Source organism: Enterobacter sp. Taxon_8, assembly GCF_058354585.1.
On record NZ_CM177989.1, the window covers coordinates 3,197,465 to 4,120,210 of the forward strand.

841 protein-coding genes, 22 tRNA genes, 3 rRNA genes, 1 other RNA gene, 10 pseudogenes, 1 riboswitch and 2 other annotated features (2 of these 880 only partly in view) are annotated in these 922,746 nt (G+C 55.5%); of the genes and pseudogenes, 436 read left to right on the forward strand and 441 right to left on the reverse strand.

Annotated features, from left to right (window positions below; translation table 11 throughout):
- Nucleotides 1–532: the 3' portion of a pyridoxal phosphatase gene (locus AC4IBF_RS15225; protein ID WP_149366186.1), read on the forward strand. The gene continues 287 nt to the left of window position 1, outside the view; 532 of the gene's 819 nt are visible here — the last part of the coding sequence; its start codon lies beyond the left edge, outside the window; the stop codon is at nucleotides 530–532.
- Here the strand turns inward: AC4IBF_RS15225 and modC are convergent, their stop codons facing one another.
- The 4 genes from modC to AC4IBF_RS15245 all read right to left on the reverse strand — a co-directional run bounded on the left by modC (nucleotide 533) and on the right by AC4IBF_RS15245 (nucleotide 3,384).
- Entirely contained in the window at nucleotides 533–1,591 is a 1,059-nt protein-coding gene (gene modC / locus AC4IBF_RS15230; RefSeq protein ID WP_288460361.1) for a molybdenum ABC transporter ATP-binding protein ModC, read from the reverse strand.
- Between the two features lie 2 nt (nucleotides 1,592–1,593).
- Nucleotides 1,594–2,283, reverse strand: a complete 690-nt coding sequence (gene modB / locus AC4IBF_RS15235; RefSeq protein ID WP_032641645.1) for a molybdate ABC transporter permease subunit — start codon at nucleotides 2,281–2,283, stop codon at nucleotides 1,594–1,596.
- Nucleotides 2,283–3,056 (reverse strand): molybdate ABC transporter substrate-binding protein, encoded by a 774-nt coding sequence (gene modA / locus AC4IBF_RS15240; RefSeq protein ID WP_111963802.1) that lies wholly within the window; start codon nucleotides 3,054–3,056, stop codon nucleotides 2,283–2,285. Before modA ends, modB begins: the two co-directional genes overlap by 1 nt.
- Before the next feature lie 178 nt (nucleotides 3,057–3,234).
- Nucleotides 3,235–3,384 (reverse strand): AcrZ family multidrug efflux pump-associated protein, encoded by a 150-nt coding sequence (locus AC4IBF_RS15245; RefSeq protein ID WP_008501118.1) that lies wholly within the window; start codon nucleotides 3,382–3,384, stop codon nucleotides 3,235–3,237.
- A gap of 127 nt (nucleotides 3,385–3,511) precedes the next feature.
- Here AC4IBF_RS15245 and modE point away from each other — a divergent pair, with 127 nt between their 5' ends.
- The 7 genes from modE (at nucleotide 3,512) to gpmA (ending at nucleotide 11,259) form a co-directional block, all read left to right on the forward strand.
- Entirely contained in the window at nucleotides 3,512–4,300 is a 789-nt protein-coding gene (modE, locus tag AC4IBF_RS15250) for a molybdenum-dependent transcriptional regulator (RefSeq protein WP_136195365.1), read from the forward strand.
- 67 nt (nucleotides 4,301–4,367) lie between these two features.
- Nucleotides 4,368–5,840 carry a molybdate ABC transporter ATP-binding protein ModF gene (modF, locus tag AC4IBF_RS15255; RefSeq protein WP_133294011.1) on the forward strand — a complete coding sequence of 491 codons (1,473 nt, stop codon included), beginning with the start codon at nucleotides 4,368–4,370 and terminating at the stop codon, nucleotides 5,838–5,840.
- 201 nt (nucleotides 5,841–6,041) lie between these two features.
- Nucleotides 6,042–7,058 carry a UDP-glucose 4-epimerase GalE gene (gene galE / locus AC4IBF_RS15260; protein ID WP_048026980.1) on the forward strand — a complete coding sequence of 339 codons (1,017 nt, stop codon included), beginning with the start codon at nucleotides 6,042–6,044 and terminating at the stop codon, nucleotides 7,056–7,058.
- 9 nt (nucleotides 7,059–7,067) lie between these two features.
- A complete protein-coding gene (gene galT, locus AC4IBF_RS15265) occupies nucleotides 7,068–8,114 on the forward strand; it encodes a galactose-1-phosphate uridylyltransferase (protein ID WP_111963799.1) in 1,047 nt (348 codons plus the stop codon).
- A 3-nt stretch (nucleotides 8,115–8,117) separates the two neighbouring features.
- A complete protein-coding gene (gene galK / locus AC4IBF_RS15270; RefSeq protein WP_252092654.1) occupies nucleotides 8,118–9,266 on the forward strand; it encodes a galactokinase in 1,149 nt (382 codons plus the stop codon).
- On the forward strand, nucleotides 9,260–10,300 hold the full coding sequence (gene galM, locus AC4IBF_RS15275) for a galactose-1-epimerase (protein WP_491462941.1): 1,041 nt from the start codon (nucleotides 9,260–9,262) through the stop codon (nucleotides 10,298–10,300). The genes galK and galM overlap by 7 nt, the downstream gene beginning before the upstream one ends.
- 206 nt (nucleotides 10,301–10,506) lie before the next feature.
- Nucleotides 10,507–11,259, forward strand: a complete 753-nt coding sequence (gene gpmA / locus AC4IBF_RS15280) for a 2,3-diphosphoglycerate-dependent phosphoglycerate mutase (protein WP_023310804.1) — start codon at nucleotides 10,507–10,509, stop codon at nucleotides 11,257–11,259.
- A gap of 61 nt (nucleotides 11,260–11,320) precedes the next feature.
- Here gpmA and aroG read toward each other — a convergent pair whose 3' ends face one another.
- Nucleotides 11,321–12,373: a 3-deoxy-7-phosphoheptulonate synthase AroG gene (aroG, locus tag AC4IBF_RS15285; RefSeq protein WP_008501110.1), complete on the reverse strand. Its 1,053-nt coding sequence runs from the start codon at nucleotides 12,371–12,373 to the stop codon at nucleotides 11,321–11,323.
- A gap of 305 nt (nucleotides 12,374–12,678) precedes the next feature.
- On the opposite strand from aroG, the gene AC4IBF_RS15290 reads away from it, so the two are divergent.
- A complete protein-coding gene (locus AC4IBF_RS15290) occupies nucleotides 12,679–13,059 on the forward strand; it encodes a protein YbgS (protein ID WP_136195396.1) in 381 nt (126 codons plus the stop codon).
- 106 nt (nucleotides 13,060–13,165) lie between these two features.
- Nucleotides 13,166–14,104, forward strand: a complete 939-nt coding sequence (gene zitB / locus AC4IBF_RS15295) for a CDF family zinc transporter ZitB (protein ID WP_133294006.1) — start codon at nucleotides 13,166–13,168, stop codon at nucleotides 14,102–14,104.
- On the opposite strand, the gene pnuC is transcribed toward zitB, so the two are convergent.
- The 26 genes from pnuC to sdhC form a co-directional block, all read right to left on the reverse strand.
- Nucleotides 14,101–14,820 (reverse strand): nicotinamide riboside transporter PnuC, encoded by a 720-nt coding sequence (pnuC, locus tag AC4IBF_RS15300; protein ID WP_149366179.1) that lies wholly within the window; start codon nucleotides 14,818–14,820, stop codon nucleotides 14,101–14,103. The genes zitB and pnuC overlap by 4 nt on opposite strands.
- 22 nt (nucleotides 14,821–14,842) lie before the next feature.
- Nucleotides 14,843–15,886 carry a quinolinate synthase NadA gene (nadA, locus tag AC4IBF_RS15305; RefSeq protein WP_249575693.1) on the reverse strand — a complete coding sequence of 348 codons (1,044 nt, stop codon included), beginning with the start codon at nucleotides 15,884–15,886 and terminating at the stop codon, nucleotides 14,843–14,845.
- A gap of 222 nt (nucleotides 15,887–16,108) precedes the next feature.
- Nucleotides 16,109–16,184 (reverse strand) — tRNA-Lys (locus AC4IBF_RS15310).
- A 31-nt stretch (nucleotides 16,185–16,215) separates the two neighbouring features.
- A tRNA-Lys gene (locus AC4IBF_RS15315) sits at nucleotides 16,216–16,291 on the reverse strand.
- 41 nt (nucleotides 16,292–16,332) lie between these two features.
- Nucleotides 16,333–16,408 (reverse strand) — tRNA-Lys (locus AC4IBF_RS15320).
- Nucleotides 16,409–16,411: 3 nt separating this feature from the next.
- Nucleotides 16,412–16,487 (reverse strand) — tRNA-Val (locus AC4IBF_RS15325).
- A gap of 127 nt (nucleotides 16,488–16,614) precedes the next feature.
- A tRNA-Lys gene (locus AC4IBF_RS15330) sits at nucleotides 16,615–16,690 on the reverse strand.
- A 161-nt stretch (nucleotides 16,691–16,851) separates the two neighbouring features.
- The gene (gene cpoB, locus AC4IBF_RS15335) at nucleotides 16,852–17,646 is read right to left on the reverse strand and encodes a cell division protein CpoB (protein ID WP_109846278.1); all 795 of its coding nucleotides are present in this window, start codon (nucleotides 17,644–17,646) and stop codon (nucleotides 16,852–16,854) included.
- A 9-nt stretch (nucleotides 17,647–17,655) separates the two neighbouring features.
- Entirely contained in the window at nucleotides 17,656–18,177 is a 522-nt protein-coding gene (gene pal, locus AC4IBF_RS15340) for a peptidoglycan-associated lipoprotein Pal (protein ID WP_003858578.1), read from the reverse strand.
- A 35-nt stretch (nucleotides 18,178–18,212) separates the two neighbouring features.
- Entirely contained in the window at nucleotides 18,213–19,505 is a 1,293-nt protein-coding gene (gene tolB / locus AC4IBF_RS15345; protein WP_325813926.1) for a Tol-Pal system beta propeller repeat protein TolB, read from the reverse strand.
- Between the two features lie 134 nt (nucleotides 19,506–19,639).
- The gene (gene tolA / locus AC4IBF_RS15350) at nucleotides 19,640–20,908 is read right to left on the reverse strand and encodes a cell envelope integrity protein TolA (protein WP_111964367.1); all 1,269 of its coding nucleotides are present in this window, start codon (nucleotides 20,906–20,908) and stop codon (nucleotides 19,640–19,642) included.
- A 28-nt stretch (nucleotides 20,909–20,936) separates the two neighbouring features.
- Complete coding sequence (tolR, locus tag AC4IBF_RS15355) at nucleotides 20,937–21,365, reverse strand: colicin uptake protein TolR (RefSeq protein WP_003858589.1); 429 nt, start codon at nucleotides 21,363–21,365, stop codon at nucleotides 20,937–20,939.
- A gap of 3 nt (nucleotides 21,366–21,368) precedes the next feature.
- Nucleotides 21,369–22,061 (reverse strand): Tol-Pal system protein TolQ, encoded by a 693-nt coding sequence (tolQ, locus tag AC4IBF_RS15360; protein ID WP_008501101.1) that lies wholly within the window; start codon nucleotides 22,059–22,061, stop codon nucleotides 21,369–21,371.
- The gene (gene ybgC, locus AC4IBF_RS15365; RefSeq protein WP_003858593.1) at nucleotides 22,058–22,462 is read right to left on the reverse strand and encodes a tol-pal system-associated acyl-CoA thioesterase; all 405 of its coding nucleotides are present in this window, start codon (nucleotides 22,460–22,462) and stop codon (nucleotides 22,058–22,060) included. The genes tolQ and ybgC overlap by 4 nt, the downstream gene beginning before the upstream one ends.
- 148 nt (nucleotides 22,463–22,610) lie before the next feature.
- Entirely contained in the window at nucleotides 22,611–22,901 is a 291-nt protein-coding gene (ybgE, locus tag AC4IBF_RS15370) for a cyd operon protein YbgE (protein ID WP_008501100.1), read from the reverse strand.
- A complete protein-coding gene (gene cydX, locus AC4IBF_RS15375) occupies nucleotides 22,901–23,014 on the reverse strand; it encodes a cytochrome bd-I oxidase subunit CydX (RefSeq protein WP_003858598.1) in 114 nt (37 codons plus the stop codon). Before cydX ends, ybgE begins: the two co-directional genes overlap by 1 nt.
- Nucleotides 23,015–23,028: 14 nt before the next feature.
- Nucleotides 23,029–24,168: a cytochrome d ubiquinol oxidase subunit II gene (cydB, locus tag AC4IBF_RS15380; protein ID WP_048226125.1), complete on the reverse strand. Its 1,140-nt coding sequence runs from the start codon at nucleotides 24,166–24,168 to the stop codon at nucleotides 23,029–23,031.
- A 15-nt stretch (nucleotides 24,169–24,183) separates the two neighbouring features.
- Nucleotides 24,184–25,752, reverse strand: coding sequence for a cytochrome ubiquinol oxidase subunit I (gene cydA / locus AC4IBF_RS15385; RefSeq protein WP_032638923.1), 1,569 nt, complete (start codon nucleotides 25,750–25,752; stop codon nucleotides 24,184–24,186).
- 732 nt (nucleotides 25,753–26,484) lie between these two features.
- Nucleotides 26,485–27,354 carry a succinate--CoA ligase subunit alpha gene (gene sucD / locus AC4IBF_RS15390; protein ID WP_008501094.1) on the reverse strand — a complete coding sequence of 290 codons (870 nt, stop codon included), beginning with the start codon at nucleotides 27,352–27,354 and terminating at the stop codon, nucleotides 26,485–26,487.
- Nucleotides 27,354–28,520, reverse strand: coding sequence for an ADP-forming succinate--CoA ligase subunit beta (gene sucC / locus AC4IBF_RS15395; protein ID WP_006809579.1), 1,167 nt, complete (start codon nucleotides 28,518–28,520; stop codon nucleotides 27,354–27,356). The genes sucD and sucC overlap by 1 nt, the downstream gene beginning before the upstream one ends.
- Nucleotides 28,521–28,603: 83 nt before the next feature.
- Nucleotides 28,604–29,824, reverse strand: a complete 1,221-nt coding sequence (odhB, locus tag AC4IBF_RS15400) for a 2-oxoglutarate dehydrogenase complex dihydrolipoyllysine-residue succinyltransferase (RefSeq protein WP_008501093.1) — start codon at nucleotides 29,822–29,824, stop codon at nucleotides 28,604–28,606.
- A 14-nt stretch (nucleotides 29,825–29,838) separates the two neighbouring features.
- Nucleotides 29,839–32,646: a 2-oxoglutarate dehydrogenase E1 component gene (sucA, locus tag AC4IBF_RS15405; protein ID WP_133294003.1), complete on the reverse strand. Its 2,808-nt coding sequence runs from the start codon at nucleotides 32,644–32,646 to the stop codon at nucleotides 29,839–29,841.
- Nucleotides 32,647–32,865: 219 nt separating this feature from the next.
- Nucleotides 32,866–33,582, reverse strand: coding sequence for a succinate dehydrogenase iron-sulfur subunit SdhB (gene sdhB, locus AC4IBF_RS15410; protein WP_008501090.1), 717 nt, complete (start codon nucleotides 33,580–33,582; stop codon nucleotides 32,866–32,868).
- Between the two features lie 15 nt (nucleotides 33,583–33,597).
- Nucleotides 33,598–35,364 carry a succinate dehydrogenase flavoprotein subunit gene (gene sdhA / locus AC4IBF_RS15415; protein WP_024908800.1) on the reverse strand — a complete coding sequence of 589 codons (1,767 nt, stop codon included), beginning with the start codon at nucleotides 35,362–35,364 and terminating at the stop codon, nucleotides 33,598–33,600.
- Nucleotides 35,364–35,711 (reverse strand): succinate dehydrogenase membrane anchor subunit, encoded by a 348-nt coding sequence (gene sdhD, locus AC4IBF_RS15420; RefSeq protein WP_008501088.1) that lies wholly within the window; start codon nucleotides 35,709–35,711, stop codon nucleotides 35,364–35,366. Before sdhD ends, sdhA begins: the two co-directional genes overlap by 1 nt.
- Nucleotides 35,705–36,109, reverse strand: a complete 405-nt coding sequence (gene sdhC, locus AC4IBF_RS15425) for a succinate dehydrogenase cytochrome b556 subunit (protein WP_020684965.1) — start codon at nucleotides 36,107–36,109, stop codon at nucleotides 35,705–35,707. The genes sdhD and sdhC overlap by 7 nt, the downstream gene beginning before the upstream one ends.
- A gap of 639 nt (nucleotides 36,110–36,748) precedes the next feature.
- Here sdhC and AC4IBF_RS15430 point away from each other — a divergent pair.
- On the forward strand, nucleotides 36,749–38,032 hold the full coding sequence (locus AC4IBF_RS15430) for a citrate synthase (RefSeq protein WP_133294002.1): 1,284 nt from the start codon (nucleotides 36,749–36,751) through the stop codon (nucleotides 38,030–38,032).
- Between the two features lie 99 nt (nucleotides 38,033–38,131).
- Here AC4IBF_RS15430 and nei read toward each other — a convergent pair whose 3' ends face one another.
- The 7 genes from nei to AC4IBF_RS15465 all read right to left on the reverse strand — a co-directional run bounded on the left by nei (nucleotide 38,132) and on the right by AC4IBF_RS15465 (nucleotide 44,237).
- On the reverse strand, nucleotides 38,132–38,923 hold the full coding sequence (gene nei, locus AC4IBF_RS15435) for an endonuclease VIII (RefSeq protein WP_115874511.1): 792 nt from the start codon (nucleotides 38,921–38,923) through the stop codon (nucleotides 38,132–38,134).
- An 18-nt stretch (nucleotides 38,924–38,941) separates the two neighbouring features.
- Entirely contained in the window at nucleotides 38,942–39,682 is a 741-nt protein-coding gene (pxpA, locus tag AC4IBF_RS15440) for a 5-oxoprolinase subunit PxpA (RefSeq protein ID WP_491462942.1), read from the reverse strand.
- On the reverse strand, nucleotides 39,669–40,601 hold the full coding sequence (gene pxpC, locus AC4IBF_RS15445; RefSeq protein WP_136195359.1) for a 5-oxoprolinase subunit PxpC: 933 nt from the start codon (nucleotides 40,599–40,601) through the stop codon (nucleotides 39,669–39,671). The genes pxpA and pxpC overlap by 14 nt, the downstream gene beginning before the upstream one ends.
- Complete coding sequence (pxpB, locus tag AC4IBF_RS15450; protein WP_348942631.1) at nucleotides 40,595–41,251, reverse strand: 5-oxoprolinase subunit PxpB; 657 nt, start codon at nucleotides 41,249–41,251, stop codon at nucleotides 40,595–40,597. Before pxpB ends, pxpC begins: the two co-directional genes overlap by 7 nt.
- 14 nt (nucleotides 41,252–41,265) lie before the next feature.
- On the reverse strand, nucleotides 41,266–42,009 hold the full coding sequence (locus AC4IBF_RS15455; RefSeq protein WP_045909572.1) for a type 2 GTP cyclohydrolase I: 744 nt from the start codon (nucleotides 42,007–42,009) through the stop codon (nucleotides 41,266–41,268).
- Between the two features lie 10 nt (nucleotides 42,010–42,019).
- On the reverse strand, nucleotides 42,020–43,432 hold the full coding sequence (gene phrB / locus AC4IBF_RS15460; protein ID WP_133294000.1) for a deoxyribodipyrimidine photo-lyase: 1,413 nt from the start codon (nucleotides 43,430–43,432) through the stop codon (nucleotides 42,020–42,022).
- Between the two features lie 598 nt (nucleotides 43,433–44,030).
- Nucleotides 44,031–44,237 (reverse strand): YbfA family protein, encoded by a 207-nt coding sequence (locus AC4IBF_RS15465; RefSeq protein WP_008501079.1) that lies wholly within the window; start codon nucleotides 44,235–44,237, stop codon nucleotides 44,031–44,033.
- A 309-nt stretch (nucleotides 44,238–44,546) separates the two neighbouring features.
- On the opposite strand from AC4IBF_RS15465, the gene kdpF reads away from it, so the two are divergent.
- The 9 genes from kdpF (at nucleotide 44,547) to potE (ending at nucleotide 56,479) form a co-directional block, all read left to right on the forward strand.
- Complete coding sequence (gene kdpF / locus AC4IBF_RS15470) at nucleotides 44,547–44,636, forward strand: K(+)-transporting ATPase subunit F (protein ID WP_014069365.1); 90 nt, start codon at nucleotides 44,547–44,549, stop codon at nucleotides 44,634–44,636.
- Nucleotides 44,636–46,315: a potassium-transporting ATPase subunit KdpA gene (kdpA, locus tag AC4IBF_RS15475; protein WP_252092652.1), complete on the forward strand. Its 1,680-nt coding sequence runs from the start codon at nucleotides 44,636–44,638 to the stop codon at nucleotides 46,313–46,315. Before kdpF ends, kdpA begins: the two co-directional genes overlap by 1 nt.
- Before the next feature lie 18 nt (nucleotides 46,316–46,333).
- Nucleotides 46,334–48,382, forward strand: coding sequence for a potassium-transporting ATPase subunit KdpB (gene kdpB, locus AC4IBF_RS15480; protein ID WP_143344837.1), 2,049 nt, complete (start codon nucleotides 46,334–46,336; stop codon nucleotides 48,380–48,382).
- A 12-nt stretch (nucleotides 48,383–48,394) separates the two neighbouring features.
- On the forward strand, nucleotides 48,395–48,970 hold the full coding sequence (kdpC, locus tag AC4IBF_RS15485) for a potassium-transporting ATPase subunit KdpC (RefSeq protein WP_136195355.1): 576 nt from the start codon (nucleotides 48,395–48,397) through the stop codon (nucleotides 48,968–48,970).
- The gene (gene kdpD / locus AC4IBF_RS15490; RefSeq protein WP_136195354.1) at nucleotides 48,971–51,658 is read left to right on the forward strand and encodes a two-component system sensor histidine kinase KdpD; all 2,688 of its coding nucleotides are present in this window, start codon (nucleotides 48,971–48,973) and stop codon (nucleotides 51,656–51,658) included.
- The gene (kdpE, locus tag AC4IBF_RS15495; RefSeq protein WP_111964377.1) at nucleotides 51,655–52,332 is read left to right on the forward strand and encodes a two-component system response regulator KdpE; all 678 of its coding nucleotides are present in this window, start codon (nucleotides 51,655–51,657) and stop codon (nucleotides 52,330–52,332) included. Before kdpD ends, kdpE begins: the two co-directional genes overlap by 4 nt.
- A 279-nt stretch (nucleotides 52,333–52,611) precedes the next feature.
- Nucleotides 52,612–52,716, forward strand: a complete 105-nt coding sequence (speFL, locus tag AC4IBF_RS15500) for a leader peptide SpeFL (protein WP_003858645.1) — start codon at nucleotides 52,612–52,614, stop codon at nucleotides 52,714–52,716.
- A gap of 254 nt (nucleotides 52,717–52,970) precedes the next feature.
- Complete coding sequence (gene speF, locus AC4IBF_RS15505) at nucleotides 52,971–55,169, forward strand: ornithine decarboxylase SpeF (protein WP_325848762.1); 2,199 nt, start codon at nucleotides 52,971–52,973, stop codon at nucleotides 55,167–55,169.
- Complete coding sequence (gene potE / locus AC4IBF_RS15510; protein WP_325848761.1) at nucleotides 55,166–56,479, forward strand: putrescine-ornithine antiporter; 1,314 nt, start codon at nucleotides 55,166–55,168, stop codon at nucleotides 56,477–56,479. Before speF ends, potE begins: the two co-directional genes overlap by 4 nt.
- Nucleotides 56,480–56,582: 103 nt before the next feature.
- On the opposite strand, the gene pgm is transcribed toward potE, so the two are convergent.
- A complete protein-coding gene (pgm, locus tag AC4IBF_RS15515) occupies nucleotides 56,583–58,223 on the reverse strand; it encodes a phosphoglucomutase (alpha-D-glucose-1,6-bisphosphate-dependent) (protein ID WP_115874503.1) in 1,641 nt (546 codons plus the stop codon).
- Nucleotides 58,224–58,247: 24 nt separating this feature from the next.
- Nucleotides 58,248–58,796, reverse strand: a complete 549-nt coding sequence (seqA, locus tag AC4IBF_RS15520) for a replication initiation negative regulator SeqA (protein WP_008501070.1) — start codon at nucleotides 58,794–58,796, stop codon at nucleotides 58,248–58,250.
- A gap of 183 nt (nucleotides 58,797–58,979) precedes the next feature.
- Between seqA and ybfF the strand changes: the two genes are divergently transcribed.
- The 4 genes from ybfF to fur all read left to right on the forward strand — a co-directional run bounded on the left by ybfF (nucleotide 58,980) and on the right by fur (nucleotide 61,593).
- Entirely contained in the window at nucleotides 58,980–59,753 is a 774-nt protein-coding gene (gene ybfF / locus AC4IBF_RS15525; protein ID WP_115874502.1) for an esterase, read from the forward strand.
- A 128-nt stretch (nucleotides 59,754–59,881) separates the two neighbouring features.
- Nucleotides 59,882–60,169: a LexA regulated protein gene (gene ybfE, locus AC4IBF_RS15530; RefSeq protein ID WP_023334913.1), complete on the forward strand. Its 288-nt coding sequence runs from the start codon at nucleotides 59,882–59,884 to the stop codon at nucleotides 60,167–60,169.
- 155 nt (nucleotides 60,170–60,324) lie between these two features.
- Nucleotides 60,325–60,855 carry a flavodoxin FldA gene (gene fldA, locus AC4IBF_RS15535; protein WP_008501067.1) on the forward strand — a complete coding sequence of 177 codons (531 nt, stop codon included), beginning with the start codon at nucleotides 60,325–60,327 and terminating at the stop codon, nucleotides 60,853–60,855.
- 291 nt (nucleotides 60,856–61,146) lie between these two features.
- Nucleotides 61,147–61,593 (forward strand): ferric iron uptake transcriptional regulator, encoded by a 447-nt coding sequence (gene fur / locus AC4IBF_RS15540; protein ID WP_014169146.1) that lies wholly within the window; start codon nucleotides 61,147–61,149, stop codon nucleotides 61,591–61,593.
- Between the two features lie 92 nt (nucleotides 61,594–61,685).
- On the opposite strand, the gene chiQ is transcribed toward fur, so the two are convergent.
- The 4 genes from chiQ to nagE all read right to left on the reverse strand — a co-directional run bounded on the left by chiQ (nucleotide 61,686) and on the right by nagE (nucleotide 67,762).
- Complete coding sequence (chiQ, locus tag AC4IBF_RS15545; RefSeq protein WP_252093102.1) at nucleotides 61,686–62,012, reverse strand: ChiQ/YbfN family lipoprotein; 327 nt, start codon at nucleotides 62,010–62,012, stop codon at nucleotides 61,686–61,688.
- A gap of 47 nt (nucleotides 62,013–62,059) precedes the next feature.
- Nucleotides 62,060–63,457 carry a chitoporin ChiP gene (gene chiP / locus AC4IBF_RS15550; protein WP_032661118.1) on the reverse strand — a complete coding sequence of 466 codons (1,398 nt, stop codon included), beginning with the start codon at nucleotides 63,455–63,457 and terminating at the stop codon, nucleotides 62,060–62,062.
- Between the two features lie 446 nt (nucleotides 63,458–63,903).
- On the reverse strand, nucleotides 63,904–65,571 hold the full coding sequence (gene glnS, locus AC4IBF_RS15555; RefSeq protein WP_115874500.1) for a glutamine--tRNA ligase: 1,668 nt from the start codon (nucleotides 65,569–65,571) through the stop codon (nucleotides 63,904–63,906).
- 169 nt (nucleotides 65,572–65,740) lie between these two features.
- The gene (nagE, locus tag AC4IBF_RS15560; RefSeq protein WP_115874499.1) at nucleotides 65,741–67,762 is read right to left on the reverse strand and encodes an N-acetylglucosamine-specific PTS transporter subunit IIBC; all 2,022 of its coding nucleotides are present in this window, start codon (nucleotides 67,760–67,762) and stop codon (nucleotides 65,741–65,743) included.
- A gap of 328 nt (nucleotides 67,763–68,090) precedes the next feature.
- On the opposite strand from nagE, the gene nagB reads away from it, so the two are divergent.
- The 12 genes from nagB (at nucleotide 68,091) to AC4IBF_RS15620 (ending at nucleotide 74,957) form a co-directional block, all read left to right on the forward strand.
- Nucleotides 68,091–68,891 carry a glucosamine-6-phosphate deaminase gene (gene nagB / locus AC4IBF_RS15565; RefSeq protein ID WP_013097568.1) on the forward strand — a complete coding sequence of 267 codons (801 nt, stop codon included), beginning with the start codon at nucleotides 68,091–68,093 and terminating at the stop codon, nucleotides 68,889–68,891.
- A 55-nt stretch (nucleotides 68,892–68,946) separates the two neighbouring features.
- A complete protein-coding gene (gene nagA, locus AC4IBF_RS15570; RefSeq protein ID WP_127730047.1) occupies nucleotides 68,947–70,095 on the forward strand; it encodes an N-acetylglucosamine-6-phosphate deacetylase in 1,149 nt (382 codons plus the stop codon).
- A gap of 8 nt (nucleotides 70,096–70,103) precedes the next feature.
- Complete coding sequence (nagC, locus tag AC4IBF_RS15575) at nucleotides 70,104–71,324, forward strand: DNA-binding transcriptional regulator NagC (RefSeq protein WP_021242995.1); 1,221 nt, start codon at nucleotides 70,104–70,106, stop codon at nucleotides 71,322–71,324.
- Between the two features lie 45 nt (nucleotides 71,325–71,369).
- On the forward strand, nucleotides 71,370–72,122 hold the full coding sequence (gene nagD, locus AC4IBF_RS15580; protein WP_023310763.1) for a ribonucleotide monophosphatase NagD: 753 nt from the start codon (nucleotides 71,370–71,372) through the stop codon (nucleotides 72,120–72,122).
- Between the two features lie 249 nt (nucleotides 72,123–72,371).
- On the forward strand, nucleotides 72,372–74,036 hold the full coding sequence (gene asnB, locus AC4IBF_RS15585) for an asparagine synthase B (protein WP_010428626.1): 1,665 nt from the start codon (nucleotides 72,372–72,374) through the stop codon (nucleotides 74,034–74,036).
- A 226-nt stretch (nucleotides 74,037–74,262) separates the two neighbouring features.
- A tRNA-Met gene (locus tag AC4IBF_RS15590) sits at nucleotides 74,263–74,339 on the forward strand.
- Between the two features lie 8 nt (nucleotides 74,340–74,347).
- Nucleotides 74,348–74,432 (forward strand) — tRNA-Leu (locus AC4IBF_RS15595).
- A 23-nt stretch (nucleotides 74,433–74,455) separates the two neighbouring features.
- Nucleotides 74,456–74,530 (forward strand) — tRNA-Gln (locus tag AC4IBF_RS15600).
- A 32-nt stretch (nucleotides 74,531–74,562) separates the two neighbouring features.
- Nucleotides 74,563–74,637 (forward strand) — tRNA-Gln (locus tag AC4IBF_RS15605).
- Nucleotides 74,638–74,654: 17 nt separating this feature from the next.
- Nucleotides 74,655–74,731 (forward strand) — tRNA-Met (locus AC4IBF_RS15610).
- A 40-nt stretch (nucleotides 74,732–74,771) separates the two neighbouring features.
- A tRNA-Gln gene (locus AC4IBF_RS15615) sits at nucleotides 74,772–74,846 on the forward strand.
- Between the two features lie 36 nt (nucleotides 74,847–74,882).
- Nucleotides 74,883–74,957, forward strand: a tRNA-Gln gene (locus AC4IBF_RS15620).
- Nucleotides 74,958–75,054: 97 nt separating this feature from the next.
- Here AC4IBF_RS15620 and ubiF read toward each other — a convergent pair.
- Nucleotides 75,055–76,230, reverse strand: coding sequence for a 3-demethoxyubiquinol 3-hydroxylase (gene ubiF / locus AC4IBF_RS15625; RefSeq protein WP_133293993.1), 1,176 nt, complete (start codon nucleotides 76,228–76,230; stop codon nucleotides 75,055–75,057).
- A 135-nt stretch (nucleotides 76,231–76,365) separates the two neighbouring features.
- On the opposite strand from ubiF, the gene miaB reads away from it, so the two are divergent.
- From miaB to rihA, 10 genes are all read left to right on the forward strand, one after another.
- Nucleotides 76,366–77,790, forward strand: a complete 1,425-nt coding sequence (miaB, locus tag AC4IBF_RS15630; RefSeq protein WP_111964387.1) for a tRNA (N6-isopentenyl adenosine(37)-C2)-methylthiotransferase MiaB — start codon at nucleotides 76,366–76,368, stop codon at nucleotides 77,788–77,790.
- A 163-nt stretch (nucleotides 77,791–77,953) separates the two neighbouring features.
- Complete coding sequence (locus AC4IBF_RS15635) at nucleotides 77,954–79,000, forward strand: PhoH family protein (RefSeq protein ID WP_008501053.1); 1,047 nt, start codon at nucleotides 77,954–77,956, stop codon at nucleotides 78,998–79,000.
- Nucleotides 78,997–79,464, forward strand: a complete 468-nt coding sequence (ybeY, locus tag AC4IBF_RS15640; protein WP_008501052.1) for an rRNA maturation RNase YbeY — start codon at nucleotides 78,997–78,999, stop codon at nucleotides 79,462–79,464. Before AC4IBF_RS15635 ends, ybeY begins: the two co-directional genes overlap by 4 nt.
- Nucleotides 79,465–79,553: 89 nt before the next feature.
- Complete coding sequence (gene corC, locus AC4IBF_RS15645) at nucleotides 79,554–80,432, forward strand: CNNM family magnesium/cobalt transport protein CorC (protein ID WP_021242574.1); 879 nt, start codon at nucleotides 79,554–79,556, stop codon at nucleotides 80,430–80,432.
- Nucleotides 80,433–80,437: 5 nt separating this feature from the next.
- Entirely contained in the window at nucleotides 80,438–81,976 is a 1,539-nt protein-coding gene (gene lnt, locus AC4IBF_RS15650; RefSeq protein ID WP_133293992.1) for an apolipoprotein N-acyltransferase, read from the forward strand.
- A gap of 354 nt (nucleotides 81,977–82,330) precedes the next feature.
- Nucleotides 82,331–83,236 carry an amino acid ABC transporter substrate-binding protein gene (locus tag AC4IBF_RS15655; RefSeq protein WP_008501049.1) on the forward strand — a complete coding sequence of 302 codons (906 nt, stop codon included), beginning with the start codon at nucleotides 82,331–82,333 and terminating at the stop codon, nucleotides 83,234–83,236.
- 155 nt (nucleotides 83,237–83,391) lie between these two features.
- Nucleotides 83,392–84,132: a glutamate/aspartate ABC transporter permease GltJ gene (gene gltJ / locus AC4IBF_RS15660; RefSeq protein WP_008501048.1), complete on the forward strand. Its 741-nt coding sequence runs from the start codon at nucleotides 83,392–83,394 to the stop codon at nucleotides 84,130–84,132.
- Nucleotides 84,132–84,806: a glutamate/aspartate ABC transporter permease GltK gene (gltK, locus tag AC4IBF_RS15665; protein WP_111964391.1), complete on the forward strand. Its 675-nt coding sequence runs from the start codon at nucleotides 84,132–84,134 to the stop codon at nucleotides 84,804–84,806. The genes gltJ and gltK overlap by 1 nt, the downstream gene beginning before the upstream one ends.
- Nucleotides 84,806–85,531: an amino acid ABC transporter ATP-binding protein gene (locus AC4IBF_RS15670; RefSeq protein ID WP_014883001.1), complete on the forward strand. Its 726-nt coding sequence runs from the start codon at nucleotides 84,806–84,808 to the stop codon at nucleotides 85,529–85,531. Before gltK ends, AC4IBF_RS15670 begins: the two co-directional genes overlap by 1 nt.
- Before the next feature lie 120 nt (nucleotides 85,532–85,651).
- Entirely contained in the window at nucleotides 85,652–86,590 is a 939-nt protein-coding gene (gene rihA, locus AC4IBF_RS15675) for a pyrimidine-specific ribonucleoside hydrolase RihA (protein ID WP_252092647.1), read from the forward strand.
- A 63-nt stretch (nucleotides 86,591–86,653) separates the two neighbouring features.
- Here rihA and AC4IBF_RS15680 read toward each other — a convergent pair whose 3' ends face one another.
- Complete coding sequence (locus tag AC4IBF_RS15680) at nucleotides 86,654–87,136, reverse strand: zinc ribbon-containing protein (RefSeq protein ID WP_111964474.1); 483 nt, start codon at nucleotides 87,134–87,136, stop codon at nucleotides 86,654–86,656.
- A gap of 214 nt (nucleotides 87,137–87,350) precedes the next feature.
- Here AC4IBF_RS15680 and leuS point away from each other — a divergent pair, with 214 nt between their 5' ends.
- The 14 genes from leuS (at nucleotide 87,351) to lipA (ending at nucleotide 102,313) form a co-directional block, all read left to right on the forward strand.
- Nucleotides 87,351–89,933: a leucine--tRNA ligase gene (leuS, locus tag AC4IBF_RS15685; RefSeq protein ID WP_143344829.1), complete on the forward strand. Its 2,583-nt coding sequence runs from the start codon at nucleotides 87,351–87,353 to the stop codon at nucleotides 89,931–89,933.
- Between the two features lie 14 nt (nucleotides 89,934–89,947).
- On the forward strand, nucleotides 89,948–90,517 hold the full coding sequence (gene lptE, locus AC4IBF_RS15690) for an LPS assembly lipoprotein LptE (RefSeq protein ID WP_252092646.1): 570 nt from the start codon (nucleotides 89,948–89,950) through the stop codon (nucleotides 90,515–90,517).
- Nucleotides 90,517–91,548 (forward strand): DNA polymerase III subunit delta, encoded by a 1,032-nt coding sequence (gene holA, locus AC4IBF_RS15695; protein ID WP_223582399.1) that lies wholly within the window; start codon nucleotides 90,517–90,519, stop codon nucleotides 91,546–91,548. Before lptE ends, holA begins: the two co-directional genes overlap by 1 nt.
- Nucleotides 91,541–92,206, forward strand: coding sequence for a nicotinate-nucleotide adenylyltransferase (gene nadD, locus AC4IBF_RS15700; RefSeq protein WP_136195347.1), 666 nt, complete (start codon nucleotides 91,541–91,543; stop codon nucleotides 92,204–92,206). Before holA ends, nadD begins: the two co-directional genes overlap by 8 nt.
- Before the next feature lie 269 nt (nucleotides 92,207–92,475).
- Nucleotides 92,476–92,793: a ribosome silencing factor gene (gene rsfS, locus AC4IBF_RS15705; protein WP_115874490.1), complete on the forward strand. Its 318-nt coding sequence runs from the start codon at nucleotides 92,476–92,478 to the stop codon at nucleotides 92,791–92,793.
- Nucleotides 92,794–92,796: 3 nt separating this feature from the next.
- On the forward strand, nucleotides 92,797–93,264 hold the full coding sequence (rlmH, locus tag AC4IBF_RS15710; protein ID WP_023310748.1) for a 23S rRNA (pseudouridine(1915)-N(3))-methyltransferase RlmH: 468 nt from the start codon (nucleotides 92,797–92,799) through the stop codon (nucleotides 93,262–93,264).
- Nucleotides 93,265–93,292: 28 nt separating this feature from the next.
- Nucleotides 93,293–95,194 carry a peptidoglycan DD-transpeptidase MrdA gene (gene mrdA, locus AC4IBF_RS15715; RefSeq protein ID WP_008501038.1) on the forward strand — a complete coding sequence of 634 codons (1,902 nt, stop codon included), beginning with the start codon at nucleotides 93,293–93,295 and terminating at the stop codon, nucleotides 95,192–95,194.
- A gap of 2 nt (nucleotides 95,195–95,196) precedes the next feature.
- Complete coding sequence (gene mrdB / locus AC4IBF_RS15720) at nucleotides 95,197–96,309, forward strand: peptidoglycan glycosyltransferase MrdB (protein ID WP_023310746.1); 1,113 nt, start codon at nucleotides 95,197–95,199, stop codon at nucleotides 96,307–96,309.
- A gap of 16 nt (nucleotides 96,310–96,325) precedes the next feature.
- The gene (gene rlpA, locus AC4IBF_RS15725; RefSeq protein ID WP_111964397.1) at nucleotides 96,326–97,438 is read left to right on the forward strand and encodes an endolytic peptidoglycan transglycosylase RlpA; all 1,113 of its coding nucleotides are present in this window, start codon (nucleotides 96,326–96,328) and stop codon (nucleotides 97,436–97,438) included.
- Between the two features lie 139 nt (nucleotides 97,439–97,577).
- On the forward strand, nucleotides 97,578–98,789 hold the full coding sequence (dacA, locus tag AC4IBF_RS15730; protein WP_032638844.1) for a D-alanyl-D-alanine carboxypeptidase DacA: 1,212 nt from the start codon (nucleotides 97,578–97,580) through the stop codon (nucleotides 98,787–98,789).
- A gap of 106 nt (nucleotides 98,790–98,895) precedes the next feature.
- Entirely contained in the window at nucleotides 98,896–99,159 is a 264-nt protein-coding gene (gene ybeD / locus AC4IBF_RS15735) for a DUF493 family protein YbeD (RefSeq protein ID WP_006177135.1), read from the forward strand.
- A 94-nt stretch (nucleotides 99,160–99,253) separates the two neighbouring features.
- Nucleotides 99,254–99,895 (forward strand): lipoyl(octanoyl) transferase LipB, encoded by a 642-nt coding sequence (gene lipB / locus AC4IBF_RS15740; protein WP_111964398.1) that lies wholly within the window; start codon nucleotides 99,254–99,256, stop codon nucleotides 99,893–99,895.
- Between the two features lie 291 nt (nucleotides 99,896–100,186).
- Nucleotides 100,187–101,140: a YbeF family transcriptional regulator gene (locus tag AC4IBF_RS15745; RefSeq protein WP_115874489.1), complete on the forward strand. Its 954-nt coding sequence runs from the start codon at nucleotides 100,187–100,189 to the stop codon at nucleotides 101,138–101,140.
- 207 nt (nucleotides 101,141–101,347) lie between these two features.
- Nucleotides 101,348–102,313, forward strand: a complete 966-nt coding sequence (lipA, locus tag AC4IBF_RS15750) for a lipoyl synthase (RefSeq protein WP_028019480.1) — start codon at nucleotides 101,348–101,350, stop codon at nucleotides 102,311–102,313.
- An 81-nt stretch (nucleotides 102,314–102,394) separates the two neighbouring features.
- Here lipA and tatE read toward each other — a convergent pair whose 3' ends face one another.
- Complete coding sequence (gene tatE, locus AC4IBF_RS15755; protein WP_023310742.1) at nucleotides 102,395–102,598, reverse strand: twin-arginine translocase subunit TatE; 204 nt, start codon at nucleotides 102,596–102,598, stop codon at nucleotides 102,395–102,397.
- Nucleotides 102,599–102,723: 125 nt separating this feature from the next.
- A complete protein-coding gene (locus AC4IBF_RS15760) occupies nucleotides 102,724–103,512 on the reverse strand; it encodes a deaminated glutathione amidase (RefSeq protein WP_133293988.1) in 789 nt (262 codons plus the stop codon).
- 67 nt (nucleotides 103,513–103,579) lie between these two features.
- Between AC4IBF_RS15760 and crcB the strand changes: the two genes are divergently transcribed.
- Entirely contained in the window at nucleotides 103,580–103,963 is a 384-nt protein-coding gene (gene crcB, locus AC4IBF_RS15765; protein WP_008501029.1) for a fluoride efflux transporter CrcB, read from the forward strand.
- 219 nt (nucleotides 103,964–104,182) lie between these two features.
- Here crcB and cspE read toward each other — a convergent pair whose 3' ends face one another.
- A complete protein-coding gene (gene cspE / locus AC4IBF_RS15770) occupies nucleotides 104,183–104,392 on the reverse strand; it encodes a transcription antiterminator/RNA stability regulator CspE (RefSeq protein WP_002439184.1) in 210 nt (69 codons plus the stop codon).
- A gap of 190 nt (nucleotides 104,393–104,582) precedes the next feature.
- On the reverse strand, nucleotides 104,583–105,200 hold the full coding sequence (gene pagP / locus AC4IBF_RS15775; RefSeq protein WP_249429395.1) for a lipid IV(A) palmitoyltransferase PagP: 618 nt from the start codon (nucleotides 105,198–105,200) through the stop codon (nucleotides 104,583–104,585).
- 393 nt (nucleotides 105,201–105,593) lie between these two features.
- On the opposite strand from pagP, the gene dcuC reads away from it, so the two are divergent.
- Together dcuC and rna are read left to right on the forward strand one after the other, a co-directional pair.
- A complete protein-coding gene (gene dcuC / locus AC4IBF_RS15780; RefSeq protein ID WP_111964403.1) occupies nucleotides 105,594–106,961 on the forward strand; it encodes an anaerobic C4-dicarboxylate transporter DcuC in 1,368 nt (455 codons plus the stop codon).
- A gap of 130 nt (nucleotides 106,962–107,091) precedes the next feature.
- Entirely contained in the window at nucleotides 107,092–107,865 is a 774-nt protein-coding gene (gene rna / locus AC4IBF_RS15785; protein ID WP_411800868.1) for a ribonuclease I, read from the forward strand.
- Here rna and AC4IBF_RS15790 read toward each other — a convergent pair.
- On the reverse strand, nucleotides 107,859–108,476 hold the full coding sequence (locus AC4IBF_RS15790; RefSeq protein WP_252092642.1) for a flavin reductase family protein: 618 nt from the start codon (nucleotides 108,474–108,476) through the stop codon (nucleotides 107,859–107,861). The two genes, rna and AC4IBF_RS15790, sit on opposite strands and share 7 nt — an antisense overlap.
- A 246-nt stretch (nucleotides 108,477–108,722) precedes the next feature.
- Here AC4IBF_RS15790 and rnk point away from each other — a divergent pair, with 246 nt between their 5' ends.
- Nucleotides 108,723–109,133 carry a nucleoside diphosphate kinase regulator gene (gene rnk, locus AC4IBF_RS15795; protein WP_325848754.1) on the forward strand — a complete coding sequence of 137 codons (411 nt, stop codon included), beginning with the start codon at nucleotides 108,723–108,725 and terminating at the stop codon, nucleotides 109,131–109,133.
- Nucleotides 109,134–109,272: 139 nt separating this feature from the next.
- Entirely contained in the window at nucleotides 109,273–109,362 is a 90-nt protein-coding gene (gene yldA, locus AC4IBF_RS15800) for a small membrane protein YldA (RefSeq protein ID WP_271367125.1), read from the forward strand.
- 8 nt (nucleotides 109,363–109,370) lie between these two features.
- Here yldA and AC4IBF_RS15805 read toward each other — a convergent pair whose 3' ends face one another.
- Nucleotides 109,371–110,609 carry a zinc-dependent alcohol dehydrogenase gene (locus AC4IBF_RS15805; RefSeq protein WP_325848753.1) on the reverse strand — a complete coding sequence of 413 codons (1,239 nt, stop codon included), beginning with the start codon at nucleotides 110,607–110,609 and terminating at the stop codon, nucleotides 109,371–109,373.
- A 179-nt stretch (nucleotides 110,610–110,788) separates the two neighbouring features.
- Here AC4IBF_RS15805 and uspG point away from each other — a divergent pair, with 179 nt between their 5' ends.
- The gene (gene uspG / locus AC4IBF_RS15810; protein ID WP_023310731.1) at nucleotides 110,789–111,217 is read left to right on the forward strand and encodes a universal stress protein UspG; all 429 of its coding nucleotides are present in this window, start codon (nucleotides 110,789–110,791) and stop codon (nucleotides 111,215–111,217) included.
- A 61-nt stretch (nucleotides 111,218–111,278) separates the two neighbouring features.
- On the opposite strand, the gene ahpF is transcribed toward uspG, so the two are convergent.
- Both ahpF and ahpC read right to left on the reverse strand, forming a co-directional pair.
- Nucleotides 111,279–112,844, reverse strand: a complete 1,566-nt coding sequence (gene ahpF, locus AC4IBF_RS15815; protein WP_325813227.1) for an alkyl hydroperoxide reductase subunit F — start codon at nucleotides 112,842–112,844, stop codon at nucleotides 111,279–111,281.
- A 126-nt stretch (nucleotides 112,845–112,970) separates the two neighbouring features.
- Nucleotides 112,971–113,534: an alkyl hydroperoxide reductase subunit C gene (gene ahpC, locus AC4IBF_RS15820; RefSeq protein WP_014882974.1), complete on the reverse strand. Its 564-nt coding sequence runs from the start codon at nucleotides 113,532–113,534 to the stop codon at nucleotides 112,971–112,973.
- A gap of 622 nt (nucleotides 113,535–114,156) precedes the next feature.
- Here ahpC and citR point away from each other — a divergent pair.
- The 3 genes from citR (at nucleotide 114,157) to AC4IBF_RS15835 (ending at nucleotide 117,061) form a co-directional block, all read left to right on the forward strand.
- The gene (gene citR / locus AC4IBF_RS15825) at nucleotides 114,157–115,056 is read left to right on the forward strand and encodes a DNA-binding transcriptional repressor CitR (RefSeq protein ID WP_491462943.1); all 900 of its coding nucleotides are present in this window, start codon (nucleotides 114,157–114,159) and stop codon (nucleotides 115,054–115,056) included.
- Between the two features lie 170 nt (nucleotides 115,057–115,226).
- Nucleotides 115,227–116,450 (forward strand): phosphoadenosine phosphosulfate reductase, encoded by a 1,224-nt coding sequence (locus AC4IBF_RS15830; protein WP_491462944.1) that lies wholly within the window; start codon nucleotides 115,227–115,229, stop codon nucleotides 116,448–116,450.
- The gene (locus AC4IBF_RS15835) at nucleotides 116,435–117,061 is read left to right on the forward strand and encodes an IbrB-like domain-containing protein (protein ID WP_252092637.1); all 627 of its coding nucleotides are present in this window, start codon (nucleotides 116,435–116,437) and stop codon (nucleotides 117,059–117,061) included. The genes AC4IBF_RS15830 and AC4IBF_RS15835 overlap by 16 nt, the downstream gene beginning before the upstream one ends.
- Here AC4IBF_RS15835 and AC4IBF_RS15840 read toward each other — a convergent pair whose 3' ends face one another.
- Nucleotides 117,062–118,222, reverse strand: coding sequence for a pyridoxal phosphate-dependent aminotransferase (locus AC4IBF_RS15840; protein WP_136195342.1), 1,161 nt, complete (start codon nucleotides 118,220–118,222; stop codon nucleotides 117,062–117,064).
- 122 nt (nucleotides 118,223–118,344) lie between these two features.
- Here AC4IBF_RS15840 and AC4IBF_RS15845 point away from each other — a divergent pair, with 122 nt between their 5' ends.
- Genes AC4IBF_RS15845 through AC4IBF_RS15855 form a run of 3 tightly spaced genes read left to right on the forward strand, consistent with a single transcriptional unit; the run spans nucleotide 118,345 to nucleotide 120,184 of the window.
- The gene (locus tag AC4IBF_RS15845) at nucleotides 118,345–118,959 is read left to right on the forward strand and encodes a methylthioribulose 1-phosphate dehydratase (RefSeq protein WP_133293980.1); all 615 of its coding nucleotides are present in this window, start codon (nucleotides 118,345–118,347) and stop codon (nucleotides 118,957–118,959) included.
- A complete protein-coding gene (gene mtnC, locus AC4IBF_RS15850; protein ID WP_127730004.1) occupies nucleotides 118,956–119,645 on the forward strand; it encodes an acireductone synthase in 690 nt (229 codons plus the stop codon). The genes AC4IBF_RS15845 and mtnC overlap by 4 nt, the downstream gene beginning before the upstream one ends.
- The gene (locus tag AC4IBF_RS15855) at nucleotides 119,642–120,184 is read left to right on the forward strand and encodes a 1,2-dihydroxy-3-keto-5-methylthiopentene dioxygenase (RefSeq protein ID WP_023293046.1); all 543 of its coding nucleotides are present in this window, start codon (nucleotides 119,642–119,644) and stop codon (nucleotides 120,182–120,184) included. Before mtnC ends, AC4IBF_RS15855 begins: the two co-directional genes overlap by 4 nt.
- A gap of 53 nt (nucleotides 120,185–120,237) precedes the next feature.
- On the opposite strand, the gene AC4IBF_RS15860 is transcribed toward AC4IBF_RS15855, so the two are convergent.
- Entirely contained in the window at nucleotides 120,238–120,708 is a 471-nt protein-coding gene (locus AC4IBF_RS15860) for an SRPBCC family protein (protein WP_252092636.1), read from the reverse strand.
- A 42-nt stretch (nucleotides 120,709–120,750) separates the two neighbouring features.
- Nucleotides 120,751–121,767 (reverse strand): S-methyl-5-thioribose-1-phosphate isomerase, encoded by a 1,017-nt coding sequence (mtnA, locus tag AC4IBF_RS15865; protein ID WP_047173405.1) that lies wholly within the window; start codon nucleotides 121,765–121,767, stop codon nucleotides 120,751–120,753.
- Nucleotides 121,768–121,871: 104 nt separating this feature from the next.
- Here mtnA and mtnK point away from each other — a divergent pair, with 104 nt between their 5' ends.
- A complete protein-coding gene (mtnK, locus tag AC4IBF_RS15870) occupies nucleotides 121,872–123,071 on the forward strand; it encodes an S-methyl-5-thioribose kinase (protein ID WP_252092635.1) in 1,200 nt (399 codons plus the stop codon).
- Nucleotides 123,072–123,123: 52 nt separating this feature from the next.
- On the opposite strand, the gene AC4IBF_RS15875 is transcribed toward mtnK, so the two are convergent.
- Genes AC4IBF_RS15875 through AC4IBF_RS15890 form a run of 4 tightly spaced genes read right to left on the reverse strand, consistent with a single transcriptional unit; the run spans nucleotide 123,124 to nucleotide 127,940 of the window.
- Complete coding sequence (locus tag AC4IBF_RS15875) at nucleotides 123,124–124,365, reverse strand: LVIVD repeat-containing protein (protein WP_491462945.1); 1,242 nt, start codon at nucleotides 124,363–124,365, stop codon at nucleotides 123,124–123,126.
- On the reverse strand, nucleotides 124,362–125,426 hold the full coding sequence (locus AC4IBF_RS15880; RefSeq protein WP_048026943.1) for a sugar ABC transporter substrate-binding protein: 1,065 nt from the start codon (nucleotides 125,424–125,426) through the stop codon (nucleotides 124,362–124,364). Before AC4IBF_RS15880 ends, AC4IBF_RS15875 begins: the two co-directional genes overlap by 4 nt.
- 19 nt (nucleotides 125,427–125,445) lie before the next feature.
- Nucleotides 125,446–126,441: an ABC transporter permease gene (locus AC4IBF_RS15885; RefSeq protein WP_115874471.1), complete on the reverse strand. Its 996-nt coding sequence runs from the start codon at nucleotides 126,439–126,441 to the stop codon at nucleotides 125,446–125,448.
- Nucleotides 126,438–127,940: a sugar ABC transporter ATP-binding protein gene (locus AC4IBF_RS15890; protein WP_127729989.1), complete on the reverse strand. Its 1,503-nt coding sequence runs from the start codon at nucleotides 127,938–127,940 to the stop codon at nucleotides 126,438–126,440. The genes AC4IBF_RS15885 and AC4IBF_RS15890 overlap by 4 nt, the downstream gene beginning before the upstream one ends.
- Before the next feature lie 158 nt (nucleotides 127,941–128,098).
- Between AC4IBF_RS15890 and AC4IBF_RS15895 the strand changes: the two genes are divergently transcribed.
- From AC4IBF_RS15895 to AC4IBF_RS15910, 4 genes are all read left to right on the forward strand, one after another.
- The gene (locus AC4IBF_RS15895; RefSeq protein WP_111964420.1) at nucleotides 128,099–129,187 is read left to right on the forward strand and encodes an oxidoreductase; all 1,089 of its coding nucleotides are present in this window, start codon (nucleotides 128,099–128,101) and stop codon (nucleotides 129,185–129,187) included.
- Nucleotides 129,188–129,244: 57 nt separating this feature from the next.
- A complete protein-coding gene (locus AC4IBF_RS15900; RefSeq protein ID WP_024906989.1) occupies nucleotides 129,245–129,988 on the forward strand; it encodes an SDR family NAD(P)-dependent oxidoreductase in 744 nt (247 codons plus the stop codon).
- A 183-nt stretch (nucleotides 129,989–130,171) separates the two neighbouring features.
- The gene (locus AC4IBF_RS15905) at nucleotides 130,172–130,468 is read left to right on the forward strand and encodes a type II toxin-antitoxin system RelE family toxin (RefSeq protein ID WP_252092633.1); all 297 of its coding nucleotides are present in this window, start codon (nucleotides 130,172–130,174) and stop codon (nucleotides 130,466–130,468) included.
- On the forward strand, nucleotides 130,449–130,853 hold the full coding sequence (locus AC4IBF_RS15910) for a helix-turn-helix domain-containing protein (RefSeq protein WP_127729982.1): 405 nt from the start codon (nucleotides 130,449–130,451) through the stop codon (nucleotides 130,851–130,853). Before AC4IBF_RS15905 ends, AC4IBF_RS15910 begins: the two co-directional genes overlap by 20 nt.
- Here AC4IBF_RS15910 and AC4IBF_RS15915 read toward each other — a convergent pair.
- From AC4IBF_RS15915 to entC, 7 genes are all read right to left on the reverse strand, one after another.
- Nucleotides 130,850–131,047, reverse strand: a complete 198-nt coding sequence (locus tag AC4IBF_RS15915; RefSeq protein WP_006809671.1) for a YbdD/YjiX family protein — start codon at nucleotides 131,045–131,047, stop codon at nucleotides 130,850–130,852. The two genes, AC4IBF_RS15910 and AC4IBF_RS15915, sit on opposite strands and share 4 nt — an antisense overlap.
- A gap of 60 nt (nucleotides 131,048–131,107) precedes the next feature.
- Complete coding sequence (gene cstA, locus AC4IBF_RS15920) at nucleotides 131,108–133,213, reverse strand: pyruvate/proton symporter CstA (RefSeq protein WP_136195333.1); 2,106 nt, start codon at nucleotides 133,211–133,213, stop codon at nucleotides 131,108–131,110.
- Nucleotides 133,214–133,362: 149 nt separating this feature from the next.
- Complete coding sequence (gene entH, locus AC4IBF_RS15925) at nucleotides 133,363–133,776, reverse strand: proofreading thioesterase EntH (protein WP_491462946.1); 414 nt, start codon at nucleotides 133,774–133,776, stop codon at nucleotides 133,363–133,365.
- Complete coding sequence (gene entA / locus AC4IBF_RS15930) at nucleotides 133,777–134,532, reverse strand: 2,3-dihydro-2,3-dihydroxybenzoate dehydrogenase EntA (RefSeq protein WP_252092632.1); 756 nt, start codon at nucleotides 134,530–134,532, stop codon at nucleotides 133,777–133,779.
- Nucleotides 134,532–135,386, reverse strand: a complete 855-nt coding sequence (locus AC4IBF_RS15935) for an isochorismatase (RefSeq protein WP_133293972.1) — start codon at nucleotides 135,384–135,386, stop codon at nucleotides 134,532–134,534. The genes entA and AC4IBF_RS15935 overlap by 1 nt, the downstream gene beginning before the upstream one ends.
- A gap of 10 nt (nucleotides 135,387–135,396) precedes the next feature.
- Entirely contained in the window at nucleotides 135,397–137,007 is a 1,611-nt protein-coding gene (entE, locus tag AC4IBF_RS15940) for a (2,3-dihydroxybenzoyl)adenylate synthase EntE (RefSeq protein ID WP_491462947.1), read from the reverse strand.
- A 9-nt stretch (nucleotides 137,008–137,016) separates the two neighbouring features.
- Complete coding sequence (entC, locus tag AC4IBF_RS15945; protein ID WP_143344813.1) at nucleotides 137,017–138,192, reverse strand: isochorismate synthase EntC; 1,176 nt, start codon at nucleotides 138,190–138,192, stop codon at nucleotides 137,017–137,019.
- Nucleotides 138,193–138,380: 188 nt separating this feature from the next.
- Between entC and fepB the strand changes: the two genes are divergently transcribed.
- Nucleotides 138,381–139,340, forward strand: a complete 960-nt coding sequence (gene fepB / locus AC4IBF_RS15950; protein ID WP_133293970.1) for a Fe2+-enterobactin ABC transporter substrate-binding protein — start codon at nucleotides 138,381–138,383, stop codon at nucleotides 139,338–139,340.
- Between the two features lie 46 nt (nucleotides 139,341–139,386).
- Here the strand turns inward: fepB and entS are convergent, their stop codons facing one another.
- Nucleotides 139,387–140,634, reverse strand: a complete 1,248-nt coding sequence (gene entS / locus AC4IBF_RS15955) for an enterobactin transporter EntS (RefSeq protein WP_491462948.1) — start codon at nucleotides 140,632–140,634, stop codon at nucleotides 139,387–139,389.
- A gap of 108 nt (nucleotides 140,635–140,742) precedes the next feature.
- Between entS and fepD the strand changes: the two genes are divergently transcribed.
- Genes fepD through fepC form a run of 3 tightly spaced genes read left to right on the forward strand, consistent with a single transcriptional unit; the run spans nucleotide 140,743 to nucleotide 143,527 of the window.
- Nucleotides 140,743–141,747 (forward strand): Fe(3+)-siderophore ABC transporter permease, encoded by a 1,005-nt coding sequence (gene fepD, locus AC4IBF_RS15960; RefSeq protein WP_133293968.1) that lies wholly within the window; start codon nucleotides 140,743–140,745, stop codon nucleotides 141,745–141,747.
- Entirely contained in the window at nucleotides 141,747–142,736 is a 990-nt protein-coding gene (gene fepG / locus AC4IBF_RS15965) for an iron-enterobactin ABC transporter permease (RefSeq protein WP_115876038.1), read from the forward strand. The genes fepD and fepG overlap by 1 nt, the downstream gene beginning before the upstream one ends.
- Nucleotides 142,733–143,527 (forward strand): iron-enterobactin ABC transporter ATP-binding protein, encoded by a 795-nt coding sequence (gene fepC / locus AC4IBF_RS15970; protein WP_143344809.1) that lies wholly within the window; start codon nucleotides 142,733–142,735, stop codon nucleotides 143,525–143,527. The genes fepG and fepC overlap by 4 nt, the downstream gene beginning before the upstream one ends.
- A gap of 82 nt (nucleotides 143,528–143,609) precedes the next feature.
- On the opposite strand, the gene entF is transcribed toward fepC, so the two are convergent.
- Genes entF through fes form a run of 3 tightly spaced genes read right to left on the reverse strand, consistent with a single transcriptional unit; the run spans nucleotide 143,610 to nucleotide 148,886 of the window.
- Complete coding sequence (gene entF, locus AC4IBF_RS15975; RefSeq protein WP_491462949.1) at nucleotides 143,610–147,467, reverse strand: enterobactin non-ribosomal peptide synthetase EntF; 3,858 nt, start codon at nucleotides 147,465–147,467, stop codon at nucleotides 143,610–143,612.
- A complete protein-coding gene (locus AC4IBF_RS15980) occupies nucleotides 147,464–147,676 on the reverse strand; it encodes an MbtH family protein (RefSeq protein WP_274242300.1) in 213 nt (70 codons plus the stop codon). Before AC4IBF_RS15980 ends, entF begins: the two co-directional genes overlap by 4 nt.
- 10 nt (nucleotides 147,677–147,686) lie before the next feature.
- Entirely contained in the window at nucleotides 147,687–148,886 is a 1,200-nt protein-coding gene (gene fes / locus AC4IBF_RS15985; protein ID WP_325848744.1) for an enterochelin esterase, read from the reverse strand.
- 144 nt (nucleotides 148,887–149,030) lie between these two features.
- On the opposite strand from fes, the gene AC4IBF_RS15990 reads away from it, so the two are divergent.
- Both AC4IBF_RS15990 and entD read left to right on the forward strand, forming a co-directional pair.
- On the forward strand, nucleotides 149,031–151,280 hold the full coding sequence (locus tag AC4IBF_RS15990) for a TonB-dependent siderophore receptor (RefSeq protein ID WP_115874453.1): 2,250 nt from the start codon (nucleotides 149,031–149,033) through the stop codon (nucleotides 151,278–151,280).
- Between the two features lie 114 nt (nucleotides 151,281–151,394).
- On the forward strand, nucleotides 151,395–152,051 hold the full coding sequence (gene entD, locus AC4IBF_RS15995) for an enterobactin synthase subunit EntD (protein ID WP_133293962.1): 657 nt from the start codon (nucleotides 151,395–151,397) through the stop codon (nucleotides 152,049–152,051).
- Nucleotides 152,052–152,162: 111 nt separating this feature from the next.
- Here entD and betT read toward each other — a convergent pair whose 3' ends face one another.
- Nucleotides 152,163–154,196 carry a choline BCCT transporter BetT gene (gene betT, locus AC4IBF_RS16000; protein ID WP_029741651.1) on the reverse strand — a complete coding sequence of 678 codons (2,034 nt, stop codon included), beginning with the start codon at nucleotides 154,194–154,196 and terminating at the stop codon, nucleotides 152,163–152,165.
- Between the two features lie 128 nt (nucleotides 154,197–154,324).
- Here betT and betI point away from each other — a divergent pair, with 128 nt between their 5' ends.
- The 8 genes from betI to AC4IBF_RS16040 all read left to right on the forward strand — a co-directional run bounded on the left by betI (nucleotide 154,325) and on the right by AC4IBF_RS16040 (nucleotide 162,777).
- Nucleotides 154,325–154,912, forward strand: a complete 588-nt coding sequence (betI, locus tag AC4IBF_RS16005) for a transcriptional regulator BetI (protein WP_133295409.1) — start codon at nucleotides 154,325–154,327, stop codon at nucleotides 154,910–154,912.
- 13 nt (nucleotides 154,913–154,925) lie between these two features.
- Nucleotides 154,926–156,398: a betaine-aldehyde dehydrogenase gene (gene betB, locus AC4IBF_RS16010; RefSeq protein ID WP_133293961.1), complete on the forward strand. Its 1,473-nt coding sequence runs from the start codon at nucleotides 154,926–154,928 to the stop codon at nucleotides 156,396–156,398.
- A 13-nt stretch (nucleotides 156,399–156,411) separates the two neighbouring features.
- Nucleotides 156,412–158,076, forward strand: coding sequence for a choline dehydrogenase (gene betA / locus AC4IBF_RS16015; protein ID WP_127729938.1), 1,665 nt, complete (start codon nucleotides 156,412–156,414; stop codon nucleotides 158,074–158,076).
- Nucleotides 158,077–158,229: 153 nt separating this feature from the next.
- The gene (locus tag AC4IBF_RS16020; protein WP_133295408.1) at nucleotides 158,230–158,793 is read left to right on the forward strand and encodes a fasciclin domain-containing protein; all 564 of its coding nucleotides are present in this window, start codon (nucleotides 158,230–158,232) and stop codon (nucleotides 158,791–158,793) included.
- 43 nt (nucleotides 158,794–158,836) lie between these two features.
- Entirely contained in the window at nucleotides 158,837–159,391 is a 555-nt protein-coding gene (locus AC4IBF_RS16025) for an RNA polymerase sigma factor (protein ID WP_133293960.1), read from the forward strand.
- Nucleotides 159,388–160,035, forward strand: a complete 648-nt coding sequence (locus AC4IBF_RS16030; RefSeq protein WP_115874446.1) for an anti-sigma factor — start codon at nucleotides 159,388–159,390, stop codon at nucleotides 160,033–160,035. The genes AC4IBF_RS16025 and AC4IBF_RS16030 overlap by 4 nt, the downstream gene beginning before the upstream one ends.
- 273 nt (nucleotides 160,036–160,308) lie before the next feature.
- Complete coding sequence (locus AC4IBF_RS16035) at nucleotides 160,309–161,049, forward strand: SDR family oxidoreductase (protein ID WP_111964443.1); 741 nt, start codon at nucleotides 160,309–160,311, stop codon at nucleotides 161,047–161,049.
- 33 nt (nucleotides 161,050–161,082) lie between these two features.
- Entirely contained in the window at nucleotides 161,083–162,777 is a 1,695-nt protein-coding gene (locus AC4IBF_RS16040; RefSeq protein ID WP_133293958.1) for a thiamine pyrophosphate-binding protein, read from the forward strand.
- A 67-nt stretch (nucleotides 162,778–162,844) separates the two neighbouring features.
- On the opposite strand, the pseudogene AC4IBF_RS16045 reads toward AC4IBF_RS16040, so the two are convergent.
- A pseudogene (locus tag AC4IBF_RS16045) lies at nucleotides 162,845–162,959 on the reverse strand (hypothetical protein); the annotation flags it as partial.
- A gap of 195 nt (nucleotides 162,960–163,154) precedes the next feature.
- Between AC4IBF_RS16045 and AC4IBF_RS16050 the strand changes: the two are divergent.
- From AC4IBF_RS16050 to AC4IBF_RS16070, 5 genes are all read left to right on the forward strand, one after another.
- Nucleotides 163,155–164,723: an ABC transporter substrate-binding protein gene (locus AC4IBF_RS16050; RefSeq protein WP_252092625.1), complete on the forward strand. Its 1,569-nt coding sequence runs from the start codon at nucleotides 163,155–163,157 to the stop codon at nucleotides 164,721–164,723.
- Between the two features lie 97 nt (nucleotides 164,724–164,820).
- The gene (locus AC4IBF_RS16055) at nucleotides 164,821–165,834 is read left to right on the forward strand and encodes an ABC transporter permease (protein WP_491462950.1); all 1,014 of its coding nucleotides are present in this window, start codon (nucleotides 164,821–164,823) and stop codon (nucleotides 165,832–165,834) included.
- Nucleotides 165,834–166,667, forward strand: coding sequence for an ABC transporter permease (locus tag AC4IBF_RS16060; protein WP_491462951.1), 834 nt, complete (start codon nucleotides 165,834–165,836; stop codon nucleotides 166,665–166,667). The genes AC4IBF_RS16055 and AC4IBF_RS16060 overlap by 1 nt, the downstream gene beginning before the upstream one ends.
- Entirely contained in the window at nucleotides 166,660–167,496 is an 837-nt protein-coding gene (locus tag AC4IBF_RS16065) for an ABC transporter ATP-binding protein (protein WP_143344802.1), read from the forward strand. Before AC4IBF_RS16060 ends, AC4IBF_RS16065 begins: the two co-directional genes overlap by 8 nt.
- Nucleotides 167,483–168,187, forward strand: coding sequence for an ABC transporter ATP-binding protein (locus tag AC4IBF_RS16070; protein ID WP_491462952.1), 705 nt, complete (start codon nucleotides 167,483–167,485; stop codon nucleotides 168,185–168,187). Before AC4IBF_RS16065 ends, AC4IBF_RS16070 begins: the two co-directional genes overlap by 14 nt.
- A gap of 60 nt (nucleotides 168,188–168,247) precedes the next feature.
- Here AC4IBF_RS16070 and AC4IBF_RS16075 read toward each other — a convergent pair whose 3' ends face one another.
- From AC4IBF_RS16075 to budA, 4 genes are all read right to left on the reverse strand, one after another.
- Nucleotides 168,248–168,721 carry a cold-shock protein gene (locus AC4IBF_RS16075; RefSeq protein WP_111964451.1) on the reverse strand — a complete coding sequence of 158 codons (474 nt, stop codon included), beginning with the start codon at nucleotides 168,719–168,721 and terminating at the stop codon, nucleotides 168,248–168,250.
- 131 nt (nucleotides 168,722–168,852) lie between these two features.
- Nucleotides 168,853–169,623 (reverse strand): (S)-acetoin forming diacetyl reductase, encoded by a 771-nt coding sequence (locus tag AC4IBF_RS16080; protein ID WP_252092623.1) that lies wholly within the window; start codon nucleotides 169,621–169,623, stop codon nucleotides 168,853–168,855.
- A 20-nt stretch (nucleotides 169,624–169,643) separates the two neighbouring features.
- Nucleotides 169,644–171,323 (reverse strand): acetolactate synthase AlsS, encoded by a 1,680-nt coding sequence (alsS, locus tag AC4IBF_RS16085; RefSeq protein WP_491462953.1) that lies wholly within the window; start codon nucleotides 171,321–171,323, stop codon nucleotides 169,644–169,646.
- Nucleotides 171,324–171,336: 13 nt separating this feature from the next.
- The gene (gene budA / locus AC4IBF_RS16090) at nucleotides 171,337–172,116 is read right to left on the reverse strand and encodes an acetolactate decarboxylase (protein WP_126547810.1); all 780 of its coding nucleotides are present in this window, start codon (nucleotides 172,114–172,116) and stop codon (nucleotides 171,337–171,339) included.
- Nucleotides 172,117–172,221: 105 nt separating this feature from the next.
- On the opposite strand from budA, the gene AC4IBF_RS16095 reads away from it, so the two are divergent.
- The 5 genes and pseudogenes from AC4IBF_RS16095 to AC4IBF_RS16115 all read left to right on the forward strand — a co-directional run.
- Complete coding sequence (locus AC4IBF_RS16095) at nucleotides 172,222–173,103, forward strand: LysR family transcriptional regulator (protein ID WP_163353541.1); 882 nt, start codon at nucleotides 172,222–172,224, stop codon at nucleotides 173,101–173,103.
- A gap of 375 nt (nucleotides 173,104–173,478) precedes the next feature.
- Nucleotides 173,479–173,934, forward strand: coding sequence for a hypothetical protein (locus tag AC4IBF_RS16100; RefSeq protein WP_133293950.1), 456 nt, complete (start codon nucleotides 173,479–173,481; stop codon nucleotides 173,932–173,934).
- Between the two features lie 279 nt (nucleotides 173,935–174,213).
- On the forward strand, nucleotides 174,214–176,064 hold the full coding sequence (locus AC4IBF_RS16105) for an ATP-dependent nuclease (protein WP_133293949.1): 1,851 nt from the start codon (nucleotides 174,214–174,216) through the stop codon (nucleotides 176,062–176,064).
- Between the two features lie 215 nt (nucleotides 176,065–176,279).
- Nucleotides 176,280–176,590, forward strand: a pseudogene (locus AC4IBF_RS16110) (type II toxin-antitoxin system HigB family toxin).
- Nucleotides 176,591–176,603: 13 nt separating this feature from the next.
- Nucleotides 176,604–176,753 (forward strand): annotated as a pseudogene (locus tag AC4IBF_RS16115) (helix-turn-helix domain-containing protein); the annotation flags it as partial.
- Nucleotides 176,754–176,820: 67 nt separating this feature from the next.
- Here the strand turns inward: AC4IBF_RS16115 and AC4IBF_RS16120 are convergent.
- The 8 genes from AC4IBF_RS16120 to AC4IBF_RS16155 form a co-directional block, all read right to left on the reverse strand.
- A complete protein-coding gene (locus tag AC4IBF_RS16120; RefSeq protein WP_125366171.1) occupies nucleotides 176,821–177,198 on the reverse strand; it encodes an Imm10 family immunity protein in 378 nt (125 codons plus the stop codon).
- 255 nt (nucleotides 177,199–177,453) lie between these two features.
- Nucleotides 177,454–177,999, reverse strand: a complete 546-nt coding sequence (locus tag AC4IBF_RS16125) for an SMI1/KNR4 family protein (protein WP_158285461.1) — start codon at nucleotides 177,997–177,999, stop codon at nucleotides 177,454–177,456.
- A 298-nt stretch (nucleotides 178,000–178,297) separates the two neighbouring features.
- Nucleotides 178,298–178,819 (reverse strand): SMI1/KNR4 family protein, encoded by a 522-nt coding sequence (locus tag AC4IBF_RS16130; RefSeq protein ID WP_125366167.1) that lies wholly within the window; start codon nucleotides 178,817–178,819, stop codon nucleotides 178,298–178,300.
- 12 nt (nucleotides 178,820–178,831) lie between these two features.
- On the reverse strand, nucleotides 178,832–183,034 hold the full coding sequence (locus tag AC4IBF_RS16135; protein WP_491462954.1) for an RHS repeat-associated core domain-containing protein: 4,203 nt from the start codon (nucleotides 183,032–183,034) through the stop codon (nucleotides 178,832–178,834).
- 17 nt (nucleotides 183,035–183,051) lie between these two features.
- Nucleotides 183,052–183,489, reverse strand: coding sequence for a DcrB-related protein (locus tag AC4IBF_RS16140; RefSeq protein ID WP_023619098.1), 438 nt, complete (start codon nucleotides 183,487–183,489; stop codon nucleotides 183,052–183,054).
- A gap of 72 nt (nucleotides 183,490–183,561) precedes the next feature.
- A complete protein-coding gene (locus AC4IBF_RS16145) occupies nucleotides 183,562–184,425 on the reverse strand; it encodes an efflux RND transporter periplasmic adaptor subunit (protein WP_491462955.1) in 864 nt (287 codons plus the stop codon).
- Complete coding sequence (locus tag AC4IBF_RS16150) at nucleotides 184,422–184,637, reverse strand: DUF1656 domain-containing protein (RefSeq protein WP_109844937.1); 216 nt, start codon at nucleotides 184,635–184,637, stop codon at nucleotides 184,422–184,424. Before AC4IBF_RS16150 ends, AC4IBF_RS16145 begins: the two co-directional genes overlap by 4 nt.
- Nucleotides 184,630–186,612 carry an FUSC family protein gene (locus AC4IBF_RS16155; protein ID WP_491462956.1) on the reverse strand — a complete coding sequence of 661 codons (1,983 nt, stop codon included), beginning with the start codon at nucleotides 186,610–186,612 and terminating at the stop codon, nucleotides 184,630–184,632. Before AC4IBF_RS16155 ends, AC4IBF_RS16150 begins: the two co-directional genes overlap by 8 nt.
- A 76-nt stretch (nucleotides 186,613–186,688) precedes the next feature.
- Here AC4IBF_RS16155 and AC4IBF_RS16160 point away from each other — a divergent pair, with 76 nt between their 5' ends.
- Nucleotides 186,689–187,483 (forward strand): AraC family transcriptional regulator, encoded by a 795-nt coding sequence (locus AC4IBF_RS16160; protein ID WP_133293944.1) that lies wholly within the window; start codon nucleotides 186,689–186,691, stop codon nucleotides 187,481–187,483.
- On the opposite strand, the gene AC4IBF_RS16165 is transcribed toward AC4IBF_RS16160, so the two are convergent.
- Complete coding sequence (locus AC4IBF_RS16165; RefSeq protein WP_491462957.1) at nucleotides 187,480–188,370, reverse strand: oxidoreductase; 891 nt, start codon at nucleotides 188,368–188,370, stop codon at nucleotides 187,480–187,482. The two genes, AC4IBF_RS16160 and AC4IBF_RS16165, sit on opposite strands and share 4 nt — an antisense overlap.
- A gap of 105 nt (nucleotides 188,371–188,475) precedes the next feature.
- On the opposite strand from AC4IBF_RS16165, the gene AC4IBF_RS16170 reads away from it, so the two are divergent.
- On the forward strand, nucleotides 188,476–189,597 hold the full coding sequence (locus AC4IBF_RS16170; RefSeq protein ID WP_063930833.1) for a YbdK family carboxylate-amine ligase: 1,122 nt from the start codon (nucleotides 188,476–188,478) through the stop codon (nucleotides 189,595–189,597).
- On the opposite strand, the gene AC4IBF_RS16175 is transcribed toward AC4IBF_RS16170, so the two are convergent.
- The 3 genes from AC4IBF_RS16175 to AC4IBF_RS16185 all read right to left on the reverse strand — a co-directional run bounded on the left by AC4IBF_RS16175 (nucleotide 189,527) and on the right by AC4IBF_RS16185 (nucleotide 196,573).
- Nucleotides 189,527–192,682 (reverse strand): efflux RND transporter permease subunit, encoded by a 3,156-nt coding sequence (locus AC4IBF_RS16175; RefSeq protein ID WP_491462958.1) that lies wholly within the window; start codon nucleotides 192,680–192,682, stop codon nucleotides 189,527–189,529. The genes AC4IBF_RS16170 and AC4IBF_RS16175 overlap by 71 nt on opposite strands.
- 9 nt (nucleotides 192,683–192,691) lie before the next feature.
- Complete coding sequence (locus AC4IBF_RS16180; RefSeq protein WP_491462959.1) at nucleotides 192,692–193,756, reverse strand: efflux RND transporter periplasmic adaptor subunit; 1,065 nt, start codon at nucleotides 193,754–193,756, stop codon at nucleotides 192,692–192,694.
- A gap of 108 nt (nucleotides 193,757–193,864) precedes the next feature.
- Nucleotides 193,865–196,573, reverse strand: a complete 2,709-nt coding sequence (locus tag AC4IBF_RS16185; RefSeq protein ID WP_491462960.1) for a cation-transporting P-type ATPase — start codon at nucleotides 196,571–196,573, stop codon at nucleotides 193,865–193,867.
- A 480-nt stretch (nucleotides 196,574–197,053) separates the two neighbouring features.
- Between AC4IBF_RS16185 and AC4IBF_RS16190 the strand changes: the two genes are divergently transcribed.
- Nucleotides 197,054–197,302, forward strand: coding sequence for a DUF1158 domain-containing protein (locus AC4IBF_RS16190; RefSeq protein ID WP_491462961.1), 249 nt, complete (start codon nucleotides 197,054–197,056; stop codon nucleotides 197,300–197,302).
- An 82-nt stretch (nucleotides 197,303–197,384) separates the two neighbouring features.
- Here the strand turns inward: AC4IBF_RS16190 and AC4IBF_RS16195 are convergent, their stop codons facing one another.
- Together AC4IBF_RS16195 and AC4IBF_RS16200 are read right to left on the reverse strand one after the other, a co-directional pair.
- Complete coding sequence (locus tag AC4IBF_RS16195) at nucleotides 197,385–197,726, reverse strand: RamA family antibiotic efflux transcriptional regulator (RefSeq protein WP_032668308.1); 342 nt, start codon at nucleotides 197,724–197,726, stop codon at nucleotides 197,385–197,387.
- Nucleotides 197,727–197,758: 32 nt separating this feature from the next.
- The gene (locus AC4IBF_RS16200) at nucleotides 197,759–198,862 is read right to left on the reverse strand and encodes an MBL fold metallo-hydrolase (RefSeq protein WP_491462962.1); all 1,104 of its coding nucleotides are present in this window, start codon (nucleotides 198,860–198,862) and stop codon (nucleotides 197,759–197,761) included.
- Nucleotides 198,863–199,052: 190 nt separating this feature from the next.
- Between AC4IBF_RS16200 and AC4IBF_RS16205 the strand changes: the two genes are divergently transcribed.
- From AC4IBF_RS16205 to nfsB, 3 genes are all read left to right on the forward strand, one after another.
- The gene (locus AC4IBF_RS16205; RefSeq protein WP_302234345.1) at nucleotides 199,053–199,643 is read left to right on the forward strand and encodes a TetR/AcrR family transcriptional regulator; all 591 of its coding nucleotides are present in this window, start codon (nucleotides 199,053–199,055) and stop codon (nucleotides 199,641–199,643) included.
- Nucleotides 199,633–200,001, forward strand: a complete 369-nt coding sequence (locus AC4IBF_RS16210) for an MmcQ/YjbR family DNA-binding protein (protein WP_133293936.1) — start codon at nucleotides 199,633–199,635, stop codon at nucleotides 199,999–200,001. The genes AC4IBF_RS16205 and AC4IBF_RS16210 overlap by 11 nt, the downstream gene beginning before the upstream one ends.
- A gap of 120 nt (nucleotides 200,002–200,121) precedes the next feature.
- On the forward strand, nucleotides 200,122–200,775 hold the full coding sequence (gene nfsB / locus AC4IBF_RS16215) for an oxygen-insensitive NAD(P)H nitroreductase (RefSeq protein WP_021241586.1): 654 nt from the start codon (nucleotides 200,122–200,124) through the stop codon (nucleotides 200,773–200,775).
- A gap of 27 nt (nucleotides 200,776–200,802) precedes the next feature.
- Here the strand turns inward: nfsB and AC4IBF_RS16220 are convergent, their stop codons facing one another.
- Nucleotides 200,803–201,405 (reverse strand): hypothetical protein, encoded by a 603-nt coding sequence (locus tag AC4IBF_RS16220; RefSeq protein WP_491462963.1) that lies wholly within the window; start codon nucleotides 201,403–201,405, stop codon nucleotides 200,803–200,805.
- 152 nt (nucleotides 201,406–201,557) lie between these two features.
- Nucleotides 201,558–202,427 (reverse strand): helix-turn-helix transcriptional regulator, encoded by an 870-nt coding sequence (locus AC4IBF_RS16225; RefSeq protein ID WP_104949205.1) that lies wholly within the window; start codon nucleotides 202,425–202,427, stop codon nucleotides 201,558–201,560.
- A gap of 107 nt (nucleotides 202,428–202,534) precedes the next feature.
- Between AC4IBF_RS16225 and AC4IBF_RS16230 the strand changes: the two genes are divergently transcribed.
- The gene (locus AC4IBF_RS16230; RefSeq protein ID WP_136195311.1) at nucleotides 202,535–203,971 is read left to right on the forward strand and encodes an MFS transporter; all 1,437 of its coding nucleotides are present in this window, start codon (nucleotides 202,535–202,537) and stop codon (nucleotides 203,969–203,971) included.
- Between the two features lie 65 nt (nucleotides 203,972–204,036).
- The gene (locus AC4IBF_RS16235; RefSeq protein WP_133293931.1) at nucleotides 204,037–205,281 is read left to right on the forward strand and encodes a mechanosensitive ion channel family protein; all 1,245 of its coding nucleotides are present in this window, start codon (nucleotides 204,037–204,039) and stop codon (nucleotides 205,279–205,281) included.
- Nucleotides 205,282–205,367: 86 nt separating this feature from the next.
- Here the strand turns inward: AC4IBF_RS16235 and pheP are convergent, their stop codons facing one another.
- From pheP to AC4IBF_RS16275, 8 genes are all read right to left on the reverse strand, one after another.
- Nucleotides 205,368–206,756: a phenylalanine transporter gene (gene pheP / locus AC4IBF_RS16240; protein WP_491462964.1), complete on the reverse strand. Its 1,389-nt coding sequence runs from the start codon at nucleotides 206,754–206,756 to the stop codon at nucleotides 205,368–205,370.
- A gap of 103 nt (nucleotides 206,757–206,859) precedes the next feature.
- On the reverse strand, nucleotides 206,860–209,043 hold the full coding sequence (locus AC4IBF_RS16245) for a TonB-dependent receptor (RefSeq protein WP_252092611.1): 2,184 nt from the start codon (nucleotides 209,041–209,043) through the stop codon (nucleotides 206,860–206,862).
- A gap of 184 nt (nucleotides 209,044–209,227) precedes the next feature.
- Nucleotides 209,228–209,503 (reverse strand): DUF1471 family periplasmic protein YahO, encoded by a 276-nt coding sequence (gene yahO / locus AC4IBF_RS16250; protein WP_023310654.1) that lies wholly within the window; start codon nucleotides 209,501–209,503, stop codon nucleotides 209,228–209,230.
- A gap of 149 nt (nucleotides 209,504–209,652) precedes the next feature.
- Entirely contained in the window at nucleotides 209,653–210,684 is a 1,032-nt protein-coding gene (locus AC4IBF_RS16255) for an ABC transporter ATP-binding protein (protein WP_491462965.1), read from the reverse strand.
- Between the two features lies 1 nt (nucleotide 210,685).
- Nucleotides 210,686–212,260: an ABC transporter permease gene (locus tag AC4IBF_RS16260; RefSeq protein ID WP_168708019.1), complete on the reverse strand. Its 1,575-nt coding sequence runs from the start codon at nucleotides 212,258–212,260 to the stop codon at nucleotides 210,686–210,688.
- Nucleotides 212,261–212,284: 24 nt separating this feature from the next.
- On the reverse strand, nucleotides 212,285–213,301 hold the full coding sequence (locus tag AC4IBF_RS16265) for an iron ABC transporter substrate-binding protein (protein ID WP_133293927.1): 1,017 nt from the start codon (nucleotides 213,299–213,301) through the stop codon (nucleotides 212,285–212,287).
- A 354-nt stretch (nucleotides 213,302–213,655) separates the two neighbouring features.
- Nucleotides 213,656–214,486, reverse strand: a complete 831-nt coding sequence (locus AC4IBF_RS16270; RefSeq protein ID WP_136195308.1) for a CPBP family intramembrane glutamic endopeptidase — start codon at nucleotides 214,484–214,486, stop codon at nucleotides 213,656–213,658.
- Between the two features lie 102 nt (nucleotides 214,487–214,588).
- A tRNA-Arg gene (locus AC4IBF_RS16275) sits at nucleotides 214,589–214,665 on the reverse strand.
- 278 nt (nucleotides 214,666–214,943) lie between these two features.
- Between AC4IBF_RS16275 and AC4IBF_RS16280 the strand changes: the two genes are divergently transcribed.
- The 3 genes from AC4IBF_RS16280 to fimZ all read left to right on the forward strand — a co-directional run bounded on the left by AC4IBF_RS16280 (nucleotide 214,944) and on the right by fimZ (nucleotide 217,827).
- Nucleotides 214,944–215,642 (forward strand): EAL domain-containing protein, encoded by a 699-nt coding sequence (locus AC4IBF_RS16280; protein ID WP_133293925.1) that lies wholly within the window; start codon nucleotides 214,944–214,946, stop codon nucleotides 215,640–215,642.
- A 24-nt stretch (nucleotides 215,643–215,666) separates the two neighbouring features.
- Complete coding sequence (locus tag AC4IBF_RS16285; RefSeq protein ID WP_111963361.1) at nucleotides 215,667–216,395, forward strand: helix-turn-helix transcriptional regulator; 729 nt, start codon at nucleotides 215,667–215,669, stop codon at nucleotides 216,393–216,395.
- A 799-nt stretch (nucleotides 216,396–217,194) separates the two neighbouring features.
- The gene (gene fimZ / locus AC4IBF_RS16290) at nucleotides 217,195–217,827 is read left to right on the forward strand and encodes a fimbria biosynthesis transcriptional regulator FimZ (protein ID WP_008499339.1); all 633 of its coding nucleotides are present in this window, start codon (nucleotides 217,195–217,197) and stop codon (nucleotides 217,825–217,827) included.
- A gap of 51 nt (nucleotides 217,828–217,878) precedes the next feature.
- Here fimZ and sfmF read toward each other — a convergent pair whose 3' ends face one another.
- The 6 genes from sfmF to fimA form a co-directional block, all read right to left on the reverse strand.
- Nucleotides 217,879–218,400: a fimbria assembly protein gene (gene sfmF / locus AC4IBF_RS16295; protein WP_115874402.1), complete on the reverse strand. Its 522-nt coding sequence runs from the start codon at nucleotides 218,398–218,400 to the stop codon at nucleotides 217,879–217,881.
- A 9-nt stretch (nucleotides 218,401–218,409) separates the two neighbouring features.
- Entirely contained in the window at nucleotides 218,410–219,417 is a 1,008-nt protein-coding gene (gene fimH, locus AC4IBF_RS16300; protein ID WP_115874401.1) for a type 1 fimbria D-mannose specific adhesin FimH, read from the reverse strand.
- Nucleotides 219,410–221,971: a fimbrial biogenesis usher protein gene (locus tag AC4IBF_RS16305; protein WP_143344780.1), complete on the reverse strand. Its 2,562-nt coding sequence runs from the start codon at nucleotides 221,969–221,971 to the stop codon at nucleotides 219,410–219,412. Before AC4IBF_RS16305 ends, fimH begins: the two co-directional genes overlap by 8 nt.
- Before the next feature lie 14 nt (nucleotides 221,972–221,985).
- Entirely contained in the window at nucleotides 221,986–222,678 is a 693-nt protein-coding gene (gene fimC, locus AC4IBF_RS16310; protein ID WP_127729854.1) for a type 1 fimbria chaperone FimC, read from the reverse strand.
- 34 nt (nucleotides 222,679–222,712) lie between these two features.
- Nucleotides 222,713–223,258 (reverse strand): type 1 fimbrial protein subunit FimI, encoded by a 546-nt coding sequence (gene fimI / locus AC4IBF_RS16315; RefSeq protein WP_133293923.1) that lies wholly within the window; start codon nucleotides 223,256–223,258, stop codon nucleotides 222,713–222,715.
- Between the two features lie 68 nt (nucleotides 223,259–223,326).
- Complete coding sequence (fimA, locus tag AC4IBF_RS16320; RefSeq protein WP_023310641.1) at nucleotides 223,327–223,890, reverse strand: type 1 fimbrial major subunit FimA; 564 nt, start codon at nucleotides 223,888–223,890, stop codon at nucleotides 223,327–223,329.
- 310 nt (nucleotides 223,891–224,200) lie between these two features.
- On the opposite strand from fimA, the gene folD reads away from it, so the two are divergent.
- The 5 genes from folD to AC4IBF_RS16345 all read left to right on the forward strand — a co-directional run bounded on the left by folD (nucleotide 224,201) and on the right by AC4IBF_RS16345 (nucleotide 228,712).
- Nucleotides 224,201–225,067, forward strand: coding sequence for a bifunctional methylenetetrahydrofolate dehydrogenase/methenyltetrahydrofolate cyclohydrolase FolD (gene folD, locus AC4IBF_RS16325; protein ID WP_008499332.1), 867 nt, complete (start codon nucleotides 224,201–224,203; stop codon nucleotides 225,065–225,067).
- Nucleotide 225,068: 1 nt separating this feature from the next.
- Nucleotides 225,069–225,281: a ribosome-associated protein YbcJ gene (ybcJ, locus tag AC4IBF_RS16330; protein WP_023334767.1), complete on the forward strand. Its 213-nt coding sequence runs from the start codon at nucleotides 225,069–225,071 to the stop codon at nucleotides 225,279–225,281.
- Nucleotides 225,282–225,517: 236 nt separating this feature from the next.
- Nucleotides 225,518–227,017: a PTS transporter subunit EIIC gene (locus tag AC4IBF_RS16335; RefSeq protein ID WP_024906880.1), complete on the forward strand. Its 1,500-nt coding sequence runs from the start codon at nucleotides 225,518–225,520 to the stop codon at nucleotides 227,015–227,017.
- Nucleotides 227,018–227,100: 83 nt separating this feature from the next.
- Nucleotides 227,101–228,117, forward strand: a complete 1,017-nt coding sequence (malI, locus tag AC4IBF_RS16340; RefSeq protein ID WP_115874396.1) for a Mal regulon transcriptional regulator MalI — start codon at nucleotides 227,101–227,103, stop codon at nucleotides 228,115–228,117.
- Nucleotides 228,118–228,190: 73 nt separating this feature from the next.
- Nucleotides 228,191–228,712, forward strand: coding sequence for a metal-dependent hydrolase (locus AC4IBF_RS16345; RefSeq protein ID WP_367897110.1), 522 nt, complete (start codon nucleotides 228,191–228,193; stop codon nucleotides 228,710–228,712).
- Between the two features lie 87 nt (nucleotides 228,713–228,799).
- Here AC4IBF_RS16345 and cysS read toward each other — a convergent pair whose 3' ends face one another.
- A complete protein-coding gene (cysS, locus tag AC4IBF_RS16350) occupies nucleotides 228,800–230,185 on the reverse strand; it encodes a cysteine--tRNA ligase (RefSeq protein WP_143344779.1) in 1,386 nt (461 codons plus the stop codon).
- A gap of 174 nt (nucleotides 230,186–230,359) precedes the next feature.
- Between cysS and ppiB the strand changes: the two genes are divergently transcribed.
- From ppiB to mnmH, 6 genes are all read left to right on the forward strand, one after another.
- Complete coding sequence (gene ppiB / locus AC4IBF_RS16355; protein ID WP_127729840.1) at nucleotides 230,360–230,854, forward strand: peptidylprolyl isomerase B; 495 nt, start codon at nucleotides 230,360–230,362, stop codon at nucleotides 230,852–230,854.
- A 3-nt stretch (nucleotides 230,855–230,857) separates the two neighbouring features.
- Entirely contained in the window at nucleotides 230,858–231,580 is a 723-nt protein-coding gene (gene lpxH / locus AC4IBF_RS16360; RefSeq protein WP_133293919.1) for a UDP-2,3-diacylglucosamine diphosphatase, read from the forward strand.
- Between the two features lie 135 nt (nucleotides 231,581–231,715).
- Nucleotides 231,716–231,925, forward strand: a complete 210-nt coding sequence (locus AC4IBF_RS16365) for a YdgH/BhsA/McbA-like domain containing protein (RefSeq protein ID WP_111963370.1) — start codon at nucleotides 231,716–231,718, stop codon at nucleotides 231,923–231,925.
- Nucleotides 231,926–232,096: 171 nt separating this feature from the next.
- On the forward strand, nucleotides 232,097–232,606 hold the full coding sequence (gene purE / locus AC4IBF_RS16370) for a 5-(carboxyamino)imidazole ribonucleotide mutase (RefSeq protein WP_014882834.1): 510 nt from the start codon (nucleotides 232,097–232,099) through the stop codon (nucleotides 232,604–232,606).
- On the forward strand, nucleotides 232,603–233,670 hold the full coding sequence (gene purK / locus AC4IBF_RS16375) for a 5-(carboxyamino)imidazole ribonucleotide synthase (protein WP_133293918.1): 1,068 nt from the start codon (nucleotides 232,603–232,605) through the stop codon (nucleotides 233,668–233,670). Before purE ends, purK begins: the two co-directional genes overlap by 4 nt.
- 84 nt (nucleotides 233,671–233,754) lie before the next feature.
- On the forward strand, nucleotides 233,755–234,825 hold the full coding sequence (gene mnmH, locus AC4IBF_RS16380; protein WP_133293917.1) for a tRNA 2-selenouridine(34) synthase MnmH: 1,071 nt from the start codon (nucleotides 233,755–233,757) through the stop codon (nucleotides 234,823–234,825).
- An 87-nt stretch (nucleotides 234,826–234,912) separates the two neighbouring features.
- Here the strand turns inward: mnmH and AC4IBF_RS16385 are convergent, their stop codons facing one another.
- From AC4IBF_RS16385 to ybbA, 3 genes are all read right to left on the reverse strand, one after another.
- Nucleotides 234,913–236,058, reverse strand: coding sequence for a porin (locus AC4IBF_RS16385; protein WP_133293916.1), 1,146 nt, complete (start codon nucleotides 236,056–236,058; stop codon nucleotides 234,913–234,915).
- 184 nt (nucleotides 236,059–236,242) lie between these two features.
- Nucleotides 236,243–238,657 (reverse strand): putative ABC transporter permease subunit YbbP, encoded by a 2,415-nt coding sequence (gene ybbP, locus AC4IBF_RS16390; RefSeq protein WP_136195302.1) that lies wholly within the window; start codon nucleotides 238,655–238,657, stop codon nucleotides 236,243–236,245.
- Nucleotides 238,654–239,340 carry a putative ABC transporter ATP-binding protein YbbA gene (gene ybbA, locus AC4IBF_RS16395; protein WP_008499319.1) on the reverse strand — a complete coding sequence of 229 codons (687 nt, stop codon included), beginning with the start codon at nucleotides 239,338–239,340 and terminating at the stop codon, nucleotides 238,654–238,656. Before ybbA ends, ybbP begins: the two co-directional genes overlap by 4 nt.
- On the opposite strand from ybbA, the gene tesA reads away from it, so the two are divergent.
- From tesA to AC4IBF_RS16410, 3 genes are read left to right on the forward strand one after another with little or no spacing between them, the layout of a single operon-like run.
- Nucleotides 239,311–239,934, forward strand: a complete 624-nt coding sequence (tesA, locus tag AC4IBF_RS16400) for a multifunctional acyl-CoA thioesterase I/protease I/lysophospholipase L1 (protein WP_032661743.1) — start codon at nucleotides 239,311–239,313, stop codon at nucleotides 239,932–239,934. The two genes, ybbA and tesA, sit on opposite strands and share 30 nt — an antisense overlap.
- Nucleotides 239,935–239,962: 28 nt before the next feature.
- Nucleotides 239,963–240,733, forward strand: a complete 771-nt coding sequence (locus AC4IBF_RS16405) for an SDR family oxidoreductase (RefSeq protein WP_491462966.1) — start codon at nucleotides 239,963–239,965, stop codon at nucleotides 240,731–240,733.
- A 58-nt stretch (nucleotides 240,734–240,791) separates the two neighbouring features.
- A complete protein-coding gene (locus tag AC4IBF_RS16410; RefSeq protein WP_023310624.1) occupies nucleotides 240,792–241,646 on the forward strand; it encodes a co-chaperone YbbN in 855 nt (284 codons plus the stop codon).
- 51 nt (nucleotides 241,647–241,697) lie between these two features.
- Here AC4IBF_RS16410 and fetB read toward each other — a convergent pair whose 3' ends face one another.
- Both fetB and fetA read right to left on the reverse strand, forming a co-directional pair.
- Complete coding sequence (fetB, locus tag AC4IBF_RS16415) at nucleotides 241,698–242,480, reverse strand: iron efflux ABC transporter permease subunit FetB (RefSeq protein WP_111963376.1); 783 nt, start codon at nucleotides 242,478–242,480, stop codon at nucleotides 241,698–241,700.
- A complete protein-coding gene (gene fetA, locus AC4IBF_RS16420) occupies nucleotides 242,473–243,144 on the reverse strand; it encodes an iron efflux ABC transporter ATP-binding subunit FetA (RefSeq protein ID WP_136195299.1) in 672 nt (223 codons plus the stop codon). The genes fetB and fetA overlap by 8 nt, the downstream gene beginning before the upstream one ends.
- A gap of 143 nt (nucleotides 243,145–243,287) precedes the next feature.
- On the opposite strand from fetA, the gene AC4IBF_RS16425 reads away from it, so the two are divergent.
- Genes AC4IBF_RS16425 through AC4IBF_RS16435 form a run of 3 tightly spaced genes read left to right on the forward strand, consistent with a single transcriptional unit; the run spans nucleotide 243,288 to nucleotide 245,547 of the window.
- Nucleotides 243,288–244,139, forward strand: a complete 852-nt coding sequence (locus AC4IBF_RS16425; RefSeq protein WP_143344778.1) for a hypothetical protein — start codon at nucleotides 243,288–243,290, stop codon at nucleotides 244,137–244,139.
- A 44-nt stretch (nucleotides 244,140–244,183) separates the two neighbouring features.
- Complete coding sequence (locus tag AC4IBF_RS16430; RefSeq protein ID WP_008499312.1) at nucleotides 244,184–245,098, forward strand: SPFH domain-containing protein; 915 nt, start codon at nucleotides 244,184–244,186, stop codon at nucleotides 245,096–245,098.
- Entirely contained in the window at nucleotides 245,095–245,547 is a 453-nt protein-coding gene (locus AC4IBF_RS16435) for an NfeD family protein (RefSeq protein ID WP_032656590.1), read from the forward strand. Before AC4IBF_RS16430 ends, AC4IBF_RS16435 begins: the two co-directional genes overlap by 4 nt.
- On the opposite strand, the gene cueR is transcribed toward AC4IBF_RS16435, so the two are convergent.
- Nucleotides 245,544–245,954: a Cu(I)-responsive transcriptional regulator gene (gene cueR / locus AC4IBF_RS16440; RefSeq protein WP_288462981.1), complete on the reverse strand. Its 411-nt coding sequence runs from the start codon at nucleotides 245,952–245,954 to the stop codon at nucleotides 245,544–245,546. The two genes, AC4IBF_RS16435 and cueR, sit on opposite strands and share 4 nt — an antisense overlap.
- A gap of 108 nt (nucleotides 245,955–246,062) precedes the next feature.
- Between cueR and copA the strand changes: the two genes are divergently transcribed.
- The 3 genes from copA (at nucleotide 246,063) to ybaK (ending at nucleotide 250,085) form a co-directional block, all read left to right on the forward strand.
- Nucleotides 246,063–248,561 (forward strand): copper-exporting P-type ATPase CopA, encoded by a 2,499-nt coding sequence (copA, locus tag AC4IBF_RS16445; RefSeq protein ID WP_491462967.1) that lies wholly within the window; start codon nucleotides 246,063–246,065, stop codon nucleotides 248,559–248,561.
- A gap of 50 nt (nucleotides 248,562–248,611) precedes the next feature.
- Nucleotides 248,612–249,406 (forward strand): TraB/GumN family protein, encoded by a 795-nt coding sequence (locus AC4IBF_RS16450; protein WP_325848730.1) that lies wholly within the window; start codon nucleotides 248,612–248,614, stop codon nucleotides 249,404–249,406.
- A 199-nt stretch (nucleotides 249,407–249,605) separates the two neighbouring features.
- Nucleotides 249,606–250,085 (forward strand): Cys-tRNA(Pro)/Cys-tRNA(Cys) deacylase YbaK, encoded by a 480-nt coding sequence (gene ybaK, locus AC4IBF_RS16455; RefSeq protein ID WP_023343509.1) that lies wholly within the window; start codon nucleotides 249,606–249,608, stop codon nucleotides 250,083–250,085.
- A gap of 92 nt (nucleotides 250,086–250,177) precedes the next feature.
- Here ybaK and ushA read toward each other — a convergent pair whose 3' ends face one another.
- A complete protein-coding gene (ushA, locus tag AC4IBF_RS16460; protein ID WP_143344776.1) occupies nucleotides 250,178–251,830 on the reverse strand; it encodes a bifunctional UDP-sugar hydrolase/5'-nucleotidase UshA in 1,653 nt (550 codons plus the stop codon).
- Between the two features lie 169 nt (nucleotides 251,831–251,999).
- On the opposite strand from ushA, the gene AC4IBF_RS16465 reads away from it, so the two are divergent.
- Together AC4IBF_RS16465 and ybaL are read left to right on the forward strand one after the other, a co-directional pair.
- Complete coding sequence (locus AC4IBF_RS16465) at nucleotides 252,000–253,208, forward strand: MFS transporter (RefSeq protein ID WP_491462968.1); 1,209 nt, start codon at nucleotides 252,000–252,002, stop codon at nucleotides 253,206–253,208.
- 230 nt (nucleotides 253,209–253,438) lie between these two features.
- Nucleotides 253,439–255,115 (forward strand): YbaL family putative K(+) efflux transporter, encoded by a 1,677-nt coding sequence (gene ybaL / locus AC4IBF_RS16470; protein ID WP_045909744.1) that lies wholly within the window; start codon nucleotides 253,439–253,441, stop codon nucleotides 255,113–255,115.
- Between the two features lie 92 nt (nucleotides 255,116–255,207).
- Here the strand turns inward: ybaL and AC4IBF_RS16475 are convergent, their stop codons facing one another.
- The 9 genes from AC4IBF_RS16475 to AC4IBF_RS16515 all read right to left on the reverse strand — a co-directional run bounded on the left by AC4IBF_RS16475 (nucleotide 255,208) and on the right by AC4IBF_RS16515 (nucleotide 264,576).
- The gene (locus tag AC4IBF_RS16475; RefSeq protein ID WP_045909745.1) at nucleotides 255,208–256,512 is read right to left on the reverse strand and encodes an inosine/guanosine kinase; all 1,305 of its coding nucleotides are present in this window, start codon (nucleotides 256,510–256,512) and stop codon (nucleotides 255,208–255,210) included.
- A gap of 62 nt (nucleotides 256,513–256,574) precedes the next feature.
- On the reverse strand, nucleotides 256,575–257,537 hold the full coding sequence (gene hemH, locus AC4IBF_RS16480) for a ferrochelatase (RefSeq protein ID WP_136195276.1): 963 nt from the start codon (nucleotides 257,535–257,537) through the stop codon (nucleotides 256,575–256,577).
- 124 nt (nucleotides 257,538–257,661) lie between these two features.
- Nucleotides 257,662–258,306 (reverse strand): adenylate kinase, encoded by a 645-nt coding sequence (gene adk / locus AC4IBF_RS16485; protein WP_006809841.1) that lies wholly within the window; start codon nucleotides 258,304–258,306, stop codon nucleotides 257,662–257,664.
- 195 nt (nucleotides 258,307–258,501) lie between these two features.
- A complete protein-coding gene (gene htpG, locus AC4IBF_RS16490) occupies nucleotides 258,502–260,376 on the reverse strand; it encodes a molecular chaperone HtpG (RefSeq protein ID WP_133293904.1) in 1,875 nt (624 codons plus the stop codon).
- Nucleotides 260,377–260,486: 110 nt separating this feature from the next.
- On the reverse strand, nucleotides 260,487–261,092 hold the full coding sequence (gene recR, locus AC4IBF_RS16495) for a recombination mediator RecR (RefSeq protein ID WP_008499298.1): 606 nt from the start codon (nucleotides 261,090–261,092) through the stop codon (nucleotides 260,487–260,489).
- Complete coding sequence (locus AC4IBF_RS16500) at nucleotides 261,092–261,424, reverse strand: YbaB/EbfC family nucleoid-associated protein (protein ID WP_003858972.1); 333 nt, start codon at nucleotides 261,422–261,424, stop codon at nucleotides 261,092–261,094. The genes recR and AC4IBF_RS16500 overlap by 1 nt, the downstream gene beginning before the upstream one ends.
- Nucleotides 261,425–261,479: 55 nt before the next feature.
- On the reverse strand, nucleotides 261,480–263,408 hold the full coding sequence (gene dnaX / locus AC4IBF_RS16505; protein ID WP_127729810.1) for a DNA polymerase III subunit gamma/tau: 1,929 nt from the start codon (nucleotides 263,406–263,408) through the stop codon (nucleotides 261,480–261,482).
- Nucleotides 262,086–262,150 (reverse strand) — a sequence feature (DnaX frameshifting element). It overlaps the preceding gene by 65 nt.
- An 88-nt stretch (nucleotides 263,409–263,496) precedes the next feature.
- Complete coding sequence (gene apt / locus AC4IBF_RS16510) at nucleotides 263,497–264,048, reverse strand: adenine phosphoribosyltransferase (RefSeq protein WP_000127359.1); 552 nt, start codon at nucleotides 264,046–264,048, stop codon at nucleotides 263,497–263,499.
- Nucleotides 264,049–264,198: 150 nt separating this feature from the next.
- Entirely contained in the window at nucleotides 264,199–264,576 is a 378-nt protein-coding gene (locus AC4IBF_RS16515; protein ID WP_023310606.1) for a DUF454 family protein, read from the reverse strand.
- Nucleotides 264,577–264,626: 50 nt separating this feature from the next.
- Here AC4IBF_RS16515 and priC point away from each other — a divergent pair, with 50 nt between their 5' ends.
- Together priC and rsmS are read left to right on the forward strand one after the other, a co-directional pair.
- Nucleotides 264,627–265,154, forward strand: a complete 528-nt coding sequence (gene priC / locus AC4IBF_RS16520) for a primosomal replication protein N'' (protein WP_288462968.1) — start codon at nucleotides 264,627–264,629, stop codon at nucleotides 265,152–265,154.
- Between the two features lie 14 nt (nucleotides 265,155–265,168).
- Nucleotides 265,169–265,345: a pleiotropic regulatory protein RsmS gene (gene rsmS / locus AC4IBF_RS16525; RefSeq protein WP_032644839.1), complete on the forward strand. Its 177-nt coding sequence runs from the start codon at nucleotides 265,169–265,171 to the stop codon at nucleotides 265,343–265,345.
- A 1-nt stretch (nucleotide 265,346) separates the two neighbouring features.
- On the opposite strand, the gene mscK is transcribed toward rsmS, so the two are convergent.
- Together mscK and acrR are read right to left on the reverse strand one after the other, a co-directional pair.
- Nucleotides 265,347–268,694 carry a mechanosensitive channel MscK gene (gene mscK, locus AC4IBF_RS16530; protein ID WP_136195273.1) on the reverse strand — a complete coding sequence of 1,116 codons (3,348 nt, stop codon included), beginning with the start codon at nucleotides 268,692–268,694 and terminating at the stop codon, nucleotides 265,347–265,349.
- A 113-nt stretch (nucleotides 268,695–268,807) separates the two neighbouring features.
- Entirely contained in the window at nucleotides 268,808–269,461 is a 654-nt protein-coding gene (gene acrR / locus AC4IBF_RS16535) for a multidrug efflux transporter transcriptional repressor AcrR (protein WP_023310602.1), read from the reverse strand.
- Between the two features lie 140 nt (nucleotides 269,462–269,601).
- Between acrR and acrA the strand changes: the two genes are divergently transcribed.
- From acrA to AC4IBF_RS16565, 6 genes are all read left to right on the forward strand, one after another.
- The gene (gene acrA, locus AC4IBF_RS16540; protein ID WP_491462969.1) at nucleotides 269,602–270,795 is read left to right on the forward strand and encodes a multidrug efflux RND transporter periplasmic adaptor subunit AcrA; all 1,194 of its coding nucleotides are present in this window, start codon (nucleotides 269,602–269,604) and stop codon (nucleotides 270,793–270,795) included.
- A 22-nt stretch (nucleotides 270,796–270,817) separates the two neighbouring features.
- The gene (gene acrB / locus AC4IBF_RS16545; protein WP_143344769.1) at nucleotides 270,818–273,964 is read left to right on the forward strand and encodes a multidrug efflux RND transporter permease subunit AcrB; all 3,147 of its coding nucleotides are present in this window, start codon (nucleotides 270,818–270,820) and stop codon (nucleotides 273,962–273,964) included.
- Between the two features lie 510 nt (nucleotides 273,965–274,474).
- Nucleotides 274,475–274,849: an Hha toxicity modulator TomB gene (tomB, locus tag AC4IBF_RS16550; RefSeq protein WP_008499288.1), complete on the forward strand. Its 375-nt coding sequence runs from the start codon at nucleotides 274,475–274,477 to the stop codon at nucleotides 274,847–274,849.
- 27 nt (nucleotides 274,850–274,876) lie between these two features.
- On the forward strand, nucleotides 274,877–275,095 hold the full coding sequence (gene hha / locus AC4IBF_RS16555) for a hemolysin expression-modulating protein Hha (RefSeq protein WP_008499287.1): 219 nt from the start codon (nucleotides 274,877–274,879) through the stop codon (nucleotides 275,093–275,095).
- Between the two features lie 204 nt (nucleotides 275,096–275,299).
- On the forward strand, nucleotides 275,300–275,851 hold the full coding sequence (maa, locus tag AC4IBF_RS16560; RefSeq protein WP_133293900.1) for a maltose O-acetyltransferase: 552 nt from the start codon (nucleotides 275,300–275,302) through the stop codon (nucleotides 275,849–275,851).
- 117 nt (nucleotides 275,852–275,968) lie between these two features.
- Nucleotides 275,969–276,436 (forward strand): YlaC family protein, encoded by a 468-nt coding sequence (locus AC4IBF_RS16565; protein WP_023310598.1) that lies wholly within the window; start codon nucleotides 275,969–275,971, stop codon nucleotides 276,434–276,436.
- Here the strand turns inward: AC4IBF_RS16565 and pdxR (AC4IBF_RS16570) are convergent.
- Nucleotides 276,408–277,868: a MocR-like pyridoxine biosynthesis transcription factor PdxR gene (gene pdxR, locus AC4IBF_RS16570; RefSeq protein WP_491462970.1), complete on the reverse strand. Its 1,461-nt coding sequence runs from the start codon at nucleotides 277,866–277,868 to the stop codon at nucleotides 276,408–276,410. The two genes, AC4IBF_RS16565 and pdxR (AC4IBF_RS16570), sit on opposite strands and share 29 nt — an antisense overlap.
- Before the next feature lie 100 nt (nucleotides 277,869–277,968).
- On the opposite strand from pdxR (AC4IBF_RS16570), the gene AC4IBF_RS16575 reads away from it, so the two are divergent.
- On the forward strand, nucleotides 277,969–278,679 hold the full coding sequence (locus AC4IBF_RS16575; protein ID WP_252092600.1) for a GNAT family N-acetyltransferase: 711 nt from the start codon (nucleotides 277,969–277,971) through the stop codon (nucleotides 278,677–278,679).
- On the opposite strand, the gene ykgO is transcribed toward AC4IBF_RS16575, so the two are convergent.
- Nucleotides 278,676–278,816 carry a type B 50S ribosomal protein L36 gene (ykgO, locus tag AC4IBF_RS16580; protein WP_003859006.1) on the reverse strand — a complete coding sequence of 47 codons (141 nt, stop codon included), beginning with the start codon at nucleotides 278,814–278,816 and terminating at the stop codon, nucleotides 278,676–278,678. The genes AC4IBF_RS16575 and ykgO overlap by 4 nt on opposite strands.
- Nucleotides 278,817–278,818: 2 nt before the next feature.
- On the reverse strand, nucleotides 278,819–279,079 hold the full coding sequence (locus AC4IBF_RS16585) for a type B 50S ribosomal protein L31 (protein WP_010428154.1): 261 nt from the start codon (nucleotides 279,077–279,079) through the stop codon (nucleotides 278,819–278,821).
- Between the two features lie 220 nt (nucleotides 279,080–279,299).
- Here AC4IBF_RS16585 and AC4IBF_RS16590 point away from each other — a divergent pair, with 220 nt between their 5' ends.
- Nucleotides 279,300–280,865, forward strand: a complete 1,566-nt coding sequence (locus AC4IBF_RS16590) for an EAL domain-containing protein (RefSeq protein ID WP_133293897.1) — start codon at nucleotides 279,300–279,302, stop codon at nucleotides 280,863–280,865.
- On the opposite strand, the gene AC4IBF_RS16595 is transcribed toward AC4IBF_RS16590, so the two are convergent.
- Entirely contained in the window at nucleotides 280,858–281,130 is a 273-nt protein-coding gene (locus tag AC4IBF_RS16595; RefSeq protein ID WP_115874368.1) for a metal-sensing transcriptional repressor, read from the reverse strand. The two genes, AC4IBF_RS16590 and AC4IBF_RS16595, sit on opposite strands and share 8 nt — an antisense overlap.
- Nucleotides 281,131–281,264: 134 nt before the next feature.
- Here AC4IBF_RS16595 and AC4IBF_RS16600 point away from each other — a divergent pair, with 134 nt between their 5' ends.
- Nucleotides 281,265–282,098 (forward strand): nickel/cobalt efflux protein RcnA, encoded by an 834-nt coding sequence (locus AC4IBF_RS16600; protein ID WP_288460731.1) that lies wholly within the window; start codon nucleotides 281,265–281,267, stop codon nucleotides 282,096–282,098.
- A gap of 39 nt (nucleotides 282,099–282,137) precedes the next feature.
- Here AC4IBF_RS16600 and AC4IBF_RS16605 read toward each other — a convergent pair whose 3' ends face one another.
- From AC4IBF_RS16605 to yczE, 3 genes are all read right to left on the reverse strand, one after another.
- On the reverse strand, nucleotides 282,138–285,227 hold the full coding sequence (locus tag AC4IBF_RS16605) for a beta-galactosidase (RefSeq protein WP_491462971.1): 3,090 nt from the start codon (nucleotides 285,225–285,227) through the stop codon (nucleotides 282,138–282,140).
- A gap of 102 nt (nucleotides 285,228–285,329) precedes the next feature.
- The gene (locus AC4IBF_RS16610; protein ID WP_133293894.1) at nucleotides 285,330–286,400 is read right to left on the reverse strand and encodes a LacI family DNA-binding transcriptional regulator; all 1,071 of its coding nucleotides are present in this window, start codon (nucleotides 286,398–286,400) and stop codon (nucleotides 285,330–285,332) included.
- Nucleotides 286,401–286,478: 78 nt separating this feature from the next.
- Nucleotides 286,479–287,090, reverse strand: a complete 612-nt coding sequence (gene yczE, locus AC4IBF_RS16615; protein ID WP_111963402.1) for a membrane protein YczE — start codon at nucleotides 287,088–287,090, stop codon at nucleotides 286,479–286,481.
- Nucleotides 287,091–287,176: 86 nt separating this feature from the next.
- Here yczE and yczR point away from each other — a divergent pair, with 86 nt between their 5' ends.
- Nucleotides 287,177–288,598: a MocR-like transcription factor YczR gene (yczR, locus tag AC4IBF_RS16620; protein WP_133293893.1), complete on the forward strand. Its 1,422-nt coding sequence runs from the start codon at nucleotides 287,177–287,179 to the stop codon at nucleotides 288,596–288,598.
- A gap of 81 nt (nucleotides 288,599–288,679) precedes the next feature.
- Here the strand turns inward: yczR and AC4IBF_RS16625 are convergent, their stop codons facing one another.
- The 6 genes from AC4IBF_RS16625 to ffs all read right to left on the reverse strand — a co-directional run bounded on the left by AC4IBF_RS16625 (nucleotide 288,680) and on the right by ffs (nucleotide 292,005).
- Nucleotides 288,680–288,895: a hypothetical protein gene (locus AC4IBF_RS16625; RefSeq protein WP_023310588.1), complete on the reverse strand. Its 216-nt coding sequence runs from the start codon at nucleotides 288,893–288,895 to the stop codon at nucleotides 288,680–288,682.
- Nucleotides 288,892–289,143, reverse strand: coding sequence for a hypothetical protein (locus tag AC4IBF_RS16630; protein ID WP_032638522.1), 252 nt, complete (start codon nucleotides 289,141–289,143; stop codon nucleotides 288,892–288,894). The genes AC4IBF_RS16625 and AC4IBF_RS16630 overlap by 4 nt, the downstream gene beginning before the upstream one ends.
- A 434-nt stretch (nucleotides 289,144–289,577) precedes the next feature.
- Complete coding sequence (locus AC4IBF_RS16635; protein ID WP_252092596.1) at nucleotides 289,578–289,985, reverse strand: hypothetical protein; 408 nt, start codon at nucleotides 289,983–289,985, stop codon at nucleotides 289,578–289,580.
- A 106-nt stretch (nucleotides 289,986–290,091) separates the two neighbouring features.
- The gene (locus AC4IBF_RS16640; RefSeq protein WP_111963404.1) at nucleotides 290,092–290,700 is read right to left on the reverse strand and encodes an SH3 domain-containing protein; all 609 of its coding nucleotides are present in this window, start codon (nucleotides 290,698–290,700) and stop codon (nucleotides 290,092–290,094) included.
- Complete coding sequence (locus AC4IBF_RS16645; protein ID WP_023326799.1) at nucleotides 290,697–291,746, reverse strand: N-acetylmuramidase family protein; 1,050 nt, start codon at nucleotides 291,744–291,746, stop codon at nucleotides 290,697–290,699. The genes AC4IBF_RS16640 and AC4IBF_RS16645 overlap by 4 nt, the downstream gene beginning before the upstream one ends.
- Before the next feature lie 162 nt (nucleotides 291,747–291,908).
- An RNA gene (gene ffs / locus AC4IBF_RS16650) (signal recognition particle sRNA small type) lies at nucleotides 291,909–292,005 on the reverse strand.
- Between the two features lie 172 nt (nucleotides 292,006–292,177).
- On the opposite strand from ffs, the gene AC4IBF_RS16655 reads away from it, so the two are divergent.
- Nucleotides 292,178–292,489, forward strand: coding sequence for an MGMT family protein (locus AC4IBF_RS16655; RefSeq protein WP_032664021.1), 312 nt, complete (start codon nucleotides 292,178–292,180; stop codon nucleotides 292,487–292,489).
- 33 nt (nucleotides 292,490–292,522) lie between these two features.
- Here AC4IBF_RS16655 and AC4IBF_RS16660 read toward each other — a convergent pair whose 3' ends face one another.
- Complete coding sequence (locus tag AC4IBF_RS16660) at nucleotides 292,523–293,050, reverse strand: YbaY family lipoprotein (RefSeq protein WP_024906833.1); 528 nt, start codon at nucleotides 293,048–293,050, stop codon at nucleotides 292,523–292,525.
- 200 nt (nucleotides 293,051–293,250) lie between these two features.
- Between AC4IBF_RS16660 and tesB the strand changes: the two genes are divergently transcribed.
- Nucleotides 293,251–294,111, forward strand: a complete 861-nt coding sequence (gene tesB, locus AC4IBF_RS16665) for an acyl-CoA thioesterase II (protein ID WP_023310585.1) — start codon at nucleotides 293,251–293,253, stop codon at nucleotides 294,109–294,111.
- A 95-nt stretch (nucleotides 294,112–294,206) separates the two neighbouring features.
- Here the strand turns inward: tesB and amtB are convergent, their stop codons facing one another.
- From amtB to AC4IBF_RS16690, 5 genes are all read right to left on the reverse strand, one after another.
- Nucleotides 294,207–295,496, reverse strand: coding sequence for an ammonium transporter AmtB (amtB, locus tag AC4IBF_RS16670; protein WP_491462972.1), 1,290 nt, complete (start codon nucleotides 295,494–295,496; stop codon nucleotides 294,207–294,209).
- 35 nt (nucleotides 295,497–295,531) lie between these two features.
- Nucleotides 295,532–295,870 carry a P-II family nitrogen regulator gene (gene glnK, locus AC4IBF_RS16675; protein WP_008503304.1) on the reverse strand — a complete coding sequence of 113 codons (339 nt, stop codon included), beginning with the start codon at nucleotides 295,868–295,870 and terminating at the stop codon, nucleotides 295,532–295,534.
- A gap of 220 nt (nucleotides 295,871–296,090) precedes the next feature.
- On the reverse strand, nucleotides 296,091–297,872 hold the full coding sequence (locus tag AC4IBF_RS16680; RefSeq protein WP_133293890.1) for a SmdB family multidrug efflux ABC transporter permease/ATP-binding protein: 1,782 nt from the start codon (nucleotides 297,870–297,872) through the stop codon (nucleotides 296,091–296,093).
- Nucleotides 297,865–299,637, reverse strand: coding sequence for a SmdA family multidrug ABC transporter permease/ATP-binding protein (locus AC4IBF_RS16685; protein ID WP_325848725.1), 1,773 nt, complete (start codon nucleotides 299,635–299,637; stop codon nucleotides 297,865–297,867). The genes AC4IBF_RS16680 and AC4IBF_RS16685 overlap by 8 nt, the downstream gene beginning before the upstream one ends.
- A gap of 30 nt (nucleotides 299,638–299,667) precedes the next feature.
- The gene (locus tag AC4IBF_RS16690; RefSeq protein WP_023310581.1) at nucleotides 299,668–300,126 is read right to left on the reverse strand and encodes an Lrp/AsnC family transcriptional regulator; all 459 of its coding nucleotides are present in this window, start codon (nucleotides 300,124–300,126) and stop codon (nucleotides 299,668–299,670) included.
- 115 nt (nucleotides 300,127–300,241) lie between these two features.
- On the opposite strand from AC4IBF_RS16690, the gene AC4IBF_RS16695 reads away from it, so the two are divergent.
- Nucleotides 300,242–301,288 carry a PLP-dependent cysteine synthase family protein gene (locus tag AC4IBF_RS16695; protein ID WP_115874356.1) on the forward strand — a complete coding sequence of 349 codons (1,047 nt, stop codon included), beginning with the start codon at nucleotides 300,242–300,244 and terminating at the stop codon, nucleotides 301,286–301,288.
- Between the two features lie 40 nt (nucleotides 301,289–301,328).
- On the opposite strand, the gene cof is transcribed toward AC4IBF_RS16695, so the two are convergent.
- Nucleotides 301,329–302,147, reverse strand: coding sequence for an HMP-PP phosphatase (gene cof, locus AC4IBF_RS16700; RefSeq protein ID WP_248172694.1), 819 nt, complete (start codon nucleotides 302,145–302,147; stop codon nucleotides 301,329–301,331).
- A gap of 101 nt (nucleotides 302,148–302,248) precedes the next feature.
- On the opposite strand from cof, the gene AC4IBF_RS16705 reads away from it, so the two are divergent.
- A complete protein-coding gene (locus AC4IBF_RS16705) occupies nucleotides 302,249–303,949 on the forward strand; it encodes an SgrR family transcriptional regulator (RefSeq protein ID WP_491462973.1) in 1,701 nt (566 codons plus the stop codon).
- Between the two features lie 66 nt (nucleotides 303,950–304,015).
- Nucleotides 304,016–304,711: a 7-cyano-7-deazaguanine synthase QueC gene (gene queC / locus AC4IBF_RS16710; RefSeq protein ID WP_008503311.1), complete on the forward strand. Its 696-nt coding sequence runs from the start codon at nucleotides 304,016–304,018 to the stop codon at nucleotides 304,709–304,711.
- Between the two features lie 61 nt (nucleotides 304,712–304,772).
- Here queC and AC4IBF_RS16715 read toward each other — a convergent pair whose 3' ends face one another.
- The 9 genes from AC4IBF_RS16715 to bolA form a co-directional block, all read right to left on the reverse strand.
- Entirely contained in the window at nucleotides 304,773–305,171 is a 399-nt protein-coding gene (locus AC4IBF_RS16715; protein WP_024906822.1) for a YbgC/FadM family acyl-CoA thioesterase, read from the reverse strand.
- Between the two features lie 99 nt (nucleotides 305,172–305,270).
- Nucleotides 305,271–305,651 (reverse strand): helix-hairpin-helix domain-containing protein, encoded by a 381-nt coding sequence (locus AC4IBF_RS16720; protein WP_133293886.1) that lies wholly within the window; start codon nucleotides 305,649–305,651, stop codon nucleotides 305,271–305,273.
- 148 nt (nucleotides 305,652–305,799) lie between these two features.
- Nucleotides 305,800–307,671, reverse strand: a complete 1,872-nt coding sequence (ppiD, locus tag AC4IBF_RS16725) for a peptidylprolyl isomerase (protein ID WP_491462974.1) — start codon at nucleotides 307,669–307,671, stop codon at nucleotides 305,800–305,802.
- Between the two features lie 212 nt (nucleotides 307,672–307,883).
- Nucleotides 307,884–308,156 (reverse strand): nucleoid-associated protein HU-beta, encoded by a 273-nt coding sequence (hupB, locus tag AC4IBF_RS16730; protein WP_002444653.1) that lies wholly within the window; start codon nucleotides 308,154–308,156, stop codon nucleotides 307,884–307,886.
- 210 nt (nucleotides 308,157–308,366) lie between these two features.
- A complete protein-coding gene (gene lon / locus AC4IBF_RS16735; protein ID WP_023334706.1) occupies nucleotides 308,367–310,721 on the reverse strand; it encodes an endopeptidase La in 2,355 nt (784 codons plus the stop codon).
- A 182-nt stretch (nucleotides 310,722–310,903) separates the two neighbouring features.
- Nucleotides 310,904–312,178: an ATP-dependent protease ATP-binding subunit ClpX gene (clpX, locus tag AC4IBF_RS16740; protein WP_023310570.1), complete on the reverse strand. Its 1,275-nt coding sequence runs from the start codon at nucleotides 312,176–312,178 to the stop codon at nucleotides 310,904–310,906.
- 126 nt (nucleotides 312,179–312,304) lie between these two features.
- Nucleotides 312,305–312,928 carry an ATP-dependent Clp endopeptidase proteolytic subunit ClpP gene (gene clpP / locus AC4IBF_RS16745; protein ID WP_010428105.1) on the reverse strand — a complete coding sequence of 208 codons (624 nt, stop codon included), beginning with the start codon at nucleotides 312,926–312,928 and terminating at the stop codon, nucleotides 312,305–312,307.
- Nucleotides 312,929–313,188: 260 nt separating this feature from the next.
- The gene (gene tig / locus AC4IBF_RS16750) at nucleotides 313,189–314,487 is read right to left on the reverse strand and encodes a trigger factor (RefSeq protein WP_133293885.1); all 1,299 of its coding nucleotides are present in this window, start codon (nucleotides 314,485–314,487) and stop codon (nucleotides 313,189–313,191) included.
- A gap of 330 nt (nucleotides 314,488–314,817) precedes the next feature.
- Complete coding sequence (bolA, locus tag AC4IBF_RS16755) at nucleotides 314,818–315,135, reverse strand: transcriptional regulator BolA (RefSeq protein ID WP_021241655.1); 318 nt, start codon at nucleotides 315,133–315,135, stop codon at nucleotides 314,818–314,820.
- A 305-nt stretch (nucleotides 315,136–315,440) separates the two neighbouring features.
- Between bolA and AC4IBF_RS16760 the strand changes: the two genes are divergently transcribed.
- From AC4IBF_RS16760 to AC4IBF_RS16795, 8 genes are all read left to right on the forward strand, one after another.
- Nucleotides 315,441–316,019, forward strand: coding sequence for a lipoprotein (locus tag AC4IBF_RS16760; RefSeq protein ID WP_023310568.1), 579 nt, complete (start codon nucleotides 315,441–315,443; stop codon nucleotides 316,017–316,019).
- A 46-nt stretch (nucleotides 316,020–316,065) separates the two neighbouring features.
- Nucleotides 316,066–317,541: a muropeptide MFS transporter AmpG gene (gene ampG / locus AC4IBF_RS16765; RefSeq protein WP_133293884.1), complete on the forward strand. Its 1,476-nt coding sequence runs from the start codon at nucleotides 316,066–316,068 to the stop codon at nucleotides 317,539–317,541.
- A 477-nt stretch (nucleotides 317,542–318,018) separates the two neighbouring features.
- Nucleotides 318,019–318,966, forward strand: coding sequence for a cytochrome o ubiquinol oxidase subunit II (gene cyoA, locus AC4IBF_RS16770; protein WP_014882770.1), 948 nt, complete (start codon nucleotides 318,019–318,021; stop codon nucleotides 318,964–318,966).
- Nucleotides 318,967–318,982: 16 nt separating this feature from the next.
- Entirely contained in the window at nucleotides 318,983–320,974 is a 1,992-nt protein-coding gene (gene cyoB / locus AC4IBF_RS16775; RefSeq protein WP_014168864.1) for a cytochrome o ubiquinol oxidase subunit I, read from the forward strand.
- Nucleotides 320,964–321,578, forward strand: a complete 615-nt coding sequence (locus AC4IBF_RS16780) for a cytochrome o ubiquinol oxidase subunit III (protein ID WP_008503324.1) — start codon at nucleotides 320,964–320,966, stop codon at nucleotides 321,576–321,578. Before cyoB ends, AC4IBF_RS16780 begins: the two co-directional genes overlap by 11 nt.
- Nucleotides 321,578–321,904: a cytochrome o ubiquinol oxidase subunit IV gene (locus tag AC4IBF_RS16785; RefSeq protein WP_006176899.1), complete on the forward strand. Its 327-nt coding sequence runs from the start codon at nucleotides 321,578–321,580 to the stop codon at nucleotides 321,902–321,904. Before AC4IBF_RS16780 ends, AC4IBF_RS16785 begins: the two co-directional genes overlap by 1 nt.
- An 11-nt stretch (nucleotides 321,905–321,915) precedes the next feature.
- A complete protein-coding gene (gene cyoE / locus AC4IBF_RS16790) occupies nucleotides 321,916–322,803 on the forward strand; it encodes a heme o synthase (RefSeq protein ID WP_013095848.1) in 888 nt (295 codons plus the stop codon).
- Nucleotides 322,804–322,953: 150 nt separating this feature from the next.
- The gene (locus AC4IBF_RS16795) at nucleotides 322,954–324,315 is read left to right on the forward strand and encodes an MFS transporter (protein ID WP_115874347.1); all 1,362 of its coding nucleotides are present in this window, start codon (nucleotides 322,954–322,956) and stop codon (nucleotides 324,313–324,315) included.
- 31 nt (nucleotides 324,316–324,346) lie between these two features.
- On the opposite strand, the gene AC4IBF_RS16800 is transcribed toward AC4IBF_RS16795, so the two are convergent.
- The gene (locus AC4IBF_RS16800) at nucleotides 324,347–324,838 is read right to left on the reverse strand and encodes a YajQ family cyclic di-GMP-binding protein (protein WP_023334701.1); all 492 of its coding nucleotides are present in this window, start codon (nucleotides 324,836–324,838) and stop codon (nucleotides 324,347–324,349) included.
- A 121-nt stretch (nucleotides 324,839–324,959) separates the two neighbouring features.
- Between AC4IBF_RS16800 and panE the strand changes: the two genes are divergently transcribed.
- The gene (gene panE, locus AC4IBF_RS16805; RefSeq protein WP_133293883.1) at nucleotides 324,960–325,871 is read left to right on the forward strand and encodes a 2-dehydropantoate 2-reductase; all 912 of its coding nucleotides are present in this window, start codon (nucleotides 324,960–324,962) and stop codon (nucleotides 325,869–325,871) included.
- Entirely contained in the window at nucleotides 325,834–326,427 is a 594-nt protein-coding gene (gene yajL / locus AC4IBF_RS16810) for a protein deglycase YajL (protein ID WP_133293882.1), read from the forward strand. The genes panE and yajL overlap by 38 nt, the downstream gene beginning before the upstream one ends.
- Nucleotides 326,428–326,521: 94 nt before the next feature.
- Here the strand turns inward: yajL and thiI are convergent, their stop codons facing one another.
- Nucleotides 326,522–327,970 carry a tRNA uracil 4-sulfurtransferase ThiI gene (gene thiI, locus AC4IBF_RS16815; protein ID WP_111963420.1) on the reverse strand — a complete coding sequence of 483 codons (1,449 nt, stop codon included), beginning with the start codon at nucleotides 327,968–327,970 and terminating at the stop codon, nucleotides 326,522–326,524.
- A gap of 191 nt (nucleotides 327,971–328,161) precedes the next feature.
- Here thiI and xseB point away from each other — a divergent pair, with 191 nt between their 5' ends.
- From xseB to AC4IBF_RS16835, 4 genes are all read left to right on the forward strand, one after another.
- Nucleotides 328,162–328,404: an exodeoxyribonuclease VII small subunit gene (gene xseB / locus AC4IBF_RS16820; protein WP_133293880.1), complete on the forward strand. Its 243-nt coding sequence runs from the start codon at nucleotides 328,162–328,164 to the stop codon at nucleotides 328,402–328,404.
- A complete protein-coding gene (gene ispA, locus AC4IBF_RS16825) occupies nucleotides 328,405–329,304 on the forward strand; it encodes a (2E,6E)-farnesyl diphosphate synthase (RefSeq protein WP_133293879.1) in 900 nt (299 codons plus the stop codon). It begins immediately after the preceding gene.
- 24 nt (nucleotides 329,305–329,328) lie between these two features.
- Nucleotides 329,329–331,191: a 1-deoxy-D-xylulose-5-phosphate synthase gene (gene dxs / locus AC4IBF_RS16830; protein WP_491462975.1), complete on the forward strand. Its 1,863-nt coding sequence runs from the start codon at nucleotides 329,329–329,331 to the stop codon at nucleotides 331,189–331,191.
- Between the two features lie 61 nt (nucleotides 331,192–331,252).
- The gene (locus AC4IBF_RS16835) at nucleotides 331,253–332,227 is read left to right on the forward strand and encodes an aldo/keto reductase (RefSeq protein WP_023343484.1); all 975 of its coding nucleotides are present in this window, start codon (nucleotides 331,253–331,255) and stop codon (nucleotides 332,225–332,227) included.
- 62 nt (nucleotides 332,228–332,289) lie between these two features.
- Here the strand turns inward: AC4IBF_RS16835 and thiL are convergent, their stop codons facing one another.
- The 5 genes from thiL to nrdR form a co-directional block, all read right to left on the reverse strand.
- Nucleotides 332,290–333,261 (reverse strand): thiamine-phosphate kinase, encoded by a 972-nt coding sequence (thiL, locus tag AC4IBF_RS16840; RefSeq protein ID WP_063453537.1) that lies wholly within the window; start codon nucleotides 333,259–333,261, stop codon nucleotides 332,290–332,292.
- A gap of 77 nt (nucleotides 333,262–333,338) precedes the next feature.
- Nucleotides 333,339–333,758: a transcription antitermination factor NusB gene (nusB, locus tag AC4IBF_RS16845; protein ID WP_006809908.1), complete on the reverse strand. Its 420-nt coding sequence runs from the start codon at nucleotides 333,756–333,758 to the stop codon at nucleotides 333,339–333,341.
- 21 nt (nucleotides 333,759–333,779) lie between these two features.
- The gene (ribH, locus tag AC4IBF_RS16850; protein ID WP_006176874.1) at nucleotides 333,780–334,250 is read right to left on the reverse strand and encodes a 6,7-dimethyl-8-ribityllumazine synthase; all 471 of its coding nucleotides are present in this window, start codon (nucleotides 334,248–334,250) and stop codon (nucleotides 333,780–333,782) included.
- Nucleotides 334,251–334,337: 87 nt separating this feature from the next.
- The gene (gene ribD / locus AC4IBF_RS16855) at nucleotides 334,338–335,441 is read right to left on the reverse strand and encodes a bifunctional diaminohydroxyphosphoribosylaminopyrimidine deaminase/5-amino-6-(5-phosphoribosylamino)uracil reductase RibD (protein WP_325849559.1); all 1,104 of its coding nucleotides are present in this window, start codon (nucleotides 335,439–335,441) and stop codon (nucleotides 334,338–334,340) included.
- A 4-nt stretch (nucleotides 335,442–335,445) separates the two neighbouring features.
- Entirely contained in the window at nucleotides 335,446–335,895 is a 450-nt protein-coding gene (nrdR, locus tag AC4IBF_RS16860; protein ID WP_008503337.1) for a transcriptional regulator NrdR, read from the reverse strand.
- Nucleotides 335,896–336,047: 152 nt separating this feature from the next.
- On the opposite strand from nrdR, the gene AC4IBF_RS16865 reads away from it, so the two are divergent.
- Both AC4IBF_RS16865 and AC4IBF_RS16870 read left to right on the forward strand, forming a co-directional pair.
- Nucleotides 336,048–336,587, forward strand: coding sequence for a SadB/YajI family lipoprotein (locus AC4IBF_RS16865; RefSeq protein ID WP_111963494.1), 540 nt, complete (start codon nucleotides 336,048–336,050; stop codon nucleotides 336,585–336,587).
- A 270-nt stretch (nucleotides 336,588–336,857) separates the two neighbouring features.
- Entirely contained in the window at nucleotides 336,858–337,736 is an 879-nt protein-coding gene (locus AC4IBF_RS16870; RefSeq protein ID WP_223581432.1) for a nucleoside-specific channel-forming protein Tsx, read from the forward strand.
- An 88-nt stretch (nucleotides 337,737–337,824) separates the two neighbouring features.
- On the opposite strand, the gene AC4IBF_RS16875 is transcribed toward AC4IBF_RS16870, so the two are convergent.
- From AC4IBF_RS16875 to queA, 7 genes are all read right to left on the reverse strand, one after another.
- Complete coding sequence (locus AC4IBF_RS16875; protein ID WP_111963426.1) at nucleotides 337,825–338,505, reverse strand: helix-turn-helix transcriptional regulator; 681 nt, start codon at nucleotides 338,503–338,505, stop codon at nucleotides 337,825–337,827.
- A 14-nt stretch (nucleotides 338,506–338,519) separates the two neighbouring features.
- A complete protein-coding gene (locus AC4IBF_RS16880; RefSeq protein WP_136195256.1) occupies nucleotides 338,520–338,885 on the reverse strand; it encodes a VOC family protein in 366 nt (121 codons plus the stop codon).
- 142 nt (nucleotides 338,886–339,027) lie between these two features.
- A complete protein-coding gene (secF, locus tag AC4IBF_RS16885; protein ID WP_008503342.1) occupies nucleotides 339,028–339,999 on the reverse strand; it encodes a protein translocase subunit SecF in 972 nt (323 codons plus the stop codon).
- A gap of 10 nt (nucleotides 340,000–340,009) precedes the next feature.
- Nucleotides 340,010–341,857, reverse strand: a complete 1,848-nt coding sequence (gene secD / locus AC4IBF_RS16890; RefSeq protein WP_071957349.1) for a protein translocase subunit SecD — start codon at nucleotides 341,855–341,857, stop codon at nucleotides 340,010–340,012.
- A 27-nt stretch (nucleotides 341,858–341,884) separates the two neighbouring features.
- Nucleotides 341,885–342,217 (reverse strand): preprotein translocase subunit YajC, encoded by a 333-nt coding sequence (yajC, locus tag AC4IBF_RS16895; RefSeq protein ID WP_003859109.1) that lies wholly within the window; start codon nucleotides 342,215–342,217, stop codon nucleotides 341,885–341,887.
- 22 nt (nucleotides 342,218–342,239) lie between these two features.
- Nucleotides 342,240–343,367: a tRNA guanosine(34) transglycosylase Tgt gene (gene tgt, locus AC4IBF_RS16900; protein ID WP_003859110.1), complete on the reverse strand. Its 1,128-nt coding sequence runs from the start codon at nucleotides 343,365–343,367 to the stop codon at nucleotides 342,240–342,242.
- A 53-nt stretch (nucleotides 343,368–343,420) separates the two neighbouring features.
- Nucleotides 343,421–344,491, reverse strand: coding sequence for a tRNA preQ1(34) S-adenosylmethionine ribosyltransferase-isomerase QueA (gene queA / locus AC4IBF_RS16905; protein ID WP_252092588.1), 1,071 nt, complete (start codon nucleotides 344,489–344,491; stop codon nucleotides 343,421–343,423).
- A gap of 91 nt (nucleotides 344,492–344,582) precedes the next feature.
- On the opposite strand from queA, the gene acpH reads away from it, so the two are divergent.
- Both acpH and AC4IBF_RS16915 read left to right on the forward strand, forming a co-directional pair.
- The gene (gene acpH / locus AC4IBF_RS16910; protein ID WP_133293874.1) at nucleotides 344,583–345,164 is read left to right on the forward strand and encodes an ACP phosphodiesterase; all 582 of its coding nucleotides are present in this window, start codon (nucleotides 344,583–344,585) and stop codon (nucleotides 345,162–345,164) included.
- A gap of 127 nt (nucleotides 345,165–345,291) precedes the next feature.
- On the forward strand, nucleotides 345,292–345,894 hold the full coding sequence (locus tag AC4IBF_RS16915; RefSeq protein ID WP_008503347.1) for a peroxiredoxin: 603 nt from the start codon (nucleotides 345,292–345,294) through the stop codon (nucleotides 345,892–345,894).
- Between the two features lie 43 nt (nucleotides 345,895–345,937).
- Here AC4IBF_RS16915 and AC4IBF_RS16920 read toward each other — a convergent pair whose 3' ends face one another.
- From AC4IBF_RS16920 to phoB, 7 genes are all read right to left on the reverse strand, one after another.
- The gene (locus AC4IBF_RS16920) at nucleotides 345,938–347,323 is read right to left on the reverse strand and encodes a DUF3999 domain-containing protein (RefSeq protein ID WP_491462976.1); all 1,386 of its coding nucleotides are present in this window, start codon (nucleotides 347,321–347,323) and stop codon (nucleotides 345,938–345,940) included.
- Nucleotides 347,320–349,935 (reverse strand): DUF2339 domain-containing protein, encoded by a 2,616-nt coding sequence (locus AC4IBF_RS16925; RefSeq protein WP_252092586.1) that lies wholly within the window; start codon nucleotides 349,933–349,935, stop codon nucleotides 347,320–347,322. The genes AC4IBF_RS16920 and AC4IBF_RS16925 overlap by 4 nt, the downstream gene beginning before the upstream one ends.
- A gap of 86 nt (nucleotides 349,936–350,021) precedes the next feature.
- Nucleotides 350,022–351,839: a maltodextrin glucosidase gene (malZ, locus tag AC4IBF_RS16930; protein WP_133293871.1), complete on the reverse strand. Its 1,818-nt coding sequence runs from the start codon at nucleotides 351,837–351,839 to the stop codon at nucleotides 350,022–350,024.
- 163 nt (nucleotides 351,840–352,002) lie between these two features.
- Nucleotides 352,003–353,376 carry a proline-specific permease ProY gene (proY, locus tag AC4IBF_RS16935; RefSeq protein ID WP_008503261.1) on the reverse strand — a complete coding sequence of 458 codons (1,374 nt, stop codon included), beginning with the start codon at nucleotides 353,374–353,376 and terminating at the stop codon, nucleotides 352,003–352,005.
- 81 nt (nucleotides 353,377–353,457) lie between these two features.
- The gene (gene brnQ, locus AC4IBF_RS16940; RefSeq protein WP_111963434.1) at nucleotides 353,458–354,777 is read right to left on the reverse strand and encodes a branched-chain amino acid transporter carrier protein BrnQ; all 1,320 of its coding nucleotides are present in this window, start codon (nucleotides 354,775–354,777) and stop codon (nucleotides 353,458–353,460) included.
- Nucleotides 354,778–355,186: 409 nt separating this feature from the next.
- Nucleotides 355,187–356,482 (reverse strand): phosphate regulon sensor histidine kinase PhoR, encoded by a 1,296-nt coding sequence (gene phoR, locus AC4IBF_RS16945; protein WP_045909799.1) that lies wholly within the window; start codon nucleotides 356,480–356,482, stop codon nucleotides 355,187–355,189.
- Between the two features lie 21 nt (nucleotides 356,483–356,503).
- Complete coding sequence (gene phoB / locus AC4IBF_RS16950) at nucleotides 356,504–357,193, reverse strand: phosphate response regulator transcription factor PhoB (RefSeq protein WP_008503265.1); 690 nt, start codon at nucleotides 357,191–357,193, stop codon at nucleotides 356,504–356,506.
- A 187-nt stretch (nucleotides 357,194–357,380) separates the two neighbouring features.
- Here phoB and sbcD point away from each other — a divergent pair, with 187 nt between their 5' ends.
- Nucleotides 357,381–358,586, forward strand: coding sequence for an exonuclease subunit SbcD (gene sbcD, locus AC4IBF_RS16955; RefSeq protein ID WP_325813136.1), 1,206 nt, complete (start codon nucleotides 357,381–357,383; stop codon nucleotides 358,584–358,586).
- Nucleotides 358,583–361,714: an exonuclease subunit SbcC gene (gene sbcC, locus AC4IBF_RS16960; protein ID WP_143344747.1), complete on the forward strand. Its 3,132-nt coding sequence runs from the start codon at nucleotides 358,583–358,585 to the stop codon at nucleotides 361,712–361,714. The genes sbcD and sbcC overlap by 4 nt, the downstream gene beginning before the upstream one ends.
- 76 nt (nucleotides 361,715–361,790) lie before the next feature.
- Here sbcC and mak read toward each other — a convergent pair whose 3' ends face one another.
- Nucleotides 361,791–362,696: a fructokinase gene (gene mak / locus AC4IBF_RS16965; RefSeq protein WP_143344746.1), complete on the reverse strand. Its 906-nt coding sequence runs from the start codon at nucleotides 362,694–362,696 to the stop codon at nucleotides 361,791–361,793.
- A 123-nt stretch (nucleotides 362,697–362,819) separates the two neighbouring features.
- Between mak and rdgC the strand changes: the two genes are divergently transcribed.
- Nucleotides 362,820–363,734, forward strand: a complete 915-nt coding sequence (gene rdgC, locus AC4IBF_RS16970) for a recombination-associated protein RdgC (protein WP_023310540.1) — start codon at nucleotides 362,820–362,822, stop codon at nucleotides 363,732–363,734.
- 48 nt (nucleotides 363,735–363,782) lie between these two features.
- Here the strand turns inward: rdgC and ppnP are convergent, their stop codons facing one another.
- The 5 genes from ppnP to AC4IBF_RS16995 form a co-directional block, all read right to left on the reverse strand.
- Nucleotides 363,783–364,070, reverse strand: a complete 288-nt coding sequence (ppnP, locus tag AC4IBF_RS16975) for a pyrimidine/purine nucleoside phosphorylase (protein ID WP_008503270.1) — start codon at nucleotides 364,068–364,070, stop codon at nucleotides 363,783–363,785.
- A gap of 71 nt (nucleotides 364,071–364,141) precedes the next feature.
- Nucleotides 364,142–364,819, reverse strand: a complete 678-nt coding sequence (locus AC4IBF_RS16980) for an AroM family protein (RefSeq protein WP_111963439.1) — start codon at nucleotides 364,817–364,819, stop codon at nucleotides 364,142–364,144.
- Between the two features lie 237 nt (nucleotides 364,820–365,056).
- The gene (gene yaiA / locus AC4IBF_RS16985; protein ID WP_023334675.1) at nucleotides 365,057–365,248 is read right to left on the reverse strand and encodes a protein YaiA; all 192 of its coding nucleotides are present in this window, start codon (nucleotides 365,246–365,248) and stop codon (nucleotides 365,057–365,059) included.
- A 44-nt stretch (nucleotides 365,249–365,292) separates the two neighbouring features.
- Nucleotides 365,293–365,817, reverse strand: a complete 525-nt coding sequence (gene aroL / locus AC4IBF_RS16990; RefSeq protein ID WP_032639634.1) for a shikimate kinase AroL — start codon at nucleotides 365,815–365,817, stop codon at nucleotides 365,293–365,295.
- A 144-nt stretch (nucleotides 365,818–365,961) separates the two neighbouring features.
- The gene (locus AC4IBF_RS16995) at nucleotides 365,962–366,420 is read right to left on the reverse strand and encodes a YaiI/YqxD family protein (protein WP_033144747.1); all 459 of its coding nucleotides are present in this window, start codon (nucleotides 366,418–366,420) and stop codon (nucleotides 365,962–365,964) included.
- Between the two features lie 97 nt (nucleotides 366,421–366,517).
- Here AC4IBF_RS16995 and proC point away from each other — a divergent pair, with 97 nt between their 5' ends.
- Nucleotides 366,518–367,327, forward strand: a complete 810-nt coding sequence (gene proC, locus AC4IBF_RS17000; protein WP_111963440.1) for a pyrroline-5-carboxylate reductase — start codon at nucleotides 366,518–366,520, stop codon at nucleotides 367,325–367,327.
- A gap of 14 nt (nucleotides 367,328–367,341) precedes the next feature.
- Here the strand turns inward: proC and adrA are convergent, their stop codons facing one another.
- From adrA to AC4IBF_RS17030, 6 genes are all read right to left on the reverse strand, one after another.
- Complete coding sequence (gene adrA, locus AC4IBF_RS17005) at nucleotides 367,342–368,445, reverse strand: diguanylate cyclase AdrA (protein ID WP_111963441.1); 1,104 nt, start codon at nucleotides 368,443–368,445, stop codon at nucleotides 367,342–367,344.
- 102 nt (nucleotides 368,446–368,547) lie between these two features.
- Complete coding sequence (gene psiF, locus AC4IBF_RS17010) at nucleotides 368,548–368,868, reverse strand: phosphate starvation-inducible protein PsiF (protein WP_008503278.1); 321 nt, start codon at nucleotides 368,866–368,868, stop codon at nucleotides 368,548–368,550.
- 89 nt (nucleotides 368,869–368,957) lie between these two features.
- The gene (phoA, locus tag AC4IBF_RS17015) at nucleotides 368,958–370,373 is read right to left on the reverse strand and encodes an alkaline phosphatase (RefSeq protein WP_133293866.1); all 1,416 of its coding nucleotides are present in this window, start codon (nucleotides 370,371–370,373) and stop codon (nucleotides 368,958–368,960) included.
- A gap of 99 nt (nucleotides 370,374–370,472) precedes the next feature.
- Entirely contained in the window at nucleotides 370,473–370,733 is a 261-nt protein-coding gene (gene iraP / locus AC4IBF_RS17020) for an anti-adapter protein IraP (RefSeq protein ID WP_024906786.1), read from the reverse strand.
- 209 nt (nucleotides 370,734–370,942) lie between these two features.
- Nucleotides 370,943–372,157, reverse strand: a complete 1,215-nt coding sequence (locus AC4IBF_RS17025; RefSeq protein WP_136195249.1) for a multidrug efflux MFS transporter — start codon at nucleotides 372,155–372,157, stop codon at nucleotides 370,943–370,945.
- 168 nt (nucleotides 372,158–372,325) lie between these two features.
- Entirely contained in the window at nucleotides 372,326–373,009 is a 684-nt protein-coding gene (locus tag AC4IBF_RS17030) for an extensin-like domain-containing protein (RefSeq protein ID WP_252092583.1), read from the reverse strand.
- 103 nt (nucleotides 373,010–373,112) lie between these two features.
- Here AC4IBF_RS17030 and ddlA point away from each other — a divergent pair, with 103 nt between their 5' ends.
- A complete protein-coding gene (gene ddlA / locus AC4IBF_RS17035) occupies nucleotides 373,113–374,213 on the forward strand; it encodes a D-alanine--D-alanine ligase (protein ID WP_248172661.1) in 1,101 nt (366 codons plus the stop codon).
- Here the strand turns inward: ddlA and AC4IBF_RS17040 are convergent.
- Nucleotides 374,210–374,446: a DUF2754 domain-containing protein gene (locus tag AC4IBF_RS17040; protein WP_111963445.1), complete on the reverse strand. Its 237-nt coding sequence runs from the start codon at nucleotides 374,444–374,446 to the stop codon at nucleotides 374,210–374,212. The genes ddlA and AC4IBF_RS17040 overlap by 4 nt on opposite strands.
- Before the next feature lie 247 nt (nucleotides 374,447–374,693).
- Here AC4IBF_RS17040 and AC4IBF_RS17045 point away from each other — a divergent pair, with 247 nt between their 5' ends.
- On the forward strand, nucleotides 374,694–374,993 hold the full coding sequence (locus AC4IBF_RS17045; RefSeq protein ID WP_021241681.1) for a DUF2755 family protein: 300 nt from the start codon (nucleotides 374,694–374,696) through the stop codon (nucleotides 374,991–374,993).
- Here the strand turns inward: AC4IBF_RS17045 and AC4IBF_RS17050 are convergent.
- The 3 genes from AC4IBF_RS17050 to AC4IBF_RS17060 all read right to left on the reverse strand — a co-directional run bounded on the left by AC4IBF_RS17050 (nucleotide 374,990) and on the right by AC4IBF_RS17060 (nucleotide 377,971).
- A complete protein-coding gene (locus AC4IBF_RS17050) occupies nucleotides 374,990–376,087 on the reverse strand; it encodes a DUF1615 domain-containing protein (protein ID WP_252092582.1) in 1,098 nt (365 codons plus the stop codon). The two genes, AC4IBF_RS17045 and AC4IBF_RS17050, sit on opposite strands and share 4 nt — an antisense overlap.
- Nucleotides 376,088–376,101: 14 nt before the next feature.
- Entirely contained in the window at nucleotides 376,102–377,322 is a 1,221-nt protein-coding gene (gene sbmA, locus AC4IBF_RS17055) for a peptide antibiotic transporter SbmA (protein ID WP_104949290.1), read from the reverse strand.
- A 115-nt stretch (nucleotides 377,323–377,437) separates the two neighbouring features.
- Complete coding sequence (locus AC4IBF_RS17060; RefSeq protein WP_115874321.1) at nucleotides 377,438–377,971, reverse strand: isochorismatase family protein; 534 nt, start codon at nucleotides 377,969–377,971, stop codon at nucleotides 377,438–377,440.
- 204 nt (nucleotides 377,972–378,175) lie between these two features.
- On the opposite strand from AC4IBF_RS17060, the gene ampH reads away from it, so the two are divergent.
- The 3 genes from ampH (at nucleotide 378,176) to olsF (ending at nucleotide 382,315) form a co-directional block, all read left to right on the forward strand.
- Complete coding sequence (gene ampH / locus AC4IBF_RS17065; protein ID WP_111963450.1) at nucleotides 378,176–379,336, forward strand: D-alanyl-D-alanine-carboxypeptidase/endopeptidase AmpH; 1,161 nt, start codon at nucleotides 378,176–378,178, stop codon at nucleotides 379,334–379,336.
- A 164-nt stretch (nucleotides 379,337–379,500) separates the two neighbouring features.
- A complete protein-coding gene (gene hemB / locus AC4IBF_RS17070) occupies nucleotides 379,501–380,475 on the forward strand; it encodes a porphobilinogen synthase (protein ID WP_248172652.1) in 975 nt (324 codons plus the stop codon).
- A 127-nt stretch (nucleotides 380,476–380,602) separates the two neighbouring features.
- The gene (olsF, locus tag AC4IBF_RS17075; protein WP_252092581.1) at nucleotides 380,603–382,315 is read left to right on the forward strand and encodes a bifunctional ornithine lipid synthase OlsF; all 1,713 of its coding nucleotides are present in this window, start codon (nucleotides 380,603–380,605) and stop codon (nucleotides 382,313–382,315) included.
- A 25-nt stretch (nucleotides 382,316–382,340) separates the two neighbouring features.
- Here olsF and tauD read toward each other — a convergent pair whose 3' ends face one another.
- The 6 genes from tauD to mmuP form a co-directional block, all read right to left on the reverse strand.
- Nucleotides 382,341–383,192 carry a taurine dioxygenase gene (gene tauD / locus AC4IBF_RS17080; RefSeq protein ID WP_111963457.1) on the reverse strand — a complete coding sequence of 284 codons (852 nt, stop codon included), beginning with the start codon at nucleotides 383,190–383,192 and terminating at the stop codon, nucleotides 382,341–382,343.
- Nucleotides 383,189–384,016: a taurine ABC transporter permease TauC gene (gene tauC / locus AC4IBF_RS17085; RefSeq protein ID WP_252092580.1), complete on the reverse strand. Its 828-nt coding sequence runs from the start codon at nucleotides 384,014–384,016 to the stop codon at nucleotides 383,189–383,191. Before tauC ends, tauD begins: the two co-directional genes overlap by 4 nt.
- Nucleotides 384,013–384,780 carry a taurine ABC transporter ATP-binding subunit gene (gene tauB, locus AC4IBF_RS17090; RefSeq protein ID WP_111963460.1) on the reverse strand — a complete coding sequence of 256 codons (768 nt, stop codon included), beginning with the start codon at nucleotides 384,778–384,780 and terminating at the stop codon, nucleotides 384,013–384,015. Before tauB ends, tauC begins: the two co-directional genes overlap by 4 nt.
- Nucleotides 384,781–384,790: 10 nt before the next feature.
- The gene (gene tauA / locus AC4IBF_RS17095) at nucleotides 384,791–385,753 is read right to left on the reverse strand and encodes a taurine ABC transporter substrate-binding protein (RefSeq protein WP_136195242.1); all 963 of its coding nucleotides are present in this window, start codon (nucleotides 385,751–385,753) and stop codon (nucleotides 384,791–384,793) included.
- Nucleotides 385,754–385,931: 178 nt separating this feature from the next.
- Nucleotides 385,932–386,864, reverse strand: a complete 933-nt coding sequence (gene mmuM, locus AC4IBF_RS17100; RefSeq protein WP_288460672.1) for a homocysteine S-methyltransferase — start codon at nucleotides 386,862–386,864, stop codon at nucleotides 385,932–385,934.
- A complete protein-coding gene (gene mmuP / locus AC4IBF_RS17105) occupies nucleotides 386,851–388,251 on the reverse strand; it encodes an S-methylmethionine permease (protein ID WP_133293858.1) in 1,401 nt (466 codons plus the stop codon). Before mmuP ends, mmuM begins: the two co-directional genes overlap by 14 nt.
- A gap of 334 nt (nucleotides 388,252–388,585) precedes the next feature.
- On the opposite strand from mmuP, the gene AC4IBF_RS17110 reads away from it, so the two are divergent.
- Entirely contained in the window at nucleotides 388,586–389,695 is a 1,110-nt protein-coding gene (locus AC4IBF_RS17110; RefSeq protein ID WP_491462977.1) for an AI-2E family transporter, read from the forward strand.
- A 119-nt stretch (nucleotides 389,696–389,814) separates the two neighbouring features.
- Nucleotides 389,815–391,599, forward strand: coding sequence for a diguanylate cyclase (locus AC4IBF_RS17115; protein WP_111963464.1), 1,785 nt, complete (start codon nucleotides 389,815–389,817; stop codon nucleotides 391,597–391,599).
- A 31-nt stretch (nucleotides 391,600–391,630) separates the two neighbouring features.
- On the opposite strand, the gene AC4IBF_RS17120 is transcribed toward AC4IBF_RS17115, so the two are convergent.
- The gene (locus tag AC4IBF_RS17120; protein ID WP_143344741.1) at nucleotides 391,631–392,140 is read right to left on the reverse strand and encodes a hypothetical protein; all 510 of its coding nucleotides are present in this window, start codon (nucleotides 392,138–392,140) and stop codon (nucleotides 391,631–391,633) included.
- Nucleotides 392,141–392,156: 16 nt separating this feature from the next.
- Nucleotides 392,157–393,056 carry a LysR family transcriptional regulator gene (locus tag AC4IBF_RS17125; protein WP_143344740.1) on the reverse strand — a complete coding sequence of 300 codons (900 nt, stop codon included), beginning with the start codon at nucleotides 393,054–393,056 and terminating at the stop codon, nucleotides 392,157–392,159.
- Nucleotides 393,057–393,165: 109 nt separating this feature from the next.
- On the opposite strand from AC4IBF_RS17125, the gene AC4IBF_RS17130 reads away from it, so the two are divergent.
- The 7 genes from AC4IBF_RS17130 (at nucleotide 393,166) to catA (ending at nucleotide 400,605) form a co-directional block, all read left to right on the forward strand.
- The gene (locus tag AC4IBF_RS17130) at nucleotides 393,166–394,371 is read left to right on the forward strand and encodes an L-dopachrome tautomerase-related protein (RefSeq protein WP_325848720.1); all 1,206 of its coding nucleotides are present in this window, start codon (nucleotides 393,166–393,168) and stop codon (nucleotides 394,369–394,371) included.
- Nucleotides 394,372–394,588: 217 nt separating this feature from the next.
- Nucleotides 394,589–395,200 (forward strand): flavin reductase family protein, encoded by a 612-nt coding sequence (locus AC4IBF_RS17135; RefSeq protein ID WP_133293853.1) that lies wholly within the window; start codon nucleotides 394,589–394,591, stop codon nucleotides 395,198–395,200.
- 162 nt (nucleotides 395,201–395,362) lie between these two features.
- Complete coding sequence (locus tag AC4IBF_RS17140) at nucleotides 395,363–396,436, forward strand: catalase family peroxidase (protein ID WP_143344738.1); 1,074 nt, start codon at nucleotides 395,363–395,365, stop codon at nucleotides 396,434–396,436.
- Entirely contained in the window at nucleotides 396,433–397,020 is a 588-nt protein-coding gene (locus AC4IBF_RS17145) for a cytochrome b (protein WP_143344737.1), read from the forward strand. The genes AC4IBF_RS17140 and AC4IBF_RS17145 overlap by 4 nt, the downstream gene beginning before the upstream one ends.
- A 400-nt stretch (nucleotides 397,021–397,420) precedes the next feature.
- A complete protein-coding gene (locus AC4IBF_RS17150; RefSeq protein ID WP_133293850.1) occupies nucleotides 397,421–397,915 on the forward strand; it encodes a putative pterin-binding protein in 495 nt (164 codons plus the stop codon).
- A 17-nt stretch (nucleotides 397,916–397,932) separates the two neighbouring features.
- The gene (locus AC4IBF_RS17155) at nucleotides 397,933–399,864 is read left to right on the forward strand and encodes a putative bifunctional diguanylate cyclase/phosphodiesterase (RefSeq protein ID WP_133293849.1); all 1,932 of its coding nucleotides are present in this window, start codon (nucleotides 397,933–397,935) and stop codon (nucleotides 399,862–399,864) included.
- Nucleotides 399,865–399,927: 63 nt separating this feature from the next.
- Nucleotides 399,928–400,605 carry a type A chloramphenicol O-acetyltransferase gene (gene catA, locus AC4IBF_RS17160; protein WP_133293848.1) on the forward strand — a complete coding sequence of 226 codons (678 nt, stop codon included), beginning with the start codon at nucleotides 399,928–399,930 and terminating at the stop codon, nucleotides 400,603–400,605.
- Between the two features lie 32 nt (nucleotides 400,606–400,637).
- On the opposite strand, the pseudogene AC4IBF_RS17165 reads toward catA, so the two are convergent.
- From AC4IBF_RS17165 to AC4IBF_RS17200, 8 genes and pseudogenes are all read right to left on the reverse strand, one after another.
- Nucleotides 400,638–400,936, reverse strand: a pseudogene (locus AC4IBF_RS17165) (IS3 family transposase); the annotation flags it as partial.
- Nucleotides 400,937–401,871: 935 nt separating this feature from the next.
- On the reverse strand, nucleotides 401,872–402,771 hold the full coding sequence (locus AC4IBF_RS17170) for a fimbrial protein (protein WP_158285460.1): 900 nt from the start codon (nucleotides 402,769–402,771) through the stop codon (nucleotides 401,872–401,874).
- A gap of 322 nt (nucleotides 402,772–403,093) precedes the next feature.
- Nucleotides 403,094–403,621 (reverse strand): fimbrial protein, encoded by a 528-nt coding sequence (locus AC4IBF_RS17175; protein ID WP_491462978.1) that lies wholly within the window; start codon nucleotides 403,619–403,621, stop codon nucleotides 403,094–403,096.
- A gap of 10 nt (nucleotides 403,622–403,631) precedes the next feature.
- Nucleotides 403,632–404,171, reverse strand: coding sequence for a fimbrial protein (locus AC4IBF_RS17180; RefSeq protein ID WP_232057377.1), 540 nt, complete (start codon nucleotides 404,169–404,171; stop codon nucleotides 403,632–403,634).
- 11 nt (nucleotides 404,172–404,182) lie between these two features.
- Nucleotides 404,183–406,783, reverse strand: coding sequence for a fimbrial biogenesis usher protein (locus AC4IBF_RS17185; RefSeq protein WP_240741446.1), 2,601 nt, complete (start codon nucleotides 406,781–406,783; stop codon nucleotides 404,183–404,185).
- A gap of 38 nt (nucleotides 406,784–406,821) precedes the next feature.
- Entirely contained in the window at nucleotides 406,822–407,529 is a 708-nt protein-coding gene (locus AC4IBF_RS17190; protein WP_133293844.1) for a fimbria/pilus periplasmic chaperone, read from the reverse strand.
- A gap of 46 nt (nucleotides 407,530–407,575) precedes the next feature.
- Nucleotides 407,576–408,112 (reverse strand): fimbrial protein, encoded by a 537-nt coding sequence (locus tag AC4IBF_RS17195; protein ID WP_248172600.1) that lies wholly within the window; start codon nucleotides 408,110–408,112, stop codon nucleotides 407,576–407,578.
- Between the two features lie 76 nt (nucleotides 408,113–408,188).
- Entirely contained in the window at nucleotides 408,189–408,734 is a 546-nt protein-coding gene (locus AC4IBF_RS17200) for a fimbrial protein (RefSeq protein ID WP_248172597.1), read from the reverse strand.
- Nucleotides 408,735–408,988: 254 nt separating this feature from the next.
- Here AC4IBF_RS17200 and AC4IBF_RS17205 point away from each other — a divergent pair, with 254 nt between their 5' ends.
- The 7 genes from AC4IBF_RS17205 to AC4IBF_RS17235 all read left to right on the forward strand — a co-directional run bounded on the left by AC4IBF_RS17205 (nucleotide 408,989) and on the right by AC4IBF_RS17235 (nucleotide 419,568).
- Nucleotides 408,989–409,663, forward strand: coding sequence for a fimbrial biogenesis chaperone (locus AC4IBF_RS17205; RefSeq protein WP_133293841.1), 675 nt, complete (start codon nucleotides 408,989–408,991; stop codon nucleotides 409,661–409,663).
- 13 nt (nucleotides 409,664–409,676) lie between these two features.
- Nucleotides 409,677–410,219 carry a fimbrial protein gene (locus AC4IBF_RS17210; protein ID WP_232057375.1) on the forward strand — a complete coding sequence of 181 codons (543 nt, stop codon included), beginning with the start codon at nucleotides 409,677–409,679 and terminating at the stop codon, nucleotides 410,217–410,219.
- A 156-nt stretch (nucleotides 410,220–410,375) separates the two neighbouring features.
- Nucleotides 410,376–410,984: a helix-turn-helix domain-containing protein gene (locus AC4IBF_RS17215; RefSeq protein WP_136195234.1), complete on the forward strand. Its 609-nt coding sequence runs from the start codon at nucleotides 410,376–410,378 to the stop codon at nucleotides 410,982–410,984.
- Between the two features lie 35 nt (nucleotides 410,985–411,019).
- A complete protein-coding gene (locus AC4IBF_RS17220; protein WP_136195233.1) occupies nucleotides 411,020–411,415 on the forward strand; it encodes a hypothetical protein in 396 nt (131 codons plus the stop codon).
- Between the two features lie 797 nt (nucleotides 411,416–412,212).
- A complete protein-coding gene (locus AC4IBF_RS17225) occupies nucleotides 412,213–413,907 on the forward strand; it encodes a PglL family O-oligosaccharyltransferase (RefSeq protein WP_491462979.1) in 1,695 nt (564 codons plus the stop codon).
- 1,203 nt (nucleotides 413,908–415,110) lie between these two features.
- Complete coding sequence (locus AC4IBF_RS17230; RefSeq protein ID WP_136195231.1) at nucleotides 415,111–417,540, forward strand: autotransporter family protein; 2,430 nt, start codon at nucleotides 415,111–415,113, stop codon at nucleotides 417,538–417,540.
- A 1,011-nt stretch (nucleotides 417,541–418,551) separates the two neighbouring features.
- Entirely contained in the window at nucleotides 418,552–419,568 is a 1,017-nt protein-coding gene (locus tag AC4IBF_RS17235) for a fimbrial protein (RefSeq protein WP_491462980.1), read from the forward strand.
- Between the two features lie 503 nt (nucleotides 419,569–420,071).
- Here the strand turns inward: AC4IBF_RS17235 and AC4IBF_RS17240 are convergent.
- The 4 genes and pseudogenes from AC4IBF_RS17240 to proB form a co-directional block, all read right to left on the reverse strand.
- A pseudogene (locus tag AC4IBF_RS17240) lies at nucleotides 420,072–420,713 on the reverse strand (tyrosine-type recombinase/integrase); the annotation flags it as partial.
- Between the two features lie 167 nt (nucleotides 420,714–420,880).
- A tRNA-Thr gene (locus AC4IBF_RS17245) sits at nucleotides 420,881–420,956 on the reverse strand.
- A gap of 111 nt (nucleotides 420,957–421,067) precedes the next feature.
- Nucleotides 421,068–422,321 (reverse strand): glutamate-5-semialdehyde dehydrogenase, encoded by a 1,254-nt coding sequence (gene proA / locus AC4IBF_RS17250; protein ID WP_127729690.1) that lies wholly within the window; start codon nucleotides 422,319–422,321, stop codon nucleotides 421,068–421,070.
- An 11-nt stretch (nucleotides 422,322–422,332) separates the two neighbouring features.
- Nucleotides 422,333–423,436: a glutamate 5-kinase gene (gene proB / locus AC4IBF_RS17255; RefSeq protein ID WP_021242883.1), complete on the reverse strand. Its 1,104-nt coding sequence runs from the start codon at nucleotides 423,434–423,436 to the stop codon at nucleotides 422,333–422,335.
- A 304-nt stretch (nucleotides 423,437–423,740) separates the two neighbouring features.
- On the opposite strand from proB, the gene phoE reads away from it, so the two are divergent.
- Nucleotides 423,741–424,793, forward strand: coding sequence for a phosphoporin PhoE (phoE, locus tag AC4IBF_RS17260; protein ID WP_111965853.1), 1,053 nt, complete (start codon nucleotides 423,741–423,743; stop codon nucleotides 424,791–424,793).
- Nucleotides 424,794–424,929: 136 nt separating this feature from the next.
- Here the strand turns inward: phoE and crl are convergent, their stop codons facing one another.
- From crl to gpt, 3 genes are all read right to left on the reverse strand, one after another.
- The gene (gene crl, locus AC4IBF_RS17265) at nucleotides 424,930–425,331 is read right to left on the reverse strand and encodes a sigma factor-binding protein Crl (protein WP_008500249.1); all 402 of its coding nucleotides are present in this window, start codon (nucleotides 425,329–425,331) and stop codon (nucleotides 424,930–424,932) included.
- A 57-nt stretch (nucleotides 425,332–425,388) separates the two neighbouring features.
- Nucleotides 425,389–426,633, reverse strand: coding sequence for an esterase FrsA (gene frsA, locus AC4IBF_RS17270; RefSeq protein ID WP_491462981.1), 1,245 nt, complete (start codon nucleotides 426,631–426,633; stop codon nucleotides 425,389–425,391).
- A 104-nt stretch (nucleotides 426,634–426,737) separates the two neighbouring features.
- Entirely contained in the window at nucleotides 426,738–427,196 is a 459-nt protein-coding gene (gene gpt / locus AC4IBF_RS17275) for a xanthine phosphoribosyltransferase (RefSeq protein ID WP_010427903.1), read from the reverse strand.
- 260 nt (nucleotides 427,197–427,456) lie between these two features.
- Between gpt and pepD the strand changes: the two genes are divergently transcribed.
- On the forward strand, nucleotides 427,457–428,914 hold the full coding sequence (gene pepD / locus AC4IBF_RS17280) for a cytosol nonspecific dipeptidase (RefSeq protein WP_136195229.1): 1,458 nt from the start codon (nucleotides 427,457–427,459) through the stop codon (nucleotides 428,912–428,914).
- 77 nt (nucleotides 428,915–428,991) lie between these two features.
- Here pepD and dinB read toward each other — a convergent pair whose 3' ends face one another.
- The 8 genes from dinB to AC4IBF_RS17320 all read right to left on the reverse strand — a co-directional run bounded on the left by dinB (nucleotide 428,992) and on the right by AC4IBF_RS17320 (nucleotide 436,198).
- Nucleotides 428,992–430,050, reverse strand: coding sequence for a DNA polymerase IV (gene dinB, locus AC4IBF_RS17285; protein WP_491462982.1), 1,059 nt, complete (start codon nucleotides 430,048–430,050; stop codon nucleotides 428,992–428,994).
- 107 nt (nucleotides 430,051–430,157) lie between these two features.
- Nucleotides 430,158–430,361, reverse strand: a complete 204-nt coding sequence (nqrM, locus tag AC4IBF_RS17290) for a (Na+)-NQR maturation NqrM (RefSeq protein WP_136195227.1) — start codon at nucleotides 430,359–430,361, stop codon at nucleotides 430,158–430,160.
- The gene (gene nqrF / locus AC4IBF_RS17295; protein ID WP_325848715.1) at nucleotides 430,361–431,584 is read right to left on the reverse strand and encodes an NADH:ubiquinone reductase (Na(+)-transporting) subunit F; all 1,224 of its coding nucleotides are present in this window, start codon (nucleotides 431,582–431,584) and stop codon (nucleotides 430,361–430,363) included. Before nqrF ends, nqrM begins: the two co-directional genes overlap by 1 nt.
- A gap of 10 nt (nucleotides 431,585–431,594) precedes the next feature.
- Nucleotides 431,595–432,191 carry an NADH:ubiquinone reductase (Na(+)-transporting) subunit E gene (gene nqrE, locus AC4IBF_RS17300; RefSeq protein ID WP_023334613.1) on the reverse strand — a complete coding sequence of 199 codons (597 nt, stop codon included), beginning with the start codon at nucleotides 432,189–432,191 and terminating at the stop codon, nucleotides 431,595–431,597.
- A 6-nt stretch (nucleotides 432,192–432,197) separates the two neighbouring features.
- Nucleotides 432,198–432,836, reverse strand: a complete 639-nt coding sequence (locus tag AC4IBF_RS17305; RefSeq protein ID WP_008500256.1) for an NADH:ubiquinone reductase (Na(+)-transporting) subunit D — start codon at nucleotides 432,834–432,836, stop codon at nucleotides 432,198–432,200.
- The gene (locus tag AC4IBF_RS17310) at nucleotides 432,829–433,623 is read right to left on the reverse strand and encodes a Na(+)-translocating NADH-quinone reductase subunit C (RefSeq protein ID WP_325849568.1); all 795 of its coding nucleotides are present in this window, start codon (nucleotides 433,621–433,623) and stop codon (nucleotides 432,829–432,831) included. The genes AC4IBF_RS17305 and AC4IBF_RS17310 overlap by 8 nt, the downstream gene beginning before the upstream one ends.
- Nucleotides 433,616–434,851 carry an NADH:ubiquinone reductase (Na(+)-transporting) subunit B gene (locus AC4IBF_RS17315; protein ID WP_491462983.1) on the reverse strand — a complete coding sequence of 412 codons (1,236 nt, stop codon included), beginning with the start codon at nucleotides 434,849–434,851 and terminating at the stop codon, nucleotides 433,616–433,618. The genes AC4IBF_RS17310 and AC4IBF_RS17315 overlap by 8 nt, the downstream gene beginning before the upstream one ends.
- Before the next feature lie 3 nt (nucleotides 434,852–434,854).
- The gene (locus tag AC4IBF_RS17320; RefSeq protein WP_491462984.1) at nucleotides 434,855–436,198 is read right to left on the reverse strand and encodes a Na(+)-translocating NADH-quinone reductase subunit A; all 1,344 of its coding nucleotides are present in this window, start codon (nucleotides 436,196–436,198) and stop codon (nucleotides 434,855–434,857) included.
- Nucleotides 436,199–436,496: 298 nt separating this feature from the next.
- On the opposite strand from AC4IBF_RS17320, the gene dpaA reads away from it, so the two are divergent.
- Nucleotides 436,497–437,237, forward strand: a complete 741-nt coding sequence (dpaA, locus tag AC4IBF_RS17325) for a peptidoglycan meso-diaminopimelic acid protein amidase (RefSeq protein WP_111965861.1) — start codon at nucleotides 436,497–436,499, stop codon at nucleotides 437,235–437,237.
- On the opposite strand, the gene AC4IBF_RS17330 is transcribed toward dpaA, so the two are convergent.
- Both AC4IBF_RS17330 and lpcA read right to left on the reverse strand, forming a co-directional pair.
- On the reverse strand, nucleotides 437,208–437,975 hold the full coding sequence (locus AC4IBF_RS17330; protein WP_111965862.1) for a class II glutamine amidotransferase: 768 nt from the start codon (nucleotides 437,973–437,975) through the stop codon (nucleotides 437,208–437,210). The genes dpaA and AC4IBF_RS17330 overlap by 30 nt on opposite strands.
- 46 nt (nucleotides 437,976–438,021) lie before the next feature.
- Nucleotides 438,022–438,600: a D-sedoheptulose 7-phosphate isomerase gene (gene lpcA / locus AC4IBF_RS17335; RefSeq protein ID WP_021242877.1), complete on the reverse strand. Its 579-nt coding sequence runs from the start codon at nucleotides 438,598–438,600 to the stop codon at nucleotides 438,022–438,024.
- Nucleotides 438,601–438,839: 239 nt separating this feature from the next.
- Between lpcA and fadE the strand changes: the two genes are divergently transcribed.
- A complete protein-coding gene (gene fadE / locus AC4IBF_RS17340; protein WP_136195224.1) occupies nucleotides 438,840–441,284 on the forward strand; it encodes an acyl-CoA dehydrogenase FadE in 2,445 nt (814 codons plus the stop codon).
- Between the two features lie 108 nt (nucleotides 441,285–441,392).
- A complete protein-coding gene (locus AC4IBF_RS17345) occupies nucleotides 441,393–442,163 on the forward strand; it encodes an amidohydrolase (protein WP_023343415.1) in 771 nt (256 codons plus the stop codon).
- A gap of 51 nt (nucleotides 442,164–442,214) precedes the next feature.
- Here AC4IBF_RS17345 and AC4IBF_RS17350 read toward each other — a convergent pair whose 3' ends face one another.
- From AC4IBF_RS17350 to dnaQ, 9 genes are all read right to left on the reverse strand, one after another.
- Nucleotides 442,215–443,816, reverse strand: a complete 1,602-nt coding sequence (locus AC4IBF_RS17350) for a gamma-glutamyltransferase family protein (RefSeq protein ID WP_491463325.1) — start codon at nucleotides 443,814–443,816, stop codon at nucleotides 442,215–442,217.
- Nucleotides 443,817–443,825: 9 nt separating this feature from the next.
- The gene (locus tag AC4IBF_RS17355) at nucleotides 443,826–444,701 is read right to left on the reverse strand and encodes an ABC transporter permease (RefSeq protein WP_028012069.1); all 876 of its coding nucleotides are present in this window, start codon (nucleotides 444,699–444,701) and stop codon (nucleotides 443,826–443,828) included.
- Nucleotides 444,702–444,703: 2 nt separating this feature from the next.
- On the reverse strand, nucleotides 444,704–445,645 hold the full coding sequence (locus AC4IBF_RS17360) for an ABC transporter permease (protein ID WP_047174664.1): 942 nt from the start codon (nucleotides 445,643–445,645) through the stop codon (nucleotides 444,704–444,706).
- Nucleotides 445,646–445,663: 18 nt separating this feature from the next.
- Nucleotides 445,664–447,178, reverse strand: coding sequence for an ABC transporter substrate-binding protein (locus AC4IBF_RS17365; RefSeq protein ID WP_172621902.1), 1,515 nt, complete (start codon nucleotides 447,176–447,178; stop codon nucleotides 445,664–445,666).
- 2 nt (nucleotides 447,179–447,180) lie between these two features.
- Complete coding sequence (locus AC4IBF_RS17370; RefSeq protein ID WP_133293828.1) at nucleotides 447,181–448,263, reverse strand: ABC transporter ATP-binding protein; 1,083 nt, start codon at nucleotides 448,261–448,263, stop codon at nucleotides 447,181–447,183.
- Entirely contained in the window at nucleotides 448,260–449,273 is a 1,014-nt protein-coding gene (locus tag AC4IBF_RS17375) for an ABC transporter ATP-binding protein (RefSeq protein ID WP_133293827.1), read from the reverse strand. Before AC4IBF_RS17375 ends, AC4IBF_RS17370 begins: the two co-directional genes overlap by 4 nt.
- Entirely contained in the window at nucleotides 449,270–449,989 is a 720-nt protein-coding gene (locus AC4IBF_RS17380) for a FadR/GntR family transcriptional regulator (RefSeq protein WP_023334601.1), read from the reverse strand. The genes AC4IBF_RS17375 and AC4IBF_RS17380 overlap by 4 nt, the downstream gene beginning before the upstream one ends.
- A gap of 379 nt (nucleotides 449,990–450,368) precedes the next feature.
- A tRNA-Asp gene (locus AC4IBF_RS17385) sits at nucleotides 450,369–450,445 on the reverse strand.
- A gap of 132 nt (nucleotides 450,446–450,577) precedes the next feature.
- On the reverse strand, nucleotides 450,578–451,309 hold the full coding sequence (gene dnaQ, locus AC4IBF_RS17390) for a DNA polymerase III subunit epsilon (RefSeq protein WP_048029949.1): 732 nt from the start codon (nucleotides 451,307–451,309) through the stop codon (nucleotides 450,578–450,580).
- Between the two features lie 64 nt (nucleotides 451,310–451,373).
- Between dnaQ and rnhA the strand changes: the two genes are divergently transcribed.
- Complete coding sequence (gene rnhA, locus AC4IBF_RS17395; RefSeq protein ID WP_008500276.1) at nucleotides 451,374–451,841, forward strand: ribonuclease HI; 468 nt, start codon at nucleotides 451,374–451,376, stop codon at nucleotides 451,839–451,841.
- Here rnhA and AC4IBF_RS17400 read toward each other — a convergent pair whose 3' ends face one another.
- Nucleotides 451,842–452,558, reverse strand: coding sequence for a class I SAM-dependent methyltransferase (locus AC4IBF_RS17400; protein ID WP_115874289.1), 717 nt, complete (start codon nucleotides 452,556–452,558; stop codon nucleotides 451,842–451,844).
- Between the two features lie 32 nt (nucleotides 452,559–452,590).
- Here AC4IBF_RS17400 and gloB point away from each other — a divergent pair, with 32 nt between their 5' ends.
- Both gloB and mltD read left to right on the forward strand, forming a co-directional pair.
- A complete protein-coding gene (gene gloB / locus AC4IBF_RS17405) occupies nucleotides 452,591–453,349 on the forward strand; it encodes a hydroxyacylglutathione hydrolase (RefSeq protein ID WP_491462985.1) in 759 nt (252 codons plus the stop codon).
- 68 nt (nucleotides 453,350–453,417) lie between these two features.
- Nucleotides 453,418–454,782, forward strand: a complete 1,365-nt coding sequence (mltD, locus tag AC4IBF_RS17410; protein WP_115874287.1) for a murein transglycosylase D — start codon at nucleotides 453,418–453,420, stop codon at nucleotides 454,780–454,782.
- 52 nt (nucleotides 454,783–454,834) lie between these two features.
- Here the strand turns inward: mltD and AC4IBF_RS17415 are convergent, their stop codons facing one another.
- From AC4IBF_RS17415 to AC4IBF_RS17425, 3 genes are all read right to left on the reverse strand, one after another.
- Nucleotides 454,835–455,608, reverse strand: a complete 774-nt coding sequence (locus AC4IBF_RS17415; RefSeq protein ID WP_491462986.1) for a class I SAM-dependent methyltransferase — start codon at nucleotides 455,606–455,608, stop codon at nucleotides 454,835–454,837.
- Nucleotides 455,609–455,683: 75 nt separating this feature from the next.
- Nucleotides 455,684–456,484, reverse strand: a complete 801-nt coding sequence (locus tag AC4IBF_RS17420) for an endonuclease/exonuclease/phosphatase family protein (protein WP_025912579.1) — start codon at nucleotides 456,482–456,484, stop codon at nucleotides 455,684–455,686.
- 136 nt (nucleotides 456,485–456,620) lie between these two features.
- Nucleotides 456,621–457,796: an MFS transporter gene (locus AC4IBF_RS17425; protein WP_491462987.1), complete on the reverse strand. Its 1,176-nt coding sequence runs from the start codon at nucleotides 457,794–457,796 to the stop codon at nucleotides 456,621–456,623.
- A 104-nt stretch (nucleotides 457,797–457,900) separates the two neighbouring features.
- Between AC4IBF_RS17425 and yafC the strand changes: the two genes are divergently transcribed.
- Nucleotides 457,901–458,806, forward strand: coding sequence for a DNA-binding transcriptional regulator YafC (gene yafC, locus AC4IBF_RS17430; RefSeq protein ID WP_045909864.1), 906 nt, complete (start codon nucleotides 457,901–457,903; stop codon nucleotides 458,804–458,806).
- Between the two features lie 29 nt (nucleotides 458,807–458,835).
- Here the strand turns inward: yafC and dkgB are convergent, their stop codons facing one another.
- The 8 genes from dkgB to gmhB form a co-directional block, all read right to left on the reverse strand.
- Nucleotides 458,836–459,639: a 2,5-didehydrogluconate reductase DkgB gene (gene dkgB, locus AC4IBF_RS17435; RefSeq protein WP_115874283.1), complete on the reverse strand. Its 804-nt coding sequence runs from the start codon at nucleotides 459,637–459,639 to the stop codon at nucleotides 458,836–458,838.
- 160 nt (nucleotides 459,640–459,799) lie between these two features.
- Nucleotides 459,800–459,876: transfer RNA gene (locus tag AC4IBF_RS17440), tRNA-Asp, on the reverse strand.
- 56 nt (nucleotides 459,877–459,932) lie between these two features.
- Nucleotides 459,933–460,048: ribosomal RNA gene (gene rrf / locus AC4IBF_RS17445) — 5S ribosomal RNA — on the reverse strand.
- 72 nt (nucleotides 460,049–460,120) lie between these two features.
- Nucleotides 460,121–463,025, reverse strand: a 23S ribosomal RNA gene (locus AC4IBF_RS17450).
- Between the two features lie 171 nt (nucleotides 463,026–463,196).
- Nucleotides 463,197–463,272, reverse strand: a tRNA-Ala gene (locus AC4IBF_RS17455).
- Between the two features lie 107 nt (nucleotides 463,273–463,379).
- Nucleotides 463,380–463,456 (reverse strand) — tRNA-Ile (locus tag AC4IBF_RS17460).
- 70 nt (nucleotides 463,457–463,526) lie between these two features.
- Nucleotides 463,527–465,068: ribosomal RNA gene (locus tag AC4IBF_RS17465) — 16S ribosomal RNA — on the reverse strand.
- Together the 16S, 23S and 5S rRNA genes with 3 tRNA genes alongside form the textbook arrangement of a ribosomal RNA operon.
- A gap of 368 nt (nucleotides 465,069–465,436) precedes the next feature.
- Nucleotides 465,437–466,003: a D-glycero-beta-D-manno-heptose 1,7-bisphosphate 7-phosphatase gene (gene gmhB, locus AC4IBF_RS17470; RefSeq protein ID WP_028018279.1), complete on the reverse strand. Its 567-nt coding sequence runs from the start codon at nucleotides 466,001–466,003 to the stop codon at nucleotides 465,437–465,439.
- Nucleotides 466,004–466,191: 188 nt separating this feature from the next.
- Between gmhB and metN the strand changes: the two genes are divergently transcribed.
- The 6 genes from metN (at nucleotide 466,192) to proS (ending at nucleotide 471,771) form a co-directional block, all read left to right on the forward strand.
- On the forward strand, nucleotides 466,192–467,223 hold the full coding sequence (metN, locus tag AC4IBF_RS17475) for a methionine ABC transporter ATP-binding protein MetN (RefSeq protein WP_023310475.1): 1,032 nt from the start codon (nucleotides 466,192–466,194) through the stop codon (nucleotides 467,221–467,223).
- Nucleotides 467,216–467,869, forward strand: a complete 654-nt coding sequence (locus AC4IBF_RS17480) for a methionine ABC transporter permease MetI (RefSeq protein WP_133293824.1) — start codon at nucleotides 467,216–467,218, stop codon at nucleotides 467,867–467,869. The genes metN and AC4IBF_RS17480 overlap by 8 nt, the downstream gene beginning before the upstream one ends.
- A 40-nt stretch (nucleotides 467,870–467,909) precedes the next feature.
- Entirely contained in the window at nucleotides 467,910–468,725 is an 816-nt protein-coding gene (gene metQ, locus AC4IBF_RS17485) for a methionine ABC transporter substrate-binding lipoprotein MetQ (RefSeq protein WP_014168729.1), read from the forward strand.
- Between the two features lie 106 nt (nucleotides 468,726–468,831).
- Nucleotides 468,832–469,236, forward strand: coding sequence for an Rcs stress response system protein RcsF (rcsF, locus tag AC4IBF_RS17490; RefSeq protein WP_008501883.1), 405 nt, complete (start codon nucleotides 468,832–468,834; stop codon nucleotides 469,234–469,236).
- Nucleotides 469,233–469,940 carry a tRNA (N6-threonylcarbamoyladenosine(37)-N6)-methyltransferase TrmO gene (tsaA, locus tag AC4IBF_RS17495; protein ID WP_252093419.1) on the forward strand — a complete coding sequence of 236 codons (708 nt, stop codon included), beginning with the start codon at nucleotides 469,233–469,235 and terminating at the stop codon, nucleotides 469,938–469,940. The genes rcsF and tsaA overlap by 4 nt, the downstream gene beginning before the upstream one ends.
- A gap of 112 nt (nucleotides 469,941–470,052) precedes the next feature.
- The gene (gene proS / locus AC4IBF_RS17500) at nucleotides 470,053–471,771 is read left to right on the forward strand and encodes a proline--tRNA ligase (RefSeq protein ID WP_136195590.1); all 1,719 of its coding nucleotides are present in this window, start codon (nucleotides 470,053–470,055) and stop codon (nucleotides 471,769–471,771) included.
- Nucleotides 471,772–471,819: 48 nt separating this feature from the next.
- Here the strand turns inward: proS and nlpE are convergent, their stop codons facing one another.
- The 3 genes from nlpE to AC4IBF_RS17515 are packed head-to-tail and all read right to left on the reverse strand — an operon-like array spanning nucleotide 471,820 to nucleotide 473,517.
- Complete coding sequence (gene nlpE / locus AC4IBF_RS17505) at nucleotides 471,820–472,518, reverse strand: envelope stress response activation lipoprotein NlpE (RefSeq protein WP_136195591.1); 699 nt, start codon at nucleotides 472,516–472,518, stop codon at nucleotides 471,820–471,822.
- Nucleotides 472,519–472,552: 34 nt separating this feature from the next.
- On the reverse strand, nucleotides 472,553–472,975 hold the full coding sequence (gene arfB / locus AC4IBF_RS17510) for an alternative ribosome rescue aminoacyl-tRNA hydrolase ArfB (protein WP_032649720.1): 423 nt from the start codon (nucleotides 472,973–472,975) through the stop codon (nucleotides 472,553–472,555).
- Nucleotides 472,972–473,517: a YaeQ family protein gene (locus AC4IBF_RS17515; protein WP_023310470.1), complete on the reverse strand. Its 546-nt coding sequence runs from the start codon at nucleotides 473,515–473,517 to the stop codon at nucleotides 472,972–472,974. Before AC4IBF_RS17515 ends, arfB begins: the two co-directional genes overlap by 4 nt.
- Nucleotides 473,518–473,713: 196 nt before the next feature.
- Between AC4IBF_RS17515 and AC4IBF_RS17520 the strand changes: the two genes are divergently transcribed.
- Together AC4IBF_RS17520 and rof are read left to right on the forward strand one after the other, a co-directional pair.
- A complete protein-coding gene (locus tag AC4IBF_RS17520; protein WP_008501889.1) occupies nucleotides 473,714–473,914 on the forward strand; it encodes a YaeP family protein in 201 nt (66 codons plus the stop codon).
- Nucleotides 473,901–474,161: a Rho-binding antiterminator gene (gene rof, locus AC4IBF_RS17525; RefSeq protein ID WP_133293821.1), complete on the forward strand. Its 261-nt coding sequence runs from the start codon at nucleotides 473,901–473,903 to the stop codon at nucleotides 474,159–474,161. Before AC4IBF_RS17520 ends, rof begins: the two co-directional genes overlap by 14 nt.
- A 28-nt stretch (nucleotides 474,162–474,189) precedes the next feature.
- Here rof and tilS read toward each other — a convergent pair whose 3' ends face one another.
- The 20 genes from tilS to rpsB form a co-directional block, all read right to left on the reverse strand.
- On the reverse strand, nucleotides 474,190–475,479 hold the full coding sequence (gene tilS / locus AC4IBF_RS17530; RefSeq protein WP_136195593.1) for a tRNA lysidine(34) synthetase TilS: 1,290 nt from the start codon (nucleotides 475,477–475,479) through the stop codon (nucleotides 474,190–474,192).
- A gap of 58 nt (nucleotides 475,480–475,537) precedes the next feature.
- Nucleotides 475,538–475,927 (reverse strand): VOC family protein, encoded by a 390-nt coding sequence (locus AC4IBF_RS17535; protein WP_133293819.1) that lies wholly within the window; start codon nucleotides 475,925–475,927, stop codon nucleotides 475,538–475,540.
- Between the two features lie 65 nt (nucleotides 475,928–475,992).
- Complete coding sequence (locus AC4IBF_RS17540; protein ID WP_491462988.1) at nucleotides 475,993–478,125, reverse strand: lysine decarboxylase LdcC; 2,133 nt, start codon at nucleotides 478,123–478,125, stop codon at nucleotides 475,993–475,995.
- 100 nt (nucleotides 478,126–478,225) lie between these two features.
- Complete coding sequence (gene accA, locus AC4IBF_RS17545) at nucleotides 478,226–479,185, reverse strand: acetyl-CoA carboxylase carboxyl transferase subunit alpha (protein ID WP_111963988.1); 960 nt, start codon at nucleotides 479,183–479,185, stop codon at nucleotides 478,226–478,228.
- Between the two features lie 12 nt (nucleotides 479,186–479,197).
- Complete coding sequence (gene dnaE, locus AC4IBF_RS17550) at nucleotides 479,198–482,680, reverse strand: DNA polymerase III subunit alpha (protein WP_133293817.1); 3,483 nt, start codon at nucleotides 482,678–482,680, stop codon at nucleotides 479,198–479,200.
- Nucleotides 482,681–482,718: 38 nt separating this feature from the next.
- Nucleotides 482,719–483,315 (reverse strand): ribonuclease HII, encoded by a 597-nt coding sequence (gene rnhB, locus AC4IBF_RS17555; protein ID WP_008501897.1) that lies wholly within the window; start codon nucleotides 483,313–483,315, stop codon nucleotides 482,719–482,721.
- Complete coding sequence (gene lpxB, locus AC4IBF_RS17560) at nucleotides 483,312–484,460, reverse strand: lipid-A-disaccharide synthase (RefSeq protein WP_491462989.1); 1,149 nt, start codon at nucleotides 484,458–484,460, stop codon at nucleotides 483,312–483,314. Before lpxB ends, rnhB begins: the two co-directional genes overlap by 4 nt.
- Nucleotides 484,460–485,248 (reverse strand): acyl-ACP--UDP-N-acetylglucosamine O-acyltransferase, encoded by a 789-nt coding sequence (gene lpxA / locus AC4IBF_RS17565; RefSeq protein WP_023310462.1) that lies wholly within the window; start codon nucleotides 485,246–485,248, stop codon nucleotides 484,460–484,462. The genes lpxB and lpxA overlap by 1 nt, the downstream gene beginning before the upstream one ends.
- Nucleotides 485,249–485,251: 3 nt before the next feature.
- A complete protein-coding gene (gene fabZ, locus AC4IBF_RS17570) occupies nucleotides 485,252–485,707 on the reverse strand; it encodes a 3-hydroxyacyl-ACP dehydratase FabZ (RefSeq protein ID WP_010426706.1) in 456 nt (151 codons plus the stop codon).
- A 102-nt stretch (nucleotides 485,708–485,809) separates the two neighbouring features.
- On the reverse strand, nucleotides 485,810–486,835 hold the full coding sequence (gene lpxD / locus AC4IBF_RS17575; RefSeq protein ID WP_111963991.1) for a UDP-3-O-(3-hydroxymyristoyl)glucosamine N-acyltransferase: 1,026 nt from the start codon (nucleotides 486,833–486,835) through the stop codon (nucleotides 485,810–485,812).
- A 3-nt stretch (nucleotides 486,836–486,838) separates the two neighbouring features.
- A complete protein-coding gene (gene skp, locus AC4IBF_RS17580) occupies nucleotides 486,839–487,333 on the reverse strand; it encodes a molecular chaperone Skp (protein WP_045907838.1) in 495 nt (164 codons plus the stop codon).
- Between the two features lie 122 nt (nucleotides 487,334–487,455).
- Nucleotides 487,456–489,873 carry an outer membrane protein assembly factor BamA gene (bamA, locus tag AC4IBF_RS17585; RefSeq protein WP_111963993.1) on the reverse strand — a complete coding sequence of 806 codons (2,418 nt, stop codon included), beginning with the start codon at nucleotides 489,871–489,873 and terminating at the stop codon, nucleotides 487,456–487,458.
- A gap of 29 nt (nucleotides 489,874–489,902) precedes the next feature.
- Complete coding sequence (gene rseP / locus AC4IBF_RS17590) at nucleotides 489,903–491,255, reverse strand: sigma E protease regulator RseP (protein ID WP_111963994.1); 1,353 nt, start codon at nucleotides 491,253–491,255, stop codon at nucleotides 489,903–489,905.
- Between the two features lie 11 nt (nucleotides 491,256–491,266).
- The gene (gene cdsA / locus AC4IBF_RS17595; protein WP_023310457.1) at nucleotides 491,267–492,124 is read right to left on the reverse strand and encodes a phosphatidate cytidylyltransferase; all 858 of its coding nucleotides are present in this window, start codon (nucleotides 492,122–492,124) and stop codon (nucleotides 491,267–491,269) included.
- Between the two features lie 12 nt (nucleotides 492,125–492,136).
- The gene (gene ispU / locus AC4IBF_RS17600) at nucleotides 492,137–492,895 is read right to left on the reverse strand and encodes a (2E,6E)-farnesyl-diphosphate-specific ditrans,polycis-undecaprenyl-diphosphate synthase (protein ID WP_024907522.1); all 759 of its coding nucleotides are present in this window, start codon (nucleotides 492,893–492,895) and stop codon (nucleotides 492,137–492,139) included.
- Nucleotides 492,896–493,081: 186 nt separating this feature from the next.
- Nucleotides 493,082–494,281, reverse strand: coding sequence for a 1-deoxy-D-xylulose-5-phosphate reductoisomerase (gene ispC, locus AC4IBF_RS17605; protein WP_133293814.1), 1,200 nt, complete (start codon nucleotides 494,279–494,281; stop codon nucleotides 493,082–493,084).
- A 95-nt stretch (nucleotides 494,282–494,376) separates the two neighbouring features.
- Nucleotides 494,377–494,934 (reverse strand): ribosome recycling factor, encoded by a 558-nt coding sequence (frr, locus tag AC4IBF_RS17610; protein ID WP_008501909.1) that lies wholly within the window; start codon nucleotides 494,932–494,934, stop codon nucleotides 494,377–494,379.
- A gap of 167 nt (nucleotides 494,935–495,101) precedes the next feature.
- A complete protein-coding gene (pyrH, locus tag AC4IBF_RS17615) occupies nucleotides 495,102–495,827 on the reverse strand; it encodes a UMP kinase (protein ID WP_008501910.1) in 726 nt (241 codons plus the stop codon).
- A gap of 150 nt (nucleotides 495,828–495,977) precedes the next feature.
- On the reverse strand, nucleotides 495,978–496,829 hold the full coding sequence (tsf, locus tag AC4IBF_RS17620; protein ID WP_014882627.1) for a translation elongation factor Ts: 852 nt from the start codon (nucleotides 496,827–496,829) through the stop codon (nucleotides 495,978–495,980).
- Nucleotides 496,830–496,946: 117 nt separating this feature from the next.
- Nucleotides 496,947–497,672, reverse strand: coding sequence for a 30S ribosomal protein S2 (gene rpsB, locus AC4IBF_RS17625; protein WP_003856207.1), 726 nt, complete (start codon nucleotides 497,670–497,672; stop codon nucleotides 496,947–496,949).
- 321 nt (nucleotides 497,673–497,993) lie between these two features.
- Here rpsB and map point away from each other — a divergent pair, with 321 nt between their 5' ends.
- From map to AC4IBF_RS17645, 4 genes are all read left to right on the forward strand, one after another.
- On the forward strand, nucleotides 497,994–498,788 hold the full coding sequence (gene map, locus AC4IBF_RS17630) for a type I methionyl aminopeptidase (RefSeq protein WP_047346408.1): 795 nt from the start codon (nucleotides 497,994–497,996) through the stop codon (nucleotides 498,786–498,788).
- Nucleotides 498,789–498,851: 63 nt separating this feature from the next.
- Nucleotides 498,852–501,527, forward strand: coding sequence for a bifunctional uridylyltransferase/uridylyl-removing protein GlnD (gene glnD, locus AC4IBF_RS17635; RefSeq protein ID WP_491462990.1), 2,676 nt, complete (start codon nucleotides 498,852–498,854; stop codon nucleotides 501,525–501,527).
- Between the two features lie 32 nt (nucleotides 501,528–501,559).
- On the forward strand, nucleotides 501,560–502,384 hold the full coding sequence (dapD, locus tag AC4IBF_RS17640; protein ID WP_008501915.1) for a 2,3,4,5-tetrahydropyridine-2,6-dicarboxylate N-succinyltransferase: 825 nt from the start codon (nucleotides 501,560–501,562) through the stop codon (nucleotides 502,382–502,384).
- Between the two features lie 111 nt (nucleotides 502,385–502,495).
- Nucleotides 502,496–502,882, forward strand: coding sequence for a DUF3461 family protein (locus AC4IBF_RS17645; RefSeq protein ID WP_014168696.1), 387 nt, complete (start codon nucleotides 502,496–502,498; stop codon nucleotides 502,880–502,882).
- 93 nt (nucleotides 502,883–502,975) lie between these two features.
- Here AC4IBF_RS17645 and cdaR read toward each other — a convergent pair whose 3' ends face one another.
- From cdaR to dgt, 3 genes are all read right to left on the reverse strand, one after another.
- Nucleotides 502,976–504,133 carry a DNA-binding transcriptional regulator CdaR gene (gene cdaR, locus AC4IBF_RS17650; protein WP_127729662.1) on the reverse strand — a complete coding sequence of 386 codons (1,158 nt, stop codon included), beginning with the start codon at nucleotides 504,131–504,133 and terminating at the stop codon, nucleotides 502,976–502,978.
- Nucleotides 504,134–504,279: 146 nt separating this feature from the next.
- Nucleotides 504,280–505,716, reverse strand: coding sequence for a serine endoprotease DegP (degP, locus tag AC4IBF_RS17655; protein WP_024907518.1), 1,437 nt, complete (start codon nucleotides 505,714–505,716; stop codon nucleotides 504,280–504,282).
- 131 nt (nucleotides 505,717–505,847) lie between these two features.
- Nucleotides 505,848–507,362, reverse strand: a complete 1,515-nt coding sequence (gene dgt, locus AC4IBF_RS17660) for a dGTPase (protein ID WP_274242087.1) — start codon at nucleotides 507,360–507,362, stop codon at nucleotides 505,848–505,850.
- An 82-nt stretch (nucleotides 507,363–507,444) separates the two neighbouring features.
- Here dgt and mtnN point away from each other — a divergent pair, with 82 nt between their 5' ends.
- From mtnN to AC4IBF_RS17675, 3 genes are read left to right on the forward strand one after another with little or no spacing between them, the layout of a single operon-like run.
- Complete coding sequence (mtnN, locus tag AC4IBF_RS17665) at nucleotides 507,445–508,143, forward strand: 5'-methylthioadenosine/S-adenosylhomocysteine nucleosidase (RefSeq protein ID WP_115876408.1); 699 nt, start codon at nucleotides 507,445–507,447, stop codon at nucleotides 508,141–508,143.
- Entirely contained in the window at nucleotides 508,136–508,936 is an 801-nt protein-coding gene (gene btuF, locus AC4IBF_RS17670; protein ID WP_491462991.1) for a vitamin B12 ABC transporter substrate-binding protein BtuF, read from the forward strand. The genes mtnN and btuF overlap by 8 nt, the downstream gene beginning before the upstream one ends.
- 27 nt (nucleotides 508,937–508,963) lie before the next feature.
- Nucleotides 508,964–509,587, forward strand: a complete 624-nt coding sequence (locus AC4IBF_RS17675; RefSeq protein ID WP_023310447.1) for a TRIC cation channel family protein — start codon at nucleotides 508,964–508,966, stop codon at nucleotides 509,585–509,587.
- A 93-nt stretch (nucleotides 509,588–509,680) separates the two neighbouring features.
- Here AC4IBF_RS17675 and erpA read toward each other — a convergent pair whose 3' ends face one another.
- Nucleotides 509,681–510,028, reverse strand: a complete 348-nt coding sequence (gene erpA / locus AC4IBF_RS17680; protein ID WP_023310446.1) for an iron-sulfur cluster insertion protein ErpA — start codon at nucleotides 510,026–510,028, stop codon at nucleotides 509,681–509,683.
- 79 nt (nucleotides 510,029–510,107) lie between these two features.
- Nucleotides 510,108–511,508, reverse strand: a complete 1,401-nt coding sequence (clcA, locus tag AC4IBF_RS17685) for a H(+)/Cl(-) exchange transporter ClcA (protein ID WP_039260615.1) — start codon at nucleotides 511,506–511,508, stop codon at nucleotides 510,108–510,110.
- Between the two features lie 176 nt (nucleotides 511,509–511,684).
- Here clcA and hemL point away from each other — a divergent pair, with 176 nt between their 5' ends.
- Nucleotides 511,685–512,965, forward strand: a complete 1,281-nt coding sequence (gene hemL / locus AC4IBF_RS17690) for a glutamate-1-semialdehyde 2,1-aminomutase (RefSeq protein WP_248175390.1) — start codon at nucleotides 511,685–511,687, stop codon at nucleotides 512,963–512,965.
- A 93-nt stretch (nucleotides 512,966–513,058) separates the two neighbouring features.
- On the opposite strand, the gene fhuB is transcribed toward hemL, so the two are convergent.
- The 6 genes from fhuB to hrpB all read right to left on the reverse strand — a co-directional run bounded on the left by fhuB (nucleotide 513,059) and on the right by hrpB (nucleotide 524,389).
- Nucleotides 513,059–515,041, reverse strand: coding sequence for a Fe(3+)-hydroxamate ABC transporter permease FhuB (fhuB, locus tag AC4IBF_RS17695; protein WP_491462992.1), 1,983 nt, complete (start codon nucleotides 515,039–515,041; stop codon nucleotides 513,059–513,061).
- Nucleotides 515,038–515,928 carry a Fe(3+)-hydroxamate ABC transporter substrate-binding protein FhuD gene (fhuD, locus tag AC4IBF_RS17700; RefSeq protein WP_127729652.1) on the reverse strand — a complete coding sequence of 297 codons (891 nt, stop codon included), beginning with the start codon at nucleotides 515,926–515,928 and terminating at the stop codon, nucleotides 515,038–515,040. The genes fhuB and fhuD overlap by 4 nt, the downstream gene beginning before the upstream one ends.
- The gene (gene fhuC, locus AC4IBF_RS17705) at nucleotides 515,928–516,725 is read right to left on the reverse strand and encodes a Fe3+-hydroxamate ABC transporter ATP-binding protein FhuC (RefSeq protein ID WP_133293806.1); all 798 of its coding nucleotides are present in this window, start codon (nucleotides 516,723–516,725) and stop codon (nucleotides 515,928–515,930) included. Before fhuC ends, fhuD begins: the two co-directional genes overlap by 1 nt.
- Nucleotides 516,726–516,775: 50 nt before the next feature.
- Nucleotides 516,776–519,031: a ferrichrome porin FhuA gene (fhuA, locus tag AC4IBF_RS17710; RefSeq protein WP_133293805.1), complete on the reverse strand. Its 2,256-nt coding sequence runs from the start codon at nucleotides 519,029–519,031 to the stop codon at nucleotides 516,776–516,778.
- 235 nt (nucleotides 519,032–519,266) lie between these two features.
- The gene (gene mrcB, locus AC4IBF_RS17715) at nucleotides 519,267–521,792 is read right to left on the reverse strand and encodes a bifunctional glycosyl transferase/transpeptidase (RefSeq protein ID WP_136195600.1); all 2,526 of its coding nucleotides are present in this window, start codon (nucleotides 521,790–521,792) and stop codon (nucleotides 519,267–519,269) included.
- A 167-nt stretch (nucleotides 521,793–521,959) separates the two neighbouring features.
- Nucleotides 521,960–524,389 carry an ATP-dependent helicase HrpB gene (gene hrpB, locus AC4IBF_RS17720; RefSeq protein ID WP_288460207.1) on the reverse strand — a complete coding sequence of 810 codons (2,430 nt, stop codon included), beginning with the start codon at nucleotides 524,387–524,389 and terminating at the stop codon, nucleotides 521,960–521,962.
- A 73-nt stretch (nucleotides 524,390–524,462) separates the two neighbouring features.
- Here hrpB and thpR point away from each other — a divergent pair, with 73 nt between their 5' ends.
- The 9 genes from thpR (at nucleotide 524,463) to panD (ending at nucleotide 531,400) form a co-directional block, all read left to right on the forward strand.
- Entirely contained in the window at nucleotides 524,463–525,017 is a 555-nt protein-coding gene (gene thpR / locus AC4IBF_RS17725) for an RNA 2',3'-cyclic phosphodiesterase (protein ID WP_133293802.1), read from the forward strand.
- Nucleotides 525,007–525,711: a DNA/RNA nuclease SfsA gene (gene sfsA, locus AC4IBF_RS17730; protein WP_023310436.1), complete on the forward strand. Its 705-nt coding sequence runs from the start codon at nucleotides 525,007–525,009 to the stop codon at nucleotides 525,709–525,711. The genes thpR and sfsA overlap by 11 nt, the downstream gene beginning before the upstream one ends.
- Nucleotides 525,712–525,887: 176 nt before the next feature.
- Complete coding sequence (gene dksA / locus AC4IBF_RS17735) at nucleotides 525,888–526,343, forward strand: RNA polymerase-binding protein DksA (protein WP_001155232.1); 456 nt, start codon at nucleotides 525,888–525,890, stop codon at nucleotides 526,341–526,343.
- 59 nt (nucleotides 526,344–526,402) lie between these two features.
- The gene (gene gluQRS, locus AC4IBF_RS17740; RefSeq protein WP_143344656.1) at nucleotides 526,403–527,293 is read left to right on the forward strand and encodes a tRNA glutamyl-Q(34) synthetase GluQRS; all 891 of its coding nucleotides are present in this window, start codon (nucleotides 526,403–526,405) and stop codon (nucleotides 527,291–527,293) included.
- Between the two features lie 42 nt (nucleotides 527,294–527,335).
- The gene (gene pcnB / locus AC4IBF_RS17745; RefSeq protein ID WP_202977124.1) at nucleotides 527,336–528,733 is read left to right on the forward strand and encodes a polynucleotide adenylyltransferase PcnB; all 1,398 of its coding nucleotides are present in this window, start codon (nucleotides 527,336–527,338) and stop codon (nucleotides 528,731–528,733) included.
- Nucleotides 528,730–529,209 (forward strand): 2-amino-4-hydroxy-6-hydroxymethyldihydropteridine diphosphokinase, encoded by a 480-nt coding sequence (gene folK / locus AC4IBF_RS17750; protein ID WP_143344655.1) that lies wholly within the window; start codon nucleotides 528,730–528,732, stop codon nucleotides 529,207–529,209. Before pcnB ends, folK begins: the two co-directional genes overlap by 4 nt.
- A 122-nt stretch (nucleotides 529,210–529,331) precedes the next feature.
- Nucleotides 529,332–530,123, forward strand: coding sequence for a 3-methyl-2-oxobutanoate hydroxymethyltransferase (gene panB / locus AC4IBF_RS17755; RefSeq protein ID WP_045401071.1), 792 nt, complete (start codon nucleotides 529,332–529,334; stop codon nucleotides 530,121–530,123).
- 11 nt (nucleotides 530,124–530,134) lie between these two features.
- On the forward strand, nucleotides 530,135–530,986 hold the full coding sequence (panC, locus tag AC4IBF_RS17760) for a pantoate--beta-alanine ligase (protein WP_126303559.1): 852 nt from the start codon (nucleotides 530,135–530,137) through the stop codon (nucleotides 530,984–530,986).
- Nucleotides 530,987–531,019: 33 nt separating this feature from the next.
- Nucleotides 531,020–531,400: an aspartate 1-decarboxylase gene (gene panD / locus AC4IBF_RS17765; RefSeq protein ID WP_006810068.1), complete on the forward strand. Its 381-nt coding sequence runs from the start codon at nucleotides 531,020–531,022 to the stop codon at nucleotides 531,398–531,400.
- Nucleotides 531,401–531,403: 3 nt separating this feature from the next.
- Here panD and AC4IBF_RS17770 read toward each other — a convergent pair whose 3' ends face one another.
- From AC4IBF_RS17770 to AC4IBF_RS17785, 4 genes are all read right to left on the reverse strand, one after another.
- The gene (locus AC4IBF_RS17770) at nucleotides 531,404–532,651 is read right to left on the reverse strand and encodes a polysaccharide deacetylase family protein (RefSeq protein ID WP_115876423.1); all 1,248 of its coding nucleotides are present in this window, start codon (nucleotides 532,649–532,651) and stop codon (nucleotides 531,404–531,406) included.
- Nucleotides 532,652–532,713: 62 nt separating this feature from the next.
- The gene (locus AC4IBF_RS17775; RefSeq protein WP_133293795.1) at nucleotides 532,714–533,154 is read right to left on the reverse strand and encodes a PTS sugar transporter subunit IIA; all 441 of its coding nucleotides are present in this window, start codon (nucleotides 533,152–533,154) and stop codon (nucleotides 532,714–532,716) included.
- 104 nt (nucleotides 533,155–533,258) lie between these two features.
- On the reverse strand, nucleotides 533,259–534,029 hold the full coding sequence (locus tag AC4IBF_RS17780) for an ABC transporter permease (RefSeq protein ID WP_023334536.1): 771 nt from the start codon (nucleotides 534,027–534,029) through the stop codon (nucleotides 533,259–533,261).
- Nucleotides 534,026–534,952 carry an ABC transporter ATP-binding protein gene (locus AC4IBF_RS17785; protein WP_008501946.1) on the reverse strand — a complete coding sequence of 309 codons (927 nt, stop codon included), beginning with the start codon at nucleotides 534,950–534,952 and terminating at the stop codon, nucleotides 534,026–534,028. Before AC4IBF_RS17785 ends, AC4IBF_RS17780 begins: the two co-directional genes overlap by 4 nt.
- A gap of 107 nt (nucleotides 534,953–535,059) precedes the next feature.
- Here AC4IBF_RS17785 and can point away from each other — a divergent pair, with 107 nt between their 5' ends.
- On the forward strand, nucleotides 535,060–535,722 hold the full coding sequence (gene can / locus AC4IBF_RS17790; RefSeq protein ID WP_008501947.1) for a carbonate dehydratase: 663 nt from the start codon (nucleotides 535,060–535,062) through the stop codon (nucleotides 535,720–535,722).
- A gap of 61 nt (nucleotides 535,723–535,783) precedes the next feature.
- Here the strand turns inward: can and hpt are convergent, their stop codons facing one another.
- On the reverse strand, nucleotides 535,784–536,320 hold the full coding sequence (gene hpt / locus AC4IBF_RS17795; RefSeq protein ID WP_008501948.1) for a hypoxanthine phosphoribosyltransferase: 537 nt from the start codon (nucleotides 536,318–536,320) through the stop codon (nucleotides 535,784–535,786).
- 208 nt (nucleotides 536,321–536,528) lie between these two features.
- Here hpt and AC4IBF_RS17800 point away from each other — a divergent pair, with 208 nt between their 5' ends.
- Nucleotides 536,529–538,919, forward strand: a complete 2,391-nt coding sequence (locus tag AC4IBF_RS17800) for a glucose/quinate/shikimate family membrane-bound PQQ-dependent dehydrogenase (protein WP_491462993.1) — start codon at nucleotides 536,529–536,531, stop codon at nucleotides 538,917–538,919.
- Nucleotides 538,920–539,004: 85 nt separating this feature from the next.
- Here the strand turns inward: AC4IBF_RS17800 and cueO are convergent, their stop codons facing one another.
- The gene (gene cueO, locus AC4IBF_RS17805; protein WP_479974952.1) at nucleotides 539,005–540,573 is read right to left on the reverse strand and encodes a multicopper oxidase CueO; all 1,569 of its coding nucleotides are present in this window, start codon (nucleotides 540,571–540,573) and stop codon (nucleotides 539,005–539,007) included.
- A 145-nt stretch (nucleotides 540,574–540,718) separates the two neighbouring features.
- Between cueO and AC4IBF_RS17810 the strand changes: the two genes are divergently transcribed.
- The 3 genes from AC4IBF_RS17810 (at nucleotide 540,719) to speD (ending at nucleotide 542,845) form a co-directional block, all read left to right on the forward strand.
- Complete coding sequence (locus tag AC4IBF_RS17810; RefSeq protein ID WP_014882582.1) at nucleotides 540,719–541,066, forward strand: YacC family pilotin-like protein; 348 nt, start codon at nucleotides 540,719–540,721, stop codon at nucleotides 541,064–541,066.
- 114 nt (nucleotides 541,067–541,180) lie between these two features.
- Nucleotides 541,181–542,050 carry a polyamine aminopropyltransferase gene (gene speE, locus AC4IBF_RS17815; RefSeq protein ID WP_039265690.1) on the forward strand — a complete coding sequence of 290 codons (870 nt, stop codon included), beginning with the start codon at nucleotides 541,181–541,183 and terminating at the stop codon, nucleotides 542,048–542,050.
- Nucleotides 542,051–542,845, forward strand: coding sequence for an adenosylmethionine decarboxylase (gene speD / locus AC4IBF_RS17820; RefSeq protein WP_008501953.1), 795 nt, complete (start codon nucleotides 542,051–542,053; stop codon nucleotides 542,843–542,845).
- Between the two features lie 31 nt (nucleotides 542,846–542,876).
- Here speD and yacL read toward each other — a convergent pair whose 3' ends face one another.
- Complete coding sequence (yacL, locus tag AC4IBF_RS17825) at nucleotides 542,877–543,239, reverse strand: protein YacL (RefSeq protein WP_023310423.1); 363 nt, start codon at nucleotides 543,237–543,239, stop codon at nucleotides 542,877–542,879.
- Between the two features lie 190 nt (nucleotides 543,240–543,429).
- Nucleotides 543,430–546,027, reverse strand: coding sequence for a bifunctional aconitate hydratase 2/2-methylisocitrate dehydratase (gene acnB / locus AC4IBF_RS17830; protein ID WP_252093407.1), 2,598 nt, complete (start codon nucleotides 546,025–546,027; stop codon nucleotides 543,430–543,432).
- Nucleotides 546,028–546,424: 397 nt separating this feature from the next.
- Between acnB and AC4IBF_RS17835 the strand changes: the two genes are divergently transcribed.
- Nucleotides 546,425–547,984, forward strand: a complete 1,560-nt coding sequence (locus AC4IBF_RS17835; protein ID WP_133293792.1) for a DUF3300 domain-containing protein — start codon at nucleotides 546,425–546,427, stop codon at nucleotides 547,982–547,984.
- Between the two features lie 10 nt (nucleotides 547,985–547,994).
- Nucleotides 547,995–548,786: a DUF2950 family protein gene (locus tag AC4IBF_RS17840; protein WP_252093406.1), complete on the forward strand. Its 792-nt coding sequence runs from the start codon at nucleotides 547,995–547,997 to the stop codon at nucleotides 548,784–548,786.
- 52 nt (nucleotides 548,787–548,838) lie between these two features.
- Here the strand turns inward: AC4IBF_RS17840 and lpdA are convergent, their stop codons facing one another.
- From lpdA to pdhR, 4 genes are all read right to left on the reverse strand, one after another.
- Nucleotides 548,839–550,263 (reverse strand): dihydrolipoyl dehydrogenase, encoded by a 1,425-nt coding sequence (lpdA, locus tag AC4IBF_RS17845; protein WP_003856313.1) that lies wholly within the window; start codon nucleotides 550,261–550,263, stop codon nucleotides 548,839–548,841.
- A gap of 175 nt (nucleotides 550,264–550,438) precedes the next feature.
- Nucleotides 550,439–552,334, reverse strand: coding sequence for a pyruvate dehydrogenase complex dihydrolipoyllysine-residue acetyltransferase (gene aceF / locus AC4IBF_RS17850; protein ID WP_491462994.1), 1,896 nt, complete (start codon nucleotides 552,332–552,334; stop codon nucleotides 550,439–550,441).
- Between the two features lie 14 nt (nucleotides 552,335–552,348).
- Nucleotides 552,349–555,012, reverse strand: a complete 2,664-nt coding sequence (aceE, locus tag AC4IBF_RS17855) for a pyruvate dehydrogenase (acetyl-transferring), homodimeric type (protein WP_028015529.1) — start codon at nucleotides 555,010–555,012, stop codon at nucleotides 552,349–552,351.
- Nucleotides 555,013–555,135: 123 nt separating this feature from the next.
- Nucleotides 555,136–555,900 carry a pyruvate dehydrogenase complex transcriptional repressor PdhR gene (pdhR, locus tag AC4IBF_RS17860; protein WP_008501960.1) on the reverse strand — a complete coding sequence of 255 codons (765 nt, stop codon included), beginning with the start codon at nucleotides 555,898–555,900 and terminating at the stop codon, nucleotides 555,136–555,138.
- 263 nt (nucleotides 555,901–556,163) lie between these two features.
- On the opposite strand from pdhR, the gene AC4IBF_RS17865 reads away from it, so the two are divergent.
- The 4 genes from AC4IBF_RS17865 (at nucleotide 556,164) to AC4IBF_RS17880 (ending at nucleotide 560,331) form a co-directional block, all read left to right on the forward strand.
- Complete coding sequence (locus AC4IBF_RS17865) at nucleotides 556,164–556,391, forward strand: hypothetical protein (protein WP_128569279.1); 228 nt, start codon at nucleotides 556,164–556,166, stop codon at nucleotides 556,389–556,391.
- 46 nt (nucleotides 556,392–556,437) lie between these two features.
- Nucleotides 556,438–557,808, forward strand: a complete 1,371-nt coding sequence (gene aroP, locus AC4IBF_RS17870) for an aromatic amino acid transporter AroP (protein ID WP_133293790.1) — start codon at nucleotides 556,438–556,440, stop codon at nucleotides 557,806–557,808.
- A 164-nt stretch (nucleotides 557,809–557,972) separates the two neighbouring features.
- Complete coding sequence (locus AC4IBF_RS17875) at nucleotides 557,973–559,370, forward strand: glycoside-pentoside-hexuronide (GPH):cation symporter (protein ID WP_136195608.1); 1,398 nt, start codon at nucleotides 557,973–557,975, stop codon at nucleotides 559,368–559,370.
- 10 nt (nucleotides 559,371–559,380) lie between these two features.
- Entirely contained in the window at nucleotides 559,381–560,331 is a 951-nt protein-coding gene (locus AC4IBF_RS17880) for a glycoside hydrolase family 43 protein (protein WP_143344652.1), read from the forward strand.
- 18 nt (nucleotides 560,332–560,349) lie between these two features.
- Here the strand turns inward: AC4IBF_RS17880 and ampE are convergent, their stop codons facing one another.
- On the reverse strand, nucleotides 560,350–561,204 hold the full coding sequence (gene ampE / locus AC4IBF_RS17885; RefSeq protein WP_111964025.1) for a beta-lactamase regulator AmpE: 855 nt from the start codon (nucleotides 561,202–561,204) through the stop codon (nucleotides 560,350–560,352).
- Nucleotides 561,205–561,213: 9 nt separating this feature from the next.
- Complete coding sequence (gene ampD / locus AC4IBF_RS17890) at nucleotides 561,214–561,765, reverse strand: 1,6-anhydro-N-acetylmuramyl-L-alanine amidase AmpD (protein ID WP_115876430.1); 552 nt, start codon at nucleotides 561,763–561,765, stop codon at nucleotides 561,214–561,216.
- 87 nt (nucleotides 561,766–561,852) lie between these two features.
- Here ampD and nadC point away from each other — a divergent pair, with 87 nt between their 5' ends.
- From nadC to hofC, 4 genes are all read left to right on the forward strand, one after another.
- Entirely contained in the window at nucleotides 561,853–562,746 is an 894-nt protein-coding gene (nadC, locus tag AC4IBF_RS17895) for a carboxylating nicotinate-nucleotide diphosphorylase (RefSeq protein WP_127729624.1), read from the forward strand.
- Nucleotides 562,747–562,920: 174 nt separating this feature from the next.
- Complete coding sequence (gene ppdD, locus AC4IBF_RS17900) at nucleotides 562,921–563,358, forward strand: prepilin peptidase-dependent pilin (RefSeq protein WP_111964028.1); 438 nt, start codon at nucleotides 562,921–562,923, stop codon at nucleotides 563,356–563,358.
- Between the two features lie 10 nt (nucleotides 563,359–563,368).
- Nucleotides 563,369–564,751, forward strand: a complete 1,383-nt coding sequence (gene gspE / locus AC4IBF_RS17905) for a type II secretion system protein GspE (RefSeq protein WP_252093403.1) — start codon at nucleotides 563,369–563,371, stop codon at nucleotides 564,749–564,751.
- Nucleotides 564,741–565,925 carry a protein transport protein HofC gene (gene hofC / locus AC4IBF_RS17910; RefSeq protein WP_115876433.1) on the forward strand — a complete coding sequence of 395 codons (1,185 nt, stop codon included), beginning with the start codon at nucleotides 564,741–564,743 and terminating at the stop codon, nucleotides 565,923–565,925. Before gspE ends, hofC begins: the two co-directional genes overlap by 11 nt.
- A gap of 41 nt (nucleotides 565,926–565,966) precedes the next feature.
- Here the strand turns inward: hofC and AC4IBF_RS17915 are convergent, their stop codons facing one another.
- On the reverse strand, nucleotides 565,967–567,010 hold the full coding sequence (locus AC4IBF_RS17915; protein ID WP_022647054.1) for a GMP reductase: 1,044 nt from the start codon (nucleotides 567,008–567,010) through the stop codon (nucleotides 565,967–565,969).
- Nucleotides 567,011–567,238: 228 nt separating this feature from the next.
- On the opposite strand from AC4IBF_RS17915, the gene coaE reads away from it, so the two are divergent.
- The 3 genes from coaE to yacG are packed head-to-tail and all read left to right on the forward strand — an operon-like array spanning nucleotide 567,239 to nucleotide 568,806.
- A complete protein-coding gene (coaE, locus tag AC4IBF_RS17920) occupies nucleotides 567,239–567,859 on the forward strand; it encodes a dephospho-CoA kinase (protein ID WP_149367710.1) in 621 nt (206 codons plus the stop codon).
- The gene (gene zapD / locus AC4IBF_RS17925; RefSeq protein ID WP_133293783.1) at nucleotides 567,859–568,602 is read left to right on the forward strand and encodes a cell division protein ZapD; all 744 of its coding nucleotides are present in this window, start codon (nucleotides 567,859–567,861) and stop codon (nucleotides 568,600–568,602) included. Before coaE ends, zapD begins: the two co-directional genes overlap by 1 nt.
- Before the next feature lie 9 nt (nucleotides 568,603–568,611).
- On the forward strand, nucleotides 568,612–568,806 hold the full coding sequence (yacG, locus tag AC4IBF_RS17930; RefSeq protein ID WP_111964032.1) for a DNA gyrase inhibitor YacG: 195 nt from the start codon (nucleotides 568,612–568,614) through the stop codon (nucleotides 568,804–568,806).
- Nucleotides 568,807–568,840: 34 nt separating this feature from the next.
- Here yacG and mutT read toward each other — a convergent pair whose 3' ends face one another.
- From mutT to leuO, 23 genes are all read right to left on the reverse strand, one after another.
- Nucleotides 568,841–569,233, reverse strand: coding sequence for an 8-oxo-dGTP diphosphatase MutT (mutT, locus tag AC4IBF_RS17935; protein WP_133293782.1), 393 nt, complete (start codon nucleotides 569,231–569,233; stop codon nucleotides 568,841–568,843).
- Between the two features lie 57 nt (nucleotides 569,234–569,290).
- The gene (secA, locus tag AC4IBF_RS17940) at nucleotides 569,291–571,996 is read right to left on the reverse strand and encodes a preprotein translocase subunit SecA (protein ID WP_248227201.1); all 2,706 of its coding nucleotides are present in this window, start codon (nucleotides 571,994–571,996) and stop codon (nucleotides 569,291–569,293) included.
- Between the two features lie 58 nt (nucleotides 571,997–572,054).
- A complete protein-coding gene (gene secM / locus AC4IBF_RS17945) occupies nucleotides 572,055–572,558 on the reverse strand; it encodes a secA translation cis-regulator SecM (protein WP_164850615.1) in 504 nt (167 codons plus the stop codon).
- Between the two features lie 278 nt (nucleotides 572,559–572,836).
- Nucleotides 572,837–573,754: a UDP-3-O-acyl-N-acetylglucosamine deacetylase gene (gene lpxC / locus AC4IBF_RS17950; RefSeq protein ID WP_010426966.1), complete on the reverse strand. Its 918-nt coding sequence runs from the start codon at nucleotides 573,752–573,754 to the stop codon at nucleotides 572,837–572,839.
- Between the two features lie 101 nt (nucleotides 573,755–573,855).
- Nucleotides 573,856–575,007: a cell division protein FtsZ gene (ftsZ, locus tag AC4IBF_RS17955; protein ID WP_008501978.1), complete on the reverse strand. Its 1,152-nt coding sequence runs from the start codon at nucleotides 575,005–575,007 to the stop codon at nucleotides 573,856–573,858.
- Nucleotides 575,008–575,070: 63 nt separating this feature from the next.
- Nucleotides 575,071–576,327 (reverse strand): cell division protein FtsA, encoded by a 1,257-nt coding sequence (gene ftsA, locus AC4IBF_RS17960; RefSeq protein ID WP_023334508.1) that lies wholly within the window; start codon nucleotides 576,325–576,327, stop codon nucleotides 575,071–575,073.
- The gene (ftsQ, locus tag AC4IBF_RS17965) at nucleotides 576,324–577,166 is read right to left on the reverse strand and encodes a cell division protein FtsQ (RefSeq protein WP_133293781.1); all 843 of its coding nucleotides are present in this window, start codon (nucleotides 577,164–577,166) and stop codon (nucleotides 576,324–576,326) included. The genes ftsA and ftsQ overlap by 4 nt, the downstream gene beginning before the upstream one ends.
- Nucleotide 577,167: 1 nt before the next feature.
- Nucleotides 577,168–578,088 (reverse strand): D-alanine--D-alanine ligase, encoded by a 921-nt coding sequence (locus tag AC4IBF_RS17970; RefSeq protein ID WP_458727200.1) that lies wholly within the window; start codon nucleotides 578,086–578,088, stop codon nucleotides 577,168–577,170.
- Entirely contained in the window at nucleotides 578,081–579,556 is a 1,476-nt protein-coding gene (gene murC, locus AC4IBF_RS17975) for a UDP-N-acetylmuramate--L-alanine ligase (protein ID WP_115876437.1), read from the reverse strand. Before murC ends, AC4IBF_RS17970 begins: the two co-directional genes overlap by 8 nt.
- A 56-nt stretch (nucleotides 579,557–579,612) precedes the next feature.
- Entirely contained in the window at nucleotides 579,613–580,677 is a 1,065-nt protein-coding gene (murG, locus tag AC4IBF_RS17980) for an undecaprenyldiphospho-muramoylpentapeptide beta-N-acetylglucosaminyltransferase (RefSeq protein WP_127729610.1), read from the reverse strand.
- Entirely contained in the window at nucleotides 580,674–581,918 is a 1,245-nt protein-coding gene (gene ftsW / locus AC4IBF_RS17985; protein ID WP_115876438.1) for a cell division protein FtsW, read from the reverse strand. Before ftsW ends, murG begins: the two co-directional genes overlap by 4 nt.
- Entirely contained in the window at nucleotides 581,918–583,234 is a 1,317-nt protein-coding gene (murD, locus tag AC4IBF_RS17990) for a UDP-N-acetylmuramoyl-L-alanine--D-glutamate ligase (protein WP_491462995.1), read from the reverse strand. Before murD ends, ftsW begins: the two co-directional genes overlap by 1 nt.
- 2 nt (nucleotides 583,235–583,236) lie before the next feature.
- Nucleotides 583,237–584,319, reverse strand: coding sequence for a phospho-N-acetylmuramoyl-pentapeptide-transferase (gene mraY / locus AC4IBF_RS17995; protein WP_008501985.1), 1,083 nt, complete (start codon nucleotides 584,317–584,319; stop codon nucleotides 583,237–583,239).
- Nucleotides 584,313–585,671 carry a UDP-N-acetylmuramoyl-tripeptide--D-alanyl-D-alanine ligase gene (gene murF / locus AC4IBF_RS18000; protein ID WP_136195613.1) on the reverse strand — a complete coding sequence of 453 codons (1,359 nt, stop codon included), beginning with the start codon at nucleotides 585,669–585,671 and terminating at the stop codon, nucleotides 584,313–584,315. The genes mraY and murF overlap by 7 nt, the downstream gene beginning before the upstream one ends.
- Nucleotides 585,668–587,155: a UDP-N-acetylmuramoyl-L-alanyl-D-glutamate--2,6-diaminopimelate ligase gene (gene murE / locus AC4IBF_RS18005; protein WP_048979011.1), complete on the reverse strand. Its 1,488-nt coding sequence runs from the start codon at nucleotides 587,153–587,155 to the stop codon at nucleotides 585,668–585,670. The genes murF and murE overlap by 4 nt, the downstream gene beginning before the upstream one ends.
- Nucleotides 587,142–588,908 (reverse strand): peptidoglycan glycosyltransferase FtsI, encoded by a 1,767-nt coding sequence (locus tag AC4IBF_RS18010; RefSeq protein ID WP_111964042.1) that lies wholly within the window; start codon nucleotides 588,906–588,908, stop codon nucleotides 587,142–587,144. The genes murE and AC4IBF_RS18010 overlap by 14 nt, the downstream gene beginning before the upstream one ends.
- Nucleotides 588,909–588,923: 15 nt before the next feature.
- Nucleotides 588,924–589,289, reverse strand: a complete 366-nt coding sequence (ftsL, locus tag AC4IBF_RS18015; RefSeq protein WP_008501989.1) for a cell division protein FtsL — start codon at nucleotides 589,287–589,289, stop codon at nucleotides 588,924–588,926.
- Complete coding sequence (gene rsmH / locus AC4IBF_RS18020; RefSeq protein WP_021240527.1) at nucleotides 589,286–590,227, reverse strand: 16S rRNA (cytosine(1402)-N(4))-methyltransferase RsmH; 942 nt, start codon at nucleotides 590,225–590,227, stop codon at nucleotides 589,286–589,288. The genes ftsL and rsmH overlap by 4 nt, the downstream gene beginning before the upstream one ends.
- Nucleotides 590,228–590,229: 2 nt before the next feature.
- A complete protein-coding gene (gene mraZ, locus AC4IBF_RS18025; RefSeq protein WP_021240528.1) occupies nucleotides 590,230–590,688 on the reverse strand; it encodes a division/cell wall cluster transcriptional repressor MraZ in 459 nt (152 codons plus the stop codon).
- A gap of 599 nt (nucleotides 590,689–591,287) precedes the next feature.
- Nucleotides 591,288–592,295, reverse strand: coding sequence for a catabolite repressor/activator (gene cra / locus AC4IBF_RS18030; RefSeq protein WP_008501993.1), 1,008 nt, complete (start codon nucleotides 592,293–592,295; stop codon nucleotides 591,288–591,290).
- A gap of 179 nt (nucleotides 592,296–592,474) precedes the next feature.
- The gene (gene ilvN / locus AC4IBF_RS18035; protein ID WP_045907792.1) at nucleotides 592,475–592,966 is read right to left on the reverse strand and encodes an acetolactate synthase small subunit; all 492 of its coding nucleotides are present in this window, start codon (nucleotides 592,964–592,966) and stop codon (nucleotides 592,475–592,477) included.
- Between the two features lies 1 nt (nucleotide 592,967).
- Entirely contained in the window at nucleotides 592,968–594,692 is a 1,725-nt protein-coding gene (gene ilvI, locus AC4IBF_RS18040) for an acetolactate synthase 3 large subunit (protein WP_115876442.1), read from the reverse strand.
- A 380-nt stretch (nucleotides 594,693–595,072) separates the two neighbouring features.
- Nucleotides 595,073–596,035 carry a transcriptional regulator LeuO gene (leuO, locus tag AC4IBF_RS18045; protein ID WP_269473895.1) on the reverse strand — a complete coding sequence of 321 codons (963 nt, stop codon included), beginning with the start codon at nucleotides 596,033–596,035 and terminating at the stop codon, nucleotides 595,073–595,075.
- Between the two features lie 588 nt (nucleotides 596,036–596,623).
- On the opposite strand from leuO, the gene leuL reads away from it, so the two are divergent.
- The 7 genes from leuL to AC4IBF_RS18080 all read left to right on the forward strand — a co-directional run bounded on the left by leuL (nucleotide 596,624) and on the right by AC4IBF_RS18080 (nucleotide 603,223).
- A complete protein-coding gene (gene leuL, locus AC4IBF_RS18050; RefSeq protein ID WP_071786497.1) occupies nucleotides 596,624–596,710 on the forward strand; it encodes a leu operon leader peptide in 87 nt (28 codons plus the stop codon).
- A 91-nt stretch (nucleotides 596,711–596,801) separates the two neighbouring features.
- Nucleotides 596,802–598,373, forward strand: coding sequence for a 2-isopropylmalate synthase (leuA, locus tag AC4IBF_RS18055; RefSeq protein WP_133293776.1), 1,572 nt, complete (start codon nucleotides 596,802–596,804; stop codon nucleotides 598,371–598,373).
- Complete coding sequence (leuB, locus tag AC4IBF_RS18060) at nucleotides 598,373–599,464, forward strand: 3-isopropylmalate dehydrogenase (protein WP_115876446.1); 1,092 nt, start codon at nucleotides 598,373–598,375, stop codon at nucleotides 599,462–599,464. Before leuA ends, leuB begins: the two co-directional genes overlap by 1 nt.
- Before the next feature lie 2 nt (nucleotides 599,465–599,466).
- A complete protein-coding gene (gene leuC, locus AC4IBF_RS18065; RefSeq protein WP_115876447.1) occupies nucleotides 599,467–600,867 on the forward strand; it encodes a 3-isopropylmalate dehydratase large subunit in 1,401 nt (466 codons plus the stop codon).
- A 10-nt stretch (nucleotides 600,868–600,877) separates the two neighbouring features.
- Nucleotides 600,878–601,483, forward strand: a complete 606-nt coding sequence (leuD, locus tag AC4IBF_RS18070) for a 3-isopropylmalate dehydratase small subunit (protein ID WP_029741219.1) — start codon at nucleotides 600,878–600,880, stop codon at nucleotides 601,481–601,483.
- A 162-nt stretch (nucleotides 601,484–601,645) separates the two neighbouring features.
- A complete protein-coding gene (locus tag AC4IBF_RS18075; protein ID WP_491462996.1) occupies nucleotides 601,646–602,536 on the forward strand; it encodes a cation diffusion facilitator family transporter in 891 nt (296 codons plus the stop codon).
- A gap of 105 nt (nucleotides 602,537–602,641) precedes the next feature.
- Nucleotides 602,642–603,223, forward strand: a complete 582-nt coding sequence (locus tag AC4IBF_RS18080; RefSeq protein WP_133293772.1) for a cytochrome b/b6 domain-containing protein — start codon at nucleotides 602,642–602,644, stop codon at nucleotides 603,221–603,223.
- Between the two features lie 48 nt (nucleotides 603,224–603,271).
- Here the strand turns inward: AC4IBF_RS18080 and AC4IBF_RS18085 are convergent, their stop codons facing one another.
- Nucleotides 603,272–604,450: a sugar efflux transporter gene (locus AC4IBF_RS18085; RefSeq protein ID WP_491462997.1), complete on the reverse strand. Its 1,179-nt coding sequence runs from the start codon at nucleotides 604,448–604,450 to the stop codon at nucleotides 603,272–603,274.
- A gap of 119 nt (nucleotides 604,451–604,569) precedes the next feature.
- Entirely contained in the window at nucleotides 604,570–604,722 is a 153-nt protein-coding gene (gene sgrT / locus AC4IBF_RS18090; RefSeq protein WP_023334488.1) for a glucose uptake inhibitor SgrT, read from the reverse strand.
- Between the two features lie 88 nt (nucleotides 604,723–604,810).
- Between sgrT and sgrR the strand changes: the two genes are divergently transcribed.
- From sgrR to AC4IBF_RS18140, 10 genes are all read left to right on the forward strand, one after another.
- Nucleotides 604,811–606,466, forward strand: coding sequence for an HTH-type transcriptional regulator SgrR (sgrR, locus tag AC4IBF_RS18095; protein WP_111964052.1), 1,656 nt, complete (start codon nucleotides 604,811–604,813; stop codon nucleotides 606,464–606,466).
- 36 nt (nucleotides 606,467–606,502) lie between these two features.
- Nucleotides 606,503–606,603: riboswitch (TPP riboswitch) on the forward strand.
- 31 nt (nucleotides 606,604–606,634) lie between these two features.
- Nucleotides 606,635–607,618: a thiamine ABC transporter substrate binding subunit gene (gene thiB / locus AC4IBF_RS18100; protein WP_288461256.1), complete on the forward strand. Its 984-nt coding sequence runs from the start codon at nucleotides 606,635–606,637 to the stop codon at nucleotides 607,616–607,618.
- Complete coding sequence (gene thiP / locus AC4IBF_RS18105) at nucleotides 607,594–609,204, forward strand: thiamine/thiamine pyrophosphate ABC transporter permease ThiP (RefSeq protein WP_491462998.1); 1,611 nt, start codon at nucleotides 607,594–607,596, stop codon at nucleotides 609,202–609,204. The genes thiB and thiP overlap by 25 nt, the downstream gene beginning before the upstream one ends.
- Nucleotides 609,188–609,889, forward strand: coding sequence for a thiamine ABC transporter ATP-binding protein ThiQ (gene thiQ / locus AC4IBF_RS18110; RefSeq protein ID WP_133293768.1), 702 nt, complete (start codon nucleotides 609,188–609,190; stop codon nucleotides 609,887–609,889). Before thiP ends, thiQ begins: the two co-directional genes overlap by 17 nt.
- A 338-nt stretch (nucleotides 609,890–610,227) precedes the next feature.
- The gene (locus AC4IBF_RS18115; protein ID WP_491463326.1) at nucleotides 610,228–612,738 is read left to right on the forward strand and encodes a type VI secretion system Vgr family protein; all 2,511 of its coding nucleotides are present in this window, start codon (nucleotides 610,228–610,230) and stop codon (nucleotides 612,736–612,738) included.
- Nucleotides 612,738–614,918: a T6SS effector phospholipase Tle3 domain-containing protein gene (locus AC4IBF_RS18120; RefSeq protein ID WP_288461264.1), complete on the forward strand. Its 2,181-nt coding sequence runs from the start codon at nucleotides 612,738–612,740 to the stop codon at nucleotides 614,916–614,918. The genes AC4IBF_RS18115 and AC4IBF_RS18120 overlap by 1 nt, the downstream gene beginning before the upstream one ends.
- Nucleotides 614,919–614,935: 17 nt before the next feature.
- On the forward strand, nucleotides 614,936–615,634 hold the full coding sequence (locus AC4IBF_RS18125) for a T6SS immunity protein Tli3 family protein (RefSeq protein WP_491462999.1): 699 nt from the start codon (nucleotides 614,936–614,938) through the stop codon (nucleotides 615,632–615,634).
- A gap of 3 nt (nucleotides 615,635–615,637) precedes the next feature.
- A complete protein-coding gene (locus AC4IBF_RS18130; RefSeq protein ID WP_240741454.1) occupies nucleotides 615,638–616,330 on the forward strand; it encodes a T6SS immunity protein Tli3 family protein in 693 nt (230 codons plus the stop codon).
- Between the two features lie 92 nt (nucleotides 616,331–616,422).
- Nucleotides 616,423–616,605, forward strand: coding sequence for a PAAR domain-containing protein (locus AC4IBF_RS18135; protein WP_491463327.1), 183 nt, complete (start codon nucleotides 616,423–616,425; stop codon nucleotides 616,603–616,605).
- Complete coding sequence (locus AC4IBF_RS18140; RefSeq protein ID WP_491463000.1) at nucleotides 616,605–617,984, forward strand: hypothetical protein; 1,380 nt, start codon at nucleotides 616,605–616,607, stop codon at nucleotides 617,982–617,984. The genes AC4IBF_RS18135 and AC4IBF_RS18140 overlap by 1 nt, the downstream gene beginning before the upstream one ends.
- Nucleotides 617,985–617,997: 13 nt before the next feature.
- On the opposite strand, the gene AC4IBF_RS18145 is transcribed toward AC4IBF_RS18140, so the two are convergent.
- Nucleotides 617,998–618,765, reverse strand: coding sequence for a DedA family protein (locus tag AC4IBF_RS18145; RefSeq protein WP_008502007.1), 768 nt, complete (start codon nucleotides 618,763–618,765; stop codon nucleotides 617,998–618,000).
- A gap of 128 nt (nucleotides 618,766–618,893) precedes the next feature.
- Nucleotides 618,894–619,739: an arabinose operon transcriptional regulator AraC gene (araC, locus tag AC4IBF_RS18150; protein WP_023310373.1), complete on the reverse strand. Its 846-nt coding sequence runs from the start codon at nucleotides 619,737–619,739 to the stop codon at nucleotides 618,894–618,896.
- A gap of 337 nt (nucleotides 619,740–620,076) precedes the next feature.
- Here araC and araB point away from each other — a divergent pair, with 337 nt between their 5' ends.
- From araB to rluA, 6 genes are all read left to right on the forward strand, one after another.
- Nucleotides 620,077–621,786 carry a ribulokinase gene (araB, locus tag AC4IBF_RS18155; protein WP_136195621.1) on the forward strand — a complete coding sequence of 570 codons (1,710 nt, stop codon included), beginning with the start codon at nucleotides 620,077–620,079 and terminating at the stop codon, nucleotides 621,784–621,786.
- 10 nt (nucleotides 621,787–621,796) lie between these two features.
- Nucleotides 621,797–623,299, forward strand: coding sequence for an L-arabinose isomerase (gene araA / locus AC4IBF_RS18160; protein WP_032649842.1), 1,503 nt, complete (start codon nucleotides 621,797–621,799; stop codon nucleotides 623,297–623,299).
- Between the two features lie 47 nt (nucleotides 623,300–623,346).
- Nucleotides 623,347–624,042 (forward strand): L-ribulose-5-phosphate 4-epimerase, encoded by a 696-nt coding sequence (gene araD, locus AC4IBF_RS18165; protein WP_133293763.1) that lies wholly within the window; start codon nucleotides 623,347–623,349, stop codon nucleotides 624,040–624,042.
- Nucleotides 624,043–624,116: 74 nt separating this feature from the next.
- Nucleotides 624,117–626,474, forward strand: a complete 2,358-nt coding sequence (gene polB / locus AC4IBF_RS18170; protein WP_248175358.1) for a DNA polymerase II — start codon at nucleotides 624,117–624,119, stop codon at nucleotides 626,472–626,474.
- Between the two features lie 128 nt (nucleotides 626,475–626,602).
- Complete coding sequence (gene rapA / locus AC4IBF_RS18175) at nucleotides 626,603–629,509, forward strand: RNA polymerase-associated protein RapA (RefSeq protein WP_133293761.1); 2,907 nt, start codon at nucleotides 626,603–626,605, stop codon at nucleotides 629,507–629,509.
- Nucleotides 629,510–629,521: 12 nt separating this feature from the next.
- Nucleotides 629,522–630,181: a bifunctional tRNA pseudouridine(32) synthase/23S rRNA pseudouridine(746) synthase RluA gene (rluA, locus tag AC4IBF_RS18180; RefSeq protein ID WP_008502014.1), complete on the forward strand. Its 660-nt coding sequence runs from the start codon at nucleotides 629,522–629,524 to the stop codon at nucleotides 630,179–630,181.
- A gap of 29 nt (nucleotides 630,182–630,210) precedes the next feature.
- Here the strand turns inward: rluA and djlA are convergent, their stop codons facing one another.
- The gene (gene djlA / locus AC4IBF_RS18185) at nucleotides 630,211–631,026 is read right to left on the reverse strand and encodes a co-chaperone DjlA (RefSeq protein ID WP_008502016.1); all 816 of its coding nucleotides are present in this window, start codon (nucleotides 631,024–631,026) and stop codon (nucleotides 630,211–630,213) included.
- A gap of 239 nt (nucleotides 631,027–631,265) precedes the next feature.
- On the opposite strand from djlA, the gene lptD reads away from it, so the two are divergent.
- The 6 genes from lptD to apaH are packed head-to-tail and all read left to right on the forward strand — an operon-like array spanning nucleotide 631,266 to nucleotide 637,995.
- Complete coding sequence (lptD, locus tag AC4IBF_RS18190) at nucleotides 631,266–633,617, forward strand: LPS assembly protein LptD (protein ID WP_111964063.1); 2,352 nt, start codon at nucleotides 631,266–631,268, stop codon at nucleotides 633,615–633,617.
- Between the two features lie 53 nt (nucleotides 633,618–633,670).
- Nucleotides 633,671–634,957, forward strand: coding sequence for a peptidylprolyl isomerase SurA (gene surA / locus AC4IBF_RS18195; protein WP_115876459.1), 1,287 nt, complete (start codon nucleotides 633,671–633,673; stop codon nucleotides 634,955–634,957).
- Nucleotides 634,957–635,943, forward strand: a complete 987-nt coding sequence (gene pdxA / locus AC4IBF_RS18200; RefSeq protein ID WP_032660737.1) for a 4-hydroxythreonine-4-phosphate dehydrogenase PdxA — start codon at nucleotides 634,957–634,959, stop codon at nucleotides 635,941–635,943. Before surA ends, pdxA begins: the two co-directional genes overlap by 1 nt.
- Nucleotides 635,940–636,761 (forward strand): 16S rRNA (adenine(1518)-N(6)/adenine(1519)-N(6))-dimethyltransferase RsmA, encoded by an 822-nt coding sequence (gene rsmA, locus AC4IBF_RS18205; RefSeq protein ID WP_023310362.1) that lies wholly within the window; start codon nucleotides 635,940–635,942, stop codon nucleotides 636,759–636,761. Before pdxA ends, rsmA begins: the two co-directional genes overlap by 4 nt.
- Before the next feature lie 3 nt (nucleotides 636,762–636,764).
- Complete coding sequence (apaG, locus tag AC4IBF_RS18210; RefSeq protein ID WP_008502021.1) at nucleotides 636,765–637,142, forward strand: Co2+/Mg2+ efflux protein ApaG; 378 nt, start codon at nucleotides 636,765–636,767, stop codon at nucleotides 637,140–637,142.
- A 4-nt stretch (nucleotides 637,143–637,146) separates the two neighbouring features.
- A complete protein-coding gene (gene apaH / locus AC4IBF_RS18215; protein ID WP_491463001.1) occupies nucleotides 637,147–637,995 on the forward strand; it encodes a bis(5'-nucleosyl)-tetraphosphatase (symmetrical) ApaH in 849 nt (282 codons plus the stop codon).
- Between the two features lie 35 nt (nucleotides 637,996–638,030).
- Here the strand turns inward: apaH and folA are convergent, their stop codons facing one another.
- The 13 genes and pseudogenes from folA to AC4IBF_RS18280 form a co-directional block, all read right to left on the reverse strand.
- Nucleotides 638,031–638,510: a type 3 dihydrofolate reductase gene (folA, locus tag AC4IBF_RS18220; protein WP_008502023.1), complete on the reverse strand. Its 480-nt coding sequence runs from the start codon at nucleotides 638,508–638,510 to the stop codon at nucleotides 638,031–638,033.
- 114 nt (nucleotides 638,511–638,624) lie between these two features.
- Nucleotides 638,625–640,490, reverse strand: a complete 1,866-nt coding sequence (kefC, locus tag AC4IBF_RS18225; RefSeq protein WP_491463002.1) for a glutathione-regulated potassium-efflux system protein KefC — start codon at nucleotides 640,488–640,490, stop codon at nucleotides 638,625–638,627.
- A complete protein-coding gene (kefF, locus tag AC4IBF_RS18230; protein WP_047173708.1) occupies nucleotides 640,483–641,013 on the reverse strand; it encodes a glutathione-regulated potassium-efflux system oxidoreductase KefF in 531 nt (176 codons plus the stop codon). The genes kefC and kefF overlap by 8 nt, the downstream gene beginning before the upstream one ends.
- Before the next feature lie 103 nt (nucleotides 641,014–641,116).
- Entirely contained in the window at nucleotides 641,117–641,350 is a 234-nt protein-coding gene (locus AC4IBF_RS18235) for a YgdI/YgdR family lipoprotein (protein ID WP_003856439.1), read from the reverse strand.
- A 139-nt stretch (nucleotides 641,351–641,489) separates the two neighbouring features.
- On the reverse strand, nucleotides 641,490–644,714 hold the full coding sequence (gene carB, locus AC4IBF_RS18240; RefSeq protein ID WP_491463003.1) for a carbamoyl-phosphate synthase large subunit: 3,225 nt from the start codon (nucleotides 644,712–644,714) through the stop codon (nucleotides 641,490–641,492).
- A gap of 18 nt (nucleotides 644,715–644,732) precedes the next feature.
- Nucleotides 644,733–645,881: a glutamine-hydrolyzing carbamoyl-phosphate synthase small subunit gene (gene carA, locus AC4IBF_RS18245; RefSeq protein ID WP_010427050.1), complete on the reverse strand. Its 1,149-nt coding sequence runs from the start codon at nucleotides 645,879–645,881 to the stop codon at nucleotides 644,733–644,735.
- 454 nt (nucleotides 645,882–646,335) lie between these two features.
- On the reverse strand, nucleotides 646,336–647,157 hold the full coding sequence (gene dapB / locus AC4IBF_RS18250; protein ID WP_133293759.1) for a 4-hydroxy-tetrahydrodipicolinate reductase: 822 nt from the start codon (nucleotides 647,155–647,157) through the stop codon (nucleotides 646,336–646,338).
- 205 nt (nucleotides 647,158–647,362) lie between these two features.
- The gene (ispH, locus tag AC4IBF_RS18255) at nucleotides 647,363–648,313 is read right to left on the reverse strand and encodes a 4-hydroxy-3-methylbut-2-enyl diphosphate reductase (protein ID WP_115876464.1); all 951 of its coding nucleotides are present in this window, start codon (nucleotides 648,311–648,313) and stop codon (nucleotides 647,363–647,365) included.
- Between the two features lies 1 nt (nucleotide 648,314).
- Complete coding sequence (fkpB, locus tag AC4IBF_RS18260) at nucleotides 648,315–648,764, reverse strand: FKBP-type peptidyl-prolyl cis-trans isomerase (RefSeq protein ID WP_003856450.1); 450 nt, start codon at nucleotides 648,762–648,764, stop codon at nucleotides 648,315–648,317.
- A gap of 52 nt (nucleotides 648,765–648,816) precedes the next feature.
- Complete coding sequence (gene lspA, locus AC4IBF_RS18265) at nucleotides 648,817–649,317, reverse strand: signal peptidase II (RefSeq protein WP_127729576.1); 501 nt, start codon at nucleotides 649,315–649,317, stop codon at nucleotides 648,817–648,819.
- Complete coding sequence (ileS, locus tag AC4IBF_RS18270) at nucleotides 649,317–652,133, reverse strand: isoleucine--tRNA ligase (protein ID WP_115876466.1); 2,817 nt, start codon at nucleotides 652,131–652,133, stop codon at nucleotides 649,317–649,319. The genes lspA and ileS overlap by 1 nt, the downstream gene beginning before the upstream one ends.
- Nucleotides 652,134–652,178: 45 nt before the next feature.
- Complete coding sequence (gene ribF / locus AC4IBF_RS18275; protein WP_032644021.1) at nucleotides 652,179–653,105, reverse strand: bifunctional riboflavin kinase/FAD synthetase; 927 nt, start codon at nucleotides 653,103–653,105, stop codon at nucleotides 652,179–652,181.
- A gap of 7 nt (nucleotides 653,106–653,112) precedes the next feature.
- A pseudogene (locus AC4IBF_RS18280) lies at nucleotides 653,113–653,331 on the reverse strand (DUF2575 domain-containing protein).
- A gap of 101 nt (nucleotides 653,332–653,432) precedes the next feature.
- Here AC4IBF_RS18280 and rpsT point away from each other — a divergent pair.
- A complete protein-coding gene (gene rpsT / locus AC4IBF_RS18285; protein WP_003856458.1) occupies nucleotides 653,433–653,696 on the forward strand; it encodes a 30S ribosomal protein S20 in 264 nt (87 codons plus the stop codon).
- Nucleotides 653,697–653,753: 57 nt separating this feature from the next.
- On the opposite strand, the gene nhaR is transcribed toward rpsT, so the two are convergent.
- The 4 genes from nhaR to dnaK form a co-directional block, all read right to left on the reverse strand.
- A complete protein-coding gene (nhaR, locus tag AC4IBF_RS18290) occupies nucleotides 653,754–654,653 on the reverse strand; it encodes a transcriptional activator NhaR (RefSeq protein ID WP_032660752.1) in 900 nt (299 codons plus the stop codon).
- Nucleotides 654,654–654,711: 58 nt separating this feature from the next.
- Nucleotides 654,712–655,887 carry a Na+/H+ antiporter NhaA gene (gene nhaA / locus AC4IBF_RS18295; RefSeq protein ID WP_491463004.1) on the reverse strand — a complete coding sequence of 392 codons (1,176 nt, stop codon included), beginning with the start codon at nucleotides 655,885–655,887 and terminating at the stop codon, nucleotides 654,712–654,714.
- A gap of 171 nt (nucleotides 655,888–656,058) precedes the next feature.
- The gene (gene dnaJ, locus AC4IBF_RS18300) at nucleotides 656,059–657,204 is read right to left on the reverse strand and encodes a molecular chaperone DnaJ (protein ID WP_014830600.1); all 1,146 of its coding nucleotides are present in this window, start codon (nucleotides 657,202–657,204) and stop codon (nucleotides 656,059–656,061) included.
- An 87-nt stretch (nucleotides 657,205–657,291) separates the two neighbouring features.
- Nucleotides 657,292–659,205 (reverse strand): molecular chaperone DnaK, encoded by a 1,914-nt coding sequence (gene dnaK / locus AC4IBF_RS18305; protein WP_008502041.1) that lies wholly within the window; start codon nucleotides 659,203–659,205, stop codon nucleotides 657,292–657,294.
- 296 nt (nucleotides 659,206–659,501) lie between these two features.
- On the opposite strand from dnaK, the gene satP reads away from it, so the two are divergent.
- Complete coding sequence (gene satP / locus AC4IBF_RS18310; RefSeq protein ID WP_367897072.1) at nucleotides 659,502–660,068, forward strand: acetate uptake transporter; 567 nt, start codon at nucleotides 659,502–659,504, stop codon at nucleotides 660,066–660,068.
- On the opposite strand, the gene AC4IBF_RS18315 is transcribed toward satP, so the two are convergent.
- The 3 genes from AC4IBF_RS18315 to tal form a co-directional block, all read right to left on the reverse strand.
- Nucleotides 660,045–661,367 carry an MFS transporter gene (locus AC4IBF_RS18315; protein ID WP_325814085.1) on the reverse strand — a complete coding sequence of 441 codons (1,323 nt, stop codon included), beginning with the start codon at nucleotides 661,365–661,367 and terminating at the stop codon, nucleotides 660,045–660,047. The genes satP and AC4IBF_RS18315 overlap by 24 nt on opposite strands.
- A gap of 122 nt (nucleotides 661,368–661,489) precedes the next feature.
- Nucleotides 661,490–662,077 (reverse strand): molybdopterin adenylyltransferase, encoded by a 588-nt coding sequence (mog, locus tag AC4IBF_RS18320; protein WP_111964074.1) that lies wholly within the window; start codon nucleotides 662,075–662,077, stop codon nucleotides 661,490–661,492.
- Between the two features lie 110 nt (nucleotides 662,078–662,187).
- Nucleotides 662,188–663,141 carry a transaldolase gene (tal, locus tag AC4IBF_RS18325; protein WP_023310342.1) on the reverse strand — a complete coding sequence of 318 codons (954 nt, stop codon included), beginning with the start codon at nucleotides 663,139–663,141 and terminating at the stop codon, nucleotides 662,188–662,190.
- Between the two features lie 262 nt (nucleotides 663,142–663,403).
- On the opposite strand from tal, the gene AC4IBF_RS18330 reads away from it, so the two are divergent.
- A complete protein-coding gene (locus AC4IBF_RS18330; RefSeq protein ID WP_133293756.1) occupies nucleotides 663,404–664,834 on the forward strand; it encodes an alanine/glycine:cation symporter family protein in 1,431 nt (476 codons plus the stop codon).
- A gap of 66 nt (nucleotides 664,835–664,900) precedes the next feature.
- Complete coding sequence (gene yaaA / locus AC4IBF_RS18335) at nucleotides 664,901–665,674, forward strand: peroxide stress protein YaaA (RefSeq protein WP_045355099.1); 774 nt, start codon at nucleotides 664,901–664,903, stop codon at nucleotides 665,672–665,674.
- Nucleotides 665,675–665,706: 32 nt separating this feature from the next.
- Here the strand turns inward: yaaA and AC4IBF_RS18340 are convergent, their stop codons facing one another.
- The 7 genes from AC4IBF_RS18340 to yjjY all read right to left on the reverse strand — a co-directional run bounded on the left by AC4IBF_RS18340 (nucleotide 665,707) and on the right by yjjY (nucleotide 672,520).
- A complete protein-coding gene (locus AC4IBF_RS18340; protein WP_115876475.1) occupies nucleotides 665,707–666,003 on the reverse strand; it encodes a DUF2502 domain-containing protein in 297 nt (98 codons plus the stop codon).
- A 246-nt stretch (nucleotides 666,004–666,249) separates the two neighbouring features.
- Complete coding sequence (gene thrC / locus AC4IBF_RS18345) at nucleotides 666,250–667,536, reverse strand: threonine synthase (RefSeq protein WP_069720140.1); 1,287 nt, start codon at nucleotides 667,534–667,536, stop codon at nucleotides 666,250–666,252.
- A 3-nt stretch (nucleotides 667,537–667,539) separates the two neighbouring features.
- Nucleotides 667,540–668,469 carry a homoserine kinase gene (gene thrB, locus AC4IBF_RS18350; protein ID WP_048225593.1) on the reverse strand — a complete coding sequence of 310 codons (930 nt, stop codon included), beginning with the start codon at nucleotides 668,467–668,469 and terminating at the stop codon, nucleotides 667,540–667,542.
- 1 nt (nucleotide 668,470) lies between these two features.
- Entirely contained in the window at nucleotides 668,471–670,933 is a 2,463-nt protein-coding gene (gene thrA, locus AC4IBF_RS18355) for a bifunctional aspartate kinase/homoserine dehydrogenase I (protein ID WP_143344634.1), read from the reverse strand.
- 24 nt (nucleotides 670,934–670,957) lie between these two features.
- Nucleotides 670,958–671,075 (reverse strand) — a sequence feature (Thr leader region).
- A complete protein-coding gene (gene thrL / locus AC4IBF_RS18360) occupies nucleotides 671,014–671,082 on the reverse strand; it encodes a thr operon leader peptide (protein WP_015572623.1) in 69 nt (22 codons plus the stop codon). Its footprint overlaps the feature before it by 62 nt.
- Before the next feature lie 211 nt (nucleotides 671,083–671,293).
- Nucleotides 671,294–671,980 (reverse strand): tRNA/rRNA methyltransferase, encoded by a 687-nt coding sequence (locus tag AC4IBF_RS18365; RefSeq protein ID WP_252093389.1) that lies wholly within the window; start codon nucleotides 671,978–671,980, stop codon nucleotides 671,294–671,296.
- A 399-nt stretch (nucleotides 671,981–672,379) separates the two neighbouring features.
- Entirely contained in the window at nucleotides 672,380–672,520 is a 141-nt protein-coding gene (gene yjjY / locus AC4IBF_RS18370) for a YjjY family protein (protein WP_085928893.1), read from the reverse strand.
- A 95-nt stretch (nucleotides 672,521–672,615) separates the two neighbouring features.
- Between yjjY and arcA (AC4IBF_RS18375) the strand changes: the two genes are divergently transcribed.
- On the forward strand, nucleotides 672,616–673,332 hold the full coding sequence (gene arcA, locus AC4IBF_RS18375; protein ID WP_003856501.1) for a two-component system response regulator ArcA: 717 nt from the start codon (nucleotides 672,616–672,618) through the stop codon (nucleotides 673,330–673,332).
- A 46-nt stretch (nucleotides 673,333–673,378) separates the two neighbouring features.
- Here the strand turns inward: arcA (AC4IBF_RS18375) and creA are convergent, their stop codons facing one another.
- Nucleotides 673,379–673,852: a protein CreA gene (gene creA, locus AC4IBF_RS18380; RefSeq protein WP_045907753.1), complete on the reverse strand. Its 474-nt coding sequence runs from the start codon at nucleotides 673,850–673,852 to the stop codon at nucleotides 673,379–673,381.
- Nucleotides 673,853–674,063: 211 nt separating this feature from the next.
- Here creA and robA point away from each other — a divergent pair, with 211 nt between their 5' ends.
- Complete coding sequence (gene robA, locus AC4IBF_RS18385; RefSeq protein WP_111964082.1) at nucleotides 674,064–674,933, forward strand: MDR efflux pump AcrAB transcriptional activator RobA; 870 nt, start codon at nucleotides 674,064–674,066, stop codon at nucleotides 674,931–674,933.
- Here the strand turns inward: robA and gpmB are convergent.
- Entirely contained in the window at nucleotides 674,930–675,577 is a 648-nt protein-coding gene (gene gpmB, locus AC4IBF_RS18390) for a 2,3-diphosphoglycerate-dependent phosphoglycerate mutase GpmB (RefSeq protein WP_008502057.1), read from the reverse strand. The two genes, robA and gpmB, sit on opposite strands and share 4 nt — an antisense overlap.
- A gap of 50 nt (nucleotides 675,578–675,627) precedes the next feature.
- Here gpmB and yjjX point away from each other — a divergent pair, with 50 nt between their 5' ends.
- Nucleotides 675,628–676,143 (forward strand): inosine/xanthosine triphosphatase, encoded by a 516-nt coding sequence (gene yjjX / locus AC4IBF_RS18395; RefSeq protein WP_048961786.1) that lies wholly within the window; start codon nucleotides 675,628–675,630, stop codon nucleotides 676,141–676,143.
- Here yjjX and trpR read toward each other — a convergent pair.
- Both trpR and sltY read right to left on the reverse strand, forming a co-directional pair.
- The gene (gene trpR, locus AC4IBF_RS18400) at nucleotides 676,140–676,466 is read right to left on the reverse strand and encodes a trp operon repressor (RefSeq protein WP_047747961.1); all 327 of its coding nucleotides are present in this window, start codon (nucleotides 676,464–676,466) and stop codon (nucleotides 676,140–676,142) included. The two genes, yjjX and trpR, sit on opposite strands and share 4 nt — an antisense overlap.
- 55 nt (nucleotides 676,467–676,521) lie before the next feature.
- Nucleotides 676,522–678,459, reverse strand: a complete 1,938-nt coding sequence (gene sltY / locus AC4IBF_RS18405) for a murein transglycosylase (RefSeq protein WP_115876482.1) — start codon at nucleotides 678,457–678,459, stop codon at nucleotides 676,522–676,524.
- A 227-nt stretch (nucleotides 678,460–678,686) separates the two neighbouring features.
- Between sltY and ettA the strand changes: the two genes are divergently transcribed.
- Nucleotides 678,687–680,354, forward strand: coding sequence for an energy-dependent translational throttle protein EttA (gene ettA / locus AC4IBF_RS18410; protein ID WP_003856515.1), 1,668 nt, complete (start codon nucleotides 678,687–678,689; stop codon nucleotides 680,352–680,354).
- Between the two features lie 128 nt (nucleotides 680,355–680,482).
- Here ettA and AC4IBF_RS18415 read toward each other — a convergent pair whose 3' ends face one another.
- Nucleotides 680,483–681,382 (reverse strand): LysR family transcriptional regulator, encoded by a 900-nt coding sequence (locus AC4IBF_RS18415; protein ID WP_458727183.1) that lies wholly within the window; start codon nucleotides 681,380–681,382, stop codon nucleotides 680,483–680,485.
- Between the two features lie 108 nt (nucleotides 681,383–681,490).
- On the opposite strand from AC4IBF_RS18415, the gene AC4IBF_RS18420 reads away from it, so the two are divergent.
- The gene (locus AC4IBF_RS18420; RefSeq protein WP_491463005.1) at nucleotides 681,491–682,492 is read left to right on the forward strand and encodes a zinc-binding alcohol dehydrogenase family protein; all 1,002 of its coding nucleotides are present in this window, start codon (nucleotides 681,491–681,493) and stop codon (nucleotides 682,490–682,492) included.
- A gap of 64 nt (nucleotides 682,493–682,556) precedes the next feature.
- Here the strand turns inward: AC4IBF_RS18420 and nadR are convergent, their stop codons facing one another.
- Genes nadR through serB form a run of 3 tightly spaced genes read right to left on the reverse strand, consistent with a single transcriptional unit; the run spans nucleotide 682,557 to nucleotide 686,190 of the window.
- Nucleotides 682,557–683,789, reverse strand: coding sequence for a multifunctional transcriptional regulator/nicotinamide-nucleotide adenylyltransferase/ribosylnicotinamide kinase NadR (nadR, locus tag AC4IBF_RS18425; RefSeq protein ID WP_006810194.1), 1,233 nt, complete (start codon nucleotides 683,787–683,789; stop codon nucleotides 682,557–682,559).
- 35 nt (nucleotides 683,790–683,824) lie between these two features.
- Nucleotides 683,825–685,210, reverse strand: a complete 1,386-nt coding sequence (radA, locus tag AC4IBF_RS18430) for a DNA repair protein RadA (protein ID WP_014068810.1) — start codon at nucleotides 685,208–685,210, stop codon at nucleotides 683,825–683,827.
- An 11-nt stretch (nucleotides 685,211–685,221) separates the two neighbouring features.
- On the reverse strand, nucleotides 685,222–686,190 hold the full coding sequence (gene serB, locus AC4IBF_RS18435) for a phosphoserine phosphatase (RefSeq protein ID WP_008502066.1): 969 nt from the start codon (nucleotides 686,188–686,190) through the stop codon (nucleotides 685,222–685,224).
- 117 nt (nucleotides 686,191–686,307) lie between these two features.
- On the opposite strand from serB, the gene AC4IBF_RS18440 reads away from it, so the two are divergent.
- Entirely contained in the window at nucleotides 686,308–686,952 is a 645-nt protein-coding gene (locus AC4IBF_RS18440) for a YtjB family periplasmic protein (protein ID WP_115876488.1), read from the forward strand.
- Nucleotides 686,953–686,991: 39 nt separating this feature from the next.
- Nucleotides 686,992–688,008 (forward strand): lipoate--protein ligase, encoded by a 1,017-nt coding sequence (gene lplA, locus AC4IBF_RS18445; RefSeq protein ID WP_133293749.1) that lies wholly within the window; start codon nucleotides 686,992–686,994, stop codon nucleotides 688,006–688,008.
- A 61-nt stretch (nucleotides 688,009–688,069) separates the two neighbouring features.
- Here lplA and deoD read toward each other — a convergent pair whose 3' ends face one another.
- The 4 genes from deoD to deoC all read right to left on the reverse strand — a co-directional run bounded on the left by deoD (nucleotide 688,070) and on the right by deoC (nucleotide 692,362).
- Nucleotides 688,070–688,792 (reverse strand): purine-nucleoside phosphorylase, encoded by a 723-nt coding sequence (gene deoD, locus AC4IBF_RS18450; RefSeq protein ID WP_032643987.1) that lies wholly within the window; start codon nucleotides 688,790–688,792, stop codon nucleotides 688,070–688,072.
- An 89-nt stretch (nucleotides 688,793–688,881) separates the two neighbouring features.
- A complete protein-coding gene (gene deoB, locus AC4IBF_RS18455; RefSeq protein WP_127729560.1) occupies nucleotides 688,882–690,105 on the reverse strand; it encodes a phosphopentomutase in 1,224 nt (407 codons plus the stop codon).
- Between the two features lie 53 nt (nucleotides 690,106–690,158).
- Entirely contained in the window at nucleotides 690,159–691,481 is a 1,323-nt protein-coding gene (gene deoA / locus AC4IBF_RS18460; protein WP_111964089.1) for a thymidine phosphorylase, read from the reverse strand.
- Between the two features lie 101 nt (nucleotides 691,482–691,582).
- Nucleotides 691,583–692,362: a deoxyribose-phosphate aldolase gene (gene deoC / locus AC4IBF_RS18465; protein ID WP_023303054.1), complete on the reverse strand. Its 780-nt coding sequence runs from the start codon at nucleotides 692,360–692,362 to the stop codon at nucleotides 691,583–691,585.
- A gap of 262 nt (nucleotides 692,363–692,624) precedes the next feature.
- Between deoC and AC4IBF_RS18470 the strand changes: the two genes are divergently transcribed.
- Complete coding sequence (locus AC4IBF_RS18470) at nucleotides 692,625–694,172, forward strand: YjjI family glycine radical enzyme (protein WP_252093385.1); 1,548 nt, start codon at nucleotides 692,625–692,627, stop codon at nucleotides 694,170–694,172.
- On the forward strand, nucleotides 694,147–695,007 hold the full coding sequence (locus AC4IBF_RS18475; protein WP_115876497.1) for a YjjW family glycine radical enzyme activase: 861 nt from the start codon (nucleotides 694,147–694,149) through the stop codon (nucleotides 695,005–695,007). The genes AC4IBF_RS18470 and AC4IBF_RS18475 overlap by 26 nt, the downstream gene beginning before the upstream one ends.
- Here AC4IBF_RS18475 and AC4IBF_RS18480 read toward each other — a convergent pair.
- From AC4IBF_RS18480 to AC4IBF_RS18515, 8 genes are all read right to left on the reverse strand, one after another.
- A complete protein-coding gene (locus AC4IBF_RS18480; protein ID WP_252093384.1) occupies nucleotides 695,002–695,784 on the reverse strand; it encodes a TatD family hydrolase in 783 nt (260 codons plus the stop codon). The two genes, AC4IBF_RS18475 and AC4IBF_RS18480, sit on opposite strands and share 6 nt — an antisense overlap.
- The gene (locus AC4IBF_RS18485; protein ID WP_024908268.1) at nucleotides 695,781–696,833 is read right to left on the reverse strand and encodes a patatin-like phospholipase family protein; all 1,053 of its coding nucleotides are present in this window, start codon (nucleotides 696,831–696,833) and stop codon (nucleotides 695,781–695,783) included. The genes AC4IBF_RS18480 and AC4IBF_RS18485 overlap by 4 nt, the downstream gene beginning before the upstream one ends.
- Before the next feature lie 120 nt (nucleotides 696,834–696,953).
- Nucleotides 696,954–697,115 (reverse strand): DUF1328 domain-containing protein, encoded by a 162-nt coding sequence (locus AC4IBF_RS18490; protein ID WP_003856556.1) that lies wholly within the window; start codon nucleotides 697,113–697,115, stop codon nucleotides 696,954–696,956.
- 127 nt (nucleotides 697,116–697,242) lie between these two features.
- Nucleotides 697,243–697,860 carry a molecular chaperone OsmY gene (gene osmY / locus AC4IBF_RS18495; protein ID WP_039260909.1) on the reverse strand — a complete coding sequence of 206 codons (618 nt, stop codon included), beginning with the start codon at nucleotides 697,858–697,860 and terminating at the stop codon, nucleotides 697,243–697,245.
- 299 nt (nucleotides 697,861–698,159) lie between these two features.
- Nucleotides 698,160–699,749, reverse strand: a complete 1,590-nt coding sequence (prfC, locus tag AC4IBF_RS18500; RefSeq protein WP_008502076.1) for a peptide chain release factor 3 — start codon at nucleotides 699,747–699,749, stop codon at nucleotides 698,160–698,162.
- Nucleotides 699,750–699,840: 91 nt separating this feature from the next.
- Nucleotides 699,841–700,518: a pyrimidine 5'-nucleotidase gene (gene yjjG / locus AC4IBF_RS18505; RefSeq protein ID WP_023310313.1), complete on the reverse strand. Its 678-nt coding sequence runs from the start codon at nucleotides 700,516–700,518 to the stop codon at nucleotides 699,841–699,843.
- A 19-nt stretch (nucleotides 700,519–700,537) separates the two neighbouring features.
- On the reverse strand, nucleotides 700,538–700,981 hold the full coding sequence (gene rimI / locus AC4IBF_RS18510) for a ribosomal protein S18-alanine N-acetyltransferase (protein ID WP_133293744.1): 444 nt from the start codon (nucleotides 700,979–700,981) through the stop codon (nucleotides 700,538–700,540).
- The gene (locus AC4IBF_RS18515; RefSeq protein WP_133293743.1) at nucleotides 700,950–701,363 is read right to left on the reverse strand and encodes a DNA polymerase III subunit psi; all 414 of its coding nucleotides are present in this window, start codon (nucleotides 701,361–701,363) and stop codon (nucleotides 700,950–700,952) included. Before AC4IBF_RS18515 ends, rimI begins: the two co-directional genes overlap by 32 nt.
- A 102-nt stretch (nucleotides 701,364–701,465) precedes the next feature.
- Between AC4IBF_RS18515 and rsmC the strand changes: the two genes are divergently transcribed.
- From rsmC to AC4IBF_RS18535, 4 genes are all read left to right on the forward strand, one after another.
- Complete coding sequence (gene rsmC / locus AC4IBF_RS18520) at nucleotides 701,466–702,494, forward strand: 16S rRNA (guanine(1207)-N(2))-methyltransferase RsmC (RefSeq protein WP_111964095.1); 1,029 nt, start codon at nucleotides 701,466–701,468, stop codon at nucleotides 702,492–702,494.
- Nucleotides 702,495–702,666: 172 nt separating this feature from the next.
- Nucleotides 702,667–702,753, forward strand: a tRNA-Leu gene (locus tag AC4IBF_RS18525).
- Nucleotides 702,754–702,781: 28 nt separating this feature from the next.
- Nucleotides 702,782–702,868 (forward strand) — tRNA-Leu (locus AC4IBF_RS18530).
- Between the two features lie 33 nt (nucleotides 702,869–702,901).
- Nucleotides 702,902–702,987 (forward strand) — tRNA-Leu (locus tag AC4IBF_RS18535).
- A gap of 41 nt (nucleotides 702,988–703,028) precedes the next feature.
- On the opposite strand, the gene AC4IBF_RS18540 is transcribed toward AC4IBF_RS18535, so the two are convergent.
- A complete protein-coding gene (locus AC4IBF_RS18540; protein ID WP_252093383.1) occupies nucleotides 703,029–703,298 on the reverse strand; it encodes a DUF1435 domain-containing protein in 270 nt (89 codons plus the stop codon).
- A 215-nt stretch (nucleotides 703,299–703,513) separates the two neighbouring features.
- Here AC4IBF_RS18540 and AC4IBF_RS18545 point away from each other — a divergent pair, with 215 nt between their 5' ends.
- Complete coding sequence (locus AC4IBF_RS18545; RefSeq protein ID WP_029740020.1) at nucleotides 703,514–704,578, forward strand: GGDEF domain-containing protein; 1,065 nt, start codon at nucleotides 703,514–703,516, stop codon at nucleotides 704,576–704,578.
- 95 nt (nucleotides 704,579–704,673) lie between these two features.
- Complete coding sequence (gene fhuF, locus AC4IBF_RS18550) at nucleotides 704,674–705,462, forward strand: siderophore-iron reductase FhuF (RefSeq protein WP_136195639.1); 789 nt, start codon at nucleotides 704,674–704,676, stop codon at nucleotides 705,460–705,462.
- Between the two features lie 127 nt (nucleotides 705,463–705,589).
- Here the strand turns inward: fhuF and AC4IBF_RS18555 are convergent, their stop codons facing one another.
- Nucleotides 705,590–706,936 carry a PTS sugar transporter subunit IIC gene (locus AC4IBF_RS18555; RefSeq protein WP_458727175.1) on the reverse strand — a complete coding sequence of 449 codons (1,347 nt, stop codon included), beginning with the start codon at nucleotides 706,934–706,936 and terminating at the stop codon, nucleotides 705,590–705,592.
- A gap of 328 nt (nucleotides 706,937–707,264) precedes the next feature.
- Between AC4IBF_RS18555 and AC4IBF_RS18560 the strand changes: the two genes are divergently transcribed.
- Nucleotides 707,265–707,723, forward strand: a complete 459-nt coding sequence (locus AC4IBF_RS18560; RefSeq protein WP_115876508.1) for a YbaK/EbsC family protein — start codon at nucleotides 707,265–707,267, stop codon at nucleotides 707,721–707,723.
- Nucleotides 707,724–707,761: 38 nt separating this feature from the next.
- Here the strand turns inward: AC4IBF_RS18560 and bglJ are convergent, their stop codons facing one another.
- Both bglJ and AC4IBF_RS18570 read right to left on the reverse strand, forming a co-directional pair.
- Nucleotides 707,762–708,397, reverse strand: a complete 636-nt coding sequence (gene bglJ, locus AC4IBF_RS18565) for a DNA-binding transcriptional activator BglJ (protein WP_115876511.1) — start codon at nucleotides 708,395–708,397, stop codon at nucleotides 707,762–707,764.
- Entirely contained in the window at nucleotides 708,394–709,131 is a 738-nt protein-coding gene (locus tag AC4IBF_RS18570) for a helix-turn-helix transcriptional regulator (RefSeq protein WP_133293740.1), read from the reverse strand. The genes bglJ and AC4IBF_RS18570 overlap by 4 nt, the downstream gene beginning before the upstream one ends.
- A 409-nt stretch (nucleotides 709,132–709,540) precedes the next feature.
- Here AC4IBF_RS18570 and AC4IBF_RS18575 point away from each other — a divergent pair, with 409 nt between their 5' ends.
- The 18 genes from AC4IBF_RS18575 to AC4IBF_RS18660 all read left to right on the forward strand — a co-directional run bounded on the left by AC4IBF_RS18575 (nucleotide 709,541) and on the right by AC4IBF_RS18660 (nucleotide 724,749).
- Nucleotides 709,541–710,317 (forward strand): threonine/serine exporter family protein, encoded by a 777-nt coding sequence (locus AC4IBF_RS18575; RefSeq protein WP_115876516.1) that lies wholly within the window; start codon nucleotides 709,541–709,543, stop codon nucleotides 710,315–710,317.
- A complete protein-coding gene (locus tag AC4IBF_RS18580) occupies nucleotides 710,308–710,781 on the forward strand; it encodes a threonine/serine exporter (RefSeq protein ID WP_491463006.1) in 474 nt (157 codons plus the stop codon). Before AC4IBF_RS18575 ends, AC4IBF_RS18580 begins: the two co-directional genes overlap by 10 nt.
- A gap of 67 nt (nucleotides 710,782–710,848) precedes the next feature.
- Nucleotides 710,849–711,490 (forward strand): TetR/AcrR family transcriptional regulator, encoded by a 642-nt coding sequence (locus AC4IBF_RS18585; RefSeq protein ID WP_111964103.1) that lies wholly within the window; start codon nucleotides 710,849–710,851, stop codon nucleotides 711,488–711,490.
- A gap of 41 nt (nucleotides 711,491–711,531) precedes the next feature.
- Complete coding sequence (locus AC4IBF_RS18590; protein WP_127729540.1) at nucleotides 711,532–711,984, forward strand: MarR family winged helix-turn-helix transcriptional regulator; 453 nt, start codon at nucleotides 711,532–711,534, stop codon at nucleotides 711,982–711,984.
- 84 nt (nucleotides 711,985–712,068) lie between these two features.
- Nucleotides 712,069–712,497, forward strand: coding sequence for an organic hydroperoxide resistance protein (locus AC4IBF_RS18595; RefSeq protein ID WP_013095463.1), 429 nt, complete (start codon nucleotides 712,069–712,071; stop codon nucleotides 712,495–712,497).
- A gap of 148 nt (nucleotides 712,498–712,645) precedes the next feature.
- A complete protein-coding gene (gene dnaT / locus AC4IBF_RS18600) occupies nucleotides 712,646–713,191 on the forward strand; it encodes a primosomal protein DnaT (protein ID WP_248175340.1) in 546 nt (181 codons plus the stop codon).
- A complete protein-coding gene (dnaC, locus tag AC4IBF_RS18605; RefSeq protein ID WP_014168503.1) occupies nucleotides 713,188–713,925 on the forward strand; it encodes a replicative helicase loader DnaC in 738 nt (245 codons plus the stop codon). Before dnaT ends, dnaC begins: the two co-directional genes overlap by 4 nt.
- An 82-nt stretch (nucleotides 713,926–714,007) precedes the next feature.
- Nucleotides 714,008–714,490, forward strand: a complete 483-nt coding sequence (locus AC4IBF_RS18610; protein WP_073001066.1) for a YjjA family protein — start codon at nucleotides 714,008–714,010, stop codon at nucleotides 714,488–714,490.
- A gap of 270 nt (nucleotides 714,491–714,760) precedes the next feature.
- Entirely contained in the window at nucleotides 714,761–717,052 is a 2,292-nt protein-coding gene (gene opgB / locus AC4IBF_RS18615) for a phosphatidylglycerol--membrane-oligosaccharide glycerophosphotransferase (protein ID WP_491463007.1), read from the forward strand.
- Between the two features lie 180 nt (nucleotides 717,053–717,232).
- Complete coding sequence (locus AC4IBF_RS18620) at nucleotides 717,233–717,871, forward strand: EAL domain-containing protein (RefSeq protein WP_115876526.1); 639 nt, start codon at nucleotides 717,233–717,235, stop codon at nucleotides 717,869–717,871.
- Complete coding sequence (locus tag AC4IBF_RS18625; RefSeq protein WP_115876527.1) at nucleotides 717,868–718,410, forward strand: helix-turn-helix transcriptional regulator; 543 nt, start codon at nucleotides 717,868–717,870, stop codon at nucleotides 718,408–718,410. The genes AC4IBF_RS18620 and AC4IBF_RS18625 overlap by 4 nt, the downstream gene beginning before the upstream one ends.
- 32 nt (nucleotides 718,411–718,442) lie before the next feature.
- Complete coding sequence (locus tag AC4IBF_RS18630) at nucleotides 718,443–718,937, forward strand: Csu type fimbrial protein (protein ID WP_136195643.1); 495 nt, start codon at nucleotides 718,443–718,445, stop codon at nucleotides 718,935–718,937.
- Between the two features lie 2 nt (nucleotides 718,938–718,939).
- Complete coding sequence (locus AC4IBF_RS18635) at nucleotides 718,940–719,716, forward strand: fimbrial biogenesis chaperone (protein WP_491463008.1); 777 nt, start codon at nucleotides 718,940–718,942, stop codon at nucleotides 719,714–719,716.
- The gene (locus AC4IBF_RS18640) at nucleotides 719,637–721,925 is read left to right on the forward strand and encodes a fimbria/pilus outer membrane usher protein (RefSeq protein ID WP_491463009.1); all 2,289 of its coding nucleotides are present in this window, start codon (nucleotides 719,637–719,639) and stop codon (nucleotides 721,923–721,925) included. The genes AC4IBF_RS18635 and AC4IBF_RS18640 overlap by 80 nt, the downstream gene beginning before the upstream one ends.
- Entirely contained in the window at nucleotides 721,916–722,872 is a 957-nt protein-coding gene (locus tag AC4IBF_RS18645) for a Csu type fimbrial protein (RefSeq protein WP_023326652.1), read from the forward strand. The genes AC4IBF_RS18640 and AC4IBF_RS18645 overlap by 10 nt, the downstream gene beginning before the upstream one ends.
- 125 nt (nucleotides 722,873–722,997) lie before the next feature.
- The gene (locus AC4IBF_RS18650) at nucleotides 722,998–723,738 is read left to right on the forward strand and encodes a winged helix-turn-helix domain-containing protein (RefSeq protein ID WP_136195646.1); all 741 of its coding nucleotides are present in this window, start codon (nucleotides 722,998–723,000) and stop codon (nucleotides 723,736–723,738) included.
- A 1-nt stretch (nucleotide 723,739) separates the two neighbouring features.
- Nucleotides 723,740–724,213: a FidL-like protein gene (locus AC4IBF_RS18655; protein ID WP_023615762.1), complete on the forward strand. Its 474-nt coding sequence runs from the start codon at nucleotides 723,740–723,742 to the stop codon at nucleotides 724,211–724,213.
- Between the two features lie 29 nt (nucleotides 724,214–724,242).
- Entirely contained in the window at nucleotides 724,243–724,749 is a 507-nt protein-coding gene (locus AC4IBF_RS18660) for a GNAT family N-acetyltransferase (protein WP_288459239.1), read from the forward strand.
- A gap of 92 nt (nucleotides 724,750–724,841) precedes the next feature.
- Here AC4IBF_RS18660 and tsr read toward each other — a convergent pair whose 3' ends face one another.
- Both tsr and hpaR read right to left on the reverse strand, forming a co-directional pair.
- Nucleotides 724,842–726,506 carry a methyl-accepting chemotaxis protein gene (gene tsr / locus AC4IBF_RS18665; RefSeq protein WP_288459236.1) on the reverse strand — a complete coding sequence of 555 codons (1,665 nt, stop codon included), beginning with the start codon at nucleotides 726,504–726,506 and terminating at the stop codon, nucleotides 724,842–724,844.
- Nucleotides 726,507–726,589: 83 nt separating this feature from the next.
- Nucleotides 726,590–727,030, reverse strand: coding sequence for a homoprotocatechuate degradation operon regulator HpaR (hpaR, locus tag AC4IBF_RS18670; protein WP_023334396.1), 441 nt, complete (start codon nucleotides 727,028–727,030; stop codon nucleotides 726,590–726,592).
- Nucleotides 727,031–727,300: 270 nt separating this feature from the next.
- On the opposite strand from hpaR, the gene hpaG reads away from it, so the two are divergent.
- The 14 genes from hpaG (at nucleotide 727,301) to yjiA (ending at nucleotide 742,200) form a co-directional block, all read left to right on the forward strand.
- Entirely contained in the window at nucleotides 727,301–728,578 is a 1,278-nt protein-coding gene (gene hpaG, locus AC4IBF_RS18675; RefSeq protein WP_491463010.1) for a 4-hydroxyphenylacetate degradation bifunctional isomerase/decarboxylase, read from the forward strand.
- The gene (gene hpaE, locus AC4IBF_RS18680) at nucleotides 728,575–730,041 is read left to right on the forward strand and encodes a 5-carboxymethyl-2-hydroxymuconate semialdehyde dehydrogenase (protein ID WP_008502108.1); all 1,467 of its coding nucleotides are present in this window, start codon (nucleotides 728,575–728,577) and stop codon (nucleotides 730,039–730,041) included. The genes hpaG and hpaE overlap by 4 nt, the downstream gene beginning before the upstream one ends.
- A gap of 2 nt (nucleotides 730,042–730,043) precedes the next feature.
- Entirely contained in the window at nucleotides 730,044–730,895 is an 852-nt protein-coding gene (hpaD, locus tag AC4IBF_RS18685) for a 3,4-dihydroxyphenylacetate 2,3-dioxygenase (protein ID WP_133293729.1), read from the forward strand.
- Between the two features lie 9 nt (nucleotides 730,896–730,904).
- Nucleotides 730,905–731,285, forward strand: a complete 381-nt coding sequence (locus AC4IBF_RS18690; protein WP_133293728.1) for a 5-carboxymethyl-2-hydroxymuconate Delta-isomerase — start codon at nucleotides 730,905–730,907, stop codon at nucleotides 731,283–731,285.
- Nucleotides 731,286–731,352: 67 nt separating this feature from the next.
- The gene (hpaH, locus tag AC4IBF_RS18695; RefSeq protein WP_133293727.1) at nucleotides 731,353–732,156 is read left to right on the forward strand and encodes a 2-oxo-hept-4-ene-1,7-dioate hydratase; all 804 of its coding nucleotides are present in this window, start codon (nucleotides 731,353–731,355) and stop codon (nucleotides 732,154–732,156) included.
- Between the two features lie 9 nt (nucleotides 732,157–732,165).
- Complete coding sequence (hpaI, locus tag AC4IBF_RS18700) at nucleotides 732,166–732,963, forward strand: 4-hydroxy-2-oxoheptanedioate aldolase (protein ID WP_252093376.1); 798 nt, start codon at nucleotides 732,166–732,168, stop codon at nucleotides 732,961–732,963.
- A 21-nt stretch (nucleotides 732,964–732,984) separates the two neighbouring features.
- Complete coding sequence (gene hpaX / locus AC4IBF_RS18705) at nucleotides 732,985–734,337, forward strand: 4-hydroxyphenylacetate permease (RefSeq protein ID WP_325849481.1); 1,353 nt, start codon at nucleotides 732,985–732,987, stop codon at nucleotides 734,335–734,337.
- A gap of 9 nt (nucleotides 734,338–734,346) precedes the next feature.
- Nucleotides 734,347–735,237, forward strand: a complete 891-nt coding sequence (gene hpaA, locus AC4IBF_RS18710) for a 4-hydroxyphenylacetate catabolism regulatory protein HpaA (RefSeq protein WP_252093374.1) — start codon at nucleotides 734,347–734,349, stop codon at nucleotides 735,235–735,237.
- A 195-nt stretch (nucleotides 735,238–735,432) separates the two neighbouring features.
- Nucleotides 735,433–736,995 (forward strand): 4-hydroxyphenylacetate 3-monooxygenase, oxygenase component, encoded by a 1,563-nt coding sequence (gene hpaB, locus AC4IBF_RS18715; protein WP_008501307.1) that lies wholly within the window; start codon nucleotides 735,433–735,435, stop codon nucleotides 736,993–736,995.
- 17 nt (nucleotides 736,996–737,012) lie between these two features.
- Entirely contained in the window at nucleotides 737,013–737,525 is a 513-nt protein-coding gene (locus AC4IBF_RS18720; RefSeq protein WP_111964122.1) for a 4-hydroxyphenylacetate 3-monooxygenase reductase subunit, read from the forward strand.
- 179 nt (nucleotides 737,526–737,704) lie between these two features.
- Nucleotides 737,705–738,622, forward strand: coding sequence for a helix-turn-helix transcriptional regulator (locus tag AC4IBF_RS18725; RefSeq protein ID WP_111964123.1), 918 nt, complete (start codon nucleotides 737,705–737,707; stop codon nucleotides 738,620–738,622).
- A gap of 191 nt (nucleotides 738,623–738,813) precedes the next feature.
- A complete protein-coding gene (locus AC4IBF_RS18730; RefSeq protein ID WP_111964124.1) occupies nucleotides 738,814–740,967 on the forward strand; it encodes a carbon starvation CstA family protein in 2,154 nt (717 codons plus the stop codon).
- 65 nt (nucleotides 740,968–741,032) lie between these two features.
- Entirely contained in the window at nucleotides 741,033–741,236 is a 204-nt protein-coding gene (locus tag AC4IBF_RS18735; RefSeq protein WP_003856610.1) for a YbdD/YjiX family protein, read from the forward strand.
- Nucleotides 741,237–741,246: 10 nt separating this feature from the next.
- A complete protein-coding gene (yjiA, locus tag AC4IBF_RS18740; RefSeq protein WP_115876542.1) occupies nucleotides 741,247–742,200 on the forward strand; it encodes a GTPase in 954 nt (317 codons plus the stop codon).
- A 62-nt stretch (nucleotides 742,201–742,262) separates the two neighbouring features.
- Here the strand turns inward: yjiA and AC4IBF_RS18745 are convergent, their stop codons facing one another.
- On the reverse strand, nucleotides 742,263–743,621 hold the full coding sequence (locus AC4IBF_RS18745) for an esterase-like activity of phytase family protein (protein WP_133293724.1): 1,359 nt from the start codon (nucleotides 743,619–743,621) through the stop codon (nucleotides 742,263–742,265).
- Nucleotides 743,622–744,031: 410 nt separating this feature from the next.
- On the opposite strand from AC4IBF_RS18745, the gene AC4IBF_RS18750 reads away from it, so the two are divergent.
- The gene (locus AC4IBF_RS18750) at nucleotides 744,032–744,577 is read left to right on the forward strand and encodes a YfaZ family outer membrane protein (protein WP_133293723.1); all 546 of its coding nucleotides are present in this window, start codon (nucleotides 744,032–744,034) and stop codon (nucleotides 744,575–744,577) included.
- 51 nt (nucleotides 744,578–744,628) lie between these two features.
- Here AC4IBF_RS18750 and AC4IBF_RS18755 read toward each other — a convergent pair whose 3' ends face one another.
- Entirely contained in the window at nucleotides 744,629–745,999 is a 1,371-nt protein-coding gene (locus AC4IBF_RS18755; protein ID WP_252093372.1) for an NAD-dependent succinate-semialdehyde dehydrogenase, read from the reverse strand.
- Between the two features lie 151 nt (nucleotides 746,000–746,150).
- On the opposite strand from AC4IBF_RS18755, the gene AC4IBF_RS18760 reads away from it, so the two are divergent.
- The 3 genes from AC4IBF_RS18760 to AC4IBF_RS18770 are packed head-to-tail and all read left to right on the forward strand — an operon-like array spanning nucleotide 746,151 to nucleotide 748,871.
- Complete coding sequence (locus AC4IBF_RS18760) at nucleotides 746,151–746,894, forward strand: helix-turn-helix transcriptional regulator (RefSeq protein ID WP_248175324.1); 744 nt, start codon at nucleotides 746,151–746,153, stop codon at nucleotides 746,892–746,894.
- 48 nt (nucleotides 746,895–746,942) lie between these two features.
- A complete protein-coding gene (locus AC4IBF_RS18765; protein WP_133293720.1) occupies nucleotides 746,943–747,596 on the forward strand; it encodes a LysE family translocator in 654 nt (217 codons plus the stop codon).
- Nucleotides 747,597–747,599: 3 nt separating this feature from the next.
- Complete coding sequence (locus tag AC4IBF_RS18770) at nucleotides 747,600–748,871, forward strand: DUF445 domain-containing protein (RefSeq protein WP_252093371.1); 1,272 nt, start codon at nucleotides 747,600–747,602, stop codon at nucleotides 748,869–748,871.
- Here the strand turns inward: AC4IBF_RS18770 and AC4IBF_RS18775 are convergent.
- From AC4IBF_RS18775 to AC4IBF_RS18805, 7 genes are all read right to left on the reverse strand, one after another.
- A complete protein-coding gene (locus tag AC4IBF_RS18775) occupies nucleotides 748,868–749,944 on the reverse strand; it encodes a DUF2955 domain-containing protein (protein ID WP_133293719.1) in 1,077 nt (358 codons plus the stop codon). The genes AC4IBF_RS18770 and AC4IBF_RS18775 overlap by 4 nt on opposite strands.
- Nucleotides 749,934–751,001, reverse strand: coding sequence for an HlyD family secretion protein (locus tag AC4IBF_RS18780; RefSeq protein ID WP_133293718.1), 1,068 nt, complete (start codon nucleotides 750,999–751,001; stop codon nucleotides 749,934–749,936). The genes AC4IBF_RS18775 and AC4IBF_RS18780 overlap by 11 nt, the downstream gene beginning before the upstream one ends.
- On the reverse strand, nucleotides 750,998–751,468 hold the full coding sequence (locus tag AC4IBF_RS18785; protein ID WP_252093369.1) for a MarR family winged helix-turn-helix transcriptional regulator: 471 nt from the start codon (nucleotides 751,466–751,468) through the stop codon (nucleotides 750,998–751,000). The genes AC4IBF_RS18780 and AC4IBF_RS18785 overlap by 4 nt, the downstream gene beginning before the upstream one ends.
- 146 nt (nucleotides 751,469–751,614) lie before the next feature.
- Entirely contained in the window at nucleotides 751,615–752,310 is a 696-nt protein-coding gene (locus AC4IBF_RS18790; protein WP_491463011.1) for an ArsR/SmtB family transcription factor, read from the reverse strand.
- Entirely contained in the window at nucleotides 752,303–752,680 is a 378-nt protein-coding gene (locus AC4IBF_RS18795; RefSeq protein WP_133293715.1) for an amino acid-binding protein, read from the reverse strand. Before AC4IBF_RS18795 ends, AC4IBF_RS18790 begins: the two co-directional genes overlap by 8 nt.
- Nucleotides 752,673–752,996, reverse strand: a complete 324-nt coding sequence (locus AC4IBF_RS18800; RefSeq protein WP_033144543.1) for an antibiotic biosynthesis monooxygenase family protein — start codon at nucleotides 752,994–752,996, stop codon at nucleotides 752,673–752,675. Before AC4IBF_RS18800 ends, AC4IBF_RS18795 begins: the two co-directional genes overlap by 8 nt.
- Before the next feature lie 75 nt (nucleotides 752,997–753,071).
- Nucleotides 753,072–754,487: an aldehyde dehydrogenase family protein gene (locus tag AC4IBF_RS18805; RefSeq protein ID WP_491463012.1), complete on the reverse strand. Its 1,416-nt coding sequence runs from the start codon at nucleotides 754,485–754,487 to the stop codon at nucleotides 753,072–753,074.
- A gap of 100 nt (nucleotides 754,488–754,587) precedes the next feature.
- Between AC4IBF_RS18805 and AC4IBF_RS18810 the strand changes: the two genes are divergently transcribed.
- Complete coding sequence (locus AC4IBF_RS18810; RefSeq protein ID WP_491463013.1) at nucleotides 754,588–755,490, forward strand: LysR family transcriptional regulator; 903 nt, start codon at nucleotides 754,588–754,590, stop codon at nucleotides 755,488–755,490.
- On the opposite strand, the gene AC4IBF_RS18815 is transcribed toward AC4IBF_RS18810, so the two are convergent.
- On the reverse strand, nucleotides 755,477–755,956 hold the full coding sequence (locus AC4IBF_RS18815) for a carboxymuconolactone decarboxylase family protein (RefSeq protein WP_133293712.1): 480 nt from the start codon (nucleotides 755,954–755,956) through the stop codon (nucleotides 755,477–755,479). The two genes, AC4IBF_RS18810 and AC4IBF_RS18815, sit on opposite strands and share 14 nt — an antisense overlap.
- 101 nt (nucleotides 755,957–756,057) lie before the next feature.
- Here AC4IBF_RS18815 and pdxR (AC4IBF_RS18820) point away from each other — a divergent pair, with 101 nt between their 5' ends.
- Nucleotides 756,058–757,446, forward strand: coding sequence for a MocR-like pyridoxine biosynthesis transcription factor PdxR (gene pdxR, locus AC4IBF_RS18820; protein ID WP_136195665.1), 1,389 nt, complete (start codon nucleotides 756,058–756,060; stop codon nucleotides 757,444–757,446).
- A gap of 39 nt (nucleotides 757,447–757,485) precedes the next feature.
- Here pdxR (AC4IBF_RS18820) and AC4IBF_RS18825 read toward each other — a convergent pair whose 3' ends face one another.
- A complete protein-coding gene (locus AC4IBF_RS18825; protein WP_045357378.1) occupies nucleotides 757,486–757,647 on the reverse strand; it encodes a DUF1127 domain-containing protein in 162 nt (53 codons plus the stop codon).
- A gap of 176 nt (nucleotides 757,648–757,823) precedes the next feature.
- On the opposite strand from AC4IBF_RS18825, the gene AC4IBF_RS18830 reads away from it, so the two are divergent.
- Nucleotides 757,824–759,242 (forward strand): aminotransferase-like domain-containing protein, encoded by a 1,419-nt coding sequence (locus tag AC4IBF_RS18830; protein ID WP_133293710.1) that lies wholly within the window; start codon nucleotides 757,824–757,826, stop codon nucleotides 759,240–759,242.
- Between the two features lie 61 nt (nucleotides 759,243–759,303).
- Here the strand turns inward: AC4IBF_RS18830 and AC4IBF_RS18835 are convergent, their stop codons facing one another.
- Complete coding sequence (locus AC4IBF_RS18835; protein WP_133293709.1) at nucleotides 759,304–760,425, reverse strand: ribosomal protein uL16 3-hydroxylase; 1,122 nt, start codon at nucleotides 760,423–760,425, stop codon at nucleotides 759,304–759,306.
- Between the two features lie 331 nt (nucleotides 760,426–760,756).
- Here AC4IBF_RS18835 and AC4IBF_RS18840 point away from each other — a divergent pair, with 331 nt between their 5' ends.
- The 15 genes from AC4IBF_RS18840 to AC4IBF_RS18910 all read left to right on the forward strand — a co-directional run bounded on the left by AC4IBF_RS18840 (nucleotide 760,757) and on the right by AC4IBF_RS18910 (nucleotide 779,506).
- On the forward strand, nucleotides 760,757–761,977 hold the full coding sequence (locus AC4IBF_RS18840) for a VWA domain-containing protein (protein ID WP_127729467.1): 1,221 nt from the start codon (nucleotides 760,757–760,759) through the stop codon (nucleotides 761,975–761,977).
- Nucleotides 761,978–762,226: 249 nt separating this feature from the next.
- Nucleotides 762,227–763,600: an SrfA family protein gene (locus tag AC4IBF_RS18845; protein ID WP_133293708.1), complete on the forward strand. Its 1,374-nt coding sequence runs from the start codon at nucleotides 762,227–762,229 to the stop codon at nucleotides 763,598–763,600.
- Nucleotides 763,601–766,606 (forward strand): virulence factor SrfB, encoded by a 3,006-nt coding sequence (locus AC4IBF_RS18850; RefSeq protein WP_248175318.1) that lies wholly within the window; start codon nucleotides 763,601–763,603, stop codon nucleotides 766,604–766,606.
- The gene (locus AC4IBF_RS18855; RefSeq protein WP_133293706.1) at nucleotides 766,606–769,269 is read left to right on the forward strand and encodes a putative virulence factor; all 2,664 of its coding nucleotides are present in this window, start codon (nucleotides 766,606–766,608) and stop codon (nucleotides 769,267–769,269) included. Before AC4IBF_RS18850 ends, AC4IBF_RS18855 begins: the two co-directional genes overlap by 1 nt.
- 6 nt (nucleotides 769,270–769,275) lie before the next feature.
- Nucleotides 769,276–770,235, forward strand: a complete 960-nt coding sequence (locus AC4IBF_RS18860) for a hypothetical protein (protein ID WP_143344613.1) — start codon at nucleotides 769,276–769,278, stop codon at nucleotides 770,233–770,235.
- Between the two features lie 8 nt (nucleotides 770,236–770,243).
- Nucleotides 770,244–772,199 (forward strand): vWA domain-containing protein, encoded by a 1,956-nt coding sequence (locus tag AC4IBF_RS18865; protein WP_136195669.1) that lies wholly within the window; start codon nucleotides 770,244–770,246, stop codon nucleotides 772,197–772,199.
- Nucleotides 772,199–772,885 carry an ABC transporter ATP-binding protein gene (locus AC4IBF_RS18870; protein WP_136195670.1) on the forward strand — a complete coding sequence of 229 codons (687 nt, stop codon included), beginning with the start codon at nucleotides 772,199–772,201 and terminating at the stop codon, nucleotides 772,883–772,885. The genes AC4IBF_RS18865 and AC4IBF_RS18870 overlap by 1 nt, the downstream gene beginning before the upstream one ends.
- 31 nt (nucleotides 772,886–772,916) lie before the next feature.
- Nucleotides 772,917–774,098 carry an ABC transporter permease gene (locus AC4IBF_RS18875; protein ID WP_232057367.1) on the forward strand — a complete coding sequence of 394 codons (1,182 nt, stop codon included), beginning with the start codon at nucleotides 772,917–772,919 and terminating at the stop codon, nucleotides 774,096–774,098.
- Nucleotides 774,088–775,623: an SUMF1/EgtB/PvdO family nonheme iron enzyme gene (locus AC4IBF_RS18880; RefSeq protein ID WP_143344612.1), complete on the forward strand. Its 1,536-nt coding sequence runs from the start codon at nucleotides 774,088–774,090 to the stop codon at nucleotides 775,621–775,623. The genes AC4IBF_RS18875 and AC4IBF_RS18880 overlap by 11 nt, the downstream gene beginning before the upstream one ends.
- Before the next feature lie 18 nt (nucleotides 775,624–775,641).
- Complete coding sequence (locus AC4IBF_RS18885; protein WP_133293703.1) at nucleotides 775,642–776,340, forward strand: hypothetical protein; 699 nt, start codon at nucleotides 775,642–775,644, stop codon at nucleotides 776,338–776,340.
- Nucleotides 776,341–776,351: 11 nt separating this feature from the next.
- Nucleotides 776,352–776,834 (forward strand): hypothetical protein, encoded by a 483-nt coding sequence (locus AC4IBF_RS18890; RefSeq protein ID WP_133293702.1) that lies wholly within the window; start codon nucleotides 776,352–776,354, stop codon nucleotides 776,832–776,834.
- 51 nt (nucleotides 776,835–776,885) lie between these two features.
- Nucleotides 776,886–777,362, forward strand: coding sequence for a hypothetical protein (locus AC4IBF_RS18895; protein ID WP_205734052.1), 477 nt, complete (start codon nucleotides 776,886–776,888; stop codon nucleotides 777,360–777,362).
- A 25-nt stretch (nucleotides 777,363–777,387) separates the two neighbouring features.
- Complete coding sequence (locus AC4IBF_RS18900) at nucleotides 777,388–777,816, forward strand: IrmA family protein (RefSeq protein WP_127729460.1); 429 nt, start codon at nucleotides 777,388–777,390, stop codon at nucleotides 777,814–777,816.
- Between the two features lies 1 nt (nucleotide 777,817).
- Entirely contained in the window at nucleotides 777,818–779,068 is a 1,251-nt protein-coding gene (locus AC4IBF_RS18905; RefSeq protein ID WP_479974931.1) for a hypothetical protein, read from the forward strand.
- A 141-nt stretch (nucleotides 779,069–779,209) separates the two neighbouring features.
- Entirely contained in the window at nucleotides 779,210–779,506 is a 297-nt protein-coding gene (locus tag AC4IBF_RS18910; protein ID WP_491463014.1) for an SH3 domain-containing protein, read from the forward strand.
- A gap of 59 nt (nucleotides 779,507–779,565) precedes the next feature.
- On the opposite strand, the gene AC4IBF_RS18915 is transcribed toward AC4IBF_RS18910, so the two are convergent.
- Nucleotides 779,566–780,168, reverse strand: a complete 603-nt coding sequence (locus tag AC4IBF_RS18915) for an ATP-dependent Clp protease proteolytic subunit (RefSeq protein ID WP_008501342.1) — start codon at nucleotides 780,166–780,168, stop codon at nucleotides 779,566–779,568.
- A gap of 284 nt (nucleotides 780,169–780,452) precedes the next feature.
- On the opposite strand from AC4IBF_RS18915, the gene AC4IBF_RS18920 reads away from it, so the two are divergent.
- Nucleotides 780,453–781,070 carry a response regulator transcription factor gene (locus AC4IBF_RS18920; protein ID WP_127729456.1) on the forward strand — a complete coding sequence of 206 codons (618 nt, stop codon included), beginning with the start codon at nucleotides 780,453–780,455 and terminating at the stop codon, nucleotides 781,068–781,070.
- A 3-nt stretch (nucleotides 781,071–781,073) separates the two neighbouring features.
- Here AC4IBF_RS18920 and AC4IBF_RS18925 read toward each other — a convergent pair whose 3' ends face one another.
- The 5 genes from AC4IBF_RS18925 to AC4IBF_RS18945 all read right to left on the reverse strand — a co-directional run bounded on the left by AC4IBF_RS18925 (nucleotide 781,074) and on the right by AC4IBF_RS18945 (nucleotide 788,296).
- Complete coding sequence (locus AC4IBF_RS18925; RefSeq protein ID WP_491463015.1) at nucleotides 781,074–786,656, reverse strand: trifunctional serine/threonine-protein kinase/ATP-binding protein/sensor histidine kinase; 5,583 nt, start codon at nucleotides 786,654–786,656, stop codon at nucleotides 781,074–781,076.
- A gap of 9 nt (nucleotides 786,657–786,665) precedes the next feature.
- A complete protein-coding gene (locus tag AC4IBF_RS18930; RefSeq protein ID WP_133293698.1) occupies nucleotides 786,666–787,046 on the reverse strand; it encodes a response regulator transcription factor in 381 nt (126 codons plus the stop codon).
- A 23-nt stretch (nucleotides 787,047–787,069) separates the two neighbouring features.
- On the reverse strand, nucleotides 787,070–787,330 hold the full coding sequence (locus tag AC4IBF_RS18935; RefSeq protein WP_111964146.1) for a XapX domain-containing protein: 261 nt from the start codon (nucleotides 787,328–787,330) through the stop codon (nucleotides 787,070–787,072).
- Entirely contained in the window at nucleotides 787,327–787,548 is a 222-nt protein-coding gene (locus AC4IBF_RS18940; protein WP_032660957.1) for a DUF1427 family protein, read from the reverse strand. The genes AC4IBF_RS18935 and AC4IBF_RS18940 overlap by 4 nt, the downstream gene beginning before the upstream one ends.
- A gap of 61 nt (nucleotides 787,549–787,609) precedes the next feature.
- Complete coding sequence (locus AC4IBF_RS18945) at nucleotides 787,610–788,296, reverse strand: hydrolase (RefSeq protein ID WP_133293695.1); 687 nt, start codon at nucleotides 788,294–788,296, stop codon at nucleotides 787,610–787,612.
- A 218-nt stretch (nucleotides 788,297–788,514) separates the two neighbouring features.
- Here AC4IBF_RS18945 and AC4IBF_RS18950 point away from each other — a divergent pair, with 218 nt between their 5' ends.
- From AC4IBF_RS18950 to AC4IBF_RS18965, 4 genes are read left to right on the forward strand one after another with little or no spacing between them, the layout of a single operon-like run.
- On the forward strand, nucleotides 788,515–790,386 hold the full coding sequence (locus tag AC4IBF_RS18950; RefSeq protein WP_487165722.1) for an amidohydrolase: 1,872 nt from the start codon (nucleotides 788,515–788,517) through the stop codon (nucleotides 790,384–790,386).
- A complete protein-coding gene (locus tag AC4IBF_RS18955; protein WP_491463016.1) occupies nucleotides 790,386–790,793 on the forward strand; it encodes a DoxX family protein in 408 nt (135 codons plus the stop codon). The genes AC4IBF_RS18950 and AC4IBF_RS18955 overlap by 1 nt, the downstream gene beginning before the upstream one ends.
- Nucleotides 790,790–792,409, forward strand: a complete 1,620-nt coding sequence (locus AC4IBF_RS18960) for an MFS transporter (RefSeq protein ID WP_491463017.1) — start codon at nucleotides 790,790–790,792, stop codon at nucleotides 792,407–792,409. Before AC4IBF_RS18955 ends, AC4IBF_RS18960 begins: the two co-directional genes overlap by 4 nt.
- A 30-nt stretch (nucleotides 792,410–792,439) precedes the next feature.
- Nucleotides 792,440–793,261 (forward strand): alpha/beta fold hydrolase, encoded by an 822-nt coding sequence (locus tag AC4IBF_RS18965; RefSeq protein ID WP_143344608.1) that lies wholly within the window; start codon nucleotides 792,440–792,442, stop codon nucleotides 793,259–793,261.
- Nucleotides 793,262–793,368: 107 nt separating this feature from the next.
- On the opposite strand, the gene fosA is transcribed toward AC4IBF_RS18965, so the two are convergent.
- The gene (gene fosA, locus AC4IBF_RS18970) at nucleotides 793,369–793,794 is read right to left on the reverse strand and encodes a FosA/FosA2 family fosfomycin resistance glutathione transferase (RefSeq protein ID WP_252093354.1); all 426 of its coding nucleotides are present in this window, start codon (nucleotides 793,792–793,794) and stop codon (nucleotides 793,369–793,371) included.
- A 199-nt stretch (nucleotides 793,795–793,993) separates the two neighbouring features.
- Here fosA and trpS point away from each other — a divergent pair, with 199 nt between their 5' ends.
- Together trpS and AC4IBF_RS18980 are read left to right on the forward strand one after the other, a co-directional pair.
- Nucleotides 793,994–794,998, forward strand: coding sequence for a tryptophan--tRNA ligase (gene trpS / locus AC4IBF_RS18975; RefSeq protein ID WP_491463018.1), 1,005 nt, complete (start codon nucleotides 793,994–793,996; stop codon nucleotides 794,996–794,998).
- A 174-nt stretch (nucleotides 794,999–795,172) separates the two neighbouring features.
- Entirely contained in the window at nucleotides 795,173–795,520 is a 348-nt protein-coding gene (locus tag AC4IBF_RS18980) for a hypothetical protein (protein ID WP_047059065.1), read from the forward strand.
- A 50-nt stretch (nucleotides 795,521–795,570) separates the two neighbouring features.
- Here the strand turns inward: AC4IBF_RS18980 and AC4IBF_RS18985 are convergent, their stop codons facing one another.
- From AC4IBF_RS18985 to AC4IBF_RS19000, 4 genes are all read right to left on the reverse strand, one after another.
- Nucleotides 795,571–796,068 carry an Hcp family type VI secretion system effector gene (locus AC4IBF_RS18985; protein ID WP_491463019.1) on the reverse strand — a complete coding sequence of 166 codons (498 nt, stop codon included), beginning with the start codon at nucleotides 796,066–796,068 and terminating at the stop codon, nucleotides 795,571–795,573.
- Nucleotides 796,069–796,086: 18 nt separating this feature from the next.
- Nucleotides 796,087–796,419, reverse strand: a complete 333-nt coding sequence (locus tag AC4IBF_RS18990; protein WP_491463020.1) for a DUF1493 family protein — start codon at nucleotides 796,417–796,419, stop codon at nucleotides 796,087–796,089.
- A complete protein-coding gene (locus AC4IBF_RS18995) occupies nucleotides 796,413–796,871 on the reverse strand; it encodes an STM2901 family protein (protein WP_325814047.1) in 459 nt (152 codons plus the stop codon). The genes AC4IBF_RS18990 and AC4IBF_RS18995 overlap by 7 nt, the downstream gene beginning before the upstream one ends.
- A gap of 216 nt (nucleotides 796,872–797,087) precedes the next feature.
- The gene (locus AC4IBF_RS19000) at nucleotides 797,088–797,555 is read right to left on the reverse strand and encodes a SymE family type I addiction module toxin (RefSeq protein WP_491463021.1); all 468 of its coding nucleotides are present in this window, start codon (nucleotides 797,553–797,555) and stop codon (nucleotides 797,088–797,090) included.
- 300 nt (nucleotides 797,556–797,855) lie between these two features.
- Here AC4IBF_RS19000 and AC4IBF_RS19005 point away from each other — a divergent pair, with 300 nt between their 5' ends.
- The 8 genes and pseudogenes from AC4IBF_RS19005 (at nucleotide 797,856) to AC4IBF_RS19040 (ending at nucleotide 804,614) form a co-directional block, all read left to right on the forward strand.
- Nucleotides 797,856–798,725: a phosphorothioated DNA-binding restriction endonuclease gene (locus tag AC4IBF_RS19005; protein WP_491463022.1), complete on the forward strand. Its 870-nt coding sequence runs from the start codon at nucleotides 797,856–797,858 to the stop codon at nucleotides 798,723–798,725.
- 131 nt (nucleotides 798,726–798,856) lie between these two features.
- Nucleotides 798,857–799,741 (forward strand): ParA family protein, encoded by an 885-nt coding sequence (locus AC4IBF_RS19010; RefSeq protein ID WP_491463023.1) that lies wholly within the window; start codon nucleotides 798,857–798,859, stop codon nucleotides 799,739–799,741.
- Complete coding sequence (locus tag AC4IBF_RS19015) at nucleotides 799,738–800,112, forward strand: hypothetical protein (protein WP_099451259.1); 375 nt, start codon at nucleotides 799,738–799,740, stop codon at nucleotides 800,110–800,112. The genes AC4IBF_RS19010 and AC4IBF_RS19015 overlap by 4 nt, the downstream gene beginning before the upstream one ends.
- The gene (gene dnaB, locus AC4IBF_RS19020) at nucleotides 800,105–801,460 is read left to right on the forward strand and encodes a replicative DNA helicase (RefSeq protein WP_108429499.1); all 1,356 of its coding nucleotides are present in this window, start codon (nucleotides 800,105–800,107) and stop codon (nucleotides 801,458–801,460) included. The genes AC4IBF_RS19015 and dnaB overlap by 8 nt, the downstream gene beginning before the upstream one ends.
- A pseudogene (locus AC4IBF_RS19025) lies at nucleotides 801,457–802,940 on the forward strand (ParB family protein). The gene dnaB and the pseudogene AC4IBF_RS19025 overlap by 4 nt, the downstream one beginning before the upstream one ends.
- Nucleotides 802,924–803,463, forward strand: a complete 540-nt coding sequence (locus AC4IBF_RS19030) for a DUF2857 domain-containing protein (protein WP_108429501.1) — start codon at nucleotides 802,924–802,926, stop codon at nucleotides 803,461–803,463. Before AC4IBF_RS19025 ends, AC4IBF_RS19030 begins: the two are co-directional and overlap by 17 nt.
- An 18-nt stretch (nucleotides 803,464–803,481) precedes the next feature.
- Nucleotides 803,482–804,045 carry an STY4528 family pathogenicity island replication protein gene (locus AC4IBF_RS19035; protein ID WP_491463024.1) on the forward strand — a complete coding sequence of 188 codons (564 nt, stop codon included), beginning with the start codon at nucleotides 803,482–803,484 and terminating at the stop codon, nucleotides 804,043–804,045.
- Nucleotides 803,946–804,614 (forward strand): hypothetical protein, encoded by a 669-nt coding sequence (locus tag AC4IBF_RS19040; protein ID WP_491463025.1) that lies wholly within the window; start codon nucleotides 803,946–803,948, stop codon nucleotides 804,612–804,614. Before AC4IBF_RS19035 ends, AC4IBF_RS19040 begins: the two co-directional genes overlap by 100 nt.
- A 50-nt stretch (nucleotides 804,615–804,664) precedes the next feature.
- Here the strand turns inward: AC4IBF_RS19040 and fic are convergent, their stop codons facing one another.
- Nucleotides 804,665–805,741 carry a protein adenylyltransferase Fic gene (gene fic / locus AC4IBF_RS19045; protein ID WP_001104341.1) on the reverse strand — a complete coding sequence of 359 codons (1,077 nt, stop codon included), beginning with the start codon at nucleotides 805,739–805,741 and terminating at the stop codon, nucleotides 804,665–804,667.
- Between the two features lie 700 nt (nucleotides 805,742–806,441).
- Nucleotides 806,442–806,738 (reverse strand): helix-turn-helix transcriptional regulator, encoded by a 297-nt coding sequence (locus tag AC4IBF_RS19050; protein ID WP_491463026.1) that lies wholly within the window; start codon nucleotides 806,736–806,738, stop codon nucleotides 806,442–806,444.
- Between the two features lie 876 nt (nucleotides 806,739–807,614).
- On the opposite strand from AC4IBF_RS19050, the gene AC4IBF_RS19055 reads away from it, so the two are divergent.
- The 25 genes and pseudogenes from AC4IBF_RS19055 to AC4IBF_RS19175 all read left to right on the forward strand — a co-directional run bounded on the left by AC4IBF_RS19055 (nucleotide 807,615) and on the right by AC4IBF_RS19175 (nucleotide 828,560).
- Complete coding sequence (locus tag AC4IBF_RS19055) at nucleotides 807,615–808,934, forward strand: hypothetical protein (protein WP_491463027.1); 1,320 nt, start codon at nucleotides 807,615–807,617, stop codon at nucleotides 808,932–808,934.
- 278 nt (nucleotides 808,935–809,212) lie between these two features.
- A complete protein-coding gene (locus AC4IBF_RS19060; protein WP_491463028.1) occupies nucleotides 809,213–809,911 on the forward strand; it encodes a PFL_4669 family integrating conjugative element protein in 699 nt (232 codons plus the stop codon).
- Entirely contained in the window at nucleotides 809,901–810,386 is a 486-nt protein-coding gene (locus AC4IBF_RS19065) for a DUF3158 family protein (protein ID WP_079780294.1), read from the forward strand. The genes AC4IBF_RS19060 and AC4IBF_RS19065 overlap by 11 nt, the downstream gene beginning before the upstream one ends.
- A 578-nt stretch (nucleotides 810,387–810,964) precedes the next feature.
- Nucleotides 810,965–811,381: an STY4534 family ICE replication protein gene (locus tag AC4IBF_RS19070; protein ID WP_001291903.1), complete on the forward strand. Its 417-nt coding sequence runs from the start codon at nucleotides 810,965–810,967 to the stop codon at nucleotides 811,379–811,381.
- 120 nt (nucleotides 811,382–811,501) lie between these two features.
- Nucleotides 811,502–811,966 carry a PFGI-1 class ICE element type IV pilus protein PilL2 gene (pilL2, locus tag AC4IBF_RS19075; RefSeq protein ID WP_491463029.1) on the forward strand — a complete coding sequence of 155 codons (465 nt, stop codon included), beginning with the start codon at nucleotides 811,502–811,504 and terminating at the stop codon, nucleotides 811,964–811,966.
- Entirely contained in the window at nucleotides 811,959–812,567 is a 609-nt protein-coding gene (locus AC4IBF_RS19080) for a hypothetical protein (RefSeq protein WP_491463030.1), read from the forward strand. Before pilL2 ends, AC4IBF_RS19080 begins: the two co-directional genes overlap by 8 nt.
- 6 nt (nucleotides 812,568–812,573) lie before the next feature.
- Nucleotides 812,574–813,224, forward strand: coding sequence for a TIGR03759 family integrating conjugative element protein (locus AC4IBF_RS19085; protein ID WP_150388355.1), 651 nt, complete (start codon nucleotides 812,574–812,576; stop codon nucleotides 813,222–813,224).
- Nucleotides 813,200–813,733 (forward strand): lysozyme family protein, encoded by a 534-nt coding sequence (locus AC4IBF_RS19090; RefSeq protein WP_150388356.1) that lies wholly within the window; start codon nucleotides 813,200–813,202, stop codon nucleotides 813,731–813,733. The genes AC4IBF_RS19085 and AC4IBF_RS19090 overlap by 25 nt, the downstream gene beginning before the upstream one ends.
- Nucleotides 813,730–814,137 carry an integrating conjugative element protein gene (locus tag AC4IBF_RS19095; protein WP_491463031.1) on the forward strand — a complete coding sequence of 136 codons (408 nt, stop codon included), beginning with the start codon at nucleotides 813,730–813,732 and terminating at the stop codon, nucleotides 814,135–814,137. The genes AC4IBF_RS19090 and AC4IBF_RS19095 overlap by 4 nt, the downstream gene beginning before the upstream one ends.
- Nucleotides 814,134–816,167 carry a type IV conjugative transfer system coupling protein TraD gene (traD, locus tag AC4IBF_RS19100; protein ID WP_491463032.1) on the forward strand — a complete coding sequence of 678 codons (2,034 nt, stop codon included), beginning with the start codon at nucleotides 814,134–814,136 and terminating at the stop codon, nucleotides 816,165–816,167. Before AC4IBF_RS19095 ends, traD begins: the two co-directional genes overlap by 4 nt.
- Nucleotides 816,130–816,396, forward strand: a complete 267-nt coding sequence (locus AC4IBF_RS19105; RefSeq protein WP_117271960.1) for a hypothetical protein — start codon at nucleotides 816,130–816,132, stop codon at nucleotides 816,394–816,396. Before traD ends, AC4IBF_RS19105 begins: the two co-directional genes overlap by 38 nt.
- Nucleotides 816,396–817,079, forward strand: a complete 684-nt coding sequence (locus AC4IBF_RS19110) for a TIGR03747 family integrating conjugative element membrane protein (RefSeq protein ID WP_491463033.1) — start codon at nucleotides 816,396–816,398, stop codon at nucleotides 817,077–817,079. The genes AC4IBF_RS19105 and AC4IBF_RS19110 overlap by 1 nt, the downstream gene beginning before the upstream one ends.
- Nucleotides 817,080–817,181: 102 nt before the next feature.
- Nucleotides 817,182–818,579 carry an RES family NAD+ phosphorylase gene (locus AC4IBF_RS19115; RefSeq protein WP_491463034.1) on the forward strand — a complete coding sequence of 466 codons (1,398 nt, stop codon included), beginning with the start codon at nucleotides 817,182–817,184 and terminating at the stop codon, nucleotides 818,577–818,579.
- Nucleotides 818,580–818,755: 176 nt separating this feature from the next.
- A complete protein-coding gene (locus AC4IBF_RS19120) occupies nucleotides 818,756–819,181 on the forward strand; it encodes a hypothetical protein (RefSeq protein WP_079973186.1) in 426 nt (141 codons plus the stop codon).
- A 103-nt stretch (nucleotides 819,182–819,284) separates the two neighbouring features.
- A complete protein-coding gene (locus AC4IBF_RS19125; RefSeq protein WP_150388361.1) occupies nucleotides 819,285–819,605 on the forward strand; it encodes an integrative conjugative element protein, RAQPRD family in 321 nt (106 codons plus the stop codon).
- A complete protein-coding gene (locus AC4IBF_RS19130) occupies nucleotides 819,602–819,835 on the forward strand; it encodes a TIGR03758 family integrating conjugative element protein (protein ID WP_150388362.1) in 234 nt (77 codons plus the stop codon). Before AC4IBF_RS19125 ends, AC4IBF_RS19130 begins: the two co-directional genes overlap by 4 nt.
- An 18-nt stretch (nucleotides 819,836–819,853) precedes the next feature.
- The gene (locus AC4IBF_RS19135; RefSeq protein ID WP_491463035.1) at nucleotides 819,854–820,180 is read left to right on the forward strand and encodes a TIGR03745 family integrating conjugative element membrane protein; all 327 of its coding nucleotides are present in this window, start codon (nucleotides 819,854–819,856) and stop codon (nucleotides 820,178–820,180) included.
- Between the two features lie 3 nt (nucleotides 820,181–820,183).
- Nucleotides 820,184–820,537, forward strand: a complete 354-nt coding sequence (locus AC4IBF_RS19140; protein WP_491463036.1) for a TIGR03750 family conjugal transfer protein — start codon at nucleotides 820,184–820,186, stop codon at nucleotides 820,535–820,537.
- Nucleotides 820,534–821,160 carry a PFL_4703 family integrating conjugative element protein gene (locus tag AC4IBF_RS19145; RefSeq protein WP_150388364.1) on the forward strand — a complete coding sequence of 209 codons (627 nt, stop codon included), beginning with the start codon at nucleotides 820,534–820,536 and terminating at the stop codon, nucleotides 821,158–821,160. Before AC4IBF_RS19140 ends, AC4IBF_RS19145 begins: the two co-directional genes overlap by 4 nt.
- Nucleotides 821,157–821,945, forward strand: a complete 789-nt coding sequence (locus AC4IBF_RS19150) for a TIGR03749 family integrating conjugative element protein (RefSeq protein WP_491463037.1) — start codon at nucleotides 821,157–821,159, stop codon at nucleotides 821,943–821,945. The genes AC4IBF_RS19145 and AC4IBF_RS19150 overlap by 4 nt, the downstream gene beginning before the upstream one ends.
- The gene (locus AC4IBF_RS19155; RefSeq protein ID WP_491463038.1) at nucleotides 821,942–823,279 is read left to right on the forward strand and encodes a TIGR03752 family integrating conjugative element protein; all 1,338 of its coding nucleotides are present in this window, start codon (nucleotides 821,942–821,944) and stop codon (nucleotides 823,277–823,279) included. Before AC4IBF_RS19150 ends, AC4IBF_RS19155 begins: the two co-directional genes overlap by 4 nt.
- Nucleotides 823,279–823,668, forward strand: a complete 390-nt coding sequence (locus AC4IBF_RS19160) for a TIGR03751 family conjugal transfer lipoprotein (protein ID WP_491463039.1) — start codon at nucleotides 823,279–823,281, stop codon at nucleotides 823,666–823,668. Before AC4IBF_RS19155 ends, AC4IBF_RS19160 begins: the two co-directional genes overlap by 1 nt.
- Nucleotides 823,668–826,327: pseudogene (locus AC4IBF_RS19165) on the forward strand (conjugative transfer ATPase). The gene AC4IBF_RS19160 and the pseudogene AC4IBF_RS19165 overlap by 1 nt, the downstream one beginning before the upstream one ends.
- Nucleotides 826,328–826,555: 228 nt before the next feature.
- Nucleotides 826,556–827,947, forward strand: coding sequence for an AAA family ATPase (locus AC4IBF_RS19170; RefSeq protein ID WP_052133710.1), 1,392 nt, complete (start codon nucleotides 826,556–826,558; stop codon nucleotides 827,945–827,947).
- The gene (locus AC4IBF_RS19175; protein WP_047464455.1) at nucleotides 827,931–828,560 is read left to right on the forward strand and encodes an HNH endonuclease; all 630 of its coding nucleotides are present in this window, start codon (nucleotides 827,931–827,933) and stop codon (nucleotides 828,558–828,560) included. The genes AC4IBF_RS19170 and AC4IBF_RS19175 overlap by 17 nt, the downstream gene beginning before the upstream one ends.
- Nucleotides 828,561–828,846: 286 nt before the next feature.
- Here the strand turns inward: AC4IBF_RS19175 and AC4IBF_RS19180 are convergent, their stop codons facing one another.
- The 3 genes from AC4IBF_RS19180 to AC4IBF_RS19190 all read right to left on the reverse strand — a co-directional run bounded on the left by AC4IBF_RS19180 (nucleotide 828,847) and on the right by AC4IBF_RS19190 (nucleotide 830,843).
- A complete protein-coding gene (locus tag AC4IBF_RS19180) occupies nucleotides 828,847–830,142 on the reverse strand; it encodes a hypothetical protein (protein WP_491463040.1) in 1,296 nt (431 codons plus the stop codon).
- A gap of 132 nt (nucleotides 830,143–830,274) precedes the next feature.
- Nucleotides 830,275–830,499, reverse strand: a complete 225-nt coding sequence (locus tag AC4IBF_RS19185; RefSeq protein ID WP_000205058.1) for a helix-turn-helix domain-containing protein — start codon at nucleotides 830,497–830,499, stop codon at nucleotides 830,275–830,277.
- A gap of 107 nt (nucleotides 830,500–830,606) precedes the next feature.
- Complete coding sequence (locus tag AC4IBF_RS19190) at nucleotides 830,607–830,843, reverse strand: helix-turn-helix domain-containing protein (RefSeq protein ID WP_000095374.1); 237 nt, start codon at nucleotides 830,841–830,843, stop codon at nucleotides 830,607–830,609.
- Nucleotides 830,844–830,946: 103 nt separating this feature from the next.
- On the opposite strand from AC4IBF_RS19190, the gene AC4IBF_RS19195 reads away from it, so the two are divergent.
- The 3 genes from AC4IBF_RS19195 (at nucleotide 830,947) to AC4IBF_RS19205 (ending at nucleotide 832,807) form a co-directional block, all read left to right on the forward strand.
- On the forward strand, nucleotides 830,947–831,207 hold the full coding sequence (locus AC4IBF_RS19195; protein WP_137383900.1) for a helix-turn-helix domain-containing protein: 261 nt from the start codon (nucleotides 830,947–830,949) through the stop codon (nucleotides 831,205–831,207).
- Nucleotides 831,204–831,953, forward strand: a complete 750-nt coding sequence (locus AC4IBF_RS19200) for a Crp/Fnr family transcriptional regulator (RefSeq protein ID WP_491463041.1) — start codon at nucleotides 831,204–831,206, stop codon at nucleotides 831,951–831,953. The genes AC4IBF_RS19195 and AC4IBF_RS19200 overlap by 4 nt, the downstream gene beginning before the upstream one ends.
- 86 nt (nucleotides 831,954–832,039) lie before the next feature.
- Nucleotides 832,040–832,807, forward strand: a complete 768-nt coding sequence (locus tag AC4IBF_RS19205; protein ID WP_491463042.1) for a hypothetical protein — start codon at nucleotides 832,040–832,042, stop codon at nucleotides 832,805–832,807.
- A gap of 6 nt (nucleotides 832,808–832,813) precedes the next feature.
- Here the strand turns inward: AC4IBF_RS19205 and AC4IBF_RS19210 are convergent, their stop codons facing one another.
- Genes AC4IBF_RS19210 through AC4IBF_RS19225 form a run of 4 tightly spaced genes read right to left on the reverse strand, consistent with a single transcriptional unit; the run spans nucleotide 832,814 to nucleotide 837,418 of the window.
- Nucleotides 832,814–834,067, reverse strand: a complete 1,254-nt coding sequence (locus AC4IBF_RS19210) for an anaerobic sulfatase maturase (RefSeq protein WP_491463043.1) — start codon at nucleotides 834,065–834,067, stop codon at nucleotides 832,814–832,816.
- Nucleotides 834,064–834,864: a sulfite exporter TauE/SafE family protein gene (locus tag AC4IBF_RS19215; protein WP_491463044.1), complete on the reverse strand. Its 801-nt coding sequence runs from the start codon at nucleotides 834,862–834,864 to the stop codon at nucleotides 834,064–834,066. The genes AC4IBF_RS19210 and AC4IBF_RS19215 overlap by 4 nt, the downstream gene beginning before the upstream one ends.
- 3 nt (nucleotides 834,865–834,867) lie before the next feature.
- Nucleotides 834,868–836,160 (reverse strand): sulfatase family protein, encoded by a 1,293-nt coding sequence (locus tag AC4IBF_RS19220; protein ID WP_491463045.1) that lies wholly within the window; start codon nucleotides 836,158–836,160, stop codon nucleotides 834,868–834,870.
- Nucleotides 836,161–836,173: 13 nt separating this feature from the next.
- The gene (locus AC4IBF_RS19225; RefSeq protein ID WP_491463046.1) at nucleotides 836,174–837,418 is read right to left on the reverse strand and encodes an oligosaccharide MFS transporter; all 1,245 of its coding nucleotides are present in this window, start codon (nucleotides 837,416–837,418) and stop codon (nucleotides 836,174–836,176) included.
- 680 nt (nucleotides 837,419–838,098) lie between these two features.
- Between AC4IBF_RS19225 and AC4IBF_RS19230 the strand changes: the two genes are divergently transcribed.
- The 14 genes and pseudogenes from AC4IBF_RS19230 to AC4IBF_RS19295 all read left to right on the forward strand — a co-directional run bounded on the left by AC4IBF_RS19230 (nucleotide 838,099) and on the right by AC4IBF_RS19295 (nucleotide 857,371).
- Complete coding sequence (locus AC4IBF_RS19230) at nucleotides 838,099–839,340, forward strand: pectate lyase (protein ID WP_491463047.1); 1,242 nt, start codon at nucleotides 838,099–838,101, stop codon at nucleotides 839,338–839,340.
- A gap of 99 nt (nucleotides 839,341–839,439) precedes the next feature.
- A complete protein-coding gene (locus tag AC4IBF_RS19235) occupies nucleotides 839,440–840,372 on the forward strand; it encodes a TIGR03756 family integrating conjugative element protein (RefSeq protein WP_491463048.1) in 933 nt (310 codons plus the stop codon).
- Nucleotides 840,373–840,374: 2 nt separating this feature from the next.
- Complete coding sequence (locus AC4IBF_RS19240; RefSeq protein ID WP_108429535.1) at nucleotides 840,375–841,742, forward strand: integrating conjugative element protein; 1,368 nt, start codon at nucleotides 840,375–840,377, stop codon at nucleotides 841,740–841,742.
- Entirely contained in the window at nucleotides 841,739–841,996 is a 258-nt protein-coding gene (locus AC4IBF_RS19245) for a hypothetical protein (protein WP_080899846.1), read from the forward strand. Before AC4IBF_RS19240 ends, AC4IBF_RS19245 begins: the two co-directional genes overlap by 4 nt.
- Nucleotides 841,993–843,473: pseudogene (locus tag AC4IBF_RS19250) on the forward strand (conjugal transfer protein TraG N-terminal domain-containing protein). Before AC4IBF_RS19245 ends, AC4IBF_RS19250 begins: the two are co-directional and overlap by 4 nt.
- Nucleotides 843,474–843,678: 205 nt before the next feature.
- Nucleotides 843,679–845,409 carry a hypothetical protein gene (locus AC4IBF_RS19255; RefSeq protein WP_139821392.1) on the forward strand — a complete coding sequence of 577 codons (1,731 nt, stop codon included), beginning with the start codon at nucleotides 843,679–843,681 and terminating at the stop codon, nucleotides 845,407–845,409.
- 272 nt (nucleotides 845,410–845,681) lie between these two features.
- A complete protein-coding gene (locus AC4IBF_RS19260; protein WP_491463049.1) occupies nucleotides 845,682–846,878 on the forward strand; it encodes a DNA cytosine methyltransferase in 1,197 nt (398 codons plus the stop codon).
- 93 nt (nucleotides 846,879–846,971) lie between these two features.
- Nucleotides 846,972–849,941, forward strand: coding sequence for an ATP-binding protein (locus AC4IBF_RS19265; RefSeq protein WP_491463050.1), 2,970 nt, complete (start codon nucleotides 846,972–846,974; stop codon nucleotides 849,939–849,941).
- Nucleotides 849,934–851,757 carry a response regulator receiver domain gene (locus tag AC4IBF_RS19270; RefSeq protein ID WP_000886597.1) on the forward strand — a complete coding sequence of 608 codons (1,824 nt, stop codon included), beginning with the start codon at nucleotides 849,934–849,936 and terminating at the stop codon, nucleotides 851,755–851,757. Before AC4IBF_RS19265 ends, AC4IBF_RS19270 begins: the two co-directional genes overlap by 8 nt.
- A gap of 245 nt (nucleotides 851,758–852,002) precedes the next feature.
- Nucleotides 852,003–852,875: a phosphorothioated DNA-binding restriction endonuclease gene (locus AC4IBF_RS19275; RefSeq protein ID WP_491463051.1), complete on the forward strand. Its 873-nt coding sequence runs from the start codon at nucleotides 852,003–852,005 to the stop codon at nucleotides 852,873–852,875.
- A gap of 367 nt (nucleotides 852,876–853,242) precedes the next feature.
- Nucleotides 853,243–853,536 (forward strand): hypothetical protein, encoded by a 294-nt coding sequence (locus AC4IBF_RS19280; RefSeq protein ID WP_108429541.1) that lies wholly within the window; start codon nucleotides 853,243–853,245, stop codon nucleotides 853,534–853,536.
- A gap of 85 nt (nucleotides 853,537–853,621) precedes the next feature.
- Entirely contained in the window at nucleotides 853,622–854,533 is a 912-nt protein-coding gene (locus AC4IBF_RS19285) for an ArdC family protein (protein ID WP_491463052.1), read from the forward strand.
- A gap of 302 nt (nucleotides 854,534–854,835) precedes the next feature.
- A complete protein-coding gene (gene mobH / locus AC4IBF_RS19290) occupies nucleotides 854,836–856,455 on the forward strand; it encodes a MobH family relaxase (protein ID WP_491463053.1) in 1,620 nt (539 codons plus the stop codon).
- Nucleotides 856,445–857,371 carry a tyrosine-type recombinase/integrase gene (locus tag AC4IBF_RS19295; RefSeq protein WP_491463054.1) on the forward strand — a complete coding sequence of 309 codons (927 nt, stop codon included), beginning with the start codon at nucleotides 856,445–856,447 and terminating at the stop codon, nucleotides 857,369–857,371. The genes mobH and AC4IBF_RS19295 overlap by 11 nt, the downstream gene beginning before the upstream one ends.
- A gap of 149 nt (nucleotides 857,372–857,520) precedes the next feature.
- Here AC4IBF_RS19295 and AC4IBF_RS19300 read toward each other — a convergent pair.
- The 4 genes from AC4IBF_RS19300 to rraB all read right to left on the reverse strand — a co-directional run bounded on the left by AC4IBF_RS19300 (nucleotide 857,521) and on the right by rraB (nucleotide 859,693).
- Nucleotides 857,521–857,605, reverse strand: a tRNA-Leu gene (locus AC4IBF_RS19300).
- Nucleotides 857,606–857,709: 104 nt separating this feature from the next.
- Nucleotides 857,710–858,432 carry a topoisomerase II gene (locus AC4IBF_RS19305; protein ID WP_143344595.1) on the reverse strand — a complete coding sequence of 241 codons (723 nt, stop codon included), beginning with the start codon at nucleotides 858,430–858,432 and terminating at the stop codon, nucleotides 857,710–857,712.
- A gap of 30 nt (nucleotides 858,433–858,462) precedes the next feature.
- On the reverse strand, nucleotides 858,463–859,221 hold the full coding sequence (gene miaE / locus AC4IBF_RS19310) for a tRNA isopentenyl-2-thiomethyl-A-37 hydroxylase MiaE (protein WP_491463055.1): 759 nt from the start codon (nucleotides 859,219–859,221) through the stop codon (nucleotides 858,463–858,465).
- Nucleotides 859,222–859,267: 46 nt separating this feature from the next.
- Nucleotides 859,268–859,693, reverse strand: a complete 426-nt coding sequence (rraB, locus tag AC4IBF_RS19315) for a ribonuclease E inhibitor RraB (RefSeq protein WP_006810300.1) — start codon at nucleotides 859,691–859,693, stop codon at nucleotides 859,268–859,270.
- A 99-nt stretch (nucleotides 859,694–859,792) separates the two neighbouring features.
- Between rraB and argL the strand changes: the two genes are divergently transcribed.
- The 4 genes from argL to AC4IBF_RS19335 all read left to right on the forward strand — a co-directional run bounded on the left by argL (nucleotide 859,793) and on the right by AC4IBF_RS19335 (nucleotide 861,943).
- Nucleotides 859,793–859,888, forward strand: coding sequence for a putative translational regulatory protein ArgL (argL, locus tag AC4IBF_RS19320; protein WP_213014347.1), 96 nt, complete (start codon nucleotides 859,793–859,795; stop codon nucleotides 859,886–859,888).
- Nucleotides 859,858–860,862 (forward strand): ornithine carbamoyltransferase, encoded by a 1,005-nt coding sequence (gene argF / locus AC4IBF_RS19325; RefSeq protein ID WP_032675854.1) that lies wholly within the window; start codon nucleotides 859,858–859,860, stop codon nucleotides 860,860–860,862. Before argL ends, argF (AC4IBF_RS19325) begins: the two co-directional genes overlap by 31 nt.
- 264 nt (nucleotides 860,863–861,126) lie before the next feature.
- Entirely contained in the window at nucleotides 861,127–861,489 is a 363-nt protein-coding gene (locus AC4IBF_RS19330; RefSeq protein ID WP_136195688.1) for a CHAP domain-containing protein, read from the forward strand.
- Between the two features lies 1 nt (nucleotide 861,490).
- Nucleotides 861,491–861,943, forward strand: a complete 453-nt coding sequence (locus AC4IBF_RS19335; RefSeq protein ID WP_458727124.1) for a DUF3828 domain-containing protein — start codon at nucleotides 861,491–861,493, stop codon at nucleotides 861,941–861,943.
- Between the two features lie 196 nt (nucleotides 861,944–862,139).
- Here AC4IBF_RS19335 and AC4IBF_RS19340 read toward each other — a convergent pair whose 3' ends face one another.
- Entirely contained in the window at nucleotides 862,140–862,592 is a 453-nt protein-coding gene (locus tag AC4IBF_RS19340) for a YhcH/YjgK/YiaL family protein (RefSeq protein WP_136195690.1), read from the reverse strand.
- Between the two features lie 675 nt (nucleotides 862,593–863,267).
- On the opposite strand from AC4IBF_RS19340, the gene arcA (AC4IBF_RS19345) reads away from it, so the two are divergent.
- The 5 genes from arcA (AC4IBF_RS19345) to AC4IBF_RS19365 all read left to right on the forward strand — a co-directional run bounded on the left by arcA (AC4IBF_RS19345) (nucleotide 863,268) and on the right by AC4IBF_RS19365 (nucleotide 868,451).
- Nucleotides 863,268–864,488 (forward strand): arginine deiminase, encoded by a 1,221-nt coding sequence (arcA, locus tag AC4IBF_RS19345; RefSeq protein ID WP_029739276.1) that lies wholly within the window; start codon nucleotides 863,268–863,270, stop codon nucleotides 864,486–864,488.
- 10 nt (nucleotides 864,489–864,498) lie between these two features.
- On the forward strand, nucleotides 864,499–865,410 hold the full coding sequence (gene arcC, locus AC4IBF_RS19350) for a carbamate kinase (RefSeq protein WP_143344587.1): 912 nt from the start codon (nucleotides 864,499–864,501) through the stop codon (nucleotides 865,408–865,410).
- Nucleotides 865,411–865,436: 26 nt separating this feature from the next.
- A complete protein-coding gene (gene argF / locus AC4IBF_RS19355; protein WP_136195693.1) occupies nucleotides 865,437–866,441 on the forward strand; it encodes an ornithine carbamoyltransferase in 1,005 nt (334 codons plus the stop codon).
- Nucleotides 866,442–866,487: 46 nt separating this feature from the next.
- Nucleotides 866,488–867,891, forward strand: coding sequence for a YfcC family protein (locus AC4IBF_RS19360; RefSeq protein ID WP_127729404.1), 1,404 nt, complete (start codon nucleotides 866,488–866,490; stop codon nucleotides 867,889–867,891).
- An 80-nt stretch (nucleotides 867,892–867,971) separates the two neighbouring features.
- Complete coding sequence (locus AC4IBF_RS19365; RefSeq protein ID WP_252093421.1) at nucleotides 867,972–868,451, forward strand: arginine repressor; 480 nt, start codon at nucleotides 867,972–867,974, stop codon at nucleotides 868,449–868,451.
- Between the two features lie 3 nt (nucleotides 868,452–868,454).
- Here the strand turns inward: AC4IBF_RS19365 and AC4IBF_RS19370 are convergent.
- Nucleotides 868,455–868,572, reverse strand: a pseudogene (locus AC4IBF_RS19370) (hypothetical protein).
- Between AC4IBF_RS19370 and AC4IBF_RS19375 the strand changes: the two are divergent.
- The 4 genes from AC4IBF_RS19375 to ridA all read left to right on the forward strand — a co-directional run bounded on the left by AC4IBF_RS19375 (nucleotide 868,552) and on the right by ridA (nucleotide 870,557).
- Nucleotides 868,552–868,656: a pyrBI operon leader peptide gene (locus AC4IBF_RS19375; protein WP_022646880.1), complete on the forward strand. Its 105-nt coding sequence runs from the start codon at nucleotides 868,552–868,554 to the stop codon at nucleotides 868,654–868,656. The pseudogene AC4IBF_RS19370 and the gene AC4IBF_RS19375 overlap by 21 nt on opposite strands.
- Before the next feature lie 34 nt (nucleotides 868,657–868,690).
- Entirely contained in the window at nucleotides 868,691–869,623 is a 933-nt protein-coding gene (pyrB, locus tag AC4IBF_RS19380) for an aspartate carbamoyltransferase (protein ID WP_023310198.1), read from the forward strand.
- Between the two features lie 12 nt (nucleotides 869,624–869,635).
- Complete coding sequence (gene pyrI / locus AC4IBF_RS19385) at nucleotides 869,636–870,097, forward strand: aspartate carbamoyltransferase regulatory subunit (RefSeq protein WP_133293663.1); 462 nt, start codon at nucleotides 869,636–869,638, stop codon at nucleotides 870,095–870,097.
- 73 nt (nucleotides 870,098–870,170) lie between these two features.
- Nucleotides 870,171–870,557, forward strand: a complete 387-nt coding sequence (ridA, locus tag AC4IBF_RS19390; RefSeq protein ID WP_008501391.1) for a 2-iminobutanoate/2-iminopropanoate deaminase — start codon at nucleotides 870,171–870,173, stop codon at nucleotides 870,555–870,557.
- A gap of 50 nt (nucleotides 870,558–870,607) precedes the next feature.
- Here ridA and AC4IBF_RS19395 read toward each other — a convergent pair whose 3' ends face one another.
- Both AC4IBF_RS19395 and mgtA read right to left on the reverse strand, forming a co-directional pair.
- Nucleotides 870,608–872,992, reverse strand: a complete 2,385-nt coding sequence (locus AC4IBF_RS19395) for a beta-N-acetylhexosaminidase (RefSeq protein ID WP_252093338.1) — start codon at nucleotides 872,990–872,992, stop codon at nucleotides 870,608–870,610.
- 140 nt (nucleotides 872,993–873,132) lie between these two features.
- Nucleotides 873,133–875,841, reverse strand: a complete 2,709-nt coding sequence (gene mgtA, locus AC4IBF_RS19400; RefSeq protein ID WP_045335516.1) for a magnesium-translocating P-type ATPase — start codon at nucleotides 875,839–875,841, stop codon at nucleotides 873,133–873,135.
- Nucleotides 875,842–876,228: 387 nt separating this feature from the next.
- Here mgtA and treR point away from each other — a divergent pair, with 387 nt between their 5' ends.
- The 4 genes from treR (at nucleotide 876,229) to AC4IBF_RS19420 (ending at nucleotide 881,312) form a co-directional block, all read left to right on the forward strand.
- On the forward strand, nucleotides 876,229–877,176 hold the full coding sequence (treR, locus tag AC4IBF_RS19405) for a trehalose operon repressor TreR (protein ID WP_252093337.1): 948 nt from the start codon (nucleotides 876,229–876,231) through the stop codon (nucleotides 877,174–877,176).
- A gap of 128 nt (nucleotides 877,177–877,304) precedes the next feature.
- Nucleotides 877,305–878,723, forward strand: a complete 1,419-nt coding sequence (treB, locus tag AC4IBF_RS19410; RefSeq protein ID WP_252093420.1) for a PTS trehalose transporter subunit IIBC — start codon at nucleotides 877,305–877,307, stop codon at nucleotides 878,721–878,723.
- Between the two features lie 51 nt (nucleotides 878,724–878,774).
- On the forward strand, nucleotides 878,775–880,430 hold the full coding sequence (gene treC, locus AC4IBF_RS19415; RefSeq protein ID WP_491463056.1) for an alpha,alpha-phosphotrehalase: 1,656 nt from the start codon (nucleotides 878,775–878,777) through the stop codon (nucleotides 880,428–880,430).
- A 135-nt stretch (nucleotides 880,431–880,565) separates the two neighbouring features.
- Nucleotides 880,566–881,312 (forward strand): oligogalacturonate-specific porin KdgM family protein, encoded by a 747-nt coding sequence (locus AC4IBF_RS19420; protein ID WP_133293659.1) that lies wholly within the window; start codon nucleotides 880,566–880,568, stop codon nucleotides 881,310–881,312.
- A gap of 8 nt (nucleotides 881,313–881,320) precedes the next feature.
- Here the strand turns inward: AC4IBF_RS19420 and AC4IBF_RS19425 are convergent, their stop codons facing one another.
- Nucleotides 881,321–881,980, reverse strand: coding sequence for a MurR/RpiR family transcriptional regulator (locus tag AC4IBF_RS19425; protein ID WP_252093335.1), 660 nt, complete (start codon nucleotides 881,978–881,980; stop codon nucleotides 881,321–881,323).
- A gap of 179 nt (nucleotides 881,981–882,159) precedes the next feature.
- Here AC4IBF_RS19425 and AC4IBF_RS19430 point away from each other — a divergent pair, with 179 nt between their 5' ends.
- The 5 genes from AC4IBF_RS19430 (at nucleotide 882,160) to nrdG (ending at nucleotide 889,823) form a co-directional block, all read left to right on the forward strand.
- Nucleotides 882,160–883,563: a PTS fructose transporter subunit IIC gene (locus AC4IBF_RS19430; RefSeq protein WP_133293657.1), complete on the forward strand. Its 1,404-nt coding sequence runs from the start codon at nucleotides 882,160–882,162 to the stop codon at nucleotides 883,561–883,563.
- 10 nt (nucleotides 883,564–883,573) lie between these two features.
- Nucleotides 883,574–886,171 carry a glycoside hydrolase family 38 N-terminal domain-containing protein gene (locus AC4IBF_RS19435; protein WP_133293656.1) on the forward strand — a complete coding sequence of 866 codons (2,598 nt, stop codon included), beginning with the start codon at nucleotides 883,574–883,576 and terminating at the stop codon, nucleotides 886,169–886,171.
- A gap of 1 nt (nucleotide 886,172) precedes the next feature.
- Nucleotides 886,173–886,745, forward strand: a complete 573-nt coding sequence (locus tag AC4IBF_RS19440; protein WP_133293655.1) for a fructose PTS transporter subunit IIA — start codon at nucleotides 886,173–886,175, stop codon at nucleotides 886,743–886,745.
- Between the two features lie 369 nt (nucleotides 886,746–887,114).
- Nucleotides 887,115–889,253 (forward strand): anaerobic ribonucleoside-triphosphate reductase, encoded by a 2,139-nt coding sequence (gene nrdD / locus AC4IBF_RS19445; RefSeq protein ID WP_008501397.1) that lies wholly within the window; start codon nucleotides 887,115–887,117, stop codon nucleotides 889,251–889,253.
- Between the two features lie 105 nt (nucleotides 889,254–889,358).
- Nucleotides 889,359–889,823: an anaerobic ribonucleoside-triphosphate reductase-activating protein gene (gene nrdG, locus AC4IBF_RS19450; RefSeq protein ID WP_325848676.1), complete on the forward strand. Its 465-nt coding sequence runs from the start codon at nucleotides 889,359–889,361 to the stop codon at nucleotides 889,821–889,823.
- A 32-nt stretch (nucleotides 889,824–889,855) separates the two neighbouring features.
- Here the strand turns inward: nrdG and AC4IBF_RS19455 are convergent, their stop codons facing one another.
- The 12 genes from AC4IBF_RS19455 to pmbA all read right to left on the reverse strand — a co-directional run bounded on the left by AC4IBF_RS19455 (nucleotide 889,856) and on the right by pmbA (nucleotide 900,534).
- A complete protein-coding gene (locus tag AC4IBF_RS19455) occupies nucleotides 889,856–891,766 on the reverse strand; it encodes a BglG family transcription antiterminator (protein ID WP_491463057.1) in 1,911 nt (636 codons plus the stop codon).
- Nucleotides 891,767–891,785: 19 nt separating this feature from the next.
- Complete coding sequence (locus AC4IBF_RS19460; protein WP_136195698.1) at nucleotides 891,786–892,922, reverse strand: lactonase family protein; 1,137 nt, start codon at nucleotides 892,920–892,922, stop codon at nucleotides 891,786–891,788.
- A 36-nt stretch (nucleotides 892,923–892,958) separates the two neighbouring features.
- Nucleotides 892,959–893,699 carry a 2-dehydro-3-deoxy-phosphogluconate aldolase gene (dagF, locus tag AC4IBF_RS19465; RefSeq protein ID WP_136195699.1) on the reverse strand — a complete coding sequence of 247 codons (741 nt, stop codon included), beginning with the start codon at nucleotides 893,697–893,699 and terminating at the stop codon, nucleotides 892,959–892,961.
- A complete protein-coding gene (locus AC4IBF_RS19470) occupies nucleotides 893,696–894,814 on the reverse strand; it encodes a DgaE family pyridoxal phosphate-dependent ammonia lyase (protein ID WP_143344579.1) in 1,119 nt (372 codons plus the stop codon). The genes dagF and AC4IBF_RS19470 overlap by 4 nt, the downstream gene beginning before the upstream one ends.
- Complete coding sequence (locus AC4IBF_RS19475) at nucleotides 894,798–895,931, reverse strand: amidohydrolase/deacetylase family metallohydrolase (protein ID WP_136195701.1); 1,134 nt, start codon at nucleotides 895,929–895,931, stop codon at nucleotides 894,798–894,800. The genes AC4IBF_RS19470 and AC4IBF_RS19475 overlap by 17 nt, the downstream gene beginning before the upstream one ends.
- A gap of 42 nt (nucleotides 895,932–895,973) precedes the next feature.
- The gene (locus AC4IBF_RS19480) at nucleotides 895,974–896,615 is read right to left on the reverse strand and encodes a DUF4310 family protein (RefSeq protein WP_003856081.1); all 642 of its coding nucleotides are present in this window, start codon (nucleotides 896,613–896,615) and stop codon (nucleotides 895,974–895,976) included.
- Nucleotides 896,616–896,628: 13 nt separating this feature from the next.
- Entirely contained in the window at nucleotides 896,629–897,405 is a 777-nt protein-coding gene (locus AC4IBF_RS19485; protein ID WP_024907277.1) for a DUF4311 domain-containing protein, read from the reverse strand.
- A gap of 22 nt (nucleotides 897,406–897,427) precedes the next feature.
- Nucleotides 897,428–897,727, reverse strand: a complete 300-nt coding sequence (locus tag AC4IBF_RS19490) for a DUF4312 family protein (RefSeq protein WP_006810338.1) — start codon at nucleotides 897,725–897,727, stop codon at nucleotides 897,428–897,430.
- A 2-nt stretch (nucleotides 897,728–897,729) separates the two neighbouring features.
- The gene (locus tag AC4IBF_RS19495; RefSeq protein ID WP_010427372.1) at nucleotides 897,730–898,092 is read right to left on the reverse strand and encodes an SFCGS family glycine-rich protein; all 363 of its coding nucleotides are present in this window, start codon (nucleotides 898,090–898,092) and stop codon (nucleotides 897,730–897,732) included.
- A gap of 10 nt (nucleotides 898,093–898,102) precedes the next feature.
- Nucleotides 898,103–898,441 carry a glycine dehydrogenase gene (locus AC4IBF_RS19500; RefSeq protein WP_136195702.1) on the reverse strand — a complete coding sequence of 113 codons (339 nt, stop codon included), beginning with the start codon at nucleotides 898,439–898,441 and terminating at the stop codon, nucleotides 898,103–898,105.
- Nucleotides 898,442–898,756: 315 nt separating this feature from the next.
- Nucleotides 898,757–899,143, reverse strand: a complete 387-nt coding sequence (cybC, locus tag AC4IBF_RS19505) for a cytochrome b562 (protein ID WP_008501412.1) — start codon at nucleotides 899,141–899,143, stop codon at nucleotides 898,757–898,759.
- Between the two features lie 38 nt (nucleotides 899,144–899,181).
- Nucleotides 899,182–900,534, reverse strand: coding sequence for a metalloprotease PmbA (gene pmbA, locus AC4IBF_RS19510; RefSeq protein WP_008501413.1), 1,353 nt, complete (start codon nucleotides 900,532–900,534; stop codon nucleotides 899,182–899,184).
- 95 nt (nucleotides 900,535–900,629) lie between these two features.
- On the opposite strand from pmbA, the gene yjgA reads away from it, so the two are divergent.
- Nucleotides 900,630–901,181: a ribosome biogenesis factor YjgA gene (gene yjgA, locus AC4IBF_RS19515; RefSeq protein ID WP_143344578.1), complete on the forward strand. Its 552-nt coding sequence runs from the start codon at nucleotides 900,630–900,632 to the stop codon at nucleotides 901,179–901,181.
- A 77-nt stretch (nucleotides 901,182–901,258) separates the two neighbouring features.
- Here the strand turns inward: yjgA and mpl are convergent, their stop codons facing one another.
- A complete protein-coding gene (gene mpl / locus AC4IBF_RS19520) occupies nucleotides 901,259–902,638 on the reverse strand; it encodes a UDP-N-acetylmuramate:L-alanyl-gamma-D-glutamyl-meso-diaminopimelate ligase (RefSeq protein WP_111965364.1) in 1,380 nt (459 codons plus the stop codon).
- A 197-nt stretch (nucleotides 902,639–902,835) separates the two neighbouring features.
- Between mpl and fbp the strand changes: the two genes are divergently transcribed.
- The gene (fbp, locus tag AC4IBF_RS19525) at nucleotides 902,836–903,834 is read left to right on the forward strand and encodes a class 1 fructose-bisphosphatase (RefSeq protein ID WP_023310178.1); all 999 of its coding nucleotides are present in this window, start codon (nucleotides 902,836–902,838) and stop codon (nucleotides 903,832–903,834) included.
- A gap of 150 nt (nucleotides 903,835–903,984) precedes the next feature.
- Nucleotides 903,985–904,341, forward strand: a complete 357-nt coding sequence (locus AC4IBF_RS19530) for a helix-turn-helix domain-containing protein (RefSeq protein WP_133293646.1) — start codon at nucleotides 903,985–903,987, stop codon at nucleotides 904,339–904,341.
- On the opposite strand, the gene AC4IBF_RS19535 is transcribed toward AC4IBF_RS19530, so the two are convergent.
- From AC4IBF_RS19535 to ytfQ, 5 genes are all read right to left on the reverse strand, one after another.
- On the reverse strand, nucleotides 904,313–905,884 hold the full coding sequence (locus AC4IBF_RS19535) for a methyl-accepting chemotaxis protein (protein WP_133293645.1): 1,572 nt from the start codon (nucleotides 905,882–905,884) through the stop codon (nucleotides 904,313–904,315). The genes AC4IBF_RS19530 and AC4IBF_RS19535 overlap by 29 nt on opposite strands.
- Before the next feature lie 93 nt (nucleotides 905,885–905,977).
- Nucleotides 905,978–906,979, reverse strand: a complete 1,002-nt coding sequence (gene yjfF / locus AC4IBF_RS19540; protein WP_023293434.1) for a galactofuranose ABC transporter, permease protein YjfF — start codon at nucleotides 906,977–906,979, stop codon at nucleotides 905,978–905,980.
- Nucleotides 906,966–907,991, reverse strand: a complete 1,026-nt coding sequence (gene ytfT / locus AC4IBF_RS19545; RefSeq protein ID WP_181574041.1) for a galactofuranose ABC transporter, ATP-binding protein YtfT — start codon at nucleotides 907,989–907,991, stop codon at nucleotides 906,966–906,968. The genes yjfF and ytfT overlap by 14 nt, the downstream gene beginning before the upstream one ends.
- Before the next feature lie 10 nt (nucleotides 907,992–908,001).
- Nucleotides 908,002–909,504, reverse strand: a complete 1,503-nt coding sequence (gene ytfR, locus AC4IBF_RS19550; protein WP_133293644.1) for a galactofuranose ABC transporter, ATP-binding protein YtfR — start codon at nucleotides 909,502–909,504, stop codon at nucleotides 908,002–908,004.
- Between the two features lie 57 nt (nucleotides 909,505–909,561).
- Entirely contained in the window at nucleotides 909,562–910,518 is a 957-nt protein-coding gene (ytfQ, locus tag AC4IBF_RS19555) for a galactofuranose ABC transporter substrate-binding protein YtfQ (RefSeq protein WP_014882271.1), read from the reverse strand.
- A gap of 309 nt (nucleotides 910,519–910,827) precedes the next feature.
- On the opposite strand from ytfQ, the gene ppa reads away from it, so the two are divergent.
- Entirely contained in the window at nucleotides 910,828–911,358 is a 531-nt protein-coding gene (gene ppa / locus AC4IBF_RS19560) for an inorganic diphosphatase (RefSeq protein WP_111965368.1), read from the forward strand.
- A 158-nt stretch (nucleotides 911,359–911,516) separates the two neighbouring features.
- Here ppa and AC4IBF_RS19565 read toward each other — a convergent pair whose 3' ends face one another.
- The 3 genes from AC4IBF_RS19565 to tamA are packed head-to-tail and all read right to left on the reverse strand — an operon-like array spanning nucleotide 911,517 to nucleotide 917,370.
- Nucleotides 911,517–911,861, reverse strand: a complete 345-nt coding sequence (locus tag AC4IBF_RS19565) for a gamma-glutamylcyclotransferase family protein (protein ID WP_111965369.1) — start codon at nucleotides 911,859–911,861, stop codon at nucleotides 911,517–911,519.
- Nucleotides 911,862–911,863: 2 nt separating this feature from the next.
- Entirely contained in the window at nucleotides 911,864–915,640 is a 3,777-nt protein-coding gene (tamB, locus tag AC4IBF_RS19570) for an autotransporter assembly complex protein TamB (RefSeq protein ID WP_143344573.1), read from the reverse strand.
- Nucleotides 915,637–917,370, reverse strand: coding sequence for an autotransporter assembly complex protein TamA (gene tamA, locus AC4IBF_RS19575; protein WP_111965371.1), 1,734 nt, complete (start codon nucleotides 917,368–917,370; stop codon nucleotides 915,637–915,639). Before tamA ends, tamB begins: the two co-directional genes overlap by 4 nt.
- 223 nt (nucleotides 917,371–917,593) lie before the next feature.
- On the opposite strand from tamA, the gene msrA reads away from it, so the two are divergent.
- On the forward strand, nucleotides 917,594–918,235 hold the full coding sequence (gene msrA / locus AC4IBF_RS19580) for a peptide-methionine (S)-S-oxide reductase MsrA (RefSeq protein ID WP_023310171.1): 642 nt from the start codon (nucleotides 917,594–917,596) through the stop codon (nucleotides 918,233–918,235).
- 254 nt (nucleotides 918,236–918,489) lie between these two features.
- On the forward strand, nucleotides 918,490–919,827 hold the full coding sequence (gene paeA, locus AC4IBF_RS19585) for a polyamine export protein PaeA (protein WP_023310162.1): 1,338 nt from the start codon (nucleotides 918,490–918,492) through the stop codon (nucleotides 919,825–919,827).
- A gap of 71 nt (nucleotides 919,828–919,898) precedes the next feature.
- On the opposite strand, the gene AC4IBF_RS19590 is transcribed toward paeA, so the two are convergent.
- Complete coding sequence (locus AC4IBF_RS19590) at nucleotides 919,899–920,105, reverse strand: DUF1107 domain-containing protein (RefSeq protein WP_008501430.1); 207 nt, start codon at nucleotides 920,103–920,105, stop codon at nucleotides 919,899–919,901.
- 323 nt (nucleotides 920,106–920,428) lie between these two features.
- On the opposite strand from AC4IBF_RS19590, the gene AC4IBF_RS19595 reads away from it, so the two are divergent.
- Complete coding sequence (locus AC4IBF_RS19595; protein WP_348942554.1) at nucleotides 920,429–920,986, forward strand: YtfJ family protein; 558 nt, start codon at nucleotides 920,429–920,431, stop codon at nucleotides 920,984–920,986.
- Here the strand turns inward: AC4IBF_RS19595 and cysQ are convergent.
- On the reverse strand, nucleotides 920,980–921,720 hold the full coding sequence (gene cysQ / locus AC4IBF_RS19600; protein ID WP_111965373.1) for a 3'(2'),5'-bisphosphate nucleotidase CysQ: 741 nt from the start codon (nucleotides 921,718–921,720) through the stop codon (nucleotides 920,980–920,982). The genes AC4IBF_RS19595 and cysQ overlap by 7 nt on opposite strands.
- Before the next feature lie 190 nt (nucleotides 921,721–921,910).
- Between cysQ and AC4IBF_RS19605 the strand changes: the two genes are divergently transcribed.
- On the forward strand, nucleotides 921,911–922,746 hold the beginning of the coding sequence (locus AC4IBF_RS19605; RefSeq protein WP_325814034.1) for a bifunctional 2',3'-cyclic-nucleotide 2'-phosphodiesterase/3'-nucleotidase. Its footprint extends 1,108 nt past the window's final position; 836 of the gene's 1,944 nt are visible here — the first part of the coding sequence; its start codon is at nucleotides 921,911–921,913; its stop codon lies off the right edge, out of view.

The following is a 922,746-nucleotide window of genomic DNA, read 5'->3' on the forward strand; positions in this document are numbered from 1 at the left end:
GCTGGATGAGCATGCCGTTCACGGCCTGATGTATGTGGATAACGCAATGGTCTACGAGCGCCCTACCGGCCACGTGGTGCGCACCAGCAACTGGGCGTTGTCCCTGCCTGAAGCGCAGCGTCCCGTCTTTACCCAGGTTTCCTCCCTGCGTCAGGCGGCCCAGGACGTTGAGGCTATCTGGAAATTCGCCCTGACGGATGAAGACACCACCAAGCTGAATGCCTTCGCGAAACACGTGGAACAGACGCTGGGTCTGGAGTGTGAATGGTCCTGGCACGATCAGGTGGATATTGCCCGCAAAGGCAACAGCAAAGGCAAACGCCTGACGCAGTATGTGGAATCAAAAGGCTGGTCGATGCAGGACGCGATCGCCTTCGGCGACAACTACAACGACATAAGCATGCTGGAAGCCGCCGGTACCGGCGTGGCGATGGGCAATGCCGACGACGCGGTAAAAGCGCACGCCAACGTGGTGATTGGCGACAACACCACCGACAGCATCGCGCAGTACATTTACACTCACCTGCTGTAATCAGGCGGTGATCGAGACGCTCTTAATTTGCGCGTAAAGCCACAGTCCGGGTTTGATCCCTAACTCATCCCTGGCCCACGGGCTGATGCGCGCCCAGAGCGTCCTGCTGCCGACCTCGAGCTTCACTTCCACCTGCCCGTTATCATCAAAACATTCCGCCACTTTGGCGCGCAGGATATTTCGAATACTGGTTTGCAGCGGCGGCTGCAGCACCAGCGAGACGTCAGATGCCTGAATACGAATACGCAGCGCGGACTGTAACGGCTTGTCGATCTTATTGACCCAAAGATGCTGGTCACCCAACGCCAGGGCGGTCATCGCGTAGTGCGGATGGTGTTCCAGCACGCTCACCTTCAGGATGCTGCTCTGCTGCTCCCTGGGTAACCACGGATGCATGACGCTGCTGCCCCACACCTCTTCCAGGTTGCCAAACGCCTTAACGCTGCCCTCTTCCAGCACCAGCACCTTGTCGGCCAGATGGAGGATTTCGTCCAGCGAATGGCTGACGTAGAGCATCGGAATATTAATTTCCCGCGTCAGGCGCTGCAGGTAGGGCAGGAGCTCACGTTTACGCGGAATATCGAGCGAGGCCAGCGGTTCGTCGAGCAGCAGCAGTTCGGGTGCGGTCAGCAACGCGCGGCCAATGGCCACGCGCTGTTTTTCTCCACCGGAGAGTGAGGATGGCAGCCTGTCGAGCAATGGCTCAATACCTAAAAGCGTCACCAGCTTATCAAACTGCCCGGCCATGCTTTTCGCCATGCCGTAACGCAGGTTGCCGCGCACGCTGTAGTGCGGGAACAGGCGTGCATCCTGGAAAACATAGCCGATGCGGCGTTTATCCGGCGAGAGGTAAACCTTATTCTCCACGTCATTCAGGACGCGGTCATTCAGAACAATCCGGCCAGACTGCGGGCGGGTCAGGCCGCTGATGGCATTAATCAGCGACGTTTTTCCCGCCCCCGACACGCCAAAGATGGCGGTGATTCCGCTTGCAGGCAGCGTCTCGTTAAGCGTCAGGGTATGGTTTCCCAGCGTCTGGGTAAAATGGAGTTGCAGCATGCTTATTTCCCCATCCGCTCGCGGCTGAGCCGCGCCAGCCATTCAGACACCATCAGCGATGCCAGCGCCAGCACAATTGAAATAATACACAGCCGCGCCGCCGCGCCTTCACCGCCCGGCGTTTGAATCAGGGTATACATTGCCGACGGAATCGTCCGCGTCTCGCCGGGTATGTTCGACACAAAGGTGATCGTCGCGCCAAACTCGCCGAGCGAGCGGGCGAAGGCCAGCACCGTGCCGACAATAATGCCCGGCAGCGTCAGCGGAAGCGTGATGGTGAAAAAGACGCGCCAGCGCCCGGCGCCCAGCGTGCGGGCCGCCTGTTCAAGCTTCATGTCCACGCCTTCCAGCGCGAGACGTATCGCCCGCACCATCAGTGGGAATGACATCACCGCCGCAGCCAGTACCGCACCGCGCCAGCTAAAAGCGAACGTCAGCCCAAACCAGTCGTAGAGCTTCTCGCCGATAAAACCGCGTCGCCCCATCGAAATCAGCAGCAGGTAACCGACCACTACGGGCGGCAACACGAGCGGAAGATGAAGCACGCTGTCGAGCAGCGTTTTGCCGGGAAACTGACAGCGAACCAGTAGCCAGGCAAAGAAGATCCCAAAGGGCAAACTCAGCGCAACCGCCAGGGAAGAGACTTTAAGGCTCAGCAGAACAGCCTGCCATTCAGGATCGGTCAATATCATCAGTGAGTCGTAAATCCGTAACGTTTAAAGATAGCGGACGCTTCAGGCCCCTTCAGATAATCGCGGAAAGCCGTCACGGTCGCATTTTTATGTCCATCAACAATCGCAACAGGATATTCCACTTTCTTGTGGGAGTCTTCCGGGAACGTTGCCACCACTTTCACTCCCTTACTGGCTACGGCATCAGAGCCATACACAATGCCCAGCGGGGCTTCGTTGCGTTCCACCAGCGCCAGCGCGCCACGCACGTCTTCGGCCGGGGCCAGCTTCGGCGACAACGTCTCCCATGCGCCCAGCTTTTGCAGCGCTTCTTTGGCATAAATCCCGGCCGGAACGTGCGCCGGGTCGCCCACCGCCAGACGGCCACCGTTCAGCAGGCTCGTCCAGTTGGTCTGTTTGTTGATAGTGATGTCCGCCTGCGCGCTGCCTTTTGGCGCCACGACAACCAGGCTATTCCCCAGCAGCGTTTCGCGGGTTGTCGCATCAATCGATTTCTTCTCCGCCGCGTAATCCATCCACTTCTGATCCGCCGAGATGAACAGATCCGCCGGTGCGCCCGCTTCTATCTGGCGCGCCAGCGTCGAGGAAGAGGCAAAAGAGGAGACCACCTCGACGTTTTTCTCTTTTTTATACGCCGCCGCAATATCCTGCAGCGCGTTAGTCAGCGACGCCGCCGCAAAGACCGTGATTTTACCCTCGTCCGCCAGCGCGTGTCCGGTAAGGGAAAGCGTCAATGTTGCCCCTGCAAAAAGGCGTACCCATGAACGTGCCATCTGTAACTCCTGTGAGTAGCGTTATATACACATTAATATAACGATAACGTCAGGGAGATCCCAGCGTTTAATCGTACCGCTGAATGGGTAAACCGGTGTGATGCGTTAAATTATATCGGCGAAAACGGGAAAATCTTGAGAGCAAAACGCCCGGACAAGCCGGGCGTTTTGAGGGGAATCAATGCTGCTTTTTAGCCTGGTCTCTGTGACCAATGTTCGAAAAGACGTTGAACACTTCACCCAGGCCGTAGATGGCACCGAGGATGATGGCCATCACTACTGGTACCATGATCACGGCGAATACCAGACTTTTCAACAACTCTAACATGGTTTTCTCCAGATATTGTGAATGACTCATTCTACCCTGAATAGTGAGAAAAACATCCCCTTTTGTGCGGTACCCTTTGCGCCCTGCACCATTTGGGTCACAATACTCTTTTTGCCAGGACACTGTTATGCAGGCCGAAATTCTCCTCACTCTACGACTTCAGCAAAAGCTTTTCGCCGATCCGCGACGTATCGCCCTGCTTAAACAAATAGAACAAACGGGCTCGATTAGCCAGGGGGCGAAAAACGCGGGAATCAGCTATAAAAGCGCCTGGGACGCCATCAACGAGATGAACACCCTGAGCGAACACCCGCTGGTGGACAGAGCCACGGGCGGCAAAGGCGGCGGCGGTGCGATCGTGACGCGTTATGGCCAGCGCCTTATTCAGCTTTACGATCTGCTGGCGCAGATCCAGCAAAAAGCGTTTGATGTGTTGAGCGATGACGATAACGTTCCGCTGGACAGTCTGCTGGCCGCCATTTCCCGCTTCTCTTTACAAACCAGCGCCCGTAACCAGTGGTTTGGTACGGTGACGGCGCGCGACAATCTGCAGATACAGCAGCATATTGAGATCCTGCTTGCCGATGGCACCACCCGTCTGAAGGCCGCCATAACGGCGCAAAGCGCGGAACGTCTTGAACTGAATGAAGGTAAAGAGGTGCTGGTGCTGCTGAAAGCGCCGTGGGTCACTATCACGCGCGATCCCGACGCGGCAATCGGAGCAGATAACCAGCTGCAGGGCACCATCAGCCTCATCAAACGCGGTGAAGCGCAGTGCGAAGTGCTGATGACCCTGGCAGATGGGCAGCCGCTTTGCGCGACCGTACCGCTCAGCGAGTCGGACAACTTAGAAGAAGGTGCTGCCGTCACCGCGTATTTCAACGCGGACCGGGTGATTATCGCCACTTTGTGCTGAGCACATTGACAATCGTACCGACAGTGCGTATCCCTGATATCTGGTGCTGCAAAAACAGGGATAAACCATGTCATCATTGCATATTTCGCAAGGCACGTTTCGTCTTAGCGATACCCGAACGCTGACAATTGCTGATTTGACGCTACGCGCGGGTGAAAGCTGGGCGTTTGTCGGCACAAACGGCAGCGGTAAATCCGCGCTGGCCCGCGCGCTGGCCGGAGAGCTCAACCTCCTCAAGGGCGAATACCAGAGCGACTTTACGCGCCTGACGCGCCTGTCGTTTGAACAACTGCAAAAGCTGGTCAGCGACGAGTGGCAGCGCAACAACACCGATTTGCTCAGCCCAGGCGAAGAAGATACCGGCCGTACGACCGCGGAAATTATTCAGGATGAAGTGAAGGATCCCGCCCGCTGCCGGCGCCTGGCAGAACGGTTCGGTATCACCCCTCTGCTGGACCGGCGCTTTAAATACCTTTCTACCGGCGAGACGCGAAAAACGCTGCTTTGTCAGGCGCTGATGAGCCAACCTGAACTGCTTATTCTGGACGAACCGTTCGACGGTCTTGACGTGCAGTCCCGGGCGCAGCTGGCGTCCCTGCTAGCATCTCTTAATCAGCAGGGATATACCCTCGTGCTGGTGCTTAACCGCTTCGATGAAATTCCGGACTTTATCCAGCACGCGGGCGTCCTGGCCGACTGTAACCTGACCGAAACCGGAGAAAAAACAGCGCTGCTCAAGCAGGCGCTGATTGCCCAGCTCGCGCACAGTGAACAACTCGACGGAATTACCCTTCCGGAACCTGACGCTCCTTCGGCCCGCCATGCGCTCGATCCCCACCAGCCGCGCATCGTGCTGCGGGATGGCGTGGTCTCTTATGACGATCGCCCGATCCTTAACCGCCTCAGCTGGACGGTCAATCCGGGCGAGCACTGGCAGATTGTCGGCCCCAACGGCGCGGGAAAATCGACGCTGCTGAGCCTGATCACCGGCGATCATCCGCAGGGCTACAGCAACGACCTCACGCTGTTTGGTCGGCGTCGCGGCAGCGGAGAAACCATCTGGGATATCAAAAAGCATATCGGCTACGTCAGCAGCAGCCTGCATCTGGATTACCGGGTCAGTACCACGGTACGCAACGTGATCCTCTCCGGGTATTTTGATTCCATCGGAATTTATCAGGCGGTGTCGGACAAACAACATAAGCTCGCCCAGCAGTGGCTGGACATTCTGGGCATGGATAACCGGGTGGCTGACGCGCCGTTTCATAGTCTTTCGTGGGGGCAGCAGCGTCTGGCCCTGATCGTTCGCGCGCTGGTGAAACACCCTACGCTGCTGATCCTCGACGAACCGCTGCAGGGACTCGACCCGTTGAACCGCCAGCTTATCCGCCGCTTTGTGGACGTGCTGATTAGCGAAGGTGAAACGCAGCTGCTTTTCGTTTCACATCATGCCGAAGATGCCCCCGCCTGCATCACGCATCGCCTGGAGTTTGTTCCGGACGGTGAGGGTTATCGCTACCTTCTCAGCAACGTTGATTAACCGCGGAGGGCTCTGCCCTCCTCTTTTTCAGATAACTTGCATCAATACATCGCTATCTCTTTGATCTAGAATGCTCTCAGTCATGAAAAAAATGAGTGTGAAAACGAGTGTAAACGATTCCACTATTTTATCCCATGTCACACTTTTCGCGTCTCTGTTATGCTATGGTTATTACATACCATAAGCCCAATGGAGCGAAATATGCGAGTTCTGGTAACAGGTGGTAGCGGTTACATAGGTAGCCATACCTGCGTGCAGCTGCTGCAAAACGGCCATGACGTCATCATTCTCGACAACCTGTGCAACAGTAAGCGCAGCGTGCTGCCTGTGATTGAACGTCTTGGCGGTAAACAACCGACTTTTGTGGAAGGCGACATCCGCAACGAAGCGCTGATGACCGAGATCCTTCACGACCACGCCATAGAAGCGGTGATCCACTTCGCGGGTCTGAAAGCGGTCGGTGAATCCGTTGCGAAGCCGCTCGAGTATTACGACAACAACGTCAACGGCACTCTGCGTCTCATCTCCGCCATGCGCGCGGCGAACGTCAAAAACTTCATCTTTAGCTCCTCCGCCACCGTCTACGGCGATCAGCCGAAAATTCCTTACGTTGAAAGCTTCCCGACCGGTACCCCGCAAAGCCCGTACGGCAAAAGCAAGCTGATGGTGGAGCAGATCCTGACCGACCTGCAAAAAGCCCAGCCGGAGTGGAGCATCGCGCTGCTGCGCTACTTCAACCCGGTCGGCGCGCATCCGTCTGGCGATATGGGTGAAGATCCCCAGGGCATCCCAAACAACCTGATGCCGTATATCGCCCAGGTTGCCGTTGGCCGTCGCGACTCGCTGGCGATTTTTGGCAATGACTATCCGACCGAAGACGGCACCGGCGTGCGCGACTACATCCACGTAATGGATCTGGCCGACGGTCACGTTGCGGCCATGCAGCAGCTGGCTGACAAACCGGGCGTGCATATTTACAACCTCGGCGCCGGAGTCGGCAGCAGCGTGCTGGACGTGGTTAACGCCTTCAGCAAAGCCTGCGGCAAGCCGGTGAACTACCACTTCGCACCGCGTCGCGAGGGCGATCTGCCTGCTTACTGGGCCGATGCCACCAAAGCCGACAAAGAGCTTAACTGGCGTGTGACGCGCACGCTTGATGAAATGGCACAGGATACCTGGCACTGGCAGTCACGCCACCCGCAAGGCTATCCGGACTAAGGATCCGTCATGACGCAATTTAATCCCGTCGATCATCCGCATCGTCGTTTTAACCCGTTGAGCGGGCAATGGATTTTAGTTTCTCCGCATCGCGCTAAGCGCCCCTGGCAAGGTGCGCAGGAGACGCCTGCAAAACAGACCCTGCCGCAGCACGACCCGGACTGCTTCCTCTGTCCAGGCAACACGCGCGTTACCGGGGATAAAAACCCGGACTACAAAGGCACCTTCGTGTTCACAAACGATTTTGCCGCCCTGATGACCGACACGCCGGACGCGCCTGAAAGCCACGATCCGCTGATGCGCTGCGAAAGCGCGCGCGGAACCAGCCGCGTGATCTGCTTCTCGCCCGATCACAGCAAGACGCTGCCGGAGCTGAGCGTGGACGCGCTGAAAGAGGTCGTCAGCACCTGGCAGGCGCAAACCGCAGAGCTGGGGCAGAGCTATCCGTGGGTGCAGGTGTTCGAAAACAAAGGCGCGGCCATGGGCTGCTCGAATCCCCATCCGCACGGCCAGGTCTGGGCGAACAGCTTCCTGCCTAACGAAGCCGAGCGTGAAGACCGTCTGCAGAAAGCGTATTACGCGGAAAACGGCTCGCCGATGCTGGTGGATTACGCGCAGCGTGAACAGGCCGACGGCAGCCGTACCGTGGTGGAAACCGAACACTGGCTGGCCGTCGTGCCTTACTGGGCCGCGTGGCCGTTTGAGACGCTGCTGCTGCCGAAAGCACATGTTCTGCGTATTACCGATCTCAGCGACGCGCAGCGCGACGACCTTGCCCTGGCGCTGAAAAAGCTGACCAGCCGTTACGACAATCTGTTCCAGTGCTCCTTCCCGTACTCCATGGGCTGGCACGGCGCGCCGTTCAACGGGGAAGAGAATCAGCACTGGCAATTGCATGCCCATTTCTATCCGCCGCTGCTGCGCTCTGCGACGGTACGTAAATTTATGGTGGGCTACGAAATGCTGGCAGAAACCCAGCGTGACCTGACGGCGGAACAGGCGGCAGAACGTCTGCGTGCCGTTAGCGACGTCCACTATCGCGAATCAGGAGTCTAAAAAATGAGTCTGAAAGATAAAACACAATCCCTGTTTGCTGAGAAATTTGGCTACCCTGCCACCCACGTTATCCAGGCGCCAGGCCGCGTTAACCTGATCGGTGAACACACCGACTATAACGATGGTTTCGTGCTGCCGTGCGCCATCGATTACCAGACCGTTATCAGCTGTGCGAAACGCGACGACCGTAAAGTCCGCGTGATTGCGGCTGATTACGGTAATGAGACGGACGAATTTTCCCTCGATGCCCCAATTGTGACACACGACAGCCAGCAGTGGTCTAACTACGTGCGCGGGGTGGTGAAACACCTTCAGAAGCGCAACAAGAACTTTGGCGGCGCCGATTTAGTTATCAGCGGCAACGTGCCGCAGGGTGCGGGCTTAAGCTCCTCTGCGTCGCTGGAAGTCGCCGTCGGCACCGTATTCCAGCAGCTTTACCATCTGCCGCTGGACGGCGCGCAAATCGCCCTGAATGGTCAGGAAGCAGAAAACCAGTTCGTGGGCTGTAACTGCGGCATTATGGACCAGCTGATCTCCGCGCTCGGCAAAAAAGAGCATGCCCTGTTGATTGATTGCCGCTCGCTGGGTACCAAAGCCGTTCCCCTGCCAAAAGGCGCGGCTGTCGTCATCATTAACAGCAACTTTAAGCGCACGCTGGTGGGCAGCGAATACAACACCCGCCGCCAGCAGTGCGAAACCGGCGCCCGCTTCTTCCAGCAGCCTGCCCTGCGCGACGTGACGCTCAATGAATTTAACAAAGTGGCGCACGAGCTGGATCCGGTCGTCGCCAAACGCGTTCGTCACGTGCTGACGGAAAATGCCCGTACCGTTGAAGCCGCGTCCGCGCTGGCGAAAGGTGACCTGAAACGCATGGGTGAGCTGATGGCGGAATCTCACGCCTCCATGCGCGAAGATTTTGAAATCACCGTTCCGCAGATCGACACCCTGGTGGACATCGTTAAAGCCACCATTGGCGACAAAGGCGGCGTGCGCATGACGGGCGGCGGTTTTGGCGGCTGCATCGTTGCGCTGGTGCCAGAAGAGCTGGTTCCTGCCGTACAGGATGCCGTGGCGAAGCAGTACGAAGCCAAAACAGGCATCAAAGAAACCTTCTATGTTTGTAAAGCATCACAAGGAGCCGGACAGTGCTAAACGAAACACCTACACTCGCACCGGATGGTCTGCCGTATCGCCTGTTAACCCTGCGCAACAGCGCGGGAATGGTCGTTACGCTGATGGACTGGGGTGCTACCCTTCTTTCTGCCCGCGTACCGATGCCGGACGGCAGCGTGCGCGAAACCCTGCTCGGCTGCGCCTCGCCTGAGCAGTATGTCAATCAGTCCGCCTATCTGGGCGCGTCCGTTGGGCGCTATGCTAACCGCATCGCGAAGAGCCGTTTTGAACTCAACGGCGAGCAGTACACCCTGCTTCCTAGCCAGGGTGAGAACCAGCTGCACGGCGGGCCGGATGGGTTTGATAAACGCCGCTGGAAGATTGTTCGTCAAAACGACGGTGAAGTGCTGTTCTCACTGGATTCGCCTGATGGCGATCAGGGCTTCCCGGGGAACCTTAACGCGTCCGCGCGCTTTACGCTGACCGATGACAACCGTATCGCCATTGAATACCGCGCGAAGGTCGACAGGCCGTGTCCGGTCAACCTGACCAATCACGCGTACTTTAATCTGGATGGTAGCCAGTGCGACGTGCGTGAGCACAAGCTGCAGATCCTGGCGGATGCGTATCTGCCGGTTGACGAGATGGGCATTCCATATCAGGGCCTCAAAGACGTGAGCGGCACCAGCTTTGACTTCCGCAGCGCGAAAACCATCGCCCGGGATTTCCTGAGCGATGACGATCAGCGTAAGGTGAAAGGCTACGATCACGCTTTCCTGCTGCAGGCCAAAGGTGATGTGACGCAGCCTGCCGCGCAGGTCTGGTCTGCGGATGACAAGCTGCAGATGACGGTTTATACCACTGCCCCAGCCCTGCAGTTTTACTCAGGCAACTACCTCGGCGGCACGACGGCGCGCGAACACGATGAGTACAGCGACTGGCAAGGCCTGGCGCTGGAGAGCGAGTTCCTGCCGGACAGCCCGAACCATCCGGAATGGCCGCAGCCAGGCTGCGTGCTGCACCCGGGTGAAGAGTACGTGAGCGTGACGGAATACCATTTTATTCCACATTAATATTCAGCCCTCCCTCCGGAGGGCTTTTTTCTGCACGCCTTGCTGAAAATAGCGCCGATCGCAGACAAAATCATAACCCTGGATTCACAAGCATCTTACACTCAGAGACTATTTTCGCTATGGTTAGGGTTAAGCGTTGCTGCTGGCACGGCCACGGCAATATAATGAGAATTGTTATCATTCTAAAAATGCTTGAGGAGTAAGAGATGGCTATTACTAAGCTGGTCCTGGTGCGTCACGGCGAAAGCCAGTGGAACAACGAAAACCGCTTTACCGGTTGGTACGACGTTGATCTGTCCGAGAAAGGCGTAAGCGAAGCAAAAGCAGCAGGTAAACTGCTGAAGGAAGAAGGCTTCAGCTTTGATTTTGCTTACACCTCTGTGCTGAAACGTGCCATCCACACCCTGTGGAACGTGCTGGACGAACTGGATCAGGCCTGGCTGCCGGTTGAGAAGTCCTGGAAATTGAACGAACGTCACTACGGTGCGCTGCAGGGCCTGAACAAAGCGGAAACCGCTGAGAAATATGGCGACGAGCAGGTTAAACAGTGGCGTCGCGGCTTCGCAATCACCCCGCCAGAGCTGACCAAAGATGACGAGCGCTACCCGGGCCACGACCCACGTTACGCGAAGCTGACCGACGCTGAGCTGCCAACCACCGAGAGCCTGGCGCTGACCATCGACCGCGTTGTGCCTTACTGGAACGAAACCATTCTGCCACGCCTGAAGAGCGGCGAGCGCGTGATCATCGCGGCTCACGGTAACTCTCTGCGTGCGCTGGTGAAATACCTGGACAACATGGGAGAAGACGAAATCCTCGAACTGAACATCCCAACCGGCGTACCGCTGGTGTATGAGTTCGACGAAAACTTCAAGCCAATCAAACACTACTATCTGGGTAACGCAGAAGAGATCGCGGCGAAAGCAGCGGCTGTTGCGAACCAGGGTAAAGCGAAGTAATTTTCGCCAGACATAAAAAAAGCGCGGAGCCTTCCGCGCTTTTTTATTTGTGCCTGAGAATTCAGCCGCGGCGCGCTTTTACCGCATTTGCCAGCTGGCGCAGGATGGCGTCGGTATCGTCCCAGCCGATGCAGGCATCGGTCACGCTTTTGCCGTACACCAGCGGCTCGCTGCCTTCCAGGTTCTGGTTACCTTCAACCAGATGGCTTTCGATCATCACCCCAATCACCGCCTTCTCACCGCCGGCAATCTGCTGGCAGACGTCTGCACCCACTTCCATCTGCTTTTTAAACTGCTTGCTGGAGTTGGCATGGCTGAAATCGATCATCACCTGCGGCGGCAGTCCGGCTTTTTCCAGCCCGACTTTCACTTCTGCCACGTGTTTCGCGCTGTAGTTCGGCTCTTTACCGCCGCGCAGAATGATGTGGCAGTCACCGTTCCCGCTGGTGTTAACGATGGCGGAGTGACCCCATTTGGTCACGGACAGGAAGCAGTGCGGCGCACCAGCGGCGTTGATAGCATCAATAGCCACCTTAATGGTGCCGTCAGTGCCATTTTTGAAACCAACCGGGCAAGAAAGACCCGACGCCAGCTCGCGGTGGACCTGAGATTCAGTCGTGCGCGCACCAATTGCGCCCCAGCTCATCAGGTCCGCAAGGTATTGTGGCGTAATCATGTCCAGGAATTCACCGGCCGCAGGCAGGCCGCTGTCGTTGATCTCAAGCAGCAGCTTGCGCGCAATGCGCAGGCCGTCGTTGATCTGGAAGCTGTTATCCATGTGCGGATCGTTAATCAACCCTTTCCAGCCAACGGTGGTGCGCGGTTTTTCAAAATAGACGCGCATGACGATTTCCAGCTCATCCTTTAGCTCTTCACGGAGGGTGAGCAGACGGGCGGCGTATTCTTTCGCGGCAGCCGGATCGTGAATGGAGCACGGACCAATCACCACCAGAAGACGATCGTCATTACCTTTCAGGATCTTATGGATCGCTTTACGAGCATGAGAAACCGTGTTTGCGGCATTTTCAGTGGCGGGGAATTTCTCAAGGAGCGCTACAGGAGGTAATAACTCATTGATCTCTTTAATGCGTAAATCGTCGTTCTGATAATTCATCTTCGTTCCAGCTCTGCCATATCTTTAGTAATGAAAGCAATCCTTTCAATCTATCTTGTCGACCAGGAAGTGTAAACACGGTTTTACACTTCACGCAGATAATTCCTGGAATTCGCCTAAAAATCGCCACAAAATAGCGAAAAACGAGATCTAACCTAAGCTTTTTAACTGTAACAACCAATTTTTACACGCTTAAACGCGATTCCCTACTGACGTAAGTCCGTAAGGCGGGATCTTTCGCCTCTGAAAAAGATGCACTGTTGGAGAATGTTATCCAGCGTAACGACAAGAACAGGAGCACCATGATGAAAATGACAAAACTGGCAACTCTCTTCCTGACCGCTACACTCACTCTGGCCAGCGGCAGCGTCCTGGCTGCGGAAACGGGCACCTCAGACAGCAACGGTGACGCCAATGCGGCTGCGGCAGCAGGTCAGCCTGCGCCTGATGCGAAACAGAATATCGCCCCGAATAATGTCGACAACAGCCAGATCAATACCGGCAACACCCACACCGGCGGCACCATGCTGCATCCAGACGGTAGCGGTTCCGGCACTATGAACCATGACAATATGAGTTCAGATGAAGTCCATAAGAACTCAATGTGCAAGGACGGCAAATGCCCGGACCCTAACGACAAAGTGGGTAACGACGCCAATACCAAAACCGATGGCACCACCCAATAATTTCTTATGAACCCTCAGAAAAAGGAGAGCTCAGGCTCTCCTTTCTTTTTGGAGTAACCTATTAAAAACGCTACACTAAAAACAATAACACATCAGGAAAGCAGACATGGCGCACTCCCATTCACACTCGCACTCATCCGGCAACGACAACGCTAAACGACTGATGCTGGCCTTTGGCGTCACAGCAACGTTTATGGTTATCGAGGTCATTGGCGGCCTGATTTCCGGCTCTCTGGCACTTCTGGCTGATGCCGGACACATGCTGACCGATGCAGCCGCCCTGCTCTTCGCCCTGATGGCCGTGCAGTTTGCGCGTCGTCCTCCAAATGCGCGCCATACCTTCGGCTGGCTGAGACTGACCACACTGGCCGCGTTTGTTAACGCTATTGCACTGGTAGTCATTACCATTCTTATCGTCTGGGAGGCAATACAGCGCTTCAGACACCCGCAGCCGATCGCCGGGGCAACCATGATGGTGATTGCCGTAGCAGGGCTGCTGGCGAATATTCTGGCCTTCTGGATTTTGCACCGCGGCAGCGGGGAGAAGAACCTGAACGTACGCGCTGCGGCTCTGCATGTTATGGGTGATTTGCTCGGCTCAGTCGGGGCGATTGTCGCCGCGCTGGTGATCCTCTACACCGGCTGGACGCCTGTCGATCCGATTCTGTCCGTTCTTGTGTCGTGTCTGGTCTTGCGCAGCGCCTGGCGGCTGCTGAAGGAGAGCGTGAATGAACTGCTTGAAGGGGCGCCAGCTTCCATGGATATCGACGAGCTGAAGCGCAACCTGCGCCGTTCAGTCCCGGAAGTACGCAACGTTCATCATGTTCACGTCTGGCTGGTGGGAGAGAAACCGGTCATGACGCTGCACGTCCAGGTGATCCCCCCTCACGACCACGATGCGCTGCTCGATCGCATCCAGCACTTCCTGGAACATCACTACGACATTAGCCATGCCACCGTTCAGATGGAGTATCAGCCCTGTAGCGGAACGGACTGCCACCTTAACGAGGCGCAGTCCGGCCATTCACATCATCATGACCACTAGCCGGAAAGCGCGTGAGAGCCTCGCTCGCGCGCGCTGTTAATCCACATCCGGCTGCCGTTCAGCGCGATGAAGGTCAGCAGCAGATATTCCAGCGACATCGCATAGACACCCTGCAGGGCGAAGATCGCCACGCTGATCACGTTGATGATGACCCACAACAGCCAGTTCTCAACGTATTTACGGGTCATCAGAATCATCGCCGCAATCGACAGCACCATCATGCAGGAATCCCAAAACGGGAAGGCATCCGGCTGGAGTTCAGGCATCGTCACGTTCAGGCCGATGCCGGACATGGCCGAAACGGCAACGCGGGTCAGGAACGCAAAAACCGGGTTGATGTAAACGGTCATTAAGCCAATGGCCACCACGCAGGCGACGAACCAGGCGATGGCTTTCGGCAGGGGCAGCCAGCGGATCTGCAGCTCGGCCTCCTGCTGGCTGTTCTGACGCGACCAGGCATACCACCCGTAAATATTGGCGGCAAAGAAGAACAGCTGCAAAAGCAGGCTGGCGTACAGCTGGATCTGGAAGAAGATAATCGCAAACAGCGTGACGTTAATCAGCCCAAACGCGTAATTGCTTATCTTCTCCAGGCTTGCCAGCCAGATACAGAGTAATCCCGCCAGCGTGCCAACGGCCTCAATCCATGACAGGTCATAGCCACCTGTACCAATCGGTATATGAACCAGAATGTTATGTGTGCTAAAAAAATCCATCTTTTCCCCGGGGCGTTTTGAATTAAGTACGTAGTGTAGCCGCAAAATCCAGCATACGGTTAAGCGGAATTAACGCGCCTTCACGCAGGGCGGCATCCACATGGATTTCATGCGCCGCACCACCGGTTTCTAACCCCTCGGCAATCGCTTTCAGGCCGTTCATCGCCATCCACGGACAATGCGCACAGCTGCGACACGTTGCGCCCTCGCCTGCCGTTGGCGCTTCAAGAAGCTCTTTCTCCGGTACGGCCTGCTGCATCTTGTAGAAGATACCGCGATCGGTCGCCACGATAAGCTGCTTGTGAGGCAACGTTCTGGCAGCGTTGATAAGCTGGCTGGTGGAACCCACTGCATCCGCCATGTCGACGATCGACTGCGGAGATTCAGGGTGAACAAGAATGGCTGCGTCAGGATAAAGCGCCTTCATGCGCGCCAGCGCCTGGGTCTTGAACTCGTCATGAACGATACAGGCGCCCTGCCAGCAGAGAACATCAGCACCCGTCTGCTTCTGGACATAATTGCCGAGATGGCGATCGGGCGCCCAGATAATTTTCTCGCCCAGGCTATCCAGATGTTCAATCAGTTCAACGGCGATACTCGATGTGACCACCCAGTCTGCACGCGCTTTTACGGCCGCAGAGGTGTTAGCGTAGACCACCACAGTCCGGTCAGGATGGGCATCACAGAAGGCCGTGAATTCGTCAATCGGACAGCCCAGATCCAGGGAACACTCCGCGTTAAGCGTGGGCATCAGAATGGTTTTTTCCGGGCTCAGGATCTTTGCCGTTTCGCCCATAAAACGCACGCCGGCAACCAGCAGCGTTGAAGCGGGATGTCGTGCACCGAAGCGCGCCATCTCCAGTGAGTCAGAAATGCAGCCCCCGGTATCTTCAGCCAGCTGCTGTATTTCCGGGTCGGTGTAGTAATGTGCCACCATTACCGCATCGCGCTCTTTGAGAAGACGTTTGATCTTCTCGCGGTAGAACTGCTTTTCGTCCTGGCTCAGCGGGACAGGCTTTGGCGGAAACGGATAGATTGCGGCTTCAGGATCAAACATCACACTCATTATGGCTTCTCGTTTTACGGGCTTAACAATATTGCCTTTCATTTTCCTGACATAGCAAAACGCGTGGCAATTGTGTTTTGTATACTAAACAAGATAGCGAATCTGGAGTGAAAAGTCACCGGAAATAGGTGCTGATAGCATTTGTCGGGTGGCGGCTTCGCCTTACCTGACCAACAAAACAGACAGATAGCAAAAAGGCGCCTTTAGGGCGCCTTTCTACACTGGTGGGTCGTGCAGGATTCGAACCTGCGACCAATTGATTAAAAGTCAACTGCTCTACCAACTGAGCTAACGACCCCTTGCGGGATGTACTGCAAATTTATTCAGGCTGGTGGGTCGTGCAGGATTCGAACCTGCGACCAATTGATTAAAAGTCAACTGCTCTACCAACTGAGCTAACGACCCATTCGGGTGTTGCCTGAATTATCACTCGGCACCAATAAAATTGGTGGGTCGTGCAGGATTCGAACCTGCGACCAATTGATTAAAAGTCAACTGCTCTACCAACTGAGCTAACGACCCGAGTGGTGGGTGATGACGGGCTCGAACCGCCGACCCCCTCCGTGTAAAGGAGATGCTCTACCAACTGAGCTAATCACCCACTCTGTACTGCCGGAACTGCGTTAAGTGGTGGGTCGTGCAGGATGACTCGGCTTCGCCTCGCCCTACGGGCCGTTGCTGACGCAACGTTATCCTTCACGTTTTACTACTACTTCCACCTGACTTAGTGGTGGGTCGTGCAGGATTCGAACCTGCGACCAATTGATTAAAAGTCAACTGCTCTACCAACTGAGCTAACGACCCACTTTTATGCTGTTTTCACGTTGTTTGATATCCCGTGGCAACGGCGGCATATATTACTGATTTAAGAATTCTGCGCAACAAAAATTTCGATGAAGATCACTTAACTGCTTAGTAATCATGCTGCACGACCAGAAATAACGCGATTTCTGGTCATGCGATAATCATCCCATCGAATTCAGACGTTTTTGCGCCTGCTTAGCACCTTCGGTGCCCGGGAATTTAGAGACCACCTGCTGATAAACCGCTTTGGCTTTCGCAGTGTCGCCTTTGTCCTGCATGATGACGCCCACTTTGTACATCGCATCAGGCGCTTTTGGCGATTTTGGGTAGTTTTTTACCACGGAGGCAAAATAAAACGCCGCATCGTCCTTTTTACCCTTGTTGTAATTCAACTGACCGAGCCAGTAATTGGCATTTGGCTGATAAGTGGAATCAGGGTATTTCTTAACAAAGTTCTGAAACGCAGCAATCGCGTCATCCTGACGAGATTGATCCTGCACCAGGGCAATAGCCGCATTGTAGTCAGTATTCGCGTCACCGCTCTGTACAGGCGCGCCTGTTGAGGCTGAAGCATCAGCAGATGGCGCTGGCGCAGACGTCGCGGCACCGCTCTGATCGCCTGCGGCTGGCTGTGCTGCTGCACCACCGCTGCTCAGGCTATCTATCTGCAACAAGATTTGCTTCTGACGTTCCACAACCTGGTTAAGCTGATACTGGCTTTCCTGAATCTGACCGCGGAGAGAGTCAATATCATTCTGGTTATCGGAAAGTTGTTGCTGGAGTTGGGTTAAAAGCTGGCTATGAGCGTTAGAAATACGCTCGAGTTGAGTGACCCGGTCTTCTACCGAGCCTGAGCCGACACTACTGATTGGTGCCTGAGCAAAAGCGGCCCAGGGGGCCGCTATTCCAACCAGTAACGACAGACTCAACAGATGATGTCTGAAGTTACTGCTCATGCAATTCTCTTAGTAAACCAGTACGGCACGACGGTTTTTGGAGTAAGCCGCTTCGTCGTGACCCAGTACTGCAGGTTTTTCTTTACCGTAAGAAACGATGGAGATCTGGTCAGCAGAAACGCCTTTACCCTGCAGGTACATTTTAACAGCGTTAGCACGACGTTCACCCAGGGAGATGTTGTACTCTGGGGTACCACGTTCGTCCGCGTGACCTTCTACGGTGACTTTGTAAGATGGGTTGCTACGCAGGAAGTTAGCGTGCGCATCCAGCATCGCAGCGAAGTCAGAACGGATGTCGTATTTATCCAGATCGAAGTAAACGATGTTGTTCTGCTGCAGCTGCTGCATCTGAAGACGCGCTTGCTCTTCAGAAGACATGTTGCCATTGCCGTTCGCGTCCATACCGGTGCCGGCACCCATCATGCCTTCGCCGCTCTGGTCATTGCTGGCGTTCTTGTTAGAAGAACACGCTGCGATTGCCATTACAGGCAGAGCGATCATCAGCCCCTTCAGCACTTTGTTCAGTTGCATTTCTATGATTCCTTTAGTAATCAATTAATTATTATTTACAGATACGGCGACCAGGCAGGTGATTTTACCTGTCCATCAGTTGCCGGAATACGCGCTTTGAAACGCCCATCTGTAGAAACCAGATTCAGCACAGATCCCATCCCCTGAGAAGAGCTGTAGATTACCATCGTGCCGTTAGGTGCCAGACTTGGCGTTTCATCCAGGAACGTTGACGACAGAACTTGAACGCCACCCGCTACCAGATCTTGTTTGGCAATGTGCTGCTGCCCACCGTTGGAGCTCACCATTACCATAAATTTACCGTCGCTGCTCACGTCTGAGTTCTGGTTCTGCGAACCTTCCCAGGTAATACGCTGCGGAGCACCGCCGTTGATGTTGACTTTGTAGATTTGTGGACGGCCGGCCTGGTCAGAAGTAAACGCCAGGTTTTGGCTGTCCGGGAACCATGAAGGTTCAGTGTTGTTGCTGCGACCGTCGGTAACCTGACGGATCTGACCAGAGCCAATATCCATCACGTACAGGTTCAGGCTACCGGTTTTTGACAGCGCAAAGGCCAGTTTAGAGCCGTCCGGAGAGAACGAAGGCGCACCGTTGTGACGTGGGAACGACGCTACCTGACGAACAGCACCGTTTGCCAGCGTCTGGATAACCAGCGCTGAGCGGCCGCTTTCGAAGGTTACATAGGCCAGTTTAGAACCGTCCGGAGACCAGGCTGGAGACATCAGCGGCTGTGAAGAACGTTTCACCAGGAACTGGTTGTAGCCGTCGTAGTCAGATACGCGCAGTTCGTACGGGAACTGACCACCGTTGGTCTGCACCACGTACGCGATACGGGTACGGAACGCACCTTTAATGCCGGTCAGTTTTTCAAATACCGCATCGCTGGCAGCATGTGCAGCATAGCGCAGGTATTGCTTAGTGACCTTGTAAGAGTTCTGTGCCAGAACGGTACCCGGTGCACCGCCGGTATCCACCAGCTGCCAGGCAACGTTGTAAGAGCCGTCCGGGTTAGGCGTAACCTGACCCACAACCACGGCATCAATACCCAGCGCAGACCATGCTGCAGGCTGTACTTCCTGCGCGCTACCCGGCTGCTGAGGCAGACGAGAACGATCTAACGGGTTGAATTTACCGCTGTTACGCAGGTCAGCCGCCACGATGTCACCGGCATCTTCAGGCGCAGCGCCAGGACCTGCCCACTGGAACGGAACAACACCGATTGGGCGCGCCGAGTCCACCCCCTGGGTGATCTCGATACGTACTTCTGCGTGCAGTACTGCTGCCCACAGCATTAAAAAACTAAATGCTACACGTAATGCCTGCTTCATCATATCTCCCTTATCCGGGTAACCTTACCCACGATAATTTAGCAGAATGTTAACAAACTCAAATAGACAAAACTACCAGAACCCTGTGACTAAACCTGGTCTATTTTTCCCCGTTTGCACGGGGAAAATGTAACTTAAGGTTTGAAGTCCAGCGGCGCATTTTTGAAGACTTCGTAAACAGCCTGAGACGGCGGTTTAGGCATCTTCGCCTGACGCGCTGCAGCCAGGGCCGCAGTACATAAAGCCGGGTCGCCACCTTCAGACTTGATATCCAGCAGCATGCCGTCCGGAGCCAGTTTTATACGCAACGTACACGTTTTACCGGTATAGGAAGACGCATCATAGAATCGGCTTTCAATAGCGGATTTAATCTGCGCGGCATAACCGTTGATTTCAGCCCCTGTCGCACCGTTACTCTTAGTGTTACCACTTCCCGTCGGCGCTGCGTTGTTTCCTTTCGCCCCACCGCCCGTTTTCGGTGCATTCTTACCTGAGCTCAAATCGCCCAGCAGATCGTCAACCCCTGCGGCAGCAGCGGCTTTTTCAGCGGCGGCAGCCTTTTTAGCTGCCGCTTTTTCAGCAGCAGCTTTCTTATCGGCAGCGGCCTTCTCAGCTGCAGCTTTTTTGTCCGCAGCGGCTTTTTCGGCGGCTGCAGCTTTTTCTGCCGCGGCTTTTTCTGCAGCCGCTTTCTCAGCAGCAGCCGCTTTCTTCGCGGCCTCGGCAGCAGCTTTCTTCTCTGCTTCCTGAGCGGCTTTCTTCGCGGCTTCCGCTTCGGCTTTCTTCTGAGCATCGGCAGCGGCTTTCTTCGCGGCTTCCGCTTCAGCTTTCTTCTGGGCATCAGCAGCGGCTTTCTTCGCGGCTTCCGCTTCAGCTTTCTTCTGAGCATCAGCAGCGGCTTTCTTCGCCGCTTCTGCCGCTAATTTTGCCTGGGCATCAGCCTGTGCTTTCGCGTCCGCTGCGGCTTTAGCTGCCGCCTCTTCCGCCTGCTTTTGCTGTTCCTGTGCTTTCTTCGCGGCCTCTTCGGCTTGTTTCTGCTGCTCTGCCTGCGCTTTCGCGGCTTCCTGCGCCTGCAAACGTTCCTTCTCGAGCTGCTTCAGACGCTCCTGCTCTGCGGCCTGCTTTTCACGCAGTTCTTCCGCCTGCTGTTGCGCCTGTTTTTCACGCTGCTCTTCAGCCCGTTTGGCACTCGCCTTCTGCTGTTGTTCGCGATTATAGTTCTGTACTACCGCACCGGGATCCACCATCACGGCGTCAATGGAAGAGCCTCCACCGCCGCCGGCTGATGCATCAATATGCTCGTCGAACGAACTCCAGATCAGCGCTGCAAAGAGAATCACGTGCAGCACTGCGGAGACGATTATCGCTCGCTTAAGCTTGTCGTTCTGTTCGGTTGCCTTTGACACTATCGGTTCCCAAAAACTACGCGGATGATCAAATAGGTTGGGTCATTAAGCCAACTGACTTAACACCCGCACTATGTAGCAAGTTCAGCGCTTTAATAATTTCATCGTAGGGTACGTCTTTTGCGCCACCGATTAAGAAGACCGTTTTCGGATTTGACTCCAGACGACGCTGCGCTTCAGCAATAACCTGCTCAGGCGGCAGCTGATCCATACGATCTTTCTCTACTACGACGCTGTATTGCCCTACGCCGGAAACCTCAATGATAACCGGAGGATCGTCATTGGTGCTCACCGCCTGTGATTCTGTCGCATCCGGCAGATCCACTTCCACGCTCTGGGTAATGATTGGCGCTGTTGCCATGAAGATCAGCAGCAGTACCAGCAGGACATCCAGCAGTGGAACGATATTGATTTCGGACTTGAGCTCGCGACGACCTCGTCCACGCGATCTGGCCATGGTTTACCCCTTGTTGCTCTCGGTGCTGGTAAACGCCTGACGGTGCAGAATCGCAGTGAACTCTTCCATAAAGTTGTCGTAGTTCAGTTCCAGTTTGTTCACGCGCTGGTTCAGACGGTTGTAAGCCATAACCGCAGGAATTGCCGCAAACAGACCGATAGCGGTCGCAATCAGTGCTTCAGCGATACCCGGTGCAACCATCTGCAACGTCGCCTGCTTCACCGCGCCCAGCGCGATAAAGGCGTGCATGATCCCCCACACGGTACCAAACAGACCGATATACGGGCTGATGGAACCGACAGTGCCGAGGAAAGGAATGTGCGTTTCAAGGTTTTCCAGTTCACGGTTCATAGAGATACGCATCGCACGCGAGGCACCTTCCACCACCGCTTCCGGCGCATGATTGTTTGCACGATGCAGACGAGCAAACTCTTTGAAACCGCTGTAGAAAATTTGCTCGGAGCCGGTCAGGTTTTCACGGCGTCCCTGGCTCTCCTGGTACAGACGAGAAAGCTCAATACCCGACCAGAACTTATCTTCAAACGCTTCAGCTTCACGGCCGGCGGCATTGAGGATACGCGTTCTCTGGATGATGATGGCCCAGGATGCGATTGAAAAACCAATCAAAATCAACATGATAAGTTTAACCAGAAGGCTTGCCTTCAGGAACAAATCAAGGATATTCATGTCAGTCACTGCTTAAACTCCGCGACAATAGACTTAGGAAGCGCACGAGGCTTCATTATGGTTGGATCAACACAAACAATCAGTACTTCAGCTGAGTTCAGTACGGTATTCTCTGCGTTGACTATCCGCTGCGTGAAAACCAGTGAGGTCCCACGCATTGATGTAATTTCAGTTTGGACTTCGAGCATATCGTCGAGTCTGGCAGGCGCAAAATACTCAAGCGTCATCTTGCGTACCACGAAGGCAACTCGCTCAGCCAACAGAACCTGTTGACTAAAGTGATGATGGCGCAGCATCTCTGTGCGTGCCCGTTCATAAAAAGCAACGTAGCTGGCGTGGTAAACCACACCACCGGCATCGGTATCTTCGTAATAGACACGAACCGGCCATCGAAACAGCGTTGTATTCACTTTACATCCCGGTAATGCAACAAAAGTTAGAGCTTTTAAACTTCGCTACTATACGCGCGGGAAAGAGGGTTGGGAATGGGGGAAAGTAAACGGAGAGTAAATTTTTATGGGCTCGGGTAAGCCCATAACGTTAACGGACATTTCTTATTCAGAAGAAGAAGAAAATCAAACCGGCGAGAAGCACCAGATCGGCAATCAGCGGGCAGAAAATTCCCTGCCAGTGAACGGCTTTCGGACGAAAGCCCACGCCGTGGATCACACCTGCGCACACCGCCCACATAATAAGGAAGCCGTGCCAGATTTCAAGCTCGCTGGTTTTCGCTGCAAAGCGCGAAGGGTCCCAGAAGATACAGCCTGCCAGCAGTAATGCCATCACTAAAGAAAGCGCCCGTAACGGGCGCTTATCCATTACCGCGTAAAGTTTCGCGATAATATTCATCAGTGTTTTTCTTCACCCGCTTTGGTCGCTTCAACGTGCTCAAGCGCCAGGGCAGTGATGACACCAAATGCACAGGCAAGAAGCGTCCCTAAAATCCATGCGAAATACCACATATTCAGCTCCTTACTTAATACATAGAGTGGGTGTTGCTTTCGATATGTTCTTTCGTGATGCGACCGAACATTTTCCAGTAGCACCAGATGGTGTAGGCCAGAACGATCGGAACGAACACGCAAGCAACATACGTCATCAGGTTCAGCGTCATGTGGCTGGACGTAGCATCCCACATGGTCAGGCTAGCATTCAGCATGGTGCTGGATGGCATGACGAACGGGAACATCGCAATACCCGCCGTCAGGATGATGCACGCCAGGGTCAGTGATGAGAACACGAACGCCAGAGCGCCTTTCTCCAGACGAGACGTCAACACGGTCAGCAGCGGCAACAGCACGCCCAGAGCCGGGATCGCCCACAGCACAGGGGTATTGTTGAAGTTCACCAGCCATGCGCCAGCCTGACGAGCCACTTCTTTGGTCAGCGGGTTAGACGGTGCAGTGTGGTTGATTGCAGAGGTCACCACGTAGCCATCAATGCCGTACACCACCCACACGCCGGCCAGCGCGAAGCAAACCAGCGTTACCAGCGCAGCAACCTGAGCCGTCGCGCGAGAACGCAGGTGCAACTCGCCCACGGTACGCATCTGCAGATAGGTTGCGCCCTGAGTGATGATCATCGCCACGCTCACTACGCCGGCCAGCAGACCAAACGGATTCAGCAGCTGGAAGAAGTTACCGGTGTAGTAAAGACGCATGTATTCGTCCAGGTGGAACGGTACGCCCTGCAGCAGGTTACCAAACGCCACGCCGATCACCAGCGGTGGAACGAAGCTACCGATGAAGATGCCCCAGTCCCACATGTTGCGCCAGCGGGTATCTTCAATCTTCGAACGGTAGTCGAAACCGACCGGACGGAAGAATAAAGAGGCCAGCACCAGAATCATCGCCACATAGAAACCGGAGAACGCAGCCGCGTAGACCATCGGCCAGGCAGCGAACAGCGCGCCGCCTGCGGTGATCAGCCACACCTGGTTACCGTCCCAGTGCGGGGCGATGGAGTTGATCATGATTCGACGCTCGGTGTCATTACGACCGAGGAAACGGGTGAGCATCCCCACCCCCATGTCGAAACCATCCGTGACGGCGAAACCGATCAGCAGAACGCCGACCAGCAGCCACCAGATAAAACGCAATACTTCATAATCGATCATTTGATGACTCCTGTCTTAGCGTGCCGGCTGAGTAGTCGCAGTGGACTGCTCGTAGTGATAGCGACCGGTTTTCAGGCTGCTTGGGCCAAGGCGCGCGAACTTGAACATCAGGAACAGTTCAGCCACCAGGAACAGGGTGTACAGACCACAAATCAGCAGCATGGAGAAGATCAGGTCGCCTGCGGTCAGGGACGAGTTCGCCACCGCCGTTGGCAGGACCTCACCGATCGCCCATGGCTGACGGCCATACTCCGCAACAAACCAGCCGGACTCAATTGCGATCCACGGCAGTGGAATACCGTAAAGCGCGGTGCGCAGCAGCCATTTTTTCTCGCCGATGCGGTTGCGAATCACAGACCAGAAGGACGCCGCAATGATCAGCAGCATGATGATGCCGCAGCCCACCATGATACGGAATGCGAAGTACAGAGGCGCAACGCGTGGAATCGAGTCTTTGGTTGCCATCTGGATCTGCGCTTCCGTCGCATCAGAAACGTTCGGGGTATAACGCTTCAGCAACAGGCCATAACCCAGATCTTTCTTCACGTCGTTAAACTGGTCGCGGACGGTCTGGTCTGTAGAGCCAGCACGCAGCTGTTCCAGCAGCGAGTAGGCTTTCATACCGTTACGAATACGCTCTTCGTGCTGAACCATCAGCTCTTTCAGACCCGTCACCTGCTTATCAACAGAACGAGTGGCAATGATACCCAGCGCGTAAGGAATCTGAATGGCAAAGCGGTTTTCCTGCGCGTCCTGATCGGGAATACCGAACAGCGTAAAGGCAGCAGGCGCCGGCTGGGTTTCCCATTCGGCTTCGATGGCGGCCAGTTTGGTTTTTTGCACGTCACCCATTTCGTAACCGGATTCATCACCCAGAACGATAACAGAGAGGATGGCAGCCATACCGAAGCTTGCAGCGATAGCAAAGGAGCGCTTAGCAAACGCGAAGTCACGACCACGCAGCATATAGTAAGAACTGATGCCCAGCACAAACATCGCGCCGCACACGTAGCCAGAAGCGACGGTGTGAACGAATTTAACCTGAGCAACCGGGTTCAGGACCAGCTCGGCAAAGCTGACCATCTCCATACGCATGGTTTCGAAGTTGAAATCAGACGCGATAGGGTTCTGCATCCAGCCGTTCGCAACCAGGATCCACAGCGCGGACAGGTTCGAACCTAATGCCACAAGCCAGGTCACCGCCATATGCTGGACTTTACCCAGACGGTCCCAACCGAAGAAGAACAGACCTACAAAGGTGGATTCGAGGAAGAATGCCATCAGACCTTCAATGGCCAGCGGCGCACCGAAGATATCCCCTACATAGTGGGAATAGTAAGACCAGTTAGTCCCGAACTGGAACTCCATGGTCAAACCGGTTGCCACGCCCAGTGCGAAGTTGATACCAAACAACTTGCCCCAGAACTTGGTCATATCTTTATAAATCTGTTTGCCGGAGAGAACGTATACCGTTTCCATAATGGCCAGCAGGAACGCCATACCGAGCGTCAGTGGCACAAACAGGAAGTGGTACATCGCGGTCAAGGCAAACTGTAAGCGCGACAGTTCGACTATATCTAACATCATGACTCCTTGCTCATCGCATGAAGACTCCGAGAGTGGACCCCGTCAGAAAGAGATCCACACGCATGCCCCAATACAAATTATTCGCATCCTTGTCGTCGTTATTACCCTGAGGGAGGATAAAAACGATGACGTGAGGTTACAAATACGTTAATAAAAAACTCAAATTGATCCCGCAAATATAATACGCTGCAAAACCCTTACAATAAACAGGTTTTTATTGAATCACATTTACGTTTTTCGACGGCGATCAATTTATAGCAAAATTACCACTTTTCGGCCATTTTGATCGGGAACAATTTAGCGCTTTTCAGCGCCTTTTTCCAAGGATTAAACATTGATTTAAATCAAAAACAATTCTTAATGTTAATTGTGTTTTGATGTGGTGAACATGGTAAAAACCATGTTAAAGATATGTATATGAAATACAATTAAGGTTATCGAATCGACGGATGAATATAAACAGAAGTGATTTTTATTAACTCAGTTACGCTTAATGACTGAATTATTCAGGACATAAATTTTAGTGCGTTTTTTATTTTTTTCCATCTGCTCTCTTAAAGGCAAATAAATAACAATTATTTTACTTTTACATCCTCTCTAATTAACACCCAATTGTGACTATTGCATGACGCCCGGCAGGCAATAAAAAAGGCCGCTTTACAGCGGCCAACCATGTCGAAACGGACATTTTTATACTGCAACGCCCCCCTTTCGGGGAGCAGAGAGGACTTACTTAATGATGGATTTCAGTGCTTCGCCGATATCCGCCAGGCTGCGAACGGTTTTCACGCCTGCGGCTTCCAGCGCTGCGAATTTCTCATCAGCCGTACCCTTACCACCGGCGATGATCGCGCCTGCGTGACCCATACGCTTGCCTTTCGGCGCAGTCACACCCGCGATGTAGCCCACAACTGGCTTGGTCACGTGTTCTTTGATGTAAGCAGCCGCTTCTTCTTCCGCGCTACCACCGATCTCACCGATCATCACGATCGCTTCGGTCTGTGGATCTTCCTGGAACAGCTTCAGGATGTCGATGAAGTTAGAGCCCGGAATCGGGTCACCGCCGATGCCCACGCAGGTGGACTGGCCGAAACCGTAGTCGGTGGTCTGCTTAACCGCTTCATAGGTCAGGGTACCGGAACGGGACACGATGCCCACTTTACCCGGTTTGTGAATGTGGCCCGGCATGATGCCGATTTTGCATTCGCCCGGGGTGATAACGCCTGGGCAGTTCGGGCCAATCATACGCACGCCAGCTTCATCCAGCTTCACCTTCACGGTCAGCATATCCAGCGTCGGGATGCCTTCGGTGATGGTGATGATCAGTTTGATGCCTGCGTCGATCGCTTCCAGAATAGAGTCTTTGCAGAACGGTGCCGGAACGTAGATCACGGTCGCGGTGGCGCCCGTCGCTTCTACGGCTTCACGCACGGTGTTAAACACCGGCAGGCCCAGGTGGGTGGTGCCGCCTTTACCTGGCGTAACACCGCCAACCATCTGCGTACCGTAGGCAATTGCCTGTTCGGAGTGGAAAGTCCCCTGGCTACCGGTGAAGCCCTGGCAGATAACCTTGGTATCTTTATTAATTAAAACTGACATTATTTCCCCTCCACTGCGGCAACAACCTGCTGAGCTGCATCCGTCAGACTTTTCGCTGCAATAATATTCAGGCCGCTGTCAGCCAGTTTTTTCGCGCCGAGTTCAGCGTTGTTACCTTCCAGACGCACAACCACCGGAACGTTAACACCCACTTCTTCTACCGCACCGATGATACCGTCGGCGATCAGGTCGCAACGTACGATGCCGCCGAAGATGTTAACCAGAACGGCCTTCACGTTGTCGTCAGAGAGAATGATTTTGAACGCTTCGGTTACGCGCTCTTTGGTTGCGCCACCGCCTACGTCGAGGAAGTTTGCTGGCTCACCGCCGTGCAGCTTAACGATGTCCATGGTGCCCATTGCCAGGCCCGCACCGTTAACCATGCAGCCGATGTTGCCGTCCAGCGCCACGTAGTTCAGTTCCCACTGCGCAGCCTGTGCTTCACGCGGATCTTCCTGAGACTGGTCGCGCATTTCGCGCAGATCCGGCTGGCGGAACAGCGCGTTGCCGTCAGCGCCCAGCTTGCCGTCGAGGCAGATCAGATCGCCCTGGGTGGTGATCACCAGTGGGTTGATCTCGATCAGCGCCAGATCGCGCTCCAGGAAGATAGTTGCCAGACCCATGAAGATCTTGGTGAACTGCTGAACCAGTTTACCTTCCAGGCCCAGCTTGAACGCCAGCTCGCGACCCTGGTAAGGCATTGGGCCTGCCAGCGGATCGATAGCCACTTTGTGGATCAGGTGCGGGGTTTCTTCCGCCACTTTTTCGATTTCCACGCCGCCTTCGGTAGACGCCATGAACACCACGCGACGGGAGCTACGGTCAACAACCGCGCCCAGATAAAGTTCTTTCGCGATATCGGTCGCCGCTTCCACCAGGATCTGGTTAACCGGCTGGCCGTTCGCATCTGTCTGGTACGTTACCAGACGCTTGCCGAGCCAATGTTCAGCAAACGCACGAATCTCTTCTTTGCTCTTAACAACCTTCACACCGCCCGCTTTACCACGGCCACCAGCGTGAACCTGACACTTAACTACCCAAGGGCCGGAACCGATTTTAGATGCGGCTTCTTCTGCTTCACGCGGGGTAGTACAGGCATAACCCACCGGAGCCGGTAAGCCATACCGGGCAAACAGCTGTTTGGCCTGATATTCATGTAAGTTCATGTGTTCTATCCATCCTTCAGGTAATCGTTAGGTCGTGCTTTTATTGGCCCGGCAGCCATACGCCGCCGGGCAAGACTGCAAAACTAGACGTCCAGCAGCAGACGGGTTGGATCTTCCAGCAGCTCTTTAATCGCAACCAGGAAGCCCACGGACTCGCGGCCGTCGATCAGGCGGTGATCGTAAGAGAGCGCCAGGTACATCATTGGCAGGATCTCAACTTTACCGTCTACCGCCATAGGGCGATCTTTGATGGCATGCATACCCAGGATCGCGCTCTGCGGCGGGTTAATGATCGGGGTAGACATCAGCGAGCCGAATACGCCGCCGTTGGTAATGGTGAAGTTACCGCCGGTCAGGTCATCTACGGTCAGCTTGCCGTCGCGGCCTTTCACGGCCAGCTCTTTAATGTTCTTCTCGATGTCAGCCATACCCAGGGTATCCACATCACGCAGAACCGGCGTTACCAGGCCGCGTGGAGTAGAAACCGCCATGCTGACGTCGAAGTAGTTGTGGTAAACCACGTCATCGCCATCGATGGACGCGTTCACTTCCGGATAGCGTTTCAGCGCTTCAACTACCGCCTTCACGTAGAAGGACATAAAGCCCAGACGGATACCGTGACGTTTTTCAAACGCATCACCGTACTGCTTGCGCAGGTCCATGATTGGCTTCATGTTCACTTCGTTGAAGGTGGTCAGCATCGCGGTAGAGTTTTTCGCTTCCAGCAGACGCTCGGCTACGCGTTTACGCAGGCGAGTCATCGGCACGCGTTTTTCGCTGCGGGCACCCAGTGCAGGCTGCGCTGCTGGCGCCGCCGCAGGGGCTTTCGCTTCGGCCTGAGCAGGCGCTTTCGCCAGATGCTTGTCGATGTCTTCACGGGTCAGACGGCCGCCCACACCGGTGCCTTTAATGGCTGCCGGGTCGAGGCTGTGTTCCGCCAGCAAGCGACGGATCGCCGGGCTGAGAGCGTCGTTAGACTGCTCTTCCAGAGAAGCCTGCTGGCGCTGCGCTGGCGTAGAGGCTTTCTCTTCAGATTTTGCGCTGGACTCTTTGCCCGCGCTGTTGCCTTCACGCAGGCGACCCAGGATCTGACGAGAGGTGACGGTAGTACCTTCATCTTCCAGCACCGCGTCCAGAACGCCATCCGCCGAAGCCGGTACTTCCAGTACCACTTTGTCAGTTTCGATTTCTACCAGCACTTCATCGCGCTTAACGGCATCGCCTGGTTTTTTGTGCCAGGTAGCGACGGTCGCATCTGCTACGGATTCAGGCAGGTCGGGAACAAGAATATCTACGCTACTCATTATGTATCCTTTAATTAATCGACGTTCAGCGCGTCATTGACCAGATCTTGTTGCTGCTTCTGGTGAACGGACATATACCCTACCGCCGGAGAGGCGGAGGCCGGGCGACCTGCATAACGCAGGGCTGACCCAAATGGAATCACTTCACGGAAATGATGCTGGCTGCAGTACCATGCGCCCTGGTTAAGCGGCTCTTCCTGGCACCAGACAAAATCATGAACGTGAGCGTACGGTTTCAGCGCTTCCTGCACCGCCTGGTGCGGGAACGGATAAAGCTGTTCGATACGCACGATGGCGACATCTTTCTGATCGTTCTTACGGCGCTGTTCCAGCAGGTCGTAATAAACCTTACCAGAACACATCACCACACGCTTCACGGCCTGCGGATCCAGCTCGTCAATTTCACCGATGGCCGGCAGGAAGGTGCCATTTGCCAGTTCATCCAGGCTCGACACAGCCAGCGGGTGACGCAGCAGGGACTTCGGCGACATCACCACCAGCGGACGACGCATACCGCGCAGCGCCTGACGACGCAGCATGTGGTAGACCTGCGCCGGGGTGGACGGCACGCAGACCTGCATGTTCTGCTCGGCGCAGAGCTGCAGATAACGTTCCAGACGCGCGGAGGAGTGCTCCGGCCCCTGACCTTCATAACCGTGCGGCAGCAGCATTACCAGACCACACATACGGCCCCACTTCTGCTCGCCGGAGGAGATGAACTGGTCGATAACCACCTGCGCACCGTTGGCGAAGTCACCGAACTGCGCTTCCCAGATGGTCAGGGTGCGTGGTTCAGCGGTGGCATAACCGTATTCGAAGGCCAGTACCGCTTCTTCAGACAGCACGGAGTCCCAGACCTTGAACTGGCCTTGACCGTTGTGCACGTGCTGCAGCGGGGTGTAGGTTGAACCGTTGGACTGGTTGTGAACAACCGCGTGACGGTGGAAGAAGGTCCCACGGCCCGCATCTTCGCCGGACAGACGAACAGGAATGCCTTCGTCAACCAGCGTTGCGTAGGCCAGCGTTTCCGCGCCGCCCCAGTCGAACAGCTTCTCGCCTGCCGCCATGGCCTGACGGTCAGCATAAATTTTCGCCACGCGAGACTGCATCTCGATAGCGTCCGGCACGGTGCTGATGCGTTTAGCCAGCTCCTGCAGGCGCTTCATCTCAACCTTATTCGGGTAGCTCTCATCCCACTCGTGGTTGAGGTACGGCGACCAGGTAAAGGAGTGCATGTTCATCGGACGCAGCTCTTTCACTACGCATTCGCCCGCATCCAGCGCGTCGCGGTAGAGGTTGACCATTTCGGTCGCATCTTCCAGCGTCGCCACTTTGTCGCCTTCCAGCTTGTCAGCATAGATTTTGCGCGGAGTCGGGTGTTTTTTGATTTTCTGATACATCAGCGGCTGGGTTGCACTTGGCTCATCCGCTTCGTTGTGGCCGTGACGGCGGTAGCAGAAGAGGTCAATGAACACATCGCGTTTGAAGGTATTACGGAAGTCCAGAGCCAGACGGGTCACGAAAGCCACGGCTTCCGGGTCATCCGCGTTAACGTGGAAGATCGGCGCCTGCACCATCTTACCGATGTCGGTGCAGTACGGGGTAGAACGCGCGTCCAGCGGGTTAGAGGTGGTGAAGCCCACCTGGTTGTTGATCACGATGCGAACGGTACCGCCCACTTCATAACCACGCGCTTTGGACATGTTCAGGGTTTCCTGCACCACGCCCTGCCCTGTTACCGCCGCATCACCGTGGATGGTAATTGGCAGAACTTTATTGCTGCTTGGCTCGTCCAGACGATCCAGACGCGCGCGCACGGAACCGATAACCACCGGGCTGACGATTTCCAGGTGTGACGGGTTAAACGCCAGCGCCAGGTGAACCAGACCGCCTTCGGTTTCGATATCCGACGAGAAGCCCATGTGGTACTTCACGTCGCCGGTGCCGAGGTGTTCTTTATGTTTGCCCGCGAATTCGTCGAACAGGTCCTGCGGTTTTTTACCCAGCACGTTGACCAGCACGTTCAGACGACCACGGTGCGCCATGCCCAGCACCACTTCACGGGTGCCGCTCTTGCCTGCATGACGAATCAGCTCTTTCAGCATCGGCACCAGGGCGTCACCGCCTTCCAGCGAGAAGCGTTTTGCGCCCGGGAACTTCGCGCCCAGATAGCGCTCAAGGCCTTCCGCTGCGGTCAGTTCGCTGAGGAAGCGTTTTTTCTCGTCAGCCGAGAAGGTCGCGTGGCCCGCTACGGATTCGATGCGCTGCTGGATCCAGCGCTTCTCTTCGGTAGAGGTAATGTGCATGTATTCCGCGCCGATGGAGCCGCAGTAGGTTTGCTTGAGCGCGTCAATCAGATCGCCCAGCTTCATCGTGTCTTTGCCGATGGCAAAGGAACCTACGTTAAAGCTTTCCTGGAAATCGGCCTCGGTCAGATCGTGATACGCCGGATCGAGATCGGCCACACGGTCTTGTTTCCACAGTCCCAGCGGATCGAGATTCGCATGCTGGTGACCACGGAAGCGATAAGCGTTGATAAGCTGCAGGACTTTAACCTGCTTCGCATTGGTGTCAGGGTCGGAAATCGCAGAAGAGTAACGTGAGGCATCCTTCGCCAGACGACGGAAATAATCACGTGTTTTGGAATGGAATTGATCCGGTTTGACCCCTGTACCAGGCAACTGCTGGAACATGGAACGCCAGTTTGCGTCCACTGAGTCAGGATCGGTTAAGAAGTCTTCATAGAGCTGTTCTATCCAGCTCTGGTTGGCACCAGAGAGGTAAGAAGAGTCCAGCCAGGCTTTCATTGCGCCGTTCTGCATCGTGATCCCTTAAGCATTTTTATGCTTACTTTCGCCGTAGAAACTACCACGCACACCACGTGTACGTGCCGGGGTTCACCTGCGAGCTCTTTGTGGCCCGCGAAGGAACCTTTAGAAACTGTCTAGACTTCAGGGCAGTTTTTAAAGGTTTCTGCAATCTATGCCCTCTCCCTGTGGGAGAGGGGTAAGGCGAGGGGAACAGCGCTCCCCTCTCACTACTTACGCACTGCGCTGCAGCAGCATCGACTTAATATGGCCGATGGCGCGCGTCGGGTTCAGACCCTTCGGACACACACTGACGCAGTTCATGATGCTATGGCAGCGGAATACGCTGAAAGCGTCGCTCAGTCCTTCCAGACGGCTGTCGGTTTCGGTGTCGCGGCTGTCGATCAGGAAGCGATAGGCAGCCAGCAGACCGGCCGGACCGATAAACTTGTCCGGGTTCCACCAGAACGACGGGCAGGACGTTGAACAACATGCGCAGAGAATACACTCGTACAGACCATCGAGTTTTTCACGCTGCTCAGGAGACTGTAAGTGCTCACGAGCCGGTGGATTTTGCCCATTATTCAATAAGTAAGGCTTAATCTTCTCATATTGTGCATAGAATTGCCCCATGTCTACCACCAAATCACGCACGACCGGCAGGCCTGGCAGAGGACGGATAACAATTTTCTGACCAGGACGCTGCAACGCCGATATTGGCGTGATGCAGGCCAGGCCATTTTTGCCGTTCATGTTCACACCGTCAGAGCCACAAACCCCTTCACGGCAGGAGCGGCGGAACGACAGCGTTGGATCTTTTTCTTTCAGCTGGATTAAGGCATCCAGCAGCATCATGTCGCGACCTTCTTCCGCTTCCAGGGTGTAGTCCTGCATGCGCGGAGCGTCATCAACATCCGGGTTATAACGATAAACTGAGAATTCGAGTTTCATTATCCTGTCTCCGCATTAGTAAGTACGAATCTTCGGCGGGAACGCCGGACGCAGTTTCGGTTCCATGTTGACGCTACGACGCGTCATGGTTTCCGACTCTGGCAGATACAGGGAATGACACAGCCAGTTTTCGTCATCACGCTCCGGGAAGTCAAAGCGGCTATGGGCGCCACGGCTTTCGGTACGGAAGTTTGCCGACATCGCGGTCGCGAACGCGGTTTCCATCAGGTTATCCAGCTCCAGGCACTCAACGCGCTGGGTGTTGAACTCGCTGGAGGTGTCGTCCAGACGGGCATTTTTCAGACGCTCGCGGATCGCTTTCAGCTGCTCAAGACCTTTGGCCATCGCGTCGCCTTCACGGAATACCGAGAAGTTGTGCTGCATGCATTCCTGCAGCGCTTTGCGGATTTCCACCGGATCTTCGCCGTTACGGTTGCCGTTCCAGCGGTTGAGGCGCTCAAGAGAGGCATCAATTTCGTCGTCGGTTGCGTCACGCAGCGCGCCCTGCTCGGCAATGGATTCCTGCAGATGCAGACCCACTGCGCGACCAAACACCACCAGATCCAGCAGGGAGTTGCCGCCCAGACGGTTAGCGCCGTGTACGGATACGCAGGCAATTTCGCCCACCGCGAACAGGCCAGGAATGACCACGTCTTCGCCCTGCTCGTTCACGGTCAGCGCCTGACCGGTCACTTTGGTCGGAATACCACCCATCATGTAGTGGCAGGTTGGGATAACCGGAATCGGCTCTTTCACCGGATCGACGTGCGCGAAGGTGCGGGAAAGTTCCAGGATGCCCGGCAGACGGGACTCCAGAACTTCTTTACCCAGATGGTCGAGTTTCAGCTTCGCGTGCGGACCCCATGGGCCGTCGCAGCCGCGGCCTTCACGGATTTCGATCATGATGGAACGCGCCACCACGTCACGACCCGCAAGGTCTTTCGCATTCGGGGCATAACGCTCCATGAAGCGTTCGCCGTGTTTGTTCAGCAGGTAGCCACCTTCACCGCGGCAGCCTTCTGTTACCAGAACGCCTGCACCGGCGATACCGGTTGGGTGGAACTGCCACATCTCCATATCCTGCACCGGCACGCCCGCTCGGATAGCCATACCGACACCGTCACCGGTGTTGATGTGGGCGTTGGTGGTGGACTGATAGATACGGCCTGCACCGCCGGTCGCCAGCACGGTAGCGCGCGCTTTGAAGTAAACCACTTCACCGGTTTCGATGCACAGCGCGGTACAGCCAACAATCGCGCCATCGGCGTTTTTCACCAGATCCAGCGCATACCACTCGGAGAAGATGGTGGTGTGATTTTTCAGGTTCTGCTGATACAGGGTGTGCAGCAGCGCGTGACCGGTACGGTCAGCCGCCGCCGCGGTGCGTGCCGCTTGCTCGCCGCCGAAGTTTTTCGACTGGCCGCCAAATGGACGCTGATAGATAGTGCCATTTTCCAGACGGGAGAACGGCAGACCCATGTGGTCCAGCTCCAGAATCGCTTCCGGACCGGTTTTACACATATATTCGATGGCATCCTGGTCGCCGATGTAATCGGAACCTTTTACCGTGTCATACATGTGCCATTCCCAGTTATCTTCATGGGAGTTACCCAGCGCAACGGTAATACCGCCCTGCGCGGACACAGTATGGGAACGGGTCGGGAAAACTTTAGAGAGCAGCGCACAGGTTTGGCCGCTCTGGGAAATTTGCAGTGCGGCACGCATACCTGCGCCACCGGCACCAATTACAACAGCATCAAATTCTCTGACTGGCAGTTTCATTACACACCCCACACCACAACGAATCCATAAATAACGTAAACCACCAGTGCAACCACAATGGCCAGCTGCAGTGGGAGGCGAATCGCCAGCGGTTTAACGTAATCGGTCAACACCTGCCACATGCCAATCCATGCATGAATAAGGATAGAGAACAGGGCCAGCAGGGTGAACACTTTGGTGAAGGCGGATCCGAAGAACCCACTCCAGATTTCCCACGTCAGCGTGCCGCTGGTCGCGAAGAAACCGATCATATAGATGATGTAAAGAGTGAGAACGATGGCGGTAGCACGGACCAGAATGAAGTCATGTACGCCGTTGCGTCCTAATGCGGAGGCGTTGCTTACCATACGAGAACTCCTGCGAGAAGTGAAAGCACGACAGTAATCACAAATGAAATGTTAGCGGAGCGTTTCCCGGCTTCGAAAGTCTCTTCCAGGTAGCCAAAGTCCATCAGCATATGGCGAACACCCACGACGACGTGGTACGCCAGCGCGGTCAGAATGCCCCACATGATGAATTTCACGAAGAAGCTGTTCATGATGGCAGAGGCCTGGAGGAATCCTTCAGGGGAAGAGAGGCTGGTGCCCAGTAACCACAGCAGAATACCGACCGCCACAAACGTAATCACACCAGAAACACGGTGCAGAATGGACGCTATTGCTGTTACGGGGAACCGGATCGTTTTGAGATCCAGATTGACAGGTCTTTGTTTTTTCACATTTCTTATCATGAATAACGCCCACATGCTGTTCTTATTGTTTCCTTCCTCCGGACTGCGATGCGGGTCAAGCAGCGTTCCTTTTCTATAACTGCGCGTCATGCAAAACACTGCTTCCAGATGCTTAAACGACACGTTACAACGCTGGGTGGCTCGGGATTGCAGGGTGTTCCGGAGACCTGGCGGCAGTATAGGCCGTTCACAAAATCATTACAATTAACCTACATACAGTTTGTCGGGTTTTCTCTGGAACAGTGATCAGGGTCACGATAACAACATCTTTTTAATTTTTAATCATCTGATTTGACAAATGTTAAACAATATTGTTACAAACGTCATCAGAAAAGGCATATAATGCGCAAAAGTTATGAGGTCTCTCTTTCACCTGACAAATAGTTATGTAACAGTGTGATGGTATTGACCGAAGTTATCAGGACAGTTATTAGTGATATACAGGTTTGAATAATTCGGACTGCAAAAACGCTGATTTGCTGTTGTTTCACTGATATTTCATTCGTTTACCTGCAAGGCGCCATAGCTCTGTACCCTGGTTTGTCCTCGTGAGCTGAGCGGTAAGCCAAATAACAATCTGGTAACGGTGATTAACAGCTGAAAGCAAATCCGGTAAAGCGCAGTCTTAAGCATAAGGCGCTAAGGAGACCGTAAATGGCTGATACAAAGGCAACGCTCACCCTAAATGGTGACACTGCTATTGAACTGGATGTGCTAAAAGGCACGCTCGGTCAGGATGTTATTGATATCCGTACGCTGGGTTCCAAAGGGATGTTCACCTTTGACCCTGGATTTACCTCTACCGCATCTTGCGAATCCAAAATCACCTTCATTGACGGTGACGAAGGTATCCTGCTCCATCGCGGCTTCCCTATCGATCAGTTAGCCACCGAATCCAACTACCTGGAAGTGTGCTACATCCTGCTGAACGGCGAAAAACCGACGCAGGCCCAGTTCGATGAATTTAAAACCACCGTGACCCGTCACACCATGATCCATGAGCAGATTACCCGTCTGTTCCATGCGTTCCGTCGTGACTCTCACCCAATGGCGGTGATGTGCGGTATTACCGGTGCGCTTGCAGCGTTCTACCACGACTCCCTTGACGTGAATAACCCGCGTCACCGTGAAATCGCCGCTTACCGTCTGCTGTCCAAAATGCCTACCATGGCGGCGATGTGCTACAAATACTCCATCGGCCAGCCGTTTGTGTATCCGCGCAACGACCTCTCCTACGCGGGTAACTTCCTGCGCATGATGTTCTCCACGCCGTGCGAAGAGTACGAAGTGAACCCGGTTCTGGAACGCGCGATGGACCGTATTCTGATCCTGCACGCTGACCACGAACAGAACGCCTCTACCTCTACCGTCCGTACCGCGGGCTCTTCAGGCGCGAACCCGTTCGCCTGTATCGCTGCGGGCATCGCCTCCCTGTGGGGACCGGCGCACGGCGGCGCGAACGAAGCGGCACTGAAGATGCTGGAAGAGATCAGCACCGTTGAGCACATTCCTGAGTTCGTGCGTCGCGCGAAAGACAAGAATGACTCCTTCCGCCTGATGGGCTTCGGTCACCGTGTTTACAAAAACTACGACCCGCGCGCCACCGTGATGCGTGAGACCTGCCACGAAGTGCTGAAAGAGCTGGGTACCAAAGATGATCTGCTGGAAGTGGCGATGGAGCTGGAACACATCGCGCTGAACGACCCGTACTTCATCGAGAAGAAACTCTACCCGAACGTCGATTTCTACTCTGGCATTATTCTGAAAGCGATGGGCATTCCGTCTTCCATGTTCACCGTGATCTTCGCTATGGCGCGTACCGTAGGCTGGATTGCGCACTGGAACGAAATGCACAGCGAAGGTATGAAGATCGCGCGTCCTCGTCAGCTGTATACCGGCTACGAGCAGCGTGATTTTAAGTCTGACCTGGAGCGCTAAAAGATGTTGGGTGCGGCCTGATGCCATCACCCCGGCCCTCTCCCACAGGGAGAGGGTGAAAACATTAAAAACGGTAACCCAAGGGTTACCGTTTTACTTTTATTTCTGGCAGTGCGGGCACCAGTAAAAGGGTCTTGAAGAGAGCATCATCCTGTCGATAATCCCGCCGCACCGCTCGCACTTTTTCCCCGCCCGATGAAACACCTTAAAGCGGAACAGCGCCCCGTGATGCTTGTTTTCATCCACTACGCCACGCGTGTTGTACGACAGCCGCGGGATGTCCAGCAGCGCGTGGGACAGCGCCTCCAGCTGTTCATCGCTCAGCTGAGAGGCTTTATGCTGCGGCGCCAGCCCGACTTCCCAGAGGATTTCCACCCGCAGGTAGTTGCCAAGCCCGGCCAGAAAGGCCTGGTCAAGAAACAGGCCGGAAAACTGCCGGTTGCGGAATGCAGGCGATAACAGCCGGGCCTTCACATCGCTCGCCGTCAGGCGCATATCCAGCACGTCCGGCCCAACCCGCTGTAAGAACGGGTGCGTGAGCACCTGCTCAGGCGTTAACATTTCGATATCAGAGGCGCTATAGAGCAGGATCGCCTTATCCGCCGTTTGCAGCCTGACGCGCAGCACGCGTGTCGTTTGCGGCTGTTCACCCGCCTCCACCACGCGCCAGACGCCGTAAAGCTGGTTATGGCTGTATAACGTCAGGTTATGGGAAAAATGCGTGAGCAATGCTTTGCCGCGCGTTTCAATATGCGTTACCGACTGCCCCACCAGCTGTGATTCAAACGGTTTCAGTTGAGGAAAAGCAAACCATGCCTCCGTCAGCGGTTTGCCCTTTATCGCCGCCTCGAGGCTATCCGCCGCGCGGCGGATCTCCGGGCCTTCTGGCATTTTTCTATCCTTTTATGATTAATCTGCGCTGACAAGAATACCCTCTTCAACGAACGCGGCCCGCAGGCGGCGCGCGAACTGGAGCGCATGCTCGCCATCGCCGTGCAAACATACCGTATCAGCCTGAACGTGCGCCGTTGTACCATCCACGGCGGTCACTCGCCCGTAGCGCACCATCTCCAGCGTCTGGGCCAGCGCTTTCGCTTCATCGGTAATCAGCGCACCGGCCTGCGTACGCGGTACAAGGCTGCCATCAGGCATGTATCCCCGATCGGCAAACACCTCCTGCCGCGTGGTCAGCCCCAGCCGTTCTCCGGCACGAATAAGCTCGCTGCCCGCCAAGCCGATCAGAATCAGCTGCGGATTAGAGTCCCGCACCGCACGGGCTATAGCGTCCGCCAGCGCCGGATCTTTTGCCGCCTGGTTATAGAGCATGCCGTGCGGCTTCACGTGGCGCAGCACACCGTTATCAGCGCGCACCATCGCCTCCAGTGCGCCGATCTGGTAGAGCACCTGAGCGTAGACCGTCTCAGGCGGCAGGTCCATCACGGTGCGGCCAAAGTTTTCCCGGTCAGGGAAACTCGGGTGAGCGCCAATCGCGACGCCGTTTTTGATGGCGTTACGCACGCTCTCCAGCATGGTTTGCGCATCGCCCGCGTGAAAGCCGCAGGCGATATTGATCGAGGAGACCAGCGTCATCAGCGCCGCATCGGCGCTGCCGCCCTCGCCCAGATCGGCATTCAAATCAATCTTTACCATCGAGCCTCCACACCAGCTGTTCGAGATAGCGCTGCTGATCCTGCCGCGCCTTTAGCGCCTCCTCCAGCGAACATTGAACGAAGTGAATCGGCTGTCCGAGGGGAATTTGCGCCAGATGGTAGCGATCGGCTTCAATGATGCAGGCAATTCGCGGGTAGCCCCCCGTCGTCTGCGCGTCGTTCATTAAGACGATCGGTTGCCCGTTGCCCGGAACCTGAATAACCCCTGGCAATAAACCGTGGGAGAGCAGTTCTCTGTCGGTCGTCCGGATCAGCGGCTGCCCCTGCAGACGATAACCCATACGGTTACTCTGCGGACTGAGCTTCCACGGCGAGCGCCAGAAGGACTCTTTTGAGGCCTCGTCGAACTCATGATATTCCGGCCCCGGTAAGGCGCGGATCTGGTTTCCCCAGAGGAGTTGTTTTACCCCCTGAGCCGTCGAGAAGTGACGCGAAGAGGGCTTAATCGCCAGGCGATCGCCATCGCGCAACAACCGTCCTTCGTGACCGCCAATCCCGGCTTTCTGATCGGTACTGGATGAGCCCAGCACGTCAGGCACATCAATGCCGCCAGCCACCGCAAGATAGCTACGCACGCCGTGCAGAGGACGCTTTAAGGTCAGACGCTGTCCAGCTTTCGCCCGCAGACGCCAGCCGGTCCACACCGCTTTGCCGTCCAGCGTGGCATCACAGCCTGCGCCGGTGAGCGCGAACCAGGTCTCCTGACCAAACTCAATGACACACTGGCCGAGCGTAATTTCGAGCGCCGCCGTGCTGCCGGGGTTGCCCACCAGCACGTTAGCGATTTCCAGCGCTGGACGGTCCAGCGCGCCACAATAGCTCACGCCGGACTGACGCATGCCAAAGCGCCCGGCATCCTGTACGGAGGTGTAAAGCCCGGCGCGAATAAGCGTTAACATACCCCCTCCTTCTGCGGGATAAAGCGAAGGGTGTCGCCGGGCCGCAGGAGTATCGGCGTCTCCAGCCCGGGTTCAAATAACGGGGTGGCGGTATGCCCGATAAGCTGCCATCCACCGGGCGATGTCAGCGGATAAACGCCGGTCTGCTCGCCACCAATCGCGACCGTCCCCGCCGGTACGCTCAGGCGCGGCTCAGCGCGGCGCGGCGTATGCAACCGGGGAGATAATCCCCCCAGATACGGGAATCCGGGCTGGAATCCCAGGAACCAGACGACGTAATCAACCGAGCTGTGCAGCTCAACAACCTGCTTTTCTGTGAGTCCGCAGTGGTCTGCGACCACACCAAGATCCGGTCCCCCCGTACCGCCATAAACGACCGGGATCTCAATGGCACGCGATTCCGGCTCCAGCGCCTCGCTCTCTTCCCACCAGCGCTGTAAACGTTCAATGGCATCCAGCGCCAGCGTATGCGGACTACGCAGCACCACCGTGATGTTATTCATCCCCGGAATGGCTTCAACCACATACGGCAGATCGACCAGACGCTGGGTTAGCCGCCAGATACGCTTTTGCGTGGCAAGGGTCACCGGCGGCTCGAGTTCCAGAACCACTGCCGTTTCTCCCAGAAGATAACAACGCGCTCGCTGCACTCAGGCACCTCTCATCAGGCCGGGTTAGGAATATCAATAAAGGTCACATCCAGATCGGTATTTTCCGTCAGCCACTCGCTGAGGGCGCGAATGCCGCCGCGCTCGGTGGCATGATGCCCGGCCGCGTAGAAATGCAGCCCCTGTTCACGCGCCGAATGAATGGTCTGCTCGGAAACCTCGCCGGTGATAAAGGCATCGACACCGAAGCGCGCGGCGCTGTCGATAAAGCCCTGCCCGCCTCCGGTGCACCAGGCAACACGCTTCACCGTATCCGGACCGGTATCGCCGCTCCACAGCGGACGACGCCCCAGGCGCGCTTCAATCCAGGAAGCCAGTTCCAGCCCCGGAACCGGCATCGCCAGCTCGCCCCACGGCACCAGCGGCTCGATTTCGCCCATTACGGTAATCCCCAACAGTCGGGCAAGCTGAACGTTGTTACCAAGCTCCGGATGTGCGTCCAGCGGCAGGTGGTAACCGTACAGGTTGATGTCATTTGCCAGCAACGTTTTCAGGCGGTTGCGCTTCATGCCGCGAATAATCGGTGATTCGTTTTTCCAGAAATAACCGTGATGGACAATCACCGCATCGGCCTCCTGACGGACAGCCTCGTCGAGCAGCGCCTGGCTTGCCGTGACGCCGGTGATAATTTTCTGTACCGTTTCGCGCCCTTCTACCTGCAGGCCATTAGGACCGTAGTCGCTAAAGGAGGCGGTATTGAGTTTTTCGTTAATCAGGCGTTCCAGTTCGCTGTTTTTCATCTTTATGCTCTCAAACTTTTCTGGCGGCTTCGTACGCTGCCAGCGTGGCGACACGCGCCTGTTTATGGTCAACAATCGGGCGGGGATAATCGAGCTTTACGCCCTGTTTATCCGCCCATGCCCACGGGTCGTGGATCGCTTTCGCAGGAACGTTCCTGAGCGCGGGCAACCAGCGGCGGATAAAGTCGCCGTTGGCATCAAATTTTTGTCCCTGAGTGGTTGGATTAAAAATCCGGAAATAGGGAGCCGCATCGGTGCCCGTAGAGGCAGCCCACTGCCAGCCGCCGTTATTCGCGGCGAGATCGCCATCGATCAGCTGAGAGATAAAATAGCGCTCTCCGATACGCCAGTCGATAAGCAGATCCTTCACCAGAAAGCTGGCGGTAATCATTCGCAGGCGGTTGTGCATCCACCCGGTTTCATTCAGCTGGCGCATGGCAGCATCAACAATCGGATAGCCCGTCTCCCCTTTTTGCCAGGCCTGTAAAAGTGCCTCATCGTGCTGCCATTTTACGTTGTCGGTCCAGGGAATGAACGGACGATGCTTACAGAGATCGGGATGATACGTCATCAGATGCCGATAAAATTCACGCCAGATAAGTTCGTTCAGCCACACCGACCCCGCTCCACCGTCCATTGCCTGCGGCTGCTCGGCCAGAAGACGGTGTAGACACTGACGAGGAGAGAGCACGCCCAGCGCCAGGCTTGCCGATAAGCGGCTTGTCCCTTCAATCGCCGGGAAATCCCTGCGCGCCTCGTACTCTCCCGCGCCCTGTTTGCAAAACTGGCGCAGCTTCGCAATAGCGGCCTTCTCGTTTGCGGGGAACAGAAGCTCATCGAATGCCTGTTGGGGATAGTTAAACGTTAATTCAGGCAGCGTGGTTATGGCTTCCCCTCTGGCTGCGGGTGCGGGTACGCACTCCGGCAGCGCCTCTTTCAGACGTTTAACAAAAGCATTTTTAAACGGCGTGAACACTTTATACATTTCGTGGCCGCCGGTCATGACGCTGCCCGGTGCCAGCATTACGCTGTCATCAAATCCTTCACAAACAACCTCGCCCAGAATGTTCTCCAGTTGGCGATCCCGCAGCCGTTCGTTCAGCTCGTACTGGTAGTTATAAAAAAGATGCGTGACGCCGTTCTGCTGACATACCTCCCGCAACATCTTAAGCTGCGCGGCAAAGTCACTGACCTCTTTGTAGATCAGCGGGATACCTTTTTCAGCAAGTGAGTGTTGCAGATCGTTCAGATGCGATTTGAGGTAAGCCGCCTGACGCGGGGCCATATCATGCTGCTGCCACTGTTCAGGCGTAGCGATAAATAGCGCCAACACGCTGGCGTCATCGGAACGGCAGGCTGCCGCGAGTGCGAAGTTGTCATGTACGCGCAGGTCCGCGCGAAACCAAACCAGATGGGTGGGCATAAAACTCCAGGCAAATATCCATTATGTCCGTAAGGGCACGCCACCAAAGGAAAAAGCGGCGCGCTTTTACTGTACTTTGCCATGAAGTGTAGACCGGATGAAATAAAAAAGGCCGCCCGAGGCGGCCTTAACGCTACTTGTCCTGCGCTATCGTGGTAAATGCAACAAACCCGATCGGTTCATCACTTTTGACAACGAGTACGCTGGCGACAATGAACGCGATGCAAAAATAGCGTTTCATTATGCGGTCCCTGCTGCTAACCGCTCCACCGTTCACCACCGGTGATAAGTCGGTGGACACAAGCCCGGGTAGGCGGACTGCTTTACGGCTGTAAAAATACCTTTCCCAGGACCGATGCCCATTTGCGAGATGGCGGAAAGGGACGCCGCATCATAATGAACATCCGCTGCAAAGGTAAGATACTCGAAGAAAATTAGGATTTTATAAAGGCTTACAGGGATTGCCATCTGCTTACAGGAGGGTATGATAAAAATCCCGGGTAGGGGCTGCAAGACCACCCAACGGACCGCGAATCCGGAGGGACAAAAAAACCGCCACATTGCTGTTGGCGGTTTTTTTTTATTGCTGTGTGTAATCTTAGTAGAAGTCGCAGGTCGCTTTCTCGGCCTGATCCATCCACACCGGCTTCTCGCTGGTTTTCGCCCAGACGCGGTGCAGATAGCTATAAAAACGCGCACGATCTTTCCAGAACAGCATCACCGGCAGAGCCAGCACGCCAGCCACTACGGCGAAAGCGCGGCGCATGAACACGATATGAGCCGGAAACTCTTTATAAAGATCCATATTTTTCTCCCCTATAGTTGGCCGGAAACGTTATCCGGAAAATTCAAAATCTGTGACCTGGCTAAAATAATATCGCTTTGTTTGTAATTTTACTACTCATCCGACCACTTATTTTCGTCCGTTTAGCGAAAATTTACATTCACGCCGTAATTAAGTTACAAAAAAGTTAACGATTTACTTATCAATAGTTAAATTGTGGGCTTTGCCATTTTTATACTTTTTTTACACCCGCCCTTCTCATTTTTGCGAAATCTTTGCGCCAGAAATCCTACCGTTAGCACAACAACAAAAGTCACCCGGAGGTGGATTGTGAGTGCAGGTCTTATTGCCGGCATCGTGCTGGTGTTCCTGTTATTGGGTTATCTGGTTTATGCCCTGATTAATGCGGAGGCATTCTGATGGCTGCTCAGGCGTTTTTGCTTATTGCCAGTTTCTTAGTGGTGTTGTTCTTTCTGGCAAGGCCACTGGGCTCGGGGCTGGCACGGCTAATCAATAACGTTCCCCTGCCCGGAACGGGAAGCGTTGAAAAAGGGATCTGGCGCGTACTGGGTATAGACGATCGGGAGATGAACTGGCGTGACTATCTGATCGCCATTCTGCTGCTGAACATCGTCGGGCTCATTGCGCTTTTTGCCATGCTGATGTTGCAGGGTATCCTGCCTTTGAATCCGCAACAGTTGCCGGGCCTGTCCTGGCATCTCGCGCTTAACACGGCAGTCAGTTTTGTCACTAACACCAACTGGCAGTCCTATGCTGGTGAAACCACGCTCAGCTACTTCAGCCAGATGGTCGGGCTAACCGTGCAGAACTTCCTCTCTGCCGCCAGCGGTATTGCGGTGATCTTCGCGCTGACGCGTGCGTTTGCGCGTCAGAAAGTGAGTACGCTGGGTAACGCGTGGGTAGACCTGACGCGCATTACGCTGTGGATCCTGCTGCCGATTGCGCTGCTGATCGCGCTGTTCTTCATTCAGCAGGGCAGCCTGCAAAACCTGCTGCCTTACGCGCCATATACCTCGCTGGAAGGCGCAAAACAGCTCCTGCCGATGGGGCCAGTGGCGTCGCAGGAAGCCATCAAAATGCTCGGAACGAACGGCGGGGGCTTCTTCAACGCCAACTCCTCGCACCCGTTTGAAAACCCGACCGCCCTGACTAATTTTGTGCAGATGCTGGCAATTTTCCTGATCCCCGCCGCGCTCTGCTTTGCCTTTGGTGACGTAGTTAACGATCGCCGTCAGGGCCGTACCCTGCTCTGGACCATGTCGCTGATCTTTGTGGTCTGTGTTGCGCTGGTGATGTGGGCCGAATGGCAGGGTAACCCGCACTTCCTCTCACTCGGTGCCGATAGCGCGATCAACATGGAAGGTAAAGAGAGCCGCTTTGGCATTCTCGCCAGCAGCCTGTATGCGGTGGTCACCACGGCAGCTTCGTGCGGGGCCGTCAATGCCATGCATGATTCCTTTACGGCGCTGGGCGGCATGATCCCGATGTGGCTGATGCAGATTGGCGAGGTGGTGTTTGGCGGCGTGGGCTCCGGTCTTTACGGCATGCTGCTGTTCGTGCTGCTGGCGGTGTTTATTGCCGGTCTGATGATTGGCCGCACGCCGGAATATCTGGGTAAAAAAATCGACGTTCGCGAGATGAAATTAACCGCGCTGGCGATTCTGGTCACCCCGGCTCTCGTGCTGCTCGGCACCGCGCTGGCGCTGATGACCGAGGCCGGACGCAGCGGCATCTTTAACCCCGGCATTCACGGTTTTAGTGAAGTGCTGTATGCCGTCTCCTCGGCCGCCAACAACAACGGTAGCGCCTTTGCGGGCCTAAGCGCCAACTCACCGTTCTGGAACTGCCTGCTGGCGTTCTGCATGTTTGTGGGCCGCTTCGGGATCATTGTGCCGGTTATGGCGATTGCCGGATCGCTGGTGAATAAAAAAATCCAACCGACCACCACCGGGACGTTACCGACCCACGGCGCGCTGTTTATCGGCCTGCTGACGGGCACCGTGTTGCTGGTCGGCGCCCTGACCTTTATCCCCGCCCTCGCGTTAGGCCCGGTCGCGGAATACCTCTCTTTACGCTGATTTTGCGGAGAAATTGTCATGAGTCGTAAACAACTGGCCCTGTTCGAACCGTCATTAGTTCGCCAGGCGCTCATGGATGCGGTGAAAAAGCTGAGCCCGCGCGTGCAGTGGCACAACCCGGTGATGTTTATCGTCTGGGCGGGAAGCGTCCTGACCACCGCCCTGGCGATTGCCATGGGAACGGGCCATATGCCGGGAAATGCGATGTTTACCGGCGCCATCAGCCTGTGGCTGTGGTTTACCGTGCTGTTCGCCAACTTTGCGGAAGCGCTGGCGGAAGGCCGGAGTAAAGCCCAGGCCAATAGCCTGAAAGGGGTGAAAAAAACCGCCTTCGCGCGCAAGTTACGTGAACCGAAATACGGTTCCCAGATGGACCACGTTCCGGCAGATGAACTGCGTAAAGGCGATGTGGTGCTGGTTGAAGCCGGTGACATCATCCCTTGCGACGGCGAAGTCATTGAAGGGGGCGCATCGGTGGATGAAAGCGCCATCACCGGGGAATCCGCGCCGGTTATCCGTGAATCCGGCGGCGATTTCGCCTCCGTGACGGGCGGGACGCGCATTCTCTCCGACTGGCTGGTGATCCAGTGCAGCGTTAACCCGGGTGAAACCTTCCTCGACCGGATGATCGCCATGGTGGAAGGCGCACAGCGCCGTAAAACGCCAAACGAGATTGCCCTGACCATCCTGCTGGTGGCCCTGACCATTGTCTTCCTGCTGGCAACCGCCACGCTGTGGCCATTCTCTGCCTATGGCGGTACCGCGGTCACCGTCACGGTGCTGGTGGCGCTGCTGGTCTGCCTGATCCCCACCACCATCGGCGGCCTGCTGTCGGCCATCGGCGTGGCCGGCATGAGCCGTATGCTCGGAGCCAACGTTATCGCCACCAGCGGGCGTGCTGTAGAAGCCGCCGGTGACGTGGATGTGTTGCTGCTGGATAAAACCGGCACCATTACCCTTGGTAACCGTCAGGCGTCAGATTTCCTACCCGCCCCGGGCGTGGATGAAAAAACGCTGGCGGATGCCGCGCAGCTCTCCTCGCTTGCTGATGAAACCCCGGAAGGCCGCAGCATTGTGATCCTCGCCAAGCAGCGCTTTAACCTGCGCCAGCGCGACGTTCAGAGCCTGCACGCCACGTTCGTACCCTTCACGGCGCAAACCCGCATGAGCGGCATCAACATCCAGGATCGCATGATCCGTAAAGGCTCGGTTGACGCGATCCGCCGCCACATCGAGGCCAACAACGGTCACTTCCCACCGGAAGTGGACAACCTGGTTGAAAGCGTGGCCCGTCAGGGGGCAACGCCGCTGGTTGTGGCCGAAGGCGCGCGCGTGCTCGGGGTGATTGCGCTGAAGGATATCGTCAAAGGCGGCATCAAGGAGCGCTTTGCCCAGCTGCGTAAGATGGGGATCAAAACGGTGATGATCACCGGGGATAACCGTCTTACCGCCGCGGCGATTGCCGCCGAAGCGGGCGTGGATGATTTCCTTTCCGAAGCCACACCGGAAGCCAAGCTGGCACTGATTCGTCAGTATCAGGCGGAAGGCCGTCTGGTGGCGATGACCGGTGACGGGACCAACGATGCTCCTGCCCTCGCGCAGGCCGACGTGGCGGTGGCGATGAACTCCGGTACCCAGGCAGCCAAAGAGGCGGGCAACATGGTCGACCTCGACTCTAACCCGACCAAACTGATTGAAGTGGTACACATCGGCAAGCAGATGCTGATGACGCGCGGCTCGCTGACCACGTTCAGTATCGCTAACGACGTGGCGAAGTATTTCGCCATCATTCCGGCCGCGTTTGCTGCGACCTATCCGCAATTAAACGCCCTGAACGTAATGCACCTACATTCTCCGGCCTCGGCCATTCTGAGCGCAGTGATCTTTAACGCCCTGATTATTGTCTTCCTGATCCCGCTGGCGCTGAAGGGCGTGAGCTATAAGCCGCTCACGGCGGCCGCCATGCTGCGCCGCAACCTGTGGATTTACGGCCTGGGCGGGCTGGTGGTGCCCTTCGTCGGTATCAAGGTTATCGACCTGCTGTTGACGCTGTTCGACCTGGTTTAAAAGGTGAATCAAATGACGATGTTACGCCCCGCTATACTTCTGTTTATTCTGCTGTCTCTCATTACCGGCGGGCTGTACCCGCTGGTGACCACCGCGCTGGGCCAGTGGTGGTTTAAGGATCAGGCTAACGGCTCGCTGATTATGCAAAACGGTGAAAACCGCGGGTCTCGCCTGATTGGTCAGAACTTTACGGATGCCCGCTACTTCCAGGGACGCCCTTCCGCCACTGCCGAAAGCCCGTATAATCCGATGGCATCCGGCGGCAGTAACCTGGCGGGCAGCAACCCCGAGCTGGATAAAGCCGTTACTGAGCGCGTGGCTGCCCTGCGTGCCGCGAATCCACAGGCCAGCCGTGACGTTCCCGTGGAGCTGGTGACCGCCTCGGCCAGCGGGCTGGACTACAGCCTGACGCCGGCAGCCGTGGCATGGCAGATCCCGCGCGTCGCCGCCGCCCGTCAGCTGACCGTCGAACAGGTGAGCCAGCTGGTTGCCGAGCACACGCAAAAGCCGCTGGTCAGCTTCATCGGCATGCCCGTGGTAAATATTGTTGAGCTGAATCTGGCGCTGGACGCGCTAAGGAAAAACTAAATGACCGACGAGCCCATGCGCCCGGATCCGGACAGGCTGCTTGAACAGACGGCTGAAGCCCATCGCGGCAAACTGAAAATTTTCTTCGGCGCCTGCGCGGGCGTCGGGAAAACCTTCGCCATGCTGACGGAAGCCCAGCGGCTTCGGGCGCAGGGGCTCGATATTCTGATCGGCGTGGTTGAAACCCACGGACGTAAAGAGACGGCATCACTGCTGAAGGGGCTGGCAACCCAGCCGCCCCGCCGCATCAGCCATCGCGGTCGGTTAGTCACGGAATTCGATCTCGATGCCGCCCTCGCCCGCCGTCCTGCCCTTATCCTGATGGACGAACTGGCGCACAGCAATGCGCCAGGCTCGCGCCACCCTAAACGCTGGCAGGACGTTGAAGAATTACTGGAAGCCGGCATCGATGTGTTCACGACGGTTAACGTTCAGCATCTCGAAAGCCTGAACGATGTGGTCAGCGGCGTGACCGGCATTCAGGTGCGCGAAACGGTGCCCGATCCCTTCTTCGATTCCGCAGACGAGGTGGTGCTGGTCGACCTGCCGCCCGATGATTTGCGCCAGCGCCTGCACGAAGGCAAAGTCTATATCGCCGGCCAGGCCGAGCGCGCCATCGAACATTTCTTCCGTAAAGGCAACCTGATAGCCCTGCGCGAGCTGGCCCTGCGCCGAACCGCCGACCGGGTGGACGATCAGATGCGCGCCTGGCGCGACCTGCAGGGCCAGGAACGCGTCTGGCACACGCGGGATGCCATCCTGCTGTGCGTGGGCCACGGCAGCGGCAATGAAAAGCTTGTCCGCACCGCCGCGCGCCTGGCTGCCAAATTTGGCAGCGTCTGGCATGCGGTGTATGTCGAAACGCCGCAGCTGCACGCGCTGCCCGAAAACCAGCGTCGCGCGATCCTGAGTTCGCTGCGCCTTGCGCAGGAGCTGGGTGCGGAAACCGCCACCCTTTCCGATCCTCAGGAAGATAAAGCCATTCTGCGCTACGCGCGCGAGCATAACCTGGGGAAAATCGTCATTGGCCGTCGTCAGCATCGCCGCTGGTTTAGCCGCGAATCCTTTGCCGACAAGCTGGCCCGTCGCGCGCCGGATCTGGATCTGGTGATCGTGGCGCTGGACGACAAACCTACCCCCTTACCCAATCGTGCGCCAGACAGCCGCACCTTCAGCGATAAATGGCGCATTCAGCTTCGCGGCTGTCTTGTCGCCGTCGTGCTCTGTGCCCTGATTACCGTGATTGCCAGCCAGTGGCTGATTGCGTTTGACGCCGCCAATCTGGTGATGATCTACCTTCTCGGCGTGGTGGTGGTGGCGCTCTTTTACGGGCGCTGGCCGTCGGTCCTGGCGACGGTGATTAACGTCATCAGCTTCGATCTGTTCTTTATTGCTCCCCGCGGGACGCTCGCCGTCTCGGACGTGCAGTACATCCTCACCTTTGCCGTGATGCTCACCGTCGGGCTGGTGATCGGCAATCTGACGGCGGGCGTGCGCTATCAGGCGCGTATCGCCCGCTATCGCGAACAGCGCACGCGCCATCTCTATGAGATGTCGAAATCGCTGGCGGTGGGCCGCACGCCGCTGGATATCGTACAGACCAGCGAGCAGTTTATCCGCTCGACGTTTCATGCCAGCAACCTGATTTTACTTCCGGACGAACACGGCAAGCTGCGCCCGCTGACGTCGGCCTCAGGCATGACGCCCTGGGACGAAGCCATCGCGCGCTGGAGCTTTGACAAAGGCTTACCGGCGGGCGCAGGGACCGACACCCTCCCCGGCGTTCCCTATCAAATTCTGCCGCTGCGCAGCGCCGATAAAAATCAGGGGCTGGTCATCGTGGAGCCTTCCAACCTGCGCCAGCTGATGATCCCCGAACAGCAGAGACTGCTGGAGACCTTTACCCTACTGGTGGCCAGCGCGCTGGAGAGGCTGGCCCTCACCGCCAGCGAGGAACAGGCCCGTCTGGCGAGCGAGCGTGAAAGCATTCGTAACTCGCTGCTGGCGGCGCTGTCTCACGATCTGCGTACCCCGCTCACCGTCCTGTTCGGCCAGTCAGAAATTCTGACGCTGGACCTGGCGGCGGAAGGCTCTAAACATGCCCTTCAGGCCAGCGAGATCCGCCAGCACGTGCTGAATACCACGCGCCTGGTGAATAACCTGCTCGACATGGCGCGTATCCAGTCGGGCGGTTTTAACCTCAAAAAAGAGTGGCTCACGCTGGAAGAGGTGGTGGGCAGCGCGCTGAAAATGCTCGAACCCGGTCTGGGCGGGCGACATATCGCGCTGAACATGCCCGAGCCCCTGACCTTAATTCATGTCGATGGTCCGCTGTTTGAACGGGTGCTGATCAACCTGCTGGAAAATGCCGGCAAATATGCGGGCGCCAGTGCTCAAATTGGCGTTGATGCGACAGTGGAAGATGGCGCGCTTCGCCTTAACGTCTGGGATACCGGCCCCGGCATTCCAGCCGGGCAGGAGTTGGCTATTTTCGAGAAATTCGCACGCGGCAATAAGGAGTCGGCCATTCCGGGCGTGGGGCTGGGGCTGGCAATATGCCAGGCGATCATTGACGTCCACGGCGGGTCCATTTCCGCAGTGAATCGTCCCGAAGGCGGCGCGCGGTTTTGTGTTACACTTCCTCTGGAAACCCCGCCAGAACTTAATGAATTACCAGAGGATTTGTGATCAACGTTCTGATTGTTGAAGATGAGATCGCCATTAGCCGTTTTCTGCGCGCTGCGCTGGAAGGAGACGGTCTGCGCGTTCATGATGCGGGTACGCTTCAGCGGGGTTTAATTGAGGCCGCCACCCGCAAGCCGGACCTGGTGATCCTCGATCTTGGACTCCCGGACGGCGACGGCATCGATTTTATTCGTGAAGTCCGCCAGTGGAGCCAGATGCCGATCCTCGTGCTCTCCGCCCGTACTGAAGAGACGGATAAAATCGCCGCGCTGGATGCCGGGGCGGATGACTATCTGATTAAACCGTTTGGTATCGGCGAGCTTCAGGCTCGCCTTCGCGTGGCGCTGCGTCGCCACAGCGCCACCACGCCTGCCGATCCAACCTACGCGTTTGGGGATATCCGGGTTGACCTGGCCGCGCGGCGCATTTTGCGCGGCGAAGAGGAAATTCATCTTACGCCCATTGAGTTTCGCCTGCTCGCCGTGCTGCTCAACAACCACGGCAAGGTTCTCACCCAGCGCCAGTTGTTAAGTCAGGTGTGGGGACCCAACGCCGTGGAGCATAGTCACTATTTACGCATATATATGGGACATCTTCGTCAGAAACTCGAAGTCGACCCCGCTCGCCCTCGCCATTTATTAACTGAAACCGGTATCGGTTATCGGTTTATGCTTTGAATAACTATTCATTTTATTTTTAAATAAAACCGAAATACCTCAGACAATATTTCATAAATAACCCATACGTTATTTTTACGGGCTATTTTTGCTCATTTAAAACATTGATAATACAACCTGTTAACGCAACACCAACAAATCAGAGTTTTGATCTGCGATATTCATCCAAAACGAATATTTATTTCTGATTTGATCGGTTAACGGTGATCTTGTTCACAGTTAATCGCTTTTTCCTGGATAAAATGACCATGCTTTCAATTACTGAAAGGAAAATGAAACATGGAAAACAACAATCGCTTAATGCCCCATATAAGGCGGACAACGCATATCATGATGTTTGCCCACCGAAACTGCTTTGACTTTCATCTCTTTAATGCCCGGTAGTCCTTCGACTTCTGGCGCACTCGCTTACAGGTTATCCTGAAACATCTTATTTTACAGGTATTTGCCTGTGAACTCGTGCGCTCATTCATCTTGATTCAGACTCATCCGCACCGGGCGGACTGAATTTCAATCTTCAAAAAAGCAATGTACTGATTTTAATCAGCGGCCACCCTTTGCTTTTTTTCCGGAAAATTATCGATTTCTTTCTTGCAAGAAATCGAGGGACGCTTATTACCTAAAATAAAGAGAGAAAGATGAAAAGTTTAAAAATCGCAGCCAGCCGCGCTTGTCCTGATTGCTTTACCACCCAGCGTGAACTGGTGGATGTCAGAGCCTCTGATTATATCGATGTCGCCGCTATTGTTCTGGCGGTCAGTGATATTGCCAGCGGCATACTGGACGAAATAGAAGCCACCGGTTTTGGCATTCCCGTATTTGTCGCGACGCAGAAAGAAGAGTTCATTCCGGCAGACTATTTATCGCGCATTCATGGCGTATTTGAGTATTCAGACACCAGCAACGACTTTTATGGACGCCAGCTGGAAGCAGCGGCCCAAAAGTATGAAACCCAGCTGCGCCCGCCGTTTTTCCGCGCCCTGGTCGACTACGTGAAGCAGGGCAACAGCGCGTTTGACTGCCCGGGCCATCAGGGCGGCCAGTTCTTCCGCCGCCATCCTGCCGGCAATCAGTTCGTTGATTTCTTTGGCGAGACGCTTTTCCGCTCCGACCTGTGTAACGCCGACGTGGCGATGGGCGATCTGCTGATTCACGAAGGCGCGCCGTGCATTGCGCAGCAACATGCGGCGAAGGTCTTTAATGCCGATAAGACCTACTTCGTGCTGAATGGCACCTCGTCATCCAACAAAGTGGTGCTTAACGCCCTGCTCACCCCGGGCGACCTGGTGCTGTTCGACCGTAACAACCACAAATCTAACCATCACGGTGCCCTCCTCCAGGCCGGTGCAACGCCGGTCTATCTGGAAACCGCGCGCAACCCGTACGGCTTTATCGGCGGCATTGACGCCCACTGTTTTGAAGAAAGTTATCTGCGCGAGCTGGTGGCGGAGGTGGCGCCGAGCCGTGCACGCGATGCGCGTCCGTTCCGCCTGGCGGTGATCCAGCTGGGTACCTACGATGGCACCATCTATAACGCCCGTCAGGTGGTGGATAAGATTGGGCATCTGTGTGATTACATCCTGTTTGACTCCGCCTGGGTGGGTTACGAGCAGTTTATCCCGATGATGGCCGACTGCTCTCCGCTGCTGCTGGAGCTGAACGAAAACGACCCGGGGATTTTGGTTACCCAGTCCGTGCATAAACAGCAGGCGGGCTTCTCCCAGACCTCGCAAATCCACAAGAAAGATAGCCACATCAAAGGACAGCAGCGCTATGTCCCGCACAAGCGGCTGAATAATGCCTTTATGATGCACGCCTCCACCAGCCCGTTTTATCCGCTGTTCGCTGCGCTGGACATTAACGCCCGTATGCATGAAGGCCAGAGCGGCCGCAACATGTGGATGGACTGCGTGGTGAACGGTATCGAAGCGCGCAAGCTGATTCTGGAAAACTGCCATTATCTGCGCCCCTTCGTGCCGGAGACGGTGGATGGCCGTCCGTGGGAAAGCTGGGACACGGCGGAAATTGCGACCGATCTGCGCTTCTTCCACTTCGTACCGGGTGAAAACTGGCACGCCTTTGAAGGCTACGCCGAGCATCAGTACTTTATCGACCCGTGCAAGCTCCTGCTAACCACGCCGGGCATTAACGCCCGCACCGGGGAGTATGACGACTTCGGCGTGCCCGCCACTATCCTCGCTAACTTCCTGCGTGAAAACGGCATCGTGCCGGAAAAATGCGATCTCAACTCGATCCTGTTCCTGCTCACGCCTGCGGAAGATATGGGCAAACTACAGCAGCTGGTGGCGCAGCTGGTGCGCTTCGAAAAACTGCTCGAGAGCGATGTTCCGCTGAAAGACGTCCTGCCTTCTCTCTACAAACAGCATCCGGAACGTTACGCGGATTACACCCTGCGCCAGATCTGCCAGGAGATGCATGACCTGTATGCCCGCCACAACGTGAAGCAGCTGCAGAAAGAGATGTTCCGCAAGTCCCATTTCCCACGCGTGATGATGAGCCCGCAGGACGCCAACTACGCCTATCTGCGCGGTGAAGTTGAACTGGTTTCACTGCGCGACGCGGAAGGCCGCATCGCCGCGGAAGGCGCCCTTCCTTATCCGCCGGGGGTATTGTGCGTGGTCCCTGGGGAGGTCTGGGGCGGCTCCGTGCTGCGCTACTTCGCGGCGCTGGAAGAAGGCATCAACCTGCTGCCGGGCTTCGCGCCGGAGCTGCAGGGTGTGTACGTCGAAGAGTGCGAGGGCCGCAAACAGGTTCGCTGTAACGTCATCAAACAACCCGCCACTCAGCCCGCGCTGCTGAAAGGAGAGAAATTATGAGTAAGTCCAATAAGATGGGCGTGGTGCAGCTAACTATCCTCACCATGGTGAACATGATGGGCTCCGGGATTATCATGCTGCCAACCAAACTGGCTGAGGTGGGTACCATCTCTATCATCTCCTGGCTGGTGACCGCCGTAGGCTCAATGGCGCTGGCGTGGGCGTTTGCCAAGTGCGGGATGTTCAGCCGCAAGTCAGGCGGCATGGGGGGCTACGCCGAGTATGCCTTTGGTAAGTCTGGCAACTTTATGGCCAACTATACCTACGGGGTGTCACTGCTGATCGCCAACGTGGCGATTGCCATCTCCGCCGTGGGCTACGGTACGGAGCTGTTTGGCGTGACGCTCAGCCCGGTACAGATTGGCCTGGCCACAATCGGCGTGCTGTGGATCTGCACCGTGGCTAACTTTGGCGGGGCGCGTATCACCGGACAGCTCTCCAGCATCACCGTCTGGGGGGTAATTATTCCCGTTGTCGGCCTGTGCATCATCGGCTGGTTCTGGTTCAGCCCGACCCTGTACGCCAACTCCTGGAACCCGCACCATGTGCCGTTCTTCAGTGCAGTCTGCTCTTCTATCGCCATGACGCTCTGGGCCTTCCTCGGTCTGGAATCCGCCTGCGCGAACGCAGAAGTGGTTGATAATCCGGAAAAGAACGTCCCGATTGCGGTCCTCGGCGGTACGCTGGGCGCGGCGGTGATCTATATCGTCTCGACTAACGTGATTGCCGGGATTGTGCCAAACATGGATCTTGCTAACTCTACGGCGCCGTTCGGACTGGCCTTCGCGCAGATGTTCACGCCGGAAGTCGGGAAAGTGATTATGGGTCTGATGGTCATGTCGTGCTGCGGTTCACTCCTTGGCTGGCAGTTCACCATCGCGCAGGTGTTTAAATCCTCGGCTGATGAAGGGTACTTCCCAAAAATCTTCTCCCGCGTGACCAAAGCCGATGCGCCGGTGCAGGGCATGCTGGTGATTGTCATCTTCCAGAGTGGATTGTCGCTGATGACCATTAGCCCGTCGCTGAACAGCCAGTTTAACGTGCTGGTCAACCTGGCTGTCGTGACGAATATCATTCCGTATATTCTGTCGATGGCGGCGCTGGTGATCATTCAGAAAGTGGCGAAGGTGGATCCGCGCAAAGCGCGCGCGGCCAATATCGTGGCGCTGATTGGCGCGATTTACAGCTTCTATGCGCTCTACTCATCGGGCCAGGAAGCGATGCTCTACGGGGCAATGGTAACCTTTATGGGCTGGACGCTGTACGGTCTGGTGTCACCACGGTTTGAATTGAAGAACAAGCACAGTTAGGTCAAAGCAAAACGGCAACCCAAGGGTTGCCGTTTTATTGTTTTCTCCCTCTCCCTTCGGGAGAGGGTCAGGATGAGGGCATCAGCCCGCACCCAAACCGCACTTACGCGTTTTTCAGCACTTCGCTGACAATCTCTACCGCTTCTTTCTCAATCTGCTGACGATGATCAGCGCCGAGGAAGCTTTCGCAATAGATTTTATACGCATCTTCCGTGCCGGATGGACGCGCGGCGAACCAGCCGTTTTCGGTCATCACTTTCAGTCCACCAATGGAGGCGCCGTTACCCGGTGCCGCCGTCAGACGTGCGGTGATCGGGTCGCCCGCCAGGGTGCTTGCGCTGACCATCTCCGGTGAGAGTTTGGAGAGGGCCGCTTTCTGGGCTGACGTCGCGCTGGCCTGAATACGGTTATAGCTTGGTGCACCAAAGCGTGCCGCCAGCTCGTTGTAATGTTCCTGCGGGTTCTTACCGGTGACCGCGGTGATTTCCGCCGCCAGCAGGCACATGATGATGCCGTCTTTATCGGTTGACCATGGCGTGCCGTCGAAACGCAGGAAAGATGCGCCCGCACTCTCTTCACCGCCGAAGCCGAAGCTGCCGTCGTGCAGACCGTCAACAAACCATTTGAAGCCCACCGGCACTTCCACCAGCTTGCGGCCCAGCGCCTCAACCACGCGGTCGATCATCGCCGAGGAAACCAGCGTTTTACCGACAGCCACCTCTTTGCCCCACTGCGGACGGTGCTGGAACAGATAGTTAATTGCGACCGCAAGATAGTGATTCGGGTTCATCAGCCCGGCAGGGGTGACGATACCGTGACGGTCATAATCGGGGTCGTTAGCAAACGCCAGATCGAATTTATCACGCAGCGCCAGCAGGCCCGCCATCGCGCACTCGGAGGAGCAGTCCATACGGATCGCGCCGTCTTTGTCCAGATGCATAAAGCGGAAGGTCTGATCGACGTGATCGTTCACGATGGTCAGATCCAGCTTGTAGTGCTCGGCGATACGTTTCCAGTATTCGATACCGGAGCCGCCCAGCGGATCCACGCCCAGCTTGAGGCCGGCTTTCTGGATGGCCGCCATATCGACGATATCCGCCAGGCCTTCCACGAACGGCTGAACCAGATCCAGCTCTTTCACGTGGCCGGACGCCATGGCCGCATCCAGAGAGATGCGCTTCACGCCTTTCAGGTCATCAGCCAGCAGCGCGTTCGCGCGATCCTCCACCACTTTGGTGACGTTGGTATCTGCCGGGCCACCGTTAGGCGGGTTATATTTGATACCACCGTCTTCCGGCGGGTTGTGGGATGGCGTGATAACGATACCGTCAGCCAGCGCTCCACCTTTTTTGTTGTGCACCAGGATGGCGTTAGAGACCGCAGGCGTTGGGGTGAAGCCGTTGTTCTCCTGAACAATCACATCAACGCCGTTTGCCGCCAGCACTTCCACCACAGAGATGAACGCCGGTTCAGACAGGGCATGGGTATCTTTCCCCACGTAGCACGGACCGGTAACGCCGTTTTTAGCGCGCTCTTCCGCAATGGCCTGAGCAATGGCCAGAATGTGCGGTTCGTTAAAGCTATGGCGCGCCGCGCTGCCGCGGTGACCAGATGTACCAAACTTCACTGCGTGTTCTGCGTTGCCCACGACCGGCTTCAGCACGTAATACTGCGCGGTCAGCTGAGCGACGTTAATCAAATCGCTTTGTTGTGCAGGTTGGCCTGCACGGCTGTGATTTGCCATTACCGGGTCCTTCTGATGCAAGGGTTAAATTGTACCGCAAACCTTTTCAATCAATTCCGCCGGGAACTGCATGGACTGCATGATGTGTTCAATCATGCTGCACTTGCGGCCCGTATTGGTATTGGTGATCACCCAGTACGGGGTGCCAGGAACATGTTTGGGTTTGGTTTGATTGCCATTTTGCAGCAGCGTCTGCTCGTCGCCCGCGAAATAGACGCGAGTACGACCGTGCAGCGACTCGGTCGCTTCAGCAAACGCTTTGTTATCCAGTGAGTAAAGTGTAGACAGCACCAGCATAAAGCGGTTAACCGCCTTTTTCTGCTCCGCGTATTCATCGGAAAGGAGCAGCTCGCGCATCGCGCGCACTTTATCTTTTGCCGGCGTCACGGCAGGTTTTGCTTGTGCAACAACGCTTGGCTGAGACACGACATCTTTGGTGACTGGGGTAGCAGGCTGTGAAGCGGCGGAAATTTTAAGCATGCGCCGTAAAATGTCGGACGCGCTCTCCCCGATATGCCGCGTCTGGCTGGCAATATACTGATAGAGTTCGTCATCAACTTCGATTGTTTTCATCTTAATCCAGTGCGATATCTTATCTGAATACAAGTCATTGGGATTATAAGGTCAAATCCCAACAGCGGATAGCGTCAAACCAGGTTGGCGGCAAAAGTCAGATTAAACTGGAACCTTGCAGCCGGGCGGCAGAATGGTCAACATGATACCCTAACCTGACATACGTAAAAAAAGAACTTTGCCATGAAATTGAATACCCGAGCGCAAACTGCACAATCGCCGAACAATAATTCTCCCATCGTACTGGTTCACGGGCTTTTTGGCAGCCTGGATAACCTGGGCGTGCTGGCGCGCGATCTGGTTACTGACCACGATATTTTACAGGTCGATATGCGCAATCACGGTCTTTCCGGCCGTTCCGACGAGATGACCTACGCGGCAATGGCGCAGGATCTGCTGGATACGCTGGATGCCAACGACCTGCAAAAGGTGACCCTCATCGGGCATTCAATGGGTGGCAAAGCAGTGATGGCCCTGACGGCACTGGCCCCGGAGCGTATTAACGGCCTGATTGTAATTGATGTTGCGCCCGTGGATTACGACGTCCGCCGCCACGACGAAATTTTTGCCGCCATCAATGCGGTCACCGAAGCGGGCGTCGCGACTCGCCAACAGGCGGCTGCCGTCATGCGTGAGCATCTTGATGAAGAAGGCGTAGTCCAGTTCCTGCTGAAGTCGTTTGTTGACGGCCAATGGCGTTTTAACGTGCCGGTGCTCTGGAACCAGTACAACAACATCGTGGGCTGGGAAACCGTCCCCGCCTGGCCGCACCCTACCCTCTTTATTCGCGGCGGTAACTCTCCTTACGTTACCGACGCGTACCGCGACACGCTGCTGGCCCAATTCCCGCAGGCTCGCGCCCACGTGATTGCCGGTGCCGGACACTGGGTGCACGCAGAAAAACCCGATGCCGTGCTGCGCGCCATTCGCCGCTATCTCGCTGATACGACAAATTGATTAAAAAGAAAGCGACTGGAAGGCTGCGGGCTTCCAGTCGTTGGCGTGCCGTTTTTGGTGATGTATGATGGCGCGCTTATCGCCCGGGCATTAGCAGGGCGGCGTGTTTCCCCCGAAGTCTCAGAATCATGGCCAAAGAACAAACGGACCGTACGACACTAGATCTGTTCGCGAATGAGCGTCGCCCGGGACGACCGAAGACGAATCCGCTTTCGCGCGATGAACAGCTGCGTATCAATAAACGCAATCAGCTTAAACGCGATAAAAATCGCGGGCTTAAGCGTGTCGAACTGAAGCTTAACGCCGACGCCGTCGATGCGCTGAACGAGCTGGCTGACGCGCGAAATATCAGCCGCAGCGAGCTCATTGAAGAGATGTTAATCGCCCAGCTTGAGACGTTGCGCAGCCAGGCATAAGTCTGAAAATCCCCTTTATTACCCTTTTCATGTAGCACAGAGTGCAGTCCTGCGCGATAGCTGTTTCCGCAGGGTTGCCAGTTCTGCTATTATTGCCCTTATCCGTGGCCGAATTGCGCCACCATACTATTAAGTTTCAAGAGGTTATTTTACTCATGGCAATCATCGGCATTTTCTTTGGCAGTGATACCGGCAATACCGAAAATATCGCAAAAAACATTCAAAAACAGCTCGGTAAAGACGTTGCTGATGTGCATGACATTGCCAAGAGCAGCAAAGAAGATCTGGAAGGCTATGATATTCTGCTGCTGGGTATCCCAACCTGGTACTACGGTGAAGCCCAGTGCGACTGGGATGATTTCTTCCCGACGCTGGAAGAAGTGGACTTCAACGGTAAGCTAGTTGCCCTGTTTGGCTGCGGTGACCAGGAAGACTACGCTGAGTATTTCTGTGACGCGCTGGGTACCATCCGCGACATCATTGAGCCGAATGGCGCGGTTATCGTAGGCCACTGGCCGACCGCTGGTTACCACTTCGAAGCGTCTAAAGGCCTGGCCGATGACGATCATTTCGTGGGTCTGGCCATCGACGAAGACCGTCAGCCAGAACTGACCGCAGAGCGCGTTGAGAAATGGGTTAAGCAGATCCGTGAAGAACTGCACCTGGACGATATTCTTAACGCCTGATTTTTCTCGCGGCGCAACGGCGGTTGCGCCCGCGCACCAGGTCAAACCGATTAAATTAATTGCTACAATCTTTTAACTTTTTCGCCCAGACCTGTACAATGTCTCCCTGATAAAATGTGGTTTTCCATCGAGCAAGTTTGTTGGTGATACCCCATTTTTATAAGCATATTTTGCCTGAGACTTGCAGTTTTCATTTAGCCATGGCAGTTCTATAATGAGACGCATTATCCCAGGTGCATTTTCTGTCACTTCCTACAGAAGTGAATCGTTTAGCAACAGGACAGATTCCGCATGACTGACAACAATACCGCATTAAAGAAGGCTGGCCTGAAAGTTACGCTTCCTCGGTTAAAAATCCTCGAAGTGCTTCAGGGTCCAGACAATCACCATGTCAGTGCGGAAGACCTTTATAAACGTCTTATCGACATGGGTGAAGAGATTGGGCTGGCTACCGTCTATCGCGTGCTGAACCAGTTTGATGACGCGGGCATTGTCACCCGTCATAATTTCGAAGGCGGTAAATCTGTTTTCGAACTGACCCAGCAGCAGCACCACGATCATTTGATCTGCCTCGACTGCGGCAAGGTCATTGAATTCAGCGATGATTCCATCGAAGCGCGCCAGCGTGAAATCGCCGCGCGTCACGGTATCCGCCTGACCAACCACAGCCTGTATCTTTACGGTCACTGCGCTGAAGGCGACTGCCGCGAAGATGACCACGCGCACGACGCAAAATAATCAAGTGTTCATACTCTGAGCCAGCCGAAAGGTTGGCTTTTTTTTGCCAGAAAAAAGCCCGGTAAGCACCGCGCCACCGGGCGTAAAGCAACTTATTTATTATTGTTGCGTATCTCGTTCCAGATCTTATCGCAACGCTTGGCCACTTCCTGATCGTTACCGGTTTTACGCGCCTGGATACAGGCCTGGTAATCCATCACGCGGACATTCTCCCGCGTCGCAAACTGCTCATGCGCTTTCTCTTTCTTCAGCACGTTCAGCACGCTCTGACAGGCTTCAATTTTCTCCGGCGATCCTTCTGCTGTATTAATACAGGCGCTATAGGCCTCCTTCAGCCGGGAATCTTCTTTCGGTGCCTCACTCTGAGCACACGCCACCAGCCCTGATGCCAGCAACGCGACGATTACGATTTTTTTCATCATATGCAGTCTCCGGTCCGGCGGGATCTAACCCGCCGGAAGATTCATCAGAAGATAGTGAACGGTGCGATAACCATGAATTTCACGTCACGTTCATCCTGGAAGATGTTGCCGTAACCGCCCGCGTAGCTCGGGATATCGGAGTGGTTGTCATATTGAGTGAAGTGCAGTTTGAACATTGTACCTTTCGCGCGGCCATCCTGCAGGGTATAGATAGCATCGAGGCTGTAAGAAGACTCTTTCAGGCGATAGTTGGGATCGTAGTATGCGTCCGGAGTTGCCATATCGGCAGGTTTTGCATCCCAGGCGTAAGCGTAAGAAGCGCCCACCGCCCAGCCAGGCAGGTTCCAGTTTTTCAGGTCGTACATTGCGCCGAAGAAGACCGCTTTCTCGCCGTCGGCGTTGAAGTCTGAGCGGTTATCCCACCAGATATCAAGACGACCGTTGGATGAGGCATAGGTCGGGGTCATACGCTGCAGGAAGTAGCCCTGCTGCCCTTCCGCCTTCACCCATGTTCCTTCCAGACGTAAATCAACCTGACCGACCTTATAGCCGAAGGTTAGTGCCTGCAGCCACGCGGTGCCATCATAAATGTCATTGACGCCACCGTTGCTGACTTTGTCGCGCGTACCGTAGAACTGATAGCTGGTACTCAGCGGGCTACCCGCGACATCAAACTTATAGCTGGCCTTGGCAAAGTACTGATCGATATACCCTTGCGCCTGGCCAAATGCTGCTTCGAGAACCAGATCGTTTTTGAAGTCGTATTTCGCCCCCAGCGAGTGGAGATAATCGACTTTGGTTTTCTTATCGTTCTGGTAGAACTTGTCCATCTCGATGTGCCAGGGTGCTTTGTACTCGTTGGTCCACATATAGGAGAAGCTCAACGCACCCGCATCACCGTAGTCAAAGTTCGCCCCGGCTTCCGCACCCTGATAGGTACCCGGCATAAAACTCCAGTGCGGTGCTAACAGGGTCTGGCCAGTTGGCTGAATATAACCACCGCGCGCCCATACCGGACCGTATTTAAATTTTGCAGCGGCTTTGTACAGGCTGATGCCGCTCTTATCCCCGGACCAGTCTTCTTTATACGCTTTATTGCTGGAGGAGAAGGCAATTTCGTTCGGGTGGGCGCTGTCGCCGTTTTCCGCCATTTCAATCGCGGTAAACGCAGCAATATCCAGACCGAACATATCCGCGGCATAGCCTGACTGGAAGTCCAGGTTGGCGTTCCAGGTGGAATGAGAAAGGTTGGTTTTGTATTTGTCTTCGGTGACGTCTTTACGGTCACGTTCACGCTGCCAGTAATAGATACCGCCCGTGAGGGTAGAATCGTCGATGAAGCCCGCCGCTTTCGCCTCTGGTGTCACCACCAGGCCCGACATTGCTGTCACACCGGCAATAGCCAGCGCCAGCGCACTACGTTTGCCACTGAACGTACGCATAGATTATTCCTCTTTGACGAATTAAAACGCCTGAAACGGCGTAAATAAAAAAGACCAAATGGTCAGGGGTAGTTTTAAATACCCTCGAATTAACTACCGTCGTTAGGTTATTTTTCGCGACGCGAATTATCAATGCTTTTTAGCGGACAAAAGTCAGGATTATGACGAAGTGCACATAATCAGTAGTGCTTTGTAACATTTGCAGGGAGGCGAGGAATGGCGGGGAATTTTCAATTATTTCAGTGGCTAGACGAGAAACATCTTCCCTTTCTTATAACCTTTTTGTTTTTCCTAATGACACAAACTTTTTTTTGAAAAATAAGTAGCACCTCATTGACCTGATATTTTTATCACACCTTTTTAGGCCCTGGCTTAATACCCTGATCGTTAAATAAAAAAACGCCGCATAGTGCGGCGTTTGTCTCTCATTGACCAGACCAGCAATATTATTCGCCGATCTTCGTCCAGGTATCACGCAGACCTACGGTACGGTTAAATACCGGTTTTTCTGCCGTGCTGTGACGGCTGTCCAGGCAGAAGTAACCTTCACGTTCGAACTGGAACGCTTTGCCTGCTTCAGCGTTTTTCAGAGAAGGCTCCGCATAACCCTGCTTAATCACCAAAGATTCCGGGTTGATGGTCGCCAGGAAGTCTTCCGCAGCACCAGGGTTAGGCACGCTGAACAGACGATCGTACAGACGAATTTCTACCGGCAGCGCGTGGGATGCGCTCACCCAGTGGATAACGCCTTTCACCTTGCGGCCATCCGCAGGATCTTTGCTCAACGTTTCAGCATCATAAGAACAGAAGATGGTGGTGATATTCCCTTCTGCATCTTTCTCAACGCGCTCGGCTTTGATGACGTAGGCATTACGCAGACGCACTTCTTTACCCAGCACCAGACGCTTGTACTGCTTGTTGGCTTCTTCGCGGAAGTCGGCGCGGTCAATCCAGATCTCGCCGCTGAACGGCACGTCACGGCTTCCCATTTCCGGTTTGTTCGGATGGTTAGGCATGGAGACCAGCTCGCTTTCACCCTGCGGATAGTTTTCGATAACCAGTTTCACCGGATCGATAACCGCCATCGCGCGCGGAGCGTTTTCGTTGAGATCTTCGCGAATGCATGATTCAAGAGACGCCATCTCGATGGTGTTGTCCTGCTTGGTCACGCCGATACGTTTGCAGAACTCACGAATAGAGGCGGCAGTGTAACCACGACGACGCAGACCAGAAATGGTAGGCATACGTGGATCATCCCAGCCCTCAACGTGCTTGTCGGTCACCAGCAGGTTCAGCTTACGCTTGGACATCACGGTGTATTCCAGGTTCAGGCGAGAGAACTCGTACTGGCGCGGATGCACAGGAATGGTGATGTTATCCAGAACCCAGTCGTACAGACGACGGTTGTCCTGGAACTCCAGCGTACACAGGGAGTGCGTAATGCCTTCCAGCGCATCGCTGATGCAGTGGGTAAAGTCGTACATCGGGTAGATGCACCACTTGTTGCCGGTCTGGTGGTGTTCCGCAAACTTAATGCGGTACAGCACCGGATCGCGCATCACGATAAACGGAGACGCCATGTCGATTTTGGCACGCAGGCACGCTTTGCCTTCTTCGAAGCCACCGGCACGCATTTTTTCAAACAGCGCCAGGTTCTCTTCCACGCTGCGGTCGCGGAACGGGCTGTTTTTGCCCGGTGCGGTCAGCGTACCGCGATACTCACGGATCTCGTCAGCAGAAAGCTCGTCGACATACGCCAGACCCTTGTTGATAAGCTCTACCGCATAGGCGTACAGCTGATCAAAATAGTCAGAGGAGTAGCAGATATCGCCAGACCAGTTGAAGCCCAGCCATTGCACGTCGTTCTTAATGGACTCAACGTATTCGATGTCTTCTTTTACTGGGTTGGTGTCATCGAAACGCAGGTTGCACTGTCCCTGGTAGTCTTGCGCAATGCCAAAGTTCAGGCAGATGGACTTCGCATGCCCGATATGCAGGTAGCCGTTCGGCTCCGGCGGAAAGCGGGTATGAATTGTGGTGTGCTTACCACTGGCCAGATCTTCATCGATGATCTGACGAATAAAGTTACTCGGGCGGGCTTCAGCCTCACTCATCGTGGATTCCTCAAAGCGTAAACAACGTATAACGGCATATGATCTTATAAGCCGGACGTAGTGACAACCCTTAAAACGTCTCTGAAGAAAATAATGGGGGCATTTGCTGCAAAAAAAAGCGGCGGAGGATCTCCCCCGCCGCTTAAGGCATGACTCTACTCAGGAGCGATTACTTGCCTTTAATCTCGTACAGCGGTGTTTGACCCGCAACAACCTGACCTTTCGCCTGAATGACCAGGCCGCTGAAGTCGTCGATGTTGCTGCAAACGACCGGACTTATCATGGAGCGCGCGTTGGCGTTCAGGAAGTCCAGATCCATTTCCAGAATCGGCTGCCCAGCCACCACTTCAGCGCCCTCTTCCACCAGACGAGTAAAGCCCTGGCCGTTCAGCGCAACGGTATCGATACCCATATGGACAACGATCTCCGCGCCATTTTCGGTTTCGAGGCAGAACGCATGGTTGGTGTTGAAGATTTTCACGATGGTACCGGCAGCCGGAGACACAACGGTTTTGTCCGTTGGTTTCACCGCCACACCGTCACCGACCGCTTTGCTGGCGAAGGCTTCGTCAGGCACCTGCTCAATCGCAACGACTTCACCGGTTACCGGTGAAACCAGCGCGGCTATCGTTTTGGCGTTGGGTACCGCCTGCGGTTTTGCAGCCGCTGGCGCGGCGGCAGGTGCGGCAGAAGCTTCTGCTGCGGCTACCGGGCCGGTAGTTTTCATGGCATTAGCAATTTTCTCTGCCACAAAGCCAACGATAATCTGCACGCTGGTTTTGTTCAGGCGGATAACACCGGACGCGCCCAGACGTTTGGCCAGCGCTTCGTTCACCAGGGAAGAGTCTTTGACGTTCAGACGCAGGCGAGTGATACAGGCATCGATACCGGTCAGGTTGTCAGAACCGCCTACTGCGGCGATGTACTGACGCGCCAGACCTGAAACGTCCTGGTCCTGAGCACCGCTCACGTTCACATCCTGACCATCCGCTTCGCTACCGGCCACGGCCAGTTCACGACCCGGTGTCATGAGGTTAAATTTGGTGATAGTGAAACGGAACACTACGTAGTAGATCGCGAAGAACACCAGACCTTGCGGGATCAGCATCCACCAGTGGGTCGCCAGCGGGTTACGGGACGAAAGCACCATATCCACCAGACCGGCGCTGAAGCCGAAACCGGCAATCCACTGCATGCTGGCAGCGATGAACACGGAGATACCGGTCAGCACGGCGTGGATCACATACAGAACCGGCGCCACGAACATGAAGGAGAACTCCAGCGGCTCGGTGATACCGGTGAAGAAGGCCGCGAACGCGCCCGCCATCATGATACCCAGCACTTTCGCTTTATTCTCTGGACGCGCGCAGTGGTAGATAGCCAGCGCAGCACCCGGTAGACCAAACATCATGATCGGGAAGAAGCCCGCCTGGTAACGACCGGTGATACCGACAACCGCTTTACCTGCTTCGATGGACTGTGCGCCACCCAGGAAGTTAGGGATATCGTTAATACCGGCAACGTCGAACCAGAACACGGAGTTCAGCGCGTGGTGCAGACCAACCGGGATCAGCAGACGGTTGAAGAACGCGTACACGCCCGCACCGACAGAACCCAGTTTCTGGATGTGCTCACCGAAGTTCACCAGACCGTCGAAAATCATCGGCCAGACGTACATCATGATGAACGCGACAACGATCATCACAAACGAGGTCAGGATAGGGACCAGACGGCGGCCGCTAAAGAAGGAGAGCGCTTTTGGCAGCTCTACGCTGCTGAAGCGGTTATACAGTTCGGCAGAGATGATACCCACAAGGATACCGACAAACTGGTTGCTGATCTTACCGAATGCCGCCGGAACCTGGTCCGCCGGAATTTTTTGGATCATGGCCACTGCTGCAGGTGAGCAGAGAGTGGTTAAGACGAGGAAACCGACAAAACCGGTCAGCGCAGCGGCACCGTCTTTGTCTTTGGACATACCGTAAGCCACACCAATCGCGAACAACACGGACATATTGTCGATAATGGCGGAACCTGACTTGATAAAGAACGCCGCCAGCGCGCTGGTATTACCCCAGCCGTTGGGGTCGATCCAGTAGCCGACACCCATCAGGATGGCTGCGGCAGGCAGCGTGGCGACCGGCACCATAAGTGCGCGGCCAACCTTTTGTAAATAACCTAGAATACTCACTTTCTTCCCCCTATGAGACCCCGTTTAAGGCATGTTCTCAGCTCTGTTTTTTATTGTGTCACGAACTATAGATACAGTTGATGCTTCACTGGCATTGTGAGTGTGTGAAAAATTAATTCGTATCGCAAATTAAACGCGTACTTTTTGTGATTTTTGTCACCAAATATCGTTATTAACCCTCCCTTTCACTGGCTAACAGTGAAAACTTATTTTATCATTCAAAAAATCAAGACGGATTGATCCGGCCTGAAAGTTTCCAGGTTACGCTTAAGTATCAGGTTCCGATAGCTATCCGCCCACTCTTCTACTTTAACTCTTGAGGTGAACAATGAGACTGATTCCCCTGGCAACTGCTGAACAAGTTGGTAAATGGGCCGCTCGCCATATCGTTAACCGTATCAACGCCTTTAAACCAACTGCCGATCGTCCTTTCGTTCTTGGACTTCCGACAGGCGGCACACCGCTGACCGCCTACAAGGCGCTGGTTGAGATGCATAAAGCAGGCCAGGTTAGCTTCAAGCATGTTGTGACATTCAACATGGATGAATACGTTGGCTTACCGAAAGACCACCCGGAAAGCTACCATAGCTTTATGCACCGTAATTTCTTTGATCACGTTGATATTCCAGCTGAAAATATTAACCTGCTGAATGGAAACGCGCCTGATATTGACGCAGAATGCCGTCAGTATGAAGAAAAAATCCGTTCTTACGGTAAGATCCACCTGTTTATGGGTGGTGTAGGTAATGATGGTCACATCGCGTTTAACGAACCGGCGTCATCTCTGGCTTCCCGCACCCGTATTAAAACGCTGACCCATGACACGCGCGTGGCAAACTCCCGCTTCTTTGACGGCGATGTGAACCAGGTTCCAAAATACGCCCTGACCGTAGGCGTAGGCACCCTGCTGGATGCTGAAGAAGTGATGATTCTGGTGCTGGGCAGCGTGAAAGCCCAGGCGCTCCAGGCTGCCGTTGAAGGCAACGTAAACCATATGTGGACCATAAGCTGCCTGCAGCTGCATCCGAAATCAGTCATCGTCTGCGACGAACCATCCACGATGGAGCTGAAGGTTAAAACGCTGAAGTACTTCAACGAGTTAGAAGCTGAGAACATCAAAGGTCTGTAATTGAATAACCGCCTCTTCATCAAGAGGCGGCCGCTTTTTTTAACCGGGGGTCGTTATGTACGCTTTAACCCACGGTCGGATTTATACCGGCCATGATATTCTGGATGACCATGCGATTGTTATCGCTGATGGCCTGATTGAACGTGTTTGCCCGCTGGCAGAACTGCCGCCGGAGATTGAACAGCGCTCACTCAATGGAGCAGTAATCTCCCCCGGTTTCATCGACGTGCAGCTCAACGGCTGCGGCGGTGTGCAATTCAATGACACCGCGGATGCGGTGACGGTAGAAACGCTGGAGATCATGCAGAAAGCCAACGAGAAATCGGGCTGCACCAGCTATCTGCCAACGCTCATCACCAGCAGTGATGACCTTATGAAGCAGGGTATCCGCGTGATGCGAGAATACCTGGCCAAACATCCTAACCAGGCGCTGGGTCTGCACCTTGAAGGGCCATGGCTGAATATGGTCAAGAAAGGAACGCATAACCCGGACTACGTGCGTAAACCTGATGCAGAGCTGGTTGACTACATGTGTGCAAACGCCGATGTGATCACCAAAGTGACGCTGGCGCCTGAAATGACGGGTACGGATGTCATCAGCAAGCTGGCCGCCGCCGGGATTATCGTTTCAGCAGGCCACTCAAACGCAACGCTGAAAGAAGCGAAAGCCGGTTTCCGCGCGGGAATTACTTTCGCAACTCACCTTTACAACGCCATGCCGTATATCACAGGCCGTGAACCGGGTCTGGTCGGAGCGATTCTGGATGAGCCAGACGTCTACTGCGGCATTATTGCTGACGGCTTACACGTCGATTACACCAACATTCGCAACGCTAAGCGGCTGAAAGGTGACAAGCTTTGTCTGGTGACGGATGCCACCGCACCGGCAGGTGCAAATATTGAGCAGTTCATTTTTGCCGGTAAAACAATATACTACCGCAATGGACTGTGTGTGGATGAAAACGGTACGCTGAGCGGTTCCTCTTTGACCATGATTGAAGGGGTGCGTAACCTGGTAGAACATTGCGGGATTGCGCTTGATGAAGTCCTGCGTATGGCAACCCTGTATCCGGCTCGCGCAATGGGCGTGGATAAACAGCTCGGCGGAATTGCACCAGGTATGGTTGCAAACCTGACGGCATTCACACACGATTATAAAATTATTAAGACCATCGTTAATGGTAACGAGGTCGTCACTGAGTAAGTAAAAGTATGACACCTGGCGGACAAGCTCAAATCGGTAATGTCGATCTCGTTAAACAACTTAACAGTGCGGCGGTATACCGCCTGATTGACCAGCACGGCCCCATCTCGCGGATTCAGATAGCCGAACAAAGCCAGCTTGCTCCCGCCAGCGTGACAAAAATTACCCGCCAGCTCATTGAGCGCGGTCTGATCAAAGAAGTCGATCAGCAGGCCTCCACCGGGGGCCGCCGCGCCATCTCTATTATTACCGAAACCCGCAATTTTCAGGCTATTGGCGTCCGTCTGGGCCGCCATGACACTACCCTCACGCTGTACGATCTGAGCAGTAAAGCCATTGCGGAAGAACACTACCCTCTTCCGGAACGCACCCAGGAGACGCTGGAACATGCGCTGCTCAATACCATCGCGCAGTTTATTGAAAGCTGTCAGCGCAAGATCCGCGAACTCATCGCCATCTCCGTGATCCTGCCCGGCCTGGTCGACCCGGAAAGCGGCGTGATCCGCTATATGCCGCACATTCAGGTTGAAAACTGGGGGCTGGTCGACGCGCTGGAAAAGCGTTTTAAAGTGACCTGCTTTGTGGGTCACGACATCCGCTCTCTGGCGCTGGCAGAGCACTACTTTGGTGCGAGCCAGGACTGTGAAGACTCTATTCTGGTGCGCGTCCACCGCGGTACGGGTGCAGGCATTATCTCTAACGGCCGGATTTTTATTGGGCGCAACGGTAACGTCGGAGAGATCGGCCACATTCAGGTTGAACCCCTCGGGGAGCGCTGCCACTGCGGCAACTTTGGCTGCCTTGAAACGATCGCCGCCAACACGGCCATCGAGCAGCGCGTTCGCCATCTGCTTGAACAGGGTTATCAAAGCCGCGTCACGCTGGACGACTGCAAGATAGGCACCATCTGCAAAGCCGCTAATAAAGGCGACGCGCTGGCCTGCGAAGTGATCGAGCAGGTTGGACGTCATCTGGGGAAAACCATCGCCATCGCCATTAACCTGTTTAACCCACAAAAAGTGGTGATCGCCGGTGAAATTGTGGAAGCGGAAAAGGTTCTGCTCCCTGCGATTGAAGGCTGTATTAACACCCAGGCGCTGAAAGCATTCCGCCAGAATCTTCCGGTGGTTCGTTCAAAGCTTGACCATCGCTCGGCGATTGGCGCGTTCGCGCTGGTCAAACGCGCCATGCTCAACGGAATTCTGCTCCAGCATTTGCTGGAAAGCTGATCGAACCTTATAGTAACGCCTTCTTTTTTTGATGTCGGAATATCCATGACCATTAAGAACGTAATTTGTGATATCGACGGCGTGCTGATGCACGACAACGTTGCCGTGCCGGGTGCTGCGGAGTTTCTTCACCGTATCATCGACAAAGGAATGCCACTGGTTCTGCTCACGAACTACCCTTCTCAAACCGGTCAGGATCTGGCAAACCGCTTTGCCACGGCGGGCGTCGACGTCCCGGACAGCGTATTTTATACCTCGGCGATGGCCACGGCGGATTTTCTGAAGCGTCAGGAAGGAAAGAAAGCCTACGTGGTGGGTGAAGGTGCGCTGATACACGAGCTCTACAAAGCAGGCTTTACCATCACTGACGTGAACCCGGACTTTGTGATTGTCGGCGAGACGCGTTCCTTTAACTGGGAGATGATGCATAAAGCAGCATACTTTGTCGCCAGCGGTGCACGCTTTATCGCCACCAACCCGGATACGCATGGCCGTGGTTTTTATCCGGCCTGCGGCGCGCTCTGCGCCGGTATCGAGAAAATCTCAGGGCGTCAGCCGTTCGTGGTCGGTAAACCGAGCCCGTGGATCATTCGTGCCGCGCTCAACAAGATGCAGGCCCACTCTGAAGAAACCGTTATTGTCGGCGACAACCTGCGCACCGATATTCTGGCCGGTTTCCAGGCGGGTCTGGAGACGATTCTGGTACTGTCCGGCGTCTCTCAACTTGATGACATTGATTCGATGCCGTTCCGGCCGAGCTGGATTTACCCCTCCGTCGATGAAATTGACATCATCTGATACCGAACCACGCCTCAGGGCGTGGTTTTTCATTTATGGCCTACACAAATAAAACTCCATCTAACAAAAAGCACATTTCATTGCATAATCATCAATAAAAGAACTCATGGCGTACTCTTTTTTCACTATTCCGCAATCACTATTGCACTATTTCCGTTTTCACCCGTAAAACGCTTGCGCGCCCTGCCCCTTTGCGGCATTTTCATAAGCAAGCAACATTACAAAGCAACAGGGTTAACGGAGAAGGTTATGTGTTCAATTTTTGGCGTACTGGATATTAAAACTGACGCGGGCGAACTGCGTAAAAAGGCACTCGAACTGTCCCGCCTGATGCGCCATCGCGGCCCGGACTGGTCAGGCGTTTACGCCAGTGACAAAGCAATTCTGGCTCACGAACGTCTGTCTATTGTTGACGTCAACGCCGGTGCACAGCCGCTGTATAACGAGAAAAAAACGCATGCGCTGGCTGTCAACGGTGAGATCTACAACCACCAGGCGCTGCGCGCCGAATACGGCGACCGCTACGCATTCCAGACCGGTTCTGACTGTGAAGTGATCCTGGCGCTGTATCAGGAGAAAGGTCCCGAGTTCCTGGACGACCTGCAGGGTATGTTTGCTTTTGCCCTGTACGACAGCGAAAAAGACGCTTATCTGATTGGCCGTGACCATATCGGTATTATCCCGCTGTACATGGGTCACGATGAGCACGGCAACTTCTACGTGGCCTCTGAGATGAAAGCCCTGGTGCCGGTCTGCCGCACCATTAAAGAGTTCCCGGCAGGCAGCTATCTGTGGAGCAAAGACGGCGAGATCCGTCAGTATTACCAGCGTGACTGGTTCGACTACGACGCGGTAAAAGACAACGTCACGGACAAAGCCGAGCTGCGTCAGGCGCTGGAAGATTCCGTGAAAAGCCACCTGATGTCAGACGTACCTTACGGCGTGCTGCTCTCCGGCGGACTGGACTCCTCCGTGATCTCGGCCATTACCAAGAAATTTGCGGCTCGTCGCGTGGAGGATCAGGAGCGCTCAGAAGCCTGGTGGCCACAGCTGCACTCTTTTGCCGTGGGTCTGGAAGGGGCACCGGATCTAAAAGCCGCGCAGGAAGTGGCAAACCACCTCGGCACCGTACACCACGAAATTCATTTCACCGTGCAGGAAGGTCTGGATGCGATCCGCGATGTGATCTATCACATTGAAACCTATGACGTGACCACCATCCGCGCCTCAACGCCGATGTACCTGATGTCGCGTAAGATCAAGGCGATGGGCATCAAGATGGTGCTCTCCGGTGAAGGTTCTGACGAAGTGTTTGGCGGCTACCTGTACTTCCACAAAGCGCCAAACGCTAAAGAGCTGCATGAAGAGACCGTGCGTAAGCTGCAGGCGTTGCACATGTTCGACTGCGCGCGTGCCAACAAAGCAATGTCGGCGTGGGGCGTAGAAGCGCGCGTGCCGTTCCTGGATAAGAAATTCCTCGACGTGGCAATGCGCATCAACCCGCAGGACAAGATGTGTGGCAACGGCAAAATGGAAAAACATATCCTGCGTGAATGTTTTGAATCCTACCTGCCGGCGAGCGTGGCATGGCGTCAGAAAGAGCAGTTCTCCGATGGTGTAGGTTATAGCTGGATCGACACCCTGAAAGAGGTCGCTGCGAAACAGGTTTCTGACCAACAGCTGGAAACCGCAAGCTTCCGCTTCCCGTACAACACGCCGGGCTCGAAAGAAGCGTATCTCTACCGTGAAATTTTTGAAGAATTGTTCCCGGTGCCGAGTGCTGCGGAGTGCGTACCGGGTGGCCCTTCCGTCGCCTGCTCTTCTGCCAAAGCGATTGAATGGGATGAATCGTTCAAATCCATGAACGATCCATCAGGACGCGCGGTAGGCGTTCACCAGTCAGCCTACAAATAATCACCTAGATCGCAATCAGGCCCCTCAGGGGCCTGTTTTTTTTGCCTCACATTTCACCGCCTAAATCTGATTAATAACCAATAATTGCCGAATATTCGGTCACGCTGTTCGCAACCTAACCAAACAGTCACATTCCGGCTATTTTCGTTGAAAAAGGTGTTGACGCTGCAAGGGTCTATACGCATAATGCGCCCCGCAACGCCGATAAGGTAACGCGAAAAAAGATGGCTACGTAGCTCAGTTGGTTAGAGCACATCACTCATAATGATGGGGTCACAGGTTCGAATCCCGTCGTAGCCACCATCTTTTTTGCGGGAGTGGCGAAATTGGTAGACGCACCAGATTTAGGTTCTGGCGCCGCAAGGTGTGCGAGTTCAAGTCTCGCCTCCCGCACCATTCCCGGGTAAGCGTTGCACGGATGGGGTATCGCCAAGCGGTAAGGCACCGGTTTTTGATACCGGCATTCCCTGGTTCGAATCCAGGTACCCCAGCCATATTTCTTCGATTTTGCGGTTCTCCGCGGTATTGGGGTATCGCCAAGCGGTAAGGCACCGGTTTTTGATACCGGCATTCCCTGGTTCGAATCCAGGTACCCCAGCCATCGAAGATTGCAGTACTGGCTACGTAGCTCAGTTGGTTAGAGCACATCACTCATAATGATGGGGTCACAGGTTCGAATCCCGTCGTAGCCACCAAATTAAGATTGTCGATTTTTCGGTAATCAAGACAAATTGTTGGGGTATCGCCAAGCGGTAAGGCACCGGATTCTGATTCCGGCATTCCGAGGTTCGAATCCTCGTACCCCAGCCAATTTAAAAAGTCGTTAAGCAGTTTGTTTAACGCAATTGGGGTGTCGCCAAGCGGTAAGGCTCTGGTTTCTGATACCAGCATTCCGGGGTTCGAATCCCTGCACCCCAGCCAATTAGTAACAAACAAGCCCGCTCTGCGGGCTTTTTTGTTTTTGTTGTTCAGAATCGAGTAGCCTGATGCCCTCTCCCACGGGGAGAGGGCATAAATATTAAAGTCCCAGGGCGTATTTCAGCGCCTGACGCTTCAGACCACCGGCACGCTCCGCTGCCATCAATCCAATATTACGCAGAATGCGCACCGGGGCTAAATCATTGCTGAACCCGGCATAGAACAGATCCATTCCCGACTGCATGATAAAGTTATCCGCCATGCGTCGCGTCTGATAACGCTTCAGGACCTGATGGCTGGCCCAGTTTTCCGCGTGTTCGCGGGCGCTGCCCAGCACATCCAGTAACGCATCGACGTCACGATATCCCAGGTTCACGCCCTGCCCGGCCAGCGGATGAATGGTGTGTGCCGCATCGCCCACCAGCGCCAGCCCTTCACGGGCATACTGCAACGCATGACGACGCGTGAGCGGGAATGCCCCTGCGGCGACCGGCGTGACGTTGCCCAGACGGCTCGGGAAATGCAGCAGAATTTCCCGCTGCAATTGTTCCATTGAAAGCCCCTGCAGCTGGCGAATGCGCGCCGGTTTGTCGTACCACACCAGCGACGCCCAGTTATCGAACAGCGGTAAAAAGGCGTGCGGGCCATTCGGGGTAAAGTGCTGCCAGGTACTCTCGCCCGGCGCATTCTCGCACTGGACGGTAATCAGCATACAGGACTGCTCGTACTGCCAGGCATGCACCCCGATACCCGCCATCTGTCTGACCTGCGAATTGGCGCCGTCCGCCCCGATAACCAGCTTCACGGCCAGCTCATCGCCGCTATCGAGCGTCAGTAGATAGCCACTCTCGTGAGGATGCAGCGCCTTAAGCGACGCAGGCACTCGCAGCGTCACCTGCGGATGCGCCTCCAGCGACTGCCAGAGCGCCCGCTGGAGCACGTTGTTTTCCACCATATAGCCCAGGCGCGGCAGCTTCAGCTCAGCGGCATCAAACGCGACGTGGGCATTTTCCCACTCCCAGGTTTCAAGACGGCTATAGGGGTGCGCGCGCATTTCCAGCACCGCCTCCCAGACGCCCAGCCCGCGCAGCAGATCGACGGACGCCGCGCTGATCGCGGATATGCGCACATCCGGTTTGCTGGCGGGATCGAAGGCCGGCGGAGCAGTCTGTTCAATTATCGTTACCTCAAATCCCTGCTTCGCCAGCCCCAGCGCCAGCGCGCCGCCGACCATACCGCCGCCGACAACGGCAACTTCGGTGTGTAGGAGTGTCATGGTCAATTTTCCTTATTGGAGAATCCCTTAAGTTTACCGGATTTTTGCGGTCCTGAGACACACAACCTTCATACTGGTCACAACCCCACCAAAGCATTACAATACGCGGCTTGCAATCCTGAGCTGAGCAAGTCGATGACTAAAAAACTCCATATAAAAACCTGGGGCTGTCAGATGAACGAATACGATTCATCCAAGATGGCCGATCTGCTGGATACCACCCACGGATACCAGCTGACTGAAAATGCGAAAGAAGCGGACGTGCTGCTGCTGAACACCTGTTCGATTCGTGAAAAAGCGCAGGAAAAAGTCTTTCACGTATTAGGACGCTGGAAACTTCTCAAACGAAAAAATCCGGACCTGATCATCGGGGTGGGCGGCTGCGTCGCGTCGCAGGAAGGCAAGCTGATCCGCCAGAGAGCCCCGTATGTGGATATTGTCTTTGGTCCTCAGACCCTCCACCGCCTGCCGGAGATGATCAATCAGGTTCGCGGCAACCGTAGCCCGGTCGTTGACGTCAGCTTCCCGGAAATCGAAAAATTCGACCGCCTGCCTGAGCCGCGAGCCGATGGCCCAACCGCTTTCGTCTCCATCATGGAGGGCTGCAACAAATACTGCACGTACTGCGTGGTGCCGTACACCCGTGGTGAAGAGGTCAGCCGCCCGGCAGATGACATTCTGTTTGAAATCGCACAGCTTGCCGCGCAGGGTGTGCGCGAAGTGAACCTGCTGGGCCAGAACGTTAACGCCTGGCGCGGTGAGAACTACGACGGCACGACCGGCAGCTTTGCCGAGCTGCTGCGCCTGGTGGCCGCGATTGACGGCATCGACCGCATTCGCTTTACCACCAGCCATCCGATGGAGTTTACCGACGACATCATTGACGTCTATCGCGATACGCCAGAACTGGTGAGCTTCCTGCACCTGCCGATTCAGTGCGGCTCTGACCGCGTGCTGAACCTGATGGGCCGCCCGCATACGGTGCTGGAATATAAGTCCACCATTCGCAAGCTGCGTGAAGCGCGTCCGGATATCCAGATTAGCTCTGACTTTATCGTCGGCTTCCCTGGCGAAACCGCTGATGACTTCGAGCGCACCATGAAGCTCATCGGTGAAGTGAATTTTGACGTCAGCTACAGCTTCATCTTCTCTGCGCGTCCAGGGACACCGGCGGCCGATATGGTTGACGATGTGCCGGAAGAAGAGAAAAAGCAGCGTCTGTATATTCTGCAGGAGCGTATTAACCAGCAGGCCAACGCCTGGAGCCGCCGCATGCTCGGCACCGTTCAGCGCATTCTGGTGGAAGGCACCTCCCGCAAGAGCATTATGGAACTCTCTGGTCGTACCGAAAATAATCGCGTGGTGAACTTTGAAGGCACCCCGGATATGATCGGTAAGTTTGTGGACGTCGAGATTATCGAAGTGCTGACCAACTCGCTGCGCGCGAAAGTGGTCCGCACCGAGGACGAAATGGGCCTGCGTATTGCCGAGTCACCGGAATCCGTCATCTCTCGTACTCGCAAAGAAAATGATTCTGGCGTTGGGATTTACCAGCCATAATCCTTCTGGCCTGCCCTTCCGGCAGGCCTTGTATTTCCTCTCATCGTCCCCAATATCTTCCACAACGCTTGCGCCTTTATTCTGTGGCGTGAATAATTTCGGTAATGACCGTTTTATTACGCCGTGTGGCAGCGGGTCAGTTAACCAATTAAAGAGGAACAGTTTGAACATAGATACGCGTGAAATTAGCCTTGAGCCAGCAGACAACGCTCGCCTGCTGAGCCTGTGCGGGCCGTTTGATGACAACATCAAACAACTGGAGCGACGTCTCGGTATCGAAATCAATCGTCGCGATAATCATTTCAAACTTACCGGGCGCCCTATCTGCGTCAACGCCGCTGCGGACATTCTGCGTAGCCTGTATGTGGATACATCCCCCATGCGCGGCGAAATTCAGGATATCGAACCGGAACAAATTCACCTCGCCATTAAAGAGGCGCGCGTGCTTGAGCAAAGCGCGGAAAGCGTTCCGGACTACGGTAAGGCAATCAATATCAAGACGAAACGTGGCGTCATTAAGCCGCGTACGCCAAACCAGGCACAGTACATCGCCAATATCCTCGACCACGACATCACCTTCGGGGTGGGGCCGGCGGGCACGGGTAAAACCTATCTGGCCGTTGCCGCGGCGGTCGATGCGCTGGAACGCCAGGAGATCCGTCGAATTCTGCTGACCCGTCCGGCCGTTGAAGCGGGCGAAAAGCTGGGCTTCCTGCCGGGCGATCTGAGCCAGAAGGTCGACCCGTATCTGCGTCCTTTATACGATGCGCTGTTCGAAATGCTGGGCTTTGAGAAGGTCGAGAAGCTCATTGAGCGTAACGTTATCGAAGTTGCCCCGCTCGCCTACATGCGCGGCCGTACGCTGAACGATGCGTTCATCATTCTTGATGAAAGCCAGAACACCACCATCGAACAGATGAAAATGTTCCTGACGCGTATCGGCTTTAACTCGAAAGCGGTCATCACCGGTGACGTCACCCAGATCGACCTGCCGCGCAGCACCAAATCAGGCCTGCGCCACGCCATTGAAGTGCTGGCCGAGGTCGACGAAATCAGCTTTAACTTCTTCCATAGTGAAGACGTGGTACGCCACCCGGTGGTCGCGCGTATCGTTAACGCCTATGAAGCCTGGGAAGAGGCGGATCAGAAGCGTAAGGCCGAACTGGCCGCAGAACGTAAGCGCGAAGCGCAGGAGCAAGAACAGAAATGAGTCAGGTGATCCTCGATTTACAGCTGGCCTGTGAAGACAATTCCGGCATGCCAGATGAGGCACAGTTTCAGAAATGGCTGGATGCCGTTATTCCTCAGTTTCAGGAAGAATCAGAAGTTACGATTCGCCTGGTGGATGAAGCGGAAAGCCATGAGCTTAACCTGACCTATCGCGGGAAAGATAAGCCGACCAACGTGCTCTCTTTCCCGTTCGAAGCGCCTCCGGGCATTGAGATGCCGCTGCTGGGCGATCTGATCATCTGCCGTCAGGTGGTTGAACAGGAAGCCAAAGAGCAGCAAAAGCCGCTTGAGGCCCACTGGGCGCATATGGTGGTACACGGCAGTCTGCATCTGCTCGGCTACGATCACATTGAAGATGACGAAGCGGAAGAGATGGAGTCCCTCGAGACAGAGATAATGCTTGCTCTGGGCTATGAGGATCCGTACATTGCCGAGAAAGAATAGTCCGTCACCTGACTGACTCCCATGCCGCCACGAAAGGATATCGCGTGGCTGTATACGTTGAACTAACAAGAGAACCCTTAACAAACGCCATGAGCGACGACAATTCACACAGTAGCGACACGACAACCAGTAAAAAGGGATTTTTCTCCCTCATTCTGAACCAGCTTTTCCACGGCGAACCCAAAAACCGTGATGAACTGCTGGAGCTGATTCGTGATTCCGGGCAGAACGACCTTATCGACGAAGATACGCGCGAAATGCTCGAAGGGGTTATGGACATCGCCGACCAGCGCGTTCGCGATATCATGATCCCCCGCTCGCAGATGATCACCCTGAAACGTAACCAGACCCTGGACGAGTGCCTCGATGTCATCATCGAATCCGCCCACTCGCGTTTCCCGGTCATCAGCGAAGACAAAGATCACATCGAAGGGATTTTGATGGCGAAAGATCTGCTGCCGTTTATGCGCAGCGATGCCGAAGCCTTCAGCATGGAAAAAGTGTTACGCCAGGCCGTGGTTGTGCCGGAAAGTAAACGTGTGGATCGGATGCTGAAAGAGTTTCGCTCTCAGCGTTACCACATGGCGATTGTTATTGATGAATTTGGTGGCGTCTCCGGTCTGGTCACGATCGAGGATATCCTTGAGCTGATCGTGGGCGAAATCGAAGACGAGTACGACGAAGAAGAGGATATCGACTTCCGTCAGCTCAGCCGCCACACCTGGACCGTGCGCGCGCTGGCCTCCATTGAGGACTTCAACGACGCCTTCGGGACCCACTTCAGCGATGAAGAGGTCGATACCATTGGCGGGCTGGTGATGCAGGCCTTTGGCCACCTCCCGGCGCGCGGTGAGACCGTTGACATCGACGGTTACCAGTTCAAAGTAGCCATGGCCGACAGCCGACGTATTATACAGGTTCATGTCAGAACGCCGGACGACTCACCGGTGCCAAAACTGGAAGATTAATGTAAATGGCATTTGCCCCATTGCTTGAACGCCAGCGCGTCCGTTTGCTGCTGGCGCTGTTACTCGGAGCCAGCGGTACGCTGGCTTTTTCTCCTTACGATATCTGGCCCGCGGCCATACTCTCCCTGATGGGGCTTCAGGGTCTGACCCTGAACCGTCGTCCGGTACAGGCTGCCGCTATCGGCTACTTCTGGGGACTGGGGCTGTTTGGCTCAGGTATTAACTGGGTCTACGTCAGCATCGCCCAGTTTGGCGGTATGCCTGGCCCGGTAAACGTCTTCCTGGTGGTCCTGCTCGCCGCGTATCTCTCGCTTTATACCGGCCTGTTCGCCGGCATCCTTTCTCGCCTGTGGCCCAAAACCACTTGGCTGCGCGTCGCCATTGCCGCACCGGTGGTCTGGCAAATCACGGAGTTCCTGCGCGGCTGGGTGCTGACCGGCTTCCCGTGGCTGCAGTTCGGCTACAGTCAGATTGACGGCCCGCTCAAGGGCCTGGCGCCGGTCATGGGCGTTGAGGCCATTAACTTCCTGCTGATGGTGGTCAGCGGCCTGCTGGTCCTGGCGCTGGTCACGCGCGGCTGGAAGCCGCTGGTTGTGGCGCTGGTGCTGTTCGCCCTGCCCTTCCCGCTGCGCTATATCCAGTGGTTCACGCCTGAGCCCGCGCGCGCCATGCAGGTTTCCATGGTTCAGGGGAACATCCCGCAGTCCATGAAGTGGGACGAGAAAGAGCTGCTGAACACGCTGAAGATCTACGCCAACGCCACCGAAGAGGTGATGGGTAAATCGCAGCTGATTATCTGGCCGGAGTCTGCCATTCCCGATCTGGAGATCAACCAGCAGCCGTTCCTCAACATGATGAACGACCTGCTGCTCTCGCGTGGCAGCACGCTAATCACCGGGATTGTCGATGCACGTCTGAATCAGCAGAACCGCTACGACACCTACAACACCATCATTACGCTCGGAAAAGACAGCGAATACAGCTACCACTCCACTGACCGGTACAACAAGAACCATCTGGTGCCGTTCGGTGAATTTGTCCCGCTGGAGTCGATTCTGCGCCCGCTGGCCCCGTTCTTCGACCTGCCGATGTCCTCCTTCAGCCGCGGCCCGTACGTACAGCCTCAGCTGCACGCGCACGGCGCAGCCCTGACGGCGGCTATCTGCTACGAAATCATCCTCGGCGAGCAGGTGCGTGATAACTTCCGCCCTGATACAGACTATCTGCTGACCATCTCCAACGATGCCTGGTTTGGTAAGTCTATCGGCCCGTGGCAGCACTTCCAGATGGCACGTATGCGCTCTCTGGAGCTGGCGCGTCCGCTGCTGCGCAGCACCAACAACGGCATCACCGCCGTGATTGGTCCGCAGGGTGAAATCCAGGCGATGATCCCGCAGTTTACCCGAGAGGTGCTGACCACGAATGTCACGCCAACCACAGGCCTGACTCCATATGCGCGCACCGGCAACTGGCCGCTGTGGATCCTGACCGCGCTATTCGGCTTTGGCGCGGTGCTGATGAGCCTGCGCCAGCGTCGTAAATAACCTTCCCTTCTGTTGCCGGGTGGCGGCTACGCCTTACCCGGCAATCCCTCCCAAATCTTAAAACTGGCACGCCTATTGCTTTGTTTATTCAGGTAAACGCAGTTTGGCTTAACGTGCAACTTTGTCGCACCAGCGTAGATCACCGGCAGCACCGTAACGGTGCAACGGGAGATATTTGCCTCTGAATGGTGCGGCGCGCTTCGCAAAAATAAACAATAACGCAGCAAAATCTTTACATTAAGCCAGACTAAATGTTAACAAGCTTGCATAACACTGCACTCGCATTGCGCGAGATATAACAACATCACAATGGGTATCAATGCGTCGCTGGCGCTGATAAAAAAGGAGTTGGGTATGCAATTACGTAAACTGGCCACAGCAATGCTGGTTATGGGAATGTCTGCAGGCGTGGTTCACGCTGAAGATGCGCCTGCAGCAGGCAGTACTCTCGACAAGATTGCCAAAAACGGCGTTATCGTGGTCGGCCACCGTGAATCTTCTGTCCCGTTCTCTTACTACGACAACACGCAAAAAGTCGTGGGCTATTCACAGGATTACTCCAACGCCATCGTTGAAGCCGTGAAGAAAAAGCTGAACAAACCTGACCTGCAGGTGAAGCTGATCCCAATCACTTCACAGAACCGTATTCCACTGCTGCAAAACGGCACCTTTGACTTCGAGTGTGGCTCCACCACTAACAACCTGGAGCGTCAGAAACAGGCTGCTTTCTCTGACACCATCTTTGTCGTGGGTACCCGCCTGCTGACGAAGAAAGGCGGTGAGATCAAAGACTTCGCTGACCTGAAAGGTAAAGCGGTTGTCGTGACCTCCGGTACCACGTCAGAAGTGCTGCTCCACAAGCTGAACGACGAGAAGAAAATGGACATGCGCATCATCAGCGCGAAAGACCATGGCGACTCCTTCCGTACCCTGGAAAGCGGTCGTGCCGTCGCATTTATGATGGATGACGCCCTGCTGGCGGGCGAGCGTGCGAAAGCGAAAAAACCAGACAACTGGGATATCGTCGGTACCGCGCAGTCGAAAGAAGCCTACGGCTGTATGCTGCGTAAAGACGATCCGCAGTTTAAAAAGCTGATCGATGACACCATCGCTCAGGTGCAGACCTCCGGCGAAGCGGAAAAATGGTTCGACAAATGGTTCAAGAACCCGATTCCACCGAAAAACCTGAACATGAATTTTGAACTGTCTGACGACATGAAAGCGCTGTTCAAATCTCCAAATGACAAGGCTCTTAACTAATTAGAACAACAGGGGCGGGATCTCCTGCCCTCTCGATTGTCGGGAAGCATGGACAGACTATACGTTGAGTGGTCGTTCCCCACTCAGCGCGAAAAATGAGCTTCTCACCAATCTTCGAGGGTAGCGCTGCTACCCTTTTTTTTCTGGAGTTTATTATGTCAATCGACTGGAACTGGGGCATATTCCTGCAACAAGCCCCGTTCGGCAACACCACCTATCTTGGCTGGCTGTGGAGCGGCTTTCAGGTCACCGTGGCATTATCGATAACGGCGTGGATTATCGCGTTTCTTGTCGGTTCTTTGTTCGGTATTCTGCGCACCGTCCCTAACCGCTTTCTTTCAACACTTGGCACCCTGTATGTGGAACTGTTCCGTAACGTTCCGCTGATCGTGCAATTCTTTACCTGGTATCTGGTTATCCCGGAACTGCTGCCGGAAAATATTGGCATGTGGTTCAAGTCGGAACTGGATCCGAACGTGCAGTTTTTTGTCTCCTCCATGATGTGTCTGGGGCTGTTTACCGCTGCGCGCGTTTGCGAGCAGGTGCGTGCCGCCATTCAGTCATTGCCGCGCGGACAAAAAAATGCGGGCCTGGCGATGGGCCTGACGCTGCCCCAAACCTACCGCTACGTGCTGCTGCCAAACGCCTACCGCGTTATCGTTCCACCGATGACCTCAGAGATGATGAACCTGGTGAAAAACTCGGCCATCGCCTCGACTATCGGCCTGGTCGATATGGCCGCGCAGGCGGGCAAACTGCTGGATTACTCCGCTCACGCGTGGGAATCCTTCACCGCGATCACGCTCGCGTATGTTCTGATTAACGCTTTCATCATGCTGGTGATGAACCTGGTTGAACGCAAAATTCGCCTGCCGGGCAACATGGGGGGCAAATAATGTACGAATTTGACTGGAGTTCTGTCGTTCCATCCATGCCTTACCTGCTTGATGGACTGATGATTACCTTAAAAATCACCGTCATTGCCATCATCGTCGGTATCGTCTGGGGCACCCTGCTGGCCGTCATGCGCCTGTCGAGCTTTAAGCCGCTCGCATGGTTTGCAACCGCCTACGTTAACGTGTTCCGTTCCATCCCGCTGGTGATGGTGCTGTTGTGGTTTTACCTGATTGTGCCCGGCTTCCTGCAAAACGTGCTGGGGCTGTCGCCGAAAACCGATATCCGTCTGATCTCCGCCATGGTGGCGTTCTCAATGTTTGAGGCCGCTTACTACTCTGAGATTATCCGAGCGGGCATTCAGAGTATCTCCCGTGGGCAATCCAGCGCCGCGCTGGCCCTGGGGATGACGCACTGGCAGTCCATGCAGCTCATTATTCTGCCGCAGGCGTTTCGCGCCATGGTTCCGCTCCTGCTTACCCAGGGTATCGTGTTGTTCCAGGATACCTCGCTGGTCTACGTTCTGAGTCTGGCAGACTTTTTCCGTACCGCGTCAACCATCGGCGAACGTGATGGTACGCAGGTTGAGATGGTGCTCTTTGCGGGTGCGGTCTATTTTGTGATTAGTTTAAGCGCGTCGCTGTTGGTCAGCTGGCTGAAGAAAAGGACGGTATAATGATTTCCCTGAAAAATGTTTCTAAATGGTATGGGCACTTTCAGGTGCTGACCGACTGCTCCACCGAGGTAAAAAAAGGTGATGTGGTAGTGGTGTGCGGGCCGTCCGGTTCCGGTAAATCGACGCTGATCAAAACTGTTAACGGACTGGAGCCGGTCCAGCAGGGTGAGATCGTCGTCAACGGCACCAAAGTCAACGACAAGAAAACCAACCTCGCCCAGCTTCGCTCTCACGTTGGCATGGTGTTCCAGCATTTTGAGCTATTCCCACACCTCTCCATTATTGAGAACCTGACGCTGGCGCAGGTAAAAGTGCTTAAGCGTGATAAAAAAGCGTCGCGCGAGAAAGGCCTTAAGCTCCTGGAACGCGTTGGGCTCTCGGCGCATGCCGATAAGTTCCCGGCGCAGCTTTCTGGCGGCCAGCAGCAGCGTGTGGCGATCGCCCGCGCGCTGTGCATGGATCCGGTGGCGATGCTGTTTGATGAGCCAACGTCGGCGCTCGATCCAGAGATGATCAACGAAGTGCTGGACGTGATGGTCGAGCTGGCGCACGAAGGGATGACCATGATGGTTGTGACCCACGAAATGGGCTTCGCACGTAAGGTGGCCAACCGCGTGATCTTTATGGACGAAGGGAAAATTGTCGAAGATTCTCCGAAAGAGGAGTTCTTCGCCAACCCGAAATCTGAACGTGCGAAAGATTTCCTCGCCAAAATCCTGCACTAATCTTCCCGGTGCGCAATCTGCGGATTGCGCACTGCTTCACGCTTTAACTCTCTTTATCTATTCGGCGTCACATTGCAGCGTTAACCTTGTCACAAAATAACGCTATAAATGGAGAACGCTATGGCACAACCCATCATTTTCGATTGCGATCCGGGTCATGATGACGCGATCGCGCTCGTTCTTGCACTTGCCTCCCCTGAACTCGACGTCAAAGCCGTCACCTCTTCCGCCGGAAACCAGACGCCGGATAAAACCCTGCGTAACGTTTTGCGCATGCTGACGCTGCTTGGGCGCACCGATATTCCCGTCGCCGGTGGCGCCCTCAAGCCCCTGATGCGTGAATTAATTATCGCGGATAACGTGCATGGTGAAAGCGGGCTGGACGGTCCGGCACTGCCGGAGCCGGGCTTTACGCCGCAAAACTGTACCGCCGTGGAGCTGATGGCGAAGGTGCTGCGCGAGAGCGCGGAGCCCGTCACGCTGGTGGCAACGGGACCGCAAACCAACGTCGCGCTGCTGCTGAACTGCCATCCTGAACTGCACGGTAAAATCGCCCGTATCGTCATCATGGGCGGAGCCATGGGGCTGGGAAACTGGACGCCGTCTGCAGAATTCAACATTTTTGTCGACCCGGAAGCGGCGGAGATTGTGTTCCAGTCAGGCTTGCCAGTTGTGATGGCAGGGCTGGACGTGACCCATCGCGCACAGATTATGGCAGACGACATTGAGCGCTTCCGTGCCGTGGGTAATCCGGTCGCGACAACCGTGGCTGAGCTGCTCGACTTCTTTATGGAGTATCACAAAGCCGAGAAGTGGGGCTTCCACGGCGCGCCGCTGCACGATCCGTGTACCATTGCCTGGCTGTTAAAACCGGAGATGTTTACTACGGTTCACAGATGGGTTGGCGTCGAAACGCAGGGGAAATACACCCAGGGCATGACGGTGGTGGACTACTACTCACTGAGGGGAAATAAGCCGAATACTACGGTGATGGTGGATATTGACCGGGAGGCGTTTGTGGATTTGCTGGCGGAGAGGCTGGCTTACTATAGTGCGTAGTGCGGCCTGATGCCCTCACCCCGGCCCTCTCCCACAGGGAGAGGGCGCAAACCTGCGCTTTACCTAGGGCTCAAACGGCCGACGCTGGAACTGATCGTGGCCGCATTTCGGACACAGCGGCAGCACGTCCGGCGTATAGACCGCAATATGGTGGTGGCAATTCTCGCACACCAGATTTCCCAGCCCGACCACCTCACCGCTGTGGTACACACCGTGGTGGTTCAAATCCTGAAAGACTTCACGCCACTCCAGCTGCGTTTTATCCGTGATGTCGGCCAGCTCCTGCCACAGGCTCTCTTTGATCACCCGCATGAAAACGCTGTCCGTGACCTCCTCCTGGCTCTCCTGGTAGCTGCGAGCAAACTCTTCCAGATCGCGACGCACGGCACGCGTCACCTCTTCCACTTCGGTTCGCGTTAACTCACCCGTTTGCGACACACGGGCACGCGCCTGCTCCACCAGCGCGTCGATATCGCGCTCGCCGTTACGCAGCCGCTCCGTCAGTGTCGCCACCAGTTCGCGGTAAAATTGAGCAACCTTGTTCATCATTTTGCCTCCCGGGTAAGTAACTATTTCTAATAATAGACCTTATTTCACCGCCGCTTTGTCAGGTGAAGCACAGACCCGGTAAATTCCTGCAAAGCGCATTTGTGCGAAAGGCTGTTTTGACGCGGGCGTTTGGGCTATGCTATGCGGATCTGAATTACCACATCCATTGGCTACATTTGTAGCTGTATTGAAAACAGGACCACTGGCTGCCATGCAAGAGCAATACCGCCCGGAAGAGATAGAATCAAAAGTCCAGCAACACTGGGACGAGAAGCGCACCTTTGAAGTAACCGAAGACGAGAGCAAAGAGAAGTATTACTGCCTGTCGATGCTTCCCTATCCTTCTGGTCGACTACACATGGGCCACGTGCGTAACTACACCATCGGCGATGTGATTGCGCGTTACCAGCGCATGCTCGGCAAAAACGTGCTCCAGCCTATCGGCTGGGATGCGTTCGGTCTTCCTGCGGAAGGCGCAGCGGTCAAAAACAACACCGCACCGGCACCGTGGACGTACGACAACATCGCGTACATGAAAAACCAGCTCAAAATGCTGGGCTTTGGCTATGACTGGAGCCGCGAGCTGGCAACCTGTACCCCAGAATACTATCGCTGGGAGCAGAAGTTCTTCACCGAGCTGTACAAAAAAGGGCTGGTGTATAAGAAGACCTCTGCCGTTAACTGGTGCCCGAACGACCAGACCGTTCTCGCGAACGAACAGGTTATTGATGGCTGCTGCTGGCGCTGTGACACCAAAGTTGAGCGTAAAGAGATCCCTCAGTGGTTTATCAAAATCACCGCTTACGCTGATGAGCTGCTGAACGATCTGGATAATCTGGACCACTGGCCAGATACCGTTAAGACCATGCAGCGCAACTGGATCGGCCGTTCCGAAGGCGTGGAAATCACCTTCAACGTTGAGAACTACGACCAGACCCTGACCGTCTACACCACCCGTCCGGACACCTTCATGGGCGCGACCTACCTAGCCGTGGCCGCAGGTCACCCGCTGGCGCAGAAAGCGGCAGAAAACAATCCGGAACTGTCTACCTTCATCGACGAATGCCGCAACACCAAAGTGGCCGAAGCCGATATGGCAACGATGGAGAAAAAAGGCGTTGATACCGGCTTTAAAGCCATTCACCCGCTGACTGGCGAAGCGATCCCTGTCTGGGCCGCCAACTTCGTACTGATGGAATACGGCACGGGCGCCGTGATGGCCGTTCCGGGTCACGATCAGCGCGACTACGAATTTGCCACCAAATATGGCCTGACCATCAAGCCTGTTATCCTGGCGGCTGACGGTTCAGAACCAGACCTGTCTGAACAAGCGCTGACCGAAAAAGGGACCTTGTTCAACTCCGGCGAGTTCAGCGGTCTGAGCTTCGAAGAGGGCTTCAATGCCATCGCCGATAAGCTGGCCTCTCTGGGCGTGGGTGAGCGTAAGGTTAACTTCCGTCTGCGCGACTGGGGCGTATCCCGTCAGCGTTACTGGGGTGCACCAATCCCAATGGTGACGCTGGAAGATGGCACCGTGATGCCAACGCCTGAAGATCAGCTCCCGGTGATCCTGCCGGAAGACGTCGTCATGGACGGCATCACCAGCCCGATCAAAGCCGATCCTGAGTGGGCAAAAACCACCGTCAACGGTCAGCCTGCGCTGCGTGAAACCGACACCTTTGACACCTTTATGGAGTCATCCTGGTACTATGCGCGCTACACCTGCCCGCAGTATCAGGAAGGCATGCTGGATTCCAAAGCGGCAAACTACTGGCTGCCGGTAGATATCTACATCGGCGGCATTGAACACGCCATCATGCACCTGCTCTACTTCCGCTTCTTCCACAAGCTGATGCGCGATGCGGGCATGGTGAACTCTGACGAACCGGCCAAACAGCTGCTGTGTCAGGGCATGGTGCTGGCAGATGCATTCTATTACGTCGGCGCCAACGGCGAGCGTAACTGGGTTTCTCCGGTTGACGCCATCGTCGAGCGCGACGAGAAAGGCCGTATCGTGAAGGCGAAAGACGCCGAAGGTCATGAACTGGTTTATACCGGCATGAGCAAGATGTCCAAGTCGAAAAATAACGGTATCGACCCACAGGTGATGGTTGAGCGCTACGGTGCAGACACCGTTCGTCTGTTCATGATGTTTGCCTCTCCGGCTGATATGACTCTGGAGTGGCAGGAATCTGGCGTTGAAGGCGCTAACCGTTTCCTGAAACGCGTCTGGAAACTGGTTTACGAACATACTGCTCTGGGTGATGCCCCGGCGCTGAACGCCGCCGCACTGACTGAAGATCAGCAGGCGCTGCGTCGTGATGTTCATAAAACGATTGCGAAAGTAACCGATGATATTGGTCGTCGTCAGACCTTCAATACCGCAATTGCGGCTATTATGGAACTGATGAACAAGCTGGCGAAAGCCCCGCAGGACGGTGAGCAGGATCGCGCCTTAATGCGTGAAGCACTGCTGGCTGTTGTTCGCATGCTGAACCCGTTCACTCCACACGTTAGCTTCACCTTGTGGCAGGAGCTGAAAGGCGAAGGAGATATCGACAACGCGCCGTGGCCGCAGGCTGACGAAGCAGCGATGGTGGAAAACACGACGCTGGTAGTGGTTCAGGTGAACGGTAAAGTCCGCGGTAAAATTACCGTGGCGGTCGATGCAACCGAAGAACAGGTTCGCGAGCGCGCGGGTCAGGAACCTCTGGTCGCAAAATATCTTGAGGGCGTTACCGTACGTAAAGTGATCTACGTACCGGGTAAACTGCTCAATCTGGTCGTTGGCTAAGCGCGGGAGGAAACGTGCGACAACTGGCAACAATACTCTTATCACTGGCGGTGCTTGTCACCGCTGGCTGCGGATGGCACCTGCGCAATACCACGGCGGTGCCTGCTGAGATGAAAACGATGATTTTCGACTCATCAGATCCGAATGGCCCACTCAGCCGGGCAATTCGTAATCAGCTACGTCTGAACGGCGTTGAGCTTGTTGAAAAACAAACGCTGCGCCAGGATGTACCGTCTCTGCGTATTATAGGAGGAGGTCTGTCGAGAGATACCGCTTCTATCTTCCAGGATGGCCGTACAGCTGAATATCAGATGGTGCTGACGGTCAGCGCAGCGGTCCTGATCCCGGGTAAAGACATCTACCCAATCAGCGCTAAAGTGTACCGTTCGTTCTTCGATAACCCGCAGACGGCGCTGGCAAAAGATGCCGAACAGCAGATTATCATCAACGAAATGTACGACAAGGCGGCGGAACAGCTGATCCGTAAACTGCCAAGTATTGCAGCGTCTACCAAACAAGGCTCTGACATTGTTGAAAAACCGGTTGCCGGCACGCTTCCTGCTGCTAACTCTCTGGGTAAATGATGATCAGGCTGTATCCTGAACAACTCCGCGCGCAGCTCAAAGAAGGGCTGCGCGCGGCGTATCTGCTTCTTGGAAACGATCCGTTATTACTTCAGGAAAGCCTGGATGCCGTGCGGCATGAGGCCGCTTCTCAGGGCTTCGATGAACACCACACCGTCCAACTGGATAACAGCACCGACTGGAATGCCCTCTTCTCACTCTGTCAGGCGATGAGCCTTTTTGCGTCGCGCCAGACTATTCAGATCCTGCTGCCGGAGAACGGCCCTAACGCGGCCATCAATGAACAGCTGGCCACGCTGGTCAGCCTGCTTCACAGCGATCTGCTGCTGATTGTGCGCGGTAACAAGCTTACCAAAGCGCAGGAAAACGCGGCGTGGTTCACCCAACTCGCAGCCCACGCGGTGCAGGTCACCTGTCAGACGCCTGAACAGGCGCATCTGCCAAAATGGGTCGCAGCGAGAGCGAAGCAGAACAACCTTCAGCTGGATGATGCGGCGAACCAACTGCTCTGCTACTGCTATGAAGGCAATCTGCTTGCACTGGCACAGGCGCTGGACAGACTCTCCCTGCTCTGGCCGGATGGCAAGCTGACCTTGCCGCGCGTCGAGCAGGCCGTTAACGACGCAGCACACTTCACGCCGTTCCACTGGGTGGACGCGCTGCTGTCGGCGAAAAGCAAACGCGCCCTGCATATTCTGCAACAGCTGCGTCTCGAAGGGAGCGAACCCGTTATTCTGCTGCGTACGCTGCAGCGCGAATTACTGCTGCTGATTACGCTCAAGCGTCAGTCTGCCCATACGCCGCTGCGTTCGCTGTTTGATAAACACCGCGTGTGGCAAAATCGCCGGGCTTTGACCACCGAGGCCGTCAACCGCCTGAGTCATGAACAGCTTCGTCAGGCTGTACAGCTTCTGATGCGCGCAGAGCTCACGTTAAAACAAGATTACGGCCAGTCGGTGTGGGCGGAGCTGGAAAGCCTTTCTCTGCTGCTCTGCCACAAGGCGCTGGCAGACGTTTTTATTGATGGATAGCATGCATTCTTTACAGGCCTTATATGGCGGCACCTTCGACCCGGTACATTACGGGCATCTGAAGCCGGTTGAAATTCTGGCGAATCTGATCGGCCTTCAGCGCGTCACCATTATGCCCAACAATGTCCCGCCCCATCGTCCACAGCCCGAGGCGACCAGCGAGCAGCGAAAAGAGATGCTTGCCCTTGCCATTGCGGATAAACCCCTCTTCCGACTTGACGAGCGTGAGCTGCGTCGCGACACCCCCTCCTGGACATCTCAGACGCTTCAGGAGTGGCGCGCCGAACAAGGGCCAGACCAGCCGCTGGCGTTTATCATCGGCCAGGATTCCCTGCTGAATTTCCCCACATGGCATCAGTATGAAACTATTCTGGACAACAGCCACCTGCTGGTCTGCCGCCGTCCGGGCTATCCGCTGACCATGCGCGAAGCGCAGTACCAGCAGTGGCTGGAAGACCATCTCACCGATAATGTTGAAGATCTTCATAATCAGCCTGCCGGGAAGATCTATCTGGCGGAAACGCCGTGGTTCGATATCTCTGCGACCCTCATTCGTGAGCGTTTACAGCAGGGTTTAGCCTGTGACGATCTGCTCCCCGCACCGGTGTTAGCCTATATCCATGCGCACGGTTTGTATCAGAAAAGCGCAGATGAATAGCCGGAAGGCATAAAAAGCGGCTTATTGTTTATCCTGCCTTGACAGGGTAAGCCATACTGTTATTCTCCGCTGCCAGACTTTCCCGCCGATAATTGCTTTACAGAAATTGTTTTACAAAAATGGCGATGCAATCTCAGGCGGAGGGTGGGATGATACCCGCCTTCTGAAGCCCGACCGGAGACATTTGTCCCGACACAGGCGTGAGTTCAGGTATACTGTCTGGCTACGAATTCAAAGTTTTACAATCTCATTCACCCCAGGGGGAAAACTTGCAGGGTAAAGCACTCCAGGATTTTGTTATTGACAAAATTGATGACCTGAAAGGTCAGGACATCATCGCTATCGACGTTAAGGGTAAATCCAGTATTACCGACTGCATGATCATCTGCACCGGTACATCGACGCGTCATGTTGTTTCGATTGCCGATCACGTGGTTCAGGAATCGCGTGCAGCAGGGCTGTTGCCGCTGGGCGTTGAAGGTGAAGCGACGGCTGACTGGGTAGTAGTCGACCTCGGCGATGTGATTGTCCACGTCATGCAGGACGAGAGCCGTCGCCTGTATGAGCTGGAAAAACTCTGGAGTTAATGCGTGAAGTTGCAGCTGGTCGCCGTCGGCACCAAAATGCCGGACTGGGTACAAACCGGTTTTACTGAATATCTGCGTCGTTTTCCAAAAGACATGCCGTTCGAGCTGGTGGAAATTCCCGCCGGTAAGCGCGGCAAGAACGCTGATATCAAACGTATTCTCGATAAAGAGGGAGAACTGATGCTGGCTGCCGCAGGCAAGAACCGCATCGTCACCCTCGATATTCCAGGTAAACCCTGGGATACGCCGCAGCTGGCGCAAGAACTGGAGCGCTGGAAGCAGGATGGCCGTGACGTCAGTCTGTTGATTGGCGGGCCAGAAGGGTTATCCCCTGCCTGCAAAGCGGCGGCTGAACAAAGTTGGTCCCTCTCCGCGCTGACGCTTCCCCACCCGCTCGTTCGGGTACTGGTGGCTGAAAGCCTGTATCGCGCGTGGAGCATTACTACCAACCACCCCTATCACCGCGAGTAATGACTGACCAGGGTAGATTAAGCAGCGGATGAAACTACAGAATTCTTTTCGCGACTATACGGCTGAGTCCGCGCTGTTTGTGCGCCGGGCGCTGGTCGCCTTTACCGGGATTTTGCTGCTTACCGGCGTGCTGATCGCCAACCTCTATAATCTGCAAATTGTCCGCTTTACCGACTACCAGACGCGTTCAAACGAAAACCGTATTAAGCTGGTGCCTATAGCACCCAGCCGCGGCATTATTTACGATCGTAACGGCACCCCGCTGGCGTTGAACCGCACCATCTATCAAATCGAGATGATGCCGGAAAAAGTCGATAACGTTCAGGATACGCTGGAAGCGCTAAAGAGCGTTGTCGACCTTAACGATGACGATATCGCCGCCTTCAAAAAAGAGCGCGCCCGCTCTCACCGTTTTACCTCCATTCCGGTTAAAACCAATCTGACGGAAGTTCAGGTGGCCCGCTTTGCGGTGAACCAGTACCGTTTCCCCGGCGTGGAAGTGAAGGGCTATAAGCGTCGCTACTATCCCTACGGCTCCGCCCTGACGCATGTGATTGGCTACGTTTCCAAAATTAACGACAAAGACGTTGACCGTCTTGATAAAGACGGCAAGCTGGCCAACTACGCCGCAACGCACGATATCGGTAAGCTGGGGATCGAACGTTACTACGAAGACGTTCTGCACGGGCAAACCGGCTATGAAGAGGTTGAGGTTAACAACCGTGGCCGCGTGATCCGCCAGCTGAAAGAAGTGCCGCCTCAGGCGGGGCATGACGTCTATCTGACGCTCGACCTCAAGCTTCAGCAGTATATTGAAACCCTGCTGGCGGGCAGTCGTGCAGCCGTTGTGGTCACCGATCCTCGTACCGGCGGCATCCTGGCGATGGTCTCCATGCCTAGCTATGACCCGAACCTCTTCGTTGACGGCATATCCAGTAAAGACTATTCCGGTCTGCTGAACGATCCGAACACGCCGCTGGTGAACCGTGCAACGCAAGGGGTTTACCCGCCGGCATCAACGGTTAAACCGTACGTCGCGGTTTCTGCGCTGAGTGCCGGCGTCATCAACCGTAATACCAGCCTGTTTGACCCAGGCTGGTGGCAGCTGCCTGGCTCAGATAAGCGCTATCGTGACTGGAAAAAATGGGGCCACGGTCATCTGAACGTCACCAAATCGCTGGAGGAGTCTGCGGATACCTTCTTCTATCAGGTGGCGTATGACATGGGGATCGACCGCCTGTCAGAATGGATGAGCAAATTCGGCTACGGACACTATACCGGCGTTGACCTTGCAGAAGAACGCTCCGGCAACATGCCGACGCGCGAATGGAAGCTGAAGCGTTTTAAAAAACCGTGGTATCAGGGCGACACCATTCCGGTGGGTATCGGTCAGGGCTACTGGACGGCAACGCCGCTTCAGATGAACAAAGCCATGATGATCCTCATCAATGACGGCGTGGTGAAAGTGCCGCATCTGCTGCAGAGTACGGTTGAAGACGGCAAAAAAGTGCCGTGGAACCAGCCGCATGAAGCCCCGGTGGGTGACATACATTCAGGCTTCTGGGAAATTGCGAAAGACGGTATGTACGGCGTGGCAAACCGCCCGAACGGTACCGCACACAAGTATTTCGCCGGGACGCCGTACAAAGTGGCGGCGAAGTCCGGTACTGCGCAGGTGTTTGGTCTTAAGGCCAATGAAACCTATAACGCGCACCGCATTGCTGAACGTCTGCGTGACCATAAGCTGATGACGGCGTTTGCTCCTTATGACAACCCGCAGGTCGCGGTGGCAATGATTCTCGAGAACGGCGGTGCCGGGCCTGCAGTAGGGACCATCATGCGCCAGATCCTTGACCACATCATGCTGGGTGATAACAACACCGAACTGCCGGCTGAAAACCCGGCCGCCGCTGCGGCGGAGGACCAATAATCATGACGGATAATCCAAATAAAAAATCGCTGTGGGACAAAATCCACATCGACCCAGCCATGCTGCTGATCCTGCTGGCTCTGCTGGTTTACAGCGCGCTGGTTATCTGGAGCGCCAGCGGCCAGGACATCGGGATGATGGAGCGCAAAATCGGCCAGATCGCCATGGGTCTAATTATCATGGTGGTGATGGCGCAGATCCCGCCGCGCGTCTACGAAGGCTGGGCGCCCTATCTCTACATCTTCTGTATTATTCTGCTGGTTGCGGTCGATGCGTTTGGCGCCATTTCAAAAGGGGCGCAGCGCTGGCTGGATCTGGGCGTTGTCCGCTTCCAGCCCTCTGAAATTGCCAAAATCGCCGTTCCACTGATGGTGGCACGCTTTATCAACCGCGACGTCTGTCCGCCGTCTCTGAAGAATACCGCTATCGCGCTGGTGCTGATTTTCCTGCCAACGCTGCTGGTTGCGGCACAGCCTGACCTGGGGACCTCAATCCTTATTGCCCTCTCCGGCCTGTTTGTCCTGTTCCTGTCGGGACTGAGCTGGCGCCTGATTGGTATCGCGGTGGTGCTGATTGCGGCTTTCATTCCTATCCTGTGGTTCTTCCTGATGCATGACTACCAGCGCCAGCGCGTTATGATGCTGCTCGATCCGGAAACCGATCCGCTGGGCGCGGGCTATCATATTATTCAGTCAAAGATTGCGATTGGCTCCGGCGGGCTGCGCGGTAAAGGCTGGCTGCACGGCACGCAGTCTCAGCTGGAATTTTTACCGGAACGCCACACCGACTTTATCTTTGCCGTACTGGCGGAAGAACTGGGACTGGTTGGCATCTTAATATTGCTGGCGCTTTATGTACTGCTGATCATGCGTGGATTGTGGATTGCAGCACGCGCGCAAACCACCTTTGGTCGCGTCATGGCTGGCGGGTTGATGCTGATTTTATTCGTTTATGTCTTCGTAAATATTGGTATGGTGAGTGGTATTCTGCCGGTGGTAGGCGTACCGCTGCCGCTGGTGAGTTACGGAGGCTCGGCACTGATCGTGTTGATGGCCGGGTTTGGTATCGTGATGTCGATCCATACCCACAGAAAAATGTTGTCAAAAAGCGTATAAAAATAAGGGGATCGGAATGCGTAAGCAGTGGCTGGGGATCTGCATTGCGGCAAGTTTACTTGCGGCCTGCACAAGTGATGATGGTCAGCAACAGGCAACCGTCGCGCCGCCGCAGCCTGCGGTGTGTAATGGCCCGATCGTTGAAATCAGCGGTGCCGATCCCGTTTATGAACCGCTGAATGCCAGTGCCAATCAGGATTACGAGCGCGACGGCAAAAGCTATAAAATTGTTCAGGACCCTTCCCGTTTCAGTCAGGCGGGCTTTGCCGCCATTTATGATGCCGAGCCAGGCAGTAACCTGACGGCATCCGGGGAAGCGTTCGACCCAATGCAGCTGACGGCAGCACATCCGACGCTGCCTATCCCGAGCTACGCCCGTATCACCAACCTGGCGAACGGCCGTATGATCGTCGTGCGCATCAACGACCGCGGCCCGTACGGGAATGACCGGGTGATTTCCCTGTCGCGCGCGTCTGCCGATCGCCTGAACACCTCGAACAACACCAAGGTCCGTATTGACCCGATTATCGTCGCGCAGGATGGTTCGCTCTCCGGGCCGGGAACCGCGTGTACGACGGTCGCAAAACAGACCTATGCCCTTCCTGACCGCCCAAATCTTGACGGCGGAATGGGAAGCGTCTCGTCTCCGGCAGAGCCTGCTCAGCCGGGGGGAGAAATCCGCCCGATCAGTAATGATACGCTGCAAAGCGAAGATTCTACCGGCGCGCCGGTAAAGAGTAGCGGTTTTCTTGGCGCCCCAACGACCTTAGCCTCGGGCGTGCTGGAAGGCAGTGAGCCTACTCCAGCCCCTGCTCCCGTTGCCGCGCCAGCAACCCAGCCGGCTCCCGTAACGGCGCCCGCGGCCACGCAAAGTGCGGCGGTGGCGGCTCCAACAGCAGCCAGCGGCAGCTATGTGGTTCAGGTCGGTGCAGTGAGCGATCAGGCCCGGGCCAAACAGTATCAGCAGCGTCTGAGCCAGCAGTTTGGCGTACCAGGACGCGTTGAGCAGAACGGTGCGGTCTGGCGCATTCAGATGGGGCCGTTTGCCAGCAAATCGCAGGCCGCCTCCCTGCAGCAGCGTTTGCAGAATGAAGCTCAGCTTCAGTCATTTATCGCTGTTGCAAAATAATTAACCGGCGGTATCCGAATTGTCAGTTTGTGTAAAACGCATTCACAAACTCATGCTTAAAGTCGGATGCCTGCCTGAATAGCATTTGCTATAGTAAGGCACTTTTTTTAATTCCATCACGGATGTCGTAGTTCTGACCATGAAGACCACTTTTTCTGCTCGTTTTGTGCAGCGCATGGCGCTGACCACGGCCCTTTGCGCGGCTGCGCTCTCTGCAGCTCACGCCGATGACCTGAATATCAAGACCATGATCCCTGGCGTTCCGCAAATCGACGCGGAATCCTACATCCTGATCGATTACAACTCTGGCAAAGTGCTGGCAGAACAGAATGCCGATGCCCGCCGTGACCCGGCCAGCCTGACCAAAATGATGACCAGCTACGTTATCGGCCAGGCGATGAAGGCGGGTAAATTCAAAGAATCGGATCTGGTCACCATCGGTAACGATGCGTGGGCAACCGGGAACCCTGTTTTCAAAGGTTCCTCTCTGATGTTCCTGAAGCCGGGTATGCAGGTTCCTGTTTCCCAGCTGATTCGCGGTATCAACCTGCAGTCGGGTAACGACGCCTGCGTGGCAATGGCCGATTTCGCCGCCGGTAGCCAGGACGCCTTCGTGGGCCTGATGAACAGCTACGTGAACGCGCTGGGTCTGAAAAATAGCCATTTCCAGACCGTACACGGCCTGGATGCAGACGGCCAGTACAGCTCCGCGCGTGACATGGCTCTGATTGGTCAGGCGCTGATCCGCGATGTCCCCAATGAATACTCTATCTATAAAGAGAAAGAGTTCACCTTCAACGGTATTCGTCAGACCAACCGTAACGGTCTGCTGTGGGATAACAGCCTGAACGTTGACGGCATCAAAACTGGCCACACCGACAAAGCGGGCTACAACCTGGTGGCCTCTGCCACTGAAGGTCAGATGCGTCTGATCTCTGCCGTGATGGGCGGCCGCACCTTCAAAGGTCGTGAAACAGAAAGCAAGAAGCTGCTGACCTGGGGCTTCCGTTTCTTCGAAACCGTGAACCCACTGAAAGCAGGCAAAGAGTTTGCGTCTGAACCCGTCTGGTTCGGCGACAACGACCGTGCTTCACTCGGTGTTGATAAAGATCTCTATCTGACCATTCCGCGTGGTCGTATGAAGGATCTGAAAGCCAGCTACGTACTGAACAGCACCGAGCTGCACGCCCCGCTGCAGAAAAACCAGGTTGTGGGCACGATCAACTTCCAGCTGGATGGCAAAACGATCGATCAGCGTCCGCTGGTGGTCCTGCAAGAAATTCCTGAAGGCAATTTCTTCGGCAAAATCATTGATTACATTAAATTGATGTTCCACCACTGGTTTGGTTAAAAATTGAACACTTGAAAGTGTGATTTTGATCCCCATATACTAAGTATCCTGATAACTCCCACCTGACGTGGGAGTTATTATTTTTTGACGTTACGCCGGAGCTGACATGAAAACCAAACTTAACGAACTGCTTGAATTCCCTACCTCATTTACCTACAAAGTAATGGGTCTGGCGAAACCTGAGCTGGTTGATCAGGTGGTTGAAGTGGTACAGCGCCATGCGCCCGGTGACTACTCTCCGTCAGTAAAACCAAGCAGCAAGGGCAACTACCACTCGGTTTCTATTACCATCACTGCGACACATATTGAGCAGGTTGAAACGCTTTACGAAGAACTCGGCAATATCGAAATTGTTCGTATGGTGCTGTAGCCCCTTTGCGGTTACCCGGTTTGCCGGGTAACCCCTCTCCCCGCTGTGATATAATCCCGCACACCTTTTGTCCCTCGTCTTCGGAGACGCAGTTTTGTATCAGGATAAAATTCTGGTCCGTCACCTCGGGCTGCAACCTTATGAGCCTGTCTCCCAGGCTATGCATGACTTCACCGATTCACGCGATGACAGCACCCCGGATGAGATCTGGCTTGTCGAACACCTGCCGGTATTTACTCAGGGTCAGGCGGGTAAAGCAGAACATTTGTTAATGACGGGAGATATCCCGGTTATTCAGAGCGATCGCGGCGGTCAGGTCACTTACCATGGACCCGGGCAGCAGGTGATGTACGTCCTGCTCAACCTGAAGCGCAGAAAGCTGGGCGTCCGCGAACTGGTTACCTTACTGGAACAAACTGTCGTCAACACGCTGGCGGAATATGGTATTGATGCGCATCCGCGAGCCGATGCGCCTGGGGTGTACGTTGGGGAAATGAAAATCTGCTCTCTGGGGCTGCGTATTCGTAAAGGCTGTTCGTTCCACGGCCTGGCATTGAACATTAATATGGATCTCGCCCCTTTCCAGCGCATAAACCCCTGCGGCTACGCCGGCATGGAAATGACGCAAGTGCGTCAGTGGGTTGAAACCGCTACGCCAGACAGTATTCGTCCCGTGCTTTTGAAGAATGTTTTAGCACTACTTAACAATCCCCCACACGAATATATCGCTGCTTAATATATCATACAACATGGCTCGCTAATTTGGCGGGCCACCGTTTATTTACCGTTTTTGCGCTTTACAATATTCCACAGATTCTATATTTTCGAAGCGCCCGAATATTACCGCTACATATTATTTAGCCTCCAGCAAGTACGGCAAACACGGCATAAGTAACGTGAGCAATTATCACACAAGTGTTTGCTTTTGATAAACAAGTGAAACAAAACCAACACTTTACGAATCTCTACAAGCATAATAAATAAATTCAACTATCATTCATATTGTGAATGTATACGGAGTGAAAGCGTGGAGTATAATAATTTACCAGCCAAACGACTGAATGAACCTGGTGGCGAAGACAAGCCGCAAATTTTTCGGACTTTACGTAATATTGATCTCAATTTATTGACTATTTTTGAGGCAGTATATGTCCATAAGGGTATCGTTAACGCTGCGAAAATTCTTAATCTCACGCCTTCAGCAATAAGCCAGTCAATCCAAAAGCTGCGCGCTATATTTCCTGACCCGTTATTTATCCGTAAGGGCCAGGGGGTAACGCCGACGGCTTACGCCACGCATCTGCATGAGTATATCAGCCAGGGTCTGGAGTCGATTCTGGGCGCACTGGATTTAACCGGGAGCTATGATAAGCAAAGAACCATCACCATCGGCTGTTCCCCTTCTGTGGGTGTACTGGTCATGCCTGCGATCTTTCAGGCCGTGAAAGAGCATGCTCCGCAGCTCCTGCTTCGCAATGTGCCTCTCAATGAACCTGACATTCAACTTGCCCAGTTCCAGACGGACCTGATTATAGAAAGCGGCAGCTTCAGTGCCAGAGCGCTCGGTCAAAATGTGCTCTATGCAGATAATCTGGTGCTGGTTTGCCGCCAGCAGCATCCTGCTCTTAGCGAGCCGTTGACCATCGAAAACCTTCGCAACTACGACCATTCGTCTTTCATGACCGAAGGGCAGTCTAACCATGCACTTCGTCAGCGCATTGATGAAATTTTCCCTGAACGACAGATCAGCTTCAGCAGCTACAATATGTTTACCACCGCATCCCTGATCGGTAGCAGCGACATGCTGTGCGTTATGCCATCACGCCTGTACAGTCTGCTACGAAAATGCTGGCCGCTGGAAAGCATTCCGCTCAGCCAGCTTAATGCGGAATCTATCGAGATTTCACTTCATTATAACAAGCTGAGTTTGCGCGATCCGGTCCTGGAAAACGTCATCCGCATTATCCGTCAGGCCTTCTGACAGGTTTAGCCAGCACAAGTCCCTGCAACCCGCAGGGCAAAAGGCACAAAACAACAACTATTTTACAAATTGGCGATCTGGCAGGCTGCTTTAACGACCGTTTCAATGATATACTGCCTGTCGTTCGTTCAAAAATAGTTGATAAATACAACATTCCCTTGAAATGAAACGCTTTCCTTCGATATTCGCAACTGGAACACGCACGCTATGAGTAAACCCATTGTGATGGAACGCGGTGTTAAATACCGCGATGCCGATAAAATGGCCCTTATCCCGGTTAAAAACGTGGCTACAGAGCGCGAGGCGCTGTTAAGAAAACCGGAATGGATGAAAATCAAACTTCCGGCCGACTCTTCGCGTATCCAGGGGATCAAAGCGGCGATGCGCAAGAATGGCCTTCACTCCGTTTGTGAAGAAGCCTCTTGCCCGAACCTTGCTGAATGTTTCAATCACGGTACCGCGACGTTTATGATTCTGGGTGCTATCTGTACCCGCCGCTGCCCGTTCTGCGATGTTGCTCATGGCCGTCCAGTCGCGCCTGATGCTAACGAACCCCAGAAACTGGCGCAGACCATCGCCGACATGGCGCTGCGTTATGTGGTTATCACGTCGGTTGACCGTGACGACCTGCGTGACGGTGGTGCTCAGCACTTCGCCGACTGTATTACGGCCATTCGCGAGAAAAGTCCAAACATCAAAATCGAGACGCTGGTGCCTGACTTCCGTGGCCGTATGGACCGCGCGCTGGATATCCTCACCGCTACGCCGCCAGATGTGTTTAACCACAATCTGGAGAACGTGCCGCGTATCTACCGTCAGGTACGCCCGGGTGCTGACTATAACTGGTCTCTGAAACTGCTGGAGCGTTTCAAAGAAGCGCATCCACATATTCCGACTAAGTCTGGTCTGATGGTGGGTCTGGGTGAAACTAACGACGAAATCATCGAGGTGATGCGCGATCTTCGCCGCCACGGTGTGACCATGTTGACCCTGGGACAGTATCTCCAGCCAAGCCGTCACCACCTGCCGGTACAGCGCTACGTGAGCCCGGACGAGTTCGATGAAATGAAAGCCGAAGCGATGGCGATGGGCTTCACCCACGCAGCATGCGGCCCATTTGTTCGCTCTTCATACCATGCCGATATGCAGGCTAAAGGCGAAGAAGTGAAATAATGCTGTAATATTCATTTACAGTAATACGAAAAAACCGGCCACATGAGCCGGTTTTTTTTCGCAAGCCCTTGGGCGATGCTGTCACTCTTTGTGAGAAAGCTTATCTGCCGGGACGTCATCCTCGGCGCTTTTCTTCGCCGCTGCATCATCATCGTTCATCGCTTTCTTAAAGCCTTTGATGGCAGCCCCCAGGTCACCACCCAGCGTGCGTAACTTCTTGGTACCAAACAGCAGGACGACCAGTGCGGCAACCACCAGCAGTTTGGTAATACTAATCTCACCCATAGATACCTTCTTTACTTATAACAGGCTGCATTCAGCGCCAAAACCTGATTGTATTAACGGTCATTTAGCGCGTGCACACAATAGCAATCTGTAACAAGGTGAATCAAGCATTGTTGAAAAAAACATCACAATAATTGCGGTGGCGCAAACCGACGATTAAGAAGAACGGGTAATTGCTGACGCGCAAGCGCAATTCTCTCTGGTTTTATCTCCGCAACCAGCAGGTCCGGGGCTTCAGCGGCGGCGGCTATCGTCACCCCCAGCGGATCAACCACCCTGCTTTGCCCGATGTTTTTCGTGCCACATTCTCCTGCGGCAACGACATAGCAGGTGGTATCCAGCGCGCGTGCCGCAAGCAACGTTGCCCAGTGGTGCTCTTTTAACGGCCCTTTGACCCACGCGGCAGGCAGCACCAGCATGTCCGCACCCTGCAGCGCCAGATGCAGCGCCAGCTCGGGAAAACGCAGGTCATAGCAGGTCATCAGCCCGATCCTGAATCCGTCAATCTCCAGCAGCGGTGGGATATTGTCTCCGGGGTCAACGAGCCTCGACTCCTGGATGCTGAACGCGTCATAGAGATGAAGCTTGGCGTAATGTGCGACTATGGCCCCGTCACGAATCGCCACCAGCGTATTCACTGCACGGCCCTGCGTGGAGGGAACATGGATCGTTAAGATTGTCGTCATCGTATTGCCCGCGCTCTGGGCGAGCAAATGTTGTAAAAATTCGCCGTCCAGCGGCTGCGCGGACTTCACGGATAAATCCGGGTCATTATCATCCCTGGCCAGCAGCGCCTCGGGGAGAACCAGCAGCGACGCCCCTTTCTGCCCGGCCTGCTTCATCAGGTTGACGCACGTGAGCGCATTTTTATGCCACTCAGGCGTGACCACAAACTGCCCTACCGCAACATACATATTTGTCCCCTTATCATAAACGGCGTTAAACTCGCTTCTCTTACACATCAAATAGCAGGTATTTAGCGTGTTACAACTACTTTTAGCCGTTTTTATTGGTGGGGGAACGGGTAGCGTTGCGCGGTGGTTTCTGAGTATGCGGTTTAATCCCCTGCATCAGGCGATTCCCATGGGGACGCTTGCCGCTAACCTGATTGGTGCTTTTATCATTGGCATGGGGCTGGCCTGGTTTAACCGAATGACGCATATCGACCCAATGTGGAAGGTATTGATTACCACCGGATTTTGCGGCGGTTTGACCACCTTCTCAACCTTTTCTGCGGAGACAGTTTTTCTCTTTCAGGAAGGCCGTATCGGCTGGGCGCTGATGAATATGGCGATCAATATGCTCGGCTCTTTTGCGATGACTGGGATCGCATTTTGGCTATTTTCTTCCGCAAGCGCGCATTAACAGCCGAACCGTTAATGTTGGCTTAATTTTTCTCTGTCACTCTGAATGCAGTACTGAACGAGGGTGACAGAATGAAACAGAGTCTGATGAGCGCAGGAATGGTGTTATTGAGCGTGCTGATCGTTGCCAGCTTCCTGAAAATGTATCTGCTTGGCTGATTCAACACGAAAAAAACCCGCTCGTTGAGCGGGTTTTGAAATTCTTGCTGACGCGTCTGAATTACAGAGCGATTACGTTAGCAGCAGAAGGGCCTTTGGCACCGTTAGTGATTTCGAACTCTACACGCTGACCTTCAGCCAGAGTTTTGAAACCATTAGACTGGATTGCAGAGAAGTGTACGAACACGTCTTTGCTGCCATCTTCAGGAGTAATGAAACCGAATCCTTTGGACTCATTAAACCACTTAACGTTACCTTTAATCTTAGACATCAAAATTACCTTTACATTAAAAAACGACACAAATGCTGTGTCGGTTATCAGTACATCAATTGTGAGACCTTTTGTCCAGCGGTTCTTTGATAAAAAGTGACTAAAGTCGCGTTAATTTTCACTGACAGATTTTTATCGCTTATGAATCAACGTCTGCACGTTTTTTCACCAGCATGTAACGTTTTGTCAGTTAAAACTGAAAACGCATCCAGGCGAAGTAAACGTTACCGTTGTTGTACGTACCCGGAATGTAGGTCATCTGGAACGTTGCGGGGCCATAGCCAATAGAGGCCAACGGCAGCAGCACTGGGATCGGGATGTAGTTCCAGTTGTCACGTGCAGTGACCCCGGCGGTATAGCCCAAACCGACGTGGAAGTTTTCGTCCGCTAGCGGGCGCCAGGTTTTCTCCCAACCATAACCCCCAATAGGCTCCCATTTATTAAACGAGTCTTTGAAGGCCATCAGATAGATGCCATGCCAGTTTCCCTTTTCATCCCAGCGCGACTGACCAAAACCCGCACCCCATGGACGCTCGTTGTATTTATCGGTTTTCTCTTTGTCATAAGCAAACCGCGCATGCCACGTTATTGCCGGAACATAGAGATCATAATGTTCAGGTGCAGTCCATGTCTGGGAAACATTATCCGTAAAGGTTGAGAACCAGCCTTTATCCGCCTCTTTGCCTTCTGCCTGTGCAACAGAAGAAAACGTTAACTGCCCAAAAATAAACAACAAAATAGAGAAAAATGTATTACGTACGATCACAATGCAATTACCATTCTTAGTATTCGAAGCAAAGTTTACCATAAAGTAGTTGAATCAAGTCTTAACGACATCGGCGTTATTCCTAATTATTCGGCCTCTTTCCGGGAATATTCTTAAAGAAAGCATGCAGCACGCTCAAATAAACCCATTCGGAGTATGGGCTTATACTTTAACCTTCTTAATCAGCGACATGCAAAACCACACAAAGCATTAACAATTTGTTATCATTATTGGGACATGTTGCACTATTTCTGACGGTCAAGGGCCTCATGACATAAATGTATGAACCATGGCAAAAACACGGTTGTTCTGTTCTCTAGTCGTCTGTTTATTGATTTTAATCAGCAAGAACAGGCCAATTATTCGGCACATTTTCATCCTTCTTTTTTTTATTGATTTTTTGTGCTCCATTGCAGCAGAGATACAGGGGAAATCATGCTTACGCTATTCGAACTCCTTATTGGAGTCGTCGTCATTGTCGGCGTCGCACGCTACATCATTAAAGGCTACTCGGCCACGGGCGTATTATTTGTTGGCGGTTTAACACTGCTGATTATCAGCGCAATAATGGGGCATCAGGTGTTACCTGCCAGCGCGACCAGCACCGGTTACAGCGCTACAGATATTGTTGAATACATTAAAATATTGCTCATGAGCCGCGGCGGCGATCTGGGCATGATGATCATGATGCTGTGTGGTTTTGCGGCCTATATGACCCACATCGGCGCTAACGATATGGTCGTTAAGCTAGCCTCCAAACCTCTGCAATACATCAATTCGCCATATCTGCTGATGGTCGCGGCCTATTTCCTCGCCTGCCTGATGTCGCTGGCCGTTTCGTCGGCTACCGGACTTGGCGTACTGCTGATGGCCACGCTGTTCCCGGTTATGGTGAACGTGGGCATTAGCCGTGGCGCGGCCGCGGCAATTTGTGCGTCTCCGGCAGCCATTATTCTCTCCCCAACATCCGGCGACGTTGTGCTGGCGGCAAAGGCGGCGGAGATGTCACTCATCGACTTCGCCTTTAAAACCACGTTACCGATCTCAATCGTTGCCATAGTGGGCATGGGGATCGCGCATTTCTTCTGGCAACGCTATCTCGACAAGAAAGAAAACATCAGCCATGAAATGATGGATGTGAGTGAAATCACCACCACCGCTCCCGCGCTCTATGCCATTCTGCCGTTCACTCCGATCGTCGGAGTGCTGATTTTTGACGGCAAATGGGGTCCACAGCTGCACATCATCACCATTCTGGTTATCTGTATGCTGCTGGCCGCCGCGCTGGAGTTTGTGCGCGGTTTTAACACGCAAAAAGTCTTCTCGGGTCTGGAAGTAGCGTATCGCGGTATGGCGGATGCCTTTGCTGGCGTGGTGATGCTGCTGGTTGCAGCGGGCGTTTTTGCCCAGGGTCTGAGCACAATCGGCTTTATCCAGAGCCTGATCTCTATCGCCACCTCGTTCGGCTCGGCCAGTATTATCCTGATGCTGGTTCTGGTGGTGCTAACCATGCTGGCGGCGATGACCACCGGTTCCGGTAATGCCCCTTTCTACGCTTTCGTTGAGATGATCCCGAAACTGGCTCACTCCTCCGGCATTAACCCGGCCTATCTCTCCATTCCCATGCTGCAGGCGTCAAACCTGGGCCGTACCATTTCGCCGGTGTCGGGCGTGGTCGTTGCCGTTGCCGGAATGGCGAAAATCTCGCCATTTGAAGTCGTCAAGCGCACCTCAGTACCCGTTTTGGTTGGTCTGATTATCGTGATTATCGCCACGGAAGTGCTGGTTCCCGGCGCGGCCTAAGCTAAATTACTGATATCCAAAAAGCGCCTGCGGGCGCTTTTTGTGCTTTAATAACTTCCAGAAATTAATCGTGCTCATTCGATCAGGAAATCATATGTTCAGGAAGGATATCGTCGTCCCGTCTGGCGCAATGGCGCTTGCTCTCTGTATCTTCTCCGCACAGGCGGAACCGCTGAAGGCAACACAGTACGGCGATTTCGATCGCTATGTGTTGGCTCTGTCCTGGCAAACCGGGTTTTGCCAGAGCATGGTCGAACGCAACCGCAATGAACCTGACGAATGTCGCCTGCAAAAAGAGCGTGATAATAAAGCCGATTTTCTGACCGTTCACGGACTATGGCCCGGCCTGCCAAAATCCATCGCCGCACGCGGGGTAGATGAGCGTCGATGGATGCGTTTTGGCTGCGCCACGCGCCCCATTCCGAACATGCCGGAAGTGAAGGCCAGCCGCAAATGCGATGCCGCCGAAACCGGGCTGTCGCTTTCCGCTGCCGCAAAGCTCAACGACGTGATGCCGGGTGCAGGCGGTAATTCCTGCCTGGAACGCTACGAATACGCCAAACATGGCGTCTGCTTTGGTTTCGATCCGGATGCCTATTTCGGCACGATGGTGCGAATGAACCAGGAAGTTAAAAACAGTGCGGTCGGTAAATTCCTTGCCGATAACTACGGAAAACCCGTCAATCGCAGCGACTTTGACAGTGCCGTTGCCAAAAGCTGGGGCAGGGAGAACATCAAAGCGATCAAGCTGACATGCAACGGCAACCCGGCGTATCTGACCGAGATGCAGATTTCGCTGAAGGCTGACACTATCAATAACCCGCTTTCTGCAGCGTCATTTGCGCCGCAGCCACATCCAGGTAACTGCGGAAATCAATTCGTGATTGATAAAGCAGGTTACTGACCCACAGTCGGGCGCACCATATCAAACCGGTTTTCGTCACTGATGCCATAATACGCCGTCGGCCCACCTGCACGCAGGATGGGCTGCGCTTTTGCCGTCTGGTATATCCCCTCTTCCAGCAGCGTTTCGGCAATATGGATACCGACCACCTCCCCCAACACCAGCCAGGTATCGACCGGTGTGCCGTCGGCACCGGTAAGCTGAATGCACTGCGACAGGCGGCACTCAAAGTTCACCGGGCTTTCTGCGACGCGGGGCGCGTTAACCAGTTGACTTGCCGCTGGCGTGAGCCCGGCAAAGCTAAATTCATCCCGATCGTGCGGAAGCACTGCAGAGGTTTGATTCATCGCGTGCGCGAGATCGCGCGTTGCCAGGTTCCAGACAAATTCCTTTGTTTCGGTAATATTACGCACGCTGTCCTTCCAGCCGTTGCTGGAAAAGCCGATGATCGGCGGGCGATAGTTAAAGCAGTTAAAGAAGCTATACGGCGCGAGATTGAGCTGACCGGCCTTATCGCAGGAGGAGATCCAGCCAATCGGACGTGGACCAATAATGGCGTTTAGCGGGTCATGCGGCAGGCCGTGCCCCTGGGACGGTTGATAGAAGTACATAGCGCTCTCTCGTTGGCGGGCAACGCCCGGATTCAGGACACTCAGCGTAACGTATTCCGCCGGGAATGAAGACTGAATAAATTTCAGCGAAAATTCATATGGGCCATGAATGTGACCTTCATCACTTCAAACTTGCGCGCTCAGCCAGTATCATCGGGAGAGTTAAACCCTCGCTGCCAGACGGCGAGGGTTTTCTTTTGGATCAGTTTCTGCGTTAGACGCAGCATTAACGACATGGAGTAAAAAATGTCCAGACCTACCATTATCATCAATGAGCTCGACGCAGAACGTATCGACAGACTGCTGGAAAAAGCGGATTTCGCCTCGCTCCCCGTGGCCGACGCCCTTAATGAGGAGCTCGACCGGGCACAGATGTGCACGCCTGAGACGATGCCGCATGACGTGGTCACTATGAACAGCCAGGTGAAATTCCGCAACCTGACCACCGGTGAAGAGTTGACCCGTACGCTGGTTTATCCGGCTCAGATGACCGACAGCAGCAGACAGCTTTCTGTTCTGGCCCCTGTGGGTGCCGCACTGCTGGGGCTGCGTACGGGGGATACGATCCACTGGGAATTGCCGGGCGGCGCCTCTGCCCATCTGGAAGTACTGGCGTTGCTCTACCAGCCAGAAGCTGCGGGCGATTACCTGCGTTAAACACTTCTGAACAAGCGCCCACCCGCTTTGCACAGAGGATGCAGCCGCATCCTCTTTCCGTAAATTCACCCCATTTTCTTATATCGCGCAAAAGACCCTTAACCCAGGCTTAATCTGTTTTGGTGCCGCGGGGACGGTCATGAGTGAGATACTGGCTATCACACTTATTTTTCTCATTATTGTGGCGATTATCGTCGCGGCCGTGCTTTATCTTGAACGCCACAGTTAAGCGAGAACTCATGCAACCCCACCCGGGAAAGCATTTACCAGGCCCTTAACTTTCTGCTCTGCGGCCTCGGGCGTTTCCGCACCAGGGACCAGAATCACCTTCCGGCACTCTTCCTCCCGTTTTTCGAATACCTTATAGGCGCGTTCCGCATCCGCAAGGGGAAGATAATGGGTCACGATCTCTTCCGGGGTAAGCAGCCCTTTTTCGATCAGCGGTAACAGTTCACCCAGCCAGGCATGGACGTGCGTCTGGCCCATCTTAAACGTCAGCCCCTTATCGAAGGCATCGCCAAACAGGAAGCCATGAATAAACCCAGCGTACACGCCGGGTACGCTGACCACCCCACCGCGCCGTACGGCAGCAATGCACTGACGCAACGCTTTGCCGCTACTACCTTCAATTTTAAGATTGCTGAGGATCGTTTCAGTGGTGCTACCTTTCGCTTCAAACCCGACTGCATCAATCACGGCGTCAACGCCGCGATGGCCCGCGGTCTGTTCGATGATTTTTTCCGCCGCGTCGTTATCATCATCAAAGTTGATAGGGATTGCGCCGTAACGCGCCTCTGCAAATCGCAACCGGTACGGATGATGATCGATAACAAAGATCTGCTCAGCCCCCAGCAGTCGCGCGCAGGCAATGGTCAGTAGCCCCACCGGCCCGGCACCGAAAACCGCTACGCTTGAGCCTTTTTCAATCTGCGCATTTTTTGCCGCCTGCCAGGCCGTAGGCAAAATATCGGAAAGGAATAATGCTTTATCATCGGAAAGAAGCTGCGGGACCTTAAACGGCCCGACGTTGCCTTTTGGCACGCGGACATATTCCGCCTGCCCCCCCGGCAAGCCGCCGTAGAGATGGCTATAGCCAAACAGCGCGGCCGGTGCGGGAATTTGCTTTTTGTTCAGCGCGGCACCCTGCCCGGCATTGGTATTCTCACAGGCCGCGTATTGCTGCAGACGACAGAAGAAACAGTCTCCGCAGGCGATGACAAAGGGGATCACCACGCGATCGCCTTTTTGCAAATTCTTCACCTCTGCGCCGCACTCGACGATTTCCCCCATAAACTCATGGCCAAAAATGTCGCCGTGCTGCACCTTCGGGATCTTTCCGCGATAAAGATGCAAATCGGAGCCGCATATAGCCGTGGCCGTAACGCGCAGAATGATATCGTCAGGCTGTTCGATGATGGGATCGGGGACATTCTCGACGCGAACATGGTGCGGACCGTGATACGTAAGTGCTTTCATGCGACCTCCGAAAGGCTTCAGGTAAGTGTATAAGGGTAGCTACACCTGAAGATCTGCCCGTGAATACGGGGCTTTTGAGATTTATCCTGGTGAGATAAGAAAACTGACGGGGCGCTTACAAAAACCATTCCTATTTTATGGTTGAATGAGTACAGCATTATAAACAAGGAGAAACGGGTATGTATCAGAGAATTATTATGCCGGTTGACGTTTTTGAGATGGAGCTGAGCGACAAGGCCGTTCGCCATGCGGAGTTCCTGGCGCAGCAGGACGGTGTTATCCATCTTTTACACGTACTGCCGGGTTCCGCCAGCCTGAGCCTGCACCGCTTTGCTGCCGACGTGCGTCGCTTCGAAGAGCATCTGCAGCACGAGGCGGAAACGCGCCTGCAAACCATGGTCAGCCACTTCAGCATCGACCCTTCACGAATCAAAACGCACGTCAGATTCGGCAGCGTTCGCGATGCGGTAAACGAACTGGCGAACGAACTGAAGGCAGACGTGGTGGTCATCGGTTCGCGCAACCCTTCCATTACCACGCATCTGCTGGGCTCTAACGCCTCCAGCGTCATCCGCCACACCCATATACCGGTGATGGTCGTCAGATAAAAAAAAGAGGCCACCTTTCGGTGGCCTCTCGCTATTGCAGGTGTAGCCTTACTTTCTTTTCTTATGCGGTTTTGGTGCGAATAAGATAGTCAAATGAACTCAGAGACGCCTTCGCCCCTTCGCCCGTGGCGATAATGATCTGTTTGTACGGCACGGTGGTGCAGTCGCCCGCCGCAAACACGCCTTTCACGCTGGTTTCACACTTCGCATCAATGATGATCTCGCCCATGCGGTTGCGCTCAATCGAGCCTTCCAGCCAGGTGGTATTTGGCAGCAGACCAATCTGCACGAAGATCCCTGACAGCTGAACGCTGTGCACGTCGCCGCTCACGCGGTCGCGATATTCCAGACCGGTCACTTTGCTGCCGTCGCCCTTCACTTCCGTCGTCTGCGCGTTCAGTACGATGTCGACGTTTTTCAGGCTGCGAACTTTATCCTGCAGAACCTGGTCGGCCTTCATCTCTGGAGCGAACTCCAGAAGGGTAACGTGCTCAACAATCCCCGCCAGGTCGATAGCCGCTTCCACGCCGGAGTTACCGCCGCCGATCACCGCCACGCGTTTACCTTTAAACAGCGGGCCGTCGCAGTGCGGACAGTAGGTCACGCCTTTGGTGCGGTACTGATCTTCGCCGGGGACGTTCATGTTGCGCCATTTCGCACCGGTGGCAATGATAATGCTGCGCGCTTTCAGCACCGCGCCGGACGCGGTTTCAATCTGGTGTAAACCACCCTCTACTGCGGCCGGAACCAGCTTGCTGGCGCTCTGGCTGTCGATCACGTCCACGTCATAGTCGCTGACGTGCGCCTTCAGCGCACCCGCCAGCTTCTGGCCTTCGGTCTTCGGCACGGAGATGTAGTTTTCGATGTCCACGGTATCGAGCACCTGGCCACCAAAGCGTTCGCCCATCAGGCCGGTACGAATACCTTTACGCGCGGAGTACACCGCTGCCGCCGCGCCGGCAGGGCCAGAACCGACGATCAGCACGTCGTAGGCATCGCGTTTGTTCAGCGCTTCCGCCGCACGTTTTTCAGCACCGGTATCCACTTTAGCAACGATTTCGGTCAGCGTCATGCGCCCCTGGCCGAACTCTTTGCCGTTCATGTAGACCGCCGGAACGCCCATCACGTTGCGATCGGTGATTTCATTCTGGAAGGTACCGCCGTCAATTGCCGTGTGCTTGATGCGCGGATTCAGGACCGACATCAGGTTCAGCGCCTGCACCACGTCCGGGCAGTTGTGGCAGGAGAGCGAGTAATAGGTTTCAAACTCAAAATCGCCGTCGATATCGCGGATCTGCTCCAGCAGCGCCTGCGCTTCTTTTGACGGATGACCACCGGTCCACAGCAGCGCCAGCACCAGTGAAGTAAATTCGTGGCCCAGCGGCGAGCCTGCAAAGCGCGGTCCCTGGTCGGAGCCTGGGTTGGTAATCAGGAAAGAGGGCTTACGGACCGGCAGCGCGTTGTCTTCTTTGAAGGTCACTTTCGGCGACAGCTCGGCGATCTCCGCCAGCAGTTCCTTGATCTCTGCCGATTTGGCGCTGTCGTCAAGCGTAGCAATCAGCTCAACGGGTTTGGTCAGTTTCTCAAGGTAGGCCTTGAGCTGGGTTTTCATGTTTGTGTCGAGCATTGTTCTTCCCTCTCTTAAGACGTCATCATGCAAGCTGCCTTATACGGGCGGCCTGAATGCAACTTGCATCATGGTGCTGGAATGAAATGGGCGCGGTGCGCCCATTGATTACTGAATGGGCAAAACTTAGATTTTACCAACCAGATCTAAGGATGGAGCCAGCGTTGCTTCGCCTTCTTTCCATTTTGCCGGGCACACTTCGCCTGGGTGAGAAGCCACGTACTGAGCGGCTTTCACTTTACGCAGCAGGTCAGAAGCATCACGGCCGATACCTTCAGCGGTAACTTCGATAGCCTGGATAATGCCCTGCGGATCAACAACGAAGGTGGCGCGGTCAGCCAGGCCTTCATCTTCACGCATGTTGTCGAAGTTACGGGTCAGGGCGCCAGTCGGGTCGCCAATCATCGCGTATTTGATTTTCGCGATGGTTTCAGAGCTGCTGTGCCATGCTTTGTGGGTGAAGTGGGTATCGGTAGAGACAGAGTAAACGTCTACGCCCAGCTTCTGCAGTTCTTCGTAATGGTCTGCCACGTCGCCCAGTTCAGTCGGGCAAACGAAGGTAAAGTCAGCCGGATAGAAGAAGAAGACGCTCCAGCGGCCTTCGGTATCTTTCTCGGTAACTTCGATGAACTCACCGTTTTTGAACGCCTGGTTTTTGAAAGGTTTAATTTTGGTATTAATCAAAGACATCTGTACTTCCTCCGTGTTTTCGTTGAGATGTAATGTAACCAACTTTATTCATCGGGGCTAATGCGTATGCTTTATCAAATCAATCAGCCAAACCTTACAACGTCGACAAGACAACAAGGTGAACCTTTTACAGGAAAGCCTGAAAGTAAAAAGGCCGCCTCAACGGGCGGCCCTGATACCTGAATTCCCCGCAGGTACATTCAGTGCCAGCCGAAACTGGCGTTGCGTTGCGCTCTACAACCCTTTATATCAAGGCGGTAACAGCCGTTTGATTACACCACCCGCGCAGGGATTGAGCAATCCATAAGAGAGGCATTCCTGCCTATGGCTGTGATAGGCTATGTCGAACATCATTGCGGAGCGTTATAAATTTATTTTTATTATAAAACCATCACAATATATAAGTGACAATTGTCATTTAATACGTTTACTCCCTACTCGAGGATAAAATTATCCTAATCGCCTTCGAAGCGCTATTTCAATAATCTGGCACCGTGATATATTAAGATGATTTTAATTTAAAACTACGAAAGTTAACCGAACGGATTGTTAATGGTTAGCTTCAAACTATTGTTATCAGTTATATGATAACCAAAGCAAACGCAGCATCTCAGGACGGAACATGGCAAACCTCTATGATCTTAAAAAATTCGATCTTAATCTGTTAGTCATTTTTGAGTGTATTTACCAACACCTTAGTATCAGTAAAGCCGCCGAGACGCTGTATATCACGCCCTCTGCCGTGAGCCAGTCACTGCAACGCCTGAGAGGACAACTTAACGATCCTCTGTTTATCCGTTCCGGAAAAGGGATCACACCCACGACCGTCGGCGTCAATTTGCATCATCATCTGGAACAGAACCTGAACCAGCTAGAGCAGACTATCAATATCATGCACAGCAGCGGGTTGAAGAAGAATTTTGTCATTTATTGCCCGCATTTTATGAGTACGAAAGCAACCCTTGATCCTATAAAACTGCTCATGAACAACCATAACTATTCGATTGAATTACATGATGTTTTTCTTTCTCCTGATTCAGCGGAAGATCTCCTGGCCTACAGAAGGGCGGACTTGATATTCTCGTATTCCTCTTCTAACAGTCATTCTGTCGCCTGTAGCCTCTACCATAAACTTCCTTTCGTTCTCGTTTGTCGGGAGGGTCACCCCCGTCTCGGTGAAAATCCTACACGTGAAGAAATTCTGAATGAAAACTTCGCCGCCTGCCTGAACGGTGAGAACAGCTTCAAAGGCTATCAGAACAAGGCCGATAACCTGTTATTCGAAAGAAATATCGTCTATCGTAGCGACTCTTTTATATCCCTTCTGTCGATGATCGGTTCATCCGATCTCTTAGGTTTAGTACCCACGTCGGCCTTCGAACAATATGGGCCCGCCCTCAACCTGCGCAAAGTGGAAACAGACATTCATTTCCCCAGCATTGATATTTACATGATGTATAATCGTTCTGCACTCAATAGCTCGGCATTCGCCAGTTTTATTGGAGAAATATCATCACCGTGAATATTGATGTAGTTTTCGCACCAAATGGGAAACATACTGCAAAACATACACCACCGTTATAGAACTACGCGACATGACCGTCATATATCCATTTAATTGTTGACTGATATAATCCTCTCTTTAGTATTGAAGCTACAGTCTGGTATTTATTCCTCAGGATGAGAATAAGCATGTCAATTTATAAATACCCTTTAAACCAGGATGTTCTTACTGCTGCTCGGGAGCGAATAAAATGGACTCTCGAAAATTTTCCCAGAACCTGTGTTTCTTTTTCAGGTGGAAAAGACTCCACCGTCATGCTGCATCTGGTTGCCCAACAGGCGCGACAGATGAAAGTCAAAATAGATGTGCTCTTTATTGACTGGGAGGCGCAGTTTTCCCATACCATTAACCATGTGCAACATATGCGTGAATTGTACAGCGATGTCATCGATCATTTCTGGTGGGTCGCGCTTCCCCTGACAACGCAAAATTCACTGTCGCAATTCCAGCCGGAATGGCAATGCTGGGAACCCGGTACCCAATGGGTCCGCCAGCCTCCTGACGATGCGATAACCGATCCCGCTTATTTTCCTTTCTACCAGCCTGGCATGACGTTTGAAACCTTTGTCCGCAGTTTCTGCGACTGGTTCTCTCTCAATCGCCCGGCGGCGGTACTGATTGGCATCCGCGCCGATGAGTCTTACAACCGTTTCCTGGCTATTGCATCGGCGCGTAAGCAGCGGTTTGCCGACGATAAACCCTGGACTACCGTCGCACCGGGAGGACATGCCTGGTATATCTATCCCCTCTACGACTGGAAAACCGCCGATATATGGACCTGGTTCGCCAAATCGGGATGTTGCTATAACCCGCTCTATGACCTGATGTTTCAGGCCGGCGTGCCGCTACGCTACATGCGTATTTGTGAACCTTTTGGCCCGGAGCAGCGCCAGGGATTATGGCTCTACCACGTTGTTGAGCCCGATCGCTGGGCGGCAATGTGCGAGCGCGTGAGCGGCGCGCGCAGCGGAGGGATGTACGCCGGACACGATAACCATTTTTATGGTCATCGAAAAATTCTGAAACCCGAACATCTGTGCTGGCGGGAATATGCCATGCTGCTCCTCGACAGCATGCCGCAAAATACGGCTGAGCATTACCGCAATAAAATCGCCATTTATCTGCACTGGTATCAGAAGAAAGGCCTGGAGGATATTCCCGATACTCAGGACGATGATATCGGAGCCAAAGACATTCCCTCATGGCGCCGTATTTGTAAGGTTCTCCTTAATAACGACTACTGGTGCAGGGCGCTATCGTTCAGCCCAAACAAACCCAAACATTATCAGCGCTACAGCGACAGAGTGAAGGCGAAACGCAAGGAGTGGGGCATATTATGCGACAAAGACTAATCAACGAGATAGAAACGTACCTTCAGTCACTTCCCGAAGAGGACCGCATTAACGCAATAAATGCTTTTCGTGAGGCGATCCATCAACACAGTCCGTTTCGTGAGCAACCGATAGACTGCGTCCTCTGGATCAAACAGGACGCTATTACCGCTAACGATTACAACCCCAATAACGTTGCTCCACCAGAAAAACGGCTGCTCAGTAAGTCGCTGGAACTCGATGGATTCACCCAACCTATCGTTGTGACAGAAAGTGAACCGCAACACTACGAAATTGTGGATGGTTTTCATCGCCATGAAATCGGTAAAAATCGGGCGGCGTTGAAGCATCAGCTCAAGGGGTATCTCCCCGTCACCTGCCTGCGCCAGGACCGACAGGATAAACATGACCGTATGGCTGCCACTATTCGTCACAACCGGGCGCGGGGTCGACACCAGATTAACGCCATGTCGGAGATCGTTCGCGAGCTGGCGCTGCTTGGCTGGAATGATGAGAGAATAGGCAAGGAGCTGGGAATGGACGGCGATGAAGTCTTGCGCCTCAAGCAAATCAACGGTCTGCTGGAGCTGTTTGCAGACCGCCGTTACTCAGAAGCCTGGACGGTGAAATAATCAGAGCGTGTTAAGACGCTCTGCCGCCGCCAGCAGCGTCGATTCCTGCTTCGCAAAGCAAAGACGGATCAGCTTATGCGGGAAGGGATCGGCGCAGAACACCGACAGCGGAATGGCGGCCACGCCGACCTCTTTCGTCAGCCACTGGCAGAAACTCACGTCGTCCAGATCGGAAATCGCGCTGTAGTCGGCGAGCAGGAAATAGGTCCCTTCTGAGGGCAAAATTTCCAGACGGCTTTTGCTTAATGCCGTCACAAACAGATCCCGACGTTCACGATAGAAGTGCGGCAGCTCGCGGTAATGCGCGGGCTCAGCGCGCAGCATATCCGCCAGCGCCAGCTGAGCCGGCGTGTTCACGGCAAACGTCAGGTACTGATGCACTTTGCGCAGCTCAGCGCTGATGGCCGCCGGGGCCACGCAGTACCCTACCTTCCAGCCGGTCATATGGTAGGTCTTACCAAACGAAGAGACGGCGATAGCACGCTCGCGAAGCTGCGGATGGGCCAGCACGCTGGCATGCCCTTCCTCAGCAAAGCAGATGTGCTCGTAGACTTCATCGCTCAGGACGTAAATTTCCCGTTCGGCGATAGCCTGCCACAGCGCAGCAAAATCGGCTTTTTGCCACACCGTCGCCGACGGATTGTGCGGGGTATTCAGGATCACCAGGCGGGTTTTGTCGCTCAGCAGCGCAGCAAACGCCTGCCAGTCAGGGCGAAAATGCGGCGGCTGGAGCGCCACGCGCTTCACCACGCCGCCGGAGAGTTCAACCGCAGGCGCATAGCTGTCGTAGCTCGGATCAAAGCAGATGACTTCATCGCCCGTACGCACCAGCGCGGTGATGGCCGCATACAGCGCTTCGGTCGCCCCTGCCGTCACCGTAATGTCGCTGTTCGCATCGGGCTTATGGCCATACAGTTCCGCCGTTTTATCCGCAATGGCTTCCCGCAGCGCCTGCACACCCGTCATCGGCGCATACTGATTCGCCCCCTGCGCCACGTGGTACGCCAGGCGCTCCTGCAGATAGGGCGGGCCGTCGAAATCCGGAAAGCCCTGAGAAAGGTTAATGGCGTTGTGCTGCTGCGCCAGAGCGCTCATCTGCGTAAAGATGGTGGTACCGAGATTGGGAAGTTTACTCTGCGGAATCAATGCGTTATTGCTCATTGTGTTGTGCCTGCTTGTAATACTTATGTTGCTGCCACTATAACACGATGTTAGTCTTTGGCAATCAAGACGCTTAGACGTCTAAACCATATGAATATTCCTGGCCGCGAGGGTAAAAGGAAATGACAGACAACCTGCAACTTACACATCTTGTCGACGCCTGCCGCTGGATTGGCGCCAAAGGCTGGGCGCCCGCCACCGGCGGCAATATGTCGGTGCGTCAGGACGAACATCTGTGCTGGCTCAGCGAATCCGGAAAGGACAAAGGCAGCCTCACCACCGATGACTTCCTGCAGGTCGAGATTGCCACCAATCGCGCCCCGTCCGGTCGTAAACCGTCGGCGGAGACCGGGCTGCACACCCTTATCTATCGTCTGTTTCCTGAAGCCAACGCCGTCCTTCACGTTCACACGGTTAACGCCACGGTGCTGTCCCGTCTGGTCAAAGAAGCCGAGCTCAACATCAGCGGCTTTGAGATGCAAAAATCCCTCACCGGGCAGACCACGCATATGGACACGGTGGCTATCCCGATCTTTGATAACGACCAGGATATCGACGCCCTCGCCTCCCGAATCGCCCATTACGCAGAGGAACGCCCGCTTAATTATGGTTTTCTTCTGCGCGGTCATGGCTTAACCTGCTGGGGACGCGACGTGGCCGAGGCCCGCCGTCATCTGGAAGGGCTAGAATTCTTATTTGAATGCGAAATGCGTTTACGACAACTGGAGAGAATATGATTCGCGCGATTGTGACGGATATTGAAGGGACCACCAGCGATATTCGTTTTGTCCATGACGTTTTGTTCCCCTACGCGCGTGAGCGGCTGGCGGCCTTCGTGACCGCGCAGCAGTACGCCGAGCCGGTCAAATCCATTCTGGACAACCTGCGTGATGAAATCGATAACCCGCACGCCAGCGTCGGCGAACTTATCGACGCTCTGTTTGCCTTTATGGACGAAGACCGCAAATCGACCGCGCTCAAAGCCCTGCAGGGGATCATCTGGCACGACGGCTACGTTAACGGCGACTTTACCGGCCACCTCTACCCGGACGTGCTGCCTGCGCTGGAAAAGTGGAAAGCGCAAGGTATTGATCTCTATGTTTATTCCTCTGGTTCCGTCGCCGCGCAGAAACTGTTATTTGGCTACAGCGACGAAGGTGATATTACTCATCTGTTCAGCGGCTATTTCGATACCCACATCGGCGCCAAGCGCGAGGTGCAGTCTTATCAGAACATCGCGGCGCAAACGGGCATTGCCCCGTCGCAGATCCTGTTCCTGTCCGATATTCATCAGGAGCTGGATGCGGCTGAACAGGCAGGTTTTCGTACCTTGCAGCTGATTCGCGGTGATGATGACGGCGCAAGCCACCACCATCAGGTCCACCAGTTTGACGAGATTAACCCGGAGCAGATCCCTTCATGAGCGCATTGACCATTTATTCCGACAAAGACGCCAGTCAACACCAGTGGCACAGCACCGACGCCGCCGAGATTGCCCAACAGCTCAACGCGAAAGGCGTTCGGTTTGAACGCTGGGCTGCGGATCGCGATTTAGGACACGATCCCGCCCCTGAAGCAGTGATCGAGGCGTATCAACATGCGATCGACAAACTGGTGGCAGAGAAGGGTTACCAGAGCTGGGACGTGATCAGCCTGCGCGCAGACAATCCGCAGAAAGATGCGCTACGCGCGAAGTTCCTGAACGAACACACCCACGGCGAAGACGAGGTACGCTTTTTCGTGGAAGGCGCGGGGCTGTTCTGCCTGCACATTGGCGATGAGGTGTATCAGGTGCTGTGCGAGAAAAACGACCTGATCTCCGTCCCCGCGGGCACGCCGCACTGGTTTGATATGGGCTCAGAGCCGAACTTTACCGCCATTCGTATTTTCGATAACCCGGAAGGCTGGGTGGCCCAGTTTACCGGTGATGCCATCGCGGATGCGTATCCACGCCTGGCATGATCTTTTCTCCCTCTCCCTGTGGGAGAGGGTAAGGGTGAGGGCATCCGCGCGCGTTACACCTTCAATCCCTTCACATATCCCACCAGCTGATCCAGCACAATCCCCCATCCTTCGTGGAAGCCCATCTTTTCATGCTGCTCGCGGATCTCCTTCGTCGGATGACGCGCAATCGCCGTATAGCGGGTTTTCCCCTCCCCGACATCTTCCAACAATAAAATCGCCGTCATAAACGGCTTCTCGGCCGGTTTCCAGCCTTCGGTATAGCCGTCGGTAAAGACCAGCTTTTTACCGGGATCGATTTCCAGGAAGACGCCCCGGTTATCCATCCGCTGACCGTCCACCTCAAACACGGTGTTGAACCGCCCGCCCACGCGCAGGTCGAGATCGCATTCGGTCACCTTATGGGGAGCAGGAATGAAGAAGTTTTTGATGTGTTCCGGCGTAGTCCAGCAGAGCCAAAGCAGGTCGCGCGGTGCATCCACCACGCGCTCCAGTTTTAAGTCAGTTTCAGGATCGAGCGTCACGATGTTGTCCTCTTAAGGGAGCCCCTTAAAGGATAGCCGGACTCAGGCAAATTTCCCTTCCGCAACCTCTTCCGGCGTGACCACGCCCGTATCCAGCACCCAGCCGCTAATCAGCGAGGCTGGCGTAACGTCAAACGCCGGGTTGTAGACCTGCGCGTTTTCCGGCGCCCACTGAACCGCGCCAAAGCTTCCGGCGACGCCCGTCACCTCGCTGGCGGCACGCTGCTCAATCGGGATCGCGTCGCCGTTCGGGCATTCCGGGTCGAGGGTCGTTTGCGGCGCGGCCACATAGAACGGAATGCCGTGGAATTTTGCCAGCACCGCCAGGGAGTAGGTGCCGATTTTGTTCGCCACGTCGCCGTTAGCCGCAATGCGGTCTGCGCCCACCCACACGGCGTCTACCTGCCCTTTCGCCATCAGGCTGGCGGCCATGGAATCGGTAATCAGCTGATACGGCACACCCAGCTCGCCAAGCTCCCACGCGGTCAATCTACCGCCCTGCAGCAGCGGGCGGGTTTCATCGACCCAGACGTTGCTGACGTTGCCTTCCTGGTGCGCGCGAGCAATGACCCCAAGCGCCGTACCGACCCCCGCCGTTGCCAGTCCGCCGGTGTTGCAGTGGGTCAGCAGGCGGCTGCCGGGCTTCACCAGCGCGCTGCCCGCTTTCGCAATGGCATCACAGAGTCGTTTATCTTCATCAATCAGGCGCAGCGCCTCCGACACCAGCGCCGGAACATACTCTTCCTGCCACAGCGCAATCTTCATGCGGTCGAGATTGTTCATCAGGTTCACCGCCGTCGGGCGGGACGCGCGCAGGGTTTCCAGCGCAATCGCCAGCTCGTCACGGTTTTTGCCGTTTTCCGCCAGCAGCGCCAGCAGCAGGCTTGCAGAGAGACCAATCAGCGGCGCGCCGCGCACGCGCAGGGCGTGGATATGCCCAACCAGCGCCTCTACGGTCGAGGCATCCAGCCAGCGTTTCTCCTGCGGGAGGGCCTGCTGGTCGAGAATAAAGAGCTGATTATTCGCCACCCGCAGGCTGGTCGTCTGTAATGTCTGCATGTCGTTAATTCCCTGTTGCGTTGTTGTAGCACATTGTGTCAGGATGAAATCCAGATGTATAGACGTCTACATGTCTTAATTTAAAAACTCGTGAGGAGCAGGCCATGTCGCAATACCGTACCTTTACCGCTCAGGATGCCGTGGAGTATGCCAGGCAGTTTGGCGGACTTGACGATCCTTCATCGCTGGTAGAGGCGCAGGAGATTGGCGACGGCAACCTCAATCTGGTCTTTAAAATTTTCGACAGCGCGGGCGTGAGCCGCATCGTCGTTAAGCAGGCGCTACCCTACGTGCGCTGCGTCGGCGAGTCCTGGCCGCTGACGCTGGACCGCGCCCGTCTGGAGGCGCAAACCCTGGTCGAGCACTACCGGCACAGCCCGCAGCACACCGTGAAAATCCACCACTTCGATCCGGAGCTGGCGGTGATGGTGATGGAAGATCTCTCCAGCCATCGCATCTGGCGCGGCGAGCTGATCAAAAATAATTATTACCCGCTGGCGGCGCGTCAGCTGGGTGAATACCTCGCGCACGCGCTGTTCTACACCAGCGATTTCTACCTGCACCCGCACGAGAAGAAAGCGCAGGTGGCGAAATTCATCAACCCGGAGATGTGCGAGATCACCGAAGATCTGTTCTTCAACGATCCGTACCAGATCCACGAGCGCAACAGCTACCCGGCCGAGCTGGAAAATGACGTCGCGGCGCTGCGCAACGACGCTCAGCTGAAAATGGCCGTGGCCTCCCTGAAGCACCGCTTCTTCTCGCACGCCGAAGCGCTCCTGCACGGCGATATTCACAGCGGGTCGATTTTTGTGGCGCACGGCAGCCTGAAGGCCATCGACGCCGAGTTTGGCTACTTTGGCCCGATTGGCTTTGACGTCGGTACCGCCATCGGCAACCTGCTGCTGAACTTCTGCGGCCTGCCGGGGCACCTGGGCATTCGCGATGCCGCCGCCGCGCGCGAGCAGCGCCTGACCGATATTCAGGAGCTGTGGAACACCTTCGCGGAACGCTTCCTGGCGCTGGCACACGAGAAAACGCGCGACGCCGCGCTCGGCGCGCCGGGTTACGCCTCTGCGTTTCTGAAAAAGGTCTGGCATGACGCCATCGGCTTCTGCGGCACCGAACTCATTCGCCGCAGCGTCGGGCTTTCCCACGTCGCAGATATCGACACCATTCAGGACGAGGCCATGCGACACGAATGCCTGCGCCACGCGATAACGCTCGGTAAAGCGCTGATTGTGATTGCCGACCGCATCGACAGTGCGGAAGATCTGGTGGCGCGGGTGCGGCAGTATAGTTGATTTTCTCCCTCTCCCTGCGGGAGAGGGCCGGGGTGAGGGCATCAAACTGCGCTTACCCCAAATACTCAATCACCGACAGCCCGCCGTTATAGTCCGTGCTGTAGATAATTCCCTGCGCATCCACAAACACATCACACGACTGGATCACCTGCGGGCGATTCGGTCGAGTATCCATCATTTTCTCCGGTGCCGCAGGCACCAGCGCACCGGTTTCAACCGGTCGATACGGATTGGAAATGTCATACGCGCGCACGCCCGCGTTCTGATACGTCGCAAAAATCAGCGTCGAGCTGACGAAGCTCCCCGGCCGGTTCTCGTGCAGGTTGTGCGGCCCGAAATGTGCCCCTTTCGCCACGTAGTCGATTTCATCCGGCTGGGGAAAGGTAGAAATACTGACCGGATTCGACGGCTCGCGGATATCAAACAGCCAGATCAGCTTCTCGCCGTCTTCCTGGTTATCGAGCACCGCTTCGTCCAGCACCACCAGCAGATCGCGGTCGGGCAGCGGCAGCGCGGTGTGCGTGCCGCCGCCAAACGGCGGGCTCCAGTTACGGTGGCTAATGAGCTTAGGACGGGTACGATCCTTCACGTCCAGCAGCGTCAGGCCGCCGTCGCGCCAGCTGCCGTACGCGGTATCGCCGGCAATAATCGCATGGTGGAGCGCGTAGCGTTTCCCTTCCGGCCAGTTCGGCTGTTCACCTTCAGCCTGGTTCATCCCCGGCAGCCACCAGCGCCCTGCCACCTCAGGCTTAAGCGGGTCGGCCAGGTCGATCGTCAAAAAGATGTAGTCGGTAAAGCCGTCGATCAGCGCCGACACGTACGCCCAGCGTCCGCCGACGTACCAGATGCGGTGGATGCCGATACCGCTCAGCGACAGAAAACCGATTTCGCGCGGCCTGTCCGGCGTGGAGATATCAAACACGCGCAGCCCGGCGCTCCAGCCTTTGTCCTGCACGTCGCGGACAGTCTCGCCCACCTGCCGGGTGTAGTAGACCTTCTCGTCGGCAAAGCGGGCATCGGCAAACAGATCCCGGGCGTTGATGACCAGCAGCAGGTCATCATGCGCCTGCAGATGCACGTTCCAGGTGCCGGGCGGCGCGGGCACGTAGCCTGCCGCTTTCGGGTTTTTCGGGTCGCGCACGTCGACAACCGAAAAGCCCTGCGACACCATATGGCCTATATAGGCGAAACCGCGATGCACCATCAGCTGCACGCCGTCCGGGCGCCCCCCCTGATCGCTATGGCCAATCAGCCGCATATTGCGGCTGTATTCGGGCGTAGGGAGCTCGCTCATTTATTTTTCGCTTCCAGCGTCGCAAACCACGGCGCGATAAAATCTTCCGTCTGGCCCCAGCCCGGAATGATTTTGCCCAGCGACGCCACGTTCACCGCGCCCGGCTGGGCGGTCAGCAGCGCCTGAGGAATGGCGGCTGCCTTAAAATCGTAGGTCGCTGGCGTCGCTTCCCCGGCAATCTTGTTCGCCACCAGACGCACGTTGGTCGCGCCAATCAGCTTCGGATCCACCGCCACGCTCACCTTCCACGGGCTGCCCGGCTCGCGCATCAGCTGCAGATCCTGGTTAGAGATGTCGATGCTGTAGAGCTTAATCTCGGTGCGGCCGTTCTCTTTCAGCGCCTTATACGCGCCCTGGCTGAAGGCGTCCCAGGTTCCCCAGATGGCATCGATTTTGCCTTTCGGGTATTTCGCGAGGATTGCACCCACCTTGTTGGCGGTGTCGCCCTGCACGTCGGAAGAGACCGCACCGATAGACTCCAGCTCTTTAATGTCCGGATACTGTTTTTGCAGCTCTTTATAGGCCGCCTGGCGACGCTCCATCGGCGGGAAGCCCGCCACCCACAGCTTGACGATATTGGCCTTGCCGTTGAAATCTTTCGCCAGCTGGCCGAAGGAGAGGTTCGTCAGGGAGGCATCATCCTGCTGGGTAACGGTCACGCCCGGGATCTCGCCGTTGACGGCGGTATCAAATACCGCGACCTTAATCCCGGCGTCCACCGCCTTCTTCACCAGCGCGGTGGAGTACGGATCGCGGCCCTGAGACAGGATAATCCCGTCGTACTTCTGGCTGATGGCCTGGTTCACGAAGTCCTGGAATTTGGCGTCGTCCCCGTTGCTTAAAAAGGTGCTGACCTTAAAGCCAAGCTTCTTCCCTTCCTGAATGGCCCCGGCAATAAACTGTGTGGTGTTGTCGTCTGAGCCGAGGTTACGGATCACCGCGATGCGGATCGGGCCGTCATGGTTGGCAATGGCCGCCGGAAGCGGTGCAGGCGTGGCCGCGAAGCCAGGCAGAGCGGTGAATAACCCTAATGCCACCAAAGAGAGTGCAATCTTTTTCATTTTTTATCCCGTTGTGTTGTCAGCGTTTTTGTATGTAGGTAATCGCCAGCGCTACCGCGAGCACCAGCCCTTTTATAATGTCCATGGCGTAATACGGCACGGAGAGCATCACCAGCCCGTTCGACAGCACGCCGAGAATAACCGCCCCGACCAGGGTCCCCAGCGCGTTCGGCTTGCCGGACCCGGCCAGCGAGAAGCCAATCCACGCCGCCGCCACCGCATCCATCAGATATCCGCCGCCTGCGTTCACCTGCGACGAGCCAATGCGCGAGGCCAGCAAAATCCCGCCCAGGCCCGCCAGCAGCGAGGCAATCACGTAGGCCGCCACCTTGTAGCGGGTGGTGCGAATGCCGGAGAGACGCGCCGCTTCCGGGTTACCGCCAATGGCGTACATCCGGCGTCCATGAGTGGTGAGCGACAGCCCCAGCTGTGCCAGCACGGTCACCACCAGCATGACGATCACGATGGTCGGCACCTGTCCCAGCAGGCTGAACGTCGCCGGAATAGTCCCTTCCGCCATATCGCCGCTCGGCAGCACCATGTTTTCGGTAATCGACCCGCCGTAGCTGTAGGTCATCGCCACGCCCTGGATCACAAACAGGCTGGCCAGCGTCGCGAGCATGTCCGGAATGCGCAGGATGACGATCAGAAAGGCGTTAAACAGCCCCACCAGCGTGCAGAGCGCGAGGGTAATCAGAATCGACTCGGTGGTGCCGAAGCCGTGCCAGACGAAAAGGGAAATCACCAGCGCGTTCGCCAGCGACGCGGTAGACCCCACGGAGAGATCGAATCCGCCGATGGTCAGCGAAATCGACACGCCTATGGCAATCACCGTCACGATGGCAATCGAGCGCAGGATATTGATGATGTTATTCGGATCGAGGAAGCTGTCCGACGCCAGGCCAAAGACGGCCACCAGCGCGACGACGGTCAGCAACATGCCCCACCTGTAGAGAAAATCGAAAATCTGCTGACGGCCAGACGCCGTCGCGTTTACTGAAAGGGCCTTGCTCACGACGCCGTTCCTCCGGTTGAATAATAAAGTAATGTCTCTTCACGGGCCTCGGTCCCGGCGATTTCCGCCACGATGCGCCCGTCCCACAGCACGCAGATGCGGTCGCACAGCCCGACCAGCTCGGCAAATTCGCCGGAGGCGTAAATCACCCCTTTGCCCTCGCGCGCCAGGCCGTCAATCAGCTGGAAAAGATCGGTTTTGGCCTTCACGTCCACGCCTTTGGTCGGCTCGTCGAAGATCAGCACGCTCGCGTCATTGCGCAGCCACTTGCCGATAGCCACCTTCTGCTGGTTACCGCCGGAGAGACGTCGCAAAACCTGCCCGGGACCGCGCGCGCGAACGCCGACGCGGGCGATCACCTCCTCCGCCCAGCGCCACGCCTGACGATGGCCGAACAGGCTCCAGCGCGAGAAGCTGTTATCAGCGCACACGGCAAGGTTCATGCTCACCGGCTCGTCGATAAAAATACCCTCTTTACGCCGCTCTTCCGGCACCAGCGCCAGCCCGCGCAGCACCGAGTCCGCCGGATCGCGCGGCTGCCAGGGCTGTTGATTCAGCTCACCGCGCGCCACGCGGCTTTTGCTGGCGCCAAACAGCGCCTTACAGAGTTCGGTTTTTCCCGCCCCCGCCAGCCCGGCAATACCAAGAATTTCGCCCTTGCGCAGGTGCAGGGAGATATCTTTCAGCAGCGCGTCGTCGTGCAGACCTTCTACCCGCAGGAGCGTCTCTTCGCCGTGCGGTGGCCGCGCGGGCGGATAGATATCGCTCAGCACGTGGCCGAGCATCTTCTCGACGATCGCTTCTCCGCTAAGATCGGCCATCGGTCCGGACTCAATCAGCTTGCCGTCGCGCAGCACCGTCAGGGTGTCGCAGATGGCCTTCAGCTCGTGAATGCGGTGGGAGATAAACACCACGCCGATGCCCTGCTGCTTTAAGCGTCTGACTACCGCAAACAGGCGCTCGCTCTCGTGTGCGTCCAGCGGCGCGGTGGGCTCATCAAGAATCAAAAAACGGCAGTGGTGGGATAGCGCCCGCGCCAGCAAAATCTGCTGCTTTTCGGCAAGCGTGCAGCTGTCGATGGAACGGCGTACGTCCAGAGAAACATCCAGCTGCGCCAGCGCCTGTCTCGCCTGCTGACGGATCGCGCGCCAGCTGAAGCGATGCCCCGGCTGCGCCAGCTGGTCGAGCATGATGTTCTCGGCGATGCTTAACCCCGGGATCAGCGCCACGTCCACCTCCTGCTGCACAAGGTGGATCCCCAGCCGTTTGGCATCGAGCGGTTCGCGGATGTTTACCGGCTGGTTGTTAATGCTGATCTCGCCCTCATAGTGGTCGTGCGTCCCGCACAGCACCGCCATCAGCGTCGATTTTCCCGCGCCGTTGGCGCCGGTCAGCGCATGTACGGAGCCGCCGGATAAGGTGAAATTCACGCGCGACAGCGCCTGAAAGCCGGAAAAGGCCAGGCTGATACCGCGCATTTCAAGGCGACTGGAAACCATCCGCGTAAATCCTTCATTACTCTTCTGATTTATCGAATTTTTCACAGCTCCGGTTGACTGACAACGACGGAAAAGGCATAAGTTAAAGCGAAATATTATTAGCCATCCGGATGTCCAGACATAACATCGGGTTAGCGCTTCCCAAAAAGGACACCATCATGAGCAACACCGATATCCGCGTCGTGCCTGGCCCGGCGAATTACTTCTCTCATTCCGGAAGCCTTGCGCATCTGAATGACTTCTTTACCCCTGAACAGCTTTCCCGCGCGGTGTGGATCTACGGCGAGCGCGCGATCGAAGGCGCGCGCCCTTTCCTGCCGGAGAGCTTTAATGCGCCGGGGGCGAAACACCTGCTGTTTAAAGGCCACTGCAGCGAGCGCGACGTCACCCATCTGGTGAATGAATCCGGCAGCGACGCCAGCGTGGTGATTGGCGTTGGCGGCGGCGCGGTGCTCGATGCCGTCAAGGCCGTGGCGCGCCGCTTAGGAGTGCCGTTCGTGGGCATCCCCACTATTGCCGCCACCTGCGCGGCGTGGACCCCGCTCTCGGTCTGGTACAACGATGCCGGTCAGGCGCTGCATTTTGAGATCTTCGACGACGCCAACTTCCTGGTGCTGGTGGAGCCGCAGATCGTCCTTAACGCACCCGCGGAGTATCTGCTGGCGGGCATCGGCGATACGCTGGCGAAGTGGTACGAAGCGGTAGTGCTCGCCCCGCAGCCTGAAAAGCTGCCGCTGACCGTGCGGCTGGGCATCAACGGCGCGCTGGCTATCCGCGACGTGCTGCTGGAGCACAGTGAGGAAGCCCTGGCTGACCAGCAGCGCGGTGAACAGACGCAGGCGTTCCGGGACGTGGTGGATGCGATTATTGCAGGCGGCGGGATGGTCGGCGGTCTGGGCGAACGCTATACCCGCGTGGCGGCGGCGCATGCGGTGCACAACGGTTTGACCGTGCTGCCGCAGACGGAAAAATACCTCCACGGCACCAAGGTGGCCTACGGCATTCTGGTGCAGAGCGCCCTGCTCGGCCAGGACGACGTGCTGGCACAGCTGGTCTCGGCGTATCGGCGTTTTAACCTGCCGACCACGCTTCGCGCGCTGGAGGTCGATATTAACAGCCGAGAGGAGCTGGATAAGGTGATTGCCCACACCCTGCGTCCGGTGGAGTCAATTCATTATCTGCCGGTGACGTTAACGCCCGACGTTCTGCGCGCGGCGTTTGAGAAGGTGGAATACTTCAGCCGTTAATCTCCCTGACCGTCTATACCTAATGATGATTCTTACCACTCTCGTAACGAGGTCATCATGCAGATCGATTTAACAGGTAAAAAGGCGCTGGTTACCGGTGCCAGCCGCGGGTTGGGTCGGGCTATTGCACTGTCGCTGGCGCGCGCCGGTGCGGATGTGATTATTACGTATGAAAAATCTGCCGATAAAGCCCAGGCGGTCGCCGATGAGATTAAGGCGCTGGGACGACACAGCGAAGCCGTGCAGGCCGACAGCGCCAGCGCGCAGGCGATTCAGGATGCCGTCACCCATGCGGCACGTTCCCTTGGCGGGCTGGACATTCTGGTCAACAACGCGGGTATCGCGCGCGGCGGCCCGCTGGAGTCCATGACCCTGGCGGACATTGACGCGCTCATCAACGTCAACATTCGCGGCGTGGTGATCGCCATTCAGGAAGCGCTGGTGCACATGTCTGACGGCGGGCGCATTATCAACATCGGCAGCTGTCTGGCTAACCGCGTGGCGATGCCGGGTATTGCCGTTTACTCGATGACCAAGTCTGCCCTAAACTCCCTCACCCGCGGCCTGGCGCGCGATCTGGGGCCGCGCGGTATTACCGTTAACCTTGTCCACCCCGGCCCCACCAACAGCGATATGAATCCGGAAGACGGCGAACAGGCGGAGGCCCAGCGCCAGATGATCGCCGTCGGCCACTACGGCCAGCCGGAAGACATCGCGGCGGCGGTCACGTTTCTTGCCAGCCCAGCCGCCGGGCAGATCTCCGGTACCGGCCTGGATGTGGACGGCGGGTTGAACGCCTGATCGCACCTTTTCTGCAAGCCTCTGCTGCCCGGCAGAGGCCTTCTCGAGCCGCCTCGACGGTTTGCGTTTTGCCTCTTACCTGTATTTTTTCTCCGCTCTACAGTACCCCATAAGAAATTCGGAATTTATCTAATAGTCTTATTATTTCCTTATATTTTGTGTGGGCGTACAGTGGAGGTACGGATGAAGATTGTCTGGTCAAAGAATGCAAAGAAAGAGTTTTCCAAAATCGATGGCCGATATCAGCGAAGAATCAAAGCAAAACTTGCTGAGCTGGACGATCGCTCAGCTCCCCGGCCCGATATCAAAAAAATATCGGCAACAGAAAATCATTTTCGGCTACGCGTTGGCGATTACCGCACTCTGATTACACTTCGGGACGATCCCGATAACCATTGTTATGTTTTGGCCGTCAAGCGCAGAACATCAACGACCTACCTTCACGAGGAGAAAGCCCCCTATGGCTGTTCAGCTAATTAAGGACGATGACGGAAAAGCGCAGTACGTCGTTATTCCCTATGATGAATACTTTCGTATGTGCTTACAGATGGCAGAAATTGACGACGAAACCGATGATGATCTAGAGGATATTGAAGTCGAACACGATTGTTATGATGACGTAGGATTACCTGGTGAAGTATGCGACGTCATGCATAACGAGAACGTCAGCCTGCAGGCCGCGTGGCGTATCCTGCGCGGGCTATCCCAGCAGGAGGTGGCGGAGAAACTGGGCATCAGCCAGTCCGCCGTGTCACAGCTGGAAGCGCTGGACTCCCGTCCGCAAAAGCGCACCCGTGAAAAGCTGGCGGCGATCTACGGCTGTAAGCAGGAACAGATCAGCCTCTATTTACCGAAAGAGGGTTAACAGCACTTCGCCCCGCCCTTGCCGCCGTAGCGGGCGTCCTGGCGGTCACGGAAAAATTCTTCGTAGGTCATGGGCGTCTGGTCCGGATGGTTGACGCGCATATGCTCGACGTAGTTGTCGTAGTCCGGCACGCCAATCATCATTTTGGCGGCCTGGCCCAGGTACTTACCGGCTTTGGAAAGGGTGTCGAACATAGTTCTGATCTCACAGGGAATGTAGGCCGGGTAAGGCGAAGCCGCCACCCGGCACACGGGTTAATGCGCCCCTTTGGCCTGGGTCACAATCTCTTCCAGGTTTTCAGGCATTGGCTCGTACGGCGTCTCTTTCGCCGTTGGCTTATCGTTTTTCAACGCAGCCAGCGCGGTCCTGAGAGAATACAACGCCAGCACCACGACCACCACCATAAAGAAGATGGTTAGCCCGGCGTCCAGACGGTTGTTAAACACCAGCTGCGACAGCTGCGATTCGGTGTACTGTGCCGGGATCTTGCCGCTGTCGATCATCGCCTGGAACTTGTTGGCAATCGCCAGGAAGCCCACCTTATTATCCGGGCTGAAGGCTTTCTGCCAGCCCGCCGTCAGGGTACAGATAAGCAGCCACGCGGTTGGCACCAGCGCCACCCAGGCGTAACGCTGGCGCTTCATCTTGAACAGCACCACCGCGCAGAGCATCAGCGCCATACCCGCCAGCATCTGGTTGGCGATACCGAACAGCGGCCACAGGGTGTTAATCCCGCCCAGCGGATCGACCACGCCCTGATGCAGGAAATACCCCCACGCCAGCACGCACAGCGCCGTCGCCAGCAGGTTAGCCGGGAGCGAATCGGTCCGCTTCAGGTTCGGGGAGATGACGCCCAGCAGATCCTGCAGCATAAAGCGCGCCGCACGGGTTCCCGCATCCACCGCCGTCAGGATAAACAGCGCTTCAAACAGGATGGCGAAGTGATACCAGAACGACACGTCCATCAGCCCGCCCAGCGCGCCGTGAAGAATATACGCCATGCCGACCGCCAGCGTCGGCGCGCCGCCTGCACGGGAGATAATCGACTGCTCGCCCACTTCGCTGGCGATGCTCGTCAACGTATCAGGGGTAATCGCAAAGCCCCAGCCGCTCACCACCTGCGCGGCAGACGCTACCACGTCAACGGTGCCGGCCGGGGCCAGGACCGCCATCGGGCTGTTCATCGCGAAATACACGCCCGGGTCGATAATGCAGGCGGAGACCAGCGCCATAATGGCCACGAAGGACTCCATCAGCATACCGCCGTAGCCGATCAGGCAGGCCTGATTTTCATTCGCCAGCATCTTCGGCGTGGTACCGGAGGCAATCAGCGCGTGGAAGCCCGACACCGCACCGCAGGCGATGGTGATAAACAGGAACGGGAAGAGATTGCCGGTCCAGACCGGGCCGGTACCGTCGATGAATTTGGTTAATGCCGGCATGGTCAGGGTCGGACGCATAATCAGAATGCCGATCGCCAGCCCGACGATAGTACCGATTTTCAGGAACGTTGAGAGATAGTCACGCGGAGCCAGCAGCAGCCACACCGGGAGCACGGCCGCCACAAAGCCGTAGCCCACCAGCATCCAGGTCAGCTGTACGCCGGTAAAGTCGAAGAACGGCGCCCAGGTCGGGCTTTCCGCCACCCAGCCGCCGGAGATAATGGCGAACACCAGAAACACCAGGCCAATCACCGACACTTCACCAATCCGGCCCGGACGCAGGTAGCGGATATAGATCCCCATAAACAGCGCCAGCGGAATGGTGAAGGCAACGGTATACGTTCCCCAGGGGCTGTGGGTCAGCGCTTTCACCACGATCATCGCCAGCACCGCGAGGATGATCACCATGATCATAAAGGTCGCCACCAGCGCAATCACCCCGGCAGTGGCCCCCATCTCCTCTTTCACCAGCTCACCCAGCGAACGTCCGTCGCGGCGGGTAGAGACGAACAGCACCATAAAGTCCTGCACCGCGCCTGCCAGCACCACGCCCGCCAGGATCCAGATCATCCCCGGCAGGTAGCCCATTTGCGCCGCCAGCACCGGCCCCACCAGCGGGCCTGCCCCGGCAATCGCCGCAAAATGGTGACCGAACAGCACTTTCTTATCGGTCGGCACGTAGTCCAGACCGTCGTTATGGCGAACGGCAGGCGTCATGCGCGTTGCGTCAACGCCCAGGACGTTCTTCGCGATATAGCGGCCATAAAAACGATAGGCGATCAGGTAAACGCAGACCGAGGCGACGACGATCCAGAGCGCGTTGATCTGCTCCCCTCGGTTGAGGGCGATATAGCCCAGGGCAAAGGCTCCCACAACGGAGAGCCCTGCCCATGTAAGGTATTTCCCTGAGTTGTTCATAGTTGTTGTCCGTTGTTGTGAAACAGTGAGATGTTACATTTTGTTTCTAGAACAACCGGAAAAATTTAACAACTTTGAAACGCAATAATGCGTGGTCAAACCAGAGATTTACACCACAGTGTTAAGCCGATCACTTTGATCTGCCTGGGTTAGCCCAGCACCATCGTACTTAACCGGCAGGTGCAGCACCGCCGCCCCTGCTCGTCGAAGACCACAATCTCCCAGCTCTGGCTCGAACGCCCAAGATGCAGCGGCTGACACACGCCGCGAACCTTACCGTGGGAAACTGCCCGATGATGCGTGGCGTTCAGCTCCGTTCCCACCACGCTCTGCCCGTCGCGGGTCATCAGAAATCCGGCCATTGAGCCGAGCGTTTCCGCCAGCGCCGCCGAGGCACCGCCGTGAAGCAGGCCAAACGGCTGATGGGTTCGCGCATCTACCGGCATCTCCGCTTCCAGCGTGTCATCCCCGAGGCGGGTATAGATGATGCCCAGGTTCGCCACCAGGGTATTCACGCTGGTGGCGTTCAGTTCTGCAAGCGATAAATGACGTTTCCAGATCATTTATGCCCCCAGCGTGGAGCCGCCGTCCACCACGATATCCTGCAGGGTGATGTGGCTGGCGGCATCGGAGGCAAGGAACAGCACGGTCGCAGCTATCTCCTGCGGGCGGGCAATTTTGCCCAGCGGAATGCCGAGCTTAAACTGCTCGCCGAAGCCGCGGATGCGCTGCTGTTCCGCATCGTCGCTTTTCCACAGGGTGCGCTGCATATCGGTGTCCGTTGAGCCCGGCGACACCAGATTGCAGCGCACGCCGCTGCCCGCCAGCTCCAGCCCGACGGTCAGGGCCAGGCTTTTCAGCGCCGCTTTCGATGCGCCGTAGGCGCTCATGCCGATGCGCGGCGCGTGCGCCGCGTCGGACGCCACGGTGACCATCGCCCCGCCCTGCTGGCGGCGAAACTGGCCCATCGTCTGCTGGAAAAGGTTGAACGCGCCGCCGACGTTGACCGCGAAGGTATGCTGCCAGTCATCCTGCGAGAGCTGGTCCGTCGCCCCCATGCGCAGAATGCCCGCGGCGTTGACCAGCACGTCCAGCCGTTCGAGCGAAGCCAGCGCGCGCCCGCACACCTCATGTACCTGTGCGGCATCCGCCACGTCCAGCGTTTCGGTGGCAAACGGATAGTCATCCTGCGGGAAGGCAAGATCGAACCCGGTCACCTGTGCGCCTGCTTCGGCAAACGCCAGTGCGGTCGCGTAGCCAATCCCCTTCCCCGCGCCCGTCACCCAGACGGTTTTGCCGGTAAAATCGAATCCCGCCATTACTTCACCTCGCGGGAAAGCAGCGCCCACCAGGCGTCGAGAGTGGGATTTTTTGCCAGCATCACGAAGTCGATATCGCCGTGCACTTTGCGCCAGCGGGCCGCCAGCGCCATCATGCGCACTGAATCCAGGCCGTAGTCGATCAGGTTTTCGTCATCCATCGGCTCGTCGGACTCGTCCAGCAGCGGAAGGATCAGCTCGCGCAGCGCGGCTTTCGAGGCCGGAACGGACGGCAGCAGCTCGTCGGTCATCACCACGCGGCCAGAACGCCCGGCCACGTAGTTCAGGGACATCAGGTGCTCGTCACGGGTGAAATCTGCCAGCGCGTCGGCAATAAAGAACGGCTTAATGTCGCGCATAAAGGCGTCGGTGGCGGTGGTCATGCAGCCGATGTGAGCGTACACGCCGGTAATTAGCAGCTGGTTGCGGCCCGTCTCTTTCAGCATCTGCTCCAGCGGCGAGCGGTGAAACGCGCTGTAGCGCCACTTCACCAGCACCGTGTCCGCTTCGTCCGGGGTCAGCTCAGCGACGATGCGCTGCTGCTCCGGCGAGCGGGTCAGGCCAGGCCCCCACATGTCGTTCAGCAGGGCGCGGTCTTCATCGCTTTGCTCTTTTGGCTGCGCGGTGTAGTAAACCGGGATATTGTGTTCTTTGCAGTATGCGCGCAGTTTAGCGATGTTCGCTACTACCTGCTGCATCATCGCGCTATTTTCGCCCCAGAAGTTCAGGAAATACTCCTGCATATCGTGGATCAGCAGCGCCGCGCGCTCGGGCTCAAACGCCCAGTTCACCTTGTTGGTCGGCAACTCTGCGGCGGTTGGCAGCGCGTAAGCGGTTAATTTTGGAATGGCCATACTCTGTTCCTCAGCCCCGGGCGCGTTCAGCAAGCCACAGGCGCAACTGTTTCTTATCGACTTTGCCGACCGGCGTCAGCGGGAGCGCATCCACGCTCTCCACGCGGTCCGGCAGCTTGAATTCGGCAACGCCCTGCTCGCGCAGGAAGCGACGCACCTCGACCGCGCGCAGGGGCTGTTTCACCACCAGATACGCGCAGCTCTTCTCGCCCAGCAAGCTGTCCTCCATGCTCACCAGCGCGGCGTGGATCACCGACTCATGGCGCAGCAGCAGGTTCTCGATCTCTTCGGCGGCGATCTTCTCCCCGCCGCGGTTGATCTGATCTTTCTCTCGACCCTGCACGGTGATATAGCCCTGCTCGTCGATGGCGATCAGATCCCCGGAGCAATAAAAGCCGTCGGCGTCAAAGGCGCTGGCATTGTGTTCCGGGCTGTTGAAATAACCGCGGAAGGTATACGGCCCCCGCGTCATCAGGCGTCCGACTTCCCCGCGCGGCAGCGGGTTGCCGTGCTCGTCGGCCACCCACACTTCGTCGTCCGGGCACATCGGGCGGCCCTGGGTGTTGATGATGCGTTCCGGCGCGTCGTCGAGCGCGGTGTAGTTCACCAGCCCTTCCGCCATGCCGAACACCTGCTGAAGCTGGCAGCCGATTTCCGCCGGAATGCGCGCCGCGAGCGTGGCGGAGAGGCGCGCGCCGCCCACCTGCAGCAGCTTCAGAGAGTTGAGCTGCGCGCTGCCCGCGCCGTCGGCAATCGCCTGCAGCCAGAGGCTGACCGCCGGGGGCACCAGCGAGGTGACGTTAATCTGATGCCGTTCGATCAGCGGGAAGCAGAGCGTGGCGCTCGGATCGTTCGCCAGCACCACGCAGCCGCCCGCGGTGAAGACGCCCAGCGATCCCGGCGAGCTCATGGCGTAGTTATGCGCGGCGGGGAGCGCATTCAGGTAACGGGTTTCGGCGGTAATGCCGCAGATCTCGTTGCTGCGGCGGATGCTGTAGTCGTAGTCGTTGTGCGTCCGCGGGATCAGCTTCGGCGTGCCGGTGCTGCCGCCGGAGAGCTGGAAGAAGGCCACTTCGTCGGCGGGCGTCGGGTTCGGGATGAAGTTGTCGGCCGGACGGGCCATCGCCGCTTCCAGGGCATGTTCACCCTTATCGCCGCGCAGGAGCACGACGCGTACCGAACGGTGTTCATCCACGAAAGCGTTGAGGAAGTCATCGCCCGCAAACAGCGCATGGTCGCGATCGGCGATCAGCACGGCGGGTTTGATCTGCGCCGCGTAGGCGTTCAGCTCGCTGCGCTGGTGGCTAAAGAGCGCGTTGACCGGCGCGACGCCGATTTGCAGCAGCGCGAAGAAGGTGATGTAGAACTCGGCCACGTTGCCAAGCTGCACCAGCGCGGTCTCGCCGCGATGCAGCCCACGCCCCTGAAGGGCTGAGGCCAGGTTGTTCACCGCCTGATTAAACGCACGGTAGGTGATGTGCCGCTCGCCGTCAATTATCGCCACGGCATCGCTGTCCGCGCGATCCGTCAGGATGTGGGTCAACGGCAGATCCTGCCAGTAGCCTTTTTCACGGTAGCGGCGGGCAAATGCCTCAGGCCAGCGGGTAAAGGGAATGGTCATGAGTCTTCCTTAGTGCAAACCAAATACGTTGAGCATGGTGGAGAGCTTCACGCCCGTCTCGCGCCACTCGCCCACCGGCGAGGAGGCAGGCACAATGCCCGCGCCGGCAAACAGGCGAACGGTATTTTTATGCAGACGCGCGCAGCGGATGGTCACCACCCACTCGCCGTTGCCTTCGCTGTCGCACCAGCCGACGATGCCGCCGAACAGCTCGCGGTCGAACGGCTCTAGCTCGGCAATCAGCTCTTTTGCCGCCTGATGCGGGAAGCCGCTCAGCGCCGGGGTCGGGTGCAGCAGGCAGGCCAGGGTCAGGGCGTTTTCGTTTTCACGCGCCTCGCCTTCTACCGGCGTCGCCAGATGCCACAGCGTGGGCGTGGTAATCAACTGAGGAGAATCTGGCATGCTGAGATGGTGGCTGCGCGGTGCCAGAATAGCCTTCATCGCCTGGGTCACGAGGTCGTGCTCGTGCCGATCCTTTTCAGAGGCCAGCAGCTTATTGCCCGCTTCGCGATCTAATACATCATCGGGCTGACGACGCGCCGAGCCTGCCAGCGGCAGCGAACTAAAGTGCGCGCCCTCTTTGCGCAGCAGCAGTTCAGGGCTGGCGCCGAGGAGCACGCCGCCGTCTTCCAGCGGCACGTGGAAGTTGAAGCTCGCCGGGTTCTGGGCGATCAGGCGCTCCATCAGGGCGCCGCTATCCATGTTTTTGTCGGTCGCGATATCAATCAGGCGCGACAGCACCACCTTGTTCACCTGCGGTGTGGCGGTGAGCGACGCGGCGCGAGCCACCATCTCTTCGAAAACGGGCTGCGGCGGGATCTCGGTGCGTTGTTCCACCTTCAGCGCCTGCGAGCCGGAAAAATAACGTGCAGACTGCTGACGTGCCGGACGGGAAAAGGTCTGCCAGCGTTGGGGAATAAACAGAGAGGACGGCTTGCGGGTATCGAACGGGATAGCCCCTACCATCACCGGATGAGCGATACCGCTGGCTTTCGCATTCAGGAAGGCCTGGGCTAATTTTTGCTGGAAGCGACCCGCCGGATCGTCACCGCCAACTGCGGGTTCACTGAAGCGGGCAAAGCAGCCGGACGTAGTAAAGCTGCGGTAAGGCGACATAAAGAAAAAACGGTCTGATTCCAGCGTGGTTGCGGCGTGCTGAACTTCCTCAGCCAGGGACGTATCCATATCATCCTCCTTAAAATGATAAAAGAAGCAATAATGATTATCATTTATATTTTCGTCGGCTAACCTAATCCCACATCGCTCCGCTGTCAACCGTCGGGCAAATAACTTGTGCGACAAAAGCTTGCATCCAGATGCTGCAGCCATGAAAATGAGAAGCATTATCCTCAACAAAAACAGGATCCCGCGTTGTGAAATTCCCTGCCATTTTCCGTAATCCCCTGCTTTTATTGGCACTTTTTGTTTTAGGACTTACCTCAGCCGCTGCCGCCGACTGGCCGCGTCAGGTGACTGACAGCCGCGGCGTTCACACGCTAGAGAGCAAACCGACGCGCATTGTCTCTACCAGCGTGACCTTAACCGGCTCCCTGCTGGCGATTGACGCCCCGGTCGTCGCCAGCGGCGCGACCACGCCGAACAACCGCGTGGCCGATGCGCAGGGCTTTTTGCGCCAGTGGGGCGATATTGCGAAACAGCGTCAGGTTGCGCGGATGTATATTGGCGAACCGAGCGCCGAAGCGGTCGCCGCACAAATGCCGGATCTGATTTTGATCAGCGCCACCGGCGGTGATTCCGCGCTGGCGCTGTACGATCAGCTCTCCGCCATCGCGCCGACGCTTATCATCAACTACGACGACAAGAGCTGGCAGGCACTGCTGACGCAACTGGGCACCATCACCGGGCTGGAAAAACAGGCCGAAGAGCGCATTGCCGCGTTTGATAAACAGCTCGCGCAGGTGAAACAGCAGATGAAGCTGCCGCCGGAGCCGGTGAACGCCATCGTCTACACCGCCGCCGCGCACAGCGCCAACCTGTGGACCGCAGAATCGGCGCAGGGCAAGCTGCTGCAACAGCTGGGCTTTACGCTGGCGGACCTGCCCGCCGGTTTGCAGACCTCAACAAGCCAGGGCAAGCGGCACGATATTATCCAGCTGGGCGGTGAAAACCTGGCAACGGGACTGAACGGCGAAGGGCTGTTCGTGTTTGCCGGCGACCAGAAAGATGTGGATGCGATTTACGCCAACCCGCTGCTGGCGCATCTGCCGTCGGTGAAAAACAAACGGGTTTGGGCATTGGGAACCGAGACGTTCCGCCTGGATTATTACAGCGCGATGCTGGTGTTAGACAGATTGAATACGTTGTTTAAGTAGGCATTTTCCCACCCTCTCCCTGTGGGAGAGGGCCGGGGTGAGGGCATCAGGCCACACCGTCGTTCAACACAACCTCCTGCCTGAACCGCCGCAATTTCACCAACGCCACTAACAAAATCACGCCAACCATCGCTAACGCAAACCCGCTGCTGCTCGCCGACGCCGCCGGGGTCATTATCGCCCCCAGCCCGCCGAGGATCGCCGCGCCAATCGCATCGCCCGTGACGTTCTGCGCCGTCCACAGGCCGTTGATGCGCCCGAGCATCCCTTCCGGCGTCTGGGTCTGGATCAGGGTGTACTGCAGCAGCGAACTGATGGCGCTCAGCCAGCCGAAAATCACCAGGCACAACACCCCGAGCGCCCACGCCGGCATCAGGCTAAAGAAGCCGATGGCGATAAACGACGCCAGAGTGGCAAGCAGCATAATCAGCCCCGGACGCGCGCTCTGCGCCAGGTTGCCGCTGGTCAGCGCCCCGCACGCCGCGCCGAGCGGAATGGCCGCGTAGAGAATGCCAATCTCCGAGGCGCTCATCTGCCACTCTCCCGCTAATGCCGGATACAGCACGCGCACGGCGCTCGCCATGGTCAGCAGGCCGCCGAGCAGCGCAATGCCGCCAATCAGCGGGTTGCTGAACAGGAAACGAATCGCGGCCATCAGCGATTTCAGGGGATGCTCGCGCGGCTGCGGCGGAGGCGGCAGCCGCGGCAGGCACAGCAGCGTCAGCGTGGTGATAAAGGTCCCTGCCGCCGCCAGCCCGTAGTTCCACGCCACGTTGCCGGTCGCCAGCAGCAGGCCGCCCACCATCGGTGAAATCACCGAGCCGAGGCGCACGGTGAGCATGGTGATCGCCCCCGCCTGCATCAGATTTTCTCGCCCGACCAGCGCGGGCGTGGCCGCCAGCAGCGCCGTCACGCCCAGCGAGGCGAAAAAGCCGTCCCACAGCCCCAGGGCATAAATGGCGATCAGCGACGGCTCAGGCAGCATGGCGTTCAGACACAGCCCGATAAAGCCCACGCCGCAGGTGCCGCGCGCCAGCAGGATCAGCTTCTTGCGCTCGTAGCGGTCCGCCAGCACGCCGCCAACCATCAGGCCGATAAACATCGCCCCGCCGGTTAAGGTAACCGATAACCCCACCAGCCAGCTGGAGTGCGTCATGGTCTGGATCTGGACCGGCACGGCCACGCCGAGCAGGCCGAGGGATAAAATGGAGATAAAGCGAGCGATAAACACGGCGCGATAGGCCGGGTGCGTTTTGAGCAGGCTGAGGTTAAGCAGCCAGGATTTTTGATTCATGACAAAGCCTTGAGTGTAATTCTACCCATTCCATGGGCGCACATGCTAACATAGCCAAATAAGATAGATAACGATAATCACTATCATTATCAAATCATGGATGTTGCTATGTCGTTTTCCTCTTCTTCGGTGCGCGCGATTGCCGTGCCCGTTTTATTGCTGCTGTTGATCCTTGCGACTGCACTCAGCCTGCTGGTCGGCGCGAAGCCGCTTCCCGCGTCCGTCATCGTTGATGCGCTCACTGGCACCTGCCAAAGCGCTGACTGCACTATCGTGCTCGACGCTCGCCTGCCCCGCACCCTTGCCGGGCTGCTGGCCGGTGGCGCACTCGGCCTTGCCGGTGCCCTGATGCAAACCCTCACCCGCAATCCGCTGGCGGACCCCGGCATTCTAGGCGTTAACTCTGGCGCCAGCTTTGCCATCGTGCTCGGAGCGGCGCTGTTTGGGTTTACTTCTCCCTCTGAACAGCTGGCGATGGCTTTCTGCGGCGCGCTGGCCGCCTCGCTGCTAGTGGCGTTTACCGGCAGCCAGGGCGGCGGCCAGCTGAGTCCGGTACGCCTGACGCTGGCGGGCGTGGCGCTCGCGGCGGTGCTGGAAGGCTTATCTAACGGCATCGCCCTGCTCAACCCGGACGTCTACGATCAGCTGCGCTTCTGGCAGGCCGGCTCGCTGGATATCCGCACCATTGAAACCCTGAAAGTGGTGGCGTTCCCGGTCATTATTGCTGCCGCCGTGGCGCTGTTTTTAAGCCGGGCGCTGAACAGCCTGAGCCTCGGCAGCGACACCGCTACCGCTCTAGGCAACCGCGTCGCGCGCACGCAGCTGATTGGCCTGCTGGCCATCACCGTCCTGTGCGGCAGCGCGACCGCCGTGGTCGGCCCGATTGCCTTTATCGGCCTGATGATGCCGCACATGTCGCGCTGGCTGGTGGGGACGGATCACCGCTGGTCGCTGCCGGTCACGCTGCTGGCTACTCCTGCGCTGTTGCTGTTTGCCGACGTGCTGGGTCGCCTGCTGGTGCCGGGCGAGCTGCGCGTCTCGGTGGTCAGCGCCTTTATCGGCGCGCCGGTGCTGATCTTCCTGGTACGACGTAGACGCGGAGGTGGCGCATGATGGCCCCGTCCCGTCGTTTACTCACCAGCGTCTCGCTGCTAAGTATCCTCATTCTGCTGCTGGCGGTCTGGAGCCTGCGCAGCGGCGCGGTGACGCTCGATTTTTCTCAGATGCTTAACGCCCTGCTCGGCAGCGCGCCGCGCAATATCACCATGGTTGTCACCGAATGGCGCCTGCCGCGCGTGGCGATGGCGATTCTCGTAGGTGCGGCGCTCGGCGTCAGCGGTGCGATATTCCAGTCGCTGATGCGCAACCCGCTCGGTAGCCCGGACGTGATGGGACTCAACACCGGGGCCTGGAGCGGCGTGCTGGTAGCGATGGTGCTGTTCGGTCAGCACCTGACGGCCATTACCTTTACGGCAATGGCGGGCGGCATTCTGACGTCGCTGGTTATCTGGCTATTGGCCTGGCGCAACGGCATCGACACCTTCCGGCTGATCATTATCGGTATCGGCGTACGTGCGATGCTGATGGCCTTCAATACCTGGCTGCTGCTGCAGGCCTCGCTGGAAACGGCGCTTTCCGCCGGGCTGTGGTACGCAGGTTCCCTTAACGGCCTGACGTGGGGCAAAACCTGGCCCGCCGCGCCGCTGATTGTGCTGATGTTTATCGGCGCGCTGCTGCTGGTTCGCCGCATGCGGCTGCTGGAAATGGGCGACGACAGCGCCTGCGCGCTGGGCGTGAGCGTCGAGCGCTCGCGCCTGATGCTGATGCTGGTCGCCGTACTGCTGACCGCAGCCTCTACGGCGATCGCCGGGCCAATCTCGTTTATCGCCCTCGTGGCACCGCATATCGCGCGACGTCTTAGCGGGACGGCGCGCTGGGGATTAACCCAGGCGGCGCTGTGCGGCGCGCTGCTGCTGCTGGCCGCCGATCTCTGTGCCCAGCAGCTGTTTATGCCTTATCAGCTGCCGGTGGGCGTAGTGACCGTCAGCCTCGGCGGGATTTACCTCATCGTCTTGCTCGTTCAGGAGTCACGCAAGAAATGACAGATACAACCACTCGCTTGCGCGGCGAACATCTCACCCTCGGCTACGGCAAAAAAATCATTGCCCGAGACTTAACCGTTGCCATTCCGGACGGCCACTTCACCGCGATTATCGGCCCGAACGGCTGCGGCAAATCGACCCTGCTGCGCACGCTGAGCCGACTGATGACGCCGGTGGAGGGCAGCGTATTCCTCGACGGGGAGCAGATCCAGCGCTTCGCCAGCAAAGAGGTGGCACGCCGCATCGGGCTGCTGGCCCAAAACGCCACCACGCCGGGGGACATCACGGTGCAGGAGCTGGTCTCGCGCGGGCGCTACCCGCACCAGCCGCTGTTTACCCGCTGGCGTAAAGAGGACGACGAGGCGGTGAACCGCGCGATGCAGGCGACGGGGATCGCCGATCTCGCCCGGCAGAGCGTGGACACCCTCTCCGGCGGCCAGCGTCAGCGGGCGTGGATTGCGATGGTGCTGGCGCAGGAGACGTCGATCATGCTGCTGGACGAGCCGACAACGTGGCTGGACATCAGCCATCAGATTGACCTGCTGGAGCTGCTGAGCGAGCTGAACCGCACGCAGGGGTACACCCTGGCGGCGGTACTGCACGATTTAAACCAGGCATGCCGCTACGCCACGCACCTGATTGCCTTGCGGGACGGTGAGATTGTGGCCCAGGGTGCGCCGAAAGAGATTGTCACGCCGGAGCTTATAGAGCGGATCTACGGCATGCGCTGCATGATAATCGACGATCCGGTGGCGGGTACGCCGCTGGTGGTGCCGTTAGGTCGGCGGTAATTGCCGAGTGGCGGCTACGCCTTACCCGGCCTACATTTAGCTCCCGTAGGCCCGGTAAGCGCAGCGCCACCGGGCATTTGCACTATCCTAAAATTTCCTTCAACACCGGCCCAATCTTTTCAAACGCCTGCGGTGAAATGATATCCACGTGGGCGCAGTCCTGGCTGTTCACCTCAAGTTCCGCCACCCACGGCGCCCATGCGGCCTGCGGATCCATCGTGCGCGTGCGCTCGGCGACAAACAGCGTCGCTTTGCCGTTAAAGCGCGCGCTGTGCGCCGTGGTGAGCAGCCGCACCGCATCGGCGTAGTTGCCCTCGATGGCGTTAAACAGCTCGCTGGAGCCCTGTCCCTGCTGGGCGGCGATAAACGCCTGACGCTCGCGCTCGATCTCCGCCAGCACCGCCGGGTCGAGACCGTTAGCCTCTTTTTCCGCCCAGTTCTGGGTTTCCGGCGGCCAGGTATCCAGCAGGCCGAGGAACGACACCTCTTCACCCTGCTCGCGCAGACGAGCTGCAATACCCTGCGCCAGCGTGCCGCCGAGGGAATAACCGAACAGGTAATACGGCCCCTGCGGCTGCTGCTTACGCAACGTGTTCACATGATGTTCGATCACCCCATTGAGATCCGCGCACTGCTGCATCGGGCCGTCCGGGCGCGGCGACTGAATGCCGACGATTGACCAGCGCGGGCTGAGATAGCGCGCCAGGACGCTAAACTGCCAGGCGAAGCCGGACGCCGGATGGAAGCAGAACAGCGTAGGGCCGTCGCTCTCACGCAGCGGCAGAAGCGTTTCAAACCCCAGACGCTGCGCCTGCTCGTCGCTCATCGCCGAATCCAACAGCGCGCTAAGCTTGCTCACCGTGGAGGCGACCATAATTTGCCCCGGCGTCACCTTGCGGTTGAACGTGCGGCTAAGCTGCGCCGCCAGACGCATGGCCAGCAGCGAGTGGCCGCCGAGGGCAAAGAAATCCGCCCCGATGTCATTGATCTCGCAGCCCAGCAGCGCGGTAAAAGCCCGCGCGACGGCGATTTCGGTTTCGCTTTCCGGCGCCCGCCCGGAGGTATTGCGGGTCAGTTCCGGCAGTGGCAGCGCCTTGCGGTCAAGCTTGCCGTTGGCGCTCAGCGGCAGCGCGCTGATTTGCAGCAGCACAACCGGCACCATATGCGGCGGCAACTGGGCTTTGAGTGATTCCAGCAGCGCGTCACGATCCAGCGGTAAACCGGATCCAGAAACCACGTACCCCACCAGCTGACGGGCATCGCCACCCGTTGCAGCCGCCTGGTTGAAGACGCAGGCGTGCGCCACGGCCTGGGCCACGTCCGGCAGCGACAGCATCGCCCGGTCGATTTCGCCCAGCTCAATGCGCTGACCGCGAATTTTTAGCTGATCGTCGCTGCGGCCGAGATATTCCACCGCGCCGTTGTCCAGCCAGCGGGCAACGTCGCCGGTGCGGTACATGCGCTCGCCGGGAGCGAACGGGTCAGCAATAAAGCGGCTGGCGGTGAGGTCCGGACGGCCCAGATATCCCTGCGCCAGCTGAATGCCGGTGAGGTAGAGATCGCCCGCCACGCCGAACGGCACCGGGCGCATCATGGCATCTAGAATGCGCAGGCCCGTGTTCCACACCGGGAAGCCGATCGGCACGCTGTTGCCTGCAACTGCCGCCAGCTCAGGGCCATACGCCGGATACCAGCTGACGTCTACCGCCGCTTCCGTCGGGCCATAGAGGTTGTGCAGCGGCACGTGGGTCAGCTGTTCCCACTCGCGGCACAGTTCCGTCGGCAGCGCTTCGCCGCTACAGAACACCTGCTTAAGCGTTTTGCAGCAGTCGACGTTTTCCGGCGTCAGTGAGGCAACAAACGCCGCCAGCATCGACGGCACGAAGTGGGTGGTGGTCACGCCGTAGTGGGCGAAGAAGCTCTGCATCGCCTGCGGATCGCGGTGCGCGTCCGGCTCGGCCATCACCAGCTTCGCCCCGGCGATAAACGGCCACCAGAACTCCCACACCGACACGTCAAAGCTGCACGGCGTTTTCTGCGCCACCACGTCGCTCGCGTTCAGAGGGTAGCGATCCTGCATCCACTTCAGGCGGTTGACGATAGCGGTATGGCCGACCATGACCCCTTTCGGACGCCCGGTCGAACCGGAGGTAAAGATGATATACGCCGTCTGCTCCGGCTTCGCCAGCCGCAGCGGCTCAGCACCCGCGGTCGGTAATAGCGTGTTGTAACTAAACGTCTCGACGGAGAGATCGCTAAAGCGCGGAAGCTGTTCGTCAGTGGTAACGAGCAGCGACGGCTTCGCGTCCTCGAGCATCATCCGCAGGCGATCGTCCGGGTAGCCGGTGTCGAGCGGCAGCCACGCGGCGCCCGCCTCCACAATGCCGTGTAATGCTAACGTCAGGAACACCGAGCGCGGCAGGGCCACCGCCACGCTGTCGCCCGGCTTCACGCCGCGCTCGCGCAACTGGCTTGCCAGCGCGACGACCTGCTCGCGCATCTGGCTATAGTTCAGCTCAATATGCGCATCCGCCAGCGCCGGGGCGTCCGGCGTTTTGCTCGCTTGTTCCGCCACCAGATCCGCGAGCGTAGTGGACGGCAGCGCCAGTCCGGTATCGTTGATGCGCGCAAGCTGCGCGTATTCCTGTTCAGAAACGGTTTCCACTTCACCACAGCGCAGGTCCGGGTTGGCCGCAAACTGAATCAGCATCGCGTTCAGGCGAGCGACGTGACGCTTCAGCGTCGCTTCATCGTAACGCTGCTTATTGGCGAGGATCTCAATGCTTAATCCGCCCTGCTCGTCCGGGAACAACGCCAGCTCCAGATCGTTCACCGGTCCGGTCGCCAGCGTGTGGGTGATGGCCTCCACGCCGTCGATATCAAGCTGATAATCAAACACCTTAACGTTCAGCACGGGACCAAACAGCGCTTCATCGCCCGCCGCTTTCCCGCTGTCTCGCACGATCTGCTCGGCGTCGTAGCGCTGGTGGCGGCGCATTTTTTTCAGCTGGTTCGCCAGGCGCAGCGCCAGCGCGGGCAGGCTCTCCTGCGCATTGATATTAACCGCCAGCGGCAGGACGTTAAGCACTGGGCCGGTCGCGGTCAGCGCGGCAGACCCCATGCGGCGCATAAAGATAAACCCGGCAGCGTAGTCCAGGCGTCCGGTAAGACGGCCCAGCCACAGCGCCACCAGCGCAAGCGCCAGTTCAGTACGCTGCGTCTGCACTGCCGACTGCGCAAACTGGCTAAAGGCGCGACCGTCGGCGTCAACCTTCAGGCGAAGAATATCGGTCGTGGCGGCGCGGCCCGGCAGCGGCGCGGAAGAGAGCGAGACCGGCGAAGGCAGCTGTTTGCGCTGCTCGGCCCAGAACGCGCCGTCGCGCCGGTACGCCTCGCTGTCGCGATAGCGCTGGTACTCGTCCACCACCTCTGCAAATGGGGTAAACGGGGATTCCGGCGTGGGTTCGCCCTTTTTCCACGCGGCATAAATTGCGGCGATCTGGCGGGTAATGGCCGGGAAGCTGAAGCCATCCACTACCAGATGATGATAGCGCTGATACCAGTACCAGTGGTTTTCACCGACCTGAATCAGCTGGTGAAACGCCAGCGGCTGGCCGCTGTCGACGCGCAGGTTCTGGTTAAGATCGGATTCCATGAGCGCCACGGCGGCGGCGTGGGAATCAACGCGAACAACGGGCGGTTCCGGCAGAATGAAGGTGTCATCCACCCACTGCCACACCTCACCGTTTTCTTCCGCAAAGCGCATGCGCAGGGTATCGGCCTGCATCATGCCTGCGGCAATGGCTTTTGCCAGCAGTGGCGCATCAATATCGCCTTTCAGCTCGGTGTAGTGCGCCACGCTCCAGGCGTTTGGCAGCGTGGACAGCTGTTCCGCCATCCAGATACCCGGCTGGGCAGCGACGAGAGGAAGACGGTTCATGCGTTCTCCCCCGAAAAGTGAGACGGCTCAAGCGTTTGCCAGTGTTCCGCCAGCCACTGCTGGCACGCCTCCTGAGACTGTGCTTCGCACACCACGCGCCACCCTGCCGGCAGTTCGCACTGCTGCGGCCACAGGCTGTACTGCCCCTGGTCATTTTGCAAAATGGCGAACTGTCCCTGCGGATTATCGAAAGGATTGCTGAATTCCATACAGACTCCGTTAGTGAATAAGCGGCTGCCAGAGGGTCATCAGTCCCTGCGTCAGCCCACCGCGCCAGCAAAGCGCGTCATGTCCGCCGTCAACCTGACGCCAGATAACCGGTTGGTGCGTCTGCATCGCGGCGTAAATCGCCTGATTCGCGCGGAAGATGAGCGGCTCGTTGCGCCCGGCTTCAAGAATGATGCGTAGCCCGCGAGGGGTTATTTCACCGGCTTTAAGTTGTTCGATTAATAGCCCTTCCTGCTGCCCGCCGCGGTGCGGCCACCAGTAGGAGCCGGACTGGCTGAGCACGCAGCCAAAACGCTGCGGCCAGTTGAGGCCTGCATAAAGAGACGCGAGCCCGCCAAAGCTTTGCCCTGCGACCACCGTACGGTCGGCGCGGTCGCTGAACGGCGCGCGTTTTTGGACAAGGGGGAGAAGTTCTTCCTGCACCGCCAGCCAGAAATCGGGATTGCACGGCAGCTCGCGGTTGCGATGCTGCATGTCGATAACATCGATTAAGACGTAGACCGCAGGCGGTAATTTGCGCTCGGCGGTGAGAGACGCCAGCGCAGGCCAGACCGGCATGCTTTCGGCCCAGAACTGCCCGTCGAGCAGCACCGCCAGCGGACGTTCCAGGTTGTCGTCCCCGGTGGTGAAAATCCAGACGCGGCGGCGATTTTTCAGGCGCGCGCTTTCCCACTCAATGCAAATCGGAGGTTGATACGGCGTATCGGGATGATTCCAGCCCGGCTGAACCGGCGCGTCCGGCATCTCCAGCGCGGAGACGGCATGGCCGCGCCCGCCGCGCCAGCTCTGCGGATTCAGCGGGTCTGCAACCGCGTGCGGCAGCAGCCTGCTCCAGCCCTCGCGCAGCGCCATGCGGTCCGGCTGCTCGCCTTCAAACACGACGCTGGCAAAATCGTTTTCATTCACAGAGGGGATAAAGCAGTAGCTTCCGCGCCACTCGGGGCTGAACTCACCCTGCCACTGCCAGACGTCGGTATCGGGAATGCGTTTGAGGGACTGCGGACGGGCATTTTGGTGATGATCGGTCACGCCGGTGACGTAGAGCCAGACGCGTTTGATCGGTGACGTTGTTTGCGTTCCTGCCGGGTCACGCCACCAGAACGTGACGCGATAGTTTCCCTTTTCCGGCTTCCATTCAGGCCCGTTTTTCGACTGCCACCACGCCTCACTTCCCGTTGTTAACGCCGTCACCCTTATAACCTCATGTTTAACAGTCTTTTTTGTTTCAGAGCAAATTTTATTGATAATATTATTGATAACTATTTGCATTTGCAATAGCGTAGTGCCCGCGCTGTGGGAAGCGCTCATAAAACAACCACAAAAGCAGGACGTACAATGAATAAGAAGATTCACTCTCTGGCCTTGCTGGTCAATTTAGGGATTTACGGCGTCGCGCTGCCCGCTCTGGCAGACGACAACACCGCCTCTGCGCAGCACGAAGACACGATGGTGATCACCGCCGCCGAGCAGAATCTGCAGGCGCCGGGGGTATCGACCATCACCGCCGATGAGATACGTAAAAACCCGCCCGCGCGGGACGTGGCGGAAATCATCCGCACCATGCCGGGCGTTAACCTGACCGGTAACTCCACCAGCGGCCAGCGCGGGAATAACCGTCAGATTGATATCCGCGGCATGGGGCCAGAAAACACCCTGATCCTGATCGACGGCAAGCCGGTGACCAGCCGTAACTCCATCCGTCTGGGCTGGCGCGGCGAGCGTGATACGCGCGGCGATACCGGCTGGGTGCCGCCGGAGATGATCGAGCGCATCGAAGTGATCCGCGGTCCGGCCGCCGCGCGCTATGGCAACGGCGCGGCAGGCGGCGTGGTGAACATCATCACCAAAAAATTCGATGACCAGTGGCACGGCTCCTGGAATACCTACCTGAATGCGCCTGAGCACAAGGATGAAGGTTCCACCAAACGCACCAACTTCAGCCTGAGCGGCCCGCTGGGCGGCGACTTCAGCTTCCGCATGTTCGGTAACCTGGACAAAACCCAGGCCGACGCGTGGGACATCAACCAGGGCCATCAGTCAGATCGTACAGGTGCCTACGCCGACACGCTGCCCGCGGGCCGTGAAGGGGTGGAAAATAAAGACATCAACGGCGTGGTGCGCTGGGACTTTGCGCCGATGCAGTCTCTGGAATTTGAGGCGGGCTACAGCCGTCAGAATAACCTCTACGCCGGTGATACCCAGAACACCAACAACGACAACAGCTCCAGCGGCCTGGTGAAGAAGAACTACGGCAAAGAGACCAACCGTATCTATCGCCAGAACTTCGCGGTGACCTGGAACGGCGGCTGGGATAACGGCATCACGACCAGCAACTGGGCACAGTACGAGCACACCCGCAACTCCCGTCTGGGCGAAGGGCTGGCGGGCGGTCTGGAAGGCCTGTTCAACAGTAATAAATTCACCGACACCGATCTGGCCGACGTGATGCTGCACAGCGAAATCAACCTGCCGATTGATTTCCTCGTTAACCAGAACCTGACGCTGGGCACCGAGTGGAACCAGCAGCGTATGAAGGACTCCACCTCCTTCACGCAAACCCAGCAGGGCGGCATCATTCCGGGCATGAGCAACGACCGCAGCCCGTACACCTCGGCAGAGATTTTCTCGCTGTTCGCCGAGAACAACATGGAGCTGACCGACAGCACCATGCTGACCCCTGCCCTGCGCTTCGACCATCACACCATCGTCGGCAACAACTGGAGCCCGTCACTTAACCTGTCGCAGGGTCTGGGGGATGACTTCACGCTGAAGATGGGGATCGCCCGCGCCTACAAAGCGCCGAGCCTGTACCAGACCAACCCGAACTACCTGCTCTACAGCAAAGGTCAGGGCTGCTACGCCAGCTCCGACGGCGTGGGCTGCTACATGATGGGTAACGACGACCTGAAGGCCGAAACCAGCATCAACAAAGAGATTGGCCTGGAGTGGAAACGCGACGGCTGGCTGGCGGGCGTGACCTGGTTCCGTAACGACTACCGCGACAAGATCGAAGCGGGCTACGCGCCGATCGGTCACACCTCGTCCGGTAAAGTGAAGACGGATATCTACCAGTGGGAAAACGTACCGAAGGCGGTGGTCGAGGGCCTGGAAGGCTCCCTGAACGTACCGGTCAGCGACACCATTAACTGGACCAACAATATTACATACATGCTGCAGAGCAAGAACAAGGAGACCGGCGATCGTCTGTCGATTATTCCAGAGTACACGCTGAACTCGACCCTGAGCTGGCAGGTGCATCAGGACGTGTCGCTCCAGTCGACCTTTACCTGGTACGGCAAGCAGCAGCCGAAGAAGTACAACTACAAAGGTCAGCCTGTGACAGGGTCTGAGAAAGACGAAGTCAGTCCGTACAGCATCGTTGGTCTGAGCGCAACCTGGGACATGACGAAAAACGTCAGCCTGACCGGTGGCGTGGATAACGTCTTCGACAAGCGCCAGTGGCGTGCGGGGAATGCCCAGACGACCGGGAACGCCACCACCGGCGCGTATATGTACGGTGCGGGGGCCTACACGTATAATGAACCGGGTCGAACCTGGTACATGAGCGTAAATACGCGTTTCTAAGGTAAAAACAAAACGGCAACCCAGTTGCCGTTTTTAGTGTTTGCTCCCTCTCCCCGTGGGAGAGGGCCGGGTTGAGGGCATCAGGCCGCACTATTTTTTGATAGAGGGGAAAACATGCGCACAACCCACACCACGTTCATTCTCGCCGGCCACACCGTCCACCACGTCACCTTCGACCCAACTACCTTCACCGACGCCGATCTTCTCTGGCTCCCCCATCACGCAGAGCTTTCAAACGCCGGACGCAAACGAAAAGCCGAGCATCTGGCAGGCCGCACTGCCGCCGCGCATGCCCTCAGTGCGATAAATGAACGCGTAATTCCCGGTATCGGCCCCAGCGGTGAACCCCTCTGGCCGGAAGGCGTCTCAGGGAGCATCACCCACAGCGGCACGCAGGCGATGGCGGTTGTCGTCAGTCATCCAGATGCGCTTGTGGGTATTGATTGCGAAGCCATTCTTCCAGACCGTGAAGCCCGCGAAATCCAGGACGGTATCATTGATGCACAGGAAGCGATGTGCCTGACGCACTCGGGCTACCCTTTTGCGCTGGCGCTGACGCTCACTTTTAGCGCCAAAGAAAGTTTGTTTAAGGCGTTCTTTCCGCAGGTGAAGACTTTTATGGGGTTTGAGTGGGCGAGAGTCACAGAGTTAACGGAAAAAACAATCACGCTGGCGCTTTCGCACCCGGCTGGAGACTATCCTGAGGGTAAATGCTTCCCCCTCATCTGGCAGAATAATGATACGAGCGTGTGGACACTGCTAAAAGCCTGATGGCGCAACGCTTATCAGGCCTACAGTAAAGCGGTTTGTAGGCCGGGTAAGCGCAGTGCCACCCGGCATGAGGACAGCGGCGATGTCTTTATACGTTCTTCAGATCAAGGCTCAAACATCCGGGAACATCACGCTATTACCCGGCGCTTCCCTGTGGAGATGGATAAAGTTCAGGTGCCGTTCATACTGATCCAGGATGTCAGTGATCACCTGCTCCTTGCTGTAGTCCATCAAATCATTCCCCTGGCTTCCTTCCAGCAGGAAGGTCTCCAGCCGGTAGTAGGTCGACTTCCCGCTGCGCGCCCGGTAGGTAAAACCGGGCACCGAGTACTGCTGCGGCCAGATCTGATAGACAAAGTTCTGCTCGTCGCCCATGTGCACCAGCAGGTCCAGGTGCCCCAGGGTCTCGCCCTCCTCCGGCGGCAGATTTTTGAGCTCCACGTAGGCGCCACGCAGCTTCAGCTCCTGCGCCACCTCTTCCATCGCAGGGAAGCAGACGGTCTCCATCATCTGTTTGGTGTAGCGCGTGCCCGGGTAATTCATCAGTCGCGACAGGCGTTTCTTCCAGCTCAGCCTGTCCTGCGCCCCCATCGGACGCGGCGCGGTGTCGCGGCTGGCGCTGACGCGGCGGTAGTCTTCCACCTTGAGCGATTTATACAGCCCGGCCATGACAAAGAAGATGACGAAGCTGAACGGCAGCCCCATGATCACCGTGGTGTTCTGCAGCGCCGAGATGCCGTTGGTCATCAGCATGCCGAGCGTCAGCAGGCCGATGGCAACGGACCAGAAGATGCGCAGCCAGTTCGGCGCGTCGCTGTTGATGTCTTTGAGCTTCGAGGTGAAGTTGCCCAGCACAAGCGCGCCGGAGTCCGCCGAGGTGACGTAAAACAGCAGGCCGGTGATGGTCGCCACGGAGGCGCTAAAGGTAAACGCCGGGTACTGCGCCAGCAGGCTGTAGAAGCCGCGCTCCGGGTGCGCCATCGCTTCCTGCGCGAAGGTTGCATTGCCGTGGATGATCTCGTGCAGCGCGCTGTTGCCGAAAATCGACAGCCACAGCAGGGTAAAGGTGAACGGGATAATCAGCGTGCCCATTACGAACTGACGAATGGTGCGGCCACGCGAAATGCGCGCGAGGAACAGGCCGACAAACGGCGACCACGCGACCCACCACGCCCAGAAGAACAGCGTCCAGTTGTTCATCCACTCTACCGGGCGGTCGAAGGCGAAGCTGTTCAGCGTCATGCCCATAAAGCGGTTCACGTAGTCTCCCACGTTCAGCACTAAGGCATTGAGCAGGAACGAGGTATCACCCATAAACAGCACGAACAGGATCAGGCCCAGCGCCAGCGCCACGTTCAGCTCGGAGAGCACGCGGATGCCCTTATCGACGCCCGACGTCACCGAAATAGTGGCGATAATGACGGAGAGCGCAATCAGCGCAGCTTTCGCCGCCATCGAGTCCGGAATATCAAACAGCACGCTCAGCCCGTAGTTGAGCTGCACCACGCCGATCCCGAGCGTTGTCGCGATGCCGAAGATGGTGCCGATCACTGCCGCAATGTCGACGCTGTGGCCAATCGGGCCGTTAATCTTTTTACCGAAGATCGGGTAGAGCGCAGAGCGAATGGTGAGGGGTAAATTATAACGATAGCTAAAGTATCCGAGCGCCATGCCCATCAGGGCGTACATCGACCAGCCCGTCAGTCCGTAGTGGAACAGCGTCCAGACCATCGCCTGGCGCGCGGCCTCCATCGTCTGCCCTGCCCCTTCCGGCGGCTGCATATACTGCGTGACCGGTTCCGCCACGGAGAAGAACATCAGGTCGATGCCGATGCCCGCGGCAAACAGCATTGCGGCCCAGCTCAGCAGGCTGAACTCGGGCTTGGACTGCTCAGGCCCGAGCTTTACCGAACCAAAGCGCGAGCAGGCAATGCAGACCACGAAGACAATATAGAGCGTCGCCGCCAGCAGGTAGTACCAGCCGAAGGTCTTCGACACCCAGTTCAGGGTGCGCCCAATCCACTCGGCAGAAAAATCACGAAAGAAGATCGTTGTCAGGGAAAACAACAAAATCAGCCCGGCGGACGTATAAAAAACGACCGGGTTGATTTTGTCTTTTTCTCTGTCCTGTGAAAGGTCTGTCATCCAGTATCCTCACTGTTTTTGTAACTATTAAAATCCAAATCCGCAACAATTAAGACACATTTTATATTGAACGTCCAATCAAAAACCGCTTTAATGTATAACCAACGCTGATGAATGGAGTGGCAACAATGCCCAAAGTGGGGATGCAGCCGATCCGGCGCAGGCAGCTTATCGACGCCACGCTGGAAGCAATAAATGAAGTGGGAATGCATGACGCGACGATCGCGCAGATCGCCCGTCGGGCGGGCGTTTCCACGGGGATCATCAGTCACTACTTCAAAGACAAAAACGGTCTGCTGGAAGCGACCATGCGCGACATCACCGGCCAGCTGCGCGACGCGGTTTTGAGCCGCCTGCACGCCCTGCCGAACGGCAGCGCGGAGCAGCGTCTGCAGGCGATTGTCGGCGGCAATTTTGATGAAACCCAGACCAGCGGCGCGGCAATGAAGGCCTGGCTGGCCTTCTGGGCGAGCAGCATGCACCAGCCGATGCTCTACCGCCTGCAGCAGGTGAGCAGCCGCCGCCTGCTGTCGAACCTGGTGTACGAGTTCCGCCGCGAGCTTCCGCGCGAACAGGCCCAGGAGGCGGGCTACGGGCTGGCGGCGCTGATCGACGGGCTGTGGCTGCGCGCCGCGCTGAGTGGCAAACCGCTGGATAAGACCCAGGCCCAGTCACTGACCAGCCACTTTATCAGCCACCATTTACCGACCGAATAACCGAGGAGAATTTATGTCCCGAATGGCAGAACAGCAGCTTTATATCAATGGTGGTTATACATCGGCCACCAGCGGTCGCACCTTCGAGACCATCAACCCGGCCAACGGTGAAGTCCTGGCGACCGTACAGGCCGCCGGGCGCGAGGACGTCGATCGCGCCGTAGAAAGCGCAACGCGCGGGCAAAAAGTCTGGGCGGCGATGACCGCCATGGAGCGCTCGCGCATCCTGCGTCGCGCCGTCGACATCCTGCGCGAGCGCAACGACGAGCTGGCGAAGCTGGAAACCCTCGACACCGGTAAAGCGTATTCCGAAACCTCAACCGTCGACATCGTCACCGGCGCGGACGTGCTGGAGTACTACGCGGGGCTGATCCCGGCGCTGGAAGGCAGCCAGATCCCGCTGCGTGAGACCTCGTTCGTCTACACCCGCCGCGAGCCGCTGGGCGTGGTGGCGGGCATCGGCGCGTGGAACTACCCGATCCAGATAGCCCTGTGGAAATCCGCCCCGGCGCTGGCGGCGGGCAACGCAATGATCTTCAAGCCGAGCGAAGTGACCCCGCTCACCGCCCTGAAGCTTGCAGAGATCTACACCGAAGCAGGCCTGCCGGACGGCGTGTTTAACGTCCTGCCTGGCGTGGGCGCAGAGACCGGCCAGTACCTGACCGAGCATCCGGGCATCGCCAAAGTCTCCTTTACCGGCGGCGTCGCCAGCGGAAAAAAAGTGATGGCCAACTCGGCGGCCTCGTCCCTGAAAGAGGTGACGATGGAGCTGGGCGGCAAATCGCCGCTGATTATTTTTGACGATGCGGATCTGGATCTCGCGGCGGACATCGCCATGATGGCCAACTTCTTCAGCTCCGGCCAGGTGTGCACCAACGGCACCCGCGTGTTTGTTCCGGCTAAGTTCAAAGCCGCGTTTGAGCAGAAAATCGTTGAGCGCGTGGGCCGCATCCGCGCGGGCGATCTGTTCGATGAAACCACTAACTTTGGTCCGATGGTCAGCTTCCCGCACCGCGACAGCGTGCTGCGCTACATCGCCAAAGGCAAAGAGGAAGGCGCGCGCGTACTGTGCGGCGGCGACGTGCTGAAGGGCGAAGGCTTCGATAACGGCGCGTGGGTAGCCCCGACCGTGTTCACCGACTGCACTGACGAAATGACCATCGTGCGCGAAGAGATCTTCGGCCCGGTGATGTCCATCCTGACCTATGACACCGATGAAGAAGCGATTCGCCGCGCCAACGATACCGACTACGGTCTGGCGGCGGGCATCGTCACGACAGACCTGAACCGCGCCCACGGCGCCATTCATCAGCTCGAAGCGGGTATCTGCTGGATCAACACCTGGGGTGAATCCGCCGCAGAGATGCCGGTCGGCGGCTACAAGCACTCCGGCATTGGCCGCGAGAACGGCGTGATAACGCTGCAGAGCTACACCCAGGTGAAGTCCATCCAGGTTGAGATGGGTAAATTCCAGTCCATATTTTAACCGGGAGGTTTATTTGCAATTTGACTACATCATTATCGGGGCCGGATCTGCCGGCAACGTGCTGGCTACACGACTGACTGAAGATCCGAACACTACCGTCCTGCTGCTTGAGGCAGGCGGGCCGGACTACCGCTTTGACTTCCGAACCCAGATGCCCGCCGCGCTGGCGTTCCCGCTGCAGGGCAAGCGCTATAACTGGGCGTACGAAACCGAGCCAGAGCCGTACATGAACAACCGCCGCATGGAGTGCGGGCGCGGCAAAGGGCTGGGCGGCTCGTCGCTGATCAACGGCATGTGCTACATCCGCGGTAACGCGATGGACCTCGACCACTGGGCAAAAGAGCCGGGTCTGGAGCACTGGAGCTACCTCAACTGCCTGCCCTACTACCGCAAGGCAGAGACGCGCGACGTGGGGCCGAACGACTACCACGGCGGCGATGGTCCGGTGAGCGTCACCACCTCGAAGCCTGGCGTGAACCCGCTGTTTGAGGCGATGGTGGAAGCGGGCGTGCAGGCGGGCTATCCGCGCACCGACGATCTCAACGGCTATCAGCAGGAAGGCTTCGGCCCGATGGACCGCACGGTCACGCCGCAGGGCCGACGCGCCAGCACCGCGCGCGGCTATCTGGATCAGGCGAAACCCCGTCCGAATCTGACCATCCGCACCCACGCCATGACCGATCGCATTCTGTTTGACGGCAAGCGCGCCGTGGGCGTCGAGTGGCTGGAGGGCGAAAGCACCATTCCGTCCAAAGCAACGGCGAAGAAAGAAGTGCTGCTGAGCGCCGGGGCGATTGCCTCCCCGCAGATCCTCCAGCGCTCCGGCGTGGGCAATGCTGACCTGCTGAAGCAGTTTGATATCCCGCTGGTGCACGACCTGCCCGGCGTGGGGGAAAATCTGCAGGATCACCTGGAGATGTACCTCCAGTATGAATGCAAAGAGCCGGTCTCTCTCTACCCTGCCCTGCAGTGGTGGAACCAGCCGAAGATTGGCGCCGAGTGGCTGTTTGGCGGCACCGGCGTGGGCGCGAGCAACCACTTCGAAGCGGGCGGGTTTATCCGCAGCCGCGAGGAGTTCGAGTGGCCGAACATTCAGTACCACTTCCTGCCGGTGGCGATTAACTACAACGGCTCGAACGCGGTGAAAGAGCACGGCTTCCAGTGCCACGTTGGCTCCATGCGCTCCCCGAGCCGTGGGCACGTGCGCATTAAGTCGCGCGATCCGCACCAGCATCCGGCGATCCTGTTCAACTATATGTCCCACGAGCAGGACTGGCAGGAGTTCCGCGACGCGATCCGCATCACCCGCGAGATCATGCACCAGCCCGCGCTGGACAAGTACCGCGGTCGTGAAATCAGTCCGGGTATTGACTGCCAGACCGACGAGCAGCTGGACGAGTTCGTGCGTAACCACGCCGAAACCGCGTTCCACCCGTGCGGCACCTGCAAGATGGGTTACGACGAGATGGCGGTGGTCGACGGCGAAGGCCGCGTTCACGGGCTGGAAGGGCTGCGCGTGGTGGATGCGTCGATTATGCCGCAAATCATCACCGGCAACCTGAACGCCACCACTATTATGATCGGTGAAAAGATTGCCGACGCCATTCGCGGGCGCGAGCCGCTGGCAAAAAGTACGGCCGCGTATTATGTGGCCAACGGGGCGCCGGTTCGCCGCTGAGGATATTTCCCCTCACCCGAGCCCTCTCCCTCAAGGGAGAGGGCGTTTATCTTCCCACCCAAAATTTTTGTATTTTCCTGCATCCAGTTTCCCTCCTCCCCTCGTATATGCATATGTGAGCAACCCCTTTGCTCCCTAATCCGAGGAAAGATGATGAAAAAGCTAACCCATGTTGCATTCGTAACCAGCGCTTTACTCTTCTGTGCAGGCGCATCAGCAGCCATGACGTCAGGCTCCGTGATGGTGGGCGGAGCGGAAATGTACCCGAGCAAAAATATTGTTGAAAACGCCGTGAACTCGAAAGATCACACCACGCTGGTGGCCGCCGTCAAAGCGGCCGGGCTGGTGGATACGCTCCAGAGCAAAGGGCCATTCACCGTGTTTGCCCCAACCAATGCGGCGTTTGCGAAATTGCCTGCCGGCACCGTCGAGAACCTGGTCAAACCCGAAAACAAAGCCACGCTCACCAGCATCCTGACCTATCACGTGGTCGCCGGTAATTACGATATGAAAGCGCTGGAGCAGAAAATTAAACAGGGCGGCGGCCGCGCGGAGCTGAAGACCGTTAACGGTCAGCCGCTGTGGATCATGAGCAACGGCCCGCACAATATTCAGCTTAAGGATGGTAAAGGTAATGTGGCGAACATTAGCACCTATGACGTTCATCAAAAAAACGGCGTGATCGATGTGATTGATACCGTCCTGATGCCTAAGTAGTTGTCTATACTTCGGAAGTGTGACGTTGCCTTCCGGGAATAATATGGATAACGCGCTGGCTGAACAGCAGCTGAAATTAATGCAGGCGGTCGCAAACGGCGATCGCCGTGCATTTGAACAACTTTATCGACTCACATCGCCACACCTGTTTGCCGTTGCGCTGCGCATGCTGCACGACCGCGCATGGGCAGAAGAGATCCTTCACGACTGTTTTATCACCGTCTGGAGTAAAGCTGAAACCTACAACGCTGCACTGAGCTCCCCGATGACCTGGCTTACGCATATTGTGCGCAACCGCTGTATCGACTGGCTGCGAAGCGGGCAAACCCGGGCTGCCGACCGCGAGACGGCGTATAACGAAGCGCTTTTGCCTTGCGAGAACGATGAGCAGAATAACTGGCACGACGACGCGCAGGCAGCACGGCTCAGGCAGTGTCTCGAACATTTGAGCAGCGAGCAGCGCCAGAGCATTACGCTCGCCTACTATCAGGGAATGTCTCACAGCGACATTGCCGACTGGCTCCAGCAGCCTCTTGGCTCGGTGAAAAGCTGGATACGTCGGGCAATGGACCATCTTCGGGAGTGTGTCGGGCTATGAATGACGCAGAAAAACGCGACGACATGCTGGCAGCAGAGTATGCCCTCGGCACGCTGCGGGGAGGAGCGCGGCTTCAGTTCCAGAAACGGGTTGCCCATGAACCCGCCCTGGCCGCCCGCGTCGCGTACTGGCAGGAAATGTTCAGCACGCTGGATAGCCATCTTGTGCCCGTCCCTCCACCTGAGACGGTGTGGAAAAGAATCGCCCTCGATCTGCCGCCTAAAATGCCTTTACGCAAAAGTCGGCCTTATGTCGGCTGGATGGTTGCAGCCTCACTCGCCGCCCTGGCGGTCGTTGCCTGGTATGCCACCCGAGCCCCGGAACTCGTTCCGCTGATGGTCCTCAACGATGCCCAACAGCACGGGGAGTGGGTCATCAGCGCGGATGCCAGCCGCCAGCACCTGAGCATTGCCCCACTTCGGCCGACGGCCGTCGCGGCGCAACACAGCCTGCAGCTTTGGCTGATCCCAGGCGGGCAGGCGCCGGTCTCCATGGGGCTGCTGCATAACGACATACCGACACGCGTCACCCTCAGGAACACAACTCTCCCTCCTGACGCCATGATAGCCATAAGCCTTGAACCAGAGGGCGGCTCGCCCACTGGCCTCCCGACAGGGCCGGTGCTTTACAGTGGCAAATTGTAATCCTCAGGCCCTGTTCGCAGGGCCGCTATCGTTAACCAATTTCATTTATATAACACCCTCGGTTACCTATAAGAATTAAATATTAGCCCTGCAATTAGTTTAATTATTAAAAAACGACATTGACAGACTCTTCCGCACTCCATTAAGTTTTACACGAACATCCTTTTATTCCTGATACACAATATATCAAAAAACGCGTTAATGAATTTGTCATTATTCATTAACGCTTCTCTGCCTTTTATTTTTTGCATCACTCAATAGCGAGATAAGATCATGAATAATAGTGCAAACAAAGTTGTTGTTATCACCGGCGCCAGCAGCGGTATTGGTGAGGCCATCGCCCTTCATCTGGCAGATAAACCTTTTTCACTGGTGCTTGTTGCCCGTCGTCTGGAGAAAATTAATGCCCTGGTGGACCGCATCATCCAGCAGGGTGGCCAGGCGATAGCCGTAAAGGCCGATGTCACCCGTCAGGAAGAGGTGCAGCGCGCCATTGACGCTGCCGTTGCCGCCTACCAGCGCGTGGATGTGCTGATCAATAACGCGGGCTTTATGGCTATCGCCCCGCTCAGCGAGCTGAAAACCGACGAATGGGACAAGATGATTGATACCAATCTGAAAGGGGTGCTGTACGGCATCGCCGCGGCTTTCCCGGTGTTCCAGCGTCAGGGCCGCGGGCATTTTATAAACGTTGCCTCCGTCGCGGGCATCAAAGTGCTGGCCCCTGGCGGCGTGGTGTATAGCGCCACGAAATTCGCCGTCCGCGCGCTGAGTGAAGGCTTACGTCAGGAGGCGGGTAAAACCATCCGCACGACGCTTATTTCTCCCGGTGCCGTCGAAAGCGAACTGCAGTTCGGCAGCTCTGATGCCCCAAGCAAACAGTTCCTGCATGAATTTTACAAGCAGGCTATTCCGGCTGACGCAATTGCCCGCGCGGTTTTATTTGCTATTGAACAGCCTGGCGACGTTGATATTAATGAAATTGTTGTTCGTCCGACGCAGGAAGAATTTTAGCCGGCGTTAAATAATGCTGAATGAGGTGTCATTATGATTAAATCATTAACGTCCTTATCAGATTTAAATATGCGATCGGGTTCCGACATTCTTCTTGAAGTGCTGGAGAGTGAAGGGGTGGAATATATTTTTGGCAACCCCGGAACAACCGAACTTCCGCTCATTGATGCCCTGCTTCGCCATGAAAATATTCACTATATTCTCGCGCTTCAGGAAAGCACCGTGGTGGCCATTGCCGACGGCTACGCAAAAGCCTCCGGCAAGACCGGATTTATCAATTTGCATACCGCCAGCGGTCTGGGGCACGGCATGGGGAATCTCATTAATTCGCGGATCATGAAAACCCCGCTGGTGGTCACCGTCGGACAGCAGGACACGCGGCACTACGTCCGCGACCCGCTGCTGTATGACGATATTGTTTCCATAGGCTCCCCGGTCATGAAATGGGCGCAGGAGGTTACCAGCGCCGATCAGCTCCCGGTTCTTGTGCGCCGTGCGTTTCACGCGGCCAGCTACCCTCCGGGTGGCCCGGTCCTGCTTTCACTCCCGATGAACGTCATGGAAGAGCTGAGCGACGCCGGGATACAGACGGCCTCAAAAGTGAACTACCACACCGTCGCGGGCTCGCTAGACGAGCTGGCGGAGGCGCTCAGCGAAGTCACCCCGGGCAGGATCATGATTGTGGCGGGAGATGAAGTTCACTCCAGCGGCTCGACGCAGGAGATTGTCCAGCTTGCTGAAGCGCTCAGCGCCCATGTCTACGGCTCCTCCTGGCCCCTGAATTTGCCCTTCCCTACGCAGCATGCGCTCTGGCGGGGCAATATGCCCACCACCGCCAGCGAAATCGCCAGCATCATCAACGCCTACGATGCCGTATTTATCATCGGCGGCAGAAGCCTGATCACCATTTTGTACAGCGAGGGCGAGGCCATTCCGGAAACCTGCGCGGTATATCAGCTTTCGGCGGATATGCACGAACTTGGCCGCACCTATGCCACTCGCCTTTCAGTGATGGGGGATATCAAACTGTCCCTGCATGAACTGCTGCCAAAGCTTAAGCAGCGACTGATCGCCAGCACGCTGGCCCACCAGCGGCTGCTGGTTGCGGCCCGCGACGAACGGGAGAAGGAGTGGCAGCAGCAGGAGGAACGTCTGGCCGCCGAGCGGCTACGCCCGGCGATCTCCCCGATGGTCGCAGCCTGGGAAGTCATCCGATCCATTCCGGCGGGTACCACCATCGTTGATGAGGCGATAGCGACCGCCAGGCATGTCCGCCGGTTCATCTCTGACCAGCAGCACCAGCGCTACTACTTTATGCGCGGCGGCGGACTGGGCTGGGGGATGCCGGCCTCAGTAGGGCATTCACTGGGACGCGGGCGTGAGCCGGTGGTCTGCCTGATAGGCGACGGGGCCTCTCTGTACTCGCCGCAGGCGCTCTGGACGGCGGCACACGAAAATCTGCCGGTCACCTTTATCGTCATGAATAACAGGGAGTACAACATCCTGAAAAACTTTATGAAGAGCCAGGCTGACTACAGCTCAACGCGGCTGGGGCGTTTTATCGGGATGGACCTGGTGAACCCGCATATTGATTTTCAGTCGCTTGCCACCGCCATGGGCGTCCACTGCTGCCGGGTAACCGAGGCTGCAGATATCGCCGAAGCGGTAACGCGCGGCCTGCAGTCAGGAAAAACCAACCTGATTGAAATCGCAATTTCCGCGGATTAGCCGCGCGCTTACGCTGTACCCTACATAAAAAACTTATAACCGAAACGCCTCAAGCCGCCCTGCGTTAGGCAACGTTCATCGAATCGCACTTCCACTCCAGCCGCACGTTCGGTGCGTAAGTCAATGACGGCAAATGGCGCCAACTCATCGTCCATCACCTTCGCTATGACCCAGCACGCGGTGACTCCCTGAAAGGTAAGGCATTTGTTATAGCAGGTTAAAAAGCAGGCGAAAAGCAACGTGTTTTAATAGCCCGAGCGCATGCGATATTCCCGGAAGGCATAAGTAAAGCTGAATTTCGACTTTGCGGAATGTCACACTCGACCTAACGTAGCGGAGCATAAAACAATCACAATATATTCTTCTCAGGGATCGCTATGACAAAAAAACTGTTGCCGTTACTGGTGCTGGCTGCGCTCTCAGGCGCTGTCCACGCCGCTACTCCGCCCAACACGCTGGTGGTTGCCCAGGGGCTCGATGATATCGTGAGCCTCGACCCGGCCGAAGCCAACGAGCTCTCCAGCATCCAGACCGTGCCGAGCCTGTACCAGCGTCTGGTGCAGCCGGACCGCGATAATCCGGAAAAAATCACGCCGATTCTGGCAGAAAGCTGGGAAGCGGACGCGGCAGCAAAAACCCTGACCATCAAGCTTAAGCCCGATGCGAAATTCGCCTCCGGCAACCCGCTGCGCCCGGAAGACGTGATCTTCTCTTATACCCGCGCCGTGACGCTGAACAAATCCCCGGCCTTTATCCTCAACGTACTGGGCTGGGACGCGAGCAACATCGCCAGCCAGCTGAAAAAGGTGGACGAGCACACCCTCCAGCTTCACTGGACGGCGGACGTCAGCCCGTCGGTGGCGCTGAATATTCTCTCCACGCCGATTGCCTCTATCGTTGATGAAAAAGAGGTCGCCGCGAACGTGAAGGATAATGACTTCGGCAACGCCTGGCTGAAAATGCACTCGGCGGGCAGCGGCGCGTTCAGAATGCGCGTCTATCAGCCGCATCAGGCCATCGTGCTGGAAGCCAACGACTCCGCCCCCGGCGGCGCGCCGAAGCTGAAAAGCATCATCATTAAAAACGTCCCCGATCCGGCTTCGCGCCGCCTGCTGATCCAGCAGGGTGATGCGGACGTGGCGCGCGATCTCGGTGCAGATCAGATAAGCGCCCTGGACGGCAAGCCGGGCGTGAAGGTGCTGAGCATCCCTTCTGCGGAGCAGAATTACCTGGTGTTTAACACCGGCAACAGCGCCAACCCGCTGCTGAACAACCCGGCGTTCTGGGAAGCCTCGCGCTGGCTGGTCGATTATGACGGCATCACGAAGAACCTGCTGAAAGGCCAGTATTTTGTTCATCAGAGCTTCCTGCCGGTCGGGCTGCCGGGCGCGCTGGAAGACAACCCGTTTAAGTTTGACCCGGCAAAAGCGAAAGCCATTCTCGCCAAAGCGGGCATTAAGGACGCGCACTTCACGCTGGACGTGGAGAACAAGCCGCCGTTTATTACCATCGCCCAGTCGATGCAGGCGAGCTTTGCGCAGGGTGGCGTGAAGGTGGATCTGCTGCCTGCCGCCGGGAGCCAAGTCTATGCCCGCGTGCGCGCTAAGCAGCATCAGGCGGCGATTCGTCTGTGGATCCCGGACTACTTCGATGCGCACTCTAACGCCAGCGCCTTCGCGTGGAACGACGGTAAATCCAGCACCGTGGCCGGGCTTAACGGCTGGAAAATCCCGGAGCTGAACAAGGCCACGCTGGCGGCGGTTGCCGAGCCGGATCCGGCGAAGCGTCTGGATCTGTACAAGAAAATGCAGGAACAGCTGCAGCAGAGCTCGCCGTACGTGTTCGTCGATCAGGGCAAAACCCAGATCGTGGTGCGCGATAACGTGAAGGGGTATCAGCAGGGGCTGAACGCGGATATGGTCTGGTACGATCGCGTCACGAAGTAGCCCCTGTTGCCGGGTGGCGCTGCGCTGATCCGGCCTGTGTTCTCGGTTTTTGTAGGCCGGGTAAGGCGAAGCCGCACCCGGCATGAAGAGATTTCCCATGCCACATCTTTCCACCCGCGTGCTTCAGGGTCTGCTGACCCTGCTGCTCACGCTCTTCGGGCTGCTGCTCGTCACGTTTGCGCTCTCGGCGTTTTCACCGGTCGATCGCGTGCTGCAGATCGTCGGCGATCACGCCAGCCAGTCGACGTACGATCAGGTTCGCCACCAGCTTGGGCTGGATCGTCCCCTGCCCGTGCAGTTCTGGCACTACCTGCAAAACCTCGCCCACGGGGATTTAGGCACCGCCAGCGCCACCGGACAGCCGGTGCTGCAGGATCTGCTGCACGCCTTCCCCGCCACGCTGGAGCTGGCAACGCTGGCGTTAATCATCGGCGCCGTGCTCGGCGTGACTGCCGGAGTGCTGTGCGCTCGCTACGCCGGTTCGCCGCTCGATTTAGCCATCAGAACCCTCACCCTGCTCGGCAACTCGGTGCCGATCTTCTGGCTCGGCCTGCTGATGCTGGCTCTGTTCTACGCGAAGCTGCAGTGGAGCGCAGGCCCCGGCAGGCTGGACGATATCTGGCAGTTCACCGTCGAGCAGCGCACCGGCTTTGCGCTGATAGATACCTGGCTTTCCGGCGATCGCGAGGCGTTCCGCAACGCCCTCAGCCACCTGGTGCTGCCGGTGCTGCTGCTGGCCTATTACTCGCTGGCAAGCATTACCCGCCTGACGCGCTCGGCCTGCCTGAGCGAGATGAACAAAGAGTACATCCTGCTCGCCCGCGCAAAAGGTGCCGGGGAGATGACCATCCTGCTGCGACACGTGCTGCCGAACATTCGCGGCACCCTGCTGACGGTGATCGCGCTGGCCTACACCAGCATGCTGGAGGGCGCGGTATTAACCGAAACCGTCTTCTCATGGCCGGGGATCGGGCGCTATCTCACCACCGCCCTGTTCGCCGGAGACACCACCGCGGTCATGGGCGGCACGCTGCTGATTGGCGTCTGCTTTGTCCTGATCAATAACCTTACCGACCTGCTCGTGCGGGCAACCGATCCCAGGGTGCGCTGATGCCGTTTTATCTCTTCTTACGCCGGCTAAGCCGCTCCCCTGCCGCATTTTGCGGGCTAGTAGCCATCGCGCTGCTGGGGGTTATTGCCCTGTTCGCGCCGTGGCTGGCCCCGGTTGACCCGAACTGGCAGGACGCCGCCGCGCGCCTGCAGGCACCGAACGGCCAGCACTGGCTGGGCACAGACAGCTACGGTCGCGATCTGCTTTCGCGCCTGATTTACGGCACCCGTCCGGCGCTCGGGCTGGTGGCGTTAGTCACCGTTATTACCCTGCCCGCCGGGCTGCTGGTGGGTATTTTGTCCGGCTACTACGGCGGCTGGCTGGAGCGCATTCTGATGCGCTTTACCGACGTGGTGATGTCGATGCCGCGCCTGATCCTCGCCTTCGCGTTTGTGGCGATGCTTGGCCCGGGGCTGGTCAACGGCGCGCTGGCGCTGGCCTTAACCACCTGGCCCGCATACGCGCGTCAGGCGCGGAGTGAAATTCAGCGTCTGCGCCACAGCGATTACCTGGCCGCCGCGGAGATGATGGGCATTCGCGGCCTGCGCCTGCTGGTCGGGCATATTCTGCCCCTGTGTTTGCCGTCCGCGATTGTGCGGCTGGCGCTGGATCTGGCAGGCATTATTCTGGCCGCCGCCGGTCTCGGCTTCCTCGGCCTTGGCGCACGTCCGCCCATGGCCGAATGGGGAGCGATGATTGCCGACGGCATGCAGGTGATTTTCGACCAGTGGTGGATTGCCGCCATTCCGGGCGGGGCCATCCTGTTTGCCAGCCTGGCGTTTAACCTGCTGGGCGATGGCCTGCGCGACGTACTGGAGCCACAGCATGACTGAACCCCGCGTCATCGTCGATGCGCTGAATATCGACTACCCCGCCGCGCGCGTGGTCAACAACCTGAGCTTTACGCTTGGCAACGAGCGGCTGGCGCTGGTGGGGGAATCCGGCTCCGGCAAGTCCATGTCCGCCCGCGCGCTGATGGGTCTGGTGCGAAAACCCGGTATCGTGAGCGCCAACCGGCTTAACGTGCTTGGCAACGACCTGCTGACCCTGAACGCCCGCCGCTGGCAGGCGCTGCGCGGTAACGGGATTGCGATGGTCCTGCAGGACCCGCGCTACGCGCTGAATCCGGCGAAAAACGTCGCCGCTCAGCTTGATGAGGCGCTGACCCTGCATCAGCGCCTGCCCCGCGCTGAACGCCTGGCGCGCATTCACGACATCCTCCGCGCCGTCGGACTCAACGAACATGTCCTCCAGCGCTACCCCGGCGAACTCTCCGGGGGCATGGGCCAGCGGGTGATGATTGCGATTGCGCTGATCAACAACCCGCAGGTGCTGATTGCCGATGAACCCACCTCCGCGCTGGACGCCCGCCTGCGCAACCAGATCCTCGAGCTGCTGGTGCAGCAGTGCGAAGAACGCCAGATGGCGATGCTGTTAATCAGCCACGATCTGCCGCTGGTGGCGGAACACTGCGACCGCGTGCTGGTGATGTATCAGGGCGAAAAGGTTGATGAGATGGCGGCAAGCCATCTCCCGCAGGCGACGCATCCGTACACGCGAACCCTGTGGACCTGTCGTCCAGACGCCAATACCTATGGGCAGATGCTGCCGACGCTCGACCGTTCGCAGCCGTGGAAGGAGGCCAGCGATGGCGCTCGTTGAGGTTAACCAGGTGCAGGTCACCTTTGGGGAAAAAACGGCGGTTTCGGCCGCCAGCTTTAGCATTGAGAGAGGCGAGACGTTCAGCCTGATCGGTGAATCCGGCTGCGGCAAATCGACCCTTCTGCGCGTGCTGGCTGGGCTGCAGCGCGAGTGGCGCGGCAGTATTGCGCTACTGGGAGCAGTGTTAACGCCAGGACGACGTTTTGAAGGCGAGCTTCGCCGCAACGTGCAGATGGTATTTCAGGATCCGTGGGCGTCGCTGCACCCGAACCACACCATTGCGCGCACCCTGTCGGAGCCGTTAAAAATCCACGGCGAAACGCAGATTGTCGAAAAGGTGGCGGATGCGCTGCAGCAGGTGGGGCTTTCCGCCGACGCGGGCAGGCGCTACCCGCACCAGCTTTCCGGCGGCCAGCGCCAGCGCGTGGCTATTGCCCGCGCGCTGCTGCTGCGCCCCCAGCTTCTGCTGCTGGACGAGCCGACCTCGGCGCTGGATATGTCGGTGCAGGCAGAGATCCTGAACCTGCTCAACCGTCTTAAGGCCGAGCACGAGATGACCTATCTGCTGGTGAGCCACGACGCGGACGTGATTGCGCATATGTCCGACCGGGCGGCGTTTATGGCGCACGGGGCGATCCAGAAGGTGTTTGACCGTGAGGCTATGTTAAGAGGCGAGCACAGGATGGGGTAAACCGTGCGGCGGCGCGGGTTTTCCAGGCCGGGTAAGGCATCGCCGCCACCCGGCCTACAATTACTTCAGCAGCTTCACCGTTGCATCAATGTCGATCTCATCTTCGGTGAAGATCAGCGTCGTGTTCTGGAAGGTGGTGATCGCCAGCTTCTTCACCGTGCGCATTTCGCCCGGCTTTTTATCAGATTTCGGCTTGATGCTGTTCATCAGCAGCCCCACCGACAGCACCGCATTCTCTTTGTCGATTTTGGTATCGGCAGGCTCTTCTTCGCTGAACACCACGAAGGACTTGATCGAGCTGAGCTTCACGCGCTCGCCTGCGATATAGAGATGTTTGCTTTCGGGGATCACCTTCACCGCGTAGGCGGAAAGGCCTTTGTTGTTGGTCGTTGGCTCAAAGGTCACCGCGGCATCTTTCTTAATCAGATCGGGGTTCGCGACCTTAATCACATGAAAATAGCGGTTGTCGCCGTTTTCATCTTTGATAAATCCAAAGCCTTTATCTTTAAACCACGTTGTGATTGTACCGTTCATCGCTGTTACCGCCTGTCAGATCGTAATGACTAAAGTTTTGCAGCGCGCAGTGTAATGCACAATGACGGAGGAGACAAAAAAAAGCCCCTGCACGGGTGCAGGGGAAAACTCATGTCAGAGCTTATTAGAATTTAATTAAACACCATCCCACCATCGATGAGCAGAGACTGGCCGGTCATGTAGTCGGAGTCCGGGCCTGCCAGGTATGAAACGCAGGCGGCGACATCTTCCGGCTCGGACAGGCGGCCAAGCGTAATGCGTTTGGCAAAGGTTTCGGTCCCGTAGCCGAGCGGTTTACCCGCCGCCTCGGAGACCTGACGGTCGATTTCCGCCCACATGGGCGTTTTGACGATGCCCGGGCAGTAGGCGTTAACGGTGATCCCCAGCGGCGCGAGATCCCGTGCCGCGGTCTGGGTTAAGCCGCGCACCGCGAACTTGCTGGAACTGTAGACCGCCAGCTCCGGGTTGCCGGTGTGGCCCGCCTGGGAGCAGGCGTTGATGATCTTGCCGCCGTGCCCCTCTTTGCGGAAGGCGTCAATCGCGGCCTGGATCCCCCAGATCACCCCTTTCACGTTGATGTTGTAAACCTTGTCGACAATGTCCGGCGTGATGGATTCGATGGGGGTAGACGGCGCAATCCCGGCGTTATTCACGATCACGTTAAAGCCGCCCAGCGCGGTGCGCGCTTTCTCCACCGCCGCAAATACCTGTTCGCGGTCAGAGACATCGACCTTCACGGCAACGGCTTTCCCGCCGTTACGGATGATTTCATCGGCGACGGCTCTTGCCGTCTCAACGTTATAGTCGGCGATGGCGACGGCAAAACCGTCTTTCACCAGGCGAAGCGCGATCGCTTTACCAATCCCCTGGCCTGAGCCTGTTACGAGAGCAACTTTTTGCATTTCTCTGTCCTTATCGTGAGTCACAAAATCTGGCTGAGATGGAGCTGGCCCATCAGCAGCGGGTTATCGCTGTAGTCAACGGGAATGGCCACCACGGCCGGGCCATCCACATCCATCGCCGCACGCAGCGTGGGTTCGAGCGCGTCGGCGCTCTCCACGGCAAAGCCTTTCGCGCCAAAGGCGTCGGCATAGACTTTGAAATCGACCGGGCCGAACTCGACGCCGGAAAGACGCTGGTATTTTTTCTCTTCCTGAATGGCAACCATGTTGTAGCCGTTATCCACCCAGATGATGTGCAGCACGTTAGCGTTGAGGCGCACCGCGGTTTCCAGCTCCATGCTTGACTGCAGGAAGCCGCCGTCACCGGAGACCGACACCACCTTGCGGCCCGGGTTGACCAGCCACGCGCCAATGGCCCACGGCAGCGCGACGCCCATGGTCTGCTGGCCGTTGGAGATCATCACCTGACGCGCCCGGAAGCTGTAGAGGTAGCGGGCGATCCAGATGTGGAAGCTGCCCATGTCGACGGTCAGGGTCACGTCGTTATTCACGATGTCCTGCATGGCCCGCACGATGCGCAGCGGATGCAGGGCGAACTGATTAAGCGAGGCGCCGCGACGATCGAGCAGATCGCGCTGATGCTGGCGGTCGACCAGAATTTCGGAGGCCCGCTGGCTCAGCTCAAGCTTATGGTCGATCCGGTTCGCGAGCTGATTCAGCGTTTCGGCGATGTCCCCCACCAGCTCCAGATCCGGCACGTAGTTACGTTCTTCATAGGCAGGCAGCACGTCGATGTGCACCAGCGTGGCGTCGCCGCTGTTCCACATGGACGGCTCGTACTCCACCGGGCTGTAGCCGATGCAGATAATCAGGTCCGCCAGATGGAGCAGCCTGTCGCCCGCCTGGTTATTGAACAGACCGACGCGTCCGGCGAAGCGGGTGAAGTGCTCCTGATTCACCGCCCCGGCGGCCTGATAGGTGCTGGTGACCGGAATACGGCCTTTCTCCAGCAGCGTGCGCAGCGCCGCGCTGTTGGCGGGCTGGCTCGCCATCAGCCCCAGCAGGATGACCGGGTTTTTGGCCTTTTCGATAAGCTTCGCCACATCGTTGATAGCGGATTCCGGCGCCGGGCCCATCAGCGCGGGACCGCTAGCAGGCAAAATTGCTCCCGTGGCGGGCTGGTCGACGATATCCTGCGGCAGGCTGACGAACGCGCCCCCCGGCCTGCCGTGCTCGGCGGCGCGAAACGCGTTGGAAACCACCTCGGCAATCGCGTCCGGCGCACTCACCTCCACGGCGTATTTGGTGACCGGGCTGAACATGGCGACGGTGTCCATGCTCTGATGCACCAGCTTGGCTTTATCCGCCCGCTTCACCGCCCCGCCCAGCGCCACCACCGGGTCGCCTTCGCTGTTGGCGGTAGCAATGCCGGTGATCAGGTTCGAGCAGCCCGGCCCGGAAGTGACCAGCGCCACCCCGGCCTTGCCGGTCAACCGCCCTACCGCCGCCGCCATAAACGCCGCGTTCGCCTCGTGACGCACCGGGATGATCTCGATGGAGGAGTCCAGCAGAGAGTCAAAGACCTTGTCGATTTTTGCGCCCGGGATCCCGAACACCTGCTTCACGCCCTGCGCTTCCAGCTGGCCGACAACCAAATCGGCGCCGTGCGCCCACTGACGTGACTGTTTCTCACTGTTCACGGTAGTTCTCCTGTTAGTTTTCGACGGAACGGATCGCTGCATCAAGATTGCTGGGGTGAAGGTTGGCCTGTAAAAACGCGCTGTCGGCGGGCAGGTCAATCATCAGCTTGTGAATTTCGCCGAAGGTGAGTACGCCGCTCTCCAGCTGATAGTCGAGCAGATGGCCCCCGCCCTGACGGTCGTCGGTGATGAAATGCTCGTGATAGCCGGCCACGTTGATGCCCTGCATGTGCTGCGGCGTGCGGAACCCGACCAGCACCCCTTCGCGCTGGTTAAAGCGGAACACCGGCTGGTCGTCCAGCACGTCGGTCATCGCGCGGTACGGCGGCTTCTGGCGCGGCACCGTGCGGGTGTGGGCGTGGCGGAAGTTGCCGTCGATGCGCAGCGCGCAGAACAGGTTGTCGGAGGGGATCTGCTGGTCGATGACGTCGTGGATCTGCTGACGGCTGACCGGCGCATCGAAGGTTTTACGGTACTGCGGCTGGAACCAGGTCATCACCGCGAACGGCGTTTTCTGCTCCGGCTTCGCGGCCCGGGCGCTGCCGTCGGCGCGCAGCTGGTACACCTGGCTGCTGAAGGCAATCATTTCGCCGTCCAGCTCGTTAAAGGTGCCCAGACCAAAATCACCGTGTGCCAGCAGATCGGCGATGGTGGTCTCTCCTTCATACACGCCGCTTAACAGGGCGCTCATTAGCGATGTCTGATAGATCACACTGTCAGGATGCTGGGCGGAGAACCCGCGCAGGGTCTCGCACAAGCTGGCTTCACAGTCGCAGGCAGATGAATGCACCATCATGCTCGTCCTCTTCAACTTTATTTAGAAAGGTTAAATAAATGTTGACCCGATTCAGCAGAGAGTTCCAATATAGAAACCATGCTGGTTTGAGACGTTTTAGATATGGAACTTCGTTATCTGCGGTATTTTGTCGCGGTAGCACGCGAGCGACACTTCACCAGGGCGGCCGAAGCGCTGGGTATTTCACAGCCTCCTCTGAGTCAGCAGATCAAACGGCTCGAAGAGGAAGTGGGCACGCCGTTGTTCAGGCGCCTGACGCGGGGCGTGGAGCTGACCGAGGCGGGAGAAGCCTTCTACGAGGACGCCTGCAAGATCCTGGCGCTGAGCGACGCCGCGCTGGAGAAAGCCCGCGGCATCGCGCGCGGGCTGAACGGCAATCTGTCGATTGGCATCACCAGCTCCGACGCTTTTCATCCCAAAATTTTCGCGCTGATTCGCCAGTTTCAGGTGCAGAACATGGCGGTGCAGGTTCACCAGGTGGAAGCCAATATGTCGTCGCTGACGACGATGCTGGCGGAGGGTGAACTGGATATCGCCTTCGTGCGCCTGCCGTGCGAGAGCAGCAAGGCGTTCGAGTTAACCATCCTCGACCGAGAGCCGATGGTGGTGGCGCTGCATCGCGACCATCCGCTGGCTGGAAGCGGCGATCTGGCGCTGGATCAACTCCGGGATACGCCGGTGGTGCTCTTCCCGCAGGAGGTCGCGCCCGGCCTGTACGACCGGGTTCACGGCTGCTGCGAACGGGCCGGGATCGACGTGCAGCACGCGCTGCAGTCGTCACAGCTTTCGTCCTCCCTGAGCATGGTTTCCGCCGGCGGCGGGTTTGCGCTGGTGCCGAAATCCATGGCGGCCATTTCTCCGCCGAATGTCACCTACCACGCGCTGAGCTCGCCGGAGCTTTACACCGATATCGCGCTCTGCTGGCGGCGCTTTGAACGCTCGCGGACGGTGAAGCGGTTTCTGGCGATGATGAGCGAGGGGTAGCGCCGGTTTGGTTGGTGTTTTTTGTAGGCCGGGTAAGGCGTAGCCGCCACCCGGCAATGCCCTTCTGGAAGCCGCCTCGCAAAGCTGCAAGCAACCTTATGTAATTCAGGGGCATCCCTTTTCATCCCTTCTTCACGGTCGTAAAGTGCCTGCGTTGCGGCACATCCGTAACCGGGCGTAGGAACCCGTTTAATATGACTCGGCAATTATTTTTGTCGCGACAGCGCTCATCCCGTTAAAATACGGTCGCGCTGGCGGAGCAACCGAAAGGTTGGCCGTTTTGTCATGTGCGGCATTCCTACCTCCGTCAGCGCTACCACCCATGAGCGTAGGAACTTATGTGGTGGTCTGGATTTTTTTGAAAAGGAATACTACATGACAACTATCCATACCCTGACTTACGCACTTTCTGAGGAAAGCGCTGTTTATCACCTTATCCACCTGCAACTTCCCGATTCTGCGGATCTCTTCGAGTTGGCTGACGCCTGCACTGCGTATGTGAGCGTGCTGGTGGAAACTGACGATGCGGTGACGTTTGCCACACTCTGTGAGCGATTGCTGGCTGCGCTTAATCGGCTGCGGGAATGCTGCGATGACGAACTGCCTTCGTATCTGGTTGAACAGTTGATCGCAGGGGAAAAGATTACCTCCTGCGTGCCGGACTGCTGGCAGGAAACGGTGTTGCAGGTGGATTATGCCGTAGCGTTAACGCTGGCGCTGATGGGCGGGACACTTCCTGCGAGCGTGGCGAAAGAACTCGTCGGGCTACTCCATGATATGGTTTGGTTGTTAGCGGAGTTTGTGAAGGAGCCGTATATAACGGCACATTGAGGCGGGTGATGGTAGGTCGGGGATCTGCTTGGTAAGAAGCAGATCCCCGGTCTTACGCAAAATTTAATGTTGTTTTTAAATGTCTGGTAAGAGCGATAAGCTGATGTTGATTTATTAATCAACACGTCGAATAGTTGGTTCAGAGCATATCCTGTTCAATCATTTCACTTAAAGATTGCTTCATCAGATCGCTTAGTTGTGTTGGTTTTGCTATAAACCTACCTTGGGAGGCAGTAGTATAGGCCGAAATGAACTGACCATTTTAATGGGATAATACTTATGAAACTTATAAAGCAAGTGGAGATTGCATATTTCCGTTCTATTTATAAAGATGATTTAAATAATTGTTCTGGAACTAATGTCATTTTTGGAAGAAACGACGCAGGGAAAAGCAACGTTTTGCGAGCTCTAAATTTATTTTTCAGAAATGAAACAAATCCAAATCAAGCCTTTCGTTTTGAACGTGATTTCTCACATGCTCGCCGCTCAGAAGCAACACCAGAAAATGATATAAGAAAGTTTGTTTATGTGAAAATTTGGTTTACAACTCCAATAAACTGGAGAGCATCGTTAGGAGACTCATTTTGGGTTAAGAAACAATGGAGCATTACCAATCAAGAAGATCCAAAATTTTACTCCTCAATAACTCAACCTAATCTACAGCAATACTTAACTAGGTTTCTTAATAAAATACAATTTCATTACATACCTGCAATAAAAGACAGAAAAATATTTGAAGGTCTTCAAGCGGAAATTTACAAGGTTATTTCTGAGCATGCTGAATTTTCAGGCTCATTAATTAATTTTACCGAAGCCCTAAGGAATAGAACTCAAGAATTAACTCAAGGGCTTTTAACATCCCTTAAAATTAATAGTTCTGTTTCTACACCTAGAGATCTTACTGACTTATTTAAGTCCTTGGATTTTGAAGTTACTTCAGAAGAAGGTGATTCATACAGTTTGACTTTGCAACGCGGCGATGGTATTCAGGTTAGACATATCCCTCAAATTCTTTCATTTCTCTCAGACAATAGTTCAAAGGAATACCATATATGGGGTTTTGAAGAGCCTGAAAATTCCTTAGAGCTGGCAAATGCCATTGAAGAAGCTAAAACATTTCTAGAGCTAGGAAGAGCTAATAACAAACAAATATTCTTAACCAGCCACAGCCCTGCATTTTTTTCACTTAAAGATGATGGGGTTAGCAAATATTTCGTTTCTAAAACGCATGAACATATGGGGCGTTTGAACTCTGTTGTAAAAGAATTACACAAGGATTCAACACAACTACCAAGTGAGTTAATGGGGGAAACACCGCATCTACCAGTGATTAGCAGTTACCTAGAGCAGGCTCATGCAGAGATAGAAAAATCAAAAGAGTTGAGAGTTTCATTAGAACAAAAGTTATTACAGCATAACGCATCAATCGTGTTTGTTGAAGGTGCCACAGATGCCGCTGTATTTGCAAAAGCTTGGGAGCTGTTTGTCGGAGGTGAAATGCCTTTTATTTTCGAATCTGGCGGAGGCACAACTAAAATGGAGGCTCTTGCAAGTAACGGTAAAATTATCCAAACATTAGCGCCTGGTCGAGCTGTTTTTGCATTAGTTGATAATGATAAAGAAGGTCGTGAGCTTTATAAAAATAAAAGATTAGGTGATGGCGGAGTCTGGATTCAAGACAATTCAAATAAAGTTTATTGGTGTCGATTGCCTTTTATTAGTGAATTGCAACAATTGATGGCAAATTGTAGAGTGGAAAAATCTTTTTGGCCGGGATGTTTGGAGAATATTTTCACGGCAGAGGTTAAGCATAGAGCATCAGAAGCAGGTTTTTTGACAGTTACGAAAACACCACATAGTGAATTTTTCCCCGATAATTTTGGGAAGATTGTCGATTATATAAATGAAAGAGATGATTATTTACATTACCATATTCTCACCCTAATTCCTGAAAGCAAAAATACATTTGCTGAATGGATAGTACAACAAGCAGATCGGGAACCAGAATTGTTAGAACCTCTGCGCCAGACAATAATAGGGCTTCGGGACAAATTAAACTCTATTGCAGAAGTTGTGGCTCAACCTGAAGAAGTGATTCCAGCAGAAGAGCAAGAAAACATTATATCTTAATTAATTAACGTAGAGACAACTATATTCCTGGGCTAAGGTCCGCTTTTGGCACAAAGCGGACGTTTCTTTCACAGTCACCTCATAAAGTGTTCGCACACATTAAATGAGCGCCTTCATCACGAGCATATGAACACTGCACTCCATCAATGTTTCTACATTATCAACCCACCAACCATCACCTATAATGTTTCCTGTCTGGAAACAAGGGGGCAAGGATGCACGTAGTCTCAAGAGCGCCTTTCGACGCGGCCACCAGACAATTTCCAAATCAAGCACTCGCCCTGGACGATCTTTACCGGGTACTAAAAAAGGAGCACTACCCAACACCAGACGACATGCGAAAGCGCTTCCCCAGCCTAGACAGGATGAAATACCGGGAAAAATGGTGGGTCATTGATGTAGGTGCGGGCATTTAAAAGTGATGTTTTTTGCTGATTTTGATCGGGGAAAGATCTTTATCAAACACATCAGCACTCACGCAGAGTATGACAAACTCACGGACTTCTATCGGAGAACGAAAGAATGAACTATGCAGGAGCCAACTCACACAGAGCGATTTTGAGAATGAGATAGGCAAGAAATCTTTGGTGAGTCGAATCCTCAACGGACAGCGCACGTTAACGCTGGATCATATGCGCGCGCTGGCGAAGCGTTTTGGCGTGCCGGTGAGTGTATTTGTGGGGAAATGATGAGGATGATTTTTTTATATTGAGAAAAAAGTGACGCAGCCAAGCTAGCGATATCGCGGCTAAAACCTTACGGTAATTGTAGAGGCACATCACTGTCATCAAACACTTCCCTCAAATACTTTCCAAGCGTTTTAGAATCTTTTGCTGCAGGAATGACCACGTGATATTCTCTGATTCCAATTTTTTTTGCGACATCTTCATTAAGCACGATCACAAGTTTGTCTTCAGTGAGCTGAACAGAACGAATAGAGTCTGTTAACTCATATTCCGTTGACTCACTCTGAAATCCAATGCATTCGTTAACGGGTAATTCATCTTCGTCGAATCGTCCGATTATGATAAAATTTTTTGGATCATGACTGTCATCCCCTATTCCGATGGTGAAGACATCATTTTCTTCATAGCAGTTAATACACGCTGCAATAAAATTTTTAACATTACTCATCAGTTCTCCTTATCTTGCATCATTTTGCTCCTGACAGATTTTATCGTAAGTCTGGCGTTCATTAAGATGGCTGGTATCCTAAGAGTAACCTAAGATAGTACCCGCACCAATTTTTATAGATTGCTATTTTTAAAAGGTAAAGTATATATTTCCGGCATAGCGAAGCGGCTGTTGATGCTGTGATATGCTGCACCAGCTACACCCACCTTACAGCAATAGATGGGCTTCGCCAGGATCAACGCAAGTACACTTTTATTAAAAATCAAGATCGACTTTAACTACTCCTGATGCATCTATTTTATCATCCTGAGCAGTAAGCATATCAACAAACTCATCGAAGGAGTTTGCTATTTTCGTCAGCCCGGAGGTCACTACTGAATCATTGAATATTGGGTCAGACTCGTGATCCCAAAACCAAATCTCTCCCGACATACCTCCCTTGAGACAAAGACAAATTTGATTATCACCAGACGAGGCTCCTATCGGTAACCATTGATCGCGAAAATCATTCCGGTATGTATCAGCCATTTCAAAGACAGTATATTCTTTACCCGATTCTGCAAGACCGTATAAAGACTCAAGCGTATCAGTTCCTTGCTCATCAGACCATGGAGATGGTTGTAACGCTTTGAAAACAACATTTACCTCAAAAAGAACAGAAACGCCAAAATGAAGTAAATAGGCACGATAACTTTCAGGAATTGGCCCTGTTGATGCTTCTAATGTATTTAAAATATTTTTCAGTTCATCTAATGGTAATATTGTCGATTTCGCTCCAAAGCGCTCTAATTTTTTCAACAATGTTCTTTCCTCCATATATCTGATTCGTAGCCAATATGGGGCACATTGGCGTGAAGCTCTCTCGGCAGAAGAATTATGGTATTCGCAATCAGATAATGTGGAGTGTGCATTTTTTCCCTTAACAAATTTTGAGCCGCTTTCTGTGTAATGCCTTTTTTCTATGCAATGGCATTATTACCAATGGTAAAATACAAGCATATCTGACATTCTGTTTATTACTGTTTATCTATTTACTAACATCTAAATGTAAAAAAAATAAGCCATGATCATATTCTGATTATGGCTTTATTTTGAAATATCATAAATCAACAGTTACATTCATTCCTGCATCAAGAGATGTCTCACATATTTTCTTGTAAAATTCAGTAAAGCCATTAGTAATTTTATAGATATTGCCGCACTCATTTTGCTCAGCGATCTCAAACTCTTGGATATCATCCTCTGCATGTAGATGTGTTCTGTCCCAATAATACACACCTTGGCTTTCACTGCCATTTAATATAAGGTAAAAGTTACCTCCAGGATCATCACCAATAATTAACTTATCATCAATGAAATCAAGTTCACTTAAAAAATTTTCATTTTGACGAAAAATGTCGTAGTTTGGATTTTTCATATTTATTCCAAAAAGGGCATAAAAGGCGATAACCCCTTCATCAACACCTTCATACTCCAACTCACAAAAATCCGGAGATTTTACAACAAAGCCATTTTTCAACCTGAGGAATTCTTTATAATCTTCAGGCAAACTGATTTTGAATTTTGCCTCCAAAATTTTAATTTCATCTTGAGTTGTAGGTTTACCGCATGAAATAGGCATAAGCTCTCCTTACTAAGGACATGATTTCTTGATCTTAGATACTCCACCTCTATGGGTAAAGTTATTATGTATTTCTTTAGGTACCTCTTGCATTGTTATTCCATTTTCGTGGTGATGCCAGGTATTAAGCTCTAAATTTGCAGGGCCATTAGGCGCCATTGCATTCGCTTTGCCGAAATCTCCAGAAGGGCCAAGCCTGTGATTACCTTTAAGATCCGGAACATCAACGCTCTGGATTTCATACGGTTTAAAATCAGGATACCCATTAGGATACCTAACGATATTCCCCATATTGTCTTGGTAGACCCATGTGCGAGTGTCTATCTCCTGCCATGCAGTACCGCCCTTTTCAAGCCATCTATCAAGTAATGGAGAGTTCAGCGGCTTACCACTTAGCCCCCACGGATCGATCCAAGATAGCGGATTCGGCGCATACTGATAAAGGTTCCACCCACCATTCAACCCTATCGGATCCTGCACAATAAACCGCCCGACCTGCGGGTCGTAGTAGCGGAACAGGTTATAGTGCAGCCCCGTTTCACCGTCAGCGTACTGTCCTGCATAGCGAAGCGGTTGATGTGCCATCGCTGTGCGATTCACAACCCGTGAGAACCCTTCGCTCTGGTGACGCACCTCACCAAAGCTGCCGTACTGGCCGCTCCAGCGCACCGCGCCGCGCTCGTCGGTCACTTCCAGCGGCGCGCCGTTCAGGTCGGTGTTGAACCAGTAAATCTCACCGCTGCTCTGGTCACGGAGATGATCCACCCGCGCCAGCGGGCTCCAGGCTTCATTCGGGTCGTAAATATACGTGCTGCACAGCCCGCTCTCCTGCTGCTCCTGCAGCAGACGGTAGCCCTGCCACAGGAAGCGGGTGTTGGTAGTGCCGTGCGTCGTGGTGACGATTTTGCGGGTACGGCGGCCCAGCGCGTCGTAGTGATAGCGCGCCTCAAACCGTCCTTCCGGCCCGGTTCCCCGGGCTGACACCAGACGGTTCTCGGCGTCATACGCATAATGCTGTTCATACAGCCCGGTGCGGCGGCTGACCAGGTTGCCCCAGTGGTCGTATTTCATAAACAGCGCCTGCCAGTGCTGCAGGCGGTTATCCGTGACCGGTACCGCATCGTCATTGGCGGCGAGGTTATCCGCAGCGTCGTAGCTGAACTGCGCGCGGCTGTGCCCCTGTCGGGCCTCGTAGTGCTTCAGCAGACGCCCTTCGGCGTCGTAGCCGTAATCCACCTCACCGCGCAGGGTGTCGCTGACGCCAGAAAGCTCACCGCGTGCGGTGTAGCGATACAGGCGTTCCAGTATCGCCTGCTCCGGCAGGGTCACGTCCGTACTTAGCTCACTGCGCTGCAGGGTACGTCTGCCAAGGCTGTCATACTGGCGGAGCTGCTCGCGCGCGCCCTGGGTGCGGCGCACCTCGCGGTGCAGGCGGTCGCGGGTGAACTCGGTCACCAGCTGCTGCCCGAAGCGGATGGCACTGACGTGGCCGGAGCCGTAGTGCAGCCAGGCCAGCTTTTGCTCGCCGGGCAGCGTCAGGCCGGTCAGGTTGCTCAGGGCATCCCACTCGTAGCCCACCGCGCCGTTAATGCCGGACTCGCTCAGCACGCGCCCGGCGGCATCGTGGCGGTAAGCAATCTCATCGCTTTCGATACCCAGGGCAACGCCTTCGGCGGTTGGCGTGCGGCGGATGCGGGTGATCTGGCCGCTCAGGTCGCGGACGTAGCGGTACTCCGCGTGGCGCTGAGTGCGCCCGATCAGCAGCCCGCTGTCGTCATAGCTGAACTGCTGGACGCGGCGGGCAATACCGCCGTCGGCGGCAGGTCGGCCGTTTTCTTCGAGCGCGCAGAGGAACCCTCGCGCATCCCATTCCATATGGCGCACGGTCTCGTCAGGGCGCGTTTCGCTGAGCGGGCGGCCCACGGCGTCGTAGGTGAAGCGGTATTCCGCCCCGTTGCCATTATCAAGGCGCAGCAGGTTACCGCGTGGGTCGTAGCGCCACTGGCGCACGCGGCCAATACGGTCGGTAAGGCTGACCGGGAGGCCGAGCGCGTTATAGGCCCAGCTCACCTCGCTTTCCAGCGGGTCGCGCCAGCCCGTGAGCTGGCCGCGTTCGTTCCACACCAGCGACTCGCGGCTGCCGTCCGGATGGATCACGGCGCTCAGCAGCCCGGCGTTGTTCCACTCCCGACGCGTGATATTCCCTTCCGCATCCTCGCTGGCAATCAGCTGCCCAAAGCGGTCGTAGGTGAAGCGGGTGACGCTGCCGGAGCAGTCGGTGCGCTGCGTCAGCAGCCCCTGGTGGTTCCAGACCAGGCGCACCACGCCGCCGATGGCGTCGGTGATGCTCTCCGGCAGGTTTTCTTCATCATCGGGATAGCGATACGCGGTAGTGCTACCGGCCGGGTCGGTTTCCGACAGCAGGCGACCGCGAAGGTCGTACATGGCCTGCGATGAGGTACCGTCCGGGTAGACCGTGCGGGTGATGCGGTCGGTCAGGCGATGCCAGTGATACTCCGTGCGGCGGCCCGCCGGGTCCGTCTCGCTGGTCATGCGGCCGTATTTGTCCCACGTGCTGCGGCGCATTGCGCCGCCCGGCAGAATGACGTCGCAGAGCTCGCCGTCGCGGTAAACAAACGTCGTCTGGCGGCCGTCGTAATCCGTGAAGCGCGCGACGTTGTCGTCGTCATCCACCAGCCAGTGCGCCTGCGCGCCGTCTTCGCGGGTCGCGCGGCGGGTGCCGTTATCAAAATCGTATTCGAACGTCAGCTGTTCGCCGCCGCTGTGGCGAAAACCGACCACACGCGGCAGGCCGTCAATCTCCCGCCAGCGGTATTCGCTCAGCAGGCCGTTGGCGTCCTCGTGGGCGCTCATCAGCCCGTCCTGCCAGCGGAAGCGTCGGCGCACGCTACCGCCCCGGCCGGTCACGGAGACCAGCTGGCGCTGTTCATCATAAGCGTAACTGACCAGGCAGATCTCGTCATCCAGCCAGGCGCCGGTGAGCCTGTCGCGGTCGTAGCGGCAGACCACGCGCTGGCCCGCGCTGTCGGTCAGGGCATGCAGGGTATTATCCGCGTTCCACTCGAAGAGGATATCGTTGCCGCAGGGTTCTGAGATGCGCTGGAGCAGCGACGGGGCATCCTCCCGCAGCGGCGCATAGTGCCAGCGCTCGCCGCTGACGTCATACACCGACCAGCTGTCGTCCTGGTGATGTTCAAGCCAGTTTTTTTCGCTTTCGCAGTAGCTGCGCAGACCTTTCGGGACCTTCGGGAAGGCGACGTAATCGCCGGACGGCGCGCGCCACACCAGGCCGTCCTGATACGGCTCCAGGCGGCTTTCCCAGAACAGGCTCCAGCCGCGGCCCAGCACGCTGTCGCCGGGGTTGCCGCTGCGCCAGTAGCGCTGCCAGCGCACCGGCAAGCGTGACGGCAGAACGAAATCGAGCTCATCATCCCCGCTGAGAAACTTCTGTCCGCTGACGATATCCACCGGACGGGCGATGATCCCCGCGGCCGCTACGCCGGTCATCAGCGTGCCGGCGCGGCAGGCGATACGGGCCAGCTTGTTGATACCGGGGATTTTGCCCAGCAGCTTAGAGAGCGCCCCGACTTTGCCAGCGGCGCCGCCCCAGCCGCCGAGAAGCCCGGCGAACAGCAGGGTAAGATCGGAGACTTTATAGAGCCACTCGGGCACTTCAGACTGAATGGGCAGGGTTTGCTGCGGATCGCCGCCGATGAAGACGTTGTCCGAGCCGGTCATCACCTTCGCGTCGCAGGTGGTGCGATCCCCGATGCGGGACGCAGGCTGGCTGTTAATGGAGACGCGCTTAGAGCCTTCGGCCATCTGCTGCGAGCCATCGTCAGAACAGTCGACGATGCTATCGGTGGCAAGCGCGGCGGGTTTACCGTTGATAAACACGTTCGGCGAGCCGGAGGTGATGACGCCTTTCTTCGTCATGCTGGATGCCCCGGCGTCCGCGATGCTGTCCCGGGCGGCGGTCGCCAGCTCCCCGGTATAATACCCCACGGCCAGGCTGGCGCCGACGAGCAGGACGCCCACGCCAAGACAGGATGCGCCGAGACCGGCAATAAACATGGCCCCCGCCAGAATGCCCCCGGCGGCGGCAATCAGGCCACCGACAATCGTTCCGGCAATCATCCCGGCCAGCGCACCGGAGTGGCCGATATCATCACCAACGCGTGCTGCTTCAAACATAACAACGGTCCCTGGTGTTAATGGTGGAAGCGGAAGCTCCTGAGAAGTTCGCCAAACAGCGCGCCGTCAGCATCGCCCGGCGCGCGGGTGCAGGTCATGGTGAAGACCAGGACTTTATCGCTGTTGGTATTAAAGACGGCCTGCTGCTGCCAGATGCGTTTCCCGTCGCGCAGGTAGCTGGCATGGACAATTTCACCCTGTGAAAGGTTGTCGCCAAGCGTAGCGGCGCTGCGCTCACCCTGCTTCCAGGCCTTGATGTGTTTTGCCATCAGGGCGAGCTGGCGATCGATATACGCGGCAAGCGCTTCGCCGGGATTGAGGGCATCGCGGGAGATGTTGAACGCCGGCGAATCCGCTGCAGGCGGCGCGAATACGTTGACGGTACGATCCTGATAACCCTCAGGAAAGGTGATCTGTCCTTCACTGAACAGGCACTGCGAATGTTGTTCTGACATTGAGCGGGTCCCACCACATTTTTTCAGAAGCGGTAAGTTTCGCATATGTGTTTAAGGCTGACTATCCCCAGATTATTGCCCCACCGCCACGCTCGCCGACAGCCCCGCCACCAGCTCAACGCCCTCCGGCAGCCTGTCAATATGAATGCGCACCGGTACGCGCTGCGCCAGCCGCACCCAGCTAAAGGTGGGCTCGACGTCGGGCAGACCCAGCCCGCCCGCATCATCGTTGCTGTCCCCGATCCCATGCCCAATGCTTTCCACGTGACCCTTGATGACCGGCTCGTATCCCATCAGCACCACCTGCGCGGCATCCCCGACGCGAATATGGCGCAGCTTGGTCTCCTCAAAGTACCCCACCACCCAGAAGCTGTGCGCATCGACGATGGCCACCTTCGTCTCCCCCGCCTTCGCGTAGTCTCCGGGGCGAAGCCGCAGGTGCGTGACGTACCCCGACACCGGCGCGCGCACGGTGGCGTGCGCCAGATTCAGCTCTGCCAGATCCAGCGCGGCCAGCGCGCCGTGATAATTGGCCGCCGCGACGTTCGCCGCGCTGCCGGTTTGCTGCAAATCCTCGCTCGAGATGGCGTTTTTAATCAACGTGCGTCGGCGGGCCGCGTCCTGGCGCATCAGCATCTCATGGCGTTTCGATTCCACATCAGCCTGCGCGCTGACCACCGCCAGCTTAAGCCAGCGCGGATCGATGATGTAAAGCACATCGCCCCGGTTCACCCACTGGTTGTCCCGCACGGCCACGCTGATGACCGGCCCGGAGACGTCCGGCGCAATCTGCACCACGTCCGCCCGCACGCGGCCATCGCGGGTCCACGGCGTTTGTGCGTAGTGTTTCCACATCATAAAGGCCAGAAGCGTGGCCGCCGCGACGACGCTCAACGTCAGCGCATAGCGAGCCAGTAAAGAGAGCAGTGATTTCATGACAATAACCCCAACGCGGTCAGGCCCTGCATCAGCAGGAAAAAGGTGACAATCCAGGTTGAAACATCCATTAGCGGGCGAAACGGCAAGCGCCGGTAGAGCCTGCTGAGAGAGAAAAGCGCGACGAGGCTAAGCGTGCAGACCAGCGCCGCGAGGGCGACCATCAGCAGCCCCGGAATAAAAACCCCGCCGATATTGAGATCGTTAACCATGGTCTGGCCCCCGTAATGCACAGTGCAGATCCACCAGCCTGAAGACCAACTGGCGCGTATGTTCATCTGCTGCAGGCAGATGACGTTCGATAAGGGCAGCGATGCGTTCGTGCAAGGCGTTACGGTCCGCGGCGTTTATCCGATGAAAAAGCGCGTCAACCTCCCTGCCGGGCGGCGCGTCACTGCGGCGTAAATGCATGACAGACAGCCCCAGACGCAGCGCGTGTAACAGTCGATCGAGCGCCTGCTCCGGCGCGCGCGCGCTGCGCTGCAGGCGCGGCAGCAACAGGGCGGTTCGGTCCATCATCAGGTTGATCCAGTGCGTTTCATCAACCCGCAGCGTGCCCTTCACGCTGCGCCGAATGTCGCGCTGGCAGAGGTTCAGCAGACGCGTGATGGCGCCATCCGCCTGCACGGTTTGCAGCAGGCTCATGCTGATGACGGCAAAGCCGGTCGCGGCAAAGAGCGCGATGGCAGTGTTGGCCGCAACGGCGAAGTCTCCGCTGTAGTGCGCCCCCAGCTCGCACAGAATGGGCAGCGTCAGGGTGATCCCCATCGCCATAAACGTGGTGGGCGGGCGCGCCTGAAGCGACCCAGCCAGCAGATACGCCGGGGCAAGCACCGCCACCAGCACCGGGAAATCGCTTACCAGCGGCAGCAGCGCAAAGCTGTAGAACAGGCTAATGACCACGCCCCAGAACGAGCCAATGATGTATTTCACGATGTGCGGCGCCGGGGTATCGAAGCTGCCAAACAGCGTGCAGCAGACCCCCAGAATAGACACCGCCGTGCCGCCATCCGGCCACGCCGAGAAGATCCAGACCAGACAGCCGCTCAGGATGATGGCAAAAGCCCCCATCGCCGTGCGGGCGGCGGTAAGAGGATCGCGGTGGAAAACGTACCCTTTCGCCGCGCGGGTTTGCATCTCCCCAAATACGGGTTTTGCATGGTGGATGGCCCCGGAAAGACGTTCGCACTGCTGCAGAAGCGCGACCGCCTCCGAGAGGTAGCGGATAAAGCTGACCTGCAGCGCGTCGTCAAACGTCTGCGCCTGCGCGGCATACCGATCGATGAGAAGCGCACAGCGGAGCCGCAGCGCGTCTGCCGTGCTGCTGGCACCAGCGCCTTCAGCGGCAAGCCAGGCCTGAACGTCGCCCAGCAATGCCAGCACGTCGGCGGGCAGGGTTTCGATCGCTGGCAGGCGATCGTGCAGTTCACAGTTGACGATAACCAGCCGCGCCAGCCGGTCGTGGATCGCTTTTCTGGCCTGCCGCACCGGGGCTGAAAGGGCAAAATCATACGGAATATGGTGGCTGATGCCCTGCAGGAACTGCAGCGTCAGGGCCAGATGCAGGGGGCCGGAAGCCGCGTCGGGTTTGCCTGCTAAGGTATCCGCCACCCGCCCGCGCGCGGCCTGTAGCGTCTGGGATAATTTAGCGTTGAACTGGCCCGATACCCGCGCGGGCAGCACGTAGCGGTGAATCAGCGACGCGCAGAAAATCCCAATCGCGATCTCCTGCACGCGGACAATGGCGACGTTAAAGATGCCGCCGGGATCGGACACCGCAGGAAAACCAATCAGGCTCGCGGTGTAGCCTGCCAGCACAAACGCGTAAGCCCGGGGCGTGCGTTCAAGCAGGGAGAGCCACAGGCAGAATACGATCCAGCCCGTCAGCACCACGCTGCACAGGACTGGCGTATTCGCGAAGTCGGGCACAATCAGTACGGTCGCGCTGGCACCCGCCACGGTTCCGGCCAGACGGTAAAGGCTTCTGCTCAGCGATGCTCCGACCGACGTCTGTGACACGATGTAAACCGTAATAATGGCCCACGAGGGACGCTCAAGACCGATCGACAGCGCGAGGTAATAAGCCAGCATCGCCGCGGCAAAACTCTTCGCGGCGTAGATCAGCGCGCCCGCATCGCTTCGCAGCGCGGCGGGGATGTGCACGTGAAGTGAGAAGATTTTATTCATGCCGGGATTATTACCGGCTTGCAGACCCGCTTAAATACTCTATTCTGTCAAAAAATACCTAAATGTTGCCATAATCGTGAAGCCTCAACCTGCTACTACGCTGTATGACCCCGACTCTACCGCCAGCCCGGCGGTGGCGCGTCATCTGGACTTCATGGACTACGCCGCGGAAGTGCCGGTGCATACCCACCGCAAGGGGCAGCTGATTATTGCCCGATACGGTGCGGTCAGCTGTTACGCGGAGAATGATATCTGGATTGTGCCGCCGGACTGCGCCGTCTGGATCCCCGGCGGGATCCCGCACAGCGCCAAAGCAACCTGGAACGCGCATCTCAACTATCTGTTTATTGAGCCCGGCGCGGCGGCGCTGCCGGAAAAATGCTGCACGCTGGCGATCTCGCCGCTGATTAAGGAGCTGGTCGATCGTCTGACGCGCGAAAGCGTGGATTATCCCGCCGACGGCCACGTCGCGAGGCTGACCCGGGTCACGCTTGACGAGCTCGCCAGCATGCCGCAGCAGAAGCTAAGCCTGCCGGTCTCAACCGATCCGAAAATTCGCGCCATGGCGGACGCGCTGGTCAGCCGTCCTGAGGACAGAAGCACCCTGAAGGAGTGGGCGAAACGGCTCGCCCTCAGCGAGCGCTCGTTTGCCCGCCTGATGCAGCGCGAAACCGGGCTGAGCTTCGGGCGATGGCGCCAGCAGCTGCATTTGATTATTGCCCTGCGTGAGCTGGCAAGCGGCGTGCCCGTCCAGAACGTGGCGACAACGCTCGGGTACGAATCCGTGAATGCGTTTATCACCATGTTCCGAAAAGCGATGGGCAGCACGCCCGCCCACTACTTTTCCGAACGGAAAAACAGCGGCCGTTAGCCCGGCCCCTCGCTCCCTGCCGCCAGCAGCGGCACCACCACGTCGCTGATGGGCACCGCAATCCCGTGCTTGCGGCCGTAGCGCTGGATCACGCCGTTGCGGATATCCCACTCCATCGGGCGATCGGCCTGACGGTCGGCCAGGATCGAGGTGCCCAGGTCCTCAGGCGCACGCTGGAAGTTCGCCAGGATCTCCTGCGCTACGTCATCGTCCAGCTTCGCCCCTTCGGCGCGGGCGACGGTAAGCCCCTCGCGCAGGTAGGCCAGCGCAAGCTCGCCGATATCCTCGCGCCTGAACATCCCGGCGCGGCGGTTAGAAAGCACCATCAGCCCGGCGACCGCGTTTTGCAGAAGCTTGCGCCAGGCGACTGTGGCGAAATCTGCCGAGAGCTCAACCGCGCAGCGCGTACCGCGAAGCGCCTCCACCACCCGCTGCGCCTGCGGCACGTCTGGCAGCGTCAGGCGCGGCTTTGCCCGCAGCCACACGGAGGCATCCGGCTCGCGCTGGGCCGGGAACCACACCACCGACGGCAGCACCGTCGCGCCGTTTACCCACGGCTCAAGCTGGGCTTTTTGCTCCACGCCGTTTTGCAGGGCGCAGACCACGGTGTTTTCATCGCACAGGGCCCGCAGCCACCCGGCGCTGTCGGCATTTTGCGTCGTTTTTACCGCCACAAAAACGAGATCGACGGGGCGCGTGATGACGGCCTGATCGGTTAATAACGGACCGGGCACCACCGTTTCCCCCTCGTCATGGCGCAGGCGTAATTCCGGATGCGCGGTGCGCCCGCACAGCAGCGGCGTGCGCCCGGCGTCATGCAGCACCGCTGCGATGGTGGTCCCAATTGCGCCAGGCCCAATCAGCGCAATGGTTGGATTGTCAGACATGGTTAACTCCCCTTTTCGCTAAGCCTGCTAACAGTTATACCATCCTGAAAAGTGAGCGCCACGTCGTTGTCTATACTCAACACACAACAGACAACGGAGTGCGCCATGCCTTTACCCGATTTCAAGTCCTCTGAACCCTTCACCCTCGGCATCGAACTCGAACTGCAGGTGGTTAACCCGCCGGGCTATGATCTGAGCCAGGACTCCTCCGCGCTTATCGCCGCCGTCAAAGGCGACATCAAAGGCGGCGAGGTCAAACACGACATCACCGAAAGCATGCTCGAAATCGCCACCGGCGTATGCCAGAACATCGACCAGGCGGCGGCGCAGTTCTCGGTGATGCAGCAGAGCATCCTGCGCGCGGCGGCGGAGCAGCATATCCAGATCTGCGGCGGCGGGACGCACCCGTTCCAGAAGTGGCAACGGCAGGAGGTGTGCGACGACGAGCGCTATAACGTCACGCTGGAGCGCTTTGGCTACCTGATTTTGCAGGCGACGGTATTCGGCCAGCACGTGCACGTCGGCTGCCGGACCGGGGACGACGCGATTTACCTGCTGCACGGCCTGTCGCGCTTCGTGCCGCACTTTATCGCCCTGGCGGCCGCCTCGCCGTATATGCAGGGCACGGACACGAAGTTCTCCTCGTCGCGGCTCAACATCTTCTCGGGATTTCCGGATAACGGCCAGATGCCGTGGGTCAACAGCTGGCAGGAGTTCGAGGGGCTGTTCCGCCGCCTGAGTTCCACCAGCATGATCGACAGCATTAAGGATCTGCACTGGGACATCCGCCCCAGCCCGCACTTCGGCACCGTCGAGGTGCGGGTGATGGATACGCCGCTGACGCTCGGCCACGCCATTAACATCGCCGGGCTTATCCAGGCGACCTCGCACTGGCTGCTGACCGCGCGGCCCTATAAGCATCAGGAAAAAGATTTTCTGCTGTACCGCTTTAACCGTTTTCAGGCCTGTCGCTACGGGCTGGAGGGGATCCTGACGGACGTGCACACCGGCGAGCACAAAACCGTGGCGGAAGACATTGCGTGGCTGCTGGAGCAGGTTGCGCCGTCGGCCGAGAAGCTCGGCGCAACGAGCGCAATCAATGAAATTGCCCTGCTGTTAAAGCAGGGCAAGAGCGAGGCGCAGCGCATGCGGGAGTTTATCGCCGACGGTGGCTCGCTGATTTCTCTGGTCCAGAAGCACTGCGAGCTGTGGGCGACGAGTCCGTAAGGCAGTGACCCCACTCCCGCAGGCGCTGGAACAGCACGAACAGCGCGGGGATGAACAGAATCCCCACCACGGTCGCTACCAGCATGCCGCTGAAGACCGTGGTGCCGATGATGCGGCGGCTCTGGGCACCCGCCCCGGTCGCCAGCATCATCGGCAATACGCCGATAATGAACGACACGGCGGTCATCATCACCGCGCGGAAGCGGCGCGATGCCCCTTCCCGCGCGGCATCGACAATCGCCATTCCGTCCATGCGCCGCGCGCGGGCGAACTCCACGATCAGGATCGCGTTCTTGGCGGCAAGGGCTATCAACAGCACCAGACCAATCTGCACGTACACGTCGTTGGCGTAGCCCGCCAACCACAGCCAGACCAGCGCCCCGCCGATGGCGAAAAGCACCGAGAGCATCACGCTCGCCGGGAGCGTCCAGCTCTCGTACTGGGCAACGAGGAACAGCCACGCCATCACCACCGCCGCCAGCACAATCCATATCGCCTGATTGCCGGTCTGCTGCTCCTGATACGACATTCCGCTCCAGGCATAGTCGTACCCGGCCGGCAAGTTTTCCGCCAGAATCTCGCCCATCGCCGCCATCGCGGTGCTGCTGCTCACTCCTTCCGCCGCCGAGCCGCTCACCGACACGGACGGGAACTGGTTGTACTGCTGCAGGAACGGCGCGCCGACGGTCGGCGTAATGGTGACGAGGTTGCTCAGGCGCACCCGCTCGCCGCTGTTGCTGCGCACGAACAGCTCGCCGATCTGCTCGGCGCGCTCGCGCCACTGCATCTCGTTCTGCATCACTACGTGGTAGACGCGGTTGTTGACGCTGAAATCCCCGGCGCGCGTGCCGCCAAAGGCGGTTTGCAGGCTGCTGAAGATGCGCGACACCGGCACGTCGAGGCGCGCGGCGCGCTCGCGGTCAACGGTCAGCGTCAGCTGCGGCACGTTGCTGCTCCAGGTGGTGAACACGCGGCTCAGCTGCGGATGCTGGTTGGCTTTCGCCAGCACTTCACGCGTCACGCGCTCCAGCTCTGCCGGGCTCTGCCCCGCCTGCGCCTGGATGCGCAGGTCGAAGCCGGAGGCGTTGCCCAGCCCCGGCAGCGTCGGCGGCGCGAAGGTCATGATGGTCGCTTCCGGCAGGGCCAGCAGCTGGCGCTGCAGGGTACCCATCACCTCATCCAGCGGCGGACGCTCGCTCCAGTCTTTGAGCATGATGGAGATAAACCCGCCGTTGGAGGCGCTGGTGCCGTTGAGAATGTTAAATCCGGAGACCTGAATCACGTCTTCAACCGCCGGATTTTTAGCGATGAGTTCGCGTGCCGTGTTCATCACCGCTTCGGTGCGCTCCAGCGAGGCCGCCTCCGGCAGCTGAACGCTGGCAAAGAAGTAGCCCTGATCCTCCTGCGGCAGGAAGCTTTTAGGCATCGACGTAAAGCTGAACGCCACCACGGCCGCCGCGCCTGCGGTGGCCAGCAGCGCCAGCCACGGGCGAAGGTTGAAGATAGTCACGATGCGGGTGTAGACGCCACGCGTGGCCTCCAGCCCCCGGTTGAACCCACGGAAAATCGCCGCGGGCTGCGCCGGGCGCTGACGCAGCAGCATCGCGCACAGGGCGGGCGTCAGGGTCAGCGCCACCAGGCTTGAGAGCGTCACGGCCGTCGAGAGCGTCACCGCAAACTGGCGGTACAGCTCGCCGACAATCCCCGGCAGGAGCGCTACCGGCACAAACACCGCCAGCAGCACCAGCGTCGTGGCGATGACCGGCCCGGCGATCTGGCGCAGCGCCAGCGCGGTCGCCGCCGTGCGGCTCTGCCCTTCCGCCATCAGCGTTTCGACGCTCTCCACCACCACGATGGCGTCATCCACCACCATGGTCAGCGCCAGAATAATGGCAAACAGGCTGAGGGTGTTGGCGGAGTAGCCGAGCGTGTAGAGCACAGCGAAGGTGCCCACCAGCGATACCGGAATGGCGAGCGCGACAATCAGCGTCGCGCGCCAGCTTTGCAGGAACAGGGAAACGACCACCACAACCGCCAGCAGGGTGAGCGCCAGCGAGACGCCGATCTCTTTAATCGTGGCCGCAACAAATGAGGTGGTGTCGAATTTCACCTCGTAGACCAGGTCGTCCGGGAAGCGCGTCGAGAGGCGTTCCAGCTCCGCGCGCACCGCGTCGGCCACGCGCAGGGCGTTGGCGGACGGCGTCGGGTAGATGCCGAGATAGGCGGAGTCGTGCCCGTTCAGCTGCGCGCCGGAGCTGTAGCTTCGCGAGCCGAGCTCGATGGTTGCGACGTCCTTCAGGCGCACCAGCTGGCCCATCTCGCCCGCGCGGATGATGATATCGGCAAAGTCTTCGGCCTGGCTTAAGCGTCCCAGGCCGTTGATGGTCAAGGTCTGCTGCTGGCCGTTAAACACCGGCGGCGTACCGACCTGGCCTGCCGCCCCCTGCACGTTCTGCTCGCGCAGCGCCTGCGCCACGTCGTCGGTGGTGACGTTCAGGGCGTTCATGCGGTCCGGACGCAGCCAGATGCGCATACTGTAGTCGCGCGCGCCAAACATCTGAACCTGCCCGACGCCCGGCAGGCGGGACAGCGCCTCGCGCACCTGGGTGCTGGCGAAGTTGCTGACGAACAGCGGCGTATGGGTGTTGTTCGGTGAGTAAAGACTTACCCCCATCATCAGGTTGGTGGCGCGCTTGCGCACCTGCACGCCGTTTTGCTGTGCCTCGGTCGGGAGCTGCGCCACGGCCTGCGCCACGCGGTTCTGCACGTCGATGGCGGCGAGGTCCGGATCGGTGCCCGCCGCAAAGGTAATGTTCAGGCTGTAAGTGCCTTCGTCCGAGCTGGTGGACTCCATGTAGAGCATGTGATCCACGCCGTTCAGCTGGGTCTCCAGCGGCGTGGCGATAGCCTCCGCCACGTCAGCCGAGCTGGCGCCCGGCCAGCTGGCAGACACATTCACCACCGGCGGCGCGATCTGCGGGTACTTTTCCACCGGGATAATCCTCAGCGCAATGGCCCCCAGCAGGGTGATGACCAGCGCAATCACCATCGCGAAGCGCGGGCGTTTGATGAAAAACGTCAGCATGATGGCTCCTTAATTCAGTATCTGGACGGCAGCGCCGGGCTGCACGCGCTGCGCGCCGTCAGTAATCGCTCGCTCACCGGACTTCACGCCGGAGGTGATCCGGAACTGCTGGCCGATCTGTCCGGCGATCTTCAGCGGCCGCATTTCGGCTTTTCCGTCGGCGTTAACCACCCAGGCAAAGAACCCGTCGCCGTTCTGCTGGACCGCCGCCGCGGGTAGGGTCAGCACCGGCTGCTCGCTTGCCGGACGCAAAAACACGTTCACATTGCCGCCAGGCAGGAGCTGATGGCGCGGGTTGGCAAACTCGGCGCGCAGCATCACGCTGGCGGTGCGCGGATCGATGCGGTTGTCCACTGAGGTGAGCTCGCCGCTGACGCGCTGGCCGTTGCTGTCAATGAACGCCTGCCAGGCCTGCTTCATGGCGCTGATATCCGCATGCTGTCCGGCTTTAGTGGCAAATGCGCCCTCTTCCAGAGCAAAGGCGATGCGGATGGGATCGAGCTGCACCACCTCCACCAGCACGCCGCTGGCAGGGTTGACCAGGCTGCCGACGTGGAACCGGCTGTGCCCTACGCGACCGTCAATCGGCGAGGTGATGCGGGTGTAGTTCAGAGTGACATTACGGGTTTCGAGCCGGGCTTTTGCCTGCTCCAGCGCGGCGCTCGCCACGTCCCGCTGCATGCGGGCGTTGTCCACGTCGTGACGGCTGATGGCGTTGCTGCTGCCCAGGCTTTCAAAGCGGGAAAGCTGCTGCTGCGCCTGGCGCAGCGTGGCTTCGGCGCTTCTTACCTCGGCCTGCGCCAGGCGCAGGGCGGCGCGCGGCTCGGCGTCGTCCAGCTCGAACAGCAGGTCGCCTTTTTTCACGTACTGCCCGTCGCGGAAGTGGATTTTGGCGATCGCGCCTTCGGTACGCGCGCGCAGCTCAACGGTGTGGATGGCTTCGATGCGGCCAGGGATCTGGCGCTCGGCGGCGTGGGCGGTCTGCTCCACGGTGGCGACGCGAACGGGGATGGCGGCGGCGAATGCGGGTTGTAGGGTGCAGGCGAGAAGTGCGAACAGGAGTGGGAGTTTCATGGGAGTACCTCAGCGTTGTTTCTCCCCTCACCCCGGCCCTCTCCCACAGGGAGAGGGAGGTCAGAGTCCCCTCTCCCTGTGGGAGAGGGTTAGGGTGAGGGCAAAAGGTTATGCAGCCTGACGGAACCTGCGGGTCAGTCGCTTCTCGACTTCGACGACGAAGAACATCACGCCCGCCACCGCCAGAGTCACAAACCAGTAGCGCAGCGGCAGCGCTTCGGTGCCGAACAGCATCTGCATCAACGGCAGGTAGATAATCGCCGCCTGGAGCAGGAACAGCACGCCCGTCACCAGCCAGATCCCTTTGTTCGCCAGCAGGCCGCGGTTCAGGGAGAACCCTTCGGTGTTGCGGCAGTTAATCATGTACACCCACTGGGCGCAGACCAGCATCTGCAGCAGCACGGTGCGGATGAACTCCGCGCTGTGGCCGCGCGGGGCCAGCCAGGCTTCCAGCGCAAAGGCGGCGATGGCAATCATGGTGCCGACGAAGGCCACGCGCCATACGGCGTAGGCGTCCATCACGTGCTGCCCGGTCTGACGCGGGGGACGGCGCATGATGTTGCGCTCCGCGGCCTCAAAGGCCAGGCCGAAGGAGAGCGTGGCGGAGGTGGCCATGTTCATCCACAGAATCAGCACCGGCGTCAGCGGAATGATGTTCCCCGCCAGCAGCGCAATCACAATCAGCAGACCCTGCGCGAGGTTGGTCGGCATGATGAACAGGATGGTCTTCTTCAGGTTGTCGTAAACGCGACGCCCCTCTTTCACCGCGCTGGCGATGGTGGCGAAGTTATCGTCCGTCAGGACCATATCCGCCGCCTCTTTGGTCACTTCCGTGCCCTTGATGCCCATCGCGATGCCCACGTCCGCCTGACGCAGCGCCGGGGCGTCGTTTACGCCGTCGCCGGTCATGCCGACGATTTCGCCTTTGTCCTGCAGCGCTTTCACCAGGCGCAGCTTATGCTCCGGGCTGGTACGGGCGAAGATGTCATACTTCACCGCCGCTTCCGCCAGCGCGGCGTCGTCCATTTTCTCCAGCTCGTAGCCGGTGACCGCCTGCTCGCTGTTGGTGATCCCCAGCATCTGGCCGATGCTCATCGCCGTCTGCGGGTGATCCCCGGTGATCATCTTCACGCGGATCCCCGCCTGCTGGCAGGCGTTAATCGCATCAATGGCTTCCGGACGCGGCGGATCCATCATCCCGGCGATACCGAGGAAGATCAGGCCGTGGCTCAGGTCGTCGTGCGTCAGTTCCTGCTCACCGTTCGCCGGCTTGAACGCCGCGGCGACCATGCGCAGCCCCTGACGCGCATAGCGCTCCATCTCGCTTTCCCAGTACGCGCGGTTGAATGCTTCCACGCCGTTGCGGGTCTGCTGCTCGGTGCACAGGGAGAAAATCACGTCCGGCGCGCCGGTGATAAGGATCTGCTCCTCACCGCCAATCTGGTAGTGGGTGCTCATGTACTTGTACTGCGAGTCGAACGGGATCTTGTTAACCAGCGTGGTCATGACCGGCTCAAGGCTGGCCTTCGCCGCCAGCACCTTCAGCGCGCCCTCGGTCGGCCCACCGGTGATGCCCCACAGGCCGCGCTCGTCCTGGATCAGCTGGCTGTCGTTACACAGGTCGATGGTGCGCAGGTACTGCTCCAGCACGGTGCCCGGCTGGATGTGGACCGGCTCGTCGCTGCCTTCCAGGTAGATATTGCCTACCGGCTCGTAGCTGTTGCCGTCCACGCGGTAGCAGGCGTCAGCGGTGATAATGGCTTTGACCGTCATCTCGTTCATGGTCAGGGTGCCGGTTTTATCCGAGCAGACCACGGTCATCGCGCCGAGCGTTTCAACCGTCGGCAGCTTGCGGATAATCGCCCGCTTGCGCGCCATCGCCTGCACGCCCAGGGAGAGGATGATGGAGATAATCGCCGGCAGGCCTTCCGGCACGGAGGCCACCGCCAGGCTAATCAGGGAGAGCAGCAGCTCGCCCATCGGGATCTCGCGGAACGCCAGGCTGAAGACAAACAGCGCGGCCATCATCGCCAGGATAATGGCGAAGATCGCTTTACCCAGCTTGTCCATCTGCACCAGCAGCGGCGTGCGGTGCTTTTCGATGCCCGCCATCATCTGGTTGATATGGCCAAGCTCCGTATCTTTACCGGTCGCGGTGACCACGCCGATACCGCCGCCCGCGCTGACGGTCGTCCCGGAGAAGACCATATTGGTCCGATCGCCCAGCGGTAATTCCCCGCTAAGTGGATTAACGTGTTTATCCACCACGGTCGATTCACCGGTCAGAATCGCCTCTTCCACGCGTAAATTATGCGCTTCGATTAAACGCATATCAGCCGGAATACGATCTCCCGCGCGTAATACAATAATATCGCCCGGGACTATTTCAGTTGTGGGGATTGTTTCGTGACTGCCGTTACGAATAACGCGCGCCTCGCTGGCGAGCATATTACGAATACTTTTCAGGGATTTTTCCGCGTTGCTTTCCTGAATATGACCAATTAGGGCATTGATTACCGCGACGCCCAAAATAACCAGCGTATCAACCCAGTGGCCCATTACTGCCGTTAATACGGCGGCGGCCAGCAGGACATAAATCAGCACATCATTAAAATGGGCTAAGAAACGCAGCCAGGCGGGTTTGCCTTTTTTCTCCGGCAGCGCGTTCGGCCCTGTTTTTTGCAGACGCGCCTGCGCCTCTGCACGGTCCAGACCGCTTGCCTGGCTCTGCGCATGTGCAAGCGCCTGCTCTACGGTCTGCTGGTATGCCAGCCCGCCGGAAGGCGGCACGTTAGGAGTCAATTTTTTTTCAGTCATCGTATTTTTCCTTCAATTTCCGGTGAACAGAAGCCTGAATTCCTTTCGGGCTTAAATAAAATCATTTTAAAGTCTTGCGGGTAAAATTGATCTACCGCAATATAATGACTTCTCGGTCATTCAAAACTGATTAAAACTATTTCGATGATCTGATTTTTACAAAATATTTCTAAACCAAAACTAAACGAGGGGGAACCATGCGGGGTATTTATCGCGGGCGCAGGCTGGTGTTATACGTTATCGCGGCCATTGTTATTGCCACGTTAATTGGTTATAGCACCTATACATTTGTAAAATTATTTTCCTGATGCGGACGTTTATTTACATAACGCGATATTAATATAAACGCCGGGTCGTATGTTGTTATTTGTGCGCAGTAATAATGTCTTTGTTTTATTAAAAAAGGTCAGCGGGGCTGATATTGCTTTACGTTACAGAATGCCGGACAATGACATTTTTTAACTGACGATTAACATTACGATGAAACAACCGCTAGAATCGCTGCTCACCGCAGGCGGCATTTTATTACTGGCCCTGCTTTCGTGCCTGCTGCTCCCGGCGCCTTCGCTTGGGCTGGTGCTGGCGCAGAAGCTGGTTCAGACCTTTCACATGGTCGATCTTAACCAGCTTTACACCATTCTGTTCTGCGTGTGGTTTTTACTGCTCGGGGCGATTGAATTCTTCGTGCTGCGTTTCGTCTGGCGACGCTGGTTTTCCCTGGCATCCTGAGCCAATAAAAAAGCCGGGTGGCGACTTCGCCTTACCCGGCCTGTGATGGCAATTTTCCTGACCCGCCAGGGCGGAAAACAGCTCAGTGCGGCTGACTGTGGTTCTCCTTGCGGTACGCACCAGGAGGCTGGTTGAACGTGCGGGTGAAGATACGGGTAAACGTCTGCTGCGAGTCAAACCCGTAACGCAGGCAGATGTCGTACACCCGGGCGTCGGATTCACGCAGATCGCGCGCCGCCAGCAGCAGCTTACGTTCACGGATATAACGCCCCAGGCTCTCCCCTTTGTACTGCATAAACAGCCGCTGCAGGTGCCACTTCGAGTAGCCCGCGTGGCGGGCAATCTCTTCTATACGTAATGGCTGGTGCAGATTGTCGTCGATCCATTCGACGATAGTGTCGATGACTTGAGCGGAAATGGTCATACTGCTGTCCCCCTCTGCTTCTCGCTTAAACATTATTCCCACCACGCGCGAAAGGTTTGTGCGCTGTCGCTTACCCGGACGGGCTCGCCCAGTTCCGGCGTCAGCAACCGATAATTTTTATCCTTGCTGGCTTTTGCCAGCTGGATCAGCGGATCGTTCCAGGCGTGTTTCGCCAGCACGAAGCGTCCGTTATGCCCCGGCACCACGGCTTTCGCGTTCAGGTCCGCCGAGGCCTGCGCCGTTTCCTCCGGCAGCATGTGGATGTACTTCCAGTCCTGGTCGTACTGGCCGTTTTCCATGATGGCGACGTCCACTTCGCCAAACTGTTCACCGATGGCCTTGAAGTGCGGGCCGTAACCGGAATCCCCGCTGTAGTAAACCTTCTGCTCTGGCGTGACGAACATGAAGCTGCCCCACAAGGTGCGATCGCGTTTGATGCCGCGACCGGAGAAGTGACGCGCTGGCAGAACGTGCACCGTCAATTCATCGCTGATGCGTACCGACTGGTTCCAGTCGCGCTCGTCAATAATCTCGGGCTTCATCCCCCAGTAGCGCAGGTGGGATCCCACGCCCAGCGGCGTCACCACCCGCTTCACCTTCGGCAGTAGCGCCCGGATGGTGGCGTAATCCAGATGATCGTAGTGATCGTGCGAGATTATCAGCAGGTCGATTTCCGGCATGCTTTCAGCGCGCCACGGATACTCCCCGGCAAAGGCTTTATTCAGAAACGAGAACGGCGCGGCATAGTTGCTGAGCACCGGGTCAATCAGGATGCGTTTGCCCGCGAGCTGCAGGTACCACGAGGAGTGGCCGAGCCACACCAGGGTGTCCTGCTCCAGCGGCAGGCTCGCAAGATCGGTTTTCACCAGCGGCAGCGGCCGGGTCGGGCGCGCGTTTTCGGTTTTTTTGGTCAGAAACTCCCACATCGCGACCAGCATGTTTTTGTCGCCGTTATAGCCCGGCGTCGGCAGCGTATTGTGGAATTTCCCCTCGCGATACTGTGGGGAGGCCTCCACTTCAGTAAGCCGTTCACCCTGCGGCGGCTGGCCGAATCCGGCATTCAGAACAAACGGTAAACTCGCGACTGAAGCAATAATCATGATTAACACCACGCAGATGAAGAGAGTTTTTTTCATATCCTGACCCGAAAACGCGCCCCATCCGATAGCGTGCGCAGGGTAAACTTGATTATGAGTGAGTAAGCACTCATTATAGATATGATGATAAAGTCGTCAAGACGTTTTCGATCTTTGACATTCCGCGTTGCAGCGTGTCAAAGCACGTGTTTCAATCAGGGTTTTTATAATTGACAGGAGGAAAAATTTAGTGGCACGTCCGAAGAGTGAAGATAAAAAACAGGCCTTACTGGAAGCCGCAACGGTGGCGTTTGCACAGTCAGGTATTGCCGCCTCAACGGCGCTTATTGCCCGTAAGGCGGGCGTCGCCGAAGGCACCCTGTTCCGCTACTTTGCTACGAAAGACGATCTGCTGAATGCCCTCTATCTGCACCTGAAGCAAGATCTCTGCCAGACCATGCTCGCGAACCTCGATCGCACCATCACGCTGCCTAAAGAACATACCCGCAATATCTGGAACAGCTATGTGGACTGGGGTATTCGTAACCCCGTTGCGCATGCGGCGATCCGCCAGATTGGCGTCAGTGAAAAGCTGAGCGCCGAAACGGAACAGGCGGTGAAAGAGATGTTCCCGGAGCTGCATGAACTCTGCCGCCGCTCGGTGCGTCAGGTGTTTATGTCTGATGAATTTAAAACGTTTGGCGATGCGCTTTTCTTATCGCTGGCCGAATCCACGATGGAATTTGCCACCCGCGATCCGTCCCGCGCCGTTGAGTTTAAAGCGCTCGGCTTTGAGGTGATGTGGCGCGGGCTTGCCCAGGAAGAGAGCGATGGACAGTAAAACGTTGCAGGAGCACGCAAAACGCGTGGCGCTGGAGCTGCCGTTCACCGAACACTGCTGGCCGTTTGGGCCGGAGTTTGACGTGTTTAAAGTGGGTGGAAAAATTTTCATGATTGTGGCCGTCGCACACGGGCGGCCGCACGTCAGCCTGAAGTCAGACCCGGAAAAATCGCTGTTAAATCAGCAGATTTATCGCGGCGTTGAACCGGGCTATCACCTCAACAAAAAGCACTGGATTTCCCTTTACGGCACTGAAGACGTGACGCCGGAACTGGTTACCGATCTCATTAATGATTCCTGGCATCTGGTGGTGGATAAACTGCCGAAAAAAGACCAGAAGTGGATCCGGCCGGTCTGATTGTTCGTCTGAGACGAACAGATTAAGCGCTCGAATTGCCCTTATCTTTTTCCGCGTCCCGCTGTAATCTGCTCACCTTTCGCGCCCGCACGCGGGCGAATTTCATCATCAGGAGTTGTTATGGATATCATTTCTGTTGCGCTGAAACGCCACTCCACCAAGGCGTTCGACGCAAGCAAAAAACTGACCGCTGAAGAAGCGGAAAAAATCAAAACCCTGCTGCAGTACAGCCCGTCAAGCACCAACTCCCAGCCGTGGCACTTCATCGTGGCCAGCACCGAGGAAGGAAAAGCGCGCGTGGCGAAATCCGCTGCGGGCACCTATGTGTTCAACGAACGCAAAATGCTGGATGCCTCTCACGTGGTGGTGTTCTGCGCGAAAACCGCGATGGACGATGCATGGCTGGAGCGCGTTGTCGACCAGGAAGAGGCCGATGGCCGTTTCAACACGCCGGAAGCTAAAGCCGCGAACCATAAGGGCCGCACCTACTTCGCCGACATGCACCGCGTGGATCTGAAAGATGACGACCAGTGGATGGCGAAGCAGGTTTACCTGAACGTCGGTAACTTCCTGCTGGGCGTTGCTGCGCTGGGCCTGGACGCAGTACCGATTGAAGGTTTCGACGCCGCGATCCTCGACGAAGAGTTTGGCCTGAAAGAGAAGGGCTTCACCAGCCTGGTGGTGGTGCCGGTTGGGCATCACAGCGTTGAAGATTTCAACGCCACGCTGCCAAAATCTCGCCTGCCGCTGAGCACGATTGTGACCGAGTGCTGATCAACACGGGCCGCTCTGTGCGGCCCGTTACGCTTTACTGATGACTAACCTGGGATGTGGATGCACGTCGCGATCGTATCTCCAGGCAAACGCAATCCAGCGCTCCTCCAGTTCGGCATATGAACTCACCGGTGTTAAGTGCCACTCTTCCCCTACCGTACCGTCCGCCACGCTTATCCGATAATTCATGCTGAACGCCCAGTCGATCATGCGTAACCAAAACCACTGTCCGTCACCGGTTTGCTCGCTGTCAGAAACCACAATGTCGTATTCGCTTAGCACCCACTGGAAGAAGGATTGGGGTAATCCACTGATTACCCGCTGATGGACAGCGCGTGGCGTACGCCAGACCATAACCTGTGTCGCAGCCCCGTGGGGAAAGGTAATTTCTTTATGAAACGTCAACCTAACGGCATACGCCGTATAGGGTTTTCCGTCGTCGGTGGTGACGAGACGATATTCATCACCGTAGCGCGATTTTAACAGGCGATATCCCACCGGCAGCATAAATCCGGGCAGATGAAAATCCACCGTACCCCGCGCAAGAAACGCTTCGGTATGTTCGACGTTTCGGGAGATAAGGCCTAATTTTTGGCTGAAATCTGCGGAATCAATCATCAGTGGCAACATGGTGGTTGCTCATGGCGAGAGTATAGACGACTTAACACCTCGTCGAAATGATGTCGATTCAGTCGATGGGTTTAAGCTAAACCCAACATTACACCGGTCTCCTCCACTTAGCAGATTCGGCTCTTATTCCCTGAAACCGTCTCGCAAAAAACTTATTTCCCCTGCGCCGCCAGCCACGCCATCGCCCGCTCCCCGGCCTCATCCACCGGCAGATACACCAGCAACCGCGAGCCGTTTCGCGGCGCGGAATACCAGTACATCTGCTGCAGCGTAAAATCCCCCAGCTCGGGATGGGTAAACAGCTTGAGCTGGTTCTCCACGCCGCGCACGTCGTTGCGCTGGTGCCACAGGGTTTTAAACTCTTCGGACACCGCAAAGAAGCGCGCCAGTTTGGCCTCCCACAGAGGATCGCCCCGGTGTTCGGCCATCGCCGCCCGGAAATAGGAGACAAAGATGGGCAGCACGTCGTCGCGTCTGCCGAGGCGGGCGCGCCACGCCGGATGGGTGAGGAACAGATAAATACAGTTGCGATCTTCGGGAGGGATGTCATTGAAATCGACGCCCATCAGATGCCCGAAGCTGTCGTTCCACGCCACGATATCGAAGTTCGGTTTCTGAATGCTGGCGGGTTTCGGCATCAGCGTATCCAGCAGGCGGCGCGTGCCTTCGCTGATGCCCTCGCAGCAGACCGCCTGCGGCGCTTCACCCGGCGGTAAACCGGCTAATACAAACAGGTGCCGGGCTTCAGTTGGGGTACATTGCAGCGCTTTTGCCACGGCCGCCATCACCGCGCTGGACGGATTGACGTCCCTGCCCTGCTCAAGCCAGGTGTACCAGGTCACACCCACGTCAGCGAGCATCGCCACCTCTTCCCGGCGCAGACCCGGCGTGCGGCGACGACCGCTGCGCGGCAGGCCGAGACGCTGCGGATCGAGGCTTTCACGCCGGGCGCGTAAAAATGCCCCGAGCTGTTTTCGGGTGTCATCCTGAAGTGAGACGACAGGTTCAGACATCAGCGCCATAAATCCCCCTGCATGGTAGTGCCAGTACCAGTATAAGCAAGAACTGGTACCCGTTTATCTGATGGTAGATGCTACGACCATCTGCTGAATGACGCAATGGAGTTACCATGAATACGTCAGTTGTTTCACCGGGTCGCGCTGGCCTGATATTGCTGTTAACCGGCCAGATGCTGCCGATGATTGATACCTCAATCACCAACGTGGCGCTGGACGCCATTACCCATTCACTGCACGCTACCGCCACCGAGCTGGAGCTGATCGTCGCGCTCTACGGCGTGGCCTTTGCCGTCTGCCTCGCGCTCGGCAGCAAGCTGGGGGATAATTTTGGCCGTCGCCGTCTGTTCATGTGGGGTGTGGCGAGCTTTGGCCTGGCCTCGCTGCTCTGCGGAATAGCGGGGAACATTGAACAGCTGCTGGCCGCGCGCATCGTTCAGGGCGCGGGTGCCGCACTCATCATGCCGCAAATTCTTGTCACGCTGCACGTGACGCTGAAAGGTACCGCCCACGCAAAAGCCATCAGCCTGTTTGGCGGCATCGGTGGGATTGCGTTTATCGTCGGCCAGATGGGCGGCGGCTGGCTGGTATCGGCGGATATCGCCGGGCTGGGCTGGCGTAACGCCTTCTTTATCAACGTGCCGATCTGTCTGGTGGTGCTGGCGCTAAGTCGCCATTTCGTACCCGAAACCCGTCGCGAGACGCCGTCACGCATCGACTGGACCGGAACCGTGCTGCTGGCGATCATTCTTTGCTGCCTGCTGTTCCCGATGGCGCTCGGCCCACAGTGGCACTGGTCGTGGCCGCTGAAGGTTATGCTTCTCGCCATTATTCCGCTGGGCTGGCTGACGGCGCTGAATGCGCGCAAAAAGGAGCGTGAGAATGCTCACCCGCTTATCCCGCCTCGCCTGCTGCAGCTTCGCAGCGTTCGCTTTGGCATTCTGATTGCGATGCTCTTTTTCAGCGTCTGGTCCGGGTTTATGTTCTGTATGGCGCTCACCATGCAAACCGGTCTGGGGATGGCCCCATGGCAGTCCGGAAACAGTTTTATCGCCCTTGGCGTGACCTACTTTGTTTCGGCCTGGTTCGCGCCGCGGCTGATTGCCCGCTACAGCACCAGCACTATTCTGCTGACGGGTCTGGCAATCCAGATTATCGGCCTGCTGGCTCTGATCGCCACGTTCCGCATTTGGGGCGTGGAAAATACCCCCCTGACGCTGGCACCCGCCACCGGACTGGTGGGCTACGGTCAGGCGCTGATCGTGAACAGTTTCTACCGCATCGGGATGCGCGATATTCAGCCTGACGATGCCGGGGCCGCGAGCGCCATTCTCAGTACCCTGCAGCAGGCCGCGCTGGGGCTTGGCCCGGCCATTTTCGGCGCGATTTTGCTCCACGCGCTGCAGAACCATCACGGGGATTACACCCAGGCGGTGAACGTCTTCCTGATGGTGGAAACGGCGATGATGGTGGTGCTTGCCCTGGCGACGCTGCGCATCCGCCATCGCCTGTGCCTGCCGGTGGTAAAGGTCTGCCAGGCCACCAAATAAGCCCGTGAATTTGCATAATAGATCCGCAGCCGCCATTATGGGGCTGCATCAATACAGGAGACGTTATGCAGGAATTAATTGCTCAGGTTGAAGAGTTAGGCATTGAAATTAATCACACCACCTCTTTAGTGATTATCTTTGGTATTATTTTTCTTACCGCCATCATCGTTCATTTTATTCTGCACAAAGTGGTGCTTCGCGCTTTCGAAAAACGCGCGCAGGCCAGCAGCCATTTGTGGCTGCAGATCATCACCCAGAATAAATTATTTCACCGTCTGGCCTTCACCCTTCAGGGGATAATCGTCAACGTTCAGGCGGTACTGTGGCTGCAAAAAGGCAGCGAAGCGGCGGAAATTCTCACGACATGCGCAAAGCTGTGGGTCATGGTGTATGCCCTGCTCTCCTTCTTCTCGCTGCTGGACGTGATTTTTAATCTGTCGCAGAAAATGGCCACCGCATCACAGCTGCCGCTGAAGGGGATCTTCCAGGGCATCAAGCTGGTGAGCGCCATCCTGGTGGGGATATTGATTATCTCCCTGCTCATCGGCCAGTCCCCGGCGATTCTGATCAGCGGTCTGGGCGCCATGGCTGCCGTTCTGATGCTGGTGTTTAAAGACCCGATACTCGGACTTGTGGCGGGGATTCAGCTTTCCGCCAACGACATGCTCAAGCTCGGCGACTGGCTGGAGATGCCGAAATACGGTGCCAACGGCACGGTGACGGACATCGGCCTGACCACCGTTAAGGTGCGAAATTTCGATAATACGATTACGACCATTCCGACGTGGGCGCTGGTCTCCGACGCCTTTATCAACTGGAGCGGCATGTCGGCCTCCGGCGGTCGACGCATTAAGCGCAGCCTGAACATTGATACCACCAGCATTCATTTTCTCGACGAGCAGGAACAGCAGAAACTTATTCAGGCGAAACTGCTTAAGCCCTATCTGGCCGCTCGACATGAGGAAATAAACCTGTGGAATCAGAAGAACGGTGAAGGAGAATCGGTATTAAACCTTCGCAAGATGACCAATATCGGCACCTTCCGCGCCTACCTGAACGAATATCTTCGCAACCACCCGCGCATTCGCAAAGATATGACGCTGATGGTGCGTCAGTTGGCGCCTGACGCGAATGGCTTGCCGATTGAAATATATGCCTTTACCAATACGGTGGTCTGGGCAGAATATGAGGAGATACAGGCCGACATCTTCGACCATATTTTCGCGGTGGTGGATGAATTTGGTTTGCGTATTCACCAGTCGCCGACGGGGAATGATATTCGCTCCCTGTCGGGGGTCATCGTCAGATAATCAGTTTCGGACACCGGGCGTGAAGGCAGGTGCGGTCTGGTGCCCTCACCCCGGCCCTCTCCCACGGGGAGAGGGTGAAAAGCAGATCACTTTTTTCGGGATAGCTTAAACGCCACAAACAGGAATATAACCCACACCGGCAGCAGCATCGCGGACAGGCGCATCTCATCCATGGTGCACATCAGCACCAGAATCAGCCCCAGGAAAGCGATACAGATGTAGTTCCCCGCCGGATAGAGCAGCGCTTTGAACTGCGTATCGCGTCCCTTGCGGCGCATCGCGGCGCGAAAGCGCAGGTGCGCCAGACAAATCATGATCCAGTTCAGCAGCAGAGTGGCGACAACCAGCGCCATCAGCAGGCCAAAGGCCTCTTTCGGCAGCAGATAGTTAATCAGCACCACCAGCGAGGTGATGGCCCCTGACAGCAACAAAGAGTTCACCGGCACGCCGCGACGGCTGACGCGGGTGAGGAACTTCGGCGCGTTGCCCTGTACGGAGAGGCCAAACAGCATACGGCTGTTGGAGTAAACGCCGCTGTTATAGACCGACAGCGACGCCACCAGAATGACGAAGTTCAGCGCCGAGGCGACCACGTTGCTGTTCAGATCGTGGAAAATCATCACGAACGGGCTGCTGTCGGACTTCACTTCCACCCACGGATAGAGCGCCAGCAGCACCACCAGCGAGCCGATGTAGAACAGCAGGATCCGATACACCACCTGGTTAACCGCTTTGGGAATGCTTTTATGCGGGTCGCGCGCTTCGGCGGCGGTAATGCCAATTAGCTCCAGCCCACCGAAGGAGAACATGATCACCGCCAGGGAGAGAATCAGCCCTTTCCAGCCGGTGGCGAGGAAGCCGCCGTGCTGCCACAGGTTGTCGATCGTGGCGCGCTCGCCGCCGTGGCCAGAGAACAGCAGCCACAGGCCAAAGCCGATCATGCCGATAATCGCCAGCACCTTGATCAGCGCAAACCAGAATTCGGTTTCGCCATACAGGCGGACGTTGACGAGGTTAACGGCGTTAATAATGATGAAGAAGGCCGCCGCCCAGATCCACGTCGGGACGTCCGGCAGCCAGTACTGCATGTAAATGCCTGCGGCGGTCAGCTCCGCCATCCCCACCAGCACGAACATTACCCAGTAGTTCCAGCCGGACAGGAAGCCGGCAAACGGGCCCCAGTATTTATAAGCAAAGTGCGCGAAGGAGCCTGAAACCGGCTCTTCAACAACCATCTCGCCAAGCTGGCGCATGATCAGGAAGGCGATAATCCCGGCGATACCGTAACCCAGCAGCACCGCCGGGCCAGCCATCTGAATAGCGGGGCCGATGCCGAGAAACAGCCCGGTACCGATCGCGCCGCCAAGGGCAATTAACTGAATATGTCGATTTTGCAACCCACGTTGCAGCGTCGGATTCTGATCCGACGAGGCTTCGGCGCTACCATGGCCTGAAGCGGATGACGCGTCTTTCACGTCCTACCCCTGTCTCTTTTTTAGAAGGGGCACGTTTTAACACTTCATGCTGGAGGTAGCAAGGGATTGGGGCATCCCTGCCCCGGATAACGAGATGGAACGCTTAGAATTCGTAGCCAACCGAGACCTTAAAGGTGCGCGGTTCGCCCTGCGTAATATAGGTACCGGAATCGTCCACGCTGGACCAGTAGTTTTCATTGGTCACGTTGTCGATACCCGCGCGCACGGTCATCTGGTTTGCATTGTGGTTCACCGCGAAGCGATAGCGCATCCCCAGATCCAGCGTGGTGTAGCTGTCCAGCTTTTTGGTGTTTGCAAGGTCAGCATATTGCGCGCCGGAGTGATTCACGCGGGCGGTGGCAGTCAGGCCGTCAATCGGCTTAATGTCGTACTCTGCGCCCAGCACGGCGTAAAAGTTCGGAATACCGATCGCATCGTTACCCTGATTTACGCCGTTTTTGGTTTTGGTTAGCTCAGCCTGCAGCCAGGTAGCGCTGGCGTTCAGGCGCATCCCCAGCATTGGCTCGCCGAAGACGTTCAGCTCCACGCCACGGTTACGCTGTTCAGCGTCAAGGCCGTAGTGACCGCTGTCGTCGAGGATCGCCGACGGCATTTTGATTTCGAACAGCGCAAGCGAGCCGCCTACGCGGCCAAAGTCCGCCTTCACGCCCACTTCATTCTGCTTAGAGTGAACGATACCGGTGCTCTGGCCGTAGTTGGTGGCGGTATTAGGCGCGGTTTTGCCCGGCTGCAGCGCTTCGGTATGGTTGGCATAGAGGGAAAGCGTCTCCCACGGCTTGTAGACCACGCCGTAGGTTGGCATCCAGCGGCTGCCGTCGAAGCCATCCGCCGCGTTTTCCGCACCGGTAATTTTGTTATACCCGCGAATGACCACCTTCTGGTGGCGGGCGCCTGCGGTGAACAGCAGTTTGTCGTCCAGTACGCCCAGCGTATCGCTCAGCAGCCAGCCCTGTGTGCGCGTGCGTCCGCTGGTCAGCGGGTCGCTGTACTTTCCGCCGGAGCCGTTGAAGTTGCTGCTGTCCGGCATATCGACGCCGGTATTGTGGTAGATGTTGGTGGTCGGGTTATCCTTCGCAGCCGACATTTTCCACGCGATTTTTTCGTTTTTGGTCATCGCCGAATAGCCGACATTGACCTTGTGCGAGATAAAACCGGTATCAAAGTTACCGCGAATGCCCGCCATGCCGCTGACGGAATCACTGATGCGGTTGGTATCAAGACGGCTGACCGTTGCCTTACCGCTTTTATCGACCAGCTTCGGCGCGCTGTAGATCCCTTCCTCGTGCGCGTGCTGCGCGCCCAGGCCGGTGTAGGCGGTCCAGCCGTCGGTGATGTCGTACTCGCTGCGCCACATCCCGAACTCGTTTTCGATGTCGCTGTAGGCCCACTTCTGAGAGAAGTTGCGATCGTTTTTCGGCGGCTCGGGTACGAAATCCACCGCGGAGATATTGACGCTGGTCGGGCTGCCGTGGAAGGTTTTCTTCTGATAGCCGAGATCCAGCGAGGTGCGGAAGCGGTCACCGCTGTAATCCAGGCCGGTAGAGAGCAGCGTGGTGCGGCGGCGGTCATTCGGTATGCCGGTTTCCCCTTCGCGATGGACCAGGTTCACCCGCGCGCCAAACTGGTCGCTGTCACCGTAGCGACGGCCCGCATCCAGCGTGGTGCCAATCTGGGAATCAGAGGTATAGTCGATGCCCACTTTCGCCTGCGGGAGTTCGCCCGCGTGTTTAGGCTCAAGGTTGATCATCCCGCCCACGCCGGAGCTCGCCGCGCCGTTCATCAGCGAGTTGGCCCCTTTGAAGATCTCGATGCGATCGACCATCTGGGTATCTACTACCTGCCGCGGCAGCACGCCGGACAGACCGCCAAAGGTCATGTCGTCACCGTCAAACTTCAGGCCGCGGATGCGGTAGGTTTCCGCGCTGTTGCCATACCCCTGAACGAACTGCACGCCCGCGTCGTTAGCGACCACGTCAGCAATGGTTTTCGCCTGCTGATCTTCCACCAGCTTTGAGGTGTAGCTGATGATGTTGAACGGCACGTCCATGGCGTTCTGCTGGCCCAGCATTCCCATGCGTCCGCCGTTCGCCACCTGTCCATCAAGGAAGGCCGGTACCAGCTGGTCGCCGCCGGGTTTGAACTCGCTGGCAGGCTTAGCCTGCACGATGAGGGTATCTTCTTTTTGATCGTCAGCCGCGAAGGCGGAATGTGTTATTGCGCCAACGGCGAGCGCCAGCAGCGTTTTGTGTATGTTGGTGTTGTTCATCGTTAACTCATTTGAAAGTGCGCGCAAAAATGACCCGTTGTCGGGCCTTAGAATGTGTTTGCTGAAATGCAAATGAGAACTATACGCATTATAAATGCATTAGCAAGTGTAACCGCGTTCATGAGGAGGTATGGCGAGAAAAGAGGGTGAACAACCACCCCGTTTCGGGGTGGCTGCAATGACGTTATTTTTTCTTGTAGATATTGGCCGTACCGTGAATTTTATTGTTGGTGTTCCCTGAAGTGAGCACCAGGACATCCGCGCCTTTCTTATCGGCTTTCTCAATCAGTTCTTTTTTTGCATCATCCACCGATACTTCATTCGAGGTGTTTACCGTACCGATTTTTTTATATTGAGATGCAACTTTTTTGAACTCGCTTTTAGTGAGTAGCTGTGCAGCAAAAGCATTGGTTGTAAACAGTAACGCCGTTCCCAACAAAATAGCAGTCGTCTTTTTCATAACCTTTTTCCTTGAGATTAATCAGCAACTACGAAAAACCTCACGCATTGCGGTGAGGTTTTATGAGCATGGTAGAGAATCTCAGAGAATGCCATACGTTCGGGAAAAATCTTTTATAACAACCCGTTGCATGAAATTACTAACGAATATTAAGAATATTCGAATACACGCGCGGTGCCAGCAATATCAATGCGTACCGCCGTGCCAGGGTTCCATCCAGGCTGGCTGACGGTCTTCAGGGTCACGGGCTCGTGCTGCCCGGCGAGCCCAAGGGTGAGCGTCGACAGCTGGCCGGTGAAGTCCACATCAAGAATCGAGATTGGGCTTTCATGGGAGGCACATGCCGTCACGCTCAGCTGTTCCGGGCGCAGCATCACTCTGCCCTGCCCTGTAGCCTGCGCGTTGTCCGTGGGCACCTCACCCAGGGCGCACAGGGCGTAGCCCGCGGTGAGCTGCGCAGGCAGGATCAGCGCATCGCCAAGAAACAGCGCCGTCTCTTCGTCAACCGGACGGGTGTACACCTCATAAGGCGTCCCGACCTGCGTGAAGCGCCCGGAGCGCATGACCGCGACCTGCGTGGCAAAGGACAACGCTTCGTTCTGATCGTGGGTGACCAGAATCGAGGCCACGCCCGCTTCGGCCAGCAGATCGGCCGTGGCTTTACGGGTCATGGCGCGCAGGCCGGTGTCCAGCGCCGAGAAAGGTTCATCCAGCAGCATCAGTGAAGGACGCTTGGCCAGCGCACGGGCAAGCGCCACGCGCTGCTGCTGTCCGCCGGAAATCTCATGGGGCCAGTGCGTTGCGAGCTGCCTGTCCAGAGAGACCATCTCCATCAGCGCCTCAACGCGCTGGCGCTTCTCGTGGCGGGTACCGTCCAGCCCCCAGGCAATGTTGTCTGCCACATTGAGGTGAGGGAAAAGCGCCCCTTCCTGAGGTACAAAACCGATCCGGCGCAGGTGGGCGGGAACAAAGTTGTTTTCATCAAACAGCGTTCTCCCCTGCATGACAATGCGCCCCGTGTCGGGCGTTTCAAAGCCGGCAAGAATACGCAGCAGCGTGGTTTTACCCGACCCGGACGGCCCGACAATCGCCGTCCTGCTGCCCGGCGCAACGCTCAGGTTTAAGCTGTCGAGCACCTGCACATCAGAAAACGATTTAGAAATGGCGGTTAATTCAAGCATGTCATAGCCCTGCAATTTTCTTCGACTGCATATAGAGAATGGCGGTCAGCGGGAGTGAAATCAGGATCATCAGCATCGCGTAAGGGGCGGCGGCAACATAGTCAATTTCACTGGTTAGCGCCCAGAATCCGGTGGAGAGCGTGCGCGTGCCCAGCGGAGAGAGCAGCAGCGTGGCGGTCAACTCGTTGCTGACGCCGAGGAAAACCAGCGCGGCCCCCGCTGCCGCACCCGGCGCGGCCAGCCGCATCGTGACGCTCCAGAGCGCCTTCGCGGGCGTGCTGCCCAGGCTGCGCGCCACGTTTTCCAGCTCAACCGGCGCCTGAGCAATCCCCGCCCGCAGGTTGATGAGCGCACGGGGCATAAACATCAGCAGGTAGGCCAGGAACAGGGTAATTTCCGTCTGGTAAATGGGACGGGCGTAATGAATAGTGACGGTGACCAGCGCCAGCGCCGTGACTATGCCCGGCAGCGAACTGGTGATATAGATGCACCCTTCCAGCATCCGGAAGATGCGGTGTGGATAGCGGATACCGAGCCACGCGATGGGGATCACGCACACGGTCGTGAGAAGTGCGCCGCCCACGCCGAGCATCAGCGTCTGGCGCAGGGAGTGCCAGAGATCGGCACTCATCCAGTTTTGCGCGCCGCCGAGCCAAACCCAGCGACATAGAACAATTAACGGCACGCCCAGCGCCAGCACGATCAGCACGATGAAAAACAGCTGACCCAGCGCGGCCGCCGCAGGCTTCAGCGGCCAGCGTTTCTGCTCGCGCGCGGCCCCGGCGCCAATTCGCGCGTAGCGGGCTTTTCCACGCGTCACGCCTTCCAGCATTAATATAGCCAGGCAGCACAAGGCCAGCACGCCCGCCAGCATGTTTGCCGCCGGGCCGCTGAAGGTAGACTGAAACTGGTCATAAATGGCCGTGGTGAAGGTATCAAAGCGGATCATCACGTACAGGCCATATTCCGCCAGCAGGTGCAGCGCCACCAGCAGCGCGCCGCCGCAGATAGCCAGCTTGAGCTGGGGCAGCACCACACGGAAAAAGACCTTCCACGGCGGCGTGCCGAGCGACGCGGCGACATCTTCAAGCGTCGGATCAAGGCGACGCAGCACCGCCGCAACCGGCATATAGATAAACGGATAGTACGCAAGAACCGAGAGGAACACGCCCGCGGAAAGCCCATGCATGGACGGGACAACGCTCACCCAGGCATAGCTTTGCACAAACGCCGGAATGGCCAGCGGAGCGACCGCCAGCGCGGACCAGATGCCCCGTCCGGCAAGCTGCGTGCGCTCTGTGAGCCAGGCTATCACCACGCCCGTCACGATACACAGCGGAACCGCCAGGGCCGTCAGCCACAGCGTGTTGCCGAGCAGCTCAGCCACACGCGGGCGAAACACCAGCGCCTTAATGGTTTCCCAGCCGGTCTCAATGCCAATGGCAATGATAAAACCCAAAGGCAGAAGCGCCATTAATGAAAACAACACAGCTAACGCAACCATCGGCAGTGCAGGACGCCTGCGGACAGGCTCCTGCACTCTGTTTTTTCCGATGTCGAGACTCAGACCAGACATAAGACGTTCACTTCACTCTCAGGATCACAGCAGACCGGCTTGCGTCATCAGCTCGATAACTTTTTTACTGTTGAGCGTTGAAGGTTCAACTTTCGGTGCATCAAGATCTTTCAGCGGAACCAGTTTCGGGTTGGAGGCCGCGTTCACGCCCACTGCATACTCAAAGGCGTTGTTGGTACGCAGACTTTCCTGACCTTCTTTGCCGGTAATGTACTTGATGAAGGCCTGCGCCTGCGCTTTGTGTTTGCTGGACGCCAGCACGCCACCGCCGGAAAGGCTTACGAACGCGCCCGGATCCTGGTGTTTGAAGTAGTAGAGCTGAGTGTTTTTGCTGTTTTCACCGGTTTTGGACTGGTCGACAAAGCGGTAGTAGTGATAAATCACGCCGCCATCAATCTGGCCGGCATTGACTGCCTTCATCACGGTGCTGTTGCCTTTATAGGCAACGAAATTGGCTTTCATCGCTTTAAGCCATTCCAGGGTGGCCTTCTCGCCCTTCAGGGCCAGCATCGCGCTCACGATGGCCTGGAAATCCGCGCCTGAAGGAGATGCCGCCCAGCGGCCTTTCCACTCGGGTTTCGCCAGATCCATCAGCGACTTAGGCAGCTGCTGTTCGCTGAGTTTTGCCGGGTTATACACAAATACCGTGCTGCGGGCGGCAATGCCGATCCAGCGGCCGTGCGCAGGACGATATTCCGCCGGTACCTGCTTCAGGGTGTCTGGATCCAGCGGCGCAAACAGGTTTGCATTATCCACCAGCACCATGGACGGCGAGTTCTCCGTCAGGAATACGTCTGCCGGCGACGCGCTGCCCTCCTGCACCAGCTGGTTACCCAGCTCGCTGTCATCACCATTACGTAGAGTGACTTTAATACCGGTTTCTTTAGTAAAACCGTCAACCCACGACTTCACCAGGTTTTCGTGCTGCGCGTTATAAACAACGATACCTTCGTTGTTATCGGCGGCAACCGCTTGTGCGGAAAGGAAAAGGGAGGAAGACAACAAGGCAAGCGAGAAGCAGGACAGCAGGCGAGAATTCATGAACATATCCTTAATAGACCAACGGGAGTAACCACTCATAGCTTTGTGGGACAGGATTAAAGCATACAACAACGCTAATGATAATTAGTATCAATCGAGTTTAGTCGTAAAAGTGTAAAATTTCTTTTTAGCAGATTTTAGAATGATAAAAATCCAAATTTTAATGAGAGATAATTATTAGATTAAGAAAACCTTAAGCCTGCCTATAATAAATTAATTAGCCTTCTATTTATTATGACGCGAAGGTAAATCTGTTATTCATGCGCCCGGCAGATATAAAAGCCCCGATATTGCGGGGCTTTGTATGCTTATCCGGAGGTAGCTAAATTTATAAGGCTACTCATTTAAAAAGCATCACATAACCGCATGAGGGGCATACGCAGGATAGGTGAAGAACAATAAATGCACGCCGTTCAGCCCAAAATGGAATAACGTTGCAACCCAGAGCCTGCCGCTCCACATCCACGCCAGGCCGTAAATAATGCCGGAGAGGCTGGCAAAAATAATCAGCAGTAAACCGCCGCTATAATGCATCAGCCCAAAGATGACTGAGGCAATCAACAGCGCTACAACAGGATGAACGATCCGGGACAAGCGCTGCTGAAGGTAGCCTCTGAACAGAGCTTCCTCGGCCAAAGAGACGAAGAAAATATTCGCAAGGGCAAATTGCGCGAACCATTCTGGCGCATGTGGCTCAATTCTCAGCCCGCCCAACGCCACAGCCAGAAGTAACAGCGCGGGTACCGCAAGTACCAATATTCCCCAGCCGAGCTTGCCAATTTTATAGAGGGGTTTTGCTACGAATAGCGTTGGCATGCACGTAATTAAAAAGAACGGCACCACCGCCTTGTCCATATTAAAGTACATACTGAACGGTATGCTTTGCGGACCAACGACGACAGCATCCAGCACTTTGGGATTATGGAAGCCCGGGAGCACATGCATAACCAGGGCAACGGCGATGACCACGCACAGGCCTTCGACCAGATATGTGTATTTATTATTTTTATTACGTAGCCATTCAACAACAGACCAGCCAACAACGATTGATGCAATAACCAGCAGCGCCGGGGCGTCAAGAATACTCTGTTTCCAGCCGAGAAATGCCGTTAATCCCAGCATCAGGTAAGCCAGGCTTTTATTAAGAGAGAGTGCGGCAAGCGAAGTTGCGAGTAGATACCACATAAATGTCCTTCATGACCGGTAAGTTTTAGGGGTGATGTCCCAAATATGTCCCACAATGGAAATCAGGAGGATGTGAAGGAGGCGTAACTCTATGAAATTAAATGGCACGCCCTGTAGGATTCGAACCTACGACCTACGGCTTAGAAGGCCGTTGCTCTATCCAACTGAGCTAAGGGCGCACTGAGAAGTGTGTACTTCGCGGTGGTGAAACGCGAAGAATTATACGGTCAATGGCAGGTGAGTCAATGCCTTTTCCGTTTTCAGAGTCAATTACCGCTAGCCGATTGTAAATACGGCTATTTTCTCAACATTTTGTCCTGTTTCACCGTAAAATTTAGCGCTGCGAAAAGGCTTAGTTGCATTTAAGTAACGCCTGCTGTTTTCCCGAACGTCAGCTCGTCACACTAGAGTCAGGTATCCCGGCCGCCTGGAGGCTGACAGACAACAGGACAATGGAGTGACAGCGCAAAACCTGATCGATACGCCCCCCCGGTTACAGTACATATCTCAGGACATCGTCGGCATTAAGCTTGAGCCCATCGTCGCCCTTACCTCCTTACGTCAGGTTGGCGTCGAGGTCCTTAGCGTTCTGGCCGACACGCGGCACAGTGAGGACTTTTTTTGCGATCGGTCCGCAGACTGGTCGATAACGCTGCTTGAAGCGCAGCTTGCTGCGTTAAAAAATACGCCGCACGGTCATAACCTTTTTATTAATCTGCCGATAACCGTTCTGACAGAGCCCACGTCTTTTCAGCGACTTATAAGATTATCCTGCGTGCCGCTCAATATTGAGTTTGTCGACCCCGCGTCCATTTTGGCGCTTTCCGTCGCACAGAAGCAGTTCGTGGTTCAGAATCTCCATCAGTTGAGCAGACGAGGGCACGCAATCTGGCTGGACGACATCGATGACGTCTTAGTGCAGTCGTTTTTATCCTTTCGACTCCCGTTAAACGGCATCAAAATAGATAAGGAAGCATTCTGGCGTTTACGCGACACCCCTGAGTTGAGGCAACTGGTTTCCCTTTGCTTTCAGCTTGCCGGGAAAGTGCTTATTGAAGGTATTGAGACTGAACGCGATCGTACCTGTGCACTGCAGGCAGGCGCAGATCTCGGCCAGGGGTATTACTGGCCGTCCTGGACATGGCCGGAGGATTAGAAAGCCATTTCCAGGAGGGAGACCATGCGAATGACAGTGCGCCGTTACCGGCGGCGGCGTACAGGAAGTGATGCACTGGGATTTACGCGCTCACCTTTTGCTCCCCCCTTTTTCGACCGGCTCGAATTCTTGAGCCAGTCCATCAGCCAGCCCCGCAAAACAGACGCCCCTTTTATCCTTCTGGTGACTGAGGATCACTACCTGCGCACCGGTTTTCTCAACGGGCAATTTCCCCTGAGCAGCTGCTGCGACTACGCCACGCTGGACGATGCCCTCATCGCTCAGACGCAGTGGCCCTCAGCCCGTCTGGTCGTGGATATTGAAAGCCGGTCCACGGGGCTTCTGGAGAAACTGGATCAGTTGAGACGGCATAGTCTGTTTCCTCCGTTCCTGACGCCCTGGCTGTTGGTCAGGGCCGATAATTACGACACCCGCCTCTTCTGCAAAGCGGCAGGTCCCTTTCATGTTCTCGAACGCCAGCTGAATGCCGCTGCGCTCCAGCAGAGCCTGCTGGATACCCTCCCTCCGCAGGGTACGGAGAAAGACTGGTTTTCGCGCAACGAATGGCCCATCCTGCAGGAGCTTTCCCGGGGCAAGACATTACGTCAGATTGCCCTTATGCAGAATCGTCCCTATAGCCGTATTATCTATCGTCTCAGCTGCATCCTGGTGAAGCTCGGGCTGAGCCATCGTCAGGAATTACTGCATCTTCTTAATAACCTCTCAGACTGCACATTTTCACTCACGTCCTAACCCCTTATTTCCTAAAGCTGTTTAGGAATTTACTTACCACTTGCGTTGCATAAATGTTAATTTTTAACAATTAAATCGAATTTATAACTATTCCTAATTTAAGGACGCGAACATTGTGAAATGCCACAGAATGAACAAACGGCAGCACTTTACTCCATCCGTTAAGTGAATGCAGATAGCGTTAACAAGATGATAATGATGTAAAAACAAGCAGCTTAGCGACAACGTCCGGGAGGAAAAAGCAAAGCGGATAGCATGTTCTCCTGTGCAGGAGATGCGGACCTTCTAATCAACCAGCGCGCTTTCAGATGAAGGACTGGCGGCCTGCGAGGGCAATTGTTGAGCTCATCAGCGTGGGTTAGTCCCCCTAAATGATGGGTATTTTCGTTAACAATTAATCAACATAAAGAGATATCTGTTATTTTTTGTTATTACATAAAGATGAAAATATGCGGTAAATGAGATAACAGGATATTTCCGCTAAATTTAAAAAAATAGCGATTCAGATCCAGAAGATAATACAAACCCATAAGCGGATATTAATTTACAGGGTTTTCGGAAAAAACTTACCCTGTATAATAAGATGCGTATCAAATCTGAATAAGAAAAACCTTTTTGCCAACACCAGCCTAATGAGATGACCGCGCTGAGGCATAGTTCTTTTCATTACGTAAACAAGGATGCTTTCGCTCTTTCCAGGGAAATACTACGGTATAGGGATCTGCACATTATATCCTTCCGGCATTTCGAGAGTTTTACAAACTCTGCATAACGCTTTTAACAATCTGAGGCATTAAAAATGAAACCGGCATCCGTTATCATTATGGACGAACATCCTATCGTCAGAATGTCGATAGAAGTCCTGCTACAGAAAAATAAGAATATCACAGTCAAGCTCAAGTCTGGCGATAGCCATGAAGTTCTTGACTGTATCCGCAATCACCCTATCGATCTGGTGATCCTTGACATTGAACTCACGGGCACGGATGCTTTCGCTTTGCTTAAGAGAATCAGAAACTTAAACAAAGACATTAAGGTTCTGTTTCTCTCGTCTAAATCAGAGTTATTTTACGCGGGTCGCGCCATTCGCGCCGGGGCAAATGGCTTCGTCAGTAAGCGTAAAGATTTGGGTGAGATCTACAACGCCGTAGAAATGATCCTGATGGGCTATTCCTTTTTCCCGTCAGAAACGCTGAACTTTATAAACCATTTGGGTTCAGGGAAAGGGATGGCAGTAGATATGCCATTATCGAATCGCGAGGTCACGGTATTACGATATCTGGCGAATGGATTATCCAATAAGGAAATTGCTGAACAGCTACTATTAAGCAACAAAACCATTAGCGCGCATAAATCCAATATTTATTCCAAGCTGGGTGTGCAAAGCATCGTGGAATTAATTGATTACGCCAAAGCGCACGAACTGCTTTAACCTGAATTCACTCCCTGCAGCTTATCTGAGCTGCAGGGAGTGCGGTCAGTGCTAATTATAGTTAATCATAAAGGTGGCATCCGCATCGGCTCGTCCGGGCTGAGGGTTATCTGCGGTGGCAATATAATTGGCATAAAACGACAGTATCGCATTCCCCTGTGCATCAACCGAGACCGGCTGGCTGGCCTGCTGGAGAGCCAGGCGCGTTTTATCCGCATCCCTGATCTCTACCGCGACACGACTTGCAGTACTGGCGTCATTCAGCGCCAGCAGGCCGCTATTGCTCCCGTCGGCTTTACCCGAAAACGTGATGGACGCCGAGCCCGGCGGACAGCCGGTCAGCTTCAGCGTAAACGGCATGGGCTGCGTGCGGCTCCCGGTGGTGCTGAGCTGTTTGGTGGGCCAGGTCCCCAGCGTGACGGTCTTGTCGCTGTCGCTGCCTTCAGCGACGCAGGTAAAATCGACAATATTGCCGTAGAGCCGAATGTTGATCTCACCCAACGCGGTGTCCGCCTGGGCCTGTGTGCAAAGCGCAAAGAGCGCCACGGTGATTAAACGGATCCCGTTTCGCATATCGGCTCCTTAATCGTAATCCACGCGCAAATACCCGCGCGAGGTGAAGCGCCCTTCCGCAGGCTTATTGCCCGTCACGCTCACCGGCCAGACTCGGATCCCCACCTGCGCCTGCGCACTGTCGTCAAGGCGGAACGGAATTTTACTTGTCAGGTTGTTAGGCGTCAGCGGCGCCCCGCTCTGATTAGCAATGATGAATCCCACATCCGGGTTATCCGACACCAGCACATTATCAGAGACTTTTTCCGCCTCGACGCGCATCGTCAGCATGGCGTTCGCCTCTACGTTGGTGCATTTAATGGCGATGGTTTTACTCTGCGATGAGACGCCCTCCGGTTTGTTACCTACGCCCGCCTTGCTGAACAGGGAGGCGCCAATGTCGCCGAAATCAAATTCCACCACGTTACCGGCATTAATGGCGCAGCTTTGCGGCACCTGAATGGTTCCGCTGTAGCTAATGGTATAGACCGGCGTGGTGAGCGGATCCGAGGAGGTGGTGGTGACGTAGACGCGGAACATGGTGGCGCGCGGGATAACGACCATGTTAATAAAACGCCGGGTCACCTTAAGGCGGAAGACAAGGCTGGAGTCCTGAACGCCAAACGGTTTGTTTTTGGAGACGTTAGGATGGCTCCCCATCTGGATATAGCTTTTAGGCGGATAAAACACGCCAGCATAGCTGTCCGTGATTTTCATGGCCCCGTCCAGATAGTCGTTCAGCTTCAGATACTGATAGCCATCGCTCGTTCCCGTTACCTGATAATCGGTCACATAGCTACGCTTGGTGGTATTCCCGACGGTGCCCTTCGGGCAGACGGCATTGACCCCTACCCACTGCGACTTCTCGCTGAGCGTCACGACCTGTCCGATCTGGTTATTCGAGCTGTTGAATTTATCCGTCAGATCGTAATGCACTTCCGTCGGCACGCCTTTTTCATTGACGCACACGGTCGCTAATGCGTTTGTCGCAGGCAGTAACGCCAGAAGCGACAAAGCAAAGATTTGAGTTTTAATCACAGCCGATCCCCTTAAGTGTGATTGCCTGTTGCAGGCTCTTTTCAGGCAAGCTATAAGGCGCGCGACACTGGGACTGCGCCCCGTCGCCCCACTGGATCAGCAGTTCGCCTTCCAGCGGCAGCCCGCTCAGGTAAATTTGCCCGTCATCCCCCACCATGCTGGTCACGCCGCTTCGGTTTTCGCGAACCACCGCGCCGAACGGCACCGGCTGGTTGCCGCGCATCACCGTCAGCAGGGCGCGCACGCCGATGCGGGTATCAAAGCTGGCGCGCACCAGCGCGCCTTTGGTCGGCACCACGCTGCTCACGTTGTTTTCGATATCGGTGTTGTTGCTCATGGTGTTGGTATCCAGCGCCACACGGTTGTAGCGGTAGACAGTGGCATACGGCATCACCGCGTAACCACGCCAGTCGGTTCTCACGCCGGTCTGGTTTTCCACGCTGACGCCAGATGCCCCCGGAGCTTTGATCAGCACGTTGGTGTCCCCCAACGGCTGGCTGAAGGTCACGCCATCGGCGTGGCCGACCACCCCGCCGGAGAGCTGCCAGTTGAGATCGTGCTGATCGTCGCTGTAGTTGTAGCCGACGCCCAATGTGCCGTAGGTCGCCTGCCAGTTGGCGCTGGCGCTTCCGCTTGAGCCGTTGGTGCTGGTGTGTCCCTGGGTCACGCTGTAGTTCAGGTTGCGGTCTTCCAGCAGCGTGCCGCTGACGCCGGTTTGCCAGCTAGTGTCGCCATCGCTGTTCCGGCTGGCGGATGCCGTAGCGTAGGCGCGGTCAATCGCGCTGTCCCGGCGATAGCCCTGACGGGTAAAGATACTGAACGGCACGGAGACGTTAAACGACGCGATGCGGTCGGTGCCGTCGATCCCGACGGATTTGTTCCACGACCACGAGACGGAGTAGTTGATCCCCTTCATGCCTCCCGCGTAGCCCAGCTGGTACCAGAGATTCGTCTCGTCTGTTCCCCAGTAGGTCTGCTCGCTACCGGAGATATAGACCGAGCCATAGTCCCCCAGCGACTGAGAAACGTTGAGCTGGAAGCGACCTTTTTTATTCCACGTCAGGTTGTGATAACTCTGCACGTCCGGCACATCGTTATCGTTCTTGCTATCGGCATACTGATAGCCCTCCATTGAGCGCCAGGCCACATCGTCAAGGGTGTAAAACCCTTTTGTGGAGTAGCGGTAGCCCAGCAGCTGGAAGTTGGTGCCGAAGCCGTTAAGGGATTTCGCGTAGAGGAAGCGCAGAGACTGCCCTTCATGCTTGCTGTCGTCCGCGAGCTGGCTGCGGGCGTGGGTGATATCGAGCGAGACCGCGCCCCAGTCGCCCAGGTTTTTTCCGGCCCCGACGGCCACCGCGGTATAGCGCGATGCCAGCTGAGTTCCGCCGTAGAGCGTGTAACCGTTGGCGAGACCGGTAATCAGGGTTCCCTGGGTGAAGAATGGCGTATCCTGATCGCTGTTACCGCTGCGGTAATCCCCCGCCACGAGGTCATACTTCCAGCGCCCTTCACGCTGCAGAAGCGGCACGGTGGAGTACGGCACGGTATAGCGCTGCTGGGTGCCGTCTTTCTCTTCGACCGTGACTTCCAGGTCACCGCTTGAGGAGGTGGGGTTAAGATCGGTGATGGCGAATGCGCCCGGCTGCACATAGCTTTGATAGATAACGTAGCCATTCTGTCGAACGACCACTTTGGCGGGCGTACGGGCGATCCCGCGCACGGTCGGCGCGTAGCCCTGCAGGCTGTCCGGGTACATGCTGTCAGACGAGAAAAGCCGCCCGCCGCGAAAACCCATGCTGTCGAAGACGTCATTCCCGGTATTGCTGTCGCCCAGCACCAGTTCACTTTTCAGCGGGATGACGGTGCGCTGCGCCCAGGTGCCAATATTCTGCCACTCGCTGTGCCGCTGCCCGTTATTCTCCGTGTACCGCCATGCGCCGTTGTTACGTAAACGCCAGGCGCCATAGTTCAATCCGCTTTGCAGGTTGAGGTAATAGCTGTCGTCTTCGCTTCCCCGGTTACCGGAGAAGCTGTAGTTCACCAGTGCGGCAGGGATACCTTCATCCCACTGTTCAGGCGGAATATAGCCCCGGGCGCTGTTTTGCAAAGCCACCTGCGGCAGGCTGACGTCCAGACGCTGCGAGGCAAAGTTGAATACCGTTTCGCTGCCGGGTATGGCCGTGGTCAGCGGAACGCAGGTCTCGCCCTGCACCTTAGCCAGCTCGGGAAACGCCGCGACGTTGACGCCAAAGCGATCGAGCATCGCGCGCGTAATGCACGCCGACAAACCGCCCGCCACCGGCGGCGTGTTCTCTGCCTGCTCAAAACGCACGTCCTGGGTACCGATAAACTCATCGTTACGCCAGATATCCACGCGATAAACGCCGGGTGCCTGCTGGTGTCCCTGTTCAAAACGCGACAAATCCGCCACGCTGGCGGTATCGTCGGACAAAAAGGCCGGGTTGAAATAACTTTCGCTCCAGCCAGCCTGCGGCCAGAGCGCAGCCATCAGCGCCAGCGCAACCGGGCAGTAACGTCCCTGGTGGTTTTTCATCGCCCTGACTCTGCTCACAGGTTGACGCTACGCGCCGGGGTGATGGCACCGTAGTCATTCACGCTCTGCCAGGAAAGCGTACCGCTGGCACCGGCTGGCAGCACCTGCTGAGACGAACTTTTCGGCGCAACCATCAGGTTGTCCAGCGTCTGCCCGCCCAGCTTCAGATTAACGAGCGTGATATAATACGGCGACGCGTTGCTGACTTTGAGATGGTTGCCCGTGCGCTCAAACCGCAGCTGGGAAAGCGCCTCTTCCGGCTGCATCGCCAGGTTGTTCGGGCGCACAAACAGCTTGATGCGTGAAAGGATAGCCAGCTGCAACACGTTATTGTTTTCCGTTTTCGCTTTGTTCACCGACGGGATCGCCTTCACGTTCATGTAAAAGAGCGATTCGCGATCGGCAGGCAGCGCCGGCCCGGCGTAAATAATACGCAGCGTGTTTTCGCTGTTCGGCTCGCTAACAAACAGGGGCGGAGTGACGGCAAACGTTTTTTCTTTTTGCCCGCTCGCATTTTCGATCCACGCGTTAATTAAATAACGTTCCTGTTTGTTGCTGTTGGTGATCGCCAGCGACGTTTGCTTCGCCTCTGCCGGATAAATAACGCGCGTGGCCCCCAGTGCAATACCGCCGGATGCATTTGCGCATGCAGAAACCATCATCAAAATAAACGATAAAAAAAGTCCTGGTTTAATTAGGGTATTCATCACAACCGTACCTTTAATAATGTGTTCGCAGGTGTTACGGATAAATCAACGTAAACCAGACATCCGACTGAATTTTGCCTGGCTCGAGATGTTCGGAAATAGCCCGATAGCGGGCGCTAAAATGGAACGCGAGCTCGCGGGTATCGACAGGCAGCCAGCTGACGGCCGTAGCGTTTGGGATTATCTGACGTTGCTGTTCGTCAAAGAGCGCCAGCCCGACGCCGCTGCTGACGGGTGTTTCACCCGGCCGCGATGTCGCCAGAAAGACCTGCGGATCCTCTGCGGGTGTGACGCCCTGAAACTGGATCCCCACGGTGCGCGAAACATCAACGCTGCAGTCCAGCAGCCGTACGGTGAAAGGCACATTCACCGTGGAAAAACTGCCCACGCCGGAAAATGAATTGGTTCGGTACTGGCCCATGTCGATGCGCATATTCTGGCTGTCGGGCGCCACGGCGCAGCCGCCGTTCACCAGTTCACCTCTGAGATGAACCTTGCCGCCTTCGATCACCACGGTATGCGCCGATGCCGGGCAAGCCATCGCAAGGGTTAACAGCAGTAGTGTTCCAGTCCTTGTCATCCTTCGTTCCTGGCATTAGCGTATGACGGGCCTCGTCCCTGAGGCCTGAACATCCCTGTGCGGAGGAATTACTCGTATTTCATTACGAAGGTGGCGTCAGCGTTCGCCTGACCTGGCTCAGTGGTGGCAGCCGTTGATTTGTAACGCGCGGTGAACTTCAGGGTGTTGGTCCCTTCGATCAGCGTCTGCGCAGCAGAGAAGGTCGCGCCGTCTGGGGTCAGAACGCTGGATTTGCTGTCGAGGATCTCGATACCCACGCCTTTCGCGGTGTTGTCGTTGTTACCGGAGGTGACGGCCAGCAGGGTTTTGTCGGTTGGGTCGATCTGACCGGTGAACGCAACGGCTGCGGTTTTGGCCACCAGCGGATCGCAATCGTTCAGTTCAATGTTGAACGGAATATTAGAGGTGGTGTCGCCCACTTTGGTGAATTTCGCGGTACGATACTGACCCAGATTAACGGTCTGCTCGGAAGAATCAGTATTTACTGAACAAGCCGCATTAACCAGCTCACCTTTAAAATGTACGGTACCGCCATTTACGGAAACCGGCGCAGCAGGATCCGCTGCATTTGCGGCACCCGCAACCAGGGCCAAAGTTGCAATAACAGTAGAAGCAATGTTGCTGAGTTTCATGTCTATTCCTTTAAAATGTAAATAACCCTTCCCGCGAAAAATCGGGAATAAGAAATACGTTCAATTGAGTAATTGAAAGCTTATTTCGGAGGAGACAAAGTAGCTCAGGAGGTGATTTTTAAATATGTCAAAACGCTGCCATTTCGCCAGGTCACATCCTAATCCCGCCTAAGAAATTGACCATCCCTTAAGAAGGGTTTTTGCGTCACGCTGATAAAAACGCGTAAAGGGTGACTGACAGCGACGCTCGCTTCTGACAAAATACACGCCATCCCCCCTTTCAAACGTTACAGACGGAATCTTCTCTCTGATGGCAGCAAAGATTATTGACGGTAAAACGATTGCGCAGCAGGTGCGCTCTGAGGTCGCGGAAAAAGTGAAGGCGCGTAAAGCGGCCGGAAAACGCGCCCCCGGGCTGGCCGTTGTGCTGGTTGGCAGTAACCCGGCATCGCAGATTTATGTCGGCAGCAAGCGCAAAGCGTGTGAAGAGGTGGGGTTCGTCTCCCGCTCTTACGATTTGCCGGAAACCACCAGCGAAGCAGAACTGCTGGAACTTATTGACACTCTGAATGCCGATAAAGAGATCGACGGTATTCTGGTTCAGCTGCCGCTGCCCGCCGGTATCGACAACGTGAAGGTGCTGGAGCGTATCGCACCGGATAAAGACGTGGACGGCTTCCATCCTTACAACGTTGGCCGCCTGTGCCAGCGCGCGCCGCGTCTGCGCCCGTGCACGCCGCGCGGTATCGTGACGCTGCTTGAGCGTTATAATATCGACACCTACGGTCTGAATGCCGTGGTCATCGGCGCGTCCAACATCGTGGGCCGTCCGATGAGCATGGAGCTGCTGCTGGCCGGCTGCACCACCACCGTCACCCACCGCTTCACTAAAAACCTGCGCCACCACGTTGAGAACGCCGATCTGCTGATCGTTGCGGTCGGCAAGCCAGGCTTTATTCCTGGCGAGTGGATTAAAGAGGGTGCGATTGTCGTGGACGTCGGAATTAACCGTCTGGAAAACGGCAAAGTGGTCGGCGACGTGGTGTATGAAGATGCCGCCGCGCGCGCGTCTTACATTACCCCAGTACCGGGCGGCGTAGGCCCGATGACCGTAGCAACGCTGATTCAGAATACGCTGCAGGCGTGCGAAGAATATCACGACGTAGAGGACGCGTAAGATGGCGACTTTTTCATTAGGTAAACATCCGCACGTTGAGCTGTGCGACCTGCTCAAGCTGGAAGGCTGGAGCGAAAGCGGCGCACAGGCGAAAATCGTTATCGCCGACGGGCTGGTAAAAGTCGACGGCGTGGTAGAAACGCGCAAGCGCTGCAAGATTGTCGCGGGCCAGACCGTGAGCTTTGAAGGGCAAAGCGTAACCGTTACGGCCTGAGCCGTTTGATGCCCTCACCCTAACCCTCTCCCACTGGGAGAGGGGATATAAAATCCCCTCCCCCCCCATCGCGGTTATTTATCGATCCACTTCAAATAATCACTATTTCATCTGTTGAAAAGTGAAAATTCAGTTGCGCGTTTTTCACTCTTTGCCCACGATAAGTAGAACGTTCTACTAAAACGTTCTACTTACAATAACAGCGCCAAAAAAAGCGCTACTCGGGGGAAATCAGCATGAGTCTGATATCAGGGTTTGTTAAATCGCTGTCTAAGTTATCGATGATTGGTCGCGCCTTAATGCTGCCAATTTCACTGCTTCCCGCTGCGGGCCTGCTGCTGGCCTTCGGCGATAAGTTCCATCTGCCGCTGATGATGAACGCGGGCGGGGTTATTTTTGATAACCTGCCGATGCTGTTTGCCATTGGCTCCGCCGTGGGTCTGGCGTCAGAATCCGGTATTGCGGCGCTGTCTGCGGCCGTTTCGGTGTTTGTCACGAATATCACCATCAGCACCGTGCTGAGCATCACGCCGGAAATGGCCTCCCAGGGCGGGAAATACGCCATGGTGGTCGGCATCCCAACGCTGCAGATGGGCGTCTTCGGCGGCCTGATCTGCGGTATTCTCGCGGCCTGGTGCTATAACCGCTTCCACACCATGCAGCTTCCGGAATTCCTGGGCTTCTTCTCCGGCAAGCGCTTCGTGGCGATTGCAACGGCGTTCCTCTCGTTCCTGATGGGGCTGCTGCTGCCATACGTCTGGCAGCATATTCAGGCCGGTATCGACGCGCTCTCCGTGGTGGTGAACGGTGATAATCAGGCGGCGTCGACCTTTATCTTCGGTCTGGTAGAGCGCGCGCTGATCCCGCTAGGTCTGCACCATATCTGGTATCCGTCCTTCTGGTATTCGTTTGGGGATTACACCACCCAGGCAGGCCAGGTGATCCACGGCGACCAGACCATCTGGTTCAAGATGCTGGAAGAAGGGGTGAAATCCTTCAGCAGCGACACCTACCAGAACGCCGGTAAGTTCATGCAGGGTGAATTCCCGCTGATGCTGTTCGCGCTGCCTGCGGCATGCCTGGCGATGTATCACGAAGCCCATACGAAGAATAAGAAAATCGCGGCCGGTATTCTGTTCTCCGCGGCGCTGACCTGCTTCCTGACGGGGATCACCGAACCGGTTGAGTTTACCTTTATCTTCGTGGCGCCGATCCTGTACGTCTTTAACGCCATCATGGCGGGCCTGGCCTACATGACCATGTACCTGCTGCATGCGCATATCGCCAAGTCGTTCTCCGCGGGCTTTATCGACTATCTGTCATTCGGGATCCTGCCGTCCTTTAACGGCTACCAGACCCACTTCCTGAGCGCCATTATCATCGGCATTCCAATGGGCCTGATTTATTACTTCACGTTCCGCTTTGTGATCCGTCGTTTCGACGTGAAAACGCCGGGCCGCACTGAAGTGACCGCTAACGCGGATGAGAAATCGGATTCCGAACTCGCGACAGAGATCATCACCCTGCTGGGCGGGGCGCATAACATCGACTCCGTCGGCGCCTGTATCACCCGTCTTCGCCTGGAAGTGACAAAAAGCGAGGTGGTGGATAAAGACGGTCTGAACGGACTCGGCGCGCGCGGCGTGGTGTTTGTCGGCGACAACGGTATTCAGGTGATTTTCGGTGCCAGAGCACAGTTTATCGCCCAGACCATGTCCACCATGATCGGCAAATAATAAGATGCCTGAACGACACGTCTCCTGTACGCTGGGAGACGTGTTTTATCTGGCTGATAATCGGTAAATTTCAGGGAGCGGTTTTGAAGAAAGTCAGCATTATTGATGTCGCAAAGCACGCGGGCGTGTCGGTCTCAACCGTCTCGCTGGTGCTGCGCCAGAAAGGGAAAATCTCAGAGGCAACGATCGAGAAGGTCAACGCTGCCATCAATACGCTGGGCTATGTTCATAACGTTGCCGCTGCCAACCTCCGCGCCAATACGTCCAACCTGATTGGCCTGATCCTCCGTGACTTTAGCGACAGTTTCTCCATCAAGGTGATGGCGAGCATCGTTCAGGATCTCGAAAAACAGGGGTATATGGTTTTTCTCGGTCAGCCCCAGAACGACCATGACCATCTTGAGCGCTGCCTGCTGTCGTTTAAGCAGCAGGGCGTCGCAGGGGTGATCTATCTGGCCTCGGATACCCGCACGTCTACCCTGCCGGAACAGATTCGCCGCTGCCCGCTGCCGCTGGTGGTGGTCTCGCAGTCGCTGCTGGATGAAAAATGCAATCTGGTGATGCGCGATAACCGACAGGCGGCCAGTCTGGCGGTGCGTTATCTTATCGAGCGCGGTCACCGCAATATTGCCTACATTGGCGGACGCGAAGGCTGCCTTATCCGCGAACAGCGCCTGCTCGGTTTTCGCAGCGCGATGGCGCAAAACGGGCTGGTCTGGCGCGATGAATACTCTCCGGCCTGCAGCGATGACACGCTGGCCGCGGGTTTCGCCACCCGCCAGCTGCTGGAAAAAAACAACACCATCACCGCCCTGCTCTGCCACTCGCCGGATGCCATGATCGGCTCCATCTCCGGTATTCATCAGGTCGGGCGTACGGTGGGTAAAGATGTGTTTCTGACGCAGCAGGTCGCGCTGGTCGGTTTCGAAGATATGCTCCACGTTAACCTCACCTCACCCTCGTTTACCTACGTCTCGTCCGCCAGCGAAGAGACGGGGCGTCAGGCGGCCGGGCTGATTATCCGCACGCTGAAGGAGCCGACGCTGCAAACCCAGCGCATTACGCTTTCCGGACAGCTTATCGCTCGCGAGTCAGCGTAAATTCAGAATTTCGCACAGGTTTTTTAGCGCGGGATGACTGCTATATTTCCATGATTTGCCATGGATAATCACAATGCCTACCGTTATTACGCACGCCGCTGTTCCGCTTTGCCTGGGCTTAGGCCTGGGAACCAAAGTGATTCCTCCCCGCCTGCTGTTTGCCGGGATTATCCTCGCCATGCTTCCGGATGCCGACGTGCTGGCATTTAAGTTTGGTGTCGCGTACGGCAATGTTTTCGGCCACCGCGGCTTTACCCACTCCCTGCTTTTTGCCTTCGTGGTGCCGATACTTTGCGTACTGACTGGACGACGTTGGTTCAGGACCAGCCTGATGCGGTGCTGGCTGTTTTTAACCGTGTCACTGCTGTCGCACAGCCTGCTGGATTCGATTACCACGGGCGGGAAAGGCGTCGGCTGGCTGTGGCCGTGGTCTGATGAACGCTTCTTTGCGCCGTGGCAGGTGATTAAGGTGGCGCCGTTTGAGCTGTCGCGCTATACCACGCCGTACGGGCATGAGGTCATTATCTCGGAACTGCTGTGGGTGTGGCTGCCGGGGGTGGTGCTGATGGGAATGTTGTGGTGGAAAAGAAGGTAAAAAAAAAGCCGGGTGGCGGCTACGACTTACCCGGCCTACTTTTGCCTGTAGGCCCGGCAAGCGTGAGCGCCACCGGGCGTTACAGACTTACTTACGACGCCAGGTCGTTCCCTGCGGGCCATCTTCCAGAATGATTCCCATCTCGGTCAGACGATTGCGCGCCGCATCTGCCGCCGCCCAGTCTTTCGCCTGACGCGCTTCCAGACGCGCTTTGATCAACGCTTCAATTTCCGCCACTTCACCGTCATCTGCCTGCGCACCGCTCTGCAGGAACGCGTCCGGCTCCTGCTCCAGCAGGCCAAGCACGGAAGAGAGCTTACGCAGATGGGACGCCAGCGCATTCGCGGCCGCCATATCTTCTGACTTCAGGCGGTTTACTTCGCGCGCCATGTCGAACAGCACGGAGTACGCTTCCGGGGTGTTGAAGTCGTCGTTCATCACCTCAACAAAGCGGGCTTCGAACGCTTCGCCGCCAGCAGCAGGAACAGACCTGTCGGTACCGCGCAGCGCGGTATACAGACGCTCCAGCGCCGAGCGTGCCTGTTTCAGGTTCTCTTCGCTGTAGTTCAGCTGGCTGCGATAGTGGCCGGACATCAGGAAGTAGCGCACGGTTTCCGCGTCGTAGTACTTCAGCACGTCGCGCACGGTGAAGAAGTTACCCAGCGATTTAGACATCTTCTCGCGGTCAACCATTACCATCCCGGAGTGCATCCAGTAGTTAACGTACTCGCCGCCGTGGGCGCAGGTGGACTGCGCGATTTCATTTTCATGGTGCGGGAACATCAGATCCGAACCGCCGCCGTGAATGTCGAAGTGTTTGCCCAGCTGTTTGCAGTTCATCGCGGAACATTCGATGTGCCAGCCCGGACGGCCTTCGCCCCACGGTGATGGCCAGCTTGGCTCGCCCTCTTTGGACATTTTCCACAGCACGAAGTCCATCGGGTTACGCTTCACGTCAACCACGTCAACGCGGGCACCGGCCTGGAGCTGATCCAGATCCTGACGGGAAAGCGCACCGTAGGTGGGGTCCGTCGGCACGGAGAACATGACGTCGCCGTTGTCCGCAACGTAGGCATGACCGCGGGCGATCAGCTTTTCGGTGATCTCGATGATTTCGTGAATATGGTGGGTCGCGCGCGGCTCGCTGTCCGGACGCAGAATATTCAGGGCGTCGAAGTCTTTGTGCATCTCAGCGATCATGCGATCCACCAGCGCGACAAAGCTTTCGCCGTTTTCATTGGCGCGCTTGATGATCTTATCGTCGATGTCGGTGATGTTGCGCACGTATTTCAGGTTGTACCCCAGAAAACGCAGGTAGCGAGACACCACGTCGAAGGCGACAAAGGTACGGCCATGGCCAATGTGACAGAGATCGTAAACCGTAATACCACACACGTACATGCCAACTTCCCCGGCATGGATAGGTTTAAATTCCTCTTTTTGGCGCGTCATTGTATTAAAGATTTTTAACATCGAAGATTCCATGTAAACACGTGTGTGGTTGAAAACCGGCTATTCTACCCGTAATTCAAACCCGAAGCAGCACACAATGCAAGGTGATCGCATCCTGTGGTTATGCTATAACAAGCCCCTATAGATGACCCGAAGGCGGGTCGACGTACCACAATAACGGAACAGGATGCAAAAATGGTTACTTTCCACACTAATCATGGCGATATCGTAATCAAAACCTTTGATGACAAAGCGCCTGAAACAGTTAAAAACTTCCTGGACTACTGCCGCGAAGGTTTCTACAACAACACCATTTTCCACCGCGTGATCAACGGTTTTATGATCCAGGGCGGCGGTTTCGAACCTGGCATGAACCAGAAAGCCACTAAAGAGCCGATCAAGAACGAAGCGAACAACGGCCTGAAAAACACCCGCGGCACGCTGGCGATGGCACGTACTCAAGCGCCTCACTCTGCTACCGCGCAGTTCTTCATTAACGTGGCTGACAACGACTTCCTGAACTTCTCCGGCGAAAGCCTGCAGGGTTGGGGCTACTGCGTATTCGCAGAAGTGGTTGAAGGTATGGACGTGGTTGACAAGATCAAAGCCGTCGCTACTGGCCGCAGCGGTATGCACCAGGACGTTCCTAAAGAAGACGTTGTGATTACAAGCGTGACCGTCAGCGAGTAATTGGTGGCGACACTCTTTATTGCAGATCTGCATCTGCAAACAGAAGAACCGGCGATTACCGCCGGTTTTCTGCGTTTTTTACGCGGTGAAGCGAAAAGCGCCGATGCGCTGTACATCCTGGGCGACCTGTTTGAAGCCTGGATTGGCGACGACGATCCTAACCCGCTACACCGTGAAATGGCAGCCGCCATTCACGCGCTGGTAGATTCCGGCGTCCCCTGCTACTTCATTCACGGCAATCGTGATTTCTTGATCGGCAAGCGCTACGCCCGCGAAAGCGGCATGACGCTGCTGCCGGAAGAACGGGTACTCAATCTCTATGGCCGCAAGGTCCTGATCATGCACGGCGACACGCTCTGCACCGACGATACCGGCTACCTGGCGTTTCGCGCCAAGGTCCACACCCCGTGGATCCAGAAGGTGTTCCTTGCCCTGCCGCTGTTTATCCGCAACCGTATCGCTGCCAGAATGCGTGCGGGCAGCAAAGCCGCCAACAGCAGCAAATCCATGACCATCATGGACGTGAATCCGCAGGCCGTGGTAAGCGTGATGGAAAAGCATGACGTTCAGTGGTTGATCCACGGTCATACCCATCGTCCAGACGTCCATTCCCTTATCGCCAACGGCGAACCGGCCCATCGCGTGGTGTTGGGTGCCTGGCACACCGAAGGCTCCATGGTCAAAGTCACGCCAGAGGGCGTCGAGCTGATCGCTTTCCCGTTTTAACCCCTCAAAAATCATTCTATTTTTTTGAACAATATCGGCAAATTGTTTCGATTTTAATCAGTCCGTGGTCGGTCTACTATTTATCACATCAGGGAAAACGCCCTATCCCAGACAAAATACTTAAGGAATACGACCATGAAATCCATCAAAACTTTCGTTGCAGTTGCTGCTCTTTCTCTGGCTTCTTTCGGTTCTTTCGCTCAAAGCGTGAGCGCAACTGCCTCTACCCTTGACCGCGCAGAAGCGAAAATCGCTGCACAGGCTGCTGAACAGGGTGCGTCTTACAAAATCACCAGCGCGAAGGTCGACAACCGCGTCTATATGACCGCAGAACTGACGAAATAATGATTGCCCATCGACGAAAACAGACCGCCAGAATGCGGTCTGTTTTGTTATGAATTGACGGCAACAACGGTTCAAGATTTAACCGCGCAACCGTTTTCCTTGCCCGTATAACATGCTATTCTCTGTGCCCTCGAAAGCAGTGTGTTTCGCACCACAGGAGTTTTAAGACGCATGTCTTCCCGCAATAATCCGGCGCGTGTCGCCATCGTGATGGGGTCCAAAAGCGACTGGGCTACCATGCAGTTCGCCGCCGAAATCTTTGAAATCCTGAATGTTCCGCACCACGTTGAAGTGGTCTCCGCGCACCGTACGCCGGACAAACTGTTCAGCTTCGCAGAAAGCGCCGAAGAGAACGGTTATGAGGTGATCATTGCCGGCGCGGGCGGCGCAGCACATCTGCCGGGCATGATTGCCGCCAAAACCTTGGTACCGGTTCTGGGCGTCCCGGTACAAAGCGCCGCGTTAAGCGGTGTGGATAGCCTCTACTCCATCGTCCAGATGCCGCGCGGTATTCCTGTCGGCACGCTGGCGATTGGTAAAGCGGGTGCCGCCAATGCCGCCCTGCTGGCTGCGCAGATCCTGGCGACACACGATAAAGCGTTGCATCAGCGTCTGGCGGAGTGGCGTAAAGCCCAGACCGACGAAGTGCTGGACAATCCAGACCCGCGGGGTGCGGCATGAAGCAGGTTTGCGTCCTCGGTAATGGCCAGTTAGGCCGCATGCTGCGTCAGGCCGGTGAACCGCTGGGGATTGCCGTCTGGCCCGTCGGGCTGGACGCCGAGCCGGAAGCCGTCCCATTCCACCAGAGCGTGATCACCGCCGAGATCGAACGCTGGCCGGAGACCGCTCTGACCCGCGAGCTGGCGCTTCACAACGCCTTTGTTAACCGCGACGTGTTCCCAATCATTGCCGACCGTCTGACGCAAAAGCAGCTGTTCGACAAGCTCGGTCTGCCGACCGCACCGTGGCAGCTCCTGTCCGATAAAAGCGAGTGGAACGACGTCTTCGCCATGCTGGGCGAGCTGGCGATCGTGAAGCGCCGCGTGGGCGGCTACGATGGCCGCGGCCAGTGGCGCCTGCGCGCAAACGACACCGCCGAGCTGCCGGACGACTGCTACGGCGAATGCATCGTTGAGCAGGGCATTAACTTCAGCGGTGAAGTCTCGCTGGTTGGCGCGCGCGGGCATGACGGCCGCACGGTGTTTTATCCGCTGACGCATAACCTGCATCAGGACGGCATTCTGCGCACCAGCGTCGCCTTCCCGCACGCCAATGCTGACCAGCAGGCGCAGGCGGAAGAGATGCTCTCTGCCATCATGCACGAGCTGGGCTACGTGGGCGTCATGGCGATGGAGTGTTTTGTGACGCCGTCTGGTCTGCTAATCAACGAGCTGGCACCGCGCGTGCACAACAGCGGCCACTGGACGCAAAATGGCGCGTCCATCAGCCAGTTCGAACTGCACCTGCGCGCCATCACCAACCTGCCGCTGCCGCAGCCGGTGGTCAATAGCCCGTCGGTGATGATCAACCTGATCGGCACCGATCTGAACTACGACTGGCTGAAGCTGCCGCTCGTGCATCTGCACTGGTATGACAAAGAGGTTCGCGAGGGTCGTAAGGTCGGTCACCTGAACCTGAACGACAGCGACACGGGCCGCCTGAGCGCCACCCTGGAAGCCATGATCCCTCTCCTGCCGTCGGAATACGCGAGCGGTATTGTCTGGGCACAGTCAAAGCTCAAGTAAGACATCTGCGCCGGGGAGTTGACCTTCCCCTTCCCCGGCGTAAAATCCCCGCCCATTGCTGCTGAGTTTTCTTCTGGAATAACCATGAACGATGGAACGGACTATCGCGCGATCCTCGCGTCTGATACCCCTTTAATCGACGTTCGCGCGCCGATCGAATTTGCCCAGGGCGCGATGCCTGCGGCGATCAACCTGCCTTTAATGAACGACGACGAGCGCGCGGCCGTCGGCACCTGCTATAAACGCCAGGGCCCCGAGGCCGCGCTGGCGCTCGGCCATCGCCTGGTGAACGGCAACACGCGTGAAGCACGCATCAACGCCTGGCGGGAAGCCAGTCTTGCCCATCCTGAGGGTTTTCTCTGCTGCGCGCGCGGCGGCCAGCGCTCGCATATCTCGCAGGCCTGGCTGAAAGAGGCGGGTATCGACTACCCGCTGATCCGCGGCGGCTATAAGGCCCTGCGCCAGACGGCGATTCAGGTGACCATTGAGCAGTCGCAAAAGCCGATGGTGCTTATTGGCGGCTGTACCGGGAACGGTAAAACCCTGCTGGTGAAGCAGCACGCGCAGGGTATCGATCTGGAAGGGCTGGCGCACCATCGCGGTTCGTCGTTTGGCCGCACGCTCACGCCGCAGCTTTCCCAGGCCAGCTTTGAAAACCACCTTGCGGCTGAGCTCCTGAAAAAAGACGCCGCACGCTGGGTGCTGGAAGACGAAGGCCGGATGATTGGCTCCAACCACCTGCCGGAGTGCCTGCGCGACCGCATGGTTGAAGCCCCTATCGTGGTGGTCGAGGATCCGTTTGAGATCCGTCTTGAACGGCTGCGCGAAGAGTATTTCGACCATATGTGGGCGGATTTTTCTGCGGCCTACGGTGAAGAAGCGGGATGGAAAGAATACAGCGAGTACCTGCATCACGGCCTGTTCGCCATTCGCCGCCGTCTGGGGCTGCAGCGGTATGCGGAATTCACCGCGCTGCTAGATTCCGCGCTGTTGGAACAGCAACGATCTGGCCGCACGGACGCGCACTTCAGCTGGCTTGCGCCGCTGCTGAACGACTATTACGACCCGATGTACGGCTATCAGCTGGAGAAAAAGGTGGAGAAGATTGTCTATCGCGGGACGTACGGCGAGGTCGCTGACTGGCTTAATCGCTGAAAAAAGCCGGGTGGTGGCTACGCCTCACCCGGCCTACACGTGCATTTGTAGCCCCGGTAAGCGCAGCGCCACCGGGGAACAGACGGCTTAGAAGTCGTAACGCAGACGCACCAGGTTCATATCGCCCAGGTTGTCGGTGCTGGAAGTGAACACGTGTTCGTAATCCACGCGGAAACCGTAATCCAGCTGGAAGCTGATACCCACGCCGTTGTCGATGCGCTGGTAGTTACGGCCGTTCACGTACTCAATGCGATCACCCATGAAGTAAGGCTGGATGGATTTAACCGCGTACTGACCGACTGGGAATTTATAACCGGCGAAGTACTCAATACCCCACGCGTCGCCCGCAAAGTAATCGTTAACAGACACTTTTTTGGTGGTCAGGAAGTTCTGATACCAGCCGCCGCCTGCGGAGAAGGTCCAGTTGTCCGGGGTCCAGCTCAGCGCGGTACCGAGAATGTTCTGGTCGTAGGTTTTGCTGTCGCCGTTGTCCGGGTTACGCATGTCGGCGCGGGTGTAGTTCCACGCGGCGCCCCAGGTCAGGTCGGTAGTCAGGTGGTAATCCAGGCCCAGCGAGCCGCCGCCTTTACGCTTGTAGCGCAGGCCGTTGCCCGGCAGGTATTCACTGTCTTCAAACAGGTAGGATGCATAAATGTCAGCATCGCCCACGGTTTTCTTATATTTCAGCATTTTACGTGAACGGTAAGAACCGTCGTAATCGCCTTTGATCCCGTTACCCGGCGCCTGACCAATCATGTCGTAGTCCCAGACATCGGTTTTCGCGCCCACCACATCATAGTAAACGCTGTTCTGTTGACCGAAGGTCAGCGTACCCCAGGTGTCGCTCTTGAGACCGGTGTAGAGCATACGACGCGTCGTGTCGTGATCGCTCTCGCTGTAGTGGTTATCCCAGTTGAACATTGCAGGGAAGTTCACGCCCAGCTCGTAGTAGCTTACCCAGCTGATATCATCAAACAGGTAGTAATCTGCAGCGAAACGGAAGCGGGTACCGCCGTCAAAACCGTTACGCTTGTAGCTGTTTTTACCGTCGTCGCCGGTCATGTTCTGGAACTGAGGACGAATGCTGCCGCCAACGGTGAAATTCAGGCGGCTCAGCGGGTTACCCGCCTGAGGATCCTGCTTAAGAACCGTGATTTCCGCCTGAGAAGCGAAGGTAGTCAATGCCACTGCCGCGCCGATCGTTGCCGCCAGCGCTGATTTTTTTATAGTCATTATTTTTCCCTTAATAGACACGCTGCTAAGTATTTAGCGGGTGAATATTAACTGGAAATAATCGGGCCGTGTGGTCGGTTTTTTAATGTTTTGTGCTACTAAATGAGTGGGTATTATCACTTTGTGCCATTTTAATACTACGCGCCGGAATTAAAAACCGACGCGTAATTATCACAGTGATAAATCAACTGGCAAACTGACGGAACAGGGCTTTGCCCTTTAGCAGCCGCGTGCCGAGCCAGCCTCCGCAGAGGGAAAGCAGCCCCGCGCCGCACAGAGGCAGGATCAACCAAAGACGCCAGTCAGGCTCCCAAGGGAAGTCGAAGACCTTTGTCTGCAGCACCGCCAGCGCCGTCTCTGCGCCAATGGCGGCCACCAGACCGGCCACCAGCCCCAGCAGCGCAAACTCGCTCCAGAGCGTCATTCGCAGCAGCCGCTTTCCGGCCCCCAGCGTGCGGTAAACCACCAGCTCCTGATGGCGCTGGCGCATGCCCACCTGCACCTGGGCCAGCAGCAACAGCACGCCGCAGATCGTTACCAGCACCACCATGACCTCCAGCGCACGGCTCACCTGCTCCAGCACCTGCCCCACCTGTTTGAGGATCGCGCCGATATCCAGCAGGCTGACCGTCGGAAACTCCCGGTTGAGCTGGGTCAGCATGCCGTTGCCGTTTTCCCAGCGGAAGCTGGTCAGCCAGCTCTGCGGCTGCCCGTCCAGCGCCCCCGGCGGGAAGATAAAGAAGAAGTTGGGCCGCAGGCTTTCCCAGTCCACTTTACGCAGGCTGGTGACCTTCGCGGTAAAATCCTGGGTATCGCCGGTAAAGGTGACGCTGTCCCCCAGCTTCACGTTCAGGCGCGTCGCCAGCCCCTCCTCCATCGACACCTCCCCCGCTTTTGGCGGCCAGGTGCCGGCGGTTATCGGGTTGTGGTCAGGGCGTTTCTCCTGCCAGGTCAGGTTCAGCTCGCGGTTCAGCGACTCGTCCTTGTTCCCCTCCGTTGGCTGCCCGTTGATCTGCGTCAGACGCGCGCGAACGATGGGATAGAACGACTCGGGGATGATGTGATGCTCCGCCAGGAAGCCCTTCAGCGGTGTAACCTGCTCAGGGGCGATATTGATCAGGAAATAGTTCGGGCTTTCCGGCGGAAGCTGCTGCTGCCAGCGATCGAGCAGATCGCCGCGCAGCACCAGCAGCAGTGCCAGCAGCATAAACGACAGCGAGAACGCCGACAGCTGGCTGAGCGTAGACCAGGGCTGGTGCAGCAGACGGTTGATCGCCAGGCGCACGGGCAGGGATTTTACCGTCACCCTTTTCAGGAGGTTAAGCAGTATCCAGCCCAGCACGCCGCACAGCAGCGCCAGCACAACCGCCCCGGCCAGCACCGCCCACAGCAGCGTGCTGCCGCCCATCAGCCACGCCAGCAGCCCCACCGCCACCGCAATAATCATCGGTAGGTAGAACTTCAGCGGCCAGACGTTCGCCACCACATCGTTGCGAAGCACGCGCAGCGGCTGCGTGGCGAGCAGCAGGCGGTAAGGCCGGAGCCCCACCAGCACCGAGATCACCGTCATCGCGCTCAACGCCCACAGCCACGGCCAGAGGCTGGCCGGCGGCAATGCGGCCGGGAGCACCGGTTTTAGCATCACCATCAGCAGTTTTTCAAACAGCAGCCCCATTATTCCGCCGGTCAGCGCCGACAGGATCAGCAGCATCAGCCACTGGCCGACGATCAGCTTGCGCAGCTGCGCCCGGCCCGCCCCCAGGGTTTTGAGGATCGCCACCAGGTCGTAGCGGCTGCGGCAGTAGTGCCCCATCGCCACGGCCACCGCCGCCACCGCCAGCAGCAGGGTCAACAGGGCCGACAACAGCAGGAACTGCTGAGAGCGCTCCAGCGATTTACCGAGCGCCCCCTCGTCCTGCTCCAGCCCGAACCAACGGTGCTCTGGTTTGAGCTGCGGCAGTAGCCATTTTTCATACGCGGCAAGCTGGGCGGGCGTGCCGCCAAACTTATAGCGCCAGGTGACGCGGCTGCCCGGCTGTACCGCATGGGTGGCCGCGACATCAGCGGTGTTCATCAGCAGGCGCGGCGCAAGCTGGAACGGGTTAAACCCAGAGTCAGGCTCCTGCACCACTTCCCCGGCGATTTTCAGCGTGGCGTCGCCGACGTCGATACTGTCTCCAGGTTTCAGGTTCAGCAGCGCCATCAGACGCGATGCCAGCAGCACCGTACCGGGCGTCGGCTTTAATCCCGGCGGGCTGGTCTGTAAGTCACCGTACATCGGGTAGATATCATCGACGGCCTTGACGCTCGCCAGCTGCGGCGTGTCGCCCGCGAAGGTCATGGTCTGGAAGGTGATTTGTTCCCCCACCTTCAGCCCTTCTTTGCGCGCTGCTTCAATCCAGCCCGACGGCACGGGGCGGGAGCTTTCCAGCGCCCTGTCTCCCGCCATAAACTCCCGGCTCTGCTGGCTGAGCCCTTTTTCCATGCGGTCACTGACGCTGCCGAGCGCCAGCACGCAGGCCACCGCCAGGCTGAGCGCCAGCCAGACAATCAGCAGCGAGGGCGAGCGCCACTCGCGCCAGAACCAGCGGGTAATCATGCTTCCTCCTGCAGAACGCCGTTCACCAGCCGCAGGCGACGGTCGCAGCGCGCCGCGAGCTGCGGATCGTGGGTCACGAGGATAAGCGTAGTGCCGTGCTCGCGGTTGAGCGAAAACAGCAGGTCGGCAATCCGGTCCCCGGTTTTACGGTCAAGGTTGCCGGTAGGCTCATCGGCAAAGAGCACCTCAGGGCGGCCGTTAAACGCGCGGGCCAGCGCCACGCGCTGCTGTTCACCGCCGGAAAGCTGGGCGGGAAGATGGTCGAGACGTTTACCCAGACCGAGCTGTTCCAGCAGCGCCTTCGCGTGAGCGCGACTTTCACGGCTATTTTCACCGCGCAGCAGCGCCGGGAGCTCGACGTTTTCCAGCGCGTTCAGGGTCGGGATCAGCATAAAGGACTGAAAGACAAAACCAACGTGACGCGCGCGCAGCGCGGCCCGCGCCTCTTCATCGAGCTGATGCAGCGGCTGCCCGACAAGGTGGACCTCGCCGCTGCTGCCGTCGTCCAGACCGGCTAAAATCGCCAGCAGCGTGGACTTGCCGGAACCGGATTCGCCAATCAGCGCGATGGTTTCAGCGCGTTTGACAACGAGTTCAACTCCGGTAAGGATGGAAAGCTCGTGCTCCCCCTGACCGACGGACTTCTTAAGATGATGAACTTCAACACTGTTTTCCGCTGGCATTTGCCCTTCCTGTTTTTGATTCTGATGACCTTCCGCGCGGCGGCAGCGGACACGTTACTGGTTCTCGGCGACAGCCTGAGCGCAGGCTATCGCATGGCGGCCAGCGCGGCCTGGCCCGCCCTGCTCAATGACAAATGGCAGAGCAAAACGTCTGTAATCAACGCCAGCATCAGCGGCGATACCTCGCAGCAGGGTTTATCGCGCCTGCCTGCGCTGCTCAAACAGCATCAGCCGCGCTGGGTGCTGGTTGAGCTTGGCGGTAATGATGGATTGCGCGGTTTCCAGCCTCAGCAAACCGAGCAAACGCTGCGCACCATTCTGCAGGACATCAAGGCGGCAAACGCCCAGCCGCTGCTGATGCAAATTCGCCTGCCCGCCAACTACGGTCGTCGGTATAATGAGGCCTTTAGCGCGATCTACCCCAAGCTTGCCAAAGAGTTTGATATTCCGCTGCTGCCATTTTTCATGGAAGAGGTCTATCTCAAACCCCAGTGGATGCAAGACGACGGGATCCACCCCAATCGCGATGCGCAGCCGTTTATTGCCGACTGGATGGCAACGCGGCTGGCTCCTTTAGTTAAACATGACTCCTGATTAAGCGGAGATCCTGACAGGTAAAGTTATGCAAAAATCGGTCTTAATTACAGGATGTTCCAGTGGAATCGGCCTGGAAAGCGCGCTCGAACTGAAGCGCCAGGGGTTTCGGGTTCTGGCGGCCTGTCGCAAACCTGACGACGTCGAACGCATGAACGGCCTGGGCTTTATCGGCGTGCTGCTGGATATGGACTCGCCGGAAAGCGTTGAACGCGCCGCCGATGAGGTGATCGCACTGACCGCTAATCGTCTGTACGGGCTCTTTAATAATGCCGGCTACGGCGTGTATGGCCCGCTGGACACCCTCTCCCGCGAAACGCTGGAGAAGCAGTTTTCGACCAACTTCTTCGGCGTGCATCAGCTCACCATGCGTCTGCTCCCCGCGATGCTGCCGCACGGTGAAGGGCGCATCGTGATGACGTCGTCGGTGATGGGACTGATTTCCACCCCGGGCCGCGGCGCCTACGCCGCCAGCAAATATGCGCTGGAGGCCTGGTCCGACGCCCTGCGCATGGAGTTACGCCACAGCGGCATTAAGGTCAGCCTGATTGAGCCCGGCCCGATCCGCACCCGCTTTACCGAAAACGTGAACCAGACCCAGGCGGATAAACCGGTCGAGAACCCCGGCATCGCCGCGCGTTTTACCCTCGGGCCAGAGGCGGTGGTAGCCAAAGTGCGCCATGCTTTTGAGAGTGAACATCCCAAAATGCGCTATCCGGTAACGCTGGTCACCCACGCCGTAGGCTGGTTAAAGCGCCTGCTGCCGGGCCGGATAATGGACAAAATTTTGCACGGTTGAGTTGAAGCGACGACGCTCATCCCCATGTAAAGAACAAACCGACAAAAGAGAAAGCCGCATGTCCGTACAGAATATCGTCAATATCACAGAAGCTAACCTGCAACAGACTCTTGAACAGTCGATGACCAAACCGGTCCTGTTCTACTTCTGGTCTGAACGCAGCCAACACTGCCTGCAGCTGACGCCGGTGCTGGAAAGCCTTGCCGCCCAGTACAACGGTCAGTTCATTCTCGCGAAGCTGGACTGCGACGCCGAGCCGATGGTCGCGTCTCAGTTTGGTCTGCGCGCCATTCCTACCGTCTATCTGTTCCAGAACGGCCAGCCTGTTGACGGTTTCCAGGGGCCGCAGCCGGAAGAGGCGATTCGCGCCCTGCTGGATAAAGTGCTGCCGCGCGAAGAAGAGCTGAAAGCGCAGGAAGGCATGGCGCTGATGCAGGAAGGCAAATACGACGAAGCGCTGCCGCTGCTCAAAGAGGCGTGGCAGCTGTCGAATCAGAACAGCCAGATTGGCCTGCTGCTGGCGGAAACGCAGATCGCCCTGCACCGCTCAGAAGACGCGGAAGCCGTACTCAAGACGGTTCCGCTCCAGGATCAGGACACCCGCTATCAGGGGCTAGTTGCACAAATTGAGCTGCTGAAGCAGGCGGCGGACACCCCTGAAATTCAGCAGCTGCAGCAGCAGGTTGCCGACAACCCGGCCGATGCCGCGCTGGCAAGCCAGCTGGCGCTGCAGCTGCATCAGGTGGGGCGTAACGAAGAAGCGCTTGAGCTGCTGTTCAGCCATCTGCAAAAAGATTTAGCCGCCGCGGACGGTCAGGCGCGCAAGATGTTCCAGGAGATCCTGGCCGCGCTGGGCACCGGAGACGCGCTGGCGTCGAAGTATCGTCGTCAGCTGTACGCGCTGCTGTACTGATAAAAAAAGCCCGGTGGCGGCTTCGCCTTACCGGGCCTGGAAAAGCCGATATTACCCCATCTTTTTCAACTGCGTCACCACCAGCTGGTGGCGCGCGTTGTAGAACTTCCGATAGGTCAGGTAGCAGGCAATGATGGTCGACAGGCTTGCCGTGGAAAGCAGCATAAACGTCACCATGATCTGATACTTAATCGCTTTTACCGGATCGATACCGGCAAAAATCAGCCCCGACATCATGCCCGGCAGGCTCACCAGCCCCACCGTTTTGGCGGAATCCACGGTCGGGATCAGCGATGAGCGAATGCTCTCGCGAATCAGCCGCGCCGAGGCCACTTTTGGCGTCGCCCCCAGGCTTAGTTTCTCCTGCAGCTGCTGCTGTTCGCTGCTGAAACGCTGGCCGAGATTGTTGTAACAGAGCCCAACGGCCACCATCGCGTTCCCCGCAATCATCCCCGAGATAGGGATAACCTGCATCGGCGTAAACTCAATCGAGCCGGAAAGTACCAGCACCGCCAGCGTGAGCGCCGTTCCGGTGGTAATCGCGATAAACGACGAAACAAACGCCTTATCGATGTATTTACTGCGCTTTTGCGCATTCCACGCCGCGTTAAAGCAGATAAAGAGCACCATCAGCAGCGTCAGCACCGCGTGGTTAACGTTGAAGATATACTTCAGCACATAGCCGACGATGATGAGCTGAACCACCGCGCGGCAGATACTCCACACGATATCTTTTTCCAGCCCCAGCTTTTCCCGGTAGCTAACCACAATCGCAATCAGCACCAGCACCATCGAAAAGGCCAGAGATTCGTTGGTAATATTATGTTCACCCACGGTTCGCCTCCTGCATTTTTCCGCCGTGCGGCTGGAGCGTAATCACGTCATCCGCATGGGTTATTTCGTTAGCGTCGTGCGTCACCCACAGCACGGCAATGTTCTGCTCCCGGGCGTAACGATGAATAATCTCATTAACGTTGCGCTTGTTGACGTCATCGAGCGCGCTGGTGATTTCGTCCAGCAACAACACCTTCGGTAAAAACTGCAGGTTGCGGATCAGCGAGACCCGCTGCTTTTCGCCGCCCGACAGCGCGTTGATGGATTTGGTCAGCGTGTCCTGCGCCAGGCCAAAGCGGGCCAGATCGTTGATAAACTGTTCCGGCTCCGGCGTTTTATTGCGAATCTGCCACGGGAAAATCAGGTTGTCGTAAACCGTATCGCCAAAAAGCACGGGCGTTTGCACGCAGTACGAGACCTGCTGGCGATAGCTTTCCGGGGAAAGCGACGCGATATCCTCGCCTCCAAACAGAATGGCTCCCTCCGTCGGGCTGAGGAGTGACGCCACAATTTTCAGCAGCGTGCTTTTCCCACAGCCTGAGGGACCCGTGATTAATTTAAACTCGCCCGGCGACAGGCTAAACCCGACGTGCTGCAGGATCGTGTTTTCCCCGACTCGAAACCCGACGTCCCTGAGATGCAAAAGGTTTTTTTTATTGTTCATTGCGCTTCCGTTAACCGCTTCGTGTAATAACCGCCTGTAGCATAATCCTTTCGCCCGCACAGCGCGAATAGCCTCACGTTGAAGCAAGTGTTAAACTTTTTGTTTATAAATTGTCACCACCATCACTACAGGAAGTATGCAGCATGGCACATATCTTTTATGAGTTTCCCTCCCTGAAGCCTGGTGTTCCTGATGTCGAAACATTAATGGAAGTCATCAAATCGTCGGAGCTCACGCGGTTTGTGATAGGTGCAGAGGTGGTGGACTTTGTTAAGAAGGCGCTCATCGTGAACACCACGATCGGCAGCTTCAAAAATTGCTATTTCGCCTTCGACAACGGAACACACTTCCTTGAATTTGATGGTCAAGGCAAATCAAAACGCTTCAATGAGGTGCCGGACTGGTTCGTCTCTCCGGCGGAATTTTCACGCACCCAGTGGCTTATCAACCACGATCTTGCGGATGTGAAAGCCACCCGGTTCATTGAGGTCCTGATGTCCTATCCGCTGAAAGCGCGCCGTGCGCACTGTAATTTGTTATTCGGGCTGGAGCTGGAAAAGGTGAATGCGGTTCCGGCCGCGGCGTCAGCGGCAGGAAAAATCGGCAATAAAAACGGAAAAACCACCAAGCCCCGCGTCACCGATCTGGGATCGTTCGAGCTGTTCAGCCAGTTCTTTGCGCGCATGAAAACCGCCGTGCTGGCCGATGAGTTCCCTACCCTGCAGGTCCTGACGGGCATGGATAACCTGGCAAAAGCGCCGCATAATTTAAAGCAGGGTATCAGAACCTGGTTTAAAGCTATCGCGGGCGACCTTCCACCGAATAACAAACGCGTTGAGGCGGGAAATGCCGTTCTGTTCTGCGCCCCCATTCGCGAACAGATCCAGCGTATCGAAGCGCTGGGGCTGGAGAATTACTACCAGGGATTATCGAAAGCCATTGCCGAAGCGGGTGATGGATTCATCTCTGACTTTACCTATACTTACGAGCAATAAACGCACACTTTCACTCGTCACAGCATGCAAAACAGGAGGTTTTTATGCTTATCGTTGTTCCTGTCCTTATTTTCGTTGCGCTGGTTATCGTGGGCGCAGGCGTCAAAATTGTCCCTCAGGGCTATCAGTGGACCGTCGAGCGTTTCGGTCGCTACACCAATACCCTCCAGCCAGGCTTAAGCCTGATTGTTCCGTTCATGGACAGAATTGGTCGCAAGATCAACATGATGGAGCAGGTTCTGGATATTCCGTCCCAGGAAGTGATCTCCAAGGATAACGCCAACGTCACCATCGACGCCGTCTGCTTTATTCAGGTGATTGACGCGCCGAAGGCGGCCTATGAAGTCAGCAACCTGGAGCTGGCGATCGTCAACCTGACGATGACCAACATCCGTACCGTGCTCGGCTCGATGGAGCTGGACGAGATGCTTTCCCAGCGCGACAGCATTAACACCCGCCTGCTGCACATTGTCGATGAGGCCACCAACCCGTGGGGGATCAAAGTCACCCGCATCGAGATCCGCGACGTGCGCCCACCGGCGGAGCTGATCGCCTCCATGAACGCCCAGATGAAGGCCGAGCGAACCAAGCGCGCCTACATTCTGGAAGCCGAAGGGGTACGCCAGGCGGAGATCCTCAAAGCGGAAGGGGAAAAACAGTCGCAGATCCTGAAAGCAGAAGGCGACCGTCAGTCCGCGTTTTTGCAGGCGGAAGCGCGTGAACGTTCAGCCGAAGCGGAAGCTCGCGCCACCCAGATGGTGTCCGAGGCGATTGCCGCCGGTGATATCCAGGCCGTGAACTACTTTGTGGCGCAAAAATATACCGACGCGCTGAAAGAGATCGGCTCCGCGAACAACAGCAAAGTGGTGATGATGCCGCTGGACGCCAGCAGCCTGATGGGCTCTATCGCGGGCATAGCCGAACTGATCAAGGACAGCGGAAACGAGCGTAAAAAATGATTGAGCTGATTGTTGCACATCCTCACGCCTTCTGGCTAAGCCTCGGCGGCTTATTGCTGGCGGCGGAGATGCTGGGCGGCAACGGCTACCTGCTCTGGAGCGGTGTTGCCGCCGTCATTACGGGTCTTCTGGTCTGGATCCTTCCCCTGGACTGGGCGTGGCAGGGCGCGCTGTTCGCCGCGCTGACGCTGGTGGCCGCCTGGCTGTGGTGGCGCTGGCTTAACCGGCGGGTCAAAGAGCAGAAACCGGTCGACGCCCACCTTAACCAGCGCGGACAGCAGATTGTCGGCAAGCGTTTTACGCTCGACACCGCGCTGGTGAACGGGCGCGGGCACATGCGGGTGGGCGACAGCTCGTGGCCAGTGGTGGCCGACGATGACCTCAGCGCCGGCACGCGGGTGGAGGTCATTGCGGTAGAAGGCATTACCCTGCGGGTAAAAGCCTGCTAAACGTGGGTTTTACGGTGGCAGCAGCCGGCAAGGTTATCGATAATCGGGCAGTCGGCGCTGTCATCCCCCGGACAGGAGTCCGCGAGCTGCAGCAGCTGTTCGCGCATCGCCTGCAGCTCGACGATGTGGCGTTCAATTTCGGCCACCTTTTCCAGCGTGCGTTTTTTCACGTCGGCGCTGTGACGCTTCGGATCGTTGAACAGATTAACCAGCTCGCCGCACTCTTCCAGATTAAAACCAACCTGTCTTGCCTGGCGCAGCAGCGTCAGCTCATCCAGATGCAGCTGCGTGTAGCTGCGGTAGCCGTTTTCACTGCGCAGCGGCGGCGTCACCAGCCCCTTCTCTTCATAAAAGCGAATTGCTTTGCTGGTTAAGCCGGTTTTTTTTGCCACATCACTGATATTCACATTTCCCCCTTGACCTTCCCCTTGATGGAAGGTTTAACCTTCATAACAGTTAGTGAAAAGCGTTACTCCGGTCAACAACTGACCAAAATATTATACGGGAGTTTTGTTATGTCTCACACTATTGACCTGACGCTGGACGGCCTCTCCTGCGGCCACTGCGTCAAACGCGTTAAAGAAAGCCTGGAACAGCGCCCTGATGTGGAAAGCGCTGACGTGACTATCGATCATGCCGCCGTCACCGGCAGCGCCAGCGCGGATGCGCTGATCGATACCATCAAGCAGGCCGGTTACGGGGCGGAGTTAAGCCACCCAAAGGCTAAACCGCTGGCAGAGTCATCATCCCCGTCGGAAGCACTGACAGCGGCCACTCCTGAGCTTCCGGCAGCGGATGATATTGATGACAGCCAACAGCTGCTGATCAACGGCATGAGCTGCGCCAGCTGCGTCTCCCGGGTACAAAACGCCCTGCAGGCGGTACCGGGCGTCGCCCAGGCACGGGTCAATCTTGCGGAGCGTACTGCGCTGGTGATAGGCAGTGCCTCCGCCGCAGAATTAGTGCAGGCCGTTGAGAAAGCGGGCTACGGCGCGGAGGCCATCGAAGACGATGCCGAGCGTCGCGAGCGCCAGCAGGAAACGGCTATCGCCACCATGAAGCGCTTCCGCTGGCAGGCCATCGTCGCCCTGCTGGTGGGTATTCCGGTGATGGTGTGGGGCATGATGGGTGACAATATGATGGTCACCGCTGACAACCGCACCCTGTGGCTGGCGATCGGTCTGATCACCCTGGCGGTGATGGTATTCGCGGGCGGTCATTTCTATACCAGCGCCTGGAAGAGCCTGAAAAACCGCACCGCGACGATGGATACGCTGGTTGCGCTCGGTACCGGCGCGGCGTGGCTCTATTCGATGAGCCTGAACGTCTGGCCACAGTGGTTCCCGATGGAAGCGCGGCATCTCTATTATGAAGCGAGCGCAATGATTATCGGCCTGATCAACTTAGGCCATATGCTGGAAGCCCGCGCCCGCCAGCGCTCATCGAAAGCGCTGGAAAGATTGCTTGATTTAACCCCGCCGACGGCCCGCGTGGTCACGGACGAGGGGGAAAAGAGCGTTCCATTGGCTGAGGTTCAGCCCGGCATGACGCTGCGTCTGACCACGGGGGACCGCGTTCCCGTTGACGGTAAGATAACCCAGGGCGAAGCCTGGCTGGATGAAGCGATGCTGACCGGGGAGCCTATTCCCCAGCAGAAATCCGATGGCGACGCCGTGCATGCCGGTACGGTCGTGCAGGACGGCAGCGTGCTGTTCACCGCCAGTGCCGTCGGCAGCCACACCACGCTGTCGCGTATTATCCGCATGGTGCGCCAGGCGCAAAGCAGCAAGCCGGAGATTGGCCAGCTTGCTGACAAAATCTCTGCCATTTTTGTGCCGGTGGTGGTCGGTATTGCCCTGCTGAGCGCGGCGATCTGGTATGTTTTCGGCCCGGCGCCGCAGATTGTGTATACCCTGGTAATCGCCACCACGGTGCTGATCATCGCCTGTCCTTGCGCCCTGGGCCTCGCGACGCCGATGTCGATTATCTCCGGCGTAGGCCGCGCGGCCGAATTTGGCGTACTGGTGCGGGACGCGGACGCGCTGCAGCGGGCCAGCACCCTGGACACGCTGGTGTTTGATAAAACCGGCACGCTGACCGAAGGTAAACCACAGGTGGTCGCCGTTACGACCGCTGGCATTACCGAAGAAGAGGCGCTTCGGCTTGCCGCCGCGCTGGAGCAAGGCTCAAGCCATCCGCTGGCGCGCGCCATTCTCGATAAAGCCAATGCGTCTGCCCTGCCGCAGGTGAGCAATTTCCGCACCCTGCGCGGGCTCGGCGTGAGCGGTGAAGCAGAAGGCCACGCGCTGCTGCTGGGCAACCAGGCATTGCTCAATGAAAACGGTGTTGATACCGCCGCGCTGGAAAACGAGCTGAAGGCGCAGGCGTCACAGGGCGCCACCCCGGTTCTGCTGGCGGTGGATGGCAAAGCCGCCGCGCTGCTGGCCGTGCGCGATCCGCTTCGCCAGGACAGCGTGGATGCCTTACAGCGCCTGCACCGTGCGGGCTACCGTCTGGTGATGCTGACCGGAGATAACCCGACCACCGCCAACGCCATCGCGAAAGAGGCAGGAATTGATGAGGTCATTGCAGGCGTACTGCCGGACGGCAAAGCGGACGCCATCAAGAAACTGCAAAGTCAGGGTCGTGAGGTGGCGATGGTCGGCGACGGCATCAACGATGCCCCGGCGCTGGCCCAGGCGGACGTGGGGATCGCAATGGGCGGCGGGAGCGATGTCGCCATCGAAACCGCTGCCATCACGCTGATGCGCCACAGCCTGATCGGCGTTGCCGACGCGCTGGCCATTTCAAAAGCCACGCTGCGCAACATGAAGCAGAATCTGCTGGGGGCGTTTATCTACAACTCGCTCGGCATCCCGATTGCTGCCGGCATTTTGTGGCCGCTGACCGGTACGCTGCTTAACCCGGTGGTCGCGGGTGCGGCGATGGCGCTCTCCTCCATTACCGTGGTAAGTAACGCCAACCGCCTGCTGCGCTTTAAACCGAAGGATTGAACCTTGTACCCGTACGCGCTAGCATGAACTTTTCCGTTCATGGAGCGCGTATGGGTCTGTTTCATCGTATAAAAACATCGTTTCGCGCCCTCTTTCCTCGCCGTTATGCCTGGCCCGGTCTGGATATCTCGCTTCCCGGCGGGCAGCACCTGCACCTGGTCGGCAGCATCCATATGGGCACGCAGGATATGTCTCCCCTGCCTCCGGGCCTGATAAAACTGCTTAAACACGCCGACGCGCTGGTCGTTGAGGCGGACATTTCGGGTCAGGAGTCACCGTTTGCCGGGCTCGAAAGCGATCTCACTCTGGCGGAACGCCTGGATGAAACCCAGCTTGCGGAACTGACGCGCGTCGCCGATGAGACGGGCGTCTCGCTCTCCATGATAGACACCCTGCCGCTGTGGCAAATCGCGATGGTACTGCAGGCCACGCAGGCGCAGCGTCTGGGCCTGCGCGGTGATTACGGTATTGATTACCAGCTGCTGAACGCGGCAAGGGCGCGCAGCCTGCCCATCATCGAGCTGGAAGGAACGGACAGCCAGATTGCGCTCCTGCGACAGCTTCCCGACGACGGTCTGATGCTGCTGGATGATACACTGACCCACTGGCACACCAACGCGCGCCTGCTGCAAACGATGATTGGCTGGTGGCTGGATGCGCCGCCCGCGGACGGCAGGCTGGCGTTACCATCAACGTTCAGCGAATCGCTGTATGATGTGCTGATGAATGCGCGTAACAAAGCCTGGCGAGAGACGCTGCATGCCTTACCTGCGGGGCGTTACGTGGTGGCGGTCGGGGCATTACATTTGTACGGAGAAGGGAATTTGCCGTCGTTGCTGAAATAAAAAAATGGCCAATATTTCTATTGGCCCGTCAAAGAGGAATTTCATCGTTTTTATTATGCCGAAGGAGATCTTCGGTTGAGCCGATTGTCGCTCAAAGTGACCATCACTGCCAATACTATTGCGCAAGATGGTGCTATTTTTTAGACAAACGTCAGGCGTATGCTGGCTGCATGAATTGTCTGTCGTAAGAAGGATAGCTATGACTCCCGCCGTTAAATTACTCGAAAAAAACAACATTTCTTTCCGGATCCACACCTACGATCACGATCCGAATGAAACCAACTTTGGTGATGAAGTGGTGCGCAAGCTGGGGCTGAACGCTGACCAGGTTTATAAAACGCTGCTGGTGGCGGTGAACGGCGATATGAAGCACCTCGCCGTCGCGGTGACTCCCGTGGCAGGACAGTTGGATCTGAAGAAGGTCGCCAAAGCGCTGGGGGCGAAGAAGGTGGATATGGCGGATCCCATGGTGGCGCAACGCACCACGGGCTACCTGGTGGGCGGGATCAGTCCGCTCGGACAGAAAAAACGCCTGCCGACGCTGATCGATGCTCCTTCACAGGAATTTGACACCATCTTTATCTCCGGTGGCAAACGCGGGCTGGACATTGAGCTGGCGGCGGGCGATCTGGCAAAAATGCTGGACGCGAAGTTTGCGGATATTGCCCGCCGGGATTGAGTAAATTGCCCGGTGGCGCTGCGCTTACCGGGCCTACGATTCGAATGCAGGCCGGGTAAGGCGAAGCCGCCACCCGGCACAAAACCCCCGCACTACTGCCAGCTCACCTCACCTTTCGGCTCATACGCATTCACGTCAATCGGCGAATTCTGCTCGATATACTGCTTCAGCACTTCCGCATCGATAAAGCCGGTATTCACGTATCCCGGCTTATTATCAATATGCGGATAGCCGTCGCCGCCGGTGGCGTTAAAGCTTAACGTCGCCAGACGGTAGGTTTTCGCCGGGTCAACCGGTTCGCCTTTGATCTTCAGGTCGTTAAGCTTGCCGTCTTTCGCTACGAAGCTCACGTTGGCAAACTGTGGATAGGCCCCGGAATCCGGCTTCATCTGCGCCACGGCGGTCAGGTACTCAACAACCTCTTTCCCGCTCATGTCAGCATAAACCACCACGTTGCCGAACGGCTGCACCTTCAAAACGTCTTTATAGGTGATGTTTCCACCTTCGATGGAATCTCGAATACCGCCGCCGCTCATCACCCCAAAATCAGCCCCGGTGCGCGCCATTTGCGCCGCCAGCACCAGGTGACCCATGTTGGTCTGCACGAAGCGAACTTTACTGCGGTCCCCCTCCAGACGCCCGTTCAGCGTGCCGATTTTCACGTCCAGCTGCGCCTTGCCTTTGTTCTGGAACGGCGTCAGCAGGGAGAGCATCTGCTGGTTTTCAGCGATTTCTGGCGTGTAAAGTACGCGCTCGCTTTTCCCGTCAGGGTAAGTGACCTTCTTCTTCAGGTTGACCGGGATAAGCTGATAATGAACCAGCTTCATCTCGCCGTTACGGAACTCAAAGTCCGCCCTGCCCACGTATTTGCCCCACTCGTGCGCCTGCACAATCCAGATACCGTTCTGACGGTCTGGCGCACAAGGCGTGCCCGGGACATAGTCCACCTGCTTTTTGTTCTCGGATGCCATACATACCGGATCCTGTGAGTGACCACCCACAATCATCGCCAGCGAGCCCGCAGGCAGGCTGCGCGCCATCTCTACGTCGCCCGGCGCATTGGAGCCATGCTCGCCGTTGTCATAGTGCCCCATGTGCGTGGTGGCGATAATCACGTCCGGCTTTTCGTTTTGCTGCAGCTCCTGAATCACCAGCTTCGCTTCGTCTGCCGGTTTACGGAATTCGATATCGGTAAAGAACTCAGGATTGCCAATTTTCGCCGTGTCGTCGGTGGTTAAGCCGATGACCGCGATCTTCAGATCCTGACGCTTAAACAGCGCCCACGGCTTAAACAGGCGCTCGCCGGTGCTTTTCTGGTAAATATTAGCGGAGAGGAACGGGAATTTGGCCCATTTCTCCTGCTGACGCAGCACGCTGAGCGGATTATCAAACTCATGGTTACCGACGGCCATCGCGTCGTAGCCAATCAGATTCATGCCGCGAAAGTCGGGCTCGGCGTCCTGCAGGTCGGATTCCGGCACGCCGGTATTGATATCGCCGCCTGAGAGCAACAGCACGCTGCCCCCCTGGGCCGCCACCTCTTTACGTATTCCATCCACCAGCGTTTTTTGTGCCGACAGGCCATATTCGCCGTATTCACTGCGCCAGAAATGGCCGTGGTGGTCGTTGGTATGCAGAATGGTGATTTTATAGGTTTTGTCTTTTTCATACGCCTGCGCGGGCAGGCTTACCAGCCCCCACGCCGCGATGAGCGCCAGCGCGACGCCCCGCTTCATTAACTTCATCTTCTCTCTCCCTGACCAATAGACAAAGGCAGAAATTACAGTGACTAATAAGAATAGACAAATAAGTTTTCAGAATTGCGACTTTCTTCAAATGTCCCGGGCGGGTATGTTAGTCGGATAATAATTACACCCTGCATCTCTAATAACTAAAGACGTGGTACTTCTCTCTATGGCAATCAGTGAATCAACCCAGCCCGTTTCGGGCGCACCGGCGTCGCGCACCTCCTTTAAAGTCTTAGGCGCAATCAGTCTCTCGCACCTGCTCAACGATATGATCCAGTCGTTGATTCTGGCAATTTACCCGCTGCTGCAGTCCGAATTTTCGTTAACCTTCGTGCAGATCGGGATGATCACCCTGACCTTCCAGCTGGCTTCCTCGCTGCTGCAGCCGGTGGTGGGCTACTGGACGGATAAATACCCGATGCCGTGGTCGCTGCCGGTTGGCATGTGCTTTACCTTAAGCGGGCTGGTGCTGCTGGCCATGGCCGGGAGTTTTGAAGCCGTGCTGATTGCCGCCGCGCTGGTAGGCACCGGCTCGTCCGTGTTCCATCCGGAGTCTTCCCGCGTGGCGCGCATGGCGTCCGGCGGTCGTCATGGCCTGGCGCAGTCACTTTTCCAGGTGGGCGGTAATTTTGGTAGCTCTCTCGGCCCGCTGCTGGCCGCGGTGATTATTGCCCCGTACGGTAAAGGCAACGTGGCGTGGTTTGTGCTGGCCGCGCTGCTGGCGATTATCGTGCTGGCACAGATTAGCCGCTGGTATGCCGCTCAGCATCGCGTGAATAAAGGAAAACCTAAAGCGAAGGTTATCAATCCCCTGCCGCGCAATAAGGTTATCCTGGCGGTTTCCGTCCTGCTGGTGCTGATTTTCTCGAAATACTTCTATATGGCGAGCATCAGCAGCTATTACACCTTTTATCTGATGCAAAAATTCGGATTATCGGTACAAAACGCGCAGATCCACCTCTTTGCCTTCCTGTTTGCCGTTGCGGCCGGTACGGTCATTGGCGGGCCCGTGGGTGATAAGATCGGGCGGAAATATGTCATTTGGGGCTCTATCCTCGGCGTGGCGCCCTTTACCCTCATTTTGCCGTACGCCAGTCTTGAATGGACGGGCATTTTAACCGTGATTATTGGTTTTATCCTCGCCTCCGCGTTTTCCGCCATTCTGGTCTATGCCCAGGAGCTGCTGCCCGGACGTATCGGTATGGTTTCCGGACTGTTTTTCGGTTTCGCTTTCGGCATGGGGGGGCTTGGGGCAGCGGTTTTAGGGATGATTGCGGATCACACCAGCATCTTCCTGGTTTATAAAATCTGCGCTTTCCTGCCACTTCTTGGGATGTTGACCATATTCCTGCCTGATAACCGCCACAAAGCGTAAATTACGGGCAGCCAAAGTTTGACTTTGGCTGCCTGACACCCTGATGCCATAAGGGTTTCTTCTTTCTCCACTCGCTGAATTTATCAAAATGCGCTTTTTTACGTGCATATTGCTGTTTTATTCAAACTTCAACAATTATTCATAAACATAAGGGTAAAAATTGTCATAAACTATTACTCGGTTTTTTGGTTTTTCACCAAAAAGGAACACCCACAACGAAAGGAGACGGAATGCACCACGCCACACCGCTTATCACCACCATTGTTGGTGGACTTGTGCTCGCTTTTATCCTCGGCATGATTGCCAATAAACTGCGTATTTCTCCTCTTGTCGGTTATCTGCTGGCAGGTGTGCTGGCGGGACCGTTTACCCCAGGTTTTGTTGCGGATACCAAACTGGCCCCTGAGCTGGCGGAATTGGGCGTGATTCTGCTGATGTTTGGCGTCGGTCTGCATTTTTCCCTGAAGGATTTGATGGCGGTAAAGTCGATTGCCATACCGGGAGCGATCGCCCAGATAGGGGTGGCGACGCTGCTTGGGATGGCGCTTTCGGCCGTGCTGGGCTGGTCGTTAATGACCGGTATCGTATTTGGGCTGTGTCTCTCAACCGCCAGTACCGTGGTGCTGCTGCGCGCGCTTGAGGAGAGACAGCTGATTGACAGCCAGCGCGGGCAGATCGCGATTGGCTGGCTGATTGTTGAAGATCTGGTTATGGTCCTGACGCTGGTGCTGCTGCCCGCCGTCGCCGGGATGATGGAAAAAGACAACGTCGGCTTCGCCTCGCTGGCGCTGGATATGAGCATCACCATCGGTAAAGTGGTGGCGTTTATTGCCATCATGATGCTGGTGGGCCGCCGTCTGGTACCGTGGATCATGTCCCGCAGCGCGGCGACCGGCTCCCGCGAGCTGTTCACCCTCTCCGTGCTGGCGCTGGCGCTGGGTATCGCCTTTGGTGCCGTTGAGCTGTTTGATGTCTCCTTTGCCCTGGGTGCGTTCTTCGCCGGGATGGTGTTAAACGAGTCAGAGCTGAGCCACCGTGCGGCGCACGACACGCTGCCGCTGCGCGATGCGTTTGCCGTGCTGTTCTTCGTCTCCGTCGGGATGCTGTTCGATCCGCTGGTGCTGATCCAGCAGCCGCTGGCCGTGCTGGGCACGCTGGCGATCATTATTTTTGGTAAGTCGCTTGCCGCCTTCTTCCTGGTGCGGATGTTTGGCCACTCCCCGCGCACGGCGCTGACCATTGCCGCCAGCCTGGCGCAGATCGGTGAATTCGCCTTTATTCTGGCCGGTCTGGGCATGGCCCTGAACCTGCTGCCGCAGGCGGGACAAAACCTGGTGCTGGCGGGGGCGATCCTGTCGATTATGCTGAACCCGGTGCTGTTTGCCCTGCTGGAAAAATACCTCGATAAAACCGAAACGCTGGAAGAGCAGACGCTTGAAGAAGCCATTGAAGAAGAGAAGCAGATCCCGGTTGATATTTGCAATCATGCCCTGCTGGTCGGCTTTGGCCGCGTGGGCAGCCTGCTCGGCGAGAAGCTGATGGCGCAGGGCATTCCGCTGGTGGTGATTGAAACCTCACGCACCCGCGTCGACGAGCTGCGCGAGCGCGGTATTCGCGCGGTGCTGGGCAACGCGGCGAACGAAGAGATCATGAATCTGGCGCATCTGGACTGCGCCCGCTGGCTGCTGCTGACCATACCCAACGGCTATGAAGCGGGTGAGATTGTGGCCTCCGCGCGCGCGAAGTGCCCAACGATTGAGATTATCGCCCGGGCGCACTATGACGACGAGGTGGAGTACATTACCGAGCGCGGTGCAGATAAAGTGGTGATGGGCGAGCGCGAGATTGCCAACACCATGCTAACGCTGCTGGAGAAACCGCCGGTTGAAGAGGCGGTTACGGGGTAAGTTTGGTGCGGTCTGGTCCCCTCACCCTTGCCCTCTCCCACAGGGAGAGGGAATAAACACTAAAAACGGCAACCTGGGTTGCCGTTTTGATTTTACCTGTCCCAATACGCCTCTTCGAGGCTGTCTTCCCGTTCCGGCAGACCGCGCGTTAAGCGCGGTGAGTGCTGGTTCAGCACCTGATAGCTTACGCGGTTGGCGTACTTGCATACCTGCGCCAGCGACGAATAGGTCAGCCAGCTGAACTTATGCTTGCTGGAATTCGGCACGTTGGTTTTGTGGTAGGCATTGGCGGTAATGTCGTGCAGCAGCGCGGCCAGCGCACCGTCGCCCGCACCGTTGGTGTTCATGATCTTCTCCGGTCCGCCCATGTAAGGGGCGATGTGCGAGTAGATGCGCAGCGGGTTAATGCAATCTTTATAACGCATGCCGCGGCTGAACTCGTACTGGTTAAACTCGGCAATCGCGCCGGGCAGCAGCGGGTGCTGGGTTTTGCGTTTGCTCTCTTCTTCCGTGAAGCCTGCCATATACAGCCCAACCGGGCCCGCGGTGCAGAGCACCAGATCCACCCAGTCCAGCGCTTTGTCAGACGCCAGCAGCGGATCGCTTTCGCCGGTCAGCGCTTCGGCCTCTTCTTCGTTCATCGCCAGAATCGAGACGTGCTCTTTCAGGAACGCCTGCCACCATTCAGGATTATCGGCGATAACGAATTTAGTACCCAGCGTCAGAACGACCGGCACGTCGTACTTCTTCGCGTACTCAATCGCCTTCATGGTCGCTTCCGGCATCGGCTCGCCCGGCTTACAGCGCACCAGATAGGAAGTCAGCACCAGCGCCGAGGCACCCGCAATCACCTCTTCCGGAATACTCTCGGCGCGCAGCTTGTTCATATGACCCGGGCTGATGGCAAAGGTGCGCTCGCCGGATTCACCGATCAGGGTAAAGCAGCGGCCAATCGGGCCGTCGACGCCCTGCAGGTAGTTCAAATCGGTGCGGCTGGAGGTGTTGCAGAGATAGCGGTAGGCATAGCCGCCGATTTCAATGTTGCTGCACATCACGCCGAGCAGCACCGAACGGTCGTCTGCCAGCACGGAGTAGTTGTGCATGGTATTGCCGATGGTACCGCCGGCGAACTGGTGGGTAATCAGGTTTTCGCGCACCAGCTCCTGATACAAGGCTTCGGCAACGTCGTCTTCAATGACCAGCGAGTGGCCGGCACTCAGACCATAACGGGCGACAAACGCATCATCCACTTTCGCTTCAATGTCCACCAGCGTCTGGTCGATACCGACGACCCAGGCCGCGCTGGTTTCATTTTCTGGCTGGATTTGCTGCAGGAGCGGATCGCGGGCATCGACGGGGAAGTAGTGTTTGGATTTGCGTTTACCGGGAAATTTCATGGTCTGAACTGTACGAAGAATATGGGCCGGGAATGGTAGCACAAACCCGGCCCGAAGTGCGATTAGCGACCGTTCGTTACCAGCGAGACCATCATGTCGATATGCTCAGGCGAGTCGTTAAGCGCCGGAATGTACTCGTACTTTTCGCCACCAGCCTCCAGGAAAAATTCCCGGTTTTGCACCGCGATCTCCTCCAGCGTTTCCAGACAGTCAGCCGAGAAGCCCGGCGACATTACCTGGATGTGCTTCACGCCTTTCTCACCCAGCATTTTGAGGGTTTCATCGGTGTACGGCGTCAGCCACGGCTCGCGGCCGAAGCGCGACTGAAAGGTCATCATCACCTTCTCAGGCGGCAGGCCAAGGGCGGAGACCAGTTCGCGCGTGGTATCGCGGCAGCGCTGCGGGTAATCATCCCCTTCATTGGCGAAGCGCTGCGGGATCCCGTGATAGGAGAGCAGCAGCAGATCAGGCTCGCCGTGCTTTTCAAACGACGCGCGCGCGCTGTTGGCAAGCGCCTTGATGTAGAGATCGTTATCCGCGTAGTCGCGAATAAAGGTCACGCCCGGAATGCGGCGGCGGGTCGCCAGAATGCGGGCCAGCTCGTCCCAGACGGCGGCCACCGTCGAGCAGGAGTACTGCGGGTAGAGCGCCAGCACGACGATATGGTCCACGCCCTGCGCCAGCAGTGATTCCACCGCGCTTTCGAGGGACGGTTTTCCGTAGCTCATGCCAAGCGCGACGGGCATATCCGGCAGGCGGGCGGCCAGCGCTTTTTCCTGGCGACGGCTGTAGACCATCAGAGGCGAGCCCTCTTCCATCCAGACGGACTGATAAAGTTTGGCGACGCGCGGAGAACGAATCGGCAGAATGACGCCACGCAGCAGCGGCCACCACAGCAGTCTGGGGAAATCCACGACGCGCGTGTCGCTTAAAAATTGTCGCAGGTAGCGTTTTACCGCGTCTGATGTAGGTGCTTCTGGAGTGCCCAGATTGGCAAGCAGGATGCCGGTTTTCGCCTGACTCATTCACGCCTCTTAACCATTTGATAGGTTGTCAATTGTAGCGGAAATGCGTTTAAACGAAACCCATTGCTGTAATAGGTAAGATGAGAATATTTCTCACCCGGGAGACCGGGTGAGAGGCGCGCGATTAGCCGAGGATTTTTTCCAGCTCTGCACGTACGTCAGCCACGGCTTTGGTGCCGTCAACTTTGGCGTATTTGGTGTTACCCGCCTGCGCTTCTTTGGTGTAGTAGCCGATCAGCGGCGCGGTCATCTGATGGTATTCCACCAGGCGTTTACGCACGGTCTCTTCCTGATCGTCTTTACGGGTGGTCAGCTCTTCGCCAGTCACGTCGTCTTTGCCTTCAACCTTAGGCGGGTTGAATTTGATGTGGTAAACGCGGCCAGAAGCAGCGTGTACGCGACGGCCAACGATACGGTCAACGATCAGCTCGTCCGGTACGTCGAACTCCAGAACGTAGTCCACGTTGATGCCCGCTTCTTTCATGGCGTCAGCCTGAGGAATGGTGCGTGGGAAGCCGTCCAGCAGGAAGCCGTTACGGCAGTCTTCCTGAGCAATGCGCTCTTTAACCAGAGCAATCACCAGCTCGTCGGTCACCAGCTTGCCTGCGTCCATGATGTCTTTCGCCTGTTTACCCAGCTCGGAGCCAGATTTAACAGCGGCGCGCAGCATATCACCGGTGGAGATTTGCGGAATACCGTATTTCTCCATGATGAACTGAGCCTGAGTTCCTTTACCCGCGCCCGGAGCGCCAAGCAGAATAATACGCATTGCGAAAATCCCCTCAAAAGTCGTTTCAATTTTTCAAAAGCGCTAAACAATACCACCAGAACGGGCATCGCTCAAGGAAGGCAGGAAGGCTGAAACGGTTAATGGGGGGAGATAATTTGGGATAGTGCGGTCTGGTGCCCTCACCCCGGCCCACTCCCACAGGGAGAGGGAGAAGACCAGGGGAGGCGTGGTCAGTTACGCCAGCAGCAGCGCATTCACACGTTTAATGAACAGGTTAGGATCTTCCAGCGTGCCGCGTTCGGCCAGCAGGGACTGATCCAGCAGGAGTTCAACCCACTCGGCAAAGCGGGCGTCGTCCTGGGTATCCGCCGCGCGTTTCACCAGCGGATGATCCGGATTAAGCTCAAAGATATATTTCACTTCCGGTACCGCCTGGCCCGCTGCCGCGAACAGCTTCGCCATCTGGGTGCTCATTTCGTCGGCATCGGTCGTGACGATGGCCGGGGTGTCGGTCAGACGGTGGGTGAAACGTACCTCTTTCACGCGCTCGCCCAGCAGGGTTTTCACGCGATCAATGAACGGCTCCAGCGCCTTCTCGGCTTCTTTCGCGCTTTCGTCAACTTCATCCGCCAGCTTGTCGATAGACTCGTCGGCTTTGGCAACGGACTGGAACGCCTTACCGTCGAACTCGGTCAGGTAGTTCATCATCCACTCGTCGATGCGGTCAGAAAGCAGCAGCACTTCGATGCCTTTCTTACGCAGCAGCTCCAGGTGCGGGCTGCTCTTCGCCGCGGCGTAGCTGTCGGCGGTGATGTAGTAGATCTTCTCCTGCCCTTCTTTCATGCGGGAGACGTACTCTTCCAGCGACACGGTCTGGGCGGAGGAGTCGGTGTGCGTAGAGGCGAAGCGCAGCAGTTTGGCGATGGTTTCAACGTTCGCCATGTCTTCAGCCGGGCCTTCTTTCAGCACCAGACCGAACTGTTTCCAGAAGGTCTGATATTTTTCCGCATCGTCTTTCGCCAGTTTTTCCAGCATCTGCAGCGCACGTTTGGTCAGGGCGTTGCGCAGATTACGGGTGACGGCGCTGTCCTGCAGAATTTCACGGGAGACGTTCAGCGGCAGGTCGTTGGAATCTATCAGACCACGCACGAAGCGCAGGTAGTTCGGCATGAACTGCTCGGCATCGTCCATGATGAAGACGCGCTGCACGTACAGCTTCAGGCCGTGCTTGTGATCGCGGTTCCACATGTCCCACGGCGCTTGTGCCGGGATGTACAGCAGGCTGGTGTACTCCTGCTTGCCTTCCACACGGTTGTGGCTCCAGGTCAGTGGGTCGGTAAAATCGTGGGCGATGTGCTTGTAGAATTCGTTGTACTCGTCGTCCTTAATTTCAGCCTTGTTGCGCGTCCACAGCGCCTGCGCCTTATTGATTTTCTCCCAGGAAACGATGGTTTCACCGTCTTTCTCTTCCTGTTTTTCAATCTCAACCGGCAGGGCGATATGGTCGGAATATTTGCTGATGATGGAGCGCACGCGCCAGTCGTTCAGGAAATCATCTTCCCCTTCACGCAGGTGCAGGGTGATTTCGGTACCGCGGTCCGCTTTAGTGATGTCATCAACGGTGTATTCGCCTTCCCCTTTGGATTCCCACAGCACGCCGTTTTCAGCGCTGTCGCCCGCCGCGCGGGTGCGCACGGTGACTTTATCCGCCACGATGAACGCCGAGTAGAAACCGACGCCGAACTGGCCGATCAGCTGGCTATCTTTCGCCTGGTCTGAGCCCATGGACTCCAGGAACGCCTTAGTGCCGGATTTCGCGATGGTCCCGAGGTGGTCGATCACCTCGTCGCGGTTCATCCCGATGCCGTTATCGGCGATGGTCAGGGTGCGGTTCTCTTTATTGAACGAGACGCGCACGCGCAGCTCGCCGTCGCCTTCGTACAGATCCGGGTTAGACAGCGCGCGGAAGCGCAGCTTGTCCGCCGCATCCGAGGCGTTGGAAATCAGCTCACGCAGGAAAATTTCTTTGTTGGAATACAGGGAATGGATCATCAGATGCAGAAGCTGTTTTACTTCTGACTGGAAACCACGGGTTTCTTGTCCTTTCATCTATGTCGACCTCAACAATGCCATTTAATGGGGTTTTAAAACGTTGAGTGAGAGATGGGGATACGGGGGGAAATTTTCAAGCGGAGGCCGCGCGCGCAGCCTCCGTTTGGTCAGAAAATAATCTTGTGACGTCCGGCCAGGGAGTGTGACAGCGTGGTGCCGTCCACCATCTCCAGCTCGCCGCCGACCGGCACGCCGTGGGCGATGCGGCTGGCGTCAACGCCATACTGCGAGCACAGCTCGGCGATGTAGTTGGCGGTTGCCTCCCCTTCCACCGTGGGGTTAGTGGCGAGGATCACCTCTTTGATCGTTTCGGACTCAAGACGCTGTTCAAGGCGGTCAAGACCGATATCGTCCGGGCCAATACCGTCCAGCGGGGAGAGATGCCCCATCAGCACGAAATAGCGCCCGGAAAACTGCCCGGTTTGTTCGATGGCGTAGATGTCCGCCGGACTCTCCACCACGCAAATCTGGCCGTTTTCCTGACGACGCGGGTTCGTGCAGATGTTACACACGTCCTGCTCGGTAAAGGTACGGCAATCCGCACAGTGACCAATTTCTGACATGGCGCGGGTTAAAGCCTGCGCCAGGCGCATCCCGCCGCTGCGGTCGCGCTGCAATAGCGTAAACGCCATGCGCTGCGCCGACTTCGGGCCAACGCCCGGCAGGCAGCGCAGTGCTTCCATTAACTGCGTGAGCAGCGGACTGGTTTGCATCAGAATGGCATCTTGAAGCCAGGCGGCAGCTGCATGCCGCTGGAAACGGAGGCCATTTTCTCTTTCTGGGTTTCGTCGATACGGCGAGCTGCATCGTTAAACGCGGCTGCAACCAGATCTTCCAGCATCTCTTTGTCGTCTTCGAGCAGGCTCGGGTCGATTTCAACGCGACGGCAGTTGTGCGCACCGTTGATGGTCACCTTGACCAGACCGGCTCCGGACTCACCCGTGACTTCCAGCTGAGCGATCTCTTCCTGCATCTTCTGCATTTTTTCCTGCATCTGCTGAGCCTGCTTCATCAGGCCACCCAGACCGCCTTTTCCACCAAACATAGGCTTCTCTCTTCTTTCACATTTAAGGGATTACAACCGTAAGTCAGACTCACGATCAAATGGGGCGAATACTCTCTTCATCCAGATCGGCGTCGAAGAAACGGCGCAGAGTCTGAATGTTGTTATCCGCAATAATCGCCTCGCGCGCCTGCGCGAGCTTCTCTTCATAAATGGCCTGGCGCCACTCGAGCGGCGTTTTCACTGCCGGATTATCATCTTCAATGATAGTCAATTCAACCGGCGCACCCTGTAATGCGGCGAGCGCCTCGGCCAGCGCCTTTTGCGCGCCAGGGGAATTGAGGTGCCGTTGGCCTGGACGCAGGTGCAGACGTACCTGATTGCCGTCCTGCTCTTTCCAGGCGTTCAGCGCGACCTGCTCGACCAGCTTCGGCAGCTGGAGCTTACTTACCTCGGCGGCCCAGGCGTCGCGCGCGATGGACTCTTCGGCAAGCTTCGCGGAAAGCTCCGGCGTTTTTTCATGCTCCAGCGCCTTTTTCAGCGCTTTCGGCGTGGCGACCTCTTCCTTCACCGCTTCGGTGATGGTGGTTGCCTTCCAGCGGTAAGCCTCTTCTTTCACCGGGGCTTTCTGCTCGAGCGAGGACGGTGCCGGACGCGACTGTACGCGCTCCGTTACCGAGGCCAGTCGTTCAAGCGCGGCGTTGTTCACCGGCCGCGCTCTTCCTGGCGCTGCCGGTTCACTCTTTTTTGGTTTGGTTACTCCTTGCGCACGCTGCAGCTGGCTGCGTGCGGCAAGCACCGAACTGGTGGCATCCGACAGCGGCACGTTTTGCTGCGGCGGCGGTGTCGTCTGCGGTGGGACCTGCTGCGGCGACATCACCGCCGTAGGGGCGACCGGCGCGAAAGACTGCCGCGGCACTTCCGGCTCCGGCAATGGCATACGCGGATGAAACGCCAGCGCGCGCAGCAGCGTCATTTCAACGCCCATCCTCGGGTCCGGCGCGAACGGTAACTCTTTGCGGCCAATCAGCAGCGTCTGGTAATACAGCTGCACGTCGGCAGGCGGCACGGTGCGCGCGAGCTCACGCATCCGCTGTTCAATGGTAGCCATATCCGCACCGATGGCGGACGGAGAAAGCTGCAGCATCGCCACGCGGTGCAGCAGGCTGAGCATCTCAACCAGCAGTCCTTCCCATTCAATACCCCGGGCAGCGGCGGCATTCACCAGCGACATCACGCGTTCGCCGTTGGCGGCGATCATCGCTTCGATAAGCGACAGCGCCTGATCGTCATCCAGCGTGCCGAGCATGGTGCTGACCGCCTCGGTGGAGAGCTTGCCGTCACCGCTGGCAATCGCCTGGTCGGTCAGGCTGAGCGCATCACGCAGGCTGCCGTCCGCCGCGCGGGCCAGCAGCTGCAGGGCGCGCGGTTCGTGGACAATTTTCTCTTCATCAAGAATGTGCTCAAGCTGCGCGCGGATCTGCTCAACGTCCAGCGCCTTCAGGTGGAACTGCAGGCAGCGCGACAGGATGGTGACAGGCAGCTTTTGCGGATCGGTGGTCGCCAGCAGGAACTTCACGTGCGCGGGCGGCTCTTCCAGCGTTTTCAGCAGGGCGTTAAAGCTGTGGCGCGACAGCATGTGCACTTCATCGATCAGGTAGACCTTGAAGCGGCCGCGCGCCGGGGCGTACTGCACGTTATCGAGCAGATCGCGGGTATCTTCCACTTTGGTGCGCGAGGCGGCGTCGATCTCGATCAGATCGACAAAACGCCCCTGCTCGATCTCGCGGCAGTTATCACACACGCCGCACGGCGTGGCGGTGATCCCGGTTTCGCAGTTGAGACCTTTTGCCAGCAAACGGGCAATAGAGGTCTTACCGACGCCGCGGGTGCCGGAAAAAAGATAGGCGTGATGGATGCGACCTAGCGACAAGCCGTTCGCCAGGGCCGTCAGCACATGTTCCTGACCGACAACGTCAGCAAAGGTTTGTGGTCGCCATTTACGGGCTAACACCTGATAACTCATGGGCAGGCTCTGCAACGCTGGAAGGTGAATTTATGGAGGGGAATGCTATCACAACCTCACCCATTGAGCGAGGTTGTGAAAACCGGGATTAATGACCCGGGAAAGGCACCAGGCTGTAGCTGGTGATGCCCTGTTTTTCCAGGCGCTGTTCACCGCCGAGATCGAACAGGTTGATGATGAAGGCCGCGTCGGTCACTTCCCCACCCAGACGACGGATCAGCTTCACGGTCGCTTCAATGGTACCGCCGGTTGCCAGCAGATCGTCGACCACCAGCACCTTGTCGCCAGGCTTGATCGCATCAACGTGGATCTCCAGCTGATCGGTGCCGTACTCCAGCTCGTAGCTTTCTGCGATGGTTTCACGCGGCAGCTTGCGCGGCTTACGCACCGGCACAAAACCCACGCCCATTGCCAGCGCAACCGGTGCGCCAAACAGGAAGCCACGGGCTTCGGTACCTACTACTTTGGTGATCCCGGCGTTTTTATAACGCTCGACCAGCAGTTCAATGCTGAGCGCGTACGCTTTCGGGTCTTCCAGCAAGCTGGTGACATCACGGAAAAGAATGCCAGGCTTTGGATAGTCCTGGATGCTTTTGATGCTGTTTTTCAGATATTCAAGCTGCTGTGCAGTTGCGGTCATCGGTTTTGCCTAAATGAAACAGTGTTACTCACAGCGCGCAACGAGTCGGCCAAGGCAACAATTGTTTAACCTTTGACCAGGCGCACCTGTGCTCGAAAACGGTCGAATTTACTGGCTGCGCGTGATAATTGCAACAGCCATGATGAGGCTTCAGTGCTTTTGTTGCTTTTCATCAACCACGGGGATCCGCCACATGAAGATAAGCAGGCAGGAGAGGATCGCCAGCAGAAGAATACGTACCCACATCATTTTCACCAGCCATAGTGAAATAGCGAAGGTGATGAGGATCATCACGATCGCGCGGGGCTTCGCGCCGGGCGGCATGGCCCGGTGTTTTTGCCAGTGCCGCAGATAGCCGCCAAACCATGAGCGATAGAGCAGCCAGTGGTGAAAACGCGGCGACGAGCGGGCGAAGCACCAGGCCGCCAGCAGGATAAACGGCGTGGTCGGCAGCAAGGGTAAAAACACGCCCAGCGTGCCAAGCACTACCGCGAGCCAGCCAATGATGATTAAAATAGTACGCTTCATAATGCGAATCGTTATCAAACTGAACGGCTACTTTACCACTGGAGAGCGCCTTGAAAACAGCACTGCTTCTTGAGAGGCTGCAAAATCAGCTCATTGCTCTGCGGGAGCAGGCTACACCGCTGATGGGCCACGCCACGCTGAAACCGCGCTTTGACCGGAAGCTTTTTCGTACCCGCAGCACCGTCATTCAGGATTATCTGGCAGAAACGCAGACCAACCTCGACGAGCTTCGCCATGCGGTTGAGAGTGAACAGCAGGAACAGGTGGCGTGGCTTGCGGAGCATCTCACAGAGCAGATCACCGCTCTGCATCGCGAAATCGCCGCCTGGCCGCTGCGCGCCTGGGACAGCGCCTCGCCGGGGCTCGGTAAATGGCAGCGCAAGCGGCTGGAAAACCAGGAGTTTGAGCGCCGGCTGTTTGAAATGAAGCGCGAGCGCGAGACGCGGCTGAACAACAGCGAAACGCTGGAAGAGCAGCAGCTATTGATGCGCGAGATTAGCGCGCTGGAAGGACGCATCGTCCGCTGCCGTCAGGCGCTGGATGAAATTGAGCGCGTCATTGAACGTTTGACCCGTTAACAGGAGCCACACCCATGTCACTGGAAAATGCACCCGATGAGGTCAAGCTGGCCGTCGATTTGATTATGCTGCTGGAGAATCATGAGATCCCCGCCGGGACGGTGCTTAAGGCACTTGAGATTGTACGGCGGGATTTTGAGGGGAAACTTCCCCCTCACCCTAACCCTCTCCCTGTGGGAGAGGGAAAATAGATTAAGCCGGAGTCGGGTCGTCGCCCTTAATGTCGCGCTTCACTTCCGTATGCTCATCACCTTTCTCGTTACGCAGGTGAACCTCAAGCTGGTTGAAGGCGATATTAATATCGTTTTCACGGCACAGCCGATCGATAGAGCGGTTAAGCTCATCCACCGTGTAGCTGCGGTCGCGCAGTTCACGCACGTATAAACGCAGCTCGTGATCCAGCGTACTCGGCCCAAAGGTGGTGAAGAAGACCGCCGGAGCCGGATCGTGCATCACTTTCGGATGTTCAGACGCCGCCTTCAGCAGCACCTCTTTCACCTTATCCAGATCCGATCCATAGGCCACGCCCAGGCGGATCACCACGCGCGTCACCGTATCCGAGAGCGACCAGTTGATCAGACGCTCGGTCACGAACGCTTTGTTCGGGATGATCACCTCTTTGCGATCGAAGTCGGTGATGGTGGTCGCACGAATGCGGATCTTGCTGACCGTTCCCGAGAACGTGCCGATGGTGACGGTATCGCCGATACGTACCGGACGTTCAAACAGAATGATCAGGCCGGACACGAAGTTACCGAAGATCTCCTGCAGGCCAAAACCAAGACCGACCGAGAGGGCGGCCGCCAGCCACTGCAGTTTATCCCACGAGACGCCAAGCGAGCCAAAGACCGTCATCGCCCCAACAATAATGATCACGTAGTTGAGGATCGTGGTAATGGCGTAGGACGCCCCCTGGCGGAGATTCAGACGTGACAGGAGCAGCACTTCAAGCAGGCCTGGCAGGTTGCGGATCAGAGCCCAGGCGACCACCGACGACACCAGCGCAAACAGCAGGCTGCCCATGGTCACGCTTTTCATGACCGCAGCGCCCGCTTCGGTACCGTTGTATTGCCAGAGGGTAATACTGTCGAGATAGGCGAAAACGGTAATAAGATCGGACCAGATAGCCCAGAACATCACGGCAAACAGGGCGATCATCACCAGCATGGTAATACGCAGCGTCTGCTGGTTAACCTGCTCCAGCGCGATGGTCGGCTCTTCCTGTGGCTCCGCGCCTTCCGCCCCCTCTTTCACCTGATGCTGACGACGCGCGATGGCGCGGCGATAGGCAATGCGGCGGGCCGCCACGCTCAGGCCGCGCAGCACGGTCTGATAAAGCAGGTTCCAGACGATCACCAGATAGACCGTTTCAATCCAGCGCCCGGACAGGCGCAGCGTGGTATAGAAGTAACCCGTTGCCGTCAGCACCATCAGCGCCAGCGGAATGATCGCCAGCACCGTCACGGTGACCAGGCGAATATTGTGGGACTCTTTATCACGCCAGCTGTCACGGCACATCGGCCACATCAGGATCGCAATCAGCAGCAGGTTCAGCAGGATCACCAGCTGGCCCAGCACATCATCCATCAGATGCAGCGGGGAAAGTTCAGAGACAACCGACCAGAAGTGCAGCGGCAGAAGCGCGAGGCTGATGCGCACAATCTGCCGACGCCAGTGGCTGGTCAGCTGCGCAGGCATGTTGAAATGACGCACCGCCACGCCGTCTTTTTCCAGCACCTTCCAGCACACGCCAAACACCAGCCAGAACAGCGCCAGTTTTTTACTGAACGCCCACAGCAGATCGCTGACGTTGAGCTGCATGGTGAGCAGAATCAGGCCCACGGCCAGAATAATCAGACACACCGGCAGGGCGCGGATGAGATCGATCAGAATCGCTTTTGGCGTATGGAGCTGGCTATCGTTGCGCAGCTGTCCTACTTCGGAGGCCAGCTTCGCCTGGTATTTTTTCAGCCAGCCCAGACGCCAGCGGATCAGGCCGGCAATCAGCAGCAGCGGTAAACCGGCCAGGAAAGCAATCATTACCGCAGGCCAGGCTTTCTCCCAGTTTACGGTGATCTTCATGCTCTTGATCTGCGTTTTCAGCGTCTCAGGGAAGGATTTGACCCAGTCCCAGTCCATCGGCTTGTTGCTGTTCACCCAGAAAATCTGCTGGGTCAGGATTTCCTGTAGACTTTTCGAGACGCTCACCAGCTGCTGCTGGTTGATCTGCAGGTTTATGGCCATCATCAGCTGGTTGCCCAGCTGTTTGTTGAGCTGGTCCAGCAGTTCGCGACGCATATCCACAACCTGGAGCAGCGCGTCGTGCACTTCCGGGTTCACGTCGCTGGAATGCCCCTCTTCAATTTTGGCGACAAAGGTATCGCTCTGAAAAAGGGCATCGCGCTGCTGGTTGACGTCAAACTGTTCCAGACGTAAATCCGCAATGCGGTTGGTCATGTCCTCCAGCTCGTCGGCGGACGGAAGCGTCTGCTGCTGCTGGTAGAGAATACGCGACAGCAGGAGGCTGCCCTTCAGGACCGCGATCTGCTCTTTGATGTTGCGTTCAGCCTGCAGGGCGCGATCCAGCCAGTTCTTCACTTTGATATTTTGCTGAACCAGCGAGTTGCCGTTTTCCGTTGCCAGTATCAGGCGCTGGCTAAGCTGGTGGTTGGCCTCGAGCTCCTGTTTCACCAGCGGATTCGCCTGAATGCGGGCGGTTTCGTCAGGCGATACGGCCTCCTGGGCGGTTTTTTCCGTTAGCGTCAGGCGCTTGCTGTTAACCGCTTCCTGCAGCAGCTGAAGCTGGTGTTCGAGGCGATTAATATTCGCGGTGACGTAATCGCGCTGTTTCTGCAGGGTGTCCTGCAGCACCGTATTCCCTTCCAGGCTTTTACGCTGCTGTTCGATTTGCGCATTGAGCAACGTCTGCTGCACCAGCAGCAGGGTATTCTGCGTCGGGCGCAGCGTGCCTTCGCCTACCGTCGTGCCGTTGAGGCGGTTGCGGATTTGCTGCAGCTGCTGAGACGCGGCGTACATCGCGTTTTGCACGCGCTCGGGCTGGGTCTGCAGAGAGACAAGCTGGCTGTTATACGTTGCGAGATCCGACTGTGCGGTTTGCAGGTCGTCGAGCAGTTGAGCCACGCGGGACTCGAGCTGACGTAAGGAGAGCGTCGAGAGCGTCTTGCGCGTCTCGTCGTCGTTATCCACATCGCTGAGGGCATTCAGCGCTTCGGTGGCCTTACGCATGTTTTCAGGTGCCTGCGCCACCTTCTGGCGAAGCTGGACGGTTTCTGCTTTTATGCGTTCAATTTTATCCAGCGTTTCCAGCGTTTCCGTCAGATCCTGCTGGACGAGTTTCTCCTGAGGGGAGAGATCTTTTTGTTTGTTCAGCGTGTCGAGCTGCGACTGAACATCGCCGCGCGAGGGAATATCGTTGCTGTTATCGGCGCGGGCCCAGGTCAGCGGCGCCGTGGCGAAGAAAAACAGCATCGCAAAGAGCAATGCAAAAACAGGATGTTGCGAGCGATTGATGGGCAGCATAGTTGTGAATGATGTCAGAAGATGACCGAAAATAGTCCGGCGTGAAGAATATCACGCTCGCCGAAAGCAGAATAGCGCGAACGTTATCCTCTGAGATAAATCCTGGAAAGGGATCAGGCCGTTAGCGAAGGCGCGTCGCTGCGCAGCGTGGGGCAGAGCTGTAGCATTTCCAGTAAAATCGCCACGTAGCTGCGGGCTTCCTCTTTAAGGTCAAAGGATTGCGGCGCGAAAAGCCAGTTTTCCATCAGACCGGAAATGTAGCTGCGCATCAGGATTGCCGCCCGTCGGGTCAAGAGATTGGCCGGTAATAGTTTTGCCTGCATACACAGGTTCAGGTTCTGTTCAATACGGTCATAGCTCTCCAGGCTTAGGCTGCGCTGTGCCTGCTGCACAACCGCCATCTCGCCCACGAACTCGCATTTATGAAAAATAATCTCCATCATCAATCTGCGACGTTCTTCAACTACCGTTGCTTCAAGGATATATACTAATATTTCTCTCAATACTGAGAGTGGATCGTCAGGGAATTTTGCCCGATACTCACTCTCGAGATCGCTAATGCTGGACTCTGAAAGCTCCCAGATTTCACTGAACAGATCTGACTTATCTTTAAAATGCCAGTAAATCGCTCCTCGCGTCACACCGGCAGCCTGAGCAATCTGCGCCAGCGAGGTGGATGAAACACCCTGCTGCGAGAACAAACGTATTGCCACATCCAGAATGTGTTGTCGGGTTTCCAGCGCTTGTTGTTTAGTTTTTCGTGCCATAGGTGGGTGAATTTACAGGAGTCAGATTTACATACATTTGTGAATGTATGTACCATAGCATGACGATAATATAAACGCAGCAATGGGTTTTAGACTCAGGACCCTTGATCAATTTGAAATCGGACACTCGAGGTTTACATATGAACAAAAACAGAGGGTTAACGCCTCTGGCGGTCGTTCTGATGCTCTCAGGCAGCTTAGCGCTAACAGGATGTGACGACAAACCGGCTCAACAAGGAGCTCAGCAGGCGCCAGAAGTAGGCGTTGTTACGCTCAAATCTGAACCTCTACAAATCACCACCGAATTACCAGGCCGTACAAATGCTTACCGCATTGCGGAAGTGCGTCCTCAGGTTAGCGGCATTATCCTGAAGCGTAACTTCACCGAAGGCGGTGATGTGAAGGCCGGTGAGTCTCTGTATCAGATTGATCCCGCAACCTATCAGGCTTCTTATGAAAGTGCGAAGGGAGACCTGGCGAAAGCACAGGCCGCGGCCAAAATTGCTCAGCTGACGTTGAACCGCTACCAAAAACTGCTCGGCACTAAGTACATCAGCCAACAGGATTACGATACCGCCCTGGCAGATGCACAGCAGGCTAACGCAGCCGTGGTGGCAGCCAAAGCGGCCGTCGAAACCGCGCGCATTAACCTGGCCTATACCAAAGTGACCTCCCCGATTAGCGGTCGTATTGGTAAGTCTTCCGTCACGGAAGGGGCTCTGGTGCAGAACGGTCAGACCACTGCGCTGGCGACCGTGCAGCAGCTCGATCCGATCTACGTTGACGTGACGCAGTCCAGCAACGATTTCCTGCGCCTGAAACAGGAGCTGGCTAACGGCACCCTGAAACAGGAAAAAGGCAAAGCCAAGGTGGAGCTGATTACCAACGACGGTATCAAGTTCCCGCAGGAAGGTACCCTGGAATTCTCTGATGTGACGGTCGACCAGACCACCGGTTCCATCACCTTACGTGCGATTTTCCCGAACCCTGACAAAAATCTGCTGCCAGGTATGTTCGTTCGCGCACGTCTGGAGGAAGGAACAAATCCAACCGCACTTCTGGTTCCACAGCAGGGTGTGACCCGTACGCCACGCGGCGATGCGAGCGCGCTGGTTGTTGGGGCTGATGACAAAGTCGAAACGCGCAATATCACCGCCACCCAGGCGATTGGCGATAAATGGCTGGTGACGGAAGGTCTGAAAGATGGCGATCGCGTAATTGTTACTGGTTTGCAAAAAGTTCGTCCTGGCGCGCAGGTTAAAGCACAGGAAGTGAAATCTGACGATAAACAACAAGCTTCGGCCGCTGGCCAGTCAGAACAAACCAAGTCTTAACTTAAACAGGAGCCGTTAAGACATGCCTAATTTCTTTATCGATCGCCCCATATTTGCATGGGTGATCGCCATTATCATCATGCTGGCCGGGGGACTTGCGATCCTGAAGCTGCCTGTCGCGCAATATCCAACGATTGCGCCACCGGCGGTGACAATTTCCGCAACCTACCCGGGGGCTGATGCGAAAACGGTGCAGGATACCGTCACCCAGGTTATCGAACAGAACATGAACGGTATCGATAACCTGATGTACATGTCCTCAAACAGTGACTCTACCGGTACGGTGCAGATCACCCTGACCTTCCAGTCAGGTACGGATGCTGACATTGCGCAGGTTCAGGTGCAGAACAAACTGCAGCTGGCGATGCCTTTGCTGCCGCAGGAAGTACAACAGCAGGGCGTGAGCGTCGAGAAATCGTCCAGCAGCTTCCTGATGGTTGTCGGGGTTATCAACACCAACGGCACCATGACGCAGGAGGATATTTCCGACTACGTGGGCGCCAACATGAAGGACGCCATCAGCCGTACTTCCGGTGTGGGTGACGTGCAGCTGTTCGGTTCCCAGTACGCGATGCGTATCTGGATGGATCCGAACAAGCTAAACAACTACCAGCTGACCCCGGTTGACGTGATCAGTGCGATTAAAGCGCAGAACGCCCAGGTAGCGGCCGGTCAGTTAGGCGGTACGCCGCCGGTGAAGGGCCAGCAGCTTAACGCCTCGATCATCGCGCAGACCCGTCTGACCTCTGCCGATGAATTCAGCAAAATTCTGCTGAAGGTGAATCAGGACGGTTCGCAGGTTCGCCTGCGCGACGTGGCGAAAGTTGAGCTGGGCGGTGAGAACTACGACATCATCGCGAAGTTTAACGGTAAACCGGCTTCCGGTCTGGGTATCAAACTGGCGACAGGCGCTAACGCCCTGGATACCGCCACGGCGATCCGCGCAGAGCTGAAGAAGATGGAGCCGTTCTTCCCGTCAGGTCTGAAAATCGTTTACCCGTACGACACCACGCCGTTCGTCAAAATTTCGATTCACGAAGTGGTTAAGACGCTGGTTGAGGCGATCATCCTCGTCTTCCTGGTTATGTACCTGTTCCTGCAAAATTTCCGCGCGACGCTTATCCCAACGATTGCCGTGCCGGTTGTTCTGCTCGGGACCTTTGCGATCCTGTCGATATTTGGCTACTCGATAAACACCCTGACGATGTTCGGGATGGTGCTCGCCATCGGCCTGCTGGTAGATGACGCCATCGTGGTGGTCGAGAACGTCGAGCGTGTCATGGCAGAAGAAGGTCTACCGCCGAAGGAAGCGACCCGTAAATCGATGGGTCAGATCCAGGGCGCGCTGGTTGGTATCGCGATGGTTCTGTCTGCGGTATTCATTCCGATGGCCTTCTTCGGGGGCTCTACCGGTGCGATTTACCGTCAGTTCTCCATTACCATCGTTTCCGCGATGGCGCTGTCGGTGCTGGTGGCGTTGATCCTGACCCCTGCCCTGTGTGCCACCATGCTGAAGCCGATTCAGAAAGGCGGTCACGGCGAGCACAAAGGGTTCTTCGGCTGGTTTAACCGCATGTTCGATAAAAGCACGCACCACTACACCGATAGCGTAGGTAACATCCTGCGCAGCACCGGTCGTTACCTGCTGCTCTATATCATCATCGTGGTGGGCATGGCCTACCTGTTTGTTCGTCTGCCAAGCTCCTTCCTGCCGGACGAAGATCAGGGCGTGTTCCTGAGTATGGCTCAGCTTCCGGCGGGTGCGTCGCAAGAGCGTACCCAGAAAGTGCTGGATGAGATGACCGATTACTACCTCACCAAAGAGAAAGCCAACGTTGAATCCGTGTTTGCGGTTAACGGCTTTGGCTTTGCGGGTCGCGGTCAGAACACCGGTATTGCCTTCGTCTCTCTGAAGGACTGGTCTGAACGTCCGGGCAAAGAGAACAAGGTTGAAGCCATCACCGGCCGTGCAATGGGCACCTTCTCGCAGATTAAAGATGCGATGGTATTCGCCTTTAACCTGCCAGCGATTGTTGAACTGGGTACCGCAACCGGTTTCGACTTCCAGCTGATCGACCAGGGCGGTCTGGGTCACGAGAAACTGACGCAGGCGCGTAACCAGCTGTTTGGTGAAGTCGCTAAACACCCTGACCTGCTGGTCGGCGTACGTCCAAACGGCCTGGAAGATACGCCGCAGTACAAAATCGACATCGATCAGGAAAAAGCTCAGGCGCTGGGCGTATCCATCAGTGACATCAACACCACGCTGGGCGCAGCCTGGGGCGGTAGCTACGTTAACGACTTCATCGATCGCGGTCGTGTGAAGAAAGTGTACGTGATGTCAGAGGCGCAGTACCGTATGTTGCCGAACGATATCAACAGCTGGTTCGTGCGCGGCAGCAATGGTCAGATGGTTCCGTTCTCGGCGTTCTCAACGTCACGCTGGGAATACGGTTCACCGCGTCTGGAACGCTATAACGGTCTGCCGTCTATGGAGATCCTGGGTCAGGCCGCACCGGGCCGAAGCACCGGTGAAGCCATGAACCTGATGGAAGAGCTGGCGAGCAAACTGCCTGCGGGTATCGGCTATGACTGGACCGGTATGTCCTATCAGGAACGTCTGTCCGGTAACCAGGCCCCTGCTCTGTACGCCATTTCACTGATTGTGGTCTTCCTGTGTCTGGCGGCACTGTACGAGAGCTGGTCGATTCCGTTCTCCGTTATGCTGGTGGTTCCACTCGGGGTTATCGGTGCGCTGCTTGCGGCGACGTTCCGTGGGTTGACCAACGACGTTTACTTCCAGGTAGGCCTGCTGACAACCATTGGCTTGTCGGCGAAGAACGCGATACTTATCGTTGAATTCGCCAAAGATCTGATGGAGAAAGAAGGCAAAGGTCTTATTGAGGCGACGCTTGAGGCGGTTCGTATGCGTCTGCGCCCGATCCTGATGACGTCACTGGCGTTTATCCTCGGCGTACTGCCGCTGGTTATCAGTTCCGGAGCGGGCTCCGGTGCGCAGAACGCAGTAGGTACTGGTGTGATGGGCGGTATGGTTACCGCGACCGTATTGGCCATCTTCTTCGTACCGGTGTTCTTCGTGGTGGTTCGCCGCCGCTTTAGCCGAAAGAATGAAGATGTTGAACACAGTCATTCGGTAGAACCTCACTGATACCGGTTTCACATGATAAAAAGGCCGCATTAGCGGCCTTTTTCATTTTCAGAAAAAATCATAAATTACGCTTATTGTGGTTCAATTTATTTTCTGCCATCTTAAATAGACATATCATAATTAACTGATAACTTAATCGGTGAAATCGGGATTTTTTTAATTTCATTTCCCCGCTTAAAGTATTAGGAATATTCCTAATAAGAAGTTCTTACAAAGATAAGTCTGAATCTAAACTTTTCTCAGCATTTTTGCTAAGCCAATGAAACGTAAGGAAGCGATAAAGCACCGTCGTTAATTTGGATAAAAACGTTGAGTCCAGGACGACCATTTGTGTTCAAGCTCTCAGCCTGCGGTTTTATTTGTAATTTTTCGTAATAGCGCGGTGAAATCCAGGAAGGAGTGGCTTATAGTTAGGTTATCAGGAACACAGCACTCATGTAGCTAAGTCAGTTGTATCCATCCCGACAATGATGTTCGGTGAGTAAGAAATCACTCAGAAGGGGATGCGCTATGGACGAGTACTCGCCAAAAAGGCATGATATCGCGCAGTTGAAATTTCTCTGCGAATCCTTGTACCATGACTGCCTTGCCAATCTTGATGAAAGTAACCATGGCTGGGTAAACGACCCAACGTCTGCCATCAATTTACAGTTGAATGAGCTGATAGAGCATATCGCAACCTTCGCACTTAATTATAAAATTAAGTACAATGAAGATAATAAGCTCATCGAGCAAATTGATGAATACCTGGACGACACCTTTATGTTGTTCAGTAGTTACGGCATTAACGCTCAGGATTTGCAAAAATGGCGTAAATCGGGAAATCGGCTATTCCGCTGTTTCGTCAACGTGAGCAGAGCTAACCCGGTGAGTCTTTCCTGTTAAAATTATTACAATTACTAAGGTGAATTTATGTCTGATAAACCACTCACAAAGATCGATTATTTGATGCGCTTACGACGTTGTCAGTCAATTGACACGCTTGAACGCGTCATTGAAAAGAATAAATACGAGCTTTCTGATAATGAACTGGCGGTATTTTATTCAGCCGCTGACCATCGTCTTGCTGAACTAACAATGAATAAGCTGTATGACAAAATCCCTACTTCTGTGTGGAAATTTGTCCGTTAATCTTTGAAGGGTGTCTGTAGAGTTCTACGCCTCGTTCTGAGTTTTACCTATCCCGTTATGCCCCCTGTGCGTAAGCCAGGTCTCCGTGTAAAACGCGTTCAACAACAGCAATGTTGTGACGATGGTCACATCGGCTTTCCGGGAACGTTCCCCTTCTGGCCAGTTCCGATTAATCTGCGGTAATAACATCCAGAGAGGTTTCCAGTGAGCTTAGAAAAACAGAAAATGATTGCCGGTGAACATTATCGCCCCGGCGATGAGACATTACGGGCTGACCGACTGCGGGCCCGCCATCTGGTTTACCGCTATAACCACACTGCGCCTGATGAAAAAACAGAACGCCAGAACATTCTGGCGGAACTTCTCGGACAAAGCGCAGGCGCTTATATAGAGCCGAGCTTCCGCTGCGACTACGGATATAACATTTATCTGGGCAAAAACTTTTACGCTAACTTCGACTGCGTGATGCTGGATGTCTGCCCTGTTCATATTGGCGATAACTGTATGCTCGCGCCGGGTGTTCAAATTTATACGGCAACCCACCCGCTGGATGCGGAGGAACGAAACAGCGGCGTGGAGTTTGGAAAACCCGTCAATATTGGAAATAACGTCTGGATTGGTGGCCGGGCGGTCATTAACCCTGGCGTCACCATTGGTGATAATGTGGTGGTGGCCTCCGGCGCGGTCGTGACGAAAGACGTCCCGGCTAACGTCGTGGTTGGCGGCAACCCGGCAAAAATTATCAAAACGCTGTGAAGTCGCGGGGAGTCAACTGTTATAGTCTTTTAGCGCCAGACTGTTACTTTTTTCAGCCTGATGGCTCCCCTAAAATTGGCAGACACCCTGTATTGTCAACTCTCATGAAGGCAAAAAATGACCGAGATACAGCGCCTGCTTACCGCCACCATCGACGATCTTAACCTCCGCGAAAAGCGCGATAATCGCCCGCGCTTTAGCATTAGCTTTATTCGCAAACATCCTGGCCTGTTTGTCGCCATGTATGCCGCCTGGCTGGCGACGCTTATTGTTATGCTGAAGTCCGAAACGCTGGTGGACTCCGTCTGGCTGCTGGTTGTACTGTTTGTCGTCTTTAACGCCTTTTTCTTTTTCGACGTGAATCCGCGCTACCGTTACGAAGATATCGACGTGCTCGATTTTCGGGTCTGCTATAACGGCGAATGGTACAACACGCGTTACGTGCCAGAGGAGCTGATCGAAAACATCATGCACTCTCCGGCAGTTGAAGCCGGGCAAAAAGAGAAGCTGCAGAAAATGGTCTCCACCAAAGGACAGCTCTCATTCTATGATGTCTTTACCCTTTCCCGCCCTGCTGCTGCGTAATTAACGCCTGCAGACGTCGGATCCCAGGCGCAAACTGAGAAGCAGAGGTATTACCGTAACCTAAAACCAGCCCGGTTTGCCCCTGCTTCGCCTCCAGGTAATACCCGCTCAGTGCAGCGGGTGCCAGCTGAAACGCTCTCGCCTTCGCCACCAGCCTCTGGTCGTCAATACCGTCTATCGCCAGCGTCAGATGCATCCCACCTTCGCCTGCCAGAATGCGGTGCGGAGTATGAAGCTCGGCGCCCAGCACCTTCCGCAGCTGGCGGTAGCGTTTACGGTACAGCCGACGCATGGCGGCAAGGTGGCGGGCGTAATGACCTTCTTCAATGAACAGCGCCAGGGTGCGCTGTTCGGCACGATGCCCACCCCGCAACAGCGAGCCGATGGCCGGACGAACCGCCTTAGCCAGCGCTGGCGGTAACACCATGAACCCCATGCGAAGTGACGGAAACAGCGTTTTACTGAACGTCCCCAGATACACAACGGGCGCATTGTTGACCATTCCCAGCATCGCCGGTACGGGCTCACCGGCATAACGGAACTCGCTGTCGTAATCATCTTCAATGATCCACGCGTTGTGCTGCCGGGCCAGGTCAAGCAGCGCCAGCCGCCGCCGCGCGCTGAGCACGCTCCCGTAAGGGAACTGATGCGAAGGCGATGTAAAGATCATTGAGGGGGCAGGCGCATCCAGCCCTTCCCAGCACATTCCCTCGTCATCAACCGGTATTCCCGTCATCGCCAGGCCGGTTTTAACAAACGCACTCTTTGCCCCGCTATAGCCAGGGTTTTCTACCCAGGCGACATCGCCAGGCTCGCTTAACAGCATCGTGCAGAGATTGACCCCCTCAAGTGCACCTTCGGTGAGCACAATCTGGCTGGCGTCGCAGTCGATACCACGGGACAAGGCGAGATGCCGGGCAATCGCTGCCCGAAGAGACGGTTCACCGGCCGGGTCACCATAGCCTAACAGGGCACTTCCCTCCTCGCGCAGAACGCGATCGTACAATCGCCGCCACAGCGGCAAGGGGAAATAGTTAATGGCAGGCGTTCCCGGCGTGAACGCCATCACAGGGGTATCGCGCGGCACAGGGGCGGGCAGCAGGGCGACACGTTTTGTCAGCCTGACGTCAGGATCCGGCAGCGTTCGGGCAATCGTACGATGAGCGAATTGCCCCACCCGTGTCCCCTGACGGTTTCGCAGCAAATAACCTTCGAGCGTGAGCTGGTCCAGCGCCGCATTGACGGTGTTTCGGGAAACCGAGATCTGCTGCGCCAGCGTTCGCGAACCGGGCAGCTGGCTGCCGGACTGAAGCCTGCCGCACAGTATCGCATCCCGCAAAGCATGATAGAGCGTGCGCTGGAGCGTCTCTTGCTCACGCTTTTTCAGCGCAGCATGGAGCAAAGTGTAAAGCTCATCACCCGGTATATTCATCTTTCCTCCTTGTGGTACCAGAAAAACATATCCTGGTGGTTCTTTTTAAGGAACCAGTAATTCACTAATCTGGAGTTCTTTTCAACGACATGGAATAAAGATGAATACATTCAATGAGTTTGGACAGCCTGTAGGCGAAGCCCTTATCGACTGGCAACCTCGTCAACACCCGTCCCGGGTAGTCCTTCAGGGTCACTATTGTCGGCTTGAGCCGCTGCGCGTGGAGCATGCCCACGCGTTGTTCTCCGCCTATTCCCTGGCCGAAGATACCCGCAGCTGGACGTGGCTACTTCGTGAACCTGATGCCACCGCAGAAGAGTTTGCCAAATGGGTGGCGAGCGTAAGTGAGTTATCCGATCCCATCCATTTTACCGTTATGGATAACCAGACCCAGTCTCCTGTCGGGACGCTGTCCCTGATGCGGATCGATCCTAAAAACGGGGTCGTGGAAGTGGGGCACGTTCACTTCTCTCCTCTGTTAAGCCGCACGCCAGGGTCGACAGAGGCGCAATATCTGCTGATGCGGTACGTGTTCGATACCCTGGGCTACCGGCGTTATGAATGGAAGTGCAATAGCCTGAACGAGCCTTCCCGTAAAGCGGCGCTGCGTCTGGGCTTTCAGTTTGAGGGGCGCTTTCGCCAGGCGCTGGTCATAAAAGGCCGTAACCGGGATACCGACTGGTTTTCTATTCTCGACAAAGAGTGGCCGGCGCTGGCGAGCGCCTTTGAAAGCTGGCTTGCCACCGACAATTTTACTGCCGATGGCAAACAGAAAAGATCCCTGGAAAGCTGGCGAGAAACGCGCGTCTAGCGTCTTTTTTTACGTCCCTGAACCGCCTTAAAGCGCGGATTAGATTTGCAAATCACGTATAAGCGTCCCTTGCGTTTGACTATCTGGCAATCCGGGTGACGCTGCTTTGCACTGCGTAATGAGTTAAGTACCTGCATGGTTAGCCCCGCTTCGCATTGAGAAAACCGCCAAAACGCTTGCGGAAGCGCGCGGCGCTACCGTCCGTGGAGAACGTTTTCTGCTTGCCGGTATAAAACGGGTGCGATTTTGAAGAAACCTCAATGGTGATGTACGGATACGTTTCACCGTCGAGTTCAATTTCGCGGTCGGTCTTAATGGTTGAGCCAACCTTGAAGTATTCATTAGCGCTGGTGTCGTGGAATACCACGGTGCGATAGGCTGGATGGATATCAGGCTTCATCGTAAATCCTTTGTGTTTTGTTATAACATAACAAAATAATATCCAGGCCAGTTCGAAAAAACAACCCCCTCTCGCCGGGCGATATTTTCTCGTTTGCCTGAGATAAAATGAAAACCTGGCTGCCCACGTGCTATAACTATATCATTTCGCGGTAAAATCTTTCTCTTCAGGCAAGGAACTCAATGCCCAGGAACGGGTATACGAGGAAGGACACGACAGCATGAAAACCCGACATCTGGTCAGTCTGGTGACTGGCATACTTATCTTTTCTGTGCTGGTTCCCATTTGCCTGAGCATCTGGCTGGCCCATCGCCAGGCGGAAGATAAGTTTGCCAATGCGCTGGATAACTATGCGTCACGCGTGTTGGTAAGAACCGACAGAGTTGTGGATCAGGCAAAAGAAGCACTCGATCACCTGCAGGCCTTTGAAGGGGTGCCGTGTAGCCCGTTGCAGTTAAGAGAGATGCGCCGGGTCGCTTTCTCGTGGCGATATGTTCAGGAAGTGATTTATATCGATAACCTTCAGCCGCTCTGCTCCTCCCTCGAGCAAACCAGTCATGCTCCCCCTTTCCCCCCACCGATGCGCATTACCGAAGATGGTTACAGCGCATGGCTGACCACGCAAAACGATCTTGGGTTTAACCGCTACATGGCAGTGCTGGGAAAAGGCCACTACCTTGTCATGGTCGATCCTGCCTCGCTGGTGGACGTTATCCCTTTCGGCGAGATAGCGATTGATGCCGCCCTGGTAGGCACTACAACACACCGCATATTCGCCAGCAGCAGTAAGCTCAATTCTCACATCCGCGACATGGTTCAGGAGCGGGATGTCAAAAGCGTGCAGTACAACGGTTCAATGTACGTCATGAAGTCTGTACCTGAGCTTGGATTTACCGTCGTCGCATGGGCAACGCTCAAACCGCTGGCTGAAACCTGGCACCGGCAGCTTCTTTTCTGGTTACCGTTCGGCATGTTAATAAGTCTGCTCGCCGCGCTGTTTGTCCTGCGGATCCTGCGTCGTATCCAGTCGCCGCGCAATCGCCTGCTTGACGCCATTAACAGCCGGGATTTTGTGGTTCACTATCAGCCCATCGTGGCGCTCAGTAGCGGAAAAATTGTGGGCGCAGAAGCGCTGACGCGCTGGCCACAGCCAGACGGAAGCAGCCTATCGCCGGATATTTTTGTCCCCCTTGCCGAGCAAACGGGGCTCATCTCACAGCTGACGCAGTTAGTCATCGAAAAGGTGTTTGAAGATATGGGCCACTGGCTGCAACGCCATCCCGATCAGCATATCTCCATTAACCTCGCCCCTGCCGATTTAACCTCCGGCATCCTGCCACCTTTACTGAGTCAGCTACTGAATAAGTGGCAAATACAACCCCGACAAATCGCCCTTGAGCTCACCGAGCGCGGCTTTGCCGATCCCAAAATCAGCGCGCCGGCTATCGCCGCATTTCGCCGCTCGGGGCACCCTGTCTATATTGATGATTTTGGCACGGGCTATTCCAGCCTGAGCTATCTGCAGGATCTGGACGTCGACACGCTAAAAATTGATAAATCGTTCGTCGATGCGCTGGAGTATAAAAACGTGACGCCGCACATCATTGAAATAGCAAAGTCGTTGAAGCTGGCGATGGTGGCGGAGGGCATCGAGACCGCAGGGCAGCTCGCCTGGCTACACCGTCACGGCGTGCAGTACGGGCAGGGGTGGTACTACAGCAAGGCACTGCCAAAAACGGAATTTATTCTTTGGGCAGAAAATAACCTCGGCACGCACGCTACTTGAGATAGGATTTGATCACCCGCAACACCACGCCAAGATCGGCTTCACGCTGCGCTTCTTCAGGCTCTTTCACCACGTGATCGGTTAAATGTCCTTCGATCACCTGCATCATCATGCCATTGACCGCCCCGCGGATTGCCGCCAGCTGCTGTAACACCTCGGCGCATTCGTGATCGCTGTTAAGCATTTTTTCCAGCGCGGTGCTTTGCCCCTGAATTTTCTTCAGGCGAGTCAGTAACATCTTCTTGTCTCTAACGGTATGTGACATCTCTGTATCCCTAATTTTTTAGCTTTTAAAGCATATCACGCTCTACTCCCCCTGAGTATTTTTCTACTGGGGGGTAGTATTACGCTACTGGGGGGGAGTAGTATCTCCGCACGCTTTCCACTCCGGAATTTCCCATGACCGATTTTGCTTCACTTCTTCAGCAGGGCAATGCCTGGCTGTTTGTTCCCAGCGCTATCCTGCTCGGTGCGCTGCATGGCCTGGAACCAGGCCATTCAAAAACAATGATGGCAGCCTTTATTGTTGCCATCCGCGGCACGCTGAAACAGGCGGTACTGCTTGGCCTGGCGGCAACGCTCTCCCATACGGCGGTGGTCTGGCTCGTTGCGATGGCGGGATTATGGTTTGGTCGGGGCTGGGATGCGCATACGTCCGAACCCTGGTTCCAGCTGATCTCCGGGGTGCTGATCGTTGCGATCGCCCTGTGGATGGCGTGGCGAACCTGGAAAGAGAGCCAGCCGCACGATCATCATCACGACCATGATAGCCATCACCACCACGACCATGAACATGAACATGAACATGAACATGACCACCATCACCACGAACACACGCTGATTGAAGAAGAGTGGCAGGACGCCCACCAGCGCGCTCACGCGCAGGATATTAACCGCCGCTTCAGCGGTCAAAATGTCACCACCGGACAGATTGTGATGTTTGGCCTGACCGGCGGACTTATCCCCTGCCCGGCGTCCATCACCGTGCTGCTGATCTGCCTGCAGCTGAAGCACTTCGCCCTCGGCGCGACGCTGGTGTTCAGCTTCAGTATTGGTCTGGCGTTAACGCTGGTCGCTTCCGGCGCGATTGCCGCCTTAAGCCTCAAGCACGCGACCAAACGCTGGCCCGGGTTTAGCGAATTCTCCCGTAAGGCACCGTGGATCTCCGCTGCGCTGATTACCGTGGTAGGAATTTACATGAGCCTGCATGGCCTGAGCGGCATTCTGGCGTAAGCATGCGGCCACGCTCTGTGGCCGCCTCTCCAGGGTCAGTTAAGGGTTCTGCTGCCAGCTGAAGGTATAGCGAAGCTGACGTGTCTGCAGAATGAATTCCGGTGCAACGCTGGGACTCCAGGAATCGTCGCCGCCCACGCCCATATGGAACGCATCGAGGTTAAGCCAGCATCCCGGCTCTTCCCGCAGCAGATGATGATGGGTTGTCTCCCGCAGCTGCTGCTGGCTATAGCGGCTCACCGAGAAGTGGAACTGGCCATTTAGCTGATGCGTTCCCAGCGTCAGCTCCCGCGTATCACAGCGCAAACCATTTTCCGTCGGGAAGATATACGGCGTGTGCATCTCCGCCAGGGGTAATGTCCAGCGCCCCTGCCGTGCCGCCAGCTTTCTGTCCGGATAGTTTTCATGCGGCCCCAGTCCCAGCCAGGAGACGTTTTCCGGCGTTTCGGCAAGATGAACGCTCAGGCCAACGCGCGCAGGCTCCGGGATATCAGATGCAATATCGACCTGAATATCGACATGCAGAACGCCTCGCTCGTCCACCCTCCAGACTTTACGGCTCATAAACAGGGCTTTGCCGCGATACTCAAGGACGTGCTGGGTTGTGACAACCACCTCGTCTGCGTGCTGCTCTGCCTCACAGTGCAGAACGCGCGAGGTGAGATCGTACATGCCCGCCGCTTTCCAGCGTTCAACCCAGGCGTTCGGATCGATCTTCGTCGCTTCACTTACGCCAATGTCGTTGTCCAGCGGCGCGCGGCTGACGTTATCCGTCAGAGGTGAAAGCAGCGTTTCAACGCCATTTCGCCACCATTGAGTCAGATTTCCGGTTGCGCGATCGAATTGCCAGCGCTGTTGACGATGGGAGATCTCCTGAACGCGATCGTTTTGCGTCAAGACCGGCGGCTCGCCCACCGGAGCTGGCGGAGCAATAAAGAGTGGAGCCGGCAGCGGCCACTGCTCCCACGCGCAGCTATGGTCAGCCGGTGACCACGGCGTTGCCCGCGGCTGGCGTACTTCTACGTTCAGCCAGACCTCACCCGGCCCGGCTTTCAGCTCCGGCAGGTCGATCTCCAGAAGCTGGGTGCCTTCAGGCGACATCGAGAGCGTCACCTCGCCCTCGGCCAGCACGTCCCCGTCCCGGGCAACCGTCCAGCTCAGCACTTCGTTATCGGTGTGGCGGAACAGGTAGCCGCTTTGCACCTCAATCACCAGCGGCGAGGTGCTGACCCGCGTAAAGGTAAAGAACTGCTGGGCGCGCTGCGCCTCGTACAGCGCCGGGTGCGGCGTGCGATCGGGGAATACCAGGCCATTGAGGCAGAACTGCCGATCGTTCGGCTTATCGCCAAAGTCTCCCCCGTAGGCCCAGAACGCGTTGCCAGCTTCGTCCTGTTTCGTCAGGGCCTGATCGACCCAGTCCCAGACAAATCCCCCCTGCAGGCGAGGGTGGCTGCGAAACGCCTGCCAGTATTTCGCGAACCCGCCAAAGCTATTCCCCATCGCGTGAGCATATTCACAGAGGATCAGCGGACGCGTTTCGTCCGGCATACCGATCCATTTTTTGATTGACCATTTAGGCACTGCCGGGAAGGGCTGATCCTGATCGACACGGGCATACATCGGACAAACAATATCGGTAGCCGCCGTATTCGCGCCGCCGCCTTCATACTGCACCGGACGCGTCGGATCCGTGGATTTCACCCAGCGATACAGTGCGTCGTGGTTTGCGCCGTGCCCGGACTCATTGCCCAGCGACCAAATGATTATTGAGGGATGATTACGATCGCGCTGCACCATGCGGGTCACGCGTTCGCTCATGGCGGGCAGCCAGCGCGGATCGTCTGCAAGGCGGCTCATCGGCACCATACCGTGGGTTTCGATGTTGGCTTCATCAACAACGTACAGCCCGTAGCGATCGCAAAGCCGGTACCACAGCGGATGGTTCGGGTAGTGCGAGCAGCGCACGGCGTTGAAGTTGTGCTGCTTCATGATTTCGATATCGCGGCGCATGGTCGCTTCGTCCATCACCTGGCCGTTTTCCGGGTGATGCTCGTGCCGGTTAACCCCGCGGATCAGCAGCGGTTTACCGTTGAGCTTCAGCAGGCCATTGCTGATATCAACGCGTCGGAAGCCCACGTCGCACGCCTCAATCTCAAGCACTTCACCCTGCGGGTTGATAAGCGCAATCGTCAGGCGATACAGTTCTGGCGTTTCAGCGCTCCAGAGCGCGGGCTGTTCAACGGGCATCGCCGCCGTTAAGCGCTCTGCCCAGCTGCCGCGCTCGTCGACGATGGCTGACCCTGGACGCCGGGAAACGCAGGCGCATTTTTCCTCCGCGCGCCACAGGGTAAAAACCACCTCGCAGTCTGCAAAGCCAGCGCCTGCCAGCGCGACATCAACCTTCAGCACCGCGCGGTCCAGCTCCTTATTCAGGTCCGTCACCACGTGATAATCGGCAATCCGGGTATCGGGTTTATGCAGCAAAGTCACATCGCGGAAAATGCCGCTCATGCGCCACATGTCCTGATCTTCAAGATAGCTGCCGTCGCACCAGCGCAATACCATGACCGCCAGGCGGTTCTGCCCGGGGCGTAATGCCGCCGAGAGGTCAAATTCGGCGGGCAGCCGACTGTCCTGGGAATAGCCTATCCACTTCCCGTTGCACCAGAGATGGAACGCCGAGTTCACACCGTCAAAGATGATGCGTGTTTGCCCGCTCTGAAGCCAGGCGTCATTCATTTCAAATGTGAGCGAGTAACAACCTGTCGGATTTTCCTGCGGCACAAAAGGTGGGTTAACGGGGATGGGATAGGTGACATTGGTGTAGATGGGCGTGTCAAACCCCTGCATCTGCCAGTTCGACGGTACGGGCATCGCGACGGCATCCGCGCAATCTTCGGTGCCCCATGCCTCAGGAACCTGCTCGGGAGCAGAAAAGTAGCTAAATCGCCACATCCCATTAAGAGTGCGCCTGCTGGTGGTTCCGGCGTCATCTCTGGCGGAAGATTCATTGCGCCAGCTGTGTAACGGCGCATGTGCGGCCAGGCGGTTCCACTGGGTGACGCCGGGGTTTTCCCAGTCCCGACGGGCCAGAATGGCGCTGAGGGTCAGCGGTGAAGTGGTGGACATAGTAACCTCTTTGCGAAGCGCTCACAATTTTGGTTAACATGCCCTGGCACTCTGCGATGGTAAAGCGCCCATTCGCCGGGTAGCGAGTCAGATCACAAAGTTTTATTTGCGGGCAATCTGCTCGGCAAGGAGTGCCAGGCTTCTAAGCTGCTCCGCCAGATCCTCGCGTTCAGCCTGCTTCGGGTTGCGGCGTGCGCTTGAATGACGGGTAACCAGCGTCACCGGCAGTTGAACCTGCCAGCACGCCTCCTCCCCGGTGGGGGCCAGCAGCCATTCCACGCTGCGTTCACCCGCATCGCGAAACGCCTGACGAATGGTCGTCAGCGGCGGGGAAAACCAGGCGCTGTCGGCCGTATCGTCAAACCCGACCACCGACATCTGGCCAGGAATAGCGATCCCTTTTTCCGCGCAGGCGCGCATTACCCCGAGCGCCATCTGATCGTTAGCCACCAGAATGGCATCCGGTAATATCGTCCCCGACAGAAGGACATGCCCTTTCTCATAGCCGCTGGCGGCGCTCCAGTCACCGTAAGCCACCTCAACGGCTTCATGCCACGCGCGGGCCAGAGCGGCTTTCCACCCCGCCAGACGCGCCCGAGCAGAGACCGAGCTTTCCGGCCCGCTCAGCAGAGCAATATGTCGATGCCCCAGCGAAAGCAGATGCTCAACGCCCAGACGCGCCCCCTGCTCCGCGTTAAACACGAGGCTGTTTACCCGCGCTGAAGGTGCCACATCGAGGAACAGCACCGGGACGGGCGACGCCAGTGCCCTGAGTTCTTCGGCGAGCAGATCGTCAAGCGGAACATTCACCAGCAGCGCGTCCACCCGCTGCGCCAGCAGCGCCTGAAGCGCGACCTGACAGTGCTGCGGCTGTTCAACCATGGAGATAAGAACACTTGCCCCCTGTTCCGCCGCGCGGGATTTTACCGCCGACACAATTTGCGAGGGCGCATGCAGGGCCAGATCGGTGGTGATAAGTCCCAGCGTGCGGGTGCGTTTACCCGCCAGCTGCTGTGCGCGCAGGTTAGGCACGTAGTGCAGCTCCGCCATCGCCTGCTGCACCTTTTCCCGCGTGCGGGCAGAAACATGCTCCGCGTCGTTAATGACGCGGGAAACGGTCTGATAAGAAACCCCCGCAAGGAGGGCGACATCGTAGAGAGTGATAGCTTTCATGCATTGTGGCATCGCGTGAGTCGGGGCCCATTATTGTGGCACAGCGACGCCGTTAAAACATGTGAGCGCTTCGCAAAATTAAACAACCCGCTCCGGCTGAGGTATTTCCGCAATGCGCGGCTTTTGGCGAAACCAGGGCAGACAGAGCTGGATAAGCGGGCCAATGGTCAGGGCATAAAGTACGGTTCCCACGCCAAAGGTGCCGCCAAGCACGCACCCAATCAGCAGGACGGACACTTCAATTGAGGTGCGCACGCTACGAATGGACCACCCCAGCCGGGCGTGAATGCCGGTCATCAGACCGTCGCGCGGGCCTGGCCCGAAACCGGCCCCGATGTACATGCTGGTCGCAATCGCGTTCATCACGATGCCCGACACCAGGAAAGCGATTCGAACGGGTAACGATTCCAGTTCCGGGATAAGCGCCATGCTGGCGTCCGCCGCCAGACCGATACAAATCACGTTACTGATCGTGCCAAGCCCCGGCATCTGGCGCAGCGGGATCCACAGCAGCAGCACCGCAGCGCCGGTCACAATAATCACCGTTCCGATAGTCATTCCCAGCTGTAACCCCACCCCAAGGTGAAATACATCCCAGGGGTCGACGCCCAAATCGGAACGAATAAACATCGCGGTGGACAGGCCATACAGTCCTAAACCGACATAGAGTTGTAGCAGACGACGTACCATTTTTATCTTCTCCAGTGAACCAGGCTTTCATCCTGACCTAAAATGGCACTATGATTAATGTCCAGTTTTCAAATAGTGGACTGCATATGTCATCACGCCGCTTCGGAAGTCAGTCTCTGGTACGCCTTTTAGGCCACTGGCAACAAGCCTCATCCCGAACCCCGCTCTGGCGACAGCTGGCCGACGCGCTGCGTTTATTAATCCTTGACGGACGGCTGGCACTGAATACGCGGCTGCCGGGCGAGCGTGAGCTGGCCGCGGCGCTGGACGTGAGCCGTACCACCGTCAGCAGCGCGCTCGCCCACCTGCGTGAAGAGGGATATCTTGAAAGCCGCCACGGCAGCGGGTCACGCGTGATCCTCCCGGATACGCGCGCCGTTCCCACTCTTTCCGCGGCGAGCGCGGCACTGGATCTCTCCACTGCCGCCCTCAATGCCGGGCCGGAGATCCATCAGGCGTATACCCATGCGCTCACGGCCATTACCCAGCATCTCTCGCTGACGGGCTACGATCAGCTAGGGCTGCCGACGCTGCGGGAAGCCATCGCTGCACGCTATACCGCGCGTGGTCTTCCCACCCGCGCGGACGAAGTGATGGTGGTCAATGGCGCCGTCAGCGGCTTCGCGCTGGTCCTGCGGATGATGACCGGGCCCGGGGATCGCGTCGTGGTCGATCACCCCACCTATCCGCTGGCGATTGCCGCCATTCAGGGCGCGCAGTGTCGGCCCGTGGGGGTGTCGCTGCCGGAAACCGGCTGGGATACGGATGGCTTCGCCGCCACGCTTGCCCAAACCGCGCCGCGCCTGGCGTACCTGATGCCGGATTTTCATAATCCGACCGGGCGCTGTATGGATATTGCCACCCGTCAGGCCATCACGGATATTGCAGCCCAAACCCGCACGGCGCTGGTGGTGGATGAAACGATGGTGGATCTCTGGTTTGATGCGCCTCCCCCGCCACCGCTGGCTGCCTTCAACCCGCAGGCCACCGTCATCACTTTAGGCTCCGCCGGCAAAAGCTTCTGGGGAGGGCTGCGTCTAGGCTGGATCCGCGCCTCATCGCGCACCATCGCCACGCTTGCCCAGACGCGGGATACGCTGGATTTAGGCTCGCCGCTGCTGGAACAGCTGGCAATGCAGTGGCTCATTAACAACAGCGAGACGTTTCTGCCCGCACGCCGGAAGATGCTGGCGGAACGGCGCGATCGATGCGGTGACCTGCTGCGAGAACATTTCCCGGAGTGGAAATTCCACGAGGCGGAAGGCGGGCTCTCCTACTGGATAGAGCTACCGGGCATGCTGGCGACACAGCTTGCCGCACGGGCAGAAATAATCGGGATTAACCTTGGAACCGGGACGCGATTTGGTTTATCGGGGGCGTTTGACCGCTATTTACGTATGCCCTTCTCGCTGGAATCGACAGAGCTTGAGCAGGCGTTACTGAGGATCAAACCGTTATGGCTCGCCCTGAATAAAAACGTGCCATCGTTAAAACGCAGCGTAATCTAATATTAAAATATTTGAAGCAGATCATAAAATAAAAACTGCTGACTGTAATATATGCAGTCAGCAGTTTTCACTGGTCAGTGTTTAATGCTGAGGAGGAATAGGAAAGCCTTTTAGTGAAATAACGAAATTATCACCGTCTTTCTTTATTTTTGCACCGGTATCACACCAGTCAGACGCAATACGAAAGAACTCATCGCTTCCAACATTCCAGCCAAGACGTACGTGCTTCACGTAGCCTGAACGCAACAGATCGCAGGCCTCGTTGTAGTCACTGGCAGTTGACAGTTGTTGTTTCATTTTCTCTTCTTCAGAAGTTTACGCAGAGCCTTGATTTCTTTAGGAGTAAAAGGAGAAACACTCTCTTCTTCCGTATGCTGATTATCAATATCCTCTTCCGATACTCCCGCCTCTTCTACTGCTTCGAATGCCAGCAGCAGCAGTTTCTCTGTTGTCACGCTTAAATTCTCGTTATTGAGTTCCGCATAGTGGCGAAGCCTTTCTTTTAGCGCGTCATCAATCTTAACGTTTAATACCGCTGTAGCCATTTTTGTCACTTCCCTTCGGAATAAGTACTTTATTTAATACACGAAGTTAACAATGTTATCCAGATATAAATTTTTTCGAGTTATGGAAGAAAATAGACATCCAATTATAAAATGACAGTCTATTATTACAGGTTTATGACAATAATATTTCAGCGCGATGAAATATATATTACACGATATAGGCATAATATTATTGTGGGATAGCAGTCAAAAGTGAGAGGTGAAAGCAGGAAGATTTTATGAGGGCGGAAATGGGTAGGGGCCCTGCCAGCTAAGCTTTTCCAATAAAACCTATGTATTTCAATGCACTAAAAAGCGGTGGGGCAATGATTTTGTATCACCCAAAGTATAACTGGCAAGCCGTTTTCTCATGCGACAGACACAAAAAAAACCGGGGCTGACCCGGCTTTGTATGGCTTTTGACCAAACTCCATCTAAGCTACATTTTCCACTACCATGTCGGATCGCCCAACCTCTTCAATCAGTGGTTGGAGGTTCGTATTGCTTCCTTTGACTGTAAATAGGTCTTCTGGCTGTTCATCTTTTACGGCTTTTTTAACATAACCATAATACGGACGACTAACCGCAGTCCTTAAAGATACCGCCGTACAAGAAGATAAAGCGACCACATTTTCCCCTGTGTACTTGAACACTGGCGGCTCAAAGTTTTTGATCACGCTCCGGCAAGAGTTCACAAATTGTGTGAACGCTTCAATTTTACCTGCCAGGGCCATACGACGGGCATGCTCGATCTCATCTACCGTGAGATCGGGAGCGGAATATCTATCGCACAAATGGGTGGGCCCCTGACGGCTAGCTATAACTGTTATTTTCAGTGTCATAGGGTGCGGTCATGCGGAGAAAATAGCGTTACGGATTAGCTTAATGAGATTGCCGATGCGAAAGCATCGCCCGGCAATATTGAATTCAGGGTGAGAAATAAATCGATCAGGATGCAGGAGGCGTTAACGGCTGAACGTCATTGCTATTCACCCAGCCGTGCGTCGTTTTTCCGCTACGGGCGACAAACTCTACCTCTGCCCAGCCAGCCTGGGTTTGTATTACCCCTACTACGTCTCCTTTAACGATCCAGGCTTTACGCCGGGTCGCGGCATCAGGCGTGGAGCTCAGATAAGCCCGCGGGCTGCTTACCTTCATCAGCGTTTGCCACTGTGTCTGCCGCGTCCTCTCCAGTTCCAGACCTGTCGCAATTTCAGGCATCAGCACATTCATACACCCAGCATGGTTTTGCCCATCAGGAATGGCTAATGTGACACCCGCGGTATTCGCGGCAATATGGCCCGCGAGCACAGATGAAGACCATGAAGTGATGGTGTCTGGCTGTTGCGCTGAAACATGGCCTGTCAGAAAGAAAGTACAGGTACGTTTTACGCTGTCTTCAGCCGATTCAGAGTAATACCCGGTGATATTGCCCGTCGGAGAGACGGCGAGTAACAAACCTTCATATACGCCAGACTGTAGCGTCGTGGCATACGAAGAAAACGCCGCCATTAAGACTGAAAAACCGCAAACTATGCGCATCATTTTAATTTTCATCTCCGCCCCTTCTCCAGGCTTTCATAAGTTCTGCGAATTTTAACGTCATAATCACCGAAATCGCTTCCGTTATAGTTAAATGCCATATTATAAAAGTCCTTATTTACCATTGCCGACAGTAGTGAGCTGTTCTTATTGCACAAATGTAAAAAAGCATTTAATTGCTTACCGGCATTTGACTTCATATCTTTTAAAAATGTGCCGAGATCTTTATAACCGCACGATTCGTAATTAAACCCCATAATCTGGAACATCCCCCATGAACACGATTTTATCGCAGCTTCGGCATCAAGTGCGTAAGCCTTCGCCAGGGTATTCCATGCAGAAAGCTGGTCGATATTGTTTTTTTGCCATTCCGGACCCGCTTTCTTTACATATTTATAAGACAAAAAAGGGTGGGTTTGATCGTATTTCCTTTTGGTGTATTTACGGAAAATATGCCCTTCATACGCAATAATCGGTAGATTTAAAGCATTAAACCCAGATCGTCCGCCCGACTCCACAATAGAAAAAGCTTTGATGATATTCAGTTCTACCCGACGATTAAGATTTTCCCAGGCTTCAGTAAAGTCCTGTTCCGTCAGCGATACAGCCCCATCAATACCAGGTGCCATCAGCTTGCTTCGCTCAAGGGTTTCATCTGCAACGTTGTAGCGCTCTTTTCTCAGATAATCGTTAACCAGCTGACGGACGCTATTTTCATTGGCAGAAGGTTGCCTAAAAAATGAAGACGTGAAAGACGATTGTTGAGACGCAAGGGGATATTTCATCGCAGCAGCAACTAATCCACGGAAAGTCTTCCCTTCTGGCTCAATAACCCCATCGGGATGCTGGAAACGCAAATGAATGGACTGAAACTGGCTGATGGTTCTGATCAATGTCGGGGAAATAATCCCATCTTCTGGGATGTCATACTGGATGATAGGCTTAATGAGATTAAACAGGTATTGCACGATAATCACGTCGCGCTGAAAGTTTCCTGCTTTACCTGGCGTTCCTACGGCACTTTTCAATAAAGGTGACAAACGTCTGAGAGAATTATCCATTTCTGAGTACTCATAAATGAAAAAATATACGGTTAGTGGGAAACCGCATCTCGTGATCGACAGCATCAAGCTGCTCACATCCAGCAGGCATTGATACGCCACTTGCGCCGCACCAGGTAAACACTGAAAACAGGAGTTATTGGGAGCACAAATGGGTGGGGGCCCTGCCAGCTACATCCCGGCACACACGTCCTCTGCCCTGGCTGCTTCCTTCCGGACCTGACCTGGTGAACAGAGTAGCGTTGCGGGAGAACCAACAGAGCCCCCATTGAGAGCGTTGATAACCAACGCGCTGGCGCATTATCCCTGTGCTAAAGCCCAATTGCAAGTGACCAGGAACCGGATGCTGGTTTCTTGCGCAAACAGGCGCAGCAATCATGAAGATCTTCGTTTACCATAGCGTTCCAGAAACTCCCCCCACAGGTGAAGGTATGGACGAACACGACTCCTTTCCACAGCGCGTATGGCAAATCGTGGCCTCAATCCCGGAAGGCTATGTCACTACCTATGGTGATGTTGCGCGCCTGGCCGGTTCCCCGCGCGCGGCGCGACAGGTTGGAGGCGTCCTGAAACGGCTACCGGAAGGCAGTACGTTGCCCTGGCATCGCGTGGTGAATCGTCATGGGAACATTTCGCTCACCGGGCCGGATCTTCAGCGTCAGCGTCAGGCGTTACTTTCAGAGGGTGTCCAGGTGACAGGGTCGGGTCAGATTGATTTGCAGAAATTTCGCTGGATATATTGACCCCTCTCCCGGAGGAGAGGGGAAATGCAGGAATTACATCTGAGTCGGTGGGGTTGGCAGAGACGGCTGATTGGTCTGCGGTGCGACCGGTACTTCGGTCTGCTGCACCGGCACCAGGTTCAGGTCGATTTTTGTCCCACCGTTGTTGATTGCTTCCTGAACCGTATCGGTGATAAAGACCAGCTTACCGTTGATGGTTACCGCTGCACTCAGCAGAATACGGGCGTTAGGCTGCACGTCCGACGGGTTATACGGCAACACGAAGCTAAATGGCGCCTGCTTACCTTCTGTACGGACCGCACGCTGGGCCACGACTTTAGACGGCGCGTCGGCCAGGGAAGCATCAGACAGCGTTACCGTTAGTACCGCGTCCGGTGGCAGAGCGACTCTCTGCTTGATCCAGATTGTACCGGAAACGTTAGGCTGCTGAATGGACTGCTGTGAAAGGGTGTTAATCCCGTTCGGATCTGCAGCTGGAACCGGCACCTGGGCGCTCTTACCGGCACAGGCGGACAACGCCACCGCAATAGCTACACCACTAAGCATGGGCACGAGTTTCATTGAAGTCTCCTTATCAATGCACCAGCGGGATCGATCCCATCCGATGTCGTTTCAATCACATAACGTATTCAAGTGTGGCACAGATCACCGATTTATGCCTGAAAACGTGCCGATATTCAGATTATTCTACCCATCGGACCACTTTCATTTCTGCGTTATACTCTGCCTATCTTTCGCTGCGGCGTTTATTGAGGACAACTATGAGTCAGGCACTGAACAATCTGCTGACATTACTAAATCTGGAAAAAATTGAGGAAGGACTCTTTCGCGGACAGAGCGAAGATCTCGGCTTGCGCCAGGTCTTCGGGGGGCAAGTCGTCGGACAAGCACTGTACGCAGCAAAGGAGACTGTCCCGGCAGACCGTCTGGTGCATTCATTCCACAGCTACTTCTTACGCCCTGGCGATAGCGCAAAACCGATTGTGTATGACGTTGAAGTTCTGCGAGACGGCAACAGTTTCAGCGCGCGCCGCGTAGCGGCCATTCAGAGCGGCAAGCCGATCTTTTACATGACGGCCTCTTTCCAGGCGCCGGAGCCGGGCTACGAGCATCAGAAAGTGATGCCCCCGGCTCCGTCACCCGACTCTTTAAAATCAGAGACGGATATTGCTCGCGCGCTGGCGCATCTGCTTCCGCCGCAGGTCAAAGAGAAGTTTCTCTGCGATAAGCCGCTGGAGATCCGCCCGGTTGAGTTCCACAACCCTATGAAAGGCCATACCGCCGAGCCGAAACGCCAGGTTTGGATCCGTGCCAACGGGACCGTGCCGGAAGATTTCCGCGTCCATCAGTATCTGCTGGGCTATGCGTCTGACTTCAACTTCCTGCCGGTGGCGCTGCAGCCGCACGGCGTTGGTTTCCTGGAAAAAGGGATGCAGGTCGCGACGATCGATCACTCCATGTGGTTCCACCGTCCGTTCAACATGAATGAGTGGCTGCTTTACAGCGTGGAGAGCACGTCAGCGTCGAGCGCACGCGGATTTGTGCGTGGAGAATTTTATACTCAGGACGGCGTGCTGGTCGCTTCGACGGTGCAGGAAGGGGTGATGCGTAATCGCGGGTGATTGTGTGCGGCCTGATGCCCTCCCCCTGACCCTCTCCCACCGGGAGAGGGAATACACATTAAAAACGGCAACCGAAGTTGCCGTTTTGCAGTTTATCAGGCGTTATACGCATTCTCGCCGTGGCTGTTGACGTCCAGACCTTCGCGCTCCTGCTCTTCCGGTACGCGCAGACCCACCGTGATATCCGCCAGCTTATAGCCAATGAAGGCCACAACGGCAGACCAGACAACGGTGATAGCAATACTTTCCAGCTGCACCAGCACCTGATGAACCATGGTGACACCTTCCGCGTAACCCACGCCACCGAGCGATTTCGCCGCGAAGATACCGGTCATGATACAACCGACTATGCCGCACACGCCGTGCACGCCGAATACATCGCATGGGTCGTCGACGCGCAGCACACGTTTCAGTGCGGTGACGCCCCACAGACCCGCCAGACCCGACACCAGGCCGACCAGCAGCGCACCGCCGACACCGACATAACCACACGCAGGGGTGATACCAACCAGACCGGCAATCGCACCTGAACAGGCACCCAGCAGGGAAGGTTTACCGCGCACCGCCCACTCGCCAAACACCCAAGAGAGGATTGCACCCGCCGTGGCTACAACGGTGTTCACGAACGCCAGCGCGGCGATTTCGTTGGCCGCACTTGCTGAGCCGGCGTTGAAGCCAAACCAGCCAAAGTAGAGGATCGCAGTACCGGTAAAGACCATCGGCAGGTTGTGCGGTTTGAACGCCTCTTTACCGAAGCCCACGCGTTTGCCAATCAGATAAGCGCCCACCAGACCCGCGACCGCGGCGTTAATGTGTACAACGGTACCGCCCGCGAAGTCCAGCGCACCGTGCGTTGCCAGCAGACCACCGCCCCAGACCATGTGCGCAATCGGCACATAGGAGAGCGTCATCCAGACCACTACGAAGATCAGAACGGCAGAGAAACGAATACGCTCCGCCAGCGCGCCCACAATAAGCCCGACGGTAATACAGGCGAAGGAGCCCTGGAACGCCACGTGAATATACTGATAGAAGCTGCCCATCAGCGCGGTCAGCTCAATATTTTTCAGCATCACCCAGTCGAAGTTACCAAAAAACGCGTTGCCCGTACCGAACGCCAGCGAGTAACCGTAAACCACCCACAGCACGCAGACCAGCGCAAACGTCACGGCAACCTGCGTCAGCATGGAGAGAACGTTTTTGCCACGGATCAGGCCGCCGTAGAACAGCGCAATGCCCGGAATGGACATGAAAAGCACCAGCGCGGTGCTGATCATCATAAAGGCGTTATCGGCTTTATCAGCCACCGCAGGGGCAGCAGCCAGCGCCAGGCCCGGCAGCAGCGCCAGCGAACCCAGACCCGTTTTAAGTGTTGCTATCTTCATTTTCTCGATCCCTATCACTGTGTGCCAGGCGTTATTTACAATGCCGCTTCGTCAGATTCGCCGGTACGGATGCGAATGACGCGCTGCAGTTCGGCAACGAAAATTTTGCCGTCGCCAATTTTGCCGGTATAGGCCGCTTTGCTAATGACATCAATGACTTCATCAAGCTGATCGTCAGCAATCGCGACATCAATTTTTACTTTTGGCAGAAAGTTAACGCTGTATTCCGCCCCGCGATAAAGCTCGGCATGACCCTTCTGACGACCAAAGCCTTTCACTTCGGTGACAGTCAGTCCCTGAATACCCATTGAAGACAACGCTTCACGCACGTCTTCGAGTTTGAATGGTTTGATTACAACCGTAACCAGCTTCATAGATCCCCTCCAGTCAGAATTCGGTAATGGCCGTAGCTTACGCTGAAGGTATTGCAAGGGATGTGCCAGAAATGAAAACGAGGAGGAACGGCGGCGCACAGAGCATTACACGGCCTTGATAATCGAACTGATGAAAAAAAACGCACCATGCCGGTGCATGGTGCGTTTCAGTTTTGCACCAACAGGAATGACTGTTAGCGCGCCGCCTCTTTTTGGTGCATCAGGCGCTAAGCGACTCTTCATCGCGCACGCTGGCCGCCAGCTCTTCGCCCGCCAGCTGCAGCTGGTACATCTGCCAGTAGCGCCCTTTTGCTTCCAGCAGTTCACGGTGGGTACCACTCTCAACGGCCTGTCCGCGATGTAGCACCAGAATGGTATCGGCATCGACGATGGTGGAAAGACGGTGGGCAATCACCACCAGCGTCGTATGGTCGCGTACGGCGGAGAGTGCCTGCTGGATGGCCTGCTCGGTGCCGGAGTCAATACTGGCAGTGGCTTCATCCAGAATCAGGATCTGCGGCGTTTCAATCAGCACCCGCGCCAGCGCCAGGAGCTGCTTTTGCCCGACAGAGAGATTATTCCCCTGCTCGCCCAGTCTGGTATTTATCCCATCGCTAAACCCGCGCGCAAGCTCTGCCAGCTGCACTTTTTCCAGCACGTCCCAGACCTGTTCCTGGGTGTAGTCTCGTCCCAGAGTCACGTTGGCGTAGAAGGTATCGGCCAGCACGACCGGATCCTGTTGCACCATCGCGACGCCTTTACGCAACACGGTGTGGCTGAGAGACGCGAGCGGGCGCCCGTCGAGGCGGATTTCGCCGCGCGTGACCGGGTAATAGCCCATCAACAGGCTGGCAAGTGTGCTCTTACCGCTGCCGGTATGCCCCACCAGCGCCACGAAACCGCGCGACGGAACGTCAAGCGTGATGTCCTGAAGCACCAGCCGATCTTCGCGATAGGCAAACGATACGTTATCAAAGGCGATAGTCCCGCTTTGCAGAGGTTGCTCGTCATTGCCGTAGGCCTGACGCGGCCTGTCCATCAGCTCAAACACGCGCTCACCGGCGACCACCGCCTGCTGCAGCATCGATTGCTGGGTGGTGAGCTCGATCAACGGCTCGTTAAGGCGTCCCAGATAGCTAATAAAGGCGTATAGCACGCCCACCTCAATCGTACCGTTTGAGCTCAGCCCAAAGAGCATCAGCAGCCCGCAAAGCACCAGCGCCGAGAAAAGGCTCAGCAGCGGACGCAGCAGGAAACCGTCCAGCCGCAGCGTCTGCATACGCGCCATATAGTGCGAACGGCTGGCTTCCCCCATGCGTTCGCCAAAGCGGGCCTGCTGGCGGAACTGCTGGATGACGCTCATGCCGTTAATCACTTCGTTGAAGCCATCGTTGATGTCGGCCAGATAGGCGCGAACCCGGCGCACAATCGGCGTGCTGTAACGCTGGTAAATCACCATGACGATCAGCACCGCCGGGAAGATGGTGATCGCCACCAGCGCCATGCGCCAGTCAAGGCTGAACATCGCAACCAGCATCGCGCCAATCAGCGCCGCGCTGCGCAATACGGTCGCCACAACGGTGACGTACAGATCGCGGATCACCTCGGTATCGTTGGTCACGCGCGAGATCACCTGCCCGACCGGCTGGATATCAAACTCGCTGAGCGGCTGGCGAAGCGCCGCGTCCATCACATCCGTACGCAGTTGCTGAACAACGCCCACGGCAGCACGGTTAAACAGCAGCGACTGAGCATAGTGCAGCCCTGCCGCCGCCAGCTGAAGGCCAACGTAGGCCACGCCTAACCCCGCCACCAGCCCCAGGGGCAGATAGCTTTTGGCGACCATATTGTCGATGAAGTAGCTAATGAGCAAAGGACCGCTCACTTCAGCAATCGCCGCAATCCAGAGTAAAAGCACGGCAACGGAGAGCGGTTTACGCCACGGCGAGCCGTAGGCCAGCAGACGTTTGAGCGTCGGCCACATCGTTCCGAGCTTACGCATTGGCGGCCTCCTCATCTTCTTCCGGCGCATCGTCCAGCGCCGCCTCAAGCTGTTGATAGCGGTACATATCGCGATACCAGCCCGGCTGCTCGGCAAGCGTTTCATGCTGCCCGCGCTGGGCAATGTGCCCGTGCTGCAAGACCAGAATTTCGCTGGCTTCGGTTAGCGCAGACAAACGGTGGGCGCTGATAATGACCGTGCGTCCGTCGCCCCACTGGCGCAGGTTATGCAGAATTTGATGCTCGGTACGGCCGTCCACGGCGGAAAGTGCATCATCCAGAATCAGGATTTCAGCATTCAGCAGCAGCGCGCGGGCAATGGAGATACGCTGTTTTTGCCCGCCGGACAGCATGACGCCGCGTTCCCCGACTTCCGTCTCGTACCCCTGCGGCAGACGCAAAATATCATCATGAACGCTGGCCAGACGCGCCACGTGTTCAATCTCTTCCTGCGTCGCCCCAGGGCGGCCAAGGGCGATGTTGTTCGCCACGGTGTCCGAAAATAAAAACGGCGTCTGGCTGACGACCGCCAGGCGACCACGCCACTCGTCCAGCAGCAGATTCGTCAGGGGGATATCATGGAAACGAATATCGCCCTTGGTGACGTCAAAGTGGCGCTGGAGCAGAGAGAGCACGGTACTTTTACCGGATCCCGTCGGGCCGCAGATGCCCAGCATCTGGCCCGGCTGAAGCGTAAAGCTGACGTTCTCCAGCACCGGATGCTCCGTTTGTGGATAGACAAACTTGCGGACGTCGACATGCATGACGCCGCGTCCTTCCGGTACGACTTCGCTGCCGTCATTGACCACCGGCGCTTCGGCCAGCATGGCGCGAATACGGCTGTAGGCGGCGCTGCCGCGCTCCACGATGTTAAACATCCAGGCCAGCGCCAGCATCGGCCAGATCATGAGACCCAGATACATCGCAAAGCTTGTCAATTGCCCCAGGGTAAGCGCGCCCTGCACCACCATCCAGCTTCCGCCGCCAATGGCCAACATATTTGCCATGCCGATTGCGATATAAATCGTCGGATCGAAACGGGCGTCGATACGCGCGACGCGCATGTTTTTCGCCCCCGTGTCTGCCGCATCGGCGGCAAACAGCGCAGACTGCCGGTCTTCCAGACCAAACGCTTTGATCATGCGGATGCTGGTCATGCTCTCCTGGGTGCGATCGTTCAGCGACGAAAACGCCGCCTGCGCCAGCTTAAAACGCTCGTGTAGCTGTTCACCATAGCGATTAATCGCCAGAGCCATGAGCGGCATCGGCAGCAGGGCGAGCAGGGTCAACTGCCAGCTGATCTGCGTGGACATCACGATCAGCACCGCACAGCCCATCACCAGCGAGTCCACCAGCGTCAGCACCCCTTCCCCGGCGGCAAAGACCACGCGATCGACGTCGTTCGTCGCGCGGGCGATGAGATCCCCGGTGCGATGGCGCAGATAAAATTCGGGATGCTGTCGGCTCAGCTGGCGGTAAAAATCTTCACGTAGCTCAACGGCCAGCTGATAGGACGCACCAAACAGCAGCACGCGCCAGACGTAGCGCAGCAGATAAACAATGACTGCCGTCAGCACCAGCGTGCCGACCCACATCAACACCCGTGCGGTGGTGTAATGCTGTTCGGTGACGCCATCCACGACGTAGCCCACCACTTTCGGCGGGATCAGCTGCAGGATGGCAATGATAATAAGCAGGGCGACTGCACCGAGGTAGCGTTGCCACTCCCGACGAAAGTACCAGCTTAATTGGGCAAATAATCGCACGCGGTTTGTTCCTGAAGGTATTTTACGAAGTTATTCAATAGGTAATGCTGTGGTGTATTTAATCTGTTCCATGGCGAAGCTTGAGGTGACGTCCGATAACCCCGGCACGCTGTTCACCAGCCGCTTGTAGAAGTCATCATAGCGCTTCATGTCGGCCACCTGGACGCGCATCAGATAATCGTACTCGCCGGCCATGCGCCAGAAACCGAGCACTTCGGGCATCTCAGACACCTGGGTGACGAAGCGGCAATACCACTCGCTGCTGTGATGCTGAGTTTTTATCAGCACAAATGCCGTCAACCCAAGCCCCAGCTTTTCGGGATCTAACAGCGCGACGCGTCCCAGAAGAATGCCGTCATCTTCCAGCTTCTTAAGACGCTTCCAGCACGGGGTGGTGGTCAGATTAACGGCATCTGCCAGCGCCTGCAAAGAGAGGGTACAGTCATTTTGCAGCAATGAAAGGAGCTTGCGGTCAATTTTATCTAGCATACCCACCTCTCAGAGAAAATTTTTCTCCCTTCATTCTATTTTAAAGGCCAGATAGCAACAATTTTTTCTGTGCTTTTCGCTATGCTAGGCACAAAATGACAAACGGATAACGACGATGAATAGCACCTGGGTTAAACATGCGATCAGCGAAATCAATGCCGACTATCAGCGCTCGGCGGATACGCACCTGATTCGCCTTTCCCTGCCGGGATTTGACGGCATTCAGCTCTATCTGAAAGATGAAAGCACCCATCCTACCGGCAGCCTGAAGCATCGCCTGGCGCGCTCGCTGTTTTTATACGGTTTATGTAACGGCTGGATTAAAGAAGGCACGACTATCATTGAATCTTCGTCCGGTTCAACGGCGGTGTCCGAAGCCTATTTTGCCCGCCTGCTGGGCCTGCCGTTTATCGCGGTGATGCCGTCCTGCACTGCGAAACGCAAAATTGAACAGATCGAGTTTTACGGCGGACGCTGCCACTTTGTGGAAAGCGCCTGCGAAATCTACGCCGCCTCTGAAATGCTGGCCCGCGAGCTGAACGGCCACTATATGGACCAGTTCACCTTCGCCGAGCGCGCGACGGACTGGCGCGGGAATAACAACATTGCCGACAGTATTTTTCGCCAGATGACCCACGAACCACATCCGGTTCCGTCCTATATCGTCATGAGCGCCGGTACCGGCGGCACGTCAGCCACGATCGGACGCTACATCCGCTGTCAGGGTTACGATACCCAGCTGATGGTGGTTGACCCGCAAAACTCCGTGTTCCTCGACTACTGGCAAAATCGCGATGCCGGCCTGCGCAGCCCGGTGGGCAGTAAAATTGAAGGAATTGGCCGCCCGCGCGTGGAGCCCTCTTTCATCCCCGACGTGGTGGACGAGATGATGCGTGTGGCGGATGCCGCAAGCGTGGCAACGGCGCACTGGCTGGAAACGCAGCTGGGCCGCAAAGTGGGCGCCTCGACGGGAACAAATATGTGGGGCGCACTGCAGCTTGCCGCGCGCATGCGTGAAGAGGGCCGCACCGGTTCCATCGTCACGCTGCTGTGCGACAGCGGAGAGCGCTACCTTGAAACTTACTACAATGCGGAGTGGGTGCAGGCCAACATCGGCGATATCGCCCCGTGGAAAGCGCAGATTGCAGAACTGGTGAAATAAAAAAAGCCAGACCGAAGCCTGGCTTGCTGGAAGGGTCTCACTATTCGGGGGAATACGGGAGATTGTTGTTGTCCAGCCAATGAGTCAAAAAATGAGACACTGCTTCATTGCGGCAGTGGCCAATAACCGGCAGATGGGGAAGTTCTGCTTTCAGCTGCGCCATCGCATTCCCCATGATCAGACCGCGACCTACGCTACCCAGCATTTCGCGGTCGTTCATGGCATCACCAAACGCCATACACTCCTGGAGCGTTAAGCCCAGGTGGTCGCTCAGAACCGCCAGAGCGGAACCTTTGTTACAGCCCACCGGCAGCACTTCCAGACAATCAACCGCCGAGAAGGTCAGATGCGCCCGGTCGCCTAGCGCCTCATTCAGCTGAATCCGTAAGCGACACAGATCGTCGTGATCGCCACAGAAACAGATCTTAGTGACCGCATGGGCGGGGATCCGACGCAGATCGATAAGCTGGTACCTGAAGCCGCTGTATACATGCGCGTGCAATAATTCCGGGATTTCGCTTCCGGTAAACCAGCCGCGATCGTTAAAGACGTGGACGCTGGCCTGCGTGTCCCAGGTGCTGTGCAGCACGATATCCGCGACTTCCGGGTTGAGATCCTGCCGGTGCAGCACATCTCCTTCTACGGAGTGAATTCGCGTCCCGTTGCCGGTGATCAGAAAAGCGTCGAGGGAGAACGCCCCCAGCAAATGGCGCATCTCCAGCACATGACGCCCGGTGGCAAACGTCAGGGTGACATCACGCTCGCGCAGGCGCTTCAGCGTGTTCAGGGTTTTTTCCCCTAAACGGTGATCCGGCATTAACAGCGTACCGTCCATATCAAATGCAGCGAGCCGAGCCATGATTACTCCCGAAATGTGATGCGGTTAACTTGTGCATCAGTATCGTGTGAGATATACGGAAGTAATAGTGAATAGATGAAAATTATTGTTCCGGGTTTCTTATGCGCCAGCTCAATCGACTCAATCAGTATCACCGCCTCTGGCAGCCTTCCCTGGGTGCAACGCAACAGGTCACTATCAGCGAGCTGGCTGCTCGCTGTTTTTGCAGCGAGCGGCATGTCCGAACGTTGCTGCGTCAGGCCCAGGAGGCGGGCTGGCTGAGCTGGCGAGCGCAGTCTGGCCGCGGTAAGCGCGGTGAGCTGACGTTCCATGTCGCGCCGGAGTCACTGCGCAATGCGATGATGGAGGAGGCGCTGAAGAGCGGGCAGCAGCATAACGCGCTGGAACTGGCCCAGCTTGCCCCTGAAGCGCTGCGGTCATTACTGCATCCTTTTTTGGGCGGGCAGTGGCAAAACGATACGCCGACGCTGCGCATTCCTTACTATCGCTCCCTGGAGCCGCTGCAGCCGGGGTTCTTACCTGGTCGGGCGGAGCAGCATCTGGCAGGACAGGTGTTCTCAGGCCTGACGCGTTTTAACGGTAACAGCAGTGAACCCACGGGCGATCTGGCGCATCACTGGGATGTCTCTGCTGACGGCATGCGCTGGCATTTCTACATTCGCTCCACCCTGCACTGGCATAACGGCGATAAAATAGAAACGGCACAACTCCAGCGAAGTCTGACAGCGCTGTTGACGCTTCCTGCCCTGCGCACTCTGTTTCAGAGCGTCTTATGTATTGAAACAACGCATCCTCAGTGTCTGACGTTTACGCTGCATCAACCGGACTACTGGCTGCCGCACAGGCTGGCAACCTACTGTAGCCGTCTGGCGCATCCCGACCATCCTGCGGTTGGCAGTGGCCCCTTTCGGCTGGGCGCTTTTGAGCCCGACCTGGTTCGTCTGGAAAGCCATGAGCAGTATCACCTGAGCCATCCGCTGCTCAAAGCCATCGAATACTGGATCACTCCCCAGCTTTTTGATTACAGCCTGGGCACCAGCTGTCGTCACCCGGTGCAAATCGCGATCGGCGAGGCCGACGAGCTGGAAAGTCTGCGGCTGGTAAGCAGCAGCACCAGCCTGGGGTTCTGCTACCTCACGCTTAAACAGAGCGCGCGCCTGAGTGAGATCCAGGCAAAGCGGCTTATCAATATCATTCATCTCTCCAGGCTTCTTCACACACTTCCGCTAAACGAAGGGCTCATCACGCCCACCCAGGAGCTGCTTCCCGGGTGGACCATCCCCGAATGGCTTGATTTATCGGGCGTAACCCTCCCTGAAGCATTGACGCTGGTTTATCATCTCCCTGTTGAGCTTCACACCATGGCCAGCCAGTTGAAGACATACCTGGCGCTACAGGGGTGTGAACTGACCGTCATCTTTCAAGACGCCAAGACGTGGGACGGATGCCTGGAGCTTGCCGATGCAGACATCATGATGGGCGACAGGCTTATTGGCGAAGCGCCAGAATATACGCTGGAACAGTGGCTGCGCTGCGATGCCCTCTGGCCGCACGTTCTTAGCGCACCGGCTTACGCCCATTTGCAAGCGACGCTGGATGCGGTACAGACGCAGGCAGAGGCTCGGGATAGACACGCGGGACTGCAAGCCATCTTTAACCGGTTAATGGAAAGTGCGGTGCTGACACCACTCTTTAATTATCAATACCAAATCAGTGCTCCGCCTGGCGTGAATGGTATACGCCTCAATACCCGCGGCTGGTTTGACTTTACCGAAGCCTGGCTGCCCGCCCCTAAATCGTGAAGAAGCTGGTCGCCGCCACAGGCAGACGGTAACATAACGTTTTTACCGTAACAGTCGAGATGATTTATGAAACGTGCCGTCGTCGTGTTCAGCGGAGGACAAGACTCTACTACCTGCCTGGTTCAGGCCCTTCATCAGTACGATGAAGTTCACTGTGTCACTTTCGATTATGGTCAGCGCCACCGCGCTGAAATCGACGTTGCCCGTGAACTTGCCCTGAAACTGGGTGCACGCGCGCACAAGGTGCTGGACGTTACGCTGTTAAATGAACTGGCCGTGAGCAGCCTCACACGCGACAGTATTCCCGTCCCGGACTACGAACCTGATGCCAGCGGCATTCCGAATACCTTCGTGCCGGGCCGTAATATCCTCTTCCTGACCCTGACGGCGATCTACGCCTACCAGGTAAAAGCCGAAGCGGTGATCACGGGCGTTTGCGAGACCGATTTCTCCGGCTACCCGGACTGTCGTGATGAGTTCGTGAAAGCGCTAAACCACGCCGTCAATCTGGGGATGGCGAAAGAGACGCGCTTTGAAACTCCGCTCATGTGGCTGGATAAAGCCGAAACCTGGGCGCTGGCGGATTACTGGGGCAAGCTGGACCTGGTTCGCAGCGAAACGCTCACCTGCTATAACGGTATCAAAGGCGACGGTTGCGGCCAGTGCGCGGCCTGTAATCTTCGCGCTAACGGACTGAACCACTATCTTGCCGATAAAGCCGGCGTGATGGCCGCGATGCAGAAAAAGACCGGCCTAAAATAGGGCTACTTGACCGTGCTGTCGCAAAATGGGTGTCGACAGCACGAGTACGCCTTAACAAGTCTTACGCGATCATCAACTCCAGCTTTTCACGCAACTCCCCTTCCAGCGGCAGCGCTTTCTGCGTTTTCAGATCGATACAGACAAAGGTGATCAGCGCATCAGCCACCACCTGCCCTTCTGGATCGAGCGTCACCACCTGGCTTAACACCCCGCTTTTGCCATTGATTTGCTGCACCTGGCTTGTCACCGTGAGCACATCGCCCAGCACGGCAGGACGGCGGTAGTTGATATTGATATTGACGACCACGAACGCGATGTTGTGCGCGGTCAGCCACTGAAAGCTTTCGCTATTTTCCAGCCCGTCCCAGCGGGCTTCTTCAAGAAACTCAAGATAGCGGGCATTGTTCACATGCTGATAAACGTCGAGATGAAAACCGCGTACTTTGATTTTTGTCTGCATAGCGCAATAGCCTTTACTGTTATTGTAGGATGAGAGGTCATAACTGGTATGACCTCTTTATCCTGGCAAAATTTTGCCGCAGTGCAAGAAATTGCGTAATTACAATGTCAGGTGTGAGAGGTTGCGCTCAACCAGCGCGCTGCCCATGCCCGGCACCTGTTTGAGATCGTCGACCGTTTTGAAAGGACCATACTCTTCGCGGTAGCTGACGATGGCCTGTGCTTTTTTCAGGCCGACACCATTCATCGCGCGGGCCAGATCTTCCGCAGAGGCAGAATTGATACTGACCCGCGTACCGTCATCATCCGCATTTTTACCGGCGTCAATCGCTTTGGTTTGCCCTTGCACCGGCGCTGCCGCGTCGGACTTGCTCTGGGTAGTTTGTGATTTGGCGGCGGGAGCCGACGCCATCGCGCCCGCGCTCATCCCGGTGGTGGCAATAGCCAGCGTAATTAACAGTGCTTTGATTCCACATTTCATGCTGTTATCTCCTTGTTTGTTGACAGCCACGTCACGATAGCCGCCAGTTCAAACCGGCACAAACAGCAGATTGCAGAAATGGAAAAGGCCGCGAAAGCGGCCTTTAGTTTTTGCAGAGCGTTACGAAAATCTGCGAGCAGACACGTAATTACTGCTGCTGAGTCATTACATCACCCAGCTTGATTTTGGCTTCTTTACGCAGGTTGCTCATCATGGCTTCGAAGGCAATCTGGGCATTGTTCTGGGTAATTCCCTGAACCATCGCTTTCTTCTGCGCTTCTGGTAAGGTGCCGGCTTTCACTTCATCCAGCGCCAGCAGAACGACGTTACCCTGCGCATCGGTAGTGGTACCGAAGCTTGGCTTGTCCTTCGCAGGCAGAGTCAGACCAAACGCGGCCTGGCTGATAGGGTCCTGACCGGTACGGCTCAGCGTTTTCGCTTCACCGAAGCTCAGGCCAGCCGCTTTCAGCGCGTCTTCTTTACCCGCTTTCAGATCAGACAGAATCTTCTCAGCATCCAGTTTCGCCTGCTGTTCAGCTTTGTTGTGCTTAACCTGAGCGATAACCTGATCCTTCACTTCCGCCAGCGGTTTGACCGCTTCTGGCTTATGCTCGCTGACGCGCAACACAAACGCACGATCGCCGTCGACGGTAATGATGTCAGAGTTACTGCCCGGCGTGCCGTTCTCGCCCACCAGACCACCGTTGAAGATGGCATCGGAAACCGGTTTGAAGTTCAGCTCTTCCGGCAGGTTGTCACGACCAAACCAGCCAGTTTCAACCGCCTTCACGCCCGCCGCCTGCTCTGCACCTGCCAGAGATTCGTTGTCGTTGCTGGCAGCATCGCTAACCTTCTGCTGCAGCGCGTAGTAGGCATCCAGCGCTTTTTCCTGTTTCACTTTCGCTGCGATATCATCGCGGACGTCAGCCAGCGGCTTGGTTTTCGCCGCGGTGATGTCGTCCAGACGCACGACCAGGAAACCGACGGAAGACTTAATGACGCCAGAAAGCTGGCCTTTCTCTTTCAGACCGGCATTTTTCAGCTCGTCAGGCGTGGTCGCGTCTTCCAGCCAGCCCATATCACCGCCGTTTTTCGCCGAGATAATGTCGGTGGATTTCGCTTTCGCAACGGTCGCGAAATCAGCGCCTTTGTTCAGCTCATCCAGCGCCGCTTTAGCATCAGCCTCGGTTTTCGTCTGAATCACGCTGTAGCGGTTACGCTGGGGCTGAGTGAACTGATCCTGATGCTGATCGTAGTAAGACTGGATCTCTGCATCAGACGCGGTTTCCTGCAGCGCGGCCGCATCCAGCTTGATGTAGCTCACGCGGAACTGCTCTGGAGAAACAAAAGAATTCTTGTTCTGTTCGTACCAGGCGTTAACGTCAGCGTCGCTCACCTGCTGTTTCGCCGCCAGGGCGTTAACATCAATGGTCGCTTCGCGTACAACACGCTGCTGTGCCACCAGCGCGGCCAGTTCGTCCGTTTCACCTTTGAGCATGAAATCGGTGCCCACGACAGCATTGATGAGCTGCTGGGTGGTCAGTTGGTTACGCAGCGCCTGAGCGTACTGATCGGCCGTCATCCCCATCTGGTTGACGATACTGTTGTAACGCGCGTTGTCGAATTTACCGTTAGACTGGAAGGCCTGGGTGGAGAAGATGGCTTTTTTCACCTGCTCATCACTAATGCCAAGGCCGAGTTTTTTGGCATACTGATCGAGCAGCGCTTCGTCGATAAGACGGTTCAACGTCTGTTGGCGCAGAGTCTTCATGTACCCTTCGTTCGCCGCCAGTTCAGAGAATTGGTCGCCCAGCTGTTGCTGCATACGGTTACGTTCACCGGCAAAAGCATTCTCGAACTGACCGCGGCTGATCTCCTGGCCATTCACTTTTGCGGCGAAGTTTGCGCCACCGCCAATAAGGTAACTGCTCACGCCGGTCAATATGAACGACACGATAATGATACCGAAAATAATCTTGAGCACGAGACTGTTAGCAGCCGTGCGTAAGCTGTCCATCATGGTGTAACAACACTCCGCTGTAGGTGACTGGTTACCTGACGCTGACGGAAAATCCTGCCCGTCGCGCGTGAAGGCGTATTGTGACAAGAAAACGGGGCGATTGTCAGCCCACAACTCGCATAAACTCGCACAAATCAGGTCTGGACAAACAAAAAAGGCACATCAAATGATGCGCCCTTGTACTTTCCGGCTTCCCTGAAACGGGAAAGCAATCAGTTTACTGCGTCTTTCAGCGCTTTACCTGCACGGAAACCCGGCACTTTAGCAGCAGCAATGGTGATCTCTTTACCGGTCTGAGGGTTGCGGCCAGTACGGGCAGCACGCTCTTTAACAGCAAAAGTACCGAAGCCTACCAGTGCAACGTCGTCCCCAGCCTGCAGAGATTCAGTAACAGAAGCAATTAATGCATCTAACGCACGTCCAGCTGCAGCTTTAGAAATATCAGCACCAGCAGCAATTTTGTCAATCAGTTGAGATTTATTCACTGTTCTCTTCCTCTCTTTATAATTTATATCGCGCCTGAATCCTTCACAACGCGACCGCGCAGCAGTTATATCAGGCCTGCCATGACCTTACAACACCCGTTGTTGATGGCTGACCTAATCAGCAATCTAAATTAGCTATACAAAAAAAGGCTGGCAAGTGCGAAATCACTTACCAGCCTTGTTTTTATTGACGCTCTTTGCGCGAGGTCACTATTTTGCGGTTACAACCTGCATTCCGGAGGGTTCATTCTGCAAAGCGAGACTGAGAACTTCCTCAATTCGCTTAACAGGATGGATCTGCAGATCGGCAATCACGTTGTCCGGAATCTCTTCCAGATCGCGTTTGTTTTCGTAAGGGATCAATACGGTTTTGATCCCACCGCGGTGTGCCGCCAGCAGTTTTTCTTTTAAACCACCAATCGGCAGAACCTGGCCACGCAGCGTAATTTCACCGGTCATTGCCACATCGGCACGCACCGGGTTCCCGGTCAGGCAGGAAACCAGAGCGGTACACATGGCAATACCCGCGCTTGGACCATCTTTTGGCGTCGCCCCTTCAGGTACGTGCACGTGGATGTCGCGTTTTTCGTAGAAATCAGGGTTAATTCCCAGTTTCTCCGCACGCGCACGCACCACGGTCAGCGCAGCCTGGATAGATTCCTGCATCACTTCACCCAGCGAGCCGGTGTAGGTCAGTTTGCCTTTACCCGGTACACAGGCGGTTTCGATGGTCAGCAGATCGCCGCCCACTTCCGTCCATGCGAGTCCGGTCACCTGACCAACGCGGTTTTCGTTGTCCGCGCGGCCGTAGTCGAAGCGCTGAACGCCGAGATAGGCATGCAGATTGTCGCCGTTAATCACAATGTGTTTCAAGCTCTTATCCAGCAGCAGCTGTTTCACCGCTTTACGACACAGCTTCGAGATTTCACGCTCAAGGCTACGCACGCCCGCTTCACGGGTGTAGTAACGAATGATGCCGATAATCGCGCTGTCCTCAACGGTCAGCTCATTGGCTTTCAGCGCGTTACGCTCAATCTGTTTCGGTAGCAGGTGCTGCTTAGCAATATTCAGCTTCTCGTCTTCGGTATAGCCCGAGAGACGGATCACTTCCATACGGTCCAGCAGCGGGGCCGGAATGTTCATGGAGTTAGAGGTCGCTACGAACATCACATCGCTCAGGTCGTAGTCCACTTCCAGGTAGTGATCGCTGAACGCCACGTTCTGTTCTGGATCAAGCACTTCCAACAGTGCAGACGCAGGGTCGCCACGCATGTCCGACGACATTTTGTCGATCTCATCGAGCAGGAACAGCGGGTTTTTAACCCCCACTTTCGCCATCTTCTGGATCAGTTTACCCGGCATAGAACCGATGTAGGTACGGCGGTGACCGCGGATTTCCGCTTCATCGCGCACGCCACCCAGCGCCATACGGATATACTTACGTCCGGTCGCTTTGGCGATGGACTGACCCAGAGAGGTTTTACCCACCCCCGGCGGTCCTACCAGGCACAGAATTGGGCCTTTAATTTTGTTTACACGGCTTTGTACCGCGAGGTACTCAAGAATGCGGTCTTTCACGCGTTCCAGGCCATAGTGGTCGGTATCCAGGATTTCCTGTGCCTGACGCAGATCTTTTTTGACCTTGCTGCGGGCGTTCCACGGAACCTGCACCATCCACTCAATGTAGCCGCGTACAACGGTCGCTTCAGCCGACATTGGAGACATCATTTTCAGCTTCTGCAGTTCTGCTTCGGCCTTCTCTTTCGCCTCTTTCGGCATCTTCGCCGCGTCGATCTTACGCTTCAGGGCTTCGTTTTCGTCCGGCGCGTCGTCCATCTCGCCTAGTTCTTTCTGAATGGCCTTCATTTGCTCATTCAGATAGTACTCACGCTGAGATTTCTCCATCTGCTTTTTCACGCGGTTGCGAATGCGCTTCTCAACCTGCAGCAGATCGATTTCAGACTCCATCATCGCCATCAGGTATTCCAGACGCTCGTTAACGTCGGACATTTCCAGCACGGACTGCTTGTCAGCCAGCTTCAGCGGCATATGGGCAGCGATGGTGTCCGCCAGGCGCGCAGGATCGTCGATGCTGTTCAGCGACGTCAGCACTTCTGGTGGGATTTTCTTGTTCAGCTTGATGTAGCCTTCAAACTGGCTAATCGCGGTGCGAACCAGTACTTCCTGCTCGCGCTCATCAAGCTCAGGCGAATCAAGGTACTCTGCCTTGGCAGAGAAGTGTTCGCCGTCGTCTGACAGAGTGGTAATACGCGCACGCTGCAGGCCTTCTACCAGCACCTTCACGGTGCCGTCAGGCAGCTTCAGCATCTGCAAAATAGAGGCCACGGTCCCGACGGTGAAAAGATCGTTTACACCCGGCTCATCCGTTGATGCTTCTTTCTGCGCCACCAGCATGATTTTTTTATCATGATCCATGGCGGCTTCAAGGCAACGGATAGATTTTTCCCGCCCTACAAATAAGGGTATGACCATGTGCGGATAAACCACCACATCGCGCAACGGCAATACGGGGATTTCAATGCGTTCAGAACGCTCAGGATTCATAGAGCTCTCTCTTAGTTAGTGTCCGCCAGGTAAGCTGGTCATGTCACTGTGCTTCACATAACCATTAACATGTATCCAGTATATGGGGATGTTTCCCACACATTCAACGCTATGAATACGGAAAAAGTAAAGGGGAGATAAAATCCCCCCTTTTTGATTAACTGCTTGTATGGTTTGGTGAATTATTCGCCAGATGCCTGCTGCGCTTCCGGTTTGCCGTAAATCAGCAGCGGCTTGGTTTGACCGCTAATAACGGACTCGTCAATCACCACTTTCTCAACATCTTCCATCGACGGCAGATCGTACATGGTGTCGAGCAGTGCTGCTTCAACAATTGAACGCAGACCACGAGCACCGGTTTTACGGACCATCGCTTTCTTGGCAATAGCATCCAGCGCTTCGTCGCGGAATTCCAGGTCAACGCCTTCCAGATTGAACAGCGCCTGATACTGCTTGGTCAGCGCATTTTTCGGTTCTTTCAGGATCTGGATCAGCGCGTCTTCACTCAGCTCATTCAGCGTTGCCACAACCGGCAGACGGCCGATGAACTCAGGGATCAGACCGAATTTGATCAGATCTTCCGGTTCAACCTGAGACAGCAGCTCGCCTTCGTTTGGTTTTTCGGACGTCGATTTCACCGTTGCGCCAAAACCAATGCCGGAGCCGGTTTCAACACGGTGGGAGATGACTTTATCCAGACCAGCAAACGCACCACCACAGATGAACAGGATCTTGGAGGTATCAACCTGCAGGAACTCCTGCTGCGGATGTTTACGACCACCCTGTGGCGGAACGGCGGCAACCGTACCTTCAATCAGTTTCAGCAGTGCCTGCTGTACGCCTTCACCCGATACGTCACGGGTGATGGACGGGTTGTCTGATTTACGGGAGATCTTGTCGATCTCATCGATGTAAACAATCCCGCGCTGGGCTTTCTGTACGTCGTAATCGCACTTCTGCAGCAGTTTCTGAATGATGTTTTCAACGTCCTCACCCACGTAACCGGCCTCGGTCAGGGTGGTGGCATCCGCCATCGTGAACGGAACATCGAGCAGACGCGCCAGGGTTTCAGCCAGCAGCGTTTTACCGGAACCGGTTGGGCCGATCAGCAGAATGTTACTTTTACCCAGTTCTACGCCATTGCTGGTGTCGCCGTTACGCAGACGTTTGTAGTGGTTATAGACCGCTACCGCCAGCACTTTCTTGGCCTGCTCCTGTCCGATGACGTAGTCGTCAAGGTGATGACGAATTTCATGCGGCGTTGGCAGCGCGCTGCGCTCACGGTGCGGTGCGACTTCTTTAATCTCTTCGCGAATAATGTCGTTACATAAATCGACACATTCGTCGCAGATATACACGGACGGCCCGGCAATCAGTTTACGCACTTCATGCTGGCTTTTGCCGCAAAAAGAGCAGTACAGCAGTTTGCCCGAACCATCTTTGCGTTTATCTGTCATGAGTCCAAACCTCTTTTTAAGTTCTTTGTGCCGCACATGACGACGCAAATGCCATTCTAAGACGCAAGCTGCAATGAGCAGCGTGCCGCCCTACCTTAGTATAGCGGCACACTCGCGTCGCGGGCATCAATTACGATGGGTCAACACGGAGTCGACTAAGCCGTACTCAACTGCCTCTGGAGCAGAGAGGAAGCGATCGCGCTCGGTATCGCGCTCGATCTGCTCGAGTGGTTGACCCGTATGCTGCGCCATAAGTTCATTCATGCGCGCTTTTACTTTCAGAATTTCGCGGGCGTGGATTTCGATATCCGTCGCCTGCCCCTGATAACCGCCCAGCGGCTGGTGAATCATCACGCGGGAATTTGGCAAGCAGAAACGCTTACCCTTCGCTCCTGCTGTTAACAGGAACGCGCCCATAGATGCAGCCTGACCCATACAGATAGTGCTTACATCAGGTTTGATGAATTGCATGGTGTCATAAATGGACATCCCTGCTGTAATCACGCCACCCGGGGAGTTAATGTACAGGTAAATGTCTTTTTCCGGGTTTTCCGCTTCCAGAAACAGCATCTGCGCCACGATCAGGTTAGCCATATGGTCTTCCACCTGGCCAGTCAGAAAGATAACGCGTTCCTTGAGCAGACGGGAATAGATATCAAAAGAACGCTCACCACGTGAGGTCTGTTCAATAACCATTGGCACCAGAGCCATATGGGGTGCAAAGTTATCTCGTTCGCCACTGTATGACATTTCCGTCTCCTGGATCAAAATTGAAAACACCTGCTGTACTGATTGTAACCTTACGGACGGATTATCAGCCAGTCTCATTCATCGTGATTACGTACTTATGGGGTTTACAGTGCCCTATTTCAAGCATAACAACCTTTTGTTGTTACGCTAACACCGAAAGGGCGTTTTAGCACTCTTCCTGGGCTATAGCTGCGATAAAAAAAACCCGCTGCCGCAAGGCAACGGGTTTTCTGTTCAAACTTTAAACCGTTGGGGCGAAATTACGCCTGCTGGTTCATCAGTTCGTTGAAAGAGGTCGCTTTTTCGGTCACTTTCGCTTTCGCCAGTACCGCTTCAACAGCCTGCTCTTCCAGGGCAACGTTGCGCATGTTGTCCATCAGCTCTTTGTTCTTACCGTAGAACTCGATCACTTCTGATGGATCTTCGTATGCAGAAGCCATCTCTTCGATCAGGCCTTTCACACGCTCTTCGTCAGCTTTCAGCTCGTGGGTACGAATCACTTCGCCCAGCAGCAGGCCAACAACAACGCGGCGTTTCGCTTGCTCTTCGAACAGCTCGCGCGGCAGTTCCATCGCTTGCTGCTGGTTGCCACCGAAACGCTGTGCAGCCTGACGGCGCAGAACGTCGATTTCGCTGTCGATCAGGGCAGCTGGAACGTCGATTTCGTTGGCTTTAACCAGACCTTCGATCGCCTGAGATTTCACACGGTTACGCACCGCGCCGTTCAGTTCGCGTTCCATGTTCTTACGCACTTCGGTACGCAGACCCGCTACGGAACCATCTTCCACGCCGAAACGCTTGATGAATTCTTCAGTCAGTTCTGGCAGTTCGCGCTCTTCAACTTTCTTTAGGTTGATAGCGAACTTCGCTGCTTTCCCTTTCAGGTTTTCAGCGTGGTATTCTTCCGGGAAGGTCACGTCGATGGTGAACTCTTCGCCAGCCTTGTGGCCTTTGATACCGTCTTCGAAGCCTGGGATCATACGCCCCTGGCCCATTGCCAGTACGAAGTCAGAGGCTTTACCGCCTTCGAACTCTTCGCCGTCTACAGAACCGGTGAAGTCGATGGTGACACGGTCTTCAGCGTCAACAGCGCCTTCTTTCTCTTTCCAGTTCGCCTGCTGCTTGCGCAGGGTTTCCAGCATGCCGTCAACATCTTCGTCAGTCACGGAAACAACTGGTTTTTCAACTTCGATAGATTCCAGACCTTTCAGCTCAACTTCCGGGTACACTTCGAACTCTACGGAGTAGGTGAAGTCTTCGCCCAGTTTGTATTCGCCTGGAACGTAGTTCGGCGCGCCGGCCGGATTGATTTTTTCTTTGATGATCGCATCGATAAAGTTGCGGCTCATCAGTTCACCCAGCACATCCTGACGCACGGAAGCGCCATAACGCTGAGCAACAACATTCATTGGTACTTTGCCCTTGCGGAAGCCGTCAATACGTACTTTTTTTGCTACGTTGACCAGCTCGCTTTTCACAGCAGTTTCGATGCTGTCAGCAGCGATAGTAATCGTTACACGGCGGCCAAGGCCTTGAGTGGTTTCAACTGAAACTTGCATCTTGTTACCTCAAAAAAATCACAGTGCTCGGTCAACTCTGAATCTGTCTGTTATACCGGGATGCTCTCTTAGTGCAGATTCACATTCCCTGTCGCCAGAATCATCCCGAAGACATTCAATAAGACGCGGCATTATAGCGGCATCACTTAGGTGAGTCGAGAACGGTTGGGGCATGTTGCTGCGGCTTTTTTCACACTTTAAGGCTATTTTTAGCCTTAAAATCGCACCATCCGCTCAAAACGTAGACAAAACAAAACGGCCCGGAGGCCGTTTTGAGGAAATCTCTAAGCAACATACTGGAAAAGCTCCAGCCGTTGCAAATCCGATTTATCAGGCGATAGTGCCTGCACCGCGACAAGGTGGCGATGCGAAAACCGTATCCTGCAGACCTTCCCATTCCTTAATGGTGTAGGTATGCAGCGCCAGCGCATGCACGGTCGTGGAGAGTTCTTCCGTCAAGGTGCTGTAGATCAAGCGGTGTCGATTCAGGAAACGTTCTCCCGTGAAGCGATCGCTAACCAGAACCACTTTAAAGTGGCTTTCAGAACCTGCCGGCACGTTATGACGATAGCTTTCGTCGACGACTTCGAGGAACACAGGGTTGAACGCTGCCCTTAATTTATCTTCTATATGCTCACGTATCATCATGAAATTACTCCTCCGACAACGCCAGGATGTCACCCATCCCTTTAAATGTTAGCCGCTTTTACCGTTTCCATTACACCTTGACAACAAATATTTAGCTTTCGTCTGATTTTCTCATTCAAACGAATGAAGTTCACTGTGAGACTCATACGTTTTGTCATACACGGTTTGAGAAAAACGGTGAACTGGTCAGTTTTCGGACAAGGCGATGAATTTACATGCGTTGACCACTTCCCCTTGCCGTTGGCGATGTTATGATGGCGACAATTTTTCTCTTTATATGCTTACGATTCGTTGAGAACCCGAAAATGTTAAAAAAACTCTTCTTTCCGTTGGTAGCCCTTTTTATGCTGGCAGGCTGCGCTACCCCGCCAACCACTATTGATGTCTCACCAAAAATCACCCTGCCTCAGCAGGACCCAAGCCTGATGGGCGTCACCGTGAGCATTAACGGCGCCGATCAGCGTCAGGATCAAGCACTGGCTAAAGTGACCCGCGATAACCAGCAGGTTACCCTCACCGCGTCCCGCGACCTGCGCTTCCTGTTGCAGGAAGTGCTGGAGAAACAGATGACCGCTCGCGGGTATATGATTGGCCCAAGCGGCGCGGTCGATCTGCAGATCATCGTGAACAACCTGTACGCTGACGTGTCTCAGGGCAACGTGCGCTACAACATCGCGACCAAAGCGGATATCGCCATCATTGCCACCGCGAAGAATGGCAACAAGATGACCAAAAACTACCGCGCCAGCTATTCTGTTGAAGGTGCGTTCCAGGCCTCCAACCAGAACATTGCTAACGCCGTTAACAGCGTGCTGACCGATACCATCGCCGATATGGCGCAGGACACCAGCATTCACGACTTCATCAAGCAGAACGCGCGTTAATCCCGCTCGCTGACCCGGTGTATCACCGGGTCAGTTTTATAAGAACATGTCCAGCCATTACTTACGCATTTTCCAGCAACCGAAATCAGCGATTCTGCTGATCCTCGGCTTCGCCTCAGGTTTACCCCTCGCGCTCACTTCCGGCACGCTTCAGGCGTGGATGACGGTTGAGAACATCGATCTTAAAACCATTGGTTTCTTCTCGCTTGTCGGCCAGGCCTATGTCTTTAAGTTCCTGTGGTCTCCGGTCATGGATCGCTACACGCCGCCTTTCCTCGGGCGTCGACGCGGCTGGTTAGTAATGACGCAGATCCTGCTGCTGCTGGCCATCGCGGCGATGGGATTTCTTGAACCCACCACCCAGCTTCGATGGATGGCCGCGCTTGCGGTAGTGATTGCTTTCTGTTCCGCCTCTCAGGATATCGTGTTCGACGCCTGGAAGACGGACGTGTTACCTGCGGAAGAGCGCGGTGCTGGTGCAGCAATCAGCGTGCTGGGCTATCGCCTCGGGATGCTGGTTTCCGGCGGGCTGGCGCTGTGGCTCGCCGACAGGTACCTCGGCTGGCAGGGTATGTACTGGCTGATGGCCGCCCTGCTTGTCCCCTGCATTATCGCGACGCTGTTCGCGCCCGAACCGAGTGACGTTATTCCGGTACCCCGCTCGCTGGAGCAGGCCGTCGCCGAACCGCTGCGTGACTTTTTTGGCCGCAACAACGCCTGGCTGATCCTGTTGCTTATCGTCCTTTATAAGCTGGGCGATGCTTTCGCCATGAGCCTGACCACCACCTTCCTGATCCGCGGCGTCGGTTTTGACGCCGGTGAAGTAGGCGTGGTGAATAAAACGCTTGGGCTGTTTGCGACCATCGTCGGCGCGCTTTATGGCGGCGTGCTGATGCAGCGTCTGACGCTGTTTCGCGCGCTGCTAATTTTCGGCATCCTTCAGGGTGCCTCTAACGCAGGCTACTGGCTGCTGTCGATTACCGACAAACATACGATCAGCATGGCCACAGCGGTATTCTTCGAAAACCTCTGCGGCGGCATGGGCACTGCGGCGTTTGTCGCCCTGCTGATGACCCTGTGCAATAAGTCGTTTTCAGCCACCCAGTTCGCTCTGCTCTCGGCGCTCTCAGCCGTTGGCCGGGTGTACGTTGGCCCGATTGCCGGCTGGTTCGTGGAAGCCCACGGCTGGCCAACATTTTATCTCTTCTCGGTCGTAGCTGCCGTGCCGGGAATTTTATTGCTGCTGGTCTGCCGTCAGACGCTGGAATATACCCAGCGAACAGAACACTTTATGCCGCGCACCGAATATCACCGCGCCTACCGTTTTGCGTTACGTCTGTTAATGGCGGGCTGCATTGCTCTGGCGCTCTGGCTCGTGGTGCTTATTATCAATGCCAGCACCTCTCTGGCACTCCCTTTCGAAGCCCTTCTGCTGGACGCAGGCGCCCTGCTGGCTATCGCCGGGATCCTGATCGGAGGTCTGCTTGATTTCATGGCGTTGCGTAAAACGCAGATGACCTGAAGAAAAATGCGAAAGGTTATTTCCCGTTGTAATCACTAACCGAAATTATAACGACGAAATAGCCGCCAGGCGCAAAAAAAATATTTGTTGTTTTGTGCGGGATAGGATTTGGAAATTATTGGCTCCTATTCCAAAACGCTATTTTTCATTAAACGATTCAGCATACGAGAGTTTGATTTTTCGTTTTTTATATGTCTTTTTATTGATAATTAATTGTTAATTTTTTGTTTATTTTCAACAATGGTTATACCAATTGCCCCTTTTAGGGTATGCTTAGGGGTCCTTTCGTTATAAAGCCCATCCCGTGCGGCTTCGGTCATAAAAACCGACATAATTTGCAACACTTGTGACACGTGCGGCAGAACCCGGTAACACCTTCCTGACACAGGCCTAATGATGTTTACAGTAATGTAACCTTCCCGTAAAATGCCCGCACACTTTAAACGCCACCAGACTCCGTGGAATTGAGGTCGTTAAATGAGACTCGGGAAATACAATAAAAGTTTGGGATGGTTGTCATTATTCGCGGGCACTGTATTACTCAGTGGCTGTGATTCTGCACTACTAGACCCCAAAGGACAGATTGGACTGGAACAACGTTCACTGATATTGACGGCTTTTGGCCTGATGTTGATTGTGGTTATTCCTGCCATTTTGATGGCTGTTGGTTTCGCCTGGAAGTATCGTGCGAGCAATAAAGATGCGAAGTATAGCCCTAACTGGTCACACTCCAATAAAGTTGAAGCTGTGGTCTGGACGGTACCTATTCTGATCATCCTGTTCCTTGCCGTGCTGACCTGGAAAACCACTCACGCACTTGAGCCAAGCAAACCGCTGGTTCACGATGAGAAACCTATTACCATTGAAGTGGTCTCCATGGACTGGAAATGGTTCTTCATCTATCCAGAGCAGGGTATTGCTACCGTGAATGAAATCGCCTTCCCGGCGAACACTCCGGTTCAGTTCAAAGTGACCTCCAACTCCGTAATGAACTCCTTCTTCATCCCACGTCTGGGTAGCCAGATTTACGCGATGGCCGGTATGCAGACCAACCTGCATCTGATCGCGAATGAAGCAGGCACCTATGATGGTATCTCCGCCAGCTATAGCGGCCCGGGCTTCTCAGGTATGAAGTTCAAAGCTATTGCGACGCCAGACCGTGCCGCTTTCGACCAGTGGGTTGAAAAAGCGAAGCAGTCTCCAAACACCATGTCTGACATGGCGGCGTTCGAAAAAGTGGCTGCACCAAGCGAATACAACAAGGTGGAGTACTTCTCTAATGTGAAACCTGATTTGTTCAAAGATGTTATTGGCAAATTTATGGATCACGGCAAGAGCATGGACATGACCCAGCCAGAAGGCGAGCACAGCGCGCACGAAGGTATGGAAGGCATGGACATGAGCCACGCGGAAACCGCTCACTAAGGGGCCGAGGAAGAAAATGTTCGGAAAATTGACACTGGATGCAGTGCCCTACCATGAACCGATTATCGTGGTTACGGTGGCTGCAATTATCATTGGTGGCGCGGCCTTACTGGCCCTGATCACTTACTTCGGTAAGTGGAGCTACCTGTGGAACGAGTGGCTGACTTCGGTTGACCACAAAAAACTCGGTATCATGTACTGCATCGTCGGTATCGTCATGTTAATTCGTGGCTTTGCGGATGCGATCATGATGCGTAGCCAGCAGGCACTCGCTTCGGCGGGTGAAGCCGGCTTCCTGCCGCCGCACCACTACGATCAGATCTTTACCGCCCACGGCGTTATCATGATCTTCTTCGTGGCGATGCCGCTGGTTATCGGTCTGATGAACGTTGTCGTTCCGCTGCAAATCGGCGCGCGCGACGTGGCGTTCCCGTTCCTGAACAACCTGAGCTTCTGGTTCACGGTTGTCGGCGTTATCCTGGTTAACCTGTCACTGGGCGTGGGCGAATTCGCGCAGACCGGCTGGCTGGCTTACCCACCGCTGTCAGGAATTGAGTACAGTCCGGGCGTTGGCGTCGACTACTGGATTTGGGCGCTTCAGCTCTCCGGTGTCGGTACTACCCTGACCGGTATCAACTTCTTCGTGACCATTATCAAGATGCGTGCCCCTGGCATGACCATGTTCAAGATGCCGGTATTTACCTGGGCATCTCTGTGCGCCAACATCCTGATTATTGCCTCCTTCCCAATTCTGACCGTCACCATCGCGCTGCTGACCCTGGATCGCTATCTGGGCACCCATTTCTTCACGAATGATATGGGTGGCAACATGATGATGTACATCAACCTGATTTGGGCCTGGGGTCACCCGGAAGTGTACATTCTGGTTCTGCCTGTGTTCGGTGTGTTCTCCGAAATCGCGGCAACCTTCTCGCGTAAACGTCTGTTTGGTTACACCTCTCTGGTGTGGGCAACCGTGTGTATTACCGTTCTGTCGTTCATCGTTTGGCTGCACCACTTCTTCACCATGGGTGCGGGCGCGAACGTAAACGCCTTCTTCGGTATCACAACCATGATTATCGCCATCCCTACCGGGGTGAAGATCTTCAACTGGCTGTTCACCATGTACCAGGGCCGTATCGTGTTCCACTCAGCGATGCTGTGGACCATCGGCTTCATCGTAACCTTCTCCGTAGGTGGGATGACCGGCGTACTGCTGGCGGTACCGGGCGCTGACTTCGTTCTGCACAACAGCCTGTTCCTGATTGCGCACTTCCATAACGTTATCATCGGTGGCGTGGTCTTCGGCTGCTTCGCTGGCGTAACCTACTGGTGGCCAAAAGCGTTCGGCTTCACGCTGAACGAAAAATGGGGTAAACGCGCGTTCTGGTTCTGGATCATCGGCTTCTTCGTAGCATTTATGCCGCTGTACGTGCTGGGCTTCATGGGTATGACCCGTCGCCTGAGCCAGCAGATCGATCCGCAGTTCCACCCAATGCTGATGGTTGCAGCGGGCGGTGCCGTGCTGATTGCCTGTGGTATCGCGTCTCAGCTGATTCAGTTCTACGTGTCTATTCGCGACCGCGATCAGAACCGTGACCTGACCGGTGACCCATGGGGTGGCCGTACGCTGGAGTGGGCGACCTCTTCTCCACCTCCTTTCTATAACTTCGCCATTGTGCCGCAGGTTCATGAACGTGACGCATTCTGGGAAATGAAAGAGAAAGGTGAAGCGTACAAGCAACCTGCTCATTACGAAGAGATCCACATGCCGAAAAACAGCGGTGCGGGCATCGTGATTGCCGCCTTCGCAACGGTATTTGGTTTCGCAATGATCTGGCACATCTGGTGGATGGCGATTGTTGGCTTCGCCGGCATCGTAATCAGCTGGATTGTGAAGAGCTTTGACGAGGACGTGGACTACTACGTACCAGTCCGTGAAGTTGAGAAGCTGGAAAATCAGCATTTCGACGAGATTTCTAAAGCGGGGCTGAAAAATGGCAACTGATACTCTGGCGCACTCAACTGCCCACGCGCATGAGCATGCGCACCACGATACAGGACCGACCAAAGTCTTCGGTTTCTGGATCTACCTAATGAGCGACTGCATTCTGTTCTGCTGTCTGTTCGCAACCTATGCCGTTCTGGTGAACGGCACAGCGGGCGGCCCGACCGGCAAGGACATCTTTGAACTGCCGTTCGTTCTGGTTGAAACCGCACTGCTGTTATTCAGCTCCATCACCTACGGCATGGCGGCTATCGCCATGTACAAAAACAACAAGAGCCAGGTTGTTTCCTGGCTGGCGTTGACCTGGTTGTTTGGTGCTGGATTTATCGGGATGGAAATCTATGAATTCCATCACCTGATCATGGAAGGCTTCGGCCCGGATCGCAGTGGCTTCCTGTCCGCGTTCTTCGCGCTGGTCGGCACTCACGGTCTGCACGTGACCTCCGGTCTGATCTGGATGGCAGTCCTGATGTTCCAGATCTCCCGTCGCGGCCTGACCAGTACTAACCGTACCCGTATCCTGTGCCTGAGCCTGTTCTGGCACTTCCTGGACGTGGTGTGGATCTGTGTGTTCTCTGTTGTCTATCTGATGGGGGCGATGTAATGAGTCATTCTAACGATCATGGCGCTTCCCACGGCAGCGTAAAAACCTACATGACAGGTTTTATCCTGTCGATCATCCTGACGGTGATCCCGTTCTGGATGGTGATGAGCGGTTCTGCGTCTAAGCCGGTTATCCTGGGTGCAATCCTGGTAACCGCTGTGATTCAGATTCTGGTGCATCTGGTTTGCTTCCTGCACATGAACACCAAGTCCGATGAAGGCTGGAATATGACCGCCTTTATCTTTACCGTGATTATCATCGCTATCCTGGTAGTCGGTTCCATCTGGATTATGTGGAACCTCAACTACAACATGATGGTTCACTAAGAGCGGCGAGTATGTTTAAGCAATACCTGCAAGTAACGAAACCAGGCATCATCTTTGGCAACCTGATCTCCGTGATCGGAGGGTTCCTGCTGGCCTCTAAGGGCAGCATTGATTACACCCTCTTTATCTACACGCTGGTCGGTGTGTCACTGGTTGTTGCGTCCGGTTGTGTATTTAACAACTACATCGACATGGATATCGACAAGAAGATGGAAAGGACCAAAAATCGGGTGCTGGTGAAAGGCCTGATCGCCCCTTCCGTCTCGCTGGTGTACGCCACCTTGCTGGGTATTGCTGGCTTTATGCTGCTGTGGTTTGGTGCTAACCCACTGGCCTGCTGGCTGGGGGTGATGGGGTTCGTGGTGTATGTGGGCGTCTACAGCCTGTATATGAAGCGCCACTCCGTCTACGGCACGCTGATTGGTTCTCTCTCCGGCGCTGCGCCGCCGGTGATTGGCTACTGTGCGGTCACGAACGAGTTCGACAGCGGTGCGCTGATCCTGCTGGCTATCTTTAGCCTGTGGCAGATGCCGCACTCCTATGCCATCGCGATTTTCCGCTTTAAGGATTATCAGGCAGCGAACATCCCGGTTCTGCCGGTCGTGAAGGGCATTTCGGTTGCCAAGAACCACATCACGCTGTACATCATCGCCTTTGCCGTGGCAACGCTGATGCTCTCTCTGGGTGGTTACGCCGGATACAAATATCTGGCGGTAGCGGCTGCGGTGAGCGTCTGGTGGCTCGGTATGGCGCTGCGCGGTTACAAAGTGGAAGATGACAAAGTCTGGGCGCGCAAACTGTTTGTGTTCTCGATTGTGGCCATCACCTCGCTTTCCGTGATGATGTCCGTAGACTTTATGGTGCCGGATTCACATAACCTGCTGACTTACGTCTGGTAAGCCAAAACAGGTCAATAAAGGGGGTGCTTCGGCACCCTTTTTTATTCGCTGAATCTACTAATAACGCATGTAATATTTGTTAAATAACCCTTTATTTACCCCGCCCCTTCCCCGCACTACACTATGGCCTGCTTTTGAACTGAGGTGGTAATGAACGATTATAAAATGACGCCAGGCGAGCTACGCGCGACCTGGGGCTTAGGGACTGTCTTCTCGCTACGGATGCTTGGCATGTTTATGGTCCTGCCTGTTCTGACCACGTACGGTATGGCGCTGCAGGGGGCCAGCGAGGCGCTGATTGGACTCGCGATCGGCATCTACGGCCTGGCGCAGGCGGTTTTCCAGATCCCTTTTGGCCTGCTCTCTGACCGGGTGGGCAGAAAGCCGCTGATCGTCGGCGGGCTGCTGGTCTTTGTGCTCGGAAGCGTGATTGCCGCCCTCTCCCACTCCATCTGGGGGATTATTCTTGGCCGCGCCCTGCAGGGCTCCGGCGCGATTGCCGCCGCGGTGATGGCACTGCTGTCCGACTTAACCCGCGAGCAAAACCGCACCAAAGCAATGGCGTTCATCGGCGTGAGCTTTGGCGTAACGTTTGCGATTGCGATGGTGCTTGGCCCCATCATTACGCACACGTTGGGTCTGCACGCCCTGTTCTGGATGATTGCCGTGCTGGCAACCATTGGTATTGCGTTAACCCTGTGGGTCGTGCCGGACAGCAAAAACCACGTCCTCAACCGTGAATCCGGGATGGTAAAAGGCTGCTTCAGCAAAGTGATTGTCGAGCCGCGCCTTCTGAAGCTGAACTTTGGCATTATGTGTCTGCACATCCTGCTGATGTCGACCTTTGTCGCCCTGCCCGGCCAGCTTGCGGCAGCGGGTTTCCCGGCGGCTGAGCACTGGAAAATCTATCTGGTCACGATGCTGATTTCGTTTGTCTCCGTCGTGCCGTTCATCATCTACGCCGAAGTGAAGCGCAAAATGAAGCGCGTCTTCGTGGGCTGCGTGGCGGTCCTGCTGATTGCCGAAATCGTGCTCTGGGGTGCCGGTCCGCACTTCTGGGAGCTGATTGCCGGCGTGCAGCTGTTCTTCCTGGCCTTTAACCTGATGGAAGCGCTGCTGCCGTCGCTTATCAGCAAAGAGTCGCCCGCCGGTTACAAAGGTACGGCAATGGGTATTTACTCCACCAGCCAGTTTCTCGGCGTGGCGATCGGCGGCTCGCTCGGCGGCTGGGTGGACGGCCTGTTTGATTCACAAACCGTGTTTCTCGCCGGTGCGCTGTTAGCGACAGTCTGGCTGCTGGTCGCCAGCACCATGAAAGAGCCGCGCTACGTGAGCAGCCTGCGGATAGAAATCCCGGATGATGTGGAAATTAGCGATGCGCTTAAGCAGCGTCTGGAAGAAAAAGAGGGCGTGACGGACGTGCTCATTGTCCCGGAAGAGCGCAGCGCTTACGTCAAGATAGACAGTAAAATGACTAACCGCTTCGAAGTCGAGCAGGCGCTCAAGGCGTGATAAAAAGCCCGGTTTAACCGGGCTTTTTATATTAATCGCGGAAGTTTTTAAACTGGAACGGTTGTCCCAAATCGCCGCCGCGCACCAGCGCCATTACGGACTGGAGATCGTCGCGGGACTTACCGGTCACGCGAATTTCTTCACCCTGGATCTGCGCCTGCACCTTCAGCTTGCTGTCTTTGATGAGCTTAACGATTTTCTTCTGCACCGCGCTCTCAATACCCTGCTTCAGCTTGGCTTCTACAAACCAGTTCTTACCGCTGTGCACGAACTCTTCCGGCACATCGAGAGACGTCCCTTCGATGCCGCGCTTTAACAGCTTGGCGCGCAGAATATCGAGCAGCTGATTCACCTGGAAATCAGACTCGCTCAGCACCTTAATGGTCTTATTTGCATCGTTCAGCTCAAACGACGCCTCAACGCCACGAAAATCGAAACGTGACTCAACTTCGCGGGTTGCGTTCTCAACGCCGTTGCGAACTTCCTGGATATCAACTTCGGAAACAATATCGAAAGATGGCATCTTTTCTTCTCCCTTCACTTTTGTTGCGTTGCATAATACCCGCTACGAGGCATAACTCAACAGAAGCTTAGCTGTATAATTAAGCTGTAACACCTGGCGCAGTTGCAGGTGAGGAGGAACAATGAAAATTACGGTGCTCGGATGCGGAGCGCTTGGTCAGCTGTGGCTGACCGCGCTGTGCAAGCACGGACATGAGGTTCAGGGCTGGCTGCGAGTGCCCCAACCCTACTGCAGTGTAAACCTGATTGGTGAAGACGGAAGCATCTTTAACGAATCTCTCACCGCCAACGATCCTGATTTCCTGGCGCAAAGCGACCTTTTACTGGTGACGCTCAAGGCCTGGCAGGTCTCAGACGCGGTAAAGACACTGGCCGCGCAGCTCCCCCCCACTTCGCCCATACTGCTGCTGCATAACGGCATGGGTACCCTCGATGAGCTGAAAAGCGTCCCGCAGCCCCTGCTGATGGCGACGACCACGCACGCTGCCCGTCGCGACGGCAACATCATTGTGCATGTCGCCAGCGGCGTGACGCACATGGGTCCTGCCAGACCACAGGATGGCGACTACAGCTATCTTGCCGATGTTCTGCAAAAGGTCTTGCCGGACGTCGCATGGCACAACAACATCCGCCCTCAGCTGTGGCGTAAGCTTGCGGTAAACTGCGTGATCAATCCGCTGACGGCGCTGTGGAACTGCCCGAACGGGGAGCTGAAAAATCATCCGCAGGACGTTGCCATTTTGTGTGCGGAAGTCGCGGCGGTCGTTGAGCGGGAAGGGCTGCATACCTCGGCAGACGATTTGCGCTGCTATGTCGAGCAGGTCATTGAGAGTACAGCAGAAAACATCTCCTCAATGCTGCAGGATGTTCGGGCATTACGCCACACGGAGGTCGACTACATTACCGGCTATCTGCTAAAACGCGCCCGCGCACACGGCATTTCCGTGCCGGAAAACGCCCGTCTGTATGACCTGGTTAAACGTAAGGAGAGTGAATATGAGCGCGTCAGCACTGATCTGCCTCGCCCCTGGTAGCGAAGAGATGGAAGCGGTCACCACCATTGATTTGATGGTGCGCGGCGGCATTAAGATCACCACCGCCAGCGTCGCCAGCGACGGCAATCTTGCAATCACCTGTTCACGCGGGGTGAAAATCCTGGCAGACGCGCCGCTTGTTCAGGTGGCAGACGGAGATTACGACATCATCGTGCTGCCCGGCGGCCTAAAAGGCGCGGAATGTTTTCGCGACAGCCCGCTGCTGGTCGAGACCGTGCGTCAGTTCCATCTGTCAGGCCGTATCGTCGCGGCTATCTGCGCCGCCGCGGGAACGGTTCTGGTTCCGCACGATATCTTCCCCGTCGGCAATATGACCGGCTTCCCGGGGCTGAAGGATACGATCCCGGAAGAACATTGGGTGGACAAACGCGTCGTCTGGGACCCGCGCGTAAACCTGTTGACCAGCCAGGGGCCTGGCACTGCGATTGATTTTGGCTTAAAGATTATTGACCTGCTGGTCGGGCGCGAGAAGGCCTACGAAGTGGCATCATCGCTGGTGATGCCTGCGGGGATTTATAATTACTATGAAGAGTAGTGCATAAAAAAAGCCGGGTGGCGGCTACGCCTTACCCAGCCTACAAATGCACGGTACCGTAGGCCCGGTAAGCGAAGCGCCACCGGGCGAGAAACTACGGACGATACACCTTCACATTCGCAAAGCCCTGCTCGCGCAGATACAGCGCCTGCAGGCGACTCATCACTCCACGCTCACACCACAGCAGATACGTTTTGCTCTGGTCGAGATCGCCAAACTTGGTGCTCAGCTTGTAGAACGGCAGAGAAACCACTTCGACGCCTTCCACCTGCAGCGGCTTGTCATCCTGCTCGTCAATGGAGCGAATATCCAGAATCGCATCGTTCGCGCCGAAACCGCTCACGGTCTCCACTTCAACCACTTCCTGCTCGGTCTGCTGGGCAATCTCGCGGATATCAATGTTGGACGCTTCTTCCACCACTTTATCCAGAATGCTGAAATCGAAGTTCTCTTCTTCCGCTTCGATCTTCGCCTTCACCGCTTTCACCGTTGGGCTTTTAGAGATCACGCCGCAGTATTCCGGCATGGTGCGGGCAAAATCTTCGGTGCCGATTTCGCGCGCCAGATCGATGATGTGCTCTTTGTCATGGGAGATGAGCGGACGCAGGATCAGCGTATCAGATACGTTGTCGATCAGACGCAGGTTGGTCAGCGTCTGGCTGGAGACCTGGCCCAGCGCTTCGCCGGTGACCAGCGCCTGCACGCCGTAGCGTTCAGCCACTTTGGACGCCGCACGCACCATCATGCGCTTAAGGATGACGCCCATCTGACCGTCGTCCACTTTCTCGAGGATTTCGCCGACCACAGGTTCGAAATTGATTGCCACGAAACGCACGCGGTGGGAGCTGCCGAAGCGGTTCCACAGGTAATGCGCCACCTGACGAACGCCGATTTCGTGCGCCGCGCCGCCCAGGTTGAAGAAGCAGTAGTGCACACGGCAGCCGCGACGCATCAGCATATAGCTGGAGACGCCGGAGTCGAAGCCGCCAGAGATCAGGGATAATACGTCTTCCTGGGTGCCGATAGGGAAGCCGCCGATACCTTCATAGCGCCCTTTCACCAGCAGCAGGCGATCGTTTTCGATCTCCAGGTTCACCGTCACGTCCGGGTTGGTCAGACGTACGCGCGCCGTTTCAACGTGCTGGTTTAAACCGCCGCCGACATAACGTTCCACTTCAATGGAGCTGAATTCGTGCTTACCGCGACGCTTGACGCGCACGCAGAAGGTTTTGCCTTCGATCTGGTCACGGTACTGGACCAGCGCTTTCTCGAAGATGTCATGCATATCGCTGAACGGAACATCTTCCACTTCCAGGATATGGTGGATCCCCGGAATACGGGTCAGCGCGTCGCGAATATCCTGACGTTTGTTTTCGTCTTTCGCACGGACCTCAACGTGGTCCCAGTGGCGCACCACGGCGAGGGTTTCGTCGTAGTGCTTTAATACGTTACGAATGTTCCCGGTGAGAATTTTAATAAAGCGCAAACGCACAGATTGGCTTTTGATGGTGATTTCAGGGAACAATTTAATGATAAACTTCATGGCGGCAATGTTTCTTAGGCAAGCCTGTTAAGGCTTGTAATGGAAAAGAGTACAGCAGCCCACACCCGTGGCTGCATCCAGGCGCGCAAGTATACCACCATCGCGCCGCTCCTGTGCACATTGCGCGTTATTTGCTTATCCGCCCGAGTCCGTTACCATGTCGGGGCGAAGAATATAAGAGTCAATTCACTATGCCGAAGAAGAACGACGCACCGGCCAGTTTTGAAACTGCGCTGAGTGAACTGGAGCAAATTGTTACCCGTCTTGAGAGCGGCGATCTCCCGCTGGAAGAGGCGCTCAACGAATTCGAGCGTGGCGTGCAGCTGGCGCGCCAGGGGCAGGTCAAGCTGCAGCAGGCCGAGCAGCGCGTGCAGATCCTGCTTTCCGACAGCGAAGACGGGAAAACCACGCCTTTCACACCGGACGCCGAGTAAATGGATTTTGCCAACGAGCTTCAGGCGCGTGTCGTACGCGCCAACGACGCCCTGCGCCGTTTTATTGCGCCACAGCCTTTTCAGAACACTCCACTGGTTGAAGCCATGCACTATGGCGCACTCTTGGGTGGAAAGCGCCTGCGCCCGTTCCTGGTGTATGCCACCGGCAATATGTTTGGCATCAGCGATAGCACGCTGGACGCTCCGGCAGCCGCCGTTGAGTGCATCCACGCCTACTCGCTGATCCACGACGATCTCCCGGCCATGGACGACGACGATTTGCGTCGGGGTAAACCCACCTGCCATATCAAGTTTGGTGAGGCGAATGCCATCCTGGCGGGTGATGCCCTGCAAACGCTGGCGTTCTCGATTCTGAGCGACGCGCCAATGGCGGAAGTGGCTGACCGCGACCGTCTGGCGATGATCTCCGAGCTGGCAATGGCCAGCGGCGTGGCCGGCATGTGCGGCGGACAGGCGCTGGATCTTGAAGCGGAAGGACGTCAGGTTAATCTGGAACAGCTGGAGCGTATTCATCGCCATAAAACCGGGGCACTGATTCGTTCCGCCGTTCGCCTGGGCGCGCTGAGCGCGGGTGAACAAGGGCGCAAAGCCCTGCCGATTCTGGACAGATACGCAGAAAGTATCGGTCTGGCATTCCAGGTTCAGGATGACATTCTGGATGTGGTGGGCGATACTGCAACATTGGGTAAACGTCAGGGTGCGGACCAGCAGCTTGGCAAAAGTACCTACCCCGCCCTGCTGGGCCTTGAGCAAGCCCAACGTAAAGCCCGGGATCTGATTGACGATGCCCGCCAGTCGCTGAATGAACTGGCTGCGCAATCGCTGGATACCTCGGCACTGGAAGCGCTAGCGGACTATATAATCCAGCGTGATAAATAAACTATATATCTCGATGAGCCTTTGATGAGTTTTGATATTGCCAAATACCCGACACTGGCGTTAGTTGACTCCACCCAGGAGTTACGTCTGTTGCCGAAAGAGAGCCTGCCGAAGCTGTGCGACGAGCTGCGTCGCTACCTGCTCGACAGCGTAAGCCGCTCCAGCGGCCATTTCGCCTCCGGGCTTGGCACGGTAGAGCTGACCGTGGCGCTGCACTACGTCTATAACACGCCGTTCGATCAGCTCATCTGGGACGTGGGTCACCAGGCCTATCCGCACAAAATTCTGACCGGACGTCGCGATAAAATTGGCACAATTCGTCAGAAAGGCGGCTTGCACCCGTTCCCGTGGCGCGGTGAGAGCGAGTACGACGTGCTGAGCGTCGGCCACTCCTCTACCTCCATTTCGGCGGGCATCGGTATTGCCGTTGCCGCCGAGAAAGAGAACAAGCAGCGCCGCACCGTCTGCGTGATTGGCGACGGCGCCATCACCGCCGGTATGGCCTTCGAAGCCATGAACCACGCGGGCGACATCAAGCCGGACATGCTGGTTATCCTCAACGATAACGAAATGTCGATTTCCGAAAACGTCGGCGCGCTAAACAACCATCTGGCGCAGCTGCTCTCCGGCAAGCTTTACTCCTCGCTGCGTGAAGGCGGTAAAAAGGTCTTCTCCGGCGTACCGCCGATTAAAGAGCTGCTCAAGCGTACCGAAGAGCACATCAAAGGCATGGTCGTGCCGGGTACCCTGTTTGAAGAACTGGGCTTTAACTATATTGGGCCGGTTGACGGTCACGACGTGCTGGGTCTGGTGATCACACTCAAGAACATGCGCGACCTGAAAGGCCCGCAATTCCTGCACATCATGACCAAAAAAGGGCGTGGCTACGAACCTGCGGAAAAAGATCCGATCACCTTCCACGCGGTGCCTAAATTTGACCCGTCCAGCGGCTGTCTGCCAAAAAGCAGCGGCGGCATGCCGAGCTATTCCAAAATTTTCGGCGACTGGCTGTGCGAAACCGCCGCGAAAGACAACAAGCTGATGGCGATCACCCCGGCCATGCGCGAAGGCTCCGGCATGGTCGAATTCTCCCGAAAATACCCGGACCAGTATTTTGACGTGGCCATTGCCGAGCAGCACGCGGTGACGTTTGCAGCGGGCCTGGCGATCGGCGGCTACAAGCCGGTTGTCGCTATCTATTCCACCTTCCTGCAGCGCGCCTACGATCAGGTGATCCACGACGTGGCGATTCAGAAGCTGCCGGTGCTGTTTGCTATCGATCGTGCCGGCATCGTCGGTGCAGACGGCCAGACGCACCAGGGCGCGTTTGACCTGTCGTTCCTGCGCTGCATTCCGGATATGGTTGTCATGACGCCAAGCGACGAGAACGAATGTCGTCAGATGCTGTTTACCGGCTACCACTATCAGGATGGCCCAAGCGCCGTTCGCTACCCGCGCGGCAATGCCGTAGGCGTTGAGCTTCAGCCGCTGGAAAAACTGCCGCTTGGTAAAGGAGTGGTTAAGCGTCGCGGTGAAAAAGTGGCGATCCTGAACTTCGGCACGTTGATGCCCGAGGCCGCGAAAGTGGCTGAAACGCTGAATGCCACGCTGGTGGATATGCGTTTTGTGAAGCCGCTCGACGAATCTCTGATCCTGAGTATGGCTGAGGCCCACGACGTGCTGGTGACGCTGGAAGAAAACGCCATCATGGGCGGTGCGGGTAGCGGCGTGAACGAGGTACTGATGGCAAATCGTAAAGCCGTGCCGGTGCTGAACCTCGGCCTGCCGGATCATTTCATTCCGCAAGGTACCCAGGACGAAGCCCGCGCGGCGATTGGCCTGGACGCTGCCGGTATCGAAGCTAAAATCCGCGCCTGGCTGGACTGATCCCTCCCCTTTCCGCTCCTGCTATGCTTAAACCTGGTGTTTAAACAGCAGGAGCGGAACCGTGCAATACACAACATTAGGAAAAACGGACCTTAAGGTATCCCGACTTTGTCTGGGCTGCATGACCTTTGGCGAGCCCGATCGGGGAAACCATGCCTGGACGCTGCCGGAAGAGAGCAGCCGTCCGATTATCAAACGCGCCATCGAAGGCGGCATTAACTTCTTTGACACCGCCAACAGCTACTCCGACGGTAGCAGCGAGGAGATTGTCGGCCGCGCCCTGCGCGATTTTGCCCGTCGGGATGACATCGTCGTTGCCACCAAGGTCTACTACCCGGTGGGTGACCTGCCGCAGGGCCTTTCTCGCGCGCAGATCCTACGCTCCATTGATGACAGCCTCAGACGCCTGAACATGGATTACGTCGACCTGCTGCAAATTCACCGCTGGGATTACAACACGCCGATCGAGGAGACGCTTGAGGCGCTCAACGACGTGGTCAAAGCCGGTAAAGCACGCTACATCGGCGCGTCGTCTATGCACGCGTCGCAGTTTGCCCAGGCGCTGGATCTCCAGGCCCAACACGGCTGGGCGCGCTTTGTCACCATGCAGGATCACTACAATCTGATCTACCGCGAAGAAGAGCGCGAGATGCTGCCGCTGTGCCACCAGGAGGGCGTGGCGGTCATCCCGTGGAGCCCGCTGGCGCGCGGCCGCCTGACCCGTCCGTGGGGCGAAACTACGGCCCGTCTGGTCTCGGATGAAGTGGGAAAAAATCTCTATGAAGGAACAGAGGCCAGCGATGCACTGATTGCCGAACGCCTGGCCGGGATTGCCGATGATACCGGCGCAACCCGCGCCCAGGTAGCGCTGGCGTGGCTGCTGGGCAAGCGCGGCGTCGCGGCTCCCATTATCGGCACGTCCCGGGAAGAGCAGTTGGACGAACTGTTAAACGCGGTGGATATCACGCTGACGCCCGAACAGGTTGCCGAGCTGGAGACGCCGTATCAGCAGCATCCGGTGGTGGGGTTTAAATAAGCCCCATCTTTTGTAGGCCGGGTAAGGCGGAGCCGCCACCCGGCAATACAAAGCGTACAAACTCACGCAAAGTGATCGTACCCTTTCCAGTCCAGCGTAACCGGCGCACCGTCTTTCACAAACTTCAGCCCTTCACTCTCCGGCATGATCTGACCTATGCAGGTGAATTTCGCACCAAGATGCGCTAACGCCACGTCGAGCGTTCCACGGTTCAGCTCCGGAACGGTAAAGCACAGCTCGTAATCTTCGCCACCGGACAGCGCCCAGCGCAGCGCCTGCTCAGGTTCGACATGACGAAGCAGTTCCTCTGACAGCGGGAACAGATCCAGATCAACGCGCGCACCGACGCCGCTGGCCTTTAAAATATGGCCAAGGTCTGAGATCAGCCCGTCAGAGAGGTCGATAGCAGAGCTCGCGCGCTCGCGCAGCGCCTGGCCGTGCAGAATACGCGGCGTCGGGCGCAGATGGCGTTTCACCAGATACGCCGCATCGTCGGCATCCTTTACGGTTAAGCGATCCTGGAGAATCGCCAGCCCTGCCGCACTGTCGCCCGGCGTACCGGTGACGTAGATCCAGTCGCCGGGTTTTGCACCCGAGCGCTTCAGCGCGCGGCCGAGCGGCACATAGCCGTGGATCGCCAGCGTCATCGACAGCGGCCCGGCAGTGGTATCACCGCCAATCAGCTGCATATCGTAGTAGTTAAGCTGCTCAAACAGCGCATCGCTGAAAGCTTCAAGCCAGGCTTCGTCTACCTCTGGCAGCGTCAGCGCCAGGGTTAACCACGCGGGATCGGCCCCCATCGCCGCCAGATCGCTGACGTTAACCGCCAGCGCCTTATACGCCAGATCGGCAGGATCGATATCCGGTAAGAAATGTCGGCCGCACACCAGAGTGTCGGTGCTGATGGCCAGCGTCTGTTTTTCGGGAATATTGAGAAGTGCACAGTCATCGCCGATGCCGGTTTCAACATCAAGACGAGAGGTTCTGACACGGTCGAAATAACGGGCAATCAGGGAGAATTCGCCGCATGCCATACGTTATGCCTCAGCAAATAAAAGAAAAAACCGGAGCCGCACCGCCCGTCAGGCAATGCAGGACTCCGGTTTGCGGATCACTTTTTGTGGGGACGGATCGCAGGTGCTGCTTTATCAAGTACGCCGTTTACAAACTTGTGGCTGTCTTCAGCGCCGAAGGTTTTCGCCAGTTCGATCGCTTCGTTGATGGCCACTTTGTACGGCACATCATCACGTTTAGACAGCTCAAACAGCGCAATACGCAACACTGCTTTTTCTACCTGGCCCAGCTCTTCGAGCAGACGGGACAGGTATGGCTTCATCAGACCATCGAGATACGCGCTATTAGTCGCCACTCCCGACAGCAGTTCACGGAAGTACAGAACGTCAACGTCTTTCACGTCCTGTTCTGACAGGAACTGGTATTCAACATCAGCGATGTCGTTCTGGGACAACTGCCAGGAGTAAAGTGCCTGGACGGCACATTCACGGGCGCGGCGACGAGCAGCAGGTTTCACGGAATTCCCCTTACAAAAAAATCAGGCCTTGATGGCTTTCAATACATTAATCATTTCAAGCGCGGTCAGTGCAGCTTCTGCACCTTTGTTACCGGCTTTGGTGCCAGCACGTTCGATGGCTTGTTCAATACTTTCGGTGGTCAGCACGCCGAATGCGACAGGAATTTCAGCATCCTGCGCAACGTGTGCCAGGCCGTTGCTTGCACCGCCCGCAACGTATTCGAAGTGCGCAGTGCCGCCACGAATAACGGTACCCAGCGCAATCACCGCGTCGTATTTACCGGTTTTCGCCAGCGCGCCTGCCGCCAGTGGCAGTTCGTAAGCGCCTGGAACCCAAACAACGGTAATGTTGTCATCTTTAACCTGACCGATACGTTTCAGGGCGTCAATCGCACCTTCCAGCAGGCTGTCGTTGATGAAGTTGTTGAAACGCGCAATGGTGATGGCGACGCGAGCGTCCGGGGTAGCTACAGCAGCTTCAATAATGTTCATACTCTTCCTTTACGGGTTCATTTGGCCCCGCAGGGGGGCGGATTTTATCATAATACTTTGCGCACTGCTTCCCTATTTCAGGAGCAATTACGCTGTCGTTAAGTGGAGGCAGACATCCGGACCTACCGGACGAATCTCGCTAAATGTGAGTTGCGGTGCGTCGGCCAGTTTTTCAAGGCCGGGCAGCACAAAGAGGCCGCGCGCGTCGTGGCCTAACAGTTTAGACGCAACGTAAACAAGCAGTTCATCCACCAGCCCGGCCTGTAAGAGCGCACCGGCGAGCGTTGGCCCCGCCTCTACCCAGATGCTGTTCACCTGCTGCTTGCCGAGCAGCATCATCAGCACCACCAGATCCAGATGGCCGTTATGCTCCGGCACCAGAATGCTGCGCACGCCTTCCGGCCATTCGCGCGTATCTTCTTTGGTGCGGGCAATCCAGGTTTCCCCCGGCTGCTGCACGATGCGGTGCTCCGGCGTCACGCGGTTCTGGCTATCAATGACAATACGCAGCGGCTGACGCAGGTTCTCCTGCGGGTACAGGTCCTGGGTATCGGCATTCAGCTCGTCCCAGCGCACGGTCATGGCCGGATCGTCAGCCAGAACGGTTTCACTGCTGGTGAGAATAGCATGGCTTTGCGCGCGCAGACGTTGCACATCGCGCCTTGCCTGTGGAGAAGTGATCCACTGGCTTTCACCGTTTGCCATTGCCGTACGGCCGTCCAGCGAGGCGCCCAGCTTGAGCTGAATATACGGGAACCCCGTGCGCATGCGCTTCAGGAAACCTTCATTAAGCGCTTCCGCATCCTGCATCATCAGACCATGGCTGACGTCAATGCCTTCCTGCTGCAGGCGATACAGACCGCGTCCAGCCACCTGCGGATTTGGGTCCTGCATCGATGCGACCACGCGTGAAACACCCGCCGCGATCAACGCTTCACAGCACGGCGGCGTACGCCCGTGATGGCTGCAGGGCTCCAGCGTGACGTAGGCTGTGGCACCGCGCGCCTTCTCACCGGCCATGCGCAACGCATGAACCTCGGCATGCGGTTCGCCCGCCCGATAGTGAAACCCCTCTCCTACAATCTCGCCATCGTTGACGATAACGCACCCGACGTTCGGGTTGGGATGGGTAGTAAAACGGCCGCGCTGCGCCAGCTTCATGGCTCGCGCCATGTAAATCTCATCCTGCATGAGCTTAATCCTGTAAGCGGGCGATCTCTTCGCCAAACTCTTTGATGTCTTCGAAGCTGCGGTAGACCGAGGCGAAGCGGATATAGGCGACCTTATCGAGCTTTTTCAACTGCTCCATCACCAGGTTGCCGATCATTTTGCTTGGCACTTCACGCTCACCCAAACCACGAAGGTAAGATTTTATGTGGTTTAACGCCATCTCCACGTCGTCCGCGCTGACGGGACGTTTTTCGAGGGCCTTCAGCATCCCGCTGCGCAGTTTCTCTTCGTTAAACGGCTCGCGCACGTCGTTACTTTTTACCACGCGCGGCATTACCAGCTCTGCAACCTCAAAGGTCGTGAAACGCTCGTTGCACACCAGACACTGCCGACGACGGCGTACGGATGACCCTTCGCCCACAAGACGAGAGTCGATGACTTTGGTATCCACAGCGGAGCAGAATGGGCAATGCATACGGTATCCCTGTTATCTGGTTAACTAATTTTCATTTTACCCTGATCTGGCCTGACAACAAAGGAAGAGCTTTTTGAGACAAAGGATCTATATCTCACATGATGATGCTGGCTACCATTAAGGCGATCCGTTATTTCAAGGAAATAAACGCAATGACAAGACGTTACCTGAAAATATTGCTGGTGGGGAGCCTCTTCACCCTTAGCGCCTGTGCACAGCAAACCGAAGTCCGTCAGTTGAAACAGAGCGTCAATACGCTCAATACGGCGATGGACAAGCTGAACAAAGAAACGGTGAAAATCACCCAGCAAAACGCGCTGAATGCCAAATCCAGCAGCGGGGTTTATCTGCTGCCGGGCGCGAATACGCCTGCGCGTCTCAATAGTCAGATCGGCACGCTAAAAATGTCTCTGGTGAATGTGGCGGCGAACGCAGATGGTACTCGCGCAACATTACGCATCCAGGGAGAGTCCAACGATCCGCTGCCAGCCTTCAGCGGCACCGTCGAGTGGGGGCAGATCCAGGGCACAACGGAGAACTACCAGGAGGTGAACGTGAAGAATCAGCTCTTCACCGCCCCGGCCAGTGTTTTAGCACCAAGCGATGTGGATATTCCGCTTCAGTTAAGCGGCGTTACGCCGGAACAGTTAGGCTTTATCCGCATTCACGACATTCAACCCGCCGCGCACTAATCCCCTCCTTTTTAGCGGAGCGCAATGTCACTCCGCTAACATTTACATTTCGTATGGATTGGCAACATAAATGATTGCCGCTACAATCCCGCCCGTTTAAAGTACGCAAACGTGAACGCAATCGATTACGCGTGTGAGAGATATGTGAAACAACACATATTTTTGTGAGCAGGGATTCCTATAATAGGCACCGCAGAAACACGAAATATTTAGAAACGCAATTCGCGCATTTTTCACTCCCGAAAGGGAATTTCAATCAGTGGCATGATTATGAAAAAAACATTACTCGCAGCTGGCGCCGTGCTGGCACTTTCTTCCTCTTTCACTGTTAACGCAGCGGAAAACGATAAACCACAATACCTCTCCGACTGGTGGCACCAGAGCGTTAACGTAGTCGGCAGCTACCACACCCGTTTCGGACCACAGATCCGCAACGATACCTACCTGGAGTACGAAGCATTCGCCAAGAAAGACTGGTTTGATTTCTACGGCTACATGGATGCACCGGTCTTCTTCGGCGGTAACTCTCAGGCTAAAGGTATCTGGAACCATGGCTCCCCTCTGTTCATGGAAATCGAACCACGCTTCTCCATCGACAAGCTGACCGGCACCGACCTCAGCTTCGGTCCGTTCAAAGAGTGGTACTTCGCGAACAACTATATCTACGACATGGGCCGCAACGAGTCAGGTCGTCAGAGCACCTGGTATATGGGTCTGGGTACGGACATCGACACCGGCCTGCCAATGAGCCTGTCCCTGAACGTTTACGCGAAATACCAGTGGCAGAACTACGGTGCAGAAAACCAGAATGAGTGGGATGGCTACCGTTTCAAAGTGAAATACTTTGTACCAATCACTCAGCTGTGGGGCGGTAACCTGAGCTACATCGGCTTCACCAACTTCGACTGGGGTTCAGAACTGGGAGATAAGAGCGGTTACGCAGAGAACGGTATTAAACAGCGTACTAACGACTCCATCGCCTCCAGCCACATCCTGGCGCTGAACTACGATCACTGGCACTACTCTGTAGTGGCGCGTTACTGGCACAACGGCGGCCAGTGGAACGACGACGCCGACCTGAATTGGATGAAAGAAAACGTCCGTTCTACCGGTTGGGGTGGTTACCTGGTTGTAGGTTACAACTTCTAATCAGTGTGGGTTTCGCCCGGTGGCGCTACGCTTACCGGGCCTACGACCCAAATGTAGGCCGGGTAAGGCGTAGCCGCCACCCGGCCTTTTACTGCTTCACCTTCCGCAAAAAATCCGCCAGAGACCTGTCCGCGCTCTCGCTAAAACGCCTCTCCGTAGCCACAATATTGAGGCATCGGTCGAGCCGGAAACAGCGATAGTCATCGCGCCGTTCACACCACGCAGCCAGCAGCCAGCGCTCTCCCCAGAAGAATAGCCCCAGCGGCTGAACCTCACGTTTAGACAGCTGTCCGGCTTCATCACGGTAATGCAGCGCCAGCACGCGCTGGGCGGAAATCGCCTGATGAATCATGTCAAAATCGCTGCGGGAGTGGCTTTGCATGCAAAAGTCCGGGGCGTAGATCCGCGTCTGCTCCGCCTTTCGGCGGCTCTCCTCGGGCAGAATCGCCAGCACCTTCTCCTGAGCCGACTCCAGCTCGCGCGACAGCGATTCCCCACCCCAGGTTTTGAGCAGGCGAATCGCGACGATCAGCGCCTCGGACTCCTTATTTGTCAGCATCAGCGGCGGCAGGTCAAAGCCCGACATCAGCCGATATCCACTTCCCGCCTCACCTTCCACCGGCACGCCGGAAAGCGACAGGTCGCGGATATCGCGATATACCGTGCGCTCGGACACGCCAAGCCGGTCCGCGAGATGCGCTGCCGTTGTCAGACGCCTGCCCCGCAGGATCTGCACAATCTGAAACAAACGGTCAGCGCGTCGGGTCATAACTTTGTCCGCTCTCAGGCAGGTTGATGGAGCCCGACGCGGTTGCCCTCGCTGTCGGTAAACAAGGCGATAGTGCCAATGCCATGCGGCAGTTCCAGCGGGCCAAACACGCACTCGCCGCCCGCAGAAGCGATGCGATCGAGCGTGGCCGCCAGATTAGCAGTATGCAGGTAAATAATAGCGCCCTGCAAAGACGGTGTAACGCCGTCAAATTTTGCCAGTGCGCCTCCGGTACCCGGATCCTCATGCGGGAAAACGGCCAGCTCCGCACAGTCCATTTTCTCGCGACGCAGCGCAAGCTGCATCACGGGCTCATAAAATTTGATGGCGCGATCCATATCCGAGACCGGAATTTCAAACCAGTTAATGACGCTTTTCATACATCCTCCTGCCTGTTGTTTGGGTTCAGAAGGAGTCTACGACAGGGCTCCTGACAGCATACTGTCAGGAGTGTTTGTCAGGAGCAGATAAAAAAAATCCCGGTCAACCGACCGGGATTTCGATAACGCGCTAAACGTCGCCTTACGGCAGAATGGACGGCTGATCCGCCCCTTCTTTCTCGACTTTCTGCTGGAGCAGGTGCTCGCGCTTCATGCCGAGTTTCAGTGCCAGGGCGGACGCAACGTAGATAGACGACGCCGTACCGATGGTGACACCAATCAGCATGGTCAGCGAGAAGCCTTCCAGTACCGGACCACCGAAGAGGAACAGCATCAGGATCACCATCAGGGTAGTACCGGAGGTGATCAAGGTACGGTGCAGCGTCTGGGTCAACGACACGTTAAAGATTTCGTACGGCGTACCGCGACGGATCTTACGGAAGTTTTCACGAATACGGTCAGATACCACGATACTGTCGTTCAGCGAGTAACCGATAACGGACATCAGTGATGCCACGATCGTCAGGTCAATCTCAATGTGGAACAGCGACAGTATGCCCATGGTGATCACCACGTCGTGCGCCAGGGCGATAACCACACCGGCCGCCAGTCGCCACTCAAAGCGGAAACCGACGTACACCAGGATGGAGATCAGCGCCACCAGCAGCGCCATCGCACCGGTCTGCGCCAGGTCAGCACCTACGCTTGGGCCGACGAACTCAATACGCTTAACCGCCGCGTTCTGGCTGGTTGTTTCGTTAATCACGCTAACAACCTTACTGCCCAGCTCCTGGCTGCCGTTGGCATCGTGCACCGGCGGCATACGTACCATGATGTCGCGGCTGCTGCCGAAGTTCTGCAGCAGCGGCTCTTCAAAGCCCGCTTTCTGCAGCGATTCGCGCATCTGGTCCATATCGACCGGTTTTTCCAGGGAGATCTCAATTACCGTACCACCGGTAAAATCGAGCCCCCAGTTAAAGCCTTTCACGCCCATAATGACGATGGACAGAATCAGCAGGAAACCTGAAATGCCGAAGGCCCAGTAGTCCCAGCGCATAAAGTCCCAGACTTTACGGCCGTGGTTCAATTGTTCAACAGTATATTCCTGTGCCACAACGCACTCCTCAGATAGACAGCTTTTTGACGCGCTTGCCGCCGTACAGCAGGTTCACGATGGCACGGGTGCCGACAATAGCGGTAAACATTGACGTTGCGACACCGATACCGGTTGTAATCGCAAAGCCTTTGATAGCGCCGGTACCCACTGCATACAGGATAAGAACCTTGATCAGTGTTGTTACGTTCGCATCGAAGATAGAGCTGAACGCGCCTTTATAACCTTCGTCAATCGCCTGCTGAACAGAACGACCGTTGCTCAACTCTTCTTTGATACGTTCGTTAATCAGTACGTTGGCGTCGACCGCCACCGCAAGGGTCAGAACGATACCCGCAATACCCGGCATGGTCAGAGTCGCCCCCGGCAGCAGGGACATGATGCCGATAATCAGCACCAGGTTCGCAATCAGCGCAGAGGTCGCAATCAGACCAAACTTCTTATAGAAGAAGATCATGAACAGAATAGAGACCACCAGACCGGCCAGACACGCTTCCAGGCCCTGCTGGATGTTTTGCATACCCAGAGTTGGACCAATGGTACGTTCTTCAACAATCTGAATTGGCGCAATCAGCGCACCGGCACGCAGCAGCAGGGAGAGCTGACGCGCTTCGTTCGGGTTGTTGATGCCGGTGATACGGAAGCTGTTACCCAGACGAGACTGGATATTGGCGATGTTAATCACCTCTTCCTCTTTCACCAGCACAGCACGACCGTTTGCATCTTTCTTACCGCTGTCTTTGTACTCCACGAACAGGGTTGCCATCGGTTTACCGATGTTGTCCTTGGTGAAGTTAGACATGATGTTACCACCCGCGCTATCGAGCGAGATGTTAACCTGCGGCTGGTTGTATTCGTCCTGGCTCGACGTGGAGTCGGTGATGTGATCACCGGTCAGAATCACGCGTTTGTACAGCACAACCGGCTGACCTTCGCGGGTCTGTTTCACTTCGGAGTCACCCGGAATACGGCCAGAAGCGGCAGCAGACTGGTCAACGTTGGTATTCACCAGACGGAATTCCAGGGTTGCGGTCGCACCCAGAATCTCTTTCGCACGCGCGGTGTCCTGAATACCCGGCAGTTCAACCACGATACGGTCAGCACCCTGACGCTGTACCAGCGGCTCGGCCACACCCAGTTGGTTTACACGGTTACGCAGAATGTTGATGTTCTGCTGAACGGCATATTCACGCGCTTCTTTCAGGCGCGCATCGGTCATCACCGCACGCAGCTGGTTGCTGCCCTGCGAGGAGATCACCAGGTCACGGTGACGTTGAGTCAGATAATCTACAGCCTGATCGCGCGCCGCGCTGTCGCGGAACGTGATGCTCATGCCGTAGTTATCTTCTTTACGCACGGTGGTGTAAGCGATGCCTTTATCACGCAGATCGCTGCGCAGGCTGTCGATATTCTGTTCCTGCAGCTTGCCGAGCGCGGTATCCATATCCACTTCCATCAGAAAGTGAACGCCGCCACGCAGGTCAAGACCGAGTTTCATTGGCTCTGCTTTCATCGCAGCCAGCCAACGCGGGGTTGCAGGGGCAAGGTTAAGCGCCACGACGTATTTGTCACCCAGCACGCCCATCAGCGCTTCGCGAGCGCGGAGCTGCGTGTCGGTGGTGTCGAAGCGAGCAAGAATTGCGCCCTCTTCCAGAGCCACAGACTTAGCGGTAATTTTTTCTTCTTGTAACGTTTTCTGGACCTGGATCAGCGTTTGCTCACTGGCGGCGACACCGCGCGCGCCAGTGATTTGAACAGCCGGATCCTCACCATACAGGTTGGGAAGCGCGTACAGCAGGCCGACGAGAATCACGACGACCAGCATGATGTACTTCCACAAAGGATAACGGTTTAACACGGCAGTTCCCTTTGGGAAAAGTTGGGATTACAGCGCCTTCATGGTGCCTTTCGGCAGAACGGCAGCTACGAAGTCACGTTTGATGACCACTTCAGTGGTGTCGTTCAGGGCGATAGCAATGTAGCCGTTTTCAGCCACTTTGGTTACGCGACCGACCAGACCACCGTTAGTCAGCACTTCATCGCCTTTCGCAATGGAGTTCATCAGGTTTTTGTGCTCTTTGGTGCGCTTCTGCTGTGGACGCAGGATCATGAAGTAGAAGATCAGACCGAACACAACTAGCATCAGAATCAGAGACATCGGGCTGCCCTGCGCTGGAGCACCTGTTGCCGCTACCGCATCAGAAATAAAAAAGCTCATTCAAATTCCCTCATTATTAAAATTAATCAACGTTCAACGGTGGAACATCCCGCCCCTGACGTTGGTAGAAATCGGTCACGAAGCTCTCTAATTTACCCTCTTCGATAGCCTTACGTAAACCAGCCATTAAGCGCTGATAATAACGAAGATTATGAATGGTATTGAGACGCGCGCCCAAAATCTCGTTGCAACGATCGAGATGATGCAGATACGCGCGAGAATAATTGCGACAGGTATAGCAATCGCACTCGGAATCGAGCGGGCTGGTGTCACTCTTATGCTTCGCGTTACGGATTTTCACCACGCCATCGGTAACGAACAAATGGCCGTTACGCGCGTTGCGGGTTGGCATGACGCAGTCGAACATATCAATGCCGCGGCGTACGCCTTCAACCAGATCTTCCGGTTTCCCCACGCCCATCAGGTATCGTGGTTTATCCGCCGGGATTTGCGGGCAGACATGCTCCAGAATGCGGTGCATGTCTTCCTTCGGCTCACCCACAGCCAAACCGCCGACAGCGTAGCCATCAAAACCTATCTCTACCAGACCTTTAACCGAGATATCGCGTAAATCTTCGTAAACGCTGCCCTGGATAATGCCGAACAGCGCATTTTTGTTCTGCAGGGAGTCAAAGCGGTCACGGCTACGCTTCGCCCAGCGCAGAGACATCTCCATTGAACGCTTGGCGTAATCCCAGTCGGCCGGGTATGGCGTACATTCGTCGAAGATCATCACGATATCAGATCCGAGATCGTACTGAATCTCCATCGATTTTTCCGGATCGAGGAAAATCGGATCGCCGTTGATCGGGTTACGGAAGTGAACGCCCTGCTCGGTGATCTTGCGGATATCGCCCAGGCTGAAGACCTGGAAGCCGCCGGAGTCGGTCAGGATAGGGCCTTTCCACTGCATGAAATCGTGCAGGTCGCCGTGGAGCTTCATGATCTCCTGGCCCGGACGCAGCCACAGGTGGAAGGTGTTGCCGAGGATAATCTGTGCGCCCGTGGCTTCTACTTCTTCCGGCGTCATCCCTTTTACGGTGCCGTACGTGCCCACAGGCATAAACGCGGGGGTTTCCACCACGCCGCGATCAAACACCAGGCGACCGCGACGCGCGCGACCGTCGGTGGTATCGAGTTCAAATTTCATTTTTTCTCCGACGTCAGAAAAACAGTCCAACGTTGTAAAACGGTGCCGCGGACTTATTCCCCGACACGCTCATTCAAAGCCTGCGGATTGTACGTGATAAACATCGCGTCCCCGTAGCTAAAAAAGCGATATTTTTGTTCTACCGCAGACTTGTAGGCCGCCATCGTGTGCTGATAACCGGCAAACGCGGAAACCAGCATAATCAGCGTCGATTCAGGCAGATGGAAGTTGGTCACCAGCGCGTCAATTACTTTGTACTGATAGCCCGGGTAGATAAAGATCTGCGTATCGCCAAAGAACGGTTCGATAAGACCGTTTTTAGCCGCCTGCGCGGCGCTCTCGAGTGAGCGCACGGACGTCGTACCAACCGCCACGACGCGGCTGCCGCGCGCTTTCGCCGCCAGCACCGCGTCCACCACATCCTGCGGCACTTCAGCATACTCAGAGTGCATGATGTGGTCTTCAATGCTGTCCACGCGCACCGGCTGGAAGGTCCCCGCGCCGACGTGGAGCGTCACGAACGCCATCTCCACGCCCTTCGCGCGCAGTTTCTCCAGCAGCGGCTCATCAAAATGCAGGCCCGCGGTCGGCGCAGCGACGGCGCCAGGCTTCTGGCTGTAGACGGTCTGGTACAGCTCGCGGTCAGCCTCTTCGTCCGGACGCTCAATATACGGCGGCAGCGGCATGTGGCCGATGGCGTTCAGGATATCGAGCACCGTGCGTTCGTCGTTGAACTCCACCTCGAACAGCGCGTCGTGGCGCGCGGTCATGGTCGCCTTGATGCTCTCATCATCGCCCAGCAGCAGCTCCGCGCCCGGCTTTGGCGCCTTAGATGCGCGAATATGTGCCAGAATACGTTTATCATCGAGCATACGTTCGACCAGCACTTCAATCTTGCCGCCGCTGGCTTTGCGGCCGAACAGGCGCGCCGGGATCACGCGGGTATTGTTAAAGACCAGCAGATCGCCAGGGTTGAGCTTGTCGAGCAAATCGGTGAAAGTACCGTGCGTCAGCTCGCCCGTTGGCCCATCCAGTGACAGTAAGCGACAGCTGCTGCGCTCAGGCATGGGATAGTGAGCAATCAGGGATTCAGGTAGTTCAAAGGAGAAATCGGCGACGCGCATGACGTATACTCGTGACTTAAAAACAGGCGGCATAGTCTAGTGCTCACACCCTTTTGCTGCAACAACTAGCCGCCCCCGGACAAAAAAACGCATGAATTTTCTCGCTCACCTGCATCTCGCGCACCTCGCTGACAGCTCCCTTTCCGGCAATTTGCTGGCCGATTTCGTTCGCGGCAACCCCGCGGAGGACTACTCCCCTGAGGTTGTCGACGGGATTTTTATGCACCGCCGCATCGACGTGCTGACGGATAAGCTGCCGGAAGTGACGGAAGCCAAAGCGTGGTTTCGGCCGGAAACGCGCCGCGTTGCGCCGATTACCCTCGACGTGATGTGGGATCACTTCCTGTCGCGCCACTGGGCACAGCTCTCGCCGGAGCTATCCCTGCCGGAATTTGTGCGTTATGCCCATCAGCAGGTGTCGATCATTCTGCCCGACTCGCCGCCGCGCTTTGTGAATCTGAATAACTACCTGTGGTCAGAACGCTGGCTGGAGCGCTATCGTGAGATGGACTTCATTCAGAACGTGTTGAATGGGATGGCGAGCCGTCGCCCGCGCCTGGATGCGCTGCGGGATTCCTGGTATGACCTGGATAAACATTACGATGCGCTGGAGACCCGCTTCTGGCAGTTTTACCCGCGCATGATGGTGCAGGCGAAAAACAAACAGCTGTAACAGAATTCACATTGATAGGTAAAAGCTGGCGGAACGATTGTCACCACCTCTTTGTCTTATCCATGCACACTCTCTATACTGGCTCGCGTTGCGTTCCAAATAACCTTAGTATCTACAGGAGAATCATATGGTTCTGGTAACTCGTCCGGCTCCGGATTTTACAGCTGCAGCAGTTCTGGGCAACGGTGAAATCGTTGAAAACTTCAACTTCAAACAGCACACCAACGGTAAAGCGACCGTTCTGTTCTTCTGGCCAATGGACTTCACTTTCGTTTGCCCGTCTGAGCTGATCGCATTCGACAAACGTTATGAAGAATTCCAGAAGCGTGGCGTGGAAGTTGTTGGCGTCTCCTTCGACTCTGAGTTTGTACACAACGCATGGCGTAACACCCCTGTCGACAAAGGCGGCATCGGTGCGGTGAAATACGCAATGGTTGCGGACATCAAACGCGAAATCCAGCAGGCTTACGGTATCGAACATCCGGACGCTGGCGTTGCGCTGCGCGGTTCCTTCCTGATCGACGCGAACGGCATCGTTCGTCACCAGGTTGTGAACGATCTGCCGCTGGGCCGTAACATCGACGAAATGCTGCGCATGGTTGACGCGCTGCAGTTCCACGAAGAGCACGGCGAAGTGTGCCCGGCTCAGTGGGAAAAAGGTAAAGAAGGTATGGCTGCTTCCCCAGACGGCGTAGCTAAATACCTGTCTGAGAACGTATCCAGCCTGTAATCGGCACGGTTTACGAAAAAGGCCCGCTTATGCGGGCCTTTTTTTATGCCTTACGCTGCGTCTCTCGCCAGATGCGCCAGGCCATGCCCGCAAGCAGGATCACGCCCGCAATCAGTACGCCCCATACCAGCAGGGCGTTCATCCAGCTCGCCCGCTCAGCTGCAGAGGTGGCGTTCAGCCGCCCCTCGCCGCCCAACGCGACATCATCCACAATATCGGCCTGCGGCAGGTTCGCCATATCATAGGTCTTGCGCAGGTCGGCTGGGATCAGCATGTCAGGCTCCACGCTGGCAGGCTTTGCGGCACCGTTGCCCCATGCGAGGACGTACGGCGCTTTCCCCTGCGCGTTGAACACAAGATCATAGCGGTCGCGATGCCCCGTAACGCTCGGCAGGTATTCTGGCAGACGCGCATTCAGCGTCGTGATTTTCACTGCCTGCACCGGGCCCCCGCTAAGCGAAACCGGTCCGGACGTTTTCCCCTCCAGACGGTAAATCACTTCTTTCTTCAGGGGGTGCCATGCCTCTTTTTCGGTACTCCGCCACGCTATCTCCACGGGAAGGACGCCATCGCCGTTCAGCGAGATGCTGACAGCACTCAGCGGCTGCGGGCGCGCCCAGCGCCACTGAGCTTCACTTGTCGATAGCTGCTCACCTTCCCCTTCAAGACTAATCTCTTCCGGGGCCGCCTGGGCAGGTGCGCTGATTGCGTTTACGCCGGTCAACGTTACCCCCTGGCTCTGCGTATTCAGCACCACCATGAGATAGCGATTCGCATCGGGAGATAAAACCGTATCGGTATCGAGCCGATCGAGCTTAAGACGATCCTGACCGCTGACGACGTCCAGCAGCGGCATATCCTCGCGCAGGGTATACCACCGCTTGAGATCCTCGCTGTAATAGACCGACGCCGTTCCCTGCCACGGCGTCTCATGGGTATTCCAGAGGAGCTGCAGCTGGGATATAGCCAGCTCACCCGTCGTCTGCTCCGGCAGGGTCAGCAGGTAATGTTGCCCGACGGCGGCGGCTTTTTGCCCCTCCAGCACAATCTCAATGCCGTTTCGGGAACGGAGCCGGATCTTATCGCTGTCACCGGCGTCTGAGCCAGCCGCGAGCGGCGAGGCGTCAAGCGGAAAGAGGCGCAGCGCCGTGGATTGCGCTGTCGCCTGCGGGCGCGTAGCGGCGATCAGGCTAAAGGGAACCGGCTCACCCGACTGGTTAAAGACGCGGACATCGTGCAGATCCGGCGACGTGCTTTGCTCATAGACGGCAAGCGGCAGCATTACCCGATACCACCGGGAAGGAACGGACGTGTCGAGTGAACGACCAAAGGCATAGTCACGGGGCGATTCCGTTGGTATTTCGTCGCAGAACGCCGGGCCGGAAAGCACCAGCAGCGCGGTACACGCAACCGCTTTCATCCATTTCATTTTTCATCTCCTGTTTTTGGCGGTAGCGGCGAGAAATAGCCCACTATCAGTACCAGTATCGCCACGCCGATAAACGCCACCGCGCGCGACAGACCGCCTCCGCCCGCGCTGTCCACCAGCATCAGTTTCACCATCACCACACCCAGCAGCGCGGCACCGCAAAGCCACTCCTGCCGGGAAGCCCTGCGGGTGGCATGGATCATGACCACCAGCGCGCTCAACATCCAGAACAGGGCAAAGCTTGTCTGGATCAGCCGCGAATCCCACAGCGATGCCATATTCCAGGCCACGTCGCCGTACCAGGCCAGGGCGCGCATCAGCACACCGTTTAGCCACCAGAAGCCAAACGCCATAATCGCGACGGCAGGCCACGGGCGCGCTTGCGCAAGCCATGACGGGTAGTAGCGATCCACCACCCGATAAAAGACCACCAGCCCCAGCAACGCGAACGCAGCACCTTCCTCGAGCGGGTTCACCAGCGGCAGCCAGGTCTGACGATAGACCACGCCGTCCTGGAAATTGGTCACCACCAGCAATACCAGCAGCGCCACGACGACAGGGATCGGTGCCAGACACGCATAGAGCGCAGGCCACTCCCGGAACGGCCACACGCGACGCCGTACGGCTGCAGAAAGTGCCATAATAATCCCGCCACCTGCGGCCATCGCTAATCCGCTTCCCCAGGCCGCCATTCCCCACGGCAGAGACCGGGCAAACCAGTAAAGCTCCGCGGCCAGCGCCAGCAAAATCATCCAGAACAGCGACAAATGCAGCCCCATCGCGATGCGCGGCAGGAGTCTTTCACCATCGCGCCGCAACAGCATTAGCGCGGCAGGAAGCGCAACGCACCAGGCCAGGTTTGACCAGCCGGCGGTAACGATCTGCTGATGCCAGAGCTGATAACCCAACATCAGCAGCATAACCGGCCACAGCAGCCATTTGCTGGCGTTCAGCTCCCGCCACGTCAGGCGAGCAGCCACCTGCCGCCAGCCCCAGACCGACGCCGCCGTCAGCGCCAGCACGCCCGCCAGAATCGGTAATTCCTTCGTCAGTACCAGCTGCGACGCGCCCAGCTGCGCCACTATCCAGAACAGCAGCCCGCCTGCCAGCAGCGCCCAGCTGACCGGCAGGAAGAGAGTCCGCCACAGCCAGGCCGCAGCCAGCCAGCAAAGGCTGAGGATGGCGAAGATGAGGAACAGGCTCAGCGCCGTAACGCCGTCCGTTTGTGCCCACAGCGCGCTGCCGAGCGCCAGCACCAGCAGCGCCGTCCCGCTATAGCTCATGCGACGCTGATGCTGCTGCACGCCCAGCCAGAGAATCCCCAGCCCCTCCAGCGCCCAGGCCATCGCCGTCCAGCGCGCCGACAGCGCCAGCGGAATGGCGAGCGTGGCAAACCCGCCGCCGATCGCCAGCGCCGCCATGACCAGCGGTCGTCCGAGGGAGGGATAGCGACGCAGCGCGAGGAACGCGAGGGCAAGATAAAAGGCACCATATCCGAGGGCACTCAGCGCCGGGCCATAGTCCCAGTGCTGCGTCATGCCGTACTCCATTCCAAAACCAACCAGCGGCGGGGCAAACAGCAGCACGCCGTCGATAATCTGCTTCCCTTTCTCCTGCGCCCGCAGCGACAGCGCCACGCTCAGCACGCCGAAAATCAGCGTATTGGCAATCAGGAACAGCTGGCAGATCCAATAGTCTTCAGGCTGGTAGTCATTCAGCCCCCACAGGCCGCCCACGCCGAACGTAAACAGCAGCCCGAGCAGGTTCAGCTCGCGCCAGTGCTGCCAGATGCTGATCGCGAGAATGCCGATGGACAGCAGAAGATAGAAAGAGAAAAGTGCGACAAAGCTACCGCCCCCAGTAGATAAGAGCAGCGGCGCGAGATATCCGCCAAGGCTCGCCAGCATGGCAAGACTCAGCGCCTTCTGCAGCACTGCCAGCCCGACACTTGCCGCGCAAATCACTACCAGCAGCGTAAAGGCCAGCGTCATCGGCAACATTTGCCAGAGCCGGAATGCACCAAACACCGTCAGGTAGAGCACGCCGGTCGCCCCGCCCTGGAGGATCAGCGCATAGACGCGCTGCCTGTGCCGCACCCGCCACCCAATCGCCAGCAGAACAACGGCAAACAGCGCCGTTGCCACGAGGCGCAGCTCAAGCGGGAACAGGGAATGTTCGACGGTATAGCGCAGCAGAAAAGAGAGGCCGAGGAAGAGCAGCAGAATGCCAAGCTTCGCCAGCGGATTGCCCTGCATGAACCAGCGCGCAAGCGACGTCAGGATGCCGCCAAAGGCTGAAGGCTGTTTTGCCGCTGGCGCAGGCGCCAGAGCGGGTTCTGCCACCGCTGCGGGAATATCGGGTCGCCAGGGGTCGACAGGCGCGGGAGCGTCCTCCACCACTGGCGCGGTAATTGCCTCCGGCGCGGCGGTCTGCACCGGTTCCGACGCGTTCTGAGGCACGCCGCGCTGCTCAAGCGCCTCTATGCGCTGGCGCAGCAGGGCTATCTCCTGCCGCGCTGCCGTACTTCGGTTAAACCCGATAACCGCAAGCACGGGCGCAACCAGCAGCGCAAAAACCAGGAATAAACAGCCAAGGATGTAAAGCTCGTCCATGTTTCCACCTTCACCGTAAACGATCTGTTAAGATTGACACAAATCGTTGCATTTGCGCCATCTTAAAAGGTGGAAACATTAGCGCATTAGCTGCCGAACCAGATCGTCGCGGATATCGCAGGCAGCGCCAGCACGCCGTCCTGAATCGTGGCCTTGCCCTCTTTACTCTTCCACGCTGCCACCTTCAGCAGCGGCGAATCATCCAGCACCACTTCGCAGGCCTCGCCCCGGTTTATCGCCACCAGCACGCGCTGCTGGTTATAGATGCGAGCAAACACCACCACGTTATCGTGGGCGTACACCACCTGACAGCCGCCATAGCGCAGGGCGAGACTCTGCTTACGCAGCTTCGCCAGGCGCTGATACAGGCTGAACAGCACCTTGTCCTGTTTCGCTGGCTCCCAGGGGAAAGTTTTGCGGCAGAACGGATCGTTGTTGCCGTCCAGCCCCACCTCGTCTCCGTAGTAGATACACGGCACGCCCGGCCAGGTAAAGAGCCAGGTCACCGCCAGCGGCAGACGCGCAACATCCTTGCCGAGCAGGGATTTAAAGCGCGCGGTGTCGTGACTATCGAGCTGGTTAAACATCCGCAGCTGCTGCTGATGCGACAGCCCGGCGCGGTAGTTCTCCATCCACGCCATGCAGGTTTCCGCGTCGATATGATTTGGATCGTAGGAGATATCGGTGTTGGCGAGGAATCCCCACAGCGGGAAGGTAAAGCCGCGATAGTTCATCGCCGCATCTTCCGCATCATTCTGCAACCACTGGCGCGCGTCACCAAAGTGCTCGCCAAAAACGAACGCCTCCGGCTGAGCCGCTTTCGCCGAGCGCGTGATCCCGGCGACGTGCTGAAGGTTATTCCGCGCTCCGCCCGCTTCACCGAGCATATGCACCACGTCCAGGCGCCAGCCGTCCATATTCCATGGTGCCTTCAGCCAGTGGCGCACGATGCTGTCTTCCCCGCCGTAAATCTCGTTCACCAGAGACGGCGACTGGAAATCCAGCTTCGGCAGGCTTGGGTAACCCAGCCAGTCCAGCGCACGCCCCTCCTCGTTAAAGCTGTACCAGTCGCGCTGCGGCGAGTCCGGGTTATGACATGCCCCGCCCATCGACTGGTTATGCCGGTCAAACCACGTATGCGAATCTCCGCTGTGGTTGAACACGCCGTCCAGAATCAGGCGCATGCCTTCGTTTTGGGTGTTCCTACGCAGGCGCAGCAGCGCCTCGTCACCGCCAAACTGCGCGTCAACGTGGCGATAATCTTCGGTATCGTATTTGTGTACGCTCGGGGCTTTAAACACCGGGTTGAGATACAGCGCCGTCACGCCGAGTTTTTTCAGGTACGGCAGCTTTTCGCTGATGCCGTCGAGATCGCCGCCGTAGAAGGTCGATCCGCCCGCCTGCGCGGTTAATGGCTCGTCCCACGCTTTCAGAATAATGTCATGACCCGCCGCATGGTGGTGATAGATCTTATCCTGGTCGGCAGTGCGCTTTTCGCTGCGCGCAAAACGGTCCGGGAAAATCTGGTAAAAGACCTGATCGTTAACCCACTGCGGGCCGTTATCCGGGTAATCGACCGCAAACTGTTCCAGCCGTGCGGGCGGGAAACGATTAAATCCCTGCGGGGTAAACCACAGCTGGCGGTTGTTCCATAAAAGCTTAAAGCTGTAACGGCGGCGCGGCTGCCCGCTGCGCAGGTCGATATTCGCCCGCCAGGCCGTGATGCCAGGCTGCGGCTGGCTGCGCAGCTTGTGCATTTTCAACCCGGTCTCTTCGTTATCGATTTCGGCGCGGAGCGTCACGCGTTCAGGCTGATTTTCCCCCGCCAGCCAGAGCGTAATCACAAGGTTGTCTTTGTTTTGCTTAACAAATGGGGCAACCGGAAGGTGCCAGGCGTTTAACATCACGAATCCCCTTTGATGAAATTGACGTCACCTTGCCACAGGGTGGTTAAGGATAGCTCACCATGATGGGATTTATTGGGGGAGGAGGACGGGGGAGGAGGCACCAGTGCAGCCTGATGCCCTCACCCCAACCCTCTCCCACAAGGAGAGGGAGAAAAAAAGATTACTGCGCTTCCGCCAGCTGACGGTCGCGGCGGCATTTAAACACCCAGCCCACCAGCAGCAGCACAATCCACGCGCAGCCCACGTACAGTGAAATGCGGGTGTCCGGATGGTAGCCAATCAGGCCAATGATAAACACCAGGAAGATCAGCCCCACGACGGTCGTCGCAACGCCGCCCGGTACTTTGAACTTCAGCGCTTTCGCCTCATCCGGCGACAGGCGACGGCGGAAGGCAATCTGCGACAGCAGGATCATGATCCACACCCAGACGGTTGCGAAGGTCGCCAGGGATGCAATCACCAGGAAGACGTTCTCCGGCATGATGTAGTTCAGGTAAACCGAGAACAGCAGCGCCACGGTCATCACCACGACGGTCACCCACGGCGTGCCGCGGCGTGAGGTTTTGGCGAACACCTTCGGCGCACTGCCCTGCTCCGCCATGCCGTGCAGCATACGGCCTACGCCAAAGACGTCACTGTTAATCGCCGAAAGCGACGCGGTCAGCACCACAAAGTTCAGAATGCTGGCCGCAAACGCAATGCCCATATGCTGGAAGGTCAGGACAAACGGGCTACCGTTGGTGCCTACCTGATTCCACGGGTAAATGGACATGATCACGAACAGCGTACCCACGTAGAACACCAGAATACGCATCGGCACAGAGTTGATGGCGCGCGGAATGGATTTCTCCGGATCTTTCGCTTCCCCGGCGGTGATACCGATAATCTCGATACCGCCGTAGGCGAACATCACCATCTGCAGCGACATCACCATCCCGAGCCAGCCGTTGCTGAAGAAGCCGCCGTTGCTCCAGAGGTTGTGGATCCCGGTCGGCTGCCCGCCGTTGCCAATCCCCCAGATAATAATCCCGAAACCGGCCACAATCATGATGATGATGGTCGCGACCTTGAAGAAGGAGAACCAGAACTCCAGCTCGCCGAACACCTTCACGCTCATCAGGTTGACGGCGCAAATGATCAGCACCACGCTCAGCACCCAAATCCAGTGCGGTACCGCCGGGAACCAGACGCCCATGTAGATGCCAAACGCCGTCACGTCGGCAATCGCAACAATCAGGATTTCGAAGCAGTAGGTCCAGCCGGTGATAAACCCGGCCAGCGGGCCGAGGTTTTCCTGCGCGTAGCGGGAGAATGAGCTGGCGGAGGGGTTGTGAACCGACATTTCGCCGAGGGCGCGCATGATGATATACGCCGCCACGCCGCCGATAATGTACGCCAGCAGAACGCTAGGACCGGCCATTTTGATGGCATCTGCCGAGCCATAAAAAAGACCGGTGCCGATAGCAGAGCCCAGCGCCATAAAGCGGATGTGGCGCGTGCTCAATCCACGTTTAAGTTTGTTAGTGCTTTCCATTTAAATCTTGCCATTCAACACGAAAAAAACAAAAAACCACGGGGCCTTAAGCCCCGTGGTTAAACAGTTTGTTGCCGTTGATTAATGAGCGTTCGATGCGACCTGACGCCCTGCAGCACGGTCCCAGATAATCGCCAGAACCAGTGCAACAACGGTAGGCATCAACCAGGCCAGACCCTGCTCGGACAGCGGCAGACGCTGTGTCCATGCCGGCAGTATGTGCGCGAAAGCTGATGCTTTAATCCCGTCAAGGATACCAAAAATCAGGCTGATAAACATGGCTGGCGCAATAATTCGTGAAGAGTTGTTCCACCACGGACGAGTAAAGCTCAGCACTACCAGTACGATGCACGGCGGATAAATCGCCGTCAACACCGGAATAGAGACCTGAATCAGGTGGCTCAGACCGAGGTTAGACACCGCCATGGAGAAGATACCGAGGATAAACACCAGGGTGCGGTAAGAAAGCGGCAGATACTGTGCAAAGAACTCTGCGCAGGCGCAGGTCAGGCCAACCGCGGTAACCAGACAGGCCAGGAAGATCAGCGCTGCCAGCAGCATACTGCCCGCACCGCCGAAGGTGTGCTGCACGTAGGCGTGAAGGATAGCCGCACCGTTGGCGTTCTGCTCAACCAGCATGGCGCTATCGGAACCCAGACGGAACAGCGCCAGATACAGCAGGGTCAGCCCCACACCAGCCATCAGGCCGGCCCAGATGGTGTAGCGGGTCAGCAGACGCGCTTCGGTCACACCGCGGGAACGCGCGGCGTTAACGATAACGATACCAAACACCATCGCGCCTAGCGTATCCATCGTCAGGTAGCCGTTCACGAAGCCGTTAGAGAACGCGGCATTTTTATAGGCGTCCATCGCGTCGCTAATCGGGCCGGCGGGCCAGACGATGGCCGCTACCGCCAGAACAATCAGCGCCACAATTTTCAGCGGAGCCAGGAAGTTACCCACGGTATCCAGCAGCTTGCCCGGATAGAGGGAAACCAGAATCACGATCGCGAAGTAGATCAGGCTGTAGATAAACAGCGGCATCGCGCCGTCACCGGTCAGGGGAGCAATACCCACTTCGAAGGACACGGTTGCCGTACGCGGGGTCGCAAACAGCGGGCCAACGGCGAGATAGCAGACGGTTGCCAGCAGAACGCCCGCCACTTTGCCAATCGGGGTGCTGAGGCTATCAACACCGCCGCCGACTTTCGCCAGCGCGATGACGGTCAGCACCGGCAGACCCACGGCAGTAATCAGGAAACCAAACGCGGCGGTCCAGACGTGTTCACCCGCCTGTAAGCCAACCATTGGAGGGAAAATGATGTTGCCTGCGCCAACGAACAGCGCAAATGTCATAAAGCCCAGCGCGATGATGTCACGCGATTTTAAGTGATGGGTCATAAAACCTTACTGCCTGTGGATGTGGTGTTGAAAACATTGAGATTTTCGATATCCCTCACGGGACGATACAGCCGAAAATTTGCTCAATTTCAGCGGGAAATGCTCCCGTCCTGGCGTGGAGAAGAATAGTTTTTCGATTTACCACGCAAATACAGTCGGTCTGACAGTATCTGGGGCGCAATTTAAACGCTTATAACGTTTAAAGGCAAGGTGGAATCGCAAAACCAGAACAATATGCCAGCATGAAAACACGCACCAGCACAATACGCTGTTTATAAGAAAAACCCATGGCTAATCATGCGAACAAAAAACAGCCAGCCGTATAAAATTCATCCGCGTTTCGCTTGACTGCAAAGCAAACGGGCCAGCGATGGCTGACCCGTGGAAAGGTAAAATGACACGCCCGCCGTCAGGCGATCTTTTTGGCAATTAATCGTTCCGGAATAACGAAACTGAAGCGGGTTCCTTTACCCAGCGTACTCTGAATATCGAGACGGCTTTCATGGTGATTCACCGCGTGTTTCACAATTGCCAGCCCCAGGCCGCTTCCGCCCGTCTGGCGCGATCGCGCTTTATCCACACGGTAGAAGCGCTCGGTCAGACGCGGAATATGCTCCGGCGCAATCCCCGGCCCGTTGTCCTCCACGCTAAACTCGGCCCCCGTTGGGGTATGGTGCCAGCGCACCACGATATCCGTCCCCTCCGGCGTATGATTCACCGCGTTATACACCAGGTTGGAAATGGCGCTGCGCAGCTCATCTTCGCTGCCCAGCACCTTCAGCGTGTTGTCGACGTCAAAGGTCAGGTGATGCTTTTTGTGGCTTAACGTCTGCGCTTCACGCTCCACGACCCGCAGCATCATCGGGACATCAATGGTGTCATTTAGCGCGAGCGTTGGCGCCGCTTCAATCTTCGAGAGCGTCAGCAGCTGCTTCACCAGGCCTTCCATCCGGTGCGTTTGCTCGCGCATGGTGTGCAGCGCTTTTTCACGCGGCGCACCTTCCAGCGTTTGCTCCTGCATCATCTCCAGGTAGCCCTGCAGCACGGTCAACGGGGTTCGCAGTTCGTGGCTGACGTTGGCGAAGAAGTTGCGACGCGCCCCTTCCAGCTGGTGCATCTGGGTAACATCGCGCGCCACCATCAGCCACTGCTTATCGCTGTAGGGCATCACGCGTATTTCCAGATGGCGGCCATTATTGAGCTTCAGATTGTGCGGACGGGTGAAATCACGCTTTTTCAGATACAGCGTGAACTCGGGATAGCGCAGAAGGTTGAGGATATTCTGGCCATTGTCATCCGGCCAGCGCAGGCCCAGCAGCTGCTGCGCCAGGCCGTTACACCAGAAGATCGTCCCTTCTTCGGTGGTCAGGATCACGGCATCCGGCAGCGACTCTGCACCGCTGCGAAAACGCTTAATCAGGCTTCCCAGCTCGCGGCGACGCTTTTTATTACGCATCTGCATCTGATGCAGACCGTAAAGCAGCGGCTCCCAGCTGCCGCTTCCCGGCGGCGGCGTCATGCTTCGGTCAACCCACAGCCACCAGGAGAGGCGCAGCAGATTCCAGAAATGCCAGATCAACAGCCCGGTGACCGACGCCAGCAGAAACCACGGCAGGTGTCCAAGAAAGGCCCCCAGAATGAAGGCCGGAATACAGCATAAGATCAGTTCAAAGACGAGCCTTTTCCATGACAGACGTTCCAGCACGCGTCATACTCCTGTCATTGTTCAGAAACGGGTAGAAAAACGATAACCCGTGCCGCGGACCGTCTGCACCATGCGATCGTGGCCGCTCAATTCCAGTGCTTTTCGCAGGCGGCGAATATGTACATCAACCGTCCGGTCTTCGACATACACGTTAGTTCCCCAGACGTTATTCAGCAACTGCTCGCGGCTGTAAACGCGCTCCGGGTGGGTCATAAAGAAGTGCAGGAGTTTAAATTCGGTAGGCCCCATGTCGAGGGGATTTTCACCGGTCATCACACGGTGAGAAGTAGGATCAAGGCTCAGCCCCTGCATTTCGATCACCTCTTCCACCGCCATCGGCGAAATACGGCGCATCACGGCTTTAATGCGAGCCACCAGCTCTTTTGGGGAGAACGGTTTAGTAATGTAATCGTCCGCACCGGTCTCCAGACCGCGCACGCGATCCTCTTCTTCTCCGCGCGCCGTGAGCATCACAACCGGGATATCGCGGGTCAGCGCTTCACGTTTCAGGTGTTTGATAAACTGCAGTCCGGAGCCGCCGGGCAACATCCAGTCCAACAGAATCAGATCGGGCCAGGGTTCATTCAGCTGGTTCACTGCGCTGTCATAATCTTCCGCTTCAACCGGCTGGAAGCCGTTTTGCTCGAGCACGAAGCACACCATTTCACGAATTGGAGCTTCATCTTCTACGACCAGAATACGTCTCGCCATACTTTGCCCTGTCTTATCTTATTTACGTTACAAGTTTGTAATTCGGCGCCATTATGCGTCAGATTTATGACAGATTTATGAAAAACAGTACCACGTTAACGGGCAAACCGTTGTTTTATTACAGCGGTTATTTTCCCTTCTCTGAACGTTTATAATCCTGCTTTCTCTTTTTTGCCACGGATCAGCTATGCGCATACTTCACACCTCGGACTGGCATCTGGGTCAAAATTTTTACAGCAAAAGCCGTGCGGCTGAACATGAAGCGTTCCTGGGCTGGCTGCTGGAAACGGCCCGGACGCATGAGGTGGACGCGATTATCGTGGCGGGAGATATTTTTGATACCGGCTCGCCGCCGAGCTACGCGCGCGAGCTGTACAACCGCTTCGTGGTGAATTTGCAGCAAACAGGGTGTCATCTGGTGATTGTCGCCGGCAACCACGATTCCGTCGCAACGCTGAATGAATCCCGCGACATCCTGGCGTTTCTCAATACCACCGTCGTCGCCAGCGCCGGGCACGCCCCGCAGATCCTGAAAAAACGCGACGGGTCGCCGGGGGCGGTGCTGTGTCCGATACCGTTTTTACGTCCGCGCGACATCGTGCAAAGCCAGGCGGGGCTGTCGGGTGCGGAAAAGCAGCAGCATTTATTACAGGCCATCACCGACTATTACCACCAGCAGCACGCCGAAGCCTGTGCACTGCGGGGTGACCAGCCGATTCCGGTGATTGCAACCGGGCATCTCACCACGGTCGGGGCCAGTAAAAGTGACGCCGTGCGTGACATCTATATCGGCACGCTGGATGCCTTTCCGGCGCAAAACTTCCCGCCAGCCGACTACATCGCGCTCGGCCACATCCACCGCGCTCAGGTCATCGGCGGCTGCGAGCATATCCGCTACTGTGGCTCACCTGTTTCGCTCAGCTTTGACGAAACGGGCAAAGCCAAATCCGTGCATCTGGTGAGTTTTAGCGAGGGCAAACTCAGCGCCGTCGAAACACTGGAGGTACCCGTCACCCAGCCGCTGGCGGTGCTGAAGGGCGATCTCGACGCCATTACCGCCCAGCTGGAGCAGTGGCGCGGCGTCGAGCAAGATCCCCCCGTCTGGCTGGATATCGAAATCACCACCGACGACTACCTGCACGATATGCAGCGAAAAATCCAGGCACTGACCGAAGACTTACCGGTAGAGGTGTTACTGGTGCGCCGCAGCCGCGAGCAGCGCGAGAAAATTCTGTTAAGCGCTCAACGCGAAACGCTCAGTGAGCTTCGGGTTGAAGAGGTGTTTGAACGCAGGCTCTCGCAGGAGGAAATCGACGACACGAAGCGCGCAAGGCTCAGCGAACTGTTCAGCCATACCCTGCACGCGCTCAATGATGAGGAAGAAAACGCGTGAAAATTCTGAGCCTGCGCCTGAAAAATATCAACTCCCTCAAGGGCGAGTGGAAAATTGACTTTACCGCTGAGCCGTTTGCCAGCAACGGGCTGTTTGCCATCACCGGCGCGACCGGGGCAGGTAAAACTACCCTGCTCGACGCCATCTGTCTGGCGCTTTATCACGAAACGCCGCGCCTGAATAAGGTCTCCCAGGCGCAAAACGATCTGATGACGCGCGACACCGCCGAGTGCCTGGCGGAAGTGGAGTTCGAGGTAAAAGGCATCGCCTACCGCGCCTTCTGGAGCCAGAACCGGGCGCGCAACCAGTCTGACGGGAACCTGCAGGCACCGCGCGTTGAGCTGGCGCGCTGCGAAGATGGCAAAATCCTGGCCGACAAAGTGACGGATAAACTGGAGCAAACCGCCGCGCTCACCGGGCTGGACTATGGCCGCTTTACCCGCTCGATGCTGCTCTCACAGGGGCAGTTTGCTGCCTTCCTCAACGCCAAACCGAGCGATCGTGCCGAGCTACTGGAAGAGCTGACCGGCACCGAGATCTACGGCCAGATTTCCGCCATGGTGTTTGAAAAACACAAAGCCGCCCGCAGCGTGCTTGAAAAATGCGAGGCGCAGGCGGCGGGCGTCGTGCTGTTGAGTGAAGAGCAACAGCAGCAGTTACAGCAAAGTTTGCAGGCACTTACTGACGAAGAGAAAATCCTGCTGGAACAGCAGCAAAGCCAACAGAAAGATTTTCAGTGGCTTACGCGCCATGAAGAGCTCGTAAGAGAGCAACAGCGCGTCAACGCGCTCCAGCAGCATGCGCAACAGGCGCTGGCGGACGCAGCACCTGAGCTGGCAAAACTCCAGCTTGCTCTGCCCGCCGCCCAGCTTCGACCGCTTTGGGAGCATCAGCAGGAACAAACCGCACGCCTGACGCAAACGCAGCAGCGTATTATCGAAGTAAATACTCGCTTACAAGCCAGAACCGCGCTGCGTTCGCGTATTCGCAATACCGCCCTGCGTAACCACGAGCAGCTTCAGACCGAACTGACGGCGCTGGCGCAGTGGCTGGCGGAGCACGAGCGTTATCGCCTGCTGGGGCAGGAGATCGCCGGATGGCGTGCCCAGTTCTCGCAGCTTAACCGCGATAAAACGCAGTTAGCCTCGCTTGCGGCGCGGATAAGTGAATTACGCAACAGGCTGGTTGCGATGCCGGAAAATGCGCTGACGCTAACGGCGGACGAAGTCAGCGTAGCCATGGAGCAGCAGTCCCGGTCACGCACGCTGCGCCAGCAGCTGACGTCGCTGCATGCCCGCTATCAGCCGCTGCAAAAGCGCCTGCGTCAGAGCGGTGAAAGCGTGCAGAAGGCGCAGGCCGAACAAAATAAACTCAATGAAACGCTGACGCTGCGCCGCCAGCAGTACAAAGAAAAAAACCAGCACTATCTCGACCTGAAAGCCCTGTGCGAAACCGAAGCAACAATCAAGAAGCTGGAGCATTACCGTTCGCAGCTTGAGGCGGGTAAACCCTGTCCGCTGTGCGGTTCCTGCGAACATCCGGCCGTTGAGCAATATCAGTCGCTTGAGCTGACGGATAACCAGCGCCGCCGTGATGCCCTGGAAAAAGAGGTCGCCGCGCTTAAAGAGGAAGGCCTGCTGGTGCTGGGACAGGTTAATGCCCTGACTCAGCAGATCCAGCGTGAAACAGACGACGCGCAGACGCTTTCTCAGGAAGAGCAAGCGCTCACTAAAGAGTGGATGGCGGCCTGCACGTCCCTGAACATTGCGTTGAATATTCAGGATGATATCGCGCCATGGCTGAACGAACAGGAACAGTACGAGCGCCAGCTTTATCAGCTCAGCCAGCGGCTGACCCTGCAGAACCAGTTGAACGAACAGGAAGCGCAGGAGCGGCAGTATCAGCAGCAGCTGGCGGCCACGCGCCAGGCGCTAGAACATGCCCTGCTCGCGCTCTCACTTAACGCACCTGAAGAGGGTCAGGAAGCCGCCTGGCTTCAGGCCCGTGAAGCTGAATTCGCGCAGTGGCAGGAGAAGCAAGCGCAGCACGGCGTGCTTCAGGAACGCATAAACGCCCTGAAGCCGCTGCTCGACGCGCTTCCGGCAACGAACAGCGAAGACGCCGAACCGGTTATCCCTGATAACTGGCGCGCCATCCACGACGAATGCGTGTCGCTGCAAAGCCAGCTCACCGCGCAGCAGCAGCAGGAAGCGCTGGAGCAAGAGCGCCTGCAGCAGTCGCAGACGCAGTTCACCGCGGCGCTCTCGGCGAGCTGCTTTGCCGACCAGGACGCGTTTCTTGCCGCCCTGCTGGATGACGATGCCATTCGCCATCTCGAACAGCTGAAGCAGTCGCTGGAAAACCAGATACAGCAGGCTGCGGCGCTGTGCGGGCAAGCGAACCAACAGCTGCAGTCTCATCTGGCGCTGCGGCCGGAAGGGCTCAACGAAGATGCTCCTGCGCTGCAAAGCCAGCTGCAGCAGCTGGCGCAACGGCTTCGCGAGAACACCACACATCAGGGTGAGATCCGTCAGCAGCTTAAGCAGGACAGCGATAACCGGCAGCACCAGCTGGCGTTGATGCAGGAAATTGAAGAGGCCGCGCGCCAGGCAGACGACTGGGGGTACCTGAACGCGCTGATCGGCTCGAGCACCGGCGACAAGTTCCGCAAGTTCGCCCAGGGGCTGACGCTGGACAATCTTGTCTGGCTTGCTAACCAGCAGCTTAACCGTCTACACGGGCGTTATTTATTGCAGCGTAAGGCCAGCGACGCGCTGGAGCTGGAAGTGGTGGATACGTGGCAGGCGGATGCGGTTCGCGATACCCGCACGCTCTCAGGCGGCGAGAGCTTCCTGGTCAGCCTGGCGCTGGCGCTGGCGCTTTCCGATCTTGTGAGTCATAAAACGCGGATCGATTCCCTGTTCCTGGATGAAGGGTTCGGCACGCTCGACAGTGAAACGCTGGATACCGCGCTGGATGCGCTCGACGCACTGAACGCCACCGGGAAAACCATCGGCGTGATCAGCCACGTAGAGGCGATGAAAGAGCGTATTCCGGTGCAGATCAAGGTGAAGAAAATTAACGGGCTGGGGTATAGCAGGCTGGATAAGGAATTTGCGGTGGGGTGAAGGGTGGAACGGTGCGTTCTGGTGCCCCTCCCCCTTGCCCTCTCCCACAGGGAGAGGGAATAAACACTATTTGCTTTTATTCCGGCCACAGCCACGCCGCGCCGCGCACGCCGCTGGAGTCACCGTGGACAGCTTTGCGGATCGGGGTTTCACACTCGCCGCCGAAGACCCACTGCTTCACCAGGTTCGGTACCGTGGCGTACAGCCGGTCGACGTTGCTCATGCCGCCGCCGAGCACAATCACGTCTGGATCGAGAATATTCACCACGTGGGCCAGCGATTTCGCCAGCCGCATTTCGTAGCGGCTCAGCGCCAGCTCCGCCACCGGATCCTGTGCTTCGACCAGACGCATAATCTCATTTCCCTTAAGCTGCTGGCCGCTCAGGCGATGGTAGTCGGTCGCAAAACCGGTACCGGAGATAAACGTCTCAATACAGCCCTGCTTTCCGCAGTAGCACGGCACTTCAGCGCGGTATTTAAGCTCGTCTTCATCCATCCACGGCAGCGGGTTGTGACCCCACTCACCCGCGGTGCCGTTACCGCCGATATGGGCGCGTCCGCCAAACGCCACGCCCGCACCGCAGCCGGTACCGACGATCACGGCAAACACGGTCTGGGCACCTGCCGCCGCGCCGTCGATGGCCTCGGAGACCGCCAGACAGTTAGCGTCGTTGGCCAGACGCACTTCCCGGTTCAGACGTTGGCTCAAATCTTTATCGAACGGCTGACCGTTGAGCCAGGTGGAGTTGGCATTTTTAACCACGCCGGTATACGGCGAGATCGACCCCGGGATCCCCATCCCTACGCTCCCGGTTTGCCCTGTCGCCTGCTCGGCCATCTCAACCAGTTGAGCAATCGTCTCGATAGTCTGGCGATAATCATCGCGCGGCGTTGGCAGACGATGGCGAAACAGCTGCTGCCCCTGCTCGCTCAGTGCGATAACTTCTGTTTTGGTGCCACCCAAATCGATCCCAATACGCACAAGACTCTCCTCATTATTTTGATTATCAACAGAGTAGAAGCACGCATCCCGATTAGCAATGCAAGCGATGCGACAATTCGTTATCATGCCCGCTGATTTAACGACAAGGCCGTGGAAATTATCATGCTGTGGTTCAAAAATTTGATGGTTTACCGTCTCAGCCGCGACGTTTCGCTGCGTGCAGAAGAGATGGAAAAACAGTTAGCCGCTTATACCTTTTCCCCTTGCGGTAGCCAGGATATGGCAAAAACCGGTTGGGTTCCGCCAATGGGTTCACAAAGCGATGCACTGACCCACGCCAGCAGCACGGGTCAAATTATCGTCTGTGCCCGTAAAGAAGAGAAAATCCTGCCGACGCCGGTGGTTAAGCAGGCGCTCGAGGCGAAAATTTTTAAGCTGGAAGCCGAACAGGGCCGCAAGCTGAAAAAAACCGAAAAAGATTCGCTGAAGGACGAAGTACTGCACTCCCTGCTGCCGCGCGCCTTTAGCCGCTTCAGCCAGACCATGATGTGGATCGACACCGTCAACGGGCTGATCATGGTGGACTGCGCCAGCGCCAAGAAAGCAGAAGATACGCTGGCCCTGCTGCGCAAAAGCATCGGATCTTTACCGGTCGTTCCGCTGGCGCTGGAAACGCCGATCGAGCTGACGCTGACCGAATGGGTACGCAGCGGCGCTGCGGCCCAGGGCTTCCAGATCCTTGATGAAGCCGAGCTGAAAGCCCTGCTGGAAGATGGCGGCGTGATCCGCGCGAAGAAGCAGGATCTGGTCAGCGACGAGATCGCCGTACACATCGAAGCGGGTAAAGTGGTCACCAAGCTGGCGCTCGACTGGCAGCAGCGCATCCAGTTCGTGATGTGCGACGACGGCTCCGTGAAGCGTCTGAAGTTCTGCGACGAGCTGCGCGATCAGAACGAAGATATCGACAGAGAAGATTACGCCCAGCGTTTTGACGCGGATTTCATCCTGATGACCGGCGAGCTGGCCGCGTTGATTCAGAATCTGGTGGAAGGTCTCGGCGGCGAAGCGCAGCGATAACGGGCAAAACGTAGGCCGGGTAAGCGTTAGCGCCACCCGGCTAATTTTTTATTTCAGGTAGCGGCACAGATAAGAGGTGGGCTCAGCCACCTGCAAATGAAATTCGCTGTGGCCAGGGACGTTGAAAACTTGCCCGGCAGCGTAAACTTTCCATTCCGTTTCGCCCGGCAGCAGGACGTTCAGCGCACCGCTGACGACCGTCATTTCTTCCGCTTCCGCCGTGCCAAAGGTGTATTCCCCTTCTGCCATTACGCCAACGCTGGCGCGGCCAGTGCTGCTGCTGGTAAAACCAATGGATTTCACTTTACCGGAAAAGTATTCGTTACTCTGAAGCATGAACTGGCCCTTATATTTTTAGATAAAAATTCACTATAGGGGCCATGCTCATCACCTGTCACGCAAAATCATTACACGAGCAGTTCCGAGGCCAGGCGAGCCATCAGAACGTTGGATAACAGCACCGGGACATCCAGCGCTTTTTGCAGTAAATCACGATGATGCTGGTGGAAACCCAGGCAGTCCAGAATCAGGACATCGGCCCCTCTCTCCAGCAGTTCCTTCCCGGCAGCAATGAGTTTGGCCTCACTGTCCCAGAACGGATTGGCCAGTGCGTACAAAGGCACTTTTTCCAGCACGTGCCATTTTGCCTCCTGGTTATCCATGAGTTCCTCGATGGGGACAATCACCCCCACCTGATGACCATCCACGATGGAGGCCACCAGCGGCGGAATGATCCTCATCGGTTCCAGTAAAATCGCATTGCGCGCCATCAGCCCCTTAATGGGAGCCGTGCTCATCAGCAAAATAACGTCATAACCTTGATTATCGAGCACTTCTATCACGCCCTGCAGCGAGCGCTCGATTTTCTGGCGTGAAACGTGCGCCAGTTTACCGTCACTTAATAACGTCGCCAGGGGATCCTCCCCCGCCTCGACAGCGTAGTCCTCCATGACCTCTTCCCGACTCATCTTCCCCAACAGGCTAAGATGCGTTATCTGTTGTTCAGATACATGCTCGGTTAAGAGCGGTAACACTTCGCTTACAGGGACCACACCAATGGTGAGGATCGCCAACGTTGCCTTCATCTTTATCGCCTTCCATTACTCCAACATCGTGCACACAGGTACAGGCTCACTACGCTGCACAGTTCGTTTTTTCAACAAAACAGCACCAAGCGTAGCAGGTGATCCCGACATCGAAATGTAAAGATCGCCTGCCGATACCAGAGTTACTTGTAATAACTAAATATTAACTCCTGCTTAACTTTCACGATGAGTAAAAAGTGTGATTCAGGCACGATCCTGGAGCGTTTAGGAAAACATTCAGGTTATATCGGGATCTTCATAGCGCCGTTTCGCATCCAGCGCTTCCTGTTCAGTCTCGTGTTCACTGATCAGCGAGTCCGGCTTGGGGTGATCGGCACGCAGTTGATACCAGGTCACGGTATGACCCGTATGGCCTTTTTCAACAGTAACAATGCGCGCTTCACGCGGATAGGGAGGTCTGGTTGGCATAGCTCATCCTTTTTTTATGTCTGAGCTATAAGTATAGACGCCGCTTAGCTGGCACAAGCCAAACGCAGGGCGGTAATAATCTGAATCACAACGTCTTCAGGAGAGGCTGACGCATCCACCACGTGGTGAGCCGCTTCGCGGTATAACGCATCGCGTTCCGCCAGCACTTCACTCACCTCTTCGTTCAGCGGCCTGGAGGTCAGCGCAGGGCGTTGTCCCTCTTCCGGAAAGGCTTCCAGACGCCCAACCAGGGCCGACACCGGCGCGCTAAGGTATATCACAATCCCCTTTTCGCGCATAAAGTGACGATTACACTCCGCCAGAACAATGCCACCCCCGGTCGCGATCACGGCAGACGGGGTGGTGACCGCTTTCAGCGCGGCCGTTTCGCGCGCGCGAAAGCTCTCCCATCCCTCTTGCTCAACAATCTCAGCGATGGTTTTTCCGGCCTCGGTTTGCAGCCAGTGGTCGGTATCCACAAACTGGCGATGACACACGCGTGCCAGCTCCAGGCCAACGGTGGTTTTCCCACAGCCGCGGGGGCCAACTAAAAAGATGGGTTGGGTCATAGCCAGGTGTTCCCCTTGATGCCGGATGGCTGAAGAGTGTAAAGAAATAATTGCAGAAGATGTTGCGATTACTTTACTGCAAAGCGGTACGGGATGACAACCCTGTGGAAGCCACACTGTACCACAAATTGACAATAATTATCATTACGCTGTGCGGCGCTTTACTTCCAGCAGCCATTTATCCAGTTCGGCAGCAAACTGCTGACGATCGCGCTGTGACAGGCTGTCCGGTCCCCCGGTCTGCACGCCGCTGGCCCGCATCGTATCCATAAAATCCCGCATGGTGAGCTTCTCGCGAATGGTCGACGGCGAGTATCGCTCTCCGCGCGGATTGAGCGCCGCGGCCCCTTTTTCCAGCACTTCGGCAGCCAGCGGAATATCCGCCGTGATCACCAGATCCTCCACGCTGCACAGGCGGACAATTTCGTTATCCGCCACGTCGAACCCGGCCGGCACGCGCAAAGAGCGGATGAACCGCGAAGGCGGTACGCGAATATTCTGGTTCGCCACCAGCGTCAGCGGCATCTGAACGCGCTCGGCGGCGCGAAATAAAATCTCTTTAATCACATTCGGACACGCGTCCGCATCAACCCAAATCGCCATATTGTCTCCCCATAATAACTCTGCCGACTATTGTCGCCTGCATTTCGTTGTTAAGCTATCAATCAGAGAAAACAACGCATAATGACGGAGAATCGTGATGGACAAGAAAATCGGGTTTATCGGCTGCGGTAACATGGGCAAAGCCATCCTGGGCGGCCTGATCGCCAGCGGGCAGGTGCTGCCGGGTCAGATTTGGGTCTATACCCCGTCACCGGACAAGGTCGCCGCGTTGCGCGATCAGTACGGGATCAACGCCGCCGAAAGCGCGCAGGAAGTGGCCCAGGTCGCCGATATCGTCTTTGGCGCCGTCAAGCCGAACATCATGATCAAAGTACTGAGCGATATCACCTCCAGCCTGAATAAAGAGACGCTGGTGGTGTCGATTGCCGCGGGCGTCACCCTCGATCAGCTGGCGCGCGCGCTCGGTCATGACCGCAAAATCGTCCGCGCGATGCCCAACACCCCTTCGCTGGTCAACGCCGGCATGACCTCCGTCACGCCTAACGCGCTGGTGACCTCAGAAGAAGTGGCTGATGTACTGAACATTTTCCGCTGCTTCGGCGAAGCAGAAGTGATTGCCGAATCGATGATCCATCCAGTGGTCGGCGTCAGTGGATCAGCACCTGCGTATGTCTTCATGTTTTTAGAAGCGATGGCCGATGCCGCCGTGCTTGGCGGAATGCCGCGCGCCCAGGCGTATAAGTTCGCCGCGCAGGCCGTCATGGGCTCCGCCAAAATGGTGCTGGAGACCGGCAAACACCCGGGTGAACTGAAAGATATGGTCTGCTCCCCTGGCGGTACCACCATTGAAGCGGTGCGGGTGCTGGAGGAGCGCGGGTTCCGCTCGGCCGTCATTGAGGCAATGGCAAAATGCATGGAAAAATCAGAGAAGCTGAGTAAATCCTGATTTCTGACCGGGCGTCAGGCGGCTACTTCGGTGCGGCCGCGCCCGGCATTTTTCGCCCTGTACAGCGCCACGTCAGCCGCCTTCAGCCACTCCCGATAATGTCCAAACTGCGGCCCCCAGGGGGCAACGCCTACGCTGATGCGCAGCGCTTCTTTTGGTGCGCACGGTAACGTCAGTTTTTCCAGCCGCTCATGCAACCGCGACATCACCGCGATGGCGCTTTCCGCCGCGGTCTGCGACATAATCACCGCAAACTCATCCCCACCAAACCGGCCTATAGCATCGCCTGACCGTACTGACCGCTGGAGCTGACGCGTAATGGCGATGATCGCCTCGTCGCCCACAGCGTGCCCCCAGGTGTCGTTGATGTTTTTAAAGTGGTCGATATCAATCAGCAAAATCGTGGCGGTGCAGTGGTCGCGGCGGCAATGCTCAAATTCATTTCGCAGCAGCATTTCCCAGTGGCGGCGATTAAAGACCCCGGTCATGCCGTCACGGGTGCTCATCATTTCCAGCCGCTGCTTGTGCTCTGCAAGCCTGACGGCGGTGCGGTGGCTGAGCCAGGCAAACAGCATGGGATAAAGCACCAGTACGGGCAGCGTTAGGCCCCACTCTACCGGGTCGGGCCTGAAAACAGCCACGCTCCCGACAAGCGGCAGCGTCACCAGCGCGGAGAGCAGAGTCAACAGGATCCCCGGGATAAACAGGCGACAGCCCCCGGAGCCCATCATATTCATACCTACCATCATCACCAGCGCTGCCGAGGGTAACGCGCTCATCCCCATCACGCCGATCCAGAGCCCGGCAATGATGGCATCGATCTTAAGATTGAACACTTCCTGCTGTTGAGGTGACGCGGCCCGGCAGGATAACTGCCAGGCGAAATGGGGCCATACGAACGCCCAACCGACCAGTAAAAGCCACCAGCCTCCGGGTAAAAAATGGGTGACCAGCATTCCCGCAACCGGGAAAAACATCGCTGCCAGCCCCACGGCGCGCGCCAGCCGAACCCGCCGGGCAAACTGAATGCCGGCACGGTGAGGGTCATCCTGAGAAAGGGTTAAATTCCACTCTTCCCGAATGCGCTTTTTGTTGTAATACGTTTCATCATTCATCATTTTTGGGAATATTCTGAAACATTTTCCCAAATTATAGAGAGGGGGTCTGCGGGGAAAGTATGAAATTTCGGGTGAGCCGCCGATGCCGCTCACCCGTTCGAACTACACTTTTTTCTTCAGGCAGGCACTCATGAACTTGCTGCGGTCATCCCCTTTAAGGGACTGCTCGGTTGCCTTGGCATTACACTCGCGCATCTTTTGCTGCTGAGGCGTGAGGCTTTTTTCAGCCGGCTTCGAGGCGCCGTTTTTGAGGCAGTCGCTCATATAGGTCTTACGAGCATCGCCCTTAAGACTCTGAGACGTCGCCTGTTGATTACAGGTGGTCATACGCTGCTGCTGCGGCGTTAACGTTTTCTCTTCCGCGTTCGCCGATGCGACCAGGAACAGGCCGGAGAGCAGAGTAACCAGTAATGTTGTTTTCATTGCACCATCCTTTTGTGAACATTCCCTGTAAGTCTGGTTCGTGACAGGAAAAAAACCACCCGGCAGATGTGATTTCCGCCGGGATTTTATTATTTAAGGCCCAGCGCCGCCTTCATGGTGTAGAACAGATCCGTTTGATCGGTCAGGCCTACCACGTTGGCCGCGTGCGGGCCGTAGGCGGCAATACGCAGCTGGGTGCCCGTGTGCTCCATGGACTCTTCTTCAGAGTTACCGTAGCTCATCACCATGACGGCACCATCTTTGGTGTTCAGCGACTGCGTCAGGCCAGGGGCTTTGGTATCTGGCGGAACGATCTGGCTGGCGTGCGCGTGGTCCGCGGTGACGATCACCAGGGTGTTACCGTCTTTTTTCGCGAACGCGAGCGCCTTCTGCACCGCTTCGTCCAGATCGACGGTTTCGCCAATCTGACCGCACGGATTTGCCGCATGATCCTGCTTATCGATCGACGCACCTTCTACCTGCAGGAAGAACCCTTTTTCGCTCTTGCTCAGCAGAGAGATCGCTTTATCGGTCATCGCCGCCAGCGTCGGTACGCTGTCCGTACGTTTCGGGTTTGGCGTACAGGTCACCGCAGGCTTATCGATATTGCCGTGATACGAGGCTTTTGGACCTTCCCAGCGCACAGGCATGTTGCCGTCAGAGAACAGCCCCAGCAGCGGTTTATCCTGGTTCGCCTCGCTTATCGCCGCCAGAGCATTTGCGTCGCTCACCAGCTGATAGCCGCGAGCCTGCGCCTGCTCGCGCAGCGTTTTGCCCTGCCACTCGCCCGCCGTCGCGGTTTCCGCGAAGGTTTTCGCGCCGCCGCCCAGCGTCACGTCAGGACGCGCGTTCAGCAGCTGTTCCGTAATCGAACCTTTGCCGCCTTTTTCCAGCGCATTTGTGGGGCACTTTTCGCTGGTCGCTGACGGGCCGTAGCACTTACGCGAGGTCACGTGTGCCACCAGCGCCGCAGGCGTCGCATCCTGAAGTTCAGCGGTGGAGACGTTGCCGGTCGCCAGGCCCGCTGCTTTTGCCATCTCCAGAAGGGTTTGATGATCTTTTTCGTGAATATCCACGCCCAGCGCACCATTATAGGTTTTCACGCCGGTGGACCACGCCGTGGCAGAGGCCGCGGAGTCCGTTACGTAATCCGGTTTACCGGTTTTTTTATCCAGCGCGTAGTGGGTATATTGTCCGGTCAACGGTAATGCGTCGATACCTTTAAAAAAGCCGCCCGCACCCTCGGCATAATTTCGCGCCGCCGTGATTTCGGAATCCCCCATTCCATCGCCAATCAGCAGAATAATATTTTTCGCCGGCTTATCATTCAGCGAAGCGCGAATAGCAGCAGTTTGATCTTCTGATAAACGACGCGCGCCGCCAGGCTGGGTGATATCCCCTTTTGCCGCACGATTATCCAGCACGCTGGTTTGCGTCGTATCAGCATAAATGGCAGGGGTAATTAACAGGGGAAGTAATGCGATGAAAAGTGCGCTCTGTTTCAATTTATTTTCTCCATGTACAAATACATAAAAATAAAAACAGAGCGACTATAGGCATCCTGCATGACAATTCTATGACACGTCGTTACGTCCTGTGACGGTTTAGCTGCGCGGATGCCTTAACAGCTTCTTTACGTACTGGTGGAGCATCTCAGCATCCTCAACCGGTACCTGCGATTCAGGCCTGACGCTATCCAGCGCCCCTTCCACGCTCTCAATCAACGCCTGCTGATCGGTTTTCGCCATTTGTCGCAGCAGCGCGGTGACCACAATTTCAAGCGCTTCGACCTGAGCCACCAGCTCTTTTGACTCTTCTTCCTTTTGTGCCAACTTGACCAGCAATTCAGCAATGAGGTTTTTCATCGTGCCAGTTCCTTTTCAGTTTTGTCTGAAGTTATCACTCTGAATCCCTATTGCAAAGAGAAGAAATTAATTATGGTATGCAAAAGTGATACAGGAACGGAAATAAAGAGGCAGCGCCGTGAGCGAAACGTTTTTCTATAAAAAGTAGCCGCATTTTGTTATATAAAAATGCGGCTACCATAAGAATATATAATACATCTGTGAAATCGTTACTTCGCCGATTTGGCCTCCGCCATTTGTCTGCGGCGTCGCAGCGCAATAGCCAGCTGGATAATATTGATTAAAACGACAATCGCTGTCGCCGCAAATACCCAACGAAAACCGGCCATCGCAGAAACGGATGCGCCAATAAGCGGGCCGGCAACATTCCCCAGATACATAAACGACTGGTTATATCCAAAAATACGCCCCGTCACCTGGTCGCTGGAATATTTGACCAGCAGGGTCTGTACCGCAGGCAACATGGCGCCATCAGCAAAGCCGAGCAGAAATCGCAATATGCCAAGCTGAAGCGGAGAGGTGACAAACGACATCGCGAAGAAGAGCACCACCGCAAAGATCAGCGTCGCCATCAGGATGCGCGCCGTGCCGATCCTGTCCCCCAGTTTTCCCAGACGCGGCGCGGAAATCAGGGCAGATACGCCCGGCACGGCGGCAATCATGCCGCTAAGAAAAGCGATATTCGTGCTCTCCGGCTCCATCGACTTGATAAACAGCGCCAGAATCGGCCCCACCGAACCGTTACAGAGCTGGATCACCATAGTGGTCACAAACAGGCTGATCATCAGGCCCGGATAAGGCAGCGAGGCGAAAACAGCCTTGCCGCTGAGGCGTTCAGACTTACTGATAACCGGGCGGCCCCCTTCTTTAATCAGAAAGAGCGTGACCAGAAAACTGACCACCAGCAGAACCGCAGTGATGATAAATACCGCGCGCAGTCCGACGTGGTCCGCCAGAAAGCCCCCCAGCAGCGGCCCGCCGATGACGCCGCTGATCTGTGCCGTGGAGAGTGTACTCAGCGCCCAGCCGCTACGCTCGCGCGGCACCTGAGAGGCGACCAGCGCCATAGCGTTTGGAATATACCCGGACGTCAACCCCATCACCGCCCGCAGGAAGAACAGCTGCCAGACGTTGGTGGCGAAGGCCTGCAGCAGAATGGCAATCGCCATCCCGAGCGAGGCGCGTAGCAGCATCAATTTACGGCCTTTGCGATCCGCCAGGCTGCCCCACATCGGTGACACAATGGCGGAAACCAGAAACGTGACGCTAAACGTCAGACCGGACCACATGGAAAGGGCTTCATGCGAGGTCACCCCCAGCTGCGACACGTACAGAGGCAGGAACGGCAAAATCTGGCTGATGGCCAGTCCGGTAAAGAAGCAGCCGAACCAAACCGAGATGAGATTAACTTTCCAGGATTCCATAAAGAAATAGTCTTCATTTTTAGGCGAATTCGCCGACAGATTAGCAAGTTACGCGTATTAACGTCGCACCAGAGATGCGGCCCGACTGACTTTGGTGTTTTATCTCCCCAGTCATCATATTTGTGAAATAAGTCACAATTCATCCATTTTCTGGCGGAATATTATGCTTCAACGGCAGAGGCCAAAACCGCGCATTCCCAGATGAAAATGGTTGGCATGCGCCGCGTTATACTCCGGCCCCAGTCCGTTTCCGTAGTAGCCACAGCTCGCCGCCAGCATGGCCTTCAGCCAGGGCTGCGTTGTTGTCGCCTTCCAGCCATTCAGCACCGTGACGCGTTCACCGTTCGCCAGACGAAAAGCAGCGATATCCAGCGCCTCCGCCGTGGCATGTTCACTGCGGCGCGCGTCAGGGCGATGATAAATATTGCGGCAGGCAAAGCTGCCGAGGTGGTCGATACGCGCCAGGTCACTGCCCGTATAACGTTTTGTCAGCGGCCGGGCCTGCTGGCTGATATAGAGGGCTGAGCTGAGCGCCAGCGGGCAGCTGGCAAGAAAACTGCTGTTCAGCCCGACCGGGCCGAAGTCACTCACGCGCACGACGTTATTAAGCGGACACGCGCCGCCGCTGTCAGCCACCGGCCGGGTGCGGATGAGATCGCGTTGATTAGCCTGTGCGAGCAGGCTCGCGCACGCCTCGGGGGTTAAACGCCGAAGCTTATACTGGGTGATTCGACCCGGCGGGTCGTCAAGCGTCAGCGGCATGAAAGGGTTGTAGTAAGGCGGCAACCAGCGGTACCCCACCGTTGCGATGGCCAAAATGATAAATACGGTCAGCAGCGTTTTTCCTTTCACTCTCCCCCCTCAACATTCCCCAAAACATTATGGCAGAAGGCCGCGAAACCCGCCGGGCATCGTGGTATGTTATTGGCTTTTCGTCATACTGGAAGAGAGTGAGATGGCTAAGCAGCGCGTAGGTATTGTCTTTGGGGGAAAATCAGCGGAACACGAAGTGTCATTGCAATCGGCCAAAAATATCGTTGATGCGATCGATAAAAGCCGTTTCGACGTGGTGCTGCTGGGCATTGATAAACAGGGCCAGTGGCACGTTAACGATGCCAGCCAGTATTTGCTGAATGCCCACGATCCGGCACATATCGCCCTGAATCCTTCAGAAATTAGCGTCGCCACCGTACCCGGCGTCGTAAAAGGGCAGCTCATCGACGCCGGCAACGCGCAGGCTCTCGCCCAGATCGACGTCGTCTTCCCGATTGTTCACGGTACCCTGGGCGAAGATGGTTCCCTGCAGGGAATGCTGCGCATGGCCAACCTGCCGTTCGTCGGCTCGGACGTCCTCGGCTCAGCCGCGTGCATGGACAAAGACGTCACCAAACGCCTGCTGCGCGATGCCGGGCTGAATATTGCGCCGTTCGTGACGCTCACCCGCGCCAACCGCGACAAACACAGCTTCACGCAAATCAGCGCAGAGCTGGGTCTGCCGCTGTTTGTGAAGCCTGCAAACCAGGGCTCCTCCGTGGGCGTCAGCAAAGTGACCAGCGAAGCTGAGTTCACGCAAGCCGTCCGCCTGGCGTTTGAGTTCGACCATAAAGTGGTGGTTGAGCAGGGCATCAAAGGTCGTGAAATTGAGTGCGCCGTGCTGGGCAACGATTTTCCCCGGGCGAGCACCTGCGGTGAAGTGGTCTTAAACAGCGACTTCTACTCGTACGACACCAAATACATTGATGATAAAGGCGCGCAGGTTGTCGTGCCTGCGGATCTCGATCCGGCGGTTAACGATAAGATCCGGGCGATCGCCATTCGCGCTTATCAGACGCTCGGCTGCTGCGGCATGGCGCGCGTGGATGTGTTCCTGACGCCGGAAAACGAGGTAGTGATCAATGAAATTAACACGCTGCCGGGGTTCACTAACATCAGCATGTATCCGAAGCTGTGGCAGGCGAGCGGCCTGAGCTACCCGGAATTGATCACCCGCCTGATCGAGCTGGCGCTGGAGCGTCACGCCGCCGACAGCGCGCTTAAAAGTTCCGTAAACGGTTAATCGGCGCGCTTCGCCGACTCAGCCTCATCCGCTGTCGTCTCTTCAGGGCGACGGCGGATAATCAACCCCGCCAGCCAGAAACTAATGACCCAGGTCACCAGCCCTACGGCATACGTTTGCCAGCCTTTTGCTTCAAACCCCAACAGGCCCACAATACCGTTAAGAATAAAGATCAGCCCGATAGCGAAAGCGTAGTAGTGCCAGTCACGGCGTAGTTTGGACGTGAGCTTCATAACAACTCCGGCAGGAAAAAAAGACATCCTCTCACAGTTTTACGGCCAGGTCTGTGGCAGATACGGAAATTCTGAAACGCGACGCAATTTCACTTAAGTTAATAAATTGTGACGTGCTGCAGAAATCAACAATCCAGGAGGATTCCGGCGCGTAAATTACCACGATTCTGATATTGACAAATGCGATGACCTGTCAAACTCACCCTGTACGAAGCGTATTAACAGAGCGATTTATCCGGAGGTCATCATGGCTGACTTTACATTGTCGAAACCGATTTTTGGCGGAAAACCAAAAACCTCTACGGCGGGTAATATCGCGTATGCCCTGTTTGTCCTGTTTTGCTTCTGGGCCGGCTCACAGCTGCTCAATATGCTGGTCCATGCGCCTGGCGTTTATGAACATCTGATGCAGGTGCAGGATAACGGACGCCCGCGAGTTGAGATTGGCTTTGGCGTCAGCACCCTGTTCGGCCTGATCCCCTTCCTCGCGGGATGCATGATTTTAGGCGTTGTCGCGCTCGTCCTGCGCTTTCGCCGTCGCCATTAAAGCCCCATACAGCGAGCCCGACGATCGTCCACGCGTTTTGCAAACCACGCGGTGGTCAGGCTACGCGTGATCTTCGGGCTTTCCAGCTGAATGCCCGGCAGGATAGCCCTCGGTAACGTTTTCCCGCTTTTCTTATCAGCAAGCGCAAACACCTTCTTGTACAGATCCGTTCTCTCAAAGGCCAGACTATCGCCTTTCTCAAGCTGACGGCGAATGTCGCTGTTGCTCAGACCCAGCGTTCTCGAAAGTTTCCGCACGGCCAGCTCGGTGCTCCCTGCTTCGCTGCTGCCGTAAGCGATGAGATCGCCGTCCAGCGCGAGCTTGACGCCGCTTGCGCGGCTGACCGCACTCTGGAATGCCGCATTACGGCTGGCATACCAGCCGGCGTTAAAGTCGGCAAAGCGGTACAGCGGCTCATCGTAGTTCGCCGGATAGTTCAACAGGTGATACGTGCCGAACCACAGTCCTCCGCGCAGGGAGAAGACCTCCTGACGCACCGTACCGTCGATTTTCCACGGATAGCCGTCGGTGTGTTTCTCCGCGAACGCGATGCTTACCTGCATTGGGCCACCGGTGTGGACCGGGTTCAGTGAGCCAAACAGCTTCTGCCCCATTGGGACCATGCTGATGAAATCATCAAAGATGGCGCTAAGCTGTTTTTCGGTTTTCACCGTATCCAGCCGTTCGCTGTAGCTTTTGCCGTTCGGTGAGGTGATTTTAAGCGCGGTATGCACGAGGAACACCGGGATATGCATGGACTCCGCGCGGCGGTCGATCTCTTTCCAGGCGATTTTGTTCAGACCCGGCACAGCCGGATCTGACTGGTACATTGACTCCTGCTGCGCCACCGCCAGCACCGAACAGATGTTCTCCTCGGTCGGCGCGATCTTTTGGCTTTCAAAGGTTTTTGCCAGCGCGTCTGCCCACGCATTGCGATCCTTTACGCTGGCGGGCATTTTCTGCCGCACAACGCTCGCCACATCAACGGGCTTCTCGCCCTTTTTGAGCGGAGCAGCCCCCTTTTCGGCACAGCCTGCCAGTACAAAAGCGGCCAGAATGGTCAACGGTAACGCGCGCGGTACGGCAAAAGACATAGCAACTTCCTGTATTAGCTAAATGTGTTGGTGACTTCCTGCAGGTCACGATCGTCCAGCTCGCGTTCAAAGCTGCGCAGACGTTTGTAGATGGACATCAGTTCTACCAGCGTGGTCCAGGAGCTGATCAGGTACTGGAACGACCCGCGAACCTGACCGAAAACGTTGGTGATCTGCGTCATCAGACCGAGCGTAATCGTACCCGCAACAATGGACGGAAACAGCAGGAACAAACCGAAAACGTTATCCACCTGCAGATACAAAATACGCGCGATGTTGAAATACATATAGTGGAAGTAGAGACGGAAATAGTTGCGACGCACGGCGCCAAACAGCTCGCGGACGGTCGGCGGCGAGGCGCGGTTGGCATCGTCTTCGCCATAAACCAGCTCTTTACGATATGCGGCTTCGACGCGTTGATTTTTAAACTCCAGCCCCGGCAGTTTGATCCCCACCACCGCCAGCAGGCCCGTCCCCATCAGCGACCAGACGATCGCGGCAATCACCAGACCATACGGAATATGGCCGACAATCGGCAAATCCGGTACATGCGCCGAGAGCGTTACCAGCACCGGCAGGAAGGCAATCAGCGTCATAATGGCGTTGATAAAGCTGACGCCCATGTCTTCAAGCGTGGAGGCAAAACGCATGGTGTCTTCCTGCACACGCTGTGCGGCACCTTCAATATGGCGCAGGTGCTGCCAGTGCGCCATATAATGTTCGTTCATCGCGGTACGCCAGCGGAAAACGTAGTGGCTGACGAAGAAATTGTTCATCACGCCGATGATAACCGCAATCAGGGCGATGCCGAGGAAGACGCCAACTTCATGGTAGAACTGATTGATGGTCACCTTATGCGGCGAGCTCAGCGCGGTCTGGATCAGATCGTAGAACGGCGCATACCAGGCGTTAACCGCCACGCCCACTTCCACCAGGAACCAGGTCACGAAGATAATCAGCGATGTGCCGAGGATCGACCAGTACTGCCAGCGGTGCGGAGAATAGACAAACCAAAAAAGGGCAAACAGCCCTACGCACACCGTGTAGTAGGCATAAAACAGCAGGTAGCTGAGTGACCAGAAGCGCGCCGCGCTAATCGGTACCTCGCCTGTCGCTCCCGTGATGCGCGTCAGCCATGCGCCCCCGCCCGCCTGCCAGAAAATGACAGCGATCAGTGCCCAAATAAATGCCGACAGGAAAAAAGGCCCCGGCTTTGGGAAAAAAGACTTAAACATAATGCTTCCTTCTTGTTGTTATGGCTGTTGCTGTGCACAACACGTTACCAAACGAAATACCTGCCCAGGCCAGCCTCCCGGCTCAGGCAAAAAGGTCAGACCCGAGGGTTGATTATTAGTTCGCTTTCCAGTTTTCGAGAATTGTTTCGGTGCGTTTCACTGCGAGAGGGTTCGCTGGCGCAATGAAGTTACGCCAGACGTCGTTGTGATGGTTAATCAGGATCTGTGCTTCAGCAGCCGGGCGGTTGGATGTGGTATGGGCATCTTCCGCAACTGTGATGTGATAACCCCGGCTAACGCCGTTCTTGATCGTCGCATCGACGCAGTAATCGGTGGCGCAGCCGCAGATGACAAACTCGCGAATGCCCTGGTCACGCAGCAGCGTCTCAAGCCCGGTGTTGTAGAAGGCATCACAGGCCGTTTTGGTCACGTAAAGCGCGTCAGCGGGCTGATGGAGTTCAGGCAGTAGCGCAAATCCTTCACTTCCCTCTTCCAGCCCCCCGGCCTCGGTGTGCTGAATAAAAATCACCTTGTCGGCAGCCTGCGTAAGCTGGTTGATCAGAGACACACACTTTTCGCGCTGATGACGAGGGGTTTCAAATACCCCGTTCTGCATATCGACAACCATAACCACACGCTTCTCAGACATACCGTTCTCCGTAAGATTGAGTGACACTGGTGCCTATCATAAGCCCGATGTCACAAAATGGGAGATGGCTCGTAAGTAAATTGTTCATATTTACCCATGGTTACGTTTTTCTCGCTATCGTTATGCAATTCGGGGCATTGCGCGGTACCGTTTAGTAGTATAAATACCCATAACTTTCCTATTTCACTTCATGGATGCTTTTCGTTGAAACGTTGTCTGCTCTCTTTTGCCGCGCTGTGTGCGGTGAGCTTTTCTACCGCCCAGGCAGCCCAACCGCTGACGGCTCCCGTTTTAGCTTCAGATATTGCCGATCGCTACGCGAACCTTATCTATTACGGCAGCGGCGCGACCGGAATGGCGATGGTCGTCATCGACGGAAACCAGCGCGTGTTCCGCAGCTTTGGCGAAACGCGCCCGGGAAATAACATTCATCCGCAGCTGGATTCCGTTATCCGCATCGCGTCCTTAACCAAGCTGATGACCAGCGAAATGCTGGTGAAACTGCTCGACCAGGGCGTGGTGAAGCTCGACGACCCGCTCAGCAAATATGCGCCTCCAGGCGCCCGGGTTCCAACCTATCAGGGTACGCCGATTCGGCTTGTGAACCTTGCCACCCACACCAGCGCCCTGCCGCGTGAGCAGCCGGGCGGGGCGGCGCATCGTGACGTATTTGTCTGGCCAACGCGCGACCAGCGCTGGAGCTATCTGAGTACCGCCACGCTGAAGGCGGCTCCGGGTTCGCAGGCCTCTTATTCAAACCTGGCCTTTGACCTGCTGGCGGACGCCCTTTCAACGGCGGCTGGCAAACCTTATACGCAGCTGTTTGAAGAGCAGATAACCCGTCCGCTGGGCATGAAAGACACCACCTTTACCCCGTCCCCGGATCAGTGCCGTCGCCTGATGGTGGCGGAGAAAGGCGCAAGCCCCTGTAATAACACGCTCGCGGCCGTGGGCAGCGGCGGGGTCTATTCCACGCCTGGCGACATGATGCGCTGGATGCAGCAGTTCCTTTCCTCGGATTTCTACGCTCGCAGCAGCCAGGCCGATCGTATGCAAACCTTGATTTATCAGCGTACCCAGCTGCACCGCGTCATCGGGATGGACGTGCCGGGTAAAGCCGATGCGCTCGGCATGGGCTGGGTCTATATGGCACCGAAAAATGGCCGTCCGGGTATTATTCAGAAAACCGGCGGCGGCGGTGGATTCATCACCTATATGGCCATGATCCCGCAGTCAAACGTGGGCGCATTTGTGGTGGTCACCCGCTCTCCGCATACGCGTTTCGTCAATATGAGTGACGGGATTAATAACCTGGTGGCTGAGCTGAGCGCCAATAAAGCCCAGGTGCTTACCGCGTCCAACTGATATTAATATTCCGTGGGCAAGCGGTTGATGTTAAACCGTTTGCTCCGAACGACACCGTTCCTGCAGTCTTGCATGATCTATCGGTAAACCGCCCACTTTAATAAACACCTAACAACGCTTTCGGGTACACTAGCCTTCTTTGTTCCACAAACATCAGGCATACCATGACCGATTTAATTGCACGTCCCCGCCGCCTGCGCAAGTCACCTGCACTGCGCGCTATGTTTGAAGAGACAACCCTGACCTTAAACGATCTGGTGTTGCCGATTTTTGTCGAAGAAGAGATCGATGACTACAAAGCCATCGAAGCCATGCCGGGCGTAATGCGCATTCCGGAGAAATATCTGGCGCGTGAGATCGAACGTATCGCCAACGCGGGTATCCGCTCGGTGATGACCTTCGGCATCTCCCACCATACTGACGCCACCGGCAGCGACGCGTGGAAAGAAGATGGCCTCGTCGCCCGCATGTCCCGCATCTGCAAAGAGACCGTGCCGGAAATGGTGGTGATGTCCGACACCTGCTTCTGTGAATATACCTCTCACGGCCACTGCGGCGTGCTGTGCGATCACGGCGTGGATAACGATGCTACCCTGCTGAACCTCGGCAAGCAGGCGGTCGTCGCGGCCGCTGCGGGTGCGGACTTCATCGCGCCATCTGCCGCAATGGACGGACAGGTTCAGGCGATTCGTCAGGCCCTTGACGCGGCCGGTTTCACCGACACCGCCATCATGTCTTACTCCACCAAATTTGCCTCCTCCTTCTACGGCCCGTTCCGCGAAGCGGCCGGTACGGCGCTGAAAGGCGATCGTAAAACCTATCAGATGAACCCGCTGAACCGTCGGGAAGCGATTCGTGAATCCCTGCTCGATGAAGCCCAGGGCGCAGACTGCCTGATGGTGAAACCGGCTGGCGCGTATCTCGATATCCTGCGCGACATCCGCGAGCGCACCGACCTGCCGCTGGGCGCTTACCAGGTCAGCGGTGAGTACGCGATGATCAAATTCGCCGCGCTGGCGGGTGCAATTGACGAAGAGAAAGTGGTCCTGGAAAGCCTCGGCGCTATCAAACGCGCGGGCGCGGATCTGATCTTCAGCTACTTCGCGCTGGATCTGGCCGAGAAAAAAATTCTGCGTTAATCCGCTTTAGCGCCGGGTGGCGGCTTCGCCTGGCCCGGCCTGTTCTCTGCGCTAATCTTCACCAAACTGCAATACAACCGACATCTGCTCCTTCTACTGTCTTCGCAAGACGGCAGGAGGAGTAACCATGTTTAGCCTCGATAGCGTTCTCGACGATCTTTGGCCTCAGGCGAGGCCCGCCCCCTGGCAAAAAAGTCTGTTAAAAAGACTGTTCTACGAAGACGAATTTCAGCAATTTGCCGCAGCCCACCGCCACCTGAAAGGCCTGGATATGGTGGAGCAGGTTCTGGAGCACCTTGATATTCTCTGCACCGTTTCCGCCCGCGATCTCGAACAAATCCCCGAACATGGCCCGCTGGTCATCATTGCCAACCACCCGACGGGTACGCTGGACGGCCTGGCGCTGCTGTATGCCGTCTCCCGCGTGCGGCGCGATGTTAAAGTCGTAACCAACCGGATGCTGACCCACCTTGAGCCCCTCAGCTCGCTGTTTATTCCGGTGGACAATATGGGCGGCAGGACGGCGAAATCGTCCCTGGTGCAGATGGAACAGCATCTGCAAAACGCGGGCGTGCTGATCTTCTTCCCGGCCGGAGAAGTTTCCCGCCCTACGCTCAAGGGCATTCGCGATAAGAAATGGCACTCCGGCTTTATCAAACTCGCCGGCAAGCTGCGCGCCCCGCTGCTGCCGGTGCATATTCAGGCGCATAACAGCCTGCTCTTTTATGCCAGCACGCTGGTCTCTCCGACGCTGTCGATGCTGCTGCTGATGCAGCAGATGTTCCGCCGCCGCCACAGCCAGCTGCCGATCAAAATCGGCCAGCAGATTACGTGGCATCACTGGCACAGCGCTAACCTTTCGTCGCGTGAGATGGCCGAGCAGTGCCGTCAGCACGTGATGCGTCTTGGCAAGGGATTGCCCGGGGTCTTTAAAACCCAGTGCGCGATTGCCCGTCCGGAAGACCGGGCCACACTGAAACGCGCGCTGGCGCAGGCCGAGAGCCTGGGAAAAACCAGCGACGGTAAAACCATCTATCTTTGGCAGCGAAACGGCCAGGAAGACGCCCCGCTGCTGCGCGAGCTGGGCCGCCTGCGCGAGATTGCCTTTCGCGCGGTGGAGGAAGGGAGCGGCAAACGCCGGGACACCGACAGCTACGACGATGATTATCTGCACCTGATCCTGTGGGATGAGGACGATCTGGAGATCGTCGGGGCGTATCGCTTTATGCCGACGGCCATGCAGATCGAAAAGCGCGGCGTTGAGGGGCTGTACAGCTATAGTCTGTTCCACTACGACGACAAAATGCAGGACGTGCTGGAGCACGGCATTGAGCTGGGGCGCAGCTTTATCCAGCCACGCTACTGGGGACGCCGCGGCCTGGACTATTTATGGTCCGGCATTGGTGCCTATCTGGCGCGTTATCCGCACTATCGCTACCTGTTTGGCCCGGTCTCCATTTCCGGCGGCTTACCGCCTGCCGCGCGGGATCTGCTGGTGGCATTTTATCGCCTTTGGTTCCCGGCGACGCATCCGCTCGCCGCCTCGCGCCAGCCGTATCCCGCATCGCTGCCGGACGTGCTCGCGCAGTTTGGCGGCGTGGATTACGTGGACGATCTAACAAAGCTGAAATCCCTGCTCGGCAATCTTGGGTGCGGTATTCCGCCGTTATACAAGCAATATTCCGAGCTGTGCGAGCCCGGCGGCGTGCAGTTTATTGATTTTGGCAGCGACCCGGCGTTCAGCAACTGTGTTGACGGGCTGGTGCTGGTGGATTTGTGTTATCTGAAGGCGAACCGCTATCAGCGGTATATTGAGGCGCATTTACAGCCCTCTCCCTAAAAGGGAGAGGGTTAGGGTAAGGGGATCAAGGCGCCCGGTAAAACGGCTTATCCCCCAAAATCGTCGCCCGCTGCATAATCCGGCGTTGCGGCAAATAGTCCGCATTGGCGTAGTGCTGCGTCACACGGTTATCCCAGATCGCCAGGTCATTCTCCTGCCAGCGCCAGCGTACCTGGAACTCCGGTTTGGTGATATGCGCGAACAGGAAACCTAACAGCGCCTCGCTCTCTTTCTCGGACACATCCACAATGCGCGTCGTGAATCCTTCGTTCACAAACAGCGCCTGCTTGCCCGTGACCGGATGGGTCCGCACCACCGGGTGCAGCAGCGGAGGATGTTTCGCAACCGCCTCCTGCCAGCGCTGATGTTCCTCTTCACTCTTGCGGTACTTGTATTCCTGGAATGATTTTTTGAAGTCGTGCTCCGCCCGCAGCCCGCTCAGCAGCGTCCGGAACGGCACTGACAGCGCCTCATACGCCGCAATCCCGCTGGCCCACAGCGTATCGCCCCCCGTATCCGGCAGCAGCTTCGCCGCCAGAATCGCCCCCGCAGGCGGCGTCTCGATAAAGGTTACGTCGGTATGCCAGTTGTCGTTGTCCGGCGGATTATCGTTGTGGGTGTCGAGGACGATAATCTCCTCCACCCCTTCCGCATGCGGATAGACGGGGTGAATATGCAGATCGCCAAAGCGCAGGGCCAGCGCGCGCTGCTGCTGCGGGGTGATCGCCTGCTCGCGCAGGAATACCACCTGATGACGCAGCACCGCGTGGTACAGCTGCTCGAACTGGTTATCGCTCAGCGGACGGGTCACATCCAGGCCCGATACCTGTGCGCCAATGTACGGCCCCAGCGGGGTAATGGTCAGACGTTCACTCATTGTATTTCTCCATGCCAGGGCGTCAGACGGCGCTGTAACGCGCGCAGCCCCAGTTCTAATCCGAAGGCGATCGCGGCGATCACCGCGATCCCTGCCAGCACCACGTCAGTCGCCAGGAACTCCCCCGCCGACTGCACCATAAAGCCAAGGCCGCGCGTGGCCGCAATAAGCTCTGCGGCCACCAGCGTCGACCAGCCCACGCCAAGGCCGATGCGCAGCCCGGTTAAAATCTCCGGCAGTGCGCCCGGTAAAATAACGAACAGCAGCACCTGCGTGCGGCTGGCTCCCAGCGACTGCGCCGCGCGGATCCGCACCTGCTGGGCGCTCTTTACGCCTTCCAGCGTTGACATTGCAACCGGCGCAAAGATCGCCAGATAGATGAGTAAAACTTTGGGCGTTTCACCTATGCCGAACCAGATAACCACCAGCGGCAGCCAGGCCAGCGGCGGGACCGGACGGTAAAGCTCAATCAGCGGGTCGAGGATGCCGCGCACCGTCGGGCTCAGCCCCATCGCAATCCCCACGGGAATGCCGATAATCACCGCCGCCAGCAGCGCCACCAGAATGCGCGCCAGGCTAGCGCCTAAGTGCTGCCAGAGCGTGGCATCCATAAAGCCCTGCGGGCCGGCGATGGTAATGAGTTTGGCCAGCACCTGTCCCGGCGACGGCAGAAACAGCGGGCTGACCCACTGCAGGGCAGCAACTGCCCACCACACCGCCAGCAGCACCAGCAGCGTACCGACGCTCAACGTAATTTGACGTGAGAAAGGCCAGCGCAGCGCCAGACGCGTGCGGCGCGTTTTTTCACTGAAGACGATGCTCATGAGAAGGCCTCCCGCTGTTCAAACACGCGGCTTAAAACGTACTCACGCTGTTCGATAAACAGCGGATCGGATTTGATGCTGCGTACGGGTTCCCCCGCGACGTAGCGGCGAGCGAAATCCAGCGGCAAACGCTCCAGTACGCGGCCCGGCCCCGGCGAGAGCAGCACCAGCTCGGTGGCCATAAACACCGCCTCTTCGATATCGTGGGTAATCAACAGCACCTGCTTGCCCGTCTCATGCCAAAGGCGCAACAGCAGGGTTTGCATCTGCTCGCGGGTGAAGGCATCGAGCGCTCCGAACGGCTCGTCCAGCAGCAACAGCTGCGGATTCGCTGCCAGCGCGCGGGCAATACCGACGCGCTGCCGCTGGCCGCCGGAAAGCTGCCAGATGAAGCGTTTTTCCGCCCCTTCCAGCCCCACTTTTTTCAGCATCGCCCGCGCCGTTTCCAGCCGCTGTTCGCGGTTGATGCCCGCAAGCTGTAGCCCAAACGCCACGTTTTCCTGCACGTTGCGCCAGGGAAGCAACCCTTCGTTCTGGAAGACCACGCCGCGCTCGGCGCCCGGCCCTTCCACCTTTTTGCCTTCCAGCTGAATGGTGCCATGCTGATAAGGGACAAACCCGGCGATCAGATTGAGCAGCGTGGTTTTTCCGCACCCGGACGGGCCCAGCACCACCAGCAGTTCACCGCTGTCCAGCGTCAGGTTGATATCCTCCAGCGCGGGTTTACCACCGTAATCAGCAGACAGATTTGTAATATTCAGCATGGCGTACTCCTTATTTCACAAAACGATCGGTTACGTACTGGCTGTAATCCGTCGCCACCGCGGGCACTTTGCCCTGCTCTTTCAGGAAGGTGGCGGTATCTACAATCGCTTTGTTTACCGGCCCGGTCAGCTGCTGCACCTGCTGCGCGGGGGTCAGATAGGTATTGCCCTTCACCAGCCCCGGCACGTCCGCTTCCGGCACGCCGCTCAGGCGGGAGAGTTTTTCCAGGTTTGCGGGCTGCTTCAGCCATTCATCCGGGTTACTGATGTACGGCTGCTGGGCGTCAATCGCGCTTTTCGCGAAGGCTTTCACCACCTCAGGATGTTTCTCGGCGAAGTCTTTACGTACGACCCACACGTCGAGCGTTGGCGCCCCCCACTGGCCCACTTTTTCGGAGTCGGTCAGCACGGTGCCGTCTTTTTCCAGCTCGTTCACTGCTGGTGCCCACACATAGGCCCCGTCAATGTCGCCACGCTGCCAGGCCGCGATAATCGCCGGTGGCTGCAGGTTGATAATTTGTACCTGCCCCGGTTTGATGCCCCAGTGTTTTAGCGCCGCCAGCAGGCTGTAGTGGGTGGTGGAGATAAACGGCACGGCGATGCGTTTGCCGATCAGGTCTTCCGGTTTGGTGATGCTTTTCTTCACCACCAGCGCTTCAGAGTTACCGAGCTGCGAGGCGAGCAAGAACACCTCAATCGGCACCTGCTGGCTGGCCGCAACCGCCAGCGGGCTGGAACCGATATTGCCGATCTGCACGTCGCCGGAGGCTAGCGCACGCACCACGGACGCGCCGCTGTCAAACTTGCGCCAGTCGACTTTCGCGCCGCTCTCTTTGGCAAAGGTGTTGTCCGCCTGCGCGACTTTCGCCGGTTCCGCAGAAGTTTGATACGCGACGGTGACGTCCACCGCCTGCGCCTGAAATGCCCACAGCGCCAGTGCGCCGAGTAGTGTGATTCGCGATGAAATTGCCATAGTGCCTGCTCCCCTTGTTGTTATGAGGGCAGTATTTCCAACGCGGGAATTTTGATAAAGGAATAAAAATGAATCGCTCATAACGATTCGTTTTTAGATAAAAAGCGGGAAAGGATAGTTGGTTTTGTGCGGTTCGTTTTTTCCCCTCTCCCCGTGGGAGAGGGTCAGGGTGAGAGCATCAGCGCTGCGCGTTCAGCTCAGCAATATCCTTCGGCGTGGTGCGACAGCAGCCACCAATCAGCTTCGCGCCGGCGTCCAGCCACTGCGGCAGATACCCCGCCAGCGTCTCGCACGCTTCGCCGTGGTGGTGCCAGGTTTTGGTCACCGCGTCATAATGCTCGCCCGAGTTCGGGTAGACCACCAGCGGCAGCGGCGTCAGGCTTTGCAGATGCTTCAGCGCGGCCGTGGTGTTTTCCAGGGCGATACAGTTAATGCCCAGTGCCACAATGTGCGGCGAGTTTGCCAGCACGCTGACCACGTCACGCAGCGGCGTACCGTCGCTCAGGTGCTCGCTGTCCCGCAGGGTAAAGGAGAACCACGCCCGGGCGCGGGGATACTCGGCCAGAAGCGCCGCCAGCGCTTTAGTCTCGGCAAACGAGGGCAGCGTTTCGCAGGCCAGCAGGTCAGCGCCCGCGTCCAGCAGCGCTTCCACGCGCGGCCGGTGGAAGTCGGTAAATGCTTCCGCACTGCGCACGTAGTCGCCGCGATACTCTGAGCCATCCGCCAGATACGCGCCATACGGCCCAACGGATCCCGCCACCAGCAGCGTGCCCGCATGCGGATTTTCAGCCAGATACGCTTCACGCGCCTTACGTGCCAGCTCCACGCTTCTGCCAATAAGCGCCCGGGACTGCGCCTCGTCGAGGCCGCGTGCCGCAAAGCCCGCAGGCGTAGCCTGATAGCTGGCGGTGATCGCCACCTGCGCGCCCGCGCGGTAGTAATCCAGATGCACTTCGCGGATAAGCTCCGGGTTTTCCATCAGCACTTTGGCAGACCAGAGGCTGTCTGCCAGGTTACAGCCGCGCGCTTCCAGCTCCGTCGCCATCGCGCCATCCAGCACCACAAACGGCTGTTTTTCAAGGATGGCGGTAAGCGGATTATTCTGCGACATGTTCAGGCTCCTGCGATGTCATATTTCGGGTCAGGTAGTAGGCACCATAACACAGGGCGACGAACGGGATCCCGCAATAAAGGGCAATGCGCTGGCTTGGGTCAAACCACAGGCCGACACAGGCCACTACGCAGAGGATAAACCCGAGCACCGGCACCAGCGGATACCACGGCGCGCGGTACTGCAGCGCAGAGAGCGGCTGCCCGGACTGCAGATGGCGACGACGGAAAACGAAGTGCGACGCGCAGATGCTGATCCACACCGCCACCACCGCAAAGCCCGAAATTGCCGAGAGCGCCACGAACACCGTGTCCGGCGCCACCACGCTTGAGAACAGCGCCAGCACGCCGCCGAGCATAGAAACCGACAGCGCCGTCAGCGGCACGCCGTTTTTATTTACGCGGGCAAAACAGCGCGGCAGCGTTTTCTCATTAGAAAGCGACCAAAGCATGCGCCCGGAGGCATACAGCCCGGAGTTCGCCGCCGAGAGGATCGCCGTCAGGATCACGAAGTTAAAAATATCCGCCGCGTAAGGAATACCGACCTTTTCAAACACCAGCACGAACGGGCTCTTTTCCACACCCGCCTGCTGCATCGGGATCAGCGCCGCCAGCACAAACACGGTACCGATAAAGAAGATAATGAGGCGCGCAATGGTAGTGCGGATCGCGACCGGAATCACCTTGTGCGGATTTTCAGTTTCCCCCGCCGCAATACCGATGAGCTCGGTCCCGGAGAAGGCAAAGTTCACCGCCACCATGGTCATCAGGATCGGCAGGCCGCCGTGCGGGAACCAGCCTTCGGCGGTAATGTTGCTTAAGCCCGGCGCGGGTGAACCATCCTGCATCGGGATAAAGCCAAAGACCGCCGCGCCACCCAGAATAATAAAGGCGATGATGGTGATGACTTTCACCAGCGAGAACCAGAATTCGCCTTCAGCAAAGAAGCGCGTCGAGATGACGTTCAGGCCAAAAATCACCACGCAGAAGACCACGCACCACGCCCAGACGGGCACATGCGGGAACCAGTACTGCATACAGAAACCCGCGGCGGTGAAGCTCGAGCCGAGCGCCACCGTCCAGGTGAGCCAGTAGAGCCATGCCACGGTGTAGCCCGTCGCCGGGCCAAGATAGCGAGCGGCATAGACGTGGAACGCGCCGGTTTCCGGCATCGCTACGGAAAGTTCGCCCAGACACTGCATCACCAGCCAGACCACCAGCGCGCCTATCAGGTACGCCAGCAGCGTGCCCGCAGCCCCGGTCGTGGAAATGATGTAGCCGGTATTGAAGAATAACCCTGTCCCAATCACGCCACCCAGCGAGAGCATAATCAGGTGGCGTGTTTTCATGGTGCGCTTAAGCTGCCCATTTTCTTGTTGTGTTTGCATATTACCTTCTATACGTATGGACATCTAAACATCCAAAGAAGGTGTGTTATACCGCGATTGTTAATAAAAAGCTAGATGACCAGACGCAAACGGGCGCGCCGCGCGCTGAGTCTGGGGTGGGTTGTGAGGATCACATAGAGAATCGGACGCCAGGCCATAAGCACCTCCGCAAGCAGATACTTACAGCATGGTGCGGGAAAAGGCGAACTTCGGTCAGTCGAAAGTGGTATCCGTGAAGAGCGGAGTCATACCGCAACACTGCCCGGCGCAAGGGTTGGTAATTCTCACAATCAGTTCTATAGTCGACACTGCTTATTCGTTACCAGGAATCACTATGCGCTTTAATGGACTGACTAAAGGTTTCTTTATTTTCATTCTCGCCCTCGTCACCTGGGCCTTCTTCGACGTGCTGTCGCCCTACTTCTCCGCCATTCTGTGGGCCGCCATTCTGACCGTTATCTTCAATCCGGTAAAAAACAAGCTGCGCGCCGCGCTGGGGGATCGCAACGGGCTGGCCTCGCTGTTGACCATCGGTATTATCTGCCTGATCGTCTTTATTCCGCTGATGGTGATCCTCTCCTCGCTCGCCATTGAGCTGAACGTGGTTTACACCAAACTGCAGGAGAACAATACCCAGTTCCCGGAAGTGGTGGCGAGCATCTTCAACCACCTGCCTGACTGGGCCAGCGGCTTCCTGGCGGACCACAATCTGACCAACGCGGCGCAGATTCAGAAAAAACTCTCCGATGTCGCCCTACAGGGCGGGCAATATCTCGCCGGCAGCGCGTTCCTGATCGGCAAAGGCACGTTTGGCTTTGCGATTAGCTTCGGCATTATGCTTTATCTGCTGTTCTTCCTGCTGAAAGACGGCCCGTATCTGGTGCGCCAGATCCTCGACTCTCTGCCGCTGTCTGATTTCGCCAAGCAGCAACTGTTCGCCAAATTCGTCGGCGTGTCGCGGGCCACGGTAAAAGGTACGGCGGCGGTGGCGGTTGTTCAGGGCATCCTCGGCGGGATTGCGTTTGCTATTGCCGGTATTGACGGCAGCGTGCTCTGGGGCGCTCTGATGGCCTTCCTTTCCCTGGTGCCCGCCATCGGCTCGGCGATTGTCTGGGTGCCCGCCGCAATCTTCCTGTTCGCCACGCACCAGATCTGGCAGGGGCTGTTTATTGTCGGTTTCTTCGTGATCGTCGTCGGGCTGGTGGACAATATCCTGCGCCCGCTGCTGGTCGGAAAAGACACCAAAATGCCGGACTACCTGATTCTGATCTCCACCCTCGGCGGCATGGAGCTGTACGGCATTAACGGCTTTGTGATTGGGCCGCTCATTGCCGCGCTGTTTATCGCCTGCTGGAACCTCTTCTCAGGGCGCGATCACGAAGGTAACGCCGAAGAGCTGGACCCCGACTTCATCGAAGAAGGAAAAAATCCTCCAGATTTGTAAGGACGTGACGATAAAGACCACACCAGGCGGCACTGAGCCGCCTTTTTTTTCGCCTTAAATCAGACGTTTTCTATAATTTGAAGAACGCCATCCTACTTATGTCGTAAAAGGATCATCTGGTGCGAATCGCGACGATAACAAACTGGGCCTATGGGGCCACGGTCTGCCTGACCATCGCCTCCGGCATCATCATGCTGATGGCGTCCAATGCGGATAACCTCGAGCGCCAGGCCGTTGAACAACGGCAGAAATTTGATCAGCTGACGGAAGATATCGAAACCGATATCTGGGCGCAGTCTGATTTAGCACGGCTGTACGTCATCAAAAAAGATCCTCAGGCTCTCAAGGAATATAACCAGGCAGAAAACAGCCTGAAGCGCATCGAGCTTCGGCTGGAAAAGCTGCAGGATAATGGCGCATCGGATGAAGAACTGGCCCTGCTGCATGAAGGAATAAAGATCGTCGATGAGCTGCAGGACGAACAGCAAACCGCCCTCGCCAGCCTTGAACGCGGAGAAGACGCCCAGGCCGTAGCCTTGCTCTATGGTCAGCCCTATGAGCAGGAGCTTGAGCGCGCGCAGAATCAACTCGATCACTTCCGCCAGATACTCGATAAGCGCGTCATCGCCGCCGTTCAGGAGGCGACAAAAAAATCGAAAGCGCTGCGTACCGCCTCTGAGCTGACGGTCGGCCTGACCGCCCTGCTGTTCCTGTTTGTGCTCGGCTTTATATTAAAACGCCGCGTGCTGCGCCCCGTGGTCCGCCTGAGCGACGTGGTGCACCGTCTGGCATCCCAGGATTACGCGGTTGAAACGCCCAATTTCAACCAGATTGATGAGATAGGCGATATGGCACAGGCCATCAGCATCTTTCGTGAAAACGGCCTGGCGCGGCAGCGTCTGGAAAAAGAGCGCGATGCCGACTGGGCCATCCGCGAGCTGCTGGCGCGCATGACCCAGCGGCTGCAGGGGTGTGAGAACTTTAACGATGTGATTAACGTGGCGGAGCTGTTTGCTCCCAATATCGCGCCGGGGATCGCGGGCCGACTCTACGTCCTTGACCGCGAACCGTGGCAGATGCGCTGCGTAGCGCAATGGCTCTCGCCGGTTGGGGAAGAGACGACGTTCCATCCGGACGAGTGCTGGGCCGTGCGTCGCGGGCAGAGTCACCCGCCGGTGAACGGCGAGCCGGATATCGCCTGCTACCATCTTCCGCCATCCCAGGCGGAAAGCGCCCTTTGCGTGCCGCTTATCGCTCAGGGCGAGGCCATTGGCCTGCTCTCCTTCCAGAATATCACAGCGGACAATGCCCCTTCTCGCGCGTATCTGGAACTGATGGCCGAGGCGCTCGGCCTGGCGCTGGCCAACCAGCGTCTGCGCGACGCGTTGCTGGAAAAAGCGTTGTTTGACCCGCTCACCGGCCTGCGTAACCGTCATCATCTGGAAGATACCCTGCAAACCCAAACGGCGCAGGCGATACGCACTGGCGTACCGTTAAGCTGCATGATGATTGATATTGACCACTTCAAGAGCATCAACGACCGTTTCGGCCATGAAGCGGGCGACCTGGTGATCAAAAGCGTGGCGTCAATTGTTCAGCGGGCCGCACATGACAACGGACTGGCATTCCGCTACGGGGGCGAGGAGTTTCTGGTGCTGCTTTCCGGTGCCGATGAAGCAGAAGCGTACGCCTGCGCGCAGAAGATTTACACCGGCGTGCATGAGCTGTCGATTCGCTACGGGCTGACCGAGATTGGGCCGGTGGACGTGTCGATTGGCATTGCCAGCTACCCACAACATGCCCAGACCGACAACCTGCTGCGCGCTGCGGATGTGGCGCTATACCGGGCAAAAGAGCTGGGACGCGCACGGATTGTGAGTTTTGGGATGCTGGAGGCGGGCTGACGCTGATTCTCGCGCCCTGACTTTCCCCGGTTCAGGCGCGCGTGATAGCCCAAAGCACCACAATCCCCAGGGCATTGCTCCGCTTTTCCACATACAGGATGGTATCGGAATAAACGTGACCCTGCGGGTTACAGATGCGGATCTCTTTTTTTAATTCCGGCTCGTAGACTTCCGCACCCGAGCAGCTGTGGCGGGTACTGGACTCATACCGGTAAGGTTTGCTCCAGGCCGAATAGTCCCCCTCCAGCAGCCAGGCCGTTGTAAAGACCACGAACATGGCAACCGGCAGGCTGCAAATAAAGAAGCCGAGGTAGATTTTTACCGCGTCAGCAAGTCGCTTACCTTTCAGTCTCCCCTTTCTGATGAAATAGACCATCGGCACCAGCGCCAGCAGCAACGTCCCACAGGCAAGGTACTGCTCCCCGCGGATCGAAAGGTATGTCACGCGGTAAATGTTGACTGACCAGACCACAAAACCCGATATCAGTGCTATCCCGCCCGCGATGAGAGGGATCCACAAGGAAAAACGCGCTTTTTTCATGGTGGACTCGTCCTTGTCATTCTTGTCGGGTCAGATGGTCAATCATTGCCCGGGTCGCTGCCGACTGACGTCGGTGCGGGGCAAACAGCACGGAGAAAGGTCGCGATCGTCCCTGAAGGTGCGGCAGCACCTCAACTAATTGGCCGCCCTGTATTCTGTCGCGAACGATAAATTCATAGCTCTGGCAGATCCCCATCCCCTGCTCCGCCAGCGAAACCACGCCGAGTACATCGTCTGATATTTCGATAGTTGAACCCGGCATCCAGTCAATATCGCGCCCTTCGTCATGAAATACCCAGGGGGCGATACGCCCGGTGCGCGGCATGATAAACGGCAGGCACTGATGGCGCTGCAGCTCTTCCAGCGTCCGAGGCTTTCCTCTCCGATGCAGGTAGTCCGGAGAGGCGACCAGAAGCAATGCCGCGTCTTCCAGCTTACGCGCCACCAGCCCGCTGTCAGGCAACTGCCCCAGACGGATCGCCAGATCGAACCCCTCTGCGATCAGGTCAACGTTGCGATTAGTAATGTTCAGCTCCACCTGTACGCGCGGGTAACGTTGATTATAGTGCGCCAGCAGCGGCGGCAGGCGGTAATGGGCATAGGTGGTCGGGACACTCATTCTCACGCGACCGGTCAGCTCCCCCTCCTGACCCCGGCCAACGCGTTCGGCGTCATCGAGAAGAGAAAACGCTGAGCGAGCCTGCTCAAGATAGACGCGTCCGGCTTCGGTCAGCCCCACCCGGCGGGTCGTGCGCTGTAACATCTGTCGTCCAAGACGCGCCTCCAGGCGAGTAACCGCGCGGCTCAGTACCGAAGGGGTGGTTGAAAGGGCAACCGCTGCGCCCGTAAATGAGCCGTGTTCAACCACAGCAATGAACACTTCAACGTCGCCTAGGTAATCGAATTTCCGGCTCATTTTGCTCTCTCAGGAACAAATGTTTTTCAATTTGGCTAATTTATCTCCCGTTGGGCGATGAGTAAAGTGGCCAGCATTCATCACCTGAACGTTCCACTGGAGCCTGTCAATGTTCAACCGCCCCCTTATTCTGCCCGCCATCGCAATGGCGGCGCTGTTCTCTTTCCCGAGTGTTGTCAACGCGGCGAACCACGCGCCTCTGGATCGCTGGCGAAGCTATGCCGGTGTGAGCTGGGATACCGCTCAAGACGGAAAGATACCGGCGGCGTTCTCCGGTTCGGTCAATGCTCCTATTGCGGGTATCCACTTTGATGCAAAGGACCGGGCCTTTGTCAGCACGCCCCGGCTGGTTTCCGCCGCAGCACCCGCCACGTTAAGCATTCTGGATACAACGGTACAGTCCGGCCCTGCCCGCCTGACGGCGTTTCCCTCCCGCGAGGGGAATGCGGTGAACACCGATCCCGCTCAGAGCCTGCGTAACGTGCTCGGTTTTTATATTGACCGTAAAAACGGCTGGCTATGGGCGCTGGACATGGGGTTTGTTGCAGGCGAAACAGAGTCCCCCGCGGGGTCGCAAAAACTGGTCGTGCTGGATCTCAGTTCAGGCCGAACCATTAAACGTATCGCCCTGGACGGCGTAGCGGACCGCAAGGCAAGTTTCCTTAATGATGTGGTTGTCGATGAGAACCGCCGTGTCGCCTATATCTCCGACAGCGGCTCGCGGAGTGCTCCTGAAAACCAGGTAGGACTAATTATCGTTGATTTCGCCGCCGGTATGGCTCGACGCGTGCTCGATCGTCATCCTGCGCTGCAGATTGAGCCTGGCGTTAACGTCGTCTCGCACGGGACTGAAGTCTGGCCTGGTAAACCATTACTGATAGGTATCAATGGCATTGCGCTTTCACCCGATGCGGGCACGCTGTACTGGACGGTGACAACCGGCACGCACGCCTATGCGGTACCGACTGCGATACTGAGGCAGCCCGCGTCAACCGATGCGCAAATTGCCGGGCAGATCCGCAATCTGGGGAGCGTGGGGGGCAACACCGACGGAATGGTGACAGATGTAAAAGGTAACCTCTACATTACCGATGTCACACGCAATGGCATCGTCAGATACGATCCTGAGAGCCTTTCCATGTCGCTGATTGCGGCAAGCGAAGAGGTGCGCTGGCCAGACACGCCGGCAATCCGTCCGAACGGAGACCTGGTATTTACCTCGAGTCGCCTCAATGACCACTTCGCAGGAGCCGTTAAACCGGGAGAAGAACGCTATGATTTGTGGCGCTTGCCTCTCAGTGCTTTACAAAAATAAGAGCAGGTAAACCAGTAGCCCAGCATAAATGGGCTCATAATTTCAGATGATTTTATTTCCTTAAAAGCTGCACGTGATGTCTTTCTCCCGCTCAGAAGGAAGTGGTTAAGATTACGTTCCAGGGAATTGTAGTGAGGCGCGTTTTACTTCGCGCTTCACCGAAGTAACGCACGTTTGCAGAAAGTAGGCTGGGCCTCCGCTACTCAGAGGATAAAAAATGAAAACCCAGCAGGTCGATTTTGCTTCTTTATATTTTGGTACACCGGTCGCCATTATCTCCAGCCAAAATCCTGACGGTTCAACAAACCTGAGCCCGATCTCGTCGTGGTGGATCCTTGACCGGAATATCGTGTTCGGGCTTGGCACCTCAGGAAAGTGTTATGAAAATATCACGAGTAACCAAGATATTGTTCTGAACATTCCGGACAGCAGGCTCTGGCCGAATATTGAAGCTATCGCAGATAAAACGGGGAAAGCATCACCACCGGAATGGAAGAAAAAGATGGGATATGTTTTTGAACAGGACAAGTTTAGCTGCGGAAATTTCCACAAAGAAAAGGCGGTAACGATTAACTCGTTGAGAATTAAGGAGTGTCCTGTACAAATAGAGGCTAAAGTTTGTGGAAGATCGCCGTTGACCGGTTCGCAAGAGAACCTGGTGTCCGTTGATGCCATGATAACCTGCGTCCACATATCTGAAGCATTATTAATTCGTACTCAGAGAGGTGTAAAATTTAATGTGGAGAAATGGAACCCCCTCTATTACATATTTCGCCACTATTTCACGCTGGGTAACCGACTCGGTCAAAATTTCCGACACGATGAGTAATCCGGTCTTTGTGACAGCGGAAAGATTTAAACTTTTCGTGATATTCTTTCTTTACGCCCCTTAGTTCCTATACTCGAGCCATATTCGCCACTGTATTACCACATGTCATGCACGATACGTTGCGCATGACACGTGATGGTATTTTGTTCTGGAAAAACGTCTATGTCGAAACTGGTTTTGAGGTCCAAAAAAACCTGGGGCGCGCTGGCAGCTATCGCCATTGTCGCCGGTACGCTGGCTTCTGCTTTTGCATGGACGGCGGGCTGGCTTGGGTCACGCACGGTCAGCCAGGCACTGGTGGGTGAAACACCGAAACCCTTCCCGCCGGGTTTTCGTCGCGCGCATGGAAAAGGCATCTGCTTTGCCGGAACCTTTACGCCAAACGGCTCGGCGGATTCCCTTTCAACCTCCCGCCTCTTCTCGCAGCAGGAAGTGCCCGTGGTGGGCCGATTCTCTATTGGTACCGGCGATCCGCATGCCCCGGATAGTACGACCAAAACCCTGAGCATGGCGCTGCTGCTGAAGACAGATGACAAGCAACAATGGCGAATGGCGATGAACAACGAGCCTTTCTTCGCCACGCACAGCCCTGAGGGTTTTCTGGCGTTGCGAAAAGCCACTGCTGTTGATGCAGCCACCGGAAAACCGGACCCGCAGCGTCTCAAAGACTTTTTAAAAGCGTACCCGGAGGCGGAGAAATATCTTAAATGGGCGGCACAAAAACCCGCGCCCGGCAGCTTCGCGGGCGCGACGTTTTACAGCATTAACGCCTTTTACCTTGTGAACGCGCAGGGGGATCGCCAGGCCGTTCGCTGGATGATGCGTCCGCACGAGCCTTTCCTGTCGATAAGCGATGAGCAACGACAGAAAGCCGATGACAACTTCCTGTTTGAAAACCTGCGTCAGCGCCTGGCGCAGAAGCCGCTCTACTGGGATTACGTTTTGCAGCTCGCACAGCCGGGCGATCCGGTAGATGATCCTTCCCAGCCATGGCCGGACGATCGCAAAAAGATGGTGGCCGGCACGCTGGAAGTGACGCGCGTCGAAGCACAATCCACAGGCGCGTGCCGCGACGTTAACTTTGATCCTTCTGTCGTTCCAGCAGGCGTTGCGGTGTCTGATGATCCCATCTTAAACGCCCGCTCCGCTGCCTACTCCCACTCTTTCAGCCGCCGCGAGCGGGAAATCGGCTACGGCAAGGCCACCGAAGCCGTGCAAAAGCAGGAGGTAAAATGAGTTCGAATAAAGATATGCGAGAGCACGCGCCTCAGCATTTCAATATCCTGGCGCGAAGCCTGCACTGGCTGATGGCTGTGATGATCCTGGCGATGCTGTTCATCGGTGTCGCGATGATGACGTCGTTACATCACCGGATTTGGTTAATCGACCTGCACCGGCCGCTGGGTGTCGCCATTTTACTGCTGGCACTGGTGCGTCTGGTCAACCGGCTTCTTAGCCGGACGCCGCCACTTCCTGCCGATTTGCCCGTCTGGCAGGTGCTTGCAGCAAAGGCATCACACTGGATGCTGTATGCGCTAATGCTGGCAATGCCGCTGCTGGGCTGGGCGCAACTGTCGGCAGCAGGCCTGCCGATTGTGATGTTTGATGGCGTCAACCTGCCGGCGATTGTCACGGCCAGTCCAACACTGTATGCCTGGTGTCACGACGCCCATAGCCTTCTGGCAAAGCTGCTTTTTGCTGTGGTGCTGGTCCATCTCTCTGCGGCACTCGTTCATGCATGGATCTACCGGGACGCAGTGTTTTCCAGCATGGCGAAAGGGGGTAAGTCGGCGGCGGCCACCCAGGATGGCCTCAAGTAAGCAAAGCGGTATGGGATACGCACAATCTGAATGTTCGTGTCCTCGCTTATCAACGTCATCCTGAAACTACGGACACAACCGGGGCGCGTATTTAGTCTCCAGATTCGCGTCCCAAAAAGCCACGGACATCCAAAAATTGTCGTGGAAGTTAATATCAATCAATTAAAGCGATTATTTTTTAAACAGAAGAGCATTTATGCCCGCAATTTTAGCTTTTATCAAAAAGTTAAGCGTCGCTTGAGTATCAAACACCCTGCCACCTGCAACACCTAACTCATTGATTAAAATAAGTTTATATCAATAAAAGCGATAAAACCCCTTACTTCCCAACAAAATATATCAACTCGTGTGATATCTAAATTATAATTCTTATACTTACGTTAAAAAGGTGGAGGTCAAAATGCGATTAACCCTACTGCTGTTATGCTGTCTTGTACAAAGTGTAACCTGGGCTGGCGACCTGCCAAAACCAGTTGGTAAACCCATTTTAACGATTTACGGTAATATAGAAAATACCAACGAAAATGGAAAAGCAGTGTTTGATCTCGCCAGCCTTGAAAAACTCGGAGTAGTGAGTTTCGAGACGACCTCCCCCTGGTATAACGGTCGTACGAAGTTTGAGGGTGTTCCAATGAGCAAGCTCATGGATTATGTGGGTGCAAAAGGTACAAACGTTAATGTTATTGCGCTCAATGATTACTCAACCGTCATCCCTCTCAACGACTTTAAAAAATACAACGCCATACTTGCCTTAAAGGTCAATGGCGAATATATGCGCATCCGCGATAAAGGCCCATCGTTCATTGTATACCCCTATGACAGTCTTCCTGAGTTGAATAATCAGATTTATTACTCACGATCAGCATGGCAGGTTAGCAAAATGAAGATTGAGTAGTCGTTCAGGAGAACATAATGAACAGGATACTGGTTGGTATCATTTTTTCTCTTTTTATCACGACAGGATATATTGCATTCCTTGTTTACGATCGACAGCAGGAATTGCAAAAACTGACTCAATACACTGAGTCCTGGTCCGTGGCACAACTGGTATCAGAGTATTACCGTTTTGAATCATGGCTTGGTCTATACGCAACCGATACCGATGACGTTACGATAGACCAGGTCCGCATGCGCCTCGAAATTATGCTTAGCCAGGCCGATTTAATGAAGGGGGGAGATTTAGGTCGCTACATTGACAGCGATAAAACGCATCAGGAGCTGGCTTTACGCTTAGAAAAAATACTGACCTATCTCGATAGTCATCTTGAAAAAATGGGCCATCCGGAGTTAAAGGCATACCTGACAAATATGCATGAGCTCGATGCACCGCTCAGCCAGTTATCTGCAACGGCATTAACAAAAGATATTAACACTGTTAATGAATCCAACAACAAAATACAAATACTGTATTATATTTATTCCGCACTTTCTTTGCTCCTGGTGATTTTAAGCTTTATTCTTGGCTTCCTAATGATCTACCAGAATAAAAACATTCTGAAAGCACACATGCAGGTCAAAAGCCTGGCTGATGAACTTCAAATATCAAAAGAAAAACTGCAAATTCAGAACTCGAAGCTGGAATACGATGTTTATCATGACTCCCTCACCGGCATGAAAAACCGCCTTTTCTTCTGGGACGATCTCAACAAAATTAATATTCAGGCAGATAAAAATCACGTCCCCGTCACGGTGATGTTATTTGATTTAGACCGGTTCAAAGAGGTCAACGATACCTATGGCCACGATACGGGAGATTTGCTGTTGAATCAGGTATCCAGACGGCTGACCTCGATGAGCAGCGCAACGGATACGTTTTACCGTTTAGGCGGAGACGAGTTCGCCCTTCTGTCGAGTGGACTCACCGAAACTGCTGCCGTTTCACGCGCCAAAGAAATCAGCGAGCATATTAGCCAGCCCTACACGATAAATAACCAGCTGATAAAAATCGCCACCTGCGTGGGTATCGTTTTATCTGATAATGAACGACGCTCTGATTATCTTTATAAATTTGCCGATCTGGCGCTCTACGAAGCCAAAAAAGAGGGTTCACAGCAGATAAAAGTTTTCCGTCAATGGATGCTGCAAAAGTTGCAGGAAAGCAGAACTCTTGAACATGATATGGCACTGGCGATCGATAACCGTGAATTCGTTGTTTATTACCAGCCTATTGTCGATTCATTCAGCAATGACATTTACGGCTATGAAGCGCTTATTCGTTGGATACACCCGGTGAGGGGGATACTTGCCCCTGATTATTTTATTTCCGTCGCTGAAAAAACGGGGATGATCAATCAGATCGGCAAAACCGTGCTTGAGCTTGCCTGCCGGGAAGCAGTTTCCTGGGCCGTTCCGGCAAGGATCTCTGTAAATGTTTCGCCTATTCAGTTAGGTAATAAATCTTTTACAACGATGGTGCAGTCCATCCTGAAAGAGACTGGGTTACCGGCTAGCCGACTTGAGTTAGAGGTAACGGAGTCGTCACTCTTCAGTGACAGCAACATGCCGATCACTATTCTCAAAAAGCTCAGAGCGCTGGGTGTAAAAATTTCTATCGATGATTTCGGAACGGGTTATTCGTCACTCTCACGACTGAGCGAACTCAATTTCGATAAAATAAAAATCGACAAATCCTTTGTGAATCCGATATCCACGCAGGATGATGCCCTTAATATCGTTAAGTTAATTACCGGCATGGCGAAAAGCCTCAACATGCGGGTCATTGCAGAAGGTGTTGAAACCGAAGCGCAGCTTGAACGTCTTCAGGCGCTTGGCTGCGATCTCGTGCAGGGATACCTGTTCGGAAAACCCCAGGCTGAGATTGACAGGAAGATTAGATACGGTTGAAATGGTTGTCCGGTCGTTTATGGCCCAAAATCATTTAGACGATTGATAATCAAAGGTTAAGCAATGAAAAAAACAGCCCCTGAGTATACGCCTGTTGATTTATCTCGTTGGCCAAGGAAGGAGCATTTTGAAGTCTTCCAGTCATTTGCTGAATGCACAATTAACCAAACCGTTCTGGTCGACATTACCGCGCTGAGGAAACACATCAAAGAGGTTGGCTGGAAGTTTTACCCGACGATCATTTTTCTCCTGTCTAACATCATGAACCGGCATCCTGAGTTCCGCATGGCTATGAAGGACAATGAGCTTGTCATATGGAATGAAGTTCATCCCAGCTACACCATTTTCCACCCAGAAACGGAGACGTTTTCGTCATTGTGGAGCCACTATGACGGCAATATTCATCACTTCCAGAACACGTATGCAGAAGATACGGCCCGCTATGGCAATAACCTTTCCTACTGGCCTAAGAAAGAGTCCCGGGAAAATATCTTTTTCGTGTCGTCTATTCCGTGGGTAACCTTTACCAACTTTACGATGAACATTGCGCATATGAAGAACTTCTTTTCGCCTATGTTCACGTTTGGGAAATACTACGAGCAGGATGGAAAAGTGCTGTTGCCGCTGGCGGTGCAGGTCCATCATTCGGTGTGCGATGGCTTTCATGTGGCAAGGATGTTTAATGAGTTACAAGAGATGTGTGAATCTCCACGAATAATCCAGACAATATCAGTCCGTTGATCATATTGATTTTAATATTCTTGCGATGACATCTAATCGCTCGAATCATGACGACCCTTACTGTTGTAGACATTCTATATAATCAAAAATATCGCTATGGCTTCTTCCTGCTTTCCATAGAATTTTTTGTTTTTCCGCTCGCGTTTCAACATCTGGAAAAAGCTTTCTGCAACTGCGTTATCGAGACAGTTACCGCGACGGCTCATGATGCCCTCCTGGCCGTATGATTTCAGTAACGACTGCCAATCTTAGCTTGGTACTGAATGCCCTGGATCGAGTGAACCAGTACCTGTTTTTGCGGATTACACCGCCAAACCGTCAGTATCCAGGCAAAAAAAATACACTTTTAGAGATCTTCCGAGATACTGATTATGTTCCTGCGGAGATCGCAATGTGTAGGATTCGATTCGTTTAAAATCAGCTCATCACCGTCCTAGAATAGTCATGAATAAAAATAAAACATTCCGGGACGGAAGCGGCAAATGTAAAAAAACAAAAACCTTGAGTATATCACCGTCATCTTAATCAGATGTTTGTCGAACTGTTCAAAATTGTTCGTTATAAAATATTATCGAAAAAGATTTAAAGCCAGCGATAAAGCATTAACGCGTCCACTATGTGCTCGAGATATTGTTGATGTGGGTGTGCTAAGCATGCAAGACGTTATCGTTGAGCGAGGTGGTGTATTTTTTAACAAGGATAGTGGCAAATCGCGGATATCTGCTAAATATGTCAATGGTAAATAGACTAGAATTATAGTTTTCTTTATCTGGTGCAATGGACTGAAGAACATGGCACGATGCTGGGTTTTATAAAACTGAGTAAACTAATACAAAATATATTTATCGAGCGTATTACTTGAATCTACCATGAAATAATGCATTTCTATATATTTAAAAAATTTAATTAAGCACGCGGCATTACAGAAGGCTGATTGACGAAATATAAATGAAAGTTGCCTTATGAATCCTTAAATAAACTGATACAAGAAACACACCGTTTATAGGAAAATACTCACAAAGATCAAAGTATACGAGAAACTAAAGCGGGAGTACTTACAGCGGCCAAACTATGAACAGTGTTCATCTCTTCTTTTGGAGAGTCGGTTTTTCATCTGGATGCACTCACCTTGCACATAAAGATACTCTTAACATTAGGATATTATTCATATGGGAGCTTGCAAGCTCCCAACACCTATTCGATATCAGATCAATGTTCAAAATTATTCACTAAGATTGGTTCTAATTTAGCACCCACTAGCCAATATTACTGATAAGTTACATTGAGTTGTGCCACTGAATCGAATTTTCCAGCTGTAGGCAGCTTCCCTGTAGTTGATGTAGGCCAAGCCATTAATGAAAGTTCAGTAGTAAAGTCTGAGTCCAAATGGAACGAAAGACCATTGTCACTGTTAATTTTTAACGGTGTTCCCTGCTCGTCTGCAATCACAATCCCAACATCGCTATTTGAAGAAGCGATAGCAGTGCTCAATGCAGTTGCGGGTGTCGCAGTTATACTAAGTGAAAGAGATGCCTGAGCATCTAAATTATTACATTTTATTCCAAAATTGAATTTTTTTGGGGTATATCCATCCGGAAGTTGACCTTTAGCCTTGAAATTTTTATCTATAATACTACCAAGGTCCACAACTAGTGCGGTGCCACTATTGATTACGCAGTTTTGAGGGACAGTAATCACGCCGGACATATTTATATCTGCAGAAGCTTGTTGACTACTATACGTAGAGTCTGCAGAAATATAGAAAGATGCAATCTTTATATTATTGAATGTACTTTGACCAACAAAGGGCTTTGTTATATATAATGAAATATTCCCATCACCTCCTGACATGTAAGTATGACCGCTACATGCTATCAAAGCTGTACTTACCATTTCAAAAGGTACTGGTTTATAAACAGTTCCTTCAGTTGTTGTATTCATTAAATATATTTTCGTCATAACCTCTAAATTATCATTCACTTTATAGTACTGATTACCATCATTGTGTCCTGGTGGGAGTGACGATGTTGCCTTGTAATGTGGTGTATAACTACCCGGACAGCTACATGTTACTGTAAAACTTCCAGCATTCGCCCACGAATAAACGTTCGCAAAAGAAGTCCCAGCCTTATTTTGAAGTGGGTCTGTGATTACTTTGTTACCCATGTTAAATGTATACTGTTTGGTGCCTCCGGTAGGCGTGCACATATTAGTATAAGCAGTGGAAGCAAAACAATTCATTGACAACATACTTTGAATCAAAAAAAAAAGCAATATCTAATAAACATAAAACCTCGCGAAACAGTTAAGTCAAAACAATACAAAACACTTTTCACATCATATTAAGTTTAAAATGCATACTGATAAAATAAAAAACAATCCCATTTAGGAAAGTAAATATCTTGACATCGCCATTACGACATGAGTGGGGCACTAACTAGTGCGAATAGCTTTAGATCAGACGTTAAAGAAAATGAGAAGCTCAATATCATAAATAGTTTACTATAAAAGTTACAACAGCGTTTGCACTCCCCACTGTAACACTATTCTGAACAGACACATATCGTGCTGAAAACTCCATCACCACTGAAGCCTGCCCAGCTTTTAATATTACTTCCGTGCTGGTTTTTCCGGGCGCGATAAGCTTACCGTTTCTGTCAAAAATCCCCAGAGCCAGCCCATTGGCAGAATCAGCCTCTGCTGCGATAGCAAATAGTTCCGGATCCTGCCCATCGGCAGAACCCGAAAAGGTCACCGTCGCCCCACTAGCCGCCGGGCCACAGTTTTGTAAATTAAGGGTAAAATGTGTAGCCGGTGAAAAATCCCCTGCCCTCCTAAATTGTGAAGCCGCCACGACTCCCATATCAACCGTTTTATTTTGCGAATCCGGTGCCAGCTCGCAGGTGTTATCCTGAATCGTCCCGGAAATATTGACGGTGCCATCATGACCATGTGCTACTGTAATAAATAAAACCAACAGTAGAATCATCACACCTTTCCATTGTCCTGAAGTCATTCAATGGTACTCACTGATAGGTTAAATCGAAATACATTACCGCCGAGGCCTCGCCAGCGGTCACTGGATAGCGGGTAGACTTGTAGCGCAGCAGGAACGAAAGCGTGTTATCCCCTGCATCGAGGTCAAATGTCTGCGGAGAGACTTTGTCAAAGGGAATGGTTTTACCGCTACTATCCAGCAGCTCGACACCAACCCCCGTTGCCAGCGTGTTGCCACTTCCACTACTGGTTAATGCTAACAGCGCGGGGTTATCCGCATCGGAAGTACCGGAAAATGTCACCTGTATTGTCTTCAGCTTTTCGTAGCAATTCGACAGATTTATATTCATCGCCTTAAATGCAGAGGTGCTTCCCACTGATGGGAAATCTTTGCCGGAAAAGGTGCCGATTTTTATCTTCTGATTTACGCTTCCTATGTCTACGTCACAGCTGCTGGCTATGACGTTCCCCGTCACTGCCAGCGTCGAGTCAGCAGCCAACGCAAAGGATGACAGTAAAATGTACATCAAGGCGGCTGTGCCTGACGTTAAAATTATTGGCTTCTTCATGTTCATCCTTGTTATCGGCAGATAATTTTCATCTGGGTGATGGCAGCAGTTTCTGAATCAACTGGTAGTTGATAGTCTGCGCTACAGGCCTGATTGTCGCCCTCTCCCCACTGCACCTTCAGCTTGCCCTTTGGCGCGAGTCCGGAGAGATATACCTGACCACCTTCCCCGACAATGCTACCAGCCCCCTCATCGTCACGCGTGACGGTGGCCCCAAATGGTATCGGTTCATTGTTATGCAGCATCGTCAGCAGCGCACGAATACCCACATGCGCTTTAAAAGAAGCGCGAACTAGTGCCCCTTTGGTCGGTACCACGTCGACCACGGCATCATCAATGTCTACTTTGTCACCCAGCGTGGTGGTATCAAGGGCAATGCGGTTTTTGCGATAAGTATTGGCGTACGGCACCACGGCATAGCCACGCCAGTCGGTCTTCACGCCTGTGGCATTTTCAACGCGCACCCGGTTCGCGCCTGGGGCCTCAATCAGTACGTTGGTTTCCCCCAGCGGCTGGCTGAATGTTACACCGTGACGATGGGCGACTACGCCGCCAGAGATACCGTAGTTAACCTGTTGGGAATCACCGTTATCGCTGTAGTTGTAACTGATGTTCGAGTTTCCGTAGCTGCCCTGATACGCCAGACTGGCACTACCGCTGTTACCCGCACCATTGTTGGCAAAACCTTCCTGCACGCTGTAGTTCAGGTTATTACCCTCCAGCAAAGTTCCGCTGATCCCGGCGTTACGCGTGACGCTGCCATGGTTGTCATGGTTGGCGTTGTAGGTCGCAAAAGCATTGTTAGGCGTAGTGGAATCTTTTGGCGACAGCCATTTGCCGATGGGCAAAGAGACGTTGAAAGCGATCATTTTATCCGCTTCCGGCTGGCCGTAAGATTTACTGTAGTTATAGCTCAGGCCCATGTTGATATCGTGCCATGTCGTGTTGTACCCCACCTGCAACAGGGTATCTTTCCCCTCGGTGTGCCAGTAGGTCTGCTGACTACCACTCACGTACACTGAACCCAGCCTCCCCAGCTGCTGGGAAATGTCTACCTGCACCTTGCCACGTTTGGTGTAGTAAAGGTTGTAGTAGTCATACCAATGAGGATGGTCATTTCTCGGATCGTTATCTTCGTTTTCCGGATCGCTGTTATAACCATCCATATGCTTGTAAGTAGTGTCAGCAAAGGTGTAGTACCCGGAAGTCGAGTAGCGGTACCCCAGCAACTGGAAATTGGTACCAAACTCGTTAAGGGATTTAGCGTAAAGCAGGCGCAACGACTGTCCGCTGTGCTGAGTATCATCAATCAACGTGCTTTTCGCGCCGGTAATATCCGCTGACAGAGCCCCCCAGTCTCCCATATTGAACCCCGCCCCGAACGCAACGGCTTTGTAGTTGGTGGATAACTGCGTGCCGCCATAAAGGGTAATACCGTGTGCCAGCCCCCAAATCAGGGTACCCTGCCCAAAGGACATCTGCTCCTGCTGATCGTTGCTGGTGCGATACTTCGCGGCGGTCAGAGAATACTTAATGCGCCCTTCGCGCTGCAGCAACGGCACGGCCGAGTACGGCACGCTGTAGGTGCGAATATTTCCGTCCTGCTCTTTCACTTCCACCATTAGATCGCCGCTCGAGGAGGTTGGGAACAGATCGTTAATGGCAAAGGCACCCGGCGCGACGTAGGTCTGGTATACGATATACCCGTTCTGCTTGATGGTGACCTGCGCGTTACTTTTGGCAATGCCGCGCACCGTTGGCGCAAAGCCTTTCAGGCTGTCCGGCAGCATGTTGTCATCTGATGCCAACTGCACGCCACGAAAGCTGATGCTGTCGAACACGTCGCCCGACGTGTAGTTATCACCCACCGTGAGCTCACTTTTCATTGCGATAATCGTGCGCTCAATAAAGCCGCTGACGTGCTCCCATTCGGTAGAGGTCTGTCCGTTACTGCTGGTGTTGCGGTTAAAGGTGGAGTAGTCGCGATAGCGCCACGGGCCAACGTTAATCCCGCCGTTCAGGCCGAGAAAATTACTGCTGCTTTTACCACTCTGATCTTTGCTGTTCGATCCGCTGAAGCTGTAGTTCATTAGCAGGGCATTAATGCCCTGATCCCATTTTTCGGGCGCGATGTAGCCACGTGCGGTGTTCTTCAGCGCTACCTGGGGCACGCTGAGATCCAGACGCTGATGGCCAAAGTCAAAGCTGGCCGTTGCACCATCAATCAGTGAAGCGATGTTGACACACTGTCCGTCAATGGCCTGCGCTTTGCCTTCAGGAATATTTAGATCGATGCCCATATCTGACAGCGTTTTTGCCGACAGGCAGGCCACCAGCCCCGTATCATCAGCGGCAGGATTCGCCGCTTTCTGTTCCTTAAATTCGACGTCACGGCTGACCACGAAATCATTATTCAGATAAACATCAACGCGATAGACGCCTGGTGCCTGGCCGCCGCCCCGCTCAAAGCTTGACAGATCGGCCACCTGCCCTTTGCCGTCGGTCAAAAAAGCCGGGTTAAAATACTCGTCCGCTAGCACACAGCCTGAAAACAGGTTGGTACCAATCATCAGCGCCAGCGGCGAAATGCGCCAGCGCACAACTGACAGCATGCGTCTTTCTTTTCGGATAGCCATCACGTTTACCATTGTTAAGCTTTGCAGGTCAGCGCGGGAGTCACCGCGCCGAAGTCATTCAGCGTCTGGTAAGTGACAGCACCAGCTGCCTTGATGGTCTCGCTGCCTTTTGGCGGAACCATCATGTTCGGCTGTTTTTTACCGCCTACGGTAACGTTGACCAGGGTGACAAAATAGGGTGATGGATTAGAAACAGTTAGGTTTGGTCCTTCGCCCCGACAACGCAGCATGGCGGCGGCATCAGCGGGCTTAACGGTCAGATGCGCCGGGCGAACAAAAAGTTTGATCACCGACTGGGTGGCAATTTGCAGGGAATTTCCCGCCGGAGCCGACTTGCCCAGCGAAGGAATGGCTTTATTATTGAGATAGAAAACGGACTCTCTATCGTCAGGCAGCGCCGGGCCGCTATAGATCATACGCAGAATATTGACTTTACCCGGTTTCAACACAAACAGCGGTGGAGTGACGAAAAACGTAGGGACTTTATTGCCCTTGTCGTCAGATATCCAAGACTGAACTAAGAAAGAATCATGCAGATCGCTATTAATTACATTAATGCTGGTCTGTTTAGCGTCCTGAGGGTAAATCACGCGGGTAGAGCCCAACGCAACGCCCGCTGCAGCGGCACTGTTTGACAGCACGAGAGAAATAACTGAAGCCAATATACCTATAACTGTTAACGAAACACGTATAGCGTGTAGTAATGTCAAAGTGGATTTCATTGCACATTCCGAAATAAAAATTAAACAATTCTTTTCCCTATACTGCTTACTGATAAATCACTGAAAAGTTCACTGCCGCGCTAGCATCGCCTGCAACGACTTTTTCAGAGACCGATCGGTATTTGGCGGTAAAATACAAAACGGACTTTCCATTAAGAAGCGGATATAGTGAAAGGGGGGCTGAGTCAGGAATAATTAACTCTCCCTTACTGTCGAAAATACCGATCCCCATGCCTTTAGCTGAATCAGCCCCAAAACCGGCTTTAAAAACCTGCGGGTCATTCGTATCGACTGAGCCCGTAAAAGCGACTGAGGCAAGATGAAAAAGCTCGTTATTGCAGTTATCAAGCTTAATCCAAAAGGTTTTCGGTTCTGACCAGCTGCCGCGAGACGGGAAATCAGCTGCCCGAACCTGATCCATCATCACGCTTTGGTGAAGGCTTTGTGCTTCTATGGAGCAAGGGGCGTTTACCACAGAACCATAAAAACGCATGTCGCCACCGCTAAAATTTACTGAACTTTTAGCATTGGCAAAATAACTGAATAAAAACGTGATAATTATCATTAAAAAAAGACGAAACATTTTCTCTTGCTCTTTAAAAATAATTATTCGGTGTGAAACTAACGCTCTCCCTTCGTATCGGGAGAGCGTTTTCAGATCAGGAATAAGTGATCTGGAATGTCGCGATAGATTCAACCGCACCTGCGGTTGGCGCATCCGCAGTCGTCATGTAATCCACACTCATTGGGATCTTGTTGGTACCATTTGACAGAGACTGGCTGGATGATGCTTTCTCTACATCCAGTTTGTTACCATCTGGACCATACAGCTGCAGCGCCACGCCCGTTGCCGCCCCGGAACCCGCGGTGTTAGCCAGTACGCCCGCCTGGTCTGGGCTGGACTGGCCGTGGAAAGTCACGGTCGCATTTGTATAGGTAGTCACATCGCAATTTTCCAGATTGATGCTAAATGCCTTGGCCTGACCAGATGCAGTGCCTTTTGTACCCAAACTGTCAAGGGTGACCTGATCCAGAGTCACGATGCCATGTTCAGAATCAGCACTCACAGAGCAGGGCGCGTCGACAACGGAACCCAAAAATTGAATGGTGCCGCCGCTTACCGTCGTCGTGCTTGCTGCCTGAGTAGTGAAACTAGTGCCAGCGATAAAGGACGCGGCAATAATAGCCAAAACTTGCTTTTTCATTATTCATACTCCAGAAACAAAATTAAACTTTCCCTTGTCATATTCCGATATCCCGCGTTACCACGTTTTATCATCAGGCATATTGTTCTTGGTTTCACTGCTCAATGTACATAAAAATCCAGTCCTATTTAGGATTTCAAACAGGACTAAAAAAACAGAGACAGTTCCCCTGTAGAAAGAATATATTGGCATTATCAGCACGGATTTTGCAAACCACTTTATTATGGAATAGCTCATTACCCTGGAGTATACCGTTGAAAATAATATTATCTGCTCTGCTCTGTTGTATAGTTTCGGCAAGCTGTGTTAACGCCAACGCTACTGTTAATATTGGCGGTACTCGATTGCTTTATAACGGTGATAAAAAAGAGGTGTCGTTAAGCGTAAATAATCCGGATAGTACACCTTATCTGATTCAAACCGTTGTTGATAATCTGACTAGCGATCCGAAAAAACCCCCATTTATCATTACCCCTCCGCTCTATCGACTGAATGGTGGGAAAGAGAATCTGATGCGAATCATTATGACCGGCGGCCTGCCGCAGGATAAAGAGTCGATGTTCTGGTTACGCGTAAAGGCTATCCCGTCTGCTCCGCGCGAAAAAAACACCTTGCAGATAGCCGTCGCTACCAGCATCAAGCTGATTTATCGCCCGACGGCACTTAAAGATATTAACGTTGAAAAAGAGAGCGGCAAACTTAGCTGGCGTGTCTCTGGCCATAAACTGGAGATCACAAATCCAACGCCGTGCTTTATCAACTTCAATGAAATTATCCTTGCCGGAAAGAAGCTGCAAAATGTCTCTTATGCCGCGCCAGGCACCACCACGACATTTGATCTCCCCTCGGGAGTGAACGGCGGAAATCTGCAATTTAGTGTTATTAGTGACTTTGGCGCAGTGGGATCACTGCATTCAACATCTGTATAAACGAGTTATACCTATGATTCATATTAATAAATTTTCTCTCGCAACAATGACCGCACTTTATATCGCTTCGGGTCTGGCACATTTTGCCCTCGCTGATCCGGTGACGCTGAACATAACAGGTAACGTGGTTGCCTCTCCGTGCGAAGTCAGCGCCGACAGCGAAAATATGACTATTGACTTAGGTAGTGGTAAAGATCTGCAAACGTCGGATCTAAATGCCGCCGGCAGCAGCTCTGCATGGGTGCCTATTACGGTGTCCCTCGAAAATTGCCCGGCAGGGACATCCAGCGTGACAGCAACCTTCCATGGCACTTCTGATGCAGCTGACGCGAACACTCTCTACAGCAACACCGGTACGGCAACCAACGTGGCCGTACAGCTAGAAGGAAAGGCCGGAGAAGCATACGGTAACGGTAAGACATCGACGATTACTATTGCTGATGCAACGGGCGGTAAACCAACCTGGGATCTACAGACACGTGCATTTAGCAAATCAGGTGGCGTTACCCCGGGAACGATCAGTGCGGTGATTACGATGTCCTTCGCCTACAATTAAGATGTTTTAGATATTCGTTAAACAGCTTTTTTACTGGCTGTTTAACGATAAACCCTTTCGAAAAATTGTTTAAGTAACCATTAAAGATTAAAATCTAATGAATAGCTATTTTTTTTGTTATACTTAGCATAATTAAGCAACTGGACTTAAACAACTATGAAACCTTTAAGTTATATTGAAAAAGTGATTATGGCTGTATCCACTCCATCACATATTCGTATTGCACATGCTCGCCAGATTATATCACTTGGTCATAATCCTGAACCGATGACTTTAATTTTACACGAAGGCACCATGGCTATTTATCGCAATAATGATAACTTATTAATACGATACATTAGAGGTGCTATGATTTTTGGATTGAATGCTCTAATTAATGTAAACGAAGATGTTTATTTAAAGGCAGGTGAAAACGTCCGATATGAAATTATCCCAACCATGAATTTTTTTGCTATTGTCGAACGAGATAATCTTTGGAAGGAGATAGCGTATATCATGATGTTTAGTTCTAAACGCCTATATAGTTCATATCTAACAAGCGTAGGTTTAAGCACCTACGAATTAATAAAGATAAATCTTCAGGATCTTATGAATGAAGATGAATTCGTACGTTTGAATATAAGTGCATGCGATTACATACAAGAAAAAACAAATCTATCAAGAAGCAGAGTTATGGCAATTCTTCGAGAACTCAAAGTTGGAGGATATATAGAACTTTCGAAAGGTATTTTAGGCAAGATTAACAAACTCCCTTATAAATTTTAACTAGCCAATGATAATGTATAAGGTTAATTTCCCCTATGGAATTTAACCCACAAAGCCAACTTAAAACATGGCTTTTATTCCCTATGATCTATACCACCCCCTGGAATAATGCTCACCAGGAATTATGTTACTATATAATAGTTATCATTGCCGAGGATTTATTTATGCCGAAAAAAATCATTTCCACCATAGATAATTTTAACAAAAACTTACGCGTACTATCCTCTGAAGAAGAATTCGAGCATTGGTATAAAGAGCAATATGATTTCAGCATGTTTTCAGAAGAAGAAATAAAACAAGCCATTCAGGAAGAAAGGCCAGAAAATTACCCATGCATCCCATTGGTTATTAAAGATGACAATGCATTATTTTATTTAAGTAAAGAATTGATACTTTATTGCGTGGGAAGAATATTTGATAAGAAAGGATAAACAAAATGGGACATCATTGTTTGTTTTTTTGTTTGTTCGTTTTTTATTTCAATATATCTCAGGGAAATAACTTAGCAACAAGTCAAATCCCTTTAAATTATAAACACACTTATACAACGAACATTAACAACATAAATTCATTGAAAAAAACTCACACACCTCTGGATGGCGTTCGATATATTAGCAAAATGATTGTTTACAACTACAGATTGTTACAAATAGGATTAAATGCGCGCATGAAATTATCAAATACTGATTCTCGCTGGCGCTGCTTCAGCCTGGATTATTGCAGTAGAGTGAACAATATATACTCAGCATTAAATTCAAATTTTATGATACACAGTCAACTGGTATCTTATAGATAAAAATAGCATTCAAAATAAATTATTAAATAATTTCGCCCTGTAAGAATGAATGACAATTTAATCCATTGAGCTATTTATTACACTGTTAATCATGCGAAAGAATTCATCATCCTTTAAAATCAGTTGGTTAGCTCACCTCAAATGAAAAAGCAATTTAGATTATCAGCACACTCTCGTATTTAAATAACAGCAAGAAATGAATCTTTATCTAATTAGACCATTTTCAGGTGAAAATGAAAACAAGTAAAGACATTACATCTAAAAAGAAGACACATCTCAAGCTATGTCTTTCAAAGTAAAAATAAAGGATGATTGATTATAAATTTTATCTTACGATTTATTTACATATATATTCCAATTGCATCGTTATATTATTAATCACTTTTTTTGAATGATACATAATCGTAGTACTGTTTAGTTTAAGAGATTATAATGAGCACTTACTCTAGAAAAAAAAGTTGGCTAAAAAAAATAAACGTTTCACTATTCATGCTTTTCTGCTTTTATTGGTTGTTTTTGATGCATCTTCCCTGGCCTAATAATGGTGATTACGGAATGAATTTGCCAATGAATCCGTTGGGCTGGTGTTTTATTTCTTTACTGGGAATGTTTTTTTGGCTTTTCAACAAGAAAAAAAGCTTTCATTACAGTCCAGTTTTATGGCTAATATTGGCATGCATAGTATTATTTACAATACCTGCATTCTGGTCTCCGCATACAGCATTACCTAACGCAATGCCTAGACTGGCTGGCATTTGGGCCGGTTTTTTTGTTTATATGACACTACTGCAACATCGTTTCAAAGAGAAGGAGGCTATTGCTATTTTTTATATTATATCTTTATCTGCCTTTATTGAATGCAGCCTTTCATTAGTAGGGTTTTATTGTCCCAATTACTTGCCTTTTCCATTAAACGAACTCGCAAAAAAGTATTCAGGCTATGCTCCCGGTGTATTTCAACAGTTAAATGTTACAGCATCTTTTTTGGCTACTGGACTTTTGGCGTTACTTTACTTGCTTGCAGATACACGACGTAATCTTCATGAAGCTATAATGGAACGCTTACGATTATTATTTATATCTACTTTTATAATCATAATTACAGCCACTATAGTATTATTCCACTCCCGTATTGGTTGGCTCGGTGGGATAATAGCTGTATGTTGCACGTCAATATTGTTTTTTCAACAGCGCTTTCGTCTTTGTTCTACTCTATGGCGACGGACACTGATTGTTGCCTTACCAGTAATCGGTGGTCTACTCGGTGTGTTGATGCTGCAGCAGGGTGTTGTGGATTCACTTTTACATCAAAGCTCTAACAATCAACGCTGGTTAACGCTGGATTACACGCTGCGCATGATAAGCGAGCATCCGTGGAGGGGTTGGGGACTTGGAATGTTTGAGCCGGCGTTTCAACGTTTCATGGCTGATTTGCCCGGTGATAACCCGAGCCGTGAAATGATGCAACATCCGCACAACGAAACGCTCTTTATATGGGCGGAAGGCGGCATCCTGGCGCTGGCAGGCGGGCTATGTTTGCTATGGAGCTGGATTGTATTGTTCCGCCGACATAAAAGTATATGGCAGTGGGCTTCGCTTTTAATTACTCTACCGATTTTATTACATACCCAAGTGGAATTCCCGCTATACTATTCAGTCGCACATTTCTTTGCCGTACTGCTGCTGATGGCAGTCGCAGAGGGCAATACCCGTGTGGTAAACCTCCGCTCTTCCCTATTCCGCGTTCCGCTGATTGCACTTTCACTGTATGGCATCGTGCTTTCATTTCAGCTTTTTAACGCCAGTATTGTGCTGGGTAATTTTGAAACTGCCCGGCTGGAGGCACCTCAAAGCATTACTCGCCTGTCTGTACCCTGGCTAATGCAGATGCGTTATCAGCGAGATATTGCGCTTTTGCAACTCATAAATTTTAATGAGTCAGGCGATATAACCGAACTTGAGAGATACGCAAGCAGTAATGCCCAATGGATAAAGATGCATATGGATGAAGACGCGTATAACGATCAGATTAATATTCTCAACTTTTTAAACCGTCCCGTAGAGGCTGAAAAATTAAAATCGGATGCTCATCGGTTAATGCCCTGGGACGATCGATTTAAACCATAAATATTCGTGAAAAAAACATTTTTACTTCCAACGTCATGACCTGTTTTTCGTTGATTAATACGCTGCGATATTAATAATCCATTCATTATCAACGCTAAGATACAAGGATTTTCTCGCTTTCTTCAATAAGAGAAACTCTTGCAGTATCGTGTATTCAGATGAAATGTGGGCTCTGACCGACCAACCAGGAAGAAGTTAATTTATCCGGCCACCGACACCTACGCATGGGAATACACGTTTGCTTATAGAGCCGTTCAGTAACAGTTAAATGGATATTGCTTTATTTCCCTTCAGGTCCTTTGCTCTAAAGTGAGCAAATTCTGTAAATCATACATAACACTAAGAGTGTGATTACAGATACTTGCTAAGAATGTAAATATAGCAGATGCGAGACATATATGTATGTTTAATCTATGCTTATTCTTCTTTTTTCACTGAATATCCGAAAAGCGGTAACGCCGGATCTTCAAATTCAGAGCAAAATGACTTTTGTTAAAAAGTCGGGAATTGCTACACATATGGTAAGGTTATTTGTGATATGCTGCGGGAGAAGTTGGCTGAATCCCGTCTTCAAAAATAACGCATTCTTCTGACTGAAGGAATTAGTAGTAACGACACAAAGCAATCGAACAGGGATGTTTTCCTGATGAATGTTGAAGCCAGACCGGCAGTTGAAAGATTTTGGGTGGTGGATGCTGGCCGTTAACGAAATTCCGACGATGCTCTTCCGCTGAATTTTGATGCTTACAGTAAAATGATTATCAGGACCTCAGTCCGATCACTGATACCATCGCCTTCGTATCACAGTTACCTGATGAGATGAATGTCGCGCTGGCAGCCCTCAACCGCGATATATTCATCTCTTGATTACCTCAGGATTTCTGAAGACGTTTCCCTTATGTATATACTCGCATAATCTCCCATCAATAGTGTCCTTCGAAACCCCGCAAAGAATGTAACGAATGCGTTACCAATATTTCATTAATTTCAAGGAGTTGTTTTGAATTTTTTATGGATGAGATGATTGCATTGTAACTTTTCTACAATCCTTTTTAGGATTGGATTTTTTTTGCTTTTTTTGTCGCAATAAATAAGAATTATTTAGATACATTCAATTGTTATGTGTCGACATGGAAAAGAGAATTAAACCCATCTCGCAACGAAAGTGGGTTTATATTTTTACATATTTACTGGAAGTTTATAATGCGTTATTCAAAAGATTATCCACTTATCAAAAAAATCATTAACCTAAAGCCCTTGAATTATTATTTATTACTACTTGGCTTTATTTCGACAAATATCATGGCGTCACCAATAACAATTGACGACACTGAAAGCGTGAATGCAGGGAATACTATATCAACGAATGGTGATGATATTACAATTACAGAGACAGGAGTTCTTATTCTTCCCGATATAAAAGACAATTGCGTTTATGAAGTCGATGCAACTCAAATGAACTTCCTGAATAATGGTAAAGTTGAAAGCGATGCAAATACCGGACGTTATTTCGTTCATTATAGAGTGGGGGGGGATTTTAATTTCGTCAATAATGGGTCAATAGACTTAAATGGCAGTAATCAGGAAATTATATTTGCTACAGATTCGGTAAGCAAAGATTTAAGCATTAATATTGATAACAAAAATTATATTAAAGCAAATGGCCCATATCTTTTCAATCTACAAACCCCCAACACTACCGCCCTCAATATTAACCTGAACAATAGCGAACAGGCAAAGATTGATGCGGGAATGGGGGGCGTGTTTTACACCACCAATGATGCTTCGGTGGTAAATATAAACAATGCCGGTGAAATTACCGCAAAAACAACAGCTATTGAGTCATATGGCCAAAATATAATTCATAACTCTGGTAAAATTTCCGGCGAAACAGATGCAATTATTATGGGCGATAATGATGATCAGCTTCAGCTTGAAACGACATCTGTTATCGTCGGAGATGTTAAAGCTGGCGGGGGTGATGACACTTTGACATTACTCGGAGAGACCGGAACTGGCGTTCTTGATACCAAGTATCAATATTCTGATTTCGAATATCTCGATAAAAAACAAAGTAACACCTGGCTTATTAAAGGAGATGAAATCACTTTAACTAAAGGAACGTCCGTTAAAGCGGGAGCGTTGCTTATTGCTGATAGTGACAGTAAATTGAATAGCAATGTTTCCGTTGATTCAGGCGCAACGTTCGGAGGATATGGCTCACTCAATGGTGACCTAATGAACAATGGTACGTTGGCGATTGCTTCAGCCGCACCGGGGATGTCCGACGGAGAAATGTCCTCGTTTACAATAGACGGCGACTATACCGGTAACAACGGTCAGTTAATAATGAATATGGCGTTAAATGGTGATACTGATTCACCTGGTAGCAGGCTAATAATTACTGGTGATACTGCTGGTACCACTAATGTCACGATCAACAATGTTGGCGGTTTAGGCGCAAAAACGATCGAGGGTATTGAGGTTATTGAGGTAGGAGGAAATTCTGACGGTGTATTCACTCAGAATGGTCGTATTGTTGCTGGAGCTTATGATTATACGCTGGTGAAAGGCAATTCAGCTTCTGACAAGAACTGGTATCTGACATCAGATTTAGCTTTAGTTCCAGATCCTGAGCCAACACCTGAGCCAACACCTGAACCAAAAGCTGCTCCTGTTCGTCCGGAAGCGGGTTCGTATTTAGGTAATCAGTCCGCTGCTAAGGCAATGTTTATAAGCACCATGCATGATCGTATCGGTGAACAACACCTGACACAGAGTTTGCCTACGGATGATGTGATGCCATCGACATGGATACGCACCTCTGGTTCTCGTACAGAAGGAAGAAGTGCGGGTAGCATCGATCAGCAGACTTATACCTCGATGTTCCAACTGGGCAACGATCTGACAAGTTGGACGTCTAATGGGCATGATCGTATGCATGTAGGTTTTATGTTTGGCTCTGGATATGCAAAAACTGATTCTTATTCAGCAACGTCTAAATCTGGTGCTCGTCATTCTACTGGCAAAGTACATGGCTACAATACGGGGCTATATGGTACCTGGTATGCGGATGCAAAAAGCATGGCAGGCCTTTATGTCGATTCATCGCTCCAATACTCCTGGTTTAATAACGAAACTAAAGGGGAACAACTGAACACCGAAAAATATGACAGTGACGTCCTTCAGGCATCTCTGGAGACAGGGTATGTTTATAAAGCTATAGAAAACGGAGATAAATCGCTGTACCTTGAACCTCAGGCGCAGATGATTTATTCCAGAATGAATAATGATGATTTTGCTGAAACGAATGGCACCAGAATTCACGGTGCAGATGCCGATGGTTTTACCACTCGCTTGGGAGCTCGTATATTTGGTCGCGTGATAAAAAATCGGTCTATAATAGAACCGTTTATTGAAGCAAACTGGTGGCACGAAACTGCGGCGAACTCTATTCAGATGAATGAGCAAAAAGTGTATGACGATATCCCCTCCAGCCGTTATGAAATTAAAGGTGGTTTTGAAGGGGGAATTACCAACAATCTGCATTCATGGGTCAATGCAGGTTTCCAGACAGGTAAAAATGATTATAGTCAGATTACCGGGATGGCAGGTTTGAAATATATTTGGTAAAAGTCTAAACATTAGCACCTGAAATGTAGCATTATTTTTGCTTCATGAAAGGTCGCAATATAAAATTGCGACCTTTCTTATTGCTGACAGAACCAGGTGGTAGGCAGTTTTTTGCTCTCATAAATTCTTTTAAAATAAATAACTGGCTGCTATATTCAAAAAACATTTCGCTGTGCAGTATCATTTAGAAATCATTAGCCTTGTTGAGTTCGTTCCTAAAAAAATTACGAGGCATAAAGCGCCCACGGCCGTCCGGACAGAAACCTATGCATAAGATTACGCAATCAGGGGGAATACTTGAGACGGCAGAATACCCAGTAATAACGTCTTTGCGGGCATACTCAAAAGATATTTGATGCCGTTAAAACGACGTTACAATACGGCAACGAAGGAGGCTGTACGCTTCATTTCGGGAGTAGTGTCCCCCTGATAGTTACCGGCTGACGGCAAGTATATCTTAAGCAGACTATAACTTACCGGCTGAAGCAGAAAAATTATGAGCGCCAGTAGCAATCCGCCTCCAAAACTTACCTTTCAACAGGATAGGAACGGCAAGGGGTGCGGGTCTTTGACATAAGCTAACATGAACAGTATGTTAATCGACCACTACGACTGGTGATGCATGAAGACCAGACTAAATACCCTGCGTGTTGATCACCCAGATCAACTGACGGTTTGCTCTCATCTGCAGACGTTCTGGCGAACGTTGTGCGTTCACGCCTATATAAGCGTGAACAGGGGGAAGAACATCCGGCCAAACGCATAAATCATCGGCTGGGCTGGCGCCAGAAACACCACGAACTTGATAAATATCCAGTGTCGCTGGACTGGTTTCGGCAGTCCATCCACAGGTTATGAAGAGCTTATTTATTTGTTTAAATATCGATGTATATCATTTTTGGCCCTGAAAGGCGAAAGATGATGAGTCCTGAATAGGATAAGAGGGTAATTGGGATAAATAACATTTAATTATAGAATATTGGTAATAGAAATAGCACCAGGCTACGTAACATGATGAAAAGACTATATTTTCTAATAATTCCTTTTTTGGCAGTATTTTCAGTGAAATGCTTAGCTGGCGACAATAGTTGCACATCTGTTAATGGAACGAAGCAATTTATATTCAATATGGGTAATAAGATAATCTCTAACCCGGAAGAAGATGCATCTGGTACAGCTTACCCAAACGTCTATGACTGGGCAGGAACAGGAAATTTCACGGCTAAATGTAATTGTAGCAATTACTACACTCCTTATTATAAGGGTACTTCAACTCTGCCACTTGGGCATAATGATGGCAACCAATATTATAAACTCAATGAAAACCTGGAGGTTTTGACAAAAATTTACCTTATGACAACTAGTGGAAACTTATATTTCCCCGTACCGTTTGTTAACTTGAAAAGTACTGCTAGTAATATTGTTTGCTCCAGCCATACATATACATCAGGATCTCAAGGGAACATAAGTATATATATTTCAAAGCCAATCATTGGAACAGTGAGCTTTAACTCAGTAAAAATTGCATCGCTATATATAGCATCTGCCATCGATTCTTATGGAAACACTCCAGTTGCAGATGTTGTCATGTCAGGAACAATTACAGCCCCACAAAATTGCACGATTAATTCCGGACAAGCAATAAACGTTGACCTCGGATCAATAGAAGCAAAAAAATTTACCCATATCGGCATGGTTCCGGATGATTATACTCAGAAAAAATTTAGCATTGGTATTAAATGCAACGATATTGCGGCTCAGGCTCAGCTGTCATTAAAAATAAACGCAACGCCATCCCCAAATTATAACGCAGCAATATCCACTAATAATGAAGATATTGGAGTAATTATTGGTGACAGTGATGGAACTGCTATAGACATCAACACCAATGGAGCACTTAATTTTAATTTAGACAACGATTATTCATCAGTAATTTCATTGACAGCGTGGCCTACGTCTACCACAGGGAAAATGCCCGTAGCTGGTAAATTTCAAGCGGCAGCTACACTAGATGTGACATTTAAATGATAAAATGACAATGAGAGTGCCCCCCTGCTGTTTTGGCGAATCAGGTGCCAGCTCGCTAAGAGCGTGCGTGAAATAGAGGCAGAGGTATTGGAATATTCAGCTCTATTTCTATAGCTAAGGCCCCCCGAGGCTAAACTAAACAATCGCATTAATGGTCCACAAGCATCTGCGAGAGATCAGCATAGGTTATGAACCTCAGGCGTAAGCCGTTGCGACGTATACGCGCAGGTAAATGCTGCTTTCTTTTGTACTTGCTGAGGACAATATATCCGGTAAACGCATTTATGTTCCCGGTGTTACCCTGCCTGTGCAGTAACTGGAACAGCTTTTTAATACCGTATCATTTAGATGCATGGAAACGCTTGCGATGGAATGAACTTGATAAACAAATTGTTTGACCGCTTCGACTTTAAATTTTACGGGAGCATGTTTGCCGCTTCGTGGGCGTATCTCGTTTAAGTCAACTCAATAGATATGAGGTATCTGATAACTCATGGTGATTCAAAAGCTGGAAGCTGTGAAGTGTTCAGAAAAGGATAGTGGTTGGACTCATGCCCTTGTATTGCACTGGTGAGAACCAGAGCGGGATTGTATTCAACTCGACCTGTGACGATTGCATAGCGAAAGACCTCGCTAAAGCGCTGCCTGAATTTTTTAGCCTTGTCATTCTCTCCCCTGTTTCCATGCAACGAAGTACATTAGCAGTTCGAATGGCTTAATATCTACAATAGGCTTTTTGCCGATGTAAGGGAAAACGTCTTTATTGAACGATTTCATATTGTCCGATGCATATCCCTCACACCATTTGTAAAGCTTAATGGCGTGCCATTTACAAGCCATTTCCAGAAAGGTGTTTCGGACACTAGCTTCTCGGGCTAGTTTCTCTTCTTTCGTCGCTACATTCGTACCAATCCCACCAGCAATGCTCCCTTTATTTTCTTCACGTTTACTACGAATTTTAGCCAAAGCCACGTCGGGATTAACTCCAGGAGCAAGCAACTTCTCCTTACCGGCAACACGATATTTAAGTCGCCAATAGTGTTTTCAATTAGGGTTAACCAAAAGTAAAGTCCTCCATCATCACAGTGTTTGTAAGGTTTATCTTTTGGCTTTGCGGTGTCAACCTGGCGGGAGCCAAGTTTCACAGATGGGTATGTCCATAAGACCGAACAGCATATCCCACCCGAATGTACCCCCATAAGCATGTAGATTTTGAGGTATGTCAGTAGACAGTCAGAATACACTCGAGAGCTGGAAGATACAGATTATAAGGGGCTCAGTAAGCTTGACTAGACTTCGAGAGATGCTTGAGTGGTGCCGATAATAGGAGTCGAACCTACGACCTTCGCATTACGAATGCGCTGCTCTACCAACTGAGCTATATCGGCCCTGAGAGGCCGGTTACGAGTGTAACCACGGGGCAAAAGGTTAGATCTAACCGGGTGATGCGTCAATGCCCTTTTGAATCAAACGGCTACTTTTGCATCACCCGTGATTATTTACGCACGAATCGTATCGTCACCGAAGCCAATCCACTTGTAGGTGGTCAGTGCTTCCAGCCCCATCGGACCGCGCGCGTGCAGTTTCTGCGTGCTGACCGCCACCTCGGCACCGAGGCCGAACTGGCCGCCGTCGGTGAAGCGGGTGGAGGCATTCACATACACCGCAGAGGAATCCACTTCGTTCACGAAGCGATCGGCATTGCGCAAGGTGCGCGTCAGGATGGCGTCAGAATGCTGTGTGCCATGCTCACGGATGTGCGCAATCGCGTCGTCGAGATCGCTCACGATTTTCACGTTCAGATCCAGTGACAGGAACTCGTCGTCGTACTGCTCCGCGTTGACGGGAACCACGTTAGCCGGGCCATCCTGCAGCAGCGCGAGCGCACTGGCGTCAGCATGCAGCGTCACGCCGCTCTCGGCCATCTGTTTACTCAGGGCCGGCAGGAAGGCGTTTGCAATGTCCTGATGCACCAGCAGCGTTTCCACGGTGTTACAGGTGCTTGGACGCTGGGTCTTCGCGTTAACGATAATCTTCAGCGCCGGTGCAATCTCAGCGCTGTCGTCTACCACGATGTGACATACGCCGATACCGCCGGTGATCACCGGAATCGTCGACTGCTCGCGGCATAGCTTGTGCAGGCCCGCGCCGCCGCGTGGGATCAGCATGTCGATGTATTTGTCCATGCGCAGCATTTCGTTGACCAGCGCGCGGTCCGGGCTCTCAATTGCCTGCACGGCACCCGCCGGCAAGCCACACTCTTCCAGCGCCTGCTGAATGACTTTCACCGTCGCGGCGTTGGTGCGCCAGGTCTCTTTCCCACCGCGCAGAATGGCGGCGTTGCCGGTTTTCAGGCACAGGGAGGCGACATCCACCGTCACGTTTGGTCGGGCTTCATAAATAACGCCGATAACGCCGAGCGGCACGCGACGGCGCTCCAGGCGTAAACCGCTGTCCAGCAGCCCACCGTCAATCACCTGCCCTACCGGGTCGGCCAGATTGCATACCTGACGAACATCGTCGGCGATGCCTTTCAGGCGGGCCGGGGTCAACGCCAGACGGTCGAGCATCGCTTCGCTCAGACCGTTGCGGCGCGCTTCCAGTAAATCCTGCTCGTTGGCGAGCAAAATCTCCTGAGACTGTGATTCGAGATAATCAGCGATTTTTTCCAGCACGCGGTTTTTCTCGCGGCTGGAAAGGAGCGCCAGTTTATAAGAGGCGGCCTTCGCGGCGGCGCCCATTTGTTCCAGCATGTTCTGGCTCCTTAACGAATAATCATGTCATCGCGATGCACGGCAACCGGGCCATATTCATAGCCCAGAATGGCGTCGATCTGCTGCGAATGGTGACCCGCGATGCGGCGCAGGGCATCGCTGTTATAGCGGCTTACGCCGTGGGCGATGTCGCGGCCTTCGAGGTTACGAATACGGATCACTTCACCACGGGAGAAGTTGCCTGTCACGCTTTTAATTCCTTTAGGAAGTAATGAACTTCCTCGTTCCAGAATCGCGGCGGTTGCCCCTTCATCGACGACGAGTTCACCCGCAGGCGGCGCGCCAAATATCCAGCGCTTACGGTTTTCCAGCGGGGATTCCTGAGCGTGGAAGCGGGTGCCGACGGAGATGCCTTCCATCACGTCGCCAATCACGCCAGGGCGGCTGCCGGCGGCAATGATGGTGTCGATACCGGCGCGGCACGCTACGTCAGCGGCCTGCAGCTTGGTCCCCATACCGCCCGTTCCGAGGCCGGATACGCTGTCACCGGCGATGGCGCGCAGCGCATCATCGATGCCGTGAACGTCGGTAATCAGCTCGGCTTCCGGGTTAGCGCGCGGATCGGCGGTGAACAGCCCCTGCTGATCGGTCAGCAACAGTAATTTATCGGCTCCGGCCAGAATGGCCGCCAGCGCAGAGAGGTTATCGTTATCACCCACTTTGATTTCAGCGGTAGCAACGGCATCGTTTTCGTTAATGACCGGAACAATATTGTTGTCCAGCAGCGCGCGCAGGGTATCGCGGGCGTTCAGGAAGCGCTCTCTGTCTTCCATATCCGCACGCGTCAGGAGCATCTGCCCGACGTGAATGCCATAGATAGAGAACAGCTGTTCCCAGAGTTGAATGAGTCGGCTTTGTCCCACGGCGGCCAGCAGCTGTTTGGAGGCGATCGTCGCGGGGAGTTCGGGGTAACCCAGGTGTTCACGCCCGGCGGCAATCGCCCCGGAGGTCACAATCACAATACGATGCCCTGCGGCATGTAACTGAGCGCACTGACGTACAAGCTCAACAATGTGGGCGCGATTTAGGCGGCGCGATCCGCCTGTTAAAACACTGGTACCGAGTTTTACCACCAGCGTCTGGCTGTCACTCATGATTCTCTGCCGTTCAACGATAAGGGAAAGTAATGTCAAACGAACGTTTTAACAGGAGTCAGCCCCGTTGCCAACTGCCTTAGCACATCGCGAAACACTTTGTTGCGCGGGATCAGGAAGCGTAGCGGGAGAATTTGACAGTTTTATTACCGAAATAATAAATCACAGTTTTTTAAAATTATTCTTAGTTTGTCATAAAAGTTTCATTCCAGAACGATAAAACCCTTCCTGTTTTTTCACGGGACTTAAGCATGAGCTTATCGTCCAGCGAATTTTTTAGCGCGTTTATAAGACAGGATCGAAAATGAAAAAGAGCACTCTGGCATTAATGGTTATGGGCGTAGTGGCTTCTGCATCCGTTCACGCAGCTGAAGTTTATAATAAAAATGGTAATAAGCTGGACGTGTACGGCAAAGTGAAAGCCATGCACTACATCAGCGATGATGCTACCAAAGATGGCGATCAGACTTACGTTCGTTTCGGTTTTAAAGGCGAAACGCAGATTAACGATCAGCTGACGGGCTATGGCCGTTGGGAATCTGAATTCGCAGGTAACAAAGCCGAGAGCGACTCTACTCAGAAGACGCGTCTGGCGTTCGCGGGCCTGAAGCTGAAAAACTTTGGTTCACTGGATTACGGTCGTAACCTGGGTGCCCTGTATGACGTCGAAGCATGGACCGATATGTTCCCTGAGTTCGGCGGCGACTCTTCCGCGCAGACCGATAACTTCATGACCAAGCGTGCGACCGGTCTTGCCACCTACCGTAACACCGACTTCTTCGGTGCGGTTGACGGCCTGGACATGACCCTGCAGTACCAGGGCAAAAACGAAAACCGCGACGCCAAGAAACAGAACGGTGACGGTTTTGGTACCTCTCTGACATATGACTTCGGCGGCAGCGATTTCGCCGTCAGCGGCGCCTACACCAACTCTGACCGTACCAACGCTCAGAACCTGCTGGCGCGTGGCCAGGGCCAGAAAGCAGAAGCCTGGGCAACAGGTCTGAAATATGATGCGAACGATATTTATCTGGCTGCAATGTATTCAGAAACCCGCAATATGACGCCAATTTCCGGTGGGTTTGCAAATAAAGCGCAGAACTTTGAAGTGGTCGCACAATATCAGTTCGACTTCGGTCTGCGCCCGTCCCTGGGATATGTCCAGTCTAAAGGCAAAGATATCGAAGGTATTGGCGACGAAGATCTGGTGAAATATATTGACGTTGGCGCGACCTATTACTTCAACAAAAATATGTCCGCCTTTGTTGATTATAAAATCAACCAGATTGACGACAAAAATAAACTGGGCGTGAGCAGCGATGACATCGTTGCACTGGGTATGACCTACCAGTTCTAAGATTATCCGAATAAGAAAATCCCGGCAGTTAAGCCGGGATTTTTTTTGCCCGGTGGCGCTGCGCTTACCGGGCCTACGGGATAGTGCATTTTGTAGGCCGGGTAAGGCGAAGCCGCCACCCGGCGCTGTGACGCTATCAGGCAGTCAGCTTCACCGCTTCGCTGGAAAAGTCATCTGCGGGTTCGAACTTGAGATCCAGAGTCGCCAGCAGTGCGCTCGCTTTGTCGTGAAACTCTTTCAGGGTGTATTCCAGGCGGTCAATGACTTCCTGATCTTTAATGGTGGTCGCCTGCCAGTTGCCGTCTTTATTAAACAGGCCAAACTGGTAGCTATACGTAAAGCGTTTTTCCTCTGCTTCCATTTCCATCCACCAGCCCCAGAATTCACGTTTTTCGGGTGCAGGCTTCACGTTGACGCATACAGCCAGGCAGTCGAAAAAAAAGCGATTCTCTTCACACTGCTCTTCTCGAATATACGGGCCAAGAGCCATGAACTTCTTAATCAATCTACTTTTCGGGTGTCCACTCGGTAACGTCATTGCGATCTCCTTTTGTGAAGCCACTGTTTTACCAAACCAGCGAAATTTAGCAATCTATTAACACAATCTCTGAGCTATCCAGCGCGTAATCTCTTTCAGTGCTTTGTCGAAATTCTGATAGACCGGGCTGAACGGCACCTCAAGCAATTTGCCATCCGCAGATGACGAAGTGATTAAGCGCGACTCTTCTTCCGGGCTAAACGGATCGTTTTTCCAGAACCCAGAGAGCATCGGCGTTGGGCAGCGACGTCCCAGCAAGCCTTGCGTTTTTAACGAGTAGCGATTGAGCTCAACGCGCAGCGCTTCGTCTGATGCATCATGCATGCCAAGACGGCTGGCCAGCACATCAAGGTACATTTCAGGTACGTTGCCCTGACGGGCAGGATCGCTGAGCAGGGCGTGTACGACCGGGCCGAGGCAGGCGACGGCTTTAAGGCGAGAAGATTCAAGGTAAGCCAGACGCACCGCGACGTTCGCGCCGAAACGGAAGCCGAATGCCGCCACGCTGGTGTGGTCAACCCAAGGAATGTTTTCCAGTGCTTTTAGCGCATGCTGGTGCAGCAGGCTGGAGTCCTGAGTCAGTTTCCATTTGGATGAGAAACCAATTGAAGGCATATCAAGCGTCAGCATCGCGATCCCTTTTGGTGCGAAGTAGCGCTCATACAGGCTGTAATAGTCGATTTGCAGCGAATCCAGCCCGCCGCACATGAGGACGGTCGGGAACGGACCTTCACCTTCAGGCATATGCAGGAACCCGGTAATGGATGACCCACCCGGAATGGTAAACTCGAGTTCGCGCATCTGGCCCGGCAGGCGTTGAGCCGCCTCTTCATAGGCGCGATTCGCCAGCGCCTGTGCCTGCTCGGCCAGCTCATCACCTTTCAGATGTGGATACGCGGCAATGGCGTAGAGATTGGCCGCATGCAGCCAGTGCTTGCCGCTGCGCGTGGCATCCTCTTCCTGGCTGGCTTTTTGCTGCCAGAGCATCGCCTGTTTAGACCACTCGTAGATCCAGTTTCCGCCGCGATAGCCCACTACCGTATCATAGAGTTCGCTGTCGGTACGCTCGGCTTCACTCATCACGATACGTGCCTGCACATCAAGGATTTCACGGGGGTCGATACCGCGCCAGATCCACATCAGGCGGTTAATCATGCGATACCAGTGAGGCACGTTTTTACCGTCTAACGCGGACTGGACGGCAGGCTGGGTACCCGGATTAAAGCGACGCACCAGCGTCGACGTTTCAGGGTGTTTGAAACGGGGTTTGAAGAGTGTCTCGGTGAGATTCGCCTGCGTCATTGCGTTGCCTCCATGAATACGTCATATGAAGACTATTGTAACGCGTGGCAGGCCAAAAAGAACAACGCCCGACATAGCCGGGCGTGTAAAGTTACGTACTGGTATTAACGGCCTGAAATAGGCGGTACAAAGACCACGCCCATATCCCATGGCTGTTCAATCCAGGTATCCTGCGGGATATCAATCACGTAATCGTCAACCAGCGGGCGGCCAGCCGGTTTAGCGAAGATAGTGACGAAGTGCGCTTTAGGATACATTTCGCGGATAGCGACCGCAGTACCGCCGGTATCCACCAGGTCATCAATAACGATGAAGCCTTCACCGTCACCTTCCGCACGTTTCAGCACGGTCAGCTCGCGCTGGTTGTCATGGTCATAGCTGGAGATGCAAACGGTATCGACATGACGAATACCCAGCTCACGTGCCAGCAGCGCCCCCGGTACCAGACCGCCACGGCTGACGGCAATAATGCCTTTCCACTGTTCGGAAGGCATCAGACGCGCAGCCAGTTTGCGTGCGTGAATCTGCAACATGTCCCAGGTGACGACGTATTTTTCGCTCATGTGAAGTGTCCCAGCCTGTTTTTATACGGCTTAAAAAGTGTTCGAGGGGGAAATAGGTTGCGCGAGATTATAGAGATCTGACGCACTAAAAACCAGTGTTTAGCGCCCTCTGCCTGAGTTTTTACATGCTTTATGCTACCAGCCAGCAGAGAAAGTGGTATTCTCAGTTTCATCTCGCAAGCCTGACTTGTGGTAACTATTAACCTGCTAACCCTGTGACCTGCAACCCTGTTTGCAGCGCCTCGACAAGGAGACTTATCGTGTCTGAACTGTCTCAACTATCTCCGCAGCCGCTGTGGGATATTTTTGCCAAAATCTGCTCCATTCCACACCCTTCCTACCATGAAGAACAGCTTGCCGAACATATTATGGGCTGGGCGAAGGAAAAAGGTCTGCATGCTGAACGCGACCAGGTTGGCAATATTCTGATCCGCAAACCTGCAACCGCAGGCATGGAAAACCGCAAACCGGTTGTGCTGCAGGCGCACCTGGACATGGTGCCACAGAAGAACAACGACACCGTTCATGACTTCACCAAAGACCCGATTCAACCGTACATCGACGGCGACTGGGTGAAAGCACGCGGTACCACGCTGGGCGCGGATAACGGCATCGGTATGGCGTCTGCGCTGGCGGTGCTGGCTGACGACCGCGTTGAGCACGGTCCACTGGAAGTGCTGTTAACCATGACCGAAGAAGCGGGCATGGACGGCGCTTTCGGTCTGCAGGCGAACTGGCTGCAGGCGGATATCCTGATCAACACCGACTCAGAAGAAGAAGGCGAGATCTACATGGGATGCGCGGGCGGGATTGATTTTATCTCTACCCTGCCGCTGTCTCGCGAAGCGATACCTGCGGGCTTCCAGACCTTCAAGCTGACGCTGAAAGGTCTGAAAGGCGGCCACTCCGGCGGCGATATTCACCTGGGTCTGGGCAACGCCAACAAGCTGCTGGCACGCTTCCTGGCAGGCCATGCGGCCGAGCTGGATCTGCGTCTGGTGGATTTCAACGGCGGTACCCTGCGTAACGCGATCCCACGCGAAGCGTTCGCCACCGTAGCGGTTCCAGCAGCAAAAGCGGACGAGCTGAAAAAACTCTCCACCGTGTACCTGGATATCCTGAAAAACGAACTGTCGGCGAAAGAGAAGAACCTGACCGTAGTGCTGGAATCTGTTTCTACAGATAAAGCCGCGCTGACCGTGCAGTCTCGTGACACCTTTGTTCAGCTGCTGAACGCGACGCCAAACGGCGTGATCCGCAACTCTGACGTGGCGAAAGGCGTGGTGGAAACCTCACTGAACGTGGGCGTGGTGACCATGAGCGACGACAGCGCGGAAATCATCTGCCTGATCCGCTCCCTTATCGACAGCGGTAAAGAGTACGTGGTGAGCATGCTGGAATCTCTGGGCACGCTGGCGGGCGCGAAAACGTCTGCAAAAGGCAGCTACCCGGGCTGGCAGCCGGATGCAAGCTCTCCGGTGATGGCGCTGGTGCGTGAAACTTACCAGCGTCTGTTCAACAGCACGCCAAACATTCAGGTGATCCACGCGGGTCTGGAATGTGGTCTGTTCAAGAAACCGTATCCGGATATGGATATGGTGTCCATCGGGCCAACCATTACCGGTCCACACTCGCCGGATGAGCAGGTTCATATCGAAAGCGTCGGTCACTACTGGACGCTGCTGACTGAACTGCTGAAAGCGATCCCTGCGAAATAACATCTTCATCCCAGCCCTCTTCCTGTGGAAGAGGGTGAAAAATCCAGGCCCGGTAAGCGTAGCGCCACCGGGCTTTTTTACAATCCCAGAACCAGCTGTCGCTCTAGCTGCGGATCCAGCAGCGTGACGTGCAATCCCACCAGCCTTACCCCTCGACCGCCCCGGCGCTCTTCCCATGCCTTTTTTGCCGTCGCGATAAGATCGTCTTTATTCAGTCGCGGCCAGACGTGTTCCTGCGTGGTCTGCTGGAAATCGTTGAATTTTAATTTGATACCCTGACGGGCAATCAGCAGGTCAGGCTTCACCTTGATTAAACGCCGTTCCAGCTCAGGATAAAGCTGTTCCGTGATGATCATTTCGCATTCAGACCAGTCATGTATATCTTCAATGAGGGTGCGCTCAACGCCGACGGATTTACGGAGCCGCTCGCTGTTCACATCGCGATCGTCAATTCCCTGGCTGCGCTCCCACAGCACGCGGCCAAACTTCCCGAAACGCTTGAGCAGCATGGCGAGATCGCTATGCTGCACGTCTTCACAGGTCCGTAGCCCCATGCTTTCCAGCTTTGCGGCAGAAACTTTTCCTACCCCGGGGATTTTGCCGAGCGGCAGCGTTTTTAAAAATGCAGGCACCTCTTCCGGTGTGATGACGTACTGACCGTTGGGCTTATTTAAATCGGAGGCGATTTTGGCAAGGAATTTAACGGGCGCGACGCCCGCCGACGCCGTCAGATTCAGCTCGTTGAAAATCGTCTGGCGGATCTCCTTCGCCATCAGCGTGGCGGAGCCGTGGCAGTGAACGCTGTCGGTCACGTCCAGATAGGCTTCGTCGAGCGACAGCGGCTCTATGAGAGTGGTATAGCGGGAGAAGATTTCCCGGATGTGAAGGGAAGCCTCTTTATAGGCTTCAAACCGGCCGGGCAGAAGCGTGAGATGAGGACAAAGCTTTAAGGCCATCGCCGTCGGCATGGCGCTGCGCACGCCAAATTTGCGCGCAGGATAGTTGGCGGTGCTGATGACGCCACGCTGAACGCGGCTGCCGCCAATGGCGATGGGAATATCCCGCAGCGCCGGGTTGTCTCGCATCTCCACTGCGGCAAAAAAGCAGTCCATATCAACATGGATTATTTTGCGCATAGTATGCCCTCACTTATTGCTGGATAAGTATACAGTAAACAAATGAGGGTTGAGAAGCGTGCGTGGAAATTGTCGGGTGACGGCTTCGCCTTACCCGACCTTCAAGATTAAATGATGCGCTGCTGCTCGCGCGCCATCCTTTTCTTTCGAGCATCGCACGGTTCCGGGCAGTCGCAGACCTTCTCCATACCAATGGAGGAAATACCGCCGCAGCTGCCCTGAATGCTTTTCCGCTTAACGATCCAGCCTAACGACATGCCGAAGATGACAAGCACAAAAATCACAAAGGTTGCCAGAAACGTCAGCATCATCAGCCTCCAAAGTCGTCGAGCAAGATGCTCTCATCTTCGACACCGAGATCTTTCAGCATCTTAATCACGGCGGCGTTCATCATCGGCGGGCCACACATATAGAACTCGCAGTCCTCGGGTGCCGGGTGCTGTTTGAGGTAGTTTTCATACAGCACGTTGTGGATGAACCCCGTATAGCCCGTCCAGTTATCTTCCGGCTGCGGATCGGAAAGCGCAACGTGGAAGGTAAAGTTCGGGTTTTCACGCGCCAGCTGTTCAAACTCGTCGTCGTAGAACATCTCGCGCAGCGAGCGCGCCCCGTACCAGAAGCTGATTTTACGCTTGCTGCCGAGCCGCTTGAGCTGGTCAAAAATGTGCGAGCGCATCGGGGCCATACCGGCACCGCCGCCGATAAAGACCATTTCCGCGTCGGTATCTTTCGCGAAGAACTCCCCGAACGGACCGGAGATCGTCACCTTATCTCCCGGCTTCAGGGACCAGATGTATGACGACATCACGCCCGGCGGTGCATCCGGCACATTCGGTGGCGGCGTTGCGATACGCACGTTGAGCATGATGATGCCTTTCTCTTCCGGGTAGTTAGCCATCGAGTAGGCGCGCAGCGTCGGCTCTTTTACCTCCGATACAAAGCGGAAGAGATTGAATTTGTCCCAGTCGGCGCGGTACTCATCCGGCACGTCGAAGTCCGCATACGCCACGGTATGTTCAGGACACTCAATCTGAATGTATCCTCCGGCGCGAAACGGAACATCTTCCCCTTCCGGTACCCGTAGCTTCAGCTCTTTAATAAAGGTGGCTTTGTTATCATTAGAGATAACCTCGCACTCCCATTTTTTGACGCCGAAGATCTCTTCCGGCAGCTCAATCTTCATGTTCTGACGCACCGCGACCTGGCAGGCCAGACGGCAGCCCTCTTTCGCTTCACGCTTTGTGATATGCGCCAGCTCGGTTGGCAGAATATCGCCACCGCCCTCTTTTACCGTCACGCGGCACTGCCCGCAGGAGCCGCCACCGCCGCAGGCTGACGAGACAAAGATCCCATTGCCCGAGAGCGTATTGAGCAGTTTGTCACCCGCTAGCGTGCGGATCTGATTCTGCGGCTCGTCGTTAATATCAATCACCACGTCACCGGAATTCACCAGCTTCGCGCGCGCCACCAGAATTAACCCTGACAGCACCAGTACGATCAGCGTGAACATCACCACGCCAAGGATAATTTCCATCTGTTAGCCCTTATAGCTGCACACCGGAGAAGGACATAAAGCCCAGCGCCATCAGCCCGGTGGTGATAAAGGTGATCCCTAAGCCACGCAGACCCGCAGGCACGTTGGCATATTTCATTTTCTCGCGGATCCCCGCCATGGTGACAATCGCCAGCATCCAGCCGATGCCGGAACCAAAACCGTACACCACGGATTCACTGAAATTGTAATCACGCTGAACCATAAACGAGACGCCACCAAAGATGGCGCAGTTCACCGCGATCAGCGGGAGGAAGATCCCCAGCGCGTTGTACAGCGACGGGAAGTACTTATCGAGGATCATCTCGAGGATTTGCACCAGCGCCGCGATCACCCCGATAAAGGTGATAAAGTTCAGGAAGCTGAGATCAACCCCCTCCACCAGTGCGCCGTCACGCAGCACAAAGTTGTAGACCAGATTGTTAATCGGAACCGAAAGCCCCAACACAACGGTGACCGCCACGCCCAGCCCAAATGCCGTGGAGACCTTTTTAGACACGGCAAGGAACGTACACATGCCCAGGAAAAACGCGAGCGCCATGTTTTCAACAAACACCGCCCGCACAAACAAACTCAGGTAATGAGCCATCGTCGGTTACTCCTTTTCCTGCTGTTCTGGTCTCAACGTACGAATCAGCCAGATCAACAAACCGATAATGAAAAATGCGCTAGGGGCCAGCAGGAACAGGCCGTTTGGCAGATACCAGCCGCCGTTCTGCACCGTGTCCAGCACCGTGATGCCAAACAGCTTGCCGCTGCCAATCAGCTCGCGCAGAAACCCAACCGTAAGCAGGATCACGCCGTAGCCGAGGCCGTTGCCGATGCCGTCCATAAAGCTCGCCAGCGGCGGCATTTTCATGGCGTAGGCTTCCGCACGCCCCATGACGATACAGTTAGTGATAATCAGCCCGACAAACACCGAGAGCTGTTTGGAGGTTTCATAGGCAAAGGCGCGCAGCAGCTGATCGACCACGATCACCAGCGAGGCGATGATCGCCATCTGGACGATGATCCTCACGCTGTTGGGGATGTGGTGGCGGATCATCGAGATAAACATGCTGGAGAACGCCGTGACCAGCGTAACCGCCAGCGTCATCACTACCGCCGTTTCCAGTTTGGTCGTCACCGCCAGGGCTGAACAGACGCCCAGCACCTGCAGCGTGATCGGGTTATTGGCGAGCAGTGGGCCAATGAGTACTTTTTTGACTTCTTTCAGTTCACCGGTATCAGCCATTGTTCAGCGCTCCTTCACGTACGTTTTTCAGGAAAGGACCAAAGCCCAGCTCGCCCATCCAGAAATCAAAACTGTGCTGCACGCCTTTTGATGTGAGCGTGGCGCCGGAAAGCCCGTCAACGGCGTAGTCATCACCGGGACGAGCCGCCCCTTTCATCACCTTCAGCGCAGGCAGGCCGTTATCGTCGAGCACTTTCTTGCCGACAAACTGTGCCCGCCAGTTAGGGTTCTCAACTTCACCACCCAGCCCCGGGGTTTCGCCCTGGTCGTAATACGTAATGCCTTTGACCGTGCGGCCATCGGTATCAAGAGCGACAAAGGCATACATCATTGACCACAGACCGTTGCCGTAAACAGGCAGTACCACTTCCTGAATACGTTTTTGGGGGTCGCGAACCAGATAGATTTCGGCAAGGTTGCTGCGACGCTTAATCCCGGCGGGATCTTGCGCTGCCTCCAGCGTCAGGCTCATCTGCGGATCTTTAAGCGCCAGCGCCTGGTTGAATTTTGCCGGGTCTTTATCGAGCAGTTCCCCCGTTTTTAAATCCACCAGACGCGCCGAAATACGTTCAGCAAAGACGGCAGAAACGTCGTCTGCGCTCATTCCTTCCTGCATCAGCCCGGCGACGGCCAGAATGTTGCGCTGTTTATCCAGCGCACGTTGCTCCTGCTGCAGGGGTTTTAACCCCACGGCAGAGCCGGCTACGACAATGGAGCAGACCAGGCAGAGCACCAGTACCACCAGCAGCGTTTTGCTGATGCTGTCGTTATTTTTTACTTCAGCCACGCGCCTTCCTCCGCTTGATGTTGGCCCGCACCACCAGGTAATCGAAGAGTGGCGCAAACAGATTGGCAAACAGAATGGCCAGCATCATCCCTTCCGGGTACGCCGGGTTGACCACGCGGATCAGGACACACATTGCGCCAATGAGCACGCCATAGCTCCATTTACCTTTGTCAGTGAAGGAGGCAGACACGGGGTCGGTTGCCATGAACATCATGCCGAACGCGAAGCCACCCAGCACCAGATGCCAGTACCACGGCATGGAGAACATCGGATTGGTGGTCGAACCGATAACGTTGAACAAGGTGGCGGTCAGCACCATGCCGATCATCACGCCCGCAACAATTCGCCATGAGGCCACGCGACCAAAAAGAATGATCGCGCCGCCGAGCAAAATCATCAGCGTAGAGACTTCTCCAATGGAGCCCGGAATGTTGCCAATAAAGGCATCAAACCAGGTCACGGGCTGACCCGTCGCGTTGTTCACCAGCGTTTCGCCGCCGTGTGCGGCCCACTGTGAAAGCGGCGTCGCGCCGGAAAAGCCGTCTGCCGCCGTCCAGACCAGATCGCCTGAGATTTGCGCCGGATAGGCAAAGAAGAGGAACGCACGTCCCGCCAGCGCCGGGTTGAGGAAGTTCCGCCCGGTGCCGCCGAAAATTTCTTTAGCAATGACCACGCCGAAACTGATGCCCAGCGCCGCCTGCCAGAGCGGTAAGGTTGGCGGGACAATCAGGGCAAAAAGAATCGAGGTCACGAAGAAGCCTTCGTTGATCTCATGTTTACGGATGATAGCAAACAGCACTTCCCAGAAGCCGCCCACGATAAATACCGTGATGTAAATCGGCATGAAGAACACCGCGCCCAGCGTCATCATGCTCAGCCAGCCCGCGTCTGCAGCAAAGCTTACCCCTAGCGACTGCGCCAGGCGGTAGTGCCAGTCAGACTGTATCACCTGCGCCAGCTGCTGGGCATCGTACATGTGGTGCAGCGCCGGAATGGTCTGCAAGCCAACGTTGTACATGCCCCAGAACAACGCCGGGAAGACCGCAAACCATACCAGGATCATCATGCGCTTAAGGTCGATGGCATCGCGAACGTGCGCCGCCCCTTTCGTCACCAGCCCCGGCGTGTAGAAAATAGTCGTCGTGGCTTCATACAACGGGTAGTACTTTTTGAGCTTCCCTTCGGTAAAGTGCGGCTCAATTTTTTCAAAGAGGTGTTTTAAGCCCATCGGTTATCCTTCCTGCTCAATGCGGGTTAACACCTCGCGCAATACCGGTCCATATTCGTATTTGCCCGGACAGACATAAGTACAGAGCGCCAGATCTTCTTCGTCCAGTTCCAGACAGCCCAGCGCCTGCGCGCTATCGGTATCCCCAGCGAGCAGATCGCGCAGCAGCATGGTAGGCAGAATATCCAGCGGCATGACGCGCTCGTAGTTGCCAATCGGGACCATGGCGCGCTCGCCGCCGTGCGTGCTGGTCGAGAAGCTAAACAGCTTATTACGCAGGAAGTGGCCCAGCGTAGTCCGGGTGACGGAGTATTTTTCCGCACCGGGCAGCACCCAGCCGAACAGCTCTTTTTCGCGCCCTTCCTGCACAATGCTGACCTGCAGATGGAAACGTCCCAGATACGCGTGCGCATTGACAGCATGGCGGCCACTGAGGACCGAACCGGAAATCAGGCGGTTTTCACCCTCTTTCATTTCCCCCACCAGCAGTTCATTGATGTCTGCCCCCAGCAGCGTCTTCACCAGGCGCGGGTTTGCAGCCTGCGGTCCACCGATGGCGATTATCCGTTCAGCGCAGAGTTCACCAGTGGTGAAAAGCTTACCGATGGCGATGACGTCCTGATAATTAAGGTGCCAGACCTGTTTCGTCAGGCTTACTGGCTCAAGGAAATGGATGTGCGTCCCGACCAGCCCCGCCGGATGCGGGCCAGCAAACTCATTAAACGTGACCTGCCCTTGCGGATACCCCCCAAGCTTGCCGCCGCCGGCCTGGCAAACGTGGACTTTCCCCGAAGTCAGGCGGGTTAAAACGGTCAGTCCGGCATCAAAGGCTTTGCGCTGCGCCAGAATAACCGGCTGCGGATCCACGCTGAGCGGGTTGGTGTCGATTGCCGTGACGAAAATCGCGGCCGGTTCCGTGCCCGGAACAGGGGATTTGCTGAAGGGACGCGTACGAAGCGCGGTCCATAAACCGGACGCCAGAAGCTGAGCCTGAACGGCGTCACGGTTCAGCGCAGCGAGTTCTGCGGCGTCATAATGGGCAAACTCACGCTTTTCATCGCCTTCAATGCGGATAACCACCGACTGCAGAACGCGCCGTTCGCCACGGTTGATGGCCACAACGGTGCCGCTCGTGGGGGCCGTGAACATCACGCCGGGATTTTTTTTGTCCTCGAAGAGCGCCTGTCCTTTGATCACGCGATCGCCCTCCTGTACAAGCATTGAAGGGCGCATTCCCAGATAGTCGTCGCCCAAAATGGCGACATGACGGACGCTTGCGCCTGTCGAAACGTGCTGCGCGGGCACGCCTGCAATCGGCAGATCAAGTCCTTTTTTTATTTTAAACATGTGGTTAGCAGGTTTCCATGAACAACAATCCAGTGGGCGCAAAGTGTAACATTTTCCCCTTTCCGCGGGCAGGGTATCCGCCATTGCGCGTGCCAAATTGCGAGCTAATGCGCAAAGTTTCTGGAGCCATCGCAATTTTGATGGTTTATTAAGTAAAACTAATTTGTAAACTCACCGCCCGGCTCTTGCGAAAATCTATAGCGGTGCTAATGTGAGCGCTCCTAACAGAATAATCTGATTTCGGGTCTCTTTTGCCGTCCTGGCAAGTTGGTCATGGTTTTATCAAGGAACTAGTAGTATGCGTAAAATCGCATTGTTCATTGCGATGCTTCTGATTCCGTGCATGTCGTTTGCCGGACTGCTCAGCAGTAATAGCTCAACGACGCCGGTCAGCAAGGAATATAAACAGCAGTTAATGGGATCGCCGGTTTATATTCAGATCTTCAAGGAAGAGCGCACTCTCGATCTGTTTGTGAAAATGGGCGAGACATATCAGCTGCTTGATAGTTACAAAATTTGTAACTACTCCGGCGGACTGGGGCCAAAACAGCGTCAGGGCGATTTCAAAAGTCCGGAAGGGTTCTACAACGTTCAGCGCAGCCAGCTCAAGCCTGACAGCCGCTTCTATAAAGCCATTAACATCGGCTTCCCGAATGCCTATGACCGTGCACACGGTTATGAAGGTAAATATCTGATGATCCACGGTGCCTGCGTGTCTATCGGCTGTTATGCGATGACCGACTCCGGCATTGATGAGATTTTCCAGTTCGTGACGGGCGCGCTGGTCTTTGGGCAGCCTAACGTACAGGTCAGCATCTATCCGTTCCGCATGACGGACGCCAACATGGCGCGTCACAAATATTCTTACTACGCGGATTTCTGGAAACAGCTGAAGCCAGGGTACGACTATTTTGAGCAGACCCACAAGCCGCCGGTGGTCTCTATCGTCGATGGCCGTTACGTGGTCAGCAAACCGCTGAGCCACGAAGTCGTCCATCCACAGCTGGCGTCAAATTACACGGTCCCCGAGACAAAATAGCACCCACTCGCCTGGCATAATCTTTTGCCAGGTTTCGTTGCCCGTCAGCGGCTGCGTTGCGATAACAGTGACCACATCGTTCGGTGTGGTCTCCTTCTGAAAATCTATCTCCACATCCTGATCGAGAAGCGTCGCAACGCCAAACGGCGCACGGCGGGTGATCCAGAACAGATTCGTCGAGCAGAACGCCATCACATAGCGGCCGTCAGAGAGCAGCATGTTGAACACGCCTTTTTCACGCAGTTCAGTTGCCAGCGTCGCGATATATTTGAACACGGCAGTCATGTTGCCGGGCGTGCGGGGATAGCGCTCCGTCAGCTTGTGCAGCAGCCAGCAGAAGGCTTTTTCGCTGTCCGTTTCGCCAACAGGGCGAAAATTGCCCGTCTCCAGCGATTTATAGCCCGTAAGTTGCCCATTATGCGCATAGGTCCAGTTACGGCCCCACAGCTCGCGGGTAAACGGATGGGTATTTTCCAGCGCCACTTCGCCGCGGTTAGCCTGGCGGATGTGGGCGATCACCGAGCGGGACTTGATCGGGTAGTCCTGTACCAGTTTGGCAATCGGTGAATTAAAGCTGGGCTGTGGATCTTTGAACGTGCGACACCCTTTTCCTTCGTAGAAGGTGATGCCCCAGCCGTCTTTATGCGGCCCGGTTCCTCCACCGCGCTGCACCAGCCCGGTGAAACTAAAGCAGATATCGGTTGGCACATTCGCGCTCATCCCGAGCAGTTCGCACATACATCACCTCCACAACAGCGGGGGCAAGAATGCCCCCAGCGAAGTCTTACTTAGCCATCTCTTTTTCGATCAGCTGGATCAGGATGTGGATCACTTTGATGTGAATTTCCTGAATGCGGTCAGCATAACCGAAGTGCGGAACGCGAATTTCGACATCCGCCGTACCGTCCATCTTACCGCCATCTTTACCTGTCAGGGTGATGACTTTCATCCCTTTTTCACGCGCGGCGGCGATCGCTTTGATCACGTTGCCGGAGTTACCGGAGGTCGAAATCCCCAGCAGCACGTCGCCTTCACGGCCTACCGCTTCAACATAGCGGGAGAAGATGTGATCGTAACCGAAGTCGTTGCCCACGCAGGAGATATGGCTCACGTCGGAAATCGCAATCGCCGGGTAGCCAGGACGGTTTTCGCGATAGCGTCCGGTCAGCTCTTCTGCGAAGTGCATCGCGTCACAGTGAGAGCCGCCGTTACCGCAGGAGAGCACTTTGCCACCCGCTTTGAAGCTGTCGGCCAGCAGGACCGCTGCGCGCTGAATAGCGTGAATATTGGCATCATCTTTCAGAAAGTTAGCCAGCGTTTCCGCCGCTTCGTTCAGTTCGTTACGAATAAGATCCTGGTACATGAGGATAATCCTTCAGTATTGATGAAATAACACAGTGGAGTGTACCGGATAGCGGGAAAAGCGAGAAGCTAAAGCCATGCGAATCGTCCGGCGTTTTGATTTTTTGTGCCGGCTAAAACACGAACAATGTGAACCAGGTTGTAATTATTTTGTAAACACATTGCTAAAGGAATTCACATCAACTACAACCATATCATCACAAGTGGTCAGACCTCCTACAAGCAAGGGAGCTTTTCTTTATGATGATTTTGAGCATTCTCGCAACCGTTGTTCTGCTCGGTGTGTTGTTCTATCACCGCGTGAGTTTATTCCTGAGCAGCCTGATTCTTCTGGCCTGGACGGCTGCGCTTGGCGCCGCAGGTCTCTGGAATATCTGGCTTTTAGTCCCTCTTGCCATCATTCTTCTGCCGTTTAACTTTGCCCCGATGCGTAAATCAATGATATCTGCGCCGGTGTTCAAGGGCTTTCGCAAAGTGATGCCGCCAATGTCGCGTACCGAGAAAGAAGCGATTGACGCAGGCACCACCTGGTGGGAAGGCGATCTGTTCCAGGGCAACCCGGACTGGAAAAAGCTGCATAACTATCCGCAGCCGCGCCTCACCGCTGAAGAACAGGCCTTTATTGACGGCCCGGTTGAAGAAGCGTGCCGCATGGCAAACGACTTTGCCATCACCCATGAAATGGCCGACCTGCCGCCGGAACTGTGGGCGTACCTGAAAGAGCATCGCTTCTTCGCGATGATCATCAAGAAAGAGTACGGCGGCCTGGAGTTCTCCGCCTACGCTCAGGCCCGCGTCCTGCAAAAGCTGGCGGGCGTCTCCGGGATCCTGGCGATTACCGTTGGCGTGCCTAACTCCTTAGGCCCGGGCGAACTGCTGCAGCATTACGGTACTGAAGAGCAGAAAGATCACTACCTGCCGCGTCTGGCACGCGGTCAGGAAATCCCTTGCTTCGCGCTGACCAGTCCGGAAGCGGGCTCCGATGCGGGCGCAATCCCGGATACCGGCGTGGTCTGCATGGGCGAGTGGCAGGGCGAGCAGGTACTGGGTATGCGCCTGACCTGGAACAAACGTTATATCACCCTGGCGCCTATCGCCACCGTGCTGGGTCTGGCCTTTAAGCTCTCTGATCCGGAAAGACTGCTGGGCGGCGAAGAAGATCTGGGCATTACCTGTGCGCTGATCCCAACCTCTACCCCAGGCGTTGAAATTGGTCGTCGTCACTTCCCGCTGAACGTACCGTTCCAGAACGGTCCGACACGCGGCCAGGATATCTTTGTTCCGATTGACTATATCATCGGTGGTCCGAAAATGGCCGGTCAGGGCTGGCGTATGCTGGTGGAATGTCTGTCTGTGGGTCGCGGCATTACCCTGCCGTCGAACTCAACCGGCGGTCTGAAGTCTGTGGCGATGGGGATTGGTGCCTACGCGCACATCCGTCGTCAGTTCAAAATTTCCATCGGCAAGATGGAAGGTATCGAAGAGCCGCTGGCGCGTATCGCGGGCAATGCCTACGTGATGGACGCCGCAGCCACGCTGATTACCTACGGCATTATGCTGGGCGAAAAACCAGCCGTACTGTCGGCCATTGTGAAGTACCACTGTACCCACCGCGCGCAGCAGTCAATTATTGACGCGATGGATATCGCGGGCGGTAAAGGCATTATGCTCGGCGAAGGCAACTTCCTGGCGCGCGGCTATCAGGGCGCACCGATTGCCATCACCGTGGAAGGGGCAAACATCCTGACCCGCAGCATGATGATCTTCGGTCAGGGCGCAATTCGCTGCCATCCGTACGTGCTGGAAGAGATGGCCGCCGCGCAGAACAACGACGTGGATGCCTTCGATAAGCTGCTGTTCAAACATATCGGTCACGTGGGCAGCAACAAGGTACGTAGCTTCTGGCTGGGCCTGACGCGCGGCCTTACCAGCGCCACGCCGACCGGCGATGCAACCAAACGTTATTACCAGCATCTGAACCGTCTGAGCGCCAACCTGGCCCTGCTGTCTGACGTCTCCATGGCGGTGCTGGGCGGCAGCCTGAAGCGTCGCGAGCGTATCTCTGCCCGTCTGGGCGATGTGTTGAGCCAGATCTTCCTGGCCTCTGCGGTCCTGAAACGCTACGACGATGAAGGCCGTCAGGAAGCGGATCTGCCGCTGGTACACTGGGGCGTTCAGGATGCGATGTATCAGGCTGAACAGGCGATTGACGATCTGCTGGCAAACTTCCCGAACCGCTTCGTGGCGGGTGCCCTGCGCGCGGTGATCTTCCCGACCGGTCGTCACCATCTGGCGCCGTCCGACAAGCTGGACCACAAGGTGGCGAAGATCCTGCAGGTTCCGAGCGCAACCCGCTCCCGCATCGGTCGCGGTCAGTATCTGGCACCGACGCAGCATAACCCGGTGGGTCTGCTGGAAGAGGCGCTGCTGGACGTGATGGCTGCCGACCCGATTCATCAGAAGATCTGTAAACAGCTGGGCAAAAACCTGCCGTTTACCCGTCTGGACGAACTGGCAAAACAGGCGCTCGCAGGCGGTATTATCAATAAAGATGAAGCCGCTCTGCTGGTGAAAGCCGAAGAGAGCCGTCTGCGCAGCATTAACGTGGATGATTTCGAACCGGACGAGCTGGCGACGCAGCCGGTAAAGCTGCCGGAGAAGCACCGCAAACCTGAAGCGGCATAACGCGTTTCGCTTATACAAACCCCGCCTCGCGCGGGGTTTTTTATTGCCACATTTTCTCGTTATGTCGTGCTACAGTGTCAAAAAGTGGTCGTGTGAGGAGTCTGAATTGTGCCTGGTCTGAAGATTTCTATTTTGCAGCAACCTTTAGTGTGGATGGATGGCCCCGCCAACCTGCGCCACTTTGATCGTCAACTGGAAGACATTACCGGGCGTGATGTGATTGTCCTGCCGGAAATGTTCACCACCGGCTTCGCCATGGAAGCGGCAAAACAGTCAATGCCTCAGGATGAGGTGGTCGCCTGGATGCACGCCAAAGCGCAGCAGACCAACGCGCTGATTGCCGGAAGCGCCGCTCTGCAGACCGAACGCGGGCCGGTGAACCGCTTCCTGCTGGTGGAGCCGGAAGGGAAAGTGCATTTCTACGATAAACGCCACCTGTTCCGCATGGCGGATGAGCATCATCACTATGAAGCCGGTAACGAGCGCGTGGTGTTTGAATGGCGCGGCTGGCGTATTTTGCCGCTGGTCTGCTACGACCTGCGTTTCCCGGTGTGGTCGCGTAACCGCAACGATTACGACCTGGCGCTGTATGTTGCCAACTGGCCTGCACCGCGCTCCCTGCACTGGCAGTCGCTGCTGGTGGCGCGCGCGATTGAGAACCAGGCGTACGTGGTGGGCTGCAACCGCGTGGGGACGGACGGTAACGGGCATCACTATCGCGGCGACAGCCGGGTGGTGAATCCGCAGGGCGAGATCATCGCCACCGCCGAGCCGCACCAGGCAACGCGCATTGATGCCGAACTGTCGTTGACGGCGCTGAAGGAGTATCGGGAGAAGTTCCCGGCGTGGCAGGATGCGGACCCGTTTAGCATTGAGTGAAATTATCCCCTCACCCCGCCCCTCTCCCAAAGGGAGAGGGAGGATAAAATATTAACTCACCAGCGCCTGCCCGTCCTTGCGGCTTTCCGTCGCGGCCACGTAGTGTCCTTCCGGCAGGCGGTAAATTACCTGCGCGCCACCGAAGTTGTAATCATGAAGCGGATCTTCCACCACAATCTGATGTCCGCGCTCGCGCAGGGCGGAAATCGTGTTGCGATCGAACGTCGATTCAACGATCACCTCCCTGCCCTGCACCACGCGCCAGCGCGGGGCGTCGATTGCCGCCTGCGGGTTTTGCCCGTGCAGCATAATGCGCAGCGCCATCTGCATGTGCCCCTGCGCCTGCATCGGACCGCCCATCACGCCGAAGGACATCAGCGGCTGGCCGTTGCCGTCCATCGCAAAGCCCGGAATGATGGTGTGGAACGGGCGCTTGCTGCCCGCCAGCGCGTTCGGGTGATTGGGATCCAGCACAAACCCGCATCCCCGGTTTTGCAGGCTGATCCCGGTATCCGGCACCACAATGCCTGAACCGAAGCCCATGTAGTTGGACTGAATAAACGACACCATCATCCCGCTGGCGTCGGCGGTGCTGATGTAGACCGTGCCGCTCTGGGTCGGGGAACCGTAGACAAAATCGGACGCCTTGTCATGATCGATAAGCGCCGCGCGTGACTTCAGATAATGGTCGCTCAGCAGCTCTTTCGCCGCGAACGCCATATGGTCTTCATCCGCCACGTAGCGGTCGAGATCCGCCAGCGCCAGCTTCATCGCCTCAATGGAGAGATGCAGAGACTGCACGGAATCCGGGTGATGCTTCTCAATGCCGCACTGCTCCAGAATGCCGAGCGCAATCAGCGTGGCGATCCCCTGGCCGTTTGGCGGCAGCTCCTGCACCGAACCGCCCGCGAAGTCGCGCGACAGCAGCTCTACCCAGTCCACGCGATGGCTCGCCAGATCCTCGGCCGTCAGGTGCGCGCCATGCTCTTTGGCGAAGGAAGCAATTTTCTGGGCCAGCTCACCGCGATAAAAAGCTTCGCCGTTGGTACGGGCGATCAGTTCCAGCGAGTTCGCCTGCGCCGGGTTACGAAAGATTTCCCCCACGCGCGGGGCGCGGCCTTCCGGCGCGAAACAGGCGCTAAAACCCGGCTGATCTTTCAGCTTGCTATAGCCGCGCTGCCAGAGATGCCCAATCAGCGGGGAGACCGGGAAACCGTTGCGCGCGTAGTCAATGGCGGGCTGCGCCAGCGTGGTCAGCGGCAGCGTGCCGAAGCGTTCCGCCAGCGCGACCCAGCCGGATACCGCCCCCGGCACGGTCACCGCGTCCCAGCCGATTTCCGGCACCGCGGTTTTACCGGCAAACAGATCCGCATGCCAGCTCGCAGGCGAACGACCGGACGCGTTCAGGCCGTGCAGCTTTTCGCCGTCCCAGACGATGGCAAAGGCGTCGCTGCCGATCCCGTTACCGGTCGGCTCTACCACCGTCAGCGCCATCGCGGTGGCAATGGCCGCATCAACGGCGTTGCCGCCCAGCTGCAGCATCTTCATCCCCGCCTGCGCCGCCAGGGGTTGCGACGTGGCAACAGCATTATGGCCCATCATTGGCGGGCGTCGTGAAGCGTAACCGGACGTAAAATCAAGCGCTTTGGTCATCATGACTCCTTAGTCGTGGCGCGGATCGAGCGCATCGCGCAGCCCGTCGCCAAGTAAATTAAAACCCTGCACGGCAAGGAAAATCGCCACGCCGGGGAAAACAGACATCCACGGCGCCTGCTCAAGAAACCCTTTCGCGGTGTTGAGCATTGAGCCCCAGGACGGATTAGGTGGCTGCTGCCCCAGCCCTAAAAACGACAGGCTGGCTTCGGCGATAATCGCTGAGGCAATTGCCAGCGTGGCCTGCACCAGGATCGGCGACATCACGTTGGGCAGGACGTATTTGATGATGATCCAGCGATCCGGCAGGCCAATCGCCCGCGCGCCGTCGATATACTCTTCGTTGCGAATAGCGATCACCTGACCGCGCGTCAGGCGGGCGAAGATCGGCATCGCCGAAAGACCGATGGCGATCATGGCGTTCGTCAGGCTCGGGCCCAAAAACGCTCCCAGCGCGATCGCCATGATCAGGAACGGACACGCCAGCAGCGCCTCGATAAACCGCGATATCACGCCGTCCCACATCTTCTGGAAGTAGCCCGCCACCAGCCCCAGCGGCACGCCGATAACCACCGCGATAACGACCGACATACAGCCCGCCATCAGCGAGGTGCGCGCCCCCCAGATAATGCGGGATAGAATGTCGCGCCCCAGCTCGTCGGTGCCGAACCAGTACATCGCTGAAGGCGCTTTGCGCACCGCGAGGAAGTTGGCTTTAACCGGGTCAAACGGGGCGATCCACGGCGCCAGCAGCGCCACCAGCACAAAGAAACCCACCACAAGCGCGCCAATCACCGCGCTTTTATTGGCGAGGAATTTCTTCAGCACCCGGTTCTGCGCGCGCGGCAGCGCGGGGGCTACGGTTTGCGTCGTCAGTTCCGCCATCGTTAACCTCGCATTTTCGGGTTGATAAGGACGTAAAGTACGTCGGCCAACAGGTTGAGCAGCAGGAAGCCGATCGCCACGATCAGCACCACGCCCTGCACCACCGCGTAGTCACGGTTGAAAACCGAGTCGACGATCATCTTGCCGAAGCCCGGAATGGTGAAAACCTGCTCGGTCAGCACCGCGCCGCCCAGCAGCTCGCCGAACAGCAGCGTGGTGAGGGTAATTACCGGCACCAGCGCGTTGCGAAAGGCGTGCTTCAGGATCACCGCTTTCGGCAGTAGCCCTTTCGCCCGCGCGGTGCGGATATAGTCCGCCTTCAGCACGGCAATCATCGAGGCGCGGGTGTGGCGCATCAGCGTTGCCGCGAGACCCGTTCCGAGCACGGATGCGGGGAGCAGCAGCGTGCGCAGGTTCTGGAGCGGATCTTCACTGAACGGCACATAGCCGGACGCGGGGAGCCACTGCAGGTTTACCGAAAAGACCAGAATCAGCAGGATCCCCAGCCAGAAGTGCGGGATCGAGATCCCCGAGATCGCCACGAAGTTCGCCCCGTGATCGACCCAGCTGTTTTTGTTCACCGCCGCGAGGATCCCCATGCTGATGCCAAACACCAGCGCGATAATCATCGCCAGCAGCGACAGCTCCAGCGTGACCGGCAGCTTGCTGGCGATCAGCTGCGTCACCGGTTCATGCGTACGTAAGGAGACGCCCAGATCGCCCTGCAGCGCCCGCGTCAGCCAGTGGAAATACTGCACGGGGATCGGCGCATCGAGATTCAGCTCCGCACGCAGCTGGGCGATGACCGCCGGATCGCGCTCCTCGCCGGCCATGGCGATCAGCGGGTCACCGGGCAGCAGCTTTTGCAGCCCGAATACCATCATGCTCACCAGCAGTAGCGTCGGAATAGCCAGCAGCAGACGTTTGCAAATCAGTTCCAGCATGGGTTCTCCTCAGGACGTTTATTTCGCCAGCGTCAAACCCGCCAGACGCACGATGCCGTCCGGGTATGGCTTAAAGCCCTGCACGCTTTTGTTCAGGCCAAAGATACGCGGCTCGAAATAGAGATAGGCAATCGGCATATCCGTTTGCAGCTGCTTCACCACCTTGTCGTACAGCGGCTGGCGCGCGGCCTGGTCGGTGCTCTGGCGCGCCTGGATCAGCCACTCATCGACCTGCGCGTTGCTGTAGCGACCGTCGTTAAGCGTGCCTTTGCTGTTGATAAAGCCGTAGATGCTGCCGTCCGGATCCGGGCGTCCCGACCAGCCGGAGAAGCTCAGTTGATAATCCCCGCTCTGCTGGCGGTCCAGCAGCGTGGCGAATTCGGTCATCTGCAGGTTCAGGTTAAAGCCCGCCTCGGCGACCATCGCCTGCAGCACCTGCCCCACCTGCTGAGAGGTTGGGTTGTTCGGCACCAGCAGGTTGACGGTCAGCGGCGCGGTGACGCCTGCCGCTTTGAGCAGGGCTTTGGCCTTGTCGACGTCACGCGGCGGAACCGGCAGATTCACGTGATACGGGCTGACCGGTGAAAACGCCTGGTTGGCTGGCGTATACAGCCCTTCAAAGACCACCTGGTTTAGCGCATCGCGGTCGATAGCCTGAGAAAATGCCTCGCGCACGCGGGCATCTTTGAACGGGTCGTTGGCCGGCACCTGGCCGTTGTTGATGTTGAAGGTAATGCCCTGATAGCCCAGGCCAGTTACCTTCGCCAGCGCCAGCTTGCTGTCGGCTTCGACGGTTTTCACGTCGCTGGCGGCGATGCCTTCGGTCAGGTCGAGATCCCCCGCGCGCAGGTTCGCCAGACGCACGGAGGCATCAGGGATCGGCAGATAGATAATTTTGTCGAAGTGGTAGGCGTCTTTGTTCCAGTAGTTATCGAAGCGGCTCAAAACGATGCGGTCCTGGGACACGCGGCTGTCGAATTTATACGGGCCGGAGCAGACCGGATGGGCGGCAAAGTCAGGCTTTTTTGCCGCTTCAGGGGCCATCATCGCGCCCGCGCGGTCGGTGAGCTGCATCAGCAGCGCGGCATCAGGCGTTTTCAGGTGCAGCGCAATCTGCATCGGGCCGGTGACCTCTACCGATTCAACGGAGGAGATCTCGCTTTTACGCAGGGAGCCTTTGAGGGTCAGGGCGCGGTCGAGGTTGTATTTCGCGGCGGCGGCATCGAATTTCTCTCCGTCATGGAAGGTGACGCCTTCGCGCAGATTGAGCGTCAGGGTTTTACCATCGTCACTCCACGCCCAGTCTTTGGCCAGACCGGGGACGACCTTCAGGTTTTCATCCACGTCCACCAGCCTGTCGCACAGGGAGGCAAAGACGAAGCGGCCATAGTAGGTACGCGCCAGATGCGGGTCGAGCATGTCCGGGTCTGCCCCGAGGCCAATACGAAGCACGCTTTCAGAATGGGCGGGCAGCGCCGCGCCAAGCAACATAACGCTTCCCAGTACGGTCAAAAGAGAATTACGGATTGTCATTATCATGAGTTCCTTGAAGGAAGGGACGAGTGGGTAACCGCGTGTTCAAACAGCGCGCGGCGGCGCAGAAATGCGGCGGATGGCGGTGCGATCTGAATAACGCTGCGATCGCGGTTGATCTCCTGCCAGCGGTGGCAGGCAACCTGACGTCCACCGTCGAGCACCTGATTGATCGGCTCGACCTGGCGGCATTCGTCGGTGACGTACGGGCAGCGGGTGTGGAAACGGCAGCCGGACGGCGGGCTGGCCGGGTTGGGCAGATCCCCCTGCAGCAGCGGCGCGTCGCGTTCAGCGCCCGGCTGCATCTGCGGCGCCGAGGCGATCAGCGCCTGAGTATAGGGGTGCAGCGGCGCGTCAAAAATCTCGTCAACGGTGGCGAGCTCGACGATTTGCCCGAGATACATGACCGCCACGCGATCGCTCATGTGGCGGATCACCGCCAGACCGTGGGCGACAATCACCATCGTCAGCCCCAGCTGGTTCTTCAGGCTCTCCAGCAGGTTAACCACCTGCGCCTGGACGGAGACGTCCAGCGCGGAAACCGGCTCATCCCCCAGCAGCAGCTTCGGTCCCGAGGCCAGCGCGCGCGCAATGCCGATACGCTGGCGTTGCCCGCCGGAAAACTCGTGCGGATAGCGCCCGGCCCAGGCGGCAGGCAAGCCTACGGTCTTAAGCAGTTCGGCGACGCGGTACTGACGGTCCGCTTTCTTCATGTTCTGGTGCAGCCACAGCGGCTCACCGACGATCTGCTCCACCGTCATGCGTGGGTTCAGGGACGCGAAGGGATCCTGAAAGATGATCTGCAGCTCGCGGCGGAGCTGATTGAGGCGCGCGCCCGAGGCGTGGGTGATCTCTTCCCCCTGATAAAATACGCGCCCTTCGCTGGCGGCCAGCAGGCGCAGCAGCAGACGGCCAAGCGTGGATTTTCCGGAACCGGACTCGCCGACAATCGCCAGCGTTTCGCCCGGCATGACGGCAAGCGACACGCGATCGACCGCCGTGACAAACCGCGCCGGAGTAAAGAGCTTTTTGGGGCCTGGGAAAAGCTTGCTGAGGTCACGGGCTTCAAGTATGGGCGTGGTCATGCGGTCTCTCCCAGGGCAATGTGATGTTCGAGCGGCACGCGGAAGCAGGCGACCCGATGGCCCGCGCCGAGCGTGGTGAGCTGCGGTTTTTCATCATGGCAGCGCGACTGCGCAAACGGGCAGCGCGTCGCAAAACGGCAGCCTTGCGGCATGGATTCCGGGAGCGGGACCGCGCCGGGAATGGTGGAGAGCTGGCCCTTGCGTGCGCCAAGGGAGGGAATCGAGCCCATCAGGCCGATGGTGTAAGGGTGCTGCGGATCGGCAAATATCGCCTCGACGCTTCCCTGCTCTACCACCTGTCCGGCATACATCACCGCTACCTGCTGGGCGACTTCTGCCACCACGCCCAAATCGTGGGTGATCATCAGTACCGCCGTGCCGGTTTCTTCTTTTAAGGTGTTGAGCAAGGCGAGGATTTGCGCCTGGATGGTGACGTCGAGCGCAGTGGTCGGTTCGTCGGCAATCAGCAGTTTGGGGTGGTTAATCAGCGCCATTGCAATCATCACCCGCTGGCGCATGCCGCCGGAAAGCTGGTGAGGATAAGCCTTGAGGCGCATCTCTGCCGCTGGGATCTGCACTTTCTCGAGGATCTGCAGCGCGACCTTCATCGCCTCTGCGCGCGAGACGTTCTGGTGTCGCATAACCGCTTCGCTCAGCTGATCCCCCAGCGTAAATGCCGGATTGAGCGAGGTCATCGGCTCCTGAAAAACCATCGCCAGCTCGCTGCCGCGCAGGTCGGCATATTCCCGCAGCGAGAGCTTGCGCAGATCGTGGCGGCGAAACAGCATCTCCCCGCTGACGATCCGTGCGCTGGCGGGCAGTAACCCCATCAGCGCCAGGGAGGTGATACTTTTCCCACAGCCGGATTCTCCCACCAGCGCCAGCGTTTCGCCCGCCCTGACGGTCAATGAGATACCGTCAAGCACGCTAACCGGCGAGCCCGCGAACGTAACGTTGAGGTTTTGTACTTGCAGTACGGGCGTGGCGTCCTTAAAGGGGATTGTCGTCATGGCGTGAAGTCGTCCTCAAGGTGGATCGCCTGAATCAGGGCGGTTTGCAGGCTGAGCAGGTGTTCGCGCATGGCGGCCGCGGCTTCATTAGGCTGGCGATGGATAATCGCAGACATGATCTTATGGTGGTGGTCGTTATAGCTGTCGACACGTTCGGGCGTGCGGGCTAATTCACGAAGATGCTGCCAGCCCGGTTCGCGCCGAACGGCATCAATGGCATCAAACAGGCCGAGCATCAGGCGGTTGCCCGCAGCCTCGGCAATAGCCCGGTGAAAGGCGCTATCCCAGAGTTCGTTGAGATCGCGGTCGTCCGGGCTGACCTTGTCGATGCGTTCCAGCATGCGCTGCATGAGCGCGAGGTTTTCCCTGGTGGCACGCAGTGCCGCAAGCCGGGCTAAGCCGGGTTCGAGCTGTAGACGAGCTTCCATCACTTCCAGAAGGTTGGTCTGCTGAACCAATCCCTGAAGGGCCAGCGGTTCAACGGGTGCCGCCGGGCCAATAAAGGTCCCTTTGCCCTGCTTACGCCAGATGCGCCCCTCTTCTTCCAGCACATCCAGCGCACGACGCACTTCACGTCGTCCTACGCCGAGTGTGTCCGACAGCTCACGTTCCGTGGGCAGCGGTATGCCTGGTGTTGACTCGTGCTGGTTGATAAGCCCGCGCAACTGCTCAAGCGCGGTGCTGGAATTGGCCAGAAACCGTGACGGTTTTTCCATATTGGTTCGCTCGCTTTCATCATGACTTTATTTTTATTAACGATAAGTTATTGATATGGAATGACGCTTATCGTGCTAATGATTAAGCAATAAACAAACCAATACTGAATTGGTTCGGTCTTTTTTTGGGGCGCGGGAGATAACCAAATGATTCTGCGTCAATTATTTTTACAGAAAGACACATTCGGAATGAGGTCTGAAGAGAGGCATGGTGGCAAAATGCACAACAACAGTGCGAATAATGCACTACATCTGTGCAATTGTTAATTAATTGCACTATAGATATTAACTTTTTGTTAATAGCGAGAGAGAGGATAAGATTACAGAACGCTGAAACGACGAAGGCCTGAATCATTTCTGATTCAGGCCTTCTGAATAGTGGCGGAACGGACGGGACTCGAACCCGCGACCCCCTGCGTGACAGGCAGGTATTCTAACCGACTGAACTACCGCTCCACTGTTCCCGTTTGGGGAACGAGGCGCATATTACGGTGCGCCTCCGATCTCGTCAACGCTTTTTCTCGCGTTTTGAATCGTTTGCTGCAAAAATCGCCCAACCGATGATTTTACAGGCATTCCGGCGTTTTTTCAGGCACGCCAGAGACAGCTGCCGCCCTTCTTCTGCACCAGATCAAGACGGGATTCGTGGTTAAGCAGCTCTTCGTCACTGGCTAAAACAACCCGTAGCCGACTGGCCTGACGAACAACACGCTGAATGCCCGCTTCGCCCTGCGTCTGCTGAGACTCATTTTCCATACTGAACTTCATTGACGTCTGCCCGCCGGTCATCGTCAGATAGACATCGGCCAGGATCTGGGCATCGAGCAACGCCCCGTGGAGCGTTCGCTTGGTATTGTCTATCTCGTAGCGCGAGCAGAGTGCATCCAGGCTGTTACGCTTGCCGGGGAACATCTTCCTTGCCAGCGCGAGACTGTCCGTCACCTTACAGAAGGTGTTCGTCTTCGGGATATCACGATTAAGCTTGCTGAATTCATAGTCCATAAAGCCGATATCGAACGAGGCGTTATGGATGACAAGCTCGGCGCCCTTGATGTATTCCAGGAACTCGTCAGCCACATCCGCAAACGTCGGCTTATCCAGCAAGAACTCATCGGCAATCCCGTGAACGCCGAACGCTTCGGGGTCCACCAGCCGATCGGGCTTGAGGTAAACGTGGAAGTTGTTCCCCGTAAGACGACGGTTTACCACTTCAACGGCGCCGATCTCGATGATCTTATGCCCTTCGTAGTGCGCGCCGATCTGGTTCATACCGGTGGTTTCGGTATCGAGGACGATCTGGCGAGTAATTGCAGTGCTCATAGCGGTCATTTATGTCAGACTTATCGTTTAACTGAACGTTTCGAATACAGGAAGTCTACCAGAGATGCGTAAACAGGTAGAAATTTTCACCGATGGATCTTGTCTCGGTAACCCAGGGCCCGGCGGCTACGGCGCGATTATGCGCTATCGCCAGCACGAAAAAACCTTTAGTGAAGGCTATTTTCTGACCACCAACAACCGGATGGAGTTGATGGCGGCCATCGTGGCGCTGGAGGCATTAAAAGAACATTGTGACGTGGTGTTAAGTACCGACAGTCAGTACGTGCGTCAGGGGATCACCCAGTGGATCCATAACTGGAAAAAACGCGGCTGGAAAACCGCCGATAAGAAACCGGTCAAGAACGTCGATCTCTGGAAACGTCTTGATGCTGCGCTGGGTCAGCACCAGATTAAATGGGAGTGGGTTAAAGGGCACGCCGGCCATCCGGAAAACGAACGTTGTGACGAGCTGGCGCGTGCGGCGGCCGCTAACCCTGCGCATGAGGACGCGGGCTATCAGCCCGAATCCTGATCACGGCTTTTTGTATTGCCGCGTGGCGCCAACGGTCTGGCGGATTGGCGTTTTCGATTTGCTCTGCTTCATGGGGTTAAGCGTAAGGGGAATGGTTCGCTTACGCGCGACGATAAACTGCAAACAGCCCAGGGCGGGGAGATGGGTGCTCAGCACCACGCCACCCTGACGCGCCCAGGGCAGCACCTGAAAACCACCGTAGCAGAGCACTTCAAAGTTCAGCAGTGAAAGCCAGTCGAGCTGGCGCATCATGGTGAACATCCGGCTGTTGTAAGGTGGATTCCTGCGTAGCACCGGCACCAGCTTACGCAGCCCCATCAGGCTTAACGGATTGAATCCGCTAAGTACCAGCCAGCCGTCATCAATAAGCACGCGATCGGCTTCACGAAGCAGACGATGCGGATCGCTGCACCAGGGCAGCGTGTGAGCGAGTAAACACGCATCAACGGATTTTTCCGCAAACGGCAGATGCAACGGATCTGCTTTTACCTGAACCGGCGATCCGCCGAGAGAGACGTTGACCTGATGCGAGATAGCGCAGCTTTCGGTATTGATTTCCGCGCTGAGATTGCCAATCTTAAGCAGGTGAAAGCCATACATTTTCGCGAGCCAGGGCTTCAGCTGTTGTTCTAACGCTTCGCGATAATATTCACCCCAGGGCAATTCCGCCCAACGTTCCGGTGCTGCGACAGTCTGAGGTATCCTTGCCGGTTTCATCAAAACACCCGCCACGCTATAAGAGGTAATGTATGAATCTTATCAGTATTCCAGCGTTTCAGGACAATTACATCTGGGTTTTGGTTGACGACGATCGTCGATGCGTCATTGTCGATCCCGGAGAATCGGCCCCTGTTCTGCGCGCAATAAAAGAGAACGACTGGCAGCCAGAAGCCATTCTGTTGACGCATCATCATAACGATCACACTGGCGGCGTGCCTGAACTGCACGCTTATTTTCCGCATCTTGTGGTTTACGGACCGGCAGAAGCACAAGATAAGGGAATCACGCATGTAGTCGAAGAAGGCGAAAATATCCTCATACGTGAGTGGGAGTTTTCCGTATTTGCTACACCGGGTCACACTTTGGGACATCTGTGTTTCTACAGTAAGCCTTATCTTTTTTGCGGCGATACCCTGTTCTCCGGAGGCTGCGGAAGATTGTTTGAAGGTACGCCAGCGCAAATGTACCAGTCTTTACAGAAGATTAACGCATTGCCCGATGACACCGTTATTTGTTGCGCTCATGAGTATACATTAGGAAATATGAAGTTTGCCGTCAGCCTGTTGCCTGAGGATCGGGCGATTCAGGATTATTATCACAAAGTGAAGGAGTTACGTGCAAAAAACCAAAAAACACTCCCCGTAATTCTGAAAAACGAGCGCCAAATTAATTTATTTTTAAGAACAGATGATACTGATTTAATTAATAAAATTAACCAAGAAACAAATTTGCAACAACCAGAACAGCGATTTGCATGGTTAAGGTCAAAGAAAGATAACTTCAGATAATTGCGGGTTGCCTTTTCAAAATTTCGCCGTTATCATCGCTCGTCTTTTAAGCAACTATTGACACACACATGAAGGCAAAAGCGATATTACTCGCCTCTGTCCTGCTTGTAGGTTGCCAGTCACAGAATGGCAGCAACGTACAACAGCACGCACAGAGCCTTTCTGCAGCTGGTCAAGGGGAAGCAGGGAAGTTTGCAAGTTCGGCGCGCTGGATGGACGATGGAACATCTTTCGCGCAGGATCAAGACTTGTGGACCTCTATTGGCGACGAGCTAAAGATGGGAATTCCGGAAAATACCCGGATTCGCGAACAGAAACAGAAGTATTTAAGAAATAAGAGCTATCTCCACGATGTAACGTTACGGGCAGAGCCGTATATGTACTGGATAGCCGGGCAAGTTAAGAAACGTAACATGCCTATGGAGCTGGTACTCCTACCCATAGTGGAGAGCGCTTTTGACCCACACGCGACGTCTGGCGCCAATGCCGCAGGCATTTGGCAGATCATTCCGAGCACAGGGCGAAACTATGGTCTGAAACAGACCCGCAACTATGATGCGCGTCGCGATGTTGTCGCTTCAACGACAGCCGCTCTCGACATGATGCAACGTCTGAACAAGATGTTTGACGGCGACTGGCTGTTAACGGTCGCAGCGTATAATAGTGGCGAAGGTCGTGTACTGAAGGCAATGAAAGCGAATAAAGCACGGGGTAAATCCACCGATTTTTGGTCGCTCTCACTGCCACAGGAAACAAAGATTTACGTACCGAAAATGCTGGCTTTGAGCGATATTCTCAAGAACAGCAAGCGTTATGGTGTACAACTGCCAACACCAGACGAAAGTCGTGCACTGGCGCGTGTTCGCCTCAGCAATCCAGTTGATATTCAACAGGTTGCTGATATGACGGGTATGTCGGTAAGTAAATTGAAAACCTTTAATGCTGGCGTTAAAGGCTCAACCCTGGGGGCAAGTGGCCCGCAGTATGTAATGGTTCCGCAGAAACATGCTGACCAGTTACGTGAGTCTTTAGCTTCTGGTGAAATCGCCGCCGTTCAGTCAACGCTGATCGCGGATGCATCATCAGTCAACAGCCGCAGCTATAAGGTTCGTTCAGGTGATACGCTTTCGGGCATTGCGTCACGTCTTGGCGTGAATGCGAAAGATCTACAGCAGTGGAATAATCTGCGCAGCTCCGGCCTGAAAGTGGGTCAGACTCTGACGGTAGGTGCAGGTAGCAGCGCACAGCGTCTCGCCAGCAACAGCGATAGCATTACCTATCGCGTGCGCAAGGGCGATTCACTGTCCAGTATCGCAAAACGACACGGCGTAAACATCAAGGATGTGATGCGCTGGAACAATGATACTGACAATCTGAAACCTGGCGACCAGCTGACGCTGTTTGTGAAGAACAGTGCTACGCCAGACTCCTGATAGCACGATCGAAAGATAAAAAGGCACCGATTCCCCTCGGTGCCTTTTTTGTTTATCCCGCTTTTTGCGCTTCAGCCATGATGATATCGCTGGTGAATGAACCATCGTTTTGCAGTTCAAAGTACGCCTTTACCTCCGCGGATGCACTCTCCTGATACAGCCTGATCGCCAGACTTAATGCTTCCGGGGTGCGCATACGCGCTATCCACGAGCTAAACTCCAGCGGCAAACGGTCTGTGATTAACGAGCGTGTAATCAGTCCCGCTTCCGTGATAAGCGACAACCACTCTCCGCTGGCGTAGTTTTGCACGTGCGAGGTATCGCGCAGCGCTTCTACCGTTTGCAGCCAGATATTGCGCACCGGATGCCCAGGTGACATCACATCCATAATGATGAATGTGCCGCCCGGCTTCAGAACGCGTTTGACCTCTCGTAATGCCTGGCCGACATCATGCCAGTGGTGCGCGGAATAACGGCTGATAACCACCTCAAACGACGCATCATCAAACGGTAAGGATTCGGCATAGCCCTGGCGCGTATTAATGTTGTTCAGCCCCTTCGCTTTCGCCGCCTCGGCAACAACGTCCAGCATCTGGCTGGATAAGTCATACGCGGTAACGTGCGCCACCTGCTGCGCAGCCGTAAAGCTGGCATGCCCAGCCCCGCAGCCTAAATCCAGAACGTGCGCCTGCGGAAATGCCGACAGGCGCTCACCGAGACGCACCAGATCGCGACCTGAAGCGTGCACGGCGCTGCTCAGATAGGCACTTGCCTGAGAACCAAACTGTCTTTCTACGTTGTCATGATGGGAGTGTGTTGTTGTCATCGTACTGTCCTTTGTGAGTGAAAAATAAAGGGCAGCACCCGCGCAGGCCTGCCCCACGGCAGACCTGACACACCATTATTTATCAGGTTTGCCGGGACTGAATTCGACTAGTAGAGGATTATGATCCGAGGCGCGAGTCACCAGAACAGAGGCATCGTGCACGCTCAAACCACGATAGAAGACAAAATCGAGAGGACGACCAAAGGCTTTTTTGCGCTGGTCATCGCTAAAACGAACCTCACGCAACGACATTTCGCGCGCAAAGCGATAGAGCGCATTCATGCGCGGACGGCTCCAGGCATTGAAATCGCCGGCCATAATGATGGGCCCGCTGTGATGCGCTATCTGATCGCCAATGGGAAGTAACTGCTTACTGTAGACATCCACGCCCAGGCTGAAGTTTACCGCATGGATATTCACAACCATCAGCATTCGGGTATCCGGCAGCGGATAGACCGTCACCAGCGCCGATTTCGCCAGACGCAGGATAGGCTCGCGTTCGCGCAGCGGACAGCAATAGACGGGATGTGCTGCAGAAAGCGTCATCACGCCTGAGGGATGCTGAGGCAAAACAAAGGCGGGTACCTGGTCGGCGGCAAGATAGTGAGTGGTAGCAAACCGAACGAGCTCAGGCGTGGTTTGCGCCTCCTGGAGCAGGACCAGATGGGCATCTTTGCCAAAATTCTTGAGGACCGATAACCACTCCGCACGCTGCTGCTTAAAGATATTCCACACCAGTACGCGGATTTTTTCATCGCTGCTTAACGGCGTGCCGGCGGGTAATGCCTGGCTTATGCTCGCAAATGACCCCGGAGGCAAGATCCTCTCCGCGGGCATTCCGGCTACATAACGCATGGCATAGGTATTTTTTCGCACTTTTGGAAACAGCCTCTGTAACATGAACCAGTCCGGAAAACGGACTGGTTCTAATGTTATAGGGACTTTAGGTCACACTTTCAACGCAATTTCTGAGAAACCGCTTTCCAGTTTTGTAAGCAAGCGCTTACTGATGTTAACCCAGCGCGACGCGGGCGGGTTTATCAAGACGTCCGCTCAGACCAATCAACAGGAAAGCGACCAGGACAATCACCGCGCCAATCCATGGCGTCTGGGTTAATCCGAAATTTTCGACGGTTTGCCCACCAATGATGGAGCCCAGCGCGATACCAATATTAAAAGCGGCAATATTCAGGCCGGACGCCACATCCACCGCATTGGGCGTATAAAGCTCGGCTTTTTGTACAACGTAGACCTGAAGCCCGGGCACATTACCAAAGGCGAAGATCCCCATGACCAGCACGGTGACCAGCGCGGCGTAGTGTATCGAAGCCGTGAACTGGAAAATCATCAACAGAACGACCAGCGCGGCGAAGATGAATTTCAGCGCCGGTACCGCACCATGCTTATCCGCAAGCTTGCCGCCCCAGATATTGCCAATCGCAACGGAAATACCGTATCCCAGCAAAATCCAGCTCACGGCATTGGGGGAGAAACCCGCCAGGTCCTGCATCATCGGTGCAAGGAAAGTGAAGGCGGTGAATACGCCGCCATAGCCCAGCGCAGTAACCGCGTAGATGATCAGCAAACGCGGATGCGTGAGTACCTTCAGCTGATCGCTCAGGCTGGCGCTGGCCCGGCCAGGAATATTCGACGGCACCAGCAGCAGGCTGGTCACCAGGGCAATGACGCCCAGTAAGGAGACGGCCAGGAACGTTTCACGCCAGCCGAAGTGTTGTCCGATAAACGTGCCCAACGGTACGCCCGTGACGAGTGCAACGGTCAGCCCACCGAACATGATCGCAATGGCGGAGGCCGCTTTCTCTTTGGGTACCAGGCTGGTTGCAATAGTGGAACCAATCGAGAAGAACACCCCGTGCGCAAGGCCGGTCAACAGACGGGCAATCACCAGCGTGGTGTAGTCCGGTGCCTGCCAGGCCAGAATGTTGCCGGCGGTGAACAGCACCATCAGCGCGACTAACAGCTGCTTACGCGGAAAACGCCCGGTCAGTGCCGTCAGCACTGGCGCCCCGACGGCGACGCCCAGGGCGTAGATAGACACCAACAGTCCGGCAGAGGGTAACGAGATCGCAAGCTGGTTAGCAATAGTGGGAACCAGCCCCACGATAACAAATTCGGTCGTGCCAATTGCAAAGGCACTGATCGTCAGGGCAAGTAGCGCCAGTGGCATAAAATACTCCGTATCATCATGATTAAGATGACAGGCAGTATGCGCCAGTGCTTAAATAACAAAAATGGTCAAAATATCAATAGAATTTTGCAGGTGGTGCAACAATGAAAGCTACATCGGAAGAGCTGACAATCTTTGTCGCCGTCGTTGAAAGCGGCAGCTTTAGCCGCGCGGCCGAACAGCTGGGACAGGCTAACTCAGCCATCAGCCGTTCGGTAAAAAAACTGGAGATGAAGCTTGGAGTGAGTCTGCTCAACCGAACGACGCGACAGCTGAGCCTGACGGAAGAAGGAGAGCGTTATTTTCGCCGCGTGCAGTCGGTACTGCAGGAGATGGCCGCAGCGGAGACCGAGATAATGGAGACCCGCAGCACGCCGCGCGGATTACTGCGCATTGATGCAGCCACGCCGGTTGTGCTTCACTTTCTGATGCCGCTGATTAAACCTTTCCGCGAACGCTATCCGGAGATGACGCTTTCTCTCGTCTCCTCAGAGACGTTTATTAACCTCATCGAGCGTAAAGTGGATGTGGCTATTCGGGCGGGAACGCTGACCGATTCAAGCTTGCGTGCCCGCCCTCTGTTTGCCAGCTACCGTAAAATTATCGCGTCGCCACAGTATATTGCTGAACATGGTAAACCGGAGACGGTTGAAGAACTGAAGCAGCATCTGTGCCTGGGCTTTACGGAGCCGGTATCGCTGAACACCTGGCCTGTCGCCTGTCATGATGGTCAACTTCATGAAATTACGAGCGGATTGTCATCTAACAGCGGGGAAACACTAAAGCAGCTGTGCCTTGAAGGCAATGGTATCGCCTGCTTGTCAGACTATATGATTGATAAGGAGATTGCCCGGGGTGAGCTGGTGGAATTGATGGCCGATAAACGCTTGCCGGTCGAAATGCCTTTTAGCGCGGTGTATTACAGTGACAGAGCGGTTAGTACGCGCATTCGTGCCTTTATTGATTTTCTGAGTGAACATATAAAAACAGCTCCCGGAGGAGCTGTGTGAGGGTTCAGGTTACAGAGGGCGGGTCAAACTTAATCCCAGTCAGGAGCTAAACCTTCCGGGCTGACCAGACGATCGTTGCACTCCAGCGCGGCAATCGCTTTTTTATCGTCAGCATCCAGATGAAGATCCGTTGCTAACAGGTTGCTGGCCAGGTTTTCACGCTTAGTTGATGATGGGATCACGGCATAACCTTCACCCATTGCCCATGCCAGAATGACCTGCGCGGCAGTCGCGCTATGTTTCTCAGCGATACGCGTAATCACTTCATCTTTCAGCGCCTTACCATAGGCCAGCGTCATGTATGAGGTGATGTGGATCCCGTGCTGTTTTGCCCAGTCCACGACTTTACGATTTTGCAGGTACGGAGACAGCTCAATCTGGTTGGTCGCAATATTTTCTGCGCCAACAGCAGCAATAGCTTTTTCCATCAGCGGGATCGTGAAGTTGGAGATCCCAATTTCGCGGGTTAATCCCTGCTTTTTCGCTTCCAGCAATGCCTGCATGAATTCTTCCACGGAGACGGCATCGTTCGGTGATGGCCAGTGGATCAGCGTCAAATCTACATAGTCAGTACGCAGTTTTTTCAGGCTTTCTTTCAGGCTTGGGATCAGCTTGTCTTTGCTGAGATTCTCAATCCAGATTTTCGTGGTGATGAACAGCTCATTACGCGGTACACCACTCTCTTCGAGAGCTTGTCCTACGGCAGCTTCGTTTTCATAGATCTGCGCCGTATCAACCGCGCGATAGCCCAGTTCGAGTGCGGTTTTAACTGATGCAATAACAACGTCGTCTTTAAGGCGGAAAGTGCCCAGACCAAATGCAGGGAGAGTCATACTATTCCTCAATCGTTATGTTCGTAAACTGAGGACGATTATCGCTGGCGTTGTTATAGAGAAAAAGATCGCAAAACGCAGAGGATTTTTGCTGATTTCGCAATAATTAAGCGTCAGATAAGAAAAAAGCCCTGAGCGTTAGCTCAGGGCTTTTAATAAGTGGCGGAACGGACGGGACTCGAACCCGCGACCCCCTGCGTGACAGGCAGGTATTCTAACCGACTGAACTACCGCTCCACCGAAGACTGCTTGTAACCACCGGATTAATGCACCGGCTTACTACTTAATTTGATGCCTGGCAGTTCCCTACTCTCACATGGGGAGACCCCACACTACCATCGGCGCTACGGCGTTTCACTTCTGAGTTCGGCATGGGGTCAGGTGGGACCACCGCGCTAAAGCCGCCAGGCAAATTCTGTTAATCTGTATCAGGCTGAAATTTGATTGTTCTGTCTCTTCGCCAAAACACCTTCGGCGTTGTAAGGTTAAGCCTCACGGTTCATTAGTATCGGTTAGCTCAACGCATCGCTGCGCTTACACACCCGACCTATCAACGTCGTCGTCTTCAACGTTCCTTCAGGACCCTTAAAGGGTCAGGGAGAACTCATCTCGGGGCAAGTTTCGTGCTTAGATGCTTTCAGCACTTATCTTTTCCGCATTTAGCTACCGGGCAGTGCCATTGGCATGACAACCCGAACACCAGTGATGCGTCCACTCCGGTCCTCTCGTACTAGGAGCAGCCCCCCTCAATTCTCCAGCGCCCACGGCAGATAGGGACCGAACTGTCTCACGACGTTCTAAACCCAGCTCGCGTACCACTTTAAATGGCGAACAGCCATACCCTTGGGACCTACTTCAGCCCCAGGATGTGATGAGCCGACATCGAGGTGCCAAACACCGCCGTCGATATGAACTCTTGGGCGGTATCAGCCTGTTATCCCCGGAGTACCTTTTATCCGTTGAGCGATGGCCCTTCCATTCAGAACCACCGGATCACTATGACCTGCTTTCGCACCTGCTCGAGCCGTCACTCTCGCAGTCAAGCTAGCTTATGCCATTGCACTAACCTCCTGATGTCCGACCAGGATTAGCTAACCTTCGTGCTCCTCCGTTACTCTTTGGGAGGAGACCGCCCCAGTCAAACTACCCACCAGACACTGTCCGCAACCCGGATTACGGGTCTACGTTAGAACACCAGCCATTAAAGGGTGGTATTTCAAGGACGGCTCCACGCAGACTGGCGTCCACGCTTCAAAGCCTCCCACCTATCCTACACATCAAGGACCAGTGTTCAGTGTCAAGCTATAGTAAAGGTTCACGGGGTCTTTCCGTCTTGCCGCGGGTACACTGCATCTTCACAGCGAGTTCAATTTCACTGAGTCTCGGGTGGAGACAGCCTGGCCATCATTACGCCATTCGTGCAGGTCGGAACTTACCCGACAAGGAATTTCGCTACCTTAGGACCGTTATAGTTACGGCCGCCGTTTACCGGGGCTTCGATCAAGAGCTTCGCGTTGCCGCTAACCCCATCAATTAACCTTCCGGCACCGGGCAGGCGTCACACCGTATACGTCCACTTTCGTGTTTGCACAGTGCTGTGTTTTTAATAAACAGTTGCAGCCAGCTGGTATCTTCGACTGATTTCAGCTCCACCCGCAGGGGCTTCACCTACATATCAGCGTGCCTTCTCCCGAAGTTACGGCACCATTTTGCCTAGTTCCTTCACCCGAGTTCTCTCAAGCGCCTTGGTATTCTCTACCTGACCACCTGTGTCGGTTTGGGGTACGATTTCGTGTTACCTGATGCTTAGAGGCTTTTCCTGGAAGCAGGGCATTTGTTACTTCAGCACCGTAGTGCCTCGTCATCACACCTCAGCGTTAAAAGGTACCGGATTTACCTGGAACCTCCGCCTACATGCTTAAACCGGGACAACCGTCGCCCGGCTAACATAGCCTTCTCCGTCCCCCCTTCGCAGTAACACCAAGTACAGGAATATTAACCTGTTTCCCATCGACTACGCCTTTCGGCCTCGCCTTAGGGGTCGACTCACCCTGCCCCGATTAACGTTGGACAGGAACCCTTGGTCTTCCGGCGAGCGGGCTTTTCACCCGCTTTATCGTTACTTATGTCAGCATTCGCACTTCTGATACCTCCAGCATGCCTCACAGCACACCTTCAACGGCTTACAGAACGCTCCCCTACCCAACAACGCATAAGCGTCGCTGCCGCAGCTTCGGTGCATGGTTTAGCCCCGTTACATCTTCCGCGCAGGCCGACTCGACCAGTGAGCTATTACGCTTTCTTTAAATGATGGCTGCTTCTAAGCCAACATCCTGGCTGTCTGTGCCTTCCCACATCGTTTCCCACTTAACCATGACTTTGGGACCTTAGCTGGCGGTCTGGGTTGTTTCCCTCTTCACGACGGACGTTAGCACCCGCCGTGTGTCTCCCGTGATAACATTCTTCGGTATTCGTAGTTTGCATCGGGTTGGTAAGCCGGGATGGCCCCCTAGCCGAAACAGTGCTCTACCCCCGAAGATGAGTTCACGAGGCGCTACCTAAATAGCTTTCGGGGAGAACCAGCTATCTCCCGGTTTGATTGGCCTTTCACCCCCAGCCACAAGTCATCCGCTAATTTTTCAACATTAGTCGGTTCGGTCCTCCAGTTAGTGTTACCCAACCTTCAACCTGCCCATGGCTAGATCACCGGGTTTCGGGTCTATACCCTGCAACTTAACGCCCAGTTAAGACTCGGTTTCCCTTCGGCTCCCCTATACGGTTAACCTTGCTACAGAATATAAGTCGCTGACCCATTATACAAAAGGTACGCAGTCACACCACGAAGGTGCTCCCACTGCTTGTACGTACACGGTTTCAGGTTCTTTTTCACTCCCCTCGCCGGGGTTCTTTTCGCCTTTCCCTCACGGTACTGGTTCACTATCGGTCAGTCAGGAGTATTTAGCCTTGGAGGATGGTCCCCCCATATTCAGACAGGATACCACGTGTCCCGCCCTACTCTTCGAGTTCACAGCCTGTGTGCTTTCGTGTACGGGACTGTCACCCTGTACCGTGCGACTTTCCAGACGCTTCCACTAACACACAAGCTGATTCAGACTCTGGGCTGCTCCCCGTTCGCTCGCCGCTACTGGGGGAATCTCGGTTGATTTCTTTTCCTCGGGGTACTTAGATGTTTCAGTTCCCCCGGTTCGCCTCGTTAACCTATGTATTCAGTTAACGATAGTGCAACGAATTGCACTGGGTTTCCCCATTCGGACATCGCCGGGTCAAAGGTTCATATCACCTCGCCGGCGCTTTTCGCAGATTAGCACGTCCTTCATCGCCTCTGACTGCCAGGGCATCCACCGTGTACGCTTAGTCGCTTAACCTCACAACCCGAAGATGTTTCACTTCATGATTGCGAAAATTTGAGAGACTCGAACACACCTTAAAGATGTGTCGTTTCAATTTTCAGCTTGATCCAGATTTTTAAAGAGCAAAACTTCGCAGTGCACCTTTTCAGGTTCACTCTGAAGTTTTCTTGTGTTTGCAGTAAAAGATGGTGGAGCTATGCGGGATCGAACCGCAGACCTCCTGCGTGCAAAGCAGGCGCTCTCCCAGCTGAGCTATAGCCCCATCGTTTTGCAATCTCTGTACCGGTAATTTTTCCTGAGACAAGGCGTGGTAACGCGAAGCATACATCAGTATGTGAGCGTTGCCGCAACGCAGTATCAGGGAAAATTTGGTAGGCCTGAGTGGACTTGAACCACCGACCTCACCCTTATCAGGGGTGCGCTCTAACCACCTGAGCTACAAGCCTGCAGAGATTTTTACTGCTGTTTTTTCATCAGACAATCTGTGTGAGCACTGCAAAGGCAGGTTCTTTAAGGTAAGGAGGTGATCCAACCGCAGGTTCCCCTACGGTTACCTTGTTACGACTTCACCCCAGTCATGAATCACAAAGTGGTAAGCGCCCTCCCGAAGGTTAAGCTACCTACTTCTTTTGCAACCCACTCCCATGGTGTGACGGGCGGTGTGTACAAGGCCCGGGAACGTATTCACCGTAGCATTCTGATCTACGATTACTAGCGATTCCGACTTCATGGAGTCGAGTTGCAGACTCCAATCCGGACTACGACGCACTTTATGAGGTCCGCTTGCTCTCGCGAGGTCGCTTCTCTTTGTATGCGCCATTGTAGCACGTGTGTAGCCCTACTCGTAAGGGCCATGATGACTTGACGTCATCCCCACCTTCCTCCAGTTTATCACTGGCAGTCTCCTTTGAGTTCCCGGCCTAACCGCTGGCAACAAAGGATAAGGGTTGCGCTCGTTGCGGGACTTAACCCAACATTTCACAACACGAGCTGACGACAGCCATGCAGCACCTGTCTCAGAGTTCCCGAAGGCACCAATCCATCTCTGGAAAGTTCTCTGGATGTCAAGAGTAGGTAAGGTTCTTCGCGTTGCATCGAATTAAACCACATGCTCCACCGCTTGTGCGGGCCCCCGTCAATTCATTTGAGTTTTAACCTTGCGGCCGTACTCCCCAGGCGGTCGACTTAACGCGTTAGCTCCGGAAGCCACGCCTCAAGGGCACAACCTCCAAGTCGACATCGTTTACGGCGTGGACTACCAGGGTATCTAATCCTGTTTGCTCCCCACGCTTTCGCACCTGAGCGTCAGTCTTTGTCCAGGGGGCCGCCTTCGCCACCGGTATTCCTCCAGATCTCTACGCATTTCACCGCTACACCTGGAATTCTACCCCCCTCTACAAGACTCTAGCCTGCCAGTTTCGAATGCAGTTCCCAGGTTGAGCCCGGGGATTTCACATCCGACTTGACAGACCGCCTGCGTGCGCTTTACGCCCAGTAATTCCGATTAACGCTTGCACCCTCCGTATTACCGCGGCTGCTGGCACGGAGTTAGCCGGTGCTTCTTCTGCGGGTAACGTCAATCGCTGAGGTTATTAACCTCAACGCCTTCCTCCCCGCTGAAAGTACTTTACAACCCGAAGGCCTTCTTCATACACGCGGCATGGCTGCATCAGGCTTGCGCCCATTGTGCAATATTCCCCACTGCTGCCTCCCGTAGGAGTCTGGACCGTGTCTCAGTTCCAGTGTGGCTGGTCATCCTCTCAGACCAGCTAGGGATCGTCGCCTAGGTGAGCCATTACCCCACCTACTAGCTAATCCCATCTGGGCACATCTGATGGCAAGAGGCCCGAAGGTCCCCCTCTTTGGTCTTGCGACGTTATGCGGTATTAGCTACCGTTTCCAGTAGTTATCCCCCTCCATCAGGCAGTTTCCCAGACATTACTCACCCGTCCGCCGCTCGCCGGCAAAGTAGCAAGCTACTTTCCGCTGCCGCTCGACTTGCATGTGTTAGGCCTGCCGCCAGCGTTCAATCTGAGCCATGATCAAACTCTTCAATTTAAGTTTGATGCTCGTGAATTAAACTTCGTAATGAATTACGTATGTTCACTCAGAGACTTGGTATTCATTTTTCGTCCGAGGACGTTAAGAATCCATGTCACTTTGAGTGCCCACACAGATTGTCTGATAAATTGTTAAAGAGCAGTGCAACGCGGCTTTCGCTCACCGTTGCGAGGTGGCGTATATTACGCTTTCCTCTTTCAGAGTCAACCCGTTATTTCAGGATTTTTTCTCTTCAACCGACCGGGCTGTCTGTGAAGTGATTCACATCCGCCGTGTCGATGGAGGCGCATTATAGGGGGCCGCCGAGGAATGACAAGCGGAAAAATGCATTTTTATTTCAACCGCTCATCTTTTCACCAGAAAGGCTATTTTTGGTGCTTTTTAATCTCTTTTGGCAGCTCGGCCAGACTATTAATTACCCAATCCGCCGCATTCTCAGCTTCTGGCGTCACAGGCTTGCCGGTGCGCACTAATATTTTGGTCCCTACACCCGCTGCTGTGGCTGCCTGCATATCTTCCAGTTTATCGCCCACCATATAAGAAGCCGCCATATCAATGTGCAGGAACTCCTGCGCAGAGATGAACATTCCCGGATGCGGCTTACGGCAATCACAGGTCTGACGATATTCTTCTACGGTTCCCTGTGGGTGATGCGGACAATAGTAGATGCCATCGAGATCCACACCGCGGTCGGCCAGCGACCAGTCCATCCATTCCGTCAGCGTTTCGAACTGCGCTTCGGTGAATTTACCGCGTGCAATACCGGACTGGTTCGTCACGACCACCAGCGCATACCCCATCTCTTTCAGCTGGCGCATGGCATCTATTACGCCCTCGATAAACTCGAACTCATCAATCTCATGGACATAACCGTGATCCACATTAATAGTGCCGTCACGATCGAGGAAAATTGCGGGTACTGATTTTGCCACCGGTTTGCTCCTGAAAAAGGCATGTTCGACTAGTATCTCATGAATCGCAGCGCAATAAAGTGCTCATCGTACAGAGTTGGATTGATTTAGACGTCTGGATGCCTTAACATCCGTTTTGTTTACGGTCATCACCCGTATCTGGCAGAAGAAAATGCCACGGCTAACTTACATACGATAAAAATAATCTAATGATTAAACTTTCCAATATCACCAAAGTGTTCCAGCAGGGGAACCGAACCATTCAGGCTCTGAACAATGTCAGCCTGCATGTTCCTGCTGGTCAAATTTATGGCGTCATTGGCGCATCGGGTGCAGGTAAAAGCACGCTGATCCGTTGTGTTAACCTGCTTGAGCGTCCAACCCAGGGCAGCGTAGAAGTTGGCGGCCAGGAACTCACCGCCCTTTCAGAGAAAGAACTCACCAAAGCGCGTCGTCAGATTGGCATGATTTTCCAGCACTTTAACCTGCTGGCTTCCCGCACCGTGTTCGGCAACGTTGCCTTACCCCTTGAGCTGGATAACACGCCAAAAGAAGAAGTGAAGCGTCGCGTCACCGAGCTGCTCGACCTCGTGGGTCTGGGCGATAAACATGATAGCTACCCGGCAAATCTGTCCGGCGGGCAAAAACAACGTGTGGCCATCGCCCGCGCGCTGGCCAGCAATCCTAAGGTACTGCTGTGCGATGAGGCCACCAGCGCACTGGATCCCGCAACCACGCGTTCTATTCTGGAACTGCTGAAAGACATTAATCGTCGTCTGGGCCTGACGATCCTCCTTATTACGCACGAGATGGATGTGGTGAAACGCATCTGCGACTGCGTGGCGGTCATTAGCAACGGTGAACTGATCGAGCAGGACACGGTAAGTGAAGTGTTCTCGCATCCGAAAACCCCGCTGGCGCAGCAGTTCATCCAGTCCACCCTGCATCTGGATATCCCGGAAGACTATCTGGAGCGTTTGAAGACCGAACCCGCTGCTGACAGCGTCCCGATGCTGCGCATGGAGTTCACCGGTCAGTCCGTTGATGCTCCCCTGCTTTCCGAAACCGCGCGTCGCTTTAACGTGAACAACAACATCATCAGCGCGCAGATGGATTACGCCGGTGGCGTGAAGTTCGGCATCATGCTGACAGAAATGCACGGCACACAAGAAGAAACCCAGGCAGCTATTGCCTGGCTGCAAGAACATCACGTAAAAGTAGAGGTACTGGGTTATGTCTGAGCCGATGATGTGGCTGCTGGTTCGCGGCGTTTGGGAAACGCTGGCAATGACCTTTGTCTCTGGCTTCTTTGGTTTTGTGATTGGCCTGCCGGTCGGCGTGTTGCTGTACGTGACGCGTCCGGGTCAAATCATTGAGAACGCGAAGCTGTACCGTACGCTCTCTGCGCTGGTGAACATCTTCCGTTCTATCCCGTTCATTATTTTACTGGTATGGATGATTCCGTTTACCCGCGTGATCGTCGGAACGTCTATCGGTCTGCAGGCGGCGATCGTTCCGCTGACCGTTGGCGCTGCGCCGTTTATCGCCCGTATGGTGGAGAACGCCTTGCTGGAGATCCCAACCGGTTTGATCGAAGCTTCCCGTGCGATGGGTGCCACGCCGGTGCAGATCGTCCGCAAGGTTCTGTTGCCTGAGGCGCTGCCAGGGCTGGTGAATGCGGCAACTATTACGCTTATCACCCTGGTCGGTTATTCCGCGATGGGCGGTGCCGTTGGTGCCGGCGGTTTAGGTCAGATTGGTTACCAGTACGGCTATATTGGATATAACGCTACCGTGATGAATACCGTTCTGGTATTGCTGGTTGTTCTGGTTTACTTAATCCAGTTCTCTGGCGATCGCATCGTCCGGGCTGTTACGCACAAATAACGTTACACACAACACAAACTCTACGAGTTAAGGATAAAACATGGCGTTTAAATTAAAGACCTTCGCAGCAGTAGGCGCGCTGATCGGCTCTCTGGCACTGGTGGGTTGCGGTCAGGACGAAAAGGATCCAAACCACATTAAAGTGGGCGTTATCGTGGGTGCAGAACAGCAGGTTGCAGAAGTTGCTCAGAAAGTAGCAAAAGAGAAGTATGGCCTGGACGTAGAGCTGGTCACCTTCAACGATTACGTTCTGCCGAACGAAGCGCTGAGCAAAGGCGATATCGACGCGAATGCCTTCCAGCATAAGCCATACCTGGATCAGCAGATTAAAGATCGCGGCTATAAACTGGTGGGTGTCGGTAACACCTTCGTTTATCCGATTGCCGGTTACTCTAAGAAAATTAAATCACTGGACGAACTGCAGCCAGGATCTCAGGTTGCCGTACCTAACGACCCGACTAACCTTGGTCGTTCCCTGCTGCTGCTGCAGAAGGTGGGCCTGATCAAACTGAAAGACGGTGTTGGCCTACTGCCAACCGTTCTGGACGTCACCGAGAACCCGAAAAATCTGAAAATCGTTGAACTGGAAGCACCGCAGCTGCCACGTTCTCTGGACGATGCACAGATTGCTCTGGCCGTTATCAACACCACGTACGCCAGCCAGATTGGCCTGACGCCAGCCAAAGACGGTATCTTCGTTGAAGATAAAGACTCCCCGTACGTTAACCTGATCGTGACTCGCGAAGACAACAAGGACGCGGAAAACGTGAAGAAATTCGTTCAGGCCTATCAGTCAGATGAAGTTTACCAGGAAGCCAACAAAGTGTTTAACGGCGGCGCTGTTAAAGGCTGGTAATCTCACCTCAGTGTAATATCATCAGGACGGGCTTATGCCCGTCTTGTCATTTGTGCAGTCAACTGATTCAATATCTGACGTTTTGATTATCCATTGAGGAAATATTATGCGTGCTTTACCGATCTGTCTTTTAGCACTCATGCTGAGCGGCTGTTCTATGCTAAGCAGATCTCCCGTTGAACCTGTTCAAAGCACGGCAACCCCGCCAAAGACCGAGCCTGCGAAACCGAAAGTGGTTCGCCCTGCGCCGGTTCGTATTATCACGAAAGCGGACGAACTCGTCGGTAAACCGTTCCGTGAACTGGGCGAAGTGAGCGGCGAATCCTGTCAGGCGACCAATCAGGACTCACCACCAAATATTCCGACAGCGCGTAAACGCATGCAGATTAATGCCGCAAAAATGAAAGCTAACGCGGTTCTGCTGCACAGCTGTGAAGTCACCAGCGGCACGCCGGGCTGCTACCGTCAGGCGGTTTGCATCGGCTCTGCGCTGAACATCACGGCGAAATGAGTGCATTTCAGTTCGAGCAGATAGGCGTTATCCACTCTCCTTATAAAGAGAAGTTCGCCGTCCCTCGCCAGCCCGGTCTGGTCACCAGCGGAAGCGGTGAGCTTCACCTGATTGCGCCTTACAATCAGGCCGATGCGGTACGCGGGCTCGAGGCTTTCAGCCATCTATGGGTGGTGTTCGTGTTTCACCAGACGATGGAAGGCGGCTGGCGACCTACCGTGCGTCCTCCTCGTCTTGGCGGTAATGCGAGAATGGGCGTGTTTGCAACGCGCTCGACCTTCCGTCCAAACCCGGTTGGCATGTCGCTGGTTGAACTGAAAGGCATACGCTGCCAGAAAGATCGGGTGATACTGGAGTTAGGTAGCCTGGACCTGGTCGACGGCACGCCGGTTATCGACATCAAGCCCTATTTGCCCTTCGTCGAAGCGCTCCCGAACGCGCGTGCAAGTTATGCTCAGGACGCACCACAGGCGGACATGCCGGTGTATTTTACGCCTGAGATAACCGCACAGCTCGGTCAGCTGGAGAAACGCTATCCTCGCTTACGGGATTTCATCACCGAAGTTCTGGCACAGGACCCGCGCCCGGCCTACCGTAAAGAAGAGGAAGCAGGAAAAACGTACGCCGTCTGGCTGATGGATTTTAACGTTCGCTGGCGCGTCACCGGGGCAGGTTTTGAAGTGTTTGCCCTTGAACCAAGGTAATTTTGTTCTCCTCTCTTTTGGCATCTTTACCACACTGGTAAACTAAACCACTTTTTTTGTGTCAGGCTGGTGTTTCAGCCTGTTCCAATCGTCGAAATGGAACCGTAACAACATGCGTACTAGCCAATATCTGCTCTCCACTCTGAAGGAGACGCCTGCCGACGCCGAAGTGATCAGCCATCAGCTGATGCTGCGCGCCGGGATGATCCGCAAGCTGGCCTCCGGGTTATATACCTGGCTGCCGACCGGCGTGCGCGTCCTGAAAAAAGTCGAAAACATCGTGCGTGAAGAGATGAACAACGCCGGTGCTATCGAGGTGTCCATGCCTGTGGTTCAGCCCGCTGACCTGTGGCAGGAGAGTGGCCGTTGGGAACAATATGGTCCTGAACTGCTGCGCTTCGTCGATCGCGGCGAGCGTCCGTTCGTTCTCGGCCCAACGCATGAAGAAGTTATTACCGACCTGATTCGTAATGAGCTGAGCTCTTACAAACAGCTGCCGCTGAACTTCTTTCAGATCCAGACCAAGTTCCGTGACGAAGTTCGCCCGCGTTTCGGCGTCATGCGCTCTCGCGAATTCCTGATGAAAGATGCCTACTCTTTCCATACCTCTCAGGAATCACTGCAAGAGACTTACGAAGCAATGTACGCGGCATACAGCAAAATCTTCTCCCGCATGGGTCTGGATTTCCGTGCTGTGCAGGCTGATACCGGCTCCATCGGCGGTAGCGCATCCCATGAGTTCCAGGTACTGGCGCAGAGCGGTGAAGACGATGTGATCTTCTCTGACTCTTCAGACTACGCGGCGAACATCGAATTTGCAGAAGCGCTGGCACCAAAAGAACCGCGTGCTGCAGCAACGCAAGAGATGACGCTGGTTGATACGCCAAACGCGAAAACCATTGCCGAGCTGGTTGAGCAGTTCAATCTGCCAGTTGAAAAAACCGTGAAAACGCTGCTGGTGAAATCCACCGAAGGCAGCGCTTACCCGCTGGTTGCCCTGCTGGTGCGTGGCGATCACGAGCTGAACGAAGTGAAAGCCGAGAAACTGCCGCAGGTCGCCAGCCCGCTGACGTTTGCCACGGAAGCGGAAATCCGCGCCGTGGTCAATGCGGGTCCAGGTTCACTGGGTCCAGTCAATCTGCCGGTGCCTGTTGTTATTGACCGCACTGTAGCCGCGATGAGCGACTTCTCCGCTGGTGCGAACATCGACGGTAAACACTACTTCGGCATCAACTGGGATCGCGACGTGGCGACGCCGGAAGTGGCTGACATCCGTAACGTGGTTGCAGGTGATCCAAGCCCGGACGGTCAGGGTACCCTGATGATTAAGCGCGGCATCGAGGTCGGCCACATCTTCCAGCTGGGCGATAAATACTCTCGTGCGCTGAACGCCGCCGTTCAGGGCGAAGATGGCCGTAACCAGATCCTGACCATGGGTTGCTACGGTATCGGGGTGACGCGCGTGGTGGCTGCGGCGATTGAGCAGAACTACGACGAGCGCGGCATCGTCTGGCCGGACAATATCGCGCCGTTCCAGGTCGCCATTCTGCCAATGAACATGCACAAGTCTTACCGCGTGCAGGAGCTGGCCGAGAAGCTGTATGCCGAGCTGCGCGCTCAGGGCATCGAAGTGCTGATGGATGACCGTAAAGAGCGTCCGGGCGTGATGTTCGCCGATATGGAACTGATCGGCATCCCACACACCGTCGTTATCGGTGACCGTAACCTTGACAGCGATGAGATTGAATACAAATACCGTCGCAGCGGCGAAAAACAGATGATCAAGACCGGCGACATCCTTGATTACCTGGTGAAAGCCATTAAAGGCTAAACAAAAAAACCCCGCTAAGGCGGGGTTTTTTAATGGTGCTACGTCAGCTTATTTACTGTTACAGTCTTTACCCGCAATAAATTTCGCGCCTTTATCCGCCACCAGCGTTTTCACCATCTCTCCGCTATCCGGGTTTGGTTCAAGCATAAAGTGACCGTCAACCGTCAGCAATACCGGCTTGCTGTCATTACCGCGTGCCACGGCGTAATCACGTTCAAGCTGCGCATTGTTTGCCACGCTAACCTTCCTGCCGGTTGCGCAGTCGGTAAAGATCGCCGCATCCGCCATATAGAAGTACATCCCCCGCATTGCCATAGGCGTGGCAGGCAGAGCCGCTTTTACCGGCGCAAGCGTGTAGTTGAACTGGGATTCAATCGGGTTGCCTTCGCGATCAAGCATCTCCATTCCCTCGCCTTTGGCGCGGAAAAAGGTTTTCTCACCGGAAGTATCCGTCAGAACCAGCTTCTCAGCTGTACGCGCCCATGTTCCGTAAGTTGCAAATGACGAGGGTTCTTTAGCGCCCTGATAGCGCTGGTTCATTACCCAGGTGCCGTCTTTTTGCAGGAACAGAGACGTTTCAATGCCTTCGCAGTCTGCGCAAGGCAATACGCCGCGCCAGCTCTGCTGCATTGGTTTTAACTCTTCCGTTTGCGTGGGTTGTAACATCTGCGTTTCGGAGCGGTTGTTACACCCGAAAAGCGCAAACAGCGTGCTCACTGCCATCGCTGACCATAATGCTTTTTTCACAATGAATTCCTTATGAAAATTGTGTTCCCTTTCGTCACTCTGTTGGGCGACGAACTTTACCGCGTAGTGCTTTCACTGTGGATTTTTGGGCCTTCGAGGACAGCCGACGCTCTTTCGATGCGCGGGTTGGCCGCGTTGCCCGGCGGCTTTTTTGTACTGCCGTTAATTCTTTGATGACCGCCACCAGCCTGGCTATCGCCGCTTCCCGGTTGAGCTCCTGGCTGCGGTACTCCTGGGCTTTGATCACAATCACACCATCGCTGGTGATCAGGTGATGGCTGGCAGCAAGCAGGCTTTCTTTATAATACTCTGGCAGGCTCGAGGCCCGAATGTCAAAACGCAAATGGATAGCCGTCGACGCCTTGTTGACGTGCTGCCCACCGGCCCCCTGAGCACGGATGGCGGTAATCTCCAGCTCGTTGTCAGGAATGCTGACGTTACGGGACAAGACGATCATGACGCGGGCTGCCACGCCGTCAAATGAATTTCCAGATTATTCTGAGAATCAGAGAGCCAGATGGCGCCATCCTGAATCGTCGCCTGCAACACCATGGTCCGGCTGGCAAACTCGCTCAGCTGAGCCAGCTGCTCATCATCCAGATACCAAACCGTGAGATTTTTAAACTGTCCGCACTTGCTCTTGTTTTGCTGCCACCAAATCTCCGCAGCACGCTGATTATACGCGAATAAGGCCACTTCAGCGGACTGGGTGCAGGCCTTCTTAATTCTGCGCTCGTCAGGCAGGCCGAGTTCGATCCACAAGTCGATACCCAGATGATCGTTGCGCAGCCAGGCTTCAGGCTCGTCTTCTGCGCTTAACCCACGGGTAAACTGCAGACGCTCGTCGGCGTACTTAATCCACGCCAGCAGGCGCAGCATCATGCGCTCCTGGGTTTCGGAGGGATGGCGTGCCAGCGTAAGCGACGCGTCGAGGAACTGGTTGCGATCAAGATCGGCCACATTGACCACTGCTTTATAAATTGTCGCTTTCAGCGCCATGAGAGAACTCCATTCGAATCAGGCGCTCATTGTAGCGAAAACCGCGGCAAAAGGCTGTTATGGGGTGATAAATACACCGCTATCAAGGCGCTGATATTGCTTAAATGAGTATGGTATAGTCACCTTGCTAAACCGAGTTTATCTTCGTAGGCTTAATGATATCTCACAGTAAGTCAGTGCGCTGGCGGGAGGGGATGTGAATAATTATTGTGAGTTAATTCGCAAACGGTATGCGGAAATCGCCAGCGGAGATCTGGGGTATGTCCCGGACGCGTTGGGCTGTGTATTGAAAGTGCTTAATGAAGTGGCCTCTGATGAGAGCCTTTCAGAGTCGGTCAGGGAAAAAGCAGCGTATGCTGCGGCGAATTTACTGGTGAGCGATTATGTCGATGAATGATACTTATCAACCTATCAATTGTGATGACTATGACAACCTCGAACTCGCCTGCCAGCATCATTTATTACTGACGCTGGAGCTAAAAGATGGCGAAGTATTGAAGGCAAAAGCCAGCGATCTGGTTTCACGCAAGAATGTGGAATACCTGATAGTGGAAGATGCCGGTGCGACGCGTGAGCTGCGTCTGGACAGAATAGCCAGCTTCAGCCACCCGCAAATCGGCACCGTCGTGGTGAGCGAATCCTGATGACACTAACGGGCAGCCTGGCTGCCCGTTACGCTTTCTGCCACTCAAAACGGACACCCTCTTCTGTCCAACCCTCTTCCGTAATGAAAACCCCTGCCGCAGCAATCAGCGTTTCACCATAGAACAGCAGCGGCGTGGTGTCGCGCTGCCACGGCGGCACGTTGCACTCCTGCCAGATTTTCTTCAGCTTGCGTCCCCCGTTGCGCCCAACGATATGCAGCATGCCGCCAGCCTTAAAGCGCACGGTGACCGGTTCACCGGGCTTCGGCAGCCGCACATGACCAGACGACAGGAGAGAAACGCGTCCTGCCTCACCGGGCAATACCAGCGGTGCGTCAGGAGAAAGCCAGTCGAGCACTACATCAGTCAGCGAGGGCATGGACTTTATCCACCAGAGTTCCCCTTTATAGCGTCTAACGTCAAAACCATTCAGGTGGACGCACGGGGAAGCATCATCCCGCGCCATGGCAACTTCGTCCCAGATACGGCTCAGCATCGCCCGCGACGGCATCGCAGCGTGATGAGAGGCAAGCCAGCGGCGTAACAGCGCGGCGCGACGTACCGGGCTCATCGCTTGCATCGGGGCGATCGCCAGCCCTCCGTCGGCAGAAATCAGCCCAGCCAGCTCGCCGCTCAACAGCTCGTCCAGCAACGACTCCTGTTCGGCGCACAGCATGGCGCTTCTTGCCGTCGCGTCGGCGAAATGCGGCCAGCGCTCGCTTAAAAGCGGAAGGACGCGCAGACGAAGGAAGTTACGGTCATAGCCGTCATCCTGGTTGCTCTCATCTTCGATCCAGCTCAGCTGATGTTCTCGCGCCCAGGCTTCAAGCGAGGCGCGCGTCTCGCCAAGCAGCGGACGCAGTAACGTTGTGCCGGCAAATTCAGAACGCGTCGGCATGGCAGAAAGCCCCGCCGGCCCGCTGCCCCGCTTAAGCGCCAGCAGAAAGGTTTCACACTGATCGTCCAGGTGCTGGGCAGTGACCAGCGCTTCTCCGGTACGTAATGCCCCGGCAAACGCGGCATAGCGGGCTTTACGTGCCTGCGCCTCGATGCCCAGCCCTTCCTCCGCAAGCATGACGCGTTCAACGATGAGCGGGATCGCCCAGGCCGCACACAAGGCTTCGCAGTGCGCCACCCACTCCTCTGCGTGAGGACTTAATCCGTGATGAATATGCATCGCCCGGAGCTGGACGTCAGGTTCCCGATCGCGCCAGCGCTTAAGGCGATGGAGCAGAACGGTGGAATCCAGGCCACCGCTAAACCCCACCAGCAGCTGGCGGTACGGTGAAACGGCTTGTGCGATAGCGGGTAAGGTCATAGGGAATTACACATAAAAAATGCCCGAGCTGAGCGGGCATTATCACACAGGACGAACATTACTGCTGATAAAGCTCCAGCGGCAGGCCGTCCGGGTCGTTGAAAAAGGTAAAGCGCTTGTCGGTGAACGGATCGACGCGAATCGCTTCGCACGGCACGCCGTGTGCTTCCAGATGCTTAACTGCGCTATCCAGGTCATCGACGCTGAAGGCGAGATGGCGCAGGCCGCAGGCTTCCGGGCGGGACGGACGAGCAGGAGGAAAAGGAAAAGAGAACAGTTCAATCACATACTGCCCGTTTAACGCCAGGTCCCCCTTCCAGGAGTCGCGCTCCTCGCGGTAGGCCTCACTCATAAGCGTGAAGCCAAGGATGTCGCAGTAGAAGGCCTTACTTTTCGCGTAATCGGTCGCAATGATCGCAATATGATGAACAGCTTTTAAACCCAGCATAGCTTCTCCTTTTTATGATCCCTGAACGTTACAACCGAAAACCCGCACCATGCAAGCGGTCACCCTTATTTTAGGACTCGCACCCAGTAAACGCCGTTTTCGTCGCGCTTCACACCGTGGATATCCGTCTCAAAACCGGGATAGTGACGCCCTACCGAACAAAGCATCAGCAGGAAATCGAGCACGGCCCGACTCTCTTCGGTAATCATCTCTCCCGGCATCAGGAGCGGTACGCCCGGCGGGTAGGGCAGGATCATGTTCGCTGATACGCGCCCGACCAGGTTTTCCAGCTCAACGGTTTCGACCTCCCCTTTCACCTGGCGCTGCCATGCCTTGTGCGGGGTAAACTTCATCTCCGGTAAGACATCGAACGCCTGAAGCATCAGACGCGGCAGATCGTGCTGACGGATCAGCCTGTGGATCCCCTGGGCCAGATCCTGAATGCGCATATTACGGTAGAAGTCAGGATCCTCCGCGTAGAGATCCGGCAGCATGTTCTTTACCCGCAGGTTGAGATCGTAGGCTCGCTTAAACTCCATCAGCCCGCGCAGCAATCCCATCGCCCGGGTTTTGTCGATCCCAATGCTGAACAGGAACAGCAGGTTATAGGGACCGGTTTTCTCCACCACCACGCCACGTTCATCAAGGAATTTCGCGACCAGCGCGGCCGGAATACCTTCATCGCTCATCCTGCCCTGCTCGTCCATGCCCGGCGTCAGGATCGTCACTTTTACCGGGTCGAGGAACATATGGTCGCTATCGGCATCCCGGAAACCATGCCAGTCTTCGCCGGGCGAGACGGGCCAGCATTCTGCCTCATCAATCTCTTCCGGCTGCCAGATATCAAAGAACCAGCCGTCGGCTTCATCTTTCAGCCGCTGCACCTCTTTACGGAAATGCAGCGCGCGGTCCACCGAACGGTTGATGAGACGTTTACCCGGGTTGCCGCGCAGCATCGCCGCGGCCGTTTCGATAGACGCCACCAGCGGATAGCTCGGCGAGGTGGTGGTATGCATCATAAAGGCTTCGTTAAAGGTCTCCTCGTCGTACTCGCCTTTAATGTGAATAAGCGAAGCCTGGGAAAACGCGGCCAGCATTTTGTGCGTCGACTGCGTTTCGAAGAATACTTTACCCGGCACGCGCTCGCCGCTCATGCCGCTTTTACCCGCGTAAATCGGGTGGAAATTAGTGTACGGTACCCATGCGGAATCGAAGTGGATCGACGGCACGTCCAAAGTCTTTTTGATCCAGTTCGTGTTGTACAGCAGACCGTCATAGGTCGAGTTGGTGATGACCGCATGAACAGGCCAGCTTGCGCCAGGAATTGCCGCGACCTTACTTTCAATGGCTTCATGGGTAAACTCCCGGCGCGGAATACCGCCAAGAATACCGAGCGCGTTACGCGTGGGCGACAGCCAGAGCGGTACGACGTCGCTCATCATCAGCAGGTGCGCCAGCGATTTATGGCAGTTACGGTCAATCAGCAGGGTGCTGCCGGCAGGCGCGGCGTACATCCCGACGATTTTGTTCGAGGTCGAGGTGCCGTTGGTCACCATATAGCTCTGCTCGGCGCCAAAGGTGCGGGCGATATACTCTTCGGCTTCCAGATGAGGGCCGGTGTGATCCAGCAGAGAGCCTAATTCGGTGACCGAAATTGACACGTCCGCTTTCAGCGTGTTGCCACCAAAGAAATCATAGAACAGGCAGCCCACCGGGCTTTTTTGGTAGGCCGTCCCCGCCATATGGCCTGGCGTACAGAAGGTATATTTCCCCTCCTTCACGTAGGTGAAGAGCGCGCGGGTAAACGGCGGAGTGATGTTATCGAGATATTCATTCGTGTATTGCTGAATTCGGGTCGCAATATCGTCCGCCACGCCGAGGGAATATTCAAAAAACCACAGCGCCATACGCATATCATTGGCGCTGACGTCCATGGTTGAGTGAGTATTAATAAATGCGTACAGCGGGAGGTATTCGTTCAGCTTGTTGATGTCGCTGCACAGTTCGAGATCATATTCGTCCCAGTCGAAGATCACGCCGCAGATACGCGGGTTGTGCTCGATGAACTTCAGCAGGTCGGCGCTGTTGTGCGGCCAGATTAGCTGATACCCACGCGACTGCAGGGCTTGCTCCAGCTCCTTAATCGGCTCATCTTTATAAAAGACGCCGTGTGGCCCCATAATGGCAATGATATTCATGGGCTTCCTCCTTTAAAAACATTAGCTAAGCATAGCCCGGCTAAACCGCAGGTATAAAAAAAGCCGCAACAGTGTGCGGCTTTTCAGATAATTGTGAAGCTTACGCGTAACCGTAGGTCATCAGGCGCTGGTAACGGCGGTTGAGCAGATCTTCTGTGCTCAGCACGTCCAGGTCCGCCAGGTCTGCCAGCAGCTGCGCTTTCAGAGACGCTGCCATCACTTCCGGCTTACGATGTGCACCACCCAGCGGTTCCGGGATGATGGAATCGATCAGCTTCAGCTCTTTCAGGCGTGGCGCAATGATGCCCATTGCTTCTGCAGCCAGCGGCGCTTTGTCGGCGCTTTTCCACAGAATGGACGCACAGCCTTCCGGGGAGATAACGGAATAGGTACTGTACTGCAGCATATTCACTTTATCGCCCACGCCAATTGCCAGCGCACCGCCGGAGCCACCTTCACCGATAACGGTACAGATGACCGGCACCTTCAGACGAGACATCTCGCGCAGGTTGCGCGCGATGGCTTCAGACTGACCGCGCTCTTCCGCGCCCACGCCAGGGTAAGCCCCCGGGGTGTCGATGAAGGTGATGATTGGCATGTTGAAACGCTCAGCCATCTCCATCAGACGCAGGGCTTTACGGTAGCCTTCTGGTGCTGGCATACCGAAGTTACGACGGATTTTCTCTTTGGTTTCACGACCTTTCTGATGACCAATGATCATCACCGGGCGTCCGTCCAGACGCGCGATACCGCCAACGATAGCTTTATCGTCAGCGTATGCGCGATCGCCTGCCAGTTCGTCAAATTCGTCAAACGCCAGGCGGACATAATCCAGGGTGTACGGACGCTGTGGATGGCGAGCCAGCTGGGCCACCTGCCATGCGCCGAGATCGGCAAAGATTTTGCGCGTCAGCTCTACGCTTTTCTCGCGCAGACGATGCACTTCTTCGTCGATGTTAATATCCAGTTTTTCATCCTGACGGCTTACCGCTGTCAGAGAATCGATTTTCGCTTCCAGCTCAGCAATCGGCTGTTCGAAATCAAGGAAATTCAGACTCATAGTATTCCTGTATTAGTCAAACTCCAGTTCCACCTGCTCCGAACCAATGAGGCCACGGAGATCGTTCAGTAAACGATCGCTCGGAGAGACACGCCACGTTGCACCAAAGCGCAACCGCGCACGTGCATCCGCCCTCTGATAGTAGAGATGTACTGGAATTGTCCCCGAGCGGTGGGGTTCCAGAGACTGACGGAGTCGGTTTAAAAGCTGGTCATCAATTTGCCTGTCCGTCAGCGAGATAGCAAGCCCGCGAGCATATTTTTCCCGGGCTTCGTCAATGTCCATCACTTCGCGGGCGGTCATTTTAAGCCCCCCACTGAAGTCATCAAAGCTGACCTGTCCGCTGACGATAAGTATGCGGTCTTTTTCCAGCAATTGCTGGTATTTATCCAACGCGTCGGTGAACAGCATCACCTCCAGACGCCCGGAACGGTCATCCAACGTACAGATGCCGATACGATTGCCGCGCTTGGTGACCATAACCCTTGCAGCAATCACGAGCCCCGCAGCCGTGGTGATTTTACCACGTTCTGTCGGATGCATGTCTTTAAGCCTGTGGCCGCCGACATAGCGCTCAATTTCTTTAATGTACTGGTTGATCGGGTGCCCCGTCAGGTACAAGCCTAACGTTTCACGCTCCCCATCCAGTACCACCTGTTCTGGCCACGGCTGGCAGTTGGAATAAGATTGCTCGATCTGCTCTGGCTCTTCCGCCAGCACACCGAACATATCCGCCTGACCAATGGCTTCCGCTTTTGCGTGCTGATCCGCCGCTTTCAGGGCGTCGCCGAGGGAATTCATCAGCGCGGCGCGGTGCGGCCCCAGCCTGTCAAACGCGCCGGACATGATCAGTTTTTCCAGCACGCGACGGTTCAGTTTTTTGGTATCGGTACGGGCGCAAAGATCGAACAGCTCGCGGAAATACCCGCCGTTGTTACGCGCTTCGATGATCGCCTCGATCGGACCTTCACCTACGCCTTTGATCGCGCCGATCCCGTAAACGATCTCTCCGTCATCGTTGACGTGGAAGTGGTAGAGCCCTGAGTTAATATCCGGCGGCAGGATCTTAAGTCCCATGCGCCAGCACTCGTCCACCAGGCCAACCACCTTCTCGGTGTTATCCATATCGGCCGTCATTACCGCCGCCATAAATTCAGCAGGATAGTGCGCCTTCAGCCACAGCGTTTGATACGACACCAAAGCATAGGCGGCGGAGTGAGATTTGTTAAATCCGTACCCGGCGAATTTCTCCACCAGGTCGAAGATTTTCATCGCCAGCTCGCCGTCAACGCCGTTTTTCTTCGCCCCGTCTTCAAAAATGGAGCGCTGCTTGGCCATCTCTTCCGGCTTTTTCTTACCCATCGCACGACGCAGCATGTCCGCGCCGCCGAGCGTATAGCCGGAAAGCACCTGGGCAATCTGCATGACCTGTTCCTGATACAGGATGATGCCGTATGTTGGTTCCAGTACCGGCTTCAGGCTTTCGTGCTGCCACTGAACGTCCGGGTAAGAAATCTCTTCGCGACCGTGCTTACGGTCGATAAAGTTATCTACCATCCCTGATTGCAGTGGGCCCGGACGGAACAGGGCGACCAATGCGATCATATCTTCGAAGCAGTCAGGCTGCAGACGTTTAATCAGATCTTTCATGCCGCGGGATTCAAGCTGGAAGACGGCTGTCGTCTCCGAGCGCTGCAGCATGTCGAAACTTTTCTTGTCATCCAGCGGGATGGCGGCGATATCCAGCGGCGGCTCGCCGTTCTTCTCGCGGCGGGCGTTGATCATCTCCAGCGCCCAGTTAATGATGGTCAACGTGCGCAGGCCAAGGAAGTCGAACTTCACCAGCCCGGCGTATTCTACGTCGTTCTTGTCAAACTGGGTAACCGGGTGTTGGCCCGCTTCATCGCAGTAAAGCGGTGCAAAATCCGTAATTTTAGTCGGGGCGATAACCACGCCCCCCGCATGCTTACCGGCGTTACGCGTGACGCCTTCCAGCTTGCGCGCCATGTCGATCAGCGCTTTGACTTCTTCGTCCGCTTCGTAGATTTCCGGCAGCTGTGGTTCAGCCTCAAAGGCTTTCGCCAGCGTCATGCCCGGATCGGGCGGCACCAGCTTAGAAATGCGATCGACAAACCCGTAAGGATGGCCCAGCACGCGGCCCACGTCACGGATAACCGCTTTCGCCGCCATCGTACCAAACGTAATAATCTGCGATACCGCATCACGGCCGTACATATCGGCCACGTGCTCGATCACCTGGTCGCGTTTCTCCATGCAGAAGTCGACGTCGAAGTCGGGCATCGAGACACGTTCCGGATTAAGGAAACGTTCGAACAGCAGGTCGAACTCCAGCGGATCGAGGTCGGTAATTTTCAGCGCATACGCCACCAGCGAACCTGCACCGGAGCCACGCCCTGGCCCGACCGGCACGCCGTTATCTTTCGACCACTGGATAAACTCCATAACGATCAGGAAGTAGCCCGGGAAGCCCATCTGGTTGATCACCTGGAGTTCAATGTCCAGGCGTTCGTCATACTCAGGACGACGCTTTTTACGCTCTTCTTCATCCGGGAACAGGAATTCCAGACGCTCTTCCAGACCTTCTTTTGATTTCGCGACCAGGAAATCTTCCGTGGTCATGTCACCCGTCGGGAACTGCGGCAGGAAGTATTCGCCGAGGCGGACGGTAACGTTGCAGCGCTTGGCGATCTCTACGCTGTTTTCCAGCGCTTCGGGAATATCGGAGAAGAGTTCACACATCTCCTCCTCGCTGCGCATGTACTGTTGAGCGGAGTAATTACGCGGCCGCTTCGGATCGTCGAGCGTAAAGCCATCGTGGATCGCCACGCGGATTTCGTGCGCGTCAAAATCTCCCGGTTCGAGAAAGCGTACATCGTTTGTCGCGACGACGGGCAGACCGCGTTCTTCCGCAAGTGCGACCGCCGCATGAAGATAGCTCTCTTCGTCCTGGCGACCGGTGCGGATCAACTCCAGATAATAACGATCCGGAAAATACTCTTCGTAGAACGAGACGCATTGATCCACCAGCGCGCTGTTACCGCGCAGCAGTGATTTGCCGACGTCACCCATACGGCCACCGGAGATCAGCAGCAGCCCTTCGTTGAGCTCGGCCAGCCAGTCGCGGTCGATCCACGGGCCCAGCGCACCATATCCGCGCTGATAGGCTTTTGAGATAAGCAGCGTGAGGTTTTGGTAACCCGTGTTGTTCATCGCCAGCACGGAGATTTGCGTCAGTTCATCCCCGATTAGGTCGCTCTGCACGTGGAAATCCGCGCCGACGATGGGCTTTATCCCCGCGCCGTGCGCTGTTCCGTAGAACTTCACCAGGCCACACAGGTTGGTAAAATCGGTGATCGCCAGCGCAGGCATGCCAAGGGAGGCCGCCTTTTTTACCAGCGGCCCGGTCTTCGCCAGCCCATCGATCATGGAGTAGTCGCTATGCACCCGCAGGTGTACGAAACGTGGTTCAGCCATCTTCAGATTCCGCGTTACTTAATTGCTTGCGTATTGATTCAGGACACCCGTCCCAGCGCGCGTTTCACCGGGCCGAAACTGCGCCGGTGGTGTTCGGTTGCGCCATGTTCAGCCAGCCTCTCCAGGTGGAAAGGTGTGGGATACCCCTTGTGCTGGGCGAAACCGTACTGAGGGTAAGTGAGGTCCAGCGCGGCCATTTCGGCGTCGCGCGTCACTTTGGCAATAATAGAAGCTGCGCTAATTTCTGCGACCCGGCTATCGCCTTTGACGACCGCCATTGAAGGCATGGGCAATGCCGGACAGCGGTTGCCGTCAATCAGGACATATTCCGGGGAAATTTTCAGGCCCGCTACCGCACGCTGCATCGCCAGCATCGTGGCGTGCAAAATATTCAGTTCATCTATTTCATGCGGTTCAGCGCGCCCCAGGCTCCAGGCCAGCGCCTTCTCCTGAATCTCACTAAACAGCGCCAGCCGGCGCTTTTCAGACAATTTTTTAGAGTCGTTCAGCCCGACGATCGGCCGAGCCGGATCGAGGATCACCGCAGCGGTCACCACTGCCCCGACTAACGGACCACGACCCACTTCGTCCACGCCCGCCACAAGATGGGTGTGAGGATAAACAAATTCCATCATTTCGCTAGCTCCAGCACCGCATCGGCCGCTTGCTCATCAGCATTACAGCGGATCAGTTGATGCAGTTCGCGGAAGGTATCGTGCATCTGGTGGCTGGTCTTGCCGTTGGCGAGCAGCGGCAGCAGCGCATCGGCAAGCGCCTGCGGCTGGCACTCATCCTGCAGCAGTTCTTTCACCAGCTCGCGCCCGGCAAGCAGGTTCGGCAGGGAGACATAATCCGTTTTCACCAGACGTTTTGCCAGCCAGAAAGTGAACGGCTTCATGCGATAACCGACCACCATCGGACATTTCGCCAGCATGCATTCCAGCGCCGCCGTGCCGGAGGCTAGCAGTGCGGCATCGCTCGCATACATCGCTTCCCGCCCTTTGCCGTCCAGAAGACGGACGTGGAGATCCGGGGCGACTTCCGCTTTGATGCGCTCAAACTGCTCGCGGCGTTTGGCATTCGCCAGCGGCACGACCACTTCGAGATCGGGGTACGTCTGGCGAAGAATTTGCGCTGTCTTGAGGAAATCGGCGCTCAGCATCTCAACCTCTGCGCCACGGCTGCCCGGCAGCAAGGCCAGACAGTGCACATCATGGGGAATGCCCAGCACGTCGCGCGCCGCGTTTTTATCCGGATCCAAGGGCATCGCATCAGCCATGGTATGGCCGATAAAACGGCACGGAACATTAAATCTGTCGTAAAACGCTTTTTCGAAAGGCAGAAAAGCCAGCACCAGGTTGGTGGACCGTCCGATTTTGAAAACGCGTTTCTGTCGCCACGCCCAGACGGACGGACTGACGTAGTGAATCGTTTTGATACCCTGCTTTTTCAGATTCCCTTCGAGGGTAATGTTGAAATCAGGTGCATCGATACCGACAAACACATCGGGTTTGAGTTCGGTAAAACGACGGGTGAGATCGGCGCGGATGTGCAGCAAACGGCGTAGCCGCCCCAGCACCTCAACGATGCCCATCACGGCGAGCTCCTCCATTTCATACCAGGCTTCACAGCCTTCGGCCTGCATTAGCGGGCCAGCAACGCCGACAAAACGAGCATTGGGTACACGCGCCTTAAGCGCGCGGATGAGACCGGCACCAAGAATATCGCCGGAGGTTTCTCCGGCGACCAGGGCTATCGTAAGCGGACGACCGTCGACCATTAACGAATCAGACCCCTTGTGGAACGGTCAAAGAATTCCATGAACGCGTTCACTTCCGGGTGCTTATTCGCCAGCTCGGCAATTTCCGGCTTCGCCTCTTCCAGCGTTTTACCGCTACGGTACAGCAGTTTGTACGCGTTGCGGATGGCAGTAATCGCTTCGCGACTAAAACCACGACGCTTGAGGCCTTCGATGTTCACGCCAAACGGCGTGGCATGGTTGCCCTGCGCAATCACATACGGTGGGACGTCCTGCGCCACACCGGAGCATCCGCCAACCATCACGTGCGCACCAATGATGCAGAACTGATGGACTGCGGTCATGCCGCCAATAATTGCGAAGTCATCAACCGATACGTGTCCTGCCAGCGTTGCGTTGTTGGCAAGAATACAGCGGTCACCTACGGTACAGTCGTGCGCAATATGCGCATTAACCATAAACAGGTTATCGCTGCCCACCTTCGTCAACCCACCACCCTGTACTGTTCCACGATGAATGGTGACGCTTTCGCGAATACGGTTACGATCGCCAATTTCCAGACGGGTCGACTCACCAGCATATTTTAGATCCTGGTTAACTTCGCCGATGGAAGCGAACTGATAGATCTCGTTATTGCAGCCAATGGTCGTGTGACCGTTCACGACAACGTGAGATTTCAGTACTGTACCCTCACCAATTTCGACATGGGGTCCAACAATACAAAACGGGCCAATGTGGACGTTAGCACCAATGATGGCACCGGTTTCCACAATCGCGGTAGGATGAATAAAGGCGGATTTATCAATCACGTATCAGGACTCCCGGCTACGAGCACACATCATCGTCGCTTCGCAAACAACTTTGCCGTCAACCAGCGCTACGCCTTTGAAGCGAGTCAGGCCACGACGCGTTTTTTCAAAAGTGACTTCCATGATCATCTGATCACCAGGCACGACAGGGCGCTTAAAGCGCGCTTCATCGATACCCGCGAAGTAATACAGCTCACCTGGCTCCAGTTTACCGACGCTTTTAAACGCCAGGATACCGGTAGCCTGAGCCATCGCTTCCAGAATCAACACACCCGGGAAGATAGGCTTCCCAGGGAAGTGCCCCTGGAAGAACGGCTCGTTCACGGAAACATTTTTCACTGCGCGCAGAAAACGACCTTCTTCAAAATCCAGCACACGGTCTACCAGCAGAAACGGGTAGCGGTGCGGCAGAAGTTCTAAAATCTCTTCAATATGCAGAGTATGAGTGTCAGTAGTCAAAATACTCTTCCTGTCAAAATGTACTGATAACAATAATAACACGGCCTGCCGGTTTATTAGAAAGCCGACAGGCCGGGAAAAATAGCGTTAAACGGATGACGCTTAATCTTGTTGATCGATCTTACGCTCAAGAGACTTGAGGCGCTTGTTCATATCATCAATGTTCATCACCAGAGCTGCTGTTTTACGCCATACCTTGTTGGGCTGAAGCGGAATGCCGGAGGAATAGACGCCAGGTTCAGTGATAGGACGCATTACCATGCCCATTCCCGTCACGGTGACCTTGTCGCATATTTCCATATGGCCATTAATCACGCTCGCGCCGCCAATCATGCAATAACGGCCAATTTTCAGGCTGCCTGCCATGATGACGCCACCCGCAACCGCGGTATTGTCGCCAATCACAACGTTATGCGCAATCTGGCACTGGTTATCGATGATAACACCATTGCCAATGATCGTGTCGTCAAGCGCGCCACGGTCAATGGTGGTACAGGCGCCGATCTCTACGCGATCGCCAATAATAACGCGACCAAGCTGCGGGATCTTAACCCAGTTACCGCGATCGTTAGCGTAACCAAAGCCATCGGAACCAATCACGGTGCTGGACTGGACGAGGCAATTTTCGCCAATTTCAACGTCATGATAAACGGACACGTTGGCCCATAAACGGGTCCCGGCGCCGATTTTCGTATTTTTCCCAACGAAGCAACCTGGGCCAATGACGACGTTATCGCCCAGCACAACGCCGGATTCGATAACCGCATTCGCGCCAACGGCGACGTTGTTACCCAGCCTGGCCGTCGCATCAATCGCTGCACTGGCAGCAATGTTCTGGGCCGGCTGCGGCGTGGTATCGAGAATTTGAGCCATGCGTGCATACGTCAGGTAGGGGTTTTTCACTACCAGCGCGCTTACAGTGGCAAATGGAAGATCGTCCTGCGTCAGTACAACAGCTGACGCCTGGCATTGAGCCAGTTGCTCACGGTACTTAGGGCTTACCATGAAGGTAATCGTGCCAGCTTTAGCAGATTGCATGGACGCAACAGCGGTGATGACGATATCGCCATCACCGTGTAATTCTGCATCCAACTGCTGAGCTAAATCAGCCAGTCGAATTGAAGGCATTACTTATTTAACCTGTTTCAGAACATCAGCAGTGATGTCTTTAACATCTTTGCTGTTGAAAGCAACGGCGTTCGCATCAACAACCAGATCGATGCTCTGATCGGCAGCCACTGCTTTAACAGCGGTCTGAATGCGAGTCACCAGCTTGCCGCGTTCTTCGTTAGAACGACGCTGACGATCCTGCTCGAAAGCCTGCGCTTTCTGGGAGAACGTCTGGCGCTGAGCCATTACGTCTTTTTCCAGCTTGCTGCGGTCGCTTGCTTTCATGGTAGAACCATCACGCTGCAGACGCTGCATTTTGGACTGAAGATCGTTTTCCATACCCTGCAGTTCGCTTGCACGGCCTTTGAATTCGTTTTCCAGAGTCGCAGAAACACCTGTTTTCTGTGCAACCTGCTGGAACAAATTACCCATGTTGACGATTGCAATTTTGTCTGCTGCCTGAGCAGAAGTTGCCATCGCTAAACCGAGACCTGCAGCTAATAACCACTTTTTCACAATTAACTCCTTACCATCCCATTGGCACCAGAAGGTACCGTTCTTTGCGTGGCAAGGCGACCGTGTTACCGATCGCCAGTTGTCAGCGCTACACTGCCAACGCATTCCTTTGCAGCGGATTATTACCAGGTTTTACCAATGTTAAACTGGAATTGCTCCGCTTTGTCTCCATCGTATTTCTTAAACGGCTGGGCGTAAGAGAAGACCAACGGCCCCAGCGGTGACATCCATTGTAATGCGATACCGGCAGACATGCGAATATTGCTCGGATCGCTGTAGTCTGGAACGCCCTCTGCGCGCATCTGGGCAGTATTCTGCCAGTTGGTATCCCACACGGTACCTGCATCCCAGAAGAAGGACGTACGGACCGAGTTCGCGTATTTATCACTGATAAACGGCGTTGGCGTGATGAACTCCAGGCTGGCAACGGCCATGGCGTTACCGCCCACCGCGTCATCAGAGCTACAGACTTCGGAAGAGGAAGACTTATTACAGTTATCTTTGTCGTTCCCGCCGTAGTAAACCGCTTTCGGACCAATGTTGTTGGACTGGAAACCACGAACGGTGCTGGAGCCACCCGCATAGAAGTTTTCATAGAACGGCAGTTCTTTGCCACCCAGACCATCGCCATAGCCCCAACGGGTACGACCCAGAACCACCCACTTATGATCGTCATCGATCGGGAAGTAGGATGCGGTATCCAGCGTGACCTTATAGAACTCGTTATCGGAACCCGGAACTGTAACTTTACCGTTCAGGTTGACGCGAGAACCTTCCGTTGGGAAGTAGCCGCGGTCGAGACGGTTATAGGTCCAACCGTAGTTAAAGGTGAAGTCATCCGCCGCGAAGCCATTGTCATGACCAGTTTTGCTGGTTGACTGGCCGATAGAGTCCAGATAACGCCACATCGCCACCTGAGGTTGCATGTTGGACAGGTCGTTATGCACGTAACCTAAGCCCGCACGCAGGGTGTTGTATTCGTTAACCGGGAAGCCAAGCGTACCGTCTACACCGTAACTCTTGTTGGTGTAAGAAGACAGATCCGCGTCGTCTGCTTTAAAGTCGTTATAGAAAATACGACCGCCCAGGCTCACACCGTCTACGGTGAAGTATGGGTTAGTCACAGAGAACTCAGAGTAGGTCTGGTAGTCGTTTTTGGTGCCGTTAATACCGACAGAGTAACCTGTACCCAGCCAGTTATCCTGCTGCACGCCGACCTGGAAGCTGACGCCGCTTTCAGTACCGTAGCCCACACCGAAGTTGAAGCTACCGGTGTTGCGCTCTTTCACTTTATAAACGACATCAACCTGATCCGGGCTGCCCGGTACGCGCTGGGTATCGGTATCCACCGTTTCAAAATAACCCAGACGGTTCAGACGCTCTTTACCCTGATCAACGAGGTCGCTACCCAACCATGCGCCTTCCATCTGACGCATTTCGCGACGCAGAACGGAATCTTTGGAGGTGTCGTTACCGACGAAGCGGATCTTACGCACGTAGAAACGGTTGCCCGCATCAACATTCACATGCAGCTTAACGGTTTTATCCGCATCATTGATTTCAGGCTGAGTCTGTACGCGCGGATAGGCATAACCATAGCGGCCGAGCAGCTTCTTGATGCTGTCTTCCATTTTGGTTACCTTGGAACCGCTATACAGGTCGCCTGGCTGAATTTTGGTCAGTGATTCGATTTCAGCAGAATGCCCCGCCAGATTACCACTCACTTCAACACCAGAAAGCTTGTACTGCTCGCCTTCGGTGATGTTAACCGTGATGTAGATGCCTTTCTTGTCCGGAGTCAGACTGACCTGAGTCGAGTCGATGTTGAAACGCGCATAGCCACGATCGAGATAGTAGCTGCGCAGGGTTTCAAGGTCGCCCGCCAGTTTCTGTTTCTGATATTTGCGATCGCCTACCACGTTCCACCATGGCACTTCATCGCGCAGCTGGAAGGTGGAGATCAGTTCGTCGGTGCTGAACGCATGGTTGCCGACAATGTTGATCTGCTGGATCTTCGCAGAAACACCTTCCTGGAAGACCAGCTTCAGGTCAACACGGTTACGTGGCAGCGGAGTGACAACCGCTTTCACGCTGGCACTGTATTTACCGACGCTGTAGTAGAAGTCTTCCAGACCTTTTTCAATGTCTGAAAGGGTTGTGCGGTCCAGAGATTCACCCACACGAACACCCGATGCTTCAAGGTTTTGCTTGAGCATGTCATCTTTCACCGACTTGTTACCGGAGAAAGTGATACTGGCGATCGTTGGACGTTCTTTTACCTGTACCAGCAGCGTATCACCATCGCGCAGGACGCGAACGTCCTCAAAGTTGCCGGTGGCAAACAGAGCACGGATGGTGTTACTGATATCATCATCATTAACCGTATCGCCGGGGCGTACAGGCATACTGAGGAGGGCCGCACCAACGGCGACACGCTGGAGGCCTTCGAAATGAATGTCTTTCACTACGAACCCGTCAGCACCGTATACGGTGGCGCTGCTAAACAGCAGCGACGCTATGAGCAACTTTTTCATCGCCATCGTTATTATGCGTTCTTCCTAACACTCTCTTACAACCGAGAGAAATCATTGAAAAGTGCAAGCCCCATTAACAGCACCAGCAGAATCGAGCCAATGCGATAACTAAAGTCTTGAACTCGCTCGGATACCGGTCCGCCTTTTAGCTTTTCAATCGCTAAAAACAGCAGATGACCCCCGTCTAAAACGGGAAGCGGGAACAGGTTGATTATCCCAAGGTTCACGCTAATGAGCGCGAGGAACATGAGATAGTAAATCACCCCGAATTCCGCTGACATCCCAGCCCCCTGAGCAATCGAAATTGGCCCACTGAGGTTGTTCAGTTTCACATCACCGGTTATCAATTTCCCCAACATGTTGACCGTCAGCTTCATCAGTTGCCATGTTTTATCCGTGGCTTCAAGGATGGCGCTGAACGGCCCATACTGGCGTATTGTCTTGTACTCATCTGGCAGCGGGATCACCTTTGGCACAACGCCTGCAAACCCTTCTGCCTTTTTGCCGACCGACTTCGTATCCGGAATCAGCGTCAGCGAAAGCGGACTACCCTGCCTTTCAACTTCCAGCGCGAGAGACGTTCCCGGATTATCGCGCACCAGAGTAACAAAGGTCATCCACTCTGTTAATGGTTGACCATCGACTTTAACGATCCTGTCGCCCGCTTGCAAACCCGCTTTGCTCGCTGCCGAATTTGCCTGTACTTCGGCTAATACCGGCTCGATCTGCGGACCGCGCGGACGAATGCCCAGCGCAGCGACGGGATCCTCTTTGTCTGGCTCGAAACGCCAGTGGCGTAAATCAAGTACTTTGTCCTGACGCGTATCAGAACCAAACGGCGATACGCTGATGGTGGTCTGCGGATCGCCAATTTTGGCTACCAGCTGCAGTCGCACGGCATCCCAATCAGGGGTTTCGATGCCATCAATCGCTTTAAGTTCCATACCGGATGTAATTTGCGCACTCGCCGCGATGGAGTTGGGGGCAATTTCACCCACCACAGGACGTACGCCAGGGACGCCGATGATAAACACCAGCCAGTACGCAAAAATCGCAAAGATGAAGTTGGCTACCGGTCCGGCAGCAATGATGGCGGCGCGTTGTCCAACGGTTTTATTGTTGAATGCGCTGTGTCGCAGCTCAGGAGCGACAGGCTCGACGCGTTCGTCGAGCATTTTGACGTAGCCGCCCAGCGGAATAAGGGCGATGACAAATTCTGTGCCATGACGATCTGTGCGCGTCCAGAGTGATTTACCAAAACCGATGGAAAACCGCTCTACGCGCACGCCACAGCGGCGAGCAACCCAGAAATGGCCAAATTCATGCACGGTAATCAGTACACCCAGTGCAACAATGAACGCCGCCAGATTCCAGAGAATGCTCAGCATAAAACCTTCCGTTAAATCGTCCCGAATACCAGTAAAAGCAAACACGCAAACACTGGAACAGCCGCTGTCAGGCTATCAATGCGATCCAGTATACCGCCATGCCCTGGAATCAGGTGTCCGCTATCCTTAATCCCTGCTTCGCGCTTAAACATACTTTCGGTCAAATCACCGAGCACGGAGGCAAGCGCAGCAAAAATCGAGCACACCAGCAGTATTGACGGTGCCACTTCAAGATTCGCCCAGACGCCGTAGCCCCAGGAGATGATCGCTGCCGTAAACAGGCCGCCGATGAATCCTTGCCAGGTTTTGCCCGGAGAAACCTTCGGTGCCAGCTTATGTTTGCCAAACAGTTTACCAAACATATAGGCCCCGGAGTCAGCACCCCAGACCAGAATCATTACATAAAGCAGCCAGATCGCACCGCTGTAGTGGTTTTCGTCGTAGTGCCAGGCTCGCAGCGCAACCATACCCCAGAAAAAAGGAATAATTGTGAGCAAACCAAAAATCAGTCGCAGCACTTTTGAATTACGCCATAATGCCGCTGAACCTGGATAAAAAAGAACCAGCAACAGCGCGGCAACCCACCAGGCCAACGATATCCACAAGGAACCGGCAACCAGTGGCTGATGAATATCATGGTGATATTCAGGCAACGTAAACAGCATTATGGCCAGGATAAAGCCACAAAGTACCGCAAGCCATACTCGCTGAGTGCGCGAGGTAAAGCCGCTAAACTGTCCCCATTCCCACGCGGCGAGCATACACACCACCAGCGTGACAATAGCGAATCCCACCGGGGGCAGTAAAAACAGCGCCGCAATGACAATGGGTATTAATACAAAAGCGGAAATCAGGCGATACTTCAGCAAAAGCTACCCCCATCAGGCTTTGTCGCCACCAGGCTCGGTGCCGCCGAAACGACGCTCTCGATTGGCAAAGGCATGCAGCGCACCTTCAAAGTCTTGTTCATCAAAATCGGGCCAAAGAACATCCGTAAAGTAAAGTTCGGCATAGGCAATTTGCCATATCAAAAAGTTACTTATGCGATGTTCCCCCCCTGTCCTAATTACCAAATCCACGGGAGCCTGTTCATTCATGCAGATTTGCTTGCTCAGCGCCTCTTCATCAATTTGGTCGGGTCTCAACAGCCCTTCCTGAACCTGTTCGGCCAGATGCCGAACGCCCTGGATAATATCCCAGCGTCCGCCGTAATTCGCCGCAATATTCAGCGTAAGACCGGTATTATTTTCCGTCAGCGCTTCTGCTTTACGAATCCGTTCCTGCAAACGTGAGTTAAAACGACTGGTATCGCCAATGATACGCAGGCGGACGTTGTGGCGGTGCAGGCTTTTTACTTCGCTGTCTAGCGCCCACACAAACAATTCCATCAACGCAGTCACTTCCTGCAGAGGCCGATTCCAGTTTTCACTGCTAAAAGCATAGAGCGTTAACGCATCAATGCCGTTGTTGGCGGCAAAAGAAACGGCGCGGCGAACGGATTTCGCCCCCGCTTTATGCCCAAAGGCTCGTATCTTCCCTTGTCTTTTCGCCCAGCGGCCATTGCCATCCATAATGATTGCTACATGACGGCAGCCATGAGCTGGCAAATTTTCGCTTATTGGTTGATTCGCAGACAACATAACGCGTTTTTTGTCCCTGAAAAGGATTTAACGGTACTCAGGAATACTGAAGCCTATACATAAAAAAGCCGTGTCAAACCACGGCTCACCTGACCACATTAAGTCAAATACCTGCGATCAGGTGGCGCAGACTATATCACTGAAGCCCAACGCTAACAAATAGCACGACGACTAGTGCTTGCTTTATCACCAGCTTGCGAGACGTGTCACCTGTTGGCGCGCAATATTACGCGCAGCTGCATCCACCGCCAGCACCTCTTCCACGCTTTGTGGTTCGCGCAAATCCATCATCTCCAGTACCGATAAATTTAACGACGCGATATCGGTAAAACGAATTTGCTGATTCAGAAATGCCTCAACGGTAATTTCATTGGCTGCATTCAGTGCCGTTGTCGCCGCCTGCCCTTGGTCAAAGGCAGTCATCGCAAGCTTCAGACAAGGATAGCGATCGTAATCTGGTTCACTGAACGTCAGGGAACTTAGCTTGCAGAAATCAAGCGGCTTCACGCCGGATTTCACTCGATTTGGCCACGCCATTGAATGGGCAATCGGCGTACGCATGTCCGGCTCGCCCAACTGCGCCAGCACGCTGCCATCCTGATAACGCACCATCGAATGAATGACCGATTGCGGGTGAATCAGTACTTCCATCTGTTTCGCTGACGCATTAAACAACCAGCGCGCTTCAATGTATTCCAGACCTTTGTTCATCATGGTGGCAGAGTCAACGGAGATTTTACGCCCCATCGACCAGTTCGGATGACGGCACGCCTGATCCGGCGTCATGGCGCGCAGTTCAGACAGTGGCGTTTCACGGAACGGGCCACCAGACCCGGTAAGCAGAATCGACACTACGCCATTCTGCTCCAGGTCAGCGTACCCCAGGTTCTGTTGAAAAGGTTGCGGTAAACTCTGAAAAATCGCGTTGTGCTCGCTGTCAACCGGTAGAAGACGCGCGCCGCGCTGCTTCACCGCATCCATAAACAGGCGTCCGCAGGTGACCAACGACTCTTTATTGGCCAGCAAAACATCCTTACCGGCATCAATCGCGGCAAGCGTCGGCAGCAGCCCTGCCGCGCCGACAATGGCCGCCATCACCTGATCCACCTCGTCCAGCGCCGCCATCTCGCAGGCCGCCTGCTGGCCACTCAGCACTTCGGTTCGGCAGCCCTTTTCACGCAGCTGTGCTTTCAGCAGACGTGCGCTCTCTTCGTCATCCATCACCGCATAGCGGGGCGCAAACTCCAGGCACTGTTCGACCATTCGCTGCACATTCTTACCGGCCACCAGCGCTGTCACGGTGTAAAGTTCAGGATTATGGCGAACGACGTCGAGAGTGCTGCAACCGATAGAGCCGGTTGAGCCGAGGAGTGTTAAATGCTTCATGGGATGCCCGAAAAAAGTTAGACCAGATAAAAGCAAAACGCCGCCAGCAAGACCCGAAGTCCCTCTGAACGGCGTTTATCAGTGTACGACAGAAATCAGAACTGCATCAGTTCCGCTTCTTTATCTGCCAGCGCCGCATCAATTTTCTTGATGGCAGCGTCGGTCATTTTCTGAATGTCGTCCTGAGAACGACGATCGTCATCTTCACTGATCTCTTTTTCTTTCAGCAGCGCTTTTACTTTATCGTTCGCGTCGCGACGGACGTTACGCACGGATACACGACCCTGCTCAGCTTCGCCACGAACGACTTTGATCAGATCTTTACGACGCTCTTCCGTCAGCGGAGGCAGTGGAACACGGATGTCTGCGCCCGCAGAGCTTGGGTTCAGTCCGAGGTCAGAGGCCATAATCGCTTTCTCAACGGCCGGGCCCATAGAACGATCGAACACGTTGATTTTCAGCGTACGGGTATCTTCTACCGTTACGCTCGCCAGCTGACGCAGAGGAGTTGGCGTACCGTAGTACTCAACAATGATGCCATCCAGCAGGCTTGGAGAAGCACGGCCAGTACGGATTTTGCTGATTTGGGTTTTGAACGCTTCTACGCATTTTTCCATGCGTACTTCAGCATCTTTTCTGATGTCGTTAATCACGTTACGAATCCTTGAAAACTTGTCTCAGGCAGACTATCCGCCAGCACAGCGCTACAGGTGTGCTAAGTATAGTCGCGTTTAATTCATGACAACGCCAAAGGCGCGCCCGGGTAAGATACCACTACAAAATAAAGCGGAATCTTACCTGTATTTATCGTCAACGGAAATTATTCCGTGATCAAAGTGCCTTCTTTTTCGCCCATGACCACGCGACGCAGTGCGCCTGGTTTGTTCATGTTGAAGACACGGATCGGCAGTTTGTGGTCGCGAGCCAGCGTGAAGGCGGCAAGATCCATCACTTTCAGCTCTTTATCCAGCACTTCGCTGTAACTCAGCTGATCGTACATGGTGGCAGAAGGATCTTTTGCCGGGTCGGCAGTAAACACGCCGTCAACTTTGGTCGCTTTCAGTACCACATCGGCTTCGATCTCGATACCGCGCAGGCAGGCAGCGGAATCGGTCGTAAAGAACGGGTTACCCGTACCGGCGGAGAGGATCACCACGCGGTTGTTGCGCAGCAGGCTGATGGCTTCTGCCCAGCTGTAATTATCGCATACGCCATTCAGTGGAATAGCGGACATCAGGCGGGCGTTCACATAGGCGCGATGGAGCGCATCACGCATCGCCAGGCCATTCATCACGGTTGCCAGCATACCCATGTGGTCGCCCACAACGCGGTTCATCCCCGCTTTCGCCAGACCAGCACCACGGAAAAGGTTGCCACCGCCAATGACCACGCCAACCTGGATACCCAGTTCGACCAGTTCTTTGATTTCCTGTGCCATGCGATCAAGGATGCTTGCGTCAATACCGAAGCCTTCCGATCCCTGCAGCGCTTCGCCACTCAGCTTAAGCAGAATGCGTTTGTACACGGGTTTTGCATTGGTAGCCATGTTTCTTTCCTGAGACTGTCAACGATTAAGATGGGGGTTAATTCTGGCGACATGATATGCCGCAAATCAGTACAGCGATACTGGAGCCTGTCTGATTTCCTGTGACGGGTGACAAAAAGAAGCCGCCCTCAGGCGGCTCCTTTTCAATCATTAAGACTGCTTGGACATTGCAGCAACTTCTGCTGCGAAGTCAGTCTCAACTTTCTCGATGCCTTCGCCCACTTCGAAGCGGATGAAGCCAGTTACGTCAGCGTTGTGCTCTTTCAGCAGCTGAGCAACAGACTTGCTTGGGTCCATTACGAATGGCTGGCCAGTCAGAGAAACTTCGCCGGTGAATTTCTTCATGCGGCCTTCAACCATTTTCTCTGCGATTTCTTTTGGTTTACCAGACTGCATCGCGATGTCCAGCTGAACCTGGTACTCTTTCTCTACCACTTCAGCAGACACGTCTTCTGGCTTAACGAATTCTGGCTTGCTTGCAGCGATGTGCATTGCCAGCTGTTTAACCAGCTCTTCGTCAGCGCCTTTAGCCGCAACCAGAACACCGATACGTGCACCGTGCTGGTAAGAACCCAGAACGTCACCTTCCAGAGAAGATACGCGACGGATGTTGATGTTCTCACCGATTTTAGCAACCAGCGCAACACGTTCTTCTTCGAACTGTGCTTTCAGAACTTCAACGTCAGTGATTTTACCAGCAACAGCTGCGTCCAGAACTTTGTTAGCAAATGCCTGGAAACCGCCATCTTTAGCAACGAAGTCAGTCTGGCAGTTAACTTCCAGAATGATGCCGTAGTTGCCGTCGATCTTAGTGATGATCACGCCGTCAGCAGCAACGTTGCCTGCTTTTTTAGCTGCTTTGATCGCACCGGATTTACGCATGTTTTCGATTGCCAGCTCGATGTCGCCGTTCGCTTCAGTCAGCGCTTTTTTGCAATCCATCATGCCTGCGCCAGTACGCTCGCGCAGCTCTTTTACCAGGGATGCGGTAATTTCAGCCATTCTTAAATCCTCGGGAGATGTGAACTGCCCGGCCGGGGGCCAAACAGTGTAAATTGAAAAAAGGGGCCGGTAATGGGCCCCTATTCATACACGGTACTAATAAGGGGTAAAACCTTATTATTCAGCTTCTACGAAGCTTTCTTCCGCCTGAGAAGCCAGATCCTGGGAACGGCCTTCACGAACGGTAGCAGCTACAGCGCTCAGGTACAGGCTAACAGCACGGATTGCGTCGTCGTTACCCGGGATAACGAAGTCAACACCGTCCGGATCGGAGTTGGTATCAACGATAGCGAATACCGGGATACCCAGGTTGTTAGCTTCTTTGATAGCGATGTGCTCGTGGTCTGCATCGATTACGAACAGCGCGTCTGGCAGGCCGCCCATATCTTTGATACCGCCCAGGCTGTTTTCCAGCTTGTCCAGTTCACGAGTGCGCATCAGCGCTTCTTTCTTAGTCAGCTTGTCGAAAGTACCGTCCTGAGACTGGGTTTCCAGATCTTTCAGGCGCTTGATGGACTGACGAACAGTTTTCCAGTTGGTCAGCATGCCGCCCAACCAGCGATGGTTCACGAAGAACTGGTCGCAGCTGTTAGCAGCATCTTTCACAGCTTCGCTTGCAGCGCGCTTAGTACCAACGAACAGAATCTTACCTTTACGGGAAGAGATCTTGTTCAGCTCAGCCAGGGCTTCGTTGAACATTGGTACAGTTTTCTCAAGGTTGATGATGTGAACTTTGTTACGCGCGCCGAAGATGAAAGGCTTCATTTTCGGGTTCCAGTAACGGGTCTGGTGACCAAAGTGAACACCAGCCTTGAGCATGTCGCGCATGGAAACAGTTGCCATGTTTAAAACCTCTATATTGAAAGTTGGGGTTATGCCTCCACGTATCCCATATTACCGACCCCGAAGGGCACCCCGGAATATGTGCCGATACGTGTGTGTTGTTACACAAAGTGAGATTTGTCGCTTCCGTCCAGCCTGTGTATCTGAGATGGATCGGAAGTCCGGCGCGCTTTATACCACAAAACACGACCAGAAACCAACAGTTGTTGGCGGAGTGTGCTGTTAATGATTCTCAATTTGGCACGGAGCGTGCCTGACTGATACCATTGACGACACTTAGACTAGTATTGTCGAAAAAATCGACACCGATGGACAGATTACATGGCTATCTCTATTAAGACACCTGAAGAAATTGAAAAGATGCGCGTCGCCGGTCGTCTGGCCGCGGAAGTGCTGGAAATGATCGAGCCGTTCGTGAAGCCGGGCGTCAGTACCGGTGAACTGGACCGTATCTGTAACGACTATATCGTGAACGAGCAGCACGCGGTTTCCGCCTGCCTCGGCTACCACGGTTTCCCGAAATCCGTCTGCATCTCTATTAATGAAGTGGTATGCCACGGCATCCCGGACAATGAAAAACTGCTGAAAGATGGCGATATTGTCAACATCGACGTGACCGTCATTAAAGACGAGTACCACGGTGACACCTCAAAAATGTTCATCGTTGGCAAGCCGACTATTCTTGGCGAGCGTCTGTGCAAAGTGACGCAAGAGAGCCTCTATCTGGCGCTGAAAATGGTTAAACCGGGTATTCGCCTGCGTACCATCGGTGCGGCAATCCAGAAGTTTGTGGAAGCAGAAGGTTTCTCCGTGGTTCGCGAGTACTGCGGTCACGGCATTGGTCGCGTCTTCCATGAAGAGCCGCAGGTTCTGCACTATGATGCAGACGACGGCGGCGTGGTGCTGCAAAAAGGCATGACCTTTACCATTGAGCCGATGGTTAACGCGGGTGACTACCGCATCCGTACCATGAAAGACGGCTGGACGGTGAAAACCAAAGACAGAAGCTTGTCTGCACAGTACGAGCATACTATTGTGGTAACAGACAACGGCTGCGAAATTATGACGTTGCGCAAGGATGACACCATCCCGGCGATACTGACGCACGACGAATGATAAAAAAGCCGGCAAATGCCGGCTTTTTTAATGGCTATAGCTTTTTCTTATGGGTGGCGCACGATGAGTAATCTTTTACCCGAACAGTATGCTAACACAGCACTTCCCACCCTCCCCGACCAGCCCGATAACCCGGGCGTCTGGCCGTCGCACGAGCTGACCTGCGCGCATATTAAAGCCCATATGGATGTTTTCCATCGCTGGCTGGGCAGCGCGTTCGACGCAGGCGTGTCGGCCGAGCAGCTCATTGAAGCGCGCACCGAATTTATCGACCAGCTGCTGCAGCGCCTGTGGATCGATTATGGGTTTGGGCAAATCAGTGATGTTGCGCTGGTTGCCGTCGGGGGCTACGGCCGCGGTGAGCTGCATCCGCTTTCCGATATCGATCTGCTGATCTTGAGCCGCAAAAAGCTGCCGGACGAACAGGCGCAAAAAATTGGCGAACTGCTGACGCTGCTTTGGGACGTGAAGCTGGAAGTGGGCCACAGCGTGCGCACCCTGGAAGAGTGTCTGCTGGAAGGGTTATCGGACCTGACCGTCGCCACCAACCTGATTGAAACCCGCCTGCTGATTGGTGACGTTGCCCTGTTCCTGGAGCTGCAAAAACACATCTTCAGCGACGGCTTCTGGCCGTCAGAAAAGTTCTTCGCCGCGAAGGTCGAGGAGCAAAACCAGCGCCACCAGCGCTATCACGGCACCAGCTATAATCTTGAACCGGATATAAAAAGCAGCCCCGGCGGCCTGCGCGACATCCACACTTTACAGTGGGTCGCCCGCCGCCATTTTGGCGCCACCTCGATGGACGAGATGGTCGGCTTCGGCTTTTTAACCGAGGCCGAGCGTAACGAACTAAACGAGTGCCTGCACCTGCTCTGGCGCATCCGCTTTGCCCTGCATCTGGAAGTTACGCGCTACGATAACCGTCTGCTGTTTGACCGCCAGCTCAGCGTGGCGCAGCGGCTGAATTACCAGGGTGAAGGTAACGAGCCGGTTGAGCAGATGATGAAAGATTTCTTCCGCGTCACTCGCCGGGTGAGCGAGCTGAACCAGATGCTGCTGCAGCTGTTCGACGAGGCCATTCTGGCCCTGACGGCCGACGAAAAGCCGCGCCCGATTGATGACGAATTCCAGCTGCGCGGCACGCTTATCGACCTGCGCGACGAAACGTTGTTCATCCGCGAGCCGGAAGCAATTCTGCGGATGTTCTATACCATGGTGCGCAACAGCACCATCACCGGAATCTACTCCACCACCCTGCGCCATCTGCGCCATGCGCGCCGTCATCTGACGCAGCCGCTGTGCTATATCCCGGAAGCGCGTTCGCTGTTCCTGAGCATGCTCCGCCACCCGGGTGCCGTCAGCCGCGGCCTGCTGCCGATGCACCGTCACAGCGTGCTGTGGGCCTATATGCCGCAGTGGTCGCACATCGTCGGGCAGATGCAGTTCGATCTGTTCCACGCCTACACGGTGGATGAACACACCATCCGCGTGATGCTCAAGCTGGAGAGCTTTGCGAAAGAAGAGACGCGCTCCCGCCACCCGCTGTGCGTGGAGCTGTGGCCGCGCCTGACCCATCCGGAACTGATCCTGATTGCTGCCCTGTTCCACGATATCGCCAAAGGTCGCGGCGGTGACCACTCGGTGCTGGGCGCGCAGGACGTACTGAAATTTGCCGAACTGCACGGCCTGAACTCGCGTGAAACGCAGCTGGTGGCCTGGCTGGTGCGCCATCACCTGCTGATGTCGGTCACCGCGCAGCGTCGGGATATTCAGGACCCGGAAGTCATTAAGCAGTTCGCCGAAGAGGTTCAGACTGAAAACCGTCTGCGCTATCTGGTCTGCCTGACGGTGGCCGATATCTGCGCCACCAACGAGACCCTGTGGAACAGCTGGAAGCAGAGCCTGCTGCGCGAGCTGTACTTCGCTACCGAAAAACAGCTGCGTCGCGGGATGCAAAACATCCCGGACATGCGCGAACGCGTGCGCCATCACCAGCTGCAGGCGCTGGCGCTGCTGCGGATGGATAACATTGATGAAGAGGCACTGCATCAGATTTGGGCCCGCTGCCGCGCCAACTATTTTGTCCGCCACAGCCCAAACCAGCTTGCCTGGCACGCGCGGCATCTGCTGAAGCACGATCTGTCCCAGCCGATGATCCTGCTAAGCCCGCAGGCTACCCGCGGCGGGACGGAGATTTTCATCTGGAGCCCGGACCGCCCTTATCTGTTTGCTGCGGTCTGCGCCGAGCTGGACAGGCGTAACCTGAGCGTGCACGACGCGCAGATTTTCACCACCCGCGACGGCATGGCGATGGACACCTTTATCGTGCTTGAGCCGGACGGCAGCCCGCTGTCATCGGACAGGCATGAAGGGATACGTTTTGGTCTTGAGCAGGCGATTACCCAGCGCAGCTGGCAGCCTCCGCAGCCGCGTCGGCAGCCGGCGAAATTGCGCCACTTTACCGTCGATACCGAGGTCAATTTCCTGCCGACCCACACCGACCGAAAATCGTTCCTGGAGCTGATCGCGCTCGACCAGCCAGGGCTGCTTGCCCGCGTCGGACAGGTTTTTGCCGATCTGGGAATTTCGCTTCATGGGGCCCGAATTACAACCATTGGCGAGCGAGTAGAAGATTTATTTATAATCGCCACCGCCGACCGGCGTGCCCTTAATAATGACCTGCAGCTTGAAGTGCAACAACGGTTGACAGCAGCCCTCAATCCAAACGATAAAGGGTGATATGTTTTTTAGTGAAATGGAAAGAGTAAACAATGCAGCAGTTACAGAACGTTATTGAGTCCGCTTTTGAGCGTCGCGCCGAGATTACCCCGGCAAATGTGGATACCGTGACCCGTGAAGCGGTAAACCAGGTGATTTCCCTTCTGGATTCCGGCGCGCTGCGCGTGGCAGAAAAAATCGACGGTCAGTGGGTCACTCATCAATGGCTGAAGAAAGCCGTGCTGCTCTCTTTCCGCATCAACGATAACCAGGTTATCGACGGAGCTGAAAGCCGCTACTTCGATAAAGTGCCAATGAAATTCGCTGACTACGACGAAGCGCGTTTCCAGAAAGAAGGTTTCCGCGTGGTACCGCCTGCGGCAGTACGTCAGGGCGCATTCATCGCACGCAATACCGTGCTGATGCCATCCTACGTGAACATCGGTGCCTACGTTGACGAAGGCACGATGGTTGACACATGGGCAACCGTCGGTTCCTGCGCGCAGATCGGTAAAAACGTTCACCTGTCCGGCGGCGTGGGCATCGGTGGCGTTCTGGAGCCACTGCAGGCTAACCCGACCATCATCGAAGACAACTGCTTCATCGGCGCCCGCTCTGAAGTGGTAGAAGGCGTGATCGTTGAAGAAGGCTCCGTGATCTCCATGGGCGTTTACATCGGTCAGAGCACCCGTATTTATGACCGTGAAACCGGCGAAGTTCACTACGGTCGCGTTCCGGCTGGCTCCGTGGTGGTTTCCGGTAACCTGCCGTCAAAAGATGGCAAATACAGCCTCTACTGTGCGGTTATCGTGAAGAAAGTGGATGCGAAAACGCGCGGTAAAGTGGGCATCAATGAATTGCTGCGCACCATCGATTAATCGGGTATAACAAAAAGCGGGGGCAACCCCGCTTTTTTTATATCTGAGGGTGGCGAAAATAGATTTTTTCGTTAATTATTCAAAGGTTATGTTGAGATCAAGGGTACCGCTATGTACGATAATCTGAAAAGTCTGGGCATTACCAATCCTGATGAAATTGATCGTTACAGCCTCCGCCAGGAAGCCAACAACGATATTTTGAAAATCTATTTTCACAAGGACAAAGGAGAGTTTTTCGCCAAAAGCGTGAAGTTTAAATACCCACGCCAGCGTAAGACCGTTGTTGCTGACGGCGTAGGTCAGGGATACAAAGAAGTACAGGAAATCAGCCCTAACCTGCGCTATGTGATCGATGAACTCGATCAGATCTGCCAGCGCGACCGCACCGAAGTCGATCTCAAGCGTAAGATCCTTGACGATCTGCGTCACCTGGAAAGTGTTGTGACTAACAAGATCAGCGAGATTGAAGCGGATCTTGAGAAATTAACCCGGAAATAAAAGCAAAACGGCAATCCTTGATTGCCGTTTTATAGTGTTTGCGCCCTCTCCCCGTGGGAGAGGGATGGGGTGAGGGCACCAGACCACACTCAGTCATCTCTGCTCGTCCAGCTGCAGCGCCACATACAGCAGCAGCCTGTCGTCGAAATTCCCCAGGTCCAGCCCCGTCAGCTCCGAAATCCGGTTTAACCGATACTCCAGTGTATTGCGGTGAATAAACAGCGCCTTCGAGGTCGCCAGCGGCTGCACGTTATGGCGGAACCATGCCTGCAGCGTCCGGCGCAGCAGGCCGTTGTTGTCCATGGCTTTCAGACGCGCTAATGGCCGCGCCAGCTCATTGGCCTGCCAGCCCCCGCGCAGGCTGTCGAGCAGCACCGGCAGCATCAGATCCTGATAGAAATAACAGCGGCTCTCCGGCATCCGCTGCTTGCCCACCATCATGGTGGTTCGCGCGGTACGCCAGGAGCGGGCGATACTGCCCGGCCCGGTAAAGTAGTTGCCCAGCGCAACGCGAAAACGCAGCTGACCATTCTCCTTCATCCGGGAGATCAGCAGCTCCACGCGACGACGATGATCGTCCGCATCCCAGCGGCCAAACGCATTGAGCGCCGGTTTGAGCACCACCATTTCCGTCAGAGAAACGATCGCCACCAGGTTATCGCGCTCCGGCGTCGCCAGCGCATTTTGCAGCTGCTGCAGCTCGGCCATCGCGCTGTCCACGCCAAGCTGGCCGCTATCGACCTCAATCACCGCCACCACGCGCGGCTGGTTCAGATCGATCCCCAGACGCTGGGCCCATTCACTCAGTGCAGGCGTATGCTCTTCCGCCTGAATAAGGTTCATCACCAGCTCTTCGCGCAGGCGGCTGTCCTGAGCGAGCAGGTGCATCAGGCGCGACTGTTCCAGCATCATCTCTGCCGTCATGCAGACCAGCTCACCGTATTTTCGCAGCGACTCGGGCTCGCCGGTGAGGCCGATGACCCCCACAATCTCACCTTCAAGGCGCAGCGGTAAATTGATGCCCTGACGGACGCCGTGCAGGTGTTTCGCTACCGCATCGTCGATATCCACTACCCGCCCCTGAGAAAGCACGAGCAGCGCACCTTCGTGCAATTCCCCAATACGCTCGCGATCGCCGCTGCCGATAATGCGCCCGCGAGCATCCATCACGTTGATATTGGTATCAATGATGCGCATGGTGCGCGCCACGATATCCTGCGCCATTTTGGTATCAAGATGCCAGCCAGCCATGCAACCCTCCCGTGAGCAGAGCTCAAGCATAGGGAAGTTCAGCTGCGGCTGCATTGTGCAAATGCACAAAGAGAGAGGGAAAAGTATGGAGTTGTGGTTACAGTCACAGAAACGAGAAAGCCCCTGCGAACAGGGGCTTCAGAGGATTACTGCATCAGCAGATAAAGAGAGGTATCGCCACGCTGGATATTCAGCGCCAGCACGGAAGGCTTGCTGTCGAGAATTTTGCGCAGTTCAGCGATGTTTTTAACCGGCTGCTGGTTAGCGCCCATGATCACATCGCCTTTTTTCAGGCCGATACGGGCTGCCGGTGAATTCGCTTTCACGTTATTCACCACCACGCCTTTGTCTGCGCCTTTATTGCTCATCTCGGCACCTTCAATCCCGCTGAAGATGGTGCTGGAATCCACCTGATTCTGGCTGCTCTGCTGCAGCTCCAGGCTCACGTTAACCGGCTTACCGTCGCGCAGCAGGCCGAGGGTCACTTTACTGCCAATCGGCATGGAGCCCACTTCGGCGCGCAGGGCGGCAAAGCTGCTGATCGGCTTACCGTTCAGGGAGGTGATCACATCCCCTGCTTTAATGCCCGCTTTCGCCGCAGAAGAATTCGGCATCACCTGGCTGACGAATGCCCCGCGCTGGGCGTCAACTTTCATCGCCTTAGCCAGTTCGGAGTTCAGCTCCGTACCCAGGATACCCAGCTCACCGCGTTTCACCTGGCCATACTGCACCATCTGCGCGGTCAGGTTTTTCACCATGTTACTTGGGATAGCAAAGCCGATCCCGATGTTGCCGCCGTCCGGTGCCAGGATAGCGGTGTTGATACCGATCAGCTCACCGTTCAGGTTCACCAGCGCACCGCCGGAGTTACCGCGGTTGATCGCTGCATCCGTCTGGATGAAGTTTTCGTAGTTTTCCGCGTTAAGGCCGCTACGACCCAGCGCAGAGACGATACCGGATGTCACGGTTTCACCCAGGCCGAACGGGTTACCGATCGCCACGGTGTAGTCACCCACGCGCAGCGCGTCGGAGTCGGCAATTTTAATTGCCGTCAGGTTTTTCGGATCCTGAATCTGGATCAGAGCGATGTCGGAGCGTGGGTCTTTGCCGACCACTTTGGCGTCAAACTTACGGCCATCGCTCAGCTGAACCTTAATGCTGTTAGCGTTATCGACAACGTGGTTGTTGGTAACGACGTAGCCTTTCGCTGCATCAATGATTACCCCCGAGCCAAGCGCCATGAATTTCTGCTGCTGACCGCCGCCCTGGCTGTCATCCCCTGCACCGCCGCCCTGACAGAACGGAGAGCTCTGGAATGGCGAACCGTCCTGGCAGAACGGCGAGTTGTCGCCGAAGAACTGCTGGAAGTTACGCGGCATACGCGGCGTATTGACGGTCGTGCTGCCCTCAACGTTAATACTCACCACCGATGGCATCACTTTTTCGAGCATCGGTGCCAGGCTTGGCATCTGCTGCGCGGTTGCTGCCGACGACGCGGTCTCGGCTGCAGTAGCAGTCAGAGGAGACAGCGCTAAACCTAAACTCAGAGCCAGTGCACTCATTGCTAATGTGGTTTTTTTCATGTTTCTCAATCTCGATTTACAGGTAACGCAAAATTGCTGTGTAACTCAGATTCGTTTTATACCGCTTAGTTCCGGCGATAAGTTTATGGAAAAGGTAAAAATTTATTGGCCGTCTTTACAAAACTCCGGCATTATTCCACCGCCATCAGCTTGCGGTATTCATCCCAGGCATACAAATCCGTCATGCCGCTGATATAGTCCTGGATAAGACGGCAGCGATAATAATATTCCATTACCGGCCATTCGGGAGAGTTGCGTTCCAGCTTGCCAATCGCTTCGACATACGCCAGACGATGCCGGGTAGAGAGTTTTTGATAAAGCCGCGATTCGATGGGTATTCTGCGCACGCGCTCGTGTTCCACCAGCTCGCTGAATTCGTCGACCGAAAGCTGGAGCAATGGGGAATAAATTTCCAGTAACCCACTGATTACCCGATAGCCCTGCAGCTCTAGCTGCTCGACATCCGGATGGCTGAATACATGCCGCATCGCAACATGTTTATAAAGCTCAAGGAGCTGGCTGAAACTGCTGTCATCTTCCAGCAGCGCGTGGTTGAATTCCCCGCTGAAAATGAGCGGCAAATTATCAATAAAGCGCGACGCCGCGTATGGCACCAGTTTATTTAATGTATTGACCCGCAAATACATAAAGAACTGGTCTTCCGTACTGCGACTTAATGTATTTGACCGCGATTTTTCCCAGGCATTTTCGACAACCTGCGCAAACAGCGAGCCTTTTTCGTGAGTACCCCAGGCCGCATAAAGATGCTGATAAAGCTCCTCGACGCTGAAAATTCTTTTCTCAACGGCATCTTCCAGATCGGCCACGCAATAGGAGATATCATCGGCGGCTTCCATAATCCAGGTCAATGGAAAACGACCGTTTGGCGTCAATGAAAGTTCTTTACGCAGCCGCTCAATATAGGCCTCTTCAGAAAGGTAATAGCCCGGTTTTTTCATTAAATAACTGTGGGACGCGGGGGGATCCCCCATCCACCACGCGGGGCGCGTATATTTTAGAATGCAGCCGACCTGCGCCCAGGTCAGGTTCATGCGCATCAGGGAGTGGACCAGACGGATCCCCTGCGCGTTGCCCTCAAAATGACAGAGATCCTGACGTACCTTGCGGCGCAGATCGTTCAGCCCCTCTTCGCCTTCACGCAGGCGTAAATCGCGTACGATGCAGCGATCGTCGCTCAGCGGCTGGCTCACCGCATCCGAAGGGTAAAGCCGTTGTTTAAACCAGTCATTGATAGCCGCCTCACCAAAGTGACCGAAAGGCGGGTTGCCGATGTCATGCATCAGGCAGGCCATCTCAACGATGCTCTCAAAAGGCCCCGTCAGCTCGTCCAGACCATAGGTTTCCAGTAAACGCTGCTCTTTGAGACGGCTCAAAACCTCCTTGGCAATGTAGCGCCCGACCTGCTGCACCTCCATGGAGTGGGTTAAACGCGTGCGCACCGCGGCGTTACGTTCCAGCGGAAAGACCTGGGTCTTTTGCTGCAGACGGCGGATGGCGGGCGAGTTAATGATCCGCCCGCGATCGCTTTCAAAGATACGCAGGATCTCATGTTCGCTCTTGTCGCCCTGCGGCGAACGGAAACGTCGGTGCCAGTTAATTTTGGTGCGAAAATCGATTGGTGACATGTGCTCCCCCGCGTGAGAATGCGTTTCCCCTTAACCGCATGATAGACTATGCATCTTAACAAGGCACATCGCGAGTAAATCTATGAAAATCGGCATTATTGGTGCAATGGAAGAAGAAGTTACGCTCCTGCGTGACAAAATTGAGAACCGTCAGACCCTCTCTCTGGGTGGTTGTGAAATCTATACCGGTCAGCTAAACGGTGTTGACGTTGCTCTGCTGAAATCAGGCATCGGTAAAGTCGCTGCGGCGCTGGGTGCCACCCTGCTGCTTGAGCGCTGCAAGCCGGACGTAATCATTAATACCGGCTCTGCGGGCGGCCTGGCGCCGACGCTGAAGGTGGGTGATATCGTTGTTTCCGACGAAGCGCGCTATCACGATGCGGACGTCACCGCGTTCGGTTACGAGTACGGCCAGCTTCCTGGCTGCCCGGCAGGATTTAAGGCTGACGACAAACTGATTGCGGCGGCAGAGACCTGCATTGCGGAGCTCAACCTCAACGCGGTACGCGGTCTGATTGTCAGCGGTGATGCGTTCATCAATGGTTCCGTGGGTCTGGCGAAAATCCGTCATAACTTCCCTCAGGCGGTAGCCGTTGAGATGGAAGCGACCGCGATTGCTCACGTTTGCCATAACTTCAGCGTACCGTTCGTGGTGGTTCGCGCCATCTCTGACGTGGCAGACCAGCAGTCCCACATCAGCTTCGACGAGTTCCTGACCGTTGCGGCAAAACAGTCCACCGTGATGGTGGAACGCCTGGTGCAGAATCTGGCACGTGGCTAAACATACCCTCAGGGCGCTTGCCGCCCTGCTTCTTTTCGCACCGCTGTGGCTCTATGCGCTACCGCGCGTAATTACCCTCTCTCCCGCGAATACGGAACTGGCATTTGCCGCCGGGATCACCCCCGTTGGCGTGAGCAGCTTTTCGGATTACCCACCGCAGGCCGCGGGGATTGAGCAAGTGGCTACCTGGCAGGGGATGAACCTTGAGCGCATCGTGGCGCTTAAACCGGATCTCGTGCTGGCCTGGCGTGGCGGCAACGCCGAGCGGCAGATCAACCAGCTCACTTCCCTCGGCATAAAGGTGATGTGGATAGATGCCGTCAGCATTGAGCAGGTCGCTCAGGCGCTCCGCGCCCTGGCACCCTATAGCCCTACGCCAAAAAAAGCAGAGGCTGCGGCGAAACAGATGCTGAGCGACTATGCGGCGCTGAAATCCCGATACGATACCCCTGTTAAAAAGCGCATCTTCCTTCAGTTTGGCAGCCAGCCGCTGTTTACCACCGGGAAAGGGTCGATTCAGAACCAGGTGCTGGAAGTCTGTGGCGGTGAAAACATCTTTGCAGCCAGCCGGGTGCCGTGGCCTCAGGTAAGCCGTGAGCAGGTTCTGGCGCGCCAGCCGCAGGCCATCGTCGTGGTCGGAAATGCGAGCGAAATTCCCAAAATTGAGCAATTCTGGCAAAAGCAGCTAAAAATACCGGTAATACCCCTCAACAGCGACTGGTTTGAACGCGACAGCCCGCGTATTATCCTCGCCGCAAAACAGCTCTGTGCCGCGCTGGCAGAGAGTCACTAACATAAGACCCTTTTCGAGGATTTAACGATGCTCGTTTATTGGCTGGATATTCTTGGCACAGCCGTTTTTGCTATCTCCGGCGTTCTGCTCGCTGGAAAACTACGCATGGATCCGTTTGGCGTGCTGGTGCTGGGCGTCGTGACCGCCGTGGGAGGCGGGACAATCCGCGATATGGCGCTGGCGAACGGGCCGGTGTTTTGGGTGAAAGATCCTACCGATCTGGTGGTCGCGATGGTCACCTGCCTGTTAACCATTGTGCTGGTTCGCCAGCCCCGCCGCTTACCCAAGTGGATATTGCCGGTACTGGATGCCGTGGGTCTGGCCGTGTTTGTCGGTATTGGCGTCAACAAGGCGTTTAATGCGGGTACCGGTCCGATGGTGGCGATCTGCATGGGCGTATTAACCGGCGTGGGCGGTGGGATCATACGCGACATTCTGGCGCGTGAAGTGCCGATGATCCTGCGTACTGAAATTTACGCAACGGCCTGCATTGTGGGCGGGATTGTTCACGCTACCGCGTACTACACCTTTGCCCTCCCGCTGGAAAATGCCGCGATGCTGGGGATGGTCGTGACGCTGGTGATACGCTTAGCGGCGATACGCTGGCACCTGAAGCTGCCGACGTTTGCGCTGGATGATAATGGCAGGTAAAAGCAAAACGGTAACCGCAAGGTTACCGTTTTGAGTATTTACGCCCTATCCCTGTGAGAAAGGGACGGAGTAACGGCATCAGCCCGCACTCTCTTAGATGCTGAACGAAGATCCACACCCGCAGGTGCTTGTCGCATTCGGGTTAGTGACCACAAAGCGCGAACCTTCCAGACCCTCGGTGTAATCCACCGAACCACCCACCAGATATTGCAGGCTCATCGGGTCAACCACCAGCGCGACGCCCTGTTTCTCGATAGTCATATCGCCATCGTTAACCTGATCGTCAAAGGTAAAACCATACTGGAAGCCGCTGCAGCCGCCACCGGTAATATAGACACGCAGTTTCAGATCCGGATTGTCTTCGTCGGCAATCAGGACTTTCACTTTGTTGGCTGCTGCTTCGGTAAATTCGAGCGGTACAGCTACTACGTCATCACTCATCTTATGCTCCCATGAATACTGCTATTGGGTAAAATTCACCCAATTCTTTGTCTCATTATCTAATACCCTGGTAATTCATTCAAGTATTCTGCGTGGCTGCCCGTTCAGCCTCTTGTTTCGCCAGGGTACGCGCGAGGATGGTGGAGTATAGCGGTTTTCCACCCAGGAACTGGGCTAATAGTGTCGCGCCGAGGCAGGTAATGATCATTGGCAAAATGAGCTGGTAATTGTCCGTCATCTCCAGCACCAGCACGATCCCGGTCAAGGGCGCACGCAGGGACGCGGCCAGCAGCGCCCCCATTCCGGCCACCGCAAAGGTCCCGGCTTCAAGGTGATAGGCGGGAAAGCCCACTTCAGCCGCCATACCAAATGCGGTCCCGAGCAGCGTACCCAGCGCCAGCATCGGGGCAAAAATCCCCCCGGGCGCGCCGGAAGAGAAGCACAGTACCGTCGTGATAACCCGGGAGATAAACATAAACAGCAGCAGACCCACGCTGAAATTCCCCGCCGCCGCAATAGGAATAAGTCCGAACCCGCCGCCTGCGGCATTCGGCTCGATAAACCCGAGTACGCCGCACATTCCGCCCAGCAAACCGCCCATCAGCACCCATTTCGTGGTGTTCCCGCCGTGAATGCGCTGGAACATATCCTGAGCGCGCAGGATAAAGGTGTTAAACAGCGGCCCCACCACGCCAAAAATCATGCCGAGGATCAGGTAAAGCCACAGGGTATTGACCGGCGCGTTGGTGAGTTTACCCACCTCAATGACCGCGCCCTCGCCATTAAAGATGCGAAACACGATGCTCGACATAATGACGCCGGTAAACACCGCTTTAATTGAGATCAGGTTGTAGCGGAACTGCGCGCGCATCTCTTCGATAATGAACAAAATGCCCGCCAGCGGCGCATTAAACGCGGCGGAAAGCCCCGCCGCCGCGCCGGTTGCCAGCAGCGTATGGCGCGCTTCGGCGCTTCGCATCCGAAACAGATCGCCCACCATGCGGCCAACGTTCCCCCCCAGCTGTACCGTGGGTCCTTCCCGTCCAAGCACCATTCCCGCGCCCAGAGTCCCCATGCCGCCGATGAACTTAACCGGAATCACCCGCCACCAGCGCACCGGACGCAGCTCCTCGAGCGCGCCCTCAATTTCCGGGATGCCCGATCCCCCCGCTTCCGGCGCGAATTTACGCACCAGAAAATACCCCACCATGGCAAACAGCGCGGACAGCCCGAATGCCCACACCCAGACCAGCCATTCGCTGTCGGCGAAACCGGCCACGGTGCCCACTCGCCAGTTGAGTACGGCATTAACCGCTTTTTCAAACGCCACGCCAACCAAGCCCGCGAGAGTACCCACCACGGCAGCGGCCAGCAGGATCGCCAGCGGCGTTTTATCGCGATTGAGCAGCCGCCGAATGCTGATTCGGTGCTGGGCGCGCGTAAACTGTTGTTCTTCAAAAGACGGAGAATCTGATTTCATGTCCTGCACTTATTCGTCATACAAAAGCCGCGTGGATTTTACCAGAGACTGCCCTACCGTCTCCTGAAAATTACTTAACAAATCTTAAAGCATTACCCGGCTAAAAATTTCATAACCATCCCCGAATCACTTAGAATAGTGGGCTTAACCATTTTATACGAACCAGGAACGACGCCATGAGCAAGTCTGAAAACCTCTACAGTGCAGCCCGCGAGCTTATTCCGGGTGGCGTGAACTCACCTGTGCGCGCCTTCACCGGCGTGGGCGGTACGCCGCTGTTTATCGAACGTGCTGACGGCGCGTATCTGTATGATGTCGATGGCAAAGCCTATATCGATTACGTCGGCTCCTGGGGCCCGATGGTGCTGGGTCACAACCACCCGGCTATTCGTAACGCGGTAATTGAAGCCGCCCAGCGCGGCCTGAGCTTCGGTGCGCCAACCGAAATGGAAGTGAAAATGGCGGAGCTGGTGACTGAACTGGTGCCTACCATGGACATGGTGCGTATGGTGAACTCCGGTACCGAAGCCACCATGAGCGCCATCCGCCTGGCGCGCGGTTTTACCGGTCGCGACAAGATTATCAAGTTTGAGGGTTGCTACCACGGTCATGCGGACTGCCTGCTGGTGAAAGCGGGTTCCGGCGCGCTGACGCTCGGCCAGCCGAACTCCCCGGGCGTACCGGCTGACTTCGCGAAGCATACCCTGACCTGCACCTACAACGATCTGGACACCGTTCGCGCGGCGTTCGAGCAGTATCCGCAGGAGATCGCCTGCATCATCGTTGAGCCGGTTGCGGGCAACATGAACTGCATTCCACCGCAGCCTGACTTCCTGCCGGGCCTGCGTGCCCTGTGCGACGAGTTCGGCGCGCTGCTGATCATCGATGAAGTCATGACCGGCTTCCGCGTGGCGCTGGCGGGTGCCCAGTCTTACTACAACGTCGAGCCGGACCTGACCTGCCTCGGCAAAATCATCGGCGGCGGCATGCCGGTCGGCGCATTCGGTGGGCGTAAGGACGTGATGGAAGCTCTGGCGCCAACCGGTCCGGTTTACCAGGCGGGCACGCTCTCCGGTAACCCAATCGCCATGGCGGCGGGCTTTGCCTGCCTGACCGAAGTGGCTCAGCCAGGCATTCACGAAACCCTGACCGACCGTACCACGCAGCTGGCAAACGGCCTGCTGGAAGCGGCAGAAGAGGCCGGCATTCCGCTGGTGGTTAACCACGTAGGCGGGATGTTCGGGATTTTCTTCACCGACGCGAAAACCGTGACCTGTTATCAGGACGTGGTGAAGTGCGACGTTGAACGCTTCAAGCGCTTCTTCCATCTGATGCTGGAAGAAGGCGTCTACCTGGCACCGTCCGCATTCGAGGCGGGCTTTATGTCCGTGGCGCACAGCGAAGAAGATATCAATAACACCATTGACGCGGCGCGTAAGGTGTTTGCGAAACTGTAAGATGTGCGGCTTGATGCCCTCACCCCAACCCTCTCCCACGGGGAGAGGGAGCAAACACTAAAACGGCAATCAAAGGATTGCCGTTTACTTTTATTACCTACTCTGCTTTCTCAACAGATAAATAAAGTACGGCGCACCGATAAAGGTCGACAGCAGACCCGCCGGGATCTGATACGGGAACAGCACCATTCTTCCGCACCAGTCCGCAAACACCAGCATCACCCCGCCCGTCAGGGCCGACATAACAATATGCGGCATCGTCCGGCGGAATCCCATCATTCTGGCAATGTGCGGCGCCATTAACCCGACAAAGCTCAGCGGTCCAATCGTCAGGGTTGCCACAGCCGTCAGGCACGCAGCCAGCAGCAGCAAGGCCACACGCGCTGGCGTCAGCGCCATTCCCACCGCGCGCGCGGTTTCGCCGCCGAGCGGCAGAATGGTCATCCAGCGGCGGCACAGCGGCACAAACGCCAGCAGCACGAGCATCACCATCCCGGACCAGATTACCTGGCTGCCGGTGGCGTTGTACGTTGAGCCGGAAATCCAGGTCAGGATCTTCGCCATACGCGGATCGCCGCTGGCCTGCAGCATCATCAGCAGCATGGTAAACGCGGTGCTGAGCGCCATCCCGGCCAGCAGCATGCGGTGCGGTGAAAATCCGCCGCGACCGGCGGCAATAAGGATAATCATCAGCGTGACTGCCGCACCGAGACTGCCGGCAGGCATCAGCCAGCCAAACGCATTCCCCGGCACAAAGAACAGCATCAGCACCACGCCAAAGGCGGCGCCAGAGCTGATCCCGAGCACTTCCGGGCTTGCCATCGGGTTGCCGGTCAGACGCTGAATAATGCCCCCCGCCACCGCCAGCATTACCCCTGCGATCAGCGCAGCGAAGATACGCGGCCAGCGCCACTGCACCAGTTCATTGAGTAAATCCCCCGTCGCCCAGTGCCAGCCCACGGCATCGCGTCCAAATGAGAGCGCCGCAAACGAAGCGATAATCAGCACCGCCAGACCGACAAGGCTAAACCACAGCACCGACCGACGTTCAGCGTAAACTTTATCGCCGGCGTCCATCGCCGGTGCGCTCATGCTGCGCAGGCGCGGGAGCAGCCACAGCAGCAGCGGCGCCCCGATAAGCGCGGTCACCGAGCCGGTGGACACTTCCCTCCAGACCTGCGCCAGCCAGAGAATAAGCTGATCGGAAAGCCAGAGGATCAGCGCCCCAATCAGCGGCGCCAGCATCAGACGCGCCAGCAGGCGACGCGCGCCGAGCATTTTCGCCAGCAGCGGCGCAAACAGGCCGATAAACCCGATGATGCCGACCGCGTTCACCAGCAGGGCACTCAATACGATCGCCAGTGTCAGCGCCGCCAGGCGAGCCAGCGACAGGGCCAGACCGAGATTGCGCGCCACGCCATCGTCCAGCCCCATGAGCGTCAGAGGGCGCAGGAGCAGCAGCGTCAGCACGACACCGCCAGCCAGCTGCGGCCACAGGCGCAGCACAACGCTCCAGTCGGTCTGGGTGAGCGTGCCGGTACTCCACAGGAACATGCTTTGCAGCCGATCGTGATGGAACAACACCAGCAGCTGGTTAATCGCCCCGCAGTACAGGCTCACCACCAGCCCGGCCAGGATAAGCGTCACGGGAGAAAGGCGTTTGCCCCAGGCCACGCCAAAGACCAGCGCGCCCACCACGCACGCACCCGCGAGTGCCGCAAACTGCGAGGTTAACGCTCCCGGCAGCGTCCACAGGGTGGTGATGGTGATCCCAAGCTGTGCGCCGGTCGCGACGCCGAGCGTGGTTGGCTCTGCCAGCGGGTTACGTAAAACCTGCTGGAACAGCACGCCCACCAGCCCTAAACCGGCACCGACTAACAGGGAGATTGCCAGACGCGGCAGCAGGCTGTAGTGGAACAGCATCTGCTGAATATTGTCGATATTCGGCGAGGCCAGCGCGGCTCCCCATTGCGCGCGAGGTAACGCGGCAGAGAGGTTGAACCCGGTTAACGCCAGCGCGGCAAGAAAAATCAGCATCAGCAGAAGCGCCGGGAAACGGGCGATACGCGTACTCATGCTTTACCTCCCAGAGCGTTATCAAGCACGCGGGCAAAATGCATGGCCGACAGCGTCGCGCCGTAGAACCAGACCGCCGGAGCGCGCTGGAAGCGCTTCTCGCGCACAAACGGCATCGCCTGCCAGAGCGGAGTCGCCATCAGGGTTTGCATGTCGCGTTCGTTGCCGTGGTCGAAACACAGCACGTCCACGTCGCGAAACGCCGCCAGACGGTCGATACCCACGGCGGTACTGCCCCAGAACGTCATCTCCCCTTCCCAGGCATTACGAATGCCGAAGCTGTCCAGCACCTCCTGGAAAAGACAGTTTTTACCGAAGACCAGCATATGGCGGGCATCCAGCAGCGTCACCATCAGCAGCGGACGATCGCCCCGGTGAGCAAAGCGCGGCTTCAGGGAGTCGAGCAGGGCATCAAATTCGTCGAGGTGTTTTTTGGCCTCCACCTCGCGGTTGAGGAAATGCGCCATCTCGTTAATCGAATTTTTCGCTACGGCCAGCGGTTTTTTACCGTCGCTGAAAGCGAATCCGCGCCCGGGCGCAATGCGCGCCATGACCTCCTCTGAGGGACCGTAGCCCGCAGACCAGAACAGGAACGAGGGTTTCATCTGGGTGAGCAGCTCAAGGTTTGGCTCCGTTCGCAGGCCGACGTCGATTACCGAGTCCGGCAGCTTTGGCTCGTTCACCCAGAGGTTATAGTTGGGAATGTCCGCGACGCCGTAGGGCGTGACGCCGAGCGCCATCATCAGTTCGACCGGCAGCCACTCCAGGGCCACAATACGGTGCGGATCGACGGTGGCAGCACGCGCCGTATTCATTTTTAACAGCAGCGGTGAAAGGGCCATCGCCGTCAGCAGGCGACGGCGGCTAATGCGTGTGTTATTCAGCATCAGTAGACAAAGCTCACCGGTGCAGCCCCGGCCGGGTGAGGCAGAATACCCATCGGAATACCGTAAATATGTTCCAGCGTTTCGCTGCGCATCAGCTCGGATGGTGTACCCTGCGCAATCATTTCGCCACCGCGCAGCGCAACAAGGTAGTCACAGTAGCGTGCCGCCATGTTGATATCGTGCAGGACCGCAATGACCGTCAGACCACGTTCCTGGCTTAAGCGGTGCACCAGCGCCAGCACGTCGACCTGATGGGCAATATCCAGCGCGGAGGTTGGCTCATCCAGCAGCAGGCAGCGGCTGTCCTGCGCCACCAGCATCGCAATCCACGCGCGCTGGCGTTCGCCGCCGGACAGGCTATCCACCAGACGGTGCGCCAGCGGTTTCAGCCCGACCAGCGCAATCGCCTCTTCCACTTTCTCTCTGTCAGCAACGCCAAAGCGCCCAAGCGCCCCGTGCCAGGGATAACGCCCAATTGCCACCAGCTCACGCACCGTCATCCCTTCCGCCTGCGGCAGCTGCTGCGGCAGATAGGCCACTTTGCGGGCAAACGCTTTGCTGCTCCAGCTCTCCAGCGGCTGATCATCCAGCAGAATATCGCCTTCAGAAGGCGGCTGATGGCGCCCCAGCATCTTGAGCAGCGTCGATTTACCGGAACCGTTATGACCAATCAGGCCAGTGACTTTACCTGCGGGAAACGTCAAAGAGAACGGATGCAGCAAGGTGCGCCCGGGTACGCGAAAGGAGAGATGGTTAAGCGTAAAGGTGGTGTCGGGTTGCGTTTGATTATCCTGCATATCAGCCAACTTAAATAAAAAGGGCACGGCGAACCGTGCCCGAAGAGAGATTAGAAGCGGAAGGTCGCGGTGGCAACAACCTGACGTTCAGCACCCCAGAAGCAGCCGTAAGTATTAAAGCAGCTGGCAACGTACTCACGATCGAACAGGTTATTCACGTGTAGCGCGACGTTTGAGCCAGCCATGCCAACGCGTGCCAGATCGTATCTGACCAGCGCATCGACAACGGTGTAGCTGCCTACTTTAAAGGAGTTCGCCGGATCGCCATAGCTTGAACCCGTGTAACGCACGCCGGTACCCAGCGTCAGGCCAGACAGCGCACCGTCAAACAGCGTGTAATCACCCCACAGCGATGCCATGTGTTTTGGAACCTGAGCAGGCGTGTTGCCTTTATAAGTGGTGTCTGTGGTGTATTCGGCATCGGTATAGGTATAAGAACCCACCAGGTTAACGCTCGCAGACAGTGCCGCTTTCGCTTCCACCTCTACGCCACGCGCGCGGATTTCACCACCCTGTACCGAGAAGAAGGAGCCCGCCGGGTCCGCCATCAGGTTGTTGGTTTTGGTCAACTGGTACAACGCACCGGTGACGACGATCGGACGATCGTTCGGCACGTATTTCACGCCCGCTTCGTACTGTTTGCCTTTAGACGGTGCAAAGACGTTGCCGTTCGCTCCGGTCTGAGAAGCCGGTTCAAACGACTCGCTATAGCTAAAGTACGGGGTTATACCGTTATCAAACAGGTAGTTAACGCCACCGCGCCAGGTGAACTGGGTATCATCACGTTTGGAGGTGGTGTTCGTCACGCGGTTGTAGGATTCCTGATCGGCCCAGTCATAACGACCGCCCAGGGTTACCAGGACTTTGTCCCACTCAATTTGATCCTGAGCGTAAACGCCGGTCTGTTTTTGCTTGTTCAACACCTGATAGGCACCTGACGGTCCAGGATGTGAACCGAAATCGAAATCGCTACGATCGAGGTTATAGATATCAGATGGCGCAACGGAACCGGCATAGCCGAACCACGAGTCGATGTCATTACGCATGCGCATGAAATCCACCCCAGTCAGCAGAGTATGATCGAGTGAACCTGTCGCGAACTTGCTCTGCAACTGCGTATCAACAGTGAAGTTTTCCAGCTTCTCATTATCGATCACATACTGGCGAGTCAGCGTATGACCCCACTGCGACTGAGGAACGCTCGCGCAAGGGCTGGATGCCGGATTACTCGAGTAGAGCGGATCGGAACACATGCCGTAGCCGTAGACGCTGTTTTGGGAAGTTTTATTCTGCGCATAGCGCAGGTTCTGACGCACGGTAAAGCTATCGTTGAACTCGTGGTCGAAGCTGTATCCCACCATTTTCTGGTTACGGGAATAGGTATTGTTCTTCGCGCCTTCGTTGAAGTTCGTCGGCAGACGATCGCCGTTCGGCAGCGGATCAACCGTTCCCTCTTTTGGCAGCCAGCCGTAGTAGCCCGTTTCAGGTTCGTTCTGGAAATAGGAGAGGAACGTGAAGGTGGTTTTATCATCCGGACGCCAGGAGAACGATGGCGCGATGGCGTAACGCTGCTCGCCCTTACCTTCCTGCTGGGAATTATTAGAACGCGCAACGCCCGTTAAACGGTAAGAGTAAACGCCGTCATCGTCGATTGCATCGCTAAAGTCGAACCCGGTCTGGAACAGGCTGTCCGTGCCGACTTTGAACTGGATCTCTTTCAGGGGCTCGGTTGTTGGGCGCTTACTGACCATGTTCAGCAACCCGCCAGGGCTGCTTTTACCGTACAGAACGGAAACCGGACCGCGCATGATCTCGGCGCGCTCCAGCATATAAGGATCAATCACCGCGTCGTTATAGAAGTTCCCCTGCATTTTCATGCCGTCGAGGTAGTTATTCTGCGTCTGACCATCGGCTGCGAAGCCGCGAATAATCAGATAGTCATAGGTGTTAGACGCACCGCGCGTGCCTACCGCAACGCCCGGCGTATAGCTCAGGGCTTCTTTCACCGAGCGCGGCTGATGCAGCGCCATCTCTTCGGCAGTGACGACAGAAATAGACTGCGGAACCTTTTGAATAGGGGTATCCGTTTTGGTTCCGGTCGCGGATTGCCTTGCGGCGATGGTAGCAGCAGGGCCCCAGGCACTTTCCTGTGCCGCAGGAGCTGCTGTTACCGTAATGGTTTCTTCTTTTTTCGGGGTTTCGGCAGCATGTGCATAAGTTGACATGCCGGCAACCGCTGTAGCGACGACGACCGCGAGTTTACGCAGCGACGTGTTCATTGGCTGAGCAGTATTGGAAAGCGCCATGTTGAATCTCTGATGTGAAAGTGAATGATAACGTAAACGAGAATTATTATTATGAGCGCCAGAATAATATGCGAAACGCTGGTTGCATAGCAAGCAGTAAGCGGCCCTATGAGAATTAAGGGTTTAAGAAATCATCAAGAGAAAACGAAGGGTTAATCAGAGTTAAAACGAGGGTTAACGAAATGAGGTCTACGGGTAAAAAAAGCCCCCTTCCGGGGAAGAGGGCTTTACAAGGTTAGTTACCGCCGAACATGTCTTTAATCCAGCCCGCAACACCGTCGCTGTCTTTCTTCTCATTCTGCTGCTGCGGCTGTTGCTGCTGCGGCTGCTGTGGCTGAGAAGACTGGTCGAACGGGTTACCGGTCGGCTGTTCAGGCTGGCTCAGCTGGCACAGGGAATCCGGGTTGGTTGTCCAGACCGGCAGAGTACGCATTCCGCCGCCGCAGACGAAGTTACCGGAGCTGTCCACGCCCATATCGACGATATCTTCCGGCGCGACAAGGTTCAGCGGCACCGGGGACTGATTTGCCAGATAGCGCTGGTAAATCGACATCGCCCCGCTCGCCCCGTACAGCTTGGTCGGCTGGTTGTTATCGCGGCCTACCCAGGTGATCACCACTTCACGGCCATCAATCCCGGCAAACCAGGTATCGACGTTATTGTTGGTGGTCCCGGTCTTACCTGCCAGATGCAGGCCGGGATACTTCGCACCCAGCTGACGCCCGGTACCGCGCTGCACTACCTGCTGCATCGTCCACAGCGTCATATAGGCGGCCTGAGCAGGAACTGCACGCTCCGCCTGCGGGAAGCTCTGATACAGTACGGAGCCATCTTCGGCAATCACCGAACGCAGGGCAGACAGCGGCGCGCGGTTACCCCCGCTGGCAATAGTCTGGAACGCCTGCGCCACTTCGATCGGCGTCAGGTTAAGCGCGCCCAGGATCATCGCCGGTACCGGGTGCAGCTGATCTTTCGCCACGCCAAGTTTTTGCCAGGTATCGACAATCGCCGGCAGGCCCAGCGACATGCCCAGGTTCACCGTTGGCACGTTCATGGAACGGGTCAACGCATCCACCAGCATGACCTGCCCGCTGAACTGTTTATCATCGTTCTGCGGTGACCAGACCTGGCCGTTGGGCTGGCGCAGGGAGATCGGCGCATCCGCAATCCAGGTATTCAGGCGATACTGATTTGGCTGACTCAGGGCAGTGAGATAGGTTGCTGGTTTTGCCAGAGAACCGATTGAGCGACGCGCCTGCATGGCGCGGTTATAGCCAGCAAACTGCGGCTCGGCACCGCCCACCATCGCGCGAACTTCCCCGGTGTTACGGTCAACCACCACCATCGCGGTTTCCAGATCGGAGAGCTTACGCTGTTTCTTCAGCGCCGGAATGCCTTCTACCGCCGCTTTTTCTGCCGCATCCTGCGCCACGGAGTCAAAGGTGGTGAAGATCTTCACGCCGGAGAGATCTTTGACCTTATCGCCAAGCTTGCTTTGCAGCTCCTGACGCACCAGCTGCATAAACGCAGGCTGAGGCGAGATCACCCCACCGCGCGGCTGAACGCCAAGCGGACGTGCGCTCAGCATGTCGTACAGCTCCTGGTCGATCACCTGCTGTTGTTGCAGCAGACGCAGAACCAGGTTACGACGCTCCAACGCCAGTTTCGGGTTACGCCACGGGTTATAAATGGACGCCCCTTTCACCATGCCCACCAGCAGCGCCTGCTGATCCAGGCTCAGCTCTTCCACCGGACGGCCAAAGTAGTACAGGCTCGCCAGCGGGAAGCCGCGGATTTCGTTATCGCCGCTCTGACCGAGGTAGACCTCGTTCATGTACAGCTCAAGGATACGATCCTTGCTGTAGCGCGCATCCATCAGCACGGCCATATAGGCTTCGTTCGCTTTACGCCAGTAGGAGCGCTCGCTGGAGAGGAACAGGTTCTTCACCAGCTGCTGGGTCAGCGTACTCGCCCCCTGCACGGTACGACCCGCCGTCAGGTTCGCCAGCACCGCACGACCAATCGAGTAGAGGCTGATGCCGTCGTGCTCGTAGAAGTGACGGTCTTCGGTTGCCAGCAGGGTATCGACCAGCAGATCCGGGAAGCCATTACGCGCCACGAACAGACGCTGCTCGCCGTTTGCCGACGAGAGCATGGTGATCAGACGCGGATCTAGACGGAAGAAACCGAACTGGCGGTTATTATCCATGTTCTCGATGGTATCCAGACGATCGCCGTCAAAGGTCAGACGCGCGCGCACCTGACCCTCTTTGCTGTCCGGGAAATCAAACGGACGACGGATCATCTCAATGCTGTTCGCCTGCACGGTAAATTCGCCAGGGCGCGTCATTTTTGACACCTGACGATACTGGGTGGCTTCCAGCAGTTTAACCATCTCGTTTTTCGTGATGGACATATCTGGCTCAAGGTTCACCATACGGCCATACACTGCCGCAGGTAGCTGCCAGACTTTACCGTCGATACGGCTGCGGATCTTCTGATCGAGATACACGCCGTAAATCGCCATCAGCACGACAAAAACAATAAACAGCTTCAGCAGCAGCCAGAACCAGCCGCGCTTGCCCCGAGGCTTACGCCCTTTGCCTTTCCCTTTACGCGGCATCGGTTCTTCATCCTCATCATCGTCTTCATAGTCATCGTCATAGTCCTCATCTCTGAGGCGACGACGGCTTACTTTTTCTTTCGCCGGACGCGTTGGTTTTCCCTTACGTCCTATTGGCTCGCGGTCATTCCCCGCCATGCTTTTTCTCCGCAACTTTCAGGCGCAAAGGCCTGATTTTCTTTTCTTTCACAGGCCTGTGAAAGAAGAAATCTCTCAAAATTAGTTCTCCCTCTCCCTGTGGGAGAGGGCCGGGGTGAGGGCAACAGGAGGCACGCATCATGCCGAACTCCCCTCTTTCACCTGACTCACGAATATTTCTTCGTTCGCCGCGTCGGCGCCGTATTCGCCGGATCGTCCGGCCAGACGTGTTTGGGGTATCGCCCCTTCATCTCTTTCTGCACTTCACGGTAGCTTCCCGCCCAAAACGCCCCCAAATCTCGGGTGATTTGTAATGGACGATGCGCAGGGGAGAGCAGCTCAAGCACTAACGGCACGCGCCCTTCCGCAATGGACGGCGTGGTGGCTTCACCAAACATCTCCTGCATCCGAACCGCCAACGCCGGCGGATTTTCCTCATGATAACGGATAGTAATCCGGCTTCCGGTCGGCACAGTGTAATGCCCTGGCAGTTCACTATCCAGACGTTGACGTAATGACCAGTCCAGTAAATTCTGTAACGCGGTCTTAACATCAAGCGCCTTAAGGGCTCGCAGAGAGTGTACGCCGCTCATTTGCGGCAGTAGCCAGCGCTCAAGCGTAGCGAGCAGCGTCTCGTCATCCACCGCAGGCCAACCGTATTCCGGCAGCCACTTCGCGGCGCAGTGCAGACGAATGCGGTACTGATCCGCTTCCGGCGTCCAGTTCAGGGCACTCAACCCTTTTTCCCGAATGCCATTCAGCATCGCCTGATGCAGCTCTTCTTCCGACGGCTTCGCCAGCGGCTTCGTTCCTAAAGTCAATTTCCCAATCTGGCTGCGACGAAACGCCTTCAGCGTGCCCTGGGCGTCATCCCATTCCACGGTATCAGATTGCTGAAGCAGCTGCGGACAGGTACGCGTCAGAGCTTCAATATCTACGGCTATCGCCTGCAGGATACGCGCATCCGGAGAATGGCTGCCCTGCAGCAGGAGCGGCGCAATCAGCCACTCGTGACGCGTCAGGGCGTCATCGCTGTCCAGCATCGCACCCATGCCGTTTGCCAGCTGGTAGCGACCGTCCAGTCCGCGCCGACGCGCAATCCTGTCCGGGAAGGCCTGGGCCAGCAGGAAGACAATCTTATCGCTGTCAGGCGCTCCTCCCCGGCTATTCAGGCGTTTGCTCAGCTGCTGCGCCCGCTGCTGCCAGTTTCCCTGATTGCGCGAAAAAGCCTGCCCCAGATCGCTGTTGCCTCCACGCGGCGGCTCCTCAAGAATAGCCGCCAGTTTTGCCGCCGTGGCAATTTCATCTTCCCCTTGCGCAGCCACCAGCATCGCGGCCAGACGCGGATCGTTGCCCAGCGCCGCCATTTTCTGGCCGCGCGCCGTCAGACGCTCGCCTTCCAGCGCGCCAAGCTGCGTCAGCAACGTGCGCGCAGCGGTGAGGTTTACGACAGGGGGAGGATTGAGCCAGGTGAGCTGCTCAGGGTTCGGGCAGCCCCACTGGAGTAGATCCATCACCAGACCAGACAAATCACTTTGTAAAATTTCCGGCGAGCTTTGCTGTGCAGCACGTTCAGCCTGTTCCGCGCTGGTCAAATGCAGGCAGATACCCGGCTCAAGACGCCCCGCTCGGCCAGCGCGCTGCACCATCGACGCCTGGCTGATGCGCTGCGTCAGGAGTTTAGTCAGCCCGGTACGCGGGTCAAAGCTTGCCACCCGCTCCTGCGCGCTATCCACCACCAGGCGAATACCTTCAATGGTCAAACTGGTTTCAGCAATGTTGGTTGCCAGCACCACCTTGCGCTGCCCCACCGGGGCAGGAAGGATAGCTTTACGCTGCTCCTGCAGTGACAGCGCGCCGTAAAGCGGGCAAAGCAGCACATCGCCGCCTACGCGGGTAGAAAGGTGCTCCTGCACGCGCTGGATCTCACCGACACCCGGCAAAAACAGAAGCAGCGAGCCGGGTTCCTGACGCAGCAGTTCTGCGGTTGCGATGGCGACCGCTTCGTCAAAACGCTGGTGGGTCGGAAGCGGTTGATAGCGGCGTTCAACTGGATACGCCCGCCCTTCAGAGCTGATAACAGGCGCATCGGGTAGCGCCTGCCGTAGCCGCTCATTGTCCAGCGTGGCCGACATTATCAAAAGCCGGAGATCGTCGCGCAGCCCCTGCTGAACGTCCAGCAACAGCGCGAGGGCCAGATCCGCCTGCAGGCTGCGCTCGTGGAATTCATCCAGGATCACCAGCCCAACGCCGTTCAGCTCCGGATCGTTTTGCAGCATGCGGGTAAGAATGCCCTCGGTGACCACTTCAAGACGCGTGGTCGGGCCAACGCAGGTCTCGGCACGCATCCTGTAACCTACCGTTTCGCCCGGTTTTTCATTCAGCAGCTCCGCCAGGCGCTGCGCCACGTTGCGCGCGGCCAGCCTGCGCGGCTCCAGCAGGATAATTTTCCCGCTGATGTTCCCGTCTTTCAGAATCTGCAGCGGCAGCCAGGTGGACTTACCCGCCCCCGTCGGGGCATTCAGCAAAACCTGCGGGGAGTGGCGTAAGGCAGCGAGAAGGTCAGGAAGAACGACGGCGACCGGCAATGAGGACACTAACAGCTCCAGAGGGTTAACATTAGTCGGCGTACATTGTAGCATCGGCGCATATCATTACCGAGTCCTCCGTATGCCTGAGTCGAAACGGCTGTTTTTTGCCATTGAATTGCCCACCACGATACAGCGTCAAATTGTTCGCTGGCGTGCTGACAACTTCGCGCCGGAAGCAGGCCGTCCTGTTGCGGCGGCTAACCTGCACCTGACGCTGGCCTTTTTGGGCGACGTCAGCGCCGAAAAACAGCGGGCATTAGCCGCAATGGCCGGGCGTATTGCCCAGCCGGAATTTACGCTGCAACTTGACGACGCGGGTCAGTGGCTGCGTTCGCGCGTGGTCTGGCTGGGAACGCGCCAGCCGCCGCGCGGATTATTGCAGCTGGCGAATATGCTGCGCGCGCAGGCGGCGCGCAGCGGCTGTTATCAGAGCCCACAGCCGTTTCATCCGCATATCACTCTGCTACGCGATGCCGGTCAGGCCGTTGCCATCCCGCCGCCGGGTTTTCACTGGGCGTTTCCGGTCAACACATTCGCGCTTTACGAATCCGTCTTTGTACAGGGACGCACCCGTTATACGCCGCTACAGCGCTGGACGCTGGGCAACACCGAAAGGAATTCTGATGAAGTTTAGTCCTCCTCTGCAGCACGCCACGTTAATCCAACGCTACAAACGCTTCCTCGCCGATGTGATTACCCCCGAAGGGGTTCAGCTCACCCTGCACTGCCCCAATACCGGAGCCATGACGGGATGTGCGACGCCGGGTGACAGGGTCTGGTATTCCACATCAGAAAATAGTAAACGGAAATATGCCCATACCTGGGAAATGACCGAAACCCAAAACGGGGCATTTATTTGCGTTAATACCCAGCGCGCCAATCAGCTGGTTAAGGAAGCGCTGACCCTTGGCACAATTCCCGAACTGGTGGGATATGGCACGCATAAAAGTGAAGTGAAATATGGCGATGAGGGCAGCAGAATTGACTTCATGTTACAGGCGGAAGACAGGCCGGAGTGCTATATTGAAGTGAAATCAGTGACGTTAGCGGAACAGGAAAATGGCTACTTCCCGGATGCGGTAACGCTACGTGGCCAGAAGCATCTGCGAGAGCTAATGAGTGTTGCGGCGGCGGGCAAACGCGCCGTATTGCTGTTTGCAGTATTGCATTCAGCCATTGAACGTTTCTCCCCTGCCCGCCATATTGACCCTAAATACGCGCAATTGTTGAATGAGGCACAAAAGCAGGGGGTAGAGGTTTTCGCTTATAAAGCGGAACTTTCTGCCGATAATATGACTCTGAGATCCTCTCTTCCCATTGTCTTATAAGGGATTAGACGATTGACGAATAAGTGTTCTGGCCGCGTGCGCAAATACGCTTTTCCTCACAGGCTTGTCAAGTGTTACGTTTAGATAATTGCCATACGGAAAAGCATCTGCTATTTATAGCGACCTGATTTTTCCCCCAACACGGGGATCGATAGTGCGTGTTAAGGAGAAGCAACATGCAAGAAGGGCAAAACCGTAAAACATCGTCCCTGAGTATTCTCGCCATCGCTGGGGTGGAGCCGTATCAAGAGAAGCCGGGCGAAGAGTATATGAACGAAGCCCAGCTGTCGCACTTCAAGCGTATTCTTGAAGCATGGCGTAATCAACTCAGGGATGAAGTCGATCGCACCGTTACTCATATGCAGGATGAAGCTGCCAACTTCCCGGATCCGGTAGACCGTGCCGCTCAGGAAGAAGAGTTCAGCCTCGAACTGCGTAACCGTGACCGCGAACGCAAACTGATCAAAAAGATCGAGAAAACGCTGAAAAAAGTCGAAGACGAAGATTTTGGCTACTGCGAATCCTGCGGTGTTGAAATCGGTATTCGTCGCCTGGAAGCGCGTCCAACCGCCGATTTGTGCATCGACTGTAAAACGCTGGCCGAAATCCGCGAAAAACAGATGGCCGGTTAACACCAGCGCTGTTTACACACTCCAAAGGCGGGAGTCTCTCCCGCCTTGTTACTGTTGATATGTCTGAATCACACTATATTGGGCGCTTCGCGCCATCTCCTTCCGGTGAATTACACTTCGGCTCATTAATTGCCGCGCTCGGCAGCTACCTGCAGGCTCGCGCCCGCCGGGGAAAATGGCTTGTCCGCATTGAAGATATTGACCCTCCGCGTGAAGTTCCCGGTGCAGCAGAGACTATTCTGCGTCAGCTGGAACATTACGGTCTTCACTGGGATGACGAGGTGCTCTGGCAGTCAAAACGTCACGATGCTTATCGGGAACGTCTGGCCTGGCTTCGCGATCGGGGGCTTTCCTATAACTGCACCTGCACCCGCGCCCGTATCCAGAGCGTAGGAGGGGTCTATGATGGTCACTGTCGTACGCTCAACCTTCCCCCGGAAAATGCCGCCGTGCGCATCAAGCAGCGCTCCCCGGTGACGCGCTTTAACGATCTCCTCTCCGGTGAGATTCATGCCGATGAACGTCTGGCGCGTGAGGATTTTATTATTCACCGTCGTGACGGCCTTTTCGCCTACAACCTGGCTGTGGTCGTCGACGATCGTTTTCAGGGCGTGACGGAGATTGTGCGCGGGGCGGATCTGGTCGAGCCCACTGTGCGACAAATATCGCTGTATCACCAGTTTGGCTGGACGGCCCCGGATTACATTCATCTGCCGCTGGCGGTTAATGCGCAGGGCTTAAAATTGTCAAAGCAGAACCACGCCCCGGCCCTGCCAGAGGGCGATCCGCGTCCTGTTTTGATCGACGCGCTGCGGTTTCTCAACCAGAATGTAACCAATGAATGGCAGGATCTGCGTATTGACGAACTGCTGAAAATGGCCGTTGCCAACTGGACGCTCGCGGCAGTGCCAAAAATCCAGCATTCTCAAATGCGTTGCGCTGAGCTATGATTAGCCGCTTTTTTCATAACAAAACACACTACGAGGTGTACCATTTTTACCCGAGTCGCTAATTTTTGCCGTAAAGTGCTAAGCCGCGAAGAGAGCATGGCGAACGATGCTATTGCACAGCCACACATGTCGGTTATCCCGCGTGAGCAGCACACAATTTCCCGCAAAGATATCAGTGAAAATGCCCTCAAGGTGCTCTATCGTCTGAATAAAGCGGGCTACGAGGCCTATCTCGTAGGCGGTGGAGTGCGTGATTTACTGCTGGGCAAAAAACCGAAAGATTTCGACGTGACGACCAGCGCCACGCCTGAGCAGGTGCGCAAACTATTCCGTAACTGCCGTCTCGTTGGCCGCCGTTTCCGTCTGGCTCACGTGATGTTTGGCCCAGAAATTATTGAAGTGGCAACCTTCCGCGGCCACCACGAAGCCGGCGCGTCCGATCGCACCACGTCACAGCGCGGCCAGAACGGTATGCTGCTGCGTGACAATATCTTCGGCTCTATCGAAGAAGATGCCCAGCGTCGCGACTTCACCATCAACAGCCTTTATTACAGCGTGGCGGATTTCACCGTGCGCGATTACGTCGGCGGCATGCAGGACCTGAAAGAAGGTCTGATCCGTCTGATCGGCACGCCGGAAACGCGCTATCGTGAAGATCCCGTGCGTATGCTGCGCGCCGTGCGTTTCGCCGCCAAGCTGAACATGCGCATCAGCCCGGAAACGGCAGAGCCTATTCCGCGTCTGGCGACTCTGATTAACGACGTGCCCCCTGCCCGCCTGTTCGAAGAGGCCCTGAAGCTGCTGCAGGCCGGCCACGGCTTTGAAACCTACAATCTGCTGCGTGAATACAACCTGTTCCAGCCGCTGTTCCCGACCATTACCCGCTACTTCACCGAAAACGGTGACAGCCCAATGGAGCGGATGATTGTGCAGGTGCTGAAAAATACCGATACCCGCATTCGCAACGACATGCGCGTGAACCCGGCGTTCCTGTTTGCCGCGATGTTCTGGTATCCGCTGCTGGAAACGGCCCAGCGCATCACCCAGGAGAGCGGACTCGCCTATTACGATGCGTTCGCGCTGGCCGCCAACGACGTGCTCGACGAAGGCTGCCGCACGCTCGCCATTCCGAAACGTATTACCACTCTGGTGCGCGATATCTGGCAGCTTCAGCTGCGCATGTCCCGTCGTCAGGGCAAACGCGCCTGGAAGCTGATGGAGCATCCTAAATTCCGCGCAGCCTTCGATCTCCTGTCGCTGCGCGCGGAAATTGAACGCAACCAGGAGCTGCAGCGTCTGGCGCAGTGGTGGGCCGAATTCCAGGTTTCCGCCCCGCCAGAACAAAAAGATATGCTCACCGGGCTGGATGAAGAGCCGGAACCGCGTCGCCGTCATCGTCGCCCGCGCAAACGCGCGCCGCGTCGTGAAGGAACAGCATGACCCTCGCGTATATCGCCATCGGCAGCAATTTAGCCTCTCCGCTGGAGCAGGTGAATGCTGCCGTACAGGCGCTGGGTGAGATCCCGCAAAGCAAGATTGTGGCTGTCTCCTCGTTCTACCGCACTCCGCCGTTGGGTCCGCAGGATCAGCCTGATTATCTGAACGCCGCCGTGATCCTTGAGACTGAACTGGGCCCAGAAGAGCTGCTGGACAATACCCAGCGCATCGAACTGCAGCAGGGCCGCGTTCGCAAAGCCGAGCGCTGGGGACCGCGCACGCTGGACCTCGACATTATGCTGTTTGGTCACGAGACCATTAACACTGAACGTCTCACCGTTCCGCATTACGACATGAAAAATCGCGGGTTTATGCTCTGGCCGCTGTTTGAAGTCGCCCCCGATCTTATCTTCCCGGATGGCACCCCACTCAAGTCCATTCTGGACAGCCTCAACGCGGAAAGACCCACTCGCTGGTGATCGGGTTCCCTTGCTGATTAGCCTCAAAATAATTATGGCTAATCGGTTACCTAAAATCATTGTTCCCTCGAATGTTACTGTTAGAATGCGCAAAGATTCGCTTTGGGCTATCAGGAAACAGTATGAAACCAACCACCATCTCCTTACTGCAGAAATGCAAACAGGAAAAAAAACGCTTCGCCACCATCACCGCGTATGACTACAGCTTCGCCAAACTGTTTGCCGAAGAGGGGATCAACGTCATGCTGGTCGGAGATTCGTTAGGGATGACGGTACAAGGACATGATTCCACCCTGCCGGTGACGGTTGAGGATATCGCTTACCATACCCGCGCCGTGCGCCGTGGCGCCCCAGCCTGCCTGCTGCTTTCCGATCTGCCGTTTATGGCCTACGCCACGCCGGAGCAGGCATTTGAAAACGCGGCAGCGGTGATGCGTGCGGGCGCTAATATGGTCAAAGTTGAAGGAGGCGCCTGGCTGGTGGATACGGTGAAGATGCTCACCGAGCGTGCCGTGCCGGTGTGCGGCCATTTGGGTTTGACGCCGCAATCCGTCAACATCTTTGGTGGATATAAAGTGCAGGGCCGTGGTGATGCAGCCCAGACGCTGCTGGATGATGCCCTGGCGCTGGAAGCCGCAGGTGCCCAACTGCTGGTGCTGGAGTGCGTGCCGGTTGAGCTGGCGAAGCGCATTACTGAAGCTCTGTCGATTCCGGTGATTGGTATTGGTGCGGGCAACGTGACTGACGGTCAGATTCTGGTGATGCACGACGCCTTTGGCATCACTGGCGGACATATTCCAAAATTTGCCAAAAATTTCCTCACCGAAGCGGGCGACATGCGCGCTGCGGTCAGGCAGTATATTGCCGACGTTGAATCCGGTGTTTACCCGGGTGAAGAACACAGTTTCCATTAAGGAGTCTCGTTGTGCTAATCATTGAAACCCTGCCGCTGCTTCGCCAGCATATCCGCCGCGCGCGTCAGGAAGGTAAACGTATCGCACTGGTCCCGACCATGGGCAACCTGCATGACGGCCATATGAAGCTGGTTGACGAAGCAAGAGCCCGTGCAGATATCGTGGTGGTCAGTATCTTCGTTAACCCAATGCAGTTTGACCGCGCCGACGATCTGGCACGCTATCCGCGTACCCTGCAGGAAGATTGCGAGAAGCTCAAAAAACGCCATGCGGATATCGTCTTCTCACCTGCACCGGCGGATGTTTACCCGCAGGGTACTGAAGAGGCAACCTACGTTGACGTCCCGGGCATTTCCACAATGCTCGAAGGCGCGAGCCGCCCGGGTCATTTCCGCGGCGTTTCCACTATCGTCAGCAAGCTGTTCAACCTTGTGCAGCCGGACGTTGCCTGCTTCGGTGAGAAAGATTTCCAACAGCTGGCGCTGATCCGCAAGATGGTTGCGGATATGGGTTACGATATCGAGATTGTCGGCGTACCGATTGTACGCGCCAAAGACGGTCTGGCGCTCAGCTCGCGAAATGGCTACCTGACCGCCGACCAGCGTAAAATCGCGCCGGGCTTAAGCAAGGCCATGAATACCATGGCAGAACAGCTTCTGGCGAAAGAGTTAACTGCCGAAGAGATTATTGCTCTGGCTGAACAGGCGCTGAACGATAAAGGCTTCCGCGCTGATGATATTCAAATTCGCGATGCCGACACGCTTCTGGAGCTTACACAGACCAGCAAACGTGCGGTCATTCTGGTGGCGGCATGGCTTGGTCAAGCGCGCCTAATCGACAACAAAGTGGTTGAACTGGCGTAGGTTTCTCTACCCGGAAGATGAAAGGTAAACGTAATGATTCGCAAAATGCTGCAAGGTAAGCTTCACCGTGTGAAAGTCACCCAGGCCGACCTGCACTATGAAGGCTCCTGCGCCATCGACCAGGATTTCCTTGATGCCGCGGGCATCCTTGAAAACGAAGCGATTGATATCTGGAACGTTAACAACGGCAAACGTTTCTCAACCTATGCCATCGCCGCCGAGCGCGGGTCTAAAATCATCTCCGTTAACGGCGCGGCAGCGCACTGCGCTGACGTGGGCGATATTGTGATTATCGCCAGCTTCGTGATGATGTCTGATGAAGAGGCACGCCGCTGGCAGCCGAAAGTCGCCTATTTTGAAGGCGACAACGACATGAAACGTACCGCGAAGGCGATTCCGGTTCAGGTTGCTTAAGCATTATCCCTGCGGCTGATTGCTGATCAGCCGCGACATTGTTTCCAGCGAATCCGTTCTTAAGATGTACAGGCGTTTCAGTAAGAACGGATTATCCCCCGGCTTCACCTTCCCTTTCACCGTCGTCACTGCAAGATGGAAACCGGCATCATTTGCCGCCTTTATCGCTTTATTGTCGTAGCCGCCAAACGGATAGGAAAGATAGAGCACGCGCGGGTTAAACTGCGCCAGCGCGCGACGCGAGCGTTCAAAATCAAACAAAATCACGTGATAGCTGCGGCTCAGTAAAATCGGGTGCTTATACCCATCCACGCGGTGCAGGAAGTGGGTATGTGACTGAATATCAAACACATCCTGAATGCCCTTTATCTCCTGCACGCTCATAAACTGCAGCGATTTGGGGTCCCATTTCTGCGGGTGGCCTTTAATGCGGGAAGAGATAATAAATGCGGTAGCCTTGAAGCCGTATTCTTTCAGCACAGGATAGGCATAGCGGCTGACGGATTTCAGGCCGTCGTCAAAGGTTATTACCACCGATTTTGCAGGCAGGTTCATTTTGTTACGCACGTACCCTTCCAGCTGGTACATCGTCAGGGTGGTATAGCCCTGATCGCGTAACCAGGCCATCTGGTTGTTAAACGCACGTACGCTGGTGGTCGTGGACGTATGTCGAAAGCGCGTGTTTTCTTCATCACGCAAAATATGATGGTAGGTCAGAACCGGAAGTCCATTATCTTCCTGCGCATCCAGGCTGCTGATCCACGCCAGACGATTGCCGATGCGGATCTGAAACCAGGTCTGATTCAGGCGGTCTTTCAGTTTGTTTAATATGGGATAGCGAAGATTGGCGCTTAATGTGCCGAACGGCGCGCTACCGCTCGACGGCGCGTTATAGACCGGCGTGTCTTTCCAGGTAATGAGATTCTGATTGCTCAGGGGTTTATTGAGATCGCCGAGGCTGTCCTCAACGCGCTGTTTCCCCTGAACCGGCTCCAGGTGCCCTTTATCGATAAAACCCGTGCCAAAACCGAAGCGAAATTCATAGTAGTCCGCCGCCGCGGGCACGACGGCCAGGATCTGCCCGGCGCGCACGTTACCGACGTTGATCACGCTGTTTCCCACCTGTGCCCAGATCGCCGCGTCTTCGGTGGTTTGCATGTACTGGGCAGGCAGCGTTTGCTGGCTGAGTAAACTGGCTGAGCTGACGCCGGAAATGAGCATCAATAGCAGGAAAAGAATGCGCGGTAGCATGGTGTCTTAATCGGTGCGGAAAACTGCCGCTATTGTAACAAATGAGACATCAATACCAACGTTTAATTCTTATACAAATCGTGGAGCAGGACGAAAGGAGGATTTTTTTGCTGCTGATGCCACAAGCTGCTGACGCCCGGAACGCCCTGCGCCACGATGGCCTGGCGAAACTCAGCGCTGCTTAAGGATCCACGCTGCGGATACATTAACGCCAGCAGGGAGAGGTTAATACCCGAGATCACTTCACAGCACGCGTGCTTATGGCTGAGCAAAGCGGCTGCGCGGTAAGGCGCCGCGCCCGATTTATCGGTAAGAAAGATCACGCCATCACCGGTGTCGGTTTCATGCAGGGCATCGCACATCATGCGGCTAAGCATGTTGGTGCTCAACCCGCGCCAGTAGTTTACCGCCCGGCATTGCACCAGCGGGCCAAATCTGGCTTCAAGCTTATCCAGTATTTCCTGCGCCTGTTCATCGTGGCAGGTGATAACCCATCCCAGCATAACTCTCTCCTTAGCAGGCAAGTAGTTTAGCGAAGTGAAGGTTAGCTTTCGGTGATAACTGTCAAAGAAAGTGCCCGGCAAACTAAACGTCGCCGGGCAAAAGATTAGCTGCGCAGACCGCGTCCGCGCTGGATCAGATACCAGCAGAGCAGGTAGAAGGCGATGATGAACACCACCAGCACCGCTACCGTGGTAAACAGCGGCACATCGGTAATGCCGAGGAAGCCAAAGCGAAAACCGCTGATCATGTAGACAATCGGGTTCAGGTGCGACAGCGCCTGCCAGAACGGTGGCAGCAGCGTCAGGGAGTAGAACACCCCGCCGAGATAGGTCAGCGGCGTCAGCACGAAGGTCGGGATCAGGCTGATATCGTCAAACGTCTTAGCGAACACAGCGTTCAGTAGTCCGGCCAGCGAGAAGAGGATTGCCGTCAGGAGCAGCGTCAGCGCGACGAACAGCCACGAGTGGACCTGGAACGGCACGAAGAACAGCGAAATCGCCGTGACCAGGATCCCCACGCACAGCCCGCGCGCTACGCCGCCGCCAACATAGCCCGCGATAATGACGTGCGTCGGCACAGGCGCAACCAGCAGCTCTTCAATATTGCGCTGGAACTTAGCGCTGAAGAATGACGACGCCACGTTGGCGTAGGCGTTAGTAATCACCGCCATCATTATCAGACCCGGCACGATAAACTGCATATAGGTAAAGCCGTGCATTTCACCAATCCGGGAACCAATCAGGTTACCGAAGATGATGAAATAGAGCGTCATCGTGATGACCGGTGGCACCAGGGTTTGCACCCAGATACGCATAAAGCGGTTAATCTCTTTCGCCCAGATGCTTTTCAGCGCGACCCAGTAAAGATGCGTCATGCCTTGTCTCCTTGTTTGTCCTGTACCAGAGAGACAAACAGCTCTTCCAGTCGGTTCGCTTTGTTACGCATACTTAAGACCTGAATCCCCTGCGCGCTCAGCTGCGAGAACACACTGTTAATCCCCTGCTCGCGCAGCACTTCCACCTCCAGCGTCGAGGTATCGACGAGGCGATACTGATACCCTTCAAGCTTCGGCAGCGGGCTTTTAGCCGCCAGATCGAGGATGAAGGTTTCTGATTTCAGCTTGGAGAGCAGATTCTTCATCGAGGTGTTCTCCACCAGCTCACCGTGCTGGATGATGCCGATGTTGCGGCAGAGCATTTCAGCCTCTTCAAGGTAGTGGGTGGTCAGAATAATGGTGGTGCCTTTGTCGTTGAGATCCTTCAGGAAGCCCCACATGGAGCGTCGCAGCTCGATGTCTACGCCCGCCGTTGGCTCATCAAGAATCAGCAGTTTTGGCTCGTGCATGAGCGCGCGGGCAATCATCAGGCGGCGCTTCATCCCGCCGGATAACATCCGTGCGCGTTCGTTACGCTTTTCCCACAGGTCGAGCTGCTTGAGGTATTTTTCGCTCCGTTCAAGGGCCTCTTTACGCTCGACGCCGTAATAGCCCGCCTGGTTAACGACGATTTGCTGCACCGTCTCGAACGGGTTGAAGTTGAACTCCTGTGGTACCAGCCCCAGCTGGCGCTTGGCGTTGACCACATCTTTTTGCAGGTCATAACCAAAGACGCTCACCCGGCCGGACGTTTTATTGACCAGCGAACTGATAATCCCAATGGTGGTCGATTTCCCCGCGCCGTTCGGCCCCAGAAGCGCGTAAAAATCACCGGCCTCTACTTTTAGATCTATTCCGCGTAGCGCCTGAACGCCGCCCGGATAGGTTTTTTTAAGCTGCTCAAGCTCCAGTGCAATTGCCATGAAATTAACTTACCTTCAGTTCTGACACACGTTGTGTGGTTTCATTAAAAGTCGGGTTACCCTATAGTAGCGCAACGCAATTACTCGGTTACAGGTCGCTAACCTCCATGAACAACATAGATACACTCATCAGCAACAATGCACTATGGTCAAAAATGCTGGTGGAGGAAGACCCCGGATTTTTTGGAAAACTCGCGCAGGCGCAAAATCCACGCTTTCTCTGGATTGGATGCTCCGACAGCCGCGTACCGGCGGAGCGCCTGACCGGCCTCGAGCCCGGCGAACTGTTTGTTCACCGCAACGTAGCCAACCTGGTGATTCACACCGATCTCAACTGTCTTTCTGTTGTTCAGTATGCCGTTGACGTTCTGCAAGTCGAGCACATCATCATTTGCGGCCATTACGGCTGCGGCGGCGTGCAGGCGGCGGTTGAAAACACGGAGCTGGGGCTCATTGATAACTGGCTACTGCACATCCGCGATATCTGGTTCAAACATAGCTCACTGCTGGGTGAAATGCCGCAGGAGCGTCGCATGGATACCCTTTGCGAACTCAACGTGATGGAGCAGGTGTATAACCTGGGCCACTCAACGATCATGCAATCAGCGTGGAAACGCGGGCAGAAGGTCTCTATCCACGGCTGGGCGTACGGAATTCACGATGGTCTGCTGCGCAATCTGGAAGTGACTGCCACCAACCGCGAAACGCTGGAGCAGCGTTACCGTTCTGGGATTGCCAACCTTCAGCTTAAGCATGTGAATCATAAATAAAGCCGGGGATGTTCTCCCTCTCCCTGCGGGAGAGGGCCGGGGTGAAGGCATCAGCCCGCAATTACTCGTCCAGCAATACCACTTTCCCAACATACGGCAGATGGCGATAACGCTGCGCGTAGTCAATGCCGTAACCGACGACGAATTCGTCAGGAATTGAGAAACCCACGAACTCTACCGGCACCTGCACTTCACGGCGGTCAGGCTTATCCAGCAGGGTGCAAATCGCCAGCGATTTTGGCTCACGCAGGCTCAGGATCTCGCGCACTTTTGACAGCGTATTGCCGGAGTCGATAATGTCCTCAACGATCAACACATCTTTGCCACGAATATCTTCATCCAGGTCTTTCAGGATTTTCACATCACGGGTGGTGGACATGCCGCTGCCGTAGCTGGAGGCGGTCATAAAATCGACTTCGTGGGGCACATGCACTTCACGGCACAGGTCTGCCATGAACATGAAAGAGCCACGCAACAGACCGACCAGCACCATTTCGCTGCCGCTGTCCTTGTAATGTTCGGTGATTTGACGACCCAGTTCGGCGATACGCGCTTTGATCTCGGCTTCCGGGATCATCACTTCAACAGTATGTTTCATATTACTAACCAAATGATTTTAATGAAAATCTCTCAATACGGATGAGTTAATATCCAGCACTGATACGCAAGCCCCTCATTATATCAGCAAATGGATAAGCCTGGCGTATGAGTTATAAAAAGCAAATATTGTGATTCCGATCACACTTGTTAATACCTATAATTAGTTGCTAGCAAATTATTAACAAAAACTGACGAGTACACTTTCTATGGCTGAAACAAACTCTAAACAGCCGCGTCTACTGGTGACATTAACAGCAGCGTTCGCAGCCTTCTGCGCGCTGTATCTGTTAATCGGTGGCGTCTGGCTGGTCGCTTTAGGCGGCTCCTGGTACTACCCGATTGCGGGCCTGGTGATGGTTGCCGTAACCGTCCTGCTGTTGCGTAGAAAACAATCCGCACTGTGGCTGTATGCCGCATTCCTTCTTGCCACCATGATCTGGGGCGTCTGGGAAGTCGGCTTTGACTTCTGGGCGCTGACCCCGCGCAGCGATATTCTGGTCTTCTTCGGTATATGGCTGATCCTGCCGTTTGTCTGGCGTCGCCTGATCGTGCCGTCCAGCGGTGCCGTTGCGGCGCTGGTAGTAGCCCTGCTGATCAGCGGCGGTATCCTGACCTGGGCCGGCTTTAACGACCCGCAGGAGATCAACGGTACGCTGAACGCAGAATCGACGCCTGCGGCGGCGATCTCACAGGTCGCTGACGGCGACTGGCCTGCCTATGGTCGTAACCAGGAAGGCCAGCGTTACTCCCCGCTGAAGCAGATCAACGCGGACAACGTTAAAAACCTGAAAGAAGCCTGGGTATTCCGTACCGGCGACCTTAAGATGCCGAACGATCCGGGTGAACTGACCAACGAAGTGACGCCAATTAAAGTCGGCGATATGCTTTATCTGTGTACGGCGCACCAGCGTCTGTTCGCGCTCGACGCGGCCACCGGTAAAGAGAAATGGCACTTCGATCCGCAGCTGAACTCCAACCCGTCCTTCCAGCACGTGACCTGCCGTGGCGTCTCTTACCACGAAGCGCGCCCGGATAATGCGAGCCCGGAAGTCATTGCCGACTGTCCTCGCCGCATCATGCTGCCGGTCAACGATGGTCGCCTGTTCGCCATCAATGCCGAAACGGGCAATCTGTGCGAAACCTTTGCCAACAAAGGTATCCTGAATCTGCAGACCAACATGCCTGACACCACACCGGGTCTGTATGAGCCAACCTCACCGCCAATCATCACCGATAAAACCATCGTGATTGCCGGTTCGGTAACGGATAACTTCTCCACGCGTGAAACCTCCGGCGTTATCCGTGGTTTCGACGTGAACACCGGTAAACTGCTGTGGGCCTTCGACCCGGGCGCGAAAGATCCAAACGCGATCCCGTCTGACGAGCACACCTTTACCTTTAACTCGCCAAACTCCTGGGCGCCAGCGGCGTATGACGCGAAGCTGGACCTGGTCTACCTGCCAATGGGCGTTACTACGCCAGATATCTGGGGCGGTAACCGCACGCCGGAGCAGGAACGTTATGCCAGCGCTATCGTGGCGTTGAACGCGACCACCGGTAAGCTGGCCTGGAGCTATCAGACCGTACACCACGATCTGTGGGATATGGATATGCCGTCCCAGCCGACGCTGGCGGACATTACCGTTAACGGCAAAACCGTTCCGGTGATTTACGCCCCGGCCAAAACCGGCAACATCTTCGTGCTGGATCGCAGCAACGGCAAGCTGGTTGTGCCTGCCCCGGAAAAACCGGTACCGCAGGGTGCGGCGAAAGGCGATTACGTCAGCAAAACCCAGCCGTTCTCCGACCTGAGCTTCCGTCCGAAGAAAGACCTCAGCGGGGCAGACATGTGGGGCGCCACGATGTTTGACCAGCTGGTGTGCCGCGTGATGTTCCATCAGCTGCGCTATGAGGGCATCTTCACGCCGCCTTCTGAGCAGGGCACGCTGGTCTTCCCGGGTAACCTGGGGATGTTCGAGTGGGGTGGGATCTCCGTTGACCCTAACCGTCAGGTAGCGATTGCTAACCCGATGGCGCTGCCGTTCGTTTCCCGTCTGATCCCACGTGGTCCGGGCAACCCAATGGAGCAGCCGAAAGACGCGAAAGGCAGCGGTACCGAAGCCGGTATTCAGCCGCAGTATGGCGTACCGTTCGGCGTAACGCTGAACCCGTTCCTGTCGCCGTTTGGTCTGCCGTGTAAACAGCCTGCCTGGGGTTACATCTCCGGTCTGGATCTGAAAACTAACCAGATCGTGTGGAAAAAACGTATTGGTACCCCGCAGGACAGCATGCCTTTCCCGATGCCGGTTCCAGTGCCGTTTAATATGGGTATGCCAATGCTGGGAGGCCCAATCTCCACCGCCGGTAACGTGCTGTTCATCGCGGCAACCGCAGATAACTACCTGCGCGCGTACAACATGACCAACGGTGAGAAACTGTGGCAAGGCCGTCTGCCAGCGGGTGGACAAGCCACGCCGATGACCTATGAAGTGAATGGCAAGCAGTACGTTGTCATCTCTGCGGGCGGTCACGGTTCGTTTGGCACGAAGATGGGCGACTATATCGTCGCGTATGCACTGCCTGACGAAAACAAGTAACTGAAAAGCCCGGTGGCGCTTACGCTTACCGGGCCGTCGGGTACGCTATGCAGGCCGGGTAAGGCGAAGCCGCCACCCGGCTTTTTTATACGGTAAAGCCCAGCATCATCCCCGTATCTTCATGCTCCAGCAGATGGCAGTGCGCCATATAGGCAAACTCCTTCGGCGCATCGTGGTCAAACTTCACCAGCACCTCGCTGACGCCGCCTTCCACCTTCACCGTATCCTTCCAGCCCGCGCGATGCGCGTCCGGCGCTTTACCGTTCTCAGAGAGAATGCGGAACTGGGTGCCGTGGATATGGAACGGATGCAGCATCATGTCCCCTTCGCCTGAAATCACCCAGCGCTCAAACTGGCCCTTTGTCGCAGCAAACATCGGCGTATTCATGTCGAACGCCTTGCCGTTGATCATATTGGCGTTGTGGAAATCAAAGCCATGGTCGCCGTGATTCATGTTCCCCATGCCGCCCATTTTTCCATGGTCCATATTCATATGGCCCATCATCTGCCCGTGATGCATTCCCGCCATCGCCTTATCGCCATAATTCGCCATCAGCGCCTGCATCCCCATCATATCGAGCATCGGGTTCATGGAGAGCTGCAGCTTGCGTTGCGTAAGCCCATCAAGCGACGGAAGTGCCGGCATAGTGGTTAACGTATCAGGGAGCGTGCCGGAAGCGGTCACCAGTAAAGGCTGGATACGCAGCACCGGATGCGGCTTGTCAAACGGCGCGACCGCCATCCCCATCTGGCTAACCGGCAGCGTCACGAGGTCAAACGCCTTGCCGTCGCTGATGTCCACCAGCACCTCAAAGCGTTCGCCCATCAGCATCGGCAGCTCGCTCACTTTCACCGGCTCAGGCAGCAGCCCGCCGTCGCTGGCGACCACGTACAGCGGACGCTTATCGCTGGTAGCAAAATTGAGGGAACGCGCGTTACAGCCGTTAAGCAGACGCAGGCGCAGCCAGCCTTTCGGCGCGGCGTGCTGAGGATAAATGGCGCCGTTGGTCAGCAGCGTGTCGCCAAACCAGCCTACCGCCGCGCTCATCACATCCAGCTGGTAGTCAATTTGCCCGTCAGCGGTGAATTTCTTGTCCTGCACAATCACCGGCACATCGTCGATGCCCCACTGTTTCGGCAGGCGCAGCAGGCGACTCTCGTCGTCTTCAATCAGCACCAGTCCCGCCAGCCCCATCGCCACCTGATGGCCCGTTTTGCCATGCTGATGCGGATGGAACCAGCAGGTTGCCGCGCGCTGGTCAGGCGTAAAGGTGACGCTGCGCGAGCCGCCCGCTTTGATGATGCCCTGCGGCCCGCCGTCTACCTCTCCCGGCACTTCCAGCCCGTGCCAGTGCAGCGTCGTCTCTTCGGCGAGCGTGTTGTGGATATCCACCGTCACCGCTTTCCCTTTACGCAGCTGAAGCGCCGGACCGAGCAAATTGCCGTTATAGCCCCACGTCGTGGCGTTGTGCGCACCGAATGTTGTTTTGCCTGCCTGAACCACAAGCTGGATACGGCTGCGGGCGTCAGCGGTCACCAGGTCAGGGATGGGTAAGGCAGGCCTGTCAGCCGCGAAAACCGCGCGGCTCCAGAGGGGTAATGCGCTGGCAGCCCCCAGCACAGCGGAATATTTTAAAAAATCACGACGTTGCATGTTCATTTCCTTATTTCCAGCAGGCGATCTTTTGAGCATAAACCCTCCCCTTACCGGAAGGTCAAGTAAAGCGGCAATAATAAAGATCGTCGCACTGGCATCAAGTATGCTAACGTTAATTTTCCGTGAAGAAGTGGTAGAAGCAATGAAGACGTTTTTCAGGACAATTTTGTTCGGTAGCCTGATGGCAATGTGTGCGAACAGCTATGCGCTAAGTGAAAATGAAGCGGAAGATATGGCCGATTTAACGGCGGTTTTTGTATTCCTGAAAAATGATTGTGGCTACCAGAATTTACCCAACGGGCAGATTCGCCGCGCGCTGGTCTTTTTTGCCCAGCAGAACCAGTGGGATCTCAGCAACTACGACAGCTTCGACATGAAGGCGCTCGGCGAAGACAGCTACCGTGACTTAAGCGGTATTGGCATTCCCACTGCTAAAAAATGCAAAGCGCTGGCTCGCGACTCACTCAGCCTGCTCGCCTACGTTAAATAACCTTCCCGACGCCTCCTGTTGAACCTCTGGCCGTGCAACCACGGTTAGAGTTAGCTATCATGTTTCGCTCATTTTTTGCGAGCGTAACGGATGTTTACACAGGAGGAGTTCGCTATGGCCGACCACACGTTGTGGCATGAAACATTGCATGACCAGTTTGGTCAGTACTTTGCCGTTGATAACGTGCTCTATCATGAGAAAACCGATCACCAGGATCTGATCATCTTCGAGAATGCTGCCTTTGGCCGCGTGATGGCGCTGGACGGCGTTGTGCAAACCACCGAGCGCGACGAGTTTATTTATCATGAAATGATGACCCACGTCCCGCTCCTGGCGCACGGTCACGCGAAGCATGTTCTGATTATTGGCGGCGGCGACGGCGCAATGCTGCGTGAAGTGTCCCGCCATCGTTCCATTGAAACCATCACCATGGTGGAAATCGATGCGGGCGTCGTCTCTTTCTGCCGCCAGTACCTGCCCAACCACAATGCCGGCAGCTATGACGATCCGCGCTTTAGCCTGGTGATTGACGACGGCGTTAACTTTGTTAACCAGACCTCGCAGACCTTTGACGTGATTATCTCCGACTGCACCGACCCTATTGGCCCAGGCGCATCGTTGTTCACTTCCTCTTTCTACGAAGGCTGCAAGCGCTGCCTGAACCCGGGCGGGATCTTCGTCGCACAAAACGGCGTCTGCTTCCTTCAGCAGGATGAAGCGCTGGACAGCCATCGCAAGCTCAGCACCTATTTCGAGGATGTCAGCTTCTATCAGGCGGCCATTCCGACGTACTACGGCGGGATCATGACCTTTGCCTGGGCAACGGATAACGACGTATTACGCCATCTCTCCACCGAAATTATTCAGGCCCGCTTCCATCAGGCAGGTCTTCAGTGCCGATACTACAATCCGGCTATTCATACCGCAGCGTTTGCTCTGCCGCAGTACCTGCAAGACGCATTATCCACTAAGGGGGTGAGCTAATTGAAAAAGCTTAAACTGCATGGCTTTAACAATCTGACCAAAAGCCTGAGTTTTTGTATTTACGATATCTGCTATGCCAAAACAGCGGAAGAACGCGATGGTTACATCGCCTATATCGACGAACTCTACAACGCCAACCGTCTGACCGAGATCCTGTCAGAAACCTGTTCCATTATCGGCGCAAATATCCTGAATATCGCCCGACAGGATTATGAACCCCAGGGCGCGAGCGTGACCATTCTGGTCAGCGAAGAGCCGGTTGACCCGAAGCTTATCGACAAAACGGAACATCCGGGCCCGCTGCCGGAAGTGGTTGTTGCCCACCTGGATAAAAGCCATATCTGCGTCCATACCTACCCGGAGAGCCATCCGGAAGGTGGGCTGTGTACGTTCCGCGCCGATATTGAAGTGTCGACCTGCGGCGTGATTTCCCCGCTGAACGCGCTGAACTATCTCATCCACCAGCTGGAATCGGATATCGTCACGATTGATTATCGCGTACGCGGTTTTACTCGTGATGTCAACGGCATGAAGCACTTCATCGACCACGAGATCAACTCCATACAGAACTTTATGTCCGAGGACATGAAATCGCTGTACGACATGATGGACGTCAACGTGTATCAGGAAAACATCTTCCATACCAAGATGTTACTTAAGGAGTTCGACCTTAAGCACTATATGTTCCACACGAAGCCGGAAGATTTGAGCGAAGAAGAGCGTAAGGCGATTACTGACCTGCTCTGGAAAGAAATGCGCGAGATTTACTACGGCCGTAATATTCCGGCCGTGTAAGAACAAGCCGGAGCAGGGATGCTCCGGGCTGTTATTTCTGTTTCATGAAATCACGGTATGCATTCACCACCTGAAGGAAGTCTTCTACGCCGCACATCGACAGGCTCTCTTCGTCATAGTAGCTCATCCCCTCTTCCATCTCGTCACCTGAAAACTCGAGCTGGTTGGCACGCACCATGACCTCTTCACCATCCATCCACAGCGTGTATTCGTGCCCGGCGCGCTGCCAGGATCGTTCACTGCCTTTTACCGTATTTGCCGCCTGTTCAACCTCATCAAGAAGTGCGAGGTTTTCTTTCACCTCTTCGTTAAACCAGTGTCCAACGGCTTCGTGGCCCATCGACATACGCACTTTCACCACTCCGGTGATGTCGCGCAGAAATTCGTAATCCATAGTGTTTTCCTCTGCAAAGCCATTAAGGTAATTATCGCAGCAGCGAGGAAGAAAAAAAGCGTGAGAGGTGGGAGGAATGAAAATAAAAAGGTGAGAGCAAGACCCTGCGGCCTGATGCCCTCACCCCGTCCCTCTCCCACAGGAGAGGGTGCAAACACTAAAAACCGTCTCGTGGAGACGGTTTTGCTGTTTATACTGCCGTCTGGAAGATAACCCCGTCAGCCTTCTCGGTGTATTGAGAGAGCTTGTCGAAGTTCAGATAGCGGTAGGTATCAACCGCAGTCTTATCCACCTGAGCCACGAAGGTCTGGTACTCTTCCGGCGTTGGCAGTTTGCCAATCAGCGCCGCAACCGCCGCCAGCTCAGCAGAAGCCAGGAAGACGTTCGCACCGGTACCTAAACGGTTCGGGAAGTTACGGGTCGAGGTGGAAACCACCGTCGCGCCGTCGGCTACGCGCGCCTGGTTACCCATACACAGGGAACAGCCAGGAATTTCGATACGTGCACCGCTCTTACCAAACACGCTGTAGTATCCCTCTTCGGTCAGCTGAGCCGCATCCATACGGGTCGGCGGAGCCACCCACAGACGGGTTGGCAGCTGTCCTTTGTGGGTATCCAGCAGCTTACCGGCTGCGCGGAAGTGACCAATGTTGGTCATGCACGAACCGATGAACACTTCGTCGATCTTCTCGCCCTGAACTTCAGACAGCGGACGCGCGTCGTCCGGATCGTTCGGTGCACACAGGATTGGCTCTTTGATATCCGCCAGATCGATGTCGATCACCGCCGCGTACTCTGCGTCGGCATCGGCTTCCAGCAGTTGCGGATCGGCCAGCCATTTTTCCATGCCCTGGATACGACGCTCCAGCGTACGACGGTCGCCGTAGCCTTCTGCAATCATCCACTTCAGCAGCACGATGTTAGAGTTCAGATACTCAATAATCGGCTCTTTATTGAGCTTGATGGTACAGCCCGCAGCTGAACGCTCGGCGGAGGCATCGGTCAGCTCGAACGCCTGCTCAACCTTCAGATCCGGCAGACCTTCAATTTCCAGGATACGGCCAGAGAAGATGTTTTTCTTCCCTTTCTTCTCAACGGTCAGCAGACCCTGTTTAATCGCATACAGCGGGATCGCGTGAACCAGGTCGCGCAGGGTGATACCCGGCTGCATTTTACCTTTGAAGCGCACCAGCACCGATTCCGGCATATCCAGCGGCATTACGCCGGTCGCCGCAGCAAACGCTACCAGTCCGGAACCCGCCGGGAAGGAGATACCGATTGGGAAACGGGTATGGGAGTCACCGCCGGTACCCACGGTATCCGGCAGCAGCATACGGTTCAGCCAGGAGTGGATTACGCCGTCACCCGGACGCAGGGAAACACCGCCGCGGTTCATTATGAAGTCTGGCAGCGTGTGGTGCGTGGTCACGTCAACCGGCTTCGGATACGCCGCAGTGTGGCAGAAGGACTGCATCACCAGATCGGAAGAGAAGCCCAGGCACGCCAGGTCCTTCAGTTCGTCGCGGGTCATTGGGCCAGTGGTGTCCTGAGAACCTACTGAGGTCATCTTCGGCTCGCAGTATGCGCCAGGACGAACGCCGGCGACGCCGCAGGCGCGACCGACCATTTTCTGTGCCAGAGAGTAACCGCGATTGCTCTCCGCTACGTCTTTCGCGTGACGGAATACATCACTATGCGGCAGACCCAGCGCTTCACGCGCTTTGGTGGTCAGGCCACGGCCGATGATCAGCGGAATACGACCACCGGCGCGCACTTCATCGATCAGCACGTCGGTTTTCAGCTCAAAGCTTGCCAGCAGTTCGTTGGTTTCGTGGTTACGCACTTCACCTTTGTAAGGGTAAACATCGATCACGTCGCCCATGTTCAGGTTAGAGACGTCCACTTCGATCGGCAGTGCGCCCGCATCTTCCATGGTGTTGAAGAAGATCGGTGCAATTTTACCGCCGAGGCACAGACCGCCGCCGCGCTTGTTTGGCACGTGCGGAATATCGTCGCCCATGAACCACAGCACGGAGTTGGTCGCGGACTTACGGGAAGAACCGGTACCCACAACGTCACCCACGTAGGCCAGCGGGAACCCTTTTTTCTGCAGGGCTTCGATCTGTTTGATCGGGCCAACGCTGCCAGGCTGATCCGGCTCAATGCCTTCACGGGCGTTTTTCAGCATCGCCAGGGCGTGCAGAGGGATATCCGGGCGAGACCACGCGTCCGGTGCCGGAGAGAGGTCATCGGTGTTGGTTTCACCGGTCACTTTGAAGACGGTAACGGTGATTTTTTCAGCCAGCGCTGGACGGTTCAGGAACCATTCGGCATCAGCCCAGGACTGCATCACCTGTTTCGCATAGACGTTGCCCGCTTTGGCTTTTTCTTCCACATCGTAGAAGTTATCGAACATCAGCAGCGTAGACGAGAGCGCTTTAGCGGCAATCGGTGCCAGCTTGTCGTTATCCAGCGCGTCAATCAGCGGATGAATGTTGTAACCACCCTGCATGGTGCCGAGCAGTTCAATGGCTTTTTCAGGAGTAACCAGTGGGGAGGTGGCTTCGCCTTTGGCGATAGCAGCAAGGAATCCGGCTTTTACGTAGGCAGCTTCATCTACGCCAGGCGGTACGCGGTTGATCAACAGATCTAACAGGAATTCTTCTTCGCCCTTAGGCGGGTTCTTCAGCAGCTCGACGAGCGCGGCCATTTGGGTTGCATCTAAAGGTTTGGGTACAATTCCCTCGGCGGCACGTTCTGCTACGTGCTTACGGTATTCTTCTAGCACGACGGTTCTCCTCGCTCTCATTGTCATATGCGGCGGGCGTTCTCTTCACGCTCCTGTGAGACAGCAGTTTGTAGGGTAAATGCCCGATACCGCGTCGGGCAGCATAGCAGGATTTCTGCACAGTGTTAATCCGTTTACAAAAAAGCAACATTAAAAAATTTGCTGAATCGTTAAGCATGGTGTAGCGGGGATTTAGGCCATCATTTGCGGTTTCTTCTGCACCGTGACGCTTCAGGTTTTCCTTCATCAGATATAATTGTGTAATAAATACTCACACTCTTTATCCGGACGTACCGGACGCTTCCCAATAAAAGTCAAAACGGTAAAAGGCGGGTGAATAATACTCACGCCAACCGTAACGCCTCACGGCACAGCGCTTGTCTCGTTGGAGTCTTTTATGAAGTTGCCCTTTAAGCCACATCTGCTCGTCCTTCTGTGCAGTGCCGGGCTGTTTGCCGCCTCGGGCGTCATGTTTGTCAAAAGCCGCGCAACGGAACCCGCTGCGACAGCCCCCGTCGCACAACAGCCGGCTGCATCGGACGCGCCTGCCGCAGCGCAGCCCGCCCCTGCTGTCGCGCCAACCTACACAGCCGCACAAATCGATCAGTGGGTTGCCCCCATTGCGCTCTACCCTGACGCTCTGCTGTCGCAAATTTTGATGGCGTCGACCTATCCGGCCAACGTGATTCAGGCGGCGCAGTGGTCCAAAGACAACCCTAAAATGGAAGGAGACGCCGCGATTCAGGCCGTTGCCAGCCAGCCCTGGGATCCGAGCGTAAAATCGCTGGTCGCGTTTCCTCAGCTTATGTCCCTGATGGGTGAAAACCCGCCGTGGGTACAAAATCTGGGCGATGCGTTTCTCGCGCAGCCGAAAGACGTAATGGATTCCGTTCAGCGCCTGCGCGCGCTGGCACAAAAGACCGGCGCTTTACAATCCACGCCTCAGCAGACGGTTACCACCGTGACTAAACCGGCACCAGCGAAAACCAGCGCCACCGAGGCAACAACAACAACCACGTCTGCGCCCGCCCCTACGGTTATCAAAATTGAATCTGCCGATCCGCAGGTCGTTTACGTCCCCACCTATAACCCCAATACGGTTTACGGGACCTGGCCCAACACCGCGTATCCTCCCACCTATCTCCCCCCCACGCCCGGAGAGCAGTTTGGCAACAGCTTCGTTAACGGCTTAGGTTTCAGCCTGGGCGTTGCCACAACCTATGCCATCTTCAGCAACATCGACTGGGACGACGACGATGACTGGGACCACCATCATGACGGTGACTGGGATAATCACGGCGGCTATAACCGCAACGGTGATAACAACATCAATATCAACGTTGAGAACTTCAATAAAATCAGCGGTCAGCGTCTGACGGACGCCAACCGTACCTGGCAGCACAACCCGGCCTATCGGGAAGGCGTGCCCTATCCGACTAACCAGCTCAACAGTCGCTTCCACTCCACCAGCACGGCGACAGGGCTCAGTTCAACGCAGCAAAAACCGGTTAACCGGGACAGCCAGCGTCAGGCGGCCCTGAGCCAGATGGAGAAATCCACGGGTAAAACCTTTCCCCAAACGGCGCGCACCGGCACGAAAGATGTTCAGCGTCAGGCCTCAAGTGAACAGCTGAAGCAGATTTCCCAACGCAATAACTACCGTGGCTACGACACCAAACCGCAGACGACGAGGCGGAGCACCACGCAGCAGCGAGAAAATCGTCAGGCTGTAACCCAAAGACAAGAGAAACGGGTTTCGCAGCCCGCGCAGCAACGCACTCTGCAGCAGCGAAACAGCCAGCCCCGGGCCAATGCGCTGAGCGGCAACGACAGCCGCTCCGCGAACTGGCAGGCGCAGCAGCAGCGTGGTGCGCAAAGCAGGCAGCTTGCCGCTCGCCAGCAGCAGCGTCAGGCGTCTGGTGGACGCGCTGAACGCCGGGAAATTCGACATCGCTAAGGGAACCGACATGAAAAGTAAACTACTCAGCGGAATGGTGTTGTTCATGCTTTCGGCCCCTGTGATGGCGCAGCAGTCCTTCAGCACGCCCGATCGGGCGACCGATGCGCTAGCCAACGCCATCAGTGAGCAAAATGAGAGCGCGATGAGCAATCTGCTTGGAGAGAACTGGCGCGATTTTCTGCCCCCTGAAGGCGTTGATCCTGATGCCGTCGATCGCTTCCTGCGCGACTGGAAAGTCCGTCATAAGACCGTTATCGAAGGGGATACGGCGCATCTGGTTGTCGGAGACAGCGGCTGGCAGCTTCCCATCCCGGTGATCAAAACCACTGCAGGCTGGCAGTTCGATATCAAAGAAGGGGCTGAAGAAATCCTGACCCGCGAAATTGGGCGTAACGAGCTCGCCGCCATTGAAGCCTTACATGCCTATGTTGATGCGCAGCAAAGCTACTTTGCAATGAACCAGAAATACGCGCAGAAAATTGTCAGCTCGAAGGGGAAAAAAGACGGTTTGTACTGGCCCGCCTCCCCCGGCGAAGCGCCCAGTCCGCTCGGACCGGCATTTAGCCCAAAAGAGCCAGGTACCGGCTATCACGGCTATCGCTTCCGCATCCTGCCGGATAATAACGGTTTCGCGATGGTGGCCTGGCCGGTCAGCTACGGCCAGACGGGCGTCATGAGCTTTTTGATAAGCCAGGACGACAAGGTGTACCAGTCCGATCTCGGCAGCGATACAGAGCAGAAAGCCCGTGCGCTAGCCGCTTATAGCCCTGATAAAACCTGGCAGCCTTTAGCACCCTGAACGCAGCGCATAAAAAAAGCGGCCATTGGCCGCTTTTTTCATCTGAAGAAACTTATTTCTTCTTCGCTTTCGCGTTTGGCAGGTCGGTGATGCTGCCTTCAAACACTTCTGCCGCCAGGCCCACGGACTCGTGCAGAGTCGGGTGAGCGTGGATGGTCAGCGCGATGTCTTCAGCGTCACAGCCCATTTCGATAGCCAGACCGATTTCACCCAGCAGCTCGCCGCCGTTGGTACCGACAATCGCACCACCGATCACACGGTGAGTCTCTTTGTCGAAGATCAGTTTGGTCATACCGTCTGCGCAGTCGGATGCGATAGCACGGCCAGAAGCAGCCCACGGGAAGGTGGCGGTTTCATAGCTGATGCCTTTCTCTTTCGCTTCTTTCTCAGTCAGACCAACCCATGCCACTTCTGGCTCGGTGTACGCGATAGATGGGATCACTTTCGGATCGAAGTAGTGCTTCATGCCGGCGATAACTTCAGCGGCAACGTGACCTTCGTGAACACCTTTGTGCGCCAGCATTGGCTGACCGACGATATCGCCGATAGCAAAGATGTGCGGCACGTTAGTGCGCAGCTGCTTGTCAACGCGGATGAAGCCACGGTCGTCCACTTCCACGCCAGCTTTGCCCGCGTCGAGGTTTTTACCGTTCGGTACACGACCGATAGCCACCAGCACGGCGTCGTAACGCTGTGGTTCGGATGGGGCTTTTTTGCCTTCCATGGAAACGTAAATACCGTCTTCTTTCGCTTCAACGGCAGTCACTTTGGTTTCCAGCATCAGGTTGAATTTCTTGCTGATGCGTTTGGTGAAGACTTTAACGATGTCTTTGTCGGCAGCCGGGATAACCTGGTCGAACATTTCAACCACGTCGATCTCTGAACCCAGCGCGTGGTACACGGTACCCATTTCCAGACCGATGATACCGCCGCCCATAACCAGCAGACGCTTAGGAACGGTTTTCAGCTCCAGCGCATCGGTGGAATCCCACACGCGTGGATCTTCATGTGGGATGAATGGCAGTTCGATTGGGCGAGAGCCTGCCGCGATAATCGCGTTGTCGAAGTTGATCACGGTTTTGCCGTTTTCGCCTTCCACTTCCAGGGTGTTCGCACCGGTGAATTTACCCAGACCGTTTACCACTTTCACTTTACGGCCTTTGGCCATACCCGCCAGACCGCCGGTCAGCTGAGTGATAACTTTCTCTTTCCAGGTACGAATTTTGTCGATATCGGTTTTCGGCTCGCCGAAGACGATACCGTGTTCAGCCAGCGCTTTGGCTTCTTCGATAACTTTCGCTACGTGCAGCAGCGCTTTAGAAGGGATACAGCCGACGTTCAGACAAACACCGCCGAGGGTGCTGTAACGTTCTACGATGACGGTTTCCAGACCTAAATCCGCGGCGCGGAATGCTGCGGAGTAACCTGCCGGGCCTGCCCCAAGTACTACGACCTGAGTTTTGATTTCTGTGCTCATCATGACCTCTTAATTTATACCCGTCGTCCACCGGGTCGTTCTATCCGCCCGCAGTTTACAAAATTGTTAACAATTTTGAAACAACAAACGGCTCACGAATTGTCGCTTTCGCCAATAACCTCACAAACACCATGAGATTATCAGAAAAAAGCCGGCCGACTGGCCGGCTTTTCGATTACATCACCAGGCGGCGAATGTCGCTCAGCATGTTGTTGATGATGGTGATGAAGCGCGCACCATCAGCACCGTCGATCACGCGGTGGTCGAAGGACAGAGAGATTGGCATCATCAGACGCGGTACGAACTCTTTGCCATTCCACACCGGCTCCATCGCGGACTTAGACACACCGAGGATAGCCACTTCCGGCGCGTTCACAATCGGCGCGAAGTGGGTGGTACCCAGGCCGCCGATGCTGGAGATAGTGAAGCAGCCGCCCTGCATTTCGCCGGCAGTCAGCTTACCATCGCGCGCTTTCTTGGAGATCACGGTCAGTTCACGGGACAGCTCAGTGATGCTCTTCTTGTTCACGTCTTTGAAGACCGGAACAACCAGACCATTTGGCGTATCAACCGCAACACCGATGTTGATGTATTTCTTCAGCGTCAGCTTCTGGCCGTCTTCGGACAGGGAGCTGTTGAAGCGTGGCATCTGTTCCAGAGCCGCAGCAACCGCTTTCATGATGAAGACCACTGGGGTGAATTTCACGTCCAGTTTACGCTTCTCAGCTTCGGCGTTCTGCTGTTTACGGAACGCTTCCAGATCGGTGATATCGGTTTTGTCGAAGTGCGTAACGTGCGGGATCATCACCCAGTTACGGCTCAGGTTCGCACCAGAGATTTTCTGGATACGGCCCAGTTCCACTTCTTCGATTTCGCCGAACTTGCTGAAGTCCACTTTCGGCCATGGCAGCATGCCCGGGATACCGCCGCCAGCGGCTGCAGCTGGTGCAGCTTCGGCGCGTTTCACCGCGTCTTTCACGTAGGTCTGAACGTCTTCGCGCAGGATACGACCCTTACGGCCGGTCCCTTTCACTTTCGCCAGGTTAACACCGAATTCGCGCGCCAGGCGACGAATCAGCGGCGTCGCGTGGACGTAAGCGTCGTTTTCAGCGAACTCTGATTTTTCTGCTTTTGCAGCAGGGGCAGCGGCTGGTTTAGCAGCCTGAGCCGGTGCAGCAGCCGGTACTGGAGCAGCCGCGGCAGCCGGAGCTGCGGCAGGCGCAGCTCCTTCCACTTCGAAGACCATGATCAGAGAGCCGGTAGACACTTTGTCGCCGGTGCTGATTTTGATCTCTTTAACGGTACCCGCGAATGGCGCAGGGACTTCCATAGAAGCCTTGTCGCCTTCAACGGTGATCAGTGACTGTTCAGCGGCAACTTTGTCGCCCACTTTCACCATCACTTCTGTGACTTCAACTTCGTCACCGCCGATGTCCGGTACGTTAACGTCTTTCGCGCCGCCAGCAGCGGCTGGTGCTGCGGCCGGAGCCGGAGCAGCGGCCTGTGCAGGCGCGGCAGCAGGTGCAGCACCTGCCACTTCGAAGATCATGATCAGGGAGCCAGTAGACACTTTGTCGCCGGTGTTGATCTTGATCTCTTTAACGGTACCCGCAAACGGTGCTGGCACTTCCATAGAGGCTTTGTCGCCTTCTACGGTGATCAGTGACTGCTCGGCCGCAACGGTATCGCCCACTTTCACCAGGATCTCAGTCACTTCAACTTCGTCACCGCCGATGTCAGGCACGTTCACTTCTTTCGCGCTCGCGGCAGCTGCTGGAGCAGCGGCGGCCGGCGCGGCTTTCTTCTCTTCCTGCGCAGGTGCAGCAGCGGCTGCACCGTCGGCGGAATCGAAAATCATGATCAGTTTGCCAGTCTCGGTTTTATCGCCAACAGAGACTTTGATCTCTTTAACGATGCCAGCCTGAGGAGACGGGACTTCCATAGAGGCTTTGTCGCCTTCTACGGTGATCAGCGACTGTTCAGCTTCAACTTTGTCGCCTACTTTGACCAGGATCTCGGTGATTTCAACTTCATCAGCCCCGATGTCCGGTACATTGATTTCGATAGCCATTATTCTTTTACCTCTTACGCCAGACGCGGGTTAACTTTTTCTGCATCGATGTTGAATTTGGTGATTGCGTCTGCAACCACTTTCTTATCGATTTCGCCACGTTTAGCCAGTTCGCCCAGTGCTGCTACAACCACGTAAGAAGCATCAACTTCGAAGTGGTGACGCAGGTTTTCGCGGCTGTCAGAACGACCGAAGCCGTCAGTACCCAGTACGCGATAATCATCAGCTGGAACGTAAGTACGAACCTGCTCAGCGAACAGTTTCATGTAGTCAGTAGACGCCACCGCTGGCGCGTCGTTCATCACCTGAGCGATGTAAGGAACGCGTGGGGTTTCCATTGGGTGCAGCATGTTCCAGCGTTCACAATCCTGGCCATCACGCGCCAGTTCAGTGAAGGAGGTAACAGAGTACACATCGGAACCGACACCGTAGTCTTTCGCCAGGATCTGCGCTGCTTCACGAACGTGACGCAGGATAGAACCGGAGCCCAGCAGCTGAACTTTACCTTTGCTACCTTCGATGGTTTCGAGTTTGTAGATACCTTTACGGATACCTTCCTCGGCACCTGCTGGCATTGCCGGCATGTGGTAGTTTTCGTTCAGGGTGGTGATGTAGTAGTAAATGTTCTCCTGCGCTTCACCGTACATACGCTGCAGACCGTCATGCATGATGACCGCCACTTCGTACGCGTAAGACGGGTCGTAAGAGATACAGTTAGGGATAGTCAGAGACTGAATGTGGCTGTGACCATCTTCGTGCTGCAGACCTTCACCGTTCAGGGTCGTACGACCGGAAGTACCACCGATCAGGAAGCCGCGAGCCTGCTGGTCGCCTGCCTGCCAGCACAGGTCACCGATACGCTGGAACCCGAACATGGAGTAGTAAATGTAGAACGGGATCATCGGCAGGTTGTTGGTGCTGTAAGAGGTCGCAGCAGCCAGCCAGGATGCGCCTGCGCCCAGCTCGTTGATACCTTCCTGCAGGATCTGACCTTTCTCGTCTTCTTTGTAGTATGCAACCTGCTCACGGTCCTGCGGGGTGTACTGCTGGCCGTTCGGGCTGTAGATACCGATCTGACGGAACAGACCTTCCATACCGAAAGTACGCGCTTCGTCGGCGATGATTGGCACCAGGCGATCTTTGATCGACTTGTTCTTCAGCATCACGTTCAGGGCACGAACGAAAGCGATAGTGGTAGAGATCTCTTTGTTCTGCTCTTCCAGCAGCTGAGAGAAGTCTTCCAGCGCTGGCAGTTCCAGCTTCTCGGTGAAGTTTGGCTGACGAGCTGGCAGGTAGCCTTTCAGCGCCTGACGACGTTCGTGCAGGTACTTGTGCTCTTCAGAACCTTCCGGGAAGGTGATGTAAGACAGGTTTTCTACCTGCTCATCGGTGACTGGAACGTTGAAACGGTCGCGGATATAACGCACGCCGTCCATGTTCATTTTCTTAACCTGGTGAGCGATGTTTTTACCTTCTGCGGTATCACCCATGCCGTAACCTTTGATGGTGTGGGCCAGGATTACAGTCGCTTTACCTTTGGTTTCACGCGCTTTTTTCAGTGCAGCGTAGATTTTCTTCGGATCGTGGCCACCGCGGTTCAGGGCCCAGATCTGCTCATCAGTCCAGTCTGCAACCAGGGCTGCGGTTTCTGGATATTTGCCGAAGAAGTGCTCACGCACGTAGGCACCGTCTTTGGATTTGAAGGTCTGGTAGTCACCGTCAACGGTTTCGTTCATCAGCTGGATCAGTTTACCGCTGGTGTCTTTACGCAGCAGTTCGTCCCAACGGGAACCCCACATCACTTTGATCACGTTCCAGCCAGCACCTGCGAAGATGCCTTCCAGTTCGTTGATGATCTTGCCGTTACCGGTTACCGGACCGTCCAGACGCTGCAGGTTACAGTTGATGATGAAGCACAGGTTGTCCAGCTTTTCACGGGTTGCGATGGTGATCGCACCTTTGGATTCTGGCTCATCCATTTCGCCGTCGCCCAGGAATGCGTATACGGTCTGCTCAGAGGTGTCTTTCAGACCACGGTGTTCCAGATACTTCAGGAATTTCGCCTGGTAGATCGCACCGATTGGGCCCAGACCCATAGATACGGTTGGGAACTGCCAGAATTCAGGCATCAGTTTAGGGTGCGGGTAAGAAGACAGACCTTTACCGTGAACTTCCTGACGGAAGTTGTTCATCTGCTCTTCCGTCAGACGACCTTCCAGGAATGCACGTGCGTAGATGCCCGGAGAGATGTGGCCCTGGAAGTACACCAGATCGCCGCCGTCTTTCTCGTTCGCTGCACGGAAGAAGTGGTTGAAGCACACTTCGTAAACGGTCGCAGAAGACTGGAAGGACGCCATGTGGCCACCCAGTTCCAGGTCTTTCTTGGATGCGCGCAGAACGGTCATAATGGCGTTCCAGCGGATTGCAGAACGGATACGACGTTCCAGATCCAGATTGCCCGGGTATTCCGGTTCGTCTTCGACGGCAATCGTGTTTACGTAGTTGCTAGCCCCTGCACCTGAAGCAACCTTCACGCCGCCTTTGCGGGCTTCAGAAAGCAGCTGATCAATCAGATACTGAGCGCGCTCAACACCTTCTTCACGGATGACCGATTCGATCGCCTGTAGCCAGTCGCGAGTTTCGATCGGATCCACGTCATTTTGGAGACGTTCTGACATGGGGGTATTCCTTATCTATCTAATACGTTGATTTGTCTGGAACCTGTCCCATTGTGCTCTTGGGCAAGAACACAATAAGACAGGTTCTGCGTTTAGTTGCCGCGCTCTAAAAGTACCTGGCGCTTAATCCTTTCGTTGCTGTATGCGGCGTAATGAACGCTCGCGACGCGATTGTTCACGGCTGCGGTCCAGCAAGATTTCCTCAATGAAAGCCAGATGGCGGTGCGACGCTTCGCGCGCCTGCTCCGGTTCCCCGGCCATTATCGCCTCGAATACTCGGGTGCGATGGTTGCTTACCAGTGGGAGCATGTCCCGACGGGCATACAACAATTCAAAATTTTGACGAACGTTCTGGGCCAGCATCGGCTCCATGCAGCGTAGCAGATGGAGGAGCACCACGTTGTGGGCCGCTTCGGTGACGGCGATTTGATACTGGACGACGGCGCTGGACTCGGCGTCTAAATCGCCGGACTGCTGTGCCCGTTCAATGGCCTGATGCAGTTCACGGATACGCACGCGATCTTCATCAGTGCTGCGAAGGGCGGCGTAATAGGCCGCAATACCTTCCAGCGCGTGACGGGTCTCAAGCAGATCAAACTGGGATTCTGGGTGGTCAGAGAGAAGTTCTACCAGCGGATCGCTGAAGCTCTGCCACAGGCTGTTTTGCACAAAGGTTCCGCCGCCCTGGCGACGAAGCAGCAAGCCCTTTGCTTCGAGACGTTGAATCGCCTCACGCAGAGAAGGACGTGAAACGTCGAACTGTTTTGCCAGCTCGCGTTCTGGCGGAAGTTTCTCACCCGGGCGCAGAGTCCCTTCGAGGATTAAAAACTCCAGCTGCTGCTCAATCACATCAGATAGTTTTGGTTGGCGAATTTTGCTGTAGGCCATATTCCCTGTCTTACGCCTTTTTGCCCGGAGTCAATTGGTCTTACCAATTTCTATTTCGTATCGCTAAAGTAACAAAGTATTCACCTTCTGTCCATATTGGTTTTGATTGAAATCAGTAAACCCTGCACATTTTAACAACCTTACAGAAATAACGTTTCAGAAATGTAACTTTGCACAAATGAGTTGATTACCCCCAAAGAGGGAGTTTTAACCATAATGAAACGAGGGTTTTTGCAATCTGAAGCGATTCAACAAAGCAAATAATGAAAATTCGCCCACTTAAGGCGCATTTCTATTCTATAGGTTGGGTGAGGAACAACGAGCGGGCCGATTTACAAATGCTTTCTTTTTATTCAAGTCGTCATCACCCCTTCATAAAGCAGGTGCATTCGCAGGCACTTACCACTATTCTGGCGCTTACGGAAGTCACCTCCGCTTTTTTCGGTCTCGTTAACCGTAAAGAAATAAATACAGAATATGGATTTTCATAATTACACACGCTCAGCGTGAACATAACAACCACACACGAGGTTTCAAATGGAAGCTCAACAGCACGGCGATCAGCTAAAGCGCGGGCTTAAAAACCGCCATATTCAGCTCATCGCACTGGGCGGTGCGATTGGTACCGGCCTGTTTCTGGGCAGCGCATCCGTTATCCAGTCTGCCGGTCCGGGCATTATTTTGGGTTACGCGATTGCGGGTTTCATTGCTTTTCTGATCATGCGCCAGCTGGGCGAAATGGTCGTGGAAGAGCCGGTCGCAGGCTCCTTCAGCCACTTTGCCTATAAGTACTGGGGCAGCTTTGCCGGTTTCGCCTCGGGCTGGAACTACTGGGTGCTGTACGTTCTGGTTGCCATGGCCGAACTGACCGCCGTCGGGAAATACATTCAGTTCTGGTATCCCGAAATCCCAACCTGGGCTTCTGCTGCAGCCTTCTTCGTCATTATCAACGCCATTAACCTGACCAACGTTAAAGTGTTCGGGGAGATGGAGTTCTGGTTTGCCATCATCAAGGTCATTGCCGTGGTGGCGATGATTATCTTCGGCGGCTGGCTGCTGTTCAGCGGCAACGGCGGCCCGCAGGCCACGGTGCGCAACCTCTGGGAACAGGGTGGCTTCCTGCCTCACGGCATGACCGGCCTGGTGATGATGATGGCCATTATCATGTTCTCCTTCGGCGGTCTGGAACTCGTGGGTATCACCGCCGCTGAAGCCGACAACCCGGAGGAAAGCATTCCGAAAGCCACTAACCAGGTTATCTACCGCATTCTGATCTTCTATGTGGGCTCATTGGCCGTGCTGCTCTCCCTGCTGCCGTGGACGCGCGTCACCGCCGACACTAGCCCGTTTGTGCTGATCTTCCACGAGCTGGGCGACACCTTTGTCGCCAACGCCCTGAACATCGTGGTGCTGACCGCCGCGCTCTCCGTTTACAACAGCTGCGTATACTGCAACAGCCGCATGCTGTTCGGCCTGGCCCAGCAGGGTAACGCGCCAAAAGCGCTGCTCAACGTCGATAAGCGCGGCGTGCCGGTAAACACGATTCTTGTTTCGGCGGTCGTGACCGCGCTGTGTGTGCTCATTAACTACATGGCACCGGAATCGGCGTTTGGCCTGCTGATGGCGCTGGTGGTCTCTGCCCTGGTCATCAACTGGGCGATGATCAGCCTGGCGCACATGAAGTTCCGCCGCGCAAAACAGCAGCAGGGCGTCACCACGCGCTTCCCTGCCCTGCTCTATCCGCTGGGTAACTGGATCTGCCTGCTGTTTATGGCAGCCGTGCTGGTGATTATGCTGATCACCCCGGGTATGGCGATTTCCGTCTACCTGATCCCGGTCTGGATTGCGATCCTGGGCGTGGGCTATCTGTTCAGTCAGAAAAGCCGTAAAGCCATGAAGGCACACTAAACCTCTCTTCGCGGCACCTGCTTTTACGGGTGCCGCGCGTTGTTACCTCCTTCACACTTTCACGTCCACAGCGCATTTATCCATATCACCGCCCTGATACTGCAACGCATATATTCCTTTGCCAGCAAATAATTCTCTCCATACCGTAAACCGGAGAGCTGTCGATGGATAACAACAAACTGTCAGTAAAAGAAAAGATCGGCTATGGGATGGGCGACGCGGGATGCAACATCATCTTTGGCGCCATCATGCTGTTTGTTAACTATTTTTATACGGATATTTTTGGCCTCGCCCCTGCGCTGGTCGGCGTGCTGCTGCTTTCCGTGCGCGTGATTGACGCCGTAACGGACCCGATCATGGGCGCGATTGCTGACCGTACCCGCAGCAAATATGGCCGGTTTCGTCCATGGCTGCTGTGGATCGCCTTCCCCTACGCGCTGTTCAGCATCCTGATGTTCACCACGCCTGAGTGGAGCTATAACAGCAAAGTTATCTATGCGTTTGTCACCTATTTCCTGCTGTCGCTTACCTACACCGCCATCAACATCCCCTATTGCTCGCTGGGCGGGGTGATCACCAACGATCCAAAAGAACGTGTGGCCTGCCAGTCCTATCGCTTCGTGCTGGTCGGCATCGCCACGCTGCTGCTCTCATTAACGCTGCTGCCGATGGCCGACTGGTTTGGCGGGGACAACAAAGCCAAAGGCTACCAGATGGCGATGACCGTTCTGGCGCTGATTGGCACATGCATGTTCCTGTTCTGCTTCGCCACCGTGCGCGAGCGCGTGCGTCCGGCGGTGCAGACCAATGACCAGCTGAAAAATGACCTGAAAGACGTGTGGAAAAACGACCAGTGGGTGCGCATTCTGCTGCTGACGCTCTGCAACGTCTGCCCGGGCTTTATCCGCATGGCGGCCACCATGTATTACGTGACCTGGGTGATGGGTCAGAGCACTCATTTCGCCACGCTGTTTATCAGCCTGGGCGTCGCCGGCATGATGCTCGGCAGCGTGCTGGCAAAAGTGCTGACCGACCGCTGGTGCAAACTAAAGGTCTTCTTCTGGACCAATATCGTGCTGGCGATTTTCTCCTGCGCCTTTTATTTCTTCGACCCGAAAGCCACCGTCACCATCGTGGTGCTCTACTTCCTGCTGAACATCCTGCACCAGATCCCGTCTCCGCTGCACTGGTCGCTGATGGCCGACGTGGACGACTACGGCGAGTGGAAGACCGGGAAACGCATCACCGGGATCAGCTTCTCCGGCAACATCTTCTTCCTGAAGCTGGGGCTGGCGATTGCCGGGGCGATGGTCGGCTTCCTGCTCTCCTGGTACGGTTATGATGCGGGAGCAAAAGCGCAGAGCGCGGACGCCATTAACGGGATCGTGCTGCTCTTTACCGTCATTCCCGGCATTGGATACTTAATTACCGCGGGTGTAGTACGACTGCTGAAGGTGGATCGTGAAACCATGAAGCAGATCCAGTCCGATCTGGAAAAACGCCGCAACAACTATCAAGAGCTGAACGATTATCAGGAACTGAAAGCTGCTGAGACTAAATAAGGAAATCCGAATGCAAACCTGGCCAAACCCGTTTATCGAACAACGCGCCGATCCGTACATTTTACATCACGAGGGGCAGTACTATTTTATCGCCTCCGTGCCGGAGTACGACAGGCTGGCGATCCGCCGCGCAGCGTCGCTGGAAGGCTTACGTCATGCCGAAGAAGTGGTGGTCTGGCGTAAACCCGAGACCGGACCAATGAGCCAGCTGATTTGGGCGCCGGAACTGCACCACATTGACGGGAAGTGGTACATCTATTTAGCTGCGGCGCACACCCAGGCGCTCGACGCGCTCGGGATGTTCCAGCACCGCATGTTTGCCATTGAATGTGCCGACAGCGATCCGCTTACCGGCACGTGGGTGGAAAAAGGGCAGATCAAAACGCCTTTCGATACCTTCGCACTGGACGCCACCACCTTTTTGCATCAGGGGAAACGCTGGTATCTGTGGGCGCAAAAAGCGCCGGATATCACCGGGAACTCCAACCTTTATCTGTGTGAAATGGCGAACCCGTGGACGCTAAAAGGCGAGCCGGTGATGCTCAGCAAGCCGGAATACGACTGGGAGTGTCGCGGGTTTTGGGTCAACGAAGGCCCGGCGGTACTGGTTCACGGCGATAAGCTGTTTATCAGCTATTCCGCCAGCGCTACCGACGAGAACTACTGCATGGGGCTGCTGTGGATAGACCTGAACGCGGATCCGCAAAACCCACTGAACTGGCAAAAATCTCCGCATCCCGTATTCGTGACCAGCTACGAAAATCGCCAGTACGGCCCGGGACACAACAGCTTTACGCAAACGCCGGAAGGGGAAGATGTGCTGGTGTATCACGCGCGGAACTACACCGAAATTGAGGGCGATCCGCTGTACGATCCAAACCGCCATACCCGCCTGAAGCGCGTCCGCTGGGACGAAAACGGGATGCCTGATTTCGGCATCCCGCCTGCGGACACGCTTTAATCGTTACGCCGCGCTGGCTTACACCAGCGTGCCGTAGATAGTCAGCAGCGCCACGATAACCACCACCACAAACGACGTTTTCTTCGCCATGGAGACAGCGGCTTTCGGCGTTTCAATCTTGTCGGTATGCGGCTCGCGTGCCAGCGAGAACTGCGCCAGACGCGTTAGCACCTGATACTGCGACGTATGGCGATCGGCAAGCGAGGCAAACCACGCGGGCAACGCTTTTTCACCGTGACCAATTAACGCGTAAACCACGCCCACCAGACGCACCGGGAGCCAGTCAAGCACGTGCAGGATGGCATCGATGCCGGACAGCAGGCGTTCATGCGGCGTCAGATAGCGGGCAAGCCAGGTCTGCCAGGCGCGCAGGAACGCATACCCCATCAGCAGTACCGGCCCCCACGGGCCGCCCACTACGAACCAGAACAGCGGCGCCAGGTAGTAACGGAAGTTAATCCACAGCAGCGCGTTTTGCAGCTCGCGCAGAAACTCGCGCTCGTCGCAGTCAGGCGGCACGCCGTGGATCATGGTTAGTTCGCTCGCCATGGCACTGCGCGCATGGGCATCATCACGGGAGGCGGCTTTCAGGTAGGCGTGATAGTGCAAACGCACCTTGCCCGCACCAATGCACAGCACGCCGAGCAGGATCCACACCACCAGCAGCGGCACGTTGAAAAAGAGTCCATACAGCGAGCGCAGCAGCAGGAACGTAATAACCATCACCCCTGCCATCATCAGCAGCGTGCGCAACATGGAAAAATGCTTAATCCGGCGGAAAAGCACCTCCAGCCGGTGATCCAGATGCCAGTGCTCGCCGAGCTTGAACAGGCGTTCAGCGATGATGACCAGCAGCATGGTAAACAACGTCATGGTATCTCCTTATTCTGACGACGCGGTGAGCATGGCGCGAAAGCGGGGCCAGTCGAATGCCGGGCCGGGATCGGTTTTTCTCGCCGGGGCAATATCGCAGTGCCCGGTAATATTGTCGGCGATTGCCGGGTAAAGTCCGATAAGCGTGCGGGTCACAGCCGCTAGCTGTTGATACTGTGAATCGGTGTAGGGCGTGGTATCCGTGCCTTCCAGTTCGATCCCGATAGAAAAATCATTGCACCGCTCGCGCCCGTGATACACCGACACCCCGGCATGCCAGGCGCGCTTATCAAAAGGAACATACTGAACCACTTCACCATCGCGACGAATCAGGCAGTGAGCCGATACGCGCAGATGTGCAATTTCAGCAAAGAAGGGATGAGCATCGGGATCAATCGTTCCCGTGAATAACGCATCAATCCACGGGCCGCCAAATTCACCCGGCGGGAGACTAATATTATGAACCACCAGCAGTGTGGGCTTTTCATCCTCCGGGCGGCAATCGTGGTGCGGCGAGGGCACACGCCGCGCATCCACCAGCCATCCGTTTTCTAACAACATGCTGGAACTCCTTCTGTATGGTGCAATGACTCGGTTCAGAGTAGCATGTTTCAATATTATGATTCGTTACCAATTTGGAGTTTTATCATGCCGCCTCGCCGCTACAACCCCGACCACCGACGTGAAGCGCTTCTGGAACGTATTAATATGGATATTCCGGCAAGCGTCTCCCATGCTTTGAAAGAAGATCTGGGCGGTGATGTTAATGCCGAAAAGGATATTACCGCACAATTGTTGCCGAAAGAGACGCGCTCCCACGCGGTCATTATCACCCGCGAAGAGGGTGTTTTTTGCGGCAAGCGCTGGGTTGAAGAGGTCTTTACTCAACTGGCGGGTGATGATGTGCAGATTATCTGGCACGTTGAAGACGGCGATGCGATTACGGCAAACCAGCCGCTGTTTGAACTGGACGGTCCTTCCCGCGTCTTGCTGACTGGCGAACGTACCGCGCTCAACTTTGTACAAACGCTCTCTGGTGTCTCCAGTGAAGTGCGTCGCTACGTTGACCTGCTGGCAGGCACCCGCACCCAGCTGCTGGATACCCGCAAAACGCTGCCGGGCCTGCGCACGGCGCTGAAGTATGCGGTGCTGTGCGGCGGTGGCGCAAACCATCGTCTGGGCCTGTCCGACGCCTTCCTTATTAAAGAAAACCATATTATTGCCTCTGGCTCCGTGCGTCAGGCAGTGGAGAAGGCCTTCTGGCTGCATCCGGACGTGCCGGTTGAAGTGGAAGTGGAAAACCTGGACGAGCTGGAGCAGGCGATTAAGGCCGGGGCCGATATCATCATGCTCGATAACTTCGAAACCGAGCAGATGCGCGAGGCGGTAAAATTGACTAACGGCCGGGCCCAGCTTGAAGTGTCCGGGAACGTCACCTTCGAAACGATCCGTGAATTCGCCGAAACCGGCGTGGATTACATCTCCGTCGGCGCGCTGACCAAACACGTTCGCGCCCTCGACCTCTCAATGCGCTTCAAATAATACATTCTCCCCTCTCCGCCCGGAGAGGGGAATTTCAGCCCCGCTCGCATATCCGCTGTTCTTCCCTGCAACGCGGCATAAATTCTCTGAATGTGCTTTCCCGTTCACTTTTTTGCCCCTCGTATCTGCCCTTTCGCGCTGACAGAGTAGCGCCACTAAACGTAAGGAGCAGATATGAACAGACAACACGGATTCACTCTCATTGAGCTGATGGTGGTCATCGGCATTATCGCGATTCTGAGCGCCATCGGCGTACCAGCCTATCAGAACTACCTGCGCAAAGCGGCGCTGACCGATATGCTGCAAACCTTCGTTCCTTACCGCACGGCCATTGAGCTTTGCGCACTTGATCACGGAGGCGTGGAGAGCTGCGATGCCGGCAGCAACGGTATCCCTTCCCCCACCACGACACGCTACGTTTCAGGAATGAGCGTGGCAAAAGGGACCGTGACCTTAACAGGACAGGAGAGTCTTAACGGGCTGACGGTAACCATGACGCCACGGTGGAACGACGGCAACGGTATGACGGGCTGGACGCGCGACTGTAAGATCGGTGCTGATAGCGCCCTGAAACAGGCCTGCGAAGACGTTTTCCGCTTCGACAACAACTGAGGAGCGGATAATGAATACCGAGCAACTCGTGGCGCTTTGTCTGCGCCACCGCGCGCTGCTGCTCACCAGCGACAGTGACATGGTCAGCATTGCCGTCGTGGGAAGCCCCGCGGCTGAACTCATGGAGGCGCTGCGCTTCGCGACCCAGAAACGAATTGATATTGAGTGCTGGAGCGCTGAGCGCATGGAAAAACACCGGCAGCTAACGTCCCAATCACATCTGCCCGGCATTACGCAAACATACTCAACAGTTGATGTCCTCAACCACACGCTGCAGCAGGCAATCAACCGACGCGCCTCTGATATTCATATCGAACCGATGGAGCACGCGTGCCAGATTCGTTTACGTATCGACGGCGTACTTTGCCCTCAGCCTCCCCTTGCCGCTGAACTGGCAAGCCTGTTCAGCGCACGTTTAAAGGTGCTGGGTAACCTGGATATTGCAGAACGTCGTTTGCCCCAGGACGGTCAGTTTACGATTGAGCTGGCAAACGAGCCGGTCTCATTTCGGATCGCGACGCTTCCATGCAGCGGTGGTGAGAAAATTGTGCTGCGTCTCTTGCATCAGGTTCAGCAGGCCCTTGAGCCTGAAGCGCTTGGTATGAGTGCTGAACAACTGGCCCGTTTCAACGAGGTGCTCCACCAGCCGCAGGGGCTGATTCTGGTCACCGGCCCTACCGGCAGCGGCAAAACCGTGACGCTGTACAGCGCGCTGCAGGCGCGTAACACCCCTGACGTCAACATATGCAGCGTGGAGGATCCCATTGAGATCCCCCTTGCGGGTTTAAACCAGACGCAGATTAATCCCCGGGCGGGTTTAACATTCCAGAGCGTGTTAAGGGCGCTGCTACGTCAGGATCCCGACATCATTATGGTCGGCGAAATCCGTGACGGTGAAACGGCAGAAATTGCCATTAATGCCGCCCAGACCGGTCATCTGGTACTGTCAACGCTGCACACCAACTCGACGACAGAAACCCTGATTCGACTGGAGCAGATGGGCGTCGCGCGCTGGATGATATCTTCCGCGCTGTCGATGGTGATTGCCCAGCGACTGGTCCGGCGCCTGTGCCCACATTGTCGTCGGGAAGCCAGCGAGCATGCTGAATTACCGCGCGCCGTATGGTCCAGACCACTTCCTCGCTGGCAGTCCACCGGCTGCGATCGCTGTTATCACGGTTTTTATGGCCGCGTGGCTATTTTTGAAGTACTTGCGGTCGACAATGCGCTGCGACAGGCCATTGCCAGCGGAGCGGGAACAGAATTGATAGAAGCGAGCGCCCGGCAGGCGGGAATGATTTCTCTTTTCGAGCACGGTTGCATGGCCGTCGAACAAGGGCTGACCACGCTCGAAGAACTGGTGCGCGTGCTGGGAATGCCAAATGGCGGCTAATCAACTCTGGCGCTGGCGAGCGCTCACCAAAGAAGGTGAACTCCGAAGCGGGACACTCTGGGCCACAGACCGCAATGCCGCCTTCACCCGGCTAGTGCGGAGCGATCTCCATCCTTTGACGCTGACCCGATGCGCTCAGCAACACCGCTGGCGGCCACATCACTGCTACGAGATGTTTCGCCAGCTTGCAACGCTTCTGCAGGCCGGGCTGACGTTGTCCCACAGCCTGCAGATGCTGGCAGAGCAACATCCGTTAAAACCGTGGCAGGCACTGCTGCAAAGTATTGCCGATGAGCTCGGTGAGGGAGCCCCCTTTTCTGAGTCGCTAAAAAAGTGGCCAGCCGTTTTTAGCCCACTGCATGTCTCGATGGTGAAAACCGGTGAGCTCACAGGGAAACTGGAGGAGTGTTGTCGCCAGCTCGCGCAGCAGCAAAAAGCGCAGCAGGAGCTCAGAGCAAAGGTAAAAAAAGCCCTGCGCTATCCGGCGATTGTCCTGACGCTGGCCGTGCTCGTGGTGCTGGCGATGGTTGTCTTGGTCTTGCCCGAGTTTGCCGCGATCTATAAAACGTTTAACGCTCCGCTTCCCCTGCTGACACAGATGGTCATGGGGATGGCCGCCTTTATCCAGTCCTATGCCCTCGCGTTGTTCGCCGCGTTATTAGCGCCCTTGGCCACTGCCTGGGCTCTGCGGCAGAACCCTCGCTGGCAGCGCATGCTGATGTATACGCCCGTGATGGGCGCGCTGGCAAAAGGACAAAAACTGGGGCACATCTTTACCGTGCTGTCACTCACGCAGCAGTCCGGAATCCCCTTTCTACAGGGCCTGGAGAGTGCAGAGGAGACCGTTGAAAGTCGGTACTGGCAGGGAATACTCCGTGGCGTTCGGGAGGACATTGAAAAAGGTCTCCCCGTCTGGTCATCCTTTAATAAAGCGGGCATCTTTACCCCGCTGTGTATTCAGCTTTTACGAACCGGCGAAATATCAGGTGCGCTGGATATCATGCTGGCAAACCTCGCCCGGCATCACACGGAACAGACCTTTCAACGAGCAGATAGCCTGGCGGCCCTTCTGGAACCGGTGCTTCTGATTGTGACAGGGGTCATCATCGGCACGCTGGTGGTGGCAATGTACCTACCGATTTTCCATCTGGGGGATGCGTTGAGTGCGGGATAGTACAGCAGGGCTGGCGCACGGGCATGCGCCAGCGAAAGCCATTACAGGCTATTGAATACGCGGTTTTCTTGTTCCTGAACGCGAATAAACGTCGTACGCTTTGTCAGCTCTTTCAGACGGGATGCTCCAACGTAGGTGCAGGCAGAGCGCAGGCCGCCGAGGATATCGCGTGCGGTGTTTTCAACCGGGCCGCGCAGAGGCAGCTTCACGGTTTTGCCTTCTGCCGCACGGTATTTTGCCACACCACCGACGTGACGGGTCATCGCAGACTCAGAGCTCATGCCGTAGAACAGCATGAATTTCTCGCCGTTCTCTTCAACTACGGTACCACCGCTCTCTTCGTGACCTGCCAGCATACCGCCGAGCATCACGAAGTCCGCACCGCCGCCGAAAGCCTTTGCGACATCACCCGGCATGGTGCAACCGCCGTCGCTGATGATCTGTCCGCCCAGCCCGTGCGCCGCATCGGCACATTCAATGACGGCGGAGAGCTGCGGATAACCGACGCCGGTTTTGACGCGTGTCGTGCATACAGAGCCCGGACCAATGCCCACCTTCACGATATCGGCACCGGAGAGGATCAGCTCTTCACACATTTCACCGGTCACCACGTTGCCCGCGATGATGGTTTTCGTCGGCCAGGCCTCACGCGCCTTGCTGACGAACTGCACGAAGTGCTCGGAGTAACCGTTCGCCACGTCAATACAAACGAAGTTGAGCGCCGGGTTAGCGTTCAGGATCTGTTTGGTCTTCTCGAAATCCGCATCGGAGGTGCCGGTAGAAACCATCACATGCTTCACTACGTCAGCAGATGCGGACGCGACAAACGCATTCCACTCTTCAGGGCTGTAATGTTTGTGCACGGCGGTGAGAATATCAAACTGTGCCAGGGCGGTTGCCATCTCAAAGGTTCCCACAGTATCCATGTTGGCAGCGATGATCGGCACGCCAGACCAGGTCTGACCGGAATGCTTAAAGGTGAATTGACGTTCGAGTTCAACGTCTGAGCGACTTTTCAGTGTAGAGCGTTTAGGGCGGATAAGAACGTCTTTGAAACCTAACTTCAGATCTTCTTCGATACGCATGTGCGGATTCCTGGGGTTAGAGGCAAATATGTTAAAAGCACAACTCCAGTGACGCTATCATACGCACTAATACCTGCTCCGCAAGACTGCGAAATTCTCTTTTTTTACGCTACAATCCTATAAATTTACCTGGTCAAAAGCCGGTAAACAGGGCTAAACAGTTGCTGGCGCATCTGAGAGTTTTAATCCACTGATTTTAATAATGAATAATTCCCAGGATTTGATTTAATGGGGTATATCGTCGCATTAACCGGCGGCATCGGTAGTGGCAAAAGTACCGTTGCGGACGCGTTTTCTCGTTTGGGTATCACGATTATTGATGCCGATATCATTGCCCGCCAGGTGGTAGAGCCCAATACACCCGCGCTAAAGGCCATAGCAGAACATTTTGGTCAGGCAATCATCAATGCCGACGGCACACTGAATCGCCGTCAGCTTCGCGAATGGATTTTTTCTGATTCTGCGGAAAAAGCCTGGCTTAATGCCCTGCTCCACCCCATCATCCACCAGGAAACTCAGCGTCAGATAGCCGCAGCCCGCTCGCCCTATGTCCTGTGGGTGGTTCCGCTACTGGTGGAAAATCAGCTGCATCAGAAAGCCGATCGGGTGCTGGTGATTGATGTTGAACCCGAAACGCAAATCCAGAGAACCATGACGCGCGATCGCGTTTCGCGGGAGCATGCTGAACAAATTCTTGCCGCTCAGGCTACGCGCGCTCAGCGTCTTGCCGTGGCGGATGATGTTATTGATAATAACGGCGCACCAGATGCCATTGCATCGGATGTTGCCCGTCTGCACGCGCAGTATCTGACGTTCGCCGCGCAGGCCGTTGCACAGGAAAAACCATAATGTCGACACACGTCCTTTTTGAGCATCCGCTCAATGAAAAAATGCGCACCTGGCTGCGTATCGAATTTCTTATTCAACAACTTTCACAACATCTGCCGGTTAACGATCATGCCACCGCATTGCACTTCTTCCGCAACGTAGGCGATCTGCTGGATGTGATTGAACGCGGTGATGTCCGCACAGAATTACTCAAAGAGCTGGAGCGCCAGCAGCGTAAATTGCAGGCATGGACAGAGGTCCCCGGCGTAGATCAGAGCCGTATCGACGCGCTCCGCCAGCAGTTGAAAAGCAGTAGCGCCGTCCTGATGGCCGCGCCGCGCGTCGGACAGTTTTTGCGTGAAGACCGCCTGATTGGCCTGGTGCGCCAGCGTCTGAGCATCCCTGGCGGCTGCTGCAGCTTCGACCTGCCGACGCTGCATATGTGGCTACATATGCCACAGGCGCAGCGTGACGTACAAGTGAACAGCTGGCTGGCAAGCCTGGAGCCAATGCACCAGACGCTGTCGCTGATCCTCGACCTGATACGTAACTCTGCGCCGTTCCGCAAGCAAACCAGCCTGAATGGTTTCTACCAGGATAACGGTGATGATGCCGATCTTCTGCGCCTGAATTTATCGCTTGGCGAGCAGCTTTACCCGCAGATTTCCGGGCATAAGAGCCGTTTTGCGATTCGCTTTATGCCGCTGGACAGTGAAAATGGCACCGTGCCGGAACGTCTCGATTTTGAACTGGCCTGTTGTTAAGGAGTGCCGATGTCTGATGTCACCACCGTAAGCTGCCCGACCTGCGGCAAAACCGTTGTATGGGGCGAAGTGAGTCCGTTCCGCCCATTCTGTAGCAAGCGCTGCCAGCTCATTGATCTGGGCGAATGGGCGGCGGAAGAGAAACGCATTCCAAGTGAAGGCGGTCTCTCGGACAGCGACGACTGGAGTGAAACCCAGCAGTAATCTGTAAAGCCTGCTGGCGCTTCGCTCAGCAGGCCTACGGTTGTGCGACTAACCGCAGGATCACGGGCTCATTGGCTGGCGGGAATTTTTCGGCATCACATGCCTGAAGCTCTACCCAGTTACCCGGCTGTCCCTCTTTTCCCCAGGGGTCACCTTCCCAGTTTTCCACCAGCCAGAACCACAGCGTGATGTGCCTGTCCGGAAACTGGTACTCAAGCTTATCAAACAGCGTTGCGCCAAGCGGAGTGATCCCCACCTCTTCCTGAAGCTCCCGAACCAGCGCCTCTTCCGGCGTTTCACCTGACTCGATTTTACCGCCTGGAAACTCCCACTTGTTCGCCATATGGGCGTCGGCAGCGCGCTGGGTGATGAAGATTTGGTTTTGCGGGTTGCGAATAATCCCGACGGCAATTTGCAGTATTTTCATAGTGTCGCTTCCATAAAAAAGGCGCAGAAATCTGCGCCTTTTTGTTTTTTTATGAACTTAGCTCAGACGGCCGTGGCACGCCTTGTACTTTTTACCGGAACCACACGGGCACGGATCGTTACGACCCACTTTACGATCGCCGGTCTGCGCGGCGATCGCCGCTGCAGCTTCGCTGTCATCGGTCTGGTGGCTCAGCTGTTGCATTTGTGCCAGACGCTCGGCTTCTTCACGACGCTGCTGCTCCATCGCTTCTACCTCTTCCGGCATACGCACCTGAACCTTGCTCAGGGTGCTGATCACTTCATACTTCAGCGACTCCAGCATAGACGCAAACATGGAGAAGGATTCACGCTTGTATTCCTGCTTCGGATCTTTCTGCGCATAGCCACGCAGGTGGATACCCTGACGCAGGTAGTCCATAGCCGCCAGGTGCTCTTTCCACAGGGAGTCCAGGGTCTGCAGCATCACGCCTTTTTCGAAGTGACGCATCATCTCAGCGCCAACAACCTCTTCCTTACGCTTGTATACGTCCAGCGCGGTTTCAAAGATACGTTCACGCAGGGTCTCTTCGTGCAGCTCAGGCTCTTTATCCAGCCACTCTTTGATTGGCAGATCGAGGTCAAAGTCGTTTTTCAGGCGTTCCTGAAGGCCTTCGATATCCCACATTTCTTCCAGAGACTGCGGTGGAATATGCGCGTCGATGGTGGCTTTAAACACATCTTCACGAATGCTGTTAATGGTTTCGCTCACGTCGGAGACGTCCAGCAGTTCGTTACGCTGGGTGTAGATCGCACGACGCTGATCGTTAGCCACGTCATCATATTCCAGCAGCTGCTTACGAATATCAAAGTTGCGGCTTTCCACTTTACGCTGTGCGTTCGCGATCGCTTTGGTCACCCACGGGTGCTCAATGGCTTCGCCAGGTTTCATCCCCAGCTTACGCATCATGCCGGACACGCGGTCGGAGGCAAAAATACGCATCAGTGCATCTTCCATAGACAGGTAGAAGCGGGATGAACCGGCATCACCCTGACGACCCGCACGACCACGCAGCTGGTTATCAATACGACGCGATTCGTGACGCTCCGTACCGATGATGTGCAGACCGCCGGAAGCCAGAACGGCGTCATGACGAACCTGCCAGTCGGCTTTGATCTGCGCAATCTGTTCTGGCGTTGGGTTTTCCAGCTCAGCCACTTCAGCCTGCCAGCTACCGCCCAGCATAATATCGGTACCACGACCCGCCATGTTGGTGGCGATGGTGACGGCAGCCGGATAACCAGCCTGCGCAACAATGTCTGCCTCTTTAGCGTGGAACTTGGCGTTCAGAACGTTGTGCTTGATGCCTGCTTTGGTCAGCTCGTTGGAAACCACTTCGGATTTCTCGATGGAGATGGTCCCCACCAGAACCGGCTGACCATTCGCAGTACGGTCACGAATATCTTCGATGATCGCCTGAATTTTTTCCGCTTCGGTCATGTACACCAGGTCTGGCATATCCTTACGGATCATCGGACGGTTGGTTGGAACAACCACGGTATCCAGCTTGTAGATGGAGCTGAATTCAAACGCTTCAGTATCAGCAGTACCGGTCATGCCCGCCAGCTTCTCGTACAGACGGAAGTAGTTCTGGAAGGTGATAGACGCCAGCGTCTGGTTTTCATTCTGAATATCCACGCCTTCTTTGGCTTCCACAGCCTGGTGAAGACCGTCAGACCAGCGACGTCCCTGCATGGTACGGCCGGTGTGTTCATCGACGATGATCACCTCGCCGTCTTTAACGATGTAATCGACGTCGCGGGTGAACAGCGCGTGGGCACGCAGCGCGGCGGTCACGTGGTGCATCAGCATGATGTTGCTCGGGGAGTACAGAGACTCGCCCTCTTCCATAATGCCTTCAGCGACCAGCAGCTCTTCAATTTTCACCAGACCGCGTTCGGTCAGGTTCACCTGGCGCGCTTTTTCATCAACGGAGAAGTGGCCTTCACCCTGGAAGGTATCCGAGTCTTCTTTTTCCTGACGCAGCAGGTGTGGAATGATTTTGTCGACCTTACGGTACATCTCGGAGCTGTCTTCAGCCGGGCCGGAGATGATAAGCGGAGTACGCGCTTCATCGATCAGGATGGAGTCCACCTCATCCACCAGCGCATAGTGCAGCTTACGCTGGACGCGCTCTTCAGGGCTGAACGCCATGTTGTCACGCAGGTAGTCGAAGCCGTATTCGTTATTGGTACCGTAGGTAATATCCGCGTTATACGCTTCACGCTTGGCTGGCGCAGGCAGGCCGGACATGTTGATGCCAACAGTCATACCGAGGAATTCGAAAAGTGGACGGTTGTTTTCGGCGTCACGCTGCGCCAGATAGTCGTTGACGGTAACGACGTGAACGCCTTTACCGGTCAGCGCGTTCAGGTAAGCCGGCAGCGTTGCGGTCAGGGTTTTACCTTCACCGGTACGCATTTCCGCGATGCAGCGCTCGTTGAGCACCATACCGCCCAGCAGCTGAACGTCGAAGTGACGCATGCCGAATACGCGCTTACTCGCTTCGCGCACGACAGCAAACGCTTCCGGGATCAGGCTTTCTAAGGTTTCACCTTTTTCCAGACGCGCACGAAATTCCGCCGTTTTCGCTTTAAGCTCGTCATCAGAGAGCTTCTCCATCGCCGGTTCCATACCGTTGATGACGGCAACTGCTTTACGCATACGGCGCAGGGTGCGATCGTTACGACTACCAAAAACTTTAGTTAACAATTTGATTAGCATAATAAATTCTCAAACGCCCCATTGTGGGCAGATAAATTAAGGTATTGAAAAAGTTAATTTAGCTGAGGCGTTGCGGCCCGGCGCGAATGCCGTGAGCCTGGCTAATCCAGGTTGAAACAGAGAATGAAACAGGTGAAACAAACTCACGTTGCGTCGACTGACGAACTATGACCGGCGGCTGGCTGTCCTGCGTGAGCAGCGCGTTGAGCGTGTCCAGCAGGGCAAGATGCTGAGCCTGCACCGGCAGCGCCTCTTCCGCAACAGGCATGGCTTGCGGTGCCATCGCAAAAGACAGATGGCGGATAACCGTGCGGATAGCGTGCTGGTGCCAGTAATCGACGGTGAAGTTTGGACGGCGGCTGGCTTCAAGCCACGCAAGGTTAGTGAAGTTAACCCGCGTGTTGAAATCGTGTTTAGTCGTGGAGGTTTTTGCGGGCGTCGCCGCTTCGGCACTGTTGCTGAGCGCAGGCAAGCCAAAGCTCGCCGCGACCATCCCTAATAAGAGATGCGGCCAGAAGTAACGTCTGCCAAATTGTCGCCAGCGCGTCAGTATTCCGCTCACCTGCTCCACCCAATAAGCCAGCCTTGCAGAGGCTGAGTTCAGTTATTCTTTTTAGCGCCCAGATAGTACCACTAAAGCCAATATACATCAGCAGGAATGAGGTGCCGCCGCGGGGAAAAACGGTCAAGAATGCAGCTAACGCACACATTTTCTGCGTAAGACAAACGAGAGATAACGCTGGGGCAAACTAAGAAGGGTAAAAATAAAAACGACTGGTCTTCCTGGTCGGAGAGAGTACCAGGTTAACCAGTCGATTTTTTACGAAACGGCGTGAACCGTTACGCCAGAACCATGTTTGGCGCTTTGAAAGCCAGCGGCAGTTCTGCTTCGTCTTCGAAGGTCACATATTCCCAGGCTTCCTGTTTTGCCAGGACGGCCTGCAACAGTTTGTTGTTCAGCGCATGACCGGATTTGAACGCGGTAAATGCACCAATGATATTGTGACCACACATAAACAGGTCGCCGATAGCGTCCAGCATTTTGTGACGAACGAATTCATCTTCGAAACGCAGGCCGTCTTCGTTCAGTACGCGATAATCGTCAACAACGATGGCACAATCGAAGCTGCCGCCCAGGCACAGGCCGCGGGACTGCAGATATTCGATATCACGCATGAAGCCAAACGTACGGGCTCGGCTGATCTGGCGCATAAACGCATCGGCAGAGAAGTTCATCGCATAGCGTTGGGTGCTGGAGTCAATCGCCGGATGGTTAAAGTCGATGGTAAAGTCCAACGAGAAACCATTGTACGGCTTGAATTCAGCCCATTTGTCGCCATCTTCGACGCGAACGGTCTCTTTGATGCGAACAAATTTCTTCGCGCAGTTCAGTTCTTCGATGCCAGCATCCAGCAACAGATAGACGAACGGTGCAGCACTGCCATCCATAATCGGGATTTCTGGCGCATCGACTTCAACAATAATGTTGTCAATACCCAGTCCCGCCAGGGCGGCGTTCAGGTGCTCAACGGTAGAAATCCGCACGTCATGCTCGTTCACCAGACAAGTACAGAGCATAGTATCACGCACAGATTTGGCATCGGCCGGAAAATCTACCGGTGGATTCAAGTCGGTGCGACGATAGATGACCCCGGTATTGGCCGGCGCAGGGCGTAACGTCAGCGTGACTTTCTTGCCGGTATGTAAACCGACACCCGTCGCCTGAACGATACGTTTAAGTGTCCTTTGTTTGATCATCGTATAATCTCGCCAAATTAACTATCCAACCGAGAGTGTATATCACTAACGGTGGGCCAGTTTAGCACAAAGAGCGCAAATCCCCAAATTCCAGCCAATTCTTAGTCAGCTTGCTTACGCAGGAACGCCGGGATATCCAGATAATCTGGCTCTTTCGCCGTTTGCGGCGTTGGGTCGTTCACCACTTTCGCGGCCGGTTTCTGCTCCTGAGTCAGAGGAGACATACCGTGCTGCTGGTAACGATCCATTACCGGTTGCTGAGTCTGCTTGTTAGTCACTAAGGTGATCTCAGGACGTTTGTCCATGCCGATACCGGTAGCAACAACGGTAACACGCAGCTCGTCGTTCATTTCAGGGTCAAGAGAAGTACCGATTACCACGGTAGCGTTGTCAGAGGCGAACGCACGGATAGTGTTACCCACGGTTTCGAACTCATCCAGACGCAGGTCAAAGCCAGCGGTAATGTTGACCAGCACGCCGCGCGCACCAGACAGATCGATATCTTCCAGCAGTGGAGAAGAGATGGCCATTTCAGCCGCTTCTTCTGCACGATCTTCACCGCTCGCCACGCCAGAGCCCATCATCGCGTAGCCCATTTCGGACATCACGGTGCGAACGTCTGCAAAGTCAACGTTCATCAGGCCAGGACGGGTAATCAGTTCAGCGATACCCTGGACCGCGCCTTTCAGCACGTCGTTTGCTGCGCCGAAGGCGTCCAGCAGGGAGATACCGCGCCCCAGAACCTTCAACAGCTTGTCGTTAGGGATGGTGATCAGCGAGTCCACATGCTTGGACAGCTCGGTGATACCCTGCTCCGCGAACGCCATACGCTTCTTGCCTTCAAAGTTGAAAGGCTTGGTCACGACAGCAACGGTCAGGATACCTAAATCTTTAGCTACTTCAGCTACAACAGGTGCTGCGCCGGTACCCGTACCGCCACCCATACCTGCTGCGATGAAGACCATGTCCGCACCTTCCAGTGCAGCGCGCAGCGCTTCACGATCTTCTTCAGCCGCATTGCGACCAACTTCCGGGTTAGCCCCTGCTCCCAGCCCTTTGGTGATACCACCGCCGATCTGGATAGTCTGGCCTACAGCCGTCTTACGCAGTGCCTGCGCATCGGTGTTAACTGCGAAGAATTCAACACCTTCAATGCGTTCACGCACCATATGCTCTACGGCGTTACCGCCGCCGCCACCGACGCCGATGACTTTAATCACCGCGTCGTTGGTCAGTTCCATAGGTTCAAACATAATTTCTCTCTCCGTTGTGCCTGTCGCCCGAGACCGCTAATTCTCTCCGGTCTCTTAAAAAAATTAAAACTCTTTTCGCAACCAGTTGTTCAGTCGTTTGACCCACGACCCCACTGAGACGCGTTTTTCCACTTCTGCTTCACCACTGAGATGAGATTCCTTCCCGTAGTGAAGCAGGCCCACAGCCGTTGAATAATACGGCTCCTGAGCATAATCCGTTAAACCGGTGATATTCAGCGGCGCACCAATACGCACCTGCGTATGGAACACGCGCTGAGCACAGGCCGCAAGACCTTCAATTTGCGCTGCACCGCCGGTTAATACAATCCCCGCCGCAAGATGATGCTTAACACCCTGCTGACGAAGCTGTTCCTGTAACTGTAAAATCTCTTCGTTGACCAGGTTGAGCAGCTCGGTATAGCGCGGCTCAATCACCTCTGCCAACGTCTGGCGCTGCAGGCTACGCGGTGGACGACCACCGACGCTCGGCACTTCAACGCTCTCATCTTTGCCAACGATAGACCCCAGCGCACAGCCGTGGCGCACTTTAATTGCTTCTGCATCGCTCGGCGGCGTACCAAAAGCGTAAGCAATATCGCTGGTCACAACGTTCCCGGCATAAGGGATCACTTTAGTGTGGCGCAACGCACCGCCGGTATAGACGGCGATATCCATTGTACCACCACCAATATCGACCACACAGACACCCAGTTCACGTTCATCTTCGGTCAGCACGGAATAACTTGCCGCCAGACCCGCGAAAATAAGTTGGTCAACTTTCAGGCCACAACGTTCAACGGCTTTTACAATGTTCTTCGCCATATCGTTGTGACATGTGATCAGGTGCACTTTTGCCTGCATACGTACGCCAGAAAGACCGACCGGGTTCTTGATCCCTTCCTGGTAGTCAATCGCATATTCCTGCGGAATGACATGCAGCACGCGATGTTCGTCGCGGACACGCACGGATTTCGCCGTGTGCACTACGTTTTCAACGTCTTCCTGCGTCACTTCTTCTTCGGAAATCGGCACCATACCAATTTCGTTCTGGCAGCTAATGTGCTTACCAGAAAGGGCCAGATAGACAGAAGAAATCTGGCAATCTGCCATCAGTTCAGCCTGATCGATGGCGCGCTGAACGCATTTCACCACCGATTCAAGATCGTTTACCCCACCTTTATCCATACCACGGGAAGGGCAACTGCCTACGCCAATGATATTGACCATACCGTCGGGCAGAACTTCCCCTACTAAAGCGGCAACCTTCGCGGTGCCAATCTCCAGTCCAACTACCAGTTTTCTGTCCGTCGCCTTGATCATTGTTGTTCTGCCTGTACCTGTGCCTGATTCTGTTGCTGATTAGGTTCCTCGACCGGAGCCGGTACCCAACCGACTGCTGCGCCTGAGTCATAGCGCAAATCAACGTAGCTTATCCGTTTGCCGTCAGTCTGTGCCTGCTGCTGTAAAACCGGGTAAAGTTCGACAAAACGCGCCAGACGCTTCATGGTGTCCCCGCGTCCCAGGTTGAGCTTAATGCCGTTCGTTAACGTCAGCTGCCAGGAACGGCGCGCCGTCATGGCAGCATCTTTTAACGTAAACCTGTCCTTCGCCAGCACCTGACCCATTTCGCGAAAACCCTGTAACACTTCGTTTTCGCTGCCTTCAGGGCCATACAACATCGGTAAATTTTGCTTGTTGACACGATCGGCCGGGACGCTGAAGGAATTTCCGTCTGCGTCAACCATGTGCTGATCATTCCAACGCGCAATGGGCACAAATTCAACCAGATGAATCTTCAATTCATCAGGCCATTGCTTTCTTACGCTCGCCTGTTTTATCCATGGCAGACGTTCAATCTGACTCTGGATAATATTGACGTCCTGAGTCATGAAAGTGCCAGGCGAGCCCAGCGCCAGTATTGACTGGCGAATATCGTCGTTACGCGTATAGTGACGCTCACCGGTGACCACCAGCTTAGAGAGCGGCAACCGCTGCGCATCTTCCATCCAGCCCAGGACCATCCAGCCGCTGATAAACACGGTGCACAGCACCCCGAGCAGGAAAATGATGCCTGCAAGACGCGTTCCATTACTGCGGCGTGAAGAAGTGTATTCGTCCTCGTCATCGCGGTTGCGCGTGTTCAATGCAGCCTGAGACATATCAGCCCGCCTGGTCCAGAATGCGTACGACTAACTGCGAGAAACTCATCCCCGCCTGACGCGCGGCCATCGGCACAAGGCTGTGGCTCGTCATACCCGGAGAGGTGTTGGCTTCCAGCAGATAAAATTGTCCATCTTTGTCTTGCATCACATCGATGCGTCCCCAGCCCTGGCAACCCAGAACATGCCAGGCTTTAAGCACCAGGGACTGTAAATCGGCTTCACGCTCAGCTTCAAGACCACTTGGGCAGAAATATTGCGTCTCATCAGAGAGATACTTCGCCTCATAATCATAGAAGACTCCGGCGGGTTGGATACGGATTGACGGTAAAATTTCTTCGCCAAGCATCGCGACGGTAAATTCCGGCCCGCTAAGCCATTTTTCAATCAGAACTTCTTCATCATGTTGAAATGCCAGTGCTAAAGCGGACGAAAGATCTTCAGCTTTGTCGACTTTGGACATTCCCACGCTGGAGCCTTCCCGGCTGGGCTTTACAATAACCGGTAAGCCCAGTTCAGCAATGCGTGCATTAACGCTATCCGAAAGGCCCAATTCAAATTCGCGACGCGTCAGCGCTACCCATGGCGCAACAGGAAATCCCGCGCCCTGCCACAGCAGCTTGCTGCGCAGTTTGTCCATTGAGATAGCGGAAGCCATCACGCCGCTGCCGGTGTACGGCAGGCCGATCAGATCAAGAAGCCCCTGCAGGGTTCCGTCTTCACCACCACGACCATGCAAAGCGATAAAGACTTTATCGAAGCCCATGGCTTTTAATTGCGTCACGTCGACCTCTTTTGGGTCGACCAGGTGCGCGTTGACGCCCCCCTCCCGCAGGCCCGCCAGCACAGCCGCGCCGGAATTCAGGGAAACCTCGCGTTCAGCAGAGGTGCCGCCAGACAGGACAGCAATCTTATCAGCCATGATGCTCATCCTCCTGGGTTTGCGGCTTCAGTTTGATTTCAGCTAAGGTACGGGCGATTTTGCCGATATTTCCCGCGCCCTGAATCAGAATCAAATCGTTACCCGTCAGGACCGGTGCCAGAATTTCCGCCACCTGCGCAGGGTCAGAAACCAGAATAGGGTCAACCTTACCGCGTCCACGGATTGTACGGCACAGGGAGCGGCTGTCAGCCCCTGGAATCGGCGTCTCGCCTGCGGCGTATACGTCCAGCATTAACAGGGTGTCTACCTGTGACAGGACGCTGGCGAAATCGTCATACAGATCGCGCGTACGCGTGAAGCGGTGCGGCTGGAAGATCATCACCAGATTTTTGTCAGGCCAGCCCGCGCGTGCGGCTTTAATGGTGGCGTCCACTTCGGTCGGATGGTGGCCGTAGTCGTCCACCAGCATCGCCGAACCGGCTTTACCGTTCACTGCATCCAGCGGGAATTCACCGAGGAAGTCGAAACGGCGACCGGTGCCCTGGAAGCTTTCCAGCGCGCGCAGAATCGCATCATCATCAATGCCTTCTTCCGTCGCGACGGCCACTGCCGCTGCGGCATTGAGGGCGTTATGGCGCCCTGGTGCATTCAGCGTGACGTGCAGCAGCTCTTTGTCCTGACGCGCCAGCGTGAAGTGTCCCTGCGCGCCAATCTGTTTGTACTCCTCCACGCGAACGTCAGCGTCTTCGCTGAAGCCGTAGGTGGTGATTTGACGACCCACGCGCGGCAGCAGCTCGCGGATCACCGGATCGTCTACGCACATTACCGCACGTCCATAGAACGGCAGGTTGTGCAGGAAATTGATGAAGGTCTGCTTTAAGTTCTCGAAGTCACCCTGGTATGTATCCATATGGTCAGCTTCGATGTTAGTGACAATCGCCACCATCGGCTGCAGGTGCAGGAACGACGCGTCGCTCTCATCCGCTTCAGCAATCAGATAACGACTGTGGCCCAGACGTGCATGCACGCCTGCGGCTTTGACCAGACCGCCGTTGACGAACGTCGGATCGAGCCCCGCTTCCGCATAAATACTGGAAACCATCGCCGTGGTCGTGGTTTTACCGTGGGTCCCGGCAATGGCGATGCCGTGACGAAAACGCATCAGTTCCGCCAGCATTTCTGCACGGCGGATCACCGGAATGCGCGCTTCGTGCGCAGCAACGATTTCAGGGTTGTCAGAGGAGATGGCGCTTGAGACCACCACCACGCTCGCATCGCGCACGTTTTCCGGACGATGGTTGAAATAGATAGTCGCCCCAAGCGACGCCAGCTGCTGCGTAACAGGGTTTGGCGCCAGGTCAGACCCGCTGATCTGATAGCCTTCGTTAGCTAACACTTCGGCAATACCGCCCATGCCAGCACCACCGATGCCAACAAAGTGAATGTGCCGGACGCGACGCATCTCGGGCACGATTGAACGCAGTTTTGCCAGTTGTTGTGTATTCATTCTCTAAACGCCATCGACTACTTAAAATTCGTGCAGCGCAACACGCGCTGCGAGGGTTAAGCCTGGGCTGCCAGGCTCACTTCTTTTGCCACCCGTTCCGTCGCATCAGGGATAGCGGCCGCGCGCGCGCGTTGTGCCATCTCCAGCAGTGCGTCTCTGTTCCAGCCCGCCAGGGTGGTGGCGACCGCGTCGGCGGTAAATTGTGGCTGCTCAAAAATTTTCGCGGCACCGGCTTTCTCAAGCGGCAGCGCATTCCAGTACTGCTGTCTGTCTTTGTGCTGGAACGGCACAAACAGGGCCGGCAGACCCGCGGCGGCGATCTCACTCACCGTCAGCGCGCCTGAGCGACAGACCACGACATCGGCCCAGGCATACGCTGCCGCCATGTCGTCGATAAACTCTGTGACTTTATGCTGCGGCTGACCTTCGTCTGCGTAAGCCTGCTCAACGGTCTGCTGAGCGCCTTTACCGCTCTGGTGCCAGATGGTCACGGTATCGCCCAGCTTTGCAGCTACCTGCGGCATCGTCTGGTTTAAGATACGCGCGCCCTGAGAGCCGCCGACGACCAGCACACGAACCGGCCCCTCACGGCCCGTCAGGCGAGCGTCCGGCAGCGGCAGCGCCAGCACGTCGACACGCACCGGATTACCCACTACGTCCGCTTTTGGGAACGCGCCGGGAAACGCCTGCATGACTTTAGTGGCGATTTTCGCTAGCCATTTGTTAGTCAGACCGGCAATACCGTTCTGTTCATGCAGCACAACGGGAATGCCTAACGACCATGCCGCCAGCCCGCCAGGACCCGAGACATAGCCCCCCATGCCCAGCACCACATCGGGCTTAAAGCGCTTCATAATGGTGCGCGCCTGACGCCAGGCGTTAAAAATACTCACCGGTGCCAGCAGCATTGCCTTGAGGCCTTTGCCCCGAAGGCCGGAAATACGAATAAAGTCGATCTCGATACCGTGTTTCGGTACCAGGTCGGCCTCCATGCGGTCTGCGGTTCCCAGCCAGCGTACCTGCCAGCCCTGATCCATTAAATGGTGCGCAACCGCAAGCCCCGGGAACACGTGTCCGCCGGTACCGCCAGCCATCACCATTAACCGCTTCGGTTGATTCATCGTGAACCTCGTGTAAACGCCTGGGCTTTTTCCAGACGCGTTTCATAATCTATGCGCAACAACAGCATGATGGCCGTCGACATAATCAACAGACTGGAACCACCATAACTGATCAACGGCAACGTCAGACCTTTGGTCGGCAGCATACCCGCTGCGGCCCCGACGTTAACCAATGCCTGGAAGCTAAACCAGATACCAATTGAGCAGGCCAGGAAGCCTGAGAAGCGGTGATCGATCTCCAGCGCTTTCCGGCCGATGGACATGGCGCGGAAAGCGACGAAGAATACCATTAATAGCGCTAATACCACACCGATATAACCCAGTTCTTCCGCAATAATGGAGAAGATGAAGTCAGTATGCGCTTCCGGTAAATACTCGAGTTTCTGTACCGAGTTCCCCAGCCCCTGTCCCCAAACTTCACCGCGACCAAAGGCCATCAGCGACTGCGTCAGCTGATAACCGCTGCCGAACGGATCTTCCCAGGGGTTCCAGAACGAGGTCACACGGCGAATACGGTAAGGCTCGGCGAGGATCAGCAGCACAACCGCCGAAATCCCCATCCCGATAATAGCGATGAACTGCCACAGCTTCGCGCCCGCCAGGAACAGCATGGCCAGGGTGGTAACGAACAGCACGACAACGGTACCGAGGTCAGGCTGCGCCAGCAGTAATACCGCCAGCACCAGAATCACGCCCATCGGTTTTAAGAAGCCGCGCAGGTTGTTACGCACCTCATCTACCTTACGCACCAGGTAGTTAGCCAGGTAGCAGAACAGGGAGAGCTTGGTAAATTCCGCAGGCTGAATACGCAGCGGACCGAAGGCGATCCAGCGGGATGCCCCGTTAACGGAGCTGCCCACCACCAGTACGATCAGCAGCATAATAATCGACGCGATCAGCATCGCCGTGCTGTGCCGCTGCCAGAACTCCATCGGCAGACGCAAGGTCACCAGCGCCAGACAGAACGCCAGGATGATGTAAAGACCATCACGTTTGGCAAACAGGAAAGGATCGTTCGCCAGACGCTGCCCGACGGGCATTGATGCCGACGTCACCATAATAAAGCCTACCGCCGCCAGCCCCATCGTGAGCCAGAACAGCGTGCGGTCGTACATGATCAGGCTGTCGTTATCTTTTTGACGAGAGCCCATCACCCAGCCTTTGAGCGCCGCAAACAGCCATGCCAGGATCCCAAATCCTGGCAGGCGCGGCATTTTCAGGCGAGGGAGAGATAAACGCATCAGCCTAACTCCTTCGCCAGGCGGGTAAAGACATCACCACGCTGTTCGAAATTCTTGAATTGATCGAGGCTGGCACAGGCCGGAGAGAGCAGCACCATATCGCCTGGCTTCACGCGAGGGGCAATCAGCCGCATCGCCTGTTCCATGGTTTCAGTTTGCTCGGCAACCTCAGGGCGCAGTTCAGCAAGCTCGCTGCCGTCACGGCCGAAGCAGTACAGGCGGATGTTATCGCCGGAGAGATACGGCTTCAGGGACGAGAAATCAGCAGACTTACCGTCGCCGCCCAGCAGCAGATGCAGGGTGCCGTCAACGTGCAGCCCGTTGAGCGCGGCCTCCGTGCTGCCCACGTTGGTGGCTTTGGAGTCGTTGATCCAGCGCACGCCGTTGTGCTCCAGCGCCAGCTGGAAACGGTGCGCCAGACCTGAAAACGTGGTTAACGCTTTCAGGCTGGAGGAGCGCGGCAGCCCTACAGCATCCGCCAGCGCCAGCGCCGCCAGGGCATTGGTGTAGTTGTGCTGACCTGAGAGCTTCATCTCTTTCACGTTCAGCACTTTCTCACCCTTCACGCGCAGCCAGGTTTCGCCCAGCTGACGATTCAGGTGGTAATCGCCCATCGTGATACCGAAGCTAATACAGCGATCGTCTGCGCCACGCACCGGCATGGTTAGCGCGTCATCGGCGTTAACAACGCAGACTTTGGCATTTTCATAAACGCGGAGCTTGGCGGCACGGTACTGCTGAAGACCAAATGGATACCTGTCCATATGATCTTCAGTCACGTTGAGGATCGTCGCAGCCGCAGCATGCAGGCTGGAAGTCGTTTCCAGCTGGAAGCTGGAGAGTTCCAGCACGAACAGCTCACAGCCTTTGTCCAGCAGCATCAGAGCAGGTAAACCAATGTTACCGCCAACGCCGACGTTCATGCCTGCCGCTTTCGCCATTTCACCCACCAGAGTGGTGACGGTGCTTTTACCGTTAGAACCGGTAATCGCGATAACGGGCGCCTGCACTTCACGGCAGAACAGCTCGATATCGCCGACAATTTCCACACCCGCATCCGCGGCAGCGCTCAGCGAAGGATGCGCCAGCGCCATACCTGGGCTTGCGACAATCAGATCGGCTGCCAGCAGCCAGTCATCATTCAGACCACCAAGGTGGCGTTCAACCTGTTCCGGCAGTTTGTCCAGACCCGGCGGAGAGACACGCGTATCCATTACGCGCGGCGTCACGCCGCGCGCGAGGAAAAAGTCCACGCAGGAAAGGCCCGTGAGGCCTAACCCGATGATAACGACTTTTTTGCCCTGGTAATCTGCCATGATTAACGTACCTTCAGCGTTGCCAGGCCAATCAGCACCAGCATCAGCGAAATAATCCAGAAGCGCACAATAACGCGCGGCTCCGGCCAGCCTTTCAGTTCATAGTGGTGGTGAATCGGCGCCATACGGAAGATGCGCTGACCGCGCAGCTTGAAGGAACCGACCTGCAAAATCACCGACAGGGTTTCAACCACAAACACGCCGCCCATGATCACCAGCAGGAACTCCTGACGCAGCAGTACGGCGATAATGCCCAGCGCGCCGCCTAACGCCAGTGAACCGACGTCACCCATAAAGACCTGAGCCGGATAGGTGTTGAACCACAGGAAGCCCAGCCCCGCGCCAACAATCGCCGTACAGACGATCACCAGCTCACCCGCATGGCGCAGATAAGGAATGTGCAGGTAGTTCGCAAAGTTCATGTTACCGGTCGCCCACGCCACCAGCGCGAAACCGGCCGCCACAAAGACGGTTGGCATAATGGCCAGGCCATCCAGACCGTCGGTCAGGTTAACGGCATTACCGGTGCCGACAATCACAAAGTAGGCCAGCAGAATGTAGAACAGCCCCAACTGCGGCATCACGTCTTTGAAGAACGGCACAACCAGCTCGGTGGCCGGTGTGTCTTTGCCTGCCAGATACAGCGCGAAGGCTACGCCAAGCGCGATCACCGACATCCAGAAATATTTCCAGCGCGCGATCAGGCCCTTAGTATCTTTACGAACGACTTTGCGGTAATCATCAACAAAACCGATGATCCCATAACCCACCAGTACCGTCAGAACGCACCAGACGTACGGGTTGGAGGGATACGCCCACAGCAGCACGGAAACGACGATGGCGGTCAGGATCATGATCCCGCCCATGGTCGGGGTACCGCGTTTGCTGAAGTGCGATTCCGGACCGTCGTTACGCACAACCTGGCCGAAAGAGAGTTTTTGCAGACGGGCAATCATGCGCGGGCCCATCCACAACGAGATGAACAGCGCAGTCAGCAGGCTGACGATGGCGCGAAACGTCAGATACGAAAAGACGTTAAAGCCTGAATAATATTTGACCAAATGTTCGGCCAGCCAAACTAACATGTCCCGTTCTCCTGTAATGCGTGCACAACCTGTTCCATGGCGGCACTACGTGAACCTTTCACTAACACTGTCACAATTTGTTTTTCTGTAATTAATGCCTTAAGGCGCTCGATCAACGCGGTTTTATCGGCAAAATGCTCGCCAACGCCGCTGGCCTGGCTAATCGCCTGGCTCAGTTTTCCTGCGCTCAGTACACAGTCCAGCCCCGCAGCTTTCGCCGCTTCGCCAACCTGGGTATGACAGGCTTCGCTTTCGTCGCCCAGCTCTGCCATGTCGCCAACCACCATGATGCGGTAGCCCGGCATTTCTGATAACACCTGCACCGCCGCCGTCATTGAACCAACGTTCGCGTTGTAGGAGTCATCCAGCAGCAGTTTGTTTTCCGAAAGCTGAATCGGGAACAGACGACCCGGCACGGCTTTCAGGTTCGCCAGCCCGGCTTTGATCGCCTCATGTGTAGCGCCCACCGCCGTTGACAGCGCCGCCGCCGCAAGGGCATTGGCGATGTTATGGCGACCCGGCAGCGGCAGCAGAACCTCCACGCCCCCCGTTGGGGTCGTGAGGGTGAACTCGGTGCCGTGGGACGTCACATGGATATTGGTCGCCGTAAAATCACTGTTGGCCGCATTTGGCGAGAAGCGCCAGGTTTTACGCGAGCCAATGATGCTCTGCCAGTTCAGCCAGTCGTTGTTATCGGCGTTCAGAATAGCGATACCGTTATCCGGCAGGCCGGTATAAATCTCACCTTTCGCTTTCGCCACGCCTTCCAGCGAGCCAAAACCTTCCAGGTGCGCAGCCGCGAGGTTATTCACCAGCGCCGCTTCCGGGCGAGTCAGGCTCACGGTCCAGGCGATTTCGCCCTGGTGGTTTGCTCCTAACTCGATCACCGCATAGTCATGCTCTTTGGTCAGGCGAAGCAATGTCATCGGCACGCCGATATCATTATTGAGGTTGCCCGCGGTATAAAGCGTATTACCGCACTGGCCGAGGATCGCCGCCGTCATCTCTTTCACTGACGTTTTGCCTGAGGATCCGGTCAGCGCGACGACGCGAGCAGGCACCTGCTGACGCACCCAGGCAGCCAGCTCACCGAACGCGAGGCGCGTATCTTTCACTACAATTTGCGGCAGATCGATATCGAGCTTGCGGCTGACCAGCAGCGCACCGGCGCCGTTCTCTTTGGCCTGCTCAGCAAAATCATGCGCGTCAAAACGTTCGCCTTTCAGCGCCACAAACAGACAGCCTGCAGTGATTTTGCGGGTGTCCGTCGTTACGGCATCAATGGTCAGGTCTTGCCCGTGCAGGTCGCCCTTCAGGATTGCAGCGGCCTGACGTAACGTGATGCTAATCATGCCACGACTCCCAGCAGGCGTGCTGCCGTTACGCGGTCCGAGTAGTCCAGACGGCGATTGCCAACGATCTGATAATCTTCATGCCCTTTGCCCGCTAACAGGACAACATCATTCTCCTGCGCCTGCATAATGGTATTGGTCACGGCTTCCGCACGGCCTTCCACCACGCGAGCACGGCCCGCGTCCAGCATGCCCGCCAGAATGTCATTGATGATGGCGCGCGGCTCTTCCGTACGCGGGTTGTCATCGGTTACTACCGGAATATCTGCGAACTGCTCGGCAATAGCCCCCATCAGCGGGCGTTTGCCTTTATCGCGATCGCCGCCGCAGCCAAACACGCACCAGAGCTTCCCGGCGCAGTGCAGGCGCGCCGCTTCGAGCGCTTTTTCCAGCGCATCCGGCGTGTGGGCATAATCAACCACAACGGTCGGTTTGCCCGGCGCGCTGAACACTTCCATACGGCCGCAAACCGGCTGCAGACGCGCTGAGGTTTTCAGCAGTTCAGCCATCGGATAACCCAGCGCCAGCAGCGTCGCCAGCGCCAGCAGCAGGTTGCTGACGTTGAACGCGCCCATCAGGCGGCTTTCAATTTCGCCTTCACCCCAGGAAGAGGCAAAGCGGATTGTCGCCCCGCTGTCGTGGTAATTCACCTCAACCGCCTTCAGCCAGCGGCCGTGGCAGTTCGGATTGATATGGTCTTCCATCGACACCGCAACCGCATCCGGCAGCTTCGCCAGCCAGCGGCGGCCCACTTCGTCGTCGGCGTTGATGATGGCTTGTCCGTAATGGTGAGTGGAGAACAGCAGCCATTTCGCGGCTTCGTAATGCTCCATATCACCATGATAATCAAGATGATCGCGACTCAGGTTAGTAAACACTGAAGCGGCAAATTTCAGCGCCGCAACCCGATGCTGTACCAGGCCGTGCGAAGAGACCTCCATCGCAGCAAAGGTTGCCCCCTGCCCAGCCAGACCTGCAAGCACATGCTGTACGTCTACCGCCGAGCCGGTGGTGTTTTCCGTCGGGCTCACTTTGCCCAGCAGGCCGTTACCTACGGTACCCATCACTGCACCGGTTTCACCCAACAGCTGGGCCCACTGCGCCATCAGCTGCGTGGTAGTGGTTTTACCGTTCGTGCCCGTCACGCCGACCAGACGCAGCTGGTCGGAAGGTTCGTGATAAAAACGTCCCGCCAGCGCGGAGAGACGCTCGTTTAACTGGCTGAGATAGATAACCGGCACCCCGTGCATTTCACGGATCTCACCGTCGGTTGCCTCATCTTTGGCCTCAGCAATAATGGCAGCCACACCTTGCGCAATCGCCTGCGGGATATAACGACGCCCGTCCGCCTGATGACCGACCACCGCCACAAAAAGATCGCCAGAAGCAGCCACGCGGCTGTCCAGTACCATCTCTCGCAGTGCTCGCTCCGGTGCATTTGGCACCCACGGAGCGAGAAGGTCGCGCAAATTACGATCTGCCACCTGTACCCTCGCCTTGATTAATTACAAATTCACTTTTTTCGCCCGTCGCCAGCGCATCCGGTTCAATGTTCATGGTGCGTAACACACCGCCCATGATAGCCCCGAACACAGGCGCGGAGACGGCGCCGCCGTAGTATTTACCCGCCTGTGGATCGTTTATTACGACCACCAGCGCAAAACGCGGATTGCTTGCAGGCGCAACGCCTGCGGTATAGGCAATATATTTGTTGATGTAGCGGCCGTCTGGCCCCACCTTTTTCGCTGTACCGGTCTTGATGGCAATGCGATAGCCTTTGATCGCCGCCTTCACGCCGCCGCCGCCAGGCAGCGCCACGCTTTCCATCATGTGCACCACGGTACGAACGACAGATTCCGGGAAGATACGCTCGCCCGGAACCGGTGGATCAACTTTAGTAATCGACAGCGGACGATAGACGCCATAGCTGCCAATCGTTGCATAGACTCGCGCTAGCTGTAACGGAGTTACCATTAGCCCGTAGCCGAAAGAGAAGGTGGCCCTCTCTATGTCAGACCACCGTTGTTTTTGAGGATATAAGCCACTGCGTTCTCCGACCAACCCCAAATTGGTCGCCTTTCCAAGTCCAAAACGTGAGTAAGTCTCTACTAACGCTGAGGACGGCATCGCTAACGCCAGCTTTGAAACGCCGACGTTACTCGACTTCTGTAATACCCCGGTCAGGGTCAATTCGCTGTAGCGCGCCACGTCTTTGATTTCGTGACCGTTAATTCGGTATGGAATGGTATTCAGTACGGTGTTTTCGTTGACGATACCGCGCTGAAGTGCAGTCATGACCACCATCGGCTTAACCGTCGAACCCGGTTCGAACACGTCGGTGATGGTACGGTTACGCATAACATCCTTCTGCGTGCCGGTAAGATTATTAGGGTTGTAGGACGGGCTATTGGCCATCGCCAGCACTTCACCCGTGCTGACATCAACTAACACAGCACTGCCCGATTCCGCTTTGTTGAAGGCCACGGCATTGTTCAGTTCGCGGTAAACCAGCGCCTGTAATCGCTCATCAATACTCAGCGCAAGGTTGTGTGCGGCCTGGCTGTCCGTTGAGGAAATATCCTCGATCACGCGACCATAGCGGTCTTTACGCACAATGCGCTCGCCGGGCTGGCCGGTAAGCCATTTATCAAAGCTTTTTTCAACGCCTTCAATCCCCTGGCTATCGACGTTAGTAAAGCCAATGAGGTGAGCAGTCACTTCGCCGGATGGATAGTAACGACGGGATTCTTCACGCAGATGGATCCCCGGCAGCTTCAATTTTTTGATGTAGTCCGCCATGTCAGGGTTCACCTGACGTGCCAGATAGATAAAGCGCCCTCTCGGGTTCGTATTCACGCGTGAAGCTAACTGGTCCAACGGCATCTTCAGCGCATCCGCAAGGGCCTTCCAGCGGTTATCAAGTGTGATACCGCCAGCATCATGCAATTCTTTAGGATCGGCCCAAATCGCCTTCACCGGCACGCTCACCGCTAGCGGACGACCCGAGCGATCGGTAATCATCCCACGGGATGTCGACACTTCCTGAACGCGCAGGGAACGCATGTCACCCTGGCGTACCAGCATGTCAGGAGCGATGATTTGTAGCCAGGCCACGCGTCCAAGCAGAAAACCCAGAGCGAGTAAAATGCAGCCGCAAAGCAACGCAAAACGCCAACTGATAAAGTTGGCCTGTTCTTCCTGACGTTTTGGTTTTAGCGTTTTTGCCGCTGCTTTCATGCGTCGCGTTTTCCCTTATTTTTGTACTACGATATTTTCCTGCGAAGGATCAACATGCTGCAATTGCAGCTTTTCCGTTGCGATCCGTTCAACCCGGCTGTGATCGCCGAGCGCGTTTTCTTCAAGGATCAGATTTCGCCATTCAATATCCAGCGCATCGCGTTCCAGTACCATCTGCTCGCGTTGCGCAGTCAATAAACGTGTATGGTGGGCGGTGGTCACCACCGTAACTGCCGTGACAATGATGCAAATGAACAGACAGAGTGGCAGTTTCCCAAACCGCAAAAGATCGTCGCCGATCACGCCAGGCAAGGCATGGCGCTCGTTGCTTCCTAACGAATCCTTAACTTTGCTTAGGGTCTCTGTCACTCTGCCGATCATGCGTTCGTCCTCTCTGCAACACGCAGCACTGAACTACGGGCGCGTGGATTCTCTGCCACTTCTTCTTCGCCCGGCATCAACTTGCCTAATGCTCGCAACTGACGGCCACCCAGCTTCCTGAGTTGTTCTTCCGTCATCGGCAGCCCCGCTGGCACCTGTGGACCGCGGCTTTGTTCACGCATAAAGCGTTTCACAATACGGTCTTCCAGCGAATGGAAGCTGATGATGGATAACCGCCCCCCCGGGGCCAGCACGTCGAGCGAGCTTTTTAGCGCCAGCTCTATTTCCTCCAGTTCACTGTTTACCCAGATGCGAACCGCCTGGAAGGTACGGGTCGCGGGATGTTTGTGCTTATCCTTCACCGGTGTCGCCGCCGCGATCACTTCGGCCAACTCTTTGGTGCGGGTCATTGGTTCAATGCGATTACGCTCAACGATGGCGCGCGCGATTCGTTTGCCAAAGCGCTCTTCGCCAAACGTTTTGATGACCCATGCAATATCGGCTTCGTCAGCGGTCTGTAACCACTCAGCGGCAGACTGACCGCGCGTCGGATCCATCCGCATATCTAGCGGACCATCACGCATAAAGGAGAAACCACGTTCGGCATCATCAAGTTGGGGTGAAGAGACGCCAAGATCGAGGAGAATCCCGTCGATCTTGCCCGTCAGGCCGCGCTCAGCAACATAATCTGCGAGCGCAGAGAAAGGTCCATGCACGATGGAAAAGCGTGGGTCATTGATGGTCTGTGCAACCGCAATTGCCTGCGGATCGCGATCGATTGCCAGCAGACGTCCTTCCTCTCCAAGCTGGGAGAGAATCAAACGCGAGTGACCACCGCGACCAAACGTGCCATCAATGTAGATGCCATCCGGACGAATATTCAGACCGTTTACGGCCTCGTCCAGTAACACCGTTTTGTGTTTATAATTTTCCATCATATTTATAGAGACAAGTCCTGCAGCCGTTCCGATAATGTCGCGGAATCAGACTGCTCAGCGTCGATATCTTCCTTGACCTGTTGATACCAGGTCGTTTCATCCCACAGTTCAAATTTGTTGAACTGCCCGACCAGCATCACTTCTTTGGTCAGACCGGCATGTTGCCGTAACACAGGGGCAATCAGTAACCGCCCTGCGTTATCCATCTGACATTCACTGGCATGTCCCAATAACAGCCGCTGCACGCGGCGTTCCTGCGGGTTCATGCTCGACAGTCGCGACAGCTTTTGCTCAATAATTTCCCATTCAGGCAAGGGGTAAAGCAGCAGGCAGGGGGAGTTAATGTCAATGGTGCAAACCATTTGACCCGCAGCGTTCTCGATCAGCTGGTCGCGATATCGGGTTGGTACCGATAAACGCCCTTTGCTGTCGAGATTGACTAACGTTGCTCCACGGAACATGCCAGTCTCACCCCTCCTCACCACTTTAACCCACAAATTCCCACCTAAAGGAGTTTACGGAGCGAGGGAAAAGCTTGTCAAGCCAGGACTCTCCCTGTAAGGACTCGAACGCCCTCTATTTACAGAGATAAACAGTCCTGGTTAATAACTGCACAACTGGCGAGGCAAAATTAACGTTATGAATATTTGTAAGAAAAAAACCGAATATGCACACTAGCGTTAAAGCTCACTCAATATCATCGCAGATAAATATAAAGTGTCAGTTTGCGACGCGGGCAGCATTTTATGACAGATTCTCAGGGGATAACAGCGCCAGATTCACTCTGGCACCGGGTAAGCGCGGCAGTTGCCACGTAAGCAGCTACAGGAGGAGGAAAAACGTCTGAATATTCATCGGCCGAATAGGGTTTGTAACAAAATAATACAAAGATAGCTGTTTAAAATCGCTGAGATGTTCTTTAAAGGACAATTTAAAAGCCAAAATGAATTAAGAAAAATTGGCGATTATCATCTCACAAGAATTATCCTAATTTCTCTCCGGGAATTATCCGGACGATTTATCGCAGCAAAATGGGGCAGACTTTCCCGCCCCGGTCATTTCATTTTTGGCGGCTTAAAATTCCGCGATGATAGAGATTACGTTTGATACGCGTCAGGCCCGGCTTCGGTTTGCGCGGCTCATCCAGGCTTGCCAGCACAATCTCCAGCACGCGTTCAGCCACATCACGGTGACGCTGTGCTACCGCCAGCACCGGACACTGAAGGAAGTCGAGCAGCTCGTTATCCCCAAACGTGGCAATCGCCAGGTCAGAGGGAAGTTTACCTTCACGGCGTAAGGTTACATCCATGACACCCTGCAACAGCGCAAACGACGTGGTGAATAGCGCCTGCGGCATCGGGTGTGTCTCCAGCCATTTTTCGAACAGCTGCGCTGCGGCTTCACGCTCGTAACTGTTGGCATAGAGGTAGTGAACCTCGCGCGGATCGTCTTTCCAGGCGGTTCTGAACCCCTGCTCACGCAGGAAGCTAACGGAAAGCTCGGGCAGCGCGCCAAGATACAGCACAGTTTCAGCGGGGAAAGTTCGCAGCTCTGCGGCCAGCATTTCTGCATCGTCCTGATCCGCACCCACGACGCTGGTGAAATGCTCGCGATCGAGCGCACGATCCAGCGCAACGATTGGGAACGGGTCGTTCGCCCAGCGCTGGTAGAACGGATGTTCTGGCGGTAGGGAGGTCGAAACAATAATGGCATCCACCTGGCGCTGGAGAAGATGTTCAATGCAGCGCATCTCGTTGTCGGGCTGATCTTCAGAGCAGGCAATCAGCAATTGATAACCGCGCTGGCGCGCCTGACGTTCGAGATAGTTGGCGATACGGGTATAGCTGGTGTTTTCCAGGTCAGGGATCACCAGACCAATAGAGCGGGTGCGCCCGGCGCGCAGACCGGCTGCGACAGCATTCGGATGGTAGTTATGCTCACGAACCACCGCCATAACTTTTTCAACGGTCTTGTCGCTGACACGGTACTGCTTTGCTTTACCGTTAATCACATAGCTGGCCGTTGTTCGTGACACGCCGGCTAGCCGGGCGATTTCATCCAGTTTCACAATTGCCCCTTAAAAAAAGAAAAGAGTCCATGGCCCTGTCAAGGTTATGGTTAAATCTTTTAACATCTAAACGCAGAAAAGCCTTCGCGGCAACCGCTTTTATCTGCGTTGTCGGCTGATTACGCAAAAAAAAGCCCGGCTTTGGTGACCGGGCAGAAAGAGGCGAACCTTTTTGACAACTAACGCATGATTTTCTCGCCGCGTGACAGACCCACTACACCCGATCTCGCGACCTCGACAATTTTTGCCACATCCCGCACGGACGTCAGGAAAGCATCCAGCTTGTCACTTGTCCCGACCAGCTGAACCGTATAAAGAGAAGGCGTAACGTCGATAATTTGTCCGCGGAAAATATCCGCATTACGTTTAACTTCTTCGCGCCCGTAGCCGCTGGCCTGGATTTTCACCAGCATGACCTCACGTTCAACATAGGCCCCCTGCCCCAGCTCGCTCACGCGCAGCACATCAACCAGCTTATGCAGCTGTTTTTCAATCTGTTCTAGCACTTTGGCATCGCCGACAGTTTGGATCGTCATGCGTGACAGCGTTGGGTCTTCCGTTGGGGCAACGGTCAGGCTTTCAATGTTATAGCCGCGCTGCGCAAAAAGGCCAATGACGCGCGACAGTGCGCCAGACTCATTTTCCAGTAAAACCGATAATATCCGGCGCATATCAGGTTCTCTCCGTTTTGCTTAACCACATTTCATCCATACCGCCTCCACGAATATGCATCGGATAAACGTGCTCGGTCCCATCAACAATCACATCCATAAAGACGAGGCGGTTGTTTTTAACGTGCTCAAGCGCTTGCGCGAGCTTTGTTTCCAGCTCTGCCGGATCGGTCACCCGCATGCCAACATGGCCGTAAGCTTCAGCAAGGCGAACAAAATCTGGCAGCGATTTCATGTAGGATTGAGAGTGACGGCCAGAGTAGATCATATCCTGCCACTGCTTCACCATACCGAGATACCCGTTATTCAGGTTCAGCACCAGTACCGGCAGTTCATATTGCAGCGCAGTAGACAGCTCCTGAATGTTCATCTGAATACTGCCGTCCCCCGTTACGCAGACGACGGTTTCATTCGGCAGCGCCAGCTTCACGCCCAACGCGGCAGGCAGACCAAAGCCCATTGTTCCTAAACCACCGGAGTTGATCCAGTGTCGCGGTTTATCAAACGGGTAATACAGGGCGGCAAACATCTGATGCTGCCCCACATCTGAGGTTACGTACGCCTCACCTTTCGTCAGGCGCCACACCGCTTCAATGACCGCCTGCGGCTTAATATTTTCACTTTGTGTGTCATATTTCAGGCACTGACGCGCGCGCCACTGTTCAATCTGCTGCCACCAGTCGCGGATCTCATCCAGCGGCTGGGTTGCACTCTCCTGGGCCAGCAGATCCAGCATTTGCTCCAGAACCTGCCGGGCATCACCGACGATAGGCACATCAGCCGATACCGTTTTTGAAATTGACGTTGGATCGATATCAATATGCAGCACGGTGGCGTTAGGGCAGTACTTCGCAAGGTTGTTTGTGGTGCGATCGTCAAAACGCACGCCGACGGCAAAAATCACATCGGAATGATGCATCGTCATGTTGGCTTCATAGGTACCGTGCATACCCAGCATACCCAGCGCCTGACGATGGGTTGCGGGGAACGCCCCCAGTCCCATCAGCGACGACGCCACAGGAAGGTTGAGTTTTTCAACCAACTCGCGAAGCTGGGCTTCACAGGCAGCGTTGATCGCACCGCCTCCGACATAGACCACCGGTTTTTTGGCTGCCAGAAGCGTTTGCAACGCCCGCTTGATCTGCCCTTTGTGCCCCTGCGTTGTTGGGTTATAAGAGCGCATGCTGACCGCTTCCGGCCAGACATAAGGCAGCTTGTTTGCCGGGTTGAGGATATCTTTAGGCAGATCGACCACCACCGGTCCAGGGCGTCCGCTCGCCGCCAGCCAGAAAGCTTTCTTCAGTACGCCGGGAATGTCTTCCGTTTGCTTGACCAGGAAGCTGTGCTTCACAACGGGACGCGAAATCCCGACCATGTCGCACTCCTGAAACGCATCGTAACCGATCAGTGAGGTTGCCACCTGCCCGGAGAGGATCACCAGCGGGATAGAGTCCATATACGCTGTCGCAATGCCGGTAATGGCGTTTGTCGCGCCGGGGCCGGAAGTGACTAACACCACGCCCACTTCACCCGTCGCCCGCGCCAGGCCGTCAGCCATGTGTACCGCCGCCTGCTCGTGACGTACCAGAACATGGTCAATGCCCCCTACCGTGTGCAGCGCATCATAAATATCGAGAACCGCGCCGCCAGGGTAGCCGAACACTTGCTTTACGCCCTGATCGATCAGCGACCGAACGACCATTTCCGCGCCAGACAACATCTCCATGGTTTGCCTCCAGGCATTTTGTTATAGACGGAATGCCGAATTCATTTCCGCACCGTCTTACGATTGGGAGAAACCAATCTTATATTTTACAGAGTGTTCTTTACCTTAACCGCTCGTTATGAGGCAGGCAATTAGCAAACCTGGAGAGATAAACGGTGCGTAAAGCAGAAAAAGCAGCCGTTAACTGAAGATATGGTTAATTCCTCTGGGAATAGAGGATGGGGTGATAAATCATCACTGAAAAGCGCGACAACGCAGGAAATCATCTATTTTTGCGAGCCAGAGAGCAGCCCAAAAAAAAGAACAACAGAACAAAATATCAATTATCTAAAAAAAACCAGGATAAATCACATAATCCGATGCAATTTATCCTGATGCGTTTACCGACGGCAAATGCCCACCAGCAGCTCTTCCATCCACTGATGTCCTTTATCCCGCCCCGCTGCTTCATGCCAGGAAAGATAACAGGTACGGCTATTTAGTTTGAGTGGCAGAGGTAAAATTTGCAGATTTAAAGAGTCAGAAAACTCTTCTGCCAGCCAGCGCGGCGCAATCGCCACCAGCTGTGTCTGTGAGACCACGTTTAATACGCTGACCATAGCCATGCCCTGATAAGCCACGCTTGCCTGTTTATCCGCAGTGTCATACCACGGCAGGCTAAAGGAAGCATATCTGTCGAGTGCAACAACGGCATGCTGCTCGTTATAAACATCGTTTTCGCGCAGCGGAGAATTCAGGCGTGGGTGTCTTTTACTGGCGACCAGAACCATTTCATCTTTAAACAGCGGCACGCAGGAGAATTCCGGACGACGGAACTCTTCATACCCGAGAACGAACTCGATCTCCTGATAGCGTAACTGATGTTCCGTGTTTTGATTCAGGGATGATTTAAAAACAAGATTGATATTTGGTGCGATCTCTTCAACTTTATTATAGATAATTGACGTTAAATAATTATCTAATGGACTACAGACACAAAGATGGAATACGCGCTCGCTGCTTAAGGGTTCAAAGCCCGATCCCGGCAGCTCATTTTGAACCAGTTGCAACGCCTGGCGAATAGATCCGAACAGCTGGAACGCGCGAGCCGTAGGCTGGATACCCCTCCCGTAGCGAACGAATAATTCGTCGTTAAACATGAGCTTAAGCCTGGCAACGGCATTACTCACGGCGGGTTGTGACATCCCCAAGGTTTGGGCCGCTCGGGTGATATTCTGTTCCTGCATGACAGCATCAAACACCGTCAGAAGATTCAGATCCACCGTGCGTAACTGCGGTTTAATCCCATCAGTAGCTTGAGGTTGTTTAATATTATTTTCTGGCACTTCTGACTCCACTGTCACGCTACACTCCCTTTGCCATCGTACGGTAATAATCTCGAAAAATATGATTTATCATGCAAATACGATCAGCGAAAGAGAATTATTTAAAATTCGGAATATATAAAGACTCTATATAAATGAAAATTAATGAGCGCAAATGATATCTTTGACTTTAGGATCTGAATGAAACCATAAACTAAACAAATATACAATTACCATCAGGTTAACGATGACTTAAGTATTATTAAACTGTTAATGCTATCGATCTACAGTTACTTAACATCCTGTTATCTCTTTTCGTTTTTCAACGTTCTGGAATAGATTCACTGCATTTATAACTTAATGATATCCAAACTCTTTAAGCACAAAGCATTCTCTTCAACACATTTCACTCATTTTAAACAATTATATTTATTTGTTTCTGCAACTCTTTTATTAAGTCCAAAATTAGACAATTAGTCGGGCTACGAAAGCTAAAACCAGCACAATTAGCTAAAGTTAATAACCTGTTGATTCCGTCTCTCGGGCCCGTTTTCATCTTCAGGGGTTGACATGAACAGCCGTATCCAGTACCACTAAAAGCATATTGAATTTAACGGAGCACGATTCATGACACGCACCATTCGTTTCACCGGTCTACTACTACTAAACGCATCCACTGTGCGCGGTAGACTGGCGGGCGAAATTCAGCGTTGAATCGTCACCAGTAAGACTAAAAACCCGCGCCACTGCGCGGGTTTTTTTATGCTCGTAGCAAGGCGCCCTAAGACTGACAAGGACCTAACCCATGAGCCAGCAAGTCATTATTTTCGATACTACTTTACGTGACGGTGAACAGGCATTACAGGCAAGCCTGAGTGTTAAAGAGAAACTGCAGATCGCGCTGGCTCTCGAACGTATGGGTGTCGACGTGATGGAGGTCGGTTTCCCTGTCTCGTCTCCGGGTGATTTCGAATCCGTCCAGACTATCGCCCGCACCATTAAAAACAGCCGCGTGTGTGCCCTGGCGCGCTGCGTAGAGAAAGATATCGACGTTGCCGCCGAGTCATTGAAGGTGGCCGAAGCGTTCCGTATCCACACCTTTATTGCGACCTCGCCCATGCACATCGCAACCAAGCTGCGCAGCACGCTGGATGAGGTGATTGAGCGCGCGGTTTACATGGTTAAGCGCGCACGCAACTATACCGATGACGTTGAATTCTCCTGTGAAGATGCGGGCCGTACGCCAATCGAAGACCTGGCGCGCGTCGTCGAAGCCGCCATCAATGCTGGTGCCAAAACCATCAACATTCCGGACACCGTCGGCTACACCATGCCGTTTGAGTTCTCCAACATCATCACCGGCCTGTATGACCGCGTACCAAATATTGATAAGGCAATTATCTCCGTCCACACCCACGATGATTTGGGTCTGGCCGTGGGTAATGCCATCGCCGCCGTCCACGCCGGGGCGCGTCAGGTTGAAGGCGCGATGAACGGCATCGGCGAACGTGCGGGCAACTGTTCGCTGGAAGAAGTGATCATGGCGATCAAAGTACGCAAAGACATCATGAACGTGCACACCCGCATCAATCACAACGAAATCTGGCGCACCAGCCAGACCGTCAGCCAGATTTGCAACATGCCCATTCCGGCCAACAAAGCGATTGTCGGCACTGGCGCCTTCGCACACTCCTCCGGTATTCACCAGGATGGCGTGCTGAAGAACCGTGAAAACTACGAAATCATGACCCCGGAATCCATTGGTCTGAACCAGGTGCAGTTGAACCTGACCTCCCGTTCAGGCCGTGCGGCGGTTAAGCACCGTATGGAAGAGATGGGTTATAAGGACAGCGATTACAACATGGATCAGCTGTATGACGCGTTCCTGAAGCTGGCCGACAAAAAAGGCCAGGTCTTCGACTACGACCTGGAAGCACTGGCCTTTATCAACAAACAGCAGGAAGAGCCGGAGCACTTCCGTCTGGATTACTTTAACGTGCAGTCCGGCTCCAGCGACATCGCTACCGCCTCGGTCAAGCTGGCCTGCGGAGATGAAATTAAAGCAGAGGCAGCTAACGGTAACGGCCCTGTCGATGCGATTTACCAGGCGATTAATCGCGTCACCGAGTACGACGTTGAGCTGGTCAAATATGACCTGACGGCCAAGGGCCACGGCAAAGATGCGCTGGGTCAGGTGGATATCGTGGTCAATTACAATGGCCGCCGCTTCCATGGCGTGGGCCTGGCGACAGATATCGTTGAATCCTCCGCGAAGGCGATGGTGCATGTTCTGAACAACATCTGGCGCGCCGCCGAAGTCGAAAAAGAGTTGCAACGCAAAGCTCAGAATAAAGAGAACAACAAGGAAACCGTGTAATGTCGAAGAATTACCATATTGCTGTGTTGCCGGGTGACGGTATTGGTCCGGAAGTGATGGCACAGGCGCTGAAAGTACTGGAAGCCGTTCGCGCGCGTTTTGCGATGAAAATCACCACCAGCCACTACGACGTGGGTGGTATTGCGATTGATAACCACGGTACACCGCTGCCGAAAGCGACCGTGGAAGGCTGTGAAAATGCCGATGCCGTGCTGTTTGGTTCCGTCGGTGGCCCGAAATGGGAACACCTGCCGCCAGCAGAGCAGCCAGAGCGCGGCGCGCTGCTGCCGCTGCGTAAACACTTCAAGCTGTTCAGCAACCTGCGTCCGGCGAAGCTGTATCAGGGTCTGGAAGAGTTCTGCCCGCTGCGCGCGGATATCGCCGCCAACGGTTTCGACATTCTGTGCGTGCGTGAACTGACCGGCGGGATCTATTTCGGTCAGCCAAAAGGGCGCGAAGGCAGCGGTCAGCATGAAAAAGCGTTCGACACCGAGGTGTATCACCGTTTCGAAATTGAACGTATCGCCCATATCGCCTTTGAGTCTGCGCGTAAACGTCGCCATAAAGTGACCTCCATTGACAAAGCGAACGTGCTGCAATCTTCCATTCTGTGGCGCGAGATCGTCAGCGAAGTCGCTAAGCAGTACCCGGACGTCACGCTGTCGCACATGTACATCGATAACGCGACCATGCAGCTGATTAAGGATCCGTCCCAGTTTGACGTGCTGCTGTGCTCCAACCTGTTCGGCGATATTCTCTCTGACGAGTGCGCAATGATCACCGGCTCCATGGGAATGCTGCCATCCGCAAGCCTGAATGAAGAAGGCTTTGGTCTGTATGAACCGGCAGGCGGTTCTGCGCCGGATATCGCGGGTAAAAACATCGCTAACCCGATTGCGCAGATCCTCTCCCTGGCCCTGCTGCTGCGCTACAGCCTGGATGCGGACGATGCAGCAACCGCAATTGAACACGCCATTAACCGGGCGTTAGAAGAAGGCGTCCGTACCGGCGATTTAGCACGCGGCACGGCGGCAGTCAGTACCGATGAAATGGGCGACATCATTGCCCGCTATGTCGCTGAAGGGGTGTAATCATGGCTAAAACGTTATATGAAAAGTTGTTTGATGCACACGTTGTTTACGAGGCACCAAACGAAACCCCGCTGCTGTACATTGACCGTCATCTGGTACACGAAGTGACCTCTCCTCAGGCATTTGACGGCCTGCGCGCGCACAAGCGTCCGGTACGTCAGCCGGGTAAAACCTTCGCGACGATGGATCACAACGTTTCCACCCAGACCAAAGACATTAATGCCTCGGGTGAGATGGCGCGTATCCAGATGCAGGAGCTGATTAAGAACTGTAAAGAATTTGGCGTTGAGCTGTACGACCTGAACCATCCTTATCAGGGCATCGTCCACGTGATGGGGCCTGAGCAAGGGATCACCCTGCCGGGCATGACCATCGTCTGCGGTGACTCCCATACCGCAACACACGGCGCGTTTGGCGCTCTGGCGTTCGGGATTGGCACCTCAGAGGTTGAACACGTTCTGGCGACGCAGACCCTGAAGCAGGGCCGTGCCAAAACGATGAAGATTGAAGTGAAGGGCAAAGCGGCACCTGGCATTACCGCGAAAGATATCGTGCTGGCGATTATCGGTAAAACCGGCAGCGCAGGCGGTACAGGCCACGTCGTTGAGTTCTGCGGAGACGCTATCCAGGCGCTGAGCATGGAGGGCCGCATGACCCTGTGCAACATGGCCATTGAGATGGGCGCCAAAGCCGGTCTGGTCGCGCCAGATGAAACGACCTTCAACTATGTGAAGGGCCGTCTGCACGCGCCGAAAGGTCACGATTTTGACGACGCGGTAGCGTACTGGAAAACCCTGAAAACCGACGATGGGGCGACGTTTGATACCGTTGTCACGCTGCAGGCAGAAGAGATTGCGCCGCAGGTGACCTGGGGGACCAACCCGGGTCAGGTGATTTCCGTCAACGACGCCATTCCAGATCCTGCTTCCTTTGCCGATCCGGTCGAGCGCGCCAGTGCGGAAAAAGCGCTGGCCTATATGGGGCTGAAGCCCGGCGTGCCGTTGACCGACGTGACCATTGATAAAGTCTTTATCGGTTCTTGCACTAACTCCCGTATCGAAGATTTGCGCGCGGCGGCAGAGATTGCCAAAGGCCGTAAAGTCGCGCCGGGCGTGCAGGCGCTGGTGGTTCCAGGCTCTGGTCCGGTGAAAGCCCAGGCGGAAGCCGAAGGTCTGGATAAGATCTTTATCGAAGCGGGCTTCGAGTGGCGCCTGCCTGGCTGCTCCATGTGTCTGGCCATGAATAACGATCGCCTGAATCCGGGTGAGCGCTGCGCCTCCACCAGCAACCGTAACTTTGAAGGCCGTCAGGGCCGCGGTGGGCGTACCCATCTGGTCAGCCCGGCAATGGCCGCCGCTGCGGCAGTCACCGGCCATTTCGCCGATATTCGCAGCCTGAAATAAGGAGACAATCATGGCAGAGAAATTTACCCAACATACGGGCCGGGTTGTCCCGCTGGACGCCGCTAACGTCGATACTGACGCTATTATTCCGAAACAATTTCTGCAGAAGGTGACGCGTACCGGCTTTGGCGCGCACCTGTTCAACGACTGGCGTTTCCTGGACGACAAAGGCGAAGTGCCTAATCCGGAATTCGTTCTGAACTTCCCTGAGTACAAAGGCGCCTCCATTTTACTGGCCCGAGAAAACTTTGGCTGCGGCTCATCCCGCGAACACGCCCCGTGGGCGCTCACCGATTACGGCTTCAAAGTGGTCATCGCCCCAAGCTTCGCGGATATTTTTTACGGTAACAGCTTCAACAACCAGCTGCTGCCGGTGACGCTGAGCGATGAACAGGTCGATGAGTTGTTCGCGCTGGTTAAGGCGAATCCGGGTATTTCGTTTGAAGTGGATCTGGAAGCGGAAGTGGTGAAAGCCGGGGATAAAACCTACAGCTTCAGCATTGATGCGTTCCGCCGTCACTGCATGCTGAACGGTCTGGACAGCATAGGTTTAACTCTCCAGCACGAAGCGGCGATTGCCACTTACGAAAACAAACAACCTGCATTTATGAAGTAATCCTCCGGCCTGCAGTGCACTCTGCAGGCCGCGTTTTATCCCAATACCCGCCCTCCTTCTGTAAATATTCCCAAACCCAGCCAATAATGACATTATATTTAACGTCAATTTAATGTTCTCTGCGCAGAATAATCGCTCAATCAGTTGGTAGCGGAAATTATCATGAAAAAGAAAAATGGCAATGAGTCTCATATCCGTTCTCGGGAAATACATAAATGCACATTAGTAAGCGTGATAATAAATATCATACTCACCTGTTTTCAGATAGTTGCAGGAATATTCTCCGGCTCACAGGGATTAATTGCTGATGGGATTCATTCTCTTTCCGATTTATCTTCTGACTTGGTCGTTCTGATTGCGAATAAAAAGAGTCAGAAAGCCTCTGATATCGATCATCATTACGGTCATCTGCGTTTCGAAAACGGTGCAAAGCTCATTATTGGCGCTATTCTGCTGCTCGTGGGGATCGGGATGCTCTGGTCCGCTGGCAATAAACTGCTTAATCCCGAGACGCATCAGGTGGTGAAAGGGGCCGCTTTGTGGGTGGCGATACTGGCGCTGGTGGTGAAGGAAAGTTTGTTCAGATACATGTTTTCCACGGGAAAACGTGTACAGTCCTCGCTGCTGATAGCCAATGCCTGGCATGCCCGTTCTGACGCAGCGTCGTCAGTGGTTGTCGCCATCGGTATTGCCGGGAATTTAGTGGGCTTTCACGCTATGGACCTGATTGCGGCCCTGATTGTCGGAGTGTTCATCGCCCATATGGGTTACAAATTCTCTGCCGATGCCCTGCACGATCTGATGGACCGTTCGCTTGAACCCGAACTGGAGCACGATATCAAAACGTGTCTTCTCTCAACCGAAGGCGTCACCGGACTCCATGATTTAAAAACCCGCAAGATGGGCGATTTAGCCCTTGTCGATGTCCATCTGGAAGTGAACGGCGAATTAAGCGTAAAAGAAGGGCATCAGATTGCCGTCAATGCCAGAAACAACGTGATGCAAAAATTCAATGTGCTGAACGTGATGACGCATATTGATCCTGTCCACTAATCGGAACGCATAAATACAGTGTGACGCTACTCATCGTTAAGGTTTCGTTAATTAATCTGCGTCACACTGCATCGCATCAGCTCTCTCATTATTGAGGTAAAAGCGATGAACCCAACGCTACGTAATACGCTTCCCCATAAAGAAACGCCTTTTCTTCGCGTACTGCACATTCTTGTAGCCATACTGGTGCTGGCCCAAATTATCAATTCTAATTTCACCGAAAGCGAAGCCCTCCACGAATCCGGACTGAACGGAATTGTCACCTGGATCCATGTTATCTCAGGGTTTGGTTTAATTTTTTGTGGTATTGCCATGATGGCATGGATGTTAACCCAGCGCGGATTTAAGTATTACTTCGCCTGGCTGGCGCTGGATTTTCGTGGAATCGTTGAAGATATTCGCACCCTCGCGCAGCGTCAGTTACCTGACGCGCATGCTGGCGGTATGGCGGCAACGGTGCAAGGTCTGGGTGTGCTGGCGCTGCTGGGCGTTGCACTCTGCGGCGCGGCCTGGTTCGTGCTGAACGCCACGCTTGGGCCGGTTTCGTCCGTCACGGAATCCGTCTTAGATTTGCATAAATTCCTGACAGTTTTTATTGAGACATATTTCTGGGCACACGGCTTCATGGGACTCGTTCATATGTACCTGACGCTACGCGCGCAGCGTAAATATCAGTATTCCGAATAAAACGCTTCGCAGAGCCCGGCGCTCCCGGGCTCCGTTTCATTCATCCGATCACACGTCTTTTACGCGGCAGGTCAGCAGGAGCGTCACGACGGATAGCGCCGCAATCATCCAGTAGACCGACGCATGGCCATAGCTTTGCGCTAGCGCCCCCTGAATCACGCCCGCCAGGATCACGCCGGTTGAAATACTGTTGGTAAAAAGCGTCGTTGCCGAGCCTGCACGGCCGGGCATCAGATCCTGGAACCAGAGCATGCCGATCCCGGCAACAATTCCTATAAACACGGCGTTAAACAGCTGCAGCGCCAGCAACGCTTCACGCGAATGGAAAAGGATCAACCCCGCGTAGAACAGTACCCCGGCCGCCACGGCGACGATCATCATCCGACGCTTTCCAAAGCGCTTAACGTAATAGCCCGCCAGAATCATCGCCGGAATTTCCAGCCCGGCAGCGGTTCCCATCAAGATCCCCGCGAGCTTGTCCGGTAAGCCCAGATCGCTGCTGATCCACAGCGGCATATCAATAATGTACATGGTGTTGCAGGTCCACATCAGCGTCGAGGCAATAAACAACATGCGGACGTTCTTGTCCTGCCAGCCGCTCACCTGGGTGAGCGGTTTATCCGTTGTCTGTTCGACGCGCGCCACGGACGGCAGTGCGAAGGCTATCAGCGCCAGGCTGATGACAAAAATCCCTGCCGCAATGGAGAACATGGCGGTAAAGCCATAGTTCAACGCCAGCATAAAGGCCAGCGGCGGACCAATGACCCACGCCAGCGAGAGCTGGGCACGCATCACCGAGCTGAACATCACTACTTCCCGCGCGGAGTTATCCGCATATTCACGGGCCAGGGCGAACAGCTGCGGCATAGCGGTGTTCGCCAGCGACGCCAGCAGCACGCCGCAGGTAATGAGCGTCAGATAATGACGATTGAAGGCAAAGAGCAGCGCGTTGCCCACGGCCATGGCGCAGCAAAAGAGGATTAGCCTGCGGCGATCGCCCTGACTGTCCGATCGTTTCGCCAGCGCGAGGCTGACCAGGATCCCGGCAATGGCGTTGACGGTATAAAACAGGCCGACCCAAAACGGCTGCGCCCCTACCTCGCGGCTGAGAAACAGGCTCAGCGTCGGCGCCTGAAGCGCCCCCGCCACGCCCATCATAAAGGCCACCAGCATAAAAGCGGCATACACGCCGTTCAGGCGTCGCCCCATCGTCATCAACCACAGCATGCGCAAGTCCTTGTGAAAGCGAATCGAAATTGGGTGAATAGTAAACGAAAAAAGCCAGCAAAAACATTTTGCTGGCGGGTGATAAGCACCAATACTCAGTCACACATGATCGAGGCGAGTTAGCGGGAAGAGGTCGGTGTCGTAACGTCCCACTGCATCAATTCTTCTAACGTTTTCAGCCGTTGCTCTGCACACCGGCGGGCCAGCCAGGACGATCCTTTTGTCGCTGAAAAGTACTGCTGATAAAACTGACGTGCGGTAGACCTCTTCATAATTTACCTCCTCGCTTCATCGAGGAGAATTATTGGCCTAATATAGGGATAAATAAATTGCTGGTTTTTTGTCAGGAGTTCCCCTTTTATGCCTTCCGGTCGTCTGCAACAACAGTTTATCCGCCTCTGGCAGTGCTGCGAGGGGCAATCGCAGGAGACCACGCTCAACGAGCTGGCGGACCTGCTTAGCTGTTCCCGCCGTCATATGCGCACGCTTCTCAACACCATGCAGCAGCAGGGGTGGTTAAGCTGGGAAGCGGAAGCGGGACGCGGCAAACGCTCGCGACTGACCTTCCTGTATACCGGACTGGCGTTGCAGCAGCAGCGCGCAGAAGATCTGCTCGAACAGGACCGCATCGATCAGCTGGTCCAGCTGGTGGGCGACAAGGCCGCCGTGCGCCAGATGCTGGTCTCCCATCTCGGACGCAGCTTTCGTCAGGGCCGGCACATTCTGCGGGTGCTCTACTACCGTCCGATGAAAAATCTGTTGCCCGGCACGGCGTTACGCCGCTCTGAAACCCACATGGCCCGACAAATCTTCAGCGGGCTGACGCGCATAAATGAGGAAAACGGGGAACTGGAGGCGGATATCGCGCACCACTGGCAGCAGCTTTCCCCGCGCCACTGGCGCTTCTTCTTACGCCCCGGCATCCACTTTCACCACGGCCGCGAGCTGGAAATGCACGACGTCATCGCCTCTCTGGAACGCGCCCGCAGGCTGCCGCTCTACTCACATATTTCGCGCATCCACTCCCCCACGGCCTGGACGCTGGACATTGAGCTGTCGCAGCAGGACAAGTGGCTTCCCTGGCTGCTGGGCTATGTGCCGTCGATGATTTTGCCCGGCGAGTGGGAATCATTGAACAATTTTGCCAGCCTGCCGATTGGCACCGGGCCCTACTCCGTGTCCCGCAATAACAGCAACCAGCTGAAAATCCGCGCGTTCGATGACTACTTTGGCTATCGGGCGCTGATCGACGAAGTGAACGTGTGGGTATTGCCTGATCTCAATGAAGACCTGAGCTGCGGTCTGACGCTTGAAGGCCCCACCACCGGAGAAAAGGCCGTGGAGAGCCGCCTGGAGGAGGGATGCTACTATCTCCTGTTTGACCGCCGCACCCACCGCGGGGCAAACCAGGGCGTCCGCAAGTGGATCAGCCACGTGCTGTCCCCTTCCAATCTGATCTACCATGCGGAAGAGCAGTACCAGACATACTGGTTTCCGGCCTACGGCCTGCTTCCGCGCTGGCACCACGCCCGGCCGTCGCACTGCGACAAACCCGCAGGGCTGGAGTCCATCACCCTGACCTACTACCGCGAGCACGTGGAGCATCGTTTTATCGCGAGGATCATGACCCGCCTGCTGGCAGCAGAGGGGGTCAAGTTAGAGGTAAGAGAAGTGGACTATGACGAATGGCATCAGGGAGAGATCGCCAGCGATATCTGGCTCAACAGCGCTAATTTTACCCTGCCGCTCGATTTTTCATTATTTTCACACCTGTATGAAGTCCCGCTGATCCAGCACTGCATCGATCGGGACTGGCAGCAGGACGCCGCCCTATGGCGATCGGGCGAGATGAACCTTGCCGTTTGGTGCCAGCAGCTGCTGGCCGAGCAGGCGATCGTCCCGCTGATCCACCACTGGCTGATGATTCAGGGCCAGCGCAGCATGCGCGGCCTGCGGATGAACACCCTGGGCTGGTTTGATTTTAAATCCGCCTGGTTTGCGCCCCCGGAGCCATAACGCTTTCGTAATATTCACCAAATCATTACAATAGCGCCGTTCTCAACGGGGTGCTGCATCACAGATGTGCGCTGAGATAATACCCGTCGAACCTGATCCGGATAACGCCGGCGAAGGGATTTGAGGCTGTCGCTCAAAATCCTTTGCCACTCAACCCTGAGGTGCAAAGTGTTAAAAAAAGTTCTCCCCCTGCTGGCGCTGTTCGCGCTGCCTGCTTTTGCCAAACCCGTCCTGACGGTCTACACCTACGACTCCTTCTCTGCCGACTGGGGCCCTGGCCCGGTTGTCAAAAAAACCTTTGAAGCGGACTGCAACTGCGAGCTGAAGTTCGTGGCGCTTGAAGATGGCGTGTCGCTGCTCAACCGCCTGCGCATGGAAGGAAAAAACAGTAAAGCCGACGTGGTGCTCGGGCTGGATAACAACCTGCTGGAAGCCGCCTCGCAAACCAAACTGTTTGCCAAAAGCGGCGTCGCGGCAGATGCCGTTAACGTGCCGGGCGGCTGGAAGAACGACACCTTTGTGCCGTTCGACTACGGCTACTTTGCTTTTGTTTACGACAAAAATAAGCTGAAAAACCCGCCAAAAAGCCTGAAAGAGCTGGTCGAAAGCGATCAGAAGTGGCGCGTAATTTACGAAGATCCGCGTACCAGCACGCCGGGCCTGGGCCTGCTGCTATGGATGCAAAAGGTCTACGGGGATAAAGCACCGGAAGCATGGCAGAAGCTGGCCGCCAAAACCGTCACCGTGACCAAAGGCTGGAGCGAAGCCTACGGCCTGTTCCTCAAAGGCGAAAGCGACCTGGTGCTGAGCTACACCACCTCCCCGGCCTACCACATTATCGCCGAGAAGAAAGACAACTATGCAGCCGCAGATTTTGCAGAAGGGCACTATCTGCAGGTGGAAGTGGCCGCGCGTACCGCTGCCAGCAAACAGCCGGAGCTGGCCGAGAAGTTCCTGAAGTTCATGGTTTCACCGGCGTTCCAGAGCGCGATTCCCGCAGGCAACTGGATGTATCCGGTTACTAACGTTGCGCTGCCCGCAGGTTTCGAGCAGTTGACCAAACCGAAAACCTCGCTGGAGTTTACGCCTCAGCAGGTCGCCGCGCAGCGTGCCGCATGGGTAAGCGAATGGCAACGCGCCGTCAGCCGTTGATTCCCGGCTGGTTACTTCCCGGGCTGCTCGCCGCCGCCGTGATGGTAGCGGTCAGCCTGGGGGCTTTTCTTGCATTGTGGTTTAACGCGCCAGGGAGCGACCTGCTCGCCCTCTGGCACGACAGCTACCTCTGGCACGTTATCCGGTTCTCCTTCTGGCAGGCGTCTCTTTCTGCCCTGCTGTCGGTGATCCCGGCTATTTTTCTGGCACGCGCTCTGTATCGACGGCGATTTCCCGGCAGGCAGGCCCTGCTGCGCCTGTGCGCCATGACGCTGATCCTGCCCGTGCTGGTGGCGGTATTTGGTATTCTGAGCGTTTACGGTCGCCAGGGCTGGCTGTCTTCACTGTTCGGTCAGCTTGGTCTGGAATGGTCATTCTCGCCTTACGGACTGCAGGGCATTCTGCTGGCGCACGTATTTTTCAATATGCCGATGGCAACGCGCCTCTTTTTGCAGGCGCTGGAAAATATTCCCGGCGAACAGCGTCAGATTGCCGCCCAGCTCGGCATGCGCGGCGTGTCGTTCTTCCGCTTTGTCGAATGGCCGTGGCTGCGCCGCCAGCTCCCGCCCGTGGCGGCGTTAATCTTCATGCTCTGCTTTGCCAGCTTTGCCACCGTGCTGTCACTCGGCGGCGGGCCGCAGGCCACCACCATTGAGCTGGCGATTTACCAGGCGCTGAGTTACGACTACGATCCCGGTCGCGCCGCGCTGCTGGCGATGGTGCAGATGGCGTGCTGTCTTGCGCTGGTGCTGTTGAGCCAGCGGCTGAGTAAAGCCATTCCCGCAGGTAGTCATCAAATAACCGGCTGGCGCGATCCGCAGGATAGCCTGCACAGCCGCGTCAGCGATTTTATCCTGATCGCGCTGGCGCTTCTGCTACTGCTGCCGCCGCTGATGGCCGTTATTGTTGACGGACTGAACCTCAATCTCATGGCAGTCCTGCAACAGCCCGTTCTCTGGCAGGCCACCTGGACCTCGCTGCGTATCGCGCTGGCTGCCGGATTACTGTGCGTCCTCCTGACCATGATGCTGCTGTGGAGCAGCCGTGAGCTCTACGCCCGCCAGGCGCAAAAAGCCGGACAAATGCTGGAACTGACGGGCATGCTGATACTGGCGATGCCGGGTATCGTGCTGGCAACGGGCTTCTTTTTACTGTTCAACTGCACCCTCGGCCTGCCGGAAAGGGCCGATGGCATTGTGATTTTCACTAACGCCTTAATGGCCATCCCCTACGCGCTTAAGGTGCTGGAAAACCCGATGCGCGACGTCAACAGCCGCTACGGTTTGCTGTGTCAGTCGCTGGGCATGCAGGGCTGGCAGCGGCTGAAGGTTGTGGAAGTGCGCGCGCTAAAACGTCCGCTTGCTCAGGCGCTGGCGTTTGCCTGCGTGCTCTCCATTGGAGACTTTGGGGTCGTGGCGCTGTTCGGTAATGACGATTTCCGCACGCTGCCGTACTGGCTTTATCAGCAAATCGGCTCTTACCGCAGTCAGGACGGCGCGGTTACCGCGCTGTTACTGCTGCTGCTGTGCTTTGCCTTATTTACCGTTATCGAAAAACTCCCGGGGCGTGATGTTAAAACTGACTGATGTAACCTGGCTCTATCAGCATCTGCCGATGCGCTTTACGCTCTCCGTTCAGCAGGGCGAGCGGATTGCGGTGCTTGGCCCAAGCGGTGCCGGGAAAAGCACCTTGCTCAATTTGATCGCCGGTTTTCTGCAACCTGCCAGCGGGTCGATAGCCATCGATAATCGTGATTTCACCGACGCCCCTCCGGCTAAACGCCCTGTGTCGATGCTGTTTCAGGAAAACAACCTGTTTACCCATCTGACGGTGCGGCAAAACATCGCGCTGGGAATGCATCCGGGGCTCAGGCTGAACGATGCCCAACGCGAAAAACTTGAAGTGATTGCCGCACAGATGGGGATCGCTGAATTCATCGACAGGCTGCCGGGCGAGCTCTCCGGCGGCCAGCGTCAGCGCGTGGCGCTGGCGCGTTGTCTGGTGCGCGAGCAGCCGCTGCTGCTGCTGGATGAGCCGTTCTCGGCGCTCGATCCCGCGCTGCGCCAGGAGATGCTCGCCCTGGTGCAGGACGTCTGCCAGCGCCAGCAGCTTACGATGCTGATGGTTTCGCACAGTATCGAAGATGCCGCACGGATTGCGCCGAGATCGGTGGTGGTTGCCGAAGGACGTATTTTGTGGGATGGAAGTACAGAAGAACTGCTGAGTGGTAAAGCTACCGCGTCTTCACTGTTGGGCATCAGGGCAATCTGATGTCCTCCCCTTCACTAAAAGTGACTAAAAAGTCCTCCGTCATTTTTTTCAAAAGCAATGAAAGCCCCTTCTTTAATGTCATAGCAGAATGTCGCTCTGAATGAAAAGTCAGAGCGCATATAAACTGGTTTGGCAACCGACGATCCTGACCAATAATAAATCGAGCTTTTTCATTATTATTTTAAATCACATTTCGTTTATGAATTAATACCTTTTAATTATACGAAAAATAAATACACCAAGAAAAAATAAACACATCAAAATGGTTTCAACCCTTACGTTTGTTTGCTAAGAGAGTATTATTTTATGATTCTACTGCTCTTGCAAGGGATATTATCATAGCAGTGCGCCCAGGAAACTTTCAGCAAAACGACACGCTAAATCGCTATTTACTTTTTTTCCCACGTAACTCTAACGCGTTAAATGACGTACATTCCTTTACAGGCGAAGAAGCACTCAGCCAGCCCTATCGCTATACCATCCGATTTACCAGCCCCAATGCAAATATTTCACCTGACGCCATTTTGAATCAGAAGGCGGAATTTCTTCTTCGCGCCCCTAACCCTGAGGCGTCATGGCATGGTCAGTCATCCTGGCTCCCAGTGCGCCAGATTAATGGAACAATTACTGCGTTTTCCCGCGTTAAGTCATCTTCAGATGAAGCGCTCTATGAATGCGTGCTTGAACATGAGCTTGCGTTACTGAACAGAAACTTCCGTTCGGCAGTGTACACCGATGTCACCGTGCCGGAGGTCGTCACGCAGTTGATGAAAGAGAGCCGTTATTTTGAAGGCTTCAATATTGATTTCGACAGCCTCAGATGTACCTATCCACGCAGGGAAATGATTATTCAGTGGAAAGAGACCGACCTGGAGTTTATTCGCCGCCTGTTGGCCGAAGTTGGAATATGGTTCCGTCTTGAAAATCACAGCACCACGCCGACGGAAACGGTCGTTATTTTTGGTGACTCTGCCAGCCGCTATATCATTAGCGAGAAGAAATTCCCCTTTGTTCGTCGCTCCGGGATGACCAGTCATGATGAGTACGTGACAGAACTGGAAGAACGACACGCGTTAATACCCGAAAATATAATGGTGAGGTCCTATAACTACCGCGATACTCTTTCACCGCAGGCGGATAAAACTATTGTCAGTAACAACATTCCCGGTGGCATTACGACAGGTAGCGAATACCACCATTCAGATCATTTTCTGCAGGGCGGGGATTTTTATGGAGAAGAAAGTGAAACCGCTACGTTCTATGCACGTTTGCGCTATGAGCGCCTGCTAAATACCCAATGTGTACTCGGTGCCACAACCAGCGCAGCGGAACTGCAGCCGGGCATAAAGTTCGACATAACCGGTCAAATCCCTGATGGCTTTAAGAAAGGTTTTCTCGTTACGTCAATGACGATAACCGGCAGTCGCGCAGAGCATTATCAAGCACTGCTGTCAGGCATCCCTTGCCGGCACGAGTATAGTTTCCGGCCAGAATTTATTCCCCGACCACAAATCGCAGGTACCGTCCCCGCACGGGTAATGGCGATAAGCAGCAATAAAATCTATGCGGGGATTGATGCCGCCGGACGCTACCGGGTGAAGTTCGATTTTGACCTCGATGAGAAACGTGCAGGCTTTGAAAGTGCGCTGGTGCGCCTTGCCAGACCGTACGCCGGAGATGTTTACGGTTTTCATTTTCCACTGCTCGAAGGCACGGAGGTCGCCATTGCGTTTGAGGGCGGCGATCCGGATCGCCCGTTCATCGCCCATGCCATGCATAACGGCGCGCACACTGATTTAGTCACAAACCGCAATGATACCCGCAACATCATCCGTACTGCTGGCCTGAATAAAATCCGTCTGGAAGACAGGAGGGGCCAGGAACATATCAAGATTTCAACAGAGCGCGGAAAGGGACAGCTCAGCGTGGGCCATCTTGTCGATGCGGAAGGAAAGCCGCGCGGGGAAGGTCTTGAAGCGCGAACAGATGACTGGATGGCGCTGCGAGCGGCAAAAGGCGTAATGATCAGCACTGAAGCGCAACCGCGCGCCCAGGGACAACAGCTGGATATGACGGCGGCCATCGCGCAGCTCGAAAAAGCACTCTCGCTGGCCATAACGCTGCAGCAGTGCGCAATGACGGCCGGTGCCGATGAGGTGGATACCGAACGGCAAAATGCCCTGCTTAAGACGCTGAATAAGCTTACAGGCGCGGGCCTGCTGACCTATGCCGGAGAAGGACAGGCCCACATCACGCCGCAAAGCCTGCAGCTTTCGGCAGATCAGGATCTGATTGCAACCGCTGGCCGCAACGGCAGCGTAAACGTGGTGAAAAAGTTCTCGCTGGCCGTAGGGGAAAGGCTCTCTCTGTTCGCCCGCAAACTTGGCATACAGCTGATTGCCAGTGCCGGTGATATCAAAACGGAGGCGCAGCGCGGAGCCCTGCACATGCTTTCTCAGGATGATTTCACCGTCACGAGCACGGCCGGCAAAATTAACGGCAGTGCGAAGCAGGGAATACAGCTGGTATGCGGTGGTGGTGGCATCCGTATTAGTCCTAGCGGGCTGGTTGAAATTTTCTCGCCAACCAGCGTGGACATTAAAGCGCCGAATTTTGCCTATAAAGGGGCGGAAAGCGTGCAAACGCAACCGCCTGCGTTTAACCAGGGCGCGTTTGCACAGCGCTATCAGCTGCATGCGTCTGACGACCCGGAGCAGATCCTCGCTAATCGCGCGTTCCGCCTTAAAAGCTCGGCGGGCCAAATGATTGAAGGCGTGACCGACAGCAATGGCTGTTCCCCGCTGCTGGATGCGGCCGACCTTGATTCGTACAAACTGGAGGTACTCTGATGGCTGATGAGAAGAAAAGCCCTTATTGCCCGCGCGTGGTCTCTGAGAACGATATCCCCGTCCCCAAATCATTAAGCCTGACGGCGCAGACATGCAGGGTAGGCATTCCTCGTCCGATGCCGGGGATCGTGATTCTGGTTCATGGGGTAAACGATGTGGGTGAAGCTTATCAGAATCAGGAGAAAGGCATTATCGCCGGGTTAAATAAACGGCTTAACCGGACAGATATGTACGCGCATGAATGGAATCACTTCATCATGACGCACAATGAAGAGGCGCAAAAGAAAATCGCGGCGCCGGGCCGCTCGCCTGTTATCCCGTTTTACTGGGGCTATAAGCCTGTAACGCATGAAGAATACCGCGCAGATCAGCAGCGCTATCGCAATGAAGTCAGCAAGCTCAAGGCGGAGGCACATCTGCCGTTCGACGCTTACCAGGAGGATGATGCGAAGAAAAAAGCGGATTTGGGTAATGACGGCCAGGGGGCGTTTAAATACCAGAACGACAATTTTGGTAACGCGCTTGATGTGAACTATGCCAAGGGCGGCGGCACCTTTGCGAATGCGACAACCAATATTCCGGATATGCTGGGGCCAGGCGCGGGGGGATTCGCAACGTCCGCAGCAGGGATTATAACGTTGCATGCGAATGGTGGAGATTTCACGCACCCTATCTTTCCTAACCCGCACCGCATCTACCAGTTCTTCGCAGCACAGCGCCTGGCGGATTTGATTATTCAAATACGTCAGCCGCTGGAAACACGAAACGACGTTATCAATATCGTGGCCCACAGTCAGGGGACAATTATCACCATGCTGGCAAACATGCTGGTAAAGCAGGCGGGATATGAACCGGTTAACTGCGTCATTCTAAATCACTCCCCTTACTCGCTCGAAAGTCGGCTGGCTGAAGATATTCAACCGGGTCATCATCAGACATCCGATGCGCGGGTGCAGACGTTTAAGAACTTTTGCGCACTAATGGCGACGCATTACAAAGGCGGTGAGATAACAGAAGCCGATATTCTGGCAATGGAAGCGGCCTGCACGCTGCGTAAACCGTCCGACAACCCGTTAAGGACGGATACAAGATACAGACGCGATAATAACGGCCGGGTCTATAACTATTTTTGTCCGAATGACGGCACCGTCTCCCTCAAGAACATACAGGGGTTCGGCTGGCGCGGTATTCCTGAAGATATTGCCAGCCATATTCCAAACCTGTATCAGCGGGTATTTTATCAACATGGAGAGGTGGGAACGATGCCGGACGGGAAACCGTTTAGCCTGCCGCCTGTGAGAACGGGTGATGCGGATTACAGTTCAGTCGGTAACGCCTCTTACACCGCGCATGACGTGATGGTGAACGGTGAAGAGCTACCGGTGAAGTTTATATTCACATTGCAAGGGGCAAATAATTATAAAGGCGACGATCCAAAAACGAGAGATAAGCCGTATACCGCCTCCATCGATCCGGACAGCACGGACGCCTATATCTCCTACTCAGCAAAAGCCTACGCCATCAAACGGACGCAAAGCGCCACGTACGGTGTCAGCAGATACCAAAGCCTAAGCTGGCATCCCGGCCATGTCTTGACGCCTGATGAGCTGAAAATGGAAAGCTATGAGCGTGGTGTCCAGGTGATTAACGGCGTGGTGGCAGGTTCAAAGGATTTTCCGACCGTGACATTAACCTGGCTTCGCCCGCGCGAAGAGCTGGAAAAGGAATGGGCGAAATCCGACCCGGTAAGTTACAGCCAGCACTCGTCAATCGTGATGAGTGAATATGCCCCGTCCCATGCGATGGCTTTTGACCTGGCCATCGGCCAGTGCCGGTCCTTTGATTATAAGGCAGGCAAATTCTGGGAAGACCTGCTGCACCGTGCGGACTGGAGAGATCCGCTGAATACAAATTTGCAGGCAGTGGAGTATTACCGTTCAGGGATACTGCCTGATGAAACTACAAAATGGTTTATGAACAGGCCTGATGACATTTTACCTAAAGGGAATTTTGGCGTGGTAAATGAATTTAACAATGCAACTACGGTAAAGCTATCACGCGATCTAGCAGTAGGTAACCAGGAGGTTGCAAATCTGCAATGGGATATGCCCAAAGCAAAAAGTGACCGTGAACTGGGTTTACAAAATCATATATCGGCACTCGATATTCGCCCTTATTGAGCAAAACAGGGAAGTTAATGGAAATGATAAATGCAGCAGGAACAGTCTTGGCTATATTGCTGATGGCTTCAGGCTGTCAGGCGAAAGAGCCGCCGACACAGGTGATTTACCGTTTCGATGACCATCGTTATCTTGAACTGAAGGGCTGGGACTGTGAAGGCGCGCTCTGGTACACCGATACGCAGCGGGGGATTCATTCAGAAGCGGTCAGTCAGTTCTATCGTATTTTTACTAAAAAATACGTCCATCCGTCAGAGCGTTATATAGCGATTCCGACCTGGCATTCACCGGGCTCTATTGTATCAAAGGATTATGGCAAAACCTGGCACCCGTCCTCATTCTCGCCCGGCGAAAATGAACCTAATGGAGACAATGCACCTCCCTATGATGACATTCTTTCTTTCACAGTAGTGAATGACCAGGGCTTTCTGCAGACAAAGCACCGCCTTTATATGTCCTCCAGGCCGTTTGATGACCCCCGTCTATTGCCCGGTGGTAAGGGTATTCATTACGAGCTTCCAGATGGGGTGCAGGGTGATATTAAAGCAGGAACAGGTGGCTGGGCGTGGGGAATGGTTTATATGACGAAGCAAGGCCTCAAGGACACCGTACAGTCATTGCAGACTAATTGGGGAGACCAACCCGATAAGGTCCCTGAAGTAAAAGGCTACACCGGCTGGGACCATATGCAATGTGACATGGATGCGGGGCGCTAACTGATGAAAGCATTATTCTCAGGCATGGCTGCCGCTGCTGTAATGATGGCTTCAGGCTGTCAGGCCAATGAGCCGCCGACGCAGGTGGTTTACCGTTTCGATGACCATCGTTATCTCGAACTGAAAGGCTGGGACTGTGAAGGTGAGCTCTGGTACACCGATACTCAGCGGGGGATTCATTCTGAACCTGTCAGCCAGTTTTACAGAATATTTACTAAAAAGTTTGTCCATCCCTCAGAACGATACATCGCTATTACAGGCTGGGGAGTCGGTGGGTTTCGTGTCTCTAAGGACTACGGGAAAACGTGGCAGGTTGCACAATTTTCTCCCGGTGGAAACGAACCGGATGGAATGAACTCACCTCCGCGAGATGATGTTCTTTCTTTCACAGTGGTGAATGACCAGGGCTTTCTGCAGACAAAGCGCAGTCTTTATATGTCATCCAGACCGTTTGACGACCCCCGTCTATTGCCCGGTGGTAAGGGTATTCATTACGAACTTCAGGATGGGGGGCAGGGCGATATTACAACAGGAACGGGCGGCTGGGCGTGGGGAATGGTTTATATGACGAAGCAAGGCCTGAAGGACACCGTACAGTCATTGCAGACTAATTGGAAAAACCAACCCGATAAGGTCCCTGAAGTGAAAAGCTATACCGGCTGGGACCATATGCGCTGTGACATGGATGCGCGATAAATGACTAAGGATAAAAAATGAACGGCGTAATTCGCTTAGACGATCCGCTGGCGAACGGTGGAAAAGTGACTTCAGCTTCAGGGGCCAATTTCATGGGTAAACCCGTGGCGCTAAAAGATGACATCGTTGAATGCCTGCTGCACAAAGGGAAGTACCCGATTACAGAGTGCCATCCACGCTGGACGATGCTAGGACGAGGCGTGGTTGTCGACCGGTGTAAAGCGGCGTGCGGGTGTGAAATAAGGACAACGCTGCCAACGGCGGGGGCTATGTGATGGAGTGGTGGTTATATTCGAAGCAGAAAGATGCTGACGTGAAAATGCCAACATTAGCGATCGTTGCTGTGTATGTCGTCGCTGTTGTCGTAGGGATCATTCTTGAGATTGTTAACTGGCCTCAGAATAAACATGTGACGCTATATTTTTTCTTGCCGTCCGTACTGCTTCCGCTCAGCCTGGTAACGTGTCTGGTATTTGCGCTGAAAATGATAATAAGTACGTCAGTAAACTATGCAGAAACTCGCAAATATATAGCAAAAGAGAGGGCTATCCGGCTAAAACGTTTTGCGCGTCAGAACATTACCATTGCAGCCTGGTCGGTTCTCTCTCCGGTCGATCAGCTGGCGCTGAATATGCTAAAGCTTGAAGGTGAGTTTCCGCTGGCGCCCAAAACGCCGCTAAAGATTGAGGCAACCGAAGCGTTTGACCAGACTCCAGACGAAGCCGTCTTTTCGCGCCTGCTCGCGCCGATGGCCGATAAGCTCAAAATGAGTGCGTATCAGCGAAGGGATACATACGTCTGGGTTCGCGGTGGCGATGCGAACTGTGTTGAGGATCTGAGACGAGCGCTGGGAAATCTGAAGTTACACAGTGCGCAAAGCGGCAAAATTCAATTTATCAGCGAGTGCCCTGACTACTCGCTCATCGGGGAATGGATAGCGGCAAGCGACAAGTTCATCGTTAACAGGCTGCTGATCGTCGTCGATATGCATGGTGAAGACGGTGACAGTAAGCGCATGGAAAACGCCTGCGCTTTTCTGTTCACTAACCAATACGTGCATACAGAGGGAGAGAAACCGGTTTATCTGTACCAACCGATGAGTAAGATCACGGACGTAGAAGAAACGATGCCGGTTTATCTGGATGTTGGCCCTGTGACGGCCCCAAAAGCGCTCTGGTACAGCGGATTATCCCGCACGGAAAAATATCCTTTGATGCAGGCGCTGGATGCTAAAAACGCTGTTATGGAACGGCTGGAAATGGAATCCTCACTCGGGGAAAAGAGCGAGGGATACAGATGGCTGGCGCTGGCGCTTGCTGCCGATGCGGTAAAATATGCGCAGGGAACTCAGCTGGTGGCGAATTCAGCAATGAATAAATTTTCCATCACCGCGCTTTCCTCGCAGGATACTCATGTATCCGAAACCTGCCGATGGGACGTTTGGCTGCATCCCTTTATTAATGGGGTAATGACGGGGCTCTTTTTATTATTTTCCTTATTTTTCATTATGATGATAACCAATAAGCCCGGTGAGATGCCTTCCATACTGGTATTAGCGGCAAGCATAATACTCTCTGTTCTGGTTCAAGCGGTAACAGGCGCTTTACTGTCGATCACCAGCTCAAACCGGGCTTACCGAGATATGGGATACTAGAGCGGGAAACCGATTAACGGCTTACCACCTTCAACAGGATCTCGCCGTACACCGGCATCAGCGGGTGGCGAATCAGCGCGACCAGGGCTACCACAGCTACACCCAGCGTCAGCGGGGCCAGCCACAAAAGACGAGAGCGCGGAAGATAGCGCGTCAGGCGATCGACGCTCGCTTTCGCGCTGCGCCACAGCCGCCAGCAGAGCCAGACCGCCAGCCACAGCAGCACCGCCGTGCCCAGCAGCAGCCACTTGAACTCACCGCTTTGCATACCGTCAGGAATATCGATGGCCGCGCCCGCCAGGATCCCCGGCAGGAAATAGAACGGCGGCCAAAAGACGCAGCCGATGATGTTCGGCACCACAAACTTCGCGACGGGGAGATCCAGCATCCCGGCCACCATCGGCACCAGCGGACGCGTTGGCCCAACAAAGCGGCCCACGAGGATGGTAAACATGCTGTGCTGGTGCAGCGCATGCTCGGTTTTATCCAGCAAGGCTTTGTTCTTTTTCATGAACGACCAGCGGTGCAGCGGCTTCTTAAAGCGCCAGCCCAGCCAGAAGGAGATCCAGTCGCCGAGCAGGCAGCCGATAATCCCGGCCAGCCACGCCTGCCAGAAATTAACCTCGCCGCTGCCAATCAGCGCACCAAGCCCTGCCATCATTACGGTGCCGGGCAGGATTAACCCGACGAGCGCCAGCGACTCCAGAAACGCCACCAGCGCCACGGCGATGAGCGAGTACATAACGGACTGGGTAATAAAGTGTTCCAGCAATGCCTGCATAACTATTCCGGTCAGAAAACGAATCAGCGATTCTGCTTAGCGCCCTGCACCGCGTCAAGGCAACAATTGTCTGAATAGTTTACAGGTTGCTTTCTGCATTCACCTGTTTGTTTATCTTTTTTTACCGTTTATTCACATCCCGCGCGAAATTCACTGGGGCTGGCACCGGTACATTTTTTAAATACGCGGGAGAAATAGAGCTGATCCTCAAAGCCCACGTTGCGCCCCACGGTGGCGATGGGCATCCGGGTGGTGCTGAGCAGCAGCTTCGCCTGGCTGATGCGCTGATCCTCGCGCCAGCTCAGTACGCTGACGCCAAGCTGCTGGCGGAACAGGTGCGACAGCCGCGACGGCGACAGGCAGACGTGCTGGGCAACGCTGGCGATATCAAACTGGCTATCGGCCAGGTGGTCGCTGATGTACTGGCAGGCGTCGCGCACGCGGTTATCCAGCGGCGGGTTAAGCGACTCGTTAATCGCCTCCATCCGTCGCAGCAGCAGCTGTTCAAGGAGGTTTATCGCCAGCAGTTCGGCATAGCGACCACCGGCCTGCCCCGCCTCGATAATCTGGGCAAAAAGCTCGCGAAACTGCGCAAGATGAACCTCGTCCGGGCGATAAAAACCGGTGTGCGCAAAAATTGCTGGCCAGGAAAGCCACTCCTGCCAGTAGGCGCGCGGACGGAAGTAAACCCACTGGTGATACCACTCTTTGGCATCAGGATGACGGCCATAGTGGTGGATCTCACCCGGCGGGAACAGCAGGATATCCCCCGGGCGGCAGACAAACTGCTGGTCACCGTTCTTGATGATTCCTTCCCCTCGCACGGTGAGGTTGAGGATATACCCTTTCATCCCAAGCGGTCGGTCGACGTAAAAGTCGAGATATCCCTCAGCCTCGATAGGGGTCAGTCCCGCCACAAGGTGCGCGTTAAACGAGTATCCCGGCAGCAGGGGATCGTTTTGCGTTTCGGCCATAGATTCAGTTCTCCCAAGGGTCCTGAAGGAAACCAATTGTCCATATCACTAAAAGCAGCTTAAAAATGGCCCGCGTAAAGATCTAAAAAGCATCACGCCGCTTTTACGTCCGCCATGTTTCAGCCTTTCCCCCTGATTTCTTCGCCAGAGCAAGCAGATAACCAGTAACAAAAGTGTCTATAAGTGCGGCAGAAATGTCCACATTGAATATTTGCACGGCGTCACACTTTCCGTTGTAACAGCAATTTAGTCCATAAGATTAGCGGATCCTGCCTGACGACTTTTTCCCCCAGTCTCTAATGTTCTTCCATACCTGTTTTTTCGATGGAGCAACACCATGGCAATTGCGATTGGCCTCGATTTTGGCAGCGATTCGGTTCGCGCGCTGGCAGTGGACTGTACGTCCGGCCAGGAGATAGCAACCAGCGTTGAGTGGTACCCGCGCTGGCAAGAGGGGCGCTACTGTGATGCGCCGAACAATCAGTTCCGCCACCACCCGCGTGACTATATCGAGTCGATGGAAGCGGCGATCAAAACCGTCCTGGCCGAACTGACCGACGCCCAGCGATCTGAGATTGTCGGGATTGGCGTCGACAGCACCGGCTCCACGCCAGCCCCTGTGGATGCCGAAGGACGCGTGCTGGCGCTGCGCCCGGAGTTTGCCGACAACCCGAACGCCATGTTCGTGCTGTGGAAAGACCATACCGCCGTGGAAGAGGCCGAAGCCATCACCCGCCTGTGCCATCAGCCGGGCAAAACGGACTACTCGCGCTACATCGGCGGGATTTACTCCAGCGAATGGTTCTGGGCCAAGATCCTCCACGTCACCCGTGCCGACGACTCCGTTGCGCAAGCTGCCGCGTCATGGGTTGAGCTATGCGACTGGGTGCCTGCCCTGCTCTCCGGCACCACGCGCCCGCAGGATATCCGCCGCGGCCGCTGCAGCGCCGGGCATAAATCCCTGTGGCATGAAAGCTGGGGCGGCCTGCCTCCGGCCGCGTTCTTTGATGAGCTCGACCCGATCGTCAACAAGAGCCTGTCATACCCGCTGTTTACCGACACCTTCACCGCCGATATTCCCGTCGGCACCCTCTGCGAAGAGTGGGCGACGCGCCTCGGCCTGCCGCGAAACGTGGCGATCTCCGGCGGCGCCTTTGACTGCCATATGGGCGCCGTGGGCGCGGGCGCACAGCCAAACACGCTGGTCAAAGTCATCGGGACTTCCACCTGCGACATCCTGACGGCGGATAAAGCCACCGTCGGCGACCGCGCGGTAAAAGGCATCTGCGGGCAGGTTGACGGCAGCGTGGTGCCGGACTTCATCGGCCTGGAAGCCGGTCAGTCCGCGTTTGGTGATATCTACGCCTGGTTTGGCCGCGTGCTGGGCTGGCCGCTAGACCAGCTGGCGGCGGCGCATCCTGAACTGAAAACACAGATAGCCGAGAGCAAAAAGCAGCTCCTGCCGCAGCTCACCGAAGCCTGGGCAAAAAATCCGTCTCTCGATCACCTCCCGGTGGTGCTGGACTGGTTTAACGGCCGTCGTACGCCGTTCGCCAACCAGCGTCTGAAAGGGGTGATCGCGGATCTCAACCTGGCAACCGACGCGCCTGCGCTGTTCGGCGGCCTGATTGCCGCAACGGCCTTCGGCGCCCGCGCGATTATGGAGTGCTTCACCGGGCAGGGCATCGACGTGAATAACGTGATGGCGCTGGGCGGTATTGCCCGTAAAAACCCGGTGATCATGCAGGCCTGCTGCGACGTGCTGAACCGTCCGCTGCAGATTGTGGCCTCCGATCAGTGCTGCGCGCTGGGCGCGGCGATTTTCGCCGCCGTGGCCGCAGGGGTCCATGCGGATATCCCGACCGCGCAGCAGCATATGGCGAGCGCCGTCGAAAATACGCTCCAGCCGCGTGCCCAGCAGGCACAACGCTTTGAACAGCTTTATCAGCGCTACCAGCAATGGGCAAAAAGCGCCGAACTTCACTATCTCCCTGTCGCCGCCCCGGCCAAAAGCGCCGCGGACACTACGGCAACCCTGACCCATTAAGGACACGATGATGACCATTTTTAATAACTATGAAGTGTGGTTTGTGATTGGCAGCCAGCATCTGTACGGACCGGAAGCGCTGCAGCAGGTGACAAAACACGCGGAGCACGTCGTTAACGCGCTGAATGCGGAAGCCAAGCTGCCGTGCAAACTGGTGCTGAAACCCCTGGGCACAACGCCGGACGAAATCACTCACATCTGCCGCGACGCCAACTACGACGATAAATGCGCCGGTCTGGTGGTGTGGCTGCACACCTTCTCCCCCGCAAAAATGTGGATCAACGGCCTGTCTATCCTCAACAAACCGCTGCTGCAGTTCCACACCCAGTTCAACGCCTCCCTGCCGTGGGACAGCATCGACATGGACTTTATGAACCTGAACCAGACCGCGCACGGCGGCCGCGAGTTCGGCTTCATCGGCGCGCGTATGCGTCAGCAGCATGCGGTCGTGACTGGCCACTGGCAGGATGGCAAAGCGCAACAACGTATCGGCTCCTGGATGCGCCAGGCAGTCTCTAAGCAGGATACCCGCCACCTGAAAGTGGTGCGTTTCGGCGACAACATGCGTGAAGTAGCGGTCACCGACGGCGACAAAGTGGCCGCGCAGATCAAGTTCGGCTTCTCCGTGAATACCTGGGCCGTGGGCGACCTGGTGCAGGTGGTGAATGAAATCAGCGATGGCGACGTGAGCGCGCTGGTGGACGAATACGAAAGCAGCTACCGCCTGACGCCTGCGGCACAAATCAACGGCGACAAGCGCCAGAACGTGCTGGACGCGGCGCGCATCGAGCTGGGCATGAAGCGCTTCCTGGAACAGGGCGGTTTCCACGCCTTTACCACCACCTTTGAAGATCTCCACGGTCTGAAACAACTGCCGGGTCTGGCAGTACAACGCCTGATGCAGCAGGGCTACGGCTTTGCGGGCGAAGGCGACTGGAAAACTGCCGCTCTGCTTCGCATCATGAAGGTGATGTCGACCGGTCTGCAGGGCGGCACCTCCTTTATGGAGGACTACACCTACCACTTCGAAAACGGCAACGATCTGGTGCTCGGCTCACACATGCTGGAAGTCTGCCCTTCCATCGCGGTAGAGGAAAAACCGATCCTGGACGTGCAGTACCTCGGTATTGGCGGTAAAGCCGATCCGGCGCGTCTGATCTTCAACACCCGCACGGGCCCGGCCATCAACGCCAGCCTGATCGATCTCGGCGATCGTTTCCGCCTGCTGGTGAACTGCGTCGATGCGGTTGAAACCCCACATTCTCTACCGAAACTGCCGGTCGCCAACGCCCTGTGGAAAGCACAGCCGGATCTGCCGACCGCTTCAGAAGCCTGGATCCTCGCAGGTGGCGCGCATCACACCGTCTTCAGCCACGCGCTGGATCTGAACGACATGCGTCAGTTTGCCGAGCTGCATGATATCGAGCTGACCGTCATTGATAACGATACCCGCCTGCCCGCCTTCAAAGACGCGCTGCGCTGGAACGAAGTCTATTACGGTTCAAAACGCTAAGTACGTAATGCCCGGTGGCGCTGCGCTCGCCGGGCAGGGAGACAACAATGTTAGAAGAGCTCAAACGCCAGGTGCTCGAAGCCAACCTGGCGCTGCCGAAACATAATCTGGTGACCCTGACCTGGGGCAACGTCAGCGCCGTTGACCGCGAAAAAGGCGTGTTCGTGATCAAGCCTTCCGGCGTCGATTACTCGGTAATGACCGCAGACGATATGGTCGTTGTCAGCATCGAAACGGGTGAAGTAGTGGAAGGGAACAAAAAGCCCTCCTCCGATACGCCAACCCACCGCCTGCTGTACCGCTCATTCCCGACCATCGGCGGTATCGTGCATACCCATTCGCGCCACGCCACCATCTGGGCGCAGGCGGGCCAGTCCATCCCGGCGACCGGCACCACCCACGCGGATTACTTTTACGGCACTATTCCCTGCACGCGTCTGATGACCGATGCAGAAATCAACGGCGAGTATGAGTGGGAAACCGGCAACGTGATCGTTGAAACCTTCGAAAAACGGGGAATCGACGCGGCGCAAATGCCCGGCGTGCTGGTGCACTCCCACGGCCCGTTTGCCTGGGGGAAAAACGCAGAAGACGCGGTGCATAACGCCATCGTGCTTGAAGAGATCGCCTATATGGGGATCTTCTGTCGCCAGCTGGCGCCGCAGCTGCCAGATATGCAGCAAACCCTGCTGGATAAGCATTACCTGCGCAAGCACGGCGCGAAGGCCTACTACGGGCAGTAAACTGTATATAAACCCAGCATTAAAATCTTAACCAGGCTATAATCAGGCCTGGTTTTGTTTTCTGGGATAACGGCGTGGCGCAGGCGCAAGAAGGCTTTTTACTGACCCGACACTGGCGGGATACCCCTCAGGGCACCGAGGTCGCGTTCTGGCTGGCGACGGACAACGGTCCGCTGCACGTTACGCTCCCCCCGCAGGAATCCGTGGCTTTTATTCCGGAAGCGCACGTCGAAAAAGTGAAAGAGCTGCTGCGCGGCGAAAACGGCTGGCGTATCACTCCGCTTGAGCTGAAAGATTTCCACCGTCAGCCGGTTTACGGCCTCTACTGTCGCGCCCATCGTCAACTGATGCGCTATGAAAAACTGCTGCGCGAAGCAGACGTGACGCTCTACGAAGCGGATATCCGCCCACCGGAACGCTTTCTGATGGAGCGGTTTATTACCGCGCCCGTCTGGGTGGACGGCACCGCGCATAACGGCAGCCTCGTTAACGCGCGGCTGAAGCCGAACCCGCACTACCGCCCGCCGCTGAAGTGGGTATCACTGGATATCGAAACCACCCGCCACGGCGAACTGTACTGCATCGGTCTGGAAGGCTGCGGCGATCGGGTTGTCTATATGCTCGGGCCGCCGAATGGTAATGCCTCCGCGCTGGATTTCCGGCTTGAGTACGTCAGCAGCCGCCCGCAGCTGCTGGAAAAGCTTAACCAGTGGTTTGCCGACTACGATCCCGACGTCCTGATCGGCTGGAACGTGGTACAGTTCGATCTGCGCGTGCTGCAAAAGCACGCCGAGCGTTACCGCATTCCGCTGATGCTCGGGCGCGGCAACAGCGAGCTGGAATGGCGCGAGCACGGTTTTAAGAACGGCGTCTTCTTCGCACAGGCGAACGGTCGCCTGATTATCGACGGCATTGAGGCGCTGAAATCCGCCTTCTGGAACTTCTCTTCATTCTCCCTCGAAGCGGTTGCGCAGGAGCTGCTTGGTGAAGGTAAATCCATCGACAACCCCTGGGACAGAATGGACGAGATCGACCGGCGCTTTAACGAAGACAAGCCCGCGCTCGCCACCTATAACCTGAAAGACTGCGAGCTGGTCACGCAGATATTCCATAAAACCGAGATTATGCCGTTCCTGCTGGAGCGCGCGACGGTGAACGGCCTGGCAGCTGACAGACACGGCGGCTCCGTGGCGGCTTTCAGCCACCTCTATTTTCCGCGGATGCACCGGGCAGGATACGTCGCCCCCAACCTTGGGGACGTGCCGCCGCAGGCCAGCCCCGGCGGATATGTCATGGACTCCCGGCCAGGATTGTATGACTCCGTTCTGGTGCTGGACTACAAAAGCCTCTACCCGTCGATAATTCGCACCTTCCTGATCGACCCCGTCGGGCTGGTGGAAGGCCTGGCCCAGCCGGATGATGAACACAGCACCGAAGGCTTCCTCGGCGCACGCTTCTCGCGGGAAAAACACTGTCTGCCTGAGATAGTGGGAAACATCTGGCACGGCCGAGATGAGGCCAAGCGCCACGGCAACAAGCCGCTATCGCAGGCGCTGAAAATCATCATGAACGCCTTTTACGGCGTGCTGGGCACCAGCGCCTGCCGCTTCTTTGACCCGCGGCTGGCGTCGTCGATCACCATGCGCGGACACGAGATCATGCGCCAGACTAAAGCGCTGATTGAGTCCCGGGGCTATGACGTCATCTACGGCGACACGGACTCCACCTTTGTATGGCTTAAGGGCACTCATTCAGAAGAAGACGCCGCGCAAATCGGCAAAGCGCTGGTTGCCTTCGTGAACAACTGGTGGCAGGAACATCTGCAGAAAGCGCGCTTAACCAGCGCGCTGGAGCTGGAATTTGAAACCCATTTTGCCCGCTTTTTAATGCCCACCATTCGCGGTACCGATCAGGGCAGCAAGAAGCGCTACGCCGGGCTGATTCAGGAAGGCGACGCGCAGCGGATGGTCTTCAAAGGGCTGGAGACGGTACGTACCGACTGGACGCCGCTGGCGCAGCAGTTCCAGCAGACGCTTTATCTGCGGGTGTTCCGCAATGAGCCGTATCAGGACTACGTGCGCGAGACGATAGCCAGCCTGATGGCGGGCGAACTTGACGCGCAGCTGGTGTATCGCAAGCGTCTGCGCCGTCCGCTGGCGGAGTACCAGCGTAACGTTCCTCCGCACGTCCGCGCCGCGCGCCTGGCGGATGAAGAAAACGTCCGCCGCGGCCGCGCGCCGCAGTATCAGAACCGGGGGACCATCAAATACGTCTGGACGATTAACGGCCCGGAACCTGTGGATTATCAGCACTCGCCTCTGGATTATGAACACTATCTGACGCGTCAGCTTCAGCCGGTTGCCGACGGAATTTTGCCCTTCATCGACGATGATTTTGCTACACTGGTTACAGGGCAACTTGGCCTATTTTGACGCGTGACGAAATGGCTGCCATCCAGTACCATAGCGCCCTTTCCATTCCCGGACCCATTTTTCGATGACCGTTTTTTCTGACGGTAGTCGAACTATTGCCTGCAATTAAAGATTAGAGCCGAACAACTATGCCTTTTACACTTGGTCAACGCTGGATCAGCGATACAGAAAGCGAACTTGGATTAGGAACCGTCGTAGCAATCGATACGCGTATGGTTACCCTCCTCTTCCCTGCCACCGGTGAAAACCGTCTGTACGCTCGCAATGACTCCCCTGTAACCCGCGTGATGTTTAATCCGGGTGACACCGTGACCAGCCATGACGGCTGGCAGCTCAAGATTGAAGACGTAAAAGAAGAGAATGGACTGCTCGCCTACATCGGGACTCGCCTGGACACCGACGAGTCAAATGTCATCCTGCGTGAAGTGTTGCTCGACAGCAAGCTGGTGTTCAGCAAGCCGCAGGACCGCCTGTTTGCCGGGCAAATCGACCGTATGGATCGCTTCTCCCTGCGCTATCGCGCGCGTAAGTTCCAGAGTGAACAGTACCGCATGCCGTGGAGCGGTCTGCGCGGCCAGCGCACCAGCCTGATCCCCCACCAGCTGAACATCGCCCATGACGTGGGCCGTCGTCACGCGCCGCGCGTGCTGCTGGCAGATGAGGTGGGGCTGGGTAAAACCATTGAAGCGGGCATGATACTGCATCAACAGCTGCTTTCCGGCGCTGCCGAACGCGTGCTGATTGTGGTGCCAGAAACCCTGCAGCACCAGTGGCTGGTTGAAATGCTGCGCCGCTTTAACCTGCGTTTCTCCCTGTTCGACGACGAACGCTATGCCGAGGCGCAGCATGATGCGGACAACCCGTTTGAAACCGAACAGCTGGTGATCTGTTCCCTGGACTTCGTGCGCCGCAGCAAGCAGCGTCTTGAGCACCTGTGCGATGCCGAGTGGGATCTGATGGTGGTCGACGAAGCGCACCACCTGGTCTGGAGCGAAGACGCGCCGAGCCGCGAATATATGGCTATCGAGCAGCTTGCCGAGCGCGTGCCTGGCGTCCTGCTGCTGACCGCAACGCCGGAACAGCTGGGTCTGGAAAGCCACTTCGCCCGTCTGCGCCTGCTCGATCCAAACCGTTTCCACGACTTCGGGCAATTTGTGGAAGAACAGAATAATTACCGTCCGGTGGCGGATGCCGTCGCGCTGCTGCTGGCGGGCAAGCGTCTTTCTGATGACGAACTCAACACCCTGAGCGATCTGATTGGCGAGCAGGATATCGAGCCGCTTTTGCAGGCCGCTAACAGCGACAGCGAGAACGCGGAATCCGCGCGCAAAGAACTGATCGACATGCTGATGGATCGCCACGGCACCAGCCGCGTCCTGTTCCGTAACACCCGTAACGGCGTCAAAGGCTTCCCGAAACGCGAGCTGCACACCATCAAGCTGCCGCTGCCGACGCAATATCAGACGGCCATTAAAGTTTCCGGCATTATGGGCGCGCGCAAAACGCAGGAAGAGCGCGCTCGCGACATGCTCTACCCGGAACAAATCTACCAGGAATTTGAAGGCGATACCGGCACCTGGTGGAACTTCGATCCGCGCGTAGAGTGGCTGATGGGCTACCTGACCGCGCACCGTTCCCAGAAGGTGCTGGTGATCTGCGCCAAGGCGGCCACCGCGCTGCAGCTGGAGCAGGTCCTGCGCGAGCGCGAAGGCATTCGCGCCGCCGTGTTCCACGAAGGCATGTCCATCGTTGAACGCGACCGCGCCGCGGCGTGGTTTGCCGAAGAGGACAGCGGCGCTCAGGTTATGCTTTGCTCTGAAATCGGTTCTGAAGGCCGTAACTTCCAGTTCGCCAGCAACCTGGTGATGTTCGATCTGCCGTTTAACCCCGATCTGCTGGAGCAGCGTATCGGCCGTCTGGACCGTATCGGTCAGGCCCATGATATTCAGATCCACGTGCCGTATCTGGAAAAAACGGCCCAGTCCGTGCTGGTGCGCTGGTTCCACGAAGGCCTGGACGCGTTTGAACATACCTGCCCGACGGGCCGCACCATTTACGATCAGGTGCATGGCGATCTGATCGGCTACCTGGCCGCGCCGGAAAACACCGACGGCTTTGACGATCTGATTAAGTCCTGTCGTGAGAAGCACGACGCGCTAAAAGCGCAGCTGGAACAGGGCCGCGACCGCCTGCTTGAGATCCACTCCAACGGCGGTGAAAAAGCGCAGGCGCTTGCCGAAAGCATTGAAGAACAAGATGATGACACCAGTCTGATCAGCTTCTCCATGAACCTGTTCGACATCGTCGGCATTAACCAGGACGACCGCGGCGAGAACCTGATTGTCCTGACCCCGTCGGATCACATGCTGGTTCCGGATTTCCCGGGCCTGCCGGAAGATGGCTGTACCATCACCTTCGAGCGCGATGTGGCGTTGTCCCGCGAAGACGCCCAGTTTATCACCTGGGAGCACCCGCTGATCCGCAACGGTCTGGACCTGATCCTCTCCGGCGATACCGGCAGCAGCACCATCTCCCTGTTGAAGAACAAGGCGCTTCCGGTGGGTACCCTGCTGCTGGAGCTGATCTACGTTGTGGAAGCGCAGGCGCCGAAACAGCTGCAGCTCAACCGCTTCCTGCCGCCAACGCCTGTCCGCCTGCTGCTGGACAAAAACGGTACGAACCTGGCGGGACAGGTTGAATTCGAGAGCTTCAACCGACAGCTGAGCGCGGTGAACCGCCATACCGGAAGCAAGCTGGTTAACGCGGTCCAGCAGGACGTGCACGCTATTCTGCAACAGGGCGAAACCCAGATTGAGAAAGCGGCCAGAGCGCTGATTGATGCCGCGCGCGCGGAAGCCGACGAGAAACTGTCTGCTGAGCTGTCGCGTCTGGAAGCGTTGAAGGCCGTGAACCCTAACATCCGTGACGACGAACTGGCAGCGATTGAAAGCAACCGTCAGCAGGTGCTGGAAAGCCTCAACCAGGCTAGCTGGCGTCTGGATGCCCTGCGTCTTATCGTTGTGACGCATCAGTAACCGGAGCGCAAGATGGTGATGGAGCCGTACAATCCGCCGCAGGATCCCTGGCTGGTCATTCTGTATCAGGATGAACACATTATGGTGGTCAACAAGCCCAGCGGGCTGTTGTCCGTGCCGGGGCGTCTGGACGAGCACAAAGACAGCGTGATGACGCGCATTCAGCGCGATTATCCTCAGGCGGAGTCTGTCCATCGCCTGGACATGGCGACCAGCGGCGTGATTGTGGTGGCGCTGAACAAAGCGGCGGAACGCGAGCTGAAGCGCCAGTTCCGCGAGCGCGAGCCGAAGAAGCAGTATGTCGCCCGCGTCTGGGGTCACCCGGCGCAGGCCGAAGGGCTGGTGGATTTACCGCTGATCTGCGACTGGCCGAACCGGCCAAAGCAGAAGGTGTGTTATGAAACCGGCAAGGCCGCGCAGACCGAGTATGAAGTGCTTGAGTACGCGCCGGATAATACCGCGCGCGTCCTGCTAAAGCCGATTACCGGACGCTCGCATCAGCTGCGCGTGCATATGCTTGCGCTGGGTCATCCGATTCTGGGCGACAGGTTTTACGCGCCGCCTGAAGCGCTGGCCTTAGCGCCACGTCTGCAGCTGCACGCGCAGACGCTCACCATCACCCATCCGGCCTTCGGTAACGCGATGACGTTTAAAGCCCCGGTGGACTTCTAAAAAAAAGCCCGACATCGTCGGGCTTTTTTTTATTTGAAACCTTTCTTCTCTTTAATCAGTTCGTACGCTTTCTGAATTTCCTGCGCTTTTTGCTTTGCCATCTCCATCATTTCTGGCGGTAAGCCTTTCGCGACCAGCTTGTCCGGATGGTGCTCGCTCATAAGCTTACGATAGGCACGTTTGATCGTGGTCTGATCGTCAGAGGGCTTAACGCCAAGCACATTGCAGGCATCTTCCAGCGTTGGACCACGCTGCGCCTGCTGCCAGGCACCGCCGGACGACTGCTGGTGATAGCCACCGCCAAACTGTGCCCCGCCCTGCATCATGCGCAGGAACTGGTCGAACTGCATACGGGAGATGCCCAGCTCTTCCGCAATGACGTAGAGCACGTCACGCTCATTAGGGTGTAGTGAACCGTCCGCGAAGGCCGCCTGGATTTGAATTTCCAGAAACATCCGAATTAAATCAAAACGTCCAAAACAGATGCTGCGGAACTGACGCATTTTTTCGCGAAGCGGATAGTTATCGGATTTCCCGATGCGAAACGCATTTTGCGCTTCCAGACGGGAGTCGCCGTGCAGGTTCATGCGATCCATAAAAACGCTGGCAATCTGAATATCGGCTTCTGTGACACGCCCTTTGGATTTGGTTAAGTGCCCCATGACCTCAAAGGTGGTGGAGAAAAAGAGTGACTGACGCTCGCGCTGATTGGCAAACCAGGCCATTTTGCGGCTGCGCGCCTTATCAAACATATGGCCAATAATAAGCCCCAGCACAATTCCCCAGAACCCGGCACCCATGATGATGGCGAACGCAACGCCGATTATTTTACCCCAATACTGCATATACTCCCCGGATAGTCATATTCCTTGCCGACGCAACGTCATCATCACTGTGTTCAAGTCACGGTCAATTGAAGGACATCGCCTATAATTTGCTTTATCATACTCGTCATTCGATAGCGAGCCTAACACTCTGGCACGCAAACGGGCAGGATTAACGCTGGTACTGCGCAGATGAGTAAGATAGTCTCTGAGCGTTTATAAGCCGTAGCCACTGATGACGGAACAATAAAATACAACGTATGAAAAAACGTATCCCCACCCTCCTGGCCACAATGATTGGCTCCGCCCTGTACAGTCAACAGGGTCTGGCGGCCGATCTCGCCTCGCAGTGTATGCTTGGCGTCCCAAGTTATAATCGCCCACTGGTGAGTGGCGATACAAATAGCTTGCCGGTAACTATTACTGCCGACAGTTCAAAAGGGACTTACCCTGACAATGCCACGTTTACGGGCAATGTAGATATTAACCAGGGCAATAGCCGCCTGCAGGCAGATGAAGTGCAGCTGCACCAGAAACAACCGGAAGGTGCGGCCGAGCCGGTACGAACGGTGGATGCGCTGGGTAATGTGCACTATGACGACAATCAGGTCATCCTGAAAGGTCCGAAAGCCTGGTCAAACCTGAATACGAAAGATACTAACGTCTGGAAAGGTGATTACCAGATGGTGGGTCGCCAGGGGCGCGGTGACGCAGACCTGATGAAACAGCGCGGTGAAAACCGCTATACGATCCTGGAAAACGGTACGTTCACGTCATGTCTGCCGGGTTCAAATACCTGGAGCGTGGTCGGGAGCGAGGTTATCCATGACCGCGAAGAACAGGTCGCAGAGATCTGGAACGCCCGCTTCAAGCTGGGTCCGGTGCCCATATTCTATAGCCCTTATCTGCAGCTTCCCGTGGGTGACAAACGTCGCTCCGGTTTCCTGATCCCGAATGCCAAATACAGCACCACGAACTACTTTGAGTTCTACCTGCCGTATTACTGGAACATCGCGCCAAACATGGATGCGACGATCACGCCGCACTATATCCACAAGCGCGGCAACATCATGTGGGAGAACGAGTTCCGCTATCTGACCCAGGCCGGTGCGGGTCTGATGGAGCTGGATTATCTGCCGTCGGATAAAGTTTTCCAGGACGAGCATCCAACCGAAGGCGATAAGCACCGCTGGATGTATTTCTGGCAGCATTCCGGGGTGATGGACAAGGTCTGGCGTTTCAACGTCAACTACACCAAAGTCAGTGACCCGAACTACTTCAATGATTTCTCATCCAAATACGGTTCGAGTACCGATGGTTATGCCACACAGATTTTCAGCGTTGGCTACGCGGTTCAGAACTTCGATGCGACGGTAACCAACAAACAGTTCCAGGTATTCTCCAGCCAGACGGCAAGTACCTATGGCGCCGAGCCTCAGTTGGACGTTAACTGGTACCAGAATGACGTGGGTCCGTTCGACACTCGTATTTATGGCCAGGCCGTGCATTTTGTGAACACCAATTCCAATATGCCGGAAGCCACCCGTGTTCACCTGGAGCCCGTTATCAACTTGCCATGGTCGAATGACTGGGCAAGCCTGAATACGGAAGCCAAGCTGATGGCGACCCATTATCAGCAAAAAAATATTGATGATTACAATACCAGCAACAACGCCCATCTTGAGGAATCCGTAAACCGTACGCTTCCGCAGTTCAAAATGGACGGTAAGCTGATCTTCGAACGCAATATGGCACTTCTGGCGGATGGCTATACCCAGACGCTGGAGCCACGTATGCAGTACCTGTACGTGCCTTATCGCGACCAGAGCAACATCAATAACTACGACTCCTCTTTACTGCAATCTGACTATAGCGGCCTGTTCCGCGATCGTACCTACGGCGGCCTTGACCGCATCGCCTCAGCGAACCAGTTAACGACCGGGGTCACATCGCGCGTTTATGATGACGCTGCCGTTGAACGTTTTAACGTTTCTGTTGGTCAAATCTACTATTTCACCGAGTCTCGCACGGGCGATGACAATATTAAGTGGGAGAAAGATAACAAGACAGGTTCGCTGATTTGGGCTGGTGACACCTACTGGCGTATGACCGATCGTTGGGGTCTGCGCGGCGGCGTCCAATATGACACCCGTCTCGACAATATCGCCAACAGTACGGCGGCGATTGAGTATCGCCGGGATGAAGATCGTATGGTGCAGTTGACCTATCGTTATGCCAGCCCGGAATATATTCAGGCGACGCTACCGAACTATGGTACTGCCGAGCAGTATAAAGACGGTATTTCGCAGGTGGGTGGCGCAGCGAGTTGGCCAATCGCCGACCGCTGGTCAATCGTAGGCGCGTACTACTTCGACACTAACGCCAATAAAGCTGCTGACCAGATGGTGGGCCTGCAGTATAACTCCTGCTGTTACGCGCTGCGTCTCGGCTACGAACGTAAGCTTAACGGCTGGAACAGTGAAAACAATCAGAGCAAATACGATAACGTGATTGGCTTTAACTTCGAGTTACGCGGCCTGAGTTCCAACTACGGCCTGGGTACGCAGAAAATGCTGCGCTCGAATATTCTGCCGTACAGTAGCGCCTTGTAATGTGCTTGATTTGCAACGTAATCCGCTTTGCGGTTAATTGAAATGGAAAAAGTATGAAGAACTGGAAAACGCTGCTGCTCGGTGTCGCTATGGTTGCGAATACCAGCTTCGCCGCCCCCCAGGTTGTTGATAAAGTCGCTGCTGTGGTTAACAACGGCGTCGTGCTTGAAAGTGACGTTGACGGTCTGATGAAATCGGTGAAGCTCAATTCGGGTGAAGCCGGTCAACAGCTTCCGGATGACGCCACGCTGCGCCACCAGATCCTGGAGCGTCTGATCATGGATCAGATCGTTCTGCAGATGGGGCAGAAAATGGGTGTGAAGATCACTGACGAGCAGCTCGATCAGGCGATCGCTAACATCGCGAAGCAGAACAATATGTCTTTAGACCAGATGCGCAGCCGTCTGGCCTATGACGGCATCAGCTACGCCACCTACCGTAATCAGATCCGTAAAGAGATGCTGATTTCGGAAGTGCGTAACAACGAAGTGCGTCGCCGCGTGACTATCCTGCCTCAGGAAGTGGACGCGCTGGCAAAACAGGTGGGTAACCAGAACGATGCGAGCACAGAGCTGAACCTGAGCCACATCCTGATCCCACTGCCAGAGAACCCAACTTCCGATCAGGCTGCGGAAGCTGAAAGCCAGGCGCGTTCTATTGTCGAACAGGCGCGTAACGGCGGAGACTTTGGCAAGCTGGCTATCACCTACTCCGCTGACCAACAGGCGCTGAAAGGCGGCCAGATGGGCTGGGGACGTATTCAGGAGCTGCCATCCATCTTTGCTCAGGCGCTGAGCACGGCGAAGAAAGGGGATATCGTGGGTCCAATCCGTTCAGGCGTGGGCTTCCACATTCTGAAGGTGAACGATCTGCGTGGCCAGAGCCAAAATATCTCCGTCACCGAAGTTCACGCTCGCCACATTCTTCTGAAACCGTCACCGATCATGACTGACGATCAGGCGCGTGCGAAGCTGGAACAGATTGCAGCAGACATTAAGAGCGGTAAAACCTCTTTTGAGAAGGCAGCAAAAGAGTTCTCTCAGGATCCAGGCTCTGCTAACCAGGGCGGCGATCTGGGCTGGGCGGCTGCGGATATTTACGATCCTGCCTTCCGCGATGCGTTGATGAAGCTGAACAAAGGCCAGATCAGCGCGCCGGTCCACTCTTCGTTTGGCTGGCATCTGATCGAGCTGATGGACACCCGTAACGTTGATAAAACGGATGCGGCACAGAAAGACAGAGCCTACCGTATGCTGTTTAACCGTAAGTTCTCTGAAGAAGCAGCCACCTGGATGCAGGAACAACGCGCCAGCGCATACGTGAAAATTCTGAGCAACTAATGAAACAGCATCGTGTTGTGATCACGCCCGGCGAACCCGCCGGGATTGGGCCTGACCTCGTTGTCCAGCTCGCCCAGCGCAGCTGGCCTGTAGAACTGGTTGTCTGCGCCGATGCAACACTGTTACAAGACCGGGCAACGCTGCTCGGTCTGCCTTTAACGCTTATCCCTTACGTTGAAGGCCAACAGCCTGCACCGCAGCAAGCCGGTACACTCACCCTTCTTTCTGTTCCGCTTCGTACACCGGTTATTCCGGGCCAGCTCAGCACGGAAAACGGCCACTATGTCGTGGAAACCCTGGCGCGCGCCTGCGACGGTTGCCTGAAGGGCGAATTTGCCGCCCTTATTACCGGTCCCGTCCATAAAGGCGTCATCAACGAAGCGGGTATACCGTTTACCGGGCATACGGAGTTCTTCGAAGAGCGCTCACGGAGCCCGAAAGTGGTGATGATGCTGGCGACGGAGGAAATGCGCGTTGCGCTGGTGACCACCCATCTGCCGATCAAAGCCATTCCGGATGCGATCACCCCTGAACTCCTGCGCGAGATCATCGGGATTTTGCACCACGATCTGCAGACAAAGTTTGGGATACCGCAGCCGCATGTGCTGGTCTGTGGCCTGAATCCGCACGCCGGCGAAGGCGGGCACATGGGCACCGAAGAGATCGACACCATTATTCCGGTGCTCAACGAAATGCGGGCGAAGGGGATGAACCTCAGCGGGCCGCTCCCTGCAGATACTCTTTTCCAGCCGAAATACCTGGATAATGCCGACGCCGTGCTCGCGATGTACCACGATCAGGGCCTGCCCGTGCTAAAATACCAGGGCTTTGGCCGCGGGGTGAATATCACCCTCGGTTTACCCTTTATTCGAACGTCCGTTGACCACGGTACTGCGCTGGATCTGGCAGGCCAGGGGAAAGCGGATGTCGGCAGTTTTATTACGGCGCTTAATCTCGCCATCAAAATGATTGTTAATACTCAATGACTAATCGAGTCCATCAGGGCCACTTAGCCCGTAAACGTTTCGGGCAAAACTTCCTTAACGATCAGTTCGTGATCGAAAGCATTGTCTCGGCTATTAATCCGCAAAAAGGTCAGGCGATGGTCGAAATCGGCCCGGGTCTTGCCGCGCTGACCGAGCCGGTAGGCGAACGCCTTGACGAGCTGACCGTCATCGAACTGGACCGCGATCTGGCCGCTCGCCTGCAAACGCACCCGTTCCTCGGGCCGAAGCTGACCATCTATCAGCAGGACGCCATGACCATGAACTTTGGCGAACTGTCGGAAAAAATGGGCCAGCCGCTGCGCGTCTTCGGCAACCTGCCGTACAACATCTCCACGCCGCTTATGTTCCACCTCTTTAGCTATACTGATGCCATTGCCGACATGCACTTCATGTTGCAAAAAGAGGTTGTTAACCGTCTGGTTGCAGGCCCGAACAGTAAAGCGTATGGTCGTTTAAGCGTGATGGCACAATATTACTGCAACGTGATCCCGGTACTCGAAGTACCGCCGTCAGCGTTCACACCACCACCGAAAGTGGATTCAGCGGTTGTGCGCCTTGTACCGCACAAAACGAAACCGTATCCGGTTAAAGATCTGCGTGTACTGAGCCGCATTACCACTGAAGCCTTTAACCAGCGTCGTAAAACGATCCGTAACAGCCTCAGCAATTCCTTTACCGTTGAGGTGTTAGCCGAACTGGGAATCGACCCGGCAATGCGTGCGGAGAACATTTCCGTAGAGCAATACTGCAAGCTGGCTAATTACATCAGCGATAATGCGCCGCCGAAGGAGAGTTAAGCCATGATTGATTCGCCCCGCGTATGTGTCCATGTACAAAGCGTCTATGTTGAATCGCAATCCTCGCCGGATGAAGAGCGTTTTGTCTTTGCTTACACCGTGACCATTCGCAATCTGGGGCGGACGCCCGTGCAGCTGCGCGGACGCTACTGGCTTATTACCAACGGCAATGGCCGCGAAATCGAAGTTCAGGGTGAAGGTGTGGTCGGTGAACAGCCCCACATCGCCCCTGGCGAAGAGTACCAGTACACCAGCGGCGCGGTGATTGAAACGCCGATGGGTACGATGCAGGGCCATTATGAAATGGTCGATGTCGATGGCAATGATTTCCGCGTTGCCATTCCCGTGTTCCGTCTCGCCGTAACCACACTTATTCATTAATCTAATGTCTACATATCTGATTGGCGACGTTCACGGTTGCTACGATGAACTGATCGCATTATTAAAACAGGTCAACTTTACGCCAGGACAGGACACGCTCTGGCTGACGGGCGATTTAGTCGCGCGTGGCCCCGGCTCCCTTGAAGTATTACGTTTCGTCAAATCGCTGGGCGACAGCGTCCGCATGGTGCTGGGCAATCACGATCTGCATCTGCTGGCGGTGTTCGCCGGGATCAGCCGCAACAAACCTAAAGATCGCCTCACTCCGCTGCTGGATGCGCCGGACGCGGACGATCTGATTAACTGGCTTCGCCGTCAGCCGCTGCTGCAGGTCGACGAGGAGAAAAAGCTGGTCATGGCGCATGCCGGGATCACCCCGCAATGGGATCTTGAGACGGCGAAAACCTGCGCGCGCGACGTTGAGGCGGTGCTGGCAAGCGACTCGTATCCTTTCTTCCTCGATGCCATGTACGGCGATATGCCGAACCACTGGAGCGAGGATCTCAGCGGTCTGGCCCGTCTACGCTTTATCACCAACGCCTTTACCCGCATGCGCTTCTGCTTCCCGAACGGACAGCTGGACATGTATTCCAAAGAGACGCCGGAAAGTGCGCCCGCTCCGCTGAAACCGTGGTTTGCCATTCCGGGGCCGGTGACAAGCGAGTACAGCGTGGTATTTGGTCACTGGGCGGCACTGGAAGGAAAAGGAACGCCGGAAGGGATTTACGGTCTGGATACCGGATGCTGCTGGGGCGGAGAGTTAACCTGTTTACGCTGGGAAGATAAAGCTTACTTTGTGCAGCCGTCCAACCGACAGCTGGACTTAGGGGAAAGTGAGGCCGTTGCCTCCTGAATCATTCCCTCTCCCGGGCGGGAGAGGGACATCACTTAACGACGTTCCAGAATCTCGAAGCAGTAGCTATGGGAGTTCTGTGCATCCGCGTCGTGGAATTCACTGAATACCGATTCCCACTCGTCCGGATCGTAGTCCGGGAAATGAGTATCCCCTTCCACTTCTGCATCAATGTGGGTCAGATACAGCTTCTGCGCTTTTGGCAGGAACTGCTCGTACACGCGCCCACCGCCGATCACCATGATCTCTTCGGCATTGCCGCATGCAGCAATCGCCTCGTCGACTGATTTTACCCATTCGACGCGATCGTCAGTGCCCGGCTGGCTGCTGATAACGATATTCTTACGGCCCGGCAATGGACGACCAATCGACTCCCAGGTCAGGCGGCCCATCACTACCGGCTTGTTTAACGTAGTACGTTTAAACCATGCGAGATCGGCAGGCAGGTTCCACGGCATGGCATTTTCCATACCGATAACGCGGTCCACCGCCAGCGCTGCAATCAGACTGATCATTGAAAATTTCCCGGATGCAAAAAATTGCCGCCACTATACGGAAAGCTTAATCTTTCGTCGACTGGCGGCAGAGTAAAGATAAAGAAATTTTTTAATATTGCTGGCAACTCCACTTCACGCGGAAGGTTTACTCTCCGGTTCGTCAGACGGATCGCCGGTATGCTTGCCCTCTTCCGTGCCCTGCCAGCCGTGACGCTGGATCAGCGACAGGTGATTACGGTCCTCGTTAATGATTTCCGTCAGCATGGCGCTGGTGCGTTTAAACACCGCCGCGCGCTCGGTGGCCGTACTCCCGGCCATCGCCGCCATCTCTTCGACCATCTCGGTGTTAAAGCGGCGGAACAGGTCCGCCCGCTCGCGCGCTTCATACGCGCCGAGCCCCAGATTTTCCAGCGCCATACGGCCAGATTTCAGCGCGCCTTCGAAGGTTTCACGCTCGGGGGCTTCTACGCCCGCTTGCCTGAGACGGATATAATGATCCACATCGCGGGCACGGGAAATAATGGTCAGATCCGGGAAATGTTCTTTCGCCATTTCCACCATCTGCATGCTGGTCTCCGGATCGTCAATCGCGTTAATCAATACCTCCGCTTTGGCCGCACCGGCGGATTCCAATAGATCGACGCGGGTCGCATCGCCGTAAAATACCTTCATATCAAATTTACGCAGAGTATCGACATGGTCGGGGTCGTGATCGAGGATAACCATTTTCACCCCGCTGGACAGCAGCAGACGGCCAACGATCTGCCCGTAGCGGCCAAATCCGGCAATGATGACGCGCGGCTGTTCTTCGTCAATTTCATCGGCTTCGCGCTCCTGCTCGCTACCCGATTTTTCCAGACGCGTCAGCACCACCAGCAGAACGGGCGTTGCGGCCATCGAGAGCGCGACCGCCAGCGTCAGCGCTTTCGCCCACTCGGGATCGAGCACGTTTGCCATCTGCGCAGCGCCAAAAACCACAAACGCAAATTCGCTCCCCTGCCCCAGCAGAACCGCAAACCAGCTGCGCTGCTTATTTGGAACCTTCAGCGGACGCGCAATCAGCCACAGCATTACCATTTTAATGATCAGGAAGCCGACGAGCAGGATGACGATCCGCAGCGGGTGCGTCACCAGCGTGCCGAAGTCGACGGACATCCCCACGCCGATGAAAAACAGCCCCAGCAGCAAGCCTTTAAACGGCTCGATATCGCTTTCCAGCGCGTGACGGTATTCCGAGCTCGCCAGCAGGACGCCTGCGAGGAACGCCCCCATCGCCATCGACAGCCCGGCTTCTTCCAGCAGCAGACCAAAGCCAAACACCAGGAACAGCGCCACGGCGCTGAACACTTCGCGCAGGCCTGAACGGGCAACAAACCGCAGCAGCGGGCGGGTCACGTAACGGCCAAGCAGCACCACCAGCGCCAGCGCGCCCGCCACCTTCAGTGCCGACAGCGCGAAAGCGCCCAGCGTGGTAGAGGAACCGCTGGCTGCCAGCAGCGGGATCATCGCCACCAGCGGAATAGCGGCAATATCCTGGAACAGCAGCACCGAGAACGCGCTACGTCCCATCTGGGATACCGTCAGATTTCGCTCGTTCATCGCCTGCATGGCAATAGCCGTTGAGGAGATCGCCAGCGTCATGCCGATGAGCTCTGCCACTTTCCAGTCCATACCCAGCAGGATGCAGAACCCACCCAGCAGCAGGCCGCAGGCCACCATCTGCAGTGCCCCTCCGCCAAATACCGAGGCGCGAAGCTTCCACAACCTCTGGGGATCGAGCTCAAGGCCAATCACAAACAGCATCAGCACAACGCCGATTTCAGCAAAATGGAGAATCGCCTCGGCATCCGTGACCAGTCGAAAGCCCCACGGCCCAATGACGCAGCCCGCAATCAGATAGCCGAGAACAGAGCCCAGCCCCAGGCGTACCGCCACGGGCACAATCAGCGCCGCCGCGCCGAGGTAAATCAGCGCCTGTATCAGCGTATGGCTATCCATGGTGCGTCTCCTGCCACTCAAGTAAGCGTTGTTTATAATGGCGAGCCTGCGCCTGTAGCGTTTCATCGTCGCAAACAAACGTGCAGTGCATCGCAAAAGGCGGGAGCCAGTTCAAACCGCAATAGAGCGCTGTCGCCTGCAGCGGCTGCGCCAGGACGTCAAAACCCGGGAAGGAACCGATATCAAAATGGCTTTCCCCACCGCCGGTGGTGACCGCCCACATCAGGCTTTTCCCTTTTAGCGCATGGCCGTTGTGTCCATACGCCCAGCCGTGGGAGAAGACTTTATCAATCCACAGTTTCAGCAGCGGGGGCGTGCTGTACCACTGCATGGGGTGCTGCCAGATAATCAGATCGGCACGAGAAAGCGCCTCCTGCTCGGCGGCGATATCGATATTAAAATCGGGATAAAGTTGATAGAGGGAACGTATCTCTACGTTATCAAGCGTCCTTACCTGCTCAAGCATCCGCTTATTCGCATGCGAGTGCTGCGGATAAGGATGGGCATAAATTATCAGAATCATTGATTAGCCTGTTGTTACTGCTTTCTTTTAACAAAAGAGTGTAGTCAGTAATTCAACAGGCTAATAGTGAATATTATTGACGGGCTTACGTCAGAATTCTGAATTAGTTATCCAGCTCGCCCATGGATTTCACCTGGTCACGGTTAATCTGCTCGGTTTGGCCGGTTTCGGCGTTTTTGTACGACACCAGACCGGTATCGTCATCCACCTGCGGTTTGCCGTCGGTGACGATGGTTTTGCCATCGGTGGTTTTTACGGCCTGATTAGACGAACAGCCCGCAACGGTAAACATTGCCGTAGCAGCCAGAACGGAAGCGATCAGTAATTTATTTTGCATGGTGTTTTCCCCTGCTCTCAGTTGAATTTCGTTATCGACCTAACCATTTTAGGCTAACTGACTGAAAGCGGATGAAAAACCAGAAGGTTCTGAAGATGGGGAGAATGCCCGGCAGCCGAACGGCACCGGGCATTTTTACTTACTTGCTAATCTGCGCGTGCATTTCCTGCACTGAAATCACCTTCTCGGTGGCATCCGCGTTCAGCGCCATGGCCGTCGCGAAACCGCCGTTCAGGGTGGTGTCGTAGTGCACCTTGTACTGCAGCGCGCTGCGGCGAATCAGCTTGGAGTCTTCAATCGCCTGGCGGCCTGCGGTAGTGTTGATGATGTAGGTGTATTCGCCATTCTTGATACGGTCCTGAATGTGCGGACGACCTTCATGCACCTTGTTCACCAGACGCGGGTTAATACCGGCTTCACCCAGCACAATCGCCGTACCGTGGGTTGCGTCCAGCTCGAAGCCCTGTTTCAGCAGCTTGGCGGCCAGGTCAACCACGCGCTCTTTGTCGCCTTCGCGAACGGAGAGCAGCGCACGGCCTGATTTTCTCATGGTGGAGCTACTACCCAGCTGCGCCTTCGCGAACGCTTCGGCGAAGGTGCGGCCCACGCCCATCACTTCCCCGGTAGAGCGCATTTCTGGCCCTAACAGCGGGTCAACGCCCGGGAATTTGTTGAACGGCAGCACCACTTCTTTCACCGAGTAGTACGGTGGAATGATCTCTTTGGTCACACCCTGCTGCGCCAGCGTCTGGCCCGCCATCACGCGCGCCGCCACTTTCGCCAGCGGTACGCCGGTGGCTTTGGAGACGAACGGTACGGTACGTGCCGCACGCGGGTTGACTTCAATCAGGTAGACTTCGTTGTCTTTCACCGCGAACTGGACGTTCATCAGGCCGCGAACCTGCAGCTCGAAGGCCAGCTTCTGCACCTGCTGGCGCATCACGTCCTGAATCTCCTGGCTCAGGGTGTACGCTGGCAGAGAACAGGCGGAGTCGCCGGAGTGCACGCCTGCCTGCTCGATATGCTCCATGATGCCGCCAATCAGCACCATTTCGCCATCGCAGATGGCGTCAACGTCTACTTCCACCGCGTCGTCGAGGAAGCGGTCAAGCAGCACTGGCGCATCGTTGGAAACGCTCACTGCGGTCTGGAAGTAGCGACGCAGGTCGGCTTCGTCATAAACGATTTCCATCGCGCGGCCGCCCAGCACGTAGGAAGGACGCACCACCAGCGGGTAGCCAATCTCTTTCGCCTTCTCAACGGCCTGTTCGATAGCGGTCACGGTGGCGTTCGCCGGCTGTTTCAGCTTCAGACGGTCAACCGCCTGCTGGAAACGCTCGCGGTCTTCCGCACGGTCAATCGCATCCGGGCTGGTACCGATAACCGGTACGCCTGCCGCTTCCAGCGCGCGCGCCAGCTTCAGCGGGGTCTGGCCACCGTACTGCACGATAACGCCTTTTGGCTTCTCGATGCGCACGATTTCCAGCACGTCTTCCAGGGTAACCGGCTCGAAGTAGAGGCGGTCAGAGGTGTCGTAGTCGGTAGAAACCGTTTCAGGGTTACAGTTGACCATGATGGTCTCGTAACCGTCTTCGCGCAGCGCCAGCGAGGCGTGTACGCAGCAGTAGTCGAACTCGATGCCCTGGCCGATACGGTTTGGACCGCCGCCCAGCACCATAATCTTGTCGCGGTCGACTGACGGGTTCGCTTCGCACTCGTCTTCATAGGTGGAGTACATGTACGCGGTGTCGGTCGAGAATTCAGCCGCACAGGTGTCCACGCGCTTGTAGACCGGGTGCAGGTTGTACTGGTCGCGCAGCTTGCGGATTTCTGCTTCACGCACGCCCGCCAGCTTAGCCAGACGCGCGTCTGCGAAGCCTTTACGCTTCAGCACGCGCAGGAAGTCAGCGTCCAGGCCGGTGATGCCCAGCTCGGCCACTTTCTCTTCCAGACGCACCAGCTCTTCAATCTGCACCAGGAACCAGCGGTCGATGTTGGTCAGGTTGAACACGCCGTCCACGGACAGGCCCGCACGGAAGGCATCGGCGATGTACCAGATACGCTCTGCGCCCGCGTCTTTCAGCTCGCGGCGGATTTTAGTCAGCGCTTCCGGGTCGTCCAGGCTCACTTTCGGGTCAAAGCCGGTCGCGCCCACTTCCAGGCCGCGCAGCGCTTTTTGCAGGGATTCCTGCTGGGTGCGGCCAATCGCCATCACTTCACCGACAGATTTCATCTGGGTGGTCAGACGGTCGTTCGCGCCCGCGAATTTCTCGAAGTTGAAGCGAGGAATTTTGGTCACAACGTAGTCGATGGACGGCTCGAAGGACGCAGGCGTGCGGCCACCGGTGATGTCGTTCATCAGCTCGTCGAGGGTGTAACCCACCGCCAGCTTCGCCGCCACTTTCGCAATCGGGAAGCCGGTCGCTTTCGACGCCAGCGCGGAGGAACGGGACACGCGCGGGTTCATTTCGATAACAATCAGGCGGCCTGTTTTCGGGTTAACCGAGAACTGCACGTTAGAACCGCCGGTTTCCACGCCGATTTCACGCAGTACCGCCATCGAGGCGTTACGCATGATTTGATACTCTTTGTCGGTCAGGGTCTGGGCTGGCGCAACGGTGATGGAGTCACCGGTGTGGATACCCATCGCATCGAAGTTTTCGATGGAGCAGACGATGATGCAGTTGTCGTTTTTATCACGTACCACTTCCATCTCGTACTCTTTCCAGCCAATCAGCGACTCGTCAATCAGCAGCTCTTTGGTTGGGGAGAGATCAAGACCGCGTTCACAAATCTCTTCGAACTCTTCACGGTTGTAGGCGATACCGCCGCCGGTGCCGCCCATGGTGAACGATGGACGGATGATGCACGGATAACCCACTTCAGCCGCAACGGCCAGCGCTTCTTCCATGTTGTGTGCGATACCGGAACGCGCGGTGTCGAGGCCGATTTTCTTCATTGCCACGTCGAAGCGGCGACGGTCTTCTGCTTTATCAATGGCGTCGGCGGTCGCACCGATCATGGTCACGCCGAACTCTTCCAGCACGCCCTGACGCTCCAGCTCCAGCGCACAGTTCAGCGCCGTCTGGCCGCCCATGGTTGGCAGCACCGCGTCCGGACGCTCTTTCTCGATGATTTTACGCACGACTTCCCAGTGAATCGGCTCGATGTAGGTTGCATCTGCCATCTCCGGGTCGGTCATGATGGTTGCCGGGTTGGAGTTCACCAGGATAACGCGGTAACCCTCTTCGCGCAGGGCTTTACACGCCTGAGCGCCGGAGTAGTCGAATTCGCAGGCCTGGCCGATCACGATCGGGCCAGCGCCAAGGATCAGGATGCTTTTTATGTCTGTACGTTTTGGCATTGTCTTCTCGGCTCCTGATTATTTAGCTGTCTTACGGTATTGCTCGATAAGTTCGATGAAGTGATCGAACAGCGGCGCGGCGTCGTGTGGCCCCGGGCTGGCTTCAGGGTGGCCCTGGAAGCTGAATGCTGGCTTATCGGTACGGTGGATACCCTGCAGGGTGCCATCGAACAGCGACTTATGGGTCACGCGCAGGTTAGCCGGCATTGAGGCTTCGTCGACGGCAAAGCCGTGGTTCTGCGCGGTGATCATCACCGTGTTGTTATCAATGTCTTTCACCGGGTGGTTACCACCGTGGTGGCCGAACTTCATCTTAACGGTGTTCGCACCGCTAGCCAGCGCCAGCAGCTGATGGCCGAGGCAGATGCCGAATACCGGGATGTCGGTTTCCAGGAAGGACTTGATGGCGGCGATGGCGTAATCACACGGCGCCGGGTCGCCAGGACCGTTGGACAGGAAAATACCGTCCGGATTCATCTTCAGCACGTCTTCGGCAGACGTTTGTGCCGGAACCACCGTCAGGCGGCAGCCGCGGTCAACCAGCATGCGCAGGATGTTGCGCTTGGCGCCGAAATCGTAGGCCACCACGTGGAACGGCAGCTCGCTCTCTTTTTTCGCTTCCGGCAGGTCGCCTTCCAGCGTCCAGCTACCCTGAGTCCAGCTGTAGGCTTCAGCAGTAGTCACTTCTTTCGCCAGGTCCATGCCGTTCAGGCCAGGGAAGGCTTTCGCTTTTTCCAGCGCCAGCGTCGCATCGAGGTTATCACCCGCGATGATGCAGCCGTTCTGTGCACCCTTCTCGCGCAGCAAACGCGTTAGCTTACGGGTATCGATATCGGCAATCGCCACGATGTTATGGCGCTTCAGGTAAGAAGAAAGATCTTCGGTATTGCGGAAGTTGCTGGCTATCAGCGGCAGGTCGCGGATGACCAGGCCTTGCGCATGTACCTGAGAGGATTCTTCGTCAGCCGCATTGGTGCCGACATTGCCGATATGAGGATAAGTAAGAGTAACGATTTGGCGAGAATAGGAAGGATCAGTGAGGATTTCTTGATAACCGGTCATTGAAGTATTGAAAACGACTTCCCCAACCGCCGAACCCGTTGCCCCTATGGCCCGACCGATAAACTGGGTTCCGTCTTCCAGAACCAATAGCGCTGACTTAATCAAAACACCCTCCAGAGAATATTCACTCACTTTATTTGCATATTAATTCATAACCGTGTCATGAATCAATGCAAATGTGTTGCCAGCGGATTTTTGGCAAACGGCGGCATTCTGGAGATTTGGTGGGTAAAAGTCAACTTAAAACGGATATTTTGTTTAGTGTTTTGCAGCCCTGGTGAGAGTAATGCGGCTTAAGCGACAAAAAGATCAGGTAAATCACCGCGGAAAACGCTTGCGCGCCGGGTTTAATAAAAAATGTCGTGTTGGAGCATGAAAAAGTGGACCGGATGGTCAAAATTTACATTTCAGTAACGTTAAAACGCTACAAGATATAGAAATTTAGAGGCTTAATTAAAAACAACACATGAAAAAGATAAAATAAAAGGGCAATAAAATATTGCCCTATGCAATCAAACAATTACGACTGCAATAACCACATCACGATGGGTAATAATGCTTACAAATTGTTGAGATCTAGCACATCTCGCATATCAAAAAGACCATTTTTCTTCTCTTTCAGCCACAAGGCGGACCGAACGGCACCATTGGCAAACGTCATTCGGCTGGACGCTTTATGCGTAATTTCGACACGTTCGCCAATATCGGCGAACATCGCCGTGTGTTCGCCGACGATGTCACCCGCTCGCACGGTTGCGAAACCGATGGTGCCAGGTACGCGTTCGCCGGTGTAGCCTTCGCGGGTATAGACCGCGCAGTCTTTTAAATCTTTATCAAGTGCATGAGCAATCGCTTCGCCCATCGCCAGCGCCGTCCCAGATGGCGCATCAACCTTGTAACGGTGGTGAGCTTCTACAATCTCGATATCGGTATAATTGCCCATCACCTTCGCGGCCTTCTCCAGCAGCTTCAGCATGACGTTAACGCCCACGCTAAAGTTTGCGGCGAAGACAATCGCAATCTCTTTGGATGCATCCTGGATAGCCTGCTTGCCCGCATCGTCAAAACCGGTGGTGCCAATCACCATCCCCTTGCCGTGCTGACGGCAAAACGCCAGATGCGTGAGCGTCCCTTCCGGGCGTGTAAAATCGATGAATACATCGAAGTCCTCTTTTACCGCTTCCAGACTGCTTTGCACGGTAACACCCGTGTGGCCAGCGCCCGCCAGCTCACCGGCATCGGTCCCCAGAAGCGAAGAACCTTCTCGCTCCAGTGCCGCGCCAAGCGCTACGCCATCCATCTGAAGTGCCGCCTGAATAAGCTGACGGCCCATACGTCCACCCGCGCCCGCAATGGCGACACGGATCTGTGCATCATGCATAGTTATTCTCTTACGTTAAAATGATGTAAACCGTTTTCAGATTAACCAGCCTTGAGAAGCACTGCCAACTGAAAACACCGATAATTAGAATTTAACGTGAAACCGACTTAAATATCAGTAAAAGACATGATTTTGTCGTCACGATAAAGTAACGGGTAAAAAAAAGGCCAGCACAGGAGGTGCTGGCCTTTCATCAGAAAAAGGACTATTCAACTTCGCGGGCGTCGATGCGCAGTTCTTTCGGGACTTCGAAAACGATGTTCTCTTCACGTCCTTCCAGCGGCACCGCTTCGCCGCCGCCCAGCTCCTGCAGACGGGAAATGACGTTCTGAACCAGAATATCTGGCGCAGACGCCCCGGCCGTCACGCCGACACAGGCCGCGTCTTTAACCCACGCTTCCTGAATATCCGACGCGTCATCAATCAGGAAAGCCATTTTCCCCATGCGTTGCGCCAGTTCGGCCAGACGGTTGGAGTTAGATGAGTTTTTGGAGCCGACCACGAGCACCACATCCGCCTGTTCAGCCAGCGCGCGCACCGCTTCCTGACGGTTAGTGGTTGCGTAGCAGATATCATCCTTACGCGGGCCGACGATTTTCGGGAAGCGCTGACGCAGGGCGTCAATCACGTCTGAGGTATCGTCTACGGAGAGCGTCGTCTGGGTCATAAACGACAGACGCGCTTCGTTTTTCACGTTCAGCGTAAGGACATCTTCAGGCGACTCAACCAGATACATCCCCCCTTCCGGGTTGCTGTACTGGCCCATGGTGCCTTCGACTTCCGGATGACCGGCATGGCCAATCAAAATCGACTCTTCACCACGACGGCTGGCGCGCGCCACTTCCATATGCACTTTTGTCACCAGCGGACAGGTAGCATCGAATACGGTCAGATCGCGGCTTTTTGCTTCGTTACGGACCGCCTGAGAGACACCGTGCGCGGAGAAGATCAGGATCGCACCGTCCGGTACTTCGCTGATCTGCTCAATGAAGATGGCGCCGCGCTCGCGCAGGCTGTCGACCACGTAGCGGTTGTGCACCACTTCGTGACGCACATAAATCGGCGCGCCGTAAATCTCCAGCGCGTTTTCAACAATGCTGATAGCGCGGTCTACACCGGCGCAGAAGCCGCGCGGGTTAGCCAACAGGATCTGCATTTCAGGCCTCCAGTGCAGGATCGATTTCCAGCACTTCAACATCAAAATGAACGGTACGCCCGGCAAGCGGATGGTTGAAGTCAACGGTAATGGAGTCGCCGTTGATTTCGCGGATCACGCCAGGCATTTCGCTGCCGTCCATAGCGGTAAAGAGCATAATCGCGCCGATTTCCGGTTCACCCGCATCCATAAACTCGCGGCGCGAGAAATACTGGATCAGGTCCGGACTCGGCACGCCAAACGCGGCATCCGGCTCCAGCGAAAAGGCTTTTTTCTCTCCCTCTTTCAGGCCCAGAAGCTGCTGCTCAAGACCTTCAGACAGGGAGGTATCGCCAAGACGAAACAGGGCCGGTTTGCCGTTATTGCGGGTGGATTCGGCCGTGGAGCCGTCATCCAGCTTCAGCGTGAAGTGAACGAGAACCGCGCTGTTGCTCTGTACGGATTTAGACATGCAAATTGCTCGCTTGTTTAGCCCGGTGGCATTACACCACCGGGCGAGTGTGTTACGCCTGCTCTTTCGCAGCCGGTTTAGGCAAGAAGCCTTCCAGCACGATTAACGCCGCACCGATACAAATTGCCGTATCGGCCAGGTTAAAGGTCGCGAAATGCCAGTCGCCGACGTAAAAGTCAATCATATCGACCACAAAGCCGTGCCACAGGCGGTCAAACAGGTTGCCCAGCGCGCCGCCAATGATCAGCGCGTAGGCGATGTTATTCAGCTTTTGCGTGGCCTTCGAGCGGTACATCAGCACCGCCAGGATCACGCAGATACCCAGAGCGATACCTGCAAAGAACCAGCGCTGCCAGCCACCGCTGTCGGCAAGGAAACTAAACGCTGCGCCGTAGTTACGCGCGTAGTGCAGGTTAAGCGACGGGAACAGCGGGACCGTCTCCCCCAGAGAAAAATTCTGGAGTATCAGGAATTTGCTGCCCAGATCGATAATCAGCACCACCACAACCAGCCACAGCCAGCGCAGTCCTGTTGAACAGAGAGTTTTACTCATCAGGCAAACTTACGTTTTTCGCCGTCACCGGCGACGTTGCTTACACAGCGTCCGCAGATGTCTGCGTGTTCCGCCACCTGACCGACATCGGTAGTGTAATGCCAGCAACGCGGGCATTTCTCACCGTCGGCTTTGCTCAGCGCGACTTTCAGTCCTTTGAGCAGTTCGCTCTGCTGAGCATCAGCAGAAGCCTCGGCATAATCCGCAACTTTCGCACCGGAGGTCAACAGGACAAATCGTAATTCATCGCCCAGCGCGATCAGCTTCGCCGCCAGCTCCGGTTCAGCGTACAGCGTGACTGCCGCTTCCAGAGAGCCGCCGACTTTCTTGTCTGCACGCGCCTGCTCGATAACCTTGTTCACTTCGCCACGCACCTTCAGCAGCTCGTCCCAGAAGGCATCGTTCATCGCTTCGGTGCTGGAGAGATCGAACAGACCTTCGTACCACTCACCCGTGAAGACATACTTCTCACGGTCGCCAGGCAGATAGCCCCAGATTTCATCCGCGGTGAAGGACATGATCGGCGCCATCCAGCGTACCAGCGCTTCTGCGATGTGGAACAGCGCGGTCTGGCAGCTACGACGCGCCACGCTGTCCGCTTTCGCGGTGTACTGGCGGTCTTTGATGATGTCGAGGTAGAACGAGCCCATCTCGATGGAGCAGAAGCGCATCAGGCGCTGCACCACTTCGTGGAAGTCGTAAGACTCATAGGCTTTCAGGATATCGTCCTGCGCCGCTTTCGCGCAGCCTACCGCCCAGCGGTCCAGCACCACCATCTCTTCCGGTTTAACCATGTCTTTTGCCGGATCGAACCCGTTCAGGTTCGCCAGCAGGAAGCGCGCGGTGTTACGGATACGACGATAGCTGTCGGCAGCACGCTTCAGGATCTCGTCAGACACCGCCATTTCGCCGGTGTAGTCGGTCGACGCCACCCACAGACGCAGGATGTCTGCGCCCAGTTTGTTCATCACATCCTGCGGAGAAACGGTGTTACCGATAGATTTGGACATCTTACGGCCCTGACCATCCACGGTGAAGCCGTGAGTCAGTACCTGACGGTAAGGCGCTTTACCCTTCATGGCGGTGGAGATCATCAGAGATGACATGAACCAGCCGCGGTGTTGGTCCGACCCTTCCAGATACATATCGGCAGCGTGACCGGCGAATTCCGGACGCACGTCAACCACGGAGGAGTGGGTCGACCCGGAGTCGAACCACACGTCCAGGGTATCCGGCACTTTCTCGTAGTTATCTGCATCAGCGCCCAAGATGTCGCGGGCGTCGAGATCCCACCACGCCTGAATGCCGTCAACTTCGACGCGCTTCGCCACTTCTTCCATCAGTTCCAGGGTATTCGGGTGCAGTTCCTGCGTCTCTTTGTGCACGAACAGAGACATCGGTACACCCCAGGTACGCTGACGGGAGATACACCAGTCAGGACGGTTAGCTACCATGGATTCGATACGCGCCTGGCCCCAGTCAGGGATCCACTGCACGCCTTTGATCTCTTTCAGAGACTGCTCGCGCAGGCCTTTCTGATCCATGCTGACGAACCACTGCGGGGTCGCACGGAAGATGATTGGGGTCTTGTGACGCCAGCAGCACGGATAGCTGTGCTGCATTTTTTCTACGTGCAGCAGCGCGCCGCTGGTACGCAGCATGTCGACGATAATGTCGTTCGCTTTGAAGACGTTGATACCATCCAGCGCCGGGTAGGTGCCAGGCAGATAAGAACCGTCCGGGCCGACCGGGTTAGCGATTTCCAGACCGTACTTCAGGCTGATGTTGTAGTCGTCAGGACCGTGGCCACCGGCGGTATGCACCGCACCGGTACCCGCTTCCAGCGTCACGTGATCGCCCAGGATCGCCGGAACGTCGAAGTCCAGGAACGGGTGCTTGAAGCGCATCAGCTCCAGGGCGTCACCTTTCACGGTGCCCAGCACGGTGTAGTCACTGATATGCGCGCGCTTCAGCACGCTCTCAACCAGATCTTTCGCCAGGATAACCGCCTGACCGTCAATCTGCACCAGTGCGTATTCGAACTCACCGGACAGGGAGATCGCACGGTTGGCAGGCAGAGTCCACGGGGTGGTGGTCCAGATCACCAGAGAGATCGGGCCGTTTACCGAGGAGACGCCAAATTTAGCCTTCACCGCATCCTGATCGACGGCATGGAACGCCACGTCGATAGATGGGGAAGTTTTGTCGTAATACTCCACTTCCGCTTCTGCCAGCGCAGAGCGGCAGTCCACGCACCAGTGCACCGGCTTAGCGCCTTTGTGCAGGTGACCGTTACCGATGATTTTGCCCAGCGCACGGATGATGTTGGCTTCAGTTTTGAAATCCATGGTCAGGTACGGGTGCGACCAGTCGCCCAGCACGCCCAGACGGATGAAGTCAGCGCGCTGACCGTCGACCTGCGTGGCTGCATATTCGCGACACTTCGCACGGAACTCGGCGGCGGTGAACTTCTCACCCGGCTTGCCGAACTCTTGCTCCACTTTCAGCTCGATTGGCAGACCGTGGCAGTCCCAGCCTGGAACGTAAGGCGAGTCATAGCCCGTGAGCCCTTTGGACTTCACGATAATGTCTTTCAGAATCTTGTTAACCGAGTGACCAATATGAATGCTGCCATTCGCATATGGAGGGCCATCATGCAGAATGAAGGTTTTTTTGCCTTTTTTGGCTGCACGAATGATGCCGTACAGGTCATCATCGGTCCAACGCGCCAGCATTCCCGGTTCGCGCTTGGCGAGATCGCCGCGCATCGGGAACCCTGTTTCCGGCAAATTCAGGGTTGATTTATAGTCACTCATCAGATTCTCGGTTCCGTATTTATCACGTAGGCAGTTAAGCCGGGTTCAAAGCCCAAAAAACTCGCGGGCCGTCAATTCATCTCGCGCAATTTGCGCTTTTAGTTCATCCAGCGAACCAAATCGCTGCTCGTTGCGTATTTTTTTACGCAGTATCACATCTATATGGCGACCATACAGGTCCATTACAACGTCCAGCAGGTGCACTTCTAGCTGTTGACGCACACCCGCGACGGTCGGACGCGTGCCAATGTTGGCGACGCCGTAGAACGGCTTATCGCCCAGTCCTGCCACTTCCACCGCATAAACCCCTTTAACCGGGGAAACCTGACGACGCAGCGGTATATTCGCCGTCGGGAAGCCTATCGTGCGGCCCAGCGCATCGCCATGGACCACGCGGCCAGAGATAGTAAACGGATGCCCCAGCAGGGTTTCAGCCGTATCCAGTTCATCATCGGCCAATGCCCGGCGAACCGCCGTGCTGCTGACGCGCACGCCGCCTTCGCAGAAGGTCATCGCGCTGGTGACGTCAAAACCGTACTCCAGACCAGCCTTCTGTAATAGCAAGAAATCGCCCTGACGACCAGCGCCAAAGCGGAAATCATCGCCCACGGCGAGAAACTGCACGCCAAGGCGCTTAACCAGCAGGTCGCTGACGAAATTTTGTGCTGTCAGCGCGGCAAAGCGGCGATCGAAACGTACACACAATACATAGTCCACGCCGGACTCCGCCAGATAGCGCAACTTCTCGCGCAGGCGAGTGAGGCGGGCGGGAGATTTATCGCCCGCGAACAGCTCCAGCGGCTGCGGCTCGAAAATCATCACTACAACAGGCAGGCCGCGGGCCTCCCCTTCTTTACGCAATCCCTGCAACAGCGCCTGATGACCACGATGCACGCCGTCGAAATTACCAATAGTCAGCACGCACCCGTGCGGTGCGCTGCTGAGATTATGTATGCCGCGTATCAGCTTCATGTCTGGCTCAAAACAGTGAAAATCGCCAAAGTATACCTTGTACAGCGGTTAAGGTTAACCGGCGATTGTTCGCGCAAAACAGAAAGCCGTAATGATTTCATCAGGCTGACCTTTCGCAGCGAAAAAATCTGCTCGTGAACTGCGATTTTTATGCCGAAAGGCTGTATTCAGGGAAGACAAGCTGGTAGAATCCTGCGCCATCACTACGTAACGTAGCGTCGCTAATTAACGGCGCTTATTTGCACAAATCCATTGACAAAAGAAGGCAAAGAGGGCATATTCCTCGGCCTTTGAATTGTCCACATAGAACATATTTGGGAGTTGGACTTGGCTAATATCAAATCAGCTAAGAAACGTGCCGTTCAGTCTGAAAAGGCTCGTAAGCACAACGCAAGCCGTCGCTCTATGATGCGTACTTTCATCAAGAAAGTATACGCAGCAATCGAAGCAGGCGACAAAGCTGCAGCGCAGAACGCATTTAACGAAATGCAACCAATCGTGGATCGTCAGGCTGCTAAAGGTCTGATCCACAAAAACAAAGCAGCGCGTCATAAAGCAAACCTGACCGCGCAGATCAACAAACTGGCTTAATCGCTACTTGTTGTTGCTTGTTTAAAGAACCCGCTTAACGCGGGTTTTTTTATGCCTTCAGATTGCCGGTGGCGTAAACAGCGCCGAGTAGTCACGGTTACAGATTCGCTGCACCGCCGGGTGCTGAATCATCCTTTCGGCAAATATGGCGTGATACTCCTCCATCACGTTATCCACTCTGCCTATCTCCGTAATCTTATCGTCCGAATAGAGATCGTGCGCGTACAGCGTCGGCGCAACGAAGATGGCGTTATGCGCTTCGCCAAAGGCTTTCATCAGCGCCGCATCGTCAAACTCTCCGAGAATTTCGACCTTTAGCCCCTGCGAGTTAAACCAGTTCAGCAGCTTGCGTCCCAGCATTGAGCGCCTTCCCGGCACCAGCAGGCGGCGCTCTTCAAGGCACGCGGGGAACGGTTTTTCCGGCGGCGGATTAATGCACCAGAAGCTCACGCCGCATTCGCCAATTTTTACCGAGAACAGCCCTTCCTGCTGGGTGGAATCAATCGGACAATCCGAGATAATCATATCCAGCTTGTGCTGGCTTAGCTGTTCCAGCAGCATCTCGTGGGTGGATTCAAAGCAGCGCAGATGAATTTGTTCATCTTCAACCACCGCCGCGTCCAGCACGCCGCTCACCAGCCGTTTGGACAGCGCATCCGCCACGCCCACGTCAAAGAGCAGGTTCGACTCTTTGCGGTAGTTGACAATATCCAGCATCTCCTGGCTCAGGGTGAACATCTTGTCCGCGTAGCGAAACACCAGCTCGCCCAGTTCGCTGGGTTCAATCCCACGCCCCTTACGCTTGAACAGCTTGCCCTGCAAACGCTCTTCCAGCGCCTTGATTTGCCCGGTAATGGTTTGCGGCGTCAGATAGAGCGCTTCTGCCGCTCCCACCACCGAGCCCTGCTTATAGACGTGCCAGAAGTAGTACAGATGGTTGTAATTTAAATGAGACATCGCGTCTTCTCTCCCTGAGTGTATATCGGGAGAAGGATCGCCTCCTCCCGGTGTTCCGTTATGCCCGGACGGCCTGTCCGGATAACTTCACCTTCAACAAGGTATAACCGATTACCGCGGCCAGTAATGACCCGATGAGGATGCCGAGTTTAGCCCAGACGATAAGCTCAGGCGCATGCGCGCCAAACGCAAGGGTCGAGATAAAGATCGACATCGTAAACCCGATTCCACACAGCACGCCGACGGCCATAATTTGACCAAAGGTTGTGCCGTGCGGCAATGACGCCAGCTTCAGCTTCGTCGCCAGCCAGCAGAAGAGGCTAATACCCAGCGGCTTACCGATAAACAGCCCGGCAATAATGCCCAGCGGCAGCACGGACGTCAGCCCGTCCAGCGTCACCCCGCCCAGCGAAACCCCGGCGTTGGCAAACGCAAATAGGGGTAGGGTCATAAAGGCGACCCACGGGTGCAGCACATGCTCCAGCTGCTTAGCGGGCGACTTGCCGTCCTGCGGCTTAAGCGGCACGAAGAAGCCGACGATCACACCTGCCAGCGTAGCGTGCACGCCCGATTTCAGCACCGCCGTCCACAGCACCATCCCCACCAGGATATAGATACCGATGCGGCGAACATTGAAGATGTTCAGCAGCGCCAGCACCGCAATCGCCCCGGCAGCGACGCTCAGGGACAGGATCGACAGATCGCTGGTGTAGAACAGCGCGATAATCACAATGGCGCCCAGGTCATCGATGATCGCCAGCGCCATCAGGAAGATTTTCAGGGCTACCGGCACGCGGCTACCGAGTAAGGCTAAGACACCGAGCGCAAAGGCGATATCCGTCGCAGCCGGGATCGCCCAGCCGTGACGTGCAATCGGATCCTGCCAGGTGAATGCCAGGAAGAGCAGCGCCGGCACCACCATCCCACCGAGCGCGGCAATGACCGGGAACGCCGCGCGCTGGCGGCTGGCTAGCGAGCCCAGTACCAGCTCACGCTTAACCTCAAGCCCCACCAGCAGGAAGAACACCGCCATTAGCGCATCGTTGATCCACAGCAGCATGTTCTTGTTAATTTCCAGCGCCCCGACCTTCAGCTCAACGGGCGTTTCCAGAAATGCATGGTAGAGATCCTGCGTGATGCCAAGGTTAGCCAGCACCATCGCGGCCGCTGCGGCAATAATCAGGATCACGCCACCGGACGCCTCACTGCTAAAGAAACGGTGTAGTAATTTCATTTAAGTTCTCTCTTTTACAACAATACCTCGATAAAACCATAATACCAAGCCAAATAGCTCGGCAAAAACAGATTAATATTGAGTATAAACTCAGTTTAACCGAGCTATACGCGCAAATAAAAAAGCCCGGAATCGCTTCCGGGCTTTTGCGGATGAAAACCAGCTGATCGATTAGCGGGTTAAATCATCGAAGAATTTTTTGACGCCATCGAAGAAGCTTTTGGAGCGCGGGCTGTTTTTCTCACCCGTCGGGCCGCCGAAGCTCTCCTGCAGCTCTTTCAGCAGCTGTTTCTGCTTGTCGTTCAGGCCAACCGGCGTTTCCACGACGACGCGGCAAAGCAGGTCGCCCTGCGCACCACCACGAACGGATTTAACGCCTTTCCCGCGCATGCGGAACAGCTTACCGGTCTGGGTCTCGCCCGGGATCTTCAGATTGACGCGACCATCCAGCGTCGGTACTTCGATTTCACCGCCCAGTGCCGCCATCGCAAAGTTGATCGGCACTTCGCAGTACAGGTTGTTCCCTTCACGCTCAAAGATAGCGTGCTGTTTCACCTGCACCTGGACGTACAGATCGCCTGCCGGTGCGCCGTGCTCGCCTGCTTCGCCCTCACCTGCCAGACGGATGCGGTCGCCCGTATCCACGCCGGCCGGGATCTTAACGGACAGGGTCTTGGTTTTCTCAACGCGACCGTGGCCGTGGCATTTGGTGCACGGATCTTTGATCAGCGTACCGCGACCGTGACAGTGCGGACAGGCCTGCTGCACCGCAAAGAAGCCCTGACGCATCTGTACCTGACCCGAACCGTGACAGGTTGGACAGGTTTGTGGCTGCGTACCCGCTTTCGCACCGCTGCCGTGGCAAACGTCACACTCTTCCAGAGTTGGAATACGGATCTCTTTGGTTACGCCGCGAACGGCCTCTTCCAGCGTCAGCTCCATGTTGTAGCGCAGGTCCGCGCCGCGCGCCGCGCGCTGACGACCACGGCCGCCGCCGAAGATATCGCCGAACACATCGCCAAAGATATCGCTGAAGTCAGCGCCGCCGCCAAAGCCGCCACCGCCGAATCCACCGCCGCCCATGCCGCCCTGTTCAAAGGCTGCGTGACCGTACTGGTCATAGGCCGCACGTTTTTGTGCATCGGTCAGGACTTCGTAGGCTTCTTTGATCTCTTTAAATTTGGCTTCAGCCTCTTTGTCACCCTGGTTACGGTCCGGGTGGAATTTCATGGCCAGGCGCTTATACGCCTTTTTGATTTCACGCTCTTCCGCAGTTTTCGGAACGCCTAAAATCTCGTAATAGTCTTGCTTTGCCATTGGTTTTTTTAAGCCCCTTAACATGCGAGCACGGGCGTGGAGAGTTCTCCTACGCCCGTGCCGATTAATTACCCTGCATCAGGGCGATTATTTTTTATCTTTAACTTCTTCGAACTCAGCGTCGACAACATCGTCGTCTTTCGCGTTGTTCGCCGAAGCGTCAGCGCCCGCCTGCTGTTGAGCGTGCTGCTGCTGAGCGATTTCCATCAGCTTCTGAGAAGCCTGTGCCAGTTCCTGCATCTTCGCTTCAATGTCCGCTTTATCTTCACCTTTCAGTGAGGATTCCAGCGCACTCAGTGCAGCTTCGATAGCAGTCTTGTCTTCCGCTGGCAGTTTATCGCCTGCTTCTTCAACCTGCTTACGGGTGCTGTGCAGCAGATGGTCACCCTGGTTACGGGTCTGAACCAGCTCTTCGAACTTACGGTCGGATTCCGCGTTAGCTTCGGCATCGCGAACCATTTTTTCGATTTCAGCTTCGTTCAGGCCAGAAGATGCCTTGATGGTGATCTTCTGCTCTTTACCGCTGTTTTTGTCTTTCGCAGACACGTGCAGGATACCGTCAGCATCGATGTCGAAGGTGACTTCGATCTGCGGCATGCCGCGCGGTGCCGGGTTAATACCGTCCAGGTTGAACTGACCCAGAGATTTGTTATCCGCCGCACGCTTACGCTCACCCTGCAGCACATGGATGGTTACCGCAGACTGGTTGTCTTCAGCGGTAGAGAACACCTGGCTGTGCTTGGTTGGGATGGTGGTGTTTTTGTTGATGAGCGCAGTCATCACACCGCCCATGGTTTCGATACCCAGAGACAGCGGGGTAACGTCCAGCAGCAGTACGTCTTTAACTTCACCGGTCAGTACGCCACCCTGAACCGCAGCACCGATAGCCACTGCTTCGTCCGGGTTAACGTCTTTACGTGGCTCTTTACCAAAGAACTCAGCCACTTTCTTCTGCACCATTGGCATACGGGTCTGGCCACCAACGAGGATAACGTCGTTGATATCAGACACGGACAGGCCAGCGTCCTGCAGAGCAACTTTCAGCGGCTCGATAGAACGGTTCACCAGGTCTTCTACCAGGCTTTCCAGTTTCGCACGGGTCACTTTGATGTTCATGTGTTTAGGACCGGTCGCGTCTGCAGTGATGTACGGCAGGTTAACGTCGGTCTGCTGAGCAGAAGACAGCTCGATCTTCGCTTTCTCAGCGGCTTCTTTCAGGCGCTGCATAGCCAGCGGGTCGTTACGCAGGTCAATGCCCTGATCTTTCTTGAACTCGTCAACGAGGTAGTTGATCAGACGGGTATCGAAGTCTTCACCACCCAGGTGGGTATCACCGTTGGTTGCCAGAACTTCGAAGGTTTTTTCGCCGTCAACTTCGTCGATTTCGATAATAGAGATATCGAAGGTACCACCACCCAGGTCGTAAACCGCGATAGTACGGTTGCCGACTTCTTTATCCAGACCGTAAGCCAGTGCAGCCGCGGTTGGTTCGTTGATGATACGTTTTACTTCCAGACCTGCGATACGGCCAGCATCTTTGGTTGCCTGACGCTGAGCATCGTTGAAGTAGGCAGGTACGGTGATAACAGCTTCAGTTACCGGCTCACCCAGGTAATCTTCAGCGGTTTTCTTCATTTTTTTCAGCACTTCAGCAGAAATCTGCGGTGGTGCAGTTTTGGTGCCTTTCACATCAAGCCATGCATCGCCGTTATCTGCCGCGATGATTTTGTAAGGCATGATGGAAACGTCACGCTGAACTTCTTCGTCCTGGAAGCGGCGACCGATCAGGCGTTTAATCGCAAACAGGGTGTTTTGCGGGTTTGTCACTGCCTGACGTTTAGCCGGCTGACCAACCAGAGTTTCACCATCCTGGGTATAAGCAATGATAGAAGGCGTGGTGCGATCGCCCTCGGCGTTCTCCAGCACGCGTGCAGTAGTGCCATCCATAATCGCTACACAAGAGTTGGTAGTACCCAGGTCGATACCAATAATTTTACCCATCTAAACGTCTCCACTAAAAATTCAGTCAACATGTGGTTGTGTACCTGTAATAAGGGCAGAACGTGCTTTTTCAACTGCCCAGATTTGATTTTTTTCAGGTCCACACACTGCGGTTGACTACAAGATGGGGTCGCGACGGCATCCATCAAGGGGCAAGCATAAAAAAAATTTTAATTTCACCCTGATGAGATCATAGACGCCATTGATTGCGCCCATTATGATGCCGCGCCCAGTCAGGGAGAACTGACGCGGGTTTAACCATTTCACCATATTAATGATGATTTTTTTGAGGACTTATGGGCAACACTAAGTTGGCTAATCCGGCTCCGCTGGGCCTGATGGGTTTTGGCATGACCACTATTCTGCTGAACCTGCACAATATCGGGATGTTCCCGATGGATGGCATCATCCTGGCGATGGGCATTTTTTACGGCGGTATCGCACAAATCTTCGCGGGCCTGCTGGAATATAAGAAAGGCAATACCTTCGGCTTAACCGCATTCACCTCTTACGGTTCTTTCTGGCTGACCCTGGTTGCCATTCTGCTGCTGCCTAAAATGGGCATGGCAGACGCGGCAAACGCCCACTTCCTGGGCGTTTACCTGGGTCTGTGGGGCGTTTTCACCCTGTTTATGTTCTTCGGTACCCTGAAGGGCAACCGCATGCTGCAGTTCGTTTTCCTGAACCTGACCGTCCTGTTCGCCCTGCTGGCGATCGGTCACCTGGTGGATAACGAAGGCATCGTTCATGTTGCAGGCTGGATTGGTCTGGTTTGCGGCGCAAGCGCTATCTACCTTGCAATGGGTGAAGTGCTGAACGAGCAGTTTGACCGCACCGTTTTACCGATTGGTGAAAAACACTGATCCTTCTGTCGTGTCCGCCTCGCGGGCACGACATCCCCGCTTCTGCCCCAGCCAAATCCCTAATCCCAGCCCCATCATCGACAGCGCCAGCACGTACCAGGCCGGAGCCATGGGAGACACGCCCATCAACACCGTCACCGCAATCGGCGTCAGCCCACCGAAAATGGCATACGACACGTTGTAGGAAAAAGAAATCCCGGTGAAGCGTACCTCTGGCGGGAACGCGCGCACCATCACGTACGGTACAGCCCCGACAACGCCCACGCACAGGCCTACCACGCCGTACAGCAGGAACAGCTGTTCAGGATGGCTGCCAGCCAGATGGTAAAACGCCCAGCTTGATGCGGCCAGTAACAGGCTCCCGACAACAAAGGTAACGCTGGCACCGAAACGATCCGCCGCCAGCCCGGCGGCAAGACAGCCAAAGCAGAGCATGATTGTCGCGATACTGTTCGCCTGTAACGTCACGGCAGGAGCGAAACCATACTGCTTTTGCAGCCACACCGGGGACATCAATATCACCACCACGATGCCCGCCGAGAGCAGCCAGGTAAGCAGCATCGACACCACTACCGCTTTTTTATGGCGTACCACGACCGCCTTCACCGGCAGCTCCTGCGCCAGCGCCTTGCGCTGCTGCATTTCGAGGAAAACCGGGGTCTCCTGCAGCCAGCGACGCAGGTACATCGCGACCAGGCCAAACGCTCCGCCCAGCAGGAATGGAATACGCCAGCCCCAGTCGTGCACGGCCTGCTGCGTCATGCTGGTATTAACGATCGTTGCGACGACGGACCCGAGCAAAATCCCTACCGTTAAGCCCGCGGTTAAGGTTCCGCAGGCGATACCAATGCGGCGCGCCGGAACATGTTCCGCGACAAACACCCACGCGCCCGGCACTTCACCGCCAATCGCCGCGCCCTGAAGAACGCGCATCAGCAACAGCAGCAACGGCGCAAGGATACCCATCGAGGCATAGGTGGGCAGCAGACCAATGGCCAGCGTCGGCACGGCCATCAGCAGGATGCTAAGGGTAAACATCTTCTTACGCCCGACCAGATCGCCAAAGTGGGCCATGATGATGCCGCCCAGCGGACGCGCCAGATACCCGGCGGCAAAAATGCCGAAGGTTTGCACCTGACGCAGCCATTCCGGAATATCCGCCGGGAAGAAGAGCTCTCCCACCACGGCGGCGAAGAAGACGAAGATAATGAAGTCGTAAAACTCCAGCGCGCCGCCTAAGGCCGCAAGCGTGAGGGTTTTGTAATCCTGTCGATTCAGAGGTCGGGCGTTATGTGACATAGCGAACCATTATGCGTGTGTTGTGGATTTATTTTTACAGCAATCGTAAAGAAAAAGTTACTATACCGTAAAACCTTGCCCACGCTATCGCCGCTTCAGCTTATGTCTCACATTGATTAATTTCAGGAGATTGTTTCGCGACGCGCGTTTTTAGGACGAAAAGCTGCTACCACTTTCTCATCGGTTTCGACATACGGGCCGTCAAGAAGCTGTATACAATACGGTACACTTGCAAAGATACCGTGAACGATGACGCTGCCGTCTTCCGCTTTAAGCCCTTCCAGGGTCTCTTTGATCGACTTCGGCTGACCCGGCAGGTTCAGAATCAACGCCTGCTTGCGGATCACCCCCACCTGGCGGGAAAGAATGGCCGTCGGAACAAAGTGTAGACCGATCTGGCGCATCTGTTCACCGAAGCCCGGCATTTCGCGATCGGCGATAGCCAGCGTCGCGTCCGGCGTCACGTCACGGCGGGCGGGGCCGGTTCCGCCCGTCGTCAGAACAAGGTGGCAGCTCATCTCATCCACCAGCTCGCAGAGCGTCTGCTCGATGATCGGTTGTTCGTCAGGAATCAGGCGTGTCTGAATCTCAAAAGGGGTGGTCAGCGCGCTGCTCAACCATTCTTCCAGAGCGGGGATGCCTTTATCCTGGTAAACACCGCTGGAGGCGCGGTCTGAAATCGACACTAAGCCGATGCGTAAGGTATTCATATCCATTCCATTCAAAGAGTACTGATTAAAGGGAATGATACACGCAGAGAGGAGATTCAGACAGGGGACGAAAGAAGTCGCGTGACCGGGAGCCCGGTCACGCAGAATGATTACAGCAGGTCGCCGATCATTTTTTCCAGTTTGCCCTGGTCAACAGCAAACTTACGGATACCATCCGCCAGCTTGTCTACCGCCATTGGATCCTGGTTGTGCTGCCACAGGAACTCGGATTCAGTGATGCGCTCTGGACGTGCTTTTACTTCACCGGTGTAAGACAGTTTACGCTCAATGGTACCTTCGCTTTCTGCCAGCTCTTTCAGCAGCGCAGGAGCGATGGTCAGGCGGTCACAGCCAGCCAGCTCGATGATTTCACCGACGTTACGGAAGCTTGCGCCCATAACCACAGTCTCATAACCGTGCTGCTTGTAGTATTCGTAGATTTCAGTAACAGAAACTACGCCTGGATCTTCAGCCGGTGCGTACTCTTTCTTATCAGTGTTGGCTTTGTACCAGTCCAGAATACGGCCCACGAACGGAGAAATCAGGTATACGCCCGCTTCTGCACAAGCACGCGCCTGCGCGAAGGAGAACAGCAGGGTCAGGTTACAGTTGATACCGTCTTTTTCCAGCTGCTCTGCCGCGCGGATACCCTGCCAGGTGGAAGCCAGTTTGATCAGGATACGGTCGTTGCTGATGCCCGCGTCGTTGTACATTTTGATCAGACGTTTCGCTTTGGCGATAGACGCTTCGGTGTCGTAGGAAAGACGCGCATCTACTTCGGTAGAGATACGGCCAGGAACCAGTTTCAGGATTTCCAGACCGATGTTCACTGCCAGTTTGTCGGTGGCATCCACAACCTGCTGCGCGCGGTCGTTGCTCTGTGCTTTCGCCCAGGTCACTGCGTCGTCAATCAGTTTGCGATACTCAGGGATCTGTGCGGCGTTAAGGATCAGAGAAGGGTTAGTTGTGGCATCCTGCGGCTGGTACAGCTTCATTGCCGCGATATCTCCGGTGTCAGCTACGACAGTGGTGAACTGACGAAGGGAGGTCAATTTATCCGTCATGATAGTGTTTCTCTTTTAACGTGCCCTGGATAATTCACGCTACCGACAGCATGCCTGCAGCGGAAAAATGACAGGTTTACTTGTTAGGGGGATGTAACCGGTCTGCCCTGATGATAACACGACGGAGGGGTAGCGCAACCGCAGACAGTGCGCTTAGGTAGAGTATGGTAAACTCGGAATATTAACAGGCTGCTAAGCAACAGCATGCCCAATCAGTGGTAGCGCTTACATATTCACTTTGGCATCAACAAGAGGGACGTTAATGCCTGATTTCTTTTTCTTTATTAACGAAGTCCTGTGGGGTTCGATAATGATTTACCTGCTTCTGGGAGCAGGTATTTGGTTTACGCTACGCAGTGGGTTCATCCAGTTTCGTTATATTCGCAAGTTTGGCAGAAGTCTGAAAAACAGCGTCACGCCTCAGCCGGGCGGATTAACGTCGTTTCAGGCACTTTGTACCAGCCTGGCGGCACGCCTCGGCAGCGGCAATCTGGCGGGCGTTGCGCTGGCCATCAGCGCCGGTGGGCCAGGCGCAGTCTTCTGGATGTGGGTGACGGCGCTTCTCGGGATGGCCACCTCCTTTGCCGAAAGTTCGCTCGCCCAGCTTTATAAAGAGAAAGATAAAAACGGCCAGTTTCGCGGCGGTCCTGCCTGGTACATGGCGCGTGGCTTAGGGATGCGCTGGATGGGCGTCCTGTTCTCGCTTTTTTTACTGCTCGCGTACGGCCTTATTTTTAATACCGTCCAGGCGAACTCGGTCGCCAACGCCCTGCGCTATGCCTTCTCCTGCCCCGAGTGGCTCGCGGGTCTCGCTTTAGCCATCGTCGTTCTGCTTACCATCTCGGTCGGTCTCAAGGGCATCGCCCGTCTGATGCAGTGGCTGGTGCCCATTATGGCGCTGCTCTGGGTTGCCGCGAGCCTGTTCGTTGCCGCCCTGCATCTCGACCAGGTGCCGGGCGTGATTGCGACCATCGTCAAAAGCGCCTTTGGCTGGCGCGAAGTGGCCTCCGGGGCGCTGGGCTATACCTTCAGCCAGGCGCTGATGGCGGGTTTTCAGCGGGGCATGTTCTCCAATGAAGCCGGTATGGGGTCAACCCCCAACGCGGCAGCCGCCGCCTCTTCCTGGCCGCCGCACCCGGCCGCGCAAGGCATTGTGCAGATGATTGGCGTCTTTACAGATACCATTATTATCTGTTCCGCCAGCGCTATGATTTTGCTGCTGGCAGGCCCCGTACCGCACGCGTCGGGCACCGTCGGAATACAGCTTCTCCAGCAGGCGCTGGTGAACCTGACCGGCGGCTGGGGTGCAGGGTTTGTCTCGCTAATCCTGGTTTTGTTTGCCTTCAGCTCGATAGTGGTGAATTACCTTTACGCCGAAAATAACCTTATTTTCCTGAAGCTCGACTCCCGCGCCGCAATCGGAACCCTGCGTCTGGGGGTCATCCTGATGGTGATCGCTGGCTCCCTGCTCAGTATGCCGCTGGTCTGGCAGCTGGCCGATATCATTATGGCGCTGATGGCGATCACTAACCTCACGGCGATCCTGCTGCTCTCGCCCGTGGTGACCCTGATTGCCAGAGACTATCTGCGCCAGCGCAAACTCGGCGTTCCGCCGGTATTTGATCCCGCCCGCTATCCCGATATTAAGGCACAGCTTGCCCCCGGCACGTGGGATGATTTGCCGCGGCAATAACAGCTATCGATCAATTCAGGGCGATTTTTTGCTAAAGTCGCTCTAAATTTCCTGCAAGGACTGGATATGCTGATTCTGATTTCACCTGCAAAAACGCTCGACTACCAGAGCCCGCTCGCTACCGAGCGCTATACTCAGCCTGAACTGCTGGACTACTCGCAACAGCTGATCCGCGAAGCGCGTAAGCTCTCTGCGCCGCAAATCGCCTCGCTGATGAGCATCAGCGACAAGCTGGCAGACCTTAACGCGACCCGCTTTCACGAGTGGCACCCGGATTTCACCCCGGCTAACGCTCGCCAGGCGATTCTGGCATTTAAAGGCGATGTCTATACCGGCCTGCAGGCGGAAGATTTTAGCGAAGCCGATTTCGATTTTGCCCAGCAGCATCTGCGCATGCTGTCGGGTCTGTACGGCGTACTGAGACCGCTGGACCTCATGCAGCCGTATCGTCTGGAGATGGGGATTCGTCTGGAGAATGCCAAAGGCAAAGACCTGTACCATTTCTGGGGCGATATCATTACCGACAAGCTGAATGCGGCGCTGCACGCCCAGGGCGATAACGTGGTGATAAACCTTGCGTCCGATGAATACTACAAGTCGGTGAAGCCGAAAAAGCTGGATGCGGAGATTATCAAACCGGTGTTCCTCGACGAGAAGAACGGTAAGTTCAAAGTGATCAGCTTCTACGCCAAGAAAGCGCGCGGTCTGATGAGCCGCTACATTATCCAGAACCGCCTGACGAAGCCGGAGCAATTGACCGCCTTTAACAGCGAAGGCTATTTCTTTGACGAAGAAGCGTCAGGGAAAGGCGAGCTGGTGTTTAAGCGCCACGAGCAGTAAAAACAAACCCCGCCGGCTGGCGGGGTTTTGCATTAGTGGTGTTTCCAGTCCGGGCCCGGACGATGATCGTCATGGCGACGGTCGTCATGATGGTGGTCACGCTCGCGATGCTCATCATGTGGACGCCAGTGGTTATCGCGCCAGTCATAATGCGCCTTCCACCAGTCGTGGTCGCGCCAGCGGCCACCGTCCCAGTAGTGCCCGTTATTATCCCGGTCGCCAATCTGCAGTTTTACCGCAGGTACGAGGGTGATTTCGGATGCCTGTACCGCCATGGGAGCGACCAGCATCAGTGAAAGCGCAATCAGCACAGGTTTCAGTGTAGACATCGGTGACTCCTTATTATCTTTGCCCTACGTGGGCCGATGTAAGGAGATTACGCGAGGGAAACGGGGGATGTTATTCTCTGCAATCCTAATCGCTAAGTGACCGCATTTATTGGGAATTTCTGCTTTTTCCCTGCTATTTTCCTCCTTAATTTCTCCATAAAAAAAGCCGGGTAGCGGCTACGCCTTACCCGGCCTACGTTCTGAGCCGTTGTAGGTCGGGTAAGGCGAAGCCGCACCCGACAAAAATTATGCTCGGGACATCATCAGCTTACGCAGCGCGGCAAAGTCTGCCGGCAGTTCATGGGACAACAGCGGCAGGTCGGCACGCTCGGCCAGCTCTTTCGGCAGCGGCAGCGTTTCGCCCAGGATTGCCTCCACGCTCTCTTTGAACTTCGCCGGATGTGCGGTGCCCAGGAACAGGCCATATTCACCCGGGTTAAGCTGGTCGCGCAGCGCGCGGTAGGCAATCGCCGCGTGCGGTTCAGAGGTATACCCGACCGCCTTCAGCTCGCGCATGGTGGATTTGGTAGTTTCATCCGTCACCGCGGCATAGCCCAGGTCGCCCAGACGCCAGATCTTACGGCGGAACAGCTCTTCCACGCGCGGCCAGTTGTTCGGCTGAGACACATCCATCGCATTGGAGAGGGTCGCCTGCGTGGCGTTCGGCGCCCACTTCCCGTCTTTCAGGAAGCGCGGCACGGTGTCGTTGGCGTTGGTCGCGGCGATAAAGCGTTTCACCGGCAGACCCAGGGATTTTGCCAGCAGGCCCGCCGTCAGGTCACCGAAGTTACCGCTCGGAACGGAGATCACCAGCTGGTTGCGCGCTTCCTGCGGCAGCTGCGCCACCGCTTCGAAGTAGTAGCAGATCTGCGCCAGCAGACGGCTGATGTTGATGGAGTTCGCAGAGTTAAGACCCAGAGCTACCTTCAGCTCTTCGTCGTCGAAGGCCTGCTTGACCAGCGCCTGGCAGGCATCGAAATCGCCGTCAATTGCCACGGTTTCAATGTTGCCGCCGAGGGTGCAGAACAGTTTCTCCTGCAGCGGGCTGATTTTGCCTTTCGGATAGAGGATCACCACGCGGACGTTTTTCAGGCCGTAGAACGCGTGTGCCACCGCCGCGCCGGTATCGCCGGAGGTTGCGGTCAGGATGGTCACCGGCTTGTCGCCGCTGATGTGGGTCAGCATCTGCGCCATAAAGCGGCCGCCGAAGTCTTTAAACGCCAGGGTTGGGCCGTGGAACAGCTCCAGACAGCCCACGTCAGGCTCAACCTGCTGAACCGGCGCCGGGAACGCGAATGCCGCACGCACGCGCTCTTCCAGCAGCTCCTGCGGAATTTCATCGCCGATAAACGCGGACAGAATTTTGGTGCTGCGGGTGACAAAATCCTGCTTCAGCAGGTCATCAATCTCGGTCAGCTGGAATTCCGGCAGGTCATGCGGGAAAAACAGCCCCTGATTTTTGCCCAGTCCCTGAGTCACCGCCTGCGCGAAGCTGACCTGCTCGTTATGATCTTTAAGGTTGTAGAGTTTCATTAATTATCCCAGTACTCGTGCGCCAGCCGTGTCCAGACGGCAAATATGAACAAAGCCTTCCTGATTTTGCAGGTAGTGTTTAGAGAGCCAGTCCGCCACGCGCTGCGCAGTGTCTGCCTTGTCGCACAGGGCGAACAGCGTCGGGCCGGAGCCGGAGATGCCGCACGCCTGCGCGCCGATATCCATTGATGCCTGTCGCGCCTCGTTAAAGCCGGGTAGCAGCTTCGTGCGATACGGCTCGGCAATGACGTCCTTCATCAGTTTTGCCGCCAGCTGCGGCTGACGGGTGTAGCAGGCGTGGATAAAGCCCGCCAGATGACGCCCGTGGGCGATACAGTCCTGACGACGATATTGCGCGGGCAGGATCGCACGCGCTTCCGCGGTAGAGACCTTAATGCCCGGATAGGCCAGCACCCACAGCCACTCATCAAACCCTGGCACCTGCTGGCTGATGATGCCATTTTCTTCGATCATCAGCTGCATGCCGCCGAGGAAGCACGGCGCCACGTTGTCATAGTGAATGCTGCCGGAGATACGCCCTTCCAGCTCGCCCATTAAGCCCAGCAGGCGGTTGTTGTTCAGCGGCTTGCCGCAGTGCTCATTCATTGCCACCAGAGCGGCGACCACCGAACAGGCGCTGGAACCCAGCCCCGAGCCAATCGGCATACTTTTTTCCAGCGTCATAGCGACCGGCACGTTTTTACCGATCTCCTGACAGAAGCGTTCCCAGCATTGATAGACGATGTTCTCGCGCGGGTCGGACGGTAGCTTGCTGGCGAAGCGGCCCACGTTATTCAGGCTGAAGCTGTCTGCCGCTTCCACCGTAACCGTATCGCCCAGCAGCGAACCATCCACCGGCGTCACCGCCGCACCCAGCACGTCAAATCCGACGCTCATATTCGCGCTGGAAGCCGGGGCATAAACTTTGACCATGTTAAACTCCTAACTTCCATGACAGGGTACGCAGCAGATCGGCAAACACACCCGCCGCCGTAACATCGTTCCCTGCGCCATAGCCGCGAAGCACCAGCGGCAGTGGCTGATAATAGTGGCTGTAAAACGCGAGGGCGTTTTCGCCGTTTTTGACTTTGTACAGCGGGTCGTTGCCATCCACTTCGGCAATCTTCACCCGGCACACGCCATCTTCTTCAATGTTGCCAACATAGCGCAATACCTTACCTTCATCACGGGCTTTCGCAACGCGCGCGGCAAACGCGTCGTCAAGCTGCGGCAGTCTGGTCATAAAGGCGCTGACGTCACCGCTGCTGTCAAATTCTGCCGGCAGGACCGGTTCAATCACGATATCAGAAAGCTCAAGCTCCCGGCCCGTTTCACGGGCGAGGATCAGCAGCTTACGCGCCACATCCATACCGGAGAGATCGTCACGCGGATCCGGCTCGGTGTAGCCCAGCTCGCGCGCGGCGCGGGTGGCTTCGGAAAGGCTCATCCCTTCATCCAGCTTGCCGAAGATAAACGACAGCGAGCCGGAGAGAATGCCGGAGAAACGCTGCAGTTCATCACCCGCGTTAAGCAGGTTCTGCAGGTTTTCGATAACCGGCAGACCAGCCCCAACGTTGGTGTCGTAAAGGAACTTGCGGCGCGACTTGCTCGCCGCCAGACGCAGCTGGTGATAGTAATCCATCGACGAAGTGTTGGCCTTTTTGTTCGGCGTCACCACGTGGAAACCTTCGCGCAGGAAGTCGGCGTACTGGTCGGCGACCGCCTGGTTCGAGGTACAGTCGACGATGACCGGGTTAAGCAGATGGTACTCTTTCACCAGACGGATCAGGCGGCCCAGGTTGAACGGCTCTTTCGCCTCGTTCATCTCTGCCTGCCAGTTTTCCAGGTTAAGGCCGTGGACGTTGGTAAGCAGCGCTTTGGAATTCGCAATCCCGCAGACGCGCAGGTCGATGTGTTTCTTCTTAAGCCACGCCTGCTGACGCTTCACCTGCTCCAGCAGCGCGCCGCCTACGCCACCCACGCCAATCAGGAACAGCTCGATGACCTGATCGGTGTTGAACAGCATCTGGTGAACCACGCGAACGCCGGTGGTGGCGTCATCATTGTCCACGACAACAGAAATTGAACGCTCCGACGAGCCCTGGGCAATCGCCACGATGTTGATATTGGCGCGCGCCAGCGCGGCAAAGAACTTGGCGGAGATACCGCGCAGCGTGCGCATGCCGTCGCCAACCACGGAGATAATCGCCAGACGCTCCTGAATGGAGAGCGGCTCGAGCAATTCTTCTTTAAGCTCCAGATAGAACTCTTCTTCCAGCGCGCGACGGGCGCGCAGGCAGTCGCCCTGCGGCACGCAGAAGCTAATGCTGTATTCGGAAGAGGACTGGGTAATCAGCACCACCGAGATACCGTTGCGGGACATGGCCGCAAATACGCGCGCTGCCATGCCGACCATCCCTTTCATCCCAGGGCCGGAGACGCTGAACATCGCCATATTGTTGAGGTTGGAGATGCCTTTCACCGGCAGACCGTCTTCATCGGTACTCGCGCCAATCAGCGTACCCGGCGCCTGCGGGTTACCGGTGTTTTTAATCAGGCAAGGGATCTGGAACTGGGCAATCGGGGAGATGGTACGCGGGTGAAGCACTTTGGCGCCGAAGTAGGAAAGCTCCATCGCTTCCTGGTACGACATCGACTTCAGCAGCCTGGCGTCCGGAACCTGGCGCGGGTCGCAGGTATAGACGCCGTCGACGTCAGTCCAGATCTCACAACAGTCCGCGCGTAAGCAGGCGGCCAGCACGGCGGCGGAGTAGTCGGAACCGTTACGGCCCAGCACCACCAGCTCGCCTTTCTCGTTACCGGCGGTAAAGCCTGCCATCAGGATCATGTGGTCAGACGGAATTTTGCTGGCGGCGATACGGCGGGTTGATTCGGCAATATCAACGGTGGATTCGAGGTAGTGGCCCACCGCAAGCAGTTTTTCAACGGGATCGATCACGGTCACGCTATGGCCGCGCGCTTCCAGCACGCCGGCCATAATGGCGATAGAGAGTTTTTCACCGCGACAAATCAGCGCCGCATTGATGCTGTCCGGGCACTGGCCGAGGAGGCTGATACCGTGCAGAACGTGTTTGATTTGCGCAAATTCCTGCTCAACGAAGGACTTCAGCTGAGCGTGCGGGAAGCCAGGCAGCGCCTCTGCCAGCCCTTGCAATAAGTCAGCGAATATACGCTCTGCGTCGCTGATGTTCGGGAGTGCATCCTGGCCACCGATGGTTTTTTCGATCATCGCCACCAGATGGTTCGTGATTTTTGCCGGGGCAGAGAGCACGGTCGCAACCTGCCCCTGCCTGGCGTTGCTTTCCAGGATATCGGCAACACGCAGAAAACGTTCTGCATTTGCCACTGATGTACCGCCGAACTTCAACACTCGCATGGTTCTACCTCGTTTCCTTTAGCCGAAAAAAAAGCCCGCACTGTCTAGGTGCGGGCTTTTTTTTGTTTTTCCTGTACGCGTCAGCCCGCATCGTTACCAGTGGTAATGATGATGGTTGTGGTAATGGTGGTGATGCTGATGCGTTTCATGGATGTTGTGTACTCTGTCATTATTATCTGTCTGTGCTGTATTCTTTTAGGGTTAAAGGATCGGGCTCGTTAAGTCAACGAATTTTTAATTTGATCACAATTCGGAAGACTCTCACGTCCCGCTGCGTGCAGATTTATTTTCATCCGATTCCCCCAGATGCAACCCATACAGACAGACTTATTCGCCATAGTAAAAACTTATGGCAGTATTTTACTCGGCCAATTTTTTTTCAATATCATGCAGCAAACGGTGCAGCATTGCGGTGTCCCGCTGCTCAAGACGTCCCAAACGCTGCTGCAGCCAGTCAGCCATTTTTTGATCGTCAGCTACTTCCAACTGCGTTAACAGCTGCTCAACGCGTGCGCGCAGCGCAGCCAGCTGATTTTCATCTGCCCTTTCAGCCTTAGGCTGGGGAATTTGTATTAGGGAGGCTAATTGATAGCAGTACACCATGACCGCCTGGCCCAAATTCAGGGAAGGATAATCGGCCACCATCGGCGCACCGGTGAGCACGTCCGCCAGTTCCAGCTCCTCGTTGGTTAATCCGGAATCTTCACGACCAAATACCAGCGCCGCTTTCTCCAGCCACTGGCTTTTCTCTTCCAGCATCGGCACCAGCTCCGCTGGCGTCGCATAGTAGTGGAACTTAGCGCGACTACGCGCCGTGGTTGCAACGGTAAACGAAATGTCGTGCAGCGCGTCGGCAAGCGTAGCGTAAGTGGTTATATTATCGAGAATATCTCCCGATCCGTGCGCCACCCAACGCGCGGCTGGCTCCAGATGGGCCGTGCTGTCCACAATGCGCAAATCGGTAAAACCCATGGTCTTCATCGCACGCGCCGCTGCGCCTATATTTTCTGCTCTGGCTGGTGCAACCAGTACAATCGACAGATGCATTTATGCTCTCTTTTTAATCAGTTAGCCGGTAAAAATGTGATGCACTTCAACATATTACGCAGCGCGAATTTACAAAATTGCAACACAAATCACCGAAATAGCGTTTCATAACAAATTAAAAACGCTAAACTATTCTGTGTCTGAACAATCAGTTAGAATGTTAACAGAACACTATTATCCCTATGTTTTATAATGATAATAGTAACATGAATGCTCTATTCTGATTGGATTCGCTTCGTTTATAAATCAATGTCCGCAACTAGTTGGTTTATTGAAAAATTGTGACAAAGGCTAGCATTCGGCTACGATGATTTCATCAAACTGTTAACGTGCTACAATTGAACTTGATATATGTCAACGAAGCGTAGTTTTATTGGGTGTCTGGTGTCACTTAGCCTGTTATGTTGCTGTTAAAATGGTTAGGATGACAGCCGTTTTTGACACTGTCGGGTCCAAAGGGAAAGTACCCAAGACCAAGCTAATGATGTTGTTGACGTTGATGGAAAGTGCATCAAGAACGCAATTACGTACTTTAGTCACGTTAAGCCGATCATGTTAATTTGCGACATGCATCAGGCAGGTCAGGGACTTTTGTACTTCCTGTTTCGATTTAGTTGGCAATTTAGGTAGCAAACATGCAGACCCCGCACATTCTTATCGTTGAAGACGAGTTGGTAACACGCAACACGTTAAAGAGCATTTTCGAAGCAGAAGGCTACGATGTCTTTGAAGCGACCGATGGCGCAGAGATGCATCAGATCCTTTCTGAAAATGATATCAACCTGGTGATCATGGATATTAACCTGCCGGGCAAAAACGGTCTTCTTCTGGCGCGCGAACTGCGCGAGCAGGCGAACGTCGCGTTAATGTTCCTGACAGGCCGTGATAACGAAGTTGATAAAATTCTTGGCCTGGAAATCGGTGCGGATGACTACATCACCAAGCCGTTCAACCCTCGCGAGTTAACCATTCGTGCACGCAACCTGCTGTCCCGCACCATGAACCTGGGTACTGTCAGCGAAGAGCGTCGTAGCGTAGATAGCTACAAATTCAACGGCTGGGAACTTGATATCAATAGCCGCTCGCTGATTAGCCCGAACGGTGAGCAGTATAAACTGCCGCGCAGTGAATTCCGCGCGATGCTGCACTTCTGCGAAAACCCGGGAAAAATTCAGTCCCGTGCAGAACTGCTGAAGAAAATGACCGGCCGTGAGCTGAAGCCGCACGACCGTACCGTAGACGTCACCATCCGTCGTATTCGTAAACATTTCGAATCTACGCCAGACACGCCGGAAATCATCGCCACCATTCACGGCGAAGGGTACCGTTTCTGCGGCGATTTGCAGGAATAATCCCGCAGTTAATGCATTAAAAAACGGCGCTTATGCGCCGTTTTTTTTATTCCCGCCAGGGCATAATCGGCACCGCGCTGATCGCGTTTTTCGGTGACCCTTCCACCACTTTGTCAGAATAGGCCAGGTAGGCCAGCGTATTGCGTTTGGCATCGTAGAAACGCACAACCTGCAGCTTTTTGAACACCAGCGAGGTCCGTTTCTGGAATACCACGTCGCCCTGCGCTTTGCCGTTTTTAATTTTGTCGCTCAATTCAACCGGGCCCACCTGCTGACATGAGATCGCCGCATCGGAGGTATCTTCCGCCAGCCCCAGTCCGCCTTTGATGCCGCCCGTTTTCGCGCGGCTGACATAGCAGGTGACGTTTTTCACGTCCGGATCGTCAAACGCCTCCACCACGATTTTGTGGTCCGGGCCAAACATTTTGAACACGGTATCGACGGAACCAATCTGTTCCGCCTGTGCAGCGCGCCCGACCATCAGCATCAGCGCGGTGAAGAGCAAAGTCTTGTATTTCATATTGTTACCATTCTTTAAAATTACACTGAGCAATTATTCAACACTTTAGACAAAAATGTAGCAAGATCACAGGATTAGAATATATCTGCCTGTAATGTGCTAGAAAAAGCATGAATGCGCAAAAAAAACACTGAATGCTAAAACATCAAAAAATGCTATTATCCGCTAACCTGTTATCAGGCACCTGCTGTTTTAAGGATGAGGATAGTATATGGATCAGGCTGGAATTATTCGCGACCTGCTCACCTGGCTGGAAGGTCATCTCGACCAGCCTTTGTCACTGGATCATGTGGCGGCTAAAGCAGGCTATTCCAAGTGGCATCTGCAAAGGATGTTCAAGGATGTCACCGGTCATGCTATCGGGGCCTATATTCGCGCACGTCGTTTATCAAAATCTGCTGTAGCATTGCGCCTCACCGCGCGGCCGATTCTGGATATTGCCCTGCAATATCGTTTCGATTCACAGCAGACATTCACCCGCGCCTTTAAAAAACAGTTCTTGTTGACGCCAGCGCTTTATCGTCGCTCGCCTGACTGGAGCTCGTTTGGCATGCGTCCGCCGCTGCGTCTGGGCGAGTTCGCAATGCCGAAGTACGACATTATTACACTGCCGGAAACCCATCTGATCGGCACAACGCAGAGCTACTCCTGTTCACTGGAGCAGATTTCCGAGTTCCGACATCAGATGCGCGTCCAGTTCTGGCGCGACTTCCTGAGCCACGCGCCGGCGATCCCGCCTATCCTGTATGGCCTCAACGAAACGCATCCAAGCCAGGAAAAAGACGACGAGCAGGAGGTGTTCTACACCACCGCGCTGACGCCAGAGATGGCCAACGGGTATATTCAGGGTTCGAAGCCTGTCGTGCTGGAAGGCGGCGAGTACGTGATGTTCGCCTATGAAGGGCTGGGAACGGGGGTTCAGGAGTTTATCCTGACCGTTTACGGTACTTGCATGCCGATGCTGAATCTGAATCGCCGTAAAGGTCAGGACATTGAGCGCTACTACCCGGCGCAGGATGCCAAACCGGAAGAAGGCCCAATCAATCTGCGTATGGAATTCTTGATTCCGATACGTCGTTAACGCTGCAGTTCATCAAGCGCAGGGGCATCGAGATGCGAAATGTCCCCTGCCATCTCCACGACCCAACCTGACGCCAGCCACGCGCTTTCCTGATAATCAATCCGGGAAATGGAGCAGTTGCGCAGACGCAGACGGCGCTCAGCGTAAGCCGGTAACCCCAGAATGGTGCTCACCAGGCATCCCAACGCAATTCCGTGACTCACCAGCAGCGGACGGCTTCCCGCCGGAAGCTTCAGGCATTCCGCGAGTGCGGCATGCATACGTACGCTGAGCTCCTGCATGGATTCGCCCTCAGGAATACGGCCATCTTCGGTGCCGTTCACCAGCGTGCGGCGCCAGCCCTCTTCCGTTTCCGTCAGCGTATCGATATGGCGTTTTTCCAGGACGCCCATATCCAGCTCGCGCAGGCGCGGCTCAAGCATGACGTCACAGCCGCAGGCGTCTGCAATGATGCGCGCCGTCTGCTGTGTGCGACCTAAATCGCTGGTAATGACGTGGGTAATGCCCAGCGTTCGGGCGCGTTCTGCCACCTGCCACGCTTGCTGCACGCCCTTCTCTGTAAGAGGACTGTCTGACTGGCCTTGAATACGTCGCTCGGCGTTCCACTGCGTTTCACCGTGGCGAACAAGGTATACCTGTAACATGCTTTTTTTCCGTTATACTGCGATGAGTTTTTTTTGAATCGAGCTTAATTATGCACCATGTTGTCTCTGCTACCACTAATCCTGCCAAAATTCAGGCAATTCTAAGGGCATTTGAAGAGATCTTCGGCGCAGGATCCTGCCATATTGAAGCCATCGGCGTCGAGAGTGGCGTTCCTGAACAGCCGTTTGGCAGCGAGGAAACGCGCGCTGGCGCACGAAACCGCGTGGCAAATGCCAGGGCTGCGGCACCGGATGCGGACTTTTGGGTGGCAATTGAAGCCGGTATCGACGAAGGCGCAACCTTTAGCTGGGTGGTGATCGAAAGCCGTGAACAGCGCGGTGAAGCGCGTTCAGCCACCCTGCCGCTGCCGGAGATTATTCTGGAAAAAGTCCGCGCGGGTGAAGCGCTTGGGCCGGTGATGTCGCAGTACACCGGCATTGATGAGATTGGCCGTAAAGAAGGGGCGATTGGCGTCTTTACCGCAGGCGCGCTGACGCGTTCAGGCGTTTATCATCAGGCGGTGATCCTGGCGTTAAGCCCGTTCCATAACGCGATTTATCGTTAGGTATTTTTCAGCAATACCGCTTCCAGCCACTGGCGCAGCTCAACGGGTGCCGACTTCAGGCTGTTCGATCCGCGGGTAATCGTTGCGATGCCCGCGCCGAGCTCATTTTTCAGCTCGCGCTGGCTCATCTCGCCGCGCAGCAACTCTTCAATGATGCGCACGCGCGTGCCCAGCGCCTCACGCTCGTCCGGCGTGAGCATCAGCTGCATAAGGGGTAAGTGCAAATCCTGCTCGTAAGACTGGCGAAGCAGCTCCACAAAACGAAGCCACTCCTGATGACGTTGTTCGGCCATTGCCGAGGAATACGGGGAATGCTGGGTCATGTTATGCTGCCTCTTGTACTCATTAGCGAGTACAGCATAACACAACCCGCGCCGATCAGTAACGTCTCTGCCACTCGGCATCACTCATCAGGGTATCTTTCTGCCCCATGAAGTAGCGATAGTAGGCGTCATAGGCCAGCACGTTCTTCACATAGCCGCGCGTTTCCGAGAACGGGATGCTCTCGACAAACGCCACGGCGTCAATGCGTCCGGCGCTGTTGCCGAGCCAGGTACGCACGCGACCCGGCCCCGCGTTATACGCCGCCGACGCGAAGATGCGGTTATTGCCGAACTGCTGATACACGTACTGCAGGTAGCTGGTACCGATGTTGATGTTGGTATCCGGATCCAGGAGCTGTGACGGGCTGCTGTAGCCAGGAATATTAAACATCTTCACCGTGTGCGTCGCCGTGCCCGGCATAATCTGCATCAGGCCGCTGGCGCCCACCGGGGAACGGACTTTCGGGTTCCATGCGCTCTCCTGACGGGCAATTGCCATCGCGTAGCTTTGCGGGATATCTTTGCCGCTGGTGTAGCGATCGAACAGATCCTTGTAAGCCAGCGGGAAACGCTCTTCGAGATGATCCCAAAGCTTACCGGCGATCGTCGCCTGCACGCTCAGATCCCACCAGTGGTTATCAAAAGCATAGCGGGCAAGCTGGGCTTTCTCGTCGGTGCTGCGGCTGGTCACCAGATTCGCCCACTCGCTGCGCGCGGTATTATCCATATTCCAGTACATCAGCTCGCGCACGCGCGCCATTTCTGGCCCCTGCGTCAGCGCCGGGTTCGCGTTAGCGGGCGCTTTATCAATGCGGAAGGTATACTCCTCGCCCAGGCGCTGCGCGGCTGCCATCGGGTAGAACCCGCGCTGCTGCATCAGCGTATGGAGAATTTCTTTGGCCTCGTCATCACGACCGCGCTCCATCAGCAGATCGGCCTGCCAGTAGCGCCATTCGTCCTTCTCTTTAGCCTCCATAGGCAACCGCGCAAGCCAGGTATTCAGCCCACGGCGATCTCCCGTACCCAGCGCCATGCGCACGCGACGTTCCACCAGAGACGTGGAGTTCGAACGCATAATGGCATCGTCACGCCAGCGCGCCTGTTCATCGGTCACATCCGTGCCCATCAGTCGCCACGCCACGATATCGCGCAGCTCCTGGGTTTGTTCCTCATTAAGCTGCTGCGCCTGCACCAGCTGCGGGATCATCAGCCGCGCGTTTTCCACATCGTCACGCGCCACGCTGGCAAAGGCCACCGCCGCCATCTGGCGGGTAAAATCGGTCGCGCCCGTACTGCGGGCAAAGGTCAGCACGCTGTTGGGATCGTTTGCCAGCGAGATAACCGCGGTGGAGATCGTCTGGTAATCAGACGGCATCTGTCCCGCCAGCGTGGTCACCAGACGCGTGTTGCCGGCTTTCATCGCCAGACGGATGCGCTCAAGGTAGGACAGCGGATCCTGCTTGCCGGATGCTCGCCACGCGCCGAACAGGGAATCACAGGCGTTCGGCTGGTTTTTCCCGGTCAACCAGAGCTCTTTCGCCCCGGCCCAGGCCTCTTCCTGCTGGCCGGTCGCCCATTTCGCGTAGTAGTAGTTACACTGCGCTTCGGTGGTATTCGGCTTTTCAGGGCTAAACGCCAGCAGTCCGCGCCAGTCTTCGCGTCGCGCCAGCTCATTCACAAAACGAGACTGGAGATTTCGGGCAGGCGGCAGGGTCGGGTTCGCCTGAATGAAGTTATTCACGGTGACGGTGGGTTGATTCATGAGATCGTCCGTAATTTGACGATACTCGAGATACGGATACAGCGGATAATCCTTTAGCGTCGGCATCAGCGCCTGCACGGTATCCATCTGCTTGTTGTCCCACGCCTGTTTAATCTGGGCGTAGCGGTTGCGTTGTTCATCCAGTGAATCGGCATGCACCGCCTGGCTTACCGCCATTACGCATACGCTGGCAGCCAGCAGACGCCAGACCACCCGTTTGGCTTTTTCCACAAGCTCTTCCTCATTGTTTTTTCGTCAATTGCAGCGTCTTGCCACGTCAAAGTCTAATTAACTTATGCTAACCAGGCATCCTTCAACGCGCCACGTCGTGGACACTTTTTTACCTTTCTTGCGCGTTTTAACACTCCCGACGTTCCTGGCTGGGATTAGGACGTGAAAAAGGCTACACTTCGAGGCTGAAATTCCTTCTCATTACGATAAAAGAGGCGAAGTCCAACGTGGCTCAATTCGTTTATACCATGCATCGTGTCGGCAAAGTTGTCCCGCCGAAACGTCATATTCTTAAAAATATCTCGCTGAGCTTCTTCCCGGGCGCAAAAATCGGTGTTCTGGGTCTCAACGGTGCCGGTAAGTCTACCTTGCTGCGCATCATGGCCGGCATTGATACAGACATCGAAGGTGAAGCCCGTCCGCAGCCTGGCATCAAGATTGGTTACCTGCCGCAGGAACCTCAGCTGAACCCGGAACACACCGTGCGTGAGTCTGTCGAAGAAGCCGTTTCCGAAGTGGTTAACGCCCTGAAAGGTCTCGATGAAGTGTATGCCAAATACGCCGAGCCGGATGCGGACTTCGACAAGCTGGCTGCACAGCAGGGCAAGTATGAAGAGATTATCCAGGCGCACGACGGTCACAACCTGAACGTGCAGCTGGAGCGCGCGGCGGATGCCCTGCGTCTGCCGGACTGGGATGCGAAAATCGCGAACCTCTCCGGTGGTGAACGTCGCCGCGTGGCGCTGTGCCGCCTGCTGCTGGAAAAACCAGATATGCTGTTGCTCGACGAACCAACCAACCACCTGGATGCGGAATCCGTGGCGTGGCTGGAGCGCTTCCTGCACGACTTCGAAGGCACCGTTGTGGCGATTACCCACGACCGTTACTTCCTCGACAACGTCGCTGGCTGGATCCTGGAGCTGGACCGCGGTGAAGGTATTCCGTGGGAAGGCAACTACTCCTCCTGGCTGGAGCAAAAAGATCAGCGTCTGGCTCAGGAAGCGTCTCAGGAAGCGGCGCGTCGTAAGTCTATCGAGAAAGAGCTGGAGTGGGTTCGTCAGGGCGCGAAAGGCCGTCAGTCTAAGGGCAAAGCCCGTCTGGCACGCTTTGAAGAGCTGAACAACACCGAATACCAGAAACGTAACGAAACCAACGAACTGTTTATTCCACCTGGAGCACGTCTGGGGGATAAAGTGGTTGAAGTGACCAACCTACGTAAGTCTTACGGCGACCGCGTGCTGATCGACGACCTGACCTTCTCCGTACCGAAAGGCGCTATCGTGGGCATCATCGGTCCGAACGGCGCGGGTAAATCGACCCTGTTCCGCATGATGTCCGGTCAGGAACAGCCTGACAGCGGCTCAATCACCCTGGGTGAGACCGTGAAGCTGGCCTCCGTTGACCAGTTCCGTGACGCGATGGACAACAGCAAAACCGTGTGGGAAGAAGTCTCCGGCGGCCTGGATATTATGCGCATCGGCAACACCGAGATGCCAAGCCGCGCCTACGTTGGTCGCTTTAACTTTAAAGGCACCGATCAGGGCAAACGTGTAGGCGAGCTGTCCGGCGGTGAGCGCGGTCGTCTGCACCTGGCGAAGCTGCTGCAGGTGGGCGGTAACGTTCTGCTGCTCGATGAACCAACAAACGACCTGGATATCGAAACCCTGCGCGCGCTGGAAAACGCCCTGCTGGAGTTCCCGGGCTGCGCGATGGTTATCTCGCACGACCGCTGGTTCCTCGACCGTATCGCGACCCACATTCTGGACTACCAGGACGAAGGTAAGGTGGAGTTCTTCGAAGGTAACTTCACCGAATACGAAGAGTACAAGAAACGCACGCTGGGCGCCGACGCGCTGGAGCCGAAGCGTATTAAGTACAAGCGTATTGCGAAATAAAAGCAAAACGGCAACTTCGGTTGCCGTTTTTTATGGTTGTTCCCTCTCCCTGTGGGAGAGGGCCAGGGTGAGGGCATCAGGCCGCACAGTGTGTAGGCCGGGTAAGGCGAAGCCGCCACCCGGCTTTTTTATTTGCCCACGTAATACCGCTTCACCTCGTCAAACTGCATCGCAAACTCGATATAGCTCATCAGCGCGGGCGAATTCAGCTTGCGGCTCGGGTAGGCCAGCCAGAGGTCGTTGCCTTCAACGTTCCACTCCGGCAGCACCTGCACCAGCGCGCCCTTTTCAACCTTATCTCCCAGCAGAAATGCAGGAAGCAGCGTGATCCCCGCCCCGGCCATCGCGCACTCGCGGGCGTACACCAGATTATCGGTCATGTGCGCGTTATCCGGCAGGTAGCGGTAATCCTCATTCTCGCTTCGCAGAAGCCACTCCGACCAGGCTCTGTGCGTAATGCTGCGGTGCTCCACCAGCTGACGGGGATGCGTTAGCGGCGCCCGGCGCGCCAGATATTCCGGCGAGGCCAGCATGTAGCGCGGACAGTGCCCGATCATTCGGCCAATCAGGGAGGAGTCCTGCGGCTTGCCGGTACGCAGCGCCACGTCAAAGCCGGACTCGACCAGATCCACCACATCATCAGAGATCGACACGTCCAGCGAAACCTCAGGATAGCGAAGCTGGAACTCGGCATTCATATGCGCCAGCAGCGTCGCGCCAATCCCAGCCGGACAGGTGATGCGCAGCCGCCCGCTCGGGTTTTCGCGCAGGCGCTGAATGGCATACTCCGCCCGCTCGCTGGCCGCCAGCATTTCGCGGCAGTGCACCAGATAGTGCTCGCCCGCAAACGTCAGGTTCAGCCTGCGGGTAGTGCGGTTAAGCAGGCGGATACCCACCTGCTGCTCCAGCTGGCTAATTCGCTGGCTGACGCTGGATTTCGGCAGTTCGGCTTTCTGGGCTGCCGCGGTAAAGCTGCCCATCTCCGCCACCAGCGCGAAAAGCGCCATATCCTGCAGCTGTTTAAACATGATTGTTCATCCTGCACGAACGCTGAGTTCTTGATTGTCCATCTTATCATGCAGCTGGCCACTTAATAGACTAGCCTCAACAAAACGCATGCCATTGAGGAGCACACCATGTCAGTGAAAGCCATTGCCGTTAACCCTGAAAATCCCGCAACGTTCATTGAAATCACCCCACCGATGCCACAGCCCGGCGAGCACGATCTGCTGGTGGAGGTCAAAGCCGTCTCGGTTAACCCGGTCGATACCAAAGTCCACGCGGGCATTGCCAAAAACGGACTGAACGAGCCGCGCATTCTCGGGTGGGACGCCAGCGGGATCGTCAAAGCCGTTGGGCCGGGCGTCACCGGATTCAAACCGGGAGATGAAGTGTGGTACGCGGGCGACATCACCCGCCCGGGCAGCAACACCACGCATCAGCTGATTGATGCGCGCATTGTCGGGCGCAAGCCTGCAAGCCTCGGCTGGGCCGCTGCCGCTGCACTGCCGTTGACCGCACTCACCGCGTGGGAAGGCCTGTTTGAACGGCTGAACATTCAGGATGCCGGCGCGGACAAAACCCTGCTGATCATTGGCGGCGCGGGCGGGGTAGGATCGCTGGCGATCCCGTTTGCGAAGCACAACAGCAAGGTGAAGATCGTCGCAACCGCTTCACGAGAAGATTCCGCCCGGTGGTGCCGCGATCGCGGTGCAGATGTGGTGGTGAACTACCGCGATCTGAAAGGCGAACTGGCGAAACACGGGCTCAAATTTGTGGATTACATTTTCATCCTCAACGACACCGACGGGCACTGGGATGCGGTCAGCGAACTGATTGCTCCACAGGGGCATATCTGTTCCATCGTCGAGAATGAACACCCGCTGAATCAGGACAAGCTGAAGTCCAAATCCGCCGCCCTGCACTGGGAATTTATGTACACCCGCAGCATGTACCAGACGCCGGATATGGCGCGTCAGGGTGAGATCCTCAATGAGGTGGCGAAACTGGTGGATAACGGCGTGGTGGAAAGCTCACTGAGTGAAACGCTGCACGGGCTGAGCGTGGAGAGCATTACCGAGGCGCACCGTAAGGTACTGGACGGGCATATGCGCGGAAAAGTTGTGGTGGAGTTCTGAGTGGCTTGATGCCCTCAACCCGGCCCTCTCCCGCAGGGAGAGGGTTAGGGTGAGGAGTAAGTTTTTACCCCTGCTCCCCCATCATCTCCTTCACCAGCTCGACGCAGCGCAGGAAACGGGAGTCGTAGTCCGACTCTTCCACGTGCACAAACTCAACGTTGTTTTCGTTGAGCATCTCCACCAGCATGGACTGGAATTCACGCCTGTCAACGGAGCTGCCTAGGCTGCGCATGCCGTCGGCCACCCACGGGGTGTTGTTTTCCAGCAGGATCACCAGGTCAAAGCGATATTCGTCAATCAGCGCCTGCACGAACGGGTGCTCGCGCCCTTCGTATTTTTTACAGAACGCCTGAGTGGTGACGAAATCGGTATCGATAAACGCCACCTTGTTGGCATATTTCACTGCGAAATCAATGTACTGGGCGTGGCCGAGCGCGATTTTGTCATAGTCGGAATACTGCAGCGCCATCTCGTCGCCGCCCAGGTGCGAGAAGACATAATCGCGGCCGTACTCCCATGCGCTGGTGGTATTGAAGATATTCGCCAGCTTGTTGACCAGCGTTGATTTACCGCTCGACTCGCCGCCCAGGATCGCGACGGTGCGCACAAAGAACGGCTTCACCTCGGTCGGGATGTAATCCCAGTAGCGGAACGGATTTTCGCGGATCTGCGCTCCGCTGATGTTCATGAAGGTGCGTTTCGGATCGATCAGCACCGTCTCGATGCCCAGATGCTCGCGGAACTGCGGCGCATCGGACTCTTCAGAGGTGTAGATCCAGTTAGGCGCAATGCCCTTCTCTTCCATAAACGCTTTGATGCCGTTGCTCCACACGTCCCAGCCGTGCGGATACGGCTCCATGCCCTCTTCGTTAAAGGCATGAATGCGAATGTTTTTCTGGTACTTGAAGGTCTGAAGCAGCCAGCGCAGGCGGTCAGGCACGGTCGGCTGCTGCGACATGGCGCTGTCCTCAAACAGCTGACGATCGCGGGTTTCATCGTAGCCCATGATGATGTGCAGCTCGTCAACCTGGCTACAGGCTCGCTGGATCAGATAGATATGCCCGGTATGCAGCGGGTAAAACTTGCCGAACACCACGCCGATGTTCTTTTGCATACGCGGGAATTCCAGCCCCAGAAAGCGGTGCAGCGCTTCCAGCTTCTGCGCGCTGGGGCTTTTGATTTTGGCGTTCAGCAGCTGGCTCAAATAACCCTTGGTCATGCCGCTGGCGTCCGCCACCTGCTGCAGAGTGCAGCCCTTCTGGCGGATAGCGGTCTTGATGTAGTCAAATGATGACATAAATTACGGTGCCTCCTGCAAAATCGAATACGTAATTATAAGTCGTCAAAGACATTTAACGCATCTGCGAGTTTCTTCACGCCGAAAACCTGCATCCCTTCCGGGATTTTTTTCGGCACGTTAGCAGCGGGAACGATAGCCCGGCGGAAACCGTGTTTTGCCGCCTCGGAGATACGCTCCTGGCCGCTGGGCACCGGACGGATTTCCCCGGCGAGGCCCACCTCACCGAAGACGACCAGATCCTGCGGCAGCGGTCTGTCGCGCAGGCTTGAGACCATCGCCAGCAGCAGCGCCAGGTCTGCGCTGGTCTCAGTGACTTTCACGCCACCCACCACGTTAACGAAAACGTCCTGATCCGCCATCTGCAGCCCACCGTGACGGTGCAGCACCGCCAGCAGGATCGCCAGACGGTTCTGTTCCAGACCGACCGCCACGCGCCGCGGGTTGCCCATCATCGACACGTCCACCAGCGCCTGAATTTCGACGAGCAGCGGGCGCGTGCCTTCCCACAGCACCATTACTGAACTTCCGGAGGTGATCTCATCTCCCCGACTCAGGAAGATCGCCGACGGGTTGCTGACTTCGCGCAGCCCCTGCTCGGTCATGGCAAACACGCCCAGTTCGTTCACCGCCCCAAAGCGGTTTTTATGGCTGCGCAGGGTACGGAAACGGGAGTCCGCGTCGCCGTCGAGCATGACGGAGCAGTCGATACAGTGTTCAAGCACCTTCGGTCCCGCCAGCGAGCCGTCTTTGGTCACGTGGCCGACCATCACAATCGCCACGCCGCGCGTTTTGGCAAAGCGCGTCAGGTAGGCCGCCGTTTCACGCACCTGCGCCACGCTGCCCGGCGAGGACTGAATGTCCGCCATGTGCATCACCTGGATGGAGTCGATCACCATCAGCTTCGGCTGCTCTTCTTCGGCGATCATGCAGATCTGCTCGATGCTGGTTTCGGAGAGCATGTTCAGATTGCCGGTCGGCAGGCCCAGACGGTGCGCGCGCATCGCCACCTGCTGCAGTGATTCTTCGCCCGTGACGTACAGGGTTTTCATCTGTTCGGCGAGCTTACAGAGCGTTTGCAGCAGCAGGGTCGATTTACCCGCGCCCGGGTTACCGCCAATCAGAATGGCGCTGCCCGGCACCACGCCGCCGCCGAGCACGCGGTCAAACTCTTTGAACCCGGTGGAAAAGCGCGGCAGCTCTTCGAGGCTGATGTCCGAAAGTTTTTGCACCTTCGCCACGCCCGCATTGCCCGCGTAGCCGCTCAGGCGTTCATTGCGCGCCACGCTCGGCGAAGCCGCCACACCACGCACTTCGGTGATGGTGTTCCAGGCATGACAGGCGCTGCATTGCCCCTGCCAGCGCGGATAATCCGCACCACATTCATTACAGACAAATGCGCGTTTTGGAGCTTTCGCCACGGTTTACCTCGTTATTTCTGATTAAGGCTGCCGGAGAGAATGCAGAACACCCCCATCAGGTCAGCGTGACGGATAGTGACTTCCGTCTTTTCATTCACTTTTGGCTTGGCATGGTAGGCAATGCCCAGGCCGGCCGCTTTGATCATCGGCAGGTCGTTCGCGCCGTCCCCGATAGCGACGGTCTGGACAACCGGAATTTCATATTTTTCCGCGAGGCGCGTCAGCGTATTGGCTTTGTACTGGGCATCAACGATATCGCCGATCACCTGGCCGGTCAGCTTGCCGTCCATGATCTCCAGCTCATTGGCCACCACGGTGGTCAGATGCAGTTTTTCCCGCAGGTAATCTGCGAAGAAGGTGAAGCCACCGGAGGCGATTGCCACCTTCCAGCCGAGGGACTGCAGCTTCAGCACCAGCTGCGTCAGCCCTGGCATCAGCGGCAGCACGTCGCGCACCTGGCGCAGAATGTTGGCATCGGCCCCTTTCAGGGTCGCCACGCGCTGACGCAGGCTGGCGGTGAAATCCAGCTCGCCGCGCATCGCACGCTCGGTGACTTCCGCCACCAGCTCGCCGCTGCCCGCCAGCTTCGCAATTTCGTCGATACACTCGATCTGAATGGCGGTAGAGTCCATGTCCATGACCAGCAGGCCAGGCGTTTTCAGGTGCGGAATTTTACCCAGCGGCGCGACGTCCAGCCCGGCGTCATGCGCCAGACGCGTGGCGCGCTGCGTCAAAGAGCCCGCCAGGCGAATGACCTGATAGTCTTCCACGCACCAGGCGGCGACGATGACCATCGCGGCCCCCAGTTTGGTTTGATACTGGGTCAGGCGTTGCTTATCCAGACCGCGTCCATAGAGGAGCCAGCCGCTACGACCGGCATGGTAATCCAGAGGCATCACCTCATCGCCACTTAAAGAGAGCGGCAATCCTGGCCATAAAGAGACATCCGTTGGCAGGTCACACCAGGTAATGTTCGGCATTAAAGCTCCTGTAATTTCGTTCGCGCCGGAAGGTTGCAGAGGGAAAATAACGCATGAGGCTACCCTGTAACCATCACTTCTGGCAACATTAAGCCGTAAATTTTCAGCAGGTGGAATATGGCTCGCGCAAAACTGAAATTCCGGCTCCATCGCGCCGTGATCGTCCTTTCCTGTCTCGCACTCTTAGTGGTGCTGATGCAGGGGGCATCGTGGTTTAGCCAGAATCATCAACGGCAACGCAACCCGCAGTTTGAAGAGCTGGCCCGCACGCTGGCACGCCAGGTGACGCTCAACGTCGCACCGTCCATGCGAACCGAAACGCCGGACGATAAGCGAATAGGCCAGGTTTTACGCCTGCTCACGGAGAATAGCCGCATTCTTGATGCGGGCGTCTATGATGAGCAAGGCAACCTGATTGCCCGCGCGGGCGAACATGTCGACGTGCGCGACAGGCTGGCGCTTGACGGTAAAAAAGCCGGCGGCTACTTCAACCAGCAGCTTGTTGAACCTATTCAGGGTAAGAATGGCCCCCTGGGGTATCTGCGCCTGACGCTCGACACCCACACCCTGCCCACTGAAGCCAAGCAGGTCGATAATACCACCAATATTCTGCGCCTGATGCTACTGCTTTCTCTCGCCATCGGCGTTGTGCTGGCGCGCACCCTGCTTCGCGGCAAGCGCTCGCGATGGCAGCAATCCCCGTTCCTGCTGACCGCCAGCAGATCCGTTCCCGAAGACGAAGAGAGCGAGAAGAAAGAATAGTGATAAAGTAGGCGAACGATTCGGAAAAGGAACTTTGCCATGACGACGTTACGCCTGCTTATCTCTGACTCTTACGATCCCTGGTTTAATCTCGCGGTAGAAGAGTGCATTTTCCGCCAGATGCCTGCCACCCAGCGCGTCCTGTTTCTCTGGCGTAACGCCGATACGGTCGTGATCGGCCGCGCGCAAAACCCGTGGAAAGAGTGCAATACGCGGCGTATGGAAGAGGATAACGTCCGCCTCGCGCGCCGGAGCAGCGGCGGTGGCGCGGTCTTTCACGATCTGGGCAATACCTGCTTTACCTTTATGGCGGGAAAACCGGAATACGACAAAACCATCTCAACTTCGATTGTCCTCAATGCGCTGAATTCACTCGGCGTGACGGCTGAAGCCTCCGGACGTAACGATCTGGTGGTGAAAACCCCCGAGGGCGACCGGAAGGTCTCCGGCTCCGCCTACCGCGAAACGATGGATCGCGGGTTCCACCACGGCACCCTGCTGCTGAATGCCGATCTCAGCCGTCTGGCGAACTACCTTAATCCTGATAAGAAAAAGTTACAGGCTAAGGGCATTACGTCCGTACGCGGGCGCGTGGCAAATCTGGTGGAGCTGCTGCCGGGGATTACGCACGAGCAGATTTGCGACGCGATCCGTGAAGCGTTCTTTGAACATTACGGCGAGCGCGTGGAAGCAGAAGTGATCTCCCCAGACAAAACCCCGGATCTGCCCAACTTCGCCGACACCTTCGCCCGCCAGAGCAGCTGGGAGTGGAACTTCGGTCAGGCTCCTGCGTTTTCCCATCTACTGGATGAGCGTTTTACCTGGGGCGGCGTGGAGCTGCATTTTGACGTGGAGAAAGGCCATATCACCCGCACGCAGGTCTTTACGGATAGTCTCAATCCGGCACCGTTAGAGGCGCTGGCCGCTCGTCTGCAGGGCTGTTTGTATCGGGCGGATATGCTGCAGCAGGAGTGTGACGCGTTGATTGGGGATTTCCCTGAGCAGGAGAAAGAGTTAAGGGATTTGTCAGCATGGATTGCGCAGGCCGTGCGCTAGGTGCGGTCTGGTGCCCTCACCCCAGCCCTCTCCCACAGGGAGAGGGAGGGAAGAGACAGAATTACGCTTTATCGCCCAGCAGAACGGATTCCAGCGCGATTTTGATCATGTCGTTGAAGGTAGTCTGACGCTCGGCAGCTGTGGTCTGCTCGTGGGTACGGATGTGGTCAGACACGGTACAGATGGTCAGCGCTTTCGCACCAAACTCAGCCGCGACGCCGTAGATACCCGCCGCTTCCATTTCCACGCCCAGGATGCCGTATTTTTCCATCACGTCGAACATCTCGCCGCCGTCCGGGGCATAGAACAGGTCAGCGGAGAAGATGTTACCCACGCGCGCTTCAACGCCCAGCGCTTTTGCTGCGTCAACCGCGTCGCGCACCATGCCGAAGTCAGCAATCGCTGCGAAGTCATGGTCTTTGAAACGCATACGGTTAACTTTGGAATCGGTGCAGGCACCCATACCGATAACGATGTCGCGCAGCTTAACGTCCATGCGCACCGCGCCGCAGGAGCCAACGCGGATAATTTTCTTCACGCCGAAATCGGTGATCAGCTCTTTAGTGTAGATAGAGCAGGATGGGATACCCATACCGTGGCCCATAACGGAAATTTTGCGGCCTTTATAGGTACCGGTGAAGCCCAGCATGCCGCGAACGTTGTTCACTTCACGCACGTCTTCCAGGAAGGTTTCTGCAATGTGCTTCGCGCGCAGCGGGTCGCCCGGCATCAATACGACGTCAGCGAAATCACCCATTTCTGCATTAATGTGAGGAGTTGCCATCTTCAGTTCCTTTAACATTGTTTATTCTTTTCACCCTCTCCCGCAGGGAGAGGGCTGGGGTGAGGGCATCAGACCTCACCCTACATGATTCAGAACATGGCCTTGCCATATTCCATGTCAGACGTACCAAAGTATTTGGCGATAGTCTGGCCGATGTCCGCGAAGGTTTCACGGTGCCCCAGCGAGCCTGGCTTCACTTTCGGGCCGTACACCAGCACCGGAATGTGCTCACGGGTGTGGTCGGTACCGGTCCAGGTTGGGTCACAGCCGTGGTCCGCGGTCAGGATCAGAATGTCATCTTCACCCACCAGCTCCATCAGCTCCGGCAGACGGCGGTCGAACAGTTCCAGACCGGCCGCATAGCCTGCGACGTCGCGACGGTGACCCCAGGAGGAGTCGAAGTCCACGAAGTTGGTGAAGACAATGGTCTTGTCGCCCGCTTCTTTCATCTCTTTGATGGTGGCATCGAACAGCGCATCCAGACCGGTCGCTTTGACCTTTTTGGTGATGCCGCAGTTAGCGTAGATATCCGCGATTTTACCCACGGACACCACGTGACCGTCCTTCTCTTCAACCAGCTTCTGCAGCACGGTTGGCGCCGGCGGCTCAACGGCCAGATCGTGACGGTTACCGGTACGCTGGAAGTTACCCGCTTTGTCGCCGATAAACGGACGCGCGATCACGCGCCCAATGTTGTAGCCGCCTTCGGTCAGCTCTTCACGGGCGATTTCGCACAGCTCGTAGAGTTTATCCAGGCCATACGTTTCTTCATGGCACGCAATCTGGAACACGGAGTCAGCAGAAGTGTAGAAAATCGGCTTGCCGGTTTTCATGTGCTCTTCGCCGAGCTGATCCAGAATCACGGTACCGGAAGAGTGGCAGTTGCCGAGGTAACCCGGCAGGTTGGCACGCTTCACCAGCTTATCGAGCAGCTCCTGCGGGAAGCTGTTCTCGTGATCGGAGAAGTAACCCCAGTCGAACAGCACCGGCACACCTGCGATTTCCCAATGGCCAGACGGGGTGTCTTTACCGGAGGAGAGCTCGTGCGCCCAGGCATAGGCGCCCACGACTTCCGCGTTGCCGTCCATTCCGGCTGCGATTTTACCGGTAGAGCCTTCATGCGCTTTCACCAGCCCGAGGCGGGTCAGGTTAGGTAGAGTCAGAGGGCCTTTACGACCGTTGTCCGCTTCGCCTTTTGCACAGGCTTCCGCGATGTGACCCATGGTATCGGAACCCACGTCACCAAAACGTTCTGCATCTTCGGTTGCGCCGATGCCGAATGAGTCCAGCACCATAATAAATGCACGTTTCATAATTGTTCTCCGTACGTAGTGCTTCAAAAATTATCGATCAGATCAGTATACCGCTATTCGGTGATACGGCGATAGACAGTCGGTGTGGTTTCAGGTGCTTTATTGTCAAGCGTGATGGCCGCCTTCACCGCTTTTGCCGCTTCCTGCCAGCTGGCTTCGTCTTTGGCGTGGATCACCGCCAGCGGACGTTGACCGTCAACGCTGTCGCCCAGACGGGCCATATCGGTAAAGCCGACGCTGTAATCAATGGTGTCTGACGCCTGACGGCGGCCGCCACCCATCGAGACCACCGCCATACCCAGCGCGCGGGTGTCCATCGCAGAGACAAACCCTTCGCTATCGGCATACACCGCTTTGCTGAGCGTCGCGGTTGGCAGGTACTTCGCATAGTTTTCGACGAAATCGGTCGGGCCTTTCTGCGCGGCAACCATGCGACCAAAGATCTCCGCCGCTTTGCCGTTGTCCAGCACCGCCTGCAGTTTTGCGCGGGCGTCAGCGTCGTCTTTGGCGAGCTTGCCGGAGATTAACATCTCAACGCACAGCGCCATGGTGACGTCAAACAGACGCGGGTTACGGTATTCTCCGGTGAGGAACTGGACGGCCTCACGCACTTCGACGGCATTACCGGCGCTGGAGGCCAGCACCTGATTCATGTCGGTGAGCAGTGCGGTGGTGCGCACGCCCGCGCCGTTGGAGACGCCAACGATCGCTTCGGCAAGCTGCGCAGAGAGTTCATAGGTTGGCATAAAGGCGCCGCTGCCCACCTTCACGTCCATCACCAGCGCATCCAGCCCTTCCGCCAGCTTCTTCGCCAAGATAGAGGCGGTGATCAGCGGGATGGAGTCAACGGTCGCGGTGATGTCGCGGGTCGCGTAGAAACGCTTGTCTGCCGGAGCAAGAGAGCTGGTCTGGCCGATAATCGCCACACCAACGTCTTTAATAATATCGCGGAAGCGGTTGTCGTCCGGGAAGATATCGAAGCCCGGAATGGCTTCCAGTTTGTCGAGCGTACCGCCGGTGTGGCCCAGGCCGCGTCCGGAGATCATCGGGATGTAACCACCACAGGCTGCCACCATTGGGCCGAGCATCAGGGAGGTCACGTCGCCCACGCCGCCGGTGGAGTGTTTATCCACAATCGGGCCATTAAGGTTGAGGCTTTTCCAGTCCAGAACGGTTCCTGAATCTCGCATCGCCATGGTCAGCGACACGCGCTCAGGCATCGACATATCGTGGAAGAAAATGGTCATCGCCAGAGCCGCAATCTGCCCTTCTGAGACGGTGTTATCACGAATGCCGTTGATGAAGAAGCGGATCTCTTCGTCGCTTAATGCATGACCATCACGTTTTTTACGAATAATTTCTTGTGCGAGAAACACGGTAACCCCCATGAGGAATCGGGTGAATGGTGGCGGGTACGGTTTACCCGACCACGATCCGGGTAGGCCGGATAAGCGTAGCGCCACCCGGCAATTCAAACTTAGTAGCTGCTTGCGCTCTTACCGTCGCCGTGACCCAGCGCTTTCAGCAGGCTGGCCAGCAGGCTGGAGGCGCCGAAGCGGTAGTGACGAGAATCGGCCCAGTCGGCACCAAACAGCTCGTCGGCAATCGCCAGGAACTGCTGCGCGTCTTCAGCGGTACGCACGCCGCCCGCAGGTTTGAAACCGACGGTTTTGGACACGCCCATGTCGCGGATAACTTCCATCATGATGCGCGCGCTTTCCGGGGTCGCATTCACCGGCACTTTACCGGTAGAGGTTTTAATGAAATCCGCACCGGCTTTGATGGAGATTTCAGACGCCTTACGAATCAGCGCCTCTTCTTTAAGCTCGCCGGTTTCGATGATCACTTTCAGCAGCACGTTTGCCGCCGCACACGCGTCTTTACAGGCTTTCACCAGGTCAAAACCGACCTGCTCGTTACCGGCGATCAGCGCGCGGTACGGGAACACCACGTCAACTTCGTCTGCGCCGTAGGCAATCGCCGCGCGGGTTTCTGCCAGCGCAATGTCGATATCGTCGTTGCCGTGCGGGAAGTTAGTCACGGTTGCAATGCGCACGTCCGGGGTGCCCTGCTCTTTCAGCGTCTTACGGGCAATCGGGATAAAGCGCGGGTAGATACAAACGGCTGCGGTATTACCCACCGGCGTTTTCGCCTGATGGCACAGGGCGATGACTTTCTCATTGGTGTCGTCATCGTTCAGGGTGGTCAGGTCCATCAGTTTCAACGCGCGCAGGCTGCTTGCAGTTAAATCGGTCATAACATTCTCCAACGGCAGTGCCGTATAAATTTTACCTTGCGGGTCTGTGAGTATTCTAACATTCACCCGCATCCACACTTCGACATTCATCACAGTTAATGAAAACTGCGTACTAATTTGCATTACTGTAATGAGATCTTCTTCAAACTTTAGTGCGCAAATTGCCGACTAAAGCAGCAATACCCCCTGTGGGATCAAAAGCGCCAACAGGCAGGCTTTCTACAATCCGTTCATCATCCGCAGAACATTCAAGGAAGCGAATATGCCCCACTCCAGCCCCGACGCCCTGCAGCAACGTTGCCAGCAGATTGTGACAAGCCCGGTGTTAACCCCGGAACAAAAACGTCATTTTCTGGCGCTGGAAGCGGAAAACAACCTGCCGTATCCGGCACTTCCTGAAGCTGCGCGCGCCGCGCTGGACGAGGGGTTTATCTGCGACATGTTCGAAGGCCATGCGCCTTACAAACCCCGTTACGTTCTGCCGGATTACGCAAAATTTCTGGCTAATGGTTCAGAATGGCTGGAGCTGGAAGGGGCAAAAGATCTCGACGATGCCCTCTCGCTGTTAACCATCCTCTACCATCATGTTCCGTCCGTCACATCGATGCCGGTCTATCTCGGTCAGCTTGATGCGTTGCTGCAACCTTATGTTAGAATTCTAACACAAGAAGAGATCGATAGCCGAATAAAACGTTTCTGGCGCTATCTCGACCGTACGCTGCCGGATGCCTTTATGCACGCAAACATCGGGCCTGCTGACGGCCCCATCACCCGTGCCATTCTGCGTGCCGATGCAGAGCTGAAGCAGGTCGCGCCGAACCTGACCTTTATCTACGATCCCGATATCACCCCGGACGACTTGCTGCTTGAGGTAGCAAAAAACATATGTGAATGCAGCAAACCGCATATTTCTTATGGCCCGGTGAATGATAAAATTTTCACAAAAGGCCGTTACGGCGTGGTGAGCTGTTACAACTCCCTGCCGCTTGCAGGCGGTGGCAGCACCCTGGTGCGCCTTAACCTCAAAGCCATTGCTGAACGCAGCACATCCATTGAAGACTTCTTCACCCGCACGCTCCCGCACTACTGCCAGCAGCAAATGGCCATCATCGATGCACGCTGCGGTTTCCTGTACGAGCAATCTGGCTTCTTTGAGAATAGCTTCCTGGTGAAAGAGGGGCTGATTGATGCCGATCGGTTTGTGCCGATGTTTGGCATTTACGGCCTGGCGGAAGCGGTAAACTCGCTTTGTGAGAAAGCAGGAATAGCGGGACGCTACGGAAAAGATGAGCAGGCCAACGCGCTGGGCTATCGCATCAGCGAACAGCTTGCGGCGTTTGTCGAAAACACGCCGGTGAAGCACACCTGGAAGCAGCGCGCGATGCTTCATGCCCAGTCGGGGATCAGCTCCGATTCGGGTACCACGCCAGGCGCGCGCCTGCCCTACGGCGACGAGCCGGATCCCATCAGCCACCTGCTGGCGGTGGCTCCCCATCACAAGCACTACTCTTCCGGGATAAGCGATATTCTGACGCTGGATGAAACAGTAAAACGCAACCCGCAGGCGGTGGTTCAGCTGTGCCTGGGCGCGTTCAGGGCGGGTATGCGTGAGTTTACCGCCAACGTAGCGGGTAACGATCTGGTGCGCGTAACCGGGTATATGGTGCGGCTATCGGATCTGGAGAAATACCGCGAAGCAGGGTCGAGAACGAACACCACGTGGCTGGGTGAAGAAGCCGCACGTAATACCCGTATTCTGGAACGTCAGCCGCGCGTGATAAGCCATGAACAGCAGATGCGCTTTAGTTAGTCAGGTCATCCCTTTTTCCTGCGTGGACGGGCCGGGCAGCCGCCTGGCCCTGTTCCTGCAGGGCTGCAACCTGCGCTGTAAAACCTGCCACAACCCGTGGACGATCGGCCGCTGCAATGACTGCGGGGACTGCGTGCCCCACTGCCCGCACGACGCGCTGACCATTCAGGCCGGGCGCGTCTGGTGGCAGGAGAGCGACTGCCAGCAGTGTGACACCTGCCTGCACCTGTGCCAGCAGCAGGCGACGCCCATGGCGCACCGCTTCAGCGTGGAGGAGATCCTCACCCAGGTCCGCAAATCCGCACCGTTTATCGAAGGGATCACCGTAAGCGGCGGGGAAGCCACAACTCAATTGCCGTTTTTAGTGACGCTATTCTCTGCGATCAAAGCCGATCCCGCCCTGAATCATCTGACCTGCCTGGTCGACAGCAACGGCTTGTTAAGCGAAACCGGCTGGCAAAAGCTGCTGCCGGTACTGGATGGCGCGATGCTGGACCTGAAGGCGTGGGGGAACGAACACCACCGCTTCCTGACCGGGCGCGAAAACCCGCAGATTAAGCAGAGCATCCGCTGGCTGGCAGATCGTCGCCGTTTGACGGAGCTCCGCCTGCTGGTGATTCCGGGGCAGTGTGACTATCTGGAAAACCTCAAACCGCTAACGACCTTTATCCACGGGCTTGGAAACGTGCCGGTACGCCTTAACGCGTTTCATGCGCACGGCGTATACGGTGAGGCAGCGTCATGGCGCAGCGCCACGCCGGAAGACGTTGAACCGCTGGCGCGGGCGCTGGAAAAACAGAAAATAACGGTGATCCGCCCGGCGCTTTATCTATAGCGTGATGCCAAATACCGAACGCGTATTTTCCAGCAGCGCATCGGCAATCACCTCTTCCGGCTCCTGTCGTAGTTCACACAGGGTGGTGAACACACGCGCCGCCTGTTCCGGGCGATTCGGCTGTCCCTGAAAACCGTTCAGCGGCATATCCGGCGCGTCAGTTTCCAGCAGAAGCGCCGACAGCGGCAGCTGTGCCATCACGTCACGGGTTTTACTGGCGCGCGGATAGGTGATGGTGCCACCCACACCAATTTTATAGCCCAGTTTAATGAAACGCTGCGCCTGCTGCAGGCTGCCGGAGAAACCGTGCACGACGCCCCTGCGCGGCAGATCGATGCGTTTCAGGTGCATCGCCAGCTTATCGTGCGTGCGTCTTGAGTGGAGGATCACCGGCAGATCGTGGCGCTTCGCCAGCCTGAGCTGCGCGTCGAGGATCGTCTGCTGGCGCTCAAACTGCGGATCCTCGCGATAAAGATCGAGGCCGATCTCACCGATGGCGACAAGCTTGTCGCCTGCGGTCTGCACGATCTCATCAAGCCTCTCAATGTGCTCATCCCGATGCCGCTCAATCACAATCGGATGCAGGCCGAGCGCGGCATAGAGCGCGGAGTGCCGCATGGAAAGATCCAGCACGCGGGAAAAATAGGCCGCTTCCACTGAAGTAACAATGATGGCCTGAACGCCTGCCTCGGCCGCTTTCGCAATACTGTGTTCTTCATCTCCCGTAAACGGCGGGAAATCGAAGTGGCAGTGGGTATCAATAAAGCGGTGCGTCACGCCAGATCCTCGTTATCCAGTAAAGCGTCATTCGCCTGCGGAATATCCACAAGCGGCATCGTCAGGGCATCGTTAGCGACAATCGCAGGCGGCGTAATAATGCGTTTATGGCGATGAAGAGGCGGTTGCTCTGCCAGCATTTTACCCACCGTCGCCAGGAAGTAGCGTCCGCACAGCCGCCCCGTTTTGTAATCCATGCGCAGCGCAGGGACGCGGCTGCCCAGCGCCATGCTCAGCAGCGGCTTAGGCGGATAAATTTCAAAAATACGCAGCTTACCCGGTGGCTTTTCAATGAATCGCTGCATCGCGCCGTAGGTTGTTTCATGCTGCTTCGCGATATTCACCAGCGGCTGAAGGCTGCTGTCGCCCAGCCAGCGCTCCATCCGCTTAAACCACTGCGGGGTGTAATACATTTGCGACGGCACGGTGCGGATCACCACGATGGTTTTCGCCCCGCGACGGGCGGCTTCCTGCACCGGCACCGCGTCACTGATCCCGCCGTCCAGATAGCTAATGCCGTCCAGCAGGGCGCCGGTACGATAAAAACCGGGGATCGCGCTGGAGGCGCGGATGATGTCCAGCCAGTTCTCTTTCTGAGGCGAAAAATAGCCCGGCGAATAGTCATCGCCCCGGCTGGCGCACATCCAGAACTCTTTGCCGCTATCAAACAGACGCGCGGCGGTGTCCATGGCCAGCGGCATCTGGCTGGAGGTCGACTCCAGCAGCCAGTCGAGATCGATCAGGTTGCCGCCGCGCACAAAGCGCACCGGATTAAAAAATTCTTTCGCCGTGGTATAGCGCATGATGACCTTTCGCGCGTAGCCGGGCTGGTTGCAGACATAGGCAGAGAGGTTCTGCGCCCCGGCAGACGTGCCGAAATAGAGGTCAAACGGGTTGAACTGCGCGCGCATAAATTCGTCGAGCACGCCAGCGGTGAAAATGCCGCGCTGTCCGCCACCCTCGCAGACCAGCGCGAGTTGACCTGCGCGGAACGGTTTTAACGTCAGCGGCGCAATATTGCCAAGCGTAACGGGAATTCGTTGCCCCACCTCTGCTTTCCTGTTTTGATTATTTTATAACACCACAGTAACGCACCCGACCTGTTACGCAAATAAGAAAAAGCCAGTCACAGTGACTGGCTTTATTTTGTTGAAGGAATATTGCGTTTGCTACGGACGTCGACGTCCCGTAAACAGGCTGACCAGGAACAGAATAATACCCACAACGAAGACAATTTTAGCTGCCCATGCCGCTGTACCTGCCAGTCCACCAAAGCCCAATGCGGCGGCAATTAACGCGATAACCAGAAATATAATGCCCCAACGAAACATAAGCTTCTCCTTTACCATAGTTAATGTCGGCCGCTAAACGTGAGCGCTCAGGTCACTCACCGGCGTTTTTCCAGAGTCGTTCTTATTTCGCCCGCAGGTATTAGCCAGACGGGCGAATGGTCGAGATTTACTTCGTTTTCAGATCGTTTTTAACGCTTTTCACACCATCAATCGCTTTCGCGATGGACTCGGCACGTTCACTTTGCGCCTGCGAATCTACCGTACCGGAAAGCTGAACCACGCCATCGGTGGTTTCCACTTTCACCTTACGGGACGGCACGATGTCATCTGCTAAAAGTTTAGCTTTGATTTCGCTGGTGGTAGCTGCATCACCGGCATAACCTTTCACCGACGCGTTTTTGCCGTCACGGACGTGCAGCTTATCGCTGACGGAGGCGACACCTTCGACGCCTTTCGCCACTTTTACCGCCTGTTCAGCCTGAGCCTGGCTTTCGACAAAGCCGCTCAGCGTGACCACTTTCTTGTCGGTCTTAACGGAAATGTCGGTGCTCTTAATGGCTTCATCATCCACCAGTGCGGCTTTCACTTTTGCTGTGATTGAGCTGTCATCCATGAAGTTGCCGACTTTATTCATAGAGCTATCGATTTTTTGCCCTGCGTTATCGGCCGTGGATTGTGCTTTATCCATGGTGCTGCTTTCCGCCAGGGCGGAGCCGCTCACCAGAACGCTACCCAGAGTTACAGCCAGCAGAGTTTTAGAAATCTTCAGTCTTGTCATATTCATCGATCTATTCCTGTGTTGACCCGTTATTCGGGCTGCATACTTCCTTAGTAGTTTTATATATTGCGAATAAACACGCGGGCAAAATGGATAACCTAAAGTCATGCATTGAACAGTTAATTTATCCACGCCCGGTGTTAAACACTGAGTTAAATATAGATCACTCTCACAGAGCCGCTTTCAGAATTGGGCAAAAAACGCGCGAATAGCGTGAAATTGCGTTGAATTAAGAACATTCCGCAAGGGATTAATAAGACAGGAATTAAAGAAGAGCACGGCGGGAGCCGTGCTCAGAGAGGGGATTAGTGCTCGCGGGTTTTACGGAACTGAACGTCAGGGTAACGTTCCTGCGTCAGGTTCAGGTTCACCATCGTTGGCGCGATATAGGTCAGGTTATCGCCACCATCCAGCGCCAGCTGAACTTCATTCTTACGCTTAAATTCTTCGAATTTCTTCACGTCAGAACACTCAACCCAGCGCGCAGTCGCGACGTTCACCGATTCGTAAATCGCCTCCACGTTGTACTCGCTCTTCAGACGCGCAACGACCACGTCAAACTGCAGCACGCCGACCGCGCCAACGATCAAATCGTTGTTCGCGATTGGGCGGAAGACCTGCACAGCGCCCTCTTCGGAGAGCTGAACCAGGCCTTTCAGCAGCTGTTTCTGCTTCAGCGGATCGCGCAGACGAATACGACGGAACAGCTCCGGCGCGAAGTTCGGAATACCGGTGAACTTCATCATTTCGCCCTGGGTGAAGGTATCACCGATCTGGATGGTGCCGTGGTTGTGCAGCCCGATGATGTCGCCCGGATAGGCCTCTTCAACGTGCGAACGGTCACCCGCCATAAAGGTCAGCGCGTCGGAGATGACAACGTCTTTCCCGATACGCACCTGGCGCAGCTTCATGCCCTTTTCATACTTACCGGACACCACGCGCATAAAGGCCACGCGGTCACGGTGTTTCGGATCCATGTTGGCCTGAATCTTAAACACGAAGCCGGTGAACTTCTCTTCTTTTGCTTCCACTTCACGGGTGTCGGTTTTGCGCGGCATCGGCTGCGGCGCCCACTCCACCAGGCCGTCGAGCATGTGGTCAACGCCGAAGTTACCCAGTGCGGTACCGAAGAAGACCGGGGTAATTTCGCCGCTCAGGAACAGCTCTTTGTCGAATTCGTGAGACGCGCCCTTGACCAGCTCCAGCTCGTCGCGCAGCTGCGCGGCCAGCTCTTCGCCAACCGCCGCGTCCAGATCCGGGTTGTCCAGACCTTTAACAATGCGCACTTCCTGAATGGTGTGGCCTTTACCGGTCTGGTACAGGTAAGTTTCGTCTTTATAAAGGTGATACACCCCTTTGAACAGCTTACCGCAGCCAATTGGCCAGGTGATTGGCGCACAGGCGATCTTCAGCTCGTTTTCTACTTCATCCATCAGCTCCATCGGATCGCGGATGTCACGGTCGAGCTTGTTCATAAAGGTGAGGATCGGCGTATCGCGCAGACGGGTGACTTCCATCAGCTTACGGGTCCTGTCTTCTACACCTTTCGCGGCGTCGATCACCATCAGACAGCAGTCCACCGCCGTCAGGGTACGGTAGGTATCTTCGGAGAAGTCTTCGTGGCCCGGGGTGTCCAGCAGGTTCACCAGGCAGTCGTGATACGGGAACTGCATCACGGAGGTGGTAATCGAAATACCACGCTGCTTTTCCATCTCCATCCAGTCGGATTTTGCATGCTGGCTGGAACCACGGCCTTTAACGGTACCCGCAGTCTGGATCGCCTGTCCGAACAGCAACACCTTCTCGGTGATGGTCGTTTTACCGGCATCCGGGTGAGAGATAATGGCAAAAGTGCGGCGCTTGGCCACCTCTTGCAGATAAGGAGACAACGTCATAATTAAATCTTCTTTTATAAGCGCGGCAGCACGCCACGCATCATGGAATACAAAATTGCGGCTATTTTACCCATCAACGGGGGGCAGGCAATCATTGTTTACACAGGAGTTGCTCCAGTTCGTTCAACGACGTGACGGTCCAGGTCGGCTCGATGCCTTCAGGCTTCACGCGGCCATGCGCGTTGAGCCACACGGTTGACAGACCTGACTTCATGCCGCCCAGGATATCTGACTCTGCCGTATCACCCACCATCAGGACGCGATCGCGGTCGGGATTTCCGGCCTGCGCCAGCGCGTAGTCGAAAATACGCGGATCCGGCTTCGGCACGCCAACCTCTTCCGAGATCACCAGCGCGTCGAAATGATCGCGTAGGCCGGTGCGCTCAAGGCGGATCTGCTGCAGGGCGGTAAAACCGTTGGTGATGATCCCCAGTTTCACCTTGCCTTTCAACGCATTCAGCAGGGAAACCGCGCCCGGCAGCGGTGCACAGATATCGGCCATCGCGTTCAGGAACGCATCGTTCAGCGTCCCCGGACTGACCTTTAAGCGTTCCGCCCAGACGTCAAAGCGCTGGTGCTGAAGTTGTAACGCGGTGATGGCACCGTTCTGGTAATCCACCCACAGCGGCTTATTTACCGCCTGATAGTCCTGAAAATCTTCAGCGGTGAAGGTCACGCTATAGTCGAGAAACATCCGCTGCAGGCCGCCGAACGAATCAAACGTAAACAGCGTTTCGTCGGCATCAAAGAAAATCCAGTCCCATTTCATCGTTACAACCTTATATTCGTTATCCAATCGGCAGAGCCATGATAATGGCGTCTTCACGTCCCTCTGCGGTGGGGTAGTAGTTACGGCGGATTGTCGCCTCGTTAAAGCCTAAGCTTTGATAGAGCGCGATGGCGGCGACATTCGACGCGCGCACCTCCAGCCACAGGGTGAAAACGTCACGGGTTTCGAGCTCACGGATGAGGTACTCAAGCAGTTCTCTTCCCAGCCCACGGCGCTGAAACGCGGGATCAACCGCGATATTAAACAGCGTCGCTTCATCAAGAACAACCTGCGTGATCGCGAAAGCGGCCATGGTGCCGTCAACGTCCAGGCGGTAGTTCAGATACCGTTCGCCCTGATTGCTGGCGAAAGTTTTTTCGCTCCACGGAAACGCGTGGGCGCGTGTTTCAATCGCGAACGCGGTGGACAGGTCAGGCGTCGTGAGGGAAGAAATCGTGTTCATATTCGCAGATTTGTTGCCATAGCGCGCTGCGCGCTTTTGGGTTGGCTTTCAGTTCGTCCAGCGCTGGCGAGTAGATCTGGCTCCCCTGAAGAGAGATCTCATTTGCCTCTCCGATACGCCAGCTGTTACAGCGGCTATCAGGAGGCAGCATCGCGACACGCTCTGGCGTCAGCGGTAAAACCTGGTCGGCCGTCAGCTTCAGGCTGCGAAGGACATCACCGATCAGGGGGTCATTCAGGGCAGGCAGTTCTTCCGCCACCATCACAAGACGAACGTGCGCCGGGATGGAGATGGCGATTTCGCCCTGCAACGCCGTCGGGCGACGCAAAGCCCACTGGGTAATGCCCAGCTGCTGCAACTGCCAGTCTCGTCGGGATGTCATAGGGAAAACTCCTGTCTCTCAGGAGCGCAAATATAGCAAATGTGTCGAAAGTGCGCCATCTACCTACTATAATCCCCGCCTGAGTTTATTGAGGAACAATTCATGTCTGCATTTACCCCGGCAAGTGAAGTCTTGCTGCGTCACAGTGATGATTTCGAAGAAAGCCGTATTCTGTTTGCCGGAGATATGCAGGATGACCTGCCTGCGCGTTTCGACTGTGCTGAAAGCCGTGCCCATACCCAATACTACCACCACTGGCAGGTGCTGAGCCGCCAGATGGGCGAGCGCGCGCGCTTTAGCCTGGTGGCAGAGCAGAGCGATATTGCCGACTGCGATACGCTGATCTACTACTGGCCGAAGAATAAACCTGAGGCCCAGTTCCAGCTGATGAACCTGCTCTCCCTGCTGCCGGTCGGCTGCGATATTTTCGTGGTCGGTGAAAACCGCAGCGGCGTGCGTAGCGCTGAACAGATGCTGGAAGGCTACGCGCCGTTGAATAAAGTCGACAGCGCTCGCCGCTGTGGTCTCTACCATGGCCGTCTGGAAAAACAGACAACGTTTGATCCCCAGGCTTACTGGGACGAGTACCAGCTTGACGGCCTGACCATCAAAACGCTGCCGGGCGTGTTCAGCCGCGATGCGCTGGATACGGGCAGCAAGTTGCTGCTTTCCACTCTGACGCCGCACACCAAAGGCAAAGTGCTGGACGTGGGCTGCGGCGCGGGCGTGCTCTCTACCGTGCTCGCCAGCCATTCACCAAAAGTGCGCTTAACCCTGTGTGACGTGAGCGCTCCGGCGGTAGAAGCCAGCCGCGCAACGCTTGCCGCAAACGGCATTGAAGGCGAGGTGATTGCCAGCAACGTCTTCTCCGACGTCACCGGTCGCTTCGACATGATCATCTCTAACCCGCCGTTCCACGACGGTATGGAGACCAGCCTGGAAGCCGCGCAAACGCTGATCCGTGGCGCGGTCCGTCACCTCAACAGCGGCGGTGAGCTGCGTATTGTCGCGAACGCCTTCCTGGCGTACCCGAAAGTGCTTGACGAAACCTTCGGTTTCCACGAAGTGATCGCCCAGACCGGCCGCTTTAAGGTCTACCGTACCGTGATGACGCGTCAGGCCAAAAAGTAATCTCCACTCATGCAGGCCGGATAAGTGCAAGCACCATCCGGCTCCGCATGGCGCCTGCATCGGCCATTTTTGCAGCAATCAAGGCGTCGCGCGCACTTTTCTGTTGACGTAAAGCTGAAAACATCTAGAATGCGCCTCCGTGGTTACGATACTTTTACAGTATCGATGGTATGCGAAGGTGGCGGAATTGGTAGACGCGCTAGCTTCAGGTGTTAGTGTCCTTACGGATGTGGGGGTTCGAGTCCCCCCCCTCGCACCATAAATCACAATGATATTGCTCGCACTGGGCGAAGGTGGCGGAATTGGTAGACGCGCTAGCTTCAGGTGTTAGTGTCCTTACGGATGTGGGGGTTCGAGTCCCCCCCCTCGCACCAACGAGGCGATATCAACAATAGTAAGATGACTGTGCGAAGGTGGCGGAATTGGTAGACGCGCTAGCTTCAGGTGTTAGTGTCCTTAGGATGTGGGGGTTCGAGTCCCCCCCCTCGCACCAATTATCTTACATCCCTTCTGTAGTTCCTCTTCTTTTGCCTGTTATTTCAAGCTCATCAGTATCACCAGAATTCCACTGACAAGTGCTACACATGATGGTAGTAAAACAAAGTGGCGCAGTTGCTTATGCCAGATCATGCCTGACGTGACTAACAGTCCTGACACAATGATCGCTTTCCATGTATCAAGGGAGAGATCGGCAAACGTCAACCCGCCGAGAATGGCTCCCGGTAGCAATACCCCCCAAACACTGCCAAGCGCCCTGTTCAACATGCTCCGCCCTCTCAAAGCGATAATGATAACCAATATCATATGACACGGATTATCATTTGTCAGCTGAATGAATCAAAATCCATCGTCCTTTACCTTTCCCGTAATGACAGGAATTGCCTAAGGTGATAAATTGCACACCTGTTAACAACATCTAAAGATTTTCTGATAATTACTCTTTGAGTTTTTTTCATATTTTATTGCGATACAGCACCTACTTATTTGTTTTAATTAAATTTTAATAAAAACGCACGACTATGACATCACAATCCTGGCGGTCTTTGGTTCACAGAAAATATCAATTGTCGTTACGTTTATTTTTATTTCTGAACGCAACCTCGGCAGTGTTCTCGGTAACAAATCCGCTCAATTCTGTACGCCTGTTATCTGCCCCACTTATTGCTATTTTCTCCATCAGCACCGGCCTGTTCGTCTGGCACTGGAGAAAGCGCGCGCGGAAGATAAATATTCCTGTTGTTTCAGGGATATTCGGTATTTTGTGGGCCTGGCAAATTGTGTCTAAATTCGCCTTAATTACCCACGATCACGCGACGTATTTGTTAATCGCCCTATTAACGGTGCTTTTTATCGGAACGCTGGCATTCGCCAGTAATATCAAAGCCTTTACGCTGCATTCACTGCCTACGTTTATTGTCTGCCTGTGGTTAAGCGATCACGATATATGGCTGAGAATGACCTATTCTTTCGCACTTCCTGTGGTGGCAATTGCTATTCATAACATTTTGCAAACACGTAACGACCGTTTTGCTCAGGAGCTGCTCTCACGTCTTCTGGAAGAGCGAGAAACCCTTACCGATCTCAGCATGATGGACCCGCTTACCGGGCTTTATAATCGTCGCGGTCTGCAAAGCCGTCTGGAGAATCTGCCGACGGTTGAAAATGGCGAGCATTTTGTCCTGCTGATGGATATCGATCACTTCAAAGCCTATAACGACCATTATGGCCACATGATGGGCGACCAGGCGCTGAAGCGTGTCTCTGCGGCAATCCGCGACGCCGTGCGTTCTCGCGATATTGTGGCGCGTTTTGGCGGGGAAGAGTTTATGGTGCTGTTGACGAATATTTCTCTCGAACATGCTCGCCAGACGGCCGAGCGGATCCGTCAGAAAGTCTACGATTTGAAAATCCCGCATCTGTTTAACGAGAGCGTCGCGACAAACGTCACCATCAGCATTGGTATTGCCATTTTCGAGGATGAAGACGTAGAAGGTGCGCTGGAAAAAGCGGACAAAGCCCTCTATGAAGCCAAGCATATGGGGCGCAATAACATTCTGCTGAGTGAAGAGCTGCAGACGGCTTAAACATCACGACGATGTCACCCGGACAAAAGTCTTGCCATTGGTATAAGCAATAGTTAGGATTGGCAATCATTATCATTTAGATTTCTATCTATACTATGGCTACGCATACCGCACACATCGTCGAACCACTCCTCTGGCGAGCGCCCCTCACCAGCGGGAATGTTTCGCTTGCGGATGCCATACGGGATAAGATTGCGGAGACGCGCGCCCACCTGCTGGACTTCATCCGGCTTGATGAAGCGCACCCGAATCACGCCATGACGCTCTCAGAGTGGCGTCACCCGACAAAACTGCGGTCTCTGCTGGCTATCTATTCCGACCATATCTATCGCAATCAGCCCACCCTTACGCGGGAAAATAAACCCCTGCTCTCTCTATGGGCGCAGTGGTATATCGGGCTGATGGTGCCCCCCCTCATGCTGGCGCTGTTAACCCAGAAGAGCATGCTGGAACTCTCGCCGGATAATTTCCACGTCGAGTTCCACGAAACCGGGCGTGCGGCCTGTTTCTGGATTGATCTCCACGAAGACCAGAACGCTGAACGCCTGACGGCTCAGGAACGTATGGAGCAGCTTATCATCCAGGCCCTGATCCCGGTGGTGGAAGTGCTTGAAGCGACGGGAGAGATTAACGCAAAGCTTATCTGGAGCAATACGGGCTATTTAATCCACTGGTATTTAACGGAAATGAAGCCTCTGCTTGGTGATGAGAACGTTGATGCCCTGCGTCAGTCCTGTTTCTTTGCAAAACAGCTTTCCGATGGCCGTGACAACCCGCTATTCCGCACCGTCGTGCTCCGTGATGGGCTTCTGGTTCGCCGCACCTGCTGCCAGCGCTATCGCCTGCCGGACGTTAAGCAGTGTGGGGACTGTACGCTGAAGTAGAGCAGTGAATTGCCCGGTGGCGCTTTGCTTACCGGGCCTACAAAACCGGGCCTGGCCTAAATCCTCTCACACAAGGAGAGGGAATAAACACTAAAAACGGCAACATGCGTTGCCGTTTTGTTTTTACCTATGCCACCTGCTGATTGTCCTCTTCCGCGTTACGCTGCGCTTCTTCCGCTTCCTGCTCCAGCAGCTGTTTCTCGTATACTTTGAAGAACGGGAAGTAGATGATTGCCGATACGCAGGCAAGAACCACAACCAGAATAGCCGCGCGGAAATCCCAGCCCAGAGCCCACGCTGCACCTATTGGCGCCGGTGCTGTCCAGGGGACTACTGAGATGACGCGTCCAATCAGGTCAAACGTCATCGCCGCCCAGGCCAGCACGGCATTTACCATCGGTGCCAGCAGGAACGGAATAAAGAACACCGGGTTCATCACAATCGGCGTACCGAAAATGACAGGTTCATTGATGTTAAAGAAGCTGGGTACCACGCTCAAACGACCGATAGAGCGTAAATGCGCTGAACGGCTACGCAGATAGCAAATCACCAGCCCCATCGTGGCGCCCGACCCGCCAATCACGATAAAGAACGTCCAGAACGCCTCCATAAAAATATGCGGCAGAGGCTGGCTGGCGGCCAGAGCGGTCTGGTTCGCGCCGAGGTTCGTGAGCCAGAACATCTGAAGCATCCCGGAGACGATGGCGGCTCCGTGGATCCCGGCGAACCACAGCAGATGACCAATCAACACGGCCAGCAGGATCGCAGGCAGGGAATCTGCTGCGGAAACAAGAGGTTTAAAGACCGACATAATGGCCTGCGGGATCAGCATGCCGAACTGAGACTGAATGACCAGGCTCAGAGGGTAAAGCATCAAGACCACCACCAGCACAGGGATGAGCAGATCAAAAGAGTTTTTGATCATCGGAGGTACCTGGTCTGGCAGGCGAATACCGATGTTGTGCGCCTTGAGGAAACGCATCATCTCAACGCAGTAGATCGCCACCAGAATCGCGGTAAAAATCCCCGTTCCACCCAGGCTGTCGACAGGCAGCGTGCCTTTGGTTTTCGGTGCCGCGACCAGCAGAAATGCCATCAGCGACAGCATGGCGCACATAAACGGGTCTAACTGGTGCGATTTGACATAGTGTTTGCCAAGGTTATAGGCAATGGCCGCACAGATATAAATGGACATAATGCCCATCGTCATATCAAACGGCGTCAGGATCTGACCTTCAAACTGCTTCGCCATATCCAGCCAGGCGCGGGCGAAACTCCAGGTGGTATCAGGCGAAAATGGCGGGTATGCGAACACTAACAAAAATGAACCCACAATCATGAATGGCATCGCGGAGATGAACCCATCACGAATGGCCATCACATGACGCTGGGAAGAGATCCGCCCGGCAATCGGGCTGACGTAATTTTCAACAAAACGGAATATCAGGTTAAACGCAGCATGGTTGGCAGACATGGCAGATCTCCTGTCAGACGTTTGTTACGGGCACATTTGCGCCGCACGTTGTTCCATAAATCACCTTCACAACCTTGCTGGCTTGTGTACCAGTAGTACTGCTAAGACGGAATGGTTTCATAATTTGCTCTTATTATTAGATACAGGGGACGTTACGTACTCAGTATTAATCGACGCATCACGCTCTGCAACCGGTTACTGTAACCGGTTTCCGTGATTGTGAAGAGGATCCAGAAATCAGCCGTTCGGTATATTTGTTACTGAAGAGATATTTACAGAGCATAAATTCTTATGACAGATTACGCAGGATATTTGTCAGGAGGAAACAATGAGTTTGCAGTCTGTACAGCAGTTTTTTGCCGACAACGCGCCGGATATAGACGTCATTGAACTTAGCCAGAGTACCGCTACCGTTGCGTTGGCTGCTGCCGCCCACCGTGTGGAACCGGGACAAATCGCCAAGACCTTGTCACTAAAGGTGAAAAATGAGGTGATTCTGGTGGTAGCGAAAGGCGATGCGCGTCTGGATAACAAAAAGCTGAAAGACACCTTTGGTGCAAAAGCGCGCATGCTCAGCAGTGATGAAGTGGTGACCATAACCGGTCACCCCGTTGGGGGCGTGTGCCCGTTCGGCCTGGAAAACCCGCTCGCGGTTTACTGCGATGTCTCGTTAAAGCAGTACGCCGAAGTGCTGCCCGCCGCAGGCGCAATTCACAGCGCTGTGCGTATCTCACCTGACAGAATGGCAGAGCTGACTTCCGCAAAATGGGTGGATGTTTGCATCTGATTGATGCGCCAGAAACTGTCTGGCGCGCAACAGGCAGGTTATAAAAAGGTCGGCTTGCTAAGCGTCGGACTTCGCGGTTCTCTTGCCGAAAGGTGGGTAATAATATCTGCCGCATCGAGCAACCCTACGTCAGAGTTCACCCCCAGCTTCACCATCGCATTAAACTTATGCGCCCGGATGGTCTTAATATTGCGTTCAAGCCGTGCCGCGATTTGAGGAATGGAATACCCGCAAGACATATAACGCAATATTGCCCTTTCCGTTGGGCTTAACATTCTGCTTTGACTCCGGTACCAGTGATTCATCATATTGTCATTGATGCACAAGGTTTCACTCAACAACACCATGAGTTCCTTCTGCAGGAGCTCAAGCGTCAGCGATTTACTAACCACACCGTGAAGGCGTGACGGGGAAAGATAGCTAATTAATCTTGCTTCCATCTCGTCAGCGACCAGGATGATGCGCTGGATATGACCATGCGTAAACGCAAAATCCCGCAGGTGCGCCAGGCAGCTACGACGCTCTTCCCGCGCATCGGAATATGAATAGATCAGCGAGAAAAAATTGACGTGCTGAAGTGCTTTCTTAAAACTGTCAAATTCACTAAACAGATGCAGTTGGTAATGATTCAGGCCGGGCATCGCAAAAAGATGCTTTAGCCCAACAGCACTCATCGTGCAATTTTCGACGATGGCAATATGGCTTGTTGAATCGGTTTTTTCCATTCTTCGAACTCTCCATAGGCTGACATCAAACTCAGCTCTCGCATTCCCTGTGTACTGTTTATCCAGGCGTACATATCGGCGTTACTGCGTAATGAAAGTCGTCGCATCGCACTGTTTTTCTGCGCACTGATGGTTTTATTGCTCTTCTTGAGCAATGTGGCGATTTGGTTGATCCCCCATCCTTTACCTAACAGTCTCAATACCTTGCGCTCGGAGTGCGTGAGGGCGATAACATGTTCGTCTTCCTCCTCTGAACTTAGAGGTTCCGGGGTTAACAACATCTGGCTTACTCGCTCTGCGCGTTCGCGACCTGCCCGTACAGCGTTAACCAGGCCTTCAATGGGTTCCATATCAGAAAGCAACGTACTTTCAGGGCGCACAAGTAACTCAACGGCAATAGGGTTAAGTGGTCGCGAAACTAAAAAGATCCAGTGAATATTCCGGTATTGATTCAATAAACTGAAATACTCTTCAAGCGCCCCTCGAGGATTCCAGTATTCGCCTGAAATGTCGGCAATGATGACGTCAGCGCGGCGTAGCTGGAGCAGCGTTAACTCCTGCAATGAGCTGCAATAGGTCAATTCAAAATCGGGGAAATGGCGAGTCATCACGCCCCCTAACCCGTTTTGCATCACAGGTATCCGGCTGATGATAACGCTATGCTTACCGTGCAAAGACAACATAGACCCTCCGTGTCCATTCTTCATTTGATGAGTAACGTTAAAACGCATCAACGTATGAGTATTTTTGTCCCTGAGTGTAATGCAGGTTAATACAAGTAGAAGATGAGATGTATTGTTAGTATAAGAAATGCCTAAACAGCACTAATATCTCACAAAGCGAAACAAAATTTAATTGCAGTGCCATTAAAATAACTACAATATAAAATTAGAATAACTAAATATAAATAACTTATCTTTCAATATTAATTATTCATGAAAATGATAAATTAATCCCAACCTCTTCCGCACTAAGGGGCGGCAACTGTTTGCATAAACCTTGATCTGGCCCACAGCAAGAGACACTGCACTTTGTGTTAAAAATAATCGCTATGGGCCAACCGGCAACTTTCACCCTTTTTCAGGACAATACATGCAGGCAGATCGGTCAACGCAGCGTGCTATCACGCGGCTATGTATCCAGTGCGGTCTTTTTCTGCTCCAGCACGGCGCGGAAAGCGCGCTGGTTGAGGAGCTTTCCACCCGACTGGGACTGGCGCTGGGTATGGATAGCGTTGAAAGCGCTATTTCATCCAACGCCATTGTGCTGACCACGATCAAAGACGGTCAGTGCCTGACCTCCACCCGCAAAAACCATGACCGTGGCATTAACATGCACGTCGTGACTGAAGTGCAGCACATCGTCATCCTTGCTGAACATAAGCTTCTCGAACTTCGGGAGATTGAAAAAAGGTTCAGCCAAATTAAGCCATTACGTTATCCGCGCTGGCTTGTCGTGTTGATGGTAGGGCTGTCGTGCGCCTGCTTTTGTAAGCTCAATAAAGGCGGCTGGGACGGTGCGATCGTCACCTTTTTCGCCAGCAGCATCGCCATGTATGTTCGCCAGCTGCTGACGCACCGACAGCTGCATCCGCAAATTAACTTCTGTATTACCGCGTTTGTCGCCACCACGGTTTCCGGTCTGCTGCTGCGCCTGCCGCAGTTTGCCAGCACCCCGACGATTGCTATGGCCGCCAGCGTGCTTCTGTTGGTCCCGGGCTTTCCGTTGATAAACGCCGTCGCCGACATGTTTAAAGGGCACATCAATACAGGTCTGGCACGCTGGGCTATTGCCAGCCTGCTGACGCTGGCGACCTGCATCGGCGTGGTCATGGCCATGACACTCTGGGGGTTACGCGGATGGGCGTGATAGATTTTCTGCTGGCGCTGGCACAGGACATGCTTCTGGCCGCCATTCCTGCCGTCGGCTTTGCGATGGTATTTAACGTTCCGCAACGCGCGTTGCCATGGTGTGCACTGCTGGGCGCGATTGGGCATGGCTCGCGAATGGTGATGATGACGGCGGGTTTTTACATCGAATGGTCAACATTTATGGCTTCCATGCTGGTTGGCAGTATCGGCATCCAGTGGTCGCGCTGGTATCTGGCGCATCCCAAAGTGTTCACCGTCGCCGCCGTTATCCCGATGTTCCCGGGCATATCTGCGTACACAGCGATGATTTCCGCGGTGAAAATCAGCCATTTTGGCTACACCGAACCTCAGATGATCCTCCTCCTGAGCAACTTTCTTAAGGCGTCGTCCATCGTTGGCGCGCTCTCTATCGGGCTGTCGATCCCCGGGCTGTGGCTGTACCGCAAACGCCCACGCGTTTGATATTTGTGTTATTTCGCTGCCGTGGAGATAATCCTTCTGGTCCGTTTGGTGAAAATAAGGAAAGGATGTGGCTAACCCTGGCAGCGAACACCCCGAGCACAGCGAAGAATCTAGCCTGAAAGAGAAAATCTTTCAGAGCGCCATCGCGCTTTTTGCCGAGTATGGATTGAACGGTGCCCGCATGGAGCAGATCGCGGAGAAAGCGGGTACGACCAAACGCATGGTGGTTTACCATTTTAAGAATAAAGAGAACCTCTATCTCCTGGTCCTGGAACATGTTTACACTCAGATTCGCGCCAGTGAAAAAGCGCTAAGCCTGGCGGGAATGCCTCCCGTCGAAGCGCTGGTCAATCTGGTTGAAGCTACCTTTGACTATCATGCCGACCATCCGGATTACATCCGTATTATCTGCATGGAAAACATGCAGCGCGGCCGCTTTATGCAGCAGTCGAACTATCTTCGTCAGGTCAACCGTAGCGCGCTCGACCTGCTGGAGGGCATCCTGCACCGGGGCAAAGAAAAACAGCTATTCAGCCAGACCGTTGACGCCCGCGATCTTCACCGCCTGATAAGCAGCTTCAGCTTTCACTACGTTGCCAACAGCTACACCTTTACGCTGTTGTTTGAAGATGGCGCAGACGAACAGGCTCAGCGCGAGCACTACCGCAAAATGGCCGTTCAGGTAGCGCTCCGTTACACCTGCCCATAAAATTGCTTGCAATTAAATTGTACACTATCTATATTCATCTCATGAACGCGAAAACGAACGACGCAACCGCTGCGCTCAAGCTGGATAACCAGCTCTGCTTTGCCCTCTATTCGGCAAATCTGGCGCTTAATAAGCTGTACCGGCAGCTGCTGGCACCGCTGAACCTGACTTACCCGCAATATCTGGTGATGCTGGTGCTGTGGGAGCAGGATGACATAACGGTGTCGGACATCGGCGAACGGCTGTTTCTGGACTCTGCGACGCTGACGCCGCTGTTGAAGCGGCTGGAAAGTGCCGGCCTAATCAACCGCCACCGTTCACGCAAAGACGAACGTCAGGTCGCCGTCACCCTGAGTGAAACGGGACGTGAACTTCAGCAGCAGGCACGGGGTATCCCCGATGCGGTGGGTTGCGCAGCGCAGTGTGATACTGACACTCTGGTGACGCTCAAACAGGAGCTCGAACTTTTGCGACAACAGCTACACCGCGCGTAACGCTATACTTTACGCGTTATTATTTACCCATATATATCGCACGCTATTTAATAGCACATATCAAAACAAGATGAGGAACCTGCCATGTCTTTAGAAAAAGTTGTTTATACCGCCAAAGCAAAAGCCACCGGTGGCCGTGACGGCCGTGCCACCTCCTCCGATGGCGTACTGGACGTCAAACTGGGTGTGCCAAAAGAGATGGGCGGCATGGGCGGAGAAGTGACTAACCCTGAGCAGCTGTTTGCTGCGGGCTACTCTGCCTGCTTCCTCGGCGCGATGAAGTTCGTGGCCGCACGCGACAAATTTACCCTGCCAAAAGAAGCCTTTATTGAAGGCGAAGTGGGGATTGGCCCGCTGCCAACCGGTTTTGGTATCGAAGCAAAGCTGAACATCCATGTTGAAGGTATGGATCCGGCGGAAGCTAAAAAGCTGGTCGATGCGGCACACATTGTTTGCCCGTACTCTAACGCGACCCGCGGCAACATCGACGTCACGCTGAACATCATTGCGTGATAACTGCCTGATGGCGCTGCGCTTATTCGGCCTACGACTGTAGCCCCTGTAAGCGCAGCACCACCGGGGAAATCCCCTCCTTCCCTTTCCCCTCTCTGTGCTACCATAAGCCCATATCACGCCCGTAGTAATCAGTAGAGTAAGCGTTATGTCCTCCAGAATTCTGACCACCAGCATTGCTGGCATTGATGCCTTTATGCGCGACCCACGCGGTGTGTTGACCCACGCCGAAGGCGGCACGGTTGCCGTTTTTGCCGACAACGCGCCGGCGTTTTACGCAATCACGCCGGAACGTCTGGCACTGCTTCTGGAGATTGAAGCGCAACTGTCACGCCCGGCGAGCGATGTCACGCTGGACAACCAGTTCTTTGATGAACCGGTTAACGTTCCCGTGACCGTTCCAATGGGAAAATTTGCTCTTTACACGGGCTGGCAGCCGGATGCGGATTTTCAGCGGCAGGCCGCGCTGTGGGGGATTGCGTTAACCCAACCGGCCACCGCGGAAGAGCTTGCCGCGTTTACCGCCTGGTGGCAGGCGGAGGGTAAAATCTTCACCCATATTCAGTGGCAGCAAAAGCTCGCGCGTCATCTGCAAATTACCCGCGCCGGCAACAATGGCCAGCCAAAACGCGACATCAACGCGTTTTCAGAACCGGATAAACAGATCCCCAGCGGATTCCGAGGTGCGAAATGAAGAACGTCGGCGACCTGATGAAACGTCTGCAAAAAATGATGCCTGCCAACGTGAAGCCTGCTTTCACCACCGGTGAAGAGCTGCTGGCGTGGCAAAAAGAGCAAGGCAAGATCCGCGCCGCCGCGCTTGCCCGCGAAAATCGGGCGATGAAAATGCAGCGCACCTTTAACCGTTCCGGTATCCGTCCCCTGCACCAGAACTGCTCGTTCGATAACTATAAAATTGAGACCAACGGGCAGATGAACGCCCTTGCCGCCGCCCGTCAGTACGTGGATGAATTCGACGGCAATATCGCCAGCTTCATTTTTAGCGGCAAGCCGGGCACCGGCAAAAATCACCTTGCTGCCGCCATCTGCAACGAGCTGCTTCTGCGCGGTAAATCGGTCCTCATCATCACCGTGGCCGATATCATGTCCGCGATGAAAGACACCTTCAGCAACCGCGAAACCAGTGAAGAGCAATTGCTTAATGATTTAAGCAATGTCGATTTACTGGTCATCGACGAGATTGGCGTTCAGACGGAATCCCGCTATGAAAAAGTGATCATCAACCAGATTGTCGATCGCCGCTCTTCGTCCAAACGCCCCACCGGCATGCTGACGAACCACAACATCGACGAAATGACCCGCTTATTAGGTGAACGCGTCATGGACCGCATGAAGCTGGGTAACAGCCTGTATGTCATTTTCGACTGGGAAAGCTACCGCAGCCGCGTCACCGGCAAAGAGTATTAAGACAGTTCCAGGAATCGCCGACAGGGCATAGGTATATACTGGAACCCCTCGGCCCAAAACGGACCTTTTTGAGAGAGCCATAATGAAAAAACAGATTCTAATCAGCACCTTTTTAGGCGCGCTGCTGGTGACCGGCGCAGCGCAAGCGGCGTCCTGGCAGGAGTCCCTGTCAAGCGCAGCAAATGAGCTGACCAAAGAGAGCAGCAGCTCTCAGGGTGGACTCTCCGCCTCTTCTCTTACCAGCCTGCTGGGCAACAGCTCCCAGAGTCTGAGTGCGGGCACGATGAACAACGCGGCGGGGATTCTGGAATATTGCGCGAAGCAAAAGCTGGCCTCCGTGACCGACGCGCAAAACGTGAAAAACCAGGTGTTGGGTAAACTGGGTCTGGATACCCAGGAGCAAAAAGCGGACACCAACTATATGGACGGCATTCAGGGCCTGCTTAACGCACAAAACGGGCAGCAGCTGAATCTGAGCACCCTCGGCAACTCTTCTCTGGCAAAACAGGTGAAAACCAAAGCCTGCGATCTGGTGCTGAAACAAGGCGTTAATTTCATCTCCTGATCCATCCCATTTTCTGCCACAACACGCCGCGTTTAATGCGATAGTCTTGCAGCGCGGCGCTAAATGAGCGTTTTCCCCACCTGCCACCGCCTCAGCGTCCGTTTGTCAGGATGTGCACGTCTTCATAAAAACGATTTTCTAAACCAAATCCTAACAACAGCACACTTTCGTGACACTAAAATTGCAGCTTAACGACATCGCAATTACATTGTATGACCCAAAAAATAAACAGTTAGCCAGCGAATTATCTGGCGTCACGAGGATATGCTGTTGTCTGAATTCATGTCTCTTATCCTTTTTCTGGCTTCTGTCGGCGTTTACGCGTGGAAAGCCGGCCGTAACACCTGGTGGTTTATCGCCACGCTGGTGGTGCTCGGCATTTTTATTATTTTAAACATTACCTTATACGCCAGCGATTACTTTACCGGTGACGGTATTAACGATGCGGTACTCTACACGCTGACGAACAGCCTGACGGGCGCGGGTGTGGGCAAGTACATTCTGCCGGGGCTCGGCCTTATCGTCGCGCTGGTGACGATATTTGGCGCGCTGGCCTGGGTGCTGCGTCGACGTCGCCATCATCCGCACCATCATGGCTACAGCCTGCTGGCGTTATTCCTGGCGCTGGCCTCCGTCGACGCCAGCCCGGCGTTCCATCAGATCACCGAGCTGGTGAAATCGCAGTCGCGCGATGGCGATCCGGATTTCGTGGCTTACTACAAAGAACCGTCGAAAACGATCGCCAACCCGAAGCTCAACCTGGTCTATATCTACGGTGAAAGCCTGGAACGCACGTACTTTGATAACGATGCATTCCCGGAGCTGACGCCGGACCTGGGTGCGCTGAAAAATGAAGGGCTCGATTTCAGCCACACCATGCAGCTGCCCGGTACGGATTACACGATTGCCGGGATGGTTGCCTCCCAGTGCGGTATTCCGCTGTTCGCGCCTTTTGAAGGTAACGCCTCAGCCTCCATGTCGACCTTCTTCCCGCAGAATATTTGCCTCGGCGATATCCTGAAAAACTCCGGCTACGAAAACTATTTTGTGCAGGGGGCAAACCTGCGCTTCGCCGGAAAAGATGTGTTCCTGAAATCCCACGGTTTTGATCACCTGTATGGCTCAGAGGAGTTAAAAACGACGGTTGCCGATCCGAGCTACCGCAACGACTGGGGCTTCTATGACGATACGGTACTCGACGAAACCTGGAAGAAATTCGAGGAGCTGTCCCGCACGGGCAAGCGTTTCTCCCTCTTTGCGCTGACGGTGGACACCCATCATCCGGACGGATTCGTCTCGCGCAGCTGCAAACGCAAAAGCTATGACGTGGACGGCAAAAACAACAAGTCTTTCAGCGCCGTCACCTGTAGCCAGGAACACATTGCCGCGCTGGTCGAGAAAATCAAAGCCTCGCCATATTTTAAAAACACCGTCATCGTCGTCTCGTCTGACCATCTGGCGATGAAAAACAGCGCATGGGATCAGCTCAATAAGCAGGATCGCAGCAACCTGTTCTTCGTCCTGCGCGGCGACCAGCCGCAGCGGGAGGTCATTGCCACCAAACGCAACTCCATGGATAACGGCGCAACCGTGCTGGACATTCTGGGCGGCGACAACTTTATTGGCCTTGGCCGCAGCACGCTGTCGGGGCAGTCCCTGTCGGAAGTGTTCCTCAACATGAAGGATAAAATCCTCGCCTGGAAGCCAGACATTATCCGCCTGTGGAACTTCCCGAAAGAGATGAAGGACTTCACCGTCGATCGGGATAAAAACACGATTGCCTTCTCGGGCAGCAGCTTCCGTCTGCCGCTGCTGGTGCGCGTGTCGGAAGGGCGCGTTGAGCCGCTGCCGGAAAGCGAATATTCCGCGCCGCTGCGCTATCAGCTGGCCGATTTCGCGCCACGCGATAATTTTGTCTGGGTCGACCGATGCTACAAAATGGGCCAGCTCTGGTCGCAGCCGCTGGCGCTTTCTACCGACTGGTGCGTCTCTCAGGGTCAGCTCGGCGGGGAGCAAACCGTGCAGCACGTTGATAAGGCGCAGTGGAAGGGCAAAACCGCGTTCAACGATACGGTGATTGATACCGCGCGCTATCAGCACAACATCGACATGCTGAAAATCAGCGATAACGATATTCGCTACAAAGCGGATAGCTTTATCTTTAACGTGGCCGGCGCACCGGAAGAAGTGAAGCAGTTTAGCGGCATCTCGCGTCCGGAGTCCTGGGGGCGCTGGTCCAACGCGCAGCTGGGCAATGAGGTGAAAATTGAATACGCCCATCCGCTGCCGGAACAGTTCGACCTGGTGATCACCGCCAGAGCGTATGGCCCCAATGCTAACAAGCCCGTACCCGTGCGCGTGGGGGATCGGGAGCAGACGTTAACGCTTGGATACGACGTGAGCACACAAACGCTGCATTTTGAGAATCCTTCGCGCAGCAATACCCTGGTGATCGTGCCGCCGGACCCGCAGTCCACGAATGAGGGAAATATCCTTGGGCACTCACCGCGCGAGATCGGAATTGGCATGGTCGAAATCAAAATCATCAGCAAAGCGGGTTAATGCGCGTCGCGCCCGGCGTTCTGCCGGGCGCTTATGAAAATAAATAATCCTTTACAAGCCCTATAAATTAGATAAAAACACTTTATATAAGCCATTTTTATCTATAAATATCCCGCCAAAAACCAAATAAATAAAATGTGCAGCTCCTGAAATCACCACGGAGCGTTACGCACTTTTATCATGCTAACCGGCTATAAGTTCGAATCCATCCGGGCACTGCGCAGCGAAAATGTGATTGCCTGGGAGGTATTGTCCACGGCAAAGCCCCACGTCGATCTTGAAGACTACTTTGGCTCGATGTCCTCGACGCTGCGTAAGGCGCACTTCTTTGCGCAGCTTCGTCATGCCATGTTTTGCGAAGAGGGCGACAAGTATTACCTCAATGCGACATCGGATTTACTGCTGGAAACGGACTTCCTCGACAGGCTCAAAGAAGAAACACCCTGCCCGGAGAGACTTGCTATCGAGGTCACCGATCTCCATACGATGGTACAACTCGACGATACGCAAAGCCGGGCGCTGAGGAAATGCATCGCAACGCTCCATCAGTGGGGAATAGAAGTGTGGGCAGACGATGTTTGCGAAGACCTTCTTCCCGAACTTTTGACCAGCCAGATCCGCTTCTGCGGCATCAAAATTGACAAACATACCTTCTGGAACGGACGGATCGAGCAGGCAAAGTTTCTGCATCTCACCCGCCAGTGCAAGCGCATCGCCAGCAAGGTACTGATCGAAGGCATCGAAACCGCGGGTGATTTCGCGCTGGCCCGCGCCAGCGCGGCCGATTACGGCCAGGGCTATCTGTGGGGTAGAAAATGACCCCTTTCATTCTGAATGCTGGCTATCAGGTTATCGTTCTGAGCGGGAATACGTTTTTATGGCTTGGCCTCACTTCGATGATCTCGACGGCCGTAACCCCTCGCCCGGAGATGTATTGGATCCATGACGTTAATCCGGAAGGGCTTTTGCGCCTGCAGGAACGGCTGCTCAATACACACGCTGGAGAGAACTGGCTGGTATTTACGGATGCAGCGCGGGTCTGCGACGTTCACGCCTTCCTGCGCAACGAGCGGGTCCGAGTGGTCGCGGACAACCTCTCTTTTGCGCAGCTAAGCCACTGTTTTAGCGACACGACATTCGCCTTCGAAAACGCCGCCATGCTCTCGTATCAGGAGAGACGGGTTTGCATGTTGCTCCATAAAGGATTCAGTCCGGTTCGCATCGCAAAAATCATGAATAAGTCCCCTAAAACGATCTACACCCACAAGCGTAACGCGATGAACAAATTTTGCTGCCACAGCCTGGCGGAATTCCATCGAAAACTCTGCCTGCTGGACGCTCAGTCATTCGCTTTGTAATTCCACTGTTACTCACGTCAGGAAATAAAATCATGAAAATTATTCCCACCATTGCATGTTGTTCCGTTCTCCTGCTTCCTGCTGCTGCGATCGCCGCAGACAGTAGCGCAAGCGCGACGATGCACGTATCACTTGAGGTCGTAAAGTCGTGCACCCTCAAAGCCAACGACCTCAACTTCTCGCGTCACGGCTCCGATGAGTCGAGCGAAATCCAGGCCAAAACGCAGGTCGATATCGTCTGTACCAACGGCACGCCTTTCACCCTCACCGCCACCAGCAACGACGGCGAAAACGGAACCTTCTGGCTGAAATCGGAAAACGGCGAAACGGGCGCACAGAAGATTGCGTGGAAACTCTTTGCCGACGAAGGCAAACAGACGCAAATCACCGGCACGAATGGCCTGGACGATACCGGCAACGGTGTGGAACAGGAGGAAACGCTGTATGGCGTCATTGAAGCCGGGGCGCTGACAACCGCCCAGGCAGGTACCTACAGCGACGATATCACGTTAAAACTGGAGTACTGATCGTGCGTCGCTACCTTCCCTGCTTCATTCTATGGCTCATGATGCTGGCGCTGCTGTCACGCTACGCGCTGGCCGCCACGCTTCAGGTGGCCCCGGTAACGCTCGATCTGCAGAGCGACCAGCGGGCAGCGGCGGTCTATCTCACTAACAGTGGGAAAGCGGCCATCCATGCGCAGATTCGGGTGTACGAATGGACGCAAAAAAACGGTAAAGATGTTCTGGTGAACACCGGGGAGGTGGTCACCAGCCCGGCGATGACATCACTGGCGCCGGGCCAGCAGCAGCTGGTGCGCATTTTCGTCATGCAGCCAGGCAACCGTGCAAAGGAGCAAAGTTACCGGCTGGTCATCGACGAACTGCCGGACGCCACGTCCCGCGCCGCCAATCCCACCGCGGTGCACTTCCTGCTGCGCTACTCGATTCCGGTGTTTATTGCCGGGAACCAGAGCGCGCCCGTCAGCCACGATGCCCTGAGCTGTGAGCAGGCAGACATACCGGCCACTCTCCGCTGCTTTAACGCCGGAAACCGCCATATCCGCCTGAGCCACCTTGAGGCCCTGACGGCCGATGGGCAGGTTGTAGGGTCGATTAAAGGCCTGGCGGGCTATGTGCTCCCGGGACAAATCGCCCTTTTATCGCTCAAGCAGCCCTCACGACACGCGCTCAGCTCGCTGCGCGTCTATCTCAATGATGACCATCATGCCAGCCAGATACCCCTGCGCCCGCTCGCTTCTCGCGCTCCTGTTTTGGCTACCGCTCATGCTGTCAGCCAGGGCTGAACCCACCGACACCGTACAATGGCTGGCCATTACCGTGAACCACGCCCCGCGAGGCGAGCTGTGGGCCTGCCGGGTGGTGGATAATGCGCTATGGATAAGGCGCAGCGACATGAAAAAGCTGGGGCTTCACGCCCCGGACGATCGCGCAGAGTGGGTTGAGCTGACCTCCCTGCCGGGCCTGAAGGTCAATCTCGACGTGCTGTCCCAGCAGTTGTCGATTACCGCAGAAGCAGACGCGCTCGAGAGCCAGCAGCATCTGACCGTCTCAAGGCCCACGCCGATGTACCGCTATCCTGATGCGCAGCCCGTCAACGCCTATACGCTCGGATACGCGCTCTACGCCAGCGACGTGCAGGGGAAGCGCCAGCTTAACGCCCAGACCATGCTGACCGCGTCCGGAGGGCTACCCGGAACGTTCAGCAGCAGTTTTTCAAGCCATGCCGGGGAGGAAAACAGCGCCGGTCGGCCTACCCACGCCCGTCTCGAAACCCGCTGGCAGTGGGACAACACCGACTCGCTGACCACGCTGGCGCTGGGCGACAGCATCACCACCGGCACCCGCTGGAGCCGGCAGGTACGCTTTGGCGGTCTGCACTGGGCACGTAACTTTGAGCTTAATCCCCAGCTCAATACCGAACCGCGCAGCCGCTACAGCGACACGGCCGTGCTACCTTCCACGGTCGATCTATATATCGACGGCCTAAAGCAGAGCAGCCAGCGCGTCACGCCGGGAGACTTTCTGCTGGATACCCTGCCGTCCTTCACCGGCAGCGGGCAGGCGGAGGTGGTGATTACCGATATCAACGGTCAGCGTCGCGCCGTACAGCTCGATCTCTACGGCGCCCCGGGCATGCTGGCGGAAGGGCTCAGCAGCGGTTCGCTGGACATCGGCTGGATGCGGGAAAACTACGCCCTGCACTCCGACGACTATGCCGCCTCGCCGCTGCTGGACGCGGGCTGGCGCTATGGAGTGAATAATCACCTGACGCTGGCGCTGCATACGGAGCAGCAGCGCAGGCTGCACAACGTGGGCACGGGCGCTGACTGGCTGGTCTCCCCCGCCGTAGGGGTGGTCAGCCAGCACGTTGCCGTGAGCGATAGCCCTTACGGTCAGGGCGTTCAGTGGGGCCTCGGCTGGCAGTGGAACGGCAGAGGAACGGGCATTTCTGCCAGCACCGTCCGTACCGGGGCGGATTTCGCCGACAACGCCCGCATGAGCGGTGCCGCGCCCGTCAGGCGCAGCGACAGCGTGTGGGTAAGCCAGTCCATCCCCCATTTCGGCACCGTGGGCGCGGGCTGGGTACAGCAGAACATTCAGGGCAGCACAGAGCGCTACCTCAACGCCTCCTGGTCGGTGTCGCTGCCGGCACACATCTCCACCACGCTGAGCTATACCCGCTCGTTTACGGATGCGTCGAGTCACGTTCAATTGCTGTTTTCCGTCCCATTGAGTCGCGAGGACACGCTCTCCGCTCAGGCCAGCCGGGATACGCCGCGCATGGATTACCGCCACCAGCCGGACGATGAGGCCGGCGGCTGGTCATGGGAGCTGGGCCAGGGCTTTGGCGAACGACGTGAAAGATATGCGGACGTAGGCTATCTGGGCCGAGCGGGCGAATGGCACGTTGGGCTGCAGCAGGGTGCCAGCCAGGGCAACCAGTACGCCTCCGCCGAAGGTAGCCTGACGCTGCTGGACGGCAGCCTGCACGCGCTGCGCTACATCCAGCAGGGCATGGCGCTGGTCTCCACGCACGGTATTGGGCACGTACCGGTGATGCTGGAAAACCGCCCGGCCGGTGAAACGGATGAGGACGGTTATCTCCTGCTGACCGACCTGCCGCGCTACCACAACAGCAAAGTCAGCATTAACCCGCTCGATCTGCCCGCCGATGTGATCGCCCCCGTCACCGACATGCATGCCAGGCCGGGCAACAGCAGCGCGGTCAAAGTCGATTTTAACGTCCATCATGCCGTCACGGTTCAGGCCCGGCTGGTCGACAGCCGCCGCAGGCCGCTCCCGCTGGGCAGCGTCGTGTCAACGCCGCAGGGTGCCACCATCGTGGGACGCGATGGCTTTATCTGGCTTGAAGATCCGCCCCTGCCGGGTGAACTGGTGGTGAAAACCGGTGAGGAAGAGTGCCGTGTCATGCTTCCGGCGCCCCGTACCGCGTCATCTATACAGAATATCGGAGAACAACTGTGTCATTAAGAGCACCGTTATTATTGCTGCTCGTCCTGTCCGTGAAGGCGATGGCGGCAGCCTGCTGGATAACCTCCATGCCCGCCATTAACTTTGGCAACGTCGTGGCGGGCAATACCACCTCCGTCAACACCGAGGTCAAGTTTAGCTGCCAGGCCGACAACGAGGGCAGGACGGAATATCTCAACGTCTGCCTGAGCAGCGTAGACGCCCCGCCCTTTGAGATGATCTCGCCGGGGGACCAGGAGGGAAAACAGTACACCCTCCTCTTCCGCCTGCTGAACGGCGCAGCGCGCTCTCAGGAGCTGGGGCCTGCCAGCAGCGGGAACCTGATTCAGCAGACTCTGGCCGCGCAAAGCAATGCCAACGTCAGCGGTACCTTTCCGCTTATCGCTACCATTCCGGCAGGGCAAAGCCAGCTTCCGGCCTACCACTATTACAACTACAACATGAATCTGCGTATCGCCTGGCACAGCGCCCTGCGTCAGGATGCCCTGCAAAACTGCTCGGACGGTTCCGCAGAGGGGGAGCAGGTGCAGGGCGGCACCAGCGCGCAGGCTGAAATCAGCCAGGGGTGCTACATCGAGCGCGTGACGCCCCTTAACTTCGGCACCCTGACCAGCACCGCGACCCTGCGTCCGACGCGTTCCACCGCCACCCTCACCACGCGCTGTCCGGCCGGAACCGCGTTCACCCTTGCCATGGGCAAAGGCAACCATGCCAGCGGTAACCAGCGGCAGCTCTGCAACAGCGAGGGCCAGTGCCTGCGCTACGGGCTCTGGCAGGATGAGGCGGCCACGCAACGCTGGGGAGATCAAAGCAGCGGCGATGCGCTGCAGGTCACCAATCCCGCTGGCGGCACCCAGAACTACACCGTTTATGGCGAGGTCCCGGCACAGCCGCTAACCGGTACCGGGGAATTTATTGATGACGTGATTATCACGCTGACTTATTAAACCACCCAAAATCCTGTCTGGATCAATGTTATCGGTAACAATGGCGTTAAAATAGCCAGCAATGCAGCCCGGAAGGCGTAGATCTTCTCTTTTATTTTTTATCTCTGTTTTTATTACAACAACTTATGAAATACCTGCTTGCTGACGCCATCGTCTATAACGACGAGGACGGTTCTGTTTCTCTTATCAATGCGCCGGATGAGGATGCGCAGCTCCTCACCTGTACGGCCAATACCATCATGAAGCTGCTGGTTCAGCATCATGGGAACGTGGTTGAACGGGAAACCTTTCTCCAGGAAGTCTGGGATCGGCGAGGGCTCCAGGGATCTAACAACTCCTTAAACCAGTACATCAGCATTCTGCGCAAGATGCTGGCGGCCCTGCTTCCCGACGCGCTGCTTATCGTTACCGTACCGAAAACGGGCTTTATGCTCAGCGCGGACGTCACGGTCACTCCGCTGGAGGAGGCTCCGCCGAACGCCGAAACGGCAAAACCTGCATGGCGCGTTCGCCCGGAATGGCTGTTCTGCGGCGCGCTCACGCTGGTCGTCGTTGCGCTATGCCTCTGGATCGCGCTGATCAAGCCAGAAAATTCACAGCGGGAGATCCATCTGCTGACGCATATCGGCACCTGCCCGGTCTACACCTTTACGCCGCTGGCGGACGTGTTTCACGGGAAGGCAATAACGCTGGCGCAAACGCTTCAGAAGGACGGCCATCTTCCGTGCCTGAAAAACTCAATTTTCTACATGCACATTCAGAGAACGCTTTTCTACGGCCACGAAGGGCGGCTGGTGCTCTCCCAATGTTCCCTCACGCGGGGTAAAGCCAGCGCCTGTCGTACGCTTTACTATTACGAGTGGTGATATGAGACACAAAAAAGTTTGGCTAATCCTGTTCCTCAACCTGCTGCTGCTGGGCGCCGTGACGGCGTGGTACTTTCACACGCCCCCGCTGTCGGTGGCCTGCGATGGAAACCTGACCTTCTCCGACCGGCGCGACAGCCACGATTTCACCTTTGACGGTGAGATCATTATGCGTTTTCATCCCGACAAAACGGGGTATATCACGGTTAACGGCAGCGTGGTGAATGCCCCGCGCAGCTGGGAGGTTTCCCGCCAGGAGATGTTTAAATGGCGTCACGTGGAGGGCGAACTGTATGAGATTGCTATTCAAAAAGTGGAGCGTTTTAGCCATGACGCCATGCCGCCCGGGGTCTTTGAAAAATACGTTGCCGGCCTGACGCTGGGCAATAAAAGGCTTCTGACGATCGAGCGCACGCCGGAAGACGCGCTGGTGATCAGCAATTTCTATTCGCCGGTGCTGATCTGCTCGGAATAATGTCGACGGGTCAGGCTATACTTGCCGCCATGACTATTCGCATTCGCCCTACCACCCGCAACGACGTTGCCGCCCTGCCCGCCATTGAACGCGCGGCAGCCGGGTGCTTCCGTGACTTCCCGGCACTCGCCTGGCTTGCCGATGGCGTGGTCATTTCCGCTGAACAACACCTCGGCTATGTCGAACGCGGGCTAAGCTGGCTGGCGCTGGCAAACGACCACCCCGTCGGGTTTATCCTTGCCGAAGCCCATCCGTCATCACTGTTTATTGTCGAACTCTCGGTTGATCTGCACTCGCAGGGAAAAGGGATCGGCAGGCAGCTCATCGCCTGCGTGGCAGAACATGCCCGTAACAGGGGGCTGACAGCGCTGACGCTGACGACGTTCAGGGACGTCCCGTGGAATGCGCCGTTCTATGCCCGGCTGGGGTTTGAAAAAATGACGACGCTGACGCCTGAACTGCGTCGGAAAAGGGAAGAAGAGACGGCGCACGGCTTCGCGTATGAAACGCGCTGCGCCATGCGCCTGCCTCTGTAATATCGCCCGGTAGCGCTGCGCTTACCGGGCCTACAAAACCACGAACCGTAGGCCGGGTAAGGCGCAGCCGCCACCCGGCACAACATATGGCGTTAGAAGGTTTCCCAGTTATCACCTGCATCAGCGGTAACCGTTTTACGCGCCATCGCCGGTGCTGCAACGGTTTTCGCTGAAGCGAATTCGCGCGCTTTCATCTGCTCCTGCTGAATGCGGAATACCGCCACGGCCTGCGTCAGACGGCTTGCCTGCTCTTCCAGTGCGGCCGCCGCTGCGGCAGATTCCTCAACCAGCGAGGCGTTCTGCTGGGTCACGCGATCCATCTCGGCTACCGCCAGGCCCACCTGGTCGATACCGCGGCTCTGCTCGTCAGACGCAGAGGCGATTTCACCCATGATGTCCGTTACGCGGGTAACCGCGTTCACGATCTCACCCATTGTTTCACCGGCGCTTTCGACCAGCGTTGAACCCACTTCCACGCGACCCACGGAGTCTTCAATCAGGCTCTTGATCTCGCGTGCCGCCTGGGCGCTGCGCTGGGCCAGGTTACGCACTTCACCTGCCACCACCGCGAAACCACGGCCCTGCTCGCCCGCACGCGCAGCTTCTACCGCCGCGTTCAGTGCCAGAATGTTGGTCTGGAAAGCAATGCCGTCGATCACGCTGATAATGTCGGCAATTTTCTGCGAACTGCCCGCGATATCGCGCATGGTCTGCACCACGTTATCCACCACTTTGCCGCCTTTCTGCGCGGTTTCGGAGGCGCTCAGCGCAAGATGGCTTGCCTGACGAGCGTTCTCGGCGTTCTGCTTAACGGTCGCCGTCAGCTGCTCCATGCTGGCAGCGGTCTCTTCCAGGGAAGCGGCCTGCTGTTCAGTACGGGAGGAGAGGTCGTTGTTGCCCATCGCGATTTCACTCGCGCCGCTGTAGATCGCATTCGCGCCGTTACGCACGTCGCCAACGGTACGCACCAGCTCGCCCTGCATATGACGCAGCGAGTCGGCCAGTTCACCCATCTCGTTGGTGCCCTGAACCTCAATGCGCTTCACCAGGTCGCCGCTGGCGATATGGCGAATGTTGTCGATCAGACGATTCAGCGGAGAGATCAGCGTCTGCTTGATGTTCAGCCAGACGGCCACGATCACCACCAGCACGGCAATCAGGACGCTAATCAGCACCCAGATAGCCTGGCTGTAGGAGCTGTTGCTGTCTTCGACCGCCGTCTGATACAGCTTGTCGTTCTGCTGCAGGTAGCTCACATACTGCTTCTCAAAACCGTCCTGATAGCTCTGGGTCGGCTGGTCGAAGAAGGCGTTGATTTTGCCCGCGCCCAGCAGCTGAATCAGCTCCGCCAGCGCGCCGTGGTAAATATCATAGTTACGCTTGATCTCCATGGCATCCGCATCGCTTTGACGCGGATCGCGCGGCAGGGCTTCATAGGCAGCCCAGTTTTTTTCCGCCTGTTTCAGAGACGAAGACGCGATTTGCATCAAATCGTTAACGGTCGCGCCGCTGCCGATATTGCTCTGATCCATCATGTAGCGGATACCCGCACGGTTCAGGGTATTACGGGTTTGCAGCAACGCGACCCAGCTGGCGTTCAGCGTGGATTGTTGCTGGCGAATGGTTTGCAGGACGGTGAAATTCTCTTTGTCATTCTTAAGGGCATTAAAGAAAAGACCACCGGACGTGAGTTGTAAAAGGCCAAATATCGCTAAAACCAGCATTAAGCTGGTGACAATCTTGATACGGTTTAACATGTTTTCTCTTTCCTCAGACAGATACAGAATTTTCGGCCTGGAAAGGGAAAACTTTACGAAATTCATCCTGGAATTTGTGGTTTTTACTCTTCTTCCCGCGCTGCGTTATGCCGGTTTCCGAGTTCAATAAACTCTTCCAGCAGCGCCGTCAGCTGTTTCATCTTCTCCGGCGTGTATTCCGCCTCGATCTGCTGATACGCCTCTTCGACCTGCGCCTGGGCGTGTTCATACAGCGCATTTCCCTCTTTGGTCAGCGATACGTACAGCTTGCGCTGGTCGTTCACCGGCTTTAAGCGCAGCACCAGGCCGTCGCGCTCCATCCGCGTCAGGATGCCGGTCAGGCTGGGACGCAGGATGCAGGTGCGAAACGCCAGATCGTGAAAATCCATCGACGGATGTTCAGCCAGCACGCGCACAATGCGCCACTGCTGCTCGGTCAGGTTATGGCGCTTCACGATGGGGCGGAAATAGGACATCGCCGCTTCCCGCGCCTGCAGCAGCGCGATGGTTAATGAATCATGCATAGCGTCTCCCCTTTACATCATTAACAAATAAACAATCACTAAAAGATGTTTTTATAAACAACGCGTTTTCCGTCAAAAAGTCTAACAGAAACCCGTCAATTTTATTAACTCTATGATTTAAATATTAATAAAATTCAATATGTAAATTTATTGTTATTCATATCACAAATTTTTCACTTCTGATTGCGAAATAAACAGCAAAAGCATAAAACCAAATCATTAACATATTAATGAAATCCAAACCGGACATCCGGCCTGAGGAGTATGTGAATGAAAGGTACCGTTTTTGCCGTCGCCCTCAACCATCAAAGCCAGCGTGAAGCCTGGCGTGAGGCCTTTGAAAAAGCCCCCTACAACACGCCGCCGAAAACAGCGGTGTGGTTTATCAAACCGCATAACACCGTGATCCGCGCGGCCGAGCCGATCCCCTTCCCGCAGGGTGAAACGGTGCTGAGCGGCGCCACGGTGGCTCTGGTCGTGGGCAAAACCGCCAGCAAGGTGCGCGTGGAGGACGCCGCGGAGTACATCGCCGGATATGCGCTCGCCAACGAGGTGAGCCTGCCGGAAGAGAGCTTCTACCGCCCTGCCATCAAGGCGAAATGCCGGGACGGATTTTGCCCGCTCGGTGAAATGGTCGCCGTTGGTAACGTGGATAACCTGACCATCATCACCGAGATCAACGGCCGCGAAGCGGACCACTGGAACACGGCCGACCTTCAGCGTAACGCAGCCGAACTGCTGAGCGCCCTGAGCGAGTTCGCTACCCTCAATCCCGGCGATGCGATATTGCTCGGTACCCCGCAAAGCCGCGTTGAGATCCGCCCGGGCGATCGGGTGCGTATTCTGGCGGCAGGTTTTCCGCCGCTGGAAAACCCGGTGGTAGATGAACGCGACGTCGCTCACACGCACCGCACGCCGCCGCACGCCACGCTGTTTGCCCTCGGTCTGAACTATGCCGACCACGCCAGCGAGCTGGACTTCAAGCCGCCCACCGAGCCGCTGGTATTTATCAAAGCGCCAAACACCTTCAACGGCGACGGCCAGACGTCGGTGCGCCCGAACAATATCGAGTACATGCACTATGAAGCGGAGCTGGTGGTGGTCATCGGCAAAACCGCGCGTAAGGTGAGCGAAGCCGAGGCGATGGACTATGTTGCGGGCTACACGGTCTGCAACGACTACGCCATCCGCGACTACCTGGAAAACTACTACCGCCCGAACCTGCGGGTAAAAAGCCGCGACGGGCTGACCCCCATTTCCCCAAACGTCGTGCCAAAAGAAGCCATTCCCGACCCGCACAACCTCGCCCTGCGCACCTTCGTCAACGGCGAGCTGCGTCAGGAAGGCACCACGGCGGATCTGATCTTCAGCATCCCGTACCTGATCGCCTACCTGAGCGACTTTATGACCCTGCAGCCGGGCGACATGATTGCCACCGGCACGCCGAAGGGGCTCTCCGACGTGGTGCCGGGCGATGAGGTGGTGGTGGAAGTGGAAGGCGTGGGACGCCTGGTGAACCGAATTGTGAGTGAGGAGACGGCAAAATGAAAAAGATTAACCACTGGATCAACGGTAAAAACGTCGCGGGCAGCGACTACTTCCACACCACTAACCCGGCCTCCGGCGAGGTCCTGGCAGAAGTGGCCTCAGGCGGCGAAGCCGAAATCCATCAGGCCGTTGCCGCCGCCAAGGAGGCGTTTCCGAAGTGGGCCAACCTGCCGATGAAGGAGCGCGCGCGCCTGATGCGTCGTCTGGGCGATCTGATCGACCAGAACGTGCCGGAGATCGCCGCCATGGAAACCGCCGATACTGGGCTGCCGATCCACCAGACCAAAAACGTGCTAATTCCGCGCGCCTCGCACAACTTCGAATTTTTCGCCGAGGTGTGCCAGCAGATGAACGGCAAAACCTACCCGGTCGACGACAAGATGCTCAACTACACCCTGGTGCAGCCGGTGGGCGTCTGCGCGCTGGTGTCGCCGTGGAACGTGCCGTTTATGACCGCCACCTGGAAGGTCGCGCCCTGTCTGGCCTTAGGCAATACCGCGGTGCTGAAGATGTCCGAGCTCTCCCCGCTGACCGCCGACCGTCTGGGCGAACTGGCCCTCGAAGCGGGTATTCCGGCGGGCGTGCTGAACGTCGTTCAGGGCTATGGCGCCACGGCAGGCGACGCGCTGGTGCGTCATCACGACGTGCGCGCGGTCTCCTTCACCGGCGGCACCGCCACCGGGCGCAACATCATGAAAAACGCCGGGCTGAAGAAGTACTCCATGGAGCTGGGCGGCAAATCCCCGGTGCTGATTTTTGAAGACGCCGACATCGAGCGCGCGCTGGACGCCGCCCTGTTCACCATCTTCTCGATCAACGGCGAGCGCTGCACCGCGGGCTCGCGCATCTTTATCCAGCAGAGCATCTACCCGGAATTCGTCAAGCGCTTCGCCGAGCGCGCCAACCGCCTGCGCGTGGGCGACCCGACCGATCCGAACACCCAGATTGGCGCGCTGATTAGCCAACAGCACTGGGAAAAAGTCTCCGGCTATATCCGCCTCGGCATCGAGGAAGGCGCAACCCTGCTGGCGGGCGGCCCGGACAAACCGACCGACCTGCCTGCACACCTGAAGGGCGGCAACTTCCTGCGCCCGACCGTGCTGGCGGATGTTGATAACCGCATGCGCGTGGCGCAGGAGGAGATCTTCGGGCCGGTGGCCTGCCTGCTGCCGTTTAAAGACGAAGCGGAAGGTCTGCGCCTGGCGAACGACGTGGAGTACGGCCTGGCGTCGTACATCTGGACCCAGGACGTCAGCAAGGTGCTGCGTCTGGCGCGCAGCATTGAAGCGGGCATGGTGTTCGTCAACACCCAGAACGTGCGCGACCTGCGCCAGCCGTTTGGCGGCGTGAAGGCCTCCGGCACCGGCCGCGAGGGCGGTGAGTACAGCTTCGAGGTGTTCGCGGAGATGAAGAACGTCTGCATCTCCATGGGCGACCATCCGATTCCAAAGTGGGGGATCTGAGCATGGGTAAACTAGCGTTAGCGGCGAAAATCACCCACGTACCGTCGATGTATCTCTCCGAGCTGCCGGGCAAAAACCACGGCTGCCGCCAGGGCGCCATCGACGGTCATAAAGAAATTAGCAAGCGCTGCCGGGAGCTGGGCGTCGATACCATTATCGTCTTCGACACCCACTGGCTGGTGAACAGCGCGTACCACATCAACTGTGCGGACCATTTTTCGGGCGTCTACACCAGCAACGAGCTGCCGCACTTTATCCGCGACATGACCTACGACTACGACGGCAATCCGGAACTCGGCCAGCTCATCGCCGACGAGGCGGTGAAGCTCGGCGTGCGCGCCAAAGCGCACAACATCCCGAGCCTGAAGCTGGAGTATGGCACGCTGGTGCCGATGCGCTACATGAACGCGGATAAGCACTTCAGGGTGGTCTCCATCTCGGCGTTTTGCACGGTTCACGACTTCGCCGACAGCCGCAGGCTGGGCGAGGCCATCGTCAGCGCCATCGAAAAATATGACGGCACCGTGGCGGTGCTCGCCAGCGGCTCGCTGTCGCACCGCTTTATCGACGACCAGCGCGCCGAGGAAGGGATGAACAGCTACACCCGCGAGTTCGACCGCCAGATGGACGAACGCGTGGTGAAGCTGTGGCGCGAGGGTCAGTTCAAAGAATTCTGCAGCATGCTGCCGGAGTACGCCGACTACTGCTACGGCGAGGGCAACATGCACGACACGGTGATGCTCCTGGGCATGCTCGGCTGGGACAAATACGACGGCAAGGTGGAGTTTCTCACCGAGCTGTTCGCCAGCTCCGGAACCGGCCAGGTCAACGCCGTTTTCCCGCTGCCCGCCTAAGGAGCCACCATGCCGCACTTTATTGCTGAATGTACCGAGAACATCCGCGAGCAGGCCGACCTGCCGGGGCTGTTCGCCAAAGTGAACGAGGCACTCGCCGCCACGGGCATCTTCCCTATCGGCGGTATCCGCAGCCGCGCCCACTGGCTGGACACCTGGCAGATGGCCGACGGCAGGCACGATTACGCCTTTGTGCATATGACGCTGAAAATCGGCGCCGGGCGCAGCCTGGAGAGCCGGGAAGCCGTGGGGGAGATGCTGTTTGGCCTTATCAAAGCGCACTTCGCGGAGCTGATGGCGAGCCGCTACCTGGCGCTGTCGTTCGAGCTTGACGAGCTGCACCCGACCCTTAATTACAAACAGAACAACGTGCACGCGCTGTTTAAGTAATACCGGCACGGTCAGTCCCCTCTCCCACAGGGAGAGGGTGAAAACAAAGATAAAACAGGATATCGCCATGCTCGACAAACATACCCATACCCTGATCGCCCATCGTCTGCATCAGGCGGAACAGTCCCGGGAGCAGATCCGCGCGATCTCGCTGGACTACCCGGAGATTACCATTGAAGACGCCTACGCCGTTCAGCGCGAATGGGTCAGCCTGAAGATTGCCGAAGGCCGCGTGCTGAAGGGCCACAAGATCGGCCTGACGTCCAAAGCGATGCAGGCCAGCTCGCAGATCAGCGAGCCGGACTACGGCGCGCTGCTGGACGACATGTTCTTCCACGACGGCAGCGACATCCCGGTCGACCGCTTCATCGTCCCGCGCATTGAAGTGGAGCTAGCCTTCGTGCTGGCAAAACCGCTGCGCGGCCCGAACTGCACTATCTTCGACGTCTACAACGCCACGGACTACGTCATCCCCGCGCTGGAGCTGATCGACGCCCGCTGCCACAACGTCGACCCGGAGACCCAGCGTCCGCGCAAGGTCTTCGACACCATCTCCGATAACGCCGCCAACGCGGGCGTGATCCTCGGCGGCCGTCCGATTAAGCCCGACGAGCTGGACCTGCGCTGGATCTCCGCCCTGCTCTACCGCAACGGCGTGATCGAAGAGACCGGCGTGGCCGCAGGCGTGCTTAACCACCCGGCGAACGGCGTGGCGTGGCTGGCGAACAGGCTGGCGCCGTACGACGTGCAGCTTGAGCCCGGCCAGATTATTCTCGGCGGCTCGTTTACCCGCCCGGTGCCCGCCAGCAGGGGCGACACCTTCCACGTCGACTACGGCAGCATGGGCTCCATCAGCTGCCGCTTTGTCTAGGAGAGCACGATGCAAAACGCATTCAAAGCGGCGCTGAAAGCAGGCCGTCCGCAAATCGGTTTATGGCTGGGGCTGACCAGCAGCTACAGCGCCGAGCTGCTGGCCGGGGCAGGCTTCGACTGGCTGCTGATCGACGGCGAGCACGCGCCGAACAGCGTGCAGACCGTCTTAACCCAGCTGCAGGCTATCGCCCCTTATCCCAGCCAGCCGGTGGTCCGGCCATCGTGGAACGACCCGGTGCAGATCAAACAGCTGCTGGACGTGGGTGCGCAAACCCTGCTGGTGCCGATGGTGCAAAACGCCGACGAAGCGCGGCTGGCGGTACGTGCCACCCGCTACCCGCCTGCGGGCATTCGCGGGGTGGGCAGCGCCCTGGCGCGCGCGTCGCGCTGGAACCGCATTCCCGATTACCTGCAGCAGGCCAACGACGCCATGTGCGTGCTGGTGCAGATTGAAACCCGCGAGGCGCTGAAAAACCTGCCGCAAATCCTGGACGTGGAAGGCATCGACGGCGTGTTTATCGGCCCTGCGGATCTCAGCGCAGACATGGGCTTTGCAGGCAATCCGCAGCACCCGGAGGTGCAGGCCGCCATCGAGCAGGCGATTGCGCAGATACGCGCCGCCGGTAAAGCACCCGGCATCCTGATGGCGAACGAGCCGCTGGCAAAACGCTATCTTGAGCTCGGCGCGCTGTTTGTTGCCGTCGGGGTCGACACTACCCTGCTTGCCCGCGGCGCGGAAGCGCTGGCGGCACGCTTTATCGAAAAACCGGTTACGTCAGTTCATAACAATAAATCCGTCTACTAAACGTAAGATCTGGAGCGCACCATGACGACCTCTACCCTGCAAGCCCATGATAATAAAGCTGTTGAACACCGCGTCATTCACAAGCTGTTCCGTCGCCTGATCGTTTTTCTTTTTATCCTGTTTGTCTTCTCGTTTCTCGATCGCATCAACATCGGCTTCGCCGGGCTGACGATGGGTAAAGATCTTGGCCTCACGTCAACCATGTTTGGCCTGGCCGCGACGCTGTTTTACGTCACCTACGTGCTGTGCGGCATTCCGAGCAACATCATGCTGGCGAAGATCGGCGCACGCCGCTGGATCGCCGGGATCATGGTGGTGTGGGGTATTGCCTCCACCTGCACCATGTTCGCCACCAGCCCCGAAACCCTCTACGTCCTGCGCATGCTGGTGGGCATTGCCGAAGCCGGTTTCCTGCCGGGTATTCTGGTCTACCTCACCTGGTGGTTCCCGGCCTATCACCGCGCCCGCGCCAACGCGCTGTTTATGATCGCCATGCCGGTAACAATGATGCTCGGCTCGATCCTCTCCGGGTACATTCTGGCGATGGACGGACTGTGGAACCTCAAGGGCTGGCAGTGGCTATTCCTGCTGGAAGGGCTGCCGTCGGTGGTGCTCGGCGTAGTGACCTGGTTTTACCTCAACGACACGCCGGACCAGGCCACCTGGCTGGATGAGGACGAAAAGCAGGCGCTCAAAACGATGATCGCCCGCGAGCAGGAGGTTGCGATTGCCCAATCCGTCACGCCGCGTTCGACGCTGCGCGAGGTGCTGACCCCGGCGGTGCTGCTCTACACGCTGGCCTACTTCTGCCTGACCAATACGCTGAGTGCAATCAACATCTGGACGCCGCAGATCCTGCAAAGCTTCAACATGGGAAGCAGCAATATCGTCATCGGCCTGCTGGCAGCGATCCCGCAGTTTTGCACCATCCTCGGGATGATCTGGTGGAGCCGCCGCTCCGACAGGCTGAAAGAGCGAAAAAAGCACACCATCCTGCCGTACCTGTTCGCCGCGGCGGGATGGATGCTGGCCTCCGCGACGGATCACAGCCTGATCCAGCTGCTTGGCATCATCATGGCCTCAACCGGATCGTTTACCGCCATGGCGATATTCTGGACCACGCCGGATCGGGTTATTAGCCTGCAGTCCCGCGCGGTGGCGCTGGCGGTGATCAACGCCATCGGCAACGTCGGTTCCGCCGTCAGCCCGCTGCTGATCGGGATCCTGCGCGACGCGACCGGCAGCTTCAGCTCGGGGCTGTGGTTTGTGGCCGGGCTGCTGGTGGTCGGCGCGCTGGTGCTGACGCGCATCCCGATGACGCAGCGCGAAAGCCTTGAACGCGAGCCGGGCATCGCGGCGCAGAAGATCCACTAGGAAGCCGTTATGTGCCAGAGCCCCATTACCAACATCGATATCAGCAAGGAGTACGACGAAAGTCTGGGCACCGACGATGTGCACTACCAGTCGTTTGCCCGCATGGCGGCCTTTTTTGGCCGCGACATGCAGGCGCATCGTCACGACCAGTACTTTCAGATGCACTTTCTCGATACCGGGCAGATTGAGCTCCAGCTCGACGATCACCGCTATTCGGTGCAGGCCCCGCTGTTCGTCCTCACGCCGCCGTCGGTGCCGCACGCGTTTATCACCGAATCCGACAGCGACGGACACGTTCTGACGGTCCGTGAGGATCTGATCTGGCCGCTGCTGGAGGTGCTCTACCCCGGCACGCGGGAGGCGTTTGGCCTGCCGGGGATCTGCCTCTCGCTGGCGGATAAGCCGGACGAGCTGGCGGCGCTGAAGCACTACTGGCAGCTGATTGCCCGGGAATCCACGGAACAGCTGCCCGGGCGCGGGCATACCCTGGTCCTGCTGGCGCAGGCGGTGTTTACCCTGCTGCTGCGCAACGCGAAGCTCGACGACCACGCTTCGGGCGGCATGCGCGGCGAGCTGAAGCTGTTCCAGCGCTTTACCCAGCTGATCGACACCCACTACCACCAGCACTGGACGGTGCCGGAATACGCCAGCGAGCTGCACCTGACCGAATCCCGTCTGACCGATATCTGCCGCCGCTTCGCCAACCGTCCGCCAAAACGGCTGATCTTCGACCGCCAGCTGCGGGAGGCCAGGCGCCTGCTGCTCTTCTCCGACAGCACGGTCAGCGAAATTGCCTGGCAGCTGGGGTTCAAAGATCCGGCCTATTTCGCCCGCTTTTTTAACCGCTTAGTGGGATGCTCGCCCAGCGCGTATCGGGCGCAGAAAGTACCGGTTTCCTGAACGCATCACGGTTCGTAGGGCGGGTAAGCGCAGCGCCACCCGCCGAAAAGCCGCACAGATCACAAAACCACATCCCACCCGAAAAGTACCCGTCGTTGTCCCAATCGTCCCTTCACGTTACGCCCCTCTCAGGCTTCAATTAAACAACAAAAACAAAACATAAATTTAACAACACTATTCCGATACGAGGTCCCTATGAAGCCTGAAGAGTTCCGCGCAGACGCCAAACGCCCGTTAACCGGCGAAGAGTATTTAAAAAGCCTGCAGGACGGTCGTGAGATTTATATCTACGGCGAGCGCGTCAAAGACGTCACTACCCATCCGGCGTTTCGCAATGCGGCGGCCTCCATCGCACAGATGTACGACGCGCTGCACAAGCCGGACATGCAGGACACGCTGTGCTGGGGCACCGACACCGGCAGCGGCGGCTACACCCACAAGTTCTTCCGCGTGGCGAAAAGCGCCGACGACCTGCGCCAGCAGCGTGACGCCATCGCCGAGTGGTCGCGCCTGAGCTACGGCTGGATGGGCCGCACGCCGGACTACAAAGCCGCTTTCGGCTGCGCGCTCGGCGCTAACCCGGCCTTCTACGGCCAGTTCGAACAGAACGCCCGGAACTGGTACACCCGCATTCAGGAAACCGGCCTGTACTTCAACCACGCCATCGTTAACCCGCCGATCGACCGCCACAAGCCGGCGGACGAGGTAAAAGACGTTTACATCAAGCTGGAGAAAGAGACCGACGCCGGGATTATCGTCAGCGGCGCGAAAGTGGTAGCCACCAACTCGGCGCTGACCCACTACAACATGATCGGCTTCGGCTCCGCGCAGGTGATGGGCGAAAACCCGGACTTCGCGCTGATGTTCGTCGCGCCGATGGATGCCGAGGGCGTGAAGCTGATCTCCCGCGCCTCTTACGAGATGGTGGCAGGCGCGACCGGCTCCCCTTACGACTACCCGCTCTCCAGCCGCTTTGACGAGAACGACGCGATCCTGGTGATGGATCACGTGCTTATCCCGTGGGAAAACGTACTGATCTACCGCGATTTCGACCGCTGCCGTCGCTGGACGATGGAAGGCGGTTTCGCCCGCATGTACCCGCTGCAGGCCTGCGTGCGCCTGGCGGTGAAGCTCGACTTCATCACCGCCCTGCTGAAGAAATCCCTGGAGTGCACCGGTACCCTGGAGTTCCGCGGCGTGCAGGCAGATCTCGGCGAAGTGGTGGCCTGGCGCAACATGTTCTGGGCGCTGAGCGACTCCATGTGTTCCGAAGCCACCCCGTGGGTCAACGGCGCGTATCTGCCGGATCACGCCGCGCTGCAAACCTACCGCGTGATGGCGCCGATGGCCTACGCCAAAATCAAGAACATCATCGAGCGTAACGTGACGTCCGGCCTGATTTACCTGCCGTCCAGCGCCCGGGATCTGAACAATCCGCAGATCGACCAGTATCTGGCGAAATACGTGCGCGGCTCCAACGGCATGGATCACGTTGAACGTATCAAGATTTTGAAACTGATGTGGGACGCCATCGGCAGCGAGTTCGGCGGTCGTCACGAGCTGTACGAAATTAACTACTCCGGCAGCCAGGATGAAATTCGCCTGCAGTGTCTGCGCCAGGCGCAGAGCTCCGGCAACATGGACAAGATGATGGCGATGGTCGACCGCTGCATGTCCGAATACGACCAGCACGGCTGGACCGTACCGCACCTGCACAACAACAGCGATATCAACATGCTCGACAAGCTGCTGAAATAGCGCAGCGGGAGGTTGCAATGCATTCAGATGAACAACGCCTGCGTTTTCGCGACGCAATGAGTAGCCTGTCGGCGGCGGTAAACGTGGTCACCACCGAGGGCGAGGCGGGCCGCTGCGGCATTACCGCCACCGCCGTCTGTTCGGTCACGGACACCCCGCCGTCGGTCATGGTGTGCATCAACGCCAACAGCGCCATGAACCCGGTATTCCAGGGCAACGGCAGGCTGTGCGTTAACGTGCTGAACCACGAGCAGGAGATCATGGCTCGCCATTTCGCCGGGATGACCGGTATGACGATGGAAGAGCGCTTTGCACTCTCCTGCTGGCAGAAAGGGCCGCTGGCGCAGCCTGTGCTCAAGGGTGCGCTCGCCAGCCTTGAAGGTGAGATTAGCCAGGTGCAAACCATCGGCACGCATCTTGTCTACCTTGTTGAAGTTAAAAACATTATCCTGAGTGACGCGGGACACGGCCTGATCTACTTCAGGCGCCGTTTCCACCCGGTCATGCTGGAGGCAGAAGCCGCCTTGTGATGCCCCCTCGCGCTGGCCTTTTTTTCCGGCCAGCGCCGCTTTCTACAAAAACTCCTAAGGTTTCCCCTAAATCACGCCGTTATATAGCCATAAGAGAAATTTTCTGCGACTGAATACTGACACTACCTGTCAGTGCATCCGCATCATTCAGCGCATACCTAAATATACAGGATGACCTTATGGCTAAAACGACGCGTAGCCGCTCGGCTGAACGTCTGGTCGATATTCTGGTTGAGCTACATTTAAACGGTGTGGTAAACCGCAGTGCGCTAATGGAGAAATTTAAAATTACCGAGCGTACCGTCTACCGGGATTTAAATGCCCTCTCTCCCATTGTTGAACATTTCGGTAACGGGCTATATCGGCTGATCCATTCTGCACAATCGCCCGGCGGACAAGGCTTACATCACACCCTTGCTAACTTCCTGAATGCTGACAGCTTTTTCCCTGAAAGAAATACGGAATTCTGGCAGAAGCTTGAAACGCGCGTTGACGAAAACCATATTCTTATTCTTGGCAATGAAGCAGAACACACGGTAGAGCGTGATATTCGCCGTCATTTAACGAAAATCGAGAAATCGATTAAAAACCATAATGTTTGTCAGATCGTTTATAAGGGTAAAACCCGTCTGATTAATCCCTATAAACTCATTAACAAAAAAAATATATGGTATTTACAAGCCACCGAAAATAGCCGACTGAAATCCTTCTCCTTGAGCCAGATTAGCTGGTTTGATATTCAGAAAACGACCTTCACTCCTGAAGAAAACGTTCTTGAGCTGCTGGAGAAAAGCCTCGACCCCTGGGTATCTGAAGATACTTTCGCAGTGAAAATATTTATTAAAGATAATATTTCACATTACTTCCTGCGCCGCGATCTTCTGCCGGAACAGGAGCTGCTGGAGGAGCAACAGGGCGGCGTCACGCTGCGCTGCCAGGCGGCACACGAGAACCAGATCCTGCCGCTGCTGTTCTACTGGCTCCCCCATATTCAGATACTGGAACCGAGCTGGCTGAAGGAGAAGCTCATCAGGACGCTGGAAAGCTATCTGGCCGTGGAGCGAACCCCGAATAATCAAGTGATCTCAATCACATAATTTCGCCCACTGGCGGCGAGCCGAAACCGCTCGTCGCCGCCTTTGACCGCTCACCCGGCACTTTCAACCACTCATTCATTTACCGTCCTTTACGCGCGCGTTGATCTGGCACGATCGCTCCAGCATTAATCAATACCTCCTCACAACGAACCCTGACCCTTTTTTCTTTACATAAAAAACCAGGTCTTACTATGGATACTAAAAAACTACTGAAGCACGTGCCCTGGGCCTTACTCGGGATCCTCGGCGCTTTTTGTCTGGCGGTTGTCGCATTACGCCGGGGCGAACACGTAAGCGCCCTGTGGATCGTGGTCGCGTCCGTTTCCGTCTATCTTGTGGCTTATCGCTACTACAGCTTATACATCGCGCAGAAGGTCATGAAGCTCGACCCAACGCGCGCCACTCCGGCGGTCATTAACAATGACGGCCTGAACTACGTGCCAACCAACCGCTACGTGCTGTTTGGTCACCACTTTGCCGCTATCGCCGGGGCAGGCCCGCTGGTCGGCCCGGTACTGGCCGCGCAGATGGGCTACCTGCCGGGTACGCTCTGGCTGCTGGCGGGCGTGGTGCTGGCCGGTGCGGTGCAGGACTTTATGGTGCTGTTTATCTCTTCTCGCCGTAACGGCGCCTCTCTGGGTGAGATGGTCAAAGAGGAGATGGGCCGCGTGCCGGGGACTATCGCCCTGTTCGGCTGCTTCCTGATCATGATCATCATCCTCGCGGTGCTGGCCCTGATCGTGGTGAAAGCCCTGGCCGAAAGTCCGTGGGGCGTCTTCACCGTCTGCTCAACCGTGCCGATTGCGCTGTTCATGGGTATCTACATGCGCTTCCTGAGACCGGGACGCGTAGGTGAGGTGTCGGTCATTGGTATCGTGCTGCTGGTGGCCTCTATCTACTTCGGCGGCGTCATCGCGCACGACCCTTACTGGGGCCCGGCGCTGACCTTCAAGGACACCACCATCACCTTCGCTCTGATTGGCTATGCGTTTATCTCCGCGCTGCTGCCGGTCTGGCTGATTCTGGCCCCGCGCGACTACCTGGCGACCTTCCTGAAAATCGGCGTGATCGTCGGGCTGGCAATCGGGATTGTGATCATCAACCCTGAACTGAAAATGCCGGCGGTGACCCAGTACATCGACGGTACCGGTCCGCTGTGGAAAGGCGCCCTGTTCCCGTTCCTGTTCATCACCATCGCCTGCGGTGCGGTCTCCGGCTTCCACGCCCTGATCTCCTCCGGTACCACGCCTAAGCTGCTGGCAAACGAGAAAGACGCACGCCTCATCGGCTACGGCGCCATGCTGATGGAGTCCTTCGTGGCGATCATGGCGCTGGTTGCCGCGTCTATCATCGAACCGGGTCTGTACTTCGCGATGAACACCCCTCCGGCGGGTCTCGGTATTACCATGCCGAACCTGCACGAGATGGGCGGCGACAACGCGGCGCTGATTATGGCGCAGCTGAAAGACGCCAGCGCACACGCGGCTGCGACCGTCAGCTCCTGGGGCTTCGTGATTTCGCCTGAGCAGATCATGCAGACCGCGAAGGACATCGGCGAACCGTCCGTGCTGAACCGCGCCGGTGGCGCACCGACGCTGGCTGTCGGTATCGCACACGTGTTCCACAAAGTGCTGCCGTGGGCGGACATGGGCTTCTGGTACCACTTCGGTATTCTGTTCGAAGCGCTGTTCATCCTCACCGCGCTGGACGCCGGTACCCGTGCGGGCCGCTTCATGCTGCAGGATCTGCTGGGTAACTTCGTGCCGTTCCTGAAGAAAACCGACTCTCTGGTAGCAGGCATTCTGGGTACGGCGGGCTGCGTCGGCCTGTGGGGCTACCTGCTGTATCAGGGCGTTGTCGACCCGCTCGGCGGCGTGAAGAGCCTGTGGCCGCTGTTCGGTATCTCTAACCAGATGCTGGCGGCTGTAGCTCTGGTGCTCGGTACCGTTGTCCTCGTGAAGATGAAACGCACCAAATACATCTGGGTCACCGTGGTCCCTGCGCTGTGGCTGCTGCTCTGCACCACCTGGGCGCTTGGCCTGAAGCTGTTCAGCGCCAACCCGCAGCTGGAAGGCTTCTTCTTCATGGCTAACCAGTACAAAGAGAAGATTGCCGCAGGCGGCGCGGATCTGACCGCCCAGCAGATTGCCAACATGAACCATATCGTGGTGAACAACTATACCAACGCGGGTCTGAGCATTCTGTTCCTGGTGGTGGTGTACAGCATCATCTTCTATGGCATCAAAACCTGGCTGAAAGTGCGTAACGCCGACGGCCGTACGGACAAAGAAACCCCGTACGTGCCGGTGCCTGAAGGCGGCGTGAAGACCTCTTCACACCATTAATCCAGCATGTCACTCCAGGCCCGGATCGCTGCGCGCCACCGGGCTTTTTCTTATCAGGACCCGTTATGTTTGGTAACTTAGGCGAAGCAAAAAAATACCTCGGTCAGGCGGCGAAAATGCTGATTGGCATTCCGGACTATGACAACTACGTTGAGCATATGAAGACCAACCATCCGGATAAGCCGTACATGACCTACACTGAATTCTTCCGCGAGCGTCAGGAAGCGCGCTACGGCGGAAGTGGAGAAGGCGGCGTCCGCTGCTGCTAAAGGAGAGACCATGACCCCGATTGCCGTTACCCTGCTGACCGGTTTCCTCGGCGCCGGTAAAACCACCCTGCTGCGCCACATTCTGAACGAGCAGCACGGCTTCAAAATCGCCGTCATCGAAAACGAATTTGGCGAAGTCTCCGTAGACGACCAGCTGATTGGCGATCGCGCCACGCAGATCAAAACCCTGACCAACGGCTGCATCTGCTGCACCCGCTCTAACGAATTAGAAGATGCCCTGCTGGACCTGCTCGACAGCCGCGATCGCGGGGAAATCGACTTTGACCGCCTGGTGATCGAGTGCACCGGCATGGCCGATCCCGGCCCGATTATTCAGACCTTTTTCTCCCATGAGATCCTTTGTCAGCGCTATCTGCTGGACGGCGTGATTGCCCTGGTTGATGCGGTCCACGCCGACGAACAGATGAACCAGTTCACCATCGCCCAGTCTCAGGTGGGCTACGCCGACCGCATCCTGCTGACCAAAACCGACGTGGCGGGCGAAAGCGAAAAGCTTCGCGAGCGCCTGACCCGCATTAACTCCCGCGCGCCGATTTACACGGTGACGCACGGCGATATCGACCTGTCCCAGCTGTTCAACACCAACGGCTTTATGCTGGAGGAGAACGTCACCGCGAAACCGCGCTTCCACTTTATGGGAGACAAGCAAAACGACGTGGCGTCGATTGTGGTGGAGCTGGATTATCCGGTGGATATCAGCGAGGTCTCCCGCGTGATGGAGAACCTGCTGCTGTCGTTTGCCGACAGGCTGCTGCGCTACAAAGGAATGCTGTGGATTGACGGCGAACCCAACCGCCTGCTGTTCCAGGGCGTGCAGCGCCTGTACAGCGCCGACTGGGACCGCCCGTGGGGCGATGAAGCGCCGCACAGCGTGATGGTGTTTATCGGCATACAACTGCCGGAGGAAGAAATTCGGGCGGCGTTTGCGGGTCTGAAGAAATAACCGCATCGAACATCCCCTCTCCCCTATGGGGAGAGGGCTAGGGTGAAGGGTAAGCCCTGGTATTATTTCACCGCCTCCGGAAGCGTCACAATCCACAGCTCGCTGTCCGACTCCGGCTTCTTCAGCGGCTTCACGCTGAGCGTGGTTTCCACCGGTTTATCATCCAGCGTCAGCTTGCCTTCCGCGTTCACCCGATAATCCTTGAGCTTCTTGCCCTCGACCGGGTTTTGCATCGCTACCTTTACGCCAAAGTCGTTATCGTTCGCCACCGCAAGCGTTTTGCTGTCGATCAGCGCCAGCCCTTCGGCCTTCTCCTGCTGCCAGCCCAACGCGCGCAAATCGACGACCTGCGTTTTAGCCGCAAGGGTAATGCCGCGCTGCGCCAGGGTTTTCTCATCATCAAACTCAGGGTACTCGCCCGGCTTGTCGAAGGCGGAAAGGTCGCTCGCCTTGCTGAGATCCACCTTGTAAATCAGGTTACGCATTCCGTCGTTTTTATCGCTTCCCTGCTCAATCAGCAGGATGTGCTGGTCATCAAGCGCCACGATATCGCCGATTTTGGCGTCGCTGTTTTTGTCGTAGGCCGCGCTGTCGATGGGGTAACCGTACATTGCGGTTTTGCCGGTTGCCGGATCGAAGCTCACCAGACGCGTAAACAGCGCCTGCTTTTTGCTCTTACCGTCGATGTCCAGCGTGCTCTGCACGGCGGCGATAATGCGTCCGTCCGGCATCCGGGTCAGGCCTTCAAAGCCCCGGTTCGGCTGGCGCCATTTGATGATGTTTGGCAGGCCGCCCGCGATGGATTTCTCCCCTTCCGCGGCCTGCGGCCCGTGGATCGCCAAGATCTTCCCTTTGCTGTCGACGTTAATCAGGAACGGACCATATTCGTCGCACAGCCAGTAGCCGCCTTTTCCGTCCGGGGTGATGCCTTCTGTGTCCAGGCCACGGTTGTCACCCCTGAGCGTCTTTAAGGTATCGCTGAACGCCACTTCATTGGTGGAACCAATCACGCCGCTTTGCAGCGGCAGACCGTTAATCTCGCCTTTATCATCATGCAGCGGGCGGGCATCAACCGCCTCCGCTTTGCCGTTCTGGACGCGGATGGTCATCAGCAGCGGCGCGAAATCAGGCGTGACAAATATTTTGGCTTCGTTTTTACCCATTTTTGGCGCATCGGCGTTGGGACCGCGATCGGTCACGGTCGCAAAGGTCAGGGCATCGCCCTGCTTGCCCGTAAACAGCAGGCCGGAGCCGATTCCCACAGGGAGTCCGTTCGGAAACGCATCGGCAAACGCGCCGCTGTAGCTCACGTGGGAGCCTTCAGGGAAGCTGACGACATAGCGCTCAGCAGTGGGCTGCGCCGCGAGGCCAGAGAAAGAGAGCGCACAGCCGATAAGCACAGGAATAATTTTTCTTTTCATATTGTTAGTGTCCAGGAAGTGAAGCCAACAACGTAAAGAAGGAACGTGTCAGAAAAATGACATGGCGGAAAGCGACCTGGCGTTGCGGGACGTATAACCACCTCCAGAAATGTAAACCTGTGTCTTAATCTGTGACAACTGAAACACTTTTGGAAATTATTAGAAACTCAATTAATTCAACACGAACTACATTCTCCGGCTCGTTCAGCGTACGTTTAATCAAAACCCTGAACCATCCCTAAACGCGAATGCATTACGTATTGACTCCTTGCCGGCTCAACATTCAACCAACATTTAAAATTCAAAAACCCAACAAAATCAGCTTAAAAACGCGACAAACATCACATTTGCAGTGATAAACAGCTCTTGTTAAGGTGCCCTCAGATTAATTTGATGAAGAGGAAAAACTCATGAAAAAGCTCAACGTTCTCCTTCTTTCCGCTCTGACCGCCGTATCAGGCTCCGCACTGGCCATGGGCGGCAGCATTGAGCAGGGTAAGAACTTCACTAACCTGAACGTCGAAATGGGTAAATCAACCTCTGGTCTGTACACCGAAGGTAGCTGGCTGAAAAACACCGACGACGGCACCACGACCGGTGGCGTGGGTGCAGGCTACAACTTCGAGGTCGGCCCGGTGATGCTGAACGCAGGCGCTAAGGCCCTCTACGTTGGCCCGAAGAAAGGCGATAACGGCGTGGCGTTCCCGGTCGGCGGCGGTGTGAACGTTGCCCTGACCGACAGCATCAGGGTATTCGGTGAAGGCTACGTTGCTCCAGACGGCCTGAACAACAGCGTGAAAAACTACGTTGAAGCGAACGGCGGCGTAAGCTGGACGCCAGTGAAGCCGGTGACGCTGAAGGTGGGTTATCGTCACGTGAGCGTTGATGGCAAAGACGGTCGTCCAAACCACACGCTGGTAGACGGCGCTTACTTCGGCGGCGGCGTGAGCTTCTAATCCACCTGATAAATAAAAAACCTGCCATTCGGCAGGTTTTTTATTACTACGTTACTTACGCACCACCACCAGCTTCTGGTTCACAAATTCTTTAATCCCCAGATCCGACAGCTCGCGTCCGTAACCGGAGCGCTTCACGCCGCCGAACGGCAGCTCTGGCGCGGTATCGGTGAGCCAGTTGATGTACACCATCCCCGTCTCGATACGCGACGCCATCTTCTTCGCGCGCTCGATATCCTGGCTGAATACCGCCCCGCCCAGGCCGTAGTGGGAGTCGTTCGCCAGCGCGACCGCCTCTTCGTCGTTTTTCACCACGTACATCTGCGCCACCGGGCCGAAGAACTCTTCGAAGTACGCCGGGTTGTCGCGCGAGATGTTCGTCAGGATCGTCGGTTCAAAAAAGCTGCCGTCGCGCTGCACCGGCTTGCCGCCATAGTGCAGCGTCGCGCCGTTTTTCACCGCCTCGTTAACCTGTTTGGTCAACGTTTCTAGCGCATCTTTCGACGACAGCGGCCCCAGCGTAGTGCTTTCGTCCAGCGGATCGCCAATCTTCACCTGCTTAAACGCCTCGGTGAATTTGCTCAGGAAAGCGTCGGCGATCTTTTCATGCAGGATAAAGCGCTTCGCCGCGGTACAGACCTGCCCGGCGTTGTTGAGACGCGCATTCACGCCAATCTTGACGGCTTTGTCCAGGTCCGCATCGTCCAGCACCACGAATACGTCGTTACCGCCCAGCTCAAGCGTGGATTTCTTGATGTGCTTCGCCGCCTGCGCGGCCACCACGCTGCCGGCTTTTTCAGAGCCGGTTAATGCGGCGCCCTGCACGCGATCGTCGGCAATGATGTTCGCCACCTGCTCGGACGAGATAAACAGGTTGGTCCATGCACCTTCCGGCGCGCCCGCCTCGCGGACCAGATGGGCAAAGGTTTCGGCGCAGTGCGGCACGATGCTGGCATGCTTGGCGATCACCGGGTTACCCGCCGCCAGATTTGGCGCCAGAACGCGCATCAGCTGGTAATACGGGAAGTTCCACGGCTCAACGGCCATCAGCACGCCGATGGGATGATGCTCCACCCACGCTTCCCCGAGTTCGGATTGATACTTCACCGGGGCCAGGAACTGCTTCGCGTTGTCAGCGTAATAGCGGGCGATTTGCGCGCACAGCTTCACCTCGCCGCGGCTCTGTTCGATGAGCTTACCCATCTCCTGGCTGGCGATTTTCGCCAGCTCCTCGGTACGCTCGTCGATCAGGTCGGCAAGCTTATGCAGCACCGGCAGGCGCTGGCTGATGTCGCCTTTCGCCCAGTCCGAATGGTAAAGCGCATCGGCCGCCTTCAGCGCCGCTTCGATATCCGCGTCGGTATGTGAGGGGTATTCTTTGATGAGCTGGTTAGTGGCAGGGTTTACTGTCTGATAAGCCATGTCGAATCTCCTTGTTTTACCGCTTAGGGTATTAAGGGTAGTCAACATGACTGGCCGTGGGCGTAAAGTTGGGTATATCCGGAAGGTTCTTAATGAAGCGCTGCCAGACGGTTCGCTGACGTGGTATAAAAAACGTCCAGAAGGAGTGCTTATGACCGATACCCGACACATCCGGCAGACTTTTCACCGCGCCTCAGGCCTTGAGCTGCGCAGCACGTGGCGGAGCACGCAGGCGTATAAACGCCATAGCCACCCTCAGCTCTCTATCGGCGCGATAATGGAAGGCCAGACCTGCTGCGTGTGCCATGACAGAGAATACATCCTTAACCCCGGGGACCTCATTGTGATCCCGGCCTCCGCGCCGCACAGCTGCAACCCCGTCGCCGGGCAACCGCGCAGCTACCATATGCTCTATATCGACACCGATCTTCCTCTGGCGCTCCAGGTGATTCGCGACCCTACGCTCTTTAAGCGCTACCTTGATATTGTTGAGACGATGTCGCCTGCATCCGTGGATACGCTGCTTTCAGCCCTTCCCCGATGCGAGAAAAACGCAGATGCGCTTCGCTCAACCAGCCAGCACGTGCGGCAGGCGTTTCTTGCCGACCTGGCCGCACCGCCTTCCCTCGACGAGCTTGCCCAACGCTTCTCGCTGCGCAAGGAGACGCTGATCCGCACCTTCAGGCAGGACACCGGCCTGACGCCGGGCAGCTTCCTCAACATCTCCCGCGTGGAGTTCGCCAAAGCGCGGCTACGTGCCGGGGACGACATCGCCGACGTTGGCTACCAGAGCGGCTTTGCCGACCAGAGCCATTTTCATAAGACCTTTGTAAGCTATACCGCCGCCACGCCGCGCCAGTACGCTACGGGCCGATCAATATCCGACAATAAATAGCGTTTGCAGCGCCGTAGTCTGACCGCAGATTTTTAAACTGAGGTTGCTATGGAACTGTTCTTCCCTTCCGCTTTTCTCGCCCTGGCGCTGGCGCACTTTGTCGCCCTGCTAAGCCCGGGCCCGGATTTCTTCCTGCTGGTGGGCTACGCCGCGCGCTATCGGCTGCGCGGCAGCGCCGGAGTGTGCGTCGGTATCGCCGCGGGCAACGGGCTGTATATCTTACTGGTGATTATCGGCTGGAGCGCGCTGCGCCAGTTTACGTGGCTGTTTACGCTTATCGAGCTTTGCGGGGCGCTGTACCTGCTGTGGATAGGCTCGCATCTGGTGCGCAGCCAACCGCAGGCGCTTGCATTGAATGAAACCCGTCAGCATCGCCCCTCGCTGCGTAAGCAGATCTTGCTGGGGCTCGGCTCGGCGCTGCTTAATCCGAAGAACGCGCTGTTCTATCTGGCCCTGATGACGGCGCTACTGGGGCCGGACGTCACGCTGCTTCAGCAGGCGACCTGCGGCATCTGGATGGTAATGGTGGTGCTGGCGTGGGATCTGGCGCTGGTGTCGATGATGGGGCTATCGGCGGTGCAGCAAAAGCTCAGCCGTGCGCTGTGGCTGATAGAGCGCACGGCGGGCGTGGTGCTGATGGGGTTTGGCGGGTGGGTGCTGTGGCGATTTTTGCACTTTCCCCCCGCTTACCTCTATCCTTAACCCATGGAAAAAATAGCTGAACTCAAACGCGCCAAGCTGCTGGCGCTGTCGCTGCTGCTGGTTGCCGCCGCGGCCTTTATCACCACCCTGTTCCTACCGCAGACCTTCTGGGTGCGCGGCGTCAAGGCCATTGCCGAGGCGGCAATGGTCGGCGCGCTGGCTGACTGGTTTGCGGTGGTTGCGCTGTTCCGCCGGGTGCCCATTCCGTTTATCTCGCGCCATACGGCGATTATCCCGCGCAATAAAGACCGGATCGGCGACAATCTCGGCCAGTTTGTTCAGGAGAAGTTTCTGGATACCCAGTCGCTGGTGGCGTTGATCCGTCGCTATGAACCTGCGCAGATGATCGGCGCCTGGTTCAGCAAGCCCGACAACGCTCAGCGCGTCGGGCTGCACTTGATGCAGGTGATGAGCGGTTTTCTCGAACTGACCGACGACGGGCGCATTCAGCGCCTGCTCAAACGCGCTGTGCATAAGGCCATTGATAAGGTCGATTTCACTGAAACCAGCGCCGTGATGCTGGAGAGCATGACCAAAAACAACCGCCATCAGGTGCTGCTCGACGCCATCATCAATCGCCTGATTACCCTGATTCAGCGGGAAAGCACGCGGGACTTTATTGCCGATCAGATTGTCCACTGGCTGAAGACCGAGCATCCACGCAAGGCGATGGTGCTGCCCACCGAGTGGCTGGGCGATCAGAGCGCGGAGATGGTGTCGAACGCGGTGAATACGCTGCTGGACGATATCAGCCACGACCGCACGCACCAGATCCGTCAGGCATTCGACCGCGCCACGCTGAAGCTTATCGACAATCTGAAAAACGATCCGGAGATGGCGGCAAAAGCCGACAACATCAAGCACTACCTGAAAAACGATGAGGCGTTTAACCGCTATCTGGGCGAGATGTGGGCCGATCTGCGCAAGTGGCTGAAGGCAGATATGCAGAGTGAAGATTCGCGCGTGAAGCAGCGCATCGCCAACGCCGGGCTGTGGTTTGGCGAAACGCTGTCTAACGACGCCAGCCTGCGGGCATCGCTGAACGAGCATCTGGAGCAGGCCGCACACCGCCTCGCGCCGGACTTCGCGGCGTTTCTGACCCGCCACATCAGCGACACGGTGAAAAGCTGGGACGCCAAAGACATGTCACGCCAGATTGAGCTGAACATTGGCAAGGATCTGCAGTTTATCCGCGTCAACGGAACCCTGGTGGGCGGGACGATTGGCCTGATCCTGTTTTTACTCTCGCAGCTGCCTGCCGTGCTGGGGCATTAATCTGCTTTTGGCGGCGCGATGACGTAGCGGGTCGCCTCGAAGCGGTTGAGGATCAGGTGCATCAGAAAGACCATCGTCAGCGTCGCCACCAGCGAAAAGGTGACAGAGGTGATGCGGTACAGATCGCTGAACACCAGGTCAGTGTCAGGGTGCATGTTCTGCCCGAACATAATGCCGATGGTGGTGATGCTGGAAAAGCCCACGCCCGCCCCCACCTTTTCCATCACGTGGAGTCGTGCGCCAAACGCCAGCCCGAGGCCAATCAGCGGCATCATCAGCAGCATATGGCTGCTGTGATCGTAGAGTATTAGCTGCACCACCAGAATGTAGAGACAGCCCAGCACCACGCCGACCACGCGCCAGATCGAGCTCATCACCGAACCTCGGTAGTGCATTGGGAACAGAATCAAAATCCCCGCCATCAGCGCCGAAAGCGAATCGCTTAAGTCGCTAATCTGGAACACGACGAAAATCAGCGTCGCGACGGTGCCGGAGAGCAGCGACTCGTGGCGCACCCGGGCGTCGTCTTTCTCAATCAGCGGCGGCGGCTTGCGGGGCTCCACGTCCGGCAGGAGATAGTTCATCAGCGCGCTCAGGCACACCGCCATGACGCTCGCCTCGATGTTGGAAAACAGCAGCGTGTGCCAGTTGGTAGTGGGGTAGCTCATAAAGTTGAGCATCACGCTCTGGCACACCACGCCCATTGAGCCAAACAGGAACAGCGGCCCCTTGCTCATAAAGCGAAAGCGCATCACGTACAGGGCAAAAACCACCAGCGTCATGATTACCGGCCATTGCGACAGATAGCCGATAATGAAGATCATTTCGACGCAGTTAAGCGCGGCGCTGAAGATAAACTGCTTCGCCACGTGGCGATTAAAGACCGGCACCAGCGACAGCAGCATGATCGGATAGACCACAAAAAACACGCCGTAGCTGGTGTTGTAAAAGCTGGAGATGCTCAGCGCAATCATCCCGGCAAAGACGATGCGCAGGGTCTGGCGAAAGTCGTTTGCCGTGTAGACGATGTTGCCGTGCGGGGTAAAGACCCGCGCAAGGGTGCTAATAGACATAGTGAAGCAGGCTCACCAGGTGGATTTGCATCCCGGAGAAGAAGCGCGCAAACGGCCCTTCGCTGTTGTAGAGCTGTACGGTCGCGCGGGCGCCGGTCGGCAGATACTTCGGCAATTCTTCGTCCAGCGCGACGTGAATGCGCATGCGCTGGGCGTCGCGCACCCAGCGGTTGGAGGTTTCCGGTTCGGACAGTTGACCGTTAACGGCCTCCTGACCCGCCAGGATCCCCGCGTCGCTGCTGGTGACGTGGGCGCGGAAAACGCGCCCCGGGAAGGCGTCAAACACCACGGCCGCATCGGTGCCCTGATGGGTATGGCGCAGGCTCTTCTCACGGAAATCGGCCACGATATCGGTCTGGTTGTTCACCAGTGCCAGCGCGGCGGAACCGGAGGAAGCGTAGAAGCCGGGGCTCAGCTGCAGGTTACTGACCGTGCCGTCCGCCTGGGCGTAGACCTTCGTCCAGCCGAGGTTCAGCTCAGCGTCATCCAGCGCGTTGCGGTATTTTTGCAGCGTCACGTTGCGGTGTTCTTCGCGCTCACCACGCTGGATGCGCAGGTTGCGGATGTTGGCCTGAATCGTGCTGACGGACTGCTCGCTGCTCTGCCAGGTGGTGCGAACCTTATCCAGATCCGCCTGCGAGACGTTCTGCAGCGTGCTCAGCTTCTGGTAGCGATCAAAGGTCACTTTGTCGTTACGCGCGGTCAGCACGGCGGTTTTCAGGCTGGCCTGCGCGGCGGCGATCTGCGCATCCAGCTGTTCGTTAGACAGGCGAGCCTGCTCGAGCGCGATTTGCGCCGCTTCCACCTTATTGCGAAACGGCGTGTCGTCGAGTTCAAACAGCAGATCGCCTTTCTTCACCTGGCTGTTGTTATGGACATGTACCGCCGCCACGTAGCCGGAGACGCGCGGAGACACCGGCGTCACAACGCGCATCACGGTGGAGTCCGGCGTCAGCGGGATCCAGATATCCGCGACGATAAAGTAGACAAACATCAGCAGGAAAGAGGCAATACTCACCCTTACCCAGCGGGCAAACTTTTGTTCAGGGGTCATTATTTTTCGATCTTGTTATCTTCTTCGCGGATTGTCCGCAAATTGCAGGCGATTTGATTCAACGTGGCGCTGAAAATGTCGAGATATTCCGGCGCGATGTTTTGCGATACGCGCGCCTGATACGTCTCAATCACCTGAGTGAGCCTTTGTAACAGGGCTTTTCCCTCAGGCGTCAGCGTCAGAAGCCGGATGCGCTTGTCGTAAGGCGATACGGCGCGCAGCAGGTATCCCTGCTTTTCCAGCTGTGTCAGGGTGCGCATCAGCGGCGGCAGTTCAATGCCCTGCACCTCCGCCAGCTCACTCATTGAGACGTTATCCCCGAGCTGATGAAGCTGCATCATCACCGTCCAGCTCGACTGGGTTAACCCGGTATCGAGAATGGCCTCGTCGATGACGGCACGCCACTGGCGCACGATCATCGCCATCCGCATGCCCATCGGCCTGCGGCAGAACAGTTCTTCTTCACTCATGGGGAAACCTCTCGTCACACGCGGTCAAGATAATAGTTATCAGGGTAACTATCAAGAAACGAGAGGCGAAAGCGCAGGAATTGCGAAAGGTGTTACTGGAGGCAATGTACGCGTAGGCCCGGTAAGCGCAGCGCCACCGGGCGTTTTTAGCGGCTAAAAAGCCTCTTTACAGCGGCCTTCCCCGACGCCGTCACCACCACCTCCCGATACCCCGCCACCCGCTGTATCCAGCCTTTGCTTTCCATGTGGATGAGCAACGCAGCCCCCGCCTCACCGCCGAGATGAAACCGCCGCTCGCTCCAGTCCAGGCAGGCGCAGCAGGCCTTCCGGCGCGGGTGATCGCTTAACGAAACGCCAAGCGCCAGGAACTGCTCCCGGCCATACAGCGTGAGCGCTGAACCGTCTGCCTCCAGCCAGCTTTCCGCCTGCATGAAATCATAGATCTGCACCGCCACCGTACCGGCAAGATGGTCGTAGCAGGTCCGGGCTTCACGCATGGCTTTCGGCGCGGTGGTTTCCGGCGGGGTAATACGGCTCCAGGAAAGCCCCATCATTTGCTCCACCAGCGCCGCCACGTCGTGCCCGGCAAGACGATAATAGCGATGCCGCCCTTGCGACAGGCAGGTAATTAGCTGACCTTCAACCAGCCGGGCGAGATGCCCGCTGGCGGTCGACGGGGCGACGTCTGCCGCCGCACTCAGTTCGGTGGCCGTCCACGCCCGCCCGTCCATTAGCGCACAGAGCATCTTCACGCGCGACGGATCGGCCATGGCAGCCGCCACCGCGGCAATCGCCTTTTCCAGCATCGCGCTGTTATCGGGGGGTAAACTCGTCTTAAGCATGGGCCGCCCAGGGTTCGGTGATCTCTGCGGCCAGCTTATCATCATCCGTCAGCAGAATAAGGTGATTCGCATGGTCGCTGTACTGAGTCAGGATAGACACGCCGCGTGCCGCCAGCGCCGCCGCGATTTCACCCAGCTCACCGGGGCGTTCCTGCTTAAGCTTTCTGATCACCGGCTGTCGCACCGCCTGTACGGTAAACCCGGCGTCGAGCAGCGCGCGTCGCGCTTTTTCCCCGTCTTCCACCAGGAAATGGGCATGTGTACCAAATACGCCACCGCCCTCCAGCCCCACGCCGTTGCGGCCCAGCAGCTGTCCAAACCGCGCCAGTTCACCCGGGGTATCGCGAAAAATGACATGAACGTCATACATCGGCATGCCCTCCGGTTTCGGAACTGTATTCCCGCACCAACTGCGCCACCCGGATGCGGTAGTACGCAAAAATTGACTCACGCCCTTCGGCCTGCGCCGCCTGATGAAAGACGTTCTGCTTCCAGCGGCGGACGGCCTCTTCATCCCGCCACCAGGAAAGGGACAGGATTTTGCCGTCGGTGGTCAGGCTCTGGAACCGTTCGATATCAATAAAGCCGTCGATGTCCGCCAGCAGCGGCTTAAGCTCTGCGGCAAGCTGAAGATAGCGCGCCTGATGGGCAGGCGCGGCTTTAGCTTCGAAAATGACTGCGATCATGGTTTTCTCTCCGTTGCGATGTTGGGGAGAGCATGCGGGATGGAAAAGCACAATGCTTCGGTAAAGAGCGAAGTTTTAGCCCACAATCGACCTCGGCTCCATAAACGCCCGAATTCCCCACTCGCCCATCTCGCGCCCCAAACCGGAGTGCTTGAAGCCACCGAATGGTGCTTTCGGTTCATGAGCCAGGGTGTTCACCAGCACGCGACCGGAAACAATCTGCTGCGCCACGCGTCGCGCGCGGTTTACATCACTACCCAGCACCATCGCGCTCAGGCCGTAGTCGGTGTCGTTGGCAATGGCGATCGCCTCCGCCTCGTCACGATAGGGGATCACGCACAGCACCGGGCCGAAAATCTCGTCACGGGCAATCGTCATCCGGTTGTTCACGTCGGCAAACAGCGTCGGACGCACGAACCAGCCGTCCCGCGTGCCTTCCGGTCGCCCTTCACCGCCCGCCAGCAGGCGTGCCCCCTCTTCGATACCTTTCCGGATATAGCCCTGCACCCGCAGCCACTGCTTTTCGCTGACCATGGGGCCGACGTCCGTTGCGCTATCGCGCGGGCCGCCGGATTTCACCGCCGCCACGGCCTGCGCCAGCGCGGTTTCGATCTCTGCCTTGCGCGCCTGCGGCACCAGAATGCGCGTTCCGGCCACGCACGCCTGCCCGCTGTTCATAAACCCGGCCTGGATCGCCAGCGGGATCGCCTGCGCGAGATCCACATCATCCAGCAGGATCGTCGGCGATTTACCGCCCAACTCCAGCGTCACGCGCTTAAAGCTTCCCGCCGCGTTACGCAGGATCGCCTTACCGGTATTCGTGGAGCCGGTGAACGAGATTTTTGCCACGTTCGGATGACGGCTAATCGTTTCGCCTACCGTCTCGCCGCGTCCGGTGACGATATTAAATACCCCTGGCGGTAATTCAGCATCGCGCAGCGCTTCGGTGACAATCTGCGTTTGCAAGGCGCTCATTTCGCTCGGCTTGATCACCGCCGTGCAGCCCGCAGCCATCGCGGCTGCCAGCTTGCCGCAGATAAAGCCCGCGTCGCTGTTCCAGGGCGTAATCAACCCGGCCACCCCAAGCGGCGTCATCTGCACCGTCGCTGCACCTGCGGGGGTGACAAACTCAAACGCCTCCAGCGCCTCGATGGCCTGAGCAATCACCTCCGCCGGATAGCTGGCCATCCACGCCGAGCGCGAGGCGGGCGCGCCGTACTCTTCAATGACCGCTTCCAGCAGATCGTCGTGGCGAGCGGCCACGGCGGCGTGCATGCGCTTCAGCGCGGTGATGCGTTCCTGTTTTGTGGTCTGCGACCACGCCGGAAACGCCGCTTTTGCCGCCGCAATGGCGCGCGTTGCGTCAACCTCATCCGCCAGACGAACCTGGCCGATGACCTGCGCCGTCGCCGGATTGTACAAATCAAACCACTCGGTACCGTGCGGGGTAACAAACTCGCCGTTAATAAAGATCTGTTCGATGGTGTGCATATAAACCTCCTCAGGCTGTGTGAGCCCAGTCTGTCACGGCTTCTCCGTTGCGATAATCCACGCTATGCTGCAAGGGTTGTTTCGATTTTCAGGATAATCTATGCATCGTTCAGGTCTGACAGAGCTGGAAGTAGTGATGGCGGTGGTGCGGCGCGGCAGTTTTCGCGGCGCGGCACAGGAGCTGGGGATGTCCGCCACGGCGGTCAGCAACGCCATCGCCGGGCTGGAAAGCCGCCTTGAGACGCGACTTTTCAACCGCACCACCCGCAGCGTGGCCCTCACCTACGCCGGGCAACGGTACGTGGCGCGTATCGGCCCTGCCCTGCAGGAGATCCGTCTCGCCAGCGAGGAGATCCACAGCGACACCGGGGAACCCGCCGGTACGCTACGGCTGAACGTGCCGAACCATATCGGCACGCTGTTTCTGGACCAGTTGCTGATCGACTTCATGATCCGCTACCCGAAGATGCGCGTAGAGACCGTCAGCGAAGCGCGAATGATCGACATCGTCGCGGAAGGCTATGATGCGGGGATCCGCCTCGAAGAGTCCGTCCCGCAGGACATGATCGCCGTGCCGCTGACCGGTGAGATCCGCCAGCTCGTCACCGCCACGCCGGACTATTTCGCCCGTCACGGCATACCCGAAACGCCGGACGATCTGCTTTCACACCAGGGGATCGGCATGCGCATGGCCCACGGCGGGATCTACCGCTGGGAGCTGGCGCGTCGGGGGGAAACGTACGCCCTTGCCGTGCCGCCGCGCTTTGCGACGTCCGATCTTTTTGCCTCGATCCGCGCCGTGAAAGCAGGATTAGGGGTGGGATTTTTGCCGGAACTCTATATTCGGGACGAGCTGAAAAGCGGGGAACTGGTGAGCGTCTTAAACGACTGGGCGCAGCCGTTTGCCGGGCTGCGCCTGTACTACCCCGGCCATCGCCACGTCCCGCCGGGACTGCGGGCGCTGGTGGCGATGATCCGCGAGCGCGGAATTATTCCAGGTTAGCCTTGTTCAGCCCGTACGCCGCGTCCAGCGCGCCGGGCGCCATGCGGGAGGTGATCCCCAGACGGTTCCAGGCGTTGATCGCCACGATGGCGAAGTTCAGCTCTGAAATCTCGACATCCGAGAAGTGCTCCGCCACGCTGCGGTACAGCGCATCGCTTACGCCGTGAACGCTAATCTGGGTCAGCGCTTCGGTGAACGCCAGCGCCGCTTTCTCGCGGGCGCTGAACAGCGGGGACTCGCGCCAGGCCGCCAGATGGTACAGGCGCAGCTCGCGCTCGCCGGCGATTTTGGCCTCTTTTGAGTGCATATCCAGACAGAACGTACAGCCGTTCAGCTGCGACACGCGAATGTCAATCAGGTGTTTCAGCGCCGGGTCGATGGAGGTTTTTGCCACCTCCATGCTCAGGGCAGACAGCGCGTTGGCGAGGACAGGTGTAACTTTATGGTGGTTAACGCGAGTGCTCATTGTCTTTCCTCTTTTTGTGCGGCATGTGCCGTGCGATGAGGCAAATCTACGCCGTTCATGACATAGTAAAAAGATACAAAAAGCGTGAAATGAGGTAGGACATGAAGCCGGGCTATCACGAGATTTATTCCCGCTACCGCGATAACATCATGCGCGGCGTGCTGAAGCCGGGCGATAAGGTGCCTGCCATCCGCGTGCTGGCCGAAGAGCTGAAGGTGGCGCGTAAAACCGTCGAAACGGCGTATGCCATTCTGACGGGCGAAGGGTATCTGGTGAGCCAGGGGGCGCGCGGTACGCGGGTTAACCCGGACTTACTGTTGCCGGACAAGACAGCCCCCGCGGAACAGCCCACCGGCACGCTTCCGGCATCGCTCATCAGCCAGCGCGAGCGGGCGGGGTTTCTGCGCCCCGGCATCCCGGCCCTCGACAGCTTTCCATATAAAAAATGGCTGCTGCTGGCGGGCCAGGCGACGCGGGCCATGCGTCAGGAGGAGATGCTCAACCCGCCCGTTCTGGGCTGGTATCCGCTGCGCCAGGCCATCGCCAGCTATCTCAACATTTCGCGCGGGCTGTCCTGCAGCGCCGAACAGGTGCTGATCACCAGCGGCTACAGCGGTAGCCTGCGGCTGATCCTCGACACCCTAGCCAGCCGCAGCGACAAGGTATTGTTTGAAGATCCGGGCTATTTTATGGGCCAGCAGCTGCTCAAGCGGATCGTGCCGCGCCTGCACACCGTGCCGGTCGATCGCTGCGGCATCGATACGGACTACCTGCTCCACCACCATCGCGACGCACGTTTTGCCATCGTCACCCCGTCGCATCAGAGCCCGCTGGCGGTGACGCTCTCCCTGCCGCGCAAGCAGCAGCTGCTCGACTGGGCCAGCCAGAACGAGGCGTGGATCATCGAAGACGATTACGACGGAGAATTCCACTACACCCGCAAGGTGCTGCCGTCGCTGAAAAGCCTCGACCAGCACGACCGGGTGATTTTTATGGGCACCTTCAGTAAAACCATCATGCCGTCGCTGCGCATGGGCTACGTGGTGATGCCCGCCAGCACCGTCGGGGCCTTTACCGACTGCGCGGACATCACCACCAGCGGCCAGCCGGTGCTGACGCAAAAGATCCTCACCGCGTTTCTCAACGAAGGGCACTTTTTCCGTCACCTGAAAAAGATGCGCGCGCTGTATCAGACCCGCCGCGACTGGATGATTGCCGCCCTGCAGGAGGTGTATGGCGATCTGTTTTTCACCGAGCAAAACGACGGCGGGATGCATATCGTGGCGTTCCTGACCAAAGGAAGCCGTGACCGGGAAGTGGCGCGCTGCTGGCAGGAACAGCAGCTGCAGGTCAATGCGCTCTCGGAGTGGTATCGCGGGTCGGGCAAACGCTACGGACTGGTGATGGGCTATAACAACGTGCGGTCGTATCAGGAGGCGCTGGATTTACTGGAAAGGCCGAAGCGGCAGACGTTTGAGCTGTTGCGCTGAACATCGCCGGGTGCGGCTGCGCCTTACCCGGCCAGGGGTTTAAATATCATTGCGGGATAAACCAACGTCCTTCAGCTGCTCGTCGCTCATCTGGCTCAGGATGCGGCGGGTACGGTTGATGCGATACCAGTTGCAGATCGTTTTTCCGATCCAGACAAACACGACGAACGGACGTTTTGAACGATTCTCGTAAAATTCCATGATGCTCTCCTCACTGTGCCAGTGGGGTTATCATCCCGGAAATCCACCCGTGCAATACAGATGCAAAAACAGCTTTTGTTTAACATACAGATCCGCTAAAACAGTATCTGCATGCCAATTTTCGCAGCAATCTGTACTGGTTTTATAATCTGTATGGTGAAAACAAAGGATACAGCATGACGCGCTATCAACATCTCGCCAACCTTCTGGCAGAACGCATTCAACAAGGTCTGTATCGCAGCGGCGAACGTCTGCCGTCGGTGCGTGCGCTGAGCCAGGAGCACGGCGTGAGCATCAGCACCATACAGCAGGCCTACCAGATCCTCGAAAACCTCCAGTTGATAACCCCTCAGCCGCGCTCCGGCTATTTTGTCTCGCCGCGCAAGGCCCAGCCGCCCGTACCGGCAATGACGCGCCCGGTGCAGCGCCCGGTGGACGTTACCCAGTGGGATGAGGTGATGATGCTGCTGGACGCCCGCGCCGACAAAGAGATGATCTCCTTTGGCGGCGGTTCGCCGGACATTAACCAGCCGAGCCTGAAGCCCCTGTGGCGCGAGATGAGCCGCATCGCGCAGCATAACCCCGGTGAGATGCTGAGCTATGACGTGCTCGACGGGCGCCTGGAGCTGCGCGAGCAGATCGCGCGCCTGATGCTGGACGGCGGCTCTACCGTCTCGGCAAGCGACATTGTGATTACCAACGGCTGCCACGGTGCGCTATCAATCGCCCTGCTCTCGGTATGCAAACCTGGAGATATCGTGGCGGTGGAATCGCCGTCGTTTCACGGCACCATGCAGATGCTGCGCGGGTTTGACATCAAGGCGATTGAAATTCCTACCGACTCTGAAACCGGGATCAGCATCGAAGCGTTAGAGCTGGCGCTGGAGCAGTGGCCAATCAAGGCGGTGATTCTGGTGCCCAACTGCAATAACCCGCTCGGGTTTATCATGCCGGAGGCGCGGAAAAAGCAGGTGCTGGCCCTCGCCCAGCGGCACGATATCGTGATTGTTGAGGATGACATTTACGGCGAGCTGGCGGCGGAGTACCCGCGCCCGCGCACCATTCATTCGATGGATATCGACGGCCGCGTGATCCTCTGCAGCTCGTTTACCAAAACCGTGGCGCCGGGCCTGCGCGTCGGCTGGATTGTACCGGGACGCTACTACGACCGGGTGATGCACATGAAATACGCCGCCGGCGGGTTTAACGTGCCGGGCACGCAGATGGCGGTGGCGGCGTTTATTCGCGACGGTCATTACCATCGCCACGTGCGCCGCATGCGCCAGATTTATCAGCAGAATATGGAAACTTACACCTGCTGGGTACGGCAGTATTTTCCGGCAGAGATTTGCGTCACGCGCCCGCAGGGTAGCTTCCTGCTGTGGATTGAGCTGCCGGAGAAGGTCGACATGGTGTGCGTCAGCAAGCAGCTGTGCCGGCTGAAGATCCAGGCCGCGGCCGGGTCGTTGTTTTCCGCCTCAGGGAAGTACCGCAACTGCCTGCGAATCAACGTGGCGCTGCCGCCGACGGAGAAAAACCGCGAGGCGCTGAAGAAGCTGGGTGAAGCGATTGTGATTGCGATGGAGGAGGGCTAGTGCGGCCTGATGCCCTCACCCCGCCCCTCTCCCACAGGGAGAGGGAGAAAACCGTGCCGCACTACTCGTCGAAGTACCAGTATCCCTGGTTAATCAGCCCGGTAAGCTCTTCAACAAACGCCGGGTTTTTCAGCGCATCGCCCAGCTCGGCCTGGCCGAGTTCCGTGTAGCGGCACAGCGCATCCGCCGCCTTCGCGTCTACCGTCTCCAGCTGTTCGCTGTTGATAAAGAAGCTGCCGTTGACGTTCAGCACGCGCAGGCCGCTCAGGCGAGACAGCGTTTCGCCGCCCTGCAGCGCGTCCAGCACCTCTTCCGGCGCGTAAGGCGGCTCGGCGGCGGCGATATCCAGCTCGTGACGCGGCGTGGAGACAAAGCTGCCGAACCATTTTGTGAAATCATCAGGCTTGCCGATCATGTCGATCATCATCTGACGAATGCGATCGAGCTCGTACTGCTCCACGCGGCCCGGGTGTTCGCGGCAGGTCAGATCCGGATCGCTGTAGTGCTCGCCGCCCAGATCGTTCTCCAGCGCGTAGTCGGCGAAGCTGCTGATCAGATCGCGGCCGTTCGGCCCGCGGAAGCCGATGGAGTAGTTGAGCGCCGTTTCATGGGTAAAGCCGTCGTGCGGGAATCCTGGCGGGATGTAGAGGATATCGCCCGGGGCCAGATCTTCGTCAATAATCGGCTCGAACGGATCCACATGCAGCAGTGCCGGATGCGGGCAGAACTGACGCATCGGCAGCTTGTCGCCCACGCGCCAGCGGCGGCTGCCCATCCCCTGAATGATAAACACGTCGTACTGATCGATATGCGGACCCACGCCGCCGCCGGGCACGGAGAAGGAGATCATCAGGTCGTCCAGACGCCAGTCCGGCAGAACGCGGAACGGACGCACCAGCTCCGCGGCGGGCATATGCCAGTGGTTCACCGCCTGCGCCAGCAGCGACCAGCCGGTTTCGCCCAGATCGTCGAAGTGCTCAAACGGACCGTTGCTGGCCTGCCATTTACCGTTGAAATGGCTTACCAGACGGCTATCGACCTCCGGCTCCATCGCCAGACCCGCCAGCTCGTCCGGTGTAATCGGGTCGACAAAATTCGGGAAGGCATTTTTCAGCACAACGGGTTGTTTTTGCCAGTATTTCTCAAGAAATTCCGGCCAGTTCAGGTTCAGTTGATACGCCATGGGTAGCACCAGTGAGAAGGGAAACAGGCGCGATTATGGTGGAGAGCGTGGAGGGCTGCTTTGTCGTGGGTCAAGCGCAGATGATTTGCCTGCCACGCGCGTGTTGGCAATGATAAACCTGGTCATTAGGTGAAGTGGTATTAAAGTAAAACTTAAATGATAATTTTTCCTGAACCTTTTCCCCTGTCCGATGTTTACTTTTACTCAAAACATCTTACCTCTTAAAACTGGTAGTTTTTTAATTTTAAGAACAAGATTAGTATTAGAGATTGTCATTTTTTATATTTAGCTCTAAGCTATTTTCTTTTGCATACCTGGCTCATTAAAGGCAATGATTAGAATCACAAGGACCGTTGAGAGCGAACATTGCTTACAAGAATATATTTCAACGTTTTCTGTCGTAAATAATCTTATTGACCGACACCTTTCTAAAACTTATCTAAATCTTTTTGCCCGCCCTCAGCAGGCTGAAGATGGTGCGGTTGAATGGTATAGCGAAATAAATGGTAAGCCCCAACGCTTTAACGCTTTAAACGTCGTTGAGCGAGACAAAATCGCCATACTCCTCTCACAAAAGCTGGCGGCACTCACTCAACTTCATCAAACACTCTCGACTAGCGCGCAGACTTCTCCCGAAACACTGCAGTTACTGGCAAAAATAGCCAGACAGCCCTCACCAGAAAGAATATGGATCGTTGACGGTCAGCCTGTGATTACAGGCTGGGACATCATGCCGGCAACTAAGTTGCCGGCAGAACAGCTGCCTAAAAAGCGTGGGTGGTTATGGCTGGGGCTTTTAGCGCTGGCTCTGCTTCTGGCTCTTGTTCTCCTGCGCGGCTGCTGGCCGACTGTCAAAGTAGTCACTCCTGCCGTTTCTCCCGTCCAGCCAGCCCCTGAGCATCAGGTCAAAATGCTCTGCCCGGCACAGCGGACAAAACAGCAGGCACCTGAAATGGTTATTATTTTTGATGCTTCTGGCTCTATGGCCATGAGCATGGATGCCACACCAGAAGAGATAATGCGGTGGATGCAGGATAAACCTGTACCCGGTATCGATCGTGAACCTCGCCGCATTACGCTCGCGCATCAATCCGCTAAACACATTATCGATGACGTGCCAAATGACATGGACATTAGCCTTATTGCCGCAGCTAACTGCCACCAGGTGAGCGCAACTCCGGCTTTCCTGCCGGAACAACGCGCTGAGCTAAAAAAGTTAATTGATAAAATCCAGCCGGTGGGTAAAACCGCTCTGGCAGAGGCGTTAGAAGAGGCGGGGAAACGAGTTAATGGCGTTGACCGTGATGCCATAATTCTACTGGTGACGGATGGGGAAGAGACATGCGGAGGCTCGCCTTGCGATGTCGCGCTTGAGCTAAAAAAACGTAAGCCCCGATTACAGGTCAATGTTGTCGATATCATGAATACCGGCGCCGGAAACTGTATTGCCAGCAATACAGGTGGAAAGGTATTTGCTGTCAATAATACGCAGGAATTTAATAAGATGATGAACAACGCCGTGAAGGAATATATACCGCAGGGTTGTGACTAACACATTAGAGAAAATGAATACATTGCCAGAAATATAGTTTCACAGCGAAACTTTTTTTGCGGTAATCGGATATGCGCACGTCCCAATAATAAGTTTAGTTTAGGTCTAAACGTTTTCGGCCACTTGCCGATAATACTCAATATTTTGTTGCTATAAACAAATGACGCAGATTACAAGGCGTATTTGCGGCGTCCTTTTCCACAGTGGAACCAGCTTTCACTTGTTCGTTTAACAGCAAAGGCATGCAGCGTGAAAGAAATTTTTCTATGCAGTGACAAGCTCGATAAATATCAGTCGATGGGTGAGAATGGACAGGCAGTATATATTTCCGCATTACAGCTGCGTGAAACCCTACGACTTAGAAAACAAACGGCGGTTGCTGACACTTTAGCCATCCCGCAAATCAGCGAGCATGGCGATCGAATCGACTGGTATGCCCCGCTGGCCGGTGACGTTATTCCATGGACGGCCGCAACGGAAGCTGAGCGCCAGGCCGCGCTCGCGCAACTCGAAACCACCCATGCAGCGTTTCGCCAGATAAGTAATGAATTTGCCCAAAGCCAGCAGCCGGAACGCCGGCTCTTTGGGAAATTACTTGAAAAAGCGATGCAATTCCCCGATCAGCAGCACGTGTGGCTGGTAGGTGGAAAGCCGGTCATCAGTTTTTGGGGATTTGTGAACGCCACTAACCAGGCCCGCATCGAGCCGCTAGACTGTTTGCGTCCAATATCTACAGCCTTGCCTCCGCAATCAGCAAGTATTGAACCGGTGATACCAGAACGCACCTTTACGCATCAAAGGCCCGCCAAAAGACGCTGGTGGTTGCTCTTACCCGCATGGTTGCGTTGGCTACTGCCGCTACTTCTGTTACTCCTTTTAGCGCTACTGTTCTTACGGGGTTGCATGCCAGGCATAACGATCCCTGGTATTTCATCTTCTGTACCCGCTTTGCCCGCGCCCCACCTTCCAACAGCCGAATCTCTTGCGCCGTCGTCAAGGGCCATCATCAGCACAACAACGTCTAAGGCGAACCTGCATTCGACAACGGGCAGTGAGATTTTAAGCGCCACGGGCACTTCACTCACAACGTCACAAGAGCAATCAGCATTACAAACGCCGTCACAAAGCGCAGCAGCAACGGCATCTGCTGTGGATCCTGCGTCAGCCACGAATAGCCCTCATCCCGGCGGAACAGCACCTGCTCTCGAAGCGCCATCAGCCAATACCTCAGCTGGTGCTAAAGTCCCGTTGACCCTGCCTGCATCTTCACTGGCACAAGGAAATACCCGTTTTCTGGACGGGAACTGGCACGCAGGGGCTGGTATTCAGGATCAACGCACAGGAAAGCCCCTTAGTCTGAGTTACCAAATCAATGACGGTAAGGGCGAAGTACAGATGATCCGTGGCGACGGTGTGACCTGTCGTGGCGCGGTCAATGCGGCCATTCAGTCAGGTCATCTCGCCATTAACAATCAGGGAGAAGCACAGTGCTCCGATGGCTCACGCTACCAAATGCCAGAAATTCTGTGTGCTCCCGGCGCGCAAAACATTGCGAATTGCAAAGGCCGTTACGACGCCAAAACACTTTTCCCTATTTCGATGAAGCAGGAGGCAAGTCAGTAAATGCTCGCTGAACTCACTGATTTTAAAAAACAGGTCAAACTTATTCGCGACAGCGGGATCCAGTTCCTTGATTTCGCCTTTACCCTGCCAACGCGTAAAGAATATGGGGAATTTCTTCGTCAACAGGGTGACGAGGCTATTATGCGGCTTATCTATAATGAGAGGGAAGATAAGCTGCAGCTCCCTCTGCCTGACAGCGAACCTCCTCGCTACGCAGACTCCGACTACACATTGACGACCGAAGAGTCGCTACGCCTCTATCGCGGCCTCTGGTTACCGCTGCCATTTTTCCGCTTCAACCCGCCACGAGCCTTTGCTCATGGGCCCTATAACTGGTCACGCGTCCAGTTCCATGAGCTGCCTGAGCCGGATGAAAAGGGTAATACCTGGCGCGCTACTCTGATTTTTGATACCAAAATTTTCCCGGATCGCGAGAATACGCAGTATCTCGCACCGGGCGAGGATGATATCCGTTCAGGTGCGGGATTTGCTCTGGCACGCCATCCTCACGAGATGAGGGAGTTTCTCTCACTGCCATGGGTGGATGAATGGCTACGGGAAATTTTCAGTACTCAGGCTCGCGAAGTATTACGCCAACATATTGATGACATTGATGAAAAACTGCTGCAGAAGGAACATCAGGCGCATTATCTTAACCTGCTGCATGTCCTGGCGACGACGATTGTCGTTCCTGAAGTACAGGTCAATGACGTAAAAATCCGGGACTCAGCGATTCCTGTAGACCTCGTGCTGGACATTGGTAACTCACGTAGCTGCGGCATCCTGATCGAAGAACATCGTGACGACAATAAAGGGCTTTCTCAACTTTATCAGCTTCAGCTCCGCGATTTGAGCCAACCGCAATTTGTTTATAACGAGCCTTTTGACAGCCGTCTCGAGTTTGCCCAGGCCGAATTCGGCAAGCAGGATTTCTCGCTAAAAAGCGGGCGCAGCGATGCCTTCACATGGCCAACCATTGGACGCGTCGGCGGAGAAGCCTTCAGAATGGCGGCTCAACGCCTGGGTACCGAGGGCTCAACAGGGATCTCCAGCCCTAAACGCTACCTCTGGGACGATCAACCCTATTCACCGGGATGGCGCTTTAGCCAGGCCTTCGTGAAAAGTGACAGAGAGCCGTTAGCCACTGCAGCACCGCTGCTGTATATGGTCAACGATCAGGGGAAATTGCTCATTCGCCTGAAAAATGAAGAAGACCGTATGCCCGTCTTCACGCCGGTATACAGTCGTAGCTCGCTGATGACGATGATGTTGTCAGAGGTATTAAGCCAGGCTCTCATGCAAATCAACAGCCCTTCACAGCGGCTGAAGATGAACCACGCCAGCACACCGCGTCGTTTACGAAATGTCATTATGACTGTCCCTCCGGCGATGCCAAAGCCTGAGCGCGCTATCTTTGAGGAGAGCATGCATGACGCTATCCGCATGGTCTGGAAAGCGCTCGGCTGGGAAGAGATGGATTATGAAGGCGATGACCCGCAGTGCTTGAAGTACGCCCATCCAGGCGTACACGTGAAGTGGGACGAAGCCACCTGTGGGCAGTTGGTATATCTCTATAACGAAACGCAGAACTACTTTGGCGGTCGCACGGACGAATTTTTTGCAGCTACTCGCCGTCCCGATACTCAAAAAGACACCAGCGATACACGCTCATTAAAAATCGCGTCGATTGACATTGGCGGAGGAACGACCGACCTCGTCATTTCTCGCTACACGCTGGATGAAGGCCAGGGCATTAACGTCCGAATTACCCCGAAACAGCTTTTCCGTGAAGGGTTTAAGGTAGCAGGCGACGACATACTGCTGGATGTTATACGGCTTTTCCTCCAGCCAGCAGTAAAAGCGGCCATGACCAAAGTCGGCCACAGCGATCTTGCAGCCGAATCAATGATGTCACAACTCTTCGGTAGTGAATCTATCGAAGCCGGAAAACAGGTATTACGTCAGCAGCTTACATTGCAGATCTTCGCGCCTCTGGCGTTATCTATTTTGCATCGCTATGAAGAGTACTCCCCGGAAAATGGGCGGGAGATACTGAATTACACCTTCCGTGAGCTACTTGCCGATAATCTTCCAACCGAGAAAGTACAGGATTATGTAAACGACGTTGCCCGTTCCGGACAGCTTGCGAGCGAAGTACCGTTCTCCATTCTGGATGTACCGCTGGAATTGGATCTTGCGCGTCTGCACAATGAATTTATCGACCCTCGCAGCGGGCGAATGAACATTTGCCACAGCCTGCGCGCGTTGTGCGAAGTGCTTTGGCACTACAACTGCGATGTATTACTTTTAACCGGTCGTCCATCTCGCCTGCCGGGAATTCAAGCGCTCATTCGCCAGCTTCAACCTGTTCCCCCTTCTCGCGTACTGCCACTCCACGGTTATGAAACCGGTGGCTGGTATCCGTTTAACAAGAAAGGATGCATTGACGATCCGAAATCGACAGCCGTTGTGGGGGCGATGCTCTGCCTGTTAGCGGAGAAATCCAGACTCAACAACTTCTTCTTCCGCACTGCGAACTTTAAGCCTTATTCAACCATCCGCTATGTCGGGATGCTTGATGGAAACAATGTGATTAAAGACAGCAATGTCGCCTATCGCGATGTTGATTTGGACTCCGCTGATTTCCAGTTACCCGAAGGGAAAGGCTTTGAAGCACGGGGGGAAGTGCGTATCGGTTTCCGCCAGCTTGATAACGAACGCTGGCCATCGACCGCACTTTATACCCTAAAAATTACCAGTGCGAACCTGGCAAGCGAGCTGTCGGGTGATGCTGTAATAAGCATCGGTTTAACCGCAGAACACGGACGTGGACGTAGTAGCGAAGAACCGGTCAGTCCGGAGCGCTTCCAGATTGGCTCGATGGAAATGGAAAACGCACAGCGCGGTTATGGCCGTAGAGATGTTGCATTCCAGTTGAACACAATGGTCGGTAACGGGCTGAGTGAAACCCATTACTGGCTGGATAGCGGGAGTATTAAAAGCTAATGAGCACTATTCATCCCAACACCATTATCCAGGGCTGGAATGGCGTCGAACAAGGTGCAGGCCGGGCCATTGACTGGATCGCAAGCGTTCGTCAGGACGCACCGCGCCTGAACACTGAAGCCGATCGCCTGACCATGAACTTGCGCCGCAGCCGTAACAAAGCACGCAGGCTGGCGCAGGCCGCAGCGAAACCGATGACAATCGGCTTCTTTGGCTTGTCGCAGGCAGGCAAATCGTATCTCATTTCCGCGCTGGCTGCGGGTGAAAACGGAAAGCTGGAAACACGCCTCGGCGGCAATCAGCTCGATTTTCTGACCCACATCAACCCGCCTGGCGGCGGCAAAGAGGCGACGGGTCTTGTTACCCGGTTTAGCCGCAGTGATCAGAGCACGGACGAACGCTGGCCTGTCACGTTACAGCTCTTCAACGAAGTGGAAATGGGGAAGATCCTCGCCAACGCATTCATCCATGACTTCAACCAGGAAAAATTTGACTGGCAGTTCGATGAAAAACGTATCAGCGATCTGTTAACGTCCCTGTCGAAACGACGCCTGACCTCCCGCAGCCCTGGCGTGACCGAAGATGACGTAGTTTCTTTTTGGGATTACCTCATCCGCCATTCTGAGAAAACGCAAAGCCGTTTTGCCCTGACCTACTGGCCACAGGCAGTAAGCCTCGCACCATGGCTTTCTGTTGAAGATCGCGGCCAGCTTTTCTCCGTTTTATGGGGCGAAGTACCAGAACTAACCAATGCCTATATCCGTTTTGCCAACACGCTACAGCGTCTCGGTGGAGTGCAGGAGCTGCGTGCCCCACTGAGCACGCTGGTTCGTAACGAAAACGGCATGCTTCTCCAACGGGATAGCATCATGAACGTCGATATGCTGGAGCGGCTGAATACCCCGTCAGATCAGACTATTGAAGTCTGTCCTGTGGTAAATGGGCAAACGGGTGCGTCTATTTCGCTATCGCTGGCAGAGCTCACCGCGCTTACCGTTGAATTGCATATCCCGTTAATGGCTCCGCCTCGCGAAACAATCTTCGAAGCCGTCGACTTGCTTGATTTCCCGGGTTATCGCGGCCGTCTGGCGGTGGAGTCCATGGGTGATGTCACCCGCGAGGTTAAAAATGCAGAGAGCAACCCGCTAGCGCAGTTAATTTTGCGCGGAAAAGTGGCCTATCTTTTTGAACGTTATACCGAAAACCAGGAGATGAATGTCCTGGTGGTGTGTACGGCCTCAACAAAACAGTCTGATGTCAAAGAAGTGGGCGGCGTGCTGGACGAGTGGATCCGTTACACCCAGGGCGCCGATGCCGACGCGCGTGGTCGTCGCTTACCTGGCCTTGTCTGGGCATTAACCATGTTTGATCTGCGCATTAGCCAAAACCTTTCCCATGACGAAGCACTTCTTCGCCAGTCCTGGGGGCTTGGCGGGATGATCAAAATGGCGATGACCGAGCGTTTTGGCCAGTACAAATGGATGCAGGAATGGAGCCAGGGTCAGGCGTTCAATAACACGTTCCTGGTGCGCAAACCGCGCCAGCAAACGCCCTTTATCCGCATGAACGCAGGTAGTGAAGCGGCTTTCAACGACGACAATGGCGGGCAGCTTGCACTGATGCGGAAAACCTTCCTTGAAGATGAAGCTGTCGCTCGCTACATCGCGAACCCTGCTGAAGCCTGGGATGCGATGCTCACCCTCAACGACGGTGGTATGCGCCGAATGGCCGATTATCTGGCCCGCGTCGCCCGCCCTGAACTGAAACTGGAGCGGATCGCAGAACAGCTCGACGAGATCCGCCACGAACTGGTCGAAGGGGGACTGGGGAACTGGTACCAACCGGACGGCGAAGAAGAGCTGTCCAGAAAATCCCGAATTGCGCAAGAGATCCTTGCCACCCTGAAAAAACGCAGCGGCATGCACGGCGAACTGCTGGCGCGGTTGGTTCCGGCACGCCGCGATCTCCATGCACTTTACATGCAGCAAACGACCCTGTCTGCGCCTGAAGCAGAAGAAGATGCAGGATTCTTTGATATCGGTGTGGAAGATGCTTTCGAAAGCAGCGCAACTGCGGTGACGACGCACAGCCATGAGGTCGCTTTCGCGCACCAGAGCGTTCAGCTCTGGATTAACCATCTGCGCGGCCTGCCTGAAACCGCCGCCATGCTCAACTACATCAGTCTTCCGCGCCCGATTGCCGAAGCGCTGGTAGACGAATTGATCACGGGGTTATTGCGTTCACGTGTCGAGGACGCGCTGGTCAATGCAATGAAAAATACCGAGCAGGCTGGCGTTCGTCGTGAACGTATGGTCGAGCGTCAGGTTTCACGCGTGCTTCACGTGATGAGCGATTTCATCACCTGGCTGGGCTATCAAAATATGCCGGAATCGAAACGCCCGGCCCGTCTCAACCAGCCCGAACAGCCGATCTTTACCCGTCCACCAACGTGCGACAGTGTGGTCTGGAAAGGTGATGAACGCCTGGCACGCCTGACGCCGCAACAGCTGAACTACAGTGCCTTCTTTATCATCGACTGGCTGGTTGGCCTGGAAGCACTCATTACCGAAAACGCAGGTCATTCTGCCGGACGCGAGATTAGCGTCGCGCAGAACGAAAATCTGGGCGTCATTCTCCGCCAGATTAAATCGGCAAAGGAGTAACTGGACGTGATCAAACCTGAACTTAAGACGCTGACCCCTATACAACCAGGATTCGCATTACTCTTGTTGAAAGGCTGGAAAGGCGATGCCGAGGGGGTCACAATCTCGGTAGTACGTAATCAGGATCGCCTGTATCTGGACAGCCACGGTGATTGGGTCAGTGGCGAGATTTTCCTCGCCCTCCCTCCACTGATACAAAATGAGGAGACGCCCTGCGTTCAGGTCGGCCCTTCTCTGATCGATCCACTACTCGCTAACCGCCAGGCGGCCTATCGCATCACCATCAAAGATGGAAGTAATAAGGATATGGGGATTCTGACCATCGCTGAAGGGCTACTTAGCTCCCAGGCCGGTGGTGAAAACCCACTTCCGGAAAATATACAGACGCTGAATGATACCCCCATCGTGCAGCCGATGTCCGTTCAAGAACCGGAACCTGTCGTTTTAGAACCTGTCGCAGAAAAGCCTGTATCTCAACTGCCGCAGAAGCCGAAAAGCAAGCTGCCGTTATTTGCAGGATTAGCCATTCTATTGCTCCTGCTGGCCGCTGCTGGGTGGTGGTTTACCCGTAAGCCAGAGCCTGCAATTCCAGCGGCACCCCCCACACCCGTCGCGAAAACTACCGGGCCGTGTGGTGATGAACAAATGGCGAGCGGCAATGAAATGGCGTTCGTTAAAGGGTGCCTGCGTAGCCAGCCAAGTAGTGCACAACTGCTGGAAGTCATCGCAAAAGCGAAAGCGGCAAAACATTGCGATATCGCTCAGCGCCTTTACGCCTATAAAGCCCAGTCCGGCGATACGCAGATGGCCGTTCGTTATGCACAAGAATATGACCCTAAAACCGCAAAACCTGGGGGATGCTTCAATCCTGACGCAGAGACAGCGGCGTATTGGTATGAGTCGGTTGTAAATCAGGATCCGCAGAATAACGAGGCCAAAGCCCGTTTAGCTGAGCTGAAGAAATAGGATAAATAATGAAATACATGCATTGGTTCAGTAGCCTGGTGTGTGCCGCAACGCTGGCATCCCCCGCCTGTGCCGCGGGTAAACAGCCGCTTTTGCAGGAAGGTAAACATGCGTTATTCCAGCGGGTACTGACTTACCCAGGCTGCCAGCTGTCCGCCAAAGCAGGTGAAGCAGGTAAAGAGCAGCCGGCCTTTAGTCGATTCTATGTTTACCAAAGGACAACGCAGGGTCAGGACACGTGGCTGCAGGTTGGGCCGGACAGCTTTGGTCATACCGCTGGCTGGATGAAATCCTCCTGCACCGTTGACTGGAAAATGCAGCTGACGCTGGCGTTTACCAATCCTGCTGGCCGTCACCCGATGCTGTTCTTTAAAGAGAAATCCGACGTTGAGTCTCTTCTGAACAGCAAAAACCCTGCGGCAACATTGCAACCAATGCTCAACAGTTTGAGCAGCCATAAACCGGTCCCGCAGGTTCTGGCACGCGAGCCTGATTACATGGTGGATCAGTTAAAAAACTTTTATCTCTTACCTGTTCTTGGCTCAGATGATGTGTTTACCGATACCGGCTTCCAGGTACGTGTACTCAACGTTGCCTCCGTCAGCGAAAAGTCGCCCGCAAAAAAGGCCGCGTCCGCTGCTGATGAAAAGAACATGATGAAAGGGTTCTCCGCCTCGGTTGTCTTTGTGATCGACTCCACCATCTCGATGGGGCCGTATATCGATCGCACCAAAGAGGCGATCGATAAGATCTACAAGAGGATCGAGAAGGAACACTTACAGGATCAGGTCAAGTTTGGCCTGGTAGCTTTTCGCTCCAGCGTGAAAGCGGTTCCGGGTCTTGAATACGACAGCAAGATGTATGTCGACCCCAATACCGTTAAAGATGGTAAAGACTTCCTCGCTAAAGTACATGACCTGAAGCAGGCTACCGTTTCCAGCAGCAAGGTTGATGAAGATGCTTACGGCGGGGTCATGACAGCGCTGGACAAAGTGGACTGGACGCAGTTTGGCGCCCGCTACGTTGTACTGATTACTGACGCAGGCGCGCTTGATGGCACAGATAAGCTCTCGTCAACCCATCTGGATGCCGCCCAGGTGCGTCAGGAAGCCGCCTATCGTGGCGTTGCGCTGTATGCGTTACATCTGAAAACCTCTGATGGTAAGAAAAATCACAGTTCTGCTGAAGCCCAGTATCAGGAGCTGACGTTAAATCCATTCCTGCACAAACCGCTCTACTATCCTATTGATTCAGGTGATGTAAATAGCTTCGGTAGTATGGTCGATAAGCTGGCGAATGCCATTACCGGCCAGATTAAAACAGCCTGGAGCGGCGAAGAAACGGCGGGGAGCGCGCTGGGGGCAAGCCCTAAATATGCCGGTAAGAAAGAAGATCCCCTGCTCAGTGATGCCGACAAGTTAAGTAAGGCAATGCGTCTTGCCTATCTGGGTGAAAAGCAAGGCACCACGGCACCACCGGTATTCAAGTCATGGATAAGCGACCGCGATCTGATTGACCAAAACATCCCGGCGACCGAGGTGCGCGTACTGCTCACGAAAAGCGAGCTCAGCGATCTGAGCGATGTCATGAAGAAGATCGTCAATGCCGCCAATGAGGGGATGATTTCTCCGGATGACATGTTTGCCAGTCTGCGTTCTCTGGCGGCAACCATGGGCAACGATCCAAACCAGGCGAAAGGGAAAAATGCGACCCGCCTCGGAGAGATGGGACTGCTCGGTGAATATATCGAGAGCTTACCTTACCTCAGTGAAGTATTGAGCCTGGATGAAGAAACCTGGAAAAGCTGGGATGGCCTTGAGCAGGAGCGTTTTATCCGCAGGCTGAACACCAAGCTTAATTACTATCAACGCTACAACCAGGATGTAGACCGTTGGGTGGCATTAGCGCCCGATAGCGACCCACGCGATAACGTTTATCCGGTACCTCTGGAGAACCTGCCCTGATGTTGAGGATCCGCGATATGGAGATCAGCCGGGGCGGGACGCATGGCTATAGCGTCGCCCTCCCGCACCTCTCGTTGAAAAAGGGAGAGGTGGTCGCTCTAACCGGGCCTAGCGGGTGCGGTAAAAGCACGCTTCTGGAGATGATAGGGGCGATCCTCCGCCCAGCGCATCTTGCCGAGTACCGGCTCGCCGGTCGCGATATTTCAATACCGCTCATGGCTGAAAACGAGCCTGCCCTGGCCGCGCTTCGCGCACGCGAGCTTGGGTTTATGCTACAGCACGGCGGCTTGTTGCCCTGGTTACCCGTGATAGAAAACATCACTCTGGTTCGCAGGCTGGCAGGACTTGGCCTACAGTCAGCCTGGCTCGATAAGGCCATCGACACCCTGGGCGTGCGGCCGCTGCTGACAAGAATGCCTTCCCGGCTTTCTATCGGCGAGCGCCAGCGCGTTGCCTTCATCCGTGCGATTGCCCACCAGCCACGCTTACTCCTTGCCGATGAACCGACTGCGGCGCTGGATCCTGATAATGCAGACCGGCTGTTTGACCTGATGATCGGTTTGGTGCGCTCACTGGATATGGCAGCCATCATTGTGAGCCACGACTGGCAGCGCGTGACGCATTTTGGGATTGACCGATATCAGGCCGTGACCGGAGAGGGAAAAAGTGTCTTCTTACCCAGCTGATATGCCAGCGTCAGGCACCCTGCTGTGCCGTATGGCTCTGCGCGATCTCATTCACGATCGCAAGGTCGCGCTGTGCATCATCTTCTCTTTGATTGCCGTTATCGCACCGTTATTGCTGCTGTTCGGCTTGAAGAATGGCATTGTCAGCCAGCTTCGCCATCAGCTTCTCGACGACCCTCGCACCCGGGAAGTACGTATGACGGGTAATGGTAATTATGATTTTGCCTGGCTTGATAAGCTCGCCCGCCGTTCAGAAGTCGGATTTTCGATTCCGTTGACTCGTTCGCTGAACACTCAGGCCGATCTGGTCCGAGACGGGCAACACTTTGTCCCGGGTGCTGAAGTGATCCCGACGGCCAAAGGCGATCCTCTTTTGCAGGATGTCAGAGCACCGGTCAAAGACAGCGATACCGTACTCAGCGCCAGTGCGGCACGCCGCCTTGGCGTGCAGACAGGAGATATCCTGCGCCTGATGGTGAGCCGAAAAAGCGAAGGGAAAAACCAACGCGCCACGTTCGCTTTAACCGTTACCGGCGTGCTGGATGACGCAAAATTTTCACGTCAAGGTGCCTTTATTACATTGCCTTTGCTTGTTGCTCTGGAAGACTACCGCGATGGCTTTCAGGTTCCCTTGCTGGGGGTCAGCGATGGCAAGCCGTTCAGAGAGAGAACCCGCTATTCAAGGGCACGTATCTATGCCAGTTCGATAGATGACGTTTCACTCCTCGCGCGGTGGCTGGAGACGCAAAACATTGAGGCTATCACTCAGTCAGCTCAAATTGAGTCTGTGCGTGCCATCGACCGAGTGCTGGGTATTATCTTTGGCGTGATTGCCTGGATCTCTGCATCAGGGTGCATCGCCTCGTTAGTCGGTGCCTTCATCGCCAACATTGATCGTAAGCGCAAAGATATGGCCGTGCTGCGCCTTCTGGGTTTTCGCCGTCGCTCTGTGACGCTTTTTATTATTATTCAGGCGCTGTGTTTGACCGGCGTCTCATACGGACTGGGTGTGATCATCTACCTGCTGGGCAGTGCATTGTTCAACCATGTGTTGGGCAGTTCTTTACCGGACCAGGCATTCGTCTGTCACCTTGACCCCCTTCATTTTATAGCAGCATTGCTCTGTGTCCTTGCCGTGGCGTTAGGCGTGGCCGCTATCGGAGCACTGCGCGCACTGAAAATCGAACCTGCGGAGAGTTTACGTGAAATCTAAACTGGCGATGAGCCTGGCTATCATTGGACTCGGGTACGCCTGCGCGGCTAATGCCACCTGGGATGAAAAGTTCTGGAACCCAAAACCTCTGGCCGATGACGTGATATTGCCTATGCCGTGCGACGGTGCCATGGCATTTCGCAAAGTCGCTATCCCGCTGAATAAACCGCTGGAAGATTACAACATCACGCTGGGGCAAGAAGGCGACGACTGGGGATACGTTGAACAATCTCGCCAGGAACACATTGCAGGCAGTTTCCCGGAGAAGGGTGGTAAGGGCCGTTATTACCTGATGGCCAAATATGAACTGAGCGACCTGCAGTATCGCGCGCTTTCTGGGGAATGCCCGACGACGGATATGAAAGGACGTTTACCGAAGGTGAGTATTGGCTGGATGGATGCCATGGTATTCGCAAATCAATACAACCTGTGGTTACGAAAAGAAAAAATTTCTGCACTGCCTGAAGATGATGGTCAGGCGGGATTTTTACGGCTTCCGACAGAAACCGAGTGGGAGTTTGCCGCACGCGGCGGGCTCGCGGTTTCCCCCGCAGAGTTCCGCGATCGCCACTTCCCCATGCCTGAAGGATTAAATGGTTATGTCTGGTTTGCGGGGGCACAGTCTGCAAATGGAAAACTTCAGCTTACCGGCCTGCTGAAACCTAACCCGCTCGGATTGCACGACATACTGGGCAACGCAGCAGAGATGATGTTTGACCCGTTCCGCCTGAACAAGCTCGATCGCCTGCATGGTAAGGCTGGGGGCTATGTCGTTCGGGGGGGCAGTTATATGACTCCTCAGGCGGATATCCGCAGTTCACTGCGTGGAGAGGAGCCGTACTATGCCAATGCGGGCGAGAATACAACCAAAAGCACCGGTGTTCGTCTGGTTTTAGTTTCCACAACCCTGACATCACGCGAGCGGGTGAAAGAGATTGAAAAAGAGTGGCAATCATTAGGCACGGGTAAAAAGGAGACACCTGCAGGCAAAGCTGATGATTCGCTAAAAAACCTGAATGCTATCTCGGCAAAAGTCCAGGATGACGCACTGAAGAAACAACTTGAGCAACTGCGCGGTGAGCTGCGCGCAAATAGCCAGCTTCGGGATGAACAACGGGATCAGGCAATACGCACATCGTTACAGTTGGGCGCCTTTTTGTGCACAAAAATGAAAGATGACGGCGAGTTTTACGATCGTCTCAACCAGCTCTTTACCAAAACCTGTGCCGCTGGCAGCCAGCTTGATGCTAATTGCTCCCGCCGTCAGGAACAGCTTGGTCAACATCAAAAAGCCCTTGATTTTATTAGCAGTTATTATGCTGACACTCTGGTAGACATGGGCACAACCTATGACAAACCCCTCATCGAACCGCAGGTCGCTGTCGTGTTGCAACAGATGGCTGCACGCGGAAAAACCAACCTTAACGGTTATCTCGATACCTACTGGAAGAACCTTCAAGGGTACTGGAAAGATGGAAAAGTTGCGCGCGAGGCGTGGCTTAATTCATGTAAAAAAAATAATTAAATAGTTCAGGAGAATGGAATGTTAAAGGTTATTCGCACAGCGGTGATAGCAGGAATGATGGTATTTCTGGCGGGGTGCCAGAATGGCAGTACGGGAAGTAGTGGCGGCGTCGACCCGCGCCTTGCCAATAATCAGGATGTTGAGTTTTTCAATAAATCAGGCTGGCAGGCCTGTGCTGGGGGCGCGGTAATCGGCGCACTGGCCTGCGCTGTCAGTAACTCCAGCAACAAAGCAGTATGTATGGCCGCCGCCGCTATCGCCGGTTGCGGTGTGGGTATGGGGGCTAACGCCTATCTGGATAATCAGCGCAAAAAATACGCCTCCAAAGAGCTGCAGTTAAACGCAACGATTAAGGATGTTGAAGCCGAAAACAAACGCATTCAGAACGCAACCAGCGTTGCAAAATCGGTTATCGACTCTGATAAAAAGACCCTCGCTCAAATAGAAAAAGATATGGCTGCAAACACGGTGAAAAAAGACGCCGTACAGAAGCAAATTAAAGGAGTGGATGCCAACATTGCTTACCTTCGTGGCACCATCACCGACATGAAAAAACATGAGAAGCAGTGGCAGGACGTTTCTGCAGACATGAGCAAATCCGGCAGTGATACCCAAAATCTGGATAGCGAGATTGCGTTGATGCGCGACAAAATTGGCTCTCTGCAGGGCGAGCTCGATAGCCTCTATACCCAGCGCACCGCGCTGAAAGTCGGTTGAGGGGAATAGCAATGCGTTATATTTTTCTTGCACTCAGCGCCCTCATATTAGCCGGCTGTGCCACTAACGCGCGAGATTGTGACCCGACAACCGGTGATGTCAGCATTATTACCAAATTTAACTGCAACTACTCCGGCACCTGGGATAAGCGCGTTGAAGATAAACAAAAAACGCTGCAATACGATCAGGAACTGAATAAAGAGTTCAAAGCGGTGAACGATGCGATTGAAAAAGAGAAAGCACTGAGCAATGCCAACGTAGTCAGTAAACAAAAATCGCAGCAAGAACTGCAAAAGTCGATGAACAATCTGCTCGCCCAGTTGAAGAAAAAAACAGCTGGCCGGGCTGATGCTCAAAAGCAAGTTGCAGACCTTGAAAAAAGTATGAAGGAGGCGCAAAACAAACCAAGCGCTTCCGAATTGCAAAAACAGATGGAACTGCAGAAGCTGCAGGGACAGCTGAATGAATTACAAGAAACACTGGCTTCACAATAATAAAATAGCAGCCGGGTTACCGGCTGCTTTACCTGCTAAGGAAAAATAACGTTGAAATCTCAATTACTCTCTGCTGGATTATTGACACTTCTGGCGACAATTCCAAGCGTTCATGCTGCACCGCCTGAGCCTGAGCTTATTTTCAACTGCGAACTCACGAACGGAAAATACGTTATCGTCCGTCTGGATCACGATGTTCCTACTTATTATTACGGCTCACTTGAAAAAGTAGAAATGACTCTCCCCCAAAATGAGGGAGACAAAACGCAGGTTCGCCTGGGTGAAATGACGTTCTCGGGTGGAGGCGCTTATTATTATCGTTTCATCAATGGCAACTACAGCTATGTTGTTTATAGCGGTACGGGAAAAGGATGGGATTATACCGGCCTGAAAGTATATAAAGACCAAAAGCTCATCATGAAAAAAGAGTGCACTAATGGGGGGTTTTTACCTAATGAATATCGCGGTCAAGGCCTCGTAAAAGAAGCGGACACCGGTGATGATGCAACATACGGTTATGTTGATTAATACATCATTTTCAGGATGGTAAAATATGATGAGCCGTTACTTACACTGTAGCACAGTATTCGCATGTCTTTTATTCGCTGCTCCATCTCATGCGATTGAGATCTGGCACTCAAACACCGTCTGGGCAAATCAAGGGATGTGCAGCGCCACTTTCACGCTGGACAGTGGCATGGAAAGCGTCGGTTCGTTAGAGATAGGCTTTGACCTCGTTGATGCAAAAAATAACCTTGTAGCTCATGATACTTTGCAGGTAGAGCCATTCGGCGATTCTGATGCCACGCGATACCAGACGGCTTTCGCCGAAGGCGAGCATTATTGCGAAAGCAATCTCACGCTGCGCCTGACGTCACTGGCGTTAGTTAACGGAAAGACCAAACAGCCTTTACCTCTCAGTTTGCTTACACCAAGGCCATTTATTCCATTCCCTATCATTAACCCGCAGGCAGATCACTAATATGTCTATAGACGCTGAAGCAAACTCAACACCTGACAATAATGGGCCTGGCCTTTGCTTTTTGTTATTACTTATCTTTGGCGGGTTCGTTTTCTTTATACCTGCAAGCGTTGTGGTCGCCTTCCCGGCCGTTCTCGCCGGTTCCTTCCTGTATTTTATCTGGTATCTTATTTCGGAAGGGCATTTAGGCAATATTCTTGGCAGTATGATCGTCAGCATGATACTTATGGCTATCGCCGCAGCTATTCCTGTCATTGGCTGGATATTGTTACTTATGTGGATCTTCTACAATATTGCAAAAGCCTTTGAGACGATAAAAACATTACTTCCCGATGCGCTCTTTAGCGCTGTTCTCTATGGATGTTTGCTCTTTCCCGTTATCCAGGAAATGGCAATGGACGGGGAGAGCAACATGGCTGCCACTATCGCTTGTGGTGTCGTGTACGTGATAACTGCAGGGCTTTATTGTTCCAGGTTAACGCAGCTGGCAACCAACACTAAGCAAAGTATTTTCTATTTTTCAATTATGTGGCTTTCGGTCCCACTTATCGCACTTCTGATCGTCTCGATTGTGGCATCCCTACGCGCGGCATTCAGAACCGTGCTGACCCCGGTGCAGACCGTGGTCAAAACCCCGCAAAACGTATCATCGCATATGCGAGGCGGGAGCCATGTCAACGCTTACACCCGAACTGTTACCACCATTCAACATAGCGTGACCTCACAGACACTTCCGGGGATGGGAGCTGTTGGTGCCTCTATGGTTGGTTCCGTATCGGAGGCAACGATAACAACACCACAACAGCCACAGCAAACCTTGCCAGCGCTGGAGCACAAACCAGCCGGGGGTGAATTAACACAGTATGCGACGAACAAAGACCACAATTTTTACCGCTACGACAATCTCAACGCGAAAAAAATAAGCAATTTCGTCCAGGCGGCAAGTCATCGTCAATCGCTGCCTCCTCTCACGGAAGATGCGATCCTGTTCTACTACGACGAAACGGTTTTCGGCCAAGGGGATCATGGTGTGGTATTAACTGATGACGGTGTTTATTGCGTGTTGGGAAAATTGTATGAAACTTTCTACGCCCGCTTCAGAGAAGTCAGTAGCGTAGTCATAAAAGGATCCATTAATAAAAAAATTGTCCTGCATATGAAGAATGGCCAGAAACATAATATTGAACTGACTCAATCAAATGCCGGGGCAAAAAAAATCTACGAACTTATCAGCATCGCAGCCCAGAATTAAGTAACCCTCCAGGCACCCGCTCAACGGGTGCCTTTCAGACTTCCGCATGACACATTCTGACAGTTTCACGCTTTATCGTGATCGCCATATTTACAGCGGCTTATATCGTTACGTTAAGAGAGAACTGTCATGAGGTCTAAAATGAGCGATTTCACTGAACTGCCGGTCACTGGCTCTGTTAAGACCACAACAGCGGTCTACACGCGTAAACAGAGCCCCTCGGTATTCTCGCCCGTGGCGTGTGAACTCTCTGCGGGAAGCCAACTGACGGTGCAGGCTGCGGTGATGGGGGATGCGGTGGAAGGCAACGCGCACTGGTATCGCATTGGTGAGGATACATACATCTGGGCGGGGGCATGCACACGGCTCGATCCTTACCCGGCGTTTCCGCCAGGCACGCGAACGAACTGGATGGTGGTGGTGTTCGAGGTACGATAGGTCCGGCGTAGGTCGGGTAAGGCGAAGCCGCCACCCGACACGTACACGGCGATAAAACCTTAATCCAGCTTCAGCTCGTCATAATGGGTGATCAGCTTGCCCACGATGCCGTAGTCCAGCGCTTCTGCCGGAGACATCCAGAAGTTGCGGTCGGTGTCTTTTTTCACTTTTTCCAGCGGCTGGCCGGTGGCGTCAGCGATCAGCTTGTTCACGCGATCCAGCATGCGGATGATCTCGCGCGCTTCGATCTCAATATCCGTTGCCTGACCGCGCACGCCGCCCAGCGGCTGGTGGATCATAAAGCGGGTATTCGGCAGCGAGTAGCGGTGCTCTTTTTTCGCTGCCAGGAAGATGGTTATCCCGGCGCTCGCCACCCAGCCGGTGCCGATAACGTGCACTTCCGGGCGAATGAATTTGATGAAGTCGTGAATGGTGTCGCCCGCTTCCACGTGGCCGCCCTGGCTGTTGATGTACAGCTTGATCGGATCGTTGCTGACGCTTTGCAGCAGGATCATCTGGGTGATCACTTTCTGCGCCAGCTCCTGATTGATCTCACCGGAGATCACAATCGAACGAGACTCCAGCAGTTTTTGCTGCAGAGCGCCCGCGCCGTTTGACCCTTCAGCTTTATCCTTGTCGCTCTCTTTCAGTGTGTAGTGCATTGTTATGTCCTCAGCATTTAGCGCTCAAAACCAGAGTGTAGCCTGTTTTACCGATCAAAGTCCTCACCGACAAATAACGAGGGCGCTGAGGCATACTGCCCATGTTGCACGCGTTTCGTTCCTTCACCACTCCCGCCCCGGCTCGCTATACTTCATACGGTTATCATATTGTTAAATGATAATGATAGTTAATGTGTTAAGATGAAAGTCAGCATAAACAGTCTCTTACGTCGCCGTAGTGACTGTTTGCATCCTCGACATGTCAATCAGCACCGGGGCGGTGAATGGAACACATTGTGTATGTTGTAGATGACGATGACGCAGTCAGGCAGTCCGTGATTGGGCTGCTGGAATCGGCAGACCTAAACGCCGTCGGCTTTTCATCGGCAGAAGCGTTTCTTCAGTACCGCTTTGAAGAGCTCCCGTCGTGCGTGGTGCTTGATATGCAAATGCCTACCATCTCGGGTTTTGAGGTGGCTGACGCCCTTAAGGATAGCGGGCGCGAGATCCCGATTATTTTTCTCACCGGCCACGGCACCATCCCGATGTCGGTGCGCGCCATTAAAGGCGGCGCGTACGAATTCCTCACCAAGCCCGTCGAATCTAACGCGCTTATCGACGCCATTGAATCCGCGCTTCAGCTGGCGGAACACAACGCCGTGCGCAATAAAGAGCACTACGCCCTGAAGCAGCGCCATATGTCCCTCACCCCGCGCGAACACGAGGTGCTGACGCTGGCGATAAGCGGCATGCTGAACAAGCAAATTGCCGCCGAGCTGGGCGTTAGCGAGATCACGGTGAAGGTGCACCGCCGCCGCGTGATGGAGAAAATGCAGGTGCGCTCTGTGGCAGAGCTGGTCAGGGCCGTTGAGCGCCTGACCAAAAGCCAGCCTGCGGAGTAACGTTTACCCTTCCTGCGCCGCCAGCGGCAGCGCAAACGCAAACACAGTGCCGTACGGCTCCCGGCGGCGCGCGCTCAGCTTCCCGCAGTGGCGCTCGATGATGCTGGCGCTGATAGTCAGCCCCATCCCCATTCCCTGTGGCTTGGTGGAATAGAACGAGTCAAAAATCTGCTCCAGCCGCTCGGGCTCAATGCCGCTGCCGGTATCGGCAATCTCGACGATCGCTTTCCCGTCCGCGTTGGCGGTGCTGAGGGTAATGGTGCAGGCGCGATCCTTCACCTCGGCCATCGCCTCTACCGCGTTCATCACCAGATTCAACAGCACCTGCTGGATCTGCACGCTATCGCCGGTGATAAAGCTGTCGCTGGCGTTCAACAGATAATCAACGCTTATGTGTCGCTGCTCCAGCTCGCTGCGCGAAAGCGCGATGATATGGTGGATCAGATAGTGCAGATCGATGCGCGAGAAGGTGGGATCCTGCTTGCGCGTCAGGGACTGAATGCTGCGAATGATCTCCCCCGCCCGCGCGCCTTCCGCGGCGATCTCCTCCAGCCCTTCCCGCACTTTATCCAGCCGGGCGGGCTCGCGGCTGAGCCAGCGCAGGCTCGCTCCGGCGTTCGAGACGATCGACATCAGCGGCTGGTTGATCTCGTGGGCGATGGAGGAGGTCAGCTGTCCGACGGTGGTGGCCCGGGACACCCGAGCCAGATCCGCCTGCGCCACCCGCATGGCATCCTCCGCGGCGCGCTGGCTGGTGATATCGGTGATGATGCCGTAGTACTCGTTCACCTCGCTGCCCACGCCCACCGGATCGCCAATTCCGAGGATGTAGCGCGTCGAGCCATCGGGACGCTTGACGCGAAACTCCGCGCGCATGGAGAGACCTTCGCGCACGCTTTGGGTGACGATGGCGCTGATGCGGGCGTAATCGTCCTCATGGACGAAGGTCAAAAACTCCACCATGGAGATCATCTTTTGCTGCTCGGGCAGGCCGAGAATGCGGGCGTACTCTTCCGAGACATACATCAGATCCTGCTCCAGTTCCCAGCGCCAGCTGCCGGTGTGGCTGATCTGCTCGCCCAGCATCAGCGAGGTCTTGCTGGATCGCAGCTCTTTCTCCACCCGGCGGCGCTGGATGTTCTCCGCCAGCAGCTCGGCGTACAGCCGCGCCGTCTCCAGGGATACCGCTGCCTGCGCGCCCAGCAGGCTCACCACGCGCGAGTGCTCGGCGGTGAAGACCTCCGGCATCAGGCGGTTTTCGAGATAGAGCACGCCCACCAGCCGCGCCTGTTTGAACATCGGAACGCACATAACCGCCGCCCCCGAGGTCACAAGATAAGGGTCCTGGCTGAAGGGATGGAACTCCTCCGGCCTGCCGGTGCGGATCTCCTGCCCGGTGCGGATCACCGCCGCCAGCACCGACAGCGGCAGGTCGGTCGCCGTCGGCACGTCTTTCAGGATCCGCACCCGCACGCCCTCGGTGCTGGTCCAGGCGCTGGCCTCGATCTCAGGAATAAGGTTATCGCTCACGCGCAGCAGCAGGCCACGCTGCGCCCCGGCGCGTTCGAGCAGGATAGTCATCAGGTTTTCGATCAGGCGCTCAAGATTAATCTCTTCCGACAGCGCGCGGGATGCTTTGATCACGCTCTGGAGATCGCGGATGGTCTCGTTCTGGGCGAACGCCACCGTGTCGTAGGCGCTGGCCTGCCCGGAGGCCAGCAGGTGCGGGAAATCCTGCTCCAGCTGGCGCACCTTGGCCTGCGCGCCCGCGCGACCCCAGGCGGCAATAGAGCCGCGGAAGTGGGCGTCCGAGGCAGTCGGATAGCCGCAGGCCAGCGCAAAGCGCCCCGCCAGCTCGTGGGCAAGGGCGTTGATCGGGTTAAACCCGCCCTCGCGGGAGAGCCGGACCGCCTTCTCATACTGCTCAAGCGCAATGCTGTTCATCCCGTCCAGACGCACGATTTCGGCGTAGATCAGCGCCTCTTTATCCGCGAACGTGCCGGGATTAACGCGCGCCCAGAGGGCGATTTTGTCATAGTGGGCGTGAATGCTGCGACGGTGGTTCGCCGAGAAGGTCTCCGGCATCAGCTGACGGGAAAGCGCCAGCGCGCTGTAAAGATGGTAATCCAGCAGATGGATGTGCCCCGGCGCAGACCACGCGTACCTCCCCGCCATCTCCAGATCCGCCTGCGCGTCGGCATACTCCCCGCAGGTAAAGTGCGCCATGCCGCGATAGAGCCAGTACCAGAACAGCATGGTGGAGGTCTGCTCCGGGGCCTGCTCCGGCGACGCGGGAAGCAGCGCCTCCGGCAGCACCTGCGACGCGGTCCAGGTGCCGATGACCGGCGTGCGCAGGAACTCAACGTACCCGCGCTGAACCATCAAAATGGTCTCCACGTCCTGGAAGTGGGTTTTACGCACAAACGCCAGGCCGCGATCGATGCTGGTCAGCACCCCGTCCAGGTGATCGCCCCGCGAGAGGAAGTTAATCACCTGGTGGCAGGCCGCAAAGCAGGCCATCGTCATATCCCCGTGGGTCACCGCTGAGGAAAAGCAGGCTTTCGCGCACTCGATGGTGAACGACAAAGGCTGGGTCCAGACGCTGAGCTGGTCGAGCGGCAGCAGAGTTTTGGCTTCGAACGCATCGTAGCCGTGGCGATTCACCAGCTCGCGGGCCAGCGTGCCGTACTGGAACCCGAGGCGGTACTCGGCGTAGCGGTGGCCAATCAGCACGCCAAACCAGGCCATCGCCGTGGTGGACGCGCCGGTAATGCCTTGGTCGAGGGTCAGGTGCATCATGCGGCAGAGCAGTAAAAAGTGCAGGCGCGGGCAGATGAAGCTGGCGCAAATGCTGGCGCTGTAGAGCAGGTTCATCACCGCTTCGGTTTCAGGGTTATCCATCCGCGACAGCTGGGCAAACAGGTTTTGCGGCGCGTCTGCCGTGCGGTTGCAAAAGAGCGCCCAGGCCTCGTCGCAGTCGGCATCTTCCGGATAGCGGCCGATCTGAATACCAAAGACCCCCAGCCAGCAGAGCGCCGCCTCCAGCGCCAGACGGCTGTCCGACTGGCGAATGTACACCTCCACCAGCAGGTTGGCCGCCAGCGCCTTTTCGGTCAGCCCGCCGGGGCAGCCGAGGATCGCGTCACACAGCTCGCGGGTCCGCTCCAGGTGCCCCAGCGCAAACTCGCAGCCCGCCTCTTCGATATCGAGCATAAAGTCCGACACCGTCCCGGCGTTGCCCAGCGCTCTGGCGGTCTGGATATAGCTGAGTGCCGACGGGTAATCTCCCGAGCGCTTCGCGCGCCGCGCGGCCAGCAGGCTCAGCTCGCGGAACATCTGGCGCTGCGGCGCGGGCTGAATGCTGTCCAGCGCGGCCGTGACGTGGTGAACGGCGCGGAACAGCAGTTCGTTCCCGGCCGCCTGGCGCGCGGCGTCGGCCAGCAGGCTGGCAGTCGTCAGGTGAATATGGCTTTTCTCATGCCGATCCAGCAGCGCGAAAGCGGCCTCCTGTACCCGGTCGTGGGTGAAGGAATACGCTTTTTCCGTCAGCACGATGAGCTGGGCCATCACCGCCGGGTGCAGCGCATAGCGCATTTCTGCCATCGACATGCCGACCACGCGGCAGACCATCTCCATCTCGCCCGTGCCGCCAAGGCAGGCGATGCTGCCCAGCAGGCGACGCGTCTCGTCGGGCAGTTCTTCGAGCTGCTCCAGCACCAGGGTGACCACGTTTTCGGTGTAATGCCGGGCGCGGATCGCCTGCAGATCGTAATGCCACTTGTCCTGATATTTGTTGTGTACCACCAGCCCGTCATCAACGATACGGCGGAAAAACTCGTGCACAAAAAGCGGGTTACCCCCGGTCTTCTCGTGGATCAGCGTGGCGAGATCGGCCGTCGCCGCGCTGCGGGTGCGAAATACCGTCGCCAGCCAGCGCGCCACCGCTTTCACGGAAAGCGCCTGCGGAACAATCTCGCTCGCGTTTTGCGCCGCCTCCGGCAGGCCTGCCAGCAGCGCCTGCAGGGAGGCGTCGGTCACAGAGCCGATATCCCGGTGGGCCGCGACCACCAGCAGCGGAACAGCGCCGCAGTTCATCAGCAGATATTTGAGCGTGTGCAGGCTGGCAGCGTCGCTCCACTGGAGATCGTCGAGCACCAGCACCAGCGGGCAGCCCTGCGAGGCAAAGGTCTTCACCAGCGCCAGCACCATATGGCTGAAGCGCGCCCGGGCATCAATGGAAAACGTATCCGTCGAGAAGCGCGGCTTGCTCTCAAGCAGCAGTCCCAGCTCGGGCACCAGGCTGACGGCCAGCGCCTCGTGTCCCTCCAGGGCGCGAGACAGGCGGATTTTCCACTTCGCCACGTCGTTTGCGGGCAGCCCCAGCAGGTGCAGCGTCAGGGCGCGGAACGCAGAGCTTAATACGCCGTAAGGCAACGACGGTGAAAACTGATCGACTTTGCCCACCGCCAGCAGCACCGTACGCTGCTGCAGCGTTTTAAGCGCCGTCGCGATAATGGAGGATTTGCCGATCCCGGACGGCCCGCCGATCGTCACCAGCTCCGGTACCAGGCTCTGCCCCACCCGCTCAAACGCGGCAACGACATCATTCGCCTGCGGATGCGTCGCGAACAGGGAGTCCGCCAGATGGATCGCCGGAGTGCGATCCTGCTGACCGGGGGTAAAGGCGACGATCTCGCCCTCGCAGGTTAACGTCGCCTGACAGCGTCGGAGGTCGGCAATCAGCCCGTCGACCGTCTGGTAGCGGTTATCAGGGTTCTTTTCCAGCAGCTTCAGGATGATGGTCGACAGCATTCCCGGCACGTCCGGGCGGATCGCATCCGGGGCCAGCGGCGCCGAGGCAATATGGTAGTGCGCCCAGTTGGTCTGCTCGTCCTCTCCCAGTTCAAACGGCAGGCGTCCGGTCAGGAGTTCATACAGCACCATGCCGAGGCTGTAGAGATCGCTGCGGCTGTCGACGGGGCGCTGGGTGCGGGTGGTGTGCTCTGGAGACATCCAGGCGGGCGTACCGCCTGAAACGGCAAGCCGGGTCTGGGTGACGGCATCGGAAAGGCTGCTGGAAAGGCCAAAGCTGCCCAGACGGCAGGTGGCATCGTGATGAACAAAAATACTGCCGGGCTTGATATCGCCGTGGATCAGGTTTTGCAGATGCATCTGGCGCAGGGGAACGCAGATCTGAATCGCCATCTCGATAAAGCGCGTGATACCCGAGATCGCCCTGCCCGCGCGCCGCGCCAGCAGCTCAAACGCAAACGGCGCATACACCAGCGCGAAGCGCCCCCGGTACTGGGTGGATGCGACGGCGCGAATGGCCCAGCTGTCCTGCAGCGCGTCACGCAGCGCAAACTCGTTTTTCAGCAGCCGGGTGGCCCGCTCTTCCTCTTCGTCGCTGACCGCGGTGGCGATAATAAATGAGCCGCCGGAATGAGGATGTCGCGCGTGCATCCAGGCGATTCCGCCCTCCTGCGCCAGCACGGTAAAAATCACATCCTCTTTAAGGACAAAAACCCGCCCCTGGTGAAGATTCCCCTGGGCGGGCCAGAATGCAGGCTGCTCGTTTTCGTTCATCCGCGATCCTTATTGTCGGCGGGCCAGCTCCCGCTGAATATGACCCAGCAGAATATCGATGTTAATGGGCTTACGCAAAAAAGCAGCGGCGCCCAGACCGAGAGCGTACCGCTGCATATTTTCATCAGCATGACCGGAGATAAAGAGCACGGGCGGAGGCGGTACGGCCAGCAGGCGCAGCTTTTCAAACAGCTCCAGGCCGCTCATGCCCCGCAGCTTGATGTCGGTGATCACCAGCGCCGCGCCGGACAGGGCAAGCGGATGGCTCAGAAATACCTCTGCCGAATCAAACGTATCGGTCGAATACCCTTCCGACTCCAGGAGATTACTCAGCCCGCTGCGGACGGAACGTTCGTCATCAATGATGGCAATGCGCCACGGCAGCGTCATGCTGTCTTTCCTCTAAAAAATCATTATACGTCGCGATCGTCCTTCGCGGGCGCAGGGGGCGCCGAGCCGCTGATTTTCGGTACGCATTCGTGACGAAACCAGGCGAGGGTGAGCGGTTCGCGACTCAGTAAACGTCGTCCCACCGGGATGAGCTGTTCGCCCACCAGCATGCCGAACAGGCCAAGCAGGGCGACAACCGGCGGTGCCGGGGAATGAACGTCGAGCAGGGCGTAAATTACCCCAGCAACCACGCCGCACACCAGCGAAATTATCCATGCCTTCATGAGGACGCTCCCGTCTGCGATTTAGCCTGCGGCACGGTCACCTGAGGAGGAGGCGCGCCGTCCCGGGATAACAGATGACGCGTCGCCTGTTCACCCGCCAGCATCCCCAGCAGGCCAATCAACGCCAGCGCGGGCGGCGCGGGGGAGCGCACCTTCAGCACGGCATACATCAGGCCAATCAACACGCCTGCCGCAAGGGATATCAGCCCTGTACTCATTGTGAACTCCAGAGAAAGAGGCAGCGGCGAGCCGGATGAGGGACCAGCCCGCCAGCGGAACTTAGCGAGCCGGGACCGGCGCTAAGGTGCGGTGCTCGCTCTTCTGGCGAGACGGCGCTTTGTGCACCATGGTGTAGGCGTAATCCACGCCCATGCCGTACGCGCCGGAGTGCTCGCGCACGATGTCCATTACCGCGGTATAGGTCTCTTTACGCGCCCAGTCGCGTTGCCACTCCAGCATCACCTGCTGCCAGGTCACCGGGATCACGCCCGCCTGGATCATGCGCTGCATCGCGTAGTCGTGGGCTTCTTTGGAGGTGCCGCCGGACGCGTCCGCCACCATATAAATTTCGTAGTCGCCTTCGAGCATCGCGCAGAGGGCGAAGCTGTTATTGCACACTTCGGTCCACAGACCGGCAACCACCACCTTCTTCTTGCCGTTGGCCTTCAGCGCGTCGCGCACCTTCTGGTCGTCCCAGGAGTTCATGGAGGTACGCTCCAGAACGTCCTGGCCCGGGAACACGTCCAGCAGCTCAGGATAGGTATTGCCGGAGAAGCTTTCGGTCTCAACGGTGGTGATGATGGTTGGAATGTTGAACACCTTAGCCGCTTTCGCCAGCGCCACGGTGTTGTTTTTCAGCACCTGACGGTCAATAGACTGCACGCCAAACGCCATCTGAGGCTGGTGATCGATAAAGATGATCTGACAGTTCGCAGGGGTTAACACTTCGAGCTTTGAAGAGGTCATAGCATTTTCCAGTGGTTAAGGGTAGAAATCGCCGCGAGTGCCACGGCGATAAAGTCACCCTCATCCTGCGGTTTTCCTTCTCCGCGCGTAATTATCTCTTCGTATAGTTAACCTTAGGTATAGTTATACTTTGGTATACCTATCCTATTGTATAACTGGATCTTTGCCGAAACCGGTTCCCATAATCCTGACCATTCCCCTCTCAGTCAGGAGCAGTTATGGTTACCCTTGGTAAAGCCGATCTCATTCTGGTTAACGGCCAGTTTCACACCGTCGATCGCGAGAACCCCGTCGCGGAAGCCGTTGCCGTGCGCGACGGAAAATTTCTGGAAGTGGGTACCGTCGCCGAGGTGATGCAGCACCACGGCGACGGCACCAAAGTGGTCGACTTAAAAGGCCACACCGCCATCCCCGGCCTCAACGACTCGCACCTGCACCTGATCCGCGGCGGGCTGAACTACAACCTCGAGCTGCGCTGGGAAGGCGTGCCCTCCCTGGCCGACGCCCTGCGGATGCTGAAAGAGCAGGCGCTGCGCACCCCGTCGCCGCAGTGGGTGCGCGTAGTCGGCGGCTGGACCGAGTTCCAGTTTGCCGAGCGCCGCATGCCGACGCTGGACGAAATTAACGACGCCGCGCCGGATACCCCGGTCTTCATCCTGCACCTGTACGACCGCGCCCTGCTCAACCGCGCCGCGCTGAAGGTGGTCGGCTACACCAAAGACACGCCAAACCCGCCGGGCGGGGAGATCCAGCGCGACGCCAACGGCAACCCGACCGGGATGCTGATTGCCCGTCCGAACGCCATGATCCTCTACGCCACGCTGGCCAAAGGGCCGAAGCTGCCGCTGGAGCAGCAGGTGAACTCCACCCGCCAGTTCATGCGTGAGCTGAACCGTCTGGGGCTGACCAGCGCCATCGACGCGGGCGGCGGCTTCCAGAACTACCCGGAAGATTACGAGGTGATTGCCGAGCTGCACGAGAAAAAGCAGATGACCATCCGCATCGCCTACAACCTGTTTACCCAGCGTCCGGGCCACGAGCTGGAAGACTTTGAAAAATGGACCGACATGCTCACGCCGGGCCAGGGCAGCGACTTCTTCCGCCACAACGGCGCGGGCGAGATGCTGGTCTTCTCTGCCGCCGATTTTGAAGATTTCCTCGAACCGCGCCCGGACCTCGCGCCGGGCATGGAGGACGAGCTGGAGCGCGTGGTGCGCCATCTGGTGGAGCACCGCTGGCCGTTCCGCCTGCACGCCACCTATAACGAATCCATCAGCCGCATGCTGGACGTCTTCGAGAAGGTGAACCGCGACATTCCGTTCAACGGCCTGCACTGGTTCTTCGACCATGCGGAAACCGTGTCACAGGCCAACATCGACCGCATCAAAGCGCTCGGCGGCGGCATTGCCGTCCAGCACCGCATGGCCTTCCAGGGCGAGTACTTTGCCGAGCGTTACGGCATCGAAGCCACCCGCCATACGCCGCCGGTGGCGAAAATGCTCGAGACCGGCGTGCCGGTGGGCTTAGGGACGGACGCCACCCGCGTGGCGAGCTACAACCCGTGGACCGCGCTCTACTGGCTGGTCTCCGGCCGCACCGTCGGCGGGATGCAGATGTACGATCACAGCGCCCGTCTGGACCGCGATACCGCCCTGATGCTCTGGACCCAGGGCAGCGCGTGGTTCTCCAGCGAGCAGAACCAGAAGGGACAGATTAAAGTCGGCCAGCTCGCCGACCTGGCCGTGCTGAGCAAAGACTACTTCCGCGTGCCGGAAGAGGAGATCAAGGGCATCGAGTCCGTTCTCACGGTGGTCAACGGCGACATCGTCTACGCCGCGGGCAGCTTTGGCCCGCTCGCGCCGTCGGCCATCCCGGTCCTGCCCGAGTGGTCCCCGGTGGTCAAGGTGCCTGGCCACTACCGCAGCGCGCCGCCGCAGGCCGCACGCGTGGGTATGAGCGCCGTCCACCACTGCAGCGGGCCGTGCGGGGTTCACAGCCACCAGCATGATTTCGCCCGCACGTCAGCGATGCCGGTGTCCGACGATAACGCTTTCTGGGGGGCGCTGGGCTGCAGCTGCTTTGCATTCTGATGAAAAACACCACTATGCCGCCCCGGATCGACCTGGGGCTGTTCTTCCTGCGCCTGACCGGCAGCCTGCTGCTGCTCTACGTGCACGGCCTGCCGAAGGTGCTGCACTTCAGCGAAGAGCTGACGCGCATTGAAGATCCGTTCGGCTTCGGGCCTTACGCCAGCCTGATCCCGGCGATTGTCGCCGAGGTGATTTGCCCGCTGTTTATCATTGCGGGCGTCTACACCCACCTGGCGTGCCTGCCGATTATCGCCGTGCTGCTGGTGGCGATGCTGGCGGTCCACCCGAACTGGTCGATTGCCGAAGGGCAGTTTGGCTGGCTGCTGCTGATTATCTTCACCACTCTCGCCCTCACCGGGCCGGGCCAGTGGCGGTTGCAGCGTAAGGCAGAGGAGAGGTTCGCATGACCCAGGTTAACGACGTTCGCGACGCACACGTCGAGACGACGCCCGCATCGACGGTTTCTCCCTGGCAGCCGCTGAGCCAGCCGGTGTTCCGCATGCTGTGGATCGCCACGGTGGTCTCTAACGTCGGCTCATGGATGAGCGACGTCGGCATCAACTGGAGCATGCTGACCCTGAGCGCCGACCCGCTGGATATCGCGCTGGTGCAGGCGGCCAGCAGCCTGCCGATGTTCCTCTTCGCCCTGCCGTCCGGGGTGATGGCGGACATCGTTGACCGGCGTAAATACCTGCTCTTCTCCCAGCTGTGGGTGTTCATCGCCGCCGCCGGGCTGACGGTGCTTTCCTTCACCGGACACGTCACCCCCGCCGTTCTGCTGGTGGCGACGTTTCTGCTGAGCGTGGGGGCGGCGATGAGCTCGCCGCCGTTCCAGGCCGTGGTGCCCGATCTGGTGAGCAAGCCGGAGCTGGGCGCCGCCGTGGCGCTGAACTCGCTCGGGGTGAACATCAGCCGGGCGATTGGCCCCGCGCTGGGCGGTTTCCTGCTGTCGCTCGCCGGGCCGTGGATGGTGTTCGCCCTGAACGCCCTGTCCGTGATTGGCGTGGCGTGGGTGCTGTGGCGCTGGCGTCCGGCCCCGTCCATTCAGCGTCTGCCGCCGGAGCACTTTTTCTCTGCGGTGCGCACCGGCATCCGCTACGTGCACGCCGCCCCGGTGCTGCGCAACGTGCTGGTGCGTACCGTGGCGTTCTTCGTTTTCGGAAGCGCGGGCTGGGCGCTGCTGCCGCTGGTGGCGCGCCGCGAGCTGGACTTAGGCCCGGCGGGCTACGGCGTGATGCTGGCGTGCATTGGCCTGGGGGCGATTGCCGGGGCCATCCTGCTGCCGCGCCTGCGCCAGCGGCTGAACGCCGACCGCCTGATGGTGGCCGCGAGCCTGGTCTTTGCCCTCACCATGCTGGCGCTGGCGTTTGTGCGCCACGTCTGGCTGCTCAACCTGTTTGAGTTCTTCACCGGCTTCGCGTGGATTGCGGTGCTCTCGACGCTGAACCTCGGCGCGCAGCGCAGCGCCGCCCGCTGGGTGAAGGCCCGGGCGCTGGCGGTTTACCTGACGGTGTTCTTCGGCTCAATGACCACGGGCAGCGCCATCTGGGGGCAGATTGCCTCCCGGTTCGGCACCCCGACCGCGCTGGTTGTCGCCACGCTGGGGATGGTGCTGGCGAGCGCGACGGTATTCCGCTGGAAGCTGGGCAAAGATCCGGACCTGAACCTCGACCTGAGCGGCCAGCCGCTGGACGGCGTGGAGATCGACCTGCCGAACGAGCGTGGCCCGGTGCTGGTCTCGCACGAGTACATCATTGACCCGCACAACGCGAAAGCCTTCCTGGAGGCGGTCCACGAGCTGCGCCGGGTGCGACGCCGCGCCGGGGCGATGAGCTGGGCGGTATATGAGGATATTGAGCGCCCCGGCCTGTTTATTGAGACCTTCCTGATGGGCTCGTGGATTGAGCATCTGCGCCAGCAGGAGCGCCACACCATGAATGACCTCCTGCTGCAGAGCCGCGTTTTGGCTTTTCATCAGGGCACAACATCACCGGCAATTCGTTATCTGGTCGCGCCGGTATAACCATAACCATCACCTGCACAGGAACACACTATGGCAACGTTTAAGGCAAAAGACGGCACGCAGATTTACTACAAAGATTGCGGCGCGGGCAAACCGGTTCTCTTCAGCCACGGCTGGCCGCTGGACGGCGACATGTGGGACAGCCAGCTGAACTACCTGGCCGAGCGCGGCTTCCGCACCATCGCCTTTGACCGTCGCGGCTTTGGCCGCTCGGATCAGCCGTGGAACGGCTACGACTACGACACCTTTGCGTCCGACATTAACGACCTGATCACCACCCTGGACCTCCAGGACGTGACGCTGGTGGGCTTCTCCATGGGCGGCGGCGACGTGACCCGCTACATCAACAACTACGGCAGCGCGCGCGTGGCCGGTCTGGCGCTGCTGGGCGCGGTTACGCCAATCTTTGGTAAATCAGAGACCTTCCCGCAGGGTGTGGATCAGAGCGTGTTCGACGGCATTCGCGACGGGCTGCGTAAAGATCGCGCCCAGTTCATCAGCGACTTCGCGACGCCGTTCTACGGCATCAACGCCGGGCAGACCGTTTCTGCCGGTGCCCTGACCCAGACGCTGAACATCGCCCTGCTGGCGTCCCTGAAGGGCACCATCGACTGCGTGACCGCCTTCGGCGAAACCGACTTCCGCCCGGATATGGCGAAAATCGACGTGCCGACGCTGGTGATCCACGGCAGCAACGACCAGATCGTGCCGTTTGAAAGCACCGGCAAGCTGGCGGCAGAGATGATCAAAAACGCCACGCTGAAGGTGTACGACAACGCGCCGCACGGCTTCGCGCTGACCCACCAGGACCAGCTCAACGAAGACCTGCTGGCGTTTGTGAAGTCGCTGTAATTTTTCCAGGCCGGGTAAGGTGCAGCAGCCACCCGGCGCTTTCGCTCCGCCAGCGGCACGTAGCCAGTGATTGCTGAGACAGGACCTGCAGGCTGAAGGTGCGCGCCTCAAGCCCCGTCAGAGGTAAACACCATGCCCGCGTAGGGTTTCTCGCGACACGCCGCCAGCCGCGCGGCGAGGCTGCCCACGTGCAGCTCCAGCTTGTGCCCGTCCGGATCGAGAAAATAGAACGACGCTCCCTCGCTTTTGTTCTGCTTCCAGACGGTGACGCCCGCCTGCCCAAGCCTTTGCGAGAACGGTTCAAAATCCTCTTCCGCCACGGTAAATGCGTAGTGGGTGTAGTCACTCTCCTGCGGCGGCACGTACCGGCGCGCCTCGTCGTACGACAGGCAGACCCACAGATCGCCGCAGGTGAGATAGGCCCCGGTATTCCAGCGGGCGTGCAGCGCAAGCCCCAGCAGTTCGTGCCAGAAGGTGACGCTTTTTTGCAGGTCGCTGACCGCGAGGGTCAGATGGTTGAGTGATTGCAGCATGACGTGCCCTTTTGTTTTTCGCGCCGGACGTGGTACGGTAAAAGCATGAACATAAACCACGCCGTGCTCACCGTAAACCGCTGGTGGCTGCCTTCTTAAAGGCGGCACGGAGTAGTTTTCCCCATTTTCAGATAGCCGCCGAAAGGCGGCTATCTCACATCTAAGACCCCTTTCGGCAACTGCACATTAAGGAGTCTTTATGAACACGCAAACCATCCTCACCGGCGACCGCCCAACCGGCCCGCTGCACCTCGGCCACTTCGTCGGATCGCTGCGCCAGCGCGTGGCGCTCCAGCAGACGCACAATCAATTTGTGCTGATTGCCGACCTGCAGGGGCTGACCGACAACGGCAGCAACCCGCAGAAGATCCGCGACAACATCCCCGAAGTGCTGGCCGACTACCTCGCCGCCGGCATCGACCCGAGCCTGACCACGATCTGCCTGCAGTCCGCCCTGCCCGCCCTCGCCGAGCTGACGATGCTGTATATGAACATCGTCACCGTCGCCCGGGTGGAGCGTAACCCGACGGTGAAGAACGAGATTGCGCAGAAGGGCTTCGCCCGCTCGCTACCGGTCGGGTTTATGGCCTACCCCATCAGCCAGGCGGCGGACATCACCGCGTTTAAGGCCGAGTGCGTGCCCGTCGGCGACGATCAGCTGCCGATGATTGAGCAGACCAACGAGATTGTGCACAAGATGAACAGCCTGCTGCCCGCCCCGGTGCTGCGCCACTGTAAGGCGATGCTGAGCGACACCAGCCGCCTGCCCGGCATCGACGGCAGCGCCAAGATGTCGAAATCGCTGGGCAACACGCTGCACCTTTCGGCCAGCGAAGAGACGATCCATCGTGCGGTCAGCGCCATGTACACTGACCCGAACCACCTGAAGGTGAGCGACCCGGGGCAGATTGAGGGGAACGTGGTGTTTACCTACCTCGACGCGTTTCACCCGGACAAGGAGAAAGTGGCGGCGATGAAGGCGCACTATCAGGCAGGCGGGCTGGGTGACCGGGCGTGCAAGAACGAGCTGGAGGCGTGCCTGCAGGAGCTGATTGCGCCGATGCGGGAGCGGAGGGCGATGTATATGCGGGATAAAGGGGAGTTGATGGCGATGCTGAAGCGCGGGACGGAACGGGCGCAGGGGGTGACGCAGGAGACGTTGCGGGAGGTGAAGGTGGGGCTGGGGGTGCCGGTGTTTAGTTAAAGTCGATTTAGCGGTGGAGTGCGTGGAATTAGCATGAAGCCGCTAACTTGATTATTGCGGAAATAAGCGAGGAGCAAAAATTATTAAATGCATTATTAGTCATCGTCGTTTGTCATTCTGTAAAGAGCGCTATATTCATAGACTCTTTATTTTTTAACCGTCTCGGAAAATGCTATGGGCAAGTTTATTATTTACATGCTGAATATATTATTCTGTGGTTATGTACTGGCTACATGCCTCATTTCTTTGGTTAGTTTTGATAACTGGGAGGACCGTATAATCGCAATAACAATAATCTTAGGAAGTGCACAACTTATTGCGACATTACTTAATCGGGCACTGCCTCATAAGTTACATGTTTTAGGGGGGATAGCTGAACTGATAGAAGGTCCGCTATTAGTTATTGGCGCAATTGTGTGTCTGGATGTGTTTGAACCCTGGCCTATGAAGATTATTGGAATTTTTGCGTGGGTTATTTTTATGATGTTTCTGCCATCATTTACGAAAAGGAATAAAGAATGATATTCTCTGCCCGCACAAACGAAACGCTGGCGGGCAAGTTCAAGATAGCATCAAGCAGCGGAACCCGATGTTGGACGTTCGTTCCACGCGTCGTGCGCTAACAAGTTACCGTCCTTGTACAAATGGGTAATCTTCTCATAATTAAATGCCACTTCCTCCATATGCCCCGTCCCCGGACAGACTCGGGTGTCGTACATTACTGGACTCACAGAAATGACCTTAACATTCTCGAGCGTGATTCGGTAATACTCCTCCTCTTGCCCAGAATAGTTAATATGGTAAAACCTGAATTCTGCCGTTTTAAGGGTCTGACCCGTTGCTGCCGCTTTGAACAGATAGGGCGAAGAGCTATCCAACTCCTTGGTAAACTGAAACGGCGAATGTTGACGAGTGCCAGTGACCTTTCCCGTTGCCGAGTCGGTTGGCAGGCTGAGGTTATGTTGTAATCCTCTTAGCTCAATACTTCCTTCCCTTTGTGCAACGTCAAAAGAACCACAAATCATTGTGCCGCCGTCATTGGTTAAAAAGAGATGTACAGGTACGGCCATTCTATTGCTCCTTGCGTTTTAGTCGTATAACCATTTGCCCGCTTTTGCGGATTCGATAAGCATTCCAATAGTGAAATCTGGAACCATCACCACCGGGCTTTTTTTGAATGGATTCCATGAAAAAGGCTCATCAGGGTAGTAGGTGTTTATGTTAAAATTCCCTCTATCAATATCAAATTCTTTAAAAAATTCTTCCATTAAATCTTCTGCTTCAGTGACATCAAGCTGCATGTCAGTATCCAAATCAGTTTTTGCATTCAGTAATTTCTGCTTCGCTTCGTTATTCATCAGATAAACGCCGTTATAGCGTCTGGCTAAGGCGTAGATGCGCTGCTCAATATCCTCTACCATAGTTTGTCGCTGCCCCGTGCGATTCGATTATAATCACGTATTGCAGCATAGGTGATTAGTGATACATCAGCGACTAATATCACTATGCCTATTAACGGTATTGTCCTGCCAACAAACGCACTAACTTTCGATACCATTCGACACTTTACTGTCCACGGAGTGTACCCACCAACCCAGGTAGGCAGCTTAATGCCATAAGGAAATTTCGCCTGTTTGAAATAGTACCTCATGGCTTTCGAGGCTCGGGACGTTCCTTCCGTAGCTCCTGCGGGTTTCTTTCTAGTCGTTTGATTATTAGCACCACTGTATAACGCAGCAATTCCTGCCACATCGTCAATACCAAAATGATCGGCAATTGACTCACAGTAAATCATAAAGAAAAGTCCTGCCGCGGTAAGATTGGTTCTGCCAGCATAAAAATACGTTCCATTTAGTTCTTCTGTTGTGTCCATAGTTCATTCCATTGAGTTGCTCCAGGAAGAATCATAAATGTTGGACAATAATTAAATTGAGATCTCCAACATACTTCTGAAAAGCCTCCTTATATAACCACAATGATAAAAATACTGCCATACCATTCAGCTCAATAATATTATTAAAAAAACAAATCCCCCCTTCTACTAATTTAAACACCCTCGATTCAGGATCAAGGGTGTTTAAATACGTTATTATTTTGCCTGCCCTATAGTGCGCTTAACTACCGGGATATCTCCAGTATCATTCAGCGCTCCCGGAAACGTCTTCAACCACTGCGCGACTTTCTGTTTATTGATATTCACCACACTCATACCTTCCAGGCATCCCCATAATTCTCTTGTATGCTGCGGCGTAATCACAATGCAGTCTTTCATGGCCCGGATTTTCACGGGCATGCCATTGATAAAGCCTGCACGGGTTAACCAGTCACCACCCAGCAGAAGATATTTCATGTCTATGCGGGAATAGAGTTCGCAGCAGGCTGCACTGTCCTGCGGCGTTTCCGCGCGGGGATGAACGGGTGCCGCGTTGGGCTGGTTGCCGTGAAGACGGCGGGCGCTGTTTTTGCGTACCAGCTCGCGGTTTTCAATCATGCCTGTGAAAGCGTCTGATTCTGTTTTGCAAACAGTAAACTCTGGCTTAAAATTCGTCGCAGCCATTTTCAACTCCTCGATAGTTGGTTGTGGTTAGCGGTATGGGGGTGTTGCAGCACCTTCATATCGCGAATTCTTCTTTAAATATTCCTTGATACTTCCTTTGCCGTTCGGCGTAATTTCTGGTGACCATTATACAGGACTGAATATAAATACAGCGGTTTTGGGTGGGGGATATTTGGAATTTGCGAGGGGGATTCAGGAAAGAGAGTTCTTTGCGGTAAGGTCATGTTTTTGTTGATTGCAGATTGATTGGTCTGGGCTTTGCGAGCATCATCGCAATTATTTACCTTCTTCCGTAACGCGATGGCTTCCAGCAAAACTCTCGAACAGGCAATTGCCGACATCGCCATCTGGCGCAAAGGCGAACAGCGTGCGCCGCATAAGCCTTTATTGCTTCTGTACGTATTGGCGAACTATCAGCAGGGGCATGCGAGACTGTTTGATTACGAAACTGAGATCCACGAGCAGCTGCTTAACCTGTTAGAACGCTTTGGCCCACAGAGGAAGGCGCATTACCCGAATATGCCTTTCTGGCGGCTCAAAGGGGATGGATTTTGGGATCTGAAGAATACTGAGTTCTGTTCGACCAATGGCAGTAAGCAACCGCCCGTTAAAGAACTTGTGGAACATAACGTCGCAGGCGGGTTTGATGAAGAACATTTTGCGCTGTTGAGTAAAAACAAAAAACTGATCGGCTCGCTGGCGCAGCAGATCCTTGAAGCGCATTTTCCTGAAAGCATTCAGGAAGAGCTCGCGGATGAGATGAGTTTTGATATCCAGCAGATCCGTAAGGTTCGAGATCCGCTGTTCCGCCAGCAGGTGCTGCGAGCTTATAACTACGAGTGCGCAATCTGTGGATTCAACATGCGGCATGATAACGCCTCTGTTGGACTTGAAGCTGCGCATATTAAGTGGAAGCAGTTTGGCGGACCGTGTGAGATCCCGAACGGACTGGCGTTGTGTGCGATTCATCATAAGGCGTTTGATAAAGGATCTATTGGGCTGGATGAGAGTATGCGGGTGCTCGTGTCTGAGGCGGTGAATGGGAATGGAATTGTTGGGAGGCTTTTTTGGGATTTTGCCGGGAGGCAGATTGCTTTGCCGATGGTGAAAGGGAATTATCCAAGGGAAGGGTTTGTGGAATGGCATCGGAGGGAGGTGTTTAGAGGATGAGAAGGCCGGACTCGAACCGGCACGTATTTCTACGGTTGATTTTGAATCAAAGCGATCGGGTAACTTAACCTACTAACAAATCAGCGTTTTTACAGTGAAGTCCTTTTCAGAAAACGAAAAAGGCACTGGTTATGAAAAACGCAGATGCACTTGATTTACCTACACTAATTGCCGCCATCCTCTCCACCAAAGGTGGCGTGGCGAAAACCACCGATACGGCGAACCTCGGCGGCTACCTGGCCGATCAGGGGCTGAAAGTCCTGATGATTGACGCCGATATCCGCCAGCCGACGTTCAGCAGCTATTACCCTCTTGATAATGAAGCCCCCGGCGGGATCTACGAGCTTATCGCGCAGAACGAATTGGATCCAGCCATCATCATCTCACACACCATCATTCCCGGACTGGATATCATCATCTCCAACGATCCACGCGGCGAACTGATGAGCCTGCTTCAGGCTGCGCCGGATGGCGTGATCCGCCTGCGCCATCTGGTACGTCAGATAACCGGCTATGACGTCATCCTGATCGATACCATTGGCGCACGTACCATCGCACTGGAAATGGTGCTGTTAGCCAGCGACCTTATTATCTCCCCGGTACTGCCGGAAATGCTCTCCGCACGCGAGTTCCTGCGCGGCACGCTGCAAATGTACCGGGATCTCCAGCCTTTCACCCGCTACGGTATCCCGCTGCCGCCGTTGAAAGCGGTGATCAACAAGCTCGACCACACTAACGATGCCCGAGAAATTCATCACAACCTGCTCCAGGTTCTCCAGCACAAGCAGAAAGAGCAGGAACTGCTGGTGCCTACCGAAATCCTGATGACGCCGGTTTATGCCAGCGTGGCCTATCGCCGGGCGGCATCGCTGGGACTACCGGTACATCGTCTCGATACTTCCCGCGCCAGAGGGCGGGCAACACCTTGCGCCGCCGAAACCATGCAGATGCTGGCTAAGGAGCTATTCCCGCAGTTTCTCGCCCTGCCCCATCAACAAATGGAGGGCATCGCATGAAACGGAAAATCTGGCGGGCATTTTGCTCTTATTACGCCCAGCATCCCTTTGAGAAAGACGATGAAGTGATCGTGTTCTTTGAAGCTGCCGATCGTGAAGAAGCGCGGGAAACGTTACCGGTATTAATGTCGCTGCTCTGGCATATCCCGCCCGAAAAGGTGGACTGCTACAACCTGGAGGATGAGAACGAACTACGTGATAACTCTGACTCTCTGACCGCTCCCAGAGACTGGGCGCTGTTTGAAATCGGCTGGTCCAACAATAAGCCGCTCTACTCCAGCGATTTGCCGTTATTACTGCTGCCGCCGCATCAACAGACCCGACTGTGGGAAGCCTTTGTAGCCTGTCAGGAGGGTAATCGGGATGAGTAAGTACAAGCGGCCACAACCGCCCCACTCCGTCGAAGCGGAACAATCAGTGCTCGGCGGGCTGATGCTGGATAACGATCGCTGGGATGACGTTGCCACACAGATTTCCGCGCAGGATTTCTTTATCTCTGCGCACCGAACGATTTATTCCCATATGCAAACCCTAGTCGAACAAGGGAACCCTATCGACCTGATCACCCTGAGCGAATCGCTGGAACAGCAGGAGCAGCTCGAACAGGTGGGCGGCTTCGCCTACCTTGCAGAACTCTCCAAAAATACGCCCAGCGCCGCCAATATCATTCCCTACTCGCAATACATTGCCAGCTACGGCGAGCTGCGCAAGCTTCTGTTACTGGGTAATGAACTGAGTGATATGGCAGGCCAGCCGCGCAGCAATGTTGCCGAAGTACTGAACTTTGCCGAACAAAAGCTGTTTGCCATTGCGCAGTCACATCAGGAGGGCGGCCTGACCGACATCAACGCTTGCTTTGACAACGTGCTGGCAGGCATCGCTCAGCGCTATGAGGCCGAACGCGGTAGCCTCAGCGGTACGCCATCCGGGCTGGAACAGCTCGACGCCCTGACCTGCGGCTTCCAGCCTGCCGACCTGATTATCGCCGCCGCACGCCCTTCCGTAGGTAAAACCGCTTTCGCCCTGACGCTGTGCGTGAATGCGCTAATACTACGCCCCATGCAGCCAGTACAAATCTACAGCATGGAAATGTCGGCAGAGCAGCTACTGCTGCGGCTGGTTTCTCTGATTGGCCATGTCTCGCAGACCCGGCTACGCAGCGGCGATCTGAGTGATGACGACTGGCAGCAGATTGGCCTCAGCGCCAGTATCCTGATGAACGAGTGGAAAGATCGTCTGCTGCTCGACGATTCCGGAATCCTCACCCCATCCCTGCTACGCAGTCGGGCCAGACGATCGCTGCGCCAGTACGGGCTTCCCTCGCTGATCGTGGTTGATTACCTGCAACTGATGCGCAGCGGCGGAGCGGAGAATCGCAATCAGGAGATCTCGACGATCTCCCGATCGCTGAAAGCGCTGGCGAAGGAACTCAACTGCCCGGTACTGGCGCTGTCGCAGCTTAACCGGGCGCTGGAGTCACGCCTTAACAAGCGCCCCTGCAATGCCGATCTGCGCGATTCCGGCTCTATCGAGCAGGATGCCGACGTGATCTTATTCCTCTATCGCGACGAACTGTACGATCCCAACACGCTGGATCGAGGTATCGCTGAAGTCATTGTCAGCAAACAGCGCAATGGCCCGATTGGCACAGTACGAACCCGCTTTATCAGCGATCAAACCCGCTTCGAATCGCTCAGCCAGCAGGGAGTGGGGTCATGAACAACAAACTGACTTCGACGGAACTCCAGTCCCGCCTGCTACAGGGCAATTTTGATCGGGGAAGATCGCCTGATGAACGATTTGCCGACCCACTGATGGAAACTTCGATGATCGTCACGCTGGAGCAGCTTCGCCCTTACGATCTCAACCCACGGTTGATGCGCAACCCCAACTATGACGATATCAAGGAATCGATCCGTCGTCGCGGGCTGGACACGCCGCCGCCAATCACCCGTCGTCCCGATCAGGATTGGTTCATCATCGCCAACGGCGGCAATACTCGTCTGTCGATCCTCAATGAATTGTGGCGCGAAACGCATGACGAGCGGTTCTGGCGCATTCAGTGTCTGTACAAGCCGTGGGCCGGTACATCCGATCAGCCCATGCTGGGCGAACTACGCTGCCTGATCGGTCATCTGGCGGAAAACGATATGCACGGCAAACTCAGCTTCATCGAGCGGGCGCTGGGGATCAACAAGGCGCGGGAACTGTACCAGCAGGTGGAAAAGTGCCAGCTTTCGCAACGAGAGCTGGCGGACCATCTGAAGAACGACGGCTACCCCATTAATCAGTCGCATATCAGCCGGATGGAACAAGCGCTGGAATACCTGCTGCCCTGCATCCCCGAAGTACTGTACGCCGGGATGGGCCGCTCGCAGGTGGAAAAGCTGCTGTCATTACGGGCGGCATCATTACATCTTTGGCAGCGTCACGCCGCCGAAGACGTCGGTTCCTTTGACAATCTCTTTTCCTCTGCGCTGTCGCTGTTCAACGACCAGCCTGAAGACTTTGCTATTGAGCGGGTCCAGGATGAGCTGCTGGGGCTGATGAGTCAGGAACTGAACGTTGATTACAACCTACTGTTGCTGGACGTTGATCCTTCCGAGCAAAACGCCAGGCCGTGCTCGGCCCCACGCCGGAACCACCACCGTACATACCGCCGGAAGAACCCGAACCACGCCCGGTAACACGCAGGCGTAAACCTGAAACAGAGGAAGAGGACATTGGCGCACCAGCCCCTCTGCCTGAGCCAGAAGAAGCGCCATCGCTATTGTGTGAAGGGACCGAACCCGTTACGGATATCTGGCGCATTCCACAACTGTGGGATACCACGGAGTCCTTACGATCGGCTAGCGATCGCCTGGCGTGGGATCTGGCGGAACATTACGCCATCGATGATCGGGTAATTTCGGATGCTAACGAAAATGGCATTGGTTTCCAGGTGATGCCATTCGCATCAGATCACCCAATGTTCACCCGGTCACAGTCACGCGCCTGCTGGGCGCTGCTGGCGGCACTTAACGAGATCCCGCTGACGGAAGATCTGGCCTCTTCACTGACGCTCACACTCTTTTTTCAACGCGATGCGGACGGCTTCTTCTTCAGCGATCTGTTTCTTATTAAAGCATTCCGGCTGATCCGTATTGTCCGCCGGATCAGAGAATTACAGCAGGAGGCACAACATGTTGCCGACGATTAATCAGGCCGTTTTGTCACAGGTGATACAAGCCCTGAAGGACGGCAATGTGCGCTATTGCGAAGCGCTGGGCTTTGACCGCGAGGAGCTGAACGAACTGAATGACCTGACCTTTGAAGAGTTAATGCACCTGGGCAACACCTCGGCGCAGTTTCTGAAAATCACCATCAACCATGACGTGCTGCGCAAAATGCTGGTTCAGGTACACCAGGAACAAAAATTCCAGCAACTGGTCGGCCAGGCGGTGCAGCTTGGCGGCTCAATAGCGTTAATCAGCCACTACTTCGGTATTTCAACCGCTGAAATCAGCGCCCGCCGTCGGCTGATGGGGATCCACGTTCGTCAGGGGCGCAACCAGGTACCCGGCGAGGAGGAGGAAGCCGCGCTCTGGAACCGCTGGCAGGAGATCAAAGTCGATAACATCGACTCCATCCCTGCACTGGAAGCCATGATGCTGCTGGCGCAGGAACGTTCGCTCTCGCTGACCGTGGTCTGGAATCTGATCCGCCAGTGGGAAAAAAGCTGAGTGACCGAGGGGGAGAGCATGACACCGTATATCCAGGCGCTGATCGCTATGATCAGCGACAAACTCCAGCAACGGATGCAAAAGGATCCGACAGCCGCTTCTGATAGCCTGCTGTTTATGGGCAACGCGCATGACACGGTTCCGCGTCGCTTATTGCAGGATCCACTGTTATCGCCCAGAGATAAATTTGCCTGGCAGGTGATCCGGATGCTGGCGCAGGACAACGGCGGCGCGGTGTTCCCCTCTTACAGCGAATTGCAGATACAGCTCTCTAACCGCCCGCAGGATGAAAAAGCCTCGCGCAGTACCGTCAGCCGGGCATTACTGATGCTGCGCCTGACACGCTGGCTCAGCCTGTGCCATAAAGCACGGGATCGGGTGTCCGGCCGTATCCTGGGGAACGTCTACGCCCTGCACGATGAACCACTGAGCGTACTAGATGCCGTGCGTTTTGATGCCAGCTATCTTCATTTGCTGGAGCAGTGCTCGCTCATGAAAACAAATCTATTCGCGCCACTGCACAAGGTATTCTGTACGACATTCGCAAGGACACCAGCCTGCGTTATTTATCGTCGCGTATAGAACTGCTGGAAGAACGCGCCCGCTGGCAGCAACGCCAGTCTCCTGAGGAGACTAAGCCAGAAACGTCCGGTCTCAATACGGTACCAGGCAAAATTTCACCTGGTACCAAATCGGGACTAAGCCGGAAACCGGGGCCTGACGGCGTAGTCTCGAATCAGGACCAGGCCTCTGTACGTACTGTACCTACAGATCTTTGTAATAGTACTACCGCGCGCGCGAACAGCTCGCCGCCGAACTGGCCGCCGGAAATTCCGTTAACCCATCCCGAAAAGCAGCTTGTCTTGCAGACCATGCTGAACCTGCCGCCCCCGCTGCGCCAGGAAGTGCTTGATGACGCAGCTCAACGCGTTGCCCGTGGTGGCATACAAAACCCGCTCGCCTATTTGCTGGCGACACTGCGCAAAGCTCAGGAAGGTGAGTTTAATCAGTATCGACGCGGCAAAGCAGCGGTGCCGGAATTTGTGCCGCCTGTGGTTTCAGAGCCGGAAATACCGGCTGAGCCGCGTAAAAAACGGGATATCAGTAAGTTGGTTGCGGAGATTAGGGCGCAGTGTTTGGAGAAAAAGTGATGCCAGTGGCATCACCATTTGTCCACGCTTTTGTTTTCTGGGCCCATTCACTACTGATTCAACTCCTGTAGCAACCTGGTGTTAATATACAGCTTTTCACGGCCAACGCTCATTTCCTCCAACACACCAATTTCGACCAACTGCTTGAGGTATGTCGATGCCGTCTGGCGCTTGGCCACCCCACGTTCGACAAGGTTATCGATCCGACAATATGGTTGTGCAAAAAGCGCCTGGACAAGTTCATGGGTGTAGATTTTCGGTAGCTTCTCGCGTACATACTCTGTGGTTTCAGCCATTAATGCCCGCACAATCGATATCTTATCAGTAGTCCATCGGGACGTACTCTCCACAGCCTCCAGCATAAATAATATCCACGATTCCCAGTCACCCTCTTCTGTCACCCTACGAAGGAGCGTGTAGTAATCATCGCGTCTCTCCAAGATAAAGCGGGATAAATACAGGATTGGTAGCGAAAGCAATTCGCTCTGGATCAGATATAGAATATTCAAGATACGGCCCGTTCTCCCGTTCCCATCCGGGAACGGGTGAATGCACTCAAACTGATAGTGCGCAATAGCCATTTTAACCAATGGATCTAAATCATCATCACCGTGTATAAACCGCTCCCAATTCGCCAGTAGCTCACGAATAGAGTCTTCACCCACCGGCGGCGTATATACCACGTTATTATTCTGATCACGCAATACCGTGCCCGGAGTTTTCCTGATATCAGTTTGAACTGCACGTAATTTGGTACAGATAGCTACCGCTGTGTTTGTACAGAGTGGATAGTCCTCAAGATGGGTATAGCCATCATAGAGCGCTGTACGATAGCGCAGCGCTTCTTTAGTGGCCGGATCTGCGCCATCTGCGCGGTCAGCATACTGAAAGAGTTGATCGCTGGTAGTTACGATATTCTCTATGCGCGATGAGTCCTTAGCTTCCAGCATCGGGAGGATGTTTATCAGCAACCCTTGGTCAGGGATCAACTCACCAGCAGTTTTCAACTCAGCGATTGCTGCGCGCGCACTTATGCATGCTTTAAGTACGCTGCGTGTTTCAATGCGCTCCAGGTCAGGCGGCAGTATCGGCAAATCGTTGTAAGGGGTTTCTGCATTCCAGTTCATATGTTTATGAAAACCATTTTAATCGACATATAACCATAATATGTCGTTGTCATCGACATGTCACGTCATCATGTTTAAAAAATCACATTTTATCGACATATCACTGGAACATGCCGATGCGGTAAACACATCCAGACAACATGTTTTAAAAAAGCAAATTTCATCGACACATAGCAAGAACATGTTGATACCTTAAGCATATCTCGACAATATGTTTTAAAAAGCGAATTCTATCGACACATAGCCAGAAAGTGTCGATGCCATAAGCATATCCGGCAACATGTTTAAAAAAAACAAGGCTTTATCGACATATGGCTGGAATGTGTCGATGCGGTAAACATATCCAGAAGACATGTTTAAAAAAGCGAATTTCATCGACACATAGTAAGAACGTGTCGATGCCATAAGCATATTCCGGCAACATGTTTAAAAAATAAGGCTTTATCGACATATGGCTGGAATGTGTCGATGCGGTAAATATATCCAGAAGACATGTTTAAAAAAGCGAATTTCATCGACACATAGTAAGAACGTGTCGATGCGGTAAACATATCCAGAAGACATGTTTAAAAAAGCGAATTTCATCGACATATAATAAGAACGTGTCGATGCCATAAGCATATTCCGGCAACACGTTTAAAAAAATGAATTTTATCGACATGTTCTAAGGTTTTCACCATAGACTATCACATAGACATCATCACCACTTTTCTCGTCTGGCTAGAGAATCTCTATATTTATCAGTTAACTTATATGAATTTATGGCTGATGAAGCCAATGGAGAAGAAAGTTCTATTTCAACGCCCAACACAGTAAACACTTTGAACAACCGCTCAATACTGGCGCTACCTGGGTTCGCCTCCAATCGCGCATAGGTTTGCTGTGTTACGCCAAGCCTCTCTGCAATATCCTTTTTGGTCAGTCCATTTACTTTACGAAAGCCAATCAGAAGAGGGCGTAACTGATTTAGGGTCTTCAACGGATAAACAGTATTCATAAGGCATTCACCATTTTCTAGAACGTTTTACAGCCTATAAGCTGTTTTTAACCAATACTCCCTATAGACTGTAAAAAAGACGACTTAACCTAATGAACTCTACTCAATCACCGAGCTGAAACGGGAAATTGTTAAATTCCCCAATTCAAGTTTTTCGCGCGAATAACTTGAAGAAAAGGTGTGAATTAATTCTAACGCCAGATGGTTGGGCTAAGAGTGACAAATAAGGGAGTTTTTTATCTCTACATAAAAGAGAATTTTACGTGCCCTTTATGTAGAGATAAAAGGAAAAATAAGCTTTGATGCCAGTGAAATCACATCAATACCTATCAATCCAACACCAATCAATAGGTAAAAGGGTGATGCCATTGGCATCACATAAACGCCTATCAATCCGCAACTAATCAATAGGCAAAAGGTGATTCCAACGGCATCACATGAATACCTATCAATCCATCACAAATCAATAGATAAAACGACAATATCACTGGCTAGCCAAGAGAGCAGTATTATTCCACAGAGTTTTTAGTTAGACATGCTTGGTAACAATGAATGAAATATTAATAACCATCGTATTGCTTTGATTTAAAATAAAGGCTATAAAAGCAAATAACTATAAAACATGAAAATAATGATTTTATTATATATGTACATTAGATTTAAGTATTCACTGACTTAGGGGTAATAAAATGATCATACAGATGTCACTAACGAAAAACACAGGAAAACTTAACTGCTTGCATTATAAAAATAAGTACAATGCTTTTATGAAAATTAAAACCACAAGAAAAGTATAAAAATCATCATTTACTAAAAAAAATCAAGTGGAGATAAAAACTTCACACTATATAATATTTAGAACTGAGGTTAAAAGATATGCCCGTTAATGAATCAGAAGAGAGGTTGCTTAACTTCACAAAGAAAACATTTCTGTCAATGTGGTCTCACAGTAATATTTTCTATAAGAAAGGAAAGGAATTTTGCGATGTAATGGTCGTCTTTGGCAATGATGTAATCATCATGTCAGATAAACTTATTAATTATAATATTGAAATTGACGAAAAAATCGCATGGAATAGATGGTATAAAAGTGCTATCGAAAGCAGCATAAAACAGCTAAATGGTGCATATAACCATATAAACTCATATCCCGACAATCTATATACTGATGCTCAAGCAACAGAGCCATTCTCAATGGAATTACCACATTCGGATGAAATATGCATTCATTTAATTGCTATCGCAAATGGTTGCTCTAACGCATGCTATAGAAAATACGGTCGCTATGGATTAAATATTGATACAGCATGTACCGGAAAAGACACCTTATTTACTATAGGTATACCCACAAGAAAATTCGTCCATATATTCAATGATAGCAGTCTAGATAAAATATTTACATGTTTAGATACAACCAGAGATTTCATTGATTACATTCAAGCTAGGGAAAACTTACTTACAACTTCAGATAAGCACATTAAAATATATGGCGAAGAAGAGCTATTGGCAGCCTGGATGCTTAGCCAGCCAGGTAATGCTCCGTTCCATATGCCATATGAACTATTTCGTACAGCAGATGACATTTATCATATCGGCCCAGGCCTTTGGGAACAATATAATAGCGATGAAAATCAAAGAATAAGACATGAAACTCGACAAAACTCCTATACTATAGATAATTTGATAGATCACATTCATACCGAATATGAAAACCAAAGTTTAATCATTGGTCAAGATGAATCAATTAATTACCACGAGAGGGCTTTCAGATTATTAGCCTCTGAATCAAGACTTGGACGTCAACTTATTTCAATGCCATTAATTGAAGTCGCACAAGAAGATCCTAGATTCTTTTGGGCTAACATTGTCGAATCCAATGATTTTCCGGGATTGTTATACTTATGGTTAATTTACCCTGAGATACCAGAAGATGTATCTGATGATATTGTTCTAAATATATTATTTTCTCAACTCAGTAAATATTTACTTGTTACACAATCCAAGTTTAGAGATATGAAAATAATTTTTGGTGCATGCTTGCCGAATATACAATCATCACGCAGGGATCGCCTTTTTATTGTTAATGATGCGTCACACTGGAATGAAGAGATGCAAAAGCTAGCAATTGAATATGAAAAAAATGAAGGTATACTTGCTAATATAACCAGCACTAAGAATTTTAGCATTAGAGCATAGCCTTTCTGGCGTTGATAATTCAGCGCCAGAATGACATTAATTTATAGATATAAAAAGTGAAAGTATATAATTAAAAAACAAAGTTACAGGGATAACTAATCCTCGACATCAATTAATAAGAGGGAAGTCCTTACAAACTTAAAAATATTATCTAACCGAGTATAACGTTATTAATCTCTCTCCCAGCAATCTTCCCGCCTGCGTTTTTGTTTTCCCATTGCTCACAACCCCTCACGCCATCACTCTGCGCTGACACCCATCCGCAACAGGAAACACATATGTCGGACTACACCTTCAACATGGGTCCCCTGCGTAGTGCGATCCATATTCAGCTTCACACCCATAACGCCACCCGGCTGTGGGCCGGACGGCGGGCGACAGAGAACGGCCCTGCGCCAATCATCGGAATGCCGCGCTTTATCGAAATCCTCAACCAGATGCGCATTGCCGCAGAACATAACGATCCTTACGCCGATCTGTGGATGCTGCGTATGGAAGAGAAACTGGTGCAGTCGCGTAAATTGATGCAAGTGATGCTGGATCAAGCGAAAGCCATGTTCAGCGAATTGCCAGAAGGCATCGATATTGAAACCTGCTTCAATGTTCAGCCTGCCCGCTTTCCGCTGTTTATCAACGCCCCGCTGGCCTATCAGGGTGTTTATCTGCTGACCGACTTCGACCAGCTCGCACGCCAGCTTCTGCTGGCCTCTCATATCGCTGTCATCTCCCGCAGGGAAATGCACAACCGGTTAAATAATGGCGCAACGGTTATTCGCAGCGCCTTCGGTCTGGCGCAGAAATATCACGTCTCCGGGCTGACCCGTCAGGACTTTATCGACGATACACCGCAGGCCAGAGCCGCCATTGAACGTTTAGGCCCGCTACCGGAAGCGATACTGAGCGGCAAGCTGCGCTCATCGTTTTCATCACCGTTGCCTGACAAAGCCGAAAATCCCGGAGTTGCCGATGATGAATAACCCAGTAACCGGTTATCAGTCGCTGGCTGATGAAGACTATAAAATGCTGGCTTACGTCTCCTCGCTAAAAGGCCTTTTAAAGCCTTTTAAGAGTAAGGGGGAGCTGGAGCTGCTGGAGAGCAACGCCCGAAGCGTGCGCGAGATGATGGAGCCATTGATGCAGCGTCTAATCCAGAGCGCCAGACGCTACCCCGTGCGCCAGCTTCCGCTGATATTTACCATCGGCCCGGCACCGTCCGGTGCAAACTTCCTGCGCTGGCGGAACCAGCAGAACAACAAATCCGGCACCCCGGCATTTTGCAACCTGATTGGCGATCCCAAAATCCCGCAACGTGCCAGAGATGCCTTGCTGGAAATCGAGCGGGATCGCATCGTGTTCAATATGCAGATGTCGGTACTGACCTTCATCATCCGCCAGGCGCGGGAGTGTCAGGAAAAGATGAACCAGGCAGAAGTACTGTATCAGGGGAGGTAAAATAGCTGACGCAGGACATGAATTGCAGCACGACACTAAGCAGCTGCGCGATTATTCTCAATGCACTCCCAACAGCGCGGCATGTTTTGCTGGTTCGCGCTCGTGACGCTCCCGTCGCGCAAAACACCCTTTACGTTCCTGTTCATTATCATTCCGGGCGGATAGCCAGGCGACAACCGTCTCGCTATCCGCCCGGACCTCCTGCATTTTTCCGGCGCCCACCGGATAACAACGGGATCCGTTTGTGCGCAAGCGCCAGTTATTGCGATTTACACTGCTGGCAGAAATCGCGCGTAACCCTACGCGAACAGTGATACCTTCAGCCCGCTGCACCTTAACAGCCTCCGTGCGGAACACGATATTTAAGGTGCAGCAAAAATATCGTCTCGCAATTTCCCTTCCCCCTCGTTTAAATCCCCTTGCTTATCTGGTAGCCGGAACCTGCACGCTACCCGCCGTAAGGCGTGGTTCCTGACACACAATCCTTTTAATTGCGCAGCATCACACAGGCGCATTCCTTTCACCCGATGCACTCTGCATATCACCAGGTAACGCGTGTTGTCACGCGGGAGGATCCTATGAGCGAGAAAACTTACTTCAATCTGTACACCAGCGGTCTGGGTTACGTAAACCGTGTTCGCACCGTCACCCCAAAACGCGGCGAGCCTTTTTTATGCTGTGACATTGCCGCATTAAGCGGAGCCGCCGATGACGTGGACTATGTCCGCTTTGACTGCAAAGTCACCGGCAGCGAAGCGCGTAAGCTGATTGCCCGCTGCGAGCAGGCGGTCAATGAAAAGCGCAAGGTGCTAATCCACTTCCGGTTGGGCGACTTATACGTCGATATGTTCACCTACAGCAAAGGCGAGCGTAAAGGCGAAACGGGCGTCAGCCTGAAAGCCCGTCTGCTCTATATTGGCCTTGTCAAAATCGACGGTGAAGTCGTCTGGCAGGCCGGAAATCAGGAAACAGAGGCGGAAGCTGATGCAGCCTGAATCTTTATCGTGACGCCCACTCCGGGCGTCTTTTTTTCATCACCGAAAAACAATTTCCCGTTGTTTGTCCTCCCTCCTTTGCACACCCTCTGGCTATTCCTCACCAGATTCAAAGAGACAATGGCGCGAATAACAGAATGGATTATCACATTGCTGATGCTGGGCGGCTGCACCGCGCCCCGCCAGCCCCCTGTGCCTGCGCCAAAACCAGCACCAATGCCAGCGCCTGAAGTCGTGCGCTATGACCGCTACCTGCTTATTAACACCCGCCCCGACGAAGCTCAGCGCAACCCGCTGCACCAGATCGTCAACATCAACCTGCCGCTGAACCTGAAACTCACCGTTGGCGACGCCTTCGCCTGGCTGCTGAAACAGAGCGGCTACAACCTGTGCGCCGATGACCATCCAACGCAGTTTCTGGCTGGCAAACCGCTGCCGCTTTCGCAATACCGACTCGGCCCGATGCGACTGGAAGAGGCGCTGAAAACGCTGGCCGGGCCAGGCTGGCTGATGCAGACAGACGTACTGAACCGCGAAGTTTGTTTTCATCTGAACACACCGGGAACAGGGGACCATCATGCTTAAGCGTCTGGCTTATCTGACTACCGCCAGTATTCTCCTCCTGCTGGCAGCGACAATGTTCTGGTGCGTCAACCGCCTGAATGTCCTGACGCTGGCACAGCAACAGACACAACGCCAGATAACACAGTGGCGCGACCAGCCACAACACAACAACGATTACCACGAGTTACAGGCTGCCGTAAAAAATATTACCGGACGCACGGAAGCCCTTGCCAGACAGCTTAACGATGCCGCCAGCACTCAGGCCGAACAACTTCAACCCATCAACGAAAAGATCAAGGCGCTGGATAGACAGGTCCAGACCCTGAGCGCCAGTTATCAACACCTGCAACAACAGACCGCCACGCGCAGCCGCGCAAAGGCAAAACGCCCCGTCCCATCTCCGCTTTGGGCCGCAAAGGCCCCTTTTTCCCTTATCAGCAGCGAGTTTCGCGCCGGACGGCAGTTCGCCGTCATCGCGCCATCCGGCTATCACTCGCTCTCACAGCTTCAGCTTGTGGCCCCCGGCGACAGCGTGCAGGGCTGGCAATTGCTGCAACTGGACGGCAGTCACGCCACTTTCCGTAAAGACGGGCAGCGGCTGACGCTGAACACCGGAGGATAAACTGCAATGCGCAGATATCTGTTGCTGTGCCTTCTGCTACTGCCACTGTTTGCCAGCCCGCAGCAAACCCGTATTGAAGGACAGACCATCACCCACACGCAGGCACAGCAGTGGGGATTAACCGACAGCGAATGGCAGCACTACCAGCAACTGCGTCAGGGCGAGCGCGGCATCTGGTCGCCGGGGCTCGATCCCCTCACCACCCTCGGCGTGGAAGCCAACAGCGACGCCGAACGCCAGCGCTATGCTGAGCTGCTGGCCCGTAAAGAGCATCAGCGGGTGGAGAAAGAGCTGGCATTCCAGCGTGCCTACGACCAGGCGTGGAAGCGGCTTTACCCGACGTTGACGCCCATCCGCAGCGTCGTCCAGCCACGTCTGGCGCTGTTCGTCAGCGAAAAGTGCCCGGCCTGCGAGACGCTGGCGCAGAAGCTTATCAACGATGACCGCCCGCTGGACATCTGGCTGGTCAACAGCCGTAACGACGATGCCAGCCTGCAACGCTGGGCGCAGCGCCAGCATATTGATATGCGCAAGGTCGAACGCGGGCAGATAACGCTTAATCACGATAACGGTCGCTGGCAGCACCTCGGCGGCGGAAAGTTGCCGTTACTGCTGGAGCAACAGGGGGAGCAATGGCATCCCGTCTCTGCACCCTGACAGTCGGCCTGCTTATCAGCGCTCACGCCTGTGCCGTGCCACCGCTATATGCGCAAATCGCCCGTCAACAACAGGTTCCGGCGGAACTGCTCTACGCGGTGGCCCGCGCGGAAAGCGGCACCCGGCTGGCGCAGGGGCTACATCCGTGGCCGTGGACGCTGAATATTGCCGGAACAGGATACCGTTACCCCAGCCGTTCTTCAGCCTGCCAGGCATTACTGGCCTTCGCCCGCACCCGCAGCCTGAAACGCATCGATGCCGGGCTGGGACAGATTAACCTCGGCTGGAACGGCCAGCGGTTTCCCTCACTGTGCGCCAGCTTTGATCCAGCTGATAATCTTACCGTCACAGCCCTGCTGCTGCGTCAGCACTACAACGCATCTCCCGGAAGCTGGCTGGACGCCGCCGCACACTACCACCATCCCGCCGGAGGCAAACCCGCCGCCGTCTACCGCCAGAAGATCAGCCAGCAAATCCGATTACTCTCCGCATCAGGGATGTCACCATGAAATACCTTGTTCCAGCCATGCTGCTGGTCACTGCTACCGCGATTGCCGGACCTGCCGTTCCCATGCAGGCGCTGGATGAAGCCCGGTTACTGCCGGTCGTCACCCGCAATCTGCATCCGGGTCAGCAACCGCGTCTGGCGCTCAACCTGCCGGGAATGACGCCGTTGTTTTTAATCGGTGACGATCCACAGTCCACAGAATGGCTGCGCCAGCACCGGGACGCATTAAAAACCCTGCACGCCACCGGGCTGGTCGTGAACGTTGCCACACTGGCGCGGTTGAATGCCCTGCGGACCATCGCTCCAGCGTTAACGCTGCTGCCCGTCAGCGCCGACGATATGGCAAAACACCTGCCCATCACCGCGTATCCGGTGCTAATCACCGACAAGGGGCTGGCACAGTGAGGCTCGATTTTATCCTGCGCCCGGCGGTGGAGCTTTACAGCGCCAGCTCGGCCCTGCTGGCGGCATTATGGTGCGTGGCGGCACCGCAAACTCTGCTGCTGACGCCTTATTCCGGCTGGCTGCTGGCGCTGGCCTTGTTTGCGCTGTCTGCCCTGCGGCTAAGGCAGGGAGTACGCATCCTGCGCTTTCGCCGCCGCGTGCGCCATCTGTCGCTCTGGACGCTCTCCGCCAGCCGCATCCCGCAGTTACCCGACTCGCTGTTTCTCGGGCGCGGCTTTCGCTGGCTACCTACGCATACCCAGCGGCTGTATCTGTGTCGCCTGCCGCAATGTGAGCACTGGTTGCGGACAGACCGCCCTTCCATCAGTGGCGGCGATCCGTTGCTGCATGGCGTGGAGTTGCACGAAGGCCGCGTTACACTGCCGCTGCGCGATCGACCGGGGCATACGCTGGTGCTCGGCACCACCCGCGTCGGTAAAACCCGGCTGGCAGAGCTGCTGATTGCCCAGGATATCCGCCGTGGCGACACGGTGATTGTTTTTGATCCCAAGGGTGACGCTGACCTGCTGCGTCGCGTCTGGGCAGAAGCGCATCGCGCCGGGCGAGAAAGCGTCTTCTGGCTGTTCCATCTCGGCTGGCCGGAGATCTCTGCCCGCTACAATGCCGTCGGACGTTTTGGCCGCATCTCGGAAGTTGCCAGCCGCATCGCCGGGCAACTCTCCACCGAGGGCAACTCCGCCGCCTTCCGCGAGTTTGCGTGGCGCTTCGTCAACATCATCACCCGCGCCCTGGTGGCGCTGGGCCAGCGCCCGGATTACGCCCGTATCGCCCGCCACGTTATCAACATCGACGAACTGTTTATCGACTACGCCCGCGTCTTTTTGCCCGGTCACGACCGCCAGGCATGGGATAACGTGGTACAGATTGCCGGTGGCATCACCGAGAAAAACACGCCTCGTAACCTTCAGGGACGGGACAGCTACGTCGTCGCACTGGAGCAGTACCTTTCCACCACCCGATTACACGACCCGATCCTCGACGGCCTGCGTTCTGCCGTCCGCTATGACAAAACCTATTTCGATAAGACTGTAGCCTCGCTGCTGCCGCTGCTGGAAAAACTGACCACCGGGAAAATCGCGCAACTACTGGCCCCGGACTACGGCGACCTTAACGACCCGCGCCCGGTGTTCGACTGGCAGCAGGCCATTCGCCAGCGGGCGATTGTCTATGTCGGGCTGGATGCGCTGTCCGATGCCGAGATTGCTGCCGCCGTGGAAAATTCAATGTTTGCCGATCTGGTCAGCGTCGCCGGACATATCTACAAACACGGCGTGATGGATGGCCTGCCGCAGACGGAAGAGAAAGCGGCCATCAACCTGCACTGCGATGAGTTCAGCGAACTGATGGGCGATGAATTTATTCCGCTGATCAACAAAGGCGGCGGCGCGGGTGTACAGGTCACGGCTTACACCCAGACGCTCTCCGACATCGAAGCCCGCATCGGCGATCGCGCCAAAGCGGGCCAGGTGGTTGGCAATTTCAACAGTCTGATCATGATGCGGGTACGGGAGACCGCCACCGCCGAATTGTTGACGAAACAACTGCCGCAGGTGGATGTGCTCAGCAACAGCGTCAGCTCCGGCGTCACCGACAGCGCCGACGCTCAGGGCAATATCGGATTTTCCAGCAACACCCAGGATCGGGTGAGCAGCGTACAGGTGCCGCTACTGGAACCCGCCTCACTTGTACAGCTACCCAAAGGTCAGGCGTTCGCTCTGCTGGAAGGTGGCCAGCTCTGGAAGTTACGCATCCCGTTACCGGATATCGCGCACGATCCGCTGATGCCGGAAAGCATCGCGCAAATCGCCCGTTATATGGAAAAACAGTATGACAGCGCGCCTGTATGGTGGAACCGCCCGGAGGCAGTTGTAACGGCGAAAAATGACCCTATTTTATGGCTGAACGACAGCGAAACCACGGAGAAACAAACCGATGATACCCCGGACGCACCGCCAGCTCGTGAGCGTTGAAGTGATGTGGCCTGCACAAACGCTGCCTCTTCCCCTGCAACAGGCGGTGGAAGCGCTGACGCAAGGAGAAACGCCCGACCAGATTATCGCTCGCATGAATTTACAGGGCTTTCAGGCATGGCGCGAAGCTACATCACCGCAGGATGAACACGATATTTTTCAGGTACGACTGGATGAGGCTCACGAGGCGCGATTCCTCTGTCGCTACGTTACGCTACCGCTGCACTGATGCCCGAACATGCGCCACCAGGCCCCGTGCGTCGCCCCGCACTGCTCGGCTGGCTCGCATTGTTGCCCGGCGTGCTGGCTGGCTTTTGCCTCGGCGCATGGATGCTGGCAATAGCGCTGGAGTGGCTGGGCGACGCATTTTTCTGGCGGAACACCTGCGCCAGCCACAGTGAACAGGTATTGCAGGCGACATGGCAGTGGTGGCGGGGTTCCGCTGGCGCACCGATGTGGTTAGTAGAAGACCTCGCGATTGTCAGCGATACGTTGCAGAAAGGTATAGCGACGCTGGTTCATTCGCTCAACGGACAAAGCGGATTGTTCTGGACAGAGGCTGTCACCACGGTGATCCGCTGCGCATTGCTGTCTTCGGAAAATATCACCCTCACCTTTCTGTTGCGGCTGGCGATTCTGTTGCAGGCGCTACCGCTGTTTGCGCTCACCATTACCATTGGCCTTATCGACGGGCGGGTAAGACGCGATTTACGGCGATTCGGCGCAGGCCATGAGTCCGGGTTTGTTTATCATCACTCCAGGCGTATGATCAGCTCCAGCCTTGCGGCAACGGGGCTGGTGTGGCTGACGGTGCCGGTTTTCCTTGATCCGGTGTATTTGTTGGTAGCAGGAGCAATACTAATCGGCCTAACAATATCAGTGGCAGTTGGGGCTTTCAAAAAATTTATGTGATGTAATTCAGCCTCTGAAACATGCAATTAGATAGCAAGATTTGAAATTAAACCCAGTTTGCAGGAAAGTATGGTTTTCAGACCAACCAAAATCAGGGTGTTTATGAGCGACGAAAAAACAATCTGTCATCAGTGCATTGGTGAGAAATATGTCAAAGCCACTATAAAGAATACAGGTACAACGATAGCAACTTGCAGCTTTTGTGAAAAAAGGCGAAAAAACCTTCCTTTACATGATATTGTGGGAATGATGCATCACGTATTTGAAAATTACTATCAATCCCAAGAAGATAATGGATACTCCTGGATGGATGGCGGCGACTCTGCACAAATAGTCATTGGAAATGAATTAATCGTTGATGAAGATATTGCCAATGACATCTATGATGGACTCTGTGAGAGTTATAATCGCTATGATGATTGCGATCCAGCAGTCTATAACGATGATTATATTTATAGTAGTCGAGGTTTTTCGACAGGGAAGTTAAATCAAGCCTGGCACAAAATGAAACAATCACTGAACGAAGAAGCTCGTTTTTTCAATCGTTCAGTTAAATTGTTTTTAGATGATTTATTCTCAGACCTCGATGATTTTAAAATCGGGAATGAACAATCGCCCATCAAAATTATTGACCAGAATATCCAGCTTTATAGAGCAAGAGTATTTGAAAACAATAATGAAATCGGCGAAGCACTGATGCACCCAGAGCGGAACTTCGGACCACCACCTCCTGAGCTAGCCCGTTCAGGTCGTATGAATGCACATGGAATATCCGTTTTCTATGGTGCAACCACGCCAGACATCGCAATTTCTGAGGTTCGCCCCCCCGTAGGGAGTCGGGTAATCGTAGCCCCATTTGTATCTCGTAAGCCATTGCGAATACTAGATATCTCTGCGCTAGATTCCTTAATCTTCAGCCGTGAAAGTATATTTAATCCTGCAACAATAAAAAGTCTGGAGAAAACCGCATTTCTGAAAACCTTCTCCCGAAAAATGACACTACCTGTATTCGGGAAACGACAGGATAGAGAATATTTGATCACACAGGCAATTGCAGAATATCTCAGCATCTCTAAGAAATACCGATTAGATGGAATAAGTTTCCGTTCAACACAGGTCAGAAAAAAAAGTAAAGGTCGTCAACATACCAGTGAAGCCGGGTATAATGTTGTACTGTTCAGCAAGTCATCCGGAGTCATGTACTCTGAAGAAAATGAGCGACTCTATAAAGTTAATCTGATGAGCAATTTAGAACATGACGCTGAATATTTCAACCCCTCAATTCACCTTATTGAAGATGAGCGCGATGATAAAAACACATGGATATACACCCCTTTTAAAAACAAAGAAAAAACACTAGAACTTATAACCTCAGGCCTCACTTACTACAAAATAGAAGGTGTCTCTTATCAAAAAAGAAAAACAGAGATTGAACAAGGGCTACCAGTAAAAAACACGTCACCAATACACAGTCACAACATAGTTCCTGACATCTTTTAATTATTAACTGGGATCAAGTGTTATTTATAAAAATTGGTGTGGCAATAATAAAAACCACACCATCAATTTCTTATCACAGGAGTATACATAGAGGTAAGTATATAAAGAAATAAGTGTATTAATTAGGTTAACAGGTCACGTTACAATTTTGTTTTTATTGACATGAGGATTTAATAATGGAATGGGGTTCTGTAAGTGATTGGTTCAGCACTGGTGCAAATATTATCATGGCAGGATGTGCCTTTTATGCTGCAAGGAACGCAAAAGAATGGGTTACTCAAAGACATTTTGATGAAACCCGTGAGTTCATGAAAATTATGACACAGGTTAATGATGGACTACTAAAATACATCTGTAACTCAGAAGGCGGTAATTTAGAGTATGCCTTTGCTTTACCCTATTTTTATCCTGCTGATGAACAAATAAAAATAATTGGTCTTCTTTTACCCCCCAATAAAAAAATCAAACTCGATGAAGAATACAAAAACTTTCGTGATAACACGATAAATAGTTGGATAGAAGCCCGAGATCACTCAAATGACCCTGACTATGTTTATACAACCTATCCAGACTTCTATGAATACTTAAGGAAACTCAAATGATCTTTCGAAGAAATATTTTGCAAACCCGATAAATAATTCCCTAAGGAATTCGGGACCATATTATCCTATCCTGCCTCAGAAATGAGTCCGCAGGAACTTTGCCATGAAATCCAGATATCCCTTTGTCATACTCGCCATAGCACTATGCCCTGCAATGGCAGCCTTCGCCGCTCCCCTCACCGAGCGCGAAGAGCTAACCCTGTCCCTCAACCAGCTAACCCAAATCGAAGCCTCTCTCCACCGCGCCCAGCAAAGCGCCAGAACCGGTATCAACGAGCGCTACTACTTCGACTATCCGCGTATCCACGGCGATATCACCACTCTGCGTAGCGGGATTGACCATTACCTCACCCCTGCGCGAGCCCAGCCGCGAGATACGGCAACGCTGGTCGGGCAATACCGTGAGGAGAAAACCGCGCCATGACCCCCGAACAAATCAGCGCCTTCCAGGCTTCCAGTCTGGTGAAACCCGATGCCGTCAGCCTGGTGATGCTCGGCCTGTTCAGCGCCTTTCTGCTGCTGTGGGTGGTCTGGGTACTGAATGATGCCTACCGGGGCGTGGCAACCGCGCGGGTAAGCTGGCGAGCGCTGGGCAGCATCGGTGGGCGCACCATCTTACTGCTGCTGGTCAGCTTCTGGCTGGTGCTGAGCTAGCGGATTTCAGGAGGCATAATGAAAAAATGGCTATTCAGACTGCTGCTGTGGCTCCCGGCCCTGCCCGTTCGGGCCGATCTGCCCGAGATGGAAGATCCCTCACGCGGTCAGGGCGACGGTATCATGGAAACCTTGCAGAACTACGGTTATGACATCGTGATCCTGATAACGCTGGGCATCTGCGCCGTGGGCTTTCTGGTGGTCGCCAATAACTGCATCGCCACCTACTCCGAGATTCAGGGTGGGCATAAGCAATGGAAAGATTTAGGCGCAATGGCGGGCGTCGGCGCGGTTCTGCTGGTGATCACTATCTGGTTGCTCAACCAGGCCTCGGACATCCTGTAAGCCATGAGCACTATCCCCTTTCTCCCGGAACGACTGAACTGTGAGCCTGCGGTGTTTCGCGGCCTGACTGTCAGCGAGCTGCTGATAGCGCTGCTGGTCGGGCTGGCTACCGGTGCAATCGCCGGAACCATTCCGGCTGTGCTCTGGCGAAACTGGAGCCTTATCCCCGGCAGCGCCCTGCCCGGCGGTGCGCTGGCGATCCTCTGCGGCGGACGCTGGCTGGCGCGGCTGAAGCGAGGGCGTCCGGAGAGCTGGCTGTACCGGGCGCTTGAGCTGAAACTGGCCCGCTTTGGTATCGGCGCTCAGCGTTTTGTCCTGCACGATGGCGTCTGGGCTATTCGTCGGAGCCGACGATGAGCGCCTTTAAGCACGCGCTGGCTGCGCGGGATGCGCATATCCGCACCCTGCATATTGCGCTGATCGCGTTATTCCTGCTGGCATCAGGCATGGGATTCGGCTGGTACAGCGCACCGCGCCAGCTCACGGTGTACCTGCCACCGGATCTCCGCGCGGCCAGTCAGCGTCCGTGGTGGGAAGTGCCGCCCGCCACGGTGTACGCCTTCGCGTTTTCGGTGTTTCAGCAGATCAACCGCTGGCCGACCAACGGCGAGGCCGATTATCCCCGCAACCTCAGTGCCCTGCGGGCCTATCTTACCCCCGGCTGCTTCAGCCAGATTGACCACGAATTTCACCAGCGCCTGCAAAACGGCGAGCTGCGCGACCGGGTGCGCGGGGTGTATGAAATCCCCGGTCGGGGATTCAGCGATAAGCGGGTGCAGATCCTCGACCGCGACAACTGGATTGTGACGCTGGATCTGACCGTCGATGAGTATTTCTACTCCGAACCCGTCAAGCGGGCGATGGTCCGTTACCCCATTAAGGTGCTGCGCTACAACATCGATCAGCAGAAAAATCCGTGGGGGCTGGCGCTGGACTGCTTCGCCTCGCCGCCGCAGAAGCTAGAGGCGGTGAAACCATGAATGCCCGCCCGCTGTTGATCCTGCTGGTTGCCCAGCCCCTACACGCCGTTGAGCTGGTGAAGTGGGAACGCATTCCGCTGCCAGTGGTGCTGAACATCGGGCAGGAGCGGATCGTCTTTGTCGATCGTAATGTCCGGGTGGGCTATCCCGCCGCGCTGGAAGGTAAGCTGCGCATCCAGAGCAGCAACGGTACGCTGTATTTACTCGCCAGCCAGCCGTTCGCCGCCACCCGGCTACAGCTTCAGGACACAGAAAACGGCGAGCTGATTTTGCTGGACGTCTCCGCCAGCAAGGGCGAGCACATCCGGGAGCCGATACGCATTGTCCGCGAAGAGAAAAAAGCGACTGACGCGAAGCCTGATGCAGTTCCAGAACCCTTACCCTCCACGCCGCTGCCGGTCGCGCTCACCCGCTACGCCGCGCAGATGCTGTATGCCCCGCTACGCACCGTGGAACCTTTGCCGGGCGTTCAGCCCGAAGGCGTGCGGCTGGCAAAAACCATCACCACTTTGCTGCCCGCGCTACCCGTCAGCGCCATACCGATCGGCGGCTGGCGGCTCGATCCTTATCACCTGGCGGCGATCCGGCTGCAGAATAAAAGCGCCACCCGGCTGGAACTGGATCCACGCCAGCTTCAGGGGCTGTTTTATGCCGCCTCCTTCCAGCATCGCTGGCTGGGGCCTGCGGGCAGCGCCGAAGACACCACCGTACTCTATCTCATCACCCGCAATCAGCGTCCTGAACAGGCAATTCTGCCGGAGCCTGCGCCGGAGAAGAAAAAATGAAGCTCCAGGCCAATATCCTGCTGCGGGTTCTGACGCCGCTTATCCTGCTGGCGGGCAGCGTCCTGCTGTTTCATGCCTGTCAGGACCGTAAAACCACCCCGTCAAAATCCTCTGCGCCTGCAACGCCCCTCAGCCACGATGAGCTGAAAGCGCTGGGGATTGAGGGCGACACGCCCGCCGATACCGTTGCCACGCTGGTAGGCCAGATGAAGCTATGGCGCAAAGAGCTGGAAACGGTGAAAGCGAGCAACGCCGCGCTGTTGCAGGAAAACCAGCGCCTGCGTGAGCGCGAGCAGAATACCGACAGCCGCATCAACGAGGCCATTAACCGCCAGCAGACCAGCGCCTCGCAGCAGCAGAACGAATTACTCAGCTCGTTACAGACGCAGATCCAACAGCTTAAGGGAAACAGGACAACGGACGACTCGCTAGCCGGGCTGGGGATTGATGAACCGGAAACGGCCTCCGGCGAACCACTGCGCTGGATAGCCCCCGCCGATGCCCTGCCAACCGATAAAAATGGTCGTCCGCTGCAACCTGCGCTGGCCTTTCCTTCCACGATGCAGAACACTGCGCCACAGCCCGAAACACCACCGCCCGCCGCCGTCAAATCGGTCTACACCCTGCCACAGAACAGCACCTTAATCGGATCGGTGGCGATGACCGCGTTGCTGGGGCGCATTCCGCTTAACGGCAGCGTTACCGATCCTTACCCGTTCAAGGTGCTGATTGGTCGCGATAACCTCACCGCCAACGGTATCGAGTTGCCCGATATTGAAGGCGCGGTGATCTCCGGCAGCACCACCGGCGACTGGACGCTTTCCTGCGTGCGCGGCAGCTTAACCTCAATCACCTTTGTCTTTCGCGACGGCACGGTGCGCACGCTACCCGCCGAAGGCGACAAAACCGGAAGCGGCACGGAGGGCAATATCGGCTGGCTATCCGATCCCCACGGCCTGCCCTGCATCCCCGGCGAACGCAAATCCAACGCTGCCGAATATATCGGCTCGCAGTTCCTACTGGCCGGCTCGTCCGCCGCCGCACAGGCGCTGGCGAACAACCAGACCACTTCCACCGTGGAGGACGGTTCCATCACCACTGCGCAGACGGGCGACAGCGGGCAGTACGTGCTCGGCCAGGCACTGGGCGGCGGCCTGAAGGAGAGCGCCGACTGGTTTAAGCAACGCTACGGCCAGATGTTCGACGCCATCTACGTACCGCCCGGCCAGGCCGTCGCCATCCATATCACCCGCCAGTTAGCCATTGATTACGATCCCAACGGACGCCGCGTGAACTACCGCACGGCGGGCGAGAACACTGGAGATCTGGACTGATGCGTATGCTGATTTTGCTGTTATCGCTGCTGCTGACCGCCTGTAGCACCGACCAGAAAACGCTGCTGCCAGTGGATGAAAACACCACCATGCTCAATATCTGGGGCCAACAGAATAACGATGCACAGGCGCTGTACGACGCGCGATCGGTTCTGCGTCGCCCACTGGATGACGCCACGATGACCGCGCAACTGCAGCAGGCCACACGCAGCGACGACAATGCCACGAAGGCACTGTTCCGGCGGCTGCCGAACCCGGATCTGGAGATGTATATCTTTCCCCATCTGGCAGGCAGCGAAGGCGTCCCGGTGCCGGGCTACACCACCGTCTTCCCCTTCTATAACCAGGTGCAGTACGCCCTGCCCGGAGAGCGGACCGATCCGCTGTGATGATGCGCAGCGGCACCCTGACCGAACGGACGGTGGACAGCCTGTACCAGAAAGGCGCGTCGTTCGTCGATTTTATGCCGTGGGTGGAGTATCAGCCGGAAAGCAAAACGCTGCTGCTGGATGACGGGCGCTCGGTCGGCGCGGTGTATGACATCACGCCGTTCGGCACCGAAGGCCGCTCTCCGGCACGGCTGGAAGAGTTGCGCGATATCCTGAAGGATGCGCTCCAGGACAGCTTCACAGAATACGACCGCCATCCGTGGGTGGTGCAGTTTTACTGCAGGATGAGGACGATACCGCAAGCTGGCTGGCCGCGCTGCATGACTACGCCGTACCGGAAGCACGGAGCTCTGATTTTACCCGCGCCTGGCTGAATGAGATGGAACGCCATCTGCACGCGGTTTCCCGCCCGGAAGGCTACTTCCTGGACGACGCCGTCAGCCATACCCGCTGGCGCGCTCAACAGCGCCACCCCCGGATGGTGGTCTACCGCTGGCTACCCAATAAATCCCGCGATCCGCTGGAAGATCCCCCGGAAGAGGCACTGAACACCGTTTGCGAACGAATGGTTTCCGCGCTGGCGGGCGCGGGTATTCACGCCCGCAGGCTGGAATGTGAGGCCATTCGCCACTGGCTGCTGCGCTGGTTTAATCCTGCCCCGCAGATGGCCGACTCACCCCGGCAATTCTGGCAACAGATGGCGCAGCAGGATGACACACCGGAGTTGAACGACTTTGCCGAGAGCCTGCTGTGTAGCGAACCACGCTCACAGGCCGCGCAGGGAACATGGCTGTTCGACCAGCGTCCGCATAAGGTCATCGTGCTGGACAGGCTGCGCAAACCGCCCACCGTCGGCCATATGACCGGAGAAGCCGCACGCGGCGACGGCATTAACGCCCTGTTCGACCTGCTGCCGGAAGGGGTGATTATGGCGCTGACCATCGTCGTCTGGCCGCAGGACCGGCTGGAGGAACATTTAAGCCGCCTCAGCGACCGCGCCATCGGCGAGAACGTCGAATCGGAGTACACTAAAAAAGACTGTCAGGAGGTGCGCCACTGGTTGAAAGACGGCCACAAACTCTACCGCAGCGCGCTGGCATTTTACCTCTCCGCCCCGGATAACGGCGAACTGACCCGACGCGTGCGCAGCCTGAACAGTCTGCTGCTGAACGCGGGTATGGTTCCGGTACAGGAGAATGACGAACTCGCCCCGCTCAGTTCGTGGCTACGCTGGCTGCCGATGTGCTTCGATCCGGCGCGGGACAAGCGCCAGCTCTATACCCGCTTCAGCTTTGTGCAGCACCTCGCCAACCTGCTGCCGCTGTTTGGCCGTGAGAGCGGCACCGGGCATCCTGGCGTCAGCTATTTCAACCGGGGCGGTGGGATGCTGTGCTGGGATCCGCTTAACCGCGAGGACCGCGCCCAGAACGGCCACCTGTTGCTACTCGGCCCGACCGGTGCGGGCAAATCTGCCACCCTGAACGCCAAAATCGCGCAACTGATGGCGCTGCACCGCCCACGTCTGTTTATCGTCGAGGCAGGCAACTCGTTCGGACTGATGGCCGATTACGCCCGCGAGCATGGCCTGACGGTGAATAAAATCAGCCTGAAGCCCGGCTCCGGCATCACGCTGCCGCTGTTTGCTGACGCATGGAAGCTGGCAGAAAGCGACGTGATTTTACCAGAACCAGATGACGACGACCCCGAAGAGACCGACAACGAGCAGCGCGATCTGCTGGGCGAGATGGAGATCACGGCCCGCCTGATGATCACCGGCGGCGAGCTGAAAGAGGATGCCCGACTCACCCGCTCTGACCGGGCATTAATTCGCGAAGCGATTCTCCATGCCGCCCGGCTCACCGCCCGCGAGAAAAGACAGACGCTAACGCAGGATATCCGCGACGCGCTATTCACACTGGCGCAGGATGCGGCGCTTCCGGAATCCCGCCGTAACCGGCTGTGGGAGATGGGCGAAGCGATGAATATGTTCTGCTCCGGGTTTGAGGGCGAACTGTTTAACCGTGAAGGTGAGGCGTGGCCGGAAGCGGATATCACCCTGGTGGACCTGGCGATGTTTGCCCGCGAAGGGTACGAAGCGCAACTGGCGATTGCCTATATCTCGCTGATTAACCATATCAACAACCTTGGTGAGCGTGACCAGCATCTGGCCCGGCCCATCGTCAATATTACCGACGAGGCACACATCATCACCGTCAACCCGCTACTGGCGCGGTTTCTGACCAAAGGCTCGAAGATGTGGCGCAAGCTGGGGATCTGGCTTTGGCTGGCAACGCAGAACCTGAGCGACTTCCCGGATGATGCGAAGAAGCTGCTCAATATGATCGAGTGGTGGGAGCTACTGGTGATGCCACCTGAAGAGGTGGAACAAGTCAGCCGCTTTAAATCCCTGACGCCGGAGCAGCGACAGCTCCTGCTAAGTGCGACCAAAGCGCCGGGAAAATACACCGAAGGCGTGGTGCTTTCTCCGCGAGTGGAAGCGCTGTTCCGGGTGGTCTCCCCTGCCCTGTGGCTGGCGCTGGGAATGACGGAGAAGCATGAAAAGGCGGAGCGGATGCGGATTATGCGGGAGTTTGGGTGTAGTGAACTGGAAGCCGCGATTACAGTGTCAGAAAGGAGTTCTTTCAGTGGGCAACATTAGACCGTCTAACCTCAAACACAAATTCTGTGAACTAAATATAGTCTCAATAACAGTAACCAATAAAACAATCACCTTACGCAACTAAATTCCATACCATTAACTTCACCTAGTTAGAACAAGGCAGATGATATAAACTTCTTACTAAATTAATTGGACTTTCATTTTATTGAATAGTAATTTCTTACCGATACTTAGAGCTCGCACCAACTTTAATTTAATGGAGGAAAAATGATTGAGACAATTGATTCTGGCGACATACGATATGAATTTATTGACAAATCACTGTTAAGTCATGATGGCTCAAATATTTTTACAGTAATGATAGGAAGAAATGGAACCGGTAAGAGTCGATTACTAAAGGATATTGTTGAAGCTGTATCCAGTGAAAAACAAAAAAAATCCTCTTATAAAATCCAGTACATCAACTATAACAAAAGTGGTTTCTCCAAGGTAATTGCATTATCCACAACTCCTTTCGATAAATTCCCTTTACCTAGAACAATAGAATCTAATAATAAATATTACTATATCGGCATAAAAGATTGCGGTTTCCGTGATGTCAGTAATGGTTTTCTTAGAAAAATACTAGGCAGCTATTTGAGAGCATACCTCTTAGGTGATAGAGAAAGTCTAGGAAAAACACTTGACTATCTTGGATATGAAAAAACTTTCAATTTAAAATTTTCATATATCGGTGGTTCGATTATAGAAAGATTGACAAATGAACAAATAGAACTAAACAAACAAAATGTAAAATCAAATAAAAACTATAATTTAGCATGGAAATTAAGATACTACTTGGAAGAAAGATACAGAAAGGGTGAGTATCATTTGGAAAATTTCCTGTTTGAGGCGAAAAAGCATCCCGAGAGTGAAGGGTATGTCTCTACTATTTTGGAATCATTAATTAGTATTCCCGCAATACATCGCATTAGGAAAGTCAGCATATCAATTAATAACAACGAAGTTACTGTTTCAAACGAAAAAATATCATTTAACAATGAACTTATTAATTTGATAGATGCAGGCATATTAAAACTCGAGAGTGCATATCTTCAGAAGAAAGGAAGCAAGGAAATTTTTAAGATTAACGATGCGAGCTCCGGTGAACAATGTGTTATTTTAAGTATGCTGGGCATTTCCTCTCTTATTTCTGACAATTCGTTAATTCTTATTGATGAGCCGGAAGTATGTTTACATCCAGAATGGCAAGAAAAATACATTCAATTACTTACAAGGGTTTTCAACTCATACAAATACTGCCAATTCATAATAGCCACGCATTCACCGCAAGTTATAGCAAATCTAAGTACAGATCAGTGCTTCGTTCTAAAAATGGAAGATGGTGTTGTGCATAATGCAAATGAATTTATCCACAAATCATCCGACTTTCAATTAGCAACACTTTTTGAAAGCCCTGGATATAAAAATGAATATTTATCTCGACTAGCTGTTTCTTTATTTTCAAAAATTACTGCTGAGCGAAACATTGATAGTGAAGATTTAGAAACCCTTCATGTATTAAAAAAATCATTAGATATGTTATCGGTAGATGATCCTCTGTATGAGTTAATCAATGTAATTATCAAAGCCGGGAGTGTTTATGGCGGAGATAAATAAATCCATTGTTATATCCAAGGAAAGTGAGGATATTATAAAGTCAGTAAAATCTAAGCCAGGATTCACTTTCAAATTATGGTCAGATGAGGAGCTATTAAAAGTTAGAAGGGAAATTAGAAAATTCTATAGAAAACAACAAAAAGGTAAATGTGCTTATTGTCAAAATCCGGTTACCCTCTCGGCTTCTGGATGTCATGTCGAACATATAGTTGCAAAATCTTTACATGAAGAATTTATGTTTACTCCGAAAAATCTTTGTGTCATATGCCCCGATTGTAACGAAATAAAACGAGAGCAGGAAGTAATGGCAAACATAGAATCAACATTGAAAAATGACTCTCCAAAAACATATCCTAGAAGCAGCGCAGCATTTATAACATACCACCCGCACTTTGATAATTATAATGATCATATCATCAACATTGATGGGTATTATTTAGATAAATCAGAGAAGGGTGCCAATACTATTAGAATGTGTGTACTCAACAGAAAACTCAGAGAATTTGGATATGATGATAGTGCGATTGCAATTCCAGGACATTTAGATTTCATGATAAGGATTTTCTATAGTGGTAAAATTGATGAAATTAAAAAGCTAATCGGCATGAATTAATAAGTTCTAAATCAAAGGAGTCTATATATGGATTCCTTTGCAACCATTAATCCAAAATTAACAATAGGCGGCTTTATTTAACACCCATCTTATTTTATCTATTATAATTTTATAAAACCCGAATTAACTTTTAAAGATGGACATCTTAATCGAAGAAGGCTAATCCGTATAACAAAAAATATACTTCATAACTAGTCATGATTCATATACTAGGCCTCTAGTTTTACAAATGAAAAAAAAGCAAAAAACTACCTCCCTATGAATATTCAAGACTGAGACAACAGCATCATCCACTATTCAACTGCTCTTGCGGAGTTTTCCATCGCAACAATCGTTCAACGGCCGTATTTCCAGATAAGAGCTGCCGAGCCAGCTGTATACGTTCCATAATTTGTACCCTCTGTTGCTCACCAAGCTTGGACACATCAAATTCTGCTTCATAAAAAAACTGCTCTATACGCTTATCCTCTGCCCACTGCACCATAATAGATTTCAGCTCGGTCAAGCTGGCGTTGTATGCCTCTTTTTCCCTTCTGCTCCGCTCCTTTTCCCGATATCTCTTTTCATCCAGTCCCCACTGGATTCGCCGTTCTTCTGCTTTAATTCTGGCTTCTTCCTGCTGCTTCTTTATCAACGGAACAGCATCACGCATCGCGGAAATGATTTTCGGGATCTGGCTTATAAGCCCGCACTGTTTTGTCTGGCGAAACTCAACCTGCCAGTTAGTTGACGAGTATGGCGAGTAGAGCTGTAGAAAGAATCGTCCGGTAGGTAAGGCATGTTTAATGACATAGCGAAATGGCTTGTCATACTTCCCCCTCATCCAGCGGATCATCGTTTCATCGCGGATATACCGGCCATTAACCTCTTTTGCCGGAACATATTCCGTCATTTCAGCAAGGCTAAAGGCGAACAGCATATCCCCAACACAGATAATACTGGCTGAACAAGGGCGCCATAAACTGTCATAGCGCAAACCTCCCTCTTTTGGGTTTTCTTTGATATCTATGCCCTGACAATGAAGTCCTTCATTTCCTTCAGCTAACCTTACCCAATAACCTTGCTTTCCCAGTGCAGCAAAGAACCGACTCAGAAAATCGATAGCACTGTTGAATGCCGTTTCTGAAACATTCAGATCGAGTAGCTTCTTTTTTGTTGGTTTGTAGTAGCCGTCTTTTGTGACGGAAGAGACGGGAAGGTAAGTTTTGAGATCATCGATCAGTGAATAGCCACTACCCGCGGCCCTTGCTCGCTTTCGCGGTGCTGGCGCTGCTACTTTCGATGATACTTTTGTGGGAGGAGGAATGGCCTGGCTGGTTTTTCTGGGGGATTTTTCTACCTTGCCACTCTTAAAATCAGGCAAAGCAGGTACCGCCGGTGCAGTTCCTTTCGCCAGCGCCTTCCAGTATCCGGCGAGTGGTCTCGGTATTAGTAATTCAGCGCATCGTTTTTCCAGTTGCTCTTTGCTGATGCTATAGAGGGAAGTGATTCGCTCCGCAGGCTCTCGCCAGACAAGCTGGTAAAGCTCTTCCCTGTCGTCAGGTAACGTTTGAGTTGTATTAGATTGCAGGCTCTCTGACATGGCATTCTCCCTTTGCGGGAAACATTATCAAAGAATCTAACGGGTAATAGATTGAACGAAATCACTTTTTGAGGGCTATATTGTGAACATCCTTCACTTAGTAACCTCATGTTCTCGAAGTGAATATTAGTACTATAGCTTATTAATGATGCTGACAGGATCAATACCAACCAATCGGCATAGATGAACAAACTCGATGATATCTAACCGCCGCTCTCCGTTTTCTACTTTTGCGATGAAAGATTGTGGTCTTCCCAGCGCCTTGCCTAGCTCTTCTTGGGTGATGTGGCCAGCAACCCGCGCTTCACGTAATGCCTTTATAACCATCTGGTATTCAATAGAGTAGACAGAAGTCATTTCGTCAGCCTCAACAATAAGTTAAGGCCCGACTATCATGTCACCACCTAAATATCCCAAAATGGGATATTTACGATCAAACCCAACAACAATGAGCTGAGAAAACGTCACTTCTGAGGCAAAACCATTTTCAGTACGGCAGCAGGATCCAAAGATAGCAAATGAGCAATATGGGCAAATTCGATGATGTCCAGACGACGCTCACCATTTTCAACTTTGGCAACAAATGACTGCGGACGACCTAATGCTTTTGCAAGTTGTGCTTGCGTCAGACCTTTATCCTGTCTCGCCGAACGCAACAGTCTTATAACTTGCTGATACTGTTCAGAATAAATAGATGACATTTGTGATACTCGATTTTAATCCCAAAATCGAATATCAGTGATTTACAAAATAATCCCAAAACGGGATAATTTGTAAAATACGCAAGTTTGTGAGGTAACAGGAATGACTAAGCAAGACTGGCACCCAGCCGACATCATCGCCGCCCTGCATAAGCGCGGCACCAGTATGGCGGCAGTCTCGCGGGAAGCGGGGCTGGCCTCTTCCACGCTGGCGAATGCGCTTTCACGTCCCTGGCCGAAAGGCGAATGGCTGATTGCTCGCGCACTCAACGTTCACCCTGCGGAAATCTGGCCCAGCCGTTACGAGGAAGAAGGCGAACAGCGGCAACCAAAAAATCCGCTCCCCGTCAGGTGCAGGCTATGATTATTCCAGACACCAACCTCCACAGTATCTCTACGCCAGTTCAGGTTCAGCAGGCCGCCATACCACCGCCAGCGGAGATGCCGTTTCTCGCAGCTCCAATGCGCAACCGCTCCGCCTTCCACTACGCCCACTTTTCCCGCCATGCCCTGCTACGCCCTATCGCTCGTGAAACAGGAAGCAAAATCTATCTACAGGAAGAACCCATCTGCGGCTTTTGGTATCTTAACCATGGCGTCGTCGGTTTACACCACACGCTGGAAAATGGCAAAGAGATGCTGGTTCGCGCCTGCCAACAGGGGGACTGGTTTGGCTATCTGGGGTTGTTTGGCTCTGAGTTCTACCACTGCCACGCCTGCGTTTTGCAGACAGCATCGCTGTGCCACGTCATTCCTCACTCCAACAGCGACTTCCTGCGCTATCACCCGCAGTTCACCCAATTTCTGTTAAATCAGGTGGTGGCAAGTCTGTCTGATTCGGAGCATCGAATGACCTGGATCGCTCGTTACCGCACCCGTCACCGGGTCCTGAGCAGCCTCTGGTATCTGACGCAGTATTTTCCCAGTTATGACTGGACGTGGCGTGAAGTAGCCGAGTTTGCAGGATGTGAGACTGAAACCGCTTTACGGTTCAGCAAAGAATTGAGACAGGCAAGCATACTGGATGACTCACAGCGTCGCCTGCATGTTCTTCACCCGGTGCGGTTACTGGCATTGCTGGATAACAGTATCATTACACCTCAGCAGTAAAGCCTTATGTATAGCATTTGATGTACTTAATCACTCGCATGATGAACATATAATCCCCGCTTTTCTTGTGTTCTCTTGGTGGTGATATGTTTGAAGACAATTCCCCTTTTAGCTCAATTAAAGATGCTTTCTTGCAAAGGATAAATAATTCTTTTTTTGGTTTTATAGCACTCTCATTTTGTGTGGATAACTGGCGAGATATTATATATGCATTCTCTACATCTACAAATGTAGATACCAGAATAAACTATATAGCACAGAATACCTCCATCATATTCCCTATCGTGTTTGGGTGTTTAGCAGCGGCTTTGTACCCATATGTACAGTGCCTATTCGAAATCATACATAAAAAAGCAATCACATTCCGCTGGACATTAAAAGCCTCAGAGCTGATTGCTAAAAAAGCTGCCGAAGATTCTGTCACCGATGACAAAGAGCTTCGTGATGCAAAACAAAAAGCCGCATTAAAAGAAATAGAATATAGTGCTAAAATAAAAAGCCTCGAAGAATCCATCAAGGAATACGAGGCAAAGATCGCTCAGTCAGAAGATGACAGCAAGATGGCCAGCATTCGCTTTGACCAAATTAATAATCAGCTACAAGATTATATCAAGATGCGGAATGGCGTCTACTCTGACATTGAAGCCGGGCTCTCGTTTATTAACGAAGTTAAGAATGCTATAAATAAATCCTTACCTTACATAGATGACCTTAACAATACTAATCATGCTGAAAAACTCAGTTATTACATTGAGATAATACACAATAATTTCAAAAATATTAAGACTGATAAAATGGTAAAATTCACAAATCAAATACTTAATAATAAGCACGATTTACCCGCTAAATTTTAATCATTCTTAGGAACCGGGGGAATCTTCACCCGGTAATTTCATCCTTAACATGAGAGCTACGTTATCAGTTATGGCAGCACGTGATGTCGCAGACATGTTATTACTAATATGCAACGCAATGTCATTCGCTACCGACATCACCCCAGCCGGAGACTGCTGCAAACGGATCTGCTGCACCATATAGGTCATATACGGATCCATATGGCTGAACATCATGCGATACCCGGCGCAGAGATGGTTCAACCGATCGTGTAGTCGATGCTTCGGACAGCCGCCCTGGCAGGCAAAGCGCCACGGACAACGATGGCAATCATCCGGGAGCTGCGCTTTCTGCTGGCCGAACCGTCGTTGTGCTTTACCCACAACCAGCTTTTCCAGCGGCTGCTGTAGCAGATTACCGAGTCGGTGTTCCGCATCCACATAGTGATCGCAACTGTAGATATCACCGTTCTGCTCAACTACCAGTCCGCGTCCACAGGTAGGCTGCATCACGCACAGCGCCGGACTTTCACCCAGCCACGCCGCCAGCGCGTTATCAAAAAGCTGAACGAATATCCGCCCAACATCATGGCGTACCCACTCATCGAAGATGGCAATCATAAATCGCCCGTAATCTTCCCCCGTCACTGACCAGGGCAACAACCCGCATTGGGCGTCATACTCCACCACCGGAATAAACTGGAGAAATTCAGCCCCTACTTCACGCGTCAGAAAACGGTAAATTTCCAGTGGAGCTTGTGCCATCACGTTGTTCACTACGGTCAGGATATTGACTTCCACACCGTGACGCTTCAGACAGTCCAGCGCCGCCATGACCTGCTCATACACGGGCTTACCGCTGCCCGTCTTGCGGTAATGGTTATGCAGATGTGCCGGGCCATCCAGCGATATGCCGACCAGAAAACGATGCTGAGCCAGAAATGCCGCCCATTCGTCGTTAATCAGTACGCCGTTGGTCTGTAAGCTGTTAGTAATACATTTATTCCCGGCAAAAAGTTGCTGGAGCGCCACGGCCCGGCGATAAAAATCCAGCCCGGCCAGCATGGGCTCGCCGCCCTGCCAGGTAAAGTTCACCTCCGTGCCGGGCGATGCCGCGATGTACTGGCGAATGTACGTTTCCAGCACCTTATCGGACATGTGCCGCTGTCCGCAGGTATCACGCAGCACACCCTGCCCTTTTACCAGGTAAAAGCAGTAATCACAGGCCAGATTGCAGCGCCAGCCCGCAGGCTTCGCCATCAGATGAAAAGCGTGTCTCATAGCGTCACCAGAATCAACGTGGCAATCATCAGCAATACCCCGGAGAAAATGCGCTGTAGCCAGCATTCAGGTAGCAGAGTGCGCAACCTCATGCTGATCGGCTGAAACGCCAGCGTGCAGAGAAAGATCACGGCCACAATAGCCATATTGACGTAACCAAACTGCATCGCCGGTGGCAATGCACCGGTATCCGGTGCCGTGCGATACAGATAGCTGACGACCGTTCCGGCGCTACCGAACAGCATCATCCAGTTGCAGTACACGGCGATGTGCTGACGTGGGATCCCGGAGAGCTGCGACATCAGCGGCGCGAGCACGGAACCACCGCCCAGCCCGGTTAACCCGGCCACAGCACCTCCAGCGGTACACAGCAGCATCCCGGTACTGCGCGTCCGGTTGTCTGACTGGACGTTTTCCTGGGTTGTCTGACGTGAATATCCACAGCGCAATGCCAGCCCCACCAAGACCAGAGCAAACAACACCAAAAGCACTCTATCCGACAGCAAAAAGCTGGCGTACACGCCCGCCTGCATTCCCGTCGCCATCCCCAGCGACCAGAGTACCAGCAGCCGCGTATTCAACCGGATCCCTTGTCGCCAGAAGGCGCAGACGTTAATCAACGCACTCAGCATCACCACCGTCAGGGACGTCGCGACCAACACCTGCGCAGCACACTGCGGAAACAGCAGATGCAATACTGGCACGAGCAGGATACTGCCCCCGACGCCAAACAGCGCCGAGAGCAAACTGGTTGCCATACCACAGCCGCATAGCGCGACAATCATCCATGCAGTCATCACTTACTCCACCGGAACAATAACGGGCATGTCTTCACCAATTGCCGTCATTTTGCGGCCAATATCCTGACGTAATTTCTCGCGGATCCGTGCATGTTCCGGGCTGGCAATCAGATTCTGACGTTCCCATGGATCATTCAGCAGATCGTAAAGCTGGCTCTCTACATAAATCTCTGCGGCAGGTTGATTCCACGGATCGCTGCCGGGCGCGACAATTTCATATTTCCAGCGCGGTGTGCGCAGCGCCCGCCCGACTTCCGACTCACTAATCTGGATCAGCACCTCTTCGTCCCAGAGCTCAGTGTCCAGTGCGGTTTGCAGATCACGCCCCATCATCGCATCAGGCACCGTAATACCTGCGGCGCTCAGCATCGTGGCCGGGATATCCAGCAACGTCACCAGATGCTCCACCGTTCTGCCGCCGATGAATGGCCCACCTCGCGCCACACAAGGGATGCGAATACTGGACTCATGGCACGAGCGTTCGTATTCCTCGTTACGGGTACGGAAGTGACAGCCGTGATCGCTGAAGAACAGAATAATCGTGTTGTCGTATTCGCCGCTGGCCTTCAGGTAATCGACGCTACGCCCAAAGTTTTCGTCCAGGTTCTGACACATGCCGTAATAATCAGGGAGGTTCTGCGGCCAGTCGCCGGGGCGGTTAATCAGATCCGGCGGCACCGATGCCGTCTGGAAGCGTTCGGCATAGCCATCCGGGGCGACAAAACGCGCCATATCGTTCTGGAAGTGTGGTTCCAGGTAAGAGAGAAACAGCAGGAACGGGTTATCTCGCTGGCGATTTTTCAGGTAATCGAGCGCGAACGTGGTCTGGTCATCCACCCTGTAGCCATCGAAATGCACTGGCTGGTTATCGTTATCAAAAAAGTGACCGCCATAAGGGTGCGACGTATGTTCCAGCGCATCTGCCGCCAGCCAGTATTGCCAGCCACCGCGCAGTTCTTCCGGTACCGGTTTTTCATCCAGATCCGCCAGGTGCCACTTCCCTATATAGGCAGTGTCATATCCCGCCTGATTGAACAGTTTCGCCAGCGTCACCTCATCCTGTCGCATGGCGATATTATTGCGATAGCAGCCGTTCTGCGTCGGATAACGCCCGGTTTGCAGGCACGAACGCGCCGGGCCGCAGACCGGCTGGACGGTAAAGGCGTTTTCGAACTTCACGCCCTCGCGGGCAAGCTGCTCCAGTACCGGGGTGGTACTGACGGAAGGGTTGTAGCAGCCCACCGTGTCCCAGCGCTGTTGATCGGTGAAAAAGACCAGAATATTCGGTTGCATAAGATTCTCTCCATTAGAGTGTGGCGAGTGTGCGGGCGTCCGCCGTTTTCTGGCGTGGGGTTGAAGTCAGCAGGAAAGCGGACAGCAGAGTAAACGCGGCAGTGATACTGCCGAGGATCAGATAGGCGCTATGGAATCCGATGGTGTCGTAGAAATGACCCGCGACGGTCGATAAAATAATAGCGGCGGACTGCTTGATAAACATCACGCCCACCAGATAGATGGTCCCGGACAGACGAGTATCAAAAACGTCAGCAATATATTTGAAAATACCAATCAGCAGGAAAGGCACTTCAAAATTATGCAGCATCCGTAAGAAGAGCACTTCAATCGGTCCGGTAGCAAAGGAGGAACCAACGATCCGAATCGTCATAATGGTACCGGTAATTAATAATGCATTCTTGCTACCAATATATTTATTAATCAGCAGTGGAATAAAAAACATCACGGCGGCATCGCCAAGATTCCCCGCTGTAGTGATATAACCGAATGCTCTCGCCGCCTGTTCCTGATGGTCAAAGAAGCGGGTAAAGAAATTAATAAACTGCTGGTCGAAAACATCGTAAATACAGGCAACACCTAATACATATAATGTGAAATACCAGAACTGGCGAAGTTTGAATAGCTCCAGCACGCTCACCTTTTGCTGGCGGACCTGCTCCGCCTCAATACCCGGTAGCGGCTCAGAACGAGCAACCAGCAGGATCACCACCAGCAATAAAGCCAGCGCCGAACCAATCCAGTAAATCCATGTCGGATCGAAACCATAAAGAATACCGGAGATAGTCGCGCAGGCCGCCGACCCAAAGCAGCCAAACAGCCGGGGGCGTCCATATTCAAAGCCCCGATTACGGCTAACTTTCTCGATAAACGCCTCCACCGCGCCATAGCCCGCGTGGAAGATAAATCCCAGATACAGCCCGCCCACCACCAGCCCAATCGCAAAATGGCTTTGCAGCAGCGGGGTATACACGTAGATAAAGAACGGCGCGAAGAGCACCATCAGGATAACGATCAGCCACAGCAGGTGTTTTTTCGGCCCCAGCTTATCCGTTACCCAGCCCAGCAGCGGTTGCAGGCAGATAGCAGCAACGGCGAAGGAAGAAAACACCATACCAATATGCGTTTTATCCAGCCCCACCATCCGGGTTAGCCACATGGGTAAAAACAGGAAGCAGGAAGACCAGTTGTAGTAATAAAACAGGAAAAAGAATCCCCAGAGGATCACATTCCATCGGGTGTCATGTGTTTTAATCATTGCCGCCACCTTAATAAGCATCATCAAACAGAGGCACTGTTTTCCGACGACAACGACGCAGAACAGTGTGCGGGAATGGTAAAAAACAAAGGACCAGAATGCTTATAACAACTGTCATATCAAAATTGATAATTTTGTGACTTTTGACACATTCGTGAGCAGAAACGTCGTTTCATACCCGATATTTACCGTCTGTATCAAACCGTAAGCAAATGGCATCGTGTGGTCTGTCTGGCAATATCCCTTTCTTAATTTTGTTAATGATTAACAGCCAGTTTTATTACCCCGATTCATTCAGAAATGAGGCTAATATCATGACAACTTATCTATCAAAGAATATCAGCCGGTATAAGGGGAGTAATCTGCGGTACAGGTTATTCTTTACGGCACTCACGCTGTTATTTTCTTTTTCCCTCCACGCACAGTCACTTTATATAGATTGCTCCGCTACCGTTGACGGTGATGGCACCGCCAGCAATCCTATTAATTCAATCAGTACGCTTAACAACCGTCAGTTGCATCCGGGAGACAGCATACTGTTTCGCCGTGGCACCACCTGTAATGGCGAAGTGGTCGCCGCAACTTCCGGCTCAGAGAATGCCCCAGTTATCTATGATGCCTGGGGCGAAGGAACGGCGTTACCTCGCATAGAAGCAAACGGCAACGAAGCGGCTTTCCACATGACAGATGTCAGTTGGGTAACGGTACAGAATCTGGAACTTTCGGCCAGCGGCGATGGAAAATCCCCCCGCCGGGGATTATGGGTTAGCGCCACCGACAGTGGAGAACATCAGGGGATCCGCCTTCAGCACCTGAATATTCATGATGTCCGTGGAGAAATGCCAGCCACAAAAAATCCTTCGGACAGCAGCATAGGCAAATATGCCCATGCGTCCGGCGGCATTGTGGTGGAGGCGCTCGGTAACACCACACCCACCTGGTTTAGCGGGCTGGATATCAGCGATAATATTATTCACGCCGTCGATCGCGAGGGTATCTACACCTGGTCCAACTGGTGTCAGCGCCCGGAACTGGTCGAGTTCTGGTACAGCTTATGTACTGCGAAGTGGCAGCCATTCAACAATACCCATATCAGCCATAATATACTTTCTGACATTGGTGGCGATGGCATCGCGCCCATGACCAGTACGAACAGTACGGTGGAATACAACGTACTGAACGGTTTTAATATGCGCTCCGGCTCGCCAAATGCAGGAATGTGGTCGGCCAACAGCGACAATATCGTTTACCAGTACAATTTCGCTTCAGGTGGCCATACCACACAAGACGGTATGTCTTACGATGTTGATCACTCAACGAATGGCATTGTCTATCAGTACAATATTTCCGTGGGCAATGAAGGCGGCTTTTTCCTGCTTTGCCCCTATGGCTATGATGTTCCCGGCAAATCGCGCAATTTCGTGATCCGTTATAACCTGTCCGTAGCGGACAAAACCCGCACCTTCCAGGTATGCAGCGGCGGCGTGATTAACGGCCAGATCTACAATAACACCATTCTGCTGCCGCCAGACACAACCAGGGCCCATCTTATTCTGACAGAAGGGGCAACCAACGATGGCGCAGTTGAGCTGAAGCTGACTAACAACATCCTGATGGGTGATGGCTCCGGCGTTACTCCAGTCTGGGACTACAACGACTCCGCCATTACTGGCGACCACAATCTCTACAATAATGTTCCGGTAATGCCCTCTGACAGTTATGCGTTAATCGACGATCCACGACTGGCTAACCCCGGTCCGGAGAATGTGCTCTGGCGGGACTATTTACCGCAACCCGGCTCACCGGCCATTAATGCGGGGATCGCTGTTACTGGCGCACCTGCACACGATGCGTTAAATCAGGCTATCGGAACACCACCGACTATCGGCGCGCTGGAGCCGGAAAGTAGCTCCCAGCGATAACCACAACAGTATATCTTTCCAGGCAGTATTGAATTTCTTACTGCGCTAAATGCTTCCTCCGCGTACACCATTTTGTATTCATCGTGTCGCGGAGGAAACATGCTCAGGCGTAGATTGTTCTTCATACCGCTACTGTGCCTGTCCAATCTCGCACAGGCCATCACCACGCCAGAAATCGCCGTTTCCGCGCTATCGCCGGAATGTGTGCATTACCAGATCGTGGGCGTCTGCTACTGGTTATTCTGCTCGCCCTTTGGCTGCTCAGTGCGTACCTCGGTAAAAGTACGCCATTTTCGCCCGGACCTGGTGGTATCAGCCTACAGCGTGACCGGGCAAAACCCGTGGGCCGAGATGTCGCTACTTAGCCCACCGCTGCCCGGTATCGCCGAAGCTGGTGGTGATACCAATCCCCGCGCCGTCGGCCAGCACAGCAAAGTCCGCTTCAAAAACGCCGATGCGATTGGCTTCCCTGCCGGTGATGCGCTGGCGAACTTCTTTGCCCAATTTGGCTACGTCTGCACCCCGTCGTCACAGCCTTTTCTCCCCTACTTTCTCAGCACGCTGGATGCGATCGCATGGCGCAGCGGCGTACCGGAAATGTTTTACCCGAAGGCGTTAACGCCAGGACTGCGCGAAGTCAGCAAAGACGGCGATATGTGGGGCAATATCTACCCACGAGCCGGGGCGCTCAGCCAGACGCATGACTACAAGGCCGGGGCAGTCATCGCCCAACGCACCGCCGATCTGGTAACACGCAGCGGTCAGTCACATGTTTATATTCCGCTGACAGCCAGCTCACACGACGGCTACTGGCCTCCAGACCCTGTTACGGAAGGCGACAGCAGTAACCATCAGTGGCAGATGCTGGTTCCAAAAAAATCCGCCTCCTGCGCCATCTTCCCGGATGGCTCCTCCACCGATTCTTACGCCGATAAACTGGCGGAAGATGGCGCATATGTCTGGACGTTGTGGCGGCCCTATAAATGCTGCCCGCGTCGTGGGCAGACCTTTCTCGGCAGCAGCGGAGGTTAACTATGCGCTCAGCCTGGTGTCTTCTGTTCGTCGCCTTCCTCGCCCCGGCGGCTGATAAATATCAGTATCAGCAACAGGGGGCGATCAGCGACTGGATGTATTACCGCATCGGCGGCGGTGCGGCCATTCCCCCTTCAGCAACCCGACGTAACACCTTCCCGCTGACAGCAGGCGTAAGCTGGAACAGCGACATGATGTGCGGCAATTTCGATATCGATACCACGGTGCGCAACCAGCTCAACGGTGTGACGGACGGCTTCCAGCAACTAATGGGAGAGGTTATCGAAAGCGCAACCAGCGCGGTCGCCAGCCTGCCAGCGATGGTGATCCAGCGTGCCAATCCCCAGCTCTACGATCTGCTGACCAACGGCGTACTTCAGGGACGGCTCGACTTCGATAAATCCCTGTTAAGCTGTCAAAAGATGGCAGGCAAGATGACCGATTATGCGCTCGGTCCGGCATGGACGCAGAGCGCCCAGGCGGAGAACTATCAGGGCATTGCGGCCAGCGAAAAAGATGCCGTTCGCGCCGACCAAAGAGCTGCCGAAGAAGCGGCAGAGAAAGGTAAACGCTGGGTGAGTGGCGAACATCGCGGCGGTAAAGGCCAACCGCCCATAAAACTGATACGCGATACGACGGTTGCAGGCTACAACATCCTCAATAATCGCAGCGCTAACAGCACCAGTTCGGTACCCAGCAACGACTGTCAGGGTGAACTTTGCCAGGTGTGGAGCAAACCCGACGACGCTGCGCAATGGCTGACGCGTGTGGTTGGCGAGCAGACCATTAATGTTGCCCCGGATAACGATCAGTCCGGCGATACGAGCCAGCAAAGCGGCGCTCAATCCGGCGTCGGGCTGACGCCTCTGATTCAGGAAGAGCAGGATAAGATCCAGCCGCTGATTATCGATATGGTGAACCGCAGCCGGCCCGTTAACGATGACACGCTGGCGCAGGCCAGTGGTGGAGAGCTGCATCTGACACGCGGCGTGATTGAGGCGCTGCGCGACGATCCCGATGCAGCGGTGCTTATCCAGCGCCTCTCCGGCGAACTGGCGCTCTCCCGCGTGATGGAGCAGGCGCTGATGGCCCGGCGCACGCTGCTGGCAGGGATGCGCGAACCCAATATCTCCGGTGAGAAAGAGGCGCAAACCGCACTGACTCAGACCACCGCCCAGCTCGACCAGGAACTGTCCCAGCTTAAGCTAGAACTGGATATGCGCCAGGCGCTGGCGGATAACGCCGCACTGACCATCCTTGAACGCCAGACCATGCGGGCGAAGACTAAAGGTCAGGCTGTCGGCATAGAGGACGACACCGATAAACGGGTGGACGATCTCAGCAAACCCACTGGCGGGGATACGCAATGAAACGGCTAATGCTATCCGGCACCCTGCTCCTGGTCTGCATGGTAGTGATGTTTTATCTGGCTGCTGACAATACACCGCAGATTAACCGCAGCGACCTGCTGCCCTGGCGCATAATGCTGTACGGCGTTGTTTGTGGTGTGGGCTGGCATCTGTACGACCGCTTACCCCCACATCGTCCGGCAATCCGCCGTATCGCGCTGATATTTATCGTACTGATTGTACTCAACGAAATCGTGCCGGAGGTGTTCCGGTGACGACCAACAGCTATCTGGAATATTTTCTTACATTGCTCGGCTGGGTGGTCAATAACGGGCTATGGAATGCAATCAGTGCTACCGGGTTATTCGCCCTGCCGCTGCTGATTAAGCTGCTGGCACTGTGGTTACAGGCCAGAAGCCAGGGAGCGGATGAAGGCAACAAAGCCGCGCTGTCTCTGATCTGGACCGAGCACCTGATGTACACCTCGTTGCTGGTCATTATGTTCACCTGCGTGCCAATGTTGAACATCGACCTCGATACCATCAAATATGACACCACGCGCTCAAAGCAGTGCGGCATGTCGGTGCCGGAGCCCGCCGATACCGGCTATCAACCGATTATAAACTCGCTGGGCGGCAAAACCGCCGCCGTTCCTGTCTGGTGGTATTTTATTCATGTGATCAGCAAAGGCATCACCAGCGCAACGATTGCTACTCTGCCCTGCCAGCCTGACCTCCGTCAGATCCGCTTTGAGGTACAGCACACCCGAATCAAGGATCCAGCTCTGGCTCAGGAATTGCGGGATTTCGTTGAAGAGTGTTACGCCCCTTCCCGCGCCCGCCTGAAATTTCGTGCCGGAGAGCTGGACGATGACACCAGTGATGATACGGCCTGGCTGGGATCATCGTACTTTCTCAACACGGCTGGTTACTACGATACCGACCATGCGCTTTCACCACACAGCGCCTGGCCGTACAGCGCATCACGCGACGCCGGGCTGGCCGATACGGGTGCGGGCGGCTATCCCACCTCTGTAAACAGTGGTGGGCCGACGATACGGTTGGGTTGAAGGCCCGACTCCTGCAACTCCCGGCCCCGGATATCTGGACGGCGTTTAAAAAGATCGGCCAGTCGCAGGTAGTGTATGAAGAGGCCGTGCTGCGCTCGCTGGTCAGTGAACGCAATATGCAGGTATCACAGAACGGGCGCGTTTATCCAGGTTATGGTGGTAATGTTGATGGCACTGTCGCCAATGCCGCCACCCGGCTGGCATCCAGCGCCGGAAATATCCTCGGCAGCATAGCCACGTTCCCGGCGTTCGACAGCGTGCGCCAGGCACTACCGATGGTACAGGCGCTGCTGCAAATGGCGCTGGTGATCTGTATTCCGCTGATAACGCTCTGCTCGGCGTGGGATGTGAAGGTGGTGATGACGCTGACGTTTGTGCAGTTCGCACTGTTCTTCCTCACCTTCTGGTGGGAACTGGCGCGCTGGCTTGATAGTTGGCTGCTGGATGTGCTTTACAGCAGTGATACTCACAGTAGCTGGAATCTGGCCGGGATCCAGAATACGCAGGATGACGTGATTATCAATCTGGTGATGGGGTCGATGTTTCTGGTGCTGCCAACATTCTGGCTGGGGGCGATGACGTGGGCTGGGGTGAGGGTTGGCGTGGCGGTGAATGGGGCGCTGGCGGGTGGAGTTAAGGTGGCGCAGGATAGCGGGGGGAAGGTATGGGGGAAAATAACATAAAGCAGTCCTCAGCCAAAAGTATTAATATGGTTTACAGTTCACAAACAATGACACATTTCAAGCCTATACATAATTATAATTTAAAAAATACAGCTTCACTATATCAAAACAGAAAACATTCAGACTCAACATATAAAAAGACATTGTTAAAACGACAATAAATTAATTATAATGAACTGCACATTATATTTTTAGAGGTTTTACAATGTCAGATAATAATATATTGAAAGAATTTTTCAAGTCTCTAAATGAACAGGAAAAGCCATTTACTCAGCTTTTAAAAGATGATCGGCTAGGTATGATATTACGTTCAGCTGTAAACGAACTAAATTTAATGCATTATAAAAACCATAGTGAATACAACGCGACATTTAGTCAGGAAGAATATTATTATATATTTAAACTGGGCGTCTCTCGATTAATTAAATTAGCCCTTGAAGCACGAACCTCGTTTGAAGCCCCTGCTATAATGTTTCTACAAAGCTCTGAAATAAGCGCTGAGACACATAATATTGTAAGAGGCTTAGGAATGATCGAACATGGAAGGAGAATTGCGCAGTCAGTTTATTCCGGCCACACTAAAATAGAAAAAATAGGGGGGAATGAGTTTAAAATAACCATACCATCAATACTTGTTGATGAAGAAAGCCATGAAAAGCACATATCTAATCATTATAAAGATCAATACAGAGAAAATCTCATTAGAATTTATAAATCAAAATTCATGGAAGAATTCAAAGTAGATGTTGACAATAAGTTGTTTGATTTAGTTTATCCATATGACACTTATTTTATAGGGTACGAATCCGCACCTATTCTAGATGAATTCTTTTTTGGGCTCACCTATTCAGAGCTTTTCAATCAAGATGGATTTGACACTTTTCACTACTCCGTAAAATTTGGAGGGATAGAGTTTCAAAAATATAAATTAGCTATCGGATTTATAATGTCGGTAATTGAAAAACATTTAAGATTTTCAGAAAAACTCACAATAAAACATACCACAATAAAATTAGAGAATATTCTAACAGTTTCAGCAAATACAGACGAATTTATAGAAAGCATGTGTGATGCAATTAATTACTTTGGATCGTCGCTAAAAGGATATACTCAGCTTGAATTAAACGATGCACGTAAAATTTTTGAAGTAATTTCTTATAGCAGAAGAAACATAAAGTTATTAGACAACCCTGGAGCAGAGCTACCGATGCTGATTCAAAGCTCTGATGAAAGTTTCTTCTTCTGTATTGCAGCAAGATATAGCTCACCATTACAATATCTTCATGACTCCTTAAGGTTTCATTTTAGTAAGGATTATGATAAGCAGCAACAATCACGAGAACAAGTATTACAAAGAGCAATAAAAGGTGTTTTGAACGAAAGTTTCAGTAATTTACAATACCAAGAAAATATAAAGATAAAAGAGAATGGTAAAACATTAACTGATATAGACTTAGTTGTTGTCGAAAAAAGCACAGGAATAGTTTTTCTTTGTCAATTAAAACATCAAGAACTTTATGGTGCTGATCTACATGCAAAACATGTTCGAACCACTAGATTAAAAAAACAAGCGTCGGATTGGCTTACTTCGATGAACAATTGGTTAAACAGCATAACCGAAATAGAACTAAGAAAATCGTTGCAAATAACAAAACATGTACCAAAATTAACAATATATAAATTATTCATAACAAAACATTATGCCTATCCACTCAAAGAGCTATCAGATGAAGATACAGCGTATTGTAACTGGGCGCAGTTTATTTATGCCATTCAACTTATCGACGATGATAAGGGGAAAAGAAAAGATAGTATTTCATCTTTAATCCTCAAATTAAAAACTTTAAATCAGGAAGCTAACATTGAATATCTTCATGAGCCTACATCGAAATGGATGATAAAAAATTTAACTTTCAGTTTAGAGCAAGAAAGATAAATCTAATACTCCATTTTTTAAAATACCCTCTTAAAGGAGGGTATTTTAAAATTATTTGTTTTAATAAAAATTAAATATTATATTCATTATCACAACCAATAAACCGTTTATTTTTTACACTTGCATACTATAAAGACATGAAAGATCCCCCTTGTCAGGACTACGCTAAAGATAATAATAACGTCTATTTTCGTCATATATAATATTTGCTTGTTGCATTTCTAAAAAAAAAGAGTAAAATATCAAGATTTAGGAGTTACTTTTGGACTTATATGAAGGCAATTGACTTATTTGCGGGGGCTGGAGGGTTTAGTTTATCCGCCCACAATACAGGCGCTATAGATGTTGTTGCTGCTATAGAATTCGATAGCGCGGCTGCAAACACCTACAGAAAAAATATGTTAGAAAGGCTTGAGCATAAGACCGAACTTTTACAGGAAGATATTTTACTCGTAGGCCCAAAAAAGTTAAGAAAAAAAATAAAGCTCAAGAAAGGCGAGCTTGATATGATACTTGGTGGACCTCCGTGCCAAGGTTTTTCCAGTCATCGAATTAATGATGCTGGTGTTGATGATCCTAGAAATAAATTACTTTTAAGGTATTTCGATTTTGTTTGTGAATTTAAACCAAAAGCTTTTTTGGTAGAAAATGTCTCCGGTTTGTTATGGAAGAGACATGAAGCCCATTTGAAACGCTTTAAGTTTTTGGCTTCCAAAAATGGTTATACTTTAATTCATTGCGATGTATTAAATGCTCGTGATTATGGTGTTCCGCAAAATCGCAAACGAGTTTTCATTGCAGGTGTCAGAAATGACATTTTAAAAAAAAGAAATAATATTGAGTTTCCACCTCAAGCTACTCATTTCAACCCTAATTCTAATGAAGTAAAAAAAAATTCAAAAAATACGTGGAGAACCGCATCCTCTGTTTTTGAGAAGATGAATGATAACTTAATTCAAAGATATATATCTGAATACTTTCTTAAACATACTTCTTACTCAATTGATGAAGCACAAGAGCTACTTGAAAACCTAGAATATCAAGACGCACCCATAAGCGAAAAAGATCCATGCAACATACATATGATACCAACTGAGCGTATGGAAGAGCGTTTCAGAGCCACAAAACTCAATGGCAGTAGAAGCGATGCAGGAAAAGAATTTGAGCTAAAATGTCATTCCAATGGATACGCAGGCCATAAAGATGTTTATGGCCGCATAATGATTCACCTCCCAGCCAATACAATTACAACTGGGTGTAACAATCCATCTAAGGGAAGATTCATTCATCCATGGGAAAATCACGGCATCACTTTAAGGCATGCGGCAAGGTTGCAAACGTTCCCTGATGACTATATTTTTTGGGGTAATGCGACAGAGCAAGCAAGACAGATTGGTAATGCAGTTCCCCCTATGTTAGGCACAATATTAATAAATGCATTACTTAACATAATTGCACCCAATAGATAAGGTGTAATGTATGAAAAATATCAAAATTAGAAACTTAAATGGACCAAAAAATCATTTAATGATTACTTACCTTATAATAATAGAAGGTGAAAAATGGTAATTTCAGCAGCTTTTCAAACAAGAGCAAGGACAATTGATCATCTAGGGCGTGAGCAAATAGCTGATTGTCCAACCGCAATTTCCGAGCTTTGGAAAAACGCATATGATGCTTATGCTCGTAATGTTTCTCTAAATATATTTGACGGCAATACACCTGTGGCAACTTTAGTTGATGATGGGCATGGTATGTCGTTAGATGACATTATCAATAAGTGGCTTACAGTAGGAACCGAATCCAAGGCTACAAAAAAAGATATTCCATATGAAGATAGAAACGGAATAGATCATATTCGAGCAAAGCAAGGTCAGAAAGGCATCGGTCGTCTTTCTTGTGCGGCCTTGGGCTCATTAATGCTTTTAGTTTCCAAAAAGAAAGATAGCCCTCTTGTAGCTTGCCTGCTCGATTGGCGTATATTTGAAAACCCATATTTGATGCTTAATGATATAAAGATACCCATTATGGAATGCAGTGATAACAATGAATTAATCACTGTTATACCGGAAATGTTTGATGCTTTGATGGGAAATCTATGGGGTGATGGTGATGATATATTACGAGATAACCGTATTGAACAAGCTTGGGAAAATTATTCTGAATTAGAAAGAAATGAAAATAATTATATTACAAAAGAAGCTATCGAGAATACTGTAATTAATGCTTTTTTTGAGGAAAGGCATTTTCAATCTTGGCCTGTGTGGAATAATAAAACCACTCACGGCACAGCCATGTTTATAGCTGGAATTCATGACGATTTAATAGCTCAGCTATCAACAGATGCTGGTTCAGAAGCTCAAGGTGCAGAGGTTCGGGCTAAAGAACGCTTTCTTCAAACATTAAATAGCTTTGTTAATCCATTTAAAAGAGAAGGCGAAGAACAGATTACTGATTTCAATACAAGTGTTGTCGCATGGAATGGTAATCTGCAACGATTTATTATCGATGAAGTTAGAAACTTTGATATTTCAAACTTTGACCAGCTAGAACATATAGTTGAAGGAAGTATTGATGAAAGTGGATTATTTTCCGGGAAAGTGAAAGCCTTCGGAGAATGGTTTGATAATATTACAGTCAAACCTAAATCTGCATATAAGACCAGAAAAGATACTCGCTTTGGCCCTTTCTTTTTAAGATTAGGCACATTTGAAGTTATAAGAAAAAATAGTACATTATCAGATGAACAGCATGCAACCTTCGACCGTATCCGTGATCAGTTTGGTGGAGTAATGGTTTTTCGTGATGATTTACGTGTTATGCCATACGGACGTGAAGATAATGACTTTTTTGAAATCGAGAAAAGACGTTCAAAAAATGCTGGTTTTTATATGTTCAGTAATAGGGCATGTTTTGGTGGTGTATGTATAACGAAAGAACATAACCCCAACCTACGAGATAAAGCAGGTAGAGAAGGTATAATTGACAATAAAGCATCTAAGTTATTTAGAGAGATAGTCGAAAACATTTTAATAGAAATTGCAAAAAGGTTTATTGGCCGCGCATCAAATATACGAGATGAAAAGCTAGAGGAAATAAATGCTAAACATGCTGCTTTGAAAGCAGACGAAGATAGAAAAAAATTATTACGTAAAGAGCAAAGAAGAATCAAAACATCGATTCAAAGAGATCGTATTTCTTTAGAACATTTAAGAAATGAATTTTATGAAATATCACAGCTTCTAAGCGACAAGAATAATTTTAAAGAACTAGAGGAGCTATTACAGCTCAAAGAAAACATCGACGTATTGGATGGTACCCTAAAAAACCTATCTTTAGGTTCAGTACCAAGAAATTTAGGGAGTATAGAGAAAGACTACCGTCAGTATCGCGATTTAGAGATTGATGCTAAAAGTCTTTTAAAGCAGATTAATAACTCTGTATACTCAGCGCTTGATCATTTTACTGTTAAAGATGATTATTCAATTGCTGAGAAAGACTTTCGTAGCAAAGCAGCCATATTACATGCGAAAATAAGAAAATTTTCCAATAAAGGACGCAATATATTAAAAGAAGAGATGTTGCGTTTCGAAGAGATAACAAACAATACAAATAAAGCTTTCCATGAAAAAACATCTCAATATTTATCCGATCTACAAGAAAATAGAACTTCACTCAAAAAAACACTTGAAAATTTAGATCTTGCTTATCAGATTCAAGACATTGAAATAGGTCAAACCTACGCCCCATATATTACCGCATTAGAAAGCTTAAGAGAGGAAATTGATTTAGAAGGCCTCGCGATCTCTTCAGTCAACGAAAATACACGGTTGAAGAAACAGGTAGAGCAAGTGAATGCACTCGCTCAACTTGGAATAACTGTGGAGATAATTGGTCATGAAATCGAAGGTTTCGATATGACTATTGAGCGAGGTATAAATAGACTGTCATCAACAAACCTCGATGAATATCAGAAAAATGCTTTATCAAGTATTACCCAAGCACATCAATCATTAAGCGATTCTTGGCGTTTTTTAAGCCCATTAAAATTATCAGGAGATAAGGTAAGAGCTTTCTTGAGTGGAAAAGATATTTTTGATTATGTTAATCATTTTTTCAACAGTAAATTTGAAAAAGATTCAATTGAATTTTCTTGCTCTACTAATTTCCTAGATATTTCATTATATGATCAACCAGCCAGAATTTATCCTGTGTTTATTAATTTAGTAAACAACTCACGATATTGGGTTAAAGAAACTAAAGAAGAGCGTCGAATTATTAGGTTAGATGTACTTGATGGTTTGATATATGTTAGTGATAATGGGCCAGGGGTTGATCCTGATGACGTGTCCGAACTTTTCACTATATTTTTCTCCAAGAAACAAAGAGGTGGTCGCGGGGTTGGCCTTTATCTCTGCAAACAAAATTTAGCAGTGAGTGGCCATAGTATTTTCTACGAAACAAGAACAGAGAAAAAAATACTAAATGGTGCTAATTTTGTAATTAATTTCAAAGGAATTAAAAATGCTTGATAATTCTACTTTCGATTACAAACCACATTTAAAATCTGCTTATATTGATCCGATTAGAACTGTGACAGTCATCGATGATGAATACCCAACTATTGATGATTTAATTTCACCGACCAAAGACAGTTTTTCTCAAGACAACATTTCTCGATTAAAAGATATTATTGATATAAGTCGAAGTGAAGAATATAATTGGCTTTTAGATGTCTATAATGGAAAAGAAAAGAAAATTCAAGAGGGAACCGTATCTAACCGTCTTTATCACAGTGATCTACTAATCTTGGACTATCATTTAGATGGAGAGGACTCTGGATATTGTAAAAAATCTATAGATATTATTAAAAATCTATCTGAAAATCGTCATTTTAATATTGTTGCAGTGCATACTAAAGGTTATGATGGACAAAAGGGTTCAGTTAATGAGGTACTAATCGATATTATTACTTCCTTACAGGAAAGACCCGCTATTAGTATTTTAAATGATAAAATCAAATCTAGAATAGATGATGCTTTAGATGAATGGGAAATCGAAGATCCAAGTATCAGGGAAGATCTAATTAATTCAGTTTCTACATTAGATTTACTTTTCTTGATTAATAAATTCGGATCAAATTTAAGTTCAGGATGTTTCGACTACGAAGTTCTTGATGTTTTTCATAATATATTTGATCAAAAACCAGACAATATAAACATATCCAAAATATTGATTTTTAAATGGATCTCATCAGAAAAGTTACATAGATACGCTGACCAATTTAATAATAAGACATCAAAGTTCTTTGATTGGGGGACAAATGAAAACCACAATTGGATAAAAACAGAAGACTTATTTATTACTGTCCTTGGTAAAAAAGACACACCAATCAGTGACATACCGAATCAACTTTTGGAGGCTTTGTCAAACTCTAAACCACATCCGCACAAACTTATTTTATCAAAACTCAGAAGTGAAATTGAAAGTAATGGTAGCTATGCTGCAAGTAATATAATTAACAAAAAATTCTTACAGGCGGCGTGGCTAAAGGAATTACTTCAAAAAGAGGATGAATATGCTATCAAAACAGCTGCATGGCAAGCAGTAACTAAATTGTGGGAAGAATTAGCATACGAAATAAAACAGAGTCTTGATGATTTTACAATTAATCTTGTCCGCGACTTAAAGAAAATTAACTCACCTTTAAACTATTTCATAGAGAAATCTACACTTGATGCTGAGCTTGAACAAATTAAACATGCAAATTGTTTCAGTTGTTCAAAAAAAATAACTGCTCATCATTTGGTTACGGGGCATGTTTTGGAGTTCAATAATAATCACTGGTTGTGTCTAACTCCTATGTGTGACCTTGTTCCTGGTCAGAAAAACGGAAATAGTTTACTCCCTGTTACGCTCGTGAAAATGTATGATGCGAAAGTTGCTTTAAATAATACACGTAAAAATATGCAAAACGAGCTTAAACTACCCAATTTGCCAGAAATCAACGAAGATGAATCAATTAGACAAATACTAAATTATTCCACACAGAATAATCTATTGTTCGTTCAGTCTGAACATGACGGGAAAATACATATTCTTAGTTTCACCGTTGGACTCGATGGCAAGGCAAATCCTAAAGCAATGGATTGCTATGTGGAAAATCAAGGTATTTTCTCTGAAGATAAAATAATAGCACTAAAATATGCCAAGCCCACTGAAAATGAAATGAACATAATATCCGTAGAAGCAAAAATAGTTGCTGAATTACGCTACGAATATGCTTTGAATTTATTAGGTAGACTCGGTGTATCAAAATCTCGAGTCGGATTAGATTTTATCAACTAAGGTGCGTTAGCACGCACCTAGTCTGACAGGTACCAGTTGTTTATATAGGTATCTGTCAGACTACATCCTCTTTAGGTTTCTCTCGCCCCAGATAATTTTTTCCATCAAGTGACATTTTCATTGATGTCTAACTCTCAGACATTAAAGTGTCTAACTTCCTTATTAATGTCACAAGCAACAATTGAATTTCACCGCTTTTGCGAGCATGATCGCAATAATATCAGCCCGTTACCCGGTTAATTCCTATGACATCACTCGAAACACTGCAATCGGCTATCTCTAACGTCTCTGTATGGCGTCAGGGTGATGTATGCGCGCCGCATAAACCGTTGCTGCTGCTGTATGTGTTGTCACAGTACAAAGCAGGCCACCCGCGCCTGTTTAACTACGGCCTAGAGATCCACGAACCACTCACTCGCCTGCTAAAAGAGTTTGGCCCCAAGCGACGCACTGACTATCCCAATATGCCTTTCTGGCGACTCAGAACTGACGGCTTCTGGGAAATTGCTAATGCGGAAGGCTGCAAACCCCGTAGAGGCAACACCCAGCCGACAAAGAAAGAGCTGATTGATAATCAGGTAGCGGGGGGTTTTGATGAAACAGCTTACCAGCAACTGCTTGCACACCCTGAAGTAATTGACCAACTGGCCCAGCAGATCCTGATGGATCGTTTCCCCGAGAGTATTCAGCGGATCCTCGCCAACCAACTGGGTCTGGATTTTATCGACCGTTCAAAGAACCGCGATCCGCGTTTCAGGGATATCGTGCTTCGGGCTTACCATTCGCGATGTGCTTTCTGCAGTTACGATCTACGACTCGATGGTGCGCTGGTTGGTATTGAAGCCGCCCATATTCACTGGAAAACCTATGGCGGGCCGTGTGTGGTAAACAACGGTCTGGCGCTATGTTCGCTGCACCACGATGCTTTTGATATGGGCGCATTCGGGCTGGATGAAAACCTTACCATCCGCATCTCCGGCGGCGTCAGCCGTAGCCCGGTGGTGGATAACCTGTTCTGGCAACGGAACGGCCAGCAGTTACACCTTCCTCACGACAAATCGATGTGGCCCACTGAACAATACGTCGGCTGGCATCGTAAACAGATCTTCAAAGCCTGAGACCGTGAGCTTCGCAGGTATCATCGATTGCCCAAACTGCTTTATCCCCTACAATGGATAAATTGCTTTTAACCCCTATAGCGGATAAATCCAGCACACCAGTGTTGGACTTCAGAATAACGAATCCAAACTCTAGCCCTGAGACACCAGGCTCTTGATTATTATTGATACCGTATTAATCTGTACGAAGTTTGACCCGCAACCAGAGCCTTCAGGTTGCCACCTTACCCGGTGAGGCTCGCCTTTTCGTCCGCTCCGTATCATCCTCGTGGACAGCGCTTAGCGCCTGATACATCCTCTACCCCACCATGCAGGGAACCCTCCCTGCCGGGCGGTGTTTCTCTGCTTTCATCACTGGAGAAACGCTATGTCAACTTCATCTTGCCCTGAAGCAAAATCCTTATCGCTGTCTGTCTCAACCGAAGCCTGGGAAAAGGTAGTCAGTTTTCCACCCGATCCCTCTCAGGAAGACGACCGTCTCGAAAACCTGATTGTCGCCACCATGCTGACATTCAAAAGCGCAGGCCCGGACCGTAAGAGCATTAATTTCGGCCTGTACTGTTTACCCTCTGACGGCAGCAGCAATGTACCGCTGATGACGCCGCTGCGCTTAACGCTTGAAGATAACCACCTGTTGGTTACTGCCCTTCATACCTGCTGATTGCCTCAGCATCCTTCACTCCCCGTGCCGGGCGACTCCCGACCGGGAGCGCTGTACCCGGCTTCTTTATCATGAGGTTACGCTTATGAACAGAAGCAACGATCTTTACCAGAAAGTCACCGATGAAATCATCGCCGCGCTGGAGAAAGGCGTGATTCCCTGGGTTCGCCCATGGCGGGAAGGGGAACCGGTGGTGCCGATGAATGCCTTATCCGGGCGGTTTTATCATGGCATCAACATTCCTCTGCTCTGGAACAGCGCAGAACGACAGGGATATGAAAGCGATCGCTGGCTGACCTTCACTCAAATTCGCAATGCGGGCGGTAACATCCGCAAAGGCGAAAAATCTACACTGGCCGTGTTCTATCTGCCCCAACAACGCGAGGTAGTAGAACGCAATGGGAACATGGTTCTTGATGCTGACGGCAATCCTAAAGTGACGTCTTATGCTGTGGTACGCGAGTTTCGGCTGTTCAACATTCAACAATGTGAAGGACTACCGGAGGCGTTTTCACAGCCTGTCGTGATGGCCGATGATCCTATCGCCGCCGCTGAGCAGGTTGCCCGGCAAAGCGCGGTGACGATCACTCACCGACGCCAGAACCGGGCGTATTACTCGCCGGGGCGCGACTGCATCATCATGCCGCATCCTGAGCAGTTCACTTCGCGTGAGGATTATTACGGCACGCTGCTGCATGAACTGACGCACGCTACCAAACACGCTTCACGATTGAACCGGGACGGCATCACTGCCGGAAAGCATACCTTCGGCGATCCGACGTACAGTTTTGAAGAGCTGGTCGCCGAAATGGGAGCGGCTTTCCTGTGTGCTCACGTTGGCATCCAGTCGAAGCTACAGCATGACAGTTACATCGCATCGTGGCTGAAGGTGTTGCAGCAAGACAAAAAAGCGATTTTCCGCGCCAGCGGTTTAGCGCGTAATGCCTGTGAGTATCTGCTTGAACGGGCGCAGCAGCCGTTAGCGCTGAGCGCATGACCTTCATATCAACGGCGGAGCATCCTGCTCTGCCGTTTTTCTCCACTCCAATAAATTTGCGCAACCCAATAAACAGTTTCGCCCCAAATCTGACGGCACCAAAAGGCAAAATCCAAAGGGTTAAGGGGAAGAGAGTGAAGGGGGAACGGGCTTACCCGAAAAGGGGCTTCCCTTCGTCTTTCGAGTTGCAGGTGCGTTGGCTTTCCTCGCTCACCCCAGTTACTTACTTATGTAAGCTCCAGGGGATTCACTGCGTCACCGCCTTCCTGCACCTCAAAATCCATTGGGAATAAAGGGCCATTATGCGGATATGGCTGACGCGCAAAAAGCAAAACACCACACCATCCACTGGCGAACCAGACGTCACGGAGGGATGGCTGCATCCTGAATCCGCGCAAACGCTACTAGCTGAAACTACCCGCCAACAGCTGATCCAGTTTATTCGCCAGAGCACCGCCCTTCCCGCCTCACTGTTTGAACGCTTCTGGCTGATACCAATCCACCGCTTCGCAGAACTGGCGCAGTTGTTCCCAGCCTCGGAAAACCACCACCATTCCCACGCAGGTGGCCTGCTCGATCACAGCCTCGAAGCCGCCTGCTATGCCGCACGGCTGCGGCAGAGTTATCTTTTTCCGCCTGATGCAGCGCCGGAAGATCAGGCCGCGCAGTCCGAACGCTGGACCACCGTTATCATCTACGCCGCGCTGCTGCACGATCTGGGTAAACTCATCACCGATATTGAAGTGGAAAATTTTAGCGGGAAACGCTGGTTTCCATGGCATGGCCCGCTGACCCAACCCTATCGATTTCGCTATCTGCCGCAACGTGATTACCTGCGCCATCCGGCTGCGGCAGTTCTCCTGCTTACCCAACTGCTCCCTCCGGAAAGCCTCGACTGGCTCGCCGCCGACACCGCTGCATTATCCACCCTACTCCACTGCCTGAACGGACAGTATCAGTATGCCGGGCTGGCGGGTGAACTGGTGCAGAAAGCCGACCGGGCGTCGGTGGCATTTAATCTCGGCGGCGATCCGGTCAAGGCGATCCATCGTCCGCAAACCTCGCTGCCGCAGCAAATTATCACCAGTCTGCGCGACCTGCTGGCGCATGAGTTTCGGCTCAACAACCCGAATGGAGGCTCTGACGGCTGGCTGACGGAAGAGGCGCTGTGGCTGGTCAGCAAGAATGCTGCCGATGCTGTGCGCGGCTGGTTGCTGCGCCAGGGGCTTGATGCTGTACCGCAGCATAACGTGCGGCTGTTCGACGAGATGCAGGCACACCAGTTACTCATCCCCTGTGAGGACAAAGCCATATGGCATTGCCGGATTGAGGCCAGCGGCGGCTGGAGCAGTGAACTCACGCTGTTACGCTTTTCCCCTTCGCTGATTTGGGAAGATCCACAACAGCGGCCCGCTACCTTCATTGGAACCGTCACACCGATAGCGGAAATCCGAAATGAGACAGAAGCGGTGATTGCAACGAACATTGAAGTAGAACAACCATCCCCTCTACCCGAACAAAACGATACCGCACTATCCGGCGAAACCTTCTGGCAGTGGCTGGTGCGTAACGTTCAGGCTCAACATCTGGAAGTCAATGAACCTAACGCCCGGATCCATACCGTCGCCGGGTCGGTGTTTCTGGTGACGCCCGGTATTTTCAAACTCTGGCTTAGCACCTGCGGTCAGAATGTCCCTGAAGAATACTGGCGGGAAGTACAGAAGAAGTTCCAGAACCTGAATCTTCACCGAAAACAAAAAAACGGCCTCAACATCTGGCACTGCGCCGTTGTCGGCCCACGCCGTTGTTCACGTCTGAAGGGATATCTGCTTGACGATCCCACGCCGCTTTTTGGAGATGACGTTCCCTTTAATAACCCTCATCTCTTGCTCAGTGAAGGAGAAGACACTCATGACCTTTGAACAGCTCCTGGAAGAGTATTTTTTTGCCCGTCTGCTGCGCCCTGATACCCAGAGCTGCTATTGCACGGCGGTAAATCAGTTTACTCACTGGCGCAACGTCCTACCCGCCGAAGTCACACCGCATATGGTACTGGAGTGGCGCCATTACCTGCTAAATGTGCGCTGTATCAAGCCGGTGAGCTGGAATCACTATATGCGCCATATGCGAGCCTTGTATAACTTCGCCATTGAACAGGGGCTACTGGAGCAGTTCATCAATCCATTCCAGAAAACATCGCTGCGGGAATCTCGTAAGAAAAAGAAAACCCTGACCCGCGAGCAAATCCTCGCATCCCGCAAAGTGCTGAACCAGTTTATCGAACGGGAAAAAATGCAGCGTGGCTATCGTTCGCCTTTATATCCGGCATGGTTTTGGCTGACCGTAGTCGAAACCTTCAACTACACCGCTATCCGGCTGAATCAGCTTATTCACCTGCGGGTCAGGGATATCGATCTGGTCCATGACACGCTGTTTATTCAGATCGAAGGCAGTAAAAGCCATGATGAACATATTGTTCCCATCGCCTCCCGACTGCGGCCCTATCTGGAGCATCTGCTTGAAGAAGCGAAAGCAAAGGGAATACGGGCTGACGATCAGTTGTTCAACATCAATCGTTTCAGTCGGCGGACGCTACGCCAGGGTAAACCGATGACAGAAAATCAGGTGAGTTATTTCTTTGCCAAACTCAGCGATGCCTGCCACAGCCGTTTTTCATCACATCGCTACCGTCATACCGTTGCCACAGAATTGATGCAGAAACCGGAGCAAAATTTGTATGTCACGCAGAAACTACTCGGACACCGCGATATTAAGGTGACGCTCAGCTATATTGAACACAATGTCGAGATGCTCAGAAGTTGCGTGGAGAGAGATTGACAAAACAGGGAGTGAGTGAAAAGATCCGGCCCGAGGCTTTATAAACAAAAAAAGCCGGAGATGCGGCCATTTTGTAGTTGCCGTCAACGTCCAGCTTCATTGTACAACGTATTGATTGTTGTAGGTTTTCCGATTATCGCAATCGTTTTTGGTGCCGAAGGCCGGACTCGAACCGGCACGTATTTCTACGGTTGATTTTGAATCAACTGCGTCTACCGATTTCGCCACTTCGGCACTGAAGGGGATGCGGAAACGTTGTGGATTATACCTGTCGCGCGCCGCCATGCAAGCGACGACGCGCGAAACCCACGCTAAGTGCCCAAAAAACCAGCGCCCTTTCACTCCAGCTCAGACACCGCCAGTCGAATCACCCTCGCCGCCTTCTGCTCCGGCAGCGCCAGCACCTTGGCCCACATCTCCTGCACCATATCGCAGGAGAGCTTCTCTTTGCCCGCCGCCTTCTCCGGCATCTGCAGCAGCTGGATGTCCTCGCCGTACTTATCGGCAAGCGCCTTCATAATCGGTCGCACATCCTCGACGGCCGCCTCGCGTTCGGCCGGGGTCACGGTGTGGCGGTTTTTGCCGTAGGCCGCGCGCATCATGTCGGCGTCGGCCTGCATGCGCCGCGTCATCAGGTCTTTATCCAGCATGCGCATCGGGTTCACGCCGCCCTTCACCATCGGGTAGAGGAAGCGGAAGCAGGCGTCGTCGCTCACCTTCTGGATGGCGGCGGTCTGCTCCATATTGATGGTCATGTAGTTCACCACGTTGGCGTCCGGGGCGTTTTGCAGGCGCGACATCTGCAGATGCAGGATCTGCGGCTGGATGGTGTCGATAATCTGCTGCTCCGGCTCGCCCGCTTTTTGCAGGGCGGCCATCTGGTCGAGGATGCGCTGATGCAGCGCGGGCTCCTGCTCCTTAATCACCTGCCAGGCGGGCATCGCGTTGAGGGCGTTATCCATCTGCCGTTCCGGGGCGCGCTGCCTGTCGAAAAACACCCAGAACGCCACGGCGGCAGCCGCAATGACGACAATAACAATACGGGTCCACGTTTTATTCATCTCGCATCCTTATCCTTGAGTTGTGCCGGTTTACACCGGCACGCCGCTGTGGAAGCGAAACTCGTTGTCCGGTGTCGAGATAAGTGTGGCTTCAATTTCGCCAAAAAGCTTTATGCGCGGTGAGATATCGTCGTCGCTCACCTGCCGGGCGAGCGTCAGGTAGTCCTGATAGTGGCGCGCTTCCGAGCGCAGCAGCGAGAGATAGAACTTTTGCAGGTCGTCGTCGAGGTACGGAGCCAGCGCGGCGAAGCGTTCGCAGGAGCGGGCTTCGATGTAGGCGCCGCAGATGAGCTTGTCGATCAGCGTCAGCGGTTCGTGGGTGCGCACGTCCTTCAGCATTCCTTTGGCGTAGCGGCTGGCGGTGATTTTGACGTACGGAATGTCGCGGGCCAGCATCGCCTCGCGAACCTGCCAGAAGTGGTGCAGCTCCTCTTTAATCAGCAGCACCATGCTGTCGATAAGCCGCTGGCCCCACGGGTCGTCGGTTTTGGGCATCACGCTTTTGCCAATCTGCCTGTGCAGGGCGATGAAGTCCGGCTCCGGGCCGTCGCGGAAGGTGAACTGTTCGTAGGGTTTGAGCCAGTCGAGCAGCGCGTCGGCACCGCTTTCGTCGGCGACGTATTTACGCACCAGCAGCAGCGCGGTCTGGGCGGCCTTGAGCTCGCACACCATGTGGTCGGTGAGCAGCAGCGGCAGGTTCGCCGGGTCGCGGGCTTTATCAATCCATGCTTGCGGGGTCGGGCACTGGAGGAAGTTGAGTACGGGGGCGAGTATCTGCGGGTAATCCATGGTTCTGCCTTGAAAAAGCGGTGGCGCGCGCCACCGCCTGAAACGCTTAGTGACGCACGCCGTCGTCGTCTTCGTCGACGTAATCTTCGTCGTCGCCTTCTTCGCCGTCTTCACCGTTCGGATCTTCGAAGTAGGTTCCCCAGCCGTCGTATTCCACGTCAAACTTCTCGGCCAGGTTCATCAGCTGTTCGACCTGCGCGTCGATCAGCTCCGCCTTCAGCGCGCCTTCGCTCAGGATGTCGCAGCAGATGACGGTGTCGCCCTCTTCCACTTCCAGCTCTTCCGGCTCGGTCACTTCGTAACCCAGCTTGAAGGCTTCCACGGCCATTTTTTCCAGCGCGTCGAAATCATCCGCAGAGAAATGGTGCTCAATGGTGTACAGCGCGTCCGGATCGCTACCGTCTTCCAGCAGCTCTTCAATAATCAGACGCGTTTCTTCGCGTTGCTCTTCCAGGTGTTCCGGGTTTGCCATGGCTCAATCCTCTTTAAAGTGCGGCAGATACTTCTATTTTCACACACGGACGGGTTTGCCTCCACCTTTGTAAGAAAGAATTGTGAAACGGGGTTGCAAATGAATAATTACACATATAAAGTGAATTTTAATTCAATAAGTGGCGTTCGCCATGTGAGGATAAAATGTCTGATCTGTACAAGAAACACTTTCTGAAATTGCTCGACTTTACCCCTGCACAGTTCACTTCTCTGCTGACCCTTGCCGCACAGCTCAAAGCCGATAAGAAAAAGGGCAAGGAAGTACAAAAACTTACCGGTAAAAACATCGCGCTCATCTTCGAAAAAGACTCGACCCGTACCCGTTGCTCTTTCGAAGTTGCCGCATTTGACCAGGGCGCGCGCGTTACCTATTTAGGGCCGAGCGGCAGCCAGATTGGGCATAAAGAGTCAATTAAGGACACCGCGCGCGTGCTCGGGCGGATGTACGACGGCATTCAGTATCGCGGCCATGGCCAGGAAGTCGTCGAAACGCTGGCGCAGTATGCGGGCGTGCCGGTGTGGAACGGGCTGACCAACGAGTTCCACCCGACCCAGCTGCTGGCGGACCTGCTGACCATGCAGGAGCACCTGCCGGGCAAGGCGTTTAACGAGATGACGCTGGTCTACGCGGGCGATGCGCGCAATAACATGGGCAACTCGATGCTGGAAGCGGCGGCGCTGACCGGGCTGGATCTGCGCCTGGTGGCCCCGAAAGCCTGCTGGCCGGAAGAGAGCCTGGTAGCGGAGTGCAGCGCGCTGGCGGAGAAGCACGGCGGGAAAATCACGCTGACGGAAGACGTGGCGGCGGGCGTGAAGGGCGCGGACTTTATCTATACCGACGTGTGGGTGTCGATGGGCGAAGCCAAAGAGAAGTGGGCGGAGCGGATTGCGCTGCTGCGCGGGTATCAGGTGAATGCCCAGATGATGGCGCTGACCGGCAACCCGGACGTGAAGTTCCTGCACTGTCTGCCGGCGTTCCATGACGACCAGACCACGCTCGGCAAGCAGATGGCGAAGGAGTTCGATCTGCACGGCGGGATGGAAGTAACGGACGAGGTGTTTGAGTCGGCGGCGAGCATCGTGTTTGACCAGGCGGAAAACCGGATGCATACGATTAAGGCGGTGATGGTGGCGACGCTTGGGGAGTGAGCCTCTCTGTTACCTTGAGATGGTGATTATCTGCTGAATTATTTTTCAGCAGATAATCATTTCCAGTTTACGCGCAAAAAAATCATTTTACTGACGCATCCTCAGATAAGCATCAACCATAATATGTATTTATAATTTTATTAACCATTATTTATTAGATTGATGATGGTTAATATTAGATTATTATCAATTACAAACCATTGTAAATATTCGGTGTAATGTTTCCTTATTACTACGTTTAGTTAATAAAATAAGGATTATTTTATGTCATGGAATAAGCATGAAGCTGTGTCATATGCCCGCAGCCACGCACATCATAACAGTACGGGTTACTGCGCTCGCGCCGTCGCTGCAGCTATTCGTGCCGGAGGTTTGAAAATTGATGGTGCTGATGCAAAAAACTTCTGGCGCTCTCTTGAGAAGGCAGGATTCAGCAAGGTGTACGGCACACCCATTGAGGGTGATGTCGCAGTAATTGACGCATTACCAGGTGCGCATCAGAATGGGCATGCATGTATCTACGACGAATCGGGTACCTGGTATTCAGATTTTAAACAGAACAGCCTTTATCCCGGCCAGACATATCGGAATATACAGCCAAAAATCACCCTTTACAGGCACTACTGATATGAAAAATATCTTACTGCTTCTCTTCATATTTTCTTTCTCTGTAATGGCTGGCCACTCTGACCCGATTGAGCGTGCTGTAAAATTTAACAGCTGGTACATTAATCAAATCAACAAAGATGCATTTCCCATTACTGATGGAAACGAAATAGATAAATATGTCACAGCATCAACAATGAAAAAACTCCGTCATACGCAGGCTCCGCGTTATGCCGACGAAGAGTTTTACGAAGCCGATATGTTTTTAAAAGCGCAATACGTTGGCGATGACTGGCCCCAGAATGTAACAGCCATAGCCGGGGATACTGATCCAGTTTGTGTCAACGTATACATTGCATTTGGCAAAAAGCAGGAGCACGTAGTCATAGACTGCATGGTTAAAGAAAACAACTTATGGAAGGTACAGTCAGTTTCTAATGCGGATTTTTCAAGAAATCTGGCTATCGCAAAATGAGCCAAACGACGTACTAACAATGAAATTGATTTGGTGCGCTCTTTTTGCCGGGTGACGCTACGCTTACCCGGCCAACCTTATTCCGCGATATCAATTAACTACGCAATCCCTTGTAGGCCCGCAAATCAGGCGGCGATGCGGCCTGATGCCCGCACCCTAACCCTCTACCTGTAGGAGAGGGCTGGGATGAGGGGTCTTACTCCACCAGCATTTTCACCACAACCTTACGCACCTGCGCCGGCGCGCCCACCGCGCACAGCGGCTTGTGCACCTCACCCGGCCAGAACACCACAAAATCCCCTTCGCTCAGCACCACCGTTTTCTCCTGCTCGCCTTCCGGCAGGAACGCGATGTCTTTGTCCGCCAGCCAGTCGGTGTCCGGCGCACCGTGCGGCAGGGTGCTGAAGGTCATCCCCTCCTGACCCTTCATCACGATCTGAATATCCAGATAGCGCGCGTGGTACTCGGCGCGACGTTCGGCGAACGGCTGGGTTGTATCTTCAGAGACCAGATAAAACAGGCTGTTGCCGTTGACGTCGTGCTTGCCGAGCGGCGTCGCGTCGGTGACGTGGGCTTTAACGTGCTCAATCGCCTGGCGCAGATCGTCAGGCAGCCAGGACTGCAGATGGTGGATGTTGCCGATAATCATGAGAAAATCCTCGATATAAAACAACGTTTCATTTTTACCTTTTATACGAGAATCCCGGCTGCCATACCAGCCCTTTTTGGACGAGGTTTGCGCGAGCGCATGTTTATCGGGAATGGTGTTAATTTGCTGTTAATCCTGCCCAGGCAATTATGCAGGGGTTATGCATAACCTCGATCGGCGCTTATCGCACGGCTGTTCTAACCTCTTGATCATGCTCTCTAATTAACAAAACCCCATGCCGCCTCACACTTTACTGTTTTGATAATTTGCTCTAAAAAACCATAATTATTTATTGATTTTTCTTAAGTGCAAAATAGTTAATTACGTTAATTGCATAGCCATTCTTACCCATGAATCTTATCGTTTAAAATCAGTCACATAACAATATATGTCAAAAGATTAAAATCTACAAAACAATAACAACCTCAAATAATGCCACCGAATCCTGCTTAGCTATTCACCCATCAATAATATGAAATTAATCATTATCTGATGCGAATCATGCAAATGAAAACAAATCCCTTAATATCCATTTTCGCGTGAGCAACATCACAATACAGATTATTTAACTGCCTAGTATGAATCACGAAATCAATTGAGCTTAGCCGCCATGAAATTAAATACGTTACATGGCGCATGCCCTTTTTATTCTGAAAAACAGTTAAAGGAATAATTATGGAAAAGCATTACGTCGGTTCTGAAATTGGTCAATTGCGTAGCGTTATGCTGCACCGCCCAAATTTAAGTCTGAAGCGCTTAACGCCATCGAATTGCCAGGAGCTGCTTTTCGATGACGTGCTCTCGGTTGAGCGGGCGGGTGAGGAGCATGACATCTTCGCAAACACGCTGCGCGAGCAGGGTGTGGAAGTCCTGCTGTTGACCGACCTTCTGACACAAACCCTTGATATTGCAGAGGCGAAGGCCTGGCTGCTGGATACGCAAATCTCCGACTACCGCCTCGGCCCTACCTTTGCCGGCGACGTGCGCGGCTGGCTGGCGGATATGCCGCACCGTGAACTGGCGCGCAGATTAAGCGGCGGATTAACCTACGGTGAAATTCCGGCGGCGATTAAAAATATGGTGGTAGATACCCACACGGCGAATGATTTTATTATGAAGCCGCTGCCAAACCATTTATTTACCCGTGATACCTCCTGCTGGATCTATAACGGCGTCTCTATTAACCCAATGGCCAAACCGGCCCGTCAGCGCGAAACCAATAACCTGCGGGCAATATATCGCTGGCACCCGGCGTTCGCCGACGGCGATTTTATTAAGTATTTCGGCGACGAGAATATTAATTACGACCACGCCACTTTAGAAGGCGGCGACGTATTAGTCATTGGCCGCGGCGCGGTATTGATCGGCATGTCTGAACGCACCACCCCGCAGGGCGTGGAGTTCCTCGCCAACAGCCTGTTCAAACACCGTCAGGCCGAGCGCGTAATCGCCGTTGAGCTGCCAAAACACCGCTCCTGCATGCACCTCGACACCGTCATGACCCACATCGACGTGGACACCTTCTCCGTCTACCCGGAAGTGGTGCGCAAAGACGCCCAGTGCTGGACGCTCACCCCGGACGGACGCGGCGGCCTGCTGCGTACCCAGGAAACCGACCTGCTGCACGCCATCGAGAAGGCGCTCGGCATTAACCAGGTACGTCTGATCACCACCGGCGGCGACGCCTTTGAGGCCGAACGCGAGCAGTGGAACGACGCCAATAACGTGCTGACCATCCGCCCCGGCGTGGTGATCGGCTACGAGCGCAACGTCTGGACCAACGAGAAGTACGACAAAGCGGGTATCACCGTGCTGCCCATCCCGGGCGACGAACTCGGACGCGGCCGCGGCGGCGCGCGCTGCATGAGCTGCCCGCTGGAACGCGACGGAATTTAAAGGAGCCATCATGGAACGAAAACCCACTCTGGTTGTGGCCCTGGGCGGCAACGCGCTGCTCAAGCGCGGCGAGCCGCTGGAAGCGGAGATCCAGCGCCAGAACATCGAGCAGGCCGCCCGCACCATCGCCGGGCTGACGGCGCAGTGGCGCGTGGTGCTGGTACACGGCAACGGGCCGCAGGTCGGACTGCTGGCGCTGCAGAACAGCGCCTACGACAAAGTGACGCCCTACCCGCTGGACGTTCTCGGCGCCGAAAGCCAGGGAATGATCGGCTACATGCTCCAGCAGGCGCTGAAAAACAGCCTGCCGCAGCGGGAGGTGAGCGTTCTGCTCACCCAGGTAGAAGTGGACGCCGCCGATCCGGCCTTCAGCAACCCGACCAAGTACATCGGCCCGGTGTACAGCGAAGCCCAGGCAAAAACGCTGGCGACGGAGAAAGGTTGGGTGTTTAAGGCCGACGGCAAGTACTTCCGCCGCGTGGTGCCCTCTCCGCAGCCTAAGCGCATCGTCGAGAGCGACGCCATCACGGCGCTGATCCAGCGCGATCACCTGGTGATCTGCAACGGCGGCGGCGGCGTGCCGGTAGTGGAGAACGCCAACGGCTATCGCGGCATTGAGGCGGTGATCGACAAAGACCTCTCCGCCGCCCTGCTGGCGCGCCAGATCGAGGCCGACGCCCTGCTGATCCTGACCGATGCCGACGCGGTGTACCTCGACTGGGGCAAACCGACCCAGCGCCCGCTGGCGCAGTTGACGCCGGAGCTGCTCAGGGGCATGCAGTTCGACGCCGGATCGATGGGGCCGAAAGTGGCCGCCTGCCGCGAGTTCGTTGAAGCCTGCAACGGCATTGCCGGGATCGGCGCGCTGGCCGACGGCGCGGAGATCCTCGCGGGCGAGAAAGGCACGCTGATTCGTAACTGAACACTCATTTTAAAAAGGATTTAGCCATGACCATCAACCTGAAAAACCGCAACTTCCTGAAACTGCTGGACTACACCCCGGCGGAGATCCAGTACCTGATCGACCTCGCCATCGAGCTCAAGGCCGCCAAAAAAGCCGGGCGCGAGAAGCAAACCCTGGTCGGGAAAAACATCGCCCTGATCTTTGAAAAAACCTCCACCCGCACCCGCTGCGCCTTTGAAGTGGGCGCGTTCGATCAGGGCGCGCAGGTGACCTATCTCGGCCCAAGCGGATCGCAGATTGGCCATAAAGAGTCGATGAAAGACACCGCCCGCGTGCTGGGCCGCATGTACGACGGCATCGAATACCGCGGCTATGGTCAGGCCATCGTCGAAGAGCTGGGCGAGTACGCGGGCGTGCCGGTGTGGAACGGCCTGACCGACGAGTTCCACCCAACGCAAATCCTCGCCGACCTGATGACCATGCTGGAGCACTCCCCGGGCAAAACCCTGCCGGAACTGAGCTTTGCCTATCTCGGCGACGCGCGCAACAACATGGGCAACTCCCTGATGGTAGGCGCGGCCAAGATGGGGATGGATATCCGCCTCGTCGCGCCGAAATCCTTCTGGCCGGAAGCGGGGCTGGTTGAACAGTGCCGCGCCATCGCGAAAGAGACGGGCGCGCGCATCACCCTCACCGACGACGTGGAAGAAGGCGTGCTGGGGACCGATTTCCTCTACACCGACGTGTGGGTCTCCATGGGCGAGCCGAAGGAAGCCTGGGCCGAGCGCGTCAGCCTGATGAAGCCATATCAAATTAACGCCCAGGTGATGAAGGCCACCGGCAATCCGAACGTCAAATTCATGCACTGCCTGCCGGCGTTCCACAACGAACACACCAAAGTGGGCCGCGAGATCGAGATGGCGTACGGCCTGAAGGGGCTGGAAGTGACGGAAGAGGTCTTCGAATCGCCGAATTCCATCGTCTTCGACGAAGCAGAGAACCGCATGCACACCATCAAAGCGGTCATGGTGGCGACACTCGGCGACTAATCACCGCCCGGCGCGCCGCGGGTGCGCCGGGTTTAAGGAGAACATCATGGGCAAGTTCAAGTTTCCCTCCGCTTACACCATTCTCTTTTTCCTGATTGCCGTTGTGGCGGCGCTGAGCTGGGTCGTCCCCGCCGGTCAGTACCAGATGGCGATGAACGAAACCCTCGGTAAAGAAGTCCCGATTGCCGGCACCTACGCGCACGTGGCGGCACATCCGCAGGGGCTGGTTTCCGTCCTGATGGCGCCCATCGCCGGGCTGTACGATCCGGTTTCCGGCCAGGCCGGGGCGATCGACGTGGCGCTGTTTATTCTGATCATCGGGGGATTTCTCGGGATCGTCACCAAAACCGGGGCGATTGACGCCGGGATCGAGCGCGTCACCACCCGGTTACGCGGGCGGGAGGAGTGGATGATCCCGATCCTGATGGCGCTGTTCGCCGCGGGCGGCACGATTTACGGCATGGCCGAAGAGTCTCTGCCGTTCTACACCCTGCTGGTGCCGGTGATGCTGGCCGCCCGGTTCGATCCGGTTGTCGCCGCCTCTACCGTGCTGCTCGGGGCGGGGATCGGCACGCTGGGTTCCACCATCAACCCGTTTGCCACGGTCATCGCCGCCAACGCCGCCGGGATCCCCTTTACCAACGGCATCGCCCTGCGCGTGGCGCTGCTGGTCATCGGCTGGATCATCTGCGTGGCGTGGGTGATGCGCTATGCCCGCAAAGTCCGCCAGGATCCGTCGCTGTCGATCGTCGCGGATAAACAGGAAGAGAACCGCGCCCATTTCCTTGGCAACAAGGGCGAACAGTCGCTGGAATTCACCCCGGTGCGCAAAATCATCCTGGTGATTTTTGCCCTCGCCTTCGCGGTGATGATTTACGGCGTGGCGGTACTGGGCTGGTGGATGGCGGAGATCTCCGCGGTGTTTCTCGCCAGCGCGATTATTGTCGGCCTGATTGCCCGCATGAGCGAAGAGGAACTGACGTCGACGTTTATCAACGGCGCGCGAGATTTGCTGGGCGTCGCGCTGATTATCGGCATCGCGCGCGGTATCGTAGTCATCATGGATAAGGGCATGATTACCCACACCATTTTGCACAGCGCGGAAGGGCTGGTCAGCGGGTTGTCCACGGTAGCGTTTATCAACGTGATGTACTGGCTGGAGGTCGTGCTGTCGTTTCTTGTGCCATCTTCATCCGGCCTGGCCGTTCTGACGATGCCGATCATGGCGCCGCTTGCCGATTTCGCTAACGTCAACCGCGACCTGGTGGTGACGGCTTACCAGTCGGCCTCCGGCATCGTTAACCTCGTCACGCCCACTTCTGCCGTCGTGATGGGCGGGCTGGCTATCGCTCGGGTGCCTTACGTGCGCTATCTGAAATGGGTGGCGCCGCTGCTGGCGATCCTGACGGTGGTGATTATGGTGGCGTTAAGTCTGGGGGCGTTGTTGTAATTTGCCGGATGGCGCTGCGCTTATCCGGCCTACGGATCGGTGCGGTGCCACCGGTTATTTCGGGAACTGATATGGGAACTATGATGGATTACGAAGAGTACTCTCCCAAAGAGCAACTACAGCTGACGGTCTGCCAGCGCCTGATCGCAGAAAAGAGTTACCTCTCTCAGGAGGAGATCCGCCGGGATTTACAGGAGTGTGGTTTTGAGACCATCAGCCAGTCCACCGTTTCACGTCTGCTTAAATTGCTCGGTGTCATAAAAATTCGAAATGCCAAAGGGCTAAAGATTTATTCGCTGAATCCCCAGCTGCGCCCTGCCCCCGACGCCGCGCGTACCGTGTCCGAAATGGTGGTCAGCGTCGAGCATAATAGCGAGTTTATCCTTGTTCATACCGTCGCCGGATATGGCCGCGCGGTGGCGCGTATTCTGGATTATCACCAGCTTCCGGAAATATTAGGCGTGGTGGCCGGCAGCAGTATTGTCTGGGTCGCCCCCCGGGTGGTGAAGCGTACCGCGCTGGTGCATAAGCAAATTAATTATTTACTCAGAACGCATTAATATTCATAAAGAACCGTTTGCATTGAGTAAAGCGTGCATTAAATCGCTTGATCCGAAAAGCGAGCTGCGTATAATGCCCGACAATTTGCCGGGAGGAAGCATGGTCAAGCGTGTACGACATAACGTCTTACCGCGTCTGAAATCAGACGCTGGCCTGCCGTTTTTCTTCCCGTTGCTAAACCTATTCCCAGAGCCCCTCATTTGAGGGGCTTTTTTTTGCCCGGCGTCAGGAGATAAACATGAATCCGCTTTATCAAAAACACATCATTTCCATAAACGACCTCAGCCGCGAAGAGCTGGAACTGGTTCTGGAAACCGCGGCAAAACTGAAGGCCAATCCGCAACCGGAGCTGCTGAAGCACAAGGTGATTGCGAGCTGCTTCTTTGAAGCCTCGACCCGCACCCGCCTCTCCTTTGAAACCTCCATGCACCGCCTGGGCGCAAGCGTGGTGGGCTTCTCGGACAGCAGCAACACGTCGCTGGGTAAAAAAGGCGAGACCCTGGCGGATACCATTTCAGTGATTAGCACCTACGTCGACGCAATTGTGATGCGTCATCCACAGGAGGGCGCGGCGCGCCTCGCGACCGAGTTCTCCGGCGGCATTCCGGTGCTGAACGCCGGTGACGGTGCCAACCAGCACCCAACGCAGACGCTGCTGGACCTGTTCACCATTCAGGAGACGCAGGGCAAACTTGAGAACCTGAACATCGCCATGGTTGGCGACCTGAAATACGGCCGCACCGTTCACTCCCTGACCCAGGCGCTGGCGAAATTTAACGGCAACCGCTTCTTCTTCATCGCCCCGGACGCGCTGGCGATGCCGCAGTACATTCTCGACATGCTGGACGAGAAAGGCATTCAGTGGAGCCTGCATGCCAGCATCGAAGAGGTGATGAGCCACGTGGATATTCTCTACATGACCCGTGTGCAGAAAGAGCGTCTGGACCCGTCCGAATACGCCAACGTGAAGGCACAGTTCGTGCTGCGCGCCAGCGACCTCGAGGGCGCGCGCGACAACATGAAGGTACTGCATCCGCTGCCGCGCATCGATGAGATCACCACAGACGTGGACAAAACGCCGCACGCCTGGTACTTCCAGCAGGCCGGGAACGGCATCTTCGCCCGCCAGGCGTTACTGGCACTGGTTCTGAATCGCGAATTAGCTCTGTAAGGGGAGACGACCATGACACACGATAACAAACTCCAGGTTGAAGCCATCAAGCGTGGCACCGTGATTGACCACATCCCTGCGCAGGTGGGCTTTAAGCTGCTGACGCTGTTCAAACTGACGGAAACCGACCAGCGCATCACCATAGGCCTGAACCTGCCGTCGGGCGAGATGGGCCGCAAAGACCTGATTAAAATCGAGAATACCTTCCTGACCGACGAGCAGGTCAACCAGCTGTCGCTGTACGCGCCGGACGCCACCGTCAACCGCATCGACGAGTATGAAGTGGTCGGTAAATCCCGCCCGAGCCTGCCGAATCGCATTGAAAGCGTGCTGGTCTGCCCGAACAGCAACTGCATCAGTCACGCTGAGCCGGTTTCCTCCAGCTTTGCAGTGAAAAAACGCGCCGATGACATCGCGCTCAAATGCAAATACTGCGAAAAAGAGTTTTCTCATTATGTGGTGCTGGCCAACTAATTGAGGTTGGTAATGAAATCCCGGCTGTTATAATGGCCGGGAACATTCTTAACGCTGTAATTCTGGAGAAAACATGAGCAAAGTACTCGCGACGGAAAATGCACCAGCGGCTATCGGCCCTTACGTTCAGGGCGTTGATCTGGGTAGCATGATCATCACTTCCGGGCAGATCCCGGTGAACCCAAAAACCGGCGCGGTGCCGGAAGATGTCGCGGCACAGGCGCGTCAGTCGCTGGAAAACGTGCAGGCTATCGTTGAATCTGCCGGTCTGAAAGTGGGTGATATCGTGAAAACTACCGTTTTCGTGAAGGATCTGAACGATTTCGCGACCGTTAACGCCACCTACGAAGCGTTCTTCACCGAGCACAACGCCACCTTCCCGGCGCGCTCCTGCGTGGAAGTGGCGCGTCTGCCAAAAGACGTGAAAATTGAAATCGAAGCGATTGCCGTTCGTCGTTAATTCGCTTTGGCGATAAAAAAGGCAGCCCAGGCTGCCTTTTTTGTTGCTTGCTACTGATTCCGCGTCGCCCTGAGCAGCGTCTCCAGCGGATAGACCACCGCAATCACCACTTCGTCCTGAACCTTCGCCGCGTTATCCAGCTCGCTCTGAATCGACGCGATCTCTTTATCATCCAGCGTGCCCTGGCGCGCCACCAGGTCGGTGAGCCGCAGGCCAATCGACGCCAGCTTATCCACCTCCTGGATCACCGGCTTCATCGCCTTCAGCTGATAGCTGTTTTCGCTTAACGCCAGCGCGTCGCTGGTGTTGCTCTGCCAGCGGTTAAAGACGTGGCGCAGGGCGTCAGCGCTTTCCGTGTCTTCCGCATCGCTCACCAGACGGTCCGCCCATTTGTGCATCTGGCGCACGGTGGCGCTTTCGGCGTTCAGCGCATCCGCAAAGCGGTTGAGGGGCTCAAACTGATGGTAGTTTCCCGCCTGGAACTTCAGGTGCTGGCGGGTGTAATACTGCGCGGGCTCTACCGCCTGAGCGAGGATCTGCAGCGCCAGCGTGTCGGCATTACCGGCGAGGCGCGTGAACTGCACCTGCTGCTGGGTATGTTGCTGCAGCCCGACCGACACCGTCGACCAGCTGTCCATCGCCTGCAGGCGGGTGTACATGTTGTCGACGTCGTTAACATCCTGCGCGGACCACAGCCGCTCCGCCACCGCAAACGTGCGCGGCCACAGACGAATATCCAGCACCGGCGCCACCACGTTTTCCGCCCATAGCGCCGCTTCGCCGCCGAGCAGGTTTGCCTGATTCGCCACGTCCGGCACGACCGGCGGAATGCCTTTCGGCACCGCGTCCAGACGCGTGCCGCTGATTGGGTAACGCGTATTCCCGACAAGGAAATAACCGGCGAGTTTGTCGTTATCGACGGTGACGACAGGGCGCGTTTCGCCCATCCACGTATCAACGGTAAATGTGACCTGGCTGTCATCGCGCCACTCGATGTTCTGCACCGCGCGGCGGGATTTCCCGGCAAAATCAATAAACCCGCGCCAGCCGGCATCCCCTTTCACCAGCGTGAAGCTCCCCTCCACCGGCTTGCCCTTCAGGCGCGGCATGGAAAAGGCCCAGCTCTGGACGCTGTCGGTATCTGCAATCACGTCCACGCCGTTCAGCCCCTGCGGGACAATTTCGTTGCGGTAGTGATAGGCGGTGGACTGGGGCTGGTCGAGATAGAAACCGGTGGAGAGAATGCCCTTGTAGCCGTTCTGCGCCACCTGCCCCAGCGCGTCCTGGCCCTGCCAGGACTGGATCAGAATGCTTTTCGGCAGATCGGGATGGTAGATCTCATCCCAGCCGACCATCTGGCGGCGATGCTTCTCGAGGATCGTTTCCAGCCTGCGGTTGAAGTAAGCCTGCAGCGCGTGGCTGTCCGCCAGACTGTTGTCGCGCATAAACCGCTGGATGGCTGGGTTCGCTTTCCACTGGCTGTCGTCCACTTCGTCGCCGCCGATGTGCAGATACGGATCGGGGAAGATGGCTGCCAGTTCGCTGACCATCGCGTCCGCAAACGTGTAAGTCGCGTCTTTGGTGGGCTCGAGAACCGGCTTCAGTACGCCCCAATGGCGCTCCATGGCGTATGGCCCCGGGGCGCTTATCAGCTCCGGGTAGGCCACGGCAATCGCCGAGGCGTGACCCGGCATGTCGATCTCCGGCACCACGCGAATGCCGCGCTCGGCGGCGTAACGCACCACCTCGCGCATCTGCTCAGGCGTGTAGAACAGCCCGTCGCTGGCAAGCTGCGTCAGCTTAGGGTAGCGCTTCGAGCTGAAGCGCCAGCCCTGATCGTCGGTTAAGTGCCAGTGCAGGACGTTGAGCTTCGCCGCGGCCATGCCGTCGATCTGGCGCTTGATATCCGGCAGCGGAATAAAGTGGCGCGCCGAGTCGAGCAACAGCCCGCGCCACGGGAAACGCGGCGAATCTTCAATGGTAACCCACGGGATCGAGGTGTTTTCCGCCCCGTTCTGCATCAGCTGGAGCAGGGTTTCCATGGCGCGCAGCGCGCCGAAGCGGGTGTTGGCGGAGATATTCACCCCGTTGGCGTCCACCGTGAGCTTATAGGTTTCATCGCTGTCCGGCAGCGGCTGCGGCTTGACCTTTTTGGCAATCGCGATGCGGATAGTCGGTTTGTCCGGCTTTTCAGCCTGCGGCTGCAGCGTCCAGCCGGTTTGCAGGGCGATGCGCTGGCGCAGTCGGTTGACGGCGTCACCGAGATCGTCCCCGCTGACGCTAATGGATACGTTGTTGCTGAGCACCAGCGCACCCTGGGGCGTCGGGCGTTCGACCTTGGCAGGCCAGGGCATTAAGGGGAGATCGCCTGCCGGGGCAGCAAAGGCTGAGGCGCCGAGCATCAGCCCGGCGGTTAAGAGACTGTACCGTAACATGAATGTTCCTTATCTGACGGGCCAAATAAAGGCAAAACATTCTGTTAACATGCGCTCAATTTGTCGTCAAGCGAATGCGCCGACGGAGATCACAGGTTGTTGAATTTAGGAGGAAAGCTAGCTGCCCGGCGGCGCTGCCGTTACTGCCACCCATACCGACGCGCATAGAATCCTTTCACCATCTGGGTCAGCACCATATAGCCCGCGAGGATCGCCACCAGCCACGGGAAGTAGCTCAGCGGCAGCGCCTGCAGCTGCAGGTAGCTCGCCAGCGGTGAGAACGGCAGCGCGATGCCGAGCGCCATCACAATCCCCGTCATCACAATCAGCGGCCACGCGGCACGGCTCTGGATGAACGGAATGCGGCGGGTGCGGATCATATGCACAATTAGCGTCTGCGACAGCAGGCCTACCACGAACCAGCCGGACTGGAACAGCGTCTGATGTTCCGGGGTGTTGGCATGGAACACAAACCACATCAGGCAGAAGGTCAGGATGTCGAAGATGGAGCTGATCGGGCCAAAGAACAGCATGAAGCGCCCGAGATCTGCCGGGTTCCAGTGCTGCGGCTTCTGGATCTGCTCGTCGTCCACGTTATCAAACGGGATCGCCACCTGAGACACGTCGTACATCAGGTTCTGGATCAGCAGGTGCAGCGGCAGCATCGGAAGGAACGGTAGAAACGCGCTCGCCACCAGCACGCTGAAGACGTTACCGAAGTTGGAGCTGGCGGTCATCTTGATGTACTTGAGCATATTGGCAAAGGTACGGCGCCCTTCAATCACGCCCTCCTCCAGCACCATCAGGCTTTTTTCCAGCAGAATGATATCCGCCGCTTCGCGGGCGATATCCACCGCCCCGTCGACGGAAATACCGATATCCGCCGCACGCAGCGCGGGCGCGTCGTTAATGCCGTCGCCCATAAAGCCCACCACGTGCCCTTCGCGCTTGAGCAGGGTGACGATGCGCTCTTTGTGCATCGGCGTCAGGCGGGCAAACAGCGTGGTACGCTGGGCAAGCTTCGCCAGCTCGTCATCAGAGAGATGTTCAATATCGCTCCCCACCACCACGTCGCCCGCGTCCAGCCCCACTTCATGGCACACTTTCGCCGCCACCAGCTCGCTGTCGCCGGTGAGGATTTTCACGGTAATACCGCTCGCCTTCAGCGCTTTGAGCGCCGGGGCGGTGGTCTCTTTCGGCGGGTCGAGGAAGGCGATGTAACCTTCGAGGATCAGATCGGATTCGTCAATACGCTGGTAATCACCCTCGCGCGCGGGCAGGAACTTGCTCGCGACCGCCACGACGCGCAGCCCCTGACGGTTCAGGTTGTCGGTGACGCGCTTGATGCGGCGCAGCATAGTGTCGTCCAGCGGCACGATGTCGCCGTTATAGCGAACCTGCGTCGACACGTTAAGGATCTCCTGCAGCGCACCTTTGCAGATCAGCTGATGCACGTCCGTCTGCTCGCTCACCACCACCGACATGCGGCGGCGCTCGAAGTCGAACGGGATCTCATCCACCTTCTGCCAGCGGCCGGAGAGCGTGCGGGCTGATTCTTCATCCACCCCTTCCAGCACCGCAACGTCGAGCAGGTTTTTCAGCCCGGTCTGATAATGGCTGTTCAGCCACGCGCTGTGAAGGACGCGCTCGCTGGTTTTGCCGGAGATATCGGTGTGGTTCTCCAGCACGATTTTGTCCTGCGTCAGGGTGCCGGTTTTATCGGTACAAAGGATGTCCATCGCGCCAAAGTTCTGAATGGCATCGAGGTGTTTAACGATCACTTTTTGTTTAGAGAGCTTCACCGCACCGCGCGCCAGCGTGGAGGTGACGATCATCGGCAGCATTTCCGGCGTTAAGCCGACCGCCACGGAGAGCGCAAACAGCGCCGCTTCCCACCAGTCGCCTTTGGTGTAGCCGTTGATCAGCAGCACGATCGGCGTCATCACCATCATAAAGCGGATCAGCAGCATGCTGACGCGGCCAATTCCTTTCTGGAAGGCATTTGGCTCGCTCTCCTGCTCGCTGACGCGTCCGGCAAGCTGACCAAACCAGGTGTTGCCCCCGGTGGCGGTGACAATCGCCTGCGCGGTGCCGCTGACGACCGTGGTGCCCATAAAGCACAGGGTGTCGCACTCGAGCGGGTTCATCTGCTGCGGGTCGCGGCTGCGCGCCACCTTTTCAACGGGCAGGGATTCCCCGGTCAGGGAGGCCTGCGCGACGAAGAGATCGCGCGCCTGGATGATGCGTAAATCCGCCGGGATCATGTCCCCCGCGGCCAGCTTCACCAGATCGCCCGGCACCAGCTGGTCGATAGGCAGTTCCACCCAGGCGTTTTCGCCGAGATCGTTAATCACGCGCGAGACGGTCGCGGTGTTGCTGACCATCGCCTTCAGGGCGTCAGCCGCTTTGGTAGAGCGGGCTTCCTGAATAAAGTTCAGCAGCGTGGAGATACCGACCATAAGGGCAATGACGCCTGCGGCAAACAGATCTTCCGTCGCGTAGGAGATGAGGCCGAGCACGGTCAGCAGCAGGTTGAACGGGTTGCGGTAGCAGAGCCACAGGTGCACCCACCACGGAGACGGCTTTTGCGCCGGAATGAGGTTATCGCCATGCACGGCGCGGATTTTTTCCACTTCTGCCGCGTTCAGACCTTCCGGGTGTCCGCCAAAGGCGCGCCAGACTTCGTTTTCATCCATCGCCGCCACGTTCAGGCAGCGTTCGGTCAGGGACGCGGGGATCGCCGCCCCCGCCATGTTTTTGGCATTAGGCAGCGGGTCGCGCTGAACAAGACGGTGTGGCAGGTGGCGGCTCAGCAGGGCCTGCAGCTGCCGGGTGATATTTTTAAACATAGTCATTCCTCCGCATCCGCCAGGGCGGACGCAGCAATTCCTTCAGGCGTGGCAAAGCCGTACCTGAGAGGCACTCAATTTTTCAAGCAGGAACGTTTAAGACGTTGCTGCCTCACGCCGGTGAGACAGCAAAAGCTGGCTTACCGGAAAGAACGCATTCTCCCGTTCAGGAGAGGTGTGGGATCGGGATCCATGAAGCCTCCGGTAAGTAAAAAGTAGGGTGTCGCCGCGCAGTATAAGGATTTAAGCGTACCCTATATGACGATTCGGGCGGTATTATACCCCCCTGCAAATAAACCGAACGTAAACCAGACTTTGCCCATAGCGAAATCGCGCTATAGCATTAGGCTCAATTCACTACATCGTCGTTGTTACAGGGAATACAGCATGCAGAACCGCCTTACGATTAAAGACATCGCGCGTTTAAGCGGCGTGGGGAAATCGACCGTCTCACGCGTGCTGAACAACGAAAGCGGCGTCAGCGAACGCACCCGCGAGCGCGTTGAGGCGGTCATGAATCAGCACGGTTTTTCCCCTTCCCGCTCCGCGCGCGCCATGCGCGGGCAGAGTGACAAAGTCGTCGCCATCATTGTCTCGCGTCTGGACTCTCTGTCTGAAAACCTCGCCGTGCAGACCATGCTGCCCGCCTTCTACGAGCAGGGGTATGATCCGATCATGATGGAGAGCCAGTTCTCTGTGCAGCTGGTTGAAGAGCATCTGGGTATGCTCCAGCGGCGCAACATTGATGGCGTGGTGCTGTTCGGCTTTACCGGCATCAAAGACGAGATGCTAAAACCCTGGCAGCCGTCGCTGGTGCTGCTGGCGCGCGATGCCCACGGGTTTGCCTCCGTCTGCTATGACGACGAGGGCGCGATTATCACCCTGATGCAGCGCCTCTTTGACGAAGGCCATCGCCACATCAGCTTCCTCGGCGTCCCGCACGCGGACGTCACCACCGGCAAGCGTCGTCATGAGGCCTACCTGGCCTTTTGCAAAAAGCACAATCTTTCCGCCGTGGCCTCCCTGCCGGGTCTGGGCATGAAGCAGGGCTACGAGCAGGTCGCCAGCGTACTGACGCCGCAGACCACCGCGCTGGTGTGCGCCACGGATACCCTTGCACTGGGTGCCAGCAAATATCTGCAGGAGCAGCGTATCGATAACCTGCAGGTGGCGAGCGTCGGCAGCACGCCGCTGATGAAGTTCCTGCACCCGGAGATCATCACCGTCGACCCGGGCTACGCCGAATCCGGCAGACAGGCCGCCGCGCAGCTGATCGAGCAGATAAACGGGCGCGCTGAGCCGCGTCAGATCGTCATTCCCGCTCACCTTTCGTAATCGCCATAAAACAGATTATTGTGATCTTCGCCCGATTTCGGGAACGTTCCCATTTTCGCCGTCACGCTGAAGGAGTAGGCTTGCGCTCAGGTCATTACCCCCCTCACCATCTGTCATGAGGTTTCATGATGAGTAAAGTCAAACAAGCAGATATCGATCGGCTGATCGTCCTGGTCGGCGGCCGCGAAAACATCGCCACCGTCAGCCATTGCATTACCCGCCTGCGCTTCGTGCTAAACGATCCGGCCAAAGCCAACCCGAAGGCCATTGAAGAACTTTCCATGGTCAAAGGCTGCTTCACCAACGCCGGTCAGTTCCAGGTCGTGATTGGTACCGAAGTGGGCGATTACTATCAGGCTCTGCTGGCAACGACCGGGCACTCCTCCGCCGATAAAGAGCAGGCGAAGAAGGCCGCGCGCCAGAACATGAAGTGGCACGAGCAGTTGATTTCCCACTTTGCGGAGATCTTCTTCCCGCTGCTGCCCGCGCTGATCAGTGGGGGCTTGATCTTAGGCTTCCGTAACGTCATCGGCGATGTGCCGATGAGCGACGGTAAAACCCTGGCGCAGATGTATCCGGCGCTGAAAACCGTGTACGACTTCCTGTGGCTGATTGGCGAGGCGATCTTCTTCTATCTGCCGGTCGGGATTTGCTGGTCCGCGGTGCGTAAAATGGGCGGTACGCCGATCCTCGGTATCGTACTCGGCGTCACGCTGGTCTCTCCGCAGTTAATGAACGCTTACTTACTTGGTCAGCAGGTGCCTGAGGTGTGGAACTTCGGCCTGTTTACCATCGCCAAAGTGGGCTATCAGGCGCAGGTCATTCCGGCCCTGCTGGCGGGGCTGGCGCTGGGCTTTATTGAAATCCGACTGAAGCGCATCGTGCCGGATTACCTCTATCTGGTGGTGGTGCCGGTGTGCTCGCTGATTCTGGCGGTGTTCCTGGCGCATGCCTTTATCGGTCCGTTTGGCCGCATGATTGGCGACGGCGTGGCCTTCGCGGTGCGTCACCTGATGACCGGCAGCTTCGCCCCGATTGGCGCCGCGCTGTTTGGCTTCCTGTACGCCCCGCTGGTGATCACCGGCGTGCACCAGACCACGCTGGCCATTGATATGCAGATGATCCAGAGCCTCGGCGGCACGCCGGTCTGGCCGATTATCGCCCTGTCTAACATTGCTCAGGCGTCAGCGGTGACCGGCATCATTATCGTCAGCCGCAAGCACAACGAACGCGAGATCTCCGTTCCGGCGGCCATCTCCGCCTACCTCGGCGTCACCGAACCGGCGATGTACGGTATCAACCTGAAATACCGCTTCCCGATGCTCTGCGCGATGATCGGTTCCGGTCTGGCTGGCCTGGTGTGCGGACTGAACGGCGTAATGGCAAACGGGATTGGCGTCGGCGGCCTGCCGGGCATCCTCTCCATCCAGCCCGCTTACTGGCAGGTGTTTGCCCTGGCGATGGCCATCGCGATTATCGTCCCAATGGCGCTCACCACCGTGGTTTACCAGCGTAAGTTCCGTCAGGGCTCGCTGCAGATTGTTTAACTCTCTCTTTCGGGGCGCAGTTGCGCCCCTTCGCATTTGCAGGAACACACTATGAATACCCTTCCTCACTGGTGGCAAAACGGCGTTATCTACCAGATTTACCCCAAGAGTTTCCAGGACACCACCGGCAGCGGCACCGGCGATCTGCGAGGCGTGACGCAGCGTCTGGACTACCTGAAAACCCTCGGCATCGACGCCATCTGGCTGACGCCGTTTTATATCTCCCCGCAGGTGGACAACGGCTACGACGTGGCAAACTACACCGCCATCGATCCGGCCTACGGCACGCTGGATGATTTCGACGAGCTGGTCGCTGAGGCGCACGCGCGCGGCATTCGCATCGTGCTGGACATGGTGTTTAACCACACCTCCACGCAGCACGCCTGGTTCCGCGAGTCGCTGAACAAAGCGAGCCCGTACCGCCAGTTCTACATCTGGCGAGACGGCACGCCGGAGCAGTTGCCCAATAACTGGCGCTCCAAGTTTGGCGGCAACGCCTGGCGCTGGCACGCGGAGAGCGAGCAGTATTACCTGCACCTGTTCGCGCCAGAGCAGGCGGACCTCAACTGGGAAAACCCGGCGGTGCGCGGCGAGCTGAAAAAGGTGTGCGAGTTCTGGGCCGACCGCGGCGTCGACGGCTTGCGCCTCGACGTCATTAACCTGATTTCGAAAGATCAGGATTTCCCTGACGATAACACAGGCGACGGCCGCCGCTTCTACACGGACGGCCCGCGCATCCACGAATATCTGCAGGAAATGAGCCGCGACGTCTTCACCCCGCGCAACCTGATGACGGTGGGCGAGATGTCCTCGACCTCGCTGGAAAACTGCCAGCAGTACGCGTCGCTCGACGGGCGCGAGCTGTCGATGACCTTTAACTTCCACCACCTGAAGGTGGACTACCAGGGCGGCGAAAAATGGACGCTGGCGAAGCCGGACTTCGTGGCGCTCAAAACCCTCTTCCGCCACTGGCAGCAGGGGATGCACAACAAAGCCTGGAACGCGCTGTTCTGGTGTAACCACGATCAGCCGCGCATTGTGTCGCGCTTCGGTGACGAAGGAGAATACCGCGTTCACGCCGCGAAGATGCTCGGCATGGTGCTGCACGGCATGCAGGGCACGCCGTATATCTACCAGGGGGAGGAGCTGGGGATGACCAACCCACACTTCAGCCGCATCACCGATTACCGCGACGTGGAGAGCCTGAACATGTTCGCGGAACTGCGTGCCAGCGGCCGCGAGCCGGATGAATTACTGGCGATTCTGGCGAGTAAATCCCGCGATAACGGGCGAACCCCAATGCAGTGGGACGCGTCGCACAACGCGGGCTTTACCGAGGGCGAACCGTGGATTGGCGTCTGCGGTAATTACGAAACCGTGAACGCCCGTACGGCGCTGGACGACCCGGATTCAGTGTTCTACACCTATCAGTCGCTGATTCGTCTGCGCAAAACCCTCCCGGTGCTGACGTGGGGGGATTATGAGGATCTCCTGCCGGAACATCCTTCTCTTTGGTGTTACCGCCGTCACTGGCAGGGGCAGACGCTGATTGTTGCGGCAAACCTGAGTCACGAGCGCCAGCAGTGGCAACCCGACCCGGTGACAGGAGTGTGGCGGGTCGCACTCAGCAACTACGAGGAAGTCTCCTCCTGTCCCGATGCGCTGCTATTGCGTCCGTTTGAAGCCATCTGGTGGGTGCAGGAATAAACGTCAGGAGATACGGCATGCTGTATCTCCTTTTTTATGTTTAGCGATACGCTAAATGTACGACGATAACTTTTACATCGCGGCGTACCCAAAATAAAAATAGCCCTGCCAATCAAATAACCTCGGCAGGATATTATGAAAAAGACAATTATTAAAGCAACGTGTATTAGCACATTATTATTAAGCTCACAGGGATGGTGCGGAAATACGTCCGTCGATCTTCGTTTTGGTCATAATACGCGCTCAGACGTAAATGATTCACGTATTAAGGTCATGCATCAGGCGAACAACGGTTTTTACTTCTCCGTCGAAGCCGCACAAAACCACAACGATACCTTTTTTGGTGATAATGACAGATACAATCCCAACGACAAAGGGGTAACAGAGGCAGCCCAGGAGATCGAAACGCGCTGGCGCTTCGATCTCGGAAATGGCTTTGCGGTTGCGCCGGGCCTGGTGACGGTTTTCACTGCCAGCAACACTCATTACCGCCCTTTCATTCAGGGCTGGAAAGCGTTCGATAATGGGCTGAACCTTTCTGCCCGCTATCGTTATAACACCGTAAACGATGCGCACAGTGACAGAAAACTAGACGGCAACGGCTATACCCGCCGCGAGTCACACCAGTTCGACATTTGGTTCGCGTATAACATCGGCAAATTCGGTATGTCCTACAATCCGCGCTTCCGCTGGCAGGATAACGTCGATCAGGGAACCGGGGATGACACCTACTGGGAACACACTATCGCATTCAACTACAAACTCGACGAGGGCTGGACGCCTTACGTCGAACTGGTTTCTCTGGATAAAACGTACATCACTGCTGATGGCAATCATGAAAATGACTATGCCGTACGTCTGGGGATAGTGAAGCAGCTCTGACAGCCTGACTACACCGTATCGTGCTGCAGCAGCCTGCAGCCGATGCGGTCCACGGCGCTTAACAGTTCAAGTTGCCCTTCCCGCTGATACAGCGATAACGCGTTAATGTCGATCGGTAACGGCCAGCATAACGTTGAGATTGCAGCAAGCGTCGATCCTTCGCGGGTAATCGCAATAATCTTTAACCCTTTGCGCAGCGCGTTACGCGCCATTTCAATCAGCGACTGCGTCTCCCCGGATTTACTGATCAGCACCAGTGTTCCCTTCGATACTCGTGTCAGTTGGTGCATGTCATTCAAAATAAGGTGCGGCAGGCTCGCCAGCGATAAAAAACGCGACAGGTAGTTGAGACTGGTGAGCGAGGCACCCCGTGCGTACAGATAGATATGGCTGGAATGGGTGAGCAACCTTGACACCTCCGCCACAATATCGTCCGCCTGTGTACCTACGCCGGATGCTGCAGGCACGGGTGTAAAATGATCGCGCAAAAAACGATACCGAAGTTCGGTATAACTTTTATACCCCATTTTTTTACACACACGATTAACGGATGTTGTCGTAGTATAGGTATCACGGGCTATCTCTTTTGCCGATATATTAGAAATATTACCCGCGTGATGTTGAATGTATTCAAATATCAAACGCTCACTTCCCTGAAATGAATTCATAAATTACGCCCTGTTTAATCCCGGCATGATATTAGCACAGCAGAAAAATAGTCTCTGGAAGGCGCTTCACACATTGCATTTACGCGTATCACGATACGTAATTAGTATTAGCAAACGTTAAAAACTGCTTTATGTTCTCTTTATACTTTCCCTGTTTTCACATCCAGGGAATTATGACAATGACGAAACGAAAAGTTGTCGCGGTAACGGCCTGCCCGACAGGTATTGCACACACCTTTATGGCGGCGAATAAAATTATTGCGTGGGCTAAAGAACACAATATCGAGGTAAAGGTCGAAACGCAGGGCAGCGACGGCGTTAAAAACCGCTTAACAAAGCAGGATATCGCCTCCGCCACGGCCATTATTCTGGCAACCGACGTCCCCATTCAGGATGCCGAGCGTTTTGAAAACATTCCCCACCTTCAGACCCGAACACAAGATCTCATCAAGCATACCGATCGCTATCTGCGTCAGGCGCTAGCCATGGAAAAAAACGTCACCTCGACCTGCGTAACAGACGAAGACGATATTCCGCGTTCGGCTTACCAGGTCTTTATCGGCCATATCATGGCGGCCATCAGCTACATGCTGCCGGTGGTGGTTATGGGTGGGCTGATGATGGCAACGGCCAAAATTACCGGCCAGTTTATTAACATTGAGCATTCGCCATTCAGCGTACTGGATAAAGTGGGCTTTATGACCATCAAGTTCATGTACCCGGTCTTCGCCATGTTTCTGGCGTTTTCGATTGCCGGTAAACCGGCGCTGATCCCCGGGCTTATCGGCGGCATCATGTCCGACGAAGTCTACAAGCGCTTCTTTGATATCGAAGGCTTTATGCCGTCCGGCTTTTTCGGCGCGATTGGCATTGGCTTTTTTGTGGGCTATCTGGTGCGCTGGCTTAATGATTCGATTCACGTCCGCCAGCAGCTCACCACCATTAAAACCATGCTGGTCGTCCCGCTAATCACAGGCATTACGCTGGTGATGGTCATGGAATACCTGATTAACCCCATTTTTGGCTCGCTTAACCAGCTGATGGTGGTCTTTTTTACCTCGGCAGGTGACACCGGGCGCGGATTCTATTCCGCGATGATCGCCGCGGGCACCGCGTTCGACCTGGGTGGTCCGGTCAACAAGGCGGCAGGCTCGGTCGCGCTTGGCCTGAATGGCATGAGCGAAACGTTTGATCTCACCGCCCGCGAACTCTCCATCGTGATCCCCTCTATTGGCGTCGGCTTTGCGGCGTTTCTCAACGGCCGCTTTGGATTACCGGATGTCTTCAGCCGGGAAGAAAAAACCGTCGGGAGTACCTCGTTGCTGCTGGGCGTGATTGGGATCTCCGAAGGCGCGATCCCATTTATCCTGAAAAATCCACGCCTGATCCCGGTGTTCATGACCGGTGCCGTTGCCGGCGCGCTGGTCGCCATTGCACTCGGCGTGAAGCAGACGCTGCCTCTGCCGGCCATCTGGGGCTGGCCGCTGGCAACCAATGTGGTGGGCTACCTGGCGAGCGTTTTTGTTGGCGCACTGATTTGCGCCCTGGGCGTGCTTTATGTCAGCCCAAAGAACGCCGGGTAAGGGGAACGTCATGAATCAGATCCACGTCATTGCCCACACGCATTGGGATCAGGAGTGGTATTTCACCCATCAGGACAGCATGGTGCTGGCGTCATATAACTTTGCAGAGGTCATCGACACGCTGGAGAAGGATCCGGCTTACAGCTGCTATCACCTTGACGGACAGATGGCGGTAGTGGAGGATTTTCTCGCCATCAATCCCGATTATCGCGTCAGGCTGGAAACGCTGGTCAGAGAGAAAAGGATCCTTGTGGGACCATGGTATACCCAGACGGACACCTACAACGTGCATGGCGAATCCATTATCCGCAATCTTAAGTACGGCATCTTCGCCGCTCGGAAGCTGGGGCACGCCATGCAGGTCGGGTACCTTCCTGATACCTTCGGCCACAATGCGCAGATGCCCACGATTTTGCAGGGCTGCAATATCGATAACATCGTCTTCTGGCGCGGTATCGATCACGACAAACAAGCTAAAAGCAGCCAGTTCCTCTGGCGCGCGCCTTCAGGGGCGACCGTTATCGCCTGCGCGATGGCGTTTGGTTATGGTGCGGCCAAAAACATGGATTCCGAAGCGAGCCATCTGCAGGGCAAAATCTACCCAATGGTCAATCTTCTGCGTTCACGTGCCGGTATCAACGACCTGCTCCTGCCCTGCGGCGGCGATCAGGTCAGCATCGACCCGGCACTGCCAAAAATCCTGCAGGTGGCCAGCGCAAGCTCCCCGGACCAGGACCGCTACGTCATCAGCTCGCTGGAGCGCTACGTCGACATTCTGCGTGCGCAGCGTGAGCAGTTTGAACGCTGGGAAGGGGAGCTGAAATCGCCGCGCTACACCCGCATCCATAAAACGATCGGCTCCGTGCGCTATGACATCAAAAAGAAAAATGATGAGGTTGAGCAGTTTATCCTGCGGCAGCTGGAGCCGACAATCGCAATGGCGCGTCATCAGGGGATCCCGGTCAATCTCTCACTCGTCGATACGCTCTGGAAAAAGCTTTTGCGAAGCCATGCCCACGACTCCATCGGCGGTTGTAATAGCGATACCACCAACCGCGACATACTGCATCGGCTGGAGCAAACCGAACAGCTGTGCCACAGCCTGTGGAATCTGGTGGTGAAAATGCTGGCCGCCGCCTGCGCTCGGGAAGGCGACCTGCTGATTTTCAACCCGCTGGCCATCCCAACGCAGCGCGTGGTGATAACCACCCTGTATAGCCGGGCTGATAATATCGCCCTGACGTATCAGGGGCAGCCCATCCCCTTCGACGTCCTGAAAAAGGACATTCTGCCCGGCGGAACGGCGATCTCTCTTACCGCCGAAGGCGAGCGTGAGACATCCCTTCCCCCTTACTACCGCTGGCACGTGGCGGTAAAGACACCGGTTCTTCCGCCGCTCGGCTATCTCAGCGTTAATGTTGAAGATGGCCGTGCGCCTCTACGGGAGCCTGAGCAGACAAAGAGCAGCGAGATAGAGAATGCGCATTATCGACTGACGCTTGACGCCGGAACGCTTATCCTGGAAGACAAACGCAGCGGCAGACGCATCCCCTCTTTCTTTACTCTCGAAGATTGTGCGGACGCGGGCGACAGCTACGATTTTTCACCGCTTGCGGGCGACACGCCGACGCGCTGTTCGTATTTTACGCTCCTCAGCGGCGTGAAAACGCCGCTTGTCGAAAAGCTGACCTTCAAAGCCACAATGCTTCTTCCGCAGGATCTCGCCAGCCGTCAGGATGCGGCCCGAACGCCGTTGTCCATTCGTTTCGTCTGCGAATTACGCCATGACGATCCGAACCTGTATGTCGAGGCTTCTCTGGAAAACAGCCACTGCGATCACCGACTTCGTTTACTGATCGGCAGCGATATTCATACCCGTCACGCGATCGCCTCACAGCCTTTCGCGATAATTCATCGCGAAACAGGGTGTGCCGGTGAAAACTGGCAGGAGCGCTATCGCGAGATGCCCGTGGATATCGAAACCACCGAGGGCATTATTGCTGTCGCGGAAGCGGGCAAAGCGTTGGTAGTGAACAGCCGCGGTATGAAGGAATTTCAAATTATCGGTAGTGAACCAGCGGCGATCGCTCTGACCTTGTTTAAATCAACGGGCGTGCTCGGGCGCAACGATCTCCAATGGCGACCGGGCCGGGCGTCCGGCATTAATAATACGGTGGTTGAGACCCCCGATGCCCAACTGTTGAAACCGCTGTGCTTTTCATTCACCGTGGCGCTGGCCGGCAACGCCGGGCATCTTACGCTTCGCCAGCTGGAAAATCAGGCGGCCGGACAGCCCTTCACCTATCAACGTCAGACGCTGCACACGCTCGATCACCGTCTTGAGCGCTTTTCCTTGCGTCTGCCCGACCGACGGCTTCCGGCAGAATTCTCATTATTGAGCCTGCCAGAGCCGCTCATTCTCTCTGCCCTGCCCCATGCGCAGCAGTCGCCAGGTACGGTCGTCCGCGTATTTAACGCCGGCAAGAAGCCCGTTCCGGTCCCGGCAAGTCTGGCGGGGCTTCGTCAGATCAACTATCTGGAAGAGCCCGTACAACCGGTAACGGCGATCCTCCCTTCCGCGACCTGCGATTTTTTAATTGAGGCTTAATATGAACTTGCTTGCATTGACGCATCCCGATCTGGTTTTTATCAACCCGCAATACCGTACGCCTGAAGCGCTGATACGCTGGCTCACCGAGCCGCTCGCAAAGCGAAAAATTATCAGCGATCGAGAGACGTTTATCCAGAGCGTATTACAACGCGAAAGTGAAGGTCCTACCGCGCTGGGTGAGGCGCTCGCTGTCCCACACGGAAAAGCCCAGACGGTGCAGCAGGCGGCGTTTTGTCTGGCACTCTTCGATGAACCGATACGCTGGCCAGGTCTGGAAGGTGATGAAGAGGTGAGAATGGTCTTCCTGCTCGCCATTCCACCCGCGGAAGCAGGGAGTACCCATATGCAATTGCTGACGACGTTAACCTGTTTATTGACGGAAGATAGGGTGCGTGAGCGACTGCTGGCGGCGTGCACCCGGGAAGAGGCGATGTCCGCGCTGAGTGCTGAAGAACCACAAAAACAGGACGATGGTCCTGAACGCTCCTTTCTCATCCCGGTGGTGCTGGGCAGTATCGCGATCGCAGCCTTTCTGCAGGCAGGATTGAATTGGGCCAGCGGGGTGAGTTAACCGAATAACGCTCGGCACACCCCGTGCTGAGCGCTTGTTTTGCTAAATAATTAATCAGATTTTTCGCCCGCGCCTTTACAATCGCTGAAGCGCCCGTCGTTTGTACTCTCGTCTTTTTACTTTGTTCTGCATCAAATAAATCGCAAACATGTTTGATGCAAATCACTATATGTAGCACTTAAAATGCACGCCAACCCAACATCTTGTATTTATCGTCTACTATTCCAACAACAAGACGGCGCTTACGCTGGCCGGAATTGTGGATAACACGAGCTGGGAACGCGGGAAGTCTTTGGCCTGGCGGGGAATACGCCCGGAGAAGACTTCTCCACCTCTGTGGATAAGCTGTTTTCAAAAAATGGAGTGATCATGACACCGCATGTGATGAAACGTGATGGCTGTAAAGTGCCGTTTAAATCAGAGCGCATCCAGGAAGCCATTCTGCGTGCAGCTAAAGCAGCGGGAGTCGATGACGCAGATTACTGCGCCACCGTCGCAGAAGTCGTTAGCAGCCAGATGAACGAACGCAGCCAGGTCGATATCAACGAGATCCAGACCGCGGTTGAGAACCAGCTGATGGCGGGGCCTTACAAGCAGCTGGCGCGCGCCTACATTGAGTATCGCCACGATCGTGACGTGCAGCGTGAGAAGCGCGGGCGTCTGAACCAAGAGATCCGTGGTCTGGTAGAGCAGACCAACTCTGCCCTGCTCAATGAAAACGCCAACAAAGACAGTAAAGTGATCCCGACCCAGCGCGACCTGCTGGCCGGCATCGTCGCCAAACACTATGCCCGTCAGCATCTGCTGCCGCGCGACGTAGTCTCGGCGCACGAGCGCGGCGAAATTCACTACCACGATCTCGACTATTCGCCGTTCTTCCCGATGTTCAACTGCATGCTGATCGACCTGAAAGGGATGCTGACCCACGGTTTTAAAATGGGTAACGCGGAGATTGAACCGCCTAAGTCGATCTCCACGGCCACCGCGGTCACGGCGCAGATTATCGCCCAGGTCGCCAGCCATATTTATGGCGGCACCACCATTAACCGCATTGATGAAGTGCTGGCCCCGTTCGTGACGGCAAGCTTCAACAAGCACCGTAAAACGGCCGAAGAGTGGCAGATCCCGGACGCTGACGGCTACGCGCACTCCCGTACCGAGAAAGAGTGCTACGATGCCTTCCAGTCGCTGGAATATGAGGTGAACACGCTGCACACCGCCAACGGCCAGACGCCGTTTGTGACCTTCGGCTTTGGCCTGGGCACCAGCTGGGAATCACGCCTGATCCAGCAGTCGATCCTTCGCAACCGTATTTCCGGCCTCGGCAAGAACCGCAAAACGGCGGTGTTCCCGAAACTGGTGTTCGCCATCCGCGACGGCCTGAACCACAAGTTTGGCGATCCGAACTACGACATCAAACAGCTGGCGCTGGAGTGCGCGAGCAAGCGCATGTATCCGGACATCCTGAACTACGACCAGGTTGTGAAAGTTACCGGTTCGTTTAAAACGCCAATGGGCTGCCGCAGCTTCCTCGGCGTGTACGAGGATGAAAACGGCGAGCAGATCCATGACGGGCGCAATAACCTGGGCGTCATCAGCCTCAACCTGCCGCGCATCGCGCTGGAGGCGAAAGGTAATGAAGCTGAGTTCTGGAAACTGCTGGATGAACGTCTGCAGCTGGCGCGCAAAGCGCTGATGACCCGTATCGCCCGTCTGGAAGGGGTGAAAGCCCGCGTCGCGCCGATCCTCTATATGGAAGGGGCCTGCGGCGTGCGCCTGAAGGCGGACGATGACGTATCCGAGATCTTCAAAAACGGTCGCGCGTCCATTTCGCTGGGCTATATCGGTATTCACGAAACCATCAACGCGCTGTTTGGCGACACGCACATGTACGACAGCGAAGCCCTGCGCGAAAAAGGGATCGCCATCGTTCAGCGCCTGCGCGACGCGGTAGACCAGTGGAAAGAGGAAACTGGCTACGGGTTTAGCCTGTACAGCACGCCGAGCGAGAACCTGTGCGACCGCTTCTGCCGTCTGGACACCGCCGAGTTCGGGATTGTGGAAGGCGTGACCGACAAAGGGTACTACACCAACAGCTTCCACCTCGACGTGGAGAAAAAGGTCAACCCGTACGACAAGATCGACTTCGAAGCGGCGTATCCGCCGATCGCCAGCGGCGGCTTCATCTGCTACGGCGAATACCCGAACATTCAGCACAACCTGAAGGCACTGGAAGACGTTTGGGATTACAGCTACCAGCACGTGCCGTATTACGGAACCAACACGCCCATCGACGAATGCTACGAATGCGGCTTTACCGGTGAGTTTGAATGTACCAGTAAAGGCTTCACCTGCCCGAAATGCGGCAACCACGATGCGGCTCGCGTATCCGTGACCCGTCGCGTATGCGGCTATCTCGGTAGCCCGGACGCGCGTCCGTTTAACGCCGGCAAGCAGGAAGAGGTTAAGCGCCGCGTGAAGCATTTGGGGAATGGGCAGATCGGTTAATCCTCAGCCACGTTAATGCCCGGTGGCGCTGCGCTTACCGGGCCTACGGACCGCTCTCTTTTGTAGGCCGGGTAAGCGCAGCGCCACCCGGTGTGGTTATTCGCTATGAACTATCACCAGTACTACCCTGTCGACATCGTCAACGGCCCCGGCACCCGCTGCACCCTGTTCGTTTCAGGCTGCGTCCACGAATGCCCCGGCTGTTACAACAAAAGCACCTGGCGTCTGAACTCCGGCATGCCGTTCACCGCGGAGATGGAAGATAAAATCATCCGCGATCTGAACGACACGCGCATCAAACGCCAGGGGGTTTCGCTCTCCGGCGGCGATCCGCTGCACCCGCAAAACGTGCCGGATATCCTGAAGCTGGTGAAGCGCATTCGTGCAGAGTGTGCGGGAAAAGATATCTGGGTCTGGACAGGCTACAGGCTGGATGAACTGAATACGCAGCAGATGGAAGTGGTGGATCTGATTAACGTGCTGGTCGACGGCAAGTTCGTGCAGGATTTAAAAGACCCGTCTTTGATCTGGCGCGGCAGCAGTAACCAGGTTGTACATCATTTGCGTTGATCAAAGGCGGATGTTATCCATCCGCCCTTACCTCAAAACCGACTCAAACTCTCCATCGCCACCGCCTTAAACCCGGCAAAATCTCCGCAGCTAGAAAGCCTCGACATCGCCCGCTCGCGCAGGAAGGTGACGAAGATATCGTAAATCGCCATCGCCTCTTCGTACTCGCTTTTGCTGATGGCGAGCAGGAAGATGACGTGCGCGGTTTCGTCGCCCCACTGAACGCCGTGCGGGGCGAGCACGGTGTAGACCACCGTTTTCTGCGCCAGCAGGCCGAGGGAGTGCGGGAGCGCGATGCCGTCGCCGAGCATGGTGCTGACGATGGCTTCACGCTCAACAACCGAATCCAGAAACTCCGCGCCGACAAAGCCTTCTGCTTCAAGCTGTTCACACAGCTCGCGGAACAGCGTCTGCTGATCGATTGGCTTGTCGATAATGCGGAAATGGGCCGCGTCGAAGTATTTATCCAGCATCCACGGGCGGGTGCGGTCCACGAGCACCAGTTTGCCAATCTGTTCTAACTGATAGTCGGTCGGGAACGGGGCGATCGTTACTACCGGTTTCGACTTTTCGCTGACGCGTGCGGTGGCTATCACAAAGTCTTCGCCAATGGTTTCCGCAACCTCGTACTCGCGCAGGGTGAGCGTGCGCGTCACCTCAATCGGCGGATATTTACGCTGCAGCACCGCCTCAATCATGCGGACCATCGCGTTACCGGCGTCGCATACCAGCAGCACGCGCGGCTTGCGCTGGTAGCCGATGTTGTAGTGGCGCTCGAGCCCGACGCCAATGTGCAGCACCAGGAAGCCAATCTCGTTTTCGCTGATCGCATACGGCGTGTATTTGCCCCAGCTCGACACCGCCGCCAGCGTCATGTCCCACGCCATCGGGTAGTGCTGCTTGATGTTATCCAGCAGCGGATTGGGGATCATAATTTGATACCGCACGCGGGTGATCATGGTTTTGATGTGCGTGAGCAGATCCGCGTGCAGCTGTTCGTCGCTGAGCAGGTTGTAGTTATAGTGGGTGTTGATGTAGCGCAGGATGTAGTTGACCAGCGCTTCGTCGTCGTCGGCGTTAATGGCGCTGGGCGCGATCTCCTGAATCTGCCGCGCCGCAATGTGCACGCACAGCCAGCTCTCCTCTGATGGCGAAAGCGCCTTGCCCGCCAGCTGCTGGATGGTGACGGCGATATCCTTAGCAGCCTCGCGCACGTTCTCTTCAACGTCTTCGGCGTGGAATTCCGGCAGCGGATAGCCCTCGCTGATGCGCCGTACCGACACCGCGCAGTACAGGCGCAGGAACAGCTCGCCTTCATCGGTCAGGCGAATGTGGTGACGCGTCAGGGCGTCGTGTAGCACCGGCACCATCTGCTCCGCCACGCCCGCATTCAGCGCCACGTCGGTCACCAGCGGGTTCAGGCTGTCCTGCTGCGCCAGCTCCCAGAGCAGATCGGTCAGGCACGCGCGGGTCGACATCTCGCTGCCAAACAGCTTCATGCCATGGCGCGGACGCGTTTCCAGCGTCAGGTTGTAACGATGAAACCACTCGCGCACCTCCGCCATGTCGCTTTGCAGCGTGGCGCGGCTGACGAACCACTCGTCCGCCAGATCCTCCAGCTTAAGAGAAAATGCCGAGGTCAGAAAACGCACCACCAGATAATGCACGCGCTCCGGCCCGGTGCGGGGGATACGCAGCGCGCGCGGATGGGAGGCCTGCAGCTCTTGATACCGCGCCGCATCGTCAATTTTGAGCTGATAGCCATTGCCCCGGCTCAAGATAAACTGCGCGCCGTGGCTTGCCAGCAGCGCGTTCAGGGCGGTGATATCGGCACGGACGGTTCGCGTGGAAACCGACAGCCGCTGCGCCAGTTCGTCCTGCGGCAGCGTCTCGTTTTGCAACAGTTCGAAAAGTTGCGCTAAACGTTGGTTCGGAAATCGCACGTCGTTGTCCTCTTACGGCTTAAGGTGAAATGACCATCTGGGATGGGCTGCCGACCGGGGTATAGTCCGGTTCGAAGCTCAATTTCCCGTCCTGCGCCACGCGGAAACGGGTAATGTTGTCGCTGCGCTGGTTCATGACGTACAGCCAGCGTCCCTGCTTATCGAGCGTCAGGGTGCGCGGGTAATCACCACGCGTCCACACGTCATCCTGATGCGTCAGCGTGCCCTCCGCCGTTACGGTAAAGTGCCCGATGCTGTTATGCAAACGGTTAGCCACATACAGCTGTTTGCCGTCAGCGCTTAACGCCAGACCGGCAGCAAAGCTGGTGCCTTTGTAACCTTCAGGCAGGGCTGAAATTGTTTTGCCCTCTTTTAAGGTGCCGTTGGCGTTCACGGTATACCGGGTGAGCGTAGACGCCTCTTCGTTAATCAGCCACAGGGCATCGCCCTTTGGCGTAAAGACAAAGTGGCGCGGCCCGGCCCCTTTTGAGGAGGCGCTGATAAACGGCGGATCGTTCGGCGTCAGCTTTCCTGTCCGATCGTCAAAGCGGTACTGATAGATGCGATCCAGCCCAAGATCGGTCGAAAACACGTATTTCCCGCTCGGATCGGCGGCGATCATGTGCGCATGCGGGCCGTTATGATCGCTGATCGCGAAACTGCCCTCGACGGCAGCTTCCGGCTTCGCCGCGCCCGGTTCGCCTTGATCCTGACGTTTGTCCGTGGCTTCCCCCAGGCTGCCGTCTGCTTTAACGGGCAGCACCGCGACGCTTCCGCTGACGTAGTTCGCCACCAGAAGATGCTTGCCGTTCGGCGTCAGGGAGAGATACACCGGCCCCGCACCGCCGGAGGCCACCTGATTCAGCTCGCTCAGCTCACCGTTATCGCCGACGCGCAGCGCCTGCACCACGCCCTGCTCCACTTCGCTTGCCAGATACAGCGTTCTGCCGTCCCGTGAAAGGGTCAACTGCGCCGCATTCGGCAGTTTGCTCACCAGCGTTTTATCTTTCAGCGCGCCGGTTTGCGGGTTAACAGTAAAACGGTACAGCCCTTCACCGTTCGGATTATAGGTACCCACCCAGGCGTATTGCGTCTGGGCGACAGCGGCGGTGGCGAACATTGAGAGTGAAGCGACAAGCAGGGTACGGGTGTGCATGGTGGCTCCTTCAGGTATGTGCGGTTTAGTTTTGTTTTATTTAACCAGCTTCTTCGTCATCGCCAGCAGCGTACGCACGTCTTCCGGACGCGTATCGCCGCTGGCTTTATCGATAATCGAGCTGTAGATATGCGGGACGATCTTGCTCACGCCCGCGTCGAGGGCGATCTGCAGGATCTCCTCATAGTTTTCCAGATCGATACCTCCGGTCGGCTCCAGCCAGAAGTCGTGGCGGGCGCAGGCTTCCGCTACCGCCTTGTACTCGTCACGGTACTTGAGGCCGCCCATCGGGAAGTATTTGATGGAGCTGCCGCCGAAATCTTTCAGCAGGGCAATCGCGGTATCAACCGGCACGATACCGTCCGGCGCTTTGCTGCTCAGCGGGCCGGTGGAGATTTTTACCATGCCAACGGTGCCTGTCGGAGAGACCAGACCGTTGACCACGGACTCATTCTGCCCCAGCAGCGCGCGGCTGGTGGCCACGCCGGTAAAGACCTGGTTAACGTGCTGCGGCTGCACCTGGCGGGAGATTTCACTCACCATCGCCGACTGGTTCGGGTCGCCCGCGCCCAGCCCAACAGACAGCGCGTTATCAATCAGCTTCGCGTATTCGCGCATATCAGCAACAGCGCTCGCCACGTCCGGGTAGTTTTTGGAGAGCACGCCCACCAGCACGTGACCTTCCGCCGCCTCGTAAATAGCGCTGGCGTTGGCCTTTGAGCCGGCCAGCACGTTCAGGCAGACGCGGTCACGGTAAAAGTTGGGGGTCAGTTTCATGCGTTTTTCTCCTGTCCTAACACTTCGCTAATGCGGCGGTACACGATGTTCAGCTGGTCAGCATTCACGCTGCGCACGTCCGCTTCGATTATCCCTTCGTTGGCCTTGTAGCCACGGAAGTAAATGGCGTATTCGCCCTGCTTCAGCTTCGCCACCAGATCGCCCGTGCCGACGCCGGTCGTGACTTCGTCGAACTTAATCTCGGTGCGGGCAATATCGCGTCCGGCGCTGTCCCAGACCACGCGTGCGGTAACGCCGTTCAGGGTGTTGAGCGCCTCGATAAACGGCGTCATTTTCGCCACCATCTCGGCGCCGCTCTCTTTGGTGGCCGTCAGATAGTGTTCGATGGCGCAGGTCAGGCCAAGAATGCCCTCTTTACCCACCTTCATGGCGCGGCCAATCCCCGCCGTCTGGCGCTTCACCCACTCAACGTACCGGGTTTTGCCGATCACCAGACCGCTGGTGGGGCCTTCGATCGCCTTCGCGCCGCTGTAGATCACCAGGTCCGCGCCGGCGCGGTAGTACACGTGCAGATCTTCTTCCGCCGCGGCATCGACGATGAGCGGCAAGTCGTGTTTACGTGCGATAACCGCCGCCTGCTCGACGCTGAGCATGCTTTTCTGCACGCAGTGGTGAGATTTGATGTACATGATCGCCGCCGTACGCGGCGTGATTGCCGCCGCCAGCTGATCGGCGGAACATTCGTTGGCGTAGCCCGCTTCCACCAGCTTGCCGCCGCCCAACGCCACCATGGTGCCCACCGGCGCGCCAAAGTTCACGTTGTGGCCTTTCGGCAGGACGATTTCGTTATTTTCAATCGGTGTGACGTGCAGGTTTTCCAGCAGCCAGTCGCTGTCTTTTACCAGCACCGCCGCCACGGACTGGGCAATGCCCGCCGACGCGCAGGAAACCACCGTCGCCCCTTCCACGTCCAGCAGCTTCGCGATGTAATCCCCGGTTTTATTGACCAGATCCTTCATCTCGAAATAGTGATTCATGCCGTCCATCGCCGCCTGCACGACTTCCGGGCGCGGCGTGGAGACGCCGAGCGCCGTCATGCGGCCAGAGGTGTTGATCACCTGCTTTAAGTTGTACTTCTCATAAATCGAAGGCATGTTCCGTGCTCCCTTGTTCGGTCATGTAGCCCTTGCCCGCGCGGATCGCGGCAAGCGGCACCAGAATGTATTCAGCCTGCAGGCTGTCGTTTTCGGCATCCGTCAGCACCGTCGGCTGATGTTTGAGGGTGAATAGCGTCAGATCGGCGTCGAGACCCGGCTGAATGCGGCCCTTGCGCGCCAGGCGCAGGCCGTCGGCGGCGTTCGCGGTGACGCAGTCAATCACCTGCGGTAAGGACATGCCGATGGCGAGAAACTTCGACATCACGCTTGCCAGCGAGCCCACCGGGCCGTTGATGCGGTTGCGGCAGTAGATATCCGAGCTGATGGTGTGCGGCAGAATACCCATCGCGATGGCGCGTTTCGCCACCTCAAAGCTAAAGCTCGCCGTACCGTGCCCGACGTCCAGACGCACGCCGCGCTTCAGGGCGGAGGAAATGGAGGCGCGCAGCTCGCCCGAGGGCGTCAGAATGCGGTTAGGCTTGCCGTTATAGCAGTGGGTAATGATGTCGCCGGAACTCAGGAGTTCGGCGATTTCGTCGAGATTTGGCGGGTTGTTGCCGATGTGCACCATCAGCGGCAGATCGCCGTTCTCTTTCTGAATGGCTTTGGCACGCGCCAGCGGCGTGATGCCGTTGTCACCGACCACGCTGCTGCTCATGCGCGCCTTCAGGCCGACGATAAAATCAGGGTGGCGCGTCACCGCCTCTTTCACCGCGTCGGCGTCAATATTGGCCATGTTGGCCAGCTCGTTCTGGGCAATCAGCCCCACGCGGGAGATGTTCAGCAGGGCAAAGACCTCGGTGGAAGCCCTGCGGGTGATGTCATAGAAATCGTCCACATCGTCGGCACCGGTACTGCCCGCGTCCACTACGGTGGTGACGCCGGTGGCAATGCCCACGCTGTCCGGCTCGTCGTGGTAAATCGGGGAATTCGGGTAGCAGTGTACGTGGGAGTCAATCCAGCCTGCGCTGACGAACACGTCACCGTTAAGATCAACCGTCTTGCGAGCGGGAGCGTCAATGTCGCCCGTCGCGGCAATCTTCCCGTCCTGAATCGCGATATCGGTCAGGGTATCGTCGGCGAGGCGCGCGCGGCGCAGGAGTAAATCAAACATGAGGATCTCCTGAAAAGGCGGGCGCCGGAGCGCCCGCGGGTATTAAAGGGCGACCGGGAACAGCCAGCCCAGAATCATCGCGCCGAGGATAGCGCCACCGGTAATCGGCTTCTGCCAGATGTAGAACAGCAGCGCACCCACCAGCGAACCGACGCCGATTGGAATGGAGGCGGTCATGGCGCTGAGAATAATCAACGGCCCGAGGAAGCGGCCGGAGGCGTTGCCCGCGCCCATCATCACGTCTGCGCCGTAGGTGGAGTTGCTCTGGTTGATAGTGAACTTACGCGCCAGGATGATGACGTAGCCAATCGCCAGGCCAATCACCAGGCCGGTGATCAGCGAAGCAATGAAGTTGGTCACCGGGAACATGATCCCCGCGCCCAGCAGCAGCGCCGGAACGCCAAGGCCCACGCCGGTCTGGATCGCGCCGCCGATGTCGAGAATACCAACCAGCGACCCTTCGATAATACGGGCGAACAGGAAGCTCGCGCCAAACGCCGCCACCGCGCCGTAAACGCCGGTATCAATGCCCGCTTTCAGCATCGCCACGAAGGCCACTTCGTTAAACGCGCCGATGCCGTAGAGGTAGTACATGTGCGTCCCGGCAAACACGCCGGAAGAGAGCAGGCCAACGAAGATCGGGAACGACCAGTCGGCATACCAAAAACCTTTATTCTGTTCCATTTAGAGGCTCCTGTTATTTACCGCTGAGCGAGTTGTGGATCATGTCGAGCCAGTTCGGCACGGTCAGATGGAAGGATTCGATCATCTTCATGTCGAAGCCGCGGAAGAAGCCGCTCAGCACGAAGAGCAGGACGATCGCCGCCATCATCACTTTGGTGACGTGGTTCCAGCCGCTCTCTTCCACGCCTTTACCGATCAGGATCCCCAGCACCAGGCCCGGTACGGCGTTCCCCATAATCAGCTGCGCCGCGCCGCCAAAAATGGTGGCCCAGAAGCCCGATTTTTTACCCGCATCGATAGCCGCCAGCCAGAAGATCACCGGCATCACGGTGTTCACCAGCAGGTTTGCCGCCGGCACCAGCACCTTCACGGCGGTGACCTGAAGGGCAGCCGGCACGGAGGAGGCGGTAAGGTTAAGGAAGGTCACGACAATCATGCCGATCAGGCCGCAGGCAATCGCCATTTTGCGCGGGTCGTGCAGCGTTTCGCCGACGTTACGGTTTTTGATCATCAGTGCAGCAGCACCCCAGTTCGGGATGATGCGGTGGTCAACGTCCTGTGTGAAGGCACCTGCGGCCACGGAAGAGGCCCAGGCGTTAAAGAAGAAACCTAACCCAAAGGAGAAGTGGGACGCCGGATCACCTTCACAGGAGTTCAGTTCCCCCAACGTACGAAACGCGCCCATACCCTGAGTGGTAGGCGCATGAAACATGCGTGCAGCCCCGGCTCCGACACCGACGCCAACCAGGCCGCCAATGATGAGCGATTTTATTAATATAATTAAGAACATCAGTCTGCCCTTTTATGAATAATCAGCGTTGCGTGACGAAATCCACCTGGTCAAGATTGATAGCGGTCACGTTGACGGTCACATCCAGCTCCACGCTGTAGGTGCGTCTTTCCCGGCGCAGAAAGAAGAACAGAAACGCTTCTTTACGCACCGCTTCTTGCGCCTGAACGACCTGCACATCCTGTGGCTCAATACGCAGTAAGATATGCGGTGAGGCTTTCATCACCGCGGCCTGAACGTGGTTGAGCGCGTCGGCAAAGGCGCGCGCTTTGGCGTCGCCTTTGCCCTTCACTCTCACCGTGGTTGTGAACTGTTCTTTCATGCTTATGCGCCGTATTTCTTCTGCCACGCCTGCACCAGACGCTCGCCCAGCTCTTCTTTATCCATAAAGCCGAAGCCCAGCACGTTGCAGCCTTCGTTGATGGCGGTCACGCCCTCTTCCACGGAACGCATGCCGTATTTCGCTTTGTAGCCATATTTGGTCTGGGCGGTGATAGCGCCCGCGCCGCCGCTGCCGCAAAAGGAAATACCGAAGGTGGCGTTTTCCGCTTTCATCATGTCGCCGAGCTTCATGTCCGCCGCCATGCCCGGCACGACCACCGCGCGTCCACCTGCTTTTTCCACACCGGCAGCCACTTTCTGACCTTTACCCAGGCGATCGCCAATCACGACTGTAATCTGTTCCATGTGTTGCTCCTTAAAGGTTGTCTTTCGCGACTTCAAAGTGAACGGAGAGCAGCCAGGCTTCTTCATCAGGAAGATTGCCAAACTGCGCGACCACTTCACGGGCGAGCCGCATTGAATCCGGTGAAATTTCGTCAAACAGCTCTGCTTCAACCTCCGGCAGCGGCTCGCCGGTCACGGACCGGTGCGCCATGGCGCGCACGTGGGAGGTGAGCATCTGCTCCTGTACCGCATTGGGGATGATGTTGTTCCGGGCCAGCAGGGCATAAACCTGCTGCAGCATGGTGTTCGCGAGCTTTTCTGTTTGCTCCGCCTGTTCCCCAACGTCGTTCATTACCGCTCCGTTAATCACTGGTCTTACCCCGTTAATGGCTCTGGAATAAAACTAACGTTGGGGGGGAATTGTTTGTAGCGAGTTGTTTTCCACTTCGAAGTGGAAAGGCGAGCCGCGGCAGTGATCTGTGCCACATAAATGCGGTGAATCTGAATTAATGACGGTATTCGCGTGATGAATATCACGTATTCCAGCGGCAAAACGCGCGTCGGGGAAACGAAACGTTCAGGCGTGGTGACGCAAAAATGTGATGGCGATAGGGTTTACTTATTACCGCGTAAAAAAAACGGGGGCCGCTGGCCCCCGCTGGTTGTTTGTCAGATGCGCGATCGGTTAACGGTATTTCTTGTGATACGTGTTACGGGTCGTCACAAACTGCTCGGCTGCCGCCTGGGCTTCCTTCACTTTGCCTTCGTTAGCCAGCTTCAGCGCGCCGTCGATCTGGCCGACCAGCACGTCAAAGCCGTGGCGGTAGTCTTTCATCTCTGCACTGTCTGCCGCTTTGCTTTCCAGCTTTGGAGGCGTCGCTTTTTGTGCGTCCAGCGCCGCTTCACGCATTTTGGTCAGCGCGTCTTTCATTTCCGCCGCATTGTCGGTTTTCTGCACCACCTTCAGGTTTTGCCCGAGGATGCCCATGTCGTCTTCAAGATCGGCAGCAAACGCAGAAGAGCCAAGAACCAGCGTTGAAGCCGCGACGATCGCTAACAGATGTTTACGCATTGCTCACTTCCTTTTTTATTATTAACAAAACGCTATCTCTATTGTCCGGCGATTTTCATTTCCGGGAGTAATACAGAACCACACTGTATATTGCTGCGTGTTTCAATATCGTTACCGACAGTAACGATATTGCGCCACATGTCCTTCAGGTTGCCGGCGATGGTAATTTCGCTCACCGGATACTGGATTTCGCCATTTTCCACCCAGAAGCCCGCCGCGCCGCGAGAGTAGTCTCCCGTGATGCCGCTGACGCCCTGACCCATCAGCTCGGTCACCACCAGACCGGTGCCCATCTCTTTCAGCATCTGCTCAAAGTTGAGGCCCTGCCCGGCAATGCGCCAGTTGTGAATACCGCCCGCGTGCCCGGTGCTTTTCAGCCCCAGCTTGCGCGCGGAGTAGTTGGTCAGAAGCCACTGGGTCAGAATGCCGTCCTTCACTATGTCACGACGCTCCGTGCGCACGCCTTCGCTGTCGAACGGCGTGGAGGCCAGGCCTTTCAGCAGGTGCGGATGCTCTTCGATGGTCAGCCATTCCGGCAGGATCTGCTTGCCCAGCGAGTCGAGCAGGAAGGTCGATTTACGGTAAACGGAGCCGCCCGCGATAGCGCCCACCAGATGGCCAAACAGACCGGTCGCCACTTCGTTGGCAAAGATAACCGGCGCTTTCATGGTGGAGAGTTTACGCGGCGACAGGCGAGACAGCGTGCGTTCGGCGCACTCTTTACCCACCCACTCCGGAGACTGCAAATCCCCCAGCGCGCGGCCAATGGTATAGGCGTAGTCGCGCTCCATGTCACCGTTCTCTTCGGCGATGACGCAGCTGGAGAGCGAGTGACGGGTAGAGCAGTAGCCCTGCAGCATACCGTGACTGTTGCCGAAGACTTTGATGCCGTAGTGGCTGTTAAAGCTGCCGCCTTCGGTATTGGTGATGCGCTTGTCGGCCTGCAGGGAAGCCTGCTCGGCGCGCGCGGCAAGCTCGATCGCTTCGTCCGGGGTCACTTCCGCCGGGTGGAACAGATCGAGATCCGGCGCGTCAAACGCCAGCAGATCTTTATCCGCCACGCCTGCGTAAGGATCCGGAGAGGTATAACGGGCAATATCCAGCGCCGCCTGCACCGTACGGGCAATGGCATCCGGGCTGAGATCGGTGGATGACGCGCTGCCTTTGCGATTCTGGTGATACACCGTGATCCCAAGCGCGCCATCGCTGTTGAATTCTACATTCTCCACTTCACCATAGCGGGTACTCACGCTGATGCCGGTGGTTTTGCTGACCGCCACTTCGGCGCCATCTGATTTTTCTGAAGCAAGCATCAGCGCGGTGGAGACGGCTTCTTCAAGAATCTTACGCTGCGCTTCAACTTGTGAGGTTACTTTCATCGCAAATGCCATACTGTAAGAGAGAGTTATCTGAAGTCTAACAGAGAACCGTTTTTCAGTGCGCGTCTTAACTGGTAACATTAGCCTCTTTTTTTAAGGAGCCTGACATGACTAAGCAGCCCGAAGACTGGCTCAACGACGTTCCCGGTGATGACATCGAAGACGAAGATGATGAGATCATCTGGGTCAGTAAAAGTGAAATTAAACGTGACGCCGAAGAGTTAAAACAGCTTGGCGCGGAAATGGTAGAACTGGGTAAAAACGCGCTGGATAAGATCCCGCTCGACCAGGATCTGCGCGATGCCATTGAACTGGCACAGAAAATCAAAAAAGAAGGCCGTCGTCGCCAGCTTCAGCTTATCGGGAAAATGCTGCGTCAGCGCGACGTCGATCCGATCCGCCAGGCGCTGGACAAGCTGAAAAACCGCCACAATCAGCAGGTTGCGCTGTTTCATAAGCTGGAGCAGATCCGCGATCGTCTGATTGAACAGGGTGATGATGCCGTGCCGGAAGTGCTGAACCTGTGGCCGGATGCCGACCGCCAGCAGCTGCGTTCCTTGATCCGCAACGCGAAGAAAGAGAAAGAAGGGAATAAGCCGCCGAAGTCCGCGCGCCTGATTTTCCAGTATCTGCGCGAGCTGTCTGAGAACGAAGAGTAATTCGTTCCCCTCACCCCGAAGGGGCGAGGGAGAAAAGAACGTAGACCCGGTAAGCGCGAGCGCCACCGGGCTTTTTTTTACGCGTCGGCTGCCGCTTCCGCTTTCTTCGCCAGACCGTCCAGCAGCTTCTGATGGATCCCACCGAACCCGCCGTTACTCATCACCAGAATATGGTCGCCGGGCTGAGCGGCTTTCACCACCATATCCGCGAGCGCGTCCACGTCCGCACTCCAGTGCGCAGGCTGAATGCAGGCGTCGGCTACTTCAGCCACCTGCCACGGAATATGCTGCGGCTGCAGCAGGAAGACTTCATCGGCACGCCCTAACGACGGCGCCAGATCGTCTTTGCAGATGCCCATCTTCATGGTGTTCGAGCGCGGTTCCAGTACCGCCAGAATGCGGGCAGTGCCGCCGACCTTGCCACGCAGGGCGGCGAGCGTTGCCAGAATGGCCGTTGGGTGGTGCGCGAAATCGTCATACACGGTAACGCCGTGGGCTTCACCGCGCAGTTCCAGACGGCGGCGGGCATTGATAAACGAGCCCAGCGCGTTGGCTGCATCCGCAGGCAGAACGCCGACGTGACGCGCCGCAGCAATGGCCATCAGGCCGTTGTGCATGTTGTGCTCGCCCACCAGGCCCCACTTCACCTCACCCACTTTTTCACCGTCGAGCAGCACTTCCCACTCGGAGGCATCGGCGTTGAGTTTCTTCGCCTGCCAGTGGCCCTGCTCGCCCACCAGCTCCTGCTCGCTCCAGCAGCCCATCGCCAGAGTCTGCTTAAGGTTGATATCGTTCTCCGGCAGGATGATGCGCCCCTGACCCGGAACAATGCGCACCAGATGGTGGAACTGTTTCTGAATCGCTTTCAGATCGTCAAAAATATCCGCGTGGTCGAACTCAAGGTTGTTGAGGATCAGGGTGCGCGGGCAGTAATGCACGAACTTGGAGCGCTTGTCGAAGAACGCGCAGTCGTATTCGTCGGCTTCGATCACGAAGAACGGGCTGTCACCCAGACGCGCAGAAACGTCGAAATTACCCGGTACGCCGCCGATCACGAAGCCCGGCTTGTAGCCGCAGGCTTCGAGGATCCAGGTTGCCATGCCCGCAGTCGTGGTTTTGCCATGAGTACCGGCAACGGCAACCACCCAGCGGTCGCGCAGGACGAAGTCATGCAGCCACTGCGGGCCGGACATGAACGGAATATTGCGTTCCAGTACCGCCTCGACGCACGGATTGCCGCGGGTCATCGCGTTACCAACGATCACCAGGTCCGGCTCGGGATCCAGCTGGCTGGCATCGTAGCCCTGAATTAAAGAGATGCCCTGTTTTTCCAGAAGTGTGCTCATTGGCGGATACACATTGGCGTCCGAACCTGTCACTTCATGGCCCAGCGAGCGCGCCAGCATTGCCAGTCCGCCCATGAAAGTGCCACAAATCCCCAATATATGAATGCGCATACGTCACTATCCTTCTTCAATGTGGCGCACATTTTACTCACATGTTAGCGGCTGTGAAACGCATTTCAGGTAAATCCGTATGTTGCTGGCGCGATTCACCTCTGCGCTACTATTTGAATATTTGTTAAGATTGTTGGGCTTTAGTCGTTTTAGTGAACATACAATCGCTCTACTCACAAAGATGCAGGGAAAGTGTTATGAAAACGTTAGGTGAATTTATTGTCGAAAAGCAGCACGAGTTCTCTCATGCTACCGGTGAACTCACTGCTTTGCTGTCGGCAATAAAGCTGGGCGCTAAGATCATCCACCGCGATATCAACAAGGCCGGTCTGGTCGATATCCTGGGTGCCAGCGGTGCCGAGAACGTTCAGGGCGAGGTTCAACAGAAACTCGATCTGTTCGCAAATGAAAAACTGAAAGCTGCACTGCGCGCGCGCGACATCGTTGCGGGTATCGCCTCTGAAGAAGAAGATGAAATTGTTGTTTTCGAAGGGTGTGAACACGCTAAATACGTTGTTCTGATGGATCCGCTCGACGGTTCCTCAAACATCGACGTTAACGTTTCTGTCGGTACCATTTTCTCCATCTATCGCCGCGTCACGCCTGTTGGCACGCCGGTGACCGAAGAAGATTTCCTGCAGCCTGGCATTAATCAGGTTGCTGCCGGTTACGTCGTTTATGGCTCGTCCACCATGCTGGTGTATACCACCGGATGCGGGGTTCACGCCTTTACGTACGATCCTTCACTGGGCGTTTTCTGTCTGAGCCAGGAACGCATGCGCTTCCCGGAAAAGGGCAACACCTACTCCATCAACGAAGGCAACTACATCCGATTCCCGAACGGCGTGAAGAAGTACATTAAATTCTGCCAGGAAGAAGATAAAGCGACCCAGCGCCCTTACACGTCCCGCTATATCGGCTCTCTGGTCGCTGATTTCCACCGTAACCTGCTGAAAGGCGGTATCTACCTCTACCCAAGCACCGCCAGCCATCCGGACGGGAAACTGCGTCTGCTGTACGAGTGCAACCCGATGGCATTCCTCGCCGAACAGGCGGGCGGCAAGGCGAGCGACGGTAAAGAGCGTATTCTGGATATCGTGCCGGAAAGCCTTCACCAGCGCCGTTCATTCTTCGTCGGCAACAACCACATGGTTGAAGACGTTGAACGTTTTATCCGTGAGTACCCGGACGCGTAATACCTCTCTACAGGGGAGCCGTTCTGGCTCCCCTGGTCATTTATATATTTTACCGTATAAGTGTTTATAAAAAACATGCTTTAATATTCACCACTGCTCCTGCATTATTTCCATAACAGTTTGATAGATATTTCGTGGAGCAGAATCGCAATGAACAATTATTCCCGTGCTAATACCGGCATTGATTTAAATCTTATCCCTGTATTTATTGAAGTCGTCCGCTGCGGCAGCATGGCAAAAGCCTCTTTGCGTCTGGAGATGTCACGCCCCGCGGTGAGCCTGGCCTTAAAGCGTTTTAATCAACTCTTTGATGAACCATTATTTTTCCGAAAAGGTTTATATCTTGAACCGACGGAAAAAGCGTTAGCCTTAACCAGCTCGCTGGAAATATTAATGGGTGAAATTCACGATAATATTGCGGCAGTTAATTCCGGGAAAAATAAAACCCCGGCACAGAACGTACCGGGGTTGAGTAATATTATGCAGCGGTCTGAGTCGTCACTTTGAATGATGACATCGCTTCCATAAGCTGACGCGACTGCTCCTCAAGGGAGCGGGTCGCAGCGGAGGATTGCTGCACCAGCGCAGCATTCTGCTGCGCGGTTTCGTCCATCTGATTCACCGCAATATTCACCTGCTCAATGCCGCGGCTTTGCTCCTGGGACGCGGTCGCAATCTCACGCATCAGTTTGGTCATGCGCAGCACTTCTGTTGCGATCTCATCCATCGTTTCGCCAGCCTGCTGAGCCAGCTCGCTGCCCTCGTTAACGTGGGTCTGCGAATCACTGATAAGCGATCGGATCTCTTTCGCCGCGTCGGCGCTGCGGCTGGCAAGGTTTCGCACTTCGCCCGCGACGACGGCAAACCCACGCCCCTGCTCGCCCGCGCGCGCCGCTTCCACGGAGGCGTTAAGCGCCAGAATATTGGTCTGGAAGGCAATACCGTCGATCACGCTCAGGATGTCGGCGATGCGCGCCGAGCTGCCGGAGATATCGCGCATTTTTTCAATCACGTAGCAGACCATTTCGCTGCCGTGATCGGCCGTATCGGACACCGACTTCGCCAGCTGGTGCGCCTGCTCGGCGTTATCCGCGTTGAGTTTCACCGTCGCGGTGATTTGTTCCATGCTGGCCGCCGTCTGCTCCAGCGACGTGGCGGTGGATTCCGTACGCTCGGCAAGATCGCGGTTTCCCAGGGTCAGTTCGCGGCTGCCGGTGTCAATTTGCGAGCTGGCATCGCGTACCCGCATTACCGAGTTCATCAGCGACTGTCGCATCTCCTCTATCACCGCGTTGAGGCGGTTAAACTCCTGACTCGCGGGCGCGGCAAGCGTATGGGTTAAATCCCCCGCCGCCACGTTCTCCAGCTGAGCAATGGAGGCCGAGAGCGGCTGGAGCAGCATATGGCGCAGCACCAGCCACGCGAGCACGATAATGCCCGCCGTCAGCAGCGCTGCGACGATAATCAGGATCAGCACGCGGGTTTTACTCGACTGTACGGCACTCACTTCCGCCTGACCACGCGCTTCGCTCCATTTCTGAAACGCCTGCATATCGTTATCAAACTGCTTCGCCACCGGGATCAGCGTCTTCTCCAGCAGATCGTAATACCCGTCCGCGCTCTGGTCATTCAGGGTTTTCAGCATCGGGTTGATCCCCTGCTGGCTATACGTCGCCAGGCTGGCTGACACTTTGTCGAGCAGCTGTTGCCCCTGCTCGTCAGCCACGCCGTCGTCGATCACGCCTTTCAGCGTTTTCTGGGCCAGGGCAACTTCCTGATTGATGTTTTTTACCGCTTTGGCCGCATCGTCCAGCATGCCGATTTCCATCATGCGGACGGCCTGGCCCGCCTCATTGCGCGCGCGCAGGATCAGCGTATAGCCAGAATTAAGCTGCACCATCTGCTCACCCTGAAGGTGATTAATACGCTGCAGTGAAGAAGAACTCTGTGTGAGGGCATAAATGCCAATGCCGCTGACAATCAGCAGCAGAAGGGTCATAACGGCCAGTAAAGAGAGCAAGCCGGTACGAATCGATAGCGTTTTAAGCATGATATTATTTCCGGTAGCGAGATATTTCTGGGCATAAAAAAAGAGTATCGGCCGCTACCGGAAAATGTTTAGACTTTAAGCAAATTCAGCGTGTTATCGCTCTGTTACCGATGTGTTTACGCGGGTAACAGGTGAGCTTTGGCGGTTCTCCCAGAGCACCGTAAGACCGCGCTGCAGGGCAATAAAGATAAACAGCAATATGCCGATGGCGATCTTCGTCCACCAGGAGCTGAGCGTGCCGTCAAAGTTGATATAGGTTTGTATCAGCCCCTGTATAGCCACGCCGAACAGCGTCCCCAGCACCGTACCCACGCCGCCGCTAAGCAGCGTACCGCCGATGACCACAGAAGCAATCGCATCCAGCTCAACGCCAACGCCTGCAAGGGCATAGCCCGCCTGGGTGTACACCGAGAAGACGATACCCGCCAGCGTCGCCAGGCCTGTCGAGAGCATATAGATGCGGATGGTAGTGCTGCGGGTCGAGATCCCCATCAGGTTTGCCGACGTGGCGTTACCGCCGATGGCGTAAACCTGATTGCCAAACCGGGTACGGTGGGCGAGGAAGATGCCGATCACCACCACGCCCAGCATCAGCAGCCCCATCGCGCTCAAACGACCGCCGCCGGGAATTTTCCACGCCAGGCTGGAGAGCGTGTCATACACCGGATGGTTAATCGGGATCGACTCTTCCGACACCAGATAACTTACCCCACGGAGGAAGAACATCCCCGCGAGGGTAATGATAAACGCCGGGATTTTCAGCGCGTCGATCAGCAGCCCCATAAAGGCACCAAACGCGCAGCCCATCGCCAGCACCAGCGGAAACGCCACCAGCGGAGAGATCCCCCAGAAGCCGATCGCCTTCGCGAGGAACACGCCCGTAAACGCGATCACCGAGCCGACGGAGAGATCGATCCCGCCGGAGAGGATCACAAAGGTCATTCCGACGGCGATGATGCCTAAAAAGGCGTTATCGGTCAGGATATTGCAGATCACGCGCGTCGAGGCAAAGCCGGGGAATTGGGTGAGGCAGTAGAGATACCCCAGCACAAATACGCCCAGCGTGATCATCAACGGTAAATTACGTTTTATCATGGCCACGGATCCCCTTAATGATGCTGACAAAGCGCGGCGACTGGACGATCAGCACGCAGAGTACGACCACCGCTTTCACAACCTGGTTGAGTTCCGGCTGAAAACCGGAGAGCAGGATCCCGGTGTTCATGCCCTGAATGATCAGCGCGCCGATCACCGAGAGCAGCAGGTTAAAGCGCCCGCCCATCAGCGACCCGCCGCCGATGACCACAGCCAGGATTGCGTCCAGCTCCAGCCAAAGCCCGGCGTTGTTGGCATCGGCTCCGCGGATATCCGCCGCGACGATCACCCCTGCGATGGCGGCGCAGATACCGCTCAGCACGTAGGTCAGCATCACCATCAGCCGCGTGTTGACCCCGGCGTTGCGCGCGGCGCGAATGTTGATCCCAACCGCTTCAATGAACATGCCGAGCGCCGTTTTACGGGTGAAGAGCCAAAAGACAACGAGCGTGGCCAGGGCAATAATCACCGGCGTCGGGAAGAACAGAAGGTTGCCGCTACCAAGCCACGCCAGGCTCGGGGAGTTAAAGGTGACAATCTGGCCGGAGGTAATCAGCTGCGCCACCCCACGCCCGGCCACCATTAAGATAAGCGTGGCGACAAAGGGCTGAATTTTCAGCACCGCCACCAGAATGCCGTTCCATAATCCGGCCAGCACGCCGGTGCCTAAGGCCGCCAGCAGTACCACCGGCAGGCTATGCCCGGCCACGGTCATGGAGGCTGCAGTGGCCCCGGCGATAGCCATCACCGCGCCGACGGAGAGATCAATCCCGCCGGTGGCAATGACCAGCGTCATCCCGATGGCCAGCAGCGCCACGGGCGCAGCACGGTTCAGGATGTCTATCGGGCTGCCAAACAGGCGACCATCCTGCACGATAATCTGGAAGAAATGCGGTGCGACAAGGCTGTCAACCATCAGTACCACCAGCAGCGCCGCGATTTGCGGCGTGCCGGTTGGCCAGCTGAAGCGGCGCTTTGACTCACCGGTTTGCGAAAGCGAACGGGACATCACGATTCACTCCTTATGCCGCAATGGCATTCATGATCGCCGGAACGGACAGCTTATCCAGCGGGATCTCTGCCACCTGCTTGCGATCGCGCATGATAATGACGCGATCGGCATAACCTACCAGCTCCTCCAGCTCGGACGAAATGACGAGCAGGGCCAGACCGTCTGCACACAGGGTTTCGATAAGCCGGATAATTTCGGCGTGCGCCCCCACGTCAATGCCTCGGGTCGGTTCGTCGAGGATCAGGAACTGCGGTTTGGTCAGCAGCCAGCGCGACAGCAGCACCTTCTGCTGGTTGCCGCCGGAGAGGAACTCGATCGGCTGTTCCGCGTTCGGGGTGCGGATGCCGAGCTGGCGGATAAAGCGCTCGGCTATGGCGTTTTGCTCTTTACGGGGGATCGGGCGCAGCCAGCCGCGCTGGGCCTGCAGCGCCAGAATGATATTCTCCCGCACCGAGGCCGCGGCAATGATACCGTCCGTTTTCCGATCTTCCGGGCAGAATCCAACGCCCAGACAGGAGGCCTGATGCGGCGATCGCAGGGTTTGCGGTTTGCCCTTGATCAGCGCGCTGCCGCTGTCCGCGGGCTTGATCCCGAAGATCACCTCGGCGGTTTCGGTTCGGCCCGAGCCTAGCAGGCCCGCCAGCCCGACAATTTCGCCCGGCCGCACCTCAAGGTTAAACGGCGATATCACTCCTTTTTTGCCGTAATCGCTGAACGCGGCGACCGGTTTCTCGCTCAGCAGCGTGCGCCCTGCGCGCTGGAGGGCGTTGGTTTCCAGCTCACGACCCAGCATCATTTTCACCAGCTCGATCTGCGGCAGCTCGCGGGTTTCGCGGCAGCCAACAAAGCTGCCGTTGCGCAGCACCGTAATGCGATCGCTCACCTCATATACCTGATCGAGGAAGTGGGTAACGAAGATCAGGCTTACGCCCTGATCGCGCAGCTGGCGCATCAGGGTAAAGAGCATCTCCACTTCCTGGGTATCGAGGCTGGCGGTGGGTTCGTCCAGGATGAGTACCTTCGCGGAGAGATCGATCGCGCGACAGATGGCAACGATCTGCTGCATCGCCACGGAAAAGCGGTTCAGCGGCTCGCAGACGTCGAGGGAGAAGCCGTAGGATTCCATCAGCTTTGTCGCCCGCGCCTCCATCTCTTTGCGGCGCAGCAGGCCAAAGCGTCGCGGCTCACGGCCAATAAACAGATTATCCGCCACCGACATATTAGGCAGCAGGTTCACTTCCTGATAGACCGTCCCGATCCCCAGCTGTTGGGCATGGGCGGTATTTTTTGGCGAAATGGCGTTGCCTTCCAGCCAGATGGTGCCGCGGTCGGCGTGATAAACGCCGGTCAGGGATTTAATCAGCGTCGATTTTCCCGCGCCGTTCTCGCCCAGCAGCGCCATGATCTCCCCACGCCGCAGGCTAAAATCAACGTTATCCAGCGCTTTTACGCCGGGGAAGAATTTACTCAAGCCCTCTGTGCGGAGGATTTCCTGGTGTTGTTCAGTGGTCATGGTTTCCCCCTGCGTCAAGCCGGATGGCGCAGCGCCACCCGGCATGTTCAGACAGGCTTAGTAGCCCATATTTTTCTTCTTCTCTAACTCTTCTTTCGCCGTGTCAGGCAGGTAGAGCGTGGATTTGGTAACCGTCACTTTCTCCGGCATCGTGCCGTCTTTCTTGAATTTCTCCAGCGCGTCGAATGCCGGGCCCGCCATGTTTGGCGTCAGCTCCACGCTGGCGTTGGCTTCGCCGTCAATCATCGCTTTGTAGATATCCGGCACGCCGTCGATAGAGCCGGTGAGGATATCTTTGCCCGGCTTCAGGCCCGCTTCTTTAATTGCCTGAATCGCGCCGATTACCATGTCATCGTTGTGGGCATAAACCATGCAGATATTCTTGCCGTTGTTTTCAGCCTTAATGAAGCTCTCCATGACCTCTTTACCTTTACTACGGGTAAAGTCGCCGGACTGAGAGCGGATGATCTTGATGTTTGGCGCTTTCGCGATGGCTTCAGCAAAGCCTTTTTTACGGTCGATGGCCACGCTCGCGCCGACGGTGCCCTGCAGCTCAACGACGTTACACGGCTTGCCGTCGACCTGTTTCACCAGCCAGTCGCCAATCAACTGCCCTTCAAGCACGTTGTTAGCGGTGACGGTTGTCATATAAAGGGATTTGTCTTTGACGTCGATGGAACGGTCGAGCAGGAAGACCGGGATCTCAGCGTCTTTCGCTTCCTTCAGGACGGGTTCCCAGCCGGTTGCCACGACGGGTGCAATAAAGATGGCATCCACGCCCTGGGCGATAAAGGAGCGCACGGCTTTGATCTGATTCTCTTGTTTTTGCTGACCATCGGCGATTTTCAGGGTAATACCGCGTTTCTGAGCTTCGCTTTTCGCCACGTTGGTTTCTGCCGCTCGCCAGCCAGATTCAGAGCCGACCTGCGAAAAACCTACGGTTAAGGGAGCGGCCATCGCCATAGACGACATGGCTGCCGAAACTGCTGTGACCAGGAGTAAGCGCTTCCACATATGAACGTCCTCGTAGGGTGAGTTATTGTTGGTTAAAAGATGTTCTGCGGAATGACTATAGCCCATGAAATATGTAACGAATTGCGTTACATCACACTTCAGAAAAGTGAATAAAACGTTAATCACAAGTTTGTAATCGCTTTCATTTCTCCATGAAAAATGCGGCTGAGTTTATGGATTTTTCTGTCATGGAATCGGTCTGAAAAGTGGGAAGAACGTGGAGAGAAGGCGAAAACAGGCGGAGACATTCAGCGCGAGTTGGCTATAATACCTGCCACTTGTTTACCATCCATTTTAAAGGACACCGACATGAGCTTACTCAACGTCCCAGCGGGTAAAGAACTGCCAGAAGACATCTACGTAGTTATCGAAATCCCGGCTAACGCAGATCCGATCAAATACGAAGTGGACAAAGAGAGCGGCGCCCTGTTCGTAGACCGTTTCATGTCTACCGCGATGTTCTATCCGTGCAACTACGGTTACATCAACCATACCCTGTCTCTGGACGGTGACCCGGTTGACGTGCTGGTCCCAACGCCATACCCACTGGAGCCAGGCTCCGTCATTCGCTGCCGTCCAGTTGGCGTGCTGAAAATGACCGACGAATCCGGTGAAGATGCGAAGCTGGTTGCGGTACCGCACACCAAGCTGAGCAAAGAGTACGATCACATCAAAGATGTGAACGACCTGCCAGAGCTGCTGAAAGCGCAGATCACTCACTTCTTCGAGCACTACAAAGACCTCGAAAAAGGCAAGTGGGTTAAAGTTGACGGCTGGGACAACGCAGAAGCAGCGAAAGCGGAAATCATCTCCTCTTTCGAACGCGCTGCTAAGAAGTAATTCTTACTGCCGATTGATGAAAGCCCCGCACGTCGGGGCTTTTTTTGTGGCGGGCGCGCAGCTGGGTCTACAGTGAACATGTAGGCCGGGTAAGCGTAGCGCCACCCGGCAAGAGGCGTAAAAAAACAACGCCACCTCACGGTGGCGCTGTTTTTTTTTCAGTACTGGTCTCTGTCTAACCAGTTACCGCTTACAATCCGCGTTAACCCTTCGACCGGACGCTGGTAGACATACATCCACGCGCTTCCGTACGGCGTCTGGATCAACTGGCGTGCGTATTCACCGCCCCTGGTGCGCAAGGCATCAAGTTCGGCAAGCGTCGCGTTATCAATACGATAAACTTCACCCTGTACTGTTCCTTCGCCCGGAACCGCGCCTGGATAGTGGCCCAGGCTGTACAACTGGTAGTTCTCGATATCGTAATTCCCCAGTAGCTGGGCATTGGTCATCCAGTGACTGTTGCCTTGCCTGGTTCGTAAACTGCCGTAGACAAATATTCGCATTGCTAAAACTCAAACTGATAGAGCAGATCAAGTGCCTGGTCTACGCCGGACACTGCTTCCAGATATAGCTTAGGCATCAGGCGATAGCGTAACGTGAGTGTTGCCAGTGAGTCAAAGATCCCCACACCATATTTTACCTGCAGACCCGGCAGTACATAGCCGCTGACCACCACCTGCGAGGAGTCACCCACGCCCTGGGTGTCCAGCGCCAGATTGCTTACGCCGAACGTCTCGCCGATTTTACCCACAACCTGCCCACTTTGTGCAACCCCCAGACCCACTAACATCGAGGTCATCGCCGCGCTGTCGCTCTGACCGCTGTCCAGGCCTTGTCCACGCAGCAGATAAGAGAGGGCTTCCTGCTGCGACATCGCCGGGTCAGAGAAGATCTCCGCCTTCGGTTCGTCGGCGGAACCGGTAACGCGTACGCCAGCAATAACGTCGTTTTCCGTCGCTTCAGGGTTACGAATCGCTTCGATGTTCAACAGAGGCTGATCCGGTGGACCGGAGAACAGCAGCTCGCCTTTGCGCACAATCAGGTCCTGACCATAGGCGTGGAAACGCCCTTCAGGAATATTGATCTGCCCGTTCAGGCCAAGCCCTTGTTTATCCTGCGCCACCTTCAGGTCGCCCGTGAGCCTCGCCTTCAGCCCAAACGCATTCAACCGCACGTTATTCCCCACGTGCACGATAAGGTTACTATTGATCGGTATGCCCGCGCTCTTCTGTTCGACAGGTTTCAGATTTTCATTGAGCATAACTTCATCACTTGAGACGCCGACCGCGCTTTCCGGCACGTCGTGAACCACGATGCGCGCCCACGGCACGTCGACGCGTCCGTCAAGCGTGAAGAGGCTTGGCGTGGCTTCAAAGACCACATCAGGCGAGACGTCCAGGCGTACCATCGGCGGTACGGTGATGCGCACCTTGCTGCCTTTCGCGGCAATACGCGCGCGCCAGTTATCGAGCTGGCTCCAGTCCGCGTCACCGCTCAGGTTGATTTGCCCTTGCTGCGTCAGTACCGAGCCGCTCAGCGTCGAGCTCATGCCGTTGAAATTCATCGCGATCTGGCTGGGCTGCATGTCAAACGGCATAAAGTTGCCGTCAATATCCACGCCGCTAAGCCGCATCTGACCGAACAGCTGCGGGCTTTGCGCGTTGCCGGCCAGGCGCAGGTTAGCGTTCAGCATGCCCTCGGCTTTTTCCCCGCGGGCGAAAATCGGGTTCACCATCGCCAGGTTGAAGTTACGGATGTTGACGTTACCGCCCAGATTACGCCGTCCCTGCGGATCGGTAATCTGGACCTGCCCATCCAACTGGCCGTTGTTGGTCAGGCGGATTGTCCACCCCAGCTGTGCGCGATTGTTATGCAGATCGGCACTCAGGTTCAGAGTATCGAACGCTACCGGAAGGGGCGCGTTGTTGACCTCCTGCGTCACCTTCACGTTACGCCCGGACAGCGTGACGCTGCCCTGCGGCAGCCCCTCTTTGGTGGTGTCCCAGGCGACATCGGCTTTTCCGCTGAAGACGCCGCTCGCCTGTGTTGTATCCGGCATAAACGGCTTCAGCATCGCCAGATCGAAGCGGTTGAGGTTGATCTGCGCCCGCCCTTCCGCGCCCGCATCGATGGTCTGCGGCACGCACAGTTCCGCATTCGGGTTGGTCCAGCAGTGCGGCCCAATGCTGATCTTCTGCTCGGCGTTGCGGTAGTCCAGGGCGATGGAGCGCGAGAGCGCCAGCGGCCCGACCGGCGTATTGAAACGGGTGTTATCCAGCGTACCTTTCCAGCGCTCCTCTTTGCGGTCGAAGCTGCCGGTCAGGTGAAGCTGGCCGGAGACCGGCTCGCCCTGCACGCGCAGCTGGAGATCGTGCTGCTTCTCGTTCCCTTTCGCGTCCAGGGTGACAAGGCTAATGTTCACGTCCGGCTGAGAAATGCGCTCCACGCGCAGGTTCAGGTTACCGCCAATCTGATCGGTGGATTTCACATCCCCTTCCACGCGGACGCGGGCAACGCTCAGCTCCTGCCAGCGCAGGTTATTGGCGGTGATATCCGCCAGCAGCTGCGGCGCGTCTACCGTGCCGCGAACCTTCACGAGTCCTTTTGCCGTGCCGCCAAGCCCCGGCAGGGCGTTATCCAGATTCGGCGCGTCGATGGTGGCGTCCAGATTGAGATCTTTCACCCCCAGCTCGCCTTTGATATCCGCCGTGTTGCGGCCCAGCGCCACGTGCAGCCCCGGGATAACCCACTGCAGATAGCTGTTGCCTTTCACCGAGCCTTCAACGTTCACCTTGTTCTGCTTCACGTTCCCGGTGAGCTTAATTTCCGGCACGTCCATCTGCCACGTGCCGCCGTACAGGCTGCCGCGGGTTTTGATCAGGCCATCCAGCTTCGACGGCCAGTCCGGCACCTCTTTGGCGGTATTAATGCCCGTCAGCTTCAGCTCGCCGCGCCAGCTGATCGCCTGCTGCCAGTCGAGCAGAGCGGTCAGCTCGGTTTTACCTTCCAGCGCCGCGACGGTCAGCTTGTCGAGGTTGACCTGCTGTTCGTTGCCCTTCGCATCCAGGGTGATGTTCGCGGGCGGCACGCCCTGCCCCTTCACCGCGGTGCGGAACGAAAGCGTGTAGTCGGTCATCTTGCCGCTCAGCTTCAGCTTCAGGTCATCGGCCTGGAACTGTTTTTCGCCGGTGAACGGCCAGGAAAGCTGCTTGCTGACCACCTCAAGATTGAGCGGCAGCCCGGCTTCCGCCAGCTGGGTTTGCGCGCGCAGGACCATGTCCACCGGGCCGGAGAGATTCACGCCAACATCGAGCTTATCGCGCAGCGCCCCGCCCACCTTGACCTTCACCTTTTCGCCTTTCAGCGGATCGATGTTGAGGGCACTGTTAAGCGTGATGTCCACCGGCCAGTTATCGCGCAGCAGGGCATTCCCTGACGCATTCACCGAGCCCTGGTTGGTGTCGATATCCAGCGCGTCGAGCTTCATGTTGCCGTCAATGCTGCTGACTTTCAGCAGCATATTGTAGACCGTCAGATCGGTATCGCCGGTCAGGCGCAGCTGCTCGCCTTTGAACTCCTCAATATTGAGGTTCAGCGGCAGGTGAACGTCGGTCATTTCCGGCAGGACAGGCTTCGAGAAGAGATCTTTCAGCGTTTCGCCCAGCGGCTTCTCTTCCGGCTGCGGGTTCTGAATTTTCGGCTCGACGATCTCTTCCTGCGCCACGTCGGCCACCTTCGGCAGCGCGATCAGCAAGCCCTGCAACGACGTCGGCGTCAGGGTGAGGTTTTTCTCCTGCCAGCGCAGGCCGGAGGTAAAATCCATCACGGACACGGTGGTGTCGTCGATTTTGATATTGACGTTATCAAGCGCCACCCGATAGAGCGCGATCGGGTACGGCGTGGAGAGATTCAGCGGGCCGCTGTCTTCTTCTTCAACCGGCGCAGATTTCGGCATTTTCTTCGAGTCTATCGCCACGTTGACGTCTTTAAGCGACAGATCGTTGACGCAGAGCTTGCTGTCCCGCAGGCAGCCTAGCTTCACCGCGAGATGGAACTCCCCGGCGTTCACCGCCACGCCCGGCTGCTCGTAGCGGATATTATTCAGACGCAGATCGCGCCAGCCACCCGTCACCTGACCAATCTCCAGCCCCGGCACCCAGCGGTTCGCGGCGTTAAACAGCAAATGCAGCCCGGTCGTCGTTCCTACCAGAAACGCCACCGTACCGAGCAGCAGCACGATAAAAATCAGCACCCCGAGGCTTATTTTCTTCCATAAACTCATAATTCAGGCCCCAGACCGATGTAAAACTGTAATCCGTGTTCATCTTTGTCGCCGACAGGCACGGCGAAGTCGAGCTTGATGGGTCCGACGGGCGACTGCCAGCGTACGCCCACGCCCGCGCCGGTTTTAAAGTCGCTGCGGCGGATATCGTTCACCGCTTCACCGCCGTCAACAAACATGGCGCCCCACCACTTTCCGCTGACGTTGTACTGATACTCCAGCGATCCCGTCGCCAGTTTTGACGCACCGGTTAGCTGGCCCTTTTCGTTCTCAGGTGAGATCGATTTGTACTTATATCCACGAATGCTGCGGTCGCCCCCGGCGAAGAAGCGCAGATCCGGCGGAACGCGCTCGAAGTCTCCGGTTTCAATCCAGCCGAGATTGCCGCGCATCACAAAGCGGTGTTTGTCATATAGCGTGCGGATCCAGACGTTCTGCGCCTGCAGAACGGAGAAGTCCACGTCGGAGCCCCAGGCGGAGTTGGAATAATCGATCGAGTAGCGCTGTGAGTCGCCCCAGGTCGGCATCAGCCCCCCGCGCGAGCGGGTTCGGCTGATCATTACGCCCGGATAAAGCAGCATGGTGGTATTGGTGACGTTGGCCTGGGTAAAGTGGTCCAGGCTCCAGCGCAGGTTAATGGCGCGCTGCCAGCCGCTGGAGAGATCCCAGAAGCGGGAGACCGCAAGCGTCGTAGAGTCCTGCTTTGTGTCGTTTAAATCGGTGCGCTTAAAACCGCCCTGCAGAAGGTAATATTGCTCAAGCGGATTTTTCAGCAGCGGCATTTTGTAGCTGAAATCCAGCTGCTGCTCGGGCGCAGAGAGGCTCAGGCTGGTGGTCAGGCTGTGGCCGTAAGAGTTCATCCACGGTTTTTTCCACGAGGTTTTCACGCGTGGTCCGACATCCGTCGAGTAGCCAACACCGGTCTCAATGGTGTTCTCGGTGCGCGGCGAGACAACGCCATGCAGCGGCAACACCTTGGTTTTGCGAGACTTCTCAAATTCCGGTGCGACAACTACGGAGTTAAACCAGCCGGTAGCGGAGAGGCGTCGGTTCAGCTCTCCGAGATCGCTCGACTGGTAGTAATCCCCTTTTTTGAAAGGCACGAGGTTTTGCAGGTACTCTTCGCGAATTTGCGAACCTTCAAACGTCACGTCGCCAAAGCGGTAGCGCTCTCCACTGTCGTAGTCGATATCCCAGAAGGCCTGACGTCTCTCCAGCGCAATGCCCAGCTGGCTTTTATTGAACTGGCTGTCAAAGTAGCCCTTACGCAGGGAAACATTCGTCAGCTCTTTTTTGAAATGGTCGTAGTCACCGTGGTTAAGCACGGTACCGATTTTCGGCCGCGTGCTGAGCAGGTCCAGATAATCCCGGTCGGTACGCGCCCCGCCGCGCAGGATGACGTTCGTACCGCCAATCAGTACCGGCTCACCCGGCGAAACGCGGGCAATAAGGACCTGGCGCCCCTTCTTTGGCGGCGGACGGAGGTCAAAATCAATGGTGGGTTCGTAATACCCCAGCGCTTTCAGCCCTTCACGGATCGCATCATCTACGCGCGCGCGAAAACGCCGGTCCGGCGTCACCTCATCACTCTGGATGGTCGACAACTGCGCACGCACGTTTTTTTGTAGCGCCCCGGATAACCCCTCAACCTGCAAACGGACATTCGCCGCGCTGGCAATCCCGCTTGTCAGCAACACACTGACTAAACATAACTGGCGGATTTTTGTCACGTTTTCTCCTGAATATCCCTGTTTCCACCCTGGAAGCAAATGAAGTGCCGCTCCGCGGCAAAATACGGCCTGTGGCCAAAAACCCGAATCGCGGGTTGAAAATGGGTGTAACACCCAAATATTTCTTATGATTAAATCTAGACTGATTCAGCGCATTTATTGTGTTCAATTAAACGCTTCGTGACAACCTTAACTGAAACATCGCACCCCGGGAGGCCCCATCGTGAGTTTATTCGACAAAAAGCATCTGGTTTCACAAGCTGATGCATTACCGGGACGCAACACCCCTATGCCTGTGGCGACCTTACACGCCGTCAATAACCACTCCATGACGAACGTGCCGGAGGGAATGGAAATCGCCCTGTTCGCCATGGGCTGTTTCTGGGGCGTTGAGCGCCTCTTCTGGCAACTCCCCGGCGTTTACAGCACGGCGGCTGGCTACACGGGCGGTTACACGCCGAATCCTACCTATCGCGAAGTCTGCTCCGGCGAAACCGGGCATGCGGAAGCGGTGCGCGTGGTCTATGACCCTGCGGTAATCAGCTACGAACAGCTGCTGCAGGTCTTCTGGGAGAACCACGACCCGGCGCAGGGCATGCGTCAGGGCAACGACCACGGCACACAGTATCGCTCGGCCATTTATCCGCTCACGCCGGAGCAAGATGCCGCCGCGCGCGCCAGCCTTGAGCGTTTTCAGCAGGCCATGCGTGAAGCGGGCGACACGCGCGAGGTGACGACGGAAATCACAACCGCGAAACCATTCTACTATGCGGAAGACGATCACCAGCAGTATCTGCATAAAAACCCTTACGGCTACTGCGGTATCGGGGGCATCGGCGTCTGCCTGCCGCCACAGCTTGCCTGATTTCCGATCCAGCGCCACGCGAGCAGCGTGGCGCACACGGCAGCGACAGCGTTGTCTCATAACCTAACCACCACGAGTTGGCCGCCCCCTCCGGCTATCTTCGCCAAAATGTGACCTCTGGCAGATTTACATCTCTTTACGCTATACTACCCGCTGAAATAATCGGCTCAACGCTACGAGCTGGTGTTCAATGTGTTTTCACACAAATGGTATCAACTCCCCTTCTGAGGATCTGGCGAGAAGCCGGATAAACTATGTTAAACAGTATTTTAGTAATACTTTGTCTGATTGCCGTCAGCGCATTTTTCTCGATATCTGAGATCTCGCTGGCCGCGTCCCGTAAAATCAAACTGAAGCTGCTTGCCGATGAAGGCAACATCAATGCCACCCGCATCCTGAAAATGCAGGAAAACCCCGGGATGTTCTTCACCGTAGTGCAGATTGGCCTCAACGCGGTGGCCATACTCGGCGGTATCGTGGGTGATGCGGCGTTTTCTCCGGCGTTTTACAGCCTGTTTGTTAAGTACATGTCCGTTGAACTGGCCGAACAGCTCAGCTTTATCCTCTCCTTCTCGCTGGTAACCGGCCTGTTCATCCTCTTTGCAGACCTGACCCCGAAACGCATCGGTATGATTGCGCCAGAAGCTGTGGCTTTGCGTATCATCAACCCGATGCGCTTCTGTCTGTACGTGTTTCGTCCGCTGGTGTGGTTCTTCAACGGCCTGGCGAACGTGATTTTCCGCATCTTTAAGCTGCCTATGGTGCGTAAAGACGACATCACGTCTGACGACATCTATGCGGTAGTGGAAGCCGGCGCGCTGGCCGGGGTGCTGCGCAAGCAGGAACACGAGCTAATTGAGAACGTGTTCGAACTGGAATCCCGTACCGTACCGTCTTCCATGACGGGCCGTGAAAGCATTATCTGGTTCGATTTACATGAAGATGAGCAGAGCCTGAAGAACAAAGTGGCGCAGCATCCACACTCTAAGTTCCTGGTCTGTAATGAAGATATCGACCACATCATCGGTTACGTCGACTCCAAAGACCTGCTGAACCGCGTACTGGCAAACCAGAGCCTGGCGCTCAACAGCGGCGTGCAGATCCGCAATACCCTGATTGTGCCGGACACTCTGACGCTCTCAGAAGCGCTGGAAAGTTTCAAAACCGCCGGGGAAGACTTCGCGGTTATCATGAACGAATACGCCCTGGTGGTGGGTATTATCACCCTGAACGACGTGATGACCACGCTGATGGGCGACCTGGTTGGCCAGGGGCTGGAAGAGCAGATTGTTCAGCGTGACGATAATTCATGGCTGATTGATGGCGGCACGCCGATTGAAGACGTGATGCGCGTGCTGGATATCGACGAGTTCCCGCAGTCCGGTAACTACGAGACCATCGGCGGCTTTATGATGTTTATGCTGCGTAAAATCCCGAAACGTACCGACTCGGTGAAGTTCTCCGGCTACAAGTTTGAGGTGGTGGATATTGATAACTACCGCATCGACCAGCTGTTGGTGACGCGCATCGACAACAAACCGACCGTACTGGTTCCGAAGCTGCCGGATGCGGAAGAGAAGGTATCGGCGTAAGGTTCCAGCCTCCACAAACATCAACGGCTCCCATTGGGAGCCGTTTTTTTAACTACTGCATAGCACGTTGGTTAAGCCATCTCAGTTTGCAGACGCATAACCTGACGGTTGACTTCGGACATCACAGACAGGTGCTGTTTGTCCTTCACTTTTGGGACAAGGATCTTGCCCTTATCAAACTCAAAAGCGCCAACATCCTTGATATACAACCGTCCACGGAACAGGATCTTCACGTACTTCGCCACCTGAAGCGGGTTGTAGCGTTGGAAAATTTTCATTCTTGTATCTCCTGCGAATCATACGCTCTTGCGGTGCCACAATCGGCCCGACTGTCCTGAGCGCAAATTTTAATGCCCAATGACTATAGACCAGAACTACGGTGTTACCCAGTGTGCATAAGTTTATTTACCGTTTGATTACAATTATTCAGAATAATCTTTGCAAAGCGTGACCGGGCGCAGTATAAGCCGTCGTTTTTTCATGGATATGTGCGTTCACCCGCAAACTGGCATCGGGATTGCGGGAAAACCACATTGATCGCACTTATGATTAAAGCGTAAGACCAAGTGGTCGGATCACCTGCAAACAATAAGGAAACGCCATGACCCTACGTAATATCCTTGCAGCAGCCTGCCTGCTGCTGCCTCTGTGGGCTTCCGCTCACAACATTGAAAAAGGACAACGTGTACCGCCAGTCGGCATTGCTGACCGGGGAGAATTGATTCTCGACAATGATAAGTTTAGCTACAAACCCTGGAATAGCGCGCAGCTCGCGGGCAAAGTGAGAGTTGTACAACATATTGCCGGTCGTACATCCGCAAAAGAGAAAAATGCCAACCTGGTGGAAGCGATCAAGTCCGCGAAATTCCCGCACGACCGCTACCAGACGACCACTATTGTTAATACCGATGACGCCATTCCGGGCTCCGGGATGTTTGTGCGCTCAAGCCTTGAGAGCAATAAAAAGCTCTATCCGTGGTCGCAGTTTATCGTCGACAGCAACGGCGTCACCCGTAAGGCCTGGCAGCTGGAGGAAGAAAGCTCAGCGATTATTGTGTTGGATAAGGAAGGTCGCGTGCAGTGGGTGAAAGACGGGGCGTTAACCCAGGAAGAGGTGCAGCAGGTTGTCGACCTGCTGCATAAGCTGCTGGCTCAATAAATAGAGACGCGGAAGCCGGGGTTAAGGAAGGATTCGCGCGGGGTGTAGTCCAGCGGTTTGCCCTGCCAGTCATGAACATGCGCCCCGGCGGCCGCAGCAACGGCATGCCCGGCGGCGGTATCCCAGATATTGGTTGGCCCAAAGCGAGGATACAGCTGCGCATGGCCTTCCGCCACCAGGCAGAATTTCAGCGACGAGCCGATCGAGGTGGTCTGGTGTTCACCCAGCTGCTGCAGGTACTCCTGCAGTTCGCTGTCGCTGTGCGAGCGGCTAATTACCACCAGCGGCGGACGCGCATCGCGCACCTGGATCTGCTTGCGCACGCCGCACTCTTCCTTCCACGCCTTCCCTTCTGCGGCGCTGTACATCACCTTCATTACCGGCGCGTAAACCACACCCAGCACCGCTTTCCCTTTCTCAATCAGGGCGATATTGACGGTGAATTCACCGTTGCGCTTGATGAACTCTTTTGTCCCGTCCAGCGGATCGACCAGCCAGTAGCGCTGCCAGTGCTGGCGCTCGTCCCAGCTTTGCGGCGCTTCTTCTGACAGGACGGGGATGTCCGGCGTTAAGGCCTGTAACCCTTTGAGGATCACCTTATGCGCGGCAATATCCGCCGCCGTGACCGGAGAATCGTCGGCTTTGCTGACAACCTCCATAGGTTTAATACCGTCATACACCTGCATGATGGCATCTCCCGCATCCCGTGCGAGCTGACAAATTTTTTCTAGCATTTTCCACCTCTTTGTTAACGCAGTGAGGTTAACTCTTTGTTTTAGTTATATCGTAATGTGAACAATTCCGCTATCTGTGAAGCAATTCCGGTTTCAGGTTACTTTTTTCTGTCAGGATTCACATTTCTGTAAGCAACAAGCTATAGATACATACTCTTTTGTGGTCTGCATCGAAAAAAGGACTCCTCTGATGATTAAGTTTAGTGCAACGCTTCTGGCGACGCTGATTGCAGCGAGCGTGCAGGCGGCGACGGTAGATCTGCGTATTCTGGAAACGACCGATCTGCACAGCAACATGATGGACTTCGATTACTACAAAGATACCCCGACGGAAAAATTCGGACTGGTACGCACGGCAAGCCTGATCGATGCGGCACGCGGCGAAGTGAGTAACAGCGTGCTGGTCGACAATGGCGATCTCATTCAGGGCAGCCCGCTTGGGGACTACATGGCGACCAGGGGGTTGAAAAAAGGCGAGATCCATCCTGTTTATAAAGCGATGAACACCCTGGATTACACCGTCGGCAACCTCGGTAACCACGAATTCAACTACGGTTTGAAATACCTTCACGATGCCCTGGCCGGCGCGAAATTCCCGTACGTTAACGCCAATATCATCGACGTTAAAACGCAAAAGCCGCTCTTTACCCCATACCTGATTAAAAATACCGAGGTTGTCGATCGGGACGGGAAAAAACAAACGCTCAAAATCGGCTATATCGGTTTTGTCCCGCCGCAGATCATGACGTGGGATAAGGCCAACCTCGACGGTAAGGTGACCGTCAACGATATCACCGAAACCGCGCGTAAATACGTGCCGGAAATGCGCAAAAAAGGCGCCGATCTGGTGGTCGTTGTCGCCCACTCGGGTCTCTCTGCCGATCCGTATCAGGCCATGGCAGAAAACTCCGTTTACTATCTGAGTGAAGTCCCTGGCGTCGACGCGATCCTGTTCGGCCATGCCCACGCGGTCTTCCCGGGTAAAGATTTCGTCAGCATCAAAGGGGCTGACATTGAGAAAGGGAC

Coding starts and splice junctions, on each gene's coding strand:
- modC (WP_288460361.1), bottom strand. CDS start 1,591: ATGCTGCAACTCCATTTTACCCAGACGCTGGGAAACCATACCCTGACG.
- modB (WP_032641645.1), bottom strand. CDS start 2,283: ATGATATTGACCGATCCTGAATGGCAGGCTGTTCTGCTGAGCCTTAAA.
- modA (WP_111963802.1), bottom strand. CDS start 3,056: ATGGCACGTTCATGGGTACGCCTTTTTGCAGGGGCAACATTGACGCTT.
- AC4IBF_RS15245 (WP_008501118.1), bottom strand. CDS start 3,384: ATGTTAGAGTTGTTGAAAAGTCTGGTATTCGCCGTGATCATGGTACCA.
- modE (WP_136195365.1), top strand. CDS start 3,512: ATGCAGGCCGAAATTCTCCTCACTCTACGACTTCAGCAAAAGCTTTTC.
- modF (WP_133294011.1), top strand. CDS start 4,368: ATGTCATCATTGCATATTTCGCAAGGCACGTTTCGTCTTAGCGATACC.
- galE (WP_048026980.1), top strand. CDS start 6,042: ATGCGAGTTCTGGTAACAGGTGGTAGCGGTTACATAGGTAGCCATACC.
- galT (WP_111963799.1), top strand. CDS start 7,068: ATGACGCAATTTAATCCCGTCGATCATCCGCATCGTCGTTTTAACCCG.
- galK (WP_252092654.1), top strand. CDS start 8,118: ATGAGTCTGAAAGATAAAACACAATCCCTGTTTGCTGAGAAATTTGGC.
- gpmA (WP_023310804.1), top strand. CDS start 10,507: ATGGCTATTACTAAGCTGGTCCTGGTGCGTCACGGCGAAAGCCAGTGG.
- aroG (WP_008501110.1), bottom strand. CDS start 12,373: ATGAATTATCAGAACGACGATTTACGCATTAAAGAGATCAATGAGTTA.
- AC4IBF_RS15290 (WP_136195396.1), top strand. CDS start 12,679: ATGAAAATGACAAAACTGGCAACTCTCTTCCTGACCGCTACACTCACT.
- zitB (WP_133294006.1), top strand. CDS start 13,166: ATGGCGCACTCCCATTCACACTCGCACTCATCCGGCAACGACAACGCT.
- pnuC (WP_149366179.1), bottom strand. CDS start 14,820: ATGGATTTTTTTAGCACACATAACATTCTGGTTCATATACCGATTGGT.
- nadA (WP_249575693.1), bottom strand. CDS start 15,886: ATGAGTGTGATGTTTGATCCTGAAGCCGCAATCTATCCGTTTCCGCCA.
- cpoB (WP_109846278.1), bottom strand. CDS start 17,646: ATGAGCAGTAACTTCAGACATCATCTGTTGAGTCTGTCGTTACTGGTT.
- pal (WP_003858578.1), bottom strand. CDS start 18,177: ATGCAACTGAACAAAGTGCTGAAGGGGCTGATGATCGCTCTGCCTGTA.
- tolB (WP_325813926.1), bottom strand. CDS start 19,505: ATGAAGCAGGCATTACGTGTAGCATTTAGTTTTTTAATGCTGTGGGCA.
- tolR (WP_003858589.1), bottom strand. CDS start 21,365: ATGGCCAGATCGCGTGGACGAGGTCGTCGCGAGCTCAAGTCCGAAATC.
- ybgE (WP_008501100.1), bottom strand. CDS start 22,901: ATGAATATTATCGCGAAACTTTACGCGGTAATGGATAAGCGCCCGTTA.
- cydX (WP_003858598.1), bottom strand. CDS start 23,014: ATGTGGTATTTCGCATGGATTTTAGGGACGCTTCTTGCCTGTGCATTT.
- cydB (WP_048226125.1), bottom strand. CDS start 24,168: ATGATCGATTATGAAGTATTGCGTTTTATCTGGTGGCTGCTGGTCGGC.
- cydA (WP_032638923.1), bottom strand. CDS start 25,752: ATGTTAGATATAGTCGAACTGTCGCGCTTACAGTTTGCCTTGACCGCG.
- sucD (WP_008501094.1), bottom strand. CDS start 27,354: ATGTCAGTTTTAATTAATAAAGATACCAAGGTTATCTGCCAGGGCTTC.
- sucC (WP_006809579.1), bottom strand. CDS start 28,520: ATGAACTTACATGAATATCAGGCCAAACAGCTGTTTGCCCGGTATGGC.
- odhB (WP_008501093.1), bottom strand. CDS start 29,824: ATGAGTAGCGTAGATATTCTTGTTCCCGACCTGCCTGAATCCGTAGCA.
- sucA (WP_133294003.1), bottom strand. CDS start 32,646: ATGCAGAACGGCGCAATGAAAGCCTGGCTGGACTCTTCTTACCTCTCT.
- sdhB (WP_008501090.1), bottom strand. CDS start 33,582: ATGAAACTCGAATTCTCAGTTTATCGTTATAACCCGGATGTTGATGAC.
- sdhA (WP_024908800.1), bottom strand. CDS start 35,364: ATGAAACTGCCAGTCAGAGAATTTGATGCTGTTGTAATTGGTGCCGGT.
- sdhD (WP_008501088.1), bottom strand. CDS start 35,711: ATGGTAAGCAACGCCTCCGCATTAGGACGCAACGGCGTACATGACTTC.
- sdhC (WP_020684965.1), bottom strand. CDS start 36,109: ATGTGGGCGTTATTCATGATAAGAAATGTGAAAAAACAAAGACCTGTC.
- AC4IBF_RS15430 (WP_133294002.1), top strand. CDS start 36,749: ATGGCTGATACAAAGGCAACGCTCACCCTAAATGGTGACACTGCTATT.
- nei (WP_115874511.1), bottom strand. CDS start 38,923: ATGCCAGAAGGCCCGGAGATCCGCCGCGCGGCGGATAGCCTCGAGGCG.
- pxpA (WP_491462942.1), bottom strand. CDS start 39,682: ATGGTAAAGATTGATTTGAATGCCGATCTGGGCGAGGGCGGCAGCGCC.
- pxpC (WP_136195359.1), bottom strand. CDS start 40,601: ATGTTAACGCTTATTCGCGCCGGGCTTTACACCTCCGTACAGGATGCC.
- AC4IBF_RS15455 (WP_045909572.1), bottom strand. CDS start 42,009: ATGAAAAACAGCGAACTGGAACGCCTGATTAACGAAAAACTCAATACC.
- phrB (WP_133294000.1), bottom strand. CDS start 43,432: ATGCCCACCCATCTGGTTTGGTTTCGCGCGGACCTGCGCGTACATGAC.
- AC4IBF_RS15465 (WP_008501079.1), bottom strand. CDS start 44,237: ATGGATCTTTATAAAGAGTTTCCGGCTCATATCGTGTTCATGCGCCGC.
- kdpA (WP_252092652.1), top strand. CDS start 44,636: ATGGCTGCTCAGGCGTTTTTGCTTATTGCCAGTTTCTTAGTGGTGTTG.
- kdpB (WP_143344837.1), top strand. CDS start 46,334: ATGAGTCGTAAACAACTGGCCCTGTTCGAACCGTCATTAGTTCGCCAG.
- kdpC (WP_136195355.1), top strand. CDS start 48,395: ATGACGATGTTACGCCCCGCTATACTTCTGTTTATTCTGCTGTCTCTC.
- kdpD (WP_136195354.1), top strand. CDS start 48,971: ATGACCGACGAGCCCATGCGCCCGGATCCGGACAGGCTGCTTGAACAG.
- speFL (WP_003858645.1), top strand. CDS start 52,612: ATGGAAAACAACAATCGCTTAATGCCCCATATAAGGCGGACAACGCAT.
- speF (WP_325848762.1), top strand. CDS start 52,971: ATGAAAAGTTTAAAAATCGCAGCCAGCCGCGCTTGTCCTGATTGCTTT.
- potE (WP_325848761.1), top strand. CDS start 55,166: ATGAGTAAGTCCAATAAGATGGGCGTGGTGCAGCTAACTATCCTCACC.
- pgm (WP_115874503.1), bottom strand. CDS start 58,223: ATGGCAAATCACAGCCGTGCAGGCCAACCTGCACAACAAAGCGATTTG.
- seqA (WP_008501070.1), bottom strand. CDS start 58,796: ATGAAAACAATCGAAGTTGATGACGAACTCTATCAGTATATTGCCAGC.
- ybfF (WP_115874502.1), top strand. CDS start 58,980: ATGAAATTGAATACCCGAGCGCAAACTGCACAATCGCCGAACAATAAT.
- ybfE (WP_023334913.1), top strand. CDS start 59,882: ATGGCCAAAGAACAAACGGACCGTACGACACTAGATCTGTTCGCGAAT.
- fldA (WP_008501067.1), top strand. CDS start 60,325: ATGGCAATCATCGGCATTTTCTTTGGCAGTGATACCGGCAATACCGAA.
- fur (WP_014169146.1), top strand. CDS start 61,147: ATGACTGACAACAATACCGCATTAAAGAAGGCTGGCCTGAAAGTTACG.
- chiQ (WP_252093102.1), bottom strand. CDS start 62,012: ATGAAAAAAATCGTAATCGTCGCGTTGCTGGCATCAGGGCTGGTGGCG.
- chiP (WP_032661118.1), bottom strand. CDS start 63,457: ATGCGTACGTTCAGTGGCAAACGTAGTGCGCTGGCGCTGGCTATTGCC.
- glnS (WP_115874500.1), bottom strand. CDS start 65,571: ATGAGTGAGGCTGAAGCCCGCCCGAGTAACTTTATTCGTCAGATCATC.
- nagB (WP_013097568.1), top strand. CDS start 68,091: ATGAGACTGATTCCCCTGGCAACTGCTGAACAAGTTGGTAAATGGGCC.
- nagA (WP_127730047.1), top strand. CDS start 68,947: ATGTACGCTTTAACCCACGGTCGGATTTATACCGGCCATGATATTCTG.
- nagC (WP_021242995.1), top strand. CDS start 70,104: ATGACACCTGGCGGACAAGCTCAAATCGGTAATGTCGATCTCGTTAAA.
- nagD (WP_023310763.1), top strand. CDS start 71,370: ATGACCATTAAGAACGTAATTTGTGATATCGACGGCGTGCTGATGCAC.
- asnB (WP_010428626.1), top strand. CDS start 72,372: ATGTGTTCAATTTTTGGCGTACTGGATATTAAAACTGACGCGGGCGAA.
- ubiF (WP_133293993.1), bottom strand. CDS start 76,230: ATGACACTCCTACACACCGAAGTTGCCGTTGTCGGCGGCGGTATGGTC.
- miaB (WP_111964387.1), top strand. CDS start 76,366: ATGACTAAAAAACTCCATATAAAAACCTGGGGCTGTCAGATGAACGAA.
- ybeY (WP_008501052.1), top strand. CDS start 78,997: ATGAGTCAGGTGATCCTCGATTTACAGCTGGCCTGTGAAGACAATTCC.
- corC (WP_021242574.1), top strand. CDS start 79,554: ATGAGCGACGACAATTCACACAGTAGCGACACGACAACCAGTAAAAAG.
- lnt (WP_133293992.1), top strand. CDS start 80,438: ATGGCATTTGCCCCATTGCTTGAACGCCAGCGCGTCCGTTTGCTGCTG.
- AC4IBF_RS15655 (WP_008501049.1), top strand. CDS start 82,331: ATGCAATTACGTAAACTGGCCACAGCAATGCTGGTTATGGGAATGTCT.
- gltJ (WP_008501048.1), top strand. CDS start 83,392: ATGTCAATCGACTGGAACTGGGGCATATTCCTGCAACAAGCCCCGTTC.
- gltK (WP_111964391.1), top strand. CDS start 84,132: ATGTACGAATTTGACTGGAGTTCTGTCGTTCCATCCATGCCTTACCTG.
- AC4IBF_RS15670 (WP_014883001.1), top strand. CDS start 84,806: ATGATTTCCCTGAAAAATGTTTCTAAATGGTATGGGCACTTTCAGGTG.
- rihA (WP_252092647.1), top strand. CDS start 85,652: ATGGCACAACCCATCATTTTCGATTGCGATCCGGGTCATGATGACGCG.
- AC4IBF_RS15680 (WP_111964474.1), bottom strand. CDS start 87,136: ATGAACAAGGTTGCTCAATTTTACCGCGAACTGGTGGCGACACTGACG.
- leuS (WP_143344829.1), top strand. CDS start 87,351: ATGCAAGAGCAATACCGCCCGGAAGAGATAGAATCAAAAGTCCAGCAA.
- holA (WP_223582399.1), top strand. CDS start 90,517: ATGATCAGGCTGTATCCTGAACAACTCCGCGCGCAGCTCAAAGAAGGG.
- nadD (WP_136195347.1), top strand. CDS start 91,541: ATGGATAGCATGCATTCTTTACAGGCCTTATATGGCGGCACCTTCGAC.
- mrdA (WP_008501038.1), top strand. CDS start 93,293: ATGAAACTACAGAATTCTTTTCGCGACTATACGGCTGAGTCCGCGCTG.
- mrdB (WP_023310746.1), top strand. CDS start 95,197: ATGACGGATAATCCAAATAAAAAATCGCTGTGGGACAAAATCCACATC.
- rlpA (WP_111964397.1), top strand. CDS start 96,326: ATGCGTAAGCAGTGGCTGGGGATCTGCATTGCGGCAAGTTTACTTGCG.
- dacA (WP_032638844.1), top strand. CDS start 97,578: ATGAAGACCACTTTTTCTGCTCGTTTTGTGCAGCGCATGGCGCTGACC.
- ybeD (WP_006177135.1), top strand. CDS start 98,896: ATGAAAACCAAACTTAACGAACTGCTTGAATTCCCTACCTCATTTACC.
- lipA (WP_028019480.1), top strand. CDS start 101,348: ATGAGTAAACCCATTGTGATGGAACGCGGTGTTAAATACCGCGATGCC.
- tatE (WP_023310742.1), bottom strand. CDS start 102,598: ATGGGTGAGATTAGTATTACCAAACTGCTGGTGGTTGCCGCACTGGTC.
- AC4IBF_RS15760 (WP_133293988.1), bottom strand. CDS start 103,512: ATGTATGTTGCGGTAGGGCAGTTTGTGGTCACGCCTGAGTGGCATAAA.
- cspE (WP_002439184.1), bottom strand. CDS start 104,392: ATGTCTAAGATTAAAGGTAACGTTAAGTGGTTTAATGAGTCCAAAGGA.
- pagP (WP_249429395.1), bottom strand. CDS start 105,200: ATGGTAAACTTTGCTTCGAATACTAAGAATGGTAATTGCATTGTGATC.
- dcuC (WP_111964403.1), top strand. CDS start 105,594: ATGCTTACGCTATTCGAACTCCTTATTGGAGTCGTCGTCATTGTCGGC.
- rna (WP_411800868.1), top strand. CDS start 107,092: ATGGCGCTTGCTCTCTGTATCTTCTCCGCACAGGCGGAACCGCTGAAG.
- AC4IBF_RS15790 (WP_252092642.1), bottom strand. CDS start 108,476: ATGTACTTCTATCAACCGTCCCAGGGGCACGGCCTGCCGCATGACCCG.
- rnk (WP_325848754.1), top strand. CDS start 108,723: ATGTCCAGACCTACCATTATCATCAATGAGCTCGACGCAGAACGTATC.
- yldA (WP_271367125.1), top strand. CDS start 109,273: ATGAGTGAGATACTGGCTATCACACTTATTTTTCTCATTATTGTGGCG.
- AC4IBF_RS15805 (WP_325848753.1), bottom strand. CDS start 110,609: ATGAAAGCACTTACGTATCACGGTCCGCACCATGTTCGCGTCGAGAAT.
- uspG (WP_023310731.1), top strand. CDS start 110,789: ATGTATCAGAGAATTATTATGCCGGTTGACGTTTTTGAGATGGAGCTG.
- ahpF (WP_325813227.1), bottom strand. CDS start 112,844: ATGCTCGACACAAACATGAAAACCCAGCTCAAGGCCTACCTTGAGAAA.
- ahpC (WP_014882974.1), bottom strand. CDS start 113,534: ATGTCTTTGATTAATACCAAAATTAAACCTTTCAAAAACCAGGCGTTC.
- citR (WP_491462943.1), top strand. CDS start 114,157: ATGGCAAACCTCTATGATCTTAAAAAATTCGATCTTAATCTGTTAGTC.
- AC4IBF_RS15830 (WP_491462944.1), top strand. CDS start 115,227: ATGTCAATTTATAAATACCCTTTAAACCAGGATGTTCTTACTGCTGCT.
- AC4IBF_RS15835 (WP_252092637.1), top strand. CDS start 116,435: ATGCGACAAAGACTAATCAACGAGATAGAAACGTACCTTCAGTCACTT.
- AC4IBF_RS15840 (WP_136195342.1), bottom strand. CDS start 118,222: ATGAGCAATAACGCATTGATTCCGCAGAGTAAACTTCCCAATCTCGGT.
- AC4IBF_RS15845 (WP_133293980.1), top strand. CDS start 118,345: ATGACAGACAACCTGCAACTTACACATCTTGTCGACGCCTGCCGCTGG.
- mtnC (WP_127730004.1), top strand. CDS start 118,956: ATGATTCGCGCGATTGTGACGGATATTGAAGGGACCACCAGCGATATT.
- AC4IBF_RS15855 (WP_023293046.1), top strand. CDS start 119,642: ATGAGCGCATTGACCATTTATTCCGACAAAGACGCCAGTCAACACCAG.
- mtnA (WP_047173405.1), bottom strand. CDS start 121,767: ATGCAGACATTACAGACGACCAGCCTGCGGGTGGCGAATAATCAGCTC.
- mtnK (WP_252092635.1), top strand. CDS start 121,872: ATGTCGCAATACCGTACCTTTACCGCTCAGGATGCCGTGGAGTATGCC.
- AC4IBF_RS15875 (WP_491462945.1), bottom strand. CDS start 124,365: ATGAGCGAGCTCCCTACGCCCGAATACAGCCGCAATATGCGGCTGATT.
- AC4IBF_RS15880 (WP_048026943.1), bottom strand. CDS start 125,426: ATGAAAAAGATTGCACTCTCTTTGGTGGCATTAGGGTTATTCACCGCT.
- AC4IBF_RS15890 (WP_127729989.1), bottom strand. CDS start 127,940: ATGGTTTCCAGTCGCCTTGAAATGCGCGGTATCAGCCTGGCCTTTTCC.
- AC4IBF_RS15895 (WP_111964420.1), top strand. CDS start 128,099: ATGAGCAACACCGATATCCGCGTCGTGCCTGGCCCGGCGAATTACTTC.
- AC4IBF_RS15900 (WP_024906989.1), top strand. CDS start 129,245: ATGCAGATCGATTTAACAGGTAAAAAGGCGCTGGTTACCGGTGCCAGC.
- AC4IBF_RS15905 (WP_252092633.1), top strand. CDS start 130,172: ATGAAGATTGTCTGGTCAAAGAATGCAAAGAAAGAGTTTTCCAAAATC.
- AC4IBF_RS15910 (WP_127729982.1), top strand. CDS start 130,449: ATGGCTGTTCAGCTAATTAAGGACGATGACGGAAAAGCGCAGTACGTC.
- AC4IBF_RS15915 (WP_006809671.1), bottom strand. CDS start 131,047: ATGTTCGACACCCTTTCCAAAGCCGGTAAGTACCTGGGCCAGGCCGCC.
- cstA (WP_136195333.1), bottom strand. CDS start 133,213: ATGAACAACTCAGGGAAATACCTTACATGGGCAGGGCTCTCCGTTGTG.
- entH (WP_491462946.1), bottom strand. CDS start 133,776: ATGATCTGGAAACGTCATTTATCGCTTGCAGAACTGAACGCCACCAGC.
- entA (WP_252092632.1), bottom strand. CDS start 134,532: ATGGCGGGATTCGATTTTACCGGCAAAACCGTCTGGGTGACGGGCGCG.
- AC4IBF_RS15935 (WP_133293972.1), bottom strand. CDS start 135,386: ATGGCCATTCCAAAATTAACCGCTTACGCGCTGCCAACCGCCGCAGAG.
- entE (WP_491462947.1), bottom strand. CDS start 137,007: ATGACCATTCCCTTTACCCGCTGGCCTGAGGCATTTGCCCGCCGCTAC.
- entC (WP_143344813.1), bottom strand. CDS start 138,192: ATGGATACGTCCCTGGCTGAGGAAGTTCAGCACGCCGCAACCACGCTG.
- entS (WP_491462948.1), bottom strand. CDS start 140,634: ATGAATCAAAAATCCTGGCTGCTTAACCTCAGCCTGCTCAAAACGCAC.
- fepD (WP_133293968.1), top strand. CDS start 140,743: ATGTCGTTTTCCTCTTCTTCGGTGCGCGCGATTGCCGTGCCCGTTTTA.
- fepG (WP_115876038.1), top strand. CDS start 141,747: ATGGCCCCGTCCCGTCGTTTACTCACCAGCGTCTCGCTGCTAAGTATC.
- fepC (WP_143344809.1), top strand. CDS start 142,733: ATGACAGATACAACCACTCGCTTGCGCGGCGAACATCTCACCCTCGGC.
- entF (WP_491462949.1), bottom strand. CDS start 147,467: ATGAACCGTCTTCCTCTCGTCGCTGCCCAGCCGGGTATCTGGATGGCG.
- AC4IBF_RS15980 (WP_274242300.1), bottom strand. CDS start 147,676: ATGGAATTCAGCAATCCTTTCGATAATCCGCAGGGACAGTTCGCCATT.
- AC4IBF_RS15990 (WP_115874453.1), top strand. CDS start 149,031: ATGAATAAGAAGATTCACTCTCTGGCCTTGCTGGTCAATTTAGGGATT.
- entD (WP_133293962.1), top strand. CDS start 151,395: ATGCGCACAACCCACACCACGTTCATTCTCGCCGGCCACACCGTCCAC.
- betT (WP_029741651.1), bottom strand. CDS start 154,196: ATGACAGACCTTTCACAGGACAGAGAAAAAGACAAAATCAACCCGGTC.
- betI (WP_133295409.1), top strand. CDS start 154,325: ATGCCCAAAGTGGGGATGCAGCCGATCCGGCGCAGGCAGCTTATCGAC.
- betB (WP_133293961.1), top strand. CDS start 154,926: ATGTCCCGAATGGCAGAACAGCAGCTTTATATCAATGGTGGTTATACA.
- AC4IBF_RS16020 (WP_133295408.1), top strand. CDS start 158,230: ATGAAAAAGCTAACCCATGTTGCATTCGTAACCAGCGCTTTACTCTTC.
- AC4IBF_RS16025 (WP_133293960.1), top strand. CDS start 158,837: ATGGATAACGCGCTGGCTGAACAGCAGCTGAAATTAATGCAGGCGGTC.
- AC4IBF_RS16030 (WP_115874446.1), top strand. CDS start 159,388: ATGAATGACGCAGAAAAACGCGACGACATGCTGGCAGCAGAGTATGCC.
- AC4IBF_RS16035 (WP_111964443.1), top strand. CDS start 160,309: ATGAATAATAGTGCAAACAAAGTTGTTGTTATCACCGGCGCCAGCAGC.
- AC4IBF_RS16040 (WP_133293958.1), top strand. CDS start 161,083: ATGATTAAATCATTAACGTCCTTATCAGATTTAAATATGCGATCGGGT.
- AC4IBF_RS16050 (WP_252092625.1), top strand. CDS start 163,155: ATGACAAAAAAACTGTTGCCGTTACTGGTGCTGGCTGCGCTCTCAGGC.
- AC4IBF_RS16055 (WP_491462950.1), top strand. CDS start 164,821: ATGCCACATCTTTCCACCCGCGTGCTTCAGGGTCTGCTGACCCTGCTG.
- AC4IBF_RS16060 (WP_491462951.1), top strand. CDS start 165,834: ATGCCGTTTTATCTCTTCTTACGCCGGCTAAGCCGCTCCCCTGCCGCA.
- AC4IBF_RS16065 (WP_143344802.1), top strand. CDS start 166,660: ATGACTGAACCCCGCGTCATCGTCGATGCGCTGAATATCGACTACCCC.
- AC4IBF_RS16070 (WP_491462952.1), top strand. CDS start 167,483: ATGGCGCTCGTTGAGGTTAACCAGGTGCAGGTCACCTTTGGGGAAAAA.
- AC4IBF_RS16075 (WP_111964451.1), bottom strand. CDS start 168,721: ATGAACGGTACAATCACAACGTGGTTTAAAGATAAAGGCTTTGGATTT.
- AC4IBF_RS16080 (WP_252092623.1), bottom strand. CDS start 169,623: ATGCAAAAAGTTGCTCTCGTAACAGGCTCAGGCCAGGGGATTGGTAAA.
- budA (WP_126547810.1), bottom strand. CDS start 172,116: ATGGTGCATTCATCTGCCTGCGACTGTGAAGCCAGCTTGTGCGAGACC.
- AC4IBF_RS16095 (WP_163353541.1), top strand. CDS start 172,222: ATGGAACTTCGTTATCTGCGGTATTTTGTCGCGGTAGCACGCGAGCGA.
- AC4IBF_RS16100 (WP_133293950.1), top strand. CDS start 173,479: ATGACAACTATCCATACCCTGACTTACGCACTTTCTGAGGAAAGCGCT.
- AC4IBF_RS16105 (WP_133293949.1), top strand. CDS start 174,214: ATGAAACTTATAAAGCAAGTGGAGATTGCATATTTCCGTTCTATTTAT.
- AC4IBF_RS16120 (WP_125366171.1), bottom strand. CDS start 177,198: ATGAGTAATGTTAAAAATTTTATTGCAGCGTGTATTAACTGCTATGAA.
- AC4IBF_RS16130 (WP_125366167.1), bottom strand. CDS start 178,819: ATGCCTATTTCATGCGGTAAACCTACAACTCAAGATGAAATTAAAATT.
- AC4IBF_RS16135 (WP_491462954.1), bottom strand. CDS start 183,034: ATGTTTGAAGCAGCACGCGTTGGTGATGATATCGGCCACTCCGGTGCG.
- AC4IBF_RS16140 (WP_023619098.1), bottom strand. CDS start 183,489: ATGTCAGAACAACATTCGCAGTGCCTGTTCAGTGAAGGACAGATCACC.
- AC4IBF_RS16145 (WP_491462955.1), bottom strand. CDS start 184,425: ATGAAATCACTGCTCTCTTTACTGGCTCGCTATGCGCTGACGTTGAGC.
- AC4IBF_RS16150 (WP_109844937.1), bottom strand. CDS start 184,637: ATGGTTAACGATCTCAATATCGGCGGGGTTTTTATTCCGGGGCTGCTG.
- AC4IBF_RS16155 (WP_491462956.1), bottom strand. CDS start 186,612: ATGAATAAAATCTTCTCACTTCACGTGCACATCCCCGCCGCGCTGCGA.
- AC4IBF_RS16165 (WP_491462957.1), bottom strand. CDS start 188,370: ATGTCTGACAATCCAACCATTGCGCTGATTGGGCCTGGCGCAATTGGG.
- AC4IBF_RS16170 (WP_063930833.1), top strand. CDS start 188,476: ATGCCTTTACCCGATTTCAAGTCCTCTGAACCCTTCACCCTCGGCATC.
- AC4IBF_RS16175 (WP_491462958.1), bottom strand. CDS start 192,682: ATGCTGACGTTTTTCATCAAACGCCCGCGCTTCGCGATGGTGATTGCG.
- AC4IBF_RS16180 (WP_491462959.1), bottom strand. CDS start 193,756: ATGAAACTCCCACTCCTGTTCGCACTTCTCGCCTGCACCCTACAACCC.
- AC4IBF_RS16185 (WP_491462960.1), bottom strand. CDS start 196,573: ATGACTGAAAAAAAATTGACTCCTAACGTGCCGCCTTCCGGCGGGCTG.
- AC4IBF_RS16190 (WP_491462961.1), top strand. CDS start 197,054: ATGAAACAACCGCTAGAATCGCTGCTCACCGCAGGCGGCATTTTATTA.
- AC4IBF_RS16195 (WP_032668308.1), bottom strand. CDS start 197,726: ATGACCATTTCCGCTCAAGTCATCGACACTATCGTCGAATGGATCGAC.
- AC4IBF_RS16200 (WP_491462962.1), bottom strand. CDS start 198,862: ATGAAAAAAACTCTCTTCATCTGCGTGGTGTTAATCATGATTATTGCT.
- AC4IBF_RS16210 (WP_133293936.1), top strand. CDS start 199,633: ATGGACAGTAAAACGTTGCAGGAGCACGCAAAACGCGTGGCGCTGGAG.
- nfsB (WP_021241586.1), top strand. CDS start 200,122: ATGGATATCATTTCTGTTGCGCTGAAACGCCACTCCACCAAGGCGTTC.
- AC4IBF_RS16220 (WP_491462963.1), bottom strand. CDS start 201,405: ATGTTGCCACTGATGATTGATTCCGCAGATTTCAGCCAAAAATTAGGC.
- AC4IBF_RS16225 (WP_104949205.1), bottom strand. CDS start 202,427: ATGGCGCTGATGTCTGAACCTGTCGTCTCACTTCAGGATGACACCCGA.
- AC4IBF_RS16230 (WP_136195311.1), top strand. CDS start 202,535: ATGAATACGTCAGTTGTTTCACCGGGTCGCGCTGGCCTGATATTGCTG.
- AC4IBF_RS16235 (WP_133293931.1), top strand. CDS start 204,037: ATGCAGGAATTAATTGCTCAGGTTGAAGAGTTAGGCATTGAAATTAAT.
- AC4IBF_RS16245 (WP_252092611.1), bottom strand. CDS start 209,043: ATGAACAACACCAACATACACAAAACGCTGCTGGCGCTCGCCGTTGGC.
- yahO (WP_023310654.1), bottom strand. CDS start 209,503: ATGAAAAAGACGACTGCTATTTTGTTGGGAACGGCGTTACTGTTTACA.
- AC4IBF_RS16255 (WP_491462965.1), bottom strand. CDS start 210,684: ATGCTTGAATTAACCGCCATTTCTAAATCGTTTTCTGATGTGCAGGTG.
- AC4IBF_RS16260 (WP_168708019.1), bottom strand. CDS start 212,260: ATGTCTGGTCTGAGTCTCGACATCGGAAAAAACAGAGTGCAGGAGCCT.
- AC4IBF_RS16265 (WP_133293927.1), bottom strand. CDS start 213,301: ATGAATTCTCGCCTGCTGTCCTGCTTCTCGCTTGCCTTGTTGTCTTCC.
- AC4IBF_RS16270 (WP_136195308.1), bottom strand. CDS start 214,486: ATGTGGTATCTACTCGCAACTTCGCTTGCCGCACTCTCTCTTAATAAA.
- AC4IBF_RS16285 (WP_111963361.1), top strand. CDS start 215,667: ATGCGAATGACAGTGCGCCGTTACCGGCGGCGGCGTACAGGAAGTGAT.
- fimZ (WP_008499339.1), top strand. CDS start 217,195: ATGAAACCGGCATCCGTTATCATTATGGACGAACATCCTATCGTCAGA.
- sfmF (WP_115874402.1), bottom strand. CDS start 218,400: ATGCGAAACGGGATCCGTTTAATCACCGTGGCGCTCTTTGCGCTTTGC.
- AC4IBF_RS16305 (WP_143344780.1), bottom strand. CDS start 221,971: ATGAAAAACCACCAGGGACGTTACTGCCCGGTTGCGCTGGCGCTGATG.
- fimC (WP_127729854.1), bottom strand. CDS start 222,678: ATGAATACCCTAATTAAACCAGGACTTTTTTTATCGTTTATTTTGATG.
- fimI (WP_133293923.1), bottom strand. CDS start 223,258: ATGACAAGGACTGGAACACTACTGCTGTTAACCCTTGCGATGGCTTGC.
- fimA (WP_023310641.1), bottom strand. CDS start 223,890: ATGAAACTCAGCAACATTGCTTCTACTGTTATTGCAACTTTGGCCCTG.
- folD (WP_008499332.1), top strand. CDS start 224,201: ATGGCAGCAAAGATTATTGACGGTAAAACGATTGCGCAGCAGGTGCGC.
- ybcJ (WP_023334767.1), top strand. CDS start 225,069: ATGGCGACTTTTTCATTAGGTAAACATCCGCACGTTGAGCTGTGCGAC.
- AC4IBF_RS16335 (WP_024906880.1), top strand. CDS start 225,518: ATGAGTCTGATATCAGGGTTTGTTAAATCGCTGTCTAAGTTATCGATG.
- AC4IBF_RS16345 (WP_367897110.1), top strand. CDS start 228,191: ATGCCTACCGTTATTACGCACGCCGCTGTTCCGCTTTGCCTGGGCTTA.
- cysS (WP_143344779.1), bottom strand. CDS start 230,185: ATGTTAAAAATCTTTAATACAATGACGCGCCAAAAAGAGGAATTTAAA.
- ppiB (WP_127729840.1), top strand. CDS start 230,360: ATGGTTACTTTCCACACTAATCATGGCGATATCGTAATCAAAACCTTT.
- AC4IBF_RS16365 (WP_111963370.1), top strand. CDS start 231,716: ATGAAATCCATCAAAACTTTCGTTGCAGTTGCTGCTCTTTCTCTGGCT.
- purE (WP_014882834.1), top strand. CDS start 232,097: ATGTCTTCCCGCAATAATCCGGCGCGTGTCGCCATCGTGATGGGGTCC.
- purK (WP_133293918.1), top strand. CDS start 232,603: ATGAAGCAGGTTTGCGTCCTCGGTAATGGCCAGTTAGGCCGCATGCTG.
- mnmH (WP_133293917.1), top strand. CDS start 233,755: ATGAACGATGGAACGGACTATCGCGCGATCCTCGCGTCTGATACCCCT.
- AC4IBF_RS16385 (WP_133293916.1), bottom strand. CDS start 236,058: ATGACTATAAAAAAATCAGCGCTGGCGGCAACGATCGGCGCGGCAGTG.
- ybbP (WP_136195302.1), bottom strand. CDS start 238,657: ATGATTACCCGCTGGTTCTGGCGCGAGTGGCGCTCGCCCTCGCTGCTG.
- tesA (WP_032661743.1), top strand. CDS start 239,311: ATGAACTTCAACACTGTTTTCCGCTGGCATTTGCCCTTCCTGTTTTTG.
- ybbA (WP_008499319.1), bottom strand. CDS start 239,340: ATGCCAGCGGAAAACAGTGTTGAAGTTCATCATCTTAAGAAGTCCGTC.
- AC4IBF_RS16405 (WP_491462966.1), top strand. CDS start 239,963: ATGCAAAAATCGGTCTTAATTACAGGATGTTCCAGTGGAATCGGCCTG.
- AC4IBF_RS16410 (WP_023310624.1), top strand. CDS start 240,792: ATGTCCGTACAGAATATCGTCAATATCACAGAAGCTAACCTGCAACAG.
- fetA (WP_136195299.1), bottom strand. CDS start 243,144: ATGAACAATAAAAAAAACCTTTTGCATCTCAGGGACGTCGGGTTTCGA.
- AC4IBF_RS16425 (WP_143344778.1), top strand. CDS start 243,288: ATGGCACATATCTTTTATGAGTTTCCCTCCCTGAAGCCTGGTGTTCCT.
- AC4IBF_RS16430 (WP_008499312.1), top strand. CDS start 244,184: ATGCTTATCGTTGTTCCTGTCCTTATTTTCGTTGCGCTGGTTATCGTG.
- AC4IBF_RS16435 (WP_032656590.1), top strand. CDS start 245,095: ATGATTGAGCTGATTGTTGCACATCCTCACGCCTTCTGGCTAAGCCTC.
- copA (WP_491462967.1), top strand. CDS start 246,063: ATGTCTCACACTATTGACCTGACGCTGGACGGCCTCTCCTGCGGCCAC.
- AC4IBF_RS16450 (WP_325848730.1), top strand. CDS start 248,612: ATGGGTCTGTTTCATCGTATAAAAACATCGTTTCGCGCCCTCTTTCCT.
- ybaK (WP_023343509.1), top strand. CDS start 249,606: ATGACTCCCGCCGTTAAATTACTCGAAAAAAACAACATTTCTTTCCGG.
- ushA (WP_143344776.1), bottom strand. CDS start 251,830: ATGAAGTTAATGAAGCGGGGCGTCGCGCTGGCGCTCATCGCGGCGTGG.
- AC4IBF_RS16465 (WP_491462968.1), top strand. CDS start 252,000: ATGGCAATCAGTGAATCAACCCAGCCCGTTTCGGGCGCACCGGCGTCG.
- ybaL (WP_045909744.1), top strand. CDS start 253,439: ATGCACCACGCCACACCGCTTATCACCACCATTGTTGGTGGACTTGTG.
- AC4IBF_RS16475 (WP_045909745.1), bottom strand. CDS start 256,512: ATGAAATTTCCCGGTAAACGCAAATCCAAACACTACTTCCCCGTCGAT.
- hemH (WP_136195276.1), bottom strand. CDS start 257,537: ATGAGTCAGGCGAAAACCGGCATCCTGCTTGCCAATCTGGGCACTCCA.
- adk (WP_006809841.1), bottom strand. CDS start 258,306: ATGCGTATTATTCTGCTTGGCGCTCCGGGCGCGGGTAAAGGAACTCAG.
- htpG (WP_133293904.1), bottom strand. CDS start 260,376: ATGAAAGGACAAGAAACCCGTGGTTTCCAGTCAGAAGTAAAACAGCTT.
- recR (WP_008499298.1), bottom strand. CDS start 261,092: ATGCAAACCAGTCCGCTGCTCACGCAGTTAATGGAAGCACTGCGCTGC.
- AC4IBF_RS16500 (WP_003858972.1), bottom strand. CDS start 261,424: ATGTTTGGTGGAAAAGGCGGTCTGGGTGGCCTGATGAAGCAGGCTCAG.
- dnaX (WP_127729810.1), bottom strand. CDS start 263,408: ATGAGTTATCAGGTGTTAGCCCGTAAATGGCGACCACAAACCTTTGCT.
- apt (WP_000127359.1), bottom strand. CDS start 264,048: ATGACCGCAACTGCACAGCAGCTTGAATATCTGAAAAACAGCATCAAA.
- AC4IBF_RS16515 (WP_023310606.1), bottom strand. CDS start 264,576: ATGAAGCGTACTATTTTAATCATCATTGGCTGGCTCGCGGTAGTGCTT.
- rsmS (WP_032644839.1), top strand. CDS start 265,169: ATGTCACTGGAAAATGCACCCGATGAGGTCAAGCTGGCCGTCGATTTG.
- mscK (WP_136195273.1), bottom strand. CDS start 268,694: ATGCTGCCCATCAATCGCTCGCAACATCCTGTTTTTGCATTGCTCTTT.
- acrR (WP_023310602.1), bottom strand. CDS start 269,461: ATGGCACGAAAAACTAAACAACAAGCGCTGGAAACCCGACAACACATT.
- acrA (WP_491462969.1), top strand. CDS start 269,602: ATGAACAAAAACAGAGGGTTAACGCCTCTGGCGGTCGTTCTGATGCTC.
- acrB (WP_143344769.1), top strand. CDS start 270,818: ATGCCTAATTTCTTTATCGATCGCCCCATATTTGCATGGGTGATCGCC.
- tomB (WP_008499288.1), top strand. CDS start 274,475: ATGGACGAGTACTCGCCAAAAAGGCATGATATCGCGCAGTTGAAATTT.
- hha (WP_008499287.1), top strand. CDS start 274,877: ATGTCTGATAAACCACTCACAAAGATCGATTATTTGATGCGCTTACGA.
- AC4IBF_RS16565 (WP_023310598.1), top strand. CDS start 275,969: ATGACCGAGATACAGCGCCTGCTTACCGCCACCATCGACGATCTTAAC.
- pdxR (WP_491462970.1), bottom strand. CDS start 277,868: ATGAATATACCGGGTGATGAGCTTTACACTTTGCTCCATGCTGCGCTG.
- AC4IBF_RS16575 (WP_252092600.1), top strand. CDS start 277,969: ATGAATACATTCAATGAGTTTGGACAGCCTGTAGGCGAAGCCCTTATC.
- ykgO (WP_003859006.1), bottom strand. CDS start 278,816: ATGCAGGTACTTAACTCATTACGCAGTGCAAAGCAGCGTCACCCGGAT.
- AC4IBF_RS16585 (WP_010428154.1), bottom strand. CDS start 279,079: ATGAAGCCTGATATCCATCCAGCCTATCGCACCGTGGTATTCCACGAC.
- AC4IBF_RS16590 (WP_133293897.1), top strand. CDS start 279,300: ATGAAAACCCGACATCTGGTCAGTCTGGTGACTGGCATACTTATCTTT.
- AC4IBF_RS16595 (WP_115874368.1), bottom strand. CDS start 281,130: ATGTCACATACCGTTAGAGACAAGAAGATGTTACTGACTCGCCTGAAG.
- AC4IBF_RS16600 (WP_288460731.1), top strand. CDS start 281,265: ATGACCGATTTTGCTTCACTTCTTCAGCAGGGCAATGCCTGGCTGTTT.
- AC4IBF_RS16605 (WP_491462971.1), bottom strand. CDS start 285,227: ATGTCCACCACTTCACCGCTGACCCTCAGCGCCATTCTGGCCCGTCGG.
- AC4IBF_RS16610 (WP_133293894.1), bottom strand. CDS start 286,400: ATGAAAGCTATCACTCTCTACGATGTCGCCCTCCTTGCGGGGGTTTCT.
- yczE (WP_111963402.1), bottom strand. CDS start 287,090: ATGGTACGTCGTCTGCTACAACTCTATGTCGGTTTAGGACTGTATGGC.
- yczR (WP_133293893.1), top strand. CDS start 287,177: ATGTCATCACGCCGCTTCGGAAGTCAGTCTCTGGTACGCCTTTTAGGC.
- AC4IBF_RS16625 (WP_023310588.1), bottom strand. CDS start 288,895: ATGAAACAACAACTGTCAACTGCCAGTGACTACAACGAGGCCTGCGAT.
- AC4IBF_RS16630 (WP_032638522.1), bottom strand. CDS start 289,143: ATGGCTACAGCGGTATTAAACGTTAAGATTGATGACGCGCTAAAAGAA.
- AC4IBF_RS16635 (WP_252092596.1), bottom strand. CDS start 289,985: ATGACACTGAAAATAACAGTTATAGCTAGCCGTCAGGGGCCCACCCAT.
- AC4IBF_RS16640 (WP_111963404.1), bottom strand. CDS start 290,700: ATGAAAATTAAAATGATGCGCATAGTTTGCGGTTTTTCAGTCTTAATG.
- AC4IBF_RS16645 (WP_023326799.1), bottom strand. CDS start 291,746: ATGGATAATTCTCTCAGACGTTTGTCACCTTTATTGAAAAGTGCCGTA.
- AC4IBF_RS16655 (WP_032664021.1), top strand. CDS start 292,178: ATGGACGAACACGACTCCTTTCCACAGCGCGTATGGCAAATCGTGGCC.
- AC4IBF_RS16660 (WP_024906833.1), bottom strand. CDS start 293,050: ATGAAACTCGTGCCCATGCTTAGTGGTGTAGCTATTGCGGTGGCGTTG.
- tesB (WP_023310585.1), top strand. CDS start 293,251: ATGAGTCAGGCACTGAACAATCTGCTGACATTACTAAATCTGGAAAAA.
- amtB (WP_491462972.1), bottom strand. CDS start 295,496: ATGAAGATAGCAACACTTAAAACGGGTCTGGGTTCGCTGGCGCTGCTG.
- glnK (WP_008503304.1), bottom strand. CDS start 295,870: ATGAAGCTGGTTACGGTTGTAATCAAACCATTCAAACTCGAAGACGTG.
- AC4IBF_RS16680 (WP_133293890.1), bottom strand. CDS start 297,872: ATGCGTAAGCTCGGAACGATGTGGCCGACGCTCAAACGTCTGCTGGCC.
- AC4IBF_RS16690 (WP_023310581.1), bottom strand. CDS start 300,126: ATGCTAGATAAAATTGACCGCAAGCTCCTTTCATTGCTGCAAAATGAC.
- AC4IBF_RS16695 (WP_115874356.1), top strand. CDS start 300,242: ATGAATAGCACCTGGGTTAAACATGCGATCAGCGAAATCAATGCCGAC.
- cof (WP_248172694.1), bottom strand. CDS start 302,147: ATGGCTCGGCTCGCTGCATTTGATATGGACGGTACGCTGTTAATGCCG.
- AC4IBF_RS16705 (WP_491462973.1), top strand. CDS start 302,249: ATGCGCCAGCTCAATCGACTCAATCAGTATCACCGCCTCTGGCAGCCT.
- queC (WP_008503311.1), top strand. CDS start 304,016: ATGAAACGTGCCGTCGTCGTGTTCAGCGGAGGACAAGACTCTACTACC.
- AC4IBF_RS16715 (WP_024906822.1), bottom strand. CDS start 305,171: ATGCAGACAAAAATCAAAGTACGCGGTTTTCATCTCGACGTTTATCAG.
- AC4IBF_RS16720 (WP_133293886.1), bottom strand. CDS start 305,651: ATGAAATGTGGAATCAAAGCACTGTTAATTACGCTGGCTATTGCCACC.
- ppiD (WP_491462974.1), bottom strand. CDS start 307,671: ATGATGGACAGCTTACGCACGGCTGCTAACAGTCTCGTGCTCAAGATT.
- lon (WP_023334706.1), bottom strand. CDS start 310,721: ATGAATCCTGAGCGTTCTGAACGCATTGAAATCCCCGTATTGCCGTTG.
- clpX (WP_023310570.1), bottom strand. CDS start 312,178: ATGACAGATAAACGCAAAGATGGTTCGGGCAAACTGCTGTACTGCTCT.
- clpP (WP_010428105.1), bottom strand. CDS start 312,928: ATGTCATACAGTGGCGAACGAGATAACTTTGCACCCCATATGGCTCTG.
- tig (WP_133293885.1), bottom strand. CDS start 314,487: ATGCAAGTTTCAGTTGAAACCACTCAAGGCCTTGGCCGCCGTGTAACG.
- bolA (WP_021241655.1), bottom strand. CDS start 315,135: ATGATGATACGTGAGCATATAGAAGATAAATTAAGGGCAGCGTTCAAC.
- AC4IBF_RS16760 (WP_023310568.1), top strand. CDS start 315,441: ATGTTAAAAAAACTCTTCTTTCCGTTGGTAGCCCTTTTTATGCTGGCA.
- ampG (WP_133293884.1), top strand. CDS start 316,066: ATGTCCAGCCATTACTTACGCATTTTCCAGCAACCGAAATCAGCGATT.
- cyoA (WP_014882770.1), top strand. CDS start 318,019: ATGAGACTCGGGAAATACAATAAAAGTTTGGGATGGTTGTCATTATTC.
- cyoB (WP_014168864.1), top strand. CDS start 318,983: ATGTTCGGAAAATTGACACTGGATGCAGTGCCCTACCATGAACCGATT.
- AC4IBF_RS16780 (WP_008503324.1), top strand. CDS start 320,964: ATGGCAACTGATACTCTGGCGCACTCAACTGCCCACGCGCATGAGCAT.
- AC4IBF_RS16785 (WP_006176899.1), top strand. CDS start 321,578: ATGAGTCATTCTAACGATCATGGCGCTTCCCACGGCAGCGTAAAAACC.
- cyoE (WP_013095848.1), top strand. CDS start 321,916: ATGTTTAAGCAATACCTGCAAGTAACGAAACCAGGCATCATCTTTGGC.
- AC4IBF_RS16795 (WP_115874347.1), top strand. CDS start 322,954: ATGAACGATTATAAAATGACGCCAGGCGAGCTACGCGCGACCTGGGGC.
- AC4IBF_RS16800 (WP_023334701.1), bottom strand. CDS start 324,838: ATGCCATCTTTCGATATTGTTTCCGAAGTTGATATCCAGGAAGTTCGC.
- panE (WP_133293883.1), top strand. CDS start 324,960: ATGAAAATTACGGTGCTCGGATGCGGAGCGCTTGGTCAGCTGTGGCTG.
- yajL (WP_133293882.1), top strand. CDS start 325,834: ATGAGCGCGTCAGCACTGATCTGCCTCGCCCCTGGTAGCGAAGAGATG.
- thiI (WP_111963420.1), bottom strand. CDS start 327,970: ATGAAGTTTATCATTAAATTGTTCCCTGAAATCACCATCAAAAGCCAA.
- xseB (WP_133293880.1), top strand. CDS start 328,162: ATGCCGAAGAAGAACGACGCACCGGCCAGTTTTGAAACTGCGCTGAGT.
- ispA (WP_133293879.1), top strand. CDS start 328,405: ATGGATTTTGCCAACGAGCTTCAGGCGCGTGTCGTACGCGCCAACGAC.
- dxs (WP_491462975.1), top strand. CDS start 329,329: ATGAGTTTTGATATTGCCAAATACCCGACACTGGCGTTAGTTGACTCC.
- thiL (WP_063453537.1), bottom strand. CDS start 333,261: ATGGCATGCGGCGAATTCTCCCTGATTGCCCGTTATTTCGACCGTGTC.
- ribH (WP_006176874.1), bottom strand. CDS start 334,250: ATGAACATTATTGAAGCTGCTGTAGCTACCCCGGACGCTCGCGTCGCC.
- ribD (WP_325849559.1), bottom strand. CDS start 335,441: ATGCAGGATGAGATTTACATGGCGCGAGCCATGAAGCTGGCGCAGCGC.
- nrdR (WP_008503337.1), bottom strand. CDS start 335,895: ATGCATTGCCCATTCTGCTCCGCTGTGGATACCAAAGTCATCGACTCT.
- AC4IBF_RS16865 (WP_111963494.1), top strand. CDS start 336,048: ATGACAAGACGTTACCTGAAAATATTGCTGGTGGGGAGCCTCTTCACC.
- AC4IBF_RS16870 (WP_223581432.1), top strand. CDS start 336,858: ATGAAAAAAACATTACTCGCAGCTGGCGCCGTGCTGGCACTTTCTTCC.
- AC4IBF_RS16875 (WP_111963426.1), bottom strand. CDS start 338,505: ATGACCCGACGCGCTGACCGTTTGTTTCAGATTGTGCAGATCCTGCGG.
- AC4IBF_RS16880 (WP_136195256.1), bottom strand. CDS start 338,885: ATGAAAAGCGTCATTAACTGGTTTGAAATTCCGGTCTCGGATATGGAT.
- yajC (WP_003859109.1), bottom strand. CDS start 342,217: ATGAGCTTTTTTATTTCTGATGCGGTAGCGGCAACAGGTGCTCCAGCG.
- tgt (WP_003859110.1), bottom strand. CDS start 343,367: ATGAAATTTGAACTCGATACCACCGACGGTCGCGCGCGTCGCGGTCGC.
- queA (WP_252092588.1), bottom strand. CDS start 344,491: ATGCGCGTCGCCGATTTCTCCTTTGAACTACCTGAATCCCTGATTGCT.
- acpH (WP_133293874.1), top strand. CDS start 344,583: ATGAATTTTCTCGCTCACCTGCATCTCGCGCACCTCGCTGACAGCTCC.
- AC4IBF_RS16915 (WP_008503347.1), top strand. CDS start 345,292: ATGGTTCTGGTAACTCGTCCGGCTCCGGATTTTACAGCTGCAGCAGTT.
- AC4IBF_RS16920 (WP_491462976.1), bottom strand. CDS start 347,323: ATGAAATGGATGAAAGCGGTTGCGTGTACCGCGCTGCTGGTGCTTTCC.
- AC4IBF_RS16925 (WP_252092586.1), bottom strand. CDS start 349,935: ATGGACGAGCTTTACATCCTTGGCTGTTTATTCCTGGTTTTTGCGCTG.
- malZ (WP_133293871.1), bottom strand. CDS start 351,839: ATGTTAAACGCCTGGCACCTTCCGGTTGCCCCATTTGTTAAGCAAAAC.
- proY (WP_008503261.1), bottom strand. CDS start 353,376: ATGGAAAGCACTAACAAACTTAAACGTGGATTGAGCACGCGCCACATC.
- brnQ (WP_111963434.1), bottom strand. CDS start 354,777: ATGACCCATCACTTAAAATCGCGTGACATCATCGCGCTGGGCTTTATG.
- phoB (WP_008503265.1), bottom strand. CDS start 357,193: ATGGCGAGACGTATTCTGGTCGTAGAAGATGAAGCTCCAATTCGTGAA.
- sbcD (WP_325813136.1), top strand. CDS start 357,381: ATGCGCATACTTCACACCTCGGACTGGCATCTGGGTCAAAATTTTTAC.
- rdgC (WP_023310540.1), top strand. CDS start 362,820: ATGCTGTGGTTCAAAAATTTGATGGTTTACCGTCTCAGCCGCGACGTT.
- ppnP (WP_008503270.1), bottom strand. CDS start 364,070: ATGCTTCAGAGTAACGAATACTTTTCCGGTAAAGTGAAATCCATTGGT.
- AC4IBF_RS16980 (WP_111963439.1), bottom strand. CDS start 364,819: ATGAAGGCAACGTTGGCGATCCTCACCATTGGTGTGGTCCCTGTAAGC.
- yaiA (WP_023334675.1), bottom strand. CDS start 365,248: ATGCCAACCAGACCTCCCTATCCGCGTGAAGCGCGCATTGTTACTGTT.
- aroL (WP_032639634.1), bottom strand. CDS start 365,817: ATGACCCAACCCATCTTTTTAGTTGGCCCCCGCGGCTGTGGGAAAACC.
- AC4IBF_RS16995 (WP_033144747.1), bottom strand. CDS start 366,420: ATGGCGATTTGGGTTGATGCGGACGCGTGTCCGAATGTGATTAAAGAG.
- proC (WP_111963440.1), top strand. CDS start 366,518: ATGGACAAGAAAATCGGGTTTATCGGCTGCGGTAACATGGGCAAAGCC.
- adrA (WP_111963441.1), bottom strand. CDS start 368,445: ATGATGAATGATGAAACGTATTACAACAAAAAGCGCATTCGGGAAGAG.
- psiF (WP_008503278.1), bottom strand. CDS start 368,868: ATGAAAACAACATTACTGGTTACTCTGCTCTCCGGCCTGTTCCTGGTC.
- iraP (WP_024906786.1), bottom strand. CDS start 370,733: ATGAAAAACCTCATTGCTGAATTGCTGGTCAAGTTGGCACAAAAGGAA.
- AC4IBF_RS17025 (WP_136195249.1), bottom strand. CDS start 372,157: ATGGAATCCTGGAAAGTTAATCTCATCTCGGTTTGGTTCGGCTGCTTC.
- ddlA (WP_248172661.1), top strand. CDS start 373,113: ATGGCTAAGCAGCGCGTAGGTATTGTCTTTGGGGGAAAATCAGCGGAA.
- AC4IBF_RS17040 (WP_111963445.1), bottom strand. CDS start 374,446: ATGAAGCTCACGTCCAAACTACGCCGTGACTGGCACTACTACGCTTTC.
- AC4IBF_RS17045 (WP_021241681.1), top strand. CDS start 374,694: ATGGCTGACTTTACATTGTCGAAACCGATTTTTGGCGGAAAACCAAAA.
- AC4IBF_RS17050 (WP_252092582.1), bottom strand. CDS start 376,087: ATGTCTTTTGCCGTACCGCGCGCGTTACCGTTGACCATTCTGGCCGCT.
- sbmA (WP_104949290.1), bottom strand. CDS start 377,322: ATGTTTAAGTCTTTTTTCCCAAAGCCGGGGCCTTTTTTCCTGTCGGCA.
- AC4IBF_RS17060 (WP_115874321.1), bottom strand. CDS start 377,971: ATGTCTGAGAAGCGTGTGGTTATGGTTGTCGATATGCAGAACGGGGTA.
- hemB (WP_248172652.1), top strand. CDS start 379,501: ATGACCGATTTAATTGCACGTCCCCGCCGCCTGCGCAAGTCACCTGCA.
- olsF (WP_252092581.1), top strand. CDS start 380,603: ATGTTTAGCCTCGATAGCGTTCTCGACGATCTTTGGCCTCAGGCGAGG.
- tauD (WP_111963457.1), bottom strand. CDS start 383,192: ATGAGTGAACGTCTGACCATTACCCCGCTGGGGCCGTACATTGGCGCA.
- tauC (WP_252092580.1), bottom strand. CDS start 384,016: ATGAGCATCGTCTTCAGTGAAAAAACGCGCCGCACGCGTCTGGCGCTG.
- tauB (WP_111963460.1), bottom strand. CDS start 384,780: ATGCTGAATATTACAAATCTGTCTGCTGATTACGGTGGTAAACCCGCG.
- tauA (WP_136195242.1), bottom strand. CDS start 385,753: ATGGCAATTTCATCGCGAATCACACTACTCGGCGCACTGGCGCTGTGG.
- mmuM (WP_288460672.1), bottom strand. CDS start 386,864: ATGTCGCAGAATAATCCGCTTACCGCCATCCTTGAAAAACAGCCGTTT.
- mmuP (WP_133293858.1), bottom strand. CDS start 388,251: ATGCAAACACAACAAGAAAATGGGCAGCTTAAGCGCACCATGAAAACA.
- AC4IBF_RS17110 (WP_491462977.1), top strand. CDS start 388,586: ATGCGCTTTAATGGACTGACTAAAGGTTTCTTTATTTTCATTCTCGCC.
- AC4IBF_RS17120 (WP_143344741.1), bottom strand. CDS start 392,140: ATGAAAAAAGCGCGTTTTTCCTTGTGGATCCCTCTCATCGCGGGCGGG.
- AC4IBF_RS17125 (WP_143344740.1), bottom strand. CDS start 393,056: ATGAGCCGGAAATTCGATTACCTAGGCGACGTTGAAGTGTTCATTGCT.
- AC4IBF_RS17130 (WP_325848720.1), top strand. CDS start 393,166: ATGTTCAACCGCCCCCTTATTCTGCCCGCCATCGCAATGGCGGCGCTG.
- AC4IBF_RS17135 (WP_133293853.1), top strand. CDS start 394,589: ATGAAAACCCAGCAGGTCGATTTTGCTTCTTTATATTTTGGTACACCG.
- AC4IBF_RS17140 (WP_143344738.1), top strand. CDS start 395,363: ATGTCGAAACTGGTTTTGAGGTCCAAAAAAACCTGGGGCGCGCTGGCA.
- AC4IBF_RS17145 (WP_143344737.1), top strand. CDS start 396,433: ATGAGTTCGAATAAAGATATGCGAGAGCACGCGCCTCAGCATTTCAAT.
- AC4IBF_RS17150 (WP_133293850.1), top strand. CDS start 397,421: ATGCGATTAACCCTACTGCTGTTATGCTGTCTTGTACAAAGTGTAACC.
- AC4IBF_RS17155 (WP_133293849.1), top strand. CDS start 397,933: ATGAACAGGATACTGGTTGGTATCATTTTTTCTCTTTTTATCACGACA.
- catA (WP_133293848.1), top strand. CDS start 399,928: ATGAAAAAAACAGCCCCTGAGTATACGCCTGTTGATTTATCTCGTTGG.
- AC4IBF_RS17170 (WP_158285460.1), bottom strand. CDS start 402,771: ATGGGTAACAAAGTAATCACAGACCCACTTCAAAATAAGGCTGGGACT.
- AC4IBF_RS17175 (WP_491462978.1), bottom strand. CDS start 403,621: ATGACTTCAGGACAATGGAAAGGTGTGATGATTCTACTGTTGGTTTTA.
- AC4IBF_RS17180 (WP_232057377.1), bottom strand. CDS start 404,171: ATGAAGAAGCCAATAATTTTAACGTCAGGCACAGCCGCCTTGATGTAC.
- AC4IBF_RS17185 (WP_240741446.1), bottom strand. CDS start 406,783: ATGCTGTCAGTTGTGCGCTGGCGCATTTCGCCGCTGGCGCTGATGATT.
- AC4IBF_RS17190 (WP_133293844.1), bottom strand. CDS start 407,529: ATGAAATCCACTTTGACATTACTACACGCTATACGTGTTTCGTTAACA.
- AC4IBF_RS17195 (WP_248172600.1), bottom strand. CDS start 408,112: ATGTTTCGTCTTTTTTTAATGATAATTATCACGTTTTTATTCAGTTAT.
- AC4IBF_RS17200 (WP_248172597.1), bottom strand. CDS start 408,734: ATGAAAAAGCAAGTTTTGGCTATTATTGCCGCGTCCTTTATCGCTGGC.
- AC4IBF_RS17210 (WP_232057375.1), top strand. CDS start 409,677: ATGATTCATATTAATAAATTTTCTCTCGCAACAATGACCGCACTTTAT.
- AC4IBF_RS17215 (WP_136195234.1), top strand. CDS start 410,376: ATGAAACCTTTAAGTTATATTGAAAAAGTGATTATGGCTGTATCCACT.
- AC4IBF_RS17220 (WP_136195233.1), top strand. CDS start 411,020: ATGGAATTTAACCCACAAAGCCAACTTAAAACATGGCTTTTATTCCCT.
- AC4IBF_RS17225 (WP_491462979.1), top strand. CDS start 412,213: ATGAGCACTTACTCTAGAAAAAAAAGTTGGCTAAAAAAAATAAACGTT.
- AC4IBF_RS17230 (WP_136195231.1), top strand. CDS start 415,111: ATGCGTTATTCAAAAGATTATCCACTTATCAAAAAAATCATTAACCTA.
- AC4IBF_RS17235 (WP_491462980.1), top strand. CDS start 418,552: ATGATGAAAAGACTATATTTTCTAATAATTCCTTTTTTGGCAGTATTT.
- proA (WP_127729690.1), bottom strand. CDS start 422,321: ATGCTGGAACAAATGGGCGCCGCCGCGAAGGCCGCCTCTTATAAACTG.
- proB (WP_021242883.1), bottom strand. CDS start 423,436: ATGAGTGACAGCCAGACGCTGGTGGTAAAACTCGGTACCAGTGTTTTA.
- phoE (WP_111965853.1), top strand. CDS start 423,741: ATGAAAAAGAGCACTCTGGCATTAATGGTTATGGGCGTAGTGGCTTCT.
- crl (WP_008500249.1), bottom strand. CDS start 425,331: ATGACGTTACCGAGTGGACACCCGAAAAGTAGATTGATTAAGAAGTTC.
- frsA (WP_491462981.1), bottom strand. CDS start 426,633: ATGACGCAGGCGAATCTCACCGAGACACTCTTCAAACCCCGTTTCAAA.
- gpt (WP_010427903.1), bottom strand. CDS start 427,196: ATGAGCGAAAAATACGTCGTCACCTGGGACATGTTGCAGATTCACGCA.
- dinB (WP_491462982.1), bottom strand. CDS start 430,050: ATGCGCAAAATAATCCATGTTGATATGGACTGCTTTTTTGCCGCAGTG.
- nqrM (WP_136195227.1), bottom strand. CDS start 430,361: ATGATGCTGACGTTTCTGGCAACCTTTGTGATTTTTGTGCTTGTCATC.
- nqrF (WP_325848715.1), bottom strand. CDS start 431,584: ATGGAAATTATCCTTGGCGTGGTGATGTTCACGCTGATCGTACTGGTG.
- nqrE (WP_023334613.1), bottom strand. CDS start 432,191: ATGGCTCATTACCTGAGTTTGTTTGTGCGGGCGGTGTTTGTTGAAAAC.
- AC4IBF_RS17305 (WP_008500256.1), bottom strand. CDS start 432,836: ATGGCTGATACCGGTGAACTGAAAGAAGTCAAAAAAGTACTCATTGGC.
- AC4IBF_RS17315 (WP_491462983.1), bottom strand. CDS start 434,851: ATGGGCTTAAAACACCTCTTTGAAAAAATTGAGCCGCACTTTACCGAA.
- AC4IBF_RS17320 (WP_491462984.1), bottom strand. CDS start 436,198: ATGTTTAAAATAAAAAAAGGACTTGATCTGCCGATTGCAGGCGTGCCC.
- dpaA (WP_111965861.1), top strand. CDS start 436,497: ATGCGTAAAATCGCATTGTTCATTGCGATGCTTCTGATTCCGTGCATG.
- AC4IBF_RS17330 (WP_111965862.1), bottom strand. CDS start 437,975: ATGTGCGAACTGCTCGGGATGAGCGCGAATGTGCCAACCGATATCTGC.
- lpcA (WP_021242877.1), bottom strand. CDS start 438,600: ATGTACCAGGATCTTATTCGTAACGAACTGAACGAAGCGGCGGAAACG.
- fadE (WP_136195224.1), top strand. CDS start 438,840: ATGATGATTTTGAGCATTCTCGCAACCGTTGTTCTGCTCGGTGTGTTG.
- AC4IBF_RS17350 (WP_491463325.1), bottom strand. CDS start 443,816: ATGACCAAAGCGCTTGATTTTACGTCCGGTTACGCTTCACGACGCCCG.
- AC4IBF_RS17355 (WP_028012069.1), bottom strand. CDS start 444,701: ATGGCGGAACTGACGACGCAAACCGTAGCCCCCGCGCTGCCGCGCGCG.
- AC4IBF_RS17360 (WP_047174664.1), bottom strand. CDS start 445,645: ATGCTGGAACTGATTTGCAAACGTCTGCTGCTGGCTATTCCGACGCTA.
- AC4IBF_RS17365 (WP_172621902.1), bottom strand. CDS start 447,178: ATGACAATCCGTAATTCTCTTTTGACCGTACTGGGAAGCGTTATGTTG.
- AC4IBF_RS17370 (WP_133293828.1), bottom strand. CDS start 448,263: ATGACCACGCCCATACTTGAAGCCCGTGACCTCAGCAAGCTTTTCCCA.
- AC4IBF_RS17375 (WP_133293827.1), bottom strand. CDS start 449,273: ATGACGACAATCCCCTTTAAGGACGCCACGCCCGTACTGCAAGTACAA.
- AC4IBF_RS17380 (WP_023334601.1), bottom strand. CDS start 449,989: ATGGAAAAACCGTCACGGTTTCTGGCCAATTCCAGCACCGCGCTTGAG.
- dnaQ (WP_048029949.1), bottom strand. CDS start 451,309: ATGAGCACTGCAATTACTCGCCAGATCGTCCTCGATACCGAAACCACC.
- rnhA (WP_008500276.1), top strand. CDS start 451,374: ATGCGTAAACAGGTAGAAATTTTCACCGATGGATCTTGTCTCGGTAAC.
- AC4IBF_RS17400 (WP_115874289.1), bottom strand. CDS start 452,558: ATGAAACCGGCAAGGATACCTCAGACTGTCGCAGCACCGGAACGTTGG.
- gloB (WP_491462985.1), top strand. CDS start 452,591: ATGAATCTTATCAGTATTCCAGCGTTTCAGGACAATTACATCTGGGTT.
- mltD (WP_115874287.1), top strand. CDS start 453,418: ATGAAGGCAAAAGCGATATTACTCGCCTCTGTCCTGCTTGTAGGTTGC.
- AC4IBF_RS17415 (WP_491462986.1), bottom strand. CDS start 455,608: ATGACAACAACACACTCCCATCATGACAACGTAGAAAGACAGTTTGGT.
- AC4IBF_RS17425 (WP_491462987.1), bottom strand. CDS start 457,796: ATGCCACTGGCGCTACTTGCCCTGACGATCAGTGCCTTTGCAATTGGC.
- yafC (WP_045909864.1), top strand. CDS start 457,901: ATGAAAGCTACATCGGAAGAGCTGACAATCTTTGTCGCCGTCGTTGAA.
- dkgB (WP_115874283.1), bottom strand. CDS start 459,639: ATGACTCTCCCTGCATTTGGTCTGGGCACTTTCCGCCTTAAAGACGAC.
- metN (WP_023310475.1), top strand. CDS start 466,192: ATGATTAAACTTTCCAATATCACCAAAGTGTTCCAGCAGGGGAACCGA.
- AC4IBF_RS17480 (WP_133293824.1), top strand. CDS start 467,216: ATGTCTGAGCCGATGATGTGGCTGCTGGTTCGCGGCGTTTGGGAAACG.
- metQ (WP_014168729.1), top strand. CDS start 467,910: ATGGCGTTTAAATTAAAGACCTTCGCAGCAGTAGGCGCGCTGATCGGC.
- rcsF (WP_008501883.1), top strand. CDS start 468,832: ATGCGTGCTTTACCGATCTGTCTTTTAGCACTCATGCTGAGCGGCTGT.
- tsaA (WP_252093419.1), top strand. CDS start 469,233: ATGAGTGCATTTCAGTTCGAGCAGATAGGCGTTATCCACTCTCCTTAT.
- proS (WP_136195590.1), top strand. CDS start 470,053: ATGCGTACTAGCCAATATCTGCTCTCCACTCTGAAGGAGACGCCTGCC.
- arfB (WP_032649720.1), bottom strand. CDS start 472,975: ATGATCGTCTTGTCCCGTAACGTCAGCATTCCTGACAACGAGCTGGAG.
- AC4IBF_RS17515 (WP_023310470.1), bottom strand. CDS start 473,517: ATGGCGCTGAAAGCGACAATTTATAAAGCAGTGGTCAATGTGGCCGAT.
- rof (WP_133293821.1), top strand. CDS start 473,901: ATGTCGATGAATGATACTTATCAACCTATCAATTGTGATGACTATGAC.
- tilS (WP_136195593.1), bottom strand. CDS start 475,479: ATGACCTTACCCGCTATCGCACAAGCCGTTTCACCGTACCGCCAGCTG.
- AC4IBF_RS17535 (WP_133293819.1), bottom strand. CDS start 475,927: ATGCTGGGTTTAAAAGCTGTTCATCATATTGCGATCATTGCGACCGAT.
- AC4IBF_RS17540 (WP_491462988.1), bottom strand. CDS start 478,125: ATGAATATCATTGCCATTATGGGGCCACACGGCGTCTTTTATAAAGAT.
- accA (WP_111963988.1), bottom strand. CDS start 479,185: ATGAGTCTGAATTTCCTTGATTTCGAACAGCCGATTGCTGAGCTGGAA.
- dnaE (WP_133293817.1), bottom strand. CDS start 482,680: ATGGCTGAACCACGTTTCGTACACCTGCGGGTGCATAGCGACTACTCC.
- rnhB (WP_008501897.1), bottom strand. CDS start 483,315: ATGATGGAATTTGTTTATCCTCACACCCATCTTGTGGCGGGCGTGGAC.
- lpxB (WP_491462989.1), bottom strand. CDS start 484,460: ATGGTCGACGGTCGTCCGCTTACGATAGCCCTGGTCGCCGGAGAAACC.
- lpxD (WP_111963991.1), bottom strand. CDS start 486,835: ATGCCTTCAATTCGACTGGCTGATTTAGCTCAGCAGTTGGATGCAGAA.
- bamA (WP_111963993.1), bottom strand. CDS start 489,873: ATGGCGATGAAAAAGTTGCTCATAGCGTCGCTGCTGTTTAGCAGCGCC.
- rseP (WP_111963994.1), bottom strand. CDS start 491,255: ATGCTGAGCATTCTCTGGAATCTGGCGGCGTTCATTGTTGCACTGGGT.
- ispU (WP_024907522.1), bottom strand. CDS start 492,895: ATGTTGTCTGCGAATCAACCAATAAGCGAAAATTTGCCAGCTCATGGC.
- ispC (WP_133293814.1), bottom strand. CDS start 494,281: ATGAAGCATTTAACACTCCTCGGCTCAACCGGCTCTATCGGTTGCAGC.
- pyrH (WP_008501910.1), bottom strand. CDS start 495,827: ATGGCTACCAATGCAAAACCCGTGTACAAACGCATTCTGCTTAAGCTG.
- tsf (WP_014882627.1), bottom strand. CDS start 496,829: ATGGCTGAAATTACCGCATCCCTGGTAAAAGAGCTGCGCGAGCGTACT.
- rpsB (WP_003856207.1), bottom strand. CDS start 497,672: ATGGCAACTGTTTCCATGCGCGACATGCTCAAGGCTGGTGTTCACTTT.
- map (WP_047346408.1), top strand. CDS start 497,994: ATGGCTATCTCTATTAAGACACCTGAAGAAATTGAAAAGATGCGCGTC.
- glnD (WP_491462990.1), top strand. CDS start 498,852: ATGAGTAATCTTTTACCCGAACAGTATGCTAACACAGCACTTCCCACC.
- dapD (WP_008501915.1), top strand. CDS start 501,560: ATGCAGCAGTTACAGAACGTTATTGAGTCCGCTTTTGAGCGTCGCGCC.
- AC4IBF_RS17645 (WP_014168696.1), top strand. CDS start 502,496: ATGTACGATAATCTGAAAAGTCTGGGCATTACCAATCCTGATGAAATT.
- cdaR (WP_127729662.1), bottom strand. CDS start 504,133: ATGGCTGGCTGGCATCTTGATACCAAAATGGCGCAGGATATCGTGGCG.
- degP (WP_024907518.1), bottom strand. CDS start 505,716: ATGAAAAAAACCACATTAGCAATGAGTGCACTGGCTCTGAGTTTAGGT.
- dgt (WP_274242087.1), bottom strand. CDS start 507,362: ATGTCACCAATCGATTTTCGCACCAAAATTAACTGGCACCGACGTTTC.
- mtnN (WP_115876408.1), top strand. CDS start 507,445: ATGAAAATCGGCATTATTGGTGCAATGGAAGAAGAAGTTACGCTCCTG.
- AC4IBF_RS17675 (WP_023310447.1), top strand. CDS start 508,964: ATGCTCGTTTATTGGCTGGATATTCTTGGCACAGCCGTTTTTGCTATC.
- erpA (WP_023310446.1), bottom strand. CDS start 510,028: ATGAGTGATGACGTAGTAGCTGTACCGCTCGAATTTACCGAAGCAGCA.
- clcA (WP_039260615.1), bottom strand. CDS start 511,508: ATGAAATCAGATTCTCCGTCTTTTGAAGAACAACAGTTTACGCGCGCC.
- hemL (WP_248175390.1), top strand. CDS start 511,685: ATGAGCAAGTCTGAAAACCTCTACAGTGCAGCCCGCGAGCTTATTCCG.
- fhuB (WP_491462992.1), bottom strand. CDS start 515,041: ATGAGTACGCGTATCGCCCGTTTCCCGGCGCTTCTGCTGATGCTGATT.
- fhuD (WP_127729652.1), bottom strand. CDS start 515,928: ATGCTGAATAACACACGCATTAGCCGCCGTCGCCTGCTGACGGCGATG.
- fhuC (WP_133293806.1), bottom strand. CDS start 516,725: ATGCAGGATAATCAAACGCAACCCGACACCACCTTTACGCTTAACCAT.
- fhuA (WP_133293805.1), bottom strand. CDS start 519,031: ATGGCGCTTTCCAATACTGCTCAGCCAATGAACACGTCGCTGCGTAAA.
- mrcB (WP_136195600.1), bottom strand. CDS start 521,792: ATGGCGGGGAATGACCGCGAGCCAATAGGACGTAAGGGAAAACCAACG.
- thpR (WP_133293802.1), top strand. CDS start 524,463: ATGCCTGAGTCGAAACGGCTGTTTTTTGCCATTGAATTGCCCACCACG.
- sfsA (WP_023310436.1), top strand. CDS start 525,007: ATGAAGTTTAGTCCTCCTCTGCAGCACGCCACGTTAATCCAACGCTAC.
- dksA (WP_001155232.1), top strand. CDS start 525,888: ATGCAAGAAGGGCAAAACCGTAAAACATCGTCCCTGAGTATTCTCGCC.
- gluQRS (WP_143344656.1), top strand. CDS start 526,403: ATGTCTGAATCACACTATATTGGGCGCTTCGCGCCATCTCCTTCCGGT.
- folK (WP_143344655.1), top strand. CDS start 528,730: ATGACCCTCGCGTATATCGCCATCGGCAGCAATTTAGCCTCTCCGCTG.
- panB (WP_045401071.1), top strand. CDS start 529,332: ATGAAACCAACCACCATCTCCTTACTGCAGAAATGCAAACAGGAAAAA.
- panD (WP_006810068.1), top strand. CDS start 531,020: ATGATTCGCAAAATGCTGCAAGGTAAGCTTCACCGTGTGAAAGTCACC.
- AC4IBF_RS17770 (WP_115876423.1), bottom strand. CDS start 532,651: ATGCTACCGCGCATTCTTTTCCTGCTATTGATGCTCATTTCCGGCGTC.
- AC4IBF_RS17775 (WP_133293795.1), bottom strand. CDS start 533,154: ATGCTGGGATGGGTTATCACCTGCCACGATGAACAGGCGCAGGAAATA.
- AC4IBF_RS17780 (WP_023334536.1), bottom strand. CDS start 534,029: ATGACGCATCTTTACTGGGTCGCGCTGAAAAGCATCTGGGCGAAAGAG.
- AC4IBF_RS17785 (WP_008501946.1), bottom strand. CDS start 534,952: ATGGCAATTGCACTGGAGCTTGAGCAGCTTAAAAAAACCTATCCGGGC.
- can (WP_008501947.1), top strand. CDS start 535,060: ATGAACAACATAGATACACTCATCAGCAACAATGCACTATGGTCAAAA.
- hpt (WP_008501948.1), bottom strand. CDS start 536,320: ATGAAACATACTGTTGAAGTGATGATCCCGGAAGCCGAGATCAAAGCG.
- AC4IBF_RS17800 (WP_491462993.1), top strand. CDS start 536,529: ATGGCTGAAACAAACTCTAAACAGCCGCGTCTACTGGTGACATTAACA.
- cueO (WP_479974952.1), bottom strand. CDS start 540,573: ATGCAACGTCGTGATTTTTTAAAATATTCCGCTGTGCTGGGGGCTGCC.
- AC4IBF_RS17810 (WP_014882582.1), top strand. CDS start 540,719: ATGAAGACGTTTTTCAGGACAATTTTGTTCGGTAGCCTGATGGCAATG.
- speE (WP_039265690.1), top strand. CDS start 541,181: ATGGCCGACCACACGTTGTGGCATGAAACATTGCATGACCAGTTTGGT.
- yacL (WP_023310423.1), bottom strand. CDS start 543,239: ATGGATTACGAATTTCTGCGCGACATCACCGGAGTGGTGAAAGTGCGT.
- AC4IBF_RS17835 (WP_133293792.1), top strand. CDS start 546,425: ATGAAGTTGCCCTTTAAGCCACATCTGCTCGTCCTTCTGTGCAGTGCC.
- AC4IBF_RS17840 (WP_252093406.1), top strand. CDS start 547,995: ATGAAAAGTAAACTACTCAGCGGAATGGTGTTGTTCATGCTTTCGGCC.
- lpdA (WP_003856313.1), bottom strand. CDS start 550,263: ATGAGCACAGAAATCAAAACTCAGGTCGTAGTACTTGGGGCAGGCCCG.
- aceF (WP_491462994.1), bottom strand. CDS start 552,334: ATGGCTATCGAAATCAATGTACCGGACATCGGGGCTGATGAAGTTGAA.
- aceE (WP_028015529.1), bottom strand. CDS start 555,012: ATGTCAGAACGTCTCCAAAATGACGTGGATCCGATCGAAACTCGCGAC.
- pdhR (WP_008501960.1), bottom strand. CDS start 555,900: ATGGCCTACAGCAAAATTCGCCAACCAAAACTATCTGATGTGATTGAG.
- AC4IBF_RS17865 (WP_128569279.1), top strand. CDS start 556,164: ATGAAAATTCGCCCACTTAAGGCGCATTTCTATTCTATAGGTTGGGTG.
- aroP (WP_133293790.1), top strand. CDS start 556,438: ATGGAAGCTCAACAGCACGGCGATCAGCTAAAGCGCGGGCTTAAAAAC.
- AC4IBF_RS17875 (WP_136195608.1), top strand. CDS start 557,973: ATGGATAACAACAAACTGTCAGTAAAAGAAAAGATCGGCTATGGGATG.
- AC4IBF_RS17880 (WP_143344652.1), top strand. CDS start 559,381: ATGCAAACCTGGCCAAACCCGTTTATCGAACAACGCGCCGATCCGTAC.
- ampE (WP_111964025.1), bottom strand. CDS start 561,204: ATGACGTTGTTTACCATGCTGCTGGTCATCATCGCTGAACGCCTGTTC.
- ampD (WP_115876430.1), bottom strand. CDS start 561,765: ATGTTGTTAGAAAACGGATGGCTGGTGGATGCGCGGCGTGTGCCCTCG.
- nadC (WP_127729624.1), top strand. CDS start 561,853: ATGCCGCCTCGCCGCTACAACCCCGACCACCGACGTGAAGCGCTTCTG.
- ppdD (WP_111964028.1), top strand. CDS start 562,921: ATGAACAGACAACACGGATTCACTCTCATTGAGCTGATGGTGGTCATC.
- gspE (WP_252093403.1), top strand. CDS start 563,369: ATGAATACCGAGCAACTCGTGGCGCTTTGTCTGCGCCACCGCGCGCTG.
- hofC (WP_115876433.1), top strand. CDS start 564,741: ATGGCGGCTAATCAACTCTGGCGCTGGCGAGCGCTCACCAAAGAAGGT.
- AC4IBF_RS17915 (WP_022647054.1), bottom strand. CDS start 567,010: ATGCGTATCGAAGAAGATCTGAAGTTAGGTTTCAAAGACGTTCTTATC.
- coaE (WP_149367710.1), top strand. CDS start 567,239: ATGGGGTATATCGTCGCATTAACCGGCGGCATCGGTAGTGGCAAAAGT.
- zapD (WP_133293783.1), top strand. CDS start 567,859: ATGTCGACACACGTCCTTTTTGAGCATCCGCTCAATGAAAAAATGCGC.
- yacG (WP_111964032.1), top strand. CDS start 568,612: ATGTCTGATGTCACCACCGTAAGCTGCCCGACCTGCGGCAAAACCGTT.
- mutT (WP_133293782.1), bottom strand. CDS start 569,233: ATGAAAATACTGCAAATTGCCGTCGGGATTATTCGCAACCCGCAAAAC.
- secA (WP_248227201.1), bottom strand. CDS start 571,996: ATGCTAATCAAATTGTTAACTAAAGTTTTTGGTAGTCGTAACGATCGC.
- lpxC (WP_010426966.1), bottom strand. CDS start 573,754: ATGATCAAACAAAGGACACTTAAACGTATCGTTCAGGCGACGGGTGTC.
- ftsZ (WP_008501978.1), bottom strand. CDS start 575,007: ATGTTTGAACCTATGGAACTGACCAACGACGCGGTGATTAAAGTCATC.
- ftsA (WP_023334508.1), bottom strand. CDS start 576,327: ATGATCAAGGCGACGGACAGAAAACTGGTAGTTGGACTGGAGATTGGC.
- ftsQ (WP_133293781.1), bottom strand. CDS start 577,166: ATGTCTCAGGCTGCATTGAACACGCGCAACCGCGATGACGAGGACGAA.
- AC4IBF_RS17970 (WP_458727200.1), bottom strand. CDS start 578,088: ATGGCTGATAAGATTGCTGTCCTGTCTGGCGGCACCTCTGCTGAACGC.
- murC (WP_115876437.1), bottom strand. CDS start 579,556: ATGAATACACAACAACTGGCAAAACTGCGTTCAATCGTGCCCGAGATG.
- murG (WP_127729610.1), bottom strand. CDS start 580,677: ATGAATCAACCGAAGCGGTTAATGGTGATGGCTGGCGGTACCGGCGGA.
- ftsW (WP_115876438.1), bottom strand. CDS start 581,918: ATGCGTTTATCTCTCCCTCGCCTGAAAATGCCGCGCCTGCCAGGATTT.
- murD (WP_491462995.1), bottom strand. CDS start 583,234: ATGGCAGATTACCAGGGCAAAAAAGTCGTTATCATCGGGTTAGGCCTC.
- mraY (WP_008501985.1), bottom strand. CDS start 584,319: ATGTTAGTTTGGCTGGCCGAACATTTGGTCAAATATTATTCAGGCTTT.
- murF (WP_136195613.1), bottom strand. CDS start 585,671: ATGATTAGCATCACGTTACGTCAGGCCGCTGCAATCCTGAAGGGCGAC.
- AC4IBF_RS18010 (WP_111964042.1), bottom strand. CDS start 588,908: ATGAAAGCAGCGGCAAAAACGCTAAAACCAAAACGTCAGGAAGAACAG.
- ftsL (WP_008501989.1), bottom strand. CDS start 589,289: ATGATCGGCAGAGTGACAGAGACCCTAAGCAAAGTTAAGGATTCGTTA.
- rsmH (WP_021240527.1), bottom strand. CDS start 590,227: ATGATGGAAAATTATAAACACAAAACGGTGTTACTGGACGAGGCCGTA.
- mraZ (WP_021240528.1), bottom strand. CDS start 590,688: ATGTTCCGTGGAGCAACGTTAGTCAATCTCGACAGCAAAGGGCGTTTA.
- ilvN (WP_045907792.1), bottom strand. CDS start 592,966: ATGCGCCGGATATTATCGGTTTTACTGGAAAATGAGTCTGGCGCACTG.
- ilvI (WP_115876442.1), bottom strand. CDS start 594,692: ATGGAGATGTTGTCTGGCGCGGAAATGGTCGTTCGGTCGCTGATCGAT.
- leuL (WP_071786497.1), top strand. CDS start 596,624: ATGACACGCACCATTCGTTTCACCGGTCTACTACTACTAAACGCATCC.
- leuA (WP_133293776.1), top strand. CDS start 596,802: ATGAGCCAGCAAGTCATTATTTTCGATACTACTTTACGTGACGGTGAA.
- leuB (WP_115876446.1), top strand. CDS start 598,373: ATGTCGAAGAATTACCATATTGCTGTGTTGCCGGGTGACGGTATTGGT.
- leuC (WP_115876447.1), top strand. CDS start 599,467: ATGGCTAAAACGTTATATGAAAAGTTGTTTGATGCACACGTTGTTTAC.
- leuD (WP_029741219.1), top strand. CDS start 600,878: ATGGCAGAGAAATTTACCCAACATACGGGCCGGGTTGTCCCGCTGGAC.
- AC4IBF_RS18075 (WP_491462996.1), top strand. CDS start 601,646: ATGAAAAAGAAAAATGGCAATGAGTCTCATATCCGTTCTCGGGAAATA.
- AC4IBF_RS18080 (WP_133293772.1), top strand. CDS start 602,642: ATGAACCCAACGCTACGTAATACGCTTCCCCATAAAGAAACGCCTTTT.
- AC4IBF_RS18085 (WP_491462997.1), bottom strand. CDS start 604,450: ATGCTGTGGTTGATGACGATGGGGCGACGCCTGAACGGCGTGTATGCC.
- sgrT (WP_023334488.1), bottom strand. CDS start 604,722: ATGAAGAGGTCTACCGCACGTCAGTTTTATCAGCAGTACTTTTCAGCG.
- sgrR (WP_111964052.1), top strand. CDS start 604,811: ATGCCTTCCGGTCGTCTGCAACAACAGTTTATCCGCCTCTGGCAGTGC.
- thiP (WP_491462998.1), top strand. CDS start 607,594: ATGGCAACGCGCCGTCAGCCGTTGATTCCCGGCTGGTTACTTCCCGGG.
- thiQ (WP_133293768.1), top strand. CDS start 609,188: ATGTTAAAACTGACTGATGTAACCTGGCTCTATCAGCATCTGCCGATG.
- AC4IBF_RS18120 (WP_288461264.1), top strand. CDS start 612,738: ATGGCTGATGAGAAGAAAAGCCCTTATTGCCCGCGCGTGGTCTCTGAG.
- AC4IBF_RS18125 (WP_491462999.1), top strand. CDS start 614,936: ATGGAAATGATAAATGCAGCAGGAACAGTCTTGGCTATATTGCTGATG.
- AC4IBF_RS18130 (WP_240741454.1), top strand. CDS start 615,638: ATGAAAGCATTATTCTCAGGCATGGCTGCCGCTGCTGTAATGATGGCT.
- AC4IBF_RS18135 (WP_491463327.1), top strand. CDS start 616,423: ATGGGTAAACCCGTGGCGCTAAAAGATGACATCGTTGAATGCCTGCTG.
- AC4IBF_RS18140 (WP_491463000.1), top strand. CDS start 616,605: ATGGAGTGGTGGTTATATTCGAAGCAGAAAGATGCTGACGTGAAAATG.
- AC4IBF_RS18145 (WP_008502007.1), bottom strand. CDS start 618,765: ATGCAGGCATTGCTGGAACACTTTATTACCCAGTCCGTTATGTACTCG.
- araC (WP_023310373.1), bottom strand. CDS start 619,739: ATGGCCGAAACGCAAAACGATCCCCTGCTGCCGGGATACTCGTTTAAC.
- araB (WP_136195621.1), top strand. CDS start 620,077: ATGGCAATTGCGATTGGCCTCGATTTTGGCAGCGATTCGGTTCGCGCG.
- araA (WP_032649842.1), top strand. CDS start 621,797: ATGACCATTTTTAATAACTATGAAGTGTGGTTTGTGATTGGCAGCCAG.
- araD (WP_133293763.1), top strand. CDS start 623,347: ATGTTAGAAGAGCTCAAACGCCAGGTGCTCGAAGCCAACCTGGCGCTG.
- rapA (WP_133293761.1), top strand. CDS start 626,603: ATGCCTTTTACACTTGGTCAACGCTGGATCAGCGATACAGAAAGCGAA.
- rluA (WP_008502014.1), top strand. CDS start 629,522: ATGGTGATGGAGCCGTACAATCCGCCGCAGGATCCCTGGCTGGTCATT.
- djlA (WP_008502016.1), bottom strand. CDS start 631,026: ATGCAGTATTGGGGTAAAATAATCGGCGTTGCGTTCGCCATCATCATG.
- lptD (WP_111964063.1), top strand. CDS start 631,266: ATGAAAAAACGTATCCCCACCCTCCTGGCCACAATGATTGGCTCCGCC.
- surA (WP_115876459.1), top strand. CDS start 633,671: ATGAAGAACTGGAAAACGCTGCTGCTCGGTGTCGCTATGGTTGCGAAT.
- pdxA (WP_032660737.1), top strand. CDS start 634,957: ATGAAACAGCATCGTGTTGTGATCACGCCCGGCGAACCCGCCGGGATT.
- rsmA (WP_023310362.1), top strand. CDS start 635,940: ATGACTAATCGAGTCCATCAGGGCCACTTAGCCCGTAAACGTTTCGGG.
- apaG (WP_008502021.1), top strand. CDS start 636,765: ATGATTGATTCGCCCCGCGTATGTGTCCATGTACAAAGCGTCTATGTT.
- apaH (WP_491463001.1), top strand. CDS start 637,147: ATGTCTACATATCTGATTGGCGACGTTCACGGTTGCTACGATGAACTG.
- folA (WP_008502023.1), bottom strand. CDS start 638,510: ATGATCAGTCTGATTGCAGCGCTGGCGGTGGACCGCGTTATCGGTATG.
- kefC (WP_491463002.1), bottom strand. CDS start 640,490: ATGGATAGCCATACGCTGATACAGGCGCTGATTTACCTCGGCGCGGCG.
- kefF (WP_047173708.1), bottom strand. CDS start 641,013: ATGATTCTGATAATTTATGCCCATCCTTATCCGCAGCACTCGCATGCG.
- AC4IBF_RS18235 (WP_003856439.1), bottom strand. CDS start 641,350: ATGCAAAATAAATTACTGATCGCTTCCGTTCTGGCTGCTACGGCAATG.
- carB (WP_491463003.1), bottom strand. CDS start 644,714: ATGCCAAAACGTACAGACATAAAAAGCATCCTGATCCTTGGCGCTGGC.
- dapB (WP_133293759.1), bottom strand. CDS start 647,157: ATGCATGATGCACAGATCCGTGTCGCCATTGCGGGCGCGGGTGGACGT.
- ispH (WP_115876464.1), bottom strand. CDS start 648,313: ATGCAGATCCTGTTGGCTAACCCGCGCGGCTTCTGCGCCGGTGTAGAC.
- fkpB (WP_003856450.1), bottom strand. CDS start 648,764: ATGTCTAAATCCGTACAGAGCAACAGCGCGGTTCTCGTTCACTTCACG.
- lspA (WP_127729576.1), bottom strand. CDS start 649,317: ATGAGTAAAACTCTCTGTTCAACAGGACTGCGCTGGCTGTGGCTGGTT.
- ileS (WP_115876466.1), bottom strand. CDS start 652,133: ATGAGTGACTATAAATCAACCCTGAATTTGCCGGAAACAGGGTTCCCG.
- ribF (WP_032644021.1), bottom strand. CDS start 653,105: ATGAAGCTGATACGCGGCATACATAATCTCAGCAGCGCACCGCACGGG.
- nhaR (WP_032660752.1), bottom strand. CDS start 654,653: ATGTCTCATTTAAATTACAACCATCTGTACTACTTCTGGCACGTCTAT.
- nhaA (WP_491463004.1), bottom strand. CDS start 655,887: ATGAAATTACTACACCGTTTCTTTAGCAGTGAGGCGTCCGGTGGCGTG.
- dnaJ (WP_014830600.1), bottom strand. CDS start 657,204: ATGGCAAAGCAAGACTATTACGAGATTTTAGGCGTTCCGAAAACTGCG.
- dnaK (WP_008502041.1), bottom strand. CDS start 659,205: ATGGGTAAAATTATTGGTATCGACCTGGGTACTACCAACTCTTGTGTA.
- satP (WP_367897072.1), top strand. CDS start 659,502: ATGGGCAACACTAAGTTGGCTAATCCGGCTCCGCTGGGCCTGATGGGT.
- AC4IBF_RS18315 (WP_325814085.1), bottom strand. CDS start 661,367: ATGTCACATAACGCCCGACCTCTGAATCGACAGGATTACAAAACCCTC.
- mog (WP_111964074.1), bottom strand. CDS start 662,077: ATGAATACCTTACGCATCGGCTTAGTGTCGATTTCAGACCGCGCCTCC.
- tal (WP_023310342.1), bottom strand. CDS start 663,141: ATGACGGATAAATTGACCTCCCTTCGTCAGTTCACCACTGTCGTAGCT.
- AC4IBF_RS18330 (WP_133293756.1), top strand. CDS start 663,404: ATGCCTGATTTCTTTTTCTTTATTAACGAAGTCCTGTGGGGTTCGATA.
- yaaA (WP_045355099.1), top strand. CDS start 664,901: ATGCTGATTCTGATTTCACCTGCAAAAACGCTCGACTACCAGAGCCCG.
- AC4IBF_RS18340 (WP_115876475.1), bottom strand. CDS start 666,003: ATGTCTACACTGAAACCTGTGCTGATTGCGCTTTCACTGATGCTGGTC.
- thrC (WP_069720140.1), bottom strand. CDS start 667,536: ATGAAACTCTACAACCTTAAAGATCATAACGAGCAGGTCAGCTTCGCG.
- thrB (WP_048225593.1), bottom strand. CDS start 668,469: ATGGTCAAAGTTTATGCCCCGGCTTCCAGCGCGAATATGAGCGTCGGA.
- thrA (WP_143344634.1), bottom strand. CDS start 670,933: ATGCGAGTGTTGAAGTTCGGCGGTACATCAGTGGCAAATGCAGAACGT.
- AC4IBF_RS18365 (WP_252093389.1), bottom strand. CDS start 671,980: ATGCATCTGTCGATTGTACTGGTTGCACCAGCCAGAGCAGAAAATATA.
- arcA (WP_003856501.1), top strand. CDS start 672,616: ATGCAGACCCCGCACATTCTTATCGTTGAAGACGAGTTGGTAACACGC.
- creA (WP_045907753.1), bottom strand. CDS start 673,852: ATGAAATACAAGACTTTGCTCTTCACCGCGCTGATGCTGATGGTCGGG.
- robA (WP_111964082.1), top strand. CDS start 674,064: ATGGATCAGGCTGGAATTATTCGCGACCTGCTCACCTGGCTGGAAGGT.
- gpmB (WP_008502057.1), bottom strand. CDS start 675,577: ATGTTACAGGTATACCTTGTTCGCCACGGTGAAACGCAGTGGAACGCC.
- yjjX (WP_048961786.1), top strand. CDS start 675,628: ATGCACCATGTTGTCTCTGCTACCACTAATCCTGCCAAAATTCAGGCA.
- trpR (WP_047747961.1), bottom strand. CDS start 676,466: ATGACCCAGCATTCCCCGTATTCCTCGGCAATGGCCGAACAACGTCAT.
- AC4IBF_RS18415 (WP_458727183.1), bottom strand. CDS start 681,382: ATGTTTAAACAGCTGCAGGATATGGCGCTTTTCGCGCTGGTGGCGGAG.
- AC4IBF_RS18420 (WP_491463005.1), top strand. CDS start 681,491: ATGTCAGTGAAAGCCATTGCCGTTAACCCTGAAAATCCCGCAACGTTC.
- nadR (WP_006810194.1), bottom strand. CDS start 683,789: ATGTCATCATTTGACTACATCAAGACCGCTATCCGCCAGAAGGGCTGC.
- serB (WP_008502066.1), bottom strand. CDS start 686,190: ATGCCGAACATTACCTGGTGTGACCTGCCAACGGATGTCTCTTTATGG.
- AC4IBF_RS18440 (WP_115876488.1), top strand. CDS start 686,308: ATGGCTCGCGCAAAACTGAAATTCCGGCTCCATCGCGCCGTGATCGTC.
- lplA (WP_133293749.1), top strand. CDS start 686,992: ATGACGACGTTACGCCTGCTTATCTCTGACTCTTACGATCCCTGGTTT.
- deoD (WP_032643987.1), bottom strand. CDS start 688,792: ATGGCAACTCCTCACATTAATGCAGAAATGGGTGATTTCGCTGACGTC.
- deoB (WP_127729560.1), bottom strand. CDS start 690,105: ATGAAACGTGCATTTATTATGGTGCTGGACTCATTCGGCATCGGCGCA.
- deoC (WP_023303054.1), bottom strand. CDS start 692,362: ATGACCGATTTAACTGCAAGCAGCCTGCGCGCGTTGAAACTGATGGAC.
- AC4IBF_RS18470 (WP_252093385.1), top strand. CDS start 692,625: ATGCCCCACTCCAGCCCCGACGCCCTGCAGCAACGTTGCCAGCAGATT.
- AC4IBF_RS18475 (WP_115876497.1), top strand. CDS start 694,147: ATGAACAGCAGATGCGCTTTAGTTAGTCAGGTCATCCCTTTTTCCTGC.
- AC4IBF_RS18490 (WP_003856556.1), bottom strand. CDS start 697,115: ATGTTTCGTTGGGGCATTATATTTCTGGTTATCGCGTTAATTGCCGCC.
- osmY (WP_039260909.1), bottom strand. CDS start 697,860: ATGAATATGACAAGACTGAAGATTTCTAAAACTCTGCTGGCTGTAACT.
- prfC (WP_008502076.1), bottom strand. CDS start 699,749: ATGACGTTGTCTCCTTATCTGCAAGAGGTGGCCAAGCGCCGCACTTTT.
- yjjG (WP_023310313.1), bottom strand. CDS start 700,518: ATGAAATGGGACTGGATTTTCTTTGATGCCGACGAAACGCTGTTTACG.
- rimI (WP_133293744.1), bottom strand. CDS start 700,981: ATGAACACGATTTCTTCCCTCACGACGCCTGACCTGTCCACCGCGTTC.
- AC4IBF_RS18515 (WP_133293743.1), bottom strand. CDS start 701,363: ATGACATCCCGACGAGACTGGCAGTTGCAGCAGCTGGGCATTACCCAG.
- rsmC (WP_111964095.1), top strand. CDS start 701,466: ATGTCTGCATTTACCCCGGCAAGTGAAGTCTTGCTGCGTCACAGTGAT.
- AC4IBF_RS18540 (WP_252093383.1), bottom strand. CDS start 703,298: ATGATATTGGTTATCATTATCGCTTTGAGAGGGCGGAGCATGTTGAAC.
- AC4IBF_RS18545 (WP_029740020.1), top strand. CDS start 703,514: ATGACATCACAATCCTGGCGGTCTTTGGTTCACAGAAAATATCAATTG.
- fhuF (WP_136195639.1), top strand. CDS start 704,674: ATGGCTACGCATACCGCACACATCGTCGAACCACTCCTCTGGCGAGCG.
- AC4IBF_RS18555 (WP_458727175.1), bottom strand. CDS start 706,936: ATGTCTGCCAACCATGCTGCGTTTAACCTGATATTCCGTTTTGTTGAA.
- AC4IBF_RS18560 (WP_115876508.1), top strand. CDS start 707,265: ATGAGTTTGCAGTCTGTACAGCAGTTTTTTGCCGACAACGCGCCGGAT.
- bglJ (WP_115876511.1), bottom strand. CDS start 708,397: ATGAGTGCTGTTGGGCTAAAGCATCTTTTTGCGATGCCCGGCCTGAAT.
- AC4IBF_RS18570 (WP_133293740.1), bottom strand. CDS start 709,131: ATGTTGTCTTTGCACGGTAAGCATAGCGTTATCATCAGCCGGATACCT.
- AC4IBF_RS18575 (WP_115876516.1), top strand. CDS start 709,541: ATGCAGGCAGATCGGTCAACGCAGCGTGCTATCACGCGGCTATGTATC.
- AC4IBF_RS18580 (WP_491463006.1), top strand. CDS start 710,308: ATGGGCGTGATAGATTTTCTGCTGGCGCTGGCACAGGACATGCTTCTG.
- AC4IBF_RS18590 (WP_127729540.1), top strand. CDS start 711,532: ATGAACGCGAAAACGAACGACGCAACCGCTGCGCTCAAGCTGGATAAC.
- AC4IBF_RS18595 (WP_013095463.1), top strand. CDS start 712,069: ATGTCTTTAGAAAAAGTTGTTTATACCGCCAAAGCAAAAGCCACCGGT.
- dnaT (WP_248175340.1), top strand. CDS start 712,646: ATGTCCTCCAGAATTCTGACCACCAGCATTGCTGGCATTGATGCCTTT.
- dnaC (WP_014168503.1), top strand. CDS start 713,188: ATGAAGAACGTCGGCGACCTGATGAAACGTCTGCAAAAAATGATGCCT.
- AC4IBF_RS18610 (WP_073001066.1), top strand. CDS start 714,008: ATGAAAAAACAGATTCTAATCAGCACCTTTTTAGGCGCGCTGCTGGTG.
- AC4IBF_RS18620 (WP_115876526.1), top strand. CDS start 717,233: ATGCTAACCGGCTATAAGTTCGAATCCATCCGGGCACTGCGCAGCGAA.
- AC4IBF_RS18625 (WP_115876527.1), top strand. CDS start 717,868: ATGACCCCTTTCATTCTGAATGCTGGCTATCAGGTTATCGTTCTGAGC.
- AC4IBF_RS18630 (WP_136195643.1), top strand. CDS start 718,443: ATGAAAATTATTCCCACCATTGCATGTTGTTCCGTTCTCCTGCTTCCT.
- AC4IBF_RS18640 (WP_491463009.1), top strand. CDS start 719,637: ATGCCAGCCAGATACCCCTGCGCCCGCTCGCTTCTCGCGCTCCTGTTT.
- AC4IBF_RS18650 (WP_136195646.1), top strand. CDS start 722,998: ATGAAATACCTGCTTGCTGACGCCATCGTCTATAACGACGAGGACGGT.
- AC4IBF_RS18655 (WP_023615762.1), top strand. CDS start 723,740: ATGAGACACAAAAAAGTTTGGCTAATCCTGTTCCTCAACCTGCTGCTG.
- AC4IBF_RS18660 (WP_288459239.1), top strand. CDS start 724,243: ATGACTATTCGCATTCGCCCTACCACCCGCAACGACGTTGCCGCCCTG.
- tsr (WP_288459236.1), bottom strand. CDS start 726,506: ATGTTAAACCGTATCAAGATTGTCACCAGCTTAATGCTGGTTTTAGCG.
- hpaR (WP_023334396.1), bottom strand. CDS start 727,030: ATGCATGATTCATTAACCATCGCGCTGCTGCAGGCGCGGGAAGCGGCG.
- hpaG (WP_491463010.1), top strand. CDS start 727,301: ATGAAAGGTACCGTTTTTGCCGTCGCCCTCAACCATCAAAGCCAGCGT.
- hpaE (WP_008502108.1), top strand. CDS start 728,575: ATGAAAAAGATTAACCACTGGATCAACGGTAAAAACGTCGCGGGCAGC.
- hpaD (WP_133293729.1), top strand. CDS start 730,044: ATGGGTAAACTAGCGTTAGCGGCGAAAATCACCCACGTACCGTCGATG.
- AC4IBF_RS18690 (WP_133293728.1), top strand. CDS start 730,905: ATGCCGCACTTTATTGCTGAATGTACCGAGAACATCCGCGAGCAGGCC.
- hpaH (WP_133293727.1), top strand. CDS start 731,353: ATGCTCGACAAACATACCCATACCCTGATCGCCCATCGTCTGCATCAG.
- hpaI (WP_252093376.1), top strand. CDS start 732,166: ATGCAAAACGCATTCAAAGCGGCGCTGAAAGCAGGCCGTCCGCAAATC.
- hpaX (WP_325849481.1), top strand. CDS start 732,985: ATGACGACCTCTACCCTGCAAGCCCATGATAATAAAGCTGTTGAACAC.
- hpaA (WP_252093374.1), top strand. CDS start 734,347: ATGTGCCAGAGCCCCATTACCAACATCGATATCAGCAAGGAGTACGAC.
- hpaB (WP_008501307.1), top strand. CDS start 735,433: ATGAAGCCTGAAGAGTTCCGCGCAGACGCCAAACGCCCGTTAACCGGC.
- AC4IBF_RS18720 (WP_111964122.1), top strand. CDS start 737,013: ATGCATTCAGATGAACAACGCCTGCGTTTTCGCGACGCAATGAGTAGC.
- AC4IBF_RS18725 (WP_111964123.1), top strand. CDS start 737,705: ATGGCTAAAACGACGCGTAGCCGCTCGGCTGAACGTCTGGTCGATATT.
- AC4IBF_RS18730 (WP_111964124.1), top strand. CDS start 738,814: ATGGATACTAAAAAACTACTGAAGCACGTGCCCTGGGCCTTACTCGGG.
- AC4IBF_RS18735 (WP_003856610.1), top strand. CDS start 741,033: ATGTTTGGTAACTTAGGCGAAGCAAAAAAATACCTCGGTCAGGCGGCG.
- yjiA (WP_115876542.1), top strand. CDS start 741,247: ATGACCCCGATTGCCGTTACCCTGCTGACCGGTTTCCTCGGCGCCGGT.
- AC4IBF_RS18745 (WP_133293724.1), bottom strand. CDS start 743,621: ATGAAAAGAAAAATTATTCCTGTGCTTATCGGCTGTGCGCTCTCTTTC.
- AC4IBF_RS18750 (WP_133293723.1), top strand. CDS start 744,032: ATGAAAAAGCTCAACGTTCTCCTTCTTTCCGCTCTGACCGCCGTATCA.
- AC4IBF_RS18755 (WP_252093372.1), bottom strand. CDS start 745,999: ATGGCTTATCAGACAGTAAACCCTGCCACTAACCAGCTCATCAAAGAA.
- AC4IBF_RS18760 (WP_248175324.1), top strand. CDS start 746,151: ATGACCGATACCCGACACATCCGGCAGACTTTTCACCGCGCCTCAGGC.
- AC4IBF_RS18765 (WP_133293720.1), top strand. CDS start 746,943: ATGGAACTGTTCTTCCCTTCCGCTTTTCTCGCCCTGGCGCTGGCGCAC.
- AC4IBF_RS18770 (WP_252093371.1), top strand. CDS start 747,600: ATGGAAAAAATAGCTGAACTCAAACGCGCCAAGCTGCTGGCGCTGTCG.
- AC4IBF_RS18775 (WP_133293719.1), bottom strand. CDS start 749,944: ATGTCTATTAGCACCCTTGCGCGGGTCTTTACCCCGCACGGCAACATC.
- AC4IBF_RS18785 (WP_252093369.1), bottom strand. CDS start 751,468: ATGAGTGAAGAAGAACTGTTCTGCCGCAGGCCGATGGGCATGCGGATG.
- AC4IBF_RS18790 (WP_491463011.1), bottom strand. CDS start 752,310: ATGCTTAAGACGAGTTTACCCCCCGATAACAGCGCGATGCTGGAAAAG.
- AC4IBF_RS18795 (WP_133293715.1), bottom strand. CDS start 752,680: ATGTATGACGTTCATGTCATTTTTCGCGATACCCCGGGTGAACTGGCG.
- AC4IBF_RS18800 (WP_033144543.1), bottom strand. CDS start 752,996: ATGATCGCAGTCATTTTCGAAGCTAAAGCCGCGCCTGCCCATCAGGCG.
- AC4IBF_RS18805 (WP_491463012.1), bottom strand. CDS start 754,487: ATGCACACCATCGAACAGATCTTTATTAACGGCGAGTTTGTTACCCCG.
- AC4IBF_RS18810 (WP_491463013.1), top strand. CDS start 754,588: ATGCATCGTTCAGGTCTGACAGAGCTGGAAGTAGTGATGGCGGTGGTG.
- AC4IBF_RS18815 (WP_133293712.1), bottom strand. CDS start 755,956: ATGAGCACTCGCGTTAACCACCATAAAGTTACACCTGTCCTCGCCAAC.
- pdxR (WP_136195665.1), top strand. CDS start 756,058: ATGAAGCCGGGCTATCACGAGATTTATTCCCGCTACCGCGATAACATC.
- AC4IBF_RS18825 (WP_045357378.1), bottom strand. CDS start 757,647: ATGGAATTTTACGAGAATCGTTCAAAACGTCCGTTCGTCGTGTTTGTC.
- AC4IBF_RS18830 (WP_133293710.1), top strand. CDS start 757,824: ATGACGCGCTATCAACATCTCGCCAACCTTCTGGCAGAACGCATTCAA.
- AC4IBF_RS18835 (WP_133293709.1), bottom strand. CDS start 760,425: ATGGCGTATCAACTGAACCTGAACTGGCCGGAATTTCTTGAGAAATAC.
- AC4IBF_RS18840 (WP_127729467.1), top strand. CDS start 760,757: ATGATTAGAATCACAAGGACCGTTGAGAGCGAACATTGCTTACAAGAA.
- AC4IBF_RS18850 (WP_248175318.1), top strand. CDS start 763,601: ATGCTCGCTGAACTCACTGATTTTAAAAAACAGGTCAAACTTATTCGC.
- AC4IBF_RS18855 (WP_133293706.1), top strand. CDS start 766,606: ATGAGCACTATTCATCCCAACACCATTATCCAGGGCTGGAATGGCGTC.
- AC4IBF_RS18865 (WP_136195669.1), top strand. CDS start 770,244: ATGAAATACATGCATTGGTTCAGTAGCCTGGTGTGTGCCGCAACGCTG.
- AC4IBF_RS18870 (WP_136195670.1), top strand. CDS start 772,199: ATGTTGAGGATCCGCGATATGGAGATCAGCCGGGGCGGGACGCATGGC.
- AC4IBF_RS18875 (WP_232057367.1), top strand. CDS start 772,917: ATGGCTCTGCGCGATCTCATTCACGATCGCAAGGTCGCGCTGTGCATC.
- AC4IBF_RS18885 (WP_133293703.1), top strand. CDS start 775,642: ATGTTAAAGGTTATTCGCACAGCGGTGATAGCAGGAATGATGGTATTT.
- AC4IBF_RS18890 (WP_133293702.1), top strand. CDS start 776,352: ATGCGTTATATTTTTCTTGCACTCAGCGCCCTCATATTAGCCGGCTGT.
- AC4IBF_RS18900 (WP_127729460.1), top strand. CDS start 777,388: ATGATGAGCCGTTACTTACACTGTAGCACAGTATTCGCATGTCTTTTA.
- AC4IBF_RS18905 (WP_479974931.1), top strand. CDS start 777,818: ATGTCTATAGACGCTGAAGCAAACTCAACACCTGACAATAATGGGCCT.
- AC4IBF_RS18910 (WP_491463014.1), top strand. CDS start 779,210: ATGAGCGATTTCACTGAACTGCCGGTCACTGGCTCTGTTAAGACCACA.
- AC4IBF_RS18915 (WP_008501342.1), bottom strand. CDS start 780,168: ATGCACTACACACTGAAAGAGAGCGACAAGGATAAAGCTGAAGGGTCA.
- AC4IBF_RS18920 (WP_127729456.1), top strand. CDS start 780,453: ATGGAACACATTGTGTATGTTGTAGATGACGATGACGCAGTCAGGCAG.
- AC4IBF_RS18925 (WP_491463015.1), bottom strand. CDS start 786,656: ATGAACGAAAACGAGCAGCCTGCATTCTGGCCCGCCCAGGGGAATCTT.
- AC4IBF_RS18930 (WP_133293698.1), bottom strand. CDS start 787,046: ATGACGCTGCCGTGGCGCATTGCCATCATTGATGACGAACGTTCCGTC.
- AC4IBF_RS18935 (WP_111964146.1), bottom strand. CDS start 787,330: ATGAAGGCATGGATAATTTCGCTGGTGTGCGGCGTGGTTGCTGGGGTA.
- AC4IBF_RS18940 (WP_032660957.1), bottom strand. CDS start 787,548: ATGAGTACAGGGCTGATATCCCTTGCGGCAGGCGTGTTGATTGGCCTG.
- AC4IBF_RS18945 (WP_133293695.1), bottom strand. CDS start 788,296: ATGACCTCTTCAAAGCTCGAAGTGTTAACCCCTGCGAACTGTCAGATC.
- AC4IBF_RS18950 (WP_487165722.1), top strand. CDS start 788,515: ATGGTTACCCTTGGTAAAGCCGATCTCATTCTGGTTAACGGCCAGTTT.
- AC4IBF_RS18955 (WP_491463016.1), top strand. CDS start 790,386: ATGAAAAACACCACTATGCCGCCCCGGATCGACCTGGGGCTGTTCTTC.
- AC4IBF_RS18960 (WP_491463017.1), top strand. CDS start 790,790: ATGACCCAGGTTAACGACGTTCGCGACGCACACGTCGAGACGACGCCC.
- AC4IBF_RS18965 (WP_143344608.1), top strand. CDS start 792,440: ATGGCAACGTTTAAGGCAAAAGACGGCACGCAGATTTACTACAAAGAT.
- fosA (WP_252093354.1), bottom strand. CDS start 793,794: ATGCTGCAATCACTCAACCATCTGACCCTCGCGGTCAGCGACCTGCAA.
- trpS (WP_491463018.1), top strand. CDS start 793,994: ATGAACACGCAAACCATCCTCACCGGCGACCGCCCAACCGGCCCGCTG.
- AC4IBF_RS18980 (WP_047059065.1), top strand. CDS start 795,173: ATGGGCAAGTTTATTATTTACATGCTGAATATATTATTCTGTGGTTAT.
- AC4IBF_RS18985 (WP_491463019.1), bottom strand. CDS start 796,068: ATGGCCGTACCTGTACATCTCTTTTTAACCAATGACGGCGGCACAATG.
- AC4IBF_RS18990 (WP_491463020.1), bottom strand. CDS start 796,419: ATGGTAGAGGATATTGAGCAGCGCATCTACGCCTTAGCCAGACGCTAT.
- AC4IBF_RS18995 (WP_325814047.1), bottom strand. CDS start 796,871: ATGGACACAACAGAAGAACTAAATGGAACGTATTTTTATGCTGGCAGA.
- AC4IBF_RS19000 (WP_491463021.1), bottom strand. CDS start 797,555: ATGGCTGCGACGAATTTTAAGCCAGAGTTTACTGTTTGCAAAACAGAA.
- AC4IBF_RS19005 (WP_491463022.1), top strand. CDS start 797,856: ATGGCTTCCAGCAAAACTCTCGAACAGGCAATTGCCGACATCGCCATC.
- AC4IBF_RS19010 (WP_491463023.1), top strand. CDS start 798,857: ATGAAAAACGCAGATGCACTTGATTTACCTACACTAATTGCCGCCATC.
- AC4IBF_RS19015 (WP_099451259.1), top strand. CDS start 799,738: ATGAAACGGAAAATCTGGCGGGCATTTTGCTCTTATTACGCCCAGCAT.
- dnaB (WP_108429499.1), top strand. CDS start 800,105: ATGAGTAAGTACAAGCGGCCACAACCGCCCCACTCCGTCGAAGCGGAA.
- AC4IBF_RS19030 (WP_108429501.1), top strand. CDS start 802,924: ATGTTGCCGACGATTAATCAGGCCGTTTTGTCACAGGTGATACAAGCC.
- AC4IBF_RS19035 (WP_491463024.1), top strand. CDS start 803,482: ATGACACCGTATATCCAGGCGCTGATCGCTATGATCAGCGACAAACTC.
- fic (WP_001104341.1), bottom strand. CDS start 805,741: ATGAACTGGAATGCAGAAACCCCTTACAACGATTTGCCGATACTGCCG.
- AC4IBF_RS19050 (WP_491463026.1), bottom strand. CDS start 806,738: ATGAATACTGTTTATCCGTTGAAGACCCTAAATCAGTTACGCCCTCTT.
- AC4IBF_RS19055 (WP_491463027.1), top strand. CDS start 807,615: ATGCCCGTTAATGAATCAGAAGAGAGGTTGCTTAACTTCACAAAGAAA.
- AC4IBF_RS19060 (WP_491463028.1), top strand. CDS start 809,213: ATGTCGGACTACACCTTCAACATGGGTCCCCTGCGTAGTGCGATCCAT.
- AC4IBF_RS19065 (WP_079780294.1), top strand. CDS start 809,901: ATGATGAATAACCCAGTAACCGGTTATCAGTCGCTGGCTGATGAAGAC.
- AC4IBF_RS19070 (WP_001291903.1), top strand. CDS start 810,965: ATGAGCGAGAAAACTTACTTCAATCTGTACACCAGCGGTCTGGGTTAC.
- pilL2 (WP_491463029.1), top strand. CDS start 811,502: ATGGCGCGAATAACAGAATGGATTATCACATTGCTGATGCTGGGCGGC.
- AC4IBF_RS19080 (WP_491463030.1), top strand. CDS start 811,959: ATGCTTAAGCGTCTGGCTTATCTGACTACCGCCAGTATTCTCCTCCTG.
- AC4IBF_RS19085 (WP_150388355.1), top strand. CDS start 812,574: ATGCGCAGATATCTGTTGCTGTGCCTTCTGCTACTGCCACTGTTTGCC.
- AC4IBF_RS19090 (WP_150388356.1), top strand. CDS start 813,200: ATGGCATCCCGTCTCTGCACCCTGACAGTCGGCCTGCTTATCAGCGCT.
- AC4IBF_RS19095 (WP_491463031.1), top strand. CDS start 813,730: ATGAAATACCTTGTTCCAGCCATGCTGCTGGTCACTGCTACCGCGATT.
- AC4IBF_RS19105 (WP_117271960.1), top strand. CDS start 816,130: ATGATACCCCGGACGCACCGCCAGCTCGTGAGCGTTGAAGTGATGTGG.
- AC4IBF_RS19110 (WP_491463033.1), top strand. CDS start 816,396: ATGCCCGAACATGCGCCACCAGGCCCCGTGCGTCGCCCCGCACTGCTC.
- AC4IBF_RS19115 (WP_491463034.1), top strand. CDS start 817,182: ATGAGCGACGAAAAAACAATCTGTCATCAGTGCATTGGTGAGAAATAT.
- AC4IBF_RS19120 (WP_079973186.1), top strand. CDS start 818,756: ATGGAATGGGGTTCTGTAAGTGATTGGTTCAGCACTGGTGCAAATATT.
- AC4IBF_RS19125 (WP_150388361.1), top strand. CDS start 819,285: ATGAAATCCAGATATCCCTTTGTCATACTCGCCATAGCACTATGCCCT.
- AC4IBF_RS19130 (WP_150388362.1), top strand. CDS start 819,602: ATGACCCCCGAACAAATCAGCGCCTTCCAGGCTTCCAGTCTGGTGAAA.
- AC4IBF_RS19135 (WP_491463035.1), top strand. CDS start 819,854: ATGAAAAAATGGCTATTCAGACTGCTGCTGTGGCTCCCGGCCCTGCCC.
- AC4IBF_RS19140 (WP_491463036.1), top strand. CDS start 820,184: ATGAGCACTATCCCCTTTCTCCCGGAACGACTGAACTGTGAGCCTGCG.
- AC4IBF_RS19145 (WP_150388364.1), top strand. CDS start 820,534: ATGAGCGCCTTTAAGCACGCGCTGGCTGCGCGGGATGCGCATATCCGC.
- AC4IBF_RS19150 (WP_491463037.1), top strand. CDS start 821,157: ATGAATGCCCGCCCGCTGTTGATCCTGCTGGTTGCCCAGCCCCTACAC.
- AC4IBF_RS19155 (WP_491463038.1), top strand. CDS start 821,942: ATGAAGCTCCAGGCCAATATCCTGCTGCGGGTTCTGACGCCGCTTATC.
- AC4IBF_RS19160 (WP_491463039.1), top strand. CDS start 823,279: ATGCGTATGCTGATTTTGCTGTTATCGCTGCTGCTGACCGCCTGTAGC.
- AC4IBF_RS19170 (WP_052133710.1), top strand. CDS start 826,556: ATGATTGAGACAATTGATTCTGGCGACATACGATATGAATTTATTGAC.
- AC4IBF_RS19175 (WP_047464455.1), top strand. CDS start 827,931: ATGGCGGAGATAAATAAATCCATTGTTATATCCAAGGAAAGTGAGGAT.
- AC4IBF_RS19180 (WP_491463040.1), bottom strand. CDS start 830,142: ATGTCAGAGAGCCTGCAATCTAATACAACTCAAACGTTACCTGACGAC.
- AC4IBF_RS19185 (WP_000205058.1), bottom strand. CDS start 830,499: ATGACTTCTGTCTACTCTATTGAATACCAGATGGTTATAAAGGCATTA.
- AC4IBF_RS19190 (WP_000095374.1), bottom strand. CDS start 830,843: ATGTCATCTATTTATTCTGAACAGTATCAGCAAGTTATAAGACTGTTG.
- AC4IBF_RS19195 (WP_137383900.1), top strand. CDS start 830,947: ATGACTAAGCAAGACTGGCACCCAGCCGACATCATCGCCGCCCTGCAT.
- AC4IBF_RS19200 (WP_491463041.1), top strand. CDS start 831,204: ATGATTATTCCAGACACCAACCTCCACAGTATCTCTACGCCAGTTCAG.
- AC4IBF_RS19205 (WP_491463042.1), top strand. CDS start 832,040: ATGTTTGAAGACAATTCCCCTTTTAGCTCAATTAAAGATGCTTTCTTG.
- AC4IBF_RS19210 (WP_491463043.1), bottom strand. CDS start 834,067: ATGAGACACGCTTTTCATCTGATGGCGAAGCCTGCGGGCTGGCGCTGC.
- AC4IBF_RS19215 (WP_491463044.1), bottom strand. CDS start 834,864: ATGACTGCATGGATGATTGTCGCGCTATGCGGCTGTGGTATGGCAACC.
- AC4IBF_RS19220 (WP_491463045.1), bottom strand. CDS start 836,160: ATGCAACCGAATATTCTGGTCTTTTTCACCGATCAACAGCGCTGGGAC.
- AC4IBF_RS19225 (WP_491463046.1), bottom strand. CDS start 837,418: ATGATTAAAACACATGACACCCGATGGAATGTGATCCTCTGGGGATTC.
- AC4IBF_RS19230 (WP_491463047.1), top strand. CDS start 838,099: ATGACAGATGTCAGTTGGGTAACGGTACAGAATCTGGAACTTTCGGCC.
- AC4IBF_RS19235 (WP_491463048.1), top strand. CDS start 839,440: ATGCTCAGGCGTAGATTGTTCTTCATACCGCTACTGTGCCTGTCCAAT.
- AC4IBF_RS19240 (WP_108429535.1), top strand. CDS start 840,375: ATGCGCTCAGCCTGGTGTCTTCTGTTCGTCGCCTTCCTCGCCCCGGCG.
- AC4IBF_RS19245 (WP_080899846.1), top strand. CDS start 841,739: ATGAAACGGCTAATGCTATCCGGCACCCTGCTCCTGGTCTGCATGGTA.
- AC4IBF_RS19255 (WP_139821392.1), top strand. CDS start 843,679: ATGTCAGATAATAATATATTGAAAGAATTTTTCAAGTCTCTAAATGAA.
- AC4IBF_RS19260 (WP_491463049.1), top strand. CDS start 845,682: ATGAAGGCAATTGACTTATTTGCGGGGGCTGGAGGGTTTAGTTTATCC.
- AC4IBF_RS19265 (WP_491463050.1), top strand. CDS start 846,972: ATGGTAATTTCAGCAGCTTTTCAAACAAGAGCAAGGACAATTGATCAT.
- AC4IBF_RS19270 (WP_000886597.1), top strand. CDS start 849,934: ATGCTTGATAATTCTACTTTCGATTACAAACCACATTTAAAATCTGCT.
- AC4IBF_RS19275 (WP_491463051.1), top strand. CDS start 852,003: ATGACATCACTCGAAACACTGCAATCGGCTATCTCTAACGTCTCTGTA.
- AC4IBF_RS19280 (WP_108429541.1), top strand. CDS start 853,243: ATGTCAACTTCATCTTGCCCTGAAGCAAAATCCTTATCGCTGTCTGTC.
- AC4IBF_RS19285 (WP_491463052.1), top strand. CDS start 853,622: ATGAACAGAAGCAACGATCTTTACCAGAAAGTCACCGATGAAATCATC.
- mobH (WP_491463053.1), top strand. CDS start 854,836: ATGCGGATATGGCTGACGCGCAAAAAGCAAAACACCACACCATCCACT.
- AC4IBF_RS19295 (WP_491463054.1), top strand. CDS start 856,445: ATGACCTTTGAACAGCTCCTGGAAGAGTATTTTTTTGCCCGTCTGCTG.
- AC4IBF_RS19305 (WP_143344595.1), bottom strand. CDS start 858,432: ATGAATAAAACGTGGACCCGTATTGTTATTGTCGTCATTGCGGCTGCC.
- miaE (WP_491463055.1), bottom strand. CDS start 859,221: ATGGATTACCCGCAGATACTCGCCCCCGTACTCAACTTCCTCCAGTGC.
- rraB (WP_006810300.1), bottom strand. CDS start 859,693: ATGGCAAACCCGGAACACCTGGAAGAGCAACGCGAAGAAACGCGTCTG.
- argL (WP_213014347.1), top strand. CDS start 859,793: ATGAATAATTACACATATAAAGTGAATTTTAATTCAATAAGTGGCGTT.
- argF (WP_032675854.1), top strand. CDS start 859,858: ATGTCTGATCTGTACAAGAAACACTTTCTGAAATTGCTCGACTTTACC.
- AC4IBF_RS19330 (WP_136195688.1), top strand. CDS start 861,127: ATGTCATGGAATAAGCATGAAGCTGTGTCATATGCCCGCAGCCACGCA.
- AC4IBF_RS19335 (WP_458727124.1), top strand. CDS start 861,491: ATGAAAAATATCTTACTGCTTCTCTTCATATTTTCTTTCTCTGTAATG.
- AC4IBF_RS19340 (WP_136195690.1), bottom strand. CDS start 862,592: ATGATTATCGGCAACATCCACCATCTGCAGTCCTGGCTGCCTGACGAT.
- arcA (WP_029739276.1), top strand. CDS start 863,268: ATGGAAAAGCATTACGTCGGTTCTGAAATTGGTCAATTGCGTAGCGTT.
- arcC (WP_143344587.1), top strand. CDS start 864,499: ATGGAACGAAAACCCACTCTGGTTGTGGCCCTGGGCGGCAACGCGCTG.
- argF (WP_136195693.1), top strand. CDS start 865,437: ATGACCATCAACCTGAAAAACCGCAACTTCCTGAAACTGCTGGACTAC.
- AC4IBF_RS19360 (WP_127729404.1), top strand. CDS start 866,488: ATGGGCAAGTTCAAGTTTCCCTCCGCTTACACCATTCTCTTTTTCCTG.
- AC4IBF_RS19365 (WP_252093421.1), top strand. CDS start 867,972: ATGATGGATTACGAAGAGTACTCTCCCAAAGAGCAACTACAGCTGACG.
- AC4IBF_RS19375 (WP_022646880.1), top strand. CDS start 868,552: ATGGTCAAGCGTGTACGACATAACGTCTTACCGCGTCTGAAATCAGAC.
- pyrB (WP_023310198.1), top strand. CDS start 868,691: ATGAATCCGCTTTATCAAAAACACATCATTTCCATAAACGACCTCAGC.
- pyrI (WP_133293663.1), top strand. CDS start 869,636: ATGACACACGATAACAAACTCCAGGTTGAAGCCATCAAGCGTGGCACC.
- ridA (WP_008501391.1), top strand. CDS start 870,171: ATGAGCAAAGTACTCGCGACGGAAAATGCACCAGCGGCTATCGGCCCT.
- AC4IBF_RS19395 (WP_252093338.1), bottom strand. CDS start 872,992: ATGTTACGGTACAGTCTCTTAACCGCCGGGCTGATGCTCGGCGCCTCA.
- mgtA (WP_045335516.1), bottom strand. CDS start 875,841: ATGTTTAAAAATATCACCCGGCAGCTGCAGGCCCTGCTGAGCCGCCAC.
- treR (WP_252093337.1), top strand. CDS start 876,229: ATGCAGAACCGCCTTACGATTAAAGACATCGCGCGTTTAAGCGGCGTG.
- treB (WP_252093420.1), top strand. CDS start 877,305: ATGAGTAAAGTCAAACAAGCAGATATCGATCGGCTGATCGTCCTGGTC.
- treC (WP_491463056.1), top strand. CDS start 878,775: ATGAATACCCTTCCTCACTGGTGGCAAAACGGCGTTATCTACCAGATT.
- AC4IBF_RS19420 (WP_133293659.1), top strand. CDS start 880,566: ATGAAAAAGACAATTATTAAAGCAACGTGTATTAGCACATTATTATTA.
- AC4IBF_RS19425 (WP_252093335.1), bottom strand. CDS start 881,980: ATGAATTCATTTCAGGGAAGTGAGCGTTTGATATTTGAATACATTCAA.
- AC4IBF_RS19430 (WP_133293657.1), top strand. CDS start 882,160: ATGACGAAACGAAAAGTTGTCGCGGTAACGGCCTGCCCGACAGGTATT.
- AC4IBF_RS19435 (WP_133293656.1), top strand. CDS start 883,574: ATGAATCAGATCCACGTCATTGCCCACACGCATTGGGATCAGGAGTGG.
- AC4IBF_RS19440 (WP_133293655.1), top strand. CDS start 886,173: ATGAACTTGCTTGCATTGACGCATCCCGATCTGGTTTTTATCAACCCG.
- nrdD (WP_008501397.1), top strand. CDS start 887,115: ATGACACCGCATGTGATGAAACGTGATGGCTGTAAAGTGCCGTTTAAA.
- nrdG (WP_325848676.1), top strand. CDS start 889,359: ATGAACTATCACCAGTACTACCCTGTCGACATCGTCAACGGCCCCGGC.
- AC4IBF_RS19460 (WP_136195698.1), bottom strand. CDS start 892,922: ATGCACACCCGTACCCTGCTTGTCGCTTCACTCTCAATGTTCGCCACC.
- dagF (WP_136195699.1), bottom strand. CDS start 893,699: ATGAAACTGACCCCCAACTTTTACCGTGACCGCGTCTGCCTGAACGTG.
- AC4IBF_RS19470 (WP_143344579.1), bottom strand. CDS start 894,814: ATGCCTTCGATTTATGAGAAGTACAACTTAAAGCAGGTGATCAACACC.
- AC4IBF_RS19475 (WP_136195701.1), bottom strand. CDS start 895,931: ATGTTTGATTTACTCCTGCGCCGCGCGCGCCTCGCCGACGATACCCTG.
- AC4IBF_RS19480 (WP_003856081.1), bottom strand. CDS start 896,615: ATGGAACAGAATAAAGGTTTTTGGTATGCCGACTGGTCGTTCCCGATC.
- AC4IBF_RS19485 (WP_024907277.1), bottom strand. CDS start 897,405: ATGTTCTTAATTATATTAATAAAATCGCTCATCATTGGCGGCCTGGTT.
- AC4IBF_RS19490 (WP_006810338.1), bottom strand. CDS start 897,727: ATGAAAGAACAGTTCACAACCACGGTGAGAGTGAAGGGCAAAGGCGAC.
- AC4IBF_RS19495 (WP_010427372.1), bottom strand. CDS start 898,092: ATGGAACAGATTACAGTCGTGATTGGCGATCGCCTGGGTAAAGGTCAG.
- cybC (WP_008501412.1), bottom strand. CDS start 899,143: ATGCGTAAACATCTGTTAGCGATCGTCGCGGCTTCAACGCTGGTTCTT.
- pmbA (WP_008501413.1), bottom strand. CDS start 900,534: ATGGCATTTGCGATGAAAGTAACCTCACAAGTTGAAGCGCAGCGTAAG.
- yjgA (WP_143344578.1), top strand. CDS start 900,630: ATGACTAAGCAGCCCGAAGACTGGCTCAACGACGTTCCCGGTGATGAC.
- mpl (WP_111965364.1), bottom strand. CDS start 902,638: ATGCGCATTCATATATTGGGGATTTGTGGCACTTTCATGGGCGGACTG.
- fbp (WP_023310178.1), top strand. CDS start 902,836: ATGAAAACGTTAGGTGAATTTATTGTCGAAAAGCAGCACGAGTTCTCT.
- AC4IBF_RS19530 (WP_133293646.1), top strand. CDS start 903,985: ATGAACAATTATTCCCGTGCTAATACCGGCATTGATTTAAATCTTATC.
- AC4IBF_RS19535 (WP_133293645.1), bottom strand. CDS start 905,884: ATGCTTAAAACGCTATCGATTCGTACCGGCTTGCTCTCTTTACTGGCC.
- yjfF (WP_023293434.1), bottom strand. CDS start 906,979: ATGATAAAACGTAATTTACCGTTGATGATCACGCTGGGCGTATTTGTG.
- ytfR (WP_133293644.1), bottom strand. CDS start 909,504: ATGACCACTGAACAACACCAGGAAATCCTCCGCACAGAGGGCTTGAGT.
- ytfQ (WP_014882271.1), bottom strand. CDS start 910,518: ATGTGGAAGCGCTTACTCCTGGTCACAGCAGTTTCGGCAGCCATGTCG.
- ppa (WP_111965368.1), top strand. CDS start 910,828: ATGAGCTTACTCAACGTCCCAGCGGGTAAAGAACTGCCAGAAGACATC.
- AC4IBF_RS19565 (WP_111965369.1), bottom strand. CDS start 911,861: ATGCGAATATTTGTCTACGGCAGTTTACGAACCAGGCAAGGCAACAGT.
- tamB (WP_143344573.1), bottom strand. CDS start 915,640: ATGAGTTTATGGAAGAAAATAAGCCTCGGGGTGCTGATTTTTATCGTG.
- paeA (WP_023310162.1), top strand. CDS start 918,490: ATGTTAAACAGTATTTTAGTAATACTTTGTCTGATTGCCGTCAGCGCA.
- AC4IBF_RS19590 (WP_008501430.1), bottom strand. CDS start 920,105: ATGAAAATTTTCCAACGCTACAACCCGCTTCAGGTGGCGAAGTACGTG.
- AC4IBF_RS19595 (WP_348942554.1), top strand. CDS start 920,429: ATGACCCTACGTAATATCCTTGCAGCAGCCTGCCTGCTGCTGCCTCTG.
- cysQ (WP_111965373.1), bottom strand. CDS start 921,720: ATGCTAGAAAAAATTTGTCAGCTCGCACGGGATGCGGGAGATGCCATC.